General features: G+C 53.8%; 689 protein-coding genes, 15 tRNA genes, 10 rRNA genes, 1 other RNA gene, 16 pseudogenes, 4 riboswitches and 1 other annotated feature (2 of these 736 running past the window's edge). Of the genes and pseudogenes, 491 read left to right on the top strand and 240 right to left on the bottom strand.

The window, feature by feature from the left end:
• A protein-coding gene (locus J4772_RS00265) for a hypothetical protein (RefSeq protein WP_209073707.1) crosses the window boundary here: on the top strand, positions 1-819 show its 3' portion. The gene continues 585 nt to the left of window position 1, outside the view; the window shows 819 of its 1,404 coding nt (coding positions 586-1,404); its start codon lies beyond the left edge, outside the window; its stop codon occupies positions 817-819.
• Between the two features lie 93 nt (positions 820-912).
• Here the strand turns inward: J4772_RS00265 and J4772_RS00270 are convergent, their stop codons facing one another.
• Positions 913-1,806, bottom strand: a complete 894-nt coding sequence (locus tag J4772_RS00270; RefSeq protein WP_209073708.1) for a LysR family transcriptional regulator — start codon at positions 1,804-1,806, stop codon at positions 913-915.
• Positions 1,807-1,914: 108 nt separating this feature from the next.
• Between J4772_RS00270 and aroC the strand changes: the two genes are divergently transcribed.
• The 4 genes from aroC to J4772_RS00290 all read left to right on the top strand — a co-directional run bounded on the left by aroC (position 1,915) and on the right by J4772_RS00290 (position 5,109).
• Positions 1,915-2,973, top strand: a complete 1,059-nt coding sequence (aroC, locus tag J4772_RS00275) for a chorismate synthase (RefSeq protein ID WP_209073709.1) — start codon at positions 1,915-1,917, stop codon at positions 2,971-2,973.
• Positions 2,974-3,075: 102 nt separating this feature from the next.
• Positions 3,076-3,504: a VOC family protein gene (locus tag J4772_RS00280; protein WP_209073710.1), complete on the top strand. Its 429-nt coding sequence runs from the start codon at positions 3,076-3,078 to the stop codon at positions 3,502-3,504.
• Positions 3,505-3,531: 27 nt separating this feature from the next.
• Entirely contained in the window at positions 3,532-4,116 is a 585-nt protein-coding gene (locus J4772_RS00285) for a TetR/AcrR family transcriptional regulator (RefSeq protein WP_116063284.1), read from the top strand.
• Positions 4,117-4,215: 99 nt separating this feature from the next.
• Positions 4,216-5,109 (top strand): alpha/beta fold hydrolase, encoded by an 894-nt coding sequence (locus J4772_RS00290; RefSeq protein ID WP_209073711.1) that lies wholly within the window; start codon positions 4,216-4,218, stop codon positions 5,107-5,109.
• A gap of 109 nt (positions 5,110-5,218) precedes the next feature.
• Here J4772_RS00290 and rbsK read toward each other — a convergent pair whose 3' ends face one another.
• Entirely contained in the window at positions 5,219-6,145 is a 927-nt protein-coding gene (gene rbsK, locus J4772_RS00295; protein WP_209073712.1) for a ribokinase, read from the bottom strand.
• Positions 6,142-7,092: a nucleoside hydrolase gene (locus J4772_RS00300; protein WP_116063281.1), complete on the bottom strand. Its 951-nt coding sequence runs from the start codon at positions 7,090-7,092 to the stop codon at positions 6,142-6,144. Before J4772_RS00300 ends, rbsK begins: the two co-directional genes overlap by 4 nt.
• 163 nt (positions 7,093-7,255) lie before the next feature.
• On the opposite strand from J4772_RS00300, the gene J4772_RS00305 reads away from it, so the two are divergent.
• Complete coding sequence (locus J4772_RS00305; protein WP_181917925.1) at positions 7,256-8,014, top strand: helix-turn-helix transcriptional regulator; 759 nt, start codon at positions 7,256-7,258, stop codon at positions 8,012-8,014.
• A gap of 237 nt (positions 8,015-8,251) precedes the next feature.
• On the opposite strand, the gene J4772_RS00310 is transcribed toward J4772_RS00305, so the two are convergent.
• The 4 genes from J4772_RS00310 to J4772_RS00325 are packed head-to-tail and all read right to left on the bottom strand — an operon-like array spanning position 8,252 to position 14,188.
• Entirely contained in the window at positions 8,252-8,641 is a 390-nt protein-coding gene (locus J4772_RS00310; protein ID WP_209073713.1) for a hypothetical protein, read from the bottom strand.
• Positions 8,642-8,700: 59 nt separating this feature from the next.
• Complete coding sequence (locus J4772_RS00315; RefSeq protein ID WP_209073714.1) at positions 8,701-9,699, bottom strand: hypothetical protein; 999 nt, start codon at positions 9,697-9,699, stop codon at positions 8,701-8,703.
• Positions 9,700-9,735: 36 nt separating this feature from the next.
• Positions 9,736-12,132 carry a glycoside hydrolase family 95 protein gene (locus J4772_RS00320; RefSeq protein ID WP_209073715.1) on the bottom strand — a complete coding sequence of 799 codons (2,397 nt, stop codon included), beginning with the start codon at positions 12,130-12,132 and terminating at the stop codon, positions 9,736-9,738.
• Complete coding sequence (locus J4772_RS00325) at positions 12,122-14,188, bottom strand: beta-galactosidase (RefSeq protein ID WP_209073716.1); 2,067 nt, start codon at positions 14,186-14,188, stop codon at positions 12,122-12,124. Before J4772_RS00325 ends, J4772_RS00320 begins: the two co-directional genes overlap by 11 nt.
• Before the next feature lie 407 nt (positions 14,189-14,595).
• Here J4772_RS00325 and J4772_RS00330 point away from each other — a divergent pair, with 407 nt between their 5' ends.
• Both J4772_RS00330 and J4772_RS00335 read left to right on the top strand, forming a co-directional pair.
• Complete coding sequence (locus tag J4772_RS00330; protein WP_209073651.1) at positions 14,596-15,840, top strand: IS110 family RNA-guided transposase; 1,245 nt, start codon at positions 14,596-14,598, stop codon at positions 15,838-15,840.
• 188 nt (positions 15,841-16,028) lie between these two features.
• A complete protein-coding gene (locus tag J4772_RS00335) occupies positions 16,029-17,549 on the top strand; it encodes a cellulase family glycosylhydrolase (RefSeq protein ID WP_209073717.1) in 1,521 nt (506 codons plus the stop codon).
• Between the two features lie 6 nt (positions 17,550-17,555).
• Here the strand turns inward: J4772_RS00335 and J4772_RS00340 are convergent, their stop codons facing one another.
• Positions 17,556-17,987 carry a universal stress protein gene (locus J4772_RS00340; RefSeq protein ID WP_209073718.1) on the bottom strand — a complete coding sequence of 144 codons (432 nt, stop codon included), beginning with the start codon at positions 17,985-17,987 and terminating at the stop codon, positions 17,556-17,558.
• A 448-nt stretch (positions 17,988-18,435) separates the two neighbouring features.
• Between J4772_RS00340 and J4772_RS00345 the strand changes: the two genes are divergently transcribed.
• Entirely contained in the window at positions 18,436-20,385 is a 1,950-nt protein-coding gene (locus J4772_RS00345) for an ABC-F family ATP-binding cassette domain-containing protein (RefSeq protein WP_209076798.1), read from the top strand.
• Between the two features lie 837 nt (positions 20,386-21,222).
• On the opposite strand, the gene J4772_RS00350 is transcribed toward J4772_RS00345, so the two are convergent.
• The 4 genes from J4772_RS00350 to J4772_RS00365 all read right to left on the bottom strand — a co-directional run bounded on the left by J4772_RS00350 (position 21,223) and on the right by J4772_RS00365 (position 24,991).
• Entirely contained in the window at positions 21,223-21,588 is a 366-nt protein-coding gene (locus J4772_RS00350; RefSeq protein WP_209073719.1) for an antibiotic biosynthesis monooxygenase, read from the bottom strand.
• Between the two features lie 105 nt (positions 21,589-21,693).
• Positions 21,694-22,662, bottom strand: coding sequence for a 2,3-diaminopropionate biosynthesis protein SbnB (locus J4772_RS00355; RefSeq protein WP_209073720.1), 969 nt, complete (start codon positions 22,660-22,662; stop codon positions 21,694-21,696).
• 36 nt (positions 22,663-22,698) lie between these two features.
• Positions 22,699-23,700 (bottom strand): 2,3-diaminopropionate biosynthesis protein SbnA, encoded by a 1,002-nt coding sequence (gene sbnA / locus J4772_RS00360; RefSeq protein WP_371822813.1) that lies wholly within the window; start codon positions 23,698-23,700, stop codon positions 22,699-22,701.
• Positions 23,701-23,758: 58 nt separating this feature from the next.
• Entirely contained in the window at positions 23,759-24,991 is a 1,233-nt protein-coding gene (locus J4772_RS00365; protein WP_209073721.1) for a phenylacetate--CoA ligase family protein, read from the bottom strand.
• Positions 24,992-25,164: 173 nt separating this feature from the next.
• On the opposite strand from J4772_RS00365, the gene J4772_RS00370 reads away from it, so the two are divergent.
• The 3 genes from J4772_RS00370 to J4772_RS00380 all read left to right on the top strand — a co-directional run bounded on the left by J4772_RS00370 (position 25,165) and on the right by J4772_RS00380 (position 30,076).
• A complete protein-coding gene (locus tag J4772_RS00370) occupies positions 25,165-25,950 on the top strand; it encodes a YheC/YheD family protein (RefSeq protein ID WP_209073722.1) in 786 nt (261 codons plus the stop codon).
• A gap of 160 nt (positions 25,951-26,110) precedes the next feature.
• A complete protein-coding gene (locus tag J4772_RS00375; RefSeq protein ID WP_209073723.1) occupies positions 26,111-28,366 on the top strand; it encodes an S-layer homology domain-containing protein in 2,256 nt (751 codons plus the stop codon).
• 465 nt (positions 28,367-28,831) lie between these two features.
• Complete coding sequence (locus tag J4772_RS00380; protein WP_209073651.1) at positions 28,832-30,076, top strand: IS110 family RNA-guided transposase; 1,245 nt, start codon at positions 28,832-28,834, stop codon at positions 30,074-30,076.
• A gap of 168 nt (positions 30,077-30,244) precedes the next feature.
• On the opposite strand, the gene J4772_RS00385 is transcribed toward J4772_RS00380, so the two are convergent.
• Together J4772_RS00385 and J4772_RS00390 are read right to left on the bottom strand one after the other, a co-directional pair.
• Positions 30,245-32,947: a family 78 glycoside hydrolase catalytic domain gene (locus J4772_RS00385; protein ID WP_209073724.1), complete on the bottom strand. Its 2,703-nt coding sequence runs from the start codon at positions 32,945-32,947 to the stop codon at positions 30,245-30,247.
• Positions 32,944-33,969, bottom strand: coding sequence for a family 43 glycosylhydrolase (locus J4772_RS00390; RefSeq protein ID WP_209073725.1), 1,026 nt, complete (start codon positions 33,967-33,969; stop codon positions 32,944-32,946). Before J4772_RS00390 ends, J4772_RS00385 begins: the two co-directional genes overlap by 4 nt.
• 172 nt (positions 33,970-34,141) lie before the next feature.
• On the opposite strand from J4772_RS00390, the gene J4772_RS00395 reads away from it, so the two are divergent.
• From J4772_RS00395 to J4772_RS00420, 6 genes are all read left to right on the top strand, one after another.
• The gene (locus J4772_RS00395) at positions 34,142-37,999 is read left to right on the top strand and encodes a hypothetical protein (protein WP_247740960.1); all 3,858 of its coding nucleotides are present in this window, start codon (positions 34,142-34,144) and stop codon (positions 37,997-37,999) included.
• Positions 38,000-38,099: 100 nt separating this feature from the next.
• A complete protein-coding gene (locus J4772_RS00400) occupies positions 38,100-39,086 on the top strand; it encodes an ABC transporter permease (RefSeq protein ID WP_247740961.1) in 987 nt (328 codons plus the stop codon).
• Positions 39,087-39,109: 23 nt separating this feature from the next.
• Positions 39,110-39,991, top strand: coding sequence for a carbohydrate ABC transporter permease (locus J4772_RS00405; RefSeq protein WP_209073726.1), 882 nt, complete (start codon positions 39,110-39,112; stop codon positions 39,989-39,991).
• Between the two features lie 41 nt (positions 39,992-40,032).
• Entirely contained in the window at positions 40,033-41,625 is a 1,593-nt protein-coding gene (locus J4772_RS00410; protein WP_209073727.1) for an extracellular solute-binding protein, read from the top strand.
• A gap of 90 nt (positions 41,626-41,715) precedes the next feature.
• Complete coding sequence (locus tag J4772_RS00415) at positions 41,716-43,479, top strand: sensor histidine kinase (protein WP_209073728.1); 1,764 nt, start codon at positions 41,716-41,718, stop codon at positions 43,477-43,479.
• A complete protein-coding gene (locus tag J4772_RS00420) occupies positions 43,479-44,255 on the top strand; it encodes a response regulator transcription factor (protein WP_246016676.1) in 777 nt (258 codons plus the stop codon). Before J4772_RS00415 ends, J4772_RS00420 begins: the two co-directional genes overlap by 1 nt.
• A gap of 105 nt (positions 44,256-44,360) precedes the next feature.
• Here the strand turns inward: J4772_RS00420 and J4772_RS00425 are convergent, their stop codons facing one another.
• Both J4772_RS00425 and J4772_RS00430 read right to left on the bottom strand, forming a co-directional pair.
• Positions 44,361-45,080 (bottom strand): G1 family glutamic endopeptidase, encoded by a 720-nt coding sequence (locus J4772_RS00425; RefSeq protein WP_209073729.1) that lies wholly within the window; start codon positions 45,078-45,080, stop codon positions 44,361-44,363.
• 136 nt (positions 45,081-45,216) lie between these two features.
• Positions 45,217-47,079 (bottom strand): patatin-like phospholipase family protein, encoded by a 1,863-nt coding sequence (locus tag J4772_RS00430; protein ID WP_209073730.1) that lies wholly within the window; start codon positions 47,077-47,079, stop codon positions 45,217-45,219.
• A gap of 109 nt (positions 47,080-47,188) precedes the next feature.
• On the opposite strand from J4772_RS00430, the pseudogene J4772_RS00435 reads away from it, so the two are divergent.
• Positions 47,189-47,446, top strand: a pseudogene (locus tag J4772_RS00435) (transposase); the annotation flags it as partial.
• A gap of 122 nt (positions 47,447-47,568) precedes the next feature.
• On the opposite strand, the gene J4772_RS00440 reads toward J4772_RS00435, so the two are convergent.
• Positions 47,569-48,090: a hypothetical protein gene (locus J4772_RS00440; RefSeq protein WP_209073731.1), complete on the bottom strand. Its 522-nt coding sequence runs from the start codon at positions 48,088-48,090 to the stop codon at positions 47,569-47,571.
• Between the two features lie 117 nt (positions 48,091-48,207).
• Positions 48,208-49,245: a S1 family peptidase gene (locus tag J4772_RS00445; protein WP_209073732.1), complete on the bottom strand. Its 1,038-nt coding sequence runs from the start codon at positions 49,243-49,245 to the stop codon at positions 48,208-48,210.
• 512 nt (positions 49,246-49,757) lie between these two features.
• On the opposite strand from J4772_RS00445, the gene J4772_RS00450 reads away from it, so the two are divergent.
• Together J4772_RS00450 and rsmI are read left to right on the top strand one after the other, a co-directional pair.
• Entirely contained in the window at positions 49,758-50,585 is an 828-nt protein-coding gene (locus J4772_RS00450) for a tRNA1(Val) (adenine(37)-N6)-methyltransferase (RefSeq protein ID WP_209073733.1), read from the top strand.
• On the top strand, positions 50,582-51,556 hold the full coding sequence (gene rsmI / locus J4772_RS00455) for a 16S rRNA (cytidine(1402)-2'-O)-methyltransferase (protein ID WP_209073734.1): 975 nt from the start codon (positions 50,582-50,584) through the stop codon (positions 51,554-51,556). Before J4772_RS00450 ends, rsmI begins: the two co-directional genes overlap by 4 nt.
• Before the next feature lie 126 nt (positions 51,557-51,682).
• Here the strand turns inward: rsmI and J4772_RS00460 are convergent, their stop codons facing one another.
• Complete coding sequence (locus J4772_RS00460; protein ID WP_027086730.1) at positions 51,683-51,937, bottom strand: AbrB/MazE/SpoVT family DNA-binding domain-containing protein; 255 nt, start codon at positions 51,935-51,937, stop codon at positions 51,683-51,685.
• Positions 51,938-52,265: 328 nt separating this feature from the next.
• Between J4772_RS00460 and J4772_RS00465 the strand changes: the two genes are divergently transcribed.
• The 15 genes from J4772_RS00465 (at position 52,266) to J4772_RS00535 (ending at position 65,530) form a co-directional block, all read left to right on the top strand.
• Complete coding sequence (locus J4772_RS00465) at positions 52,266-53,558, top strand: HD domain-containing protein (RefSeq protein WP_209073735.1); 1,293 nt, start codon at positions 52,266-52,268, stop codon at positions 53,556-53,558.
• A gap of 114 nt (positions 53,559-53,672) precedes the next feature.
• Complete coding sequence (locus J4772_RS00470; protein ID WP_209076808.1) at positions 53,673-54,449, top strand: TatD family hydrolase; 777 nt, start codon at positions 53,673-53,675, stop codon at positions 54,447-54,449.
• A gap of 179 nt (positions 54,450-54,628) precedes the next feature.
• Positions 54,629-54,846, top strand: a riboswitch (cyclic di-AMP (ydaO/yuaA leader).
• A 279-nt stretch (positions 54,847-55,125) separates the two neighbouring features.
• Positions 55,126-56,283, top strand: a complete 1,158-nt coding sequence (locus J4772_RS00475) for a resuscitation-promoting factor (RefSeq protein ID WP_209073736.1) — start codon at positions 55,126-55,128, stop codon at positions 56,281-56,283.
• A gap of 171 nt (positions 56,284-56,454) precedes the next feature.
• A complete protein-coding gene (rnmV, locus tag J4772_RS00480; RefSeq protein WP_209073737.1) occupies positions 56,455-57,006 on the top strand; it encodes a ribonuclease M5 in 552 nt (183 codons plus the stop codon).
• Between the two features lie 4 nt (positions 57,007-57,010).
• Entirely contained in the window at positions 57,011-57,886 is an 876-nt protein-coding gene (gene rsmA / locus J4772_RS00485) for a 16S rRNA (adenine(1518)-N(6)/adenine(1519)-N(6))-dimethyltransferase RsmA (protein ID WP_116063260.1), read from the top strand.
• An 89-nt stretch (positions 57,887-57,975) separates the two neighbouring features.
• On the top strand, positions 57,976-58,854 hold the full coding sequence (yabG, locus tag J4772_RS00490; protein WP_209073738.1) for a sporulation peptidase YabG: 879 nt from the start codon (positions 57,976-57,978) through the stop codon (positions 58,852-58,854).
• Between the two features lie 150 nt (positions 58,855-59,004).
• On the top strand, positions 59,005-59,280 hold the full coding sequence (gene veg / locus J4772_RS00495; protein WP_116063258.1) for a biofilm formation stimulator Veg: 276 nt from the start codon (positions 59,005-59,007) through the stop codon (positions 59,278-59,280).
• Positions 59,281-59,409: 129 nt separating this feature from the next.
• Entirely contained in the window at positions 59,410-59,592 is a 183-nt protein-coding gene (locus tag J4772_RS00500) for a small, acid-soluble spore protein, alpha/beta type (RefSeq protein ID WP_209073739.1), read from the top strand.
• A 125-nt stretch (positions 59,593-59,717) separates the two neighbouring features.
• Entirely contained in the window at positions 59,718-60,575 is an 858-nt protein-coding gene (ispE, locus tag J4772_RS00505) for a 4-(cytidine 5'-diphospho)-2-C-methyl-D-erythritol kinase (protein ID WP_116063256.1), read from the top strand.
• 100 nt (positions 60,576-60,675) lie between these two features.
• Complete coding sequence (purR, locus tag J4772_RS00510) at positions 60,676-61,497, top strand: pur operon repressor (protein ID WP_116063255.1); 822 nt, start codon at positions 60,676-60,678, stop codon at positions 61,495-61,497.
• 13 nt (positions 61,498-61,510) lie between these two features.
• Positions 61,511-61,909, top strand: a complete 399-nt coding sequence (locus J4772_RS00515) for a RidA family protein (RefSeq protein WP_209073740.1) — start codon at positions 61,511-61,513, stop codon at positions 61,907-61,909.
• Between the two features lie 109 nt (positions 61,910-62,018).
• Positions 62,019-62,303: a septation regulator SpoVG gene (gene spoVG / locus J4772_RS00520; protein ID WP_115995948.1), complete on the top strand. Its 285-nt coding sequence runs from the start codon at positions 62,019-62,021 to the stop codon at positions 62,301-62,303.
• Between the two features lie 152 nt (positions 62,304-62,455).
• Complete coding sequence (gene glmU / locus J4772_RS00525; RefSeq protein ID WP_305827841.1) at positions 62,456-63,853, top strand: bifunctional UDP-N-acetylglucosamine diphosphorylase/glucosamine-1-phosphate N-acetyltransferase GlmU; 1,398 nt, start codon at positions 62,456-62,458, stop codon at positions 63,851-63,853.
• Positions 63,854-63,874: 21 nt separating this feature from the next.
• Positions 63,875-64,831 (top strand): ribose-phosphate diphosphokinase, encoded by a 957-nt coding sequence (locus J4772_RS00530; protein ID WP_116063252.1) that lies wholly within the window; start codon positions 63,875-63,877, stop codon positions 64,829-64,831.
• Positions 64,832-64,885: 54 nt separating this feature from the next.
• Positions 64,886-65,530, top strand: a complete 645-nt coding sequence (locus J4772_RS00535; protein ID WP_116063251.1) for a 50S ribosomal protein L25 — start codon at positions 64,886-64,888, stop codon at positions 65,528-65,530.
• Between the two features lie 166 nt (positions 65,531-65,696).
• Here J4772_RS00535 and J4772_RS00540 read toward each other — a convergent pair whose 3' ends face one another.
• Complete coding sequence (locus J4772_RS00540; protein ID WP_181917922.1) at positions 65,697-65,891, bottom strand: hypothetical protein; 195 nt, start codon at positions 65,889-65,891, stop codon at positions 65,697-65,699.
• 132 nt (positions 65,892-66,023) lie between these two features.
• Between J4772_RS00540 and pth the strand changes: the two genes are divergently transcribed.
• The 84 genes from pth (at position 66,024) to J4772_RS00960 (ending at position 184,659) form a co-directional block, all read left to right on the top strand.
• A complete protein-coding gene (pth, locus tag J4772_RS00545) occupies positions 66,024-66,590 on the top strand; it encodes an aminoacyl-tRNA hydrolase (RefSeq protein ID WP_209073742.1) in 567 nt (188 codons plus the stop codon).
• Positions 66,591-66,686: 96 nt separating this feature from the next.
• The gene (locus J4772_RS00550) at positions 66,687-66,917 is read left to right on the top strand and encodes an anti-sigma-F factor Fin family protein (protein ID WP_116063248.1); all 231 of its coding nucleotides are present in this window, start codon (positions 66,687-66,689) and stop codon (positions 66,915-66,917) included.
• Positions 66,918-67,050: 133 nt separating this feature from the next.
• Positions 67,051-70,572, top strand: coding sequence for a transcription-repair coupling factor (gene mfd / locus J4772_RS00555; RefSeq protein WP_209073743.1), 3,522 nt, complete (start codon positions 67,051-67,053; stop codon positions 70,570-70,572).
• A complete protein-coding gene (locus tag J4772_RS00560; RefSeq protein ID WP_209073744.1) occupies positions 70,559-71,695 on the top strand; it encodes a peptidylprolyl isomerase in 1,137 nt (378 codons plus the stop codon). Before mfd ends, J4772_RS00560 begins: the two co-directional genes overlap by 14 nt.
• A gap of 293 nt (positions 71,696-71,988) precedes the next feature.
• Positions 71,989-72,531, top strand: a complete 543-nt coding sequence (spoVT, locus tag J4772_RS00565; RefSeq protein ID WP_116063245.1) for a stage V sporulation protein T — start codon at positions 71,989-71,991, stop codon at positions 72,529-72,531.
• A gap of 186 nt (positions 72,532-72,717) precedes the next feature.
• On the top strand, positions 72,718-74,544 hold the full coding sequence (locus tag J4772_RS00570) for a polysaccharide biosynthesis protein (protein ID WP_209073745.1): 1,827 nt from the start codon (positions 72,718-72,720) through the stop codon (positions 74,542-74,544).
• Positions 74,545-74,550: 6 nt separating this feature from the next.
• Positions 74,551-76,035 (top strand): bifunctional methyltransferase/pyrophosphohydrolase YabN, encoded by a 1,485-nt coding sequence (mazG, locus tag J4772_RS00575; RefSeq protein ID WP_209073746.1) that lies wholly within the window; start codon positions 74,551-74,553, stop codon positions 76,033-76,035.
• A 587-nt stretch (positions 76,036-76,622) separates the two neighbouring features.
• A complete protein-coding gene (locus J4772_RS00580; protein ID WP_116063242.1) occupies positions 76,623-76,895 on the top strand; it encodes an HU family DNA-binding protein in 273 nt (90 codons plus the stop codon).
• A gap of 3 nt (positions 76,896-76,898) precedes the next feature.
• On the top strand, positions 76,899-77,180 hold the full coding sequence (locus J4772_RS00585) for an RNA-binding S4 domain-containing protein (RefSeq protein ID WP_116063241.1): 282 nt from the start codon (positions 76,899-76,901) through the stop codon (positions 77,178-77,180).
• Positions 77,181-77,515: 335 nt separating this feature from the next.
• On the top strand, positions 77,516-79,141 hold the full coding sequence (locus J4772_RS37375) for a response regulator (RefSeq protein ID WP_209073747.1): 1,626 nt from the start codon (positions 77,516-77,518) through the stop codon (positions 79,139-79,141).
• The gene (locus J4772_RS00595) at positions 79,128-79,487 is read left to right on the top strand and encodes a hypothetical protein (RefSeq protein ID WP_209073748.1); all 360 of its coding nucleotides are present in this window, start codon (positions 79,128-79,130) and stop codon (positions 79,485-79,487) included. The genes J4772_RS37375 and J4772_RS00595 overlap by 14 nt, the downstream gene beginning before the upstream one ends.
• The gene (locus tag J4772_RS00600) at positions 79,463-80,944 is read left to right on the top strand and encodes an extracellular solute-binding protein (RefSeq protein WP_209073749.1); all 1,482 of its coding nucleotides are present in this window, start codon (positions 79,463-79,465) and stop codon (positions 80,942-80,944) included. Before J4772_RS00595 ends, J4772_RS00600 begins: the two co-directional genes overlap by 25 nt.
• Before the next feature lie 113 nt (positions 80,945-81,057).
• The gene (locus J4772_RS00605) at positions 81,058-82,659 is read left to right on the top strand and encodes an alpha-L-fucosidase (RefSeq protein WP_209073750.1); all 1,602 of its coding nucleotides are present in this window, start codon (positions 81,058-81,060) and stop codon (positions 82,657-82,659) included.
• 20 nt (positions 82,660-82,679) lie between these two features.
• Positions 82,680-82,943 carry a hypothetical protein gene (locus tag J4772_RS00610; RefSeq protein WP_209073751.1) on the top strand — a complete coding sequence of 88 codons (264 nt, stop codon included), beginning with the start codon at positions 82,680-82,682 and terminating at the stop codon, positions 82,941-82,943.
• Between the two features lie 27 nt (positions 82,944-82,970).
• A complete protein-coding gene (locus tag J4772_RS00615; protein WP_209073752.1) occupies positions 82,971-83,897 on the top strand; it encodes a metallophosphoesterase family protein in 927 nt (308 codons plus the stop codon).
• Positions 83,898-84,092: 195 nt separating this feature from the next.
• Complete coding sequence (locus J4772_RS00620) at positions 84,093-86,558, top strand: GH116 family glycosyl hydrolase (RefSeq protein WP_209073753.1); 2,466 nt, start codon at positions 84,093-84,095, stop codon at positions 86,556-86,558.
• 11 nt (positions 86,559-86,569) lie between these two features.
• Positions 86,570-87,562, top strand: coding sequence for a LacI family DNA-binding transcriptional regulator (locus J4772_RS00625; RefSeq protein WP_181917920.1), 993 nt, complete (start codon positions 86,570-86,572; stop codon positions 87,560-87,562).
• A gap of 241 nt (positions 87,563-87,803) precedes the next feature.
• Positions 87,804-89,516: a hypothetical protein gene (locus J4772_RS00630; RefSeq protein WP_209073754.1), complete on the top strand. Its 1,713-nt coding sequence runs from the start codon at positions 87,804-87,806 to the stop codon at positions 89,514-89,516.
• 683 nt (positions 89,517-90,199) lie between these two features.
• A riboswitch (cyclic di-GMP riboswitch) is annotated at positions 90,200-90,299 on the top strand.
• A 428-nt stretch (positions 90,300-90,727) separates the two neighbouring features.
• Positions 90,728-94,495: a fibronectin type III domain-containing protein gene (locus J4772_RS00635; protein ID WP_209073755.1), complete on the top strand. Its 3,768-nt coding sequence runs from the start codon at positions 90,728-90,730 to the stop codon at positions 94,493-94,495.
• Between the two features lie 27 nt (positions 94,496-94,522).
• The gene (locus J4772_RS00640; protein ID WP_209073756.1) at positions 94,523-98,581 is read left to right on the top strand and encodes a fibronectin type III domain-containing protein; all 4,059 of its coding nucleotides are present in this window, start codon (positions 94,523-94,525) and stop codon (positions 98,579-98,581) included.
• Positions 98,487-99,548 carry a hypothetical protein gene (locus tag J4772_RS00645; protein ID WP_209073757.1) on the top strand — a complete coding sequence of 354 codons (1,062 nt, stop codon included), beginning with the start codon at positions 98,487-98,489 and terminating at the stop codon, positions 99,546-99,548. The genes J4772_RS00640 and J4772_RS00645 overlap by 95 nt, the downstream gene beginning before the upstream one ends.
• Positions 99,549-99,560: 12 nt before the next feature.
• Positions 99,561-100,421, top strand: coding sequence for a hypothetical protein (locus J4772_RS00650; protein WP_209073758.1), 861 nt, complete (start codon positions 99,561-99,563; stop codon positions 100,419-100,421).
• 105 nt (positions 100,422-100,526) lie between these two features.
• Positions 100,527-110,297: an RHS repeat protein gene (locus J4772_RS00655; RefSeq protein WP_209073759.1), complete on the top strand. Its 9,771-nt coding sequence runs from the start codon at positions 100,527-100,529 to the stop codon at positions 110,295-110,297.
• 2 nt (positions 110,298-110,299) lie between these two features.
• Complete coding sequence (locus tag J4772_RS00660; RefSeq protein ID WP_247740962.1) at positions 110,300-110,905, top strand: hypothetical protein; 606 nt, start codon at positions 110,300-110,302, stop codon at positions 110,903-110,905.
• A 107-nt stretch (positions 110,906-111,012) separates the two neighbouring features.
• Entirely contained in the window at positions 111,013-112,125 is a 1,113-nt protein-coding gene (locus tag J4772_RS00665; RefSeq protein WP_209073760.1) for a class I SAM-dependent methyltransferase, read from the top strand.
• Positions 112,126-112,143: 18 nt separating this feature from the next.
• Positions 112,144-112,686 carry a hypothetical protein gene (locus J4772_RS00670; RefSeq protein ID WP_209073761.1) on the top strand — a complete coding sequence of 181 codons (543 nt, stop codon included), beginning with the start codon at positions 112,144-112,146 and terminating at the stop codon, positions 112,684-112,686.
• A gap of 607 nt (positions 112,687-113,293) precedes the next feature.
• Entirely contained in the window at positions 113,294-113,647 is a 354-nt protein-coding gene (locus J4772_RS00675) for a hypothetical protein (RefSeq protein WP_209073762.1), read from the top strand.
• A gap of 317 nt (positions 113,648-113,964) precedes the next feature.
• Complete coding sequence (locus J4772_RS36805; RefSeq protein ID WP_247740963.1) at positions 113,965-114,648, top strand: hypothetical protein; 684 nt, start codon at positions 113,965-113,967, stop codon at positions 114,646-114,648.
• Positions 114,645-115,004: a hypothetical protein gene (locus J4772_RS00685; RefSeq protein WP_209073763.1), complete on the top strand. Its 360-nt coding sequence runs from the start codon at positions 114,645-114,647 to the stop codon at positions 115,002-115,004. The genes J4772_RS36805 and J4772_RS00685 overlap by 4 nt, the downstream gene beginning before the upstream one ends.
• A gap of 426 nt (positions 115,005-115,430) precedes the next feature.
• The gene (locus J4772_RS00690) at positions 115,431-116,504 is read left to right on the top strand and encodes a lactonase family protein (protein WP_209073764.1); all 1,074 of its coding nucleotides are present in this window, start codon (positions 115,431-115,433) and stop codon (positions 116,502-116,504) included.
• 145 nt (positions 116,505-116,649) lie between these two features.
• On the top strand, positions 116,650-116,934 hold the full coding sequence (gene yabP, locus J4772_RS00695; protein WP_116063220.1) for a sporulation protein YabP: 285 nt from the start codon (positions 116,650-116,652) through the stop codon (positions 116,932-116,934).
• Complete coding sequence (yabQ, locus tag J4772_RS00700; RefSeq protein WP_209073765.1) at positions 116,931-117,524, top strand: spore cortex biosynthesis protein YabQ; 594 nt, start codon at positions 116,931-116,933, stop codon at positions 117,522-117,524. Before yabP ends, yabQ begins: the two co-directional genes overlap by 4 nt.
• A 151-nt stretch (positions 117,525-117,675) precedes the next feature.
• Positions 117,676-117,984 carry an FtsB family cell division protein gene (locus tag J4772_RS00705; protein ID WP_181917919.1) on the top strand — a complete coding sequence of 103 codons (309 nt, stop codon included), beginning with the start codon at positions 117,676-117,678 and terminating at the stop codon, positions 117,982-117,984.
• A gap of 138 nt (positions 117,985-118,122) precedes the next feature.
• On the top strand, positions 118,123-118,569 hold the full coding sequence (locus J4772_RS00710) for a S1 domain-containing RNA-binding protein (protein ID WP_116063217.1): 447 nt from the start codon (positions 118,123-118,125) through the stop codon (positions 118,567-118,569).
• Between the two features lie 420 nt (positions 118,570-118,989).
• Positions 118,990-121,536, top strand: coding sequence for a stage II sporulation protein E (gene spoIIE, locus J4772_RS00715; protein ID WP_209073766.1), 2,547 nt, complete (start codon positions 118,990-118,992; stop codon positions 121,534-121,536).
• Positions 121,537-122,196: 660 nt separating this feature from the next.
• Positions 122,197-122,952, top strand: coding sequence for a vWA domain-containing protein (locus tag J4772_RS00720; RefSeq protein WP_116063316.1), 756 nt, complete (start codon positions 122,197-122,199; stop codon positions 122,950-122,952).
• On the top strand, positions 122,936-123,859 hold the full coding sequence (locus tag J4772_RS00725) for a serine/threonine protein kinase (RefSeq protein WP_246016675.1): 924 nt from the start codon (positions 122,936-122,938) through the stop codon (positions 123,857-123,859). The genes J4772_RS00720 and J4772_RS00725 overlap by 17 nt, the downstream gene beginning before the upstream one ends.
• A gap of 14 nt (positions 123,860-123,873) precedes the next feature.
• Positions 123,874-125,289 carry a tRNA lysidine(34) synthetase TilS gene (tilS, locus tag J4772_RS00730; protein ID WP_209073767.1) on the top strand — a complete coding sequence of 472 codons (1,416 nt, stop codon included), beginning with the start codon at positions 123,874-123,876 and terminating at the stop codon, positions 125,287-125,289.
• 59 nt (positions 125,290-125,348) lie between these two features.
• Positions 125,349-125,888 carry a hypoxanthine phosphoribosyltransferase gene (gene hpt / locus J4772_RS00735; RefSeq protein ID WP_116063212.1) on the top strand — a complete coding sequence of 180 codons (540 nt, stop codon included), beginning with the start codon at positions 125,349-125,351 and terminating at the stop codon, positions 125,886-125,888.
• A gap of 88 nt (positions 125,889-125,976) precedes the next feature.
• On the top strand, positions 125,977-127,980 hold the full coding sequence (gene ftsH, locus J4772_RS00740) for an ATP-dependent zinc metalloprotease FtsH (RefSeq protein ID WP_116063211.1): 2,004 nt from the start codon (positions 125,977-125,979) through the stop codon (positions 127,978-127,980).
• Positions 127,981-128,195: 215 nt separating this feature from the next.
• A complete protein-coding gene (gene nadA / locus J4772_RS00745; RefSeq protein ID WP_209073768.1) occupies positions 128,196-129,134 on the top strand; it encodes a quinolinate synthase NadA in 939 nt (312 codons plus the stop codon).
• Positions 129,135-129,186: 52 nt separating this feature from the next.
• The gene (gene nadB, locus J4772_RS00750) at positions 129,187-130,803 is read left to right on the top strand and encodes an L-aspartate oxidase (protein ID WP_116063314.1); all 1,617 of its coding nucleotides are present in this window, start codon (positions 129,187-129,189) and stop codon (positions 130,801-130,803) included.
• Positions 130,796-131,695, top strand: coding sequence for a carboxylating nicotinate-nucleotide diphosphorylase (gene nadC / locus J4772_RS00755; RefSeq protein ID WP_209073769.1), 900 nt, complete (start codon positions 130,796-130,798; stop codon positions 131,693-131,695). The genes nadB and nadC overlap by 8 nt, the downstream gene beginning before the upstream one ends.
• Positions 131,692-132,456, top strand: a complete 765-nt coding sequence (locus J4772_RS00760) for a type III pantothenate kinase (protein ID WP_116063208.1) — start codon at positions 131,692-131,694, stop codon at positions 132,454-132,456. The genes nadC and J4772_RS00760 overlap by 4 nt, the downstream gene beginning before the upstream one ends.
• A gap of 51 nt (positions 132,457-132,507) precedes the next feature.
• Positions 132,508-133,395: an Hsp33 family molecular chaperone HslO gene (gene hslO / locus J4772_RS00765; RefSeq protein WP_116063207.1), complete on the top strand. Its 888-nt coding sequence runs from the start codon at positions 132,508-132,510 to the stop codon at positions 133,393-133,395.
• 17 nt (positions 133,396-133,412) lie between these two features.
• Positions 133,413-134,360 (top strand): peptidylprolyl isomerase, encoded by a 948-nt coding sequence (locus J4772_RS00770; RefSeq protein ID WP_209073770.1) that lies wholly within the window; start codon positions 133,413-133,415, stop codon positions 134,358-134,360.
• Between the two features lie 142 nt (positions 134,361-134,502).
• A complete protein-coding gene (gene cysK / locus J4772_RS00775; protein ID WP_116063205.1) occupies positions 134,503-135,444 on the top strand; it encodes a cysteine synthase A in 942 nt (313 codons plus the stop codon).
• A 237-nt stretch (positions 135,445-135,681) separates the two neighbouring features.
• The gene (locus J4772_RS00780) at positions 135,682-140,019 is read left to right on the top strand and encodes an S-layer homology domain-containing protein (RefSeq protein WP_209073771.1); all 4,338 of its coding nucleotides are present in this window, start codon (positions 135,682-135,684) and stop codon (positions 140,017-140,019) included.
• A 37-nt stretch (positions 140,020-140,056) separates the two neighbouring features.
• On the top strand, positions 140,057-143,686 hold the full coding sequence (locus J4772_RS00785; protein ID WP_209073772.1) for a DUF4855 domain-containing protein: 3,630 nt from the start codon (positions 140,057-140,059) through the stop codon (positions 143,684-143,686).
• Positions 143,687-143,958: 272 nt separating this feature from the next.
• A complete protein-coding gene (locus tag J4772_RS00790) occupies positions 143,959-145,743 on the top strand; it encodes a sensor histidine kinase (RefSeq protein WP_209073773.1) in 1,785 nt (594 codons plus the stop codon).
• Positions 145,718-147,379 carry a response regulator gene (locus tag J4772_RS00795; protein WP_209073774.1) on the top strand — a complete coding sequence of 554 codons (1,662 nt, stop codon included), beginning with the start codon at positions 145,718-145,720 and terminating at the stop codon, positions 147,377-147,379. The genes J4772_RS00790 and J4772_RS00795 overlap by 26 nt, the downstream gene beginning before the upstream one ends.
• 167 nt (positions 147,380-147,546) lie before the next feature.
• Positions 147,547-149,235: an extracellular solute-binding protein gene (locus tag J4772_RS00800; RefSeq protein ID WP_116063199.1), complete on the top strand. Its 1,689-nt coding sequence runs from the start codon at positions 147,547-147,549 to the stop codon at positions 149,233-149,235.
• A gap of 105 nt (positions 149,236-149,340) precedes the next feature.
• Complete coding sequence (locus J4772_RS00805) at positions 149,341-150,198, top strand: ABC transporter permease (RefSeq protein WP_116063198.1); 858 nt, start codon at positions 149,341-149,343, stop codon at positions 150,196-150,198.
• A gap of 14 nt (positions 150,199-150,212) precedes the next feature.
• Entirely contained in the window at positions 150,213-151,100 is an 888-nt protein-coding gene (locus J4772_RS00810; RefSeq protein ID WP_116063197.1) for a carbohydrate ABC transporter permease, read from the top strand.
• A 20-nt stretch (positions 151,101-151,120) separates the two neighbouring features.
• Positions 151,121-153,103: a hypothetical protein gene (locus tag J4772_RS00815; protein WP_209073775.1), complete on the top strand. Its 1,983-nt coding sequence runs from the start codon at positions 151,121-151,123 to the stop codon at positions 153,101-153,103.
• Positions 153,104-153,228: 125 nt separating this feature from the next.
• Complete coding sequence (locus J4772_RS00820) at positions 153,229-155,283, top strand: hypothetical protein (protein ID WP_209073776.1); 2,055 nt, start codon at positions 153,229-153,231, stop codon at positions 155,281-155,283.
• Between the two features lie 147 nt (positions 155,284-155,430).
• On the top strand, positions 155,431-155,790 hold the full coding sequence (locus J4772_RS36810) for an RpnC/YadD family protein (protein WP_247740964.1): 360 nt from the start codon (positions 155,431-155,433) through the stop codon (positions 155,788-155,790).
• A 135-nt stretch (positions 155,791-155,925) separates the two neighbouring features.
• On the top strand, positions 155,926-157,527 hold the full coding sequence (locus tag J4772_RS00830) for an anthranilate synthase component I family protein (protein WP_247740965.1): 1,602 nt from the start codon (positions 155,926-155,928) through the stop codon (positions 157,525-157,527).
• Complete coding sequence (pabA, locus tag J4772_RS00835) at positions 157,524-158,105, top strand: aminodeoxychorismate/anthranilate synthase component II (RefSeq protein ID WP_209073777.1); 582 nt, start codon at positions 157,524-157,526, stop codon at positions 158,103-158,105. Before J4772_RS00830 ends, pabA begins: the two co-directional genes overlap by 4 nt.
• Positions 158,102-158,983: an aminodeoxychorismate lyase gene (pabC, locus tag J4772_RS00840; protein ID WP_209073778.1), complete on the top strand. Its 882-nt coding sequence runs from the start codon at positions 158,102-158,104 to the stop codon at positions 158,981-158,983. Before pabA ends, pabC begins: the two co-directional genes overlap by 4 nt.
• Positions 158,980-159,843 carry a dihydropteroate synthase gene (gene folP / locus J4772_RS00845; protein ID WP_209073779.1) on the top strand — a complete coding sequence of 288 codons (864 nt, stop codon included), beginning with the start codon at positions 158,980-158,982 and terminating at the stop codon, positions 159,841-159,843. The genes pabC and folP overlap by 4 nt, the downstream gene beginning before the upstream one ends.
• The gene (gene folB / locus J4772_RS00850; RefSeq protein ID WP_116063189.1) at positions 159,836-160,228 is read left to right on the top strand and encodes a dihydroneopterin aldolase; all 393 of its coding nucleotides are present in this window, start codon (positions 159,836-159,838) and stop codon (positions 160,226-160,228) included. Before folP ends, folB begins: the two co-directional genes overlap by 8 nt.
• Before the next feature lie 6 nt (positions 160,229-160,234).
• Positions 160,235-160,753 (top strand): 2-amino-4-hydroxy-6-hydroxymethyldihydropteridine diphosphokinase, encoded by a 519-nt coding sequence (gene folK, locus J4772_RS00855; protein WP_209073780.1) that lies wholly within the window; start codon positions 160,235-160,237, stop codon positions 160,751-160,753.
• A complete protein-coding gene (gene dusB, locus J4772_RS00860) occupies positions 160,747-161,775 on the top strand; it encodes a tRNA dihydrouridine synthase DusB (protein ID WP_116063187.1) in 1,029 nt (342 codons plus the stop codon). The genes folK and dusB overlap by 7 nt, the downstream gene beginning before the upstream one ends.
• A gap of 205 nt (positions 161,776-161,980) precedes the next feature.
• Positions 161,981-162,457 carry a transcription elongation factor GreA gene (gene greA / locus J4772_RS00865; protein ID WP_116063186.1) on the top strand — a complete coding sequence of 159 codons (477 nt, stop codon included), beginning with the start codon at positions 161,981-161,983 and terminating at the stop codon, positions 162,455-162,457.
• A 175-nt stretch (positions 162,458-162,632) separates the two neighbouring features.
• Positions 162,633-164,153: a lysine--tRNA ligase gene (gene lysS / locus J4772_RS00870; protein WP_209073781.1), complete on the top strand. Its 1,521-nt coding sequence runs from the start codon at positions 162,633-162,635 to the stop codon at positions 164,151-164,153.
• 892 nt (positions 164,154-165,045) lie between these two features.
• A 16S ribosomal RNA gene (locus J4772_RS00875) occupies positions 165,046-166,599 on the top strand.
• Between the two features lie 106 nt (positions 166,600-166,705).
• Positions 166,706-166,822, top strand: a 5S ribosomal RNA gene (rrf, locus tag J4772_RS00880).
• 70 nt (positions 166,823-166,892) lie between these two features.
• Positions 166,893-166,969 (top strand) — tRNA-Ile (locus tag J4772_RS00885).
• 119 nt (positions 166,970-167,088) lie between these two features.
• Positions 167,089-170,005 (top strand): 23S ribosomal RNA (locus tag J4772_RS00890).
• A gap of 204 nt (positions 170,006-170,209) precedes the next feature.
• Positions 170,210-171,475 (top strand): putative glycoside hydrolase, encoded by a 1,266-nt coding sequence (locus J4772_RS00895; protein WP_209073782.1) that lies wholly within the window; start codon positions 170,210-170,212, stop codon positions 171,473-171,475.
• Between the two features lie 153 nt (positions 171,476-171,628).
• Positions 171,629-173,086 carry an IMP dehydrogenase gene (guaB, locus tag J4772_RS00900; protein WP_116062444.1) on the top strand — a complete coding sequence of 486 codons (1,458 nt, stop codon included), beginning with the start codon at positions 171,629-171,631 and terminating at the stop codon, positions 173,084-173,086.
• A 129-nt stretch (positions 173,087-173,215) separates the two neighbouring features.
• A complete protein-coding gene (locus J4772_RS00905) occupies positions 173,216-174,559 on the top strand; it encodes a D-alanyl-D-alanine carboxypeptidase family protein (protein ID WP_116062443.1) in 1,344 nt (447 codons plus the stop codon).
• A gap of 73 nt (positions 174,560-174,632) precedes the next feature.
• Positions 174,633-175,517: a pyridoxal 5'-phosphate synthase lyase subunit PdxS gene (pdxS, locus tag J4772_RS00910; RefSeq protein WP_209076822.1), complete on the top strand. Its 885-nt coding sequence runs from the start codon at positions 174,633-174,635 to the stop codon at positions 175,515-175,517.
• 100 nt (positions 175,518-175,617) lie between these two features.
• Entirely contained in the window at positions 175,618-176,193 is a 576-nt protein-coding gene (gene pdxT / locus J4772_RS00915) for a pyridoxal 5'-phosphate synthase glutaminase subunit PdxT (RefSeq protein WP_116062441.1), read from the top strand.
• A 3-nt stretch (positions 176,194-176,196) separates the two neighbouring features.
• Positions 176,197-177,483, top strand: coding sequence for a serine--tRNA ligase (gene serS, locus J4772_RS00920; RefSeq protein WP_209073783.1), 1,287 nt, complete (start codon positions 176,197-176,199; stop codon positions 177,481-177,483).
• A gap of 70 nt (positions 177,484-177,553) precedes the next feature.
• Positions 177,554-178,027: a NanQ anomerase/TabA/YiaL family protein gene (locus J4772_RS00925; RefSeq protein WP_209073784.1), complete on the top strand. Its 474-nt coding sequence runs from the start codon at positions 177,554-177,556 to the stop codon at positions 178,025-178,027.
• A gap of 117 nt (positions 178,028-178,144) precedes the next feature.
• Positions 178,145-178,233: transfer RNA gene (locus J4772_RS00930), tRNA-Ser, on the top strand.
• Positions 178,234-179,141: 908 nt separating this feature from the next.
• Entirely contained in the window at positions 179,142-179,510 is a 369-nt protein-coding gene (locus J4772_RS00935; RefSeq protein WP_371822814.1) for a baseplate J/gp47 family protein, read from the top strand.
• A gap of 14 nt (positions 179,511-179,524) precedes the next feature.
• Complete coding sequence (locus tag J4772_RS00940) at positions 179,525-179,677, top strand: hypothetical protein (RefSeq protein ID WP_209073785.1); 153 nt, start codon at positions 179,525-179,527, stop codon at positions 179,675-179,677.
• 23 nt (positions 179,678-179,700) lie between these two features.
• A complete protein-coding gene (locus tag J4772_RS00945; protein ID WP_116062438.1) occupies positions 179,701-179,853 on the top strand; it encodes a small acid-soluble spore protein P in 153 nt (50 codons plus the stop codon).
• A 163-nt stretch (positions 179,854-180,016) separates the two neighbouring features.
• Positions 180,017-180,934 (top strand): YitT family protein, encoded by a 918-nt coding sequence (locus J4772_RS00950; RefSeq protein WP_209073786.1) that lies wholly within the window; start codon positions 180,017-180,019, stop codon positions 180,932-180,934.
• A 133-nt stretch (positions 180,935-181,067) separates the two neighbouring features.
• Entirely contained in the window at positions 181,068-182,159 is a 1,092-nt protein-coding gene (locus tag J4772_RS00955) for a hypothetical protein (protein ID WP_209073787.1), read from the top strand.
• Between the two features lie 199 nt (positions 182,160-182,358).
• The gene (locus J4772_RS00960) at positions 182,359-184,659 is read left to right on the top strand and encodes a right-handed parallel beta-helix repeat-containing protein (RefSeq protein ID WP_209073788.1); all 2,301 of its coding nucleotides are present in this window, start codon (positions 182,359-182,361) and stop codon (positions 184,657-184,659) included.
• A gap of 98 nt (positions 184,660-184,757) precedes the next feature.
• Here the strand turns inward: J4772_RS00960 and J4772_RS00965 are convergent, their stop codons facing one another.
• Positions 184,758-184,967, bottom strand: coding sequence for an AraC family transcriptional regulator (locus tag J4772_RS00965; RefSeq protein WP_209073789.1), 210 nt, complete (start codon positions 184,965-184,967; stop codon positions 184,758-184,760).
• A 341-nt stretch (positions 184,968-185,308) separates the two neighbouring features.
• Here J4772_RS00965 and J4772_RS00970 point away from each other — a divergent pair, with 341 nt between their 5' ends.
• From J4772_RS00970 to J4772_RS00980, 3 genes are all read left to right on the top strand, one after another.
• A complete protein-coding gene (locus J4772_RS00970; RefSeq protein ID WP_209073790.1) occupies positions 185,309-194,701 on the top strand; it encodes an S-layer homology domain-containing protein in 9,393 nt (3,130 codons plus the stop codon).
• A 131-nt stretch (positions 194,702-194,832) separates the two neighbouring features.
• A tRNA-Arg gene (locus J4772_RS00975) sits at positions 194,833-194,907 on the top strand.
• Between the two features lie 216 nt (positions 194,908-195,123).
• Complete coding sequence (locus tag J4772_RS00980; RefSeq protein WP_209073791.1) at positions 195,124-197,127, top strand: clostripain-related cysteine peptidase; 2,004 nt, start codon at positions 195,124-195,126, stop codon at positions 197,125-197,127.
• Positions 197,128-197,241: 114 nt separating this feature from the next.
• Here the strand turns inward: J4772_RS00980 and J4772_RS00985 are convergent, their stop codons facing one another.
• Positions 197,242-198,444, bottom strand: coding sequence for an amidohydrolase (locus J4772_RS00985; protein WP_209073792.1), 1,203 nt, complete (start codon positions 198,442-198,444; stop codon positions 197,242-197,244).
• 188 nt (positions 198,445-198,632) lie between these two features.
• Between J4772_RS00985 and J4772_RS00990 the strand changes: the two genes are divergently transcribed.
• Entirely contained in the window at positions 198,633-199,640 is a 1,008-nt protein-coding gene (locus tag J4772_RS00990; protein WP_209073793.1) for a LacI family DNA-binding transcriptional regulator, read from the top strand.
• Between the two features lie 266 nt (positions 199,641-199,906).
• Here the strand turns inward: J4772_RS00990 and J4772_RS00995 are convergent, their stop codons facing one another.
• From J4772_RS00995 to J4772_RS01010, 4 genes are all read right to left on the bottom strand, one after another.
• Entirely contained in the window at positions 199,907-202,456 is a 2,550-nt protein-coding gene (locus J4772_RS00995; RefSeq protein WP_209073794.1) for an ABC transporter permease, read from the bottom strand.
• Positions 202,453-203,145: an ABC transporter ATP-binding protein gene (locus J4772_RS01000; protein WP_116062457.1), complete on the bottom strand. Its 693-nt coding sequence runs from the start codon at positions 203,143-203,145 to the stop codon at positions 202,453-202,455. The genes J4772_RS00995 and J4772_RS01000 overlap by 4 nt, the downstream gene beginning before the upstream one ends.
• Positions 203,146-203,263: 118 nt before the next feature.
• Complete coding sequence (locus tag J4772_RS01005) at positions 203,264-204,565, bottom strand: sensor histidine kinase (RefSeq protein WP_209073795.1); 1,302 nt, start codon at positions 204,563-204,565, stop codon at positions 203,264-203,266.
• Complete coding sequence (locus tag J4772_RS01010; protein ID WP_209073796.1) at positions 204,553-205,242, bottom strand: response regulator transcription factor; 690 nt, start codon at positions 205,240-205,242, stop codon at positions 204,553-204,555. The genes J4772_RS01005 and J4772_RS01010 overlap by 13 nt, the downstream gene beginning before the upstream one ends.
• A gap of 192 nt (positions 205,243-205,434) precedes the next feature.
• Here J4772_RS01010 and J4772_RS01015 point away from each other — a divergent pair, with 192 nt between their 5' ends.
• Positions 205,435-205,692 (top strand): aspartyl-phosphate phosphatase Spo0E family protein, encoded by a 258-nt coding sequence (locus J4772_RS01015; protein WP_247740966.1) that lies wholly within the window; start codon positions 205,435-205,437, stop codon positions 205,690-205,692.
• Here J4772_RS01015 and tadA read toward each other — a convergent pair.
• Positions 205,648-206,109: a tRNA adenosine(34) deaminase TadA gene (tadA, locus tag J4772_RS01020; protein ID WP_116062425.1), complete on the bottom strand. Its 462-nt coding sequence runs from the start codon at positions 206,107-206,109 to the stop codon at positions 205,648-205,650. The two genes, J4772_RS01015 and tadA, sit on opposite strands and share 45 nt — an antisense overlap.
• A gap of 238 nt (positions 206,110-206,347) precedes the next feature.
• Between tadA and J4772_RS01025 the strand changes: the two genes are divergently transcribed.
• Positions 206,348-207,142 carry a glucosaminidase domain-containing protein gene (locus J4772_RS01025; RefSeq protein WP_209073797.1) on the top strand — a complete coding sequence of 265 codons (795 nt, stop codon included), beginning with the start codon at positions 206,348-206,350 and terminating at the stop codon, positions 207,140-207,142.
• 13 nt (positions 207,143-207,155) lie between these two features.
• On the opposite strand, the gene J4772_RS01030 is transcribed toward J4772_RS01025, so the two are convergent.
• From J4772_RS01030 to J4772_RS01080, 11 genes are all read right to left on the bottom strand, one after another.
• The gene (locus tag J4772_RS01030; RefSeq protein ID WP_116062423.1) at positions 207,156-207,995 is read right to left on the bottom strand and encodes a flagellar motor protein MotB; all 840 of its coding nucleotides are present in this window, start codon (positions 207,993-207,995) and stop codon (positions 207,156-207,158) included.
• On the bottom strand, positions 207,976-208,782 hold the full coding sequence (gene motA, locus J4772_RS01035) for a flagellar motor stator protein MotA (RefSeq protein ID WP_116062422.1): 807 nt from the start codon (positions 208,780-208,782) through the stop codon (positions 207,976-207,978). Before motA ends, J4772_RS01030 begins: the two co-directional genes overlap by 20 nt.
• Before the next feature lie 283 nt (positions 208,783-209,065).
• Positions 209,066-209,269: a DUF378 domain-containing protein gene (locus tag J4772_RS01040; RefSeq protein ID WP_116062421.1), complete on the bottom strand. Its 204-nt coding sequence runs from the start codon at positions 209,267-209,269 to the stop codon at positions 209,066-209,068.
• A gap of 159 nt (positions 209,270-209,428) precedes the next feature.
• On the bottom strand, positions 209,429-209,929 hold the full coding sequence (locus J4772_RS01045) for a GNAT family N-acetyltransferase (protein ID WP_209073798.1): 501 nt from the start codon (positions 209,927-209,929) through the stop codon (positions 209,429-209,431).
• Positions 209,930-209,984: 55 nt separating this feature from the next.
• The gene (locus J4772_RS01050) at positions 209,985-210,929 is read right to left on the bottom strand and encodes a glycoside hydrolase family 43 protein (RefSeq protein ID WP_209073799.1); all 945 of its coding nucleotides are present in this window, start codon (positions 210,927-210,929) and stop codon (positions 209,985-209,987) included.
• A 90-nt stretch (positions 210,930-211,019) separates the two neighbouring features.
• A complete protein-coding gene (locus J4772_RS01055; protein ID WP_209073800.1) occupies positions 211,020-212,879 on the bottom strand; it encodes a glycoside hydrolase family 127 protein in 1,860 nt (619 codons plus the stop codon).
• Between the two features lie 57 nt (positions 212,880-212,936).
• Positions 212,937-213,767: a carbohydrate ABC transporter permease gene (locus J4772_RS01060; protein ID WP_116062417.1), complete on the bottom strand. Its 831-nt coding sequence runs from the start codon at positions 213,765-213,767 to the stop codon at positions 212,937-212,939.
• Entirely contained in the window at positions 213,764-214,651 is an 888-nt protein-coding gene (locus tag J4772_RS01065; RefSeq protein ID WP_116062416.1) for a carbohydrate ABC transporter permease, read from the bottom strand. Before J4772_RS01065 ends, J4772_RS01060 begins: the two co-directional genes overlap by 4 nt.
• Positions 214,652-214,935: 284 nt before the next feature.
• Positions 214,936-216,360, bottom strand: coding sequence for an ABC transporter substrate-binding protein (locus J4772_RS01070; protein ID WP_209073801.1), 1,425 nt, complete (start codon positions 216,358-216,360; stop codon positions 214,936-214,938).
• A gap of 137 nt (positions 216,361-216,497) precedes the next feature.
• Positions 216,498-218,264: a sensor histidine kinase gene (locus tag J4772_RS01075; RefSeq protein WP_209073802.1), complete on the bottom strand. Its 1,767-nt coding sequence runs from the start codon at positions 218,262-218,264 to the stop codon at positions 216,498-216,500.
• A complete protein-coding gene (locus J4772_RS01080; RefSeq protein ID WP_209073803.1) occupies positions 218,261-219,868 on the bottom strand; it encodes a response regulator transcription factor in 1,608 nt (535 codons plus the stop codon). The genes J4772_RS01075 and J4772_RS01080 overlap by 4 nt, the downstream gene beginning before the upstream one ends.
• A gap of 279 nt (positions 219,869-220,147) precedes the next feature.
• Between J4772_RS01080 and J4772_RS01085 the strand changes: the two genes are divergently transcribed.
• The 5 genes from J4772_RS01085 (at position 220,148) to J4772_RS01105 (ending at position 224,859) form a co-directional block, all read left to right on the top strand.
• Positions 220,148-221,353: an MFS transporter gene (locus J4772_RS01085; RefSeq protein WP_247740967.1), complete on the top strand. Its 1,206-nt coding sequence runs from the start codon at positions 220,148-220,150 to the stop codon at positions 221,351-221,353.
• A gap of 80 nt (positions 221,354-221,433) precedes the next feature.
• Positions 221,434-222,282, top strand: coding sequence for a sulfurtransferase (locus J4772_RS01090; RefSeq protein ID WP_209073804.1), 849 nt, complete (start codon positions 221,434-221,436; stop codon positions 222,280-222,282).
• 12 nt (positions 222,283-222,294) lie between these two features.
• A complete protein-coding gene (locus J4772_RS01095) occupies positions 222,295-222,954 on the top strand; it encodes an AlkZ-related protein (RefSeq protein WP_209073805.1) in 660 nt (219 codons plus the stop codon).
• Positions 222,955-223,281: 327 nt separating this feature from the next.
• Positions 223,282-223,758, top strand: coding sequence for a GNAT family N-acetyltransferase (locus tag J4772_RS01100; RefSeq protein WP_209073806.1), 477 nt, complete (start codon positions 223,282-223,284; stop codon positions 223,756-223,758).
• A gap of 21 nt (positions 223,759-223,779) precedes the next feature.
• Positions 223,780-224,859: a CHAP domain-containing protein gene (locus J4772_RS01105; RefSeq protein WP_247740968.1), complete on the top strand. Its 1,080-nt coding sequence runs from the start codon at positions 223,780-223,782 to the stop codon at positions 224,857-224,859.
• Between the two features lie 274 nt (positions 224,860-225,133).
• On the opposite strand, the gene J4772_RS01110 is transcribed toward J4772_RS01105, so the two are convergent.
• Positions 225,134-226,039 carry a helix-turn-helix domain-containing protein gene (locus J4772_RS01110; RefSeq protein WP_209073807.1) on the bottom strand — a complete coding sequence of 302 codons (906 nt, stop codon included), beginning with the start codon at positions 226,037-226,039 and terminating at the stop codon, positions 225,134-225,136.
• Positions 226,040-226,165: 126 nt separating this feature from the next.
• Here J4772_RS01110 and J4772_RS01115 point away from each other — a divergent pair, with 126 nt between their 5' ends.
• The 8 genes from J4772_RS01115 (at position 226,166) to J4772_RS01150 (ending at position 237,955) form a co-directional block, all read left to right on the top strand.
• Entirely contained in the window at positions 226,166-227,707 is a 1,542-nt protein-coding gene (locus J4772_RS01115; protein ID WP_209073808.1) for a glycoside hydrolase family 31 protein, read from the top strand.
• A gap of 302 nt (positions 227,708-228,009) precedes the next feature.
• On the top strand, positions 228,010-229,779 hold the full coding sequence (locus J4772_RS01120) for a sensor histidine kinase (protein ID WP_209073809.1): 1,770 nt from the start codon (positions 228,010-228,012) through the stop codon (positions 229,777-229,779).
• 2 nt (positions 229,780-229,781) lie between these two features.
• A complete protein-coding gene (locus J4772_RS01125) occupies positions 229,782-231,428 on the top strand; it encodes a response regulator transcription factor (RefSeq protein WP_209073810.1) in 1,647 nt (548 codons plus the stop codon).
• Between the two features lie 160 nt (positions 231,429-231,588).
• On the top strand, positions 231,589-233,295 hold the full coding sequence (locus J4772_RS01130; RefSeq protein WP_209073811.1) for an extracellular solute-binding protein: 1,707 nt from the start codon (positions 231,589-231,591) through the stop codon (positions 233,293-233,295).
• 79 nt (positions 233,296-233,374) lie between these two features.
• On the top strand, positions 233,375-234,274 hold the full coding sequence (locus J4772_RS01135; protein WP_116062402.1) for an ABC transporter permease: 900 nt from the start codon (positions 233,375-233,377) through the stop codon (positions 234,272-234,274).
• Between the two features lie 13 nt (positions 234,275-234,287).
• Entirely contained in the window at positions 234,288-235,172 is an 885-nt protein-coding gene (locus J4772_RS01140; protein ID WP_209076834.1) for a carbohydrate ABC transporter permease, read from the top strand.
• Between the two features lie 55 nt (positions 235,173-235,227).
• Positions 235,228-237,387, top strand: coding sequence for a hypothetical protein (locus tag J4772_RS01145; protein ID WP_209073812.1), 2,160 nt, complete (start codon positions 235,228-235,230; stop codon positions 237,385-237,387).
• Positions 237,388-237,469: 82 nt separating this feature from the next.
• A complete protein-coding gene (locus J4772_RS01150; protein WP_209073813.1) occupies positions 237,470-237,955 on the top strand; it encodes a GyrI-like domain-containing protein in 486 nt (161 codons plus the stop codon).
• 349 nt (positions 237,956-238,304) lie between these two features.
• On the opposite strand, the gene J4772_RS01155 is transcribed toward J4772_RS01150, so the two are convergent.
• Positions 238,305-239,807, bottom strand: coding sequence for a DUF2252 domain-containing protein (locus tag J4772_RS01155; protein WP_209073814.1), 1,503 nt, complete (start codon positions 239,805-239,807; stop codon positions 238,305-238,307).
• Positions 239,808-240,019: 212 nt separating this feature from the next.
• Here J4772_RS01155 and J4772_RS01160 point away from each other — a divergent pair, with 212 nt between their 5' ends.
• A complete protein-coding gene (locus tag J4772_RS01160) occupies positions 240,020-241,186 on the top strand; it encodes an oxalate decarboxylase family bicupin (RefSeq protein ID WP_209073815.1) in 1,167 nt (388 codons plus the stop codon).
• On the opposite strand, the gene ant(6) is transcribed toward J4772_RS01160, so the two are convergent.
• Positions 241,181-242,047, bottom strand: coding sequence for an aminoglycoside 6-adenylyltransferase (gene ant(6), locus J4772_RS01165; protein ID WP_209073816.1), 867 nt, complete (start codon positions 242,045-242,047; stop codon positions 241,181-241,183). The two genes, J4772_RS01160 and ant(6), sit on opposite strands and share 6 nt — an antisense overlap.
• A gap of 24 nt (positions 242,048-242,071) precedes the next feature.
• Positions 242,072-242,809, bottom strand: a complete 738-nt coding sequence (locus J4772_RS01170) for a bleomycin resistance protein (protein ID WP_209073817.1) — start codon at positions 242,807-242,809, stop codon at positions 242,072-242,074.
• Positions 242,810-243,181: 372 nt separating this feature from the next.
• Here J4772_RS01170 and J4772_RS01175 point away from each other — a divergent pair, with 372 nt between their 5' ends.
• Positions 243,182-243,631, top strand: coding sequence for an acetyltransferase (locus J4772_RS01175; protein ID WP_209073818.1), 450 nt, complete (start codon positions 243,182-243,184; stop codon positions 243,629-243,631).
• A gap of 40 nt (positions 243,632-243,671) precedes the next feature.
• Here the strand turns inward: J4772_RS01175 and J4772_RS01180 are convergent, their stop codons facing one another.
• Positions 243,672-243,956, bottom strand: a complete 285-nt coding sequence (locus J4772_RS01180) for an SRPBCC domain-containing protein (RefSeq protein WP_209073819.1) — start codon at positions 243,954-243,956, stop codon at positions 243,672-243,674.
• A 245-nt stretch (positions 243,957-244,201) separates the two neighbouring features.
• Here J4772_RS01180 and J4772_RS01185 point away from each other — a divergent pair, with 245 nt between their 5' ends.
• Positions 244,202-245,359, top strand: coding sequence for an S-layer homology domain-containing protein (locus J4772_RS01185; RefSeq protein ID WP_247740969.1), 1,158 nt, complete (start codon positions 244,202-244,204; stop codon positions 245,357-245,359).
• An 87-nt stretch (positions 245,360-245,446) separates the two neighbouring features.
• Here J4772_RS01185 and J4772_RS01190 read toward each other — a convergent pair whose 3' ends face one another.
• The 4 genes from J4772_RS01190 to J4772_RS01205 form a co-directional block, all read right to left on the bottom strand.
• The gene (locus tag J4772_RS01190) at positions 245,447-246,748 is read right to left on the bottom strand and encodes a sensor histidine kinase (RefSeq protein ID WP_209073820.1); all 1,302 of its coding nucleotides are present in this window, start codon (positions 246,746-246,748) and stop codon (positions 245,447-245,449) included.
• Between the two features lie 110 nt (positions 246,749-246,858).
• Entirely contained in the window at positions 246,859-247,548 is a 690-nt protein-coding gene (locus J4772_RS01195; protein ID WP_209073821.1) for a response regulator transcription factor, read from the bottom strand.
• Between the two features lie 179 nt (positions 247,549-247,727).
• Entirely contained in the window at positions 247,728-249,008 is a 1,281-nt protein-coding gene (locus tag J4772_RS01200; RefSeq protein ID WP_209073822.1) for a DHHW family protein, read from the bottom strand.
• Positions 249,009-249,030: 22 nt separating this feature from the next.
• Positions 249,031-250,440 (bottom strand): MBOAT family O-acyltransferase, encoded by a 1,410-nt coding sequence (locus J4772_RS01205; protein WP_209073823.1) that lies wholly within the window; start codon positions 250,438-250,440, stop codon positions 249,031-249,033.
• A 181-nt stretch (positions 250,441-250,621) separates the two neighbouring features.
• Here J4772_RS01205 and J4772_RS01210 point away from each other — a divergent pair, with 181 nt between their 5' ends.
• Positions 250,622-251,539: a DUF4261 domain-containing protein gene (locus J4772_RS01210; RefSeq protein WP_247740970.1), complete on the top strand. Its 918-nt coding sequence runs from the start codon at positions 250,622-250,624 to the stop codon at positions 251,537-251,539.
• A gap of 39 nt (positions 251,540-251,578) precedes the next feature.
• On the opposite strand, the gene J4772_RS01215 is transcribed toward J4772_RS01210, so the two are convergent.
• The gene (locus tag J4772_RS01215; RefSeq protein ID WP_209073824.1) at positions 251,579-252,343 is read right to left on the bottom strand and encodes an SDR family oxidoreductase; all 765 of its coding nucleotides are present in this window, start codon (positions 252,341-252,343) and stop codon (positions 251,579-251,581) included.
• 57 nt (positions 252,344-252,400) lie between these two features.
• On the opposite strand from J4772_RS01215, the gene J4772_RS01220 reads away from it, so the two are divergent.
• From J4772_RS01220 to J4772_RS01235, 4 genes are all read left to right on the top strand, one after another.
• A complete protein-coding gene (locus J4772_RS01220; protein ID WP_209073825.1) occupies positions 252,401-254,290 on the top strand; it encodes an ABC1 kinase family protein in 1,890 nt (629 codons plus the stop codon).
• Between the two features lie 129 nt (positions 254,291-254,419).
• On the top strand, positions 254,420-254,590 hold the full coding sequence (locus tag J4772_RS01225) for a hypothetical protein (RefSeq protein ID WP_209077674.1): 171 nt from the start codon (positions 254,420-254,422) through the stop codon (positions 254,588-254,590).
• Between the two features lie 138 nt (positions 254,591-254,728).
• The gene (locus J4772_RS01230; protein WP_247740971.1) at positions 254,729-255,268 is read left to right on the top strand and encodes an RNA polymerase sigma factor; all 540 of its coding nucleotides are present in this window, start codon (positions 254,729-254,731) and stop codon (positions 255,266-255,268) included.
• Positions 255,261-256,403, top strand: coding sequence for a hypothetical protein (locus J4772_RS01235; RefSeq protein ID WP_209073826.1), 1,143 nt, complete (start codon positions 255,261-255,263; stop codon positions 256,401-256,403). Before J4772_RS01230 ends, J4772_RS01235 begins: the two co-directional genes overlap by 8 nt.
• A gap of 6 nt (positions 256,404-256,409) precedes the next feature.
• Here J4772_RS01235 and J4772_RS01240 read toward each other — a convergent pair whose 3' ends face one another.
• The 3 genes from J4772_RS01240 to J4772_RS01250 form a co-directional block, all read right to left on the bottom strand.
• Positions 256,410-257,489 carry a DUF418 domain-containing protein gene (locus J4772_RS01240; RefSeq protein WP_209073827.1) on the bottom strand — a complete coding sequence of 360 codons (1,080 nt, stop codon included), beginning with the start codon at positions 257,487-257,489 and terminating at the stop codon, positions 256,410-256,412.
• Positions 257,486-258,067 (bottom strand): TetR/AcrR family transcriptional regulator, encoded by a 582-nt coding sequence (locus J4772_RS01245; RefSeq protein WP_209073828.1) that lies wholly within the window; start codon positions 258,065-258,067, stop codon positions 257,486-257,488. The genes J4772_RS01240 and J4772_RS01245 overlap by 4 nt, the downstream gene beginning before the upstream one ends.
• A 395-nt stretch (positions 258,068-258,462) precedes the next feature.
• A complete protein-coding gene (locus J4772_RS01250; RefSeq protein ID WP_209073829.1) occupies positions 258,463-259,047 on the bottom strand; it encodes a GNAT family N-acetyltransferase in 585 nt (194 codons plus the stop codon).
• Positions 259,048-259,335: 288 nt separating this feature from the next.
• Here J4772_RS01250 and J4772_RS01255 point away from each other — a divergent pair, with 288 nt between their 5' ends.
• The gene (locus tag J4772_RS01255) at positions 259,336-261,045 is read left to right on the top strand and encodes a DUF2207 domain-containing protein (RefSeq protein ID WP_247741153.1); all 1,710 of its coding nucleotides are present in this window, start codon (positions 259,336-259,338) and stop codon (positions 261,043-261,045) included.
• Positions 261,046-261,296: 251 nt separating this feature from the next.
• On the opposite strand, the gene J4772_RS01260 is transcribed toward J4772_RS01255, so the two are convergent.
• On the bottom strand, positions 261,297-263,651 hold the full coding sequence (locus J4772_RS01260) for a transglutaminase domain-containing protein (protein WP_209073831.1): 2,355 nt from the start codon (positions 263,649-263,651) through the stop codon (positions 261,297-261,299).
• A 354-nt stretch (positions 263,652-264,005) separates the two neighbouring features.
• Here J4772_RS01260 and J4772_RS01265 point away from each other — a divergent pair, with 354 nt between their 5' ends.
• The 14 genes and pseudogenes from J4772_RS01265 to J4772_RS01330 all read left to right on the top strand — a co-directional run bounded on the left by J4772_RS01265 (position 264,006) and on the right by J4772_RS01330 (position 277,261).
• On the top strand, positions 264,006-265,055 hold the full coding sequence (locus tag J4772_RS01265; protein WP_209073832.1) for a DUF4261 domain-containing protein: 1,050 nt from the start codon (positions 264,006-264,008) through the stop codon (positions 265,053-265,055).
• Positions 265,056-265,235: 180 nt separating this feature from the next.
• Complete coding sequence (locus tag J4772_RS01270) at positions 265,236-265,877, top strand: RNA polymerase sigma factor (RefSeq protein WP_209073833.1); 642 nt, start codon at positions 265,236-265,238, stop codon at positions 265,875-265,877.
• The gene (locus tag J4772_RS01275; RefSeq protein ID WP_209073834.1) at positions 265,804-266,718 is read left to right on the top strand and encodes a hypothetical protein; all 915 of its coding nucleotides are present in this window, start codon (positions 265,804-265,806) and stop codon (positions 266,716-266,718) included. Before J4772_RS01270 ends, J4772_RS01275 begins: the two co-directional genes overlap by 74 nt.
• 295 nt (positions 266,719-267,013) lie before the next feature.
• On the top strand, positions 267,014-268,003 hold the full coding sequence (locus tag J4772_RS01280) for a LacI family DNA-binding transcriptional regulator (protein ID WP_209073835.1): 990 nt from the start codon (positions 267,014-267,016) through the stop codon (positions 268,001-268,003).
• 137 nt (positions 268,004-268,140) lie between these two features.
• On the top strand, positions 268,141-269,073 hold the full coding sequence (locus J4772_RS01285) for a sugar phosphate isomerase/epimerase family protein (protein ID WP_209073836.1): 933 nt from the start codon (positions 268,141-268,143) through the stop codon (positions 269,071-269,073).
• A gap of 18 nt (positions 269,074-269,091) precedes the next feature.
• A complete protein-coding gene (locus J4772_RS01290) occupies positions 269,092-269,922 on the top strand; it encodes a sugar phosphate isomerase/epimerase family protein (RefSeq protein WP_209073837.1) in 831 nt (276 codons plus the stop codon).
• Between the two features lie 58 nt (positions 269,923-269,980).
• Complete coding sequence (locus tag J4772_RS01295) at positions 269,981-270,868, top strand: carbohydrate ABC transporter permease (RefSeq protein WP_209073838.1); 888 nt, start codon at positions 269,981-269,983, stop codon at positions 270,866-270,868.
• The gene (locus J4772_RS01300) at positions 270,865-271,701 is read left to right on the top strand and encodes a carbohydrate ABC transporter permease (RefSeq protein ID WP_209073839.1); all 837 of its coding nucleotides are present in this window, start codon (positions 270,865-270,867) and stop codon (positions 271,699-271,701) included. The genes J4772_RS01295 and J4772_RS01300 overlap by 4 nt, the downstream gene beginning before the upstream one ends.
• A gap of 53 nt (positions 271,702-271,754) precedes the next feature.
• Positions 271,755-273,056 (top strand): ABC transporter substrate-binding protein, encoded by a 1,302-nt coding sequence (locus J4772_RS01305; RefSeq protein WP_209076844.1) that lies wholly within the window; start codon positions 271,755-271,757, stop codon positions 273,054-273,056.
• A gap of 499 nt (positions 273,057-273,555) precedes the next feature.
• Complete coding sequence (locus tag J4772_RS01310) at positions 273,556-273,732, top strand: hypothetical protein (protein ID WP_209073840.1); 177 nt, start codon at positions 273,556-273,558, stop codon at positions 273,730-273,732.
• Between the two features lie 14 nt (positions 273,733-273,746).
• Positions 273,747-273,962: pseudogene (locus tag J4772_RS37435) on the top strand (hypothetical protein); the annotation flags it as partial.
• A gap of 5 nt (positions 273,963-273,967) precedes the next feature.
• Entirely contained in the window at positions 273,968-274,270 is a 303-nt protein-coding gene (locus tag J4772_RS01320) for a helix-turn-helix domain-containing protein (protein ID WP_209073841.1), read from the top strand.
• A gap of 145 nt (positions 274,271-274,415) precedes the next feature.
• Complete coding sequence (locus tag J4772_RS01325; RefSeq protein ID WP_209073842.1) at positions 274,416-276,143, top strand: sensor histidine kinase; 1,728 nt, start codon at positions 274,416-274,418, stop codon at positions 276,141-276,143.
• Positions 276,140-277,261 (top strand): response regulator, encoded by a 1,122-nt coding sequence (locus tag J4772_RS01330; RefSeq protein ID WP_209073843.1) that lies wholly within the window; start codon positions 276,140-276,142, stop codon positions 277,259-277,261. Before J4772_RS01325 ends, J4772_RS01330 begins: the two co-directional genes overlap by 4 nt.
• Before the next feature lie 60 nt (positions 277,262-277,321).
• Here J4772_RS01330 and J4772_RS01335 read toward each other — a convergent pair whose 3' ends face one another.
• Together J4772_RS01335 and J4772_RS01340 are read right to left on the bottom strand one after the other, a co-directional pair.
• Positions 277,322-278,095, bottom strand: a complete 774-nt coding sequence (locus J4772_RS01335; protein WP_209073844.1) for a DUF817 domain-containing protein — start codon at positions 278,093-278,095, stop codon at positions 277,322-277,324.
• Between the two features lie 109 nt (positions 278,096-278,204).
• Positions 278,205-279,986: a DUF4838 domain-containing protein gene (locus J4772_RS01340; RefSeq protein WP_209073845.1), complete on the bottom strand. Its 1,782-nt coding sequence runs from the start codon at positions 279,984-279,986 to the stop codon at positions 278,205-278,207.
• Positions 279,987-280,205: 219 nt separating this feature from the next.
• On the opposite strand from J4772_RS01340, the gene J4772_RS01345 reads away from it, so the two are divergent.
• From J4772_RS01345 to J4772_RS01355, 3 genes are read left to right on the top strand one after another with little or no spacing between them, the layout of a single operon-like run.
• Positions 280,206-281,135, top strand: a complete 930-nt coding sequence (locus J4772_RS01345; protein WP_247740972.1) for an ABC transporter permease — start codon at positions 280,206-280,208, stop codon at positions 281,133-281,135.
• Positions 281,136-281,149: 14 nt separating this feature from the next.
• Positions 281,150-282,052 (top strand): carbohydrate ABC transporter permease, encoded by a 903-nt coding sequence (locus tag J4772_RS01350; protein ID WP_209073846.1) that lies wholly within the window; start codon positions 281,150-281,152, stop codon positions 282,050-282,052.
• Positions 282,053-282,098: 46 nt separating this feature from the next.
• Positions 282,099-283,784: a type 2 periplasmic-binding domain-containing protein gene (locus J4772_RS01355; protein WP_209073847.1), complete on the top strand. Its 1,686-nt coding sequence runs from the start codon at positions 282,099-282,101 to the stop codon at positions 283,782-283,784.
• A gap of 76 nt (positions 283,785-283,860) precedes the next feature.
• On the opposite strand, the gene J4772_RS01360 is transcribed toward J4772_RS01355, so the two are convergent.
• Entirely contained in the window at positions 283,861-285,591 is a 1,731-nt protein-coding gene (locus J4772_RS01360) for a sensor histidine kinase (protein ID WP_209073848.1), read from the bottom strand.
• Positions 285,592-285,674: 83 nt separating this feature from the next.
• Here J4772_RS01360 and J4772_RS01365 point away from each other — a divergent pair, with 83 nt between their 5' ends.
• Both J4772_RS01365 and J4772_RS01370 read left to right on the top strand, forming a co-directional pair.
• Positions 285,675-286,427 carry a response regulator transcription factor gene (locus J4772_RS01365; RefSeq protein ID WP_209073849.1) on the top strand — a complete coding sequence of 251 codons (753 nt, stop codon included), beginning with the start codon at positions 285,675-285,677 and terminating at the stop codon, positions 286,425-286,427.
• 104 nt (positions 286,428-286,531) lie between these two features.
• Positions 286,532-287,746: a hypothetical protein gene (locus J4772_RS01370; protein ID WP_209073850.1), complete on the top strand. Its 1,215-nt coding sequence runs from the start codon at positions 286,532-286,534 to the stop codon at positions 287,744-287,746.
• Positions 287,747-287,989: 243 nt separating this feature from the next.
• On the opposite strand, the gene J4772_RS01375 is transcribed toward J4772_RS01370, so the two are convergent.
• From J4772_RS01375 to J4772_RS01405, 7 genes are all read right to left on the bottom strand, one after another.
• Complete coding sequence (locus J4772_RS01375; RefSeq protein ID WP_209073851.1) at positions 287,990-288,442, bottom strand: AraC family transcriptional regulator; 453 nt, start codon at positions 288,440-288,442, stop codon at positions 287,990-287,992.
• A 170-nt stretch (positions 288,443-288,612) separates the two neighbouring features.
• Positions 288,613-289,809 (bottom strand): trans-sulfuration enzyme family protein, encoded by a 1,197-nt coding sequence (locus tag J4772_RS01380; RefSeq protein ID WP_247740973.1) that lies wholly within the window; start codon positions 289,807-289,809, stop codon positions 288,613-288,615.
• Between the two features lie 71 nt (positions 289,810-289,880).
• Positions 289,881-290,708, bottom strand: a complete 828-nt coding sequence (locus J4772_RS01385) for a carbohydrate ABC transporter permease (protein ID WP_116062365.1) — start codon at positions 290,706-290,708, stop codon at positions 289,881-289,883.
• A gap of 1 nt (position 290,709) precedes the next feature.
• A complete protein-coding gene (locus J4772_RS01390) occupies positions 290,710-291,639 on the bottom strand; it encodes a carbohydrate ABC transporter permease (RefSeq protein ID WP_116062364.1) in 930 nt (309 codons plus the stop codon).
• Positions 291,640-291,718: 79 nt separating this feature from the next.
• Entirely contained in the window at positions 291,719-293,062 is a 1,344-nt protein-coding gene (locus J4772_RS01395; protein ID WP_246016607.1) for an ABC transporter substrate-binding protein, read from the bottom strand.
• A 153-nt stretch (positions 293,063-293,215) separates the two neighbouring features.
• On the bottom strand, positions 293,216-293,893 hold the full coding sequence (locus J4772_RS01400; RefSeq protein ID WP_246016606.1) for a FadR/GntR family transcriptional regulator: 678 nt from the start codon (positions 293,891-293,893) through the stop codon (positions 293,216-293,218).
• 118 nt (positions 293,894-294,011) lie between these two features.
• Positions 294,012-294,452, bottom strand: a complete 441-nt coding sequence (locus J4772_RS01405) for a signal peptidase II (protein ID WP_209073853.1) — start codon at positions 294,450-294,452, stop codon at positions 294,012-294,014.
• A gap of 278 nt (positions 294,453-294,730) precedes the next feature.
• Here J4772_RS01405 and J4772_RS01410 point away from each other — a divergent pair, with 278 nt between their 5' ends.
• From J4772_RS01410 to J4772_RS01440, 7 genes are all read left to right on the top strand, one after another.
• The gene (locus tag J4772_RS01410) at positions 294,731-295,255 is read left to right on the top strand and encodes a ribonuclease domain-containing protein (RefSeq protein ID WP_247740974.1); all 525 of its coding nucleotides are present in this window, start codon (positions 294,731-294,733) and stop codon (positions 295,253-295,255) included.
• Positions 295,252-295,518: a barstar family protein gene (locus tag J4772_RS01415; RefSeq protein ID WP_209073854.1), complete on the top strand. Its 267-nt coding sequence runs from the start codon at positions 295,252-295,254 to the stop codon at positions 295,516-295,518. Before J4772_RS01410 ends, J4772_RS01415 begins: the two co-directional genes overlap by 4 nt.
• Positions 295,519-295,554: 36 nt before the next feature.
• Entirely contained in the window at positions 295,555-296,640 is a 1,086-nt protein-coding gene (locus J4772_RS01420; RefSeq protein WP_209073855.1) for an ankyrin repeat domain-containing protein, read from the top strand.
• A gap of 109 nt (positions 296,641-296,749) precedes the next feature.
• Positions 296,750-297,868: a serine hydrolase domain-containing protein gene (locus J4772_RS01425; RefSeq protein WP_209073856.1), complete on the top strand. Its 1,119-nt coding sequence runs from the start codon at positions 296,750-296,752 to the stop codon at positions 297,866-297,868.
• Positions 297,869-298,157: 289 nt separating this feature from the next.
• Complete coding sequence (locus J4772_RS01430; RefSeq protein WP_209073857.1) at positions 298,158-299,000, top strand: ornithine carbamoyltransferase; 843 nt, start codon at positions 298,158-298,160, stop codon at positions 298,998-299,000.
• A gap of 244 nt (positions 299,001-299,244) precedes the next feature.
• Positions 299,245-299,991, top strand: coding sequence for a class I SAM-dependent methyltransferase (locus tag J4772_RS01435; RefSeq protein WP_209073858.1), 747 nt, complete (start codon positions 299,245-299,247; stop codon positions 299,989-299,991).
• 143 nt (positions 299,992-300,134) lie between these two features.
• Positions 300,135-301,814 (top strand): putative bifunctional diguanylate cyclase/phosphodiesterase, encoded by a 1,680-nt coding sequence (locus tag J4772_RS01440; protein ID WP_209073859.1) that lies wholly within the window; start codon positions 300,135-300,137, stop codon positions 301,812-301,814.
• A 572-nt stretch (positions 301,815-302,386) separates the two neighbouring features.
• Here the strand turns inward: J4772_RS01440 and J4772_RS01445 are convergent.
• Positions 302,387-302,782 carry a VOC family protein gene (locus J4772_RS01445; protein ID WP_116062356.1) on the bottom strand — a complete coding sequence of 132 codons (396 nt, stop codon included), beginning with the start codon at positions 302,780-302,782 and terminating at the stop codon, positions 302,387-302,389.
• 577 nt (positions 302,783-303,359) lie between these two features.
• Here J4772_RS01445 and helD point away from each other — a divergent pair.
• On the top strand, positions 303,360-305,804 hold the full coding sequence (helD, locus tag J4772_RS01450) for an RNA polymerase recycling motor HelD (protein ID WP_209073860.1): 2,445 nt from the start codon (positions 303,360-303,362) through the stop codon (positions 305,802-305,804).
• Positions 305,805-305,861: 57 nt separating this feature from the next.
• On the opposite strand, the gene J4772_RS01455 is transcribed toward helD, so the two are convergent.
• Positions 305,862-306,434 carry a Uma2 family endonuclease gene (locus tag J4772_RS01455; RefSeq protein WP_209073861.1) on the bottom strand — a complete coding sequence of 191 codons (573 nt, stop codon included), beginning with the start codon at positions 306,432-306,434 and terminating at the stop codon, positions 305,862-305,864.
• 235 nt (positions 306,435-306,669) lie between these two features.
• On the opposite strand from J4772_RS01455, the gene J4772_RS01460 reads away from it, so the two are divergent.
• The 10 genes from J4772_RS01460 to J4772_RS01505 all read left to right on the top strand — a co-directional run bounded on the left by J4772_RS01460 (position 306,670) and on the right by J4772_RS01505 (position 323,835).
• On the top strand, positions 306,670-308,358 hold the full coding sequence (locus tag J4772_RS01460; protein WP_209073862.1) for a hypothetical protein: 1,689 nt from the start codon (positions 306,670-306,672) through the stop codon (positions 308,356-308,358).
• 490 nt (positions 308,359-308,848) lie between these two features.
• Complete coding sequence (locus tag J4772_RS01465) at positions 308,849-309,526, top strand: MIP/aquaporin family protein (protein WP_209073863.1); 678 nt, start codon at positions 308,849-308,851, stop codon at positions 309,524-309,526.
• A gap of 422 nt (positions 309,527-309,948) precedes the next feature.
• Entirely contained in the window at positions 309,949-311,736 is a 1,788-nt protein-coding gene (locus J4772_RS01470; RefSeq protein WP_209073864.1) for a sensor histidine kinase, read from the top strand.
• Positions 311,711-313,348, top strand: coding sequence for a response regulator (locus J4772_RS01475; RefSeq protein WP_209073865.1), 1,638 nt, complete (start codon positions 311,711-311,713; stop codon positions 313,346-313,348). Before J4772_RS01470 ends, J4772_RS01475 begins: the two co-directional genes overlap by 26 nt.
• Before the next feature lie 79 nt (positions 313,349-313,427).
• A complete protein-coding gene (locus J4772_RS01480; protein WP_209073866.1) occupies positions 313,428-314,963 on the top strand; it encodes an ABC transporter substrate-binding protein in 1,536 nt (511 codons plus the stop codon).
• 80 nt (positions 314,964-315,043) lie between these two features.
• A complete protein-coding gene (locus J4772_RS01485) occupies positions 315,044-315,973 on the top strand; it encodes an ABC transporter permease (protein ID WP_209073867.1) in 930 nt (309 codons plus the stop codon).
• A gap of 29 nt (positions 315,974-316,002) precedes the next feature.
• Positions 316,003-316,887 (top strand): carbohydrate ABC transporter permease, encoded by an 885-nt coding sequence (locus tag J4772_RS01490; RefSeq protein ID WP_209073868.1) that lies wholly within the window; start codon positions 316,003-316,005, stop codon positions 316,885-316,887.
• 25 nt (positions 316,888-316,912) lie between these two features.
• The gene (locus tag J4772_RS01495) at positions 316,913-319,471 is read left to right on the top strand and encodes a glycoside hydrolase family 3 N-terminal domain-containing protein (protein WP_209073869.1); all 2,559 of its coding nucleotides are present in this window, start codon (positions 316,913-316,915) and stop codon (positions 319,469-319,471) included.
• Between the two features lie 30 nt (positions 319,472-319,501).
• Positions 319,502-321,763, top strand: coding sequence for a glycoside hydrolase family 3 C-terminal domain-containing protein (locus tag J4772_RS01500; protein ID WP_209073870.1), 2,262 nt, complete (start codon positions 319,502-319,504; stop codon positions 321,761-321,763).
• Positions 321,764-321,894: 131 nt separating this feature from the next.
• A complete protein-coding gene (locus tag J4772_RS01505; RefSeq protein WP_209073871.1) occupies positions 321,895-323,835 on the top strand; it encodes a beta-N-acetylhexosaminidase in 1,941 nt (646 codons plus the stop codon).
• Positions 323,836-323,926: 91 nt separating this feature from the next.
• Here J4772_RS01505 and J4772_RS01510 read toward each other — a convergent pair.
• Both J4772_RS01510 and J4772_RS01515 read right to left on the bottom strand, forming a co-directional pair.
• A pseudogene (locus J4772_RS01510) lies at positions 323,927-324,181 on the bottom strand (transporter); the annotation flags it as partial.
• Positions 324,182-324,252: 71 nt separating this feature from the next.
• Positions 324,253-324,576, bottom strand: coding sequence for a hypothetical protein (locus J4772_RS01515; protein WP_116062333.1), 324 nt, complete (start codon positions 324,574-324,576; stop codon positions 324,253-324,255).
• Between the two features lie 125 nt (positions 324,577-324,701).
• On the opposite strand from J4772_RS01515, the gene J4772_RS01520 reads away from it, so the two are divergent.
• From J4772_RS01520 to J4772_RS01535, 4 genes are all read left to right on the top strand, one after another.
• Positions 324,702-325,133 carry a BlaI/MecI/CopY family transcriptional regulator gene (locus tag J4772_RS01520; protein WP_116062447.1) on the top strand — a complete coding sequence of 144 codons (432 nt, stop codon included), beginning with the start codon at positions 324,702-324,704 and terminating at the stop codon, positions 325,131-325,133.
• The gene (locus J4772_RS01525) at positions 325,130-325,933 is read left to right on the top strand and encodes a M56 family metallopeptidase (protein WP_209073872.1); all 804 of its coding nucleotides are present in this window, start codon (positions 325,130-325,132) and stop codon (positions 325,931-325,933) included. The genes J4772_RS01520 and J4772_RS01525 overlap by 4 nt, the downstream gene beginning before the upstream one ends.
• A 69-nt stretch (positions 325,934-326,002) precedes the next feature.
• Complete coding sequence (gene lgt, locus J4772_RS01530) at positions 326,003-326,791, top strand: prolipoprotein diacylglyceryl transferase (RefSeq protein WP_209073873.1); 789 nt, start codon at positions 326,003-326,005, stop codon at positions 326,789-326,791.
• Between the two features lie 166 nt (positions 326,792-326,957).
• Positions 326,958-327,176 (top strand): hypothetical protein, encoded by a 219-nt coding sequence (locus J4772_RS01535; RefSeq protein ID WP_209073874.1) that lies wholly within the window; start codon positions 326,958-326,960, stop codon positions 327,174-327,176.
• 131 nt (positions 327,177-327,307) lie between these two features.
• On the opposite strand, the gene J4772_RS01540 is transcribed toward J4772_RS01535, so the two are convergent.
• Positions 327,308-329,551, bottom strand: coding sequence for a carbohydrate-binding domain-containing protein (locus tag J4772_RS01540; protein ID WP_209073875.1), 2,244 nt, complete (start codon positions 329,549-329,551; stop codon positions 327,308-327,310).
• Between the two features lie 188 nt (positions 329,552-329,739).
• Here J4772_RS01540 and J4772_RS01545 point away from each other — a divergent pair, with 188 nt between their 5' ends.
• Positions 329,740-332,619 carry an S-layer homology domain-containing protein gene (locus tag J4772_RS01545; protein WP_209073876.1) on the top strand — a complete coding sequence of 960 codons (2,880 nt, stop codon included), beginning with the start codon at positions 329,740-329,742 and terminating at the stop codon, positions 332,617-332,619.
• Between the two features lie 262 nt (positions 332,620-332,881).
• Here the strand turns inward: J4772_RS01545 and J4772_RS01550 are convergent, their stop codons facing one another.
• The 4 genes from J4772_RS01550 to J4772_RS01565 form a co-directional block, all read right to left on the bottom strand.
• Entirely contained in the window at positions 332,882-333,172 is a 291-nt protein-coding gene (locus J4772_RS01550; RefSeq protein ID WP_209073877.1) for a hypothetical protein, read from the bottom strand.
• A gap of 121 nt (positions 333,173-333,293) precedes the next feature.
• Complete coding sequence (locus J4772_RS01555) at positions 333,294-333,608, bottom strand: hypothetical protein (RefSeq protein ID WP_116062320.1); 315 nt, start codon at positions 333,606-333,608, stop codon at positions 333,294-333,296.
• Positions 333,605-333,970: a DUF6864 domain-containing function gene (locus tag J4772_RS01560; RefSeq protein ID WP_209073878.1), complete on the bottom strand. Its 366-nt coding sequence runs from the start codon at positions 333,968-333,970 to the stop codon at positions 333,605-333,607. Before J4772_RS01560 ends, J4772_RS01555 begins: the two co-directional genes overlap by 4 nt.
• Positions 333,971-334,064: 94 nt before the next feature.
• Complete coding sequence (locus tag J4772_RS01565; RefSeq protein ID WP_209073879.1) at positions 334,065-334,919, bottom strand: AraC family transcriptional regulator; 855 nt, start codon at positions 334,917-334,919, stop codon at positions 334,065-334,067.
• A gap of 203 nt (positions 334,920-335,122) precedes the next feature.
• On the opposite strand from J4772_RS01565, the gene J4772_RS01570 reads away from it, so the two are divergent.
• From J4772_RS01570 to J4772_RS01615, 10 genes are all read left to right on the top strand, one after another.
• Entirely contained in the window at positions 335,123-337,060 is a 1,938-nt protein-coding gene (locus J4772_RS01570; protein WP_209073880.1) for a glucosidase family protein, read from the top strand.
• A gap of 348 nt (positions 337,061-337,408) precedes the next feature.
• Positions 337,409-338,425, top strand: a complete 1,017-nt coding sequence (locus J4772_RS01575; RefSeq protein WP_209073881.1) for an S-layer homology domain-containing protein — start codon at positions 337,409-337,411, stop codon at positions 338,423-338,425.
• 7 nt (positions 338,426-338,432) lie between these two features.
• On the top strand, positions 338,433-339,038 hold the full coding sequence (locus J4772_RS01580) for a transglutaminase domain-containing protein (RefSeq protein WP_209073882.1): 606 nt from the start codon (positions 338,433-338,435) through the stop codon (positions 339,036-339,038).
• 83 nt (positions 339,039-339,121) lie between these two features.
• The gene (locus J4772_RS01585) at positions 339,122-340,021 is read left to right on the top strand and encodes an AraC family transcriptional regulator (protein ID WP_209073883.1); all 900 of its coding nucleotides are present in this window, start codon (positions 339,122-339,124) and stop codon (positions 340,019-340,021) included.
• A 208-nt stretch (positions 340,022-340,229) separates the two neighbouring features.
• On the top strand, positions 340,230-341,216 hold the full coding sequence (locus tag J4772_RS01590) for an aldo/keto reductase (RefSeq protein ID WP_209073884.1): 987 nt from the start codon (positions 340,230-340,232) through the stop codon (positions 341,214-341,216).
• A gap of 51 nt (positions 341,217-341,267) precedes the next feature.
• Positions 341,268-342,635 carry an LLM class flavin-dependent oxidoreductase gene (locus J4772_RS01595; RefSeq protein WP_209073885.1) on the top strand — a complete coding sequence of 456 codons (1,368 nt, stop codon included), beginning with the start codon at positions 341,268-341,270 and terminating at the stop codon, positions 342,633-342,635.
• 48 nt (positions 342,636-342,683) lie between these two features.
• Entirely contained in the window at positions 342,684-343,463 is a 780-nt protein-coding gene (locus J4772_RS01600) for an ABC transporter permease (protein WP_209073886.1), read from the top strand.
• A gap of 28 nt (positions 343,464-343,491) precedes the next feature.
• A complete protein-coding gene (locus tag J4772_RS01605; protein ID WP_209073887.1) occupies positions 343,492-344,517 on the top strand; it encodes an ABC transporter substrate-binding protein in 1,026 nt (341 codons plus the stop codon).
• A gap of 21 nt (positions 344,518-344,538) precedes the next feature.
• Entirely contained in the window at positions 344,539-345,312 is a 774-nt protein-coding gene (locus J4772_RS01610; RefSeq protein WP_209073888.1) for an ABC transporter ATP-binding protein, read from the top strand.
• 83 nt (positions 345,313-345,395) lie between these two features.
• Complete coding sequence (locus J4772_RS01615) at positions 345,396-346,253, top strand: sulfurtransferase (protein WP_209073889.1); 858 nt, start codon at positions 345,396-345,398, stop codon at positions 346,251-346,253.
• A gap of 207 nt (positions 346,254-346,460) precedes the next feature.
• Here the strand turns inward: J4772_RS01615 and J4772_RS01620 are convergent, their stop codons facing one another.
• Positions 346,461-346,661 carry a hypothetical protein gene (locus J4772_RS01620; RefSeq protein ID WP_209073890.1) on the bottom strand — a complete coding sequence of 67 codons (201 nt, stop codon included), beginning with the start codon at positions 346,659-346,661 and terminating at the stop codon, positions 346,461-346,463.
• Between the two features lie 376 nt (positions 346,662-347,037).
• Complete coding sequence (locus tag J4772_RS01625; RefSeq protein WP_209073891.1) at positions 347,038-350,808, bottom strand: DUF11 domain-containing protein; 3,771 nt, start codon at positions 350,806-350,808, stop codon at positions 347,038-347,040.
• A gap of 990 nt (positions 350,809-351,798) precedes the next feature.
• Here J4772_RS01625 and J4772_RS37440 point away from each other — a divergent pair.
• A pseudogene (locus J4772_RS37440) lies at positions 351,799-352,534 on the top strand (transposase); the annotation flags it as partial.
• On the opposite strand, the gene J4772_RS36830 reads toward J4772_RS37440, so the two are convergent.
• The 3 genes from J4772_RS36830 to J4772_RS01645 all read right to left on the bottom strand — a co-directional run bounded on the left by J4772_RS36830 (position 352,515) and on the right by J4772_RS01645 (position 354,731).
• Positions 352,515-353,159: an FAD-dependent oxidoreductase gene (locus J4772_RS36830; RefSeq protein WP_247740978.1), complete on the bottom strand. Its 645-nt coding sequence runs from the start codon at positions 353,157-353,159 to the stop codon at positions 352,515-352,517. The pseudogene J4772_RS37440 and the gene J4772_RS36830 sit on opposite strands and share 20 nt — an antisense overlap.
• A 155-nt stretch (positions 353,160-353,314) precedes the next feature.
• Positions 353,315-354,112: a glycosyltransferase gene (locus J4772_RS01640; protein WP_209073892.1), complete on the bottom strand. Its 798-nt coding sequence runs from the start codon at positions 354,110-354,112 to the stop codon at positions 353,315-353,317.
• A 19-nt stretch (positions 354,113-354,131) separates the two neighbouring features.
• Positions 354,132-354,731, bottom strand: coding sequence for a TetR/AcrR family transcriptional regulator (locus J4772_RS01645; RefSeq protein ID WP_209073893.1), 600 nt, complete (start codon positions 354,729-354,731; stop codon positions 354,132-354,134).
• Positions 354,732-355,159: 428 nt separating this feature from the next.
• On the opposite strand from J4772_RS01645, the gene J4772_RS01650 reads away from it, so the two are divergent.
• From J4772_RS01650 to murA, 11 genes and pseudogenes are all read left to right on the top strand, one after another.
• Complete coding sequence (locus J4772_RS01650) at positions 355,160-356,098, top strand: hypothetical protein (protein ID WP_209073894.1); 939 nt, start codon at positions 355,160-355,162, stop codon at positions 356,096-356,098.
• Positions 356,099-356,314: 216 nt separating this feature from the next.
• Positions 356,315-356,719, top strand: a pseudogene (locus tag J4772_RS01655) (methylglyoxal synthase); the annotation flags it as partial.
• 873 nt (positions 356,720-357,592) lie between these two features.
• Complete coding sequence (locus J4772_RS01660; protein ID WP_209073896.1) at positions 357,593-357,787, top strand: helix-turn-helix transcriptional regulator; 195 nt, start codon at positions 357,593-357,595, stop codon at positions 357,785-357,787.
• A gap of 3 nt (positions 357,788-357,790) precedes the next feature.
• Positions 357,791-358,249: a hypothetical protein gene (locus J4772_RS01665; RefSeq protein ID WP_209073897.1), complete on the top strand. Its 459-nt coding sequence runs from the start codon at positions 357,791-357,793 to the stop codon at positions 358,247-358,249.
• A 331-nt stretch (positions 358,250-358,580) separates the two neighbouring features.
• A complete protein-coding gene (locus tag J4772_RS01670) occupies positions 358,581-359,663 on the top strand; it encodes a FecCD family ABC transporter permease (protein WP_209073898.1) in 1,083 nt (360 codons plus the stop codon).
• A gap of 3 nt (positions 359,664-359,666) precedes the next feature.
• Positions 359,667-360,428: an ABC transporter ATP-binding protein gene (locus J4772_RS01675; RefSeq protein WP_209073899.1), complete on the top strand. Its 762-nt coding sequence runs from the start codon at positions 359,667-359,669 to the stop codon at positions 360,426-360,428.
• A gap of 10 nt (positions 360,429-360,438) precedes the next feature.
• Positions 360,439-361,452, top strand: coding sequence for an ABC transporter substrate-binding protein (locus J4772_RS01680; RefSeq protein ID WP_209073900.1), 1,014 nt, complete (start codon positions 360,439-360,441; stop codon positions 361,450-361,452).
• A gap of 216 nt (positions 361,453-361,668) precedes the next feature.
• Positions 361,669-362,028, top strand: coding sequence for a BlaI/MecI/CopY family transcriptional regulator (locus tag J4772_RS01685; RefSeq protein ID WP_209073901.1), 360 nt, complete (start codon positions 361,669-361,671; stop codon positions 362,026-362,028).
• An 8-nt stretch (positions 362,029-362,036) separates the two neighbouring features.
• Positions 362,037-363,671 carry a M56 family metallopeptidase gene (locus tag J4772_RS01690; protein WP_209073902.1) on the top strand — a complete coding sequence of 545 codons (1,635 nt, stop codon included), beginning with the start codon at positions 362,037-362,039 and terminating at the stop codon, positions 363,669-363,671.
• Between the two features lie 336 nt (positions 363,672-364,007).
• Positions 364,008-364,709: an FHA domain-containing protein gene (locus tag J4772_RS01695; protein WP_209073903.1), complete on the top strand. Its 702-nt coding sequence runs from the start codon at positions 364,008-364,010 to the stop codon at positions 364,707-364,709.
• 17 nt (positions 364,710-364,726) lie between these two features.
• Positions 364,727-366,022: a UDP-N-acetylglucosamine 1-carboxyvinyltransferase gene (gene murA, locus J4772_RS01700; RefSeq protein WP_209073904.1), complete on the top strand. Its 1,296-nt coding sequence runs from the start codon at positions 364,727-364,729 to the stop codon at positions 366,020-366,022.
• A gap of 250 nt (positions 366,023-366,272) precedes the next feature.
• Here the strand turns inward: murA and J4772_RS37445 are convergent, their stop codons facing one another.
• Complete coding sequence (locus J4772_RS37445) at positions 366,273-366,410, bottom strand: helix-turn-helix domain-containing protein (protein WP_209076852.1); 138 nt, start codon at positions 366,408-366,410, stop codon at positions 366,273-366,275.
• Between the two features lie 158 nt (positions 366,411-366,568).
• Between J4772_RS37445 and J4772_RS01710 the strand changes: the two genes are divergently transcribed.
• Positions 366,569-367,255 (top strand): DinB family protein, encoded by a 687-nt coding sequence (locus tag J4772_RS01710; RefSeq protein WP_209073905.1) that lies wholly within the window; start codon positions 366,569-366,571, stop codon positions 367,253-367,255.
• 700 nt (positions 367,256-367,955) lie between these two features.
• Positions 367,956-368,192 (top strand): hypothetical protein, encoded by a 237-nt coding sequence (locus J4772_RS01715; RefSeq protein ID WP_209073906.1) that lies wholly within the window; start codon positions 367,956-367,958, stop codon positions 368,190-368,192.
• A 611-nt stretch (positions 368,193-368,803) separates the two neighbouring features.
• Here J4772_RS01715 and J4772_RS01720 read toward each other — a convergent pair.
• On the bottom strand, positions 368,804-369,604 hold the full coding sequence (locus J4772_RS01720; RefSeq protein ID WP_209073907.1) for a MerR family transcriptional regulator: 801 nt from the start codon (positions 369,602-369,604) through the stop codon (positions 368,804-368,806).
• A 207-nt stretch (positions 369,605-369,811) separates the two neighbouring features.
• Between J4772_RS01720 and J4772_RS01725 the strand changes: the two genes are divergently transcribed.
• The gene (locus J4772_RS01725) at positions 369,812-373,276 is read left to right on the top strand and encodes an S-layer homology domain-containing protein (protein WP_209073908.1); all 3,465 of its coding nucleotides are present in this window, start codon (positions 369,812-369,814) and stop codon (positions 373,274-373,276) included.
• 98 nt (positions 373,277-373,374) lie between these two features.
• On the opposite strand, the gene J4772_RS01730 is transcribed toward J4772_RS01725, so the two are convergent.
• The 3 genes from J4772_RS01730 to J4772_RS01740 all read right to left on the bottom strand — a co-directional run bounded on the left by J4772_RS01730 (position 373,375) and on the right by J4772_RS01740 (position 376,214).
• Entirely contained in the window at positions 373,375-374,205 is an 831-nt protein-coding gene (locus J4772_RS01730; RefSeq protein WP_209073909.1) for a hypothetical protein, read from the bottom strand.
• Between the two features lie 174 nt (positions 374,206-374,379).
• Positions 374,380-375,279, bottom strand: a complete 900-nt coding sequence (locus tag J4772_RS01735; protein ID WP_209073910.1) for a hypothetical protein — start codon at positions 375,277-375,279, stop codon at positions 374,380-374,382.
• 11 nt (positions 375,280-375,290) lie between these two features.
• Complete coding sequence (locus tag J4772_RS01740; protein WP_209073911.1) at positions 375,291-376,214, bottom strand: hypothetical protein; 924 nt, start codon at positions 376,212-376,214, stop codon at positions 375,291-375,293.
• 738 nt (positions 376,215-376,952) lie between these two features.
• On the opposite strand from J4772_RS01740, the gene J4772_RS01745 reads away from it, so the two are divergent.
• The 4 genes from J4772_RS01745 to J4772_RS01760 all read left to right on the top strand — a co-directional run bounded on the left by J4772_RS01745 (position 376,953) and on the right by J4772_RS01760 (position 381,670).
• Positions 376,953-377,666, top strand: coding sequence for an ABC transporter ATP-binding protein (locus J4772_RS01745; protein ID WP_116064399.1), 714 nt, complete (start codon positions 376,953-376,955; stop codon positions 377,664-377,666).
• On the top strand, positions 377,663-379,048 hold the full coding sequence (locus J4772_RS01750; protein WP_116064398.1) for an ABC transporter permease: 1,386 nt from the start codon (positions 377,663-377,665) through the stop codon (positions 379,046-379,048). Before J4772_RS01745 ends, J4772_RS01750 begins: the two co-directional genes overlap by 4 nt.
• 42 nt (positions 379,049-379,090) lie before the next feature.
• Complete coding sequence (locus tag J4772_RS01755; RefSeq protein ID WP_209073912.1) at positions 379,091-380,173, top strand: efflux RND transporter periplasmic adaptor subunit; 1,083 nt, start codon at positions 379,091-379,093, stop codon at positions 380,171-380,173.
• A gap of 711 nt (positions 380,174-380,884) precedes the next feature.
• Entirely contained in the window at positions 380,885-381,670 is a 786-nt protein-coding gene (locus J4772_RS01760; RefSeq protein WP_209073913.1) for an excinuclease ABC subunit UvrA, read from the top strand.
• A 635-nt stretch (positions 381,671-382,305) separates the two neighbouring features.
• Here the strand turns inward: J4772_RS01760 and J4772_RS01765 are convergent.
• Positions 382,306-383,163: an SDR family NAD(P)-dependent oxidoreductase gene (locus tag J4772_RS01765; RefSeq protein WP_209076854.1), complete on the bottom strand. Its 858-nt coding sequence runs from the start codon at positions 383,161-383,163 to the stop codon at positions 382,306-382,308.
• A 148-nt stretch (positions 383,164-383,311) separates the two neighbouring features.
• Between J4772_RS01765 and J4772_RS01770 the strand changes: the two genes are divergently transcribed.
• Both J4772_RS01770 and J4772_RS01775 read left to right on the top strand, forming a co-directional pair.
• On the top strand, positions 383,312-383,818 hold the full coding sequence (locus J4772_RS01770) for a MerR family transcriptional regulator (RefSeq protein WP_116064394.1): 507 nt from the start codon (positions 383,312-383,314) through the stop codon (positions 383,816-383,818).
• A gap of 71 nt (positions 383,819-383,889) precedes the next feature.
• Positions 383,890-384,879 (top strand): HD domain-containing protein, encoded by a 990-nt coding sequence (locus J4772_RS01775; protein ID WP_209073914.1) that lies wholly within the window; start codon positions 383,890-383,892, stop codon positions 384,877-384,879.
• Positions 384,880-385,296: 417 nt separating this feature from the next.
• On the opposite strand, the gene J4772_RS01780 is transcribed toward J4772_RS01775, so the two are convergent.
• Positions 385,297-387,615: a preprotein translocase subunit SecA gene (locus J4772_RS01780; RefSeq protein WP_209076856.1), complete on the bottom strand. Its 2,319-nt coding sequence runs from the start codon at positions 387,613-387,615 to the stop codon at positions 385,297-385,299.
• 133 nt (positions 387,616-387,748) lie between these two features.
• Between J4772_RS01780 and J4772_RS01785 the strand changes: the two genes are divergently transcribed.
• Both J4772_RS01785 and J4772_RS01790 read left to right on the top strand, forming a co-directional pair.
• Positions 387,749-388,402, top strand: a complete 654-nt coding sequence (locus J4772_RS01785; protein WP_209073915.1) for a pentapeptide repeat-containing protein — start codon at positions 387,749-387,751, stop codon at positions 388,400-388,402.
• A gap of 279 nt (positions 388,403-388,681) precedes the next feature.
• Positions 388,682-389,434 carry a MerR family transcriptional regulator gene (locus J4772_RS01790; protein WP_209073916.1) on the top strand — a complete coding sequence of 251 codons (753 nt, stop codon included), beginning with the start codon at positions 388,682-388,684 and terminating at the stop codon, positions 389,432-389,434.
• Between the two features lie 169 nt (positions 389,435-389,603).
• On the opposite strand, the gene J4772_RS01795 is transcribed toward J4772_RS01790, so the two are convergent.
• Positions 389,604-390,590 carry a phosphotransferase enzyme family protein gene (locus tag J4772_RS01795; protein ID WP_209073917.1) on the bottom strand — a complete coding sequence of 329 codons (987 nt, stop codon included), beginning with the start codon at positions 390,588-390,590 and terminating at the stop codon, positions 389,604-389,606.
• 235 nt (positions 390,591-390,825) lie between these two features.
• Here J4772_RS01795 and J4772_RS01800 point away from each other — a divergent pair, with 235 nt between their 5' ends.
• Positions 390,826-391,137, top strand: coding sequence for a nucleotidyltransferase domain-containing protein (locus tag J4772_RS01800; protein ID WP_209073918.1), 312 nt, complete (start codon positions 390,826-390,828; stop codon positions 391,135-391,137).
• Between the two features lie 31 nt (positions 391,138-391,168).
• On the opposite strand, the gene J4772_RS01805 is transcribed toward J4772_RS01800, so the two are convergent.
• A protein-coding gene (locus J4772_RS01805) for an IS3 family transposase (RefSeq protein ID WP_209073919.1) occupies positions 391,169-392,283 on the bottom strand; the annotation gives its coding sequence in 2 pieces (ribosomal slippage) (positions 391,169-392,016 and positions 392,016-392,283; 1,116 coding nt in all).
• Positions 392,284-392,414: 131 nt separating this feature from the next.
• Between J4772_RS01805 and J4772_RS01810 the strand changes: the two genes are divergently transcribed.
• From J4772_RS01810 to J4772_RS01825, 4 genes are all read left to right on the top strand, one after another.
• Positions 392,415-392,717, top strand: a complete 303-nt coding sequence (locus J4772_RS01810) for a hypothetical protein (RefSeq protein ID WP_209073920.1) — start codon at positions 392,415-392,417, stop codon at positions 392,715-392,717.
• A gap of 76 nt (positions 392,718-392,793) precedes the next feature.
• Positions 392,794-393,474, top strand: coding sequence for a response regulator transcription factor (locus J4772_RS01815; RefSeq protein ID WP_209073921.1), 681 nt, complete (start codon positions 392,794-392,796; stop codon positions 393,472-393,474).
• Positions 393,475-393,664: 190 nt separating this feature from the next.
• Positions 393,665-394,822, top strand: a complete 1,158-nt coding sequence (locus tag J4772_RS01820; RefSeq protein ID WP_247740979.1) for a sensor histidine kinase — start codon at positions 393,665-393,667, stop codon at positions 394,820-394,822.
• Positions 394,823-394,991: 169 nt separating this feature from the next.
• On the top strand, positions 394,992-396,029 hold the full coding sequence (locus J4772_RS01825; protein WP_209073922.1) for an alpha/beta fold hydrolase: 1,038 nt from the start codon (positions 394,992-394,994) through the stop codon (positions 396,027-396,029).
• Positions 396,030-396,065: 36 nt separating this feature from the next.
• On the opposite strand, the pseudogene J4772_RS01830 reads toward J4772_RS01825, so the two are convergent.
• A pseudogene (locus J4772_RS01830) lies at positions 396,066-396,161 on the bottom strand (SDR family oxidoreductase); the annotation flags it as partial.
• A pseudogene (locus tag J4772_RS37450) lies at positions 396,157-396,243 on the bottom strand (3-ketoacyl-ACP reductase); the annotation flags it as partial. The pseudogenes J4772_RS01830 and J4772_RS37450, both read right to left, overlap by 5 nt.
• 115 nt (positions 396,244-396,358) lie before the next feature.
• Between J4772_RS37450 and J4772_RS36840 the strand changes: the two are divergent.
• The 3 genes and pseudogenes from J4772_RS36840 to J4772_RS01840 form a co-directional block, all read left to right on the top strand.
• A pseudogene (locus J4772_RS36840) lies at positions 396,359-396,499 on the top strand (AraC family transcriptional regulator); the annotation flags it as partial.
• 80 nt (positions 396,500-396,579) lie between these two features.
• Complete coding sequence (gene catA, locus J4772_RS01835; RefSeq protein ID WP_209073923.1) at positions 396,580-397,239, top strand: type A chloramphenicol O-acetyltransferase; 660 nt, start codon at positions 396,580-396,582, stop codon at positions 397,237-397,239.
• An 87-nt stretch (positions 397,240-397,326) separates the two neighbouring features.
• Positions 397,327-397,845, top strand: a complete 519-nt coding sequence (locus J4772_RS01840) for a GrpB family protein (protein WP_209073924.1) — start codon at positions 397,327-397,329, stop codon at positions 397,843-397,845.
• Here J4772_RS01840 and J4772_RS01845 read toward each other — a convergent pair.
• Positions 397,826-398,731, bottom strand: a complete 906-nt coding sequence (locus J4772_RS01845) for a phosphotransferase (protein WP_209073925.1) — start codon at positions 398,729-398,731, stop codon at positions 397,826-397,828. The two genes, J4772_RS01840 and J4772_RS01845, sit on opposite strands and share 20 nt — an antisense overlap.
• Positions 398,732-398,959: 228 nt before the next feature.
• On the opposite strand from J4772_RS01845, the gene J4772_RS01850 reads away from it, so the two are divergent.
• The 19 genes from J4772_RS01850 to J4772_RS01940 all read left to right on the top strand — a co-directional run bounded on the left by J4772_RS01850 (position 398,960) and on the right by J4772_RS01940 (position 430,073).
• Positions 398,960-399,466 (top strand): AAA family ATPase, encoded by a 507-nt coding sequence (locus J4772_RS01850; protein WP_116064373.1) that lies wholly within the window; start codon positions 398,960-398,962, stop codon positions 399,464-399,466.
• A gap of 25 nt (positions 399,467-399,491) precedes the next feature.
• Positions 399,492-400,229, top strand: coding sequence for an MBL fold metallo-hydrolase (locus J4772_RS01855; RefSeq protein ID WP_209073926.1), 738 nt, complete (start codon positions 399,492-399,494; stop codon positions 400,227-400,229).
• Between the two features lie 181 nt (positions 400,230-400,410).
• A complete protein-coding gene (locus J4772_RS01860; RefSeq protein ID WP_209073927.1) occupies positions 400,411-402,156 on the top strand; it encodes a sensor histidine kinase in 1,746 nt (581 codons plus the stop codon).
• Positions 402,153-403,775, top strand: coding sequence for a response regulator transcription factor (locus tag J4772_RS01865; RefSeq protein WP_209073928.1), 1,623 nt, complete (start codon positions 402,153-402,155; stop codon positions 403,773-403,775). The genes J4772_RS01860 and J4772_RS01865 overlap by 4 nt, the downstream gene beginning before the upstream one ends.
• A gap of 123 nt (positions 403,776-403,898) precedes the next feature.
• Complete coding sequence (locus tag J4772_RS01870) at positions 403,899-405,635, top strand: extracellular solute-binding protein (protein WP_209073929.1); 1,737 nt, start codon at positions 403,899-403,901, stop codon at positions 405,633-405,635.
• A gap of 116 nt (positions 405,636-405,751) precedes the next feature.
• Positions 405,752-406,666 (top strand): ABC transporter permease, encoded by a 915-nt coding sequence (locus J4772_RS01875; protein ID WP_209073930.1) that lies wholly within the window; start codon positions 405,752-405,754, stop codon positions 406,664-406,666.
• A gap of 16 nt (positions 406,667-406,682) precedes the next feature.
• Positions 406,683-407,567: a carbohydrate ABC transporter permease gene (locus J4772_RS01880; RefSeq protein WP_209073931.1), complete on the top strand. Its 885-nt coding sequence runs from the start codon at positions 406,683-406,685 to the stop codon at positions 407,565-407,567.
• Between the two features lie 30 nt (positions 407,568-407,597).
• Positions 407,598-408,335: an MOSC domain-containing protein gene (locus J4772_RS01885; protein ID WP_247740980.1), complete on the top strand. Its 738-nt coding sequence runs from the start codon at positions 407,598-407,600 to the stop codon at positions 408,333-408,335.
• A 398-nt stretch (positions 408,336-408,733) separates the two neighbouring features.
• Positions 408,734-412,585 (top strand): sugar-binding protein, encoded by a 3,852-nt coding sequence (locus J4772_RS01890; RefSeq protein WP_209073932.1) that lies wholly within the window; start codon positions 408,734-408,736, stop codon positions 412,583-412,585.
• A gap of 57 nt (positions 412,586-412,642) precedes the next feature.
• Positions 412,643-413,962: a GH39 family glycosyl hydrolase gene (locus J4772_RS01895; protein WP_209073933.1), complete on the top strand. Its 1,320-nt coding sequence runs from the start codon at positions 412,643-412,645 to the stop codon at positions 413,960-413,962.
• A gap of 243 nt (positions 413,963-414,205) precedes the next feature.
• Positions 414,206-416,182 carry a sialidase family protein gene (locus J4772_RS01900; RefSeq protein WP_209073934.1) on the top strand — a complete coding sequence of 659 codons (1,977 nt, stop codon included), beginning with the start codon at positions 414,206-414,208 and terminating at the stop codon, positions 416,180-416,182.
• Between the two features lie 225 nt (positions 416,183-416,407).
• The gene (locus J4772_RS01905) at positions 416,408-417,583 is read left to right on the top strand and encodes a GntR family transcriptional regulator (RefSeq protein ID WP_209073935.1); all 1,176 of its coding nucleotides are present in this window, start codon (positions 416,408-416,410) and stop codon (positions 417,581-417,583) included.
• Between the two features lie 178 nt (positions 417,584-417,761).
• The gene (locus tag J4772_RS01910) at positions 417,762-419,357 is read left to right on the top strand and encodes an ABC transporter substrate-binding protein (protein WP_209073936.1); all 1,596 of its coding nucleotides are present in this window, start codon (positions 417,762-417,764) and stop codon (positions 419,355-419,357) included.
• A 95-nt stretch (positions 419,358-419,452) separates the two neighbouring features.
• On the top strand, positions 419,453-420,352 hold the full coding sequence (locus J4772_RS01915) for a carbohydrate ABC transporter permease (RefSeq protein WP_116064360.1): 900 nt from the start codon (positions 419,453-419,455) through the stop codon (positions 420,350-420,352).
• The gene (locus J4772_RS01920) at positions 420,349-421,176 is read left to right on the top strand and encodes a carbohydrate ABC transporter permease (RefSeq protein WP_209073937.1); all 828 of its coding nucleotides are present in this window, start codon (positions 420,349-420,351) and stop codon (positions 421,174-421,176) included. The genes J4772_RS01915 and J4772_RS01920 overlap by 4 nt, the downstream gene beginning before the upstream one ends.
• Before the next feature lie 22 nt (positions 421,177-421,198).
• On the top strand, positions 421,199-423,982 hold the full coding sequence (locus J4772_RS01925) for an alpha-mannosidase (protein WP_209073938.1): 2,784 nt from the start codon (positions 421,199-421,201) through the stop codon (positions 423,980-423,982).
• Positions 423,970-426,075: a glycoside hydrolase family 36 protein gene (locus J4772_RS01930; protein WP_209073939.1), complete on the top strand. Its 2,106-nt coding sequence runs from the start codon at positions 423,970-423,972 to the stop codon at positions 426,073-426,075. The genes J4772_RS01925 and J4772_RS01930 overlap by 13 nt, the downstream gene beginning before the upstream one ends.
• A gap of 43 nt (positions 426,076-426,118) precedes the next feature.
• The gene (locus J4772_RS01935) at positions 426,119-427,450 is read left to right on the top strand and encodes a glycosyl hydrolase family 28-related protein (protein WP_209073940.1); all 1,332 of its coding nucleotides are present in this window, start codon (positions 426,119-426,121) and stop codon (positions 427,448-427,450) included.
• Positions 427,451-427,514: 64 nt separating this feature from the next.
• Positions 427,515-430,073 (top strand): glycoside hydrolase family 2 protein, encoded by a 2,559-nt coding sequence (locus J4772_RS01940; RefSeq protein ID WP_209073941.1) that lies wholly within the window; start codon positions 427,515-427,517, stop codon positions 430,071-430,073.
• A gap of 236 nt (positions 430,074-430,309) precedes the next feature.
• Here the strand turns inward: J4772_RS01940 and J4772_RS01945 are convergent, their stop codons facing one another.
• Complete coding sequence (locus J4772_RS01945) at positions 430,310-432,391, bottom strand: serine hydrolase domain-containing protein (protein ID WP_209073942.1); 2,082 nt, start codon at positions 432,389-432,391, stop codon at positions 430,310-430,312.
• A gap of 230 nt (positions 432,392-432,621) precedes the next feature.
• Here J4772_RS01945 and J4772_RS01950 point away from each other — a divergent pair, with 230 nt between their 5' ends.
• From J4772_RS01950 to J4772_RS02000, 11 genes and pseudogenes are all read left to right on the top strand, one after another.
• Positions 432,622-434,661, top strand: a complete 2,040-nt coding sequence (locus J4772_RS01950; protein WP_209073943.1) for a hypothetical protein — start codon at positions 432,622-432,624, stop codon at positions 434,659-434,661.
• 177 nt (positions 434,662-434,838) lie between these two features.
• Complete coding sequence (locus J4772_RS01955; protein WP_209073944.1) at positions 434,839-437,232, top strand: cellulase N-terminal Ig-like domain-containing protein; 2,394 nt, start codon at positions 434,839-434,841, stop codon at positions 437,230-437,232.
• A gap of 15 nt (positions 437,233-437,247) precedes the next feature.
• A complete protein-coding gene (locus J4772_RS01960) occupies positions 437,248-438,186 on the top strand; it encodes an ABC transporter permease (RefSeq protein ID WP_247740981.1) in 939 nt (312 codons plus the stop codon).
• Between the two features lie 72 nt (positions 438,187-438,258).
• Positions 438,259-439,149, top strand: coding sequence for a carbohydrate ABC transporter permease (locus J4772_RS01965; protein ID WP_116064350.1), 891 nt, complete (start codon positions 438,259-438,261; stop codon positions 439,147-439,149).
• Between the two features lie 35 nt (positions 439,150-439,184).
• Complete coding sequence (locus tag J4772_RS01970) at positions 439,185-440,906, top strand: extracellular solute-binding protein (protein ID WP_181918026.1); 1,722 nt, start codon at positions 439,185-439,187, stop codon at positions 440,904-440,906.
• A gap of 49 nt (positions 440,907-440,955) precedes the next feature.
• Positions 440,956-443,433, top strand: a complete 2,478-nt coding sequence (locus tag J4772_RS01975) for a GH116 family glycosyl hydrolase (RefSeq protein ID WP_209073945.1) — start codon at positions 440,956-440,958, stop codon at positions 443,431-443,433.
• Positions 443,434-443,435: 2 nt separating this feature from the next.
• Positions 443,436-444,509, top strand: a complete 1,074-nt coding sequence (locus J4772_RS01980) for a LacI family DNA-binding transcriptional regulator (protein WP_209073946.1) — start codon at positions 443,436-443,438, stop codon at positions 444,507-444,509.
• Between the two features lie 19 nt (positions 444,510-444,528).
• Complete coding sequence (locus J4772_RS01985) at positions 444,529-445,344, top strand: helix-turn-helix domain-containing protein (protein ID WP_209073947.1); 816 nt, start codon at positions 444,529-444,531, stop codon at positions 445,342-445,344.
• Between the two features lie 76 nt (positions 445,345-445,420).
• Positions 445,421-445,500, top strand: a riboswitch (ZMP/ZTP riboswitch).
• Positions 445,501-445,553: 53 nt separating this feature from the next.
• Positions 445,554-445,922 (top strand): annotated as a pseudogene (locus tag J4772_RS01990) (bifunctional 5,10-methylene-tetrahydrofolate dehydrogenase/5,10-methylene-tetrahydrofolate cyclohydrolase); the annotation flags it as partial.
• Between the two features lie 23 nt (positions 445,923-445,945).
• Positions 445,946-446,797, top strand: coding sequence for a nucleotidyltransferase domain-containing protein (locus J4772_RS01995; RefSeq protein WP_209073948.1), 852 nt, complete (start codon positions 445,946-445,948; stop codon positions 446,795-446,797).
• A 293-nt stretch (positions 446,798-447,090) separates the two neighbouring features.
• A pseudogene (locus J4772_RS02000) lies at positions 447,091-447,426 on the top strand (rRNA adenine N-6-methyltransferase family protein); the annotation flags it as partial.
• A 66-nt stretch (positions 447,427-447,492) separates the two neighbouring features.
• Here the strand turns inward: J4772_RS02000 and J4772_RS02005 are convergent.
• A complete protein-coding gene (locus tag J4772_RS02005; protein WP_209073950.1) occupies positions 447,493-448,677 on the bottom strand; it encodes a YhgE/Pip domain-containing protein in 1,185 nt (394 codons plus the stop codon).
• A gap of 25 nt (positions 448,678-448,702) precedes the next feature.
• The gene (locus J4772_RS02010; RefSeq protein ID WP_209073951.1) at positions 448,703-449,362 is read right to left on the bottom strand and encodes a TetR/AcrR family transcriptional regulator; all 660 of its coding nucleotides are present in this window, start codon (positions 449,360-449,362) and stop codon (positions 448,703-448,705) included.
• A gap of 229 nt (positions 449,363-449,591) precedes the next feature.
• Between J4772_RS02010 and J4772_RS02015 the strand changes: the two genes are divergently transcribed.
• Positions 449,592-450,095: a CYTH domain-containing protein gene (locus J4772_RS02015; protein WP_209073952.1), complete on the top strand. Its 504-nt coding sequence runs from the start codon at positions 449,592-449,594 to the stop codon at positions 450,093-450,095.
• A gap of 104 nt (positions 450,096-450,199) precedes the next feature.
• On the opposite strand, the gene J4772_RS02020 is transcribed toward J4772_RS02015, so the two are convergent.
• The 4 genes from J4772_RS02020 to J4772_RS02035 all read right to left on the bottom strand — a co-directional run bounded on the left by J4772_RS02020 (position 450,200) and on the right by J4772_RS02035 (position 455,628).
• A complete protein-coding gene (locus tag J4772_RS02020; protein ID WP_209073953.1) occupies positions 450,200-451,192 on the bottom strand; it encodes an ABC transporter substrate-binding protein in 993 nt (330 codons plus the stop codon).
• A 92-nt stretch (positions 451,193-451,284) separates the two neighbouring features.
• Positions 451,285-452,892 carry an AraC family transcriptional regulator gene (locus tag J4772_RS02025; protein ID WP_209073954.1) on the bottom strand — a complete coding sequence of 536 codons (1,608 nt, stop codon included), beginning with the start codon at positions 452,890-452,892 and terminating at the stop codon, positions 451,285-451,287.
• Positions 452,893-452,921: 29 nt separating this feature from the next.
• Positions 452,922-454,580: a helix-turn-helix domain-containing protein gene (locus J4772_RS02030; RefSeq protein ID WP_209073955.1), complete on the bottom strand. Its 1,659-nt coding sequence runs from the start codon at positions 454,578-454,580 to the stop codon at positions 452,922-452,924.
• 19 nt (positions 454,581-454,599) lie between these two features.
• Entirely contained in the window at positions 454,600-455,628 is a 1,029-nt protein-coding gene (locus tag J4772_RS02035; protein ID WP_209073956.1) for an ABC transporter substrate-binding protein, read from the bottom strand.
• A 263-nt stretch (positions 455,629-455,891) separates the two neighbouring features.
• Here J4772_RS02035 and J4772_RS02040 point away from each other — a divergent pair, with 263 nt between their 5' ends.
• The gene (locus tag J4772_RS02040; RefSeq protein WP_209073957.1) at positions 455,892-456,551 is read left to right on the top strand and encodes a DUF4386 domain-containing protein; all 660 of its coding nucleotides are present in this window, start codon (positions 455,892-455,894) and stop codon (positions 456,549-456,551) included.
• Between the two features lie 326 nt (positions 456,552-456,877).
• On the opposite strand, the gene J4772_RS02045 is transcribed toward J4772_RS02040, so the two are convergent.
• A complete protein-coding gene (locus J4772_RS02045; protein WP_209073958.1) occupies positions 456,878-458,098 on the bottom strand; it encodes an MFS transporter in 1,221 nt (406 codons plus the stop codon).
• 1,300 nt (positions 458,099-459,398) lie between these two features.
• On the opposite strand from J4772_RS02045, the gene J4772_RS36845 reads away from it, so the two are divergent.
• Both J4772_RS36845 and J4772_RS02055 read left to right on the top strand, forming a co-directional pair.
• Positions 459,399-459,728 (top strand): hypothetical protein, encoded by a 330-nt coding sequence (locus J4772_RS36845; protein WP_220377224.1) that lies wholly within the window; start codon positions 459,399-459,401, stop codon positions 459,726-459,728.
• A 552-nt stretch (positions 459,729-460,280) separates the two neighbouring features.
• Positions 460,281-460,655, top strand: a complete 375-nt coding sequence (locus J4772_RS02055; RefSeq protein ID WP_209073960.1) for an S-Ena type endospore appendage — start codon at positions 460,281-460,283, stop codon at positions 460,653-460,655.
• Here J4772_RS02055 and J4772_RS02060 read toward each other — a convergent pair.
• Both J4772_RS02060 and J4772_RS02065 read right to left on the bottom strand, forming a co-directional pair.
• A complete protein-coding gene (locus J4772_RS02060) occupies positions 460,647-461,039 on the bottom strand; it encodes a DUF3992 domain-containing protein (protein ID WP_209073961.1) in 393 nt (130 codons plus the stop codon). The genes J4772_RS02055 and J4772_RS02060 overlap by 9 nt on opposite strands.
• Before the next feature lie 33 nt (positions 461,040-461,072).
• Positions 461,073-461,432, bottom strand: coding sequence for a DUF3992 domain-containing protein (locus tag J4772_RS02065; RefSeq protein WP_209073962.1), 360 nt, complete (start codon positions 461,430-461,432; stop codon positions 461,073-461,075).
• 233 nt (positions 461,433-461,665) lie between these two features.
• Here J4772_RS02065 and J4772_RS02070 point away from each other — a divergent pair, with 233 nt between their 5' ends.
• Complete coding sequence (locus tag J4772_RS02070) at positions 461,666-462,184, top strand: YcxB family protein (RefSeq protein WP_209073963.1); 519 nt, start codon at positions 461,666-461,668, stop codon at positions 462,182-462,184.
• Between the two features lie 132 nt (positions 462,185-462,316).
• On the opposite strand, the gene J4772_RS02075 is transcribed toward J4772_RS02070, so the two are convergent.
• Positions 462,317-463,099 (bottom strand): TerC family protein, encoded by a 783-nt coding sequence (locus tag J4772_RS02075; protein WP_209073964.1) that lies wholly within the window; start codon positions 463,097-463,099, stop codon positions 462,317-462,319.
• A 446-nt stretch (positions 463,100-463,545) separates the two neighbouring features.
• Here J4772_RS02075 and J4772_RS02080 point away from each other — a divergent pair, with 446 nt between their 5' ends.
• Entirely contained in the window at positions 463,546-464,586 is a 1,041-nt protein-coding gene (locus J4772_RS02080; RefSeq protein WP_209073965.1) for an ABC transporter substrate-binding protein, read from the top strand.
• A gap of 183 nt (positions 464,587-464,769) precedes the next feature.
• The gene (locus J4772_RS02085; protein WP_209073966.1) at positions 464,770-466,398 is read left to right on the top strand and encodes a helix-turn-helix domain-containing protein; all 1,629 of its coding nucleotides are present in this window, start codon (positions 464,770-464,772) and stop codon (positions 466,396-466,398) included.
• Here the strand turns inward: J4772_RS02085 and J4772_RS02090 are convergent.
• A complete protein-coding gene (locus J4772_RS02090; RefSeq protein ID WP_209073967.1) occupies positions 466,395-467,963 on the bottom strand; it encodes a histidine kinase N-terminal 7TM domain-containing diguanylate cyclase in 1,569 nt (522 codons plus the stop codon). The genes J4772_RS02085 and J4772_RS02090 overlap by 4 nt on opposite strands.
• Before the next feature lie 149 nt (positions 467,964-468,112).
• Here J4772_RS02090 and J4772_RS02095 point away from each other — a divergent pair, with 149 nt between their 5' ends.
• The 7 genes from J4772_RS02095 to J4772_RS02125 all read left to right on the top strand — a co-directional run bounded on the left by J4772_RS02095 (position 468,113) and on the right by J4772_RS02125 (position 473,980).
• Entirely contained in the window at positions 468,113-468,709 is a 597-nt protein-coding gene (locus J4772_RS02095; protein WP_116065622.1) for an RNA polymerase sigma factor, read from the top strand.
• Complete coding sequence (locus tag J4772_RS02100) at positions 468,670-469,659, top strand: hypothetical protein (protein WP_209073968.1); 990 nt, start codon at positions 468,670-468,672, stop codon at positions 469,657-469,659. The genes J4772_RS02095 and J4772_RS02100 overlap by 40 nt, the downstream gene beginning before the upstream one ends.
• Positions 469,660-469,666: 7 nt before the next feature.
• Complete coding sequence (locus tag J4772_RS02105; RefSeq protein WP_209073969.1) at positions 469,667-470,569, top strand: aldo/keto reductase; 903 nt, start codon at positions 469,667-469,669, stop codon at positions 470,567-470,569.
• A gap of 121 nt (positions 470,570-470,690) precedes the next feature.
• Entirely contained in the window at positions 470,691-471,422 is a 732-nt protein-coding gene (locus J4772_RS02110) for a polysaccharide deacetylase family protein (protein ID WP_247741154.1), read from the top strand.
• An 80-nt stretch (positions 471,423-471,502) separates the two neighbouring features.
• The gene (locus tag J4772_RS02115; RefSeq protein ID WP_209073971.1) at positions 471,503-472,555 is read left to right on the top strand and encodes an NAD(P)/FAD-dependent oxidoreductase; all 1,053 of its coding nucleotides are present in this window, start codon (positions 471,503-471,505) and stop codon (positions 472,553-472,555) included.
• A 107-nt stretch (positions 472,556-472,662) separates the two neighbouring features.
• On the top strand, positions 472,663-473,298 hold the full coding sequence (locus J4772_RS02120; RefSeq protein WP_247740982.1) for a DUF975 family protein: 636 nt from the start codon (positions 472,663-472,665) through the stop codon (positions 473,296-473,298).
• A gap of 388 nt (positions 473,299-473,686) precedes the next feature.
• Positions 473,687-473,980, top strand: a complete 294-nt coding sequence (locus tag J4772_RS02125) for a DUF2277 domain-containing protein (protein ID WP_209073973.1) — start codon at positions 473,687-473,689, stop codon at positions 473,978-473,980.
• A gap of 17 nt (positions 473,981-473,997) precedes the next feature.
• Here J4772_RS02125 and J4772_RS02130 read toward each other — a convergent pair whose 3' ends face one another.
• From J4772_RS02130 to J4772_RS02140, 3 genes are read right to left on the bottom strand one after another with little or no spacing between them, the layout of a single operon-like run.
• A complete protein-coding gene (locus tag J4772_RS02130) occupies positions 473,998-474,471 on the bottom strand; it encodes an SRPBCC family protein (RefSeq protein WP_209073974.1) in 474 nt (157 codons plus the stop codon).
• Between the two features lie 18 nt (positions 474,472-474,489).
• Positions 474,490-475,110 carry a TetR/AcrR family transcriptional regulator gene (locus tag J4772_RS02135; protein WP_209073975.1) on the bottom strand — a complete coding sequence of 207 codons (621 nt, stop codon included), beginning with the start codon at positions 475,108-475,110 and terminating at the stop codon, positions 474,490-474,492.
• Between the two features lie 30 nt (positions 475,111-475,140).
• Positions 475,141-475,629, bottom strand: coding sequence for a hypothetical protein (locus tag J4772_RS02140; RefSeq protein WP_209073976.1), 489 nt, complete (start codon positions 475,627-475,629; stop codon positions 475,141-475,143).
• 205 nt (positions 475,630-475,834) lie between these two features.
• On the opposite strand from J4772_RS02140, the gene J4772_RS02145 reads away from it, so the two are divergent.
• The 3 genes from J4772_RS02145 to J4772_RS02155 are packed head-to-tail and all read left to right on the top strand — an operon-like array spanning position 475,835 to position 477,680.
• A complete protein-coding gene (locus tag J4772_RS02145; RefSeq protein ID WP_209073977.1) occupies positions 475,835-476,326 on the top strand; it encodes a DinB family protein in 492 nt (163 codons plus the stop codon).
• A gap of 60 nt (positions 476,327-476,386) precedes the next feature.
• On the top strand, positions 476,387-477,385 hold the full coding sequence (locus J4772_RS02150) for a helix-turn-helix transcriptional regulator (RefSeq protein WP_209073978.1): 999 nt from the start codon (positions 476,387-476,389) through the stop codon (positions 477,383-477,385).
• On the top strand, positions 477,378-477,680 hold the full coding sequence (locus J4772_RS02155; protein WP_209073979.1) for a putative quinol monooxygenase: 303 nt from the start codon (positions 477,378-477,380) through the stop codon (positions 477,678-477,680). Before J4772_RS02150 ends, J4772_RS02155 begins: the two co-directional genes overlap by 8 nt.
• Positions 477,681-477,709: 29 nt before the next feature.
• Here J4772_RS02155 and dapA read toward each other — a convergent pair whose 3' ends face one another.
• Positions 477,710-478,585, bottom strand: coding sequence for a 4-hydroxy-tetrahydrodipicolinate synthase (dapA, locus tag J4772_RS02160; RefSeq protein ID WP_209073980.1), 876 nt, complete (start codon positions 478,583-478,585; stop codon positions 477,710-477,712).
• A 115-nt stretch (positions 478,586-478,700) separates the two neighbouring features.
• On the opposite strand from dapA, the gene J4772_RS02165 reads away from it, so the two are divergent.
• Positions 478,701-479,585, top strand: a complete 885-nt coding sequence (locus J4772_RS02165) for a LysR family transcriptional regulator (protein WP_209073981.1) — start codon at positions 478,701-478,703, stop codon at positions 479,583-479,585.
• 220 nt (positions 479,586-479,805) lie between these two features.
• Here the strand turns inward: J4772_RS02165 and J4772_RS02170 are convergent, their stop codons facing one another.
• Positions 479,806-480,399: a TetR/AcrR family transcriptional regulator gene (locus J4772_RS02170; protein WP_209073982.1), complete on the bottom strand. Its 594-nt coding sequence runs from the start codon at positions 480,397-480,399 to the stop codon at positions 479,806-479,808.
• An 86-nt stretch (positions 480,400-480,485) separates the two neighbouring features.
• Between J4772_RS02170 and J4772_RS02175 the strand changes: the two genes are divergently transcribed.
• The 8 genes from J4772_RS02175 (at position 480,486) to J4772_RS02210 (ending at position 489,565) form a co-directional block, all read left to right on the top strand.
• Positions 480,486-481,124: a DUF2306 domain-containing protein gene (locus J4772_RS02175; protein ID WP_209073983.1), complete on the top strand. Its 639-nt coding sequence runs from the start codon at positions 480,486-480,488 to the stop codon at positions 481,122-481,124.
• Between the two features lie 104 nt (positions 481,125-481,228).
• Positions 481,229-481,882: a DUF2306 domain-containing protein gene (locus J4772_RS02180; RefSeq protein WP_209073984.1), complete on the top strand. Its 654-nt coding sequence runs from the start codon at positions 481,229-481,231 to the stop codon at positions 481,880-481,882.
• 176 nt (positions 481,883-482,058) lie between these two features.
• Positions 482,059-483,078 carry an ABC transporter substrate-binding protein gene (locus tag J4772_RS02185; protein WP_209073985.1) on the top strand — a complete coding sequence of 340 codons (1,020 nt, stop codon included), beginning with the start codon at positions 482,059-482,061 and terminating at the stop codon, positions 483,076-483,078.
• A 30-nt stretch (positions 483,079-483,108) separates the two neighbouring features.
• Positions 483,109-484,221, top strand: coding sequence for an ABC transporter ATP-binding protein (locus J4772_RS02190; RefSeq protein WP_209073986.1), 1,113 nt, complete (start codon positions 483,109-483,111; stop codon positions 484,219-484,221).
• Positions 484,218-485,873 carry an ABC transporter permease gene (locus J4772_RS02195; RefSeq protein ID WP_209073987.1) on the top strand — a complete coding sequence of 552 codons (1,656 nt, stop codon included), beginning with the start codon at positions 484,218-484,220 and terminating at the stop codon, positions 485,871-485,873. Before J4772_RS02190 ends, J4772_RS02195 begins: the two co-directional genes overlap by 4 nt.
• Before the next feature lie 110 nt (positions 485,874-485,983).
• On the top strand, positions 485,984-487,681 hold the full coding sequence (locus tag J4772_RS02200; RefSeq protein ID WP_209073988.1) for a sensor histidine kinase: 1,698 nt from the start codon (positions 485,984-485,986) through the stop codon (positions 487,679-487,681).
• Positions 487,674-488,462: a response regulator transcription factor gene (locus J4772_RS02205; RefSeq protein WP_116065601.1), complete on the top strand. Its 789-nt coding sequence runs from the start codon at positions 487,674-487,676 to the stop codon at positions 488,460-488,462. Before J4772_RS02200 ends, J4772_RS02205 begins: the two co-directional genes overlap by 8 nt.
• Before the next feature lie 341 nt (positions 488,463-488,803).
• Positions 488,804-489,565: an SDR family NAD(P)-dependent oxidoreductase gene (locus J4772_RS02210; protein WP_209073989.1), complete on the top strand. Its 762-nt coding sequence runs from the start codon at positions 488,804-488,806 to the stop codon at positions 489,563-489,565.
• 152 nt (positions 489,566-489,717) lie between these two features.
• On the opposite strand, the gene J4772_RS02215 is transcribed toward J4772_RS02210, so the two are convergent.
• Genes J4772_RS02215 through J4772_RS02225 form a run of 3 tightly spaced genes read right to left on the bottom strand, consistent with a single transcriptional unit; the run spans position 489,718 to position 492,528 of the window.
• A complete protein-coding gene (locus J4772_RS02215; RefSeq protein WP_209073990.1) occupies positions 489,718-490,494 on the bottom strand; it encodes an alpha/beta hydrolase in 777 nt (258 codons plus the stop codon).
• 2 nt (positions 490,495-490,496) lie between these two features.
• Positions 490,497-491,525, bottom strand: coding sequence for a FecCD family ABC transporter permease (locus J4772_RS02220; RefSeq protein ID WP_371822815.1), 1,029 nt, complete (start codon positions 491,523-491,525; stop codon positions 490,497-490,499).
• A complete protein-coding gene (locus tag J4772_RS02225; RefSeq protein WP_116065597.1) occupies positions 491,509-492,528 on the bottom strand; it encodes a FecCD family ABC transporter permease in 1,020 nt (339 codons plus the stop codon). The genes J4772_RS02220 and J4772_RS02225 overlap by 17 nt, the downstream gene beginning before the upstream one ends.
• Positions 492,529-492,674: 146 nt before the next feature.
• Here J4772_RS02225 and tnpB point away from each other — a divergent pair, with 146 nt between their 5' ends.
• Positions 492,675-493,769, top strand: a complete 1,095-nt coding sequence (gene tnpB, locus J4772_RS02230; protein WP_209073991.1) for an IS200/IS605 family element RNA-guided endonuclease TnpB — start codon at positions 492,675-492,677, stop codon at positions 493,767-493,769.
• A 76-nt stretch (positions 493,770-493,845) separates the two neighbouring features.
• Here the strand turns inward: tnpB and J4772_RS02235 are convergent, their stop codons facing one another.
• From J4772_RS02235 to J4772_RS02245, 3 genes are all read right to left on the bottom strand, one after another.
• Positions 493,846-494,793 (bottom strand): ABC transporter substrate-binding protein, encoded by a 948-nt coding sequence (locus tag J4772_RS02235; RefSeq protein ID WP_209073992.1) that lies wholly within the window; start codon positions 494,791-494,793, stop codon positions 493,846-493,848.
• A 101-nt stretch (positions 494,794-494,894) separates the two neighbouring features.
• Positions 494,895-496,493, bottom strand: coding sequence for an AraC family transcriptional regulator (locus J4772_RS02240; protein ID WP_247740983.1), 1,599 nt, complete (start codon positions 496,491-496,493; stop codon positions 494,895-494,897).
• A 202-nt stretch (positions 496,494-496,695) separates the two neighbouring features.
• Entirely contained in the window at positions 496,696-498,825 is a 2,130-nt protein-coding gene (locus J4772_RS02245) for a DNA topoisomerase 3 (protein WP_209073994.1), read from the bottom strand.
• A 234-nt stretch (positions 498,826-499,059) separates the two neighbouring features.
• Between J4772_RS02245 and J4772_RS02250 the strand changes: the two genes are divergently transcribed.
• Positions 499,060-499,338, top strand: a complete 279-nt coding sequence (locus J4772_RS02250; RefSeq protein WP_209073995.1) for a hypothetical protein — start codon at positions 499,060-499,062, stop codon at positions 499,336-499,338.
• 144 nt (positions 499,339-499,482) lie between these two features.
• On the opposite strand, the gene J4772_RS02255 is transcribed toward J4772_RS02250, so the two are convergent.
• Positions 499,483-499,794 (bottom strand): hypothetical protein, encoded by a 312-nt coding sequence (locus J4772_RS02255; RefSeq protein WP_209073996.1) that lies wholly within the window; start codon positions 499,792-499,794, stop codon positions 499,483-499,485.
• A gap of 468 nt (positions 499,795-500,262) precedes the next feature.
• On the opposite strand from J4772_RS02255, the gene J4772_RS02260 reads away from it, so the two are divergent.
• From J4772_RS02260 to J4772_RS02280, 5 genes are all read left to right on the top strand, one after another.
• Positions 500,263-501,636: an extracellular solute-binding protein gene (locus J4772_RS02260; protein WP_116065425.1), complete on the top strand. Its 1,374-nt coding sequence runs from the start codon at positions 500,263-500,265 to the stop codon at positions 501,634-501,636.
• Positions 501,637-501,716: 80 nt separating this feature from the next.
• Positions 501,717-502,610 (top strand): carbohydrate ABC transporter permease, encoded by an 894-nt coding sequence (locus tag J4772_RS02265; protein ID WP_209073997.1) that lies wholly within the window; start codon positions 501,717-501,719, stop codon positions 502,608-502,610.
• Positions 502,611-502,704: 94 nt separating this feature from the next.
• Positions 502,705-503,511: a carbohydrate ABC transporter permease gene (locus tag J4772_RS02270; protein ID WP_247741155.1), complete on the top strand. Its 807-nt coding sequence runs from the start codon at positions 502,705-502,707 to the stop codon at positions 503,509-503,511.
• Between the two features lie 9 nt (positions 503,512-503,520).
• On the top strand, positions 503,521-505,320 hold the full coding sequence (locus tag J4772_RS02275) for a sensor histidine kinase (protein WP_209073999.1): 1,800 nt from the start codon (positions 503,521-503,523) through the stop codon (positions 505,318-505,320).
• Positions 505,321-505,324: 4 nt separating this feature from the next.
• The gene (locus tag J4772_RS02280) at positions 505,325-506,512 is read left to right on the top strand and encodes a response regulator (RefSeq protein WP_209074000.1); all 1,188 of its coding nucleotides are present in this window, start codon (positions 505,325-505,327) and stop codon (positions 506,510-506,512) included.
• A 59-nt stretch (positions 506,513-506,571) separates the two neighbouring features.
• Here the strand turns inward: J4772_RS02280 and J4772_RS02285 are convergent, their stop codons facing one another.
• Positions 506,572-506,946, bottom strand: a complete 375-nt coding sequence (locus J4772_RS02285; RefSeq protein WP_116065421.1) for a hypothetical protein — start codon at positions 506,944-506,946, stop codon at positions 506,572-506,574.
• Between the two features lie 210 nt (positions 506,947-507,156).
• On the opposite strand from J4772_RS02285, the pseudogene J4772_RS37455 reads away from it, so the two are divergent.
• The 9 genes and pseudogenes from J4772_RS37455 to J4772_RS02325 all read left to right on the top strand — a co-directional run.
• A pseudogene (locus tag J4772_RS37455) lies at positions 507,157-507,279 on the top strand (LacI family DNA-binding transcriptional regulator); the annotation flags it as partial.
• A gap of 30 nt (positions 507,280-507,309) precedes the next feature.
• A complete protein-coding gene (locus J4772_RS02290) occupies positions 507,310-508,191 on the top strand; it encodes a LacI family DNA-binding transcriptional regulator (RefSeq protein ID WP_247740984.1) in 882 nt (293 codons plus the stop codon).
• 229 nt (positions 508,192-508,420) lie between these two features.
• A complete protein-coding gene (locus J4772_RS02295) occupies positions 508,421-510,649 on the top strand; it encodes an alpha-amylase family glycosyl hydrolase (RefSeq protein ID WP_209074002.1) in 2,229 nt (742 codons plus the stop codon).
• A gap of 69 nt (positions 510,650-510,718) precedes the next feature.
• Positions 510,719-512,224, top strand: coding sequence for an ABC transporter substrate-binding protein (locus tag J4772_RS02300; protein WP_209074003.1), 1,506 nt, complete (start codon positions 510,719-510,721; stop codon positions 512,222-512,224).
• Positions 512,225-512,309: 85 nt separating this feature from the next.
• Positions 512,310-513,188, top strand: a complete 879-nt coding sequence (locus J4772_RS02305) for a carbohydrate ABC transporter permease (protein ID WP_181918150.1) — start codon at positions 512,310-512,312, stop codon at positions 513,186-513,188.
• Positions 513,189-513,207: 19 nt separating this feature from the next.
• Positions 513,208-514,041 (top strand): carbohydrate ABC transporter permease, encoded by an 834-nt coding sequence (locus tag J4772_RS02310; RefSeq protein WP_209074004.1) that lies wholly within the window; start codon positions 513,208-513,210, stop codon positions 514,039-514,041.
• Positions 514,042-514,112: 71 nt separating this feature from the next.
• Positions 514,113-516,539 (top strand): alpha-L-rhamnosidase-related protein, encoded by a 2,427-nt coding sequence (locus J4772_RS02315; RefSeq protein ID WP_209074005.1) that lies wholly within the window; start codon positions 514,113-514,115, stop codon positions 516,537-516,539.
• Between the two features lie 33 nt (positions 516,540-516,572).
• A complete protein-coding gene (locus J4772_RS02320; protein WP_209074006.1) occupies positions 516,573-521,183 on the top strand; it encodes an Ig-like domain-containing protein in 4,611 nt (1,536 codons plus the stop codon).
• Positions 521,167-522,234, top strand: coding sequence for an SGNH/GDSL hydrolase family protein (locus J4772_RS02325; RefSeq protein WP_209074007.1), 1,068 nt, complete (start codon positions 521,167-521,169; stop codon positions 522,232-522,234). The genes J4772_RS02320 and J4772_RS02325 overlap by 17 nt, the downstream gene beginning before the upstream one ends.
• Positions 522,235-522,633: 399 nt before the next feature.
• On the opposite strand, the gene J4772_RS02330 is transcribed toward J4772_RS02325, so the two are convergent.
• The gene (locus J4772_RS02330; RefSeq protein WP_209074008.1) at positions 522,634-523,884 is read right to left on the bottom strand and encodes an EAL domain-containing protein; all 1,251 of its coding nucleotides are present in this window, start codon (positions 523,882-523,884) and stop codon (positions 522,634-522,636) included.
• Positions 523,885-524,243: 359 nt separating this feature from the next.
• Between J4772_RS02330 and J4772_RS02335 the strand changes: the two genes are divergently transcribed.
• From J4772_RS02335 to J4772_RS02355, 5 genes are all read left to right on the top strand, one after another.
• Entirely contained in the window at positions 524,244-527,681 is a 3,438-nt protein-coding gene (locus J4772_RS02335) for a copper amine oxidase N-terminal domain-containing protein (protein ID WP_209074009.1), read from the top strand.
• A gap of 183 nt (positions 527,682-527,864) precedes the next feature.
• Positions 527,865-528,410 carry a signal peptidase I gene (lepB, locus tag J4772_RS02340; RefSeq protein WP_116065410.1) on the top strand — a complete coding sequence of 182 codons (546 nt, stop codon included), beginning with the start codon at positions 527,865-527,867 and terminating at the stop codon, positions 528,408-528,410.
• Positions 528,411-528,454: 44 nt separating this feature from the next.
• Positions 528,455-528,805: a ribosomal maturation YjgA family protein gene (locus J4772_RS02345; protein ID WP_247740985.1), complete on the top strand. Its 351-nt coding sequence runs from the start codon at positions 528,455-528,457 to the stop codon at positions 528,803-528,805.
• A 167-nt stretch (positions 528,806-528,972) separates the two neighbouring features.
• Entirely contained in the window at positions 528,973-530,739 is a 1,767-nt protein-coding gene (locus J4772_RS02350; protein WP_247740986.1) for an ABC transporter ATP-binding protein, read from the top strand.
• Entirely contained in the window at positions 530,736-532,523 is a 1,788-nt protein-coding gene (locus J4772_RS02355; protein WP_209074010.1) for an ABC transporter ATP-binding protein, read from the top strand. Before J4772_RS02350 ends, J4772_RS02355 begins: the two co-directional genes overlap by 4 nt.
• A gap of 58 nt (positions 532,524-532,581) precedes the next feature.
• Here the strand turns inward: J4772_RS02355 and J4772_RS02360 are convergent, their stop codons facing one another.
• On the bottom strand, positions 532,582-535,149 hold the full coding sequence (locus J4772_RS02360) for a hypothetical protein (RefSeq protein WP_209074011.1): 2,568 nt from the start codon (positions 535,147-535,149) through the stop codon (positions 532,582-532,584).
• Positions 535,150-535,167: 18 nt separating this feature from the next.
• A complete protein-coding gene (locus tag J4772_RS02365; RefSeq protein WP_209074012.1) occupies positions 535,168-536,949 on the bottom strand; it encodes an S-layer homology domain-containing protein in 1,782 nt (593 codons plus the stop codon).
• Between the two features lie 733 nt (positions 536,950-537,682).
• Here J4772_RS02365 and J4772_RS02370 point away from each other — a divergent pair.
• Positions 537,683-538,906 (top strand): Fic family protein, encoded by a 1,224-nt coding sequence (locus tag J4772_RS02370; protein ID WP_209074013.1) that lies wholly within the window; start codon positions 537,683-537,685, stop codon positions 538,904-538,906.
• A 25-nt stretch (positions 538,907-538,931) separates the two neighbouring features.
• Positions 538,932-540,440 (top strand): protein adenylyltransferase SelO, encoded by a 1,509-nt coding sequence (locus J4772_RS02375; protein ID WP_209074014.1) that lies wholly within the window; start codon positions 538,932-538,934, stop codon positions 540,438-540,440.
• A gap of 54 nt (positions 540,441-540,494) precedes the next feature.
• Here the strand turns inward: J4772_RS02375 and J4772_RS02380 are convergent, their stop codons facing one another.
• Entirely contained in the window at positions 540,495-541,199 is a 705-nt protein-coding gene (locus tag J4772_RS02380; RefSeq protein WP_209074015.1) for a FadR/GntR family transcriptional regulator, read from the bottom strand.
• Between the two features lie 146 nt (positions 541,200-541,345).
• Between J4772_RS02380 and J4772_RS02385 the strand changes: the two genes are divergently transcribed.
• From J4772_RS02385 to J4772_RS02410, 6 genes are read left to right on the top strand one after another with little or no spacing between them, the layout of a single operon-like run.
• Positions 541,346-542,515, top strand: coding sequence for a CaiB/BaiF CoA transferase family protein (locus J4772_RS02385; protein WP_209074016.1), 1,170 nt, complete (start codon positions 541,346-541,348; stop codon positions 542,513-542,515).
• Positions 542,516-542,530: 15 nt separating this feature from the next.
• Positions 542,531-543,361, top strand: a complete 831-nt coding sequence (locus J4772_RS02390; RefSeq protein WP_209074017.1) for an amidohydrolase family protein — start codon at positions 542,531-542,533, stop codon at positions 543,359-543,361.
• Between the two features lie 15 nt (positions 543,362-543,376).
• Positions 543,377-544,537 (top strand): extracellular solute-binding protein, encoded by a 1,161-nt coding sequence (locus J4772_RS02395; protein ID WP_209074018.1) that lies wholly within the window; start codon positions 543,377-543,379, stop codon positions 544,535-544,537.
• Positions 544,534-544,986, top strand: a complete 453-nt coding sequence (locus tag J4772_RS02400) for a MaoC family dehydratase (protein WP_209074019.1) — start codon at positions 544,534-544,536, stop codon at positions 544,984-544,986. The genes J4772_RS02395 and J4772_RS02400 overlap by 4 nt, the downstream gene beginning before the upstream one ends.
• A complete protein-coding gene (locus J4772_RS02405) occupies positions 544,983-546,116 on the top strand; it encodes a Gfo/Idh/MocA family protein (RefSeq protein WP_247740987.1) in 1,134 nt (377 codons plus the stop codon). The genes J4772_RS02400 and J4772_RS02405 overlap by 4 nt, the downstream gene beginning before the upstream one ends.
• Before the next feature lie 25 nt (positions 546,117-546,141).
• Complete coding sequence (locus tag J4772_RS02410; RefSeq protein ID WP_209074020.1) at positions 546,142-546,348, top strand: L-rhamnose mutarotase; 207 nt, start codon at positions 546,142-546,144, stop codon at positions 546,346-546,348.
• 67 nt (positions 546,349-546,415) lie between these two features.
• On the opposite strand, the gene J4772_RS02415 is transcribed toward J4772_RS02410, so the two are convergent.
• Positions 546,416-547,531, bottom strand: a complete 1,116-nt coding sequence (locus tag J4772_RS02415; RefSeq protein ID WP_209074021.1) for a helix-turn-helix transcriptional regulator — start codon at positions 547,529-547,531, stop codon at positions 546,416-546,418.
• Positions 547,532-547,647: 116 nt separating this feature from the next.
• On the opposite strand from J4772_RS02415, the gene J4772_RS36850 reads away from it, so the two are divergent.
• The 3 genes from J4772_RS36850 (at position 547,648) to J4772_RS02425 (ending at position 550,040) form a co-directional block, all read left to right on the top strand.
• The gene (locus J4772_RS36850) at positions 547,648-548,133 is read left to right on the top strand and encodes a saccharopine dehydrogenase NADP-binding domain-containing protein (RefSeq protein WP_247740988.1); all 486 of its coding nucleotides are present in this window, start codon (positions 547,648-547,650) and stop codon (positions 548,131-548,133) included.
• A gap of 106 nt (positions 548,134-548,239) precedes the next feature.
• Positions 548,240-548,719 carry a saccharopine dehydrogenase family protein gene (locus tag J4772_RS36855; RefSeq protein WP_247740989.1) on the top strand — a complete coding sequence of 160 codons (480 nt, stop codon included), beginning with the start codon at positions 548,240-548,242 and terminating at the stop codon, positions 548,717-548,719.
• 76 nt (positions 548,720-548,795) lie between these two features.
• Positions 548,796-550,040, top strand: coding sequence for an MFS transporter (locus J4772_RS02425; RefSeq protein WP_209074022.1), 1,245 nt, complete (start codon positions 548,796-548,798; stop codon positions 550,038-550,040).
• On the opposite strand, the gene J4772_RS02430 is transcribed toward J4772_RS02425, so the two are convergent.
• The 6 genes from J4772_RS02430 to J4772_RS02450 form a co-directional block, all read right to left on the bottom strand.
• Positions 549,988-553,173, bottom strand: coding sequence for a hybrid sensor histidine kinase/response regulator (locus J4772_RS02430; protein WP_209074023.1), 3,186 nt, complete (start codon positions 553,171-553,173; stop codon positions 549,988-549,990). The two genes, J4772_RS02425 and J4772_RS02430, sit on opposite strands and share 53 nt — an antisense overlap.
• A 303-nt stretch (positions 553,174-553,476) precedes the next feature.
• On the bottom strand, positions 553,477-555,285 hold the full coding sequence (locus J4772_RS02435; RefSeq protein WP_209074024.1) for a fibronectin type III domain-containing protein: 1,809 nt from the start codon (positions 555,283-555,285) through the stop codon (positions 553,477-553,479).
• Positions 555,286-555,630: 345 nt separating this feature from the next.
• Entirely contained in the window at positions 555,631-555,837 is a 207-nt protein-coding gene (locus tag J4772_RS37460; RefSeq protein ID WP_371822881.1) for a helix-turn-helix domain-containing protein, read from the bottom strand.
• Positions 555,838-556,129: 292 nt separating this feature from the next.
• Positions 556,130-556,423 (bottom strand): RNA polymerase sigma factor, encoded by a 294-nt coding sequence (locus J4772_RS37465; protein WP_371822816.1) that lies wholly within the window; start codon positions 556,421-556,423, stop codon positions 556,130-556,132.
• A gap of 39 nt (positions 556,424-556,462) precedes the next feature.
• Positions 556,463-556,669, bottom strand: a complete 207-nt coding sequence (locus tag J4772_RS02445; protein ID WP_209074025.1) for a hypothetical protein — start codon at positions 556,667-556,669, stop codon at positions 556,463-556,465.
• A gap of 233 nt (positions 556,670-556,902) precedes the next feature.
• Positions 556,903-560,262 (bottom strand): tetratricopeptide repeat protein, encoded by a 3,360-nt coding sequence (locus tag J4772_RS02450; protein ID WP_209074026.1) that lies wholly within the window; start codon positions 560,260-560,262, stop codon positions 556,903-556,905.
• Between the two features lie 119 nt (positions 560,263-560,381).
• Here J4772_RS02450 and J4772_RS02455 point away from each other — a divergent pair, with 119 nt between their 5' ends.
• The 7 genes from J4772_RS02455 to J4772_RS02485 all read left to right on the top strand — a co-directional run bounded on the left by J4772_RS02455 (position 560,382) and on the right by J4772_RS02485 (position 571,106).
• Entirely contained in the window at positions 560,382-561,275 is an 894-nt protein-coding gene (locus J4772_RS02455) for an AraC family transcriptional regulator (RefSeq protein ID WP_247740990.1), read from the top strand.
• Between the two features lie 86 nt (positions 561,276-561,361).
• Complete coding sequence (locus J4772_RS02460; protein ID WP_209074027.1) at positions 561,362-562,900, top strand: response regulator transcription factor; 1,539 nt, start codon at positions 561,362-561,364, stop codon at positions 562,898-562,900.
• Between the two features lie 7 nt (positions 562,901-562,907).
• Positions 562,908-564,650, top strand: a complete 1,743-nt coding sequence (locus tag J4772_RS02465) for a sensor histidine kinase (protein ID WP_209074028.1) — start codon at positions 562,908-562,910, stop codon at positions 564,648-564,650.
• Positions 564,651-564,833: 183 nt separating this feature from the next.
• Positions 564,834-566,210: an ABC transporter substrate-binding protein gene (locus tag J4772_RS02470; RefSeq protein ID WP_247740991.1), complete on the top strand. Its 1,377-nt coding sequence runs from the start codon at positions 564,834-564,836 to the stop codon at positions 566,208-566,210.
• 18 nt (positions 566,211-566,228) lie between these two features.
• A complete protein-coding gene (locus J4772_RS02475; protein WP_247740992.1) occupies positions 566,229-567,185 on the top strand; it encodes a carbohydrate ABC transporter permease in 957 nt (318 codons plus the stop codon).
• A complete protein-coding gene (locus J4772_RS02480; RefSeq protein WP_209074029.1) occupies positions 567,182-567,985 on the top strand; it encodes a carbohydrate ABC transporter permease in 804 nt (267 codons plus the stop codon). The genes J4772_RS02475 and J4772_RS02480 overlap by 4 nt, the downstream gene beginning before the upstream one ends.
• Positions 567,986-568,166: 181 nt before the next feature.
• Complete coding sequence (locus tag J4772_RS02485) at positions 568,167-571,106, top strand: glycoside hydrolase family 2 protein (RefSeq protein WP_209074030.1); 2,940 nt, start codon at positions 568,167-568,169, stop codon at positions 571,104-571,106.
• A gap of 656 nt (positions 571,107-571,762) precedes the next feature.
• Here the strand turns inward: J4772_RS02485 and J4772_RS02490 are convergent.
• The 7 genes from J4772_RS02490 to J4772_RS02520 form a co-directional block, all read right to left on the bottom strand.
• Positions 571,763-572,581, bottom strand: coding sequence for a carbohydrate ABC transporter permease (locus J4772_RS02490; RefSeq protein WP_209074031.1), 819 nt, complete (start codon positions 572,579-572,581; stop codon positions 571,763-571,765).
• A 17-nt stretch (positions 572,582-572,598) separates the two neighbouring features.
• Entirely contained in the window at positions 572,599-573,570 is a 972-nt protein-coding gene (locus J4772_RS02495; RefSeq protein WP_209074032.1) for a carbohydrate ABC transporter permease, read from the bottom strand.
• A 14-nt stretch (positions 573,571-573,584) separates the two neighbouring features.
• Entirely contained in the window at positions 573,585-574,901 is a 1,317-nt protein-coding gene (locus J4772_RS02500; RefSeq protein ID WP_209074033.1) for an ABC transporter substrate-binding protein, read from the bottom strand.
• Positions 574,902-574,977: 76 nt separating this feature from the next.
• Positions 574,978-575,763 (bottom strand): tyrosine-protein phosphatase, encoded by a 786-nt coding sequence (locus J4772_RS02505; RefSeq protein WP_209074034.1) that lies wholly within the window; start codon positions 575,761-575,763, stop codon positions 574,978-574,980.
• Positions 575,764-575,788: 25 nt separating this feature from the next.
• A complete protein-coding gene (locus tag J4772_RS02510) occupies positions 575,789-576,613 on the bottom strand; it encodes a metallophosphoesterase family protein (protein ID WP_209074035.1) in 825 nt (274 codons plus the stop codon).
• A gap of 395 nt (positions 576,614-577,008) precedes the next feature.
• Positions 577,009-577,686 (bottom strand): uracil-DNA glycosylase, encoded by a 678-nt coding sequence (locus J4772_RS02515; RefSeq protein ID WP_209074036.1) that lies wholly within the window; start codon positions 577,684-577,686, stop codon positions 577,009-577,011.
• Between the two features lie 18 nt (positions 577,687-577,704).
• Entirely contained in the window at positions 577,705-578,457 is a 753-nt protein-coding gene (locus tag J4772_RS02520) for an exodeoxyribonuclease III (protein ID WP_116064017.1), read from the bottom strand.
• 175 nt (positions 578,458-578,632) lie between these two features.
• Here J4772_RS02520 and murI point away from each other — a divergent pair, with 175 nt between their 5' ends.
• Complete coding sequence (murI, locus tag J4772_RS02525; RefSeq protein ID WP_116064016.1) at positions 578,633-579,409, top strand: glutamate racemase; 777 nt, start codon at positions 578,633-578,635, stop codon at positions 579,407-579,409.
• Positions 579,410-579,601: 192 nt separating this feature from the next.
• Here the strand turns inward: murI and J4772_RS02530 are convergent, their stop codons facing one another.
• From J4772_RS02530 to fabV, 3 genes are all read right to left on the bottom strand, one after another.
• On the bottom strand, positions 579,602-581,683 hold the full coding sequence (locus J4772_RS02530; protein WP_209074037.1) for a sensor domain-containing protein: 2,082 nt from the start codon (positions 581,681-581,683) through the stop codon (positions 579,602-579,604).
• A gap of 30 nt (positions 581,684-581,713) precedes the next feature.
• Positions 581,714-582,010, bottom strand: a complete 297-nt coding sequence (locus J4772_RS02535; protein ID WP_209074038.1) for an STAS domain-containing protein — start codon at positions 582,008-582,010, stop codon at positions 581,714-581,716.
• A gap of 147 nt (positions 582,011-582,157) precedes the next feature.
• Positions 582,158-583,357, bottom strand: coding sequence for an enoyl-ACP reductase FabV (fabV, locus tag J4772_RS02540; RefSeq protein ID WP_209074039.1), 1,200 nt, complete (start codon positions 583,355-583,357; stop codon positions 582,158-582,160).
• A gap of 227 nt (positions 583,358-583,584) precedes the next feature.
• On the opposite strand from fabV, the gene J4772_RS02545 reads away from it, so the two are divergent.
• Both J4772_RS02545 and J4772_RS02550 read left to right on the top strand, forming a co-directional pair.
• On the top strand, positions 583,585-584,196 hold the full coding sequence (locus J4772_RS02545) for a M15 family metallopeptidase (RefSeq protein ID WP_209076884.1): 612 nt from the start codon (positions 583,585-583,587) through the stop codon (positions 584,194-584,196).
• Positions 584,197-584,375: 179 nt separating this feature from the next.
• Positions 584,376-585,446 carry a hypothetical protein gene (locus tag J4772_RS02550; protein WP_209074040.1) on the top strand — a complete coding sequence of 357 codons (1,071 nt, stop codon included), beginning with the start codon at positions 584,376-584,378 and terminating at the stop codon, positions 585,444-585,446.
• 388 nt (positions 585,447-585,834) lie between these two features.
• Here J4772_RS02550 and J4772_RS02555 read toward each other — a convergent pair whose 3' ends face one another.
• Positions 585,835-586,587: a 3'-5' exonuclease gene (locus J4772_RS02555; protein WP_209074041.1), complete on the bottom strand. Its 753-nt coding sequence runs from the start codon at positions 586,585-586,587 to the stop codon at positions 585,835-585,837.
• Positions 586,588-586,841: 254 nt separating this feature from the next.
• Between J4772_RS02555 and J4772_RS02560 the strand changes: the two genes are divergently transcribed.
• Both J4772_RS02560 and J4772_RS02565 read left to right on the top strand, forming a co-directional pair.
• Positions 586,842-587,231, top strand: a complete 390-nt coding sequence (locus J4772_RS02560) for a VOC family protein (protein ID WP_209074042.1) — start codon at positions 586,842-586,844, stop codon at positions 587,229-587,231.
• On the top strand, positions 587,224-587,979 hold the full coding sequence (locus J4772_RS02565; RefSeq protein ID WP_209074043.1) for a class I SAM-dependent methyltransferase: 756 nt from the start codon (positions 587,224-587,226) through the stop codon (positions 587,977-587,979). The genes J4772_RS02560 and J4772_RS02565 overlap by 8 nt, the downstream gene beginning before the upstream one ends.
• A 422-nt stretch (positions 587,980-588,401) precedes the next feature.
• On the opposite strand, the gene J4772_RS02570 is transcribed toward J4772_RS02565, so the two are convergent.
• Entirely contained in the window at positions 588,402-589,403 is a 1,002-nt protein-coding gene (locus J4772_RS02570) for a glycoside hydrolase family protein (protein WP_209074044.1), read from the bottom strand.
• A 191-nt stretch (positions 589,404-589,594) separates the two neighbouring features.
• Between J4772_RS02570 and J4772_RS02575 the strand changes: the two genes are divergently transcribed.
• The 8 genes from J4772_RS02575 to J4772_RS02610 all read left to right on the top strand — a co-directional run bounded on the left by J4772_RS02575 (position 589,595) and on the right by J4772_RS02610 (position 597,160).
• Positions 589,595-590,299, top strand: a complete 705-nt coding sequence (locus J4772_RS02575; RefSeq protein WP_181917993.1) for a FadR/GntR family transcriptional regulator — start codon at positions 589,595-589,597, stop codon at positions 590,297-590,299.
• A 134-nt stretch (positions 590,300-590,433) separates the two neighbouring features.
• Positions 590,434-591,810 carry an ABC transporter substrate-binding protein gene (locus tag J4772_RS02580; protein ID WP_209074045.1) on the top strand — a complete coding sequence of 459 codons (1,377 nt, stop codon included), beginning with the start codon at positions 590,434-590,436 and terminating at the stop codon, positions 591,808-591,810.
• Between the two features lie 81 nt (positions 591,811-591,891).
• Positions 591,892-592,776, top strand: coding sequence for a carbohydrate ABC transporter permease (locus J4772_RS02585; protein ID WP_116064005.1), 885 nt, complete (start codon positions 591,892-591,894; stop codon positions 592,774-592,776).
• Positions 592,776-593,612: a carbohydrate ABC transporter permease gene (locus J4772_RS02590; RefSeq protein WP_209074046.1), complete on the top strand. Its 837-nt coding sequence runs from the start codon at positions 592,776-592,778 to the stop codon at positions 593,610-593,612. The genes J4772_RS02585 and J4772_RS02590 overlap by 1 nt, the downstream gene beginning before the upstream one ends.
• Before the next feature lie 48 nt (positions 593,613-593,660).
• Positions 593,661-594,851, top strand: coding sequence for a trans-sulfuration enzyme family protein (locus tag J4772_RS02595; RefSeq protein ID WP_116064003.1), 1,191 nt, complete (start codon positions 593,661-593,663; stop codon positions 594,849-594,851).
• A gap of 239 nt (positions 594,852-595,090) precedes the next feature.
• Positions 595,091-595,990 carry an alpha/beta hydrolase fold domain-containing protein gene (locus tag J4772_RS02600; RefSeq protein WP_209074047.1) on the top strand — a complete coding sequence of 300 codons (900 nt, stop codon included), beginning with the start codon at positions 595,091-595,093 and terminating at the stop codon, positions 595,988-595,990.
• 111 nt (positions 595,991-596,101) lie between these two features.
• Positions 596,102-596,671, top strand: coding sequence for a 5' nucleotidase, NT5C type (locus tag J4772_RS02605; RefSeq protein ID WP_116064001.1), 570 nt, complete (start codon positions 596,102-596,104; stop codon positions 596,669-596,671).
• A gap of 63 nt (positions 596,672-596,734) precedes the next feature.
• Entirely contained in the window at positions 596,735-597,160 is a 426-nt protein-coding gene (locus tag J4772_RS02610; RefSeq protein WP_116064033.1) for a DUF6157 family protein, read from the top strand.
• 37 nt (positions 597,161-597,197) lie between these two features.
• Here J4772_RS02610 and J4772_RS02615 read toward each other — a convergent pair whose 3' ends face one another.
• The 3 genes from J4772_RS02615 to J4772_RS02625 form a co-directional block, all read right to left on the bottom strand.
• A complete protein-coding gene (locus J4772_RS02615) occupies positions 597,198-597,869 on the bottom strand; it encodes a hypothetical protein (RefSeq protein ID WP_209074048.1) in 672 nt (223 codons plus the stop codon).
• Between the two features lie 17 nt (positions 597,870-597,886).
• On the bottom strand, positions 597,887-598,708 hold the full coding sequence (locus tag J4772_RS02620) for a hypothetical protein (protein WP_209074049.1): 822 nt from the start codon (positions 598,706-598,708) through the stop codon (positions 597,887-597,889).
• A gap of 138 nt (positions 598,709-598,846) precedes the next feature.
• The gene (locus J4772_RS02625) at positions 598,847-599,977 is read right to left on the bottom strand and encodes a winged helix DNA-binding domain-containing protein (protein ID WP_209074050.1); all 1,131 of its coding nucleotides are present in this window, start codon (positions 599,975-599,977) and stop codon (positions 598,847-598,849) included.
• Between the two features lie 276 nt (positions 599,978-600,253).
• On the opposite strand from J4772_RS02625, the gene argH reads away from it, so the two are divergent.
• From argH to J4772_RS02650, 5 genes are all read left to right on the top strand, one after another.
• Positions 600,254-601,759: an argininosuccinate lyase gene (gene argH, locus J4772_RS02630; protein WP_247740993.1), complete on the top strand. Its 1,506-nt coding sequence runs from the start codon at positions 600,254-600,256 to the stop codon at positions 601,757-601,759.
• A 16-nt stretch (positions 601,760-601,775) separates the two neighbouring features.
• Entirely contained in the window at positions 601,776-602,726 is a 951-nt protein-coding gene (locus J4772_RS02635) for an amidohydrolase family protein (RefSeq protein ID WP_209074051.1), read from the top strand.
• A complete protein-coding gene (locus J4772_RS02640) occupies positions 602,723-604,096 on the top strand; it encodes a sugar ABC transporter substrate-binding protein (RefSeq protein WP_209074052.1) in 1,374 nt (457 codons plus the stop codon). Before J4772_RS02635 ends, J4772_RS02640 begins: the two co-directional genes overlap by 4 nt.
• A gap of 65 nt (positions 604,097-604,161) precedes the next feature.
• Positions 604,162-605,094: a carbohydrate ABC transporter permease gene (locus J4772_RS02645; protein ID WP_209074053.1), complete on the top strand. Its 933-nt coding sequence runs from the start codon at positions 604,162-604,164 to the stop codon at positions 605,092-605,094.
• A 31-nt stretch (positions 605,095-605,125) separates the two neighbouring features.
• Complete coding sequence (locus tag J4772_RS02650; RefSeq protein WP_247740994.1) at positions 605,126-605,989, top strand: carbohydrate ABC transporter permease; 864 nt, start codon at positions 605,126-605,128, stop codon at positions 605,987-605,989.
• 45 nt (positions 605,990-606,034) lie between these two features.
• On the opposite strand, the gene J4772_RS02655 is transcribed toward J4772_RS02650, so the two are convergent.
• Positions 606,035-606,937, bottom strand: coding sequence for an aminoglycoside 6-adenylyltransferase (locus tag J4772_RS02655; protein WP_209074054.1), 903 nt, complete (start codon positions 606,935-606,937; stop codon positions 606,035-606,037).
• Positions 606,938-607,091: 154 nt separating this feature from the next.
• Between J4772_RS02655 and J4772_RS02660 the strand changes: the two genes are divergently transcribed.
• Together J4772_RS02660 and J4772_RS02665 are read left to right on the top strand one after the other, a co-directional pair.
• Positions 607,092-608,510 (top strand): MFS transporter, encoded by a 1,419-nt coding sequence (locus tag J4772_RS02660; RefSeq protein WP_247740995.1) that lies wholly within the window; start codon positions 607,092-607,094, stop codon positions 608,508-608,510.
• Positions 608,511-609,338, top strand: coding sequence for a MerR family DNA-binding transcriptional regulator (locus J4772_RS02665; RefSeq protein ID WP_209074056.1), 828 nt, complete (start codon positions 608,511-608,513; stop codon positions 609,336-609,338).
• Between the two features lie 169 nt (positions 609,339-609,507).
• On the opposite strand, the gene J4772_RS02670 is transcribed toward J4772_RS02665, so the two are convergent.
• On the bottom strand, positions 609,508-610,752 hold the full coding sequence (locus tag J4772_RS02670) for an IS110 family RNA-guided transposase (protein WP_209073651.1): 1,245 nt from the start codon (positions 610,750-610,752) through the stop codon (positions 609,508-609,510).
• A 407-nt stretch (positions 610,753-611,159) separates the two neighbouring features.
• Between J4772_RS02670 and J4772_RS02675 the strand changes: the two genes are divergently transcribed.
• The 15 genes and pseudogenes from J4772_RS02675 to J4772_RS02740 all read left to right on the top strand — a co-directional run bounded on the left by J4772_RS02675 (position 611,160) and on the right by J4772_RS02740 (position 629,023).
• Positions 611,160-611,501, top strand: coding sequence for a TFIIB-type zinc ribbon-containing protein (locus tag J4772_RS02675; protein ID WP_209074057.1), 342 nt, complete (start codon positions 611,160-611,162; stop codon positions 611,499-611,501).
• 276 nt (positions 611,502-611,777) lie between these two features.
• Positions 611,778-611,840, top strand: a pseudogene (locus J4772_RS37470) (zinc-ribbon domain-containing protein); the annotation flags it as partial.
• Positions 611,841-611,852: 12 nt separating this feature from the next.
• On the top strand, positions 611,853-612,914 hold the full coding sequence (locus J4772_RS02680) for a DUF2628 domain-containing protein (RefSeq protein ID WP_247740996.1): 1,062 nt from the start codon (positions 611,853-611,855) through the stop codon (positions 612,912-612,914).
• A gap of 631 nt (positions 612,915-613,545) precedes the next feature.
• Positions 613,546-614,403: an ABC transporter ATP-binding protein gene (locus J4772_RS02685; protein WP_116063979.1), complete on the top strand. Its 858-nt coding sequence runs from the start codon at positions 613,546-613,548 to the stop codon at positions 614,401-614,403.
• Between the two features lie 86 nt (positions 614,404-614,489).
• Complete coding sequence (locus tag J4772_RS02690; RefSeq protein ID WP_209074059.1) at positions 614,490-615,452, top strand: AAA family ATPase; 963 nt, start codon at positions 614,490-614,492, stop codon at positions 615,450-615,452.
• A 2-nt stretch (positions 615,453-615,454) separates the two neighbouring features.
• Positions 615,455-616,555, top strand: coding sequence for a DUF58 domain-containing protein (locus J4772_RS02695; RefSeq protein WP_116063977.1), 1,101 nt, complete (start codon positions 615,455-615,457; stop codon positions 616,553-616,555).
• Positions 616,552-617,826 carry a DUF4129 domain-containing protein gene (locus tag J4772_RS02700; RefSeq protein ID WP_209074060.1) on the top strand — a complete coding sequence of 425 codons (1,275 nt, stop codon included), beginning with the start codon at positions 616,552-616,554 and terminating at the stop codon, positions 617,824-617,826. The genes J4772_RS02695 and J4772_RS02700 overlap by 4 nt, the downstream gene beginning before the upstream one ends.
• Positions 617,827-618,452: 626 nt before the next feature.
• Positions 618,453-619,475, top strand: coding sequence for a response regulator transcription factor (locus J4772_RS02705; protein ID WP_209074061.1), 1,023 nt, complete (start codon positions 618,453-618,455; stop codon positions 619,473-619,475).
• Positions 619,472-621,283 (top strand): cache domain-containing sensor histidine kinase, encoded by a 1,812-nt coding sequence (locus tag J4772_RS02710; RefSeq protein ID WP_209074062.1) that lies wholly within the window; start codon positions 619,472-619,474, stop codon positions 621,281-621,283. Before J4772_RS02705 ends, J4772_RS02710 begins: the two co-directional genes overlap by 4 nt.
• Positions 621,284-621,380: 97 nt before the next feature.
• Positions 621,381-622,913 carry an extracellular solute-binding protein gene (locus tag J4772_RS02715; RefSeq protein WP_209074063.1) on the top strand — a complete coding sequence of 511 codons (1,533 nt, stop codon included), beginning with the start codon at positions 621,381-621,383 and terminating at the stop codon, positions 622,911-622,913.
• 57 nt (positions 622,914-622,970) lie between these two features.
• Positions 622,971-623,882, top strand: a complete 912-nt coding sequence (locus J4772_RS02720; RefSeq protein ID WP_116063972.1) for an ABC transporter permease — start codon at positions 622,971-622,973, stop codon at positions 623,880-623,882.
• A 5-nt stretch (positions 623,883-623,887) separates the two neighbouring features.
• Positions 623,888-624,745, top strand: a complete 858-nt coding sequence (locus tag J4772_RS02725) for a carbohydrate ABC transporter permease (protein ID WP_116064030.1) — start codon at positions 623,888-623,890, stop codon at positions 624,743-624,745.
• Positions 624,745-626,160, top strand: coding sequence for a sulfatase family protein (locus J4772_RS02730; protein WP_209074064.1), 1,416 nt, complete (start codon positions 624,745-624,747; stop codon positions 626,158-626,160). The genes J4772_RS02725 and J4772_RS02730 overlap by 1 nt, the downstream gene beginning before the upstream one ends.
• Positions 626,157-627,437: a glycoside hydrolase family 125 protein gene (locus J4772_RS02735; protein WP_209074065.1), complete on the top strand. Its 1,281-nt coding sequence runs from the start codon at positions 626,157-626,159 to the stop codon at positions 627,435-627,437. Before J4772_RS02730 ends, J4772_RS02735 begins: the two co-directional genes overlap by 4 nt.
• 80 nt (positions 627,438-627,517) lie before the next feature.
• On the top strand, positions 627,518-629,023 hold the full coding sequence (locus J4772_RS02740; protein WP_209074066.1) for a sulfatase family protein: 1,506 nt from the start codon (positions 627,518-627,520) through the stop codon (positions 629,021-629,023).
• 124 nt (positions 629,024-629,147) lie between these two features.
• Here J4772_RS02740 and J4772_RS02745 read toward each other — a convergent pair whose 3' ends face one another.
• The gene (locus tag J4772_RS02745; RefSeq protein WP_209074067.1) at positions 629,148-631,295 is read right to left on the bottom strand and encodes an ABC transporter transmembrane domain-containing protein; all 2,148 of its coding nucleotides are present in this window, start codon (positions 631,293-631,295) and stop codon (positions 629,148-629,150) included.
• A gap of 175 nt (positions 631,296-631,470) precedes the next feature.
• On the opposite strand from J4772_RS02745, the gene J4772_RS02750 reads away from it, so the two are divergent.
• The 8 genes from J4772_RS02750 (at position 631,471) to J4772_RS02785 (ending at position 642,516) form a co-directional block, all read left to right on the top strand.
• Positions 631,471-632,274, top strand: a complete 804-nt coding sequence (locus J4772_RS02750) for an alkaline phosphatase family protein (RefSeq protein ID WP_209074068.1) — start codon at positions 631,471-631,473, stop codon at positions 632,272-632,274.
• 100 nt (positions 632,275-632,374) lie between these two features.
• On the top strand, positions 632,375-634,189 hold the full coding sequence (locus J4772_RS02755) for a sensor histidine kinase (RefSeq protein WP_209074069.1): 1,815 nt from the start codon (positions 632,375-632,377) through the stop codon (positions 634,187-634,189).
• On the top strand, positions 634,182-635,756 hold the full coding sequence (locus J4772_RS02760; protein ID WP_209074070.1) for a response regulator transcription factor: 1,575 nt from the start codon (positions 634,182-634,184) through the stop codon (positions 635,754-635,756). The genes J4772_RS02755 and J4772_RS02760 overlap by 8 nt, the downstream gene beginning before the upstream one ends.
• A 183-nt stretch (positions 635,757-635,939) precedes the next feature.
• A complete protein-coding gene (locus J4772_RS02765; RefSeq protein WP_209074071.1) occupies positions 635,940-637,358 on the top strand; it encodes a carbohydrate ABC transporter substrate-binding protein in 1,419 nt (472 codons plus the stop codon).
• 102 nt (positions 637,359-637,460) lie between these two features.
• Positions 637,461-638,345: a carbohydrate ABC transporter permease gene (locus tag J4772_RS02770; protein WP_116063963.1), complete on the top strand. Its 885-nt coding sequence runs from the start codon at positions 637,461-637,463 to the stop codon at positions 638,343-638,345.
• A 1-nt stretch (position 638,346) separates the two neighbouring features.
• A complete protein-coding gene (locus tag J4772_RS02775) occupies positions 638,347-639,216 on the top strand; it encodes a carbohydrate ABC transporter permease (RefSeq protein ID WP_209074072.1) in 870 nt (289 codons plus the stop codon).
• An 81-nt stretch (positions 639,217-639,297) separates the two neighbouring features.
• Complete coding sequence (locus J4772_RS02780) at positions 639,298-641,046, top strand: glycoside hydrolase family 35 protein (RefSeq protein ID WP_209074073.1); 1,749 nt, start codon at positions 639,298-639,300, stop codon at positions 641,044-641,046.
• 21 nt (positions 641,047-641,067) lie between these two features.
• The gene (locus J4772_RS02785; protein WP_209074074.1) at positions 641,068-642,516 is read left to right on the top strand and encodes an alpha-L-fucosidase; all 1,449 of its coding nucleotides are present in this window, start codon (positions 641,068-641,070) and stop codon (positions 642,514-642,516) included.
• Positions 642,517-642,582: 66 nt separating this feature from the next.
• On the opposite strand, the gene J4772_RS02790 is transcribed toward J4772_RS02785, so the two are convergent.
• Together J4772_RS02790 and spoIIP are read right to left on the bottom strand one after the other, a co-directional pair.
• Positions 642,583-643,848: an outer membrane protein assembly factor BamB family protein gene (locus tag J4772_RS02790; RefSeq protein ID WP_209074075.1), complete on the bottom strand. Its 1,266-nt coding sequence runs from the start codon at positions 643,846-643,848 to the stop codon at positions 642,583-642,585.
• Positions 643,849-643,911: 63 nt separating this feature from the next.
• A complete protein-coding gene (gene spoIIP, locus J4772_RS02795) occupies positions 643,912-645,096 on the bottom strand; it encodes a stage II sporulation protein P (RefSeq protein WP_209074076.1) in 1,185 nt (394 codons plus the stop codon).
• A gap of 236 nt (positions 645,097-645,332) precedes the next feature.
• On the opposite strand from spoIIP, the gene J4772_RS02800 reads away from it, so the two are divergent.
• From J4772_RS02800 to J4772_RS02830, 7 genes are all read left to right on the top strand, one after another.
• Positions 645,333-646,334 carry an RpnC/YadD family protein gene (locus J4772_RS02800; RefSeq protein WP_209074077.1) on the top strand — a complete coding sequence of 334 codons (1,002 nt, stop codon included), beginning with the start codon at positions 645,333-645,335 and terminating at the stop codon, positions 646,332-646,334.
• A 315-nt stretch (positions 646,335-646,649) separates the two neighbouring features.
• Positions 646,650-648,425 (top strand): sensor histidine kinase, encoded by a 1,776-nt coding sequence (locus tag J4772_RS02805; RefSeq protein ID WP_209074078.1) that lies wholly within the window; start codon positions 646,650-646,652, stop codon positions 648,423-648,425.
• Positions 648,397-650,070, top strand: a complete 1,674-nt coding sequence (locus J4772_RS02810; RefSeq protein ID WP_209074079.1) for a response regulator transcription factor — start codon at positions 648,397-648,399, stop codon at positions 650,068-650,070. The genes J4772_RS02805 and J4772_RS02810 overlap by 29 nt, the downstream gene beginning before the upstream one ends.
• A 94-nt stretch (positions 650,071-650,164) precedes the next feature.
• Complete coding sequence (locus J4772_RS02815; RefSeq protein WP_209074080.1) at positions 650,165-651,874, top strand: extracellular solute-binding protein; 1,710 nt, start codon at positions 650,165-650,167, stop codon at positions 651,872-651,874.
• A gap of 69 nt (positions 651,875-651,943) precedes the next feature.
• Positions 651,944-652,849 carry an ABC transporter permease gene (locus J4772_RS02820; RefSeq protein WP_209074081.1) on the top strand — a complete coding sequence of 302 codons (906 nt, stop codon included), beginning with the start codon at positions 651,944-651,946 and terminating at the stop codon, positions 652,847-652,849.
• 11 nt (positions 652,850-652,860) lie between these two features.
• Positions 652,861-653,742 carry a carbohydrate ABC transporter permease gene (locus J4772_RS02825; protein WP_209074082.1) on the top strand — a complete coding sequence of 294 codons (882 nt, stop codon included), beginning with the start codon at positions 652,861-652,863 and terminating at the stop codon, positions 653,740-653,742.
• Between the two features lie 27 nt (positions 653,743-653,769).
• The gene (locus tag J4772_RS02830; RefSeq protein WP_209074083.1) at positions 653,770-656,187 is read left to right on the top strand and encodes a glycosyl hydrolase family 28-related protein; all 2,418 of its coding nucleotides are present in this window, start codon (positions 653,770-653,772) and stop codon (positions 656,185-656,187) included.
• A gap of 65 nt (positions 656,188-656,252) precedes the next feature.
• On the opposite strand, the gene J4772_RS02835 is transcribed toward J4772_RS02830, so the two are convergent.
• The 3 genes from J4772_RS02835 to J4772_RS02845 form a co-directional block, all read right to left on the bottom strand.
• Complete coding sequence (locus J4772_RS02835; RefSeq protein WP_116063951.1) at positions 656,253-656,747, bottom strand: C40 family peptidase; 495 nt, start codon at positions 656,745-656,747, stop codon at positions 656,253-656,255.
• Positions 656,748-656,751: 4 nt separating this feature from the next.
• A riboswitch (cyclic di-AMP (ydaO/yuaA leader) is annotated at positions 656,752-656,891 on the bottom strand.
• Positions 656,892-657,107: 216 nt separating this feature from the next.
• Positions 657,108-657,923 (bottom strand): hypothetical protein, encoded by an 816-nt coding sequence (locus tag J4772_RS02840; RefSeq protein WP_116063950.1) that lies wholly within the window; start codon positions 657,921-657,923, stop codon positions 657,108-657,110.
• A gap of 16 nt (positions 657,924-657,939) precedes the next feature.
• The gene (locus J4772_RS02845; RefSeq protein WP_209074084.1) at positions 657,940-659,940 is read right to left on the bottom strand and encodes a M1 family metallopeptidase; all 2,001 of its coding nucleotides are present in this window, start codon (positions 659,938-659,940) and stop codon (positions 657,940-657,942) included.
• Between the two features lie 200 nt (positions 659,941-660,140).
• Between J4772_RS02845 and J4772_RS02850 the strand changes: the two genes are divergently transcribed.
• Positions 660,141-661,805 carry a glycoside hydrolase family 13 protein gene (locus tag J4772_RS02850; RefSeq protein WP_209074085.1) on the top strand — a complete coding sequence of 555 codons (1,665 nt, stop codon included), beginning with the start codon at positions 660,141-660,143 and terminating at the stop codon, positions 661,803-661,805.
• A gap of 6 nt (positions 661,806-661,811) precedes the next feature.
• Here J4772_RS02850 and J4772_RS02855 read toward each other — a convergent pair whose 3' ends face one another.
• Entirely contained in the window at positions 661,812-663,905 is a 2,094-nt protein-coding gene (locus J4772_RS02855) for a HelD family protein (protein WP_209074086.1), read from the bottom strand.
• Between the two features lie 396 nt (positions 663,906-664,301).
• On the opposite strand from J4772_RS02855, the gene J4772_RS02860 reads away from it, so the two are divergent.
• The 4 genes from J4772_RS02860 to J4772_RS02875 all read left to right on the top strand — a co-directional run bounded on the left by J4772_RS02860 (position 664,302) and on the right by J4772_RS02875 (position 667,162).
• Entirely contained in the window at positions 664,302-664,805 is a 504-nt protein-coding gene (locus J4772_RS02860) for a YwhD family protein (RefSeq protein ID WP_209074087.1), read from the top strand.
• Positions 664,806-665,058: 253 nt separating this feature from the next.
• Positions 665,059-665,400 carry a PadR family transcriptional regulator gene (locus J4772_RS02865; protein ID WP_209074088.1) on the top strand — a complete coding sequence of 114 codons (342 nt, stop codon included), beginning with the start codon at positions 665,059-665,061 and terminating at the stop codon, positions 665,398-665,400.
• Positions 665,393-666,271, top strand: coding sequence for a hypothetical protein (locus J4772_RS02870; RefSeq protein ID WP_209074089.1), 879 nt, complete (start codon positions 665,393-665,395; stop codon positions 666,269-666,271). Before J4772_RS02865 ends, J4772_RS02870 begins: the two co-directional genes overlap by 8 nt.
• 66 nt (positions 666,272-666,337) lie before the next feature.
• A complete protein-coding gene (locus tag J4772_RS02875; protein ID WP_209074090.1) occupies positions 666,338-667,162 on the top strand; it encodes a hypothetical protein in 825 nt (274 codons plus the stop codon).
• Positions 667,163-667,487: 325 nt separating this feature from the next.
• Here the strand turns inward: J4772_RS02875 and J4772_RS02880 are convergent.
• The 5 genes and pseudogenes from J4772_RS02880 to J4772_RS02900 all read right to left on the bottom strand — a co-directional run bounded on the left by J4772_RS02880 (position 667,488) and on the right by J4772_RS02900 (position 671,319).
• Positions 667,488-668,158 (bottom strand): annotated as a pseudogene (locus J4772_RS02880) (ATP-binding protein).
• 245 nt (positions 668,159-668,403) lie between these two features.
• Positions 668,404-669,461, bottom strand: a pseudogene (locus J4772_RS02885) (glycoside hydrolase family 172 protein).
• Positions 669,462-669,532: 71 nt separating this feature from the next.
• Entirely contained in the window at positions 669,533-669,844 is a 312-nt protein-coding gene (locus tag J4772_RS02890; RefSeq protein WP_209076892.1) for a carbohydrate ABC transporter permease, read from the bottom strand.
• The gene (locus J4772_RS02895; protein ID WP_209074091.1) at positions 669,841-670,341 is read right to left on the bottom strand and encodes a carbohydrate ABC transporter permease; all 501 of its coding nucleotides are present in this window, start codon (positions 670,339-670,341) and stop codon (positions 669,841-669,843) included. The genes J4772_RS02890 and J4772_RS02895 overlap by 4 nt, the downstream gene beginning before the upstream one ends.
• 9 nt (positions 670,342-670,350) lie before the next feature.
• Complete coding sequence (locus J4772_RS02900; RefSeq protein ID WP_209074092.1) at positions 670,351-671,319, bottom strand: ABC transporter permease subunit; 969 nt, start codon at positions 671,317-671,319, stop codon at positions 670,351-670,353.
• A gap of 256 nt (positions 671,320-671,575) precedes the next feature.
• Here J4772_RS02900 and J4772_RS02905 point away from each other — a divergent pair, with 256 nt between their 5' ends.
• From J4772_RS02905 to J4772_RS02925, 5 genes are all read left to right on the top strand, one after another.
• Positions 671,576-673,315 (top strand): sensor histidine kinase, encoded by a 1,740-nt coding sequence (locus J4772_RS02905; RefSeq protein WP_209074093.1) that lies wholly within the window; start codon positions 671,576-671,578, stop codon positions 673,313-673,315.
• Between the two features lie 6 nt (positions 673,316-673,321).
• Entirely contained in the window at positions 673,322-674,665 is a 1,344-nt protein-coding gene (locus tag J4772_RS02910; protein ID WP_209074094.1) for a response regulator transcription factor, read from the top strand.
• Between the two features lie 115 nt (positions 674,666-674,780).
• Positions 674,781-676,541 (top strand): extracellular solute-binding protein, encoded by a 1,761-nt coding sequence (locus J4772_RS02915; RefSeq protein ID WP_209074095.1) that lies wholly within the window; start codon positions 674,781-674,783, stop codon positions 676,539-676,541.
• A 117-nt stretch (positions 676,542-676,658) separates the two neighbouring features.
• On the top strand, positions 676,659-677,513 hold the full coding sequence (locus J4772_RS02920; RefSeq protein ID WP_371822882.1) for an ABC transporter permease: 855 nt from the start codon (positions 676,659-676,661) through the stop codon (positions 677,511-677,513).
• A 66-nt stretch (positions 677,514-677,579) separates the two neighbouring features.
• Positions 677,580-678,470 carry a carbohydrate ABC transporter permease gene (locus J4772_RS02925; RefSeq protein WP_116063932.1) on the top strand — a complete coding sequence of 297 codons (891 nt, stop codon included), beginning with the start codon at positions 677,580-677,582 and terminating at the stop codon, positions 678,468-678,470.
• A gap of 196 nt (positions 678,471-678,666) precedes the next feature.
• On the opposite strand, the gene J4772_RS02930 is transcribed toward J4772_RS02925, so the two are convergent.
• From J4772_RS02930 to J4772_RS02950, 5 genes are all read right to left on the bottom strand, one after another.
• Entirely contained in the window at positions 678,667-679,494 is an 828-nt protein-coding gene (locus tag J4772_RS02930) for a carbohydrate ABC transporter permease (RefSeq protein WP_116063929.1), read from the bottom strand.
• Positions 679,495-679,513: 19 nt separating this feature from the next.
• Positions 679,514-680,395, bottom strand: a complete 882-nt coding sequence (locus tag J4772_RS02935; RefSeq protein WP_209074096.1) for a carbohydrate ABC transporter permease — start codon at positions 680,393-680,395, stop codon at positions 679,514-679,516.
• Positions 680,396-680,488: 93 nt separating this feature from the next.
• Positions 680,489-682,000: an ABC transporter substrate-binding protein gene (locus tag J4772_RS02940; protein WP_209074097.1), complete on the bottom strand. Its 1,512-nt coding sequence runs from the start codon at positions 681,998-682,000 to the stop codon at positions 680,489-680,491.
• 137 nt (positions 682,001-682,137) lie between these two features.
• A complete protein-coding gene (locus J4772_RS02945) occupies positions 682,138-683,742 on the bottom strand; it encodes a response regulator (RefSeq protein WP_209074098.1) in 1,605 nt (534 codons plus the stop codon).
• Positions 683,717-685,540 (bottom strand): sensor histidine kinase, encoded by a 1,824-nt coding sequence (locus tag J4772_RS02950; protein WP_209074099.1) that lies wholly within the window; start codon positions 685,538-685,540, stop codon positions 683,717-683,719. The genes J4772_RS02945 and J4772_RS02950 overlap by 26 nt, the downstream gene beginning before the upstream one ends.
• A 258-nt stretch (positions 685,541-685,798) precedes the next feature.
• Between J4772_RS02950 and J4772_RS02955 the strand changes: the two genes are divergently transcribed.
• Positions 685,799-686,914, top strand: coding sequence for a chitinase (locus J4772_RS02955; RefSeq protein ID WP_247740997.1), 1,116 nt, complete (start codon positions 685,799-685,801; stop codon positions 686,912-686,914).
• A gap of 193 nt (positions 686,915-687,107) precedes the next feature.
• Here the strand turns inward: J4772_RS02955 and J4772_RS02960 are convergent, their stop codons facing one another.
• The gene (locus J4772_RS02960; protein ID WP_247740998.1) at positions 687,108-689,168 is read right to left on the bottom strand and encodes a transglycosylase domain-containing protein; all 2,061 of its coding nucleotides are present in this window, start codon (positions 689,166-689,168) and stop codon (positions 687,108-687,110) included.
• Between the two features lie 223 nt (positions 689,169-689,391).
• On the opposite strand from J4772_RS02960, the gene speE reads away from it, so the two are divergent.
• The 3 genes from speE to J4772_RS02975 all read left to right on the top strand — a co-directional run bounded on the left by speE (position 689,392) and on the right by J4772_RS02975 (position 693,582).
• Positions 689,392-690,219 carry a polyamine aminopropyltransferase gene (speE, locus tag J4772_RS02965; protein ID WP_209076895.1) on the top strand — a complete coding sequence of 276 codons (828 nt, stop codon included), beginning with the start codon at positions 689,392-689,394 and terminating at the stop codon, positions 690,217-690,219.
• An 18-nt stretch (positions 690,220-690,237) separates the two neighbouring features.
• Positions 690,238-691,110, top strand: coding sequence for an agmatinase (gene speB, locus J4772_RS02970; protein ID WP_209074102.1), 873 nt, complete (start codon positions 690,238-690,240; stop codon positions 691,108-691,110).
• Between the two features lie 246 nt (positions 691,111-691,356).
• Positions 691,357-693,582 (top strand): methyl-accepting chemotaxis protein, encoded by a 2,226-nt coding sequence (locus J4772_RS02975; protein WP_209074103.1) that lies wholly within the window; start codon positions 691,357-691,359, stop codon positions 693,580-693,582.
• A 56-nt stretch (positions 693,583-693,638) separates the two neighbouring features.
• Here the strand turns inward: J4772_RS02975 and J4772_RS02980 are convergent, their stop codons facing one another.
• Entirely contained in the window at positions 693,639-695,192 is a 1,554-nt protein-coding gene (locus J4772_RS02980) for a response regulator (protein WP_209074104.1), read from the bottom strand.
• Positions 695,167-696,978, bottom strand: coding sequence for a cache domain-containing sensor histidine kinase (locus J4772_RS02985; RefSeq protein WP_209074105.1), 1,812 nt, complete (start codon positions 696,976-696,978; stop codon positions 695,167-695,169). Before J4772_RS02985 ends, J4772_RS02980 begins: the two co-directional genes overlap by 26 nt.
• A gap of 255 nt (positions 696,979-697,233) precedes the next feature.
• Between J4772_RS02985 and J4772_RS02990 the strand changes: the two genes are divergently transcribed.
• The 6 genes from J4772_RS02990 to J4772_RS03015 all read left to right on the top strand — a co-directional run bounded on the left by J4772_RS02990 (position 697,234) and on the right by J4772_RS03015 (position 704,301).
• A complete protein-coding gene (locus J4772_RS02990) occupies positions 697,234-698,229 on the top strand; it encodes a carbohydrate ABC transporter permease (RefSeq protein WP_247740999.1) in 996 nt (331 codons plus the stop codon).
• 28 nt (positions 698,230-698,257) lie between these two features.
• Entirely contained in the window at positions 698,258-699,103 is an 846-nt protein-coding gene (locus J4772_RS02995) for a carbohydrate ABC transporter permease (RefSeq protein WP_209074106.1), read from the top strand.
• A 283-nt stretch (positions 699,104-699,386) separates the two neighbouring features.
• A complete protein-coding gene (locus tag J4772_RS03000) occupies positions 699,387-700,754 on the top strand; it encodes an extracellular solute-binding protein (RefSeq protein WP_209074107.1) in 1,368 nt (455 codons plus the stop codon).
• A gap of 31 nt (positions 700,755-700,785) precedes the next feature.
• Positions 700,786-702,171, top strand: coding sequence for an FAD-dependent oxidoreductase (locus J4772_RS03005; protein ID WP_209074108.1), 1,386 nt, complete (start codon positions 700,786-700,788; stop codon positions 702,169-702,171).
• A gap of 1 nt (position 702,172) precedes the next feature.
• Positions 702,173-703,267, top strand: coding sequence for an NAD(P)-dependent alcohol dehydrogenase (locus J4772_RS03010; protein ID WP_209074109.1), 1,095 nt, complete (start codon positions 702,173-702,175; stop codon positions 703,265-703,267).
• On the top strand, positions 703,264-704,301 hold the full coding sequence (locus tag J4772_RS03015) for a zinc-dependent alcohol dehydrogenase family protein (protein WP_247741000.1): 1,038 nt from the start codon (positions 703,264-703,266) through the stop codon (positions 704,299-704,301). Before J4772_RS03010 ends, J4772_RS03015 begins: the two co-directional genes overlap by 4 nt.
• Before the next feature lie 6 nt (positions 704,302-704,307).
• Here the strand turns inward: J4772_RS03015 and argS (J4772_RS03020) are convergent, their stop codons facing one another.
• A complete protein-coding gene (argS, locus tag J4772_RS03020) occupies positions 704,308-706,008 on the bottom strand; it encodes an arginine--tRNA ligase (protein WP_209074110.1) in 1,701 nt (566 codons plus the stop codon).
• A gap of 60 nt (positions 706,009-706,068) precedes the next feature.
• Positions 706,069-706,302 (bottom strand) — a binding site (T-box leader).
• Positions 706,303-706,444: 142 nt separating this feature from the next.
• Here argS (J4772_RS03020) and J4772_RS03025 point away from each other — a divergent pair.
• The 5 genes from J4772_RS03025 to argS (J4772_RS03045) are packed head-to-tail and all read left to right on the top strand — an operon-like array spanning position 706,445 to position 713,458.
• Complete coding sequence (locus tag J4772_RS03025) at positions 706,445-708,076, top strand: GGDEF domain-containing response regulator (protein WP_209074111.1); 1,632 nt, start codon at positions 706,445-706,447, stop codon at positions 708,074-708,076.
• 20 nt (positions 708,077-708,096) lie between these two features.
• A complete protein-coding gene (locus J4772_RS03030; RefSeq protein WP_209076902.1) occupies positions 708,097-708,462 on the top strand; it encodes a response regulator in 366 nt (121 codons plus the stop codon).
• The gene (locus J4772_RS03035; RefSeq protein WP_209074112.1) at positions 708,455-711,301 is read left to right on the top strand and encodes an ATP-binding response regulator; all 2,847 of its coding nucleotides are present in this window, start codon (positions 708,455-708,457) and stop codon (positions 711,299-711,301) included. The genes J4772_RS03030 and J4772_RS03035 overlap by 8 nt, the downstream gene beginning before the upstream one ends.
• A gap of 59 nt (positions 711,302-711,360) precedes the next feature.
• A complete protein-coding gene (locus J4772_RS03040; RefSeq protein ID WP_116065640.1) occupies positions 711,361-711,777 on the top strand; it encodes a YwiB family protein in 417 nt (138 codons plus the stop codon).
• Positions 711,778-711,781: 4 nt separating this feature from the next.
• Positions 711,782-713,458, top strand: coding sequence for an arginine--tRNA ligase (gene argS, locus J4772_RS03045; RefSeq protein ID WP_209074113.1), 1,677 nt, complete (start codon positions 711,782-711,784; stop codon positions 713,456-713,458).
• A 3-nt stretch (positions 713,459-713,461) separates the two neighbouring features.
• On the opposite strand, the gene J4772_RS03050 is transcribed toward argS (J4772_RS03045), so the two are convergent.
• Positions 713,462-714,604, bottom strand: a complete 1,143-nt coding sequence (locus J4772_RS03050; RefSeq protein ID WP_247741001.1) for a S8 family peptidase — start codon at positions 714,602-714,604, stop codon at positions 713,462-713,464.
• A gap of 393 nt (positions 714,605-714,997) precedes the next feature.
• On the opposite strand from J4772_RS03050, the gene rpoE reads away from it, so the two are divergent.
• From rpoE to J4772_RS03085, 7 genes are all read left to right on the top strand, one after another.
• Complete coding sequence (gene rpoE, locus J4772_RS03055) at positions 714,998-715,582, top strand: DNA-directed RNA polymerase subunit delta (protein ID WP_116065642.1); 585 nt, start codon at positions 714,998-715,000, stop codon at positions 715,580-715,582.
• 275 nt (positions 715,583-715,857) lie between these two features.
• The gene (locus J4772_RS03060) at positions 715,858-717,462 is read left to right on the top strand and encodes a CTP synthase (RefSeq protein WP_209074114.1); all 1,605 of its coding nucleotides are present in this window, start codon (positions 715,858-715,860) and stop codon (positions 717,460-717,462) included.
• 210 nt (positions 717,463-717,672) lie between these two features.
• Entirely contained in the window at positions 717,673-718,068 is a 396-nt protein-coding gene (locus tag J4772_RS03065; RefSeq protein WP_116065644.1) for a response regulator, read from the top strand.
• Positions 718,069-718,205: 137 nt separating this feature from the next.
• Positions 718,206-719,060, top strand: coding sequence for a class II fructose-1,6-bisphosphate aldolase (gene fba, locus J4772_RS03070; protein ID WP_209074115.1), 855 nt, complete (start codon positions 718,206-718,208; stop codon positions 719,058-719,060).
• A 117-nt stretch (positions 719,061-719,177) separates the two neighbouring features.
• Positions 719,178-720,428, top strand: coding sequence for a UDP-N-acetylglucosamine 1-carboxyvinyltransferase (locus tag J4772_RS03075; RefSeq protein WP_209074116.1), 1,251 nt, complete (start codon positions 719,178-719,180; stop codon positions 720,426-720,428).
• A 63-nt stretch (positions 720,429-720,491) separates the two neighbouring features.
• On the top strand, positions 720,492-721,802 hold the full coding sequence (gene rho, locus J4772_RS03080; RefSeq protein ID WP_116065664.1) for a transcription termination factor Rho: 1,311 nt from the start codon (positions 720,492-720,494) through the stop codon (positions 721,800-721,802).
• Positions 721,803-721,824: 22 nt separating this feature from the next.
• Positions 721,825-723,075 carry a radical SAM family protein gene (locus tag J4772_RS03085; RefSeq protein ID WP_116065647.1) on the top strand — a complete coding sequence of 417 codons (1,251 nt, stop codon included), beginning with the start codon at positions 721,825-721,827 and terminating at the stop codon, positions 723,073-723,075.
• 234 nt (positions 723,076-723,309) lie between these two features.
• Here J4772_RS03085 and J4772_RS03090 read toward each other — a convergent pair whose 3' ends face one another.
• On the bottom strand, positions 723,310-724,872 hold the full coding sequence (locus J4772_RS03090) for a DUF4127 family protein (protein WP_209074117.1): 1,563 nt from the start codon (positions 724,870-724,872) through the stop codon (positions 723,310-723,312).
• A 390-nt stretch (positions 724,873-725,262) separates the two neighbouring features.
• Between J4772_RS03090 and J4772_RS03095 the strand changes: the two genes are divergently transcribed.
• The 12 genes from J4772_RS03095 to recR all read left to right on the top strand — a co-directional run bounded on the left by J4772_RS03095 (position 725,263) and on the right by recR (position 736,602).
• The gene (locus tag J4772_RS03095; RefSeq protein ID WP_209074118.1) at positions 725,263-726,621 is read left to right on the top strand and encodes an ABC transporter substrate-binding protein; all 1,359 of its coding nucleotides are present in this window, start codon (positions 725,263-725,265) and stop codon (positions 726,619-726,621) included.
• 87 nt (positions 726,622-726,708) lie between these two features.
• Positions 726,709-727,605, top strand: a complete 897-nt coding sequence (locus J4772_RS03100) for a carbohydrate ABC transporter permease (protein WP_116065650.1) — start codon at positions 726,709-726,711, stop codon at positions 727,603-727,605.
• Position 727,606: 1 nt separating this feature from the next.
• Entirely contained in the window at positions 727,607-728,443 is an 837-nt protein-coding gene (locus J4772_RS03105) for a carbohydrate ABC transporter permease (RefSeq protein ID WP_246017130.1), read from the top strand.
• Between the two features lie 30 nt (positions 728,444-728,473).
• Positions 728,474-729,430 (top strand): acetylxylan esterase, encoded by a 957-nt coding sequence (locus J4772_RS03110; protein WP_209074119.1) that lies wholly within the window; start codon positions 728,474-728,476, stop codon positions 729,428-729,430.
• A 137-nt stretch (positions 729,431-729,567) separates the two neighbouring features.
• Positions 729,568-731,361, top strand: coding sequence for a DUF4434 domain-containing protein (locus J4772_RS03115; protein WP_209074120.1), 1,794 nt, complete (start codon positions 729,568-729,570; stop codon positions 731,359-731,361).
• A 147-nt stretch (positions 731,362-731,508) separates the two neighbouring features.
• A complete protein-coding gene (gene rpmE, locus J4772_RS03120; protein ID WP_116065653.1) occupies positions 731,509-731,706 on the top strand; it encodes a 50S ribosomal protein L31 in 198 nt (65 codons plus the stop codon).
• A gap of 117 nt (positions 731,707-731,823) precedes the next feature.
• Positions 731,824-732,216 carry a hypothetical protein gene (locus tag J4772_RS03125; protein WP_116065654.1) on the top strand — a complete coding sequence of 131 codons (393 nt, stop codon included), beginning with the start codon at positions 731,824-731,826 and terminating at the stop codon, positions 732,214-732,216.
• A gap of 66 nt (positions 732,217-732,282) precedes the next feature.
• Positions 732,283-732,548: signal recognition particle sRNA large type (ffs, locus tag J4772_RS03130), an RNA gene on the top strand.
• Positions 732,549-732,685: 137 nt separating this feature from the next.
• Complete coding sequence (locus J4772_RS03135; RefSeq protein WP_209074121.1) at positions 732,686-733,798, top strand: two-component system sensor histidine kinase NtrB; 1,113 nt, start codon at positions 732,686-732,688, stop codon at positions 733,796-733,798.
• 73 nt (positions 733,799-733,871) lie between these two features.
• Positions 733,872-735,626: a DNA polymerase III subunit gamma/tau gene (dnaX, locus tag J4772_RS03140; RefSeq protein ID WP_209074122.1), complete on the top strand. Its 1,755-nt coding sequence runs from the start codon at positions 733,872-733,874 to the stop codon at positions 735,624-735,626.
• Positions 735,627-735,651: 25 nt separating this feature from the next.
• Positions 735,652-735,963, top strand: a complete 312-nt coding sequence (locus tag J4772_RS03145; RefSeq protein ID WP_116065657.1) for a YbaB/EbfC family nucleoid-associated protein — start codon at positions 735,652-735,654, stop codon at positions 735,961-735,963.
• 39 nt (positions 735,964-736,002) lie between these two features.
• On the top strand, positions 736,003-736,602 hold the full coding sequence (gene recR / locus J4772_RS03150) for a recombination mediator RecR (protein ID WP_116065658.1): 600 nt from the start codon (positions 736,003-736,005) through the stop codon (positions 736,600-736,602).
• A gap of 65 nt (positions 736,603-736,667) precedes the next feature.
• Here recR and J4772_RS03155 read toward each other — a convergent pair whose 3' ends face one another.
• Entirely contained in the window at positions 736,668-738,362 is a 1,695-nt protein-coding gene (locus tag J4772_RS03155; protein WP_209074123.1) for a M3 family oligoendopeptidase, read from the bottom strand.
• Positions 738,363-738,558: 196 nt separating this feature from the next.
• Here J4772_RS03155 and J4772_RS03160 point away from each other — a divergent pair, with 196 nt between their 5' ends.
• The 11 genes from J4772_RS03160 to J4772_RS03210 all read left to right on the top strand — a co-directional run bounded on the left by J4772_RS03160 (position 738,559) and on the right by J4772_RS03210 (position 745,052).
• Positions 738,559-738,819 (top strand): DUF2508 family protein, encoded by a 261-nt coding sequence (locus tag J4772_RS03160; protein ID WP_209074124.1) that lies wholly within the window; start codon positions 738,559-738,561, stop codon positions 738,817-738,819.
• A complete protein-coding gene (locus tag J4772_RS03165; protein WP_116065661.1) occupies positions 738,816-739,082 on the top strand; it encodes a pro-sigmaK processing inhibitor BofA family protein in 267 nt (88 codons plus the stop codon). The genes J4772_RS03160 and J4772_RS03165 overlap by 4 nt, the downstream gene beginning before the upstream one ends.
• A gap of 384 nt (positions 739,083-739,466) precedes the next feature.
• Positions 739,467-741,020: ribosomal RNA gene (locus J4772_RS03170) — 16S ribosomal RNA — on the top strand.
• A gap of 198 nt (positions 741,021-741,218) precedes the next feature.
• Positions 741,219-744,260: ribosomal RNA gene (locus tag J4772_RS03175) — 23S ribosomal RNA — on the top strand.
• Positions 744,261-744,342: 82 nt separating this feature from the next.
• A 5S ribosomal RNA gene (gene rrf, locus J4772_RS03180) occupies positions 744,343-744,459 on the top strand.
• 40 nt (positions 744,460-744,499) lie between these two features.
• A tRNA-Thr gene (locus tag J4772_RS03185) sits at positions 744,500-744,575 on the top strand.
• A gap of 16 nt (positions 744,576-744,591) precedes the next feature.
• Positions 744,592-744,666, top strand: a tRNA-Glu gene (locus tag J4772_RS03190).
• Positions 744,667-744,688: 22 nt separating this feature from the next.
• Positions 744,689-744,764: transfer RNA gene (locus J4772_RS03195), tRNA-Val, on the top strand.
• A 14-nt stretch (positions 744,765-744,778) separates the two neighbouring features.
• Positions 744,779-744,853: transfer RNA gene (locus J4772_RS03200), tRNA-Gln, on the top strand.
• Positions 744,854-744,858: 5 nt separating this feature from the next.
• A tRNA-Lys gene (locus tag J4772_RS03205) sits at positions 744,859-744,934 on the top strand.
• 35 nt (positions 744,935-744,969) lie between these two features.
• A tRNA-Leu gene (locus J4772_RS03210) sits at positions 744,970-745,052 on the top strand.
• Between the two features lie 391 nt (positions 745,053-745,443).
• Here the strand turns inward: J4772_RS03210 and J4772_RS03215 are convergent.
• Positions 745,444-745,974, bottom strand: a complete 531-nt coding sequence (locus J4772_RS03215) for a hypothetical protein (protein WP_116061973.1) — start codon at positions 745,972-745,974, stop codon at positions 745,444-745,446.
• Positions 745,975-746,198: 224 nt separating this feature from the next.
• Here J4772_RS03215 and J4772_RS03220 point away from each other — a divergent pair, with 224 nt between their 5' ends.
• On the top strand, positions 746,199-746,870 hold the full coding sequence (locus J4772_RS03220) for a response regulator transcription factor (RefSeq protein WP_116061974.1): 672 nt from the start codon (positions 746,199-746,201) through the stop codon (positions 746,868-746,870).
• A 187-nt stretch (positions 746,871-747,057) separates the two neighbouring features.
• Positions 747,058-750,450, top strand: coding sequence for a glycoside hydrolase family 44 protein (locus J4772_RS03225; RefSeq protein ID WP_209074125.1), 3,393 nt, complete (start codon positions 747,058-747,060; stop codon positions 750,448-750,450).
• Between the two features lie 175 nt (positions 750,451-750,625).
• Here the strand turns inward: J4772_RS03225 and J4772_RS03230 are convergent, their stop codons facing one another.
• The 5 genes from J4772_RS03230 to J4772_RS03250 all read right to left on the bottom strand — a co-directional run bounded on the left by J4772_RS03230 (position 750,626) and on the right by J4772_RS03250 (position 761,839).
• A complete protein-coding gene (locus tag J4772_RS03230; RefSeq protein ID WP_209074126.1) occupies positions 750,626-756,781 on the bottom strand; it encodes a vWA domain-containing protein in 6,156 nt (2,051 codons plus the stop codon).
• Between the two features lie 20 nt (positions 756,782-756,801).
• Positions 756,802-757,164 (bottom strand): zinc ribbon domain-containing protein, encoded by a 363-nt coding sequence (locus J4772_RS03235; RefSeq protein ID WP_209074127.1) that lies wholly within the window; start codon positions 757,162-757,164, stop codon positions 756,802-756,804.
• A gap of 67 nt (positions 757,165-757,231) precedes the next feature.
• Positions 757,232-758,935 (bottom strand): type 2 periplasmic-binding domain-containing protein, encoded by a 1,704-nt coding sequence (locus tag J4772_RS03240; protein ID WP_209074128.1) that lies wholly within the window; start codon positions 758,933-758,935, stop codon positions 757,232-757,234.
• Positions 758,936-758,963: 28 nt separating this feature from the next.
• Positions 758,964-760,094, bottom strand: a complete 1,131-nt coding sequence (locus J4772_RS03245) for a response regulator (RefSeq protein ID WP_209074129.1) — start codon at positions 760,092-760,094, stop codon at positions 758,964-758,966.
• Complete coding sequence (locus J4772_RS03250; protein ID WP_209074130.1) at positions 760,091-761,839, bottom strand: sensor histidine kinase; 1,749 nt, start codon at positions 761,837-761,839, stop codon at positions 760,091-760,093. The genes J4772_RS03245 and J4772_RS03250 overlap by 4 nt, the downstream gene beginning before the upstream one ends.
• Positions 761,840-762,079: 240 nt before the next feature.
• Between J4772_RS03250 and J4772_RS03255 the strand changes: the two genes are divergently transcribed.
• From J4772_RS03255 to J4772_RS03290, 8 genes are all read left to right on the top strand, one after another.
• Complete coding sequence (locus tag J4772_RS03255) at positions 762,080-763,372, top strand: stalk domain-containing protein (protein ID WP_209074131.1); 1,293 nt, start codon at positions 762,080-762,082, stop codon at positions 763,370-763,372.
• A gap of 37 nt (positions 763,373-763,409) precedes the next feature.
• Positions 763,410-763,895: a hypothetical protein gene (locus tag J4772_RS03260; protein WP_209074132.1), complete on the top strand. Its 486-nt coding sequence runs from the start codon at positions 763,410-763,412 to the stop codon at positions 763,893-763,895.
• Between the two features lie 38 nt (positions 763,896-763,933).
• The gene (locus J4772_RS03265; RefSeq protein ID WP_209074133.1) at positions 763,934-764,272 is read left to right on the top strand and encodes a DUF4870 domain-containing protein; all 339 of its coding nucleotides are present in this window, start codon (positions 763,934-763,936) and stop codon (positions 764,270-764,272) included.
• 566 nt (positions 764,273-764,838) lie between these two features.
• A complete protein-coding gene (locus J4772_RS03270; protein WP_209074134.1) occupies positions 764,839-765,816 on the top strand; it encodes a sensor histidine kinase in 978 nt (325 codons plus the stop codon).
• A 306-nt stretch (positions 765,817-766,122) separates the two neighbouring features.
• The gene (locus J4772_RS03275; protein ID WP_209074135.1) at positions 766,123-767,352 is read left to right on the top strand and encodes an NAD(P)/FAD-dependent oxidoreductase; all 1,230 of its coding nucleotides are present in this window, start codon (positions 766,123-766,125) and stop codon (positions 767,350-767,352) included.
• A 139-nt stretch (positions 767,353-767,491) separates the two neighbouring features.
• On the top strand, positions 767,492-768,154 hold the full coding sequence (locus tag J4772_RS03280) for a response regulator transcription factor (protein ID WP_209074136.1): 663 nt from the start codon (positions 767,492-767,494) through the stop codon (positions 768,152-768,154).
• Positions 768,151-770,163 carry a sensor histidine kinase gene (locus J4772_RS03285; RefSeq protein ID WP_209074137.1) on the top strand — a complete coding sequence of 671 codons (2,013 nt, stop codon included), beginning with the start codon at positions 768,151-768,153 and terminating at the stop codon, positions 770,161-770,163. The genes J4772_RS03280 and J4772_RS03285 overlap by 4 nt, the downstream gene beginning before the upstream one ends.
• Positions 770,164-770,241: 78 nt before the next feature.
• Complete coding sequence (locus J4772_RS03290; protein ID WP_209074138.1) at positions 770,242-771,495, top strand: mechanosensitive ion channel family protein; 1,254 nt, start codon at positions 770,242-770,244, stop codon at positions 771,493-771,495.
• 163 nt (positions 771,496-771,658) lie between these two features.
• Here J4772_RS03290 and J4772_RS03295 read toward each other — a convergent pair whose 3' ends face one another.
• Positions 771,659-772,369, bottom strand: coding sequence for a response regulator transcription factor (locus J4772_RS03295; protein ID WP_209074139.1), 711 nt, complete (start codon positions 772,367-772,369; stop codon positions 771,659-771,661).
• Entirely contained in the window at positions 772,366-774,522 is a 2,157-nt protein-coding gene (locus J4772_RS03300; RefSeq protein WP_209074140.1) for a sensor histidine kinase, read from the bottom strand. The genes J4772_RS03295 and J4772_RS03300 overlap by 4 nt, the downstream gene beginning before the upstream one ends.
• Positions 774,523-774,726: 204 nt before the next feature.
• On the opposite strand from J4772_RS03300, the gene J4772_RS03305 reads away from it, so the two are divergent.
• The 6 genes from J4772_RS03305 (at position 774,727) to J4772_RS03330 (ending at position 780,022) form a co-directional block, all read left to right on the top strand.
• The gene (locus tag J4772_RS03305) at positions 774,727-779,274 is read left to right on the top strand and encodes an S-layer homology domain-containing protein (RefSeq protein ID WP_209074141.1); all 4,548 of its coding nucleotides are present in this window, start codon (positions 774,727-774,729) and stop codon (positions 779,272-779,274) included.
• Between the two features lie 258 nt (positions 779,275-779,532).
• Positions 779,533-779,607 (top strand) — tRNA-Gly (locus tag J4772_RS03310).
• Between the two features lie 3 nt (positions 779,608-779,610).
• Positions 779,611-779,687: transfer RNA gene (locus J4772_RS03315), tRNA-Arg, on the top strand.
• A gap of 17 nt (positions 779,688-779,704) precedes the next feature.
• Positions 779,705-779,781 (top strand) — tRNA-Pro (locus J4772_RS03320).
• Positions 779,782-779,788: 7 nt separating this feature from the next.
• A tRNA-Gly gene (locus tag J4772_RS03325) sits at positions 779,789-779,862 on the top strand.
• An 83-nt stretch (positions 779,863-779,945) separates the two neighbouring features.
• Positions 779,946-780,022 (top strand) — tRNA-Pro (locus tag J4772_RS03330).
• Between the two features lie 281 nt (positions 780,023-780,303).
• Here the strand turns inward: J4772_RS03330 and J4772_RS03335 are convergent.
• On the bottom strand, positions 780,304-781,077 hold the full coding sequence (locus J4772_RS03335) for an RQC-minor-1 family DNA-binding protein (protein WP_247741002.1): 774 nt from the start codon (positions 781,075-781,077) through the stop codon (positions 780,304-780,306).
• 250 nt (positions 781,078-781,327) lie between these two features.
• On the opposite strand from J4772_RS03335, the gene J4772_RS03340 reads away from it, so the two are divergent.
• From J4772_RS03340 to J4772_RS03435, 20 genes are all read left to right on the top strand, one after another.
• Entirely contained in the window at positions 781,328-782,095 is a 768-nt protein-coding gene (locus J4772_RS03340) for a DeoR/GlpR family DNA-binding transcription regulator (protein WP_209074142.1), read from the top strand.
• Positions 782,096-782,239: 144 nt separating this feature from the next.
• Positions 782,240-784,009: a class I mannose-6-phosphate isomerase gene (locus J4772_RS03345; protein WP_209074143.1), complete on the top strand. Its 1,770-nt coding sequence runs from the start codon at positions 782,240-782,242 to the stop codon at positions 784,007-784,009.
• 21 nt (positions 784,010-784,030) lie between these two features.
• Positions 784,031-784,996 carry an ROK family protein gene (locus J4772_RS03350; RefSeq protein ID WP_209074144.1) on the top strand — a complete coding sequence of 322 codons (966 nt, stop codon included), beginning with the start codon at positions 784,031-784,033 and terminating at the stop codon, positions 784,994-784,996.
• Between the two features lie 253 nt (positions 784,997-785,249).
• Positions 785,250-786,044: an alpha/beta hydrolase gene (locus J4772_RS03355; protein ID WP_209074145.1), complete on the top strand. Its 795-nt coding sequence runs from the start codon at positions 785,250-785,252 to the stop codon at positions 786,042-786,044.
• Between the two features lie 107 nt (positions 786,045-786,151).
• The gene (locus J4772_RS03360) at positions 786,152-787,834 is read left to right on the top strand and encodes an extracellular solute-binding protein (protein WP_209074146.1); all 1,683 of its coding nucleotides are present in this window, start codon (positions 786,152-786,154) and stop codon (positions 787,832-787,834) included.
• A gap of 586 nt (positions 787,835-788,420) precedes the next feature.
• The gene (locus J4772_RS03365) at positions 788,421-789,347 is read left to right on the top strand and encodes an ABC transporter permease (protein WP_209074147.1); all 927 of its coding nucleotides are present in this window, start codon (positions 788,421-788,423) and stop codon (positions 789,345-789,347) included.
• A gap of 14 nt (positions 789,348-789,361) precedes the next feature.
• Positions 789,362-790,237, top strand: coding sequence for a carbohydrate ABC transporter permease (locus J4772_RS03370; RefSeq protein ID WP_116061997.1), 876 nt, complete (start codon positions 789,362-789,364; stop codon positions 790,235-790,237).
• Positions 790,238-790,276: 39 nt separating this feature from the next.
• Positions 790,277-792,040 (top strand): sensor histidine kinase, encoded by a 1,764-nt coding sequence (locus J4772_RS03375; protein WP_209074148.1) that lies wholly within the window; start codon positions 790,277-790,279, stop codon positions 792,038-792,040.
• Positions 792,018-793,655, top strand: coding sequence for a response regulator (locus J4772_RS03380; RefSeq protein WP_209074149.1), 1,638 nt, complete (start codon positions 792,018-792,020; stop codon positions 793,653-793,655). The genes J4772_RS03375 and J4772_RS03380 overlap by 23 nt, the downstream gene beginning before the upstream one ends.
• A gap of 392 nt (positions 793,656-794,047) precedes the next feature.
• The gene (gene ppc / locus J4772_RS03385) at positions 794,048-796,840 is read left to right on the top strand and encodes a phosphoenolpyruvate carboxylase (RefSeq protein WP_209074150.1); all 2,793 of its coding nucleotides are present in this window, start codon (positions 794,048-794,050) and stop codon (positions 796,838-796,840) included.
• 234 nt (positions 796,841-797,074) lie between these two features.
• The gene (gene sigW / locus J4772_RS03390) at positions 797,075-797,641 is read left to right on the top strand and encodes an RNA polymerase sigma factor SigW (protein ID WP_116062002.1); all 567 of its coding nucleotides are present in this window, start codon (positions 797,075-797,077) and stop codon (positions 797,639-797,641) included.
• A gap of 343 nt (positions 797,642-797,984) precedes the next feature.
• Positions 797,985-798,611: a zf-HC2 domain-containing protein gene (locus J4772_RS03395; RefSeq protein ID WP_342772497.1), complete on the top strand. Its 627-nt coding sequence runs from the start codon at positions 797,985-797,987 to the stop codon at positions 798,609-798,611.
• Positions 798,612-798,814: 203 nt separating this feature from the next.
• Positions 798,815-799,645: a diadenylate cyclase CdaA gene (cdaA, locus tag J4772_RS03400; RefSeq protein WP_209074151.1), complete on the top strand. Its 831-nt coding sequence runs from the start codon at positions 798,815-798,817 to the stop codon at positions 799,643-799,645.
• A complete protein-coding gene (locus tag J4772_RS03405) occupies positions 799,638-800,978 on the top strand; it encodes a CdaR family protein (RefSeq protein ID WP_209074152.1) in 1,341 nt (446 codons plus the stop codon). Before cdaA ends, J4772_RS03405 begins: the two co-directional genes overlap by 8 nt.
• A gap of 63 nt (positions 800,979-801,041) precedes the next feature.
• Positions 801,042-802,382, top strand: coding sequence for a phosphoglucosamine mutase (glmM, locus tag J4772_RS03410; RefSeq protein WP_209074153.1), 1,341 nt, complete (start codon positions 801,042-801,044; stop codon positions 802,380-802,382).
• A 645-nt stretch (positions 802,383-803,027) separates the two neighbouring features.
• Entirely contained in the window at positions 803,028-804,860 is a 1,833-nt protein-coding gene (glmS, locus tag J4772_RS03415) for a glutamine--fructose-6-phosphate transaminase (isomerizing) (RefSeq protein ID WP_209074154.1), read from the top strand.
• A gap of 388 nt (positions 804,861-805,248) precedes the next feature.
• Positions 805,249-808,239 carry an ATP-binding protein gene (locus J4772_RS03420; RefSeq protein WP_247741003.1) on the top strand — a complete coding sequence of 997 codons (2,991 nt, stop codon included), beginning with the start codon at positions 805,249-805,251 and terminating at the stop codon, positions 808,237-808,239.
• Positions 808,240-808,495: 256 nt separating this feature from the next.
• Positions 808,496-808,729, top strand: a complete 234-nt coding sequence (locus J4772_RS03425) for a tyrosine-type recombinase/integrase (protein ID WP_247741160.1) — start codon at positions 808,496-808,498, stop codon at positions 808,727-808,729.
• A 123-nt stretch (positions 808,730-808,852) separates the two neighbouring features.
• A complete protein-coding gene (locus J4772_RS03430; RefSeq protein ID WP_209074155.1) occupies positions 808,853-809,314 on the top strand; it encodes a hypothetical protein in 462 nt (153 codons plus the stop codon).
• A 535-nt stretch (positions 809,315-809,849) separates the two neighbouring features.
• Positions 809,850-811,061, top strand: a complete 1,212-nt coding sequence (locus J4772_RS03435) for an MFS transporter (RefSeq protein ID WP_209074156.1) — start codon at positions 809,850-809,852, stop codon at positions 811,059-811,061.
• Between the two features lie 155 nt (positions 811,062-811,216).
• On the opposite strand, the gene J4772_RS03440 is transcribed toward J4772_RS03435, so the two are convergent.
• Complete coding sequence (locus J4772_RS03440; RefSeq protein WP_209074157.1) at positions 811,217-812,863, bottom strand: RNA polymerase sigma factor; 1,647 nt, start codon at positions 812,861-812,863, stop codon at positions 811,217-811,219.
• A 145-nt stretch (positions 812,864-813,008) separates the two neighbouring features.
• Positions 813,009-813,452: an Lrp/AsnC family transcriptional regulator gene (locus J4772_RS03445; RefSeq protein WP_209074158.1), complete on the bottom strand. Its 444-nt coding sequence runs from the start codon at positions 813,450-813,452 to the stop codon at positions 813,009-813,011.
• A 180-nt stretch (positions 813,453-813,632) separates the two neighbouring features.
• Here J4772_RS03445 and J4772_RS03450 point away from each other — a divergent pair, with 180 nt between their 5' ends.
• The 11 genes and pseudogenes from J4772_RS03450 to J4772_RS03500 all read left to right on the top strand — a co-directional run.
• The gene (locus J4772_RS03450) at positions 813,633-814,799 is read left to right on the top strand and encodes a serine hydrolase domain-containing protein (protein ID WP_209074159.1); all 1,167 of its coding nucleotides are present in this window, start codon (positions 813,633-813,635) and stop codon (positions 814,797-814,799) included.
• A gap of 92 nt (positions 814,800-814,891) precedes the next feature.
• On the top strand, positions 814,892-815,521 hold the full coding sequence (locus J4772_RS03455; RefSeq protein ID WP_116062119.1) for a DUF2239 family protein: 630 nt from the start codon (positions 814,892-814,894) through the stop codon (positions 815,519-815,521).
• Positions 815,518-815,958 (top strand): DUF1330 domain-containing protein, encoded by a 441-nt coding sequence (locus J4772_RS03460; protein ID WP_209074160.1) that lies wholly within the window; start codon positions 815,518-815,520, stop codon positions 815,956-815,958. The genes J4772_RS03455 and J4772_RS03460 overlap by 4 nt, the downstream gene beginning before the upstream one ends.
• Before the next feature lie 18 nt (positions 815,959-815,976).
• Positions 815,977-816,867, top strand: coding sequence for an alpha/beta hydrolase (locus J4772_RS03465; protein WP_209074161.1), 891 nt, complete (start codon positions 815,977-815,979; stop codon positions 816,865-816,867).
• A gap of 290 nt (positions 816,868-817,157) precedes the next feature.
• Positions 817,158-818,168, top strand: a complete 1,011-nt coding sequence (locus J4772_RS03470) for an ABC transporter substrate-binding protein (RefSeq protein ID WP_209074162.1) — start codon at positions 817,158-817,160, stop codon at positions 818,166-818,168.
• Between the two features lie 146 nt (positions 818,169-818,314).
• Entirely contained in the window at positions 818,315-819,904 is a 1,590-nt protein-coding gene (locus J4772_RS03475; RefSeq protein WP_209074163.1) for a helix-turn-helix domain-containing protein, read from the top strand.
• 161 nt (positions 819,905-820,065) lie between these two features.
• Complete coding sequence (locus J4772_RS03480) at positions 820,066-821,103, top strand: NAD(P)/FAD-dependent oxidoreductase (protein WP_209074164.1); 1,038 nt, start codon at positions 820,066-820,068, stop codon at positions 821,101-821,103.
• Positions 821,104-821,274: 171 nt separating this feature from the next.
• A complete protein-coding gene (locus J4772_RS03485) occupies positions 821,275-821,547 on the top strand; it encodes a hypothetical protein (protein WP_209074165.1) in 273 nt (90 codons plus the stop codon).
• Positions 821,548-821,621: 74 nt separating this feature from the next.
• Positions 821,622-821,918, top strand: a complete 297-nt coding sequence (locus J4772_RS03490) for a hypothetical protein (RefSeq protein WP_209074166.1) — start codon at positions 821,622-821,624, stop codon at positions 821,916-821,918.
• Between the two features lie 180 nt (positions 821,919-822,098).
• On the top strand, positions 822,099-823,235 hold the full coding sequence (locus J4772_RS03495) for an MBL fold metallo-hydrolase (protein ID WP_209076911.1): 1,137 nt from the start codon (positions 822,099-822,101) through the stop codon (positions 823,233-823,235).
• Positions 823,236-823,324: 89 nt separating this feature from the next.
• Positions 823,325-823,603: pseudogene (locus tag J4772_RS03500) on the top strand (TSUP family transporter); the annotation flags it as partial.
• Here J4772_RS03500 and J4772_RS03505 read toward each other — a convergent pair.
• From J4772_RS03505 to J4772_RS03560, 12 genes are all read right to left on the bottom strand, one after another.
• Positions 823,579-823,905, bottom strand: coding sequence for a PHP domain-containing protein (locus J4772_RS03505; RefSeq protein ID WP_247741004.1), 327 nt, complete (start codon positions 823,903-823,905; stop codon positions 823,579-823,581). The pseudogene J4772_RS03500 and the gene J4772_RS03505 overlap by 25 nt on opposite strands.
• Before the next feature lie 41 nt (positions 823,906-823,946).
• A complete protein-coding gene (locus J4772_RS03510; protein ID WP_116061642.1) occupies positions 823,947-824,852 on the bottom strand; it encodes a carbohydrate ABC transporter permease in 906 nt (301 codons plus the stop codon).
• A gap of 81 nt (positions 824,853-824,933) precedes the next feature.
• On the bottom strand, positions 824,934-826,664 hold the full coding sequence (locus tag J4772_RS03515) for an extracellular solute-binding protein (RefSeq protein WP_246016563.1): 1,731 nt from the start codon (positions 826,662-826,664) through the stop codon (positions 824,934-824,936).
• An 84-nt stretch (positions 826,665-826,748) separates the two neighbouring features.
• Positions 826,749-827,696, bottom strand: a complete 948-nt coding sequence (locus J4772_RS03520; RefSeq protein ID WP_116061641.1) for an ABC transporter permease — start codon at positions 827,694-827,696, stop codon at positions 826,749-826,751.
• Positions 827,697-828,105: 409 nt separating this feature from the next.
• Positions 828,106-828,825, bottom strand: coding sequence for a glycerophosphodiester phosphodiesterase (locus J4772_RS03525; RefSeq protein WP_209074167.1), 720 nt, complete (start codon positions 828,823-828,825; stop codon positions 828,106-828,108).
• Positions 828,826-828,842: 17 nt separating this feature from the next.
• Complete coding sequence (locus tag J4772_RS03530) at positions 828,843-830,138, bottom strand: glycoside hydrolase family 125 protein (RefSeq protein WP_247741005.1); 1,296 nt, start codon at positions 830,136-830,138, stop codon at positions 828,843-828,845.
• 18 nt (positions 830,139-830,156) lie between these two features.
• The gene (locus tag J4772_RS03535) at positions 830,157-833,279 is read right to left on the bottom strand and encodes an alpha-mannosidase (RefSeq protein ID WP_209074169.1); all 3,123 of its coding nucleotides are present in this window, start codon (positions 833,277-833,279) and stop codon (positions 830,157-830,159) included.
• A gap of 37 nt (positions 833,280-833,316) precedes the next feature.
• Positions 833,317-834,057 carry an MgtC/SapB family protein gene (locus J4772_RS03540; protein ID WP_116061637.1) on the bottom strand — a complete coding sequence of 247 codons (741 nt, stop codon included), beginning with the start codon at positions 834,055-834,057 and terminating at the stop codon, positions 833,317-833,319.
• Positions 834,058-834,060: 3 nt separating this feature from the next.
• Positions 834,061-834,813 (bottom strand): sugar phosphate isomerase/epimerase family protein, encoded by a 753-nt coding sequence (locus tag J4772_RS03545; RefSeq protein ID WP_116061636.1) that lies wholly within the window; start codon positions 834,811-834,813, stop codon positions 834,061-834,063.
• Positions 834,813-835,739, bottom strand: a complete 927-nt coding sequence (locus J4772_RS03550) for an aldo/keto reductase (RefSeq protein ID WP_116061635.1) — start codon at positions 835,737-835,739, stop codon at positions 834,813-834,815. The genes J4772_RS03545 and J4772_RS03550 overlap by 1 nt, the downstream gene beginning before the upstream one ends.
• 484 nt (positions 835,740-836,223) lie before the next feature.
• The gene (locus J4772_RS03555) at positions 836,224-837,423 is read right to left on the bottom strand and encodes a Gfo/Idh/MocA family protein (RefSeq protein WP_209074170.1); all 1,200 of its coding nucleotides are present in this window, start codon (positions 837,421-837,423) and stop codon (positions 836,224-836,226) included.
• Between the two features lie 101 nt (positions 837,424-837,524).
• Complete coding sequence (locus J4772_RS03560) at positions 837,525-839,228, bottom strand: glycoside hydrolase domain-containing protein (RefSeq protein WP_209074171.1); 1,704 nt, start codon at positions 839,226-839,228, stop codon at positions 837,525-837,527.
• 199 nt (positions 839,229-839,427) lie between these two features.
• Between J4772_RS03560 and J4772_RS03565 the strand changes: the two genes are divergently transcribed.
• Positions 839,428-840,300, top strand: a complete 873-nt coding sequence (locus J4772_RS03565; protein WP_181917725.1) for an AraC family transcriptional regulator — start codon at positions 839,428-839,430, stop codon at positions 840,298-840,300.
• A 64-nt stretch (positions 840,301-840,364) separates the two neighbouring features.
• Here J4772_RS03565 and J4772_RS03570 read toward each other — a convergent pair whose 3' ends face one another.
• From J4772_RS03570 to J4772_RS03580, 3 genes are all read right to left on the bottom strand, one after another.
• Positions 840,365-840,751, bottom strand: coding sequence for a hypothetical protein (locus J4772_RS03570; protein WP_209074172.1), 387 nt, complete (start codon positions 840,749-840,751; stop codon positions 840,365-840,367).
• A 99-nt stretch (positions 840,752-840,850) separates the two neighbouring features.
• On the bottom strand, positions 840,851-841,066 hold the full coding sequence (locus J4772_RS03575; RefSeq protein ID WP_209074173.1) for a type II toxin-antitoxin system antitoxin: 216 nt from the start codon (positions 841,064-841,066) through the stop codon (positions 840,851-840,853).
• An 8-nt stretch (positions 841,067-841,074) separates the two neighbouring features.
• Complete coding sequence (locus J4772_RS03580; protein ID WP_116061623.1) at positions 841,075-841,971, bottom strand: SPFH domain-containing protein; 897 nt, start codon at positions 841,969-841,971, stop codon at positions 841,075-841,077.
• Between the two features lie 164 nt (positions 841,972-842,135).
• Here J4772_RS03580 and J4772_RS03585 point away from each other — a divergent pair, with 164 nt between their 5' ends.
• Positions 842,136-843,422, top strand: a complete 1,287-nt coding sequence (locus tag J4772_RS03585) for an NAD(P)-binding domain-containing protein (protein WP_209074174.1) — start codon at positions 842,136-842,138, stop codon at positions 843,420-843,422.
• Between the two features lie 101 nt (positions 843,423-843,523).
• On the opposite strand, the gene J4772_RS03590 is transcribed toward J4772_RS03585, so the two are convergent.
• From J4772_RS03590 to J4772_RS03610, 5 genes are all read right to left on the bottom strand, one after another.
• Positions 843,524-844,360: a YitT family protein gene (locus tag J4772_RS03590; protein WP_116061620.1), complete on the bottom strand. Its 837-nt coding sequence runs from the start codon at positions 844,358-844,360 to the stop codon at positions 843,524-843,526.
• 95 nt (positions 844,361-844,455) lie between these two features.
• On the bottom strand, positions 844,456-844,770 hold the full coding sequence (locus J4772_RS03595; RefSeq protein ID WP_116061619.1) for a pyrimidine/purine nucleoside phosphorylase: 315 nt from the start codon (positions 844,768-844,770) through the stop codon (positions 844,456-844,458).
• A gap of 126 nt (positions 844,771-844,896) precedes the next feature.
• Complete coding sequence (gene tkt / locus J4772_RS03600; RefSeq protein ID WP_209074175.1) at positions 844,897-846,909, bottom strand: transketolase; 2,013 nt, start codon at positions 846,907-846,909, stop codon at positions 844,897-844,899.
• Positions 846,910-847,006: 97 nt separating this feature from the next.
• Positions 847,007-847,906: a formyltetrahydrofolate deformylase gene (purU, locus tag J4772_RS03605; RefSeq protein WP_116061617.1), complete on the bottom strand. Its 900-nt coding sequence runs from the start codon at positions 847,904-847,906 to the stop codon at positions 847,007-847,009.
• Positions 847,907-847,929: 23 nt separating this feature from the next.
• Positions 847,930-849,051: a deoxyribonuclease IV gene (locus J4772_RS03610; RefSeq protein ID WP_209074176.1), complete on the bottom strand. Its 1,122-nt coding sequence runs from the start codon at positions 849,049-849,051 to the stop codon at positions 847,930-847,932.
• A 137-nt stretch (positions 849,052-849,188) separates the two neighbouring features.
• Here J4772_RS03610 and J4772_RS03615 point away from each other — a divergent pair, with 137 nt between their 5' ends.
• The 3 genes from J4772_RS03615 to J4772_RS03625 all read left to right on the top strand — a co-directional run bounded on the left by J4772_RS03615 (position 849,189) and on the right by J4772_RS03625 (position 851,051).
• The gene (locus J4772_RS03615) at positions 849,189-849,623 is read left to right on the top strand and encodes a DUF2621 family protein (RefSeq protein WP_116061615.1); all 435 of its coding nucleotides are present in this window, start codon (positions 849,189-849,191) and stop codon (positions 849,621-849,623) included.
• 85 nt (positions 849,624-849,708) lie between these two features.
• Positions 849,709-850,122, top strand: a complete 414-nt coding sequence (locus J4772_RS03620; RefSeq protein ID WP_209074177.1) for a hypothetical protein — start codon at positions 849,709-849,711, stop codon at positions 850,120-850,122.
• A gap of 23 nt (positions 850,123-850,145) precedes the next feature.
• Complete coding sequence (locus J4772_RS03625; protein WP_116061614.1) at positions 850,146-851,051, top strand: TIGR01777 family oxidoreductase; 906 nt, start codon at positions 850,146-850,148, stop codon at positions 851,049-851,051.
• 195 nt (positions 851,052-851,246) lie between these two features.
• On the opposite strand, the gene J4772_RS03630 is transcribed toward J4772_RS03625, so the two are convergent.
• The 11 genes from J4772_RS03630 to J4772_RS03680 all read right to left on the bottom strand — a co-directional run bounded on the left by J4772_RS03630 (position 851,247) and on the right by J4772_RS03680 (position 862,641).
• Complete coding sequence (locus tag J4772_RS03630) at positions 851,247-852,821, bottom strand: DUF6382 and FHA domain-containing protein (protein ID WP_209074178.1); 1,575 nt, start codon at positions 852,819-852,821, stop codon at positions 851,247-851,249.
• On the bottom strand, positions 852,822-853,313 hold the full coding sequence (locus J4772_RS03635; RefSeq protein ID WP_181917723.1) for an A24 family peptidase: 492 nt from the start codon (positions 853,311-853,313) through the stop codon (positions 852,822-852,824).
• Complete coding sequence (locus J4772_RS03640) at positions 853,310-854,293, bottom strand: hypothetical protein (RefSeq protein ID WP_116061611.1); 984 nt, start codon at positions 854,291-854,293, stop codon at positions 853,310-853,312. Before J4772_RS03640 ends, J4772_RS03635 begins: the two co-directional genes overlap by 4 nt.
• Positions 854,256-856,460: a hypothetical protein gene (locus tag J4772_RS03645; protein ID WP_209074179.1), complete on the bottom strand. Its 2,205-nt coding sequence runs from the start codon at positions 856,458-856,460 to the stop codon at positions 854,256-854,258. Before J4772_RS03645 ends, J4772_RS03640 begins: the two co-directional genes overlap by 38 nt.
• A complete protein-coding gene (locus J4772_RS03650; protein WP_209074180.1) occupies positions 856,457-857,197 on the bottom strand; it encodes a pilus assembly protein in 741 nt (246 codons plus the stop codon). Before J4772_RS03650 ends, J4772_RS03645 begins: the two co-directional genes overlap by 4 nt.
• A complete protein-coding gene (locus J4772_RS03655; protein WP_246016560.1) occupies positions 857,181-857,381 on the bottom strand; it encodes a Flp1 family type IVb pilin in 201 nt (66 codons plus the stop codon). The genes J4772_RS03650 and J4772_RS03655 overlap by 17 nt, the downstream gene beginning before the upstream one ends.
• 69 nt (positions 857,382-857,450) lie before the next feature.
• The gene (locus J4772_RS03660; protein WP_209074181.1) at positions 857,451-858,293 is read right to left on the bottom strand and encodes a type II secretion system F family protein; all 843 of its coding nucleotides are present in this window, start codon (positions 858,291-858,293) and stop codon (positions 857,451-857,453) included.
• Positions 858,290-859,030: a type II secretion system F family protein gene (locus tag J4772_RS03665; protein WP_116061607.1), complete on the bottom strand. Its 741-nt coding sequence runs from the start codon at positions 859,028-859,030 to the stop codon at positions 858,290-858,292. Before J4772_RS03665 ends, J4772_RS03660 begins: the two co-directional genes overlap by 4 nt.
• Positions 859,027-860,268 (bottom strand): TadA family conjugal transfer-associated ATPase, encoded by a 1,242-nt coding sequence (locus J4772_RS03670; protein ID WP_209074182.1) that lies wholly within the window; start codon positions 860,266-860,268, stop codon positions 859,027-859,029. Before J4772_RS03670 ends, J4772_RS03665 begins: the two co-directional genes overlap by 4 nt.
• A gap of 16 nt (positions 860,269-860,284) precedes the next feature.
• Positions 860,285-861,379 (bottom strand): P-loop NTPase family protein, encoded by a 1,095-nt coding sequence (locus J4772_RS03675; RefSeq protein WP_209074183.1) that lies wholly within the window; start codon positions 861,377-861,379, stop codon positions 860,285-860,287.
• Positions 861,380-861,504: 125 nt separating this feature from the next.
• Positions 861,505-862,641, bottom strand: coding sequence for a Gfo/Idh/MocA family protein (locus J4772_RS03680; RefSeq protein WP_209074184.1), 1,137 nt, complete (start codon positions 862,639-862,641; stop codon positions 861,505-861,507).
• 153 nt (positions 862,642-862,794) lie between these two features.
• Here J4772_RS03680 and J4772_RS03685 point away from each other — a divergent pair, with 153 nt between their 5' ends.
• Positions 862,795-863,697, top strand: coding sequence for a helix-turn-helix transcriptional regulator (locus J4772_RS03685; protein ID WP_209074185.1), 903 nt, complete (start codon positions 862,795-862,797; stop codon positions 863,695-863,697).
• Between the two features lie 261 nt (positions 863,698-863,958).
• Here the strand turns inward: J4772_RS03685 and J4772_RS03690 are convergent, their stop codons facing one another.
• Entirely contained in the window at positions 863,959-864,549 is a 591-nt protein-coding gene (locus J4772_RS03690; protein WP_246016559.1) for a guanylate kinase, read from the bottom strand.
• 251 nt (positions 864,550-864,800) lie between these two features.
• On the opposite strand from J4772_RS03690, the gene J4772_RS03695 reads away from it, so the two are divergent.
• On the top strand, positions 864,801-865,313 hold the full coding sequence (locus J4772_RS03695; RefSeq protein ID WP_116061603.1) for a C40 family peptidase: 513 nt from the start codon (positions 864,801-864,803) through the stop codon (positions 865,311-865,313).
• Positions 865,314-865,482: 169 nt separating this feature from the next.
• Here the strand turns inward: J4772_RS03695 and J4772_RS03700 are convergent, their stop codons facing one another.
• The 12 genes from J4772_RS03700 to J4772_RS03755 form a co-directional block, all read right to left on the bottom strand.
• A complete protein-coding gene (locus tag J4772_RS03700) occupies positions 865,483-866,856 on the bottom strand; it encodes an ABC transporter substrate-binding protein (RefSeq protein ID WP_209074186.1) in 1,374 nt (457 codons plus the stop codon).
• Positions 866,857-866,966: 110 nt separating this feature from the next.
• A complete protein-coding gene (locus J4772_RS03705; RefSeq protein ID WP_209074187.1) occupies positions 866,967-868,382 on the bottom strand; it encodes an ABC transporter substrate-binding protein in 1,416 nt (471 codons plus the stop codon).
• Between the two features lie 148 nt (positions 868,383-868,530).
• On the bottom strand, positions 868,531-869,304 hold the full coding sequence (locus J4772_RS03710) for a polysaccharide deacetylase family protein (RefSeq protein ID WP_247741006.1): 774 nt from the start codon (positions 869,302-869,304) through the stop codon (positions 868,531-868,533).
• Between the two features lie 78 nt (positions 869,305-869,382).
• Entirely contained in the window at positions 869,383-870,255 is an 873-nt protein-coding gene (locus tag J4772_RS03715; protein ID WP_209074188.1) for a YitT family protein, read from the bottom strand.
• Positions 870,256-870,395: 140 nt separating this feature from the next.
• Positions 870,396-873,104 carry an S-layer homology domain-containing protein gene (locus J4772_RS03720; RefSeq protein WP_209074189.1) on the bottom strand — a complete coding sequence of 903 codons (2,709 nt, stop codon included), beginning with the start codon at positions 873,102-873,104 and terminating at the stop codon, positions 870,396-870,398.
• Positions 873,101-875,785: a GAP1-N2 domain-containing protein gene (locus J4772_RS03725; RefSeq protein WP_209074190.1), complete on the bottom strand. Its 2,685-nt coding sequence runs from the start codon at positions 875,783-875,785 to the stop codon at positions 873,101-873,103. The genes J4772_RS03720 and J4772_RS03725 overlap by 4 nt, the downstream gene beginning before the upstream one ends.
• The gene (locus tag J4772_RS03730) at positions 875,785-877,050 is read right to left on the bottom strand and encodes a TRAFAC clade GTPase domain-containing protein (protein ID WP_116061597.1); all 1,266 of its coding nucleotides are present in this window, start codon (positions 877,048-877,050) and stop codon (positions 875,785-875,787) included. Before J4772_RS03730 ends, J4772_RS03725 begins: the two co-directional genes overlap by 1 nt.
• Before the next feature lie 12 nt (positions 877,051-877,062).
• Positions 877,063-877,701 carry a beta-mannanase gene (locus J4772_RS03735; protein WP_209074191.1) on the bottom strand — a complete coding sequence of 213 codons (639 nt, stop codon included), beginning with the start codon at positions 877,699-877,701 and terminating at the stop codon, positions 877,063-877,065.
• 19 nt (positions 877,702-877,720) lie between these two features.
• Positions 877,721-879,004, bottom strand: coding sequence for a vWA domain-containing protein (locus J4772_RS03740; RefSeq protein WP_116061595.1), 1,284 nt, complete (start codon positions 879,002-879,004; stop codon positions 877,721-877,723).
• A 64-nt stretch (positions 879,005-879,068) separates the two neighbouring features.
• The gene (locus J4772_RS03745) at positions 879,069-881,393 is read right to left on the bottom strand and encodes a hypothetical protein (protein ID WP_209074192.1); all 2,325 of its coding nucleotides are present in this window, start codon (positions 881,391-881,393) and stop codon (positions 879,069-879,071) included.
• A gap of 10 nt (positions 881,394-881,403) precedes the next feature.
• Complete coding sequence (locus J4772_RS03750; RefSeq protein ID WP_209074193.1) at positions 881,404-884,793, bottom strand: tubulin-like doman-containing protein; 3,390 nt, start codon at positions 884,791-884,793, stop codon at positions 881,404-881,406.
• A 13-nt stretch (positions 884,794-884,806) separates the two neighbouring features.
• Positions 884,807-886,615 (bottom strand): vWA domain-containing protein, encoded by a 1,809-nt coding sequence (locus tag J4772_RS03755; RefSeq protein WP_209074194.1) that lies wholly within the window; start codon positions 886,613-886,615, stop codon positions 884,807-884,809.
• A 490-nt stretch (positions 886,616-887,105) separates the two neighbouring features.
• Here J4772_RS03755 and J4772_RS03760 point away from each other — a divergent pair, with 490 nt between their 5' ends.
• Both J4772_RS03760 and J4772_RS03765 read left to right on the top strand, forming a co-directional pair.
• Positions 887,106-887,879, top strand: a complete 774-nt coding sequence (locus J4772_RS03760) for a hypothetical protein (RefSeq protein WP_209074195.1) — start codon at positions 887,106-887,108, stop codon at positions 887,877-887,879.
• 15 nt (positions 887,880-887,894) lie between these two features.
• Positions 887,895-889,619 carry a hypothetical protein gene (locus tag J4772_RS03765; RefSeq protein WP_209074196.1) on the top strand — a complete coding sequence of 575 codons (1,725 nt, stop codon included), beginning with the start codon at positions 887,895-887,897 and terminating at the stop codon, positions 889,617-889,619.
• A gap of 371 nt (positions 889,620-889,990) precedes the next feature.
• Here J4772_RS03765 and J4772_RS03770 read toward each other — a convergent pair.
• The 6 genes and pseudogenes from J4772_RS03770 to J4772_RS03795 all read right to left on the bottom strand — a co-directional run.
• Positions 889,991-890,497, bottom strand: a pseudogene (locus tag J4772_RS03770) (IS1595 family transposase); the annotation flags it as partial.
• A gap of 111 nt (positions 890,498-890,608) precedes the next feature.
• A 5S ribosomal RNA gene (gene rrf / locus J4772_RS03775) occupies positions 890,609-890,725 on the bottom strand.
• 82 nt (positions 890,726-890,807) lie between these two features.
• Positions 890,808-893,849 (bottom strand): 23S ribosomal RNA (locus J4772_RS03780).
• Between the two features lie 119 nt (positions 893,850-893,968).
• A tRNA-Ile gene (locus J4772_RS03785) sits at positions 893,969-894,045 on the bottom strand.
• A 37-nt stretch (positions 894,046-894,082) separates the two neighbouring features.
• A 5S ribosomal RNA gene (rrf, locus tag J4772_RS03790) occupies positions 894,083-894,199 on the bottom strand.
• Between the two features lie 106 nt (positions 894,200-894,305).
• Positions 894,306-895,859: ribosomal RNA gene (locus J4772_RS03795) — 16S ribosomal RNA — on the bottom strand.
• A 1,342-nt stretch (positions 895,860-897,201) separates the two neighbouring features.
• On the opposite strand from J4772_RS03795, the gene J4772_RS03800 reads away from it, so the two are divergent.
• Complete coding sequence (locus J4772_RS03800) at positions 897,202-898,266, top strand: bifunctional 3-deoxy-7-phosphoheptulonate synthase/chorismate mutase (protein WP_209074197.1); 1,065 nt, start codon at positions 897,202-897,204, stop codon at positions 898,264-898,266.
• Between the two features lie 92 nt (positions 898,267-898,358).
• Here J4772_RS03800 and J4772_RS03805 read toward each other — a convergent pair whose 3' ends face one another.
• Positions 898,359-899,396, bottom strand: coding sequence for a TraB/GumN family protein (locus J4772_RS03805; protein ID WP_209074198.1), 1,038 nt, complete (start codon positions 899,394-899,396; stop codon positions 898,359-898,361).
• A complete protein-coding gene (gene hprK, locus J4772_RS03810; protein WP_116060272.1) occupies positions 899,393-900,307 on the bottom strand; it encodes an HPr(Ser) kinase/phosphatase in 915 nt (304 codons plus the stop codon). The genes J4772_RS03805 and hprK overlap by 4 nt, the downstream gene beginning before the upstream one ends.
• Before the next feature lie 125 nt (positions 900,308-900,432).
• On the opposite strand from hprK, the gene J4772_RS03815 reads away from it, so the two are divergent.
• Entirely contained in the window at positions 900,433-900,795 is a 363-nt protein-coding gene (locus tag J4772_RS03815) for a hypothetical protein (RefSeq protein WP_116060271.1), read from the top strand.
• 479 nt (positions 900,796-901,274) lie between these two features.
• On the opposite strand, the gene J4772_RS03820 is transcribed toward J4772_RS03815, so the two are convergent.
• From J4772_RS03820 to J4772_RS03840, 5 genes are read right to left on the bottom strand one after another with little or no spacing between them, the layout of a single operon-like run.
• Positions 901,275-902,489: a VWA domain-containing protein gene (locus J4772_RS03820; RefSeq protein WP_209074199.1), complete on the bottom strand. Its 1,215-nt coding sequence runs from the start codon at positions 902,487-902,489 to the stop codon at positions 901,275-901,277.
• Positions 902,490-902,492: 3 nt separating this feature from the next.
• Positions 902,493-904,853, bottom strand: a complete 2,361-nt coding sequence (locus J4772_RS03825; RefSeq protein ID WP_209074200.1) for a DUF5682 family protein — start codon at positions 904,851-904,853, stop codon at positions 902,493-902,495.
• Positions 904,811-905,902, bottom strand: coding sequence for an ATP-binding protein (locus J4772_RS03830; protein WP_116060268.1), 1,092 nt, complete (start codon positions 905,900-905,902; stop codon positions 904,811-904,813). The genes J4772_RS03825 and J4772_RS03830 overlap by 43 nt, the downstream gene beginning before the upstream one ends.
• Positions 905,878-907,665, bottom strand: coding sequence for a HEAT repeat domain-containing protein (locus J4772_RS03835; RefSeq protein WP_209074201.1), 1,788 nt, complete (start codon positions 907,663-907,665; stop codon positions 905,878-905,880). Before J4772_RS03835 ends, J4772_RS03830 begins: the two co-directional genes overlap by 25 nt.
• Before the next feature lie 21 nt (positions 907,666-907,686).
• Positions 907,687-909,126: an SWIM zinc finger family protein gene (locus tag J4772_RS03840; protein ID WP_209074202.1), complete on the bottom strand. Its 1,440-nt coding sequence runs from the start codon at positions 909,124-909,126 to the stop codon at positions 907,687-907,689.
• Positions 909,127-909,304: 178 nt separating this feature from the next.
• Between J4772_RS03840 and J4772_RS03845 the strand changes: the two genes are divergently transcribed.
• A complete protein-coding gene (locus J4772_RS03845; protein WP_209074203.1) occupies positions 909,305-910,048 on the top strand; it encodes an AAA family ATPase in 744 nt (247 codons plus the stop codon).
• 129 nt (positions 910,049-910,177) lie between these two features.
• The gene (locus J4772_RS03850; RefSeq protein WP_209074204.1) at positions 910,178-912,538 is read left to right on the top strand and encodes a beta-propeller domain-containing protein; all 2,361 of its coding nucleotides are present in this window, start codon (positions 910,178-910,180) and stop codon (positions 912,536-912,538) included.
• 205 nt (positions 912,539-912,743) lie between these two features.
• Here J4772_RS03850 and J4772_RS36870 read toward each other — a convergent pair whose 3' ends face one another.
• From J4772_RS36870 to J4772_RS03880, 7 genes are all read right to left on the bottom strand, one after another.
• Positions 912,744-914,084 (bottom strand): alpha-L-rhamnosidase-related protein, encoded by a 1,341-nt coding sequence (locus J4772_RS36870; protein WP_247741007.1) that lies wholly within the window; start codon positions 914,082-914,084, stop codon positions 912,744-912,746.
• A complete protein-coding gene (locus J4772_RS36875) occupies positions 914,084-915,640 on the bottom strand; it encodes a family 78 glycoside hydrolase catalytic domain (protein WP_247741008.1) in 1,557 nt (518 codons plus the stop codon). Before J4772_RS36875 ends, J4772_RS36870 begins: the two co-directional genes overlap by 1 nt.
• Before the next feature lie 49 nt (positions 915,641-915,689).
• Positions 915,690-916,574, bottom strand: coding sequence for a carbohydrate ABC transporter permease (locus tag J4772_RS03860; RefSeq protein ID WP_209074205.1), 885 nt, complete (start codon positions 916,572-916,574; stop codon positions 915,690-915,692).
• Between the two features lie 15 nt (positions 916,575-916,589).
• Positions 916,590-917,489, bottom strand: a complete 900-nt coding sequence (locus J4772_RS03865) for an ABC transporter permease (protein WP_246016468.1) — start codon at positions 917,487-917,489, stop codon at positions 916,590-916,592.
• A gap of 71 nt (positions 917,490-917,560) precedes the next feature.
• On the bottom strand, positions 917,561-919,282 hold the full coding sequence (locus J4772_RS03870; RefSeq protein ID WP_209074206.1) for an extracellular solute-binding protein: 1,722 nt from the start codon (positions 919,280-919,282) through the stop codon (positions 917,561-917,563).
• A gap of 147 nt (positions 919,283-919,429) precedes the next feature.
• Entirely contained in the window at positions 919,430-921,760 is a 2,331-nt protein-coding gene (locus J4772_RS03875; protein WP_209074207.1) for an alpha-galactosidase, read from the bottom strand.
• 45 nt (positions 921,761-921,805) lie between these two features.
• Positions 921,806-922,746, bottom strand: the 3' portion of a protein-coding gene (locus J4772_RS03880; RefSeq protein ID WP_209074208.1) for a LacI family DNA-binding transcriptional regulator. Its footprint extends 94 nt past the window's final position; the window shows 941 of its 1,035 coding nt (coding positions 95-1,035); the start codon falls outside the window, past its right edge — the gene reads right to left on this strand; the stop codon is at positions 921,806-921,808.

Raw genomic sequence — 922,746 nt, forward strand, 5'->3', positions numbered from 1 at the left:
CTGTTCGGCATGCTTGTCTCCACGCTTAGGAAAGGTCGTTCTGCACTGAAAGATTTGAACGAAGCGCTCCAGAGAAAGGGAGCCGTCCACCTATACTTTACCGACAACGCGCTTAATCAAGAAAATATTATGAAACTGATTCAGTGTGTACTGATGCCCGGCGATAAGCACTATTTCGACTTCACTGAGCGGGGCGCGTATTTCAAAGTAAATCGGGAGTATGTTGATGGGGACGGGGATCTACAGACTCCTAGCGTGTACATTAAGGATGAGCGGAATCACTATTTTATTTCACTTGAGGAAGACGAAGTCGTTCATCTGTTGAGAAAAGCGATGGATGAAGAGGCGATCTGGGAGGACATTACAGGTGAACCTCAAGAGCAATTGGCGGAGTTTAATTATTATTGGATCATGCTGCTGACCTGCGTTAATGTGGCCGAGCTGTATTTGCCGGTCGTGGATCGGGGTGACTTCGAGGAGCTTTTCCAGCATCCGGCCATTCAGGCACTGGACCCGGCAGGGGAGGACAACGACGGGTTCTGGGATGGCTCCATGTATTATCGTTTTCGTCAGGCGCATACGGACGAAGACGGGGACGAACTGGATGCGCGAATGGAAATACAGACTCATGATGGCTCCTTCTATTTCTATACGTTGGATAATGACAAATATGTTTCCCGGCATTATCAGCCACCCAACGAATATGGACGCCAAGACATTTCCTATCTAGACTCCAAACGTTGGGAAGCCTCCGAACGCTATTTCGCGAGGTTCAAGCATTTTATCTCCCGGGAAATAGCGGAAGGTTCTCATAATTAGAATCCGGCGCTTCCGAATACGCCCTTACCCGTTAAGCTTGCCGAAAGGCAGGCTTTTTTTAGCCTCTGCCTGCCAGGGCGGAAGCCAGCACCGTTAGCTATCGGTAGATTGCTGCAGCATCTCGATGAATGCCTTGGCCGCAATGGACGGGGCCGACTGTCTCCGAACAGCGATGCCAATGTGGCGGTCAGGTAATGGAACGACTGTACGCAGCTCCTTCAGAGAGCCGCTCCGGATTCTGGACATCACGAATGCCCGCGGCAAGAACGCCGCCCCGTATCCCCGCTCAACCAATTCCGTAATCATTTCAAGGCTATTCAGTTCGAAATCGGCTTCTACGGAGACCCCCTGCGACCGAAACCACATTTCGACGAAGGAGCGCGTCGTGCTGCCCGGAGAAAGCATCAAGAGCGGAAGTTCTGTTATCTGTTGCGTGGTCAGCGGTTCTTTTTGCAAGTTCGCGAAGGCCTTCCCCACAACTACGCAAAAAGGCGAGACATGGGAGGAGACGATCTCAATCTCGTCATCCGATATGGGCAAGTAGACATAACCGACGTCCAATGAGCCCAGCTTCAGCCGCTCCAAGATGAGGTTTGTCTTTTCCTGAGAGAGCTGGATGCGAATATCCGCATAGCGAGCATGAAACTGTTCGAGCAGAGGGACAACGAAATCCTTGATAATGGCGCCGTTCGCACCAATTCGCAGATTGCCTTCACTAAACTGCTTCAGCCTCTTTATTCGCCGCTCGGCGGAATCAAGCTCCTCAAACGCTTGCCGAACATGCAAATATAGGGCTTGTCCTTCTTGCGTTAATCGCACGCCTTTGGATAATCGGGCAAACAGCTCCACGCCCAAAGCCTCTTCCAACTGCTTAATCGCATAGCTGACGGAAGGTTGTGTCATATTTAGGCTTTGAGCGGCCTTAGTCAGGTTGGAATATTCGGCGGCATGGAGAAAAATTCGGTACCATTCCGTATTGGCAATCACTTGTCATCAATCCTCTCTATGACAAAGATCTGTTTTTGCGATTTCATTTATTTCAAATATACCTTTAAACTGATCGTAAAGGAATTAAAAAGCGGGAGGTATATGGCTATGGCAGGCAGTACATTCGGAGAAAGATTAAAAGTGACTACGTTCGGCGAATCTCACGGCGAAGCGGTAGGCGTCATTATAGACGGCATAACGCCGGGCCTTGAGTTGGACGAAGCCTATGTACAAATTCAGATGGATCGCAGAAAGCCGGGGCAATCCTCAGTCACGACTCCTCGGCGGGAATACGATAAGATTCGTATCCTATCCGGTCTATTCGAGGGCCGAACAACGGGGACGCCGATGTGCATTATGCTGAACAACACAGACATGCGCCCGTCGGCTTACGACGATATTAAATCAATGTACCGTCCTGGACATGCGGATCTAACCTATGAGAAGAAGTATGGTCTTCGAGACTATCGCGGGAGCGGCAGAGCCTCGGGCAGAGAAACGGCTGCTCGGGTGGCTGCAGGCGCGGTGGCGCGCAAGCTGCTGGAACGACGGGGAGTCTCCGTGTTGGCGTACACGACGGAGGTCGGGGGAATCCGCTGCGAAACGTTTGAACCGGATGCCATCGAACGCAACCTGGTGCGGGCATGCGATCCCGTGGCGGCACGGAGCATGATTGAGCGGATTGAACAGCTATCCGCGAATGGCGACAGCTGTGGGGGAATCGTGGAATGTCGGATTAGCGGCGTTGCGGCGGGGATCGGGGAGCCCGTGTTTGATAAGCTGGATGCAGAGCTAGCCAAGGCCATGCTTTCAATCGGCGCGATCAAGGGCATTGAGTTCGGCGCGGGCTTCCAAGCGGCCGCTATGTTGGGGAGCGAACACAACGATCAGATGGATCGGACGGGATTTCTGACGAACAATGCCGGAGGAATTATCGGCGGGATCAGCACCGGAGCCGACATCGTATTCCGAGTGGTAGTCAAGCCGACATCGTCCATCTCCGTCTCGCAACAGACCGTCGACATGTACGGCAAGGAACGGGAGATCGTGACGGAGGGCAGGCACGATCCCTGCATCTGTCCCCGCATCGTGCCGGTAATTGAAGCAATGGCATGCTTGGTGATCGAGGATCACTATAAGCGGCAAGCAGCGTTGCTCGACGAATAACAGGCCTCTTGTACAAACGTCAGCTAATTTGCAATTATCATTTACATACATACTGTATGTATGTTAATATGAATGCAATCCTAGCCGAGAGGTGATATTATTATGAAAGCTTCCAGCTTTTATCCCGTCATTTTAACCGATCAAGTTAGCGCTACTGCAGCATTTTACGAGGCTCATTTTGGATTCGAAAAGGTTTTTGAAGCGGATTGGTACGTAAGCTTGAAGTTGACCGGCAACGATGTGCCCTATGAATTGGCTATTCTTGACGCTTCTCATCCGACCGTTCCCGATGCCTATCGGACCAAAGTAAGCGGATTGATTCTAAATTTCGAAGTAGACGACGTCGATGCCGAATACGAACGCCTTATCCGGGGAGCGCGACTGCCGTTGGAACTCGATATCCGAAGCGAAGATTTTGGACAGCGGCACTTTATTACTGCGGATCCCAACGGAGTATTAATCGATGTCATTACTGTTATTCCGCCTTCAGAGGATTTCAGCGCCCAATACTCCGAAGAGGTATGGAAGTAGGGGGGCGCAGGGGAGAGCTAGTCGATTATGAGAAGAAGTAAAGCGGCGACAGCGGAGACGATTCGTAAGCTGGTCGAGATCGCCAGAACCCATTTTACCGATTATGGATATGCCGATGCGGCATTGGAATCGATCGTGCATGAGGCGAATCTGACGCGGGGAGCCGTTTACCATCATTTTCGCAGTAAAAAGGACTTGTTCCGAATTGTGCTTGAAGACGTCCAGCGAGAGGTTGCCGAAAGGCTGGAGCAGGAGGCCTCGACAAGCGAAGACGTCTGGGAGCAGCTCTACTTGGGTTGCCGAGCGTTTATTATGGCCGCCGTTGAAGAGCGAAATAGGCGTATTATGCTGATCGACGGACCTGCAATTCTGGGCTGGGAAGTATGGAGAGAGATGGATAAAAATCACTCTATGCGCTTATTGAGGGGCCAGCTTGAGATTATGCAAGAGCAGGGGCATTTCCGGCGGGTTCCCCTTGACGCCATGACCCATTTTATATCCGGCGGTTTGAATGAGACGGCGCTCTGGCTTGCCAACGAGTCCCAGCAGCCTAATGCTCTCGATGAAACGATGAAGGTGCTTGCCGTATTCTTGGGAGGATTAAAGCAATAACGATTCGCTTGCTTGGAGCAAAGAGCATCATTAAGAGGGGGAACCTCACAAAAACATTAGGCATAAGCTGAATAATGCCGACCGAAAGGATGTTTTTGGATGTTCCCTTATCAACCGCCGATTCATCAACTTCCCTATTTCTATTACGGACCTATTCCCCGAGGTTTTAACTGCACGCCTTATTCGGATAGCCGATGGCCATGGCAGCATAGCGCTCGAGAGTCGGGCGAAAGCTATCGACCGTTTCCTCAGCAGCAGCAACGACTTACCTTTGTGCTTGTTCACGGCTCATGGGCGGACGCCCATTTCTGGGACGGTATAGCGGCCGAACTGCGCAGAAGAGGGCAGACCGTCTACGCGCCGGAATATGCCGGTCACGGCAACGATCCGAACAAAGCGGTCACGCACGCGATGATCACGAAGTCGGTCGTCGATTTTGTGACAAGGCTGAACCTGCATGACATTACCCTCGTCGGGCATAGCTTTGGCGGGACGGTCGTCCAGAAGGTCGCCGAGCAAATACCGGACCGCATCAAGCGTCTCGTCTTTTGGGATGCGTTCGTACTGAATGACGGAGAAGCGCTTGCCGACGAGGTACCGCCCGCAACCAGGCAAGGCTTCGAGCAGCTTCGAGCGGCATCGAGCGATGACACGATTATGCTGCCATTTCCGTTGTTTCGGGAGTTGTTCGTCAATACGGCTCCCTTCGAGGTAGCCAAACGGATCTACGCAGGCGTCACTCCTGAACCGGCGAAACCTCTGTTCGAGAAGCTGGATCTTAAAGCGTTCTACGCGCTGTCGACCCCCAGAAGCTACCTTTATTTTTATCAGGACAACGTCTTTACGGGAGCGGAAGGGTTCGGCTGGTACCCTCATATGGCCTCGCGGCTTGGACTATTCCGCTTAATCGTAGGCGATGGGGACCATATGACCGATTCGCGCACAAGGCCGGCTATGGTTGCGCAGAAGCTGTACGAGGCGGGGCGGGACTGACATGACATATGGAAAATACAGATTATCTTCCTCAGAGGGATCGAGGGGGATTTTTTTTGTGGAACCGCTCGAATTCACTTCAAGCGATTCCATATAGTAAACAAAACGGCTAGCTCATCCAGCTCGACAGTTCCTCCAAAGTCGGCATACCGGTCTGAGCTCCTTCTTTCGTTACGGATAGCGCTGAAGCTTTCACGGCGGCGGCGAGCGCCTCCGGCAGCTCCAGTCCGCCGGCCCACGCGGCGGCGAGCGCTCCGTGGAACGTATCGCCCGCCCCCGTCGTATCGACAACCGTCACTCGATGGCCGGGCACTCTGGCAATTTCCCCATCTCCCAAGGACAGCGCAGCGCCGTTGGCCCCCAGCGTGACGATGATTCGCGAAGCTCCGCGCATATGCAGTTTGTTCGTCGCTTCTTGAAGCACGAGCGGATCGTCCAGCCGTTCCTCTCCGACGAGAGCCGCCAATTCGGTCTCATTTGGTGTAACGATGTCGGCCAGCGGCAGCCATTCGTCCGGGAATCGACCGGCCGGAGCGGGATTAAGAACCGTTTTCTTGCCGTAAGTTTTCGCCAGCTTGAGGGCTGCCTCAACGGTGTCTTGAGGAACCTCGAGCTGGACGAGAACGATATCCGCCTCCTCGATCAAGCTTGCGTTAGCCGCGACGTCTTCGGGCCGAAGCTCGCCGTTGGCGCCCGGAACGACGACGATCTCGTTTTCCCCGCCCGAGACGAGAATCGAAGCGATGCCAGACGCTCCTTCCGTTACTTTTACGCCTCGTGTGTCGATGCCTTCCGCTTTTAGTCCCGCAAGCAGTTCGCTGCCGAAATTATCGCTCCCGATCGCGCCGATCATACGGACATCCGCCCCCAGACGAGCTGCGGCAACGGCCTGATTCGCCCCTTTGCCGCCGGCAAAATAAGCGATGCTCCGCCCCATGACCGTTTGGCCCGGTTGAGGGAAAGCCGACGATTCGACGACAATGTCCATATTGATGCTGCCAACTACCGCTACTACAGGTCGATTAGGCCATTTCATCGTTTCTCACCTTCGCCTTCGCCGGCATATTGCTCCAGCTTGGAGAAGAGGTCTTTAAATACCCGGTTCCTGTCGGCAAACAGGGCAATGCGAATCCAGTGTCGCGTCGGACTGCGGCTCCAGGTCCCCTGGTCGGTTACAATAGGGCTGTGAACGAGACAGCTTGGAATAAATTCGGCGTCGATCAGCCAAGCGACCACCGAAATGTCCCAAATGACCCGAGAATAAGCGTAATGATCATCGCTGCATTCCTCGAACCGCTGCGCAAGGAAATCTCCGATCCGCCCCTTGCCCTTTACATATTGGTTGATCTCCGGCAAAGTCGTGATCAAATGCGAAGCGACCCCGACGCACGGAACAAGAACAAGCGGCACTCCGCAATCCAGCACGACGCGAGCTGCCGGTATGTCCTGAATCAGATTAAACTCGTTGGTATCGGGCCAATCCAGCGTATGTCCTCCTAGCCAGACGACCACGATTTTCTCGATAATTTTAGGCTCCATCAGAATAGCTGAAGCTACATTGGTAATCGCGCCGATCGCGACAACATAAAGAACCTCCTCGTCCGGGGTGCGCAATGCTTTCTCGACCAGATCGCGGGCTGCGGGACTGTCTACCGGCGTACCGTCTGCCGGTAAATACTGCTCCGAGCCTCTGAAAGCAAAGCCTTCCGCAGGATGGTCCATCCGCTCCAAAATATCAAGAATCTCCTGATAGCTTTTTTCCATGCCGTCTTTCGGTCCGCTCGATTTCTCATTAAAGAAGGGGGCGGCGTAGATCGCTTGAAGATTCAATTTGTTCTTGGATAGCAAAGAGTAAGCTACGGCAAACTGATCGTCGATCTCATTAAAGGTGTCCGTATCCAGCACCATGTTGACTTTGCCTGTCGGCGGTTCAAGGCGGCTGAGACGAAGTTGCTCGGAAAGCTTGGGAAAAGAGGTTGGCATAAGTACTCGCACCCTTTCGGAAAATCGCAATTCTACGATTGTATGATTTGGTCTTCGTTAATATAATAATAAAGGAATTGTTCTATGTTTTAGTATCCTTTAATGGTCGATATATTATATGATTTGGCTTTTTAGACGATGGCTGAGAGAAGGGGATATCGAGATGAATTGTTCCTTCGATTTGTTCTTTGCCGCGGAGCGGGATGCGGAGAGCTATATCGATTTTCATAGCCACGGGGGATTCGAAATTGTATTTTATGCTTCGGGGAACGGGACCACGACGATCGGAAACCATACGTATTCATATAGCAGCGGCCAATTTACGGTTATCCCTCCGGGGCATAAGCACGATGAGTACAGGCGCGACAAAACCAAGGTCATGTTCGTTAACTTTTCCTACGACCAAGTTCCGATCCATCTTCAAACCGGCTTATATCGCGACGATCCCGACGGCCGCATTCACGACTTGTTGGAAAAGATGGCTGCGGAGCTTCAAAGCAAAAACAGCTTCTATCACTTAAAGTTGAACTGCCTTCTCACAGAGCTGATTATCGAGGTCGGGAGAATTATTGGCGGCGATGCGCCGAACGAAACTCTGGAGATTGATGAGAAGCTTCGCTACGCTCAAAATTACATCGAGCAATATAACTGCGATAAAGTCGATTTTGCCGATCTCGCCGAGACGCTCGGATACAGCTATCATTATTTCCGACATCAATTCAAGGAGAAAACCGGATACTCGCCGATTCAGTACGTCATTCGCAAGCGAATCGATCAGGCCAAAAAACGGCTTGCGGGAAGCAGCGACTCCGTAACGACGATCGCCATGGAATGCGGCTTCTCCACGCCTCCGCAATTTTGCATGCTATTTAAAAAATATGTTGGGACCAGCCCTCAGCAGTATCGGAATTCGAAGGTTTAAAGGTTCCTCCACAAATAACAAAACAGTCCACTCCAGCGGATGGACTGCTTTTGTATGCAAACAAGGGGCTCGAGGGATTGCTCGAAGGATGCGAAGGAGATGAACGCCACTTCCGGTTGAAGATCGAGCAGCTGCGAGATCTTTCTCTAAGCCTAGCGGAGGAGTATGTTAATTAATCGGCATATCACAGAGAGAGCGTCCCCACATGAGCCGCTCTCTCAATGTGCCAATACGGTATCAAGATTTGCTGAAAGGGAAGTAAGCACCTTCGACTTCGACCTTCAGTTCATTGTTTACGGTCATATATCGAACTTCTATGACACTGCCTTTTTGAAACGACGGAATGTTAATGATCGGGATAACGGTTCGCACCATGGCATGGATGGCTTCGCCATCCGACTTGACGACGGTTAGATCGATCAGCACCTCCGGTTGATCGTCCAACTGCACGTTGGTTTGCTCGATAGAGTTGATGGTCGCTTGAGCGGGGATGCCGTTCTCAAGGATGGTTCTCCGCTGGGAGATTTTCGCTTTGCCTGCTCGCACATTCTGGACAACCAAAGCGATCGTGAGCGATGACGTAAGCAATGAGACGGTAATGAAAATAACAACAATCGTCGTTGTCAATGCCGCCCACCTCGCTTTCCTATTTTGCTATCCAGTGTAATGGAACAAAATAAGGAAGTCTATTCGATTCTTATTTGCAGTGCGCTTGCGACTTTCGTATAGTCTTCCATCCAAGCAGACACTTGCTCTTCGTCTGTCCGGTCGAACCCCAGAAACCTGGTCAATTCGGGGCGCTGCCGCGCGAACTCCGGACGGTCGTAAATCGCTTGCGTCAGTTCCGTGAAATGGATAGTATGGACGCACCATTTATGAACATACAGAATGCTGCTTTCGTATCCCCATTCCAACTGCCCATCGCAGGCTTTTTCCAGAAATTCCGGAGCGTTGCGTCCCCATGCGGCGCTTGCAATCGAGAAGAGATCATTTTTGGCGGCAAACAGCTCTTCCTTCATTTGCGTCTTATTGCCCGTCAATCCGTAAACCTCCGTAAAAAGACGGTACAAATCGAAGCTTCCCAGCTTGCGAGAATGGAGTTTCAGCAAATAGACGGTACGATTCTGGCTTCTGGGCAAAATATCGTGCTGCCAATAATAGGCCAGCATTAGCTCGTTCACGGCCAGACGAAGGGAGGCATGAGCGCTTGCGGGGCTGCCTTCATCAAGTAGCCGTATGGCGGTCCCGTATCGTTCATCGGCGCGTTGCTTCGCCTCCCGTTTCTTGACCGACTTAATGCGGTCGTCGAACAAAGCACGATCGTAAATCTGCTTGAATGCGGCCAGCAGCCCCTCGGGGTCGTGAACGATGCGGCATTGGTAAACCTGAATAGGAAAGCTCAGCGCTCCTTGGATACTCCCGTCCTCTGCATAACGATCGAGGAAGGCTCGAACGTTGGCCACGTTGATCTGAATAATTTCAACGCCCAGGCCGTCAATGACGTTAAAATAGTCAAACGCCGGGCGGTATACGTCAACGAACAGGCAGAGCTCGAGATCGGAGTGCTTCCAGACGGTTCGCCTGGCAACGCTTCCGCCAATGGCGATCCCTCGTACACCGTTGACCGCACGGTATTGCTCGGCGATTAGAACCGCCTTCCTATAGATTTCTGATTTCCAGTTCATTGTCGTGCTCCTCTTGTTAAGGCCGACCTGAAGGAATTAATTATAAGTTGCCTCTATTATATATCTTCCGCCCTGCAGGGTGGCAAACTGCGCCTCGCAGCGGTCGTCGGTTAGCACTCTTTCTCCGGAGTCGGCAGAGACGACGGCGAAAGGCCCCCCCGCGCGCACTTTGCAGGTCCGTCCGTTACGGGAGAGAATCTCGGCTCTCGTCAGTCTGCTATCTCGCCACTCCATGGCCACCTCGAAGCCCCCGCGCGCCCGCAAGCCGCGAATGCTGCCATCGGGCCAAGCCGAGGGGAGCGCCGGCAGCAGGCGGATTTCTCCGCCATGACTTTGCAGCAGCAGCTCGGCGATCCCCGCGGTCGCTCCGAAGTTCGCTTCGATGGTAAGCGGATAGAAGACGAGCTTCGGATGGCGATGCGCATTGAACAGATTCGGAAACGGGTTGCGGAGCAACTTCTCCAGATAGTCGTGAGCCATATTTCCATCCTCAAGCCGGGCATACATGCTGATCATCCAGGCGAAGCACCAGCCGATCGTATCGAGCTTTTCATGCTCTCGTCTCCGTTTAAGTGTCGCCTTGACCGCCTCAGCGAGCTCGGGGTCGCGGGACGGAATAATCTCGCTCCCCGGATGCAGCGCATACAGATGAGCGGTATGCCGGTGCCCCGGCTCGCTCTCTTCGAAATCCCGATACCATTCCTGAAGCTGTCCATATTGGCCGATTTGCAGCGGAAGAAGCCGGCCTGCAGCTTGTTCCAGCGTTCCCCGGAATTCGATGTCGATGTCCAGGAGCGAAGCCGCTTCGATGCAGTGGGCGAACAGTTCCCGGATCATGGACGTGTCCATCGTCGAGGCAATGCTGACGGCCGCCTTCTGTCCGTCCGGGCCGATAAACGTATTTTCCGGGGAAGTAGACGGATTCGTTACGAGATGTCCTTCGCCATCCTCGACGAGCCAGTCCAGACAAAATTCCGCGGCGCCTTTCAGGATCGGATAGGCCCGCCGTTTCAGGAAGTCGAGGTTCCCGCCGAATTCGTAATGCTCCCACAGATGCTGGCAGAGCCACACGCCGCCCATCGGCCAGAATGCCCAACTGGCCGGTCCCTTCGACGGACCGCCGGACGGAGTGGCCGTCCGCCACAAGTCGGTGGAATGATGGGCGACCCATCCGCTGCTATTATAATGGATCTTCGCCGTCTGCGCCCCTGTTATACTCAGATCGTCCAACAGGTCGAACAGCGGCTCGTGGCATTCGGCCAAATGATTCGCTTCCGCCGCCCAATAATTCATTTGCGTATTGATATTAATCGTATAGCAGCAGGCCCACGGCGGACGGGTCATATCGTTCCAGATGCCTTGCAGCGTCGCCGCCTGCGTGCCAGGGCGGGAACTGGAGATCAGCAGGTAGCGACCGTATTGGTAGAAGAGCACCGCCATCTGCGGATCGTTCTTCCCGGCTCGCCGCGCATCGATCCGCTCATCCGTCGGCAGGCCGTCCAGGCCCGGAACGTCGAGCCGCCAATCGACGCGCTCGAACAAGCGGCGATAATCGGCCGTATGGCGAGAGAGCAACTGCTCCCAAGTTTGCCCCGAAGCTTCATTCAACCGGGAGATACAAAGCCGCTCTGGATCTTGGCCGTCTTTTCGCGGGTCGCGGTCGAAACCGTTGTAGCTGGTCGCCGCAGCCAGCAGGAACACGGCCTCCGTCGCATTGCGAACGACGATGCGGTTGCCGTGCGTCTCCACCTTCCCGTCCGTCGAAGCAGCTTGGAGAAGCACGGCGAACGTCAGACCCTGCCCGTCTTCGTAAAACACCGACTGTTCGGTGTCGACGTGATAGGGCTCGACATGGACCGGACTCTGCCCGGTCAATGCAATGCGGCGGTCGTCCGCCCGTTGCACGGAATAGTTAAGCGGACTGTCGAGCGAAGCTTGAAAATGCAGCTTGCCCGGGCGGTCGACCGCCAGTCGGACGACCATGACCTGATCTGGCGCGGAGACGAATACCTCTCTTGTATGGAGAACGCCTTGGCGAACGAAACGGGTACGGAATACGGCGTCCCGCAAATCCAGCTCGCGCCGGTAATCCTCGACCTGTTCGACCCCGTCGAATTCCAGCCGCAGATCCCCCATCGCTTGATACGATTCGACCCACGGGCCGAGCATATGCTCTTCGATCAGAGCTTGCGCCTCCGCGTAACGTCCGGCGAAATTCAGCCGCCGCACCTCTTCCAGATACGCTGCCGCCCCGTCATTGTTCGGATCGGTCGGCCGCCCGGACCACAAGGTATCTTCGTTGAGTTGGATCCGCTCGTGCTTGATTCCTCCGAAAGCCATGCCGCCCAGTCGCCCGTTGCCAATCGGCAGCGCTTCGACCCACTCCGCGGCAGGCCGTAGATACCAGAGCTTGAGCTTGTTCTCATCGTTCATCGATTTCACCTTCCTGCGTAGCGCCTTGCAGAATTAGTACGCCTTTGGGAGGAAGCGCGACCGTTCCCGTTAGAGTAGAGCCGGATAGCAGATCCGTGCATGCAGCGACGCCAATGTCCACCTGCGCCTCGTCGTCGCGATGGTTAAGCACGAACGTAAAGCGGCCGTTGGCGTTGACACGCTGCGTAACCTCGACGCCGCGCGGGGTATCCAGCAGCGGCTTGATGCCCTTCCGCCGGCACAGCTCCGCAACGAAGTCCGATAGAAACCGCTGCTCCGGACTGGATGCGATATACCAGGCTTCTCCTTGGCCGAAGCGGTTGCGTGTGAGCGCGGGTCTGCCGCGATAGAAGTCGTCCCCGTATTCCGCCAGCACTTCGGCGCCTTCCGAATGAATCAGGTCGCAGAGTAGGCCGCAGGAATAGGAGCCGCTAACCGAGCCTAGCGATTCTTTCATGACGATCGAATTGTGTTGATCGGGGAACAGAGCATCGAGCTCTTCCGCCCATAGCCCAAGCAGCTTTCGCAGCTCGCCCGGGTATCCGCCGAGCGCAACCAGATCGCTCTCGCCGACGATGCCGCTGAAAAATGTGGTGACGAACGTTCCGCCCCCGCGCACGTAATTTTCCAGCTTGGCGGCATAGCTCGGCTTAACCATGTAAAGTACGGGAGCAAGTACGAGGTCGTAGGCGCTCAGATCCGAATCCACGCCGATCAGATCGACCGGAATGTTCCGATCATAGAAAGCGTCGTAATACCGCTGAATCTGATCGAGATACTTCAGCGCGACGGTCGGTCCGCTGGAGTATTCGAGCGCCCACCAATTGTCCCAATCGAAGACAATGGCCGCCCGCGACGTCGTTCTGGCATCGAGCAGCGTGTCGCCCAGACGCTTTAATTCGCCGCCGAGCTCCGCTACCTCCCGAAATACGCGGGTATGCTCGTGGCCGGCATGGTCGATGATCGCGCCGTGAAACTTCTCGAACGCCCCTGCGTTTCTGCGCATCTGGAAGAACATAATGCTCTCGGCCCCGCGCGCAATCGACTGATAGCTCCACAGCCGCATGACTCCGGGACGCTTGAGCGGATTGACGTCCTTCCAGTTAAGCACGCTGGGGCTTTGCTCCATGAGCAGGAACGGATCCCCGATCTTCAAGCCGCGCATCAGATCGTGCCGCATGGCGATCTGGCTCATGGGCATATCGTTCGTCGGATAGCTGTCCAGCGCGATGACGTCGATCTCCTTCGCCCACTTGAAATAATCTAGCGGCTTGTAAGCCCCATTCCCCTGAAAGTTCGTCGTCACGACCGCGTCGGGAATGACGGCCTTGATCGCGTCTCGCTCCAGCATATAGCATTCCAGCAAGCTATCCGAGGCGAACCGGGCATAATCGAGAGAGATGCCCTGGAACGCCGTCTTGTCCGGATTGGCCGCATCGATATGCTCGGACAGCAGGCTGGGGAGGACGATCTCCTCCCAGCTGTAGAACGTGTGGCCCCAGAAGCGCGTATACCAGGCGTCGTTCAAGGCATCCAGCGTTCCGTACCGTTTCTCCAGCCATAGCCGGAATGCCCGCTCGCAGTTATCGCAATAACAGCGCCAGCCGTACTCGTTGTTCACATGCCAGAGCAGCAGCGCGGGGTGGGTCTTGTATCGCTCGGCCAGCTTGCCCGCCATAAGCGCCGAATATTTACGGAAGGTCGGGCTGTTCGGACAGGAATTGTGCCTGCGTCCGAACTTCTTTTTGCGGCCTTCGGGATCTACAGTCAGCACGTCCGGGTATTTGAGCGCCATCCAGGCCGGATGAGCGGCTGTGCTCGTCCCCAGGCATACCGCGACGCCGTTCCTGTGGAGCTCATCCATGACCTCGTCCAACCATTCGAACCGGTAAGTTTGCTCGTCCGGTTGATTCAACGCCCAGGAAAATACGTTTAGAGTAACGATATCGATATCGGCCAGTTTGAACAGGCGCATATCCTGGTCGCGGATTTCCCGCGGCCATTGCTCGGGGTTGTAATCTCCGCCGTAGACGATTTTCGACCACTTGCGTTTCATGAACGCACCCTCCTCGTATAGTATTTTTTGAAGGCAGTTATAAGCCAATTTCCATCCCCCGAGGGGGATGAAGGCCGCCTTCAGAATTTCCAGCTTGCTCTTTGAAAATTAAATTTGGGACTGGACTTTCCGGCATGCCTCTGGACAATGGATTTTAGGGTCCATTCGGGGAAATTCTTCTGCCTCCTGTAGCATCGTCTACATCTAAAGTCTGTTTCTCCGGTACTCGTCTGAGCTTCTTACCCGCTGGCTGTTCCCTTCGGCAAACCATGCCCAGCAATAGCAGCGCTGGGGCAGCTCATGGCCCGAAGTGTGTCCTCATATGCGAGGGTGATTGATCTGCGAGTGCACCGGAGGCATCCCGGAGCGTCCATTCCCTGAATCCCTAGAGAAAGGAGGATCTCCACTTGAAACTATTTGTCGGTATTGACGTCAGTTCGCAAGAACTGGAAGCGTGTTTCATGAATTCGGATGGCGACAAGGTTGAGACGCTTACCGTGAAGAACGATTTGCATGGCGCTTCTCACCTACGCGACCGCATTGTTGCTGTAGCGGACAAGCTGTCCGCTTCCGAAATCCATATCGGGCTTGAGGCTACCTCGGTCTACAGCTGGCATCCTGCGATGTATATGCATGAGGATGCGGCACTCAAGGAACGCAAGGCCAAAGTGTTCACCATCAACCCGAAGCTCGTCAGCAAGTTCAGAGAAGCGTATCCGGATCTTGACAAGACCGACCGTCTCGATGCTTGGGTCATTGCGGACCGTTTGCGCTTCGGCAGATTGACGACGACCATCGTCATGCAAGAGCAGTACGTTGCCTTGCAGCGGCTTACCCGCATGCGGTTTCATATGGTCCACAGCCTGACGCGCGAGAAGCAGTACTTCCTGCAGAACCTGTTCTACAAGTGCAACGCCTTTACGTCCGAAGTCGAGAGCTCCGTATTCGGACATGCCATCCTGGAGATGCTCTCGGACCAATACAGCCTGGACGACATTGCGACCATGGATGTCGCGAGCTTGGCTGACTATCTCAGAGACAAGGGACGCAATCGCTTCCCTGACGCAGAGAACGTCGCTCGCTGCATTCAGAAAGCCGCCAGAGCTTCTTACCGGCTCTCCAAAGTCGTCGAGGATTCCATCGACCTTGTGCTTGGCACATCCATTCAGACCATCCGAAGCATTCAGGCTCAGCTCAAGGATTTGGACAAGGCCATCTCGCGGATTCTGGAAGGCATGCCGGGCGCCCAGTGCCTGCAATCCGTCCCCGGCATCGGCAAGGTCTACGCCGCCGGCATTCTCGCCGAGCTTGGCGACATCTGGCGCTTTAGCGATCAAGCCGCTGTCGCCAAGTACGCTGGGCTCACATGGCGCAGGCATCAGTCCGGCCCCTTTGAGGCCGAGGATACTAAACGCATTCGTTCCGGCAACCGATTCCTTCGCTATTACCTGGTTGAAGCTGCCAACTCGGTGAAAAACCGCGATGAAGAATTCGGCGAGTATTACCGGAAGAAATACAAGGAAGTACCCAAGCATCAACACAAACGCGCCCTCGTCTTAACGGCAAGAAAACTTGTGCGTCTGGTCGATGTGCTGCTACGCAACGGCCAACTCTATACGCCTCGAAGGAAGGTGACGACTGCGAAGGATTGACGCCTCCTTTGCCAAAGTCCATTACGGATTCCCAGTAAAAATCTGGTTATTCACTTGATTTTCGGCTGGGTTTAGTTTGATGTGCCCATTTTTCATGACTGATCTAACTTACAGCCAAAAAAATTTCCAATTCATTCGAGGTTAGCGCTTGACATCATACCGCTGGACTTTACGAGGAGGACATAGCTATGAAAAAACTCAGAGCTCAAGGGCAGCGTATCGTTAACGAGGACGGAGCGCACGTCATTCTTCACGGCGTCAACCTGGTCTGTAAGGAGAAAAAGAAAGGGTATGTGGAGCCGTGCGACGAGGGGCTGTTTGCCTGGTTTCGCGAACAAGGCTACAACGTTGTGAGATTGGGGCTGATCTGGGACGGCGTGGAGCCGGAGCCGGGCGAGTACGACGACATCTATCTCGGCAAGATCAAGCAGCAGGCCGCCTGGGCGGAACAGAACGGCATTTATGTGTTTCTCGACATGCATCAGGATTTGTATAGCGTTTTGTATGGGGACGGGGCGCCGGCTTGGGCGACGTTGACCGACGATTTGCCTCATGTGGAGGGGCAGCTGTGGAGCGACGCTTATTTGGAAAGTCCGGCCGTGAACCGGGCGTTGGATCGTTTCTGGGACAATGCTGCGGGGCCGGGAGGCGTCGGCTTGCAGGAGCGGTATGCGGCGATGTGGCGGCATGTGGCGGAGTTTTTCTCCGATTGTCCGAATCTGATCGGCTACGATCTGATGAACGAGCCGTATCCGGGCACGGACGGGCAGGAGGTGCTGGGCGCGATTATCGCCGCTTACGCGGAGACGGTGCTAGGGCTGACGGATGCCGATCCCGGGCAGCTCGCGGAGCTGTGGTTCGACGAGGAGAAGAAGCTGGAAGTGCTGGCAGGCATGGCGAAAATGGAAATCTATCGGCCGCTCGTCGAGAGTGCGACGGAAGCGTCTCAACGTTTTGAGCGGGAGAAGCTGGCGGGGTTCTTTAATCGGACGGCTGGCACGATTCGTGAGGTTGATCCGGAGCGGCTAATGCTGCTGGAAACGAGCTATTTTGCCAATATGGGCATTGAGTCCGGGCTTCAGCCGTTGACGGACAGGTCGGGAAATCGGGATGCGGGTATGCTGTATGCGCCGCACGGCTACGACTTGGTCGTCGATACGAATCACTACGAGGCGTACAATCAGGATCGCGTCGATCTGATCTTCTCCGTTCATCGTCGCGTACAGCAGCGCTTGAATGTTCCTGCGCTGATCGGGGAATGGGGGGCGTATAACGACCATCCGGCCACCTGCGGCTTGACGAAGGCGATCGTTGCTTTGTTCGAGGAATACTTGTGGAGCAGCACGTATTGGTGTTGGACGGACGGTTTTAAGGAGGCGCCTTACGCGGCAGGGTTGAATCGGGCGTATCCGCAAGCGACCGGGGGCGAGCTGTTGCGATACCGCTACGACTACGATGCCGGAAGGCTCGAAATGGAGTATGTATCGGACGGAGGAGAGACGGTAATCTATCATCCGCAGGCCGCTCGTCTGGGCGAGGGGGCTGTCGTCATTACCGGTGCGGAAGGCTGTCAGGTGGAGATTCGACCTTACAGAGGCATGGAAAATCGTCAAGGGGAAAGTCGGCCCGACGGAGGCGCGCAGGGCGGTCTGGTGACCGTGCGCGCTCCGAAGGGAGATGCTTCCGTATCCGTGCGGATCGGAGGGTGAGTCGGCTTATTTCATGACCATGACCGGGATGCCCGAATGCAGGATGACGTTATGGCTGACGCTTCCGACCATCAGCTCCCGGAACGCGCCGAGCCCTCTGCTGCCGATGATGATCAGATCGCAGTCTGAGCCGTCCGCGTAGTCGAGAATGGCCGAAGCCGGCGACCCGGCCAAAATCACGACATCCGTATCGGACAGGTCGCCGATTTTTTGCTTCACGCTGTCGATAATCTTTTCTCCGTGTTTCTTGACTTCTTCCTGATAGGATTCAGGTTGAGTGAAAGTCATATCGCCGATCGCGACAGGCTGTAAGTTGATGACATGCGCTACGGTGAGTCGCGTTCCGGCATCCTTCCGAGCGAGTTGAATCGCTTTTTCGAGCGCTCTGCCCGCCGGCTCGGAGCCGTCATAAGGAACGAGAATATGGTTGAAGATCATATACAGTCCTCCTTGATCGTTGTAGAGGTTGTTCAAAAAGTTCAATTCTGATCACGAAGCGGTTCAAGAAGTGGATTCGACGTCGAATCTTGAATTCAGCCGGATCTTCCGGTACTCACGTAGCTTCCACTACGCTCCGTTCCTCATCACCGGTCTTCATTCAACCTTCTTGGTGCTGAGATTCGAACTTTTTGAACATTTCATCTTACTGTCCAAGTTACTCCGATGAGAAGCAATAGTCAAATTCCCCATGCCCTGCGGCATGAATGACAGCCTCCCGGCCTTGTGCGAATGCGCAGGATCGGAGGGCTGTATTAATGGGCGGCAAGTCGCGTTTCCACAGGAAAAAAGAGAGGAGAACGGACGTCGCCTGGCGGAACTCGATCAGAACTATGATATGATACGGTTAGCGTATTTTATCTTATCTACGAAGAGAGTTGATGTGGGCATGCATCTGATGTCCGTTGAGAATATTTCCAAGAGCTATAGCGACAAAATATTGTTCGAAAACGTGACGTTCGGCGTCGAGACCGGGGATAAAGTCGGCATTATCGGCGTGAACGGCACGGGCAAATCGACGCTGCTGAAGGTAATCGCGGGTGTGGAGCCGCCCGATTCGGGCCAGGTGACGACCGGGCGCTCCGTCGTGCTGCGCATGTTGGCCCAGGACCCGACGTTCGGGCCGGAGGAAACCGCGCTGGAGCATGTGCTCGGGGGAGATTCGCCGCAGCTTCGGGTTGTGCGCGAGCATAGCGCGGTGCTGGAAGAGCTGGAGCGGCGTCCGGACGATTCCGGTTTGCAGGAACGGCTGATCGCCGTCAATGCGAGAATGGACGAGTTGAACGCATGGTCGTTGGAAAGCGAGGCGAAGGCCGCGCTGACGAAGCTCGGCATTGTCGACGTATTTGGCAAAGTAGCGACCTTCTCGGGCGGGCAGCGCAAACGCGTGGCCATGGCGGCGGCGCTGCTGCAGCCGTCCGATGTGCTTATTCTGGACGAGCCGACGAACCACATCGACAACGATTCCGTCGCCTGGCTCGAAGGGATGCTGCAGAAGCGCAAAGGCGCGCTGCTGATGATTACGCACGACCGGTATTTCCTGGACCGGGTCAGCAACCGGGTGATCGAGCTGGATCGCGGCTCGGCGCATTTCTATGAAGCGAACTACAGCCGGTTTCTGGAGCTGAAGCTGGAGCGGGAGGAGCGCGAGGCCGCCTCGGAGGCCAAGCGGCAAAATCTGCTGCGCAACGAGCTGGCCTGGATCCGGCGCGGAGCGCAGGCTCGTTCGACGAAGCAGAAGGCAAGGATTGACCGCTACGAGGCGCTGAAGACGCAGGGGCCAAAAGGCGCCTCCGGCAAGATGGACGTGTCGGTAGCCTCGACGAGGCTTGGCAAGAAGATTCTGGAGATCGAGAATTTGCGGAAAAGCCTTGGAGGCCGAGAGTTGATTCGCGATCTGAGCTATATCGCGGTGCCGGAGGATCGCGTGGGCATCGTCGGGCGCAACGGAAGCGGGAAGTCGACGCTGCTTAAGCTGATCGCCGGGAAGCTGCAGCCGGACGCGGGGCGCGTGGAGCTGGGTCCGACGGTGAAGCTAGGCTGGTTCAGCCAGGAGCACGAGGAGATGGACGAGTCGCTTCGGGTGATGGAGTATATCCGCGAAGGGGCCGAGCAGGTGAAGACCGCGGACGGAACGACGATCTCCGCGGGCCAGATGCTGGAGCGGTTTCTTTTTGCTCCTGCGGTGCAGTGGTCGGTCATTTCCAAGTTGTCCGGCGGGGAGAAACGGCGTCTGCAGCTTATGCGGGTGCTGTTGAACGCGCCTAACGTGCTGCTGCTGGACGAGCCGACCAACGATCTGGACATCGCTACGCTCACGGTGCTGGAGGATTACTTGGACGAATTCCCCGGCGTAGTGATCGTCGTATCGCACGATCGGTATTTCCTTGACCGGACGGTGGATCGCATTCTCGCGTTTGAGGGGGATGGCGTCGTTGCCGAGCATACGGGCAACTATTCGGATTATCAGGCGTATGCCGAGCGGCAGGAAGCGGAGAAGCAGGCCGCGGGTGCTCCGGCGAAAGCTTCCGGGGCATCGACGGCGGGGCCGGCTGCGGCTGCTGCTGTGCAGGAACGCAAGGAGCGGCCTCAACTAAAAATGTCGTATAAGGACCAGAAGGATTTCGAACAGATCGACGGCTGGATTGCTGAGGCCGAAGAGGCGCTTGCCGCTGTTGCTTCCCGCATGGAAGAAGCTGCGAGCGACTCCGGACGGTTGCAGCAACTGATGGAGGAGCAGACGGCGCTGGAAGCGAAGCTCGACGCGCTATTGGAGCGGTGGACGGAGCTGAACGAGCTTGCCGAGCAGATCGCAGCTAACAAGAGCGCGCGGGGATAAGGCCAATATTGTCAGCGGTTTGTGTGCTGTGCGCTATGCGCGCTCACGGCCGTTTTGGCCTTGCCCCGGGGCTTGGGTAGCGTGGAGGCACTTTCTTGGCCTTCGCTCCGGGGCATGGGTAGCGTGGAGGCACTTTCTTGGCCTTCGCTCCGGGGCTTGGGTAGCGTGTAGGCACTTTTTTGGCCTTCGCTCGGGGGCATGGGTAGCGTGTAGGCACTTTTTTGGCCTTCGCTCCGGGGCTTGGGTAGCGTGTAGGCACTTTTTTGGCCTTCACTCCAGGGCTCGGGTAGCGTGTAGGCACTTTTTTGGCCTTCGCTCCAGGGCTCGGGTAGCGTGTAGGCACTTTTTTGACCTTCGCTCCGGGGCTTGGGTAGCATGTAGGCACTTTTTTGGCCTTCACTCCCGGGCTCGGGTAGCGTGTAGGCACTTTTTTGGCCTTCGCTCCGGGGCTCGGGTAGCGTGTAGGCACTTTTTTAGCCTTCGCTCCAGGGCTCGGGTAGCGTGTAGGCACTTTCTTGGCCTTCGCTCCGTGGCTCGGGTAGCGTGTAGGCACTTTCTTGGCCTTTAGGCCCCAGGCATGGGCGGTCGGCTTGCGAGACCGTTAGAGTCTGCGAAGAGAGTGTGTTTATGGATGTAGCGGTCTGCGAGGCCGTTAGAGTCAGCGAAGAGAGTGTGTTTATGGATGTAGCGGTCTGCGGGACCGTTAGAGTCAGGGAAGAGAGTGAGTTTGCGTGTGTAGCGGTCTGCGAGGCCATTAGCGTTCAGGAGGAAGAAGGCTTAATATGCCTTATTTCCCCCTGACCGTTCCGCCGCCTGTGTGGACTTGGCGAAAAAAGGCTATGCGTCGGGGTAAGAGAACAAGACCTCGTGGACGCTGAGCTTGGCGCCGAGCATGATGCCTGCGCCGGGCTTAGGCTGTTCGCCGTGGCTGGCTTGTCCGTCGGTCGGGTTGTTTTCAGACTTGGGGCGCGAGTGGGCATGAGCCTGCTTAAAAGCGTCGCTGTTTACCCAGCCGTCGAAAGCCTCGCGATTTTCCCAAGTTGTGCATACTTTCAGTTCGTCGTGTTCCTCTAGCGACTCGGACAGCAGCTCCATGCGGATAAAGCCTGGAGCGTGCTGAACGCCTTTCGGATTTTTGAACCTCTCAGCTACCTCCCCGACATGGCCGGATTTGATGCGAATCGTATTGATGGCAACGATCATGATCGTAACCCCCTTTGAGATTAAGTACAGTTTAAGTGTACCAAATCTCGCATCGCGTCGCTTGCTATCCCCGGCTGAGCGTCTCCGCCACGTAGCTATACCCCGCTATGCATCCAAATGGACGCCAACGCTCTTGAGGACCGCTTCCCGCCAATAGTAAGCTGCAACTGCAATATCGAAGGCGGCCATGCCCATCGGACTAAAAAAGATCGGAACATCCGGCATTAGCGAACAAAGTCGGTCTCCTCGGATCGCGTCCCGGAACGTCATCGTATCCTGTTCCGCTAATCCTTCGTGTAGGTGCAACTGCTCGATATCTGTATTTTCTCGGCAAACCTCTTGCCAGCTGTCGACGATAACCTGTGTCCCGCGTACACACTTTGGCTCGTAGTCCCGCAGGGAAACGTTCACCAGCAGCGATCCCGGCACGGGTGGCTCGTCGATGTAACGAGCGGGCGAGACTGTGCAGGTCACAACTACATCGCTCTCCCGGTAAGCTTCCTGCCAACTATCGCATATGGTCGCCTTGCTCTGCCGAACCCCCGTGCCGACTGAGGCGGGATCGATTCCTCGAATGTCGAACAGCTTCATGCCTTCCACTTTTTCTCCGAACATCGTCGCGATCATATCATAATGTCTTTTAGCGATCGGTCCCCAACCGATAATTCCGATCCGATAGCGTTCGCGACGCCCTAATTGAAAATAAGCGCTAAGCATCGCCGCACTTACCGCCGCCGTTCGCAATTCGTTAAGCAAGCCGCCGCACAGGAACGCTACGGGAGCGCCGGTAGTGGGATCGTTCAGGACGATCGAGCCATGCGCCCGAGGGAGCCCGAGCTTGGTGTTGCCCGGAAAGCTGGCGATCCACTTGATGCCGCTCATCTCCGTCTCGCCTCCGACGAAGGCAGGCATGGCAATGATCCGATTGCCCGGCTCCCGGAACCGCAAGTAAGGCTTCAACGGTTGAACCGTCTCCGAAGTGCCAAGCAAAGCCGTCGTCTGCGCAATCAGTCCCGCTAACAAAGGCCAATCCGCACCAAGCTGCCGGATATGTCCATCATTCAGGTAGATCATGTCTCGTCAAACCACCTCCCTATTTGTTGTTCGGACTCACACGTTGTTTGCGACCCATTCGTCGTTGTACACGGTGTCCAAGTAGCGGTCCCCGCGATCGGGCAGTATCGCAGCGCAGACGGAACCCGACGGAATGTCGTCCCGAAGAGAGCGAATCGCCGCCAGAACGCCGCCGGAGGAAGCGCCGGCGAGAATCCCCTCCGAGCGCAGCAGCTCTCGGCACATATCCACGCACTCCCGTTCCGTCGCATATACGATTCGGTCGATCAGCTCCGCTCGGGCGATCGGAGGCACCATCGCCGCCCCCAGTCCGGGAAATTTTCGCGTCCCCTTCGCCCCGCCAAAAATCACGCTGCCAGCCGCGTCTACCGCAACAATCGTCGTTGGCAGCCCGCCGTCCTTCAACCGTTCGGCGCAGCCTCGTATCGTTCCGCAGGAGCTGACCCCGCAAAACAAATAATCGATGCGAGGCAGCGCCTCCATCATCTCCGGCATCGTCGTCTCGTAGTGGGCCAAATAATTGTTCGGGTTGCCGTACTGGTTCGTCCAATAGCCATTGCCGATCTGTCGCTGCAGCTGCTTCACTCGCTCAATCCGCGCCGGCAAATAGTCTCCGCTAACCGGGTCTGGCGAAGAGACCAGCTCGACCTCTCCCCCCAGTAGCCGAATGAGGCGCAGATGGCTCTCGGTCGTACGGGGATCTACGACGCAAATAAAGCGAAGCCCCATTCCTCGGCAAATTTGCGCCAAGCTAACCGCCATATTTCCCGAGCTCGATTCGATAACCGTCGTCCCCCGGCGAATGTCCCCCGAACGAATCGCTTCGCGTATGATGCGAAGCGCAGGGCGATCCTTGGCGCTGCCGCCCGGATTCATCATCTCCAGCTTTCCGTATACGCGGAACGTCTCTTCCCGAAATAGTCGGCTCAAAGTAACGAAGGGCGTCCTGCCAATCGCGCTTCCGATGCCGTCCAGCGCTTCCATTGCGTCCATCAAACCCGGATCGAGATCACCCATCCGCCCCGCCCCTTTCCTCAATCGCAGCTGTCTCCTGATGTTTCTCCCGGCATCGTCGCCATTCCCCGTCATCCCTCCCTCAATCATAGAAGACCTTTTTCCGCTTAATCGCCGGTCCGTCATATGCTGCCTCCTCGGGCACGACTCGAATTGCCTCCAAAATCCCGCCGCGGATCATAGCCCCGATCTCGGGAATGCGCTCGGCCAGCTCTCGCTCGATGCTCTCGCAAACAGCGGCGCCCACAGGGCTGCGGCTGCCGATATGCACCGTCAGCTTGTTCCCGCGCACATGGATGGCGACATGGGCCTCTCTCAAATGGCGATAGACGACGTTTTCGATATCGTACACGCTGATCTTCTCTCCGTGCTTCAGCTCCGGCCCGATCCGGCGCACGAGTGCCTCGAAGCTCTGCCGCCAATTCCCATCCACTCGAATCGGTCGAAAATCCCGGACAACGTCATAGGTGACGAAACGCAAGGCGGGAAAAAGCTCGCGAACATGCGAGGTCAGCACAAGTACGGATTCCCCATCCTGCAGCGGCTCCCATCCGCCGCCCAGAGCCTCCGCCGATATTCCCTCGGCCTTAATGCCTTCGGCAAACAAATAACGTCCATGTTCATGCGAGTAGCTCGCGATTGTGCCGATCTCAATCGAGCCGTATGTGTCGGTGATACGTTCCTCATGCAGTCCGAGTCTCTCCGCTACGCTGCGACGCCAGGAGGGGGCGGCGATCTCGCCGACCAGGATGACGCTGCGGAGTCCGTAACCGGCAGGGTCGTCCTCGGCCGCGGCCAGAAGGCGATCGAGAATGGACGGCATCGTATAGAGAACGTGAGGCCGCAGCGTTCCGAGCCGTTCCAGATGACGACCGATCGGCTGATCGAACGAGATAGAATCCGCCGCAACGCCGATTCTCGCAAATACGTCCAGAGCGGTGCCTGCCGCATGGCCCGTTCCCATATCCGAGAGTGCAGTCGAAGCGCCGGTAGGCTCGATAATCCGTCGAAACAGCTCCGCTTTGATGCGAATATAATGACTTTCGTCTTCGGCAGAATAGAAAATCGTTTTCCGCCGGTTCGTACTCGTTCCCGACGTTCGATACGACGTCGTCCGTCCGACAACGCCATCCTCGGCATACGGCAGCTCGCGGCTGTAGTAGTAACGCTCCAGCAGCTCAGACGTCATTAAGGGAAGCCGTTCGATCGAACGAACCGCGAACCGGTCGATGCCCGCATCCGAGAGAAGCTGTCCGTACCAAGGAAACAGACGAACGGTCCTATCGATCTTGGCGTGAAAAGGCGATAAACTCATGGCGATTCCTCCGCTTCCGCCTTCAAAGGCCGATAATTATATATATGTGCGCGAGCGTCTCGCGTTCTTCCTTGCGGAGCTAGGCGTCGGCCCTGCCGTTTCGGGTCTGCTGTCCATACTTTGATCGTAAAGCGATACCCCTGACGGGAAAAGGAAGGGAGCTGACGAGGAAAGTGAGCAAGCGGACGACGGAATCGAGCAAATGGATCAAGACGAAGCTGCTGGAAGGCTCCGCCGCATTGGTCCGGCATATCCCGGCAACGCGGCGTCTGACGTCCTCATCGCTTGGCAGGATGCTGAGCCGATACGGGATGGTATACATCAAACCGGTGTTTGGATCGTGCGGCGTAGGCGTTATGAGAATAGAGAGGGCGCGCGGCGGATGGGCTGTACGAGATGGCGCGAAGCGCCGTGTGTTCGCCAGCCGTGCCAATTTGTTCGGATGGGTGCGCAAGCGAATAGGCCGGAAGCCGTATCTGGTGCAGCGCGGCATTCATGTGTTGAGGCTAAGAGGAAGACCAATCGATTATCGAGTCGTGGTCCAGAAGGGGCGCAAAAACGGCTGGAAGGTAACCGGCGTGGCCGCGCGGGTAGCATCTCCTCGCAAAGCGGTGACGAACGGCAGCCAGGGGGGGAGCATTTACGCCGCGGGCAGCCTGCTGCGGCGCACGGCGGGGAAGAAGCAGGCGAAGAAGCTGCTGAGCAGGTTCGGCAGCATGGCGCATGCGACCGCAAAGCGTTTCGAGCGATCGTACCCCCGGATGAAGGAGCTTGGGTTGGACATAGCAGTCGATCGGCGCAAGCGGGCATGGATTATCGAGGTGAATACGCGGCCCGATCCTTGTCCGTTCACAAGGCTGAACGACCGCTCCATGCTGCGGCGCATCATCCGATACGCGCGAGGATACGGACGTACGTACGCCTTGAACTGCACGAAAGCAAGACGGGGCGGCGGATAATGCAGCGATTAATCGCCGACAAACGAAATTTACCCGAAAACCGTGCGAGCTCTTTCCCCGCGCGGTTTTCGGGGTTTTTGGCGCGGAGTTATTTATTATTCTTTTATTGGCGTTAACTAAAATGAAAGTGAGCTGATCTTATTTCAAGAGGTGAACGGGAATGGACAAGTTGTTCGCAAATGCTAGGAAATCCTGGATCGTGACGCTGATCATAGGTTTGTTCGGTGTTTCTTTGCCTCATTTCGCGGGAGCAGCCGTGGGTGGAGGCGGCTATAGCCAACCCCCCTGGAAGGAGGTTGATCAATCGTCGCCCGGACCGGTCGCGCGATTCGCTTCGGCGATGGCCTACGACGAGGATAGCGGTAGTACCTTGCTTTTCGGCGGTGTGGATATCAACTACGATGATCTGGACGATACCTGGATGTGGGACGGCCAGAGGTGGACGGACGTAACTCCCGCAGATCCCAGCGATTCACCGTCAACGCGTATTTACGGAGAGATGGCTTACGCGGGTCCAGGCAAAGGCATTTTGCTCTTCGGAGGAAACGATGCTGCCGGCATTTTTAACGAAACGTGGTTATGGGACGGAACAAAATGGAGCAACGTAACCCCTGCGGATACGAGCGCGAACTATCCTCCGGGGCGGATCGAGTTCAGCATGACGTACATCGGAGACGGCGAGGTTCTTCTGTATGGCGGGTGGGGAGAGAACGGGGATCTGAAGGATACCTGGATATGGAACGGAACAAGCTGGAGAGACGCCACTCCGGCCGATCCGAACGATTCTCCGACGACGATTAATCGGACAAGCATCGCGTATGACAAGAAAAACGATCAAGTTGTGCTTTTCGGCGGATATACGAGCAATTTCCCTTATGTTTCGAATACGACGTGGATATGGGATGGTCTGAAGTGGAATCTTCGGGCGCCGGCTGCTTCGCCTGCTCCGCGAGTCTTCGCAAGCATGGCCTACGATTCGAATCTCGAAAAAGTCATCCTGGTCGGTGGCGAAGCGGGGTACATCCCCAAAGACGACGTTTGGTTCTGGGACGGAATGAATTGGACGGAGCAGACGGAGGCGAATTTGCCGCAGCTCAGTTTATCCAATATGGTCTTCGATAGCGGGAGAGGGCAATCCGTTCTCTTCAGCGGTTACAGCGAAGACTATCTGTTCGAGAAAACGTGGACGCATCGAATATCAGCCGTATCGAACGTCGGCGTTGCGAGCGGATCCAATGCAGGAGAGGCCGCGGCGGACTGGATCGTCGAGTTCGATACAGGCGCTTACGGAGCTCTGGAGGGGGGCTCGGACACCCTTACTCTGCATGTACCGTCCGGTACAACTCTTCCGGCTTCAAACCTGAATTACACGATTAACGGCACAGCCTCGTCCGCGTTAATCCAGAACGCCGCCGAAGAGGCGACGATTACGTTACCGCAAAACGTGTCGGCGAATAGCCGGGTGTCCGTTGCGATACGAGGCGTTGCCAATCCTCCTGCGGGCAGCTACGGCTCTAATAATTTTACGGTGTCCACAAGTCAGGACATCGTTGTTGCATCGGCCGCTAGCGGGCTGAACTTCCTTGTGCCCGACCATATCGCAGTTGGAGCGACGCCCGCCCAAGTATTGACCGGAGACAGTGTATCGGTCACAGGAGTCGTCTACGGCGTTGGCGATCTTCCAGTCTCCGGCGTGGGGGTCGACCTCGCGGCTTCGTCGGGCAGCTTCGGAAGCGCGGGCGCGATGACGGACGCGAACGGCCGGTTCAGCGCTCTCTTTACGGCGCCGTCCTCTGCCGGAGACGTTACGATAACGGCCGTAACCGTCGAAGATCCGGCTGATCCTTCGAGCTCGCCGGACATTGAGGAGCCTAAGCCTGCCTTTACCGATATCGCGGGTCATTGGGGGGAAGCCGATATCCTGGATGCGGCAAGGAAAGGGATCGTGGAGGGTTATCCGGACGGCTCATACCGCCCCAATCGCACCGTGACGCGCGCGGAATTCGCAGTGATGCTGACAAACGCGTTAAAGCTTTCAAACCAAGGGGCGATTCTAAGCTTCAAGGACGCGGACCGAATTGGACAGTGGGCCCGGGCAGCCGTTGCGCAAGCCGCAGGAGCGGGACTTATCCAAGGCGATGCGAACGGCAACTTTCGTCCGGACGCCCTGATTACGAGGGCGGAGATGGCCGTGATGGTGGCAAGGGCGTTAAGCTTGGCGGCGGATGCTCGCTCAGCAGGATTCGCGGACGATCGGGACATTCCGGACTGGGCCGTCGGGGCCGCGGCCGAGATGAAGAAGCTGGACATAATGCGAGGGAAAGGAGACAATGGCTTCTTCCCGAAGGATCCTGCGACGAGGGCGGAAGCGGCAACGGTTCTGTTGAAGACGCTGGCGGCCATAGCTCAAAAATAACGGACAAGAACATATCTTTTTGGAAGAAACCGTTCTAGGACAACCGACGTAAAAGGAGGAGGACCCAAAACTCGTATAGTATTTTTTGAAGGCAGTTATAAGCCAATTTCCATCCCCCGAGGGGGATGAAGGCCGCCTTCAGAATTTCCAGCTTGCTCTTTGAAAATTAAATTTGGGACTGGACTTTCCGGCATGCCTCTGGACAATGGATTTTAGGGTCCATTCGGGGAAATTCTTCTGCCTCCTGTAGCATCGTCTACATCTAAAGTCTGTTTCTCCGGTACTCGTCTGAGCTTCTTACCCGCTGGCTGTTCCCTTCGGCAAACCATGCCCAGCAATAGCAGCGCTGGGGCAGCTCATGGCCCGAAGTGTGTCCTCATATGCGAGGGTGATTGATCTGCGAGTGCACCGGAGGCATCCCGGAGCGTCCATTCCCTGAATCCCTAGAGAAAGGAGGATCTCCACTTGAAACTATTTGTCGGTATTGACGTCAGTTCGCAAGAACTGGAAGCGTGTTTCATGAATTCGGATGGCGACAAGGTTGAGACGCTTACCGTGAAGAACGATTTGCATGGCGCTTCTCACCTACGCGACCGCATTGTTGCTGTAGCGGACAAGCTGTCCGCTTCCGAAATCCATATCGGGCTTGAGGCTACCTCGGTCTACAGCTGGCATCCTGCGATGTATATGCATGAGGATGCGGCACTCAAGGAACGCAAGGCCAAAGTGTTCACCATCAACCCGAAGCTCGTCAGCAAGTTCAGAGAAGCGTATCCGGATCTTGACAAGACCGACCGTCTCGATGCTTGGGTCATTGCGGACCGTTTGCGCTTCGGCAGATTGACGACGACCATCGTCATGCAAGAGCAGTACGTTGCCTTGCAGCGGCTTACCCGCATGCGGTTTCATATGGTCCACAGCCTGACGCGCGAGAAGCAGTACTTCCTGCAGAACCTGTTCTACAAGTGCAACGCCTTTACGTCCGAAGTCGAGAGCTCCGTATTCGGACATGCCATCCTGGAGATGCTCTCGGACCAATACAGCCTGGACGACATTGCGACCATGGATGTCGCGAGCTTGGCTGACTATCTCAGAGACAAGGGACGCAATCGCTTCCCTGACGCAGAGAACGTCGCTCGCTGCATTCAGAAAGCCGCCAGAGCTTCTTACCGGCTCTCCAAAGTCGTCGAGGATTCCATCGACCTTGTGCTTGGCACATCCATTCAGACCATCCGAAGCATTCAGGCTCAGCTCAAGGATTTGGACAAGGCCATCTCGCGGATTCTGGAAGGCATGCCGGGCGCCCAGTGCCTGCAATCCGTCCCCGGCATCGGCAAGGTCTACGCCGCCGGCATTCTCGCCGAGCTTGGCGACATCTGGCGCTTTAGCGATCAAGCCGCTGTCGCCAAGTACGCTGGGCTCACATGGCGCAGGCATCAGTCCGGCCCCTTTGAGGCCGAGGATACTAAACGCATTCGTTCCGGCAACCGATTCCTTCGCTATTACCTGGTTGAAGCTGCCAACTCGGTGAAAAACCGCGATGAAGAATTCGGCGAGTATTACCGGAAGAAATACAAGGAAGTACCCAAGCATCAACACAAACGCGCCCTCGTCTTAACGGCAAGAAAACTTGTGCGTCTGGTCGATGTGCTGCTACGCAACGGCCAACTCTATACGCCTCGAAGGAAGGTGACGACTGCGAAGGATTGACGCCTCCTTTGCCAAAGTCCATTACGGATTCCCAGTAAAAATCTGGTTATTCACTTGATTTTCGGCTGGGTTTAGTTTGATGTGCCCATTTTTCATGACTGATCTAACTTACAGCCAAAAAAATTTCCAATTCATTCGAGGTTAGCGCTTGACATCATACCGCTGGACTTATTGTTGATCTACGCTCCGTCGATCGCTCCGGCTCTTCGCGGTGAACACGAACGAGCCCGAACCGGTCCGATAGACAGCACAGCCGTCCTCGTGCCCGACGAACCGCGCTCCGTCTCCTTCCACGGCGACGGAATTGAAGTCGGAAACGGGAATATGGATCCATCCGTCCGCATTGACCGGAATTTCCACGGCAACCTCTAGCGCATGCCCTTCCCCCTGCTCCCACCGAACGGACGCTTGGCCCGCTCGCAGCTCATGCCGGGCTTCGGCCCAAAGCACGTCGCCGACAATGCCTGGCTTAATCTTCACGGCGAAACGCCCCGTTTCCGGAAGATACCGGTAATCCAGCCCTGCGAGACCGGTGTAAAGCCACTCCTCCAGATGCCCAAGCATAAAATGGTTCTGCGATTTGCCGACGGTCGGCCCGTCCCAGGCTTCGGTCAGCGTTGTCGCGCCGTTGGCGATCTGATAGCCATAGCCTGGCGTATCGGTGCTGCGCGTCATTCGGTAGATCAGGTCCGACCGTCCGCCGCGCGCAAGCGCAAGCAGCACATATCTGTGGCCCACGTCGCCGGACGTCGTCCGGCCGCCTCGCTCCTCGATATTCCGAACAAGCCGCGCAAACAAGGCGTCCCGATGAGCATCCGGAGCCAGTCCGATGGCCAGCGGCATCGCTAAGGCTGCATCGCTGCCCCCGGCGTACAGAACCGTCCGCTCGTCGAAGAACTCGCGGTTAAAGGCGCCTTTGATCGAATCCGCCAATCGGGCATAGACGTCCGCGTCCTCAGTGAAACCAAGCCGCGTCGCGATGCTTCGCATGACGACGGTCAGCCCGTAGTAGATGGCGGTTTCCGCCAATGGGACCGGGGTGTTCTGCGAGAAGCCGGGCCCGTTCGGACCGACGTCATACCAATCTCCCAGTCCGTCTCGGAGAATGTTGCCGTCCGCGGTGGCCGTCAAATAATCGATATAACGTCTCATTGTCTTGTAATGCCGCTGCAGAACGCCGGCGTTTCCGTAGCGCTGCAGCAGCTCCCAGGCGGCCAGAACGGAGGCGCCGCCCCAAGCGACCGCATGCCGGAACACGTCCCACGGCTCCTGAAACACCACATATTCCGGCGCCGTCGTCGGAATGAGCCCATCGGGCTGCTGGGCGTCGGCGATGTCGGCCAGCACCTTCATGAGTAGAGCCTCGACGTCATAGTTGAATATCAGCGAAGGCCCCATCAGATGAACCTGCTCCAGCCAGCCGAGCTTCTCGCGATGCGGGCAATCGGTCAGCACGCTCTTCATGTTGCTGAGCATCGCCCGGTTGATGATCTCGTGAATCCGGTTCAGCCTGTCGTCCGAGCAGCGAAAGCTTCCCGCCTTACGAACGTCCGGATAGATCATCTGCCCCTCAATGCGGTGCAGCACCGGAAGCTTACACGCCTCGTGGCCGCCCTTTTCCGGAGTAATCGCCCCGATACCTTCAACTTGAACGTATCGAAACCCGTAATAAGTAAACCGAGGTCTCCATACTTCCGTACCCATGCCGCTTAAGGTGTAATTCAGCTCGTAGGGGGATCCGGACCATTTCTGATTAGCTAGTCCGTCTTCCGTTAATAGCTCAGCCGGGATCAGCTTTACCGTTGCGCCCTTCGGTCCAGAGACGGCGATTTCCGGCCAGCCCGAGAAATTCCGGCCCAGATCGACGATGAATAGGCCGGGCTTGGACTCCGTGATAGAGACCGGGGATAGCCGCTCCATCACTTTGAGGGCGGGCGCCGCCTGAGCGACAAGCTCTCCGGAAGGAGCCTCCGCCTCCGCCGCTTCGTGCCAATCTGCCCCTTCGACGAAGCCGAAACGATCCCAGCCTTCCTGCTCCAATTGCGCATCGTAATCCTCACCGCCATAGATGCAGGAGAAGGCGAGCGGGCTAGCGGCCGTCCGCCACGCGCTATCCGTGCCGATCGTCTCGCTCGTGCCGTCGGCGTAGTCGATGACCAGATCGGCCAGACATTTTGGCGCGCCATACGAGTCTTTAAACTTCGTATAGCGGCCGCCTGCCACATTGTAGAAGCCGTTGCCGAGCAGGATACCGGCCACGTTCTCCCCTTGCACGAGAGCATCGGTGATGTCGTAAGCGGTATAGAGAACCGTTTTGTCATATTCCGTCCACCCGGGGTCGAGCTCGTAATCGCCGACTTTGCCGCCGTTCAGGCGAAGCTCGTAATGACCGAGACCGCTTATATACGCCCGGGCGCGCCGCACAGGCTTCTCGATCCGGAAGCTCCGACGGAACTGAGGGAGCGGGCGCCCGGCTGTCCCGTCGGAAGCGTTTCCGATCCACTTTCCGCTCCATCTTCCATCGCGAAGCAAGCCCGTCTCCCACCAGGAGACAGGGCTTTCCGCTTGTCGGCCGAGGTCATCCCGCACCGTCACTTGCCAGTAGTAGCGCCTCCGGGGCTCCAGCGGAGCCCCTTCGTAGGCAATTGCGGCTTGATTCCTGCCGTCCCGCCATCCGCTATCCCATACATCGGATCGTCCGTCGACCAGTAGCTCCTCGCACGCAGCGACCCTGATCCGATAGGCGGTTTGCGAACGGGAGCGTGACGGGGACGACGCGAAAGTCCAGCCCAGCATGGGAGCGGTTGCATCCAGTCCCATGGGCTGGACGCGGCCTTCCGTCCGCATCGACGAGATGATCAATTCGGTCATAGTTCTCCTCCTGAAGACGCGTGTCCAGTCAGCAGTTCAGACGTCGCCACCGTGATCGTGCGGAACTCAGGGAAAATATTGCAGGTCCGATCCCCGTCCTGCGGACGGCGGCTGGCCGTGTAGAAGTGGTAGAGAACGCCTTTATGGCTGATCACGGAAGGTTTGTGTGCGAAGAGGGCGTCCAGCTCGCCTTCCCGGCCCGTCTCGATGATCGGCTCGGGATATTTGTCCCATTGCCTCAGATCGTGCGATAGAGCGATGCCTTCCTTCGCTTTCTTGTAATCGTAGCCAAAAAAGTACATCACCCAGCGATCGCCGTCGCGAAGCACGCACGGGTCGCTGACGAAGCCGCTATCCCAGGCTCCGGGCGTCACCTTCAGAACCGGGTTATGCTCGTGCCGCCGCCAATTCCGCAAATCCGTCGATACGGCCAGCCCCGTCTGTTCGACCCAGCGTCCGTGATCCTGATTTTTAGCGTTATAGAACAGATAGAACGTCCCCTCATGCTCCACGAGGCATTCTTTGTACAATCCGCCGCGTTCCCAATCCGCGCCTTCCCCCGGAACGAGAATAGGCTCTTCGAGCCGATGCCACGTTAGCAGGCGTTCATCGTCTGTCCAGGCGAGTCCGATCTTCGCGGGTCCGGCCTCGTATCCGTCGCCAGGATAGGAGTGATACGTCAGCCAATACTTTCCTTGCCACTTTTTCAGAGTCGGAGCTTTGTGCAAGTCGTTTTCCCTCAGAATCCACGTTCCGGCAATGTTTCGCGAATCCCAGCGGGAGCCTTCGTCCCTGTCGAGAATGGTGGACAGATGCTCCCAACGGAGCAGATCTTCGCTTGTCGCCAGCGCGGTCTGATAGCCTACGCCGTCAAAGCCGACGTACATCATATAGAAGCGGTCGCGATGCCGGAAGACGAATGGACAATCTACCGCGTGATAGTCGAAGCTGCCGGGGACTCCGGAGCCGACCAGTACGGGATGGCCGTACTTGTAGGGCGTTAAATAAGGGCGAATATTCAACGGAATGCTCCCTCCTTGCCGAGACGGCGAATGAAGTTTGAACCATCATAACATGGAAGGATATCCGGATAATTAAGGCTTTTGGTTAAAAATGATCGCTATACATCGCTTTGAACAGGCTCCTAAGATAAGGGGTATGGAAAGCGAATTTACAGGCGAGCGAGGGTGAACGATGAGCATAGAACGATTGAAGCGACAGTTTAAATCCGCCGATCCGCGCTTCGGGCCTTTGCCTTTCTGGTGGTGGAGCGCGGAGGAAGTGACGGAAGAGCGCATCCGCTGGCAGCTGCGAAAATTCCGCGATGGCGGCTTGCGCAATATCGGTATTATCAATATTGCGCCGACCGGTCCCCAATACGGCAGCGTAAGCGACAACCCTTTCTACTTCAGCGAACGCTGGTGGGCGATGTTCGAAGCGGCTTTGCGGGAAGCGGAGAGGCTCGGCATGTATTTGTACTTCTATGATCAAATCGGTTTCTCCGGCTCGAACTTCCCGGCGAGAATCGTGGCCGAGCAACCGGAATGCGCCGGCTACGTCCTGCGCAGATTCGCCGCCGACGAACAGCTGCCCGAGGGCGCTACGCCGCTGCTGAGGACCGCGGAATATCAATACGCATCCGTTCGCCAAGGCTTTAACTGGCTGGACCCTTATGCTTGTTCCTTGCTGCTTGATCGCGTGCATGGGGAGTTCGAGCGCAGGTTCCCGCACGATCTGGGCCGGACGATCGCGGGGAGCTTCCAGGACGAGCTGCCGCCTCTGCCTTTGTGGACGCCGAAGCTGACGGAGCTATACGGGGAGAGATTCGGGGGGGATTTGCTATCCGAGCTGCCTGCGCTGTTTGAAGATCTGCCGGAGTCGGGGCGGGTGCGCAGAAACGTATACGAGCTGGGTGCGGAATTGGCCGAGCAGACCTTCTTCATTCCGATCTCGCAGTGGCACGACAAGCATCAAATGCTGCTGTGCTGCGACCAGGCCGGGTCAGCTCGGAAAGTCGACGTGCATGGCGCGCAGCGTCTGTACTTGGACTATATCCGAACGCATCGCTGGTACAATGCGGCGGGCTGCGATATGGACGGAGAGATTAAGCCGCATTCGTCGATGGTTCATCTGCACGGAGGCAAGCGCGTGTTCCTGGAGGCGTTTCATACGAGCGGGTGGGGCGGAACGCTGGAGGAAACGCTGCACTGGTTGATTCCCTGGTTTCAGGCGGGGGTAACGCTGTACAGCCCGCACTCGGTCTATTACAGCACGCGCGGCGGCTGGTGGGAGTGGGCGCCGCCCGATACAGGGTGGCGGCAGCCGTACTTCGAGCATTATTCGGTATTCGCCGACACCGTCAGCCGCATTTGTTCTCTGCTGAGCGAGGGAACGCATGTCGCGCCGATCGCGGTGCATTACCCATCCTATGCGGCCTCGGGCTATATGTCTTTAAGCGACGGTAAGAGCACCGATCATCCGATGCTGGTCGCCAATAAAGTGCCCAACGGCGAGATGGAGCATCTCCGCAGGGTGTATGCGGACGTAGCCGGTTTCAACGCCCGCAGGGACCAACATAAGCTTGGCGTTCTTAGGGAAGCCCGGCTGGATTTCGACGTCGTCGACGATTCGGCGTTGGAGAAAAGCAAGGTGGAAGAAGGCAAGCTGCGCATTGCGGACGAGACGTTCTCCGTCTTGCTGCTGTGCGGAACGACGAGGATGGACGAGGCGGCCCGCCGCCGGGTGGAGCGTTGGATCGAAGAAGGCGGATGGGTGATCGGGATCGAGGTGCCGGAGGATGATCCGGTGCTGAACGGAATCGTCAAGGTCGATTCCGCCACCTCCGCCGTCCAGCTTCTGAATGAGCGTATTCCTCGAATCGTGCAGGGGCCAGGCATGTCCCTTCATCGCCGCGTGGAGGATGCGGACGTCTTCTTGCTGCTTCCCGAAGAAGGTCGGCTGCTCGCGATGCACCAGCCTGCCGACGGGCGGACGGTTTTGCAAGAAAGCGCCGTCTATCGGCTGCGCACGCAAGGCCGGCCCCAGCTCTGGGACCCGGTCAGCGGAGACATTATTCCCGCGACGTACACGCGCGACGGCGAATGGGCGGAGCTGGAAGTAAGCTTCGCTTCTTGGCCTGCCGCATTGGTCGTCTGCCCCCGCGAGGAGGACCGCGGCGAGCCCGCATATCCTGCTGTTACGCCAACAACGGTCCTTCCTGCTAAATCCGTCGCGCTCTCCGCAGCGTCGGTCTGCCGCGAGCTGCCCTCCGAAGGTTGGCGGATTATGGCGGTGCCAACACTGGATAATCGCTATGGCGACTTCGACCTGCATGGGGAACGCACGCAGTATGCGCCGATCGAGCGACGGATGGTCCGGGTCCGTCAGGAGACAAACGAGGCGGAAGGGGAACGGGCGGGGTGGCAGCATCCCGATTGCGACGATGCTTCCTGGGCCGACCGCTTGTGGAGCGAGGCTGCCTATTGGCAGGCTTCCGGCGATGAGCGCTTCGAGCCCGGAGCCAGTCGACCGGTCGTGTACAGCCGTACGTTCGGCGACCACAGCTTTAGATCCTGGGCCGGCCGAATGGGACGAGTCCCGCGAAGATTCCTGAACCTCGGCGAAGTGGAGCAGGGCCGAACTGTATGGGCCCGCACTTATGTGCTTGCGCCTTCAGCCGGCCGCTATTGGATTCGTATCGAAAGCAATGCCGACATCGCGGGCCGGATCAACGACCGGGAAATCCAATGGCAGGGAGGCCCCGAGGAGCAGACCGCCTGGATCGAGCTAAATGTCGGACCCAATGAATTGAAGCTGCGGGTGAAGGCGATCGTCAGCGGCCTGGTTCGAGCCGGGGTAGAGGTTAACGCAGAGGCCAAGCCGCCGTTGCCCAAGTGGATCATGACGACGACCCCGAATGCCGGCTCCCGCTTGATCAAGACGATCGAGCCGCGCCCGGGCGCGTCCGTGGAGCGCGTCAGGCTCGTATTCGCAGCCAGAGGCCGGGTCGCTTTGTACGTGAACGATACCAAGGTGACGGAACACGGCGATTTTAACCCTTATATTCGCCAAGGACAAGAAGAGGCGGATGTGACTTCGCTATGGCGGGAGGGCGCGAACGAGATCCGGTTCGAGCTGCCCGAAGGCGCCGGCGAGGTGCTAGCGGACGGGGTCATCGAGCAGGAGAACGGGCAACAAACGGCGTTCTGCACCGGAGAGGACTGGCTCGACGAATCCGGCCATGCGGCAGCCATCCTTCATGAAGCCGTGCTGCAATTCGCGGAAACCGAGACGCTGTGGCTGTCTCCTCGGCCGCATCCGCTTCCGGGCGTCGGCTGGCTCATGCCGCACTCCGTTCCGGACCCGGAGCCGCTGCCGTTCCAAGGCGATCCGACTGCGATCGGCCGCCCTGTATGGGTACGGCTACCGCTCCCTATTGGCGCTTCAGGCATGACCGTGATCGCGGCGGGTTCCATGCGAGTATGGATTTCCGGCAAGGAGGTCCCTGCGCGTGACGGCTGCGCCGAGTTTCCTCCTCAGAAGGCGGGAGCGATCGCGGCTATTCGAATCGAACCGTCCGGTCCCTGCTCGGATGCCGACGTCCTGCTTGCGCCGATCCGCTTCAAGCTTTCCCCTGCGCCGGGCCCATTGGGCGATTGGCGAACGGCGCTTGCCCTGCCGCATCACAGCGGCGCGGTCGAATATGAACGAATCGTCGAATTGCCGGCCTCCGGGCGGGCGATCCTGGATCTGGGCCATGTCCGAGGCACCGCCGAGGTATGGCTGGACGGGCGCCCGATGGGCGTCCGGGCATGGCGGCCCTACCGCTTCGATCTGGGGGAAGGACCGGAGGAAGGAGCGCATCGTTTGCGCATTCGCATAACGAACACACTGGGCGCGCATTATGAAACGGGAAGGCCTTCGCACAATGTAGGAGGCAGCACAGATCCCAAAGTATCGTATTGGAACAGCGGCATCGATCAGACCTGGCAGCATCATTTTGCCGCAGGGGGGCTGCACGGACCTGTTCGAATAAGCCAAGAAACATCTTAAAATCGAACATCAGATTTGAAGAATGAACAATTGAGCGTTTCCGGCGCGTATTGTAACCTCGAATTAAGGCTGCAATACGCGCTGATAAGGAGTGGATCGATTGAAGCAGCAACTGGCAAAGGAATACGCGACGACAAAATCGGATCATTCCATTCGTCTTGTATGGAAGCGCTTTAGACAACAGAAGTACATGCAACTATTCGTATGGCTTGGCCTGATCTCTCTGTTTATCTTTCATTACCTTCCGATGTTCGGTATTCTGATCGCGTTTAAGAACTATAAGATCGCTTCCGGCATTTCCGGGATTTTCACCAGCGAATGGGTGGGACTGAAATATTTCAAAGAGTTCGTAAACAGTTATAACTTCAAGACGATCGTCGTCAATACGCTAGGGATCAGTTTTCTTAAACTCATCTTCGCCTTTCCGATCCCGATCTTGCTGGCTCTCATGCTTAACGAAGTGAAGGACGGCCTATTCAAGCGGGCGGTGCAGACGGCCAGTTATCTTCCTCACTTCATTTCCTGGGTTGTTGTGGCCGGGCTCGCTTCGGTATTCCTGTCTGAGAACAGCGGCATTTTCAACAACTTCCTGATGGGATTGGGATTGATCAAGGAGCCGATCGCCTTCCTGTCCGATCCGGGCAACTTCTGGGGGATGGCTGTCGGAACCGCAGTATGGAAAGAATCCGGCTGGTGGACGATCATCTTCCTGGCCGCCGTCAGCGGCATCTCGCCCGCATTGTACGAGGCGGCGCATATCGACGGGGCCGGGCGCCTGCGCCGGATTTGGCATATTACGCTTCCCGGCATCAGGGGAACAACCATCGTCGTGCTGATTCTGGCCCTCGGAAGCCTGCTTGGCGGCGGGCTGGTCGGCTCCAACTTCGAACAAGCCTTCCTGCTCGGAAACGCCGTGAACGCGGACAAATCGGAAATCCTGCAAACGTACGCGTTTAAGGTAGGGCTGTCCCAGGGACGCTACTCCTTCGCTACCGCTATCGATTTGCTGCAGGCCGTCATCTCCGTCATCTTGATTTTCGGCAGCAACTGGATTTCGAAGAAAACAACCAAATCGGGCTTGTTCTAGACGGGTAAGAGAGGAGGGACACCATGAGAAAAAGAACGCTCGAGGACTATTCCGTGGATACGTTCATTTACGCTTTGCTGATCGTCATCTTTATCGTCACTGCTTACCCTTTCTATTATTTATTCATCATCTCCTTCAATAACGGACTGGATACCGGACTGGGAGGGATTTACTTCTGGCCCCGGGACTTTACGTTGGCCAACTACGAGAAGATTATGGGCGATGCGAAATGGACGCTGGCCTTCTTCGTCACGGTGGCGAGAACGGGAGTCGGAACGCTGATCGGCGTCGTTTTTACTTGCCTTGTCTCCTACGGATTGGCGCATAAGGATCTAGTATTCAAGAAAATCTACTTTTCTCTGTTCGTTATCGGCATGTACGTATCCGGGGGATTAATTCCGTTTTATATTATCCTAAGGCACATGCACTTGCTGAATACGTTCTGGGTATACGTCGTTCCATCCATGCTGAATATTTTCTTCCTGTTTATCGCCGTATCGTTCTTCCGGGAAATTCCCTCGGAATTGCGGGAGGCCGCGACGATCGACGGCGCGAACGACTTGAGGATTTTCCGCTCGCTCATCGTGCCCATATCCAAGCCTCTCATGGCGACGATGGCGCTGTTCCTGGGCGTGGGACAATGGAATGCCTGGCTCGATTCGGCCTATTACGTGCAAAATGAGAATCTGAGGACGCTGACCTATCGGATGATCGAAGTCATCAATAGAGGCAACATTCCGACGGATGCGGTCAGTATCGAATATGCGGCCAATGCCGTCAAGGTAACCACGTATTCGCTGCAGGTAACGTCGATGGTCGTGGCCGTCGTACCGATCATGATCGTGTACCCGTTCCTGCAAAAATATTTTGTCAAAGGTGCGATGATCGGCGCGGTTAAAGGCTGATTCTCGATAGATGCAATCATTCAACGGGAGGGTTCATGCAAATGAAAAAGAATACCGGCAAAGCTTTGAAATCGCTGGGGCTGCTCGCGCTTATCGGGTCCTTGCTTACGGCCTGTTCTTCGGGAGGCAGCAACGCTCCGGCCTCGTCCGGCGCTAGTCCGTCCGCTCCAGGAGCAACACAAACGGAGGACGGCGGAGCAGAGACGGTCAAGGATCTTGGAGAAATTACTTTGTTCGTCGATCACCCCTGGTGGCCGATGACCGAATGGAAGGGTAAAATCCCCGAAGAAATCTCGAAGAGAACCGGCATCAAGGTGAACGTGCAGATCGCCGCCGACGCGCAGCAGCTCCCGCTAATGATCGCGTCCGGCTCGCAAATGCCGGACATCGTTTACACGTACAACAACCATCAATCGATGTCCAATCCGGATATTTCGTATACTTGGGACGAACTGATCGACGAGTATCAACTGAAGGACTTCGAAATCAATCCGATTGTCAGAGCCGTTAACGCGACGAAGGACGGCAGCCTGTACACGTATCGCAACGGCTACATGACCCCCGATGAATCGGCGGCATGCGACAAGTGCTTGAATCCGGGCCAGGGCCTGTCGGTACGCGCGGATATTATGGAGGCGCTCGGCAATCCGAAGCTGGAGACGCTGGACGACTACCTGAAGATTCTTGGACAAGTCAAGACGAAGTATCCGGATCTCATTCCGGCGGTCATTACCCCAGGGGAAGCGGGAAGCTACTTGCGCGTTCAGCACGGCGTGCCCCGGTTCGGCTTCTACAACGCAGGCGACGACCAGGCGAAATACTTCATCAATCATCCGGAGCAGGAAGCGTTTTACCTGTATGTGAACAAGCTCTATCGCGAAGGCTACATCGTTGCGGAGAACTTCACCTGGCAGGAGCGGACGGAGGCGGAAAATCAGATTTTGAACGGAAAAGCCTTCTCTCTGATCAACGCGTCCGGAGACTCGGAAACGTTGAACCCCCGTTTGGAATCGAACGGGAAGGAATTCCGGATGACGCAGGTCGTTCAAAATCTGGGTCCCAATCCGAAGGTGTACTCGAACGGAATCGGATGGTCGGGCATGTACGTGCCGAAAACGGCGAAAAACAAGGAAGCTGCGATTAAATTCATCCAGTATATGTACAGTATCGAGGGGCAGCGTCTGGCCTCCTGGGGCATCGAAGGCGAGGACTGGACGATGCATGCCGACGGCTATCCGGTATTCAACTTCGACTCGAAGGATCAGGACAAACAGGTGCAGATGGGCGTCGTATGGTGGGGCATTCTGGCCGACAAGGGGGAAACCTCCAGCTTGCAGCGTTACGTTCCGGATTCCGCGTCGACGGAGGCTATGATGGAATTGAAGAAGGTGACGGTGGGCGATTCGCTGTTCGGCAAGGTCGTGCCTGCGGCCGACTCGGATGAGCAGGTCATTCAGGCCAATATCGACAACATGATCAAGAACGAAGAAATGAAAATTTATTTGGCCAAATCCGAAGAGGACGCCAAGTCCGCGTTCAAGGCGATGCTGGACAAGACGAAGGACATCGGAATCGACCGGTTGGAAGAGTGGGCGACGAAGGAGTATAATGAAGCCAAATCGTTAATGAAGTAACTTAATCGATCGATGATCTTGGACACAGGGTAAGGTTCTTCGGAGCCTTACCCGACTTGTCATTTTACACCGGGAAGCGATGGGATCGTCTTGATTCGATATCTAAAGAGCGTACGAATCGTTCACAAAATGATTTTCGGCTACATTTTGCTGGTGCTTCTGCCTGTTGTCCTATCGGGAGCGTATCTGTACCATCAATTCAATTCGAATGTTGTGAACGACTTCTCTCAGGCTAAGCAGCAATTGATTATACAGGCTTCGAACAGTTTGAGGGTCAGTCTGACCCAGGTGGAATCCATCCATTCCCTGTTCCAGCACAATTCTCAGATGCTAGAATATTTGAAAGGGCTTTATCAGACGCCCGGAGACTACGTCTATTATTTCCTGAAGGATATACGGCCGATCTTCACGTTCGCCAATAACTCGAATCCTTCAATTGAATCCGTTCGGTTGTACAAGACGAAGCAGGCGGTCATGCCGGTGGGCAAAGAGATCAGCGATCTTCTCAAGGAGGAATCGCAAGAGGCCAGGGACGTGTCCCAGGAGCTGAAGATCAATCAGAAGCGGTGGATCACGCAATCGTCGCTTTCTTCCGGCCTTCCCGAATTACTCTTTTATCAGAATCTGTATACCGAAAATTACACGAATCGCCTAGGCATTCTTGAAATCAGGGTAAACGACCGAATTATCGGCGATTTTGTGGAGGCTGTCGTGAGCGGCGACAGTATGGGGACGGTTGTTTTAAAGGGAGATGAAAGCGTATACGAGAATCGGGGGGAGCAGCTCAAGCCCGATGCGTATCATGCGATTTTGGACAAAATCCGGAATCGCACAGCCCCGGAGCAGACGGCCTGGAGCGAGCGGGGCATACTGGTGAATGCTCTGGACATCCCGGACTTGCAGCTGAAGTTTTATTTCATGTCGTCCACCGACGAGCTGTTCTCGGACTTGTCCAAGCAGACGAAAAATCTGGCCTGGATTATGGGCGGCTTGCTACTTCTTCTCTCTGCCGTCTATTACGCGATCGCTTCCGTGTTGACGAAGCGGATTTTGAACCTGACCAAACATATGCGAAGAGTGGACGAGAACAATCTGACGCCTTTCGAGGATAAGGGCAACAGCGATGAGATCGGCTTCCTGATTCTTTCCTATAACTCTTTGATTCTTAGAATCGATGAGTTGCTTAACACCGTTCACAAAGCGGAGTTGATGAAAAAAGAGGCCGACTACCTGGTGCTGCAGGCTCAGGTAAAGCCTCATTTTCTCTACAATACGTTGGAATCAATCCGCATGCTCGCCGAGATCAACGACGATAACGAGGTCGTCGATGCCATCTATTCCCTGGGTAAGCTTCTTCGCTACAGTCTGTCGTCACAGGAGAACGAATCGACGCTGCAGAAAGAGCTGGCCAACGTAACTCACTATTTGGACGTTCATAAGCCGCGCTTGATGGAGCTGCTTCAATACGATATCCAGGTTCGAACGGAGATTGACGACATGCGCTGCCCGCGATTCATTTTGCAGCCGCTGCTGGAGAATTGCATTAACCACGGCATTGCCAAGAGGAGAGGCAAGGGCGAGATTGTAGTAATCGTTGATCGGGAAGACGATACGATTCTCATTGAAATATCGGACAATGGAGCGGGGATCCCCGAGGAGAGGCTGAAGGTGATCCGCGATGTGTTGGACAACAAGGCCGATCGGAGCGTGCTGCAGACGGAAGATTCAGGGCTCGGACTCTACAACGTAAGCGAAAGGATAATGGCGTTTTACGGGGAAGGCTCGGGCTTGACCATCGAGAGTGCCGTCGGTCAGGGAACGACTTATATCCTGAGATTGGGAGTGAATCGATAATGAACTTGATGATCGTGGATGACGAGCCGTTTATTCATAAGGGACTTATCAATATTATTGAAAAAGGCAGCACTCCTTGTTCGGCCATCGTATGCGCTTACGATGGCATCGAGGCTCTGGATAAAATGCGGGATTTCAAGCCGGACCTGGTCATAACCGATATTCAGATGCCGGAGATGAACGGCCTTGAACTGATCCGGGAAGCGAAAAGCCGGGATCTGTGCAAGCGATTCATCCTTCTGACCGGCTTCGACCATACCGAGTATTTGCGGAAAGCGATTCGCTGCCAGGTGATCGATTACTTGCTGAAGCCGATCAACAAAATCGAGCTATACGATGTTCTGTCCAACGTCTCGATCGAGCTAGTAAGCGAAGCATCGGCCCGTCAAGCTTCTTGGGCGGGCACCGGGGATGAAGATCCGGTCTTCGCCCGAATGGAGAACGGCAATCAGATGTCCAGAAACGTAGAGAAAATCATTCATTATATCCATGAGAACTATGCGTTAGATCTGTCCCTGGATCAGGTCGCAGAGCACGTATATTTGCATCCTAACTATATCAGCTCCTTGTTTCGCAAGGAGACGGGAATCACCTTCATTCATTATTTGCACCTGTATCGGATCCAGAAAGCCAAGCAGCTTATAAACAAGCATCAGGAGATGCCCTTGCAGCAAATCTCGGAGAAGGTCGGGTATGAGAATGTGCGCCATTTTTTCAGTATTTTCAAAAAGCATTGCGGGGTGACTCCGGGTGATTACCGGGCCAGCAAGCATTAAACGCCCCAATTATTCTTATTAAAAAGCATCCGCCCGAACGGTAGATGCTTTTTTGGGCTTATTGCAACACGGTGTGTTCGGCTTCGCTAAGGCGCTTGAAGACGGTCAACGCTTGCATCGGGGAGGCTTGGGAAGCCTGGAACCGTAAGCGACGTAGAAACCGTTTTTTGTTTTGTTCGGAAGGGAAGGGGTCGAGACGATTCGGCCTTGCTGAACCATGATCCCTCGGTTGCTCGGCTTCAGGTTCGCGCTGCGGCGATTTATTTTGCCGCTGTAGAATCTGATTTTGCCGTAGTTGGCCAATGTCGTGATTTCACTGCCGATAGAAGGAGCCTCCATCACCCACTCTGCTGTCGCAGCCGGTCCGGCGTATGTCTGAATCGTTTTGAACGTCCAGCCCTTCGTCTTGTTGCGCAGCAGAATCAGCCATTTGCGATTCGGAAGTTTGCGGATTTGTGCGAAGATCAGGTCTCCCGGCGAGACAGGGCGATTGATGCGGGTTTCGGGAGCGGGCAGGATTTCCCACCAGGGGTAGTATACGGTCTTCCCGTTGATCGTGTCGTGCTCGGTGCCCGTCTGAATCAGGAACGGATTCTCGAAGCCGTCGATCCCGATCCAGGCTGAAGAAAACCGATCCTGTTTGCTCGGCTTTACTTGGGGAACGACCCAGTAGGCCGAAATCTGACGATATGCGTTTTTCCTCCCACTGATCGCATATCCCGACCAATTGCTTGATATCCATCCGGGAGCAATGCTGCGGGAAGGTCGTGCGGCAGAGGAAACGGGACGAAGCGGAGCGGAGCCTTTCCGTTGATTTTTCGCCAAATCTACACCGCCTTTACAGGTTTGGTATAAAGGTATTCCTCCCTGTGAAAGACGGAAACGGACAACTACCCTCGAAGCCCTTTATCCGGTTGATTTCGACCTTTGTTTATCTTCCTGCCACCCGGCAATTATCGGACTAGTCAGCGTTTACCGATCCGATTTTCTTTTTAATCGTAGCCACCGCTTCGCGTGTTGCTTTTTCGCCCAACTGGATTAAGGAAGGGGAAGCTTTAAACGATAACGCGTTTACTCCTAGATCGGGATGCAGCACAACGTCGGCTAACTGCAGCTCCTCTTGCCTGATTTTCTCGCTCATGATTTCGATCGTATTGAGAATGGAGGCAATAAAATGTTTAGGCGCTTTTTTCGTCGACGAAGACAAGCTGACATCGACCGCGATCACGACATCCGCCCCCATGCTTCTCGCAAGAGCGACCGGTACAGCATGGACCACTCCTCCGTCAATCAGTAGGCGATTGCCCAAGGTGACCGGCTTAATGATTCCGGGAATCGCCGTGGAGGCGCATATCGCATGAGAGACTCTTCCTTTGTTCAGAATGTGGGTCTCTCCGGTTAGCGCATTGGCGGCGACAGCGGCAAACGGAATCCGCAGATCCTCGAAATCGACCGGCCCGATGTATTTCTCCACGAACCGGATCATTCGATGGTTGCTGGCGAATGCTTTCGGATGCAGCATGAATTGAACGAGCTGTCTCCAGCGCACCGTCGGCAATACTCTTTCGAATGCGGAGATCGGCTGGCCGCCGGCATAGAGAGCGCCGATAAATGCGCCTACGCTCGTTCCCGCAATCAAATCGACCGGTATTTGCTCCTCCTCCAGCACCTTTAAGATGCCTACGTGAGCTGCGCCGCGGACGGAGCCGCTACCAAGAGCCAGACCGACGGTCGGCCTCGTTCCCGGCTTGCGCGGCCCGCTGAACCGCAGATGGGAGTTGCGTATCGTGCTTCCTCTGCTTAACAGAAGGGCTTCTTCGAGCAGCTTTTTGAGTTCTTCGACATTGCCTTTAAGGAACGGGAACATCTGAATCATCCGCATGGCGCTCTCTGTGATCGCATCGCAAGGGTTGGCTGCGCCAGCCTTCGTTAAGAAATAATTAACAAGCTCCGGGATATCGTCGGTTCTCTCCCGCAACGGTTCTACGTGAATTTGTTGAATTTCCGCATCAAGGGGGCGCAAGGCCGTCATGATGATCCGGCATTCTTCCGACGCCTGGAGCAGGCGGTGAAGAACATTCTCGGGCAATGCTTCAGCATGCTTCAGGATGAGACTTCCGCCTTTGGCGGCATGGGCTTTTCGATTCCACTCGTCCCAATTGAAATCGATCCCGCTTATCGTAAGCAACGGATAATTCCGACGATGAGACCCGTCATGCAGCCGATAGGCGATATGAAGCTTCCCTACGCCCTTCTCTCCGACCAGGCATACAGGGCGCTCTTGAACGGACAGCCGTTCCAGCTCATGCCTCAGATTGCGCATATAAGGGCTGCTCCCGATCAACGGCCCGTATCCGTTCTGCCTCTGCTGTTCCATTTCGCGGAGTACGACGAAGCTTCGGGCATGCTCCTCCATGACCCGATCATTCGATCTGCGAATCCGGACGATCATGCTTTCCATCACTTGTTGGCGAAAAGCGGCGCTTTTGTCCATGAGCATCATCAAGCCGTCGCGCTGCAAGGATAACGTTCTGACCTGCCCCTGGGCTCTTATCGAAGCGCTTACGGTTTCCCCGGTTAGACAAGACATTTCGCCGAAGAAATGCCCTCTGCTTAACTCGGCCAAGGTTACCGGAACCTCGTTTTCGATGTACACAACGACGACTCCGGACAGGAGAATATGAAAGCGATCGCTTGTCTGTCCCATGTGCAAAATAATCGTTCCATCCGAATACTCGGTTTCCGTCAAATAGGGAAACAGAGCTTGCATGTCCGTCGTTTCCATTTGATCGATGATGGGATATTGTCGGAGTTTCTCAAGCACCAGCGTAGCCTCTCCTTTCACAACTGCACTAACGCACGAAAGACAATGATCATTAATCTTAGCAGCTTAATGTGTCGGGAAGATGTCGAAAGGTTCATTGGCGGTCGAGCAGAAAGTTGTCACTAGGCATGTGTGGGAGGACAGTAAGGAATGGGTTCGACTGAATCGTCTCAGTCGCTCCGGCAAGTATTTATATCGCCTTCGTTACCAAACGATTGAGCGAAGCTTTGCAGACGCAAAAGAGCTGCACGGGCTTTGCTATTGCCGTTTCCGAGACAAGCGAAGCTTGCAGGAGCAGGCATTAATGACGGCAACGGCACAGAATATAAAGAAGATCGCCCTCCACCTGGCCAAGAAGGCCAAGTAGAGGGCGATTATAGTTTGAGACAGCGATATTGGTCGTCTCATCTCATTTCTTGGGCTTGAAATCCTTGAAAAGAGGATTCTCATCCAATAAACTATAAGCTCTTTCTAGGGGCGTATTTAAGATCATAGTTGAATGCGAGCATCGGTTATTTGGTATTCAATAAACGGGAAATCAATTTCTTTCTTAATAAAATCTTCAACTGATTTATTGTCCTGATGTAACGTGATATTTATTTTATTTTCTTTTTCATCTATACCTACAACCTGAACTGGTTGATTTTCAGTAAGTGATACTATTTGCTCGAAAACTTCATTCAATTCTTTGTAAGAGTATTCAACGTAATGAACCTTTATTTTTGAGATATCAATATTTAGTTCGTTAGGAGCAACTCCCATTACTAAGTTAATATTCAAAACATTTTGATCGTCAAGATACGCCCCTGCGAACTTATCTGCATGACTTTTCCTTAGTTCTTCTACGAATTTAAGATTATCCGCCTCCGGTCGGGGAATACCTTGTTCAAAATTGTCTTGCAACAAATTATCATCACCTGATTCATGTTTAAATTGGTTTTGAACAAACCATAACACTACAATGAAGATAAGAATGAGAATAATTGTGAAGCTTAACTTGTTAATCTTCAACGCCGTCCCCCCATTTATGAAGGTATTTAACTAACTGAGGCTGTTTATCTTGAATGATGGAAAGAATGAACAATCCGACCGTTAAAGAAAATTAACGGTCGGTAGCAACATAGATACTTACAGATTTGAGAGATTTAAAGTAGCGAATATTTTATCAACGCGTGTAAAATACGAGGAGGAAGTACCGGAGACCCAAGCGCCTCCTACCAACGTGCTTGCAGATTGAACACCTGTAATGGCATAATCCGCACTTGCACTTCCTGTATACCGGAAGTATGCTACGCCAGCACCGCTATCGCCAGGGATAGCTTTATAGTTGGCTTGAACACCATTGGTAATCGTGACTGTTGATCCATTCGGCTTTTGCGCGTCGTATGTTACGTTTACAGCCAGAATAGTTCCTGTTTGTTTACCCGATACAGCGCCGTAAGCATATATTGTCTTACCTACAATCAAGTTTGCCGTATCCGTTAGTGCGTAACTATAGGTGTCTCCATTTGTAAACTTATTGGAACCATAATAATCAGTTTCCCAAACCCACCAGCCCTTATATGCCTTGAAGAAGGCGGCATCTACTGCAGCGCCGAAGTAAGTATAGCTTTGATGAGCCACAGTATTACTGCCAATTTTTGCAGCAGTTCCATTTGAAAAGACTCCGTGTCCTGCAGTTACAAATCCATCATTTCCGCTTGCGTCCTTTGCACCAAAGCCAACTGTAAGCCCCAGATCTAACCCCGAACCATTGAGAATATCAGCGGTAAAAACCAATTCCCCTACAGTTTTTTGAAAGTCAGCTATTTCCGGATCGATATATTTGCTGATAGCTTGAATCTTTTGATCATCCAGTTCTTTCACATGAATGGAGAGCTTATTTTGTATTTCATCAATACCGACTTGTGAGATGCTTAATTCTGCCAGCTTGTCTTGCAGGGCAAGAAGCCCCTTTTCCAGCTCTGCATAGGTGTATTTTACCTGATGATACTTTATATCTTCGGCTGCAGTCAAAGTTTTGAGTTTTGCAACATCCCCAACAACGTTTACATTTAAAATACCTTCATTGTCAATGTAAACACCGGCATACGAATCATTGGCGCTCTTGTTAAACTCCAGTGCTTTTTGCAGTTGGACATTGTTTTCAATTGCCTTTTGTTCCAATCGTTCTCGTGCAACTAACTCCGCGTTTGGATTCCGGTCTTCAGCAGCCGAAGTTATTCCGATTACTGTACTGACAATAAGCAAAATGGATAGAATGGAAAGAATAAATTATTTCATTATTTTACCTCCAAGTCTTTAATGGGTAATTATAAGCAACTGTTCAGCCAACAAAAGATTGACTCCAATGTGAAAAATAAATGCCTACCGTCAGTCCCCTCCCTTCCTGAATTTGCATTCTGTTCCAGTTAGGAAGCAATTCTTCATGCTGTCTATATAAAGATAACGTCTGAACAAAACAAATGTAACACCTAAAAATAAATTTTTATGGGGAAATTTGGGTGTGGACGAATATCTTGTCTGAATTGAATACATTCCGATATACCACTTGTCCCCGACAGGATGAAGTATATACCGATCGATTAGATACGAACACCGCCAACAAGCGTTTGCGATCAAGCCTCGAATCAAGTAAGCTAAGTGGCGTAAGCACTTAGAAGAGGAAGGTGCGACTCGTGAGCGCTGAAGAGGAGCTAATTCTGCAGCCTGGAGAAAGGCTGGACGATCTATTGACTCATCATTTGAAAATCATTCAAAGTCCCGAAGTGTTCAGTTTCTCGCTGGACGCGGTGCTGCTCGCTCGGTTTGCCTCCGTACCGCCAAGAGGGCGCATTCTCGATTTGTGTACAGGCAACGGCGTTATTCCGATGCTGCTTACGACACGAACCGAAGCAAAAGTGGACGGCATCGAGATTCAGCCCCGGCTCGCCGACATGGCGCGAAGAAGCGTATCGTTGAACCGTCTGGACGACCGGGTACATATTATAGAAGGCGATTTGCGCGAATGGAAGCTCGAAGGCGAGCTATACGATGCAGTTACGGTTAATCCGCCGTATTTACCGGTCGCGAGCGGCGATCGCAAAGACAATCTTCATCAGGCAATGGCCCGCCACGAGGTCGGCTGCAAGCTGGAGGACGTCGTCGCGGCCTGCGCCAGGAGCGTGAAGGCGGGCGGCAAGGTTGCGATGGTTCATCGTCCGAGCCGGTTGGTCGATATTATCGATCTGATGCGCCGTTACCGCATTGAACCGAAGCGGATACGCTTCGTGCACCCCCGCAGGGAAGCGGAAGCGAACATGATATTAATAGAAGGAACTCGCGACGGCCGACCTGAGGTTAGACTCTTGCCGCCACTGATCGTCTATGAAGAGGACGGGGAGTATACGCCGGAGCTGTTGGCCGTATTTTACGGACAAGCGGCGGAACTGCCGGACTTCAAACGCCCTAACGGGCGAGCGCCGTCGGTTAAGGAAAAGCGGACTGGAGGGGAGGAGCTAACATGAACGAAGCTACAACAAACAGAGACGGGATCGACTCGGGAGAGGCAGCAAGAGCAAGCTTTGCGCAGGCCACTGTCCAGAAGAGCTTCGCCGCGCGCGAGAAGCCGGGGACGCTGTACTTGGTAGCGACGCCGATCGGCAATCTGGAGGATATGACGTTTCGCGCGATCCGCACATTAAAAGAGGTGCAACTGATCGCGGCCGAGGATACGAGGCAGACGCGCAAGCTGCTGACGCATTTCGAAATCCAGAACCGGCTTGTCAGCTATCACGAGCATAACCGGGAAGCAAGCGGTCCCGAATTAATCCGTCTGCTTCTGGAAGGTCAGAGCATTGCGCTTGTCAGCGATGCGGGTATTCCCGCGATCTCCGACCCGGGGGCGGACTTGGCGAGGGACGCGGCAGCCGTCGGCATTCCCGTCGTGCCGATTCCGGGGGCGAACGCCGCTCTGTCGGCGCTGATCGTCTCCGGCCTCCCGACCGATCGCTTCCTGTTCGTCGGCTTTCCGCCGCGCGATCGGAAGGGCGTGCACAAGCTGCTCGACAGCTTGCAGGGCGAGAGCGGGACGCTGATTTTATACGAATCTCCCCACCGACTGAAAAAAACCGTAGCTGCGATCGTCGAGCGATGGGGCGGCCGAAAAATGGCTATCGTACGCGAACTGACTAAGAAGCACGAGGAAGTCGTAAGGGGAACGGTTGAGGCCTGTCTGGCGCATGTCGAGCAGAACGCTCCGCTCGGGGAGTGCTGTATATTAATAGAAGGAACGCGTTCGGAAAACGGAATTCGAGCAGGAGACGACGCGGAACAGGTCGGCTTGTGGTGGACTTCCGTATCGCTTGGGCAGCATGTTGCGCATTACGAGGCGGCCGGACAATCGCGTAAGGAAGCGATGAAATCAACGGCGACGGATCGGGGAATATCGAAGCGAGACGTCTATCAGGCGCTGCTTGAAAAGAACGAAGACGAGTAAATGGGGTACAAGTAAGTAAGACGAAAAAAATCCCCTCCCGAGATCGACATCGAGAGGGGGCAAGGAGTATAAAAAGGTTCGAATTAACAATAATTAGAATACAAATTTTATTATAAACTATTTTCTCTAATTTGTCACAGGGGAAGGTAAATCCTTCAAACATTCTCTGCAAACAATTTTTCCTTTGAAGTAAGTAACGTTCTCCGCGTTGCCGCAGAAGATGCACGCAGGCTCGTATTTCTTAAGCATAATGCGCTCGCCGTCTACATAAATCTCCAGCGCGTCTTTCTCTCCAATGCCAAGTGTGCGGCGAAGCTCGATCGGAATAACCACCCGTCCCAACTCATCGACTTTACGTACGATACCGGTAGATTTCATCATTTGGTAATACCCCTCTCGTATGATTAAAATAAATACAAAACGAACATAGATCCTGTGCCTGTTCGTTGTCGCCAGTTTTCGACAAAGTTCTCTCTTTTCCGAACTCTATCGTACCAACCTTTCCCAAAAAAGTCAACCTGAAAGCGCGCAAGAAATGCTTAAAATTCTTAAATATCGTCTGAAAATCCTCTCAGGAATGGTGATTTTCTAAAAAAAGCTCGTTAAGACGGTCAAAAGTATAAGGAAAACGAAATTCGACAATATTCGACATAAACCGATTTTTTCAACGACACTTTGTCGAAAAATGACCATGATGAGGTGATGTTCCATGTTATCGAGATTACACGAGGAGAAGGTTTTCAAAGATCCTGTGCATCATTCCATTTACGTGCAGGATCTGACCGTCTGGAAGCTCATCAATACGTCGGAGTTCCAGCGACTCAGAAGAATCCGCCAACTAGGCACCTCCTATCTTACGTTTCATGGGGCAGAGCACAGCCGGTTTTCCCATTCGTTGGGTGTATATGAAATTACAAGGAAAGTGATTTCTCAGTTTGAGCGTAATGGATACAGCGATTGGCCGCAAGAGGAAAAATTGCTCAGTCTTTGTGCTTCTTTGTTGCATGATGTCGGACATGGCCCATTTTCGCATTCTATTGAACAAATCTTCGGTACGGACCATGAAGAGTGGACCTGCGAAGTGGTCTTAGGGGATACCGGAATTAACCGCGTACTGCGCGAAATCGATGACCGATTTCCGGACAAGGTTGCCGCGGTGATCCGCAAGAAATACGAAAAACCGATTGTAGTCAGCCTCGTATCCAGCCAACTGGATGCGGATCGGATGGATTACTTGCTGCGCGATGCTTATTTCACGGGAGTGAACTACGGCACGTTTGATCTGGACCGCATTTTGCGAGTGCTGCGCCCCTTCCAGGGGAAAATCGTCGTTAAGGACAGCGGGATGCACGCCGTCGAAGATTACTTAATGTCAAGATACCAAATGTATTGGCAGGTTTATTTTCACCCTGTCACCCGCAGCTCGGAAATATTGCTTCGGCAAATTTTCCGGAGAGCGAGCGAGCTTCTCGCGTCCGGCTACGCATTCTCCTTTATGCTTGACCCGATCCGGGCTTTGCTGTCCGGCTCCGTCACGCTGGCGCAGTACATGCGACTCGACGAGGCGATGGTGCAGACGGCTTTCGGCGAGTGGGCGGGCGAACGCGACGATTTGCTCGCGGATCTATGCCGGCGCTTCTTGAACCGGAGGCTGTACAAGTATGCTCCGCTGACCGGAGAGGACAGAGGGTGGCTAGAAGATGTTCGCGGCGAGTGGCGAAGGATCGGCCTCGATCCGTCCTATCATATGGAAGTCGACAAGCCCGAGGATTCCCCGTATGACGTCTATAAGCCGGGGGTGCTGCCGGACAGTAAGGAGAAGCCTCCGATTTTGCTGTTGGACAAGCGGGAGGAGCTGACGGAAATTTCGGCAGCCTCCGATATTATTCGCTCGATCGCCGGCTTGCACCGAGGCAATGATTACATTTATTATCCGGAGGAGCGAGTGCTTCCTCACGCTCATTTGCTCAGTTCCGAGACACGCGCCAGGTTGTCTATATAATAGAAGAAAGTGATTTCGATCACACATAAAATTCGACGTCGAGTATGCTTTATGAGATGCTTCGTGATCAAAATTGGACTTTTTGAACAACCTCTCGAAAAAGGAGACATTATGATGCTTTTTGATACCCATGCTCACCTCGATTCTCACAAGTTCGACAGCGAACGAGATGAAGTGATAGAACGCGCGTTGGCCGCCGGCGTAGACACGATCGTCAATATCGGGTTCAACCGCGAGACGATTCCCACGACGATGGCGTTGACGGAGAAATACCCGTTTATTTATGCGGCGGTTGGGTGGCATCCGACCGATGCCGTCGACATGAAGCTGGAAGAGGATTTGGCCTGGATCGAGCGACTCTGCACCACTCATCCGAAAGTCGTCGCGATCGGCGAAATCGGACTTGATTATTATTGGGACACATCGCCGAAAGACGTTCAGCAGACAGTGTTTCGCGAACAAATTCGACTGGCCCGGCGGATCGGAAAACCTATCGTGATTCATAATCGGGACGCACACGAGGACATTGTAAAATTATTGAAGGAGGAGCGGGCTTCCGAGGTCGGGGGAATTATGCACTGCTTCTCCGGAAGTTGGGAGACGGCCCAAATATGCCTGGATATGAATTTCCATATTTCCTTCGGGGGACCGGTTACATTCAAAAATGCAAGGGTTCCCAAAGAGGTTTTGGAAAGGGTTCCATTGGACCGTTTGCTGATCGAAACCGATGCCCCCTATTTGACTCCTCACCCCCATCGAGGGAAGCGAAATGAGTCCGCTTACGTGCGTCTGATCGCAGAGACGGCAGCGGAAATAAAAGGCGTTTCTCTGGAAGAAATTGCAAAAATAACAGGCGATAACGCCAGACGCTGTTTTGGGATAACGAGATAAACGGAAGAAACGGGAGAAAAACAAGCCGCTTCGAAGAAAAAACTGGCTTTTGATGCGATAATCGCGCAAGTTCCCTTCGATTTTCCGTAAAAACGGCTAAATTCGTCGGATGAGCCGTCTTTACACTGTTATCGCGCAGAGGTTATGATCATCAACAGAAAGTTCGAATATGACATTCCTTTTCCAGTGCGCTTAATCTCCCGAACGGGAGAGTGGGGGACCCAACGCGGCGACGATCTTGATGAGCGTCCAATGCGGTCCGAGCAATCTTGGGGTGAATGCGGCAAGTGTCGGGATGGCGGCTCTATCTGAGTGACGCGTCAGGCATGCAGCCGTTAGGGCAACTCTCTTTGCCCGAATCCGACAGCTAACCCCGCAAGCGTGATAGAGAGAGGTCACCCTCGTGCCGCTACAGTACTTAGCTTATTTTCAATCATGCGGAAGCCACGAACAGTCCTCTGTCTCGATGGCTTTTTGTGTTGCCAACACAACTGCTCAGGGTAACATGCTCTCATGTGAGTATTCTGAACTGGGGAAGGCGGCGTCTGATCGATCCAGCCGAAATCCGCGAAAATTTCGGGTCTGATCGCCAGGTGTCGTTAACCATTTTGGATTAGTCGCGTCAGACAACATCATGCATTACAGTCGACGGCGGGCTATGAAGGAGGAACGAGATATGGGCGCAATTCCTATTCAGGAAACCCATGATCCACGACCGACCGGCAAGCTTTTCGCACTGCGTTGGAAGCATGAGCATTTGCGTGCAGCGCTATTGGCCGCAATTCTCGTTTTTGCCATCTCCATCATGTTCATTTCGTTGCTGCAGAAGGCGGCAATCAAGAACATTACGATCATCGACAACGGCGTCTCGAAGGCGATCTCTACGAAAACCTCGGACGTGCTCGGCTTGCTCGAAGAGCAGGGCATCTACATCGGGCCTAACGATCATCTCTCAATGGCGGCTACGGCCAGCTTGGAAGAGGGAAGCCGATTGATTATCGACCGGGCGGTAGGCGTTATGATCAAAGCGGATGGCAAACAGCAAGTCGCTTATTCAAGCGAAGATACCGTTGGGGGAGTCATCAAGGCGTTAAACCTCAATCTATCCGAGAATGACCGCGTCGTTCCGGAGCTTGACAGTCCTTTGCGGGAAGGTATGACCGTATCGGTCGTTCGCGTGCGCAAAGAGGTTACAGAGACCCAGCGCCCGATCGCCTTCAAGGTTGTGGAGAAGAAGAGCGAGGAGCTTGAAGAAGGCAAGACGAAGGTCGTGACCGAAGGCAAACAAGGCATGGTCGTCTATAAAACCGAGAAGGTTTACGAGAACGGCAAGCTGGTCAGCCAGGAAATGATCGAGAAGACGATTGCCAAGCCGGCTGTACAGCAGGTTGTCGCAATCGGAACGAAGAAGAAGGCCGAAGTGGCTTTGGCGTCGTTCAGCGGACCGCCGACAGCGGGAGAAGCGAAAGTCGTCAAGCTGAACGGCAAGAGCGTCAAAGTAAAACGAATGCTGAGCAACGTGACGTTGACGGCGTATTCGGCAGGGTTCGCATCTACGGGTAAATCCAAAGGAGACGACGGCTACGGTATCACCCGAACCGGAACGACCGTGAAGGAAGGCCGCACGGTTGCTGTGGATCCGAAAGTGATTCCGCTCGGCTGGTGGGTGTACATCGAAGGGATCGGCTTCCGCCGCGCCGAAGATACGGGCGGAGCCGTCAAAGGCAAGAAAATCGATGTCTACTTCGATAGCGAATCGCACGTCAACAAGTTTGGATTAAAACGCGGGTATACGGTGTACGTGATCGGGCCGGTCAAGCCGTCCGCGGATTAGCCGGCATCGCTCGGCTTCGATCCAATAGAGCTTTGCGTCGGGAAGAGCCTCTGGGCTCTTCCCGATTTTTGTTGCGCAGCAGTGCGGAAGGGAGGGTTCGGGACTTGCCCTTCGTACCATTCTCGTATACGCTTGAAGGAAAAGCACGGATTAAAGGCGGAATGAAAACGAATGATTCGAGAAATGATTGTCGTGGAGGGAAAGGATGACACGACGGCGGTCAAGCGGGCCGTAAACGCCGATACGATCGAGACGGGCGGCTCGGCGATCGGAGAGGACGTGCTTGTGCGGATCGAGCTTGCGCAAGCACGCAGAGGCGTCATCGTCCTCACCGACCCGGACGCTCCGGGGGAACGTATCCGCAAGATCGTCTCCGAGCGCGTTCCGGACTGCAAGCATGCCTTTCTGACGAAGGACGAGGCGCGAGGCCGCAGGGGCATCGGCGTGGAGCACGCATCCGATGAAGCGATTCGCCGGGCGCTGGAGAGGGTGCGCGGACCGGAGGCGGCCACCGACGTGCCTGCGGAGATCGAGTGGAACGACCTGCTGGCCGCCGGGCTGATCGTACACGCCTCATCTGCGGGCCGCAGAGAGCGTATGGGAGAGATTCTGGGCATAGGCTACGCAAACGGCAAACAATTTTACAAGAGATGCCTCATGTTCCGGATTACGAAGGCCGAATTTCAAGCGGCGCTGGAGCAGTTGGAGCAGGAAGGACGATAAAGGCATGAAGGAGATCGCCACATCAAACCGGACGCGCGAAATTATTCGCAAGCACGGGTTTACGTTCAAAAAGAGTCTCGGCCAAAACTTTCTGATTGATGGGAATGTGCTCGACCAGATCATTGCTGCGGCCGGGCTGGACGAGACGCGAGGAGCGCTGGAGGTCGGCCCGGGAATCGGATCGTTGACCGAGAGGCTCGCCAAGTCCGCCGGCAAGGTGACGGCGGTGGAGATCGATCGGAGGTTGATTCCGATCCTGAAGGACGTCTTGGCTCCTTACGAGCATGTCAGCATCGTCCAAAGCGATATTCTGAAAACCGATCTGCATGCGCTCTGGCAAGAGCATTTCACCGGTCTGGCGGGCGTCAGCGTCGTAGCGAATCTTCCGTACTACGTGACGACGCCGATCATCATGAAGCTGCTGGAGGACAAGCTGCCGATTGAGAACATCGTCGTTATGGTGCAGAAGGAAGTTGCCTTGAGAATGTCCGCCAAGCCGGGCGGCAAAGATTACGGCAGCTTGAGCATCGCCGTTCAGTACTACTGCGAGCCGGAGTTGGTATGCATCGTTCCGGGCAAAGCGTTTATTCCCGAGCCGAATGTGGATTCGGCGGTCATCAGGCTGAAACGGCGCCCCGAACCGGCCGTCAGCGTGCCGGACGAGGAGAAGTTTTTCCGCGTTGTTCAGACATCGTTTGCGCAGCGGCGCAAGACGCTGGCGAACAATTTGTCCGCGCTATCCGGCAAGGAGCGCAAAGCCGAGCTCGGCGACCTGCTTAGGGAGATCGGCGTACAACCGGAGCGGAGGGCGGAGACGTTGTCTCTGGAGGAGTTCGCAGCCGTATGCGAGGCTCTGACCCGCAGCGGCATGCTCGCATAAAAACGCGGCCGATAGCCGTTAAAACCGTCCCCCCGGACGCGCACCCATCCGACTCCGACTCCATAGGATAGACGGAGAGGTGAGTGGGCATGAAGCAGGGGGACCTTGTCGTACGGAAATCCTATGGAGGAGACGTGTTGTTCCGGGTCGCGGCGTTCGCCGCGCAGCAAGCCGTGCTCAGAGGGATGGATTACCGCTTGCTGGCGGATGCGCCGGTCGAGGATCTCCAGACGGTGCGAAACCCGGACGAGCTCGGAGGGACGCGCCAGGCGCGTATTAAAGCGAACGAGTCGCTGCGCAAAATCAGCGAGGAGCGGAGCCGGCAATTCGGCCGTTTTGGATTTACGACAGCGCTGGATGATCGCAGACAGCCGTTCTTCGAAATGCCGGGCAAAGTACTTCATCTGGACGGCGATCCGAATTATCTCAAGAAGAGCATGCAGGTGTACGCGCAGCTGAAAGTGCCGGCGGAAGGCGTTCATTGTCATGAGTCGCAGATGCCGCATATGCTCATGCGCATGCTTCCTCAGTTCCATCCGGATATCGTCGTCATTACAGGCCATGACGGCGTTCTTAAGCAGCAGCAGAATCTGCAGCAGCTCAGCAGCTACAAGAACTCATTAAACTTCGTACACGCCGTGAACGTAGCCAGGGATTACGAACGCAACCGCGATTCCCTGGTCGTTGTCGCCGGAGCGTGCCAGTCCCACTTTGAGGCGCTGCTGCAGGCGGGAGCGAATTTCGCCAGCTCTCCGGGCCGAATTATGATTCATGCGCTTGATCCGGTGTATGTGGCCGTTCGCGCGGCGTTTACGCCGTTTCGCGACACGATCAACATTACGGACGTCATCGCGCATACGATCAGCGGGAGACAGGGCGTTGGAGGGATCGAGACGATGGGGCGTTACCGGATCGGTCTGCCGAATTTAAAAGAGGTTAATTCTGAGCAAAATGTGAACGTTTTGTGACAAAAATGAAGCTTTTTTTAGGAAAACCTAATCCCATCAAGGAAAATGACCGTTGACAGTAAATCCGCATCGTTGATATAATATTTTGATTCATTTGACACCTCCCCTGTTTTTAGTTATAATTTACAGGGAAAGAGGTGGTAGTGGATCATGGCTAAAAACACGCTTCTCGATATCAAGCGAAGCCTGGAGCCGCACGTCGGTTCCAAAATCATGCTCCGCGCCAACGGTGGACGACGCAAAACCATCGAACGCACGGGGGTACTGGAAGAAATCTACCCATCGGTTTTCATTGTCAAGCTTGACCAAGAGCAGCACACGTTTAAGCGGGTTTCGTACAGCTATGCCGATATTTTGACCGAGTCTGTAGAGGTTACGCTCTGCAATGACGATGGCGAGGTACGAATCCATTATTTGTCGCACTAGACGGTTGAATAGTACGGGCAGCATCGCGCCGGGTTCAAGGGCGCCGTGCTGCCCGTTTTGCATGCCGACATCCTCTTCGAGGCATTCTAATCGTGAACGTCCCAAGACATCCAGACGAGGAGGCGTACGATGAGCAGAAGAAGAGGCGTCATGTCGGAGCAGTTCAAAGAGGAGCTGGCCAAGGACCTGGGCATCTACGATACGGTTCAGCGGGAGGGCTGGGGAGGCATTCGCACGAAGGATGCCGGAAATATGGTCAAACGCGCCATCCAGATCGCCGAGCAGACCGCATCCCGAACGCCGAGATCCTGATAGCAATAAAAGCCAAAAGAGGCGGATTCCCGCGGAATGCGCGGATTCGACCTCTTTTCGCATTTGCGGGCATCGTTTGTTATAATAATGCAAAAGGTATTGTCTCGGAAGTTGGTGAAGACACGATGTCGAAAATTTATGAGAAGGCGCCGGCCAAGATCAATCTCGTACTGGACGTTCTGCGGAAGCGGGAGGACGGCTTTCACGAGGTAGAGATGATCATGACGATGGTCGATTTGGCCGATCGTCTGGAGATGGAGGAGCTGCCTCGCGATCAGATCGTCCTGTCGAGCCAGGCGGGCTTTATTCCCCTGGACGAGAAGAATTTGGCTTTCCAGGCTGCGAGGCTGATCAAGGAGCGGTACGGAGTCAGACGCGGCGTCTACATACATCTGGACAAGCAGATTCCGGTGGCGGCCGGCCTGGCGGGCGGCAGCAGCGATGCGGCGGCGACGCTGAAAGGGTTGAACCGTCTCTGGAATCTGGAGCTCCCGACAGAGGAGCTGGAGACGCTTGGCGCGGAGCTCGGCTCGGACATCCCTTTCTGCATTCGCGGCGGTACGGCGCTGGCCAGAGGCAGAGGGGAGAGACTGGAATCGATCTCTCCTCCCCCGCAATGCTGGGTCGTGCTGGCTAAGCCCCCGATCAACGTGTCAACGGCGGACGTATATGGCAAGTTTCGCGTGCACGAGGTGAAGGAGCACCCATCCATTCCGCGCATGCTGGACGCCTTGTCGCGACAGTCGTTCCCCGATATGTGCGCGTCGTTGGGAAATGTTCTTGAAAATGTCACACTGAACCGTTATCCCGAAGTTCGGCAGATCAAGGATTGTATGATCAAGTCGGGAGCAGACGGCGTGCTGATGTCCGGAAGCGGGCCGACCGTCTTCGGCCTAGTGTCCAAGGAAATGAAGGTTGCACGCGTCTATAACGCGCTAAGAGGGTTTTGCAAAGACGTCTATGTGGTAAGAATGTTAACATAGTGTCCGCTTGCACCGCACAAACTCTCGTTTCTGTTGAACAAAACCGTATAAAGATGTTATGATACTGTAAAATATTCGGATTTGGACGGGAGAGGGGAACGTGAAGAAACTGAAACGCAGCGCCAGACTCGTAGAGATGACGCAGTATTTATTGACCCGTCCCCACACGTTAATTTCCCTGACAGCATTCGCCGAACGGTATCAGTCGGCTAAATCTTCGATCAGCGAGGATTTGGCGATTATCAAGGAAGTGTTCGAGGACGAAGGAATCGGGGAGCTGAACACGTTGGCCGGAGCGGCGGGCGGCGTTCGGTTCGTGCCGAAATGTCGCAAGGATCAGGCGCTCGTCAGAATCGGCTCGATCTGCCGCGAACTTGAACAGCCCGACCGGCTGCTGCCGGGCGGCTATTTGTATATGACCGATCTGCTCGGCCAACCGGCGATGATGCAGGAAGTAGGCCGCATGTTCGCGACGGCGTTCGCGGATCGGAATATCGACGTCATTATGACCGTCGAGACGAAGGGTATCCCTCTCGCTCATGCAACCGCTCAGTATTTGAACCTGCCCGTCGTGATCGTAAGGCGCGATCATAAGGTGACGGAAGGCTCTGCGGTCAGCATCAACTATGTCTCGGGCTCCACGAAGCGCATCCAGACGATGTCGCTTGCTCGTCGGGCGCTTAAGGAAGAATCCCGCGTTCTCATTATCGACGATTTCATGAAAGCGGGCGGAACGATTCAGGGAATGGTCGATCTGCTGTACGAGTTTCGCGCGGTCGTCGCCGGTGTCGGCGTATTCGTAGAATCCGGAGAGATCGATAGCGAGGAACGGCTGCTTCACGATTACGTCTCGCTGGCGCGTCTAACGGAAGTCGATCTGAAGACTCGTCAAATCAAAGTCCAACCAGGCAACTTTTTCTAGGAGGATAACAACTATGAGCTTGAAAATCGTCTCCACGACCGATGCTCCTGCAGCAATCGGTCCGTACGCGCAAGCGGTTCGCACGGGCAATCTGCTGTACACTTCCGGTCAAATTCCGTTAACCCCTGCGGGAGAGCTTGTCGCAGGCGGCATCCAGGATCAGACGCGCCAAGTATTGGCTAACTTGAAAGCGGTTCTATCCGCCGAAGGACTCGAATTCTCGGATGTCATTAAGACGACCGTGTTTTTGAAGGACATGAATCAATTCGCCGAGTTCAATGAAGTATATGCATCACACTTTGGAGCGCATACGCCGGCTCGTTCTACAGTAGAAGTCGCTCGCTTGCCAAAGGATGTTCTTGTCGAAATTGAATTGATTGCGGCGATATCTGTCGAAACTGTCAGGAATTAAAAATTTATTTGATTTTTAGCAGGTGTTTTACCATATTTAAGAAGGAATTTGCGTAACTTTGTGGAATATTACACCAAGTCTTTCTGAGGGGCAAAGGTGGTGAACACAAGTGCAAATTACAGACGTGAGACTCCGCCGAGTCAATTCGGAGGGGCGCATGAAAGCCATTGCTTCAATCACGATCGATAACGAATTCGTCGTCCACGACATTCGCGTTATCGACGGGAACAATGGCATGTTCGTCGCTATGCCGAGCAAACGGACGCCGGATGGAGAGTTCCGGGACATTGCCCATCCGATTTCCTCCGGGACACGCGAGAAGATTCAAGCCGCAGTATTGGCGGAGTACGAGCGAGCAGCGCAAGAAGAAGAAGTTATGGTAGAAGGGGCATAATGATGGATATGGAGAAGAGAGCCTGGACAGGCTCTCTTTTCATTTGAGCCTTTTCATTTGATCTTGAATAAGCTATAAGCTATGATTTTGATAATAGGCGCACTTATAGATTCAACTCAGATTCACCGGAACGGAAAGGGGCTCACGCATTGATGAACAAAATGGCGATCATCCTTGCCGCAGGGCAGGGCAAGAGAATGAAATCGAAGCTATATAAAGTATTGCATCCCGTATGCGGAAAACCGATGGTCGAGCACGTCCTGGACGCCGTAAAGGGCGCGGAATGCGGCCGGACCGTCGTGGTCGTCGGCCACGGCGCGGAAGCCGTGAAGGCGAAGCTGGGCGATGAGATCGAGTACGCTCTGCAGGCGGAGCAGCTCGGGACAGGTCACGCTGTGCAGCAAGCCGAGGCGCTGCTGGGGCAGGAGGATGGCGTTACGGTCGTTACTTACGGCGATACGCCGCTTGTGACGGCCGAGACAATCAAAGAGTTGATCGCGCAGCATGTGCAGCAAGGAGCGGCGGCAACCGTGCTGACGGCGGACGTGGAGGACCCGTCCGGCCTGGGGCGGATCATTCGCGGTCAAGACGGCACCGTGCTTAGAATCGTCGAGCAGAAGGACTGTTCCGCAGAGGAAGCGGCTATTAGCGAGATCAATACGGGGACGTATTGCTTCGATAACCGCATGCTGTTCTCCGCTCTTGCCGAGGTGACGAACGACAACGCGCAGGGAGAATATTACGCGACGGACGTCATCGGCATTTTGCGCGGCCGCGGCGAGCGGATCGCCGCCAGCAAGTGCAAGGATCCCGTGGAGGGAACGGGAGTCAACGACCGAATTGGACTTGGGGAAGCGGAGCGGCTAATGCGGCTGAGAATTAATGAAGCCCATCAGGCGAATGGCGTGACGATCGTTGACGCGGCGAATACGTATATTGAAGCGGGTGTCACGATTGGCGCGGATACGGTCATCTATCCCGGAACCCTGCTTCGTGGCGCGACTTCGATCGGCTCGGATTGCGTGATCGGTCCGTCGGCGGACTTGAAGGATACGACGGTCGGGGACGGAACGACGATCCGCCAGACGGTGACCGAAGGCGCGGATATTTCCGAAGGATGCAACGTCGGTCCGTTCGCTTACTTAAGGCCGGGAACGAAGCTTGGGCGCCAGGTGAAGGTCGGCGATTTCGTCGAGATCAAAAATGCCGCAATCGGAGCAGACAGCAAGATTCCTCATCTAAGCTACATCGGGGACGCGATCGTCGGCTCAGGCGTTAATTTCGGCTGTGGGGCGATTACGGCAAACTACGACGGTTATAATAAATCAATGACCGAGATCGGGGATCAAGCGTTTATCGGCAGCAATTCGAATCTGGTCGCCCCGGTCAAGATCGGCAGCGGCGCTTACGTCGTCGCCGGCTCCACGATTACGAGCAATGTAGCAGACAATGACTTGGCCATTGCCCGCGAGCGTCAAGTCAACAAACCAGGGTATGCGGACAAGATTCGCGCTCGCGCCCAAGCCAAGAAAAACAAAGAAACCGAATAACAAAGGCGGTAAAAAACTAAAATGGCTTATTCGGATCCAACCTTAAAGCTATTCTCCTGCAGTTCAAATCCAGAGCTAGCGCATTCGATTGCCAAATGCATCGGCGTCGAGCTAGGCAACGTGACGATGAGCCGGTTCAGCGACGGCGAGATCCATATTCAATTGGACGATAGTGTTAGAGGAAGCGACGTGTATGTCGTACAGTCGACTTCCGCGCCGGTCAACGACCACCTAATCGAGCTGCTTGTCATGGTCGATGCGTTGAAACGGGCGTCGGCCAAGACGATTAATGTCGTCATTCCTTATTACGGGTACGCCAGGCAAGATCGCAAGGCGCGTTCTAGGGATCCGATTACCGCCAAGCTGGTAGCGAATCTGATCGAGACCGCAGGGACGCACCGGGTTATCGCTATGGATCTGCACGCCATGCAGATTCAAGGCTTCTTCGATATTCCCGTCGATCATTTGCTGGGCGTTCCGATTCTGGGAGATTATTTTCATGAGAAGCAGTTGGAGTCACCCGTTGTCGTCTCCCCCGATCACGGCGGCGTCGTTCGCGCGCGTCGTCTGGCCGATACTCTTCAGGCTCCGCTTGCGATTATCGATAAGCGCAGGCCCGAGCCGGGCGTTGTCGAGGTCATGAATATCATCGGCGACGTCAAGGGGAGAACGGCGATTCTGATTGACGATATTATCGATACGGCGGGGACGATCGCGCTAGCCGCAAACGCCTTAAAGAAAGCCGGCGCAGGGGATATCTACGCTTGCTGTACCCATCCTGTGCTGTCCGGGCCGGCGATTGAGCGTCTGGAAGCTTCGTCAATCAAGGAAATTGTCGTGACGGATACGATTCCGCTCAGGCAGCCTTGCGGCACCGACAAGGTCAAGGTACTGTCGGTAGCGCCGTTGTTGGCCGAAGCGATTGTTCGAGTGCATGAACAGCAGTCGCTGAGCTCCTTATTCGAACCGCATGTTTAATGAACGCCTCCCTGGGGTACAACAAGGATATACCTAGCTGGGGAGGAATTCGATATGACCGCTGAACTTCAAGTTCAACTCCGAGAGGCTTCGACCCATGGCCAGTTAAGGCGCCTTCGCGCATCTGGCGGCGTTCCCGGGGTCGTGTACGGCAAAGGACTGGCCGTGCCTTCCAAGATTGCGATAGATGCGAAAGCTCTGACGGACATGCTAAAGGGCAATCCGTACGCGGTGCTCGATATGGAGATTCCCGGAGCGGGCAAGCAGCCAGTCATGTTGGCGGAGCTGCAGAGAGATCCGATCTCCAGACAGATGCTGCATGTGGATTTTCGTCGCATCGATATGAATGAGAAGATAACGACGTCAGCCCGGCTTGATTTCACCGGAGTGTCTCCGGGAGAGAAAGAAGGCGGCATGCTGCAGCTCGTGCTGCACGAGATCGACATCGAATGCTACCCGAAGGACATTCCAGACGCGATCGCGGCGGATGTCGGCGGGCTGGAAATGGGCGAACATCTGACCATCGGCGATCTGACGCTGCCGGCCGGGGTAACCGCCGTACAAGACCCGGAAACGGTTATCGTCGCCGTTCTGGCGCCTCAGAAGGAGCGTTCCGAGGATGAGGTCGAAGCGCTTAACGACGAAGCCGAGGAAGATCGCAAACATTCGGAAGCTGCGTTGGCGGTGGAGAAGGATTAAAGGAAGGCTGTCGGAAGATTGCGAAGAGGTCGCGCTATGCGCGGCCTTCTTGTCATGCAGCAGGGGGAGGCGGCATGGCAAGAAGGCTCGTCCGTAAAACAAAGGGAATATGTTGAAAGCGGCATACCGAAGCCTCCTGCTCCAGTCGGCCGCTCACCCCGTTGACTCAGTAACCCGGGCGAGAGACGAAGGTAAATTGCCTGCGGTTGTAGAAAATATTGTTGACCTGAACGAATTCTTTGCCATAATATTCGATAAAACCAATATCGCTGTGCCGCCTTCCGCAATAAATCTGCACCGGAACTTGAGAAGACATATGATCCAGGAAATGCTGGTCGTCATAAATCATCTGGCCGTTCATGTACACATCAATTCAACTCGCTTTCTCGGAATCTGTATTAGATAAGACACGCGGCAACAGGCTTTCGTTGCATAGGAATTCTATTTTCTTAAGTAAATATGGCGAAAATGTTCGGATTTGGAGGAAATCTTTATGCGTTGGATTGTCGGATTGGGAAATCCGGGCTCGACTTACGCAAGTACTCGGCACAATGCGGGCTTTATGGTTATTGACGAGCTGGCTCGAAGGTTTAACACGGATGTGACTGCGCAGAAATTCAAGGCGTTGACGGGCGAGGCGAAGGTTGGAGACGTGAAGGTCGCGCTCTTAAAACCGATGACCTATATGAATTTGTCGGGCGAGTCGTTAAGAGCCTTCATGGATTTCTATAAGGCGAAGCCGGAAGATTTGATCGTCGCCTATGACGATCTGGATACCGAGGTTGGCCGTATTCGGCTCAGATATCAAGGAAGTCCAGGCGGGCATAACGGCATCAAGTCGATTATTCAGCATCTGGGCACGCAGACTTTTAATCGGGTGCGCGTCGGCATATCCAGGCCTGAGCCGGGATGGGCCATTTCCGACTACGTCCTCTCGGGCTTCGCGAAGTCGGAGAAGGAGCCGCTTCAGCGTTCGATAGAAGAAGCATGCGATGCGATTGAATACGCGCTGACGCATACGTTCGAGCAGACGATGGCGAAGTATAACGCGAAAGGCTGACCTTTTTGAACGGCCTATTATTAAAGAGACGGTTTGCGGGAATACTGGAAAGAGAAATGCGGGATACCGCATATGCTCACTCCGGGAGGCATAGCTATGACTGTGAACTATATTTGCCGCCATTGCGGCATGCCGTTGGGAAGCTTCGACCATTCGGAGGTAGGCGAGTATCGGCTGGGTCTGCAATTCTTGACCCCCGGTGAGCGAAAGCGTATAATAGCGTATAATTCCAACGGGGACGTGACCGTACGGGTAATCTGCGACTATTGCAGTCAGACGCTGGACGCGAATCCCGAGCTTGCGTTGCTGTCCAATCCGTTGCAGTAAGCGCCGAAAGCATCGCGTTTCGACATCCTCCAGGAGTCCTTGGCTTGTGCCGGGGCTTTTTTCTTGATTTCCAGAGCGCGATTTGAAATAAGCAGTAGATACGTGGAAGGTTGTTTCGGAGAGGGGAAATGCCATGAATCCGTTAATCCAATCACTCGTTAAAGATCCCGATCTTATTAGCGTCATTCAAGGACTGCAAAGCGGAATGCGGGAGCAACTCGTCGCCGGCTTGTCCGGCTCCGCCCGACAAGTGGCGATCGCCGGAATGTACCGCGAGCTGAAGCGACCGATTCTCATCGTGACGCACAATATGTTTTCGGCTCAGAAAATTGCCGATGATTTGCAAGAATGCTTATCGGCGGACGAGGTGCTGCTGTATCCCGCCAATGAGCTGATCGCCGCAGAAACCGCGATCTCAAGCCCAGAAACGTCGGCGCGGAGGCTGGACTCCATACTCAAGCTTGCGGATGGCTTCCGCGGCGTTATTGTCGTGCCGTTCGCCGGGGTTCGGAGATTTCTTCCGGATCGGCAGACGATGTCGGAAGCGCATATCGTGCTGCGTGTCGGAGAGAATCTGCCGATGGAGCAGTTTCTGCATAGAATGGTCGAGCTTGGCTACGAGAGAGTCGATCGGGTCGAGCAGAAAGGCCATATGAGCGTGCGCGGGGGCATCGTCGATTTCTTCCCGCTCGCTTCCGCGCTTGCTTGCCGGGTGGAATGGTTCGACGATGAGATCGATTCCATTCGCACGTTCGATCCGGCCGATCAGCGGTCGATCGAGAAGCTGGAGTCTTATACCGTGCGGCCGAGCCGAGAGTGGATCGCCGTCGAGAGAAGATTCCAGAATGCGGCTCAGCATGCGCGGGATTTGCTCGACAAGCAGTTGGAGCGAATGACCGACCGCCAGGCCAAAGAGAAGTTAAGCTCGGAAATTTCCCGAGAAATTGAGCTTTTGCGCCAGCGCGTTTATTTTCCCGAGATTTACAAGTACATCTCTCTGCTTTATCCGGAGCGTCAGACGCTGCTGGACTATATGCCTAAAGATACGATTCTGCTCATGGACGAACCGAACAGACTCGGTGAAACCGCGCGTCAGCTGGAACGCGACGAATCGGAGTGGGCGACCCATCTGCTGCAGCAGGGCAAATCGCTGCCCGGTTTTGCGCTGGCCGTTTCTGCGGAGCAGGCGCTGTATCCGAAAGCGTTTCAAATCGTCTACCTGTCGCTCTTCGTCAGGCAGATTCCGCATACGCAACCGCAAAATATTATCAACTTCGTCTGTCGTTCCATGCAGAACTTTCATGGACAGATGAACGTGCTGAAGGCGGAGACCGAGCGCTGGCGCAAGAGCGGCGTTCGGATTTTGATGCTTGCGGGCAACGCTGAGCGGGCCGAGCGGATGAGAAGGGTACTGGACGACTATCAGATCGAGCCGCCGGAAATTTTGCAAGGAAACTTGCAAAGCGGCTTCGAGCTGCCTTCGATCAAGCTCGTCGTCATTACCGAAGGCGAGATGTTCACGCAGAAGCAGCGCAAGGCTAGACGGGTCGATCGCCATCTCGATAACGCCGAGCGTCTCAAAAGCTACACCGAGCTGAAGGTGGGCGACTTCGTCGTGCACCAAAACCATGGCATCGGCAAATATTTAGGCATCGGAACGCTGGAAGTCGGCGGCATTCACAAAGATTATCTCCATATCGTCTATGCGGGGGGAGATCGACTTTCCGTACCTGTGGAGCAGTTCGATCTAATCCAGAAGTATGTGGGCAACGAGGAGAAGGAGCCAAAGGTCAGCAAGCTCGGAGGCTCGGAGTGGAACCGGGCGAAATCCAAGGTTCGCTCATCCGTACAGGACATCGCGGACGATCTGATCAAGCTGTATGCGGAGCGGCAGGCGACGACCGGCTTCGGCTTCGGAGAGGATACGCCGTATCAGCAGGAATTCGAAGAGATGTTCCCGTACGAAGAGACGACGGACCAGCTGCGGGCGATCCGGGAGATCAAGAAGGATATGCAGACGCCGCGTCCGATGGATCGTTTGCTGTGCGGAGACGTCGGCTACGGCAAGACGGAGGTGGCGATCCGCGCCGCGTTCAAGGCTGCGATCGAGGGCAAGCAGGTAGCCGTACTTGTGCCGACGACGATATTGGCGCAGCAGCACTTCGAGACCTTCCGCGAGCGATTCTCCGGCTATCCGTTTAATATCAAGGTGTTGAGCCGGTTCCGGAGCCGCAAGGAGCAGACGGAGACGATCAAAGGGCTAAAGGCGGGAACGGTCGACGTCGTGATCGGAACGCATCGAATTCTGTCCCAGGATATCGTGTTCAAGGAGCTTGGACTGCTGATCGTCGACGAGGAGCAGCGCTTCGGCGTCACGCATAAAGAGAAGCTGAAGAAGCTGAAGACGAATGTAGACGTGCTGACGTTGACGGCGACGCCGATTCCGCGCACGCTTCACATGTCGATGCTGGGCGTAAGAGATTTGTCCGTCATTGAGACGCCGCCGGAGAACCGATTTCCAGTGCAAACCTATGTCGTCGAATACAGTGCGACGCTTGTCCGCGAGGCGATCGAGCGCGAACTGGCCCGCGACGGGCAAGTTTATTATTTGTTCAATCGGGTGCAGGGCATCTATCAGGCGGCCGAGCAGATCAGCGCGCTTGTGCCCGACGCCAGAATCGCCGTAGCTCACGGCCAGATGTCGGAGCAGGAATTGGAGAGAACGATACTCGATTTCCTGGACGGAGAATACGACGTACTCGTCAGTACAAGCATTATCGAGACTGGGGTCGATATCCCGAACGTCAATACGCTCATTGTGCACGATGCGGATAAAATGGGGCTGTCGCAGCTCTACCAGCTGCGCGGACGAGTGGGGCGGTCTAATCGGATCGCTTATGCCTACTTTACCTATCAGCGGGACAAAGTGCTGACGGAGATCGCGGAGAAGCGTCTGCAATCGATTAAGGAGTTTACCGAGCTCGGATCGGGCTTCAAGATCGCTATGCGCGACTTGTCCATTCGCGGCGCTGGCAATCTGCTCGGAGCGGAACAGCACGGCTTTATCGCATCGGTCGGCTTCGATCTGTATTCCCAGATGCTCGCAGAGGAAATTCAGAGCCGCAAGCTGCAGCTCGGCGGAGATGTGCAGCCGCCGCGTCCGGTGAACACGCAGCTCGATTTAGGCGTCGACGCCTATCTGCCTCCCGAGTATATTTACGACAGCATTCAGAAAATCGAAATCTATAAGAAAGTCGCCGCCGCCGCTTCGCTGGAAGATGTGGAGGAGCTGTTCGAGGAGCTGATCGACCGTTTCGGAGAGCCGCCTAAAGCCGTGCTCAATCTGATGGCGGTCGCCAGACTGAAGGTATACGGGCGCAAGTACGGAATCGAATCGATCGTCCGCCGCGGAGACGACGTGACGTTAAAGCTGGAGGAACGCCGTCGCGCCGACATCGACGAGAAGAAGCTGAAGCCGTTGGAGGCGAAGCTGCAAGGGCGCGTCGTATTCGCCTTGGGCGAGCAGCAGCCTGTAATCCGCATGAAAGCGCGGGGACTTGACGAGAACGCTCTATTAGCGTTCCTTGAGGATTTTCTGGTACAATACAAAGAAGCGACAAAATCGAAGGGGGAACTACAGGATGTTGCAACATAGAAGCATGCCGTATCGTCGGCTGGCTCTGTTGGCGCTGGCGGCGGTCATGCTGGTCGCACTGATGTCCGCGTGCGGCAAGAAAGAGAAGGAAACCGTCATCGCTACCTACAACAATGGCGGGCAAGTCACGGATCAAGACTTTGAGAAGTATATCGCTTTTCAGCTTTTGAGCGGCAACAACCAGATCGCCATGTACGCGTCTATTCCGCAGATCAAGGAGCAACTGGTTAAGCAGTACATTGTGACGAAGGTGCTCGGAGAGCAGATTTCCAACGAAGAGAAGGACAAGATCAAGACGGAAATCAAGACGTTTAAGGAAAATGTAGAGAAGGCGCGCAATACGCAGCCGGAGCTCAAAACGCAAATGAAGGAAAACAACCTTACCGTAGGCGATATGGTTAATTTCTACGAGGAAACGCTGAAATTCCAATCGTATTATTCGGCCAAAGGCGATGAATTCAAAGGCAAGGTAACCGACGAAGAAATCAAGGCGGAGTTTGACAAAGCGCCGTCCGACTTTAACGTCGTTACCGTTCGTCATATTCTGATCGGAACGTCCGATCCCAACACGGGTGAGGAGCTGAAAACCGAAGAGGAAGCGCTGAAAACGGCTAACGAAGTAAAGGCCAAGCTTGAAGCCGGCGGAGATTGGAATGCTCTGGCCAAGGAGTATTCCACGGACACCGGCTCCAAGGATAACGGCGGTCTGTACGAGAAACAAGCTGCGGGAGGCTGGGTTGCCGAATTTAAGGAAGCGGCGAATACGCAGCCGATCGGCGAGATCGGCGAGCCGGTCAAGACGCAATTCGGTTATCACGTCATGAAGGTCGAGAGCCGCGAGGAAGTGACATCCGTGGACAAGCTGTCCGAGGAGTCCAAGGATTCGATCAAAATGGAGCTTTCTTCGACCAAACTGAACGAATTCATCGTTAGCGAACAGGACAAGCTGGGCATCGTCGTCACGCTGCCGCAGGAGCCGTCTGCATCGCCAAGCGCATCGGGATCCGAATCTCCGGCAGGGTCGCCGAGCGCATCGGGATCCGAACCCCCGGCAGAGTCGCCAAGCGCATCGGGGTCCGAATCCCCGGCAGCCTCGCCATCGGCGTCTGCATCCGCGCAATAAGTAAACGTGTCCGAAGCTTCGACCGCGACCATGCGACGAAGCTTCGGACGCTTTTTTTTCTATTCGGGATAGAAAGAGGCCAAAGAAGATCGAGCGTTCCGACCTAATCTTGGGTTGGATGATTCCTCCAGCGAAGGGCGAACGCATAAGAAAATGGGAGAGGTTGAATACTACCCTTACGATTCGAGACACCTTTTTCCGAATGTTCAAGGTTCGTCATAAAGGCCGGCAACGCGTTCGTGCCGGCGGCAGCAGCAGAGCGAATACATCTACGAAAGTGGGGCAACACGACCATGAAAGCAACCGGAATTGTACGCCGTATCGATGACCTCGGAAGAGTCGTCATTCCCAAAGAAATTCGTCGCACCCTTCGCATTCGGGAAGGGGATCCGCTAGAAATTTTCGTGGATCGCGATGGCGAAGTTATCCTCAAAAAATATTCCCCAATTGGCGAGCTGGGCGATTTCGCCAAGGAATATGCCGAATCGCTGTCCGAGAGCACGGGACATATCGCCTTGATCTCCGACCGGGATACGTTCATTGCAGTGGCAGGAGCCTCCAAGAAGGAGTATATCGACAAGGCGATCGGCAATCTGCTTGAGAACTGCATGGACAATCGCAAAATTATTTTGGAGTCTTCCCCGGGCAGCCACGAAATGCTCAGAGACATAGCCGAAACGATCAGCTCTTTCGCGGCGGCGCCGATCGTGGCGGGAGGAGATCCGATCGGTACGGTCGTGCTCCTCAGCAAGGACGATGCGGTGAAGATGGGCGCGATGGAGAGCAAAATGGTCGAGACGGCCGCGGGCTTCCTCGCGAAGCAGATGGAGCAGTGAATTAGAAAGGAACGCTTAGGCGTTCGAACGAAAAGCTTTCCCGGACGGTTTGACTCCCGTTCTTGGGGAAGCTTTTTTGCTTTGCGGCTTTCGTTTATAATCAAGACACAGGAATGGGAACGGAGAGATTACGGATAAGCCTGCGGACGAACAAAGCTTCGGCCAAGGAATGGGGAATGGACGGTCATGCGAATTGAATATGGAACCGGAAGTTCGGATAGCTCGGGAGGCTCTGAAATTTCCGGAAGTCCGGGAAATCCGGGCAATCCAGGCAACCCAGGAAGCTCTGGGAAAAAGGCGCTTATGCAAGGAGCCGCTTTGCTGGGAGGCGCGGCTCTGCTCGCTAAGCTGATCGGCACTTTGCAGAAAATTCCGCTGCAAAATTTGGCCGGAGACGAAGTGTTCGGGCTGTATACGGCTGTGTACGCGCTGGCGGTCATGTGGATGACCCTCGCATCCGCGGGCATTCCGGTCGCGGTTAGCGCTTTGGTTGCCGAGAAGGCGGCGAAGGACGACGAAGAGGGCGCTAGACGCATCGTTCGTTGGGCGGGAGCGTTGATCGGGCTGATCGGACTGATCATGTTCGCGGCGCTCTGGCTCGGGGCGGACGCGTTCGCCCAGTGGATGGGACTTGATGCGGCGGCTCCCGCCATTCGAATGTCCTCGTTGGCGCTGTTGTTCTCGCCTGTTGCTGCTGTGCTGAGGGGGTACCACCAAGGCAGGATGCGGATGCTCGCACCGGCGTTGTCCCAGCTCGCGGAACAGATCGCCAGAGTGGCGTTTATGCTCGTTGCGCTGGCGATCGCCTTGAACGGAGCCTGGTCGGCCTCCGCTACGGCCGCGGCCGTGCATGGCGGTTTGGCAACTGGCGCAGCAATGGGACTGCTCGTGATGGCGGCGATCTCCGTCCGCGAAGGCCGCAAGCCGGGGCAGCCGATCCCGATTCGCTCGAGCGGAGCTAAGAAAAGCTTCGGAACGGCGGGAAAGGCGGCGGAAACGGTCGCCGTAGGGAAAAGGCATGGAGGGGCGGGAGGAAGTCCGATCGGGCGCGTAGTGGTGATAGAGCCGAGAGCCGCCCTGGTGAAACGGATTATTCGGGTTGCCGTGCCTGTGGCGGCTGCGTCGATCGTTGCGCCGATGTTCGCGCTGATCGACGCATTCTCCATCCCCCGGCTGCTGGATCAGGGAGGGGAATGGGCGCTGGCCCAGTTCGGCGTCTACAGCCGAGGCGTGGCGTTGCTGCAGTTGGTTGTCCTGGGGGTGTCCGGGGCGGCAGCCGCGCTCGTTCCGGCGCTCACGGCGGCAAGGACGCGCGGAGACGAAGCGGAGCTGGCCGGGAGGGCGAGATTCGCGCTGCGGCTCGCCTGGTGGTTCGGCTGCGCGGCTGCGGCGGGGCTGGCGCTTCTGGCCGTGCCGATCAATACGGCGCTATTCGGCGACGATAGCGGCTCGGTTGCAATGGCGCTCGTCGGGCTGGCTGCGGTCGGTGGCACGCTGCAGGCGGTCAGCGCCGCTTTGCTGCAAGGCATAGGCGAACTGCGAGCGCCGGCTGTCAACCTGGCGGCAGCCGCGCTGCTCAAGCTATCGCTCAACGTCGCCCTCGTGCCACAGCACGGCATCGCGGGCGCCGCCGCAGCGATGGCGATCGCCTACGCCATCGCCGCAACCCTTAACGCGCTGTCCCTACGCCAGCGCGTCCAACTGCCCGCCCCCCGCGCACCGCTCGCGTGGCGCTCCGTCGCTGCGCTGGCCGCCATGGCGGCCGCGGTCGCTCTGCTCGCGCACGGCCTCGGCGGGCTGTTCGCCGCCGTTATGCCGGCGCGCGCGGCGGCCCTGCTCGTCGCCCTGCCGGGCGTCGCGCTCGGGGCCGCCGTCTTCGCCGCGGCGCTCGTCGCCCTAGGCGCCGTCGCTCCGCACGAATGGCGCGAGCTGCCGGGAATCTCCGGCACTCGCCTAGACCGCTGGATGCTTCGCATCAGAAACCTGACTCATCGGGATAACCGGGAAGGATGATCATAGATGAATAATCAAACCCTAATTATCGTTGTCGGACTTGGCTCCGGGGGAGAAGACCAATTGACGCTCGGCACGTTGAAGGCGCTGGAAAGCTCGTCCCGCCGCTACGTCCGTACGGCGGACCATCCAGCCGTCGCCGATCTGAAGCTTCGGGATATCGGCTTCGAATCGTTCGACCGGCTGTACGAGCAGCATGACGATTTTGCGGAAGTGTACGACGCGATTGCGGACGATCTGCTGGCCGCGGCGGCAGGAAGCCCAGGGGAGACGATCGTTTACGCCGTCCCCGGACATCCTATGGTCGCGGAACGGACGGTGCAGCTGTTAAGACAGCGCGCGCCGGAGCAAGGCGTCGGGCTGAAGCTGCTCGGCGGGGAGAGCTTCCTCGATCAAGCATTCACGCGCCTCGGCTTCGATCCGATCGAGGGCTTCCAGTTGCTCGACGCGTCGGAGCTGACGCGCGAGCATTTGAGACCGCGTCTGCATACCGTAATTGGACAAGTCTACGACGCGTATACCGCCTCCGAGGCGAAGCTGGCGCTGATGAACGTCTACCCGGACGATTATCCGATCGTCGTCGGACAAGCGCTGGGCGTAGAGGGGCAGGAGCGCATTCTGCACATTCCGCTCTACGAGCTTGATCGACTGGACAGCTATGGCAATCTGATGCTCGTGTATATTCCGGCCAGCTCGGATGACCGACTTAGCCGCCGCTCCTTCGAACGGCTGCACGAGATCGTCGCTATTCTGCGCAGTCCCGAGGGCTGCCCCTGGGACCGGGAGCAGACGCATCAGTCGATTCGGCGCAATTTCATCGAGGAGACGTACGAGGCGATCGAGGCGCTGGATCTGGACGATCCGGACGGCATGAAGGAGGAATTCGGAGACGTCATCCTGCAGGTGCTGCTGCACAGCCAGATGGAGGAGGAGACGGGAGCGTTCGACGTGTTCGACGTTCTGGCCGAGCTAAACGACAAGCTCATCTTCCGGCATCCACATGTGTTCGGCGGAGAGAATGCGGAGAATGCCGAGGCTGCGCTGCGCAACTGGGAGCAGATGAAGGCCGAGGAGAAGAAACGCAAGGGCCTGGCCGAACGTCAATCTCTGCTCGACGGCATTCCGAAGGATCTTCCGGCGCTGCCTCGCGCCCACAAAGTGCAGAAGAAAGCCGCTTCTGTCGGGTTCGACTGGCCGACTCTGGACGGCGTATTCGCCAAAATCGAGGAGGAGCTTGGCGAGCTTCGGCAGGCCGTTCGCGAGGAGTCGGCGGAACGCCAGCGGGACGAGCTCGGCGATCTGCTATTCGCCGTCGTTAACGCGTCGCGGTTCGTCAAAGCCGATCCGGAGGAGGCGCTTGCGGGTACGAACAGAAGGTTCGCGGAACGGTTCAAGTATATCGAAGAGCAGCTTCGTATAAGCGGACGCTCTTTTGGGGATACTGATTTGATAGAAATGGATGCATGGTGGGAAGAAGCGAAAAATCGATAGAATGAAGTTGTTCGATAGCCCGCTTTTGATCACGAAGCATCCCGGAATGCGAACTCGACATCGAAAAACCGGACTTTTTGAACACGTATTATAGAGAGGAGGCAGCGACAACTCTCGGCCGATTTTAACGATCTTCGGTAAAATGCTAGGCGTAGCGCAACTAGTAGGGCAATTCAAGAGTAATATAGTTAAGGTGTCGGAAATCCGCAAGCTTCATCAAGTGATTACGAGAGAGATATGCTGGTAATCTCGCAAACCGCGAAGCGCGATACGAGACCGCTAGACGGCTCGCAAGCATAGGCATATGCCTATTCATGGTTGCCAGGCTGTCAAAAGCTTCGTCAACGGGAAAACGCGGTCAAATCCGATACAGTCCTTTTGATACGAACTGAACCTAAAAATGACCTAAAATCCGCCGTTTTTCCCGTACTTTCTACCTATTTCGTGATTTTTTTTTAGAGTATGGCAGGATTTTTTTAACAAGGGACAGAATAGTATCCTTCGTGCATTAAAAAATCAACGTTCCGACGTCCCTAGAGGGACCGGGGGAACGAATAATGGCTCAACCATAGGAGGAATACAGTACCATGAACAAAACAGATCTGATCAACAACATTGCAGACAAAAGCGGCATGACAAAGAAGGACGTAGAATCCGTATTGAACGGTTTCTTGGGCGAAGTTACCGACGCTCTGTCCAAAGGCGACAAAGTACAACTGATCGGCTTCGGCACGTTCGAAACTCGCAGCCGTTCCGGCCGTGTGGGTCGCAACCCGCAAACAGGCAACTCGATCGAAATTCCAGCTTCCAAAGTTCCTGCATTCAAAGCCGGCAACAAACTGAAAGACGCTGTAAAATAATTCATGCGTCTTGATAAGTTCCTGAAGGTGTCGCGCCTGATTAAGCGCCGCACCGTTGCGAAGGACGTGTCCGACCAAGGGCGCGTCCTTCTCAATAACAGGGAAGCCAAGCCTAGCGCGACCGTCAAAATCGGGGATGAGCTGGACATCCAATTCGGGCAACGCACGCTAACTGTGCGGATCGAACGTTTGACGGAGTCAACCCGCAAGGAAGACGTCGCCGGGATGTATACCATTCTGAAGGAAGAGGTTCGCAAACGCGAGGACGATCCCTTCGGATTGTAAGCATTCACATCAACATCAACGCAAAGATGGCGCAAGCCGTTCCTATCATAGGAACAGCTTGCGCCATTTTTTTCTGATCTTGGCTCAAGCGAATTGTTCTGTTGATAATGAATTGCTAGCGGTGCTTGCCACACTAATGATTGGAAGTGCAATGTTCGGGGTTGCCTATCAGTAAACCAATTGTCCCGGCAGAAATTGTTGAGTTTGCGAGTGTGTCATGCGGACTTTAAACGAGCGAATGAATTGCCGACATTAAAACCAGACAAAGCGGCGGCAAGGAAATTTTGTACTCGTACTTAGTAATCAGTTTCATGTTCATCATGGAGGCGACGTAGATGTTCAAGGTTTTGATAGCCGAAGATGAAATGCTCGTCAGGGTAGGACTGAAAAACGCGATTGAATGGGATAAGTTCGGAATGACCGTGATCGCGGACGTGCCGAACGGGCAAGAAGCCTGGGAGGTGTACCAACGGGACGCACCCGATATCGTCATTACCGACATCAAGATGCCGGTCATGGACGGCATGGAGCTGATCGGACGCATTCGCGAGACGGATCAGACGACTAAAGTCGTTATTTTAACCTGCATGGAGGATTTCGATCTGGTGCGCAAAGCGCTTGTTCATCACGTTAGCGAATATATTTTGAAGCTGGAGATGACTCCCGAGCAGATCGAGAAGCTGCTAAGACGGCTTCAGCACGAAATGAAAACTTCCCCTCAGCGCCCGTCTCCCCAGCACTTGGAATCGGAGCACGACGCGGTGAAGGAGAATTTGATTAAAGACTATTTGTTCTGCAACGGATACACCGAGCGCGAGTTCGCCGCCAAAGTGGACTACTTACAGCTGAACCTAAAGCCGACGCGGATGATCGTATGCGCCATGGAGATCGATCAATACTGGCGTTTGCGCGATCGTTTTCAAGACCAGAAGGGGCAATTGACCCGCAGGTCGTTGCTGAACGTGCTGAACGAGGTGTTGCGAGGCTACGAGCGCGGCGAAGTGTTCCATGACGAGGAAAGCCGTTATGTGATGCTATTCAGCTTTCACGATCTATTAAGCGAGCAGCAGATCTATGAGAATTTGTACAAAATCATCGACCATATCCGCAAAGTGATGTCCACCTACTTTAACGTGACCGTCTCCTTCGGCATTAGCGACATTCAGTCCGGGTACGGCGCATTAATTCGGCAATATCGGCAAAGCATTCAAGCGCTGGAGAGGAAGTTTTTTTACGGGCCCGGAAAAAACGCATTCGTCGAACGCGGAGACAACGAGCTCATTGGCGGGGAGCTGCGAGAGAAGCTGCTCGGACTTGCCGAAGGCTGGGAGGTTGGCGACGGCTACAAAAAATTGCTCGCGGAAAAGATTCATGCATTTCTAGACGCCGGCAGCGCGTTGTCCAAGCAAGAGGTGCAGAAGCAATTCATGCAATGGCTGCTCTGGCCGATCAGCACCTTGCATCTGGCTCGCACGAACCGGATCGAGTTTTTTACAACGTATGCCGATCGGATCATGAATGCGGAGACGCTGGATGAAATGATCGAGGCTTACCGGCAGTATTTGGCCGAGCTGGCCCGGCTTCACGCGCAGAAACGGACCGTCAGCAGGGAGATCAACAATGTACTGCAGTTTATCGAAGCCAATTATGAGCGCGACATTACGCTGGAGGAACTGGCCGAGCTTGTCCAGATGAGCCCGAATTACTTGAGCGGTCTGTTCAAAAAAGAGATGCAGCAAAATTATGCGGACTATCTGGTGCAGTACCGCATCGAGCAGGCCAAGGAGCTGCTGCTAGGCACCTACTTGAAAACGTACGAGGTAGCGGAGAAAACCGGTTTTACCAATCACAGCTACTTCAGCCGGGCCTTCAAAAAAATAACGGGCAGCAGTCCCCGCGAGTTCCGTCGGCAGTGGATGGTGGATTGGTCGAAAGCCGGTGAGTCGGATGATCAGGAATAGGTTGTTAAAGCTTTCCGGCGCGAGTCTGCAGACAAGCCTTAGCTTATCGTTTATGATCATGAGCGTTGTCGTGCTGATCGTCAGCGCGGTCGGCATCTACTTCGGCGTGCAGGATATTTGGCAGAAGCGCTCGGAGAAATCGACGCTGCAGCTGTTCGAGCAACTGCAGTACAGCGTTGACGTCATGCGTCACGATGCGGACAAGGTATCCAAGCTGTTTCTGATCGATCCGGACATTCAGGAATATTTGGAGACGATTTCGGACAAAGCGATCCCGTCGCCAAAGAAATCGAGAGAAGGACAGGCGTTACGCTCGACACGATGGCGGCCGACGAAAACAAACTGAAGCTGATGCTCGCCGACGGCGATTTGCCCGACATTCTGATGGTCGACCACAAGTATATCAAGCAAATGATCGAAGGCAATCAAATTATAAACATAGACGACTACTTGAAAACGAGCGGACAGGACATCGAGAAAGGAATGCCCGAGACGCTCGAATACTTCAGACAAAACATGAGCGAAGGCCAGAACAAGCTGTACTTCCTCCCCATCCATACCGGAACCTATTCGGACGTAGGCGCGGCCGCTCCGCAGTATGAATATTCGGTCGGATTTTGGACGCGATGGGATATGTACCAAGAGCTCGGCGCTCCGGAAATCAAGTCGACGGACGATTTTCTCAACTTGCTGGCCGAGATGCAGAAGCTTTATCCGAAGACGGAGGACGGTAAGAAGGTATACGGCGTATCCGCATATAACGGCGGTCTCTGGCCGTTCATTATTCAGAACGCGTTTGCGGACGGGTATTTCAACGGTCCCGGTACTTATGTGCAGGATGCTCAAGGCAACGCCTATGAGCTGCTGACCGACGAGAGCAGCACGTTCTGGAACAGCATGAGGTACTTTTTCAAGGCGAACCAGATGGGGCTGCTCGATCCCGAAGCGTTCACGCAGCAGATGGACCAGTACAGCGCCAAGCTCGACAACTTGCAGCTGTTGTCCAGCATCGCCAACTGGTGGACAGGCGGCGGGAACAAGAAGCTGGCCGACGCAGGCAAGCCCGAAGCCGGCTACGGCATGATTCCGATTACCGGAACGCAGATTTATAAAGGCGGATTCTCCCCGACAGGCTGGAGCGGCAAATACTTGGCGATCTCCAAAAACTCGAAGCACCCGGAGCGGGCCGTAGAGCTGCTAAACTTTATGTTCTCGCCGGAAGGCTCAAGATTGGCGGCCAGCGGCGTGGAAGGCGAGCATTGGAAGATGGTCGACGGCAAGCCGGAGATGACGGACGAGACGATCAACCTGTCGAAAACGATGGAGAAATTCGGAGATACGACCGGGATCGGCAAATACGGCAATTTGCAGGGACTTGACGATTTTGTCGTGAATCCGGCCGACGGCGAGCTGGTCAGTCTGTTCTATACTCCGAAAGTGTTCCAAACGAAATTAACGCCGCTCGATAAGGCATACAGCGAGCATTACGGAGCAGCCTACCCCGGCGAGGCGCTCGAAAAGCTGGTGCAGGAAGGAAAAATCTCGTGGGGCGCATTCGATACGACGGTGCAGACCGGACTCGCCAGCGCTCCCGACGATATTAAGCGGATCGATGCGAAGGTCGAAGAACTGGTGAAGACGACGATGCCGAAAATTATTTTGTCCAAGGACGAGGCGGAATTCAACAAGGTCAAGGAAGAATTCCTGGACAGCCTGAATAAGATAGGCTATGACCAATCCAAGCAGTTCTGGGCACAGAACTGGAAGGACTCGCTTGCCAAAACGGCTGTACTGAAGCGATAAACGCGATCGGGCGGAGGAGACGAGTTGAATCGACTTCAACTCAAGTCGTCTCGCCGCCCGACTCCTTTTTCCCCTATCCATAACGAGCTAAGAGAGAAAGAAGGTTTGATGAAATGACCGTAAAGCTGGCAGTGCCTACGCCGCAGCAGGTGCAGTGGCACGATACCGAAATCGGCATGTTTATCCATTGGGCGCCCAACGTCTATCAGGACCAGGAGTACGACGATCTGTCGACGCCGCTGGACCGGATCAATTCGTCCGAGCTGGATACCGAACAGTGGGCTTCCGTCGCCGAATCGCTTGGCGCCAAATATATCGTAATGGTCGCCAAGCACGTAGGCGGATTCTGCATGTGGCAGACGGATACGTGCGATTATGGCGTCAAGGACACGCCTTGGAGAGACGGCAAGGGCGATGTGCTGCGCGATCTATCCGAATCCTGCCGGAAGCGGGGGCTCAAGCTCGGTATCTATTTAAGTCCGCAGGATATCTATAACGGGGCGCAGCTCGCGGGCCGGTGCGAAACGCCGGAGGCGCAGGAAAAGTACAACAAGATTTACCGGACTCAATTGGAGGAAGTGCTGAGCCGATACGGGGAAATTTTCGAGGTATGGTTCGACGGCGGGCAAGAGATCGAGGTCGGCGATATTTTGGAGCGCTATGTTCCGAACGCGGTGTATTTCCAGAGCAAGCATGCCTCCATCCGCTGGGTCGGCAACGAGGAAGGGATCGCCACCTATCCGGCCTGGAATGCGGTAAGAGCCGATTCAGAAGCGGCCAGAGGGTTGGGCACGATTCAGCACAGCGATCCGAACGGAGAAATCTGGATGCCGATGGAATGCGATGCGCGCATTCGGAACACGTGGTTTTGGAACACGCAGAATGAAGGCACGGTCAAAAGCCTGGATCATCTGATGGAGCTGTATTACAGGTCTGTCGGCAACGGCGCCGTTCTTCTGCTCAATGCCAACCCCGATCCGACCGGCCAAATTCCGGAACCGGACGCGCGGCGGGCGAAGGAGTTCGGGGAAGAGATCCGCAAAAGGTTTGCCAATGCGCTTTGCGAGGCCGGCGGTTCCGGGGATACGCTGGAAATTGAGCTGAAGGAGCCTACCGCAATCGACCATATTGTTATTTGCGAGGATATTCGTTACGGCGAACGCATTCGCTCCTATGAAGTGCTTGGCTTCGACGGGGAGCAGTGGCTGAAGCTGTGCAGCGGCACAGCGATCGGGCACAAGAGAATCGAGCGGATCGCCGAGGCGACGCTGCACAAGCTTCGGCTAAACGTGCTGAAGGCGGTGGACGAACCGAGGATTGCAAGCTTGACGGCGTATTACACCGGAGCGGCTTCCGTATTCAGCCCGAACAACATTCGATCTGAGCGGCAAAAGGTCGGCGAATGGGGTCCGGAATTGTTCATCTATAAGGTCGACCGGAAGAGCACGGAGACGTACGACATCGGCGATCTGATCGACGACGCGGGACAGTATGCGCTTTATTTCGATAATGCCGACGGCGGTGCAAGCAGCGTCCGCGCCGAGGGCGTTCGTCTGTTGCTGAACGGTGCTTCCTATCCGCAATTCGTGTCGCAGACCGAGGATCGTTACAGAATCAATATTACCGGTCTGGGGCAGCGCATTCAGTTGGAGTTGGAGCTTTATTGCGAGCTTGGCAATAACGGATTCGGCAACATATGGCTTGAGAAATTATAAAGATAAAGGCGTGAATGCAAATGATCGACTTACCGGCGGGAAGGCTGCGGATGATCCTCGATTCGGCGGGGAATGTCGTCAGCCTGAAGAGAGTCGGCAAAATCTATGACCGGAATTGGAATCTGCTTCGCGTCGTTCACGCAGCGGCGGACGGTCCTGCCGTTCGAAGCGGAGGGCAGACGATTTCGTTTAGCTGCAAATTTATCGGCAACCCGAAGCCCTTCGTTAGCGTTATAATGATGACCCGGGGAAAGCCGGAAACGGTGCAAGCGCCGGAGCTATAGACATCATGGAAGAAAGAGGGAAGCGGTATGGAACAGGGGCTGCGATTTCGGGAGGACGGTACGTTCACGGTCGTACAGATTACGGATTTGCATTGGAAGAACGGCGATGAGCAGGATCGGCGCACGAGGGCGCTCATGGATGCCGTACTGGAGGCGGAGCACCCCGATCTTGTTGTATTTACGGGGGATTTGATCTCCGGAGAGGAATGCACGGATCCGCGAAGATCTTTAAGCGAAGCGATTGATGCGGCGGAATCCAGAAGTATTCCGTGGGCGGCGGTATTCGGCAATCACGATGCGGAAGGCAGCGTCAGCCGAGCGGAGCTGCTGGACTTCCTGCTTGAGCAGAAGCATAGCTTGACGCAGCATACGGATGGGATAAGCGGCTTCGGCAATTATATGCTTGAAATACAGGGGGAAAGCGGCAAGGCCGGAGCGGCGCTTTATTTTCTGGACAGCGGGGATTATTCGCCGGTCGGCCATATTGAAGGCTATGATTGGATTCGCCGCGATCAGATCGAATGGTATGCCGGCGCTTCGGAGGCTCTGACCGTCCGCAACGGTGGCGCGCCTCTGCCTGCGCTTGCTTTCTTCCATATTCCGCTGCCGGAGTACAATGAGGTCTGGGAGAAGCAAGTTTGCTATGGCAGCAAGCTTGAGCGGGTATGCTCTCCGCTGGTCAATTCGGGCATGTTCGCGGCGCTGGTCGAAGCGGGAGACGTCATGGGGACGTTTGTCGGCCACGACCACATCAACGATTACTGGGGAGAATTGCACGGCATCCGGCTCTGTTACGGACGCGCGACCGGCTACAACACCTACGGGCAGGAGGGCTTCCAACACGGCGCGCGGATTATTCGCCTGCGAGAAGGGGAGCGGACGTTCGATTCGTGGCTGCGGCTCGACGACGGTACCGTTATTGCCGTACAGGATAAGCATCTGCCGGGCGCTTGACTCTAAGCGCGAGTCTATCGATACCCCTCCGCGGAGAGTGGCGAGGCGATCAAAATATAAGCGGAAGAGCGGGAGGCCACAGTGCCTTCCGTTTTATTATTTTTAATAAATTAAATAAATTTATCTAAAATATATTTACTAAAAGTGCAGGCGCGATATAATGAGATCAGAAAGTGGTGAGGAGGAGGCTGTACGATGAGTAACAGAGTCTACAACACGGCGTATACAGGAGAACGCAGCTCCCGCGTCGCTTTTCCCCTTGGAGGAATCGGAGCCGGCATGCTCTGTCTGGAGGGAGCCGGCGCTTTATCCCAATTTTCGCTGCGCCACGCGCCGGATACGGGCAACGAGCCCACCGTATTCTCTGCCGTTTGTATTAAAGGCAAGGACGGGAACATCGCCCGGGTACTCGAAGGCCCAGTACCGTCGTGGAAAGTGATGGGCATACGCACGACTTCAACGCCCGGCTCGGGCGTCGGCTTAATGGGCAAAACCTACGGACTGCCGCGGTTTGCGAACAGCTCCTTTCAGAGCCGGTTTCCCTTCGGAACGGTCGAGCTGACAGATCCCAGGCTGCCGATCTCCGTCGCGATCACGGGCTGGAGTCCGTTCATTCCTCTGAATGCGGACGATTCCAGTCTGCCTGTCGCCGGGCTGGAGTTTGCTTTTACAAATGCGTCCGATGAGCCTCTGGAGCTTGTATACTCTTTCCATGCCGTTCACTTCATGGAAGCGGAGGGCCAGGGCGACCATTGCGTTCGCCGGACGGACAACGGATTCGAGCTTTATCAGCCCCCGGCAGAAGGAAAGCCATGGGTGGAAGGCTCCTTCTCCGCCGCAACGGATCAAGCCGAGACTAAAGTCGACTGCGCGTGGTTCAGGGGAAGCTGGTTCGATCCGGTTACGATGGCGTGGAGATCGGTCGAAGAGGGGGCTGCGGTCGAGAAGCCGGCGATCGGGGAAGGCAGAGCAAGCCCTGGAGGAAGCCTATACGTGCCGCTCGAGCTGCAGCCCGGCGAGCGCAGAACGGTTAAGCTGATGCTGTCGTGGTATGTTCCGGAATCGAATCTGGCGCAGGGCGACGTGGACGATCCTTTAGCGACGGGAGACGCACACAGGCATGAATTGCGGAATTTCCATAAACCGTGGTATGCCGGGAGATTCGGCAGCATGAATTCCGTTGCGGAGTATTGGACGAGCCAGTACGAAAGATTGCAAGCGGAGAGCGAGGCGTTCTTCCGCGCCTTAAGCGACACGACGCTTCCGGAGGAGATGAAGGAGGCCGTAACGGCCAACCTGTCGATTCTGAAATCGCCGACCGTGCTAAGACAAGCCGACGGAAGGCTGTGGGCGTTCGAGGGCTGCGACGATACGTGGGGGAGCTGTCACGGCACCTGCACTCACGTATGGAACTATGCGCAGGCGATTCCTCATCTTTTTCCCGACTTGGAACGCGGTCTTCGCATGACGGAGTTCATCGAAGGCCAGAATGACGAAGGTCATCAGAACTTCCGCATTCCGCTGCCGATTCAGCCGGCGACTCATCTGTTCCATGCGGCGAGCGACGGTCAGCTCGGCGGAATCATGAAGGTTTACCGGGAGTGGAGAGTCGGCGGAAATACGCAGTGGCTGGCGGCGTTATGGCCTCGGGTCCAAGCAAGCTTGAACTATTGCATCCAAACCTGGGATTCCGAAGAAGCTGGAGTGCTGACAGAGCCGCATCACAACACGTATGATATTGAATTTTGGGGCCCGGACGGCATGTGCTCCTCGATCTATCTGGGAGCGCTGAAGGCGGCGTCTCTCATGGCCCGGGCGCTCGGAGACGACCCGGAGCGATATGAGGAAATTTACCGCAAGGGCAGAAGCTATGTGGAGACAGAGCTGTTTAACGGCGAATATTTCGAGCAGAAGGTCGTTTGGGAAGGGCTGAGGGCTTCTGCGCCCGTCCATGCCGATTCCGACATCGACCGGAACCTGGATTACTCCCCGGAAGCGATCGAGCTGATGCGCAAGGAAGGCCCCAAGTATCAGTACGGCAAAGGCTGTCTATCCGACGGAATTATTGGAGCTTGGCTGGCGGAGATGTGCGGGCTTGGAGATATTTTGGATCGGGAAAAGGTAAAAAGTCATCTGCTCAGTGTATACACGTACAATCTGAAGCGAGATTTGTCCGAGCATGCCAATCCGCAGCGCCCCGGCTACGCGTTGGGTCGTGAGGGAGGATTGCTCCTGTGCACTTGGCCTAGAGGAGGAAAGCTCTCGCTGCCGTTCGTCTATAGCAATGAAGTGTGGACGGGAATCGAATATCAAGTAGCCTCGCATCTGATCGCTCTGGGCTGCGTTGAAGAAGGGCTGGAGATCGTACGAATCTGCCGCGACCGTTACGACGGCGTCGTGCGCAATCCGTATAACGAATACGAATGCGGACACTGGTATGCTCGCGCGCTCGCCTCCTACGGGCTGATCCAGGCATGGAGCGGCATTCGTTACGACGCGGTTGAACAGACGCTATACGTATCCCCTCGAGTCACCGGAGATTATTTGAGTTTCTTGTGTACGAACGAAGGATATGGTATAGCAGGAATAAAGGATGGACGACCGTATCTTGAGGTTCGTTCCGGCCGTATCCCCGTGAATCAGATCAAATTGTCGGCATGAAAGGTGAAATTATGAGCGAGAAGAACGAAAGCAGAAGAAAGCCGAGCATTAAAGAAATCGCGGATCGAACGGGGTTCTCTCCCGCGACGGTGTCGCTGGTTCTGAATCAGAAAGGCTCCTTCTCCGATGAAACGAAGCATACGATTCGCCAAGCATACGCAGAGCTTAGCCATGATCGGGCTCTAGCGGAAGGAAGACTGCTGATTCGCGTGCTGATTGAACAGTACGCCTCCTTCGAAACCGATCCCTACTACGGCGAAATCATCCACGGCATCGAGAAGGAATGCAGCCTCCTCGGCTACGAGATGGTGCTCTCCTTTGTCCGGGAAGGCTCCGATTCCCAAGCCTGGCTGAACCAGGTGGGCGGGCTGATTGCGCTCGGCGGCGGCTTGATTACCGATGAGCTTATCAGCGAGCTGCGGCACTCGGGTATTCCTCTTGTGCTCGTGGATAACTATACGCATAAAGGCGACATTCTGTCGGTGCACTCGGATCATTACGGCGCAGGGTTTCTGGCCACGGAATATTTGATCGGCCGGGGACATCGACGGATCGGCTTTATTAGCGGCCCCGTTAAGTACAAGTCGCTGGTTGACCGCTATGCCGGCTATTGCGCCGCGTTGATGGAGCACGGAATGCCGCTTGATCCGCAGTTTATCACTCCGAACTTCGACGACGGCTATATTAAAGGCTACCAGGAGATGAAATATTTGCTTCAACTCTCCGAGCGGCCGACCGCGGTATTCGCGGTAAGCGATCGCGCGGCCTTCGGCGCCCTGCAGGCGATGAACGAAGCCGGGCTGGCGGACGGGGAAATCGAGCTGATCGGCTGCGACAATGTCGGAGGGAGCCAGGGAATGGCCGAGAGGATCGCCACCGTCAATATTCCGCGCCTGGAGGTCGGTCAGATGTCCGTGCGGTTTCTCGTGGAAGCGATCAAAGGGAATGCATTGGTCGGCAAAGTCGTTATACCGGGAACGCTGGCGCTACCGTCCGCAGAGTAGAGCTGCAAATTCGAGGATTGGAAAAAAGATCACCCTATTTCACCCGCCTAGCAAGCTCGGGTTGAAATGGAGTGATCTTTATTTTGTCGGTTTCGGCTCAGTCGAACCTTAAAAGGACTTCGCGCTTCGGTTCTTCCGTTCAGGCTCGAATTCTACTTGCGGAAATTGTAGACGATCCGCGCTATTGGATGGTACAATTTGGTATGTATGTGAATGAATATGAGAATGGGAGGCTCCTTCATTGGATCTTTACCTCAAACGAATTTGGAAATATAAATTTCACTACCTGCTGGCATTTCTGCCGTTGCTTCTTATTTTCCTGTTGAAAATGGTTCCTCTTATTGCCGGAGTTCGTATGGCCTTTACAGATGTGAAGCCGCTCAAAGGTATATTCGGGAGCGAGTGGACAGGTTGGGCCAACTTCGAAGCGCTATTCGGCATGCCGGAATTCGTTAGCGTTCTAGGGAACACGCTCGCGATCAAGCTCTCGTATATGGGCGTCGTTGGAACCGTCGCTCTTATGCTCGCGCTCGCGCTGAGCGGAATTCAATCTGCTCGGCTGCGTAATGCGTTCGTTCTTTTTTTTCTGATCCCGTATTTTATCCCGTCCTCCGTCTTTGCGGACGTAGCGGCGTATCTGTTATCGCCTACGCAATCGATCTTTTCGATAGATAGCCTGCTTCTGACCGATCCTGCGTATTTCAGGGCGATCGTCTACTTGCTAGAAGCTCTGAAAACCTGCGGAATTCCCGTGCTTCTTGCGTTGGCCGCGATTCAAGCCTATCAATCCGGCTCGCATGCGCCCGGAGTCCGGCAGACTTCCACGTTCTATCCCGCTTTACGGGCGCTTGTCGCGTTTTTGCTGATCCAGTTGTCCACGATTCTGTCCACCGATTTCGATCTGCTTTATCTGCTGAACAACCCTCTCGTCTATTCAGTAGGCGATACGGTGGATACCTTCGGTTTTCGGATCGGCTTTATAAATGCCAATTACGGCGTCACCTCGGCGGTGTGGCTGTTTCAGTTTGCGGTTCAACTCGTCTTTACTTTAGCGGCCTATTTTCTTGTGCGAAAATGGTTCCTCCGCGATCTGTTCACCGGCGGCTCTGCTCATGCTTCGGGAGTGAAGCGGGTGAATCTCGGCAAGTCCGCGGACTCCAGTTCGGGTTCAGGCTTCGGTGCTTCTGCAGGGCGCAACGCGCTCGGAATTGTCGTCGCTTCGCTGTATTCGGCGATCGTGCTGTTTTTCCTGTACTTCCTGTTCGTTCATCCTTTTCTTATCGGCGAAGGGGGCGGGCCAGCCTTATCCGATGTCTTCCCGGGGCAAAATTTTATGCTTTTTCTAATCCTGTACGGCACGGTGACCGTGATCGGTCTGTTGATCATTCTCATGCTCGCTTATCCTCTCACCGTTTCTCGGCTGCCCGGTCGCGGACTTTATAAGCTTGTGCTGCTGTTTGTGCTGGCGATCGGAACGGGAACTACTTTACACGAATATATGGCGTATAGGGAGCTGGGCGCGGTCAACACGATTTTCCCGCTGCTGATCAGCGGAGTAGTCGCGATTGTGGGCGTATTTGTGTTGAAGAGCGTCTTTAACGCAAATTACGCTTCCTTAAAGCTGCAGGCCGAGCAGGAGGGACGGGGGGAAATGCATGCCTTTTTCACCCTTTTCGTGCCTAAAGTATGGAAACCGCTGTTGGGGCTTGGCGTACTGAACTTTGTCGGCTTATGGAACTCCTACATTCCGTCTTTCGTTTATACAAGCAATCCCGAACTTTACTCTCCTATCGCCAGCGTCGCTATGTTAAGCAGAAGCATGGACCTGCAGCAATCTCCCGAGATTATGCTGCAGCTGGGAGCTATCGTAAGCCTTCCTTCGGTTATTCTCCTATTGGCCTTGAGCAAGTTTCTGACGTCAGAGGTGTTCTTGGGGGCTTCTCGGCGGCTTTAGCTTAGGGAACCGGATACAGTCGAGAAAGATCACTTGGAACAGCACAACTATGGGCCACGTGAAGCGCCTGTATTTGAGTCAGGAGTTTTGAGCGAACTTCCGGTTTCCATCTACTCTGCACAGAGCTATTTGGTTGAAGATCAACAGGATGGAACCGTTTGGATCTGGATGGAGTACGTTGAGGGAGGGAGAACTTGCAAACACAATCGAGCAGTTTTCTTATATTGCCCGACAATTAGGCCGTGTTAATGGCGCTTACCTCACAGGAATAAAGATGTACCGAATCATGAATGGAGAATGAACCTCTCAAAATACACTGCTCCAAGAGAGACGTAACCAGCTCAATTGCATTATCGCCGTTCACAAGCAAATGGGCTTGGAGGCGGGCTCTTAGAGCTTCTTTCTCCTTTTAAGAGACAAGTTCCCGCAGAGCTCTAGAATTCAGAAACTGTACTTGATTTATATTCCTTACTGCGCACCCCACACCAGCTGTTTTCCTGTCCTCGGAATAGAGCAATTAACTCTATAAAGTCCTAATTCCACAGTCTCCCCTTTTCTCTATCGAAAGTATCAGTTTCTGAAGAAAATAGTAGAACAAAAAAGGAAAATGGTGTAAACTGAAGGGCGAAAGGGTAATTTTACCTATTCAAGAACAATAAACCGCTACGAGATACAGCCATGTGAACTGATAAAGGCAAACCTGTTCGAAAGGCAGGGACGCAAAGCCACGGACCTAAGGTGTCGGTAGAATTCATCGACTGCTATGGCCGCCGGGTTGCCCGCTCGCTGGCTTTTTTTGTTTTCTGAAAACCCTGATTTATCTATTTAAGGGAGAGTGTGACATGAAAAATCATTTATTATCTTTAGTAGCAAGAGTTTTATGTGTTACCCTGCTTGCGCAAATAGTCGTTTCGACATGGGAGAGCAATCCTGCTCAAGCTTCGTTGGTTAAACCATCCGATATTCGCGTTCAATTTGGAGGGGCCGAAGGTACTAGTTCACCAACATATACGCCGGATTATGGAGAAGTTTACGGAGAGAAAAATGGGCTTACATATGGTTGGAACTTTGATCATACCGCCTATTCAGTCAATGAGGCTGTTTACGGTTCTTCGGTATCGAGCTCATCTATTGTCATACAGCCCGGAGGACAATGGGAGATTGCGCTGCCATCCGGAGGTTATGAGGTTGAGATCAGTGTAGGCAATGCTGTGTACGGCAGTGTTAATACGCTTCAAGTTGAGGATGTCGTGTTCTGGGATCAATTTGAAATTGCGGCCGGCGATCGAGATACGATGAAAAAACGGGTTCAAGTCAAGGACGGTAGGCTCACATTAAAAGGAGATGCAACAAGTCCATCTACCTCTATCCAATCGTTAACGATTATGAAAAATGGCCCGGCGATCCGTCAAATGTCCATGCCTTATATCGGGTTACCGGCGGTGCAGAATAAACAACCCGGGGACACGATTCTGATATCCGGCAAGCAGAATAGTCAGTATAACGCCATTCCCTCTATAAAAGTTGGGGGGCTAGGGCAAGCGATCGGTACCTATTTAAACACGGAAATGTCTGCAATAAAGCAACGCATTGAAGCGATGGAATTGCTGGCCAGTCCTTGCACAGGATGCAATGCAAGCCAATTAGGAGCGGCAATTAACAACAGTCCTAATGAGACAGCCGTTATTAAGACCGGACATCTCAATTTAGGCGATTCCGCTACGTTTGGTTCGCCAACCAAACCGGTATTTTTAATTGTGGACGGAATCAATACGACTGGACATTTTGCACTGACTGTTTACGGAACGTTGGTCATCAAAGGGGATTTCAATTCAAATGAAAATCTGACACTGAACGTAATTCACCCGCAATTATCAGCGTCAGCAAGCAAAGGGGATTTGTGGATCGGCGGAACGCTCCGTTTGAATAATAATTCAACCTTGCAGGTGGCGGGCGACTTTACGTTGGGAAGCCTTATATACAACAACGGACAATTAAATGTACAAGCGGACCGACTATTTGTTTCTGACCAATTGCACATTAACACCAGAGTGGACATGAACATCGCGCAGGAAATGATTGTCGGAAAACTGATCGCTAATGACCAAACGACGAATATCCACGTTAACTCCGGGGATTTATTCATTCAAAATGATATTCACGTAAATAACCGTCTGAACATACAAACCGGCGGAGTTGTCGCCATCGGGGGCAGCATTACTTCCAATCAGAGACCTGTCATTTCTACTGGAATGGGCGAGAATGCTCAAACGAAACTGAATTACAGAATTTACGGACTAAATGCGGAGTATTATTCCGAACCGAATTTGACCGGGGATCTCACTGGTGTCGTCGATGAGAATATAAACCTGAACAATATATTACCGATAACCAAGCCGGGGCTTAACGACGGAAACATGTCGGTAAGATGGACAGGAACGATAACACCGTATTTCTCCGAGATTTATGAGTTCGAAACAGACGTAAGAGGCGGGGTGAAATTGTGGGTGAACGATACGCTTCTCATTGATAAGTGGGAGGCAACGGAGAACGGCAAGTATTCCGGCTCGGTGGCGCTCGAGGCCGGGGTAGAGTATGGCATCCAAATTGAATATGCCAACCGCGGAGGGCAGCAGCCTCGCATCTTATTAAATTGGGCAAGCGAATCCGGAGCGAAGGAAATTGTTCCGCAGAGTCAATTATCGCCGTTCGAGGTGCCCGTTCTTACGACGGTCGCAACGGAGAACACCGTAAATCTCGAATGGACGACATCCTTTAATGCGAATGGATATGAGATTGAGGCGGACGGGGCCGTTTATTCATTAGGCAATCAATCCGTTTTTGCCCATGCTCCACTAGAAACGGGAACGCTGCATAGGTATAGGGTAAGGGCCGTAAATAACGGTATTAAAGGCGGATGGTCGCCGATACAAGAGATTTGGACGTTGCCGGGTATTCCTGTAAATATTCGTCTAGAATCAACAAGCAACTCCGTAACGCTAACGTGGGATGAAGTAAAAGGCGCCGAAGGATATGACATTGAAACTTACAATACAGTAATCGATAACAGGAACAGCACGACTTACACCGAGCTTGATCTTAATCCGAATCTTCAGAGAACATTTAGAATTCGTGCTCGCAACTCTAGCGGTTTCGGAAAGTGGAGCGTCATCGTGGCCAAGTCAACTCTGCCCGGGGCGACAGGCGCATTGTATACCGTAGCGACGGATACTTCCATCGCTGTGAGTTGGGATGCGGTTTCCGGGGCGGATAGCTACGACATAGAGGTTGACGGCACGATTGTAGGAGGCCTTGCGGTTACGCACTATTTGCATGCCGATTTGCAACCGAACACGATTCATACTTACCGCGTCAGATCAAACAACAGTGAGGGGTCGAGCGGATGGAGCGAGGCCGTCCAAGCAGTTACGCTCCCTTCCGTTCCAAGCCACCTGCGTGCAATGACCATTGCCGGCGATCATATTCATCTTGAATGGGATGAAGTAGAGAATGCTTCCTCCTATGATCTTGAGGTTGACGGAGTAGCGGTCGACGTTGGAACAAGTACGCAATACAAACATTCGGGACTGGAAGCTGACACGGAACATACGTACAGAGTCAGAGCAAGGCACCATTCTGTCGTCGGTAATTGGAGCGAGCCGGTAACGTATACGACATTGTCCGGCGTGCCCTTAAACTTGCGTGCAGCATCAACAAGCAATGAGGTTACGCTTTCCTGGGATCCGGTGATCGGTTCGGTAGGCTATGAGGTGGAAGCGGACGGTAAGATTATTCCGAATGGTCTAAGCACGACATACGTGCATGCCGGGTTGAAGCCGTACACAGAGCATACTTACCGGGTTCGGGCAATCGGTAAAGCGGGGGCTGGGCCGTGGAGCGAGTTCCTGACTGCAACAACCGGGCTGGATGTGCCGGTATTGAGTGCTCAAGCCTTATCGAAGACGGCGATTTCTCTCTCTTGGACAGTTGTGCCCGGAGCGACGGCCTATGAGCTTATGGTCGACGGCGAGGTCATCGATGTCGGCAACGTTACAGCGTATTTGCATGACGGGCTGCTTCCTTATTCCTGGCATGCGTATCGGGTGAGGGCAAAAAGCGGTGCCCTACCAGGCCCTTGGAGCACTGCTTTAATGAAGGCTACGCAGTTAGGCACGCCTGTAATAACAAAGCTGTATGCGGCAAGCTCGGAAATCACAGTGGAGTGGGAGGCCGTTCCGGGTGCGACCGGTTATGAAATCGAGGCGGACTCGGTCATTGTGGATGTAGGTACGGCGACGACGTATATCCATCGCAATTTGCTTCCCAACACTGTCCATACGTACCGGGTACGCGCCAAGAGCGGCAACGATGTAGGAGATTGGAGCGATTGGAGCAAACTTAGCACTCAAGCGACTTCTCCTATTACGCCTTCACGCTTCAGAGCGGTTGCCAATACGAACTATATAGAACTGAAATGGGACGCATCGCCGGGAAGCTTGAGCTACGATCTTGAAGTGGACGGGCGAATCATTACCGGGATAGCTGGGACAAGCTTTACCCATCAGGAGCTCGTTCCGAACACGATGCACGTCTATCGGGTTAGAGCATCGAATGCGGTTGGGTCAAGCCCATGGTCGAACAAGATCAAACCTCGTACCATTCCTGAACTGACGGTGGATGTCGGGCAAGGTACGATGTTTAACTTCGTTATCGTAGCCCCTAGCGTACCGGGTCTGACGGAACGGACCATCACGGTAACTTATAATCCGGAAGAACTGGAAATTGAGGATTTGAGCGTAGCTACGCCCGAGATCGAATTAGCAGTGGGGCCGATCAGGGGTACGAATATGAGCATCAGTGAAATCGCGAACGGGAAAATCGTTTTCCGGATTTCGAATGCCAAAAGCACGACTGTTAATATCATTCGTTTTATATCGAGGTCCAATGAAGCTTCCAAAATCACATACTTCGTCGAATAGCGATTCATCACTAGGAGGGGATTTTGATTGTCGTATCAAAGGGCACTGTCAGCATTGCTTATATCCTTATTTCTCATTCTTTCATTATCTCATAAACCAAGCTACGCATCCGTTCAGTCCACAGATTTGCAAGTATCGACAGTCGCCGCATCAACCACGTCTGATGATAAGACAAGCAAGTGGGAACTGGTAGAGGAGCGCACAGCCAATGCGAAGCACTATCTGCTGGAGAACGGCTCAAGGCAGATGGTCTCTACGTTGGAACCACAGCATTATCTGGACCAGTATGGAAACTGGCAGGATATCATCCCCTCATTAATCGATGAAGCAGAAATTCAAGATATAAATGTGCCGATGTCGCAAGAAGTTTTTGGCGAAGTCAAACAAATTATTAAAAAGAACAAGGAACTCAATCGGCAAAAAACGTTTGACTATGACAATACCTCATATAAAGCTCTACAGGTACCATTCAATGTTTCATTGCCTAAAAACTTTCAGCAAGGCTATCGTATTCAGAAGGGGCAGGACCAAATTTGGTTTAAGCCGACCAGAGCGAACAAGGCAAAGGCAAATTTGATAGATCAACAGACATTGACTTACGTAGATGTTTGGAAATCGACCGATGTAACGTTAAAGGTGCTTGGCGGGGGGGTGAAAGAAACCTTTATCCTTAAGGATAAAAATGCGCCATCGACCTTTTCGTTTGAAGTAGAGGGTGATTTTAACTCGGAATTGGCTACCGATCAACTTTTTATTTTGCCGGCTTGGTTGATCGATGCTAACGGAACGGTCAGGTCTGTTGAACAGGTTTTGAGAAAACAAGGAAATAAGCAATACATCGATCTTACTGTGGATGACTCGGGGCTAACTTATCCTATCGAAGTGGATCCCACGGTGGCAGTATCTCCTACGCAAGTTGCTTATCGAATAGGTCAGGCATACGGTACAAGTGGACTCTATTTCGGTTCTTCTACAATACCTGTGGGCGGAAGAGCTTGGAACCACGCTTATATCAGTTATTTGAATTTTGATTTGTCTTCTATTGATGGGATTGTCTCGAGCGCTACTTTAACATTGTATCGCATAAGATCCGAAGACGGGGATAACCGACCATTAATCATACAAAGTTTTATGAACTCATCACCGTGGTCGCCTTCCAACCCTTCCCAAATACCAGGTCAAGGTGAATTAATTACTGTAGTTAACACGCCTGCTAATAGTTACGCTCCCGTCGTGTTTACAGGAATGGAGAAGTATGTTCGTCACGTGGTTGAAGGAAAACCGAATTATGGAATTATGTTATTCCCGGATCTTATTTCTGCGGATCAGACAAAAGTAACGATAAGAAATCTTACATCTCCATCGTTAACCATAACCTATACGCCGATACCCAAAGTAACGGAAGTAGTCGCACCCGTCGAAAATCAGTTTTTTGGCCCGAACGACAATTCGTTTATTCCGATCATCAAGGTAACGGGGCCTAACGCTTCTCCATTGACGGCTGCTTATTATCTGGATAATGAGGCATCGCCACGAGAAACGAAGTCCGTTTCCAATCCGCAAACGGCGCAAACGGTCAGTTTTAGCGCCATGAATATCGGTACGCTGGCGGAAGGGAAGCATGCGTTCAGATTTACCGCCAGCAACGGGCAGCAGACAGGTCAAAAGTCGGTCGATGTATATGTGGATAAAACCGCGCCTTTATTAGGTTCACTAAACATTACGTCTACCAGTAGTTCGGTTTCGATTTCCGGTTCCGCGAGCGATGGCGGTTCAGGTCTGGAAACGTCCTCGTATCGTTATACCGTCGGAACAGCGACAAGCGGGTGGACAAGCCAAACGTCCCACACGGCTGCATACCTTATGCCTAATACGGTATACCAAGTGAAATTCGAGGCGAGGGACAAAGTCGGGCTTGTTTCTTCGCGCGAACAGCAGATCTATACGGCAGCCCAGAATCCTACGTTGTCCATAACCCGTTCTATGGAAACCAGCCTGGATCTATCCATCAACGATACTAACCCGGATGGAACCCAATACGTCATTCAGGCGGGCGGCCGTTACGTAAATGCGACCGGAACATTAACCGCTGCTCCCGTCTGGTTTGCTCCGGTCAATAAAAAGATAACCATAACCGGACTTACGGCAAATACTTCATACGCTTTGACAGTAAAAGCGAGGAACGAAGCGGGAGTGGAGACTGAAACAAGTGCAGCACTAATAGGAACGACACTTGCCGCTCCTCCTGCCACGATTACACCAACAGCCAAACAGCGCTCGATTACATTGTCCTGGCCTGCGATTAGCGGAGCGACGGGCTACGACGTGGAGGCGGATGGCGCGATCATTCCTAACGGCGCTTCTGCAACCTATGTGCATAACAATCTTGCTCCCAATACTCCACATGAGTATCGAGTGCGGGTCACCAATGCGGGGGGGACGGGGAACTGGAGCCGTCTGGTTACAATCTATACCTTGCCCGATCCTCCTTCGATTCCGACCGGTATACAAACGACATCGATGCAAACGGAGGTCACGGTCACTTGGGATGCTTCTACCGGCGCGGATGGATATGATATCGAAGCGGACGGCAAGGTGATCGATAATGGTAATCGTTTATTCTATGTAGACAAGGGGTTACAACCATTAACCAAACATATCTATCGAGTCAGATCCAAGAATGCTGGGGGTGCCAGCGAGTGGAGCAGTTCGGTTACGCAAATCACTTTGCCGTATCCGCCGACTGCGCCCGAACAGCTTGACGCTCAGCCGACTATGCATCAGATTACGGTGAGTTGGGATCCGGTTGATGGCGCTGACCGCTATGAAATTGAGGCGGACGGAGCAATTCTCGATAACGGGGCCCGTATGACATACATCCATGATGGTTTGGACCCGCTAACCGGGCATACGTATCGGGTCAGAGCCGCGAATGCGGGAGGGATGAGTTCATGGAGTCTGCCGCTGGATGTAACTACGCATCCGGAGAAGCCGAATATTCCAACGAATATTATGCTGACGGCTGGTGAAAAGGAGATTACTTTGATCTGGTATGAGGTTCCGCATGCGGAAAGCTACGACATCGAAATCAACGGTACAACAATTATGAATTCGACAAGTGCGCAGTTTAATCATACCGGACTGTCACCCAATAGCAGGTATAAGTATCGGATTCGCGCAGTCAATATCAGCGGCACGAGCGAATGGAGCAGTCCGGTTGCGATGAAGACGCTCCCTAGCCAGAGCGATGCGAACGAGTCACTTACGAATATTGCCGCATTGGTGACCAATTCCTCCATTACCTTGTCCTGGGATACGGTTGCACCGGACGCCGAGTACGAGATTGAGGTAGACGGCATCATCGTGGACAACGGAACCGACACAATATTTCAGCAAACCGGGCTTCCGCCGAACGAATTTCACACCTATAGAATCAGGTTGAAGCAGAGTGGAACCTCGGGTGTCTGGGTGGCCGTTCTCTCCTTGTCTACATTGCCGAATCCGCCAGACGCTCCGGGCCAATTAGAGGGGTTCCCTACGAACGACAGCATCGAGTTGAGATGGGGACGAGTCGAAGGCGCAACCGGATATGATATTGAAATCGACGGTAAAGCTGTGGACGGAGGCTACAATCCGATCTATTTGAATGAAGGCTTGTCGCCGGGAACGACTCACACCTATCGGGTGAGAGCGAAGAACATGACCGGAGTAACAGCATGGAGTCCCGTTCTTGTCGCAAGCACCACCAATCCCGACTACCGGGTTCAGGTCGTACAAGGGCAAACCTTTCATTTCTCCTTGCTGGCGTTCGATGTCAAGGATTTCAGCGAGCGAAAGTTTATCGTAAAGTACAATCCCGATGAACTGGAAGTCATCGATTTATACAGCTTCACGCCAGAGAAGAATGTTCTGAGCAATGGCGCAATACCCGGCTCCCCTCTGACGGTCGCGAATGTACCGGGGATGATTGAATTCCGGGTACATCAAAGCGTTGCCCCGGGTACGGTCTGGTCTGGGGAAATTACGTCCATCTTATTTAAGTCCAAGATTGACGGACAGTCATCCATGCAATTTAGAGTGGAATAAAGCTAAGCTTCGAGGTGAAAAGATGAAACCCGGATATAAAAGAATATACAAGTGGACGGCTCTTTGTATCGGTGCAGTTTTAGTGCTGCAGCTGCTGACGGGCATTGGCTTCAATTCGAAAAGCTCGTCGAATATCGCCGTGTCTGCAGAAAACGATGAGGATGAGAAGCGCATTGCGGTGGAATTATCGAACCTTTCCGGGGCAAGTAAAGAGGATATTTTGCAATGGAGAAGCGCCGGGAAATCGTGGAACGATATTATCGCCTTGCTTTCCACACGGGACGGCGACTCTAACGGAACCGCAAAAGCCGAGAGGAGTCAACTTCTTGCCGATAGCGGCTTAGATAAGGACTTCATTAAGAAATTAACGGATGCAGGCTATACTCAGTCGGAAATAACGGATGCCAAGCTGCTGGCGGAAAGAGTTCTTTTCCAACTGCAGGAAATCGTTCGATCGGTTGACAATCGTCCGAAGCAACCTATAGCGGAGTTGAAGGACGAGAATCAAGGTAGCGAGGATTTGACCGCATACATCAAGATTAGCGACCAATTCGACTTAAAAACGGCTGTATATGCTATGACCGTATTAAAGAAGGATTTCGGAAGCATCAATAATGTCCTGAACGAATACCTTCTTGCGCTGCAAATCGACTTGAATATTGAGGAATATTTTACGGATAAAGAAAAATATCTTCAGGATAAAGAAGATAAGGGGATCGGCGTTAACCCTGATTCCATAATTACGATCGACAAAATCGAGAATCGAATGCTGGAAGCCATTCAACAGGGAAATTCATCGACCGACGATGACTTCACGACAAGTAATGATGTAGCGTTCCCTGTCGAGTCGCAAATGAATCATCCGCTGCCGGATGTGCCGAACCCGAATGCGATAACTGTCATTCCCGAGAATCCGACAGATGCCATAATGAAAGATATTCAATCGATCGATCCTAATAGGCAGTAGGAGGTTTGTTATATGAGAAAAGTTTCGAAATTAATGCTGGTCCTTTTCATAGCGGCCATGACATTGCCGGCTGGCTTTGCGGCGTATGCAATGGTGAGTTCGACTTCCACTACAGGTTCGACAGCAATGCCGCCGACTCTTGATTCGCTTGCGCCGGAGGCTATCAACGCGGACTCCATTGTGATCTCGCAACAGATTATAGAGAAGATCCAGCAGTCCGACCCAAGCAACTACGAAAGAAATGTGGCCAATTACAAGAAGCTATTGATCGAATTGAGCATTCACGGCAAATTCAAGGAAGAGATCGAGAGATTAGTAGAGGCAAACTACAAGCTGCCGAGTATTCTGATCGCCTATGAATTCTTATATCAGAGCTATGGCCAGTTAAGCGATCTTGAACCGATGGTAGCGAGCAGGGAGACCGGAAAGGCATGGAGCGATATTTTTTCCGAATTTGCTAAAGCCCGTCCCGTATTTGCTCCTAGAGCTTTCGATTCAGATTATCTCGAACAGTTAATGCAAACGCCTAACTTAACCACGGACGATATCATGATTGCCGATAGAGTTTCTTTTGCGGTTGGCAAGTCTTTCGAGAAGATTATAGACGAGAGGCTTAAGGCGATCAGTTGGAAGGCTGTAAGCGCCGATCTTGGTCTTCTCTACAATGCGGACGAGCTCCCTCGTGTGCAAATTACTGCCGAACAACTGGACAAATATACGGCATCCGGAAAGTTGACTGAAGACCAGGTGGCTCAGGCATTTGTCATCGCCAACAAAGTAGGCAAGAGTGCGGACTCGGTTATCGAGCAAGTCAAAGAGGGCTACTCTGAAGAAGCGATTTTGGCGCAAGCTTACTCGAAAAAGTATGAATGAAAGGGGGACGACTAGCTGAAACCTTATTATAAAATTTTATTTTTAGGCTTTCTGTTTTTGGTCGTCCCCTTGCGGGCTGCCTATGCCGAAACGTTGGAAGATCAATTGAATAACTTAGTTGGGCCCAAGCAGCAATACAACACGATGCTGTCGCCTGTATATTTGCAAAACAATAAGCTGGAAGAGTATATCAGTCCTCAGAATGGCGAGTTGACTTTAACTCAGAGAGACTATGTGCTGCCCGGACGTAACGGACTGGATTTAGAGATCAAGAGAATCTATAAAAATGATACTTCCAACGTTCAGGAGATGAAGGTCAAATACCTTAACGGCGCATGGGTGGACTACGTTTCTTCTGATATCAAGACTTCCTCTTTTAATGAAGAACGTTATAATCTCGGCATCGGCATGCGCTTCTCCTTCCCCATGATTGAGGTTCGACAAAACTCCGATGGAACGAGCACCGACTTTCTGCATACACAGAGCGGCGATGTCTATCGTTTGAAAGCCGATACGCTGGCGGGAGCATCCGTACTACTGCCTGAAGGGCAAACCATTAAGGATGTCGTGGTAAGAACCTCAACAGCCTTCAGCAATGGGCAGAACGACGGTACATCCAAGTTCATGATGACAGAGAAGGAGGGGAAAAAGACTTATTTCGCAGCGGACGGCCGGATTCTAGGCATTGTTGACCGGTACGGAAACACGATCAAGTTTGAATATACAACTCTCTCTTATACGATCGACGGACAACAGATCAATAAGAGATTGATTTCCCAAATCACGGATACGATCGGTAGAGTGACGACAATCGAATACAAAGAAGATTCGTCTTTTACCGTTGGCCCAATCGAGAGTCCTCCTTACAGCGCAAGCGACAGCTACAAAGCGTCTCAAAATCCGAATAACACCGATTCCGGGGAGCTGCAGGGCAAGTTCCAGGTTGTCGTCCGTCTGCCCGGAAACAAACAAATCGTATACGACAAATCGGCGGTGCTAGTCAGCTCGTCCAAGCATGTCATGCGCACAAGGCTGCAAAGGGTTTTTGATGTAGATAACAATGTGAAATATCATTATTGGTATGAGCAGCCCGAGCTTGGTTTTACCTATATGAACGGCAAGGATTACGCCGTGTACAACCGCTATGAAAATTTGGTGCAGATCGATTATACCCAAACGAACCGTATCAAGCGCTATGTTTACAATACATACACGAAGAGGCTGAGCTCGGGGAGCATGCAGTACCGTAAAGTTTTCGAAGCCGAAGATCGAATTAAAAAAAGCTATGACGCATCCAAGAGCGGCTTCTTAGACCGTTTCGTTACGGAAATCCAAAACAAAACCGGGTACAGCTATACGAACGAGCCGGACGGATTCGGCATCTCGGGATACAATGAATATAATACAACCTATTTGAAGGATACGTATCGTTATTCTACGCAGATCAAAGAACTGAATGGAGCTACAACAACCAACACGTATGACGGATTGCATCAACTGGTTACGAAGGAAAACAAAGGAAACGACCATAGCGAGACGACGACTACCGAACACGACGAGATGAAGCTAATCAAAAAGAAAGAAACGGTATCGCTGCAGGTCGCGGACGGCAAAGCACAAGGTGCGTCTGTGAAAAAAATTGAAAACTACCGCTATGACGAATACGGGAATTTAACCAACTATACTGGTCCTGAAGCTTCGCGGGATGCGAACGGCTACCCGCTCGACAGCAAGCATACCGTGGTTTATACGTATGCTTATGACAAATTTCACGTCCTCACATCGAAGACCTGGAATAAAGACAAGAGCACCACTTCGCAGATTCTTTACGACGTCGACAGTAAAGGCAATGTCATCAAGGAAACCAAGGTAAACGTCGGAGACGCTGCAAACTGGACCACGACGGATTATCAATATGACAGCTATGGCAACATGACTCAGAAAAGGCAGAACGCGAGCGGCCAATCCTTTGTAACGAATTACGAATACGGCATAGATGCGAACGGCAAGGATACAAAGGGAGCATACTTGTCGAAAAAATACACCGTTGTCGACGGGACCCCGTTGACTAATACCTATGCCTATGATTTCGATACGGGCAACTTGACGGTAGAAATGGATCCGAACGGCAACCGAACCATCTATGAGTATGACGCGCTTAGCAGAGTGGTTCAAAACAGCCTGCCGGATGGATCTCTCAAAAAGTATGATTATCAAGAGAGTCCTTACGCCAATATGAAAATTCAATATATGGATCCGAAGGGCGCCAACTTCATTTATATCTATGATATTTTGGGGAATCTGTTGCAATCCGGATTGCAAGCAGACGGCCAGATGCGCCTGTTAGCTACTTATGAATACGATGCCAAAGGCAACAAAACCAAAGAAACGGATGCGAACGGCAATAGCATCCTGTATGCGTATGATAGTGCGTATGGACTTGTTCGTAAGACATATAAGGAAAAAGACACGGTCGATAAAGGCTCTATTGTCGTTAAGTACACAATATTGACCGACAGCAACACTCCGCTTCTCGTCACTATTACGGATCAGGACGGGTATGCGAACAAATACTATTACGACATTCTGAATCGACTGGTAAAGCTGGAAAAGACGCCGGACAACAATCAATTTTTCGCTACTGCATACTCGTACAATTTTGTGGGAGACTTGTTGTCCGAAACTGACGCCAGAGGCGGAGTAACCCGCTACGAATATGATAATCAGGGCAAGCGGATAAAGAAGATCGATGCGCTCGGGAATGAAACCCGGTATGTCTACAATGCTCTGAATCAAATTTCACAGCAAACGGAGCCGGGGGGTAGAGTTACCCGAGTACTATATGATACAGCAGGTCGGCAGTCTGAACAGAGAGTGCACGAAAATGATTCGTCCGATTATATCTACACAAAGTATATTTACGATGCTGCAGGCAACGCCACTCAGGTCAAGCAAGGACAAAATCTGCGCGGACAGGATATTGTCGCTTCCGACGTTTCCTACGCGTACGACAATATGAATCGTAAATCCGATGAATATCACAAAATTGATGCTAACCGTAAGTCACATATTCGTTATAGCTATGACTCGAACGGCAATAAGACGCAGGAGTTCCGTTATGCGGATGCAGGAGAAAAAGAGTTCCTCGTCTACACGTACGACTACGACTATGCCGGCCGCGTCAAGGAAGAAAGCGGGACCTTACGGGCATCGGGCGGCGGCAGCGATGACGATGTTCATGGGAGTTATAACAAAAAATACATTTACGATGACGTTGGCAACCTTATAGAACAGCTTATAGATAACGGCAATGGGTACGACTCGACTACCTACACTTATGATTATCTGAATCACGTAGTCGAGAAAAAGGAATCTTTTACCGATAGCAGTCCTTTCAAATATACCACTTATAAGTATGACAAACGGGGCAACCAAATCTCGGCAACGATGACGGTTCAGGGACAGGCGGCTACGGTATCCATTGCATACGACGGTCTGGGAAGACAAACGAGCATGATCGATCCGCTCGGTAACATGACCCGATTCGTGTATGACGAGAACGGAAATCTGATTAAAAAAATCGATCCGCGGTACATGTCTCAATCCGCGGACCAAGCGCCCGGAATCGAATATGTCTATGACGTACTGAACCGTTTGGTGAAGACCTCTGTCTATGACGGCAGCGCACGCATGGTAACGAATTACAGAGAATATGATGGTAGAGGCAATCTGACTCTAGATGCGGATGGAGAAGGATACAACGAGAGCAACCCAGCCCAATCTGTAGGGAAAAAGTACGTTTACAATATTCTCGACAAACAAACCGCCTACACGTCGGCGCAAACGGCGGAAAAAAATCGAATGAACGGGACCCATACGGTGTCGGCTGCGTATACGTATGATGCTATTGGCAACGTGCTATCGCAGACGGACGCGCTGGGAAATCGAACAACGAACATCTATTATTTGAATGGAACGCTGCAAGAAACCTTGTATCCGGACGGCAAGAAGGAGCTTTACGATTACGATCTCACGGGCAAAATCCAGGCAACCAAGACGGATCGGGCAGGTCATGCAACGACGGTTTACAATACCGTTTTTGGGCAACCCTACAGTATCAAGTATCCTGACGGCACCTCTAAATCTTTAAAATATTCATCGAAAGGGGAATTGACGGAAAGCGTCGACCAGGCAGGAAATCGAACCCTGCACACCTACGATCCTTCCGGGAACGAGACGGCCAGGAGGGAATTTATCCGTACGGACGGCGCCTACGATGTCTACAAACTGACTCACAAAGTGTACGATGAGGCAAACCGCCTGATTGCGCAGGAAACATTGGAAGCCAGAACATCGCGGAGCGGCAGCGGCGAAACGGCCGTATCCTCCGGAGATAAGGTTCAGTACGCTTATGACAAGGCGGGGCGCCTAACTCGCGTTTCCGGTCCATTCGGAAGGGAAATCAATTACGAATACGATCGAGCAGGCAACCGGATAACGGAAAAGCAAAAAGTAACCGACAGCTATACGGACGTCAAGCGATACGCTTACGACGTGCAAGCTCGGCTCATCAGCGAATCGACGTTGGTTCAAACTTCCGGCTTGGAAATGCAGGTTTTGGCGGGGGCCAAGTTTGACAACGAATATGCGGATCGGGTACTGTCGACGACTTCGTATACGTACTATAAGAATGGTCTAATCAGTGGCAAAACGGACCCTAACGGGAACAAAACCACGTTTATTTTCGATGCAGATGGAAAGCTGACAAAACAGACCGATCCGCTGCTGGCGGCAACCGAATATCGCTATGATGCCAACGGTAATCTGATTGAGCAAGTTGATGCAAACGGCGTTTCCACACGCTACGAATACGATGGGCTGAACCGTCTGATCCGACAAATTACTCCTGCAGCAGACGGATCTGACGCTACAACCCGTTATCTGTATGACGCTATGGGCAATTTAATCAAGCAGATCGCGCCGAACCAGTATGATCCGGCTAAGGATACAGTCGATCAGGCGCTGACGATGCCCGGAATTTCCTACATTTATGATAGTATGAATCGCTGGATTGCTACGGTTTCTCCCGATGGAGACGGGCTGTCGTATATTCGCTACGACGCCAACGGTCGGGTACAAAAGACGGTAGACGGTTTACGTTACACAGGAAATATGGACGCATCGCAGGGCATCGTCTACGAATATGACGGACTAGGCCGGCTCGTCAAGGAAACCGATGCATTAGGCAGCATCACCTTGTATGCCTACGATGTACTGGGCCGTCTGATTCGTCAGACAGACGCGAACAGCAACAAGACCGTCTACGAGTACAATCCGGACGGCACGTTGAAGGCCGTCACCTATGCAGATGGCGGCGGGGTTTCGTTAGGCTACGACAAACTGGGCCGCAAAACCGTGGAAACCGATCAACGCGGCAGTAAGACAACGTATACTTATAACGGTTTAGGCAAACAAAGAACGGTTACCGATCCTTATGGAAATACGCAAGAATTTAAAACCGATCTGTCGGGGAACGTGGTTTCCCAGAAGGACAAGCGTGGCAGCGTCACGTTGTTCAAGTATGATGCCAATCATCGGATGGTCGAAAAACGAACGCCGCTTGAGTTCGATGCCGGCGGTAACGTGGTATACGCGATAGAAACGACTGTCTATGACAAGGTTGGCAACGTGATCAAACAAGCGATGACAAGTTCCAGGGATAAGTCTTTTATCCGTGAAACTCGCTATGCGTACACCGACAATAACCTTGCATTAACCGTATCCGACAACGGCGGCGCCTATACGAAATACACTTATGACAAGAACGGCAATGTTGTTAAGAAGGAAACCCTGCGGGACAAAGATTTGTATGATGTGGAGGAGTTCTCGTACGACAATCAGGACCGGAAGATAGCCGATATTCGTTTGGTGGATGAGCAGGATATTGCAGCCGCCACAAGTATGGCCAATATTGCCGCCTTGCGAGATCCGGCATATCCGGGACGAATCCGTCTGATTACCGGTTACGAGTACGATCTTCTCGGCAACAAAATCAAACAAATCGATCCGCGCGCTTACGCATTCGCTGCGGGGGATGCGGACAATCGCAACAGGTATGCCATTACGTACACGTACGACGCTCTAAACCGTGTGGACAAAATTGTCCGCAAGCAGGACGGCCAAGACGTATACACGCAATACACCTACGACAAGGTTGGCAATAAGACCGCCATGCGCAACGAACGGGGCTTTGTCACGACTTACGCTTATGACAGCATGAACCGTCAGATCATGGTTACCGATTCACTGGAACAATCGGTGACCACCCAGTATGATACCGCCGGCAACCGGATCGCGGTGACGAACGCCAAAGGCGATACGATGAGCTTCACGTACGACAAATTGAACCGGCTGGTCAACACGACCGATGCATACGGTACGGTCATTAACGTGAATGTGTATGATGCGAATGGCAATGTGATCAAGAAGATTGATGCCAAAGGCTACCTGTCCGCATCCAACGATACGGCCCGTTACGGAACGCTTTATACGTACGATCTGGCGAATCGGCTGATCCAAACCGTCGATCCGGAGCTTGCCGCGAAGAACAATTCGGCTTTGTTTAAAGCTGTATATCGCTATAATGCTGCGGGAGAACAAACGGAAGAAATCGATGCGTTTGGCAATAAAACAACATTCGGGTACGATGCGGCGGGTCGTCTTGTTCAGGTGACCGATCCTCTCGGGATTGCGACCAGATACGGGTACGACAGTATCGGCAACAAGCTTTATATGACCGATGGCCGCGGCAAAACGACCCAATATGCCTACGGCGCATTCGGCTTGCTGACACAGGTCACCAATGCAGACCGTAAAACGATTCAATACAGCTATGACCTTGGCTTAAACCTCGCTGTCATGATCGATCGTAACGGCAATCATACGCGTTACACCTATGACAACAGGGATCAACTGTTGACCAAGACCGTCGACGAGACAGACGATCGGATCAGCTATACGTACGATGAGAAAGGTAACCGCGCTTCGATGACCGACGCAAGCGGGACAAGCAGTTACTCTTACGATAGCAACGATAAATTGCTGAAAGTGGTCAAGAATGGTTCGGCTCAATTGACTTACACGTACGATGCTGTTGGCAACGTCTCGACCGTCACGGATCAGACCGGTTTCGTCACAACCTACACCTATGATAAATCGAACCGAATGAGCACCGTCATATTTAACGGAAAAACCGTTGCCTACGCCTACGATCCGAACGGCAACCGTACTTCGATCTCCTATGAAGGCGGCGTGAAGGAAAGCTATACGTATGATAAGAATAATCAGCTCTTAACCTTAACCAACCAAGCGCCGAGCGGCAGCGTCATTTCCCAATACAGCTACACGTACGACTACGTCGGAAAGCAACTCTCGAAGACCGACGGATTGGGAACGACGAATTACCTTTACGATGCGGCAGGCCGTATCCTGGAAGTAGAAGCGCCGGGCAAAACGACGATTTACGCCTACGACGGCGCAGGCAACCGCCAGACGCTGAACGAAACCTATGCGTCCGATCAGTTAAGCGGCTACGTTGATCCGAATACAAAACAAGCAATGCCATACCGGCTCATGAAGAGTCAGTATGTCTATTCCAACGCGAATGAATTGTTGAAGCTCGTCGAGACGATGTACGATGAGAACAACAAGGAAGTGCTCAAGAAGACAACCGACTACCTGTACGACAATAACGGCAATCAACTGCGAGCAAAAGTCAGCTTTGTGCTGCCGTATAGCAGCAGTAAGCGACAAGTGACCGACGGCAGTCTGTTCGGCGACGGCGTTACGGGCGATATTAGCGCCTTGATCGAAAGCGTCAGCAACACCTTTGACGGTTTTAATCGCTTGGTGAAGACGGAGAAGGTTAAAGGCGGGGACCGCTCGACGATCACTTTCGCCTATGACGGTAACGATTTGCGTACGCAGAAAGTATCTCGCAGCTCCAAGGACGGTTATACGGCCCAAGTGACCAACTACGTCTATGACCGCCAACATGTCCTCCTGGAGACGGATGCTGCAGGCGATTCTGCAGTTCGTTACGTGCACGGCATCAATTACATTGCCCGGATTGACGCTACGAGCAAGCTGTCCTACTATTTGTTCAACGGTCACGGCGACGTTGTACAGACGGTAAGCGAAGCCGGAACGGTCGAAAACCAGTATGACTACGACATTTTCGGCAACCCAACCTTGACGATCGAGGTGTATGCTGCTTCTATTCGTTACGCAGGGGAGTTCTTCGACACCGAAACAGGTCTGTACTATCTTCGCGCACGATACTATGATCCGTATGTCGGGCGGTTTATATCCGAGGATACGTATGAGGGGAAAATCAATGACCCTCTGTCGTTGAACAGGTATACGTATGCGCATAACGATCCGATCATGTATGTAGATCCGACGGGGCATGCAGTTGTACAATTACGCGACCTTGCAGCCGCTACGGGTTCAACGGTAAGTTGGAATCAAAAAACAGGCACAGCCACTGTGACTCTTTCGTCAGGTGTCTCGGTACAATTCAATACTAAAGATGACAAGGAAAAAGGATTTAGCCTACAGAATGGTCGAATTGTTATCGATAATGAGGAATTCGATAGGCGGATGACCAAGAGTTATTCGGAATCCAAAAACCCCATGACAGGAGGAAGAGTAGAGGTCGTATCCAAGGTGGATACCGCAGTAGGGGATAACAAGCTGATCGGTTACGCCAGTGTGACGAAAACCTATTATGCCCCCGAATCACAGCAGAAGTCGAGTATTTCTGGAGTCAAGCCAATTATTCTTCCTATGGTTGTACAGGAGAAGGAACGGGTAGCTGTCGTAGACTTGACGACCCACAAGTCAGATAGCATTGATCTGGCTAGTGGTAAAGGATTGACGAAGAAGAATGAAGTGCTAATCAAAAATATCGTATCCGGATCAGAGGGGACAGTCAGTAGGGCGCAAGCTGCGTTGATCACGTTGTTGATAGGGCAGGACAATAGTCACTTTAGCGAGTACATGCAAGAGAAGTACAGCGGCAGTTATCTAGGTGACAATATGCAGAGTAGCGATAGATATTTCGTATCGAACCATGCAAGTAATGAGATCATGGAAAACGGTAAGATATCGCTTAAGGCTTTCGAGAGGGGCCTGAAGAAGTACTATCATCAGGCATTTCAAGAAGCTACCGAGCAGGATTACCAGAACTACGTCAAGACGTTAAATCAAGCTCATAGCGGTGATATGGTAGACGTTCTAAACGCCTATTTCTCCAAAGAAGCATTACTGTATGGAGGTTATTTTCAGGAATTGGCATTATCAGAAATTGGATGGGCCATGATGTTTAGATCATCAGGTTTTAGCATTTCCAAAGGAGTTGTGAGGTTTGCTCCTAAGCCGCAGGTTCCGGGTGCGGGTAATTTCTTAAGTAATCCAGCCACAAAAAATGGAACGCTGAATATTGGTGCTGGTGGGAAACCAATAGAAGGTGCATACAACATTGATCTTGCACCCAAAGCTCAGGGAGTTTATACCGGAGATGCTACCAATCTGTCTAATATTAAGACTGGTAGTCAGAGTAAAATATATATAGAAAATCCTTATGGATATGATCCGCTAAATTCTGAGATATTAAGAGTCTTATCACAAGATGGGGAAGTTATTATAACCGGTTCACGTTCTAACATGGACAAGTTAATGAAAACATTAGATTCCAAAGGATTAACAATAAAAGGCGAGAGAGTAGAGATCCCTAATGACGGAAGTTTTAAAACCACTACAGGTGGTAATATCAAATCAACTATGCTAGATCAATATACCATTGTACGAAAGTGAGGATGAAAATGAAACTGACCCTTGATATTAGTAATAAAGAATTTGATAGTATATTGGGAGCTGATATGGAAGTTACCCCAACCGTTTTCTTGAATTTCCCTAGTGATATTAGAGGTGTCTATGAATTTGAGATGACTAATGCAATTGTAAATATCTACGATTTAAACGAACAAATAGAAAAACAAGGAGTTCAAACGGAGGATGATTCGCTCTTTGTATTTGGAAAAATCAAAGTTCGAATAGAGGGCGTCAAGGGTGCAGATTTCGAATTTGTTGAGGGGAATTCCCATACAGGACGCAAACAATATCATACTTGGCCATATACGATTAATAAAGGTGATGTGGTTTGTATGTGTGGAGGAAAGCTTTCATTTCTCTCAGGGTACTATGCATCAGTTATTGTCGTAGCCGAAGGTAAACAGAAGATCACTTTGACTTTTGACACAGATGAAGCTGTTCCAATTGATATTTTTAATAAGGACAGTATAGCTCAGGCGCATTCAAAAGTAATCGAATATGCGCATACCAGTTCTCCGGGGAAATTATTTGACTTTAACTTTTTTCAAGATCATCTATCCACAGGTAGAGAAGTGATCAAAAGCGAATAGTTCCTCTAAGACTAGAAACCTTGGTTGGCTTCGAACCAATTCAAGGTTTCTTTTTTTGAAAGCTGCCCATTGTAGAATGAAAATGAATACCGTAGTAGCGGGCAAGTGTGACGAAAACCTACTATGTTCCCGAATCACAGCAGAAGCCGAGCTTTGCAGCTAATCTCAACATGCAGCAAATTGTTGTGAAAGAGAAGGAACGGGTAGCTGTCGTAGACTTGACGACCCACAAGTCATATAGCATTGATTTAGTCAGCGGTAAAGGATTAACGAAGAAGAATGAAACGCTAATCAAAAACATTGAGGCAGGATCAGAGGGTACAGTCAGCAGGCCGCAAGCTGCGTTGATCACATTGCTGGTAGGGCAGGATGGTAGTACGCTTAGCAAGTATCTGAAAGAGAAGTACAGCGGCAGTCATCGGGGTGACAACTTGCAGAATAGCGATAGACATTTCATATCGAACAAAGCAAGTAATGAGATCATGGATGACGGTAAGACGTCGGCTAAGTATTTGGAGAGGGGTTTGAAGAAGTACTATCAACAGGCATACCCAGAGGCTACCGAGCAGGATTACCAGAATTACGTCAAGACGTTAAGTCAAGCTCAAAGTGGTGATATGGTAGACGTTCTAAATGCCTTTTTCTCCAAGGAAGTACTCTTATATGGCGGGTATCTCCAGGAGATGCAATTATCAGATATCGGATTGGCCATGGCCATGATAAAGCTTCCACCAGGTTTTAGCATTTCCAAAGGAAATGCGGGGTTTGCACCTAAGCCGCAGGTTCCAGTTAAATTCTTAGATACACCTGCTACAAAAAATGGAACCCTTAATATTGGAGCTGGATCAAAACCTATTCAAGGAGCTTACAACATTGATCCAAAACCAGGGACTAGTGGTGTCCATCTAGGAGATGCTACAAATTTAAGTAACATAGCTACTGGGAGTCAAAGTAGAGTTATTATGGAAAATCCGTACAGATACGATGTTTTGAATCCCGAAGTCTCAAGAGTTTTACAGAGTGGTGGCACTTTAGAAATTACAGGTGGTTTGTCTAATAAAACTTTTAATACAGTTTATAAAATGAGCGAAGAGGAATTAAAGGCAGCGGGATATACTTTGGTTTCAAGAGGTCAGGCAGCAAATGCTGGAACATCTTTGACGACAACAGGTCAACCAATTAGAAGTACAATGATGGAAATTATTTTAATTAAGAACTGAGTTATGGAGGTGTGGAGTGTGAAGTATGTAATTGATTTGACAAAAAATAATTTTGACAAAATTGATTTTACAGAGGCCAAAATTATTGATTTTTATTGCCAGCATAAACTTCCAAGCAGTCTAGAATTCAAAGTTTGGGGGGCTACGCTGTTGTTAGAACCGAGGTGGAAGCACGCCGAAAGTTTTGATAGTTCTCTACCCAGAGCGGAAGACATGTATGTAGCTGGAATGGGAGTTGTAAAAATCGACAGACTAATTGGCGGTAATATTGAAGTGTATGCTTATGATAATGTAAAAGAGGATAATTTAATAAAAGTAGCAAAGAATTATGACGGTTCAGAACTGGTGTTTAGAAGAGAGTGGCCAATTAATAAAACAGTAGATACAGATGAATATTTATGGGAGTCCGTTATTTCATGGCCCTATGGATTTTGCAATCTACGCCTCCTTAGTGATCATGGTAAAGTTTCGTTCGAGTTTGATAGTAATGATATGGTACCTGTAGGGAATTTTATCTTGAATCCGGAACGATATGGTTTTAATGCTAACAAGCTGAGGTGATCTGTAGTTTTCCTTTAGGAATACGAATAAACAAGCTCTCATATGTGTCAGGAGAAGGTTTGTGAACGTCTACAGGATTATGTAGAACAAGATCGTGTATCGGGTGACTAGTCCTTTTTAACGGAGTGTCAAACAAGTTGATAAAAAAGGTGGTAATCGGGATTCAGATTACCACCTTTTTTATGCTCTATAAGACAGAAAGGGGTGTCTTCTATCATGGTAGATCCTCAACCAGGAAGTAGAAGCGCCGGGCAAAACGACGATTTACGCCTACGACGGCGCAGGCAACCGCCAGACGCTGAACGAGACTTATGCGTCGATCAGTTGAGCTGCTACGTTGATCCGAATACGAAACAATCAATACCGTACCGACTCATGAAGAGTCAATATGTCTATTCCAATGTGAATGAATTGTTGAAGAATCGTCGAGACGATGTACGATGAAAACAACAAGGAAGTGCTCAAGAAGACGACCGACTACTGATACGACAATAACGGCAATCAACTGCGAGCAAAAGTCAGCTTTGAGCTGCCGTATAGCAACAGTAAGCGGCAAGTAACCGACGGCAGTCTGTTCGGCGATGACGTTACGGGCGATATAAATGCCTTGATTGAAAGCGTCAGCAACACTTTTGACGGTTTTAATCGCTTGGTGAAGACGGAGAAGGTCAAAGGCGGGGAGCGCTCGACGATCACTTTCGCCTATGACGGTAACGATCTGCGTACGCAGAAAGTATCTCGCAGCTCCAAGGATGATTATGCGGCTAAAGTGACCAACTATGTCTACGACCGCCAGCATGTTCTCTTGGAGACGGATGCTGCTGATGCTACTGCCGTCCGTTATGTACATGGCATCAAATACATTGCCCGAATTGACGCTTCCAGCAAGCTATCCTACTATTTGTTCAATGGACACGGCGATGTTGTGCAGAGAGGCCGGAGAAGTCGAAAACCACTATGATATTTTTGGCAATCCGACCTTGACGATCGAGGTGTATACTGCTTCATCCGCTACGCGGGCGAATTCTTTGACTCCGAAACCGGTCTGTAATTTATTACTCAAGTAAGCGAAAAGAAGAAAATATCTTATGACCAAATTATATCGCTGGTTAACATTGCCAAGTTTGAATGTCAAGATTTAGAGTGCGGTAAACAAACGAAATCTAATTCGAGTTCATCTACTACTTCAGCAGTATCGACCCGTTTGAGATAATTAGGAAAATCGAGCAGGCAAAGGCGAAAGTTGCAAGTGGGACAGCAAGCTTTGTCGAAGGCGGAGTGAACAGCTTAGTCGAAACTGGGGAAGGCTTGTATGAAACGGGGAAGATTTTTGTTACTGGAGATTACGAGAGGATGAAGGCCCTCACAACCGATCCTGAAAAGAAAAGGCGGGAAGCAGAAGCACTAATCGCAGAGTTTAATGAAATGGTGGTAAATGGCGATTCCGACTCCATCTTCAAATATGCTGGAGGTCTTTTATTACCTGCTCTTGTGACCAGGGGGATGGGTAAAGCAGTTCCTAAAGTTCCTAAAGGTCCTAAGGATGCTATAGTTAAAGAGGTGCCTGACGCGGCGATTAAGATTGATGGAATGCCCCCTAGAGTTCAATCGAGAATAAATTTAAGAAATGGAACTGCCGAGGAAGGGGCAGGGTTTAATCACGTATTGGATAGGCATTTTAACCCTTCAAAGAATGCTTCCCAATTTACAATTACACCTGATGAACTAAAGGGCATTCTTCAAAGCAAAGAAGTTGTAAGCACTCCAGTTTCAAGAGTTTTATACTCAGACATCAAGCTAGCAGATGGGACCATTGAAAAACAGGCTAGATATGTAAGGGAGGTTACATTAGACTCAAACATAGGTATAGACAAGTTTAGTGGTTCGCCTACAAATATTATGACGGTATTAACCGATAAGTATGGGAATCTAGTTACTGCTACACCAGGGGTGATAAAATGAAACTGATTGGAAGCAAACAGGAACAGGAATTCAGAAAGGAGTTAGAAGGTTCAAATATAGTTTCGGCTCAAGGCGGTAAAGCAGAAGCAATACTGAATGTGTTAAGAACTACTTTTGGAGAAGTAAAAAGTGCATATATATTGAATTGGACACCTGAACAAGGCGAGGATATATTCACTATTTTAGTTGACCTTGATAAGATTGCTAAAGTTGAAATAAGCAGAGTCAATCATTCGGAAATTCCTTTAATTGAAACCTATAATCTGAAGGATTTCCAAAAAAGGTTGAGTAAAATATTCCAAATTAAGTTAGCTGTGGCGATTGATTTAGCGAAAACAGAACATCAGAAGAGTTAATAACCGAAAGAAACCTTGATTGGCTGATGCCTTTCAGGGTTTCTTATTTATGGTACGGCCCAGCATGGGCGTTATCACTAGGGTGAAAGTCCCGAACGGGGGCTGGCGAACGCCCAAGTGTCAATCTTGAGGTGGAATGTGATGGAAGCTGAGGCAATTGCTTGAGCCAAGGTACACGAGCTGGATTCGAGGCAGAAATAGCCGGAGTCACCCATACATGACGAAATCCGAAGTCTTCAAGGGCTATTTTTGTAAAAGCAATCCTTAAATAAGGCTGCAGACTAGTCTTGCCCCTACGGAATAACTGCTAAATGTTGTATAATAATGGGGCTATCCCATATGAAGGGGGATACAAGATGATCGATCATCCTTCGGTACGACTCTTTAATAGAAAGTCCCATTTTCCTCCAAAAGGAGAAATAAGAGATGACTAAAGCTCTCGAAATATGGATCAGCGCCTACGGCGCCAAAAATGAAGTCGGAATTACGAGGGCGGAGCTGTTGACGGACACGGCTGAGCTGGTGAAGACGGCGGAGTATGGGAATATCGAGAATCCGTCGTTTTTGCGCGTGAATAAGAGCGGAACCCGTCTTTATGCGGTCAGCGAAGTGGAAGAGCATATTGACGTTGACGGCGACAAAGCGGAGGGAGGACAGCTGGCTTCCTTCCCGATTGATGCGGAGACGCGCAAGCTGGGGCCGGGCCAATACCATCCGACTCATGGCGCTCATCCCTGCCATTTGTCGCTCACGCCTGAGGAGGATTGGCTGGCCGTTGCCAACTATAGCGGGGAATCCATCATGCTGTATCCGGTACGTGCGGATGAGCGTCCGGGGCCTCCGTCGATTCGCTTCCGTCATACCGGATCGGGCCCGGATGCCGATCGGCAGCAAGCACCCCATCCGCATTCCGCCACCTTCAGCCCGGACGGGCAGTATTTGTTCGTTGCGGATCTTGGCATGGACAAGATCATGACCTATGCCCGGGATACGGAGGGAAGCCAGTGGGTGGCGCATGACGCGACTTCTCTCGAGGCGGGCGCAGGCCCGCGCCATCTTGTTTTTCATCCGTCGGGCAAAGCCCTGTACGCCGTTAACGAGCTCAACAGCACCGTGACCCATTTCGCCTACGAAGAGGGCAAGCTGACTCGAGAAGAGACGATTTCCACGCTGCCGTCATCTTTCGCGGGAGAGAGCTGGTGCGCCGAGATCGCCGTATCGCCGGACGGACGTTTCCTATACGTCTCCAATCGCGGACACGACAGCATTGGCGTTCTCGCGGTCGACGAGTCGGGCAAGCTGAACCCCGCCGGCTACGTCTCGACGCGCGGCAAGTTTCCGCGACACTTCGCGCTGTCTCCGGACGGACAATGGCTGATCGCGGCGAACCAGAACTCGGACTCGGTCGTCCTGTTCCGTATCGAGCCTCAGTCGGGCTTGCCCGTTTTCGCCGGAGCCGAGCTGACTGTCAGCAAGCCGGTGTGCGTCGTCATTCGCTAGGCCGAGTCCGGTTCTAATTTAGCTCCCTTCCCCATAGGCTAGTCTTAAATATGTGTTCAAAAAGTTCGGTCGAGTCTGCTTCTTGGGATGCTTCGTGATCAAAATTGGACTTTTTGAACTACCGCTAGCTGGGGAGGGGAGCTCCATGGAACATGCGAAGGGTGCCAAGCACCAGGAAGTTCGGATGCTGAATCGCAAAACGCTCGATCTGACGGGCGTCAGCAACGTGGACAGCTTCGACAACGAGGAGTTTCTGCTCGAGACGGAATGCGGCTTTTTGACCGTTCGCGGGCAGAACCTGCATATGAAGAACTTAAGCCTGGACCAAGGGCTCGTGTCGATTGAAGGAACGATCCATTCGCTCGTCTACCTGGACGGCAGCACGGCGGGAGCGAAATCCAAGGGTCTGTTCGGGAAGTTGTTCAAGTGAACGCGGCGTCTCAAGGCATGACGATTGCCACCATGATGCTCTGCGGTCTGGCTATGGGACTGGTCTTCGACGTCTACCGCGTCGCTTCCCATCGGTTCCACGTCGCGCGCTGGCTTCTTCCCGCTCTGGATGCGGCTTACTGGGCGGCCGCCACCTTGGGCGTGTTCGCGGTGCTGCTCGCCAGCAATCAAGGAGAAGTCCGGATGTACGTTTTTCTCGGACTCGGAATCGGCGTGACCGGTTACTTCGGACTGCTGAGCTCGTGGATGGTTCGGCTTACGAGCAGGCTGATCGACATCATCAAATCGCTGTTGCTGTTCCTATGGCGGCTCGTGCGAGCGCTGTTGATCGTTCCCTTGCTTTGGGTTGTCCGATTGTTGGCCAAGCTACTGGATATTGTATTCGTCGTAACGGCGGCTGTGCTGTTATGGACGGGGAAGCTGCTGTTCAAACCGTTGGCCGGGCTTGGCGCTTGGCTGTGGTTCAAGCTTCTCCCGGTAAGGAAGAAGCTGGCTCCCGTCGTGCGCGCCTACGTCCGATTTCGCGAGCGTATTAGGCAGATCAGAGATATTTTCCGCAAAAAAAGTTAGTGTTCGCATGACGTTCGTGTTCCTTTAGTTCGACATCGTTCTTGCCGCAATTGCATCCGAAGGTGGATATTTCTCCGTAGCGATAATGTGCTATAATGTTCGCGTCGCGCTCTCCAGGGAGCGCAAGCATGCTTGGGAAGGAGGCGTTGGGTTGGCTTCGCAAACTATGACCGCGACCCCTGCAGTAGCGGGCGCACGCAGAAGGTTGAAATTGCTGTTGTTTGTCGTTGTTTTATTTCTCAGTTGGGCCGGCTACGTGCTGATTGTTCAATCCGGACAGATTGACGATCGTGCAAGTCAGTTGGAAGAAGTCAATCTCAAGCTTACCGACGCCCAAGCGAAGAATGAGGAACTGCAGTTACAGATTGCGCGTTTGAACGATGACGAATATATCGGGCAGCTTGCCCGCAAAGAGCACGGACTCGGATTGCCGGGAGAAGTGCCGATCAAGACGAAGTAACATCAGGGCAAACATCAGGGCTAGCCGGACGGGTAGTCTAATGTCTGTTGACCTTGCTTCCGCTTGTCGTTTATAATTTTCATAACTGGACATATCACGTCCGGGCATACTCAGGTTCAGGGAGGAACATCGGTTTTTATGGCCATCGAAGTGGGAACCAAACTGGAGGGCAAGGTTACCGGCATTACGCATTTCGGAGCGTTCGTCGATCTGACGGGCGGCGTGACGGGACTCGTTCACATCTCGGAGATTGCGGACAGCTATGTGAAAGACGTTCACGAGCATTTGAAGATTAATGACATGGTTAAGGTCAAGGTCATTAATGTGGACAAAGACGGCAAGATCGGTCTGTCCATTCGTCAAGCCGTGGACAAACCGCCGGAACAGCAGCAGTACTCGCAACAAACGCAACAACGCGGACCCCGTGATCGCGGCGGTCGTCCCTCCAAACCAGGCGGTTTCGGAAGGTCTCCCTCTTTTGATGACAAATTGTCTCGCTTCCTCAAGGATAGCGAAGAACGAATTTCTACTCTTAAGAAAAGCACCGAATCCAAACGTGGCGGACGCGGAGGACGTCGTTCGTAAGATATAAGCTATGCCGAAAACTATTTTAGCCGGACCCTCGTGGTTCCGGCTTTGCTGTGTTATTCGAGATGCGAGGGAGGGCGACCGGCTTGCGTCGTTCTGTGTCCGCACCCTTCGCGATCATCCGGCAAGGCTGCGCGGTTTTGCGTCGGAGATGGATCGCGCGGAGCGCCATTCCCCGTCGGATGAACGCATTTTTTCGCTGTCGCAAATCAAAGGAATACCGGGACGGCAACTCCCGGAAATCGCGGACAAGCCCATGAGCGCCGAAGGTTTCGCCGATTCGCGCAGACCGTCGCCCAAGCCCCACCGATTCTGTCGGAAAAAACTTTTTATCCGGCAACTGTTTCTGACAAACTTCATGAAAACCCCCGCCTATAATTAAGGACACAATTCAATCTTGTAAATGGGGTGTGCATCATGGACAAGCCGTCCGTCGTTCCTTTCGTCCCTCGTATCGGGACCGGACCGTCGATTGCTCCGGATCAAGGGCGCAACAGTTGGTTCAAAAAGCGGAAACGTTCCGCGCAAGCTTCCGAAGGAGCAACTCAGAGGTCAGCTCTGCTGCTCAGGTGGATGGAGGCCGTCAAAGAGCGGCAATGGGTGCTTCTGATTATCGCGGCGGGTTTTCTGCTAGGAAGGGCGTCCATGCTGGAGGGGATCGCGCCGTTCGCGGCGGCTTTCTTCGGAGTTGTGATCTACTTGCGGAGGGATATGGCTTTCTGGGCGATGCTTTCCTTGACGGCCGGCAGCTTCTGGTCGCTCGATCCGATGCCGGCGGCGATCTGTGCGGAGATCGGCGTCATCTATCTTCTATATCGCGCTTTGGCGCTGTATGAGAAAGCCGAACTGTCCCAAGCGCCTGTTGTCGTATTCGCGTCCACGTTGATTGTTAAGACGTTTGCCGTATTGCTCGCCGAGAGCGCCGGGTGGATGCCTTACTTGCTGACGCTTGTTGAGGCGGCGCTCGCTTTCGTGCTTACTCTATTATTCGTTCATGCGTTGCCTGTACTGACACGGACGAGGAAGACGTCCGAGCTGCGGCATGAAGAATGGATTGGTGCGGCGATTTTGCTCGCCTGTCTGCTTACGGGATTAACCGGCTGGGAGATTTACGGAGTCGCTTTGGCCGGGATACTATCCAGATATTTCGTAGCGGTAAGCGCTTATGTCGGCGGAGCCGCGCTGGGAACGTCGGCTGGCGTCATCTCCGGCATGATCCTGAGCTTGTCCAATTTGGGAGCGACGGCGGACATCGGCCTGCTTGCTTTCGGCGGGTTAATGGCCGGCCTGCTGCGCGAAGGAGGCAAAGCCGCGTCAGTGTTCGGCTTGCTGCTCGGCACATCGGTATTCGCTTTGTTCGGAGCGACTGCAGCCGATACGATGGCCTCGACATGGGCGACGGTAACGGCATCTGTTCTGCTGCTGTTCACTTCCCGATCGGTCACGGAGTCTTTGTCCCGATTCGTTCCGGGTACTACAACCTATGCTCAGCACCAGCAGGAATATGCCCAGAAAGTCAGAGATTTGACGGCCGAGCGGGTAGAGAAATTTTCCGAAGTGTTCCGTCAGCTGTCTCGCAGCTTCCGCCAAATGACGCAAGCAGGGGACGCTCCCGCGCAAAACCGCGATTTTGACCACTTCGTCAATGAGGTGCACGAGCGGGCATGCGCCGGCTGCCATCGTCGGAACATGTGCTGGGACAGCCAGTTTATTCAGACGTATAAGCTGATGACCGATATGATGACCGCGGTGGAGCACAATCCCGATCTGATGGCGGCGCAGCTTCCTAAGTCCTGGAATCGGGTATGCATCAAAACGCCGCTCGTGCTCGACGTGATGAAGCGGCAGTATGAAATTTATCGCCATGACTTGCATTGGCGACAGCAGCTGCAGGATAGCCGTTTTCTCGTGGCCGACCAGCTGTCCGGAGTTTCCCAGGTCATGGATGACCTCGTCAAAGAAATTCGTCGCGAAGCCAAACAGATGGAAGCCCAAGAGAGGCAAATCCGGGATGCCCTCGACCATCTGGGGCTGGCGATTCAGAGTATAGATATTTTGAGTCTGGAGGAGGGACATATCGAAATTGAGATGACGCACGCTTTCCGCACCGGGTACGACGAGTGTCGCAAAATGATTGCGCCGCTCCTGACGGAGATTCTAGGAGAGACGGTGACGGTAAGCAGCGAGAGAACGGGTGAGCCGGCCGCTCATTTGAGCACGGTGTCGTTCTCTTCGGCCAAGCTATACGAGGTGGAGACGGGGGTGGCGGGAGCCGCAAAGGACGGCGATTTGCTGTCGGGAGACAGCTTCAGCATGGTAGAGCTTGGCAACGGCAAGTTTGCGGTGGCGCTGAGCGACGGCATGGGTAACGGCGTCAGGGCACGGACGGAGAGCAGCGCGGCGCTGTCGATGCTGGAGCAGCTGCTGCAATCGGGAATCGATGAGCGGCTGGCGGTGAAGTCGGTTAATTCGATTCTGCTGCTTCGTTCGCCGGACGAGATGTTCGCAACGGTGGATTTGGCTTTGATCGATCTGTACACGGCGCATGCGACGATGCTCAAAATCGGTTCGACGCCAAGCTTTATTCGAAGGGGGCGGGAGATTATTCCGATTGCGGCGAACAATTTGCCGATCGGCATTCTGCACGATATCGAGATCGACCTGCTGCGGGTCCAACTGCAGCCCGGGGATACGCTGATCATGATGACGGACGGCATTCTGGACGCGCCGGGTCATGCGGTCAATAAGGAACAGTGGATGAAAAGGGTGCTGCAGGAGCTGGATGAGGACGATCCTCAGGAGATTGCGGATTCGCTGCTCGACATGGCGCTGCGCCAATACCCCGGCGGCATTAAGGACGATATGACCGTTGTCGTTACGCGCATATCGCGTCACCGTCCGGAATGGGCCTCCTTCCGCTGGCCGGGACTTTCCCGCATGGAGCGGCCAAGGACGGTGAGCTGAGTAAGGATCAGGCAGGGCCAATGTTGACAGGTTAAAGTTAAAATTTGTCGCTCCGCAATCCAGGGTTGTGTTTTAGTAGCGGACCCAAGCCGAGGAGCGAAGGCCAAGAAAGTTCCTTGGCGCCGCGTATCGACGGGGCATTGATACGAAGAAACTCCGAAAGCCTCTGTAGCATCAGGGGTTTTCGGAGTTTTTAATCGATAGTTTTTTCCTTTAGGGCATGCTCTAACCACTGGATAATCGGTTTAATGTTTTGCTAACCGTCATAATAGCCGCCGCATGAAGCATCTTTTCAAACTTATCCTTCATCGTAAGACATTCGAGAGCTTCATTCGCTTCTCGTGCGGGGCGATCCTCCCGGGTTTCAGCGAGTGCGGAACAAGTGAATGGAATGATCGCTGGAACCCCGAACCGCAGCATCGCATCTGCGCTTCTGCTCTTGAATATCGGCCAAGCTCATTTTCCTCATAGCCCCTCACACCCCCCCTCGCTCCTGGAACTCTACGGCAATTGTCTGTAAAAGACTTTGCGGCTCAATAAAGATTAAATCTCGCATTTTTGGGCGACACTTCTACTAAATGCTAATAGAGCGATTCAACGGCAAATTGCAATCGAGATGTTCTGAATCGCTTTTAACGAATTAGGAGGAGTGACGCGATGATGAAACAAATCTTGCTGATTACGGACGGAGGTTCTAATGTCGGGGAAAGTCCGGTGACGGCGGCGGCGCAGGCGTACGCGGAAGGGATTACGGTTAACGTGGCGGGCGTGGTGGACGAAGGGACGATCGGCGAATACGGCGCGGCGGAGATTGCCGAGATTGCGCGGGCCGGCGGAGGAATCAGCCAGATCGTTACGAGTCCGCAGCTGTCCAAAACGGTGCAGATGATGACGCGTCAGACGGTAGCGGGCACGATCCGGCAGGCGGTTAATCAGGAGCTTCGCCAGCTGTTCGGAGTGAACGACGTCGGGTCGCTGCCTCCGACTAAACGGGGCGAGGTCGTCAAAGTAATGGAAGAGATGGAAGAGACGATGTCTCTCTCCGTTGCGCTGTTGATCGACGCCAGCGCCAGCATGAAGCCGAAGCTGCACGCCGTAGAGGAGGCGATCCGGGACTTGACGCTGAGCCTGCAGGCCCGAACGGGCGGAAGCCGGGTGTCCGTGTTTCATTTTCCGGGAGATTCCCAATACTCCTACTGCGTGATGGACGCCGGTTGGCATTCCAACGCTTCCAATCTCGGTTCCCTGTTCGGCAAGATTCGCATGCGAGGAACGACTCCGACAGGCCCCGCTTTGCTGCAGGTGGTTGATTATATCCGCGAGACTTGTGGTAGAATAAGCAAAATAGAGCTTATAGACGAGCCGCGCGTTTCGGGCGGCGGTTCGAGCGAGGTGCGGAGTGACTACGTCGTCTGAAATAGAGACACTGGCCAAGGGCACGGAAATACGCGGCAAATGGAACGGGAAAAGCTATCGCTTGGAACGGCTGCTCGGACGGGGCTCCAACGGCCAAGTCTATTTGGCTTTCGCGAGTCCGCGAACGCATTGCGCGATCAAGATCGGCCACGAGGCGGCGGAGCTTCAAGGAGAAGTGAACATTCTGACTTCGCTGGATCACTCCGCCAAAGAGAAACAGCCCTTTCTGCTTGATGTCGACGATGCAATCATCGACGGAAGAAAGGTTCCGTTCTATGTGATGAGATACGTTGCCGGAATCCCTCTGAGAACCTATCTAAAGGAGCAGGGGGCTCACTGGATGGGCGTAATCGGCTATCGCCTATTGGAGCGATTGTCTCGCTTGCATGAATCCGGTTGGGTGTTCGGCGACATTAAGAGCGATAACATATTGGTCGGAGAATACGGAAAAGTAGAGCTTGTCGATTATGGCGGCGCTTCGGCAATCGGACGCAGCGTGCGTCAGTTTACGGAAATCTACGATCGAGGATATTGGTCCGCCGGGAGCCGCGTAGCGGACCCGGCTTACGATCTGTTCGCGGTCGGAATTCTCTGGCTGCATGCGCTGGACGGGAAGAGGCTTGTTCAGCTTACCCGCACGTTGATTCCGCAGAACCGCCATCCTAGCGAACTGATGAAGCTCGTCAAAAGCAATCCCCGGCTTCAACCGGTAGAGGAGTGGATGGAGAAGGCGCTTAACGGCCGGTTCGCCAATGCCCGCGAATCGAGCCGCGAATGGCGGGAAGCCGTACGCGTCTCGCAGCAGCCGAAGCCGGCGGGAGACCGGGTTCCGGGGTGGATGGCGGGGTTGCTCGGAGCCGCGATCGTGCTCAGCTTGACGTTGGCGGCGATCTGGCTCTTGGATTGAAAGGAGACATGGCGGTGCGACAGCATGAAACCTGGATAGAGGACGTCAAAGCGCTGGGGCGCGAAGCCGGATGGCTGCGCGCGGGCGGAACGGTCGTAGCCGCCGTCTCCGGAGGCCCAGACTCGATGGCGCTGCTGCATCTTCTGAAGGAGATGGCGGAGACGGAGTCGCTGCGCGTCGTTGCGGCCCATGCGAATCATCAGTTTCGGGGCGCCGAGTCCGATGCGGAAGGGGAGCTGGTGCGTCGGGCGGCGAGCGATTGGGGGGTTGCCTTCGAGTCGACGTCGCTAGGAATGCCCGACTATATCGAGGAGACAGGGTTGAACGCCCAAAGCGCGTCTAGAGAAAAGCGGTATGCCTTCCTGCGCGGGATCGCCGATAAATATGGCAGCTCTTATCTATTGACTGCTCATCATGCCGACGACCAGGCCGAGACGGTGCTGATGAGAATGATCCGGGGAACCGGTATCGGAGGGCTTGCCGGCATTTCTTATCGGAGGCGGGAAGATCATTTGGAACTGATTCGCCCTCTGCTGCGTATAACCAAATGTGAGCTTCTGGAGTATTGTAAGCGAAACGGGGTGCCTTACGCGGTTGACAGCAGCAATGCCGACCGGCATTATTTTCGCAACGCCATTCGGCTAGACGTGCTGCCGGCGCTGGAGCGGTACAATCCGCGGCTGAGAGATTCGCTGGCCAGACTGTCCGAAATGGCGGCGGCAGACGATAATTATATGGAAGAGCAGGCCGCGCGCATTTTCCGCGAAGCGGCGACTCCGTACAGAGACGGCTTCCGGTTGGAGCGACGACGGTTCCGCAGCCTTCACGTCGCTTTACAACGCAGAGTGATTAAATTAATATTAAACTGTTCCGCGAACCCGCGCCAAATGCTGGATTTTCGCCTTGTGGAGGAGATTCTGGAGCTGCTGTCGCAAGAACGCCCGACAACGGTTCGGGTGGACATCGGGGACGGTTGGGTGCTGAGCAGGGAATACGACGTGGCCTATATCGGGCCCGAACGGTTCGAGACGAGCGGTTTCGCGTATTCCGCCGACGAGCGCACGACTGAGGTAGCCATCCCGGAGACGGGAGGAAGCCTTCGCTTGGAGCGGCTCGAAGGCGCCGTACAGGGGCTGCACGGCAATCGCAACGAAGCGTGCTTCGATGCGGAGGAGCTGAGCTATCCGCTTCTTGTCCGCAGCCGGTTGGCAGGCGACGCGATGCGGCCCTACGGACTAAACGGCACCAAAAAAGTGCAAGATATGTTCGTCGATGCCAAAGTGCCGCGCTCGCGGCGCGATCAGGTTCCGCTGCTGGCGGACGACGACGGCCGCGTTCTGTGGATTCCCGGATTGCGGCGATCGGATCACGCTCTTGTCCGCGAGGATACTCGAATAACGCTTCGCGCGACGTACGAAGCGGAAAACTAGGGCATGATCGGAGTAAAGCCATCATACCGTGTAATAAATCTCACTGGGAGGCACCTTCTTTGCAAAACGACATTCAAGAAGTTCTTTACTCGCAAGAAACGCTTCAGCAGAAGGTACAGGAGCTTGGCGCGGCGATCAGCCGCGATTACGAAGGACGCAATCCGCTCGTGATTTGCGTATTGAAGGGCGCTTTTATTTTTATGGCGGACTTGTCCAAAAATATCTCGATTCCGATCGAACTGGACTTTATGGCCGTTTCCAGCTATGGCAACTCCACCAGATCGTCGGGCGAAGTCAGAATCGTCAAGGATCTGGACGTATCCGTGGAAGGCCGCGATGTACTCATCGTCGAAGATATTATCGACAGCGGCTTAACCTTAAGCTATTTGATCGACGTGCTGGAACGCCGGAACGCGCTGTCCGTCAACGTCGTCGCCCTGTTCGATAAACCGGGCCGACGGACGGTCGATTTGAACGCGGATTACACCGGCTTTACGATACCGGACGCCTTCGTCGTCGGCTATGGGCTGGACTACGCGGAGAAATACCGCAATTTGCCATATGTCGGCGTATTGAAGCCGGAAATATATTCGAACTGACCCATAGCGAGGAAGCCATCTTATCTTACTTGGATTGGCAAGACAGGCTATGGTAAAATGATGTGAGCGTGTCGAGAGGAGGTCGGGGATGAATCGGTTCATCCGGAACACAGGCTTTTACTTACTTATTTTTTTGGTGACTGTCGGGATCGTTCAATTTTTTATCGGCAAGCAGGATACGACAAAGGAACTGAGCTACAACGAACTCGTCGCGGCAGCGCAGCAAGGCAACGTACAGTCGCTGACTTTGCAGGTTCAGAACGGAACCTACCTCGTCGCCGGCGAATTCAAACCGAAAGCCGGGCAGGACAAGGGCGAAGCCTTCACGGGTAGAGCTCCTCTGGCTGACTACGTACCGGAGCTGTTTACCAACCTCGGGATCGAGAAGAACTTTGAGGTCTTATCTAAGAAAATGCCGGGACAGAGCTTCTGGCTGACGTTCTTGACTTCCATCATTCCGTTTATCATCATGTTCGTTCTGTTCTTCTTCCTGATCAATCAGGCGCAGGGCGGCGGCGGCAAGGTGATGAACTTCGGCAAGAGCCGCGCCCGTCTTTATAATGAAGAGAAAAAGCGGGTTACGTTCGAGGACGTCGCCGGAGCGGATGAAGAGAAGCAGGAACTCGTCGAGGTTGTCGAATTCCTGAAGGACCCTCGCAAATTCGCGGCGGTCGGCGCGCGCATTCCGAAGGGCGTACTGCTCGTCGGACCTCCGGGTACGGGTAAAACGTTGTTGGCCCGCGCGGTAGCGGGTGAAGCGGGCGTGCCGTTCTTCACGATCTCCGGTTCGGACTTCGTGGAGATGTTCGTAGGCGTGGGCGCGTCCCGCGTAAGGGATTTGTTCGAGAACGCGAAGAAAAATTCGCCATGTATTATTTTCATCGACGAGATCGACGCCGTCGGTCGTCAGCGGGGCGCAGGCCTCGGCGGCGGACATGACGAGCGCGAGCAGACGTTGAACCAATTGCTCGTCGAGATGGACGGCTTTGGCGCCAACGAAGGCATCATCATCGTGGCCGCGACCAACCGCCCTGACATTCTGGACCCTGCCTTGCTCCGTCCAGGCCGTTTCGACCGTCAGATCACGGTTGATCGCCCGGATGTGAAAGGCCGCGAAGCGGTGCTGAAAGTACATGCCCGCAACAAGCCGCTCAGCAAAGACGTCAAGCTCGGCACGATCGCCAAGCGGACGACCGGATTTACCGGCGCCGATCTGGAGAACTTGCTGAACGAAGCGGCGTTGCTGGCCGCTCGTCGCAATAAGAAAGACATCGCCATGATTGAGGTCGATGAAGCCATCGATCGCGTCGTTGTCGGTACCGAGAAGAAGAGCCGCGTCATCAGCGACCGCGAGAAACGCATTGTCGCTTATCATGAAGCAGGTCATACGATCGCGGGCTTCTTCCTGGAGCATGCCGATACGGTGCACAAGGTTACGATTATTCCGCGGGGCAAAGCGGGCGGATACGTCATCATGCTGCCGAAGGAAGATCGGATGCTCGTCACCAAGCAAGAGCTGCTCGATAAAGTTACGGGCTTGCTCGCCGGACGCGCGGCCGAGGAAATCTTCATCGGCGAGATCGGTACTGGCGCTTACAGCGACTTCAAGCAAGCGACGAGTATCGTTCGCGCGATGATCATGGAATACGGAATGAGCGAGAAGCTTGGCACGATGCAGTTCGGTAACTCCCAAGGACAAGTGTTCCTGGGCCGCGACATCGGGCACGAGCAGAACTATTCCGACAAGATCGCTTATGAGATCGACCAGGAGATGCAGAACATTACGCGCGAATGCTACGAGCGAGCCAAGCAATTGCTCACCGAAAGAAGCGCCGAAATGCATCTGATCGCCAAGACTCTTCTGGAAGTGGAGACGCTTGATCTGGATCAGATCAAGTCTCTGATCGAGAAGGGCATAATCGTCGAGGACGGCGGTGAAGGCGGATCGGGATCTGCAGAGTCTCACGCGGAACCTACTGTCGACACGATGGGCAACGTCAAAGTGCGGATTCAAACCCGCGAGGACGGAGACCCTTACCCGTCGGGGCTGGATTTGCGCAAGGGAGACGGCGGCTCCGAGGAGCCGAAATAATCGCATAGGAAGACGGGATGCACCGCGTGCGGCAGCGCGAGGGAGCATCCCGTTTTTTTGTGAAAAAACCTTTACAGATGAATTGACAGTCCTATCCCGCAAGTGTAAATTAAGTGTTAATGAACGAAGAGCTTTTCGTCCACAATAAAGACAGCATTCCCGCCATGTTTGTGCATGGATTCACAAACATCAGGAGCTAAGGGAGGAGATTTCGCATGGAGGCCTTGGCCTTGGAGCGTAAAGCCGAGCAGAACCGCGAACTGCGCGAACGGCTGATGCAGCTTAAGAAGGAACGCAATGCCATTATACTCGCACATTATTATCAGCGAGATGAAATACAAGAGGTCGCGGACTTCAGAGGGGACTCATTCCTTCTCGCACAGAAAGCCGCGTCTACGGATGCCGATGTGATTGTATTTTGCGGGGTTCATTTCATGGGCGAGAGCGCCAAAATTCTTGCTCCTCACAAGACTGTGCTCGTACCCGACGAGCGCGCGGGCTGTCCGATGGCCGATATGGTCAATCCGATCGGCTTGAGAGAGCTTAAAGCAAAGCACCCGAACGCGAAGGTCGTCACATACATCAACTCCTCTGCCGATGTTAAGGCTGAGACCGATATTTGCTGCACCTCGGCCAATGCGGTCAAAGTCGTCAACTCGGTTGATGCGGACGAAGTTATTTGGTGCCCGGACAAAAACCTGGGTCATTATGTCTCCCAGCACACCGACAAGAAGATGATCATCTGGGAAGGCTACTGCAATACTCACGACATGCTGACGATTAAGGATGTCGAAGAGATGCGCGCGAAGTATCCGAACGCGCAGTTCGTCGTACACCCGGAATGCCGTCCGGAAGTGGTCGAGATGGCCGACTTCGTAGGCAGTACGACCGGCATTCTGAAGTATTGCCGCGAATCGAGCCATGAAGAATTTATCGTCGGAACGGAAGACGGTACGGGATATCAGTTGCGGCTCGACAGCCCGGACAAGAAGTTCCATTTCGCCTCCAAATTCCTGGTTTGTCCGAACATGAAGGTTAACAACCTAAAGAAGGTTGTTAAAGCTTTGGAGACGATGAAGCCGGAAATTTACGTACCGCAGGACGTTGCGGATAAAGCGCGTTTATCGCTGGAGCGCATGCTGCTGGTCAAGTAATTGACCGGCCGCTTGCGCTACTCTATTGTCGAAGTGGGAGACAAAAAATATGATGATTCCACGATACGTTGTCGATTTTGATCTAGACAAGCTTCCTCGCATAGAGACGGACGTCATCGTGATCGGGGCCGGCATCGCCGGCCTTTTTACGGCGCTTAAATCCAGCGAGACGCAGCGAGTTCTCATGATTACGAAGAAATCCTTGTTCGACAGCAATACCCGTTATGCTCAAGGCGGTATCGCCGCAGTCATGTCGGACGATGATTCTCCCGAATTTCTGGCTCAGGACACATTGATTGCCGGAGCCGGCTTATGCGAGACTGCTGCCGTGGACGTCCTAGTGCACGAAGGTCCGCATGGGGTGCAGGAGCTAATTCGCTATGGAACGATGTTCGACGAAGAGAACGGGCACTACGCCCTGACGAAGGAAGGCGCGCACAGCCAGCGGCGCATTCTGCATGCGAATGGGGATGCGACCGGCTATGAGATCGTAAGGGCGTTGGCGGAGAGAGTGAAGAGCAGCCCCGGCATCGAGCTGTGGGACGATCATTTCGTACTGGACCTGCTGACGGAAAACGGCGAATGCCGAGGCGCCCTCGTGCAGAAGCCCGACGGTTCGCGCGTCGCGGTGTTCGGCAAGGCGACGATTCTGTGCACGGGCGGGACGGGTCAGCTGTATCGATACACGACCAATCCCGATGTCGCGACCGGGGATGGCGTAGCTATGGCTTACCGGGCGGGGGCAGATATTCGCGATATGGAATTTAATCAGTTTCATCCGACGTCGCTCTGCTATCCGGGCGCTCCGAGATTCCTGATATCGGAAGCCGTTAGAGGCGAAGGCGCTTATTTGCGCAACATTCGCGGAGAGCGGTTTATGGAAAATTATCATCCGCAGCTTGAGCTGGCTCCGAGAGATGTCGTGGCGAGAGCGATCGTCAGCGAGATGGAAGCGACCAAGTCAACCTATGTTTATATCGATATTACACATGAATCTCCGGAGCTCATTCGTCATCGATTTCCGACGATTCACGAATACTGCCTGAAGTTCGGGCTTGATATGACGACCGACTGGATTCCAGTCGCTCCTGCGGCGCATTATATGATGGGAGGCGTCAAGACGGATCTGTACGGGGAGACGAGCATTCGCCGCCTCTACGCTTGCGGAGAAGCCTCGTCGACGGGCGTGCACGGCGCTAACCGCCTGGCCAGCAACTCGCTGTCGGAGGCGATTGTGTTCGGTCAGCGAATCGTGGACGCGATCAATAAGCTGCCGCAACAATCGGCCGCCGCGGACAACGGTCCGGACTCGGATCGACATGCGGTGCTGAACGGAACGCTGATCGAGAGAAGGCTGAAGCTGCAGAAGACGATGGTTCGCGATGTGGGTTTGCGCCGAAACCGCGCCGGCCTGTTGAGAGGACTCGAGGATTTAAGAAAACAGCTGCCGCTGTTTCAGATGAATCTAACGAAGCGAGAAGAGCTGGAGTATGCGAACTTGCTGACCTGCGCGCTGCTTGTCGCCGAAGGAGCCTTGCATCGTGAGGAGAGCCGAGGCGGACACTATCGCGAGGATTATCCGCAGAAGGATGATCAGAGCTGGCGCGTACATACGATATTGCATCGGGAAAAAGGGATTCGTACAGAAAGGGTCGACGAATATGTTTGAACGGGAAAGCGATTGGGCGGTCGGCGGTCCGGCCGTTGAAGCGGTGAAGGAGCAGCTTCGCGCCTGGCTGTCCGAGGATATCGGTTCGGGCGATGTGACCACGATGGCGACGGTGCCGGCGGGTCATCAATCGAAGGGCATCATTCATGCCAAACAGGCCGGTGTGCTGGCAGGCATTCCTCTGGCGCGTCTCGTCTTCGAGACGGTCGATCCGACCTTGAAGTTTGAAGCGCTGGCGACGGATGGAGCCCAGGTGGAACGAGGAACGGTGCTTGCAGTCGTCGAGGGTTCGTCGCACAGTATTCTGACGGGGGAGAGACTGGCCCTCAACCTGCTGCAGCGGTTGTCCGGCATTGCCACAAAGACGAGCGAGTATGTCGCCGGAGCGCAGGGGACTTCCGTCCGGGTTGCCGATACGCGTAAAACGACTCCGGGTCACCGTACGTTGGAGAAGTATGCGGTTCGGGTCGGCGGCGGTTCAAACCATCGGTTCGGTTTGTACGATGCCGTTATGATCAAGGACAATCATATCAAAGCGGCTGGCGGGATTACGGCAGCCATTCAGAGAGCTAAAGCTCGCATACCCCACACGATGATGATCGAGGCGGAGGCGGAGTCGCTTGAACAGGCCGAAGAGGCGGCGCGGGCGGGCGCCCACATTGTCATGCTCGACAACATGGGCACGTCGGCTATGACGGAGACGGTCAAATTAATCAGAGAGATTGCTCCTCATGTTGTGCTCGAGGCATCGGGAGGCATTACCCCCGAGCGAGTGGCTGAGATTGCCCGCTGCGGAGTCGATGTCATCTCCGTCGGCAGCCTGACGCATTCTTTTCAAGCGCTCGATATCAGCCTTGATCTGAATGAGAAGAAGACGGGAGGCGCGCTATGATTCTCGTCGTCGATGTCGGCAACACGAACATCGTGCTGGGACTGTACGAAGGACAAAGCTTGAGGCACCACTGGCGCCTGAGCACGAATCGCTCCGCTACGGTGGACGAATACGGCGTGATGATTCACAATTTGTTCCAGCTTGCGGGAGTGCGGGCAGAACAGATTGAGGGTGTCATCCTCTCCTGCGTCGTTCCTCCGATTATGAATACATTAGAGAGATTGTTTGAAGCTTACGTAGGCAAGCAAGCGCTTGTTGTCGGGCCGGGCATCAAGACGGGGCTTAATATCCGGTACGAAAACCCTCGTGAGGTCGGGGCGGACCGGATTGTGAATGCGGTCGCGGGTATCGAGCAATATGGTACGCCGCTTGTCGTCGTGGATTTCGGGACGGCAACGACGTTCGATTATATCGATGCGTCCGGCGCCTATCTCGGAGGCGCAATCGTGCCGGGGATCGGTATTTCCGCCGAAGCGCTGTATCAACGGGCGGCGAAGCTGCCGCGGATCGAGCTGTCCAAGCCCAAGACGGTCATCGGACGCAACACGGTTGCAGCGATGCAGTCCGGGATTATATACGGCTATGCCGGGCAAGTCGACGGCATCGTCAAGCGTATTCGCCAAGAGTTCGGCGTACAACCTAGAGTAATCGCGACTGGAGGAATGGCCGATCTGATCGCCGGTGAATCGGAGACGATCGAGACGGTTGATCCGCTGCTGACTCTGGAAGGTTTGCGAATTGTATACGAGCGCAATAGGTAACAATAGATTGTCGGACGGAACGACTCTTTTCCGCCGAGGGAGGTTGAGAATATGACTTTGAAGGATGAGATTATTCGCGGTACGGCATGGGACGGCGGTTTGCGGGTATTCGCCGCGCGCACGACGGCGCTCGTATCGGAGCTGCAGCGCAGACAGGATACGTTTCCAACGGCGACTGCGGCTCTAGGGAGAACGGCGACGGCTGCGGCCATGATGGGGTTTATGCTAAAAGGGCAGGAGAAGCTGACCGTTCAGGTGAAGGGCGACGGACCGATCGGGCAAATCGTCGTGGACGCCAATGCCGACGGCCAAGTAAGAGGTTACGTCGACCATCCGCACGTCCATGTGCCGAGCAACAGCCAGGGAAAGCTGGACGTCGCCGGCGTTGTCGGACGAACGGGGCAATTGCACGTCACGAAGGACTTGGGTCTTAAAGATCCTTACAGAGGCAGCGTACCGATCATTTCCGGCGAGATAGCCGAAGATTTTACGCTGTATTTCGCCGAGTCGGAGCAGACGCCTTCGGCGGTAGGACTTGGCGTGCTAGTGGAGACGGACAATTCGGTTCTTCACGCAGGCGGATTTATCGTTCAAGTAATGCCCGGCCTTCCGGAGGAACGACTCGTTCGTCTGGAGCAAGCGATTTCGGCGATGCCGCATGTGACGGCGCTGTTGGATCAAGGGGAGACTCCGGAAGGGGTGCTTCGTTTTCTGGTGGGAGACGATCTGACGATTCACCAGACCCTTGAGCCGGTATTCCAGTGTTATTGCTCGCGGGAGCGATTCGAGAGGGCGCTGATTACGATCGGCAAGCGGGAACTGAGAAGTCTGATCGACGAAGATGGCCAGGCGGAGACGCACTGCCATTTCTGCAATGAGAAATACTTGTTCGACGGCGAAGAGCTGGAAGCTCTGTATCGCCTTGCAGACCGGGATTAAAGAAGGGATGATCTCCAATGAGGGAGACGATACGGCGCATGCCGCCGCTCGTACTGATGGCCCTCTTAGCGACGCTAATGCTCGCATCAGGCTGCACTAGGGACGGCGCTATACTTGCTCCGGACGAACATGAACCGTCGGAGTCGGCAGCCGGGGAAGACGATGTTGTGGCCACGGTAGGGGGGTTCTCCATTTCTCGCCAACAGCTGATGGACAAACTGTTGGCTTCTTACGGTTCCCAGACGCTGAGAAGCATGATGCTCGCGGAAGCTGTAAAGGAAGAAGCGAAGTCTCTGCACATCGAAGTGACGGATGAGGAAATGGAAAAAGAGCTAAGGTGGATGAGCCAAGGCTACGAGGACGAAGCCGATTTCTACCGCTCTATGGAAGAGCAACTGGGGATGAACAGGCAGGAGGTCCGGGAAGACGCGCACTACCGACTTTTGCTGGAGAAGCTGTCGATCTACAACGTCCAGGTGTCCTCTGAAGAAATCGATCATTACTTAAACGAGCATTGGGCGGAATTTCAACCGGTCAGACAATATCGCATATTTAAAATCGTGGTGCAGACGGATGAATTGGCAAGAGGGCTTCTGGACAAGCTGGGTCAGGGAGACGATTTTGCAGAGCTGGCGCGAACGCATTCCATCGATGAGTTCACTGCCGATCAGGGCGGAGATGCGGGCTGGATCGAGTCGCATGATCCATTCGAGGCTCCTGAGGTGCTGGATGAGGCCTCCGCGATGCAAACCGGGGACATCGCCGGTCCGGTTGTAACCGATCAAGGCTTCGTTATTGTTCGGCTGGACGGCGTCAGCGAAGTTCAGACCCGTTCCGAGGAAGACATCCGCCAAGAAGTGAGGAAACAGATCGCATTGGGCAAAGCCGTTCCGGCAGATGATATGGAGCGCGCGATGCTCGAAAAATACGGCGCAATCATACAGGATCAAGCGCTAAGGCCCTAACGAATTTTCCGGTCGGGGTTAACCAGCTATTGACAATCCTCTTGGTCGTCTGCTAAGATGAGAACAGAATGAAAGCCGACCGATTTAGTCGGAATAGAAAATAAGGCACATCGCCACTATTCTGTAGGAGGGAACAACTCTAATGGCCAAGATTGTTCAGAACGTGACTCAGCTTATCGGCGATACGCCGCTTGTACGCTTGAACCGCATCGTACCGGAAGGAAGCGCGGAAATCTACGTGAAGCTTGAGTATCAGAACCCGGGCTCCAGCGTTAAGGACCGTATTGCGATCAGCATGGTCGAGGAAGCGGAGAAGCAAGGCCTGATCAAGCCGGGCGTCAGCACGATCGTCGAGCCGACGAGCGGCAACACCGGAATCGGCTTGGCAATGGTCGCCGCAGCGAAAGGCTATCGCGCCATTCTCGTTATGCCTGAGACGATGAGCTTGGAGCGCCGCAACCTGCTTCGCGCTTATGGAGCTGAGCTTGTGCTGACTCCGGGATCGGAAGGCATGAACGGAGCGGTCAAGAAAGCGGAAGAGATCGTGAAGGAAAATGCGGATTACTTCATTCCTCAGCAGTTCAAGAATCAGGCTAACGTGAAAATCCACCGCGAGACGACAGGTCCGGAGATCGTCGAAGCGATCAATTCTTACGACGGCAAGATCGATGCTTTCGTAGCCGGGATCGGTACGGGCGGTACGATTTCGGGCGCAGGCGAAGTTCTGAAGGAGAACTTCCCGAATATTAAAATCTACGCAGTAGAGCCTGCCGGCTCCCCGCTGTTGTCCGGCGGCGGCCCAGGCCCGCATAAGATTCAAGGAATCGGAGCGAACTTTATTCCCGAGATTCTGAATCGCGAAGTGTACGACGAGGTTATTACGGTTGAAAACGACGAAGCGTTCGAGACGGCTCGTACGGTCGCCAAGAAGGAAGGTCTGCTGGTCGGTATCTCCTCCGGCGCATCGATCTTCGCGGCTCTCAAGATCGCGAAGGAGCTTGGCGAAGGCAAGCGCGTTGTCGCGGTTGTTCCGTCCAACGGCGAACGCTACCTGAGCACGCCTCTGTTCAACTTCGAGAACTAATTGCCATACGCGACAAATAGACGACTCTTTATCCAATCTTGGGATAAAGAGTCTTTTTTGTGCGTTGGGTCACGTCGAAGTGGCCGGAAGTCCATATTTGTATATGGAATGTAAACACAAGTATATCGATGCGTGAATGCTCCCTACTTATAATGAAATTGCCACTGCTAAATGGGCATTGGGAGGTAATGCAGTAAGCTTGTTAACTCAGTTTGAATACAACGAGGAGGTATCTTAGTGCGTTTACGGAATCGGTTTATTTTTTTAACATTAATTGTTACCGCTTTCATTGTTGCTGGCATTCCTTCAGAGAAGACCAGTGCGGCAGCAGGGAATTTGGCTCTAGGGAAGACCGCTTATTCGTCATCGAACGAAGTGGATTTTTTCGGGCCTGAGAAAGCGGTGGATAGCGGCACCAAAGATGCAAGCCGATGGTCATCGCTCAGAACGGACGACCAATGGTTTTACGTCGATCTGGGCGGGCCTGAAGAAATCGGAAGAGTGGTCATCAACTGGCAGACTCCTGCGGACAAGTATCAAATTTTCGTGTCTGACGATGCGTCATCCTGGCGCAACGTATTTGCGGACAATCGCGTGCTCGTCGCTCCCGAGGGTAGAGATACGATCATCGATACGATCGATTTCGAGCCTACCGTTGCGCGATACGTAAAGTTCCAAGGAGTGACGCGGCGTCCCATCGATGGAATTATTTATGGATACTCCTTCTGGGAGTTTGAGGTATACAAGGGCAGACCGCTGCTGCCGCCTATGATGGAGGCTGTCAAAAACAGCATCGTCGTCTCCGAAGGAGATACCCAACTGAGCCTGCCCGCTGTGCCGGCCGATTTTACGCTGGAGCTGGTGAATACAGACAGTCTGCCGGTGATCGATGCGCAGGGCAATATTCATGCATCGCTTGTCGATACGCAGGTTCAACTGCTGCTGCAAATCCAGAGCGTCAGCGATCCAACGTATCTGTTAACGGATAATGTGCTAGTCACCGTGCCCGGTCTCTTCCAGCAGACGAGCGATCGAAATCCCGAGCCGCGCGTCATACCGTCTCTGCGCGAATGGCTGGGCGCAACCGGCGAGTATCGCTTGACGGACAGTTCAAGAATCGTCATCCGCGCGGAGGATGAAGCGGCTCTGCGGCGGACAGCCGACATTTTGCAGCAGGACCTGTTGGAGTTAACGAAGCTATCGCTTCCGGTGACTGTCGGCGCGCCTCAGGCGGGAGACCTCTATTTGGCGCTGGATGCCGCGCAAGCGGGCTTAGGGAAGGAAGGGTATGCGCTGAATATCGGCGAATATGCTTCTATTGCCTCCTCCGCTCAAACGGGGGTCATGTTCGGCACAAGGACAGTATTGCAGCTGCTTGATCATGCACCCGATCATAAGGCGATGCCTCAAGGGCAGACGCGCGATTATCCGAAGTACCCTGATCGGGGCTTTATGCTGGATGTGGCCCGTAAGTTTTACACGATCGAGTTTTTGCAGGACTATGTGAAGCTGATGTCCTATTACAAGATGAACCGGTTCCAAATTCACTTGAACGACGATATCGGCGATGTCGGGAAATTTCGTCTGGAGAGCGAGAATTTCCCGGGAATTACGAGCGCGGACGGATTCTATACGAAACAGCAGTTCAGGGATCTGCAGCTGCTCGGGATGGAGTACGGCGTAAACGTCGTACCGGAAATCGATACGCCGGGCCACTCCGGGGCGTTCATCGCCTACGATCCGCGGTTGGGCAGCAGCAACCAATTAGATGTTACGCGGCCTGAGACGATCGACTTTATTAAGGCGCTCTTTGACGAGTATTTGGACGGTCCCAATCCGACCTTCGTCGGCTCGGACGTACACGTCGGTACGGATGAATATTTCGGCAGCAATAAGGAGGCTTTCCGCAGTTACACGGACATGCTCCTTAATCATATTAGCGGTAAAGGCAAGCGAGCCCGTCTGTGGGGCAGCCTGTCCGCCTACGACGGTACGACGCCGGTCAGCAGCAATGCCACGATGGACATCTGGTACGAGCCATACGGCAGCGCCAAGCAGGCAGTTGAGCTCGGCTACGACATTATCAACACTAACACGAACTTGCTCTACATCGTTCCGCAGCTGTACCGCAACTATCTGAATTACGATTTTCTCTACAACGAATGGGAGCCTAACGATTGGCTGGAAACCAAGCTTCCTTATGCGCATCCACAGGTAAAAGGCGGCATGTTCGCGCTCTGGAACGATGTATCCGTGGAAAAAGGAGTTTCCATGGCGGACTCGCATCAACGAATTCTGCCTTCTATGCAAGCTTTGGCGGAGAAGCTGTGGAGAGGAAACCGCATTGACCGGAACTTCGCGAGCTTCCAGGCGGACGCCGCGCGTTACGTGGACCCGCCCAATGTACATCTATCTCATAAGCTGCAGGTCGAAAACGCGAGCCATAACGTGTTAAACTACACGTTCGACGAAGGGTTTGCGGATCATTCCGGCAACGGCTATGACGGTAACGCGGTAAATGCCGACTTGGCCAAAGGGATTTTCGGGCAGGCGTTAAAGCTGAACGGCGGCGCCAGCTACGTGGAAACCCCGCTTCGCACGCTAGGATTCGGATGGACGATGTCCATGTGGCTCAAGCCGGACGCCGACAGCCCGCAGGGGGCTGTGCTGCTGGAATCGCCGGACGGACAGTTGAAGTACAACATTGGCGGCAGCGGCAAAATCGCTATCACGAAGGAAAATTATGTAAGCGAATTCAGTTACAAGCTGCCGACCGATCGCTGGACGCAAGTCATTGTGACCGGCGACGATACGGGGACCTCGATCTTTATTAACGGCAGCGAGTATACGGCAACGTTAAAAGACGGCTCCAAGCTGGAAACGTTCGTTCTGCCTGTCGCGAAGATCGGCAGCGCAACGAATGCCTTCAAAGGCCTGATTGACGAGCTTGTCGTGCGGAACACCTATACGGACCTGCATGGAAATCTGGCGCTGCACATGCAGGCTGAATCCTCGCAGCCGGAATCCTCGTCCTACACGGCGGACAAGGCGGTGGACGGCAAGGGAGATACCAGATGGTCCAGCGATTGGGTGGACGATACGTGGTTTATGGTGGATCTCGGCGAAGTGAAGACCATAGATGCCGTGTCCATTCTGTGGCAGACGGCTTACGGCTCGAAATACCGCCTCTACGTATCCGAGGACAAGGTGAACTGGACGAATGTCGTGAAGGACAACAATGGCGAGATTAACGGCAAGCAGGGCCGGGTCGTCACAACTTTCGCCAGTACGCCGGCCAGATACGTGAAGTTCGTAGGCGTGTCGAGAGCGACCATATTCGGCTATTCCTTTGAGGAATTCGAAGTGTACGGCGAGCAATACAAGCTCGGCAACATCGGACCGATTATCGGCCTGCTGACGGCAATTGAAGCCGATCGGCTTGTGGAAGCCAATTATTCTCCTGAGGGCTGGTTGCAGCTTCAGCAAGCGATGGGCCAAGCGGTGGCGGCTATTCAGAGCGCGCAGCTGTCTCGTCCTGAAGTCGAACAGGCGTATGCCGGGTTGAGCGTTGCGCGCGATCGTCTGACGATCGAAGACGTGATGGGCTTGATCCAGCTTAACGTGAACGGAAGCATAGCCTCCAACCTCTATCTTCCGCAAAAAGGACAGCAGGGTACGCGCATTGTCTGGAGCAGCTCGAAGCCCGACTACTTAAATGCCAACGGCCAACTGCTGAAGCGTCCGTCCGGCGGTTCAAGCGACGTGGAGGTCGTGCTGACCGCGACGATCAGCAAGGGAAGCGCTTCTGCGGACAAAACGTTTAAGGTCATGATCAAAGCGCTGCCGAGCTCCGGCGGCGGGGGATGGTATCCGAGTCCGGTCAATCCGGGTTCCGGAGGCGAACAAAACGGTGGTTCGAATTCGGGCGGCGGAGATCAGGGCAATAGCAATGGTAGTGAAAACGGCAACGGCAACGGAAATGGCGGCGGCAATGGTACGGAGTCTGGCGGGTCAATCGCGGTGCGGCTAAACGATATTTCCAGCCATTGGGCCGAAACGTCGATCAAGCGGGCCGTCGAGCTTGGATTCGTGGCCGGCTATACCGACGGATCGTTCAAACCGAATCAGAAGGTGAGCAGGGACGAATTCGTCGCCATGCTGGTCAAAGCGCTGAAGCTGCAAGGAGCGGAAGGTTCGCTGGACTTCGCGGACTCCGGCTCGATTCAGAACTGGGCAAAACCGTATATCGCGCAAGCCTTGGAATCCGGCCTGATTAGCGGCTACGCGGACCGGACTTTCCGTCCGAAAGCCTCGATCAGCCGCGCGGAGCTGGCTACGATGATCGTTCGCGGCTTGGGCTTGAAGCCTGCGGAAGGTCCGGAGCTCTCTTACGCAGACGCGGATCAAATTCCGGCTTGGGCGAAGCCGTACGTGGCAGCGGCCCAGGAGGCGGGAGTAATGAACGGACGCGGAGACAACCGGTTTGCGCCGGCCGTTTCGGCAACGCGAGCGGAGGCTGCCGTTGTCATTCTGAACATGCTTGATGCGCTTGCAAAGATGAAGGCACAGGAATAGAAAATTTATTTTACCTGGAAAGAGAGTTGAGCTTGCGATGAGAACAAGAAGAGGTTTGACAGCTTTGCTGCTAGTCCCGGTTATGCTGTTATCGTTGCTATCCTCCGCGTTCGCGGAGGAGTCAGGCGGAGGAAGTGCCGGTTTCTATAATCTTGCTCAAGGGAAAACATACACCTGGTCGGAACAGCCGGAGGAAGCTTTCCCGGATGACGGGACGAAGCTGACGGACGGCAATGCCGCCGATCCGTCGCGCGACAGCGGCAATTGGGTGGGCCATCGCAGCAAGCAATCTCGTTCGGTAGTATTTGATCTAGGCGAGCAAAAGACGATTCAGGAGGTGAGCGCGCGTTTCTTGCATGATTGGCCGAACAACGAAACGCTCGTACCGCTCACCGTTTCCTTCTACGTGTCGGATGATCAGGTCAACTGGGGCGTATTGTCTCATAATGCGACTAAATTGTTATGGGGCGACCAAACCAATACGGAGACCTATACATGGGACGGCAGCGCGGAGACTGGTGTTGTCAAACGCGGCGATTATGCCGAAGGGCTCGTGTATGCACGGTTTGTTAAGGTTGTCTTCTCCATGCATTCCAAGGCATGGAGCATGATCGACGAGGTGACGATTAATGGCGCTGACGGCCTTCTCGCAGGAGCCCAGCCGGTGCAGCCTACCCCTTACGCCCTCCTGCAACCAGGCGAAGCTACCGGCGGAATCCAAAACCTGGGCTTGCTATATAACGGGCACTATGCGGATGGCACAGGAACTTGGACGAAGGAACGGGTTATTCCAAATATTAGCTATGTAAACAAACAGGGGGAGCCGACCGATTGGCTGTTCGACGGCGTGCTATATTTGGGCCTGACGTCGGATAACGGCAGAGGCTTCGGAGCGACGGACGCGGCCGGCAAAGCCAGGAAAGCGGAATGGGACTGGTACCTGAACAAGACGTTTAATACCGGCGGAGATATGAGCGCTTTGAACGAAGCGACGGCTGAAGCGGGCGCGAAGCTCGGCCAGCCGGATCATAAGACCAAAGTTATTCTGATGATTCCCGAACCGGGTGAGTATCAGTCTGATTTCGGCAGCCTTAACGGAGAAAATCTGGACTTCAATGTCGGTACTGTCGGCAGCGCCGTATCGCTGAACAATCGGGCCAAAGCGATTCAGTGGTGGGTCGATGAAGTGCAAGCCAGATGGGCGGCGGCCAACTACTCCAACCTGGAGCTCGTCGGCATGTATTGGCTGGAGGAACAGATCAGCACGCATGCGACCGGCCCGGAGATGGTCAAGAGGGCGAGCGACATCGTGCATAATGCTGGCTTGAAGATGTTCTGGATTCCTCATTTCTTGGCCTATAAGGCATTCATGTGGAAGGATGTCGGTATTGATGCGGTAAGCTTGCAACCGAACTATTTCTTCGAGAAGCTGGACCCTTCGCGTCTGGAAGATACCGCAGATATGGCGAAACGATACGGCATGTCGCTGGAACTGGAGTTCGACGACCGGATGATCAACGATGCGGTCTTTCGTGAGCGGTTTATCGAGTATTTGAACAGCGGTGTGGATACGGGGCTGATGCAGCAAGGCTATAAAGCTTTCTATCAAGGCAACAACGCCGTTTACAATGCGGCGGTGAGCGCGGACCCGGCCACACGCGTGCTCTACGATTGGCTGTACCAATTCGCGAAAGGTACTTATCAGAAGCAGGACGCCGTTCCGCCTGATGTGGTGGCGCTGATGAACGGGCAGCCGATGTCGGAGCATGCGATCGTGCCAGACACGACGAAAGCCGCCTTCACCTGGACCATTCCGGGAGATGACGGCAGCGGGATCGTCAAAGTCACGGCCAAATATGACGGCAAGCCTTATGTGCAAGGAACCGAAGTGGATCTGACGGGGAAGCCGGGCAAGCATGTGCTGGAGCTGACGGTAGCAGCTGCCAAGTCCAAGACGGTTAAGTTCGTAGTAGAGGCGCGTTTGGGCGCTGACGGCCTGTTGGCCCTTGTTGACAAGTACGCGGAAAACAATCAGTTGAGCAATGCCGACACCAATCGCGCTATGCGCAACGCCTTGATCATGATGAAGCGCACGCAAGCGAGCGATCCTGAGCAAGCCAAGCGTTATTTGAAGGCTTTCAATGCAAAGCTGGAAGAAGCGAAAGATCGTGGTTACGTAGCGGAGAGCGCCTATACGGAACTGAAGGAAGGCGTATATTACGAGATTGGAAGCATCGCGCAGGACAAACAAGCAGAGGCGTCCTCTACGGAAGCGGCAGGTCTGGAGCCTTCTAAGGCGCTGGACAGTGCACCGGCCACCCGTTGGGCGAGCGAAGTACGCGAGACGGCTTGGTTCCAGGTCGATCTGGAGAGCCAGCAAACCTTCGATACGATCCGCATAGATTGGGAGCTCGCCCGCGCGGATCAGTACCGTTTGACCGTATCGGACGATAAACAGAACTGGCATCCTTTGAACGTCGGCAACAATGGCGTAGTTAAAGCGACGGACGGAAAGAACACATTGATATTTCCGGCGACTACAGCAAGATATATCAAGTTTGAAGGGATTAATCGGGCTACCGGGTATGGCTACTCCTTCTACGAATTCGGCGTATATGATCTTGCCTTGCAGCAAGTGCTGAAGACGTTGGACGGTATCCAAGCCGCCGTGGATGTTCCCACGAAAAACGTCACGATCGACGGCTTGGTCATGAACGGCAAGAAGGAGCAAGTGTATGTAAAAGTGCTCGATCCGAGCGGCGGTATTCAATATACCGGCCAGACGACCACTGAGGATGGCGGCAGCTTCCGGATCGCCTTTACACTGACCGGAGAAGCGCAAGGAGTTTATACGGTTGAGCTGGAAACCGACGACATGACGACTCCCGAGCCGGCCACCTTCGAATATCGCAAGCCGCCTACCAATGGCGGAGGCAACGGCGGTAACGGTGGAGGCGGTGGCGGAAATGGCGGGGGCAACGGAGGAAGCAGTGGCGGCAACAATAACGGCAGTAGTGGAGGCAACAACGGTAACGGAAATGGCAACAACAATGGCGGTAATAGTAACGGCAACAACGGCAATGGCGGAGGCGGCGTGAAGCCGATTGTGTTCACCGACCTCGGCAAGCATGAATGGGCGCGCGAGGCGATCGAGAAGCTGGCTGAGAAAGGCGTCGTTAAAGGCACCTCGATTGAAAAGGGCACCTTCAGCCCAGCAAGCCCGGTAACGCGGGCGGATTTCATTCTAATGCTAGTCAATATGCTTAATCTGCGCGCCGAGTTTGCCTCGACGTTCGCAGATGTGCAGCCGAAGGACTATTACTACGATGCGGTCTCCATCGCCAAACAGCTGGGTATCGTTTCGGGAGTGAACGGCGTCAATTTTGCTCCTCGCGATCCGATCAGCCGTCAGGACGTCATGGTAATGCTGACTAGAGCGCTGCAAGCGGCGGGGGTCATCAAACCGACAACATCGAGTTCGGCGCTTGAAGGCTACCGCGATGCGAGCCAGATCGCTCCATATGCTGCGGACAGCGCGGCAACGATGCTCGAGTATGGACTGGTCACGGGCTCCAACGGCTACATGAAGCCGAAGAGCATGACCAGCAGAGCGGAAGCGGCGACGTTCCTGTACCGCGCTCTTCAGTTAGTCGAGGGAAAGAAGTGAATATAGACAGGGGAATGTGTGTTTGGTATTATTTATAGTAATAAAGCTATTAATGCGATGAGTGAAGCACACTCCGTTTAGCGCGGCAACGCGCTTGGGGGTGTGCTTTTTCGCGTTAGCGGGGATTGCGAAGGAATTAGCGGGCTTGGGCGATCGATGATAAGATGTCCGGTAGGGAGCGACGAGTCAACAGAAGTAACGGGATGTAAATAGATGTAACTTGGATGTCCTGGACACACTTCATACAATGGAATCAGGAGGGGGCGGGACTAATGTTCACCTTGCCGATCAAACGAATGAGATTTACGATTTCCGCCAAACTGATTACAGCGCTGCTGGCTGTTCTAGTGCCGCTGTCGGTGATGACTCTCCTGTTGAATCGGCAGGGGAGCGGGACGATTTATGAAGAAATATCCAAGTCCGTCCAGAGCAGAGACGCGTTCTATATCCAATCGCTGGAGAATGCGCTTAAAGGCATCAGCCAGTTGATGTTCGAGTTTGTCATCGATAAAGAACTCATGGAGATTGGAATCTCGGAGGAGCCGATTACGAGCTTCGAACGCATGAACCAGGTGCTTGTCATTCAGAAGCGGCTGCATATGCTGAAGGCCTCCAGTACGTATATTGCCGAGGCAAAGGTGTTCCTCCCGTTCAGCGGTCGAACGATTGCTTCGGATGATTATTTGTCCGAAATCCCCCCAGACGAGTATGCGAAACTGGCCGATAATGTGGACCCGAGCAGGGTCATGGCCATTGGGGATCGGTTATTTATGAGTATGCGATTTCCTCTAAGCGCTTCTGGAAGGAAGCCTGTTTTCATCGTGGTCGTCGAGCTGTCGGCGGACAATCTGCGCGAAAGTCTACAAAACATTGTCAATCCGGATCAGGGAGATTCGATTTTATTTCATATCGACGAGAACTGGGAGATTACGAATGAGCGCGACGAAGAGTTCGCCCGAACGATGAGGACGTTTGCGGAGCGGCAATTGCAGGGAGATGCGGCGATTGGCATGGTCCCCACTGTACTCGAGAGTGCGCCGTACTTGGTCTCCTACCGAAAATCGGACGTTCTGAACACGGTTCTGCTTGTTTACGTCCCGGAGGGGAACATTCTCGGCTCGTTGCACCGTTACGAACGATGGATCTGGGTGCTGCTTGGTTTCTCGTTATGCATCGCTTTCCTGCTGTCGATTTCCATTTACCGTATCATCCACCATCCGCTGCGCCGGCTTGTCGTCGCTTTTCGCAAAGTGGAGGACGGCAAGCTTCTTCCGGTCGAGGTCGGCGCGAGGCGCGACGAGTTTCAATATTTATACCATCGCTTTAACAGCATGGTAGCCAGGCTGGATGCGCTCATCAGCGAAGTGTACAAGAAGGAGATTCTCAGCCAGCGCTCCGAGCTTAAACGGCTGCAATCGCAGATCAATCCGCATTTTATGTACAATTGTCTATTCAGCCTGAACCGCTTGATTCAAGAGGGCGCCAACGAACGCGCCTATCGTTTTACCTTGTATTTGGGCGAGTATTTCCGATTTATCACTCGCAATGCGGACGATCGGATTCCGCTTAGGGAAGAGATGAAGCACGCTCAAGTGTTCGTGGGCATGCAGTCGATCATTTACGGAGATTGTATCGACGTCGAATTCGAACCGCTTGACGATGCATATGGCGATCTACTCGTACCCCGCCAAATTGTGCAACCTATACTGGAGAATGCATACAAGTACGCTCTGGGGCCGCTAGTTCTGAAAGGGGAGCTGTGGGTGCATACCTCCGAGTCTGACGGTTATTTTTCCGTCTGGATCGAGGATAACGGCGAAGAGCTGACGGATGCCCGATTGGCTGAACTGGCATCGAAATTGTTGGGAAGCGGCGATTTTATGGAGGAGACGACCGGCGTTATCAACGTCCACCGCAGAATTGAACTGATGTTCGGCAGCGGCAGCGGCTTGTCGCTGACGAGGTCGCAGCTCGGCGGTTTGTGCGTAGAAATTCGGCTAAAACAGGACGGAAGCGGAAAGGCGGAGACAGATGTATCGAATGCTGATCGTGGATGATCTGCCGGTAATCGTGGAAGGGCTAGTGAAGATGTTCGGCAAGAGGAAGCCGGAGCTGGAGCTGTATCAGGCCTATTCGGCGCACCAAGCGTTGGAAGTGCTTAACCGGACGAGGATTGATATCGTCTTATCCGACATTCGGATGCCTGGAATGGAAGGAACGGAGCTTCTTCCTGAAATTAAGCGTCAATGGCCCTTATGCAAAGTGATCTTCCTAACCAGCTTCGATGATTTTCATTATATTAAAGATGCGATTTCAGGAGGCGGCTTCGATTATCTGTTAAAGACCGAGAGCGATGATGAGATCATTCGGTCCATAGATAAAGCCATTGCCGAGCTGGACGCGCAAGCCGAAGCGAACCGGAAGCTGCTCGAGGCGAATTTCCGCAGCAGGAAGGCGATCTCTCTTTTGCAGCAGCAATATGTGAACGAATTGCTCAGAGGGAAGGCGTCGCTTGCGGAAGCTTCCGTACGGACTAGAATTCGCGAGCTGGAGATGAGCTTGTCGGCGGAGCTGCCTGTGTATGTGCTGCTTGGGCGCATCGACTCTTGGGGCGGCAAAGGAACGCTCGAAGGGCGCAAACTGATGCTGTATGCCGTTCAGAACATCGTCGCGGAGACGCTGCGATTGAAGGTCAAGCTGGCGTCGTCGGAGGTAGACGGCTGGAATGTGGCATGGCTGCTGCAGCCGACCGATCCCAACTTGGAGAAGGGCGAAAATTCGCCAAACGAAGCGGAGAAAAATTGGTTCGAATGGGTTTATGAAGAGTTGGATGCGATTCAGGCCAATTGCCGCGAGGCGGTCGGCTTGGAGGTGTCATTTGCGATCGGCCCCGCCGTCGTACGTTGGGATTCGCTCCCGGAAGCCTATGACGAGTTGTTGTCGCTGCTGTGGGGAGAACAGGGGACAGGAAGCGAGGTAAGGTTGAGAGGCCTTACCCGGCTGGGCGCCCCGCGCTCGTCGCTGGAAGCGGCCAAGACAAAGCTGGCTAACCGCAAAATGAAAAAAATCGGCTTGCTCGGCCACTACTTGGAGAATGGCGAAAAAGCGGATTTCGACAGCCTGCTGGACGAGATTATCGACCATGCGGCGGACGAGAACCGTTCCGGCTTCGTCAAGCTGGAAGTGTATCATAGCCTGGCTTCCGTTTTCCTCTCTTACCTCAATCAATACCCGCCGGACGGGAAGCTGGCCGCACAGATCGGTCTGGACCGTCTGTCGCATGCCGACGTTAATCTTTCGTGGGAGGAGCTTCGCTCCTATTTTCGTAAGCTGGCGGAGCTGCTGTTCGACAATCGCGATCAGCCGGCCGCCCAGGACGAGCATATTGTCGTGCTCCGCATTAACGAGTACATCGACACTCATTTGGCGGAGGATGTTTCTCTGGCCAAACTGGCGGGCATCGTTCACCTCAACCCTTCGTACCTGTCACGGTTGTACAAAAGAACGGCGGGAATCGGCTTGTCCGAGTATATCAATATGGCGCGGACGGAGAAAGCGAAGGAATTGCTGAAGCATTCCGCTTATAAAATCTACGAAATTTCCGCAATGGTCGGCTATGATTCGCGCTTGTCGTTTATCCGTTTCTTCAAAACGAACATGGGGATGACGCCGCAGGAGTATCGGGATTCGTAGCCGTATCGATATTTGGCGCGAAGTAGTCAAGGAATGTAACGGGATGTCAACAGGTGAATCTGGTTGCGGACATACGGAGATTTATATACTTGTGTCAGAGGGGAAGAAGCCCTCGACAGCAGAGACAGCAGCTCAAGGAAATCACTACGCAACCAGGGGGAGTATCTATGAAACGTTATGCCAAAAGCGGACTAGCTGCATTGTTAGCCGCAATGCTGCTCACCGTGACCGCATGCAGCGGCAACAAGGAAGCGGCAAATTCTTCGGAATCTTCCGCTTCGCCTTCCGCCAGCGCAACTTCAAGCGAGGCGGCGAGCCCGGAAGCGTTCGACCCGCTCGGCAAGTACGATCCGCCGATCGAGCTGACCACGGTTCGCAGCATTGGCGCAGAGCAAGTGTACGATCCGGGCGAGAATATCGACAAAAATATTATTTACGACTATTACGAGCAAAAGCTCGGCATTAAGATCAAGAACAAGTGGACGGTAAATAACGAATACAATTCGAAGCTGAAAATTGCAATAGCCTCGAACGATCTTCCGGATTTCTATAAAGTCAGCGCTGCCGATCTGCCTACGCTGATTGAAAACGACATGATCATGGATATCACGGAGTTATGGGATAAAGCCGCTTCGGAGGATACGAAGAGCGAGATGACGAAGGACGGCGGACGTCAGATGAAGACCGCCACCATCGGCGGCAAGCTGATGGCGATTCCGGTGACGAACGGACCGTACAACAACATGAACTATGTATGGGTTCGCAAGGATTGGCTGAAAGAATTGAACTTGCCGGAACCGAAAACGATGAAGGATCTGCTCGCAATTTCGGAAGCGTTTTCCAAACGCGATACCGGAGGCAAAGGCAAGGCGTACGGTTTATCCTTATCCAAATCGCTGAATCTGTCGGGATACTTCGCGGGCTACCACCTGTATCCGGGTCGTTGGGTGAAGGATGCCTCGGGCAACCTGATGTACGGCAGTCTCGATCCGAACATGAAGGCCGCGCTGCAACAGCTGCAAGACTTGTTCAAGGCGGGACAGATCGATCCCGAGTTCGGCGTCAAGGACGATAACAAAGAGCTCGAAATGATTGCAAACGACCGCGTTGGTTTGCTATACGGCGCATTCTGGCATAGCGCTGCTTTCGATAGCGCCGTGAAGGATGGCAAGCTTGTGCAGGATTGGGGCGTGTATCCGGCCCCGTCCGTCGATGACGCTCCTGCGCTCAGCGCGACGACGGCAGCCGTAAGCGACTATTACGTCATTAACAAGAACGCGAAAAATCCGGAAGCGGTTATCAAGCTGTTAAACCTGTGGATCGACTACTCGCTGCATCCGAATGAAGAGAAAAATGTGCTCGTGTTCGGTCAGGCGCATAAGGACACCGGTAAGTTTTTCTGGGAGATTAACCCGCTTGTCGTATTCTCGCAAGATGCTATTGTTCAATCGGGAGATTTAATCCCGCGGGCTCTGCAAACCGGCGATACGTCGCTGCTTGGCGTTGATGTCGACCGGAATTCCAGATACGAAGCGGTCAAGAAATACTTAGATGGAGAGGTCTCCTTCGCAAACTGGCTTCAGGTTATGATTGCCGGCGAAGGCGGCAGTATGTCTCTTATGTACGATGCGTATAAGAAGGATTTGTTCCTATTTGACGAATTCTACGGTGCGCCGACTCCGACGATGGGCGATAAGATGAGCGTGTTGAAGGCGAAAGAGGACGAAGTGAGGACCAAAATTATTATGGGCGCTTCGTCTGTGGACGAATACGATAATTTCATCGCTGAATGGAAAAAGCTCGGCGGCGATCAAATTACGGCTGAAGTAAACGAATGGTACAAAGCGCAACAATAAGAGGGATGGGGGGAGAAGGGGAAGTTCATAGCCTTCTCCCTTCCTTATAAGGAGGAGAGCAGACTGTTACGAAAAGAGTGGAGACAAAACCGGCTGCTGCATCTGATGGTCCTCCCCAGCTTGATCATTGTTCTGATCTACAGCTATGGACCGATGGCGGGCTCTGTCATTGCGTTCAAGAAGTTCCTGCCCGCGAAGGGCATTTTCAATTCGCCGTGGATCGGGTGGGATAACTTTCAATATATTCTGCTTATGCCGGATACGCCGCGTATTATCGCCAATACGATCACCATCGCGGTCATGAAGATGGGGCTGGGTCTCATTGTGCCGATTACGGCGGCAATTTTACTCAACGAAGTTCGGCAAGCCTTATTTCGCAGGACGTTCCAGACGCTCGTCTATTTGCCGCATTTTCTATCCTGGGTCATCTTGAGCGGCATCCTGATCGATATTTTGTCCCCGACATCGGGAATTGTGAATCAATTTCTCGGCTGGCTTGGCTTCAAGCCGATTTATTTTCTTGGAGACAATCGCTGGTTTCAATTCACAGTCGTCCTGTCCGACGTCTGGAAAGAGTTCGGCTTCGGAACGATTGTATATCTGGCTGCACTGACGGGGATCAGTCCGACGCTGTACGAAGCGGCGGAAGCGGACGGCGCGGGGCGATGGCGTCAAATCTGGCACATATCTCTGCCTGGCATGACTCCGATCATCGTACTGATGGCCGTGCTCAGTCTTGGGAATGTGCTCAATGCCGGATTCGATCAAATTTTCAATCTTTACAGTCCGCAGGTGTACGAGTCGGGAGATATTATCGACACGTTTGTCTATCGCCTTGGCATTCAGCAGTTCCAGTACGGCGTTGCTACTGCCGTTGGTTTGTTTAAGTCGGTTATTTCGTTTGTGCTGATCTCGTTGTCGTATTTCCTGGCATATCGGTTGGCCAACTACAGAATTTTTTAAGGAAGGTGATCGTCATGCCGTCGTATCGACAAAGTATCGGCTACCGGCTGTTTACGATAGGCAACATGGTCTTCCTGACGTTGTTGGCCTTTACTTGCCTGTTTCCGCTTATTCACGTGTTCTCGGTTTCGCTAAGCTCGGCTCAAGCCGTATCGGCCGGGGCGGTTAAGCTGTGGCCGGTCGATTTTACGCTTGCGTCCTATGAAGCTGTGTTTGCTAAGAAAGCGTTCCTGCAATCGTTCGGAGTAACCTTGCAGCGTACCTTTCTCGGGACGACGATCAGCATGCTTCTCATTACGCTGCTGGCGTATCCGCTATCCAAAGACAGCAAGCAGTTTCGGTTTCGCACGGTGTACTCCTGGTTTTTCGTGTTCACAATTATTTTCGGCGGCGGTCTCATCCCCAGCTATATGGTCGTAAAGGACACGGGTCTGATTGATTCGATCTGGGCGTTAGTGATTCCGTCGGCGGTTCCCGTGTTTAATGTGGTGCTGCTGCTTAACTTTTTCCGGAACCTTCCGAAGGAGTTGGAGGAGTCTGCTAGGCTGGATGGCGCCAATCATTGGACCATTCTATGGCGCATCTATGTGCCGGTATCGCTGCCTGCACTTGCTACCGTACTTTTGTTCACCGTCATCGGTCACTGGAACAGCTGGTTTGACGGACTAATTTACATGAATCAGCCTGAAAACTATCCGTTGCAGACGTTTCTGCAAACGAGCATCGTCTCGAAGGGTTTGGCGGAAATGACGGCGCAAGAGGTGGAGAAGTTTTTACGCGTGAACGACCGGACAGGTCGAGCTGCCCAAATCTTCGTTGCGGCGCTTCCGATCTTGCTCGCTTATCCGTTCTTGCAGCGTTTCTTCATGAAAGGCATCGTGATGGGAAGCGTTAAGGAGTAGCTGGAGGGAGAAAACCATCTATGAAATTATCACTGCGGATTTGGCCAGCTCGGTTTCAGGAGGATCGCGAATTCGCGCAGCTTCGCGACCTGTTGTTGCCTTATCGGGGAGCGGTGGACGAGCTGGCGCTGATCGTCGAGTCGCGAATGAGCGGATATACGCCTTTAGACGAATTTGCAAACAGGTGCGGTTGGCTGGCTCCAAGGGTCCGGCAATTGCAGCAGGACGGGTTCCGCGTTGGGGTCAATTCAATCAGTATCGGTCATTTGGACGATGCCTGGGATTGGGAGCCGGCTTTTCAGGGGGAGCCGATGGTAGGCCACGACGGACAGCGAGCGAATGGCTCGTTCTGTCCGAATGCGGAATCGTTCAAGCGTTACATCATGGACAAATATCGTTTGCTGGCCGAGTCGGGGCTTGATTTCATCTGGGTGGATGACGATGCGCGCATTCACCATCATCAGCCGGCCGATTGCCCTTGTTTCTGCGAAACTTGTCTGGGCATCTATAATGCAAAGCATGGAACTGCGTATGATCGTCAGCGGTTGGTTGCTCTGCTTGATTCGCCGGAGGGCGCAGTCGAACGAGAGCAATGGGTCGAGCATAATATCGAGACGCTGGAAAGAATGCTGACGGCGATAAGGCAGGCGGTTCATGGCGTCGATCCGGGCATCGAACTTGGGTTGATGACAGGGGGACTGGAATGGCGCACTTACTCTGGCGCCGCTTTTGACCGATGGATGAAGGCGCTCGGAGCGGTGAGAGGAAGGCCGGGCGGCGGTTTTTACGATGATAGAGCACCGGCTTCGGTATTGGATAAAGGGTTGGAATGCGCTAGACAAGCAGCTCTTTACCCGGACTATGTGACAGATGTGCAATACGAGCTGGAGACTTTTCCGCAGCAGCGGCTGAAGAAGTCGATTCGCGTCATGATGACCGAGAACACGATTATGATCGCATGCGGGATGAATGGCATTGCTGCGCATACGCTCAAGCTGGAGAAGGGCGCAATCGGCGAATACGAGGATTGGCTTCAGGCGATGGTCGCGATGAAGCCGCTTTGGGCTGCAATGGATCGCATTGCGGGGGCTTGGCCGAATCGCGGGCTCTATCCTGCCATGTCGGCTAAATTCGAGGCGAAGCGAAAGGTTGGCGAGCGCGGCTGGTTCGGCGTCCCGCAGGACGCGCAGCGGGCCAATGTGCTGCACGAAATCGGGTTTCCGCTGTCGATGAATCCCGAAGCGGCCTGCGGCGTCATTCTAAGCAGAGAAATGGCGCAGGGGTATACGAGGGAGCAACTGCTGGATATGCTTGCCGGGCCTGTGCTGATGGACGGTCTAACGCTGGAAACGCTGATCGAGATGGGGCTGGGCGAATATTGCGGCATAACGATCGCGAAGGCTTATGACAACGGCGTGTTCGAACAATTTACCGATCATCCGATCAACGGTCCTTATGCGGGCGAGCAGCGCGATGCGAGAATTACGGTCTATCGCGATTCGGGCTACGTGCTTGAGTCGCTACCTGGAGCCGACGTACAGGTGCTGAGCGAGTTGATTGGTTACACGGAGATCGAGCTGGGCGCTACCTTCACTCTGTATGAGAACCGTCTGGGCGGACGTGTGGCAGTACACGGTTATGCGCCGTGGATGAGCCTGTACTCAGAGGCCAAACGGCAGCAGCTGCATCATGCATTGCAATGGGTATGTCGCGATGCGCTGCCTGTTACGGCGTTCAAGAGAGGCGCGAAAATTGTTCCTTTTGTGAAGGTGTCCGAAGACGGGAAGGACGTAATGATCGTGCTTGTTAACGCGAATTACGACCCGACAGGGATTTTCGAGGCGGAAATGGCCATTCCTCTCGACCGTTTGTATACGCTGGACCACAGCGGAGCAGCAACGGTTGTGCCGGACGATCGCATAACCAAGGAGAAGGGGAAAACGATCGTGACGATCGATAATATCGAGCCCTGGGATTTTATCGTATTGACGACGTTGATGTAGCGATCCTGTCAAGAAAGTGATTCCTTGCTTGTTCGAGTTAGAGTAACGATAAGCAGCATTTCAATTTTGACGGGGGTTCCTGACCGAGCGGTACAAGGCTTCCATCTTAGAAAGGGTGTTACGTTTTGACGATGAAGAAGGATTTGTTTGATCCGATCGTTCCGTTCTTATTTATCAAAGACAAGAAAGAAAAAATGATAGAAGCGATGAGAAAGCTGAACCGGGAAGCGGGGCTGCGCAGATTCATTCTCGTTTTTCCGACATGGGACGGGGAGGCGAAAGGAGCCACCATTCAGCAAGCGTTCGAAGCGTTCGGCGATCTTCTTGGCGAGGTAGGACGGCAAGTAGCGGCAGACAGCATTGAAGTCGGATGGTGGTGCGCGCCGAGCTTGTCGATCGATCCGCTGCCGTCGGAGGGGGAGGCACCGGCACAGAAAGTAGTAGGCATCGATGGGGCTGTGTCTCAAGGAGCCTATTGTCCGCTGGACGAACGATTCATCGCCTCGATGGGCACGTATATGCAAACAGTTGTGGAGCGGGGCAGACCGCCGTATATTTTCTTCGAAGACGATTATGAAATGAGCAATCACGACGTGGTCCGATTCGGCTGCTTCTGTCCGCTGCACCTGAAGCGTTTTTCCGAGCTTGTCGGTCGAGAGGTTTCCAGAGAGGAACTGGAGACGCTGTTCCAGTCAGGCGGAGATCAGGCTGTGGCATACCGGAAAGTATGGGCGGGCTTGATGAAGGATTCGCTTGTGGGGCTGGCGGGCAGCATGCGAAGAGCGGTGGACGGAGTAGCGCCGGAAACGCGCATGGCCTTGTGTCAGTCTTTCGTCTGCGATTTGGACGGCGATTTTACGGAGGGTGTAGCCAAAGCGTTCGCAGGGGGGACGAAGCCGCTCGTGCGCCTGTTCGGCAGCGATTATAGCAGCGACCAGGCGGATCATTTTGCATCGCTCACCTTCCATATGCTTCATGCCAAGACGACGCTGGGCGACGAATTCGAGCTGATCCACGAATCCGATCCGTTTCCGCATTCTCGTTTCTTCTTCTCAGCGGCCAAGCTGCGCGCGCTTATTTCGTTGGCGTTGTTTTACGGGTTTGACGGTTCCCAGTCCTATGTCACGCAATATACGGACGGACCTCTGGAGGATGAGGCCTACTTCCGGATGATCGCGCGCAACAAGCCGTTTTTTACCGAGCTGAAGCGCTCTGTGGAAGGCTTCCGTATGGCGGGGCCGCGGGTGCTGTACATGCCCAATGCTCATGCGCACCGGCCTATTGTCGGAAACCAGCCCACTGTAATTGTGACGTCGGCATGGGCATCGGTGTTGGGCAAGATGGGGATTCCTTATACCGCCGGGAGTGGGTCGGGTCCGGCCATGATCTGCGGCGAAGATATTTTGGAGCTGTCGGACGCGGAGCTGCGCGAGCTGTTGGGCTCGGGCGTATTTCTGGACGGGCTTGCCGCGATGTATGCCTGCCGTCGAGGATACGGGGATCTGATCGGCGCCGAAGTGACAGAGATGGATGCCGCGCTTTGCGATACGTTTGTTAGCGAACGGCTGACCGTGCTGGATGAGTGGACGGATCCGGAATCCGGGGCGAGGATGTATTTTGTCAATCTGGCGCTGGCTGTTCAGCAGTATTCGAGCGTGTTCCATATTCATCCGAAGCATTCGGAGGTTCGCGTGATGTCCGAGTTCTGGAGCGACCGGGAAGAAGCGGTCGCTCCGGCCGTCACGCTCTACGAGAACAGCTTGGGCGGCCGGGTTGCGGTGATGGCGTATAACTTGCGACAGAATACGTCTGCTTCTATTTACAATTACAAGCGCAAGGAGCAAATCAGAGGCATTACGGAATGGTTGGGACGGAGCAGTCTGCCGGTGTACGCCGTCAAAGACCCTAATGTGTTCGTCAGCGCTCGGGAAAACCCGGAAAGCGGCGACAAACTGATCGCCGTATTCAATTTGAGCTTGGACCCGCTAGAGCAAGTCACGCTGGCTGTCGATGCCGGCTGGAGTAAGTCCTATGCCTACCGCCTGCAAGACGACGGGGGCTGGATGCTGTTGGATCAGACAGGTAACGAGCTGTCGAAGGATAAGGTTATGCTGAAGGTTCAGGGAGCGTTCTCTACGCTTCAACCGCTTGTTTTGCGATTGAGCAATAGGGCGTTTTGAGATTGTTTTGCACGGGAACATTTGTTTGGTATAATTGTTTCCAATAAGTCATCAAACGACGAGTGAAGCACACTCCGATTAGCGCGGCAGCGCATTTGGGGTGTGCTTTTTGGCGTTGGCGGATGATCGCGGCCCAGAGGGGGAGTGGTGTATAATGAAGGAGACGGATTCATCGAGAAGCGGCAACTGAAGTTTGGAGATATGGAGAAGATTTTGCAAGTATTGGGGAATATCATGAACTACTTATACAGTCATTACGGAAAATATGAACAAACGGAGAAGGAGGTAAGCAAGATGTTCAAAACGCTGATCGACCCTGAAGTGTTGGAGAAGGGGCGGAAGAAGGGGCAGGAGGAAGGGCTGCAGAAGGGTTTGCAAAGAGGTATGGAGGAAGGCAAAATCGCAGTGGCGTGCAATCTGCTAAAGCTGGGAGTGGACATTGGTACGATAGCGGAGGCAACGGGGCTGTCTCAGAAGGAAGTGGAGGGTCTAAATAAAAGAGCATGAAACAATCGAACGAAATAGAGTCCAATTAGCGCGGTATAGCGTCTGGGGTGTGCTTTTTTCGTATGTGCGAATTATCGCGACATATGGTATCCTTCTAAAAAAGACAGAGATTGATCGGCAAAAGGGGCGGACAGAGTGGGCGGCGTAGAAGTGATCGAAATTGAGCAGTTCGAGCAATGGCGGAGCTGGCACGGATCGGGCGAAGGGTATACGCTGCTGCCGTATGTTCGGAAAATCAATCTATCCGAGCGGCAGAGCCTGCTCCCCGCGTTCTGGGATCAAGCCTGGACGGAAGCCTTCGCCTATGCAAGTCTGCTGGAGAGCGGTAAAGGCGGGCGATATACGATTGTCGGACTTCACCCGGTGTCGTCTATAGTAGGCAACGCCACGGGAGCTGATCTGTTGGAGCCCGTCATGGGCCAGGCCGGATCGGAGTGGACGGGGACCGGTAGGGCAGAAGGCAAGCCGCTAAACGTGCTGAGAGAATGGCTGCGTCCGTGGCGAGCGCCGCGCCCTGAAGGCGTTCCGGACTGTATTGGCGGAATCATCGGCTACTGGAGCTATGATGTTGTGCGAAGCCTGGAGAGGCTGCCGGAGATCGCAAAGGACGACTTGGGTGTACCGGAATACGTGTTTCAGCGGTTCGAGGAGCTATGGATTGCAGATCACGCGGAGCAGGCGGTATATATAGCCATACATGTCAGAGTTGAACCGGGCATGGCCTCCGCGGAGTTGGACGGGCTGTACTGTGCTGCGCAGGAGCGCGCCGACGAGATGGAGCGCCAGTGGTTGAGTTGGCTGTCCGATGGAGATAGCGCGGAGAACCGGGAGCGTTCGGTCCGCATGCGCGAGAGGATGGCCGGAGATCGGCTGGAAATCGACATCGAGGGGCTGCCCGGCCTGTCGACTTCGATGAGCAAAGCGGAGTATGAGGAAGCGGTACGCCGGATTCAGCGGTATATCGGGCAGGGAGACGTGTTTCAGGTGAACTTGGCGCTGCGCCAGAGCCGATCTGTGACCGCCGCTCCCGAGGAGCTGTACGAATGGCTGCGCGTCGTGAACCCGTCTCCTTATATGGGCATGCTGCGAACGCCATCCTTTGCGCTCGTCAGCGCTTCGCCTGAATTGCTCGTGAAGCTGGACGGACGGCGCTTGTCCACGCGGCCGATTGCGGGAACTCGGCGCAGAGGGCGAACGCCGGAAGAGGATCGTGCTCTGGAGGATGAACTGCTTGGAAGCGAGAAGGAACGGGCCGAGCATGTCATGCTCGTCGATCTGGAGCGCAACGACCTGGGCCGGGTTGCTAAGTACGGCACGGTGAAGGTGCCGGAGTTGTTGACGGTTGAACGATATTCCCATGTGATGCATCTCGTATCGCAGGTAGAGGGAACGCTGGCGGAAGGCAGGGACGCGCTTGACGTGCTTGCCGCGACCTTCCCGGGCGGAACGATTACCGGAGCGCCGAAAATCCGCACGATGGAAATTATCGAGGAGCTTGAGCCGACCCGGCGCGGGCCGTATACCGGTTCAATCGGATGGATTGACTACAGCGGAAATATGGAATTTAATATAATTATTCGTACGATCGCCGTACAGGACGGGGTCTGCCATATTCAAGCCGGAGCGGGAATCGTTATCGACTCCGTGCCGGAGCGGGAGTTTTACGAATCCCTGAACAAGGCCAAGGCGCTATGGAAAGCGGTGCAGTACAGCGAAGGGCAGGTTGAACCGACATGATTCTGGTGATCGATAACTACGATTCTTTCACGTATAACCTCGTGCAATATTTAGGAGAGCTTGGCGAGGAGATCGTCGTGCGCCGCAATGACGAGATTGATCTGGATGGTATTGCTCAGCTTGCGCCCGACCATATTCTTATTTCTCCGGGACCGTGTACGCCGAACGAGGCCGGTGTCAGCCTGGCTCTGATCGAGCGCTTCAAAGGCGATATCCCGATTCTCGGCGTCTGCTTGGGCCACCAGTCGATCGGACAAGCGTTTGGAGGAGAGGTCATTCGCGCCGGCGAACTGATGCACGGCAAAACCTCCGAAATCAAGCACGACGGCAAGACGGTTTTCTCCGGCCTTCCTTCGCCGTTCACGGCGACTCGCTATCATTCTCTGATCGTGAAGAGAGACACGCTCCCGGATTGTTTGGAGATTAGCGCGGAGACGGAGGACGGTATGATTATGGGCCTGAGGCACAAGGAATACGCCGTGGAAGGCGTGCAATTCCACCCGGAATCGATCATGACCGACCACGGGCTGCAGATGCTCCGCAATTTCCTCGATCTGAAATCGGGCGTAAGAGCATGAAGATTTTGCTTGACGGACAAATGACCAGCCGCGACGAAGCCGTGATCTCGGCCTTCGATCACGGCTTTTTGTACGGGATCGGTCTATTCGAGACATTCCGCACTTATGGGGGGCGGCCATGGTTGTTGGAGGAGCATGTCGTGCGGCTGGCGAAAGGCTGCGATATGCTCGGTATCCGTTACGAGCTGGACGCCGGGCGGATGAAGCGCTGCATTGCGGACTTGCTAACGGCCAATGGACTAAGCGACGGCTATATCCGCTGGTCGGTATCGGCCGGAGAGGGCGAGATCGGTCTGCCTCCGGGGGACTATGAACGTCCGCACGAGATCGTCTATGCCAAAGCGCTCCCCGGGGATGAGCCGAACACCCGCGCAGGCAAGACGCTGCGGCTGCTCAAGGTGAGGCGGAGCACGCCGGAGGGAGCCTTTCGATTAAAATCTTTTCATTATATGAATAATATCGTGGCCAAGAGAGAGCTTGGAGCGGCCGGGGCGGCTCCGGGCACGGAAGGACTTTTCCTTGACGGAAACGGAAATGTCGCTGAGGGTATGGTCAGCAATGTTTTCTGGCTTCGCGCGGGCAAACTCTATACTCCTTCTTCGGATACCGGTCTGCTGGAAGGCATTACACGTGACTACGTTTTGAGGCTGGCACGCACTGAGGGCATTCCTGCAGAGGAGGGCCTTTACGGTTGGGCGGCGTTGAGGGAGGCCGACGAGATTTTTGTGACTAATTCGATCCAGGAAATCGTGCCGATTGCGCGGTTGGAGGATGATCAGGGCCAAACGGTGAAATCGTGGGATGGAGGAGCGGGAACGCTTACGCTTCGTTTGATGCGATTGTACCGGGACGCTGCGGAAAGGAACGACAACGGATGAACCCGACTTTTTACCGGAGAAGCTATACGTTTCGCGACGGATTAACGCTGGAGCTGGGGCAGCGAACTTTGATCATGGGTATACTTAACGCGACGCCCGATTCTTTCTCGGATGGGGGACGCTACAATGAGCTCGGGGCTGCGGTCGCGCGTGCGGAGCAGATGGCCGAAGAAGGGGCCGATCTGATCGACATTGGCGGTGAATCGACAAGGCCGGGACATGCTTCGGTATCGGTTGAGGAGGAGCTGGCGCGTATTCTCCCCGTTATTCGAGCGGTAAAAGAGCGGGTCAAGCTGCCGATCAGCGTCGATACGTACAAGTCGGAGACGGCGGGGCAGGCGCTGGAGGCCGGCGCTCATATCATCAACGACGTGTGGGGCTTCAAGCGCGACCCGGACATGGCTCGCGTGGCGGCGGAGTACGACTGTCCCGTCATTCTAATGCATAATCGCGACAACCGCGACTATCGGAGCTTTATTCCCGACGTTCTGAACGATCTGCGCGAGAGCATCGGCATTGCGCTGTCCGGGGGGGTGCGGAAGGAGCGAATCTGGCTCGATCCGGGGCTAGGCTTCGCCAAGGATTACGAAGAGAATTTGGAGATCATGAGCCGCTTGGGAGAGCTGGCCGGACTCGGCTATCCGATTCTGCTGGCCGCCTCTCGCAAACGGTTCATTCAACAGACGCTCGGCGTCTCGGCTAACGAAGCGGCGGAAGGTACGGGAGCCACGACAGCGCTTGGCATCGCCCAAGGCTGCCAGATTGTCAGAGTGCACGATATCCTGCTGTCGAAGCGTGTGGCGGCGATGGCGGATGCGGTCGTGTACCGGCGGAGATCAGAGGAGGCTGCAAATGGATAGAATGCTGCTGAAGCGAATGGTGTTTTACGGGTATCATGGCGTGATTCCGGAGGAAAATAGGCTCGGACAAAAATATTACGTGGATCTTGATCTCCGTCTTGATTTGGCAAAGGCCGCGCTTAGCGACGACGTAGAGGATACGGTGAATTATGCGGAGATTCACGCGTTGCTCAAGCAGATCGTGGAGGGGCCGCCGGTCAAGCTGATCGAGACGCTGGCCGCAAACATTGCTTCTGCCGTACTCGGTACGTATACTATTATCCATAAAGCAACGGTGTCGGTGACGAAGCCGAATCCGCCGTTCGACATTACTTTTGACGGCGTGACCGTAGAGCTGTCCAGACAACGAGGACCGAACGGACGCATCGTCCCTGCAGAGGACTGAATTAGAGTGCAAGACGCATACGTGGCGCTGGGCGCCAACCTGGGAGACCGGGAAGCTTCGCTGAAGGAAGCGATACGAAGGCTGCAGTCGGAACCCGAGCTGGAGCTGCGCCGTATCTCCCCAGTTTATGAGACGGCCCCGGTGGGCTATGCGGACCAGCCATCTTTTCTCAATATGACGATTGGGTTGCAAACTTCGCTCGGACCCGAGGAGCTGCTCCGCCGCCTGCTTGCGATCGAACTGGAAATGGGGCGAGTAAGGAACATCAGAAACGGACCGCGCAACATCGATTTGGATCTGCTCGCGTACGACGGGGTTGAGATGGATACGCCGGAATTGACGCTCCCGCATCCCCGAATGGGACAGCGGGCGTTCGTATTGGTTCCGCTGAAGGACATCTGGCCGGAGGAGCCTCCTTTTCCGTGGGAGGAGCAGCTGTCGGGGATGTCGTTGCGGGAGGAAGGCATCTCGCGCTTCGAGGAATGGGAAGGCGCAGAGTCAGGGAAGGAGCAATACAAATGCTGAAGATCGGCAACGTAACAATGAACAACAATGTCGTGCTGGCTCCGATGGCGGGAGTCTGCAATCCGGCTTTTCGATTGATTGCGAAGGAATTCGGCTGCGGACTCGTGTGCGCGGAGATGGTAAGCGATAAAGCGATTCTTCACGGCAACCAGCGTACGCTTGAAATGCTGTTCGTGGATGAACGGGAGAAGCCGCTGAGCCTGCAAATTTTTGGTGGGGACAAGGAGTCTCTCGTCGAAGCCGTAAAGTTCGTCGATCAGAACACGAATGCGGACATTATCGACATCAATATGGGTTGTCCCGTGCCGAAGGTGACGAAATGCGACGCGGGCGCCAGATGGCTGCTCGATCCGAAGAAAATTTACGAGATGGTCTCTTACGCTGCGGATGCAGCCAAGAAGCCGGTAACGGTCAAGATGCGCATCGGCTGGGACGACGAGCATATCTATGCGGTGGAGAACGCACAGGCGGTGGAGCGTGCTGGCGGCGCCGCCGTCAGCGTGCACGGAAGAACGCGGGAGCAGCTGTATACGGGCAAAGCCAATTGGGATATTCTGCGCGACGTGAAGCAGGCGGTGAACATTCCGGTCATCGGCAACGGCGACGTGTTCACTCCGGAGGACGCTAAACGTTTGCTGGAGCATACGAATTGCGACGGCGTAATGATCGGACGTGGAGCTCTGGGCAACCCTTGGATGCTTTACCGTACCGTGCATTTCTTGACGACTGGAGATTTGCTGCCCGATCCTTCTCCAAAGGAGAAAATTCGGATCGCAATGCTGCATATGGATCGTCTGGCCGAGTTAAGAGGAGAGCGGGTTGCCGTGCGGGAGATGCGAAAGCATCTGGCATGGTACCTCAAAGGACTTCCCGATTCCGCTGCCGCCAAAAACTTGGTCATGGAGCTACAGTCCCGGGCGGAAGTCGTGACGGTGCTCGAGGAATATGTAAGTCGGGTCGACGAAATGCTGGCGCGGGATGCCGCTCAAGCTTCTGAATCCGGCGAAAGCCTCGTACACTAGAAGGAAGCGATTTCATCCGGCGTTTTACCGGGTGCTTTCCGCGAATTGACATTTTCAAGGGGTTGCAATATAATCGTACCAATATTCGCCCAAGCATCAGGAAAATCGCAGGAGTAACATCGAATAAAGATGTCATGACGGCGATGACCGACCATATATTGGTTAGCAACCTCGAAAATCTTTTCCATGACAGGAGATCGGTGAGATGAGCGACAAAGAAGTGCTTCTAACCCAAGATGGGCTTAAGAGGCTTGAAGATGAACTCGAAAACCTTAAATCCGTCAAACGCCGCGAAGTCGCGGAACGAATCAAAGTAGCCATCGGATACGGCGACATCAGCGAGAACTCGGAATACGAGGACGCTAAGAACGAGCAGGCTTTCATCGAAGGCCGGATCATTACGCTGGAGAAGATGCTCCGCAACGCGCGGATCATCAACCACGAAGAAATCGATCTGGAGACGGTGAGCATCGGTTCTACGGTTGTCGTAGAGGATTTGGAATATGGCGATACGATGGAATATACAATCGTCGGAACGGCCGAATCGGATCCGCTGAACAACAAAATCTCCAATGAAAGTCCGGTAGGCAAAGCAATCATCGGCAAAAAGAAAGGCACTGTCGTTGAAGTAAGCGTTCCTGCGGGCATCATTCAATACAAAATAGTCGATATCAAAATGTAGCAAAAGCGGCCTGCCGCATTTCAGACGTTAGTCGCCGTCCGGGAGGATGGAGAAGCCGATTGACTGGGATAGAAAAAAGCTTCCTTCGGAAGCTTTTTTGCCTGTTAGCGGACGTTCGCCTGAATTGCGTCGGTTCGAGCGGCATAAATCAGAACGAGCGAAGGAGCATACATTTATGGAGCACACAGAGCAGGAGCATCAGACGGACGCGGCGGAATTAGGCGAACTGCTACAGATCCGCAGAGCAAAATTGGACGAGCTGAGAGCGCTTGGCGTCGATCCGTTCGGCGTTAAGTTCGCACGCACTCATCATGCCGGCGACCTTGCTTCGAAGTATTCGGAGCTGTCGAAGGAAGAGCTGGAAGCGCAGGAGATTGCGGTCAGCGTAGCAGGCCGGATTATGACGAAGCGGGGGATGGGCAAGGCTGCGTTTGCCAATCTGCAAGATTTGAGCGGCAAAATTCAGATCTACGTTCGCCAGGACGCTCTGTCCGAGCAGAAGTATAAGGCGTTTGACCTGCTTGACATCGGCGATATGATCGGCGTGAAGGGTACTCTGTTCAAAACGAAAACGGGCGAGCTGTCGATCAAGGTGCTGGAGCTTGAAGTGCTGACCAAGTCGCTGCTTCCGCTGCCGGACAAGTTCCATGGCTTGAAGGACGTGGAGACTCGCTATCGCCAGCGCTATGTGGATTTGATCGTTAACCCGGACGTGCAGAAGACGTTCATTACGCGCTCGCGTATTATTCAGTCGATGCGCCGCTATTTGGACGACCGCGGGTATTTGGAAGTCGAAACGCCTACGCTGCATTCGATTGCGGGCGGAGCTGCTGCTCGTCCTTTCATTACGCACCACAATGCGCTCGATATGCAGCTTTATATGCGTATCGCGATTGAGCTTCATCTGAAGCGGCTGATCGTCGGCGGATTGGAGAAGGTGTACGAGATCGGACGCGTTTATCGGAATGAAGGCATCTCGACGCGCCATAATCCCGAGTTCACGATGATCGAGCTGTACGAAGCTTATGCCGATTATGAAGACATCATGCGTCTGACCGAGTCGTTGATTGCTCATATCGCTCAAGAGGTACTTGGTACGACGAAGATCACCTATCAAGGGCAGGAAGTGGACCTGACTCCGTCGTGGCGCAGAGTTTCGATGACTGAGTTGATTCGCGAGACGGTAGACGTGGACTTTACGGCTCAGATGACGGATGAGGAAGCTCATGCGCTGGCCAAGGAGCATAAGGTTCCGGTCGAAAAGCATATGACGTTCGGCCACATCGTCAACGCCTTCTTCGAGACGTTCTGCGAGCATACGCTGATACAGCCTACTTTCGTTACAGGGCATCCGGTGGCGATCTCTCCTCTGGCGAAGAAGAACGAGGCCGATCCTCGGTTTACGGACCGTTTTGAGCTGTTCATCGTCGCCCGAGAGCACGCCAACGCCTTCACCGAGCTGAACGATCCGATCGATCAACGGGAGCGTTTTGAATCGCAGCTTGAAGAGAAGGAAGCGGGCAACGACGAAGCGCACGAGATGGACGACGATTTCATCCGCGCTCTGGAGCACGGCATGCCCCCGACGGGCGGACTCGGCATCGGTGTCGACCGTCTGGTTATGCTGCTGACAGATGCGCCGTCGATCCGCGACGTTCTGCTGTTCCCTCATATGCGGGAGCGTTCCGACGGATAAGAGGTAGTTAAGAGCCGGTTGTTCGCCTTATGGGCGGGCAGCCGGCTTTTTGTTGCGCTTAGGGGGTGGATAGCGATGCGATGATCTCGGTCTCGTCAAGGCACCTTCTTGGTCTTCGCGCCCCGCCTAGTACGTGGCTTCGGAAATAACTTAACGAAGACGCTTTAAGCTTGTCCAGCACGCTTGCAGCCGCTTAGTGTCGCGGTTGGGCGCTCCAAGCTTGTCCAGCACGCTTGCGGCCACTTGATATCGCGGTTGGACGCTCTAAGCTTGGTCAGCACGCTTGCGGCCGTTCGATATTGCGGTTGGGCGCTCTAAGCTTGTCCAGTCGTCTTACACATCGTCAGCTGAATACATTAAATTATTTCGGGATCGCTCTATTAGGTCTCGCCAAGGTACTTTCTTGGCCTCCGCGTCCCGGCCTCGGTCCAGCTGAAGTACCTTCTTGGCTCTCGCGCCGCCTTTTTTCCTCACATAAACTAACTCAGGAGAACATTGCAGCTAGAATTCAAACCGGTTGAGAGCACATAAAACCTACTCGTACGAGAACATCTTCTTTACAACCCTTTCTCGGCTCTAATTGGACGCAGTCGATTTGCAGGCTTTCGGCATTTTGCTTGCGTTGTTTCCTTTATCGCATTGTTAGTGAATGGGTCTTCTGAGGGGAGTCGGAAATATCTTTTGATAATCTGAAAAATTCATATGAAAAAGGGGTTGCAAGTGTTTGTGGGCTGTGCTATATTATTTAAGTCGCCTCGAGCGGCACTGAAAAAAGAAACACCGATTGTTCTTTGAAAACTGAACATTGAGCGTAAGAAACAAAAACGTCGGAAGACGGCTTCGGTCGTCGGAAGGCAAACCAGCAATAAAGTAATGAGCCTTCTGGCTCTCTATTATGGAGAGTTTGATCCTGGCTCAGGACGAACGCTGGCGGCGTGCCTAATACATGCAAGTCGAGCGGATCTCTGATGGAGCTTGCTCCTGATGAGGTTAGCGGCGGACGGGTGAGTAACACGTAGGCAACCTGCCCCCAAGATCGGGATAACATTCGGAAACGAATGCTAAGACCGGATACACGGTTTGGTCGCATGACCGGATCGGGAAACACGGAGCAATCTGTGGCTTGAGGATGGGCCTGCGGCGCATTAGCTAGTTGGTGGGGTAACGGCTCACCAAGGCGACGATGCGTAGCCGACCTGAGAGGGTGAACGGCCACACTGGGACTGAGACACGGCCCAGACTCCTACGGGAGGCAGCAGTAGGGAATCTTCCACAATGGGCGAAAGCCTGATGGAGCAACGCCGCGTGAGTGAGGAAGGCTTTCGGGTCGTAAAGCTCTGTTGCCAGGGAAGAATAAGGATCATTTAACTGATGATCCGATGACGGTACCTGAGAAGAAAGCCCCGGCTAACTACGTGCCAGCAGCCGCGGTAATACGTAGGGGGCAAGCGTTGTCCGGAATTATTGGGCGTAAAGCGCGCGCAGGCGGCTCTTTAAGTCTGGTGTTTAAGTGCGGGGCTCAACCCCGTGACGCACTGGAAACTGGGGAGCTTGAGTGCAGAAGAGGAGAGCGGAATTCCACGTGTAGCGGTGAAATGCGTAGAGATGTGGAGGAACACCAGTGGCGAAGGCGGCTCTCTGGACTGTAACTGACGCTGAGGCGCGAAAGCGTGGGGAGCAAACAGGATTAGATACCCTGGTAGTCCACGCCGTAAACGATGAGTGCTAGGTGTTGGGGGTATCATGCCCTCGGTGCCGAAGTTAACACATTAAGCACTCCGCCTGGGGAGTACGGTCGCAAGACTGAAACTCAAAGGAATTGACGGGGACCCGCACAAGCAGTGGAGTATGTGGTTTAATTCGAAGCAACGCGAAGAACCTTACCAGGTCTTGACATCCCTCTGAATCCGGTAGAGATATCGGCGGCCTTCGGGACAGAGGAGACAGGTGGTGCATGGTTGTCGTCAGCTCGTGTCGTGAGATGTTGGGTTAAGTCCCGCAACGAGCGCAACCCTTGAACTTAGTTGCCAGCACGTTATGGTGGGCACTCTAGGTTGACTGCCGGTGACAAACCGGAGGAAGGCGGGGATGACGTCAAATCATCATGCCCCTTATGACCTGGGCTACACACGTACTACAATGGCCGGTACAAAGGGCCGCGAAGCCGCGAGGTGGAGCCAATCCCAACAAAGCCGGTCTCAGTTCGGATTGCAGGCTGCAACTCGCCTGCATGAAGTCGGAATTGCTAGTAATCGCGGATCAGCATGCCGCGGTGAATACGTTCCCGGGTCTTGTACACACCGCCCGTCACACCACGAGAGTTTACAACACCCGAAGTCGGTGGGGTAACCCGCAAGGGAGCCAGCCGCCGAAGGTGGGGTAGATGATTGGGGTGAAGTCGTAACAAGGTAGCCGTATCGGAAGGTGCGGCTGGATCACCTCCTTTCTAAGGAGCTCTTCGGAGCTAATCAAAGTCCACGGTCCGCAAGGAAGTGGCAAACGTTTCTTACGCTCATGTTCAGTTTTGAAAGAGCAATCTTTCGCAAAACCGGTTTGGTGATGACGGCGGAGGGGTTCCACGCGTACCCATCCCGAACACGACCGTTAAGCCCTCCAGCGCCAATGGTACTTGGACCGCAGGGTCCTGGGAGAGTAGGACGTTGCCAAGCCGGGTTTTTCTCAACTCAAGAAGTTGGGCTGAGAAGAGCTTATAGGCCCAGCAGGAACGGGCGCATATATTGGCCTTTAGCTCAGCTGGTTAGAGCGCACCCCTGATAAGGGTGAGGTCGGTGGTTCGAGTCCACTAAGGCCAACCAATTTCATAATCCCTTGCACCTTGAAAACTGGATATCGAACCAAACTGCATACAATCTAACGATTGCATGCTGCGCGAAGAAGAATGAAGCATCTCTGCCTTACTAGTGTCAAACGACTGGGTTAAGCTAATAAGTGCGCACGGAGGATGCCTAGGCGCCAGGAGCCGATGAAGGACGCGACGAACAGCGATATGCTTCGGGGAGCTGTAAGTGAGCTTTGATCCGGAGATTTCCGAATGGGGAAACCCAGCTATCGTAATGGATAGTTACCTTCGAGTGAATACATAGCTCGTCGGAGGCATACCAGGGGAACTGAAACATCTAAGTACCCTGAGGAAGAGAAAACAACAGTGATTCCGTCAGTAGCGGCGAGCGAAAGCGGATTAGCCCAAACCAGAGGGCTTGCTCTCTGGGGTTGTAGGACGTCTCACATGGAGTGATAAAAGAGCATATTAGGCGAAGAGGTCTGGAAAGGCCTGCCACAGAAGGTAAAAGCCCTGTAGCCGAAAGTGTGTTCTCTCCGAGACGGATCCTGAGTACCGCGGGACACGTGAAACCCCGTGGGAATCCGGCAGGACCATCTGCCAAGGCTAAATACTCCCTGGCGACCGATAGCGAAGCAGTACCGTGAGGGAAAGGTGAAAAGCACCGCGGGAGCGGAGTGAAAGAGAACCTGAAACCGTGCGCTTACAAGAAGTCAGAGCCCGATCTAGGGGTGATGGCGTGCCTTTTGTAGAATGAACCGGCGAGTTACGTTCACGTGCAAGGTTAAGCTGATGAGGCGGAGCCGAAGGGAAACCGAGTCTGAATAGGGCGCTTAAGTACGTGGTCGTAGACCCGAAACCGTGTGATCTACCCCTGTGCAGGGTGAAGGTGCGGTAACACGCACTGGAGGCCCGAACTCGTGAGCGTTGAAAAGCTCTGGGATGACGTGGGGGTAGGGGAGAAATTCCAATCGAACTCGGAGATAGCTGGTTCTCCCCGAAATAGCTTTAGGGCTAGCCTCGAGGTTGAGCATCATGGAGGTAGAGCACTGATTGGGTGCGGGGCCCGCCAAGGGTTACCAAGTCCAGTCAAACTCCGAATGCCATGGATGTATACTCGGGAGTCAGACGGCGAGTGCTAAGATCCGTCGTCAAGAGGGAAAGAGCCCAGATCATCAGCTAAGGTCCCCAAGTGTGTGTTAAGTGGGAAAGGATGTGGAGTTGCGAAGACAACCAGGATGTTGGCTTAGAAGCAGCCACCATTTAAAGAGTGCGTAATAGCTCACTGGTCGAGTGACTCTGCGCCGAAAATGTAACGGGGCTAAACACACCACCGAAGCTATGGCATGCTTGGGTAGGGGAGCGTTGAATGCGGGTAGAAGTCAGACCGGAAGGACTGGTGGACTGCATTCAAGTGAGAATGCCGGTATGAGTAACGAAAAGACAGGTGAGAATCCTGTCCGCCGAAAGCCTAAGGGTTCCTGGGGTAGGTTCGTCCGCCCAGGGTAAGTCGGGACCTAAGGCGAGGCCGAAAGGCGTAGTCGATGGACAACAGGTTGAAATTCCTGTACCACCGTAATCCGTTATGAGCGATGGGGGGACGCAGGAGGGAAGCGACGCGAGCCGATGGATGTGCTCGTCCAAGCAGTGAGAGGGGTATGTAGGCAAATCCGCATACTGTAACCTTGAGCTGTGATGGGGAGGGAAAATCACAGTACCGAAGGTCGTACACCCACGCTGCCAAGAAAAGCCTCTAGCCAGGAGAAGGTGCCCGTACCGTAAACCGACACAGGTGGGCGAGATGAGAATTCTAAGGCGCGCGGAAGAACTCTCGTTAAGGAACTCGGCAAAATGACCCCGTAACTTCGGGAGAAGGGGTGCCTCGGTAGGGTGAATAGCCCGAGGGGGCCGCAGTGAAGAGGCCCAAGCGACTGTTTAGCAAAAACACAGGTCTGTGCGAAGCCGTAAGGCGAAGTATACGGGCTGACGCCTGCCCGGTGCTGGAAGGTTAAGGGGAGTGGTTAGGGGCAACCCGAAGCTGTGAACCGAAGCCCCAGTAAACGGCGGCCGTAACTATAACGGTCCTAAGGTAGCGAAATTCCTTGTCAGGTAAATTCTGACCCGCACGAATGGCGTAACGACTTGGGCGCTGTCTCAACGAGAGATCCGGTGAAATTTTAGTACCTGTGAAGATGCAGGTTACCCGCGACGTGACGGAAAGACCCCATGGAGCTTTACTGTAGCTTGATATTGAACTTTGGTACGGTCTGTACAGGATAGGTGGGAGCCGATGAAGCTGGGGCGCAAGCCTCAGTGGAGGCGCCGTTGGGATACCACCCTGATCGTATCGGAGTTCTAACCTGCTGCCCTGAATCGGGCAGAGGGACCGTGTCAGGCGGACAGTTTGACTGGGGCGGTCGCCTCCTAAAAAGTAACGGAGGCGCTCTAAGGTTCCCTCAGCGCGGTTGGAAATCGCGCGAAGAGTGCAAAGGCATAAGGGAGCTTGACTGCGAGACCTACAAGTCGAGCAGGGAGGAAACTCGGACTTAGTGATCCGGTGGTACCGAATGGAAGGGCCATCGCTCAACGGATAAAAGCTACCCTGGGGATAACAGGCTTATCTCCCCCAAGAGTCCACATCGACGGGGAGGTTTGGCACCTCGATGTCGGCTCATCGCATCCTGGGGCTGAAGTAGGTCCCAAGGGTTGGGCTGTTCGCCCATTAAAGCGGTACGCGAGCTGGGTTCAGAACGTCGTGAGACAGTTCGGTCCCTATCTGTCGCGGGCGTAGGAAATTTGAGAGGGGCTGTCCTTAGTACGAGAGGACCGGGATGGACGCACCGCTGGTGTACCAGTTGTTCCGCCAGGAGCATCGCTGGGTAGCCAAGTGCGGAAGGGATAAGCGCTGAAAGCATCTAAGCGCGAAGCCTGCCTCAAGATGAGATTTCCCAATTCGTAAGACCCCTGGAAGAACACCAGGTTGATAGGCTCGGGGTGGAAGCGCAGCAATGTGTGGAGCTGACGAGTACTAATCGGTCGAGGGCTTATCCTAACCTCGTGCGATGCAAATCGCTACGAACAGGAACAAGTGCATCAGGCACCTCAAATCGGAGGTGTCTTTTTTGCGCTCAAAAATTGCTTTCCAAGCTGCACCACCGTATGCAGAAAGCCCCTGATCTCCCATAAACTCAGATGCAGTCCGTTCCCACCGAATGCAAACAATACCGATACTCTAACTATCGGGGAGGTGTCGGGAATGGCTGCTCACCCGCCCATTCATAAATTTGGTATTTTCCTTCTGTCGGTATGGATCGCGACTATAAGCTCGGGCTGTTCGAATGGAGCTTCGGATTCGGCAGCGACCCGCGATCTGCACAGGCTGGAGCATGGTCTTAGGCAAGCATCGGATCGGCCGATCAACGATTTGAAGCTCAAGCGCAAGCCAGACGCCGATTCAATCAACGTTAAGATTCCCGCCCCGAAAGCTCAATCCCAGAAGCAGGCTCTTAGCTCGATCAAGCCCCCCAACTCGATAAGGGCGATCTATGTAACCTCATATGTCGCCAGCGGAAGCAGAATGAATCAGCTGATCGACCTCGTCAACCGCACCGAGCTGAATGCAATGGTATTGGACGTCAACAGCGGAATTGCCCTTACGGCACCGGGTCGTTCTAACGCCAAGGACGGTTCGATCAGGCCGATTCCCTCCGAAAGAAAGGCGGCCAAGCATTACAGGGAAGTCATCGGCAAACTTAAACAGCAGAATATTTACCTCATCGCCAGAATCGTAACCTTCAAAAATCCGGAGCTCGCCAAGGCGGTCCCGGCCTGGGCCATTAAAAGGAAGAGCGGCGCAACCTGGACGGACAGAAGCGGAACGCCATGGGTGAATCCCTATAAGCAGGCGAGCTGGGAATATCCGATTGCGTTGGCGAAATATGCTGCGGAGTTAGGGTTTGACGAGGTCCAATTCGATTATGTACGTTTTCCCGAAAACGAATCCAAGGTGGATCGAGAGGTCGACTATGCCAATACGCGCAAATGGACTAAGGAGCAAGCCATCGCCGTTTTTCTTCGCCAAGCGAAAGCCGCACTTCGCCCTACTGGAATTGCAGTTGCGGCTGACGTGTTCGGAATGGTCGGTTCATCGGAAGACGATATCGGCATTGGCCAGAAATGGAACGCGATCGCGCCTGAGGTAGACGTTATATCGCCTATGGTGTATCCTTCGCATTACTCGGAAGGAATGTGGGCCATCGCATATCCGGATTTGACCCCAGGACCGATTGTAAAAAGAGCGCTTAAGGATGCCTCCAATCATAATCGGCAGTTAAAGGATAAAGGTATAGCGGCAGCACAAATCCGTCCATGGCTTCAAAGCTTTACCGCCACTTGGATTCATCCTCATCAACAATACGGAGCGGCGCAAATTCGCGAGCAAATCGAAGCTGCCCGCAAAGCAGGTATCCATTCTTATATGTTGTGGAACTCTTCTTGCAAATATCCCCAATTCAAGTCGTAACGCGGTAGTGCGGCAAGGCGGAAAAGTATTGATTTGGTGCGGTTTTCCACGTTTCGAATGTGCTTGACAGCCCATGATGCCTCTGCTAAGATTGACGATAATCAATCGGAGACAATAGCCGGAGAAGCAACCGGCAATAGGGGGAAACCTGCTGTGTGGCAAAATAAGTTCACCAAAGAAGGCCTTACATTCGACGACGTACTGCTCGTTCCACGGAAGTCATCTATCCTACCGAGGGATGTGGACGTATCGACGGTGCTGAGTCCTTCGGTGAAGCTGAATATTCCGCTGATCAGCGCGGGAATGGATACGGTCACGGAATCGGCATTGGCAATCGCGATCGCCCGCGAAGGCGGCATTGGCATTATTCATAAGAATATGTCCGTTACCCAGCAAGCGGAAGAGGTCGACAGGGTTAAACGTTCCGAGAGCGGGGTTATTACAAATCCTTTCTCCTTGACTCCGGATCATCATGTTTACGACGCTGAGGAACTTATGGGCAAATACCGGATTTCCGGGGTGCCGATCGTCAACGGAGAAGGCAAGCTGGTAGGCATTTTGACCAACCGAGACTTGCGCTTTGTTCATGATTACTCGATCAAGATCAGTGAGGTCATGACTCACGAGGAACTGGTGACGGCGCCGGTAGGCACTACGCTGCAGCAGGCGGAAGGCATTCTCCAGCGGCATAAGATCGAGAAGCTTCCTCTTGTAGACGAGACGAACACGCTTAAAGGGCTTATTACAATTAAAGATATCGAGAAAGCTATTCAATTCCCGAATGCGGCGAAAGACCAGCACGGACGGCTGCTCGTCGGAGCTGCGGTCGGCGTATCCAAAGATACGTTCGAGCGTGCCGAGGCTCTGGTGCACGCCGGGGTCGATGCGCTTGTCGTCGATTCGGCGCATGGACATCATATCGACATCGTATCGATGGTTCGCAAGCTGCGGGAGAAGTATCCCGACCTCACGCTTATCGCCGGCAACGTTGCAACGGGAGAAGCGACTCGCGATCTAATCGAGGCGGGTGCATCCGTCGTTAAGGTAGGCATCGGACCGGGTTCGATCTGTACGACTCGCATCATCGCTGGAATCGGGGTTCCTCAGATAACGGCCGTGTACGATTGCGCATCTGTTGCGCGCGAGTACAACGTTCCGATAATCGCTGATGGAGGAATCAAGTACTCCGGCGAGATTACGAAGGCTATCGCTGCGGGCGCCAGCTGCGTTATGCTTGGTAGCTTGTTCGCGGGAACTGAAGAAAGCCCGGGCGAATCCGAAATCTATCAAGGTCGTCGCTATAAATCTTATCGCGGCATGGGTTCGATCGGCGCGATGAAGGAAGGCAGTAAGGACCGTTACTTCCAGGAGAACGAGAGCAAGCTTGTTCCCGAAGGTATTGAGGGACGGGTTGCCTACAAAGGGCCTCTTAAAGATATCATTCATCAACTGCTCGGCGGACTGCGTTCGGGTATGGGCTATTGCGGTACGGGAACGATCGAAGAGCTGAAGAATGATACGCAGTTCGTTCGGATCACGGGCGCCGGGTTGCGCGAGAGCCATCCGCACGATGTCCAGATTACGAAAGAAGCGCCTAACTATTCCATGTAACCCCCAGCGGGAGATAGAGAGAATATGGAAGCCGAAGGGACAGGAATTATCCGACCTTCGGCTTTTTCCTTTGATGCGCCTATGTTACAATAGGAAAGGTATTTTATTATCGAAAAAGGGGAGAATGCGTTGAATCGCCATCATCAATTGTCGTTGCCGCTCATCTTTCCGTTGAAGCGGTTCGTCGCCGCTGCCGTACTTGTTAGTTTTCTGTCCTTGTTCGGCCTTTCCTCGTTTGCCTCCGCGGCCGCGGAAGAGCTTCCTGCTCCTCCCCAGTTGGAAGCCCCATCTGCGATTTTGATGGACGCGGGAACCGGACAGGTGTTGTACCAGCTCAATGCGGACGAGGCCAGACCTCCTGCGAGCATGGCGAAAATGATGTCGGAATATTTGGTGTCGATGGCCGTTAAGCAAGGGAAGCTGAACTGGGACGATAAAGTTACCATCGGCGAAAATGCGGCCAAACAAATCGGCAGCCGTATTCTTCTGGCGCAAGGGGATCAACATACGATAAGAGATCTGTATATTGCGCTGGCTGTCTATTCCGCTAACGATGCAACGGTTCAGCTTGCGGAAGAAGTGGCGGGCTCCGAAGAAGAATTCGCCAAGCTGATGAATCAGACCGCGGTCGAACTGGGCATGACAAATTCACACTTCATTAATTCAACAGGCCTTGACCGGGCCGATATGCCGGAGAAATATCAGCCGACCTCTATCGATGGCGAGACGACGATGTCCGCCAGAGATGCCGCTATTCTCGGTTATCGAATCGTGAAGGACGATCCGGAATTTCTGGAGACGTCCAAGCTCCAGGAACACAAATTCAGGGAACGCGACAAAACCCCGATGAAAAACTGGAACTGGATGCTGGGTACGAACAAAGATAATCCGACGCTCCGCAAATTCGCTTACGAAGGCGTGGATGGCCTGAAGACAGGGCATACCAGCAGAGCGGGGCAGAACTTTACAGGAACTGCGCTCCGCAACGGTACGCGTCTGATCGCGGTTGTCATGGGCGTAGGGGGCAAAACTGAAGATGGCAAGCGCTTCTTGGAGACGGCGAAGCTGTTCGATTACGGCTTTAAGAGCTTTGAGAAGAAAACAATTGTAGAAGCGAAAGCTTCCGTGCCTGAATATGAGACGCTGAAGGTCAAGAAAGGGAAAGCGACAAGCGTGCCGGTCGTTACGGCAACGGATCTCACCGTTCTAGTTCCGAAAGGCGCTGTCGTCGAGCCTGTCGTGCAGGAAGTCAAGCCTGTCGAAGACCCGCTTGTTGCGCCGATCGCGCAAGGCGACAAAGTCGGTACGGTTACTTATAAGTACAAAGATCCATCCACGCAAGAAGAGAAGACGATAACGATCGACCTGATCGCATCGGAAGAAGTGAGTAAGGGAAGCTGGTGGAGACTGCTGCTCCGAGCGATCGGCAACTTCTTCTCCAGCCTGTTCCAAGGAATTGTAGATCTTTTCTAAATTCCGACTCGAATGGTTGTCTATTACTGCTTCTTCATGTAAAATTTATGTTTAGAATCTTCGGGAGGCATGAATCATGGAAACAGGTACATCGAGAGTCAAACGCGGCATGGCCGAGATGCAAAAAGGCGGCGTCATCATGGACGTTATGAGCGCCGAGCAAGCTAAAATCGCCGAGGCGGCTGGCGCAACTGCAGTCATGGCTTTGGAGCGTGTCCCGTCCGACATTCGCGCGGCAGGCGGAGTTGCTCGTATGGCAAATCCGGAGCTTGTAGAGCAAGTCATGAAGGTTGTCAGCATACCGGTTATGGCCAAGGCCAGAATCGGGCATTATGTTGAAGCGAAAGTATTGGAGTCGCTGGGCGTGGATTACATCGACGAGAGCGAAGTGCTGACCCCGGCCGACGAAGTGTTCCATATCGACAAGTCGCTGTTCACTGTTCCGTTCGTATGCGGAGCGAAAGATCTCGGAGAAGCGCTTCGCCGGATTCAAGAAGGCGCATCGATGCTCCGTACGAAGGGCGAGCCGGGAACGGGCAACATCGTCGAAGCCGTTCGCCACATGCGTATCATTACCGGCCAAATTCGCAGAATCCAGAACCTGTCCAAGGACGAGTTGTATCATGAAGCCAAGGTGCTGGGCGTAAACTACGATTTGCTGGTGAACGTTCACGAATCCGGTCGTTTGCCGGTCGTTAACTTCGCTGCCGGCGGCGTAGCGACTCCTTCCGATGCGGCTTTGATGATGCATTTGGGCGCAGACGGCGTATTCGTCGGATCCGGTATTTTCAAATCCGAGAGCCCAGAGAAATTCGCGCGCGCAATCGTCGAAGCGACGACGCACTATGAAGATTACGCCTTGATCGCCCGCGTGTCCAAAGATCTGGGCGAGGCGATGAGAGGGATCGAGATTTCCAAGCTTCCCGCATCCGAACGGATGCAGGACCGCGGACTGTAAGATCGACTCATCGAGCGGCTTCCTTACGGCTCAGCAGCAGCTGGGTCGAAGGAGGCCGCTTTAAGATTATATCCACATTAGCACGGAAGAAGGATAAGCAATGAACATCGGAGTACTGGCGTTGCAAGGAGCAGTGGCGGAGCACATTCGCAGCATTGAGCTGGCCGGTGGCCAAGGCGTCGCCGTCAAACGGGTAGATCAGCTGGCCGAGATCGACGGCCTGATCATTCCCGGAGGAGAGAGCACGACAATCGGCAAGCTGATGCGGAAATACGATTTTATCGAGGCTATCCGGGATTATGCAGCGCAAGGGAAGCCGGTATTCGGAACCTGTGCCGGCATGATCGTGCTTGCTGAACGCTTGGATGGCGGCGAGGAGCCGCACCTGCGGCTAATGGATATGACGGTCGCCCGCAACGCCTTCGGTCGCCAGCGTGAGAGCTTCGAAACGGATCTGGATGTAAAAGGGATCGATACTCCTCTGAGAGCAGTCTTTATCCGTGCGCCGCTTATCAAAGAAGTCGGCGAGAAGGTTGAAGTGTTGTCGGAATATCAGGGCGAAATCGTCACCGCTAGGCAAGGTAACCTGCTGGCCGCATCATACCATCCCGAGCTAACCGATGATTATAGACTCCATGAACTATTCATTCGCATGGCCCAGGAAAGGGGACAATAACCGATGTTGGACGTCAAGTTACTTCGCAACGATTACGAGAAAGTGGCGCAGGCACTCCGCAATCGCAACGCTTCTCAGGAGCTGATCGCGGATTTCCCGAAGCTGGACGTGAGCCGCCGGGAAAAGCTGACAGAGAGCGAGCAGCTCAAAAATCGGCGCAACGTTGTATCGCAAGAAGTGGCGAAGCTGAAAAAAAACCGCGAGAACGCAGATGACCTGATCGCCGAAATGCGGACAGTCAGCGACCGAATTAAGCTGCTGGACGATGAGGTGCGCGAAATCGAAGCGGAAATGGACAAGCTTCTGCTGGCTATCCCGAACGTTCCTCATGAGAGTGTGCCGGTTGGCGCATCCGAAGAAGATAACGTTGAGCTTCGCCGAGTAGGAGAGCCTGTGTCCTTTGATTTTGACGCCAAGCCGCACTGGGAACTCGGCACGGAGCTTGGCATTCTCGATTTCGAGGCGGCTGCCAAGGTGACAGGCTCGCGATTCGTTTTCTACAAAGGCTTAGGGGCGCGCTTGGAACGGGCTTTGATCAACCTCATGATGGATCTTCATGCGGACAAGCATGGTTATGAAGAGATTTTGCCTCCATATATCGTAAACAGGGATAGCCTGATTGGAACTTCGCAGCTTCCGAAATTCGCGGAGGATCTGTTTAAGATCGAGGATACCGATTATTTCTTGATTCCGACAGCTGAGGTTCCGGTGACGAATTTCCATCGCGAAGAGATTTTGTCGGCGGACGATCTGCCGAAAGCGTTCGTCGCTTTCAGCGGTTGCTTCCGTTCCGAAGCGGGCGCTTCGGGTCGCGATACGCGCGGGCTGATTCGCCAGCACCAATTCAACAAGGTAGAGCTCGTTCAGTTGGTAGCGGCGGACAAGTCGTACGAGGTGCTTGAACAGTTGACCGGCCACGCGGAGAAGGTGCTGCAATTGCTTGAGCTGCCGTATCGCGTACTTACGCTGTGTACGGGAGATATGGGCTTCGCCTCTGCGAAGACATACGATCTGGAAGTATGGCTGCCTAGCGCGGGCACATACAGAGAGATCTCCTCCTGCACGAACTTTGAAGATTTCCAGGCGCGCAGAGCGGGTATTCGCTATCGCCCGGAAGCCGGAGCGAAACCGGAATTCGTGCATACGCTGAACGGTTCGGGTCTTGCGCTCGGACGGACGGTTGCAGCGATTATTGAGAATTACCAGCAGGCCGACGGTACGATTAAAGTGCCTGAGGCGTTGAAGCCATACATGGGCGGTCTGGAGACGATAGCGCCTCGCAAGGCTTGATGGCAGGCACACTCTGCACTCTGTCGAAGCAGAAGAAGTCATTGCGATTAGGGGAAAGTGGTGATGAGGCATGATCGTAGGCAATCTGAGGCAGGCTGCTAAGGACGGAAGCGGATTGCACCCTGTACTGGATGAAGCGATCCGCGTGTTGGAGACAACGGATTTCTCAAATCTGTCGCTTGGTAAGCACGAGCTTAAGGGCAATCGTATGTTTATGAACGTCCAAGAATACGACACAAAGGACGTATCGGAGATGATGTACGAAAAGCATGCCGCACACATCGACGTACAATATGTCATTTCCGGAGACGAGACGATTCATTGGGCCGCCTCGGACGATGGCCGATTGCCGGATGACGACCGTCTGGAGTCGGACGATTTTGCGCTCTACCAGGGACTTCAGCCTACGGGTTCGGTCCATATGACCGAGGGAACTTATTTGATCCTGTTTCCCGGCGAACTGCACCAGCCGTGCGTATCCCCGAACCCGGGAAGGCCGGTACACAAAGTTGTGATTAAAATTAGGACGGATTTGCTGGACTAACAAGAGTCGGCAATTCCGTTTACGCCACGCAGGGCTTGATGCGCCCCAAGCAGGTGTGATATGATGATTTGGCAGTGTCGACAGAACCTTCGGGGGAAGCGTCTGCCAATCAATCTTGGAGAGATACCGAAGCGGTCATAACGGGGCGGTCTTGAAAACCGTTAGGGTGCAAGCCCACGTGGGTTCGAATCCCACTCTCTCCGCCATAAGCAAAAAACAGCCCGATTCCTGAGAAGGAATCGGTTTTTTGCGTCAAGGCGGAAGTGGGATTCGAACGGGCCGTAAAGCGAACATGCCAAAAGGCATGTTCGTAGGCCCCGGCGTGATAGTCGCGAATGACGTGCCGTACGAATGTACGGACTCGGAAGCGACGGAGCGAATCCCACTCTCTCCGCCATAAGCAAAAAACAGCCCGATTCCTGAGAAGGAATCGGTTTTTTGCGTCATGTCGGAAGTGGGATTCGAACGGGCCGTAAAGCGAACATGCCAAAAGGCATGTTCGTAGGCCCCGGCGTGATAGTCGCGAATGACGTGGCCGGACGAAAAGTACGGCCGCGGAAGCGACGGAGCGAATCCCACTCTCTCCGCCATAAGCAAAAAACAGCCCGATTCCTGAGAAGGAACCGGTTTTTTGCGTCATGTCGGAAGCGGGATTCGAACGGGCCGTAACGGACATGCCAAAAGGTTCCGTTCTGAAAGCAATAGGCGGAACAATTTAAAGAGGAAATCCCGCGCTAATTTCGCCGAGGGGCTCGATTTCGTGAATTTAGAGCGGAAATCCCGCTTTAATTTTTATAAAAATGGAAAATTAGGAAAATAGAGCGGAACATCCGCTTTAAATACCTCAAAAAGGGTGCGGATGCGAAATTAAAGCGGAAAATCCTCTTAATATCTTCAAGGTGTGCGAATCGAAGTGGGAAGCCGCCTACAGTTTGTTTTGGATACATTCATTACAACTTTACGAAAGGACAAGCCCCCTTTACGACGCATCGGAAAGTTATCAACCTCAAGAACAGGCAATTTGCCCGGTTATCCTTAATATGGGGCAGTGGGAGGAGGCGTTTTTATTTTTTACCCGAAGTTAAGAATAAGAAACCGCTAAGGAGCCAACCTAATGGAAGTGGAGGTGTTCATGATGTCAAGCAACGATGAACTGTCCGTACCCCAAGAGGATTTGGTTGAAGCTTGGAAAAAAACGCTCCCCGAGCGACTGGCCCCGGGAGACACGGCCGAAATTTACTCGGACGGAGCCGATCCCCGTACCTTCCATGTTCATATTAAGACGGCAGGACGGCAGATGATGGAGTTTGATTTTGCGGTTCAATACGTCGACAGCCGGGAAATCGACATTCAACTCAAGGATGTGGAGAAGGACGGTCAGACGGTTGACGAACGTCCGGAGCAGATTCAAGAGCTGATCGGAGATTATCGCAGACACCTGCACGAAACCGCGCAAGCGCTGCATCATTTTACCCATGCGTAGAAAGGGCGAGGAAGATGGCGGACAAAAATTTGAGCAACGTGGTGAATGAACTGGAGAATAGCCCGGTCAATTCTCATCAGGCACAACAGAATCAGCAGAAGAAAAATGATCGAAGACACCAAGATGCGCTCAATCACGATAAATCGACCGATCTGGAGCATCTGTAACGAGAAGAGGAGGCTTCAACGCCATGAGCAAACCGAAGTCGCAATCCGTACCTCAGCCCGATGAGGATCATAGCGCCCGGAATTCCGTCGTGGACCATCAGCCCAATAAACCTCTATCCGGCTCGAAGAAAGTCAAAAACCGCAATCACACTCGACATAATAACGCGGAAGGCTAATCGGGCCTCCCATGTACCGCAAGTCCCGGCACAACGCCGGGATTTTTTATTTTTGTATATAAAAGAGAAGCCGTATCGCGGATTTCTATTGTTCTGTCAGGTTTACCCCTAGTATATGGATTGGTATAATAGACTCATGAAGTCCGAAGGAGGAACTTGTTATATGTCCGATGCAGCAACATCTTTGGAAGCGCCAACCTCTGTGAATAAGGCAAAACCGATTCAACATCACAAGCAAACCCCGCTGGAAATTGTCCGGCGTACTGTCTTAATCATAGTCGGAGCGATTCTGGTAGGCATAGCTTTGGAAATCTTCCTCGTTAACAACTCGATCATTGACGGCGGCATCACGGGCATCTCCATTATGTCCTCCTACTTAAGCGGCATCCCAATCGGAGTTTTCCTCTTTATCCTCAACCTTCCTTTTCTCATTCTCGGTTATCGAACGATAGGCAAAACCTTTGCATTATCTACCCTTCTCGGAGTAGGGGTATTATCCATATCTACGGCTTTGTTGCATCCCGTTTCTCCTTTCACCGACGATATTTTGCTAGCGGCTGTGTTCGGAGGAATCTTCCTCGGAGCGGGAACAGGGATTGTCATCCGGGCAGGGGGATCGCTGGACGGTACCGAAATCATCGCCATTCTGCTCAACCGCAAATCTCCTTTTTCCGTAGGGCAAGTCGTTATGTTCATCAATCTCTTCATCCTTAGCAGTGCGGGCTTCGTCTATAGTTGGGATCGGGCGATGTTCTCCATGATTGCTTATTATATTGCGTTTAAGGTGATTGATCTTACGATCGAAGGCTTCGATGAGTCGAAATCCTGCTGGATTATTAGCGATCAGCATAAGGAGATCGGGGACGCCATCACTGCCCGTCTTGGACGCGGAGTTACTTATCTGCATGGCGAGGGAGGCTACACAGGCGACTCGAAAAAGGTAATCTTCTGCGTAATCAACCGTCTGGAAGAAGCGAAGCTGAAGACGATCGTCGGGGAGATGGATCCTTCCGCGTTCCTGGCTGTGGGCAACATTCACGATGTGAAGGGCGGAAGGTTCAAGAAGAAAGACATTCATTAACAGCGCTTGTGAATCCTTCGTAGTTTTAACAAAAATTTAGGGTTGAAAGTCTTTCCCCATGAACGGAAATAAGTTACAATGAACTTTGTGCGATTTTCTGAATCTTAGATGAATTGGAAGGGGTTTTTGTATTTTGTTCAAGCGTAAATTTGGATTTGCAATTGTTGCGCTGCTGATGACGGTTGCCCTGGTGCTCGGCGGATGTACTAAAGATAAATCTCCGAAAGACGCACTGCAGGCTTCTATGTCCAAATCGGCGGATATTAAATCCTACAACTTCAAAGGCAGCATGGTCTTCGAAGATTTCAACTTCCCTGCGGAAGGCGATAGCGCAGCAGAGGCGGCAGCCGTGCTGAATCTGATGAAGAGTGCGGAGCTGTCCTGGACAGGTGCATACCGCGCCGATCCGATGATGATGGAAATGAATCTTCAATTGGCTCTAAAAGGCGATCTGGCGATCACCTTCAACGTTCCGGTCGTTATGACGGAGAAGAAGATTTGGGTTAAAATCCCGAACATTCCGATGCTGCCGATTCCGGAAACAGTTAAGGATAAGTTCGTCGAGCTCGACCTGGAAGAGCTGGCCAAAGAATCCGGCCAACCGCTGCCTAACATGGACATGGCTAAGTCTCAGAAATTCTCGAACGACGTCATGGGAATCTTGTTCAAGCACCTGGACGAAAAGACTTACCTGAAGTCGATTAAGGTGAAGGACGCAGCTCTGCCTTCCGACGTTAACGCATCTCAAGTCGTTCAATTCCACATGGATCAATCCCAACTGGAAGGCTTCGTGAATGCCGTGGTCGAGAAGATCGCTCCGGAAATCTTCGAGCTCCTGTCGACGAATGCGGAATATCGCGATATGATGCAGCTGAAGCAGGAAGATCTTGACGAGATGAAGAAAACTCTTGAAGAAGTGAAGAGCGGCGAAGTATCCAAGACGATTGACGAAATCAAAAAAGAGCTGAAGAAGCTGGATATTACCGCAAACTTCGGAATAGATAAGAAGGACTATCCGATCTACACGGACGCTAAAATCAGCGCTGCGATTGAATCGGAAGAGCTGACGGGCAGCGTAGCGATCAAAATCGTCTCCCAGACGACGGGCATTAACGAGGAGCCGAAGTTTGAAATCGGCGAACCGAAAGCCGAAGAAGTTGTGACCATGGAAGAAGTTCAAGCTGAAATGGGCGGCATGTTCGGCGGATTCGAAGAAGAATTATAAGTTATAGAGATAGAAAAATTAGAGGCTCCTCGCCAATGATGCGAGGGGCCTCCTTGCGTTTCTTGACACTTAGAATTACAAGCAAGCTTTGCGCAGCATTAATCGGCTTTCATGGATTTCATGAACGGAAGAAGACAAGCTCTCATAGCATGTCCTACGAGCAGTAATAGAGCTCGCACATCTATGGGGGTGATTGATAGTGTCACAAGAAAGAAGCGCATCGTATCGGATTGATTTGACGGAGTTCGGAATTTACAATGACGGGACCCATGCGGCGGAGACGACTGCGGGAATCAACGATGCTATCGGATGGGCGATGGGGGAAGGGTACAATCACGTGGTGCTCGCCGGGGGACGCTATATGGTGAAGCTGGACCCGACGAATTTTTCGGCGATTAGGATCCCTAACGGTCTACACTTCGAGATGGCGGAAGACTGCGTTATCGAGATGGAAGGCAATTCTTCGCCGAACTATAACGTCTTTCAGTTGAAGGGGGTTTACGACTGTAAAATTACCGGGGGGAAGATCGTAGGAGACAAGGAGACGCATGTATACGAAATATACGTCGGATTCGAACGCGGAGGCTTGAATCCGGACGGCTCCTTAAACAACGATCCGAACTGGATTCGCAGCGAAGTGCTGGATCGGTACGCGCATCCCGGATTGCTGTCGACCTTTAGGTTATGGAACACGAACGGTTTGGCAGTGCCCGGCTATTATTTCTATCAGTACAAGGACATGGTATCGAGCGCCACGTTCGTCGACTACAGGAACAACGGGCAGTTTGCGCCAGGCGCACCAACTGGGAGGGGCTGGTTCCTGAATCCCGATGTGAGCGCCAACAACAAAATGGTTTTCGCCATTAATATTACGGGGCTGGGATTGAGCGATTCGGACATTGCGGCTTTGAGCATGAAGGTGGACAACTCCTACTATACCCACGAAGGCGGACATGGGATAGGACTGTACGGAGCCAACCATATTTTAATTGAAGATGTCGAAATCCATGCATGCACGGGAGATGGTATCATGGTCGGCACCAAGCAATACCATGCCGATCCGAACGACTACACCCAGGAAGAAATGGGCCAACACATTACAGTCCGCAATTGCGATATTCACCATTGCCGGAGACAGGGGATATCCCTTTGCGGATCGAATGACGTCTATGTTTACAACAACGAGATCCATCATATCGGACTGGCCGAGGACGGCGTGACGAGTGATTTCCGCAACGGAACGGCTCCGATGTTCGGCATCGACGTGGAATCGATGGTCGGAGAGAGCAACATTCCTTATAGGACGCCTGACCAGCCGCTCGGTCTGGAGCTGAACTATCGCATATCCATTTCCAGCAACCATATTCACAATAATTATAAAGGCCACTTCGTCAACTGCGACGGCTATCACGTGACGTTGGAGAACAATACGTTCGAAGGCTACAATGTCGGAGGCGTCAGTTCGTATCCGAACTATCGGTTTATCCAGTACCTCAACAACACGTTTATCGAGTGCGAGTTGTGGGTACAAGGGGATCATTTCGTCAATGGGGGCGTATTCTACAGAGGCAATTTGAAGCTGCTCGATGTTCGCGGCGCCATCGTGCAGAACGTTCAGATCAAAGACGGCAGCTTTTACGGGTCCAGCGTGTACGGCTATCTCGGGACGCCTGCCGTCAACGTGTCGACAGGGACATTCACCTATGCGTCCGCCCACGGAATGGGGAACGGGGCGCAAATCTGCTTCGAGCAGTGGGCAGGCAGAGTCCCCGCGGGGATGAGCGCGGACAAGCTGTACTACACGGTCAACATAACCTCTACGAGCTTCCAGGTATCGGAGACAATGGGAGGTACGCCGGTAGTCATTACCGACGCGGGGGAACCCGGATTTAATATCGGCCGCTATAATTACGGGCGCTGTTATATCTCCAACGTGACGGTGGAGCGGGACTGGCGACCGGACAACGCTCTGACTCCGAAGTTCAGCTTATTGGCGACGGGGGCGGTCATGCGCAACATTACGGTGAAAAACTATGACGTATCCGTGCTCGTTCCGCAAAATTATGCCGGACGCCCGAATACGATCGAAGGCTTGACGCTAATCGAGGGCTCGGCGCGCTTTGAGGGGACGCATGTTGCGAACAGTCAGTTCATGCGGGCCAAGAGCACGATGCTCGGCGCCTCGGACATTCAATTCGGATCCAATATGGCCACTTATCCACGCAAAATCACTGTGCAGGGCTGCCGATTCCACCGTCTCGGCGCCGTTCTAGAGGGCAACGTCGCGGTAACAGGCAGCCACTTCGAGAATGCCGTCATAGGCAAAGCCAATAACGGGAACAAAGCTGTTGTCGTCGGCAGTTATCTGGAGAACACGACCGTTAACGGCTACTGGTTAACCCAGAATGATTCCCTAACCTTGGCTGGAAACGTCTTCCGCGACGTTAGCGTGACAGGCACGGCCCCTTACGTGAAGCAATTGAACAACTCTGTGCTTTAAGCCGATCGCTTTCAAGAAGAACCGCGCCGACGCGCGGTTTTTGGAGTTGTTGCGCCAAGCTCAAGTTCATTCTATATAGCAACGATCGATTGGTTATCCTAACGGCGCATTCTTCTCGCCGCCAAATAATCGGACAGGCTGCTCCCCGTCTCTGCGCGGAAGACGCGGGACACGTAAAACCTGGACAGATGCATCTCCTCCGCGATTCGTTCGAGGCTGACCGCTTCGGCAAAATGCTCCTCGATCCAGCGCATGATTTGTTCCGAATAACGAAGCGGACTCCGGACGATATCCCCGCCACCGGTCATTTTACGCGTGTTTTCTCCCAATTGACGTGGATAAGTCCGCGGGCCTACAAAGCATCTTTGGGTTCCTGATCTCCGGGAACCTACCGTTGAATAAAACGGCGCAATTTCGTTTTGGCTCCAAGGGGGCCTTTTTTGCGCGTGTGGACAAGAGAGAGTTCATTGACTGAATGGAGGGTGACCTTTTGCCAAAAAAGATGACTGCCATGACAAAACCGATGACAGCCGCTCACTAGACGAGATGACAGAGCCCCCCTTACGCTGATAAGAGCAGCCCTCGCACGAGTCAATCCGGTTCCGGCGAGGGCGGTTCATTGTGCCGGATAAGGGGAGGAGCGGGACAAATGTTGCGCAAATTTCGGGAAACAAGGATTGGATCAGCGGCAAGCGGGGGGACGTCGCGTTTGAAGCAGCATTGGCGGCGCATACGCAAATACGGGTTCACCTTGCTGCTTACAGCGTCGCTGTTGATGAGCAGCTTCGAACAACTGGCCGTTGCTCAGGAGCGTCCGGAGAGCGACACGCTGGCTTCGTTCGTGGAATGGGTCGGACAGATGGGCGGAGAGCTGCAAGATGAGAATGGCACGCTGCTTGAAAACGTTACATATGGGGAGGAAGAAAGCTTCTCTGTTACGGATGCCGTATACGACCTGCCGGTCAAAATAAGCGGGTCTATTGGAGGCGCGCCGGGAACGGGCAACAGCACGTCTGCGTCGGTGAGCGGTGACGGCCGTTATGTCGCGTTTGTGTCGGCCGGCACGAGCCTGGTGACGGGGGATACGAACGGCAAGCAGGATGTATTCCTCTACGACCGCCAGATTGGCACGACAAAGCGAATCAGCTTCGGCGCAGGCGGTATTCAGTCAAACGGCGACAGCTATGCGCCCTATGTCAGCTTCGACGGATCGTATGTGTTGTTTACGTCGAAGGCCACGAATCTCGTGAGCGGCGATACAAATAATCTTGAGGACTTATTCCTCTACGACGCGGCTGCGGATTCCGTACAGCGGGTCGCATCCGTTGTCTCGGGTTCGGAGTTCGTTGGTGCGGGCAGCTCCTACGGGATTAGCGCCGACGGCCGCTATGTGGCTTATGCGGGCAAACCCGGATCGACCGGAGATCACGATATCTGGCTGCTGGATCGGCGGGCGAATGTTTTGAAGCGGGTCGCCCGTCAGAACTACATTTACGAGACATTCCGGGCGAGGGTATCGATCAGCGTCGACGGCCGCTTTATTGCCTTCGATTCGCGCGGTACGAAGATCGTGCCCGACGATACGCGGACGACAATCGGCAACAACGACCGGGCAATCTACTTGTACGATGCCGCGCTGGATGAGATGAAGATGATCAGCCGGTCGACGACCGGTCAACGAGCCAATCATTACAGTTATTATCCGATCATCAGCGCGGATGGGCGCTACGTCGCCTATCTGTCCAAGGCAAGCGATATCGTTCCCCAGGATACGCAGCAGGTGCAGGACGTATACGTCTATGATCGCGTGAACGGTACAACGGAGCTGGCCAGCCTGAACAGCCAGGGCCAGCAGGTTGCGGTGGATGCTTACGATCCTTCGATTAGCGCCGACGGTCGCTATGTCGCGTTCCATACCGACGGAGCTTACGATCCTGCCGACGTCGGCAGAACGGATGTATATGTCCGCGATCGGATGACCGGCGTGACGAGGTGGGCGAGCAGAACGGCGGGCGGCGGCAATGCCGATCAGCCGGTAGATCGAGCCGTGTTGAGCGCGGATGGGTCGACCGTCCTATTCGAGACGAGCGCGACGAATATGACGGAGACGGTTGAGGCGGACGCCGTCCGGGATTTGTATGCCGTTGCCTTGCAGACGGATGCCGCAGCGCCGGAATGGCCGGCAGGAGCATCCGTGACAGCCGCGCCAGGCGGGACGTATATTGCGCTGAGCTGGCCGAATGTGCCGGGAGCGGCCTGGTATAAAGTATTAATCGATGATCGGGTGGCGGGAATTACAGCGTCCGCATCGTTCGCCGCAGACGGGCTAGCTCCGGGAACGGCGTACCGCTACCGCGTGGCCGCGGGGACGTCCGGCTACGTCTGGTCGGAATGGACGGCGGAGTCGATATCGACGACGCTGGCCGCTCGGGAGACGATGCCTCCGTCTGCTGTGAACGCAGCGGCAGCGCCGGAGTTGGGAGGCGCGCTTGTCTCTTGGACATATTCGTCGGAGCCTGATGTCCTCGGCGCAAAGGTGCGCTGGCGCAAGCCGGGCGGAGCCATCTATGAGTCGCCTCTCTACCCGAGGAACGTCACTTCGGCGATGGTGCCGAATTTGGAGAACGGGTCGTTCTACGAGTTTTCGGTTGTCATTGTAGATGGCGACGGCAACCGCGGCGAAGGCGCTTGGACGCAAAGCCGACTGCCGAACGGTCCGGCTGTCGTGAGGATCGACGTGCAGCGAGGAACCGGTCAGCCTGCGCCTGGGCACAGTCCCAGTATTGTCGACGTAAGCGACGACGGACGATATACGCTATTTTTGACCAACATGATCGGACTCGTTCCGGAGGATGACCGCCAGCAATACGATGCGTATAGTTCATCCACCCAATTATACCTGTACGATGCGGAGCTAGGGAGCGTTATGCTCGTCAGCCGCAGCGACGACGGCAAGCTGGGTAACGGCAATTCGAGCTTCGGCACGATTAGCGGCGACGGACGGTATATCGCGTTCGGCTCGCGAGCCTCTAATTTGCTGGCGAATACGCCGGATACGAATGGCAAATGGGACGTATTCCTGTTGGATCGGGATGTGAACGATAACGGCGTGTATGATGAGCAGGGGGATACTTCATTGACTCGACTGACCGTTCCGGTACGCAGCGAAGGTCAGGACGGCGACAGTTCGGACCCGGTCATCAGCGCTGATGGCAGCACGATCGTATTCAGCACGAACGCTCGCAATATCGTTCAGTCGCCTCCTTCCGGCACGGGCGACTATGCGGCAACCTACGATGTCCGAAGCCGGGCGATGGCGCCGTTGTACATGCCGAACGGCCAGTCCCCCCGCGTTAGCGGCTCAGAGCTGGATCTCAGCGCGGACGGCAAGGTGATGACGTTCCAAACCTTTACGGATCTGGTCGACGACGATAAGAATGGCGATAGCGACGTGTATTGGTATGACAGGCGCAATCCGGAGCAGCCTCGCCTCGTCTGGGTCAGCGGACTGATTGAAGGCCGCTACGTGTCAGCCGGTTTGCCTCATATGGATGCAAGCGGCCGTTACATTGTGTTCAGCAAGACGGTTAGGGTCGGCACCAACTTTACAAGCCAGACTCTTGCGTTCGACACGGAAGCGCCTGCCGGCACCGCTCCGGCACAGTTGATCGAAATTCCTGCGGGCAGTCCGATGACGCTCGACTCCATGGCGCCTTACGGCTTGAGCGACAACGGGCGCTACGTGCTGTTCGGTTCCTCGGGCAAGCATATCGTGCCAGGTGATACGGATAACAACAATGATTTGTTCCTATGGGATCGAGATACGCAGCAAGCTTCGAAAGTCAGCGTTCCTTACGATCCGGCCTTGCAGATCACGGCCAGTTCGTATAATGGTTTGTTAAGCGGAGACGGCACCCGCGCTGTCTTCATGTCCGCAATGATGAACCTTGTCCGCGGCAGCGAGCGTTTCGAATCCGGACTGTATTTGCAGCGTACTTCGCTTCCGGAGAGCGTGCTGGCGGATTTGGCGCTAACTGCACAGGGCTCGGAGATTTTGCTCGAATGGGGCGACCCGGCTCCGGGCAGCGACATCGACGCCTTCCGTGTCGTGCGTAAGCAAGGGAACGGCCAATGGGAGACGTTGGCCGACAATATCAGTTCGGCAACGCGTACATACACGGATCAGTCGGCGCAGGCCGGCACGACCTATACGTATGTCGTACATCGCCTCTTGGGCGGCACAGCCGCGCCTTTCTCGGTGGAGAAGACGATCACTGTCGCCGGAGGTCTCGGTTCGTTCTCGTACACGACACCGTTGTACTTCCGCGAATACGCCGGGCAGAAGGAGAAAATCTCCCTCCGATTGACCGGGGAGCCGGGCGTCGGTCCCGAATCGGCAACGGCGCAGCTCGAGTATACGGATAGCGATGGCGTGCAGCGCAACATACGCGTCAATCTGATAGAAGACCATGCGGCTCCCGGCGTCTATAGCGGCGAGTTGGAAATACCGGAACTCGCCGCGGAGCTGCTGTCGCTGAAAGGCGCGCTGGAGACGGCAGACGGGAGCGTGCTTGAGAAGGAGGCGCTGCGGAAGCCGATCCCGGTCGGCGCGACGGCGATCGTGGATGTGGCGGGCAATGTCGCTCCTGAAGACGGTTTTCTGACGATACGAAGCGCTGTCGTCCATGTGAATCAATCGGTTGTATTGAGAGGCAGATCAACGGTTGAGCTCAGAGGATTGCCGCCGGCAGGCGACTATACGTTCGTGCTGATCGGTGCAGGCGGGGTCGACTTGCTTGCCGAAAACCCGGACCGACCGCCTTCCCTCGACGTGCGAGCGGGCGATCGGAAAACCGTCGAGGTCGCGCCGATGCTACCGGCCAGCTTGTCGCTTGCTATTTCCCACGAGAGAGGTTCGTTCGGGGGAGTCCATGTCGTCGTCTCCGACGAAGCGGGGCTTACGTTAGCCGCCGGTACGACGCTGCAGAACGGATGGTTAACGTTCGCGCCTTTCCGGCAGATGACCGGTAGAAAGGCAAAGATCGTCGCCACCCCGTCCGATCCGGTATACGCTCCGATCGAGCTGACCTTGGATCTCAAGGGAGGCAGCCAGCACGAGGCGATCCGAGTTCCACTGCGCACCGACGCTGCGATCGCGGGCAAGATTACCGATCCGGAAGGCAATCCGGTGCGCGGAGCGACGGTGCAGGTCTCTGCGCGAGGAAGCAGCTTTAAGACCGTTGCCGACGACAACGGAGAATATTCGCTGTCGGTTCCGCCAGGGGACGTGCAATTGGAAGCGTCAATCGACGGATTGGCCGGCGGAGGCTGGCAGAAGCTGAGAACGGAGAGCGGGCAAACGCTGCGGTATGATTTTCGCTTCAGCAAACCGGTACCGGCGGTTATCAAACTGAATTTGTATACGCAAGATGTAACCGGAACCTGGATCGGGCCCTATGAGCTGGATTGGCGCGAATTGATCCATTTCCGTGTGACGACGACAGGCCACAAGGCGGTCGCTCATCCGTTGTTTGTCTATGCGGCTATAGGCGATAAAGTGACTGTATGCGCGAACGGAGTAGAAGGCGGATTTGATTCGGGCTGCGTCGATGTCGTCATCGACGACGATCGGCGCGTCGAAGCGGATATAAGGCTGAAGCGTCTTGTCAGCAATGTGAACGGAGAATTGTCCGAAACGCCGGCAACGCTGAGCGTGTATAGACTGAGCGACAACGGACGCCAGATGCAGGGCGCAGTAAAGACGGTGTCCGATCGTCGCTTCTCGATCGACCTGCCGGGCGGAGGCAGGTATGAGCTTATTGCTCAATTCGCCAAATCGCGAGGAACGGCGATTCGCGTCTTCGATCTGGCGGTCAACGACGAGATCGAGCTGGGCGAACTGAGTCCTGAACCGGCAGGCACGTTCTCCGGTCAGTCGGGTAACTATGTGCTGTTGGGCACTTCCAATGCGGTACCCGGCACACGCGTTACGGTCAGAATCGGTTATCACAACAGAGGTGTTGAGCAAGCCGGCGCGTCGTCCGTCCGTCTGGACATACCGGCCGGAACTGCGCTCGTGCCCGGCAGTGTCGTACTGAACGGGCAGTCTGCTGTACCGACAGAGACGAACGGCAAGTATACGCTTAATTTGGGCAACATCCCCGTGCAGAGAGGGGGAACGCTGCAATACTCGCTGCTGCTGCCGAACGAATGGACGGGAGAGAATCTGGACCTATCGCCGATCTTGGCGTTTACTCGGAAAGGCGCACAGGTTGAGGAAAGAATTGGCTTCGCCAGCGCCGCCGTTGCGCAGGTGACGTTGGTTGCTCCGGAGCGCACCGCTTCCCGCATGTTCCGAGTAACGGGAACGGCGCCTGCCGGAAGCAGCGTCGTCGTATACGCCGGGGATCGGATGATCGGAGCTTCCGAGACGACGCCTGCCGGTCGCTGGAGCGTCAAAGCGGAGATGAACGGCGAAACCGTTAACCGCTGGCAATTGATTGCCGTCGCGTCCCTCGCCGACAAATCCTGGAGCAGCGCGGCGCGAACGGTGGAGTACGACGAAACCGCCGTCGAACCGATCGCTTTTACGCTGCAGCAAAGCGATGGTCGCAAAATTACGCTGGACCCGCGGGAGAGCGAACCTCGTTTTCCGTATGTGTTCGCGCCGGGTTTGCCGTTTACGCTGACGATGCAGTTTAATCATCCGAACCGGGTTCGGGATGTCGCATTCTATATCGGCGGCACTCGTGTCGAGGCTTCGCTGAAAGACGGCGTCCATACAGCCATAGTGAACGGGATAAACAAGCCGGGCCTGATCGGCATCGACTACCGTACGCTGGAGGCGGCGTCAAGCTGGAACGGACAGGTGCCGCCGTCGACCGAAATTCGCGCGGCGCTGCCGCCAGCCTTCCGCGATGCGACAACGAGTAATTTGACTGTGTCGCAGCGCAGTCCGGATGGAGCCCGCCAGTCGATGACTTACGAAGGGAAGCTGCCCGGCGCCGACAGCGAGGTCGATATGAAGCTGACGGCTTCGCTGGAGCGCACGACCTATACGCCCACGGCAGCCGATCTGGCACTGGCGGAGGAGACCGGGGTTCCGGTATATGGCCTGAACCTGACGCCTTCGTTCAACAACGGAGTGCTGCGAATTGAAATGACCGGTTATTTGCAAGAGTCGGCGCTGCAAGGCGGATTGGACATCGGCGAGGCGATGGCGCTGTTGGCGACCGGAGCCGACGCGCATTCGGCCGCAGCGATAAAGTCGCCCGACTCCGCAAGCCAAGGCAAAGGCGCGGAAGTGCGCGCGCTGAGCAGCGGGATCGGGGCGATCGCGACGCGTGTCGTCGTCTTCTTCGGCAAGGAGCAGGGCACGAATACGTGGAAAGCGATCGATTCCGCTTGGACCCTCTATGACGGTCGCGGCAGCGGAGACGTGCTCTCCCGATTGGAAGGCCTGATGGACTATATTGCGCTCAATTGCGATCCTCGTCTGCAGGATGTGTATATGCATCGTATCAATCATCTGAAAAATCATTTGATCGCAGTCGAACTGACGAAAGCGGCAATTCTGGTTGCCGGAGCGGTCGCAGGCCCGGCTACGTTCGGCATCGGCACTGTCGCTCTGTTCCTTGTCAGCAATATGACAGGCAAGCTGCTGGACGCCCAAATGCAAGGAATGATCGACGACCTGGAAGTCGATGTTATGAATGAGAACCGCTATTGCAAGAAGCCGGAGCCGAAGCCGAAGCGGAGGATTGCCGATCCAGATTGGATTTACGATCCGAGCGGATACGTGTACGAAGTATCCGAAGATAACCGAATCGAGGGCGTAAGAGCTACGGCGCTTCGTTGGAACGAGGAAGCCGAACGCTGGGACGTATGGGATTCGGATTGGTACGGACAGGACAATCCGCTGTATACGGATGCGAATGGCCGTTACGCATGGGATGTGCCGGAAGGCAAATGGAAGGTGCGGTATGAGAAGGAAGGTTATCTCCCGGCGGAGAGCGAGGAATTGATCGTGCTGCCGCCGCACTTCGACGTCAACATTCCGTTGGTATCGACGCTTCCGGCTAAGCCGGTCAGAGTCGAGGCGGCTTCTGGCGGCGCCTATGTCGATATTGTGTTCGACCGTCATGTGGACGGCGAGGCGGTATCGAGTCAACTACTGGCCGTGATCGATGACGACGGCGATGTGGCGGGCGAGTGGACGGTCGCAGGTACGGTGACCGACGGGGACTCTAAGCGTATTCGCTTCACGCCTGATGTGTCGCTGGCAAATGGCGTCTATCGGATTTACGTCGATGGCGGACTGACGAGCTACGCCGGAGTTCCGCTTGTCGAGCCTTACGAGGAAACGTTCGAAGTGACGGATGAGGGAACAGGACCTGCTGCGGTCGTTGAGTTGAAGGCGGAAGCCGACAGCAGCTCCGCTCTCCTTGCTTGGAAGCTGCCGGACGATTCGAATTTGAACCGTCTCGTCGTCGCTTACCGGGAGTCCGGCTCAAGCGGAGCGCCTAAGCTCGTCGAGCTACCGGACGTCGGGACGTATGCGGTGTTGGAAGGACTGGAGGCCAATACGAGCTACGAAGTGGCAGTCCGCGCTTACGGCGCAGGGGACAGGTTCAGCGAGACGGCAATTGCGGTCGCGACGGCCGGAATACAGCCGGCATCCCGCGATTTCACTCCTCCGGGACCGGTAATGGTAAAAGAGGCGACGCCAGCGGCTAGCAGCATCGGCCTCGTGTGGATGGACCCGACCGGCAACGATCTGGCGAACGTCATGATCAAGTGGACGAAGCAGGGAGAAACTGCGGCCTCCGCGCCGGTATCCGTCGCGAAAGGTGTAGAGCGCTATACGATCAGCGGTCTGTCGCCGTCTACGACGTACGAGATCGCGATCTGGACGGTCGATTCCGTCGGCAATGCTTCGCCGGCGCAGACGCTGAACGCCACCACGAAAGCCGGGAACGGATCGAGCAATCCGGGCGGTCCGGGTAACTCTGGCAGTCCCGGCGGCTCAGGCAACTCCGGTAACCCGAGCAATCCGGGCGAAGTCGATCTGGAGCGCGCGGACATTGGAACGACAGACGCAGAAATGAAGTTTTTCGACGGAGCGTTTAAGCTGTGGCTGCCGGCCGGAGCGGCGAGGGCGGCGAAGCAAGTCGCGGCGACAAGATATGCCGATGCCCCTGCTCCAACACCGGGTCATCTGCGGCTAGTATCGAAGGCGTACGAATGGAAGCTTGAACCGGAAAGCGGCCGACTGACCGTCGCCGGCAAGCTGACGATCGCGTACGACGAGGCTCTGCTCCGCGGGGCGGACATTCGTAAGCTTGGCGTGTACCGTCAGGACGAAGCCGACCGGACTCGGTGGGTCTATGTCGGAGGTATCGTCGACAGATCGGAAAGTACGGTGACCGTTGCGACCGAGGAGCCAGGCACTTACGCGGTATTGCTTGCCGATCTGACATTCGCCGATTTGGCGAATCACTGGAGCCGCGCCGATGTCGAAGCGCTGGCGGCGCGCGGCATCGTCAGCGGCGACCCGGATGGTTCCTTCCGGCCAAACGGCCGTATCACCCGAGCCGAGTTCGTGAAGCTGCTAATGCCGCTGCTCGGCGACGCTGCTACGACGGGCTCAGCTTCGGAATTCGGAGATGTGGCGCCAAACGCTTGGTATGCGCCGTATGTTTCCCGGGCGGCCGCAGCCGGTATAGTGAAAGGAGCGGGCGGACGCTTCCGTCCGAGCGATCCGGTAACGCGCGAGGAGATGGCGGTTATGCTGTTCCGTGTGCTTGGCGTCGATCCGGACATCAGGCTGAATGTGCAAGCAATATTGAACGGATTCGCGGACTCCGAACGCGTGTCGGACTGGGCGTCTCTGCAAATCGCCTATGCGGTGCAGAACGGATTGCTGCAGGGCGGCAGCGGAGGCAAGCTGCGTCCCGAAGCGACCGCCACGCGGTCCGAGGCTGCCGTCATCGTGCTTCGCGCGCTAACCTCGCAAAGACTGATTATAACGAAACCTGAATAAGCAAGATATTCGTGCACAGTAGAAAAATGGCGGCGTAGGGGAGATCCCTGCGTCGTCATTGCACATTTTGAGAAAATGGATCAATCTATGGTGGTGTCGATAAAAATTTATGTTATAATATTTATCGTTGTGGCTCCGTAGCTCAACGGATAGAGCAACCCTCTCCTAAAGGGTAGATGTCAGTTCGATTCTGGCCGGGGCCGCCACTTACTATGAATAACAGCTTTATGGATAATCCTCGAGAGCCCTGCTCTGAGGATTTTTTTGCATTGCGATTATGCGGGACAAAGTGTTGCTTAACCGCTTCCGCAAAATTCCATTTTGTCATATGACAGAATAGATGACAACGCTCACTACTGCACGAGAGGAAGCCTATCTATAATAGTTGAGATCAACGGTTATCCGAGATGGGGGAAGATAGGTTGGTTATTTCTAAGATTAAATGGTATATCGTAGCCGGAGTTTGCTTGCTGCTGTTAGGCGGGCTCTACTTGTTGGGGGATGATACCGAAGAGGGAGTTTCGACTGGGACTGTTTCGAGTGAAGCTTTAGCGAGTGAGGGAGTTCCGAGGAAGCCGGATGCAAAAAAGGAAATCGATACGGATTTGCCCGGATATACGATTCTCGTTTATATGAACGGCTCTGATCTGGAGAGTACGTGGGATGAAGAGTACGAAGCATACTCGGGTGCGGCTTCCACAGATCTGGAGGAGATGATGGAGGGGCTTTCGGGCGACGATGTTCAGGTGATCGTGGAAACCGGGGGAACGCTGAACTGGGCAAATTCCCAAATTAGCGGCGAACAAAATCAGCGCTGGCTGGTAAAAGAAGGAGGCCTTAACCATGTGGCCGATATCGGGGCGAAGAGTATGGGCGATGCACAGACATTGGCCGATTTCGTGACATGGGGGGTAAAGAATTATCCCGCGAATAATTATTCGTTGATCTTCTGGGATCACGGAGGCGGTTCCGTACTCGGCTTCGGATCGGACGAGTTGTTCGATGGCGATTCGCTGACGCTCGACGAGATTGAAGCTGGTCTGGCGGCCGCATTCGAGATAACGGGAAAAAAGCTTGAACTGGTCGGATTCGATGCTTGTCTGATGGCGACGGTGGAGACGGCTTCCCAGCTTAGCCCTTATGCTGAATATATGATCGCCTCACAGGAGCTTGAGCCTGGTCATGGATGGGATTACGTTGGGGCGTTAGGCTACTTGTCCAGTGAACCGTATGTTAGCGGTGCAGAGTTCGGCAAGGCGATCGTGGACAGTTACAAAGAGCATGCAATCGTGTTCGGGCAAGAAAAATCAATCACGCTTTCGGTTACCGCCCTTGACAAGGTTCCCGCTGTCGTTCAAGCGCTTGAAGCTTTGGTGGAGGAAGCGGGACCCATAATCACTGCCGATACCAGGCGTTTCTACAGCTTTGCGGAAGGGCGCAGCAAGGCGGAAGACTACGGCAGCACGACAGCGCACGGCGGCATTACCGATATGGCCGATCTCGCTTCAATCGCGAAGAATGTATCCGGCCAATATCCGGATAAGGCTGAGGCCTTAAAGAATGCGATTCATGACGCAGTTGTCTACAATATGAACAGTCAAGGTCGTCCGGACGCGAGCGGGCTATCCATTTATTTTCCGCACAAAGACAAAGATAATTTTGAAAACAATCTTTCAGTGTATAACGGAATCGGCTTCTCCGAGGTTTACGGCGATTTCTTGAACAGGTATATCTCTCGATTAACGGGGGCTAAGAGCAGCGTAGCGATTGATAGCAGCAATAAAGAAGAGTTCTCGTTCCAATATGGGTCGGATGAGAGCGACGTATACGAAATTCAACTCCATCCGGATGATCTGGAGCGAATTGAGCAAATTTATGGCGTTGTGGCCATGCTGCCGGAAGGCTCCGAAGGGCGCACGGTGTACCTGGGTTACGACCACTATGTGAATATAGACTGGGAGACGGGCCTGTTGCAAGATGACTTTACCGGAGAATGGCTGACATGGGACGGCAATTTCGTTTCTTTGTTCATGGTAAGTCAGGGGGAGAGTTACATTCGTTATGCGATCCCGGCGATTCTGAACGGAAAAGAAGTCGATATTATCGTTCACTACGACGTGGAGTCGGATGAGTTCGAGGTGCTCGGCGCATGGCGCGGGATCGATGAGAAATCAGGTATGCCGGATAAAAATATGCTGAAAATATCAGCCGGCGACGAAATCATACCGCTTTATTATTATGATGATAATGACGAAGAAACAGAAGATGAGGAATATACGCAGGGAGATGCGTTCATTGTGGGCAAGGACAAGGACCTATACTATGATGTGCTGCCGAGCGGAAGCTATCTATACGGGTTCTCGATCCTCGATTATTCCGGCAACGAAACGTACTCTGATTTTGTGGAAATCGAATTAGAGGAGTAAGCGCCTTCCGGATAGACCTTAGCCAAATGGGGCTGTCTCATTAGTAAATAGAGTCGTACAAAAGGATGATCGATCATCTTGTACGATCCTACTTATAAGCCAGCCCCTCTTCGTTCATAGCTGCGAACGCTCGGTCAAATATCGCCCGACGATGCTCAGGAAAGCTTTCGCCGACAGCACAAGCGCGCGCTCGTCGATGTCAAAACGGGGATGATGATGCGGGAAGTGAGTCCGTTCGTCCTCGCCTCTTGCGCCTACGTAGAAGAAAGTTCCCGGCTTATGCTGCAAGTAGTAAGCGAAATCTTCCGCCCCCATCCGTTTCTCAAGATCAAGGATGACAACTTCCGGAAGCGTGCTGGAGACTGCTTCTCTTACGATTGAGGTTTCAGCGGAATGGTTGACGAGCGACGGGTAGCCGTTCATGTAATCGACGCGAATCGTCGCATGGGAGGAGCGAGCGGCTCCCTCGGCAATCGTGCGAATTTCCTCCTCGATCAGCGTTCTAACCTCGGGGTCGAAGGTACGAACCGTTCCCTCCAGCATCGTTCTGCTCGCAATGACGTTAAAGGCGGTCCCGCCCTGAATCTTGCCGATGCTCACGACGGCGGGGTGAAGCGGGCTGACTCTGCGGCTGACGATCTGCTGCAGCTGACCGACGAGACCGGAGGCGATCACGATAGAATCGACGGAATCATGCGGTCGTGCAGCGTGGCCTCCCTTGCCTTCGACAAGGATGGAGAAGGCGTCTACTGAAGCCATGAACGTGCCGTCGCATAAACCGAACTGGCCGACGGGCAGCTCGGAGGCCAAATGAATGCCGAACACGGCGTCAACGCCGTCCAGGCAACCGTCGGCCACCATCGCCTGAGCGCCGCCCGGCGGTTTCTCTTCTGCATGCTGGAAGAGGAACACGATCGATCCGTGCAGGAGGTCGCGCTGTTCGCTGAGCAGCGAAGCGACGCCGAGCAACGATGCAGTATGTCCATCGTGTCCGCAGGCATGCATGACGCCGGGAACGGTGGAGGCATACTCGACTTCCTTTTCGTCCTGGATCGGCAGCGCGTCGAAATCGGCTCTCAGAGCGATAGTCGGACCCGGCCGGCCTCCGCGCAGCACGCCGATCACTCCCCCGCCGCCTACTCCGGTGCGTACTTCAAGTCCGAGTCTGTTCAACTCCGCGGCGATAAAGGCTGGAGTCTCTTTTTCCTCGAAGGAGAGCTCCGGATGCCGATGCAAATATCTGCGCCAATCTACGATCTGATTGCCATATTTATGTTCGATTTCCCGATGCCATCGTGCGATAAGATTTTCTGTCATGGAATTCGTCTCCTTGGTTATAGCATACTAATCCGAGTTATGAAGTGTAGTATACCAAATTAGGCTTAGAAATAGAATGATTTGCTGCGGGGATTCATTGCCAAATCGTCATGTTGTCGGTGGAAACCTTTGTCGGCCATATGTTACCATTAAAGAAGAAAAGCGGCGAATAGTCGGGGGGACGGGAAATGGCGACCAGCATATGGGATGTGGCAAAAGCGGCGGGAGTGTCGGTAGCGACCGTGTCCAAAGTATTGAACGGCTACACGACGGTAAACGAGCAGACGAAGGAGAAAGTACTGAAATATGTGAAGGAGCTGCAGTTCCGTCCGAATTTGGCGGCCCGTTCGCTGGTGGGACGGCGTTCGATGACGATCGGTATTTTCCTGACGACCGGATTGGTGCATCCGTTCTTTACTCGCATCCTTGCGGGAATGGAGCAAGCGCTGCAGGCTAGGGGCTATGACCTGGTCTATCTGGCCCGGATGTCTCTGGGCAAGGAGATCAGTCTGGTGCAGCATTGCCAGAGCCGCAATGTGGAGGGTGTCGTCGTCTTCGGGTTTCAGCACGAAAACGCGGATTTAGGTGAACTGATTGAATCCGGCCTCCCTGCGGTGTTTATTGACCTCGACATTCGCGAAGGACGCGCCGGCTACATTACTTCGGACAACAGAGAGGCGATGGAGCGGGCGGTCGCTTATCTGGCCGATCTGCGGCATTGCAGGCTCGCCTATATTGGCGGCATTAAAGAATCCTATGCGGATCTGCATCGAATCGCAGGTTTTCAAAAGGGATTGGCTCGGGCGGGGATTTCGTACCGCGAGGAATATAGGATTGTGGGCGATTTCACCCGCGAAGCCGGTTATCTCGCTATGCAGCGGCTGCTTGCTTTGCCGGAGCCGCCTACGGCCGTTCTATGCTGCTCGGACATGAGCGCAATCGGGGCGATTGAAGCTATCAGGGAGGCAGGATTGTCCGTACCGGAGGATATATCCGTGCTCGGGTTCGACGATATTGAACTGGCCGGCTACATTCAGCCTGCGCTCACGACGATTCGTCAGGATATGACGACGATCGGCAGGAGGGCGGTCGAGCTTCTGGACGAGCTCATTGTCGACGAGAAGCTTGCTCCTCCTGAAGTGATCGTGCCGACGGAGCTGGTCGTGCGCCAATCCTGCGGGCCTGCTAAAGTCTAAGCCAAGGCAAAATCGAATCGGGGCTGTCCTATAAGCATGTTAAATTGCTCTGAAAGATAATCGATAATAAAGGTGCAAGGTGTATATACCTCCCTCCGATGCTATACGCTCCTGAAACCTGAATGGGTAAACCCGTTACAAGGTAGTTTCCAGAAGCGTAAGAGGCAGTCTACGGGTCTACGGGAGGGATATACACCTTCTTTTTACCGAGCATCTTAAGCAACCCTGCTTACAGGACAGCCCCGTATTCATTGTTGCAAGCGCAGCTACACTTCTTCGCGCAGCTCTTCGAGCAGGTTCGCCTTCTCCATCTTTCTCAGCGGGCCTTGCACCGAGAACAGCCCGACAAGCAGGGCGGCGGCACATGCGATTAGCGAAGCGGCCCAAGGAAATTGGAACGGGAAGCCTTGAACGGTCTCCAACTGACGATAGAGGAAGTAGCAGAATCCGGCGCCGAGCAGAATGCCCCAGAAGCCGCCGATCACTCCAAACCAAAGCCCCTCTGCGGAGGCCATCTTCCGAATCTGCCCCATCGTCATGCCTACCGCTTGCAGGAGGCCAATTTCGCGGCGGCGCAGCAGCAGGTTTGTCTGGACGGTATTGACGATGTTCAGACTGCCGATGACGCCGATGACGACGAGGAAGCCGTAAACGAAAATTCGCATCTGCACATTGAAGTTACGCGTCTGTCTTTGGTTTTCGGCGTAATCGATCAGGCTGCTTCCCGCATTCGTCCGCGCAAGGCTTTGCAGCTTCGCCCGAATCGGCTCCTCGTCCGCGCCATCCTTAAGCGCGACTTCGAGACCGCGACGTTCCGCCGTATAATCGGAAGGAGGATATTGATCGGCTGCGCCTGCAAGCAGAGCGGCGTAAGTCGACTTGGTCCCGATAATCGTCAGCATATTGCCCTGATAAGGAGCGTCGAACGGCGATTCCGTCAAAATGCCGGCAACAGTCACCTCGCGATATTCGGGCTCCGCCGAGCCTGAAGCCGGTTTGGTCTGAATGGCGATCTTGTCGCCGACCCGATAGCGGGTCAAGTCCATAATCGCTTTTTTGCCGCTGGTCTGATACGGTTTGACCGTCTGCAGCACCAGCACCTGGTCTCCAGCCGCCAGCTTGACCGGGTCGGCCGTTCCCGACTGCAAATATTTGGCCGCCTGCTTCAGTCGCGCTTCATCGTACTGCAGCACGCGGGTTTGAACGACGTTTTTCTCTTCTCCTCCAACTTTAGCTGTCTCGTAGGAAGCCTCCGTCTTTTTGCGGATGGCGGGATTCAGCTTCTCTTCCGGAACGAGGGCGGACAGCAGCAGCTTGAAATAGACGCCGTACACGTCGTCCACGCCCGGCAATGCGGCGATCTCCTGCATCATTTCGTCGGGGATCGTTGCTCCGGCCGGCGGCAATTTTCCCTGCTCGTCCGGGAAGATATCGCGGTTCAACTGAAAGGCGATCCGGTCGTTCTCATTGGTCGTGATCGTCATACTCAGGGTTTGCTGGGTAAAATAATGAAACACGATAAACAGCATAATACTGATAACGATCGAGAAGGTCGTAATCCGGAATTTGGTCCGGTTGCGGCGAATATTGTTCGACGCCATCCTGCCCTCGACTCCCGCTGCGTTCAACAGGGAAGGGATGCGCAAGCGCCGATAAGATTCGCGAACGATGCTTCCCGCGCCCTTCACGGCGTCGACCGGTGAGACGCTCGAAGCTTTGCGCGCCGGAAGCCATGCGGCCAAATAAACGGCGACATAGCCGATAGCGAAGCTTCCTGCAAAAATCCACCAGTGGAACGTCAGCTTAAACGTATCCATCATGAGAATCTGCATGTCGAATTGCGACATCAGCCATAATGCGAGCGACAGCCCGAACCATCCGATCAGCAAGCCAATCGGGACACCGATAGTGGATAGAACGGTTGCCTCTCGCAGCACCAGGCTGCGGATTTGCGCGGGGGAAGCGCCCAACGTGCGCAGCAGGCCGAACTGTCGAATGCGCTCCAGCACAGCGATATGGAAGGCGTTATAGATCACGGCCACGGTGGACAGAACGACTAAGCCGATCAATGTTCCGAAAATGATCGCGAGCGCCGAATTCAGGCCATTGTTCCCCGATTCGCCCATGAGAGCCAGCAGCGTATCGTTCGGGAACATGTTCGGATTCAGCTTGGCGAATTCGGGAATTTGACTGCTGATGTCCACGCCTGTTTTGAACGTGAGGAACAGCATCGTATCCTTATCGAACTTCCTGCTGTCCGGACCTGCTAGCGTGAATGCTCTGGAATTTCCGTTCACCTGGCTTGACTTCTCATTGTTTAACACGCCTACGATGACATAATCCTGCTGCATGCCGTCGGGGGCGGTTAAGCGGGCCGTACTGTTCAGACCGGGATTGCCGGGCAGCAGATCCAGAATCCATTTCTCGACTGCCAACTCGTTCAAGGCTTCCGGCAGACGCCCTTCGTTCAGATGGATTGGAAGCAGCTGCAAGGCGTTGCTGTCCCCTTCTTCAACTTTTACGGTTACCGACTCGCCCAGCGGGCTATTCTGGCCGGAACGATAATAGCCCAACTGATCAATGAGCACGTGCTTTTGCAGCGTCTGATACAGCTCAGGGGTTGGGCTGCTGTAGCCGAGGTGGAAAGCCCCATCCGTGTATTTCGTATTCGAAATCATATTGTCCTTCAACGTCTGCCCCATCGTCCCGAGCGCGCTGATCAGAGCGACCGACAGCACGATGCCGACAATAGTCAGAATCGTACGTTTGCGCTGCTGCTTTAGATATCGATTGGACATTGCACCATAGCTTCTCATACGTCCCTCCCGCGACTTTGCGTGTCGCTCAGGAGTCTGCCGTCTTGAAGGTTCAGGACGCGGTCGGCCTCCGCCGCGATATTCATGTCGTGGGTAATGATAATCACGGTTTGATGATATTGACGCACAGCCAGCTTCAGCAGTTCGATCACTTCCCGCCCGTTCGCGGAGTCCAGATTGCCGGTCGGTTCGTCGGCCAGTATAATGGCCGGCCGGTAAGCGAGCGCCCTTCCGATCGCAACCCGCTGCTGTTGTCCCCCGGAAAGCTCGGAGGGCAGATGCTTCCGTCTCTCGTGCAGTCCAAGCGTATGAATCAGATCGTTGATATAGGCCCGATCCGGCTGGCGATGGTCAAGCAGCAGCGGGAGCTGAATGTTCTCCTCCACGCTCAGCACGGGAATCAGATTGTACGCCTGAAAAATAAACCCGATTTTGCGCCGGCGGAACACCGCTCTTTCTTTTTCTTTTAGCGCGTACAGGTTTTCCCCGTCGATATGAACGTAACCGCCGCTAGGCTGATCCAAGCCACCCAGCATGTGCAGCAAGGTGCTCTTGCCCGATCCGCTGGCTCCGACGACAGCTACGAATTCTCCTTGCTTGATCTGGAAGGAAACCTCTTTAAGCGCATCTACTTTCGTCGTTCCTTTGCCGTAGCTCTTGCTTAAGCCGTCTACGTTAATCACATTCATGTCTTTCGTCCTTCCGAAGTTGGATTCGCGGAAAGCGCGATAGCTCCGCATCTATGAACCCAGTATATCGGGGCTGCCTTACAAGCCTAAGGGGGGATTGCTTACAGTTCTGTAAGCTTCACAATTTCGCCGTCAGCGACGGAAAAGGATGGAGCGGGAGCGTTACATGAAACGCCGTGCCTTGCGGAACATTCGCGGTTGCGGACAATACGCCTCCGTGCTTCTCGATAATCGAGCGAGCCAGCGGCAGTCCTAGTCCGACTCCGCCGCCATCGCCGGAAGTACGGTAAAACTTCTTGAAAATATGCGGCAGATGCCGGGGATCAATGCCCGGTCCCTGATCCTTCACATGCAGATGCGTGAAGGTGTGCGTCTGCTCCCATCCGATAGCGACTTCGCCTCCCGGCGGGCTGTGCTCGACAGCGTTCTTAAGCAGGTTAGCCAGCGCTTCTCCCATCCAATGGGCATCGTGGAGCAGGCTCAGTGAAGCGTCGGAGTCGTCAATGACGATACGAACCTGCTTGTCCTCCGCCAGGCGATGAACGGATTGCACCGCTAGCTTTACCGTCTCTGCGAGCGGGGATGACTTCGAGTTAAGCTCGAGCGCATCCGCCTCCAGCCGGGCCAGCTTCAGCAGCGTCAGAATCAACCATTCCATCCGGTCCAGCTCGCGGCGGCAGCGGCCGAGAAATTCGGCGGTGTGCGTTTCGTCGAGCTGACCGTCTTGCAGCAGATCGGTATAGATCATGAGCGAAGCAAGCGGCGTCTTGAGCTGGTGGGAGATGTCCGCGACTGTCTCCTTCAGGAACGCTTTGTCTCGGTTCAACTGCTCGATCGTCTCCTTGAGCCGTTGGGAGAGCTCTTGCGCGCCGCTGGCCAGCAGTCCGAGATCTCCTTCTTCATAAAGCCGATAGCTCATTGGCTCGTTGCGTTTGACCGCATCTTCCATCGATACCGCCAGCTTGCGCATTACCCGGGACTGCCGAGCGTATTCGCGATAAAGCAGCGCCGCGGCGATCGCGATAAGGGCGCTATTGCCGAGCAGTAGAATCCAGGTTGTGCGGCGGCGATGCTCCTCCAGGGCCGGCAACCAGCGCGCGTCAATCGTCTGACCCACTCCATGGCGCTCCAGCAAACGGCGCCCTTCCTCCGCGGCCTGCGGCGAAGCCTGATCGGGAGAGGCCAACCGGTCGAACCATTCCTCCGCCAACTCGGGATGTCGCTCGGCCAGGCTGCCCAGCAGCGCGGCTTCCCGGCTCAGCCAGACCTGCTTGAGCTTCTTGGTGGAGTAGAAGCTGTAGAACAAGGAAAGAGAAACGGACAGAACCAGGAGCAAAGACAGAATCAAGACCAGGCTTCGCATAGCGGGGTTGCGCCTTTGCCTGGCAAATTCGGCTTTCCGGCGCTCTAGACGTTCCATCGGTATCCGGCTCCTCGTACAGTGATAATATATTGAGGATTTTGGGGGTCTTCTTCGATTTTCTCCCTCAGCCTGCGGATGTTAACCGCCACCGTGTTATCGTCCAGCACCTCGGCGCCGTCCGGCCACACGTGCTGAATAATCTGATCTCTGGAAAGTACGGCGCGAGGATGCGTCATGAACAACAGCATCAGGCGAAATTCCGTTACGCTAAGCGGAAGATCCTTCCCAAGCTTGTCCAGCCGCATCTCGCCGATATGGAGCGTCAGAGATCCGGAGACGAGCGTGTCCTCTCCTCGGCTGGTAAGGGAGGGTCCTCTACGACGCAGCACGGCTTGAATACGCGAGAGGAACTCGCGCAAGCGAAACGGCTTGGTAATGTAGTCGTCTCCGCCAAGGTCCAGGCCCCTTACGATATCGAACTCCTGATCGCTAGCGGTCAGGAAAATAATCGGAACGTCGCGCTCCTGCCGAACTCGCTCGCAGAAGTCAAAGCCGTTGCCGTCCGGCAACTGCACATCCAGCAAGAGCAGATGAATTTCATGCTGGCTCAGGGCGTTCCGCGCTTCGGCCAGATTGCGCGCGCCAACCACCTCGAAGCCCTCTTGCTGCAAGGTGAATTGAATGCCGCGATGCAAGGAATCGTCGTCTTCAACGAGCAATATACGAAGGCTCAACCTTGAACGCTCCTTTCCTAGTTCTGTCTTCCTAATTTTGTCGAAAAATGGTTTGAAAATGTGTATTCCAGCTCGACACCATTCTACAAAAAAATGGATATTTTCGCCCTATAATGAAAGTAGTTCAATTCTCCTAACGATTCGTGATGATGTTGGCAGAGCCTAATCGAGGCTGAGGAAAGGAGCGGTCAGATGACGGCCGTGGAGACAACCGAATTAGTCGCTCGCCTCGAGCAGCTGCAGAAGCGATTGTGCAAAATGGCCAACGACATTGGCAATCTGACCGATCCGGAGATTCTGGCGGTCAGCGAGGAAGCCGACCGCTTGATTGTCCAGCTTCAGCGTCTGCGCAAAGAGGAATCGAATATACGGAAGCAGAGCGGCATCTTCGCGGTATCCGCAGTTTTATCGGCTGCGAAGTCTCCGGAAGAAGTCGGTAAGCAAAGATGAGCATTCGGCTTGAAGCACGCCAGCGGTCCAGGCCGATGCATGATTAAAGCGAGAATCCTGGAGCAAATCCATAAGCGTGCCCACACATCCGGCCTTCGGGTCGGTCGTTCCGTATACGACGCGTTCGATGCGGGATTGTAAAATAGCGCCCGCGCACATGGGACAAGGCTCCAGCGTGACGTATAGGGTGCAGTCGAGCAGACGCCAGGCTTGGAGCTGTTCGCTGGCTTGTCGAATAGCGATCATCTCCGCGTGAGCGGTCGGGTCGCGATCGCGTTCTCTCAGGTTGTACCCTGCCCCGACGATTTCTTCACCGCGAACGATAACGGCGCCGATCGGAACTTCTCCCAGCGATTCGGCATGTTTAGCTTGCCGGATCGCTTCTTTCATCCAACGTTCGTCTTCAGTCAAACTCATCATCGGTCTCCTTACTCCGCGAACACGCATTCGATGTTAACATGCTGTGCACAAGTCTGTGGATAAGTAGGCAGTTACCCACAGAGTTATACACAGAATATGTTTATAACGGTGTGAATAACTGAATATAATTGTATCAGGTTGGGAAATAAGTTCAAATCCTCGACTTCCCGGAATAGATATACAAAGAAGAAGGATCAGCTCGGACAAACTGTTCGGGATCGAGGGGGGCGTCTCAATGGAAACGCTGGATGCGGTATTTCGGAAGCATTCGGAATTGGAGCCGACAGGCAAGCTGAGCATGTTGGGTGAATCCGTCTGCTCTGCGGATCGCTTGCTCGCTTATGCGAGAAGGAGGAATCCGCAATCGCCGGACGTGTCGGAGAGCTATGTTCGTCTCGGAAAGCTATACGGGATTCGCGGGGACGTAGCTTACTGTCAAGCGGCTTATGATACGAGATGGTGGACCTCCGAGTTGGCCGGTCCGGAATGGGCGCCGCAGGTTAGGGCGCAGTGGGCGGACGAGGAAGCGATCGAGATCCGGATGCAAATGCTCTATGCGTTGGCTACGTTCCGGCCGTTTCCGTCGGAGGCGAAGGTTGCGGACGACCGGCAGATTGCGCATATCGAACGGTCGGGCTGGCGAGGCAAAGCGGCCTGCTGGGAGGATCTGAGCGGCAAATGGTCGCATTCCGGGAATGTCGGGTATGGCCGATACGTTGTGGCCATGTGGCGCGGAGTGCTGGAATGGGACGGCCAAGGCGTTCCTCCGAAGCTGCCGGTCTATCGGCAGGAGTTTACGCCGTCCGTCCGTACGGCAGTGCGGAAAACCGGCACGGTAGACTGGTCGTCCTTCGTCAGCGAGCAGATGAAGTGGCTTCTGCATCGGCAGCTGCTGCCCGTTCCGGCGCCGCACCCCGATCGCAAGGTGACTTGGGAGGAGCTGGCCGCTCTACTCCGCCAATGGGAAAACAGCCGTCGAACGCAAGAGCAAAAAGAACGCCGCGAGGAGGATACCCCGGACGTTCCTTGAGAATAGACGAAGATTATTGAGAAGCGCTTTGCTGCGTACCGTTCGCGTTGGCCGCTACCGAGATCTTCTGATCTTCTGTCATCGGCTCTGTGTAGTGGCGCAGAATGGAAACCTCGACTCTACGGTTTACGGCTCTGCCGGCTTCAGTGGCGTTGCTCTTAAGCGGGTGGAATTCTGCGTAGCCGGTTGCGCTGAACTGCTTCGGATCGAAGGCTTCGTTCTGGAGCAAAATTTTCATGAAGTTGATGGCCCGTTTGGAGCTGAGCTCATAGTTGGACGGAAACTCGGCGGTATTGATCGGCTGGTTGTCGGTATGTCCCTTCACCTGAACCTCGTAATCCGGGTATTGTTCAAGCATCGTTCCAATCGCTGCGGCCAGCTTCTGCGAATCAGGCTTAATGGTGGCGCTGCCGGAAGCGAACAGGGCATTATCCCGGATCGTGATCAGCAGCTGCGATTGATTCAGCTGCGTCTCAAGCTGTGTGGACAAACCGTTCTTCGCGATATATTGATCGAGATTTTCCTTCAGCTTTTCCAAGTTTTCTTGTTCTTCCTGTTGCAGAACAGCACGGCTTTTGTTCTTCCGGCCGTCGTTGGAGCGGTTTTGCGTATCATCTGTGAGGCGCCTCTGCATACTGTCATCTGTAACGGAGCCGCCGTCCAGAACGCCGAGGCCGGAGCTAAGCGCCGATTTGAACGCCTGACTCAATGCTTCCAGCTTGGAGATGTTGACCGAGCTGGACGCATATAGAACGATGAACAGCGCCAGCAGCAGCGTCATCAGATCGGAATAAGGGAGCAGCCAAGATTCGTCCGCATGCTCCTCATGATGTTCATGCCGTTTTTTGCTCATTCGGCTCGTCCTCCTTCTCAGCGAACGCCAGACGCTCCTTAGGAGTAAGGAATACAAGCAGCTTCTGTTGAATCGCAATCGTGGACACGCCGGATTGAATCGACAGAAGTCCTTCGACCATCATCAGCTTGAGATCGATCTCGCGTTTGGACAGACGCTTCAGCCGGTTGGACATCGGGTGCCAGAGCACGTATCCTGTGAAAATACCGAGGAGAGTCGCGATGAAGGCGGCGGCGATAGCGTGCGCTAGCGCGTTCATATCCGCCAGATTGCCCAGCGCGGCAATCAGTCCGATAACGGCGCCAAGCACCCCTAGCGTAGGAGCGTACATACCCGCCTGTGAGAAGATTTGCGCGCCGGCGCGATGGCGCTCTTCCGTAGCGGAGATATCCTCAAGCAGAACGTCCCTTACAAAATCCTGCTCGTTGCCGTCGATGATCATGCGCATGCCGTTTTTCAGAAATTGATCTTCAATTTCGTCGACGCGGGCTTCAAGAGCAAGCAAGCCTTCGCGGCGCGTCGTTGTCGCCCAATCCGTAAACATAGCGATGACTCTCTCGCGAGGGATTAGCTTGGGCTCGGAGAAAATCAGCTTAAACAGCTTCGGCACCTTGGCGAGATCCGACATCGGGAAAGCAACGCAGACGGAGGCGACGGTTCCGACGAGAATAATAATGTAGGCGGCAGGGTTGTTGACCAGGTTGATAATCGGAGCGCCTTTCAGATACATCCCTAACACAAGTGCGACTAAGCCTAGACCGAGACCAATAAAGATTGAATTTTTCATCATACACCCCGATATATGAAAGAATATTATGTACATAAGTCAATGCTGCCGCATCAGGCGACACTATAATAGGTTTATCGACAGATTAAGGCGAAAGCTTTAGAGGGGAACCCGTATTTTCGCAAATTCGTCGCAAGGACAAGCTCTGGCAAGGGGAAGAGAAAGTCGGGAGGGCGCGGAGAAATAAGGAAACGAGGGAGAAAATCGGCCGGCGCGGCAAAGAGGCTGCGGCCTCCCCTGGCAATGTGCCATTGGGGGATGCCGCAGCCTCATGCGCTCCGCTCTAGTTGTCTTTGGCGACCTTCGGAAGAAGGGCGATCGCGTACAGCGCGGCGATGCCGACGATGATGTACACGATTTTCGAGCCTACCTCCGCCGCGCCTCCGAAGATTTCGCTGACGACGTCGTACTCGAACAAGCCGACCGAAAGCCAGTTCAACCCTCCCAAGATGACAAGGATCAGACTAATGACGTTTAGCGCCTTCATTCAGTTACAGCCTCCTTAAATAGGGGTTTTACGCCCATAGTGTTGTCTCTCGTTTCCCGACGGAGAAACCGAGCGGCAACGCCATGCTGGTGAAACTGCCTGACAGGAGCAAACTCATTCTTGTTGTTCCCTATAGTTCTATGAAAGGGGGCTTGGCCGTTATGCCATTCCTTGCCATACCATGCAATTCACCCGGACGATTCCGTGTGAAGCTCTCCGTTCGTATTGATCGGTCACGACGAAGCCCGCCTTCTCATAAGCCCGGATCGCGCGGCGATTCCACTGCTCTACTTCCAGGTCGATTTCCGCTTCGGGCTGCCTGCGGAAGGCCTCCTGCACGACCAGCCTGGTCAGATGAGCTCCCCAGCCTCGGTCGCAGCAGTCGGGGCGCAAGCCCATTCCGAGCCGAATCGTGCGCTCCATCGGGAACAGCTGGACGTATCCGACGAGCGAATCGTCGGCAGCGTTCCTAACGGCCAAGTATTGAAGGCGACGCAGCTCCGGGTCTGCAAATTCTTTTTCTTCCCTGACCATATCGTCCCAGTCGGGCCACTTAAACAGGTGGTAAGGTTCGGGGTAGCGCCACGTGCATATCGCCTGCCCGTCCCGTTCGGTCATCGGGGCAAGCTGCAGCGGAGGCGCTGCGACGGCACGGCTCATGGATTTTCTCCTCAGAAATGACCAAATGCTGCTTCTCCAGCCGGGCATAGCGCGGTTACTCGGCTGGCCAGCCCGAGGTGGGCCTTGCGGCAACGCCTTCGAACGTCATCTGCACCGGCTCGATGCTTCCGTCAGCGGCAAACTTCATTCGGTCGATACACACGACGCGATGATTGCGATCAGTACGCGACAGCGGGCGCCGATGGTAGACGATATACCACTCGTCCGTGCCCGGTATTTGCAGTACGCCATGATGCCCCGCGCTCGTAGCTACGCCGGCGTCTTGCTGCAAGATTTTGCCCACGCGGCGGAACGGTCCCGCCGGGGATTTGGCTATCGCATAGGCGACCGAATAATCGGGTTCTCCCCAGCCGCCCTCCGACCACATAAAGTAATATTTGCCGCCGCGCTTAATCATGCAAGGTCCTTCGACAAATTGCTCCGGCGTCACTTCCTTAAACGTCTCGCCGTCTTCGAAGGAATTCAGACTGATCATATCCTCGCCAAGCCGGACGACATTGCAATGTCCCCAGCCGCCGTAATACAAATAGGCGGAGCCGTCTTCGTCGATGAATGCGTGCGGGTCGATCGGCTGTGCGCCGTTCACGAAACGGTCGATCAGCGGCTTGCCGAGCGCATCCCGATAAGGCCCTTCGGGCTGGTCTGCCACGGCGACGCCGATGCCGCCGTATTCCGCATCGCTCTGGATGTCGTTGGCGGCAAAATAATAGTAATACCGTCCGTTCCGTTCAACCGGGGAAGGCGCCCACATCGCCCGTCTGGCCCACGAGACGCTGCTCATCTCCAGAATCCGCTCCGACTTCGTCCAATGAACCAAGTCGTCCGAGCTGAAGGCGTCGAAACGAGTTTGCTCGTCATATGGGGCCGAGCAGGTCGGATAGATCCAATACTTCCCGTCGAATATTCTCGGCTCCGGATCGGCGTACCAGCCCTCCAGCACCGGATTGCCCGATTTCAAGCCGCCGTTGTCTTCGCTCATTTCCGATCTCCTTTCTCCATGCGCGTTGCGCCCGTATTAATGCTCATTCAAACGAGCCGGTCGCGCATGCTACGCACTGCGTACAACGCGTCAAGCTCGATATAGCCGTCGATCCGTCGCCTCGCGAATCCATACCTGCATGTAGCCCGCATCCCGGTTATCCCAGGCATAATAAGGAATCAGGCGGCAGGGCGTTCCGTCTGCGGCGCGGCCGGACAGAATCGTAACGCCTCCGAGCAGCTCCGGGCGATGCGTCGTTGCAAAGACAGCATCAGCCGCGATCGAGAAAGCGTCATACTGCAGGCCGGAATTGTCTGCCTGCTCGGCGCAGTAGACCAACGGTCCGCGCTGCAGCGCAACCCGGCCTCGGTTGGCTTCGACCTCGTCGCGAGCGCGCACCTTCTCCACAGGCATATCCAGCTCCAGCACGACGCGATCCCCGGCGGACCAGGCTCGTTCGATCACTAGATAACCATTGTCGAGCACAAGCCGAGCTTCGTCAAGTGCCTGTCCGTTAAGGGATGCACGATAGCTTTTGCACCAGCCCGGCACGCGGAGCCGGAGCGTGAAGGCGGCGCTACCCGACAACGGCTGTATATCGAGAGCGATGCTGCCGTCCCACGGATAACGAGTCGTTTGCGTTAGCCGAACGTTTCCACCCCCGCCTTTGCCGCTCAGATCCAGCTCCAGTTCCGCTTCGCTGCTGACATACTGATTGACGGATATACCGTTCTCCGTAGCGGCGTATACATATTGGCCGATGGAAGGCAGGAAGCGGACAAGGTTCGTCGGACAACAGGAGGTTTCGTACCATTCGACACGGTGGTGGCCGCCTTGCGAGGCCAACGGATTCTCGTAGAAGAAGCGGTTGCCGGACAGGGAAATGCCCGCCAGCGCTCCGTTATACATTTCGCGTTCGACGATATCGGCATAAGCGCCGTCGCCGAACAGCAGATTCATCCGGTGGTTCCAGAACGCCATCGCGATCGCCGCGCAAGTCTCGCAATAAGCCGTCTCATTGGGCAGATCGTAATCCTCAGTAAAGCCTTCATTATGCCGCGAAGGGCCTATACCGCCAGTAATGTACATATTTCGCTCCACCGTGTGCGCCCAGACGCGGTGCAGAGCCGCCGTATAGGCAGGGTCTCCGGAGGCGTGAACAACGTCGGCCATCGCCGTATACAGGTACATCGCGCGGACGGCGTGTCCGGTCACCTTCTCGATGTCCCGAACCGGAACGTCGTCCTGACAGTAGGGAGGGCCCCACTCCGGGATATCCCAGATTCGTCCGACGCCGTGTCCGTGTCCGCGTTCCTCAAGCAGCCACAGAGCCAGCTTCCAGTATCGTTCTTCTTCGGTGATCCGGTAGAGCTTGACCAATGCCAGCTCGATTTCCTCGTGGCCTTCCACCCAATGGCGTTTGCCGGGACCGAACGTCGCGTCGTAGTGGTCGGCCAGCCTGCGGGCGACCTCCAAAATCAGCGGCTTGCCGGTCGCTTCATAGTACGCGACAGCCGCTTCGATCAAGTGTCCGCCGTTGTACATTTCGTGCTTTTCCATATCGGTCCACTTGCCGTCCGGCGCTTGCAGCGTAAAATACGTGCACAGGTAGCCGTCCGGCTCCTGAGCGGAGGCAATCGCCTCGATGATACGGTCTATTTCTTCTTCCAGAGCGGAGTCGCGTTTAAGCATCAGCGAATACGCGGCTCCCTCCAGAACCTTATATACGTCGGAATCGTTAAAATATATGCCTTCGAACGCGCCATCGGCGCGCCCTCCGGCTTTATGGAAATTGGCGATCCGGCCGGTCGTCTCGCATTGCTCGAGGCAAGCCGGAAGCGTGACGCTGCGCACGGTTTCGAGACGCTGCCGCCAGAAGCCGTCTTCCATGCGCACCTTCGTAAACGGTATGCTTTTCCATCTTTTCAGCGGGGCTTCGGTATTCGGCATGATTTTTCTCCACACTCCCGTTTTTCGTTCGTTGTTTCTATCGGCTCAGGTCTCGCGCTATCCTTTCAGACCAGTCAATGTAATGCCGTCAAGGAAGTAGCGTTGTCCCGCGAGGAATACGATGACGCAGGGCAGCACGACGGCGGCGGACGCGGCCATCAGCAGGTCCCACTGCGCGGTGTAAGTGCCTTGGAACATTTGCAGGCCTAGCGCCAGCGTGAACAGATGATCGCTTTTCAAATAAATGAGAGGCCCCATAAAATCGTTCCACGTTCCGAGGAAGCTGAACAGGGCAACGACGATGACGGCGGAGCGGCTAAGCGGCAAAATGATCTTGAAGTAGATGCCGAAATAGCTGGCCCCGTCGACGACCGCAGCTTCGTCGAAGTCGCGCGGAATCGTCCAATAGAACTGCCGCAGCAAGAAGATGTTGAAGATACCTCCTCCGAAGTAGGCAGGCGCGATCAGCGGATAATACGTGTCGTAGAAGCCGAGCATCTGCCAGCCCAGGAAGCTGGGGATCAGCGTAACGGCGGCGGGGAGCATCATGCTCGACATGAGAATGCCGAAGATGACGTCGCGTCCCTTCCATTGAATCCGCGAAAACCCGAACGCCGCGATCGTGCTGGTCACTACCGTGCCGAGCAGAACGCCCGCGACGATGATGGCCGTGTTCACGAAGAACGTATCGAAGGGCAGAATCGTCAGCGCCTTGCGAAAATTGCCCCACTGAATCGGATTCGGAATCCATTCCGGCGGCATCGTGAAAATCTGCGACAGATTCATTAGCGAGCTTCTTATCAACCAGACAAATGGCGTAATAAACAGGATGGAAACAAAGATCAGCCCGATATATCCTCCGGCAAGCGTAAGTCGGGAAGTTTTCATGAGCGGCCGCCTCCTTCGTAATACACCCAGGATTTGGAGCTTCTGAATACGATAAAGGTGAAGAAAAGGATGATGACGAACAGCACCCAGGCCAGCGCCGACGCATATCCCATTTCCGTATCGCGGAAGCCGGTGCGCCACAGGTAGAACACATAGAATAAGCTCTTATTGTTAGGACCGCCCTCGGTCAGAATGTAGGCTTCGTTAAATACCTGAAAGGAGCCGATAATCGTCATAATGGTGTTGAAAAAGATCGTTGGCGTGACCATCGGAATCGTAATATGGCGCAGCTTGCTGTACCAGCCGCCGCCGTCGACTTCAATCGCTTCGTAGTATTGCTGAGGTATGCCGGACAGTCCGGCCAAGAAAATAATAACGGTACCGCCGATGCCCCACAGCGTCGTCAGCACGACGGACGGGATAACGCTGCCTTCCCCGTACAGCCAGGAGCTGGTCGGCAGGTGCAGCGACGACAGAACCGAGTTGATCAAGCCGAGATCGGGATTGAGCAGCCACATCCAGATCATCGCCGACGCGACGGCCGGCACGATGCTGGGCAAATAAATGATGGTGCGGAACAGCGCGCGGGCTCTGACCTTCATATTCAATAGAAGCGCGATGGCGAACGAGATAATAATGACGGCCGGCACGCGCAGCGCCACGAAATAAAAAGTCGCGCCTAGCGACTTGTAGAACAGATCGTCTTCTCCGCTGAACAGGCGGATATAGTTGTCGAAGCCGGTAAATGCGACTTGTTCCTTGAATACGTTGTAGTCGGTTAAGCTGAGCACCAGGCTGGCAATCATAGGGCCGAGCGTAAACAACAGAAATCCCAATATCGCGGGGGACGTAAACAGCAAGCCGTAAAATAGCCCTTTTTTCATGAGTACCTCCCGTTACAGGCTGGCATTAGGGGAGAGAGGGGATGTCCCTAAGTAAAGTTGCTTGTGATGATCGATATATAAAAAAAGGTGTATGTACCTCCCGGAGACTGCCTCATACGCTCCTGAAATCACATTGTAACGGGTTTACCTATTCAAATTTCAGGAGCGTATAGCATCGGAGGGAGGTACATACACCTTGCACCTTTATCATCGATCAGCGCTCAGAGCAACTGACTCTACTTATGGGACAAACCCATCTGCCCCTTGCTGTATGCCATATTTACTTAGATGTCGCGCCGTCCCTGGACCTGCTCCTGAGCTTTGGCTGCGATCGCGTTCATCGCCTCTTGCGCCGATTGCTGGCCGAGCCACACTTTATCGAGCGCCGGCGAGACGATATCCATTAGCTTGCTGAAGTTTTTGACATAGCCGGTCGGCGTCTGATGGCTGCTGTTCAGCATCACTTCCACGATCGCGTCGCGGTAGCCCGACGGACGGGAAGCCAGATTGTCCGTCCATCTGGAGAGCAGATCGCTTTCCGTATACCAGCTCTTGTAGGCCGGCATCCAGGTTCCCGCGGTAATCATATCAATAGAAGATTCAGGGTCGATCAAGTACTTGATCAGCTCCCAAGATTCCTGCGGGTACTTCGTCGATTTGAACATGGAGAACATGCCGCATACGACCGTTGTCATCGGCTTCTTCATAATCGGCAGCACGCCGACATTGTAGTTGAAGTTGGACTGCGCAAGTGCGGTGGACGCCCATTGCCCGTCGATCGCCATCGCGACCTTCTTCGTCTGCAGCGCTACGTTTGTTGCCGGGATATTTTTCGACTGAACCGGCGACGGCGCAACATGGTGCACGTTCATCAGATCGGCAATATTTTGGAACACTTCGACGGCTTCCGGTTGGTTCAACGCAAAGGTTGTTCCGTCCGCAGACACGAAGTCGCCGTCGTTGGAATAGATAAAGTTGCTGAAGCCTCCCCACCAGGTCGGGAAGTTAATGCCGTATTGTTTAATGTTCTTGGGATCGAAGTTCGGATCGTTCGCGTTCCGGCCCTTGGAGTCGATCGTTAGCAGCTTGGCCGTTTCTACGAATTGCTGCCAGGTCCAGGCTTCCGAAGCTTTCGACGGAGGAGGCGCGATGCCTGCTTCCTTGAAGATGTCTTCGTTGTAGAACAGGCCGAACGTTTCCGGACCGGGCGCGATGCCGATCACGTGTCCCGGCTCCAGCGAGTAGAGGAGGTTCGGAACCAGACTGTCGAAGTTGATGGTAGCGTCCTTGTCCAGGAATTCTTGCAAATTATAAAATTTTCCTTGCTCGGCCAACGGGAATGCGATCGAGCCGGATTCCATCATGGCGATGTCGGGCACGTCGTTGCCTGCGACCATCGTCGTCAGCTTCGTATCGTAATCCGCTGCGATATGCTGCAAATCGACCTTGATATGCGGGAACTTTTCTTCGAAACGCTTGATCGCCACTTTGTATGCGGCCAGTTCGTCCGGAGCTCCCCACACTGTCATTCGAAGCTTGATCGACTCGGGCTTGCCGCCGGTTCCTTCGCCGGTTCCTCCGCTGTTGGTCTGACTTGCTTCGCTCTGAGGCTGGTTGGAAGACGACGGCTTGGAGCAGCCGGTTAAGGCGACAGTCGCCAGCAGCACCAGTGCCAGCAGCCAAGCGATAGTATGTTTGCCACGTATCATACGATAACCCCTCTCGAATGTTCTAGGCTCATTCTTTTACATAGCTGCAGTCTATGTTGAACCCAGTATAGGAGATTTTGCAGCGCTTACATATTCCCATTATCTTTGTATTGGTGGACTATCATTGGCTCATCGCATTATCGCGGGAGAGTGATCCCGATCCGCGTCCCTTTGCCAAGATCGGACTGGATGTCGACGCCGTAAGGCTCGCCGAAAGCAAGGCGTATGCGCGAGATCGTATTGCGAATGCCGATCGAGGCCATCTCCTTGTGGAAAATGTTGTGCACCGCCTCAGGGCTCATGCCCCTGCCGTTGTCCTCGATCTCGAAGCGACAGGCCTCCTCCGTCATGCGCCCGCGAATGGTGATGACTCCGCCCGTCTCCGTCATCGCGAATCCGTGCAGAATCGCGTTTTCCACGAAGGGCTGGAACAGCAGACGCGGCATTTTGCAATCATAGAGCTCGGGATCGATATCGTAATGAACGGCGAACTTATCCTCGAATCGTACCGACATAATGTAGAAATAGCTCTTCATCCATTCCAACTCGTCGGTCAGCCGAACGGAGCCCCATTCCTTGCGCGTCGTGTATTGCAGCATATGGGAGAGACATACGAGCATCCGGCTCAGCTCTTTCTGCCCGTTCTCGATGGCGGTCCAGTTCATAATGTTTAAGGTATTGAACAGAAAATGCGGATTCATCTGCATGTTTAAGGCGCGAATCTCCGCTTCCTGCTCCTTCAGCCGACTCTCGTAGTTTTCCGTGACCAGCAGCCGTATACGGTCGTTCATCCGGTTAAAGCGCTGAATGAGCAGGCCGAATTCATCGTTCGTGCGCACGTCAAGCTGCGTATGGAAGTCTCCGTCTCCAACCGAACGCATAGCGCCGAGCAGCCGCTTGATCGGATTCGTAATTTTGCCCGAAATAAAATAAGCGAATGCCAGAGCGACCGCAACCATCGCCAGGGACAGCAGCACGGTGGAGGTGCGTATAACGGGAGCCAGCTCGCCGACGAGCGACGCTTCCGGCGTAATGACGATCGACAGCCACCCTGTTACTTTGGAACGGTCGAAGCAGACAATGACCGCTTCTCCGTCCAGCTTCATGCGCCGGGTTCCGCTGTCTTGCTCTTGCAGCTCCTGTACCCAATCCCCGTCGTAGCGCTGACTGATTCGCTCCGGCTCGCTGCTCCCCACTACCGTATTGAACGAATCGAGGATTAAATAGCGCGAATTGTCGGGAATGCTCTGCTCGAACAGCCTGGTCAGGGAATCGGCTTTGAAGCTGACGGCGAGCACCGGGCGCTCGACCCGCTCGTCCAATCTTTCCAGCGTCGAGTTATCCAGATAGGAGAAATCGAGTACGCGGGTCGCCGAGTATAGATAGCGGAAATCGAGACGTCCTTCCTCCAGATACGACTGATCGAACATATCGGCGAAATCATAGGTGGGATACCAGACCATTCGTCCGTCCGCCTGCTGCGCGGCGCGATAAACCGCCGACTGCTGCGGATCTCCCTGCGGCAGCGTCTGGCCGAACGTAAAATAAGACGTCCAGAGCTGGTAGGCGTAGACGTCTTCGATTTGCGAGAAATAGGATCTGAGAGCCCGGTTGACGACTCTGTCGGCGGCTAGCAGCTCGGCCTGATCGTTCGGATTCAACGTATTGAAGATTTCAAATAGCTCCTTATCCACAAACAAAGCCTGGCTGTTGCGGTCCACGATGCCCAGCTTGGTGTCGATAATTTCGTTGTTTTTGACGACGATGCTTTGCACGTTCTGCTGGGCCTGGCCGGTGACTACTTCCAAGCTTTTCGTATAGTAGATCATCCCGGCCGTCACGAGCGGAACAACAATGAGGAAGACGTAGCTGACCAGCAGCCGGATTCGGAAAGTGATTTTCATGAGAGACCGCCTCTTTGCTGCAGCAGCGACATCTGTCTGTGACGTTCGGGCGACAGTCCGAAATGCTTCTTGAAGACGCGACAGAAATATTTCGTGTCCGTATAGCCGGATTCGGCGGCAATCTCGTAAATTTTGAGCCGATTATCGGCCAGCAGCTGGGCAGCCCGTTCCATTCTCGCTTCCAGCAGATGCTCCGTGAACGTTTTGCCTGTGTGGTTTTTGATCCAGGTGCTGAAATACGACGGGTTAAAGAAGAAATGCTCGGCCGTCTGCTCCAACGTAATCGGCTTCTGCCGGTTGTCGGCTATCCATTTGACGCATTCCGCGGCTATTTCCTTGTCACCCGCCTCTTTGCCGGCATGCAGCGCCTGATGAAGCTCCCGCAGCCTGCTTTCCATCAGCGTCAGCAGCTCCCCGAATGTGCGGCATGCGGATACGCCGGTGACGGCCGCCTGCATAAGTGCGCTGCCCACCTGGCGATCGACATGCTCGCGGTTGCGGCTCTTGATCTTCATCAGCAGCAAAGCGGCCTGCTCCTTGAGGGAGGAGGGCGCTGTCCGTCCAGCGGCGGCAAACCGTTCGAAGCTGCGAGCGCATAGATCGACGGCCGTGCCCGCCGACCTGTCTTGCAGCGCTTCGAACAGCGCCTCGCTGTCGATCGGAGCGCTTGGACTCGGCACGGAAGTCGCGTCCTCCGCCGTCAAAGCTCCCTTATGCCGCTCATAGAAGTGATACACGCTTGCGGCGCGGGCTTGACGGCAGGCGCGCTCTCCTTCCTCCCATAACGATCGCGGCGCTTCGCCCGCGCAGTGCCAGAGCCTCCCCGTCAGGCTCCAAGCTTCGTTTAACGACAGCATATCGGTCCGCAGCCTCTCCCAGCTAGCCTCCAGCGTCTGCGGCTCCAGTCGCACGAGGGATATCCATTGGCCGGAGACGCCGGAAGGCGAGTCAAGCGGCAGCGTGCAGGCCGCTCCATATTGCGCCCAGACTCGCTCCATATCGGCCATCAGCGCTGAGGCATCATAGTCCAGCCCGGAGTCGGCATGAGGCTGAAGCTCGGAATAGATGACGGCGCCGCTTCCGTGCAGCCATTCCAGCTCGGTCAGCTCCTGCCGTTCCGCCTCCTTCACGTCGCCGCCGCTAATCCACGACAGAAGTAACCGCTTCCGGTAGGCGGAAGCAGCCGCGCGCAGCTGCAGCTTAAGCGTCTCCGATTCGGAATGTGGAAGCGTCTCTTCTTGCAGCGCAGCTTGCACTCGTCTTAGCAGCTCGGCTACTTTATCCCTATCGATCGGTTTCAATAAATAATCGTAAGCGCCGTGCCGCATGGCGGCTTGCGCATATTCGAACAGGTCGTAGGCCGACACCATCACCACTTTGGGTTTGAATGCTTCATGCTCCAGCAGGCCCAGCAGCTCCAAGCCGTCCAGGTTGGGCATTCGAATATCGGTCAGCACGACATCGGGCCGCTCCTCCCGAATCAGCGCAAGCGCGGCTTGACCGTCGCTGGCGTCGATGACGCAGTCGGACGACCGAAGGGACAGGATCATATTTTTCATGCCTCTGCGGTGTCTAGGTTCGTCGTCCACAATCAATATTTTCATCCGCGTTCCCTCCCCATTGCTTTAATTATAGTAAAAATCGGATTGCCGCACGGGGCGTATTATTTGGAAAAGTGGACTTTTGTTGGGGGTTTGACGAATGCACGGGAAAAGCGGCTAATAGGGGGAAGAAGACCGGAAGAACCTGGTGAACCCATGTTCCGGTGCCGGGTATGCTTCCCGCGATGCCTCGTGCGCAAATGCGGGCTTTTTGAACAACCTCCTGAAGGAAAGAACGTGGTATGATAGGGGAGTTGAATGGATAAAAGGAGATTAGGAATCGTGGGCAGACTTGTCTTATTAGGATGTATCGCATACTTGGTCGTGGGGATTGGACAACTGGTCGTGGGCACTGTCATGGAGCCGATGGTCGCGGCGTACGGAATCAAGTATGGCGACGGCGGGCAACTCGTTATGAATCAATTTCTAGGCGGATTGGTCGGGATTACGCTTGCTCCGTGGCTGATGGGACGGATCGGCAAGAAGCTGCTGCTGCTTGGCGCGCTTGGGGTCATGACCGTCGCTGAAATTATATATGCGTTTCAACCTTCATGGGGCGTGATGCTGGCAGCGGCTCCATTCGCCGGCTTTGGCTTCGGAACGACGGAGGCGCTCGTCGGTTCGTTCATTATCGGCGCGGCGATGGGCAATGCGAACGTGGCGATGAGCCGGGTGGAAATTTTCTTCGGCGTCGGCGCGCTGCTAATGCCGTTCGCGGGAGCGGCGTTTATATCTAGCGGGTACTGGGAGTCGGCGTTTGCTCTTGTCGGCGGCTTGGCCGCGATTGCGCTGGTGACGTGGTTTTTCTTCTGGCCGAAAATTCTGGATCGTCCTTTGGAAGGAGCGGTCCCTTCGCAAGCCCGTCGGCAGAGTACGCCGCACCGTGGATTTACGTTTGTCGTCCTGGCGGCTTGTTCTCTGTTTTTCGCTCTCTACGTCGGTTTGGAGATGAGCTTCGTACACTATCTTCCTTCGCTGCTGGTGAATCAAAACGGGCTGTCGGAATCGTCGGCCTCGCTGTCGCTTGGCCTGTTCTGGGGAGCGATGACGGTGGGAAGAATCGTATCGGGGCAAGCGGCTGATCGTTGGGGCGGCGGCGCGTATATGCTAGTGACCTGCTTAGCCGCGGCGTTGGTCTTCGCGCTTCTAGGCGGCTTCAGCAGCACCTGGGCGACGATTGCGCTGACATGCCTTGCCGGATTGGCAATGTCGGGAATGTTCGCGATCGCGCTCGTCTTTGCCAACCGGGCCGTGCCGGGGATGACCGAGCGCACGACAAGCTTGCTAATGGCGTTCGGGGGAATCGGCGGGGCGCTGATGCCGAAGCTGACGGGCTGGTTCCTGGATGAGAACGGCATGGAAGCCACCCGCTGGCTGTTCGCCGTTTTTGCCGTTCTGATGCTTGCGGTTATCGTCTGGGCGCTGCTGTCCGCCAAAGCGTTGGATCGGGCTCGCGGCGCAGCGCCGATTGCTGCCGGCAAAGCTTAATGACCGCATAGAGAAATGAAATATTGAAGGATGAAATGCTGCAAGACGAAAAAATGAAAAGATGAAAGGCGGTCGTTAAAATGAAAAATATCGTGTCCGTAAGATGGGTGCTGGCGCGTTTGTACGAGCCGGATGTGGTCGTCGTCGATTGCCGGTTCCAACTGGGACAGCCGGAAGCCGGTAGAAACGCATACGAGGAGTCGCATATTCCCGGCGCGATCTACCTGGACTTGGAGAAGGATTTGTCCGGACCGCTCGACGAGCATGGGGGCCGACATCCGCTGCCGGATGCGGCCGAGTTGGCCGCCCGGTTCGGTAAGGCGGGTATTAGCAACGAAACGCGCGTCGTAGCTTACGACGATCAGGGCGGAGCGATGGCCTCCCGGCTCTGGTGGCTGTTGAAATACTTGGGCCACGAGAACGTCTTCGTGATGGACGGCGGGTTCTCGGCCTGGAAAACGGCGGGATGCCCGGTGTCGGCCGAGCAGAAGATCATCGTCCCTGCGCAGTTTGTCGCAACGGTGCAGCACAGCATGCTGGTCGAGGCCGACGAGGTTCGCGAATCCCTCGATACAGGGCGCTATGTTCTGATCGACTCCCGCGAGGCTCCTCGCTACCGTGGCGAAGTCGAGCCGATCGATCTGGTGGCCGGACACATTCCCGGCGCGCGGAATATGTTCTGGGCGGAAGGCCGCCATGCCGACGGCAGCTGGAAGAACGCCAATGAGCAGCTTGAGCGGTTCTCGGGCGCGGGCTTGTCCGCAGACGACGAGATCGTCGTCTACTGCGGCTCCGGGGTCACGGCTACGCCGAACGTGCTGGCATTGCAGGAGGCGGGCTTCGGCAAGGTGAAGCTTTATGCGGGGTCTTGGTCGGATTGGATCAGCTATCCGGAGAATCCGATTGCGACAGGGGAAGAAGGGGAATAAGGGGGATTTTTAATGGATGCTTTAACTTATGAAGAATTCGTTCAATTGGTAGAAAAATATAAGATTCTTCCCTTCTCGGAGTTTGTGCCGGAATATCCATCGTTGACAGCGGCGTCAGTCAATAACGATTGGCATACAGGGACCGTTACGGATCCATGGCTATGGCGGATTCGGATAGTTCAGGATGGCGTTGCAGCATATGGGAAATTTTTTAGGGATAAGGCCTGTTTTATTCATATCGAATTTTTTCCCATAATCAGGTCCATCCTATCATCCGACAAAACCGTTGAGGAACGATATAAGGACGGTCTGATTTCAAGAACTGCATATCATATCTATAAAGTTTTGTGCGAGCACGGAAATATTGATTCGCGGAATTTGCGAAAATTGACCGATCTAAATAATAAAGAGAATAAAAAAGAGTACGAAAAATCGCTAGTCGAACTTCAGAATTACGGTGACGTAGTGATTACCGGAGCAGTAAATCAGAACGATGAAGATTCAGGCTGGAGCAGTATGTGTTACCAGCCATCGGAATTATGGCTGAGCTCGATGCATACAAGTCCTAATTATGCGACCATTGAAGATGCGAAAAATCGGTTGATAGCGGAATTATCCAGAAGCTGCTCCGATAAAGCCCTTAAATTCTTTACAAAGAAACTAAAGCTCTGACCGTGTACAATCAGCATGCCAACAGCGTCACGACGTGTTGCTAGAGCAGCAAAAGTTTCTCAGTTCCATCCTCTCGGAAATGGGGGGTTCTTGAGCTGGGGTTGCGATACTGTCCATAAAGCAGAAATAGACTGCTCCCGTACAAGGGATGCGGTCTATTCGATGTTCTCGTCTATAAGAACCTCCCAAAAGGAGTACCCTAAAAATGCCATGGATACATACTAGTTTATTAAAAAATTGAACATAAGTCTATTTCTTTTTGGGTATAGCTTGTATGTTATAGAAGCGACCGCGGCGCATAACAACTTATGGGAGGAGAAGCCCGACATGATTACGCTCAGAAAAATTACGCTCGAGAACCGGCGGGCCATATTTAATCTGGAGGTTTCAGAGGAACAACGCCGCTATGTGGCGTCCAATCTGTCGAGCGTGGCTTCGTGTCATGTCCTGGCAACCAATGGGGGACATCCGTTTCCGTTTGCCATTTATGCGGATGAACAGCCGGTCGGTTTTGTAATGCTGACTTATAAAATTACAGGGTACGAGCTCCCGACAATTGCGGAAGACAGCTACTGCATCCTGCGGTTAATGATTGACCAACACTATCAGAATCGAGGCTACGGCAGGGAAGCCATGACGAAAATTCTTGAGTTTGTCCGCACCTTTCCGGCAGGACCCGCTAAATATTGTTGGATCCCGTATAACGCCGATAATCTCCCCGCCAAAAAGCTTTATGAAAGCTTTGGTTTTCGCGAAAACGGTGAAATCTGTAACGACGAGCACATAAACGTATTGCGACTCTAAACACGGATAGGAGGGGAAGGATTGAACGGTGATAAAATGAATACGAGGCTCGATAGCGTTCGCTTTATGGTCCATGACATGATTATGTCCATTCCATGCGAGACCCGGAAACAAGAAGCCTGTGCTCACCTGTTTGGGGTGTCTGCTTTTGCTGCGATGCTCGCGAGGAGACGAAGGTTAAGCCAGGAGTTGGCGGCGATCGCGGGACTGCTTTACAACTATTACTTTTATAAGACAGGCATAAGGGATTTCCCGGGCCCTAACAGTTCCGAAGCTGTGAGGCCGCTATTAAGGGACTTGAATCTCTTTGACAAGGAAGAGCAAATCGCCGTCTTGAGAGCTATTTTCTATTGCCGAGACAGAAGCAGGATTTACGGGCCGTATGAAGAAATTGTAAAAGATGCCTGCTTACTGCACTTTTATTTTCAAAATACGGGGTGCAGCATTCCGTCTCAGGGTGCGGATAGACTTCGAAAGGCGCTTTATGAGTTGGCGATTCCAAACGATTTATCGGTAGAAGGGCATGGCCTTGGCAACACCGACAATCATCAGGACACGACGAATAGACGGAGTGATTTAGCCGACATCGCGGAAGCGTTAGCTGGGTCACACATCGTTGGAGCTCCGGGAGATCCGCGGTACCGGGAAATCTGCGGGTATTGGCCCGATACTGGCGTATACAAGGAATTACAGAATGAGTGGTGCGCCGCATTTGTATATCACTGCTGCCGCCGAGCCGGATTTCAACTTCCGATTCGCTACCCGAACGGCAGATGTCGGTTTGCCGGTGTAGGAGCTTGGTTAGAGTGGGCTCAGCTGCCCGAAACCGGATTTCTCTATTTTGACGGACAGAATGGATTTGTTCCGGAGCGCGGGGATATCGTGATTTATGAAAAACTGCTTTCCGATGATTCGCATGACCATATTGGAATTGTTCTAGGCTGCAATGAAGGGGAAATTGAAGTGGCTGAGGGCAACAGAGACAATCAGAACTATTCTAGCGTTTTTAACAGAGATCGGCGGCACTGTATCCTCGGTTATGTTCGAATCGACAACGACTACGTGTTTCAGTTCAACGGCGAATATAACCCGATCCAATGAACCAGTTGAGTCGTGACAGGTGACGGTAGGAGAGGGAGCTGTTTGCCTCCGAGGAGAATAGAAATGGCAGTGGGCGGCGGTTGTCAAAAAATAACGAAATTTAGCCCATCTGCTGAAGAGGTACTTGTTAAAGCGGCATCGCATATGTTAAAATCGCAATTAGGCAGACCGAAGTGCTGGTAACACCCGGTCTACAATCGGCTTGAATGGGGTTTCCCTTCAAGTTCCTAATGACTACCAGAACCCACCTGCGGCGTTAGCCACGGGTGGGTTTTTACATTTTCTTGTTATTCGGATCGGCGGAGGACGGAGCGGGGCTGCGCCGAAGCTGCATCGGCGTGCAGCCGCGATAACGCTTAAACAGCTCGTCCAAGTATTGAATCGTTCCGAAACCGGTTTGCTCCGCGATCCGGGTAATAGGCAAATCTGTGTCGCGAATGAGGACCTCCGCCTTGCCGATGCGGTAAAGGTGAATATACTCCGTGAACGTGCGTCCTACGGCATGCTTAAACACTCGGCAAAAGTGGTACGGGCTCATCCCTGCCGCACGCGCCGCTTCGCCAACGGTCAGCTTATCGCTGTATCGGGCTTCGATATAGGAGATGGCATCCTTCAGCCGTTCCATTCTGCGTTTGGCAGCCTCGCCTCGAACGTCCTCTCCGTCTGCGCTCTCCCCGTATTCGCGGGCCAGAACCAATAACAGCACATGAAGATAGGACTTGATCGCTAGTTCGAAGCCGGCGCTGCGGGCGACATACTCTTCGATGATGGAACGAATGATGGTTATACAGTTCGTGTAACCGTCGTCTCCAGTCTGCAGAAGAACGGGGAGCCGCAGCTTGCCCGTCAGCATGGAGCGGGAGGCCACATTCATGAAGTCCGAGCTGGCCAACCGGCTGCGATCGAGCAAAATTGTGTAATAGTCCGGCGGTGTATCGACAACATACCCGCTGTGAATGACCCCTTCTCCGATTAGAACAAGGTCGCCGGCCTGCCCGATGAACGAGCGTCCCCCGATATGCAGCTCCACTTGTCCTTGCCTCACGTAGATCAATTCCAGACAATCGTTATGCCAATGCGGCGGGAAAATGGTCGATCCGACACACTCGGGTTGGAACAGATTAAACGGATACGTATCGCCAAGCATGGCCAAATATTGATTATTTCCGCTGTCCGTCATGCTTTCGTCGCCCCTTGGAGATAATGAGCAAGATCGCGTAAAAATCCCGCAAGGTTGCCCGTAGACTCGTGCCTCGATTGTACTCTATGATCAAGGCAAAGAACAGGGCAGAGGGGAAAGATGAGCATGGAAAATCGGAAGCTGAGCATTCGTCTGATGGATAACGAAGTCTGGTGGGGGGGAGACATTACTTACGGAGATCAAATGCCGTTTGGACGAGAGACGATTGAGATTGACCTTGCCGCAGGCATTCGCGGGAATCAGGCGGCGCCGCTGCTCGTCTCAAGCAAGGGCCGGTACGTATGGGCTGACGCTCCGATTCGGTACCGGTTCGAGGACGGCTTGCTGACGGTTGTAAGCAACTCGGGGGAGCCGGTATTGCGCGGGGAGGTCGGGAATCTACGCCAAGCATTCCTTTCGGCGTCGCATGAGCATTTCCCGGCAACCGGTACGCTGCCGGACGCGCGTTTTTTCTCGGTGCCGCAGTATAACCTGTGGATTGAGCTGCAGTACGAGCCGACGCAGGAGAAGACGCTGCGCTATGCCGAGGCGGTGTTGGCGAACGGATTGCCGCCGGGAGTCATCATGATTGACGACAACTGGATGGAGGACTATGGGGTATGGCGTTTCCGATCCGACCGGTTTCCCGATCCTAAGGCGATGACAGACAGGCTGCACGAGCTTGGCTTCCAGGTCATGCTGTGGACTTGCCCGTTCGTCAGCCCGGATAATGCCGCCAATTTCCGGATGCTCGAGAGCAAAGGATATCTTCTGCGCGACGAGCGGGGAGAGACCGCCATTCGTAGGTGGTGGAACGGCTACAGCGCCGTGCTCGACTGCACGAACCCGGATGCGGTCGCTTGGTACCAGGAGGAATTGCAGCGTCTAATGGACGATTACGGCATCGACGGATTCAAGCTGGACGCAGGCGATCCCGAATACTACCGAGCGTCCGACCGGAGCGCGGTTCCGATGCATCCGAACGGCCATTGCGAGGCTTGGGCGGCAGTCGGCCGGCGGTATGCGTTTAACGAGTATCGAGCCTGCTGGAAAATGGGCGGACAGCCGCTTGTCCAGCGTCTGCGGGACCGCCAGCACAGCTGGGATCTGAACGGGCTTGCTTCGCTGATCCCGAACGGGCTTGCGCAAGGGCTGGCGGGTTATGCTTATATTTGCCCGGATATGATTGGCGGAGGGCAGATCGGAGACGTTGAGAACAATCCGTCGTTCCGCATTGATCAAGAGCTGTTCGTCCGTTACGCGCAATGCTCGGCGCTGTTTCCGATGATGCAGTTCTCGACGGCGCCTTGGCGCGTACTGGATCGGGAGCATCTCGCATACTGCGTCGAGGCGGCGAAGCTGCATGCGGAGCTTGGTGACACGTTCCTCGCGCTGGCGCAGCACGCTTCGACTACCGGAGAGCCGATTATGCGGCATATGGCTTACGTATTTCCCGACTGCGGGCTGGAGGATGTTACGGATCAGTTCATGGTCGGCGACCGTTTGCTCGTGGCGCCGGTCGTGGAGGAAGGGGCGCGTCGTCGCGTCATCCGTTTTCCTGCAGGCGAGTGGCTGGGAGACGATGGAAGCAGGGTGCAGGGACCTTGCGCGCTGGAGGCAGATGCGCCTCTGTCTCGCTTGCCGCATTATCGGTTAGTCGAAGAATAGGAAACGATGCCGGGACGATGAAGCGGGTACGCAAGGCGGAACAAATAGAATGACAATAAATCCAGGCAGGGCACCAGGCGCGGGAAGGGCCGGTGATCTGCCTGTTTTTTGTGACTAAACCATCCCTTGAGGAATGAAATGGGCTTCCTCGTCATTAATTCAATTTATTTCGTCATTCAAAGTCAAGAAAAGTAAAGAATAAGCAAGAGAAGTTCGAGCCGATTCCGTAGGAAACCCCGTCCCGCTTACCGAAATGTTAAGGATACGCTTCTCATGCTCTTCGAACAGGATGTGGTGTCCAGATGCGGTTTCCAAGCCTCATGCGCAAAATGACCATTTTCCCGAAACTGCTCTTAACGTTCCTGGTCGCCATCGTGCCCCTATTTTTCGTGAGCCTGCAGATGAACCGGATGGGCGCGGATAGCGTCCGCCAGGAAATTCTCGCTTCCATGGAGTCGCGTATCCATTATCACTTGGGATCGCTCGAAGCGGAGATGGAGCGGCTCATCCGGCTTCACAAGCAGTACATTGTCGACGACGACGTCACCAAGCTCAGTATGATCTCCCCCATTCTTTCTTATTACGACGTGATGCTGATGGAGAAGCGAGTGCAAAACAAACTGCTCGTTATGAAAAATTCCAGTCTCTACATCGCCGAAGCGAAAGCTTATATTCCCTTGATCGGCAAAACGCTTCTCTCCACGAACTACGAATTAGCCATGACAGAGGAGGAAGTCCGCGAGCTCCAGCAGCTGAATCGGAGCCAGGTGTCCCCCGTCGTCTACTGGAAGGGCAAACTCTTGCTCAACTCCATTAACCCCGATCCCTCGTATTCGGATAAATCTCCGGCTTACATTTTGCAATCGGAAATGGATCAACCGAGACTGAAAAGCTACCTCAGCCAGATCGTCAACGGGGACCGCGAGGGCTCTCTGCTCTTTAACGAGGAGCAGGAGTGGGTGCTGAGGAGCGGCGCGGAAGAACCCGTACAGGCTATCGCTCGGCAGTTCGTCAAGCAACAGCCTCAGGAATTGAAGTCCGGACAAGGGAAAATTGAAATTCATAATCGGAATTATTACGTGGCGTTCGAGCGTTCCCAGCTCCTGAACATGGACTTGGTTCTCTATATGCCGGAAGAGCAGGTGTTAGGGCCGCTCGATAAATATCGTACCTGGTTCTGGATTCTGTCCGGAATTTCGCTGGCCGTCGTCGTCGCATTCTCCTACTGGATCTTCCGGTTAATTCATTTTCCGCTGAGAAAAATGGTGCGGGCGTTCCGCAAAGTGGAGAATGGGGACTTGAGTTTGACGATCGTGCACCGGAATTACGACGAATTTCAATACCTGTACGGGCAATTTAACGTCATGGTCGGCAAGCTGAAACACTCGATCCAGGAAGTGTACGAGTCGCGAATCATGGCCCAGCAATCGGAGCTGAAACAGCTGCAATCCCAGATCAATCCGCATTTCTTGTACAACACGTACTTCATGGTCCATCGTATGGCCGAAGCGCACGACGTGGATAACGTAACCAAGGCTACGAAATATCTAGGGGAATATTTCCAATATATTACCCGTAATTCCTCTGACGAGGCGACCGTAGAGGAAGAGTGGAACCACACGCTCGCTTACTTGGAAATCCAGCAGATGCGATCGCACAATCGGATCGAAGCCCGGGTATCGGAGCTTCCGGAAGTCGAACCGGACGGCGTTCGAATCCCGCGCCTCATTCTGCAGCCGCTTGTGGAGAACGCCTATCAGCATGGGTTGAAGTCGAAGGTGTCTGGCGGGATCGTCGCACTAACTGCAAAGAGGCTTCAGGACGGGGCGCTCGCGCTCTCCGTGGAGGATAACGGAGACGAGCTGAGCGACGAATGCTTGTCAGACCTTCGATATAGGCTTGAGAGCAAGCGCGAGGATCAGACGGAGAAAACGGGACTGCTGAACGTGCATAGAAGATTATCGCTGCGATTCGGCGAGGATTGCGGCCTTAGCGTCTCGCGAAGCGCGTTCGGCGGCTTAAAGGTCGAGATGGTTGTGCCCGCGGATCGCGGAGAACGGAAGGAGGAATAACGATGACCATACGAAGGATACTGATCGTCGATGACGAACCGTTCATCGTGAACGGTCTGGCCGGCATGATCAAGGAGGCCGAATTGCCGGAGTCGGAAGTGTATAAGGCCAGTTCTGCCGCCGAAGCGCTAAGCTGGTTGGAGAGAACGGCGATGGATATCGTGTTGACGGACATCTGCATGCCGGGCATGGACGGTCTGGAGCTGCAGCGCCGAATCCTGCAGCGCTGGCCGCGCTGCAAAATCGTCTTCTTAACCGGACATAACGATTTCAATTACGCGAAGGAAGCGATTCATCATCGCGCGGTCGATTACATTCTGAAGACCGAAGGGGATGCGGCGATCTTGGCCGCGGTGCGCAAAGCGCTGGCCGAGCTGGAGCGGGAATTCGAGATGGGCACCCAGCTCGAGAAGGCCCAGGCCCAGATTCAATCCGCGCTGCCGCTGCTTCAGAAGGAGTTTCTGCTTGATTTGTTCCGCGGCGATCTCCATCCGACGATGAGACTGCAGGAGAGGCTGGACGAGCTCGATATGCCGTTCTCGACCGCGGCTCCCGTGCTGCTTCTCGTCGGCAAAGTGGACGAATGGGCGGATCGCAACGCTTCCGATCAGACGCTGCTGCTATACGCGATTCAGAATATCGCGGAAGAATACTTGTCTCCGGCCGCTCGCACCCTGTCTTTCGCCTACGACAAGAACCGGATCGCGTGGCTGATCCAAACTCCGGACGATCAAGAGAGGGAAGGCTCCAGCCTCGCGCTATATGTCCGGGGCATGGCGGAGAAAATTCAGACGACGTGCGGCGAGCTGCTGAGATTAAAGCTGAGCTTCGCTTCTGCAAGCGAGCTCGTCCCTTGGTCTTTCATTGCGGAACGTTTCGAAGGATTAAACCGTTCGCTTCGCAGAAGCTTTGCCATGGGGCAGCAGTTGCTGCTGACGGACGACCAGCCGGAGCCCGAGGCCGCGGAGAGCGCAAGCCGGGATTCCGCGACCAAGTGGATCCGAAAGCAAGCGGTGCAGTTGGAAGCGTGCTTGGAGAACGGGCAGCAAACGGAATTTCAAGCGAAGCTGACCGAATGGCTCCGGCACGAGACGATCGGCTCGGAGCCTGAGCTGCGCCTTGTCGCCAGCTGCCAACTGCTCGCGACGTTCCTGGCGTTCGCTTCGGCCGAAGGCGCGCTCAAGGAGCTGTCGGAGAGAATTGACCCGGACAAGCTGCTGAAGGCACATACGCGCGAAAGCTGGGAAGAGGAGATTCTGCGCCTCGCGGAACTAGCCGACTCCGTCTTCGTCCGGCAGGAAGGGATGAATCGTCAGCATGGCCGCAGCGTCGTGGCTACCATCCACCAATACGTCGCCGATAATCTTGGGGGCGACTTGTCGCTAACCCGGATCGGAGAAGTCGTCGCCTTGAATCCGGCGTACCTGTCGAGATTATACAAGCAGCTTACCGGGAACGGGCTTTCCGAGACGATTACGGAAGCCAGGCTGGCTGAAGCGAAGCGTCTGTTGGAAGAGACGAACGAGAAGGCGCAAGACGTCGCGATCAAGGTCGGCTTCGAGTCGGCGGCGTATTTTACGAGGCTATTCAAGAAAATGACGGAGCGAACGCCTCAAGAATATCGGGAATTCTCCAGAAAGCCGCGTTGATTTGACGTCCGGCCGGCGTCCAAGGAAGTCGTAGACAGAAGGCAAGAGAAGTAGAAATCGTCCAATAGAACGGAATTCCTCGCGCCCCTATAATCAAAAACAAGAAGAGAGCTCCTTCTTGGTCTCGCGCCATTTCACATTTACGTAGGGGGAACAACGAATGAAGATGACGAGAACGGTCGCCACTGCGGCGACGACCGCTTTGCTGCTGGCGACGGTACTCTCCGCTTGCAGCGGGGGCAATAACGGCAATCAGGCTTCTTCAAGCTCTTCGGCTCCGGCCGAGTCAAGTGCCGCGGCATCCGGGTCCGCAACGGAATCGTCCGCGCCTGCGATCGATCCATTAGGCAAATACGATCCTCCGATCGAAGTGACGGCCATCCGTCCCTATGACGAAATGACGAAGTTTGTAGAAGGTCAGAATGCCGACAACAATGAGTGGATAAGCGTATACGAAGAGAAGCTGGGCATCAAGCTGAAGCACGCCTGGACGTTCCAGGGCCCGGGAGAGCAGTACGACCAGAAGCTGAACGTGGCGATCGCGAGCAACGACTTGGCGGACATCATGGCCGTTAACCCGAACCAAATGAAGCAGATGGTGGAGGCCGGCCAACTTGAGGATATCTCCGGCGTGTACGAGAGCACTGCTTCCGAATTCGTCAAAACCTCGATGAACGCGGATGGAGGCGTCTCGCTCAAGTCGGCAACGTTCGACGGGAAGCTGATGGGCATTCCGAGGCTCGGCTCCGACATCGATAACGTGGCGCTTCTCTGGGTGCGCACGGACTGGCTGGAGAAGCTGGGCTTGCCCGAACCGAAGACGATGAGCGACGTGCTGGCCATCTCCAAGGCGTTCACGACTCAGGATCCGGACGGCAACGGCAAGGCCGACACCTCGGGTCTGGCTCTGACGAAGGATCTTGAAGGCGGATTTGCCGGCTTCGAAGGGTTCCTGAACGGTTATCATGCGTATTTCAACATCTGGATCAAGGACGCCTCCGGGAAACTGGTCAACAGCAACATCCAGCCGGAGATGAAGGCGGCCTTGGCCGAAATGCAGAGAATGTACAAGGATAAGGAGATCGACAAGGAATTCGGTACGAAGGACGGCACGAAGGTGGCGGAAGCCGTCACGAGCGGCAAGATCGGCATGTACTACGGCCAGATGTGGACGCCGCTGTGGCCGCTGCAGGGAGGCAAGGATCTCGATCCGAATATGCAATGGCGGCCTTTCGCGATTACTTCCGTCGACGACAAGCCGGCGCTCGGCCAAGTTCCTTTTTCCGTTAATCAGTATTACGTCGTCAAAAAAGGCGCCAAAAATCCGGAAGCGGCGATCAAGATGCTCAATCTGTGGTTTGATATGCGCTATGACCATCCGTATCAAGAAGAAGTCTACGGCGCGACGAAGGACGGTATCGAGACGTTTAAGCATTCGCTTATCGCCGGGGCGCCGATTACGTATAACATCGACAAGTATAGAACCGTCACCCCAAGATTGGACTCTAAGGATCCGAGCGGGCTGAAGCCGGACGTACAGTTGATCTACGACGATATCATGAGGTACCGCGAGGGAGACAACAAAGGCTGGGGCAATGAACGGGTATTCGGCCCTGAAGGCTCCTTCACGGTCATCGAAAAATATTTGGAGACGAATAGCATTCTCCGCAACGAATTTTACGGCGCGCCGACGGCGACGATCGGCGAGAAGGGCGCCACCCTGATGACGCTGCTTAAGGAAACGTTCACGAAGATCATTATGGGCGCCGCTCCGATCGACGACTTCGACAAGTTCGTCACGGACTGGAAGAAGCTCGGCGGCGATCAGATCACGCAGGAGATCAACGACTGGTACGCCCAGCAATAAAGGCAATCAAGCGAAGCGGAGAAGGGGGAGTAGCCTCGGTTACTTCCTCTTCTTCGCTCAGTAAGGAGATGCGTAAGACATGGGACTGAGAAAATGGAGACGGGAAATTCCGCTGCACATGATGATATTGCCGGGGCTCGTCCTGATTTTGATCTACAGCTACGTTCCCTTTTTCGGTCTGACGATGGCCTTTCAGAAGTTTCTTCCCGCGCGTCCCTTTTTCGATAATCCGTGGGTCGGCTTGGAGCATTTCCGCTACGTCTGGGACATGCCGAATTCGCTCCGGGTGCTCTGGAATACGTTGTATATCGCCAGCCTGAAAATCGTCGTCGGGCAGCTCGTGCCGATCGCGGTCGCGCTCCTGCTGAACGAGCTTCGGAAGGAATGGTTGAAACGGGGCGTGCAGACGCTCATCTACTTGCCGCATTTTCTGTCGTGGATTATTCTGGGCGGCATCTTGATCGATATTCTATCGCCGTCGCAGGGGATCGTGAATCAACTGCTCGGAGTATTCGGCATCGAGCCGATCTATTTTCTCGGGGATAACCGCTGGTTTCCGATTACGATCGTGATCTCGGACGTCTGGAAGGAATTCGGATTCAATACGATCGTTTATTTGGCGGCTTTGACCGGTATTAATCCTTCCTTATACGAAGCGGCCGTCATTGACGGAGCGAGCCGTTGGAAACAAACGCTGAACATTACGCTACCGGGGATATTGCCGATCGTCGTGCTGCTCGCGACGCTAAGTCTAGGAAACGTGCTGAATGCGGGATTCGATCAAGTATTCAATTTATATAGCCCGTCCGTCTACGAGAGCGGCGACATCATCGATACGCTCGTCTATCGGGTCGGATTGGAGCAAGCCCAGTACAGCGTGGCTACCGCCATCGGCTTGTTCAAATCGATCGTCTCCTGCGTCATGATCTCCCTGTCTTATTTCTTGGCGTATCGACTGGCTAACTACCGGATTTTCTAGAGGGAGGGACGCGATCATGATTCGAATGAGTATGGGGTATCGGGTGTTCAATGCGTTCAACATCCTGTTCCTGGTCGCCTTGTCGTTCGCTTGCCTGCTGCCGATCATCCACATTCTGGCGATCTCCTTCAGCGGGAGCAGCGAAGCGGGGGCGGGGCTCGTCAGTTTGTGGCCGGTCGGGTTCACGACGAGCTCTTACGAGTTTATTTTGAAAAAACCGGAATTTCTAACCTCGATCGGAGTGACGCTGCAACGGGTCGCGCTCGGAACCGTCGTCGGCATGCTCATCACGCTGCTCGTGGCGTACCCGTTATCGAAGGAGACGCACGCTTTCCGAATGCGGACGATCTACGCATGGGCTTTCGTCTTTACGATTCTGTTTAACGGCGGCTTGATTCCTTGGTATATGACGATCAAGTGGACCGGCATCATGGATACGATCTGGGCTCTCGTGCTCCCGGGCGCGGTCCCGGTGTTCAATATTATTTTGCTGCTGAATTTCTTTCGCGGACTGCCGAAGGAGCTGGAGGAATCGGCTTCCATCGATGGAGCGGGACATTGGACGACGCTGTGGCGCATATACGCTCCGTTGTCCATGCCGGCGATCGCGACGATTATGCTGTTTACGATCGTGAATCACTGGAACTCCTGGTTCGACGGACTGATCTTGATGAAGTCTCACGACAATTATCCGCTATCCACGTATTTGCAGACGATTCTGGTCCGGATGGATCTGACGTCCGTAACGGGAGAGGCGCTCAACAATCTTCGGGAAGTATCGGATCGCACGGCCAAGGCCGCGCAAATCTTCGTGGGAGCGCTGCCGATCATGCTCGTGTATCCGTTTTTGCAGCGGTATTTCGTGAAAGGAATCGTCATGGGCAGCGTCAAAGAATAGATGGGGAACGGGAGCAATCCGGAAAAACGAGAACGCGGCTTAGGGAGGGTCTATCGTGGCGGAAAAGAAATATGAGTTTCGTAGGCGGTTGGAGACGGCGCACAAGCCGAATAGGCGAAATCCGGAGGTTCATCCATCCGGAGGAGAAGCGCTGGTAGACGAGGGGTGGACCATCGTGACGGGGGAGGGGGCATCGCCGCTAATCCGGCGGGTCGCCAAGGATTTGCAGGATTATTTCGACGTCAGCATGAACGTATCCGTAGGCTTGCGGCGAGTTCTCGACGTGTCGGCGGCAGCTGCCGAGGAGCGCGTCATCGTGCTGGGGGAGAAGAAGGATTGGTCTTCGGGAATAGGGGAGAGCTTGGCCGAGCCTCGCTCCTACAGACTGATCGTCGAGCAGCAACGTATCCTCGTATGCGGATATGACGACAGGGGAGTCGGGCAAGGAAGCTACTTTCTGGAAGACTTGATGAACTTGCGGGAAGCTCCGATCGTCGAGGCCCGGGTCGTTACGCGGGAGCCGCTATTCGCACCGCGAATGGCGCATTCCGGATGGGGACTCGATCATTATCCGGACGAGCATCTGAACGCGATGGCCCATGCGGGCATCGATGCGATCTTGCTGTTCGTCAAGGATGTGGATCGGACGACGGACGGGCATCAGGATTTCAACAACCTGATCGACCGGGCGGAGAAATACGGACTCGACGTCTACATGTACAGCTATCTGGACAGCAGCCGCGTGCATCCGGAGGATTCCGGCGCCGAAGCTTACTACGCGGGGACGTACGGCAAGATTTTCGAGGCCTGTCCTCGATTCAAAGGCGTCATCCTCGTCGGGGAGTCGGTCGAATTTCCGAGCAAGGATCCGAATACGACGGGCGTGCTTCGGCTGGATTGGCCTTCGGACGAGCCGAAGACAAAGCCGAGCCCGGGCTGGTGGCCGTGCACGGACTATCCGCAGTGGGTGAACGCGGTCAAGAAGGCGGTGCGCAAGCATAACGCCGGGGCGGAGATCGTGTTCTGGACGTACAACTGGGGCTGGGCTCCGGCGGAAGAAAGGCTCAGGCTTATTCGCGATTTGCCGGACGACATTACGCTGCTCGTCACCTTCGAGATGTTCGATCAGGTACAGCGAGAGAGCGTCACGAACGTGTGCGTGGATTACACGTTATCGTTCGAGGGGCCCGGCGAGTATTTTCGAAGCGAGGCGGAGGCGGCAAGCGAACGGGGCATCAAGCTGTACGCGATGAGCAATACGGGAGGGTTGACTTGGGATGTCGGCGTCATCCCGTATCAGCCGATGCCGGGACAGTGGACGAGACGCCACGAAGCCCTTCATCGCGCAAGGGTGGATTGGGGCCTGTCCGGGCTTATGGAATCGCATCATTACGGCTGGTGGCCGTCCTTCGTCAGCGAGCTGACGAAATGGTCTTATTGGACGAATGGGTTATCCGCAGAGGAGGCCCTGGCCGGGATCGCCCGACGCGATTTCGGGGAAAGCGGGGCGGAGCACGCGCTGGAAGCTTGGGGGCACTGGAGCGAAGCGATTCGGCATTATGTGCCGACGAACGAAGACCAATACGGTCCGTTCCGCGTCGGCCCGTCGTATCCGATGGTGTTCCGGCAGCCCGTCCAGATTCCGGCGGCCTGGCACGCGCTGTGGGGCAACGAAATCGTCCTGACGGACTACAAGCCGCATGAGGATCCTCGCCAATCGCTCGGCATCGCCCGATTCGGAGTCGAGATTCGCAGTCTGGAGCGAATGCTGGTGGAGATGCTGCGGGGCAACGCTTGCTTGGAGCGGGCATTGACGGCTCTGGGGAGCGATGCGGCTGGAGGCGGGGGTGGACGACACAAGCTGGAAGAAGGCGAACGTATGCTGGGCATCGGCCGTTTTATCGCTAATTCCGTGCAAACGACGATTCATCTGAAGAAATGGTATATGCTGAAGACGAAGCTGTTCGCCGAACCCGATGCGGAGAGGGCCGAAGGGTTGCTGAAAGAGATGGAGCGGGTTGCCTTGCTGGAAATCGCGAACGCGGAGAGCACGATTCCGCTCGTCGAAGCCGATTCCCGCCTGGGCTGGGAGGCATCGATGGACTACATGACCGATCGCGACCATCTGCAGTGGAAGATTAAGCAAGTACGTTCCGTCTTGGCTAAAGAGTTCGGCGATTACCGGCAGTCGTTGGCATTAACCGGACGATATTAGGTCGTGTCAGACCGGGTTCGGGCCTATGATCCTATTCGAGACCGGACAATGTGCCAAAATTGAAGAACGAGTGAGGTATAGAATGCTGAAGTCCGAGGTTGAAATCGTTACGCACAAGAGGGCGAATTTGGTCGGATACAGCGTTGAGGCCAGCCTGAATGACGATGTTGAGGGGGCGATTGTCGCCGGATTGCGAGAAAAGCTTGCATCCCGGATTGCAGAAATACCGCAGCGTGTCGACAGGAGTATGATGCTCGTTCAGGTATACCCGGATTGCGATTGGACGCCGGATGTAACGTATACCCATATTGTAGCGGTTGAAGTGAACCAACACCCGCCTGCAGCACCGGAGGGGATGATAGTTCACATTGTTCCTGAGGGAAGGTTTCTTCGCTTCCTGCACCAGGGGGATGAGAGCGATATTGACGCAACCCATGCGGCTATTAACGAATGGCTAGACTTGAACGGATACACCGATGCCAGAGAATATGATATCGAACGATGGGAAGAACTCGACCGTCTCGACAAGGCTGACAATGTCATTGAAATCTATGTGCCCATTTCGTAAAGCCGATTCCATAAGTCAAATCAAATAGAAATCCTCGCCCGAGTGCCGATGTTGGAGTCATGTTATCATGTTGAACCTGATTTCTCCATCGCCTCGGGTGGATCGTTTAAGAGCATCTCGTTGTCTCGTGTAGTGTAGGCCAAAAAAGTGCCTTGGTGCTCGTCGGGCTGTGTAGTGTAGGCCAAGAAAGTGCCTTGGTGCTTCCCGGGCTGTGTAGCGGAGGCCCAAAAAGTGCCTTGGTGCTCCCCCGGGCTGTGTAGTGTAGGCCAAAAAAGTGCCTAAGTGGCCCCCGCAGGCTGCCTCGCCCACCAATTCGAGACAGCCCTACAAGCGAATACAAACCACTCCGTTACTCTGGTTGACTGGTTTCAATCGGTTTCGGGGAGTCTTGCACCGTTTTCTTGGCGGCGGTCCGCGTTCTCTTCCTACTAGGAGTAGGAGGAGACGCTTCGGCTTTAAGGGCCATCTCCTTTAGGCGAGCCGCCTTGCTTTTTCTGCGGGAAGCCCGGGCTGTCTTTGCATCCCATGCCTCGCTCCATTCCGCGAACAACGCATAGTCCTCCCTTACCTGATGCGAGTAGGATAAGGCTCTATTTGTTACATAATCGCAAAATGCTTCTGTGTCTTTGCCGATCGCCCGGACAATTTCGTCCTCGCTGTGATAGCTTAAGATGCCATTCTCTACATCCGCATCCGCGCGGGCATGCAGTTTGGCTGTAATCCGTCCCATACATTCCGCCGTCTTCAGCCAATCCTTCGATTCCTTGAGCTTAAGCAGTTTCAGCTTTTTCTTGTACGGCGATCTTTCTCTGGCGTAGAAATGCCGGCCGTTCATCGTCAAGTAGCCGAGGAAAGGATCGGCTTCATGATGCATCGCTTGCTGGGTCGTAATCACCCGTTTTCCTTGATGGGCGAACTGTTCCCAGAATTCGTCGTTAAAAGGCATGAAGTACACCGGAACCGGCGCGCGTACTTCCTTGATTTCGATAATAAGATCATCGAGCCCTTGGTGCTCCTCTCCGCCCTCCATAAGCACATAATAGCGGTCCAACCCGATAGAGGCAGTACCGGAACCATGTTTGACCGCAATGTCCTTCAGACGATAATAAGAATCCGGAAGTCCTAATCGGGAAGATAAATGGCTCATGTATTCGGTCCATCCTACGATGAGCTGTTCCTCCTCTTCCGTCGGCTTCTGAATCTCCTCCGACCAACGGAATACGCGCCGTCCTTCTTCCAATAAGGTGATCTTTTCAACGAAATTGCTTGCCGCAAGATTTTCCGTTTTCCTCAATAGCTTGCGAATAGGCCCTTTGGTCGAATGCTCGTCGAACACGAGATCGCCGGGATCCTCTTCTCGTTCAGCGTACTTTGTGATCTGCTCCACGTAGGCGGACAAGTAGGCATTCACGGTGTCGATTTGCTCTTCGATCGATAGCGTATTTTCGGGCATAGCAAGCAAGAGGCTGACGGACATGCGAAGAACGTCATACAAGTAGGATCCGATGCAGCCTTCGTCAAAATCGTTAACGTCGAAGACGATTCGGCCTTTCTCGCTTCGGAACGCGCCAAAGTTCTCCATATGCAGATCGCCTTGAATCCAAGTCGGACGCTCCGGACGGGTGTGATAGGGCAGCCATTCATTGCTCATGTCGTAGTAAAACAAATAGGCGCTGCCGCGAAAAAATGAATAAGCGCTGCCTCTCATTTTCTCGTACTTCAACCGGCGCTTGTCGTCGCTCAGTCCCATAATCTGGCTGTCAAATTCCTCTAATACTTGAGATAAGGCTAGTCCCCTCAACTTGCGCTTTGTGTGCTTCACCAGCTCCGTGATATCCGCATCCAGCCTCATGAATTTAGCCTCCGCATTGGGATGATTTATGAATCTTGTGATTGAGCGCTCTAGGATATCCATATTATAGCATGCCTTGCCGAATACTCGGCCGATTTCCAGAAGCGGCTAGCCGCTTAATGAAGGTTCCCAACTCTCATTCTCATTCATAACCTGTAATTGGGCGCTTACCCAGTGCCTATTCGAAGTTATTGAAGCGAGGGGAGTACATTTTGCAGAATGAAGAACGGTATGGAGATGTGCCGCAGCCGATCAGGGGCGACGGCACCGGCTGGTGGGATCTAGGTCCGCGGGATGTGATGCGGGATATTGAAAATCCGGATATGCTTGTCCCGCCCGTTACCGATGCCGGGACGCTTCCGAATCTGAAGTTTTCGTTCTCCGATACTTATATGCAGTTAAATCATGGAGGCTGGTCGCGGGAGGTCACCGTGAGACAGCTTCCGATCGCGACTACGCTGGCCGGGGTGAATATGGCGTTGACTCCCGGCGGCGTACGCGAATTGCATTGGCATCAGCAGTCGGAATGGGCGATCATGCTTGTGGGCCGCGCGCGTGTGACCTCCGTCGATCAGAACGGGAGAAACTTTATCGCCGATATCGGCGTGGGCGATTTGTGGTTTTTCCCGGCGGGTATTCCGCATTCGATTCAAGGGCTGGAAGAGGGCTGCGAGTTTTTGCTCGTTTTCGACGACGGCAGCTTCTCCGATCTGAACACCTTATCTATAACGGATTGGTTCGCGCATACTCCGAAAGACGTGCTATCCGCGAATTTCGGCGTGCCGGAGCATGCCTTTCGGAATATCCCCAAGGATCAGGTGTACATTTTCCAGGGAACCGCGCCCGGCACCCTTGAATCGCAAAAGGTGGAGGATCCCTTCGGAACCGTGCCGTTAAGCTTTACGCACCGTCTGCTTGCGCAGGCTCCGCAGGTATTTCCGGGCGGTACCGTCCGAATTGTCGATTCGACCAACTTTCCGATCTCAACGACGGTCGCAGCGGCTTTGGTCGAAATCAAGCCGGGCGGAATGAGGGAATTGCACTGGCACCCGAACGCGGACGAGTGGCAGTACTATATGTCGGGGACGGCGCGGATGACCGTCTTCGGCGGTCTAGGGACAGCGCGTACCTTCGATTACCGTGCGGGCGACGTAGGCTATGTGCCGCGCGCCTTCGGCCATTACGTTCAAAATACCGGCGATCAAAGCGTGTGGTTTCTGGAGATGTTCAAAAGCAGCCGTTTTGAAGACGTATCGTTGAATCAGTGGATGGCGCTGACCCCTCATCAACTGGTACAGGAGAATCTAAATGCCGGGCCGGAGCTCATGCTTGCCTTGAGGAAGGAAAAGTGGCCAGTCGTGAAATATCCCGGACTATAATTCCGTTCGCGAAACCTGATCATAGATATTTTCCGTATACGGCGTGATTGCAACATCGTAGTCGGGGTAACGGTATCCGAGCTTTTCCGCTACGGATCCTGAATACTTCCTAAACAATGCATAACAGGCGAACAACGATCGCCACACATTCGGGTAGGCCTTTCCGTCATAGGTAGACAACAAGCTCTCCCAATCCTCGGCAGGAAGATAACGGTCGATGAACTTATAATTTTTCCCTACGCTGAAGTCATAACCGCGCTCCGCTCCAATGTGCCAGGCCATCATTCTGAGCAGATTGGGGCGGGCAATCTCGTGCAGATGATCGCTCGCGAACAGGATTTCTTTTCTCGCCAACCCTTTGACGACATACGTTGAGACCATCCAAAATTCATTGCAGCAATCGTCGTACTCTCTTGCCGTCGGTTTCCGAATCCAATACTGCCGATCGTTCGCGCGAATTTCATTTTGCACCAGGCCGGCCTTATCCAGCAAAACCTTCGCCAGCCCGTCACTTTGTTCCCAATACGCCTCGACTTCATTAACCGGAATGAGCGTCAAGTCAAGCTTGTTGCCGTCCTCGAAGAGAATGATATAGGAAAACCAATTGCCCAATTCCGGAGGAAAAAGCTCCATATCCTCGGGCTTCTGCATCATTAAGCGATTGCCGAACATGTCCAGCCACCGGTCATTCTCCTTAAACGATTCCAAGTCCGTCACAAAATAAGAAATGTCGAAATCCTGGAACGAATCGGGGGCAATGTTGACATTCGTCCGCGACCCCTCAAGCGTCACCAAGTGAATCCGTTCATCTTTTTGGGCAAAATCGACAAACAACTGCATCATTTCCTGCTCGCTTCTCAAAATCTATGCCCCCTGTTATGGAGATTATCCTTGTCGTAAAGTCGTTCTAAGCTCCTCTAATCGTTCGGTTGCTTCGGCCGCCTCTGCAAGCTCTTGAACGGACATGGATAAGCTCTCCGTTCGTCTAATATAAGTTCCTGCGGCATTCGGATCGTCCATGGCAACGGCGATATCGGCCCGGAGTACATAAGCTTTGTAAAGAAGGGTTACGGGTACTTCATCGTCTTTCGCGAAAACAAGATCAAGCACTCGGGCCGCCCCCGCGGGATCATCTTTAGCGTACGCCAATCGGTATGCCGTTTCAAATGCGTTAACAAATCTCGACGGGTGCACGACAACGTATGAATCGACGCGAGAGGGTTCGGACGCGGTGTGCTTCTGACCGATCAACAAGCGGTTTCCGGCTGGATCGATGAGATTGAATCTTCGGTCCTCCGCCAGGTTATTGAGCTTGGTAATTCGAGGATAACCTTTAACGGGGATTTTCCGATAGGCCTTTTTTAGATTCTCGCAGAAATTTTTGTGCACGGCATCCACGTCCGAGACGCTTACATAACACATGCTGTAGGAATTGGCCGGCTCCAACTGCTTTAGCACGAAAAAATGCAATTCCACAACAGGGTGCCGGACGCAGGCGTACAGGTTTGGCCTGGCCTGCCGATAAGTTAGCTCAAAGCCTAAAGCTTGGTAGAAATCCAATTGCTCGTCTATGGACTTGCAGGGGAAAATCGGAATCGCGACGCCACTCTGGGTTGTTGTCATCGTATCAACCTCCGTGTTCGGATCATTTTTTGCCTACCCCCTTATTAAACATTATTCGTGCAAATGCTAAGGTTTAATGAGGTTATCCCTGATTCTTTGAGGTACGATTACCGAAATCCGTCATCTGCTTTAAGGATCTATTTGACCCTGCCACAAGTAGATGGAGACCGGGAAACCCTCTATAATACAAGGTGAGGAATTATCAATCCTACAAATGAAGCGGGACTTAGGGGGTTATTGCTATCTGGATAGCCATCCGGCTTGGCAGGAAGAAGTTCGTCGCCCGATGTTCCTGCTGGTTGCGGCGGTCAAAAGCTAAAGGATTGGTTCACTGATGGTAAGTGCTGATAATGAGCGAATGGAGGAACAATCATGCTGAATGAAATAACCCCGTTTCAGGAACGGGATCACGACCGGTTAGTCGACATTTGGTATCGCGCCGTACGTCTTACCCATACCTTTTTGTCGGATTCGGATCTTCAATTCTACCGTTCAATCGTTCAAAACGGGGCATTAAGGGAAGTCGAGATATGGGTTGGAAGGAATGAAAGGGAGGAACCGACAGGGTTTATCGGACTGGACGGAACCAAGATCGAAATGCTGTTCGTTGATCCGGAATGTCACGGAATGGGGATAGGAAGCCGCTTAATCAAGCATGTCCAGAAATTAAAGGGAAGCACAGTCCAAGTGGATGTCAACGAACAAAACGAGGGTGCTTGCGCTTTCTACAAACGGTTTGGATTCGTGCAAACGGGACGGTCGGAATTGGATGGCTCCGGCAAGCCATTTCCCTTGCTGCACCTGGAGTACAGATCGACATAGAGGCATGTGCCTGAATGTTTTGTATCTGTAGGCTACGCGCCTACAATAAGTTAGAGGGCTGCGACAGGTTGCCGATAGGCAGCTGCTGCGCGGCCCTCTTTGGCGTTCTCGTCGAATGCAGAATATTCGCTAGATCGTTGTCGCCGTCGGCAGGCTGCTGGCTATAGTAAAAGGTACCGCCGGAACGGAAATCCGCTTTCGCGATTTGAAATGTCCATCCTTGCGGCCCCCACCAGTTTTGCAGATGCTGCGAATCGGTGAAGGCTTTGAATACAACCTTGCGCGGAGCATTAAAAGTATACTTGACTTCGATTTGATCCGACATTGGAGATCCTCCTTGATACCGTTTCAGTTCACCAAGCTGCTTTTCCGCAACTTGCCTTGGTTTCTCAGCTTTACCCAATAATATCATAGTTATCCGGCAAGCGGATGAGCCCGCGGTCGCTTAGGGGGAGGATGGGACCCATTAATATTTCATTAATATTTGGTGGTGTTTCTGATGTTAGGATTTTAAAAGGGCGTAGGGTAAGCAACAAAAAATATGACTAGAAGGTAGGTTAGGAAACAATCATGAACAAGAAATCCTTTATCAGTTCTTTCGTAATGGTTCTTGGTTTGGCCTTCGCCGTGTCGTCTGGCGGCAGCATTGTTTCAGCAAAAACGTCGGCTGATTTCACCGATCTAAAAGACTTGGACACAGCGACGAAGGCTAAGTTGGATGCATTGATTTCAGCAGGCATTTTCGACGGGATGTCTGAGGATAATTTCGGATTAAAAGAAGAGATGAATCGCGCCCAATTCGCGAAGGTGATGGCTCTCGTTGTGGGTCTAGAAGTCGACAAAGGTCTCAAGACATCCTCCTTCACGGATGTGAAATCCGACAGTCCTGGGGTGGGTTTTGCGTTACCGTTTATTGAAGCGATGAGGACAGCAGGAATAACGACAGGCATGGGTGACGGTACTTTCGACCCCACGGGGAAAGTAACTAAGGAGCAGTTAGCTACGTTTCTAGTACGAGGGTTGGGTATGGAGGATAAGGCACAGGCGGCATCGGGCGTTGACGATCAGACTGTTTCTGGTTGGGCGCAAGGTTACGTTGGGTTGGCGCTTGAGCTTAAACTACTAAATAACGCTCCGAATGGTACGTTTGGCGGAAATACGATAGCAGATCGAGAACTGCTCGCCACCGGAGCATTCGAGTCGGCCAGGACGCTCGAAGAGACCAAACCTCTTGAGGTATCTGGAGCGGACTTTGCGGCAGGGAATAAATTAAATCTGACGTTGACGGCAGGGGCTGATCCTACGTCCATCGACCTGTCCAAGCTTACTATTAACGGCGTTCCGCTTGATCCGCAGCTGGACAGCTTCGTGCTGTCCGAGGACAAGAAAACGATCATTATCACGCTGCATGAAGGTTTCCAGCTCGATACGTCCAAGACGCCGGTCATCCATGCGGGCGGACTGAGGACGCTATTCGGCAATGAGATGAAGAATGAGGAGGGCAAGCCGGTTCCGGTTACAGTGACAGAATCTCCGGTCAAGAAACCGGAGACCCCTAAGACGCCACCGACATCGGAGCCTACGACGAGCCCGGACTCGAACTCGAATCCTAACTCAGGCTCGAACCCGAATCCAAATCCGAATCCAAATCCAAATCCAAATCCAAATCCAAATCCAAATCCTAACCCTAACCCGGATCCAAATCCGGACCCGAACGCCGACACTTAATCTAACGAACCATCCAAATTGGAAAATCCATCGTACGGGGTACATCCCCTGCTGCGATGGATTTTTTAATAACGTGGAAACGAAATTTCAGTTGCCCAGTCGATTTTTCGGAAGCGTGAATTGGAATAAGGTTTCCGTATAGGGGACGCTGCTCAGTTGCACACTTCCGTGATGAGATTCTACGATCTCTCGGACGATTGACAGTCCGTCGCCGTGTCCGTTGCCCTTTCTCCCTCCGTCAACACGATAGGATCGTTCAAATACGTACTCTTGATCTCCAGGTGAAATTCCTCTGCCGCGATCTTTGACAGTCATACACACTTCCTTTTCATTTTCCGTTAATCCAATTCCGATGAAATGCCCTTCTTTTCCGTGTTGAATGGCGTTGTCCAGCAAGTTGCGGAAGGCACGTTCGATAAGGGGCGCATGGATAGGAATCACTACATCTTTATCCGGTATGTCGACTTCGATTGTGAAGTTCTGATCATCTAAAATCAACAGATAATCCAGTAAGATCTTCCTCATCATTTCGGATAAATTGTGTGTGGCAAAATAGAGTTCATGCGTATTCTCATTCTGCCGAGAGATGTCCAATAGCTGATCTAGCAGACTGTCCATGTAGCGGGATCGTTGAAGAATGATTTTTGCACCGGCCTGAAGCTCGTCTTCATCTTTATAGGCGCCTGCGCGAATCGTTTCGGCATAGCCGAGAATCATAGTTAGCGGTGTTCGCAAATCGTGAGAAAGATTGGATAGCAGCAGCTTGCGCCGGTTGTCGAATTGCTCGATCTGGCTGGCCTGGCTTTGAAGCCGATGCGCCATCTCATTATAATGTCGGGTAAGCTGCCCGATCTCATCCTTCGACTTATCCTCTAGCACGATAACTTCACTTCGGAAATTGATTTGATTAAGCGCCTCGTTCAGTCTGCCGATCCGTCGATTAATAGAGGAAAAGAACCATAGAGACAGCAAATACGGCACCAAGGCGGATAAAAGGACAGGCAAGATGAGTGAATAGAGGACCCCGTTCGTACGTGCGTAGAAGAAGTATTGCCCTGCCTGCATCGCTTTACTGGGCAGACTTAAAAGTAAATAATAAGACTGTCCGTTCAGATTGAGAGAATAAACGAGAGCTACCTGCTTGTTGATGCTCCAAAGGTTGTTCGGCATATCCGCCATACGATTCGCCAATTCATTAAAGTCGTAACGTTCAGCTTCACCTGAAGTATCGTAGATTACCGTCCCATCAGGAGCGACCCATTCCAAGCGCAGGTCCGGGTTCCGGTTATGTACCGAATCCAGTAGAGACCGAAGGTTATCCTTGTCGGGAAAATGGTGCTGTTCAATTAAATCCAGTGTTTCAGAAGAAATCGTATTCAACTTGTTCAAATTGTAGCCCTTGACCCAAATGTTTCCTACAACGATAGAGAGAGCAAGAAACAGAATCAAGCTGCCTACGGCGCTAGTCAGTATGATGAGCCATAGCTTTGTGCGATTCTTCATCGTCCATCCCCCGAAAATCGATATCCGATACCGCGTACGGTATGAAGGTGAAGTGGGGAATCGTCAGTGCCTTCGAGCATTATACGGATCCGGTTAATAAAAACGCCCAAGTTATTGCTGTCGTAATTTTCATGCTTCCAGATCTGTTGATAGATGTCCCTTCTGGTCAGCGTGCGGTCGGGATTTGTCATAAATAATTGCAGAAGCGCGCATTCAATCTCGGTTAATGGATGCTGTATCCCGCCATTGTGCAGAATTAAATTGTCTACATCGAGGGCCAGTTTGTTTAATCGAATGATTCCGGAGGGTGGCGATGTATGGGAACGATGTCTCCTCAATTGGGCTTGAACGCGGGCAACCAACTCCACCGGGCTAAACGGTTTTGTAATATAATCGTCCGCTCCTAGGCCAAGAGTGTCTACTTTATCCTGAATCTCTCTTCTGGCGCTAAGTGCAATTACAAGTACATTAGAACTCGTTCTGCGCAAATGGTGTAGTACCTCGAATCCGTTTCCGTCGTCCATCATTAAATCTAAAATTATTAATTCAATCGAGTGTTCCTGTATTTGCTCAATCGCTTGCCGCCCCGACCGGGCTTCGACGATTGGCAAGCCCGCTCGCTCTAAGTGAATGCGAATCAGTGCGCGAATGTCAGACTCATCATCAACAATAAGAATTGCGCTCAATTTTTCGCCCGCTCTCCTGAAAATAAAAGTTTGCTGGTTATCCTTCGCTTTTATCATCATACCAAAAATAAATAAAAAGGAGCCCCGAACAATTCAATCCGGAAGGGTCGCTTCGCGGGATTTCCGGTTTAGACGGATAAGCCGTCCCTCTGCCCCGATACATCCCCACTTCCTTATCATTAGAGCGGTTTGTCAAACTCATATGAGCCGCTAAACAGATTATCGTCATGGAAAGCGATGATGAGCATATCGAAGTGTTCGCTGGCGAGAATTTCTTTTAAGCTGAATTCGGAATAATAGCGGTTGTCGTAAACCGTGAGTTTGTTAAAATGCTGCGCTAAATACGGCGTAAGAGGATTCATGAAAGAATCTTTAAGCAGCAGGACATTTAATCGATTGTTGGCTTGCGGGTTTTCATAAGCGATTTTCCGTCTGTCCCCGCCATAGATCGTTCCATAGGTATAAGTGCTTTGGCCCCGTTTGAAGCCGTAGAAATCGTTAAAGCTTGTGACGGTTTGCGTCCCGTCTTTATTGATTACTTCAAATTTACTGAACGAGAACGGCTTCCTCGGCTCGTAAATCACCGTTCGATCGGCGGTTTTGGGATTGACGGCATAATTGATTTGCGAGTTGTAGCTGCCTTCGAAGCTGCCGATCGTCAGTCCGGATACGCGGATATCATCTAGAGACATCGGTTTATCTTCGAACTGGGCCGACTTGGCGGAAATTTCGGCGATCATCTCTTGATAGGCGGCAAAAGCGCCTTGGATATTCCAATGATGATCCGTTTCCAAGTAAAGCTCTTCCTTTGCCGCGTTCGTAAAAGCATCGAATTTCTTGCCGATATCGACGACATTTACGCTCTTGGCGAGCTTGGACAAGAAGTAGTCTTTCGACTTGGCGTAAGCGTCGGTCTGCATATAATCCGGATAGAGATGCATTAAAGTTCTGGTTCTCGACGGATTAAAGACGAAGTACGTCTCGGTTTGTTGATCCGCGGCGAATTGAATCCCGTCGTTCAGCTTGGCGGTCGATTCGTCCATTTTATCTGTATGAACGAGAGGGTCCGTCACCGGAAAAATCCACTTCTTGTTGATGACGACCAGATTGGATACGACGCGCGAATCTTTGACGACGGTTCCTTCTTCGGGCTTCTGCGGCGGCTTCACATGAAACAGGTTTTCCAGCAGCATGGAGTTGAACATACCGGAATTTTGCTGACTTTGGTAGAGCCGCACCATCTCATCCCGGAGCGGCGCTTGGTCGTTGAAATATTGATTCATCTCCTCGAAGAAGCGACGCGTGCCAACGGCCTCGAAGCTGAAGGCCGGCAGCTTGCTTAAGGCTCTGTTTTCGACTGTGGAGACGGCTCTATCGGGTAATACCATGCCGGCAATCGCAAAGCCGAAGAGGATCGCTAGAAATACGACGATATAGAGGATGGAGACAGGTTTACTCACTTCAAAACTCCTTCTACTTGCATCAGAATCTGAAATACAAGAACGGGTTATAGGTCGAATTAATTAAATACAGTACGACTTCGGCGAATAGGAAAAAGTGGAGCAGCAATGCGGCTGCCGCAAGAACCTTCGTGACCGTCTTGCCGAACTGCAGTTTCCGAAGGCTGGGATAGATCGGCGCGGCGATGATAATCGCAACGGCAAACTGCAGCCAATTCAGAGACAGCAGCGACAGCGCTTGGGAATCGAATAGAGCGTCGCCGCGGGAGTGAAACATGGCGCCGATAAACTCCGTGGCGTATCCGAAGTCGTCGGCCCGGAAGAACACCCATCCGATCATCACAAGCAGAATGACGGCAACGTGATTAAACGGATAGATTCGGGACAGCAGCTTTTCCAGACCGGCTTTCTCCAAGGCGATTAGAATGCCGTAGTACGTTCCCCATGCGATAAACGTCCAACTGGCGCCGTGCCAGAATCCGGTCAGCGCCCACACGATGAATAGGTTGCGGTATATTTTCCACGTAGCGACTCTGCTTCCGCCAAGCGGAATATAGACGTAATCCCTGAACCAACTGCCCAGAGAGATATGCCAGCGTCGCCAGAACTCGGAAATGCTTTTGGCGATGTACGGATAATTGAAGTTTTCCGCGAATTCGAAGCCGAACATTTTGGCTAAACCGATCGCCATATCGCTGTAGCCCGAGAAATCGTAATAGATTTGCAGCGTATAAGCGATAATGCCTACCCAGGCGCTTCCCGTAGAAAGATCCATGGCGGATGTCGCGAATACGGTGTCCGCTACGGAGCCGAGAGGGTTGGCCAGCAGCACTTTTTTGGACAGGCCCAGTATAAAACGTCGAATGCCCTCGGCAAATTGATCGGAGCTGAATACGCGTTTGCGAAGCTGCTCGGCGATCGCATTGTAGCGAATGATAGGACCAGCTACAAGCTGCGGGAAGAAGGTAATGTACAGCGCCAGGTCGAATAAATTTCGTTGCGCCTGCTCCTTCTTGCGATACACGTCGATTAGATAGCTCAGCACATGAAACGTATAAAAAGAAATGCCCAAAAGCAGCGGCACCGGTTGGAGATGTATATTCGTTTGCAAGGCGGAATTGAGCAGATCGACAAAAAAGTTGGCGTATTTGAAAAATCCGAGCAGTCCGATATTAACCACGATTGCCATCGTTAGAATTGCGACTCTTTTTTTGCCGCGATTGTCGCCGGCGTTATCGATCCCTATTCCAAAACCGTAATTTAAGAGGATCGATAGGAGCATGAGGACGACGTATCGGGGTTCGCCCCAGGCATAGAAGATTAAGCTGAAAATCAGTAGAAGCGTATTTTTATATTTGGACGGAACGGCGAAATAAAGGGCAAGAACAAGCGGCAAAAAGCAAAATAAAAAGAGAATTGAACTAAAAACCAAAGCGTATTTCCTCCTGTTGTCGGCGATGCCCGTGCTGCATTGTTCGATTATAACAAATAAAGACTCTAAAATAGATGTGACATATTTCCCAATACGAGGCTTGCCGATTTTCAGGCCCCTAGAATCTGGAAGAATCGAATTAGCCTATATATAATAGATGCATAGTATGGAGGCGATAACGATGAAGGATAAGGAAATGGACGAGCTGGTTGAAAGTGAAAAGGACTTCGGATTCGCGCGGGTGTATTCGGTTGAGCTAATCTACAAGGAGAAGCCTCAATTGCAGAGAGAGCTGCTATACGCCAATATGGAGCGATATACGGGTAGGCTGGATCGGCCGGAACAGCGGAAGAGCGAAGCTGGAATTGCCGTATGGGAGCCCAATGAAGAGACGGATCAGGATCTGCTGCACTTCTTCCATCTTAATTACATGGTTGGATACGCAGAAGGGGAAATGCCCGCCCAAACGAGCTTGGTGGAATCGGAACTTCGTTCGCCAACGGAATACAAAACGGCCATCGAGCAAGCCTGGCATTGGCAGGAAGCGGAACAGACGTTGGAGCAATGCCGACACTCCCTGCTGCTTGTAGATATGCTGGCATCCGGGCTGGAGCCGAAGGATAGACTAGAGCTGTTTACGGGCTCGCTCCGGGCCGTGCTGGAGACCGCTCCTTGCGATGCTCTTTATTTCCGCGAAAGCGACAAGCTGGTTGAGCCCCGGGCTTATTTAGACGCTATCGAGAATGGCGCTATCTTGTACGGCGCGATGAATGTACGTTTTTACAATGTACAGGGGACCGGGAGTGCGCGTCCCGAATCGCTGATGGATACGATAGGGCTCGCCGCGCTAGGAGTCCCGGACGTGCAGTGTCATTTTTTCGACCTTACCCCGAACGAAGTAGCTTCGTTCCTGACGGATATCGGCTACTACCTGTTTAAAGAGGGCGATATTATTAGCGATGGGGAGACCGTCGGCTTTACAGAGGACATGCGCTGGCGCTGCGCGCACCAATATGCGCTGGCCGCTCCGCACCGCGTCGTACTCGATCTCGATCCGGGCGATCCCTATTATGGAGGAAGGCCGGAAGCCGACAGCTAACGGGCTGGCGGCTCCGACCGCATTCCGGATCTGCGAAGCTTACAGATGCGAGCCGCCGCTGGCGTCAATGAACTCTCCGGTGACCCAGCGGCTGTCTGACGAGGCGAGGAAGGCGGCGATGTCCGCTACGTCTTCCGGCTCGCCCCACCTTCTGAAAACGGAAAGCCCGGCGGCAAACTGCTGCCCGTTCGGGTCCTGCAGCGTACCGGCATTCATCTCGGTATTAATAATACCGGGCTGAATGGCGTTCACTGTAATATTGCGGCTTCCCAGCTGTTTTGCCAAGACGCGTGTGAAGGTATCGATCGCGCCCTTGGTGATACTGTAGGCGAACACGCTGGGCGAGGCTGCGCGAGTCACGAATGAGGAGAGATTGATAATGCGCCCCCCATCCCTCAGCCGAGGCAATGCCTGCTGGGTGACGAATACCGGAGCTTTGACATTGACGGTCACGACCTCGTCGAAGGAGGATTCAGTCGCCTCCTCCAGCGTGAGAATTTGACCAATTCCGGCATTGTTCACCAGAATATCGAAGCGATTGTCGCCGGCAAGCTTGTCAAGGGCCTCGTCCAGCGCCGCATACAGATTCTGAATGCCGTCAAGAGTTCGCAAGTCCGCCCCGATGGCGAATGCGGTTCCTCCAATCCGCTCAATTTCTCTCACAACTTCCTCCGCGTCGCTCTGTCTGTTCCCATAGTGGACGGCAACGACGGCTCCTTCCAGCGCCAAACGCAATGCGATGCTGCGGCCGATACCCCGGCTCGCGCCGGTGACTAGAGCTGTTTTACCTGTCAGTTTTCCCATATGTTCATCCCCTTGTTTGGATTTCACAGATAGTTATATCACAGGGGAAGATTAGAAATGTTGCTCTCACATTTTGCGGTTGCCCGGATGAAGGGGGCAAGTCGGCCGCCGTCCAAATTGTGGTACGCTTATCTGCGCGATCATCAATCGGACAACTTCGGAATTGACGGATGGCTGTGGCTCCTCAGCATGGTCATCGTTTCCTTGCTCTTCTACCTCTTGTTCGAAATGTTCGATCCGATCCCTCTGGGCGAACGGGGGGAGCGTCTGACTGAGGCGAAAAATCCGTTCAAGAGGCTGTCCGCGTGGTGGAGAAGGCAGCGCAGATACGTTCAGGTATCGATAATCGCGCTCAAGAACGGCGTAGGCAAAAACTTGGCCATTAAACGATCTCCGGCTTCGGATCGAAGGGCGGCCGTGTCGCTGCGCGGAATGCTGGAGGATTGCGGCGGTTTCTTCATCAAATTCGGCCAGGTGCTGTCGACGCGTTCCGATTTGCTGCCGCCGGCAATCATCGAAGAGCTTTCGAAGCTGCAGGAGAACGTGGCTCGGCTGTCTACGGCGCAAGTGGAGGAAATATTGGCCAAGGAGCTGGGACGGCCCAAAGACGAAATCTTTCGAGAGTTCGAGATGGAACCGCTCGCCGCGGCTTCGATCGGACAGGTCCATCGCGCTACGTTAAAAGAGGGCGGGAAAAAAGTCGTCGTCAAGCTGCTTCGCCCGGATATCACGGCCAAGCTGCAGCTCGATCTGGACATTCTGGTGCGGTTTGCGGCATGGGTGTCCAAAAGGTCGGCCTGGGCCCGAAATATCGGTTTCCTGGATTTGGCCAAGGGCTTCTCCGCGTCGATGAAGGAAGAGACCGATTTTCGCATCGAGGCCCGCAATTTCGCTCAAGTGACCGCTTCTCTGGCCGATAGCCAGACCAAAGTGAAAATTCCTGACGTCTATCGGGAGCTCAGCAATTCGAAGGCTCTGGTGCTCGAATACATGGAAGGCGTAAGCGTTAAGAGCGGTACCGCAATTCTGGGCGAACGCGGCATCGATCGACGGGAGGTACAGAAGCAAATTTTCGATTGCCTGCTGGAGCAAATTTTTGTTAAAGGGATTTTTCATGCCGATCCTCATCCCGGCAATGTCTATATTTTGAACGACGGCACTCCTGCACTGCTGGACTTCGGTTCGGTCGGCCGGCTCGGAACGCTGCAGCAGGACGCCCTGAAGCGGCTGCTGATCGGATTCGAGCAGCGCAATGCGCATATCATCATGGATTCGCTGCTGCAATTGGTCGAGCCGAAGCAGGAGATCGATCAAGCCAGCCTGGAACAGGCGCTCAGCCAGCTTCTGGTCCAGACGGCCTATGACGCCGCCGGAAGCTCGGATGCGTTCATCCAGGGGCTGTTTCGCATGATTGGGGAGTTCGGATTTTCGTTCAATCCGAATGTCGCCGGCGCATTTCGCTCGCTGATTACACTGGAAGGCACGATGGCGCTGCTTAACCCTTCTTTTAACCTGATGGAGGAATCCCGTCGCTTCGCCAGAGACCATGTGTCGGAATTTCTGCCCGTCGGCAATTACGCCGATCTGAAAACAATGGCGACGAACGAATTGCTGGAGCTGCTTCCTGTTATTCGCAAGCTGCCACGGCGACTCGACCATCTTGGGACGATGCTGGAGAAGGGCGAGGTATCCGTTAAAATCGGCTTTTTTGCCGACAAGGCCAACACTTCATTCGTGACAAAATGGATTTCGCAAGCTTTGCTTGCTTTCGTCGGGACGGCGTTCGGAGGCATTTCCATCGGGCTGCTTAGTCTAAGCGGACGCCTCTCTTGGGAGCGGTTTAATATTGTGGCTATGTTCGGGTATGCCGGTCTGTTGATTAGCGCGCTGCTGCTCATTCGGGTCGCCATTCATGCGGTGCGGAGCTTGAAGCAGACGAAGGAGTAAGTCATCACACAAAAAACAATATACAAACTTATGTTCGCGTTTTATGTTGTTCCCAGTATGGAAGAGGAGACGTGAACATGCCGGATAGCAAGGAGATACTCGAGAGCCGCACGCGCCGAGCTATGCGAATTGCTGGCTTCGATCGGAGACAACGCGCTCAGGGAGCCCGTTACCGCAAATGGGGTCGAGTTATGTCCTCATACGGGAACCCCGTATTCGCTCCTGTATATCATTCAAGAGTTTATTGAGCATGATCAGCATCATAAAGTGCAAATCGACAAGGCGCTGCTGCAGAGCTAGATGGGCGGCAAGCGGACTTACATAACCGAATTCCACAAGGCCGGGCTCCTGAATGGGGGTCCGGTCTTGACGTTTTTTTTTCGAGAAAAGGGAACCGCCTTCCTGTTTGCATTGTCTAATCATAGGAGGTGAGGCTGCTTGGACGAAACCTATTGGAAGCATCTTGAGCAGATGGACTCGGCAAGCCTACAGCAACTGATGTCTGTGTACGGGCAGGAGGTATGGAATTTAGCCTTTCTGCTGACCAAGCGCCATCATCTGGCGGATGACATCGCTCAAGACGTTTTTATCAAGGTATACGAATCGATACATCTATTCCGCGGAGCGTCCAGCATTAAAACCTGGTTGTTATCGATCACGCGCAATATTTCCATTAACTATTTGCGGACGGCTTTTGTGCGAAAGGTAACTTTAACGGGCTGGATTACTGATAAGGGCGTGAATGCGTCCGCCGAGAAGCAAGCCGTAGAGCAGTCGGTGACCGAGGAGATTTGGCGAGTGGTCATGGAATTGCCGTTAAAACTGAGAGAGGTGCTGGTTCTTCACGGCAAGTACGAACTGTCCATGAAGGAAATTGCCAATGTTCTAGGCGTATCGGAGGGAACGGTGAAATCCAGATTGGCTCGCGCACGCGTGAAGATGTCCGCGTATTGGAAGGAGGATGCGGCGTATGAATGAGTTTGAACCGGGATGGTATGCGAAATTAAAAGACGATCCGGTCAACCGCAGAACTTTTACGGCGGCCCATATGGAACGAATTCAACGGCAGGTGGCGCAATCGAGGGAGCTTAAGACTCGGCGACGGCAGGCAAGCCAAAGGAAACGAATGGCGGCCGGAGCAGCGGTTCTCGTGATTTTGTTCGGGTTGGCGCTTAATTACGGCAGACTTGAGAAGTGGGTGGCGACGCGCTGGTCGGGCGATACTCAAGAGCAGATTCCAGCCGGACCGAGTCACGAACAACAACCGCCCACGGAGACGGCAAACGAGCAGCAGGAAAAACTCATTCCGGTGAAGCTGTCAACGGCGTTCGGCGTGCTAAAGGATGCGCTGCCTTTTGACGTCGAGCAAATTCGGAACGTATCTCTATATGACGAACTTGAAGATAAGAGGATTGATATTCCCCGAGAGCGCGAATACGTAGTCATACAGAATCTAGCTTGGATCAGTCTGGATGCAGCCAAAGCGGAAAGCTCCGATGCCGGTCGTAAGGTAACTTTAAGGGTGGAAGCGGTCGACGGCATTTATACGATTCCTTACAATATTGAGCAGAATACCGTCGATTTGGGGAACGGGTCCTATTATGCCGACGATATGCTCCTGCTGCTCGTCAAAGGGTTGGCCGAGCCGGACACCAGACTGGCTGAGGCGGATCGAATTCTGGAGCAGGCCAGAGTGGAATTGTCCGAGGAGAACAGCGGGAAGAGAGACGACAGCTTCAGCTTGGACGCCGATCGTTTGCTTGTCGGCGGTAAGGACTTTGACGAATGGCAATCCCAACTCTTGCTATTCAGCCAGATGCAGCCTTTCCGATTTTACGACAGTGTAACCGAAAAGGTTAAAACGATGGGCGAGTATGGAGGAGTAGACAACCTCATCTCCTTGAACTCCAGGCTCCTGTTTGCAAGCGATCAATACAAAACCAAGGACGGGGTCGGTGTGGGATTGACCAAGCAAGAAGTTCTCTCCAAGCTCGGCAAACCGAACCTGGAGACAGAGACGGAGTGGGGCTATAGAACGGGAGATTACATCCGGTTCTACCTTTACTTCGACGCGGGAGTTGTGAAGTATATGTCCATTACGATGCCGGCATAGACTGCTTTAACCGACTTTTCTCAGCAGGAGTTCTACCGGTCCGTGCCGCTGCCGTTTTCTCCAAATCGCCGAGAAGATCATGGCTGCCGCAAAATAGCCGCAGCTGTAGAGGACGGCGAAGGAAAGACGGCCATTTTCCAAATAGCCGACCGCTTCCAGAAGACCTAGCCCAATGACGACATGCCCGATATAGTGGGATAACGACAATTGTCCGGTGCTGATCAGAACGCGAGTCAGTGGATTTCCTTCGCTCCGTTCGACTAGATACAGGCAAGCCGCGATTACAGCGAATGCCGAGCAGGATGCAGACAGTATATAGAAGAGGCTGGGCGGCATCGGCTTTGTACCGAACAGATACTGCGCCGATTCCGTATCCAGTCCTGTCGGGAGCCAGTGGGTCAGCGCGTAGGAAAGAAGTTCCAGACCGATTACAGCGGATAGCGAGACTCGCAGCAGACGGCCGCGGGTCTCTTGGCCGAACCAGCGTTTCCGGCCCATCCACATTCCGATCAGGAAAAAGCCCAGCCAAGGGAACAACGGATGAAACCCGTTAAAAAACAAATTCCGTGCAAAGCCTGCAGCCGTCCAGAAATCCGTATAGACATGGAAACCGGCGTCCCATCCCCGACTGTAGTCGAACAAAAGCAGCAGCATGGATGAAATCAGCACAACAGCGGCCGCCATTACAGCCAATATCCGGTCGGATACGCTGATCAGCAGCGAGGCAAGCAGCAAAAACGCCGCATAATAGTGCAAAATATCCGCGTTCCAGCCGATCAGCAGCAGGCCTGCGCCGGCAATTGCGAGAAAAGCCGCTCTTCTGCACAAGGTTATGCGGTTCTGTCGAATGAGGTCCTTGTCCAGGGAACTGCGGCTTTTCGCGGTCATTAGAGACACTCCAATCCCCGCCAGGACAACAAACAGCGCCGAGGCCCGCCCCTCGAACAGCCCGGCGACAGCTGCTAGCCATGTCGGTCCGTCGTTCTCCGCCTGCATCGCAAGCTTGTAGTTCACTACGATCATGCCGAAGATCGCCAATGCACGGGCAAAATCAAGCGCTGTAATACGCTGTGCCGTCTGATTCATGCATGATCGACCCCTTTGACAATATCGGCTACGGCCTTAATCCAGATCGCGTTATAGTCATACTTAAAGCCGTAGTTGATATAGTTGTCGATGCTGTCGAGGATCATATTCAGCATTTGCGCCCGAACCAGCACATCGTCGTCCGGGATCGCGCCCAGCGCCGCTCCGTGTTGCAGCAGTTCGGCAAAGCCCGCCGTAAACCCCTCCAATATTTCCAGCAGCCTCTCCGCGTATTTTGCATTTCGGTAACCCAGCGCCTGATATTGCTTCATGATTTGAGAGTAACGAGCATCCTCTTGCTGGCTGCCAATCAGATGTAATCCATCTGACGTCAGCTTTTCTGCAAAGTTTGCCCGCGTATAGTCCTTAAGCTTAAAAAAGCCCGAAAAAGCGATGCTCCTGCACAGCTCTTCAAAGAGAGTGTCGATAATAGCATCTTTGGATTCGAAGTGGTAATACAGCGCGGGTTTGGAAATGTTCAAGGCTTTGGCGATCATCGCCATGCTCGTCTTCTCAAATCCATGCTCGGCAAACAAGCGATAGGATGTCTCTAAAATATTTTCATAGGTCGAAGCCATATTTAACCCCTAACCCCCTTATTTCAAATTTACTTACCGACCGGTAAGTAAATAGAGTATATCGCAACTTTCCGACGGTTGCAACAAGCGATCTACGGCGTCTTCTCCGCCCTGATCCCTCTTTTCATTAACAGCGCAAAAGAGGCTGTCCCATAAGCCAACTAAGTTGCTCTGAAAGATAATCGATGAACAAAGTGAAGGTGTATATATCTCCCTCCGATTATATGCTCCTGAAATTTGAATGGGTAAACCCGTTACGAGGTGATTTCAGAAGCGTATGAGGCAGTCTCCAGGAGATATATACACCTTTTTTAATTATCGTTTATTATGCAACTTTGCTTATGGGACAGCCTCTTGACTCTACTTGTAGTATTCGCGATACACTGGATGCCGGGCTACACGGAAAGCATGCGTTCCAGCTTTAATCGGACGTCCGGCCATTCAGAAGCAATAAAGCTATAATAAGCAGTATCTCTGATATAACCGTCTCTTAAGATGCGATGACTCCGAAGCACTCCTTCCGGAGTAGCGCCGATTCGCTCCATCGCCCTTAACGATCTGGTATTGCGGGAATCGGCCTTAAGCTGTACGCGCACCGTACCCAACGTCTCGAAACAATGCCGTAGCAGCAAATACTTGCACTCGGTATTAACGCGAGTCCTCCACACCTCTCGAGCAAGAGCCGTCCAGCCGATTTCCAATTGCCGATGGGCAACGGAAATGTCGGCGAACCTAGTCGTGCCTGCTAGCCGATCCGTCTCCATGTCGCGGATGACAAAGGGCATAGAAACTCCCTGGGATCGTTCCTCTAGAGCTGCTTCTACATAGGCTTTCATGTCTTCAATATTTCTCATGCCTGGCGGCGAATACGTCCATATGTCCGGATCGTTCAGCGCTTCGTAAAGCGGAGCAATATGAGAGGTTTCCATAGGAACAAGCGCGACCCGCACTCCTTGCAAAATAACCGGTTCAACCTTCATGGGATCTATCTCCTTTTGGCCATCCAATTCCGTTAACTAGCGGTTAGTATTTAACATACAAAAACAAGTGACAAATGAAAAGCGCCAATTTCCTTGCTTATGACTAGGCCATTGTGGCGAAGACGATGAGATCGATCTGTTGCAATGGACGCCCGCAAGCTAAAGGGCGCGAGTCCATTAGCCGATATAGGACAATATGACTATACCCCTGTACGAATGCCAGAGATGGCTATCGGATACGGTGCAGTTATTCCTATATAGGAGAGGAAGATCAGCCCAGTGCCTCGGATGACTAAAGCTGTCGGATTCGTTTTTGCGTTTGTCCTGCTCCTGTCTATTCAGCCCGCTTATGCCGATGAACGCTCCTACAGGATTAGCGAAGTAGATATTCATGCGGTCGTCAATAGCAAGGGCGATATGCGCGTAACAGAGGCATACAAGTACCAGTTTGACGGAGCCTTTAATGGCATTGTCGTGGAGCTTGACAGCTTAAAGTCGGACGGGATCGAGGATTTTCAGGCCTTTGAGGTTTCAGAAGGGCGGGAGATACCCCTTCGCACTGAATTATCAAGCGATGGGAGTCAGCTCGAATATAAAGCTTTCAGTCCATCGAAGGACGAGTCCAAAGCATTTCGATTGACGTATACGGTCAAAAACGTCGTGCAGGTCTATGCGGATACGGCAGAATTGTATTGGAAGTTTTTTGATGGCAGAAATCAGAGCACGTTGGAAACAGTGAATATTGACGTTGAACTACCGAACGGGGCGGTACGCGAAGAGATTACCGCATTCGGGCATGGACCGCCTCATGGCGATTTTCAGATTGAGGGCAACGGCGTGATTCGATATCGCATCAGCCCGCTGCCGTCCGAGGAGATGCTGGAGGTGCGGGTTCTCTTTCCCGGCTCTTATGTTCCCGAAAGCACACGGGTAAGCGATGAGAGGATGCTTGAGGCGATTACGAGGGAAGAAGAGAATTGGGGGAACGAGGGCGACGATCGCAGCGTCTTTGGCGCCTTGGCTCTTCTGCTTGTAAATCTGGCTGGCGGGATTTATCTCAAATTCGGGGATAGGTTTAAGTTCGGATGGAAAGAGAAATATTACCGGGAGCTTCCTGGCGATATTACGCCTGCTGTTGTTGGTTATCTGGAGAAGTATGAGGTTAAACCTCAGGATCTCATGGCGACGTTAGTTGATCTGGTACGGAAGAAACGCGTCCATATGGAGATGGTCAAGGGTTCGGGTCGAAAGCAGACCAACTACACTTTCCAGCTTCTGGAGAGGGAGCAGAAGGAAGAAGAGCTTCAACCGCACGAGACGATGCTGATCAACTGGTTCTTCCAGAAAATAATGAAGTCCGATAAGATATCGCTCTCGGATATTCGCAAGTATGCCAAGGAAGAGCCAGGCGACTTCAGGGAGCACTGGTCGAAATGGCAAGAGGAGGTCGCACAATCAGGAGTTCGCACCGGCTATATCGTAAGCCACAAGCTTGCGCGTCGAACAGTCCAATTAGCGTCAGTTGTTCAGTTTTTCGGTCTGCTTTTCCTGGCGACGGATGCTTGGAGATGGCTGATGTTCTGCGCAATCCCTTTGATTTTCTTGATCCCCAAGAGGATGCGCAAAACAAAAATGGGTCGGATCGAATATGGGAAATGGCAGGCTTTCAAGCGCTTTTTGCAAGATTACAGCCAGTTTGAGACGTGCGAGCCGATGGCGGTTCATCTGTGGGAACACTACTTTGTTTACGCAATTCCGCTAGGAGTAGCGAAGAAGGTGATCGCTATTGCCCGTTTAAGCGTATCTGCTGCGCAGAAAAATAATTTTACGGTCGACAACTCATACTTCTACCATTACGAGCTTTGGACAGAGTCGTTTGAACAGTCGATCAGAGAAGCAACTCCCTCCAGTTCATCGTCGGAATCGGGAGATTCGGGCGGATCGTTCTCCTCTGGCGGCGGAGGAGGAGGCGGGGGCGGCGGACGCGGCGCGTTCTAGTCGTCTAGGAAGCGGTTCGCACGGGCAGAAGCGCGGATACGCTGGCGCCGAAGGCGAACATGACCCGCGCGGAAGTCGCGGCGATTATTCAGCGGCTGCTGCAGAAGTCCGGGTTGATTGAAGTAAAGTGAGACTAGGGGAGCCTACTCTTTGAGTGCTCTCATGGTATAGAAATATCCCTGCTAATACGCAAAAGGACCTCAAATTCCACTGAAGTGGAGGCTGAGGTCCTTTTCTTTAGTCAGCTTTTTTTACAATGTGACGACCACGTAATTGCTTAGGCTACCCATGGTGGCTTTTTCGCGTTTGCTCTCGGGCAGACCGTTCAGCGCTTTTCGAGCCGCTTCCATTAGATCGCTTGTATCAATTTTTGCGCCCAAACGGATCACAATATGAGTGCTTCCTGCTTCCACTTGCCCCGACAACGCGGAGCCGAATTCGGAAGACGACTTGGCCTCCAAGCCATTCGCGACATAGTAGTCCTTGGACCCATCCGTGGAAACGAAGTTAGAAAGCTCCGAGTCTGTCCAGTATTCCTTGGATAGCTTAAAGTTCAAAGACTCCGCAATCTCATCGCTGGAATAGAAAAGAAGATAGGGAATGCCGCTGTTGGTAGCGTTGTTCGTCGAATCGACATGCACCCAACCGTTGGCGAGCTTGACCTTGTTCCAGGCATGGGGAACGCCGTCCATATTTCCCGTGACGACAATCGTCTCCAGCCCGGCCAGATCGCTCAGCATTTTGTACACCGAAGCATAGGAGGCGCATACGCCAACCTTTTTCACCATAATGCCGTAGGTCGTAAAAGAATCGTTAAATGCGGGATCGATATTCCGGAAGTCGTTGGCTTCGGCGTTGGCAAGTGCAGCGTCGTCATACTTCGTGTTATCGTTCAGATAGTCGTAAATAACTTTATATTTCTGCTCTGCGGACATGTCGGGTTTGACGATTTCCGCCACGATTTTATTAGCCTCGGCCAGCACTTCCGTCTGCTTTCGCTTGATGTCGTCTGCGGACTCCTCGTATTTCAGCGTCAGCGTTAAGGTGCGATAGTCGTAGCCCCAGCCTTTAAGACCGATGACAAGCGGGTTTTGGTACATAACCTCCTGCAGCACATCGGAGATGGTCTCGAAGTTTTGTGCTTCCGGGAAAGCCTTCAACGAAATTTTCTCCTGAACATCAATCATGTTGATCGCCAGAAACTCCTCCAGCGCCGTGTCCGCGTTAAGCGGAACCTCTTCAATGATCTCGGGAACAGGCACCGCTTGTTGGTTGCCTTCTTCAACTTTCTGCTCCGTATTTGTCTTCTGGATTTCTTCCAGGCTTTTTCCCTGCTCTTCGCTGGCGGAGGGTTCAATAATGGTCGGGACATCCGGCGCAGGAATATAATCTGTCGTATTTTCAGGCGCGACAAAGCCCGTGGCGCTGTCTTTAGGCTGGGCATCCGCTAGCTTTTGTAAATCTTCCTCGGTCAGATTCTTGACGTATACTGCGCCTTTCAGCGCCGTGCCTTTAATGACTGCAGGAATTGCGGTGTTTCCAACGTTTGCGATGCTTACGTTGCTAGGGTCATAAATAACGTCTCTCGAAGAGAGGGAGCCATCAATAAAGGTGACATCGATTTTCGAAGGTAGAGAAGAAATCCCGTCGAATGTTTCGTACAATATATTATTCTCTCCCTCAAGCTTATAAGGCAATTGGGAGGACAAGGCTATGGTGCTAACGGCATTGCTCAAAATAGACTCTTTGCCGTCTTTTACTGCCGTAATGTAGTATTCGCCGTTCACGCCTTGATTTTGCACCGAAACTCTATCTTCTTCGACGCTTACAAGGCCGCCGCTGCCGTTGAGCAAAAAGTCGTCGAACTCGGTTTCCGTTAAGGAGGTCTCCAATAAAGGGGAAGGACCGATATAGCCCTCTTCAGCCCCTGTTACCGGCAGATTTGTCGTTTCTCTTAATACGATCTTGCTGCGCTGGTAGATTTTATATTCGGTTGCTCCCTCTATCTTGTTCCAGGTCAGCTTGAATCGGCCGTCATGACTAATGGTATATTTAAGGGTGGGAACTTCTACTTCCGATTTGATCGTAAACGGAATGATAATCGGCTTTTCCAATGGAGTAGGAGTCGTTGCATCCATATCGTAGTTGATCCGGATGTAGTAGATCGGGGCATTGCCCCAGCCGTTATAGCCGTTGAGATGCTGGGAGGTCGATAACACGGCGCCATTCGGCTTTACTTCAATTGTATTCTTATTTTCCCCGAAGTCCAAAGGCCAGGTGAAGGCTAAAATCCGGCTTTTCTCCTCCGCCTTAATATCCGTGTGTACGGTGATCGCGTCTGTTGGGACTTCGCTGTTGAACTTAAATTGGAAGACTTTGTCCTGAGGAACATTGTACATAGGCATATATGCCTTGTCCTTGTCGGAGCCATACTTCTTTTTGAGGTCCAGTACCGTCCTGCCGCCAGTGTTAACGATGCTTTCCTTAGGGACTTGTTGCGTTTCTGTTGGGGACTTGGAGGGTTGGACGACTTCCGGCTCGCCGCCTTCCGTACAAGCGGCAAGGAGCATAGCAACTAGCAAGAATACAGACAACGCTTTCTTCAAAACTGCACACCTCTCCATATCTAATAGTTAAAATTCCCTATAAATCGACAGGAAATAAGGCTATTATACCTTATTTTTGGAAGGACGTGGAACAAGAATGAATCTTTAGATTGATTTAAGGAAGGGAGTGGGTCTTCTTTCCCGCTCACCAGAGCGGCATTTCAGAAATTGTAAATTATGTTATTGTATTAAAGAGAAGGAGCGGATTCCGGTAAAAAGGCAGGTTTTCAAAGGTTTTCAGCCTTAACGGGCTCTGGAAAATTAAGCTGTTCAAGGCCGTCACAAAGTCTCTACAGACTAGATAAACAATTGAATCCGCAACAGCGGGGAAATTACCCAAGGGGGAAAAGAAGGATGACAGCTCAGCAGCAAGCAGCGACACAAGCAATGATCGAGTGGTTGGAAAATGATGACGGGTTAGGTAAGCGACCGAGCAGAATAGAATGCGCCGGACAATTTACGTTGAATGAAATGCAATATTACTTATTTCGATTTAAAAAATCGCTGCTTGGCAAGTGGCTTCTCGGCGTTTGCGGCGGCTATTCGAACGCATTCGAGACGGAGCACTGCGGCCATGTGATTAGCGATATGCAGCCTTATGAGCCCGCAACTGCGGAGCGGCAGGCAATCGCGATGATAGACAAGCTGAACGCAGACTCGAAGGAGTCATCCGGCCTGTTTACCGGCTTCGTTCTTCTCAACTCCCATGAGTGCGACCTTGAACGGTTGAAGGAAATTCTCGTACAGGACTGGAATATTTCCTGTTCGCCGGAGGATGAGAAGTCCGAAGGCACTCTCGTTTTTGAAACGGACGGCTTCACCCTGGCTGTAAGCTTTATCGATGCCCCTGTACCGGACGGCGAAGCCGAGCACTACGCGCAAGGGAACTACACGTGGCGCGAAGCGGCGGAGGTGGTCGGGACTCATGTGGCGCAAATGATCGTAGCCGTATTCCCCCGCGGACGCTCCGCGCTTGAAAGCGGGATTATGTATACGAAGCTCGCTGCGAGCTGCTTAAAGCTGCCCAATGCCATCGGGCTTTATTCCTCCGGCACTGTGTTTCAACCGGAGATGTTTGTGGAAGCGGCCGATTTGCTGAAATCCGACGAGGGTTTCCCGGTTCTGAATCTCGTTTACTTTGGTCTTGTCCGCTCCGAGGGAGGAATGAGCGCGTACACTTGCGGTCTGAAGCCGCTGGGCAAGGACGAGATCGAAATTATCGACAGCCAGGCTTCGCCTGCCGAGCTGCGCGATTTTCTAATGGATATCGCGTCTTACGTCGTCGAGTACGATGTAGCTTTGCGCGATGGGGAGACGATCGGGTTCACCGCCGAGCAGAAGCTGCCGATTACCCGATCCGCAGGGGTGTACATAGCCGGAGAGAGCTTGAAAATCGAATATTAAAGATTGAGCCTGTGCAGATATACGTCAAGCAGGCGGATTATTAAAACAGACCGGTCGATTGCGTCATTCTCAGTGACGTTGCAGGCCGGTCTTTTTATCGACCTCTTCTATAATTAAAACAAACAGTCACAAAAAGCCAACCGGGGTGTTATATAGACGAAAACGGAAGGAGGGAGAGCGATGAACCAGGAGCGAATGTGCGAGGCTTCCGACGAAATGCTGATTCGTGCCGTTAGGGAAGGGCAAGTGGAGCTGTACGCGGAACTGATTGAGAGGTATCAGCAGCGCTTGTACGTCTATTGTTATCATCTCCTCATGCAGCGGGAAGAAGCGGAGGATGCGGTACAGGACGTGCTGATCAAAGCTTACGAGAAGTTGGCGCTGTATGCCTACAGTCAATCTTTCTCGGCATGGCTGTACAAGATGGCCTATCATCATTGCCTAAACCTGCTCCGCAAGCGGAAAAGATCGGCGTTGTTGGCCAGACTGCTCAAACCGCTCAGTCAGGATCATGCGGATGAAGGGTATGCGGTTGCGAGACGGAAGGAAGTGCTGGTGCAAAGCGAGCGGGCGCTTCGGCGGCTATCGGTTGATGAACGATCGCTGGTTGTGCTCCGGGTGATGGAGGGAAAATCCTACGAGGAGATCGGACAGATTTTTCCCCAATCGTCGTCGGCTTTGCGCAAAAGGGTGGAGCGAGCTATAGCCAAGCTAAGAAGAATCTGGGGAAAAATGGAGGATGGAGAAGATGAGGAAGAGTCAACCTATCGATTGGCAAGCGAATCTGACATCGCTGAAAGAGCGACTGCCCCGAATCGATAGAACGGAACGGATTATGGCGGAAGTTCGCAGCAGAAGTCGGGCCGAGCAATCGCAGTTGGTTATTTCATCGGGGAAGAAGCCAGGCCGGATGGGTGCATGGCGCATTTCCTTAATCGTAGCGGCGGTCCTCTTTGCCTGCGGCTTCGGCTATGCGATGGAATCCTGGAAGCTTTTTGCTCCGGATGGTTCGGTTGCTCTGGAATATAGAGGCTTCATGCCGGGTGACGAGTCTGTCGATGAGGTCGATACGGGAGCATTGCGGAGCCTGTTGGCTGAAGGAGAGGCGGCCGTGTTTTACTTGAAGGACCAGAATCGCTATATCGGTCTGGCAAACGAACGGCTGTATACCGACTTTTCGCAATTTGCCGCAGAAATTGATCGGCGTAAGCCGTTGAATGAACTCGGAAACGGTTTTGTTTTTCAATCGGGCTCGCTTGTGCATGATCTTAGATGGGAAGTCGCGGACGGGAAGGATTGGGCGGACTCTAAAACTTTCGGGGAATTAAGCTATCGGACGATTCCGCTTGGCGAGATCACGGGGTATTATGCGAGCTACGAGAATGACCGCGGGGATAAAGTCTCGTTAAGCGTATGGACTAATGTGCCGGATCGGGCTATTTTTACAGACGAAATGAACGAGCTGGAGATGAAAAAGGTTCAAATCGGCGCGCGGGAAGTCTTCTACTTAAAAGGGCGGGACAGTGCTTCGCAGCGCTTGGCTTGGGGAGAGGGCGAAGGGGATCGGTACGCCTATTATCGTCTGGACGACCTCTCTGCCGAGAAACTGTCGCAGGATCGTTTGGTCGAAATTGCGTCTATGTTGGTTGGCGATTTGAAATAGAGGCATGTATCTCACCGGCGGCGTTCGCTGCTAGGCGTGTCTGAAAACTCCGAGGGCAGAAGATTTTGCCGAGCAGGCTGTGAAAGATGCCTGGATCGAGTTTTCAGACACGCTCTAGGGAGATACGCGCCTTTTTTACAGGCAATGCCGATTCGCTGAAATTCGATTATAAAGTAAGAGTGCGGGGTATTGTCATGCCATTCCAGCTCATACTATAATATAAATACAGTAACGCGTTACATTTCATGTTGATTTTAAAGTGCAAAATCGAAGTAGGAAGCGACAGGAGGATACTATGGCAGATATTCATGAAGTAGCCCGGGAAGCGGGAGTTTCCGTCGCAACGGTATCCCGCGTATTGAACAATCACTCGTCGGTGTCCGCCAAGACGAGAAAGAAAGTCGAAGAGGTCATTGAGAGATTAAACTACGAGCCGAACATGTTGGGCAAGAGCTTACGCGCTTCTCGAAGCCACAGGCTGCTGGTGCTCATCCCGGACATTTCCAATCCATTCTATGCCAAAGTCGTCTCCGGCATCGAGAGCGTGGCGAAGGCGAACCACAACAATATTATGCTGTGCACGACGGATTCTAGCACGGAGCGGGAGCTTTTTTACTACGATATGGTGAAGAAAAAGCTCGCCGACGGCATGATCACGATCGACCCCTCCTTCGAATTTTACGAGCTGCTCACGACAACGAATCGCTATCCTGTCGTCATCTGCGGAGAGCATGTGGGGAACGCCAACGCGCCTTGCGTAAGCATCGACAATACGAAGGCGGCCTACAAAGCGGTCAAGCATCTGCTCACGATCGGCCACCGCAAGATTGCCCTGGTCAACTCCAATATTTATACGGCCGGATTACGCCAGCAGGGCTACCTGCGGGCGTTGGAAGAGCACGGGATCGAAGTCGATTCGCGCTGGGTGGTCCACGCCGATCTCGGCTTCGAGCGCGCGCAGCTTGACGTGCGGGAACTGTTGACGATGCAAGAGCGGCCGACCGCAATCTTTGCCGTGTCGGATACGATTGCGCTCTCCATCCTCAAAGTAGCGAAGGACCTAGGCCTTCGAGTGCCGGAGGAGTTGGCAGTAGTCGGCTTCGACAACATCGACTTTGCCGCCGTCATGAACCCGACGCTGACCACCGTATCTCAGCCGATGTTCGATATGGGCCGTCATTCCGGCGCTATGCTGCTAAGAAGAATTGCGGACAGCGAGGCTGTCGTTAACAATATTTCTCTGGATCACGATTTGATTATCCGGGAATCGACGATGAAATACTGAGTGCTTTACGCCGCAACGGATGGACAGGGTTGCGGTCTTTTTTTGCAAATTGAGCGTTGACACATCTGAAAAGCAGTTCTATAATGAAAATGTAACGCGTTACATTTTGAATAGTCAAACAACTTGGAGGGGTACACATGAAGCTCGGATTTTATGGCAACTACACGCCGGAAACCGTCAAATTCGCTTCCGAAGTCGGATTCAAATGTATGGAGCTGAGCGCCTGGCCGAAATCTTCGTTAAATGCGGACACGATTTCCGATCGGCGCATCGAGGAGATTCGTCAGGATCTGGAGGATCACGATATCGAGATTTCCACGCTCGGCTATTATCCGAACTACCTCGATCCGAATAAGGCGCACAGCGAAGAAGCACAGCGCTATTTCATCAAGCTGCTGGACCTGGCCGTAAGAATGAACGTCAGAACGGTGTCCACCTTCGCTGGCCGCAATCCCGAATTGTCCGTCGAGAAGAATATTCCGCTGTTCAAGGAAGTATTCTCCCGGTTCTGCGAGGAAGCGGAGAAGCGCAACATCCGCATCGCTATGGAAAACTGCCCGATGATGAACCATGTCACCTTGGAAGGGCTCAATATCGCCTACAGCCCGGAAATCTGGCAAGTGCTCTTCGACGCCGTTCCGTCGGACGCGCTGGGGCTGGAGATCGATCCGTCGCACATGGTGTGGCAAGGAATCGATTACGTCAAAGCGATTCACGAGTTCGGGCATAAAATTTTCCACGCTCACGCTAAGGATATGGAAATTCTGCACGATGTGAAAGCGCGGAGCGGACAATTCGGCACGCTGTTCCGGGACATCGACGACTTGGGCCACGGCTGGTGGCGTGCGAGAACGCCGGGCTGGGGCGATGTGAAATGGGACAAATACATTACGGCACTGATTGAAGTTAATTACACGGGCAACATCGACATTGAGCACGAGGACGACGTCTTCGCGAAGACCATCGATATGGGCGAAATTACGGAAGAGTCGGATATCGTGAACAACTACGTCCAGGATCGCAACGGGCTGATTCTCGGCTACAAAACATTAAGCGCGCTTATACCGTAAGCGTCAGGGGGAACGGGTATGAAGATCGCAATCTCGCAAATTACGACGCTTCCGGCAAGCACATCCGACGATCTCCAGGCCTTCTCGCAAGCGGGATGGCAGGCGGCGGAGCTGGCGATCAGCAAGGTGGACAAGTATTTGTCCGGGCGTACGGTTGAACAGTTGGCGGCGGATTTGAAGGCGGCAGACCTTGTGCCGATCGCGGCGATCGGGCTGGCCTCGCCGGAAGCCACGCTCCTGCTGTCCAAGGAGGAGGCATATCCGGCTTACGAACTGGAATTGGAACGCCAACTGCGGCTTTGTCAGCAGCTTGGGATCAACAATCTGGGCATCGGCGCAGATCCGGCTGCCAAGGCGTATCCCGGCTGGTACGATACCGCGCTCGTCAACGTGCGCAAAGCAGGAGACCTAGCGGCCAAATACGGCGTTCGTCTGGGCTTGGAGTTTATGAGCCTGAACCCGCCGCTCGGCCCGTTCATTCTGGAGAATATGGAGCAAACCTTGAAGCTCGTCGAGGATGCCGGACACGATCATATCGGCTACAATCTGGATTTGTTCCATTTCTTCAGAAGCGGCGGCACATTGGCGGACATTCAAAATCTGCCTGTGGAGAAGCTGTTCCACGTCCATCTGTGCGACTTGCCTCATCTGCGGCAGCCGGAGTTGGACGATTCGGAACGGCTGCTGCCGGGCGAGGGAATCCTGCCAATGAATGAGATTGTAAGCGCTCTCGAAGCAAAAGGGTACACCGGGTATCTTGCGCTGGAGCTGCTGAATCAGGAGCTGTGGGATAAGGGGCCGGTCTATACCGCGAATCGCGGGATGCAAGCGATGAGTCGATACCTGTGACGGCATTGGCCTGCATGATCTCTATCGCTTCACTTCTATACAGAACGGAGAGATTGGAATGGGGAAACGCGGGATAGTCTGGCCGGACATTCAGCTTAAGCTTGTCTTCTTAGGGCCGGCGGTTCTCTTCTTCTCCTTGATTGTCGTTGCTCCTTTCCTGCTAAGCATCTATTACGGACTGACGGATTGGAACGGCGTGACCTCCGAGATCGGCTGGGTGGGGCTGGCCAACTTTAAGCAGATTCTGCTGGAGGATGCCGCTTTTCACCGTTCCTTCTGGTTCACGACGCGCTATACACTGGTTTCCGTCGTCCTGATCAATCTGGTCGGGGTAGGGCTGGCTTTGATCTTAACGCGGAGCTTAAAGACGACAAATTTGCTGCGAACGATTTTCTTCATGCCGAACGTCATCGGCGGGCTGTTTCTCGGGTTTATCTGGCACTTCATCTTCGTCAAAGGCTTCGCTTCGGCAGGAGAAGCGTTGCAGATTGGACTGTTCCAACTGCCGTGGCTCGGAACTCCGGACACTTCCTTCTGGGGGCTGGTCATCGTCAGCGTCTGGCAATACTCCGGCTACCTGATGGTCATCTACATTGCGGCCATCCTGAACGTTCCGCCGGAAATCGTCGAAGCCGCCAAGATTGACGGAGCATCCGGCGCCCGACAGTTGCGCAGCATCGTTCTGCCTCTGATTATGCCGGCCTTCACAATCTGTCTGTTTCTTGCCGTCTCCTGGTGCTTCAAGGTGTTCGATCTGAACCTAGCGTTAACCAAGGGGGGGCCATTCAAATCTACGGAGTCGGTTGCGCTCAACATTTTTTACGAAGCGTTCGGGAACAATCGCTACGGGCTGGGAACGGCCAAAGCGTTGATCTTCTTCGTAGTGGTGGCGATCGTCACGACGCTGCAGGTCAGATTCACCAAGAAGCGGGAGGTGGAGGCATGATACGCGAAGGCAGATATACGCTGCGTCTGCTCAGCTTGGAAGCGGCCTGCTATCTTCTCGGCCTGCTCTTCCTGGTTCCCTTCTATTTCGTCTTAAGCAATTCCGTCAAAAGCTTCAGCGATCTGCTCAGCAACGCTGCCAGTTGGCCGCAGAGCTTCGTCTGGAGCAACTACAGCAGAACGTGGGAAATTATGAACTATCCGCGCGCCTTCGCCAATTCCTTCATCATTACGGCGGCTAGCATAGCGGGGATCGTTGTCATCAGCGCAATGGCGGCCTACCATATGGTGCGGCGTCCGACGCGGGTCAACAATTTTCTGTTCGGGCTGTTCGTGGCGGCGATGATCATTCCGTTCCAGTCGGTCATGATTCCGCTCGTCAAGGTGCTGGGCAGCGTGGATCTTATGAACAGCAGGACGGGATTGATCGTTTGCTTTTTCGGATTTGGAGCGCCGCTCAGCCTGTTCCTCTACCACGGGTTTATAAAATCCATTCCGCTGGAGGTGGAGGAATCGGCGATCATGGACGGTTGCTCGCTCTACGGCGTGTTCTGGAGAATCGTATTCCCGCTCATGAAGTCGGCTACCGTCACGATTGTACTGTTAAACAGCTTGTGGATTTGGAATGACTTTTTGCTGCCACTGCTTGTCCTGTACGACCCGGATAAACGGACGATTCCGCTCGCTATCTATGCCTTCTTTGGCCAATATTCGAAGCAATGGGATCTCGCCTTGGCCGGGCTGGTGATGGGGATTGTACCGATTCTGGGACTGTTCCTGGCGCTTCAGAGGCAGATTATTGCCGGAATCACCGCCGGAGCAGTGAAAGGCTAGGTTGGGGATGTCATAGCTAATTCCAAGGGGGAGTCCACGTGAACGTAAGAAAAATGCACGGAATGATTGCACTGCTGGCAGGGGTATCGTTGATCGCGGCATGCAGCTCGGGCTCGACGGGCGGCGGGAACGCCTCGACCGGGGCGCCGAGCGCCAGCTCCGGGGTTGGAGCCAGCGGAATCAAGACGATCAAGTTCCTGAACTTCAAGGTTGAGATCGCCGACCAGCTTGCGGCGATGATCAAGGAGTACGAGCAACTGACGCCGGGCGTCAAAATTGCGCTGGAAACGATAGGCGGAGGAGCGGATTCCGCCACCGCGCTTCGCACCAAGTTCAGCTCCGGCGATCAGCCCGATATTTTCCTGAACGGGGGCTACAAGGAACTGGATCTGTGGTTGGAGCACCTCGAGGACTTGTCCGACCAGCCCTGGGCGCAGCATGTGCTGGACTTCGCGAAAGAGCCGATGACCAAGGACGGCAAGCTTTACGGGCAACCGCTTAATCTGGAAGGCTACGGCTTTATCTATAACAAGGACTTGTTCCAGCAGGCGGGCATTACGGAACTGCCCAAGACGATTGATGAACTGGAGGCCGTCGCGGTCAAGCTGCAAGACGCAGGAATTACCCCATTCGTTAACGGTTACGGGGAATGGTGGGTGCTTGGCAACCATCTGGCCAACATCGGCTTCGCTTATCAGGACGATCCGAACGCTTTCATTCAGGGGCTTGACCAGGGAGCGACCGCTTTCGCGGGCAACGAAACGTTCGAGCAGTGGGTGAATTTGTTCGACCTGACGTTGAAATACGGCGGCAAAAACTCGCTGCAAGTCGATTACAACACCCAGATATCCGAGTTCGCGACCGGCAAAGCGGCTATGACTCAGCAAGGCAACTGGACGCAAGTGGCGCTGTCCGAGACGAACCCGGATCTGAATATCGGTCTGCTGCCTATGCCGATCAATAACGATGCCGGTAAGATGGACAAGCTTCCTGTCGGGGTTCCCTATAGCTGGGTTGTGTACAATAAGTCCAAAGTGAAAGAGGAAGCAAAAGCTTTTCTGGATTGGATGGTCAGTTCCGACATTGGCAAGCGGTATATGACGGAGGAATTCAAGCACATTCCGGCATTTGACAACATCCCGGCAGACAGCAGTATTCTGGGCCAGCTGGCAACAGACATCATGACTTACAGCCAGGACAACCGCACAATTAGCTGGAACTGGTTCAAATTCCCCGGCGGAGAAGCGACCAGCCATTATTTCTCGGATGCGATGCAGGGCTATATCGGCGGTCAGTTGACCAAAGATAATATGTTGAAGGATTTCTTGACCAAGTGGAACGAATTGAATAAGTAAGCGGCGAGGGGAAGCCTCGGAAAGCAAAGCTGGAGTAACTGGATTGGATGCCCAATTCAACTGCTCCGACTGTGTATGCTTACTGCCAAGCGTTATTATCCTCAAGCGGTGTCCGCAGATTCAGGATGAGTGGAGGGAGAGAGAGCGCGAAGGGGAACAGTACGCCTATTATCGCCTGGATGACGTCTCTGCCGAAAAACGGTCTCGGGAGCGTCTGGTCGAAATTTCGTCTATGTTGTCGGGCAGTAAAGCCGGACGCCACTTGGCCTGTAGCAACTGCAACCGCGCCCCGCAATGAGCTAGAGGGTAAGGTGCTGTATTAACGAGTGTAAAAAAGATCGCTCCAGCGCGTCACTCTCATGACGTTGCAGGGACGGTCTTTTTTTGTCGATAGGAACATTGTTTACTTTGTATAATATAACGATAGTGTTATAATTATAACGTATAAGTTATAGCTGTTGTGAAACTGAATATAGTGAGAACGCAAGGAGGCGTTCAGGTGTACCAGTTTGATTTTATTAGCCTGCCTGAGGTTGAAAGCTTCATTAGGGATATTGAATCCCGAAAAAATAGTGGAGACAAAAACGCCAAAATTAAGTTCGAAAAAATTGTTTATTGTATTGAACGGGTTCGCCTTCAAGGCACGCGTGCAGGTTCAAAAATTATTAAAACTTAAAGGGTAAGGAAAACGACAACCTGTATGAGTTAAGGCCCCTTGATGAAAGAATATTTATGTGTTTGTGGAATGGAAATCGGTTTGTGATGCTGTCGCATTATACAAAGGACGATGACGAAACAGATCGATTAGAAGTGGCAAAGGCAAGACGTCTAAGAGATAAATACATAAGTGAGCATCCAATTGAAGGGCATCGTGAGCAAGCGAGCAGAGTCAATAAGAGGAGGTGATTTCCATGACAACTTGGGAAGATGTGATTCATGATATGAGCCCAGAAAGTAAACAGGAGATCGAGGTTATTCGCAAGCGCGCCGAAATGGTGGTTACACTGATCAAATTAAGAGAAAGCAGAGGGTGGACACAAACGGAACTGGCGATCAAGGCTGGCATGAAACAATCTGCGATTGCTCGATTCGAAAGCGATACAACAGCCCCTCGTATCGACACAATCATTAGGGTAGCTATGGCTCTTGAAGTCGATTTGGCTCTTGTGCCTTGGGATAATGCGAGTCATCATCAGGCGGCTACGGCAATCTAATTTTCTTGCTCCTAAGGTTGCTGGTGGAGTTTTCGCCTAGTCCCAAGCACACTTGAAATTTGTACAGATCGGTCTAGCGCGTCATTCTATATGACGTTGCGGGCCGGTCTTTTTTTGTCGATTTCTGAAATGGTATACTTGAAGCATGAATCCCACAATTGAACTTATTCTGATGTCCGCTTCGGTGGTCATGTCGGGCATCATTTTATTTTTCGTATACGGGTATAGAAAAGAACGCGGAGTCAGCTATCTTATCGGCCTGATCGTTTGTCGAATGATCTACTCCGCCAGCATCATTATGGAGAAAAGCAGCTATTTATTAACGGATAAGCTGATTTTTCGCCATCTTCAAAGCACGGCGCTGAATTTTATCGTGCCTTGCTTTATTCTCTTTGTCTATCAGTTGGTCGGTCGGGAGAAACTGGTCAAGCCGATCTGGAGGGTTGCGCTGTTTTCCGTATTCACGCTCTGGTCTTTGCTGTCTTGGTTTGACTCCGAGCTTCATGTGATCTACCGTCTCATAGAGCTCGTAAATGGTCACTTGGTGACTTCTCGGACTGTCTATTCCATTGCGTTCGGTCTTCTATGCTTCAGCATCATCGTAGGGGGCGTCTTCTTTCTATTCCAATATATACGGAATATCCGCAGCGATTTTCGCAAGCCTGGAATGTGGGTTCTGTTTCTCAGTATGTTTCCGTTCGCACTGGAGGTTGCCAGGCTTATACAGCCCGAATGGTCGCCCTGGCTGCTTTCGTTATCGGTTTACTGCGGATTTACGGGTATGTTGATGCTCGTCATTATGCTGAGGATTAAGTTTTTCGCGGTTGTTCCTTTTGCCAGAACGATCGTTCTCGATACGCTTCAGGAAAGTATCGTTATTACCAATGCTTCGGGAAAAATCATCGACAGCAATAAACAAGCGTCGCGATGGTTCGCGGATATGGGACATACGGAGATTTCCGGCCGGGACGTGAAGGAACTGCTGGAACCATGGCCGGAATGGCGGCGTTTGTGCGAGTCCATGCAGGAGGGGCGGGCCACAATTGAGGCTTGGCTAGACGGGGAAAGGAAAATTTACAACGTCAACGTCTATCCCGTGCATCGTCTGCGTAAGCAAGGCAGCGTCTCTCTTGTCGTGGATGTCACGGAGAAAGAGAAGCATCTGGAGCAGATTGCGCAGTTAAACCGGATGAAGGACCAGTTGTTTACGATCGTATCGCACGATATTCGTAGCCCGCTTGCTTCTCAGTACCAACTGATCGCGATGCTGGAGGAGGATCAATACCGGTTAGACGAGGAGCACCGGGAAATTGTCGGGATGCTGGGGGATCAGATTCGCCAAACGCTGGGAATGACGAACAATCTGCTGGAGTGGTTTCGCAGCCAACGGGAGGATATGGCGCTACGTCCGCAATGGCTGGAGTTGTCCGAAGTCGCAGAGGACTGCTGCCATATGCTGAGGGCACAGAGCGAAGCCAAGCAGATTGAGATGAAGAACGCGATCCCTGCCGGTACTCGCGTATATGCCGACCGGGAAGTATTGGGCCTGGTTTTGCGCAACCTGTTATCCAATGCCGTTAAATTTACGAGAGCAGGAGGCTCCGTTCGCGTAGGCGCACGGATTTCCGATGATTTGACAACTATCTCCGTTAGCGATAATGGAGTGGGAATGGATGAAAAGCACGTTCTGCGCTTGTTCGAAGAGAAGGCGTTAAACTCGTTGCCCGGTACGGCGGGGGAGCGGGGAACCGGACTCGGACTGCTGGTCAGTCGGCAGTTCGTGGAGCGAAGCGGCGGGAAAATGTGGGCGGAAAGCCGCGCAGGGCAAGGGAGCGTATTTTATTTTACCGTGAGGGGAGGAAAGGAAGGATGAGAGTTCTTGTCGTCGATGATGAACCGGCAATGCTGCTCGCCATGAAGCGGCTGCTATCCAAGTCGGAAGGCATAGAATTGGTCGGGAGCTTTCAGGACGCGGCGGAGGCTCTGCAGTTCGTTCGAGACAATCAGGTGGATCTTGCCTTCCTGGATATCCAGATCGGCGAAGATAATGGGCTGGAGCTGGCGCGGGGATTGCGTGCGTTACGTGCCGACGCGGACATTGTGTTTACGACATCGCACACGGAATATGCGATACCAGCTTACGATGTATATCCGCTGGATTATATGGTCAAGCCGATTTCCGGTACGCGACTGGAGCAGACAATTGCCAGAGCGCTTGGCAGACGAAGCGCTTCTTCCGGAGAAACGGAAAGCCGCGCTCCTCAAGGTCTAACGGTTCGCGGATTGGGAGGCTTCGAGGTTTCCAGTCGGCAAGCGGGAGAAGTAAAATGGATATCTCGGAGAAGTGCGGAGCTATTTGCTTATTTGCTGGTACATAGAGGTCGCAACGTATCTAGAGCCCGCATTCTAGAGGATATGTTCCCGGATATGCCGCTTAAAAATGCCGAGGTTTATCTTAATACAGCGGCCTATCAGCTGAGAAAGGCTTTGTCGCAGCACGGATGCAAAGAGGCGATTCTGTCCACGCCGGCGCAGTATCGCGTTGACTTGAGCCAGATGGATGTCGACTTTATTCAATTCGAGCAGGGGGTCGAGAAGCTGTCCTCCATTGAACCGGGAGAGGAAGAAGCCGCGGTTGAATTGGAAAAGCGCTTTGCGGGCGAGCTGTTCGAGGACAAGTCGTATATGTGGGTGACCGCGGAGCGTTCACGACTAGTGCTCGTCTACGATTCCTTCGCCAAGCTTCTCGTCAATCGGTTGTTAAACCGAGAGCAGTATCGGGAGGCGGCTCGAATCGCGCGAAGACTGGTGTCTCATAATGAATTCGACGAAGAGTGCAATCTTCTGCTGCTGACGGCTCTTGGAGCTATGGGGGATCGGCAATCTCTTCATAGCTCCTATGAGCGTTATTCGCAATTATTGCTTCAGGAGTTGGATCTCCAACCTTCGGATAAATTGCGCCGGATTTGGGAGAAGCGACACGAATATTAGTAAGTAAACGACGGGTCTTTCTCGACAGTCTGAGGGGGAGTTGCACGATTGCGAGACGATTCAATTTCCCCATACCCGACGAGCCTTCACATACTTAAGCTGAGCCACAATGATGACGCTAATGATGGCTAGAAGGAACCACGAGCTGATCTTGTTGAAGCTGACCAGGTGCCAGACTTGGTGCTGGTTAGGGTACTTCCACGCATTAAAGAATGTCGAGATATTTTCGGCCAGCCAGATGAAGAAGCCAACGATGATAAAAGAGAGCGTCAAGGGCATTCGATATGTGGCCTCGCGTACCCGATAGATGATCCATGTTTTCCGAAATACGATAAATACAAGCCCCGTCAGCCACCAGCGAAAGTCGGGAATAAAATGATGGGTAAAAAAGTTCAAGTAAATCGCCCCGCCCAGGAGCGCAGCAGACGCCAGTCCGGGCCAGCCGGTCATGTCCATCCTCAATCTCCGCCAAACCTGACACATAAAGCTCGCTACGCTGGCATACATAAACCCGCTGTAGAGCGGGACGCCGAACAGCTTCGTATACGCCGGCTCGGGGTATGACCAGGAACCCATATGTACCTTAAATAACTCGAGCGCCAGACCAATAAGATGAAACAAGCAGATGACCTTGATCTCGTCGCGAGTTTCCAATCCGCTGCGATACATAAAGTATTGTACGCCTAACAAAACAAGCAGAATAGCGTCGTACCGATAAATGAACGGCAGATGAACTACATTGGAGAGAGCCAGAGTTCCGAAGATCGCGACCGGGAACAGACAGCTCATCGCCTGATGATAGCCGAAGTACAGCAATTGAACGATTGATTTCAAGATCGAGGGAACCCCCTGCACCTTTAACCGGTGCATTTATTTGTACTCCATGATAAAGGCGCCAGGGGAACGGAAAAAGAGAAACTATTAGGCTGGAAATTGCTTGTTTTCAGCTTGTTCGAGGCTGAAACGAATTCACGTTGAGGGGATCGAAGATGTTATCGCGGCCAATAATCCGCCAACGGGCATAGTTCTCAGAGATAAATACCGAACCGTATCGCTGCTCCAGCTCGCCTAATGCATGGAAATAAGGCTCTGCTCGTTCAGGACGATCAATATCCGCGTCATACTGGTCGATGCAGCAGAAATAAAGCCGCTGCAACCGAACGTATTCACGTACATAGTCGAGCTGGGTTTGTTCAGAGGGACTGGCGCCTTCGTAGTCGGCTTCATTTATCCACGTTTCGATTCTGCGCAACGTAATTTCCATTTTTTCTAGGTGCAGTCGATCAAGCTCGCGGTTTCTGGCCGAAATATGCTCGCTATAATAAGAATGCTTATGCGGCATGCCGCTCCACAGCGTTTGATCTTGAAGCTGTCGGAAAATCTCCATCAGTACCTTCGTCATTGACGACCGGTTCCTAGCTCCGAACAAATCGGCGCTAAGCTCGGCGGTCAGTTCTTCGACGCTAGCCGTCGGTTCGTAGTAGAAGCGGGAGAGATAGTAATAATTGAGGCTAGCCTGCCACCAGCTCGCAATCGGGAGATAAAGCGAGACGATGCCTCGGTAGTCGTAAGCGGCGAAGGTGTTCACCATTTCTCGAACGTAGAACGGGTTGATCCACAGATTCGAGCGGAAGCGATAGTGGTCGCCCGTATGATAGTCGAAGTAGAATGCGCCGCCGCCGTTCTTCGCTACTACGCCCCATTCATACGCTACTTGATCATTCACATTGCAGACGAGGACGGACATATTCGAGGGCAGTTCCTCCCGCGGTCTGGCGAAGCTCTGCGGTGTGTAAGCCAAATGCTCGACGAGGAGGTCCGGACGGATCCGGCGTATTTCGTCGGCGATATAGAAGTTGGCCCTCAGCAGGGTCAGCGGGTCGCGGCAGCGGTCGCATTCGCAATAGCCGGCACCGTCCAAAGGCCAGATGCCAAGCAACTGAAAATAGTGGTTTTCCCGAGCGAATGCCGCAAAGCTGCTAGCGTATTCCCGCACGGCGTCTGGATTGGAATAACAGATTTGCCGCGGCACTCGTTTTCCGTCGATAAAGGAGAACCATTCCGGATGAAGAGCGAACCAGTGCTCTCTCGGGAAGAAGTAGTCGGTGGAATGCTCGCTCATATCGATCGCAATGCCGCGCTTCCGCAGCTCGGGCAGCAGCTTGTCCCCGACTTCATCCCATAAAATCGCATGCATGCCATCTACCGAGTCGTCCGTCCGATGGATCGAGGTCAGCAGCAGATTGTAGTTGTTTTTGGCCATCCAATCGACCCTATCGATCGTCTGCCCCAACGTTTCCCCCGTCGTGTCGTACAAGCACAATCCCCTAAATTCAAGCCAAGGCGATTTGCGGACAGTTTGCTCCTCGAGTTCGATGCTTTTGATTTGAGGGACGATTTCAAGTCTTGCTGCAGGAAACGTAAATCGGCAGCCCAACATCCGCAGCCATTCATAGACGCCATATAAGATGCCTCGTTCCATGGCTGAGGCGATAGTCACTTCGTTTGCGCCGATCGTGACAGAATAGCCGTCGTGCCGTAGCTCGGCATCCGTGCGACTTGTAAAAATAACGTCTAGCCGCCGCCCTGGTTCGGCTTCGCTGTCGAATATTCTCTCGATGTAGATGTCCAACTGTTGCCGGGCGAAGGCGAGGATGGGGGAATCGAGCGAGAATAAATCGGAATCGCATCCGTATCGAATTAGTACAGGCGCCTGCAAATGCATAGCTGCATCTCCTCGTCATGATGGGTATTTGCTCTATTTTACCTATGGCTGGCATTTGAACAAATAGCAGAATTACCGATCGGATGGCAGATTTTACGATTGAAAAAAACAAATGAAACACCGTAAATTTTGTTATCGATTATTAAGTATTGCTATGTGCATTCGGCCGGAATTGCGCAATTATAGAGGGGAAACAGACACGAATGACGAGGTGATCCATTGTTATCGCAGCACAAAGCCGACCGCGGCGGAAGGCACCGCATTTCCGACCAGTTCCAGCTTCAAACGATGATCTGGCCGGGCCTGATCTTCCTGCTTGTCTTTGCGTATTTTCCGATGTATGGCGTTACGATTGCGTTTAAGGATTTTACGCTCTTGTCCACGATCCAATCGGCTCCATGGGTCGGACTCAAAAACTTTCAGGATTTTTTCTCCGATCCGGCACTGAAGGATACGTTGCGCAATACGTTGGTCATCAACGGACTGGCGCTGGCATTTTCCTTCTCGGCGCCGATCGTGCTCGCCCTGTTGATTAACGAAATCAAGCTCATCCGATTCAAGCGTATGGCGCAGACGATCTCTTATTTGCCTCATTTTCTGTCATGGGTAATTTTTGGGGGGATCGTGCTGGAGATGCTGGCGCCGGGCAAATTGGTTTCTACGATCATGCATGCGTTGGGCCTGTTTCCGGAGGATGTTAACCTGATGGCGAAAGGAAAATATTTTTATGCAATTTATACGGTGATCAGCATCGTCAAGTCCGTCGGATTCGGCTCGATTCTGTACATCGCCGCGATCACGGGCATCGATCAGGAGCTGTACGAGGCTGCGACTATGGATGGTTGCAATCGCTTTCAGAAAATGTGGTACATTACAATTCCGTCCATCGCGGGCACGATCGTCATCCTGTTCATTTTCCAGATCAGCTCCATTCTGAATACCGGTTATGAGCAGCTCATTTTGCTGCAAAATCCGCTGAATCTGGCGTATAGCGAGACGCTCGAAACTTACGTCTACAAAACGGGTATCGCGCAATCCCGATTTTCCTATGCAACGGCGGTGGGCGTATTTATCTCGGGCATATCCGTCGTGCTGATGCTGACGGCGAACGGGGTTTCCAAAAAGCTGTTGGATCGCGGATTGTTCTAAGAGGGGGCCAGCATATGAGAAAAAACAACCATCGCCGCCAGCTCCGTCTGGAACCGTTCGATTGGTTCAATATTCCGCTAATGATCCTGATGATGTTCGTTATGGTTTATCCGTTCTGGTACACGGTTGTCGGTTCATTGAACGAAGGCATGGATTACATTCGCGGCGGCGTGTATTGGTGGCCGCGCAAATTCACGCTGTACAATTACAAGGCGGTGTTCATCGACACCCGGATTTTGCAGGCATTCTGGATCACGATTTGCAAGTGCGTCGTCGGCACTGCGACCAGCGTTCTGTTCACGTCGCTTGTCTCGTACGCTATTACGCGTCCGAACCTGAAGTTCAAAAAATACTACATTCCCTTTATGATGGTGACATTGTTTTTCAGCGGGGGTTTGATTCCGTTTTTTATCCTCATCCAGAACTTGCAGCTATACGATACGTTCTGGGTGTACATCATCCCGTCTCTGTTCAGTGTCTATAACATGATCATCATACAGTCGTTCATGAGGGAGCTGCCGAATTCGTTGATCGAATCGGCGAAAATCGACGGCGCGTGGGAATACCGAATATTCTTCCAGATTATTATCCCATTGTCCAAGCCGGTACTCGCGACGATTGCTCTGTTCACGATGGTTAACCATTGGAATTCCTATTTCGATTCGATGATGTACACGAATTCGCAGTGGCTTCAGACGATTCAGCTGTTTTTGAAGAAGGTCATTACCGATCCTTCCGTTGCCGGTTCATTGAGCTCGGCAGCCGCTGCGGCCGTGCCCGATCAAGCCGTGAAGCTGACTCCGCAGACGATAAAGTTGGCTACGATGACGGTGACCGCGATTCCGATCGTACTAACGTATCCTTTTTTACAGAAGTATTTCGTGAAGGGCTTTACAATGGGAGCCGTCAAAGGCTGACCGTTGGTTGCGAGCTAGAATGAAAACAGAATCAGGAGGGGTTTACATGAAAGCCAACCAAATGAAAGTATCGCTGCTTGCGATTGCCGTCTGTCTCCTGCTCATTATGGGATGCAGCTCCAAGTCCTCTTCCTCGTCGAGCGCTTCCCCAAGCGCTGCCGGCACGCCGTCAGCCTCCGTATCGGCCTCGGTCTCGGATGGACAAGCAAAACAGATTGCCAGCCCAAGCTGGAAAACGGATACGTCCGCTTGCAAAGTCACCTGGTTTGTGGCTTACGACTGGTACGGCAAGAAGTTTTCGCCGGAGACGAACGAGTTCGACAAATGGGTGCTGAACGAAACCGGCTGCTCGATCGAATTCCAGACCGGAGACACAGACAAGCTTAACGTGCTGATCTCGACCGACTCCTTGCCGGATGTCGTGACCTTCGATGCCAATACGAGCCAGAGAACGCTGCTGGAAAACAGCGGCAAGCTGCTGCCTATGAACAAACTGATTAATGATTATGCGCCTGATTTTGTTGTGCCGAAGTCGATGATCGATTGGTACACCGCGCCGGACGGCAACTGGTACGCGTTCACCAACTTCTATTACGGCGACGATAACGTAGCGGCCAACAAAGGTTTTTACGAGACGCACAATCAGAACTTTGCCCGTAAAGACATTCTGGATCAGATCGGAATGAAAGCCGACGATATGCGTACGAAGGAAGGCTTCATCAAAGCGCTTCGGACCGTAAAAGAACAAGGCGTGACCTATGCGGGCCAGAAGATGCTTCCTTACGCGGTACTGATGAACGATAAGGCGGACGAGCAGATGGCGCTGCAATTCGGGGCGTCTATGGAAACGAAGGATGGGAAATATCAGTCGATCTATCGAGCGCCGGAATATTTGGAGGCTTTGGAATTTTACAATCAGCTGTACAATGAAGGGCTGCTTACGGATGAGAGCTTCACGATGAAAAAGGATCAGATGGAACAAAAGGTCGCTTCCGGCGAACTCTTCGCGACGACGCGCTGGACGAACGTCTCGATCTCGAGAGGCACGCTATACGGAACGGACCCGAACGCGCAATTTCTGTATGCGGGGTTGATGAGAGGCGACAACCATGACCGCGTGGCCGTGCTGGGTCAGAATAACGCGGGCTGGGCCGCTACAATGATTACAAAAAACGCGAAGCAGCCGGATCGCATTATCCAGCTCTTGTCGTTTATGTCGCAGAATGAATTCACGCTAAACCATGAGTGGGGAATAGGCGCTTATCAATTAGCGGATGGACATGTCGTTCAAGACGAGGCGATGGCCAAGATCAAGCAGGAGCAGCCTGCGGAATGGGCCGCCAAATACGTGTCGGATCTATCCTGGATGATGGATTACTCGGTCATCCAAGGAACGTTCCCGGAGCCGAAAACAGTATTCGATTTGGACACGGTGGCTCGGACAAGAGACGCGCAGGTGGAGATTTACGACGATAAGCCGTTTGCCGCAACCGCTCCGATCGGGGGAAGCGAAGAGGCGGCCATCCAATCGAGAGTGCAGGAGTACGTCAAGCAAGCGCTCGGTCGGATCGTTACGGCCGGCTCTACGGAAGAGTGCGAGAAGCAGTACAATGCGATGATGACCGAGCTGGATAACCTGGGTCTGCAGAAGTTGGAGACTTATCAGGATACGAAGTTCCAGGAGAACAAGCAAAAGCTCGGTCTAACCTTCGCGCATCCGTTCAATCGGTAACCGGCCGACATACTTGATCCGACAGGGCTTCTCCCTTCTAAGGCGAGAAGCCCTGTCGGCCGTTCCATATCCACGCTTAATTCAGAAGGATTCCGTCGGGCGGTAGCTCCAGGGGGGCGATGTCGTTCCGAATGCGTACTCGGAATGTCGTATATCCGTCCTCCATGGCGGCGTGTATCGCATGGTCTTCGCCATAGAACAGCTTGAGACGTTCGTTGATATTGAACAGTCCGATATGTTTATCCTCTCGGGACACACCGGCCGGCGCGGCTCTAAACCCGGCGTTCAACTGAACGAGCTGCTGATTCGCAATGCCAACACCGTTGTCCTGAATGACGATCATAACGGAATGGCCCTGTTGGACGGCCGCAATGCGAATATGCAGCATTCCGTCCTCCCGGCGGTATTTGAAGGAGTTCTCGATGAACGGCTGCAGCACGAAGCGGATGATTTTCACGGATAGAATCGATTCGGGAATGTCGATGTCCAACTTCACATCCAGCTCTCGGATTTTTTGAATGCTGATATAATTTTGAATTTGCTGCAGTTCCTCGCGGATCGCAACCTGGATTTTGTCGCTATTAATGTTGTAACGCAGAATTTGGCAGAAGGCCGACATGGCGGAGCTTTCCTTGAACAATCCCGACAGTTCCATTCTGGACGAGAATATTTCCATCGTATTGTAGAGGAAGTGCGGATTGATCTGATGCTGAAGCGCAATCAACTGGGTGCCTTTGGCCGATATTTGCTGGCGAATATTTGTATCGACCAACTTGCGGATGCGCGCGATCAAGTAGTTGATCCGGTGGGCGATAAAGAAAATTTCGTCCTTGCGGTCGACATGCAGCTCGTTCTGAAAATTGCTGTCGATGGAAGAGTTCATGGCATCCAAGCAATATTTGATATCGCGAATGATCTTGCTGCTGTAGCGGACGAAGAGCCACACCGTCACCGTCATGAAGGCGAGGAAGACGACAAGCAGCAGTTGAAAAACCTGCCGCGACATCGACGGCGCCGTCACGACCGTAATATCAAAGGGATATTGCGGAAAGCTATAGACGCCCATAATGAGCCCGTCATGGGACTGTACGCCCGGCGGCAAAGCTTGGAGAGCGGTCAGACTGGAATCGTCTACTTCGCTGGCGGTGAAGTTGTACACGAGTCGGTTTCCTAAAGGGAAGATATCATGGATTTGCTCGGAATGCATAGGCAGCGATCCCATGGCGTCATTCAACATACTTTTCGGCATCTGAATGAGGATTAAGCCTAATTTACGATCACCGATCGTAATTTTCCGCAGAAAACAATAGTCGTCCTTTGCGTTAACGTCATGATAGCTTGGCTTGTATGTCTCCAGCTCTGCGCCGTCGATCCATAATTCCCGCTCGTCGCCGTTGTAGAACCGTTGGATCGTCTCAAGCTGTCGCAAGTCTTGAAAATGGTAGAACGTGCTGTAGCCGGTCGGGATCGTTTCATTTTCCAGGTAGATACGGAGCTTGTATTCGGATGAAAGCCCGTTCGACACTTTGACGTAATCGTATATTGTCGTCCGGTAATAGTCTAGATCCACCCGGCTCTGGTAAGGCTTGTCCAGAAAGTTGATCAGCATCTCGTTTTGAAGAATCGCCTTGGCCAAATTCTGAGCGAACGTCATGTTTTTCGTGATATTGTAAACGACTTGCGAGGACAGCTTTTCGTTCGTGCTCTGATCGTTACGTTTGGAAACAACGGTCGATTCGTACAGTAAAAATGATAGAATAGCAAGGACAGGCAGGATAACCAGCAAACTGAAACGCATAGTGAACATGATTTGTAGCCTCTTGGCGTATTTATGCATATTGTCCGCCCTTTCACTCGGTATCGCCATGACTGATGACGAGGAGGAGTATCGTGTTTATTCTAATCGTTGACGATGACAAGCTTATCTGCGAGAATATCAAATCCAAGCTGACCCGTCTGGGTTATGCGGACCGGTATAAATTTGTAACCGCATACAACGCAACCGATGCGGAAATATTGTATGATCGGCATTTGCCGACCATTATGGTCACGGATATCCACATGCCGTCCGTAAACGGGCTGGCTCTGATCAAGAGGCTGTCGAACCGTTCGCATAAGGCGTATATATTCGTGCTGAGCAGCTACGACGACTATGAGTTTGTGCGCCAAGCGTTTTTGCTTGGCGTGACGGATTATATGCTTAAGCCCATCGACATCGAAGAGTTGGACAGCAAGCTGAAAAAAATAAACGTCGCCGCTCCGCCAAGTCAAGAGACGTTGGCCGAGACGCCGTCCGATTATGGAGCGGAACGCATGATGCGGCGCGCTTTGGATTATATCGAGGAGAACATGAGCCGGTCGATCTCGATGCGGGACGTGGCGGATTATGTAGGACTCAGCTACAATTATTTCAGCAAGCTGTTCAAGGAGCATACGAGCTGCCATTTCGCGCATTACGTTCATCTTCGCCGCATTGAACATTCCAAAAAATATTTGCGGGCTCCCGGCTTCAAAATCCAGGATATCGCGAAGAAGCTCGGCTACGACAATCCTAGCGAATTTTCGAGGGCGTTCAAGAAATATGCGGGCTGTTATCCGAGCGAATACCGGGATCGCTTGTCAAGTTCGATGGAGGAAATGTGATACTAACATTATTTTACCATAGTCGGCTATTGTTGAGCTGTGTCGTATAGTAGAATATGTTTCAGAACCTTCGCATCTATTCTACATATAGGAGGATATATTTCATGAAAGCGGGAAAGCCAGCAACATTAGTTCGGTACCTGATCATGGCAGTTCTCATCGTTGCAGCAGCCCTTCCGGGACTTGCCGCCGCGGAAGAGAGAGATCAGGAGACGATGGAAACTTCGCAGCCGATCATCTTTCCGGTCAAGTTCAAGCGGGCTACCGGAGATCCGATGAATAATGTCGCGACGGACGGCAAAGGGACGATTATTACCCTGTCGGATAAGTTTTTGAATATTACGAGGGATTACGGAAAGACATGGGAGGCGCGTCGGTTGCCGTCCTCGGAACCCTATTTTGAAATCGACTACTTGGATGGGCTTTATTACATAACTAACGATTATCGTTATTCCGGAGAACCGCACTACTATTCCTCAGACGGAGCGACTTGGACGCCGTTCTACCTGAAGGCGCCGGACGGGAAGAAGCTGGGGATCAATAACATCCAGAAAGTGAACGGAAAGTGGATTGCCGTAACCACGAACGAGAAACTCGACAGCTTGCACATCTTTACGTCCAAGGACGGCAAAGAGTGGACTCGCGCGGGAGCGTTAACCGATATTCTATGGTCCGGGAGTAAAGTATACATCGTTCCCAGCGGCAAAGGTTATGCAGCGATCGCAGGCGGCCATCGTTATTTCAACTACAAGAAAACGACTTTGTCAAACAACTTTCTTACCGAGCCCAAGGGCGGCGAGGGAGCCGATTTGATCGTATATACGTCTCAGGACTTGAAGGAGTGGACGCTTCGATCCGGGGCGGAGGGCAATTTCCGTTATAACTGGTATACGCTGAACCAGGCAATAGGCGAACGGGTTCCGGCTAGGGATTATCATATTTATGAGGAAGAGCCTCTGGAGAAGGGTAATATTCGTTTCTACGATGTCTATTCCAACCAGTTGAGCTCCAAGGATGGAATCACGTTCACGCTTAAGAAGGCGCAACCGATTTTCCAGAAGTACAGCTTGGGCGATTATCGCACGCCGATCTTCAAAGCGAACAATCAATATTACGTGTTCGCTCAGTTCTGGAACGGCCCGGGAGGGCAGCATACGAGGGTATTGATCTCCAAGGACAAGACGAATTGGAAGGAAACCGCGCTGAAGAATGTGCCGAGAAATATGTATGTGATCCAATCCGGCAAATACTTCATCGGGTACAATGAAACGGAGATGGTAATCTCAAGCGACGGGCTTACGTGGAAAAAAATCAAGTGAGGAGACGGGGCGGTCCCCTCAACAAAGTGGCTTGAGATAATCGATAGACAAAGTAAGGGGGATGTCCTCCTGGAAATCTAATCACTTTGTACGATTTTTCCCACAAGTGTCCGTCACTTGAGTCTGATTCTAGTTGCTTTGTACGATTATTCGAACAAACGTCCGCCGTTTAAGCCTGATTCGAGCTGCGGTGTACGATTATTCGACTATCTTCCCTCGCGGGAGTCAATTCGTAGGGCGTAACTACTTAATAGGTACGCACAATTCGCAATAGCCGTCCTTCAGCAATTCTCCGCGATACCGCTCGATAATCGGTTTGTTGTCGTCCATACGATAGCCGCCGCTCTGCAAAGTCGGGAAGATGGCTGCCCATGCTTGTTGAACGGCTTCCGACGTATGCTCGATTTTGCAAATCGCGTAGCTTCCGCCCGGGAAGCGATCTTCGCCAACGGCTTCATCGATGGGGTCTGCTTGAGACAAGACAATGCATGCGTCGTATCGGCAGTTTTCCGGCGGCGTTGTTGCAGGATGATCTTGCGGAATTCCGAAGAGCAGGGCAGACTCCGTGAGCAAGTTTTTCCCCGCTGCCCATACCTTTAACCTTTCCATAGCTTGCGTATTGGCGGGACCGTACGGTCCAACCTGACGTACATAGGCAATGCGGTAGGTCGGAAGTGTTTCTACTTTAAGTTGCATGGTTGAATCTCCATTCCTAGTAGGATTTGACGCATTTCGAATGCTAACATGATATAAAATGAATTTCCAATAAATGTTTTAAAATAATAATTTTTATGAAAAAAAGAAATGCTGAAAGGCAAATAAAAAAACAAGGGGCTGCTGCAAAAAACAGCGACCCCTTGCTTTTTTTATTGCTCCGAGCGTTCCGCCGCCGCTTCGGCTGCCGTCTGCTCCCACGCTTCATCCAGATCGCGGATCAGATCGTCCGCGCTTTCCAGGCCGACGTGGAGCCGCACCAGACTGCGCGCGCCGGGGGCTCCGTAACCGGTCGGAACCGGGTTGGCGGTAACCAACGATTCGAAGCCGCCCCAGCTGACCCCGATCTTAAAGTAGCGCAGACGATCGGACCAAGCCCGCATTGTTTCGGGAGACTCGGCGGATTCGAAGGAGAACAGCCCGCTTGTGCCGTCCATCTGCCGCTTGGCCAGCTCATACTGCGGATGCGACGGCAGCCCGGGATGGTTGACGCGCAGCACGTACGGCTGTCGGCACAGATGCTCGGCGACCTTTAATCCGCTGCGTTCGTGGCGTTCAAGCCGCAGCGGCAACGTGCGCAAGCAGCGCTCTACTTGAGCTGCCGTATGCGCCGACATAATGCCGCCGAGCAGCATATATTCCCCGGAGGCGATTCGGCCGACAAGCTCCCTAGAGCCGCTGACAACGCCTCCGACGCTGTCGCTCTGTCCGGAAATATACTTCGTGATCGAGTGTATGACCAGATCGACTCCAAGCGCCAACGGCCGTTGGAAAACCGGCGTTGCCCAAGTGCCGTCGATTGCGGTGACGATGCCGCGACTGCGGGCAAGCTTAGCGCAAGCGGCTAGATCCTGCAGTTGGAACAGCATCGTTGAAGGACTCTCCAGATACAGCAGCTTCGTATTCGGCTGCAGCGCAGCCTGGATCGCTTCCAGCGAGCTGCCGTCTACGAAGGTCGTCTCGATCTGGAACCGGGATACATAGTGTTCCAAGAAGTGCCGTGTCGGTCCGTAAGCCTGATCGACGCAGACGACATGATCGCCTGCCTGCAGGTTGGACAGAATGGTAGCCGAGATCGCGGCCATGCCGGACGCGAAGCACTTGGACATCTCAGCGCCTTCCAGCTCCGCCAGCTTATCTTCGAGGAAGCGAACGGTTGGATTGTTCCCTCGGGAGTAAACGTGCTGCTGATGCTCGTCGGCGTGCGCCTGCATGAACCGTTCGTAACTATCGAAGGAAAACAGGCTCGTCTGGTAAATCGGAATATGAATCGCTCCGTGATGTCGGCCGTCGTACGGATCGTGTGCGACCGATGTATGAAGATTTTCTCGTTGGTTGATCTTATGCATAATACGCATCCTCTTTCTAAACGGATCGGCTCCTGGCGTCAACGTCAGAGCTTGCCCGACTGCGAGTGAAATTACCCTTTGACGGCGCCTTGCGTCAGCCCGTCCACGATGAACCGCTGCGCAATCGCGAACAGCACGACAGTAGGGATAACGGACATCATCGTGCCCGCCGACATGGCGCCCCAATCGATGTCGAATTTCATGACGAACGAGTTCATCGCTACCGGCAGCGTCTTCAGTCCTTCATTATCGATAAACATGACAGCCATAAACAATTCGTTCCAGTTTTGAACGAAGGCGAAAATAAACGTAGCGGTAATCCCGTTCATCATGACCGGTAAAATGACGCGGATGAGCGCTGACAGTCTTGAGCAGCCGTCGATCATGGCCGCTTCCTCCAGACTTTGCGGAATACGCTCGAAAAATCCTTTCAATAATATGGTTGAAAACGGGATCAACCCGACGGTGTACATTAAAATCAGCGAAAAATGCGTGTTGATCAAGTCCATTTTTGTCATTAGCATATACAGCGGTGCCAGCGAGACAAAGCCGGGCAGCATCTGCGTCAAGAAAAAGGCGAGCATGATCTGGCTGTGTCCCCGGAACTTAAACCGGGCCATGATATAGGCGCTGAGTACGGAAATCACAGAGACAATTAACGCGGCCGTCAGCGCAATGAACAGGCTGTTGGCAATATAAATCTGAAATTTGGAAACCCGAATAATATCGGCATAGTTTTGCAAAGTAAGAGCTTCAGGCCAGTAACGGATAGGATACGTGAAAATTTCCTTCTGCGGCTTCAGAGAGGTTATCGCAACCCACAGCAGAGGGAACACCATCAGAATCAAGTAAACACCTAACGAGACCGATTTAAGTCCTTTCAACGCGAATTGTTTCATGCTAGAAATCCCCCAGTTTCCCGGCCTTCGTAACCGTTAAATAGAAGATTGTATACAGCAGCAGCATGCCGATCATAACAATGCCGATCGCGGAAGCCGCGCCGTAATCGCCGCCGTACATAATGCGGTCGAGCATGAGCGAGGACAGGATGTGCGTCTTGCCTGCCGGTCCGCCGTTCGTCAAACCGTAAATAATGGCCGGGTCGTTGAAAATCCAGATCGCCCTTAGCAGCGTTGTCGTGAGAACCGTCGGCATAATATAAGGAAGCGTAATGTTGAACAGCTTGCGTATTCCTCCTGCTCCGTCCATACTGCCCGCTTCGTAAAGCTCGGAAGGAACCGATTGAAGCGCCGCCAGCAGCATAATGGCGAAGAAGGCAATGCCGTACCACACGTTGGCTATGATGACGGAAATCATGGCCCAGTTCGGATCGGACAGAAAGCCGATTCGTTCGTCGATGAGGCCGACTCGCAGCAATAGATCGTTAATGACGCCGATCTGCGAGTTAAACAGCCATTTCCAGATCAGGCCGATCAGAAACCCGGACAGCGCCCACGGATAGAAAACAAATCCTTGGAATAGGCCGCGTCCGCGAAATTTCTTGTTCAGCATAAGCGCGACCGCCAGTCCAATCGCAAATTGCAGGAAAAGCGATACGAATACCCAGTAAGCGCTATTCGTTAGCGCTCCGAGGAACTTGGGATCGCTGAAGATCCCTTTGAAGTTGTCAAAGCCTATAAAATGCACATTCGTCAGGTCGAACAACGTATAGTTTTGGAAAGCCATCACGATACCGCGTCCGAACGGATAATACGTAAAAGTCAGCACCAGCAGGAGAGCCGGCAACAGGCTTAGCGCGATGAATTTGCCAGGGGAGTTGCGCGAAGCCGATAAGCGCTTCGACAGGAAAGAAGGCCGACCATTCATCATTGTTCACCACCCTTGATCGTCAATCGCAAAAGGTAAACGATGGGCGGCTTGTCGCCGCCCACCGCCCGTCTACGGGGAACTATTTGTCCTTAAAATTCGTTCTTTCGTTGGCCCAGAATTCGTCCCACTTCTTCAAGGTGTCTTCAATGGACGAGCTGCCAAGCAGCATCGATTGGCCGGTTTCCATGGCGACTTGTCCCCATTTGCCCGTACCCGGATATTTCGTGTTGGCTTTCAGGTTGACGTATTCCTCCGGCTTGCTTGCCATTTCCAACAGCGACTTGTACATGGCATCCTGGAAGAACGGATCTTCGCTTGCGCTGGTGTGAACAGGAACAAGACCGGTCGCTTTCGCGAAATCGGTATTTTCCTTTGGACTGGACAGGAACTGGATCAGCTTGAAGGCCGCTTCTTTGTTCGTAGAGTAGCTGGTAATGCCCCAGCCTGCTCCGCCGGCGGATACGAACGACTTGCCGCCAGGACCTTTAGGCATTGGCGCGGTGCCGACCGTGCTGATGTCCATTTTCTCCTTCAGAGACGGGATCACGTCAGGGTCCTGCAGAATCATCGCGGTTACACCGGATGTGAAGGCTTGAACCTGCTCGGAGAAGCCCCAGTTGATCGAATCCTTCGGCGAGCCTTCCTTGAACAGCTTGATGTAGAGCTCCACTGCCTGCTTAGCTTCCGGCGTGGAGAACATCGTCTTGCCGTCCTTCAGGAAGTATGAATCGGCATGGTCGATATTATCGAAGTTGTGGTTTTGAATGATTGTATCCGGAACGCCGTTGGCGCCCGAGCCTCCCCGGAACGAGAAGCCGTAACGGTTTTTGCTCGGATCGGTCAGCTTGATCGCGCTTTCAACAAGCTCTTCGTAATTCGTCGGCGCGGAAAGACCGGCTTCCTTGAACCAATCGGCGCGGTAGAACAGCTGACGTTGGTACATCCCGTTAGGGATAAAGTACAGCTTGTCTCCCAATGAGCCGACCGACTTGGCGACATCGGTGACCGTGCTGAAATCGCTCCAATTGGTCACATAATCGTTCAGCGGCTCGATATAACCGTTGTTGGTGAACTCGGATACCGTCAGATCCCGTACCTCAAGCACGTCGAGCTCCTGCTTGGCCGCCATCATGGTCTTAATCTTGTTGTCGGCCTGATCGAACGGAGGCGAGACCAGTTCAACTTTGATGTTCGGGTTTTCCGATTCGAACCGGGTGATCATTCCCTTCAGGTAAGTCGTCCGATCCGGACTGGTCAGGCTTTCGATCATCCGCAGCTTGACTTGCTTTTCCTTGCCGCCTTCGCTTGCGCCGCTATTGCTGGCATTATTGGCTTTATCGCCGCCGCAGCCCGCTAAGACGCTTAAGAGCATGACCCCCGCAACTGTACCAGACAATACTTTTGTTTTTCTCTTTACCGCCATCTCTTTTGGCCTCCTCTTTTACTTACCGACCTCAATCCATAGCAATCGGACAGTCATCCTGTCTGATAGGTATAAGTGTAAAAGAAAGCGCTTAACTCTGTCAACAAAAAATTCGTAAACTTGTCAAATTAATAATGGCAGCAAGCAAACGAGTCAATAAGTTCTAATAATTTCTTCAATCCGGTTCATCATCTTGTTGAATTCCGCCACCGCCTGCTCGGGATCGCGCGCGGCAATACCTTCAAACATCGAGCGATGGTAGGGATAGGTTTCGTCGAACAACCGCTTATCGCCAAGCGGTTCATTGAAAAATTTCTCGTACATGCCGGAAATCGACTCCAGTACGCTGAATAGAATCGGATTGGATGCGGCCCGCATGACGCTGCGATGGAACGCCAAATCGATTTTCGAGGTGTCGAGATCGGCTTCCTTCAGCTTGTCGTATTCGCGCAAAATTTCCTCAAGCTCCGCCGTTTGAAGAGGGGTAATTCGCTTGGCCGCCAGATCCACCGCCTTGCCTTCGAGCGCTCGCCGCACGTCCAGAATCGACAGCAGGAAACGCTTCTCGTTCTCCACTTTGATTTTGCCCGCGAAGCGGTAGGTGCCGACGTCGCTTACAAAAATGCCTTTGCCGTTCACGACTTTTACGATTTCAATCGTTTCCAGGTGCCTCAGCGCTTCGCGCAACGAGGAGCGGCCGACGCCGAACATCCTTGTCATTTCCTCTACCGAGGGCAGCTTGTCCCCTTCTTGCAGTTGCTTCTCTTCGATATATTTTTGAATTTCCTGGGACACCAATTCATGCATCAGTTGTTTATGAATTTTCGCCACGGTTAGCACTCCTATCCGAATAGCTATTCTCCCATCTTAATCACGTGAATCATAGAAGATCATTGCGTGCCTGTCAAGACTAACTGAGTCTTGCGGTTCGCCGGAGCAAGCTTCGGCACTAGCTGCGAAATGTGCGAACGATCTGTTGAACGATCAGCAGCAGAACCCCCGCGAACACCCAAATATCGGCAAAATTCATCGTTGCCATCTCGGAGAAGAAGAGGAAGTCCGTCACTTGATTGTACAGAAGTCGATCGATGGCGTTGCCAAGCGCCCCGCCGATGATGAGTGCTATGCATACTTGTACGAATGTTCCGCCGAGCTTCCCTCTCCGCCGCAAGTAGATTGCTGCCACCGCGAGTAAAAGAACGAGAACGGCAAGAGCTCTTCCCCAGCCGTGGAACAGATTGCCGGTCGAGCCTGTGTTGACGAGATGGATCAGCCGCATGCCGATCCCCGGAATTTCCGCCGTTTCTCCAAGCTCCAGCTGCATGCGGATTGCGAGCTTGGTCACAATGTCGATAATGAGCGCTGCGGCAATAATCAAGTAGAAGTACATCGCAATCCCCCTCATCCTTCATAATTAATTCTACCCGGCCGCGCCGCGCCCTTCCTGTCTGAGTACGCTAACTCCACAATATCAAAAAAAACGCTTACGTAATATGACAAGATTCGTAAAATTGAACCGATGGCCTCGACTAAGTCGGCTTAAGGCGATTGATCGCGGGACGATGCAGTTTTTGGTACACTAATTACGATAATAGAACATTCTATGAATGCGTATGAGGAATCTCTCAACTGAGCAGATGCGTTCGTCAACGGAAATGAGGATAACTAATGCTTACACTTTTACGACACATCGGCAACCGTACACGCTTATGGATAGCTGCGATGGTTGTCATTCTGGGCATGCTGCTGACGGGATGCGCAAGCCTTATCGAGGCTCCCTCTTCCACGGCCGAGTCGTCTCCTTCACCAATCGCCTCCGAGATTGGGGAGGAGCCATCTTCAGCCCCGCTGACCGGATTCAAGGAGGTGTCCGATTATATCCGTCTTCATCACGGACTTCCGGATAATTTCTTAACCAAGAAGGAGGCGGAGGCGCTCGGCTGGGTTCCCTCCAAAGGGAATTTACATAAGGTCGCCCCAGGCAAAAGCATTGGGGGAGACCGGTTCGGCAATCGGGAGGGGCTTCTGCCGAAGGCCAAGGGCCGGGTTTGGTATGAGGCGGATATCAACTACGAGCAAGGAACGCGCGGGGCGGACCGCATTTTGTATTCCAGTGACGGTTTGATTTATATGACTACGGATCATTATAAGTCGTTTACGGATATCACGAAGGAGGGGAGCGTGTCGGAATGATAGTATCGGTGGAGCTGAGACAATCGGAAGCGGATCGTTGCGAGGACGTTCATGAATGGCTGAAGGAAGAGCTCGGCTTGCCTGAATGGTATGGCCGCAACTTGGATGCGCTATGGGATTGCGTCACCGGTTATTTGCCGAAGCCGCTGCAGATCAGATGGTTCGTCGATTCCGAGCGCGAGGAACGCTACTCCGCGATCATAGAGCTTTTTCAGGATGCTGCGGACGAAGACGAGGAGATCGGCTTTGAGCTTGTGCGATAAGAGCAGTCGAATCATAGGGAGAGAGGGGAAAAGATCATGATCGTTTTGAAAGACATCGGAAAGTTCGAGGAACTACCCGAAATGGCGATGCACATTCATACAGGCAATATCCCGGCGCTACAGGAAGCGATTGCGGCCGGTTGGGATTTGGAGGCGGATATCCCGCTTAGCCGGCACGTATCGCTAAGCCCGCTGGATCTGGCGCTGATCTCCGAAAGACTGGACGCGGTAAAGCTGCTGGTCGAGCACGGCGCGAATCTGAACGTCCCTCATAATCCGGCCTTTTTGCGGGCCGTTCGCTACTGCAAGGAAAACATCGTTCGCTATGTCGCGGCGCAAGGCGCCAAGATGGATAAGCTGAATCGCGTCGGATCGGGCGCTTATTCGCAAGCTTATTATGGCAATAAAAAGAATATCCCGCTCATTCAGGAGCTTGGGCTTGAAATAAGACAGCATGGCGGTCCCGTTTTGCGGCAAGCCGTGTCCAATTATGATAGGAATACGATATCCTATCTACTGGATCACGGGGCGGACATTAACTATAATGAGCCGGACATGGTGTATCCTTACCGGGCCACGCCGCTGACTGTGGCTACGCGCATGGGACACGTCGCTATAGTCAAATACTTAATCGAGCGCGGAGCGGACGCGACCCTGGCGGAAAAAGACGGCGAGCGCCCCTACACGATTGCGGTCGGCAATAAAAACAAGGAGCTGGCCGATTATTTGAAAGCGCTGGAGCCCGCCGAATTTCACGATTTGGAGAACAAGAAGTACGAGCTCAGGAAGTATAAGCTGCCTGACGGACTTATCGCTTTCCTGACAGGGGACAAGCTGCGCATAGAACTGCCGACCAACGAGTATGCCATCGGATTTATCGACTTTTTTACTTTGACCGATACGATCGAGATGAAGGCGGGTCGTCAAAAGCTGCTGCGTCTGTCCGCGGACATCGACAACTACTCCCATCTGCAGCTGGTGTGGAATCCGAAGAAGAAGGGGCAGATCGGCTGCTATGATGTGGAGCATCAGACTTATGCGGATCTATGCAGCTTTGCCGAGTTTATCGCCCAGCCCGAGCTTTATCTCATCAAGGCTCTTGAGGGAGAGCTGCACGAGTAGGATATATTCGGATGGTTAGGGGGCAAATATATCCAGTCTACTTCCTAACGAAAATTCCTTGTGGTAGTTTATGGTTAATGCGGTCCGCTGCCATTAGGAGGATGAACGGATGAGTCGGGATGTGCGGAGAAAATTTATAATCGGCCTGCTTAGCCTGTTTATTTTTGTCACCGGTTGCGGCAAGACGGAGAACGCTATCCCCGCGGCTTCGTCAACTCCGACTCCGACATCAGTCTCGTCTGATCCCATTGCAGTCGACGGGCCTTTCGAATGGCCGGAAGCGAAGCCGGCCGAAGCGGGAATCGACGAGGCCAAGCTGCAGAAGATCGATGAAGCCGTCGCAACGAAGCATAAGAAGACGCTCAGCGTGCTAATCGTCAAGGACGGTCGTCTCGTGTACGAGCGCTATTATCAACATAAGGGCAAGGACGACCCGACCGGAGTGTTCTCGGTCGTCAAGAGCGTCACTTCGGCGCTTGTCGGCATTGCCATCGACAAAGGCTATATGAAAGGCGTGGACCAGAAGCTGTCGGAGCTGCTGCCCGATTTGTTCGCCAACGTGGACGATGAACGCAAAAAACAGATTACCGTCAAGCACGCGCTGACATTAACGGTCGGGCTGGAGTCGAATGACGAGAACATGTTCTCTAGCTTGGATCTGGGAGCCGACACGTTGGCTAAACCGATGGTGAACGAGCCTGGAGAAACGTTTATTTATAACACCGGAATGGTTCATCTGCTTTCTATCGCTTTGACCAAGGCATCCCATATGACGACCAAGCAATTCGCCAAGAAATACTTGTTCGAACCGCTGAATATTACCGAATTCGAGTGGAGCACGGACTTGCAGGGCTATTACAACGGAGGAACGTTGCTATCTCTACGGCCCCGCGACATGGCGAAGCTCGGTTATTTGTACTTGCAGAAAGGGAAATGGCAAGGGGATCAGATCGTGTCCGAGAGCTGGGTCGAGGAATCGTTCACTCGGTACGTCACTGCCGAGGAGACGTACGGCTACGGTTACCTGTTCTGGTTGTCCGAGTTCAAGGACAAGTCGGGCAATCCGGTATCGGTCTATGAGGCGAGCGGCTACGGCGGACAGCACATTCAGATCATTCCGCAGTGGGATACTGTAATCGTTGTTACCTCCGATCATGAGTCCAAAGACGATTCTATCTCCGATAAACTCATTCTCGATTACGTCATTCCGGCGATTCAACCCGAATAAATAAAATACATAATTTACAAATAAAACGTTTTAATTTACAATTATTAGTACGAGGAAAATTTCCTGAAAGTAACCTTCCAAGCTAATAGCTGGACCTACGCGGCCTATTTCTCGGCTTCATTCCAGTAGAATAGCGCAGTATCGTTAAGGCCAAGCGCAAGGCAGGCGATCGTTCCTGAAGAGTAGGGACGGTCGCCTTTTGTGCAAAACTTCGACCACTCGTCGGAACTGCGATGACAGATGTTAGGGCTGGTTCGTCGCTTTACGATTTTAAGGGGGGACAACAGGGATGCACTTATTAGACTTGGATCAGCTGTCGTCTACTGATATAGCGGGTATTTTCAGACTTGCCGAAGCACTACAGCGAAATCAAGAGGACAAGCGACTTGCGGGCAAAACGATTGTTCTTTTCTTTCCCGAGAAGAGCTTAAGAACCCGGATCACGTTCGAGAAAGGGATCAGAAGCTTGGGAGGAAAGTGTATTCTCTTTCCGCCCGAAGCTCTCGATCGAAAAGAGCGACTGTCGGACATCGCAAAATATATGGAGAACTGGGCGGACGGCATCGTGATCAGACATGCGAGCTTCGCCAAAATCACAGAGCTTGCCAAGCACTCGGCGATTCCGGTCATTAACGCGATGACATCCGAAAATCACCCCTGCGAGATTTTGGCGGATCTGTACTCGATCCGCGAGCGCAAGGAGAATTATCGGGAGCTGACGTATACGTTCGTTGGCCCGGCCGGAAACATCGGTAAATCGTGGGCGGCGATCGCCAAGGTTATGAATTTAAAATTTAACCACGTCAGCGCGCAAGGTCATCAGTTGGGGGAGCAATCGCCTAATTACTCTTTCTACACGGAATTGGAGGAGGCGCTGCCGAACAGCGACGTTGTGCTGACGGATTCATGGCCTGAGGGTTTCCGAACGGAAGAGCATCTTCGCGACTATCAAGTGACCTTGGAGCGAATGACCAAGGCGCGACCGGGCGCCTTGCTGAACCCTTGTCCGCCTTTTTACAGAGGCGAGGAAGTAAGCGCAGAGGCGTTGGCCTCGGATTATTTTGTCGGCTACGACTTCAAGAAGAACCTGGTTTGCGTTCAACAGGCGATTCTGCTTTACTGCGGCGTTTGAGCGACGATCCTCCAATTGACGCGATCTTTCCAATGAGGTGAAGCGAATGCTCAACCAAATCGTTCGAAGTCATTAGTTCTCGGGCTGGGTCAGCCGCGTGTCGGCCTGTCATTGCATGCGATAGTAGCCAAAGGACGCCATAAGTTGCGCGAATGGGACAGGTGTATTCTCTTGTGCTCTATGTTCGGCAGCTTCAGCCTTCTTTGGCTCTTTATTTATCCTTGGAGAGGAATGAGATTACTATATGGACGAAACGCAGTATAAAGCTTTTTATAATCGTGTCGGTGCGGAAAATGGTTGGGACTTCAGCCGCGTGAAATGCGTATCTGAGGGAGTAAAATGGAATTTCTATAACGAAGTGGCGAAGAGGTGCGGCAAGTCGGATCTTTTACTGGATATAGGCACGGGCGGCGGCGAACAGCTACTTTCGTTAAGCGATGCGGCCTCCCTGTTAGTGGGGATCGATAACGCGGACGGAATGGTCCGAACCGCGCAAGCTAATGCGGTGGCTGCGGGCAAAGCGAATGTGCGAATGCTGCGAATGGATGCGGATCGAATCGAGTTTCCGGATGGCTTTTTCGACGTCGTGTCTTGCCGGCATGCGGCTTTCTGCGCTGCGGAAGCGGCCAGAGTGCTGAAGCCGGGCGGCGTTTTCCTGACCCAACAGGTGAGCGAAGGGGATAAGAGCAATCTGGGAGAAGCCTTCGGGAGACGACAGACTGCAGCTAAAGACGGTACTTTGCGGGATCGGTATGTTAACGAACTTACGGAAGCCGGGTTTCGAGAGATTCATACCTTGGAATACGATGCTGCGGAATATTACGAAACGGCGGAAGACCTTGTGTTTCTGCTGAAGCACACGCCAATCGTCCCGAATTTCGGCCGGGTGGACGGAGATTTTGCCGCGCTGCACGGCTTTATCGCCAAGTATCGGACGAGTCGAGGAATCCGGACCAATGCCAAGCGATTTATGATTACGGCTCGGAAGTAGATTTTCGATTGTCGACAGGCAAAGGAATTTGTCGATTCCTTGTCGAATGATTCTATATCGAAGATGAATTCCATATTTTCGGACAAAGCCCCAAGACGGCAGCCTGTAAATGGCCGAGAAAATTCAGCTGGCAACGGAGGTGTATGATGGAGGAGCTGCAGCGGCTTCAGGAGTTGGCTTCTCGCTATGCGCGGTTAACGGATCTTTCGTTCGATCCCGTAATTATCTACACGCAGGATGCCCGAATCCGCTTCGTTAATAACCGAGGGCTTAATATGCTTAAGGGGACCAGAGATCAGGCGATCGGAAAATCGATTTTCGGGTTCGTGTTGCCGGAATACTGGGACGCCCTGAAGCAACGTATCGAGTATATGATCAAGGAAGGGAACCAAACCTCGCCTACTGAAATTCGAATTCGTAATTCAGAGAACGAGATTCTCGATGTTGAAGTAACCGGCGTTGCCATTCCGTATGAAGGCGAACAGGCCATCCTGGCGCTCATTCGCGACGTTACCGCGCGGAAGAAGTATGAGCGCGATATTGAGCATTGGGCCTATCACGACGAGCTGACCGGCTTGCCGAATCGGCGCTGGTTCGATCATCATGCGCTCCGTCTGATGCAGCAATGCGAAGAGGACGGGTATTCCGTCGGTTTGATGTTTATCGACTTCGACGATTTCAAGCATGTCAACGATTCCTTCGGGCATCAGCTCGGAGACTTGATGCTGCAGGAAATAGCGAAGCGGTTGGATGAGTATACGAGTGAACGCCGTATCGTCATTCGCATGAGCGGCGACGAGTTTATGTTTATTCTGCTCGATGTGGAAAATCAGGACGAATTGATCCGCTGGAGCGAGCGCATCTTGTCGAAGTTCAGGGTGCCGTTCCTGTTGATGGATACGCCGATCCATTCCACCTGCAGCATTGGAATGGCCTATTTCACGGAACGCGGGACAACGGCACAGAAGCTGCTCAAGTCGGCCGATATCGCTTTGCACCATGCGAAGCTCCAACGCAATTGCGCGGTCATGTTCAAGCCGCAGATGGAGCAATTGTCGGTCAATCGGCTTACGATTATCGACGAGCTGCATAAGGCGCTGGAGCACGGCTGGTTCGAGCTGCATTATCAACCGCAGATCGATCTTCGCACCGGGGCTATTCGCGGAACGGAAGCGCTCATTCGCATGAACCACCCGGCTAAAGGCATGCTGTCGCCGGCCTATTTTATCCCGACCGCAGAAACCAGCAGCTTGATGATTCCGATCGGCGAGTGGATTTTGCAGGAGGCTTGCCGCCAGAACATGGACTGGCAGAAGCAAGGGCTGCGGTCAATGACCGTATCGGTCAATGTCGCGATATGCCAGTTCCAGGAAGAAGCGTTTACGGACAAGGTGATTCGCGCTTTGGAGCTGTCCGGCATGCCGGCCGAATTGCTGGAGCTGGAAATTACCGAGAGCTGCGCAGCGGACTCGGCCCGTTTGGAGCAGGTTTTGCAGAAGCTGAAACCGCTTGGCGTGCAGGTCAGCATCGACGATTTCGGTACCGGTTACAGCTCGCTTAGCCAACTGAGCCAGGTCAGCATCGACAAGCTGAAAATCGACCGCTCGTTTATTCTGCAGATGATGGAGCACAAGAAAAGCGAAAACCTCGTCAAAGCGATGATTACGATGGCTCACAATCTGCAAATTCAAGTGGTTGCCGAAGGCATGGAGGCCGTCGAACAAGTGGAGATGCTGCGCTTGTGGGGATGCGATACGGCACAGGGGTTCTACTTCTCCAGGCCGATTCCGGCTGATAAGCTGCTTGCTGCATATCGGGAGTGAAATAAGCGATGTGACGGTGTCGCAGAGGTCGACTTGCGGGGCTGCGCTTTCTCGCTATGAAGCGCTAAAATCCTGTTGAGGATTCGGCGGGCCTATTCGCACACATGAGTTTACGCCCTACGCAGATACCTCTGCGAGGGAAGTTAGTCGGAGGGTCATACACCCAGTTCGAATCGGGGTTAAGCCGCGGACTTTTGTTCGGAAAATCGTACAAAGTAGCTCGAATCAGGGTTGAACGGCGCACATTTGTTCGAAAAATCGTACAAAGTGGGTCGAATCAGACTTAAGCCGCCAACGTTTGTCCGGAAAATCGTACAAATAGACAAAATTCCATGGGTTGTATCGTGTGGCACTAAAGCGACTCAATAGATTATGCGGATAACTATAGGTAATTATCCGGAAGTATTGCCCGCAGACTGCCTTATACGCTCCTGAAATCACATTGCAACGGGTTTCCCCATTCAAGTTTCAGGAGCGTATAGAGTACATCCCCTTGTGCTTTTATCATCGATATCTTTCAGAGAAAATTGAAGGTTGCTTATAGGACACCGTTTGTTGAGAGCGAAGACCGGTTACTTAGCCGACTTGTCCGGCTGGTGAATGCCGAAAACGTTGCCTTCCGGATCAAGGTAATACCCCTGCCACGCCATGCCGGGCAGCGCATACTTCGGCAAGGCGATCTGGCCTCCTAGGCTAACGATTTTCGCTTCAGTCTCATCGTAATTTCCTACGCCCATCGTACATGCGTAACCGCTCAATGGCTGACCAGGTTCGGGGGCTGGGCCTCGACGCTGAACCAAGGCTCCGTTGACTCCCAGTTCATCCGCAGGCCCTGTCGTGGCGCCGAAGTAGGGCATACCGGCGTACTCGCTCCAATCCTCGAACGTCCATCCAAATACCTCGCCATAAAACTGCTTGGCACGCTCCATGTCATTTACATGAATTTCGAAATGCACTAATCTGCTCACACAATCCCTCCTGCAATTTGACCTCGCTAAGTAATTCTTGATCGGGTTGTCCAATCCTACGTATTTACATAAAAAACTTCTCTTAAGTATGTCCAAAGCGAGCGGTTGGCAATAAGGGAATGGATAAGGCAGGGGCTCGGGGTACTGCTCGCGGTTTCTCCGGTATAAGTTCAATAAAAAACGCGGCGGACCAATTGACGTATATCTACATGCTCCCGTAACGGCCTGCTGGACCTCAAGAGGAGGTCGAGTACTCGGATTTGCGCGTGTAAGAGGCTAGTTGAGTTCCAAAGACAATCAGTTCGAGAGGTGTTGCGGGATTGCTTCGAGTTTGTGTACGCGTATGGATCATCTATAGAAAAAAGCAACCGACAACTGTCGGTTGCTTCCCTATATATAAAAACAATTTACATGCATTCGCTCGTGTGGTATGCTTAGAAAATCCATGCGCCTGTTTCCGCTTGATCAACATAGCTATTGCATTTTATCTACACTATTATCTTATCATGCCGGCTAGCTGTTTGTCAAATGTGTTTTTTACACTGCCCAAGACCGCAAAAGGAGCGTGTTCGAAACGATGATCAATGCGAACGATTGGAAGCAAGAGCAGGAATGGCTTGAGCGGGTCACGGAGCAACTGAAGCTGAGAATCGCCGATATGGAACCTGAGGTGACCGGGTTACGCAATCAGGTGACGGACATCCGCAGACGGTTCTGGGAAGAAGTGACGGTCAACACAAGCACGCATGAGGACTTCGAAGAAACCTTCTATAGCATCAGGCAGCAAGAGGCGCTGTTGTCCGAGCGCGAGCGTAGCCATCGCCTGCGTTTGCGGCAGTGGAACAATATGAAGCGACTATTGCCTTCTCCCTTCTTCGGTCGTATTGATTTTGAAGAGGATGGCACGGGTTTCAACGAATCAATCTATATCGGTGTGTCGTCCTTCGCCGATGAGGACGGGATGAGCTTCCTGGTCTACGATTGGAGAACGCCGATTGCCAGCTTATACTACGACTATTCTCCAGGAAGGGTCGCGTATGCCACGCCTGGCGGTCTCCTCACAGGAGAAATGCGGTTAAAGCGTCAATACCAGATTCGCGACGGACAGCTTCGCAATGTTTTCGATACCAGCATAACGATTGGAGACGAGCTGCTTCAGCAGGCGCTCGGCCAAGGCGCAGATACGCAAATGAAGAGCATTGTGGCGACGATCCAGAAGGAGCAGAACGCGATAATAAGGGACGATAAAAGCCGGATGCTCATCGTACAAGGCGCAGCCGGCAGTGGCAAAACATCCGCTGCGATGCAGCGTGCAGCCTACTTGCTGTATCGACACCGCAACCGACTTGCGGCGGATCAGATCGTGTTGTTTTCGCCTAATCCGATGTTCAACAGTTATGTGTCTACGGTTCTCCCCGAGCTTGGCGAGGAGAATATTCAGCAGACGACGTTCCAAGAATACCTTGCTTACTGGCTTGAGCCCGACATGCGCCCGGAAAGTCCGTTTGACCAACTTGAAGACGTGCTCACAGCGGCGCCGACAACGGAAAACGAAGCGCGTATGCAAGGGATCCGCTACAAGGCGTCGGAGGCGTATCTGCTGGCGCTCCAAGGCTACGCGGCATGGCTATGCCGGGAGGGCATGAGGTTTTGCGATATTCGCTTCAGAGATCGGGTGCTGATTACGGCGCAGCGGATGGAAACGCAGTTTTTCAGCTACGACAGTTCGGTTCGACTGGACAATCGCGTTGCGCTGCTGAAGGATTGGCTGCTGAAGGAGCTTAAAGCTCTGGAGAGCGAGGAGTGCGCGGCGACCTGGGTTCAAGACGAGCTTGATTATCTCGACAACGATCAATACGACGAAGCCTACAGAACTCTGCTCAAAAAGGTTCAGCGGGAAGAAGTGGTATTCGATTTTACACGAGAGTACGTTGAGGAGTATGGAGAGCTTCGCGGCCGGGAACAAGGCGAGGAAAATGTATTCGATTTCGCCGGACAGGAGGAGGAACTGCTTCGCCGCATGATCGTGAAAGAGAGCTTCCGTCCGCTGCGGCAGGAGGTGAAGCGATTCAAGTTCGTGGACTTGATTGGGCTGTACGGCCAACTGTTTGGCGAGAAGGCGGATTATCGCCGGATGACCGGCGGAACGGAGGTACCCGAGCATTGGACGGAAATCGGCAGGCAGACGCGGGCAAAGCTGGAGCGGCTTGAGCTGCTGTACGAGGATGCGACTCCTTTCCTGTACATGAGGGAGCTTGTGGAAGGCGTGAGGAGAAATACCGATGTGCGGCATGTTTTTGTAGATGAAGGACAGGATTATTCGCCGTTCCAATATGCTTTTCTGAAACGATTGTTTCCGCGCGCTCGCATGACGGTACTGGGCGATTTCGGCCAGGCGATCTTTGTGCAGGCGACCAGTTTGCATGAGGAAGACTCGCCGCTTGTTCGTCTGTACGGCCATGAAGAAACGAATCTGATTCGGCTTGTTCGGAGCTATCGCTCCACTCAGGAAATTGTGGCGTTTACGAAGGGGATGCTGCCCGGCGGGGAGGAGATCGTCCCGTTCGAGAGGTACGGAGGCAAGCCGCGCCTGTTGAAGTTGGGCGACGGGAAGGAGCGGGATGAGCGAATCTTTGCGGATCTTGCCGTGCTGCAGGCCGAGGGTTTCGATTCGATTGCGGTGATTACGAAAACGGCGGCCGAGGCCCGTGAAGCGTACGATGCTTTGACGGAACAAGGAGGAGAAGCGCTGCGGCTCGTCACGAAAGAGACGCTGACGTTCGAGAAAGGGATTGCGGTTATTCCCGCATATCTGGCAAAAGGCGTCGAGTTCGATGCTGTGCTCATCTACGATGCTTCCGCCCAGGTTTACGGCCGAGAGAGCGAGCGCAAGCTGTTCTATACCGCCTGCACCCGCGCCATGCACCAACTTAGATTGTATTCGCTTGGAGAGGTGACGCCGTATTTGCGAGATCTTGATTCGGAGTTGTATGAGATGGAAAACCGGACGGGTTCTTTGTGAATTGAAGGTGGATCAAGTAAGCCCGGTATTCAGGTCCAACTTACGTAATTGCCTCCGTTAGGCCCATATTTCGTTCGCATGAATGACGAAGTCCGGGAAGATCGAAACGGGAATCACGTCGTCCACGCTATAGGATTCGAGCAACTCATACTTGCCGCTTGCCGATAGCGTATATATCGTAACGATCATTTCCGAAGGGTACACAATCCAGTATTCTTTTATCCCGGAGGATTCGTAAAGCGACTTTTTCGTCGAGATGTCCAGCTTGAGGCTGCCTGGCGAAATAATTTCGACAACAAGATCCGGCGCACCCTTGCAGCCTCGATCGTCTAGCTTGGATACATCGCACACAACCGTAATATCCGGCTGTACGACCGTATCGGTATCTTCATCCGCCACGCCGGGCTTCGGTAGACGAACGTCAAAGGGAGCGGGGTAAACTTCGCAAGTTTTACCGCGAAGATGGGCTTCAAACCGGGAACTTAACGCCATAAGTATTTTTTGATGCATCCGAGAAGGTGCAGGGGTCATATTGTAGACGTTCCCATCGATCAACTCAATCCGCGCGCCTTCCGGCCACCGCAAATATTGCCGATAAGTCAGCTTGGATTGTTCTAACGGCATCTTCATCGTCTTTCCTCCATTCGGAGAATACTCTTATTTCCATTATAGCATAGATCGTGAGACGCCAACCGTACCCGGATGGATCGGTAGAGGAGATCTAATCGCCGACTAAAGAACCGTTGCAGAAACAAGGGAATGGAGCTTTAACCTGGTGACCGGGCTGCTGAGTCGCAACGTTCCGGGCGCTTCCCTCGTCTAAGTTAGCGAAGAAGCATCGGTTACTTACAGGGGGCTAGGTGGCATGGCGCGGAGAGGGATTTTGCTGCTTTTGATGGTTGTGGCGACCTTGTCGGCGTGCAGTCCGATCAAGCCGCAGAAGGCGAACAACGATCGAGTGCCGATTCCGTTGCCGGAAGACGTCGTATCGATGGCTGTGCTGAATCGCGATGGCGGCATGCTGCGAGAGCATAGGGAGGGTGTTGTTCTTCAGCGCTTGCTGCAGGGAATCAAAAACGCGCGTCCTTCCTATATCGGCGATCCGGAGGAGTCGGGCGAAGGCTACGAGTTGGTGGTTCGCGGGGTTAAGCAGAATCGGACATTTGCCATTCAGGATATGGGGAAGACGAACGGTTGGGGGGTCAGCGTCAAGCTGTATGCTTCGCTCCCTGGCGAAGAGAGCGGGAGAGCTTGGGGACTGAGCATGGAATGGATGCAACTGCTGCTCGATCCGTCCGCGAAGAAGGCGGAGCCAGAGCTCAACGTTACCGTCGATGAAGACAGCGACAGGGTTATCCTGAGTGCTAATCGCGATATCGATCTGCAGTCTGTCCGGGATGCAGTACAAGCCTCGCTGCTGCTGCGTTCGGATGCCGCGAGCTTTGCGAAGCCGGATTACAAGATGCCGGATTTGCGCCGAATCGTCGTTCTGTTCCCGGATTTGCCGGAAGGAGCCGAAATTCAACTGCTGCTGAACGAGGTTAAAAGCATGGACGGAGAGCGATTCTCCGTTCATTCTTCGCAAGACGACGGCCAAGTGACGATTCGGCAAGGCCGGGCATGGAGCGGGCTGCGCTGGGTCGATACCGCCGGACGAACCGTGCATGAGCACGGCTTCGATGCGGCTGCGCTGATCCAGACTCAGCCGTATTCCGAAGCCCTCGACCGGGAAATTTTGATTTATAATCGAAACGGCATCGTGTATCGGTTTTTCCCGGAAAGCAGGGAAATTGGAGATGTTACCGTGCAGGAATGGAGCAACCTCAACGAGGGGAGCTACAGCGACGAAGGGGTCGGCGCGATCTATTCGTTTGCGGAGCCAGAGGAAGTGGAGTTCTATGTCGCCAAAGGGTTAAAAACGGTCTTTCGCGTAAATCCGTCCGATGGAACAAAGCAGTCGATTTACGAGTCGAAAAGTCCCATTTACGGCATGGCCGCATCCCCTGACGGGAAGCATATCGCTGTCTTGGCGGACTCGGATTCCGACCTCGGCCCCTCTGCCGATCTTACGATCGTGGATGCGCAGGACAAGGTGGAGTCGACATTCCCCAAAGCGGCGTATATCGGGCACAGTAATGGCTGGCACTTGATTTATCCCATAGAATGGACCGATCAAGATACGGTGGCGGTTCCTCTATTCGGAACCTCGGATTTCCCTTCCGCCAGAGGCAAAGCGCTGTATCATTATCGCCAAGGGCTGCAGTCCAAGGAGGAGGCGCCGGTTCTGCCGGAGGAAGCGTTGGCTTTACTGAAATCGGAGTTAGGCGAGGAGGCTTCCACGCAGCTCTTGCGTACGCTTCCCGATCCGCACGACGAGCATGCTCGATTTTACGCCGTTTGGCTGGCAGGGATGGGGAGCTATCTGATCGATCTCGATAGCGACAAGCTTACGCGGCTTGGCACCGGCGAGCCGATCATGTGGACGTCGGACCGAGAAATCGTCGTATGGCACTCAACGGAAGGGAAATCCGTGAGCGTTGCGAGTTTGGAGTAGGCTAGACAAATGAATAAACGACCCTTGCATAAGGAATGGTTTTGCCGGCTGTAGGCAGCGGACAAAACCATTTCCTTTTCTCTATTGGGCGCAACGCTCGGGGGATATCTCATTTCAGGGGGAAGGGCGGAACTATTTTAGGCGGAAATCCCGCGCTAATTTTGTCGAATGGGTCGATGCGGCCGATATAGAGAGGAAAAACCGATTTAATTTTTCCAATAGTGGGCAATCGCGGAAAATAAGGCGGAACATCCGCTTTAAATCTCTCAAAAAGGATACTGCAGCGATTTTAAAGCGGAGATTCTGCTTAAAATCTACATGGCAGACATGCGTACACCCCCCACAAACAAATCGAACAGGCAACAACAGCGGTTTATACTTTGTGCCAGAAACATTCATCCCGGTTCCGTTCAGAAATGATTCAAATTCGGAAGCTATACTGAATAGGTATTATTTTGAAGGAATTTACAAGGGATAATGGAGGATGAGTATGGGTTTATCTGCGAAAAAAGGATTGGCGGAGTTTATCGGCACCTTTGTGCTCGTGTTGTTTGGCTGCGGCAGTGCCGCGACGGCCGGAGGGAATCTGGGCAATCTAGGGATCGCTCTGGCGTTCGGATTGTCGATTGTGGCGATGGCGTATGTCATCGGTCCGATTTCGGGCTGTCACATTAACCCGGCAGTATCCTTCGCTATGCTGATCAGGCGCAAGCTGTCCGGCACAGATTTCATTCTGTACGTGGTCTGTCAGATTGCCGGAGGATTGGCCGGCGCGGCGGTGCTGTACGCGATCATCGATTCGACGGGCTCAGCCGTTGTCAATTTAGGCGCGAACGGCTTCGGAGAAGGCTACGGCATGGGGATCTCGCTTGCGATGGCGATCATCGTGGAAATCATTCTGACTTTTGTCTTCGTGTTCACGATCTTCGGCGTCACCTCGGAGGAGAGCAACGGCAAAGTAGCGGGACTGGTGATCGGTCTTACGCTGGCGTTCGTGCACATTTTGGGCATCGCGTTGACCGGAACATCGGTTAACCCCGCTCGCAGTTTGGCTCCGGCCGTCCTATTGGGCGGCACTGCCTTGGAGCAGGTCTGGGTGTTCTTAGTAGCCCCGCTAGTCGGCGGCGCATTGGCGGCGATCGTCCACAAAGTATTGCGTCATAAGTAGGTCCGCACCCGCGCAACGACACAGCCGGGAGCCCTGCAGAGAAAATCTGCTGCGGCTCGCGGCTGTTATTTTTTGCGAGGATTAGAGCGCCTGCGGTTCAACGAATATCTTTAGTTATCTCCCACTGGTATTCATGGGGAACGGCACTTCGGATAACGGGAAGAATAAAGAAGCAACCGGAACGCCCAGCGCCTTCAGCTTCTCCGCCAGCTCTCTGCCGTGGGTCTCGAATGAACCCGCGTTGCCATCGGTAACGAACTTCGGGGGATACCGCTCGGAAATCAGGTCGTAAAATGCGAGGGTTTTGGTCGGATGAGGAGCGGAAGCGGCTCGGGGCAAGCGTTATGATGAAGCGGGACAGCGCGACGGATGGGCTATAATAATAGGTAATCTCATCATCCGCACGACAGGGGGAACCCATCATGATCAGACGCTTTGCATCGCTCCCTTGGAGCTCGATTCGGGTCAAGCTCGTGCTTGGCCTGTTGAGCATTACGGTTCCGTTAATCGCTCTGCTCTTATACAACAACAATTACAGCGTGCGCGTCATTCATAACCAGGTGGCCATGTCCAACAAGGCGCTGATTTCCATTCATATGAAGCAGCTTGACGATCAGCTCTCCGAGGTGGAGCGACATTTGACGGGCTTGGCTTTTGCGGATTTCAATCTTCTCACAATGGGCGACTGGCAGGCATCGGAGGATCAATATATGATGGCCAAAAGCGGCGTCTCGCGCCTGTTGACCTCCGATCTTATCGTTTACCCGTACATTGACGGCTTCTTTGTTTACTCCCTGCCCAAGCGGGATATGATGGAGGCCTACAAACTGAATATCGGCTATAGCGAGCTGAATGCGCTTAGACAGACTATGTCCGAGCAGATTTTACGGCTTGAGGATCAGCCGCAGCATGCCAACAGCGAGTGGACGGTCATGCGGATCAACGGCGAAAACTACATCGTGCGTCTGCTCCGGAGCGGAGAACTGTACATCGGAGCGTGGGTGAAGTCCCGGACGATGCTCGCTCCGCTAAGCGGCATGCATACGGGAGAGACGGGGGCCGTGCTCCTTGTTGACGGCGCAGGGGAGCGGCTGGGCGGTACCCGGCCGCTGGAGGACGACGGCTTGGATTTTACGCAGGGCTTTCAGGATTATTATTTGTCCGGCAGCCATAACGATTATCTGGTCGTCGGAGAGACGTCTAGGAAGGGCGATTTCAGCCTCGTCTCGGTCAGCCCTGACAAACAAATTCTTGAGAATCTCCCTTATCTGGCGAATGCGGCGAACTTCGTCATTGTGGTAGCGATCGCGATGCTGCTGCTCAGCGTATGGTTTCTGCGCAAGGTGCTGCTGCTGCCGCTGCGCAAGCTGATGGTGGGGATGCGCCTGATCGGAGAAGGCAACTTGAATCACCAGATCGAGGAGTCGCCCGTGCCGGATGAATTCCAGCTCGTCAACCGGACTTTTAATCAGATGATCACCCAGATCGAAGAGCTGAAAATCCATGTGTACGAGGAGCAGCTTAGCAAGCAGCGGGCCGAATTGAAGCATCTTCAGCTTCAAATCAATCCGCATTTTTTCATGAACTCCTTGAACATTTTGTACAATTTGGCGCAAGTTAAGCGGTACGAGTTGATTCAGGAAATGACGATGTGCCTTGTGCACTATTTTCGCTATATGTTTCAAAGCAATCACCCGCTCGTGCAGCTCAAGGACGAGCTGAAGCATATCTCCAATTATTTGCGCATTCAGGAGATGCGGCTGCCGGATCGGCTGCGCTGGGAAATCCAAGTGCCTGATTATCTTCAGATGACGCCGATTCCGCCGTTGATTCTCCAGACGCTCGTCGAAAACACGATTAAGCATGCTGTTCAGGTGGACGGCCCCGTCGTCATGAGCATCGAGGCTACGTTGGATACACTGGCCGACGAGCCGATGGTCTGTCTGTTGATTCGCGATACAGGCAAGGGCTTCACCGACGAAGCGTTGGACGCGATTCGCGACGGCAAGCAGATAACGGACGGGAACGGCGCGCATATCGGGCTGTGGAATACGCGCGAGCGGCTGCGGCTGCAATTCGGAGAGCGGGCATGGATGGAATGCTACAACGACGATCCGCAAGGAGCCGTCGTCGAGCTCATGATTCCGCTGCGACCGGACGCAGAAAGCGAGGAGGGGAACGAGAATGTGTCAATTGTTGATCGTGGATGACGAGAGGATTGCTGTGGAAGGGCTGAAATCGGGCGTGGACTGGTCGGGCATCGGGATTACTCGCTTGTTCGAAGCGTATGATCCGGAGCAGGCCAAAGACATTTTTCGAAATGAGACGATCGATATTCTGCTCTGTGATATTGAAATGCCGCAGGGGACAGGCCTGGAGCTGCTGAAATGGGTCCGGCAGCATTATCCGCGGACGGAAACGATTTTCTTGACCTGCCATGCCGACTTTCAGTACGCCAAGCAGGCGATGCAGCTCGGCAGTCTCGATTACTTGCTGAAGCCAATCCCGTACCCGGAGCTTACGGAAGCCGTGCAAAAGGCGATGTGCAAGCTCGATCAGGACAATCGACTGAACGAGTTCAGCCAGTACGGCAAGTACTGGGTCAAGCACCAACCGTTGATCGTCGAGAAATTCTGGACCGATATTCTGAACCAATCGATTCCGGGCGACGCCGCGGCGGTGAAGAAAGCGGCCGAGGAGCGGAACATTCCTTTCTCGCGCGAGCTGACGTTTGTTCCGGTATTTATCCATATTAGAAGATGGGATAAAGAAATTTCGCTGCGCGACGAGAAGGTGCTGGAATACGCCGTCCGCAAATCGGCGGAGGAGCTGCTGGTGAACGATCAGGAGAACGGGCTGCTCGTATCGCTTGGCGGCGGGTGTCTGCTGGCGCTCGTGAGCGGGGAGTCGGACGTTGCAGCCGAGGATCGGCTGCGCGAAGCCTGCGAGAAATTTGTAGATGCGGGGCGCGATTTCTTCTACGCCGGAGTGTCCTGCTATATCGGAGACAGCGCGCAAGCGCATCAGATGGCGGTTATGTACGCCAGGCTGCGTCGGCTGGACGCGAATAATGTGGCCTACGACCGGGGCGTCTTCTCGCTTCATGATCCACAGGCGTCCGGGATCGGGCATCTGCCGCCGGATATGAGCATGTGGTCGGTTTTATTAAAGGAAGCCAAACGCGCCGAGCTGTCCAAAGCCGTGGAGGAGTACCTGAAGCAGGGGGCGGCCTCCGGTCAGCTGAATTTCGATACGCTGAGCCAGTTCGTTCAGGATTTTCAACAGATGGTGTATTACACGCTTCAGGTGAAAGGCATACAGGCGCACCAGTTATTCGGGGATCGGCGCTCGACGGAGCTGATCGCCGCCTCGATGCGCTCGGCCGCCGATTCGCTCAATTGGCTTAGACATATGGGTGACAAAGCGATCGGAATCATCGCCGACATCGATCAATCTCAGAGCGTCGTGGACAAGGTTAAAGCCTACATTCGCGAAAATTTGGACAAAGACATCTCCCGAGAGGACATCGCCAACTCCGTGTATTTGAACCCGGACTATTTGACGCGAGTTTTCAAGAAAGAGACGGGACTGTCGATTTCCGACTACTTGCTGCATCAGCGTCTGGAGATCGCGGCCGGGCTGCTGGTCAACACGGAGATGTCCGTCGCCTCGATCGCGGGCAAGATCGGCTACGCCAACTTTTCGCATTTCTCGCGCATGTTCAAGAAGGTGATGCAGCTTAATCCGGTCGAGTATCGGAGCAAACACCAAGCCGATCATGCCGCGGACGGAAGTCGGGAAAGTGGCAGGGAGAAGTCGTAAGAAGAGCAGAGCCCGTCGGATGAACCTCGTACAATGAAGACAGCAACAACACAACGATTAACAGCGGGGGGATTAAGAAATGAAAAGAGTCGCGTACGGGTCTTTAATGCTCTTGCTTAGCTTTATGCTGATCTTGTCGGCATGCGGCGGCAGCAACAATAAGGACAACGGCAGTGCGCCAAGCGGCAATAGCACGGAGAGCAGCAAGCCTTCTGGCAATGAAGAAGATGGGCCGATTGAAGAGTTGACCGTTGCGTTTCCTATCGTATCTCCCGATCTCGCGGGATTAGAGCTTGTTGAGCAAGAGATGAACAAAATCACCGAATCCAAGATCAAGGTTCGCGTCAAGTTCATGCCGATCAACGCCGGCGAATGGCTGCAGCGGACAAATCTGATTTTCAGCTCGAATGAAAAATTGGATCTGACCTATGTACATGGCACCATGTACAGCAACATGGTCGCTAAGGGGATGCTCAGTCCGCTTGATGAGCTTATTGGCGAGTACGGCAGCGGAATTACGGCTTCGCTGGAACCGAAATATCTGAACGCTTCGAAAATCGGCGGCAAGACCTACAGCATTCCATCCGTTCGCGATTTGGCAGGCAGCTATGGGTACACCATTCGCAAAGATCTGGTGGAGAAGTACAATATCGACCTAAGCTCGATCAAGACATTGGATGACGTAGCCAACGTCCTGCAATTGATCAAAGAAAAAGAGCCTAACATGGTGCCGATTTCGACTGGCGGAACCCAGTCTTTCCGCGACGTATATAAATTCTACGATGAGCTTGGCGACAATATGGGAGTTCTTCCGCATTACGACAACGACCTGAAGGTTGTTAACTTGTTCGAAACGCAGGAATACGCGGATTTCGTCAAGAGAATCCGCGAGTGGTACAAAGCGGGATATATTCTGAGCGATGCGGCTACGAACAAATTGAGCCTGGTCGAGCTGATGAGTTCGGGTAAAGTCGCCTCGTACATTGGGATGCAGAAGCCAGGCTTCGATGCTCAAGAAACGAAGAGCAACGGAGTAGAGGTCGTATCTGCAGAACTGAATCCTCCGTACAGCACAACTTCGAACATCACGGTGGCGATGTGGGGAATTCCGGTACATTCGAAGCTTCCCGAGAAAGCGATGAAATTCCTGAACCTGATGTATGAAGACGCGGATATCGTGAACCTGTTCACTTGGGGCGTTGAAGGTACGCACTATGAGAAGGTTCAGGACAATATCATCAAGTATCCGGAAGGCAAAGATGCGACCTCCGTGGGCTTCAACAGCTTGCAATGGATGTTCGGCAATCAGTTCAAGGCTTATGTGCTGGAAAACAACGACCCGGAAATTTGGAGCAAAATGAAAGAGTTCAATGAATCGGCGAAGCCTTCCAAAGCGCTTGGTTTCATCTTCGACGGCTCCAACGTGAAGACGGAATACGCGGCAGTCTCCAACGTCATCAATGAATATAAGCTGTCTCTGGAGACAGGCAGCGTCGACCCGGATAAAATTCTTCCTCAATTCAACGCCAAGCTGAAAGCTGCTGGCATCGATAAGATTGTAGCCGAGAAGCAGAAGCAATTGGACGAGTGGGCGAAGGCCAACGGTGTACAGTAAATCTTCATGAAGATAAACGCCCGATCAGTCGCGGATTGGTCGGGCTTATTATTACGCAACTGTTCAGCGGGGGGAACGAGATGAGTACAGCAGTGAAACGAAGAAGAATCAATCTCCGTCGATTTATCCCTCTTTACATCATGACGCTGCCCGGACTTGCTTATTTGTTGATCAACAACTATTTGCCGATGTTCGGCCTCTCCATTGCGTTCAAGGATATCAATTACGCGAAAGGAATTTGGGGTAGCGACTGGGTCGGGTTTAAAAATTTTAATTACTTGTTTGCGACAAGCGACGCGTACATCATTACGCGCAATACGATTCTGTATAACGCAGTGTTCATCCTTCTCGGGCTTAGCTTTGCGATTCTGATCGCCATTTTGCTGAATGAAATCCGCAGCCGGTTTTCGCAGCGTTTCTATCAGAGCGCGATTATATTGCCTCATATGATTTCCATCATTCTTGTCAGTTATCTGGTGTATGCATTGCTGGGCCCGGCAACGGGATTCGTGAACAAGACCATTCTGCCTGCGCTTGGAGTCGAACCGATTTCCTGGTATCTGGAGTCCAAGTACTGGCCTTATATTTTGACGATTGTGCATATTTGGAAAGGCGCCGGGTACTCGTGTATCGTCTTCCTGGCTGCGATTATCGGCATTGACCGGGAGTACTACGAGGCGGCCGCGCTTGACGGCGCATCCAAATGGCAGCAAATTCGTAAAATTACGCTTCCGATGATCACGCCGATCATTACAATGCTCACCTTGCTTGCGATCGGCCGCATCTTCTATTCCGACTTCGGTTTGTTCTATCAGATTCCGATGAACTCCGGCGCGATATACGATACGACCAACGTCATCGACACTTATGTATTCCGCGGACTTATGCAGCTCGGCGATATCGGAATGTCCGCAGCGGCAGGGTTCTACCAATCCATTGTCGGCTTCGTCCTGGTCATTGCTTCGAACTATATCGTCCGTAAAATCGACAGAGACAACGCTCTGTTCTGATAGGTGGTTCTAAAAGGAGGGGAAATCACATGGCAAATCAACACCGCGGCTGGCAGATTGCGTCTCATCTTGTGCTCGGATTATTTTCGCTGGCCTGCATCCTTCCGTTTGTCCTGCTGTTTACGTCCTCTATTACGGATGATAAGGCGATTGTAAGGGACGGCTACTCCTTCTTCCCGTCAGAGTTCAGCTTTGGGGCATACGAATATTTGTGGAAAAACTCGGATACTATTGTCCATGCTTACGGAATTACCATCCTGATTACGATTGTCGGCACGGTAACAAGTCTTGTTATCACGTCTTTGCTGGCTTACCCGTTGTCTCGCAAGGATTTGCCAGGCGGCAAGGTGCTGGCCTTTATCGTATTTTTTACCTTGCTGTTCAACGGCGGTTTGGTGCCGACCTATATGGTCTATACGAAAGTATTCGAGCTTCAAAATACGCTATGGGCGCAATTGATTCCCTGGCTGCTGATGAACGGGTTTAACGTGCTGTTAATGCGCGCTTTCTTTACCAACACGATTCCGACGGCGGTCATTGAATCCGCGAGCATCGATGGGGCGAGTGAATTCAAAATCTATTATCGGATCATTTTGCAGCTGTCGCTGCCGATTCTCGCGACGATCGGCTTGTTCCAGGCGCTTGCTTTCTGGAACGACTGGAACAACGGTCTGATCTTTATCAACGACCCGGATTTGCTGAATCTGCAAAACGTGCTGAATCGCATTATGAGCAACATTGAGTTCTTATCCATGAATAGCAGTATGGGCGGCACCGACGCATTGGCGATGTTGCCTAAAGAAACGTTCCGCATGGCGATTGCGGTCGTAGGAATCGTTCCGATTTTGCTCGCCTATCCCTTTTTCCAGAAATATTTCGTTAAAGGTTTGATGATTGGCGCCGTAAAAGGCTAATGCAGTGAAGAGTGGAGGGACAGCCATGTTGGGCTTGTGGCATACGGTTGTAGCAACACCTTTAATGAAGCTGAAAATCCAATTCAAAGTGACGAAGAAAGCGGGTTACTCGCTGGATATTGCGACAGAACCGCTGGCTATTCCGATTCAGATCGATTCGCTTACTGTGGAAGGCAACCGGCTCCGCGGTCTTGCGAAAGCGTTCTGGAGACCGGGCGAGGATATCGTGGTCGACCTTGCGTACGACGAAGACCGCCTCTACGGAGAGCTGCGGATGCCTGGACTTGGAAGCTTGCCGATCGAGGCGGCTAGGGGCCGAGGGCCCGCTTTATCGGAATCGCTGGCTGAGCAAGTGAAGCCTTACCGGAAGGATGGCGTTGCAAAGCGATCCAACGAGGAAATTCGGGAAGCGGTGGAGACTCTGCTGGATCGGATGTCGCTCGAGGAGAAGATCGGTCAGATGTTCCAGGTTCCCGCATCGAATTTCTCGTTCGGCAATGCGGTGGAGGCGGATCCGCCGGAGAAGCTGATCGCCGAGGGCAGAGCGGGTTCGGTGCTGGGCGCGTTCGATGTCAGTCGGGTATTCGAGCTGCAGAAGATTGCGGTGGAAGAGTCCCCGCATCGTATCCCGTTGTTGTTTAATGCGGATATCATTCACGGAGCGCAGACGATCTTCCCGATTCCGTTGGCCTGGTCTTGCAGCTGGGATATGGATGCCATCAAGGAAGCTTGCGCGATTGCCGCGAAAGAGGCGAGCGCTTCGGGAACGGTGTACAACCATGGACCGATGATCGACGTGAGCAGAGACCCGCGATGGGGGCGGGTGTCCGAAGGAGCGGGCGAAGACCCATACTTGGGCGGGCTGATTGCCAAAGCGCAGGTTGAAGGCTTCCAAGGGGATTCCTTACTGGAACCGGAAACGATCGTGGCTTGTCTGAAGCACTTTATCGGTTATGGCGCAGCGGAAGGCGGGCGCGATTACAATACTGTCGATATTTCGGAAGCAACATTGCGCAATGTGTACTTGCCGCCGTTCCAGGCGGGTTTGCAGGCCGGAGCGGGTTCGGTCATGAATGCGTTCAATATTAATCAAGGCGTGCCGGTGGCGGCGAGCAAAGCGTTGATGAAGGATTTGCTGCGCGACGAGCTTGGCTTCGACGGTATTTTAATTTCGGATTACGGTGCAGTGGACGAAATTGTCGTTCACGGTCTGGTGGAAGACGTGAAGGAAGCTGCGAAGCTGGCGGTCGACGCGACGATGGATATCGAGATGGCGACGCGCTCGTTCGAGCACTTGTCGCAGCTTGTGCGAGAAGGGAAAATCTCGGAGGCGCAGATTAACGATGCGGCTCGCCGCATTTTGACGCTGAAGTATCGGCTTGGGTTGATGGATGATCCGTTCCGCTATGTTCGCCCGGAGAAAGAAACGGAATATCATTTTCACGAGGAGCACTTGAAGGCCAGTCGCGAGCTTGCGCAGAAGTCGATTGTGCTGTTGAAAAATGACGGCGTATTGCCTATGGCGGACTATGGTGACGGCAACGGGAACGGCAATAAGAACGGCAATGGCAGTGGCGGCAAGGTGGCGCTGATTGGCCCGTTCGCGGACAGTCGGGATTTGCTCGGCCCGTGGCAGTTTTCAAGGTTCGGTCATGAAACGGCGACTTTATATGAAGGTTTGCGCGATAAGGGCATTTCGGAAGAGCGGCTGCTGTATTCCAAAGGCTGCGGAGTCAATACGACGATAGAAGGCGGAATTGCCGAGGCGTTGGAGCAGGCCAAGCAGGCAGACGTTGTCCTGCTGGCGCTTGGGGAGAGCAGCGACATGTCCGGGGAAGCGGCTTCGCGGATGAGCATTGAATTGCCGGAAGCGCAGATGCGGCTTGCGGAAGCGGTGGTCGCGCTGGGAAAATCGGTTGTGCTGGTGCTGACGAACGGCCGCCCGCTGGTGCTCGATTGGTTTGAGCGGAACGTGAACGCGATTGTGGAAACGTGGTTCCTTGGCTCTCAGGCCGGACATGCGATTGCCGACGTGCTTGTGGGGGATTACAACCCTTCCGGCAAGCTGACGATGAGCTTCCCTGCGCATACCGGGCAAATTCCGGTGTATTATAACCATTTTCGCACGGGAAGACCGCTTACGGAAGCTAACCGACAGCAGAAATATATCTCGCAATATTTGGACGGCCCGAATGACCCGCTGTACCCTTTCGGGTATGGCCTTAGCTACACCCGGTTCGAGTATTCGGATCTGAAGCTGGATCGCAATCGGCTGGCGGGGGGCGAGGAGCTGCGGGTGTCGGTCACGGTGAGCAATGCGGGATCGGCGAATGGAGAAGAAGTTGTGCAGCTGTATATCCAAGATTGCCATGGCAGCATAGTACGTCCAGTGAAGGAGCTGAAAGGGTTCAGTAAGCTTCGTCTTGCCAAGGGTGAGAGTAAAGAAGTAGAGTTCCGGATTGTTGCCGAGGATTTAACTTTCTGGACGCCGGGAGTCGGATATACAGCGGAGCCGGGTAAGTTCGTCGTTTTTGTCGGCCCCAATAGCAGGGAAGTGCAATCGGCTGAGTTTTCGTTCGGTTGAATATAAACGAAATGAGAGGAGCAATTCGGAATGAACAAAAAACGGGATATTCAAAATTTGATTGCACAAATGACGTTGGAGGAGAAAGCGAGTCTTTGCACAGGGCGCGACGTATGGCATACCCAAGCCGTCGAGAGGCTGGGCATCCCCTCTATGATGGTAACCGACGGACCGCACGGTTTGCGTAAGCAAGTCGAGAATGCCGACCATCTGGGATTGTTCAACAGCGTACCGTCCACCTGCTTTCCATCTGCCGTAGGCATTGCCAGCTCGTGGAATCGGGAGCTGATTGCACAGATGGGGGAGGCGCTCGGCAAGGAATGCCAGGCGGAGAATGTGGGCGTGCTGCTCGGTCCGGGAGCTAATATCAAGAGATCGCCGTTATGCGGCCGCAACTTTGAGTATTTTTCCGAGGATCCGTTTCTCTCTTCTGAAATGGCTACCCACCATATCAAGGGTGTACAAAGCCAGGGCGTAGGGACGTCGCTTAAGCATTTCGCGGCGAACAACCAAGAGTTTCGCCGGATGAGCGCCGACTCTGTCGTGGATGAGCGTACGCTGCGCGAAATTTATTTGGCCAGCTTCGAGGGTGCGGTGAAGAACGCGCAGCCATGGACGGTAATGTGCGCGTACAACAAAGTCAACGGCGAGTATGCGGCGCAAAACGAATGGCTGCTGACGGATGTGCTGAAGAAGGAATGGGGTCATGAAGGCTTCGTCGTGTCGGACTGGGGCGCGGTCGTTGATCGGGTAAAAAGCCTTGCTGCCGGCTTGGAGCTTGAAATGCCGCGCGAAGGCGAAGGCATTAAGCAGATCGTCGAGGCGGTTCGAAGCGGGCAGCTTGCGGAAGAGAAGCTCGACGCAGCCTTGGAGCGGTTGCTCACGATTGTATTCAGAGCCGTCGACCATCACAAGCCTGGCTCGACTTACGATCGGGATGCGCATCATCGGCTTGCCCGCGAGATCGCGGCCGAAAGCATGGTGCTGCTGAAGAATGAGAACGACGTATTGCCGCTTCAACGAGGGGGCAAAATTGCCGTCATCGGCGAGCTGGCGAAAACGCCGCGTTATCAAGGAAGCGGAAGCTCGCAGATCAACCCGACCAAGCTGGACGATATCGTGGAGGAGCTGACTGCATCGGCAGGAGAAGGTGCACAGGTTGTCTATGCGCAAGGCTACGGGCTGAAAACGGATGATAGCAGCACCGAGCTGACCGAAGAAGCGTTGCGTGCGGCGAAGGAAGCGTCTGTCGCGGTCGTGTTCGCCGGATTGCCGAAACGATACGAATCCGAAGGCTATGATCGGAAGCATATGCGCATGCCTGCCAATCAGGTTGCGTTGATTGAAGCGGTTGCGGCTGTGCAGCCGAATCTGATCGTAGTGCTCTGCAACGGCTCTCCGATCGAGATGCCGTGGCTGGACAAAGCTCCGGGCGTACTCGAAGCTTATCTCGGCGGTCAGGCGCTTGGCGGAGCTATTGCCGACCTCCTGTTCGGCGATGCGAACCCTTCCGGTAAGCTGGCGGAAACGTTCCCGATTCAATTGAGCGACAATCCGACTTATCTCGACTACCCGTGCAAAGGCGACCGGGTGGAGTACAAAGAAGGTCTGTTCGTAGGCTATCGTTATTACGACAAGAAACAGCTGCGGCCTCTTTTCCCATTCGGTCACGGTCTCAGCTACACCACCTTCTCCTATTCCAATTTGTCTGTGGATAAGAAAGAGCTTACGGACTTGGATACGTTGAAAGTAACCGTTCAAGTGAAAAACACGGGCGAGCGCGCAGGCAAGGAAGTCGTGCAGCTATATGTCCGCGATGTGGAAAGCAGCGTTCTTCGCCCACTGAAGGAGCTGAAAGGCTTCGATAAGGTTTCAGTGGCGCCGGGAGAGGAGAAAACCGTTTCCTTCACGCTCGACAAGCGCAGCTTTGCTTATTACGAGGTCGAGGAGAAGGATTGGATCGTTGAAACTGGACAGTTTGAGATTTTGATCGGGCGCTCCTCACAGGATATTGCGCTGTCGGAGACAGTGACGATTCGCTCGACGTCTGAGCGCAAGGTTGTATTTGACCGCGACTCGACGTTGGCCGATTTGCTGCAATCGGAGAAAGGCATCGCCTTTACGCACAAGCTTAGCGAGCTGCTTCCGTTCGGCAATGTGGTCGACGAAGAAAGCAAGGCTATGCTGGAAGGGTTCAAAGAGAGCTTCCCGCTGCGCTCGCTGTCTCAGTTCAGCGGCGGCAAATTTGGGGAGAAGGAATTGGCGGAGCTGCTGGCGCATCTGAATAGCTAAATCTTGATCAACTTGACGATATGGGTTGGACCAAAGAGAAGGGGGCTCATTCCCTTTCTCCATTTCATTGGATCGTCTCTTCGATGTCTTTGGTTCAACCTATATCGTTTTTGCCAAGGGGGGGATATGGAATGACTGAGTGTGTGGGCTTGTACCCGAGGCCGCGCAGCTTTAAGCTGCTGGGGGGAGCTTCGGCGGTGTCTCCGAATTTGAAGCTGCGTGCAAGCGGAGCGGAGACGCAGCAACTCATTGCGAATGTAAAAGTCGAGCAACGTTGCCGTAGCGCGATCAAAGGCTGCCACTTAGAAGAAATATCTTCTGCGGAGACTGCAGTCGAGATTGAATTGTTGCCGGATCTGCACCCGCAAGGATATGTTCTGGAATGGAGCGGCGAGGGACTCAAGATCGGCGCCGGCACCGAGGTCGGCCTGCACTATGCATTGATTGCTTTGGAGCAGCTAGCCAAGCAGAAGCGGGCGCAATCGGAGTCGGAGTGGGGGCATTTCCGGATTGAGGATGAGCCGGAGTTTCCGGTTCGGGGTTTCATGCTCGACATCGGCCGCAACAAAATCCCGCAGATGGATACGTTGTACGCGCTGATCGACAGACTGTCCGAGCTGAAGTACAACCATCTTCAGCTTTATATGGAAGGCTTCTGCTTCGATTATGCCAAGTACAAAGACTCTTTTCCCGAAGCTACGCCTCTCACGGCCGCGGAATTCCGGGAGCTGGACGCTTATGCTCGCAGCCGGTACATCGAATTGACGCCTAATCAAAACTGTCTCGGCCATATGGGACCTTGGCTGGTTAAACCGGATTTCCGCGACCTGGCCGAGCATCCGGACGGTATGGAGCCGCCGATTCCGCTCCCGTTTAAGCTGCCGCCGACGACGATGAATCCGGTGGACGACCGCTCCGCCGCATTGGCGAAGGACCTGTTCGACGAATTGCTGCCGAACTTCTCGTCCGAGTACGTCAACCTCAACATGGACGAGCCGTTCGGGCTGGGGACGGGCCGGAGCAAGGAGCGGGCCGACGAGATCGGCGTCGGGGAGCTATACTTCGACTATGCGGAGAAAATGTTCGAGGTCGCTCGCAGCCACGGCAAAAAGGCGATGATGTGGGGCGATGTGCTGGCGCACCACCCCGAGGTGATCCGGCGTGTGCCGTCCGACGTGACCGTGCTTCATTGGAACTACGACGCTCCCGTTCCCTACGAGCCTCATTGCCGCAAGCTTCAGGAGAGCGGGGTCCACTACTATGTATGTCCGGGCACCAGCTCCTGGTCTTCGATTGCCGGGCGGACCGACAATATGCTGGCCAACATCGCCGATGCGGCAAGGAGCGGCCAAGCCTACGGAGCGGAAGGATTGATCGTGGCCGATTGGGGCGACGGCGGACATTGGCAGGTTTCGGCTGTCAGCTATCCCGCTATTGCCTATGCGGCTGGCGTAAGTTGGCAGGTAGAGGCAAATGCGGATCAGATGGCGCTTCTGGAGAAGTATGTCTCATCGCAGATGCTGAAGGACCGCAGCGGCATCGGGGGATGTTTGCTGATGGAGCTGGGCCGATATTGCCATCTGGAACGCAGTACAGTGGAAAATGGAACCTACACCGCTTATCTGCTCGGCCGAGGTCTGTCCGATCGAGCGACTTTGGAGCGGGATACCGCAATCCGTACGGAAGTGCTGAAGCTGATCGGCGGCAGCGGCACGCCGTTTCAAGTCGATTATCGCTACGAGGAGATGGAAATTTGGTTGAGAGAGCGAGAGGAGGAACTGGAGCGTCTTGATCTTCAGGGTCCGGATGCCGATCTGGTGCGGGACGAGCTGCGCAATACTTTGCGGCTGATCGAGCAGGGCGCCGGTCTTCATCGGTACATTTTCCGTCAGGACTTGGAAGGGGCAGCGGCTGAACGCGAATGGCTGGAGCGGCTTCAGAAGCAGCTGGAGACGGCGCTCTCCGAATTTAAGCGGCTATGGCTGGCGCGCAACCGCGAGGGCGGCTTGTCCGCTAGCACGGCGGCGTTCGCCAAGCTTCTTGCGCAGTATGAAGAGGCGTTGCAAGCGTAAACGAGGAGCCCTCGCTCGGGATGAGCGGGGGCTTTTCTTCTGTACACTACGGCTGATCAACGCGCAACGGTCTGTCAGACCGTTAACAGTGCTAAAAACAGGTAAACGATTGAATGTTCCGAAGATCAAAGCCGGAAAACATCCAAAACAATCCGTTCCAACGGAATCCGGAGACGGACGTGCGTCCGACGAATACCGGATAGAACCAGAAGCCCGGCCCGTTGCGAGGCCAAATATAGGTTTGGCGGAACAAGCATCCGGAGATGGCGCCCGGATCTATTGCAAGCGTTGAGGCGAGAGGCTGCTGAGGAATCGTCTGGGGCGGCGGAGCCGTCGGAGGCTGCAAGCCGCTTTGCGGTCCGAGTGGAGGCATAAGGGCCAACTTGATTACTCCTTTCTTGTTCGGGACGGGGCGTCCTACAATAGCGAAATCGTAAGCAGATTAAAAAGAACGAGCGGAAGCACGAAGTTGGCATAAGGATTAGGCGGGGGCGGCCCCGGGAAAAAGGCGCGTGCGCAGCCTTCATTCGACAGTGTCAAATAAAGAACCCCGTTGTGGCAATGGCGGATGTATCCCTCGAACACATCGCCGTCCATCGTCTCGATCACGACCAGCCGATTGGCGTGTTGATCGCATAGCTGATGGAGCTGCTCTCTCACCGAACGCAGAGTTCGATGAATATGGGAGCCGCATTGATAGATCGGCTTTAGCTGAGGCTGAACCTGACTGGGCGAACTCATAGTAACGACCTCCGTATGTGGTGCATGATTCATTCTATGCGGATGCCTAATAGGGGGTTACCAAGAGAGGAGTTGACACTCGATCGAACGCATACTACACTGTGTAGTATGAGGTGAGCCGGATGATGCAGATTAAGAGGCTAAACATGAACGGCGAGGGGCTGACCCGTTTTTTCGGCCCGCTGGAAGCGAAAATTATGGATATTCTCTGGTCCTCCGAGGGGCTGACGATCAAGGAGGTGCAGTCTCTGCTCAACCAGGAAAGCCCGATCTCGGTCAACGCGGTGATGACGGTGATGAACCGGCTGCTGGACAAAGGGCACTTGGCCAAGTCGAAGTCGGGAGCCGGCCGGACGCAGGCGGCGAAATTCCGCACGCTGCAATCCAGAGAGCAATTCCTGTCGGAGCAGACGAAGGAAGTGTCGCAGGGACTGATTCAGGAATATGGAAGTCTCGTCGTGAATCACATGATAGACGCTTTGGACGAGGTGGATCCGGAAGTGATCGCCAAGCTGGAGCGTAAGCTGCAGCAGTTAAAGGATGATCGCCGCAAATGAGCAATCCCGCCGTTAAGCTCCGAAGTATGCTGGCGCTTCTATTTGTTTTTCTGATCGTAGTCGTCGTACAGATGGGAGTATTTATCGTCGAGCAAGTGGGAGAGAAATCGCTGCCCGATGCCTTCCTGCTGTTCGCGTTGGCCGATGTGGCAATCGGTTACGCGGGGGTCAGAATCGTGTGGCGCTGCCTGAAGCAGGCGTACTTATCGCGCAAATGGCTAAAGCACTTTCGGGCCAACAGGCACGCGAAGCTGTCGAAGCGGCTTAACGCCAAATATCGCGACTGGGGAACGGAAATTATCGTTATCCGCGACGACGCTTTCGTTGCGCTGACGCTCGGTATGCTGCGCCCGAAAATCGTGCTGTCTACAGCGCTGTTTGAGATGTTCGACGACAAGGAGCTGGAAGCGGTCCTGCTGCACGAAAGGTATCATTGCCGCAACCACGACGGACCGAAAATGTTCCTTTCCGCGCTGCTTGCGGACGCCTTTGGCTACTGGCCGCTTATCCATCCGATTCTTCGTTACTATCGGACCTGGAAAGAGCTGTTCGCGGATCGTTACGCCATACGGGAGATGGGGACGGAACTATATTTGGGCAGCGTCCTGCTGAAGCTGTCCAAGCTCGGTCATCCGAGCCGCAACGAGGCTGGCGTTCATTTCGCGGATGCGGCAATGAATTATCGGATGATGCAGGTGCTGGAGCCCGACAGGCCGGTGAAGGTGCCGACGGCGCTGCTCAGACCGCTGCTGGCGTCGTGCTCGCTGTTGCTTCTGTTGATGCTGGGCGGGGATTCTTGATCCCCATTTTTTTAGCCAATCATACTACATATTGTAGTTTGATGAAACAAATAGAGAGGATGAACAGAGATGAAGGTTGTTTTATTCAGTATCGGAGATTTCCATGTCCATTCCTATGGAACGATTGTTGCGCTGGCCGTATTGCTCGCTTGGGGAGTCGCCCATTATCTGTCGGCAGGGACGCCTTACCGGGAGCACCTTGACCGATTGGCCGTCTACTTGATCGTGGGCGCACTCGTATTCGCGCGCGCTTGGCACGTATTTTTCTTTCAATGGTCGTATTATTCCAAGCATCTTCATGAGATTGCGTATATCTGGCAAGGGGGTATCGCGATTCAGGGTGCGCTGATCGGAGGGATGGCCGCGATGTTCGTATACACGCGCAAGTACCGCATCTCGTTCTGGGGAATGGCGGACGTGCTGGCGCCGGCTGCCGTATTGGGTCAGGCGATCGGCAGAATCGCTTGCTTCTTGAACGGAGACGCTTACGGTTCACCGACAGGCTCGGGTTTTGGCATCGTGTACCCGGAAGGGACGATGGCTTACGCCGAATACGGCGCACAGCCTCTGTGGCCGGCGGAGGTATGGGAAGGACAATGGGATCTGATCGTCTTCGTGCTGCTGTTGTTGCTAAAAAGTCGGCGGATGCCGGCGGGTGCGCTGTTTCTGGCCTACAATATGCTCTACTCGATAGGACGGTTTATGCTGGAGATGCTGAGAGGAGACTCGCCGCGTTATTTGTTCAGCTGGACTGCGGGGCAATGGACCAGCTTTGGCGTTTTTGCCGCCAGCCTGATCCTGTTGGGCGTGCTGGCGCTGCGTAACCGCCGTGTTGGAGAAGGGCTAGCTCAGGGCTAGTTGTACGTTCGGATTATAGACCGTTATTTTCAAGCGATTCGGACTACCAACGCAGGGCTGCCCTCCAAGCCGCTCTTCCGACAATCCGGAACATTCGCTGGCGCGGAAGGCAGCCCTCTCTGTTTAGTTTCTAGCCTGAATCAGTAGGAAGTTTTGCGGCTCGTCCATGAATCTGTGCATAACGGACATCGTAAATTCGTCTAATGTCATATCGATGCTGATCTTTGTTGCCTCCGGCAACGAGATCCTTCATTTGCTGCAATTGCTCTTCCGAGAATTGCCAAGGGCCAAGTACCTTCTGAAGCAGCCCAAGATCGTCTTTCCGGTCGCCATGATGCAGGTTAACGGTCCAGCCCTTGCCGTCGTCGTGCTTCTGATAGCTTAGAATAAGCTCATTGCAGGAAGTGTATGGAAATTGCATGAACAAACAATTGGAGGAGCGGAGAGGCCTGAGCCCAATGATAAAGGCAGCGCCCGCGTCTCCCGTAGGGGAACGAAGGCGCTGCCTTTTGCGGGCTACAGCAAAGAGGCCAGGGCGACAGCCAGTTCAGCGCGGGTGAGCTGGTTGCCTGCGCTGTTCAGTGTCGCCGGCTCCTTGCCACTCAGAGAAGCGTAACGGTCCAGAATCAGCTGCATATGCGCGGCGGTAAGGTTGTCGTCGGGGCGGAACTTGCCGGTATTGTCGCCTTGCACGATCCCGTTGTCGACCGCCCAGCCGACGTAGCCGCTGTACCATGTTCCCGGCTTGATGTCGGGGAACCGATTGCTCTCGGTCGTCTCCGCACCCAGTAGCCTGCCGAGTACCGTAATGGCGGCGGCGCGGCTTACCGGAGCGTTCGGGGAGAAGCTGGCCGATCCGGTTCCGTTCATGACGCCTTTGTCATACAGTGCCTTGATCGCGGCATAAGCGCCGTCCGCCGGGTTAACGTCCGTGAAGGGCAGGCCGCCGATCGTGAATTGCCATTGCGATACGCCGGCATATTCCGCGTTGCCGGACACGACGGCGACGGTGAGGCGATAAGTTCCGTCCGCTTTCGGCATAATGTCCGAAAGGGAGCTTTGGAGCTCGGACAGCAAGCGGGTCTCGGAATAGTTTTCCGAAGGCACGTCCGTCACGGTAACCTGGATGTCCTGAGCGGGCACGTCCGCGCTAGCTTTGATAGACGTCAGCTCCGGCTTGCTGCCGGATGCCGATCCGGTCAGGCCGGCCCCGTTATTGACGCTGAAGGTCACGCGCTGCTTGCCCGAAGCGTCGGCGGAATCCGATATGCCGGAGAAGCTGTGAACTGTGTCGGTAATGACGAATGCTACGGAACCGACGGCGTTAGGATCGGAAGTTTGCTCATTCTGCCACGGATTAAATCCTTCCGGAAAATCGGGCATTCCTTCCGGTCTCGTTCCCGGGAATCCGTTTCCTTCCGGAGGCATTTGCCCGGGCGCTGGGCCGCTGCCGTCGGTCGGAGGAGCTTCTCCGGGGGCTTGGCCATTGTTGTCGGGACGAGCCCCGGGGCCGCCCATCCCACCCATCATGCCGAAGGAATTGCCTGTATACTGCTGCTGGATCTCGTTGATATAGACATGGTATTCGGTATTCGGGGCCAGCTCCGCAGAGCTGAAGGTTACGCTCTGAAAAGCTTTATCCGCCGTGTGCGTCAGCAGAGCTTTACCATTCGCATCCGTCAGCTTAATAACGCTGCCGGCCGCTTGCGTCGACGCGAAAGCCAGCTCGATGAACGTCTGCTTGGAGCCGGAGCTCGTTGCATCGTTGCGAGTGCCGAGCGCGACGACCGTTCCGCCGTTAAGGGAAATATCCATGTCCGCGTCTATGCCGCCGTCCGGGCTTCTTTCGTTGGACTGGGTCACGACCGTCCCGCCGTTGATCGTCAGATAGCCGTTGGAGTCGATGCCGTCTCCTTCCGCCCCGAGCCCGGCGTTCACTTTCAAGTAGCCGCCGTTGATCGTCGTCACGGAGATGCGGTCTTCGTTGGTGTTGATGCCGTCATCCTGAGCTTTGATCTCGATGTGGCCGCCGTTGATCGTCAGGTGCAGCTCCGAATTGAGCCCTTCGTTGTCTCCTTCGATATACAGCTTGCCGGTTCCGGCGGATTCTCCGGAAATGTTCATCGACATTTTGGAATAGAACGCACCGTCGTACTTGTGAAGCTTCTTGGTCGTCCCTTCCTTATAGATGCGGGCTACGTGTGAGCCGTTCGCCTTGTTGACCGAACCGTCCGCCAGAACAACCTGAGCGCCTGCTTTGGACAGATCGGTGACGCCTTTCGTATCAGCCGCGGCGTCGTAAGGCTCGTACACATTGTAGAAAATGACGGCCGGCGCAACCGTGCAAGTAATGTCCGCTCCGTCCAGAATCAGGACCACGACCGCCGTTGGATCGCTGGATGCTTTGTCTCCCAGGTCGACGGCAAGCTGGCCAGCCGACAAAGTACCGGAGACGCGATAAGTTCCGGGTTTAGTAATCGTTACAACGGTGTGTCTGGCCGCCTCTTCGGCAGAGTGTTCGTCGGCAGTCTCTCCTTCTCCGTATGCACTGCCGTGTCCGGCCTCGTAATAGATGATATCCGCTCCCACATATACGGCGGATCCGGAGTCGGTCGACGCCGCTTTACCGTCTACCGTTACTCCATCGTTGGACAGCCGGATGGCGATCTCCCCCTCCGCGCTTGCGGCCGATGCGGACACCGTGGCGCAGGACAGCGCGAGTACCAAGGCGAGAAGCAGGAATGAAGTTCTTTTCAGCATGTGTATCGGGCACTTCCCTTCACTATGATATGCCCCTACTGTAACTGGACAGTCTTAAATGAAACTTAAATGGATTTTCGCAGTCGTTGTCATCTTTTTTTTCGGAACCTTGGCAAATGTTTAGAAAAGGTTGAGAGGCGATTCGCTATAATGAGCCGAATAACTAACATCCACCGGGGGAATCTCAGATGAACAATCGAATGAAGACTAGCTTGATTGCGGTTCTAACGTTCTGCCTATTTCTTTCGTTATGCTCGATTGCGGCTGCCGCACCGGCGAAAATTACGTTTAATCTCTCCAATACGGCGGGAGAGCCGGGAGAGGAGGTTGCCGTGAATCTGACGGTCGATATTCCGGGTGATGGGTTTTATTACTCCTACCTCCCTTTTTTAGATTGGGAGCTTCCGACATCGAACTATCGGTTCGGAAACTGGGAAAACGGCACTTCGATCACTATTTTTCTAACTATTGACGAGAATGCTCCTTCGGGCAGCTATTCCGTGTTCATCGATCGTGAGAACACAGAAGTAAATAAAGGCCCTGCATCCAATACGGTCAACCAGCCGGTTAACGATTACGTGGACGTAGCCGGAACGGTCACCGTTTATAAGCAAGCGACGGTCGGCACCGTTAGCGGGACAGCGGGCAGCCTGGTGAACGTCCCCGTGACGACCAACTCTACGGAACCGATCGGCTATTACGATCTGACGATTCCTTACGATCCGAATGCGCTGGAGGTAAGCGTCGTAACGGCGACTTACGGTGGAAATCTCGACTATCAGGACGAATCGGGGACGTTAAGAGTGACATGGGACGGCCAAGTCGATAACACTTCAATCGTGAACGGACAACTGTTCAACGTCGCGTTCAAGATCAAGACGGATTCGCCGCTTGGGGACAAGGCGTTGGCTATTGCTTCGGGAGCTGTGATCAAAAATACGACAGGCAGCGTTATGACCCCGTTCTATACGCGTCCAGGTTCGGTCAAGGTGACATCTAATCTCGCTCCGGTTGCAGAGAACGTTAGCGTAACGGGAACAGAAGTCGTTGGCCAGACATTGACGGGAACGTATTCGTATTCGGATCACGAAGAAGACGCCGAAGACGCATCCATGTTCAAATGGTATCGCGCAGACACTGCCGGAGGGGCTAACGAACAGCTTATTTCCGGAGAGAGCGGAGTGGAGTACACGCTGCAGCCGGCAGATAAGGGGAAATATATCCGCTTCGAGGTGACGCCTGCGGCAAGCGCCGGCACATCTCCCGGCTCTCCAGTGAAAAGCGGCTTTACGGGGCAAATTGCAGCGCCGACCTATTCGGTCTCTTACGACGGCAATGGCGCTACCGTCGGCAGCCTGCCGACGACCCCGCAAGGCTATGAGGAAGGCGACGTCGTCGTAGTGCTTGGGAACGTAGGCAGTCTTGAGAACCCTCACCACAGTTTCTCCGGTTGGACGCTTGATTCGCTGAACGCGGGATCGCTTTATTTGCCGGGGGATACTCTGACGATTGGGACGGAACCGATTACTTTGTATGCCAAATGGATCGTCAATAAGTACACGGTTTCGTTTCATTCGAACGGCGGCAGCACGGTGGAGAGCATACAGGCCGACTACGATACGGCGTTTGCCGCCCCGACGCGCCCCAGCCGTTCGGGATACTCCTTCATAGGTTGGTATAAGGATGAACAGTTGACCGAGGCCTGGAGCTTCGATTCCGATAAGATCGCCGGAGACACAGATTTGTACGCCAAATGGTCGCGGAACTCCGAAAGCTCCGGCGGCGGAGGGGGGCCGACGGTTCCGGCTGCACAAGAAGGAGACTCTTTTAAAGTTAAGATCAACGGCAAAGAAGGAATCGTGGGCACGCTGACAACAGCGGTGGACAAGGGGCGTACGGTTTCGCTCGTCTCGCTGGACCGGACGAAGCTGGCCGCCCTGTTGGAGTCCGGAGACGAGGGATTCAAACTTGCGATTCCGATCGCCGGCGCTGCAGCCAGTGTAACCGTGGAGTTGAATGGCGAATCTGTTAGGACACTGGAAAGCAAACAGGCGATACTCGAATTCAAGACGGACAAAGGGTCGTACGTTCTGCCCGTATCCCAGTTGGGCATTCAAGAGATTGCCCGCCAACTGGGCGCTTCGGCCGACTTGCAGCAGATTAAGCTTCAGATCGAGATGGCGGATTCTTCCGAGGCGATCGCGAACGCGTTTAACGGGGCGGCTTCCAAAGGCGGTTTTACGATTGTCGCCCGGCCTCTGGAGTTCCACGTAACTGCGGTTAACGGAAGCCGATCCGCGGAGATTTCGGCTTTCAGCACCTTCGTGGAACGAGAGATCGCTCTTCCCGACGGCGCGTCGGCCGATCGGGTAACAACGGGAGTAGCGGTCGATCCGGACGGCACGGTACGGCATGTTCCGACGAAGATCGTGCAAGAGAACGGCCGACAAACGGCCCGCATTCATAGCTTGACGAACAGCTCTTATGCCGTTATCTGGAATCCAATCGAATTCAAGGACGTGGCAGAGCATTGGGCGAAGGACGCGGTCAACGACATGGGCTCGCGTCTCGTTATCGGAGGCGTAGGCGAGGGACGGTTTAGTCCGGATCTGGACATTACCCGCGCTGAGTTCGCGGCGATCGTCGTCCGGGCGCTTGGACTTAAGCCCGTGCAGGGGATAAGCTCTTACCCGGATGTTGATGCGAAGGCTTGGTATCAAGGAGAGGTAGAGGCGGCGAAAGCCTATGGCCTCGTCAACGGATATTCCGACGGCGCCTTCCGCCCAGCGGAGCGAATCACCAGAGAGCAAGCGCTCGTCATTCTTGCTCAGGCGATGAAACTGACCGGTTTGAAGGACAAGCTACAATCGTCCGCGCAACCGTCCATTGATGGCTTCGCCGACGCGGACCAAATTTCCGCTTGGGCGAAAGCAAGCGTGTCCGAAAGCTTGCAGGCGGGGCTCGTCAATGGCCGGAAGGATAACCGACTGGCACCGAAAAGCTTTATTTCCAGAGCCGAAGTCGCCGTGCTCGTGCAACGCCTGCTGAAAGAATCCGATTTGATCTAGTTGCGGGACGTTCCCGCGATCGGAGAGGGCTGTCTCATAAGTTAACGGAGCCGTACCGAAAGATTATTGATGAATGCAGGGGAATGGGCATCTATCTCCTTCCGATGCTATAACGATCCTGAAGTTTTGAATAGGTAGACTTGTGACAGGGTCATTTCAGGACCGTATGAGGCAATCTCAGGAGATAGATGCCCTTCTCTTTTTATCGATAATCTTGTACGTTCCTACTTATGGGACAGCTCCCTTTTCTTATGTTCACAGTTTAGAATTGGCCTTCGCATCCCGAACCCGGCCCCGCCAAGGCACATTCTTGGCCTTCGCGCCGCAACCCCGGCTCCGCCAAGGTACATTCTTGGCCTTCGCGTCCCGAACCCGGCCCCGCCAAGGCACATTCTTGGCCTTCGCGTCCCGACCCCGGCCCCGCCAAGGCACATTCTTGGCCTTCGCGCCGCAACCCCGGCTCCGCCAAGGTACATTCTTGGCCTTCGCGTCCCGAACCCGGCCCCGCCAAGGCACATTCTTGGCCTTCGCGCCGCAAAACCGGCTCCGCCAAGGCACATTCTTGGCCTCCGCGCCGCAACCCCAGCCCCGCCAAGGCACATTCTTGGCCTCTCCGTCCCGGCCTTCGCGCTAAATTCCACCGCTGCTTATCCCAATGTTCCGACTCCCCTATCCTATCCGCCGCCCTCCTTCGAGCGCGATCCGATTAAATAACCGATAATCGTCGATTCGACGGGCAGAACGACAAGCGTCCACAGTTCCTTAAGGCCGAAGTCGGGAGAACGGTATTTGTCGGGGGTCAAAGTGTACACCAGCGCGATGAGCAGGACGACAAGCGCGATTGTGCCCACGATATACAGGCGGACGTTGTCCCCCGAGCCGAAAAATCGGCCCAGGAAGCCAAGCTCGGCTTTGCGCTTCTCGCTTTCCGAGTTGGCGGCGATAATTTTGCTGGCGACCTTCGGATCTTGAATTTCGAGTTTATTCATGCCCCGGGCCCCCCCTCTCCCGCGAAAAAGGTGAACGTAAGCGACCAATTCGTCGCTTCGTAGTTGATCGTAACCTCGTAACGAAGAGAAAGGGGGCGATTGTTCAGGACGCCGAGGCGGATCATGTCGCGGTTGCCTGTCGGCTTGCCTCTGGGGAAGTTGACGCAGGCGATTCGCACCTCATTGTAGCGAACAAGGCTGATGTCGGTCGTGAAGTCGTTCCTCTCCGGCTCATACTCCGCGCAGAATACGAATTTCAGCGGATCGTGCTCTTCCGAAAGAACGATCTCGATCGGGTTCATGTCGTAGGCGAACACTCTGCCATGGTAGACGGCTTCGAATCCTCCGGACGTAATTTTCATTGCGATTCCCTCCCCGAGGCCCGAGCGATTAAGCCGCGTACAGGCTTCTTTAATCTATGTTTACGATTGGAATCGCCGAGACATGACATCGGGATCAGTGCCGCTCCCGATGCTGCTCGCGGAATACTCCCGGGCTTGCGCCGTGATGCTTGCGAAACGCCTTCGAGAAGTACGAGAGATCCCCGAACCCTACGGAAGCCGCGATCGTGCCGACCGGGACCCGGGTGTGGATCAGCATGCGAGCGGCTTGTTCCATTCGGTAGCGGGTCAGGAAGTCGTGAGGCGACTTGCCGATTCGTGCGCGGAACCGCTTGGAGAAATAGGAGCGTTCCAGTCCTACATGGCTCGCCAGGTCGGCTACGGTCAGCGGGCGAGAGTAGTTGGACCGGATGAAGCGAATCGCTTGCTGCACGGACTCGTCTGCGTCTCGTTTGGACAAGGAGCCGAGCGCGACGGAGGACTGACTTGTCTCTTCCATTAGACAGGCAAAGAAACGAAATAAATGGCCGATGCCGTCGGCCTCTCCGATGAAGGATTCGTCCGAAGTGCCTTCGAACATCCGCTCGAACAGATCGGAAATCCGTCCCGGCTCGCGAAAAGAATATGTAGGATGCTCCTCCGTCAGCCCTGCTGCGGTCAAATACGCGCCGAAAGCTTCCGGGTCGAATCCGACCCATACATACTGCCACGGCTCGTCCTCATCCGCGCGATAAGCTCCCGGCACGTTGGGGAACAATACGAAGCAATCCCCGTTTTTCAGCTCGTACGACGTATTGTTCACTTGAAACTTTCCTTTGCCTGAACGGATATAGTGGAGCAGCACGTGATCGCGCATTGCCGGACCGTAGCCGTGGCCGGAGGGGCAGCGATGGTATCCGCAGTAGTACAACCGAATCGGCCGCCCCGGCAAACTGGTAGTAATAAAATGTTCTCCGAATTCGCGCTCCATCTTTTCGCCCCTTTACAGCTCCCCGTCGAATCGTCGGAGAGACACATTTTTCTCACCATATCTCTATCATATTAAGGACTTCTCCGAAAATAAACACACAAAATTACCAATCTATCACACAGGACTAAGCTCCCTGCCGCCGCTGGCTTCCGCTACAATGGAAGCACTTCTTTATATTTCAATCGATAAGGAGCGGCATTACGATGAGCGCTAGATTAGAAAATGCCCGGTGGCAATTAAACGAGAACGGCATCCTGTGGGAGATCGGATCGGACGCCAGACTGCCTCACAACGATCAGCTTGAGATGAGCGGCCGCAGCGTCTCCGCGATCGTCCGGTACGGCGTCAATGAAGCGGGAGAACTTCTGCTCGTTAGACAGGTTGTATGGCCGATGCTTCGCACGATACCGAACAATACGCATGCAAGCTTGACGCATGAGTATCCCGAAGAGGCGATTCCCCGTGTAAAAGCGAACGGTCGGTTTCTGTCCGCGGAGCGGCCGCAACAAGTCATTTTCGACGGGCTGCTGGAAATCGAAAGCGAGACAGGGGAAGGATTGACGGTGCGCCGTCGTCTGTTTCCGGCTTCCGAGAGTCCCGCGCTGCTAGAGACGGTGACGATTACGAACGCGACGGACACCCCTGTTATCCTGGAAGCGGAGCCGTCGGAATACTCCAGCCGTGGCAGAGGCGCCGGCGGAATTTACGTGATCGAAGTCTGCGTGGATGCAACCGGACCGGTCGAGCTGAAGCCAGGCGAGAGCGTCGAATTTCACGTGTCGTACGTCGGACGTAAATGGAGCGAGCGTCTTGAAGCTCCAGATCATCAGCAGGAAGAGCACAAAAGAAGGGAGCAGGTCGAAGCGCTGCGGGGCAAGCTCCGTTTCGAATCGCCGGACCCGGTTCTCGGCCGCATGTTCGAATTCGCCAAGCTTCGCGCTTCGGAGAGTCTGTTCCGCACGAAATACGGACTGCTGCACAGCCCCGGCGGAGGGCATTACTATGCCGCGGTTTGGACGAACGACCAGATCGAATACGCGGCGCCTTTTTTCGCTTACCTGGGGGACCGACCCGCGATCGAGGCCAGCTTAAACGCCTTCCGGCTCTACATGCCCTTCATGGGACCGGACAATGTGCCGATTCCAAGCTCCGTCATCTCCGAGGGCATCGATATTTGGGAAGGGGCGGGTGACAGGGGCGATGCGGCCATGTACGCCTACGGAGCGTCGAAGTTCGCGCTCGCGACGGGCAGCCGAGAGATTGCCGAGGAGCTGTGGCCCGCAATTGCGTGGTGCTTGAACTATTGCAGAAGCCGCTTGACTACAGAGGGGGTCGTCGCTTCCGACTCCGACGAACTGGAAGGGAGATTCCCGACCGGCGGGGCCAACTTGTCTACATCGGCGCTGGCTTACGGCGGATTCCATTACGCTTCGGCGCTCGCCCGGGAGCTGGGCATGCGGGAGGAAGCCGATGCGGCGGCGAAGTCGGCGGACGACCTGCGCGAGGCGATCGAAGCCTATTTCGGCGCCGAGGTGGAAGGCTTCCGAACGTACCGCTATTATGCAGGCAACGAGGTTTTGCGGTCTTGGATCGGTCTTCCGCTGTCCCTCGGCATTACGGAACGAAAAGACGGTACGATCGCGGCAATGCTGTCCCCCCGTCTATGGACGGAGGACGGGCTGGCGACGGAGGCCGGCGACACCGTGTTCTGGGATCGTTCTACGCTATATGGACTGCGCGCGCTGTTCGTGGCAGGCGAGACCGAGAAGGCGTTGGATAAGCTGTCCGCGTATTCGAAGCGGCGCTTACTTGGAGACCATGTGCCCTACGCGGTTGAAGCGTACCCGGAAGGAAACCAGCGTCATCTGTCCGCCGAAAGCGCGCTGTACGGCCGGATCGTGACGGAAGGCCTGTTCGGCATTTCTCCGACAGGCCTCGCTTCCTTCTCTTGCGCTCCGCACTTGCCGGAAGGCTGGCCTTCCATGGCGCTGTCGGGAATTCAGGCGTTTGGACGGAGCTTTGATCTGAAGGTGAGTCGTTCCGGCGAGGGGACCGTTCTCCTGACCGTGACGGCGGACGGCCGCGAAAAAACGCATTCCTTACGGGATGGAGAAGCGGCGGAGGTTAGGTTCGAATCATGATTTGTTGAAAAAGGCAGCGCCTTCGGGCTTCCTGTAGAGGGGGCAGGGGCGCTGTTTTTTCTGAAAAGAACTCGAATTTATCTGTACGATAAATCGTACAAAAACCGCGATTTTGTTGGTCGATGCGTACATTCCATGTGATTTTTCGTACAAAATACGGCGATAGAAAGGTCGGATTAATGGATTTGTACGATAAACCGCACAATTTCATTTTGATCTCCAAATACCCCTCCAGTCTCCAACTTTCCTTTATGTACCATACGGCGTATGTTAACCTTGATCTAACGCCGAGTTTCGCGGTTTGTCGCGTCCGGTAGGAGAGAAACCAGTTGAAGGAGAGATTGGGTGTTGAGGAAGAGTATTTCCGCCATTCTTGTTTTCGTGATTGCGATACAAATGTTTACGATTGCCTACTCGACCGGCGTCGAGCGTTCTTCGGCTGCTGCCGCTGAAGCTCTTTCGGAGGAGGCGCGGGAAAGGCTGGAGGAGCTGGTTGCTCAAAACATTCTTCCGGATTCTTTTCAGCGCAATTTGCGTCAGGCGATTACGGTGGACGAGCTGGCGCGGCTGTATTACCGAGAGGAGCGGGGACTGGATCGAATCCAGATCGACCATCCGGGCTTCGACGAAAATACGCCCGATTACATCAAAGCGGCCTTCTTGTACGGAATGATCGACGATCTGAACGATCTGAAGCTGACGATGACTCGCGCAGAGGCGGCCAAGCGGATTTCGAAGAGTCTGACCTACACGGTGGGGACCGACGTTTTTACGCGGGATTTCGCTTCCGTTAAGCCAAGCGATTTCCATGCGGTCGGGAATGTTCTGTCTGCCAGCGTCATCCCGGCTATTCAAGGCAATTTTCAACCGAACAAGCCCTTTACCCGCGAACAAGCCGTCATTGGAATGGATGCGCACTCGTCGGGCAATATCCGCGGGATTTTGCCTTTTAGCGGCTTGAACGGCCAAGAGAGCATAACGGTGGGTTCCAATTACGCCTATGTGAGCTTCGAGTCGGCCAAGGACGCCAAAGAATACATCGGATATCAGGTCAAGAATATGACCAAGGGCGTGAAGCTGACGGGTAAGCAGCAGAGGATCGACGTCGGCTTCGCTATTTTGGAGCTATGGACTCCGACGCACGAGGTCAAGTTCACGTTCAAGAACGGCCTGGAACGTCTTCGTTTTCGCGGAGATTCGGTTCTGTACGGTACTTTCGTCTATACGAACTGGCATGGAGAGGGCTATCTGGCCGAGCCGCGAGAGCTGAAGGCGGGAGAGAAGGCCAATCTGGAGCTGCAGCCGGACTCCGTTCACCGCAAGCTGTATGATCGCATGGATCCGATTTTGAAAAAAAATTCTTAAGCCGAACATGACGGAAGAGCAGAAGGTTAAAGCTATTTTCGATTACGTTGTGACCCAAATCAAATACTCCAGCGGAGCGGATTATATCTCGGCGGCCAACGCGCTGAAAGCGATCGAGGAAGGCAGGGGCGTGTGCGCCCACTATACGTCGCTGTTTCACTATTTGGCTACGAGGGCGGGCATTCCGACGATTCCGCTTTCCGGACCCTCTTTTGTCGGGGAGCATGCCTGGAATATGGTGTATTTAAACGGCAAATGGGTCTATGTCGACGCTACGCTGGCGGACGGCAAGAAAACCATCGATTACACCTACTACCTGAAAGACGCCATGTTCATGATGAAGACGCGGACGTGGATGGGATACGGCTACCCGGACATCAACATTTATCCGGAAGTGGACGGCATGAACCTGAAAACGACCGAGGAGCTGCGCGTGTATTTGCTGAGGAAAATGGCGGAGAGCCGTACAGAGCCGCCGAAGAAGATTACTTTTAAGGTAGCTGGCGCCAAAGTGGATACGGACGTCAAGTTTCTGACCGTAGTCAGTCCTGAATATAAATACAAGCTGAATTACGATTCTAAGAACAAGCTGTACACGATGATCCGAGGCTAGCGGGCGTGGCGCAAAAAGAGCAAAAAACATCAAGAACATCCGTTCTTGTGCGGCTACAATAAGGAGTGAAGGGAGGTCGCAAGGTGTCGTCGTATGAGGAAGCGATTCAGCGTGTCGTAGATGAGATCGAGGAAAGACTGGGAGAGGAATTGAGGTTTTCCGGCTTGGCGCGGCTGTCGAACTTTTCGGAGTTTCATTTCCACAGGGTTTTTCATACTTTTGTGGGGCTGCCTGTCATGGAGTACGTTCGCGTCCGCAGGCTGGCGCGCGCAGCATGCCGCATCGCCTATTCGCAGGATCGACTTCTGGACATCGCGCTCGATTGCGGCTTCGGGACGCCGGAGACGTTCAGTCGAGCCTTCCGCAAGCTGTACGGCATGACGCCTGGCGACTACCGGAAGAAGGGCCTTCGTCCTCCGGAGTACGCTAAGGTCAATGTGCTGGAACGAAGGATTAATCCGTACTTAGGAGGAATTCGCATGAAGTATCGTATTGAGACCAAGCCGGCCTTCGAGGTGATCGGCTACTCGATTCGTACGAGAAACGAAGACGGGCAGAACAATCGGGACATACCGGCTTTCTGGGGGCAATATATGGCGGAGAAAAAAGGAGAAAGCTTGTACGGGGTGGCCGCATCCAATGTGGAGTATGGAATCTGCGGCGACTTCGACATGGAATCCGGCGAATTCAGCTATATCATCGGCGTCGAGGCTAGAGAAGGCGCCCAAGCCCCCGAAGGGACGATCAAGCGCAGCTATCCAGAGGAGACCTACGCCGTATTCACGACGCCTAAGGTTGCTCCCGATCAGTTTACGGACTCCATTCAGAATACGTGGTTAGCCATCTTCAGCGAATGGTTCCCCAACTCCGGCTACGAGCACTCCGGCGGCGCAGAGTTCGAGCATTACGACGAGCGATGCTGGCAGGACCGCAACGAACAGCTGGAGATGGATATTTATATCCCGATCAAAAGCAAAGCCTGAGACGCTGCGCGGTCGAACGATCATTCGCCGAGATCTGCGTTTAGCGGAACAAATTTCGATTGAAAATGCGATTGGTCTATGTTAATGTACTAGTTAACAGGTTGGAAAACTAATAATTAAGCTCGACCGGACAGCCGGAGAGACGCTATTCACGTTAAGTGGGCGTCTTCCGGCTGTTTATTTTGTTGGATTTAGAGGGGATTAAGAGATGAAATATCGCAGATTGGGCCGCACTGGCCTAAAGGTATCCGAAGTCGGCTTGGGCACGATGGCGTTCGGACGATGGATTGACGAGCAAGCCTCGGAAGCGGTGCTGAACGCAGCGTTGGAGGCTGGCATTAATGTGGTGGATACGGCGGATATTTACGGTCGGGGAATGGATCTGGGCGATCCGACCCTCATTGGGGAGTCGGAGGAGATTATAGGGAATACGCTGCGGGGCCGCCGGAGCGAGGTGATTCTGGCTACGAAGTTTCATGCCCGAGTAGGGACGGGCGTTAACGATGCCGGGCAGAGCCGCTATCACATTTATCGTGCGTTGGAAAACAGTCTGAAAAGACTGAAGACGGATTACGTCGATCTGTATCAGGTGCACAGCTTCGACGCGGAGACGCCGATCGAGGAGACGCTTCGCGCCCTGGACGATCTGATCCGGCAGGGGAAAATTCGCTATATCGGCTGTTCGAATTATGCGGCTTGGCAGCTCGCGAAGGCCCATGGGGTGAGCGCTCTGAACGGCTTGCACCGCTTCGAAAGCGTTCAGCCGGAATACAGCTTGATAGCGCGAGATATGGAGAGGGAGCTGGTTCCGTTCGCCGAGTCCGAGCAGGTCGGCGTTCTGGTGTACAGCCCGCTTGGCCGGGGCATTCTGACAGGCAAATACCGCCAAGGCGAGGCGCCGCCGACCGAATCTCGACTGGCCGCCGGTGAGAAGCGTCTGGAGCTGCTGCTGCAAGGCAACCCGGCTTACGCCTTGGTTGATGCGATTAAGCCGTTGGCGGAAGCAAGAGGATGGACGCTGGCGCAATTCGCGTTCGCGTGGGTGCTCAGTCATTCCTATGTGTCCTCGGCCATTCTCGGAGCGTCCAAGCCGGAGCACGTTCGCGACTCGCTGCGCTATGCGGATGAGCGTCTTACTCCGGAAGAGCTGACAGAGATCGATGAGATTTCCAAGAAGCTCGGTCTTTTTTTATAAGTTAATTCCTAGTTAACCGATTTGAATATATAAAATTTGGGAGGCGTACAGATGAGCGCACAGAAACGTCAGCTTCACTTAGGTTTGTTTTTATTTTCGACCGGCTATCATCCCGCGGGATGGAGGCTCCCGGAGGCCGTAACGGACGGAGCATTCGATCCGAAGTTTCTTCACAGGGTCGCGCGCAGACTGGAGGAAGCCAAATTCGATTTCTTCTTCCTCGGAGATGCCTTGGCATCCAGCGCGGACATGCAATATCAATTTCCATCGCAAATGGTGCGGCTGGAGCCATTCACGATGATCGCCAATATTGCCGCCGTTACGGAGAAGATCGGCTTGATCGTGACTGCGAACACGACGTATGCCGAACCCTATCATATCGCCCGATTGACGGCGTCGCTGGACTATTTGAGCAGCGGACGCGTCGCCTGGAACGTCGTTACGGGAGCCGATACGAGGGCCGCGCTGAATTTCAGCCGCGAGAAGCACTGGGATAACGCCAAGCGCTACGATTACGCCGACGAATTTGTACAGGTCGTCAAGGATCTGTGGGACTCCTGGGAGGATGACGCCTTTGTCCGCGACAAGGCTGGGGGCGTGTTCGTCGACGAGAGCAAGGTGCACAAGATCAACCATGCGGGAGAGCACTTCTCTGTCGCCGGTCCGTTGAACGTTGCCAGGCCTCCGCAAGGACAGATCCCGTTGCTCTCGGCAGGCACTTCCGAGCGCAGTCAGGAGCTGGGGGCGCAATTCTCCAACGCCATCTTCACCGGGCAGATTCATATCGCCGGAGCGAAGCAGTTCTATTCCGGCATCAAGAGCAAAATGGCCAAGTACGGGCGCGACCCGGGCGAGCTGTCCATTCTGCCGGGGCTCGTGCCTTTAGTCGGCAGAACGGAGGAGGAAGCCAGAGCGAAGTACCGCGAGCTGAACGAACTGCTCGTGACGGACTTTAATCTGGCTCCATTATCGGCACGCATTGGCATCGATCTGTCGGGTTACTCGCTTGACGGACCTCTGCCGGACCTGGAGTTGTCCACTCTGCCGGGAGGCGCGGCCAAGGACTTGGTGACGCTGGCCCAACGGGCGTCCGGCCGCGAGGATATTACGGTGCGCGAGCTGTTCCACTACTTCTCGGCCACCTGCCGCGGGCATTTACTCATCGTCGGCAACCCCGAGCAGATAGCCGACCAGATCGAGGAATGGTTCGTTCAGGAGGCAGCGGACGGGTTCAATATTTGCCCGCCTTATATGCCGGGAGGCTTGGATCTGTTCATCGATCTGGTCGTTCCGGAGCTGCAGCGGCGCGGCTTGTTCCGCACCGAGTATGAAGGCAGTACGTTCCGCGAGCATTTCGGCTTGTCCCGTCCGGACAATCGGTTCGCGAAGCGGGCCGTCCTGCAGACGGCTTCCGAGTAACGCGACTATTGGCCGGGAGCGCCGCAAGACGAGAAATGAGGGAATTCAATGGGAATCGGAAAACCGGCCAAGAGCAGTTGGCGCATTGTTACGGGACAGATTGCGCTGCTCCTGATCGTGCTCGGCTTAATCGAATATATTGTCCGGGCGGAGATCGTCGGAAGCTTATACCTGTCCAAGCCGACGCTGGTCGTCGAAGAGATCGTAAAGCTGTTCACGCAAGGGGAAATCTTTCATCATCTGTTCGTTACGCTTCAGGAATTTGCCGCAGGCTACGTGCTCTCGGCAGTGGCGGGCATCGGCACGGGTATGCTTCTTGTACTTATTCCGAAAGCAGAAACGTTCTTTCGTCCGTTTCTGTCGGCTCTGCTCGCCGTGCCCAAAGTGACGATCATTCCCCTGCTGATGCTCTGGCTCGGTATCGGTTTGTCGCACAAGGTCGCTATTGTATTCCTGTTCTGCTTCTTTACGATCGCGTTCAATACAATTACGGGGATCAAACAGACGGCGGACAATCACCTGAAGGTGTCGAGAGTGTTCGAGGCATCCAAGCTCCAGACGATCGTGAAGGTGATTCTCCCTTCCTCGGCGCCTACGATTTTCGTAGCCTTGCGGGTGTCGGCGGCAACCGGGCTTGTCGGAGCGCTGTTCGGGGAAATGGTCGCTTCCAAAGACGGGCTGGGCAATCTGCTGATTCAAGCCACATCCCTGTATGATACGGCCAAAGCCTTTGCCATCATTACCGTCGTGACAGTCGTGTCCGTCCTAATCATCGCTGTCATCGACCTTCTGGAGAAGCGAGTCGTGCTAAAGTGGAAATCCGCTTGATTTTATTTTCAACTAGGGAGAGAAAACCATGAGAAAAAGAAATGGATTGGGAGTTCTTGCTGCTGTGATCGTTCTATCCATAGGTCTGGCCGGATGCGGGGGCTCGAATAAAGGGGACCAAGCTTCGAAGCCCGCGCAAGCTTCGGCAACGAATGTGTCGGCTTCGGGCTCGGGCAGCCCGGAGCTGCAGAAAATCCGTTACGCGCCATTTAACGGAGTCAGCGGCTTGGCCGTTCGTTTCGGCGCTGAGAAAGGCTTTTTCAAGGAAGAAGGGCTGGACGTGGAGTTCATCTCCGCCCAGAATGCGATCGAAGCCGTTACGAGCAACTCCGTCGATATTGCCGATAATGCCACCACTTCGGCGATTGTGGCCGCAGGCAAAGGCGCACCGATCAAAATCGTCTCTTCGATGTTCCGTACAAAGGGGCCGTTCTATTTGGTTGCCGCGCCCGGAATCGAGAGCGTGGAAGATTTGAAGGGGAAGAAGGTCGGAGCCGCCGCCTTCGGCAGCGGGCTGGACGCGTATACGCAGGTCATTCTGAAGCAGCACGGCTTGAGCAAAGACGACGTTACCTATCTAGCTAACGGAGCGAACGACGCGGCATACGCCAGTCTGACCTCCGGTCAAGTCGACGCCACGATCATTCACGAGCCATTCGCTTCCTTGGCGGAGCAGTCGGGCAAAGGCAAGATTCTGGCGCGGGGCTGGGACTACCTGCCGAACTTCCATACCGGCGTGCTGATCTCCAGCAACAGCTTTATCTCCGATCATCCGGATTTGGTTGAGAAGCTGCTGCGAGCCTACTTCAAGTCGCAGGAATACGCGAAGAGTAACCTGGACGAGTACAAAGCCTTTTTCCTGGAAAATATCAAAATCGACTCGAAGGCCGTCGACAGCGCATTCGAACGCGAACAGGTGCTGTGGGAGAACAACCCCGACGTTAATCTGAAGGATCTAGAGGAGACGCAGCAGATTCAGGTCGAGTTGGGCTTCCAGAGCGAAGTGTACGATGTCGAGAAAATTCTCGACCTGCGCTATATTCCGAAATCGTAACAGAAACGCGGGGGTGTTCATATGGCTGGATTCACAATTCGCGGAGTGTCCAAAGTATACGGCGGAACGCCTCCTACCGAGACGTTGACGAATATCGATCTGACAATTGAGGACGGCGAATTTCTCAGCATTCTTGGACCGAGCGGCTGCGGCAAAAGCACCTTGCTGGAGATTTTGGCCGGTCTGCAGCTGCCGTCGTCGGGCGAGGTTTTTATTGGCGACAAGAAGCTGCAAGGTCCGGGCATTGAACGCGGGGTTGTGTTCCAAGATCCTTCGCTGTATCCGTGGCGCACCGTATCCAAAAATGTCGAGCTGGGACTTGAGCTGCGCGGAACGACAAAGGCGGGGCGCAAGGCAGCTGCGCAAAAATATTTGGACCTCGTCGGGCTGACCGGCTTCGAGAACAAGTATCCCCATCACTTGTCCGGGGGCATGAAGCAGCGTGCCGGGCTTGCTCGGGCGCTGGCGAACAGCCCCGAGGTGCTGCTGATGGACGAGCCGTTCGGCGCAGTCGACCATCTAACGAGATTGCAGCTGCAGGACGATCTGCTCGACATCTGGGAGGCCGAGAAGAAGACGGTTGTCTTCGTCACGCACGATGTATCCGAGGCGGTGTTCCTGGGTGATCGCGTCGTGCTGCTCTCTCCGCGTCCCGGGCGAATCAGCCGGATTTTTCAGGTTCCGCAGAAGCGCCCTCGCAAGCGGGACGACATTGAGCTGCTGAAAATTCAGAGCGATATTTATGCCGTCATTCATGAAGTCAAAACTCAGGAGAGTTTGGAGTTTACGATATAAAGTCGGAAGTTCATGATCTGACGTCTGAAGTTCACAATCTAAAGCCTTATACTCTCGATCTGACGAAAGGAGCTGTTAGAATAATGGCAAATTCGAACGTGGTTAACGTTGCGTGGGTGCAAGCCCGTCTGGCGGAGAATCTCCCGCTTGTACTCGCCGATGTGCGTTTTCATCCGAAGGAGGCGGAGTATGGGATTAAGGCATACCGGCAAGGGCATCTACCGGAGGCGGTGTTCGTCGACTTCAAAGCCGAGCTGACGGACCCTGCGCAGCAGCATGGCGGTCGAAGCCCGCTGCCTTCTCCGGAGCGGTTGGCCCGTACATTTGGGAAGCTTGGCATCGACCGCTCAACGACCGTTGTCGTCTATGAGGACGTGAATGGACCGGCCGCCTCTCGCTTGTGGTGGATCCTGAAATATTTAGGCGTCGACCACGTCTACGTGTTGGACGGAGGCTATCAAGCTTGGACGGCAGCAGGCCTGCCAATATCGGTCGAAACGCCGGCTTCTCAGCCTCGCGAGTTCGTACCGGAAGTGCGATCGGATTGGCTTGTCGGTGTGGAGAAAGTGCGAGTGGCTTCCAGCGCGGGAAGAGGAGCCGGTGCGGCACTAGTCGACTCCCGCGATGCGGCCCAGTACTTGGGGCAGGAAGCCCCGTTTGATCCCGTTGCGGGCCACATTCCAGGAGCGCGTCATTACTTTTGGAAGGACGCGCTTAACGAGGACGGCACCTGGAAATCGGCCGATGAACTGCGCGAGCGCTTCGCCGATCTGCCTAAGGACGAGGAGATCATTGTTTATTGCGGCTCGGGTATCTCGGCCACTCCGAATGTGCTGGCTTTGCGGGAGGTTGGTTACGAGAACGTTAAGCTGTATGCGGGAAGCTGGAGCGATTGGATTACTAACGGTGACAACCCCATCGCAACCGGAGATGAAGAATAACGGAAAGACGCATAGCAGTATGTTGATTATGATTACATCGCCAGGGACTTAGCTCCAAATGGCGATGTATTTTTTTGAGTTATCATTATTATCGTGGCTTAGTAACGAGCCAGCCGAGTATCGTAGCGTTTGCGCAGGGTGATGTGACGGGAGACGGGGTATCCGACAATGTGTATCTTACAGGGGTTCGAACCCCGGATAGTCCGTTTATTGCATAACAGCGTAGACGGTGCCGCCAGCCGACTTGGAACCTCCTGTAGCGGAGCACCTCGCGACTTTTTCCGTTTTCGCCGTGAAACAACGATACGCCAGAACGATGATTTGTTCCAAATAGTTTTTGATCAGAATGCGCGAGTGCGTCTCTTGCGCATAAAACTCGTTGACGTTACGGAGAAACGGAATCAGCAAGTTTTGCGTATCCTTCGCTCGAAGGTAGGGGCCGATTGGAAAAAGGCGTAAATATCGGCTAGCGGTGGAGTTCATCAATAAGTATAAATGAGCCGGTACATGTGTGAGGGCTAATGCAGGGTCGCGGAAACAATCAGATTGTACCGAATGGTATTGTTGTGACAGGTTATGAGCAACTGACCTGTTGCGGCCAAAATACGCCGATAAGGCCGCCGAATTCGTTCGACGGCCTTTCGTCATACCATAGCGAACGCACTCACCGATTACCCTGGCAGCGGGTCATTATTACCCAAAAGAGAAGCCCCCGCAAGCGAATACATGGCTGCATTGGGCTTTGCGAACGGCTCCCACTGCTCATTTTTCTTGGGCCATTCTCCTACTCTTCCTCTTCCATGATCACGATTGTGAGCGGGTTGGAACGTGCAACTCCACCTGTTCTTCGTCCATTGGGCAAGACGTATTCAAACTCGAGCGTTGCCGTATTTTCTGCGATTTCTCTCGGCGGTTCGAAAGCGGCCGTTGCGCGGAAGGACACTTGGACGTTTTGTCCGGGACTTATAGTTCCGAGGGAGATGCCTTTATCGGGATTGTCAGTGGATCTGCTCAGTCCGTTTACTGCCACACTATTGGCGATCCACTCCAAACCGACCGGCGCTTCATCGCGTAAGACGGCGTTATCAAATACAAGCGGCGTATTGTTGCTGATTGCAATGAAAAATCCAAGGTTTTCTCCCACCGTTACTTCAGTCTTATCGGACGTCTTCCGAATCACGGGAGGAGCCGCAACGCGAACGCGCGTTTCGTTAGTCAAGGCTGTGCCGTTGAATGCACGACCGTCGGGAAGGCTGTAACTAAAGCGGGCAGCAGCTCTGTTTTTAACGATACCGTCTGCAGGGACCGAGACTACCCGCACATGGAAGACTACCTGCTTCGTCTCGCCCGGTCCCACTGTACCGATACCGATGCCAGCTACCGGAGACTGACCCGGAACCGGAGAGATATTAAGCAATGCGCTATTTTCAGCAAATACCGTGTTCTCAGGCTGCGGCTCCTCCACGGTAACCTCCACGTTGATATCTCCTTTGTTTGTCACGTCGATTACATAGTGTATCACTTCGCCGACAACCACTTCTTCTTGAACGGCTCGTTTGGTCGCCGTGATCACTGGTTCCATGATCTGTACAGCCACTTCGTTGGAGAAACCGGAAAAGCCTTCTCCTTGTATGGTAAATGCGACTGCAGCCCGATCTTTAACCACCGTGCTTTGCGGCGCGAACAGCACCTTTTGGTCATAGGTGACCGTTGTACGGCTATTAGCCTCAAGCTCACCAATCTCGAATCCAGAATCTGGATTAGCATCGGGAACGGAGACGCCGTTTATTTTTACGCTTCCGGAAACAAATTGCGAGCCTTCTGTAGTCGTGTCACGAAACGTGACATTCTCCAGAACATTCCCGCTTGTGTTTACCAATTCCACTTGGTATGTGATGACATCCCCGACCACGGCAACAGTTTCACTCGGAGTCTTGGTCACTTGAATCTCGGTGATCGGATCCTGTGTCACAACGGTATTAGAAACTGCCTGATCTGTAAAGCTGCGTCCATCCGGCAGTACGAAGGAGAACGATGCAATCGAGCGATTGAGAATCAATTGATCTGGAGGAGCCGTTGTCAACACAGCTTCAAAAGCAACGATAGCCAGCTCGTTTGGCTGCAGCACACCAACCGGAATACCTGTCTGAGGACTGACGCCTGGTACAGAGATCCCGTTAATTGAGACGCTGTCGCCGACATACATAACGTATCGGGAGAGTGAATCGGTCACGATTGCCGTAATGGGAAGATTGCCTGAATTCTGCAAGAATACGGTATAATTAATTATATCTCCGATTCTTACGATCAACGGATCGGCAGACTTGGCAATCGTTACTTTCCCTGTATAGACGGATACGGATACTTCGTGAGAGACGCTGGTCCCGGTAAACGAGCCGGATTTGAAATGAACGAAAGCCTGATTGGTTAGCACCGGCGGATTTTCCAGTGTGGTTGCCGTTAACTGGAACGCAACTGTTACAGCGGATGACCCCGGTATGGTGCCGATCGCGATTCCATCTTGGGGATAGGCATCGGGAGACGGTGTTCCGTCGATGGTCACGCTGCCCGGAACGAAAATCGAGCCTGTCGGGATCGGGTCGGTCAATACGACTTGCGTAATCGGATTCGGATTAAGATTCTGAACTTTAACCGTGTAGGTAATTGTCTCGCCGACGAGAACCGTGAGAGGATTTGCGCTTTTATTCACTTCGACCGTCGGAGTCGTCACTGGAATTTTAACTTCATTAGATGCTGCGCTTCCGTCGAATTCACGTTGATCGGGCAATTGATACGTGAAAGGGGTCAGCGCCCGATTGACAAGTACATTGCCCGGCGGCGGCGTGATCACATGGATTTGAAAGGCAACCGTCGTCGAGTCGCCTGGCGGGATTGAGCCCAGAGCGATGCCTGTCATCGGACTTTCGCCGGGTCTGGGGACAGTATTCACGGTCACACTATTTTGCACAAAAGCCGCTCCTTGCGGAATTGAATCGGTCAATACGACATTTGCGGCAATGTTTCCGGTGTTTTGAACTTCAATTGTATACATTACGATATCCCCTAATTGCGTTACAGTTCTATCTGCACTTTTGACGACGTTAATGACAGGCAGATAAACGGGCACTTTGACGATATTAGACGGAACAGATACCGATAGGACAGGGCTGGTCGGCGTCGGCCGAAAATCGTAAGCAATTTGCCCTTGATCGGAAAGCGAGGGCGGCGAAGGCTGTGTGACAGTCCTGACTTGATAAGTTAAGGTGACTCCTCCGCCAGGATTGATATCCCCGACGGACACGCCAAGATACGGACTTTCCAAGGGGCGGCTGGTCCCAGCGACCGTGGTGCTGCCTGTCACAAACTCTGCGCCCGCGGAAGGCGTGCTGAATATAACGGGATTCTCTGCTGTCACTTTTCCTTTATTGACGATTGTCAGCGTATAGGTCAAAAGGTCACCGACCGTCGTGGCTGTACGATTTACCGACTTATCAATGCGTACTATCGGCTCGTCTACATCAATCTGAATGCCAAAACTGTTGACCAGGTAACCGTCGCCGGAGGTTGTTAATCTCAGAAACGCCGACGTTTGATTGACCGACAGAGTTCCAGCCGCACTGACATTAGTAATATCGTAGCCTTGCCGTCCGCCAACGATATTGGAACCGGGAGTCCCGTTTATTTGATTTCGACTGCCGAAAGTCCCTCTTGTATCCAACTGACCGCTATCCCCGTTAATTTGCGAAGCAAAGAAATTTTTGGAGTAGTTATTGGGACCGGACAATACATTAAGAGATGCCAGCGTCCGACCGAAAAGCGCTTGATCACCCGTTTTATTCGCATCCCCTTCTTGCGCGCTCAACAACACTCTTCCATTAAGCGGAGTGGCGGCAGGAGTTGCAAAACCGGTAATCAGAGTGTCGACAGGGCCCGAAGGGGCTTGAATAACAGCTGCTCCGACCCTCAGCGACAGATTCCTTATTGGCAAGGACGGGTTGCTGTAAGCGACAGCCAACGTCCACCCGGCATGATTCGATGTTGGGTCGGGAATGACCAACGTGCTTACAACGCCCCCGGTTGTATAAGTACCCGAACCCCCCGCAGAAATCAAATCCGTCACCTCCGCGGAGCGAACAAATGCATAGCCGTCCGGGAAGTTCGAGCTCACGGCTAAGAGTACGTTATTAGCCGTGGCCAAATCCGGAGTGATCGAATAAGTACCTTGAGGAGTTGTAAATGTTACTGGACGATTAATATACGGACTCAGATTGACGCCATTGTTCAGATACATGCCTCCCCACACGAGCTCCGCATATAGAATGGCGCTTCCTGCTGGAATGTCCAATACTGCGGATGAGGAGTTGGATTGAAAAAATTCGGTGGTTCCTGCAGGGTAGGAACCGAAACTGCCGGTTGTGCCGGAGTCGATAAATCCGCCGATACTATCGACCTGGCCGGGAACGCCGACCCGTTCCGAGCGGCTTAGACCCAGCGTATTTCCCGTGAAGGTCAGAGCGCCGTTCTCATTAAGAACAAATCGGTTGACAAATGACATGATTCTGCTCCTTTCATTGGGTGATCCTTCTTTTTGTGACCATCGGCAGAACGCATGAGCCCATTAATACCATATGCGTACAGGGATTCGAAGGTATACGGCGGAAAGCTGAAAGGATAAAAAAATTTTGCTTGACGAGTCAATTCCATACTTTTGGGAACAATGCCGGGTTGCGCTTGGCTTTGGTAACCCAGATCCTTTGCAACGAAAACGGTTCGCCATCGTTCATGACTTATAGCGTAGCGAACGTGTGTCGAAACGTATGTGGAGAGACGCGAACGCCGGAGGTGCTGTTGTCTCGCCGTGCAGTCGGATGCCAGTACGGGGCCTCGTGGGCGATAAGAGGCTGGAGCGATTGGATTAGTTATGAGGGCAATGCGGTGGCGGTGGGGGAAGAGGAAGAAATGAAAGATAGATAGCAGTAATGAAGTGTTATATACATCGCCAGCGGGCTTTATCTTCAGGCGATGTATTTTTTGTTACGAAGTCAACATGGATTCAACGCTCGGATCATGAAAATACTTACACGAAGTGTTGACTAGAGCGTGCGCTCGTATGGACTGTACAGACAAACAAAAAGCCGAGAGTTTGCTCTATTGTGAACTTCTAGGTTTTCAGTGGCACATGGCTGAAATCTCGAAGTCAACACCACAATTTCAAAGGATATGATTCAACAAGAAGTCAACAAAACAGCAACGGACGAGTATTGGCAGCTAACCTTGGGGTGGGTTTTTACTTTCTCTTGTAGTTATTTGCGGTGTAGATAATAGAGCAATAACAAAAGTCGAGAATTCGATCATGCCAAGCGATCGTGTTGTCATTATCAATGCGGACGATTTCGGAATTAGTTATGCTAGCAATCAAGCGATTATGAATTTATCCTGAATTTCGAAAGTAATGCTTCCTGAAAATATGAAAAAGGGCCCCAAATCTTTGGTAGAATGGTGTTTGTCCAGAACAACATCACCCAAAGAGAGGAGCACCTTTTAGGTGAAGTCTACCACAGCCATCGGCAAAATCAAGACTGAATTTTCCCTGCAAAACGCAACCAGCTTCGGAGGCGTCAAAATCTTTCTGGCCTTTCTCGAAAAAATCAAGTTGGCCGACGCCATGCGCGGTCTCTCTGCGGCAAAGCGTGTAACTCGCTCTTTCCCGTTCACCGTATCCTGCTCTATCTCATCGTCGGTTGGATGCTCGGCTGTGAACGGATTTTCCATTTTCGTCGTCTGCATGGCGACGCGCTACTGAGGCGCTCCTTGGCGGCCGTTGCCCGCATCACAGGCTGCTATACAAGGAATTGATCAGGCTCGGTCGTTCTTGCCCCGATCTGGTTAACGAGCTGCGGATACTGAATCAGGAGATTATCCGCCTGCTTGCCGTCTGACTTGATTCTCGATCTGGATTCCACGGCGGAGACGATGTACGGCGATCAGTCCGGCGCAGCCAAGGGCACCAATCCGCACAAGCCTGGACGCAGAAGCTATCATCCGCTGCTCGCTTTTGAAGGTCAGACCGGTTTAACGTGACCAATCTGGAATGGGAATCGGTCGATTTGTGGCGCTTCTACAACCAGCGCTGCTGCATGGAGAATTACATCAAGGAAGCCAAGAACGGCTTCTCCATCGACCGCATCGCAACAGGCGATTTTAAAGCCAATGAACTGGACTTGCTGAGCAAGTTACTCGCCTACAATCTATTCGAGCGCTTCAAACGCGATTGCTGCGAACATCCCTTAAGTGGTAATTAAATCGGGACAACCTAACGGGTTGCAAAGTTCGGGTACGTCTGTGCCTGCGGACAATACCACGACACCCGACTCCAGAAAACCCTTGGACGTGTGGACGCCGACCAGGCTGGAATTTTCTTGTTGCAGCTGAGTAACGTTGGTACCGAACTGAATCTTTGCTCCGTACTCCGGCGCCTTGCCCAACAACAGCTCCGTTACTCCTATAGCCTTCTTCGCTGACAAACATCGCTTCATCCGGATATTCCTTCAAATTCGGCTCCAATGCCTTAAGCTGCTCCCGGTTTAACTTTTGAGAGAGGGGTTTCTCCCTCGGGGGCGGAGTGCCCCAAGTCAGCGCTCCATGCCAATGAATTTTCAGTTCGGACAGCTCTTGCTGAAGCGCATGATATTCTTCCAAAGCCGCATCGTACAATCTCCAATATTCGGGAGCCACCCAATGAGTCGTATTTATCCAAGCAAAAGATTTTTCCGTGACTTCACGCGCAGCGGCGGGGTGTCGTTCAATTACGGTTACATCTTCATTTCGTTTGGCCAGATGATAGGCCACGGACGCCCCGACAATACCTGCGCCAATAATCACGATTTTTTTATTCAATAATGACATATGAGGGAAGCTGGAGCGATCAGATTACCTGACAAGGTAACCGATTGCCGTCGGAGTCCATGCAGCCCGAGAGCCTTGGCGGCTTGTTCTGTATGCTCTTCGATACGGCGCACTCAGCTTAAAGCTTATCGGCATACTTGAAAATCATCGCTCGTCTAACGCCCCTGATTCTCGTAGTACGTCTGGTCGGCATAAGCCCGATCCGTTCCGCGAAGATAAGCGCGAATAATGGAAGGATTGCGAACAAGCCCCCAGTCGCCGTGCTTATCGAACTTGCGGCAGGACGTAATCATCTGTGCTTTGCGGATGGTGCCGTAACGCTTGCCTTGGCGCTTGCCCCATTGCTTTAGCCGGTAGGCGAACTCCGCATCCTCCGCCATCAGCCGTTTCTCGTCGAAGCCCCCGATCGCGTCGAAGTCGCTCTTGCGGCACCAGAAGATGCCGACAGACACGGCTCCATATTTGAACAGCAGAGGGATGATGAGCATCATGACAGAGACGATAATCCCCAATGATATGCGCTCGAATTTGCCGGCGACGCCACCGCCGATATAGGTTCCGGAAGCGAGACTCTTGTCAATCTCCGTCAGCATGGCATCCGTCATCCGGCTGTCCGCGTCGATGGTGACCAGATACTCTCCTCTGGCGATGCGGGCGCCGGCATTGCGTATTTGCGACAGATTCTTGGCGTCATTCTTCAGCGTCACGCAGCCGTATTCGTCCGCGATAGCCTCAGTGGCGTCTGTGCAGCGATTGAGGATGACGATGACTTCGACCTGTTGCGGGTAGGCGGCGGCAGCGGCGGCGATTGATTCCAGACAGGCACGGAGGTACTGCTCCTCGTTGTGAGCGGGAATGAGGACGGAAAATTTGATCGGACCCTTAGCATCGGCGGCGGCAAAAAGCTCAAGAGACGGAGATGCGAGTGAGGCTTGCGTTGGCGACAAGGTCATTCGGTTACACTCCTTTGGATTAAGGGGATGACGTACGGCTAATGCCTTCCAACAGCAGGGAGGTAGCTTTGCGGAACAGATTTTTCATGCCTTCCCGATCCAGGAACGAGCGGCTGTCGCTTAGACCCGAATAATAGCTGAGGATCATAAACGCCAGCTCCTTGGGGTTCTCGTTCTTGAACTCTCCCGAGGCGATCCCTTCGGCGACCAGTTTCTCGAAATCGTCGACAACGCCCATGACGATCGCGAAGAATTTCATCCCGATCTCGGAATGAGGCCCGACCTTGGCGATGAACTCCTCACCGGCCTTGTTGAGCGGCTTGTTGTGATGGTCCACGAAGTAGTCGGCATAAGCGAACAACTTTTCTCTAACGCTAGGGATCGGGGTAGACAGTTCGTTCCAGACATTCCAGGACTCCTTGAAGGCAAACTCGGCCAGTTCGAGGAAGAGCTGCTCCTTGCTGCGGAAATGATAGTACAGGCTTCCCTTGCTACAGCCTGAATGCGCACAGATGTCGTCGATGGAGGTAGCCGCGTAACCCTTCTGGGCGAATAGCGCCATGGCGCTGTCGATCAGCTTCTTGCGGGTCTGTATCGCGTCGTAAAGTCTCTTGTTCATGCGCTTCGGCCCTTTGAATGAATTAAACCGAATAGTCGGTTTAATTTAAGTGTGGCATTAGGGAAGGTACGGACAAAAATGTAGAATTGATGAACGTTACACTTCCGTAGTTGGCGCGATTGGATTGACTATGAGGCTCACAATCGCAAGTACAAAACGATTTCTTTCCATGGAAGTCGTTAGCAAGAATAGTCAAGAGTGTCGCAAGAACGGCCAAGAAGTTTTGGATACAGAGAGTTATTCTGAATATATTATTGCAAGGAGATCGTCGAATCTTTTAACAAAACCGAGGCGTGGTTGAGACAGAACAACCTGAATTTGCGTAAATCGATGGAAATCGGGATTACGTATGACAACCCGGATATTACGGAGAGCGAAATACGAGATTAGACTTACGGATCGTGCCAATTGGGGAAGGATGAGATGTTATGTTTGCCTATGTCGGGAACGGTGCGTATTGTTATGCAAATTCTACATCAATGCTGCTTGATAGCATCGGAGAACAGGTTTCGCCGAGCCTCATTGAGGTGTTGACTGGTGTTGGGCTAGGGGCAGTTTGGTTTGAAGAAGATAACATGATTTTCTTCTCTAATGGAATTCCTCATCGGGGAGTTAGCAAAGCACTGGACATCTTGGGATTTACATACAATGAAATTTCTGGAATGGATGAAATTGGAATGATTGATCAAATATCCGCGGAGCTTAGGGAACATCCGATCTTGATGGGGCCGCTGGATATGGGTTTTCTTAGCTATATGCCGAATCATAAATATCTATATGGCTGCGACCATTATGTGCTGGCTTTTGGGTTGGAAGACGGGTGGGTCCGATTGCATGATCCGGCGGGATATCCTTTTGCCACGCTACCTGTTAGCAACTTGATTCAAGCGAGTAAAACAAACCGATTGCAATACCGGTTTTATCCAAGAGATCTAATTTATCATTACTGGACAGCACCTATGCGACTGCGACAACGAACATCGAACGAAATATACCACGAAGCCGTACTTTACTTCAAAGAAGTTTATTTGGACGCTGATCGCATTGCTTTGGAACAAGGCTGGAAAACAGGGATCTATGCTATTACAGCCTTACAGCGTCACTTTGAGGGAGAAAAGATTGACCCGGGACTTCAAGGTCACTTAACGCATTTTGCGTTTCAAGTAGGTGCAAGGCGAGCATTAAACTATAGCCAGTTTTTTCAACCTGAAAATCCTAACCTGTGCGAGTTAAAGTTAATGCAGTCCGAAATGTTCGGCAATTGTCATTCCCTAGCCGTTCGGGAGGACTGGCATGCACTAGAAGAGGCGGTACGATTTTTAGGAGAGTTTGAACTACAATTCCGAGAGTATTTATTTGGTGTTTAACAAGAAAGTCATGCTTACTAAAAGTGGGGCAGGGCTATATCGCACGAATTAGCCGCCGCTCGCTCCGGGCTTCGCCAACCTATTTAATGTAATATAATATTACATTAAATTAAAATTTCTATCTTTAATTTGATTTTTGTTGTCTAATCCAAAAACAAATGGTATATTTATGTCATAAAAGTTTACATGAACATAATCAAGGAGGTTGCCCACGCTATGAATGTGGCTTTTATCGCTCATGATCAGAAGAAAGAAGAAATGGTTCAATTCGTCATTGCTTATCAAGCATTATTCGAAGATCATAACTTATTTGCAACCGGCACGACGGGTGGCCTGATTATGGAGAATACAACATTGAGTATTCTGAGATTCATGTCAGGCCCCCTTGGCGGCGATCAACAAATTGGAGCTATGGTGGCCCATAATGAACTGGATTTGTTGATTTTTTTCCGGGATCCCCTGGTCTCGCAGCCGCATGAACCGGATATTACAGCACTGCTTCGCCTATGCGATGTGTACGGCATCCCCGTAGCCACGAATATGGCAACTGCAGAGTTACTCGTGCACGCCCTGCAACGAGGTGAATTTAATTGGCGCGAAGTCGTTCACCAATGCCGACCGACGAACATTATCCCCCTCAATATAAAACCAACCGAAGCTAAGGGAACGAAACAAGTCCTGTCTGCCAAATTTCAACACTCTTGAGTGTAAGGTTTCCGATTATCGCTCTCCACGGCTCCGGCCCGCAAACCCTTACGCTCCGGGGCAAATCTGGTACTTCGGTCTACTGTATCGTTCTGCCGGGGGTATTTGCAGCACTCGAATCGTAAGAACAACAACGCGGTGAACCTGCCTCGGAGCCGTTCTTGGCGGGCTTCGCGTCACCCTTACGGCACTCGTGAGAGCCATGTAAGGACAGCAAGGGGGGAGCAGCACGAAAGCCACTCCCCAGTGAAAATTAATCCTTGAAAAACCCGAATTTCTGGAAGTCTTGAAGTTGCTCTTCATTCAGCCAAAAACTTCATCTGTTCAAGCTTATCCAGTACCTCTTTCTTACCTACCTCTATTCCCGATTGTTACTCCAGATGTCCCTTCAAATCTTCTGTCACCTGCTCCGCGCCTACACGAAAGTTGGTCAAGCGAATTTCGTTCCACAGTTCTGCACGAATCTCCGGTACTCGCTTTGCCAAAAAATCATAAACGGGTCAGGAAAGCTCATTCGAATGTACAAAGATGGATCAAATACGAGTGTAGCTGCAATGACATTCCCGCCGCTTGGATTTCGTATGCGGATAATCCAATCGCAACAGGAGAAGAGAAAGAACCGAGAGCGCGTGAGACGCGGGTTCGGGGCTGCAAGAGGTCCTAAGCAAACGACCTCTAACAGCCCTTTTTGACGTTAACAATCAATGGCTTGCAGATGCCTGTATGTAATATATATTTTACTTTTTGTCGTTTTTATTATACAATGAGGGTGAAAGGAGCTCGAAGTGATTGAAAAACATCAAAATGAAAATAGCCCGAACGGAAGCCGACTTGTCGCAGGAACAATTGGCCGAGACCGTAGGCGTAACCAGGCAAACGATCAATTTGATCGAAACGGGCAACTACAATCCGAGTCTTAGACTGTGCATCGCCATATGCAAAGCACTGAACAAAAATTTAAACGACTTATTTTGGGAGGAATGAAGGATGGATACGAAGAATGCTGCGAAGGAAGCGAAAATTATTATGAGAACCGCACTGATTGTCGGTGTTATTCTTCTAGCTGCGGGTACAGCGTTTAGTCTGGCGGGAATCAATCCCGTATCGAGCAACAAGGGGCTGATTGCTCTATCGCTCATCTCTTTAAGCGTTGCCTTTGTTTATTTCACGAAGTTTTCCAAAACAATAAACTCCAGTGAGGCGATTAAAAGCAGAGTAATACAAGAAACGGATGAACGGCTTGTTGCGTCAAGAAACGAGAAGGATGCCCGATCGTTTAAAATCATTCAAGCGGCGTTATTTTTGGGCTATATGGGATATACGATATTTGTCCCGGAAGATGTTTTCCAGTCTGTCGGATGGTGGATTCTGATGAGCTTGGTAATGATTTCGTTCCTAACGCAGGCAGTTCTGGCCAAACGATCTTGCGTAGGCGCTGAAAGATAATCGTACTAAGACCGTTGCTTCTAGTGTCACTATTTCGGATGGGAATTACGTGTTAAGAGGATACTGCCTTGATCAAGCTCTGTAACGCACTAAACAAATTAACCTGAGAGACCCTCCTGACTGGAGAATTAAGCGGCCTTGGATAGCCATATCCCGAACGACCAATAAACCGCCATGAAGCCCAAGGGCTTTGGCGGTTTATTGGTATGTCCATGCAAACCCTATCCGCGAATCATTATTTTGTTGCATTTTTGCTTATCTCGTCTTATACTATCAACGTGATAATGATAATCATTATCATATATAACAGCGATTTAGAGAAGAGCGTGAAATGTTGAGTAAAGACGACCTGGACAACCTCGGCACGGGCAAGCGTTACTATGTGTTTATTTTTCTCCTAATCGGTTTGATCGTGTTATCTGTCGTGTATTCGGTGTCGATTGGACAAGTGAACATTCCCTTTGCGCAATCGAAGGAGATCGTATTGCACTCATTGACCAATGGGATGTTGGGGTCGCTCGATAAAGTTCAAAACGACTCCTTTATAAACATTATTTTGCAGGTGAGGATGCCTCGGGTGGTCTATGCGTTGCTGATCGGCATCGGACTTTCTCTATGCGGAACGGTTATGCAGGCAGTAGTGCAAAACCCGCTAGCGGACCCTTACATACTCGGGATTTCTTCCGGCGCATCGTTGGGCGCAACCTTTGCTATCTTGGTGGGATTCGGCAGCGGTGCATTCTTAGTGCAGATGGGCGTCGCTTTTGGCGCTTTTGCCGGAGCCATGTTAACCTCGATCGCAGTCCTGCTTTTATCAAGTATCGGAGGCAAGGCAACGTCCGTAAAGCTTGTTTTATCCGGTGTTGTCATCGGAGCGTTATGCGGATCTTTTTCCAGTCTAATCATTTTTTTTGCTAATAATGCGGAGGGCATCAAGACGGTTACCTTTTGGTCGATGGGCAGTCTTGCCTCTTCGAGCTGGGATAGAGTACCGATTATGGCTGTGGTCGTTGTGCTTGGGGCTGTGCTGTTTCTTTTTCAACATCGCATCTTGAATACGATGCTGCTGGGCGACGAATCGGCAGTTACACTGGGCATTAACTTAAGCGCATACCGGAAATTTTATATGATTGTTGTTGCGCTTGTTACAGGAACGATGGTTGCCTATTCGGGAATGATTGGGTTTGTCGGCTTGGTCGTCCCGCACATTACGAGAGGAATTTTTGGCACCGATCATAAGAGATTGATGCCGGGGACGCTGCTGCTGGGAGCGCTGTTCATGATATGGGCGGACATTCTTTCCAGAACGATCATCCACAACGTCGAACTGCCGATCGGAATCATTACCTCTGTTATCGGATCTCCTTTGTTTATCTATATGATTGTCAAGAGAGGCTACAATTTTGGGGGGTAGGAAATGGAATTAGTTGCTAAGGGGATGGGCGTGCGAATCGGCAAAAAGGAGATTGTAAAAGATGTTTCGGTCCATGTCAAAAACAAACAGTTTGTGGGGCTGATTGGCCCGAACGGGTGCGGCAAATCAACTCTGCTCAAAAGTATTTATAAAAGTTTGCCCCCGCAGAGAGGAGACATATTTCTTGATGACCTAGATGTGCTAAAAAGCTCGGAAAAAAAGGTTTCGCAAAGCTTGGGCGTCGTCGGACAATTTAATGAAATCAGCTTTAATTTGTCCGTGCAGCAGATGGTGATGTTGGGCAGAACACCGCACAAAAAAATGCTGGAGTCCGATAATCAGGCGGATTTTGCCATTGTGGAGGAAGCGCTGGCTCGAACAAATTTACTCGATTATAAACATCGCGGCTATTTATCGTTATCCGGCGGGGAGAAACAACGGGTTATTCTGGCAAGAACCATTGCACAGCAGCCGAAGTTTATGATCCTGGATGAACCGACCAACCATCTGGATATCCGTTACCAGATTGAGATTTTATCGATTGTCAAACAGTTGAACATCGGCGTCTTGGCCGCCCTCCATGATTTGGAGATGGCAGCCCAATACTGCGACTACGTGTACGCGATGAAAGACGGAGAAGTCTATGCACACGGGACGCCTGAAGAAGTGTTGACTTCGACTACTATTGAAGCTCTATACCAAATAAAATGCCAAACCTACACCAATCCGGTTACGAATGGAATTGGTTTTGCTTATGGCCTATAAGGAGAACAGGATGAAAAAGACGTTATTATTCGGTACGGCTTTGTCTGTTGCGCTGCTCTTAACCGGTTGTGGCAGCTCGGATACCAAGACCGCGGAGAAATCTGCGACGCAAGCGCAGTATCCGCTGACGATTCAAAACTATTCCAGAGCAGATGAAGGAGCAAGCTGGGAGAAGAAGGACCAGGTATTTGATCGCGCTCCCGAAAGAATTATGGCCAATACTCGCCCCGCGGCAGAGCTATTGCTGCACTTAGGTCTGGCTGACAAGATCGTTGGGGTGGGCGCCGATTTCGGAGTACCCGATCCATCCGTAGCGGATCAGTATGCGAAATTGAACATCTTGAGCAAGGAGTATGTCGGAAAAGAAGTCACCCTTGGTACTAATCCGGACTTGGTTTTTGGTCGAAGCGGGTTATTTGCAGACGCGGAGTGGGGAGTAGGGACGGTCGACGCGCTCAATGGCATGAAAATTAAAACGTATGTGCTGGAGTCGTCGATTACAGGCGGAACCTACGAATCTATTTATAAGGATATCGAAAATATCGGAAAAATATTCAATGTAAAAGAGGAAGCGGATCGCTTCACCAAAGAGCTGAAAGATAAGCAAGCGGCGATTTCTGCCAAATTGGAAGGCATTAAAGACCACAAAACGTTCGCCTATTTGCACACCAATGATCCCAAAGAGCTGTATGTCTATCCGGCAAGCGACGAATCCTTCTTTAATGATGCATTTAGCATGATCAAGCTGGACAATGTATTTGTGAATGAAAAAGGCGACGTCAGCATCGAAACGCTGATTGCTCAAGATCCGGACGTTCTGATCCTGCCGCAATGGGATGAGACGGATCTGAATAAAGTGAGAGAAGAAATCTATGCCAATCCGAAGGTATCCAGCATGAAAGCCATTAAGAACAAGCAAATTTATATTGTAGACTATAACTATTTGTTCGGCTATAGCTACAATACGATTGATGGCATGGAACAATTAGCCAAAGAAATATACCCCGACATAAGCAGTAATTGAACAACCGAATACACCGCCATGTAGCCCGAGGGCCATGGCGGTGTATTTCTTAATGCTCGAAGCCAACGCTTAGGTGATCAAGGCACTTATAGATCAGGACGGGCAAACGTACGCGCTTATACCTTTGGCTGAACGTTCTGCTTGACGGGGATGTTCTATCGGAGTAGAATGACGGTGATGTATTCTATTGCAATAGAACGGAGGAGGTGCTTTCATATGGGCATAAAGCTGTTTGACAGTGAGCTTAACATTATGGAGATTTTATGGCAGGAAGGTAATACAACGGCCAAGAGGATTGCGGAAATAACAAAGGAAAAAGTGGGATGGAGCAAGACTACAACTTATACCATTATTAAGAAGTGCCTTGATAAAGGAGCGATTGAGCGCAAAGAGCCAAATTTCGTTTGTTGTGCGCTTGTGACGCGAGAACAGGTACAAGAGCATGAAACAACGGAACTAATCAATAAAATGTATAATGGCGCCCCTGATAGGCTGATCGCTTCGCTTCTGGGGCAAAAACGGTTGACGTCTGAGGAGATTAGTCGCTTAAAGCAACTTATTGAGAGATTGGAGTGAGGTGGAGCATGTCGTTGATTGAAATGAGTTTATCGGCTTCCCTCTTCATTCTTGTAGTTGTTTGTTTTCGTCCCTTGCTGCTACATAGAGTTCCGAAGATGACCTTTATCCTTCTTTGGGGCGTTGCGTTATTACGGTTACTGGTTCCCGTTTCTTTTCATTCGCCATTTAGTATTTTTACGGCGGTTAACGACTTAGGCAGGATGTTCACCTTACAGGGGAACATTCCCTCAACGCCAAGTTCGCCTGTTGCCAATGGTGAAACGGTTACCCTACCGTTCATTACTGAGCGTATGGTCACGCCAAACGGATCACTGGAGCCGAGTGCAGCTCTATCGCCTTTTATGCTTGTATGGCTTGTTGGTTTTACTTTATGTGCTTTATCTATTATTCTTCCGCATTTAAGGTGCCGAAAGCATTACCGCAGCTCGCTGCCGATTAAAAGCGATTTTGTCCAGAAATGGCAGCAGTCTAATCCCTTATGGCGAAAGGTGCAAGTTCGGCAATCAGATCTCATTTTGGCTCCGCTCACCTATGGTGTTTTTCGGCCCGTCATACTCTTGCCTAAACATATCGACTATACCGATATCGAACAACTCAGGTTTATCCTTGCCCACGAGTATACTCACATCCATCGATTGGACACGCTCAAAAAGTGGCTGCTTGCCGCCAGCTTGTGTATCCATTGGTTCAACCCTTTCGTGTGGGTCATGTACATCCTTGCTAATCGTGACATCGAGCTATCCTGCGATGAAAAGGTCATAAGGACATTTGGGGAAAGCACGAAGCCTGCTTATGCCAGGACACTTGTTCATATGGAAGTAAAGAAAAGCGGGCTGTCGTCAATGGTTAGTTATTTTTCTAAAAGCCCCATTGAGGAAAGGATTATATCGATTATGAAAATTAAGAAAGTCTCTATAGCGACGATGCTGCTCGCTATTGCGATTGTGACCGGAACCGTTACAGTATTTGCAACTTCCGCTCTGGATAAGAAGGAAGTGGCTTCTGATGACAAGCCAGTAGCTGAAGAGGCTCCTGCTTTGTATCAAGGTGAATCCTCTACGGCATTAATGCCGATTGATTTAACCTTTAACCGCTCGGATGTACCTCAGCTGATGGATCAGCTTCATGCTTCAAAGTATAGGGCTGTTTACGTGGACAATGAGATGGTTCTGCGCATTACGAATGACAACTCCATACAGATTCGCAAGAACAATGGAGCCGGTTGGAAAAAATACGATACGGATCGTGTCGACGCTAAAGATTTCGCCAACTGGCTTTTTAAAAATGACCCGATTCCGGGGTACTCCATGAAAGAACTCCAGAGTCGCTTGGCAAACGGAGCAGAAGTCAAACATATCGCATTTGAGAACGGAAAAGAAATGTATATTGTCATAGACAGTAGCGGTGTACAGATTGAGCTTGTTCAGCCCCAAAAAATAGCCGCTGTCCTGATTGATGGACAAAGAATGATGATTACTTCCGAGAGGCATCCTTATGTTATATCAGAACAGATGCTGAAGTCATTTTATGATTTATTAATTTCCAGTGATATCCTGACAAAAAACCAAGCAGAACAAGATTATTCGAAAAGGATACAGTTTCTTAAAGAAGATGATACGATCTTTACGGTAACGAATTGAAAAATGAATCTGGCGGAGTAGCGACGGGAGAAGAGTAAGAGTTAAGAGGCCGCGTCTGACGCGGGTTAGAGGACTGTGACAGGTTGCCAGGAGGCTGGCTGTTGCAGCCCTCATTTGGCATTATCCTTTTATCGGGATAGCGGACGGTCTAGGTTTTTTCTACTCGGGCATATTGAGGGAGCTGAAGCGGGATATTCCGGCGTTACCCAAATGTGAGTGCGGCGTCAGTGAGAAGTGGTTTCATTCATCCTCAATTTGAGTTACGATTACGAGTGGTAACATCAGTACAATCAGTACATGTATGGACTTGCCTGTTCTGGCCAATGGAGGTGCAACATGGAAGAGGACTTTGCATGTCTTTACATTATTCGAGGAGAGCCTTACCGTTCCGGTACCTGCGTGAATTTAAGGGCGGATGAAACGCTGGTCGGCAGGGTATCTCATCTGGTCGTTCCAGAACTCGCGTTTACGAACGCGTTCGTTTCCCGGAAGCATTTCATTATCCGCAAGGAAAATGACAAGGCGGTCCTATACGATTTGGGGAGCCGTCACGGCACGGAGATTAACGGCGCGCGGCTAACGCCGCATACCCCATATTCTCTCAATAACTTCGATATCATTAAGCTCGCCAAGGGAATGATCGTCCTGCACTTTTCTTTTTTGTTTGCGGAGCAAACCCTTGAGTTCGAACCTCTGAGCATGACCAAGCAGATGGAGATTCCCGATTTGCAGCCAAAGATCCATTGGGAGAAGCGGGAATGCTTGATAGGAAACAAGAGAATTCCGATGTCGGATAAAGAATATTTGTTCATTCGAGTGCTCCATGAGAAAATAAACCAACTCGTTACGCTCGAGGAAATCCGATCGAAGGTGTGGCCGGAAAGATCGTTGGGGGCCAACGGGTTTTCCGACGTATCGCACGACGAATTGAACGCCTTGGTATACCGAATTCGCAAAAAATACGGCAAAGACACCTTCCTCATTAGTGCGGTACGCGGCAACGGCTACGTGCTCGAATCTGAATTGATATCGTCCTAACGAAAGTGGGTATCTCCATGAAATATATACAGGTAGAAAATTCAGGGCCGTTGCACGGCACTGTACATATCCCAGGAGCCAAGAACAGTTCACTCGCGCTTCTTGCCGCCGCTTGTCTGGCAGACGATGTTGTGACGCTAAAGGGAATCCCGCATATCGAGGATGTCAGTATTATCGCGGGAATTAGTCGGGATATTGGTATGGCGTTTAAGCAGGAAGGCGGAACAGTCGTCATTGACCCGCGAACCGTTCACAGCGCCGTAATAGATCCGGGCAAATCTTCGAAATACAGAGCCTCTTACTATTATGCAGGCGCTCTGTTGTCCAAATTCGGCAAAGTCACGATTGGATTCCCGGGAGGAGACGATTTCGTTTCGAGACCGATCGATCAGCATATCAAAGTGTTCAAGGCGCTTGGGGCAAAGGTCTATACCTTCGAAGATTACTACATCATCGAAGCTGCGGAGCTGAAGGGGGCAGACATTTATTTCGATATGCTTACCTCCGGTGCGACGATTAATGCGATGTTGGCTGCTGTTCGGGCAAAAGGACGGACGATATTGCACAACGCGGCTTTGGACCCAGAGGTCGTCGATACGGCCGCTTTCTTGAACCGGATTGGAGCTCGGATCTACGGGGCGGGAACGGAACGTATTCGCATCGAAGGCGTTCCGTATTTAAATGGGGGATCGCACACGGTGATTCCGGACCGTTTAATCGCTGGGGCATTTTTGATGGCGGCCGGGATTCAAGGCGGACAGGTTACCGTCATGGACGTCATCCCCGAGCATCTTGGCTCCTGTCTCTCCAAGATGGAGGAGATCGGAATGGATGTGGAATGCGGTGACGCCCATATCACGGCCTGTCGCTCAGGGCAGCTTAAGGCGACGCGGATTCGCACCGGCATGTATCCGGGGTTTGCCACCGATTTACAACAACCGATGACAGCACTGCTGCTGCAGGCTCAAGGCAAGAGCATCGTAACCGACCGCGTTTATCCGAAACGGTTCGCTCACGTACCGCAATTGCGACGGCTCGGTGCAGAAATTGAGTTGCGAAGAGAATGCGCCTTTATCCGCGGAGGGCTTCCCCTGCAGGGCGGGTGGGTGCATGCTACGGATGTGCGTGCGGGCACCTGCCTGCTGCTTGCCGGTTTAGCGGTCGAGGGTACTGTGCGAATGACAGGAGTCGATCACATTGAGCGCGGATATGAGGATGTCGTCGGCAGTTTCCAATCGATCGGGGCCAAGCTCTCGATGCATGAACTAAATGCGCAGGAAATGCCTGTCCTGGGCCATACGAATTATATCTAAGTTTTCTGGGGGATCGGGCCGCGCCGGACGCGGTTGGAGGGCTGTGACAGGTTGCCAGGTGGAGGCTGTTGCGTCCCTCTTTTGGCTTTTCTGTAAACAGCTTGCAAACAACAACCTCGCTGAGAACAGTTGCAGAACCCCGGAGTTAACCACAGCTGGGCAGTCGGGTCAGGTTGTTGTTGAACGCTCGGCGGTTTTGCATCCTGGCGGTCAGTTCCTCCAGTTTGAGCGTCGGATACTTTTTGGCCAACTAACGTTGCAAGTAGCCTTTCCACTTCATAAATTGGCGGCTGAAATAATGAATATCTTCGTAACCGACCTGAAAGGCGAGTGCTTCGATTCTGTTGTCTGTTTCGCGGAGTAACCGTTTGGCGTGGTAGTGACGGATAGCTCTACCAAAGGATGGTAGAAATGAATCGGTTCATATATAATAATTATAAAATATGGAAGTTAAAGCGGAAAAGCCATCCATTTTACATTTAGTCAATCAATGCTGCGCGAAGAGTGGTAGCCTCAACAAACGTTACAGGAGGAGCTGATGATTCTATGGACTTGGAAGAACAACGGGCTTGGAGTGAGAACCACAAGGTATTAAATGAAATCATATTAAAGCCCCAAGAACATTCTCATGCGATTCAACTCTTTCTTTCTCTACATGCTTGGTTACATTCTTCATCTGTTGGAAATACGAGCAAACTAACACTGAACGATGCAGTGTTGAAAGATTTGGATGAAGAAACCTTTAGAAAGTACCCAGTGACTCTCCCTAATACGAAAAACTCGATTGGATGGCATCTTTGGCATATTACTCGAATTGAGGATATGACCATGAATATTCTTGTCGCTGATGACCAACAAGCTCTATATTCGGGAAATTGGTTTGAAAGAATGGATACTAGATTTCCTCATTCCGGGAATGAGATGAGTGAAGAGGATATTGCTGATTTAAGCTCAAGTATAGATTTTGAATCAATATTGGCATATAGATCTGCTGTCGGAAAGCAAACACGACAAATCGTATCTATGTTGGAACCAGGACAGTTAAAAGAAAAGGTTGAACAAAACAGAATCAAACGATTGTTTGACGAAAATGCTGTTACGCAAGATGCGAGTTGGCTAGCCGATTACTGGAGCAAAAAGACCATAGCAGGACTAATACTTATGCCTGCAACGAGACACATCTTTTTACACTTGAAAAAATGCATTCATATAAAAAATAAACTCAATCACTAGCGAATCGTTTTTCTTCGCCGGTGTCATCAAGATTTTATCTGGAATCGTCGCTTTATCGTCGATGTAGGCCAGACGGAAATGGAGCATAATGCCGGCTTTCGTCTTTCGGAATTCGGCCACTTGAACTTCTGCAGGCAAAGTCCAATGGTTGTAGAATCAATGATCCGAAAGTCCCTGTGCAAAGAAGTCGGCGCTGTGCTTTGACGAATCCGGTGCACAAGATCCATAAACACCTGTTGGTGGAGATGCGCATATAAGAAAGTGAGCTTCTTGACGTATTTATCCTGATCTGAAGCAGTAACACGTATAGTGATGAAAAATATGATATTTTTTTATGGCTCAATCTCAATATCAGTGCTTGACCTGTATGTTTTTTCACACAAGTTGCCCCCAAAACTGTTCGTCAAAGCCTGTTGTATGAAAAACCACACAAAATCGTGCAGAAATATCTAAAAAAGCGGAAATTTGTACGACATTTCATATAAAGTACCTGTCATCGTCTGAAAAAGACCGTTCCGTGTGCGAAAAATCATACAAAACAGAGCATCCCTTTCTGGCGCGCTCCAGCCAACCTCATAAGTCAAGCACTCATTTCGGTTTTGAACCTTTTTTATAAAATAATGAAATTTGTCGTCTTTTGCGAGTGTTATGCTCCTAGAACATTTGAATTTTATCAGAACATTTTCAGAAGTACCAGGAGATGTTTATCTCATCTTATATTAAGGGAATGAGGCGAACTGGCTGGCTTGGTGACGAAAGACTTGCCCGTTTCGGATTTCTTGCTGCATTTGCCTTGCGCTCGATATGGGAAGTGCCGAAGCTGCAAAAGAAACTTGAACAAGATGAGAGCTCACCAGAGATACATAAATTAATATCCATAACGGAAAAGCAGATGGAAGCTGCCAAGGAAGCCGAAGAATTAAGGGAAATCGTTTGATAAGTACAGGCATTCACATATTTAAATTTGCTGTTATAGGCAGCGAGAAGAATCGTATTATATGTAAATTCTATAGCTGGAGCGACTGGATTAGCTACAAGGACAATCCGATCGTGACGGGAGTAAAAGCTGAGAAACCCTTCGGGACGTGTGTTTGGGGGCTGTGACAGGTTGAGAGCTGTGACCTGTTACAGCCCCCTTTGGGTTGTTCTGCAAACAGTGTGTAAACAAGAACCTGAGGAAAACAGTTGCAAGCGACCCGGACCTGCCGCAGTCACGCAGTCGGGTCAGATGATGGAATGGCATTAGGAGCCTTGCTTTCGTTCGTGCTGTAAGCAAGTTTGCTAGTCCATCTGTCTATAAACAAGGGCGGTCTATCCTTTTGTACGGAGCACAAATGCTAAGCCATTTCTTGCAATTCCTTCGTAAGGCTGGCTAGTGTCTTTTCTCGTTCATGCGTCTCCTGTTGATCGAATAATAGCTGTTCTATCCATTCCCAAATATCCTCTAGTCTGCGTCTTATTTGATAAAAACGCAGAACGTCGGGATTCAGAGCAAAATCAGGGTGTCGCTTCCGATAGACTTCTAAAAACGTATCATAATAGGGTTGATCAACAAGGAACATGAAATCCGCCTCGACGGGTGCCAGGCGCAATCCTTCCCCTATCCTCAACGATCGCTTGCACATACGGGCTGCTTGCCGGAAGTTTTTGCTTCAAGGCCTTATTCAAGCGGTTATGAATGTGTTCCAGCTTCTTGACCCATGATCCGGCTTTGAGCGGCGGCTGATTAACCATACTAAAGAATAGGAACTGATTGTGCTTTATATCTTCGATGAACTGGGGATCGTTGATAAGCTCCTGCAGCTCGTCCCACGCGCCAGCTTGTTTGGCGGATGGCTTCACTTGTTTGACAATATATTTATCGAAAAAATAGAGCAAAGAGTTTCGCCAATCTTCAGGAATCCCCTCTAACACGCGGGTAGTCTCCACTTTTTCGGATATGAACTGTTTACGCTTCTCGCTGCTTGTGGTTCGTTCATTTACCAATTGATGAATATAACGCAAGGAATCGCCCTGATGCTGCTTCGCTTCACGTAAAATCTTTATCATGTTCGTCAGCGTACTGACTTGAGCCTCCAAGGAATCGATCTGCCAGTCCAGCACCTTATCTACCGAGAGTTCTCCGGAAATCATTTGGCGGATTTCATCAATGCTAAAATCCAGATAGATCAAGGTTGTAATCAGCTCCAGACGCCATAAATCCTTTCCCGAATATAATCTGTGACCCCCTTCCGTATAGCCGACAGGCTTCACTAATCCGACTTCGTCGTAGTATCGGACGGTTTTGATGGTGCTTCCGATCAAGCTCGCGGCTTCCCCGATCGAATAGATTTTTTCCTCGAAACGCATAACGATTCACCTCCAGTCGGTATTATATAATCTCCTGTAGGGGGAGATTCAATAAGCGATAATCTGATCGTAATGGCTTTTCTTTCATTCTTCTTTCATTGGGTTCTTCTATACTCGTATAACTTGTGTGAAATCAACTGCACATAGAAAAACGCCACAAGAATATCACGTTAAGAACCCATGAAAAGTAAGGAGTGGAAGGAACGTATGTTGCATATTAAATCTGGATTCATTGCGCTCTTAACATTTGTATTCTTATTTACCTCGGTTGGAATAGTCGCTCCCGGCACAGCAGGGGCAACGGCGGCGACTTATTATCAGGAGCTTAACTTGACGGGCAATTCCGAGGGATGGAACGGCGATCCCGCGAAGGATATCTCGTTTTCGATCCCCGCCGTAACGGAAAGGCCCGGGACAATCGCTCAACTTCTTATTTACGCATACGATGTCAGGGAGGAGGATGGAGAGACTGCCCGCGTCTATTGGGGGGAAGATGAATCCGCTTTGTACTTAGGCGACTTGTCCGGTATGGCCGGTCAGTGGTCTGTCTCTGTGTTGGAGGTCCCTCTTGACGCCATTCGGAATACGAATCCTGTCAATATTACGGTAAACGATACGAGCGGCGGCAACGATTGGGAGGTAGAGATCGCCTGGGCACAGCTTCTCCTAGATGGAGGTCCAGGCATCGATGCCAGAGTTGACGATCCAAAAGTGATATATTCGGGGGCATACATTGGCGTTTCCTGGTATTTGCAAGCTTTGAACGCAGGAGGCTACGTTTCGCCAGTACACGTCATCGACGAAAATGGTTATAATTTCAGAAATTTGCCGTCGAGTAATTATAACTTTTCTAGCCCCGGCAGAATGATATCAAGTTTTTCAGCGTCGAAACAAGGAACTGTACATACGACTCATTTTATGATTGGCGATCCTTATGAAGGAAATATGAATCGAATCGGACGAGTCCACCACATTGTTACGATTAAGACTTCTCAGGTCCCGGTGCTGGACCGGTTGGCATTCAAGGACAACGGACAGAATATCGCGTTGAGTCCATCATTTGCACCGTTGACAAGGGCGTATTCTTCGACGGTATCCTATTCGACTGCAGAAGTTACGCCAGTAGCGATGCCGCTCGAGGGACATACGGTAACCGCGCGTATTAATGGAAGCGCGACAGATCCCTTTGCGCCTGTCCCAAGCAGTATTCCGTTGCAGGTAGGCCGCAATACAATCGAATACCTGGTTACAAACGTTGAGGACCCGGCAGGTAAGATCTATACCGTTACGATAGATCGTCTTCCGAAGCTTGACAGTCTAGTCGGCAGTCCGGCCATTACGCTCTCCCCTGGCTTTGATGGGGATATCCCGAATCCGGCCTCAGGGTATCATTCGTCGGTGGACAACCCTGTCGACAAGATCGTACTGACGCCCGTACTGCCTGCAGGCGCCGGATTGAATCCGGAGGACGTTACTGTAAGTATCAATGGACAACCGTTTGAAGCGCTGGTTGCCGGTACACTGAATACGAGCGAGCTCTCACTGAACGTTGGGCGCAACGCGATTACGGTTCGCGTTACTTCGCCGGACGACCATGTATATACGGACTACCCGTTTACGATGGATCGCGCTCCTGCGCTTGCAGATCTGAGCTTCAGCGCGGGTAACGATGAATTAACACCGGATTTCAGCAGCAATGAGTATGTCTATTCGACGGTAGTCGGACATGTCGAAACCCCGATTGGGCTGATGCCGACCGTCAACGATGGGGAAACCGTCGAGCTTCGGGTGAACAGCAATAACGAAGCCGACTTTGCTGCAATTATACCTAACGTGCAGACCGCCGGTCTCGCTCTGATCGCAGGTATCAATAAAGTCGAAGTGCGCGTGAAGTCCTCTGATTATGACGCGGCATTGTCTGCCGTTCCTGTCGCTGAGAAGGCTGATTTGGTCAAAATATATACGTTTAACGTTGCGCGCTCCCCGTTCTTGACGGATCTGGTTGTGAGCGGTGAAAGTTTGACGGAGTCGTTCGACGCGGCCAAGCTCGATTATTCGATAAACAGAACGATTCCGTATACCCAATCATTCGTTAAGGTAACGCCTACTTCCTCCGATTCTCCCGTAAAGCTGGAGGTTCGCGCGAATGGCGGCGACTACGACACAATTGACAGCGGCACGGAAAGCGAGGAGTTGGCGCTGCAAAGCGGAGCCAACAAGCTCGAAATCAAAACAACCTCGGTGAATCCGCTGGATCAGAGGGAGTACTCGACCGTATATTCCGTAGTCGTGAACAAGGATGCGCCTCCACAGGGGGGTTCATCATCATCTCCGACTTCAGCGGGACCCTCCTATCGGGATTTCGAGCTTGACGCGGGGATAGACAATAAAGGTCAACGCATGCTGGTGACCGACATTATCGGAAGGGAACTTACGCTGTCGGCTTATCTGGTCAAATCCGATGGTACAAAGCTGGATAGCCCGGCGATACCGATTGATTCGAACGGGCGGTTTACTTTATCCAACATTTCTTCCGGTACTTACGGTATGGTCATAAATGTGAACGGTCCGTCGGGCGAGAAGCTGGCCGGAGGATTAAGCAGTTTAACCGTGGGAGCGGGCGACAGCGGGAAAGTGATCGTCAAGCCAATCGACCCGCAGAGCAAAGTAACAGACGCCTCGACAGGTGACGCGTTGCAAGGCGTTAAGATCACTTTGTACTGGGCGGATACGGCGCTGAACCGTTCCAAAGGCCGCACGCCGGGCGAGATTGTGAAGCTGCCGACGCTTACCCACTTTGCTCCCCATAAGAACAACGCGGTACAGACCACTCCGGCCGAGGGGATTTTCGGTTGGGTGCCGTATATTGACGGAGACTACTACATCGTTGCCGTGAAAGACGGCTATGAGAAGTACGACAGCCGTGAGGACGACCGCAATAGGCCGCTCGGAGACGGCAGCTCCATCAAAGACGGCATCATCCATGTCGCACAATCGGTTTTTACGTACGACTTGGCTATGAAACCGGATGGATGGGAAGCGCCGGGCGGGACGCACCGTTCCTATATGAGTGGGTACCCGGATGGCAGCTTCAAGCCGGCAAAAGGAATTTCGCGAGCGGAGCTGGCTGCCGTACTGGTCCGTATCCTTCCGCAGAAGGCATCCGCAACGTCGAACGCACGTAACTTAAGCGATCTTGCCAAGCCGTTCTGGGCTACCGAATCGATTAACATCGCACTCGATCAGGGGTGGATGAAAGGCACCGCCGCCGGGGCTTTTCACCCGGACAAGCTGGTTACGCGAGCGGAGCTGGCTCAGGTCGCCTACAATATTAGGAACGAAGAATGGAGCGGAGTCAGCTCGCCGACTTCGACAGCGTTCAGCGATGTGAAGGCTCATTGGGGAGCCAAAGCGATTGCGGCAGCTGCAAGCAACGGGATCGTCGAAGGATATGTCGACGGCAGCTTCAAACCAAACAACGTGGTCACCCGCGCGGAAACCGCAACTCTGTTGAACCGGTTGCTTGACCGCACTCCCGGGAAAGTCGGGGAACAGCCGCTCTGGCCCGACGTTCCGACATCGCATTGGGCTTACAAGAATATTATGGAGGCTTCCGTTACGCATCAGTATAACCGGTCGGACGACGGAACTGAGTTATGGTCTGGCAAGTAAGTCACATATAGAGTCCGTGTCAGACAGGTTAGAGGGCTGCGACAACTTGCCGGGAGGCAGGCGGTTGCGGTCCTCTTTGGGCTTGTCTGCGAAAAATCCTATATGGATAGCTCGCCCAAGACTTCAATGTTGGGATTGTCAGGTACGTATGCGTCACTTCCGACATACGATAAGGATTTGAACAATATCTCTTTCTTCAATTGGTATTCATCATTATTCCACTCAAAGATATAACTAACAAGCCCGAGGACGTGCTGCAGATAAAATCCCGGAATATAGCGAGTACAGACGATCTCTTCTATGCCGTCGCCGTTTAAATCGATAGCGTCGACACTATTATAGAAAAGAGCCGGCTCAATTCGATCTAATATATCCTTAGGCATCTTCTGCGGATCATATAGTTCACGATAGGATTTTTCTATCGCGATATCGTAAGCGGCTTCCATACCGGTAAAACGATCTTTAAACTCGAATCGGTTGCCTTCTCCGCTATAAGTAAACGCAATGTTGTCCAGCTTCATATAAGGTTGATTTAAAGTATCGAACACGACAGATAGCTTGTTGCCGTCATAACCTAACACAACCCAGAAATAACTTTTGTGCCAGGCTGGTTCCGATTCCATCGGTTCTTGCTCATCTCCGCCAAACATAACCGCCAAACCTTGCTCGTTCGGTCCAAGCTTAATCCATTTACCGAACCGGGCATACCCTCCTATCTTATGCTGATAATCGGTCAATTCGATTTTTGAACGGCCATTGATTTCAACCAGGACAGTTTGCATGCTTCCCGGGTTATCCGATCCAACCAGCCGAATATCATCGTCTTCGCCGTCGTTATTCCAATCCTTCGAAATTTGATCGAGCAGTACTTGATGCGGCAGTTCTTCATTAGCTTTGGCTGACGGACTTGAAACGATTTTCGTATTCATTTCCGAACTTATCGGCTGTTTATCGTTCTCACGCGATACACAGCCAACTAAGAGAGCTACAATAGACAGAAACAAAATCCATAATTTCTTTTTAATGATTTCCTCACCTACCTTTTTTGAATGATTAGAGCCAATAAGGAGAGAAGAAAAGGTATCTCCTTATTGGCGTTTCGTTTATTTATCGTAAAAATTGTCGGAATGGCGTTGCTCAAATTCCTGTTCCAGCTTGATTGCCTCTGGTGTTTTCTCGTCACCGACGATTTGTTCGCTATCGAGATTGAACTTAACTATATGATATTGACTGCCTATTTTAACTTCATTCGCATTATCCCATTTCACTCTTCCAATATCCGAATGCCATTTCATCTTTTTGTTGATTTTAATTGACTTATCGTTTAAATGATCTCCAACGACCAAGGTCACCTCTTCATTGAGCGTATCGTATTCAAAGAATGCAACGCTCTTGCCTTGTTCATCAAAATTGGGTCCTCCTATAATCATGACATTGTCAGGAGACTCATACAGAATGCCGCCTTTATCATCCATGATTTTGTTTTTGCCTTTATCCCCGTCAGCAAAATGAGGTCTAGGCTTGTTAAAATACAACCGATCTCCTAACCAGCTAAAGCCTACTCCAAAATGCTGTTCCGTCTGTATGCCGGACGTCGCATCAATAATATCGTACTCTTCCAGACTTGGGTTAATATGACTTATGACTCCTATTCTATTATTTTTCAGCCATTCTAAGTACAAGAATCCGGTTGAGGAATTATTCTCAAGCTTGATGTCCGTTACTTGGCCGCTTTTAACATCAACAAGGCCAATTTTCCTAACAGGCTGTCCCTCTTCATCCGCATAGATGTTATAAACAAACGCGATTTGTTGTTTGTCTGGTGATAATGCAGGAAATGCTTTCTTATAAGAACTGTTCGTTAGCGTTTTTCCGTCGTACACGATCTGTCCAGCATCAACGGTTGGAGGTTCTTCGACGTTCTTTGCCTGTACAAGAGCAATAGAGGTAAGTGCGACAAATAAGATTAGAACAAGCACGATTATGAACTTTTTTGATTTCATTTATTCCCCTCCTACCAAGTATTGTTCCCGTAATAGTAAACCGACCAATTATTTGCCATGTCACACTCAGGCTTTCCTAGCCACGAACTATTCCCTTCACCTGTATAAACATCAATTCTCCACGCTGCAATAGCACCGCCAATATCCTCGGCTTGCCTTAGGCCTAATCCATTAATGTTTATTTTGGCTCTTTGCCATACGCCGTTGACTAGCGACATGGGTATTTTGTTTACGTCGACTGCTATTGTTTTAGAACTCGTTGGCCTTGTACCTGATTTCGTCTCGGGATCATGCCAAGCAAATGTATTTGTATTATCATAATATTTAATGTATTGGCCCCCTGAAGTTTTACCTGAACCATTTAATATAACCTTGGCCTTGAAATCAGGATGGTAAGACCCCGAAATTCCAGACATTGTCGCTGTTTTGCCCGTAGAAGGATAGTCAGATTCGAGAGCTGTAATGTAACATGTACAATAGAAGTTAGCATCGTAATTTGTTGCAACTTGAGGGGTAATCGTTGAAGTAGAAGTGCCGCTATATGTTCCATCATTAATCGAGGCAGTAACTGAGAAAGGAGTAACACCGCGCACTTCATACGTCTGGATCGTTCTATAACTAGGACTAATTGAAGAGGCAGTTCCTACTTTACGAGCAGTTGCTGAACCGGGATCGCTAAATGTTAAGTTTTTACCGATCATACCTGATATTCCCGATACAGAAGCTTCTACTCTAACAAGATATAAGGGCTTGGCTGTGGCCTTCTCGGTAATTGGCCCAAGATGAACGGATGTGGCGGGTATCGTTTGAAAAGAGTATGAGAGAGAGATGGATATGGTGGTGGGGGCTGCTGATGCTTTCTGAACCAAAATGAAAGTAAAGAGCAACGTGAGCACAATGGTTAGTTTTAGGACATTCTGTCGTGGGAGTATCATTTATACAATCTTCCTCCTTGGTAATTCTGTAATTTTTTTGTAAAATTTACTGCGGTTATTTATTCGCGCTGAGACCCCCTTTATAGCAAAATTGAAACTTAGCACATCAAAAAACTTATAGTCTCCATTGAAATATGATAGAATAAAAAGTAGTCTGATTCCTTGCATAGCAAAGAATCAAGGCTCTCAGGAACCAATACCAGCCGACCGGCCAAAGTTATCTGGTATTGGTTTCTTCCTATTTTCATCACGGACCAATGGATATTTCCCATGTCAAGGGGAAATTCAAACCTCTAATTCCCTCTTGACGTCTAGATTTTACCACCCAATTGTTGGATAGTACATATATTTTTGTGTTATTTCGCATAATGATGTATTTTTATTTCATAAAATGACAAAATTTATGTCTTATGTTTGCTAAATACCGTCACTATTTTTTGAATAACATGAAGCTGCATTAGAAGCGGTTTGAGGGTCGCGACAGGGTGCCAACAAGCAACCTATCTTGGCCTTTTTTGGCTTTTCTCTCATTTGGATCTTGCCGAAGTTTTGAGGTGGCTGGCGCCTGTCTACGAAACGTTGCCTCAAATTAAAGCAGGACATACGATATTGGAACGGAAGAGACATATAATTATAGAGAACTGCAAAATATACCAAACTTTTCTGGTAGAATTGTCGTAATTATAGATTAGGTGTAGGTTCTACTACCTAGAGCTACATCATGAAAGGAGTGACGTCATGCTGCGTGTAGAAGGCTTATCCCATGCTTTTCGGAACGGGACAGAGACGACAACTGTGTTGCGGGATATTAATTTCCAAGTAAGGCAGGGAGAGATCGTCGCACTTCTCGGAAGCTCGGGCTCGGGCAAATCAACGCTGCTCAATCTGATGGCCGGCTTGATGAAGCCCACGGAGGGCGATATTTACATATCGGATCACAATATCGTAAAGATGAACGAGAATCAGCTTTCCGAGTTTCGACGCAAGCATATCGGCTTTATATTTCAGGCATATGAGCTGATCGCGAATCTGACGGTTCGTGAAAATGTCGAGTTGCCCCTTGTGTTCCAATCGGTCTCGCCCTCAATCCGGAAACAGAAGGCCCTGTCGCTGCTTGAGCAAGTAGGCATTCCCGAGAAGGCGGAGCTGTTCCCTTCGCAATTGTCCGGAGGTCAGCAGCAGCGTGTCAGTATAGCTCGCTCCTTAATTACCGAACCATCGGTCATTTTTGCAGACGAGCCTACCGGCAATCTGGATACAAAGACGGAAGAAGAAATTCTAGCGATATTGAAACGGTTGAACAGCACGATGAAGACAACGTTCGTCATTGTTACGCACGAGAGGGAAGTCGCCGCTCAGACACAGCACATTATTTCGCTCCGGGACGGCTACCTCATTACGGATCGGGATCCATCTGACGCTACACCGCTAGCGGAGGTGACGACGGGATGAGGATTGGCGATCTTACGCGACTGTCATGGGATCAGGTCAGGCGCCGGAAAGTCGTGACCGCATTGTGCGCCGCAGGACTATCGATTGGCTGTGCCGCGATTATTCTCGCCCTCAGTATAGGAGAGTCGGCTCAGAAGTATATCGAAACCGAGATGAACAGTTTCTTCAAGATGGACGAGATTACGGTGACGGCCAATGAGGGCGTATCGACGAGTAGGAGCCAGGGGGGGCAGGCAAGCAGCGGCAATCCGGCGGTTGGCGACGATTCTAAGGACCGCGGCAAGCTGACCGATCAGAAGCTGGCTATTATGAAGAATATGAAGCATGTGACGGCAGTGGCTCCCTTTCAGCAGATCAATTATATGGAAATGTCCACAACGGACAACCGGAAGAGCTACGTGGAAGTGATCGGGACGGACTTGGAAATGCTGGAGGCTTTCGACAAGCCGTTCATGAATGGCGGACCTTCAGACCTCATCGGTACAATCGTGTTGAACTATGGGGCGACATTGGGGCTGGCAGATGCCGAGGCTCGAGATAAGCTGATCGAGCAATTGAGCCGCAATCCCTATGACAGCACCTTGGTCGAGCAGTATGAGAAAATGAATCGGATGCCGGCATCCCTATTCCAGCGGCAGGTCCAGTTTCTAGGCTACTTGAATGACGGTAAGGCCATTCGAACCTCGCAGCTGCGGGTAACCGGCGTATTGAAGAAGCCGAAGGGCGTAAGCGAGAATGCGGTTGCTTATGACAAGAAGGCATACGTATCGCTTGAGACAGCGCAGATGATGAGGCAAGAGCTGAATATGGGCCGAGGCGGGTCGGCCGATGAAGCCTCATATAACTCCGTTATTGTAAAGGTGGACAGTCAGGAGAACGTCGAGCAGGTGGAGCGACAGATTAAGAAGCTTACTCTAAATACGCAAACGAATTTGCAGCAGAAGGAACGGCTCGCCGAGCAATTCAGCATTATTAAAGCAGTGGCGCTTGGCGGCGGCGTATTTATTCTCATCATCGCTTCGATTTCGATCGTCGTGGCCATGACGATGTCGACTTACCAGCGACGCCGTCAGATTGGCATTATGAAGGTGCTTGGGGCGAATTTGGCGCAAATCCGCAACATGTTCATTATCGAAGCGGCGCTGCTAGGCCTGCTTGGAGGCTTGCTTGGCATCTTGTTCTCCTATTGGATCGTATGGGGAATCAATGGCTTAATCCAGTCCATGTCCGGCGGCGGTCAGGACGCCGTTATTATCTTTGTCCCCATGATGGCCATTCCGGTTGGCATGGCGTTCGCGATTCTGACCGGCGTCATATCGGGAATCTATCCGGCGGTGAGCGCTTCGCGCACCGACGCGTTAACGGCTATTCGACGGGATTAGCGGCAAATGATGCAATGCTTTTAGAAGGAAGGGGTAGAAGAGATGAAGAAGAAAATAAAGTGGATCGTCATCGGGCTTATCCTAGTCGGGATCAGCTACGCCTTATATTCGATGTCTCGGCCGGCAAAGCCGATGGATTCGATGGAAGATTTGCAAGCCATTACGTTCGAGGTGACGACCGAGACGCTTGTCAATACGATTGAAGTAAAGGGCAAGTCGCTGTATGAGCAGGAAACGTTTGTTTACGCGCCCTTCAGCTCGAAGGTTACGAGTTGGAACGTGGAGGACGGGCAGCAGGTCAAAAAAGGAGACGTTCTGTTCAAGCTTGACCAGACGGCGCTGAAGAATGAAATCTCCCAAGAGGAAGCCGCTCTTCGCAAGGCGGATCTCGAAGCGAATCTTAAGGCCTACATGGCGGAGTTGGACGAAGAGGGCATGACAGTCGGAACGACGGAAACGGAGCGGAAGCGGACGCTCGCGACGAAGGAGATCGACCGGCTGACACAGGAGCTGAACGATGTAACCAAGGCAATCCAGCGCAAGACGCTGGCGGAGAAGCAGACACTGCTCGGGAAGTCGGAATACCGCTCGCCAGCTGAGGGTATCTTCCTCTACGATACCGCAAGCAAGCGGCCGCAAGCGGTTGGCGACAACCAATACATAGGCAAAATTGTCGATCTCAGCAAGCTGCAGTTTATCGCGCTTGTCGGTGAACAGGATGTTTTCCGCATTAAGCCGGACATGCAGGTTCAAGTGAAAATGAATGCGATGAAAGAATTGAAGCTGTCGGGCAAGGTGCTGCGCGTATCGAAATTCGCCAAAACCGGCACCGATCAGAACAATATCGATCAGGCGGCCCAGTTTGAGGTTGTCATCGCGCTGGAGCCGAATGAATATCTAATCGCAGGCCTTAGTCTTAATGGACAGATCGAAACCGAGCGCAAGAAGGATGTAACGGTCGTGCCAACGATTGCCGTCATGCGGGAGAAGGACTCCTATTACGTAATGGTGGATAAAGGAAATGGGCAGTTCGAGCGTCGGGATATTAAGATCGGCATGGAGACGCCCGAGAAGACGGAAGTGCTGGAAGGTTTGAAGCAGGGCGACACGATCGTGCTGCAATAAGCATACGATCTCGTCCGCAGCTTAGGGCGGGAATCATTGCCGCGATACACAAGAGGCCGGGTTCCCGACGCTTTCCAACTGGAGCGATTGGATTTCATACCAAGACAATCCGATTGCGACGGGGGGAGAGTAAAAGCCGAAAGGCCGCGTCGGACGCGTTTGGGGGCTGTGGCAGGTTGCCGGGAGGTGGGCTGTCGCGGGCCCTTTTTAGCGTTTCGTTCACCAGCTTGCAATAACCGGCTGAGGAAAGCAAAAGCAAGTGACACAGCCCGGCAGTCGGGACAGGTTGTTGTTGAATGACATCATGCGCTTTGCTTCTATCTCTCAACAAACAGGCGCGGTGCAACCTTTCGTGCGGAGCAAGAGCCGTAGTAACTTTCTGAGCAATTCGCTTGCGTTCTGTTGGCGGTCTCTTATCTCCCGGTTTGGCAGCACCGACAGCAGGAATGTGATTCGGGGTAGTGGACAAACAAAGCCGGGGCCGTCTGACCACGCATACCATTACGACAGGGAACCGTCGGGGCAGAGTCCCGGAGTTCGGTAAACGCCGAAACGCAACACAGGAACAGCAAGAACAACCATAGATTCAGCCAGGGAATGTAAGCACATTGTTATGAATAAGCTCAGGTGTGAAAAAAAGGAATCGGAGCGGCTGTGTGGAATCCAAAATAAGGAAAAATAAATCGGATGCAATCGAAGGAGTGTTAGCCCATGTATCTCTCGCATATCCCGGCTAGGCCGTTCAACCCCAAACGTCCAGGCACCCTTGTCGGCGTTATGATGACCGTGTCTGAGTACCTTGGCGTGCTTTACGGAAGCATTGCAGAGACGAGGAGCGCTGGTTCTTACGGCCATTGTGCCGAATGTGGCGGTACCGTTGCGTCGACCGAGATCGACCCCGGCCGAATGATCGCCCCCGAACTTTCGCTCAAGAACGGCGCAGTTCTTTTATGGGCCGGAACGGACTGCGCACCAGTGCCGAGAATTAGGCAACTGGGGGCGATGCTTGGAATCGATTATCTTAGGCCACTCGAGGAGCAGGATCAGCGGTTTATTTCTGTCCTACTGTATGGTTACGACAAGGAACCCGTTTCTTTTGTACATAACAAGAGGCCGCGTGCGGACTATTACCGCGGCTGCATATCCGATCTTCAAACCATGATCGACGCGCGCACCACCAGCAAAGGCAATCTGAGGATGATCTCGTTTTTCTCCAAACATTCGGAGTGTCCGGCGTGCCTGGGAACCGGGATGAGCAAGGGCATGTTGGATATCCACATTTCCGGCCATACGCTGGCTGAGGTGGACAAGTTGCCGATACCGGAAATGCTCTCCTTCATCAAGAGCCTGCAGCAATCGATGGACGCGCATGAGTTCAATCTCGTTGGCCCCATCGTCAGCCATCTTGAGCCCATGCTTCTCTACTTGAGAAAAATCGGACTCCGGACGCTGCCTCTGATCACAGCGCGGGGCAGTCTCCCGGCCGTTTCTTCTTGAGCGGTCGGGCGGTAGACAAGTACCAGACGAGACCTTCGTATCCGAAGTCACGTGGGGCATCGCGCAGTTGATCTGCAAACAACCGACAACAAACAGCCCCGTCTGCCGACAACCCAGCCTATCCATCCTTTCAGGTGCTACCTTGCTTCGCTTGGTCTTTTGTTGGCGATCCGTTCGGCTTGACCCAGCCACAGGTGAACGACTTGCCTTGGCTCAAACTATACTGTTTCACCAGCCGCGTCGTCTATGGGGTTCTTGCTCCCGAATTGCTCCCAAGCGTAGCCAAGGGAGGTCGTTGCACATATGCGCTAGCATATCCTCCAGGAATTCCCGCCGCGCTGCTCAGATATCGAAAAGTCGCGTATCGGTATTGCTAATTCTTGGATCAGATGAAGCCGACTGCAAAATTATTTCCGGTCACTTGTGCCCGCTGCCAATGAATGATAGGTGCAGGGATCATTTTGGATACGATGCCGAAGTGGGGAGGCACAGAGCCAGACGGAGCACCCTCGATCGAAACTCCTGCTTTTATGTTGACGACAGAAGATTTGCAAGGTTCTCTGGAATATATGAAGGGACTCGGAGTCGAGTTGGTAACGATGATGGACTTTCGCGGCTTGGTGAAGACTAGGACCTTAGGAGTGCTTACCAAGAAATTCGTGTTCGTAGACCTCATAGATCCTTTCCAGAACATTCACCGCTTGATCGATAAATTTTAATTGCGCAATCCGACCTTTCAGCACAAACACGCCCGTCTCATGACGATGTTCCCCGAGGGCTGCCTCATACAACAGGTTCGCGCCATGGGTTGGCGGAGAGAAAAACAGCTTCATTAGTAAACTAACCACGATAGGAAGTCCGGATTTCTTTCCTTTTCTTAATGTGTTATTGCCACCCGGATCAACACAGCGGATTTTAATGCCCTCCTGGGCAAGCTGAGGCGCTATAGCCTGAGTCCACAACGAAAGCGCCAGCTTTGAAGCGGCATAAGGACCGAACAGTTTGCGGAAGGATTTGGGGCGTTCCAGAATTTCGAGATTAAACTCTTTTACATGCTTCAGCGCTGAAGAGGAGGTGTTGATTACTGTCTTTAAGCTTCCGTTTTTTAAGAGTTCCTTCAATTCCATAAGAATGAGATATGGAACGACCGTCAGCAGCTCATAATGCTTCTCGCGTCCTTGCTTCGAATAGCATAGTTCATGAAAGGCTCCGCCGGCGTTGTTAAACAAAATATCGATCCGCCGCTCCTTGCTTCTGATCTCTTCCAAAGTCCCTCTCAAGCTGTCATAATCCGTGAGATCCGCTGTTTTATAAATTCGAAGCTTTCCGTTCATAACCGCTTTTTGGATTTTTGTATCCTCCTTCGGAAAGTCGGAACGGTTCAAAGCAACCACCTGCCATTCCTCCGATAGCAATTTCCGCGTTAATTCCAATCCGATCCCGGCGCTTGCCCCCGTAACCAGGGCAATATTTTTGCGTTTGTTCGCATTCATTGTGCGTTTCCTCCTAAAGTGGGGTGTTTTTCTTGATAGCGCACATTCTATAACTTGGAGTCGGCTCCAAGTCAAGGAGGAGATTTGACTTGGAGTCAGCTCCAAGAAGTATAATGAACGAACAAAGCCATTTCTGGGAGGGATCAAGTTGAAGGCAGAGCTAACTTTTACGATAAAGCAAGCCGCCGATACCATCGGAATTTCCGAGGATACGATCCGTTATTACGAGAAGATCGCGCTGCTTCCCCGAGCGGACCGCAAGGCCAACGGACATCGCGTTTACCGTCAGAGGGACATCGATACGATTCGTTTAATATCCTGTATGAAAAAAACCGGGATGTCACTGGAGGAAATACGGCCATTTCTGGCGGTCTCCGCGGACGCCGATCCTGCGGAATATCCCGAATTGGTGGATAGCTTAAGGAACCACCGTGAAAATATCGTCAGCCAAATCGCCTCGCTGCAACAGGTCGTCGATTTTATCGACATGAAGCTGGAGGAGGGGAGATACCGCCGGGACTGCTCGGTTGAAAGCCGAAACGAGTACTCGGAGATAACAATGGGGGAACCGCAACTAAAGCCCGTCTCACCCGCCGAGAGGGGTTACTTTTCCGCACCGGCCAAAGCGGGCAAGTCATCGGCTTCCGCTAGATAACAGGCGAATATTAAGCCGCTCTTTAGCGCAGTCAAGGGATGACTTGCACATAGCGAGGAGGTTCGGTGAATTTGGACTATCGGTTAAGGCTTGACGGAGCTCTAGACGAGCTCTATGAACCTCTTTGGAGGCTTCCGATTCGGCTGTTCGATGCAGAAAAAGCGCTGCTGAGAACCGTAAAGGTTCGACGGCTCCATTTTGTACGGCACGGCGGCGCGTCTTTTATCAACTCCCACCATACCTACAGCCGCTTACAGCATACGTTAGGCGTATTTGCGCTTGTGGCATATTTTGAGCCGGACAACCGTGCGTTAAGGGCAGCGGCGTTGCTGCACGATATCGGGCATGCGCCGTTTAGTCATACGTTAGAATCTCTAGAGGGCGTGGATCATCATCCCTGGACGCGGGAGGCGGTATTTTCAGAGGAAATCGTGAATATTCTCTCCCAGGCCAATCTCCATAAGGACCAGGTCATGAACTATATTGATGGCTCGCAGCGCAGCTTGTTGAGAAATAAGGATGGCATACTCCATGCGGACCATCTGGACTCTTGGGTTCGGAGCGCGTTTGTCGGCGGGGATATGTCCCTTTCTACGGGTGAGCTTCTGAACGAGATCCATTATAGAGAGGGGAATCTTCGATTCACGCCGGAAGCAGGCAAGCGTGTCGTTGAACTCATCTGGGAAGAGGCTCGCATGCATGCGTCCTCTGCTAATATCGGAGTAAACGCGATAATGCGGAAGCTGGTTGGCCGTTTATTTAATAATGGTGCGCTTGAAGTCGCTAGATTGCCTACCCTGACGGATGCGCAAATCGAGCAACTGCTTTGCAGCAGTGGAGAGACAAAAGAAGAATATGAAAAGCTGCTCATGGAATCGTGGCGTATTCGCGTGACAAGGGAAGAACCCGCCGTTGCGGCGGAAACGGCAATCTTGAACAAGCTCTACCTCGCAATGCCTCTCATAGGAGACGTTTCGATCGCGGAAACCTCGCAGGATATTGCAGCGACGATGAAGGAGCTCAAACTGATGCTTGGTACGTACTATGTTTGGTGGGGATGATTCGGTGAATTTGAATAGGAGCATGCTTATGTCAAAATACAAAAGAACAGGCTGAGAAGGACTTGTTTGCAGCGTATCAGGTTCTCTAAATGAATCGTAGAAATCTTGCCGGTTCTATTATGAATGGATATAACGGAGGAATTGACTTTGAAATTTATGGCTCTCCGGATGAAGAGGACGTTATAAAAGACGTTGAACGTCTGATGCGATTTGGGCTTTATTTTATGCAGTTTTCGATCGTAACAAGTAAGTGGACAATTTTCGTAATGCTTGCTTAACAGTGAGAAAAGATCATAACAAATATTACTTTTTCTCACTAACGCAAAATACTTGGGACAAAGAGCCTTGGATAAACGGCATGGTCTATTTTCTGCCCCAAGAATTTTACGGAAGAGTAATCGAGATTTTTATCGCCGTCTACCGCCAACGATGAGCTCTAAAAAGCCAGTCGAGGACAGGCTTGGCGACGGGTTTGATAACAAGCGTGATAGCGCCGATAAAGTCGGGGCCCATGGCGCTGGGGGCTAGAAGGGCCTTTTGCAAATACTGATCGTTAATGATATACGTCCATGTCGAGGAAGGGCTTTTCAATCCTAATCGCTCCCACTCGGTAGGATCGTTGGAATTGCCGAGCTTTGCCAGCATTCCCGAAGCTTCTTCCTCTATTTTCGCCGGAATTTGTTCGAACGCCTGGATAATCCGTTTATGGAACTCGTCGATCGGGTTGAGGTTCGCAAGGCCTTCCAAATGAATGGCTTCGCGAATATACGAAACATAAGCGAGCTGCTCGGCCCAAAATTTGTCGATATAAAACAATCTGACGCGCTGCTCCGAGGGGCTCATTGGCGTTTCACCGGTCAGAATAGCGAGGCGATCTCGATACAGAATGCGCCTCTGCTCCTCCACCATATCCGAATAGTAGTTAAGCTCCTTGCGGATGTGAAAGTTTTGGCCCATGATCACATGCTGGATGTGGCCGATTTTGCTGCGCAACAGGGCTTCATCGAGAGGCTCGTCCTGCTTAAGATTCCGGAAGGAGGAGGGGATCGCTTTGTCGATGCCGAAGCGCAAAATCAAATCGTCCTCCAAGCTTACGAAAAATACGGAAGCTCCCGGGTCGCCTTGACGGCCGGAACGCCCGCGCAATTGGTTGTCTATTCGAGTGCTTTCATTCGCTAGCGTACCTATCACATACAGACCGCCAAGCTTCGCGACAACCTCCGCCTGCTTCGCGTCTCCGCCGCCAAGTCGGATATCTACGCCGCGCCCGGCCATATTTGTGGACACCGTTACGGCGCCGATCTCCCCCGCTCTGGCAATGATGTCGGCTTCTTCCGAATCGTTCTTCGCGTTAAGCACATGGCCATTCACGCCGATTTGCCGAAGGCGCTCCGCCAAAATACCCGACTCTTCGACGCTCGACGTGCCGATCAGAATCGGCCTTCCGGTCGCATGGACGGACGCGATTTCGGCGACCAGCGCCTTCAGCTTCGCTTCCTTGTGGGTATAGATTTTGTGAGGGTGATCGATTCGGATACAGGGTCGATTGGGCGGGATTTGAACCACTTGCAGCGAATAAATATCCTCGAACTCAAGAGCCGAAGCCTGGGCGGTAGCCGTCATTCCGCTGATTGTCGGATATATACTCAGCAAATGCTGAAGCGTGATTGTGCCGAGTATTTGACCTCCGGCTTGCGAGCTAAGCCCTTCCTTCGCTTCCAGCGCGGCTTGCAGCCCATCCGGCAAATGCCGGTTTTCCGCCACGCGTCCAGTATATTCGTCGATTAGCTCGATTTTGCCGTCTCGTACGATATAATCGATATCCCGTTTCAATAAAGTTTCTGCGTGAAGAGCGCAATTGAGGGACGTTAACAAATGACTGTTATGGCTTTCGTACAGATTACCGCAATTAAATAGAGACTCTACCTTTTCAGAGCCGGCTTCGGTTAAATAGACGTTGCGTTTAAACTCATCGAAAACGAAATGCTCTTCGGGATGCAATTGCTTAGCCGCATCGGCGAACCTTGTGCCGTCGTGTTCAGTTGTCGCAGTCTCGCCCGCGATGACGAGCGGAACGCGCGCCTCGTCAAGCAACAGCGAATCCGCTTCGTCGACGATCACATAATGAAAAGCCCGCTGGACGGTGTCGTCCACGGTCATCGCAATTGAGTCGCGCAAATAATCAAAGCCCGCCTCTTTGGCCGTCACGTAGGTAATGTCCGCCGCATAAGCTTGCTTTTTCTCGGCAAAGCTCATGCCCGCTTGAACCGCGACAGCAGATAGACCGAGAAAGCGATAAATCGGTCCCATCCACTCCGCGTCCCTGTTTGCCAAATAATCGTTAAACGTCAGAACGTGCACGCCTTTGCCTGTTAGCGCGTTTAAGTATGCAGGCATAACGGCCGCAAGCGTCTTCCCTTCGCCTGTCTGCAACTCAACCAAATTCCCTTCGTGAAGGGCAATAGCCGCCATGATTTGAACCTCATACGGCCGTATGCCAAGCGTGCGATGTGCCGCCTCGCACACTAATGCATAGGCATCGGTCAGCAGCTTGTCGAGCGGCGCGCCAGCCCTGGCCTCGCCTTGAAGCCGCGTGGATTCGGCTTTTAGCCGATCGTCGTTCCACGCTCGCAAATCCCGTTTATTTACCGCTCCTGCTTTGTCCCGATAACCTTTCAGCTTGTGAAGCGCGACACGTTCTTTTACCTTTTGCTCTAGTCTGGCGGTAATGTTCATGCGCATCTGATCCTCCCCTAGTTACCGATAAATATTGATAGGTATACGATTGTTGCGTAGGGAAGTTTCATCGAATTTACATTTACATGGTAATATGAATGAGAATGAAATGTGCTGTGAGGAGGTTTACGAATTGAACAAAAAGCAATGGGTTTCCAGGTGGGAGCCAGAGCAGATCGCTACCGTGAACAAAGCATTGGCTTCTATAACAGGGAAGCAAAATTTACATAAAAAAGACCGCGCTTTCCCTCCATCTCCTTTCGGCCAGACCGCTTCCGGGCTAGAGGATTTTCGAGGGGTCGTTCTGACCGAGCCTATGCAGTATCTCACTATACAGAACCTCGATCTATCCTACGCGATTTTCGAACCGAGCGGCGGTCTGATCTACTCTACTTTTACGAATTGCCGTTTCGATGGGGTCAAACTGGATGGGAGATTTCTCACGAAGATATTCGAACGTTGTTCGTTTCATAAAGCCATTCTCAAGAACGCTGCCTTTGGCGAGCGCTTTGAGGATTGCGATTTTACCGGCAGCAACTTAAGCCAGACCAAAGGAAGAGACGTATCGTTCATCCGTTGCCGCTTCTCGGACGTTAGCTTTCGCGGCGCTCATCTCATGTATTGCCAATTCGAGGAATGTCTTTTTGCAGGAGCAAAAATGAATGATGGGTCTTTAGCAGGCAGCAAGTTTCTAGGAGAGGCGCAGCATCTTCCCGATTGGGGAACGATGATCACGGAACACGTCAAGGTTAATGGAGCAGCTCTTGCTGTTGATCACGATGATTAGGCGTTCCCCCGGTGAATAGTTCGTATTATGCCGAAGACTGTTCCCTGCCACCTTTGCTTCGGAATATTGGAATCATCAGAAAGCATAACCGCTCGAACAAAACGATTTTGGAGCAGCCGAAAGGATTCTGACATGGTTGTGTTCCTCCCTTATCATTATTCGATTGTCATCTTAATGGCTGCTGTAAGGGGAGGGTCAATGCCTTTTTCGGAAAAAGGTTCGACTTGACTCTCCTCTTAGGGGAGGCTATAAGCTACGTATGGAAGGGAGGAATGGGCAATGCTGTACACGGTAAAAGAAGTATCGGAGCTGTCCGGCGTGACAATCAAAACGCTTCATCATTATCACAAAATCGGTCTCCTATTTCCGGGCAAAATAAGCGAAGCAGGATACCGGATGTACGGGTCTAAAGAGCTGGAAAGGCTGCAAGAGATTCTTTTTTACAAAGAGTTGGATTTTCCCTTGGATCAGATCAAAGAAATCATGGAACAGCGTGCAGACCGGTTATCCCTTCTTTCGCAGCAGGAGGAGTTGCTTCTTAGCCGCAAATACAGGTTGGATAACATCGTTCAAACCTTGCGTAAATCCATTTCATGTGCAAAGGAAGGGGAAACCATGGATAGTATGGAGATGTTCAAAGGTTTTCAAAACGAGGAAGAGTGGAACGAGGCGCTGGCCGAGCAGAATCAACATTTGCAGATTACGTATGGGATGGAGTCCTTAGAGGTTGCTCCGACTGATGTTCAGAAACTGAATGAACAGGCGGTTGAAGCTATGACATTTATGAATAACATGGCGGGATCGCTAAGAGATGGCATCAAACATAACGATGAGAGAATAGATAATTTGCTTCGAAACCATCTAGAGTTTATGAATGAGCATGGGAATCAAATTACGGCTCATGACTTTGCGGCACAAACCCGGTTTTTCCTAAGCGATGACTTCCATCTTAAAATGCTCGAAAGCCAGCAAACCGGATTGGCTTATTATCTATCAGCTGCGGCGGACTCTTTCTCGGCGGCGAATCCATAACGAGTAGATGATGCAAGATGATCTTCGTGCGGAAGTCAACCGACGAAGTGTTGCTGTTGTCGTCCGCATAAGGGTCACCTTCTTAAGATGCAAAAAAGCCGCCAATGATACAGCGGCAATGATCAATGTGTTTATGAGAATTACAAAAGCTAGCTTCGGAACAGATTGTTTAGAAATAGCCTTCAATGACAGAAATGCCATTTTCAATTCTGGCCCTACTTTGAGTTAAGAAGTGCCTTGTCCAATCATTGAGATTTGACATGTCGAGACTGCGATACATTCCCACATAAACAATAATTTCTCGAAGTCTTAGAAAGAGCGGCATTTGTTCTAACCAGTAACTCGAGATATTGTTTTCCTGCAAATATCCATTTATGAAATGTTCCATAAATAGTTGGCATTGAAGGGTTCTCTCTTGAATACTGTCATTCCCATATACGTAGACCATGTAATATAGTTGTATTGCAATATCTTCGACATACCAACTGTATTGGCACTCATCGAAATCAAACAAGGTGATAACACCGTGATCAACCATAAAATTTCCAACGTTAATATCTCCATGAATAAGACCGTATGATTCTTTGTCTCGGCGGAGATTCTTTATACTGCTAATAAGGTTTTTGCAGCTTTCCATGACCAATGCTTGAGTAGGCGGGATAAAGTTTTCTAAATTCAATAAATAGTAATTTTGACGCCATTCATGCCTTCTATTTATTGGGTTGTAGGTCATCGCAAGTTTATGCATTTTCCCAGTTATTCTGCCACAGTTCTTAAACAGGTCCACATCATTTAAGCAATCAGGATAATTTGATCGTTTTCCGGGGGCTTTTACAAATGAGGTGACCATAAAAAAGGAGTCATTACAATGTACAATCTCAAATAAGTGGCCTTTAGCAGAATAGATAGGTCTTGAAACGGCTAGATCATGATCAGACAAGTAAAGAATCCAATCAAGTTCACCTTTCATTCCTTCTATGGTTCGTAGGGAACTGTGGGTGAATCGCAGGATATATGGCTGATTATCTTTTTGATATTCATAAACAAAATTTTGAAAGCCACCGATGAAGACCAGTTGTTCTCTGATTAGGCCAAACCGTTGGCATGCTTCGTTAACAATGTCATCATTAAATAAAGCTTTAATTTTACTTTCCATTCTTATCCTCCCTTCTTATGACTAACTAAGAAGGAGAGCCATTCTTTTCTTCCATACATGGGGTGTAAAACATTTGGTTATAACCACATCGTTCACCTTCTTCCCGGGTGGATACAACTATAAATTCTATTGAGGATTGAGTTATCCTTCTCATTATGTAGGAACAAGCGGATAATCTATATTGAGGATGCAAATAGGTACGGAGAGCTTCGGCACTGAATTAAGGAGGATAACTTTGAGAACGGACATCGACAATTGGACGCCCTTAACTGTATCGGAGATAGGTGCGATTTTTTCGGAGATCCCCATTACGTGGTGCATTGCTGGAGGATGGGCTTTAGATCTGTATTTAGGCAGACAATCAAGAAAGCATGCGGATATAGACATAATCGTTTTACGCGAGCAGCAGGCAATTGCATTCCAACATTTATCCAAGGGATGGCAGTTATACAAAGCTGAAGAGGGAAAGCTTGCACTTTGTAAGGTGGACCCTATTGTCAAGACACGGTTTTTAGATTTTATAAGTACATTTATCTTAATCCCCTAAGGGGAGGAGTGCCCCCGAGGGGGCGAAAATTTCAAGCGTTAAATACGGTAGCCGGTGTCTTGTATTTCAGGGATTGATGAGGACGTTCAAAATTATACATCTGGAAATATCGAGCTATCCCTTGTCGGGCTTCTCTTGGCGTCTGGTAATCATAGAGATAGACTTCTTCGTATTTTAATGAACGCCACAAACGCTCTGTGAAGATGTTGTCAAGGGCTCTACCCCGGCCATCCATACTGATTTTGACTTCCTTACTTTGCACTAGATCAATATACTTTTGACTAGTGAAGTGGCTCCCTTGATCACTGTTGAGAATGATGGGTTTGTACTGCTGTAGCGCCTTTTCTACAGCTTGCAAGACAAACGGCAACTCCAGCGTTTGATCAAGCTCCCAACTGATGACGTATCGGGAATACCAGTCGATCACGGCCACAAGATACATCCAACTCTTTTGCATGCGGATGTAGGTGATGTCAATTCCCCAGACGTGGTTGACGTGCGATATAGGCAATCCGCGAAGCAGATACGGAAATACACGATGCTCTAAATGCCGTTTACTGAGATTTGGACCTGGGCAGATTCCGGCAATACCCATCTCTTGCATCTGCCTTTGCACGGCTTTTCTGTTCACGATACGACCTTCCTGACGAAGGATGGCTGAGATCCGGCGAGAGCCGAAAAACGGCCATTTCGTATAAATCTGATCGATCCGATTCTTAATCGCCAGTTCCTCAGTAGAAGGCGCTACAGGCCGGTAATACAGGCTAGAGCGGTTCAAACTAAGGAGATCCGCTTGCATCTTAATAGGCACATCGGAATGCCATTCGATCATCTCCAGGCGGCTGCCGCGAGCTGTGCTAGAGGCCAGATTTTTTTTTTGAGCCATGACAACTGCGTCGTCAGGCGCCCGACCTCGGCGTAGAGATCTTCAATCTGCTTTTCGTATTCCACTGATTTACGTTCGGCTTTGTCAGACTTGGAGAAAATTTGTGGCATCTGCTCGAGAAACTCTTTCTTCCAGTTCCGCAGCTGATTGACATGAACACCATGAGTCGAAGACAGTTCGGCTAAGGTTTTTTCTTCTTTTAGAATCTCAAGCACAACTCGTGCTTTGAATTCTGCGGTGTAACTTTTGCGGCTGGTCATCTACCTTAAATCCTCTCTTCTTCGTGTCTAGTTTCTTGGGTCCATTATATTGGGAGGAGGGAGAGTACCTACCTCTTACTAATGATATTTGGGTGAGTAGGGATGGCGGTTCACCATGGGCATTCCAAATCATGCTGATAGATGTAGATCAAGACTTGTGGATTTATGGCAGGGAACAATCGATTAGCAGGCCGATAACCGATATCATTGCGCGGACACAGGAAGGCATCCCCTTTTTAAAACCGGAGATCCAGCTTCTATACAAGGGCGGCAGTTCGAAGATCAGGGAAAAGGATCATCATGATTTTTTAACTGTAGGTCCCGAACTAACGCCGATGGCTAAAGAGTGGCTCAGATCCTCATTAATAAAGCAATTTCCCGAAGGACATGTCTGGATGGACCACATGGGAAAAGAGGGCTGGAGATTGCCGTAGCCCCCGTTTTTTGTTCATACTGAGTTTAAACGGATATCGTAAAATGTAGCGACACAGGCGAAAAGGGGGAAAGCGGATGCCCAAAGTGCTGGTTGTAGACGATGACGCACACATTCGCGAATTAGTACGCCTATACCTTGAAGATGAAGGAATCGAAGTCGTGCAGAAGGGAAACGGCGCTGAAGCGCTGGAGTACGCCGAGAATCACTCGCCCGATCTGGTCATCCTGGATATCATGATGCCGAGAATGGACGGCTGGGACTTGTGCGCCAAGCTCCGCGGGCTTGGGGACATGCCGATTCTCATGATTACCGCAAAAGGCGAGCCGGCCGACCGGATCAAAGGCTTCAAGCTGGGGACCGACGATTATCTCGCCAAGCCGTTCGACCCGATGGAGCTTACGCTGCGGGTTAAAGCGCTGTTGAAGCGTTATCGGATTTCCTGTTCCCAAACCGTCCGGCTTGGTCATCTGCAGTTAGACCGCAGAAGCTACCAGGTGGTGAACAAGGACGGTTTGGAGATTACCCTGCCGATGAAGGAGTTCGAATTGCTCTACAAGCTCGGGAGTTATCCGGGGCAGTTGTTCACCCGAGATCATCTCATCAGGGAAATATGGGGAACGGATTACGAAGGAGACGAGCGGACCGTGGACGTTCATATCAAGCGGCTTAGAGATCGTTTTGTCGAACATGAGTCTGAGTTCCGCATTGTAACGCTGCGAGGTCTCGGCTACCGTATGGAGGTGTACCGGGATTAAATCGCTCTATACCCGCATCGTCCTCCTCTTCATCGGCGTCATCGTTGTCAGCCTTATCATCGCTTCCTTCGCGTCTACGCTGCTGTTCCAGAAACCGTTTGAGCAAACGCTGGAGAACAGCCTGGAGTCGAACGGCAAGCAAATTATTCAGACTTACCGTTCGTCCTCCGGAACGGAATTGATTCCTTTCATGAATAACGTTTCCAACCTATCGATTTATGCGATTCAACTATTCGACGCCTCGGGCAAGCCGTTGCTGGAAGAGGGCGCGGAGCCTGTCGTTCCCGATGCGGAACGGATTCGTCGCGTGTTGGCCGGCGGAGTGGCCAGGCACATTGAGAACGAAGGCCGGTATCCGATGGTCGGACTCCCGTTTCCGGTTAACGGCGAATCCTATGCCTTATTCGTCATGCTGAAGAGCAACGAATTGTGGATGCAGTCGAGCAGAGAAGTCAATACGGAGCTGCTGACCGTCTTCCTGATCGGAAGTTTTCTCGTTTTGGCCGCCGCACGATTCATCGTGAAGCCGCTTCTTCAGTTGAGGGATGCGGCCGGACGAATGGCTCAAGGCCATTTTGACGTGCAGCTTCGGACGAGCCGCAAGGATGAGATCGGCCAGCTTAACGCGAGCTTTAACGAGATGGCGCGGGAGCTTGCCAAGCTTGACCGGATGAGGCGGGAATTCGTGGCGAACGTATCGCATGAGATCCAGTCGCCGCTGACATCCATCTCCGGTTTCGCCAAAGCGATGAAGCAGAAGCGCATGAGCGAGGAAAGCCGGATGCATTACCTGACGATTATTGAGGAAGAAAGCGATAGGCTGTCCAGGATCAGCCACAACCTGCTGCGGCTTTCTTCCTTGCAGCACGATCGTCATTCCGTCCAATCGGCGGCTTTCCGGCTTGACGAACAGCTCCGCAACGTCGTCATCGCTCTGGAGCCGCAGTGGTCGATTAAAGAGATCGATATCGAATTAGACCTGGAACCGATAACTATCCATGCGGACGAAGATCAACTCAGCCAGGTATGGACGAATTTGCTGGGCAACGGCATTAAATTCACTCCTGTCCGCGGGAGGGTTGGCATTCGCGCCTATATCGACGATCGATCGGCGATCGTCCGCATAGCGGATAACGGAATCGGAATCCCGGAGGATCAGCGGACGGATATTTTCAAGCCGTTTCATAAAGCGGACAAGGCCCGTGACCGAGCCGTTAGCGGAAGCGGGCTGGGATTGTCCATCGTCAAACAAATCGTGGATATGCACAAAGGAGAAATCCGGGCGGATGAAGAGCCGGGCGGGGGTTCGGTTTTCACGGTGCAACTGCCGCTTGGGAGGGATCTGTAACAACCGCATAGTCACATTCGTCTGGTTACATCACAAACGGAGGCCGTCGGCCTCCGTTTTTTTGTAACGTTCAGTTCATTTTCAATTCAAAAGCGAAGCTTATAGTTTCCCTAGACGAATGAAAGGAGAAAACGGGAGAAAACATTACTTGTACAGTAGGAGGAAGATTATGCGTTTATTTCTCAATCGTTGGGTAAAGCGCTTGGCTATCGCCATCTTTATCTTAGCAATCGCTCTAGTCGCAATCGGCGCCATTTATGAGCAGACAGCCCGCAATAGGGCTGCTAAAGATTATCCGGCGCCTGGAGAGCTTGTGGATGTCGGAGGTCGCAGAATTCATCTGAATTGCGAGGGGCAAGGCACACCGCTCGTCTTGCTGGAAGCGGGAGCAGACACAAGCGGATCTGCGCTGTGGCAGCCCGTGCAGGAAGAGGTCGCGCGTTTCACACGAGTGTGCTCCTATGACCGGGCCGGCATTATGTGGAGCGATCCGGCCAAGGATCAGCGAAACGGTCTCGCCATTGTCGAAGATCTTCACAAGGTTCTGCGCGCTGCAAACGAACAACCGCCTTATATTTTGGTCGGTGCGTCTATGGGCGGTCCGTACGTCATGACGTACACCAAGAACTACGGAGATGAGGTTGCTGGGATGGTTCTGGTCGACGCCTCGCATCCTGAGCAGACCGCGCGCCTCGCCCAGGCCACAGGCGAACCGGAGAGCGATCCGATTCCATTTGCATTTCGTGCGCTCGCCGCAATCGTATGGACCGGTTTGCCGAGACTCGTGCTGCCCGACGCCGAAGTTCCCGAGCTGCCGCCCCAAACGGCTAAAGCCATCACAGCCTATCAGCCGACATCGCTCAAAACCGCCTTCGCGGAGGCAGCCGAATTCGAAGATTCACTACGGGAGGCTGGCACGTTTCGCACCCTCGGTAATCTGCCCCTTGCCGTTCTCTCCAGAGGAAAGCCTTGGAGCGCCTTCACGGAAGCCGAACAGATCGCAAGCGGCCTCACGGAAGAACAGTTCAATCGTGCGGAAGCCGCTTGGGCAAGCATGCAAGCCGAGGAGGCCAGTTGGTCCACCAACAGCATGCACCAAGTCCTTGCAGACTCCAGTCACGTCATGCAGCTGGAGCGCCCGGATGCCGTTATTTCTGCTATTAAGGACGTCCTTGGAAAGGTAACGCGCACAGATGCAACTCCCTAGCGGAGTCTCCTAGAAGTTCCTATTCGTTCTAATGGTTCAATTAAAACCGCCATTTACGCGGATCGTCTGGCCCGTTATCCAACGGGCTTTATCGCTGACCAGCAACTCGATCGCATTCGCGATGTCCTCCGGATTGCGCTAATTGGATGGCAATTTGTCTTTCGATGCCGCGAGACGCACCGGTAACGATTGCGACTTTCCCTTTTAAACTCATTTTCTTTCCGCTCCTTATCTATAATGTTGAAAATGATTATAATAAGTATTAGCCTTGTACCGGTAGGCCATTCCTGTCCGATTCTTGCCTAATTCTCTTCCGTCGCGATATCTTGCAGGCTTCCGATGCGGCGTTCCGCGTCGGGTACGAGAGTCCTTCCCAGTTCAGCCGGGAATATGCGCGTATGTACGGCCAGCCGCCGATGACGGATGTTCAAAAGCTTCGCTGCTCAATCAGGGACTCCGAAGTAACCTAATAAAAAAGGAATGTGGTATGGATATGGTTAAAGCAGTTGATTGTCCCTCCTAGAACCAAAAAATTTTAGGAGGGTAAAAAATGAATTTTCATCCGATTGATAAAGATAGTTGGCCCAGAAAGCCTTATTTTGAACATTATTTAAACCATGTAAGATGTACCTACAGCATCACCGCCGATATCGACATCACCTTGTTGCGGTCTGAACTGAAAACCAGAGGGATTAAGCTGTATCCGGCTTTGATCCATATGATTTCGACGGTAGTTAATCGCCATAATGAATTCCGAACTTGCTTTGACTCGGAGGGGCGGTTGGGAGTATGGGATCGTATGTCTCCCAGCTTCACCATTTTCCATGAGGAGAATAAGAACTTCTCAAGTATTTGGACCCCGTTCAGCGAAGAGTTTCAAACGTTTTACGATGGTTACCTTCAAGGGATAGAGACGCACAAGAATGCGAAGCAGCTATTCCCCGACATGAACGAACCGGCGAACACGTTCCCAATTTCCAGCATTCCTTGGGTTAGCTTTACTGGATTTAACCTGAACGTCTACAATGATGGAACCTATCTACTGCCCATATCCACCATTGGAAAATATCGCGAGCAGGACAAAAAGGTATTGCTGCCTCTATCGGTGCAATTCCATCATGCAGTTTGCGACGGTTACCATGCCGGCGTGTTGTTTAACGAGCTTCAGGAATTGGCGGAAGGCTGTAATTGCTGGCTTACAGGTAAATAATCTTATCCAATTTCAACAGGCTGCTAACAGAAATGTTGCAGCCTGTTTTTTCGGAACAATTCCCAACAAGTCCGGGGAGGATCGGTTATGAAGGTCAGACTAAGCGATTATAATGAGGACTGGGTAAGACTGTACCAAGAAGAAGCCGATTTTCTGAAGTCTATATTTGAGGATCAAGTCGTTCGTTTCGAGCATTTTGGGAGCACATCAGTGCCTGGCTTAAAGGCCAAACCCGTAATAGACATGATGTGTATTGTACAAGATATTAACAGAATCGATTTATACAACGATAAAATGAACATGCTTGGATACGATGTAGCCGGAGAGTGGGGTATTTCCGGGAGAAGGCTATTCCGCAAAGGCGGCGAAGAAAGGACTCACCATATTCATTTTTATCAAACAGATAACCCCCAAATTGAACGACATTTAATATTTAGAGATTATCTGAGATGTCATCCTGAAGCAGTTGCAAGGTACAGTCGGTTTAAGGAAGATCTGGCTGAACGCTTCGAAAACACAAACGAATATAGCCCGGCAAAAAAAACGTTCGTCAAGGAAATGGAGCAGCTTGCACTATCGTGGTTCGCTACTCGATTTCTTTCATAAGGTTTTCTAGATCATTCATTAAATCGGGTATCCATGCCACTGAACCGGGAATTAGGGAAGTTCCCCCGAATACTAGCCATCTAAGTGTTTTAATAAGCCAACAGATCCCGCCGATTGCGACTTGCCTATTTAACGATTCTATAGACGTGTCGGTATCCATTTCATTGTGAAATGCGAATATTAGGTCTTCCTTTCGTACTTCACTCCAAGTTTGTGCTTCGGTAGCTAAACAATATAAATCACCGAGATGGGGACTTAGATACGCAATTGACCAGTCAATCGGTAATATTCGATGCCCCTGAATGATAAGGTTTTTGGCATGGTAGTCATGATGGACCAGCGTAAGTGGGAATGTTCTATATAATTCATCTAAAATAAAAGGAAAAGTGTTTTGTAGCCGTAAAAGCACATTGTTTTCCGAAAAAATATTCGACTTAAGAAGGTCATCCAAAAGTGCAAGAAAGTCCGAAGCCGATACTGTGTATGCACATTGGATTTCACTTGGAAGGTTTGCTCCTAAGTTAGCCGATGCAACCTTTCGCAGATTTGCCAACTCCCTCGCTGCTTCTAGAAAGAGATCGGGCGCAGGTCGTTGTTCTAAATTATCTCTTCCGGCATCCTCCATAATCATGATGGCGCTAGTTTTTAATTCGTAAAACTCAAAAATGCGTAGGGACTTTATCTTTAGCGGTCTTACCAGCTGTTGATAAATCGCCGCTTCCCCGGCCATTTCTTGTCCGCCCCACTTAATAATACGAGTTTCACCCGATTTCAATATTACTCTGTATACCTCAGACAGGGACCACCGCCTTAGGAGTGACCATTCGGTTACTTCATGAAGTAAGGGAATTATTGAGCCATATACAGATAGCCGTTCTGGAATCATACAACTCCTCCTGTAATCGAGATCTTCTTACAGGAATAATCTTCATACGAATATCGCTGAAAATATAGACTTATAGTTAACTGTCGGATATGATGTTGAATTAGGTCTTGATAAATTTCAGGACTCCTTTTTTATTTAAACGCCATCCTATTCGGTTTAACCAATGACGAAATAATAAAAGAACGCTCGCAACTTTACTGGAAATATAGATGAGACGAGGCGGAAACAATGGAAAATAAACTGCCTTTATTTATCGTTACGGGTGCAAGCGGTTCGGGAAAATCTTATGTCATCAAGGAACTGCGGAGAATAATGCCCGAATTTGATATTTTTGATCCGGATCATCTTACTGACTTTATCGGGCATGATTGGGAGAAGATGCGTAATATATGGCTTCGCGTGGCACGAAACATCGCACAAAGCGGACGGATGACGATCCTATGCGGAACGATGATGCCGTGGGATATTGAGAAATGCGCGGACTTTCCCTTTTTCAAGCATGTTTATTACCTCAACTTGCATTGCGATGAAGAAACTCGCGAGAAACGGCTGCGTGAAAGAAATTGGTCGGAGGAAGAGATTCAGACCCACAAAGATTTCGCGAAACGATTGCTTGAGATTGCCGATGAGGTCTATGACCCGCCTATGCCAACTATTGATACAACGGAAACAAATGTAACCGAGGTAGCTGTTACAATAAAAGAATGGGTTCTTCGATACGCTTTAACTGTATGAACCTTACTTAAAGGAGGACAAATGAGTGGGAAACTATCATTTACTAGAGATAGAGTTTGAGAATAATGGACAGAAACAAACGATTACCCCGGTGCTTCTTCAAGATGATCGCGATCTCATTCTTGTCGATTGCGGCTATCCCGGTTTTATCCCCCAGCTTGAAGAAGCGGCTAATAGGTACGGCCTTACACTCGCTTCGATTACAAAACTAATCGTGACGCATCACGACATGGACCATATCGGTTCGCTGGCTGCGTTAAAGCGGGCGTATCCGCAGATCAGCATCGTCGCGCCTGAGCTGGAAGCGCCGTATATTGAGGGAAAATCAAAATCACTGCGACTCGAACAGGCGGAATCGACGCTTAGCGTATTGCCGGATGAGGCCAAATCGCAAGCGGAGCAGTTTATTCGTTATTTACAATCGATAGAGCCGATTCCTGTCGACCAGACAGTCTCCAATGATGAACGACTGCCTTGGTGTGACGGCATCGACGTAATCCACACGCCGGGACATATGCCGGGACATATATCGTTGTATTTGCTCGCAAGCAAAACATTGATCGCAGGGGACGTCGTTGTCATCGAACATGGGAAGCTGAATATCGCTAATCCGCAATTTACAATGGATCTGCCTGAGGCCGTTCGTTCCGTTCAGCGGTTACTGGACTATGAGATTGATCAACTTATTTGCTATCATGGCGGTTTGTTCCATGGCGATGTAAAGCAGGCGCTTCGTCAGCTCCTTCGAGAATATGCTAGTTAAAGTGAATTTACACACGATTGAGAGTGTGATATGGTTTCGTTGTTGAAACTTCGGTTTCATATGACGAAACCTTTTTTCTTGCATTAGCAGGATTTTTCGCCTTCGAAAATCTTGTCGAATACGAGAAGTCTGACAGAGTACAATGAGAGTAGAGTTGGCAGAGAGAAGGAAGTGATGGCTGTTGAACCTCGAAGAAAAAGTAACTTCAATTCGGCTTTTCCCCAAGCTGCTCCTCAGTTTTCTGCTCGTTCTTGCTCCTCTGTACGTCATAGGCGTACAGATCAATATGTCCGGTTCCAAGAATGTGAAGCAGGAAATAGAGGACTCCTTGTCTTCCCGTGCGGATCTGTATATGGAAATGCTCGACAACGATTTAGAATCGATCCTCTTCTCGTTACAGGACTTTGTCGTTAACGACGATGCGCTAGGATTAGGAATGGCTGTCAGCGTGATGTCCGATATGGAGAAGACTCAGGCGATTTTACGCTTAAAGGAGAGAATGGACAATCTATCCCGTTCAAGCAATTTCATTAAGGAAGCGGCGATTTCCATCCCGCTGATCGACCGCACCATCTCGTCGAACGCCGATTCGATTACCGATTTTGACCGGGAGCAATTTCAAGGGCTGCTGCAGAAAGTCAGTCCTCGCGATATGCCCTTCTTACAATGGCAGGACCGGTTGTTCATTCCGCTCGTTTATCCGCCGGGTTCAATGGGCATTCCCCCATTATTCGTCGTTGCGGTGGAAATATCCAAACCGGAATTGAATTCGACGCTAGCCCGGTTTTCCAACAAAGGCGGGGGCGTGATGCTTGTCGGCTTATCGGATAATCAAGTAATTGCAAGCGCTTTCGATATTCCGGATGAGTTATATGCGAAGCGTTCGGAGTTGATGAAGGAATCTAAGGGAAACTCGCTGCAAACCGTGACGATTGAGGGAGACTCTTATCTGGTGGCGCGGGAGGATTCGGACACCTCGGGGATGAGCCTGATTATGTACGTTCCGGCCAAAAACGTAAATCCGGCCCTGCAAACCCATCGTTATTGGCTGATCGTCCTGTCAATCGCATCGGCGATTATCGTGATCATTTTCTCCATCGGGATTTATCGAATGATTCATAGACCGTTGATTCGACTGCTGCATTCGTTCCGCCGCATTGAGAAAGGGGAGCTTAATCTGACACTCCAGTATCCGCTTAAGGACGAATTCGGCTACCTGTACGGAAGATTTAATGCGATGGCCAAGCAACTGAACATCCTGGTGCACGAGGTTTACGAACAAAAATATCGGGCGCAATTGTCCGAGCTTCGTCATCTACAGTCCCAGATTAACCCGCATTTTCTCTATAACACCTATTTTATTTTATATCGCATGGCGCAATTGGAGGATAACGAGAACGTGATTCGGCTTACCAAGCATCTAGGGGAATACTTCCAATTTATAACGCGGGACGGAGCGGAAGAGGTGTCGCTCGAGAAGGAAATCCACCATGCCAGAACCTATACGGAGATCCAGACCATCCGTTTCTCCCCCAGAATCGAAGCAAACTTCGGAGATCTACCGGAGGGCCTTGAGAATAGGCTTGTGCCGCGCCTCATTCTTCAGCCTATTATCGAGAACGCCTACAATCATTCGCTCGAGAAAAGATCGAAGGGCGGATGGTTGAATGTGGAGATGGACGTATACGGGGAGCTTGTGGTTATCACGGTCGAAGACAACGGACAGCAGTTGACCCCGGACAAGCTGGAGGAAATGCGGAATAGACTGCAATCGTACGACGAACCTGCCGAAAGCACGGGCATGCTCAACGTTCATCGCAGGCTTAAGATCAAATACGGCGAGGCGGGCGGACTCCGTCTGAGTACAGGCGAAAGAGGCGGACTGAAAGTCGAAATCGTGATTCCGCTCGGAGAGGTGAACCAATGAAAAGATTGCTTATCGTGGACGACGAGCCCTATACGGTTGACGGGCTGTACGAGATGCTCTCCAATGTCGAGGATCTAGAGCTCGATCTCTATAGCGATTATGCCGCCGAAGATGCCATGTTAAGACTGAGCCGATCGAAAATGGACATCGTGCTAAGCGACATTCGCATGCCCGGCATGGACGGGTTGGAGCTGCAGCAATGGATTCGGAGCCGTTGGCCACGATGCAAAGTCATCTTTCTGACCGGGATCGGAGATATTTCCTATCTACAGCAAGCGCTGCGGGCAGGCGGAATCGATTACATTCTGAAAACGGAAGGCGACGAGGCTATCGTTCGCGCCATTCGCACCGCTATTGCGGCCTTGGACGAGGAGGCGAGGAACGACCAGTTCATGCTTCGCGCGAAGGAGCAGGTCCGGCAAGAGCTGCTCCTGCTACGGAGAGAGTGGTTCGCGGGCTTGACCGACTTCGCCGGCACTCCGTTGGATTTCGCGGAAGCCCGTTTTCGTGAACTGGAATTATCGGTGTCGTCGGCGAATCGCGTGCTGCTCGTACTGGGCAGAGTGGACCGATGGCCGGAGATGACGACATCGTCGAATAAAACGTTGCTGCTCTACGCGATTCAGAACATAGCGGAAGAATATTTGGAACAAACGCGATTTCAATCGATCGTGCTGAACGATTCGCAGTTCGTATGGCTAATCCAGCCGGGCAGTTCCGAGGAGGGTCCGGAGCTTGCGCGTACCTGGGAGGAAACTCTGACCTTCGCGACGGGTACGTTGGACAGCATCCAAGCCACCACGAAGGCGCTTCTTCGCTTGCCGTTGTCCCTCGTTACGACCGGGGATTCCTCGGACTGGGACGAAATTCCCTCTACCTACAATACGGTCAAGAAGAACATGATTCTTGGTCTTGGAACGGGTACCGAGATGTTAATTCTAAAGTGCGAATCCGAGGAACAGCTGGAATATCCCCACTCGCTGTCTGTTCGAAGGCTGGCGGAGCTGGAAGCGGCTCTGGAGACGGGGAACAAGGACGAATTCAACGAAAAGCTGGACGCCGTGTTCTCCATGCTCCCGCATCAGTATGGACTATACGCCCAGACGTACTATTCGGTAGCCGTGCTGCTTCTCGGATATTTGATGAAAGCTTCGGGAGGCATGTCGGATAACGAAACTATGATGGCCAAGCTCATGAATCTCGGTCACCATGTTCCGAAGGAGTCCGCGTTGCAAGCGTTGAAAGACGCCGCGGAAGGCTTGTTCTCCGGAAGGATGACGACGCTCGACGAACGGACGAATCGGATTATTCACAGATTGAATCAACACATTCGCGAGCACTTGGATGGCGACTTGTCGCTCGATCGGCTCTCGGAGCTCGTTCATCTCAATTCGTCCTACCTTTCGACAATGTATAAGCAATATACCGGCCGCAATTTATCCGACTATATCTCGTTTCTGCGGGTCGAGAAAGCCAAGGAAATGTTGGCCGATTCCTCTTGCAAAATTCACGAAATTTCACTGCAGGTGGGCTTTGGGACGGCGGGTTATTTTACGCGTTTCTTCAAGAAATTCACTGGTCTTACGCCCAAAGAATACCGCAATTCACACTTGGAATGAATCGGCCGACAAGTGACAAACGAAAGATAAGCATTCTAGAAGAAGTGAAATATACGGAGCTCCCTTGCGGGTTTATACTGAAAACGAAAAATAAAACCTACGGTAATTAGGGGAGGAACAACGTTGATCCACTCATCGAAAATGAAGCTGTCCTATGCGTTGCTGACGATGGCCGTCGTCCTATCCGCATGTTCGGGAGGCAACAACGCCAAGCCGACAAACGGCTCGTCCGCGTCTCCGTCTGCGTCGCCTTCCGCGACGGCCTCCGCGACAAGCTCCGCCTCCGCTTCGCCGGCAGCGAGCGAGGAGACGGAAGCCGACCTGCAGTTCGGCAAATACGATCCGCCGATCGAGGTGTCTACGGTTCGCGCGGTCGGCAGCGATTTGAAATTTCCGGAGGGGCAGTCTTGGGAGGATAACGTGTGGACTCGCAAGCTTATGGACTCCTTGGGGATCAAGCTTAAGCACCAATGGATCGTGAACACGGATCAAGGCACGGAGAAGATGAACATTTCCATTGCCTCGGGGAACCTTCCGGATTTCTTCTCCGTCTCCGCTACGCAGCTCAGCCAGTTGGTGGAAGCCGGACAGATTATGGATATGACTGAAATCTATCAGAAGCATGCCTCTCCGACCTTCAAGAAATATACGGAGAGCGTCACCAACGGCCTGGCGACAGCCACTTTCGACGGCAAAATGATGGCGCTTCCTACCGGACAGGCGACGAGCGACAGTGCGCCCTTGCTCTGGATTCGGAGGGACTGGCTGAAGAAGCTGGACTTACCCGAGCCCAAGACGATGGCCGACGTGCTGGCCATCTCCGATGCATTCACAAACCAAGATCCAGACGGCAATAACAAGAAAGATTCTTATGGATTGGCCGTCAATAAGACGCTGCTGATGTATAACGGCGGGCAGGCATTCGGCTCGTTGGAGGGCTTCTTCAACAGCTATCACGCTTATCCGCAGAGCTGGATTAAGGGCGAAGACGGCAAGCTGGTCTATGGCAGCATTCAACCGGAGATGAAGCAGGCGCTTGCTTCTTTGCAGCAAATGTACAAGAACGGGCAGATTGACAAAGAGTTCGGGGTGAAGGGCGACGCGAAGGTTCTGGCGCTCGCCAGCGCGGGCAAGCTAGGTATGGCCTACGGTCCGATGTTCTTCTCGCTGACGCTGCTGGATAGCCGCAAGAACGATCCGAACGCCGATTGGCAGGCGTATCCGATCGTCTCCATCGACGATCAAGCAGCCTATTCCCAGACGCAGGCGAACGCGATCAGCGACTACTACGTAATCAATAAAAACGCCAAAAATCCGGAAGCGATGTTCAAAATGATCAACGTCTCCGTCGATATGGACACCAACCCGAACGTCTCCCAGGAGGAGTACGAAGAATTGAACTACGTCGACGGTATCGAGGTCTGGCAGTACTTCCCGTTCTTCGTCGTGAATCCGAACAAAAATCTGGAGGTTCACAAGAAGGTCGTCACGGCACTGGACAGCAAAGATACGACGGGATTGAACCAGGAGCAGTTGGATGCCTATAAGAATAGCTTGGCAATGGAAGAGGGCACAGGCGATGCGACTAATTGGGGCATGAGTAAGGTGTTCGGTAGAGAGGGCTCCTATTCGGTCATCGACAAGCTTCTGTCCGCAAACTTATTCAAACCAAGCGAATTCATCAAATCGCCGACTAAGACGATGACGATCAAGAACGCGACGCTGCAGAAGCTGGAGATTCAGACGTACACGAAGATCATTATGGGCGAGTCCCTTGATTCCTTCGATAAGTTCGTCGAGGATTGGAAGAAGCTCGGCGGCGATCAGATTACGGTGGAAGTCAACGAAGCAATGCAATAGAGACGATAGGGTCGACCACCGAGTCGGCGATGGAAAAGCGGGGGCGGTCAAGGGAGGTTCCTTGCCGCCCCAAGCTTTATCGAATGCCCCTCGGCGGGGAAGGAGCGCAACTACAAATGAAGATTCGATGGACTGGACAAACAGGAAGAATGCGAACCCTTCCCTTGCATTTCATGATTTTGCCCGGCCTGGCTCTAGTGTTGATCTATTGCTACGGCCCAATGATCGGAATCGCCATGGCGTTCGAGAGATATATTCCGACGCGAGGAATTACGGGCTCCGAATGGATCGGATTGGACAACTTCCGGTATTTGCTCGATATGCCGGATTCCATGGACGTTCTAAGAAATACGATCGTCATCTCGTTCATGAAGATCGTCGTGGGTTTGTTCGTTCCGATTGTTGTCGCGCTTTTGTTAAACGAAGTGAGGAAGGAGAGCTTCAAGCGCGGAATTCAGACGATGATTTATTTGCCTCACTTCCTTTCGTGGATTATTCTTGGCGGCGTGCTGATCGACATCCTCTCTCCGACGAACGGATTCGTGAACGATATTTTGGGTTGGTTCGGGATCGAGCCGATCTATTTTCTGGGCAGCAACAATTGGTTTCGTGTCGTGTTGGTTACATCGGACGTATGGAAGGAATTCGGTTTTAATACGATCGTTTATTTGGCGGCATTGACGGGTATCAATCCGAGCCTCTACGAGGCCGCGATCGTGGACGGGGCTAACCGCTGGAAGCAGACTTTTCATGTGACGCTGCCGGGTATGCTACCGATTATCGTGCTGCTGGCGGTTCTCAGTCTGGGCAATGTTCTGAATGCGGGCTTCGATCAAGTGTTTAATCTATACAGTCCCCAAGTATACGAAACGGGGGATATTATCGATACGTTCGTCTATCGAACCGGATTGGTTGAGACGCAATACGGCGTAGCTACGGCGGCCGGGTTGTTCAAATCCGTCGTGTCGTGCATCTTCGTCATCGCGGCGTACGTGATGGCATACCGTTTCGCCAACTATAGAATTTTCTAGAGGGAGCAATAATCCTATGGTAGAACGCTACTCCCGCGGCAGAGTCGCTTTCGTCGCGTTTAACTATATCTTTTTGGCCTCGATGGCTGCGGTTTGTTTATTGCCTTTAATTCACGTGCTCGCCGTATCGTTTAGTTCAAGCCAGGCCGCGGCAGCCGGATACGTCAAGCTGTGGCCCGTTCAGTTCACATTAAGAAGCTACGAATTCGTGAGCGGCAAACAAGAATTTCTCGACTCGCTGCTCATTACGTTGGAGAGGGTCGGCATCGGCGTTGCGCTTAACATGCTGCTGACCGTTCTTATTGCCTATCCGTTATCCAAGGAGACGTCGGCATTTCGTTCCCGAACGCTTTACGCATGGATATTTGTTTTTACCATTCTATTCAGCGGGGGACTAATCCCGCTGTACATGATTGTGAAAGATACGATGATCATGGATTCGATCTGGGCGCTCGTACTGCCCGGAGCCGTTCCCGTCTTCAACGTTATCCTTATGCTTAATTTTTTCCGCGGGCTGCCGAAGGAATTGGAAGAAGCGGCTTATATCGACGGAGCGGGGCATATGACCGTACTGTGGAAAATCTACATTCCGCTCTCCATGGCATCGCTGGCGACGGTGACGTTGTTCTCGACCGTTGGCCATTGGAACTCCTGGTTCGACGGCTTGATCTTCATGAACTCGCCCGCGGATTATCCGTTGCAGAGCTATCTCCAGACGGTCGTGATTCAGCAGGACCTTAGTTTGTTCTCGGTCAAGAGCATGGAGCGTTTCTCGGAAATCAACGATCAAACGGCCAAGTCGGCCCAGATTTTCTTGGGCGCGCTTCCGATTTTGCTACTTTATCCGTTCCTGCAACGTTTTTTCATCAAAGGGATCGTCCTGGGCAGCGTCAAAGAGTGACGCCCGTCCGCACTTAACGGGGGAGGGGGCATGAGGATGGCGATCGTCGGCAGTGTTCGAGGAATTTTCCGGTACCCCGTCAAATCCTTTGCGGGAGAACGGTTGGAATCGGAATGCAGAATTGAATCCTACGGGCTATTCGGGGACCGTCTTTATGCTTTCATAGACGAGACGAAGGAAGGCTGGAGCAGCTTTATTACCGCGAGGGGAATCCCCGCTATGCTGAGTTACCGCGCGATTCTCGATGAGAAAAGCGCTGAGGACGGGGAACCATGCGTCATTGTGACGGCTCCGGACGGGAAGAGCTATCGCTGGGATGAAGAGCTTCTTCGCGAAATCCAGCAATTCGCCCGCGTGAAAATAAGCATGAAGAGCTATAGGCCGAAGAGCGGGGGAGGGACCGGGATCGACGACAGCCATATTCTGATCGTCACGGACCGTTCGCTTCTCCGGCTTGAAGCGTTATGGGGGAAGGAGCTGGATCCGCGCCGATTCAGGGCAAATCTCATCGTTTCGCTTAACGACGAAGAGGCGGAAGAGTCGGAGTGGATTGGCAAAAACGTGACCATAGGAAGCGCGGAGCTGCGGATCGATAAAGGCTGCGAGCGCTGCGCGATGATCGGCTTGCATCCGGACACGCAGGAACGGGATCCTTCGTTGCTGAAAGTCGTCAACAAGGAGCTGAAGCTAATCTTCGGCGTCTATGCCTCCGTCGTTAAACCGGGTGCGATCGCGGTCGGCGACGAGGTTCTGCTGAGGAGTCCGTAAGATTCATATTTTGGAATCGAGTCAAGGGGCTGTCCCATAAGCGGTTTAAGTTGCTATGAAAGATGATCGATGATAAAGGCTCAAGGGGTATGTATCTCCTTCCGATGCTATACGCTCATGAAATCTGAACGGGGAAACCCGTGAAGAGGTAATTTCAGGAGCGTATGAGGCAGTCTACAGAAGATACATACCCCTATTTTTATATATCGATCCTCTCAAGCAATTAAACTTACGGGACAGCCCCTTGGCATATTCGTAGCCAATGAATCTTGCGAACGGAAGATAAGAGTTCTATAGAAAGTGACATATACGCTCTATTCCCCCTTTTGTATACTGGGAAGCGAAAGGCTTGGAAGCAAGGCTGGATCGCGCTACACCACTACTGAAGAGGGGTGTCCATGATGAGAGCTTCAAAGCACGGGAGCAGCAAAGGTTCGTTAACGACGCTTGCGGCAAGAGTATTCACGGTCTTACTGGCATTTGCAATAATCGCAGGTAATGCAGGGAACGTAGGCCGTTTTTTACCGCAACCGCTAACGGCTTATGCCCAACAAGGGACCGTCGAACAGACGATCAGCGATTTCGAAAGCAACGACGAAGGCTGGATTTTCCACAACGGGCCTGAATACCCCGGCGCGACCGGCGGCTTGGTTGCGGAAACGAACGATTCCTACGAAGGAACGAAATCCGGCAAGCTAACGGGGGATTTCTCCGGCGGAGGCAACTACGTCTCGATGTACATGGACTTGGCCGACGTAGACATGCAAGAGCTGCGGTTCTGGATCAAGACGGAGGATTTGGCTTGGCTGGCGCTCCGGCTCACAGACAGCACCGGCCAAATCCATCAGCAGGAAATCGATATTACGCCCGGTCCGAACTGGCAGGAGATCGTGATCACGGATCTGGCCGGCGGGAACGAACCCGGAACGTATCATTGGGGCGGAGCGGAAGACGGTTTATGGCACGGTCCCGCTATCCGCGTGGGCTTGAATCTCGAGTACGGGGCTTTCGTGAACACGCCGACCACCGGAACGCTGCTGGTCGACAAGGTGACCGCTACCGTCCCTGACGGTCCGGCCGGGCCGTATTACGACGACGAGATCATCAGCGACTACGAAGGGAACGACGTAGGCTGGGCGTTCCATAACGGTCCCGAGTTTCCGGGAGCGACGGGAACTCTTACCCGGGATACGAACGAGCATCATACCGGCGCCGCTGCCGGGAAGCTGACGGGGGATTTCACGAACGGCGGAGTTTACGTCTCGATGAACAAAGAATTGCCGGACATCGACATGGAAGAGCTCAGCTTCTGGGTGAAAACGCAGGATCTTAACGCGATCGCACTTCGTCTGTTCGACGAGACTGGACAAATTCATCAGCAGCGGATCGAAATCCAGCCGAACGGAAACTGGCAACAGATCGTTGTCACGCATCTAGCCGGATTGCCCGGACCCGGTACCTACCATTGGGGCGGAGCGGAAGACGGCCTATGGCATGGCCCGGCCATCCGCATGGATGTACTGATGGAAGAATCGGAACTTGTAGGGACACAAACAAGCGGAACGCTCTGGATTGACGACGTAAGCGCCCATGTGCCTAGGCCGACGATTCGTATTAAGCAGGATCATCTGGGGAATTCGTTCGGTACGGCCGAGACGATCGTTTTCCAAGTCGACCTGGCGCAGGACGCCGATCTGGTCTGGTCGGCGACCGACTTCTGGGGGCGTCGCGTAGCGGGCTCCGGCACCCAAACGATCGACGGCACGGCGCAGCTGCAGCTTCCGCAGTTAGGCAGCGGGTATTACCGCTTTAAGGTTGAGGCAAGCTCGGCGGGACAACCGGTCGGTACGGCCGAGACGACGTTCTCCGTACTGTCTCCCGTCGACCTGAGCCAGACGAACGCCTCCTCTTTCGGCGTAGCGACTCACTTCGCGCATGGCTGGAATCCCGATATGATTCCTCTGATCGAGAACGCTGGAGCGAAAAATTTCAGCGATGAGATGTATTGGAGCCGCATGGAGCCGAGCGCGGGCGTCTACGAGACGCCGGAGGATTACACGGAATACTACGAGACAGCGGTAGATAACAACCTGGAACCGCTGATGATCTTGTCGTTTAACAATGCGAATCACGACGGCGGAGCAACCCCTTATACGAACGCCGGCAGACAAGCGTTCGCCGACTACGGCAATGCGCTGTTGAGCGATTTTCCCGCCACCAAGTGGGTGGAGGTTTATAACGAATTCAATATTATGGGCGATTTCGGAGATGGACCGGCGGATAATCTGCCCTCTTACTACTACGAATTGTTGAAGACCAGTTACCAGACAATCAAAGCGGCCAATCCCAACACGATCGTCATCGGCGGGGTAGTCGCGCATAACGACTGGAGCTGGATGGAGGAATTGTTCCAACTCGGCGGGCTTCAATACATGGACATTCTGTCCGTGCATCCGTATAACTATCCCGCCTCTCCGGAAGGGATGGAGGCGGAGCTAAAGCAGCTCGACACTCTCGTGAAGCAGTACAATAACGGGCAATCCAAGCCGATCTGGGGAACGGAGACCGGATGGCCGACTCAATTGGACGCCAGAGGTATTAGCGAGTCCTCGCAAGCCTCGTACGTCGTGCGCGCGAATGTTACTCAACTGGCGGCGGGCGTCGAGAAAGTATACTGGTACGATTTTATGAATGATGGTATCGACCCGATCATTAACGAACAAAATTTCGGCTTGATAAGGAATGCGAGGGATGCGCTCGGCAAGTACGCTCCTAAACCGGGATACGCCGCTTACGGCGTCATGACCCGACAGCTGGAAGGTAAGCCGTATGATCACAAGGAGACCGTCGCAGCCAATATTTACAGCTACATCTTCGGTAGCGGAAGCGTCCAGCAACGCGTTCTCTGGTCTTCTACACCGAAGCAAGTCGCGATCCAGACGAGCTCTCCGATCGTGATTACGGACGTGATGGGCGGGACGACGACTTTAAATCCGCACAACGGTTATGCATATTTGACGGTTACGGGAGCCCCGGTCTACATGAACGCAAGCTCGTCTACCGTTATCGCGAACAATCGATTTACGCTTACAGGCGGAGAGGCCGTTAAGGGGGAAGCGGCGGTTCTCACGTTGTCCGTCGATAACACCGCTTCGGGCAGCCAAGCGATCAGCGGAACCGTCGAGGTTCAAGGAACAGCGGTGGCGATCAACGTCGGGGCAGGCCAACAGCAGCAGTACCAGATCTCGGTTCCGGCTTTGAGCAACGATCAGACGTTGTTCGGAATCGTGAAAGCGGGAGGTCAGGCGATCGCGAAGCTGTCCGCCGACGTCCGTCTAGTGGATCCGGTCGTCTTCAGCGCCAAGCATGTTCTGACGGGAAGCGGGGATGCGATTCGCATGGCGGTCGTTAACCGAAGCTCGCAACCCTATACGCTCGACGAAGTGGATTGGCAAGTTGGCACCCAAACCGGGACCTTGAACGCGGGGTTGACCGTTGCCGCCCATTCGTCGGGAAGCATCGACTTGCCCGTCACGGGGCTGACGGCCGGAACGCCTTACGCGACGACGTTGTCGTTCCTGGCGAACGGATCGATTGCCTACGTCTACGAAGGCAAGCTGATCGGCCGCAATCCATCCGCCATGAAAGATATGAAAAATCGGACCGTTACGGTCGACGGCACGGCGGATGCTAATCCGGGCACGCGGATCGCCAATCTAGCGACCGATGGCAACAACTTGATTCAGAATTACGGCGGAAGCTCGGATTTGAACGGCGACATCTGGCTGAACTGGGATCAGAACAATGTCTATATTACCGCCAAGATTCAAGACAATGTCTTCTCGCAGACGAGTCAAGCGGGCTCGATCTGGCAAGGCGACAGCTTGCAATTCAGCATTGCCCAGGGCACTCCGGGAGAGAGCGGGTTATGGCACGAGTTCGGAGCGGCGTTGACGCCGCAAGGGCCGGAATTGTTCCGTTGGTTAGGTACGGAAGGTTATACTTCGGGGCCGGTGAGCAATGGAAACGTGGCGATCACTCGCAACGAGACCACGAAGACGACTTTCTATGAAATCGCTTTGCCATGGACGGAATTGGCTCCGGCCGCTTCGGGCGACGGCATGCTCAGCGTATCCCTGCTCGTGAACGACAACGACGGCTCGGGACGCAAAGGGTACATCGAGTGGGGAAGCGGCATCGGAGACGAGAAGGATAGCGCGCTCTTCCGTTCACTCAAGCTCGTCCCGTAATTTGTACCGATCCGAGAAATCACGTCCAAAAGGCTTATGAAGGGGTAGATCATCACGATGGATATTCAAGTTCGGCCCGATCGTACAAACGGGCCTCTGAAAAAGCTGCATGGGGTGAACAACGGACCTGTCAGCTTCGGCTCGTTAGTCGACGTTACGGAGCATTTTCACAATGCGGCATTCCCGCTCGTCAGATTGCATGACGTGAATTGGCCGCATGCATGGGAAGTAGACATTCATACGATTTTCCCCGATTTCGACCGCGATCCGGAAGATCAGGCGAGCTACGATTTCGAGAGGACGGATGCTTATCTCGCGTCCGTTCTCTCGACGGGAGCTAAAATCGTCTATCGCCTGGGAGAAAGCATCGAGCATACCAAGACGAAATATTATGTGCACCCGCCCAAGGATTACGAGAAATGGGCGAAAATATGCGTAGGCATTATTCGGCATTATAACGAGGGATGGGCGAACGGATTTCATTATGGAATCGAGTATTGGGAAATCTGGAACGAGCCGGACAATCCCGACAATCAGGTGATGTGGACGGGGACGGCCGAGCAATATTATGAGCTATACCGTGTCGCCTCGCTTGCGATCAAGCGGCATGACTCGACTCTTAAGGTCGGAGGACATGCGGCCACGATGGTCAATCACCCGTTCACTCAGGGATTTATCGAGTATTGCCGTACACACGTACTGCCGCTTGATTTTTTTACATGGCATACGTATGCCGGCGACCCGGAGGCGATCGCGGCGAACTCCAGGTTGGTGAATCGCTGGCTGGAAGAAGCGGGCTATTCCGACATGGAGTGTCACTTGAACGAATGGGGCTTCTTCAAATTCGCAGGCGAGCAGTTATGGAAGCCTGAAGGGGCGATGCAACGGCAAACGACTTTCGAACGGATTAAGAACGAAGAGGGCGCTTCGTTCGCGGCGGCGCTGTTCGCTCTGCTCCAGGATTGCCCGGTTCATGAAGCGAATTACTACGACGCTCAGCCCCATAACTTATTTTGCGGACTGTTTGATCGTTACGGCGTGCCGACGAAAGTCTACGATGTGTTCCGCAAATTCAACGAGTTATGCGGATACTCGCATCGGATAGAAGCCGAAACCGGAGATGGAGCGCAAGGGGTATATGCGCTTGCCGTAACGAACGACTCTGGAGGCTCGGCCCTGTGGATCAGCAATTTCGGCGGCGAGAGCAGAGAATACCGAATCTCTTGGCCGGAGCTCGGTTCGCGACAGGGCGAGTGGCTGATTATGGATCGGGAGCGGCGGTTCGATCGCTTGGAAGACTCCGGAATCGCGAGGGAGGGCGGGACGATTTCCGTATTTCTGCCTAAGCATTCCGTGCTATTCGTCAAGTTCGATTAAGAAAGGAATGCATTGAACTTTCTCTTAGAAGGGGCTGTCCCATAAGTAGGAGCGTACATGGTTATCGGTACGACTCTTTCACTTATTGGGCAGCCTCTTTTTCACTTTTTCATGATTGGAGAAAGATACTGCCGCGGCTTGCAAATCACCTTTTTTCGATTAGTCGGGACAAGCTGTCGAATTATGTATATAATAAATGGAAAAGTTTACCGATATATCGACTGAAAAAGGAGATACTTTGCTATGCGTATGTTTCGCAGTTTGACCTTGTTGCTTGCATTCATTCTCGCTACTCCCTTGTATTCGTCGCCGATGGTTCAGGCAGAGGAGGTTGAATTCACGGATCCGACTCAGTCGGAAGCGACAGGCGAAGAGCAGCTCGAATGGACGAAGCTCTATCCGGAGCTTACAGACCTCGCTAACCATAAGGATCTCTATGCTTACGGCAACGGAATATACGTCAGCTCGGACGGCTGCACGTCGAAGGACGGAGTCGCCTGGAGTAAAAATCCGCAGCTCGAAAATTTCGAGATGCAGGCGATCGTCTGGGGCAAAGGCCGATTCGTCGCGCTCGAATTTAAGTTACACAACAAATCGTCGTTGTGGACTTCGGCGGACGGATTGAACTGGACGGAATACGATCGGACTATCGACAAGCTGGATTCGATCGCGTTTAACGGCAGCAGATTCGTAGCCGTCGGCGGCGACAGCGACGGAGCGCTTGTTATGACCTCCGAAGACGGCTTGAAATGGACCCAGCGCAAAACCGGCATGAAGTCGGCTCTAGGGGATATCGTCTGGGGCAACGGCACGTTCGTCGCTTTAAGCGGCGAAGGCACTTCCGCCGTGTCCAAAGACGGCATAACGTGGAAGAAGGTTGCGATCCCGACGAAGGATAGGACGATTCGCGATCTTCACTTCGGGGGGAGCACCTTCGTCGTGGTTGGAGATTACTTGCTGCTTACGTCCAAGGACGGGGTCAAATGGACGTCCGTGCCATCGGACGGCATCTTCTGGAACAGAGTCATATGGGTGAAGGATCGGTTCTTTGCCGAGGGTTCGAAATATTCCAATGACAGGATCGAGTCGTTTTCCGTATTAAAGACGTCGAAGGACGGCAAGCAATGGGTCGACATGACAGGCGTCGGACCGCTGCCTTCCAAACAGTACTTGACGTTCGGAACCTACTATAATCTCAATATGCTGCATGACGGCAAGCAATATGTCATCTATACGGACGTCGGAATCTATACGTCCGCGAACGGGGTGCAATGGAAGCTGCTTAAGAAAGTCGTTCTCCGGCCGGTTCATTTGAACAGCATGGCCGTCGGAGGGGGCAAGCTGGTCGCCGTTGGCGGCGAGGTGGACGACTACTACCCCCAAGCCGAGAAAGCGGCAGATAGGGAGCTATGGTCCATCGATTCCAAGGGGGTCGACCGCTCCAGTTTTGAGTTTGGCAAATTCCCGCTTTACGATGTTCTGTGGACGGGCAGTCAATTTTTTGCCGTTGGGGCGGAAGGCCTGATGATGACGTCCAAAGACGGGGTCAAGTGGAGCAAGGCCGCCGCTACGCCGATTAAAGAGTCGTTATCTCGTATTATCAAGGCCAACGGAATTTATTATGTCACCGGTTCGAACGGACTTATTATGACTTCGAAAGATTTGAAGACGTGGACGAAGCACAAGACAAACACGACGGCGTCTATCTACTCCATTGCCTGGAGCGGCAAAAAGTTCGTTGCAGTCGGCGAATGGGGAGTTACGCTAGTCTCGGATAACGGCACGGTATGGAAGGCGGGCAAACAAATCAAAAGCCCGAATGGGGACGCCATATTTAATCTATCGGACGTGATATGGGGCAACGGAATGTTCATCATAACGGCTGCGCAGAGATATCATGTGGATCGGGAATACGCCTTGTTCAAATCCGAGGACGGTACGAAATGGAAGAAGCAAAGCCTTGAATATTCGAAACCGGCAGGAATGAGTACGCTATCTCCGAGTTTGTACAGTATTCGTAATTTCGAAGACACATTCGTAACGGTCGGCAATAACGGGTCTGTCTATTTGTCCAAAGACGGGAACGATTGGTCGAGACATGCCGTGCCCGATAACGTTATCCTGTACTCGGCACAGTTATTCAACGGCAAGCTGTATGCAACGGGGGGCTTTACGGATCAAGTTTATTTGGCCGAGTTCATAACTGCCGACAGTCGGTGACGGACTCGGGCTAAAGAGGAGCTGGCATGCCTTATCTGCAAGTGACCTGGCGAGTGACTTGTTGCGGCCCTCTTTAGGCTTTCCGGTATGTCCAAGATTCGTGTGAAGGTCCATGCAATTGTGCATGGACCTATTTATTTGTCTCACAACAGGATATGTTTGATTTGACATGACAATATCAAATTGAATATGATAAGTATATATCAAAGTTGCTGGAGGCCCCTGATGGATCAAGCGTCAAGAAAACCGCTGTACTCTGTTATTCAAGAAGACATTCGCGAAAGGATTCAAAACGGCGATTTGAAGCCTGGAGACAAGATTCCTACCGAGCATGAGCTTAAAGAACAATTTAAGGTCAGTCGCATGACGATATCGACTGCGATGATCCATTTGACCAAAGAAGGTCTCATTCGTCGGATTCCCGGCAAAGGGACGTTCGTAGCCGAGAGGCCGGAGAACGGGGAATCATCCGGTACCGCGCAATCCTCATCGACCGGGAAGGCGTCGGAGGCCGCGAGAAACGCAGCGGACGAGCAAAGGAAAATCGGACTCGTCATGCCCAATATCGACAGCATGTTTGCGATGCGAATCGTGGACAGCGTTCAGAGAGCCTTGAACGAGAGGCAATACAGTCTGACCATGGCGCTCACGAACAACTCGAAGAAACAAGAGCGCGCCGCAATTCGGGAACTAATCGAGGCGGGGGTAAGCGGACTCATCATTTTTCCCGTGGACGACAATGCCTATAACGATGAAATACTGTCTTTAAAGCTGCGGCAATTCCCGTTCGTCCTGATTGATCGCTATCTGCCCGGCATCGAGACGCATTTCGTCGGTTCCGACAACCAAGCCGGAGCCCGCTTAGCGGTCTCCCATCTGTGGGATCTGGGCCATCGGGACATTGCGGTGTGCTCGGGAATCGATTTTCCTACCGTGACGATCCGGGACCGAATCGACGGCTACGTGAAGGAATTGACGGCTCGGGGGGCGATGATCAATCCTTCGCTGATGCTCTCCGATATCGATATCCAACATCTCGACTTCGATCAGGATCATCCTTTGTACCGTTATATCAAAGCGCGGCATGCGACCGCCTATCTGGCTTTGCATAATTCGATTGCCATTTTGATCTACCACGCGGCTAAAGCCAACGGCTTAAAAATTCCAGAGGACATTTCCATCGTCTCCTTCGACAACCCGACCTCCTTGCAGGACGAGTTCGCTTATTTCACTTATGTCGACCAGTCCGAAACGGTCATGGGCCGTACGGCCGCGGAGATGATCGTGGAGATCGCAGAAGCTGCGACGAATAGCGAAGGAACGGAAAGCGCCGATTATCGGAAAACCGTTCTTCAGCCTGTCTTGAAAACGAATCTTACCTCGATGAAAGCCCGAAGCTAGATCCCGGGAAGAGAAAAAATATACGATCTCTCGGCTTAAGAAAGTCGGGAGTTTTTTTTAGCTTTTTTTTGTTTTCTCATTGACATGAGATAATTCGCATAATAGAATTTAATTGTAAATACAAACATGACAATATAAATCATGTTTGTACATAACTTATATTAAAAGGGGATATCGCATGCTCAGACTGAGAAAAGGCTCGGTAATTCTGCTTGTATGTATGGCGCTCATGTCCGGCCTGTTGACCGGGTGCTTCGGTTCTTCGAAAGAGACGAACGAGGTCAAAAATTCTGCTTCCCCCACTACCGCGGCATCAAATGAAAGCGGAACCACACGGAGCTTGAGCGGCGAGCTGCGTGTCGTCACGTTCATGGAAGATGAATGGGGCGATCAAATGCGGGCGGCGATCGCGGATTACAACGCTGCGCAGCCCGAGGTCAAGATCGAACTGGAGTCGATGCCTTACGCGAACTACGCGGAAGCTCTGAAAGCTCAGATGATCGGGGGCATATCCGCCGACCTGATGCTCGCGGAACCGGCGATGGTGAGCGCGTTCGAGGGGGCCGACGGCATTCTGGCGCTCGATGATTACCTGAATCAACCCAATCCGTACTCCGACTCGGGGAAGGCGTGGAAAGACGATTTCATCTCGCCGTTCCTTGATACGTCTCGCAATGCGGCCGGTCAAGCCAAGCTCGTCCCCTGGTCGCTCGTATGGGTCGGAATGTTTTACAACAAGGATGCCTATGCGAAAGCCGGCATCGAGACTCCGCCCGTTACCTGGAATGAATTCCTGACAACGAGCGAAAAGCTGAAAAACGCGGGGTATTTGCCTTTCTATACGGCGATCAAGAATAACGACGCTCAAACATGGTGGATGTTCCAAACGATGCTGAACGCCATGTTCAGGGTTAAGACGGAACAAATCAACTTGCGGCATGCCGACGGATGGACGTACAAGTTCGATGATCCGGACAGTAACAACGGAGAAACGTATACGGTCGACGAGCTCTATGTCGCTTTCAAGAAAGGACTCATCGACCCGGCTAAGTCTCCGGAGTACCGCAAAGCGGTGGAACTGATCCTCCAGATGAAGCCGTACTTTAACGATAACCTGCTGACGGCCGACGGATCCGAACTCTTGTCCAAGTTCATTTCCCAAAACGCCGTTCAGAAGTATGACGGAACGTTCAGCTTCCCCAGCACGGACAGCGAGTTGGCCAAGCTCAAGGACGAAGGCAAAGCGGACCGCGTATTCCAGTGGGATGTCGTCAACTTCCCGACGATTACTACCGAGAACTATGAGGGCTTGACCGCGGGCGGATTGAATCCGCTGTCCGGTCTCCGCAACGGTTGGGTGATCAGCCAAAAATCCGATAATCGTGAGCTTGCGCTGGATTTCCTGCAATTTTTGACTTCCCCCGGCGAAGTGAACAAGTTGTACGAATTGAAGCGGGAGAGCAAGGATAACTCCTTACAACCCGACGCCTCGGCGATTGAGGGCATCACCTACCCCGCCGAAGCCAAGAAAGTAGACGCGGCGCTGAGGTATGCGGAAATGCCAATTTACGGGTTCGGTTTGCCGCCGGTATTCGATACGGGCAAGGATTTCGAAGAATTCCATTCCCAATGGCAGGGACTGTGGTCCGAAGCCCTGACCGTTGACGAATTCCTGCAAAAGCGCAGCGCTTCCAACTTGGCCGCTCTGGAGAGAAATCTGAAGCAATTTCAGGATCAGGTCGACCAGGCCTTCATCGACAGCCATCTTAAATAGCAGCGTAATCGGAAATTCCCGGGAAAGGGGCGACGCGAACCGACCGTGTCGCTCCTCGGGAAATCGATCGACGCCGTGGAGAGGAAAGCCGTGTTATGCGCCATACATTGAAATCGGTCTATAAAGCTCGGTACCTTTATCTGTTTTTGCTTATTCCTTTTGCGTTTATCGCGCTCTTCATCTTCTATCCTTTCTTGCGCGGATTCCAGATTTCGTTGCTCGATTGGTCGGGGGGCAACCGTACGGAATTCGTCGGCTTCGACAATTACCGGGAATTGTTCTGGAACGAGCCCCTCTTGGGGCGCGCGGTGAGAAACATTCTGATCTTGGCTGTCGCGGGGATCCTCCAAGCCGTCGGCATTTCCTTCCTGATGGCCTGGGTGATTCACCATATACGGAGCGCGAAAAGCAAATACGTCATGCGGATTTTCGTTATCGTGCCGTCTCTCATTCCCGCAATTGTCGGGTATCTCCTCTGGAAAAAGTTTTACGAACCGGAAGGGCTGGTGAATCGGCTTCTGGGTCTCGTCGGATTGGATTTTTTGCAGCAGGCCTGGTTGGGCGACGTAACGGTCGTGGTGACTGCCATCGTGTTCGCCGGATTCCCTTGGCTCAATGGAGCCAATACGCTGATCTATTTAGCCGGCTTTCTGCAGATCCCAAAGGAAATGTACGAAGCCGCCAAAATCGACGGCGCTACCTCGTGGAGGACGCTGTGGCATTTGGAAATTCCGATGTTGGCCGGACAGACGAGAATTCTGCTTTTGCTATCGCTGATTTCCCTGCTCCAAAACTACGACAACGTGTTTCTACTAACGCAGGGCGGGCCGATGGACGCCTCCGTCGTGCCGGGCATTTTGCTTTACAAAAATGCCTTCCTGTTTGGCCGTTACGGATATGCGTCCGCCATCGGCGTTTCCCTATTCGCGTTCATTTTCATTCTATCTTTGCTTAGTATGAGATTGTCGAAAGAAAGCGGGGAGAAAGTCTCATGAGCATGCGTAAAACAGCCGAGATCATCCGATACGCTTTCGTCATTCTGATGCTGGCAGCCACATTTTACCCGATTTTGTTCATGCTGTTCACCTCCGTGAAGTCTACCGGTTCTCTCGCGATCAACTTTTTCCTACCGGATTTCACGGCTGTTCATTTCGAGAATTTCGGGACTGCCGCGCCGAAGGTGCTTCCCTATATCGGGAACAGCGTCAAGGTGTCGCTGTTGACGGTAGCGGGCATTCTGTTCGTCAGCGCCGGCTCCGCCTACATCTTCGCTCGGTTCACTTTTCCCGGCAAGGCGATCCTATACCAGGTTCTATTGGCGACGATGATGATTCCGATCGTTCTTACGTTCGTCCCTTCGTATCTTCTCGTGCGGGACTTGGGACTGCTCAATTCCCACAGCGCTTTGATTCTGCCCGGCATCGCGGTGGGTCTCGCCTTCGCCATGCTGCTGCTTCGAACATTCTTCGAAAGCATCGACCAGGGGTTGATCGAAGCCGCGCGGATCGACGGAGCCCGGGAAATTCGCATTCTGCTTCAGCTCGTGCTTCCGTTAACCGTTCCGATGATCGCGACGGTCAGCATTCTCAGCATTCTGCGAACCTGGAACGATTTTTTGTGGCCCTTGGTTACGATCAGTAGGGACAGTCTGCGGACGCTGCCGATCGGGTTGGCCTTTCTGGTCGACAAGCCGGGAAGCAATCAGTTTACGGTCATGATGGCCGGCTATACTTTGGCATCGATTCCCTTGGTCGTTCTTTTCCTGTTCGCCATGAAGCCGTTCATGAACGGAATCAACGCCGGGGCTATTAAAGGATAAACCCTATGAAAGGCATGAGTGCATGAAACCGTCGCTTACCAAAATACACGTCGTTTCCCATACGCACTGGGACCGGGAATGGTACCAGGATTTTCAGGGATTCCGCAAACGGTTGGTTTATCTGATCGATGAGCTTCTGGACGTGATGGAGAACGATCCTGAATATCGTTATTTCATGATGGACGGCCATACGATCCTCGTCGATGATTATTTGGAGATGCGGCCGGAAAATAAAGACCGCCTGCTTGCGCTCATTCAGGCGGGAAGAATTTCGGTGGGGCCTTGGTACGTCATGCCGGATGAATTTCTCGTTAGCGGGGAGTCCCTGATCCGGAATTTGCTTGCAGGTTTTCGCCGGGCAAGGAGTTGGGGGGCCGAGCCGCTCAAAAGCGGATACGTATCGGACATCTTCGGACACAACAGCCAGCTTCCCCAGCTGCTTCGCGGCTTCGGCATCGACAACGCGGTGCTCTTCCGCGGTTTCAAGGGGAAGGACCAAGCGTCCGAGCTGCAGTGGGAAGGAGCGGACGGTTCCGTCGTTTTCGCGCTGAAATTGGATGAGGACCGCTCCTACGGCGACTTTTACTTCTTCTTCCGTTGGCCGTTCGCGTCGTCCGGGTTTCAGTATGATAGCGAGAAGTTGAAGGAGCGGGCCTTGGAGATGCGCAGCTACAAAAGCGCGCGGGGGACGACCGGCTTGGGGCTGGGACTCGACGGCGTGGACCATGTGGAGGTTGAACCGCAGCTTCCGAATCTAATCCGAACGCTGAACGGGCTTCCGGATGTGGGAGTCTCCTTCGAACATTCCACGCTGGAGCGGTATTTGGACGAGCTGAGGCCGATGCTGGGCGAACTGGAGCTGCTAGTCGGGGAACAAAGGTCGCCCGGGCAGGCGGGACTCAACAACATGGTGCTTGCCAATGTGCTGTCCTCCCGCATTCCTTTGAAGCAGGCGAACTGGGAAGCGGAGAAGCTTCTGGAAACATGGGCGGAGCCGTGGAGCGTATTTACCCGGCTGAAGTCGGGGAAGGCCTATCCGGCGCGGTTTCTCGAGAAGTCGTGGGAATTCCTGCTGCAGAACCATCCGCACGACTCGATCTGCGGCTGCTCAATTCGCCAGGTCCACAAGGACATGGAATACCGGTTCGATCAAAGCCGGTTGCTGTCGGAAGGCGTCATTCGGGAGCAGTTGCGTTTCATATCGAATCATATCGATGCTTCCGCTTTGACCGGGGAGCGGATCGTGACGGCCTTCAATCCGTCTCGCTTCGAGCGCTCCGGCGTCATGGCGCTCGAATTCTTCCTTCCCGTCGATGCGAAGACGGGGTTGCCCGGCCCTACCGTCGGCGCAGACGGATTCCGGGTTTATGGAGAGAACGGGGAAGAGCTTCCTTATCAGTTGCTTGACGTCAAGAAAAACGCGACGCACACCTGGAGACCTTACCGAGATATTCCTTACGCGGAAGCCGCCGATTGGTATCGGGTCGCCGTATCCGCGAGCGTTCCTTCCTTCGGATACCGGACGTTCGGCATTCGGACGATCTCGTCCAAGCCCCCGGGCGTGGGAGAATACGCCGGATACGCGTTGGCCGTTCCCGTTCGGAATCCGGGGACGATGCGAGTTGACGGACGGTCCTGGGATAACGGCAGGGTTCGCTTGACGGTTCATGGGGACGGCTCCGTATCGGTTTTCGATCATGCGACGGGAGAAGCTTTCTCGGGTCTGCACCGTTTCGAAGACGACGGCGATGTTGGGGAAGGGTGGAACCGCGCGGCTCCGGCGCTTGATTCCGTATATACGTCCATGGGAGGGAACACCGGCATCTCGATCCGGTCGGACGGTCCTCTGGTGACGATTATCGCGGTGAACCTGGGACTGCGCGTTCCGGTTGGCGCGGTTCCCGGAGGACTGCAGCGAAGCGCCGAATCGACCGAGCTTGCCATCGAGACACTCATCGAGCTTCGCAAAGACGATCCGGTCGTCCATTTCCGCACGAAAGTCGCAAATGCCGCCCGGGATCACCGGCTCTCGCTGAAATTCCCGACAGGCCGGGAAGCGGACCATTATTATACGAGCACGCCGTTCGATCTAGTGAAACGCCCGCTTCGGCGTCCGGATTACCGGGATTACCTGGAGACCGCTTCGGAAGTCGTTCCCCATAACGGCATCGTGGCCGTTCACGACGACAAGGCGGGTCTCGCCATTCTGAGCAAAGGGCTGTACGAGGCGGCGATGTCGGAAGACCAAGACGTGACCGCGTCGTTAACCTTGTACCGGTCGACGCACAAGGAGGTTCTGAGCGACGGCGACGACAGCGGCCAACTCCTGCAAGAGCTGACGTTCGAATACGCGTTATATCCTTACTCCCCAGGGGACGCGTTCGCCGAAAAACTATGGAAAGGCTGGCAGTCCTATGTCCAGGAACCCCGTACCGTCGACCGCGATCGCAACAAGGTCGTTCGGGAGGACCCGTTCCATTATGCCGGTTCTTTTCTTGCGACGGCTTCGTTCCTTACGGTGGAGGGCTCGGACGGCGTGCAAGTCTCCGCGGTCAAAGCGGGGGAAGACCGCGAGGAACGCGTCATCGTGCGGTTGTTCAACGCGACGGACGCGAAGAAGTCATGCAAGCTGGAGTTCCACCAACCGATTGATGCTGCCTATCGCGTCGATCTGGACGAACGCCGCTTCGAACAGATCCGCGTGGACGGGACGAGTGTTAGCGTTTCGATAGGCGGGAAAAAGCTGGAGACGATCGAGTTATCTTTTTCATCACGAGAAGAGGAAGTGTCCTTATGCAACCCATAACCTTTGAATTGGAGACGAACGGTTTTCGGAGATCGATCTCGATCGACGAGGCCGGAACGCTTCGAACGGCATCCCTCGGGTACCGCGGCATCGAGTTGCTGCAAGAAGGCGGATACGAGTTTGCTTTCGCCGGATATATGAAGGAATCGATGAGGTTTTTCCAGTGCGAGCATTTCCGCTGCGTTGCTCATGAAACGACGAAATTCGCCGGAGGGGAGAGATGGATTTTCCGATTGGAGCTGAAACCGTCAGAAGAGCAGGTCTTCAAGCCGTTCGGACCGGAGCCGTGGGATGAATCGCGAGGCAATCTGCATGTCGAATTGGTTTTCGACGTCTATCGGGACTATCCCGTCATCCGCAAGAGAATCCGGGTTCGCAACCAATTCCCGGATCCGCTGCGGCTTCAGTACATGACTTGGGAGGATTTGCGGCTCGCCTCCGGCGAAGGCCGGAGCGTATATCATCAATATTTCACTAGAAATTCACCGGAAGCCGCCGACAACATGGACGAAAGCGCGATGGGGGTCGTATGGCCCGAGCTTGATGCCGGCATTCTGGTCGCGACCGAAGCGCCCGGCTCCATGAAGCGGCTGGAGCTGTTCCGCGAACCGGACCGGATGCGAATCGCGTACAACTTCAACGAAGAAACCGTCTTTGAGTGGGTTTTGGGAGAGGGCGAATCGTTCGAGACGGACGCGGGGTTCCTACTTCCGTTCGCGGGAGGCTTGCAGGACGCGGTGGATGGCCCGTTCCGCGATTTCGTGGGAAATGTTCTGGCGATTGCCAGGGCGCGGGACATTCCGACTTTCACGGTCAACACTTGGGAAACTTTTCAAAGCGAAATTACGGAAGAGATCGTGCTGGAAAATATCCGGGTCGCGGCGGAACTGGGCGTCGACGCTTATCAACTCGACTTTGGCTGGCATGTGGACCACGGCGATTACCGCCCGCATCCGCGGAAGTTTCCGAACGGTCTCGAGCCGGTCGTCGAGGCTTGCCGCAAACATAACATGAAGCTGGGGCTGTGGATGTCCGTCCCGAACGTTCATGTCGATTCGGAAATCGCACGGAGCCATCCCGAATGGAGACAGATCGACGAAGACGGCGGACGAAGCTTTATGGTCGGCTGGACGGATACGCAAATCATGTGCTTGGACTCCGGCTACGCCGATTGGATCATCGATCAAATCGATACCGTCGTCAAACGATACGGAGTTTCGCTGCTCAAGCTCGATCTGGCATCGGTGCGCGATCCCTATAATCCCGGGAAATCGATCGGGTGCCATGCCCAAGATCATCATCATCCGACTGCGAAATCCTCGCATTTGGGCATTTACCGCAGCATGTTCCGGATCATGGACGAGATCAGGCGCAGAAACCCGGATTGTCTCGTCGATTTGTCCTTCGAGCTATACGGGGTTTTGCACGGGACCGACTTGGCCCACATCCAGCATGCTCATCAGAACTGGGTCACGAATCAAGACACCGGATGGCTGGAGCCGCTTCGCCGGATTATCCATAATCGGAGTCGGATCGTCCCCAGCTACACGCTGAATTTCGGCTCTTGTCACTTGACGGACCCGCTGGCGAAGAGCTACGGCTTCTGGTCGGCGCTTCTTGCGCACGGCTTGTATTACGGGGATTTACGGCAGCTGTCGGAGGAAGACAAGGCGCATTACCGTTATTGGATCGATTGGGTCAAATCTTATCGCGGCAAGCTTGATGTCTACGACTTCTTCCGGGTATCCGATTCGCTTCGCGCTCCGGACTGCCGGGAGCATGCGGATCGCCGCTATGAGCCGTATTCGACGGAGGGCGGAAGGGTTGCGTCCGCTTCCGGAATCTGGGACGGGGCGGCCAAGGTGTCAGAGAAGGGAGAGGGCTGGGTTCTTCTATTTCGGCCGGAGACAAGCGGGCTAAAGGAGGAGACGGTTCGTTTTCCCTGGGTGGACGCAAGCGGAACATACCGTTTGCTGGACGTGCTTGGTCATGAGGAAATCGGCGTCCTAACGGGTGAAGAGCTGCAGCGCGGATTAATGCTGGCGATCCCGGATGCGCCTGGCGTTCTGGTTGTAGATTGCACTCGAATTTAGATGTACGGCTATTAAAATTCACCTCATGGGAGGAACGAACAAGATGGTAGGATATCGGATGATTTCAAACAGAATAACGGCTGCCCTTCTGGCAGCGTTGGTGATTTGGGGGGTTATCGGCGTGGTGCCTCCGAGAGCCGAAGCGGCAAGCGACTCCGATTACAATGTCAAAGCCGCGCCGTATAATGCGGTTGGCGACGGCACGACCGATGATACGACGGCTATTCAGAGCGCGATTAACGATGCCCAAAGCGCGGGCGGCGGAGTCGTCTTTTTCCCGAAGGGGAGCTACAAGATCAGTTCGACTCTGCGCGTGACTGGTCATAACGTGCAACTCGAAGGCACGGGAAAAGGCTCGGCCATTTTCCTCAACAAAAGCACGGACGCGGTGATCCATATCGGCCATACGACGGATATGCATCAGACGACGCATAACAAAGTGAAAAACTTGACGGTTGATCGTTCCGTAGCCCCGAACACGGATGTCGTGAATTCGCCTTCCTATGGGATCCGAGTAGAGTATGCTCGGTTTACGACGATAGACGGCGTTACGGTTTACAATGCCGGTTACGGCATTTCCGTCGGCGTGAAGGGCGCAACGGGATTTAATACTCAGTTTGCCAATATTCTCAACTCAAATGTGATGGTGAGCGGCAGTATGAGGGGGAATTCGGTCTTTCCCGGAGCTAACGTCGTTTTCTGGTCGGGAGCGGATTACAAAATGTCGGCCAACTTTCTGGAGCCGACCAACGTGGGCGTGTTGATGGAGGGGGATTCCAACGGCATCAATATCGACACCACGACTGTCATTAACGGGGCGGCGTACAACTATGGCATCGTAAGCGGGGGCACGGGGTTTGCCCGTTACATCGTCAACTGCATCGTCGAGAATGCTCATCACCAACAAATCTATATCGCCGGCAGCTCCTCTCGCGTAACGGTGGCGGATTCCTGGATCGGCGCGGGAGACGAAGAGGGGACCGCGACTCGCAGAGGAATCCTGATCGAGGCGGGAGCCAGTCGAATTACGATCGCGGATAACCGGATCGGCGATCAGCAGCTTCAGGGCATTTTCTCCATGGGAGACAACGTGACGATTACGGGAAATATGCTGGAGCGCAATGTCGTGTATAACCGCTTGAATGCCGGCAATTGCACGACATGCGACAGCGTGCAGATCGAAGGCGGCAAGCATGTCATCGTCAGCAATAATCGCGTATATAGCGATTATGACCGGAACGGCATCGGACTTTTCGACGACGGAACCCGCGTATTGAATTACTACATCGTCACGGATAACGATACGTCCGAATCCGGCAGTGGGATTTATGACGGGGCTACGGGGACAAACAAAGTCGTTGCCGATAACCTATAGCCGCTAATCGGTTGATAACCGTTATTTGTCCAGTTCAAACGGGAAGAGAGAGAGGTGACGTAAGTTGAAAAACCACTCATTAAACGGCAGCGACTGGACGTTGACCGGCTGGTACCGGAATCAATGGAAGTTTACGGTGTCGATGGAGCTCGGAACCGCCTTTCCTCCGGCGGTAGGTCCGCTGCCCGCGGCCGTTCCGGGCGCGGTTCAGGCCGACTTGCTAAGAGCGGGCCGAATATCCGATCCGAATATCGGGCTCAGGAGCCTGGAGTCCGAGTGGGTGGGCAACCGCGAATGGGCGTTCGAGAAGACGTTCGAGCTGCCGGACGGTTGGGTGGAAAGCCGCTGCGAATTGGTATTCGAGGGGTTGGATTACGCGGGCGAAATCCTCCTGAACGGGACGAAGGTCGCCTCTTTCGAAGGCATGTTCACGCCGCATATCATCGATGTGACCTCCTGCATCCGAACGGCCAAGGACGGTCCCAACCACTTGTACGTGCTTTTCTATCAGACTCCGGAAGTGGACGGACAATACGGGTACACGGAACGGATCGACATAGTCAAATCGCGGTTCAACTACGTGTGGGACTGGTGTCCGCGAATCGTGCCGGTCGGCATTTGGAAAGGCGTCGGCGTGCGCACGTACAGCCAGGCGAAGATCGTCGATTTTTACCCGCGAACGGTTCCCGGAGAAGATCTGGAGTCGGGCGAAGTCGATTTTAACTTAACGTTGGATGTTCTGTATGCCGGCAACTTGCTAGCGGAATACGAAATCGCGGATGCATCCGGACAATGCGTGGCTCTGGAACGGGCGATCGTGTCCTTGAACGGGGGAATCAACGCGGTAGGCCAGTCGATTCGCTTGGATAAGACGGAGCTGTGGTGGCCGACCGGGTTAGGCGCGCCGTACCTATATACCGCCAAAGTGCGATTGACGGATGAAAGTGGACGCGTGCAGGCGGAAGCGGAGAAGAAAGTCGGTTTCCGACGGATCGCGATGGCGGCCAACGACAACGGACCGGCCGGAGCCCTGCCTTACACGGCGGTCGTAAACGGGAGACGAATCTTCCTCAAGGGTGTCAACTGGGTTCCGATTTCCCCCTTTTACGGTACGATCGAGCAAAGGCATTACGAAGCGGATCTAAGCACGTTCAAAGCGATGAATATCAATGTACTGCGGGTATGGGGCGGCGCGATATTCGAACACGAGGCGTTCTACGATTTTTGCGACGCGAACGGACTGCTCGTCTGGCAGGATTTTCTGCAATCGTCCAGCGGCATCAACAATTGTCCTCCGAGCGGGGAGAGCTTCATGAATCGCTTGAGGCAGGCCGCGACGCACGCGATTCTGGAGAAGCGGGCGCACCCGAGCCTGCTTCTCTGGTGCGGCGGCAACGAGCTGATGTGGGAGGGGTTCGTGCCCGTCGACGAGCGACATGCCAACATCGCGATGCTGAAGCGGCTGGTCGGCGAACTCGATCCGGGACGTCCCTTCTTGCCGGCGAGCGCATCCGGCCCGAGATTCACCGCGGAAGAACGCGATTTCGGGAAAGGCGTTCATCACGACGTTCACGGGCCGTGGCAATACTTAGGCGATACGGTTCATTATGCCTATTTCAATCGCGACGATGCCTTGTTCCGGTCGGAGACCGGAACGCCAGGGATGACGAGTGCGGATACGCTTCATAAGTGGAAGGACGAATTTACGGTCTGGCCGCCGAACCGGAATAACCCGTATTGGGTGCATCGCGGCGCATGGTGGATTCAATGGGACCAGCTCGGGGAATGGTTCGGGCCGTGGAGCGAGAGCCGGGACGAATTGGAGATCTACGCGCAAGCGAGTCGCTATTTGCAATGGGAGTCTCTGCGTTACGCCGCGGAGGCGGTTAGACGGCGGGAACCCGCTGCGTCGGGCTTCATCGTGTGGATGGGCAACGAGCCGTTCGCCAACTGCGCCAACACTTCGCTTGTCGAATACGGCGGTTTGCCAAAGCCGGCTTACTATGCGATGAAGAAAGCATTTTCCCCACGGTTTGTATCTGCGCGTTACGATAAGCTCTCTTATCGGGCCGGCGAGCGTTTCGTCGCGGAGCTATACCTTCATGACGAGCAAGGCGAGGCGTTGCCGTCCGGCAGCGGAGCCGTCGTATCGGCTTCGATCTACGGATTTGGCGGTCAATTGCTGGCGAACCGGCAGTTGGAGGGGGTCGTATCCGCTGGAGGCGGCGTCCTCTCGATCGGGCGTATCGAATGGCAAGTTCAGGCTGACGCGGCCGACGGCGCTTTCCTGCTCAGGGTGGAGCTTGCCGTCTCCGGCCAGGAACCGCTGCGCGACGATTATCTGTTCGCGGTCGCGGAGAATGAGGGCGCCCCGCCGCTTGCTTCGTTGCGCTGCCTGCCCTCGGCCGAGATCGCCGTCAGACAAGTCGGCGATACGATCGAAGTCGAGAATATATCGACAGTCGCCGCGCTTGGCGTATTCCTGAAGCCGAAGGGCGATACCGGACCAATCGTGTTGGACCGTAACTATTTGATGCTGCTGCCGGGGCAGAGAGAGTCCGTCTCCGGTTTAAATCGGCAAGCAGCCTTGGAGGATCTGGCCTGGGAAGGCTTTAACCTCTAGACGGGCGGATGCGGTCATCCCGTTGGTGTGAACCGCATCGAGCTGCAGATTGCCAATACCCTGGATAACCTCTACGGCAAATCGGTGCTCCCGTCGGGCATCGGGGGGCATGCCAGATTGACGGTTAGATCTTACCGCGCTTAACGCAAAAAGAAAAGGCTCGCATTGGCAGGATCGTAGAACTTTCCTGCTCAGTGCGAGCCTTTTTCGAACGGTATTTGCAGCAACAATGAGGACTAATTAATTAAGCGAATGTCAAACTTCGCTCCGGCTTCGCCGGCGAACACGATGATGCCGTTCTCGGGCAGCACAGTCGTATGGTCCGGATTGACGATGCCGAAATCCACGCAAATTCCGTTCTCGTCGTATACAGAATAAGAGCCTTTAGACGGCGGAGTTACTTTGATGGTCTTGCCGACGGCGCGATCGGGAATCGTGAACCATTTGGCGTATCCGTTGTCTGGAAGGGTAAGCGAGGAGCTGCCGCCCGAATAAATCGGCTTCAACGCTTCTTCGCCTACGAACAGACTGCCGCCGAGATTCAAATATTCAATGCCGTTATCCTCGTAAAAGCTGAATTCGTTGGCGTCTCTTCCGCCTACACCTGGAAGCTCCAGGTCGGCCGCGGCGGTATTCGGTCCCGTCATTTTCTTATCCAACACGTAGCCCGGAGCCTCTTCAATCAGCTGAATTTGCAGGGATGAGGCCAGCAAATAAGAGGGGGACGTATATTTCTCGTTGATCGGATAATAACGTTTGCCATCGCGCTTAGCCCAAGCCTCCGACGTTGTCTGCGGGACGGAGATAGACTCAAGCTTCTCGGCGGAATACTGCGACAAAGCCATCTGGCCGAGTCCCGGAAGAGAGAGGTATTGACGGGCCCACAGGTAGGTGCGTCCATTTTTCTCTTCCACCACGTTGATCTTCACGCTTCCGTCTTCGCTCCTGAACGAGCCGTCCGCCGCGTAGACGTATTTCTCGGGCGGATATGCCGGCACTTGGGGGAGGGAGATCGACATTTCTCCGTTCTCGGAGATGTCTACCTTCATCACTTGATTGGTAGAGCCGTAGCTTCCCGAATCTTCCATCCGTTCCTTCGGCATTTCGGTTTTAATCGGTCTGCCGTACGACTTATCCGCTTTGAACTGTTCGATCTCGCCTTTCTCCTTCAAGGCGTGAAGAAGAATCTGGCTTGCCAGAAGCTGGTTGGTCGCGCTGGAGCCTCCGGACGATAGCACGGCCGCAGCCATATTCTTCTCGGGAAGAACGACCAGCGCCGCGTGATACAGAATGGTGTCTCCGCCTTTAGTCAGCGCCTGAATGTCGTATTCACCGAACGGGAACAGATTCACGCTATCCCAACCCAATCCGTAGTCGATCGAGTTGTCGGCATCCTCGGGCCACAATCCCTTTTTATACTCCGCCTGGGCCATTTCTTCCGCGGCTTCGGACGATAGAACACCATCGGTTTGCCCTGTGAAAATCTGCGAGAAGCGAACCAGGTCCTCTGCCGTGGAGTAAATTCCTCCCGTTCCGATGACGTTCACAGTCTCGTTCGGAAGCTGATCTTCAATGCCGGGAAGATAGAGTCCCGCCATCTTGGAGCCGCTCGGCTCGTCCAAAGGCGTCTTCGTGTTCTTCAGATTCAGCGGCTCGGTAAAATTGCGATGGATGTAGGACGTGAAATCGATGCCGCCAACCTTTTCTACCAAAATTTCCGCTAGAGTAAAGCAGTCGTTGCAATAGACCGAATAAGCTCCCGGATCGGCTTTCAATTTCTGCCCAGCCAACTGCTCCAGCAGTGTATCGTGCGCGTATGTATCGTTATCTTCAAGCAGAAAAGCGTTCGCCAGAGACGATCCGTTAAATCCGGCGGAGTGGTTCAGCAGCATGCGCGGAGTAATCTGTTTGTACCGCTCGTCCTCCATCTTGAATTCCGGAATGTACTTAGTAACGGGCGTATCCAGATCGATTTTGCCTTCGTCCGCGAGCTTCATCACGGCCGCCGTTGTGAACATTTTGCTCACCGAGCCGATTCCGTACATCGTCTCTGCCGAGAGCGGCTTCTTGCCTTCTTTGTCGTTGATGCCGGATTGTCCGGAGGCGACGATCCGGCCTTGGTCGATCAGCGCGTATTGAATGCTTGTTGTGCCGTATTGTTGCGTCAGGAGATCCGCCGCCTCGGATGCGGCTTTCCGCGTGTCCTCGTAAACCGCCGAAGTATCTTCGCTTGAAGCGGCCGATGCCGCACCCGCCGGGGCTAGCACCGCCAAGGCCAATGTCAGGGATAAAAACCGGAACGATGTTTTGCTTATCATAAATACCTCCTTGAATACGTTGTATACAAGTACTACGAACAATCGACCCGGAGGTTCCGTTTCGCGATAGAGCAAGAATTGATACAAAATCACAGCAGCGGGCCGGTTATTGGCGATCGCTCCGCTTGACACGATTTTCGGAACCTCCTTATAATGTGGCAATTGTTCGGAACCGCCGTAGGGTGCAGACGGGGAACGGATGCCGAGCGAACAAACTGGGAGAAGGATCGGTGATCGACTTGATGCCGTCATGGTTGAAGCGTGACATGGAAGTTCTCTGGTACAACGGTTCTCATTGGGAGAAGTGCCGCTTGAGCCGGGAAGAGGCCGGCTGGAGAGGGAGTTCGGCAGATGGCGCCGCGTTCGCGGTTACTGTAGAGCTGTCCGGCCAACAGGAAAGTTCAGAGCGGGAACACTATACGGTTGTCGCCAAAGTAACGCCGGGAGCGAGCGGGACGATTGCGGGGTTTCAAGTGATCTTGTCGGCGGATTCTTCCTTGCAATGCGTATGGAAGCCTCATCTGGCGCCCGAGTCACATATGACAATAGGTGATAAAGCGTTTCGTTCCCCGACGATCATCATGGAGGATGCGGAGCGTCTGTGCGCGCTTATTCCTGACTTGGCCCACCTGCAGGAGCATCGAACGATACCGCACATCATGGATTATGTACAGGAAGATTCGAAGCTCAGCTATGGCGTCTGCGATTACAAGGAAAGCGGCCATGTCTATTATGCCATGACCCCGCAGCCGCATCTGATAAGCCGGTCGTTGGAGATTAAGTTCTATCTGGCATCTTGGCGGAAAAAGATCGGCTCGCCGCGACGGGACTTCCGTCCGGTCGAGCGGCTGTTGTGGGAACTGACGGCGATGGACAACATGCGAATCGACGACACGGCGGCGCAGTGGATGCAGCAGCTGGAAAGCTATCCGCTGCGGGCATATGAATGGGCTTTGGACTCGAACTGGAGCGGTCTTACTTGGCAGCAGTTCCGGATCGGGGAGCGTGAGGCAGGGGGCGTCGTCTTTATTGTGGCCGCCAGACAGAAGCCTGGCGAAGGCAAGGAAAATCAATGGAGGGAGCCCAAGAGTATCTGGAATCAGGCCTGGTTCTGCAGTATACGGTCGGCATACGGCATTCGTCTGACGGGAGTGAGGACAGGCAAGGCCGATTGGGTAGACAAGGCTAATCTGATGCTGGAGCTGACTTTGAGCGCACCTCAGACGAACGGTTTGTTTCCGGGCTACTATGCTGCGGGAGAAGACGGGGACTGGGGGCGGGGAAGCTGGCATCTATCCTGTCCGCGCAGGCCGGATGGTCATGAGCGCTACGTGCATCTGTTGGATGCGTCCTGGACATGTTATTGGCTGCTTAAATGGTATCGGGACGTGGAGCAGGATGAACGAATACTGCCTTATGTAAACCGATATGCGACTGCCCTGTTGCAGCTCCAGCGGGAGGACGGCCATTATCCCGCATGGGTCGATCCTGCGACGCTGGCTTGCTCGCCTTATCTAGTAAATAGCGCGGAAACGTCCGCTCATATCATGCTGCTAGGTTTATTGCAGGAAATCGATCCGCGTCCAGGCAGAATAGAGGCGATGGAACGCGCTGCGTCGGCCGTTCTGAATACGATAGCCGCAGAAGGACGCTGGGAGGACTTCGAAACCTACTGGTCTTGTTCCGGTCAATGGGATCACAAACGATACGGAACGAGGGAGACGCGCAGCGGCCTGTATAACCAATGCAACTTCGGCATCTATTGGACGGCGGAGGCCATGCTGATCTTATTTCGCCTGACGGAACAGCGCAGCTGGCTGGATGCGGGAGAACGCATCCTGGCCGAGTTATCGCTCTACCAGCAAATTTGGCAACCGGCCTATATCGCTGTTCCCACGGTCGGCGGGTTCGGCGTCATGAACAGCGACGATGAGTGGAATGATGCTCGCCAAAGCTTGTTCGCCCTAACCTACTACGAATTTTATCGTCGTACCGGAGACGAGCGGTATTTGCTGCGGAGTCTGTGGGCGATGCGCGCTTCGTTTTACATGATGTACTGCCCGGAGAATCCGGAGGTCAAGGCGTTGTACGAGAAGGTGCATCCGCATTTCGACGAAGGAGATTACGGTTTTCATATGGAAAATTTCAACCATCACGATGGCACGGAAGTAGGCGGATTGGGCGAGTTTACGATATTTGATTGGGGCTGTGGCGCGGCCGCTTCTTCTTGGGCGGAGCTGCGCGAACTCGTGGAACGGACTACGGGCTAGCTGTTTATGACTGACCGCCGAGGCATTCTTGGCGGTTTTTCTTTTAGTAAATTAAATAAAAATTTTTTATATTTAATAATTAAATTTATTGACGAATATGAATAAATAATATAAATTGTTTTTACAAACGTTTATGAATGTGCTTACATTGGGAAAATCATGAGGGGGATCGAGCATATGAACAGGGTCAGTTTGCTGGAAACTCAGGCGGGATTTTATCCCGCGGATCCGAAGCAGGCATTGCTAAGAAGCGCGGAGAGCCATCCTCCCTGCTGCCCGGAGGGGAAGCGCTTTGCGTTGCTGGAAGCGTCCACGGGGCGAGAGGTATTTGCCGGCACGGTTGAACGCTGGGGCGAGAAGTGGGGCTCGTATTGGTGGAGGCTGGATTTTACCGAAGTCGAGCAGGAAGGGCGCTATCGATTGTCCGTGCCGGAGCTGGGGTTGGACTCGTCCGAGTTCGAGATCTCCCGGACGGCGCTGACGCACTCCGAGCATGCGGATTTGACGATGGTGGCTCTGCGCCAACTGGAACAACGACAACTTCCCGGCGTGCCGGGCTGGCGGGATTGCGGCACCGAAATTCGCGAGCTGTCCTCGCATATCGTCACCGTGCACGGACTGATCGACTACTGGGACAATCGCGAATTGCGCGACAGATTGGGGCCGCAAGACAGACAACTGCTGCTGAATTACATTGCGGAAGGTGCGGATTATATCGTTCTGTCCCAGGAGAGCTCCGCCAATCCGCTTACGGACGGGCGATTTAACCACGATGCCGGTCGCCAGACGGGCTACGGGACGTCCGATTATCATAACTGGCACGGCACCGCGTACGCGATTACCGCATTGGCCAGAGCCTGCCGGACGATGAGGGAGTGCGATCCCGGCAATTTGATTGACGGAACGGATGAATCGATCTTGACGGAACGGTCGGAGCGATACTTGCAATGCGCCAAACGTGCTTATAAGAACGCAATGGCACGGCCGTGCAACCTCGATTCCGATTTTTACGGCAGATCCGATGCCGATGGGCAAACCGATGGGCCGGATGAGACCGAGTACGTGCATGAATTGGCGAGAACGGTCTACAACAAGCCGGATGACTGGACGATCCCCTATTCGCTTCAGACCAAGGATAAGCTGACGTTCTTGTGGGGGGTCGCCTTATTGTATCGTCTGTCGGGCGAATCCGAATATTTGGAGACAGCCATTGAATATGCCAGAGCGGCGTCCGAACGGCAGTTCGTCGATCATACGCGTCCGATCGACGGTCTATACGGCAACTTCTACGCCTTCGAGCAAGACGACGAGACCTTCTGCCTGGAGTGGAATCAGAATCACCGGTTCCACATGGGGAATATTGAGCCAACCAACGTGCAAGGATTCATCGAACTGCTCAAGCTGCAGCCGGATCATGAGGAGGCGGCGAGTTGGCACAACGTCGTGCAAACTTACGCTTACGGGTATGCAGCGGCATCTGAAGAGCTGTCTCCGCTGGGCATCTATCCGTTGACGCTATATGCCGACCCCGAATATGGCGGAGCGAAATTCTTCCAGTCGACAAACCACGGTGCGACGGCGTTGTATGGCCAGATTGCCAAGAATCTGCTCGACGTCGGCGAATACTTGAACGACCGGACGTTCGCGCGACTCGCTTCCCGCAACCTGCAATTCGTGGCGGGCTTGAATCCGGGTTTTCCCGATGCCTACGAAGAGAAGTCATGGCAGGCGATCTCCCTGATCAAGGGATACGGCGTTCGCTCCTTCGCCGGCGCCGGCAGCCAGATTGCGCCTCCCGACGGGAGCGGCATGAACGGTTTCAGCGCGGATGTGCAATTCCAGCCGCAGCGAATCTCGGTTACGAGCGACGCTCCGCGGGGCATTCTGTTCGCTGACGGCGAGCGCCAGTTCAATGAAGATTATTTGCCGCACAGCCACGGCTACGTCAGCGGAGCGGCACGCGCGGAACGGCCCTTCAGGTTGAATATCGAAACCCGTTACTTGGGTCAGCCGGTCGACGCTCAGATCGTCATCGCGCTCCAGTCCGCCGAGGAACTGATCTGCCGCACGGGAGAGGAAGGTCGGCTTGTGCTCGACGAGCTCCCGCTGCAGCGGGAAGCGACGGTGACAGCTTCCTACCGAGGGCTGTCCGTGTCAAGAACGCTGGAGACGTTGGCGGGAGCGACATGGAACTGGGATATCCATTTCGATAGCTGTATTGAAGCCGGCATCGAGGCACCCGACAGGATCGAAGCGGAGCCGGGGACGGAGGGCAAGCTCTTGGTTCATCTTCAGAATCGGGGAGGCGAGATAGCCGATGTCAAGGTGCGGCTGTCGGCCGATGGCGTGACGATATCCGCGGACAGTATCGAACAAAGCTGCACTTTACAACCGGGCGAGAAGACGGTCATCTCCGCAATATTCCATACAGGCAGCCGGACGAAGCCTTATACGTTAATGGGCCGGATTCAGTCCGGCAACCACCGCTCTACCGTCGTCAAGGACGGAAAGTTAATCGTTGGGGGAGGTGGAGCCGCCATAGAAGGCGGGTTAACAAGCAAGAGGCTGTAACGGGGAAGCGTCCGGTTGATCGTTAAGGGGGGGATTGCAATCGAGAGTCTGTGGAGTCGAATCAAGAGTCACAGGCAGTTATTCGTCATGCTGCTGCCTTGCCTGATCTGGTTTGTCGTATTCGCCTACGTGCCGATGGGCGGGTTATTGCTCGCCTTCAAGGAGTTCAAATTCAATGCCGGTATCCTGCACAGTCCCTGGGTCGGGCTCCGTTATTTCGAAAACTTCTTCGCTTATCCGGGAGCCTGGCAGCTGGTGCTGAATACGATTATTGTCGGTCTGATCAAGATCGTACTCTATTTTCCGTTCCCGATTATACTGGCCTTAATGTTGAATGCCGTTAGGCGCCGGGGGCTCAAATCCGTCGTTCAGACGATTTCGTATCTGCCTCATTTTCTGTCCTGGGTCGTCGTCGCCGCGTTCACGTTCCGCATTCTGAGCCCGAACGACGGCATCGCAAATCAGCTTCTTGCCTGGCTGGGAGGAAGCGGAGAAACGTTCTTCATGATGGAAGAGAAGTATTTCTACCTGGTTATGTTCCTGACCTTCGTATGGAAAGGCATCGGATGGGGCTCCATCATTTACCTGGCCGCGATCACGAACGTGGATCCGACGCTCTACGAAGCGGCCCAGATTGACGGGGCGAATAAGTGGCAGCAGACGGTTCACGTGACGCTTTCCGGCATTCGCACCACGATCGGCATTTTGCTCATTCTGGATCTGTCGGGTCTGCTCTCCACGGGCTACGAGCAGAATTTCCTGCTTCGAACGGCCGGCAACTCGAACGCCGCGGATATTCTCGACGTATACGTTCTGCGCACCGGTATGATGCAAGGACAATACGGCTATGCCACAGCGGTCGGCATGATGCAGGGCGTCATCGGGCTGGTGATGGTTCTGCTGATCAATAAAGCTGTCGCCAAGCTGACGGATCGGGAAGCGAGCCTGTGGTAGCTATATAGGTTGAACCAAAGATATCTCAATGGGCTTTCCTGCGCGCTACAAGAAAAGAAGGAGCGGTGAAACATGAGGGCAAAGAGCAACACGGCGGAGAAGATTGCCGGGGCGGTGAACATAACGCTTCTGCTGCTTCTGTGCCTGTCGATATTGTTACCGTTCGCGAATATTTTGGCGTTGTCCTTTAATGATGGCACGGATTCCGCGCTTGGCGGCATTAGTATCTGGCCAAGGGAATTCACTTGGGCGAATTATCAGGAAGTGTTCCATAACGATGACATTCTTCAGAGCTTGAAGATCAGCGTGCTGCGCACCGGAATCGGCACCGCGCTCAGCTTGCTGCTGACGGCGATGGCGGCGTTCGCGCTCAAGAAGAAGACGCTGCCGGGGCGTAACGTTTACATGTTTTTCATCGTCTTCACCATGCTGTTCGGCGGGGGAATCGTACCGTACTACATGGTGCTGAAATCCCTCTATCTGACGAATACGTTCTGGGTATACATTATTCCGGCGCTCTACAGCGCCTGGAACATCATCTTAATGAGAACGTTCTTCCAATCGATAGACGATAGTCTGGAGGAGTCCGCCAAGATTGACGGAGCGGGAGACTACAAAGTGTTCTTTCGCATTATTCTGCCGCTCAGCCTGCCCGTCCTGGCGGTTATTGGACTGTTCAATGCCGTTGGGCATTGGAACGACTGGTATGCAGGCACCTTTTTCGTCAAAGACAAAGATCTGTATCCGCTGCAAACGCTGCTTAAGCAGATGCTGGATTCGGCGGAAGCTATGCGCAAAAAAATGATGGTCGTCTACTTGCCCGGAGATCCGCGCCAGAATGTGACAGGCGAATCGCTCAAGATGGCGACATTGGTCGTCGCCACCTTGCCTATCGTCTGTGTGTATCCGTTTGTGCAACGCTATTTTGTAAAAGGCCTCATGATCGGTTCAGTGAAGGGTTGAAGTCGATAACCCCAATCCAAGGAGGATGCATGACAATGACGAGATGGAAAAAAGGGATCGCCAGCATGCTTGCGTTGCTGTTGATTACGGCATTGGTTCTGTCTGCATGTACAAAGAGCGGCAATAATGAGGCGTCGGGAACGAACGGCAACTCGCCTGCGGCAACCGGGGATCGCGGGCCATACTTCATCGCCGATCGCAAAATTACGGGACGAATATTTCTGGAGAACGACGGCGCCGGTCTGCCGGTCGATCAGATCAACAATGAAGTAGCCCAGAAAATCAAGGAAATGACAGGGATTACGCTGGAGTTTCAGTCGACCAATCATCCGGACGGATTGGAGGAATTGACGACGGCGCTGGCCTCCGGCGATCTGCCGGACGTGATCGTTAATTATCTGGACCACGGCGGCCGCCCGGAGAACTCCGTCATTCTGAAAGCGTCCCGCGAAGGCGTCTTTACCGACTTGGCCCCCTATTTAAAAAATACGAAAGTGTACAGCAAGTACTTCGAAGACGAATTCCTGCCGCGCGATTCCAAGGAGAACATCATGTTTCGTCCCGAATTCGACGGCAAAGTGTATGCGGTGCATTTGAACATTCCAGGCTCAGATCTGACCGATGAAGAGCGCGTGCACGGTCGATCCGGCATGTGGGTCCGTCAGGACATCGTTCAAGCGCTTGGCGTCGATCCGAGCAAGATCAAGACAATGGATGAGTTGTATGATCTGGCCAAGCGAATTAAAGAGGGCGATTTCAAAGATAACAACGGCAAACCCGTTACCGTCATCGGATCGCGATTCTGGGGCGGTTCCATCACGAGCACACTGTATCGTAATTGGGATTTCGGCAACGGCACCCGATTTGACGTAGATACCGACGGCAAGGTGAAGCATCTGGCCGAAACCGAGTACATTACGAAACAGATCGAGTTCGTGCGCAAACTGCTTGCCGAAGGGCTGCTGGACAAGGAAGCCTTCACGATGGACAATGTGCGCGCGGAAGAGGCAATGGCCAACGGATCGTTCGCCATCACGACATATGCCAACGTGATGCCCGATAGATTCCTCAAAACAAGGTACGTACCGATGGACCAAATGTCCAATTACAAGGGCGAGGATGCGGTATACGAGAAGTATAAGTCGGGGTACATGAGCTGGGAAATTCCGTCGACGACCAAAAATCCCGAGGACATCGTCAAGTTCGCCGACTTTCTGGCGTCCAAGGAAGGCAAGCTGTTGTGGAAATTCGGTATCGAGGGCAAGCACTATACGCTCAAGGACGACAAAGTGGTGCTGACCGAGGAGTGGAAGAAACAACGTTCGGAGAGTCCCGATCGCGTCAAAGATATCGTGCCGACGTTATGGGGTTTGCTGCTCGGATCGACGGACAACAATGATGTCAGGGATTTCGGCGAGTCATGGCAGGAGGAAGAAAATCCGGAAATGTTCGGCTTGTCCAAGGAGCTGCAGATGTACGGCAATCCGACCTTCAAGTACTGGGACGGCTACTCCGCGCTCTCCTATCTGTCGGAAGTGCCGGATATCGAGGAACGGTTGAAGCCAGTGTTGGACAGCTACCCGGATATTGTCGTGAGGGCTTACTTCGCCGGTTCGATGGAGAAAGCGACCGATATCGTGAACGACTATCGAGCGCAATTGAAGAAGGCGGGCGTGGAGAAATTCGAAGCGTATCTGCAGGAGCAATATGACAAGGATCCGAGTTCCGTCGCTTTCTATATCGATGCGCTGTATTAATAGCTAACAGTCTAGCAAACAAAGACAGGAGAAATGGAGAGAAAAAGATATGAAAACGCATGATCGTATTTATAACTCCCAATATGAAGGGAAATACAACGCTAAAGTAGCCTTTCCGCTAGGCGGGCTGGGGGCAGGCATGTTCTGCCTGGAGGGCACGGGTGCAATGACGCACTTCTCCCTAAGGAATACGCCGGATCTGCTCAATGAGCCAATCATTTTCTCCGCTGTTCACATTCGCGACGGGAACGAGTCGATCGCGCGAGTGCTGGAAGGGCCGGTTCAGGATTGGAAAATATTCAACAGCCGGTCGACGGATTTCGGAGGAGCCGGCAACGGGCAGACGGGCAAGCATTATGGGCTGCCGCGATTCGCCGAATGTGCCTTCACCGGACAATTCCCGTTCGGACGTGTGAATCTGAGAGACGACACGCTGCCCATCGAAGCCGTCGTCACGGGCTGGAGTCCTTTCGATCCGGCGGATGTCGATCATTCCAGTCTGCCTGTCGCGGCATTGGAAATTACTTTAATCAACCGGACGAAGCGGCGTCTCGAATTGATTTATTCTTTTCACGCGACGAACTTTATGAAGATTGAAGACTCTGAGGGCAACCGGGTTGCAGCGGGGATCGTACCCGGCGGATTCATACTTGAGCAGGATCCGACGGAAGGGAAACCATGGGAGCAAGGCGCCTTCTCCGCAGCCGTCGACCATCCGAACGCCGTAGCGGACTGCTCCTGGTTTAGAGGGGGATGGTTCGATCCGCTCACCATGTTGTGGAATGCCGTGGAAACGGGCGTGTCGCAGGAGAAACCTCCGTTGGCAGCGGGAGATCGGCCGAGTCCGGGCGCGAGCTTGTATGTGCCGTTGACGCTGGAGCCGGAAGGCGAGCAACAGGTGAGGTTGCAATTGTGCTGGTATGTGCCCGAATCCAATGTTTCTACTGAAGAGTTTGACAAGACGAACAAGAAATACGTCGAATGGCCGCATTTTCATAAACCCTGGTACGCTGGCAGATTTGGAAGTATCAAAGAAGTCGCTCAGTATTGGAAAACCCATTACGATCGCCTTCGGGAGAGAAGCGCCCTGTTCAGCGATACGTTCTTCGACACGACGATGCCGCCGGAATTGACGGAGGCGGTCGCGGCCAATCTCAGTATTTTGAAGTCGCCAACCGTGCTTCGACAAACAGATGGCCGGTTGTGGGGCTGGGAGGGGTGCTTCGATTTAGGAGGCTGCTGCCACGGTACTTGCACGCATGTGTGGAATTATGCCCAGGCGATCCCCCATCTGTTTCCTTCATTAGAGAGAGGGATCAGGGAGACGGAGCTTGGCGAAGGGATGGATGAACGCGGACATCAGACGATTCGGGTTCCTCTCCCCATCCGTCCGGCGGATCATGAGCATCGGGCAGCGAGCGACGGGCAGCTGGGCGGCTTGATGCGAGTGTACCGGGAATGGAAAATAAGCGGCGATACGGCCTGGATGAAGCGGCAGTGGCCCAAGCTGGCTCTCAGTCTGCAATATGCGATGGACACATGGGACCCGGATCGCCAGGGAATATTGGTTGAACCGCATCACAACACTTACGACATTGAATTTTGGGGCCCTGACGGCATGTGTACGTCCATTTATCTAGGCGCGCTGAAGGCAGCTTCGCTTATGGCTGCGGAAGCGGGAGAGAGTGCGGAGAGAATCGCAGAATTCGAGGAGCTGTACCGCCGAGGACGAGATTATATGGAGAACGAGTTGTTTAATGGAGAGTATTTCGAACAACAGATCAAGTGGATAGGTCTGAGGGAAGCGGCGCCTACCGGGGAGCAGGAGACGTGGAACGGGGATTACTCGGAGGAAGCGATCGAATTGCTGCGCAAGGAAGGGCCGAAGTATCAGTACGGCAAAGGGTGCCTGTCCGATGGCGTCATTGGGGCCTGGTTGGCCCACATGTGCGGGCTCGGCCACATTCTTGACCCGGGCAAGGTGCGCAGCCATCTGATCAGCGTTTACCGTTACAATCACGTCCGCGACTTGAGCGTGCACGCCAATCCGCAGCGTCCGGGCTTTGCGCTTGGCCGGGAAGGCGGCCTGCTGTTGTGCACTTGGCCCAAGGGCGGCAAGCTGTCGCTGCCGTTCATCTACAGCAACGAAGTGTGGACGGGAATCGAATACCAAGTGGCGTCTCATCTGCTGACGATGGGGTGCGTAGAAGAAGCCCTCGACATCGTGCGCGTATGCCGGGATCGTTACGATGGAAGTATCCGCAACCCTTATGACGAATACGAATGCGGCCATTGGTACGCAAGAGCGATGGCTTCCTACGGGTTGATTCAGAGCTGGAGCGGGGTCCGCTACGACGCAAGCAATCGGGTGCTCTACCTGGAGGATCATCCCGGCAAGCCGTTCCGCAGTTTCCTGAGCGTAGAAGGGGGATACGGGACGGTAGCGTTCGACGGCAACGAGGTGTCTGTGGAAGTGAAGTCGGGATCCATTCCAATCGATAATATCGTTAAAGCTGCAGGAGGATAACCATGAATACGAAGTTCGGCCCAAGCAGAAAACCCGGCGTCAAGAAGATAGCGGATAAGACTGGCTTCTCTCCCGCTACCGTGTCCCTTGTGCTAAATAACAAAGGCACGTTCACGGAAGAAACCAAGCACGCCATACGGCAAGCCTACACGGAGCTCAGTCACGATCTGGCCGTCAGCGAAGGCAAACCGTTCGTCCGACTATTGATCGAGGAAACGATCGCGGTGCACAACGATTCGTATAATGGCGAGATTCTCCGCGCGATTGAAATCGAGTGCCGCCTGCTTGGATTTGAAGTGATGCTGAATTTCGTAAGGGCCGGAGACGAGCCGCTGTCATGGTTGGAAAATATTTCGGGGCTTATCCTGCTCGGCGGCGGATTGATTACCGACGAGATCGTTCAGGAATTGAGAGGATATGCCGTACCGATGGTGCTCGTCGACAATTACACGCACACAGGCGACGGATTATCCGTTCACTCGGATCATTACGGGGCAGGTTACTTGGCGACGGAGTATTTGATCCGCAATGGACATACCCACATCGGTTTCATCAGCGGACCGGCGAAGTACAAACCGCTGATCGACCGTTATGCGGGCTACTGCGCCGCGCTGAGAGAGAACGGACTAACGCTTGTGACGGACTACATTACGCCTAACTTCGACCGTAAGTACATTAAAGGATATTACGAAATGAAATATTTGCTGGAGTTGCCCCGCAGGCCCACCGCGGTCTTCGCGGTTAGCGACCGATCGGCGTTCGGAGCGCTGCAAGCGCTGCAGGACGCAGGTTTGACTCCCGGGCGCGACATCGAACTGATCGGGTGCGACAATATTAGCGGCGACCAGGAGATTAAGCGGCGAATACCGACTGTACACATTCCGCGAGCAGAGGTAGGTCAGATGGCCGCTCGTTTCCTGCTGGAGGCGATGAGGGGCAATGAACTGAGCGGCAAGGTTATCATTCCCGGTCGGCTGGTGTTGCCGGAGACGTCGGAAGCGGCGGCGGGGGGCGCGCAGGGCAATGCAGTAACCGCTGCGGCCGGCGGGAGCGAATCCGGCCAGCACTTCTCATAAGCGATGCGGAGGGATAGGCATGGGCAAGGATATCCGCCACTTTACGCCTTTCGTCAGAGTTGCCGCGGACAGCGTGCATCCTGTTCCGTGGATTATCAAAGAGCATATCGCGAAGGAATATGAAATTTTGTATGTGAAAGAAGGGGAGCTGTCCGTCGTGGCAGACAGCCGCAGCTATCGCGGTTTGCCGGGTGATTTATTCCTGTTCCGCCCGGGACAGAGCTATTCGATTCGCTCCGTTTCGAAGCAGGCGATTCGCAGGCTGTACCTTCAGTTCGGTCTGGAGCGGGGAACGGGGGCGCACGAGGACCCTTCGCCGCTGCCTCTGGACTCGCTGCCGATCGGAATCCAGCTGCGGGAGCCGGCTATGTTCGAGCAGAAGCTGCTCGATATCATCCATGAACGCGATCAGCAGATGCTCTACTATGAGATCAGGACCGTCGGCATGGTTATCGAATTGCTCGCCTGCTTGATGCGGGAGCGCCACTGGCAGAGGTTGCCGTATGTTCACATCAACCGGGAAGTGCTGCTGAAGGTGCAGCAGTATTTATACCTTCGTGCAGACTGTCACGTTACGCTCGACGAGTTGTCGTGCGAATTCTGCTTCAGTAAGTTTTACCTGAACCGTATGTTTCGCGACGCGTTCCAGGTCAGCCCCATGCAATATCATCAACAGATTCGGTTGGAGAAAGCCAAACAAGCGATTCAGTTGACCAATCGGCCACTGACCCAAATCGCTGAACAATTCGGGTATCCCAACGTGCACGCATTCAGCAGATCGTTCAAGAAGAAGCAGGGGGTTCCGCCGTCCTTCTATCGAACCGGTAACAATTGAACGCTTGACCATATCGCCTTCCGGCTGACATTAGTGTTGAATCTGTTAAATATTTCTGTCAGAATGCAATTAGATGTTCGGTATGCGTAACTGGCGAAACGTGGAGTACCACGGGGGAGCGCATACTTCATACAGCCGGTCGCCTGGGCAGAGGTAAGGAGTAAATTTCCTTGCCTCTTTATGTTTTTAACTGGGAGAAAGGGATGATGAGGCATGCGGTAGTCATCGGAAGAAGCCCCATTCTCGGCAAACCTGTATCGGCCATGTTGTTGAACAAAGATGCGACGGTAACCACATGTCACTCCAAGACAGTGAATCTGGAGGAGTTTGTGAGAGCGGCAGATATCGTTGTCGCAGCAGTCGGAAAACCGCGCTTCGTTAAAGGCGACTGGGTTAAGCCCGGGGCTGTTGTGTTGGATGCCGGATACAACCCGGGAAATATCGGCGATGTGGATTATGAGGCATGCCTTCCGCATGTATCCGCCATAACTCCGGTTCCCGCCGGAGTAGGTCCTGTGACCATCGCCACGTTATTGAAGCACACGGTTGCCGCCGCTATGAAAGCTCAAGGATACTAATTCCGGATGGGAGCGAGCGAGAGATGAGCGTGCAAAGCACAATTTCTTATATAGTCGAAAGTTTAAAGCACATCAACGGGATAAGCGCACTGGTTCTTGGCGGCTCAAGAGCCAGAGGGACTGAAGGACCGAGCTCCGATATTGATATCGGGATTTACTACGATTCCGATAAAGGGTTGGACATTCCCAAGCTTCGCCGGGTCGCGACTGTACTCGATGACGAGCATAGAGACAACTTAGTGACAGAGATTGGCGACTGGGGACCCTGGATTAACGGCGGCGGCTGGTTGAAGGTGAATGAAACTCCGGTCGATTTTTTGTTGCGCGATCAAAATAAAGTGTCGCGAGTGATCGAACAGTGTGCTGCGGGAGAGCTTACTATCGATTATCAGCCAGGGCATCCCCACGGCTTCGTCAACTCGATTTATTTTGCGGAAGTCGCATCGTGTAAAGTGTTATGGGACCCGTCCGGCGTCATAGATAAACTGAAGAACAGAACAACGCCTTACCCGCCCGCTTTTCAAAAAGCAACCCTACAGAAATTTTTTTGGGAGGCGTCCTTTTCTCTCGAAAACGGATATAAAGGAGTCTACAAAAACGATTTGTCTTATGTCGCAGGCTGTTGTTTCAGAGCGGTAGCCTGCTTGAATCAAGTTTTGTTTGCAATTAACGAAACCTGCTTGATGAACGAGAAAGGGGCTGCCGCGATCGCCGATTCGTTTAAAGCGGTGCCAGACAGCTACTCTCAAAGAATAAACCATATTTTCACCTTGCTCACAGCAGAACAAGATAGTTCAAGGGAAGCTTTAAGCCTGTTGCGCGAGCTTATTGATGAAACGGAGCGGCTCCTGAAAAGCGAAACGCTTCCGCGCTAGAGGGATACTAAGCCATTTCTTACCTTTTGACGGCAGTGAGTGAGACAGTATGCCTTTCTTTGCATCTGGAGATGTGCTAAAATAACTTCAATTCGAGGATCGGAGGGTTGTCCTAACAATGGGTGTTATAAATTATTTCAGATTGCGTTCTGTCTCTTTGGCCACTAATTAAATAGTGAACAAAGGCTCTGCCTGCGTGCGGAGCACAACGGAATCGGTCTGCCCATTTTAGGATATCCTGCTGCAAATAGGGATGAAGGGGACAGCGCGTCTGTCTCTTTTTTGCGTTTCAGTTCGAGATGCGAGCGATGGTGCCGCGCACTCATTTTGCTCCGCCCCCGAGCGTTGATGCGGCAATTGTGCGAATTGTCCGAAGGGATCGTCCGCTCATGTCCGCTAAAGAGGGGAATAAATTCATTGCATTCGCAGCTTATGCGCTGAGTGAGCCGAGACAGCCGGTGGCTGATACGTTTACAGGGATTTTTACGCCGGTTCAGTTGAAAATGGCCTTAAAGAACGCAAAAGTTGATCGGGAACAACCCGTGGCTTTATTGTCGCTGGAGCAGTGGGCGTCGCTCTTTCATACGATGCTTCAATATGTGGCACCTAATCGTTGGCCGAGAAAATAAGTCACTTTCTTGAACGGCAGGAAAGCATGCCAATCAGTCTCTCGATTCGCATGCTTTCCTATTGGTTTAAGCTTTTTGCTGTACCGGTACGGAGCGAGGCTTCAAGACGGAAGCCACGATAACGACGGCGCTCGTCAAGCCGATCCAGGTGAGGGAGGATACGGCGCCGTTCCAGTTCAGACCCTGGCCGAAGAAGAACAGCTCTCGAAGACCCTCGACCATAAAACGCATCGGCAGCCAAGAATAGATCCAATCCCGATAGAAGGGCGACATCATTTCCGGGGCCAGAGCAAGCAGAGGCGCGCCGAAGAACAGGGTTAAGGCAAAGATGGCAATTCCTTTAATGCCCAGCCACGACACGACGGCAGATATCATCAGGAAAAAGCTGAAGAAGGTAATCGTCAGGAAAAGCGCCGTGTCGGTAAATTGCGGGATATGCAGTCCCACCATGTCTTTTGCGAGCCATGTCAATCCGAAGCCCACGACGACCGCAACAACGGCTCCCGCTGCAATCTGAATGAGCTTAGCGGACAGGGTGTCCCTGCGGTTTTGGACCGTATGCTTGCTAATTCCGAGAAACAGAATCGCCGCGCTCGCCATGCATGCCATCCAAAGCGGCTGGAACAAGGATATGGGAGCGTTGCCGTTTGCGCTTTTCGTACCGATCTCGTTGACATTGGTTACCTTCTTGGCAATTGGGGTTGCCAGGAGGGACGCTTGCTCAACTGTCAGCGTTGCTCCTTGTTTTTGGAAGCCGCCGAGTATTTGAGTGCGAACATTATTGTTAAGGGTGTCCACGACTCCGTTCAGCATTTGTCCAGCTATTGTGGAAGCCGCCGTATTCATACCTTGATTGATGAAGATTTGCAGCTCGGGAGAAGCGGGCGTCTCGGTCCGCAAGGAAGCCTGCTTCGCGCTAAAGTCTTGCGGGATGACAAGCGCCGCATAGTATTCCTGGTTGTTCAGCCCGGATTGCATTTCTTCGACGCTGCCGACTTCCACCCATTTAATGGCGGGCTCCTCGCCGGCTGCCGACGAAACGTTGCTCCGCATCATATCGACGATCGTTTGCCCCATATTCATCTTCGGTTGGTTAGGAATCTCCACTCCCTGATCTTCGTTGATGACGGCGATCGGCAGATTTTTGGGCTGAGCTTGAACGGATGGGAAAAGGGTGAGCGAGAAAACGAATATTACTAGCAATGCGACAATCGGCGATAGCAGTACGAGTTTGTTCTTAATAGCTTGCATAAACGAATCGCTCCTTAAACAATCATTATGAATTTTTTGCAGGGAGTTTCCGAATGCCGTCCAAAACCATGCGAACGACATCTTCAACCTCCTCGTCTTCAATGGATTCCCGGTTCAACAGCACAAAACGGGAGGCCACAAAACCGCCAATGACGGTGAACAGCAGCTTTAGGATACTGCGGGTGGGCATGTCGGCCAGCTCGTCGCGCTCCTGAAACAGCTCAACGATTTTCGTTAAGCGAGTTGCCGCTACTTCGGCGATATAAGGGAAAAGCTCGTTTTTCAATTCCTCCTTGTAAATGATCTCCTTAATTAGAACCAGAAATATGTCTCTGTTTTCCGTTATGAATGCGATGCGGTTTTTCAGGAGTGCCCGGAGAAATGCTTCAAAGTCCGAATAGGCACCGCTAAAAACTTGATTCATCGTTTCATCTGCCTCATAAGGGAACATTTCTTTGATATAGGGGACCACAAGAGATAGCAGCAGTTTGTCCTTCGTGCCATATTGCTTGAAAATACTTGCTTCCGACACATCTGCGGCTTTAGCGATTTCCGCTGTTGAAGTGTTGGAATAGCCTTTTTCGGCGAACAAGCGAATGGCGGCTTCGACTATCCGCTGCTGTTTTTCCGTTCGCTGGGCGCTTTTAACGGCCAAGATTTCGTTAAATAGGTTGCGGGTCGTCAAATCGGATGCACCTCTATTCGTTTTCCCGAACTAAAAGTGAGTGATTACTTACTAAAATACATCGATAAACTTGTCCGTGTCAATGGAAAAGTGAGTGGTTACTCTAAAATAATCAAAAAGTGTCCGCAAGGGAAGCAACCAGAGGCTAATTTTCGAATGAGCGCCGAGGTTAGGTATAATAGTGGGGTCGATGTATGGCAAGTTGAGGGTTTAGAGCGGAGGTTAGATAATGGCCAAGGAAATCGAAAGAAAGTTTATGCTGGCGGAGTTCCCCGATTCTCTGGTACAAGAGGGAGTGCTTGTTCCGGTGAAGAAGCAGCATATTGAGCAAACTTATCTGGCAATTGACGACACTCAGGAGCTAAGAGTTCGGAAAATCAGGGATATGGCTACAGGGAAGCATGAATTCACGCATACGTTCAAAAACGGCAACGGTCTTGTGCGCGAGGAAATCGAATATTCTATCTCGGAGAGCTTGTACGAGCAGCTTATTAAGGCGTCCGGAGCGATTCCTCTGACCAAGGTGAGAACGGCGGCCGATTGGGCCGGGACGACCATTGAGATCGATACGTACGACCAGCTTCAGCTCAGGGTGCTGGAGATTGAATTCGAGTCGGAGGAAGCGGCGTTGGGGTTCCAGGCACCGGACTGGTTCGGCCCGGATATCAGCTCGATGAAGCAGTACAGCAACAAGACGGTGTGGAAAAAGCTGCAGGAAGGACGCGTGGAATAGCAGCCGCAGAGTCAATTAAGAGCGCAATGTCGCCGTCCAGATACGAAGAGAGCCCCGCTGCAACAGCCGATGCTGCAACGGGGCTTTTCGTATTCACAGGGCTACTACTGCTGCTTCGTGAGCCAGGCTGCCAGCTCCTCCGTCTGAGCCAGCACCGCGATCGGGTCGTAGTACCACGAGCGTTCCTCCGGCCAGACGTACAGGCGGTCGTTCTTCACCGCCGGGATGCTGCTCCAGATCGGGTCTTTCTTGAAATCTTCCACAGTGCGGTCGTTAGCCGTCAACACAATGTAGTCTCCTGAGTAATCGCCGATCATCTCCGCAGAGATTTCCGCCCATTGCTTCTCCATAATTTGATCGGCCACGGCAGCCGGAGGCTTGCGACCGAGAGCTTGATAGACGGGTTGTCCGCCTCTGCCGAAGTTATCTCCGTACGCATAGATCGACTTGTCGGTGCTTTCGATGATCGAGAAAGAGGCATCGGCCGGAATCGCCGCATCGACCTTGGCTTTGGCTTCTGCAATCCGGCGGTCGTATTCCGCTAACCACGCTTCGGCTTCTTTTTCCTTGCCGAGTACTTTGCCGAAGAAGGTCAACTCTTCATGGGCATTTTTTAATTGTCCATAGGGGATTTCCAGAGTGGGAGCGATCTTGCTCAGCGTCGAGTACACATCCTTGTTGCCCGTAATGATAAGATCCGGGTTTAAGCTTGTGATCACTTCGGGAGAAGGAGACCCATACGTTCCCGAATCGGCCACGCCGGTAAGAGCCTCCTTAAAGTAATAATTTTGCAGCGTCAGCCCGGGAGCGCCGACAGGAATAACGTCCAAAACGATCAGACTGCCCAAATACTCTTCCGCGACGATACGCTGCGGATGCATCGGAATTTGAATGGGGCCGTTCACGGTGTCGATCGTCCTAAATTCCGGTTCAGCGGACGGGCTCTCCGAAGCGGATGGCTTAGCCGATTCGGAGGCCGGCGGCGAGGATGATGCGGCGGGCGCGACATTGTTCGAACCGCAGGCGACGAGAAGCGAGAGACAGAGTGCGGCTGCGATTACAGCGATTTTACGCGAGGTCAAAAAATGATGCAGCAATGCGAATACCTCCAGTATGCAATCGATAATGATTCTCAATGAAACTATACAAGGTATCCGATCGTTCGACTACAAGCAGAAATGACATTTGCTCATGCAAATTTGTGATCAGGCAGTAACTGCCGCGCCAATATATTCAATTGAGCTTGTGTGGAGAGCGGATCATAGCCGCAGAAGAGGTCGGCCCCATACAGCCAATACAGATGATTGCTGCGGACGGCCTCTAATCTCGACCACTGCGGAGCTTGGGACAGGCGTCGAAGGAAAGGACGGGACTTCGGGCAGGAGGGCGTCCCCGTTATAAAAATATGATCGGCCGGATACGAATACAGTTCTTCGACCGATGTCTCTACGTAACCATGGGAGAACAAGGCCGGCTCTGGGGGCCGAAATCCGAGGTCCCCGTACAAAATATGTGCGCCTCTTCCGTAGCTGCCGCTGCACGCAAACGCCTTATCACCCGCCAATTCCCACACGATAGCAGTTCCTCTTTGGCCGAGCCTCTCGTCCAAGGCCCGGTTGATCCGGTCGACTTGTTCGTCGTAGCGGGCCAGCCATTGCTCGGCTTCTCGTCTTTTGTCCACCATATTGGCGATCATAAGCAGCTGTTCCCGCCAGTTCATCGTGCGAAACGGCAGCTCGATCACGGGAGCAAGCGGAAGCAGGCCCCTGTTTTCCTTTGCGGTGTTGTAATGGATAATCATGTCCGGACGCGCTTCGGCCACCGCATCGTACAAGCTGGTCGGGGTATGCCCGTTCGGATTCAGCGAGATGCCGGAATGCCCTGACGTTCGGGCTTTGTTTTTCTCCAGCCAGGAGGTATAGACGCCAAGCTCCGGCGTTTGGCCGAGCGCCATCAGAATGCCGGTATGATTCAGATTCAGCGCGGCGATCCGCTTGGGCTTGCGCCTGAAGGCGGTTGGGGACATCCCGACGACGTCCTTGAATTTGCGGCTCAAGTAGAGTCCTTCCTTGAACCCGACTTGACGGGCCAGCGCGTTCAACGCCGTATTGTCCACGAGAATGCGGCTTTGGGCGTTGCGAATCCGCAGCATCGTCAAGTAGTCGATGAAGGTGCGGCCGGTATGTTTGCGGAACGCGCGGGAGAAGTGCTCGGGACTGACGTTTGCCCTCTCCGCCAGCTGTTCCCTCGTTAGATCCTCGGTATAATTGGCTTCGATAAACTGCACCGCCCGGGATAACCAGTTCGCGGACGCCACCCGAGTCGACGACAGTTCCCGGCGAAGCTCGGACAGCAAGCGGCTGAACAAGAGCTGCACCCGATAAGGCTCGCCCTCGTCCGGCTGCTCTTGCCATGCGGCATACAGCTCGGCGGCCAGCCTCATGCAATCGGCAGAGCAGCGTTGCACCATCTCGAATTCCGGATCGGAATTGCGATTATCCGCGGCGCTTGGCGGATAGTGAACGAATTCGATATAGAGGCCCTGTAAGGAAGTGCCGGGCCCGATAGCGACAGCCTGCGATGCGGAGCGGCCAAGCAGCGCAAATCCGCGAGCTACTTTGTGCGGATGCTCGTAGAGATGCAGAGCCCCTTTGCCTCCCCAAACCACGAGAAGCTGGGAACGGTTCGGCATCGGTTCCAGGGGGCCGGATGCAGCATATTCGGCAAGCTCGGCAATCCGCATAGGAATGGCGTAAGGATGCGGGGCGGGAGAAGGGGGCAAGGAACTAAACGGCATCGTAGTTTCACTCCTCTATTGAATAGTCTTTATGACCATAGATCCGGAAACCGTTCCAGCGTCAATTGACTCGTAAACGCGTCGTCCGAATTCCAGAAAGAATCCAGGTAGTGGACTTTGCCCGCCTGAACGGCGGGCAGCCGATTCCAGCCCGGCCATCGGTTAAGCTCCGACAGCGAGTCGGAAGTATGCCGACCGGGATGCGTAAAAACGAATAGCCGATCGCCTATGGCGTATTCGCTTAGACGATCAGAGGCAATTGAAATATAGTAATGACCGCGGGCGGGACGCAGGCGTTGAACGCGCTCGTCCATGCGGAACCCAAGAGGGTGGTACAGCAGCTTGGCCAGCCCGCGAAACCGATGAAGCAAATACAGCCTTCCATTGCAGTCATAGAACAGGACCGTCGCCGATTCGTGGCGCGCCTTGCGGGATTGGAGCCGATGCCACAGTTTCTCGCGGCGCATGTCGTACGAGTCGAGCCATTGCCGGGTTCTCTCGCGAATGCCGAGCACTTCTCCAAGCTTCTGCATTCGCAGATGCATGGGGGCATATTCGTTCAGTCCGATTGTCGGCGCGATCGCGGACAGCTCCGGATGCCGATCGCTCCCGTAACGGCTCAATAGGACGAGATCGGGATTTAACGTACGGATCTTGTCCGGATCAAGCGGAAAACCGATCTCCTGGGTGGACTGAATTTTGTCGGTAAACGAGTCGTTGTCGCAAAACCGCAAATTGGCTCCAACCGGGGCGATATCCAATGCGAGCAAGTCGCCCAGAGTGCCGGCATCGTCGTAGACGATACGTTCGGCCGGTGCGGGAAGACGATGCGTGGTTCCACGGCGGTCCGTCGCATCGGGCCTGTGGGCATAGATCCGGGCGTACTGGCCGGGAGATATTCCGGTTGCAAGCTTGAATCTACGGTTGAAATAGTACTCGTCCTGGTAGCCTACGCGGTGGGCCACCTCCCACACTTGCCCGTTTGAGTCGCTCAGCAGCCTTTTGGCCTGTTCGATTCTCAATCGGGTCATGTAGCTGCTCGGATTGCTGCCAGTCATTTTCTTGAACACGCGCAGGTATTGCCAACGCGGAAGCCGCGCCATATCCGCCAATTGCTGTATGGTGAGGTTTAGCGAATAGTTTTTTTGCATGAAGCTTAACGTTTGCTTCACGGCATGCTTCGGATCGCAGAGCTGCTTCTTCTCCTCGAGAACGCATTGCTCCAGAAGCAAAGAGAGCAGGGATAGAAACCGGATCTGTCGACCGAGCCGGGGAAGCCCGTCCTGCTGACGATCCTCGCTTTTCAGACTATCGGCATATTCATGAAGAACGGCCGCAGGGAGCTTCGCCCTGCCGGAAAGCAGCTTTAATATCCGCTGTACAGCGGAGCCGTTGGCGCGGGCGTTCAATGCGGCAAAGGAGAGAAGGCATACGTCGCATCCGGCCCCCTGGCTAATCAGCGAGGCATCGCTGCCGGAAACGATCAAGAGGCAGACCCCGGGGCCTGCCGATTGCGCTCGCTGTTCGATCTTCGCCTCCACCGTGCCCTGAAGCACCAGAAGGAGGCGAAGATCGTCGGTTTGTTCAAGAGTAAGAGATTCCGGGCCTTCGCACGTCAGGCGAAAGGCATCCGTTAGTACGAACGTTAACGGGGATGCCGATCGGCCGTTTGAAGAAGGTAAAAACATAGGCTGGCTCTCCTGTTGCTTACTCGAACATCTCGCTGTCCAGTATCTGCGGAAAGACGTCGACGAGCTTACGAGTAGTAATCAAATCATTGTCGTTATATTCGAGCGGGATGTAATGGATTTTTCCGTTTTTAACTGGCGGTAAACTCTGGAAAACCTTGCTCTGCTTCAATTGCTTAAAGCCTTCTTTGGCATCGGCGTTGCTGTCGTACAGCAGGAACAGACGATCGGCGATCAATACGTCATGCAGCGCTTCCTCTGTAATTTCGATATAAGGAGAAGGGGAAGACGACGACAGTGAAGCCACCTTGTCCGACATTTTGAATCCCATAGGATGATTGATTAGGTCGAATACGCCGAAGTTTTTCATCAGGTACATTTTCTTATTCCAGTAATAGACGACGACAGCCGCGGTCTCTCCCTCGGCTATTTTCCCTTGCTCTCGAACCTGCTGCCACATCGAACGGGTTTTCTGCTCCAGATCGGACAAAATCGCCTCGGCCTCTGCTTGTTTGCCGAGAATTTCTCCGATAACGGTAATCCGCTGCTGCAGCGGCACAGACTCGTCGAAAGCGGCGACGGGGCCGATTTTTTGGAGCATATTATATTCGTTGTCCTGCGTCTCGTAGCCCATAATCATCAGGTCGGGTTCGAGCGCTGCTAATTGCTCCAGATTGGTGGGCATGCCGATGTCGGGCGCTGCGGCGCTTAAGCTCTCGTGAGTCGACTTGAGAATGTTGGAATTGCTCATATAACGATGCGGATAGGCGATCGGCTGGAATCCCAATTCCTTAACGTCGATAATGGTTCCCGATCCGGCAATCACGGCGATTCTTTGCGGATGGACGGGGATCTCGGTTGTCTTGTCCTGAAAGTCTTTATACGTTTTGAACGCTGGAGGGGCTTCGGATGCGGTGCCGTTATTCGCACTTCCCTCGGGCTGCGCTTCGGAGCGCGATTGCGTGGCAGAGGGGCTACAGGCGGCGAGCAAAATAATCAGTGCAAGGAATAAGGCGGTTGTCGATACAAAGGAAGGCAGTCTGTTCATGGCGTTGCATTCTCCTGTTCTATCTGTACTGTACACTATTTGATAATGATTATCATTATCCTTTTTCGCCATTTTAGATTACACCGGACTCTTCGGGAACGGCAATGGATGAAAGTTACGACTTTTTGCACGGAAGATACGGGTTGTCCATACAAACGCTCTAACTCAGATCGATACTTTAGTAGCTACAAGCTCTAACCTTCCGGGGGATACAATTCAGGTTAACGAGGCGGAACCGTCCGCCTATTAACGGGAGGGGAATTATGGATACGTATAGGAAATCCGCGGCCTTCGCTGGTGTGCTGTTTTTGGTGGCAACGGCTGCATACATGTCGGGGAATGCGCTTATCGAATCGATCTTAGGCGCTTCCGATTATCTGGAACGCGCCGCAGATTATCAAAGCCGGATCGTCTTGGGGGTGGTGCTGGAGTTCATTAACTCCGTCTCCGTTGTCGGTATCGCGATTGCGCTGTTCCCGATTTTAAAGCTATGTAACGAAAAAATCGCGCTGGGATACGTAGGATTTCGAGTGATTGAGGCAGTTTTGCTTCTTGTCGGCTCCGTCGGTCCGCTGCTGCTTGTCGCTTTAAGCCGGGAATATGCTGCAGCCGACGTTTCGTCCGATCTTCACGTGTTGGGGACGCTTATTAAAGAGGGAAGTACTTACGCATTTCAATTGGGCATGCTGGCACTCGGGGTATACAGCTTATTTTTCTGCTATTTGCTGTATCGGTTCAGGCTCGTTCCGCGTGTATTGTCCGTGCTGGGCTTCATAGGTTATGCGGCTTTGTCGGCTAGCGCGATTACGGAACTGATGGGCCATGACGGAATGCTGCTGTACATTCCGGGAGCCGTGTTCGAGCTTGCGCTGCCGCTGTGGCTGATGATTAAAGGGGTCAAGCTTCCGGAAGGAGCGCGGTAACGACGAACATGCCATCGGCAGCGAGTTTGTACGATTTTCCCTACAAACGTCCGCCGTTTGAGCCTGATCCGAGCTACTTTGTACGATATTCCCTACAAACGTCCGCTGTTTGAGCCCGATTTGAGTTACTTTGTACGATTTTCCCTACAAAAACTTCCGCTGTTTGAGCCTGATTCGAGTTACTGTGGATCAATCATAGCTAGTAGACACTCCCTCATACGCTCCTGAAATCACTTTGGGTTTCCCCATTCCGATTTCAGGAGCGTATAGCATTGGAGGGAGATCTTCCCTGTCACTTTGAGTCCGACAACGGACAACGGGCATATTTACGACTGGGGAGCGGGATCGGAAACCTGTAGTTTCTTGAAGCTCGCTAAGAGTAACGCTCCGGTCAGTACCGTTACGACTCCCGACCAGAAGAACCAAGACTGTATGCCATATTTATCGACGAGCGGACCAGCCAGCAGCAGCCCGATCGGGGAAGCCAAGAGCATGACGCTGGTGACCAGCGAAATGACCCGCCCTAGCATTTCCGGAGCGTACGCTTTTTGGATCATCGCCATATAAGGGCCGTTGAAGAACGGAGAGGCCGCCCCCATCAGGAACGATAGAGCGATAAAAACAACGAAAGCGCCGGGGCCGATCATACCGCTTGCCAAGCAAGTTAATCCGATAATGACCAAGCTCCAGCAAATATAGGTGATATCCTTCCATTTAGAAGCCATGACGGCCAGCAGTAAACCGCCGAGAATCATCCCGACGCTGAATACCGCTTCAATCAGGCTGGCGCTATATCCGCCGCGTCCGAAATGGGACAGCGTCATGAATGGAAACAACGTGGCCAAAGGCATGAAGACGATGCTGAACACCGCGGTAGCTGCGGTGATGATGACGATGGGACGCGCTTGCACGAAGGTTTTCCATCCCAGCTTAAACTCGTTGAGAAAATGGGGAGCCTCCTGAACTTCGGGCTTCGGCTGACGAATAGGAACAAATAGGAGCATGAGATTCGCGATCAACGCGCCCACAACGTCCAAGAACAGCACAACGCCTAGAGAAGCGGCTGAGTATACGGCAATGCCGAGAGCCGGACCAATCACCGTCGATACCGAGAACACCATTTGGTGCCAGCCTGCGACTCGGGTCAGTTGATCTTCAGGGGCAAGCAGCGGTATGGCCGCCTGCAGCGCAGGAGCGTGAAAGGCGGAAGCGATTGAACGAATCAGCAAAATGACATAGACAAACCCTAGGCTAGGGTCGCCGAAATAGTAGTACAACCCCAGAATGAGGCTGAACAGGGCGATCGAGCTGTCGGCTGCGATCATGGTGAGTTTGCGGTTCCATCTGTCCAACCATACGCCGATGAAAGGACCGAGAATCGCTTGCGGCAGAAAACCGACCAAACCGGCCATCGTCAGCACAACGGCAGATTCCGTCGTGGCCGTCAAATGCCAGATGATCGCGAATTGTACCATGGAGCTGGTCAGTATAGAGAAAATCTGTCCGGAGAACAGAATCGTGAATGTCTTTTTCCAATTGGTCGCCATAAAAAACCATCCCTTCGTTTATACATTGCGCGAAAAATGAAACGCCAATAAACTCATGCCATTTTCACAAAAAACGGCTGAGCTGCTCATTCATTCTTACACTATCTTAAACGGATGGAATGGGTCAAAACCGGCACCTCCCAAGTTACTGCCAGTGTACCAAGCGCGGCTCGTCATTGCAATAAATAAAGGGGTGGCGCCGGGTCATGCCAGCCGGATTATGTCCTCCTGAATCGAATCCTCCGGAAGTCCTCCTCCCCCATAACGACTTCACGTTCGTACGTTGCGCCGGATGCGTCCATCGAAATAGACCTGTACTATAAAACGGGCGAGGATCAATTGCGCTAGCGTGGGGGGCTGAGGTAGGCGGCCAATCATTTCAAGCGACGATAGACATCTATGTAATGGACAGGTAGTTGCGGCCAATATCCGTAACGTGATAAATGAATCAATCTAGCAGGCAGCGGCAGGAGCGCAATCAAAATGAAAGAAAGGAACATTGAATAGTTAGTAAGAGCCTGTACATCGGGCATGGCGATTGGGGGCGGACGGAATGAAGTCATGCTGCGGTAAAACGGGAAGCACCTCCGACTGCTGCTCCAGCTGCGAGAACGAGAGTGGTGTTGTTTACGGTGTTTCTCATAAAAAGCAATACGCCCCCTGCTGTCCTCCATTGTTTTGCGACGGTACGGACGAACCTATCGGCCCGACCGGCCCAACGGGTCCAACAGGCCCAACCGGTCCAACCGGTCCAACGGGGCCAACAGGCGCAACCGGCCCAACGGGCCCAACGGGTCCAACGGGTCCAACAGGCCCAACAGGCCCGACCGGCCCAACAGGCCCGACCGGCCCAACAGGCCCGACCGGCCCAACAGGCCCGACCGGCGCAACTGGCCCAACTGGCCCAACTGGTCCAACAGGTGCAACAGGCCCAACGGGTCCAACAGGCGCAACGGGCCCAACAGGCCCAACAGGCGCAACGGGGCCAACGGGTGAAACGGGCCCAACTGGCCCTACAGGCGCAACGGGCCCGATCGGTCCAACAGGCGCAACGGGTCCAATCGGCCCGACCGGTCCGAAAGGTGCGACCGGTCCAAGAGGTCCCACAGGTCCAACCGGCCCAAGAGGCCCGACGGGTCCCAACTTTGCAACCAATGGTTTTTCCGCGAGAATCAACAATGTTAGCGTCAGTGCCAATGCTACTCTGACAAACTGGTCCACGGCCAGCCCTTACTATGGGAATGCGGCCTTTAACGCGACAACAGGCGTGTTCACTGTTCCGGCAACGGGTAGATATTCGGTGAAGGCCACGATCAACTACACTACCGTCGCTGCTCTGAGCGTCCAGTTGGGCGCCGGCGTGTATCCTTCTTTTAGAGTGCGTAGAACCTCTCCCGTCGTCACGGAACTTATAACCGGTATTTTTCCACTGTTGAACGTCAACATTGCGCTGCTTCTAACCCTCAGGGTAATTCTCGGCAGCGGCGAGATTACGCTGGCGGGAGACGTCGAGCTGAATGCGGGGGATACGGTCGTGTTGGTGTATGCGGCGGATACGCTAACGATCAACATATCGCTGGGCGGCGTCGAGAACGAAGGCATTGTCTGGTCCATTCATCAGATCGCGTAGTCGCTTTTGAACTAAATGTTGGGCAAGCGCCCTCTTTTGACTCTATCGACCCGAATAGGCTAACCAATTGCCCGCCTCCTTCATCTAATACAAGTAAGGTAGGGGTGCGAGGGGGGGCGATCGGAATTGAAGCGGAGCCAATATAGGCGAGGCAGATACAAAACGGGAAAAAATCAACTATACCCCATCTTACTGCGTTCTCTTCTGTGTCTCGCTAAAGCCGCCAAACCCATCAAATCAATCAAACCCACCAGATCCGCCGGGCCCGCCAAAACCGCAAGAGCCTCCAGAGCAACCGATCGCCAACCCTGCTGCCAATCAAAGAGAAATCCCCGCCGCCGTCAGAAACGCTGCCCTACCCGCAGAAAGCCGACCCACAGGAAACCCTGCAGATCCAGAAAGCCGACCCACAGGAAACCCTGCAGATCCAGAAGGCCGACTTGCAGGCCGAAGCAGCGGAGGAAGCTGTCGCACCCTGTCGTGTGGCGCTCGACAGATAACTCTTCCGTCCTGTGGGATCCGAGCACGCGAACCGCGTCGGTCGATAACATCTTGGATCCAGGAACGCGCTCCCCTCCGGTCGAGAATGCCTCCCAACTGACGGAGAAGGAGTGCTGCGGGAATTTTCTTATTCAGGAAAACCAAACAAGCCCGCAGCTGCTGTGGACAATGTCCCCAGGCTTACAGGCAGAGTTAACCCAAGTTTCATTATTTAACGATACCTCCAGCAGCGGCAGTGTCGAAATGACGATTGCCGGAGACCGATCCTCATTCGTCATGCAGATAGAACCCGGAACTACCGGAACCTATACAGATCGGAACATCGGATCGATCCACGTTGCCTTGACGGGCAACAAGCCGGGAATCGCCGAAGGAAAATATGTCGTGACCGCGTTCTTCAGACTGGGAGAGCGCAAATCAGGCTAGCGGGTAACGAACCGTGACGCAGAGCTCGCCAGAGTACGTACCGTCATTCGCCCCTGCATCGGATTCCGGAAGGATGACCTGCAATTGAGCAAATCGGCGAAAAGTGAATGAGGGCGTCGTTCCCGGCGAGACTGCGATCGGGGCCCCGATATTGTTCCCTCCCGAGTCGATGGGCTGGAGGGTGACGTTCGCGGGTCCGGATGCATATTGCAAGTAGCCTGTCGCATAAAGATTCTGACCCATGTTATTGACATAGACGACGATCGGGACGGGAGCATCATCATCCGCCGTAACCGTTCCCGTCCAAGGGATGCACACTTTATCCTGCACGTATTCCTGGTCCGGGCAGCAGCTTAGCGCCGAGGTCGCGCAGTTAGAGGCCAATTCTAATCAACACCTTTATCGAAAGTAGTAGGACTAGCTCACGGGATATCGGGTGGTAATGCAGAACTCTCCTTCGTACTGACCAACTGTCGCGGCGGTGACCACCTGAATCGTAGCGAATCGGCGATAAGTAAACGAGATGCTTGTTCCTGCGGCAATGGCGGCGAAAGTGGCAATCGTTCCGCCTGCGCTGTCAAGGATGTTGAGCGTAATCGTGCCTGGGCCCGATTCGAACCGCAAATAACCGGTGCCGACGATATTTTGGCTTAGATTGTTCGTGTACACAGTCAAGGTTGTCGTATTCGCCCCGGCCCACGGACTGCACACTTTATCTTGGACGTATTCCTTTTCCGGGCAGCAAGATAAAGCGGAAGACGAGCAGTTGCACCCCATTAATGAAGCAGCTCCTTTGCGATTCGGTAGTGTAAGATAGCTAATGCGAATTGTCCTACTTTTGCGTGGATACATACCCAAAATTATTGGGACTAAGGTGGAATTACAGAAAAAAGGAGAAGGGGGAGGCCCGGTAGAATTAGTGAATGACCCAGTTTATTTTCTGCAAGCGCCTCTGTCATTCCAAGTTCATGGGGGCGATTCTGACAACACATTTTTACAGAGGTGAAGCAATGCCGGAGTTTTTCGAAGTGAGAACGGAGAATAGGGGGAAGGAGTATTACAGATTTAATCGGTTTCATCTTTTCCGCAGGAAATGGTACATTGCCTATTTACCGCCAATTGTTTCGGGGGTTCTCGGTTTGTTGGCCTTTCTCGACGGAGAGCCGTCGCCCGCGTACACCTTATGGGCAGTCGCAATCGTTACGCCGTTCTTAATGCTGCTGTTGCTGGCGTTGGCGGGCAGAAGGCATCTGAAAACCAATAAAATATACGCCAGCATGAAAAATATATACTACCGCTTCGACCGCAGTTCCCTGTTTTGCGAGACCGTGGATCCGAGGCTTAAGACGACATTGGAAACGGACTGGGACAATGTCTATCGAATCTACGAATCGAAAACAAGCTTCTATATCTACATAAGCAATCTGCAAGCGTTTATTATCCCTAAAGCGGACATCGTAACCGGGCGTCCCAACGAGCTGTCGGAGATGCTTGAGCAGTTAATCGGGAAAAGGCTGCGCAAATGCTAACGTCAAAAGTGGAGTTTTCCGTCATCGCCAAACATGTCATTTTACATGGCGTAACAAAGTGGGGTAATCAAGGTTTTATGAGGTGAAAATGAACCGGGCACCGCTCTAGGCAGCGCCCGGTTCGAATCCGAATTATGCCGCGTGAGCGGATTCTCCGCTTTTGCGCTTTTTGCCGGACAGGAACCAGCCGCCGAGGGCGATCGCCAGCAATACGACGTAGAAAGTGATCTTCCAGCCCGTAGATTCCGCGAACTCGTGAGGAATGACATGCAGGGAAGGATGCGCGAGCGTATGAACCGCGAGCTTGACGCCGACCCATCCGACGATGACGAAGGCCGCGACCTCCAGCGATGGCCGGCTTTCCAGCAGCTTAACGAACAGGTTGGCGGCGAAACGCATGATCAGAAGTCCGAGAAATCCGCCTAGGAAAATAACGATGAAGTGTCCGCCGTCCATTCCTCCGATCTTTGGCAGCGTTGTCGTCGGCAGCGCCACGGCCAGCGCGACGGCAGCCAGAATCGAGTCGATCGCGAAGGCGATATCCGCCACCTCGACCTTGAATACCGTCATCCAGAAGCCGGATTGCTTTTTTTCTTTTTTCTCCGCGGCTTCTTTTTCTCCCTTTTTTACGATGATCTTACGGAAGATGTGGTTAGCGGCAATGAACAGTAGATAAATCGCTCCGACTGCCTGCACCTGCCATACGTCCACTAGGAACGAAATAGCGAACAGAGAAGCGAAGCGGAACACGAATGCGCCGGCCAGACCGTAGAACAACGCTTTTTTGCGCTGCTGCTCGGGCAGGTGCTTAACCATGATGGCGAGCACAAGCGCGTTGTCCGCAGCTAGCAATCCTTCCAATGCGATCAATACGAGCAGCACCCATCCGTACTCCAACAGTAATCCGAAATCCATTCCCAATCCCCCTTGTGCAAATAGAGACAAGCTTACCGCTTTATTCTTCCCAAGAACGCGAAGAGACCTTCGCCTTGTTGGACAAAGGTCTCGCTAACAGCACCGTTAAGGCAATGCCAATAAAGCCGGAGAGCCGCGGCTCTCGTATTGACGACTTTTATTGTCCAGCTACTCCCCTTTGGAGTGGAACTATTCAGTTGCGGCAAGCTTTCTAGAAAAATAATACGTGCTGCCTAATCCGAGGTTTCAGAGGAATTCGCTTCATTAAAGCGTCCCGGATCGAGGTCGACTTTGAAGCTATAATCGGAGATTTTGCATAAAACGTACCTCTCGGAGGGAAGTTGGTCTGTTTTTGCTCCGAAAACTCCATTGTTGGCACCGAATAGTCTCCTTATAATAGGAGCATGATGAGAATCATTATCACTACAAAAAAGGGAGTCAAAATCATGTCTGTCATTCGCAAGCCTACAGCTATCGTTGCTTTGATGCTGCTTCTCGTTGTTTCCACGCTGCTGGGCGCATGCGGGAACGATAAAGCCGCGGAGAGCGGCGGCGCCTCCAGTCCCGCCAATTCTCCAGCCGCATCTCCGACCTCTACCCCGTCGTCTTCTCCTTCAGCATCCGCATCCTCCGAAGCCGGCGAGGGAGAGACGAGAATCGTCAGTACGGTTAACGGCGACGTTGAGATTCCGGCGAATCCGCAGCGAATTGTGGCCCTGTACTATCACCACATTTTGTATGCGTTTGGGGAGAAGCCGGTCGGCGCCAATCTGACCTGGTGGGGAGGCAGTCCGTTCCTGCAGGAGCAGGAAGCCGGTCTTACCGACGTTGGAGGGCCGCCTACTCTGGAAGCGGTAGCGGCTCTGGAGCCCGATCTGATTATTATGAACAGCAACAATGCGGAGGATTACGAGCAATTTGCCAAGATCGCTCCTTCCGTGCTTATTCCTTACGACGGCAACCGCAACGTGTACGAAGATGCGGAAGAGGTCGCGAAGCTGCTGGGCAAGCCGGAAGCGGCAAGCCAGCTCAGGGCGGATTTCGAGAAGAAGGCGGAGGCTGCGCGAGATAAGATCGAGAACGTAGTGAAGAGCGGCGCCAAGGCTGCGATTATCCGCATCGACGGCAATGGCGGTCAGTTCACCGTTTTTGGCGACAATTACGGCCGGGGCGGCTGGTCGATCTATAGGGGGCTGAAGCTGGAATTTCCCGCGAAGATCCAAGAAGCCGTCATCGACAGCGGGGCGCAGATCGTTCAGGAACTGCCGCTGGAGCAGCTTCCGGAATACGTAGAGGACGCCGACTATTTGTTCGTATCGAATGAAGGGGTCGGACTCGAGGTTATCCAGGACAGCTCGATCTGGAAGGGACTCCCCTCAGTCAAGGGCAATCGCGTTATCGAGCTGGACAAGAAGTTTTTCTATTTCGATCCGATTTCCATCTCCGCCCAGATTGACCTGATCGCGGATCTGTTAGCGAAAAAATAATCGATAAAAAATGTAGCGGGCATCTATCTCAAGGAGATAGATGCCTTTATTTTTTTCATCAATGCTTTACACAACCCCTGCTTATGGGACGGACTCTTGTTGCGTACGGAGTTCTGTTCGGCTAGAATTAAGGCACTCTAGTCATTGATAACGATTATCAATCATAAGAAGGGGGATTCCCCGATGGGCCGCTTGTCTCTGCCTTTTAGCTCCTACTTATTCACACTGGTTGACATCTCGCAAATCAGTTGCTCAGCTTCCGACCATCCCGACAGATTGCATGCTCGTACTCACGTCTTCGTTGCGACCATACAGGGCAGCGGCGGAGCAGTCATAGACGGAAGAAGGCGGCGGTTGACCCGGGCAAGCTGCTTCCTGCTATCCCCGGATACGCTGTTCGACGTATTCTCCGACAACGCCTCCGAGCTGAAGCTGGTTTGGCTGTCCTTCCGCGCGGCCCCTGTCGCGGAAGAAGAGGGGGAGCATACGGCCGCTGCTCCGTTCGATTGCCCGCCCTACGAGGAATTGAATGCGCAGCCGTTCGCCCAGATCGCAGGCCGGTTGGAAGAACTGCTGCGTCACCGCGACGAGGAAGAGGAGCTGGCCCGGTTCAAGCAGCATGTTCGGCTGCAGGAGCTACTTTACGAGCTTTGCCGAAGCAGCTCCGACACGGGTGGCCAGCTCCAGTCCCGCGAAGCCGTTCGACGCTCGATAGACCGGCTTCATCGGCTGGACCTTGCCGACATGAGCGTGGACGCTTTGGCGCGGCAAGCCAATATCGGCGCGCGGCAATATACGCACTTGTTCAAGCAGCTGACCGGCAAGAGCCCCGTGGATTATATGACCGAGCTGCGGCTGAACCAGGCCAAGAAACAGCTGCTCACCTCCAACGAGAGCTTGCAACGGATCGCACAGCGGGCCGGCTTTAAGGACGTCTATTATTTCAGCAGAAGGTTTAAGCAGATGGTCGGACAATCCCCCAAGCAGTACGTGCGGAATACGCAGGAGGGGATGAGAATCGTTGCGCTGTATTACGCCAACGTTCTGCTGTCGATCGGCGTGAAGCCGATCGGGGCCAATCTGACGTGGTGGGGAGGCAGCATATTTCTGCAAGAGATGGAGCAAGGGATTGTGGATATCGGCTGCGAGCCTTCTCTGGAGGCCGTCTCCAGATTGGAGCCCGATCTTATCCTGATGAACGATGCCAACCTATCCAATTACGGGGCGATGTCCAAAATAGCGCCGACCGTTCTGCTGCCTTACGAGGGCCAGCGCAATATATTCGAGGACGTCAGGCTGATCGGTCGATTGATCAATCGGCCTCATGCCGCCGACGAACTGGAATCGCGATTCGAGCTTCGGGCAGCCGAAGTCCGCGAGAGGCTGTCCGGAATCGTAGGCCGTCAGCCTGTTGCCGCGATTGTCAGATTCGAGAGAGAAGGCCGGGAGTTCTCCGTATTCGGAGACAATTACGGTCGCAGCGGCTGGCCGATCTATCGCGGATTGCGGTTCGGTATTCCGGAGTACGTGCAGCGGCAAGCGATCGACAGCGGTCTGCAGATTGTGCAGAATCTGCCGCTGGAGCAGCTTCCGCTCTATGCCGCGAACGCGGAGTACCTTTTCGTGTCGGACGAGGGCGAAGGCATTCGGCATGTGCAGGATAACCCGATCTGGAGAAGCCTGCCCGCCGTGGAGCAGGGCAGAGCGTATGTGCTGGATCGGGCCAGCTTCTCTTTTTTCGATCCGATCTCCATAGAAGGCCAATTGGAGCTGCTGGCGCAGCTATTGACGAAAGGTCGTACAGCTTCTTAGCTGCGCAACAGGGAAGGAGCCCTGTAGGGGGTGACTCGATTGCGGCCATCGCGTTTGGAGGCATACAGGGCCTCGTCGGCTTGGCGCAGTAGAGCGCTGAGCGCATCGTTCCGACCGCTCTCGGCTTCGGCTACTCCGAAGCTTGAAGTGACCGCAATCTCCTCTCCGGAAGCTATCAACGGCTCGGATACCAGAGCCTGCCTCAACCGTTCCGCAATCGCGAATCCCTCTTGAAGCGTAGAAGGAAGCGCGAGCACGAACTCTTCTCCTCCGTAACGCGCGAACAGCGTGTCCGGGGGAATTTTTCTTTTGCAGACGTCGACGACATGAACGAGAAGCTTGTCTCCCGTCTCGTGTCCGTAGTTGTCGTTCACCCGCTTGAAGTAATCGACGTCGAATAGCACGACGGTGAAGGGTTGGCCGTTCCGCCGGCATTCTTCCAGCATTGTCCGGCTGCGGCTAATGAATTGGGAGCGATTAAGAATTTGCGTCAGACCGTCATAGTAGGCCTGATGCTCCAATTCGCGCTGGAGCCGTTTCAGCTCGGTGACATTGATGAACATAAGCAGGCCGCCTGCGGCATCTCCGTTGCGGTGCAGAAGAGGGGAATAGCGGACTTGATAGATCTGCTCCGCTCCATCGGTCGTCCACACCAGTTCCTCCGCCCGGCCGTCAGGCCGGTGGGCGAAAGGGTACGGGGACCCGGTCAGCACATTCCAGACCTCGTCCAGCGTTTTCCCGATCAGAGTCGGGCCGAGGGAGGGAATCATCCGCCCGACCGCGTGATTGTAGTCGCTCAGACGATTCGCTGCATCCAGGACGATAACGCCTTCCCTCATGCTGTCGAAGATCGTCTCTTTGGCGATGGGGATAACGGTTAACATTTTCGTGGACAGAATGGCCCAAATATACAGAGCAGAGGTCACGCACATGACCATCGGAACGGGATCGATGCCTGCCGGAGTCAGGCCGATAAGATACAGGAAAGCGGTAACCATCGGGAGAAGCTGCCCGAAAATCAGAGTCGCAAGCTGCGGTCTATAAGATTTGCGCGTCTGTCTCCATCTGCCGAGCAAGAGCACGGTGGCGGCAAGAAGGCTGCTGGACGTGAAAATACCGTGAACGATATACCATTCGCCGATTTCGATATCGAGGTAGGGGAGGGACATGCCTTCCTTGATCTGGATGACTTTATAGAACATATGGTGGTAGTCGTTGGTGGCAACCATCAGCAGCGTGATGGAGGGGATGACGAACAAGGCGGCGGTCTGCCACCGGGTCGTCTTCCAGCCGAGATAGCGGAGAATGATCATGAGCCCGAGCGGCGCCGAGAAAGGCATCCCAATATATTCGACGACCGTCCACAGCTTCACTTTCCACAGCGTATCGCTGGCTAAGCTGAAAGCATAGGCGAAGCTGTAGATGGACAGAGCGGTCATATATAGAATAAAGGTGCGGGACCCTGGGATTTCCCGTCTTCTGTACAGAACGTAGAGGCCGAGGAAAACATTGAAAATACCCGACACGCTTACCAAAGTAATGTACGCCGTCAACTGCGAATCCATTTCATCGTTCGACTCCATTCGCGGTGATCTATGCTGCTATCGTAACACATCCGCTCCCGGCGCTGGTCAGTATTATTGCAAACCGCGGCACTTTTTGCAGGGCTCAAGTGTTATAAGGATATACGAAGCTTCAGGAGGTGTCCAAATCGTTGCAACCCACACTCCATACAGATGAGCTGGAAATATGGATCGACGCTGTAAGGCAGGGGGAGACCGAGAAGTACGAGCTGATCGTCAGAGCGTTCCAACAGCCGATTTTTCGTTACTGCTACCGTCTGTTCGCCAATCGGCAGGATGCGGAGGATGCCGTGCAGGATATTCTGGTTAAAGCCTTCCAATCTCTGGACCAGTACCGAAGTACGGGCAGCTTTCAGGCTTGGCTGTATCGGATCGCTTATCGTCATTGCCTGAACGTGCTGAGGAGACGCCGTATTCACCGGCAGGTCATGAGAATCTTCCGACCGGAGACGGTGGCGGCCAGTCCGGAGCAGGAGCTTGACGATCGGTTGTATCATCCCTCGTTGGCGAAGGCGCTATCGGAGCTGACGCCCGAGGAGCGGAGTTTGCTTGTTTTGCGGGCATTCGAAGAGAAGAGCTTTGCCGAGATCGGCGCGATTTTGCAGACAAGCCCGAACGCATTGGTGAAAAGGCTGCAGCGCATTAAGAAGAAGGTTCAGAAATCCATGAACATTAAGGAGGACATGCCATGGAAAGACTCGAAGCTGCCCATGAATACGAAGATTTGAATAATGCCGTCTACCCGAGGCGAATTCCGGAGATCGACGTTGCGGACAAGGTGATGTCCCGTATTTCCGGCCAGGCTCCTCGCCTAATTAAGTTTGGAGGAACGATGAGAAGCTCAACGGCGTTGGCAAGCCTGTTCGCCTTGCTGCTGGTCGTTTCCGTAACGGCCTATGGCGCCTCCGAATATATCCAGCTCCGAAATAAATCGGGAGATGTGAAGGTGCAATTCGTTCCGCCGGATACGGGGAGAATCACGGATAATCCGTATGAGAAGTACATCGCCAAAGCCCGGAAATTTGCGGAGCCTGGGGAGTTAATCGCCTTCTACGCGAAGGAAGGGGCGAACCTTCCGTTAGGCCCGATGCAATTTCATTTTAAACCGAAGCGTTTGCAGTCCTATTCCGATTTTGTATTGGCGATCGAACGGATCGAATCGCGCGAATTTCCGCAAGCGATGGGCGGCTACGAATTCGAATACGGGGAAATAAGCCCGGCCGTGCCCGAAAAGGGAACGAAGCTATACCAAGACACGCTTAAGGAGCTTGAACGGCTAGCTTCCCAATCGTCCGACAAAGAGAATATGGTCATGAAGGCGATTCCCTGGTCGAGCGCATCCGGAGTCAGCGGGATTTATTCTAAAGCTGGCACCCGCATCGGCATATACGCGACCCATCTGAACGGAAAGGATGTCTATGCCGAGAAGCAGGAGGATCAGACGACCGAAAAAATCGAGATAGCCGGCACTGAAGTTGTTTATAATGAGGTTAAGAAAGAGATCGTGAAAGAAATGAACAACGACGGAGTTAAGACGGCGACGTTGAGCTACGGGTATCTGAACTGGTACGACGAAGATCAGGATGCCTATTATACGCTTACGAACTTTAAGGGCGCCAAGCTTTCCAGGGAGCAATTGCTGGAACTGGTCCGAGAATGGTTAGAGAAGAAAGGATGAACGACGGATGAAAAAAAACCGCTTGGGAGGCTCCGACTTGCTCGTCGGCGAGATCGGACTGGGGTGCATGTCTCTGGGGACGGAGGTGCGAAACGCTGTCGAGCTGATTCACGAGGCGCTGGAACGGGGCGTCAATCTGCTGGATACGGCGGATTTGTACGACGACGGGCGCAACGAGGAAATCGTCGGCCAAGCGATTCGGGGGCGTAGAGATCGCGTAGTGTTGGCCACCAAAGTCGGCAACCGGCGGATTCCGGGCCAAGACGGATGGACCTGGGACCCCTCCCGGCAATACATTTTATCCGCGGTCAAAGAAAGCCTAAGAAGACTTGGTACGGACTACATCGATCTGTACCAGCTTCATGGGGGCACGCTTGACGATCCGATCGACGAGACGATCGAGGCGTTCGAGCAGTTGAAGCGGGAAGGAGTAATACGAGCGTACGGCATCTCTTCGATCCGTCCCAACGTTATCCGTGAATATGCTGCAAAATCCTCCATCGTCAGCGTGATGAATTCGTACAGCATCGTGGATCGGCGGGCAGAGGAAGCGGTCCTTCCTCATCTTCAGGAGCGAGGAATAAGCGTGATCGCCAGAGGTCCGTTGGCCAAAGGGACGTTGGCGGCGAAACGGGAGCCTTCCAGAAGCTTGCCCGACTATGACCTGGAGGAGATCAAGGCGCTTCGAGAACGACTGCGAGAGCTGGAGAGCCCGGATCGAAACCTCACGCAGTTGGCGATTCGATACGTGCTTGGTCATCCCGCGGTGGCAGTCGCCATTCCCGGAGCGAGCTCGAAGGAGCAACTGCTGCAGAACATCTCCGCGTCGCAGACCCCTGAGCTGTCCGCTGAGGAGCTTGCAGTCATTCGCTCGTTCAGTAAACCGAACATCTATAGCGATCATCGATAAAAAACGTTGCATTGTATAAGAAATAGCTAATCTGTTATCTCGTTTCGTTCCTCCGATACCGCTAGAATTGGAATATGCGGCATAGACGACCTGATTGGTACGGAGGAGTGAGCTATTGAAAATGAACGTTGGGAAGAAACTTTTATACTGCGCCCTCGCCTTGTTTCTGTTTCTGCAAGCGGCTTGCTCTTCGGGGAATCCGAAGGCGGTCGAGCAGGTCTACCAAATTAACGCCTCTACCCAAACCGTAGTCCCCCTGGATCCGGCAACAAGCAGTGCCAAGATCGTATTGCTCACGTTTGACGACGGCCCGAACGAAGCGCTGAATGCGAAAATCTTGGATGCGCTGGACAAACATAAGGCTAAGGCTATCTTCTTTATGAACGGTCCCCAAATCGAGAACAACAAAGAGCTGGTAAAGCGGGTATACGAGCGAGGCCATATGATCGGCAACCATTCTTGGGATCACATCGACCTTAGCGCGGAAAACGAGGAGACTGTCGCGAAGCAGCTCGGGGATGTCCAGAAAGCCGTGACGGACATTACGGGTACGGCTCCCGTGTTTTTTCGCCCGCCGTATCTCAGTGTTAACAATGAGATTTCCGGAATCGCGAGGAAGGCGGGGCTAGCGGTCGTCACCTGTTCGATTGACTCTCGGGATTGGGAGATGACGGCGGACAGCAACGATCCGAAGGCGCTGGCGCAGCACATCGTCGACCTGGCGCATCCCGGCGCCAACATTTTGATGCACGAGCTGCCCTGGACGGTCGAGGCATTGGACAATTTGCTGACCGAGCTCAAGGACATGGAGTATGATTTTGTCGATCCTTATTCAATTTCTCTTTCCCAATAATGATTTTCATTCTCAATGACTTGTGATACAATAAGTCCGAGGCACTAGGACGGTCAGGAGAATGAGGGAGAGGATAAAGGATGAGTGACAAGGATATTTTTGACGTAACGATTATCGGAGGCGGCCCAGCAGGGTTGTTCTCTGCTTTCTATAGCGGATTGCGGGAGCTTAAAACAAAGATCATCGAGTTTCAGAACTTCCTGGGTGGTAAGGTTAATGTCTATCCGGAGAAATTGATCTGGGATGTCGGCGGTGTCACGCCGATCACCGGGGAGCAGCTGATCGAGCAGTTGATTGCACAGGGGAAAACGTTCGATCCGACGATCGTATTGGGAGAGAAGGTCGCCTCTCTCTCTAAAGGAGAAGACGACATCTTTGTGCTACATACGGCATCGGGAGCGGAGCATTATTCCAGGACGGTTATTCTGGCGGTCGGAGGCGGCATTCTAAAGCCGACCAAGCTGAATCTGGAAGGCGCCGAAAAATATGAGGTTACGAACCTTCATTATACGGTCAAGTCGCTGACGCGTTTTAAAGACAAGATCGTACTGATCTCGGGCGGCGGCAACTCGGCAGTGGACTGGGCCAACGAGCTTGAACCGATTGCGAAGAAAGTGTATCTGACTTATCGCAATGAAACGCTGAAAGGACACGAAGCCGAAGTGTCCAAACTGTTTTCCAGCTCTGTCGTTTGTCTGCTCAATACCGAGATCGAGAAGCTGATTGCCGTTCCGGGCCAGGAAGCGATCGAGAAGGTGCTGCTGCGCAACAAAGACGACGGAGCGCAGGTTGAGCTGGAGATAGAAGAAGTCATTATCAATCACGGGTACGAGAGGGATAAGGATTTGCTTTCGAACAGCCAGGTCAAAATCGAGATGAGGGACGAGTGGGCGATCGCGGGCACTCCGATGAGCGAGACGTCCGTGCCGGGATTGTATGCTGCCGGCGATATTCTCGGTCATGACGGCAAGCTCCATCTCATTGCCGGAGCCTTCCAGGATGCGGCCAACGCGGTTAACAAAGCGAAGCAATTCATTACTCCGGAGGCCTACGCCTGGGGTATGGTTTCCTCGCATAATGAAATCTTTATGGAACGCAACAAGGAACTGAAGAAGCAGCTGTTCGCGAATTAAGCTGGATGGTTTCAATGTCTCCGCCTGTAAAAATTAGGATTGCGAACATTGGAAAAAAGAAATAGAATGGAACCGCATCCATTATGGTTAAAGGTGGAATAGACAACGTGCCGACCAGTTCAGAGCTTCGTGCAAGAGCAAGAGAAAGCTTGTCCGGAAATTGGACCAGCGCCGTGCTCCATGTTTTGCTGTACAGCGTGGTCATGGGATTTTTGCAATTCTTCAACTTTATCCCTTTTATAGGGTGGATTCCTGGTTTTCTTTGCGTCGGGGTGATGACCTACGGTCTATCGGCTTTTTTCCTTGAAATGTCGCGTAGACGAGAGGCTACGACAGAGACGCTCTTTAGCGGATTCTCCAGATTCGGGGATACTCTCATTCTATACTTGCTGATGGCGATTTTCACATTTTTATGGACGCTGCTGTTCGTCATTCCGGGAATTATTGCGGGATTCAGATACTCGCAAGCGTATTTTATTCTGAGAGACAATCCGGGAATCAGCCCATTGGAGGCTATTAGCCGGAGCAAGGAAATGATGAGCGGCCATAAAGGCAGATTGTTTGTCCTGATGCTTACCTTCATCGGTTGGGCGTTGCTTGCGTCTCTTACGCTTGGAATCGGTTATCTCTGGCTGGCGCCTTATTACCAAACCGCATTGGCGCACTTCCACAATGACCTGTTGATGCGCAACGCGCCTGTTCCTCCGCCTCCGCCGCCCCAAGAGCCTTATTATCGGGGCTAATATCGAGCTTGTTCGACAAGAGGCTGTCTCATAAGTAAAAAAGTTGTACAAAAAGATGATCGATAGAGAATGTTGTCGTGCATGTATCTCCTTCCGATGCTATACGATCCTGAAATGGGAATGGTAAACCCGTGATAAGGAAATTTCAGGATCGTATGAGGCAGTCTCCAGAAGATACATGCACTTTTTCTTGATCGATCATCTTGTACAACCCTATTTATGAGACAGCCTCTTTTTTCTATGACTGATCAATTCACGCACATGAGCGCATATCTTGCGGAGATTCACTTGCAAATTGCGCGGAGACGATTGTTGATTAATAATGAAGGTGTTGGACATAGAGAATATTCGCCGTGAAGCAAAGAAGTTAATGAGAGGATGAGAAGCGATGTGCAGAAACATTAAGACGCTGTTCAACTTCGATCCCCCGGCTACGCCCGATGAAGTGCAGGCGGCTGCGCTTCAATTCGTGAGGAAGCTGTCCGGCTTTAACGAGCCGTCGAAAGCGAATGAGGAAGCTTTCTCTCTTGCAGTGAGAGAGGTAAGCGAAGCCGCGCAGAGGCTGCTCGAATCGCTTGTCACCCGAGCTCCTTCGCGCGATCGGACCATCGAAGTTGCGCGCGCTCGCGCCAAATCCGCCAAGCGCTTCGGGACTCCCGTCCGCATCGTTCCGGCGGAATAGACAAGAGGCGATTCGGCTTAAAGCGCCTGAATCGCCTGAACGTATTGCTCATATCTCGTTTTCCACTCGTCCTCGCGTGCTGGAATTGGCCTGCCGTCCATCAGAGCCTGCACGACATCCAGACAGACGTGCCAACCGGCCAGATCCTTCGGAGTATGCTCCGTAATCCGGCGAATCGTCTCGATCAACACAAGTCGACAGCCGTTTGGTCGAGGCTCGATCTCAAAACGGACACTATCCTCGCCCCATTCGTACTCCAGTATGGATCCCTCCGAGAAATCCGTGATCGTCATATTCTCGAACGTTCCGTCCCCCATATCGAAGCGCATTCTTCCGCCTGAGCGAAGATCGTCTGAGCTTAGCTCAGAAAACCATTGTGCGAGCTTCCCGTTGTCCGTCAGCCACGTCCACGCGTGATTTGCAGAATGCTCCCAATCCCGCTCGTAGCGTGCGACAACCCCTTTTTCCGACTTGTATACATTGGCTAACATAAGATGTCCTCCAATCTTTTAACGAACTCGAACCGCATTTTCCACGATTGCCAGCAGCTCGTTTGTGTAGGTCTCCAGGTCGAGATGGGCCGCTGCATGCTGATTGAATAGAAACTCTCCAATCGCCCCGCGAATCACATTAACCATCACGCTGACGTTAAAGCTGCCAAACTGCCCGGCGGCTTGTCCTTCCTGCAATATCGAGCGCAGCTCGGCAGCCACGGGCTCCTCCTCGTCGTCATCGATTTTGTAGTAAGGAACATTATCCGGGGTACGGGAGTGGAAAACAATCTCCAGCAGCGCAGCATACTGCTTCGGGTGCGTCCCCTGATAGGCCAGACTGGCCGTAATATAGGCGCGCAGTCTATCCAGGGGCGAAGCAGACGTCTGCGTCTTGTTCAGTACATAGGCGGTAGATTCCTGGACTAAGGCGAACAGCGCATGATCCATGAGGTCGTTTTTGTCCTTAAAATGATACGAGATAAGCGCCGTGCTAATACCGGCTTTTTTCGCGATTTTAGCCAAGCTTACGTTGGAGAAGCCGATCTCGTCCAGCGTGTCGATGGCGGCTTTCAAAATCTGGGCGCGCCGCGCCTCGGCAATAAAAGACGTTTTCTCCTCCGGTTGATGGTCGGTCATAGGTCGATCTCCTTATCGAATGGAAGACGGTTACTGACTGCTTTTCTTCTTTCCGATCTTAACGATTATGGCGATGAGGATGACGATGGTTAGAGGAGCAAAGCCGAGCGGGTTAATGCCGCCAATCCGAGTCAGAATCGATCCGTCCATGAACTCTGCGGCATGATCTCCGATCCAGTTCACCGCGTACCCGATCGCCCTGACGATTAGGATGATCAATCGTAGCGCCAGAATAAGCGGAATGATGCTCAAAGCCAGCTTAAGCAGCTGGATTCCCCGCAAGCTCCTCGTCATCATCAGACAGCCCGAGATGAACGCCAGCGTACCGCCTCCAATCATAAGCAGCGGTTGTATTCCATAATAACTGATCAGCTCGCCGTGCCGCCACCTTTCCTCATAGAAAAACCATACCGACCAAAGAACCGCAATTCCCAGCAGCATCACTGCTAGGCTGATTATACGGGCCGCGAATAGAGGCAGACGGGCAAAAAATGCCGTGAAACCGGTCTCGTTCGTCATTTTCTTTTCTCCTTTATCATTAATTGATTAAACAGTCAAAATATTGATTGAATGATCAAATTATAAACTCGACATGAAAAAGTGTCAAGTGAAGGTGCAGTATATTTGTGCAATTTGCCGCGATTTTCGAATGACTGACCGTTTCTGTCAGGGATCAAAGCTTATACTGCTATTGAAATGAAGGAACGATAAAGGAGGAAGAAGAATGTTTGCGACAATTGAAGCTTTTGCGGCGGAGTGGGAGAGTGAGGCGAAACTGACCGATCGGGTGCTGAGCGCATTGACCGACGATTCCCTGCAGCAGGCGATCGTTGTAGATCGCCGGACCTTGGGAACTCTGGCATGGCATCTGGTGACTTCGCTTCGTTATATGACTGCGTTAGGGCTTGACTTCGAGGCTGGGGAGCAGGAACAACCGGATCGCGCCGTTGCGATCGCCGAGGAATACCGCCGCATCTGTTCGGCTATGCTTGAGGCTGTACGAACCCAATGGTGCGATGCCTCTCTGAAAGAGACGCAGACGATCATGGGAGAAGAGTGGGGGAACGGCGATTCCTTGCGGTTTACCTTGATGCATCAGGCACATCATCGGGGACAGATAACGGTGCTGATGAGGCAGGCCGGATTGCGGCCTCCGGAAATTTTCGGCCCGACTTACGAGAGTTGGGTCGACAAGGGCATGGCGCCGCTTGCATAGAGTGGCGTACAATGAATGAAGGTGGTTTCCAGTCCCATGCCGGGAAAGAAGGTTTGAGCCGTGACCAAAGCGGACAATATGTTATCGATCCTGTGGATGCTGCGTTCAGGAAAACGAATGACGGCACAGCAGCTAGCGGAGAAGCTGGAGATACATGTGCGGACCGTTTATCGATGCATCGATTCGCTATGCGCCAGCGGAGTTCCGATCATTGCCGATTCGGGCCCGAACGGAGGCTACCGCATTTTGGACGGCTTTTCCGAATCGCCGCTGCTGTTCGACTCGGATGAGCGGAAGGGGCTGATCCATGCCGCCGTGTTCGCGAGGGAAGCCGGCTATCCGCACTCGGAGGCGGTGGACAGGGCGGTAGACAAGCTTAAGCGCTACACGAACGAGAAACAGCTGGATCGACTTGAGCGCCATAGCGGCGGTTTATCGGTCATCTATCCGCCGTTGACAGGCAAATATCGAACTTTCCTGCAGGTGCTCGAGGAAGCGGCCGGCCAGTGGCGAACGCTGGAGATGGAGTACGATCGCGGGAAGGGAGACAGCCCGTCGACCCGATCGTTCGACCCTTACGGCATCGTATATTGGAAAGGAAGCTGGTATGCCGTCGGACATTGCGGCTATCGCGGAGAGCCGCGAAGCTTCCGTGTAGACCGTATTATAGCGTTGCGGGAGACGGAAGGGCGCTTCGAACGTCCGGCCTCCTTCTCCGCCAAGGATTTTCTCCTTGGAAGCCTGCTTCCCGACTCCGGCTCTCAGGAGCTTGAAACTGTAAGGATCAAAGCGCAGGAGCAGGCGCTGAACGAGCTGTGCCAGCACTGGCTGTTCGGACACGCGCTGGCCGAACGCAGTCCGGAGGAGGCAGTGTTCCGACTGGAGAGATCTACGTTTGACTCTTACGTTCCCTATTTCCTAATGCCCTACGGCACAGCGTTGAAGATCGAGTCCGAGCCTCTCGTCCGCAGAATGGCGGAGGTCGCTTCGCGAATGGCGGCATATTACGAATCGACGTTATCTCAACTTACAGTAGAGAGGAAGTTATTGGATGAGTAAATATTCCATGTTGGGACAGTTGATTGCTCACCCGGGTAAGCGAGACGAGCTGGCGGGCCTGATGCTGGAGTCGGCCGAGACTTTGCAAGGAATGGACGGCTGCATTTTCTACATCATCAACGAGTCGGTGGATGAGCCGGACGTTCTTTGGATTACGGAGTTGTGGGAGAGCGAGGAAGCTCATGCCGCATCCCTGAAAAACGAGGGCGTGCTGGCTGTCATCCAACGCTGCCGGCCGCTGATCGCCGGCGTGAAGCCGGTGAAGCTGCGTCCTTTGGGCGGCATAGGAATGTAGCTTTCCTTGACCGGCAGCATGAGTGTCTGTTATTCGACCAAGTAACGGGACAACCGTTGCTGCAATGCTGATGTAATCTGACTCATCGGCAGCCGGACGGCATCGGCAGCAAGAAGATCTTGTCCCGCAAGCAGCCACTTGAGCGGCGCGGGATTCGGTTCGCGGAACAGATCGTCGATGAGCGGTCGCAGCCCGTCGAACACTCTGCTTGCTGCCGGGTAATTGCCTGCCGCTGCCTGCCGGCAGACTTCGATGAAGTCCCTTGTACAGACGTTTGCCGAAGCCGAAATGCCTCCGCTGGCTCCTAGGCGGAGCATATCGTAGAGAAGGGCATCGTCTCCGCACAGTACAGGCTTAGTAGCAAAACTACCGAGCTCCTGCAGCAAAGTCAGGCTGCCGGAGCTATCTTTTAGTCCAATGACGCCGTCAAGCTCGAGAATTGCTCGCATCGTCTCGGCAGACAGCCGAATGCCGGTTCGGGAAGGAATTTCGTAAGCGATCACCGGCACGCCCGTCCGGGATGCTCTTCGGTAGTGCTCCAGAATGCCGGCTTCCGACGGCCTGCTGTAGTACGGAGTGACGACAAGCGCGGCGTCCGCGCCGATCCGTCCGGCCATTTCCGTTCTTCGTACGGTATCCGCTGTGTTATTCGTTCCCGTTCCGACGACAATCGGAACGCTTCGCTTTCCCAATGCGTCTCGAGTTATGTTTACTAGCTCTACGACTTCCTCCCATGAGATTGTCGGACTTTCCCCTGTCGTTCCCCCTACCACTAGCCCATCGATTTCAAACTCCAGCAAATGCTTGACGTACCTTTCGTAAGAGACCAGGTCCAATTCCCCGTCAGGCAAAAAGGGCGTGACGACGGGGACGTAAATTCCTTTTAACTCCGCTTGGCTCAACATGGAATTGCCTCCTTAACAAACTATTTGAACCTACTGTATCACGCCATATTCCATCATAGTTATCTATAATATATAATAATCATTATCAATAATATTGATGGGTGGTGCGAACAGCGTGGATCTCATCTATTATCAGACTTTCCGGGAGGTCGCCTTGCGGCAGAGCTTCACGAGAGCCGCCGAGCAGCTTGGGTATGCACAGTCGAGCGTAACGACGCAAATTCAGAAGCTTGAGAAAGAATTCGACGTTCAATTGTTCGAGAGGTATGGCCGAGGCTTGCGGCTGACCTCTGCGGGCGAAGAGCTGCTGAAGACCGTCACTCAAATGCTGGAGCTGCACCAGCAGGCCAAGGAGAAGCTCGCGAGGCAAGGAGGGGGAAGCTTGACGATCGGCACGATCGATTCGCTCGCGGCCTACTATCTTCCGCCGTTCTTACAGCGGATTCGGCATAGCTATCCGGAGCTGAACATCCGGCTGCAGCCGGACCGCGAGGATCGAATCGTTCATCGGGTCAAGGAGGGGGAGCTCGATTTCGGCCTTATGCTCGTCGGCGAACCGACCGATCCCGCTTTGGAATGGACGGAAATTCGCGAAGAGCCGCTCGTGCTTGTCTCCGCGCCGGATCATCCGCTCGCAAGGCTTGACGCCGTGGACTTGCGGCGGCTGAGCGGCGAAGAGTGGATCATGACGGAGGAGACTTGCAACTACCGGATTATGCTGGAGAAGCTGCTGAGGGCGGAAGGCATTCCATACCGAATCAGCTTGGAGATCGGCAATCCGGAAGCGGTCAAAGGGTGCGTGGCCGCCGGAGGAGGAATTGCCATCCTGCCCCGGCTGTCCGCCGACGCCGAGCTTGGAAGAGGGGAGCTGGCGGCGCTCCCGTTCTCTCATCCGGATCTCCGATTGAGCTTGCAAGCGTGCATGCATCCTCGCAAATGGGTCTCTCATGCGATGAGGGCGTTTCTGGATTCCCTTCAGCCGGCCGAGGCCGCGTTCTGATCGAACCTGATGGGGAACTTGCCGAAATAGGACTCGTTCTGCAGATGGGACAGGGCGTCGACCGCCTGAAGCTGGGCTTTCCGGAGGGCTCCGCTTTCATGAATTCGTCACAACTCCCGGTTTACATTCGGGAGATCTTCGTTTACTCTAAAAAGAGACCGAACGGTTCGGTTTCAAAGTGAAGGAGTGCACGATGAAACGAGTTCAAATCGCTTTACGTTCACGGGCGCCGGAACGAAGAGAGCCAGCGCTCGATCTGAGCTTTGGAGTTGCGGACGTGTTTATTGTCGAGGGTGAGTCTGCTGGCCATAATGCCACCCTCGATCGAGGAGAAGACGAAGGAGGCTGCGGCCTCGGAATCCATATCTACGGTGAATTCCCCGGAGGCCTTGCCTTCTTCGAGCATTCCTTGGATAAATACCGACATCTGTTCGAAGGCGCCAATTGCCGGTTGCCGCAAGGCAGGGAAGGAATGGTCGCTCTCGATCGCCGTATTGAGGAACGGACAGCCGCCTGACATCGGCGGATTGTGGACAGTGTCGCTGTAGACGTCGCACATCGCCAATATTTTCTCGGTTGCCGTCTTGCGTCCTTCAATCGCCTTCTTGAAGTGCTCCCAAAGAACCGTACCTGCGTAACGAAATGCCTCCAGTGCGATCTCTTCCTTACTGGAAAAGCTTCTGTAAAGACCGCCCTTGGTCAATCCGGTGGCTTCCATGATGTCCTGCATCGAAGTGGCCGCGTAGCCTTTTTCGTTGAACAGCACAGCGGATTTAATAATGATATGGAGCTTGGTTTTTTCGCCTTTGCGCATGATCCCGATCCTCTCATTCGTGCTCTCCTAATCGCCGATCGACAGCTATCGGGACAATCATAGCATAATCTCGGAGGAGTTTGTTCATGTCCAACGCCAAACGCTTATACAGCCTTATGTTGATTGCTGTCGCTGTGTTCGTTGCCTATGCACTCTACAAAAACTTCGTTCACGATCCTCAGGCTGCGGAATTTCTCGGCCATAAGTCCAATTTGAAGCGAGAGCTTAACGTTTCCATGTGGCTGAACGTTATGTATGTTCATGTTGCTTTCGCATGCGTAGCTATGCTGTCCGGAGCCGTCAATTTTCCATCTTCCATACGTACTAAATACTCACGGTTTCATCGGATCAACGGATACGTCTATGCGATCTCCGTACTGATCGTCGTCCTGACCTCCGGATACATGGCTCCGTACGCGACGGGCGGCAAGGCGGCCGGCATGGCGTTCAACCTTCTGAATCTGCTATGGCCGGCTATGACGCTCGCCGCCATCGTACAGATTCGGAAGAAGAGGATCGCCAAGCATCGAAAATGGATGATTCGCAGCTATGCCTTCTGTTTTACCAATCTGTCGATTCATCTTCTCACCACCCTGGCAACGGCCGGATTCGGTTTGGCTTATGCGACGGGATACACCATCGGCGTTTACGGTTCCATTGTAATGCTGCTTGCGGCGGCAGAGCTTATTAATCGAGCTCGGAATCGTCGTCCGACTCCGTCTTAAGTACAGGGAAAGATTCACCTGAGGTCTGATTTTCCGTGAGGGGGAATTTGGTAAACTTGGTTTAACCGAGGGGTTGGAGGCAATCCCGTGAAGGGGGAACCAAGGTGACGAGAACGGCGCAGCGAAGTAAAAGCGGGGGCAAAGGACTAGGCGTTATTGCCTTTCTGGCAATTGGGGTCAGTTTGTTTCTGGCGATTCAGTATTTCGGTTTCGGAACGGGTGCGTCGGCATTTGTGCAGGAAAAGCTGAAGATCATGGGATTAAGCGATCTATGGTATTCCGCACTGTATGTGCACATTGCGGGCGGTGTCGTTGCGCTGGGCGTCGGATGGGTGCAATTCGTCGGGAAGCTGCGGGCGAGATCGATTGGGCTGCACCGGACGCTGGGGCGAATCTACGGCATTGCCGTACTGCTGTCCGCTGTGGCGGGAGTATATATGTCTTTCCGCGCAACGGGTGGCTGGGCATCAAGCCTGGGATTTCTGCTGCTTTCGCTGGCGTGGCTGTATACGCTGGGCCAAGGCCTGAATGCGATCCGCGCAGGTCGCGACCTTGCGAAGCACCGCAAGTGGATGACGCTGAATTACGCGTTGACTCTGGCTGCCGTGACGCTCAGAATCTATCTTCCGCTCGCAATCGTCCTATTCGGGATGGGACCGTATAACGTCTACTACAGCATCATTGCGTGGCTGTGTTGGGTCCCGAATCTGCTCCTTGCAAGCTGGCTGCTGTCGCGGAGAACTCGTCGGAGTCGTTAACCCAAATAGCCAGAGGTTGCCCTTAGGTCGAATGCGACCTTACGGGGCGGCCTCTTTTTTTTGTGCGAGTTGCGTATTTTAGACGATGTTAGCGAATCGTAGGATTAAGTAATTGGAGAAGTCGAGCTAGAATGAAAGGGCATTCAAAAATAAATCCTCTACAGGAGCGAATACAAATGAAGAAACTTTCCATTCTATTGCTAGCGTTTACAATGCTGGCGGCAACGCTTAGCGCTTGCGGAGGCGGCTCGAAAGCTTCCAAAGAAAACAAGCTAGTCGTATATAGCCCGAATAGCGAAGAAATCGTCAAGACGATCATTCCGATGTTTGAGAAACAGACGGGCATTACCGTCGAACTGGTCACCGCCGGAACGGGAGAAATCATCAAGCGTATCCAATCCGAGAAATCCAACCCGTACGCGGACGTCATGTTCGGAGGATCGATGGCGGGCTATCTGGCCAACGCCGAGCTTTATGAGCCGTATGTGTCCCCGAACGATGAGTTTCTGATGGAAGGACATCGCAACAGAGACGGGTTCGCTACGGCTTACATTGCAGACGGAAGCGTGCTCCTCGTGAACACGAATCTGGTTGGCGACATCAAGATCGACAGCTACGCCGATTTGCTGAATCCGGCCCTGAAGGGCAAGATCGCTTCGGCCGACCCGGCCAGCTCCAGCTCGGCCTTCGCTCAACTGACGAACATGTTGAAGGCGATGGGCGGCGATTATGAGAGCGAAGCGGGATGGAACTACGTCGGCGAGCTGATCAAAAACCTCGACGGCAAAATCGCCAGCGGCTCCGGCGCGGTGCACAAGAGCGTAGCGGATGGAGAGTATGTCGTCGGCTTGACGTACGAAGATCCGTCCAGCACCTATGTTCGCAACGGCGCTCCGGTTAAAGTCGTCTATCCGAAAGAAGGAGCGGTATTCCTCGACGCGGCTTCGGGTATCATCAAGGGCGCTCCGCATCTGGACAACGCCAAGAAATTTATCGATTTCATCCTGTCGAAGGAAGCGCAGGACGCGTTCGGCAGCCAGCTCACGAACCGTCCGCTTCGCAAAGACGCACAGCTTGGCGATTATATGACTCCGTACAGCGATATTAACATGATCGACGAAGACACGAAGTATGTGAGCGAGCACAAGTCCAAGATCGTCGAAACCTATACCGATCTGTTCGCCAGCCTGCAATAAAACCGCATTTTCTGAAAGGGTGACAACGAGATGAGCGTGACGATATCCATTCAAGACCTTGTCAAAAAATATGGAGACGCCACCGTCATTCCGGAGTTGTCCGTGGAGATCAAGAAGGGTGAATTTTTCACCCTTCTCGGTCCCTCGGGATGCGGAAAAACGACGCTGCTGCGCATGATCGCAGGCTTCAACAGCATCGAAGGCGGGACGATTAAGTTTAACGACAAGACAATTAACAACGTCGAGCCGGGGAAGCGGAACATCGGCATGGTATTTCAAAACTATGCGATCTTTCCGCATCTGTCCGTAACGGGCAATATTGCGTTCGGCTTGCAGAACCGCAAGCTGGCGAAGTCCGAGATTGCCAGCAAGGTCGAGGACATTTTGAAGGTCGTGCAGATTGAGCAGTACAAGGACCGGATGCCGAAAAATCTGTCCGGCGGCCAGCAGCAGCGCGTCGCGCTGGCGAGAGCCATCGTCATTCGACCGGATGTCCTGCTGATGGACGAACCGTTGTCCAATCTGGACGCCAAGCTCCGCATCGACATGCGCAATGCGATCAAAGCGCTGCAAAGAGACGTCGGCATTACGACCGTCTACGTAACCCACGATCAGGAAGAGGCGATGGCCGTCTCCGACCGGATCGCCGTCATGAAGTCGGGCGTCATTCAGCACCTGGGCACGCCGCAGGAAATTTACCAGCGTCCGGCCAATCTGTTCGTCGCGACGTTCATCGGACGCACGAACATACTGGAAGCGGCGCTGACGAACAATCAGGGAACGCGCACGCTCCGATTCGGGGAAAGCGGGTACCAGGAGCCGGTCGAGCGAGTTCATATTCCCGAAGAGGATGCCGCAAAGCCGCTGCTGGCGGTAAAGGTGTCGGTGCGTCCGGAGGAATTCGTCATCAGCGAGGACGGAACGGGAATCCGGGCGAAAATCGTACACAGCGTATTCCTCGGACAGATGACGCATTACTTCGTTTCGCTGGAATCGGGTCAGAGCGTAGAGATTACGCAAGAGTCTACGAGCGCCCGGCCGTTGGAGTCGAATCAGACGATTTTCCTGAAGGTGAAGACCGATAAGATCAACATCTACGACGCCCGAGGAGAATTGAACTACACGGGGAGCGATCGGCCATGATCCAAGCGCGCAAAAGATTCGACGTCTGGACCAACCTTTCCTTGCTCATATTTATTTTCTACATTTTGTTTCTGGCTCTGCCCCTGTTCACGATGCTGTTCAAGAGCTTCTACAACGGAACGACAGGCGAGCTGTCGCTGGCTTATTTCACGAAGTTTTTCAGTAAGCCTTATTATTTGAACGCTTTGTGGAACAGTATGAAGGTGACTGTAAGCGTAACGCTGCTTGCCGCGTTGATCGCAACGCCGCTCGCCTATATTATGTCCACGGTCAAGATCAAAGGCAGCTCCGCGATTCAGATTCTCATTCTGATCTCGTCGATGTCGGCTCCTTTTATCGGGGCGTACTCCTGGATTCTGCTCCTGGGCAGAAGCGGCGTTATTACCCGTTTCATGAAGGACACGCTGGGAATCGCCATGCCCGACATCTACGGTTTTACAGGAATTCTGGTCGTACTGACGCTGCAGATGGTGCCGTTAATTTTCATGTATGTGTCCGGCGCGCTCAAAAATGTGGACCAGTCGCTGATGGAAGCGGCGGAAAGCATGGGCTACAAGGGTCTCGCGAAAATGAGAAAGGTACTGCTGCCGCTCATTACGCCGACGCTGCTGGCGGGCGGATTGCTCGTCTTCATGCGCGCGCTCGCCGACTTCGGAACGCCGATGCTGATCGGCGAAGGCTACAAAACGGTTCCCGTCCTCATCTTCACCGAATTCATCAGCGAAGTCGGAGGAGACGACGGCTTTGCCGCCGCAATCAGCGTGATCGTCGTCCTGTTCGCGACCGCGATCTTCCTGCTGCAGAAGTTTGTCGCCAATCGTAAATCCTATACGATGAGCGCCTTGAACCCGATTGAAGCGAAGAAGAAAAAAGGATTGGGCAACATTGCGGCCCACATCGTAATCTATGCGTATACGCTGCTCGCTTTGCTGCCGCAGCTCTACGTCATCTATACTTCGTTCCTGAAAACTTCCGGTCGCATCTTCGTCAAAGGCTACTCGCTGGACAGTTACCGGCAGGCCTTCGACAATATCGGCGACGTGATTCAGAACACATTCATGCTGGCGCTGAGCGCTATCGTCATTATTATTTTGCTTGCGGTGCTGATCGCTTATGTGACGGTACGACGGCGTAACGCCTTGACGAATACCCTGGATATTTTCACGATGTTCCCTTACATCGTTCCCGGATCTATTCTGGGTATCGCGCTGCTGATCACCTTTAACGACAAGCCGCTTGTGCTGAGCGGAACGGCGGTCATTATGGTGGTGGCCTTCGTCATTCGCAGGCTGCCTTATACGATCCGGTCCAGCGCGGCGATTTTGCACCAGATTCATGGAGGCATAGAGGAGGCGGCCATCAGCCTTGGCGCGTCGCAGATGAAAACCTTCTTCAAGATTACGCTGCCGATGATGCTGGCGGGCGTCGTGTCCGGCGCGATTCTAAGTTGGGTGACGATCATAACCGAGCTGAGCACCTCAATCATTCTATACACGGGCAAAACCCGAACGATGACGGTGGCGATTTACACGGAAGTCGTGCGGGGCAACTACGGAGTTGCCGCGGCGCTCTCGGCGATTCTTACCGGGATTACGGTGATCTCGCTGCTTGTGTTCCTTCGGATGACAGGGAAGAAGGAATTTACGTTATAATAGTGGGGCAAGCAAGTCGGAACCCGTACGGGGACCGACTTGTTTGGCATCGTAGCCGGTCGAGTGGGCATCATATCCCCACCAGGCCTGCGGCTGACAAGGGGGATTGGATGGGCCAGGAGAAGAAGCGCAACTTTCAGGAATCGACTCGCCGTCTGTTTCTGTTCTATACGATCATCCCTTTCGGTATATTGATCGTGCTGTTTTTTGCGTTTACGATCGTCAATACGAGATTGTCGGTGGAAAACAAATCCGCGCAGGCGACGCAGACGATGAGCGAATCCATTGGCGAAGTGTACCGGCAATATGCGCTGGAAACGGTGCGGATGGCAGCTTCCCCGGCGGTAGTGGATTATGTGCGCACGCGTGTGGGGAGCGAGAAGGTATACGCCGAATTTTACGAGTTCAACAATCGTCAGCAGGTGAAGAGCATTTTTCATATCGTCAGCCCTGAAGGGGTGTTTCTGGCGACGTCCGCTCCGCCGGACTCGCTCGGCTCCGATCTCGCTTTCGGCAGTCTGGTGCACCGGATTGCGGAGAAGCAAACGCTGCTGACCGAGACGAACAGCTTTCGGTACTCGCACGACCGAATTACGAGCTATACGTTCGGCAAAGCGATCATGGACGAGGGCCATGCGATCGGATACCTGGTCTACCAACTGTTCGAGGCGGATTTGCAAAAGCTGATTTTTCTTCAAAATAACGAGGTGGCGGTCGTCACCGACGAGCATAATACGGTAGTAGCTACGACCAGCAACATTACCAAGGGGATTCTAAACAAGTTCCAGCTCGGCGCGGGCGGAAGCGGGAAGGCGCTGCTGAACGGCGGAGAATACGGGATGAATACAAGGGAGGTTCCCGGCACGCCGATCAAGGTCCACGCGCTGAATTCGTTAAGATCGGAACGCGACACTCTCGTAACGTTGTCGATTTTCATTGCGGCGGCCAGTGTGCTGCTTTGGATCGTGATTCATTTTCTGGCGAAAAAAATGTCGGCCCGCAACGCGGAATCGATCGACAAGCTGGTGCGCGCTTTCCGGCATTTGCGCGTGGGCAACCTGAACGAATACGTCGATATTCGGACGGGCGACGAGTTCGAGACGCTGGGCGAGAAATACAACTATATGCTGGACCGATTGCGGGAGCTGATGGATAAAAACCAGGAGCTGTCCCGGATCAGCAGCCTCGTGGAAATCAAGCAATTGCAGTCGCAGTTTCATCCTCATTTTATTTTTAACGTGCTGGAAACTTTGCGTTATGCGATTAAGATGGACACGGGGAAGGCTCAGGAGATCGTCATGCTGTTATCTAGGCTGCTGCGCTATAGCATCAGCCATGAGCGAAACGTAATGCTTGAGGACGATTTGGGATATGTAAGGGATTATCTGAAGCTGCAGCAAATTCGTTTTAATGAACGTCTGCAGTACAGCCTTTCCGTAACGGGAGAGGCGGGAAGCCAGTACGTGCCGAAGCTGATTTTGCAAGCGCTTATCGAAAACTCGATCAAATACGGCTACCGCAACCAAAGCAGTCTACATATCGATATTCTCGTGTCCGCGGCTCAGGGGAAGCTGGAAATGGAAGTGCGCGACGATGGCCAGGGCATGAGCGAGGAACGGCTGGACGAGGTGAAGCGGATTTTGACGAACCGGGAAAATACGACGGAGCATATCGGACTGTACAACGTTCATCGCCGACTTGTATTGCAATATGGAGAAGAATACGGGATTCGGATCGAAAGCGGGCCGGGAGCGGGGACTCGGGTGATGTTAACCATTCCTTACGAGGAGGACGGGAATCATGTATAAGGTGCTGCTCGCGGAAGACGAGGATATGATTCGCAACGGGATCAAATACAGCATCGACTGGCTGGAAATCGATTGCGTGATCGTCGCGGAGGCGTGTAACGGTGAAGAAGGCTTGGAGAAAATTCGCGAGCTGCGGCCCGACATCGTGCTTACCGACATCAATATGCCGATTATGGACGGGATCGCAATGATCGAGCAGGGTCAGAAGCTGCATACATTCAGCAGCATTATCATCTCCGGGTACAACGAATTCCATCTGGCGAAGCGGGCGCTTCATCTGGGCGTGACCGATTTTCTGGTGAAGCCGCTTGAGGAGGAGCAACTGATCAAGGCGCTGGAATCGGCGAAAAGCAAAGTCAAGCTGATGCTGAAATACGAGGAAATCGCCAGCCGTCCGGAAGAGACCGTCGAGGCTTTCCCGAGCTTCGAAGCGCTGGACGACAAGCTGAAAACCTCCAAAAACGTCTCAAAAATGATCGAGTACGTCCAGGAAAACTACCATCGCAAAATCAGCATCCACCACTTGGTGAATCAGTTGGGCATAAGCGCCTCCTATTTGAATCAGAAGTTTAAGCAGGAGACGAGCTACACGTTTAACGACTTCTTGAACCGCTACCGCATTCACAAGGCGATGGAGAAGCTGAAGGCGGGCGACGGTAAAGTGTACACTATTGCACAGGAATGCGGGTTTAGCGACTACAAATATTTCATCGGTATTTTCAAAAAGTATGCGAATTGCACTCCGGGGCAATATCAGGAGTTTTGCGAGCGGGAGGGGTAGGGATAAGGGGCTCGTCAAGGCACTTTTTTGGCCTCCGCGCCCCGGCTCGGGTTCACTAAAGCACAATCTATTTGCCTGGACCCACTAATAATATCTTCTTTCGACAGCATTAATAAGTTAACGAGTTGGTTCCTCCGTTCCTCCGATTTTTGTTATCAATGTAAATACAACTACAACGATTGTAGTACAGAGTTAAATGATGATACGCTAAACTCTGTACGCCGAACGGCAATGAATTGCTTTTTCTCGGGGAACGGGGACGTGCGCGATATATTGGTGGTAAAATCTAGTATATTGTTATAGTCCTTATATCATTCGAGACGGTAAAGGAGATAAGCTTTATGCAACCTAATTTCAGCATTCAAGGAAAAGTCGCGATCGTGACCGGGGCGAGCAAGGGGATCGGTTACGGATTAGCGAAGGCGTTGGCGGCGGCAGGCGCAAAAGTAGCAGTTGTGGCGCGAAGCAAGGCGTCCTTGGATTTGTTGGTAAAAGAAATAGCGGCAGAGGGCGGGGAAGCGAGCGCATACGAGTTGGATGTACGGGACGTGGCGGCTATTCGGACCGTGTTCGAGCAAGTTGCGAGCGATTACGGCAGACTCGACATCGTCGTTAATAATGCCGGATTGGGCGAGGGCATGGCGGCGCTGGACGTGACGGAAGAGTATTGGGACGACATGATCGACGTTAATCTGAAGGGCGTCTTTTTCTGCTGTCAAGCGGCAGGAAGAATCATGCTGGAGCAGGGCTACGGCAAAATCGTCAATGTCAGCTCGCAGGTTAGCGTCGTCGGAATTCCGGACGGGGTCGCCTATTGCGCCTCTAAGGGGGGCGTTAACCAATTGACGAAGGTGCTGGCGCTGGAATGGTCTGGCCGGGGAATCTGCATCAATGCGGTTGGCCCAACGTTCATCTATACGCCGGGCACGGCGGAGAGGCTCGATACGCCGGAGTTTCGCGACCAAGTGCTGGCCCGCATTCCCGCCGGCCGCATCGGCACGATCAATGATGTGGCCGGAGCCGTCGTGTACCTGTCCTCCCCGGCATCGGACCTGGTAACGGGCACGCTGCTGTTGGTAGACGGAGGTTGGACGGCCCAATAGGGGAAAGCCCGACCTGCAAGTTTTGCATAATTACATGCTTATTCCTGAATTCGTTAACGTAAAGAAAATGCGGAGTGAACAAGATCGATTTAGAAAAAAAGCCCTGTACCAATAAGCAGCCTAAGGCTCATCGGGACAAGGCTTTTTCTGTTCTAGTTCGCCGCGAAACGAATCGCCCGGCTGATCAGTCCAGGCAGCAGAGAGACGTGGTTGTCATCCTCGAACGAACGGTACTCCACATGCAGACCGGCTCGGTCCAAGACGGACAGACGTGCTACAAGCTCCTTCGCATGGTCGACCATTCTGCTCTTATGGTTATCTTCCAACGAGCCGACAGCGACGAGCAAGTGAATTTCCGCGGTGTCGTCTCCGGCGGAGAAGATGGCCTCTTCTGCAAGGAGGGAATCCTTGTTCCAGTGGATGGAAGGGCTTCCGGCTACATAGGTACGGAAAGCTCCCGGAGAAGCGAACAACGCATAGAGCGTGAACAATCCTCCAAGCGAATGACCGATTAGCGTCTGCTTCGCAGGATTGATAGGGTAGCCGCGGGCAATCTCGGGCTTCAGCCGATACTCCAGGAACGCGAGAAACCGGCGGGCCCCTCCTTGAGGAGGCCAGGTTTTGCCCTCGGGATGGGCGGGCAGCTTTAGCGGATCGGAATCCAGCGTGAAATCGTAATGACGTTCGGACGGAAAAAGCTCCTCCGAAGGGTAGCTGATGCCGACGACAATCGAGGGAACGACCCCCGTCTTGTCCGCCCGGCGCGATTGCACGCTGACTGCTTCCACGGCGGTTCCGAAAACGGCGTTAGCGTCCAGCAGGTAGAATACGGGATAACCGGCGGGAGGCGGAGATTGCGTCGGCCTGGCGATACGAATTCGATAGGTTCTACCGTCCTCGGAGGAGATCAGGCGCTCTTCGATGTACATAATTAAGCTCTTCCTTTCCGGCGATGGAGCAAAAAGACAAAGCTAGGCACGCCTAAAATAGCTACGATAATGCCGGCGGGCAGCTCGACTGGGCTGAACAACGTTTTGCCAATGAAGTCGGCCGCCAGCACGAGCAGAGCGCCAACGACGGCGCAAATTGGCAAGGAACGCTGGTGAGCTTGGCCGACCAGTCTGCGGGCGATGTGCGGTGCGATTAGACCGATGAAGCCGATGCCGCCGGCGACCGATACGCAGGCGCTCACAAGACCGATGCCGCTCAGCAGCAAAATCCCCTTCTGCTTCTCCAATTGCACGCCGACGCTGCGAGCGCTGTCGTCGTCCAGCTGAAGCAGATTCAGCGTGTGCGACCTCGCATAGATAATGGGAATCAGCACAGCGAACCAGGGCAGGATGGACACGATATATTTCCAGTTTGCGTTGTAGATGCTGCCTGACGTCCATACGGCGACCATCTCGAAGTCTTGGGAGTTCATTCGCAGCGTCAGAAATAACGAGATCGCGCTGAGGCCGGAAGCGATCGCAAGACCGGTCAACAGCAGTCTTTGCGGCTCCAGACGACCGTTCTTCCAGGCGAACAGATAGATCATTAACGCCGCCATCAGTCCTCCGAGCAAACCGAACAGAGGCATGGCCATTACGGAAAACCAGGTGATTTCCCTAATCTGCCCCTGATAGAAATAGAGAAAAACAACAATCGCGACACCTGCGCCCGCATTGATGCCGAGCATCCCCGGATCGGCGAGTCCGTTGCGGGTAACACCTTGAATGACTGCGCCCGCGATGCCCAGGCCCATTCCGACGAGGACGGCAATGACGATGCGCGGCAGCCGGAACTCGAAAACGACGAGGTCGTAGTCGGGATTAGGGTTGATGCGCAGCAAAGTGCGGACGATGTCTTTGACGGTAATATCGAATTCTCCGTTGGTCAGACTGACATAGATCATCCCTGCGATCAGTCCCAATCCGACAAGGAGCAAAACGGCAAACGACCCTCTAGCTTTTACTTTCACGCATGCCGCCCCCCTTCGTACGGATCAAATAGAGGAAGAACGGAACGCCGAAGATGGCCGTCACTACGCCGACCGGCATTTCGAACGGGTAGTTCAGGAAACGGCTGCCGAGATCGCATAGCGTCAGGAACAACCCGCCGAAGGCTGCCGACAACGGCACGATCCAGCGATAATCGACTACACGCGCGATCATACGGACGATGTGGGGTACGAGCAGGCCGACAAAGCCGATTTTCCCGGCAAGCGCCACGGCAATACCCGTCAACAGAACGACGCTGGCCATCGTTGCCAGCTTGATGGCAGCGGTTTTGACGCCCAAGCCTGTGGAGACGTCTTCTCCGAGCGAGAGCATCGTAACCGATTTGGCCACCAGCATCGCGATCAACAGTCCTGCGACGGCAAACGGAATGGCCAGCTTGATCATGTCCGGATCAAGTTGGTGCAGGCGGGCGTTGTACCAGAAGCTGATATTTTGCGAGACCTGAAAATATGTCGCCATCGCCGCGGACACGCTGCTTAGGAAAGTGCCGATTACGGTGCCGAGAATTGCCAGAGACACTGGAGACAGTCGACTGAATATCGAAGCGGCCAGTCCAAAGACGACGATAACGCTGAAAGCCGAGCCGAGCAGCGAGTAGAAAATCATCGCCAGCATCGACGAGTTGGGGGCGATGATCATGCAGAGCGTGATGGCGAACACTGAGCCGTCGGATATGCCCAATATAGAAGGGGATGCAAGGTAATTCCTTGTCATCCCCTGCATGAGCGCTCCGGATACGGCCAGGAACGCTCCGATCAAGAACGAGCCGGCTGCCCTGGGCAGCCGGGAATGTCTGACGATCTGATGATCGACATTGTCGGGATCGAAGTTTAACAACGCATCGCGAATCGTATCGAACGGAATAGCTTTAGAACCGTAGATCACTGACAGCACGAGCGCAATAATGATGGCGACCGGAGACAATGCGAGCAGCAGAGCCGGCAGAGTAGCTTTGAATTTCATGCGAATCTTCTCACTTATCTTTATCTAAGAATGCCGAGAAAACTCCGACCTGTGAAGGTTGGAAGATGAATCTAGTAGTGCTTTTGCGATGCGAACACACGTGCTATAATTGAGGTATATCCTGCTTGCTCAGGGGGGGATCTCCTATGTTGCATCATCGCGCCTATAAGTATCGGATCTATCCAAACCAGGAACAAGAGCGGTTAATCCAACGTACGTTCGGATGCAGCCGCTTTGTGTTCAATCATTTCCTAACGCTGTGGAACGAAACGTATGCTGCCACCGGCAAGGGGTTGTCCTATCACAGTTGTGCAACCGGACTGCCTGCACTGAAGAAACAATTCGAGTGGCTTCGCGAAGTGGACAGTATTGCCTTACAGTCGGCTGTGCGTCACGTGTCCGATGCCTTCGGAAGGTTCTGGAGCAAACAAAATCGTGCACCTCGCTACAAGAATCGGAAGCATCCGGTTCAAGGCTACACCACCCGATGCACGAACGACAATATTGAGGTTATTGGCAATCAGCTTAAGCTGCCGAAGCTCGGCCTTATCCGGTTTGCCAACTCCAGACCGCTGGAAGGCCGTATTCTTTCTGCAACCGTACGAAGAAATCCAGCGGGCAAATACTTTGTTTCCCTCGTTTGTGAGGCTGAGATCAAACCGCTGCCAGAAGTCTCAGGCGATATCGGTATCGACCTTGGCCTTAAGACCTATGCGGTATGTTCAGATGGTTCGTCTATTGAGAATCCGAAAGTATATCGCAAGTACGAGCGACGGCTGGCGCACTGGCAACGCCGAATGGCCCGTCGGAGAAAGGACGGAGCCAATTGGCACAAAGCCAAGCTCAAAGTGGCTCGTATACACGAGAAGATCGCATACAGTCGAGGGGACTTCTTGCACAAGGTAACGACAAAGCTGATTCGTGAAAACCAAACAATCAGCATCGAAACGTTGCGAGTAGCTAATATGCTGAAGAACCCCAAGCTGGCGAAATCGATCTCGGATGCATCGTGGAGCGAGTTCACCCGATTGCTGATGTACAAGAGCGAGTGGTACGGGAGGGCGCTCAAGTTTGCCCCGGCTTTTGCGCCGACGAGTCAGATGTGTCATCGGTGCGGAAAAAAGCATCCGGCAGTGAAGGATATGACCCTCCGACAATGGATATGCCCATCTTGCCATACTGTACATGACCGGGATGAGAATGCTGCTCGTAATATCAAACAGGCAACGATGAGTAGATAGCAGTAAAAGAACTGCGGGAACCGCAGGGATCGCTTGGTCGATTTCGAATCATTGGATTCGATTACCCAAGAATCCCCTACTTATCCAAGTGGCGGGAGTGTTCAAAGAGCTTGGTTTGCTTCAAAGCTTGCAGGAAAGCGATTTTGCTGTAGGCTGTACCGCCCTGTGCAATCGGGTCAACGATGTTGACGTATACGTGGCCGTTTTTGACCGCTTTAAGGCTTTTCCAGATCGGATTCTTTTGCAGCTCCTCCAGCGCTTTCGGCTGGTCGGCATTTTCCTCCGGCGAGAACTGCACGAACAAGTAGTCCGGATTGATCTCGGCAAACTTCTCAAGCGAAATATTCTGCTGCGCTTTGGCCGCGGCGACTTCCGCCGGTACGGATGCGCCCAAATCTCTATACAGGGAAGGGTTGAAGAACACGTCCTTCGGATAGACGAACAGATTGCCGGCGCGAACGCGGACCGCCAAAACCGTCTTGTCTTTCAATTTCGGAGCTAGCGTCTTCTTGACGAGCGCCAATTCTCTTTGATACTGCAGAACGGCTTGGGTGGAGGCGTTCTTGTTGCCGATCAGATCGCCGAGCAGCTTCAAATTGTTGACCCAGTCGGTCGAGATATGCGAGACGGGAATCGTTACGGCGATTTTGCCCAGCTTTTCGTTCGTCTCGGCCGGGAATTTCGTGCTTGTAAGAATAACGTCGGGCTTCAGCTTCAGAATCGTTTCCAGATTCGGCTGAGTTTTTTCTCCGATTGTCGTAACGCCTTTCGTAATTCGCGAGAACAGAGGGGGAATTTTACCGCCGATGGACGGCACGCCCAGCGGTTTGAAGTTCAGGACAAGCGCGTCTTCCATCGACTCCATGGCTCCGACGATGACGATTTTATCCGTTTTGACAGGGACAGTATAAACCTGACCTTTGTATGTGATCTCCCTTTTGGCTGCGGGAGCAGCACTTGCAACGGAAAACAGACCGAAAACAAGCGCGCAAGACAAGACAAGCGCGGTAAATTTTTTAAACATTCTTTGTACACTCTCCATTCCCTTTGAATAGTAATGATAATCATTATCAATTAAGGATTATAGGCTGAAAAAGAGAATGTGAACATGGACAATTTCCTGATTTACAATGGATAATTTACGCATAGGCGATTTTCCAGATCGTCGGCCATTCGACTAACGGCATGAGCGGAGTACTCTCGCCAAGGGTCGGAGGGCACGAAGTGGACCTTGCTTTGGCGCGTCGCCTTCAGGTCCTGCCATAGCAGTGTGGCTTGGTGCGCTTGCCAGAAGGAAAGCGTCTCGGGTTCTTGGCAAATGTTAAGCAATATCCGATCGGCGTCAAGCTCGGCGATCCGTTCGGCCGTAATCGGCACATTATAGGTCCGTTTTAACAGATTAAGCTGCAACTCCTCGCACAGCAGCTCCTGCATTCCGCGCGTGGGACAGGAGTAAAATTGCCCCTTATAGTAGCTAAGAGCAAGCAAAGATTCGTCGCCCAGCTCTTGCCGGATATTCTCGCCAAGTCGGCGCAGCTTGCGTTCATATTGGACGAGCCAAGCCTCCGCATCGCTCTCGACCCCGATGAATCTAGCGGTCAAACGCAGCTGCTCCCGCCAACCGGTCTCCCGGGAGGGAAGCACAAGCACAGGAGCGATGTCTTCCAGCCGTTCGCGTTCTCCCGGATGCAAATGATCCAGCGTGACGATTGCATCGGGCCTGCTATCTGTCAAGACGGCGAGATTGGCTTCCCAATCCTGGTTAAAGCGATAGGCGCTCAAGTGGAGCGGAATGTCCGCACGATAGGTTTTATAGTAGTGGAGCGTCCATTTCGGATGAAGGGGAGCGGCATAAGGCATCAGATTCAGCGCCAACAGGTGGCCGACGACCGGAGACATATAGGCTGCGACTTTGCGCTGCCGGCTCTTGGCATAGGCGGAAGGAGACAGGCCGATCGCCTGCTTGAACTTGCGGCTGAAGTAAAACTCGTCCTGATAGCCGACCCGGCGGGCGATCTCGTTCAGCTTCATATCCGACTGCGCCATTAACCGCTTGGCTTGGCTCAGCCGCGTTTCGGTAACGTAGTCGATCGTGCTGAGGCCGTACGTTTTTTTGAACAGATCGACATAATATTTCGGACTGATCTCCGCAAGCCGCGCGAGCTGCTCGATCGTCAGATTTTCGTGATAGTGGGTATCGATATAGGCTTTTGTTCGTTCCAGAGCCAAGCGTGAATTGGCGACCGCATTGCGAGGCATCGGCTGCAGCAGCCGGTAGAGCCACTCCTGGAACAGAGCTTGCGCCCGAAGCCGGTGCAGAGGCTCGCCTCCCGACCAATAGCGAAGCAGCGTTTCGGCAGTTGTGTCGCTCCCTGCGCGAGACGGGGCAGGCAGCTCTCCGCTTGCGGGAAAATCCCCGTCGGATCCGTTCTCTGCTCTCACACGAAAATGAATCAAATAAAAGGAGAACGTTTCGCCGTTATCGGATCGAGCGGCAATCGTCTGTCCGGGCGATATGAAATAAACAAAATGCGAAGAGGCATGGAATTCTTGCAGCCCGATCGTCAAATCCCCTTCCCCCTGCGCGATGGCGAGGATGGCATGGGTGCCGACCAGTCGAGGCTCGAGCGGTCCGTGGGCCAGCCATTCGATGTCGACGAGTTTGAGCCAGAGATCGTTAAGCTCTCGAAAAAGGGGCAAGCCTGGAGAAAGTTGTTCGGACAATGGAGATCGTCCCTTCGGATTGACTTTAGTGAGAATCATTATCAATTAAGGTAGCATGAGGATAGGGAGAGGGTCAAGCTAAAGGTTGGCGGCTTCGCGGTCAACATGAACAGCCCGGCTCCTAACCATAAGGTTCAGAGCAGGGCCGCTGGGCGCTTTGTTGATTTCTTCGAAGCCTTGGTATATGAATTCTAAGTCCGCTCTAGTTACCGTTTTTCTTCTCCATGGCCGCCTTCAACAAGTCGCCGAGACTATTGCCGAGAGGTTCCTGCTGCTTGGAGAATTGGCTGACGAGTCGCTGCTGCTCGCGCTTGTTCATGTGCGCGCTGTCCTTGTTCAACGTCTCCGTTAACCCGCATGGCAAGCATTGTACGTATTTTCCCGCTTTGCCTTCTTTAAGCACCATCTTCTTGTGGCACTGAGGACAGCGCCGGTTCGAGAGCTGCTGATCGCCGGAGCGTCGGTAGCCGCAGTCGTCGTTGGGGCAGGTGAGCAGCAGTCCGCGCTTCGTTTTTTTCTCCAACATCCGTGTACCGCAATCCGGACAGTGGCTGGCAGACACATTATGGGGTACGTAGGAAGCGTTGCTGTTCTTGACTCCGCCGACTAATTCCCGAGCCATGTCGCGTATGCCTTTCAGGAACGGATCGGCTTTGCCTTGACCGCGCGCGATGCGTTCAAGCTCCGCCTCCCAGCGGGCCGTCAGGTCCGGCGAGCGCAGATCGGCCGGAGCGAGCTCGATGAGCTGCTTGCCTTTGCCGGTCGGGTGGAGCGAATTGCCCTGCCGATCGATCGTATCCGAGCTGACCAGCTTCTCGATAATATCCGCACGTGTGGCGGGAGTGCCCAAGCCGTGCTTCTCCATTTGCGTCAGCAAGGCAGCCTCGGTATACCGCTTCGGAGGAGAAGTTCTGCCGGTCTGAATCCGGCAAAGCTTCACTTCAAGCGCTTCGCCCTCCCTCAGCTCAGGCAGCAGCGTATCCTTATCGTCCGTCGAATCGTCGCTCTCCTCGTCCTCCATCGATTGACCGTCGTAGACGGCTCTCCAGCCGGCGTCCTTGATCGTCGTGCCCTTGGCGGACAGCGTCTCTCCGACCGCTTGAACGATCACGGCCACCTGATCGAAGCGGGCCGGTCCGTAAAACAAGCTGATAAACCGCCGCACGATCAGATCGTACAGCCTCCGCTCCTCGTTGCTCAGCGCATTCAGCATGACGACCTGCTCCGTCGGGATAATGGCGTGGTGGTCGGTCACCTTGCTGTCGTCGACGATCCGCTTGCTTATCGGCAGCTGGCCGCGCAGCAGAGGTCGGGCGAGCGGCGCATACGGCCCGATAGCAACGGCGGATAAACGTTCCTTCAGCGTACCTGTCATATCCGATGTCAGGTAGCGGGAATCGGTGCGCGGATAGGTGACCAGCTTGTGCTGTTCGTAGAGCCGCTGCAGCACGTTGGACGTCATTTTGGCCGAGAAGCCGAGCAGACGGTTCGCATCCCGCTGCAGCTCCGTCAGATCGTAAGCGAGCGGGTGCGGCACCGATTTCTCGCTTTTCTTCAGCGAGACGATCTTGCCTGTTTTACCGGACAGCTTCTCCTGCAATTCCTTGGCCTTTGCCGCATCGAAAATCCGCGAATCCCCGTTAGGTCCGCGCCATAACGCCTCGAATTTGCCCAGATTCACGCGCAGTTGGCTGAACTCCTCCGAACGGAACGACAAGATCTCCTTTTCCCGCTGCATGATCATGCCCAGCGTAGGCGTCTGCACGCGTCCGGCAGAGAGCGGCGAGCCGAATTTGCATGTCAAGGCGCGCGTGACGTTCAGTCCGATCATCCAGTCGGCCTCTGCCCTGCAGCGCGCAGATTGGTACAGGCGCTCATATTGGCTGCCCGGCTTCAGCGAAGCGAAGCCTTCCTTGATCGCTTTGTCGGTCTGCGAGGAAATCCACAGCCGCTGGAACGGCTTTTTCCACTTGACCATATCGATGATCCAGCGGGCCAGCAGCTCGCCTTCCCGCGCCGCATCGGTCGCCACGATCAGCTCTCCGATATCCGGTCGGCGCATCAATTGTTGCACCGCCTTGAACTGGTGGCTGCTCTCGCGCAGTACCTTCAGCTTCATGCTCTCAGGCAGAATCGGCAAATCCTCCAGCGCCCAGCTTCCAAGCTTGGAATCGTAGTCCTCCGGCTCGGCCAAGCCGACGAGATGTCCCAGGGCCCAGGTTACGACGTATTTCGGTCCTTCGATATAACTCTTATTTTTATTATGGCTGCCCATCACCCGTGCGATCTCGCGCGCGACCGACGGCTTTTCCGCCAATACCAATGTTTTCATAATTTGTCGAGTCCCCTTCCTTTGTTCATTATACTATCGGGACGCGAAAATTGCAGGGCGGCTCGGGGAAGGGGAGTAACGTTTTATTGTGAGATGACGATATAACCAGTAAAGGGCAGTTGGCAATTAGGGCAAACAATCGATACAGGCTGGAGAACCATTGTCCATGTATCAGATGAAATCAGAAGTAGGAGTATATTTGGAAATTACGTTTCCGGCCAAGAAAGTGCCTTGATGCTGCCCAAGCAGCGGAGTGAAGGCCAAGAATGTGCCTTGATGCTGCTCAAGCTGTGGAATGAAGGTCAAGAATGTGCCTTGATGCTGCCCAAGCTGTGGAATGAAGGCCAAGAAAGTGCCTTGATGCTGCCCAAGCAGCGGAGTGAAGGCCAAGAATGTGCCTTGATGCTGCCCAAGCTGTGGAATGAAGGTCAAGAATGTGCCTTGATGCTGCCTAAGCTGTGGAATGAAGGCCAAGAATGTGCCTTAATGCCCAATAGTCGCGGTCGCCCATAGTGTTGTTCGCTTTACCTGACAACGGCGGAGACAAGCAAGCTGGCAGTGGAAGCCCGAGAGAAATTTGCTCTACCTCCGATTAACGATCCGTACGATTACATTCGCCAGCTTCGTTCCGAAACCTCAACCCCCGATTGATCATTCCTAATTTGTTGTTCCTTCTTGCTCGGCAGGAATGGCAAATGGATCTGACAGGAGTGCAATAGCCAATTTTGCTCCGTCGCGCATTCCTTGTAAATATAACCTTTCATTCTCCAAGGCCCGACAGTAATGATGCTTGTCCTCCCATTCCATAAACTCGGGACATTGCGTTGTATCGACCCAGGAAAACAGTGCCTCAAACGCGTTTTTCTCCTCTGCTCGATGCTTACTCAATTCCGGATGAAATTGGATTCGTGCAGATACATCATCCAGTCGTTCCTGAATCGCGTTGTGGAACCATGATGGAAACTCCATGATTGCATTCCTCCCAGCAAACAAGTATTGTCACAATCTCTTTCTCTCGGAATCTCGCGTAGCTGCGCCGCATTTTGAGTATAGAACCTTTCGTTAGCCCCGGGAATAACATTTGGATAGTCAAAATACGCTTGTTGATACAAATAATAGTCATTAGTATAGGGATACATAATTTGTGCGGTTTTGATGAATATGGGGAGAACGCCGATGTACGATTTTCGAGTAAGCCTCTCCGGTTTGGACACAAATTACTCGAATCCGCCCGCGTAACGGCCTCGCAGACCGTAAGAAGCAGCCAAACACTCGAATCCGCCCACACCGCGTCCACCCCAACCATCCCATACCTCAATATACCTCGCCCAACAGGGCACCTTAAAAAAACAAACATCAACCCTTAAGTAAGTTTATTGTTCGTCCGGCGGCTTCGATGGATAATGAGGCTACCACAACACACAAGGGGGATATACGATGAACGTTCTGAATAAAAAGGTGTTAGCCTCCGCTATGGCGGGCGCGCTTGCGGTCAGCTTGGCTGCTTGCGGATCATCCGGCAACAAAAACAATGAAGCAAGCTCCCCGGCAGCCAGCCCGTCCGCATCCGAATCGCCTAAGGCGAGCGAGTCCGGCGGCAGCAAAGAAAACGTAACGATTACGTTCCAGAACATCTACCCGGACCCGACCGACCCGAAATACAACATGCTGCAGAAGATCGTTAAACAATACGAAGCCGATCACCCTAACATAAAAATCGAGCTGGACTCCCTCAACACCGACCAGCAGAAGCTGAAGCTGAAGACGCAAGCGGCTTCCAAGGAAGTGCCGGACATTACGATCGTCAACCCGGCTGCGCAGATGAAGCCGTTCGTGGATGCCGATCTGTTCGCCCCGCTGAACGAGATGGTCGAGAAGAACGGGCTGAAGGGTACGTTCCAAGAAGGAATCCTGGATTACTATTCTTTTAACGGCAACCTTTACGCTCTGCCGGACGGCAACAATATCGCGCTGATCTATTACAACAAAAAAATGTTCGAGGAAGCGGGAGCGAAAGTTCCGACTACGTTCGAAGAGCTGGTCGACACCGTAAAGCTGCTCAAGTCCAAAAAAATGACTCCGATCGCGATCGGCGAGAAGGACTCCTGGACCGGATCGTTCTTGTTCATGAATGTCTTACTTCGCACGAACGGCGGACCGGGCTTCCTGCAGGACGTGCTGGACGGCAAGAAGACATTCGAAGATCCGGCGTTCACAGAAGCCGTAGACGCATTCCAGAATCTCGTTCAAGCCGGAGCGTTCCAGGAAGGCGCGACTTCCTTCGACTATAACGCAGGAGAGAACTTGTTCAAAACGGGCAAAGCGGCCATGTACTTCATGGGAAGCTGGGCAACGGGCGGCATCGAGACTTCCACGGTAGGCGAGAACGGCGAAGTCGGCGTCTTCAAGTTCCCGACGGTCGGCGGCAAGGGCAATCCGGACGAATTCATGCTGGCGCCGGGAAGCGCGTTCGCGGTATCCAAAAACAGCAAACATCTCGAAGAGACGCTCGACTTCCTGAACTACTTCATGTTGAACTACCCGAAAGAAGCATTTGCGGTCAAAGGCGCCGTCGGCGTCGCGCAAAACATCGAAGAAGACTTCAAGGCGGCCGGATATTCCGATATGGCGATGGAAGTTCTGGGCATGTTCAAGGACGTGAAAGGCGGAGACCTCGCGTTCGACAATACGATGAACCCGGGAACGGCGCAGGTTCACCTGTCCAGCATCCAAAACCTGTTCGTAGCTCAGAAGGATTCGGCCGAAGTGGCCAAGGATCATCAGAAGGGCTATGAGGAGAACAAGGAATAACATCCGTCGACCAAGAACGGAGGGGGCGCGTTCGCGCCCCCCTTTCGTCATCGATGTATCGCTTGAAGGGGGCGGGAGCCTTGAAGGTGTTAAGAGTATCCTGGTGGACGATCGCGGCGTTCGTGCTGCCGTGTCTGCTGTTGTACGTATGTCTGGTGTTCGCTCCGATCCTCGTCTCCGTATACAACGGGATGCTCGACTGGAACGGAATCGGCGAAGCGAAGTTCGTCGGTTTGGCTAATTTCCAAAAAATGTTCACGAACGATTCCCTACTATGGCCTGCGGTAGGCAGAACGTTTCTGCTTGCGGGATTTTCCATGCTTATTCAACTGCCGATCGCTTTGTTCGTGGCGATTCTGATCAGTCGTTTCGTGCGTCGCACAGGCTTTCTTGTATCGAGCTACTTTCTGCCCGTCATCCTGTCGGTAGCCGTCATCGGCCAGCTCTGGAAAACGATCTACAACCCGGCTCCCATGGGGGGCATGATCAACCAAATCTTAATTAAGCTCGGACTGGATTCCTGGACGCATTCCTGGCTGACCGAGCCGAAGATTGCGATCTACGCGATTATCGTCGTCGCGTTGTGGCAGTATCTCGGTTATCACATTCTCATTCAATTCACCGGAATCCAGAACATCCCGTCCGATATTTACGAGGCGGCGAAAATCGACGGCGCTTCCGGCTTCAAAGCCGATCGATACATTACACTGCCCCTAATCGTCCCGATTTTCAAAATCTCCGTTGTGCTCTCGTTTATCGGCTCGCTGCAGTCGTTCGATCTGATCATGGTCATGACGGGCGGCGGTCCTGCGAACGCGACCAACGTTCTGGCCAGCTATATGTACAATATGAGCTTTCTCTCCATGAAGTACGGCTATGGAAGCGCGATCGCTTCATTCCTGGTCGTCGTCTGCCTGGCGGCAACCGTAGTCATCAACCTGCTGTTCAACCGGCTGGACAAACGATTCTCGTAAAAAGGAGGCGCTCCGCATGAATCAAACGTTAAGTCTGAAGAAGGACGCGCCTGTCGTCGTGGCCCGGAACAAACGTCGATTATCCGTCGGCAAAATGGCCGTATTCGCGCTTTTCGGTATTCTGCTCGTCACGCAGCTGTATCCGCTAGTCTGGCTGCTTATCTACTCGCTTAAGACGAATGAGGAGATTCTATCGGGCAGCTTTTTTTCCTTGCCGGCCGTATGGCAGTGGAGCAACTATTCCGCCGCGGTCGACAGCGGGAACTATTGGAAGTATCTGTACAACAGCGGATTCGTTACGATCGTGACGATGCTGTGCATCATTTTGCTCGCTTCGTTGACGGCGTTCGCGATTACCCGTTTTCGCTGGAAATACGGTCAAGTCGTTCTGCTGATCTTCTTGCTAGGGATGATGATTCCGCTGCAATCGACGCTGTTGCCTCTGATGCTTATTTTCAAAAATATCAACATTCTGAATACGCACCTGTCGCTGATTCTACCCTATATCGCCTTCCAGACGCCGATCGCCGTATTTATTCTGAGCGGTTTTATGAGGACGATTCCGACGGAGATCGAGGAGTCGGCGATTGTGGACGGCGCGGGAGTGTTCCGAATTTTCGGCTCCATCGTGCTGCCCGTCTCGATTCCTCCGGTGATGACCGTCTGTATTCTGGCGTTCATCAATGTTTGGAACGAGTATATTTTGGCGGCTACGTTTATTTCCTCGGAGAAGCTCAAGACGCTGCCGTTCGGCGTGTACAGCTTCGTCAGCCAATATTCGGTCAACTACGGGGCCATTGGCGCGTTCCTTGTCCTGGGCGCTTTGCCGGTCCTCGTCATTTACTTCCTGCTGGCGGAGAAAATAACGAAGGGGATGGTAGCCGGCGCGGTAAAGGGGTAACATGGAAGGATGATAAACTTTCGATCTATTCACGGACGATTGTTTTTGATATTCCTTTTCAGCATGCTGGGTCTGCTTCTGATCGTCAGCTTTGTCTACTATCAGCGGGCAACGGAGCAAATTCGCGACAAGATGAGCGTCGTAGCCGAGAAAAACATTTCGCAGACGGTCGGCTTATTCGACTTGATGCTTAAAGGGTACGACAGCGTCACCAAATCGCTTAACTCCAACAACGAACTGATGCGGCTGCTTCGCGATCGTTCCTCCGAGCAATCCGTCGAGGGCGTCAATCTGGAGCGTAGAATTACCGATATTCTCGGCGCCATCTTTTATTCCCGCAACGACATTGTCGGGATTCATATTGTCACTAACCATGGAAAAGTATACAGCTTCGATCGTTCCGTCGGAGCGACCGTAAGGGACCACTCCGAGCAGGAATGGTACACTCGGCTGCAGCGATCTACCGGAGAGATGATCTGGTTGGGCGTCTATCCTCATTCGCTTATGAGCGGAGGAATCGACAAGCCGGTCTTTGCGTTCGGTCGCCAGTTGTTCGAGCTGAGCGCGCTTAAGTCGGTGGGGATCGTGCTGATCGAGACCGATGCCGACGCTATTGCTTCCGCACTTAGGAACGCCAGTCTGGGACCGGGCAGCAACGTTGTCATTCAAGCCGCCGACGGCGTGGAGATTATTCGGACGAACCCTGTTCAGAGCGATATGGACCGAATTCCGCTCGGGTGGCCCGGTCCGCTTAAGCCGGGGGAAGTGCTGCTTACGGAACAGAAGGATGCGATGATCACGGCGGCCGGCATCGACATGGCGGACTGGACGGTCATCGGAATTACGCCTAAGCGGGACCTGCAGCTGGAGCTGAGGGAGACGCAGCGGTTTCTGCTGTCCGTCGTCATCGTGCTTGTTTTTGCGGCTACCTTACTGGCGACCTTCGTGTCGCGTTCCTTCTCTTCTCCGTTCAAGAGATTGATTCAGCAGATGAAGCAGGTCGAGCTGGGCAATTTCAAAGGGCAGGTGCGCGTACAGTCGTATCAGGAGTTGAACGTGCTCGTCAGCTCTTTTAACCGAATGGTGAACCAGATGGACGAATTGATCGAACGGATCAAATTAGCCTCGATCAGCGAGAAGAACGCCCAACTGCAGGCGCTCCAGTCTCAGGTGAATCCTCATTTTCTATTTAATACGCTGGATATGATCTACTGGATGTTGGACGAACGCGAGAACGATCGTCTTGGCAAGGTGATCTTGGCATTGTCGCAAATTTTTCGCTACGGCAGCGAGTGGGAGGAAGCGTCTCGCGCTCCGCTGCGGAGGGAACTGGAGCAGCTTCGTCATTATTTGACGATCATCGAGACCCGGCTTGGAGGTCGGGCGCACACCGAGTTTGCAATCGAAGATCGCTGGCTCGAGCTCGAGGTTCCGAAGATGTTTCTTCAGCCGATTGTCGAGAACGCCGTCAAGTACGGTCTTGAGCCGCTCGACCGCCCGGGCTTGCTGCGCATTTCATCGCATGAACGGGACGGCAACCTGGAAATTATAGTTGAGGATAACGGCGTCGGCATGGACGAGGAGACGCTAGAACACATTTCGCGTTCTCTTGAAGAGAGCGGCTCTTCGCGGCGGGAGCTGGAGAGCGGGGAGCATGGCGGGGCCGGGAGGCGGGGAATCGGCTTGCAAAACGTGCATCTGCGCATTCGACTCATGTTCGGGGAAAACTACGGCGTCGGAATTGCGAGCCGTCTAAATGAAGGAACCCAGGTTATCGTAACGATTCCCATTCCGCCCGAAAGGGGGTAGCCTCGTGAACATTCTTGTCGTCGACGACGAAAGCGTCATCCGCAGCGGAATTGAACGCACGATTCGCAACCAGTTTCCTGAGCATGCCGTATTCTTGGCTGGAAGTCCGGAAGGAGCCGTCGATCTGCTGAAGACCGAAACGATCGATCTTGTGCTTACCGACGTTCTGATGCCCGGAATGACCGGTCTGGAGCTGATGGAAATTTCCCGCAAGAGCCATGCTCATGTGAAATGGGTCGTCATCTCGGCCTATTCCGAGTTTGCCTACGCTCGCGAAGCGGTTCGGCTGGGGGCCAAAGATTATTTGCTCAAGCCGATCGGCAAGGACAGCTTGATCCAACTGATCGCTAAGCTGGGCGAGGAGATTGCCGAGGAGAACGCGCGTAACCAAGAGACCCACTTGCTGAAGAGCAATCTGCGTCTGTTGAGGGAAGCCGTATTCGCCCGCTGGGCTTCGGGACTGGATCTCGGGGGCATCGACCTGAAGCCGTTTATCGAAAATCATCCCAGCTTCCATCTGGTCATGGTTCGCATGGAGAGCGAGCGCGACATGAAGCTGGAGCATTTTATTGTGGAAAACGTGCTGACCGAGTTGATCGAATCGGAAGGGAGCGGATTTGTCGCCAGCATCGACGCCAAGAGCTTGCTCGGGCTCGTGACGCTGCGTGAGGAAGGCTCTCCGCATCGGATTGTCGATCAACTGAGAAGCCATCTTAAACGGTATCTCAAAGCGCCGTTCCAAGTTCAGCATACTGATCGGCTTTCCGACTTCAGACAGGTTCCCGCGGAGATGCAGCGGATGAGGAAGGCTGCAGCCACTCAAGTGTACGACCATTACGCCAGCGGCGGAGACCAGGCCATAGAAGTCGCGCTTCAATATATTGCGGGGCATTATTCTACGGACCTTTCGCTAGAGAAGGTAGCCTCGATCGTCTATTTGAACCCGATTTATTTCAGCCAGCTTTTTAAGCAGAAAACCGGCAACGGATTCAAAGAATATGTCACCCAACTGCGGCTGGAGCGGGCGATGGAGCTGCTGCGGGAATCCGAGCTGAAGATCGCGGATATCTCCGAGCGCGTCGGCTACCCGGACATGCGCCATTTTTCGCAAATTTTTCGCAAGAAGAGCGGCCTGACCCCCTCAGAGTATCGCCAGAACGCCAACGGGGCTATCCCCGTCGAGCAGGAATAATAACAACGAAAGCCCGCTCTGCGTGTCATGCACAGATCGGGCTTCGTTTTGTTTTTGACTCATCTGCTGCCGCCGGATTCCTCCACGATTTGCAGCGCCTGCTCGTAGTCGTCCTCATCCACAGTTGCGGTCAGCACAAGATCCCGGCCGTTTGTGTAACCGTCCGAACTGAAACCGCCAGCACTGATGTTGGCGGCGGCCAGCATTCCGGCGGAGGGAATAAAGTTGCTCCCGAGTGCCAGGTAGCTTGCCCCGGGGAAACCTGCAAACAGCGAAAACTCAAGATTGCCCGCCTGCGGAGCGTCGCCATCGGGATAGCCGCCGCCGTTACGCTCGATGGAATGATTGGTCAATCGCAGCGCCTGCATCCTGTCGACCGCTTGTTCCGCTTCCCCCGGAGTTTTGAAGTAAGCGACAATTGTCCGTTCTGCCATTGAAGTTGCCCTCCATATCTGCAAGGAGATTTTTTCCTTGTAGTATGGGGCTGGGGGACGGAGAAATATGCGTCGAGGTTGTTGCGGATGCCAAACCCTATCGCTCGACGGGAGCAGGGGATTTGACACCCGATTAAAATCAAATTATCATAAGAATGATAACGCAACCATTATTGTTGCAAGAGCAGGATGGAGAGCCTTATGATTACTATGAAGGATGTCGCAAAACTCGCCGGAGTGTCCCCCATTACCGTATCTCGGGTAATCAGTTCTCCTGAGCAAGTAAAACCTGCCACACGGGCGAAGGTTACGAGAGCGATCGAAGAGTTGAATTTTAAGCCGAATAGCATAGCGAGGAGCCTAGTGACCAATCGAACAGATACGATCGGTCTTTTGCTATCGAACGTCGCCAATCCGTACTATCCCGAATTCATACTCGGTCTCGAGACGATGGCACGCTCTCTTGGCAAGAACGTCATCATTTGTAATGCGCAAGACTACGATACGGCGACACAGAATCTGGAGCTGCTGCTGGAGAAACGAGTGGACGGGATCGTTGTCACGTCGATCGAATTCGATTCGTTGAAGCTGCAAGAGAAATTCCATGCTCATCTAGAGGAACTATCACAATTAAAGCAAAAAAGCATTCCGATCGTCCTTATGGATCCCAATCCGCGATCGACGATTTTGTCGTGCATAGAAGTCGATAATTACTTGGCCGGACGTATCGCGATGAGCCATTTGTGCGAGCTCGGGCATCGGAGAATCGCCCATATTTCCTTAGAGCGGGATGCCAACGTATGGATTGAACGCCTGCGGGCCTATAAAGACGCCCATCATAAATATGATCTGCCATTCGATTCCGCGAGAATTGAGCTGATTCGGTTCGAAAGTGTCAAGCTAGCGGAGGAAGCGGCTTCCCGTTTGCTGCGTATGGAACCCCGTCCGACCGCGATCTTCGCCGGCAACGATCTGCTGGCAGTCGGAGCGATTCACGCCGCTCACCGCTTAGGCGTCAAAATCCCTGAAGAACTTTCGGTAATCGGCGTTGACGGGATCAGTATCGGAGATCAGATCTACCCGCGGCTTACGACAGTATCCCACCCGCAGTACAAGGTCGGGGAGGCTGCCGTCCAATTACTTGTAAAAAAAATCAATGGCGATGAGGATAACAGCAATATTACGCTTAAACCAGCGCTGCTCATTCGAGAAAGTACAGCCCTACACAGATCTAATAATGGATAATGAGTTATGCCGATTTGACTATTGACAAAGCGAATTGGCCTCGATATGATGAAACAAATGGTTGCGCAATCATTTTGTGTGATTCCTGTTATTGAGCTAATGTTGAAGATCTCATCCCATGATAATCAGCTTGAAAGTCATTACTTTATGATAGCGATATCATTGAGGGATGGTGTAGAAAAACGATCCGCCCGCATACGCGGAGACATTCCGGGAAGTAGGAAAATAAATGATCAGCTATGTCGAACATCAAGGCATTCGCATCGGGTATGACGCTTCGACGGGCGAGCTCAAATCAATGGGATGGAATGGACGTCAGGAGCTAACGTTTTCTCTGCCGCTTATTCAGTTCGATACGGACGGCGAAAGCGGTCCGAATAATGACGGGCAGATGGTTCGCGTTCAGGGAACGAACCGCATCGGTGCTGTGGATGGATGTCTCCTATCTGCATTTTTCACGCCGGGCGAAGCGGACGAGGACGCCGTATTGACGTTGAATCGGACCATCGACAGGGAATGGGAGATGTCTCTTACTTTTCGGATAGGGAGATCCGACGTGGCATTGCGGGTCGCGCTTAGGAACAAGGGGACGACAGACCGGGTGGTCCGCTCCCTCAAATGGACGCTAGGAGGAATGGGACGCAATCGGCTCAGAGATTGCGAGATTTTAATGCCCGGGTACGCGCCCGAGGTGGAGCTACCCTACTTACCGCGCCGCCCGCTGGACGACTATCCGAATCCGATGCAGTTTGCAACAGAAGGGGCGACGCCTTATGGGGCGGATGAACCTGGTAATCGTTCAGGTATTATGGGCATCTATGACGCTAAGGAAGGCGTCGCTCTGCTGACTTGGTGGGTAAGCGACATTTTCCCGATGAAGTCGCGGCTTCTGCGGATCGACGATCAAGTCACGAGGGAGAGCACAGTATATTGTCCTTGTCGACTCGCGCCGGAAGAATCGGTGGAAATCGGCACGTTCTACTTCGGTAGATTTGCCGGCGATAGGGTCGATGCCGTCAAGCAAGCGGCAAGCTCCTTTGCTCCTTACCGGTACGTTGGAGAGCCGAGTCAAGACCGTCGCGGATTAAGCATCTGCGAGATTCAGGTCGGAGAGAAAATGGCGCGTACCGTATTCGAGAGCTATCATGATGTGATCCAGAGGTTGGAAGATATCCGTGAATTGGGTTTCAATGCGTTGGAGATTATGCCGAGATTTCCGTTTCCCTCCTATTCGGTCTACGACTTCTTCGATATTGAGACGACATTCGGAGATCAAGCCGGGTTAATCGAACTGGTAAAGGCCGCGCATAAGGTCGGAATCAAGGTAATCATCGATATCGTGTTTCATGGTCCGCTCGAAGAGGAACCGAAGGACTGGTGCATGCCGGAGGGAAGTTATCGCTTTGATTCGCCTTATCTGGAAGGACATCCGGAATGGTTCTCGCGTCATGAGAACGGCGACTTCGCCCGTACCTACACGCGATCGTTCGATCTGTCCAATCCGGAACTGCAGCATCATATCGCCGACGCAATGATCCATCTGATCCGGGTACTTAACGTCGACGGTTTTCGGCTCGATGCCCAGACGTGGAATTTCTTCCCCAACTGGGATCCGACGATCGACAGGCCGCCTTATGCGGCATTATACGCGGGTTATCGTATGATCGAAGAGATCGGAGCTAGGGTAGCCGTACAGTATCCTCACAAAATTATGTATACGGAGGGCTGCGGGCCGTTGGTCGCCCGGTACCATCCTTACCGCTACAACTACGATTATCATTGGATCTATCCGGCGATGGCCACCGTTATAGATCCGCGCGGGATGTCCGACAAGTTCTGGAGAAAAGCTTCGGAGAACACGCTCGTATGGAGCGACCTGGCAGAGTGGCTGGAGGAAGCCGAAGCGGCGATCCCCGATGGCATCGAAGTCGTGCATCATACCGACTCGCACGATTCCCACGAATGGGCGGGGTTTCATCAAGGTCAATTCAACCGGGAAGCGTTCGGATTAGACGCTCATCGCGTGTTTGTCGGAATGGCTGCCTTCATGAAGGGCGGATTCATGTCCTTCTATGGCGCCGAGTTAGGTAACGAAGCGTTCTATCGTCGCCTATTGCCGCTTCGGCATCACAAAACGGTCGCATTCGGCGATTGCAGTTACACTGGAATGATCGCCGACGATTCTCGAGTTATTGCGATTCTATGGACAAACGGACAGCGTTGGCTGCTCTACGTTGCCAATTCGGACGGCGCCGAGAAGAGCGTTGAGATGCGGTTAAGCAGAAGTAAACATACTCATTTCATTCAAACGGTTTCGATGAAGTGGGAAGTGAACGATTTGATGAACCCGACGGAATCTCTGAGCATGTTGAGCGACGCTGACATGATCGAAGGATGGTCGTTACAACTGGACGCCTATGGCGTACGCGTATTGGAAGGAACTCCGCTCGAACGCTAAGGCGGGAGAGCCTCTCAATCAAGTGAAATGGTTGCGTTACCATAATATCGAAAATATGGGGGTCATTCAATGTTCTGGTCTAAAAAGTGGCATCAATCGTTAGCAGTCGCCTTGTCGACAACCTTGGTGTTATCCGCATGCAGCTCAGGTTCCGGGGGCAACGAATCGAAGCCGAGCGCCGGTGCAAGCGAGTCTACGAATGTCGATAGTTCAAGCAAGGCGCCTACTGAGAAAAAAGTAATCGTCGTCGATCCAGGTGGAGATTTCACCGACTATGCTCCGACGACGAGCATGGAGAAGTCCGACGCCAATCCGCATCCTTACAACGAGATTCGGGTATTGGCGGACGAATGGGAGAAGCTTCATCCGGAAGCGAAAATCGAAATTCTGTCCCCGACGAAGTCCAAAGATCGCAAAGTGGCGGTCGCACAGTTGGCCGCGGGAACGGCCGCAGATATTATTTATCAAATTGGAACTTTTAAGGACGAGGATTATCCTAAGGGCTGGGTGCTGCCTTTTGATAAGTACTTGGATATGCCTAATCCTTACGCGGAAGGCAATGCGAAATGGAAAGATCTCTACAACGAGTCTTGGCTGAACAGGTCCGGCGACGGTCAGGTGTATTATATTCCAATCGATGCGGTTCCAATCGGCATTATCTACAACAAAGAATTGTTCGCGAAAGCCGGCATCGACAAGCCACCCGTCACGTATACGGAATTTTTCGATGCTCAGCAGAAGTTGAAGGGGATCGGCATCGCTTCCTATATGCCGATTTATCGTTGGTCCGACATTACGCTCGAAACGGCCATTTTCGCCAACAAGATCAAGGAGTGGGACATGCTTACGCCGAACGGCATCGTCGATCAGGAAGAATTCGTCCGCGCCTACAAGAAGGGCTTATACCAAGTCGATTCTCCCGAAAACCGCGAGTATTATAAGCTGAAGAAAGAGAAGGCGGACGGATATCCGAACGGTTGGAACAGCACGGATGCCTACAAAGCGTTCGTGACCGGGAAAGTAGCCATGATCGAAGCGGTAGGCATTCATATGCGCAACGTCCAGGACGATAAAGAGCGCAAGTTTGAATACGGCACAATGCCGTTCCCGATTCTGTCGCAGGAAGAATCTCCTTATGGCGGAGCCAATACGATTCGCGGCACGGCAGGGTATGCAACGGCATGGCAGTTGACCAACTCGGCTGCAAAGAAAGGAACGGCCGATTTGGCGGCCGACTTCCTGATGTACCTAACTACGCCGAAAAATAACGCACGCCTGGTCAACAATCTGCAAGCGGCCATCCCGGCTGCGAACGGCGCCGAAGCCGTGGAGATGTTCAAACCGATGTACGACCAATTTCAGCAGGATTATAAAGACGGATATTTGACTTGGGGGGCCTTCTATGCCGCGGTACTGGCGGGTTCCGAGTACGGGCAAGCGTATGAAAAGCTTTCCGTCGACTATTTGTTAGGTTCGATCAGTTTGGACAAACTGCTCGTCGAGCTTGAGAAATCAATGAAGAAAAGCGTCGATAGCATCGTTCAGCAGCATAAATACGACGAATCGAAGTGGTAAGGCAGTAGTGACAGCGGCGAAGCGCAGGGATGCAATGCGCTTCGCCGCTGTCATCGAATATCGTCTTTGGACAGGAGAAGATCGTATGGGGTACATTAAGCGGTTATACCAGGCGAGGCTCTATTATTTATTTCTATTACCGACGCTGGCGATTCTGCTTATCTTCGGATTTTACCCTCCGTTGTCCGCGCTCTACCATGCTTTTACGAACTGGAATGGAGCGACGGCCGAATGGATCGGGTTACAGAATTTCAAGTATATGCTGGAAGATTCCTTCTTGATAGATTCGGTCTGGAATATGCTTTTCCTGCTGATCGCAGGTTTGATCACCGGCAATGCGATGAGTCTGCTCGGGGCGGCGTTCGTATTCAATTTGAAAAATAGCGGCATGTCCGCATTTTTCCGTTATATGTTTATCTTGCCGATGGTAGTTCCCGGAGTCGTCGTGTTACTGCTGTGGAAAAGCTTAATGGATCCGTTGACCGGCTTGTTCAACACAGTGCTCGCTTCTCTAGGCCTGCCCCATGAATACGGATGGCTGGGAGATCCCGCTATGGCACTCTCCTCCATCGTGCTAATCGGCTTTCCATGGGTAGCGGGACTGGGATTTCTCATTTACTTAGCGGGATTTCAAAGCATCTCCCAAGAGGTCATCGAGGCTGCGAAGGTAGAAGGAGCGGTCGGAGTCAGTCGTTTCTTGCGTATCGATTTGCCCCTCGTAACCGGCCAGATCAAGCTGATGATCGTGTTGGGCATTATCGGAGGCTTGCAAGGCTTCGGCGTTCAGCTCGTATTGACGAAAGGCGGTCCGGGTTCGGCAACGGCAGTTCCGGGCTGGCTCATGTACGAACAGGCTTTCTCTTACAGCAATTTCGGGTACGCATCAATGATCGGTTTCGTTATTTTCATCGTTATTCTTGCCATCACGTTTATTAACATGAAATTTATCAAAGCGGATCAATAGATTCGGAGGAACGATATTTATGAAGGGATTATCCAGGCGGTTCCCAGCCGGTCAACTTGGCTTGCATCTCGTGTTATGGATATTACTATTGCTAACGGTCTACCCGTTTATCTCGATGATATTCAAGAGCTTAAAAAACTTCAATCAGGATACCCACAATCCATGGGGAATCACCCTTCCTTTTCACTTTGAAAATTACACGCTCGCCTGGGAAACGGTTCGCCCCTTTATGCTGAATACGGTGATCGTCACCGCAGCGGCGACGTTAGGCATCGTGATCTTGTCATCGATCAGCGGATTCGTTCTTGCACGCTTTAAGTTTCCGCTTAGGGAGACGATCTTCTATATTATCATTTCACTAATGATGATTCCCGGTATTCTGTCTTTAATTCCGCTGTTCATCCTGATCCGAGACCTGCGGTTGATCGATTCCAGTTGGGGGCTAATCGGTCCTTATATCGCGGGTGGCGTTCCGTTCGGTATCTTCTTAATGCGAGGTTTCATGGAGAAGCTTCCGGGAGAGCTGTTCGAGGCTGCGTATATCGACGGGGCATCCATCTTTCAATCGTTTATGAGAATCGCAGTTCCGCTTAGCCGTCCAATCATTACGACGCTCGTGATTTTGAACATTCTCAATACTTGGAATGATATTATTTTACCTTCCATCGTATTGACCGACGATGCCAAGAAGACCGTGGCGGTTGGTCTCTTAACATTTACTTCGCAATACAACGAGCAAGTCGGCCCGCTGTTTGCCGGATATATCATTACCAGTCTGCCGTTGCTGCTATTTTTCATCGTAGCTTCCCGGCAATTCATTACGGGCATGACCAGCGGCGCCGTTAAGTTATAGCCATCGACGGAATAAGAATTTCATACTTAGTTGATCATCCAGTAGTCGTTAGTTAAGCGCAGGAGGTTAAAATGGAGCAGTATAAGGCATGGAAGGCCAGATGGATATGGAAGAAAAGAACGGAATTCGCATCGACGGAGGGGAACCACGAGCTCGTCTATTTTCGCAGAAGCTTCGCGGTTCCCGCGGACGGTGCCAGGCTGGTCGTGCAGGTATCCGCCGACAGCCGTTACCGCTTGTATCTGAACGGCGAATCGGTGTCGGTCGGGCCATGCAAAGGGGACCGCAACACCCATCATTACGAGACGGTCGACCTGTCCGATCGCTTGCGGCCGGGAATGAATGCGCTCGCGGCCAAGGTGCTGCATTTCTCCGTTTCGGAGCCCTTCGCGTTGGGCGTAGGCGGACCTGCATCCATATGGCGTTCCAATACGGGGGCTTTTTTCTTGGAGGGGGATCTCGTTGATCATAATGGTTGCGTTATCATGTCGCTCGACAGCGGAGCGGAGTGGCTTTATCTAGAGGACCGAGCGCTGTCGTTCCATCCCGGCGAGTTGGAAACGCTGTATGTCGGCGGCGTCGAGCGAGTGGACGGGGCGGCGTTGCCGCACGGGTGGGAAGAAACGCGATATGACGATCGACATTGGCACAATGCGATGGAAATCGCCGCAGCTTATGACGATACGTACGGACAGCTTACGCCATGGCAGCTAACTCCGCGTCCCATTCCTTCCTTGTTTGAAGAAGAACGCGGTTTCCGCTCAATAGCGAAAATGGAGGGCGCCCAAGAATCGGAGCCTGTCTTCTATCTCTTGGAGAAAGAAGAGGGGCAGCAAAGCTTCCAAGTGGCGGCGGGCGAACGATTCACGATCGAATTGGATGCGGGCGAGCTAACGACGGGTTATTTGCGCTTGGCCTTAACCGGCGGAAGGGGAAGCCGAATCCGCATCCTGTGCGCGGAATGCTACGAGGATGCCTCAGAATCCACGATACGGCGCAATAAAGGGGTGCGGGACGACGCTTCGAAGGGCATTTTGCTCGGAGAGGAGGATATTTACGTCGTCGCCGGATATGGGGAACTCGGGAAGAATCGTTGCGAAATCTACGAGCCCTTCTGGTTTCGGACGTTCCGGTTCGTGCGGCTTCAGGTCGAGGCGGGCGAGGAGCCGATCGTCATTGAACGATTCTTATATCGCGAGACCGGTTATCCGCTAGAGATCAAGGCGGATTTCCGCAGCTCGGACGAGTCGTTCCGCCGATTATGGGATATCAGCATCAATACGTTAAAACGCTGTATGCACGAGACGTACGAGGATTGCCCTTTTTACGAACAGATGCAGTATGCGATGGATACGAGACTTCAAGTCTTGTTTACCTATCATTTAAGCGCAGACGATCGTCTTGCCCGCAAAGCAATGTTCGATTTTCACAGCTCCTTGCTTCCGAACGGCATGCTGCAAAGCCGATATCCCTCGCTTTATCCGCAGGTGATTCCTGGGTTTGCGACTTATTGGATCATGATGGTTCACGACCATTACCGTTATTTTGCCGATCTGGAGCTGGTGCGTCAGTATTTGCCTACGATGGACGCGGTGCTCGGATGGTTCGAACGGCATCTGGATGAACGGAGGATCGTCGGTCGCATGCCCCCGCAGTATTGGTCCTTCGTTGATTGGGTCGAGCAATGGCGAGACACCGCAGGTGTACCCACCGTTGGTCGGAAGGGGCCGATTACTGTTATCAGCATGTTATATTCGGCGGCTTTGCAGGCAGCCGCGGAGCTGAACTCGTATGCCGGCAGAACGGCTACGGCGGAAGAATATAGACAAAGGTCGGATAGCGTTAACGCCGCAATCCGCTTGCATTGCTGGTCGGAGAATAAACGGATGTTCAAAGACGGGCCTGATTCGGAGGAATATTCACAGCACGCCCAAATCTGGTCGGTATTGTCCGGTACAGTGCGCGGAGCGGAAGCACGCGAGCTCATGGAAGCGACGATGCAGGATAAGTCGTTGCCCTTCGTCTCGTACGCAATGGCGTTCTTCCTGTTCCGAGCGTTGTCGGAGACGGGGTTGTACGAGCAATCGTTTGCTTTATGGGACATTTGGAGACGTCTCGCGGATCTGAACCTGACGACTTGGGTCGAGGATCCCGTCTCCCAGAGAAGTGACTGCCATGGCTGGGGAGCGACTCCCCTCTACGAGTTTCCAGCGGAGATATTGGGCGTCAAACCGGGCGAGCCGGGATTCAAACGCATTAAAGTGTCGCCACGGCTAGGTCATCTGTCATGGGCGGAGGGCACGGTGGCGACGGCGGCCGGGCCGGTGTACGTCAAATGGGAATTGGACGGTGAAGGCCAATTCCGCTTGCTTGTGCGGGGGCCTGAGGATGTTCCGGTAACCGTAGAACTGCCGAACGGTCAAACGCTGTCGGTATCGGAAGCGAACCCTTTCGAGATCGCGATCGATATGCATTTATCCGGGACGACGGTCGGATGACGCAAGCAACATCAACTTGAGGAGGAATGGAAAATGAAACGGATAATCGCGTTTGTAATTTGCTTTTCCTTATGGGTTGCAAGCTCCGCAGCTCTTCCGGGCTCGAATCAGGCGCATGCGAAAGGAGGCGCGGGGGGACACCCCATGCGCTTCGAGCCTGTCAAGACCGCGACGGTCGAAGCGCTTAACGGGAATCCTACGCTTCACGTAAACGGCAAACCCCAGCCTCTCGTGGGCTGGTTCCAATGGGACTGGTATCCGAATATGACGCAGACGGCTTCTTATGCGGACATACGTATCTATCAGCCTAGGCATACAACGGGCTTCCCTACGCTGGAAGTGTGGCTGCCCGAGATGGAGCGGATCGCGGCGGAGGATCCCAATGCGTATTTCCTCCCGATCCTATGGCTGGGAACGGATTTTTCCTTCGGCTTCGACCGGGAGAATACCGCCGAGACGAATGTGGATACGGGCGCTTCTTGGGGAGCGAATTCTTACGGCTCCAAGGAGTGGCGGAATCGGTCCGAGCTGTTCCTGCGCGAGCAGATTCGCCGTTATGAAGCCAGTCCGATGAAAGATCGGATACTCGGTTATATGCTTAGCGGAGGAAGCACCGGCGAATGGTTCAACGTCGATACGTGGGCGAATCGCGATTTCGATCGGAGTCTCGGAAATACGGCGTCGTTCCGCGAATGGCTGAAGATCGCTTATCAGTCGGACGTCGGCAAGCTTAGACAGTCTTGGGGCGATTCCGCGGTTACGTTTGAATCCGCTTCCATTCCGTTCAAGGCAAACGGCGATCCCTTCCTCAATCCCGCGACGAACCGCAGCGTAATCGATTATGTGCAGTATCAGAACGGTCAATTGTCCAATTTCGTCGTTGAGCTGGCCGGCGTCGTCAAGGAGGAAACGGCACGGGACAAGCTCATGGCCGTATACAGCGGCTATACGTTGGCATTCGGACAATACGGCCCGCTCTCCGGAGAACTGGACTTGGAAACGTTGCTGAACAGTCCGGACATCGATCTGCTCTATTCTCCGCTCGATTATACACATCGCAGCCTCGCGGACGGATTCACGAGCGTTCACGGTGCGATGGATTCGGCCAGGCTGCATGGCAAGCTCTACGTTGGGGAGGACGATTACGCCACGCATATCGGGACGGACACGCATGGGGCTCCTCCGCTGTCCGACGGCGTCGACGGTTCCGTTGCCCTGCTTTGGCGTAACTTCGCTTTTGCCCTGACGAAATCCTACGGCATCCATTGGTACGACGATGCGGGATACGGAGGCTTCAACAATGCCCGCATGGCGAATGAAATCCGCAAGATGAAGCAATTGGCCGATGCCTCCGTGAACCTTCCTCGCAAATCGGGGGCGGAGATCGCATTGGTCGTGGACGAGTTCTCGCAGATGGTTCAATCCGTCTCCGATTCGTCCGTGAACGAGAGATTAAGGCTCATACGAGAGGAGTTGTCTAAGGCAGGGGCCCCTTACGATATCGTTCTGCTGTCCGATGTGTTGGCGGGCAAGGCGGATTCGTACAAGCTGTATCTGTTCGCCAACGCTTATGCGCTGGACGGCAATCAGAGAATCGCCTTGAATCAATGGGACAGGTCGGGAAAAACGATTGTGTGGCTGTACGCTTCGGGATATTGGCAAAGAAACACGTTAGGCGCCGACCGCCGTTCCGCCGATCAGATCGAGGAAGTGACGGGATTCGCGACGGAGGAGTCGGCTCCCCGTTCGTACCGAATTGAGGCCATAGGGGACCCTGCCGAGCCCTTGCTTGCCGGTATCGCCCAGGGCGAGGAATTGGGCGGCTCCGTTACGGCGATCCCGATGTTCTCGGCCGAGGATTCGAGCGGCGTTCGAGTGCTAGGCCGAACTGATGCGCAGGTTACCGCCGCTTATCGAACAAATAGCGGGGGCGGAATGGAGGTATGGATCGGTTCGCCTTCCATTTCCTCGGTGCAGTTGTACCGCAATCTGGCCGACGCAGCGGGTGTTCACCTGTACTCCCGAACGGGTCTTCAGGTGAACGCGAACGAATCGTTCACAGCCGTGACGCTTCCTGCGGCTGGAACCGATACGATCTATTTCGCGGATGCCAAGCCGAAGTACGATATCATGAACGACCGGACGGTGCACCCCGATCCGGACGGGAAGCTGTCGGTTACGACGGCAGGTCCGCAAACTTTGGTCTTTTATAACGGCAGGAAAAGCGAGCTTCATCTAAAAAAAGATCACGCGTATGCCACGACGCTTGAGAAGCTCGTCGTTCGCGTGTCCGGCGAGACGCTGGAGCATCAGCAATTGGAGGCGAATCAGCCGCGAATGTTGGAGGCGATAGCCGGCTCGCTGCTGAGTCTCGACGTTACCGGAATAACGCCCGACGGCTACTACTTCTATCGGGACGAAATGGCGGGAGCGCCGACTTGGACGAGCAGCGACGAGAGCGTAGCGTCGGTTACGACATCGGGTCAATTGTCCGTCCATTCCCAAGGCCAAACCGTCATTACGGCTACTTTAGGGGGAATTAGCGGCTCGCTCGTCGTCAAAGTGAAGCAGCCATCCGAACAATTGCTCCTTCCGCTGCTGGAGAATGCGACTTGGAGCACGTGGTCGATGACGAACGGCTGGCATCCGTTTACTTTCGGGACCGGCAACGGTTACGGAACGGCGAAAGCGATGGCGAATGTCGTATCCGAGAACGGCCAAACCTATTCCGGCGTCTATCGTTACGAACCGCTGCAGTCGGGCGAGCAGGTTAGCGGGTCGTTGGATTCGCTGCAGATCCCGAACAAGAACGGCGTCAAGGCCGTGGCGACGTTCCGCTATCCGCAAGGAACGCCGGAAGGGACGTACAATTCCCTGATCCTCGAAGGGTACAAGGAAGGCGGCGCCGGAAGCCTGTTCGTGCTCCAGAAGGATCTGTCCGTCACGGGAGCGGGAACGACGATGGAAGCGGATCTGTCCGCGTTCGCGGGACAGAAGATCAGAATAGATGTGAACGTAAGGAATAAATCCGTTACGGCGATTACTTACGGTAAAGTCGATCTGACGGAGCTTAAGCTGGTCTATGAGGACGAAGCGCCGCAGAAGAAGCTTCAGAGCCTGGCGTTCGCCGAGAAGAATAAGACACTGCAAGCGGGTTCGACGGAAGCGCTAGCCGTTCAGATGATCTATAGCGACGGCAGCAAAGAAGCGTGGACATCAACAACGGGCGCTGCCTTCCACAGCAGCCGTCCCGATCTGGTTGCCGTATCGCCGCAAGGCGAAGTCACGGCCTTAGCCAGAGGAACGGCGGAAATCACCTTGGTTACGAATGAATTCGTAGCCAGAAGCTACGTTCACGTCATCGGAGACGATTTTACGTATACGGATTTATTGTCCGACTACGCGGATGAAGGGACTTGGACGGTCGAGCCGACTTATGCGGCGTTCCCGTTCGGTTCTTCTACGGCTTACGGCGGAGCATCCAGACCGGCGTCCGTTACGATGGAGGATGGGCAAACGTATACGAATCCGATCTTGTTTGCCGGCAGCGCATCGGGAACGGGAATCAACGGAAGAATCGCCATGCAGGTTCCCGATGAGGGGGAAGTGCATTTGACCGGCAAATTCGGCTTCGTGCACAATCCTGAATATGAAGGACGCGAGGCAGTCTTCTACATGCGCTCGTGGGATGCGAAACAGCCGTTCTACAACTCCTATCCCGTGACGTACGACGGGCGACTTGGCACCTTCGATATCGATGTATCGAAGTTCCGGGGCCAGACGTTGGAGAACACGGACATCTTCATGCTGAAAGCGGACGGAATCGCGCTGGAGGTTGGGTTGGTAGAGTTAGGCTTCCGCGTGAAGCAGCCTGCGCAATCCGAAGCGGTCGGGCTGCTCGCGACTCAGTCGTATTCCATGCTTGGCATTGGCGACGAGACGGACTTGGCCGTAACGGAGCTTACGGATAGCGGCGTTTTCCAAGCTCCGTCGTTGCCGGTCGTCTGGCAATCGGATCAGCCGGATGTTGTAGCCGTCGAGAACGGAAGGGCAACCGGATTGAAGCCTGGCGTCGCGATCGTTCGTGCGAATATGGGCCCGGTTCGCGCGGAGATGATCGTCGAAGTCAGACCGAATGGGCTGACCATGGGACAAGCGGCTGATCCCTATCGATGGACTGCCTTGGAGAGATTGCCTCAGTTCGCCTTAAAGGAAGCGAATACACCTTATCGCTATGTCGGCTTGCGATTAAGAGAGCCCGTCATGCCCGTTCCGATAATCCATCAGCCGCAGCAGGAAGTGCAAACGAATAGTCGGAATTTCACCATTACCGGAACTTCCGCCGCGGGATCGCGGGTGCAAATCTGGCTTGACCGTAATGGAAACGGCTGGTTAGACGATGAAGATACGTTCGTTGGAGAACGGCAGCTGGGCAGCGGGGAGACGGCGTTCGCGATCAAGCTCCATTTCGAGGGGGAGGGGGCTTGGCGGTATTTGGTTACAGGCGCTAACCGTATCGGGGAGCGGAGCGCTGAAAGGGCCTTGCCGGTTCTTAATTACGTCAGAGGCTCCGCCGGTGCTTGCGGACATAATCAATCTCAGGGCAAGGGAAGGGGGGAATGTTCGTTTGGGCTTGATCCATGATGGAGTTGATGAAAAACGCCGGACAGAGCGGTGGTTGGAACCGCTATGGCACGGGGATACGATGTGGTACGAATCATGTATGGTCATATCCGACAATGATGGGTCTGAACCGTATGTTCCGTTATTGTTCGAGCCGGAGAACATCGTAACCGTGCATCATTCCCGGATGGATGCGCAGTACGAGGAAGGAAGGGACTATGCGTTAAAGGACGGCAAGCTGATTTTTCCTCATGGATCCGGCGTTCCGGTCGTTTCTCGACGCGAGCTTATTATGGAGGAAGAGGCGCCGGGAGAGTCGATGCCCGGGAGAGAAGGCGGCTATGTCTTGTTTCATGAAGGAAGCTACTTTCATGATCGCCAGATCGCAGTAACCTATATGCACTCGAGGACAGGGTGGCAAGGTCCCGTTCCTGCGAATCAATCCCGTCTTCTCCCCCATACGGCTAGAAAGCTAGCTAGTGGGGAGAAGTTTAAGCTCGCCGTCTACGGAGATAGCATTACCGAAGGGGCGAACGCGAGCGGCGCGGTAGGCGCGCCGCCATACATGCCGGCTTGGCCGCAATTGGTCGCGCAGGATTTGAACGGCAAGTATCCGGCCGAGGTTCATCTGACGAACATGGCTAAAGGGGGCATGCAGTCGGATTGGGGGCGGGCTAACGCGGGAGACGTAGCGGAGCTTCGCCCCGATCTGACGATTATCGGCTTTGGTATGAATGACGGTACGCATGGACGGTCTGCTGCGGACTTCAAAGCGAACATCGAATCGATCATGGATACGATCCGTGCCAAGAAGAAAGATGCCGAGTTTGTTTTGGTCTCCCCCATGCTAGCCAATCCTACAACTTTCTTTGCCGGTAATCAGGCTGCATACGCCGCCGTGCTTCAGCAATTGTCGGGGCCCGGTCGAGCGTTCGTGGATGTCACGTCCTTGCATGCCCACCTATTGCGGCACAAACGTTATGCGGATATGACGGGGAATCATATTAATCATCCGAACGATTTTCTTTCCCGCTTATACGCACAGGCCATAACCGCGATTTGGAACGCTTGAATCGCAGGAGAGGCTGTCCCAGCTACAGCCTGCATCAACGCCCGACAGACACGCGTTGTCTCAAGCCGCACTTAAAAACAACGGGGATTCCGTCGTTTTCTGCTTCGAGGCCTGCAAAAAGTAAGCCTTGAGGTAATCATAATCTGCTCAAGAAAGCGGCAATGGACAAAAAACAAGAAATGGCGATGCCAGGAGTAAAATCCTGAGCACCGCCATTGCCTCTTTTGACAGGTTTTATTCTTCTTTAGGTGAACCGTCCATCGGGATAGCCGCCGCCGTTACGTTCGATGGAATGATTTGTCGATCGCAGCGCCTGCATCCTGTCGACGGCTTGCTCCGCTTCTCCCGGAGTTTTGAAGTAAGCGACAATTGTCGGTTAGACGATGGGACTGAGCGCCGCTACTCGAACGAGTCGATAACATCGGTTAACAGAACTAACTCCGAATTGATCGGAATCGAGACTGTTCTGATCCAAGCTCGCGAGTCCAGATCGGCATACATATCCGATATTTTCGTTTCCGTCGTTCCATGAGACAGATGCGGGAGGAAATAAGGTCTCCAGCTCCAATCCGCAAACCGGTAATCGAGATTTGTTTTCCAGCCTTCGGGCTCGCTGCGCGAATGATTGGCGGACAACTGAATGCCCGAAGTTCGGCACAAATAAACACGTATGCAACAAGCCTCCAGTTCGGGCAACAGTCGACGAATAGCTTGGTCGGCGAATTCCGCTTCCGCCGTCGTGTCGGCATTGTTGGAGGAACGAGCTTCCAGCAGCTCGCGTATGCCGGATTCGCGAACTTTACCGGCGAGCCGCTGGCCCACCTCCTCCCAAAGTCGTAAAGTTTTGCCGAGGATTTGCCGGTTCGCACTTAATTCTGTCTCGACTAGCGGTGTAAAAGCGTGCTTATCTTGAAAGTCCGCCTGAGCCGGAGAAAATAGATAGCCTTGCACGTAACGCGCTCCTGCCCGAATCGCCCTTCTGAGATCTTGTGCGGTTTCCACGCCTTCGAGCAGCAGGGAGGCTCCGACCTGTTCCGCAAGATGGGAGAACGAGCGAAGAACGCCCAAGTAGCCGTCGTGAGCAGCGCTGTTTTTCAGGAGATGAACATCGACTTTGAGAAAATTCGGACGTATGCGGGCGATACGGTCGAAATTGCTGAAGCCTCTCCCTATGTCATCGATGGCTATCTGACAGCCCTCAGCCCGATAGAGTTTTACGATTCGGGTAAGCTCGCCCATTGATTCTCCGAATTCATCCTCCGTAATCTCTATACAGACGTTGCGAGGATCTACCCTGTATTGCTCCAGAAGCCGTAGCGTGTGCAGTTCCCCTGCTTGTTTGTAAGATTGGTAAATCCACGAGGGCTTAAGGTTGATAAACAGCATTGGAGGGATGGCCAGTCCGCTTAATTTGGCGATCGCTTGCTCGCGAAGCTGGCGATCAATCCGCAGGTGTTCTTGGACGGGAACTTCGAGGTTTGCGAAGAAGGAGCCCAAGCTGTGTACCTCGCCATCGACCCGTTCTCTGCCCAGCGCTTCATAGCCGACAATTGCACGCGACTCCAATGCGACGATCGGCTGATAATAAGTCAGCAGTTGGCCTTGCGGGTAGATTGTGGACCATTTACGGTTGTCTGTTATTTCGCTCATAGCGGCCCTTCTTTGTTGAGTATGTTAGGGAATGTAACATGCGATATATAGAGAATTGTATAGAGGTTTATGTCATTCTACAATATTTTTTCTTGAGAGACGGGGAAAAGAGTAACTTTCCATATCTTTCAACGTCTATATGTTTGCTGAAGATTTGCTGAAACTTTCGCTGCCGTCTTTGCGTTAAAGTAGCAGGATCATCAGTATAAAAACGGCTTGTGCCGTCCTGTGGACGGGAAAGCGACGTTTAGATCGGAGACATTCGGCGCGGAGCCGAGAACTCTCCGTACGCCGAATGTTGGAATAAGCCGCTTGCAGACACACGAAGCTTAATTATTTACTCAGAGAGGATGAGTCAAGTGCGCAAATTTCTTTCCTTGTTAGCCGCTTTCGCTATCGTATTTTCATTCTTTAATCAACCGCAACAAGCCAAAGCCGCCACTCCAATCCGTGTTTTCATCGACGGCCAAGTTCTTCAGACGACCCAACCTCCATTACTGATCGGCGGATATACGATGGTGCCGCTGCGCAGTATTTTCGAGGCGCTGAACGCGCAGGTGATCTGGAACCAGAAGGCCAAGACGGTTACGGCCAAGAAGCGGGATACGACGATCGTGCTGACGATCGGCGCCAGAACGGCCACGATCAACGATCAGACGGTAACGCTGGATTCTCCGGCTCGCGTGCTGCAAGGAAGCACGATGGTTCCGGTGCGTTTCGTCAGCGAAGCACTGGGCGACGACGTACGCTGGGATAAACTGTCGCAAAGCGTCATCATTACGACTAAGGCAATCCAGCAAGTTGGCAAAGTTACGCAGCTTGGAGTAACGGAAGTTTCCCAAAACGGCGACGGCCGCGATTTGCAGGTCAGCTTCTCGACGCCGTCCGACCAAGCGAATGTCAATGGCTATCGGATTCTGGTCGTGAAGGCGGAGAACGTCTCTTCTTTTAATCTGGCCAAGGCTTTGTCCGTCGGTGCGGCTAATTATACATCGGTATCCAAGTCTGGCTCTTATCAGCGCGTAACGCTAACTGCGCAGAGCAGAGACGTTGACGGAGCGCTGCTTCGCGCGAATCAAGCTTACAAAGTATTTGTCCTGACGTTAGGGACGGATTCGAACGCTCTTTCCGACTCTTCGATCTCGATTACGTTGAAATCGAATCCTGCCGTCGGTCAAGCGACGAACGTTAAGATCGAGGATATCAGCGATTATGCCGACGGCCGCGATCTGCGGGTTTCGTTCTCTAAAGCCTCTAACGAAAGCAACATTACGGGCTACAGAGTGATGATCGTTAAAACGTCCAATGCCTCCAGCTTTAACCTATCTCAAGCGAACGGTATGTCCAGCTCGTACTATACGACTGTCGCCAAAACGTCGGGGTCGGGCGCGATTAACGTAACGCTAAATTCGAGCGCTCGGGACACTTCCGGCGATTCAATCCGTAATGGAGTCGCGTATACGGCTTTTGTTATGGCAGTCAGCTCGAATACGGCTAACTGGTCGCACTCGCTATCAACCGGTTCGGCATCGACGACGCTCGGAACTTCCGCTCAGACTCCGGTCATTACGGGAGTGGCGGATGTGGACGACAATGGGGACGGCCGCGACCTGCAAGTGATATTCAACAAGCCTAACGACGAATCCAGAATCGGCTCGTACCGTATTTTCGTCGTTAGAGAGGCCGACTACTCGAGCTTTAACCTGACGGAAGCGAATCGCGTAGCTTCCGGCAATTATTACGATCAATACAGAACGGGCAGCAACTACAACATTACTCTTACTTCGAATATGAGAGATACGAAGGGCAACAGGTTGACGAACGGCGTCGCTTATCGTGTGTTCGTCATGGGCGTGTCTAACAACAGCAATTATGCTAATGCGCTCTCGGTGGCTTCCGCAAGTATTACGCTCAAGATCTCCGGAGTTCAAGCTGTAACCAATCTTTCAGTCAGCGATATTGCCGATTACAACAACGGACGCGACCTGCAAGTATCGTTCACGAAAGTTGCTAACGAATCGTTGATTCAGAATTATCGCGTTTTCGTCGTCAAGGAGTGGAACGCCGGCAGCTTCGGCTTGGCTACTGCAAATGCGGTCACGAATTCAAGCAACTATACGACGATCGCTAAAAAGAACTCGAACATCGTTCAGGCGTTGGCAGCGGGCGCGCGCGACGTGGACGGGGCGACCATTCAGAACGGAGTCGCCTATCGGGTATTCGTTATGTCGGTGGGCACGGTGAGCGGCAGCAATGCATTGTCATCTTCATCCGCTTCGATCATGCTTAACAACAATAATGTCACGGCAGTAACGAACGTCGCTGTTAGCGATGTCGCCGATTACAACAACGGACAGGATTTGCGTGTATCGTTTACGAAAGCTGCGAACGAGAACAATATTGCTCACTACCGGGCTTATGTCGTTAAGGAAAATGCGGCGCCTTACTTTGATTTGAATTCTGCGAATGCCAATCCGAACTATACGGTTATCTACAAGAAAAACGCCAATATCACCCAAGAACTGAATACCGATTCACGTGATATTGACGGCGCGATGGTTCAGAACGGAATCAAGTACAAGGTGTTTATTCTGTCTGTAGGTACATCGACAGCTTATGGCAATGCGCTGTCGACTGCTTCGGCGACGATTATGCTGGAGAACAAGGGCACAGTGACGGCTGTGACGAACGTCGTGGGAACGGACGTGGCCGACTACGGCAACGGTCAAGATCTGCAAGTCTCGTTCACGAAAGCTTCGGTGGAAACGAACATCGGGGAATACCGAGTCTTCGTGGTGCCAGATACGCAAGCTGGTCAGTTCAGACTGAACGATGCTAACGCAATTACAGATTCAGCTCGGTACACGAGAGTCAGCGTTGGTTCCGCTACCAGCCTAACGCTGGCCAGCGGTGCACGCGATATTAACAATCAAGAGATCAAAAATGGTCTGGCTTACCGTATTTTCGTTCTGTCGGTCGGCGCCGGTGCTGGTAATCGGGTGAATGTTCTATCTGTTGCTTCTCCTACGGTGATTTTGAAGACTACAGATGCTCCCGTAGTGACAGGCGTTACCGCGACAGTTGTAGCAGTTACGGGAAAAAGCACGGATTTGCAAGTTAGCTTTAATAAAGCCTCAGACGAGAGCAATATTAAAGAGTATCGAATCTTTGTTGTCCCAAGTACGAGCGGCCTTACATTAGCAACTGCAATCAACTTAGCTCCGACAATGACGATTGAACCGAATGGAGCTAACGTGGTTAAGACACTACCAGAAGAAGCTCCGATTACGACCGGGATCAGCTACCAAGTATTCGTGCTTTCCTTAGCCAAGAGCGGCAATAGCTCGCTGTCGTCTCCTTCGGCCCCGATCAGTCTTTCCTCTCCGGTTCAGGTGGGGGAAGTTACAAGATTGAACGCATTCCTAGACGTGGATAAGCTGATTGTCAGCTGGACCGAGCCGGCTCGGACGGGGATTTCGAATTATGCCATACTTGTCGTAAACTCTTCAACCTATTTAAATGAGACGACTGCAACTCAACTGCTTGGCCAAGCGTCTGCAACCCCTGGGCTGGGAACGAGTTCCGCTGTGCTTTCTGTGAATAGTACGATCGTCCACGACACCTTGAAGGCTGGTGTGACTTACAACATATATGTCTTATCTGTAGCGGGGGACGGCACGAATGCAGCACTTAACAAGCTCTCGGCGCCAGTCTCTGGAATGATCCCAGCGGCTCAGACAACTCCAACAACTGAAACACCCACTGCAAATCCGCAGGATCCTTCGGTAACGCCTTAACGTCTGGGAAAACTAGCGTTCCTATAAGCTAAAACAAAAAGCAGGCGCCCCCAACCCGACCCGCACGAAGATAGCGGATCGGCGCAGGCGGGGCGCCTGCTCTTCTTTTTACACCGGCGAAAATGTGATTTCGATTGGCGATCGTGCTAGAATAGTAGAAAAAGTAAAAAAAGGAGTGTCCGCGTGAAGTTGTTCAGGAGAGTACGTAGTTGGATAGGCTCGCTGGCGATTGCCTATGTTTTGTCGCTGCTAATCGGCATCTTTTTTCTTCAACCCTATCGAGTGGACGGACACTCTATGGACCCGACGCTGCGCGATAATCAACGGTTATTCGTATCCAAGCTGTCTCACACTTTTTCTTACATGCCCGAGTATGGAGATATCGTCATTATTGACAGCCGGATTAGCCGAGATCGCAGCTTTATGGACGACGTGATGGAGAATCCGCTGATACAATTGCTGACTAGGGACGAAGATCGTATTTACTTTGTGAAGAGAGTAGTTGGCAAGCCGGGAGACGTGCTGGAGATCAACGGCGGAGAGCTATATCGCAATGGCGAAAAGCTCGACGAGCCGTATATTAAAGAAACGATGAACGCATATTCTCAAGGTAAGTGGGAGATTCCGGCTGGACATGTGTTTGTGATGGGCGACAACCGCAATCATAGCGACGACAGCCGATCGATCGGAGCGGTTCCTTTGAACCATGTATTGGGCAAGAAACTGTGAATGACACAATAAAACATCGCATGCTTTATCTGGCGGCCGCAGCGATGCTTATCGTTCTGGGACTCGGCGTCAGAAAGTATTCGTCGGAGTTGCCGTCATTGATTTCGGCTCACGCCGGAGACGCATTGTGGGCAGCGATGGTCTACTGCGGCTTCCGGGCGCTATTAATAAAAAGAAGCAGACTGATGGCCTTCTTGGCGGCGCTGAGCTTCAGCTTTGCGATCGAGTTCAGCCAACTGTATCAAGCGGACTGGATCAACGCCATTCGTGCGACGACGTTGGGGGCTTTGATTTTAGGTCATGGCTTCTTGGCGGTGGATTTGATTCGTTATTTAGTTGGCTGTGCGGTGGCCTTCGGGATTGATGGGCTGTGTGCGGGATTCAGATCAAGCTGATAAGACTTTCTAGGCTGAGAAAAGGCGCATTATCCGACACGGACCAATCTGCCATTGGGCGGATTGACGGCTGAAGAGGATTCGGATACAGTCAAATAATCGGCGATAACCCCTGTAACAGGGCCGGTTATCGCTTTTGTTACGTTTGAGGCGCAAGGGGGTTAGGCATGGGAAATAAAGAAAAGACCGCAAAAACCAGATCCATCGGCCATTACTACGAGATGCTGAGCCGATATCTGCTGCCGCAGCGAAAAACGCTTATTGGGTTGGCGGCGCTGCTGTTCGCTTCGATCGGTTTGCAACTGGTCAATCCGCAAATCATTCGCTATTTTATCGATACGGCGCAATCGGATCGTTCGCTAGAACCGCTTTATTACGCCGCGCTGCTATTTATCGGCTTTTCGTTGTTCCAGCAGGTCGTCTCAGTCGTGGCGACTTATGTGAGCGAGAATTTGGCTTGGCGCACGACCAATCAGTTAAGGGGCGATCTGGCCGAGCACGGTCTGAAGCTCGATATGTCGTTCCATAAGTCGAATACGACAGGCTCGATCATCGAACGGGTGGACGGCGATGTGAACGCGCTTGCCAATTTCTTCTCCAGCTTTATCATCCATTTGGCTGGCAACCTGCTGCTAATGACGGGGATCATCATCCTCCTTTTCCGAGAAAATGCGCTGATTGGAGCAGGCATGCTGCTCTTCGTGATCGGGGCCGTGTTCGTCATCCAGTGGATTCGTAAGTTTGCGCTGCCGGTCTGGACGAAGTGGCGGCAGATTAATGCCGAGTTTTACGGCTTTATCGGCGAGCATTTGGAGGGAACGGAGGATACTCGGGCTAACGGAGCGACCGGTTTTGTTATGCGACGTTTTTACGGCTTGCTGAGCCGGATGCTGCCACTGCGTACGAAAGCTTTCCTCGGGTTCGCCTCGATGTGGGTCACGACGATTATCGTGTTTGCCTTGGGCAACGCGATGGCGTTTGCGATCAGTGCCTACCTCTGGAAGCAGGGCAGCATTACGATCGGGACAGTGTACCTGATTTTCTATTATACGGAACTGCTCGCCAAGCCGATCGAGAAGATCCGCACCCAGATCGAAGATTTGCAGAAGGCAGACGCCAGCCTGGTGCGCATTCGCGAGCTGTTGGGGACGCGTTCGAAAATCGAGGACGGTCCGGGAGCGGAGCTGCCTTCGGGTCCGTTGGAGGTCGTATTCGACGGCGTGACGTTCGGGTACGATGACGAGCCGACCCTGGCCGACATTGAGCTGCGGCTTGCCCCCGGCGAAGTGCTTGGGCTGCTCGGTCGGACCGGCAGCGGCAAATCTACGCTGGCGCGTTTGCTGCTCCGTTTCTACGATCCCCGTGAGGGAAGCGTTCGGCTCGGAGGCGTGGACATTCGCGAGTGCAAGCTTGGCGAGCTTCGGACGAAGGTCGCATTCGTGACGCAAAACATTGAAATCATCCAAGGGAGCGTTCGCGATAATCTGACGTTCTATGACGAAAGCGTACCCGACGAGCGGATGATCGGCGTGCTTCGCGAGCTGGGACTGGGCGATTGGTACGATTCTCTGCCTGCCGGTCTGGATACGTCGTTGGCTTCGGGCGGCGGCAGTCTATCCGCAGGGGAAGGACAATTGCTGGCCTTCGCTCGGGTGTTCTTGACCGATCCGGGTCTGGTCATTTTGGATGAAGCATCGTCGCGGCTCGATCCGCTAACGGAGCATCGGCTGGAGCGTGCCGTCGACAAGCTGCTGCAAGGTCGGAGCTGCATCATGATCGCGCACCGTTTGGCAACGGTTGAACGTGCGGATAAAATCGTCGTTCTGGAGCAGGGGCGCATCATTGAGAGCGGGCCGAGAAAGGCGTTGGCAGCCGACTCGAATTCGCGCTTCAGCCGCATGTTGGCCGCCGGCCTCGAGGAGGTATTGTCATGAGTACATTCTCGTATATGTGGCGGATGATTCGCTACCGTCCGGGTTGGTATATTTTTAATGCGCTTGTCTGGACTGCGATTTATCTGATGCCGGTAGTGCCGGGTCTTGTCACGAAGGAGTTTTTCGACTCGTTGACAGGACATGCGGCAACTGGACTCAGTATATGGGCTCTGGTTGCGCTACTGGTAGGGTTCGCATTGGCCAGGAGCGCAATCGTGTATCTGGGATTCATTACGGACGTCAATTTCCGCTTCCGAGCGGGGATGCTTCTGCGTCGCAACGTGCTCGAGCACATTTTGAAGCGTCCGGGTGCGCGGGCGATTCCCGGCTCGCCGGGGGAGGCAATCAGCCACTTTCGCGACGACGTCGATCAATCGGAGGAGTCGGTCAGTTGGTCGGTAGACGTCTTCGGCATGACCTGCTTCGCCGTTGTATCGTGCTTCATTCTTCTGCGAATCGACGCTGAAATGACGACGCTCGTCTTTTTACCTCTCGTCATCGTAATTATCGCAGCGCAACTCGCCACAACAAGGCTGCAGAAGTATCGAGCGGCAAGCCGGGAATCGACAGCGAAGGTGACGGAAGCGATCAGCGAAATGTTCGGCAGCGTGCAAGCCATTCAGGTGGCCGGCGCCGAGCATCGCGTGACGGAACGGTTCAGAAAGCTCAATGAAGACCGCCGCAAGTCGATGCTCAAGGATAAGCTGATGTCCGAAGCGTTGGACTCCGTGTTCTCCAATACGGTGAACCTGGGAACGGGACTGATTCTTCTGCTGGCCGGACACAAAATGCGCGGAGGCGAGTTCACGGTCGGCGATTTCTCGCTGTTCGTCTATTATTTGACGTTCGTGACCCAGTTTATCTCCAACTTCGGCAAGTTTCTGACCTATTTCAAGCAAATGTCGGTCGCTTTGGAGCGGCTGACGGGCCTTCTTCAAGGCGCGCCGGCCCAAGTGTTGACAGAGGCGAACACGCTTGGCGAAAAGGAACGGGAGACAAGGGCTGCAGAGACGGGACTGAGCGCGGAAGGACGGTTGGAGCAGCTCAATGTCAGTGGGTTAACCTATCGGTATCCGGAGACGGGAAGGGGCGTTGAAGACATCGGGCTGCATCTGCGGCGGGGCACTTTTACCGTTGTTACGGGACCGGTCGGCTCCGGCAAAACGACGCTCGTTCGCACGCTGCTCGGCCTGTTGCCGCAGGATGCCGGGACGGTTCTCTGGAACGGGCGCGAGGTGGACGACGCGGGCAATTTCTTTATCCCGCCGCGCAGCGCCTATTCGGCTCAGGTTCCGAGGCTGTACAGCGACTCGCTGCGCGAAAACATTTTGCTCGGTCTTGAAGACCGAGGCGGGCAGTTGGACAGAGCGCTGCATACGGCGGTGATGGAGGAGGATTTGCGACATTTTCGCGAAGGGTTGGAGACAGTCATCGGACCGCGAGGGGTGAAGCTATCCGGAGGTCAGGCTCAGCGGACGGCGGCGGCGAGAATGCTCGTGCGGAACGCGGAGCTGTATGTATTCGACGATTTGTCGAGCGCGCTCGATGTCGAAACCGAGCAGAAGCTATGGGAGCGGCTGTTCAGCGACAGAGGAGACGCGACCTGCCTGGTCGTGTCTCACCGTAAAGCGGCGCTTGCTCGCGCCGACCACATTCTGGTTATGAAGGACGGTCGAATCGAGGCGGAGGGAACGGCGGAGCAACTGCTGGAGCGCAGCGAATCGTTCCGCAGACTGTGGTACGGAGACGAGGGAAGCCAGGAAGCGCGGGAACGGGACAAATAATCGGTTATGAAAAAACACCCCCAGGGTTAGCTTATTTCTAACATTGGGGGTGTTTTCATTATTTAGCTTCCTCGATGATTCCGAAGTAGCGGCCCAGCCAGTAAGGCAGCGTAACGATCGTTCCGCTCTCCATCGTCTTGTACGTATAGTTGAAGTTCGGGTCGACGCTGTACTTGCCTTCGTCGGTACGGAACGGATTGCCGTTGTTTTTCATGACTCGGCGTTCGTCCGTCGGCAGGGCGTAGTTCACCTGCTTATCTTTCTTGTCCCTGTCCCCGTTTTCGATGAAGAACACGTCTTGACGATTGTACTGTGCCGGCAAGGAAACCAAATATTCCGGCATGCGATACATGTAGCGAACGGCAGACGCGATGTCTACGGTCGTATCCTCGGGATGAGCCAATTGATAGAGGAACGTGTAGAACGGGTTCTCTTCGCGTACCTCGTTCTCGTACCATTGATCAAAAGCGGCGACAATCTCCGCGCGTCTAGCCGAATCCTGTTCCTGCAAAACCAACTGATAGACCGGGAACCATCCGAGCTCTTCGTCGGAATAGTTGATGTACTGCGTCCAGTCGTTGTGCAGGGTGGAGTTTATGTTGCTGTCTTTTTGCTGATCTCCTGTATACCGATAGTTGTCGCTAGTAACGATTTCATTGCCCATATGATTGTAAGCATTTGTCGATTGACGAATCAGGCGGCGTTCGATATATTCCTGTGCCAGATGAATGTAGCCTTTACCGTTAACATAAGGCTCAGCTTTGCTGTATTCTCCGTCAAAAGCCATATCGTATGCCGCCTGGTATCTGGCCGAATCTAACGGATAAGCTTCCGCCGTCACGGTAGACGCCGTTTTCAAGAACGCCATCAGTTGCAGCGCGTTAAGCGGGCCGTCCTCGAAGCCGTAAGACAGAGCATCGTCTCCGTTGGCGTCCACGCCGACCTTGGAGGACCATTGAGGCTGACTTTGCATAACGCCTGTGCCGTCGTTGAAATATTTGGCCAGCCAACGCGACCATTGCGTGGATTTTCCTGTGGCATCTTCGATATAGTAGTTATCATTTTTGAGAATCAGATTGGCCATGCGGTGCGTCGCTTCCACTACGTAATTCTTCAGCTCGGAAAGCTGCGTATCCGACGAATCGTCGCATAAGTATTTATAAGCCGTGAAGAACAACGCGGAATGGCCCGCCACTTCGTCGGAGGAAGTATCCGCTTTATAGACGATTTGGTTCATGTCGATGAAGCCGTCGGAGTCGATGGCGCTTGATGGAAACAGGTCATTAAAGAAGGTCGGAATCCGTTCGTACACCGGAACGGTCAGTTGGAACAGCGGAGGATTGCTCGCGCTGGTCGTCTTGTCTTCGTCAGCTTGATTGTTGTTCGTTTTAGCTGTTATGACGGGCATAACCTGATACACATCGACTCCGTCCACCGTATCCACTTTGGTTTTAATATCGATGCCCAGCTTTTGTCCAACCGGACGCGTCGTGTTGAGCTCGTCGATCGCCTCCTGGCTTAAGCCGATTCCGTTGTAGTTCAGCACGTTCGTACCGCCGGACGGAAATAGCCTATCGCCGCTCTTTTTCACCGAATCCTTGGTCACTCGAACGATGGAATAGCCGATCGGCTGCACGCCGTCGCTCCGCTGCATCGTCGGAATGATCGGATTGGAGGCCGCATAGACGGCATCGGTCACGCTCACGCGATGATGGAACCAGAAGCCGTTCTGACTCTGATACCCATAGTCGTCGCCTGTCGTCGTCTGAGCCGCGTTCTCGGATGTCAGCATGTAGGAGCGGGCAGGGAAACCGTTGCCCCGTCCCGAAACATAATCCAGCAGCAATACCGCCTTCGTTGCCCGAATCGCGTCCGCCTTGGCCGCATCAATCTCGCTCTGCTGTGCGCCCTCCGCCTTGAGTGTCCGATAGCGGAAAATTTCCCCGATCGCATACATGGACGTCCACAAGCCGTCATTATCGTCTGTCTTCGGATTGGACGTAAACGCCCCCTTGTCGAAATCAATGCCCGTCTGACCCGAATCCGGCGTAAACGTATATTCCGTTCCCGTTACCATGCCGCGGCGATCCTGCACGGAATCGTTCAACTTTTCGTAGACTTGTGTTTTATCCAGAATAGTTTTCATTCGCAGCTCGATATGCGTCACACCGCTTGCCGTTCGCACCCATACGCCGCCTTGGCCGTCGCTGGCCAAGCCAGTGACGACGTCGTCTCCGCCATACATATACCGCGGTCCGGCCATGTACTGGACGATGTCCCGGGCATCCTTCTCCTTGAAGTTGACGCGCTGCAGGCCATTCGTCGTACCGATCCAATAGATGCCGTCGGTATCCTTGATCGCGCTCGTTACGTCTCCGGTTACTGCGGCAGGCAGGAACGTCAAATCATCCTTCGTAGTCACCCAAGCGATCGTTTCGGGCAGAGTCACACCCGCTTTATAGTAGGAAACGTGCTTCGTCGGCGTAGCTTCCAATTGATAGGTCTGATACTGCGCTCCTGCAGGCTTGCCGGCCGCTCCGAACGCCTGGCCGACGGGAAGCGAGAAGAGCATGGCCGCCGCCAGCGCACCCGCCGCCAGCTTGGTCCGTTTGGTCGTATTGAACATGGATTCAGTCCCCTTTCCTTATTTTCGAATGTACGATACGTCGTTCTCGGTAATAGCGAAGACGCCTGAGCTGCCATCCGAGATCAGAAGCAGCGTTTTGTTGTCCGCAAGCTGTTTGTTTTCCTTTGTATATTCCGTTATGGCGTTTGTAGCCAAATTGATCTTCATGACGCCGTTGTCCGTGCCAATCCACAGGTTCTCCCGTCTGGCGTCCAGAACGGAAGTGTTGACGCTGCGCAAGGCAGCGAAGATGGAAGGTTTTACGTCATAATCGGCGTTGACGAATGTGAGAGAGTTCGTAAAATTCGGCAGAGTTGCGGCTATGACGGCATTTGCCTCACTCGGTTTGTAGGTATCATCGTTAAGGAAGCGTACATATTGCTTCACGTCTCCGTAGGCTCCAGTCTCCGCGAATCCGCTAAGTACCTGTTCATGGCTGTAGATTTTCGTGCTCATATCCACGGTCCCGCCGCCGGAGTTCCCGCCGCTTCCGCCTGCGCCACCGCTGCCGGAGGAGCTTTGCGTGACGGATTTGCCGGCGATAGTCGCGCTCTTCGCATTTAACGTCCATTTGCCTGGCGCTTTCTCGAAAGCGACGCCTTCCGCGTTAACGACGGCTTCGCCAATTTCGCCGGAGCCGGTCAGCGATACGCTTGCATCCGCGATCACCTTGCCGACTTGCGCTTTCCCGTCCAGCTTGGCTTTCGCGCCGCTGGCCTGCTTGGTGAAGGACAACGTTCCGATCTTCGAGGCTCCCAGGCTCACGGCTGCTGCAGAATCTACCGTTAGGAGTGTGACATCTCCGCTAACGGAGATCGTTGCCGATGCCCCTGCTTGAACGTTCAGGCTGCCGATCGGAGCGGTCGAATCGTTAACGATTGCGGCGCCGGTCAGCGCTTCGATCCCGTTTTTCACGGAAGAGCTTCCGCTCAAGGTCAGCTTAGGTTGGCCTTGCGGGTTATTAATCTTGATCGTGCCGGCCGTCGTATTTTTCAAAACAATGCCCTGAGTTCCGCCCCCGAGCACGTAGATCGTACCTTCGACGACGCAGTCCTCAAGGGTGAAGCCGCCATTTCCGATTCCTGGAGCGAGATACAGATCGCCGGAGATTTTCGCGCCCTTCAGGACTCCTCCAGCGGTGTTGACCACCACGTTGCGTCCGTTCACATTCTCGTGTACGGAGGAATCGGAGATCAGGCTGCCCATGATATTGCTGATCATTTTGACAGCTTCAGCGCGGGACATGCCCTTTTTCGGCTGGAACGCTCCTCCCGCCCCTTGCGCGTAACCGGCTTCTTTCAGCGCATATACTGCAGATGCCGCCCACGAGGAGATTGCTGCATCATCAGAAAACGTTCCAGACGGGGCATTCGCGGAAACTACATCGAACACTCGGCTTAGAATCAGCGCCGCCTCTTCCCGAGTCAGCGCGGACAGGGGCTGAGCATTGCCCCGGGAGTTTCCCTGCAGAATGCCTGCGGCATGTGCCTTGGCGATCTCCGCGGCGTACCAGGCCGAAGCGTCTACGTCCCCGAACTTCTTATCGCTCAAAGCCTGATAATTGAACACACGGTTAACGAAGGTCAGAAACTCGGCCCTATTGATCGTTTGCTGCGGGCGAAGCAGCCCGTTGCTGTCCCCCTTCAATAAACCGGCCTCCACCCAATAAGCCAGCTCCGCCGAAGCCCAAGCCGGAATCGGCTCCTTCGTTGCGGATGCGCTCGTCCATTGCCCGGCAGCGAATACTAGGGTCGACGCCATGGTAGCGATGGCGATCCCTTTTTGCAATTTTGTTCTCACATTCGTTCCTCCTTTGGCTATATACCGGGTAACCCCAGTTTGTTTTGCGCCGAATCTGTCCAACCATCCGAAAGCGGTTGCAGTACTGAGTCACCCTCCCCTTACTGATTGGTTCAAATTGTAGTAACATTTCGTATTTATTATTTTATGTTTATAACAAATTGTCAATGAATTTATTTTGTTGTAAACAAGAAAAATTTCAGCGCATCGTAGTCTTCTGGCCATATCCACTCTCCTTGCAAACGTTAAAAAAACGGGGGAAATGGAATGATTTTATCGGAATTTGTTATTATTTCCTGTTTTATTTAGGTTATTGTTATTACAAATAAGGGGTTGAAAAGAACTAATTTTATTATAAAGAAATGGAGATTATCGCTCATAAATCAGGTAAGTATCTGATTATTATTTAATCAGCTGTGCGTTTCGGGTAGAAAAAGGAGGAAAAGCAGTTTAACCGACCGTTTCTGAGATAAAGATAGGAATACCGGGATCGGAAAAGGGGGGTGTGCACACATGAATGTGATTTGTCCTTCCTGTAAGAGGGACGTCAAGATCAAAAAGAATGGGGCAGGGCGATGTGTCTGCGGAGCGCATATTAAAGTTGTAAGTTATAATTTACGAAGAAGTAATTGAGCTATATGTTTAAAAAAACTAATTATTTTATACATAGAACTGGACAATTCGTTTTTTATGTGTAGAATTTAGCTATAACAAATAGATGGATGGGATAAAGATGAGATATTTGTTCAAATTATTTCATGAGAAAGATGGAAGAAGCTTTGATGATATTTTTCAAAAAAGATTCGAATTTGACTCAGCGGTTCATTTGGGACTAAACATAAAGCCTATGAACCAGCCGCATAGCTACGAGTTATTCTATATTCCCACAAATAATATTTTGCGTTTGACCTGCAGGCTCTACAAAGTATCCGGCGAGTTTAACCGAATTTTTGAAGAGTTGCCCAAGGTTGCGCAAAAACAATTCATTAAAGAGTGTTTGGTTGAGGAACTGTACAATACGAATGATCTCGAAGGAATAAAAAGCACGCGGGAGGAGATTGCCAGAAGCACAAAAGAGGTGATGCTCAATAAAAAAACAAAAAAAAGATTCGAAAGCATGATCAAGTCGTATTATCGTCTGGTGAGTAACGATTTTGAATTCCCAAAACTCCCCCATGATATTAGGCAAATTTATGACGACATTACGCAGGGGGAAATCGAACAGCAGGAGCTTCCTGACGGGGAAATATTCAGAACAGAGACGACGTATATTCTGAAAAAATCAGGTTCAGGCAAAGTCATCCATCAAGGAGTAACGCCAGAATCCGAGATCGTTCGACTAAACGGGAAGTTGCTTGCTTTTATGGGTGAGGATTCGGAAGTGCCTAATCTGATTAAAGTGGCGGTTGGTCATTATTATTTCGGGTACATCCATCCTTTTTACGACGGTAACGGGAGGACATCCAGATTTATTAGCAGCATGTACTTATCTAAAGATATAGGGAATATTTCGACTCTCTCCTTGTCAAGAGCGTGTAATTTGTTCAAAAACAAATATTTGGAGGCTTTCGAGCTTGCCAATAGCATCCGAAGCAGGGGGGAAATGAATCATTTTATTGAGGTTTTTTTAGAGATTGTCGTTTATGCTCTTGAACAGATGAATGCTGAATTAAAGGAAAAGAGTCTGTTGCTGAGTTTGGCGAGAAAGAAATTAAGCGGCGATCCGAACTTAAAGGCAATCCCCCCCATTTATTCTGATGTTATGTTTGTTCTTGCTCAGAATCATTTCTTCGATGCCGGCAGTGGGCTGACGACTAAAGAGTTGGCGGGAATCTTTGAGAAGTCAGAGGCGACCATACGGAAAATCATGAAGGAACTGCTCGATTTGTCGTTAATCGAGCAGCAGGGAGAAAAGCCGGCTTACTATTGTGCAATTCAACGGTATTTTGAAAGCTGACCAAGAGGCAAGGAGATAAAATACGATGGAAAAAAACAACGAACCGCTGAGAGCGGTATGGAATTTCGATAACAGCTATGCAGCGCTGCCCGATATGTTGTATACGAAAATGAGCCCGAAGCCGGTACGCGCACCGAAGCTGGTCGTTCTGAATGAACGGCTGGCGGAGTCGCTTGGACTGAACGCGGAGGCGCTGCGGAGCGACGATGCAGCGGACGTATTTGCGGGTAACCGAATTCCCGAAGGCGCCGAGCCTCTCGCTCAGGCCTATGCGGGGCACCAATTCGGGCATTTCAACCGGCTTGGAGACGGAAGGGCCTTGCTGATTGGCGAGCAAATTACACCTTCAGGCGAGCGCTTCGATATCCAGCTCAAAGGCTCCGGCAGAACGCCTTACTCTCGCGGAGGAGACGGAAGGGCTGCGCTCGGGCCGATGCTGCGCGAATATATCATCAGCGAAGCGATGCACGCGCTAGGCATTCCCACGACGCGGAGTCTTGCGGTCGTGACGACCGGCGAGCCTATCCAGCGCGAGAAGGAGCTGCCTGGCGCCATACTGACGCGTGTAGCGGCCAGTCATATTCGCGTCGGAACTTTTCAATACGCGGCGGCGTGGGGAGGCGCAGAGGAACTGCGGAAGCTGACCGACTATACGCTGCGTCGGCATTTTCCGGAGGCTGCTGCGAATGTGGAAATAGGTGAGGAGGGGGGAGGCGATGCAGGAGGAAGCGCCCTCCTGCTTCTGAACGAAGTGATCCGCCGTCAAGCCAAGCTGATCGCTCAGTGGCAGCTTGTCGGTTTTATTCATGGGGTGATGAATACTGACAACATGGCGCTTAGCGGCGAAACGATCGACTACGGCCCTTGTGCTTTCATGGACGTCTATGACCCGGCGACAGTGTTCAGTTCGATTGATTCGAACGGCCGGTACGCTTATGGGAACCAGCCGCAGATTGCTCTGTGGAATCTGTCGAGATTTGCGGAGACGCTGCTGCCCTTGCTGGATGACGAGGAGGAAAGGGCGATATCCATTGCCGAACAAGCCCTTGGAGAGTTCGGAGTTCAGTACCACGGACATTGGCTGGGGGGCATGCGCGCAAAGCTGGGGATTTCCAATGCAGAGGAGCAGGATGAGGAACTCGTTCAGGACCTTCTCGTCCTGATGCAGAAGCACCGCGCCGACTACACGAATACTTTCCGCGCGCTGGCCGAAGACGAGCCGGAGAAGACGTCGCTCTACGGGATCGAGGAATTTCAACGTTGGCAGGAGCGGTGGCAGGCTAGGCTCGATCGGCAAGTAGCAAGCCGGGAGGAAGCGCGGCAGATGATGCGGAGCAGCAATCCTACCGTCATTCCGCGCAACCATCGAGTGGAAGAAGCGCTGGAGGCTGCTGCTGAACGCGGGGACTACAGCGTCATGGAGAGGCTGCTTGCCGTCCTCGCGCAGCCTTATGCGCATTCCGCCGAGCAAGCGCCGTACTGCACGCTCCCCGATCCGTCAGGTCTCCCCTATCGAACGTTTTGCGGTACTTAACGGGGAGACCGATAACGTCTGGTTGATCCGGTATGGGCCAACCTCTCATAGGCGCTATTCCCCTATTTTGCGGTAAAAGCGGTGCGATTGAGAAAAAAAGGCGGAGAGCGCTTGCGATGCGGCGCTCCTGTTTCCGGCTTTCATCTGCTCGACGATGCGTTGTCTGTTTTCGGCTCCGGTCTTGGCGGCGCCCGGCACGGATAGCAGCTTCAGGCTTGTTTGCCGACGAAGGTGGATGATCGTCTGCATGAGCTTGGCGTATATCTGATTACCGCATCTGTCCCCGACGTAGATGTCGATATTATCGAGCAGACCGGCCAACTTCTCGGGCGTACCTGTATCGGCGAGCGTGACAAGCTCGTCGAGCATGCTCTCAAGGGGCGCGTACTCGCTCTCTTCCATATGATCGACGGCGCTCATATAGATTGCCGATTCGATCAGCTTGCGCGCGGCATACACCTCATCGAGATTATCGATTTCCTTATGGAACATCCAGGCAATCGTTTCTCCCGGAATGGGCATTTCCTTGAGCGATACGAAAGTTCCTTCCCCTGCCTTGATTGTCACCAGTCCGACTAGCGACAGCGCACGCAGCGCCTCTCGAATGCGTCCCCGGGTAACGCCGAGCTCGACCGCGAGGTCGCGTTCGGGGGGCAATTGCTCTCCAGGCTGCAAATTACCAGATGTGATTAGAGAAGCGATCTGCTCCATGATCTGCTCGGTAACGGTAATTTTTTTGATCGATTCAAACTTGGCCATCCGAACAATCCCCTTTGATCGATTTCCATTTCGCGGTACTACCACTGTTCTATCATAAACCGAATTCAATTCTATTGTCACCTTCGGCAGGTATGTGGTACTTTATATTTGTGGTAGTACCAGTAATCCATTATAGGAGGAAATCGATGAAACCTCTTCAAGGACTCACCGTGCTCGACTTCAGTCAGTTCCTGTCTGGGCCTTCGGCTTCGCTCAGACTAGCTGACTTGGGCGCTCGCGTGATCAAGGTGGAGCGTCCCGACGGAGGCGATCTGTGCCGGCGGCTATATATTTCAAACCTGGAGCTGGACGGCGACAGTACGCTGTTCCATTCCATCAACCGCAACAAAATGAGCTTCGCGGCCAATTTGAAGGACCCGGACGATCTCTCCAAGGTCATCCGACTGATCAAGAGCGCGGATGTCCTCATTCAGAATTTCCGTCCCGGAGTTATGGAGAAGCTCGGCCTTCACTACGAGGCTGTGAAAAAAATCAACCCTCGCATCGTATACGGAGAGATTACGGGATACGGGAAAACCGGGCCTTGGAAAAATAAACCCGGCCAGGACTTGCTGGTACAATCGCTTTCCGGGATCACCTGGTTGTCGGGCGACCAAGAGCAAGGTCCCGTTCCAATGGGGCTGGCCGTCGCCGACATGTTTGCCGGGGCACATTTGGTGCAAGGCATTTTGGCCTGCCTCGTTCGAAGAGGAGTAACCGGTGAAGGCGGGCTAGTCGAAGTCAGTCTGCTTGAATCGCTGCTCGACGTCCAATTCGAGGTTCTAACCACCTTCCTCAATGACGGAGGGAAGGCTCCGCAGCGAAGCGGAATCAACAATGCGCATGCCTACCTGGCTGCGCCTTACGGCATCTATAAGACGTCCGACGGCTATCTTGCCATCGCGATGACTCCGGTTTCGCAATTGGGCGAATTGCTGGACTGCGCGCCGCTTGCCGCATACTCGGACGCTAAAACCTGGTTTACGAGACGAGACGAGATCAAGCGGCTGCTGGCGGGCCATCTATCGCAGCGCTCAACCGCTCACTGGCTTGGCATTTTGGAGCCTGCAGATATTTGGTGCGCGGACGTACTGACATGGCCGCGGCTGCTGGAGCACGAAGCGTTCCGCTCCCTGTCCATGACGCAGGAGGTTGCTCGCGCGGGGGGCGCAAAGCTGGAGACGACTCGATGTCCGATTCGAATCGACGGAGAGCTGCTGCTCTCTCCCGTCGGATCGCCCAAAATCGGCGAGCATACCGAGGATATTTGGCGGAAAATGGGAGAAGAACCGCAAGAACAATTGATGGAGATGTGAGGGGGCTGGCAGAGGATGAAAGTGGATGCGCACCAGCATTTCTGGAACTTGACGAAAGTGGCTTATCCATGGCTTGGGCCTGAGCACGGACCGATCTATCGCACGTTCGAAGCGCACGATTTAGAACCTTTGCTGCGCAAGGCAGGCATAGACAAAACGGTCATCGTCCAGGCGATGGACTCCTACGAAGACACCGATTATATGCTGGATACCGCAGCATCGCACGATTGGGCGGGGGCGGTAGTCGGATGGGTGCCGCTGAATCGGCCGGCCGAAGCGGACCTCAAGCTGGAGTGCTATGCCAAAAACCGTTATTTCAAGGGAGTCAGGCATCTGATACACGAGGAGAAGGATCCGGACTGGGTCGTACAGCCGGCTGTCATCGAAAGCTTAAGGCTGCTCGCTGAACGCGATTTGACCTTCGACGTCGTTGCTGTGTTTCCGAACCACCTGAAGCATGTTCCTTTCCTGGCCGAACAAGTGCCCGATCTGCGCATGGTCATCGATCATCTTGCGAAGCCGCCGATCAAGGACAAAGGGTGGGAGCCATGGGCGTCTCAACTGGCGGCAGCCGCGGCGTGTCCTAACGTGTACGCGAAGCTGTCCGGGCTTAATACGGCGGCCTCCCCCGATTGGTCGTCTTCGGTGCTGCAGCGTTATATCGATTTTGCAATCGACTGTTTCGGAGCGAGTCGGCTGATGTACGGCAGCGATTGGCCGGTCGCGAATCTGAATGGCGATTACGATGCGGTATGGGAAGAAACGAAGAAGGCGCTGTCGGGGTACGCGCAACGGGATCGGGAAGCCATCCTGGGCGGAACCGCAGCCGCTTTCTACCGCATCTAGAGAGGAGAAGCGAGCATGGTACAGTTAAAAGGAATGACATGGAACCACTCCAGGGGATTCGTTCCGATGGTTGCGACTTCCCAGCGGTTCGAAGAACTACATGAAGGAGTGACGATTAACTGGGATAAACGTTCCTTGCAGGAATTCGCCGATGCGCCGATTCAAAAGCTCGTGGAGCATTACGATCTGCTGGTCATCGATCACCCGTGGGCGGGGTATGCGGCTGCAAGCGGCGCGCTCGTCGATTTTAACGAAGCTCTTCCCCGGGACTATATGAACGATCAGGCCGAGCATACGGTCGGAGCGTCCCACAGAAGCTATTCCTTCAACGGCAAACAGACGGCGCTTGCGATCGATGCCGCGACGCCGGTAGCTTCCTGGCGGGAGGACGTGCTGGAGCGGAATGACGCACAAGCGCCGGAGACATGGCAAGAAGTTCTGGCATTGGCTCGCAAGGGATTGGTGGCCGTCCCCGGTATTCCGATCGATAGTCTGATGAACTTCTATACGTTCTGCATCGCGCTCGGAGAAATGCCTTTCTTGAGTGAAGGTGAGGTCGTCGGAGCGGATACGGCTTACGCTGCGCTTGAGGCGCTGCGCGAATTGGCATCTCTGTGCGATCCGGCCGTTTTTGGCTGGAATCCGATTCGGATGTACGAAGCGATGACGCAGCGGGACGACTTGGCGTACTGCCCGTTCGCATACGGATATTCTAACTACGCGAAACCCGGGTACGGACAGCGGACGTTGATTTTCGGCGACGCACCCAGGTTCGGAACCGGCGGAGAACGGCTGCGCACTACGCTCGGCGGAACCGGAATTGCGGTCTCTTCGGTCAGCCCGCATCGGGACATTGCGGTCGCTTATGCCGCTTATGCCGCTTCTCCGGAGACGCAAAGAACGCTTTACGCCGAGTGCGGCGGCCAACCGGGGCATCGTTCGGCTTGGCTCAGCGAAAGCCTGAATGCGGCAAGCGGCGCTTATTTCTCCCGAACGCTTCCCGCGTTGGACCGGGCGTATGTACGCCCGAGATATAACGGCTATCTTCATTTTCAAGACGGTGCCGGTTACCCGGTTCAAGCCTGTCTGAAGAGAGAGATGTCGCCGCAAGCGGCGCTAGCGGAAATGAATCGGCTATACCGGGAGTCCCTTCGGAAAGGAGCTGATCGAGAATGAGGTCGATTTTCTTCGAGGATTATCGGATTGGAGATTCCCGCGACACCTGGGGACGTACGGTTACCGAGGCGGATATTGTATTGCATGCGGGACAAACGGGCGATTTCTATCCCCATCACATGGACGAGGAATGGTGCAAGACGCAGGACATCGGACGGCGGATCGCCCACGGTACGCTTATTTTCAGCATTGGCGTCGGGATGACTGCCGGGGAAATCAATCCCGAAGCGTTCTCGTACGGCTACGAGAAGCTTCGCTTCATCAAGCCTGTGCATATCGGAGACACGATCCGCGCGCAGGTGGCGATCGGCGGGAAGAGAGACCATGCGAAACGGCCGGATTTCGGTATCGTCAGCGAAAGCTTGGCTATTCTGAATCAACGGGATGAAGTCGTGCTTGCCTGCGAGCATCTGTTAATGGTCAGAAAACGGGGAGGGGCTGAAGCATGAGCCGCACGGAGCCTTCCGACGAACGGGCTCTTGAATCGACTCTCGGGAATATGGATTGGGCGTATAAACCCCGGCTGCCGAGAAAACGGGATATGGGTATCGGAATCGTCGGTGCGGGGGACATCGTCCGCAGTTGCCATCTGCCCGCTTATCGAATGGCCGGCTTCCGGATCGTCGGCGTGTACGACCGCGATAGAGCCAAATCGGAGGCGCTGGCGCGAGACTTCGGCATTGAGAACGTCTTCGATTCGTTGGAGCGGCTGGCCTCCCACTCCGAGATCGCGATCGCCGACGTTGCCGTACCGGCAGCTTTTCAAGCGGAGGTCATCAGCCAGCTTGTGCCTTATCGGCTGCATATTCTTTGCCAGAAGCCGCTTGCGGAATGCTACTCGGACGCACTGGACATTGCGGCGATGTGCAGCCGAGCGGGCGTCAAGGCCGCCGTCAACCAGCAAATGCGCTGGGCGCCCGGCATTCAGGCGAGCCGCACTGCCGTGAAGCGAGGATGGATCGGCGCGCCCTATCAGGGCGCGATACAAGTGCATGTGAACACTCCATGGGAAACGTGGGAGTGGCTGGCTCAGGCAGACAGATTGGAAGTTATGTATCATAGCATTCATTACCTCGATGCGATCCGCTACGTGCTGGGCAGTTCGCCCAAAGCGATATTCGCCGACGGCGCAAGCTATCCGGGAGCGACTGCCGTCCGAGGTGAAACCCGAACGACCATCCAAATGCTGTACGAAGACGACACGCGCGGGCTCGTCTATGATAATCATACGAACTTCATAGAGCAGAGCGACTGGTTCGCGACCTTCCGTTTCGACGGTACGGAGGGCGTCGTCAAAGGCACGAACGGGGCCTTGTACAATTATCCGGTGGGGCAGGAGGATACCGTCGCGCTATATTCGAAAAATCTGCAACCGCACGGCTGGTATGCGCCTAAGCTAGAGGGACGCTGGTTCCCTCATGCATTCATGGGGACGATGGGCGAGCTGATGAGGGCGATCGAGGAAGAGCGAGAGCCGGAAAACAGCGTGGAGGACAACCTGATTACGATGCAAACGGTGTTCGCGGCGTATCGTTCCATGGAATTGGGCCGTATCGTCGCGCTCGAAGAGATCGGCTAATTTTTTGAGGGGAGGGGAAGCGAGCATGCCGGCGCAGCGCTACGGAAGCTTAATTCGCGTAAAAGAAGACAAGCTTGAGGAATACAAGAGGCTGCATGCCAAGGTATGGCCGGATGTGCTTAGGATGATCAAGGAATGCCATATCAAGAATTATTCGATTCAGCAACCCCTTGAAACCCGGGCGGAAGGCGAATGGTGGGCAAGCATGGAGGAAGTATTCCATCTGGATTAAAAAAGCAGCTTGACCCGAGGGAACGCGCTCTCTCGGGTCAAGCTGCTAACTGCGCGCCACCTCGTCGTCAGGATTCCCCTGCCGGGCGTTCCGAGGTGCTTATCGGGGAAGCGTAGCGAGAGAACAGCTGCCAGATCAGCTCTCTGCGGCTGGATACTCCGGTCTTGGCGAAGATCGACTTGAGATGGTCCTGCACGGTATAGACCGAGATGTGGAGTTCCCGTGAGATTTCATGGGTCGATAGTCCGCGGACGACAGCGACGAGCAGCTGCTTCTCGCGCTCCGACAATCCGTAGGCTTCGGCGATCAGCGGCAGCCTGTCGGCCGGCTGGGCTTGTTCGAAAATGACGGCAAGCTGCGCGTTCGAAGCCTTGCCGAGCAGCCTGTCGGCCCGAATCGTCACATAGGAGCCGCCCGCAAGCCTGACACAGGTACGGGCGGCTTTGCCGTGCGCCGGCTCCTTGCCCCTTCCCGTCTCCCCCGTCAGCGCGCGGATGCATACCGCCCTGATCGGACGGGGCAGCACTTCGTCGCCGATGCCCTCGGCCTCGCGGATAGCGGCCAGCCAATGCGCGGCCGCATCGGTCGCCCCCAGCTCGGACAGCAGAACGCCGTCGGCCTCCAGGATTAATACGCCGGACTCTAACCCCGGTTCCTCGGCGGATTCGTCTGCAAGGTCCAGGCTCGTTCGCCGCAAGGCGCCGGCGATCGCCGGAACGAGCGACGTCAGAAGCGCCAATTCTTCTGCCGCAAACAAAGGCTGATTCTTCCCACGAAGCAGAGTAAGGAAGCCCCAGCATTTTCCCCCGCTTACCAGGGCCGCCTTCATCTCGTCCCCGAAGCCGGCGGGCTGCAGCACTTCGCAGAAGCGGGCGCTGCGTTCAAGTTCGCCGTTCGTCGCCAACCCCAGAGCGGCAGCAGGACGATCCGCTTCGGCTAAATCCTCAAACCGATTATAATCCCGATGTCCGTATTCGAATTCGAACAGACGATGATGAATCGCCTCTACGCCGTCTTCGGTAACGGCTCCCGCAGAAAGCAGCGTCCGCGGATCTACGACGGTGCAGCATGCCCCTTCGAATGGGAAGGCTTCGCGTAGATGCGCCAGAAGCGTCAATCTGAACTCCTTGGAGGAGACGGCTTGCTCGGCCAGCCGTTCGATCCGTTGCTTGATGTTGTTCATATCGTCTTTTGCGGAAGAATCCCACCTTTCTGGGATGGCGCCGCAGCTCCTTATTCGTCTAGAGTGAGAATAAACTGATTACATCTAGAATAAGCAAGGGAGCTGGCAAGAGCAACATGGACAAAGACCGGATCGTTGTCGCAGGAGGTTATGGGGCGGTTGGCAGCATCGTATGTCGGGAGCTCGGTTACAGGTTCCCTGGCAAAGTGTACGCGGCGGGCAGAAGCTTGGAACGTGCGGAACAGCTCAGCAGAGAGACGGAGGGGCGGGTTTTGCCCATGCAGTTGGACATTAGCCGGCCGGTCGATCCTAAGCTGCTGGAGGGCGTCAAGCTGGTCGTCATGTGTTTGGATCAGAAGGATGTTTCCTTTGTTCGTATCTGTCTTCTGAGCGGCGCGCATTATATCGACGTATCGGCAAATATTTCGTTCCAGGCTCAAGTGGAGGCTCTTCAGAAGGAAGCGGAGCGTGGAGGAGCGACGGCAGTTATGAACGTCGGGTTGGCGCCGGGGGTCACGAATCTGCTGGCGCTGGAAGCCTGTCGTCGTCTCGATCGTACCGAAGCTATAGAAAATTACGATCCTGCTCGGGCTGGGCGATAGGCATGGGAAAGCTGCGCTTGAATGGACGGTGGACAATCTAGGAACACGTTTCGAAATAATCAGGAAGGGTCGCGCAGAGACGGTCGGCAGCTTTACGGACGCGAGATTGGCGGATTTTCGGGGCGCTATCGGCCGCAGATCGGCTTACCGGTTTCCGTTCTCGGATCAACGTTCCTTGCCGAGCACGCTTGGCGTTCCCGACGTATCGACGAGATTATGCCTCGACCCGGCTTTCATAACGACATTTCTCGCAGGATTTCGCAAGCTGGGTTTGCACCGTCTGTTGAGGTTGAAGCCGCTCCGTGCAGCGGCGATCTCCTGCTTCGGCCGCGTGCACTTTGGCTCGGAGCGCTTTGCTGTACAGGTCGAAGCGGTCGGCGAGAAGGACGGACGCATGGCTGCCGCCGTATATCGGCTGCAAGGCCGCAGGCAATCCGAGCTGACCGCTTTTTGCGCGCTGGATGTCTCCGAAGCCGTCTGCGGCTCGACAATGCCTGCCGGCGTATTCTCGATCGAGCAGTTGCTTGATTGGAAGAGGATGAGCAGGCTGAGCCGGGAGGAACTGGAAGTCGAAATCCGTTCATAGCCCCCAAAATCAACAATAGATTCGCCTGCAAAGCGGTGCTATAATTACCCGAACGAACAGGAGGGGAGCTGATCCCATGACGGAAAATGAAGTAAAACGGCTTTATTCCAGGACATTGATCATTATTATCATTTCGCAAATATTCGGAGGAATGGGACTAGCCGCAGGGGTAACCGTCGGGGCGCTGATGGCTCAGGAAATGCTGGGAGCGGACAGCTATGCGGGGGTTCCGGTTGCACTTATCACGCTCGGCTCCGCGGTATCGGCTTATCTCGTGGGGCGGCTGACGCATCGTTACGGACGGAGGGTCGGCCTGTCGACGGGTTTTCTGGCCGGCAGCGCGGGGGCGGTCGGCATCGTACTGGCCGGCGCGACAAATCAGCTCTCGCTTCTGCTTGCTTCCTTGCTGATCTATGGGGCGGGAACGTCGACGAACCTGCAGGCCCGTTACGCCGGAACCGATCTGGCCAAGCCGGAGCAGCGGGCGAAGGCGGTCAGCCTGTCGATGGTGTCCACTACCTTGGGCGCGGTGGCGGGGCCGAACCTGGTCCGGCCGATGGGCGATATCGCCGTCTCCTTCGGCCTTCCCGCACTGACAGGCCCATTTCTGTTGTCGGCTGCGGCATTTGCTCTGGCTGGGCTGATCTTGTTTGCTTTTCTCCGACCCGATCCCTACATCGCGGCCAAGGCGATCGCCGCCGGGCAGGAGGCGGGAAGAGCCCAGACCTCCGCCGGCAAGCCTTCGGCTCCGTTCCGCAATCGCGGACTTGTCGTCGGAACGACCGTAATGGTACTGACGCAGATCGTGATGGTCGCGATTATGACGATGACGCCCGTCCATATGCAGCATCACGGTCATGGACTAGGGGACGTCGGGCTGGTCATCGGCATTCATGTCGGCGCCATGTATCTCCCGTCCTTGGTGACTGGCGTGCTCGTAGATCGGATTGGCCGCTATGCGATGTCATGCGTGGCCGGGATTACGCTGCTGCTGGCCGGCGGTCTTGCCGCAGCAGCCCCCGCCGATTCGCTGCCGCTGCTGATTGCAGCGTTAGCTTTGCTCGGGCTTGGCTGGAACTTCGGCCTAATTAGCGGTACGGCCCAGATTGTCGACGCGACGACGCCGGCGACCCGCGCCAAGACGCAGGGGACGATCGACGTGCTAATCGCGTTGACCGGAGCCTCGGGAGGCGCATTGTCCGGCATGGTCGTCGCCGGTTCCAGCTATGCCGCTCTTTCGCTGATCGGCGGTGCGATGTCCTTGCTGCTTATTCCCGTTGTTCTGTGGGCAAGGAGGCCCCGCCGCGAGCGTCAGGAATGACGAACGAGACGACCGTTCCTTGCAGAGGACGGCTGAAAATGGACAGGCCTTGACCGTACAGCTGTAGCAGGCGTCGATTCGTGTTGGCGACCCCGATGCCTCCTTTGCCCTGCAGGGAAGCGTCCAACAGCGTATCGATCTGCTTCTGGCTCATCCCTCGGCCATCGTCGCTCACTTCGATCGTTGTCGCTCCATCCTTGCGAACGATTCGCAGTCGAACGGTGCCGCCGACATTTCGGCCAAGCGCGCCGTGTTTCACGGCATTTTCCACGAGCGGCTGGATGGACAGCGGGGGGACGAGCAGATCAAGGCCGGGCGCCATCTCCCATTCGATCTTCAACCGGTCCCCGAAACGAGCCTTTTCGATCTGCAGATAAGCTTGAACGAGATCCAGCTCGTGGGCCAGCTCAACCAGTTCCCCCGTGTTCAGAAAATCAAAACTGATCCGCAAATAAGAAGCGAAGGCGTTGCCAAGCAGGCGCATCTGCTCGATATCGATCTCGCTTAGCGCCAGAATGGAATTCAGCGTATTAAACAGAAAGTGGGGGTGAATCTGCGCCTGCAAATAAGCGGCCTCCATTCGCAGACGCTCGTTAATGGACTGTTTAAGCGAAGTTAACGCTCGAATGCGATATTTCAATTCCAGCGCATCCACCGGCTTCGTTACATAGTCGCTTGCGCCTGACAGAAAACCGGTGTAGATGTCGGCGGGTTGACTGCGAGCAGTGAGCAGCAGCACCGGAAGCTCGGACAGGGAGTAGCGCTCTCGGACTCGCTGCGTCAACTCGTAGCCGGACATTTGCGGCATCATCACGTCCGCAATCAGCAGATCCCACGGCCTTGTACTAAGCAATTCAAGCGCTTCGCGAGCGGATTGCACCGTTGTGATCCGGTAGGGCTCCAGCTCCAGCATGCCGGCGAGCACGTTCAGATTGACAGGATCGTCGTCCACGGCCAGAATATGCAGCACTGTATCGCTTAACAGCGGCGGGACAAGCATGGACGCTGCGATCTCCTCCGCCGCGATGTCCGGGGCGGCTAGTCCGAAGAAACGCTCTTCCGTCTCGTCGAATGCTCGCTGCAGCGGCAATTCCACGGGTGCCTGCGGGATATTCGTTGAATTCGCCACCGGCAGATCGAAGCTGAACATCGAGCCTTCCCCCGGGGCTGACTGGACGGTCAAAGTCCCTCCGTGCAAATCCACCAATTGCTTGCAGATGCTCAGCCCTAGTCCGATGCCTCTTCCGTCGCTCACGCCGTGCGCCCCTTGCTCGTAGGGGAGAAATATGCGCGCCTGAGTCTCTCGATTCATACCGACTCCCGTATCGGCCACCTGAATAACGGCTCGTCCTTTGTTCACCTCAGCGGCGACGGTAATCGTTCCTTCCTCGGTGTATTTCAAAGCATTGTGAATAAGATTGTACATAATTTGCACGAGTCGCTGCTCGTCCGCGAACACCGGCGGCATCGATTCAGGAATATCGATATTTAGTTTTACGGGCTTGCCCTGGAACATGAATTGCAGCATGCCGACGATTCCGGGTACGAGAGCGCGCACCTGCAACGGCTCCTGACGCAGCGAGACGCGATGCTCTTGCAGCCGCGCAACGTCAAGCAGATCCCCTAACATATGGGACATGCGGCGGCTTATCGTGATCAGCAGCTCCATATTTTTCAGACTGCCTTCGTCCAGCGTGGCCTTTTCCTTGGCAACTACGTTCTGCGCAATATTCATGATGCCGTGCAGCGGCGTCCTCAGCTCGTGCGACGTATTGGCAAGAAATTGGTCCTTCAGCTTATCCGCTCTTTGTAATTGGTTGTTCAGCATACTGTTCTCGTGAGCCTGGCGAAAATATTTTTTGAACCAGTAAGCGGAGAAGCCAATCATCGTAATCATCAAATCGAGCGGATAGTATACGGTAGTCACGTCAAAGTCCGATTCGAATAGACTCCAGATCAAGTTGGAAATGATTCCAGCCGCGGTCAGCAGCAAAAACGCAACGTCTCTGTCGCTCCGTTCGTTGGCAATCATCTTGCCCAAGACAAAGAAGAGCCAAATAAACGGAATGAGATAGATGCCGATAAAGCCGTAAAAATCGACGAATGCGTTAGCCCAGGAAGCGGGAGCCGCCATCAGGATTCCCGTCAGAACGACTAGTAAAGCGGTGTAGCTGCGCAGCCACAAATCGCGGCGAGGAGCCGCCGAAGCCAATCTACGAAATAGAAAGAGGATGAACAGATTTTGCCATAGTAAAGCGATCAGTCTGATCCGGATCTGCCATGCATAAGTAATCGGTACCAATATCTGCAGGATGTTATCTTGACCTGCCATTAAAGCGAGCGCAACGGACAGCGTCAACAGAGCCATCGTAAACAATCCTCGCTCCTGGCGGTTAAACAAGTAAAGAATAAAAGCATACAGTCCGTGAAGCAGCAGAATGACAATTGTAACCAACTGAGAGCCGATGGAAAACAACCGAATCGTATCGATCGCGGCTTGCGAGCCGAAACGAATGGAGCGAGTAATACCGCCGTAGAACGGCTCGTCGTAATTAGCAACTCGAATCAGTACGTCCAGCTCAGTCGTTCCTGCTACAGTGTAGGAGGCGGTATAGGATATATTCCGCGCCGTGTAATTTTGGGAGTCAGCGGCGGGCTTGCCGATATCCCCTTCGGAAAAACCGTTGATTTCGACGGAGGAGGCGGCTTGAATGCCCTTAATCCAAAGCGCAACGGGTTGCTGAAGAGGATCGATGAGAATACGCAGCCGATAGGTGCCGTACCCGTAGGATGTGCCGGAGTCCGGCTCGAACCCTTTTCTCCAATCTCCCGGAACCTTGACGGTGCTGAATGCCTTGTCCTCCGACCGTAGGTCCTCGTACGACAAAAGTTGATTTGGGTAAAAGAGCCACGGGCCATTCAGAAAAAAGGAAGGCGAGCTCGCCAAATCAACGCCGCGCATATCTACAACGCCATCCACGGGATTTGGAGCCTCGGTCGTATAGAACGCTTGCAACCATGCCCACCGCAGGCAGAACAGGATCCCGAATATGACGACCGTGAGGCCGACGTACTTCAGGACGTTTCGTTTGGCGATTGATTTTTTGGTTGGATGAGGTTTGGGTTGTTCCATCTAGGCTGCGGCCTCGTTTCGCATATGTAACTTTCTGATTCTACAACTATTTCGATTTTACTATACCCGTGGATAGTTAACGACAGGAAAAGAATAAGTAGGAAAAATTCCGAATATTTGTGGAATTGCGAGGTTGCGGAAAGGACTGTGGATTGTCCGTTCCTATCGGTTAAGGGGAGGTGCGGCTTAACTCGAATATTCCGAGAAAAAGAACCTCAAACTCCGTTGCAAGACGGAATTTGAGGTTCTTTCGTTGGTCGAGGGGATTTCCTATTTCAATGCGAACCTTGGAAGACAATCCTATTACTGTAATCCCCACAGGGCAGGAACGTTCGACGGCTCCCAACCGGTAAGTGACGTGTGGGCCTGGATGCAGTAGTAGGTCTTGCCTTGGTAGACGACCCGGTCGTTGGCCTTGTAGCTCGTGTTCGGCGCCCAGGCAGGAGTTCCGGTCGTTGCTGTCGTCGCTTGAATCGTCGTTCCGTCGGAGACGTTGCCTGCCGCGTCTTTCGCCGTAACCGTGAAGGTGTAGGTCGTGCCAGCCGCGAGGCCCGTGATTGTTGCGCTCGTGCCGGCGACTTGGACGTTCGACGATCCGTAAGAAACCGTATATCCGGTGACGCCCACGTTATCGGTCGAGGCTGTCCAAGACAGGCCGATCTCCGAAGATGTCGTGGAAGTTACGGTAAGGTTGGCTGGCGCGGTCGGCTTGATCGGATCGGTTGGCGGCGCGGCTGTTGTGACGGTAATCGGACTGCTGGCGCCCGATATGTTGCCGGCGGCATCCCGGGCCTTCACGGTAAACGTATAAGGCGTGCTGGAAGCAAGTCCGTTAATGGTCGCGCTTGTGCCTGTTACATTGACATTCGTCGAACCGTAAGCGACGATGTAGCCCGTTACGCCGACATTATCGGTGGAAGCGTTCCAAGCAAGGCTGACGCTGTTGGACGTTACGCCAGCGGCGTGCAGATTGCTTGGTACGGATGGAGGCACGTTTTCCACAGGTCCGTTGAATTGATTCAGATAAGTGCGATGAGGGCTGGAGAACCCGAAGTTGGTGTATTTGTCCCAGTTGATCGACCAGGTCATCAGCCCTTTCAGGCCTGGATATCCGGAAGCGTTGCGCAGCACGTACGTGCCGCCGTATGACTGGCCTTTGATCAAGTAATCAAGCGCTTTTTGCACGTTGGCCGGGGTAGTGTAGCCGCCTCCGGCAGCTTGAGGGGACGCAGGCAGTCCGATCAGCACCTGGTCTTCCCGCAATGCAGGGAACAGATTGCTTGTATTGCCTCCGACCGGGAAACCGGCAAGGAGCATTTCAGCCATCGCTACTTGGAAGTCCGCTGTGCCTTGACTGTACGATTTACCGTCCAGACCCGTCATTGGGCCGGAATTGTAATGCTGGACGTGCAGGTAGTCCAGGTCGTTGCGCAGCGCGTAAATGACCGGCAAATAAGCGCCCCAAGGACCGCCGTAAGCAATAGAGCCCCCTTGCACATAGGCTGTCTCAGGCGCCATGGTCAACAGAAAATCGCTGCCGTAGCTGCCGAGAATCTCTTGAATCGCCGCGATCAGATTGACGATTTTGGGAGTCGTCGGACTGCGGAAATTCGTATCCCCGCCGTTCAGGCTGAGGGAGCTGCCTTCCAGATCGATGTCAATGCCGTTGAATCCGTAGGTATTGATGAGATTTTTCATTGTTGTAACGAAGGTTTGTTTGGACTGGGCGGAGGACAGCTCAACCGTGCCGTTGGCTCCTCCGATGGAGATCAGCACTTTTTTGCCCTGACTCTGCAGGTAAGCAATATCCGATTGGAAATCGGCGACGGTAGCGTTATAAGGAGTGAAAGCCATGTTGCCGCTGGACGGGCCTCCGCTTGGTTCGGCGAAAGCGACTTGAATGACGTCGAAATCCGGCGATATGTCGCGGAGCCGGATATTGGTCGAACCGTTGTCAAAGTTGTGCCAATAGCCGACGATGATTTTGTTGTTGGGAACGGCTGCTTCCGCACGATTGATATTGGCGCTTTGAAGCAGTCCGGCCAAGGCTAAGGCTAAAACGAGCGTAACCCGGAACCCAAGCGTTAACGAGCGATTAAAAATGGCGTACATTAATTCTCCTCCTCTGGATAATAGACTCTATTAGAAAACGCTTACAAGAAATAGAATTTTACTCCTCCGTACCACCTCCTTGATTTAGAAGCAAATGCAAAAAACGATGGAATGCCCGCCGATCTCTGGCTCGTAGGTGCATCGTCTGCTGGTTCGGATACATAAATTGTAAACGGAATTGCCTCTTCAAAAAGGCCAAAATCTTCTACTTGAGGGGGAAAATTTGTAAGCATTTTCATAGGGGGCGAAGAGCGGGTGACGAGTGAGCCGTGGTGGGACCAAACATCGCGTGTAAAAATGAAGCAGCAAATTTTGCGGCACCATCGCGTAGGCCAAAAAAGTGCCTCAAAGGTGGCGGGATCGGAGTGTGTAAATTCTGTCGGTTGTTTCTCTGCATAAAGCATTAATTGTACCTGGACGCATGTTGACCATTGTGGCTAACTGGCGTTGAGATATGTCATGCTCGTCTAAAATTTCCTGTAATCTGACGGAATGAAGAAGTAGGATGCCTATAATGGCTACGTTGAGCAGGAGGATTACTTCTATAAGCAGTTAGAAACATTAGAGCAATGCCAATGTGCCTTGTTCGACCATATTTTTCGGTATGGCGATCAGTTTCATAAACCGATGGCCGAGGAAGTGCTGCGAAACGTCCATCAACTGGAAGTCAATGTACGATTGGAACTACTACATGTGCGCTTGGAGAAAGCCTTTCTAGCATATGATATGGCATACCAATAACGCTGAAGGAGGACCCCTCACTCAGGAGCTCTTCAATAAATCGCTAATCGTGTAGCTGGTTTCTGATCTCCTTCGTAAGCGGACGATTGAGCTTTGTCGCCCATTAGCGCCGTTTGGGCCCAGCAACGCAGCAGCAGCTCTCGCTCGGCGGCATTCTGCGGCAGAAAGTGTTGCGGGCAATTTTCAGCAGCCATGTTTTGAGGGAAGCCTCTCCCCGAAACGAGGTGATGCCGGCGTAGGCTTTCAGGAAAGTGTCCTGCGCAATATCGTCCGCCATATCCCGGCGCTTCGTCAGGAAGAAAGCATAGTTCCATACGTCCTCGCCGTATCGTTCCATCATGCCGTGAAGATCGTAGGCATCCGCTTGGGTCACCGCTCTTAGGTACTCGTCCTTCAACAGATTTTCCTTCCTTTGCTATATAGACTTCCGAGCCTGTCACAAGGTTCCCATTTTCCCCGCAAAATAAAAAAATCCCGCCCAAAGCGCATCAGCGCGTATAAGCGAGATTTCTGGGTACTTCCGCCAGCGAATTGCCGGACGGTACTTGATGCCGAAGCGAACGAACGAATCGACGATCTGTCGGCGCAGAACGAGGTTGATCAGCAGAATCGGCAGGCACGATACGGCAGTTGCCGCCATCATCGGGCCCCACATATGATTTGCAGCGGAGCGCTTCCAGCATAAGATCGAGCGCCGCTAGCACTTGCTCGGATTGTCGGCTTCCAAGCAAGGGAGTCGCGCCCGGCTGTTCGTTCAAATGACGGATTCTGAATGCCGGTTTGCGGATCGTAATGTCCGAGAACCTGCCATTTATTCAGGGATTCGATGGGGATTAACCTCCCCGATCGCCAAAGACGTTGCCTCTTGCATTTCCATTAGGCTTGCCCGCGCGACAGCTCCATGCACAAGTCGCGATGAACGAGCGCGCCCTGATGGCCGGCGTCGGCGCTGAGCGCCTCGTCGAGATCGGACAATGCGGCGCCGAAGCGGCGAAGGCCGAGTAGACCGAGCGCGCGCATGAACCTGCAATGAATCCGGTTGCGGACGTTCAGGTCGTCCTCGAAGACGAGGAAATCGGGCAAGGATACGGCGAAATAGTCCATCTTCACATCATCGAACAGATGCTTCTCGGCATAATCGATCAGCTTGTTGAAGCGGCGCGAGGCCTCGTTCGGGTTGCCGAGCTTCTCCCAGGCGAGTCCCTGGTAGAAAATCATCTCCGGAGGCTGATCGTTATAGAACATGGCGCTCGCCGGCTCCTCCAGCCCTTGCGACGCCCGCGCCCAGCAAAGGTCCGCTTGCTCCGCGTCGCTCAAGCCGTCGTAGGCGCAGCCTAGATAATAGTAGACATGGTTTTCCTGCGCGCCGGCGAGCTTGCCTTCCCCCAGATTTTCGGGATAGGCCAGCGCCCGCGTCAGCAGGTCGGCCGCTTCGGCGAAGCGGCCCTGCGCCAGCTCCCGTTTGCCGAGCTCGACATGGGCCAGCGCGTATTGGCCGGTCACCTTGCCTTCCCCGCCCTCCCAAGGATGGAAACGGCGTGCCGCCAAAGCTTCGACGGCTTTCCGGTGCGCCCCATCCAGATTAAGCAGCGTGACGTATTCCACGTACAGATCGTCCCGCTCCTCGACGAGCCGGCGATGCCGCTCCAGCAAGGCGAGCCGCTCCTTCGGCGCGCGGCCGAGCTTCTTGTGCAGCTGGTCGAGTTCGTAGAACACGCGGGAGTCCTCAGGCTGGCAGGCGAACGCCTTCTCCAGGGAAGCCAGCGCCTTCTCGGCGTCGCCGCGCTTGTTATAGTAGCCCAGCGCCAGGTTGCGATGCACGGTGGCGAAGCTGTCGCGCAGCCCGGCGGAACGCTCCCAATGGTTAATCGCGTCGTCATAGCGCTTCTTGTCGTACAACCAGTTGCCCAAGTAATAATGGGCTTTGTCGTCGGCTGGATCGGCCCGCAGCGCCGCTTCCAGCGTCAGCAAGTCGAAAGCGGTATTCGGGAAACAATAGTCCGGCGACGCCGCGTTGCCCGCTTTGCGGTGGGAGGCGGCCAGGCCGGCTTCTCCGGAACGGTCGAGCAAATAGGCCAGCGCGTAATGAACCATCGGGTAGGCTTCGGCTTCCGGAGCCGGAGCGATGAGCCGGAGCGCGTCGATCGCTTCCCCGAACAGGCCCGCGCCGGCGTAGTCGGCGGCCAGGTTCAGATGGTTGTGCGCATCTCCCCGCATCAGCCGCATCAGCCCGTTCGCCGCGAGGTTCGCTTCCTCGGCGCGGCCGAGCGCCTTAAGCGTCAGCGCGCGTTCGTTCGCCGAGCCGAAGTCGGCCTTATCCAGGTGCTGCGTCTCTTCCGCGAACGCCAGCGCTTCCGCGGCGCGATCCGTCTTGCGGAGCAGCGCGGCCTTCAGGTGGCGCGCCTTGTAGTTGCGCGAATTCCGGATCAGAGAGCGCTCGGCCAATTCCAGCGCTTCGTCGTAAGCGCCCTTCTCCGCGGCGATCTGCGCCAGCGACAAGTAGCCTGGGTCCTGCCACGCGGCCGACCACACCGACTTGTACAGCGCGCCGAACGCTTCCTCCAGCAGGCCCTGCCGCTTAAGGGACATCCCCAGCAAGTAATAGGCTTCAGAATCGTAAGGATTCGGGTTGCGCCAGGTCAGCGAGGCAACGGCGCGGCGGAACAGCGCTTCGCTCTCCTTGAACAGTCCCCTGCGCATCAACAGCGTGCCGAAAGCCGTATTCAGCCGGATATCGCTCGGGTCTCGCCTTAGCCCTTCGAGATAATACGTCTCGGGCTCGTAGGTGGCATGCCTGTATTGCTCCAAATGCAGACCGGCCAGGTAGAGCTGCTCGTTCGTCTTCAGCTCATGCGCGGGCGGCAGCGGCTTGGCCGCGTCCGGCACCTGTTCGATGGACGGAGGAGCCGGACGATAGGAGACGAGCGCGCGACCGCGGGCATCCTTTACGACGACGGTCAGGTCGTGCGGAGCGTCGCCCTCGTCCAGACCGGCGACGCTCTTGAACGTATCGTTCGGAGAGAGCGTAACCGTCTCCTTGAAATACGTTCTGGAGCGGCCTTTCAGCTCGATCGACGAGCCTTCGAACACGGAGGTCGCATAGGCGAGTACGGTCGCCTTCCGCTCGGTCTCGTCGATTTCCAGATTCACCGCGGCATCCAAGGAAGCGTTCTTCACGACCCCTACGTCTTTGTAGGGCATGAAATATTGCTTAAACGACTTTTCCTCGTAAGGCTGGAGCCAAGTAAAGTCCGGCTGATTGTCGGTGTAGACGCCGGTCATCAGCTCGATATACGGACCGTCCTCGTCGGTGAGATGGCGGTCCCAGGTTTGGCCGAAGTCGCCGTTGCCCCATGTCCACTGTTTTTTGCCCGGCGAAATATGGTGGTTGGCGACGTGCAGCAATCCCGCGCCGACGCTGTGATCGTAGCCGCCGACGAAATTGTAATCCGACTTGTACGCCATGTACGACGTCGGCACCGGGATGTTCTTGTAACGCGAGATGTCCACGCCCGCGGAATAATCCATTTTGTAATACGTGCCGGTGGCGACGGGGAAGCGGGACACGTCGCGCTTGCCGTGGTCGAACACGGCGGTGACGTCCGGCGGGAATACGGATTGCGTATGATCGTTAACCGCCACGGCCGGATTCGCCCACCAGAGGAAGGTCTGGGGCTCCGGCGTCCGGTTATACATCTGCGCGGAAATTTCGATGTACGCTTTGCCGGGGTACAGCGTAAAGCCGGCGGTTACTTTCGTTCCGTACATCCGGTCGATTTCCGCTACCCAGACGGTAGCGCTGCCGTCCTCGTTCTCGGTCAATCGGGATTCGACGGGGCCGAAAGTATTCGGTCGATGGTGCTGGGGCCAGTTGAATTCGATGCCCCCGGAAATCCACGGTCCCGCCAAACCGACGAGAGCCGGCTTGATCACGCGGTTGTAATAGACGAAATCGTAATCGTTCGTCTTATCGACGGCGCGGTAGATGCGGCCTCCCAGCTCGGGCAGGATCTCGACCCGGAGGTACTCGTTCTCCAAGACGGCCATCCGGTAAATTTTAGGCTTCTTCTCGTCTTCGATTTTGTCGATAACCGGATGCGGATAAACTCGTCCGGAGCTTCCCTGATAAATGCGCTTATCCAGAAACATCGGATTTTTGTCCGGCCGGCCGACGCCGTACGTAGGAATCGAGACGTTTTTCTCCCAAACCCGGACCGAACGTGGATCTGTTGGCATAGCGTTCCCTCCTGAGCGTTGATAGCTTTACTTTATCTCCGAAGCGCGGGCATTCCAATTGACGAAATGCGGGGAATGATGGATGATATTCTTATTTCGAGAAAAAAGGAGGGCCTGCCGTGGAGGAACTGCTGAAGCCGGACGGTTTCGAGAGCGAACTGTTGCTCGTGCTTCCCGAATATATGCAGAGAGAGCTGGCGGATGCCGAGCTGACCCGTCAGCTGTTCGTGAGCGACATCGGCTACTTCCCCCGTGCGCGTTATCATTATCGGGAGAGGCCCGAGGGCTGCGATGCGCATATCGTTCTGCTGTGCGCCGAGGGCGAAGGAGAGGTCGTACTGACGGACAGCGGCGTGAGGATGAAGCTGAATGCCCGCCACTTGGTAGTCATTCCGGCCGATACGGAGCATCGCTACGGGGCCTCGGAACACGAGCCATGGAGCATATACTGGTTTCACGTCAAGGGCGAGCATGCAGCTGCGCTGATCGCCCAATACGAGTTGGACCGCGGTCCATTGCCGCTGCCGATCGGGGTGTACGGCGGTTTCGTCGAGACGTTCCGGCATTGCTACGATATGTTGGCCGAACGCGCTTACGCAGCCGGAGCGCATGCCCACGTCAGCCAGGCCGTCCGGTACCTGCTCAGCGGGATCGGCATCGCGACGGAGTCTGCGGCTCGCGGGCGCAGGAAGGACAGCGGCCTGGAGAAGGCGCTCCGGTATATGGCCGATCATGCGGCGGAATCGGTCAAGCTGTCCGAGCTGGCTAAGCATGCGGGCGTCTCCAAGCAGCATCTGATCTATCTGTTCAAGCAGGAGACGGGATTTCCGCCGATCGAGTATTTTCTGCGGATGAAGATGCAGCGCGCCGCGCGGCTCCTCGATCTGACCGACTTGGGGGTCAAACAGATCGCGGCCGCCGTCGGCCTGTCGGATCCGTATTATTTTTCCCGGCTGTTCAAGCAGATGATGGGGCTGTCCCCCACGAAATATCGGCAAATCCCGAAGGGATGAGGTCTTTCCGAAAGTTCAGTTTTGATCACGAGCGGAGCGGGAAGCGGATTCGACGTCGAATAGGAGCAAAGAAAGGAGACAGGCAAATGAATCCGGTAAAAGTGATGCTGGTGGACGACGAGGTGCTTGCGATCGAGCATATGCGCGGTCTGGTCTCCTTGCAGAGTCTCGGATACGAGATCGTCTGCTCGGCCACGAAGCCGGCGGAGGCGCTGAAGCTCGCGCGGGAATGCCGTCCGGAGCTGGTGATCGCGGACATCGTCATGCCCGGCATGGACGGGCTGGCGCTGAGCAAGATGCTTCTGGAGGAAGGAACGGCGCTGAAAATCGTGCTGCTTACTTCCTACAAGGAGTTCGAGTACGCCAAGGAAGCGCTCAAGCTGGGCGTATCGAATTATTGGGTCAAGCACGAGATGGACGCCGAGACGGTGAAGCGCGAGCTGGGAGGCTTGCGGGAGGAGATTGAGAACGAGCGCCGGGAGCGTAAGAACGACCGGGGAAGGCTGCTCGTCGACTGGCTCGGCGGACGCGCTCTCTCGGACGAGCAGTGGAGAACGGTTGCGGCGGGGGGCGAAGGGAAGTACGACCGGCTTCACCTGTTGGTGCTGCAGCCGGATCGGCCCTTCCCGGTGCTGCCGGGCGCGGATTCGGATGCGATCGGATTGCCGACGGAATGGCCGGAGGAAGAGGAGGACGGGCTGTTGGCGGCGGTCCGGTTTCTGGGCGGCTGCTTCGTCCTGGTGTTCGGCGATAACGCGGTCAGGGGAGAAGGGAAGATGCGGGAGGCGATGGAGCTGAGAACGGCGGAAGCCACGAGGACGCTGGAGCGGCTGACCGGCTCGACGGTATCGGCGGCGCTGGTGTACGGGCTGGCGAGCCGAACGGAAGTGCCGGGAAGGCTGGGCGAAGCGCTGAAGCGGCTGGGACGGTCGATTTTTCACGGTCCGCGATGCCTGTTCAGGCTGAACGATCTGTGGCGCGTGGAGGAGAAGACCGAATCCCCATGGGGGTGGGAGGAAGATGCGGCGGCCGTTCGGGGGCTGCTCGCGGATAGGAAATACAAGGAGGCGGCAGAAGCGATGGCCGTTTCGTTCGAGCGGGCGGCAGAGGCGCGGGATGCGGACGGCTTCGCCGATCTGTGCCGGCAGACGGTCGCCTCGCTGAACCGCGGCCGCTCGGGGGTCGGGCTGCCGCCGCTCGGCGAGAGCCGGAGGGAGGACTGGACCTCCCTGCCGGGCATTCTCGCCTGGTTCCGGGAGGAGACGGAGAAGCTCGCGGCGCACGCTGCCGGCCGGTCCGCGATGTCGCGGAAAGTGCGGCAGGCGCTCGATTACCTGGAGCAGAATTACGCCGATCCGGAGATCGACGCCGATGCGGTCGCACGGGAGATCGGCCTCAGCCGCGACCATCTCCGCCACGTATTCAAGGAGGAGACGGGCAAGACCGTACTGGATCGGCTGATCGATATCCGCATGGAGCGGGCCAAGCAACTGCTGGACGACGGCTCGCTTAAGATCTACGAGATCGCCGAGCGCGTCGGTTACCGCAACGGTCAATACTTCAGCCAGGTGTTCCGCAAGACGACGGGCATGACCCCGCTCGACTATATGGAGAAGCGCAGGTGAACGGGCGATGCGCATGAAAATCCGCACCAAAATTATCGCCAGCACGGTGCTTGTCGTCTCGTTTTCGCTGATCATGAGCGGCTTTTTCATCTACGATTACGCCAAAGGGATCATCCGCGAGCAGTCGATCAAGGATAGCGGAACGAAGCTGGCGCAGATCTCGTTCCAGCTCAAGAAAATTCAGGAGCAGGTCGTCAAAACGGCGGAATACATCGTCTCCGACGAAGAGATGACCAGGCTGATCTACGCGCCGCCGAGCCCGAGCATCGAGGAGAATTATTTTCGCAAGCAGGCGGTGCAGGAGAAACTCGGCCGATTCGTAGCGCTCAGCAACTTTATCTTGAACGTAGTCGTTGCCCCGCCGAACGGGGAAACCTATTCGAATTACGTTGGCTATGAGGATTATTTCGCGGATTACCTGCAGCAGACTTGGTTTCTGAAAATGAAGGACGTCCGCAACGGGTACAGCGAGCCGCATCCGTTCTTCTTCATCAGCGGCAACCGGCAAGTGTTCAGCTACGTGGTGAAGTATCGTCCCATCGGGCAAAACGCGGCAGAAGACAGCTATCTCGTCATCGATATCGCGTATTCGGAGCTGGCCAACGTGTTCCTGCAGAGCGCCCGGGATTTCGAGCAGATCGAGCTGCTCACGGGCGCGGGGGCTCTGCTCCACGCCTCCAACGGCAGCTTGCCGGAGCCGGACCGCAGCTTCATGGCCGAAGCGCTTGCGTCCGGAGAGTCGTTCGCCGAGGACGGCAAGCGAATCGTCTTGACCGACGACGCGATGAGCCAGGGGTGGAAACAGGCGGCTCTGCTGTCGAAGAGCAAGCTGTTCGAGAAGATCAACCGCGTCTTCTTCTTTTACCTCGTCATCATTGCCACGGGCATCGCGGTAACGCTGGTCGTCATGCTGCCGATTATCGTTAACCTGACGAAGCCGCTCATTCGGCTGACGAACGCGATGAAGCGGGTCGCCGTAGGCGATTTGGGAACGAACGTGAGCATCCGCAGCGGCGATGAGCTGGAGATTCTTGGGAACGGATTTAATCGGATGGTCGAGGATCTGAAAGGGCTGATGGAAACCTCCGTGCGCAACGAGGCCGTGAAGCGGCAAATGCAAATCGACTTGCTGATGGCGCAGATCAATCCGCATTTTCTGTATAACACTTTGAATACGGTCATCTATTTGGCCCACGCCGGCCGCGGCGGAGAGGCGGCCGAAGTGACGCAGGCGCTCATCGTCATCCTTCAGGATACGATCAAGACGGGGGAAGGGGCCGTCCGGGCGCCGCTTGCCGAGGAGAAGCGAATCGTCGACAAATACGCGATTATTCAGCAGACCCGGTATCCCGGCCGTTTCAAGCTCGAATGGGAAGTCGGAGAAGAGCTGTTGGGCCGAGCGGTTCCCCGGATGGCGCTTCAGCCGCTCGTCGAGAACGCGATCGTGCACGGCATTATTCCGTCGGATCGGGAGTCGGGTACGATCGTCGTGCGGGCGTACCGGGACGGCGAAAGATTCTGTCTCGAAGTGGAAGACGACGGACAGGGGATGGACGTTCCCGAGGAAGAGTGGACGGTGCGTCTCGGCCGGGGACCGGAGCGTACGCGGGGCATCGGCCTGTCCAACATCCGGGAGCGGCTGAAGACGAATTTCGGCGCTTCCGCGCGGCTGGAAGCGTTCGGCGAACGCGAACGGGGCACGCTCGTACGGATCCTGCTGCCTTGGAGCGGAACGGAAGACGCGGAATGACGAACGCCTTGATCGCCGGATTTTATACGAAATCACCGTTTTGGCCGATTACGGAGCGGGCGGCCCCCGGAGTAAGATAACGGTGCAAGCACTTACAGCGCGCGTTCGGAAAGTCCGGTTCGGACCGGGATAGCGGACTTTTGGGCGATCGCTTACAAATCTTTCTTGGGGGGACTCATCATCGTGAACAACAGAAAGCTTGGCAAGTGGGTGGGCGGTTTCACGTCTTTGGCGCTGTTGGCGGGGCTGCTCGCGGCATGCGGCGGCAACGGCAATGAAGCGTCGCCGTCGGCTTCCTCGCCCGCGGCTGGCGGAGGCGCTTCTCCGTCCGCATCGGCTCCGGCAGATCCGACGCAGCTTAGCGGCACCGTCAAGGTATGGGACTGGGACGAAGCGTTCCAGCAAGGCATGATCGCAGAATTCAACAAGAAGTACCCGAATATCAAGGTCGAAGTGACTGTCGTCAATCCGAACGACTATCTGCAGAAGCTGCAGAGCGGCATCGCTTCCGGCTCCGACGTTCCAGACGTTATTCTCGGAGAGTCGGCTTATCGCGGCAAGCTGTTCGACTTGGGCGTGCTCGACAATCTGGAGGCGGCGCCGTATAACTTCGATAAGAGCGCGATTCTCGACTACGTCGTGCCTTACGTCTCCAACGCCGATGGCGACGTAATCGCCGTCGACCAAACGTTGACGCCGGCCGGCTTCGCTTACCGCAGGGATCTGGCGAAGGAGTATTGGGGCACGGACGATCCGGCGGAGCTGGAGAAGCTGATCTCCTCTTGGGACGATTTCATCGTCAAGGGCAAGGAATTGAAGGAAAAAAGCGGAGGCAAAGTGCTCATGTTCCCGGGGCTGGGCGATGCCTATATCGCCTTAAGGGGCCAGAACTTCGTCTCCTATGTCAATGGTAACGAGATCGACCTGACGACGAAGCTGCAAGCGCCGCTGCAAAGGCTGTTCGAGATGCGCGACGCCGGCATTCTCGGGAAGAACGAGCTGTGGACTCCGGCCTGGTCGGCCTCAATGGCGAAGGGCGAATTCATGTTCTATCCGATGGCGCCATGGGGAGCGAAATGGCATATTTCCGCCAACGATCCGGAAGGCTCGGGCCGCTGGGGACTCGTGAAGGCGCCGGAAGGCGGATTCACGAGGGGAGGAACGGCAATCGGCATTTACAAAGACAGCAAAGCGAAGGAAGCGGCATGGGCGTTCATCGAGTTCGCGTACTTGTCCGACGAGGGCTCTGCCTACAACTTCAAGACGTTCGGCAATATGACGTCCTCCAGGTCGTTCTATGAAACCGAAAAGGCGCTTATCGACGCTCCGGGTCCCTACGACGAGTTTTTCGGCGGCCAGAACCTGGCGAAGTATTTCATCGAGAAAATCGTGCCGGACATGAAGGGCGAAGCGCAGTCTCAGTACGATTCCGTCGTCGACTCCGTCTTCAACGCGCTTTATCCGCTCTGGATGAAGGACGGTTCGGTCAACGCCGATTCGGCTCTGCAGAAGTTCATCCAGGAGACGAGAAACAAAGCGTCCGAAGCGACGGTCAAGTAATTGACGGGAGAACGGGGGATGAATGTGAACGCGGAACGCATCGACGCCATGCCCGCCGCATCCCGCAAACGCAGATGGGGGCCACGCATGTGGCCCTATATTTTCGCTCTGCCGTTTGTGCTGACCTATGCGGCGTTTCAACTGTATCCGATCCTGTACTCTTTCGTGCTCAGTCTGCATGACTGGAACGGAATAGGGGCCAAGACGTATATCGGCTTCAAAAACTACGTCCAGCTGTGGACGAACGATCCTTTATTTATCAAGTCGCTCTGGAATACGCTGCTCATGATGCTGATGTTCATCCCGCTGACTCTGATTCTCGGACTCACGCTGGCTTACTGGACGTTCCAGTTGACGCGAGGCAAACGGTTTTTCCAGACGATCAACGTGCTGCCGTACATTACAACTCCGGTGGCAATCGGGTTTATTTTCTCCTACATGTTCGACTGGCAAACGGGACTGGTCAACCTGCTCCTGACGAAGTTTGGCATTCTGGAAGAAGGCTTTTATTGGCTTCAAGATGCTTGGGGCTCTCGGGCGATCATCTCCCTGATGGTAATTTGGCGAAATCTTGGCTATTTCATGATTATCTTCATGGCCGGCATGACGGTCATCCCTCAGGACGTGTACGAGGCGGCGAAGGTGGACGGCTCGACGGGGCTGCACACATTCTTCAGAATCACGATGCCGCTGCTGCGAAACATTACCGTATTTCTCGTCGTGACGTCGGTGATCGGCGGTTTGCAATTGTTCGACGAACCGAAGTTGCTCTATGGCGGCTGGTCGGGCTCCGCGCAGGTAGGCGGTCCGGATAATACGGCTCTTACAATGATCTGGAAATTTGTGGACGAATCGTTCATTTCCAATACCCGTTTCGGCTATGCTTCGGCGATCGCTTACTCGCTGTTCTTGCTGATCGTGCTTTTCTCCGTCATTAGCTATCGTCTGACGGCGCCGAAGGAGGACAAGCGATGAAAGCTCTTATGTGGATCTGTTTGGTCGTCATATCGTTGCTCTCGTTGTTTCCGTTCTACATTATGATCGTGATGGGGACGCACTACAACGAGGATTTATTCAGGGGCATTCCCATTCTGCCGGGCAGCTACTGGCAAGAGAACTTGAAGACGGTGCTGAAGGCCGACTTCCTGCACGTCTACGGCAACAGCCTGATCGTGTCCGTCGCTTCCGTCGTCCTGGCGACGCTGACGAGCACATTGATCGGCTACGCGGTGGCGAAGTTCGAGTTCAAGGGGCGCAAATGGCTCCAGACGTTCGTCATCCTGACGATGATGGTGCCGACGCAGGTCGGACTGATCGGCTACATTATCGAGATGCGGCACCTCGGCGTCGGCAACACGCTATGGCCGGTCATTCTCGTCTGGGCGGCGTTCCCGTTCGGAGCGTTCTTCATGATCCAGTTCATGCGCGATTCGATTCCGAACGATCTGCTCGAATGCGCGCGCATCGACGGCTGCTCGGAACCGGGCATCTTCGTCCGGATCGTGCTGCCGATCATGAAACCCGGCCTGGCGACGCTGGCGACGCTCGTGTTTCTGTGGTCGTGGAACAACTACCTGCTGCCGCTCGTGACGATCAACAAGTCGGAGTGGTATACGCTGCCGATCTTTATTTCGAACCTGGGCATCGTGCACAGAACTGATTACGCGGCGCGGATGGCGGCTCTGACGATGACGACAATACCGGTGTTGATCCTGTTTATTCTCGGCTCCAAAACGTTCATGAAAGGGCTCACCGCCGGGGCGGTCAAGGGCTGATCCGGAAGGCGGCGCTTGCGCCGCCTTCTTGGCGCCCCGCGCGCGTCCGTTGAGCGGCGCTTCTCGGGTGGCCGCGGAGGTTTGTGGAGATTCGAGGTGGTCTTGAGATATCCACGGAGACCCTTGATGATTGATAAAACCGTATAGAAAGGCAAGCACACCAGGCAAAGGGGGAGAAACAATGAGTAGACGGGAGATTGCGCTGGACGGGGAATGGGAGTTTCTGCCGGACCCAGAGGATAGGTACAAGGACGCGCCGCCGAACGCTTCGGCTTTCGGGGGCGGTACGATCGCGGTGCAGGGCTCATGGGAGGAGCAGGGCTATGGCGAGGAACCGCCGTTTCCGCAGATCGACACTTGGACGAAGCTGCGGGAATACGTTGGCGCGGGCTGGTACCGGAAAACGGTTCGAATCGAAAGGGCGGACGGAGGAGCTCAGTGGGTGCTTGAGTTGACGGGCGTTCGCTGGACGTCGGAGGCGTGGGTCAACGGCGCATTCGTCGGGTTGCGGGACAGCTTGTCCGCGGTTCATCGGCACGAGCTTGGGAACGCTTTGGCGGAAGGAGACAACGAGCTGCTCGTTCGCGTGGACAACCGGATGCGGCTGCCGCTGGCGGACAGCCACGTCCATACCCGGCATACGGCGACGGAGTGGGGCGGCATTACCGGCGGAGTCAAGCTCGTCGAGCTACCCGCCGTTGGGTTAGGGCGATTGAGCTTGACGCCTAATCCGCTCGCGGGGGCGTTTCGCTGCCGAGTCGAGGTTGCGGCGGCGGAGGAGCGTGCCGACTGCGCGGTCGAAGCGCGCTTTCGAGCTCCAAATGGCGACGAGTTCACGGCGTCCGCGCCCGTCACGGAGAACGGGGTGGCGGAACTGGTCTGCGCGCTGGGCGACGCCCCGGCGTTCTGGTCGGATCGGAATCCGCAGCTGTACGAAGCGGAATTCCTGCTTAAGCAGGGAGAGAATACGCTGGACCGCGTCACGCGGCGGACCGGCCTGAGGAGGCTTGCCGCCTCCGGCAAGCGGCTTGAGCTGAACGGCAAGCCGGTATGGCTGCGCGGCTACGTCGATTGCAGCGTGTTCCCGCTTACCGGTTATCCGGTCTGGGATAAAGCGCACTACGAACGGCAGTTCCGCATTGCGCGGTCTTATGGTTTCAACCACGTACGGCTGCATGGCTGGAACGCGCCCAAGCCGTTCTGGGAAGCGGCGGACGAGTCAGGCATGCTCGTGCAGACGGAGCTTCCTCATTGGTCGGCGCATTATCAGCCGCGCGGCGCGAAGCCGCCCGAGGAGGTCGACGCGTTCCTGCAGGCGGAGCTGGAGCGCATCTACGAAAGCTTGAACGCGCATCCTTCGTTCGTTCTTTTCTCGATGGGCAACGAGTTGACGGAGGATAACGGGCACGAACGGCTGAACGAGCTCGCGAGGTACGCGAGGAAGCTTGACCCGACTAGGCTCGTCACCGACAACACCGGCTTCGGGCAGCTTCCCGAGCAGGACCGCGAGGGCGATTTCTTCATTCCTTCTTTCAATTGGCACGTGCCGTTGAAGACGGAGGAGATCGCCATGCCCGCGACGAACCGCGACTTCTCGGCCGTCGCCCGATTGACGGACAAGCCGGTGCTCGGGCACGAGCACGCGCAGTTTACGATGTACGCCAGGCCGGAGGAGAAGGCGAAGTATACTGGCGTGCTCCGGCCGACGTGGCTGGAGACGATTGAAGAGACGCTGCGAGCGAAAGGGCTGGAAGGCCGGGTCGACGAGTGGATCGAAGCGACCGGCGTTCACCAGGTCCGCGCGCTGAAGGAAGCAATGGAGCGGGTGCGGCGGACGCCGGGTGCGGCGGGCGTGCAATTGCTCGACATTCGCGACTTCCCGGGTCAGGGCCACGCGACGACGGGGCTGCTCGACGTGTTCTGGGACAGCAAGGGGACGATCGAGCCGGAACGGGTACTCGACTTCAACGGTCCGACCGTGCTGCTGATGGCCTGCGAAGGCCGCACGCTGTTCGCGGGCGAGACGATGGACGTGAGGCTGTTGCTGTCCCATTACGGCGAGGAGCCGGAGCTGGCCGGTCGCGTCGGTTGGCGACTGCTTCGCAAGGGGCATGCTCTGGAAGCGGGCGAACGCGGAACGGAGGAGCCGGTCGGCGGTGCAGCGGATAGAGACCGGGACCGCTCCGTGGAGGCTGCGGGAGCCATCGTTGAAGAGAGTGGCCAGGTTTCGGTTAGAACGGCCCTCCTTAGCGAAGGGGAGTTGGCCGTCGCCGGAGCGCTGCGCGGCAGCGTGGGGGAGATCGGCACGGTGCGGATCGGTCTACCTGCTGGATCGGAGGCGTCCGAGCTCGTGCTGGAGGTCTGGTGGACGGATAAGGAACGGCTCGTAGAGGAGCGGGAAATCCGCAATATCTGGTCGTTCTGGTCGTTCCCTCGGGTTCGATACGAGAACGCCGAGTCGGTCTGGAGCAGCGCACCCGCCCTGAAGACTGCTCTGTACGGTGCGTCTTTCGAACCGAACGCTAAATTCGATCCTTTCGTCTATCCGTCGCGCAAAGGCGTGAAATTGGCTGTCGTCGAGCGGCTGACGACGAACGTGCTTCAGTACCTGGCCGGCGGAGGCCGGGTATGGCTTCTGGCGGGAGAAAGCGAGCTGTACGACGCTCCGATGACTAAGTACTTGCCGGTGTTCTGGAATTATCTGATGTTCTCCGAGCAGGCAGGGGGTACGATGGGCGCGGTCGTTCGACCGCACGAAGCTCTCGGGCGCTTCCCGCACGACGGCTGTTCGGATTGGCACTGGTATCATCTTTTAAATGGAACGCCAGCCATCTGCCTCGATACAGTTCCCGAAGTCGAGCCGATCGTCGAGATCGTCGACAACTTCAATCGGGCCAAACGGCTGGCGAGCGCTTTCGAAGCCCAAGTCGGGCAGGGTAAGCTGTTCGTCACAACGCTGGCCTTCCGTACGCCGCCCGACTGGAAACGTCCCGAGAGCGCGTACCTGTTCGACGAAATGCTGCGCTACCTGCTCGGAGACGGCTTCCGGCCTTCGGCCCGCATGACCGTCGGCCAAATACTTGGCCTGTTCCGCTTGCGGGGCATTCATTCGTTCCTGTAGTTCCCGGCCGGCGCTAAGACGGCGACCGACTTTGCTGGCGTTATAGATAAGCCGCGCGCGTTTTTGGCGCCGCGGCTTATTTTTGGTGCGCCACGCATGGCGACTAACTAGTAGAGCGCTCCCGAAATAACGTAATGAAGCTCATTAGAGATTTATAAACCGACTGAGCAACGTTAGAGCGACAACTCGCGGTACCACGAGGCTCCAAAATTCCGACTGGGCAGATTTGCAGTTTTCCCACATCATAATTGCATTATTTTTGAATTGATCTACTAGTTACTCCTGAAAAAGTCCGATTTTATTAAAATTATGGCTCAATCTCAATACCAGTGCTTGACCTATATGTTTTTTCACACAAGTTGCCCCCAAAACTGTTCGTCAAAGCCTGTTGTATGAAAAACCACACAAAATCGTGCAAAGATATCTAAAAAAGCGGAAATTTGTACGACATTTCATATAAAGTACCTGTCATCGTCTGAAAAAGACCGTTCCGTGTGCGAAAAATCATACAAAACAGAGCATCCCTTTCTGGCGTGCTCCAGCCAACCTCACAAGTCAAGCACTCATTTCGGTTTTGAACCAAAATTATTTACCCAAAGCGCATCAGCGCGTATAAGCGAGATTTCTAGGTACTTCCACCGGCCGAATGCCGGACGTTACTTGATGCCGAAGCGAACGAACGAATCGACGATCTGTCGGCGCAGAACGAGGTAGATCAACAGAATCGGCAGGCACGATACGGCTGTGGCCGCCATCATCGAGCCCCACATATTCGTATCCGAGTTGACGAACATCCGGAGTCCGATTTGCAGCGGAGCGTTTTCCATCTTCTTCGTGATCAGCATCGGCCACAGGTACTCGTTCCAGCCGTTAATGAACAGGATGATGCCGAGCGAGGCGACGGTGGATTTGATGTTAGGCAGAATGAGCCGCGTCAAAATGCCAAAGTCGCTCTGACCGTCGATACAGGCCGCTTCGATGAGCACCCGCGGAAACGAGTTGAAGCTCTGATAAAGCGACAGAATCGCGAACGTGGAGACGGCGAACGGCAGCACGATTCCGATCAGCGATTCGTTAAAGCCGAGCTGATTCACGAGCACATAGTTGGGAATCATGACCGCTTGAAACGGGATCAGCCAGGTTAAACTAAGCAGGGCGAAAATAAATCCCTGACCGCGGAATCTCCAACGAACGAGCGCATACGCGGCCAGCAGGCCGGTCGCCAGCTGGGACAGGGTCAGCAGGCTGGCGACTCCGAACGAATTGAACATCATGCGGACGATCGGCATCTGCTCGAAAGCGTACGTGTAGTTGCTGAAGATCGGTTTGAGAGGAATCAGAGAGGACGTGAAAATCTCCGATTCGTTCTTGAACGAGGAATTAACCATCCAATAGATCGGGAACAGGGCGATCAGGCACATGGCGGCGAGCACCGCATGCTGCGCGATCGCGAGTCCCGAAAATTTTTTCTTCATCGGGCGCTCCTCCTGTTCTAGTTGTCGTAAAAGGAATATCTTCTGGAAAGCTGGTTCAAAGTCAGCGAGATCACCCCAAACACGATGAAGAAGAGCAGGGCGGCCGCGGCGCTGAAGCCGGCGTTCAGGTTGGAAAATGCGTACTTGTACATCTCATAATAGACGTTAGTCGACGTTCCGTACGGACCGCCAGTCGTCAAAATGTCGATATAAGCGAACGTCCACTGGCTGGAAAACAGAATGCTCATCGTCAGCATGAACAGGATCATCGGCGACATTAGCGGAACCGTCAGGCTGAAAAATTGTTTCATGCTGCCAGCGCCGTCGATCGCCGCCGCTTCGTAATATTCCCGGTTAATGCCGGTGAGCGCCGCGGAGAACATAATCGTGCTGAAGCCGACCATTTTCCAGCCGGTGATGAACAGGATCAGCCATTTCGCGAAGCTTGGGTCCGAGAAGTAAGCGATCGGCTGGCTGATTGCTCCGAGTCGAAGCAGCACATCGTTGACGAGTCCGTTGGACGGGTGGAACAGCCAGCGCCAGATGGCGCTGACCGACACGGGCGCGAGAATCATCGGCACGAAGAAAAGCGCGCGGTAAACATTTTTCATACGGCCTTCCATCTGATGAGTCACGGTTGCCAGCAGAAGCGGGATCAGGATGGAGAAGGGCAGCAGTCCAGCCGTGTAGAACAAAGTGTTGCCGATCGAGCTAAGAAAGCTCTTGTTCTCCATCAGTCTTGTGAAATTGTCGAACCCGACGAATTCCGGCGAGGTTCCCGGAACCATGCCCCACTTATGAAAGGCCAGATAAAAAGTGTTCAACAGCGGGCGGTACATCCAGATGCCCAGCAGCAGCAGCGCGGGCAGAAGGTATAGAAAAGGCTTTAGCTTGCGCCAGAGCTTCGCTCCGTTCAGGCTACTATTCCGCGCGATCGACGGCTTCCCCGGCAAGGGGGGAGCATAGGAGGTTTCTAGTGCTTGGCTCATCGCAATTCCCTTCTTTATTGAATCATCTTGTTAATTTCGTCCGCGGCCTTCTGCAGCGTCTCGGCTACGTTGCTATCCGAGATGACCGACTTGCTGATCGCATCGGAGAACAGCGTCGTAATCTCCGAAGCGTATTCCCCCGGCCAGATCGCGACAGGGTGGATGCGCTGCAGCTGTTCGAGATTGGTCCGGTAAAGCGGGTGCTTGTCGATAAAATCCTTCAGTCCGTTCGGATCGTCCGCCAGTGCCGTACGCAGAGGCAGATAGCCGATCTCGGACGTGATGATTGTGTATCCGCGGTCTCCGGTAACGAACTTAATGAACTCCCAGACGGCGGCGTTCTTCGTCGGGCTGTCCGGGCGCACCGCCAGCATGCTTCCGGAGTTGACCGGTATGGACGGCTTGTCGCCGAATTGCGGCAGGCCTGTTCCGTAGACGGCCCAGCCGCCGGCTTCGGACGCTTTGCGGATGCCGCTGTACAGCGCTGTCGAGGTGATGTACATCCCCATGTTGCCGGCCATAAATTGCTCTGCAAGCTCAGCTTCCGCGCCTACCGCGTGAGCGCCGTTCTTGTACATGTCCTGCCACATCTCGATCGCTTCGACGGCAGCCGGCTCGGCGAACTTGACCGATTTGCGATCGTCGGCGAGCACTTCTCCGCCATTGCTCAGAATCAGGCCTTCCGTCGTCCAGCCGTTGTTCGGAGCGAGACCGAAGCCGTCTTTGCCGGTGGCTGCCTTGATTTTCAAGGACGCTTCCTTGATGTCGGCCCATGTTTTCGGCGGGGTCGTCGGATCAAGGCCGGCATCGCGGAACAGCTTGCCGTTCATGAACACGATCGGCGTGCTGAACGTGAAGGCAAGGCCGTACATTTTTCCGTCGATTTTGCCCAGCTCAAGCGCATTCGGTTCGATGCCCTTCAGATGCTCTTCGAGCTGATCCTTCGGAAACACGTCTTCGTAGGCTTTGAAGCCCAGGTTCAATCGGGACGCGTCCAGCGTGCTGAACGTATGCTGCACGATATCGACCGGCTTGCCGGCGGAGATGTCGGCCTTGTACTGCTGGTAAGTCGGATCGGCGACAGCTTCGACGACAACGCCTTTTTCTTTGCCGATCGTGTCGTTGAACTCCTGAATCAAATGCTCCATACCGGCCTTCATCGTCGGCGCGGCCAAGCTGTAAGAGTAGAACGTGATTTTCGTCGGGTTGGCCGGGTCCAGCTTGCCTTGCTCGGCTTCGCCTGAGGATCCGGCAGCCGAACCGCATGCGCTGAGGCCGACGGCGGTCGTCAGTGCCAGCAGCGCGGAAATTCCCTTTTTCGCTTTTGTCATGGTCGAATTTTCCCTCCGGGGATAGGCTTTTCTATTTTCACGACGATGGCTTTCGGATGAAAGTCCGGCCGTTATCTTATTCGAGGCAATAATCTTGAATGTGCCGGCGAAGTTCGGCGTCGATGCCGAATTCGGCCTCCAGATAACGCTCGAACGATTCGTAATGCTGTACGATGGCGGCCATGGACGCGTCTAGATAACGCCGCTGCAGCTCCATGGCAGAACGGAAGGCGTTCATCTCGGACGGATCCAGATAGGCGGAGGCGGAAGTATACAGCTCTTGATGGAACTCGGCCAACGTGACGTTGGACAGAAGGTAATCCTCCATGACGGTCTCATAAGGAACGCCCAGCGTCAGCAGAATGAGCATGCTGCCGATTCCGGTTCTGTCGCGCCCGCCGGCGCAGTGATGCACAAGAGGAAGATGGGCTTCAGGGCTCTTAAGCAGTCCCATCAGGTGCTGATAAGAAGCATTGCGGATTGGAAGTTCGGCATACATATTCAGCAGCATATCCGCTGTGAAATGTTTGTGCATGTCGCTGGCGAATAGTTGCTCCATCGACACATGCGGCTTGTCCTCCGCTGCGGCGTTGGCGGGAATGCGGATCAAGCTGGCGTTGCCGATCGCCGGGTCCGGCTTCAGGCCGGCTTCCTCGCGGTTTCTATAATCGAAGACGGTTTTCAGACCGACCGGCTCCAGAAACCGCATATCTTCGGCGGTAAGTCCGGTCAGCTCGGCGGCGCGGAACAAGAGTCCTTGCTTGACCGTGCGTCCGTCGGATGTGCGGATCCCGCCCATGTCGCGGAAGTTGAACGCGCCTTGCAGCGGAAGCAAGCAGGCGGGCATAAGCTGTTGGGTCATCGTACGTTCGCTCCTCGGTTGTCGATTAGTGTTGGGCGGCAAGAGCCTTCATCGGGAATCTGAAATATTCGGTTCCGCTAGTCGGCAGGGTGAGCGTCTGAACGGACACGCCTTCTCCCGGAGTGACGGAGACGACGTTGATGCTGCAAGCGTCGATCATGCGGAAGTTTTCCTCTGCGTCGGCTTTGCCGATAAAGGCGGTTCCGGCTGCTGCGACGTTAACGATGCCCATGTACGAGCCGACGTTGTCGGAGTGAACGTGGCCTGCGAATACGCCTACGACATCTGTTCCGACGAGCGCTTCGCCGATATCCCGGCGGTTAGTCAGAATGTGATCGCCAAGCATGCCGCCGATGCCGAGCATCGGGTGGTGCAGGGCAACGATCGTGCCGTTCGGGGCAGAGGTGCTCAGCTCCTGCTTGAGCCAAGCCAGTTGCGTCTCGTCGACTGTACCGTTGTGGTTGCCCGGAACCTGGGAGTTGAGGCCGATCAGGCGCAAGCCGTCGATCGTGTGCGAATAGTAGTAAGGCTCTTCCGAAGGCTGTTCGCCGAGGTAGCCTTCGCGGAACGGGCCGCGGTGATCGTGGTTGCCGAGTACGACGTGTACGGGAGCGCCGATCATGCGGGAGCCTTCGTCAAGCACTTGGCGGATATAGGCATAATCTTCCGCGTCTCCCTCGTGAGTCAGATCTCCGGTGATGAGGACGAAGGCGGGCGCAATTTTGGTTTCTTCGATATAGCGGAACACTTGAGCGACTTTGTCGGCGAGCTGGAACTTGGCGAGCAGCCCGTCCTTGCCGGGAGCGTTCATGTGCGTGTCGGTGAGGTGTACGAATTTGACGGTTTTCATAAGGGGATAAACCTCCAATAATATTTAATGGAATCGTCTTGTACACAACCATTATTGATCTTGTATGTAAGTTCGGTATAAACGAGATTGCGGAAGTTTGTAAAAAATCGCGGTGAGAAAAATAGTCGAAGTAGCCGGGGGATGGCGTAAGAGCGAGGGCCAAAAAAGTGCCCTTACGCCACTCCAGCCGCGGAGTGAAGGCCAAAAAAGTGCCCTGACGCTACCCAAGCCGTGGAGTGAAGGCCAAAAAAGTGCCTCAACGCTGTCCCAAGCCGGCCTTCACCCCACCAAGCCAAGTATTTCCGCAAGGCAGTTGCGGCGGCATATGCGCAATAGAAAAAGCTGCTCCCCGTCACCGGTAACGGCGGGAGGAGCAGCTTTGAAAAAATAATCAATTATATCGAAGGGATTTGCCAGTCGATCTCTCCCTGACCGGCTTCACGGAGGAAGGCGTTGCTCTGTGAGAACGGCCGGCTGCCGAAGAAACCGGCGTGAGCGGACAGCGGGCTAGGATGCGCGGAACGAATGATACAATGGCGCTTTCCATCGATGAAGGAGGCTTTCTGCTGTGCATGACGGCCCCACAGAATAAACGCCATCGGCTTCTCCCGCTCGTTCAGACTCGCAACGATGCGATCGGTGAACCGCTCCCAGCCCAGGCTCTTATGCGAGTTCGCTTCGCCCTGCCGCACGGTCAGAACGGCATTGAGCAGCAGTACGCCTTGCTTGGCCCAATGCTCCAGATTGCCGTGGTTCGGAATTTCGCAGCCGAGATCGGCTTTTAACTCTTTGAATATGTTTTGCAGCGACGGAGGCTGCCTGACTCCTTGTTGAACCGAGAAGCTGAGCCCGTGAGCCTGTCCCGGCCCGTGGTACGGGTCCTGTCCGAGAATGACGACTTTTACTTCCGAGTAAGGCGTCCAGTGCAGCGCTTGGAAAATCTCATAAGGATTCGGGTAAACGACCTTCTCCTTGTACTCCGCTGCCAGACGGTTTCTCAATTCCTGATAATAAGGCAACTCCATCTCGGGGGTCAGCAGCTCTCCCCAATCATTCTGAAACTGAACGGCCATGTCAAACCTGTCTCCTCTCTAGAAAATATCCAATGCGACCGGGCAGTGGTCGCTGCCCAAAATATCGCAGTGTATAGCGGCATCTTTGATCGCGGGAGACAGTCGGGCGGAGGCGATAAAGTAGTCGATTCTCCAGCCGACGTTGCGATCTCTGACGCCCGGCATGTTCGACCACCAGGAATAGACGTCCGACCGGTCCGGGTGCAGGTGCCGGAACGTGTCGATGAATCCGGCGCCGAGCAACCGAGTCATCTTCTCGCGCTCTTCGTCGGTGAAGCCGGAGTTGCCCCGGTTCGACTTGGCGTTCTTGATGTCGATCTCCTGATGGGCGACGTTCAAATCTCCGCAGGCGATCACCGGCTTCCGCTTGTCCAGCTCGGACAAGTGAGCGAGGAACCGATCCTCCCATTCCATCCTGTAATCCAGCCGGGACAAGTCCCGCTTGGCGTTCGGCGTATAGACGGTCACGAGGAAGAAATCCTCGAACTCGAGCGTAATGATCCGACCTTCCGGCTCGGAATCTTCTTCGATGCCGTAACGTACGGATAGCGGCTTAATCCTTGTCAGGACGGCGGTGCCGGAGTAGCCCTTCTTCTCCGCGTAATTCCAATACTGCTCGTACTCTTCCCCGATGGCGAGAGTCAGTTGGCCTTCCGAGAGCTTGGTTTCCTGCAGACAGACGATATCGGCGTCGACTTCCCGGAAGTAATCGAGGAAGCCTTTGTTCACGCAAGCCCGCAATCCGTTAACGTTCCAAGATACCAATTTCATGTGTGCCTGCCCCTTTGCCGAGTCCTTTTTTAACAGTGTATCATAGATTGGCTTTTGGGCCGACTTCCGGATTGTTTTTTGCTCGGAAACTGGCTATCCTTAAAGAAGATTCGTCCTATCGAATGGACGACCGGGGACTTCTTTTAACTATACTAACCAGGATAAGAGATGACATATGACTATCGGATTTTTCGATTCGGGAATCGGCGGACTGACGGTGCTGGAGGAGTCTATGAGACGGCTTCCCGCGCAGGATTACGTCTATATGGCGGATACGCTGCACGTGCCGTACGGTCCGAAGACTCAGGAGGAAGTCAGAGGCTACGTGCTGGACGCGGTAGAGGCGATGATGGGGGAAGGGATCGAGGCGCTCGTCGTCGCGTGCAACACGGCGACAAGCATTGCGGTGACCGAGCTGCGGGAGCGGTACGATATTCCCATCGTCGGCATGGAGCCGGCCGTGAAGCCGGCGGTGGAGATGAACCGGGCGACCGGCAAGCGGGTTCTCGTATTCGCGACCCCGCTTACGCTGAGCATGCCTAAGTATTACGCGCTCGTCTCCCGAGTAGACGATGAAGGAATCGTCGATTCGCTGCCTCTTCCGGAACTTGTCCTTTACTGTGAGGACTTGCAATTCGACAAGCGGATTCTGGAGGACTACTTCCGCACGAAGCTGGCGGAATACGACCTTGACCGCTACGGAATCGTCGTTCTGGGTTGTACTCATTATCCATATTATCGCAACATTCTTCGCGAGGTGCTGCCTCCGCACATCGAAATCGTCGACGGCAACGCCGGGACGATCCGAAGATTGGCTTCGCTGCTTAGCCGTTACGGCGTCATGTCGGGTCGGGAGAGCGGGCAAGTCAAGCTGATGTGCACAGGCAACGACCCGGCATACATCGTTAAGATGCAGAACGCGCTGCAATGGCTTCGCGACAACTATTCGTAGTATAGATTCACTGTGCCGCTCTGTTCGGCTTGCTGATTGTTGTGTTTCTGTCAAATAGGTCGCCCGGATCTCTATAGAGAGTCTGGGCGACCTGTTTGTTGACCGTTAAGAATTTCCGAAGTGCGCCGCAGTTTAAGCCGGTTAGCCGGTTGGCCGTATAGATCATCATGATCGGCACGCTCAGCACGGCGCTTAGCTTCCGATCAGGTAGCGAGACTCCAGCACATTCGGAGACAGGGCCGGATCGACCAGAAACCCTTGCACAATGTCGCAATTCATCGTGCGCAGCGTCGCCAGCTGCTCGGGAGTTTCCACGCCTTCCGCGATTACGCGAAGCTCCATTCCGTGAGCCATATCGATGATCGCTTTCGTGAGGACGGCGCTTTTGGTATCGGTTGTCAGCTCTCGGATGAAGCTCTTATCGATCTTCAGGATGTCGATCGGAAATTGCTTCATATATCCAAGTGCCGAGTAGCCTTTGCCGAAATCGTCGATGGCAATGCGGAAGCCGATCGATTTAAATTCGCGTAAAATTGGCAGTACCGACTCAATATCGTGCATGCTGCTGCTTTCGGTAATTTCGAGGACAAGCTGCTCGGGCGAGCACGGCGCATGGCAGACGATGCTGCGGATAGTCGGGACGAGATCCGGGGCCATGAATTGCCGCGCAGACAGATTGACGGCCACAACGGGAACCTTCAGTCCCGCGGCCTTCCACTGACTGAGTTGGGCGCAGACGGTTGCGAACACCCATTTGCCGATGTCCATGATGCTGCCGGTTTCCTCTGCAATGGGGATGAACTCCCCGGGCGACACCTGGCCGAGCGTCGGATGAGACCATCGCAGCAGAGCTTCCAGCCCTTCCGTCTGGCCGGTGGACGCGTTGACCTGCGGCTGGTAATGGATATGCAGCTGATCTTTATCGATAGCCCGGCGGAGCTCGTTCTCGAGCGTCATTTTGCGTTGGAACGTGTCTCTAATGCCCGAGTTAAAGAGTTGGCAGTCGATCTTCTGGACTTTCGCCTCGTACATGGCCAGATCGGCATGTTTGACGAGCGTTTCGAAGCTGTCTCCATGCTCGGGGGAAAGGCTGATTCCGATGCTGGCATTTAAGTAAAGCTCGTGCCCGTCAACGGAGAACGGCCGCTTCAAATTGGCGATCAGTCGATTGGCGTAAGCGAGAGCATCTTCGGCCGAACGAGGGTTCCGCTGCACGAGAATGAACTCGTCCCCGCCGAAACGTGCAATGATGTCTTCCTTGTCCACGGACATGTTGAACCGCTGCGCAACCAGTTGAAGCAGCTTGTCCCCGATGCTGTGGCCCAAAGAATCGTTAATCGTTTTGAAACGATCAAGGTCGATAAAGAAGACGGCCATCTTTTGCAGCGGCGCATCCGCATCCGTACCGGCGTTCGCTTTCTTGACGAGCTTATGCAGCAGCGTTCGGTTGGGAAGGTCGGTCAGCTTGTCGAAGTGCGCCAAATACCGCAAAGATTCTTCGGACTGTTTTCTTTCCGTGATGTCGATGAACATGCCGATATAATTCGTGATTCGTCCCGTTTCGTCCCGCAGCGTCGAAATCGAGAGCCATTCGGGATAGACGTCGCCGTTTTTTCTCCGATTCCAGATTTCGCCCTGCCAATAGCCGGTGGCATGGATTCTTTCCCACATGTGCACATAAAACAGAGGGTCCTGTTTTCCCGATTGCAGCATGCGGGGCGATTGTCCGATCGCTTCCGCTTCCGAGTATCCGGTGACGGCGGTGAAGGCTCGATTTACCGATAGAATACGAAGCCGATTATCGGTGATCATAATGCCTTCATTGGCATTGCTGAACACCTGTGCGTGCAGGCGAAGTTTAGACAAAGTGTTTTTGCGGGTCGTAATGTCCGAGAACATCGCGACGTAATGGATAAGCTCTCCCTGATCGTCCTTGACCGAGCTGATGGAGAGCCATTCGGGATAGATCTCGCCATTTTTCCTGCGGTTCCAGATCTCTCCTTGCCACCGCCCGTCGCGATGAATAGAGGCCCACATGTCCACGTAGAACAAGGCGTCCTGCATGCCCGATTTCAGCAAGCTCGGCGTACGTCCGACGACCTCCTCTTCGCTGTAGCCGGTGATCGCGACAAAAGCGGGATTAACGTTTACGATTTTGGAATCGCGGTCGGTAACCATAATAGCTTCTTGCGAATCGCGAAAAATTCTGGCATAGGAAAGCGCCAAGTGTTCGGAGTTAGCGTATGGGTTAAGGGAGTTTACGTGTCGATTCATGGTAGTGCCCCTCTCTGCAGGTTGCCCCGCTTAGGCCGATCCTTGCAGGATTCCTGACAATTGCAGACGTTCGCGCAGCGCGGCCGGGACATCGAGAAAAGCGGCGTTCGTCTGGCGGTCGAGCGCGATCCTCTTGACGGCCAGCAGCAGCCCCATAGCCGCGCTGTCGATATCCGTTACGGCGCCCAGATGAAACACGACGTCGACGGCTCCGTTATGAATAAGCGGGAAAAGCTGCTGGCGAATCGAAGCTGCTTCTTTAACGCCGAATGTTCCGGATAGAATGACGGCAATTCGATCCTGCTGATCGATAATTTCAAAGCACATTCGCGCATCCCTCATTTATTAGGAAAAGGTCATACCTATCTAGTACAGCAATTTCCAATTTTTATCTGTGACATTTCTCACAATGAGGGGCGGATGCACGAAAAAAGCGTCGGCTCCCGGCAAAAAGGGAGCCGACGCGCTGCTTCATTAAGCACTTACATTCGGGACTTCGACGTTCGGATCGACGTCGGCTTCGTAGTCGATGTCGTCGGTCTCGAAACCGAACAGCTGGAAAAATTCGCGACGGTATCCTTCAAGATCAGTCAGCTCGTATATGTTGCTCGTCTCGATCCGGTCCCAAATTTCGGCCACTTCCCGTTGAACGTCTTCGCGCATTTCCCAATCGTCGATGCGAATGCGGCCTTCTTCGTCCACGGGGACTTCATTCGCGTTTGGAGAATACAGGCGATCTGCGAACAAACGGTACATTTGCTCGATGCACCCTTCATGAATGCCTTTCTCTTTCATGACCTTGTACAGAGCGGAGATATACAGCGGCACGACAGGAATGGCCGAGCTGGATTGTGTGACGAGCGCTTTGCCGACCGTGACGTAAGCGCGTCCGCCGCCAGACGCCAGCTGTTCGTGAAGCTGCTTAGCGGTCGCTTCGAGATGGTCCTTCGCCTGACCGATCGAACCTTGACGATAGATCGCTTGCGTCAGCTCCGGTCCGATATAGGAATACGAGATCGTCGTCGCATTCGGAGCCAATACGCCGCCCTCCCGTAGAGCGTCGATCCACATTTGCCAATCGTCTCCGCCCATAACGTCGACCGTACCTTGAATTTCCTCTTCCGAAGCGGGTTCAAGCGTAACCATGCTGACTTCGCCGTCGTGGAAGTTGACCGTTTTGTTCGTATAGGACTGTCCGATCGGCTTAAGCACCGACGTGGACGTCTCGCCCGTGCGCGGATTCGTCCGGCGCGCAGTGGCGACGCTATAGATCACCAGATCGACCTGCCCCAGCTCCTTGCGGATCAATTCGACCGCTCTGGCTTTCGTCTCGTCCGTGAACGCATCTCCCGTCAAGCTGAACGATTTCAACCCGGCTTCCTGCGCTGCGGTCTCGAAGGCTGCTGAGTTGTACCAGCCAGCGGAAGCGGTTCTTCCTCCGGAGCGTTCGCCCGGCCGATAGACGCCGATCGTATTCGCGCGCGCCCCGAAGGCGGCAACGATACGCGCGGCAAGGCCGTAGCCTGCCGATGCGCCGATCACTAGCGCGTTGCGTGGGCCTTGAATCGCCGGTTGTTTCCGAACATAGTCGATTTGCTGCCGAACCTGAGCGGCGCAGCCTTGCGGATGCGCGGTCGTGCATATAAAGCCGCGAGTTCTTGGTTTGATAATCATTGTACGTTGTTTTCCCTTCTATGCTCGATTGCCATAACGTCTATTTTAACGAATTTTCGCGCAAACGGAAACTCCGCAACCGCCACCCGCCGAATCGCTCTCTATCTTTTTCGCGCAGAAATTGCAAGTTTAATAAAAATTTTAGGATAATACGTCCGCGTTTGGTTACTCTAGTAAGGGAAACTATGAAAAAAAATAAAATGGGAGCATAAAACGATATGAATACAATGAACCGGGAGGCTGCAACCGTTCGGGTCCGATCGAGAGCCGGGGCGGGGCGGAGCAGAAAGGGGCGAACGCTGCTGCTCGCGCTTGCGGCCGCCGTAGGTATCTATGTGCTGCTAGAGTTCAAAATGATAGAGAGGCTGCTGCCGGTCGAGTGGATTCGCGAGGTGGCTCCTGTGACGGGCCTGCACCCGGTGGTGGCCGAAAAGCGGGACCGGCTTGTCGCGCAGAGCAAAGCTCTTGGCATCGACGTCGTGATTACCGACGATTTTCGCAGCACGGAGGAGCAGAACGCTCTCTATCGACAAGGCCGCGGCGACAAGGGCGCGATTGTTACGCAGGTGAAAGGCGGAGGCTCCTATCATAACTATGGGCTGGCTATCGATTTTGCGCTTCGGATTCCCGGAGGAGATGTGATCTGGGACTTGAAGTACGACGGCAATGGCAATGGGAAATCGGATTGGATGGAGGTCGTGTCGATCGCCAAGAAACTCGGGTTCTCGTGGGGAGGGGATTGGAAGTCGTTCCCCGATTATCCGCATCTGCAGATGGACTTCGGCTACTCGATCGGGGAACTGCAGCGGGGGTGGCGTCCGCCGCTTCAGCCGGAATAATGTGCTGTTGGATGGACGGGGCCGTCGGGAAATCTTCCGGCGGCTTTCGCGCTGTCGCTGGCGAATATGCAACGCTGCCGAGGCTTCGGATCGAGTATAATTAGTATATATCTATTTCAAAGGGGAGGATTTTCCTTGAAGGAATCCGGGCTTGTAGAAGCGGTTTGGAGGGGCCGCCGATGACGGCCGTCACCGGAATTCGGCGTCCCGTCTATTTGTTTCTGGCGCTGGCTGCCCTGATTGTAGCGGCCAACTTGACGACGTTGCGCATGCTTGCGCTGGTTGATGATGAACCCGTCCTTATCTATGCTGCAATGTTCGACTTTATGTTGGCGATTCCGTTCCTGTACTGGTTTATCGTGCTGAGACGCCAAGGGAGGTCGATTGCGGGCGTTATGGCGCTACCGCTGCTGGGAGCGGCCGGAGTTTGGCTGATCGTGCCTTCGGAACACAGGAGCATCGTGTGGAATGCGGCATGGCCGGTCGAGATCGTCATTGTCGCCGCGGAGCTTGCTTTTGTCGCTTATGAGTTGAGAGTCGTTTACCGTCTGATCCGGGGCTATCGGGTCGCCAGGCGCGAAGAGACGGATACGATGGAGGCTTGGCGCATTGCGCTGAGAACCGGAACCGTGGGGGGCAAGCTGGCCGCAATTGTCCATCATGACCTTAGCATGGTCTACTACCTTCTATTCTCTTGGAGGAAAGGCAGAGAGAAGGCGGTCAACGGTACCGAATTAAGCTTTACCTATCACAAAAATACGAATCAAGTGCTATATGCGGCAATTTTAAGCAAAATCATCGTGTTTGAGGGAGTGTTCGTTCACCTGCTGGTAGCGCAATGGTCGCATGCGGCAGCCTGGGTGCTGACGATAGCCGATCTGTGGCTGCTAGCGCTGATCTGGGCGGATTGCCGCGCTTCCGTCTTACAGCCGCTGGTCCTGCGAGAAGATCGATTACGCGTGCGCTACGGACTTCGCATTCAAGCGGACATACCGCTCCACTCCATCGCCGGAGCAACGGAAGCTCGCGAGTTTAATCCGGAACCGCAGGAGATGAAGCATGCCGCCGGTCCGGTATTAGGCACGCCCAACGTGCGTATCGAGCTGAACCGTGAGGTGACTGCGGATGGCTTGTTGTTCCTGCCCAAGCGAGTAACGTGTTTGTATTTAGCCGTGGATGAGCCGGGTGCCTTTGTTAAGGAGTTGAACGAGCGGAGTATTTTGAGCGGAAAATCCGCGCTAAAATCGTAGATGAGGAGAAAAACGCCGATTTAAAGCGGAAATCTCGCGTTATTTTTGAAAAACGGGCGAATTTTCGGAATTAAAGCGGAAAACCCGCTTTGTTCGGCTTGGGAAGGGGCCGACGCGTATTTTAAAGCGGTTTTTCCGCTTTAATCTAACCTGTCGTCTGAGCGAATCGAGTTGAGCACATTGCGCGGATTTAGGCTGAACAGAACAGATCCGCAGATTGAGCAGATCGCTCCCTAAAACCGGAGCTTGAAGCTGAGTGGGGTTGTGTTGGAGCCGATGATTGACTGTTTTCGGTGGCGGTTTTTACAAGTTTTGCGCTCTTATTGTCCGTATTGCCTCCGCAAAGCTGCTTCGGCGTCCAGAGACGCCGAAGGCGCTTTTGCTTTGTTCATTGCTTTTTCTCCAGCTCGGAATGGAAATAATCGCGCAGCTCGGCCGCTTTTCTGGGATTGGTCAGCGGGATTTTTTCGGCTAGATAGCTCTCGACGAAAGCTTCCCAGGTTTGCGGCTTCTTCTGGGAGATCATTGTCCGCACCGCATTTTTAATCAGTCGCCGCTCTTTAGAATTGGAGAACTGGTCCTTATACTGCTGCTTCAAGCTCAAGTCCAGGTCGGCGGCAATTTTGCGGAATACATCGGCCGTCATCCGAGCGTCGTCGAGGGCGCGGTGGGCAGCGCCTTCGGGAGCGATTCCCAGATCGAGCAGCGCCGCTTCGACGCTGACATCGTTTGTGACCTTTTTGTAGCGCAAATAGCCTTTCAGCAGATCAAAGTAATGCAAACCCGTCCAGTAGGCTTCGTTCAGCTTGTGCATCCGCGTATCGAATACGATGCGCTTGATATCCTCTCCGCCCCAGGTAAACAGCAGGAACGAGTCCGGACTGCCGAGCCACTTCTCGAATTCCGCGATGACAGGGGGAAATCCCGGCGCGATATCGAGCTCATCTTGCGGGATGCCCGTTTTTTTCTTGATAAAGTTGTTCAGCTTGGGGAAGTATACCGGCTTGATCAGCGACGAAAATTCGTTCACGATCTTCAGCGACTCGTCCAGCCGCACCGCTCCGATCTCGATTACCTCCATCGGCAGGTCGCTGGCGAACTTTCGCCCGTTAAATTCAATGTCGAGAATAATGTAATCCACGTTCCAACCCTCGCTCTCTCATTCGCGTTCTCATTTTATCAAAAATGCGGCCGCTTCGCTCGTTTTATTGGACAAGAGCAGGCTAATGCGCAGGACGCAGAGGTAGAGCAAGAGTTCAGACTTAAGGCGTTCAGATGAGGTCTTACGGGAATAAGCGGAAGTAGGTCTGGATTTCCAGCAGTTCATGAGATATAATTTTCATATAAAATGAAACTGTGTTTCGTTGTGTGAAACTTAGCGAAAGAGCGAGCGGCATGACGTTTGTTTTTCGAGGAGTGGATCATGTGCAGCTGGCCGCGTATGAGGGCTGCGATCCAGAGGCTCGGGCATTCTTTGGCGGCGTGCTCGGCTGGCCGGAGATTGCCAAGCCTGACAGCTTGCGCGCACGGGGCGGCGTTTGGTTTCAATGCGGCGTTCATCAAGTGCACATCGGCGTGCAGAAGGATTTCGTCCCGGCTGCTAAGGCTCATCCGGCGTTCGAGGTAGCCGGGCTGGACGAGTTGATCGCGCACTTGGAAGAAAGAGGCGTGCCGGTTATTCCCGACGATGCTAGGGATGCGGAGAACGTTCGGCGGACGTACATTAACGATCCGTTCGGTAATCGGATCGAATTTCTGGAATGGGGGAAACGCGGAGATGAATAGCAAAGAGAGGTTTTCTAACCGAGTCGATACCTATACGAAGTACCGGCCGAGCTATCCGGCGGAAGCGATCGACTACTTGTACGACACGGTTGGATTAACGGCAGAGTCGGAGGTGCTGGATGTTGGCGCAGGAACAGGCATCTTCTCTAGATTGCTGCTCGACAGAGGCAGTCGCTTAACGGCGGCAGAGCCGAACGAGGCAATGAGGAAGGCGGCATTGGCGGCATCGCAGGACAATCCGCGCTTCAAGGCCGTTCCAGGGGCGGCGGAGGAGACGGGCCTTGCGGACGCTTCATACGATTTTATCGTTGCTGCGCAGGCATTTCATTGGTTTGATCGGGCGGCGGCCAAGCGCGAGTTCGGCAGGGTGCTGCGGCCGGGCGGTAAAGCGATTCTCGTGTGGAACACCCGGCTTACAGGGGGAACGCCTTTTCTCGAAGAGTACGAGCGGCTGCTGCAAAATCTCGGCACCGACTACGGGCAGGTCAACCATCGCAACATTTCCCGCGACATGTTGGTCGACTTTTTCAAGCCGGGAGGGCTTAAAGAAGCGCGATTCCGCAACCGTCAGGTGTTCGACTTCGATGGAGTGGCGGGACGATTGTTATCTTCCTCTTATGCTCCTCAGCCCGGCCATTCCGGCTATGAGCCGATGATGCGCGAGCTTCGCGAGCTGTTCGATCGCAATCAGGAGAGCGGTACGGTCAATTTCGATTACGAAACCGAAATTTACTGGGGCGAGGTATAAGAGTCGTCCCCGTTTGTCTGGGATACCTCTGATATGGGGCTATTTATACGGTTTTTCTTACAAACGTTCGTCGTTTGAGCCTGAACTGAGTTACTTTGTACGAAATTTCGAATAAACGTTCGTCGTTTGAGTCGGAATTGAGTTGCTTTGTACGATTTTTCGACTACCTTCTACCGCGTTAAACTCATGTGTGCAAATAGAGCCGTCATAAAGATTCAATTTCCAATCAGTTGGAAACGTTGTGGGTCATGATTAGCCTGTAGACTGCGCATACGCTCCTGAAATCACCTTAACACGAATTTCCCAATTCAGATTTCAGGAGCGTATAGCATGGGAAGGAGGTACATCCTCCTTGCACCTTATATCGATTATCTTTCACCGTAACTTGGTTGGTATACGGAACTGCCCCTACTGTAGAAAAATTAGCCCTCGTGCGGAATAGCGATCGGCAAATTCAGCCAGGCTACGCCGATATCGCGGTGAAAATGGTGGAAGCTGTCGCCCTCGACGCCATCGTAGTAAACGGCCAGTTTGTCCCCTTTGCGGAATACGCAGGGCGCGCCGATGACGGATTTCGACCAGGTGCACATGCTGCCGTCGAGCACGAGCGCTTTATCGTCGACATTCCATTTCTGAATATCCTTCGTCCAATATACCCAGATCGCATCGGTGTATTCTTTGATTTCGTTCAGACCGACATGGTTGGTAAACAAGAACCAGGTCCCGGTCTCTTCCTCGTAAAACACCGAGCTGTTCTCGATCTGCTCCTCGAGAGGGAATAGGGGCTCGGGGTCTACCGTCCACTCATTGTCCAAATCCTTCGTGCGGGCAATGCCTAACGTACGCTTCGTGATGTTGTTTTCGTCCAACACGGAAGCGCTGAAAAATTGCAAATATTCGTCCCCGTCTTTGACAATCGCTCCCGAGCTTGCGGTGGTGCTGTAGTACGTATTCTCCTTCATCCGGAACGGAACGATATTCTGTTTAACCCAAGGTCCGTATGGAGAATTGGACTTCGCTTTCATCGTGACATAGGGGAAATCGGGAATATCGTAAGGGTGCTCGCGACGGTAGTCGGAGCCGATGTAGAACATATGCCATACGCCGTCCTCGAAGTAGGTAACGCCGTATACCGCACAGCTGGAATCGTCTTCCCCTTCCTTGCCCAATTCGAGAATAACGCCCTTTTTCTCCCAGTGGATGAGATCTTTGCTCGTCGCGAGATAATTTCTCCAGCCGGTTTTGTCGTCGGACGCATCGTAATGCATAAAATAAGTGTCGTCGCACTCGAAGACCAGAGGCTCGCGGATGCCGTAACCATCCAGCTCCAAGCCGCCTCTCCGCAATACGATTCCTTGATCTTCGGCAGGGATCGTCAGCCGAGCTTCCGGTCTGCCATCCAGATATTTAGTGCCCAAATTCATCACGCCTTCCCTCGTTATGTGGACTGTCACTGCATGGGTTGTGAGGCAATGGTTCTCATCATAACGGCTGATTTCGAAACTTTCAAGCGATTAATTTTTTTCTTTTTTTAGTATTGACAGCGGTTTCAGTAGATTGTACAATTCGATTAATTGGTCAGACAACTTACTAGTTATCGTTTGGAGAGATGAGTATGCTGAAGTCGTTAAAGAGACAAAAGCTGCACGAATCAATAACGGATGAAGTACTTAAATTTATAGAGCAGAAGGGATACGCCGTAGGGGACCGACTGCCTACGGAGCGTTTCTTTTGCGAGCAGTTCCAAATCAGTCGCCCGTCTTTCCGCGAAGCGATGAAGAAGCTCGAAAGCTTCGGCGTCATTGAAATCAAACCTGGCAGCGGGATGTACTTGCGCGCGGAGAAAACGATTTTGACGGAGATGGAGAACTTCACGCTTAAGTTTTCTATGGAGAAGAAAGCGTTGCTCGAAGTCATCGACTTGCGGGAGCTGATGGAGAAGCACGCGATCGAGCAAATCGTCGGCAGCGGTCAATCGCTGTACCTGGACAAGCTTGGGGAAATCGTCGACGAGTACGACCGCAGACGGAATAAAGGTGAGATCCCGCGCAAAGAAGACTATCTGTTCCACCTTGCGTTGTACGAAGGCTCCGATAACCGACTCATGCTCAACTTATTCAAATCCATCAAGGAAATCGATTCGTTGTGGGCGGATCGCGTTATCGAAGGGCTGGATATGAACGTGTTCGGCAGGGAAACGGAACCGCTGCACCGGCTGATCTACGAAGCGATGAAGCTTGGCGATGTCAAGAAAGCGACTAAGCTGATCAGCAAACACTTTGAAATTATGCGAGAGGATCTGAAAAGAATTGGAGGGTAGCCCCTCTTCTGACATAATTGGTCAGACAACTATCCAAAATGGAAGAGGGTTATGCGCTTCAGTTAACTTTTGGTGGAGGTGAGTCAAACAATCCGCAAGCTGCTTCGCCATAACTCATAAGGGGGAATAAATGTATGTCGAAAAAATGGGCAATCGGATTATTGGCCGGACTAATGCTTGTGAGCAGCGCATGCTCCTCGTCCAATTCCGAAGGAACGAACAAGGAGAACGCCAGCGGTAGTCCGGAAGGCAAGAAAGAGGAGATCAGCTTCGTCGACGTTTCGCCTTCGCCGGAGCGTACGAAGTATTTTAACGAAGTCATAGCGGCATTCGAACAAGCGAACCCGAACATTAAGGTGAAATTGGAGACGGTTCCTTGGGATCAGGCCTTCAATAAGCTGGCGATGCAGGGGGCTAGCAAAACGATGCCGGACGTCGTCAATATGTACCCGGCTTGGTTGAACACCTTTGTTCCCGCAGGCTACTTGGAGCCGATCACCTCCAATTACGACGGGTGGTCGAACAAAGATAAGCTTACTTCGTTTGTAAGCGGAATCACGATGGAAGAGCAGCAGCGCAAAGTCTACAACGACATCTATTATATGCCTGACGCCCTGATGTCGGCCGCTCTGTTCGTCCGCAAAGACTGGTTCGAGGAAGCCAATCTGCCGCTTCCGACGACATGGGATGAGCTGTTCGCTTCTGCAGAGAAGCTGACGGATTCGTCCAAAAACCGTTACGGCTGGGCTTATCGCGGCGCACGCGCCGGCTTTGACCAAATCTTCGCTTACATTACGGCGGTTACAGGCGGAGAAACGTACGAGAAGGACGGCACTTCCGTATTGCACCGCCCGGAGGCGCTTGAAGCGTTCGTTCGATTTACGGATATGTACAAAAAAGGCTATGCGCCGAAGGATTCGATCAACTGGGGATATCAAGAGATGGTGCAGGGCTTTACTTCCGGCGTCAGCGGCATCTTGAACCAAACGACGGAAGTTATCGCCACAGCCAAAGCTTCCATGCCGGACGAGAGCTGGACCGTTATTCCTTATCCGAAAGGCGATGACGGCAAACGTTACATCGGCGCTTCCGCAACTTGGGGTTACAGCGTCTCGGCCGATTCCAAACACAAGGAAGCCGCCTGGAAGTTTATCGAGTTTCTGTCTACGCCGGAAAACAACCTGAAATATTCCAATACGCTGACGATGATTCCGATCTTCAAGAGCGGGGCTGAGGACGCGACGACGAAGGAAGGGCCAATGCAGGGCTTTATCGATACGCTGGACGATCCGGACAGCTATCTGGTGGCCGACCTGGGCAATTTCCCGGAGCTTGGCGAATTCCGCGAAAGCATTATGGATGCCGAGGTGCAGAAGTACCTGCTGAACAATCAGTCAGCTGAGGAAACGTTGAAGAAATTGGGCGATTTCCTGACGAACGCGCAGCAGAAGTATATGAAGGAACATCCGGAAGTGCCGCTGCCTCGCGTCATCAAGCCGGACATGAAATAAGAGCTTTCAATCGGAGAGGAGCAGGGAAAAGCGATTTTCCCTGTTGCTCTTATTCAAGAACGGTAAGGAGGATTTCTCTTAATGAAACGTTTGAACTCGAAAGAGCCTTACCTCATGTTAGCGCCGAGCTTTCTATTGCTGATGATCTTCCTTCTGTATCCCTTGCTCAGCTCTTTCCTGTACGCGTTTCAAAGCTATAAACTGACTGCGCCGAACGATATTGGCTTTAATGGATTGGATAATTTCAAAGCCGTGTTTTCGGATGCCAATTTCGGCATGATTTTACGCAATTCCTTCATTTGGGTCGTAGTTACCGTCGGGGGCCAATTCGTGCTTGGATTCATTCTGGCATTGGCGCTGCGGAAACCGTTTCCGGGACGAAACCTGTATCAAGCGATCGTGTTCCTTCCATGGGCGGTATCCTCGTTCGTCGTCGGACTAACCTTTCGTTGGCTATTAAACGCGGAATACGGTCCGGTCAACGACCTGCTGCTTAAATGGGGGATTATCGACGACAAGATTTACTTTCTGTCCGATCCCCAGCTTGCCTTGTTCACCGTTATTTTAACGATGACCTGGTACGGCATCCCTTTCTTTGCCATTATGCTTCTGGCGGCCATGCAGTCCATACCGGAGGATTTGTACGAAGCCGCCGATATCGACGGAGCGGGGATATGGTCCAAATTTTGGCATATTACGTTCAGCTATATTAAGCAAACGATCATCCTGACTTTATTGCTCAGAACGATATGGGTATTTGCTTCGGCTGATCTTATCTATATTATGACGGCTGGCGGACCGGCGAATTCCTCCAATATTCTATCTTCCTATATGTTCATGAAGGCTTATGCCACCTTGGATTACGGACAAGCATCGGCAATCGGATTGTTTTTCATGGCGCTCCTGATCCTGTTCTGTTACTTGTTCATGAAGGTAACCAAATTCGAGAAGGCGGGTAATTTCTGATGACAAGAAACCAACGCGCCGCTCTGCCGATTCTCCGTATTGTCATTCTGGTTTTTTACTTGCTCATGGTGCTGCTGCCTTTTTACTGGCTGTTTATTACATCGGTCAAACCGCGCATGGACATTTTGACGACGGACATTCAATATTGGCCCAAGCATTTCACGCTGGACAATTACAGGGTGCTATGGTCGGCCTCGAATTTCGACGTTTTCCTGAAGAATAGCGTACTCGTCTCGATCGGAACCGGCTTGTTCACGACTTGCTTTGCGATTCTGGGCGGCTATGCGCTGGCGCGCTACAAGTTCAAGGCGAAAACAGCCGCAGTATACGGATTGCTGCTTACGCAAATGATTCCCGGCGTTCTGGTGATGATTCCGACGGCGATTTTGTTCAGCAAAGTCGGTCTCATGAACAGTCTGAGCGGTTTGATCATTATTTACATCGTGGGGAATATTCCCTTCTGCCTGATTCTGATGCGCAGCTTCTTCGACCGGATTCCGGTCGACCTGGAGGAAGCGGCGTTGATCGACGGCTGCAGCAAGCTAGGGGCGCTCTTCCGGATCGTCTTGCCGATTATGCTTCCCGGCATCGTAGCCACGTTCGTATTTGCTTTTATCGGGGCCTGGAACGAGCTCCTCTGCGCGATCATGTTTATCAGCAGCGACGAGTTCAAAACGATTCCCGTCGGTCTGTCCATGTTCGTGCAAAGCTATGATATCAATTGGGGAGTGATGACGGCGGGCGCGGTTATGGCGCTTATTCCTTCCTTAGTCATGTTTGCCATCGTTCAGCGGTTCGTTGTAGAGGGGCTGACCGACGGGGCCGTAAAAGGGTAAGGCCGGGTATTGGTAGATCAGATAGAGGCAGAAGGTGGAGAAAACAAGATGCGCATACTATCAAGAAAAGAAACGAAAGACGCCGGAAGCCAAACGATGCTTACCCATTACGGGGACGAATCGTTCCATGGCGCGGTTGTTCCGCCCGTGTTCATTAATACATTATTTTCGTTCGAATCCTATGAAGCTTTCCAACGCTCGCAGTTTCAGGACGAGACTTATTATTACTCGCGAGTATCCAATCCCACGCAGCAAATCGCGGAGAAGAAGCTCGCCGCTTTGGAGAAAGGCGAAGCGGCGAAGCTGTTCGCTTCCGGCATGGCGGCGATTTCCTCCACGCTGCTGCATTGCTTGCGCCAAGGCGATCATGTCGTATGCGGCTACCCGATCTATAACGGAACGTACCAGCTGTTTCAGACGTTTCTGATCAAGTTTGGCATAACGGCCGACTTTGTCGATTTCAGGCAGCTCGATCAAGTTCGCGCCGCCATCAAACCGAACACAAAGCTGCTGTACTGCGAGGGTTATTCTACGTTTTTTATGGACGTATTCGATATTCCCGCTGTCGTCGAGATCGCCAAAGAACACGGGTTGCTGACAATCATGGACAACACCTGCGCGACGCCGGCCACGCTGCGGCCGATCGAGTGGGGCATCGATATCGTCATTCATTCCGCATCCAAATACTTGTCCGGCCACAGCGACGTAACCGCCGGCGTTGTGATTTCGACCCAAGCATGGATCGACGAGCTGTCGAAAAACGACGCCGTGCTGCTTGGCGCTTCCTTGGCCCCGCTTGAATCCTGGCTGCTAACGCGAGGGCTGAAGACGTTCGGCGTTCGAATGAAGCAGCATGCCGAATCGGCCGGCCGGATCGCTCTTATGCTAAACCAGCATCCTCAGGTGGCCCGTGTCAATTTGCCGCTGCTCGAACAGCATGAACAGCATGAACTGGCCGTGCGACAGTTCAGCGATATGACGGGGCTGTTCAGCTTCGAAATGCACGGAGGCGCGGCAGCGGTCAAGCGCTTGATGAACAGTCTGCGGCTATTCCAGATCGGCGTGAGCTGGGGCGGCTTCGAGAGCTTGATTTATTCCCCGGGTCTAAGCATCCATCCGGAGCAGACAACTCGAACCGAATGGGAAACGAGACTTGAACGAACGATTCGCATATCCGTCGGGTTAGAGGATATCGACGATCTAATGGAAGATTTGCAGCGCGCGTTGAACGAGCTGTGAATGAAGTGCGCAGCAAACATCATCGTATAATGCAAGGGACTGTCTCGTAAGTAATCGATGATACGGAAAAACGCAATAACGCTCGCGGTGCTTGCCGCGAGCGTTATTGCGCATTATCGGTATGTTATTTGAACGAGCTTGGCAATGTTCGAAGACGGGTACTTGCCCCGGGTCGCTACGCTATGATAGAAATGAAAATGCAGGGATAGCTTTGGATAGAATCTTAAGGAGGAACGTAGATGCAGCAATCATCTTTCGAAGATGCATTCGCACGGAGTATCGAAACCGCTCGGGCAGCGCGTAGGGAATATGCGATGCAGAAAACGATCGGGGAAAGGTTTGTAGTCCCCCGCTCGCAAAAGAAGGGGATACATACGATTTTGTATCGACCGTTAACGAATACGGTACCGGGTAAATTGCCTGTTCTGTTTAATATGCATGGCGGTGCATGGGTTGGCGGCGATGCGGTGTTCATGGAGAGCTTTTGTCAGATGATTGCGAATGAAATTCCGGCTTTCGTTGTCAACGTGAATTATACAAAAGCCGACGAAGAGCCTTTTCCTTATGCTACGGAAGAGGTGGCGGATACCGTAAAGTACTTTATTGCGCATGCGGATCAGTATGGCATAGATCCCGAAAAAATGGCCGTTGGGGGACATAGTGCAGGCGCTCATCTGGCGGCAGGGGCAGCTATGATGTTAAAAGAGGATGGCATCAAATTGGCTTGCCAGATGTTAGTCTATCCTTGTACGGATATAACGGCAGATCCGGATAAGCCGGACGATCTGATGAGCGTAATCACGCGCCTTTTCTTTCCGAAAGGCGGAAACGAACATAGATACATTTCGCCATTGCGCGCGAAGGATGAAGAACTGTCGGGACTGAGTCCGGCCCTATTTGTTTTGTGCGGGCCGGATGAATTAAAGCCAATGGGAATAGCCTACGCAAAACGCCTGATAGATCGGGCAGTCCCTGTAAAAATAAAGGAATACCCGGAGGCGTTACACGGTTTTCTGGAAGTAAACCGTTCGGATTATCCGGCAGGCGATGCCCGCCAGAATCCCGAGCAGGAGGCATATTGCAAAGATTGCGAAAAATATTTGGTGCGGGAGCTGCAAGCTTTTTTTGCGGCAGTATGAGTAAGGGAAATGGAACAGTCTCTTTTGGCGCGTCAGGAGGTTTGAATGCTTTCCATACCGGGGATCATGATATAATCTCATTGCGGACTAACATAAAGGAGAACAGTGCCTATGAGGTTCGGATTCGACATCGACGACACTTTGCTTAATTTGCGGGAGCACGCATTCCGGACTTACAACGCGAAATTAAACCGGCAGGTAGACATCGAAGTGTTCCATGCTCTGACCTGTATTCCGATTCACGAGGCGTTCGGATTGACGGCCGATGAAGGACGGGAGATGTGGAATACCCACCGGGACGAAATCTATTATTCGGCTCCCCCGTTCGCCGATGCCGTCGAGGTGCTGCAGGAGCTTGAACGGCGCGGGCACGAGGTGTATTACGTGACGGCCAGAAAAGCCGAGTATTGCGAGCGCACGAAGAAGGCGCTGATTAAAGCGGGGTTCCCGGTCGCGGAAGAACGCTTTTACTGCGGAATGGACGACTTAGACAAAGTCCACATTATCCGAGAGCTGGAACTGGACTATTATTTTGACGATAAGCCTAAGGTGCTCGAGACGTTAAGCGGGCTGAAGGCCGTTACGTATGTGAAGGATAATGCCTACAACCGCCATATGGATATGCCGAGAATCGTCGGCTGGCAGGAGCTGCTTAATCTGTTGCAGGAGGACAATTGCTGACCGGATCTGTCAGTGATTGTCCGCTATAATGGAGGAAACAAAGAAGGAGGCGGCATTAAAGCTATGGATTGGAACTACTACAATACGTTCATTACGGCGTCTCCGGATTGCCCCGCGGAGCGCGGGATCATTCCGCCGGAGAAGAAGGGCGGCAGGTCAAAGCCGGGCATCGAGTACGACCTTGTCGCGGATAATCCGTATAAGTATACGCAAGAAGAGCTGTTGTTTCAGACGTATGTCCTGCACAAGGAGATTCCGCAGGAGGAACTGGAGGCTCGGGAGGAGGAACTGCGCAGCGCGTTTTTCTCCAAGTCGATGGCTTGTTTGCGTGCGTCGATGCTGCCGAAGAAGTATGGCTGGGGGCTGCACTTTGATTCGCAGGGCAGACTGGCGTTGGTTCCGAGAGAGTCGGCGGAATACGACCGACTCGCCAGCGGAGGCGAGCCGGGGGTAAAGGTGTTGGCCGCAATGCGGAATAGCCGGAAGTGATCGCACTGGCAAAGGAGTGGCAGCCGGCCCGATACGATCACTTCAAGCGGTAAGCGTGCTGCGGAACGGCGGAGCGTTCTGGAGAGATACCGGAAGCTGCGTCGAGATCGGGCGAGGACGAGGCGGCTTGTTGAGCCGACCGAGCCAGAGCCTTGGAAATTTGGACACAGAGCGTCAAGTAACAGGTATACAGCGCCGTAGTCAATACGCCGGACACGATAAGGAGAGTGGCGCTTGGTTCGGTATCGAGTCTGGCCAAATACCGGCTAACGGAATTGTCCAGAAGGTACAGAAGGATAAGCGGCGCTACCATGCCAATGATGAACTGGCCCTGCCTGGAAGTGGAGGGCGTACCGTCGAATTGTCGGCCGATGCGGAGAAATACCGAAGGGATCCCGTATATGTTGAAGATTGGAATCATATTGCAGGCCAGTGCCATGCCCGGAGAACGGGAGTAGAACGGGAACAGGCTTTGCAAATCCATATGTATGCGGTAAATCCAGACCAGATAGACGACCAGCACGATATAGAATAGGACCGTTCCGAAGAGAGAAACGAACGAGTCCAGTTCGTAGGCATAATCGAAATAGGCCGATTCGTTCACGGAATATACGACTGTGCTAAGCAAATTAATTGCGGATAGCGAGACGAGAATCGTAAGCAAAATCTTGAATACATTCGATAAAACCTCGGAATACAGCTTTTTCATACGTACGCAGCCTCTCCTTATTCCTTTAATTTTTGCAGAAAATCGACAGCCTCTTCCAACGTATCCACGGGTACGACCTCAAGACTCAGCTCCAACTCGTCCGCCCAATGCAGGGCTTCTTCCTCGTTGCTGATTCCTTCATAATAAAACCTGTCCCTATCGCCGGGAACGAAGAAATAGTCGGCACCGAACTTCTCCGCGGTAAGAAGCTTTTCCCGAATCGCGCCCACCGAGCCTACTAGATGATCCGCCTCCATCGTTCCGGTTCCGGCGATAACGTACCGTCCGCCGTCGGAGAAGTCCTCATTGCGAGACTCCTCAAACAGGCCGATCGCAAGCATCAGTCCCAAGGAATCGCCGTAGTATTCGCCCGCCAGCTCCATCAGCTCTTCCAGGCGGCTTGATCTCTCTTCCTCGTCGAGCGCTACCTCTGCCGCTGCTTCGGCGGTCGTGATCGCATGGAGAAGGGTCTCGTCTCGCAGACTTTCTCCGATCTCCATCATATCTTCCATTTCTTCCATCGCCGAGCTGTCGGCAGATACGAATTCCGCTTCAGGGTATGCCTTATTTACACTCCATCGCTCGTACAAATTATGGACGACGCCTTCCTGGACGTAACAGAAACGAACGCTTCCGTTTACGCCAAGCTCCTGCACCGACGGAATGTCGCCAGGTGCGGAGAAGGTGGCATAACGCGGCAAAAAGCAGATAATTGCCACTCCCATCGGGATGAGCAGCAGCAAGCTAACGATGACGTATTCCGGACGAATCCGCCGTTTGAGTACGATTGGCGCTTCCATTCTCTGTTCATTCCATTCCTGGTAAAAAGTTCTCTGCATTTGTGAGTTCGACGAATTTCGGCAGTTTCCTTCCAGAAGCTGCAAATGATGTGGTTGTCATGAGAAAAGGAGCGGTTTTGTCTGCTGATCAGGCCGACATAACCGCTCCCTTTCGGAAGGCTATTCGCGGGTTTAACCCTAGATAAAACGAATTTCTCTTTGTTCGCATTCGGGGGCGGCGAATTGCAGCAAATGCTCCCCTTCTGCGATTAGACTGTCTTGATCTTCCCGGCTCAGCGGACGAAAAGGCTCGATAACGAGTGCCGCAGCCGCGCGTTCTCGCACAATGCTCCAAATTCCGGCGACGAATCCGTCGATCAGAAACGTCGGGCGAATAATTCCGTTGATCGTGAAGACGCGTTTGCGATCGTCCTCGGAGATGATTCGCGTCCGATCGGCATGCGACAGCAGCACATTGTCAAATTCGGCGACATATCGCGGAGCAACCGGCAAGTTCTCGTCGGGGAGCGGAGCGTCGGGGATATCAAACAGCTCGCGCCCCTGCTCGTCGCGGAAAACCCGCAAGCGGGAACGCATTCTCCGAACGACTTCGTTCAATCGCGTTAGGCCGCACCAGGCCTGCATATCTTGAACCGTCGCAGGACCGAAGGCAGCCAAATAGCGTTCAAGCATCCATTCCGGCGAGCTTGGCGGGGCGCTATCCAGCCCCAGCCATGCCTCTGTCGTCGTATGAGCGGCCGCGCCGCTTTCGCCCCACAGTCCTCGCGGAGGCACCTGCACGAGCGACAGCAGCGTGCGCGCGGCAACGCCTAAAGCGGCGATGTCGCGCCCTTGCCAGCGCTCGTCCGCCGCTAAGCGCTCGCCGATTTCCTGAAAAGTCATCGGACTTTCCTCGACTAGTCTGCGAGCTGCCGCTGCTAGTTCGGCTTCGTCGGCTCCTTCGAGACGTTTGCCATGGTTCGACCTGTACCCTCGGTCCATAGCCGGCTGAATGAGCGGGCGAAGCGCTAAAGCATCGCGGGCGGAGACAAGATGAATCGTCGAGCGCATCAGCGCGATCCGCACCGCCTGACGGGATCGAATCAGCTCCGCCAGCTCGTCTTGCCGAAAGTTTTCGAGCCTGGTCCATAAGCCGAAGTAAGGCGGAGCGGGAGCCTGCGACTGCATGCCTACAAGATGTTCTATCGTTTCCAAAGCGGAAAGATTTTGTCGGCGGATGAGCATCTGACGTTCCAGCAGCGCGCGATTAAGCTGTCGACGGCTTAGAACGGACTCTGGGCTCGTGTCCGTAGAAGAAGGATGTGCCATCGGGAGACCTTCCTTTCGGTGTTCATGACGACTTTGGACGGTAGGGAAACTAGCAACTCTCGTATTTTCTCCAGTCTACCGGAACGAGCCTTATTTTCCAAATTCCATATTGACATCACAAACGTCAAGGTCTAGAATAAAACATTATAAACACGACTAATCCAATCGGAATATATATGTATCGACCAGACCACTGGAGACCAAACAAGCTAGAGGTTTGGTCTTTTTTTGTTTATGTAAATCCGATTGGCAGAGAGAGCAGGTGATGGCAAGCGAGTGGGAGAGCCGGAAAAGAAAGAAGGGGAGGAGAACGCCGGCGGGTTCTACGCGAAGGCGATTCTGGAGCCGATCTATCGGCAGGCTCAGGAGCAGTTGCTGGCCCCGATGAACGCCGTTAACAAGGCGCATCTGATTATGCTGGCGGAGCAAGGGCTGATCGGGGAGGAGGAGGCTCAAGCAATCGCGAAGGCGCTGCTCGGCCTCGATCTGGCAAAGCTCGCAACGAGCCGGTATACGGGACGATTTGAAGATTTGTTCTTCGAGGTCGAGCATGAGCTGACGAAGGCGGCGGGAGAGGCCGCGGGCAGTTTGCATCTGGCCAGAAGCCGGAACGATATGGGCATCGCCGTCTACCGGATCGCGCTTCGGGAGAAGCTGCTGCGAGCGCTGGATGCCGGCCTCGAGCTGAGAAGCCGGTTGATCGAGTTTGCCGAAAAGCACGTCGACACGCTGATGCTTGGATACACGCACACGCAGCAGGCTCAGCCGACAACGATGGCGCATTACGCCTTGGCCGTATCCGATTCGCTCGCCCGCGACTTCTGCCGGTTGAAGGCAGCCTATGCCAATTGCAACCGCAGCAGCATGGGCGCCGCTGCTCTAACCGGCTCGGGCTTCGCGATTGATCGATTGCGTACGGCGGAGCTGCTCGGCTTCGGCGAGGTCATTGAAAATACGTACGACGCGGTCAGCGGGGCCGACTACGTCGGCGAGGCGACGACCGCGACGTCGCTGGCTGCGGTTAATCTGGGACGATTCGCGCAGGAGCTGCTGCTCTGGTGCACGCAGGAATTCGCAGCGATCCGGGTAGCCGATCCGTTCGTGCAGATCAGCTCGATCATGCCGCAGAAACGCAATCCCGTATCGATCGAGCACGCGCGCTCCTTGCTGTCGAGCTGCGCGGGGGATGCCGCTACGGTATTGACGATGATCCACAATACGCCGTTCGGAGATATCGTCGACACGGAAGACGATCTTCAGCCTTATGCCTGGAGATGTCTGCGTACGCTTGAGACGGTCTATCGCCTACTCGCTGGCATCATCGCCACCTTGGAGGTGAACGCGGACGCACTGCGCTCTCGGGCCGAAGCAAGCTTCGCTGCGACGACAGAACTGGCGGATACGCTGGTGCGCAGGGAGGGGCTTGCGTTCCGGGTCAGCCATAGCATCGTGTCGAGGCTGATACGAGATGCGGACGCCGAAGGGTTGGCCGTTCGCGAGCTGACGCCGGAACGATTGAACGCCGCAGCGGAGGCCGTTCTGGGCCGACCGCTTCGCCTAACCGCGGACGAACTGGCGGAAGCGCTCGATCCCGGGCATTTCGTCGCCGTGCGCCAACTGCGGGGAGGGCCGAGCCCGAAGGAGGTTGAGCGGGCGCTGCGCGGGCAGTGGGAGAGGCTGGACGGAGAGAGGACGCGGCTTGATCGGGAGCGGGAGCTTCAGAAGAGCAGAGCCGCCGAGTTGGACGAAATACTGGTCGCCTGGTTGCGGCCGCGCGGATAGGAAGGAGGAATGGCCGATGTTCAGAGAGGGATTCAAAGTGTTCGATATTCACGGTCACATGCCCTATCCTTTTCCGAGGCTGTATGAAGCGCACGAGCAGATTGCAGAGTACGGCAGGGAGCGGGCCGAGCGGATGAGGCTGACTTGGGATTTCGGCTCGGCCAAGGAGAATCCGGCGGAGCAAGCGAGACCGCTGGCCGATCGCTGGAAAGACGAGCTGGACAAATACGGCATCGGGGGCATGAATTTTCTAACCGGTCCCACGAACGACGAGTTGGCCGAGCAAATCTCAAGAGCTCCCGATCGGTTTACGGGCTTCGCATCGCATCCGATCGAAGGGCCGGATGCGCTAACCGAGCTGCAAAGGGCAGTCGACGAGCTCGGACTGAAGGGCTACAAGCAGTTCGGACCGCTGACGCCAATCTCGTACGACGATCCGTCGCTTCGCCCGATCTGGGCGTTCCTGGCGGAACGGAGGCTGCCGGTGCTGATCCATTTCGGAATGCTGGGGCACGCCGGCGGCATTGTCGAGCACCGGAATATTAACCCGCTCGCCATCTTTAACGTCGCGCGGGAGTATACCGACATTCCGTTCGTTATCCCGCATTTCGGGTGCGGCTACTTCCGCGAGCTGCTCCATCTGTGCTGGAGCTGTCCGAACGTGTATGTAGACACGTCGGGCTCTAATCAGTGGACAAGGTGGATGCCGTACGAGTTGAATCTCGAAATTCTGTTCCGCAAAACCCGCGAGCTGATCGGCGCGGAACGGATTGTTTTCGGAACCGATTCGATGGGGTTTCCCAGAGGATATCACTATCGTTATTTGCAGGATCAGGTTCGCGTCGTTCGCGAGCTGCGCTTTGCAGAGGAAGAAATAGAGGCGATCTTCGGCAACAATGCAAGAAAGCTGCTGAACCTGCCGAGTGCATCGACCATTTCGGATCAAGAGGAGAGGACAAGAAAATGAACCAACCCTTGCGTTACGGTATAAAGCTAGCGTCGGCCCTCGCCGCCCTTCTGGTCGTATTGACGGCTTGCGGAGGAGGCAATGGCAAAGGGGGAGACGCCTCGCCGGCATCTTCGAACGCGGCGGCATCGCCGCAGGCATCGGCGGGGGAGGCACCCTCTTCCTCAAGCTCGGAGAAGGTGACGATCGAATACTGGCAGTACGAGTTTCCGGCCAAAGTCGAGTTGATCGACGAGCTCATCCAGGAGTTTCAGACGCTTCATCCCAACATTACCGTCAAGCAGACGAACTTTCCGTACGACCAATACAGCCAGAAGGTCGCGACGCTCGTTCCGGCCGGCAAAGGACCGGACGTCATCAACCTGTACTACGGCTGGCTGCCGCAGTACGTAGCTTCCGGTTATCTGCAGCCCCTTCCGGAAGATGCTTTCCCGCCGGCGCAGATCGAGAGCGACTACTATCCGCTCGTCAGCGCCGCCAAGCTGGACGGAGCCTATTATGCCATTCCGACGGCCGTACGCACGCTGGCGCTGTTCTATAACAAGGACTTGTTCGCCAAAGCGCAGATCGCGGAGCCGCCGACGACATGGGAGGAGCTTGTCGACGCGGCCAAGAAGCTGACGGAGAAGGACGACAAAGGGCAATTCGTCGTCGAAGGCTTCGCTTGGGAGCCGGGAGCTCAGCTCCATCACTGGTTCCGCGACGGCTTGCTGCCGCAGGCGGGCGCGCAGGATCTGAGCGACGACCGGAGGAAGGTGCTATGGGACGAAACCCCCGCCGGTCTCGAAGCGTTCCAATACTTGCTCGATTTTGCGATTACGCACAAGACGGGCATTAACGGATTTTATAATGACGATATCAACGCCTTCAAGACGGGGCATGCCGCGATCAACATTGACGGATCGTTCCGGCTCGGCGCGCTTAAGAACGACGCTCCCGATCTCGTCTACGGCATCGCGCCGCTCCCGTCCTACAAAGAGAAGTCCGCTCCGGCTTCCTTCTGGGCGAACGCCATTCCGAAGAACGTCCAGGACGCCAAGCTGGAGGCGGCCAAGGAATTTCTGAAATTCCTGACGAGCAAGGAAGTACAGGAGAAATGGGTGGAACGGGTCGGGGAGCTTCCGGCTCAGAAAGCCGTCGGTTCCCAGGACAAATACGTAAACGACGAGAAGCTCGGGCCGTTCATTCGGCAGCTCGACAACAGCAAGGCGCACTTCTTCATCGACGAGAACCAGGAGCGCACGCTGATCGTGAACGCGACGAACGAGGTGCTGCTCAACAATGTGCCCGTGGAACAGGCATTCAAGGATCTTGTCGCCAAAACTCAAAAAATCTACGACGACTATTGGGCTAAGCAGGATAAAAAATAACGCGGGAGCGCCGGCCCGGGCAGGCTGCCGGAGCCGGCTTCCGCCCAACGGAGGGATCATCTGCGATGATCGCGCAGGCTATTCGACTGACCGCCCGCAAGAGCCGAGCTCTGCTGGGTTTCCGTTTGCCATACCGGGCGCAGCGTTACGTCTTCATCTATCTGGTGCTGGCGTTTCCTCTGCTTTATTTTCTGGGGACCAGGCTGCTGCCGATTCTCTACGCCTTTAACGTGAGCGTTCGGGAGTGGGACCTGCTTTCGCCGGAGAAGCCGTACGTGGGCTTCGACAATTTCGCGGCGTTGTTCGGCGATGAGGTGTTTCGCAAGTCGATCGTGAATACGCTGATTTACGTGGGAGTCGGCGTTCCCGGGCAGCTTGCCGTCGGCCTCGCGGTGGCGCTGCTCATCCATCGGATTCGGCGTTTTCGGGGCTTGTTCCGCACAATCTATTTTATTCCTTACGTAACGAGCGCGGTCGCCGTCAGCTGGGTGTTCCGCTGGATTCTGATGCGCAACGGCTGGCTGAATCAGACGCTGTTGAGTTTGGGGCTGGAGCCGCAGCTGTTCCTGCAGTCTCACCGACAGGCGATCTATCTTGTCATCCTGACGATTATCTGGCAGAGCATCGGCTTTCAAATGCTCGTGTTCCTTACCGGCCTGGAAGGCGTGCCCCGCATGTATTACGATGCCGCGGCGATAGACGGCGCCGGTTCCTGGCGCCGGTTCCGCCACGTGACGCTGCCGCTGCTCAACCCGGTCATCGTCTTCTCCGTCGTTATCGGCGCGATCTCGTATTTGCAGACGTTCGGGCAAGTGCTGAGCATGACCAACGGCGAGCCGCTCAACTCGACGAGAACGATCGTGCTCCACGTCTACGCGCTTGCGTTCCAGCGCTTTCAGATGGGCAGCGCCGCCGCTGCGACCGTCATTTTGTTCGTCATGATTCTGGCGTTGACGCTGCTTCAATTCAAGCTTGTCGGACGCAAGGTCGAATACTAATCGCGATTCGAAGAAGAAGGAGGCCGATGAATTGAGCACGCAGCACATTCACCGAATTTCCGCTCGAGGCAGTCCTTCGGGAAGCCGACTGGGCTCGCTCGCCAGCTACGTTTTGTTGACGCTGGGCACGCTTGTCGTCATTTTTCCTTTTCTTTGGATGGTCGCCACATCGTTTAAGCTGCCCCAGGACCTGTACAGCCTGCGGCTTATTCCGGCGACGGCGACGCTCGGCAATTACGCCGAAATTTTCGAGAAAGCCCCGTTTTTCTCCTGGATCGGCAACACGGTTCTGCTTGCGCTCATTACGGTGACGACAGTCCTCGTCTTCGACACGATGGTCGGCTACGTGCTCGCGAAATTTTCCTTTGTCGGAAAAAGCGTTATTTTTCTGCTGATTATTAGCACGCTAATGGTGCCCACCGAGATGCTCATCATCCCTTGGTATCTGATCGCGACGGAGCTGGGGTGGTCGGATACGTACTGGGGAGTGTTGTTTCCCGGCATCATTACTGCCTTCGGCATCTTCCTGATGCGGCAGTTCATGGAGGGCTTGCCGTCCGAGCTGCTGGACGCGGCCCGCATCGACGGCCTGAACGAATGGAGAATCATGGCCCGAATCGCGGTCCCGCTGGTCAAGCCGGCCATTGCCGCCTTGACGATTCTGACGTTCATCAGCAATTGGAACCAGTTTACCTGGCCCCTTATCGTGCTTCAGTCGGAGGAGCGGTTTACGCTTCCGGTAGGTATTCTGTACTTTTCCAGCGAGCTGAAGGATTCCAGCAGTTGGATTCTGATCATGACCGGAGCGACCGTCTCGATCCTTCCGCTAATCGCTTTGTTTCTCGTGTTCCAGAAGCAGATCATTCGGGGAATTGCCCTGAGCGGCATGAAGTGAGGGGCGTTCGACTATCGGAACCTCGCCAGCGTTAGCCGGAGCGGATCAAGGGAGCGGGCCGTCAATCGGGGTAGACGACTCCAACAACGGCCTCCCGGCTATCCGACCCATCTCCCGCATCCGTCGCATATATTCCGTCACCTTTCGGTCTTCCTCCAACGGATACGAGCAGCCGAGCTTGTCCGCCAGAGCCAGGCCAACGGCCCGAGTCAGCCGCCCGGTCTCGAACAGCGCGTCCCAGATGCGCTCCGAGTCGCCATCTGCGTAAGTACGGGCGTAGGACGCCCACAGCTCCTCCGGCATCAAACGCTCAAGCCACCGTCCCGCCTTGCCGACGTTCACCGACCAGCGGTTGTTCATGCCGACGTGCCAGCTCAGCACCTTCACCAACGCGTCTCGCACGACAACATCGAGCATAAACTTGGCGTACGGAAGCTCGCCTCTTCTCAATCCTTTCGCCACGTTCGTCGAGCACCACCATATCTCGTTAAACGCCTCTTCGATTTCGCGTCGATCAGGCTGCGTCGTGACATAGGAGCGATCGCTCGGAGGCGGAACCTCGCCCATTCTTCCGTCTTTGTCCAGCAGCACCTTCGTCAAGCTGTCGTCCAGCCCTGACATCTTGTCCGCGAAGCGGAAGGACAGGTCGATGCGAACCCCATCCATAAACTGCATCAGAAATATCTCCCACGTCTCGTCCTCGTTCTCCTCTTCCTCAGACCGATTGTGCTGCATAATCATCAGCTCGCCGAACTCGGCTGCGATCCAGCTCTGATCCCGCACGAACGAATCGATGTCCGTCACTCCGTAAATGACGTCGTAGTCCCGCAGCTCGTCCTTCTCAACGTTCGGGTTAACGCGGGAGCCGTTCAACAGAACGATGCGTACCCGCGAATCCCGTCCAGCGAAGCTTAACAGTTGTCCGAAAACTTCCTCTTCCCGCCTCATCGCAACCTCCGCACCTTCCGTATTTTCTCCAGTCTACCGGAACGCGTTTTATTTTCCAACAACCGCTTTACTCTGGAGTTACTCCATAGTTTAAGATAGAGGCAAGATACGCCTAACCTAATCCTGCGGCCCAACTGGGGAGGAGAAGATGGAGATGCAATTTCTAAGAAGGGTAGCGGGCAATGCGAGAAATGCGTTTCGTTTTACGAGTACGGGGCTGTCTTTGAAAGAGAAATGGAGGCTCGCGCTCCCCGGTCCGATTCTGTCGGTCGGAGGCGTGCTGATCCACAACGTCTTCATCAAGTATTACACCGACATTATCGGCCTCAGTCCGACGATGGTCGGCTGGGTGTACATCATCTACAACATTTGGAATGCGATCAACGATCCGTTCATCGGCGTCTGGATCGATAAGATGAGGCACAAGCCGAGGCGGGGAAAATACGTCTATGTCATGCGCGTCACGGTCCCGTTCATGATTCTTTCTTCGTTCGCGATGATGCTGTCGAGTCCTTCCTGGAACGAGTGGACGATTTTTCTGCTGTATACGGTGGAGCTGTTCATCTACGACACGGCGGCAACAGCCTACAGCATCGCCTATCAATCCTACACGCTGGTCGCCGCACCGACGAAGGAAGAGCGCGTTGACGTGAACGTTATCCAGAACTATATCTCCCAAGGGATGTCTTTTCTGGTGACGATGATTCCGACGATGCTGCTGGTAGGGGACGGGAAGAGGGAGGTCATCCTTCCGATCTTCACCTTGGTCATATTGGCCGAATCGATCTTTTTCACCTTGGCGCTAAGGGGACTGAGGGACGACGCCAAAATGTACGAAAGCCTGGAAAACCAGCATCTCGACCTGAGGGACATATGGAAGGAATCTTGGCAGATTATCAAATCCCGGCCTTTTCTCTCGTACATTCTGTTTTCCATTATTACCGTCGGGCCGATCGGCTTTTACTTCACGCCTTTCCTATACTATATGGACGATGTTATGAATGTAAGCGGTGCCACCGCAACGATCGTCGACGTGAGCACACATGTGGCCGTTCTGCTCGTCCTTCCCGTCGCAGGCTATTTCATCAAGAAAAACGGCACGAAAATCAGCGTTTACTGGGGAACGCTCACCGCGCTGCTCGGTTATCTCGGCATTTTTCTGGCCCCTAATCTCTGGATTGCCGCGATCTCCTATACGCTGGTCGTGTTTACGGTCAACTACATTCGCACCGCGGCGGCGCCTATGGGCGCGCTGATCATCGACGAGAATGAACGAACGACCGGCGTGCGGAAAACGGGGCTGTTCAACGGCTTGTTCTCGGTGTTTACCGTTGCTTTCTCAAGTATACAGACGGTGGTCTTCATCAATGTGATCGGCTCCTACGGATACGACGGGACAGCGGATTTTCAGACGGATTCGGCTTTGTTCGGCATACGGCTGGCTGCGGGCATCATCCCTCTGGCGGCTGTTTTGCTGGGGCTTCTTCCAATTTCGTTCTATCCGTTCGATAAGAAAAAGGAAGAGGAAATTTCGGCGTTCAGCAATCGGGCGCGAAGAGGAGAAGGGGCATAGATGAGCGAGCATTCGTTAAGGCTTAGTTTTACGATCGGGGAAGTGTCGCAAATCCTGGATATTCCCGTCGATACGTTGCGCTACTATGACAAAATCGGGCTGCTGGCCCCCCATATCCGGGATACGAACAAATACAGGTATTACGATCTTGAGCAGTTCGACGCGCTGATCACGATCCGCATGCTCAGAGCGATGGAGGTTCCGATCGAACGTATTCAGGAGCTGCTGAAGGAGCGGGAGTTGGCCGGAATTCGCGGATTGCTCAGAGAGAAACGGTCCGAAATCGACCGTCGGCTGGCGTATTTGACCCAGTTGTCCGGCAAGCTTGAAACACTGCATGGGAAGCTTCGAAGGTTTGAGGACACGAATACAATCGAGCTGGTCAAGACAGAGCCTGCCTGGGTATTGTTGACTGACTCGATAATGGAAAGCGGCGACCGCAAGCTCGGAAGCCGGGTTCAGGAGCAGGTGCGCCGCATCCGCGAGCCGAAGGAGTGGATCGCCTTCTGCCACATTATATCCATCGTGTCGCAGGACAATTTACTGGCAGGCCGCTATCACAATTATCTGAACAACGGCATTTTGTCCACGCATCCGTTGGCGGGAGAGGGCGATCTTTTTCGTAAGCTTGAACCGTTTTATTGCGCGAGAAAATACGTGGTCATCGGCAAGGACGACTATTCCAAGCTGGACGAACACTATGAGCTTATGCGGGCTTTTATTGCGAGGCGCGGCTTCCGGGTTGCCGGCGATTCGCTGGAAATCAATCTGTATAACCAGTACGACCGTCACTATATCGAAATGCATATTCCGATCGCGGAGAAATAAAGTCCAGCGGTATGATGTCAAGCGCTAACCTCGAATGAATTGGAAATTTTTTTGGCTGTAAGTTAGATCAGTCATGAAAAATGGGCACATCAAACTAAACCCAGCCGAAAATCAAGTGAATAACCAGATTTTTACTGGGAATCCGTAATGGACTTTGGCAAAGGAGGCGTCAATCCTTCGCAGTCGTCACCTTCCTTCGAGGCGTATAGAGTTGGCCGTTGCGTAGCAGCACATCGACCAGACGCACAAGTTTTCTTGCCGTTAAGACGAGGGCGCGTTTGTGTTGATGCTTGGGTACTTCCTTGTATTTCTTCCGGTAATACTCGCCGAATTCTTCATCGCGGTTTTTCACCGAGTTGGCAGCTTCAACCAGGTAATAGCGAAGGAATCGGTTGCCGGAACGAATGCGTTTAGTATCCTCGGCCTCAAAGGGGCCGGACTGATGCCTGCGCCATGTGAGCCCAGCGTACTTGGCGACAGCGGCTTGATCGCTAAAGCGCCAGATGTCGCCAAGCTCGGCGAGAATGCCGGCGGCGTAGACCTTGCCGATGCCGGGGACGGATTGCAGGCACTGGGCGCCCGGCATGCCTTCCAGAATCCGCGAGATGGCCTTGTCCAAATCCTTGAGCTGAGCCTGAATGCTTCGGATGGTCTGAATGGATGTGCCAAGCACAAGGTCGATGGAATCCTCGACGACTTTGGAGAGCCGGTAAGAAGCTCTGGCGGCTTTCTGAATGCAGCGAGCGACGTTCTCTGCGTCAGGGAAGCGATTGCGTCCCTTGTCTCTGAGATAGTCAGCCAAGCTCGCGACATCCATGGTCGCAATGTCGTCCAGGCTGTATTGGTCCGAGAGCATCTCCAGGATGGCATGTCCGAATACGGAGCTCTCGACTTCGGACGTAAAGGCGTTGCACTTGTAGAACAGGTTCTGCAGGAAGTACTGCTTCTCGCGCGTCAGGCTGTGGACCATATGAAACCGCATGCGGGTAAGCCGCTGCAAGGCAACGTACTGCTCTTGCATGACGATGGTCGTCGTCAATCTGCCGAAGCGCAAACGGTCCGCAATGACCCAAGCATCGAGACGGTCGGTCTTGTCAAGATCCGGATACGCTTCTCTGAACTTGCTGACGAGCTTCGGGTTGATGGTGAACACTTTGGCCTTGCGTTCCTTGAGTGCCGCATCCTCATGCATATACATCGCAGGATGCCAGCTGTAGACCGAGGTAGCCTCAAGCCCGATATGGATTTCGGAAGCGGACAGCTTGTCCGCTACAGCAACAATGCGGTCGCGTAGGTGAGAAGCGCCATGCAAATCGTTCTTCACGGTAAGCGTCTCAACCTTGTCGCCATCCGAATTCATGAAACACGCTTCCAGTTCTTGCGAACTGACGTCAATACCGACAAATAGTTTCAAGTGGAGATCCTCCTTTCTCTAGGGATTCAGGGAATGGACGCTCCGGGATGCCTCCGGTGCACTCGCAGATCAATCACCCTCGCATATGAGGACACACTTCGGGCCATGAGCTGCCCCAGCGCTGCTATTGCTGGGCATGGTTTGCCGAAGGGAACAGCCAGCGGGTAAGAAGCTCAGACGAGTACCGGAGAAACAGACTTTAGATGTAGACGATGCTACAGGAGGCAGAAGAATTTCCCCGAATGGACCCTAAAATCCATTGTCCAGAGGCATGCCGGAAAGTCCAGTCCCAAATTTAATTTTCAAAGAGCAAGCTGGAAATTCTGAAGGCGGCCTTCATCCCCCTCGGGGGATGGAAATTGGCTTATAACTGCCTTCAAAAAATACTATACGAGGAGGTTAAGATTATGAACTGCCCGGTATGCAACGACAGCCGAATGAGGGAAGTGGAGAAAAACGGGATTCTCATCGACGTATGCCCAACATGCAAAGGGGTGTGGCTGGACCGCGGAGAGCTGGAGAAGCTGATGCAAGACGTCAGAGAGGTGCGTCAAGACTATAATGCCTGGTATTACGGCGATTCGTCGGAGGACTACGAGCAGCAGAAGGGGAACTACCCTCCTCAACAGTACGCGCCTCCGCAGCAACAGCAACAGTATCCGAAGCAACAGTATCCGCAACATGGTCATTACCCGCACAAGAAAAAGAAAAAAAGCGTTATGGATCTCTTCGGCGACTTGTTCGATTAAGCAACGGAAGGCATTCGTTGTATAGAGGCTGTTTGTCCCATAAATAAGCAAAATCGTTCCGAGTGATTATCGCAGGATGAATGTAGCGGGTATCTATCTCCCTCCAATCGAGAGGGGATAGATACCTTATTTTGCATGGATAGTCTTGTATGCCTTGCTTGGGGGATTGCCCATTGTTTATGAACGAAGGGGGGAGCTGCCGGTAAAGGAAGGGTTTTCCACAACTATTGTCGAAAAAGGGAGGAATCAAACGAAAAAGCAAAGGTTGTGTAGACATTGTTTTGTACTCAGTGCGGACAAAGCTTGCCTGAGCATGCCCGGTTTTGCAGCCGGTGCGGGGGTAAGGTTGATGTGGGGACTGCGGAACCGCAAGCGAATCCGCCTGTGGAGAAGCCGACAGTGAGTCTGGAGAAGCCGATGGCGAGAAGGCTGCCTGAGCATCAAGGGAATCCGTCGGAGCAGCAAGCGAATCCGCCGGAGGAGAGGTCGCCGGAGCCGCGAGCGACGCAGTTGAAAGGCGGATCCGCAGATCAAACGATAGATCGGCCTGCCAATCATTCGACGGAACGGATAGCGGATCGATTAGAGGAACGTCCGTCATTCGCGGCGCCCCCCGATTATCCGGCCGATGACTTCGACGAGCAAGTAACGGCGTTCGTGCAGCGGAATTCCGGCTACTACTTGCGCAAGTGGAGCAAGAGCGCCACGCCCGCGAAGGATATCGGCTGGAACTGGGCCGCGTTTTTCCTTTCCTACTTCTGGCTGGCGTACCGCAAGCAATACGGAGTCGTACTCCTATTATTAGGTGTTTGGATAGCCATCGACATTGTTAATATTGCCTTCGATCTCGAGGTGAACAACGTAGGCTACGGCTTATTTTGTTCAGTAGGTATCGCACTGGGCGCCAATGCCTTATATTACAAGCATACGAACAAACAGATCGATAAAATCAATCGCTATCCGCTGGAACGCTCCCTCAAACTCAAAGCGTTGTCTCAAAAGGGAGGAACGAGCTTTATAAGCGTGTTTATGGCGATTGGACTGCTGACCGTGTATATCATAATTAATTTATTTGTTCTTTTTCCCAATTTCGGCAAGACGGATATCCAGTTCGGGCGTTCCGAATCCGGCAGCGCCATCACAGGTCAGACCAGCGTATTCGAGGAAAACGAGTCAATCCATTATGGCTTCGGATTCCCGGGGAAAGCCGGAGATATCGAAGTCATTCTTGAAATTCGCCAAGGTTCGGACAGCAAAGTCGTAGATCGCTGGGAGCTTGAGGTTCCTTCGGATTGGCCGGGGGTAATTCACCGCTTCGACGCTCCTAAACCGGCAGACTATACGCTTAAGATCGTTATGGACGATAGAGTCATTTCCAAAGGGAAGTTTTCAGTGAAGGGACGATTGGCCTGATATAACAATCGGCAGGGTACCGGGAGATTGTTCGTGGGCGGGAGTATGGCCGAGGCTGTATAGCAATCAAAGCGTCGGGCCTCTCGCCAGTCGATCGGCTGCTCCCGCCGTCCGGCCCCAGGCAGGGAAGCGTGCTGCTGTAAAGAGGTTGACCGGGCAACTGCAAACGGAAGGGGCTGTCTCATAAGCAGGATCGTAAGCCATCCATATACTCGTCGAAGACGCCTTAGTGATATGGAGTCCCTGATCTTGATTGATTTATACGGTTTTTCATACAAACGTCCGTCGTTTGAGCCTGAGCAGAGCGGCTTTGTACGTTTTTTCGAACAAACGTTTGCCATTTAAGCCTTATTCGAGCTGTGTTGTACGATTTTTCGCACAAACTTCCCTGCCTCAACTTTTGTGTGTCTCTGCAAGGCTGCTTCAGCCTCTAGGACACAGAAGGCGTTTTCTACTTGCGAGCTTAATAAGCCAATGTTGCCAATTCGACCGGACAAGACGTTGCCGACGGCAAGCGCCTTCAGCGTTCAATTTGCCGATTTCCATTGACAATGGAAGTGAGAACGATTATCATTCATAGCATAGATGTTTAATGAGAATCGTTTTCAACATATAAAAGGGTGGATGAGAGATGTCCCGATTAAGCACGAGTCACTTGTCGCTGGCCTACGGCAGCCGGAGTATTGTAGAGGAACTGAACTTGCATGTACCGGACGGTCTGATTACGGCGCTCGTAGGAGCGAACGGGTCGGGCAAATCGACGATCCTCAAGTCGATGGCGCGTATTCTAACGCCTGCGCAAGGAGGCGTCTATCTGGACGGCAAGCTCATTCATCGTCAGCCGACGAAGGAGGTGGCTAAGAATCTGGCCATTCTGCCGCAAAACCCGACCTCTCCGGAAGGCTTGACGGTCCGAGAACTGGTTTCGTTCGGTCGTTATCCGCACCAGAAAGGGTTCGGCGTACTTTCCTCGGAAGACAATCGGATGATCGATTGGGCGCTGCAGGCGACCGGCATGTCGACGTTCTCCAGCCGTCCGGTCGACCATCTGTCCGGCGGTCAGCGTCAGCGCGCCTGGATCGCCATGGCTTTGGCGCAAGGCACGGAGGTGCTGCTGCTCGACGAGCCGACGACGTTCCTGGACATGGCCCACCAGATGGAGGTCATGATTCTGCTGGAGAAGCTGAACAAAGAGCAGAAACGCACGATTATTATGGTGGTGCACGATCTTAATCATGCGGCCCGATACGCCCAGCATCTCGTGGCGCTGAAGAGCGGCACCGTACTGTATGAAGGCCACCCGGAAGTCGTCATGACTCCGCAGATGCTGCGCGACGTGTTCAATATCGACGCCGATGTCATCCCGGACCCGCGCACGGGAGCTCCGATGTGTCTGCCTTACGGCCTGGCGGAGGATCCGGCCGATCGTCATGTCGAGGATTCCGCGAAGGAAGCGTACGAAGACCGCAGAGTGCAGGCGATGGCGTAAGTTAACCGAATAGTTGTGAATTCTCGACTTCACACCCTTCTCCGCTATGCTAGAATATAGGAAACGGAGGAGGGTGTTTTTGCGTCGTGAACAAGCAAACCGTCGAGCATAAATTATCGTCTGTTATCGCCAATGTCAGCTCTGTCGTCGTAGGGAAGGAATCCGTTCTTGAGCATTTGCTGATCGCGCTTCTCGCGCCGGGGCACGTCATTCTGGAGGACGTCCCGGGAACGGGCAAGACGCTGCTAGCCAAGTCGCTGGCCCGTTCGCTCGCCTGCGAAATGAAGCGCATACAATTTACGGCCGATCTGCTCCCTTCGGATGTGACCGGAATTAACGTATTTAATCAGCAGACCGCGCAATTCGAGCTTCGCCGCGGCCCCGTCTTCGCCAATATTTTGCTGGCGGACGAATTGAATCGAGCCACTCCACGCACCCAATCGAGTCTGCTGGAATGTATGGAGGAGCGCCAGGTTACAATAGACGGCGCGACTTATCCGCTGGATTCTCCTTTTATCGTAGTCGCCACGCAGAACCCGATCGATAACCATGGCACGTTCCCACTGCCGGAAGCCCAACTGGACCGCTTTATGCTCTGCCTCTCGATGGGCTACCCGTCGGGCGATGAGGAACTCGCGATCTTGAAGCGTTTTACGTCCGACAATCCGCTGGACGAGCTGCATGCGGTTCTAGGTCGCGACGAAATCCGGGAGTTGCAGGCTCAAGTGCCGAAGGTTCACGTTTCCGACGCCGTCTACGACTATTTGCTGGCCATCGTTGCTGCGACGCGAAATCATTCGGACATCTCCTTCGGCGTCAGTCCGCGCGGCAGCTTGCAGCTGTTGAAGGCTGCGCAGGCTCGCGCGCTGCTGAGAGGAAGGGAATATGTGCTTCCCGATGATGTCAAATCCCTGGTGAAGCCGGTATTCGCTCATCGGCTCATTCTGAAGGATACGTTCAGAGGCGAAACCAACCGGGCTCATCCGCTGCTGGACAGCTTGCTGGCGGGCATTCCCGTTCCGACGGAAGCCGGACTGGAGTCGAGGTAGAGATGTCGGCGATCATCTGGATCGTACTGCTGATGTTCGTGCTTTATATGGCGCAGAGGGTCCTGTTTAATTTTTTCGGGTTTCGGGGTCTGTCGTACTCCCGTTCTTTCAGCGCGTTTAGGCTACATGCGGGACAGTCGGTGTGGATGAGCGAGACGATCGCGAACCGCAAGCGCATGCCGCTTCCGTGGATGCGCGTGGAGACGATGCTGCCCGGCCAGCTTGAATTTAAGCAGCGCGAGGCGGATACGTCGATTCACCGGGGAGATCGGCTGCAAAACCATGCCAGCTTGTTCAGCGTTCCCTCTTATACGGAGATTGTGCGCAAGCACGAAATTATATGCACGCACCGAGGTAAATATAAAGTAGACAGCTATACCGTTACGCTGGGCGACTGGGTCGGGATTCCGGGCAAGTCGTCGCAGGGGAAGTCGGAATGCGAGCTGATCGTCTATCCGGCGCTGAGAGATCTTCGCGATTTTCCGCTGGACGCGAGGAAATATCTGCAGAGCGTCAGAAGCATGGCGAGCCCGATCATGGAGGATCACCCCGACGTCTCCGGCATTCGGCCATACCGGGAAGGGGACTCTATGCGTATGGTCAACTGGAGCGCCTCGGCCAAAACGGGGCAACTGCTGGTCCATAAGCGGGAGAGCATGCGGGACAACGACCTGATCGTCATTTTAAATGCGGAGCTGCTCGACCAGACCGGCAATCGGCGCATCGAGCCGGAGGATTTCGAGAGCGCGCTTAGCTATGCGGCTTCCGCCGCACAATATGTCATTTCGGGCGGAGGGAAGGCCGGTTTTATTTTTAACGGGATCCGAGTCGGAGAAGAGGCTGGCGTCTACAGAGCTCCGGTCAGGGGCGGTGCCGCGCATATGGACAGCCTTCTTGAAGCGATGGCGAGCTTCCGCCCGGTTACGGCGTTGGGACTGAGCTTCTTGCTGGAGCAGTTGGTCGAGGAACGTACGCGGGGGCAAAATTACTTGCTCGTTACTGCATTTATCGACGGCAAGCAGGAGGAACTGGTTCGTCGACTGAGAAATCAGGGAAATACGGTTCAGTTGCTGTTCGCGGTGAAAGGAGGAGTCGGTCGATGACCGGGAAAGCCGGGAAGCTCGGGATGAGAATTTTGCTGGAAGCCGTGCTGTGGCTGCCCGCTCTGCTGCTGCTTACTGCGAGGATGAGCCTGCCGGACAAGCTTGGAACGGCTGCGATCGCGCTGTTCTGCATCGTTGCCGGACTTATCGTCGCCCGCCTGCCTTCGCTGTGGCATAAGCTTGCGCTGCTGACGATCTCTCTGGCATTAGTCGCTGTAGGAATAGTATGGTTCACGGATCAGCTTCCGCTGCTGATCCTGCTATGCGCCGCTCTCTGGAGAGGGCGGTTTCGGCGTTTCGATTACTGGCAGTACGCGTTCGCATTCGGCATATGCTTCTTGACGCTGTTGGCGATTGCGATAAATGAAGCCTGGGTCGGCTACCGAACGGTCACCGTTGTGTTGAGCGTGCTATGGATGATCGGCTGGTTCGTCTCATTTAACCGCAGCTTGATCGAGAAGGCGGGTCTCGACAACGGCATCGTTACTCGAACGGTGCTTCTGTCCAGTCGCAAATACGCAATCGTGTTTACGGCGCTGGGCGTGCTTGCGATTGCAGTGACCGTCGGCTATGGCGAGAAGTGGTTGACTCCGAAAAAAGTCAACATGTCTCCGATCCTGGAGGACATCGGGGTGGAGCTGGAGCCGCCCGCGCAGATGCAGCCTCAGTTTCCGCTGGAAGGAATGAAGGAGGCCGGAAAGCCAAGCCCGATTTGGGATTACCTGTTCTGGGTGTTCTCGGGGTTTGCCTTAATTGGCCTGGCCTGGTTCGTCAGACTGCTGTGGAGGGATCGGACATGGACCTGGCGCGGCTTGCTCCAGAAGATTAGTGACTGGTTTACGAGAGAGCAGCGCGTCGCGGAGCCGCTCCCGTACGTCGAAGAGCGGCGCAGTCTGCGCAACGAGAAGAAAGCGAGGCAGGGAGGACTGGCATCGCTGCTGCGCGGCAAACGCTCCCGCACGGATTGGGATAAGCTCAGCAATTCCGAGAAGGTGCGGCGATTATACGAGGAGGCGGTGGAGGCGGGCATTCGGCAGGGCTACGCTTTTCGGTCTGCGGATACGCCCGGCGAAACGCTGGAGTCGCTCGAGAGCTGGCAGACGCAGCGGTCGACCGCGCCGGACAAAAGTCGCCGCCCAACCAAGGATCGCCAAGTCGACGATGGGAGCTGGCTTCGCCGCGTTCGCAGAGGCTTAGCCGACCTGTACGGCAAAGCCAGATACAGCTCGCACGATATTTCCTCCGAAGAGGTTGAGGAGCTGCGCACCTAAAAAAGCAATATGCAGACCGGCGGTCACAGCGAAGGAAGCTGTGACCGCCGGTCTATTTGGAGATTCGGCTAAAGTTGGTGCTGACAGGATGCAGGGCCGGTAAGAACATGCGGCTCCGGAAGCGGGTGCATAAGACCGCAGGAGGGACTTATCCGCCACATTCGTTCCGGGAACGGGTGCATAAGACCGCGGGAGGGACTTATCCGCCACATTCGTTCCGGAAGCGGGTGCATAAGACCGCGGGAGGGACTTATCCGCCCCACTCCACCCGAGATTAAGCCAATAAGCTCATGCGACGACACTTTTAGAGTAAGCGTCAAACCTGCCCCACCTTCAGCAGCGGCGAAACCTATGAGAGAATGAGGCAAACGTAAGAAACGGGAGGTTGCCTCATGTCGAATAAGGAAGTACGTCGCCAAACATGGCTCGCGCGCATTAGATTTATTATTGTTGCTCCGATAGCCTTGTAATCAAGAAACTGAGCCGTCAGCCCATTCCAAGAAGCCATCTACATTTTCCCGGACGAGTTACGGTGATATTCTGCATAGACTGGCCGATCGTAACGGAATCGGGTAAACTATTCAGAACATCTAACAGACATCAAAAGCTACCGGGAGATGAACAATATGTATACGATCGTCATCGCGGAAGACGAGCATTGGCTGCGCAGCGAACTCGTCGAGATGGTTTCGCGCATCGGCGGGGAATTTGCCGTCGTCGGAGAAGCGGTGGACGGAGAAGACGCTTGGCATATGTTGAACGAGCTGTGGCCGTCCATCCTGCTGACGGACATTCGGATGCCGAGGATGGACGGGCTGCAGCTGATCAAGGAAATCGACGAGACCGGAATGCCGATCGTGCCGATCATCATTAGCGGTTACGACGAGTTTACTTACGCGCAGCAAGCGGTTCGTTACGGCGTCTCCGAGTATCTGATGAAGCCTGTGCTGCAGGAGGAACTGCAGGATGCGCTGAAGCGGTCTCTCACCCGCATGACGATGCTGGGCGAGTTGAACGGATGTCTGAAGCGGATCAATACGTTTCTGGACGCCGTTCCGACTCTGGATTCCCGAAGCAGACAGAGCGAGCTTGACGACCTGCTCCGTCATATTTGGAACACGCCTACCGCGCATACGCGAAGCCGCGGCTCCATTTTCTCCATATTTGAACGCAAGTGGATCGAATTGATTCAAGGGATGGATCCTTCGTTCCAAGCGGCAGGTACCGGCGGCGGCTGGAACGAGCGGGCAGAGACGGCGGAAACGTTCCGCAAGCTGCTGGAAAGCTGGTCGTTTGTCAGCGTATCGCAATCCGGGCAGGAAACCAGACAGGCGATGGTCCGCGCTTGCGACTATATCGACGGGCATTACATGCAGCCGCTCACGCTTGGCCAAATGGCGCAGCGGGCCAATTTAAGCCCTTCTTATTTCGGTCAGCTGTTTAAGCAGTATGCGGGCGTTTCGTTCATCGCATACTTGAATAATGTGCGCATCGATAAAGCGAAAATGCTGCTGCTGGAAGAGGACATCAAAATCTACGAAGCGGCCGAGATGGTCGGCTTCGTCTCGCTCCCCCATTTTAACCGGATGTTTAAATCGCTGACCGGCAAAACTCCGAACGACTATCGCAAAGGCATGGGTTTGAAATGAACATCAAGTTTTTGACTTCCTATCGGACGCGAATGACCATCGGTTTTCTGCTCGTGATTATGCTGGCGCTGATCGTCGCGCTGACGATTGCCGACCGTCAGGTAGGCCGCGTTATCGGGCGGGACGTGCGGCAGCTGTCCAGCGAAGCTGCTGCGCGTTTTAACTACGATATCGATTCGTACGTGGAACAGCTTGCCGAATCCGCCGCTCCGCTCGCCGCCGGGGAGCAGCTTCAGCATTTCCTGCGGGAGAGTGCGGCCGCCAAGCCGGAAGAGACGGAAGCGATCGAGAAGGAGCTGCGCAAATACGTGGCCACCAATCGCCCCGAGATCGCCGGCATGTTTCTGATGTCCAAGCACGACAAGCTGATTTCGATTTTCAGCTATTATTATTCGCAATCCAACTTCTACTCGAACGAGCCCTGGTTTTCTCTTCCGTTCGGGGAAAGAATAGAACTGTACCCGACCCACTATACGAAGTATCCGAATCAGGCGCCGTTCCCGGTATTCTCGGTCATCCTTCCGATCTTCGACGTCGAGACGGTGGAGGTGGCCGGACATTTCGTGCTGGACATTATGCCGGAGAAGGTGATCAACAAGTTCGGCGAGACCGGTCTGGGGCGCACGGGCTATCACTTCGTGGCATCGTCGGACGGCATCGTCGTCTACCATCCGAACAGGGAGTGGATCGGCAGGTCGATGTCGGAGACTCCGCTGGACAAGCTTCAATATGCGCTGTCCGACACGGCTAGTAAGGTAAGCTGGGAAGGCGAGGAATGGTACGTCTCCGTCAACCGCTCGAACCGGATGAACTGGAATATTTTCTCGATCGTTCCGTCCGCAGAGATGGAGTCCGGACTGCAGGCCGTGCGGATGTCGATCATTTGGACGTTCGTCATCGTTTCCTTGCTTATTCTGATTATCGTTCCTTTGCTGGCGAACCGCTTCACCAAGCGGATCGTCGTGCTTAAGAATGTCATGGCCAAAGCAGCTACAGGAGATCTGGACGTTCGCGCAGAAGTCAACGACAGGCCGGACGAAATCCATTACTTGTATCGCGGGTTTAATCAGATGATGGATCGGCTGCAGAAGCTGGTGGACGAGGTGTACGAGCTTCAGCTCAAGGAGATGCAGCTGTCGATCCGTCAGAAGGAAGCGGTCATTCGTTCGCTGCAGAACCAGATTAACCCCCACTTGCTCTACAATACGCTTGGCATTATTAAGAGTATGGCGTATTTGGAAAATATGCCGAAAATCGAGAAGATCGCCCGCAGCTTGGCGGACGTCTACCGCTATACGGCCCGTTTCGAGAACGAAGAGGTGACGCTCCGCGACGAGCTGGACATCGTCTCGAAGTATTTGGAGATCGTGCGTCTGCGTTTTCCATCCAGCTTTACCAGCATGCTTTCTATCCCGGACAAGTTTCTGTCCAGCCCGTGTATGAAGCTGACGCTTCAGCCGATCGTCGAAAACGCGGTGAAGTACGGCATCGAGCCGCGCGGCGGAGACGGCGCGGTCATCGTAAGCGCCTACGACGAGGGAGAGGATCTGCTTGTCGAAATTGCCGATAACGGCAAGGGAATGCCGCAGGAACAGCTGGACGAACTGCGGGCCATGCTGAAGCAGGCGACGGAAGAGCCGGACAAAGCGTCAAGCGGGGAAGGCTCGCTCGGACTGCCTAATGTGCACGCGCGGCTCGTTCTCCGCTATGGCCGGGATTACGGCGTGCGGCTTGATTCGTTTGTCGGACAGGGAACCGTCGTTACGGTTCGCATTCCGTTCAAGCGTCCAATCGTCTCAACTTCGTGAAATTGAGTAAGAAATCAAGAATCCGGATAAGGCGGTCGCAGACCGTCTTATTTATACTTGGGGAACAAACAAAGAATAGTCCCAAGGAGGAGTCGAAATGAAAAAATTCAGTTTGCTGCTTTGCGCGTTCACCGCGTTTGCCCTGGTTCTTGCAGGCTGCGGCGATAAAGGAGGAGGCGCGTCTCCCGCAGCATCCCCATCGTCGAGCGGAGCCTCGCAGTCGGACGACACATCGAAGAAGCTGACGCTGACGATGATGGTCAGTACGGCGGCCGGAGGCGGATGGACCGACGATCACCCGATGGTGAAATATTTGAACGACAAATTCAATATCGATTTGAAATTCCAATGGGTGCCGGGAGACAGCTACAACGAGAAGCTGAACGTGCTCGCCGCATCGAACAATTTCCCGGACCTCTTCCAAATCTGGGATGCTTCAACCTACAGCAAGTGGATGCAAAAAGGCGTGTTTCTCGACTTGCAGCCTTTGCTTGCAGACTACCCTAACCTCGTCGGCAACGTGACCGAGGAAGCGATGACGATGATGAACCCGAAGGGAAAAGTATTCGGACTCCCGATGTACGCTCCCGCCTTCCGCAGCAACCTGTCGATCCGTCAGGATTGGCTGGACAAGCTCGGTTTGAAGACGCCGGGAACGGTCGACGAATTCTATGAAGTCGCCAAAGCGTTTGCGACGAAGGATCCGGACGGCAACGGCAGACCGGATACGATTGGCTTCAGTATGTCGGTATCCAATAGCGGCGATATTCTGGGCATCGATTACTTGAAGGGCGCTTTCGGCTTGGCTAACCGCTGGAAGGACGACAACGGCACCTTGGTGGCTATGCAGACGCAGGCCGAAGAGTGGAAAGCGCTGGCGACATATTTGCGCCAAGCTTACTCGGAGGGCGTGCTGGACAAGGATTTCCCGGTGAACAAGGAGCGCGATCCGTGGAATAAGCTTGAAGGCAATACGAACGGCATTGCCGAGGTCAATCCGAACGAAGTGTATAAGCAGTCGGTACCGACGCTTCAGAAGCTGGCTCCCGAGGCCGACATCGTTCAGCTCGATCCGCCTGCCGGACCGACGGGGCTGCGATTCGCGAACACAATCACGAGCACGACGAAAATCGTGTTAAACGCCAAGCTCGACGAAGAGAAGCAGAAGCGTATTTTGCAGGTCATCGATTTCATGTTCTCCGATGAAGGCTATATTTGGTCGAAAAACGGCATTGAAGGCATTCACTATACGAAGAACGGCGACACCTACGAAAAGCTGGACGCCTTCGACAACGACCGTCCGCAAATTTTGTCTACCTGGTTCATCCGCCGTTTCGATCCGGGCATTCAAATCCGCCTCTGGGACGATAAAACCTACGTGGACAAAGTTTTGGCCTGGTTCGAGAAAACCGAGCCGTACGCTTGGACGAACCCTGCCGCTGGATTGATCTCCGAGACGTTCTCGAAGAGCGGCATCCAGCTGGACCAGAAGTTTTCTGCGGCCATCGTCAAAGTCATTACCGGAAGCGCGCCGGTGGAATCGATCGACGACGCGGTGAAGGCATGGAGAGACGGCGGCGGAGACAAGATCATCGAAGAAACGAACGCCCTGTACGCTGAATTGAAATAAGGCCGGAGGAGGGAGAGTCGCATCAGCTCTCTCCCTCTTCTCATTGGAGGTGCAACGATGCCGACGTCAGATATTCGCGGAAGACTGCGCCGCGGCCTACCGCTCTATGCTCTCATTTTGCCGGGGGCGCTCTTCTTCCTGTTGTTCCGTTACTTGCCGATGGGCGGTATTCTGATCGCGTTTCAGGATTTTGAACCGTTCGACGGCTTTATGAACAGTTCGTGGGTAGGCTTCGACCATTTTGTACGCCTGTTCGGAGATGCGGATTTTTGGATGCTGTTTCGCAACACGCTCGTGCTGAGCGCGCTTAACCTGTTTATTTTCTTCCCGGCGCCGATCATTCTCGCATTGCTGCTTAACGAAGCGCGCATCCGCATGTTTCGTCGGGCAGTACAGACGATCACATATATGCCGCATTTTCTCTCCTGGGTTGTCGTTGTCGGCATTTCCGTGCTGCTGTTCTCTACGCAGGAGGGCGCGATTAATCAACTGTTAGCCTCTAACGGTTGGGGGCGGATCGAGCTGCTGACCGATTCGAGCTACTTCCGTCCGCTATACGTGCTGATGAACATTTGGAAGGAATCGGGCTGGAGCGCGATTATTTTCCTCGCGGCGCTGGCTTCCATCGATCCTACGCTGTACGAAGCCGCGGTCATGGACGGCGCCAGCCGGTGGAAAACGATGCTTCATGTCAGTCTGCCCGCCTTGCGCAACGTCATCATCATTCTGTTTATTTTGCGGCTGGGACAGACGATGGAGACCGGTTTCGAGCAAGTTCTGCTCATGCAGAACTCGCTTAATCTGGATGTGTCGGACGTGTTCGACACGTACGTCTATCGGAACGGCGTTCTGACGGGCGAATACAGCTACACGACGGCAGTCGGACTGTTCAAGTCGGTCATCGGGCTTGTCCTGATCGTCGCGGCGAACGGGTGGGCCAAGCGTAAAGGCGAGGAGGGAGTCTATTGAACCGAATGTCAGGATCGGACCGCACTTTCATGGCGGTCGTGTACGCGGTGCTCATCGTGGCTACGCTTGTCGTCGCCCTTCCGTTTCTATACGTCGTCATCGTCTCGTTCGCGACTAAAGCGGAGGTGCTGTCCCGTGGGTTCTTCCTTGTTCCGAAAACGTGGTCGCTTGACTCTTATCAATACTTGTTCCGGGAGCGCAATTTCCTGCTTTCCTTCCGCAATTCTCTGTGGATTACGCTAATCGGTACATTCGTCAACATCGCACTGACCAGTATGATGGCTTACGGCTTGTCGAAGTCGTGGGTGGTCGGACGCAAAACGATGAACATGCTCGTGTTGTTCACAATGTTGTTTAACGGCGGCATTATCCCGACTTATCTCGTGGTGAACCAATTCGGTTTGCTGGATAGCTATTGGTCGATCTGGCTGACGGCCGCGATTGCCCCGTTTAACTTGATCGTAATGAGGGGCTTCTTCCAGAGCTTCCCTTCGGAGCTGGAGGAGGCGTCGCGCATCGACGGCTGCGGAGAGCTGTATTTGTTCCGTAAAATCGTTCTTCCGCTGTCGATGCCGGCGATCGCGACGTTCACGCTGTTCTATCTGGTACAAAACTGGAACACGTACTTTAACGCTTTGCTTTACTTGAACGATTCGGCGAAATGGCCTCTGCAAGTGTTTCTGCGGCAGATGCTGATCGAAGCTGCGGATTCTTCGATGACGCTGGAAATCGAAGGCTTCGAATTCGGTCCGCCGGTCAAAATGGCGACGGTCGTAGTAACGGCGGTGCCCTTGTTGGTCATTTATCCGTTCTTCCAGAAGCACTTTAATCAAGGCATGCTGTTAGGATCGGTGAAAGGCTGATGAGTAAACGGCCTTCAATCGTCTTTCTGATCGCCGACGATCATCGGTATGAAGCGCTAGGTTCTTCGGGCAACCCGATTGTGCGCACGCCAGTTTTGGATGAGCTGGCTGCCGGCGGCGCGGCGATGCAAGGCACTCACATTTTCGGCGGCTTGACGGGCGCGGTATGCGCCCCGAGCCGCGCGTGCGTGCTGACGGGGCAGTCGATCTTCCGCTCGATGATCGGCTGCGATCCGGCGGAGTGGACTCATTCCACCGATATTCGCCCGGAGGTGCCGCTGCTTCCCGAACGTCTGCGCGACGCGGGGTATCAAACCTATGCGGTTGGCAAATGGCACAACGATAAGGCGAGCTTTGCCCGCAGCTTCGAGGGTGGGGATAAGCTTTTCTTCTATGGTATGAGCGATCATTGGCACGTTCCGGTGCAGGCGTTCGATGCCGAGGGGTTATACGGCAAGGAGCGCGAATATGTGGAAACTCGTCATTCTTCCGAAGTATTCGCGGATGCTGCGATCGATTTTCTGGAGCGTCACGACGGCGAACAGCCGTTTTTCCTGTATGTCGCGTTCACTGCGCCGCACGACCCCCGTACGGCTCCCGAGCCGTACGCTTCGATGTTCCAGCCGGAGGAATTGTCGTTGCCGCCCAATTTTGCCGAGGAGCATCCGTTCGATAACGGCGACTTGGGCGTGAGAGACGAGCGTTTGGCCTCCATGCCGCGCCGCGAAGAGGAAATCAAGCGGCATCTGGCCGACTATTATGCGATGATCGCTCATCTGGACGCACAGGTGGGACGCATCGTCGACTACTTAAAAGCTAAAGGGCTGTATGACGACACCTTGCTCGTTTATACGGCAGATCACGGCTTATCCATCGGGCAGCACGGTCTGATGGGCAAGCAGAACGTGTACGATCACAGCGTACGGATTCCGTTGCTGCTGCGCGGGCCGGGCGTCGAAGCGGGCGCGAAGCCGCCGGGGCTGCTCAGCAACATCGACATTGCGCCGACCGTTGCCGAGCTTGCCGGTTTGCCGGAGCAGCCGAACGCCGACGGCGTCAGCTTTGCCGGGCTGCTGCGCGGCGGTGGCATTAGTGCGGGTGCAAATGAGCCGCTGCCGCTGAGAACGCATGTATGTACGGCCTACCAAGACTTGCAGCGGATGGTAAAGGATCGCCGCTGGAAGCTGATTCGCTATTACCGCAGTCCGGCAAGCGGAGCGGGTATCGATCGCATTCAGTTGTTCGATATGGAAGCCGATCCGTGGGAAACCCGCGATGTTAGCGGGGAAACGGCCAACCGGAAAGAGCTGGAGCGGCTGGCGCAGCTGCTGCAGACCTGGATGGACCGCCACGACGATATTTTGCGCCATGTGCCTATATTGGGGCCGACAATTCCCGGAGGTGACTCTGTATGATAGCAATGCCCGATTCCGTCGTCCGGCTGTTGGCCGAGGCCGACGTCAAACTGGCGGATCGCCCGAAGCTGCTGGAGATGTTTAAAGCTTGCTTCGTCAACACGCTGGAGACGACGACCAAGGTGCTGGAAGATGGCACGACGTTTGTATTTACCGGCGACATTCCCGCCATGTGGCTGCGCGACTCGAGCGCGCAGGTGCGCCACTACTTGCCGCTTGCGGCGAACGACCCTCAGCTTCAAGAGTTAATTGAAGGCCTGCTTCGTCGTCAGCTTCATTTTATCGGCATCGATCCGTATGCCAATGCGTTTAACGAGGCGGCCAACGATAACCGGCTCGATTGGGACGAGACCGAGCTGAATCCGTGGATATGGGAGCGCAAGTACGAGGTCGACTCGCTCTGTTATCCGCTTCATCTGGCCTATCTTTACTGGAAAGAGACCGGGAGAACGGCGGTATTCGACGACACGTTTCGCGAGACGGCTCGGCAGATTATCGCTCTCTGGACGACGGAGCAGCGGCATTTTGAACAGTCGCCTTACCGTTTTGCACGCCATACGGGGCCGAAGTCGGATACGTTGCGCAATGATCGGATGGGCATGCCGGTCAATTATACGGGCATGACTTGGTCGGGTTTCCGACCGAGCGACGATGCCTGCAAGTTCGGCTATTTGATCCCTTCCAATATGTTCGCGGCAGTCGCTCTGGGCGGCGTCGCGGAAATCGCGGCCGACGTATACCGCGACGAGGAGCTGGCAGCGCAAGCCCTAAAGCTTAAGGAAGAGATCGAGTATGGAATCGAAACGTACGGAGTGACGATTCATCCGCAGTACGGCCGCATTTACGCCTACGAGACCGACGGCCTCGGCAACTACAACCTGATGGACGACGCCAATGTGCCGAGCCTGCTGTCTATTCCGTATCTCGGGTACAAACCGGCGGATGATGAAACCTATCGCAATACCCGTCGTTTTATTCTCAGCGAAGCCAACCCTTATTTCTATCGCGGTCAAGCGGCGCAAGGAATTGGCAGTCCGCATACGCGTCATCGCTACATCTGGCATATTGCGCTCAGTATGCAATTGATGACGGCTGACAACGACGCCGAGCGGGCAACGCTGCTGGAAATGCTGCTGTCGACGGATGCAGGGACCGGCTTTATGCACGAAGGCTTCGACGCCGACGATCCTAGTCTTTTTACTCGACCTTGGTTTGCCTGGTCGAACAGCCTGTTCGCCGAAGCGGTTCACAGATTGATGTTGGAGGGGCGGTTATAGGTTTGCCGCGCTGTTCGCAATCTACTGACGAAAAAATGTTAAATTAGGATGATAGACTGCACTGAAAGGAGATGACGAAGATGACAGAGGTAAGTAAGGCGGCTTCGGGTCGCCCGAATATTTTGTTCATCCAGACCGATCAGCAGAGAACGGATACGTTATCCGCGTATGGAGGAAGCATCTGTCAGACGCCTCATCTGGACCAACTGGCAGAGGAAAGCATCGTGTTCGACAATGCGTACACAAGCTGTCCGGTATGTACGCCTGCGCGCGCCTCGATCCAAACCGGCTTGTACCCGTTTAAGCACGGCATGCAGACGAACGGGTATGGGATGGGAAGCATGGTGCAGGAGCTTCCCGATACATCGCGGCTGCTGAGCCGCCGTTTGGAGGAAACCGACTATAGTCTCGGCTATACGGGCAAATGGCATTTGGGAACGTCGGGGCCGGAGGAGCGGTATGCGAACGGCAATCTGGGCTATGTTCGTTTTCCCGAACTGGCGGCAGGAATGCGCTCCTTGCCGACCGATGTCGGCTATGAAGGCGACGACTTCGGAGGGCATGGTCTGGGCGGTATGTATTACGCGGCGTTTAAGGCCTACTTGCAGGACAGAGGACTGGAATGGAATCTGATCAACAAGCTGTCCGGTCACTTCGAGGGCCACTTCTCGGCCGAGCTGACGACGCCGGTCGAAGGGACGGTCGAATACTATTTGGTCGATCGGGCTATCGAGCATATCGATCGTTTCCGCGAGCGGGATAAACCGTTTTTCTTCTCTTTGAATTTCTGGGGCCCGCACGAGCCGTACATCGCGCCGACGAAGCATCTGGATATGTACCGGGACGTCGAGATTCCGCCGTGGCCGAATTTTGACGACGACGGAACCGGCAAACCTTCCATTCATCGCATCAAGCAGGGAAGTAAATCCTGGGAGGACTTCGTTCCGCACATTCGTCATTACTACGCGTTCATGAGCAGCATAGACGAGCAGATCGGCCGTTTGCTCGATTATTTGAAGGAAAACGGGTTGTACGACAATACGATCATTCTGTTCTCCGCGGACCACGGCGAGTCGCTTGGCATCCACGGAGGGCTGTGCGACAAGTCTTTTTACATGTATGAAGAAACATGCCGCATTCCGCTTCTGGTCAAGCCCGCAGCCGGAACGGGCAAGCCGGGCCGGGAAGCGAGTATGGTCGGAACATGCGACATTCACGCAACGATTCTGGATCTGGCGGGAGCTGGAGAGCCGGAGCAAGGCAGCGACGGCAGATCGTTCGCGCCGATGCTGGAGAACAAAGCGATCGAGGACTGGCCGGATAGCATCGTGACGGAAGGAGCCGGCTTGGAGAGCGTTATGTACACGCAGCGGATGATCCGCAAAGGCGACTTCAAGTATGTGTTTAACTGCGGAGACACGGACGAACTGTACGATCTCGCTCGCGACCCGCACGAGCTGCGCAATGTGATTAACGACAGCGAATACTTGGCTGCTGCGGACGACATGCGACAGGCTCTCGTGAATTGGATGAAAAAGCATGAGGACGGATTGCTGAAGCAGTACACTCGTCTTCGACTGGCGTAGAGAGAATCCGCATGCAATAAGCACGCGAGGCGGTCCTATCGGCGAAATAAGAAAAGCTGCAAGCCCATCAGCTGGCTTGCAGCTTTGTTTTATCCCCATTTGAAGATCAAGGCCGGCCAAGGGTTCATAGCCGAGCCCGAAGCGTCTGTTCCACCGCCTGAAGAATGTGGGGGGATTTGGCCGTAAGCGCCAAGAAGGCGTCCCTTCTCATGGAGATGACGACGGCAGGCCCAAGCGCCCGGACCGTAGCCGTTCGCGGTATCCCCTTGAGCAAGGCGATCTCCCCGAAATGATCGCCGTCCTGCAAAACTGCAACCCTGCGATCTTCCCCATCGGAACCGCGCTTAACTACCTCGAATTTTCCGCGCACGATTAGATAGAACTTATCTCCTGAATCTCCCTCGCGGACGACAGAGTCGCCTTCCTGCAACGTTTCCGTCGCAAACAGATCGGCAAGCTCGCGAAGCTGCTCGGACTCGACGCCCTTGAAGAAGGGCAACTGGGCCAACCGGTCTGCGTCGACGCTCACATGCAGTCCGTCTTGCGACAGCACGAACCCGTGCTGTTTGTTCCACATTTCGCGATACAATCCGCCGCGCCGCAGCAATTCCTCATGAGTGCCGGCTTCGACGACCCGCCCGTCCTGGAATACGAAAATCAGATCCGCTTGTACGACGGAGTCGAGCCGGTGCGTGACCGAGACGACCGTCGCGCTGCCGCGAAGACGCCGAATGCTATCGTTGACCCCGGCTTCGGAACCCGGATCAAGCGCGGACGTTACCTCGTCGAGCAGAAGAACTTCCGGCTTCTTCAACAGCGCTCTTGCTATGGAGACGCGCTGACGCTGCCCGCCGGACAACGAAGCTCCCTCATGGTGAACGGGCGTGTCATAGCCCTCCGGCCACGCTGCAATCGTATCGTGGATATGTGCGAGCTTGGCCGCCTCGACGATCTCCGTCTCATTCGCATCTGGGCGCCCCAGTAAGAGGTTATCCCGGATAGTCGTGTTGAACAGGAACGATTCCTGCGTGACAACGGCGGTTCTTTGCCGTAAGGAGGCTTCGCTAACGTCGCGCAGATTCTGTCCATCGATCGATACCGTGCCTTGCCTCGGATCATAGAAGCGGGCCAGCAGTTGAAGGGCCGTACTTTTGCCCGAGCCGCTCGGACCGACGAACGCCGCATAGCTTCCGACAGGTATGCGCAGGCTAACCGCCTTGAGTTGATCGCTATCTTCGGTGTACCCGAACGTGACCTCGTCCATTGTAAGTCCTTCGACAATTGGAGGCAGCTCGATTGGACGCTCGACCTCCCGCAAATCCGGCTCATAGTCAAGAACCTCCGCAATCCGCTTAAAACTGCTCCCGGAATCGATCAGGCCGGGAATGACCAGCGTTAAGTTGGAGGCGGCCTGTCCGACGCTCATAAACAAGGTGAAGAAGGCCATGAATCCCCCAATGGAGAGCTGATCCTGGAAGATCAAGTAACCTCCGAATCCGATCATCGCGCCGTTGAGCAGAAGCAAAACCGTAAGCGGCAGACGTTCCAGCAAGGAGTTGGTGACGTGCATTTTCAAGCCAAGCGTCAGGAGCGACTGGATATGCAAACGAGCCCTTTCCAACAACAAGCTCTGGCGGTGATAGGCGTGAACGGTGCGATGACCCTTCACCGTCTCGTCGATCAGGTTGGTGAAGCGCTCCTGTGCCTCCTTGTAGCGGAGGTTGGCGGATTCCGCACGTCCTTGAAGCAGTCGGGGACCGGCCATCATCAGCAGCGAACCGAATACCATGACAAGCGTCAGCTTCCACTCAAGCGAGATCAGCATGGCAAGGCCAAGCGCGACGCTTAAAGCCTCTTTCAGAAAAAAAGGCAGCGAGAAGGTGGCGACTCGTTCGACAGAGGCCATATCCGAGGAGAAGCGAGCGACAATGTCGCCTACTCGAAAGCGCTGAAAAAATGGAGCGGATTGCTTCTGGATATGTACGTAAAGGTCGCTGCGCAGCTTCTGAACGACCCGTCCGCTCAGCTTGTTCAGCGCATATTCGCCGGCCAAGCCCGCCGCGAGGCTGAGCAGTCCGCCGCAGAGCAGAAGCGAGAAAATCAAATAGAAAGCTTGGACGTCCTTGGGACCGAAAGCTTCGTCGACCAGATATTTTAGGCTCACCGGGGCGCCGACCGCGTAGGCGACCTCAAAAAGCAGACCGATCAGGAAGAAGACGAGCAGCGGCTTATGCCTAGCGAAATGCCTCATCATCGTTCGAATAAAGTGCAAAATCTATCGCCTGCCTTAGGATTGGATCTTTTCTCCTTTAATAATAGTGAGCGCCGCTCTAAAAAACTACCTTTTCATATTGACGGCCGTGCATAATTTCATTAGGATGAGAATAAAACCAACTAATCGCAATAAAAAACAACAAAACGGTCATTAGTGATGGAGGAGGAAGAAGATGAAAGCGAACAGGGTCATTATCATTGGCATTGACGGAGCGGGCAACTTTATTAAGGATGCGGAAACTCCGCGTATCCACGCGCTGCTGGAAAGAGGAGCGTATTCCTACGAGGCGCAAACCGTTTTTCCGAGCATCAGCGCAGAATGCTGGGGCTCGCTGCTGTACGGGGTAGGTCCGGATAAGCACGGCATCAACAACGACAAGGCGAGTCGCGAGACGGTTCCATCTCATTTTCCTTATAGCTCCCTATTCGGATTGTCCCGCGCGCAATGGCCGGAAGCTCCGCTGGCGGCCTTTAGCTGCTGGGAACCGATCAATACAGGCATTATCGAAGCTGATCTTGACGTTCACTGCGTATCCAAGACCGACCCGGAACTGGCCAAGGACATCGTTGCGTATATTCGCTCGGCCCCTGAATTTAAGCTCATGTTTATTCAGTTTGATTTGCCGGATGCGGCCGGACACGCCCACGGTTTCGGCACGCCGGGGCAGATCAAACAGATCGAGCAGACGGACCCGTATATCGGCATGATCGAAGATGCGCTGCGCGAGGAAGGTCTGCTGGAGGATACGCTGGTCATTCTGGTGTCGGACCATGGCGGCGGAGGAACTCATCCTAACGATCACGGCAGCGACCATCCGATGGATATGACGATTACATGGGGAGCCGCCGGATGCGGCGTGCAAGCCGGAGCGATCGACGGGCCGGTAAGCATTATGGATACGGCGGTCGTTGCCGCGCGAGCATTGGGGCTCCCGGAGAGAAGCGATTGGGAAGGTCGTCTCCCTAAGGGCGTATAATCGTTCGAGAGTTGAAGCGAGAGGCTGTTCCTCCAGTTAAGTCTGGGGAACGGCTTTTTCTTTTGTGATAAACTATACTCCGACAGGAGGCGTCCGACATATGTTCAACGGCAATACCTTTTTCCGCTCCAAGCTCGGGAGCGCATCGCCGATTCTCCGGCGCATCTCGATCAAGAACCGGCTGTTGGCCGCGTTTCTGATTACCTCGCTTCTGCCCGTGCTTTTCGTTGCTTTCTACTCCAATTACAAATATGAAAATTCCATTACGGAAAAAATCAGCGCATCCACGCAGCAGGTGCTGAACGAGCTTGCCCAAAACATGATGCGGGAGCTGGAGCAGTACGAAACGCTGAGCGAGGCGATCATTATCAATAAATCGATCCAGGGCGCGCTTCCTAAGTTTGAGGAAATGACGGATTTTCAGAAAAACAACTTGAGATCGACGCTAAGCGAGGAGCTTGCCCAGCAGATTTTCCGGTTAAGCAATATCGCGAACGTCGTAATCTTTACGAATGAAGGGCAGCCGATTTTCGATCTCGGATTCGAATGGTATCCGGATATTCGTCTGGACCAGTTATCGGATTCGGTTGAATCCTCCTCGGGCAATGCGAGCTGGACATATCTTCGCACCTATCGGGGCGCGAACAGGATCGCGCTGACCCGCGCGGTGTATGCCGAGGACAACTTGAATCGCAAACTGGGCTACATCATGATTCTGATCGATGAAAAGGTTTTTTCGCGCAATACGTACAGCCATGTCGAGCTGGGGCAGGGCAGCAGAATCTACGTGGCGGACAAGAACGGCTTCGTTGTCTCCTCCGTCGCGCCCGAGATCGAGCAAGGTTCGGACTACGGGCAAAATGAGATTTTCGCCAAGCTGAACAAGGAGCATAAGAACGAAGCTTTCTACACCCAGGTGAACGACCGCAAGACGCTTGTCGTCAGCTCGTACATTCGCTCCGCGGACTGGGAGTTGATTGGGCTTGTGCCGCATTCCTTCCTCGTGTCGGAGCTTAAGGAGATGCGCGGCAACATCGTCTTTATTTGTTTACTGACGCTCATGCTGTCCGGGGGGCTGGCTATGTGGATTTATTTCAGCATTCACAGTCCGATGAGACTGCTGCTGCAATATGCCAATCAAATCCGCCTAGGCCAACTCGAAACCAAAATCGGCAGTTCGTATCCGGATGAAATGGGCAAACTAACGGAAACAATCGACAAAATGGTCGAGCAGCTTAAGCTGCTTATTTTTCAGGTAGAATCCGAGCAGCAGGCCAAACGGGACGCGGAGCTGAAAATGCTGCAGGCCCAGATCAATCCTCACTTCCTCTTCAATACGCTGAATTCCTTGAAATGGAGCGCGATGATGAGCGGCAACGAAACAGTCCGACAGGGCATCGAATCGCTGTCCGAGCTGCTGCGCAATACGATTCTGGTCAAGGAGGAGCTTATTCCTCTTGAGATGGAGATCGACAACCTGCTTCATTATGCGACGATTCAGCGGATTCGTTACGGAGATTCGTTTAAGCTGAGCTGCGCTATGAGCGACGACGAGCTGTATGCGTGCCTAGTGCCGAAATTTATTTTACAGCCGATCGTGGAAAATTCGATTCTCCATGCCGGCAATGAAGATGGACGGAGAGTCGGCATTCGCGTAGAGGGCGTCAGGGAAGGCGCGACTTTGAAAATCGTCATTGCCGACGACGGCAAAGGCTTCGATATGAACGACGCCCAGAACCGGAAATCGTCTTCGCACGCCAAGCTGTCCGGCATAGGCATCGGCAACGTCGACGAGAGAATCCGCCTCCACTTCGGCGCGGCCTACGGTCTTGTGACCCGCAGCGCTCCGAACGAAGGGACGGAGACGGAGATTAAGCTGCCGATCCTGGCGAAGGAGGAACGGTCCGATGTATAAGATTCTGATCGTCGACGATGAGATGATCGTGCGCCATGCGGTCAAAACGCTGATTCGTTGGGAGGGAAGCCGTTTCGAATACGTCGGGGCGGCGGCTAACGGAGCGGCGGCGCTTAATCGGATTCAGGAGACGGGCGCGGACATTGTTATTACCGATATTAAAATGCCGGAGATGGACGGGCTGGAGCTTATCAAAAGACTAACGGCTTCGGGCTTCTCCGGAGAGGTGCTCGTGCTGAGCAACTACGACGACTTCGAGCTGGTGAGAGAGGCGCTGAAGTGCGGCGCTTACGATTACATGCTCAAGCTGACCCTCAAGACGGAAAGCTTCATGCAGACGCTGGAGGAGATCGCCGCGAAACTGGATGCGAGGAACGGCGCAGCTTCGGCTCCTGCATCGGATGCAGCAGTTCCTCGTCTTGAGGAAATAAATCCTCGCATCGCCGCCGCGATTCGCAAGCTCGATGAGCTCACTGCCGATTCCGAGCCTTGGGAAGGGGAGCGGTTTATTGGCGCGGATGAAACGGTTTATTCCTTCGTGATTCGTCTGCAGGGAGACGAACAAGGACTTCGTCAATCCGGGGAATTTCAGGATACTCTGGTTAAGCTGGCGGACGGACTCTTTACGGGCAGTCGGTGGACAGTCGTTATCCGTACGGGGGCGAGGCGGTTTTTGCTTGCGGTCGCGTATGCTTCCGAGACATCCTTCTCAAGCCCGGAGGAGCTGGCGCTGCGCATGATCAGTCTGGCTTCCTTGTATTACAACGTGCGGATTAAAGCGATCTATGCGAGCGCCGCATCGGACGAAGATGAGCTGGCTGCCGAGCTTAGACTAAGCCGACAAGCTGAGGAACTGCTGTTCTACACTCGTCCGCCGACAGGGTGCTTATCGAATCGCGAGACGATTCAAGAAGGAGATGAGGCGTTTAAAGCGGCGGAGTCTAAGCTACGAGACAGCATGCGCAAGCCGAATTCCGGTTCGCTCGTCCTATGGGCGGAGAGCGCGCTTGAGCTAATCGGGCTTGCCGCGGAGCAGCGGGTCAATCCGAGGCTGTTGAAAAGAGCCGTCAGCGGCGGGATATGGAGCATCGCCAATTCGGATGATCCGGCAACTCCAATTCAATGGGACGAGAAGAGATGGCTCGAACAGGTCGAGGCGGCGGAGACGGATGCGCAATTAAAAGAAACGATTCGCGAGCTTTCGGAGGAGATCGCAGAGTGCTCCACCGACACCGCGAAGCCGCAGATCGCCGCTCGGGAAGAGGTGCTGCAAGCGATGCGTTACCTGGAGGAGCGCTTCCCTGAGCGAGTCGCCATTGCCGATGTAGCCCATCACGTGGGATTGTCGGAGCCATACCTGTGTCAGGTGTTCAAAGCCGACACGGGTCAAAGCATTCTGACTTATCTGAATGAGATTCGGATGTCCAAAGCCTACGAGATGTTGGCTTCCGGCCGTTATTTAGTCAAGCAGGCCGCGATCGAGGTGGGGATTCCCGATCCGTTTTATTTTAACCGTCTATTCAAGAAGCGCTTCGGATTTTCTCCGAAAAATGTGAAAACCCCGTAATCGCGACTGGAGTATCTGTTAAACCTGGACGATTTTAAGATACATGGACTGAAAATTGTCCAGCTTATCGTGAACATACCGATAATTCGATAAAATCGTCCATGCGCTTCCTGCTTATTGTTCATTTGGCCGAGCTTCTCCCTAACTTATAATGAGAGCAGATCCGATCAAGGGGGTTTCACAATGAAGCAGAGAAAATGGTTAACGACGGTCGCTGCCTCTGTAGTGGCGGTATCCGTACTTGCGGGCTGCGGCTCCAACAATGATTCCAAAGGAGCTTCGCCTTCGGCAAGCGCCAACCCATCCGCAAGCAGCAGCGCTTCCGAAGGGGGCAAGCAGTTCGAAAATATGGAATTGAACGTAGCTGTATTCCAAGGCGGTTACGGACGGGAGTACTGGGATTCGATCGCCGAAGAATTCATGAAGGATTACCCGGGAACGAAGATCAATATTACGGCTAGCCCGAAAATCGCCGAGCTCGTACGTCCGAAGATCGTTGCGGGAAATCCGCCCGACTTCATGTACGTGGCCGGCAGCGACAATATGCCGATCATCGACGGCCTGATCAAGGACAAGGCGCTGCTCGATCTGACCGACATTTTCAACGAAGCCTCCGAAGGAGCGCCGCTCAAGGATAAAATTCTTCCGGGCGTACTCGAGTCCCGTTCCAGTTCGCCTTACGGGGACGGCAAGGTTTATCTCGCACCTTATAATTTTGACGTTATGGGCTTGTGGTATAACAAGAAGCTGTTTGACGACAAGGGCATCGCCCTTCCGACGACTTGGGACGAGTTTTTCGCGCTGGGAGCGACGGCGAAGGACAACGGTCGCTCGCTGTTCACCTATCAAGGGCTGTACCCGGGCTACCTGGAGGAAATGATCGTTCCGGCCATCTTTAACGTAGGCGGACAAGAGGCGCTTGATCAGTTCTACAATCTCGATCCGGAATTCTGGAAGAGCGAAACGTTTACTAAGGTATGGGGCTTCCTCGACAAGATCGCCAACGAAGACAACGCGTTGATGAAAGGCACGATCGCTTTGAATCACACGCAAGCTCAGACGGCGTTCATGCAGGGCAAAGCGATGTTCATTCCGAACGGCACATGGTTCGAAGACGAAATGAAGGATTCGCCTCGCGAAGAGGGCTTCCAATTCGGCTTCCTGGGCGTTCCTTCCTTCGAGACGGGCAAGCCGATGATGGCTTTGACGGATGTGCAGCGTCTCGTTATTCCGGCGAAGGCGAAAAATTCGGAGCTGGCCAAAGAGTTCTTGAAGTATCTGTACACGGAAAAAGGCGTGAAGCTGAACGGCGAGAAGGCTAAAGGCATTATGGCCGTCAAAGGCGCTCCGGACTTGGTGAAAGAGTTTATTCCGGAATCGACGTACAACGTATATAAAGCAGTAGACAACGGAATCGTTACGGTTAACGGCAAATTCATTTCCGTTGCCAAAGGCAGCAAGTACAACCCGAGCGACGATATTTACAAGCCAATTTCCTCTCTGATGAACAAACAAATGACTGTGGCTGAATACGGAGACAAGCTGTACGGAATTTTCACCAACATTCAGAAAGAATTGAAAGAGAACGGAGCACAAGAGTAAGTAAGCGAGTAAATGTGCTTCTGCTTCCGGAAAACCTGCCGCGCGTTTGGATGAACCCGGCAGGTTTTCTCTATCTCAAGAAGCGAAAGGAAGAGCCTGACTATGAATATGAAAACAAAACGGGGGTTCTTTATCGCGGCCTGTCTGCTTCCGGGTCTGGCCTTTTTCCTCCTGTTTAAGGTATATCCGACCATCCAGATCTTTCAGAAATCTCTTTATTTATGGACGGGAGTTAGCGACGAACCGAAATTCATCGGTCTGCAAAACTTCGTAGATATGTTCCACGATGACGTATTTCTGCTGGCGCTTCGCAACACGGGATTCCTGATGCTGATCGTTCCGGTCGTGACGCTGCTGCTTGCGCTGGTCAACGCCTCGCTGCTGACGCAATCGAAGCTCAAGGAGAAGGGCTTGTACCGGACGGTCTTCTTCTTCCCCAGCATTCTGTCCTTCGTCGTTATCGCAATTTTGTGGTCCTTCATCTATCACCCGACAATCGGCTTCGTCAATTCGGGACTTGAACTGCTCGGTTTGGATAACTTGGCCATGTCTTGGCTGGGAGACGAGCGGACGGTGCTGTGGGCGCTGGCTGTCACGATGATCTGGCAGGCCGCAGGTTATTACATGGTGATGTACATGGCGGGCATCGACGGCATTTCGCCGGAGCTCTATGAAGCGGCGAGCCTGGACGGCGCAACGCGGATCCAGCAGTTTTTCTACATTACGATCCCGATGCTGTGGGAGATTATTCGAATCACGATCGTCTTCAGCATTAACGGCGTGCTGTCCATCAGCTTTATTATCGTGTCCGTCATGACGGCCGGCGGGCCTGACAGACATTCGGAGGTCCTGATGACCTACCTGTACGGGCAGGCGTTTACGAATTCCAACTTCGGCTATGCGATGGCGATCGGCGTGTTTATTTTTATCATCTCGATGCTGCTGGCGCTAATCAGCAACAAATTAACGGACAAGGAGGCGCATTAACATGTCGGCTTATACCCATGCTGCAAAATCCGGCGGAATTCTCTCCAAATTGTGGGGCAATCTTGCCGTTCGGATTTTCCTGTTCGTCCAGACGTTGATTGTTTTGTATCCTTTGGTTTGGAACCTGCTGGCGTCGTTCAAGACGAGCACCGAGGTCATGGAAAGCCCGTGGTCTTTGCCGGCGGCACTGAACTGGGACAACTACGTGCGCGCCTTCACGACGGCCAAAATCGGCGACTATATGATCAACTCGGTGCTGGTCGTCGTCCTGTCGATGGTGATGCTGCTGTGCATGGCGGTACCGACCGCATACGTGCTCGGGCGCATGAAATTTCGCGGACGCGCCTTCCTGTCCAACTTCTATATGGCGGGGCTGTTTATCGGCGGCGTATACATTATCGTACCGCTCTTCATTATGATGAACGATCTGCACATGCTGGACAACCGTCTATGGCTGAGCGCGCTGTATGCAACAGGCACGCTGCCTTTCTCGGTTTTCCTGCTCACGGGCTTCATGAAATCCATTCCGCACGACTTCGAAGAAGCGGCAATGATCGACGGCTGCGAATACTTCGGAACTTTATTCCGCGTGATTATACCGATGGCGCGTCCCGGGATCATTACGCTGATTGTGTTCAGCTTCTTCGACTTTTGGAACGAGTACGTGCTGGCGTTGACCTTGATAACGGACGATACGAAGAAGACGATCCCGATCGGCCTGGCCAACCTGATGCAGATCCAGAAGTTCGCTACGGATTGGGGCTCGTTGTTCGCCGGTCTTGTTATCGTGCTCGTGCCGACGATCCTTGTCTACGCACTGCTGCAAAAAAAACTGACAGAAGGCATGATGCTTGGCGGAGTAAAAGGATAATGGACGGTTTGTGACGAAGATAACAGGGAACCCAAGGGAATCCCAAGGGAATCCAAATTTTGGAGAGGGGTTGTCGCGCAGGTGGCAACGTTCGGCATTCAAGGAAACGACTTTGTATATGAAGGCAATCCGATTCGGATTTTATCGGGGGCGATCCATTATTTCCGGGTCGTGCCCGAATATTGGGAGGACCGTCTGCTGAAGCTGAAGGCATGCGGCTTCAATACGGTAGAGACCTACGTGGCCTGGAACATTCACGAGCCTAAGGAAGGCCAGTTTAATTTCGAAGGCATTGCCGATGTGGAAAAGTTCGTTCGGCTTGCGGGCGAGTTGGGGCTTCACGTTATCGTTCGTCCAAGTCCGTACATCTGCGCGGAGTGGGAGTTCGGCGGTCTGCCGGCCTGGCTGCTGAAGGACAGCAACCTGCGGCTGCGCAGCTACGAGGAGCTGTATCTGGCTAAAGTCGAAGCCTACTTTGACGAGCTGCTGCCGCGCTTCAAGCCGCTGCTGTGCACGAACGGCGGGCCGATTATCGCGATGCAGATCGAGAACGAGTACGGCAGCTACGGTAACGACAAGAAGTATTTGGGATACATTCGCGACGGGATGAAGAAGCGCGGCATGGACGTGCTGCTGTTCACCTCCGACGGCCCTGAGGATCATATGCTTCAGGGAGGCATGGTCGAAGGCGTACTGGAGACGGTCAACTTCGGCTCCCGCGCGGCAGAGGCGTTCCGGAAGCTGCGGGAGTATCAGCCGGAAGGCCCGCTCATGTGTATGGAATTCTGGAACGGCTGGTTCGACCACTGGATGGAGGAGCATCAGTCCCGCCCTGCGGCGGATGTGGCGGACGCGTTGGAGGAGATGCTGGCCGAGGGCGGTTCGGTCAACTTCTATATGTTCCACGGCGGTACAAACTTCGGCTTCTATAACGGAGCGAACCATATACAGAGATACGAGCCTACGGTGAACAGCTACGATTACGATACGCTGCTGAACGAATCTGGCGAGCCGACGGAGAAATATTGGGCGGTGCGCAAGGTGTTGGAGCGGTATGCGGAGCTGCCGGAGGCGAAGCTGCCTGCGCCGATTCCGAAGCGAGCCTACGGAGAGGTGCGGCTGGAGCAGACGACCGGGTTGTTCGGACAGCTGGATCGCCTTTCTTCGCCGGTACAGCGCACAAGCCCGGAGCCGATGGAGAAAGTCGGACAGGCTTACGGTTTCATTCTGTACTCGACGCATGTAACCGGACCGAGAAGCGGTATGAACCTGGTTTTGCAGGAAGTACGCGACCGTGCGCTCGTATTTGCGAACGGCAAGTATGTCGGCACGACGGAACGATGGAATCCGGTTGAGCTTCCGCTGGAGGTTCCGGCTGAGGGTCTGCGCTTGGACGTGTTCGTAGAAAATATGGGACGCGTCAACTACGGTCCGCTTATGCGCGACGCGAAGGGAGTTACGGAAGGGATTCGGCTGGGCAATCAATTTCTGTACGATTGGACAATCCGTACGCTTCCGCTGGACAACCTGGATCAATTGGACTTTGCTGCTGCGGCAGAGGCGTCGGAAGGGGATCTTCCGTCCTTCTATAGAGGAACGTTTAAAGTGGAGGAGAAGGCCGATACGTTCGTTCGCTTCGACGGCTGGACGAAGGGCGTAGCTTTCCTGAACGGCGTTAACCTCGGTCGGTATTGGGAAGTCGGTCCGACGCGCACGTTGTACGTTCCTGCGCCGCTGCTGCGGGAGGGCGAGAACGAGTTGATCGTGTTCGAGCTTCATGGCACGTCGGCGCCGGTCGTTCAATTGACGGATAAGGCTGATCTCGGCTAATCGAGGGGAGGAGGAAGCGGAATGGGAGTCTCAATACAAGAAGCGGCGAAGATTTCGCCTTCACCGCGTCAATTGGCGTGGCAGGGGCTTGAGTTTTATGCGTTCGTTCATTTTACGGTAAACACGTTTACAGATATGGAATGGGGGCTGGGCGACGAGAGCCCTTCTCTGTTTGCACCATCCGAGCTGGATGCGGAGCAATGGGTTGCGGCCTGCCAAGCGGCGGGCATGAAGGGGCTTATTCTCACCTGCAAGCACCATGACGGCTTCTGCTTGTGGCCTAGCGCGTATACCGAGCATTCGGTCAAGAGCAGCCCTTGGCGGGGCGGTCAAGGGGATCTCGTTCGCGAGGTTTCGGACGCCTGCCGGAAAGCGGGCTTGAAATTCGGCGTCTACCTGTCCCCTTGGGATCGTCATGAGCGGAGCTACGGAGATTCGCCAACCTACAATGCTTTCTTCCTCAATCAACTGCGCGAGCTATTGACCAACTATGGCGAAGTATTCAGCGTCTGGTTCGACGGGGCCTGCGGCGAAGGGCCAAACGGCAAGCGGCAGGTGTACGATTGGGACGCTTATTACAGCCTGATTCGCGAGCTTCAGCCGAATGCAGTCATTTCCGTATGCGGCCCAGATGTACGCTGGTGCGGCAACGAAGCGGGCCATACCCGCACATCGGAATGGAGCGTCGTCCCGGCGGCGATGCAGGACAACGAGAAGATTCATGAAAATTCGCAGCAGATCGACGACGGAGAGTTCGCCAAGCGCGTCAGCTCGGAGGATGAGGACCTGGGCAGCCGCGATGTGTTGGCGAAGGCCGCCCAAGCGATCTGGTATCCGGCGGAGACGAATACGTCGATTCGTCCGGGTTGGTTCTACCATGCCGCGGAGGACGACCGCGTCAAGTCGACGGATCAGTTGATGGAGCTGTACGAGCGTACCGTCGGGGGCAATTCCACGTTCCTGCTTAATCTGCCTCCCGATACAAGAGGGCTGCTGCACGAGAACGATGTCGCACGCTTAAGAGAGCTTGGCGAGCGAATTAGACGGACGTACGGCACCGATTTGGCTGCGGGATCCGCCGTTCGAGGCTCGGCCGAGAAGGACGAGCCGCACGGGGCGCAGCGCATAACCGACGGAGATCGTTCGACGTTCTGGCAAGCTCCGGAAGGCGTCGAGCAGGCTGAGCTCGTCATCGAGCTAGGGGACGAGCGGACGTTCGACCGGGTTGTGCTTGCGGAGAACATTCGCGAAGGCCAGCGCATCGAGCGCTTCCGGCTGGAGGCGTCGTCCTCGTCGTCCGGCGACGAGGATTGGCGGCCGCTCTACGAAGGTACGGTCGTCGGATACAAGAAAATATGCCGCTTGGCCGAGACGACTGCCCGCCGTCTGCGCCTCACAATCGACGAATCGCGTTGGAGCCCGACTCTGAGCGGCTTCGGGGTTTATCGGAGCGCGGCGGTTGAGGGATAACATATAGCGGTTGAATAAAAAGGTCGTGAGCACGGGTAATTCCGTTGCTCACGACCTTTTTGCGCTTTATTTATGTTTCGGCTTAATGGTCAAAGTTCCAAAGTGAGAATCAATCAGGTAAAGCGTTCCTTTTCCATCGACCAAAATATCATGTAGCGAATTATTGTTTTTGACGATGAGTACGAACCGTTCATTCCCCGCAGGATCAAGCGAGAAAACGCTGCCGCCGTTATCCTTAATATAGACGTTTCCTTTGCTGTCGCTCAGCAGGGCCCCTACTGTATAGTAACCGTTCAGCCTCAGCGGATATTCCCATAGCGTTTTGCCGGAGGCATCAATCTGGGCAATCCCGCGCTTGGCCTTCACATAGTATTTTCCCTTACCGGCTTTCGTCATCACCAGATCGAGCTGGGCGGCTGTCGGTTTGTTTACTTTGGTCAGCTTTCCGCTCTTCAGATCCAAAATTTCGACGCGCGGATTCGGATTGCCGTATGCGCGAACCCATTGATCGGTCGCCGGGATATATCCGGACGCGCTCCAACTCTTCGTACTGCGGTCGAGTTGCTTCTGCCAGAGTAATTTGCCGGTATTGCTCAAGTAATACGCATAATCCGAATCAGTCAGTGCAAGCACGTTATCTCGGGAGTCTATAATTACTTCCGTTAGGCTGGTTTTATGCCAGGTAAACGAGAAATCGGCTACCTCCGTAGTCGTGGCGGTCCACTCCCCTATGTCCGGAACAGCCCAGTTCAGCTCGCCCTGGGGTGACAGGGAAATAAGGTTTCCACTGGCTACCGTAACCAGGTTGTCCCGCGAGTCCATCGCAGAGTACGTGATAAAATCCGGCAATATAAATCGATCGTGCGGGAGAGTGTATGACGATTTTACTTTGCCGCTGCGGTTGATCAGATCGATTCGGTGATCGACAGTGTTATCAAAAATATTCTGACGGATGGTGAACAGAGTTCCCTGTGCCGACAATCCCCAATCCTTCGGAAAGTTTGTATCCGAATCGCTGTAGTCGTGTGTCCACAGCTCGCGGCCATCCGATTTGGAAATCGCTTTCGTAGAGGTGCCGTCGAGCAGCAGTAGGCGGTCTCCGTCTAGCATAGATTGCCACACACTACTCGCTTCATCGCTCCAATCGACCTCGAAGTTTTGGTAGCCTCGAAGCTGCACTTTTTTGCCGCTGTCGTTGGTATAGGGAAGCTCCAAATAATCATTGGAAGGGAGCAGTTTTACTTTGTCCGTTGCCGCAGAGGCTTGCGAGACGCCGGTAACTCCAAGCAGCAAAGCAAATCCGGCGATCAGGCCGATCCATTTTCTGTGCATCAATAAATCTCCTTATAATAGAGTGGCGTTACGGCGATTAGCTGAACGGGCCAATGCTACTTGTTACTTGAGAGACTTGTAATAAGCCGAGAAAACATCGGAGAAGGCTTCCGCAGCCAGCTTAGTTTCCTCCAGCGTATTGTTGGCGCCGCCGATTTCCAGCAGCAGACTGCCGGGGGAGAGCGATTGGTTGTATTCGCCGTTGCCTTGGTGAACGCTCTTGGAGATGACTCCGCGCGACAGACCGGGATACTTTTTGTTCAGCCGTTTGTCCAGTTCGTTGGCCAGCTTCTGGTTGGCAGCATGGTTGGGGTGGGCCGTTCCGATGACGAACAGGATGCGAGCGTAGCTCTTTCCTTTAATCGTAACCGTCGTGTTTTTGCGCGGAACGTCTGCATCTCTATGAATATCGAAGAAATAGGCCAGCGACGGATTGGCTTTCATAGCTTTAGTGACGGCTTTGCGAGATTCCGCGTAGGATTGGGAGAAGCCCAGCTTTTGCGTCTTCAACCGTTCCATGAAATCCTCGGTCTCTACCAAAGAACGGATCCCAGACTTGGTGAGCTTCTCTCCCAAATGTCCGCCTACCAACGTGATGTTGATTTCCGTATCGTCGACGGATGAGCCCGTTACGTTACGGGCGACATTTTTCCAGGATTCCCGATTATGAGTGTGATAGATGTAGACCTTCGGCGTTTCGCGTTCGTTGAGGTTCGTCCGGACGACCCAATTGGCCACATAGGCCTGTTTTCCGCCCGACAGCGTAACGATATACCAGTCGCCTTCGACCCCGGCGATCGGCAAAGTGTCTCCCGAAGCGGCCTTGCCTACGATGTCGTGTTCCAGCCCGGGGCCGCTGCGCAGGTTAGTCTTGTCCACAAACACGACATAACGCAGAGGCGTTTCGGTCTCGACTACCCAGTTGGCGACGTAAGCGCGCTCCCCGCTAGGCAGCGGTACGACGTACCAGTCCCCTGTCGTATCGACGATCGGCAGCGTAACGCCGGGGACCGCCTTGCCCACGATATCGTAATCCAATCCCGGCCCGCTGCGTAAATTGGTAACGTCTACGATTTTAACGACGCTTCCCTTTGTTGAAGATGAATTGTTGGCGATGATCCGGCTATTGGCCATATCAGTATTGCCTGCAGGCGCGACGGATGGGGAGGCTCCGTAAACAGGAATGAAAGCGACGAATAGAAGCAGGACGGCTACGGCTGCGGTAGAAGCGATTTGGCGAAAGATCAAAGCATCCTCTCTCCTTTTTCGGTATTTCGTTCCTACCTTTTTTCGACAAGGTTGAAGTAAAAGCCTGCTATTTGTCGGAAAAATATCTCATTCTTTACACGAGAACATATGTTTGGTATAATGAAAAAAGATGAATAAACGGCGAGTGAAGCACACTCCGATAAGCGCCTGAAGGCGCTCGGGGCGTGCTTTTTTTCGCGTTTGCGGAGGTCGCCTGAGAGAGGATGTGGTGTATAATGAAGGTAACGGATCGGCATAAGAAGGAGAAGCTGAAGCTCGATCAAATGATGCGCGTGCTGTTTCGGTTGTCCAAGAGGCTGACGGTGCAATTGATCAACGGTTTGTTCGGGGAGCGGTTTGCGACGGAGGACGTAAAGGCGATCCACTACGGCAATGCCGAGTTTATCTTGGACGAGTACGAACGGATCGTCGGCGATTTGTTCTTGAAGCTGGATACGCGCCGCGGACTGCTTCATTATCATGTCGAGTTCCAGACGCTTAACGATCAGTCGATGGTTATACGCATGTTTCGCTACGGCTTCGAGAAGGCGTTGGAGCTGGCCGCGGGAAGAGAAGACAATGGTTTGCCCTTGCTCGCATTCCCCAAACAAATCGTTATTTTTCTGGAGGAAAACGAAGCGATCGGCGAGGAACTCGCCTTCCGAATGCGGCTACCGGACGGAACGGAGACGGTCTACACGGTACCGGTGCTGCGTTACTGGACGCTGTCGCCCCGAGACCTGCAGGAGCGGCGTCTGTTCGCGCTGTTGCCTCTGCAAGTGTTTGGCTCTCGCAAGAACATGCGGCTTATTGCCGCCAGCACGCGCACGGACGACGAGAAGCGTCAGTTATTCGCAGAGGAGTTCTCTCGTTTAAAGGCGACGATCGAGGAGACGCTGGCGGTTATCCGGGACCTACATCGGCAGCGGCTGTTACCTACTGGAGACATGGATCGGATATTACAGGTGCTGGGGAACATACTAAACTACTTATACCGACATTACGGCGAATACAAACAAACGGAAGAGGAGGTAAGCCACATGATCAAAACGTTTATTCCCGAAGCAATGAAAAAAGGAAGGGAGGAAGGCAAAAAAGAAGGCTTAAAGGAGGGAGTAAAAAAAGGTCAGCTCAAGGTTGCGCGCAATCTGCTGAAGCTGGGAGTCGATTTGGACACGATCGTTGAAGCGACCGAGCTGACTCCTGAGGAAGTGACAAGACTGGAAGAGAAAAAATGAAGGCAGCATGATCGTATGGCTGAGAAAGCTAGAGAGTGACGACACGATCGTTATTTAGAACTACCCTCCTCAAGTCTGTCGAAGGACAGGCTTTTTTGAACGATTCAGAAAGTATAAAATTCGCTATCCTTATCTGAATCGTCTCCGACAAAACGCATTCATCGTCCAGAGGACGCCGAAGGCGTTTTTGCTTGTTTGCGCCGATATTACGCATAAAAAGTCAAACAAATCATCATAGTGCTAATCCGGTGCCAAGCGAAAGCGACTATAATGAGAAGTTAGACGAATCGCCATTCGACAGGGAGAGACGCCACGATGAACAAATTCAGAATTCCATGGAGAAACTCCGTCTATATGAGAATGCTGCTGCTTTTTATCGCGATTCTGACCCCCGTCTATGTCATTGGGCTGTTGATCTACAACTGGGGGATTCAGGCGGTGAAAGAGCAGGTGTATCAGTCGATGGACTCCCAGACGGCGTATTACCTGAACGAGCTGGAAACGAAGGTCGAACAGATGAAGATTTTGCTGCTCGACAGCCTGAACGACGACAATCTCAACAATCTGGCGACGATCTCTCCGATTATGAAAATTTCCGAACGCCGCAGCGCGATTACGAGATTGCAGCAGCGGCTGTTCGCGATCAAGAGCAGCAGCGAACTGATCGAGGATGTTGCGGCTTATATTCCCGGGACGGATACGCTCGTCTCGGGCGTTTACGGTTACGATAATATCGGACAAGAAGGATTGAAACTACTCGGGCGAACGGGCCAACGGTTCACGACCGCTCCCGAGCTGGACGGGGATACCCTTAAGCTGAGGGCTCCGTTTCCCAACTCCAGAAATCGAAAGCCGCTGTTTCTAGTCGAAGTGACGTTATCGCTAGAGCAGCTGGACAAATCTCTCTCCTACCTGATACAACCGGGACAAGACGAAGATGCCGCATTGATTCGAGCTTTCAGCGGCGAACGGGTCGCGGGAGCGCGGACGGGGACGATCGGCTTTGCCATGAGTACGAGAGAGCCGCCTTTTCCTCCGGCAGCGGACGGCAAAACGTTCGCCGACGTCGAAGGGAGGAGCGTCTTCGCCGTCTATCATTACTCCAAGAAGCTGGACATGACGCTCGTCAAAACGGTGGAGATCGATTCCGTGACGGGGCCGGCTCAAACCTATCGGAAATGGTTGTGGTTTTTCCTCGCGACGGGACTGCTGATCGTGCTATTCTTCTCCGTATCGCTGTATCGTTCCATCCATAAGCCGCTCGTGACGGTGATTCGCGCTTTCGGCAAGCTGCAGGCGGGCGATCTGAAGGTGCGCATTCATCGCAGGAACAAGGACGATTTCAACTACTTGTACGCGCATTTCAACCGGACGGTCGAACAGTTGAATTCCTCTATTGATCAAGCGTACAGGCAGACGATATTGGCGCAAAGGGCCGAGCTCAAGCAGCTGCAGGCGCAGATCAATCCGCATTTTCTGTACAATAGCTTCTTCATGCTGCACCGGATGGTGAAGATGGAGGATAACTCCAAGGCGGTCGTATTTTCCAAAAAGCTCGGAGAGTTTTTCCAATTCGTTACGCGCAATAGCGAGGACGAGATTTTGCTGACTAAGGAAGCGGAGCACGCTCGAATCTACTCCGATATCCAGGCCATGCGTTTCGTCAGCCGACTGCAGATCGACATTGAACCGCTTCCGGCGTGGATTCAGCATTGCTATGTGCCGCGGATGATTTTGCAGCCTCTCATTGAGAACGCGATTGAACACGGCATGCGGAACAAGGAGAAGGATGGCCGAATCCGTATCTCGTACGGGAGAGACGGGGAGCGCTTCGTCGTTGCGATCGAGGATAACGGAACGGGGATGGACGAGGAGACGAGAGGCCGGCTCGAACGCAGCCTTGATGAGCAGTCTCTAGGGCAAGAGACGGAAATTACCGCACTGATCAACATTCATCGTCGACTGCGGATCAAATTCGGTCCGGATAGCGGCCTCGGATTCGAAACCACCCCGGGCGGCGGTCTGACGGTGCGCGCGACGATTGATTTTGGAGGGGAAAAGCATGTATCGGATATTGCTGGTGGACGATGAGAGGCACGTGCTGGATTGGATTTCGGAGCTGCTTGGCGAACTCGACGGGCACGAGCTGGATGTGTACAAAGCCGAAACCGTGACGGAAGCGCTCGCTTGGCTGAACCGCTGCAGAGTGGATATCGTCGTCTCCGATATCGCCATGCCCGGAATGACCGGACTCGAACTGCACGGCAAAATCCGCGAGCGTTGGCCGGAGTGCAAAGTCATTTTCTTGACGGGGTACACCGACTTCGAATTTGCTTACCAGGCCGTTAAGAATGAGGCAGTCGGATATATTCTGAAAACCGAGGATGACGACGTCATCGTCGAGACGGTGCGCAAAGCGATTGTCCAGATCGAGGAAAGCGAACGAAAAGAACGGCTGGTGCGGCAAGCGGAAGAACGGGTCAAAGCGGCGATACCCATGCTGCGCAACGAAGGCTTGGCGGCTTTGTTGCGAGGCGAACCCGGCACCTTCGAAGATAGAGAAGCGATGTTTCGGGATTTGGAAATCGCTTTGGATCCGGGAAAGCCCGTTATGGCGGCGGTCTCCCGATTGGATGAGCGCAGGCAAGAGGGCGGCGACGGGACGCAAACCTCGAGAGTGTCCGCTCTCAGGTTCGCGGTTGCCTGCGTGTGCGATACGTTGGAAGGTAGAAACGCGAAGCTCGCGCACGCGACAGTCGACGGAGATTTGGTCTGGCTGGTTCAGTTCGATTCCGGAGCGGGACTGGAGGAACCGGTGTCGTCCAAGCTGCTTATGGAGACGTTGGACGAGGCTCACACGGTTTGCCGGGAGAGCTTGGGACAGTCGCTGTCCACCGTCATGGCGGAAGGAGGAGTGTCATGGGCGGAACTTGCACTCCGCTACCCGAAGCTCCAACAAGGACTTGTTCGGCAAATGCTTTATGCAAGCGGATTCATCATGCTGGAAGGGGGGCTTGCGGACCGCGGCCGGGAATCTTCGGAAGAAGGCATCTCTGTCGCCAACGTTCCTATCGAACGCAACAGATGGGACGCTTTGCGAGCCGATCTGGAAAAAGGAAATCGAGAGCGTTTTATGAGAGGTTTGGAGGAAATCGAACAATTGACGAGAAGGGGGCAGCTAAGCTTGCAGGACTCTGCCGGCTTGGAAGCGTTCGGGCATCTTTCTCTGCTGCTTCTATCCGCTATGAACCGCTGGGAAATGCGGGAGCTAAGCTCGGACGCATCGCTTGTCGGGAAGCTGGCTAGCGCGGAGAGGCATAGCTCTTTGCAGGAAGCTTTCTCCTTTGTCCGGGAGAAGGCGGACGCGATCTTCGACCGTCTCGGGGAGAAACGGGAGCACGGGGAATACAAAGTGATCGAATATGTGAGAGAGTATATCTCGCAGCATTTGCATAAAGGGATTTCCCTCGTCGAATTGGCGGAGGCGGTATACTTCAATCCCTCCTATCTCTCTCGGCTATTCAAGGAAGCCACAGGTCGGAGCGTTACGGCTTACTTGGCGGATCTACGCTTAGAGAGGGCGGTAGCGATGCTGCGCGAAAATTGCAAAATCGGCGATATCGCAGCCGCGGTCGGCATCGACTCTCCGGCTTATTTCTCCAGGTTTTTCAAGAAAATGACGGGTCGCACGCCGCAGGAATACCGGGAGGAATTCATTCTGGGCAACAGGTCATGAGAAGTCAACGAAGTCATGAGAATCCCGTTACGCGGAAGCAAGCGGATGCTTTACGATGGCTGTAGGGCCCTGAATACGAACATGGAGTGAGATCATGAGAAAAGGAACTAGAGCAGCATTTATCGCATTCGTCTGCGCCGCGACGCTGACGATCAGCGCTTGCGGAGGAGAGAACGGCAATGGCAAAGGAAATGCCGGTTCATCCAGCGCGCCGTCGGCTTCTCCGAGCGGGAGCGCTTCGAACGCTCAGCCTTCCGCCGGAGCGGCGGACAAGTACGATCCGCCGATCGAGATCTCTTTGGTAGGCGTAACGGACGACACGCTTGAAGGCGTGCTGGCCAAGCTGTCCGGAGAGACGTTCGAGAACAACCGATGGTCGAAGCTATACGAAGATCAATTAGGCATTACCTTCAAATACGACTGGATCGCCAAAGGTCCGGATCAGTTCAAGCAAAAAATGAACGTTTCCCTTGCTTCCGGAGACGTGCCGGATTTCATCCAGGTCGATGCGACCGAGCTAAAGCAACTGCAAGAGGCTGACTTGATCATGGATTTGCGGGACGTGTACGAGAGCAACGCGGCTCCTTTGACGAAGGAAGTGTTGACGCAGGATGGACAGGCGCCGTTCGACGCGGCGACGATCGACGGCAAGCTGATGGGCATCCCCAATATTCGCTCGTCTATTGATATGGCCCAGTTCGTCTGGATTCGAACGGATTGGCTGCAGAAGCTGAATTTGCCGGAGCCGAAGACGCTGCAGGACGTCGTGGCGATCTCCGAAGCGTTCGCGACCCAAGATCCGGACGGCAATAACAAAGCGGACACCGTCGGTCTGCTGCTTCAGAAGGATCTGTTCGGCGGCTTCGCCGGACTGGAGGGTTTCTTTAACGGCTTCCACGCTTACCCGACGATCTGGGTCGAAGACGAATCGGGCAACTTGGCGCACGGAAGCACCCGACCGGAGACGAAGGCCGCGCTCGCCGAACTCCAGCGGATGTTCAAGAACGGGCTTCTGGATCAGGAGTTCGGAGTCAAGGATTGGGGCAAGACGGCGGAGACCGCTTCCGCCGGCAAGGTAGGCGTGTCCTTCGGCCAGCAATGGCTGAGCGCTTGGCCGTTCCAGTCCAATCACGACAACGATCCGAATGCGGTATGGAAAGGCTATCCGCTTCTTTCCGCGGACGATAAGCCGGCGCGCCCGGAGATCAGTCTAGGAACCTATCAGTATTGGGCTGTGCGCAAGGACGCTAAAAATCCCGAAGCTCTGCTCAAGATGTTTAATGCGTACATCGAGAAGAACTGGGGAGAGACGGCGGAATTCGGAACCTACTACTTGCCGGGGGACGCCGAAGGAACTTGGAAGCTGTCGCCCGTCACTCCGGAGCCGCCGAACAAAAACCTGGACGCGTATCTGACGATCGCCGAGGCGGCGGCAAACGGCAAACTGGCGGAGCTGACCGGAGAAGCGAAGGTGATTCAAGACAAAATCGCCGAGTACAAGAACGGCAACGAGAAGCTGTGGTCTTGGGCGGCGGGGTACGACGTTGACGGCGTATACGGAGTGATGAAGCAGTACAAGGAGTCGGACCGCTTCATGATGAACAAGTTCGTCGGAGCGCCGACCGAGACGATGGCGGAGAAGAGCGCAACGCTCGGCAAGCTGACGAACGAGACGTTCACCCGGATCATTCTGGGAGAGCTTCCGATCGATGCGTTCGATACGTTCGTACAGGATTGGAATAAGCTGGGCGGCGAGCAGATTACAAAGGAAGCGAACGAGTGGTATCGGGCGAGCAAGTCGTAATCCGGGCACAGGGAAGGGGACGCCTCCCTTCCCTTGTTTTCTTTGGCAACGTGAAGGAGGCTTTCAACGATGATCAAATCTAGAGCGCTGTCGCGCAATCTGCCGCTTCACCTGATGATTTTGCCCGGACTGCTGCTCGTGCTCATATTTTCCTACGTCCCTATTCTAGGCACGTACATCGCTTTCCAGAAGTTCATTCCCGCAAAAGGGTTTTTCGGGGATCAGGCCTGGATCGGATGGGATAACTTCCGCTATGTGCTCGATCTGCCGGGTATTTTTCAGGTGCTGTGGAACACCGTATTCATCGCGGTGATGAAAATGGTCGCCGGCATCGTCGTACCGCTTACGGTGGCGCTGCTGCTGAACGAGCTTCGCAACCAGGCGATCAAGCGAAGCGTGCAGACGCTCATTTATTTGCCTCATTTTCTATCCTGGATTATTTTGGGCGGAGTGCTTGTGGACCTTCTGTCTCCTTCCTCCGGACTGGTGAATCAAGCGCTTGGCGCTTTCGGCATCAAACCGATCTTTTTCTTAGGCAGCAACGACTGGTTTCCTTATACGATGGTGATTTCGGATGTCTGGAAGGAATTCGGCTTCGCGACGATCGTATATTTGGCCGCATTGACCGGCATCGATCCGCAGCAATACGAGGCGGCAATCATCGATGGGGCGAGCCGTTGGAAGCAGACTTGGCACGTTACGCTGCCGGGCATGCGGATGATTATCGTGCTGATGGTTGTGCTGAGCCTCGGGAACGTGCTGAACGCCGGCTTCGACCAGATCGTGAACCTGTACAGCGCCCAAGTATACGCGAGCGGCGATATCATCGACACGCTGGTTTATCGGCTCGGGCTGCAGCAAGCCCAATACGGCGTTGCGACCGCGGTCGGGTTGTTCAAATCGGTCGTATCGTTCCTGTTCATCTCTGTCGCGTATTACGCGGCTTACAAATTGGCGGATTACCGCATCTTCTAGGAGGAATCTACGTGCTTGGACAATCGACGGGCGCCAGGCTATTCTCCGCGTTTAATGCGGTTTTCCTGATCGCCTTATCGCTGCTGTGCATCGCGCCGCTCGTCCATATCGCCGCCGTATCGCTCAGCTCAAGTTCGGCCGTGACCGCGGGGTGGGTGAGGTTCTGGCCGGTCGATTTTACGCTGGACTCTTATCGGTTCGTGATGACGCGGGGGGAAATCTGGAGCTCCATGTGGGTGACGTTGCAGCGGGTGGCTCTCGGCGGCGGATTGAATTTGCTGCTGACGATTCTGATCGCCTACCCGTTATCGAAGGAGTCGGCTACATTCCGCTCGAGAACCGGGTATGCCTGGTTTTTCTTTTTTACGATGCTGTTCTCCGGAGGGCTTATTCCGTGGTACATGGTTATCCGCCAGCTTGAGCTGCTGGATTCAATCTGGGCGCTGGTGCTCCCGGCGGGCGTGCCGGTCTTCAACGTCGTGCTGATGCTGAACTTCTTCCGCCAACTGCCCAAGGAGCTGGAGGAAGCGGCATTCATGGACGGGGCCGGGCATTGGACCACGTTGTGGAAAATCTATTTGCCCGCCGCATTGCCCGCTCTGGCTACCGTATCGTTGTTTGCGGTCGTCTGGCATTGGAACAGCTGGTTTGACGGGCTCATCCTCATGAACCGTCCTGAGCATTATCCGTTGCAGAGCTACCTGCAGACGGTCATTATGCAGCGGGACATGACGTTCATCCAGCATTTAAGCCGAGCCGAGCTCGCGATCGTATCGGACCGCACGATTAAATCGGCGCAAATTCTGATCGCGACGCTGCCGATCGTGTTCGTTTATCCGTTCCTGCAAAGGTTTTTCGTAAAAGGAATCGTGCTCGGAAGCGTAAAAGGTTAACCAATTACCAGAATCGAGGGGAAACGAATGAAAAAGTTCGCGATTTGGTTTACGGTTTTGGCGTTGCTGTTGACTGGTTATGGGCTGCGCGGCAGCGGGGTTGCCTCCGCGGCTGAAACGGTACTGCTGTCGGAGGGCTTCGAGAGCGGGACGATGACCGGCTCGAAGCTGACGCTCGGAGCGCCCTACGGCAGTCTGACGTCCGCCGCGACGGAGAAGCTGGCCGGTGCATATTCCGTCAAGGGCTCGAGTGCGAACGGCCAGCAATGGGCGGAGTTTCTGAAGCTTGAACAGGGGGAGCTTCCGCTTACGCCGCAGAAAACGTATACGGTCAGCTTCAAGTATCGCGTTCTGACCCCGGAGCCTGCGGGAGAGTTCTTCTATCTCTACGGAAAGCTGGACGGCACTGGCGAAACGGTAGGGTTTAACTTCAACGGCGCAGGGGAGGTCGTCTGGCGGACCGAGCAGCTTGCGACCGACCACGTCCGAGTGACCGGGCAAGCCTCCGAGCGGCTGGCGCAAATGAGCTTTACCGCCAAGGGGAGCGGGGACTATGCTTGGGTATTCGGCATTCACAACGGCGGAGCTCTCGTCGTCGACGACATCAAAATAAGGGAAGGCGGATTAGAAGCGCTTCCGCCGGAACCCGTCGACACGGCTGCTCCGGAAGGATTCGAGAACGGGCAAACGACCGGCACCGTGTGGACAACGCTGAATGGCGGAGCGGTCTCTAACGATGCGGACAAGCGAATTAACGGACAATACGTCGTCAAAGCGTCGGCGGGAACGACGGAGGAGTGGAAGGAGTTTCTGACTTCGGATTCCGAGAAGCTGAAGCTGACGGCGAATACCCAGTATACGATAACGTTTAAGTACAAAGCGTTCGCAGCGGAGCCCGTGGACGGCTTCTACTACTTGTATGCAAAATCCGCATCGACGGGGACAGTATCCGGCTTTAACTTCAGCGGCGGACATGATGTACTATGGCGAAGCTCGGACGTAGCGGCCGGGGATGCTCAGATTGTCGACCGCGGCCAATACCGGGTAGCGAGGCTGACCTTCACGACGGGCGCGGCCGACGATTATGCGTTGACCTGGGGCATTCGCAAGGGAGGCGGGATCGCCATCGACGATATTTCTGTCGCTCGCGGCAGCGTTCCGATTCCAACCTCCGGAGAGTACCGGATCGGCTATGCTAACGTGGCGGATTATGGAGCGATCCCGGACGATGGAATGGACGACACTGCGGCGTTCAAACAAGCGATCGCCACCGGGAAGAGTGTCTTCGTACCTGCGGGAACCTATCATATTAAAGAGACGCTGCAGATTCAGAATCAGAACTTCGTCGGCTCGGGCATGTTCGTCTCCCGACTTATCGCCTCTAACGCCAATCCGAAGGCTCCGATTCTGAAGGCGGGAAGAACATCGGTCGTTGCGGACCTTGCTTTAGGTTTCGACAGCGGCTTGATCACGAATCAAGAAGCGATGGGCGACCGCGTCGGCATCTACACGGCGGCGCAATGGTCGCTGCAACGGGGCTCGACGGTTCGCAACGTCAGGATCGAGAATGTGGGAACGGCCATCTACAGCCCGAACGGGGAAGGGGCCGAGTCGTTCTCGGTCACTTACGATACATTGGAAATCGAGAACTTCTCGTATCGGGGAATCGATTTCCGTTCGACGATCCGTACGGGCAACGTGTTCAATAACATTTATTTGAAGTCGGATCGTCCGAACGTCGACGTTCCCTTCGCCTTGACCGGAGAAGAGAGCGAGACGGTCATCAATCAGTTGAACGTTGAGCATACGAAGGTCAACACAGCTGTACTGTTGGAAGGCGTCTATGCTTTGGCGGCTTCGACATTCCATATCGAAGGAGTCACCTTGCGAAATGCGAATACGGGATACGTTACGGTCAATAACAGCTCCGGTTCAATCGAAAGCCTCTCGGTCTACTATTCCCCGATTGAGAAGAGCGGCGTGAGCATCGTCCGGGTCGGCAACAATCGTTACGGAACGGGCATGTCGTCCTTCGAGCCGGAGTCCGTCGGGTATTTGCGGATCGGAACGTTGCATGTCAAAGGACTGAACGACCCCAACGCTCAATTGCATGGAGCGAAGACAGGAGGCCTCGCCCGCGCGGATGCGGCCGGGTTCGTCTTCTTCGACAGAGCGGCGAACGCCCTGGGCGAGTATTCGGTTCAGCTCGACAATTACGTCTGGTATTCGTTCCAGAACGACCGGAACGTCTATACGCAGTTCCCGGTCGATCCTAACGGCCGAATCTCATTTTTGAAGCTCGGAGCGCTTCCGCTTGTCGGGACGACGGCCAAACGTCCGCTCCACCGAATGATCGCTGGGGTTACGACCTATTACGATACGAATTTGCGTCAATTGCTCCTTTGGGACGGTTCGACATGGATTTCGCTGAACGCGGCCCCCTGACGAAAGATAAAAGAAGTACCGCCACCCAGAGGATGGCGGTACTTCTTTTATGCTCGTGTTCAGGATTACTGTTTTGCGACTGCCTCGGCTTCGATTTCCGTTGCGATCTTCTCATAGGTATCATCGCTGAGGAAACGGCGAGCGCCCAGATAACGTTTCGCGTAGTACTTATCGTCGAGAGAGGTAATCGTTACGCCCTTGGAAGCGGCGTGAGCAAACTTGTTCTTGCCGATGTAGATTCCGACGTGAGAGACGCCGCTACCGCTCGTATTGAAGAATACGAGGTCCCCTGCGCGCAATTCATCGTCGGAAATCTTCGAGCTCTTCTCCCAGCCGTACAGATCCCGCGAAGTGCGAGGCAGGTCGATGCCGAGTTGATCGAAGACGTACCCGGTGAAGCCGGAGCAATCGAAGCCCTTCGGGGTCGTTCCTCCGTACTTGTAATCGGTTCCGATCAGCGGCTCGATCGCATTGTCGAGCTTGGAGCTCGCGAATACGCTGCCGACCTGAAAAGCCAAGAGCAGTGCAAGACCAAACAAGAAAACTGACACTTTACGCAAAACCGGCGACTCCTTCCAATGCCTACGAGGTTAGCTTAAGGGTTCGGTAGAAGGTCCCCTATGGCTCCTTTGAAGCAAAGCCAACTCACCCGAAAAGATGGTTCCCCCGTTCCCCGTTTCACGGGAACTCGGCATTTTAAGATTTCTTCAGCTTTATATATTCGGTTATCCTGACGAATTTCCTGCAACTTTTATATTAGAATTCCTTAATCTAGGGACGGACATCGCGTGCGGATATCCTCCTTTCGTCCCAGATTTATCTCGCCGATAATAACGCCAAACCCCGGTCGCGGCCATAATGCGGCGCAACCGGGGGAATGTCCCGGGAGGAATATTGTCGATTGTCGGGACCTGATAAGCTTACGATTTCGCGTCGCCCCATACCTGATGCTGGGAGGCGGCAGTCCACAGCTTGAGCAAGGAGCGCACGAAATGAAAAGCTTGATGCAGCGCCACGGCCAGAAAACCGGACCAGAGCAAGGAGACCGCCCAAGCTGCGGCGGACACGGCCAGACCGATTCCGACCATGATTAACGTGATGCCGAGCAGAGGGAAGGCTCGGCGCAGCGCCAGCCCCAGACTGCTTAACGCTCCTTCTTGCGCAGCCGCTCCGAACTGCATGAACAGACAGAACAGGTGAACGACTAAGCCGTATAGCAGCCAGCAGGCCGCGTAAGGGAGCAGTTCCAGCAGCCAATCCGTCAAGGAGGGCTCTGCAAAAAACCGGCTTTTGGCCATCGGCAGCAGCCATGCGGCAGGAAGAGCCACGAGCGCGCTTTCCATCCAATAGAGCAGGGTTACCGGCTTCCATGCTCTGCGAACTCCCGATAGTACCCGCGTTCCTTCCTCCTCGGCGGAGTGACGGAAGGAGTAGAACAGACCGGCATTGATCAGAGGGGTCAGCACCATTCTCAGGAGAAGCAGCCCGCCAAGCAGCCATAGCGTATCGTCGATGAGGTCGGTCTTCAGCAGGCGGAACTGGGCTTCGATCAGAAACAGGTGTGCGGCGTCGGAGTTCGGATGTTCGTCCGGATAACGCGCGATTACGGGCGTTACGATTGAATCGACGAACCGATACAGGAAAAATCCCCAGAGCAAGCGGTACAGGAACAGGAGAACCAATACATATTTATGCCGGACGGTCATGTCCCATCCCATTTTTAGTCGTTTGCGCATTTTCTTCCTTTCCCCCCTACCAAGCCAAAGCTCCGAACAAGCCTTCTATGATTTGGGCGATGCCGGCTGTATATCGGGTACGCTGCTGCGGCGGAACCTCGGCTTTGAGATAATTGTTGATTTTGCGATTGTCGAGCACGATATGATTGCCGGGATCGATCGCCGCATAGAGCAGCGGGGAGGCCGATTCCAGCTTAAGCTGCACATGGGTCTGAACGCCGTCCCATATTTTGCGCATCGAATGGCCGTCCTGGAATTGCAACCATACCGACACGGGCTCGGGGCTGCCTCCGCTGCGCCGGAGCAGGACGATGCTTTCGTAGCCGTTGTCCGTCTGTCTTGTCTGGATCGCTTCCACCGAGAAATCCGCCATTTCTCCTTTTTGCACATACGCCCTGAAGAAGTCGTCCCACTTTTCTTTCGTAACCGTCTCTACGACTTTCTGGAAGTCCTGAAACGAGGGGTGCTTGAACTTGTGCTTCTGGAAGTAGGTGCGCATAATCTTGCTCATCGTTTTGTCTCCCACTTGACGCTCCAGCGCGGAGAGTACGAGCTTGCCTCTCATGTAGACGTTCTCGGCGTATCTGTCGGAGGAACTGAACTTCCAGGAAGAGAGGTTCAGCGGCTCGGGATGAGTCATATAGCTGGCTTCGACCGGAAGGTTGGGCAGCACTCCGTAAATGCTGGACATCAGCTTATCCTCGGTATAGGACGTAAAGCCTTCGTCCAGCCAAGCCTCCTCGAATTCGTTGGAGGCCACAAGCCCGTACCAGTACTGATGCGCAATCTCATGGACCAGAGTTCGCTCCAACTCGTAGCCGGGATTGTCGTCTTGTGCGGCCGCTCCGGTAACGAGAGTGGGATATTCCATCCCGCCGGCGCCGTTGCCGCTTGCCGGAGGAATGACAACGGAGAGCGTGGAGTAGGGATATTCTCCGTACCATTGACCCAGCTTGGCCAACGCAGACTTGGCGGCATGCATGTAACGATCCTTCAAATGCTGATGAAGAGGGTCTAGATAAAGCTTGATCCGCACACCGGGAATGCCGGGCGAGGAGAACGAATCCTCCACGTAGACGAAGTCCGGAGAAGCCGACCAAGCGAAATCGTGCACGTCGTCGGCGTAGAACTGGAAGCTTTTGCGTCCGCCGGTTACCGCCGGAGTCTTCGTAAGGAAGCCGGTAGCCGCTACCTTGTAGCCATCCGGAACGTTGATGCGTACGCTGTAGATGCCGAAGTCCGCATAAAACTCGGAGTCTCCGTGATACTGGTGCAGATTCCAGCCTTCCGAGGAGCGCCCTCGTGTACCGGCCGTTTCGTAGACGGGGATTTTGGGAAACCATTGTCCCGCCATAACGAAGTTTCCGGTTTTGCCCATGCGCGCGAACACGTCGGGCAACTGCACCGTGAACTTCATGCGCAAGGTGACGGACTCGCCGGGTTTGACAGGCTCGGGCAGTCTGAAGGTCGCCAAGGTGCGATCGGTTCGATTGCCGTCGTCGGGCTGCGCATAATGAACTCTGGGAAGCAGCGTTTCTCCTTCTTCCGTGGTTAGAGCGTTGAGCTCCATCCCGCCGTAGCTGCCATCCTTCATTTTATCTCCTCTAAGTTGGCCGCCCGATTCGCGCAAAAACGTGCTGCCGGGCGAGAACGCGTTGGGATATAGATGAAGGTACATTTCGGAGACGAGTTTGCGCCCCGGGTTTTTCCAGGTCACAATCTGTTCTCCTTGCAGAGTCCCGCTATTCTCATCGAGCGAGACGGCAATATGATATTCCGTTATGCGATTGCTGAGCACGGCGGCCTGCGGTTTCTGCGGAGCGTCCGGTCCGGGGCCTGGCCCCGGCTCTGATTTGGCGTCGATCGCGGGCGGGACGACGGCAAGCTCGGACAAGGATGACGCAGGCAGGGCGTACTGATCGACCCAAGCGTCGGCAAACCCGAATCGGACGGACATAACAAGTACGGCGGCGGCGGCGACGAATAGCAGCATTCGCAGCGAACGGCGCTTAGGCATACGGATAACCCTCCCGTTGACAAGCATCTACGAGATATATATGTGGGTTGTCCGCGGATTATATCTTGAGATTTGCGGCCAAGCTAGGGAGAGTCCGGAGGGAATGAAGGTAACAGTTGACAGGGGATTCGGGCCGACTTAAAATGAGGCATAGTCATTAGTGCAATCGTTTGCACATTGGGAATAAAGGAGCTGGCAGCATGAACGGGAAATGGTGGAAAGAAGCGGTCGCTTATCAAATTTACCCCCGCAGCTTTATGGACGGCAACGGAGACGGAATCGGGGATTTGCCGGGCGTAATTTCGAAGCTGGATTACTTGAAGGAGTTGGGCGTCGATGTGCTCTGGATTTGTCCGATCTATAAATCTCCCAACGACGATAACGGCTACGACATCTCCGATTATCAGGGTATTATGGACGAGTTCGGCACGATGGGGGATTTCGACCGTTTGCTGAACGAGGTTCATGCGCGGGGAATGAAGTTGATCTTGGATCTGGTCATTAACCATACTTCCGACGAGCATCCCTGGTTTATCGAATCCCGATCAAGCCGCGACAACCCGAAACGAGACTACTATATTTGGTCCGACGGAAAGGACGGAGCGGAGCCGAACAACTGGGAGAGCATCTTTAGCGGCTCTGCCTGGGAATACGATGCGGCTACCGATCAGTATTACATGCATGTCTTTTCCACGAAGCAGCCGGATTTGAATTGGGAGAACCCGCAGGTGCGCCGCGAGCTGTACGCGATGGTCAATTGGTGGCTGGACAAAGGCATCGACGGCTTCCGCGTGGACGCGATCTCCCATATTAAGAAGCTTCCGGGTTTCCCGGATATGCCCAATCCGAACAAGCTGCGTTACGTGCCTTCGTATGACGGGCATATGAACCGCGAAGGCATTCATGTTTTCCTGCAGGAACTGAAGCGCGAGACATTCGATAAATACAATATTATGACGGTGGGGGAAGCAAACGGGGTATCGGCGGACGACGTAGAGTTGTGGGTCGGAGAGCGGCAGGGCGCTTTTAATATGATTTTTCAGTTCGAGCATTTGGGACTGTGGCAGAAGACGGCGGACGGTTCCGTGGACGTTCCGGCGCTCAAGAAGGCGCTCACGCGCTGGCAGAAAGGACTCGAGGGAGTCGGCTGGAACGCGCTATTCCTTGAAAATCACGATCAGGCAAGATCGGTATCGACGTGGGGGGACGACCGGGCCTATTGGGAGCAGTCGGCCAAATCGTTCGCGACGATGTATTTTCTCATGCAGGGAACGCCTTTCATCTACCAGGGCCAAGAAATCGGAATGACGAACGTTCAGTTTCCTTCTATTGAGGACTACGATGACGTAGCGATGAAGAACATGTACCGCATCGAGCGAGAAAATGGCAAAAGCCACGAAGAGATCATGAAAATCATCTGGAAAAGCGGCCGCGACAACTCCCGGACGCCGATGCAGTGGAGCGACGCTGAACAAGCGGGCTTCACGACGGGCACGCCTTGGCTGAAGGTGAATCCGAACTATAAGGAGATCAACGTCGAGAAAGAGATGAAGGAGCCGAATTCGATCTATCATCATTACCGGAAGCTGATCGTCCTGCGCAAAAGCAATCCGACGGCGGTCTACGGCGCGTACGATTTGGTTCTGCCGGATCATCGGCAGATCTATGCCTACACCAGAACGCTTGGCGAAGACAGGCTGCTCGTGCTGGCGAACCTCTCGGGCGAAGCCGCCGAATGCAGCCTGCCGGACTCCGTTGCGTATACTTCGGCGGAACTGCTGCTGATCAGCGGAGATTCGGGAGACCGCAGCCTGCGCGATCTCCGTATGGCTCCTTATGAAGCGAGAGTGTATCGGCTAGTCTAGTATCGTTTAGGATTCGGCGAACAGAGGGCTCTGCCGCCCTTGATACATCAGAGTCAGACGGTGAAGCGCGCGCGTGCAGGCGACGTACAGCAGCTTGGCGTCCTGCGGCGCGGCCGCGTAGCGGCGGTCGTCCGCGTCGGCTACAAGCACGGCGTCGAACTCGAGGCCCTTGGCCAGATATACAGGAACGACGGTTATGCCGCCGCGATACTGGGTCTGATTCTCGGAGATCAGGTTCGCTTCGACGCCGGCGCCGCGGAGCTCATCGGCCAGCCGTGCGCAATCGTCGTCTGTACGGCAGACGATCGCGATCGTCTGCATGCCGCGCTCCCGATTATCCTGGATGAAGCGTTCGATACGGGGAAGGCGATCTGCTTCGTCAATCAGGTGAGCGAGCTCGACCGGGTCGCCGCTGCGGAATACAGGGACGGCGGGAGGCAGTCCCGTGCCGGTATGCGGCAGAATGCGGTTAGCGAACTCGATGATTTCAAGCGTTGAACGATAGCTTTGCTGCAGGGCGTGATAGGATCGGTATTCCTCCGCGAATACGTCCGACAGCTCCTCCCAGCTCTGTACGCCGCGATAAGCATGAATGCCCTGAGCCAAATCTCCGAGAATGGTGAACGAAGGCTCGTTCATGAATTGGTTCAACAGGGCGATTTGAAGCGGGGATACGTCCTGCGCTTCGTCCACGACAACGTGGTCGAACACAAGGTTTTCCGCCCCGTTCAAAACATAGTGAATCCACACAAGAGCGGGAAGGTCTTCATGCCGAACCTCGCTCTTTTTTAGATAGGTTTTCGTGCTTTGGACAATGCTTTTCGGAATGTCCGCCGAGTCGTCCGAGGAGAACAAGCGCTGGTAGAAGCTCAAGGCGTCCGCTTTGGGCAATTTGTTCGTGTAGGTCCGAAACCGTTGTTTGCCGGTTTTGGATTTTTCCTTGCGAATTTTCGGGTCTCCGATCTCTCCAAGCTGCATCTCCAACCAGCGATTGATTCTGGCTTTCAGTCTTTCCAGACGCGGGGCGAGCGCGTAGTGACGGTATTCTACCTCGAACCATTCGCGAATTGTAGCGGCGGGCAGAATGCGGCCCGTCCATGGCTCAAAGGGCTGAGGATCGAGAAAATGCGTTTCCAGTCCCTTCAGCTTTTCGTCTAATAGCGCTTTAAAGGCGAGCGAGCCTTTATATCTTCCCGGCGTCTCATCGTTGATCGTCGGCCGTTTGCCTTCGAGTGAGAACCACAGCTCTCCCTCCGTGGCGTCTTTGACCAGCTTGATGCTGCCGCTCAGCCGCTCCAGCGCCCATTCCGCGAACGTCGTCTGCTTGACGTTGCCGACGCCAAGCTCAGGGAGCACGCCGGAAATGTAGTCGAGGAACATCGTATTCGGAGCGAAAATCACCATTCTTTCCGCACGGATCTGCTGCTGATACTGGTAGAGCAGAAAAGCGAGCCGATGCAGCGCGACCGTCGTTTTTCCCGAACCGGCGGCCCCCTGGATGATCAGCGCTTTATGGCGCGGGGCGCGAATGATGCTGTCCTGCTCGGCCTGAATCGTGGACACGATGTCCCGCAGCTTGTTATCCTTCTTGTCCCCGAGCTTGTAGAGGAGGAACTCGTCGTTCAAACCGATGTTGTCGCCTCCCCGCTCGTAGCTGTCGACGATGCGGCCCAGCTTCTGATCGCGGATCGACAAGTTGCGCTTGCGATAGATTTCTCCGTGGATTGTGCCGTCCGGCGCGTCATAGGTGACCGGCGCTTCGCCTCCGGTAAAGGAGTAGAAAAGGCTGGCGACGGGCGCTCTCCAATCGATGACGTACGGCTCTCCCGTCTCTTGAAGATCCATCCCTCTCTTGCCGATATACAGTGGCAGCGGCATGGGTTTGCCGTTCTCCTTGAAATCCAGCCTGCCGAAGTAAGGCTCCTTGCCGAGCAGATCGAGCCTGCGCCGATATTCCTCACGCTTCTCTTCCAGCAGCTGCTCGGTGAAATCCTGTCCCCGGTAGACCGGGCCTATTCCGGCTCTCTGTCGGTCGATTTCCCGGAAGGTATCCTGCAGCCGTTGTTGTTCCTCCCGATAAACCGGGCTTTGCGTATCCATAAGTGCCAATCCTCCCAAGGCGTGTCTACAAACCCGCTCAGGGGCATCTTTCACCGCCTTTTCGCCCCCTGCTTCGTCACTTTTGCTTGACGTACCCCCGGTACGCCTTCACAAAAGTTCCTTGCATGGAACGAAAATTCGGCCATATCTGCTGTCCTCGGAGTATGCAGACACGCCCTGGCGTTCCGTTTGCTTTACCTATTGTGGCGCATTTTCGTAAAAAACAATAGACTTATGTTTTCCGTTTTGTTATGATGTTGAGTACAGAATTACCTAAAATAGACGGAACAAACGTTCGCGTCAATAGACGTCGCATAAGAAGCGGGCGAGACTCGAATTTTCGAGGGTTTCGGTCCCGGTTTTTTCGTATGTAACGGCATTTACGGGAGGCTGACCATGGATAATCCGAATCAACCGACGGAGAAGAAGAAACTGTCGCTTAACGTCGTCAGCAATAAACAACATAAAGGCTTCGGCGCGGGATCGATCGACCTGAGCCAGGTCGCCTGCGTCATGATCGACGAGGGCGTGGCGTATATCGATGTCGGCGCGATGCATGCCAAGAGTAAGATCGAGAAGGGGATCAGATTTTCGCCCGACAAGTCCCTCGTGCCGAACGGCCGTCCGGCCTGGATCGTATGGGTGGCTGTCGACCGCAACGAGAGCGGTTCGTATTATGCGGGCGCAACTTCGTGCGAAATGCTGATCGATTCCGAGGCGAGGAAGGGCTGGAAGGTGCTGCCCGATCACGTCAATCGGCTCGACGCTGCGCTTAAGCGCAAGTACATGCTGGACAACATCGGTCCGGACGAGAAGACGGCTCTTCGCAAGCTGCTTACGGAGCACAATGAAGAATGGTGGAACAATTCACCTCAAGAGTTGAAGGATTTGCTTGACTAGCGCAGGCATTCAACTGTAGAGCGGACAGATGAAAATGGCGGAGCAAGGACATGTGGATGTCCCTTGCTTTGCCATTTTTTATTATGCGCTCGAAATGGGTAATTACCAGGCGGATGGTGGAGCGTATGAGCATACGACACCATGTCAAGTCCACTCCACTCAAGTAAATTTATTGACTCGTTTCGTTTTTAATCCCCAACTACATTGCTTTATTTAGTATATTGCATTATTATGTAAAAAGGAGGATGATTACATGGAAATCGGTAAAGAGATATTGCGAGGTTTCATCGAGATTATTGTATTGAACTTCCTAAAAACCACAAAAAGATATGGTTATGATTTGATTAAACTAATTGGTAAAAAAACCAACGGAAAATTCTCTATCAAGGAAGCAACAATGTATTTAGCACTTAGAAGGCTTGAGACAAACGGATTTTTAATATCATATTGGGACTCATCTGATAATAATGGAGGGCGTCGCAGATTTTATGAGATAACTCCCGAAGGCATTGGTTATTATATGAAAAAAAAGGAAGAGTGGGTATTTATTAGAGATATCATGAACGAATTGTTGGAGGGTGAGATTGATGGATAAGGCTCAAATAGATATTGATAGTACATATATGAAACGTATTAACAAAGCGGTTGATTCCATGTGCGAAACAGTAGGAGATACTGTAAAAGATACACAAGACTTTCGTGAAGAAATAACGAGAAATCTTGTGCAATCTATGAAGGACCTTCTAAATGAGGGGCATGATCCTGAAAGGGCATATGCATTAACTTTGGAACGTTTTGGAGACTTTCGTGATGACCCTGAAATCATAATGAAGAAAAAGGGCAACAGAATGTTGCTGTGTTGTGCGATTTTTATGTTTATTGTCGGTACAGTCCTAATACTTATGTACCAATTTCAAAATCAAAGAGTTACTACGGGGTTAGAGCAGTTTAAGTCTAAATTGATCAGTTATTACAACAACGAAAACCAGGATTTATCTACCGATCTTGTTGTTTCCAGGGACATACAAATGATGGCGGAAGACTGGATTGATGAACATCCGTACGCTAAAGAAGTTTTTTTGAAGATCCAAGCAAACTCTCAACAACCAACTCCAAAATTCATGTACGAGTATCCTCATTTTGGATATAAGGACAATATTTCCGCCTTTCCCTTGAGAAACAATCATTTTCAAAGTGACACAGTAAATGGGTTTATTATTTCCTCCGATAATAATGAATATATATTAGAGGGTCAACTTGTTATAAGAAGTTACAAACCGGTATTTGTTCTATATGGAGCATATTTTTTGATTGGATATTGGTTAATATTCGTTTTATGGTTTAGTTCTTTAATTCCTTTCAATCAAAATAAGAAAACTTGGATAGTAATTATTTTTTTATTCAACGTTTTAGGGTATCTTTTGTTTGAGTTTCTTAAATCAGGAAAAAGGGCCCATAGAATGTGATTGTAAAAAAAGGGTATTGTTTACAAATAAGGGGCCCCTTTATAAAAGTGCATTGGAGTGGATATTATGAAGTTGAAAAAAATTATATTGATATCCGTTTTTCTTTTGCTGGCAATTCCTCATTTGGCGATTGCAAGTGAAGAAAAGCAATCAATTCCCGATTTTGTTACAAAATCCTTAGATACTTTATTTGATAGTGTGAACGACCGGGATTCAACGGCAATGTTAAATTTGTCAGAGGATATCCGCTTTGTAGACGATGAAGTTAGTAGAGCTGAGTTTTATGAAAAAGATATGCTGGAGAGAAGCGAAAAAATCGAATCATACACTGTTACTTCTTTAGCATCCAAGAGTGAATCGGAATATGTAATAACCGTAGAAATCCTATTTGATACTGGTGAGAAGGTAAGTGTCCCTTTTGGATTGAAAATCAAAGAAGGGGTTTGGAAAGTAGTAATGGGTTATGATATTCAGAACCCTGAGTCAGATCAATCTTTAAGTGATGCAAGTCCGTTTGAATCGTTAAGTCCGGCTGCCAGCACCCAATTATGTAATTGGAATTTCTGGGATAGGAATTATTCAACTACCTTTTATTCAAGTTGCTCTTTTGATGTGAATACATCCAGCAAATACTTGTATTTAAACTTACAACAATATCAATCGGATAATTACACTAACAATAATTTCTCGATTACTTATGCAGTTGTTCAGGAGGGTTGGTTTGGTGATACTGTATGGGGAAGCACTACCGTTTCTGGATCAAAAACAAGCGCAACAGGTGCAAATCTTTACGGGAACAGTACAACATTCAACGGAGCAAAAATAAGATTTACGATAAGTGGAGTGCACGGAGAGACTTATGATGGTTTTGGTGAAGTATACCAAAGCTAAATAAAGTAGGAAGCCTATTCATAGGTTAAACCTAATTAGATTAGGCATGAAGGAATACTGGGCAATCCAAAAGACCGGAATGTGTTAGTCGTTGTTCGACTAAACACATTCCGGCTACAATACTTTATTCTGACAAAGCACTCATTCAGCGGGAGTTGCAGCGGCATAAGATAGACATATCCCTATTCCAGCCAATAGATCGACTGAATATTTCGGTGCGGCAGAGCCGCTCGGTTAATCTTTCAGAGCCACTGTATTAACGAAATAGAGCCACTATGTTAGTGGAAAGAGCCACCCCGAGCGAAGTGGTGGCTCCGTATGCAGATTAGCTCGGAATTCCTTTTCTCTTGCGCATAGAATCCTCGCCGTCAATGAGCATGTGATACGAATTATGCACGATGCGGTCGAGAATGGGATCGGCCATCGTCTGTTCGTTGATCTTCTCGTGCCAGCCCTCCGGCGCAAATTGTGAGTAAAAATCGTCGAGGCGTTCTGATGACGCGCTTCAATGATATCAAGCAGGTCACGGGATTCGGTCGCGGTAAGCGAAACGAGCAGCCACTCGTCGATAATGAGCAAGCTGATCTTCTTGTACTGCGCGATCACTTTCTTGTACGTGCCATCTCCGCGAGCGACAGCTAAATCGGTCAATAGCTCCGGCAGTCGGATATACTTCGTAGCCAAGAACTGCCGACAAGCTGAGATCCCAAGCGCACAGCCGATATAGGTTTTCCCTGCGCCGGATGCGCCCATGATAATGACATTATGCTTCTCGTGAACGAAGTTGCCGGTTGATAATCGTAGGATTTGTGCTTGATCCAGTCTCCGGTCTGCATGATATTCAATATCTTCAACGCAGGTGTTCGGATAACGAAAGGTCCCGCGTGCTGTTGCTGCTCCTTCTGCTGCGGGAGTTGAAACGCGAGGTTTTGCCTGCGATGCCGGCGGGAAGCCATCCAAGCTCGCGAGTGCATAAACCTGTACATGAAATCGCATGGCTGGTCGGGCAGTTCAACTCGGCTTATTTTTGCAAAATATATGAGGAAAACAAGTGATTATCCCCGGAAAACTACCGTAAGGCGATTTTCGACCGCACGACACCGTCTGTTTGATGAAGTGCCGCCGGATACCCCCAATCGAAACATTTTCCGCTCTCTTCTCACTCTGGATGGAGTTGGAAGTTGCAGATGGCCTGACAAACAAAAGCTCACGTCGTTGACGTGAGCGCTGATATGGCTGGATTAAATGACTTCTCGCGCATCATTGTCCGGCAGTGTCGGGAACGAGGCGTGGGGCTCGGCCTGATACCAGAAGGCCGTCGAAGCGATATCGCTTTGCTGCGGCAAGTATCGCCCGCCGGAGCGCCATCCGAGGTCTTGAATGGTCACCCGCAGATCGCTTTCGAACCGAATCGGGTCCATGACATGCCAGCGGTACATGCCGAAGCGCGTCTGGCTTCGATACAAGCCATCAGGTCGAATCACCTGGTGCATTCCCAAGTATGGGATGGAATAGGTGCTGTACGTACCCAGCGGTTGCTCCCAATTCCATGCGCCTCCGAAGTAATCCTCGGTTCCCGTTCCGCATATCGTCGGGAATTCCTTGTCCCCGTCCATGTAGAATTTGATTTCTCCTTCTCCCCACCAACCGGTGTTGTTCACCTGCCAGGCGAGATAGGTTCCGACATAATGACCTATGCCCGAGATGCCGTCGATAATCGTATAGACATCCTTGTACGGCACAGGGTTCGTGCGGCGCCACTGGGCGTGAAAATATGCCGCATCCTCCGGGACTTCCGTCAACGTATAGTCGATTTGATAGTACAGTACGGCTTTCTCCGAAGATTATTTTCCATCGTCAACTTGGCAGAGTGGCGAAAAGGCATCTGCCAATAGCTGTTCATTCCCCCGGTTGGATTCACCGCAATCGGCAATGAATTGACATTGCTGCGCTCCTGCCAGCCATTGCAGAAGAAATCGCCGATCGGCACTTCAACGGAAGCTTCCTCTTCACCGTCCCAGAAAATACGGAAGATCAAATTTCTCCAAAATGTCGGGAAGCACGTCATCCACATATGCTGGATTGCGCCGGGCCCTTGAATTTCTCCCATTGTAAACACAGCTCCAGGCTCGATCTCGACGGAAGGAGACACTTTCCAACCAATGCCCAGATCGCGCGCGCAGTTCGCCCCCGTTCCTTCTGTCGCCATTCCTCCTTTGCCTTTCTCGCCAGTAAAATTTTCAGGGCTGATCGATCTTGTCTTAGCGTCAGACAGACGCGCCAAATTGCCCAATCCCATATTTAGTCCGTTATAAAGATTCAAGAATCCCACTCCTAATTATGTTAATAGTTGTCCAGTTGTGCTTGAACTCATCCCTTGAGACCGGTCAGAGTGATTCCTTCTATAAAATACCTCTGACTGCTAATATAAGCGACCATAACCGGAAGGACTGAGATCATCGCAGCAGCCATTAGCAGGTGATATTTGGTCGTATATAGTCCTTGGAATGAAGCCAGGCCAAGCGTGATCGTTTTGACGCTTTCCGTCTGGATGACCACAAGCGGCCACAGTAAATCATTCCATACTCCTATGAAGGTAAAGATGAACAGAGAGGCGAGAGCCGGCTTCATTAACGGCATCAGAATCCGCGAATAGATGCCGAAATACCCGCAGCCGTCTATCCGCGCCGCCTCGTCAAGCTGTCTCGTATGGTCATGCCGAAAAACCCGGGAACGATAAGCCCATAGTAGGTGTCGACCATTCCCAGCTTTCGCATAATCACAAACGTCGGAATCAAGGTCACCATTAGAGGCACCATCATCGTGCCTAAATACATGCTGAACAGCAGATCCTTGCCCTTAAAGCGCAAACGCGCGAATGAGTAGGCGGCCAACGAGCTGAACAACAGCGTGCCCGCAGTTACAGCAACCGCAACAAATAAGGAGTTGAGCAGCATTCGGAGCAGCGGCACAGCCGTCAATACTTCTTGATAATTGCTGAAACTCCATTTATTAGGAAACATACGGGGCGGCCATTGGAAAATTTCCTGCGGAGTCTTGAACGAGGTCAATGCCATCCACAGAAAAGGAAAGATGAACAGGATGCAACAGACGATCATAACGGCATGAATGAGAAGCGACTTCGCCTTCACGCGATTGCTCATTGTATAGGAGGTCATATCTATCACCTAGTCCATCTCATAATTTACTTTGTTCCCGAAAAATTTCATCTGCAACAGCGTAACTGCAAACCACATAATGAATACGACCCAAGCCAGAGCGGAGGCATATCCCATCTCAAAGAACTTAAACCCATTCTGATAAACCCAGTAATAGATTACGCGCGTGGAGTCGCCGGGACCGCCGCTTGTTGTGGAATAGATCAGGTCGAACACTTGGAAGGAACCGATGACCGACATGATCGACACGAAAAATAAAGAAGGCGTGATCAAGGGCAGGGTGATCCGTGTCATGCGTCTCCAGGCTCCGGCTCCGTCAATGGTTGCGGCTTCATACAGATGGGAGGGAACCCCCTTCAAGCCTGCAAGCAGAATAACCATATTGAAGCCCACGCTTTTCCATATCGAAATGGCCGACACCGAGAACAGGGCATATTTTTCATCCGACAACCAGCCTGCGCCTTGCAGATTCACGAGGCTAAGCACATAATTCAGAATGCCTAGATCGGTGTTCAAAATCCATCTCCAGATGACCGAAATAGAGATCATGGAGATGCCGACGGGCAGAAATATGGCGGCGCGATAGAGATTAACTCCCTTGATCGACTGGTTCAGGAGCAGCGCGATAACAAAAGCCACAGCAATTCCAAGAGGAATGGTCAATAAGGAAAACACGAATGTGTTTTTGAGAGACGTCCAGAATTGCTGATCATGAACCATCTCCCGCATAAAAATCTCATCGATGGTCTTGGACCACAGAGGATCGAACGGAAGACTCTTGGAATTGTTCAACTGATCGAAGAAGACTTGCACATGCTCCTGCGGCTTTCCTTCAAGCAGCCACATCCCGGAGTTCGTTACCGACTTCAGCACGGGCATGCCCAGACCGGTGGAGGAGTTGATCTCCTGAGCCGTTTGCGAGACATAGAACTTGATGAACTTGAACGCTTCCTTCGGATGCTCCGGATTCTTTGGCATTGCCAGGCGAACCGGATGTTCACTTCTTTCGTCTCCAAGGTATTGCTTCCTGGCGTCGAAGACGCTGCCGGCGATTTGGAATCGTTGGAATTGCCGCAAGCAGTTGTCAGAAGCAGCGATAGAAAGCGAAATTGTTGTTTTTCTCATGGGTATGTGTGTACGCAAAATACAAACTAACGAAGAGCGGAATCGGTCCTGCCTCCGCTTTTCAAAAACTCTTCACCTGTGGTATGAATAGTACATTCGGAGGTGCGCTATGAAGCTGCGGGTAAGCGGAAAAGCCAATATTTACGTATATCAGAAGATCGTCATCATTTTTATCGTGTTCATGGTTCCTCTAATTATTTTGAACATATGGATCAATTACAGGGGGATGTCCTTTTCGAAAAATACGATTTTGGATTCCGCCACCGCGAGCGCAGCCTTCTACGCCAAGCAGTTGGACAAGGAGATGTATTTCGTTCGCAACCAGCAGCTGCGCTTGTTAAACGAACAGGAGCTGCAGAAGCTAAGCTTCCGTGGAGGCAAGCTGGGCGAGTACGAGGAGGTCGAGCTGATCGAGCAGGTGAGAGCCAGCTTGATGCCGATTGCGGGCACGAGCGAATACGTCGTCAATGCAGGGGTGTATGTAGAATCCATCGGCAAAACGATCTCGGGCGCAAGCGGCATAACGAATGTTCCAAATCCCGAGTACGAGCTGATCTCCCAGTTGCTGAAGCAATCGCCCAAGCCGTCCTTTTATCAAGCGGGCGAGCGGCTTTTCTTTATCGAAACCGAGAACAACGCGGGAATCTGGTCTTATATCGAAATTTCCAAAACGAAGCTGGCCGAGGAGCTGCGCGAGATTGCGTTCCTGTACCGGGAATCGGTAGTGTTTCTAGGCAGCCCCGAATTGGGCAGCGTGCTGTCTACGGCGCAGGACGACCGGCCCGACGAGCTGGAGCCCCTGTTGATCCCGGGCGAGCCCGTCGTCGGAGACGACAGCCCCGAAGTACGCAAGGTGGACGGCACGAGATATTTCATCACGCATCAGCCGGTCAGTTCGTTAAAGCTGTCGCTGACGATGTACGTGAACGAGAACGAATTGACGCGGCCTCTTAGTCAATTCAACCTGTCGTTTTATATTTTGTTCGGCATCGTCGCGCTTGTGCTGGTACTGTATGCTTTTTCGATCAACGTGATGATTCACCGGCCGCTGTCCAATCTGGTTAAAGCTTTTCGAATGATCGAGACGGACAATTTGAACCTGGTCATCGAATCCAAGACCAAGGACGAATTCCACTATCTGTTCCAGAGCTTCAACCGCATGGTAACCCGTCTCAAGCGTTCGATTGAGGACAACTACGAGAAGAAGATTGCCCTGCAGCGCTCGGAGCTGAAGCAGCTCCAATCGCAGATCAATCCGCATTTTCTGTATAATAGCTTCTTCAATATCTACATGCTGTGCAAGGTTAACGACGCCGAGAGCGCAGCGGAACTGTCCCAAAGGCTTGGGAGCTATTATCAATACATTACGAGGAGCGGCTCGGACGAGGTGCTGCTGGAGAAGGAGTATCGGCACGCTCTCGATTATTGCGAAATTCAGTGCATCCGGTTTTCCAACCGTATTTCCTACGATTACGAGGAGATTCCGGATTCGTTAAAGGGCGTTCACGTTCCGAGACTCATCATTCAGCCTATTGTGGAGAATGTATTCGATCATGCCTTCGAAGACGGAGCGGACGACGGAATGGTGTTGATCGGAGTTGCGCACGAGGACGAATGCGTAAAGATCATTGTGGAGGATAACGGTGGATTGCTGACGGACGAGGGGTTGGAGCAGTTGCAGGATCGCTTGGTCAGAAAATCCGGACAGAAAGAGACGACAGGCCTGATTAACGTGCATAACCGTCTGGAGCTTAAATACGGCGCAGGCAGCGGGCTGTTCTTGTCCCGCAGCTCTTACGGTGGATTAAGGGCCGAGTTGGTCATCAAATTGAGCGGAAAAGGGGATTAAACGATTATGTATCGGATGTTGATCGTAGACGACGAGCCGATTATCGTAAACGGATTAATGCAATTATTCCAAGGCAATCCGGAGTTTGAGCTGGATCTGTGCAAAGCCTACTCTGCCGCCGAAGCGCTGGAAATCGCCAAGAGAACGAAGCTGGACATCCTGGTCAGCGATATTCGCATGCCGGGCAAAACCGGCCTGCAACTGGTCGACGACATCATTTATTACTGGCCGACTTGCCGGATTATTTTCCTGACCGGCTACAGCGAGTTCGAATACGTCTACCAAGCGCTGCGCAAAAATGTGGACAACTATATTCTGAAAACGGAAGGCATGGACCCGATCTTCGAGGCTGTCAAGCAGGCGATCCGCAAGCTGGAGGAGGAGAACCGGCAGCGGCTGGAGCAGGAAAGGGCGCAGCTTCATTTGCACCTGGCGGAGCCGTATTTGAAGCAGGAAATGATGACGGAGCTGCTGAAGGGAGAGCCGCTTCCCTCGCTTATAGCCGACGAGCGTTACGCCGACCTGAGCTTTACCATTTCCGCGGATCGCCCGGCGTATCTTGTCGCCGGGTGGGTCGAACGCGCCGAGCCGCCTAAGCGCAAGACGCTGCAGGCGGTGCAGCGCATTTTCGGACAGCTGCTTCCGACGTCGCTCGCCTGCGAGCAGACGATCTGCGAGGAGGAAGCTCAGGTATGGCTGCTGCAGCCGGACGCGGAGCTGTCGGCCAGATTCGGCGACCCTGTGGGAAGCGGGGATGCCGGCGAAGGAGTCGTTGCGTATTTGAAGGGCATACTGGAGCAGGTGCAGAACGAATGCGAAGCGGCTTTGGACACCTCCGTCATATTCGGCATTTCCGGCAACGTAGCCGAAAGCTGGGAGACGGCGCATTCACGGCTGGAAGCGATGCTTGCGGGCATTCGCGACCGTGCTCGACTCGGCCATCCGCTAGCCATTATCGATTTCGGCAAAGCGGGAGCGCTTCTCTGGGAAGGCATGGGGTCGGGCGAGGACAAAGAGCCGGAGGAGCAGAGGGGCTGGCTGATCGAGCAGGTCCACCGGTATGTGCAGGACAATCTGAGCGGCGACTTGTCGCTGACGACGATCGCGGGCGAGGTTCATTTTAACCCGTCCTATCTTTCCCGATACTACAAGCAGGCGACGGGCCGCAATTTGCTCGATTACATTCAATCGATCCGATTAAACGCAGCCATCGACCTGATGCTGAATACTTCTTTAAAGCTCAACGACATTGCCGTACGCACCGGTTTCGATTCCAACTCTTACTTCACGACCTTTTTCAAAAAGATGACGGGAATGTCTCCGATGCAGTATCGAAATTCGCATAGGTAAAAAATCTGAAACGATTGTAAACGATTCAAAATTGCGAGCGTTTTCCCGCGAGGCCTATAATGAATTCAAGGAGCTCCTAAGACAGGCAAACGATCATATAGGGGGAAGCTTGCAAATGAAATGGCATAAATCCTGGAGTGTAATCGTCTCGTTGTCCCTTGTGCTTTCCGTGACAGCGGCATGTTCGAGCAAAGACGGCAACAAAGAAGGAGCGTCTTCGTCCCCGTCCTCATCGGCGTCCGTAGCCCCTTCGGATTCCTCGGAAAGCGGCGAAGCGAGCGCGGAGACAACCAAGCCCGAGCCGCTCGGCAAATATCCGGAGACGGTGACGGTGACCGAGGTGATCGGCTACAATCCGCCGGAAGATCCAAGAACGCCTTCCGGAATGACGCCTGATCAGAACAAATATCTCGTAGACTTGAAAGAAATGACGAACATCGAAGTGAAGTTCAAATGGATGGTGCCGAACAACCAGTACGAGCAGAAGTTCTCGTTAGCTCTCGCATCGGGAGATCTGCCGGACATCATGGAACTCGACCAGAAAAACTTCGAGAAGCTGAAAAACCAAAACATGCTGGGAGATTTGACGGAAGCGTACGAGCAATACGCCTCCCCGGATCTGCGGAAGTATATGGAGTCGGACGGCGGCTTCGCCATGAAGACGTTCAGCTCCGACGGCAAGCAGCTGGCGATTCCGGCTTTCGAGGACCCGTTCCTCTCCACGCAGTTGCTGTGGATTCGCAAAGACTGGCTCGACACGCTGGGCATGCAGCCTCCGACTACGATGGCAGAGCTTGACAAGGTTGCCGAAGCATTCGTTACGCAGGACCCGGATCGCAATAACAAGAATGATACTTACGGCGTCTCTCTCCAGAAGGAATTGTTTTTCTGGGGCTTCGATCTTAGAGGTTTCTTCAACGGCTTCGGAGCGTATCCGTCCGTTGGCGACAAGCAGTCCGCCTGGATCAAGGGCAGCGACGGCAAACTGGCTCCCGGCCTGATTCAGCCGGAAATGAAAGCCGGATTGGAAATGCTGCAATCGTGGTATAAGCGCGGCATTATTAACAAGGAGTTTGCGCTGAAGGACGAAAACAAAGCTGTCGAGGATATCGTTGGAGGCAAGGTGGGCATCTCTTACGGAGAATGGTGGTACCCGAACTGGCCGCTTAACTCCCACATGGATAAGGATCCGAAGGCGGAATGGATCGCGCTGCAAATTCCGGGTCTGGACGGACCGGGCAAATCGCTTGTGCCGAAGCTTCGCGCCGGCAAAGTGTTCGCGGTGAGCAAAGATATGAAGCATCCTGAAGCCGCCATCAAAATGCTGAACTTCTACATCGAGATGGGCTACAAGAAGTACAAGGACGACGAGAAGGCTGCCAAAGGCTACGTCTACAACTGGTTTAATCCGCGGATCTATAACCCGGCCGATATCGACAACATCTATACCGAAGTCAACAAGGCGCTGGATGCGGGTCAAACCGAGATTACGCTGGAAGACGAGAACTTCAGCAACGTCGACTCCGTCTTCCGCGCGACGAAGGAATACTTGGCCAAAGATACTTCCCGTCAATCCCTGGGCATCAGTTGGGGACAATATTACAGCCGCGCAGCTAAAGACGGAGGCTGGGGCACAACGAAGAAGGTCAAGGAAAGCAATCAATTCGTCAACAACGAATTCTACGGTCTGCCTACGGAGACGATCGTCAGCAAGGGCGGTCAGCTCGACAAGCTGATGCAGGAGTCGTTCACGAAGATCATCATGGGCGCATCGCTTGACGAGTTCGATAAGTTCGTGGCCAGCTGGAAATCGCTCGGCGGCGACAAGATTATCGAAGAAGTTAACGCATGGTACGATACGCAAGCAGTGAAATAAACCGCACGAGGAGGCGGGAGGCGGAGTCGGACAATCGACCGAACCTCCCGCTTTTCAATAGGAGAGAACGGAGGGGCATCTGTGAAAAAGCTAAAAAGAAATTTTCCGTTGCATTTCATGCTGTGGCCGGGAGTCTTCTTTACGATCATCTACGCTTACGGCCCGATGGCGGGTCTGGTTATGGCTTTCCAGGAGTTCGAGCCGCTGTCCGGTTTCTTTAAGTCGAAGTTTATCGGTCTCGACAACTTCAAATACGTGTTTCAGCTTCCGGACTTTAATCAAGTGCTGTGGAATACAGTGCTGATCGCGGTCTGCAAAATGATTTTGTTTTTGCTTGTTCCGCTAGTTCTGGCATTGCTGCTTAACGAGGTAACGAAAAGCTGGTTTTCGCGATTTGTGCAATCTGCGGTTTTCCTGCCGTTTTTCCTGTCGTGGACCGTGCTTGGCGGCGTTGTGATCGAGCTGTTTTCCTTGAACGGCCCGGTGAACGCGCTAGTATCGTCGCTAGGCTTGGAGCCGATTATGTTTATGCTCGACAACAGTTGGTTCAGAACGATTATTATCGGTTCGGATGTATGGAAGGGCATGGGCTACAACATGATTATCATGCTCGCCGCCATTACCGGCATTAACGCCACGCTGTACGAGGCGGCCGAGGTGGATGGCGCGGGGAAATGGAAGCAGATGATCCATATTACGCTGCCGGGCATAGCGCCGATGATCATTGTGCTTGCCGTATTGGGACTTGGGGGCGTATTGAACGCCGGCTTTGAACAAATCTTGATTATGTATAATCCGACCGTTTACGAAGGCTCGGACATTATCGATACATTCGTTTATCGCTTGGGTATTTTCAGTCAGCAATTCGGTCCTGCTGCGGCTGTCGGTCTTTTCAAGTCCGTCATCTCGCTTGCGCTAGTCTCGGTAACCTACTATGCAGCCTACAAATACAACAACTACCGAATCTTCTAGATGAAGGCCCAAAAGCCCAATTTTGATCACGATAGTCCACAACATCAGTATGGAGGTGAGTCGGCTATGCGAGGCCAGATCTCATTGAGCAGAAAGCTGTTTACTACATTTAACGCGCTGTTTTTGACCGGAGTCACCCTGCTCGGCATTGTTCCGTTTCTGCACTTGCTGTCGATTTCCTTAAGCTCGAATACGGCGGCAATGGCGGGAGAGGTCAAGCTATGGCCGGTCGGCTTTTCTTGGGACGCTTATATCTATTTGGGGGAAAAGGTTGAATTTTTCCGTGCGTTATGGGTTTCTCTGGAGCGAGTCGCTCTCGGGACGGTCGTCAACATGCTGCTCGTGTTTCTGACCGCCTATCCTCTGGCCAAATCGAACGAGCAGTTCGGTTCCAGAACGGTGTACGTCTGGTTCTTTGCCGTCACGATGTTCTTCGGCGGGGGGCTGATTCCAACCTTTATGGTTGTCAAAAATACCGGCCTGATCGATTCGATCTGGGCGCTGATTCTTCCCGGAGCGCTGAGCGTATGGAACGTTATCCTGATGCTAAACTTCTTCCGGTCGATTCCGAAGGAGCTGGAGGAAGCGGCGACGATCGACGGAGCGGGACATTGGACCATTCTATGGAGGGTTTTCCTTCCCGTATCGCTGCCTTCGATCGCGACCATCGGCTTGTTTACGATTGTCGGGCACTGGAATTCCTGGTTCGACGGCATTCTCTACTTGAACTCGCCGGATAAGTATCCGCTGCAGACGTACTTGTCCACTCTGATCATGTCCATGAATTCCATGATGACCTCGGTATCCGTAGAGCAGCTTAAGGTGCTGGAAAATCTCAGCGAGAAGACGCTGAAAACGGCGCAGATCTTTATGGGCGCGCTGCCGATTATGCTTGTTTATCCGTTCCTGCAGAAATACTTTGTTCGCGGCATGACGGTCGGCAGCGTTAAAGAATAAACGGACGGTCCGCAATGGGGAGGAGCTCGGGGATAAAGAAAGTAACGGTGGCTTTGATCGGAGCGGGGCAACGGGGCTGTCCCAAAAAGCGGCTTGAAGCGCTTAGGGCGTGTATGCAAACCCGCTCAGAGGTTTCTTTCACCAAATGTACGATCCGGAGTATGCATACGCGCCCTAGGGAACAGCCCCGTTTTGCTTACATTTTGATCGAGCCGCTGGCTATCCCTTCTACGAAATTTCGCATCAATAGGGAGAACAAGAGCAGCAGAGGGATGGAGGCGAGCAGGTATGCGGCCATCATTCCTCCGTAATCGCTCAGGCCGTAATTACCTGCGGCTGCTTCGAAGGATACAAGCGCCATCGTCACCGTCTGATGGGAGCGATTCAGCAGCAGCGAAGGCAGCAAGTAGTCGTTCCATAGGCCGGTAATATTGATAATCGCGACAGTTGTGCAGATGGGAACGGACAACGGCAGCACAATCGTCGAGAAAATCCGGATATTCCCGGCTCCGTCAATGCGAGCGGCTTCGAAGAGCTCGTCGGGCATTTGCTCGAAGAAGGTTTTCAGAACGAAGATGCTGAAGGCTTGGCCTCCTGCGATATAAGGCAGGATCAGCGCCCAATAGCTGTCGGAGAGGCCGAGCTTCTTGATTTGCAGGTAAAGCGGGATCAGCGTGAGAAAGCCGGGAATGAGCAGCAGCCCGAATACGAGCAGGAACAGCGTGTTTTGAAGCGGAAAACGCAGTCTGGAAAACGCGTAAGCGCTCATAGCGGCGAATACCACGATCGCTGCGACGCTCATGGCGATAATGAGAGCGGAGTTCAGAATCGGCTCGCTGATTTTAGCCCAGGCGGTCGAGTAATTGCTCCACAGAAACTCTTGCGGAAAGTTCAAAGTGCTGGAAGCGAACGCGATCGGCGACTTGAAGGAATTTTCGAACATAAAATAGATCGGAAGCAGGTTAAACAGCAGCAGCGCCAGCAAACACCATTGTCCCGCGCCAGGCAGCCGGAAGGTACGCATAGGTGAGACCTCCTCTGGATCAGGATTCGGATTTGATCAGCTTCATGTTGATAAGCGTAAGCAGCAAAATCACGGCGAACATGACAAGCGCGATAGCCATGCCGTAGCCGAATTCTCCGTTCACGGTGGACACGTTGTACATATGAAGAATCGGGACGTAGGTGGAGTATCCGGGACCGCCGTTCGTCATGATCAGCGGAGGAATAATGTTCTGCAAGCTCCCGATCAACGTCAGAATAACGATTAGCCGCAATTGCGGGGCGGACAGCGGAATGTCGATCAACCGCACCCGTTTCCAGCCGATAGCGCCTTCCAGTTTGGCAGCTTCGATAACCTCGGAAGAAATGCTCTGCAACCCGGAATAGAAAATAAGCAGATTAAACGCGCTGATCCAGGGAAAGCCCATCAGAATGATGGAATACAGGGCGATATTAGGATCACCCAACCAGAGCTGCTTGAGGGAGCCGAGTCCAACGATGTCCAACAGTTGATTTAATGCGCCGTCCCCTTGATACAGAAATCGCCATAGCAAAATAGTGACAATGCCGGGGATAACGATCGGTACGACGAACAGGGTTCGGTAGATGTACTGGGCACGCTCTTTTTTGAGGTGGAAGATCAGCTCCGCCACGAAGAAGGGCGGAACGATCGCCAGCACGATAGACAGAGCGATCCAGATCAAGGCATTGACGACCGATTGCCGCAGCACTTCGTCGCTGAACATCCGGGTGAAATTGTCCAAGCCGATATAGTTCGGCGCGTTAAAGCCGTCCCAATCGGTGAATGCGCCGTTCAGCGCCTGATAGACCGGGTAGTACATGAACCAGATCAGGAAGACGAAGGTAGGGAGAATAAAGCCGTACCCGGTAAGCGCGCTCTTGATTTTGGCTTTGCCGGCCATCGGATGATCATCCTTTCTCGATAGGGAGAATGAAAGGGGGGAGTCGCTTCGAGGCAGCGGCTCCCCCTTCTTTAATGCGATTCGCGGCCAGCTCTAGTATTGACTGAAGTCGACATTGTTTTTGGACTGGTATTCCTTGATCGCCGTATCGAGCTCTTTCTGTACATCGGCCTTCGCTTTGTCGAAATCGATATTGCCGCTCAAGTACAGGCCGAAGATGCGCTGTATATTTTTGCCCAGGTTCGGGGAAGATCCGCCTACGCCGAGCGCCTTCAGCTTGTTCGAAGCCTGGTTGGCGAGTTCGATCATGCTTTCGGCGGGTTTCGTATCCGGCCAGGTCGGGACGAAGGTGCCGTGCTCGTTGACGATTTTCTCTACGTTGGCCGGCGTTCCCAGGAATTGCAGCCAATCGATAACGGCCGCTTGCTTGCCTGTCTCCTTCATGGTTGCATTCGCCTCTTTGGTGGAGACGGCGAACTGGAAGGCGGCGTTCGGACCGCCGACCGCTCCCGACACGTCTTCTCCGGTCGTGTACGGAGTGTCCGCCGTCGTAAGCACGGGGAAGTTAAACGAGCCTAGCCCGAATGTGACTTTGGCGTCCTTGGCGTTCTCGGGCAACCAGCTGCCGTCGTAGAAAATGGCGGTTTTCCCGGCGAGGAAATCGTTCCTCGCGTTGCTGCCGACAACCCCGGGATCGGACGACAGGTAATCGGGCTTCCAATTGTCGGTTAACGACTTGAACAGCGGCCACCAACCCATAAAGCGCTCGTCGGAAGTATTCAGCATCCCTTTCACAATGGCTATGCTCTGATCCAGCGACGATACGCCCGGGCTCTCGTCGAAGGCGGAGATCGTCTCGTACTCTTTAGAGAAGAAGTCCGACAGGAAGTGGCGCTGGAACCAGTCGTAATCTGGAGCCTGAGACATGGCCGTAATGCCTGCCGCCTTCAATTGCTGCGTGGCGGAGATCAGCTCCGACCAGCTAGTCGGCGCTTGCGCGATGCCGGCCTGCTCGAACAAATCTTTATTGTAGAAAAAGGCGGTCGCGACGTAGTCCCCGTTAATGTTATAGCTCTTGCTGTCAGGGGAGCGCGTCTCGCTGATGACGGTCGTATTCATCGCTTCCGCCCAGGTCGCTTTGTCTGGAATATAAGGGTTCGGCTTGTTGAAGTACTCCGTCAAATCCTCTGCGATGCCTTTCGGAAACGTATTGTTTAGTTCGGCCCATTGTCCCCAGAACACGTCGAACATTTCTCCGGCCGCCGCCTTGACCCGAACTGTCTGCGTATAATCCTTGAACTCTTCGTCGACGAATTCGATTATAATGCCGGGATGTGCGGCTTCGTACTCGTCGGCCACCTCGCGAAGCTTCGTCTGATTTTTCAAGCCGGCGATGTTTTTGGAGTTGGGCGTGTACACTTGAGCGTACATCGTAATGGTCCCCTGCCATCCGGAGTTTGTACTTGCGCTTGGATTGGCGGAAGAGGTGCCTGCCGCCGATTCCGAAGGAGCTCCGTCGGAGTTGTTGCCGCTGCAGCCGCCGAGAAGAAGTCCGGTTCCGAGCAGTATTGCGGGAAGTTTTTTGGCGTTCATGGTGAAGCTCATTGAAATCCCCCCAAATCATTTTTGTAAGCGTATTCCTCGGTTCTGTTTTATCTTAAGTCACGAATGTCGGAGTCAATAGGGGGGCAGATTTTACATTCGGATGAATTTCTTTACTTTGGCGACTTGGCTCTGACGGTTCAGCGGGAGTGCGCTCTTTTGTACTCCGACGGGGAATAGCCCGAATATTCCTTGAACACCCGGCAGAAATGCTTGATGTCGGCATATCCGACCCGCTCGCTGATCTCCTGCAGGCTGTGCGAGCTCTGCAAGAGAAGGGACCGGGCTTTCTCGATCCGGCATTCCTTCAGGAACGCGACGAAGTTCTGACCGGTTTCGAACTTGAACCAGCGGCTGAAATAGCTGGCGTTCATACCGAAGCGATCCGCTACCGACTGCAGGCTGACGCCGTCGGCTAAATCCTGCGAGACGTGCTGTTTGACCTTCTCGATCAACGGCGTATTGGGGGCGCTGCGTTCCTGACGGATCGTTCGGCATACATCCCGAACCAGCTCGCCGATTCTGGACATGAGGGAAGAGCGCACAGCGATGCCCTCCAATTCATGAAGCCACTCTTCAAGCGTTTTGCCGCTAATTTGGCGCATATCCAGATCCATTATTTTCAATTGAGCGCCGACGCGCAGAATATAATGGGTGATTAAACGCTTCAGCTCTGCGGGCATCAAGGGCTCGGAGAAGGCAAATTTGTCGATTGCCGAGAAGGCGGCCTGTTCATTGCCTAGCAGCAGCTGTTCAAGCGAACTGTCCAGGTGTTCCAGCTCCGAGGCCGATATCCTCCTATCTACGGGCAGCGCGGGCAAGGATAGAATCTGTCCTCCTCCGCAGACCAGCCTGTAGGTGACGGCAAGAGAGGCGTCTTGGTAGGCCTGGGAGGCCTCGGCCAATGGATGAAAGCCGCTGAGCCCGATCGTGACTGTTCGTTTGAAGGTCCGGTCGATGTCCCGCTGCAGTCTGTTCGCCGATTCGCGAGCGCTTAGGGAAGCGGCAGCTTCTCCGGAAGTGTAGTTCAGCACAACTACTACTTGACCGATATGGTCTTGCAGCACATAGGCGGAGTTGCGCTCCGCATACCACTCCTGAACGAATTTCGTCAACGCGTACCGGAACAGTTCCACGTCGAAGGAGCTGTAAGCGTTGTTCTCGATCCAGTCGGGACTGATCGCCAGAAGAACGAGGGAGTCGCTGTCACGGTCGAGCGGGGGAGAGTAGCCGGCCTCGACGATAAACTGCGCCAGCTCGCGGTCGTCCTGTCCGAAGATGAATTGCTGGTAATATAGCTTTGTTGCAAGCGGGGCGACTCTCTGGACGGATTGCTGCAGGGAAAGAACGCGCGCTTCTTCGTTGCGCTCCTTCTCGATCATCGTCTCTACCTTTCGAAGCGTTTCGAGCAATTCTCCGCGATCCAGCGGCTTCGTAATAAACTCGGTGACGCCGCAGCTGATTGCCTGCTTCGCCAGTTGAAAATCCTGATATGCGGTGAGAAGAATGCGCCTAATGCGCGGAGCCCGCTCGGCAATCCGCTCGCAGCACTCGATTCCGTTCAGGCCCGGCATACGAAAATCGAGAATGACCAGATCCGGCTGCAGGCGCAAAATTTGCCGCAGTCCGGCCTCTCCATCCTCCGCTTCTCCTACCAATTCCCATTGCGGGGCGAAACGCTGCAATATTTTACGAAGACCTTGGCGAATGTAGGCTTCGTCATCCACGATTATGACGCGAAACATAAATGTTAACCTCGCTTTCGCTCTTAATTGGAGGGAGCAGCAAAACGATCTCTGTACCTTCTCCCGGACGGCTGTCGATGTGCAACGTGTAGGGGGAGCCGAAATACAATCCGATTCGGGCGAATACGTTTGCGAGACCGATGCTTTTCTCGTCTTGCGAGAGCCTCTGTTTGCCGTCGTCGAGGCTTTGTCGCAGGCGCAGCAGCCGTTCCGGCGACATGCCCAACCCGTCATCCGTTACGACGACCTTCACATGCGACTCCTCCCTGCCGATTGCGACGCTCAGCTTTCCTTTTCCCTGCTTCATCTCCAGCCCGTGGTAGAAGGCGTTCTCGACGAGCGGTTGAATAAGCAGCTTGGGAATATACCACTCCATCAGCTCTTCTTCCACGTCAATCGTCATATCGAATCGGGAAGCATAGCGATTATCTTGAATGTAAAAATAATTGTTGAGGTACTCTCTTTCCTCTCGAAAAGTATTGAAGTCGTTGCCTGCATGCAGCGACGTTTTGACCAGCTTGCCCAATGCGGTGATCATATCGACTGTAGCGTCGGCCTCATCGATCTCCGCCTTCATCTTGATCGTTTCCAATGTATTGAAGAGAAAATGAGGGTTGATTTGCGACTTGAGCGCCTGAAGCTCACTTTCCTGGCGAACGATTTCCGCCTGATACAGATTGCGAATCGTCTCGTCCAGTCTGCGGCTCATCCGGATGAAGCTGCGAATCAACTGTCCGATTTCGTTGCGTGGCGGATTGTCGTATTGAATTTGAAAGTCTTCCGTTTCGACGCGTTTGATCAGCGAGATCAGCTTATAGATCGGTTTAGTAATTTGATAGGAAATGCCTGTGGAAACGATAAGTGCAAGCACGATGCAGACGACTCCGATCAAAATCATGGAGTTGCGCACCTGCATAATTCCGGATACGATCTGCGAAACCGGGACGTAACCGACCACCGTCCAACCCATTTTGCCCACGGGATGATGAACGACGATGTTTTTTTGGCTCCCCATACTGACGATTTGCCGATCTTGGCCATCCGAGGGCGGCTCGGCGATATGGGCCAGCAGTTGTTCGTTAACCGGATCGCCGGAATAGACGATCTGTCCATCCCGGTCGATCAGCAGGAAGGAGCCGTTCTTCTCGCGATTGACTCGACTCATAATTCTTTCGATGTCTTCCAACGTGAAATCGACCTGAAAGAAACCCGAAGTAATCAGAATAGTGGACGATTTATAAATTTTACGAATCAGGGAAAACACTTTTGGCGGAGGCGTGTTCTGAATCAAGTCGGTCGAGGCGGGCTGATGCAGGCTGAGATAGGTAACGATTTCATCCGAGCCGCTGAACGTTTCGAACCAAGGCAGCTTGCCGACTTCCAGGTCGGGAGGAAGATAACCGAGACTGTAGATGCGCTCCTGGCCGACTCCGGGCTTGCTGAAGTAGGAAATATTCTCGACGCTGCCTCTCTGGGACTGCCAGAAGCTGAAATTTTTCTCGATTGTTTCTTTAACCTCGATGCTTAACAGAGGGTCCGCTCCGCTGTCGTCGGTCAGCGTGTCTTGAAAATCGCGGCCATAATAAGGCATCAGCGTAAATTGCTCCAGCTCGCGGATATACATCTCGATGTTCGAGGCCGTGCTGACGGCGACTTGCTGGGCAAAGTCGCTCACCTTTTTTTCCATAGCGTCGCTATACAGCCCGTAGGCTCCTAATCCAAGAACGGACATGGGCAGTACGATAAAAACCATATACGTTAGAATGAGCTTTTGCTTAAAGGTCAGAAATCGATTCATCGGCTCCATCCTTTTTCCGGTAGTGGCAATAGCATCTGAATCTATCAGACAGGCAGATAGGTTCATTGTAACAGAACATGGCGGGGATGACAGCGGTTTCTCCCGGAGCTTCAGGCGATGGCTTCCGAGCCGACGAAGCTATTTTGCAGGCTTTTGTATAACAAAATCGTGGTTTCCTCCTATAGAAAACCATTTCGGCGCCTAATACAATTGGAATTGCAGGCTTCATTCGAACAACAATCAGAAGGGGAGAACGGGATGGAACGCGAAGAGAAGCTCGAGGCGAAGTTCGAAACAGCAAAGACTCCGGCTGTAGGTCAAAGCCGAGTGCTTACCGATGCCGACATCGAATCGTTGTGGGGGGGAATCGATCCGCTGTTTGCGCCCGATCGTGCCGTAGACGCCGTTCAAAGCGTCTTGCCGCAAGACGAATACGAGCGGTTGTTTCCTAATCGAATCGGGTCGGAGGGGTGGCACGAATTTTCCGTCCATTTGTCCCACTATAGAATAGATCAAACCGATTATTATTCCTACGCCAACTTGCTGGCTGCCGTGGCCGAGGTCGCCAACATCAAGTACAAGGTGGAGTACAGGCAGGACAATTCCGAAAGCAAGCGCATATTTCGATTGGACAAACAGGCCCGGACGGAAACGCTTATCTATCAAGCCGCCGATTTCTATTCTTCATCCGGCACGACGACGTCGATCGCGGCGATCGTATCTCAGACCGTCGATTTCGGCTCCTTTATTAAGGAAGGCTCCGATTTGCAGCGCAAGCGCGAGCTGGCAGCGTTCCTTGCGAATATTTCGCACGAAACGGGCGAAGGAACGGCGACGTCGTCGGGGGATCTGCGGGCATGGGGATTGTACTGGAATGAGGAGATCGCCTACAGGAACGCAACCGGATCCAAATATGTAGAGGAGAACGACGATTTCCCTCCGGTTCAGGGGAAATCCTATCACGGGCGCGGACCGATCCAACTGAGCTGGAACTACAATTACGGATTGATCAGCGCAATTATTTACGGCTCTAAGGATCCGCTGCTCCAACAGCCCGAATTGATTGTGGAAGACGGCAAGCTGGGCTTTATGACGGCTATTCTGTTCTGGATGACCCCCCAGTCGCCGAAGCCTTCGGCTCACGATGTGATGGTCGGCAACTGGACGCCTTCCGAAGCGAATAAGGCCAAGGGGCTAACGCCGGCGGGCTTCGGGATTACCATTATGATCATTAACGGCAATATAGAGGGCAATCTGGACGAAAGCGATCGGCGCATCGCTCGCCGCGTAGCTTTCTATCGGGAGATCGCTGCGCAGATGGGAGTTTCAATCGAAGGCGAGAAAGTGAATACGTTGGGCATGCGGCCGTTCTGATTGGAAGGGGGGAGAAGCGCCGAAACCATGCGCACTACACGCGCCCCCCGCGGGCCATTATGGCACATTTTTGGCCTTCACCCCACAGCTTGGTTGGAGCGGAGGCACTTTTATGGCCTTCACCCCGCGTCTTGGTTGGCGTGGAGGCACAATTTTGTCCTTCACCCCTGGCCCGCGCGGAGCACCTGCGACATCAGGAGCGCCACCAGCCCCGCAGCTTCCGCCACCAGGAACGGCCCGACTGCTCGTCCCGATTCGGCTTGACTTCGATGGCCGATCCCAGCGGACCGCATGAGCGGACGGGCTCGGTTCCTTCCAGGAACACCTCGACCGCACCCTCGCCGGGACAGGCGGGGGAAGCGAGCAGGCCGGTTGCCGGATCGATATAGGCGTGAACGACGCCTTCCGGCACGGGAAAGCCCTTCGGAGCGGTTCCCGACAAAGCCGCTTCTGTATATTGAGCGAAGATCGGCGCGGCGCGATGAGCTTCGCCGGACGTAATGGGCCGGCCGCGGTCATAGCCAAGCCATACGGCGGTCGTCAGCTCCGGCGTATAGCCGACGAACCAGGCGTCGGAGTCGGTCGTGCCCGATTTGCCGGCGACGGGGCGCTTGATCATGTTTGCGACTCTGCGAGCGGTGCCTCCCCGTTCGAATACGCTTTTCAGCAAATGGGTCGTTACGTAGGCCAGAGCAGGCTCGATGGCTTGTGTCCGTTGCGGATGGCTCTCGTACAGAACCTTGCCCCGGCGATCCTGGACGAGCGTAATCGCGATCGGCTCGACCCGTTCTCCTCCGCCGGCGAAGACGGAGAAGGCGTACGCCATCTCGAAGGGGCTGATCGGGAACGTGCCAAGCGCCAGGGACGGGACGGCTTTGAGCGGCGAGGCGATGCCTAATTTGCGAGCCATGGAGATGACGGCCTCCGGTCCGGTCTGTACAATCGTATGGACGGCATAGATGTTGTCGGAAGCCGAGATCGCTTGGCGCAGCCCAATATCCGCATGAGCGTATCGTCCGCTATAGTTGCCGGGACGATAAATCTGGCGGCCATGATCGAAGTAGAATAGCGTCGGTTCGCTGCGAAAGCGGGTCGCCGCCGTTATCGTTCGGTTTTCCAGCGCCGCCGCATAGACGATCGGTTTAAATGAAGAGCCAGGCTGCCGCGTGTTCGTGAACACGCGGTTATATTGGTTGGTGCGGAAGCTGCGCCCGCCGACCATCGCTTTAATGTAACCGTTGCGAGGATCGACGGCGATTAGAGCCGCTTGCAATTCCTCGTTAGCTCCTGTCAGCCCCTTCTTGACGGCCGCCTCGGCCATCTGCTGCATGCGCAGATCGAGCGTCGTGCGTATCGTCAGCCCTCCTTCGTTCATCAGCCTCTCGTCGATGCCCAGCCGTTCGACGGCAATCTTCTTGACGTATTCGGCGAAATAAGGGGCCGCCCGTTCCTCCTCCTCCGGCAAAGCGCGGACGGCGACGTTCTCGCGTGCCGCACGATCGGCTTGCAGTTTGGTGATCTGACCGGTTTCGAGCAGGGATTGAAGCACTTTCCTCTGGCGCGCGCGGGAGCTCTTGGGATTCAGATGCGGAGAGTAATAGCGCGGTCCTTTGGGAATGCCGGCGAGCAGGGCGCTTTCGGCGATCGTCAGCTCTTTGGCGGGTTTATTGAAGTAAAGCCGGGAGGCGGCCTCCGCTCCGTATGCCCCGTGCCCGTAATAGATCTGGTTGAGGTACAGCTCCAAAATCTCATCCTTGGTAAAGCTTTGCTCCAACCGGCCTGCATACCAGGCTTCCTTAAGCTTGCGCGTCCACGTCCGTTCATGCGACAAATACAGGTTGCGTGCAAGCTGCTGGGTAAGCGTACTGGCCCCCTGCTCCTTGGACATATGGCGCAGATCCACCCAAGCCGCCCGGGCCAAACCGCGCCAGTCGACTCCCGCATGCTCATAGAAGCGACGATCTTCGACGGCAAGGGTTGCCTTGACCAGCCAGGGGGAGATGTCGGCCAGCTTCGCGGTCGGCCGGTTGACGCCGCCCTTCAGGCTGGCGATCGTCTGTCCGTTGGCGTCCAGGATGCGGGTCGACTGCATCGTCGCGCCGGCCGGTAGCGGGGCGTATTTGAGCAGCAGGAAGCCCGCCGCGGCCAACGCGATCAGCGATAGCAGCGTCATCCATCCGATGCGGCGGCGCAGCTTGCTCCAGCCGGAGACAGGGCGGGACTTCTTCCGATTGCCGGCGGCTTGACGATCCATGGATGAGGCCTCCTTCGACATAAAGGGAATCGTTTCCTTTGTAGTATGGGGAAGGAAGGGGGAGGCTATTCTGCGTGGGGAATATTCCGCAATAGGGCAAACGAACATTAAAATTCCTTATGGAATGATTGCTTTTTGTCGTCGATATTTTATAATACTTCTAGCTTGATACATTAGGCGGTCGGAATTCAGCCCATAGAAAGCAGGGATGCGCATGTCCTCCATGGAGTTGTGGTACACGGAGAAGCAGACCGAAAACTTCGGCATCACAATGAAAATCAAACGAACGATGGTCCATGAGCAGACGGATTTCCAAGAGCTCGCAATGATCGAGACGGAGGAATACGGCAATATGCTCGTGCTCGACGGCATGGTCATGACGACGGAGAAGGACGAATTCGTGTACCATGAGATGGTGGCGCACCCGGCGCTGTTTACGCATCCGAACCCGGAAAATGTGCTCGTTGTCGGCGGTGGCGACGGCGGCGTTATTCGCGAAGTGCTGAAGCATTCGCAAGTGAAGAAGGCGGTGCTCGTCGACATCGACGGCAAAGTCATCGAATATTCGAAGCAATACTTGCCTTCCATCGCGGGCCAGTTGAACGATCCGCGCGTCGAAGTGATCGTTAACGACGGCTTTATGCACATCCACGATCACAAAAATACGTACGACGTCATTATGGTGGATTCGACGGAGCCGGTGGGCCCGGCCGTCAACCTGTTCACCAAAGGCTTCTATCAGGGCATTCACGATGCGCTGAAGGAAGACGGTATTTTCGTTGCGCAGACGGACAATCCGTGGTTCAAAGCCGATCTGATCCGCAGCGTTAATCGCGACGTCAAGGAAGTGTTCGATATCGTGCGCGTATACGTTGCGAACATTCCGACCTATCCGAGCGGTCTGTGGACGTTCACGATGGGCAGCAAGAAATACGATCCGCTAGCGGTCGACGAGAGCGGAATTCCCGAGCTCGATACCCAATATTATTCGCCTCGGCTGCACAAGGCGGCGTTCGCGCTGCCGAAGTTTGTCGAGGATCTGACGAAATAAAGGAGAATCGTTCATTTTATGCGCTTAAACCAAGCTTATTCCGGCAATGTATTCATCTGCAGCTCCGACGATTATGCCGCTTCCAAAGCCGTCATTTACGGCATGCCAATGGATTATACCGTCTCTTTCCGTCCCGGCTCCCGATTCGGCCCCGGCCGAATCCGCGAAGCTTCCGTCGGTCTGGAGGAGTACAGCCCCTACCTCGACCGCAGCCTGTACGATCTTGCTTATTTCGATGCGGGAGATCTGCTGCTTCCGTTCGGCAATGCGGCGAAAAGCCTGGACATCATCGGGGAGTATGTTAGCGGCGTGCTAGCAGACGGCAAAATCCCTGTCGGCCTGGGCGGAGAGCATCTTGTCAGCTGGCCGGTCATTCAGGAAGTGTATAAGAAGTATCCGGACCTTGCGATTCTTCACTTCGACGCACATACCGATCTGCGCGAGGACTACGAGGGCGAGCCGCTGTCCCATTCCACCCCGCTGCGCAAAGCGGCGCAGCTGATGGGGCCGTCCAATATCTATCAGTTCGGCATCCGTTCCGGCTCCAAAGAAGACTGGACGTATGCTCAGGAATCCGGCATTCACTTCCACCCGTTCGAAGTGGCCGAGCCGCTCAAGAAAGAGCTTCCTTCCTTGGCCGGACGTCCGGTCTACGTGACGATCGACATCGATGTGCTCGATCCTTCGGCCGCTCCCGGCACGGGAACGACGGAGGCCGGAGGCATCACGTCCAAGGAGCTGCTTGAAGCGATCCATGCGATTGCGCGCTCCGGCGTCAAGGTTGTCGGCTTCGACCTCGTTGAGGTGGCGCCGATCTACGATCCGACAGAGATGACGCCAATCGTTGCTTCCAAAATGATTCGCGAAATGCTGCTTGGCTTCGTAAAATAAGAAACTGATCGAGGTAAGCCTCCGGTTCGCCGCTTCGGCGCGTGTCCGGGGGCTTTTTTTTGGCGTTATGTGATGAGAAATCTCACATCAAACCATGCGAGAGTAGACGATTTTCGCCCGAAATCAAAAAAATGTCACCCTTTATTCCATATGTGATGTGAAATGGAAGATAATAGCTTCCAAATATGCCTCCATATGTTACAATAGCTGCCATGTATATAAGACTTTAGTCATGGGGTGGAGCTTATGTTCGGATGGCTCGGCTGGAAGCAAGGTTTGCCTTTGTGGTGGTCTTATCGGTTAAACGCGAAGTTGAAGAAAGACGTCGAGGACATCTTCGAAGGAATCGCGGATACGCGCGTGCAAATTCTCGAAGACTGGACGAACGACATGTGGCTGCATCTGGAACGTCTGAGGGAGCAGATGGTGTCGGTCAAACTGGCTGCCGGCGGGAAGGGGAAGGACGAAGCGCAAGGTTCGGAAGGCTGGGGAGGGCTATTCGAGGCCGTCTGTGCCAGGGCGTCCGACGTAACGGAACTGTTCGTTCTCGACCCCCGGGGAGTTGTCGCCCATTCGACCTACGCAGCTCATATCGGCCGAGACTTCGGAAGCGGCTCGCCGTTCGCGGCCGGCTGGACGTACGCCCGGGAGAACGGAGGCCGCCCGTGCCTGTTCGGTCCTTACGGGGACCCGGCAACGCTGGAGATCGGTCCGAGATCGTCCTCGTTTCACGATAAAATGACGCTGATGTTTCTGGTGCCTGTCGTTAAAGACGGAGTCTTGGCCGGCACGCTCTGCGCGAGGGTGCCCAACGACGTTATCGGCGATTTGATCCAGAGAGAGTCCGGGCACGTATACCCGGATTCGGGGGACAACTATATTTTTATGGCGGAGTCCGTTCTGAACCGGCCCATCGCGCCCGGAACGGCGCTGTCGCGCAGCCGGTTCGAGGACCGAACGTTCACGCACGGGGAAAATCTGAAGGACGGCGTCACGACGGATTGGGGCACCGTTGCCGTCAAGGAGCATACGGAGCTGGAGCTGAGGTTCACGGACCCGGCGACCGGAGAGCTGCATCCCGGCGTCGCCAATACGATTCGCAACGGAAGCAATCTGTTCGTGGAGTTTCCCGGCTACTCCGACTACCGTCACATTCCGGTTATCGGCAAGGGCGTCACCTTCCGCCTGCCGCATTGTCCGGACAACTGGGGGATGATGTGCGAAGGGGATTTGGAGGAGGTTTACCGCATCCGTGGCATCGCTTTCCGCCAGCTGCGCATGCAATTGGCGCTGGCCGGAGGCTTCGCGACCGCGGCGGCCGCGCTGCTGCTCGTGATCGCTGGACAAGCTTCGCCTTTGCTGACGGCGCTCAGCGCGATTGTTTTTAACCTGCTGTTCGGTCTGGTCTTCGTCTATTTGTCGCACAGGCGCGCGGAGGAGAAAGTCGTCGATCCGATCCGCCAGGTCGGACGCTTCATTCGCATTAACGCCGAAGGGAAAGGAGATCTCACGCAGCGTCTGGACACGAACGGATTCGACAACGACGAATCCCGCGAGCTGGCGAAATGGATCAACAACATGATCGATTCGCTCGAAGGCATCATGCTTAAGGTTCACCTGGCGGCGGGGGAGGTGTCCGTCAGCCAGCAGCTGCTCAAGGAGTCCGCGGCGACGACGGCGTCCTCGACCGAGCGGGTCAGCGGGAAGGTTCACGACATGATCCGCAGCCTGAGGCGTCAGCTCAAGGACATCGACGAAGCGAAGAACGTAACCGACGAGATGCGCAAGACGCTGAGAGAGCTGGAGGAGAAGGCGTCCGGGCAGATCGCGGTCGCTCAAGGAGAAGTCGGCCGGATCGGGGATAAAATGTCGGAAATTTCCGTGCGGGTCGCGGAGACGAACGAGACGATCCGGTTGTTCGCCGACACGGCCAACGAAATTCGAGGGGTTCTGAACGTCATCCAGGAAATCTCCGCGCAGACGAACCTGCTCGCGCTTAACGCGTCCATCGAGGCCGCAAGGGTCGGTGAACACGGCCGCGGCTTCGCTGTAGTCGCCGGCGAAATTCGCAAGCTGGCGGATCTGACGCGGCAGTCGACCGAGGAAGTGCACGGATTTGTTGAGAAAATCTCGCTGCACGCGCAGGAGGCCTATTCGTCGATCCGCGAAGGGACGAAGGTCGTGCAAGAAGGGACGGAGCTGGTCGCTGCGGCTTCGGAGACGCTCGGGAACGCACAGGAGGAAGATTCGCGCAAAACGCAGGTCGTCGACGAAGTCGTCGTCCTGATGGAGAAGGTGGCAGGGGTCAGCATCGAGAACCGCGCCATTTCGCGTGAGGTGGAAGGGCAGATTCAGGAGCTGCAGGCGGACATTGTAAGCGTGCGCCATACTTCGGGCAACGTCGAAGCGATTACGGGCTTCATGCAGCAACTCGTCGGACAATTCCGCCTTCGTGAGGTGAAGAGGAGATAGAGAAGGGTCACCCGGCAAACGGAGGCCGCGCCGGGAAGCGCAGCCCGCGCGCGGCCTCATTTGCTTTTCTGAAACTGCGTCGGAGTCGTTCCGGCTATCCGCTTGAAAATTTTCGCGAAATATTTGGGATTGTCGAAGCCTACCCGTTCGCCGATCTCGTACCAGGGCAGCATGCCTTCGCGGAGCAGCTCCTTCGCCTTGTCGACGCGAAGGTTGTGTAAATAATGGACGAAGGGCTGGCCGGTGCTCTTGGAAAACAGGAAGCTGAAGTAGTTGTCGCTCAGATTGACGTGGGCCGCGACCTCCTGCAACCGGATCGGATGACGGTAGTTCTCCTTCATGTAGCGGATCGCCTGCTCTACCTCGCTTCGCCGTCCGTTATGCGAACAATCCTCCAGCAGCTCCCGGGCAACCGTATGCAGCCGCCAGCACCATTCCCGCAATTCCTCGTAGATATCCAGCTGGTTGAGCTGCTCGAAGGGAGAAGTCTGTTTCCATAAGCCCTGCAGCGGGTAGCCCCACTCTCCCAGCAGGAGGGCGACCGCCGATTGCCATTGCAGCATCCGGTCGCGAACCGCGCGCGGGGAAATCCGGCTCGGTGGAAGCGGGGGAAACAATTCCTCGAATCTGCGGGCCGCCAGTTCTTCGTCCGACTGTTCGAGCGCGGTCAGGTAAGCTTTCAGCGCTGTGGTAGGAGCGAAGCTCCCGGCCTCTTCGGGCGTCTCGCTCCGCTCGTCCTCCGGCGAATACAGATGCGAGAAGCCTGCTCCGGCATAGAAGCGTCCGGTGAGCGCCTCCCGCGCCTCCCGATAAGCCTCGCTCCGCTCCGCGGTCCCGCGCCGCACCGCGCCGAGGCCAACGGACATACGCGACCCATCGGGTCCGAGCTTCCGCAGCGCGGCTTCGAGATCCGTCCGCCAGCGCTCGGCCAGCGCTTCGGCGTCCACCTCTGCGTCCGCGGGATCGGCGCGGGCGACGAATACGGCATCCGGCACGGCAGCGTGCAAGACGGCCTCCCGCAAACCGGGCTCCTCCGCCGCGGCGAGCAGCCGTCTCGCCGCTCCTGCATCGGAGCCCGGGGGCAGGCGAACGATCCCTACGGCGTACAGCCGATTCTCCGGTACGAATTCGCTTCCTTCCCCGCTCGTCCGCTCGCCCGACAGCCATTCCGGCAGGCCGGGAGCGGAAGCCGTCTCCGAATCGCCTTCAGACCGCTTCGCTAGTTCGCTTGAGGCTCCCGCTTTGGCGTTTCTGGCCTGAAGCACCGATTCCAGAAGCTCCTCCGGGCTCATCGTCAGCTTGTGCACGTAATCGATCACGCCGAGCCGGATCGCCTCCCGGACGGCGCCGAAATCTTCGCGCACGCTCAGAATCAGGATCGCCGTATCCGGCAGCTCCTTGCGCACCTGGCGAATCATCTCCAAGCCGTCCATGATCGGCATCTGAATATCCGTGACGACCATGTCGGGCTTCAGCCTGCGGATCAGCTCCAGGCCGGTGCGTCCGTCGGCGGCGTCGCCGACGACCTCGATGCCATGCTCCGCCCAGGGAATGCCCGACAAAATTCCTTTGCGCACCAGCACCTCATCTTCCACGACGACGATCCTCATCGTCTTCCCTCCCTTCCGTCTCCGACTCCGAATTCCGCTGCAGCGGCAGCCGGATCGACACGAACGTTCTGCCTTCCTCTTCTGCCCTGCGGATGGCGACTCCGTAGCCGTCTCCGTACATCATGCGGACTCTCTTGTGCACGTTCCGCAGCCCGACGCTGGTGAAGCCGGCGGACCGCTCGTCGGCGCCGATCCGCTCGGCGATGTCGCGAAGCCGCTCCTTGTTGACCTCCAGGCCGTTGTCCACGATTTCCAGCAGGAGCTCGCCCGGAGAGACGATTCGGGAACGGATCAGCATCTCTCCCCGTCCCTCCTGGAAGGAAGCGTGGCGGTACACGTTTTCCACAAGCGGCTGAAGCGACAGCTTCGGAACGAGCGCGTCCAGCGTTCCTTCCTCCAGTTGCTCCGAGACGGTCACGTGATCTCCGAAGCGATAGCGCTGGATCGTCATGAAATACCGGACGTTGTCCATCTCTTCCCGCAGGATGATGCGGTCCTGTCCCCGGTGGATACTCATATCGAGGAGGTGCCCGAGAGACATCAGCATCTCGGTAATCGGCTTCGTTCCCGCCATAATGGACATCCAGCGGATCGTATTGAGCGTGTTATGCAGAAAATGCGGATTGATCTGCGCCTGAAGCGCTTCCAGCTTAGCCTGCTCGTGACGCCGCTCCAGCACGATCTCGCGGTCGATATGGCCCTGAAGCCGTTCGAGCATCTTATTGAAGGCCTGACCCAGCAGTCCGGCCTCATCCCTTGTCTTCACCTCTACCGCAACGTCGAGCCGTCCTTTTTCCACCTGCTTCATGACGTTTCTCAGCTTGCGCAGCGGACGGGTGAGCATGTTTGAGAAAAAGACGATGACGCCGAGAAACACGACCATGCTGACCGAGAAAATCGCAATGGACACGTTGCGGATGCGGTCGATTTCTCGAAAAACGGCGCCGTGCGGCACGATCTGTACGATTTTCCAGCCCGTCATCGGCAGCGAATAGGTGCTCAATACGTATTTGTCCCCGTTCGCTTGCGTGCTGACGGTGCCGTCCCCGGAGCTTTCGATGACGGGCCGCAGCGCCTCGTACAGCGGAAGAGCCTCCTCCGGAAGCGGGGTGAGCGCCTGGTCGCCCGGTCCGACAAGCAGCCCGAAGCCGGGAGTGGCGGGATGACCGATCTGCAGAATGTCTAGGTAGGATTGCGTCGGCTCGCTGATGACCAATTGCCCGATCCCTCTGTTGCTCTCGTCGCGGAAAACCATGGAGACGCTCAGCAGCGCCTGCTTGTCCGGAGAGGCGTAGCTGGCGTGATTCAGCGTCCATACCATGTATCCGTTCTCCTCCAGCGTCCGCCGGAACCATTCGCTTTCCTTCATGGCGTTCATTGCCTGCGGCGTCCGCCCCCAATTGGTGTACAACGAGCCGAAGTTGTCGAAGACGGAGAAATAGAAGCTGTCGCTGGCGGTCGACGTCGACATCTCCAGAAACTTCTTGTCCATGACATGGGTGTTGTCCAGCATGTCGCGCTCTGTGGCCGGAGGACGCAGCAGCGCCCGCTTCACGTTCTCGTCGATGACGAGCGAGGCGGTGGCGTGCATCATCGTCTGCAGCTTGCGTTCGATATTCAGATTGATCTGGTGCAGCCGCTCCTCGGCCGAAGACTCGACCTGGTGGCGCAGGACGTTCTCGATTTCCTTATACGTATATAGGCTGGCCCCGAGAAGGGGGACGAGCACGAACGCGACGAAAGCGGCAATCCACTTCGTTCGCAGGCTGGTGAAAGGCAAGGACATGGCTGCCGGCCTCCTTCATCTCGGGAATGCAACCTTCCTTTTGCAGCAGTGTGCCCTCGCTCGGCGTTTTCGAATCCCGCGGCTGCGAAGCGTAGCTGGACGGAGGGTCACGTTCCCCTGATACAGCGCTTTCATCTCATCAGTATAGGCAGGCTTCGCCCGTCGTGTAAACGAATTGTCCGCGAATTCGGAGAATCGTCGCTTTTTTTCTGAAGATCGTGGCCGAACGCCCGGAACCGACTTCCTAGGGGTCCTATGAAAATAGAATTGTATCCGTTTTCAGAGGAAATGCGGGTTTCGGGCGACGGTAGGAAAACGCTAACATGGGCAGTAGACTTCGGTTGCAGGAAAGGAGAGATCGCTATTCGCACCCAGAAGCAATCCGATACGTTGGCCGGGTGGATGTTCATCCTGCCCGCCATTGCGGGCTTCGGAATATTGACGATCGTGCCGATCGTCTTGTCGTTGATCATCAGCTTCACCGACTGGAACTTTCTCGAAGGATTAAAAGGATTAAGGTTCATCGGCCTGCACAACTTCACGGAAATGTGGTCGGACAAGTGGTTCGTGGACAGTCTGAGGAACAATCTGCTGTTTGCCGCGGTCACCGTGCCGGCGACGATCGTCCTGTCGTTGCTGGCGGCGATTGGCCTGAACAAGGGCGTCTATCTGAAATCGCCGATCCGGCTGATGATCTTCATGCCCTACGTGTCCAACATCGTCGCCGTCTCGATTGTCTGGGGCACGCTGTACAATCCTTCGATGGGACCGATCAATTCGTTCCTTCGGGGCATGGGCGTGGCCGATCCCCCAGGCTGGCTGGCGAGCAGCGCCTGGGCGCTGCCCGCGATCATGATCATGACCGTATGGGCCAACGTCGGGTATAACATGATAATTTATTTGGCGGGCTTGCAGGGAATTCCCAGGGACCTGTACGAAGCCGCGAAGATTGACGGAGCCGGGCCTGCCCGCAGCTTTTTCCGCATTACGCTGCCGATGCTGTCGCCGACGACCTTCTTCGTCATGATCACCAGCATCATTCATTCGTTCCAGGTGTTCATCGCGGTGTTCGTCATGACGAAGGGCGGTCCGGGCTCGTCCACGACGGTGCTGACGTATTATTCGTACCGCACGGGCTTCGATTTCTACAAAATGGGCTATTCGTCGGCCATGGCCTGGATCTTGTTCCTGATTATTTTCCTGATCACGTTCCTGCAGTGGCAGGGGCAGAAAAAATGGGTGCATTACTGACCCGCAGCGAGAGAAAGGAGGAAACCGCATGGAACTAAAGCTGGCGGGCAAGCGGCTGTCTCTGCCAAAGCTGGGGCTGACCGTCGTGCTGGCGGCGTTCGGCGTTCTGATGGTGCTTCCCTTCGTCTGGATGCTTTCCACCTCGTTCAAAATACCGATCGACGTGTTCAATTATCCGATCGAATGGATACCGAAGCGCTTCAATTGGAACAACTACCAACGCGTATGGAACGGCTCGCAGCCTTTCGATTTGTTCTATTATAATTCGGTGAAGGTGACGGTGATTACGGTCGTCGGAACCGTGCTGGTCTGTTCGGCCGCGGCTTACGGATTTTCGCGAATCCGCTTCAAGGGCCGGGACGCGGTGTTCTTCGTCTTCTTGGCGACGCTGATGATTCCGGACCAGGTCACGCTCGTGCCGCGCTTTATCATTTTCAACTATCTGGGCATTTACGACACGCACTTCGCCTTGATCCTGCCCGGCATGTTCACCGCGTTCGGCGTGTTCCTGCTCAGGCAATTTTACGTCGGCATTCCGGAGGATTTCTCCGAGGCGGCCAAGATCGAGGGGGCGGGACATTTGCAGACGTGGCTGCGCATCATCCTGCCGCTGTCGAAGCCGGCGCTCGTGTCCCTTGTCATTCTGAGCTTCACCTGGAACTGGAACGAGTTCGTCAATCCGCTCGTTTTCCTGGCTTCGAAGGAGCTGTACACGATTCCTCTCGGTCTCACCAACTTCATCGATGAATCGGGAACCGATTACACGCTGATGATGGCGGCGGCGGTCAGCTCGATTTTGCCGGTCATCATCCTCTTTCTGGCTTGCCAGAAGTGGTTTATCGAGGGGGTGGTGTCCAGCGGAGTGAAAGGTTGACCTTTATAGAGGTAGTTCAAAAAGTCCAATTTTGATCACGAAGCGGAACGGGAAGCGGATTCGACATCGAATCTTGAATTCAGCCGGATCTTCCGGTACTCATGTAGGTGCCACACTTTTGCGGTCGCTTCCTCATCACCGGTCTTCATCCAACCTTCCAGGATGCATGGGCGAGCAGTTCGCCGGAGGCGAACGACCAGCCTTGGTGCTGAAAACCGAACTTTTTGAACACGCGTTTTTATCGGCAAAGACGATATAACTTATACGAAAAGGGAGATGTCGCATGAAGAAGATTACGATCTCGTTATTCTCGTTATGCTTGATCCTGACGCTGGCGCTTACGGGCTGTTCCGGAGGAGGGAACGGCGCTTCCGCTCCTTCGGGTTCCTCCGGGGCCGAGTCGGGCGGCAAAGGCAGCGTCGTCAAGCTCAAGTTCTGGGGAGCCGTGCCGGAAGAGTCCGGACCGAAGCAGGCGGTCGACAATTGGAACAAGGCCAATCCGGACATCCAGGTCGAATACGTCCGTTTCGTCAACGACGAGAGCGGCAACACGAAGCTGGAAACCGCGCTGCTTGCCGGCGACCAGGTCGACCTGTTCATCAACTACCGGATGGACAAGCTGGCCAAGCGGATCGATGCGGGCATGGTCGAGCCGCTGGACGGCTATATCGAGCAGAGCGGGTTCGACGTCGCGGATAATTTCGGGGAGAACTCGATCACGAAGTTCGGGGATAAGACGTATTACATTCCGGCCATCATTCTGAACGATTTCGTTACGCTGAACAAGAGCTTCCTGGACGAGGCGGGGCTGCCGATTGCCGAAGAATGGACTTGGGACGAATATATGGATTACGCGGCGGCGCTGACGAAGGGCGAAGGAGCGGACAAGCGCTGGGGCTCCTATACCGATCTGCTGCAGCCGAAAATTTTCGAGTACCTGGACAAAGCGGTGAAAACGGAGCTGGGACCGGACGCCTTCTATAAGGAGGACGGCTCGAGCAACTTCGACGATCCGGCGTTTAAGCGGTATTTCGACATCATGTACAATCTGGAGAAAACGCTGAAGGCGCAGCCGCCGATCGCGGAAGCCAAGGCGACGAAGATGGAAGGCATCCAGCTCTATCTGACGAACAAAGTCGCGATGCACTGGATCGGTACGGCGAGCCTGCGGAACATCAAGAACACGACGGACTATCCGCACGATTTTATTACGGCGTTCGCGCCTCCTCCGAAGCTGACGGAGAACAGCAAGTATCTCGGCGGCGGAACCGGGTATCTGGATTTTACGACGATCAACGCCCGCTCGGAGAACAAGGAAGCCGCCTGGAAGTTCATGCAGTGGTACGTCACGGAGGGCAACGAGCCGCTCATCGCCGGAGGCCGCGTGCCCGCCTGGAAGAAAGCGGACAAGGACAAGGTCGCCTCGCTTATTCTCGGGGACAATCCGGAGCAGTTGTTCGACGTGGAATCGTTCAAACGGGTCGTCTTCGCCGACGTCGAGTACGTTCGGGACACGAAGTTCGACCATCTCGCGGAAATTCAGAAGATCGTCGAGGAAGAGGGCGAGCGAGTACTGATCGGGGAGAAGCCGACTGAGGATGCGGTGAAATCGATGAAGGAGCGGGCGGACAAGCTGCTGCTCGGCTCTTAATATACGGGTTGGGGAAAGGGAGATCACTTCTATGACGAATAGCAGCATCGCTTACGAGACTGGAATACCGGTCGTTCTGGACACCGACGTACTCGTCATCGGAGGAGGGCCGGCCGGCATCGCGGCGGCACTTGCCTCCGCCAGGGCCGGGGCGCGGACGGCGCTGGTCGAACGTTACGGCTTCTTGGGGGGCAACGCGACCGCGGGACTGGTCGGCCCGTTCATGACTTCTTACAGCGACGACGGAAAGACGCAATTGGTGAAGGGCGTGTTCGACGAGTTGGTGCGCCGGATGGAATCGTTCGGCGGGGCCGTTCACCCGGAGAAGGTGCGAACGGGAAGTCCTTATTCCGGTTTTTTCAGCAAAGGGCACGACCATGTGACGCCGTTCGATCCGGAGGCCGTGAAGCTGGCCGCAGCCGAGATGATGGAGGAAGCGGGCGTGCGAACGTTCATGCATACGTTTTTCGTAGACGCGATCGTCGAGAACGGCCGGGTGAACGGAGCCGTTCTCGTGAATAAATCCGGTCTGCAGGCGGTTCGTGCGAAGGTGACGGTCGACTGCAGCGCCGATGCCGACGTGGCCAGCCGCGCCGGCGCGGAGTTGGAGACGGGTCGGAAATCGGACGGATTGACCCAGCCGATGACGATGTTCTTCCGCGTCGCGGGCGTCGACGACGCGGAAATCCTGAAATACGTGGAGGAGCATCCCGAGGAGAGGGACCTGTTGTTCGGCAGCCTGATCGAGGAGAAGCGGGCGACGGGGGAATGGAAGGTCAACAAAAACCATCTGGGCATCTACCGCACGACCCAGGCTGGCGTCTGGCGGGTCAATACGAGCCGGGTTCAGGGACTCAGCGGCACGAGCGCAGAGGATCTGGCGCAGGCCGAGCTGGAAGGGCGCAGACAGGTATTCGAGCTGCTGGCGTTCTTCCGCAAATATTTCCCCGGCTTCCGGAACGCGGTGCTGGTCGATACGGCGACGCAGATCGGGGTTCGCGAAACGAGGAGGATCGTTGGCGAGTACATGCTGACCGCGGACGATCTGATCAGCGGCCGTTCCTTCGACGACGTCGTCGCCCTGTACGGGTATCCGATCGACATTCACAGTCCTAACGAGGTAACGACCGAATTCAGCAAGGAGTATCATACCGCGAACGTCTACCAGCTGCCGTATCGGATTCTTGTGCCCCGGAGTACGGAAGGACTGCTGGTTGCCGGACGCTGCGTGTCCGCTACGCACGAGGCGCTTGGAGCGATCCGCGTCATGCCGTGCGCGTTCGCTCTCGGTCAGGCGGCGGGAGCCGCGGCGGCGCTGGCCGCAGCGGAGGGTGCCGAGCCGCGCGGAGTGAACGTGAAGGAGCTTCAGCGGATGCTGCTGGCGCAGGACGTCGTGCTTCCGGAAGGAGTGGCGTAAGATGGCTTCGGCGAACGAAGCGCGGCCTGCCGCGGTGCCGGACGAGATGGTAGCCGCGGTGCTGCTCCGGCCCTTCGAGGTGCGGCTGGAGCGCCGCCCGACGCCGCGGCCCCGGGTGGACGAAGTGCTGATCAAGGTAATGGCCGTAGGCGTCTGCGGGTCGGACGTACACTACTACGAGCACGGGAAAATCGGGCGCTATATCGTCGATCGCCCGCTCGTTCTCGGCCACGAGTGCGCGGGCGTCGTCGCCGCTGTCGGAGCGGACGTGACGCGCTTCGCGCCGGGAGACCGGGTCGCCGTCGAGCCGGGCATGACCTGTGGCCGTTGTTCGGCCTGCAAGTCCGGCCGATACAATCTGTGTCCGGACGTCCGCTTTCTGGCAACGCCACCGGTTGACGGAGCATTCGCGCAGTACGTCGCGATCCGGGAGGACTTCGTCTTCCCGATTCCGGAGGGAGTCAGCTTCGAGCGGGCGGCGATGAACGAGCCGTTCTCGGTCGGACTGCACGCCGTCCGAAGAGCCGGCTTGAAGACGGGCGATACGGTCGCGATCCTGGGTATGGGACCGGTCGGGTTGCTGGCAGTCGTTGCCGCCAAAGCCTGCGGCGCGGCGCGGGTGTTCGTCTCCGACGTCGAACCGCGTCGTCTGGACGCCGCGCTTAAGCTCGGGGCGGAGCTTGCGGTGCATGCCGGGAATGAGGACGCCGCGGAGGCTATTCGCCGCGCGACGGGAGGGGAAGGAGCCGACGTCTCGATCGAGACTGCCGGCAATCCCCGGGCGCTGCGGTCCGCGCTGCTGGCGACAAGGCGCGGCGGCGCTGTGGCCGTCGTCGGGCTGCCGCCGGAAGGACGGGTCGAGCTGGACGTCTCCTATCTCGTTGACAACGAGATCGACGTGCGCGGCGTATTCCGTTACGCCAATACGTATCCGCTCGGGTTATCGCTGCTGGCCGATCCGGCAAGGAAGATCGAGGCGCTGTTCACCGACGTCTTTCCGCTCGAGGAAACCGCCGCGGCGCTGGAAAGGGCAAGAGCGAACAAAAGCGGTTCCCTCAAGGTGTTCGTCTATCCGAACGGGGGAACCGGATCATGAAACGGGGCGATGGAGAAATGAAAATGAAGGCGCTTGTCATTGACGGCCCGCGCAGCGCGGCCGTCCGCGAGGTTCCGGTTCCCCTGGCGCGGCCGGGCGAGATCGTCGTTCGGGTGCTCCGCGTGGGTATATGCGGGACGGACGTTCATATTTACAACGGAGAATATTTGTCGAAGTATCCGATCATTCCCGGGCACGAATTTTCCGGCGTGGTGGTCGAGGTCGGAGAAGGGGCAGAGCAATTCCGGGAAGGCGACCGAGTCGCCGCCGATCCGAACTTGTCGTGCGGCCGCTGCCGATTCTGCCTGTCGGGACGCGCGAACCACTGCGAGCGCTGGGACGTGATCGGCGTGACGCTTCCGGGAGCGATGGCCGAATACGTCGCGCTGCCCGCCGAGCTCGCGATGAAGCTGCCCGATCGGCTGAACTTCGCCGAAGGGGCGTTGATCGAGCCGGTGGCCTGCGTCGTGCAGGCACTCCGGAGGCTGAAGCCCGAGACGGGCGACCGGGCGCTGCTGCTGGGAGCGGGGGCGATGGGACAGCAATGGGTTCAGGCGTTGGCCAGATCGGGCGTCTCCGAGCTGGTTGTCGTCGATCTGGCCCCGGAGAAGCTGGAGATGGCAGCTGCATGGGGAGCGACGCGCACTGTCTCCGCCGACCGGATGGCCGGGGAACTGGAGGACCGACGGGGCAAGGACGGCTTCGAGATCGTCATCGATACGACGGGCGTTCCGCGAGTCATCGAGAACAGCTTCCAGTACCTGGGCCCGTGCGGGCGATACGTGCAGTTCGGCGTAACGACGGAGGAGGCGACGGTGGCGCTGCGGACGTTCGGACTGTATCAGATGGAATGGACGCTGATCGGTTCCATGGCGCTCAATCATACGTTCGCTCCGGCGCTGGCCTGGCTTGAAGCGGGCCGCCTTTCGGTCGGGCATCTCGTCACCCGGGAGCTGAGCCTGGAGGGCGCCCTTGATTTTTTCCGGGGCGACCGGCGCCCTTCGGACATGAAAGTGCAGATTTCGTTCGAATGACCAACGCTACATCTCGGAAGGAGCCTGGATTCCGAGCAAATTAAGCCCGTCGCGCAGAACGTCTGCGGCGGCTGCGGCCAAGCTCAGCTTGGAGAACGTCCCGGCTTCGTCCGCGCCGTGGTATATGATTTTCCCCGAGTTGTAGAAACGGTTAAAGTCCTTGGCCAGAGCGAGCAGATACTTGGCGACGACGAACGGCTCGTTCTGGCGGATGGCTTCCCGAATCGCGGCCTCGTAGCCGGACAGCGTCTTGATGCACGCCCACGCCGGCTCCGAGGACAGCTGCGCTCCGTCGACGGCGAAGCGGGAAGGCAGCTCTTCATACTTCCCTCTCCTGAGCAGGCTCCGTATTCGCGCGTGGGTGTACTGCAAATAGGGTCCCGTCTCGCCTTCGAAGCTGACGGCCTCCTCCAGATTGAAATCGACCGACAACTGGCGGTGATGCTTCAAATCCCCGAACACGATCGCTCCCACTCCGACGGCTTCGGCGACCGCTTCTTTGTTCGCCAGATCGGGATTTTTCCCTTCGATGATGCGCAGCGCGCGCTCCGCCGCCTCGTCGAGCACTTCCTCCAGCATGACTACCTTTCCTTTGCGCGTCGACATCTTTTTGCCGTTGATCGTAATCAAGCCGAACGGGACGTGACGGCAGTTCGCCGCCCATTTGAGCCCCATTTTGCGCAGCACCGAGAATACCTGTTGAAAATGCAGGCTCTGTTCAGCCCCGACGACGTAGAGAATTTCGTCCGCCTTCAGCTCTTCATTCCGGTAGAGGGCGGTCGCGAGATCGCGCACCGCATAGATAGTCGAGCCGTCCTTTTTCAGGATAAGGCAAGGGGGCAGTCCTTCCTCCTCCAGCCTGACGATTCTCGCGCCAGCGTCCTCCTCCAGCAACTCCAACTCCTCGAGCTTGCGCACGACGGGATCGAACTTGTCGTTGTAGAAGCTCTCGCCCGCATAGGAGTCGAACTCGACGCCCAATCTTTCGTATACGCGTTGAAATTCCTTAAGGCTCTCGTCTACGAAATACTGCCACAGCTCGCGCATGGCGGCATCCCCGCGCTCCAGCTTGGCGAACGCTTCTCTCGCCTCGTCCTCCAACTCCGGCCGCTGCTCCGCCTGCCGGTGGAATTCCACGTACAGCCGCAGGCTTTCCCGAATCGGGGCCTGTTCCAGCGCCTGTCGGTCTCCCCACTTCAAATACGCGACGATCAGCTTGCCGAACTGCGTGCCCCAATCCCCGATATGATTAACGTTGTGTACGTCGTAGCCCATGGCGCGATACATGCGGACCAGGGCGTTGCCGATCATCGTCGAGCGCAGGTGGCCGATGCCGAACGGCTTGGCGATGTTCGGGGAAGACATGTCGATGACCATCCGCTTGCCTTTCCCGGCATCGGAGCGTCCGTAGCGTTCGTCCAGTGCCCGCTGCACGAACTCGCTTCTCCAGTGCTCGCCATGGAAAAAGAGGTTGAGATAGCCGCCTGCGACCTCGGCGCGCAAGTCGGAGCGATCGGCGTTAATGACGTCCGCAAGCCGCTGCGCGATCGCGGCGGGCGGCTGCCTAAGCGCCTTGGCGAACGCGAAGCACGGGAGCGAGACGTCGCCCAGCTTCTGTTCGGGCGGAATCTCCAGCTTCGGGCGCACCTCTTCCGGGGGCAGCTCCAAATAAGGAGACAGAATGGCGGATGCTTGCTTCAACAACATGACGGGTTCCTCCTTGTACGTATATATCGATACGCGAATACGCAAAAAAACCCCATCTCGTAAAGAGACGGAGGTCGATTCCGCGGTACCACTCTTCTAGCACTCCCGCATAGGGAAGCCGCTTCGTTAAAAGGTAACGGCTCGTCGCCGGACTTCCCTACTGCCGCCTGCAAGGATTGCGGTTCAGGAAATCGACTCCCGAGTGCGCTTCCTTCGAATCCTGCGCCGGCTCCCACCATCCCCGGCTCGCTGCAGTCAGGAAAAACGAAGTACTCTCTCGTTCATCGTCGTTATCGTTATCGTTATCGTTATTCGTACATTATAGCCATTTTGGTTCCGAGTGACAATCCGCGTTCATCCCGTTCAAGTTGTTATCTTTGTTTTGGAATTATCCGATATAATAGTAGAGCTATATGTTTCGCTCAGGAGGGTTCCCGTGCAGAAATATCAAGACGCGTTGCTGGCCAATATCCGCAAGCAACTGGAAATATGGTTCGAATCCAGCTCCGCTATTCCCGGCGTGGAAGCGGAGCGGTTTTTGCATTCCGTGAAAGGCACGTCCGGCACGATCGGCCTGACCAAGCTTTACGGCATATCGGGGGAATTGCTGGAGCGGATTCGGCATCGTTCCGAAGACGAGCCGTGGGAGCCGGAGAAGCTGCGGACGTTCATGATCGAGCTGATCGCCGTATGCTACGAGATTCAGCATCAGGAAGCCGTTCATTCTTCGCTCGTGACCGCGGAGAACGACCAGTCGGGCGACCAGCCGCTCGTCCTGATTCTCGACGACGACGCGGCGCTGCTGCACTTTCTGAAGGAAGAGCTCGAGAGAGAGGGCTATTACGTCATCGCGACCGTGAATCCCGCGCTGGCCATCCATTATTTTCACGACCGTGCGCCGGACTGCTTCATTCTCGATCTGCTTATTCCCGAGCAGGACGGGTTCGAAGTGATGGACGCGATTAAGGAGCAGATCCGCAAGCGGTACATTCCGACGACCGTCATCAGCATGGACACCGCCCGGGAGACGAGGCTGCGGGCTTTCCGGATGGGAGCGGACGACTTTCTGGACAAGCCGCTCGACATGGAGGAACTGCTCGTACGGATTCAACGGCAGTTAAAACGCAAAAAGCAGCTGGACGAGCTTCTGTTCTTCGATGAGCTGACAGGGGTCTACAACCGCAAATATTTGGAGGAGGCATACCGGACGCTCTGCCTGGACGCGCAGAGAATCCAGGAGCATTTCACGATGGCGATCGTCGATCTGGATCATTTCAAGTCGATCAACGACCGTTACGGCCATATCGCGGGCGACCGGGTGCTGGCGGAGTTCGCGGCTTTCCTGAAGTCGCACATGCGCGCGGCGGACGTCTTGATCCGCTACGGCGGCGAGGAATTTATTCTGCTGCTGCCGAGAACGCGCGAGGAAGAGGCCCGTTCGCTGCTTAAGAGGCTGGGGGACACGTTCGGCCGGATCGACTTCGGGGGGAAGGAAGAGGAATTGCAGGTCACTTTCTCAGCCGGCGTCATCGAGATCGTAGAGCCGGATCCCGCCCGCTGCCGGGAATGGCTGGAGTTGGCGGATCAGGCGCTATATTTGGCCAAGGAGCTCGGACGCAACCGCGTCGAAGCGGTGAACCGGGACGCAGAGTCCAAGCCGCTGGCGAGGAAGCCGCGAATCGCGATCGTCGACGACGACCCGATCGTGCGGGCGCTGCTGACCGAATATTTGCTGGAGGCGATCGGTCCGGGCAGGTGCGGGGACATTCGCGCATACAAGTCGGGCGAGGATTTCCTGGAGGACGGCTGGTATCGGGAGAAGGCTTCCTATATCGTCATCCTGGACGGCATGCTTCCGGGAATGGACGGGTTGGAGGTGCTGAGCCATCTGCGCTCCCTATCGGAATCGAACCGCTATTCCGCGATTATGCTGACCGGACGCTCGGACAACGACGACATCGTCCGCGCCTTGAAGCTCGGAGCGGACGATTACGTGACAAAGCCCTTCCGGCTGGAGGATCTACGGACGCGGATTTTGCGCTTGATGCAAAGAATGGATTTCAACTAGAAGAAAGAACGGTGATCGCATTGTTCAAGTTGTTGGTGGCGGAAGACGAATCCGCCTTGCGCATGCTGCTGGCCGATACGCTGGAGGATGAAGGGTACGAAGTCGATCTGGCTTGCGACGGCGAAGAGGCGTTGGAGAGAATCGCGGTAGGCTCCTACGATCTCATCGTTCTGGACAACATGATGCCCAAGTACACGGGGTATGAGGTTATCGAGAAGGCTCGGCAGCTCCCGGATGGGAAGCATCTGAAAATTCTGATGCTGACGGCCAAGAGCCAGCAGGCGGAACGGGACAGGGTGCTGCTCGCCGGAGCGAACGACTTCATGTCCAAGCCGTTCAGCCCGCTCGCTCTCGTGCAGAAGATCGGGGAAATGCTCGATGCTTAGCTTGAAGAGCCATTATTATAAAAGAAGCATCACGACCCGATTCGCCAGCTTGATGATCGTGCTTCTTCTGCTCGTGTTTGTCGGCGCGGCGTTCATCTACTGGAACGATCGCCAGGTCGAGAACGAATATCGGGAAGTGCACGACCGTTACAAGCTCAAGCAGCAGCTGACCCAGGAGGCGATGATGCATCTGAACGGCATTTCCATTCGTTCGTTCGCTTATTTGGCGGCGCCGGGCGATCGGGAATATGAGCTTGTGGTCGGCGGCGGGGATCAATTGAGCGCTGTGATCGCCCAATACGCGAAACTCTCGTTGGAGGGGCGCGAGCAGGAGTTCGCGGCCGAGTCGGAGAGATTCAGGGACCGGTACTTTAAGGGCTGGTTTCCGGATGCGGCGCAGCTGGCGAAGGATAACGACAGGGCGGGGTTGCGCCGGATGTTCGCTTCCGAGGAATGGCGGACGCTGGAACGCCTGGTCCAGGAGACGAGAGAACTCCATGCGTTCTATCAGCAGAAGCTGGAGGAGACGAACTCGCTTCTGGCCGATTCCGTAACGAAGCGGAACATTCAGTTCATTGTCTACGTCTCCGGGATCGTGGCCCTGTCCGGCATTGTCATCTTCATGGTCGCCAGAGACTTCGGGATGCCGATCAGCAGGCTGGCCGCCAATGCGAAGCAATTCGCGGCGGGGCGCGAGCAGGATATTCGGTACACGAACAGGCAGGACGAGATCGGAGGACTCGCCAGGGCGATGGAGGCGATGATGTCCGAGATTCAGGCCAAGGCTGGAGAACTGCTGGCTCAGAACGAAGAGCTGCTGGCCCAGCAGGAAGAGTTGCAAGCCCAGCAGGATGAGCTGACGAAGGCGCTCGGTCTCATGGAAGAGAACGAGGCTAGGCTGCGGCGGGGCAACGAGTTCGTGCAGGCTCTTGCGAACACGCTTGACCGGTCGGAGCTGCTGAAGAGCATCATTCGCAACATGGTACATATTCTGAAAGCCGACAAAGGCATCGTTATCCGGCTGACCGCGGATCGGGACCATGCCGCGTACGGATTGTCCGAGAATGCGATCCGCAGATTCGTCGAAGCGGCGGACGATGGGCTGCTCGCGCGAGTGAAAGAGAGCGCAACGGCGTATTCGCTCGAACGTCCGGCCAAGTCGGCCGAACTCGGTTATCACGGCGAATCCGACGGGCTGCGGGCTTGCGATTTTTACTTGCCCGTCTTGAACCCCGACAATAAGGTGACGGCATGCATTGTGCTCACCCGGATCGGGTCGGCGCTGACGGATAGGGAAGAAGCCGAAGCGTCCGCCTTCGCCAAGCAAATCTCGATCTCTCTCGACAAGCTGGAGCTGTACGAGAAAGCGGAGCGTCAGCGCCAGATGGTGCAAACGACGCTGGACGCGCTTCATGAAGGGGTGCAGCTGACCGACCGGGAAGGCACGACGGTGCTCGTCAATGCACGTTGGATCGAAATGATGGGGGAGAAGGCCGATAGGAGCTGGAACCCGACGATTGAGCAGTACGGAGCTTATATCCAGCCATACGTGAAGGACCCCGTTCCGTTTGAACGGTTCATTGCCGACATCGTGGACGGTCAGCACACCGAGGCGAAAAGCATCGTCTACGAATGGAAAGGGTTAGTCAAGCGGCATGTGCAGATGTACTACGAACCGCTATACCGGGGCGGCGAAAGAATCGGCACGCTGTTCGTTCATCGCGATGTGACGCAAGAGCGCGAAATGGATCGCGTCAAGTCGGAGTTTGTCAGCACGGTCAGCCATGAATTGCGGACTCCTCTGGCAAGCGTGCTCGGCTTTGCCGAGCTATTGCTGTATAAGGAGCTGGCGCCGGAGCGGCAGAAAAAATACGTGCGCACGATTCATAAGGAAGCTTCGCGGTTGACGGCGCTTATTAACGACTTCTTGGATTTGCAGCGGATGGAATCCGGCAAGCAAACCTACGACTTCCGCCAGGTGAACGTTATGACGCTTGTGCAGGAAGTGATGGAGATGCACCAGGTGGCCTCCTCCGACCATCGCTTCGAATGGCTGCAGCATACGGACGAGACGGAAGTGTATGCGGATGCGGACAAACTGAAGCAGGCGCTGATGAACCTTGTCGGCAATGCCGTAAAATATTCTCCCAACGGCGGCACGGTGACGGCCGTCTGCAGCGAGGAGAACGGGCAGCTCAGAATCGATGTGACCGACCAAGGGCTTGGCATTCCTCCGGAGGCTTTGTCCGGACTGTTCTCCAAGTTTTATCGGGTGGACAATTCGGATCGGCGCGAGATCGGAGGTACGGGTCTGGGTCTGGCGATCGTCAAGGAAATTATGGATGTACATAAGGGCAGAGCTCTTGCCTCGTCCATATACGGGCAAGGCAGCACGTTCTCTCTGTTGCTGCCCTTGCCGGCCAGATCGATAAGCAGATGGCGTCTGGAAGCGGCGGCAAGCGTCGAACGCGCGGGCGAAGTGTATCTGGTAGAGGACGATTCCGACTTTGCCGATCTACTGGCCGACGAGCTGGAGGCTTCGGGTTACGGAGTCAGCCGTTTTTCCAGCGAAGAGACGGCGCTAAAAGCGCTGGAGCAATATATTCCCGGAGCTATTATTCTCGATCTGGTGCTAGAGCGGGGGACGGACGGCTGGCGGCTGGCGGAACGGCTCAAGCAGGACGAGCGCCTGCGCGATTTGCCGATAATCGTGTCCAGCGCCCTTGAGGAGCAGGAGCGCGCGCGAAGGTTGGGGGTGTCGGAGTATCTGGTTAAGCCTTACTCTCCCGGCAAGCTGGTCGAGGCGCTGAAGCGCGTCATGGCCGATCATTCCATTTGAATTGATCAAGGGTTCTGTATATAGTAGTAACAAGACTATGAGAGCAGGAGAGAACAGCGATGCCGGACAAGCGAAAAGTGCGGGTCGGGTTTCGAAGCTGGCAGCAGGACGGGGGCGTGCAGAAGTTCGATGTGCCCGGAGAGCTGTTCCGGCTGAAGACGGGATGGGCGCTTACTTACGTCGAGAAGCCGGACGATAACGGAGTGGAAGCCAGCAATACGCTGTTCATTCACTCGAACGGGCTGCAGCTGCGTCGACGTGGTTCGATTTTCTTCGAGCAGCAGTTTCGACGGGGCGAGCTTGCGGCGGGCAAGCTGGAGACGCCTTACGGACTTCATGCCGTGCAGGCGCTCACCTCGCAATTGGACAGCGAACTGTCCGATACCGGCGGCCGAGTGGAATGGTCGTACGAGTTGCACATGCAAGATCAGCAGGTCGGAAGCTTCCGCATCCGGCTCGATATTCGGGAGGAATAGCAAGATGGGCGTATTGGAACAATTGCAATTATCGGTAAAAGAAGCGCTGGCCGACGCTGCGCTGGCGGCAGAATTGGTTGCGGACAAGAGCGAGCTTCCGGCTATCGTGCTGGAGGTTCCCAAGGACAAAGCGCACGGAGACTTGGCCACGAATCTGGCGATGCAGCTGACGAAGATCGCCAAGAAGAACCCGCGGCAGATCGCGGAGGCGATCATCGGGAAGCTGGAGGCGGGACGAGCCTCGATCGAGTCGGCGGAAATCGCCGGGCCGGGCTTTATCAATTTCCGTCTGAACAAGAGCTATCTGTATCCGGTAATCGGAGAAGCGTTGACTCAAGACGGGAAATACGGCCACATCGATGCGGGACAAGGCAAAAGAATTCAAGTGGAGTTCGTCAGCGCGAATCCGACGGGCAGTCTGCATCTCGGCCATGCGCGGGGAGCGGCGGTAGGAGACGCCCTTTGCAACGTGTTGGCCGCGGCCGGTTACGAGGTTACGCGGGAATACTATATTAACGATGCCGGCAATCAGGTCAACAACCTGGCCAAATCGCTTGAAGCGCGTTATCGTCAAGCTCTCGGGCAGGCGGCGGAGATGCCGGAGGACGGGTACTATGGCGAGGATATCGTCGGCTTCGCCAAGGAGCTGGCGGAAGAAAAAGGCGAGCGGCTGTTGGGTTTGTCCGACGAGGAGCGTTTTGCATTCTTCCGCAATTACGGCCTGGACAAGGAGCTGGCCAAGATCAAACGCGATCTGGGGCGCTTCGGGGTGCAGTTCGACGAATGGTACAGCGAGACCTCTCTATATGAGTCCGGTAAAGTGATTGAAGTGCTCGACGCGCTGCGTGCCGAGGGCCATGTCTACGAGCAGGACGGCGCGGTATGGCTGGCGTCCATGACCTTCGGCGACGACAAGGATCGCGTGCTCGTGAAGAACGACGGAAGCTATACGTATTTGACGCCGGACGCGGCTTATCATATGGATAAGTACAAACGGGGCTACGATCAGCTCATCAACATCTGGGGCGCGGATCACCACGGTTACATTCCGCGGATGAAAGCGGCGATGGCGGCGATGGGCAACGATCCCGACAAGCTGACTGTCTTGATCGCCCAGATGGTCAGTCTGTTCCAGAACGGCGAGAAAGTTAAAATGTCCAAGCGCACGGGCAAGGCGATTACGATGGAAGACCTTATGGACGAGGTTGGCGTCGACGCGATTCGCTATTTCTTCACGATGCGGAGCATGGATTCCCATCTGGATTTCGACATGGATTTGGCTGTGTCGAAATCCAACGAAAACCCCGTGTTCTACGTGCAGTATGCGCATGCGAGAATTTGCAGCATTTTCCGTCAAGCCGAGGAGCAGGGAGTTGCGGTTCAGGCATGGCAGGAGGTCGACTTGACCCGCCTGTCCTCCGAGCATGAGCTTGACCTGCTGCGGAAGATCGGAGAGCTTCCGGAGACGATCGCGGAGGCCGCAAGAATCTATGCGCCTCACGCGATTATCCGTTACGTCTACGAGCTGGCCTCCCAGTTCCACAGCTACTATAAGGCGGAACGGGTCATTACCGAGGATGCGGAGCAGAGCCAGGCGCGTCTGCAGCTGCTTGCCGCCATTCGGATTACGATCGTCAATGCCTTGAAGCTCGTCGGCGTATCCGCACCTGACAAAATGTAAAGCTCACAATTGATCCGCCGCGCTCAAAATGCGCGTTACGTTAAGCTCCCCGGCCGTCCGGGGAGCTTTGGCGTTTCTCAGGGGCACGGCGGCGTTCTTCACGATCGACTTGATCTGGCTTGGGGGAAGTCCCGGTCGCAGCGACAGCAGCAAGGCGATTGCTCCGGTTACGTGCGACGTGGCCATCGATGTTCCGCTCATCTCGCGATGTTTGCCTCTTAGCCAGGAGGACATGATTCGGTCTCCAGGGGCGAAAATATCGATGAGCGAGCTGCGATTCGTGAATTTCGCGATCCGTCCGGTCCGATTGGTCGCCCCGACGGCTATCGTCCGGCTGAAGCCTGCGGGATAGTCGATTTCTCCAATCCGACCTTCGTTGCCGGAGGAAGCGACGATCAACACGCCCGAATGGTAGGCGTAATTAACGGCGCTTAACAGAGAGCGGCTTCTCGTGCGCATGCCGAAGCTCATATTGACGACATCCATATGGTTGCGAACGCACCATTCGATGCCAAGGACGATGTCGGAGACAAAGGCGGTTCCATTGTGATCGAAGGCTTTGACCGGATAGATCATCGATCGCGGAGCGACGCCGATCATCCCTTGAAGCTCATTGGCGGCGGCGATCGTTCCGGCAATGTGCGTGCCGTGGCCGTTGTCGTCCTGCGGCAGCGACATCCGACTCAACAGATTGATGCCGCGTTCGAGCGAATGCTTCAAATCCGGATGGCCGTAATCGACGCCGGTGTCGATCACGCCGACCTTGACTCGGTAGCCGGTCGTCTTTCCCCATGCTTGCGGCGCTTGAATGCGGCGTACGCCCCAAGGAATGCCTTTATCGGTGACGATTGCGCCTTTGGGCAGAGCCGACGCTCTAACGGGCGCATCGATTTCCCAAACCGCCTTGTCCCCGAGCGCTAAGATGAGTTGGGCTGCTTCCTTCGCGGGACAAGAGACCGCCTGAATGAGCGGGAGAGGCCGAATATCTCGATCCGCTGCCTCCTCGCGAAGCTCGCCCGACCTCCCCTCCAGAAGGAAACGCTCGAAATCGCGGCTATCCAGGAAGCGGACGATGTATCTTTGGTCATCGATTGTCGGCGGGCCGGGGAATGCGCAGATTTCGTTCGCGATTTCGCTTCGATTCAAGGCGGCATCCCTCCCGGAACGAGTGTGCAGGAAAGGGCGGCGCGGAGCCGCGCTTCTCTGCCGTGTTCTCTACTGTATGAAGAACCGGAGGCAAAAGCTTGGGAATGCGTCCTTTTTAACGGGAAATAGGCGGCGTTCCGTGTCATTTTCGCCTCGGCGACATAGGATGAATGGAGAGTTTCCCGGTGAGACTCTTGGTCATGCCGGTTCCTCCGCCCGCGGAGAGGCCGGGAAGGATACAGTCGAAAAGCGAAGGCGCTGTCCGTTGAGGACACGCCTTCGCTTTTTCGTTCCGGTGACTTGCAATTTTAGGCGAAATACGGTTTACTAAAGGTTGACAAATTAACGTGAAGGTTTATATACCGGTTCACATACAGAGAGGATGGAAGTCGCGTGAGCGCCGAATACGTGCTGAAAATCGACTCCGAGAAAATCCGCGAGATGCCGATGGTCGATCTGGCTTATGAGCTGTTGAAGACAGCGAATACCCCGTTTTACTATCGCGATCTGATGATGGAAATCGCCAAGCTGCGCGGATTGTCCCAGGAGCAAATCACCGAGGTAATTGCCCAACTGTACACGGAGATCAATATCGACGGAAGATTTGCTTGCGTAGGCGGCAACGTCTGGGGACTTAAACGCTGGTATCCAGTCGAGCGCTCCGACGAGCAGATGGGCGGAACGAAGCGTCCTCGCATCATTAACGACGATGACGACGAGGATGACGACGATCTGTACGGCGAAGAAGAGGATGTCGCAACCGGGGACGAAGAAAGCTACGATCTGTTCGACGAGGATCAAGATGGCGTGTTCGAGGAAGGCGAAGAAGCCGCCGAAGCCGACGACGAGGTCGTGCTTGAGGACGACGAGGAAGCCGAGATCGACGAAGAGCTTGAATCCGAGGACGAGGATGACGATTTCGAAGCCGACGACGAGGAAGCCGCGGACGACGATAACGACGAAGAAGACGAAGATTGACGGGGGCGCCGCAGAGCGCAAGCGCCGTGAATTCGGGGCTTCTCCATTCGTGCAGAATGGGGAAGCCGTTCTACTTGACACCGCCCATTCCAGAAGTTAAACTAAGGCTTGGGCTTTAGAAGCGCGGTTTTTTATAGGGTTGGTTTTAGGAAAAGTGCCCCCATTTATTGGGCGTCACTTTTTTTATTTTTTCCCCGGATTGCAAGGGAAAATCAGTTTCAGGCAAAGCTAATTGAGAATGCCGCATCAGCAGGCAGCGGGAGGTTTCGGACAGGGTGACCAAATATATTTTCGTAACGGGGGGCGTCGTCTCTTCGCTCGGCAAAGGAATAACGGCTGCATCGTTGGGACGGCTGCTTAAAAATCGAGGGCTTAAAGTAACCATCCAAAAGTTCGATCCGTACATCAACGTTGACCCGGGGACGATGAGCCCCTATCAGCACGGTGAAGTGTTCGTGACCGACGACGGAGCGGAGACCGATCTGGATCTCGGCCACTACGAGCGATTTATCGATATTAATCTATCGAAGAACAGCAACGTGACGACGGGCAAGATTTATTCGACTGTCATCAGCAAGGAGCGTCGCGGAGAATATCTCGGCGGCACGGTGCAGGTCATTCCGCACATTACGAACGAGATCAAGGATCGCGTCTTCCGCGCAGGCAAGGAAGCGGGCTCGGACGTCGTTATTACGGAGATCGGCGGCACGGTCGGAGACATCGAGAGCTTGCCGTTCCTCGAAGCAATTCGCCAAATCAAGAGCGATATCGGGCGGGACAACGTGATGTATATTCACGTGACGCTCATTCCTTATATTAAAGCTGCCGGAGAGGTCAAGACGAAGCCGACTCAGCACAGCGTCAAGGAGCTGCGCAGCATCGGCATCCAGCCGAACGTCATCGTCTGCCGTACGGAATATCCGCTGGCCGAAGATTTGAAACGCAAGATCGCGTCCCTCTGCGACATTGACGCCAACGCGGTTGTCGAATGCCGCGACGCTTCGACTTTGTACGAGGTTCCGCTTAACCTGCGCAACGAAGGGCTGGACGACTATGTCGTTAAGCATTTGAACCTGCAAGTCGGCGCTCCGGATATGACGGAGTGGGAAGCGCTCGTGAACCGCGTGAAGTCGCTTAAGAAGACGACGGAAATTGCGATCGTGGGCAAATACGTCGCTCTTCACGACGCATACTTAAGCATCGTGGAATCGCTGGCGCATGCCGGCATCGACGCCGACTCCGAAGTGAACATCCGCTGGGTCAACGCCGAAGAGATAGAACCGGGCAACGTGGAAGAGATGCTGGGCGGCGTGCACGGCATTCTTGTTCCGGGCGGATTCGGAGATCGCGGCATCGAAGGAAAAATCACCGCGATCCGGTATGCGAGAGAGAGCGGAATTCCGTTCTTCGGCATTTGCCTCGGCATGCAGGTGGCCGTCATCGAATACGCTCGCCATATGGCCGGCTTGGACGGCGCGAACAGCTCCGAGATTCATCCGGCGACCCCGTATCCGGTCATCGACCTGCTGCCAGAGCAGAAGGATATCGAAGACCTCGGCGGCACGATGCGTCTCGGCCTCTATCCTTGCAAGCTGGCTCCGGGAAGCCTGGCTGCGCATTGCTACGGGGACGAGCTTGTCTACGAGCGCCATCGCCACCGTTACGAGTTCAACAACGAGTATCGCGAGCGCATCGAGTCGACCGGCCTGCGCATTTCGGGCACTTCGCCGGACGGACGTCTTGTGGAGATGGTCGAGCTTCCGGGCCATCCATGGTTCTTGGCCGTGCAGTTCCATCCGGAGTTCACCTCGCGTCCGAACCGTCCGCAGCCGCTGTTCCGCGAATTCGTGAAAGCGGCGTTGAAGCGTTCCGAGGCTTAATTCGGACACTAGCGAAGATCGTTTCGGCATTGCCGGGACGGTCTTTTTTTCATAAACAACAATCATTTTGTGAAGGAATAACAAGAACGGCGAAATGTCAATCATGGATATTTGAAGCATTGTACATTTTTTTACATGGAAACAGAAGGAATTTCCGCTAGCGGTCACGAATAAGGCTACAAAGGCGATTCGGAGGGATGGGATGAGCTCTTGGACAAGAAAAGACTGCTGATTGTTGACGATCAAGTCGGTATCCGCATTTTGTTGTTGGAGGTTTTCGCTACCGAGGGCTATGATACCTTTCAAGCGGCGAACGGAAGAGCGGCGTTGGATATCGTGCGCACGAACCGCCCTGACCTCGTCCTGCTTGATATGAAGATCCCCGGGATGGACGGGCTTGAAATTCTCAAGCAGATTAAGGAGTATGACCGAGACATTAAAGTCATCATGATGACCGCATACGGAGAGTTGGACATGATCAAGGAGGCGACGGATCTGGGCGCGCTAATGCATTTCACGAAACCGTTCGACATCGACGAGATGAGATTGGCCGTCAATATGCAACTCGGACACGGTTCGTCTTCGCAGTTCGCAACAGGCACTTAATTCGGCGGGGGGTCGCAACTAAGGATAAACCTGGAAACGTGAGTTCGGTTTACTTCGCAAAGTTATTTTGTGTTATAATAACGCAGTATGTACGATGCGTGAGAAATCGAATGAAACTGCAGGAGGAATATTACACTATGCCATTAGTATCCATGTCCGAATTTCTGCCTCAAGCCAAAGCGGGTAAGTATGCCATCGGTCAATTCAACATGAATAACCTGGAGTTTGCCCAAGCGATCACCGACGCTGCGATCGAGGAAAACTCCCCGTTCATTTTTGGCGTTAGCGAAGGCGCTCTTAAGTACATGGGAATGGAATACACCGTTGCGATCGCTAAAGCGGCCGCCGAGAAATCCGGTCTTCCGATCGCGCTGCACTTGGACCACGGCAGCAACTTCGATATCGCAATGAAATGTATCCGCGCAGGATTCTCTTCCGTTATGTTCGACGGTTCGCACCACTCGTTCGAGGATAACATCCGTTTGACCAAGGAAGTCGTTAAAGCCGCTCATGCGATGGGCGTATCCGTCGAAGGCGAGCTGGGCACGATCGGCGGCGTCGAGGACGATCTTAGCGTAGACGAGGCTGACGCGAAATTGGCCAAGCCGGAAGAAGCGATCCGTTTCTACGAAGAGACGGGCGTTGACTGCCTGGCAATCGCAGTAGGTACGGCTCACGGCATGTACAAGGGCGAAGTGAAAATTCACTTCGATATCATTAAAGAAGTCGTAGCTAAAATTCCGGTTCCAGTCGTGCTTCACGGCGGCTCCGGCGTTCCGGACGATATGATTCGCGAAGCGATTCAATCCGGAGCAGGCAAGATCAACGTAAATACCGAGAACCAAGTCGCTTGCACGGCTGCTATTCGCGACGTCCTTGCAAAGAATGACAGCGTAATCGACCCTCGCAAATACTTGACTCCTGCCCGCGACGCGATGAAAGCCGTCGTACGTGAGAAAATCCGCCTGTTCGGAAGCAGCAACAAAGCTTAATTTATATCGCATCCTATTATCGAATTTCAACGCGGGAAAACGTCATGGGGCGTTTTCCCGTTCCTTCATGTGCCGAGGGCTCCCCTCGGCAACACCACGAGGAGGAAGACGGCATTCATGGATAAATTGATGGTCCGCGGAGGCCGGCCGCTCAGAGGAACGGTCGGCATCAGCGGCGCGAAGAATAGCGCCGTCGCCCTTATTCCCGCAGCGATATTGGCAGAGTCGGAAGTGAGATTGGACAATCTTCCGCAGCTTAGCGACGTAGCGGTCTATGCGGAGCTTCTTGAGCAGCTCGGCGGCAAGGTGACTTGGCAAGAAGATACGATGACGATCGACCCGTCAGACATGAGCTCGGTTCCTATGCCTAACGGCAGAGTTAAATTGTTAAGAGCATCTTATTATTTAATGGGGGCTTTGTTAGGGAGATTCGGAGAAGCGACGATCGGCTTGCCGGGAGGCTGCAATTTCGAGCCGCGCCCGATCGATCAGCATATTAAAGGTTTCGAGGCGCTTGGCGCCGAAGTGACGAACGACCATGGCTCGATTCGGATTAGAGCCAAGGAATTAAGAGGGGCCAAAATCTATCTCGACGTCGTCAGCGTCGGAGCAACGATCAACATCATGCTGGCAGCTTCCCGCGCCAAAGGCCTCACTCTGATCGAGAACGCTGCGAAGGAGCCGGAGATCATCGACGTGGCGACGCTGCTCAACGCCATGGGGGCAAAGATCAAAGGCGCAGGCACGGAAACGATTCGCATTGAGGGCGTTAGCGAGATGCACGGCTGCCGCCATTCGATTATCCCCGATCGCATTCAAGCCGGAACCTATATGATAGCCGCTGCGGCGACCCGCGGCGACGTCCTTATCGATAATATTATTCCGAAGCATCTGGAAGCGATAACCGCCAAGCTGCAGGAGATGGGCGTACATGTGTACGAGATGGACGAAGCGATTCGCGTTGTCGGACAATCCCTCTACGAAGCGGTGGACGTGAAGGCTCTCGTCTATCCCGGCTTCGCCACCGATCTGCAATCCCCGATGACGAGCTTGCTTACGCAGGCCCGCGGAGTCAGTGTGTTATCCGATTATGTGTACAACAACCGGTTTAAGCATGTTCCCGAGCTGGCGCGAATGGGTGCGCAAATTCGGGTGGAAGGCCGATCCGCCATCATCGAGGGCGGCCCGCTGAACGCGGCCAAAGTTAAAGCCGCGGACCTTCGCGCCGGCGCAGCGCTTGTCGTAGCCGCGCTGACGGTCCAAGAGGGGACGACTGAGATTAGCGGCGTTGAATATATCGATCGCGGATACGAGCGCCTCGTCACACAGCTCAGCAATCTGGGCGCGGAAGTATGGAGAGACGGATAGTTTGTCGCTTGCATCGAATATTATTTTAATTCACAAAAAGTAGGGATTCCATTGACCGATCTGATGATGGGCGATTTGGAAGGACTTAAGCTGACCGAGCTGTACAAGCTTGCGAAGCAGCACCAGATCAATAACTATGCCCAGATGAAAAAAAGAGAATTGATTATCGCGATTTTGCGAGCGCAGGCGGAACGAAGCGGACTGATGTACATGGAAGGCGTGCTGGACGTTCTGCCCGAAGGCTTCGGGTTCCTGAGGCCGATCAATTACTTGCCGAGTCCGGAGGACATCTACATCTCCGCCTCGCAAATTCGTAAATTCGATTTGCGCACTGGGGATCTCGTATCCGGCAAGTGCCGGGCTCCGAAGGAAAACGAACGTTATTTCGGCCTTCTGCAAGTGAACGCCGTCAACGGTATCGCTCCGGAGACCGCCGCGGAACGGCTGCATTTTCCCGCACTCACCCCGCTCTACCCGCAGAAGAAAATCAAGCTCGAAACGTCTCCCACCCAACTGTCCACTCGCATTATGGATCTCGTTGCACCTGTCGGATTGGGCCAGCGCGGCTTGATCGTCGCTCAGCCTAAAGCGGGCAAAACGTTGCTGCTGAAGGAAATCGCCAACAGCATCGCTACGAATCATCCCGAGATCGACCTGTTCGTTCTGCTGATCGACGAGCGTCCGGAAGAAGTGACGGATATGCAGCGTTCGGTCAAAGGCGAGGTCATCGCATCCACATTCGACGAGGTGCCGGAGAACCATATCAAGGTTGCGGAGCTTGTGCTTGAACGCGCGCTGCGTCTGGTAGAGCACAAGAGGGACGTTGTGATTTTGATGGACAGTATTACGCGTCTGGCGCGGGCTTACAACCTGGTCGTTCCTCCGTCGGGACGCACGTTGTCGGGAGGTATCGATCCGGCGTCTTTCCACCGGCCGAAGCGCTTCTTCGGATCGGCGCGGAATATCGAGGAAGGCGGCAGCCTGACGATTCTGGCTACTGCTCTCGTGGAGACCGGCTCGCGTATGGACGATATTATTTACGAGGAATTCAAAGGCACCGGCAACATGGAGCTTCATCTAGATCGCAAGCTTTCCGAACGCCGAATTTTCCCGGCTCTCGATATCCGCCGTTCGGGGACGAGGCGGGAGGAGCTGCTGCTTGACAAGGAGGCGCTCGACAAGCTGTGGGCGATCCGCAAGAGTATGAACGATTCCATGGAATATGTGGAGGGCTTCCTGAAGAAGCTGGCCAACACGAAGACGAATCAGGAGTTTCTCGATATGTTGGACGTCAACGCGCCTGCGAGCGCGCCAAGCTCTTCAAGCCACTCTTCAAGCACCGGCGGGCGCCGGCCTCCCCGGAGCAGCACCTGAGTCTCGAAGGAGAGGTTAATCGATGCACCTGGTATATGCAGACGAACAAGGCAACGTATTCGATCATCCCGAGCTGTACGGCGTAGCCCGCAGCGGCGACAACCTCGTCGAGCTTCTCGAAGACGAGCTCATTCCGCTTCCTGCGGGAGCGACGCTTGTGGGCTTGCCTCACACAAGGGCTATCGGCATGGACCCGGACAGCGGCAGAATGCAGCTTCTTCCCGGCAATTATCAAGCGGTAGGGGCGCTGCTTCCGCAAGGTTTTACGCGATTTTATGTGCCGGGCTACTCGAAGACGGACAAATCGCAGAAATTCCCGCTGTTCGGCTACACTGCGGTCGTCTGGAAGGACGGCGGTTTCTATGTGGCGGCGGGGCAGACCGACGACCCGGAGCCGTGGAATCCCGAGAACTGCGATCGCAACGAGCTTAAGCTTGAAGTCGACCGGCTGCTTGGGACGTATCCGGACAACCGACTATACAAGCATCTGTCTCACTGCGCGCTGGAATACGAATGCCTCACCGCATCCAATACATTCCTGCAGCGTCTGGAAGGCGCCGTTCCCGTGTCGTTCTCATGCAACGCGGGCTGCTACGGCTGCATCTCCGAGCAACCGGACGACAGCGGCTTCGTCGCTCCGCAGACGCGGTTGAAGTTCCGGCCGGAAGCGGATGAAGTCGTCGACATTATGCTGGAGCACTTGAAGACGCCGCAATCGATTATCAGCTTCGGTCAAGGCTGCGAAGGCGAGCCTTCAACCCAGGCCAAGACGATCATCGAAGCCATCAAGCGCGTGCGCGAGCAGACGTCGCTCGGCTACATCAATATCAACACGAACGCGGGGCTGTCCGATCACCTGCGGGCAATTACCGACGCGGGCCTGGATTTGATGCGCGTGAGCACGATCAGCGCGCTCGACGACCATTACAACGCGTACTACAAACCTCGGGGCTACACCCTCAAGAACGTGGAGAAGTCGCTTCGGTACGCGGCGGACAAGGGCGTGTATACGTCGATCAACTACTTGATCTTTCCGGGCGTAACGGATCGCGAGGAAGAGATTGAGGCGATGATCGACTTTGCGCGGCGGACCGGCTTGAAGCTGATCCAGATGCGCAATCTGAACATCGACCCGGACGCTTATCTTGAGCTTATCCCGCCAGCTCAGGGGGAGATCTACGGCATGAAAACACTGCTGGAAATCTATAAGCAGGAGCTGCCGGACGTCGTGATCGGATCGTATACGCACGTGCCCCCGGTTGCTCGTCCATAGCCGACAAGGCTATCCCGGAAGCACTTCAAGCTGCTTGAAGATTTTATCGATGAACAAGGTAAAGGGGTATGTACCTCCTGCCGATGCTATACACTCCTGAATCCTGAATGGGGAAACCCGACACCGGATAATTTCAGTAGCGTATGAAGCGTCTACGGGAGGCAACATACCCCTTCTTTGTCTATCGAGCATTTCAACACAACTCTGTCTAGGGGACAACCCCAATTTCTCGCCTTATCCTCCCTCCGCTTCAATCCTTTGCAGCTTGAAGTCAAGCTCGAACATGCGATTCCAAGGAAGTCGAATCTCAGTCAGCCGGTAACGGTCCAGCTGAAAATCCGCCAGGCGGTTGCGGATAAACTCGTCCAGCCTCGTGCGGATTAATTCGTAAACCTGCTCGCGAATGTGATCGATGCTGAAATACTCCCCGCCAAGCTCAGGTAAATCGTTGGCGACGATATCCCCGCGGACGAGCGACTGATATCCCCAATCTTCGATCAGACGACAGAGCAAAAATTCCCTCTCAAGAGACTTTCGCTCAGGAGCTTGCTCCTCTTTACGATAATAAGAAGCTACGATCGCATGCGCGATAACCGTTCCGAGGGAGTTGCCGGACGTGTTCCACGCCGCATAGGCGGAGAGAGCGGGCAGGAGTCCGGAATCCTCCAACAGGTTCATAAGAACCGTGTCGGCGCCATTGCATACGGCTACGTCCGCGAGCGCGATCAATTTGTTTTTGCTCGAATACATCCGGATGGCCTGGGCGAACTCGCGGTAATTGATTTCGGAAAAATAAGTGCGGTGGCGCTCTCCGAACGGTATTCCCGTTTCCGCCATTTCATGCTGGCCGATCGCGGCCGAATGGACCATAAGCACGACGTCGGCATCCGCCGAGCTGTCGCCGATGCAAGCGCTGGCTGCTGTCAGATGGCACTTGATGCTCTCGCCGAGAGAGCGATCCTCGTATTTGGGGATAACGGCCGGTCCGTGAGTAGAGGAGTAGCGGACGAACACTTCCGGACGATACTGCTTGATCTCGCAGAAGACGCGAGTGAACAAAGTACAGCCGATCTCGTCGGCGCCAGGGTAAATATGAACGCGGTCCATCAGCCGGTTTGCTTCCACGGAGTGAAGCAGCTTCCTCTGCTCCAAGGCGGTAAAACCGTATCTGGAGTTGTCATCCAAGGGGATGATCAGAAAATCGATCGTTCCCTGCTGCGCATATCGGACAGCGGCTTCGTTAAGCGCCGCATTCGTTCGCCGCCTGTCGAGGAGATCGTGTAGCGCGTCGTGGGGCAAACGGGTCTGGAGCCGGCTCCACTCCTCGGTTTCTTCCGGTGTGAGCGTCTCTCGTTCCATTTTGTCGGACAGCCAGCCGTATTTATGCAGATCCGCGCCGTGCTCGGCATAATAATCCGGCTCTTCTTCGCTGCTATTGTACGCCGGGGCGCGGGTAATCAGGTTAAAGCCGTATATTCGCAGGCGCGGATTGGCCGATTTCAGATTTTTCAGGACAGCCAGCCGACGGAGGCATTCTTGTTCGTCGAGCCGATGCAGCCTGGACGGAACAATCCCGCCGTAAACAAGCATGTCGATGGAAAGGATCGCATAGTCGGCTCCCTCCGTTTCCTTAAGTAGCCATTCGGCGATCCGCTCGTGATTGGCTGCCTGTTTTTTATTTCCAAGCGCTGAAACGGGCGGGACGACAAACCGTACGTCGGTCATGGCGGCGATCTGTGCCGGGAACAAAGCGTTGCAAGGGCGTTCGTCGAGCGGAAGGTAAACGATAGTGGTCATAAAGAGCCTCCTTTTTCGAATCTTTTTCTATCATACAGCATAAATAGGAGGATATATCCGACTTTTAGTAAAAAATAAAATAAATATTCCAAATCCAAATGATTCCTGTTATGATGTTGATAAAACAGCCAGTCGCTGTTTAAAATAGTATGTTTATCCAAGAGAGGTGGCAAAGAGCTTAGAGGGCGGTTTGGCACGCTTTTATCGGGACGATATATCCAACTATTCGACTCTTCATAAAAAATATATCCTTCATAAAAGCGGGTGATGAATCAGATTCTTCGCGACATACGGGGGTGATGCTGCCGAAAGTGAAATGTAAACGGTTTCTCGGGGGCTGGGAAGCAAATCAGGTTTGACCAAGAAAGTAAACCAATCGGAGGGTTGAGCATGAATAAGAAGGGTTTGCAAAAGTTGGGCACAGGATTTCTTACCGCGACCATAGCGATCAGTCTGTCGTTAACGGGCTGCTCCACGAACAACGGCGGATCGTCGGAACCTTCGAAATCGGCGGGAGGAGCTTCCTCGCAACCGGCAAGCGAGTCGCCAAAGTCGGAAAACAAAGAAAGATCCGAGGTTTCGTTCTGGTACTTGTGGACCGGGGCGGAAGGAGAAGCGATGGAAAAGCTGATTGCTGAATTCAACGGCAGTCAAGATCAATATACGGTCAAAGGTTTATCCGTGCCGGATATGCAGAAGATCATCGTCGCGCTATCCAGCGGCAGCGGACCGGACGTGACGGACAACTTTAGCTCTAACACGGCGTCCTACGCGGAGAAGGGCATTCTCGAACCGCTCGATGAATACATCGCGCGCGATAATTACGATATTTCCGATTTTGTGCCCGCCGTCCTGGATAGTTCTAAATACGACGGAAAACTGTATGCGCTTCCAAGCAACGTGTCTTTCAATATGATGTTCTACAACAAGAAGCTGTTTGCCGAAGCCGGTATCGCCAACCCTCCCAAGACAGACGAAGAGCTGCTCGAATTTGCGGTCAAGCTGACTCAGGTTAATGCCGACAAGACGATTAAAGTGCTCGGGTTCCCGGACTATCCGTTCGTTTATTATCCGAATTCGATGACTTACGCAATGGGCGGCGATTATATTTCCGCCGATGGCAAGCTGACTCCCAACAATCCGGGAACGTTGACAGCGCTTAAGCTGATCCAATCCTACCGGGAGCAGTTTGGTCAAGACAATATCGCGAAGTTCAGCTCGTCCGCCAAATATATGGATGCGACCGATCCGTTTATGACAGGCAATCAGGCGATCCGCTTCGACGGACCGTGGTTCGGACATATCGTGAAAAATGTGCTCAAAATTACGGATCTCGATTACGGCGTTGCGCCGCTTCCGGCACCGGCGGGCAAGCCCGAATTGGCGGGCGGGGGAGAAGTCAGCAGCTCGACCTTCTTCATTGCCAAGAGCGCCAAAAACAAAGAAGGCGCATGGGCGTTCTTGAGCTGGCTGATGTCCAAGGAGACGATGGTGAAGATGAACAAGGATTTCGGCAGCTTGCCGGCCAGATCCTCGCTCTATGACGACCCGTCACTGCAGAGCATACCGGATTTCCAAGCGTTCGCCGAAGCGGCCAAGAGTCCGAATTTAAAGTCGTTCCCGGCCATCTCGGTGCAGGCGGAATACAACAAGGTGATTGCGGATGAATTCGAGCTTGCGGCCAACGGCAAGAAATCGGCGGAAGACGCACTGAAGGCGGCGGAAGAGAAGAGCCAGAAGCTGCAATAACGGGACCGGGTCCCATGGAAAATCCTACTCTCTGGAGCTGAGGAATTTCCATGGGACGCGGTTTGATCCGCATCTTGGAGGTGCACGGTGAAGAAAAATACGATCAAGGGCTTATTGTTCGCCAGTCCTTGGCTAGTGGGCTTTGTCGGCTTGACTTTGTACCCGATTCTGCTGTCTCTCTATTACGGCTTCACGGAGTTTAATGTCTTCCAGCCTCCGAAATTCGTCGGCTTGAAAAACTATTCCGAACTGTTCGAAGACGAGCTGTTCTGGAAAAGTCTGAAAAATACGCTGTACGTTACGCTGATCGGAATCCCCGTTAATCTGATCTTCGCGCTGCTGATCGCCATGCTGTTGAATATGAAAGTGCGAGGGATGGCCTTCTACCGCACGATCTTTTACTTGCCTACAATCGTGCCGATCGCGGCTTCGACGCTTCTGTGGATCTGGATCATGAACGGACAGTATGGCTTGCTGAATCAGTTGCTCGGGAAGCTTGGAGTTTACCAGCCGAGCTGGTTCGGCGATCCGAGCTATACGAAGCCTTCACTGCTCATTATCGGCGTATGGGCGGTAGGCAATATTATCGTCATTTTTCTTGCTTCGTTGCAGGATGTGCCCAGATCGCTGTACGAGTCTGCAGAGATCGACGGCGCCAATTTCGGAAGGAAGTTTGTCCATATCACGCTTCCCGGCATATCTCCCATTATCTTGTTTCAGTTAATTATGCAGGTTATTAACGGTTTTCAGTACTTCACCCAGGCTTATTTTATCGTTGGCAGCTCGGGAGGATTGAACAGTGCCAGCGGCGGCCCGGAAAACTCGCTGCTGATGTACGCAATCTATTTGTACCAGAACGCGTTTTACTATCTGAAAATGGGTAAAGCCTCGGCGATGGCTTGGGTGATGTTCATTCTCGTCGGAGTCATCACTTGGGCCATTTTCAAATCATCGAAGAAATGGGTTACTTACGGGGGGGAGTAAGGTGATTGGGTCGCCTGCGAGAAAGCTGGGCAGTAAAGTGGTTCCTCATCTCGTGTTGATTGCGCTGGGCCTTATTTTTGCAGTTCCCTTCTTGTGGCTTCTGGGTACCTCCCTTAAGTCGCTGAATGAAATTTCGCAATCGTTGTCCATCGTTCCGAAACAGTTTCAATGGGAGAACTATGTTCGGGTGTTCGAGCGGATTCCGTATGTACGCTATACGTTAAATACGTTTTATGTCAGCGTGTTTAGCGTAATCGGACAGGTGATCTCGTCTTCTCTGGTCGCTTATTCGCTGTCTAAGGTGGAGTGGAAAGGCAAAAATATGATTTTTCCGATCGTTATCGCCACGATGCTGCTGCCTTACCAAGTGACGATGATTCCCGTCTTTATGATTTTTCAGAAGCTGCAATTGGTTGGCTCGTTCTGGCCGCTAATCCTTCCGACGTTTACGGGAGCTCCGTTCTATATTTTTCTGCTGAGGCAGTTTTTTATGACAATTCCCGATTCCTTGATCCATGCGGCGAGAATTGACGGAGCCAGAGAGTTTACGATCTTTACGCGAATTATTCTTCCGCTGTGCAAGCCGGCGCTGGCGGCGGTAGCGATCTTCACCTTTATCGCGACATGGTCCGACTTTCTGGGGCCGTTGATTTATTTGAACGACAACAAATACTACACCCTGACGTTGGGGCTGCAAGCGTTTATGGCCGAGCACTACGTGGAATGGGATCTGCTTATGGCCGCTTCCGCATTGTTCACGTTGCCGATTGTCGTCTTGTTCTTTTTTGCGCAGAAATATTTTATCGAGGGCATTACGTTAACGGGCATTAAAGCATAGATGCACTTCACGACGAGAGGATGACTACCTGTGCCATTAGTGGATATGCCGCTGGAGCAACTGCAGAAATACCAGGGCCGCAACCCGCGTCCCGACGATTTCGACGAATACTGGAGCCGAGCGCTGGCGGAGATGCGGGCGGTAAAGGCGGAGGTGGAGTTGGTCAGAAGCGAATTTCAGGCACCGAACGCGGAGTGCTTTGATTTGTATTTTACGGGAGTGCGCGGCGCGAGAATCCATGCCAAGTACGTTCGGCCCAAAAACGCTCCGGTTCCGCATCCGGCGATCCTTCAATTTCACGGGTATACCGGCAGCGCGGGAGAATGGTGCGACAAACTTAGCTACGCATCCGTGGGATATTCCGTCATCGCCATGGACGTACGGGGACAAGGGGGGAAATCGGAGGATACCGGAGGAGTAAAAGGGACGACATTAAACGGCCATCTTATTCGCGGACTTGACGATCATCCCGACAATCTGCTGTTCCGTCACATTTTCCTGGATACGGCGCAATTGGCCGGGATCGCGATGGGCTTCCCGGAAGTGGATCCGGATCGCATCGGGGCGATGGGGGCCTCGCAAGGGGGCGGTCTTACGTTGGCGTGCGGTGCGCTGGAGCCGAGAATTAAGCGGCTCGCTCCTACGTTCCCGTATCTTTGCGATTATTTGCAGGGATACGATCTGGACTTGGACCCGGGCAATCAGGAATTAAAGAGATTTTTCCGTTTTCACGATCCTCAGCACCGGCGCAAGCAAGAAATCTTTACTAAGCTGGGGTACATCGATATTCAATATTTGGCGCAGCGGATTCGCGGAGAAGTGATGCTGGGAATTTCTATGATGGATATCGGTTGCCCTCCATCGACGCAGTTCTCGGTTTACAACAAAATTACGGCGCCGAAAAGTCTGGAGATTTATCCGGATTTCGGTCATGAATATTTGCCTGGATTCGGCGATCAGACGATGCAGTTTTTCCTCGGCCTGTAGTTACGGCAGCAAACAGCGACCTAGAGCGTGTATGTATACACGCCCTAGCCCAGCTCGCATAGCTTTCTCTATCTGTTGCGGTTTGGCGATTCAACGATCATATGCAATTATTCCGATTCATAAAGGAGATTGTGAATATGAACGCATCCGTTGCAAGCCATAGACTTTTCAGCAAAGAGACTGCAGTTGTGGTATTGGTTGTCGTCATCTTGTTCGCATTGCTGCCCTACTCGCATGCCAGCGCTCTCATCCCTCCCGGCAAAGTCACGGCTGAGACTACGAGCCCGCCGGTATTCAGCGGAACTTTCCTCCAGCCGGATCTGGGGGATTCGTGGAATGCCGCTCAGTGGGAAGAGGAGTTCGAGTACATGCAGGACGTGGGAATCGACCAGTTGGTGCTGCAATGGACGGCGAACAGCAAGTTCAAGACGGCGGTCTATCCGACGTCCGTGACGGGCTACACGCAGAATACGACTCAGGATTTGATGGAGCTTGCCCTAGAGACCGGCGAGAGCGTCGGAACGGATATTTATGTGGGATTAAACGTCAACGACGATTGGTTTTTCAAATACGCCAACGATCCAATTTGGCTGGACCAAGAAGAGGATGCGGCGATAGCGTTCGCGGACGACCTGTGGACGAAATATGGAAGCTATTCTTCATTTAAGGGTTGGTACTTGAGCCTTGAGGTGGAAAACTGGAATTTTCCGACCGCAACCGAATGGGGACGGCTGGCCAATTACTACGATAACGTAATCGCCCATCTTAAAACGCTGTCTCCTAACAAGCCCGTAGTTATCTCGCCTTATTTTAATCCGGCGGGCGGATTGAATCTGGCAGGCTGGCAGGACATGTGGGAATATATTTTGGATGTCGCCCCGATCGACGTGATCGCGCTGCAGGATGGCGTGGGAGCAGGACATGCAACCACCGGACAGCTGGCCGACTGGTTCGCCGCCACTCAGAGCGCCATTGCGAATGCAAGGCCGACTACCGAACTGTGGGCCGATACGGAAACGTTTAATTTGGATTTCCAGCCAATGGCGATCCAGACGATGGTTGACGATATGGACGCGGTGCAGCCGTACGTAACGAATTATTTAAGCTTCAGCTTTAATCATTATATCAGCCCGCAGCAAGGGAATTCGCTCTATTACGATACGTACAAAGATTATTACGACAACGGAACGGTGGAGACCGTCGCCCCGACAATTCCGGCGGGACTAAGCGCGACTGCGCTGGATTCGCAAACCGTTCAGCTGCTATGGACGGGTTCTACCGATAATATCGGAGTAGTCGGCTACCAAATCTATCGCAATGACGAATGGGTAGGCAGAACGTATACGAGCCTGTCCGAGTTTACCGACGTTCAGCTTGACGCCAGCACGGCCTATCAGTATAAAATTCAAGCGATAGACGCTGCGGGAAATCTGTCGGGCTTCTCTGCGACGGCGAACGTTACGACTCCGGCAGGCGCAAGCTATCCGACGAATTTGGCTCTAGGCAAGACATATACGGCGAGCGAGCCCGCTCATGCGAATTACCCGGATAGCGGCGGGCAATTAACAGACGGGATCCGAGCGACCTCTAATTTCGGCGATGCCGAATGGCAGGGATATTTTGCCGCCGCTCCGCTCGAATTCGTCGTCGACTTGGGAGCGGTCTCGACGATTGACGAGATTAACGTCGGCTTTTTGCAAGACAAACCGCTTTATATTTTTCTACCCAAGCAGGTGGAGTATTTCGTATCTTCGGATAATATCAATTTCACTTCGGTCGGCGTTGTAAGCAAACCCGCTGTCGGAGAGGCAACCCGGACGAAGGATTATAAAATGACCGGCTTGAGCGGGGTGACGGGAAGGTATGTCAAAGCGAAGGTCACTCAGCTCAGTTCATGGATATTCATGGATGAGTTCGAGGTCAGAACCTAAAATGCCGCAAACCTCGCGGAGCGCAAGAAGCCGAAGAACGCGGCGGGGATTAGCAGTTGCATGGCCGGATAGCGCTGTGATATAATCCCTCATGTGTCTAATACTCTGGATCCGACTGTTGATCCAGGGCAGAAAGAGGTGAAACCTGTGAAACCATCCATTCATCCGCAATACAACGTAGTTACGGCTGTTTGCGCATGCGGCAACACTTTCGAAACAGGTTCGATCAAGTCGAATCTGAAAGTCGAAGTTTGCTCGGCTTGCCATCCGTTCTACACCGGTAAACAGAAGTTTATCGATGCGGGCGGTCGCGTTGACAAGTTTAAGAAAAAATACGGCATCTAATTATGCAATCGCCAGCCAGCGCCGTCAGCCTATCCGGTTGTCGACGCATGGCAAAATTAGGCCGTATAGAGATAAGCCTCCTTTGAAATCCTACGGGATACAAGGGAGGTTTTTTTCATGAGAAAACAATCGATCGCGTTACTGACCGGGTTATGTCTGCTGCTCGCGCTTACCGGATGCGCAACGAATGGAAAAACAGGCTCGGGCGTGAAAACGCAAAACTACAAGCAGGACGGTTATCTCGGCCAGACGAATGCCCATCCCGGGCTGCCTGGGCATCATATCGTGACGGATTACAAAAACGATAATCTTTCCATGCGGCGGGCGATCAAAAATGTGCCGGGCGTAGCCGATTCCTCCATAACCTTTAACGGAGCGGACGCTTACGTTACCATCAAGCTGGAAGCGGGCTTGGCCCCGCGCGAAATCCCGACGGTCGAGCAGCAGGCGGCAACAGTGCTGCGATTCAACTATCCTCGGTACACCATTCACGTTCAATCGATGAAATAAGCTTTTTTTTCGGGAAGTGTTTCCTTCGGTTGCATTTCCTCGCGCAAGTCGCTATACTTAGTTTTGCCGTGCTAGACGGGGAGGTAGCGGTGCCCTGTAACTCGCAATCCGCTCCAGCGAGGTTGAATTCCTGTTTGAGGTTTTGCGATGCAGGTTCCGGTAGGTGTGTGGATGTGTTGACGGCAAGGTCCTCCGCGAGGGACGGCCATGAACCCGGTCAGGTCCGGAAGGAAGCAGCCGTAAGTGGTTTAGTTCTTGTGCTGGGGGGCAGCCTTGCCTGAGCGTCTCGCTCCTATACGGCTGGATCGCAATTATCGAGATCAGGTGCACGGTTCTGATCGCGCATACGAGCAAAGCACCATGACGATTCGGTCATGGTGCTTTTTTTCATATAGGCCGAAAGGAGGGAAATCGCCCGGAATACCGAATATTTACAATTGCTGGCTCGTTGTCCGGAGGTGAAGTGAAAATGATGGACGAATCGGCAAATCTTGAAGGAGTCCGTGCGGCAGGTGGAATTGAAGCCGAGCGGGAACGCTACGTCAGGCAATTCGTCAACCGCTTTCTATCCATGGAAGGAGTCGGCGTCATGCTGCTGGATTCCGATTTTCACATTGTGGAAGTCAGCGATATGATTGTGTCCTTGTGCGGACTTCCAAGAGCCGATATCGTGAGTAAGCATGCGGAGTTATGGTTTGACGAGGTTGGGTTGAAGCCTCATCCGTTCGACCGGAGCTTGCTCGAAGGAAGGACCTTTCGCAGCAAGGTCTTGAACTGGAAGCAAGACAAGCAACTACATACGCTTATGATCGACGGCGAAAATTTGATGGAAGGGGAGAAGCGGACCGGCGCTTTCGTACTGTTCCGGGACGTATCTCACCGAATGGCTTTGGAGGAGCAGGTCAGACGTTCGGATCGGCTGAAGACGATCGGCCAGATCGCGGCGGGCACGGCTCACGAGATTCGCAATCCGCTAACGGCAATCAAAGGATTTATGCAGCTTCTGAGCAAATCCCTCAGGGATCGCGATATGGAGAAGGAGTACGATTACGTCGGAATTGTATTGTCCGAGCTCGATAGGGTGAACGATCTGGTCAGCGAGTTTCTGCTGCTAAGCAGGCCCAAAGAATTGCGCCAAGCTTCGATGAAGGTTGGGGGAGTTCTTCAGGAAATATTGCCGATGATACGCAACGAAGCGTTGCTGCATAACGTAACGGTGATTTACTTGCCCAGGCCTGAGCTGCCTCCGATCTTGGCGGACAAGGAGTTGCTGAAACAAGTATTTTTGAACCTAGGGAAAAATGCAATAGAAGCGATGGACGGAGGAGGGACATTAATAATTCGCGAGTGCGGCATCTCAGAAGAAACTAATCGAATTACAGTGGAATTCAAGGATACGGGGCCGGGGATTCCTTCGGAAGCGCTCGACAAGGTGTTCGACCCGTTCTTCACAACGAAGCCCCAAGGCACGGGACTGGGGCTGTCCGTCTGTCAGCGCATCGTGGACGATTTGGGCGGGAGCATCGAAGTGGCCTCCGATGGAGACGGCGCGCTGTTTATCGTAGGTCTTCCTTGTTATTGAACGAAGGTGGAGCACATCCATCCGATGATGTATAATGGGGGATGAAACGGCAAGCCGACGGGAGCGACTAGCAATGGCACATTTAGCTTTGTACCGGGCATGGCGTCCCCAGACGTTCAAGGACATGGTCGGACAACAACATATCGTTCAGACTTTGCAAAATGCGATTCGCGAAGATCGCCTTTCGCATGCCTATCTGTTCAGCGGTCCGAGGGGAACGGGGAAGACCAGCGCGGCGAAAGTATTGGCGAAGGCGGTCAACTGCGAGCACGGCCCTTCGCCGGAGCCCTGCAATTCGTGTTCGCAATGCGAACGGATTACCAGCGGTTCGGTTATGGACGTCGTGGAGATCGATGCGGCATCCAATCGCGGGGTAGAGGAAATTCGCGATATTCGCGACAAGGTCAAATATTCGCCGACAGAAGTACGGCGTAAAGTGTATATTATCGACGAAGTTCATATGTTAACTACGGAAGCGTTTAACGCGCTGCTCAAAACGTTGGAGGAGCCGCCCGGCCACGTCATGTTCATTCTTGCGACGACGGAGCCTCACAAGCTGCCTCCAACCATTATCTCCCGCTGTCAGAGATTCGATTTCCGCAGAGTTCCGCTGGAGGAACAGACGGGATTGATGAGAGAGATTTGCGGAGAGGAAGGCATCGCTGCGGAGGATGAGGCGCTTCGCTATATTGCCCGCCTATCCGACGGCGGCATGCGGGACGCGTTAAGTCTGCTCGATCAGATCTCCTCGTTCACGGGCGGGCGAGTCAGCCTGGAGCTGGCGGTGGAGGCGACGGGCGGTCTGCCTTCCGAGCAATTCGCCCGATTGGCTATTGCCGTGAGAGAGAATGATGCTTCGAAGGTTTTGCTGGAAATCGACGAGATGATGAGAGCGGGAAAAAGCGCAGAAAAATGTCTGGAGCAGCTCATGCATTATTTCCGCGATTTGTTGCTGGCGCAGCTTGCTCCGGAAGCCGGCGATTCCTCGGGAAGGGTCGGCAACCCAGCGGAGCTGAAGGAAATGTCTGCCGGATTTTCTCGCGAGCGGTTATTTGCTATCATTGATTTGTTGAACCGTTATCAAGGGGAGATGAAATACGCGGCGCATCCTCAGACGATGTTCGAGATCGCGCTGCTTAAGCTGTGCTCCGGAGATGCCGGCGAACAGCCACTTATCCGTACAGCGGATTCGGGAGTCGGCCGCGAAGAGCTGGGACAGTTGAAACAGCAGCTCGCGGCTCTTGAGAGCAAGCTGGGTGCGCTGACCAATGGCGGAGCGGCGATCGCTTCGCCGGGCGGCAAGCCGGCGTCCGGGTCCGGGGGCTCACGCGGCTCCGCAGGCCCCAGCTCATCCACGGCGCCGCGCGCAGCGACGGTGTCGCGCCAGAAGCTGGCGGCATTCGCTTCCGCCCGCGGCTCCGCAGGCTCTTACTTGGCCAAATGGCCGCAGATCATGCAGAGAGTCAAGGAAGAGCGGGTTACCGTTCATGCTTGGCTGGTGGACGGCGAACCGGTTTCCTTCGAGGACGGCTCGATTCTGGTCGCTTTCAAAAACTCGATTCATCGGGAGACGACCGAGAAGCCGGCTAACAGGGGCGTAATCGAAGGGGTGCTGAACTCGATTTTCGGCAGTCCGACGCAGCTCGTGACGACTTTGCAGCGGGAGTGGCAAGAAGTGCTCGCGGAATCCGAGGGCACGCCCGGAGGTTCCCCCGAGGCAGAAGAGCTGCAGCTTGTTCCCGAGGGGGAGGAGCCTGGCCACGAGCCTTGGGTAGACGAAGCTGTACGGCTGTTCGGGGAAGAGCTGGTCACGATTAAGGACGATTAAACCAAACTACGGGAGGTTGCACGACATGAACAACATGAACCAAATGATGAAGCAAGTTAAGAAAATGCAGGAGCAAATGCTGAAGGCTCAAGAGGAACTGGGCAACAAGACGATCGAAGGATCGGCGGGCGGCGGAGTCGTTACCGTTTCCGTCAATGGTCACAAGAAGCTGCTAGACATCAAGATCAAGCCGGAAGCGGTTGATCCGGAAGACGTCGAGATGCTGCAGGATCTCGTTCTGACTGCCGTTAACGATGCGCTTACTAAAGCGGACGATCTGGCTAATCAGGATATGAGCAAATATACCGGGGGCATGAAGATTCCCGGCTTGTTCTAGAACGTTTTTTGAACAACTTCTTTAGAGGAGACTGAGCCCTTGTTCTATCCGGAACCGATTGCCAAGCTAATCGACTCCTTCTCCCGCCTTCCCGGCATCGGGCCGAAGACGGCCGCAAGGCTGGCGTTCTACGTCCTGCGGATGAAAGAGGAAGACGTGATCGATTTTGCCAAGGCATTGGTGAACGTCAAACGCAATCTCACTTACTGCTCCGTCTGCTGTAATATTACCGATACAGACCCGTGCCGGATTTGCTCGGACAAGGCGCGAGACGCCTCCGTCATCTGCGTCGTTCAGGAGCCGAAAGATCTCGTAGCTATGGAAAGAACCCGCGAGTACAATGGTCACTATCATGTGCTTAACGGGGCGATTTCCCCGATGGACGGCCTCGGGCCGGACGATATCCGCATCGCCGAATTGGTGCGTAGACTAGGCGACGAGCGGGTACAGGAGCTGATTCTGGCCACCAACCCGAACATTGAAGGCGAGGCGACGGCGATGTATCTATCCCGGCTGGTCAAGCCATTCGGTATTAAGGTCACTCGAATCGCTCACGGATTGCCGGTCGGAGGAGACTTGGAATACGCGGATGAAGTGACGATCTCCAAGGCGTTGGAAGGTCGCAGAGAACTGAATTGACGCGCATCGCGATAAGCCAAACCCCGAGACCGCCGTCGAAGGCGAACTCGGGGTTTTCTATATTCCTATAACGTCTGATCCTGAACGCCGTTCAGCCACTCTTCAATACTTCCGATGACCGAGGTGACGCACCCGTCTTCGAACGGCGAGACCAATCCGGCCTCCTTCACCAGTTCGACGAAGGACAACGTACCTCCCAGACGGCACAGATGCAAGTAGTCCGCCCAAGCTTCGGTGCGATCCTCATGCATTCTTTTCCAGAACTGAAACGCACAGATCTGCGCCAACGTGTAATCAATGTAATAGAACGGCGAGTTGAAAATGTGGCCCTGTTTATGCCAAAATCCGCCCTGTTCATAGTAAGCGTTGTCCGCGTAATCGCGATGAGGGAGGTACTTCTTCTCGATATCGCGCCAGGCGCGTTTGCGCTCCGCCGGAGTCGCTTCCGGATTTTCGTACACATAATGCTGGAACTCGTCCACGGTGACTCCATAAGGCAGGAAGATCAATGCGCCCGCCAAGTGTTGGTAACGATACTTATCCGCCTCTTCCTCGAAGAAGAGATCCATCCACGGCCAAGCGAAAAACTCCATGCTCATGGAGTGGATTTCGCAAGCCTCATAAGTAGGGAAGCTGTACTCCGGTATGCCCAGTCGAGGGCTCTCATAAACCTGGAACGCGTGTCCGGCCTCGTGAGTCAGTACGTCGATGTCCCCCGCCGTCCCATTAAAGTTGGAGAAAATAAACGGAGCTCCATAATCGCTTATATAGGTGCAATATCCTCCGCTTTGCTTGCCCTTCTTGCTCACCAGATCCATCAATTCGTTATCTCGCATAAAACGAAAGAACTTGTCCGTCTCGGGCGACAGCTCGGCATACATTCGCGAGCCGTTGTCCACGATCCAATCCGGATCTCCCTTAGGCTTGGCATTACCCGACAGAAACGTAAGATTCTCATCATAGTAGAGCAGACGGTCGACGCCTATGCGCTTTCTTTGGCGTTCCTTCAGCTTGGTGACAGTGGGGACGATGTGCTCGTGCACCTGCTTGCGGAAGTTCGCCACCATTCCGGCATCGTATCCGATTCGACTCATTCTGGCGTAACCAAGCTCGACGAAGCTGGAAAAGCCTAGCTTACGAGCGATACTTGTCCGCACTTTCACCAGCTCGTCGTACAGATTGTCGAATTGTTCTTCGTTGGCGGACATAAATCCGGTTACCGCTTCCGAAGCGCGCTGACGCACTTCGCGCTCGGTCGATTGCTGGAACGGCGTCAATTGCGCGAGCGTTCTTTCTTCTCCCCCGAACGGGATTTTGGCGGAAGCGATCAGCTTGGCATATTTCGTCGTCAGTTTATTTTCCTGCTGAAGATCTTCGATTACCTCGGGGCTGAACGTTTTAAGCGACAGCTCCACCATCCGGAACAATTGCGAGCCCCACTTCCGTTCGAGTTCAGGGCGGAAGCGGGAATTCACGAGCTCTCGATAATAATCGTTCACATACTCCTGGACCACGGGGCCGCTTTCATCGAAAAAGTCCTGCTCGGCTTTGTAGAATTCGTCCTCTGTATTGATCGAATGGCGGATACCGGCGATTTCCCTCATAGATTCGAAGGTATTGCGCAGCTTGTTGAGCTCCGTCATGGCGGAGCTTTGCTCCTCGAAGCTATCGGCGGATGCGAATGTGCCCAGATGGGCTTTGAAGTCGCGCTCGATCGCTTGCACGTCCGGGCGTTCGTAGCGATATTCGGCGAATTTCATTTTACTGCTCCTCTCCTATTTGTATCGATTGGTTTCATGAATTAGCCTCCAATATCCTCCCTTGGTTATTCGATGAGCCGTTCGGGTAACCCTGCTTTATGATCTGGCAGTTCTAAGAGACTTCAGCCTTCTCATAGAAATAACTATAGGTTGTCCCTCGATTAGGGGATGCATGAGCGAAGGGGAGGGTTTCAATATGGAATGGTTAAGAAAACGTAGATCAAGCGCGGCGCGGCCGATCGAAAATGAGACGCTGATTGCGGACATTCGTAGAGCCGAGCAGGAGTGGAAGATTGCGGAATGGAGATTTCAGCATGCATTGGGCGACGATCATGTGGACTATGCGATCTACTGTCTGGAAGCCGCCGAGAAAAAGCTGGGCATGCTGCTCAAACAGGCAAAGGGAAGGTTTGGCGAATCCGCCGAGTTTATTAAGGAGGTGCGAGAAGCGAAATGAAAATGTTCTGGCTTGCTTTGCTAGTCGTGTCGGGGTTATCGCTGATCGTCGTGCTCCTAAGGCGCAACGTTCCTAAGGGCTGGCTGACAAGGTTCGGCATTCATCTGGTGTTGGCCGCGCTGGCGCTATACGCGCTGAACTTCTCGGGATGGGTGACCGGTTGGTATGTTCCGCTGAACCCGTTTACGATTGGAACCGTTGCTCTGCTAGGGGTGCCGGGCATCGGTCTGGTGCTGGGGTTGCAATGGACGCTGCTGGCCTAAGTTCGTTTGGAAGAAGTCCAGACAGTGTTAGAAAGTACGGAATGCGATGAAAAATAAGCTTTTGCGAAAAATGTTGTCGCAGGCAGTTGACGCGTGAGGTTGCATGTGTTAAATTAGATCTCGCGCCTCTTGGGCGGTCGAAAAGATCGGCGAAAGCGGTCGAGAAGATCAACAAAAAAAATCGGGTTTTGGAATAAAAAACTTGTTGCAAACCGATTGGGCGCTGTGGTATATTATAAAGGTCGCCTCGAGCGGCACTGAACAAAGAAACACCGATTGTTCTTTGAAAACTGAACATTGAGCGTAAGAAACAAAAACGTCGGAAGACGGCTTCGGTCGTCGGAAGGCAAACCAGCAATAAAGTAATGAGCCTTCTGGCTCTCTATTATGGAGAGTTTGATCCTGGCTCAGGACGAACGCTGGCGGCGTGCCTAATACATGCAAGTCGAGCGGATCTCTGATGGAGCTTGCTCCTGATGAGGTTAGCGGCGGACGGGTGAGTAACACGTAGGCAACCTGCCCCCAAGATCGGGATAACATTCGGAAACGAATGCTAAGACCGGATACACGGTTTGGTCGCATGATCGGATCGGGAAACACGGAGCAATCTGTGGCTTGAGGATGGGCCTGCGGCGCATTAGCTAGTTGGTGGGGTAACGGCTCACCAAGGCGACGATGCGTAGCCGACCTGAGAGGGTGAACGGCCACACTGGGACTGAGACACGGCCCAGACTCCTACGGGAGGCAGCAGTAGGGAATCTTCCACAATGGGCGAAAGCCTGATGGAGCAACGCCGCGTGAGTGAGGAAGGCTTTCGGGTCGTAAAGCTCTGTTGCCAGGGAAGAATAAGGATCATTTAACTGATGATCCGATGACGGTACCTGAGAAGAAAGCCCCGGCTAACTACGTGCCAGCAGCCGCGGTAATACGTAGGGGGCAAGCGTTGTCCGGAATTATTGGGCGTAAAGCGCGCGCAGGCGGCTCTTTAAGTCTGGTGTTTAAGTGCGGGGCTCAACCCCGTGACGCACTGGAAACTGGGGAGCTTGAGTGCAGAAGAGGAGAGCGGAATTCCACGTGTAGCGGTGAAATGCGTAGAGATGTGGAGGAACACCAGTGGCGAAGGCGGCTCTCTGGACTGTAACTGACGCTGAGGCGCGAAAGCGTGGGGAGCAAACAGGATTAGATACCCTGGTAGTCCACGCCGTAAACGATGAGTGCTAGGTGTTGGGGGTATCATGCCCTCGGTGCCGAAGTTAACACATTAAGCACTCCGCCTGGGGAGTACGGTCGCAAGACTGAAACTCAAAGGAATTGACGGGGACCCGCACAAGCAGTGGAGTATGTGGTTTAATTCGAAGCAACGCGAAGAACCTTACCAGGTCTTGACATCCCTCTGAATCCGGTAGAGATATCGGCGGCCTTCGGGACAGAGGAGACAGGTGGTGCATGGTTGTCGTCAGCTCGTGTCGTGAGATGTTGGGTTAAGTCCCGCAACGAGCGCAACCCTTGAACTTAGTTGCCAGCACGTTATGGTGGGCACTCTAGGTTGACTGCCGGTGACAAACCGGAGGAAGGCGGGGATGACGTCAAATCATCATGCCCCTTATGACCTGGGCTACACACGTACTACAATGGCCGGTACAAAGGGCCGCGAAGCCGCGAGGTGGAGCCAATCCCAACAAAGCCGGTCTCAGTTCGGATTGCAGGCTGCAACTCGCCTGCATGAAGTCGGAATTGCTAGTAATCGCGGATCAGCATGCCGCGGTGAATACGTTCCCGGGTCTTGTACACACCGCCCGTCACACCACGAGAGTTTACAACACCCGAAGTCGGTGGGGTAACCCGCAAGGGAGCCAGCCGCCGAAGGTGGGGTAGATGATTGGGGTGAAGTCGTAACAAGGTAGCCGTATCGGAAGGTGCGGCTGGATCACCTCCTTTCTAAGGAGCTCTTCGGAGCTAATCAAAGTCCACGGTCCGCAAGGAAGTGGCAAACGTTTCTTACGCTCATGTTCAGTTTTGAAAGAGCAATCTTGCACCTTGAAAACTGGATATCGAACCAAACTGCATACAATCTAACGATTGCATGCTGCGCGAAGAAGAATGAAGCATCTCTGCCTTACTAGTGTCAAACGACTGGGTTAAGCTAATAAGTGCGCACGGAGGATGCCTAGGCGCCAGGAGCCGATGAAGGACGCGACGAACAGCGATATGCTTCGGGGAGCTGTAAGTGAGCTTTGATCCGGAGATTTCCGAATGGGGAAACCCAGCTATCGTAATGGATAGTTACCTTCGAGTGAATACATAGCTCGTCGGAGGCATACCAGGGGAACTGAAACATCTAAGTACCCTGAGGAAGAGAAAACAACAGTGATTCCGTCAGTAGCGGCGAGCGAAAGCGGATTAGCCCAAACCAGAGGGCTTGCTCTCTGGGGTTGTAGGACGTCTCACATGGAGTGATAAAAGAGCACATTAGGCGAAGAGGTCTGGAAAGGCCTGCCACAGAAGGTAAAAGCCCTGTAGCCGAAAGTGTGTTCTCTCCGAGACGGATCCTGAGTACCGCGGGACACGTGAAACCCCGTGGGAATCCGGCAGGACCATCTGCCAAGGCTAAATACTCCCTGGCGACCGATAGCGAAGCAGTACCGTGAGGGAAAGGTGAAAAGCACCGCGGGAGCGGAGTGAAAGAGAACCTGAAACCGTGCGCTTACAAGAAGTCAGAGCCCGATCTAGGGGTGATGGCGTGCCTTTTGTAGAATGAACCGGCGAGTTACGTTCACGTGCAAGGTTAAGCTGATGAGGCGGAGCCGAAGGGAAACCGAGTCTGAATAGGGCGCTTAAGTACGTGGTCGTAGACCCGAAACCGTGTGATCTACCCCTGTGCAGGGTGAAGGTGCGGTAACACGCACTGGAGGCCCGAACTCGTGAGCGTTGAAAAGCTCTGGGATGACGTGGGGGTAGGGGAGAAATTCCAATCGAACTCGGAGATAGCTGGTTCTCCCCGAAATAGCTTTAGGGCTAGCCTCGAGGTTGAGCATCATGGAGGTAGAGCACTGATTGGGTGCGGGGCCCGCCAAGGGTTACCAAGTCCAGTCAAACTCCGAATGCCATGGATGTATACTCGGGAGTCAGACGGCGAGTGCTAAGATCCGTCGTCAAGAGGGAAAGAGCCCAGATCATCAGCTAAGGTCCCCAAGTGTGTGTTAAGTGGGAAAGGATGTGGAGTTGCGAAGACAACCAGGATGTTGGCTTAGAAGCAGCCACCATTTAAAGAGTGCGTAATAGCTCACTGGTCGAGTGACTCTGCGCCGAAAATGTAACGGGGCTAAACACACCACCGAAGCTATGGCATGTCGTAGTCTTCACTTTGTTCTGGTTAAGCACCGGGACATTTCGTCAGAATCAACCGCTAAGGTTGTTCAAGGATTCTGACCAAATGCGCCCAGCTAAGCACACCAGGGTGAAGTGAAGACTACGACTTGGGTAGGGGAGCGTTGAATGCGGGTAGAAGTCAGACCGGAAGGACTGGTGGACTGCATTCAAGTGAGAATGCCGGTATGAGTAACGAAAAGACAGGTGAGAATCCTGTCCGCCGAAAGCCTAAGGGTTCCTGGGGTAGGTTCGTCCGCCCAGGGTAAGTCGGGACCTAAGGCGAGGCCGAAAGGCGTAGTCGATGGACAACAGGTTGAAATTCCTGTACCACCGTAATCCGTTATGAGCGATGGGGGGACGCAGGAGGGAAGCGACGCGAGCCGATGGATGTGCTCGTCCAAGCAGTGAGAGGGGTATGTAGGCAAATCCGCATACTGTAACCTTGAGCTGTGATGGGGAGGGAAAATCACAGTACCGAAGGTCGTACACCCACGCTGCCAAGAAAAGCCTCTAGCCAGGAGAAGGTGCCCGTACCGTAAACCGACACAGGTGGGCGAGATGAGAATTCTAAGGCGCGCGGAAGAACTCTCGTTAAGGAACTCGGCAAAATGACCCCGTAACTTCGGGAGAAGGGGTGCCTCGGTAGGGTGAATAGCCCGAGGGGGCCGCAGTGAAGAGGCCCAAGCGACTGTTTAGCAAAAACACAGGTCTGTGCGAAGCCGTAAGGCGAAGTATACGGGCTGACGCCTGCCCGGTGCTGGAAGGTTAAGGGGAGTGGTTAGGGGCAACCCGAAGCTGTGAACCGAAGCCCCAGTAAACGGCGGCCGTAACTATAACGGTCCTAAGGTAGCGAAATTCCTTGTCAGGTAAATTCTGACCCGCACGAATGGCGTAACGACTTGGGCGCTGTCTCAACGAGAGATCCGGTGAAATTTTAGTACCTGTGAAGATGCAGGTTACCCGCGACGTGACGGAAAGACCCCATGGAGCTTTACTGTAGCTTGATATTGAACTTTGGTACGGTCTGTACAGGATAGGTGGGAGCCGATGAAGCTGGGGCGCAAGCCTCAGTGGAGGCGCCGTTGGGATACCACCCTGATCGTATCGGAGTTCTAACCTGCTGCCCTGAATCGGGCAGAGGGACCGTGTCAGGCGGACAGTTTGACTGGGGCGGTCGCCTCCTAAAAAGTAACGGAGGCGCTCTAAGGTTCCCTCAGCGCGGTTGGAAATCGCGCGAAGAGTGCAAAGGCATAAGGGAGCTTGACTGCGAGACCTACAAGTCGAGCAGGGAGGAAACTCGGACTTAGTGATCCGGTGGTACCGAATGGAAGGGCCATCGCTCAACGGATAAAAGCTACCCTGGGGATAACAGGCTTATCTCCCCCAAGAGTCCACATCGACGGGGAGGTTTGGCACCTCGATGTCGGCTCATCGCATCCTGGGGCTGAAGTAGGTCCCAAGGGTTGGGCTGTTCGCCCATTAAAGCGGTACGCGAGCTGGGTTCAGAACGTCGTGAGACAGTTCGGTCCCTATCTGTCGCGGGCGTAGGAAATTTGAGAGGGGCTGTCCTTAGTACGAGAGGACCGGGATGGACGCACCGCTGGTGTACCAGTTGTTCCGCCAGGAGCATCGCTGGGTAGCCAAGTGCGGAAGGGATAAGCGCTGAAAGCATCTAAGCGCGAAGCCTGCCTCAAGATGAGATTTCCCAATTCGTAAGACCCCTGGAAGAACACCAGGTTGATAGGCTCGGGGTGGAAGCGCAGCAATGTGTGGAGCTGACGAGTACTAATCGGTCGAGGGCTTATCCTAACCTCGTGCGATGCAAATCGCTACGAACAGGGCGCAAGCCATGAATGCCATGTTTAACATGGTTTGAAATGAAGCAATCTGGTCTGGTGATGACGGCGGAGGGGTTCCACGCGTACCCATCCCGAACACGACCGTTAAGCCCTCCAGCGCCGATGGTACTTGGACCGCAGGGTCCTGGGAGAGTAGGACGTCGCCAGGCTGGATTGATTCCTCTATCGCTGTGTATAAGTAAGGACCATGCTCTCATAGCTCAGTAGGTAGAGTGCATCCATGGTAAGGATGAGGTCACCGGTTCGATCCCGGTTGAGAGCTCCATTTCCCTACTATCCATGGCCCCTTGGTCAAGCGGTTAAGACACCTCCCTTTCACGGAGGTAACAGGGGTTCGAATCCCCTAGGGGTCACCATCTTCTTTAATATCGTTATCGTGGAGGCTTAGCTCAGCCGGGAGAGCATCTGCCTTACAAGCAGAGGGTCGGGGGTTCGATCCCCTCAGCCTCCACCATTTATTCCTACCGTTGGGGATTAGCCAAGCGGTAAGGCAACGGACTTTGACTCCGTCACTCCTAGGTTCGAATCCTAGATCCCCAGCCATTCTCGAGCCATTAGCTCAGTTGGTAGAGCACCTGACTTTTAATCAGGGTGTCGAAGGTTCGAGTCCTTCATGGCTCACCATTCTTTCCATATCCGGATCGAATGCAAGCGAATGCGCGCGTATGGCGGAATTGGCAGACGCACCAGACTTAGGATCTGGCGGGCAACCGTGGGGGTTCAAGTCCCTCTACGCGCACCATACTAATAAGACGACCTTTAGATCCAATGAGATCTAAAGGTTTTTTGATGTTTTTGGATTTCCTGATCTCCTTTCTCAAGAGGAAAGTTTATATAGAAGGATTATATAGAGCGGAAAATCCGCGTTAAATTCCTCAAATGGGCCGTTGCGGAAGATTTAGAGCTGCTATTCCGCGTTAATTTCGCAAAAAGTGGAGAATCGCGAAATTAGAGCGGGATAGCCGCCTTAAATTGCTCTAAAATGGTGCGACAGCGGAATTAAGCTGGAATTTCCGCTTAAATGAGTAATGCTACATACTTCCCTCAAGCGAATCGAACCGGGTAGCAGCTGCGATTGCTGCAAGGGCATGCTGACGGCCGGTTCGACCTTGACGGATATGCGGGGGAGAGGCTCAGGCTCTACGAGCACGCCCTTGCAAAATGTAGTAAGCAAATACGACATAACAGAGACCCCAGGCGACGGACCCTAGATCGGACACGGCAGGGATAAAATAAATGCCGGGATATACGATGAATAGAATCAGGCTCCAAATGGGATAAACGCGGGCACGGATCGCCGTTATGCCGAAGACGATCTGACCGATCAGCGCCAACACGGAGTTAATGGGCATCAGCGTTGAAATATAGCTGTGGTCCTCCGGCAGCAAGCCTAGCATGTTGTTCCAGACGAGCGCTACGGTCAACGAGCTGCTAACGGAGAGGAGCAATACCGAGACCAATCCGAGCATACCGCTTCTCGGCGCCTGGTACAGGTAAACTCCGATGATGCCGATACCCATCAACACGCAGGCGACGAAGCCGCAAATCAGCTCCTGCATACTGTTGCTTCCCCAGATGTAGGCGGATGGCGCCATGCAGATTCGCGCTATGCCGCCCAGCAGGGCAACGGCGCCTAAAATTCGTGTGATTTGTTTTACTTCCATGAAAAACGTTCCTCCTCGATGAGTGGTGGAAATTCGCCGTTCTGACTCGGAATGGTGAAAGTCCTTCACCCATCGTAGATCGTGTTCACCTGTACGAATAGTTACCTTTTGTCATCATCTTCGTCATGCCTGTCATGATCGTGTTCATACCTCTATACGCTTCAAGCGACGTTTGCTAAACTTTATCCATTGAATGAATAGGGGAACGTAAAGGGTGAGGTAACATGATTTCCATCATCATCGTGGATGATCAGAGACTGCTCAGAGAAGGCCTGCAGACGCTTCTTCAAACCGAAGAGGGACTGGAGATCTCGGCCTTGTGCGCCAACGGAAAGGAAGCCTTGCAAGCGGTCCAGGAACATAAACCTGATGTTGTGTTAATGGATATAAAAATGTCGGGGATGGACGGTATTGATGCTATGAAGCGGATTAAGAGAGAGTATCCCGGCACCGTCGTGTTGATGCTTACGACCTTCGCGGAGAACCGTTATATTGTCGATGCGATGGCAGGCGGAGCCGACGGCTTTCTGCTGAAGGACATGTCATCCCGAATCATTGTTCAGACGATACGCGATGCGATGAACGGGGAGGTGATATTGCCGGCGCCAATCGCGTCGAAGCTTGCTGCCAAGCTGTCCGTTTTATCCGAAGGAAGAGCAGATCGGTTCGATGAACGCAAGCTCAGAGAAAGCGGGTACAGCTTTACGGTGCGAGAGCGGAAGATTATCGAGCTTATGACCGAGGGCTATACGAATAAGCAAATTTCATCATCGCTGTTCATGAGCGAAGGGACCGTCCGGAACTATATTAGCGTCATCTACAATAAAGTGGGTACGAACGACAGAATAGCCGCTGTTGCCATCCTAAGCGGCTTGCTTCTGGAAGACGTCTATTAAGTAATTCATCCTTCATACGCTGCTACGCCGCTTAAGTCATACCGGACCGCCGAGCGGCTTTTTGCCGTTCCCGCAAAGGAGTCTCGCTGCCAAGTAGTGACAATAACTGTGACAGTCTGTAACTATCGAGTGGACGATCCTGTCCAGTAAAATGGGGGTGTTACTAACTAGAAAAGGAGCACTGTTAATGGGGACAAGCATGAAAGCTAAGGGCCGGTCCAAGGTGGCTGTCCTGCTGACGACGGCGATGCTGTTTACTCAGCTGGCGGTTCCGGGACCGAGAGCCCTCGGCTCGGAGATCAATCAGCTGAGCGTATTCGACGATCAGTTGGAGGAAACGTTTCACAACAACAGCTGGGCGGGCGTCAGCCTGGACGAGACGGGGACGGTGTATGAAGGGAGCCGTTCGATCCGGTTCGAAGCCAACGAAGGGCAAGCCGTCTATTTGTACAAGGATCGCATTATGAATGCGGGGGAGTATGATGATTTCAGCTTCTGGCTGCGCGGAAGCGGCCAAGGGGGACAGTCGTTTAAGCTGGCGTTCACGCTTGGCGGGCAGGCGCTTGCGGAGCTTAACTCCGCCGATTTGCTGCCTGACGGCATACCTGCCGGGGAATGGGTGAAAGTGACGGTTCCGCTTGACGAAGCCGGCGTGCAAGGATGGATGGACGGCATCTTGATTTGGGGTGCAGGGCAGCAAGAGCCGTTGTTCTTGGACAATATCTCGTTTACCGGTCAAGGCGGAAGCCAAGAGCCTGGCGGAAATCCGGGAGGAGAACCGGGTGAGGGGCCAGGCAATGAAGATCCGGGCAATGAAGATCCAGGCAATGAAGAGCCGGGAGATCCGATCGAGCCGATTGAAGGATTTTACCTGTACGACGACAAGCTGGCGGATTCGGTAACGAACAACAGTTGGGGCCAGGTCAACCTTGCGGACAGCTCGGTCAAACGGACGGGTTCCCGTTCGATTCGCTTCACGCCGAACGGCGACGGAGCGTTGTATCTGTACAGTACGCAACTGTTGACGGTCAATGCGTACGAGAAGCTGAGACTGTGGGTGAACGGAGGCTCCGCAGGCGGACAGAAAGTGCAATTGGCGCTGACTGCCGGAGGCGCTACAGCGTTCGAGCGTTCGTTGGAACACTGGCTGCCGGACGGCGTACCCGCAGGGGAGTGGGCGCTGATCGAGATGGATCTGGCCGAGCTGGGGCTGGAGCACCGCCTGTTCGACGGCATTCGCTTGACTGGCCTGGAGCCGGGTAAGCAAGCGCCGCTTTATCTGGACGACATCGCGATTACTTCGAGACAAGCGGCGCAAGCTGCCGTGCTTGAGCTCAGAATCGATCAGCCGCGTCTGGTCATGCTGCCGGGAGAACACCGTCAGATTCAGGCTGAGACACTCCTGCAATCGGGTGACACGGCTATCGTGACGGGCAACACAGAGTGGACGGTTGACCAACCGGAGCTTCTGTCCGTTGAAGGCGGCGAACTGGTTGCGCTGCAGCCGGGCATTGCGAAGATTACGGCAACTCACAAAAATTTTACGACCGAAGGGTTCGTACAAATTACGGAAGTTCAGGCGGAGCAGGTGTACGATGAATCGCTTGCCGCAGGCTTCCATAACTACAGTTGGCACGAAAAGGACTTCGCCAATATGGAGCAGGCCAGAAGCGGCAGTCGCTCGATCAAGTTCGAGCCGGACGGCTGGGACGGCGTATGGGTATCCGGCGAGTCCAAGAAGTCCGTGGAAGATTATTACGGCATTCGGTTCTGGCTCCATGGGGGAAGCACCGGCGGCCAGGAGCTGCTGTTCCATTTTTACAACGGAAATCAGTCGCTCGGTTCGCTTGATCTGAACGAGGTATTCCCGAATGGCTCTCTGCCGGCCGGTCAATGGACGGAAGTAACGGTCAGCTTGGCCGATCTCGGTCTCGATCTCGGATTTTTCGATGGCTTTATCGTTCAGGCTGCAACGGAGCAGAACCAGGAAGCGATCTATATCGACGATATTGCGTTCCTGTCCAACCCGAATGCCGGGCAACTGCCTGAGCCGGAGCTGCCGCTCGTTACCGTGTCTGTCGATCAGACCTCGGAGCGGAAGCCGATCAGCAACAATATTTACGGCATTAACTATGACGAAGGTCATCCGACGACTTCTACTCTGCCTTTTGAAGTGGAACGTTGGGGCGGCAACCAAACGACTCGTTACAATTGGCAGTTGAATGCGGCGAATCGTGCCAGCGACTGGTTCTTCATCAACTATCCTTACGATGATCAGGACTGGGACCCTTCGCAGGGCTCGCTGTCGGATCGGTTTGTCGAGCGAGTGCTTGCGCGCGGAAATCAGGTACTGATGACGATCCCGACGATCGGCTGGACGCCGAAGGATCGCACGGTCAGCTATGGCTTCTCGCAGCAAAAATACGGAGCCCAACAAGAGGGAGCATGGGAACTGCCGGATGCCGGCAACGGAGTGTTCAGGGACGGAACGTCAGTGACGAACAACGATCCATCCGACACCTCGATTCGCGTCGGAACGGAGTTTGCAACCGATTGGGTTCGCGATATGGCGGCCAAATCGAACGATAAAGTCCGCTTGTATGCGCTGGACAATGAGCCGGACCTGTGGCATGTGACGCATCGCGACGTTCATCCGGAGGCTCCGACTTATGACGAGCTGTGGAACAAAACGGTGGAGTACGGCACGGCGATTAAGCAAGCCGATCCTGACGCTCAATTGTTAGGCCCTGTATCGTGGGGCTGGTGCGGTTACTTCTACTCCCCTGCCGACTGGTGCGCCGACGGCCCGGATCGCCAAGCACACGGCGGAACGCCTTTCCTGGAATGGTACTTGCAGCAGGCGAGCCGTCATGAGCAGGAGACCGGCATGAAGCTGGTCGATTATTTGACCATTCACTATTACTCTCAAGAGGGCGGAGTTCCATCCGAGAATGAAAGCCCGCAAGTCTCGAAACGCCGCTTCCAGGCGCTCAAGGCGCTGTACGACACTAATTTCGTCGATCAATCGTGGATTCAAGAGCCGATCCGGCTCATTCCGCGCATGAAGGAAATCATCGAGCGCAATCAGCCTGGCGTGAAGCTGGCGATTACGGAGTACAACTTCGGCAACGGCTTCGGCGTTACGGCAGGTCTGGCGCAGGCGGAAGCGCTCGCGATCTTCGGCAGAGAGGGTGTCGATCTGGCGACTCGCTTCGGCAACTTCGAGGCGGATACGCCGATCGAGGATGCGTTTAAGCTGTACCTGGATTATGACGGCCAAGGCTCCAAAATCGAAGGAAGCAGCGTTCGCACCAACTCGTCGCTCTTTGACGCAGTAGGCTCCTATACGATCGAAGGAACTGACGGCAAGACATATGTGCTGCTGTTCAACAAGGACACGTTAAGCCGGGATGTTCAATTGGAACTGGGCGAAGGCTTTGACGCTGCGGAGGTTTACGCCTTTGATGCGATTCGTCGTCTGGCCAAAACCGGAGACCTGGCAGCAAGCGAGAACGGCTCTGTGTCTTTGAAACTGCCGAAGCGTTCGGCAACGCTGCTTGTGGTGGACCCTTCGAACTGATTTAGACCGGTATTGAAGGAGCAAAGGTATAAAATTAAAGCGGCTTCCCGGTCCGTCGATCCTGACGGAGGGGCGGTCGCTTCTTTCGTGCATCGGTCTGCCGGATTGATCAACTTAAAAGGGATCGTCCCGACAGGCGGCGCAATCGCTGCCTGCGGGACCGATCCCTTTCGCTTTACTTGCTGGCTCCTCCGCTTGGTGGTCCGTTCTTGACGGTTGGCTTCTGAATCGCTTTCTCCGCTTGTTCAAAATAGTAGGCGGCGCCGATCTGGAAGCCGAGCCCGAAGCCTACGAGGTCGCCGGCTCCTTCCACCGCTTTGCCCGATTTCAGAATGTGGAACTGTTTGGCCAGTTTATCCGCATCGAAATCCGTTATTTTCAGCTTAAGCGAGCCGATGCTGTACTCGAGCTTGGGGAGATCCTTGTTGCTCATAAAACCGCTCAGCACTTCGCCCAAGCCGTACGTATACGCTTTGGCGGCTTTGAGGATTTGTTCGTAATCGTCCAGCATTAACGAGAAGGAGCTGACGCTCCACACCGACGAGCTGACGCCGATAAAAGCGCCGGCCATGAAAGCCATATAGTCGTCGCCAGTCGGCGATACGGGTTCCAAGGCCATCAGGTACTCCGCGAAGCTGCCATGCTCGCCCGTATCCGTGACGGAAATCGTCTCGTAGGTGTCCGGGTCGATCTCCAGCCAGGCCCAGCGATTTTCTCCCTGAATGCTCGTCGGTCGATTCGGGATCAGCATGGCTGCGGTGGAGGATTTGGCCCGCTCGATGAGCGTGTCCGGGAAGCCATGCTCCTCCATATATTTTAAATCCTCTTTCCGGTTGTTCGCGAGACTCAGGAACAGCGACGTATTTGCCTGGCTGTTCTGCCAGACGTCCATGAAATCGGTTTTGTCGCCAGGCAGAGCCGCGCCTTCGAGCCGGGAAGCGAACAAACCGCTCATGATCTGAAAGCCGTGGACGGCTTCCTCCGAGCCCCGATGAATCCGATTGGCGATCTGCTGCAGGTCGACGCTGGTTCGGAGCTTCGCCTGCGCCCGGTCGTTGCGGACGGTTACGAATACGACCCGTTCCTTGTCTACACGGCCTGCTGTAACGTCCAGAACTTCCGCAAGCTCGCTTTCGTAGGCGGTCTGACTGGCAATGATCCGATACAGAATGCTTCGGGTATACCAGACGAGCGCAGAGCGGTCATCCGGTTTTTCCGTCGCCTTGTGCACTCGGCCCGCTGCCTGCTGCAGCTCTTCGGCTGCTTCGGCCGGCAAGTCGGGGAGATTAATCGCGATCGTATGGAAGAGATCGGCGATCTCTTCTCCGTTCTTGAGCTGCGTTTCGTGTATAAGCTTCTTCTTCGGCAGTTGAACCTCGATGCGTACGCCGACGATCTTCTGTTCGTTCGTGTCAATGAGACGATTGCCGACGATCTGCAGCGTCTGGCTTTCCAGCACGGCCGTAAACTTGCCGCCGGAACCGCCCGCGCGAACGTCCACCGGCTCGCGGCTTAACTGATCAAGGTTCAGCACGGCCTCCAGAACGCGAACTTCCTCGATGAGCGGTCGCTCATCGCCGCCGCCCCCGCCGAGCGCGCCCCCGATGTCACCGACGATGCCGCCCACTCCCCGGTCTTTTTTCGCTTCGGCCTTGAAATAGACGCTGATCGTGCTTTGCGCGGACGTCATGCGTTTGCTTTCCTGACCGCCGGGGAAGAAAGCCAGACCGTCCAGCTCCGACAAGTCCTTCATGAACGGCACGACGAAGATTTTCGTCTGTCCCTGTTCGTCGGAGTAGGACCATGCCGGCAGCTGCTTCAGGGTTACCGCATCTACGGAGCCCAGTTCCTCAAGCGCCGTTCTTCCCCGATCGGTGACCTGCACCACTCTAAGCGCCGGGCTGTAACCGAGCTTGGCGAGCAAGCCTCCTGTCAGGTTGGCCAGGTCGCCTTCCGTTCCCCAGCCTTGGGTCAGCACGGCTTCCGGAGCGCTGCGGTAAATTGAATATAAGTCCGCGGAGGGCAGCCACCTAAGTCCCTCGACCAGTGCCTGGAAGTCGGACCACGTCTTGACCGCTTCCAGCTGCAGCATGCCGCGAACGATAGGAAGAGGAGCCGGAATACCTTCCTTGCGGCCTTGCCCGGGATCGAAATCGGCTGTCCGCACAGCGTTAGCCGACGATTTGGCCGCCTCCAGCGAGCGGTGACGGCTGATCGCTTCTGTGAGCGCCGCTGAGAGCTGGATGTCGAATTTCTCGTCCAGCGGCGGCTCCACCCGTTTGACGAGCAAATCATCTTCCTTATAGGTTTCGCTGCCGACGGGAAGATTCAAGCCGGCGAACAGGTCGGATTGCAGCGTCCAGTTCAGATCCGTCTGATTGTTAGGAATCGAGAACACAAGCAGCCCGCGCCGTGAAGCGCCGTCGAATACGGCCCAATCTTTATTGACGCCAAGCAGCAGCCCGTCGGTGATCGGGTCCGCTTGCAGTTCCGCAGCCTCGCGCCCTGCCGGCGCTTGAACCGGCGCAAGCTTAAACGTCTCGCGGAAGCCGGACGATCCGAAGCCGTCGGACTCGTCGGCAACCGTGATGTCGGCGATGACGAAGTTGCCGCTGCCGGACTCCATGTCGCGGATACGGGACAGCGAGTTGACGGTCAGCGAAACCCCTTTGCCTTGGATCGCCTTCGCAGCGCCGCCTTGGCTCAATCCCTCCATCGAGCCGTTTTCACCAGTGGAGCCTCCTCCGCTTACCGGAAGCACCGTCGCACCGCCGAAAAGATCGACGTATAGCTCCGTCGGCATAGCTGCCAGCGCATTCGGCGTCTGGAAAGCCAGTCGAGCTTTGTTGGAGGACCCTGGGCCGAATAGGACGGGCCGCAGCAAGCCATGAGGCAACAGCGCGGTAGCCATATGAACGGGGATAAGGAAAGGGCCCTTGGCGGTCTTGACGTTCAGATAAAACCGCTCATGCGGGTTCAGCTTCAAGTCGGCCTGAACGAGAGACATTAATCTGGTTTCCACGATTTTGAACATGCTTGTTTTGCGGGTTAGGGCGACCTTCTCGATATGGTCCGTTTCACCGACTGCCGTTAAAACCAGCTCGAACGTATCCGATAGCTTGCCTGTGGCGCTTGTCGGCATGCCGGCCAGCGCATCGGGGTCCTCTTTCGGCAGGGAACCTGCCAAGGCGAGGGAGATATGACCATGTTCGATGTCGTAGTAGTGGACGGACGCGCGTTCCATCTTCTCGTTGGGGACGATGAATACGAGCATTCCCCGAACCGTCTCTCCCTTCTTCACCGTGACGTCTCCTTGTCCGGGAGCCGCCAGCGGCTGCTCAGTCAGCCAGGTCGCCGTCGAAGCCGGATAGGTGCCTGCGCCGTTGACGTTCATGAAGAAATGCGAGGCGAAGTTCGGAATTAAGTAATCGGCCCCGTCCGGATGAATGTTGGTCAGCTCCATCTCGATCGCGGCAAAGCTTCGGTTCGCCGGCGCATCTACGCCTTTCAGCTTTTTGAGCAAGAGGAGCTCCCGCGCCGTCCATTCGACCGCTTTGTTTTTCCCTTGGCTGTTCAGCGGAAGGCGCTTGTAGATTTTGACCTCCTCGCTCGGCAGATCGCGTCCGTAGACGAGCGCAGCCGTCGCTTGCTCGTATTGGGCGACCTTCTTGCCCGTCTCGAAGCCGATCGTCTGAAATTCGACCTTATCGCCTGCATCGACGAGCACGGGGAAATCGACCAAACGGTCCGCCGCATACATGCGAGCGAGGCCGTCATCCGATTCGTTGCGGACGGAGAGCATCAGCGGAATCTGCTTGGAAGGCCGCTTCTGGACTTCGACAAGCGCCTCTTGGAACGCCTTGGCCAGTACGACCGGGTCTTCGGAGATGACGTAATTGCCCCCCGATTTCTCCGCCGCCCATTTGAACGCTTCCTCGCTGCCGCTCGTGCCAAGGCCCACCCACAGCACTTGGATGCCTTCTTTTTTAATCCCGTTAAGCATCTCTTCGAAAAAGGCTTTTTTGCTCTCCTCGACGTCAAGCGCCGCATCGGTCACATAGACGATGACGCGCTTTTCGGAAGGGATTTGCTTTAACGAATGGTACGTCTCGAAGACGGAACTCAAAATTTCGGTTCCTCCGCCGGCCTTCAGATTGCCCAGCGCTTGCAGCAGCTCGGACTTGCGGGACGTGAATACCTGATCGAACTTGAGTTCTGTCGAGAAGCTGAGCAGCTGCATCAGACTATTGTCCGGCAGTTGCCTGATGAAGTCATGGAACAGATGCTTCACTTTGTCGATACGGTAATCGCCGTTGCCCGAAGCGGGATCGACATCCATCGAGCCGCTCACGTCCAGCGTCATCGCGATGACCGGAACGTCGGACGGCGACTGCTCCTTCGGCCGTTCGTAGGTGAGCTCGAACCGGTTGCCCAGCCTGTCGTTAATGGCGGCGAACACATGGTTCAGCGCGGCTGCATCCTGTGCGGAATAATACGTGCCCTCCGACATGCCGGCCAGCTCCAGCAGCGTCGAGTTATCGTGATCCGGGCCGAAGCCGATCGAATAGATCGGAATGCCGGAGCTTTTCACGGCTTGCTCGACTTCGCTTTTGCTCGCCTTGCTGCCCGTACCCGCTTTCTCGGTATTGCTGTCCACGCCGTCGGTAAACACGACCAGCGTCGGCCGCTGCTTCCCCTTCAGCAAGGTCAACCCTTCGACGACCGAATCGTACAGCTTCGTATTTCCTTTGGCTTTGATTTGATCGAGATTCGCCAGCACTTCCTTCTTGCTGCTGCCCTCCAGCACCCGAATCTCGGAATCGAAATCGATCACCTGAATATGGGCGTTGTCCGGGAGCCGCTGAATAAAGGCGCGGGCGGATTCCAGCACCTGCTCCATCGACTTCGACATGGAGCCGGAGGAGTCCAGCGCCAGCACGACGCTTGGCGGCGTCGCGATCCGGTTGAGCTTAACCGGCGTGCCCGATTTGCCGCCCTCTACAATATCGATATCCTTCATAGCGGGCGTAAACTTGGGGTTTTGAGAATCGAGCAGCATGAAGGTCAAGCGAGCCTGATCGCCGAGCTCGACAGCTTCCTCGATTTTCACCTTGCTCTCTTCGCCGCTGGCATCTCCGATTCCGTCGTTGCGGTAGGCGCTCTGCAGCAGCGGTTTGATCTCCAGCTCCGTCATCTCTCCCGAGCTAACGGGAACAAGCCTCGTATTGAGAGGGGTTCTATTGTCCGGCTCAACGACGACGTTCCAGAAGCCGGAAGGAAGCCAGAACAGCGTGTCTCCTTCCGGCGTTTTGTCGCCTTTCAGATGCAGCTCCGGATGGGTCAACGTAACTCCCGGAGGCGCTTCGACCGTGATCAGGCCCAGCGCATCCCCGCGCACCTTAAGCGCTCCGAGCCGTTCCCCGTCCTTAACCGGACGGATGTCCTCGCTTTCTTCAAGCGTAAGCACGATTTCTTGCGGATCGGAGTCCGGGCTCCAAGTCAGCTTCCACAGCAACGGGGCCGACGTGCTTTGCGGAATATCGTCCAGCGTGTAATGCTTCGTCTTGTAGGCGTACAACTCCTGATTGTAAGCCATATCTCTGCGGTACTGCCCTTGCGAATAGACGCCTTTGCCCGCCAAGCGGACTTGGCCTTCCGCCAGGTCGACTTTAAGGCTCTGGTACTTATGCTGCTCATTGGACGTCATAAAGTAGATTTCCTGATTCGGGTAAGCGGACGTCTGGAAGGCGACGGACGGTCCATGCTTGAGACGAAGCTCCCTGTATACCTTCATCAGGTAGCCCTCGCCGTTCTTGGCGGCGGCTGCCCACCAGACGGTGCCTTCCGGATCGTCGGCGCGAAGCACCCAGTTGTCCTCGGAGGCGCCCATATAGAACTTGCCGCCGAGCTCGGTAACATACAGCCGCAAATCCTCCCATGGGTCGGCTTGAGCATCCTTCCACTGAACCTGCAATTCCCAGAGATCCCCGCCGGTAATTCGGGACGTTTCCATATTTTCATCATCGACGTATTTGAATTCCTGAGTCTGATTGGGGGTGTAGTCGACGGATTGATAATTGTCCTGGGAGCCGAATGGATTCAAATAGGGGATCGCAACGTCCCACTTGCCGATCGGATACGTCTTTCTGCGGGGCAAATCTTTGACAGTCTCTACGCTTCCGGACGGTCCCGGAGCGACGGACCCGACGGCTGCATCGCGCGGGCTCCGGCTATCCTTGAGAAATACGACAATAGCGCCAAACGCCAAGAGCGCGCCGATCAGAAGGAGAAGGGCGATCTTGGCGTTCTTGTTCATAAGCCAGCTTTTCATGGAATGGCGATCCTCCGTTCCTACCCGTCCGTTGCCGAAAAAGTATGCCCGCAGGACGGACAGAACCGCGCATCCAGAGAAGCGGGTTTGCCGCAAACACAGTCTTTTTCATTCGTGAGCGTTTTGATTTGTTTTTTGTTTTCCTCGATTTCGCTTTCCAGCCGTACGATTTCCGCCACGTCGGATTGATAATTCGCTTCCGCGACGTCCTCCAGCCGACCGACCGCATTCAAGAAAAACAGCCTGCCGATATTCTGATACAGCTTCTCGATTTCCCTCTGCTTGTTGCTGTTTTGCAGCTTAAGCTTGTTGACCTCCACGACGATTTTCGCCTTGCTGCCCGCCTCCGAAAAGCCGGATTTCACTTTGTTCATGAAGCTCATGTTCATTCCTCCCAAGAAAATAAAGTTCCTTATTTTCATTGTAAAAGAATGCCGAGAGCCTCCCTAGTTACAGGCTGTCATCTTTTTTGTCATCCGACATGCGATCCCATTCATTCACTTCGACGGTCACTTGCGTGCCGCCGCTGTCGTGCCACTCCCGAACGAATCGGTCGAACTCGTCAAGCGGCGCATACCCGTAAACGATTTGCAGGAAGGTCGTCTGTTCCATTTTGTTCAGCAGGCGCCACTTCAAGGCCATTGTCGGGGTCTGCGGACCGACAAATTGCTCCGGATGGGAAATGTTCGGCTGTTGTTCGACGGCGAGCTTGCCTTCCAGGAACAAGCGGGAAGCGGTAGTCGCCATTTTTTTCTCGTAATAGCTGTCGATTTTCCCGTTATGGACCCGGCGTTCCAGGCTGCCTCCCTTGATGGCCTTCGAGGGAGCGCTTCCGGGAGCGACGAGAAAGAAATTGCCGATCGTACTGGTCGTGCCGGGAAAATCATATTCCGGTTCTCCGTCTACGATGATGTAGTCGTAGCCTTCTGCCAGTCCGATCGAGAAATCCGATTCCGGGTCCTCGATCAACATTCCGTACACTTTATCGTAATAGGCAAAGATTTTATCGAAATGGTCGAAGTCCTTGCGGAACAAGTAGCTGCCGTAGGAGGGAAGGGTGCCGATCCGACCGATTCGGCCGTCTTCGCCTGCGGGATAGGGATATGGCTTGAAGACGGCCCCTTCCAGATCGGCTTCGCCAAGCGGCCACCCTCCCATCCAGCCGGGGCCGGAGATCATGCCCGCAATGCCCGAGGTCATGAGCACTGCCGCATCTTGTTCGTCATGCGTGCCGAAATCGCTCGCCAGATAACCGGCCTCGTACCATTGCGCCAATCGTTGCAGCGCCGATTTGACCGACGGTTGAACGGAGCCGTAGACGAGCGTTCCATCCGGCGCGCGGTTCCATTGATGGGCTTGATCGCCGTAAGCGCCGAACATAAAGCTTACGTCGCCCATCCAGCCATTGAGCGTATTTTGGCCCGCAACGGCAATGCCGACCGTGTCGTTGACTCCGTTGCCGTCCGGGTCCCGATTCGTAAACGCATCCATCACTTTTTCCAGTTCGTCCAAGGTTGCGGGAGCTTCAAGATCGAGGGCGTCCAGCCAATCCTGCCGGATCCATAAAATCGGATCGGCCAAATTGGCGGCCGATATCTGCGGCAGCCCCCATCGCGAGCCATCCAGCGTGACCGACTTCCATACGTCCGGATTCAGAGCGTACGCCTCTTTGATCCGTTCGGATGCGTACTTCTCGAATACGGCTCCCATCTCTTGAATCCGATCGGCGTCAATTAGATCCCGCAGGATCGACGGCAAATCCTGGCTGCGCAAAAAAAGCACGTCCGGCAACGGCTCGTTGTTCGAGAGAGCGGTGCGAATGCGATCTTCCAACGCATGATCCTGATCGGCGACCAGCCATTGATTCGTTTGCACGACGCATAGCCGATCGCGCGCCCATCTCGTGATCGGATTGTTGTCCGTCGTATCGTTTCCTTTTAAGATATCGAAATCCCGCAACGCCCTCGCCGTTGTGATAACCGTCAGTTCCTCGCATCGATCGCTCGCGGAGGCAACGGCCGTGGGCGCCGATTCCTTCGTCTCCTGCCCGCTGCAGCCCGCCAATGCGGGCAAGAGAAGCACAAGAGCCAATGCGACGCGCGACAATCGCACGCCTGACTGTCCGGAGCGAATCTCCTGATCCGAAAGCCTCATTCTGTTTCTGTTCACCTCCGCTGGAAATCTAGTTTTCGGCGATTCTAGTTTCGGAAGATAACGGCAAGAAGATCGAAAGCTGCGCGCCGTCCGGATTACGCGTCCCGGCGAGCGCCGTCCTGCCGCCTAATCTGGCGATCCGCTCGTTCATGATCGACAATCCGTTGCCGGGACCAGCGCCGTCGAACGGTCTGCCGTCGTTCCACAGTTCGAGGCGGAGTTCCTTGTCGTCGGCATCGAGGGCTAGGCGGAACTTCCCGGCGCCGCCATGACGCACTCCGTTCGTGACGCCTTCCATCAATGCGTTCATCAGCGCCTTGATCAGAGCCGGATCCTCGATTTTGCCAGGTAAGCTCATGCGCCGTTCGATAGTGATGCGCACCGCTTGCTCCGCGCCGCGCGCGAAACGCTCGATCAATCCTTCCAGATCGCTTGGGGATTCGTCTTCTTCGTCTTCGTATCCCGGATAACGATTTCGCAAGCGTCCCAGAGTCTCGCGAATATCATCGAGACTCTGGCGAGCTAGCCGGCTGGATTGCTCGAGGCGTTCCATCCCCGCTTCGCGATCCGTCAGAAGCTGTCTGCCTGCTGCCTCCAACTGCACAATCATGGCCGTAAGGGCATATCCAACGACATCGTGAATGTCCCCGACGATTCGTTCCCGTTCCGCTTCGGCGGCTTGCTCGGCATCCGTCCGCGCAGCCAGCAGCTCGGCTTTCATGCGCGGCAGTTCCATTTGCAGCATGTCGCGCATGCGCATCGTTTCCGCAGCCTGTTGTTCCTTCTTTGCGCGCCCGGTCAGAATCCGCTTGACCGCTTCGACGAGCTCCTCGTGTCTGACGGGCTTCAGCAAATAACCGACCGCGCCGATTTCGACAGCCGTTCTGGCGTACTCAAATTCGGCATGTCCCGTCAAGAGCAGACAGCTTGTCGCCGGACTCCGGCTCGCGATCTCCCGAATGAGCTCCAGTCCGGACATCGCAGGCATTCGGATGTCGGTTACGACGATATCGACAGGCTCAAGGTCCAGCTGCTTCAGCGCCTCCGGACCTGAATGCGCTTGCAGCACGCGATCGACCCCGTGCTTCGGCCAGGGGATTGTCGTCGCCAGATCCTGAACGATATGTCGGTGATCGTCAACGATCATCAGCGTTGTCATGTCGGGCCTCCGTTTCCATAGGCCGTTTCTTCCGGCCTTTCTTTCCAGCGCAATTGAACGGTAAAGCCTTGCGATTCGACAGAAGAGACAGTTATGTCCGAGCCTTCTCCGAACTGATAGTGAAGCCTCCATTTCACGTTCCAAAGGCCGAAGCTGCCCCCGTCAGGATCCTGCAGCGACAGTCGAAGCCTCAGCAACTGCAAGGCATTTGCGGACAGCCCCACGCCGTCATCCTCGACGCGAAGCTGGCGCCACTCGCCGTCCGTAATCCCAATGATGGAAATGTGCCCGCGCTCAAGCTTCTCTTCCAGCCCGTGAACGATCGCGTTCTCGACGAGCGGTTGAATCAGCAGGCGGGGGATGCGGCATTCGAGCATCGCCTCCGGCAGGTCGATCGAGTGGCTGATCTTCTGCAGTTGGTCCTCCATGATGGAGAGGTACGTTTGCACGAATGCCAGTTCTTCTCCAAGCGTTGTCTCCATTTCGCTATTCCGCGTTGTATAGCGGAAGTAATTGGATAATTCGTGCCCCATGTTCACAGCCTGGCTTAAGCGGTTCATGTTCACCATGCTAATAATGTACGCCATGCTGTTATAGAGGAAGTGCGGGTTGATCTGCGACTGCAATTGCTTCATGACCGCTTCTTTGGAACGGATTTCTTCACGGTATACCTTCTCGACGAGATGCTGAATTTGCGCCGCCATTTCGTTAAAACGACCCACGAGTCTTTCGAAGTCGGGACCGGTGCGCGAGCGGACGCGTACCGAGAAATGGCCGTCCTTCAGCTTCTCAACGCCTCGGGTCAGCAGCCGGATCGGTACTTGCACATTGAAGTAAAGAATGATGGCGACGGCAATGCCGAGCAGAATGAGCAGCGCGGCCGTAAGAATGAATTGCCTCTGCGCCTGCGTAACCGGGGCCAAAATATCCTCTAGCGGAACATAATCGACGAAAGTCATGTCGAGAATCTCCGAGCGCAGCATGTATACCCGAATCTGCTTGCCGTCCAGTTTAATTGTGCTGTAAGCCACGTCTCCGGAGCGGTTTGTCAGATTGGCCGCGCCGATCAGCCGGTTGGCCGTCTCTTCGTCGGAGGTGGCGTTCAACACGACTTCGCCTGTGCTGGCGACGAGGAAAGGATCGTTGATGCCCTTGGATTTGAAGCTGTCCAGCTTCTCGATGACATTGTCTTCCATGAGCTCGATTTCGATGACAGTGGAAGCGTTATTTAGATCGGCATAGCCGGAGTAGGGATTGACGAAATAACGGGTAAAAGCCCGCGCGGCGATCCCGTTCACAACAACCGGGCGCAATCGCCATTCGGGGTTAAGCCTGGATGCCAACGAGATTTCGTCGTATTTGGGCGGGCGATCGGAAGACACTGCGATGCGGGACTGCGGGAAATACAGATTGATTCGGTTCACCCACCGGGTCGCCGAGCTGAACAGTCTGAGCTTGCGTTCGGCCCGCTGCAGCAGCTCCGCGAATTCGTAGCGATTCTCGGGCACCGAGCCGCCGGCGAACTCCGCGAAATCCGGATCGGACAAAATGATGCCCGAATAGCCGGAAAATTGCTCCAGCGTGTCTTCGATTTCCTTAAGAAAATGCTCGAGCCGATTCGCGTTCGCAAAGTCGATTTGCGATTTTACGAGATCGATGCTTTGACGATTCGTATGGATGAAGAGGTAAATGACGGGAAGCATCAGCATTGAGATCAACAGAATCATTTTGGTTATTAAACTCATAGGTCTCCGACGTTCCCTCCCGAAATTAGCGGGATTTCTAGCAATTTCTATTATTGTGACACACAATCTCGTCCGTTTACAAGATGGAATGAAAGATCAGGAGCATGGTCGGATGCGGATTCCGGGACTATGACAAGGATGATGACAATGTGTAACTAGCGCGTCATAGGGAGCCGGTATAAGATGGTAACGAATTTCGAGTTCGAGTCAGGTGCGGGAGCAAGAAAAGGAGATGGGAGAATGGGGAAGCTTTCGGCGAAGGCGTTAATCTGGCTGTCAGGCTTGCTTCTGGTCCTTACGAGCACGACTTCGTTCGCAATGGCCAAGGATGACGACGTTAAGGTCTATGTGGGAGGCAAGCTGCTCAAATACGAAGGACAGCAGCCGATTATTCGCAACGGGACAACTCTGGTTCCTTTCCGTGCGACCTTCGAGGCGCTGGGATACAAGGTCGAATGGAATGGCGCCAAGCAGAAGGCGATCGGGAAGAAGGAAGGCGTGGAGATCGAGCTGACGCTGGGCAGCCTGACCGCCAAAGTGAACGGCAAAGCCGTCAAGCTGTCCGTCGCGGCGCAGACGATTCGGGGCAGCACGATGATTCCGCTGCGGTTCGTGTCGGAGAACAGCGGATATACGGTTACGCCTGAGAAAGTATCAGGAACGACGGTAATCCACATCGGAAAAGCCGCCTCCGCCGGACAGCCGCAGGGGGGCAACGGCGGACAATCTCAAGGAGGCAATGACGGGCAGCCTGAGCCGTACGTCGTGAAGGGCAGAGTCGTCAACCCGCAAGGAGAGCCGATTAAGGGCGCTTTGATCACGATTGACAATCAACTGTTGTACAACAGCAATGCGCAAGCGAAGACGGACGCGAACGGACGCTATCGGATCGAGCTGACGAAAATGGCGGCGACGTATATGGCGTATGCGGAATATTCGGTCATGTACGAGGGAGCGAAGCATAGCGTGGATCTGACGCCCGACGACGATAGTCCGTTCGCCGGCAATGAGGGCGCTATCCGGAACTTTACCGTCAAGCTCGACAGCTCGACCGGAACGGGGGGAAGCGGAGAAGTTTTGTTCTACATGATGGATCTCATTCATCCGCTCGACCCGGTCGCCGAGCCGCCGGACCGGGACGACGTCACCCTGACGCTCGAGCCGGTTGGCAAGATGATGGACGGAACCTCGGGCAAGAATATCGTCAGCAAGGGCAGCAGGTCGAACAACGGCTACGGCGTGCATAACGTGCCAGTCGGCAAGTACAAGGTAAGCGCGGTCTATGCGCCTCCCGGAGCCGAGCCCCAGCAATTGCTGATCAGGGTCGTGAACCCGGGGCAGGACGATCCTTTTCATTCCTCGGTCATCTCCGGTTTTAGAAGCGTCACGGCCAAGATTCAACAAATGGAGCTCGAGCTGAAGCTTGATGTCGTCAAGCCGCCGGCCGAGGACCCGTCGAAGATAGATTGGGACGCGGTCTACGATCTTAACGGCAATCGGATAGATCGGAACGAGGAAGAATGGTCTTGGTAATCGTCCGAATTCAAAAAAAGATAAGGGAGAACGCAAAATGAAAAATGGAAAAAAGCTGAGCGCGGCTCTGTTCGCCGTCCTGCTGCTGGCGATGACGATCACGACAGGCTGCTCGAAGGCCGAAAAGGCGATAAAAGAGGCGGAACAGGGAACGACGACGATTACGAAGGAAGACGGCGAGGAGATTAAGCTTTCCAGCAAAACGGACGTCCCGGATATGTTCCCGTCCGATGTGCCGATTCCAGACGAGATTCAAGTTACGGCGTCCATCAGCGGCAGCAATTCCGTCACGGTAACGATCGAAACGGAAATGCCGTACGAGGACGTAGTCAAACTGTATTCCGACTACGCGCAGCAAGCCGGCTATTCGGAGGTTCATAAGCTGGAGGCCGATCAGACGATTAACCATTCGTTCCAGAAAGGTACGGAACGGTTCGTCTATACGCTGCAGCTCGATCTGGAGGACAACAAAACTATTACCGGAGCTTTGGTCTATTCGAATAAACCGGAGGCCGAGGAATAAACGAAAATCCACTCTACCGTAGGAAAGGAAAATGAACAATGAACGTCGAAAATACGGAGCTTCAAGCCGAACCGACGGATATCGCCAACAATAAAGGGATGGCGATTCTGGGCTACATTCTCTTTTTTATCCCGCTGCTCGCGGCCAAACAATCGAGGTTCGCGATGTATCATGCCAACCAAGGGCTGATCTTGTTTCTGGCGCTGGTCGCTATCAATATCGTCAGCACGATTATTCCGGTGATCGGCTGGCTGCTAATCGGCCCGCTCGCCAATCTGGCCTTGTTCATTCTCGCAATTCTTGGAATCGTGAACGCCGCCGGGGGGAAATGCAAACCGCTTCCGCTGATCGGGGGCTTCAAACTCATCCATCACTGAGCGATAGCGTAACGGTTGCCGACACGAACCGAGGCTGTTTCATAACCCAACCAACCAAATTGCTGTAATAGATAATCGAGGAACAAGGTGAAAGGTGTATATACCTCCCTCCGATGCTATACGCTCCTGAAATCCTGAATGGGTAACCCCTGATCTTGGTTGATTTATACGATCTTTCCTACAAACGTTCGTCGTTTGAGTCTGATCCGAGTTGCTTTGTGCGGTTTTTCCTACAAACGTCCGCCGTTTAAGCCTGGTTCGAGCTGCGTTGTACGAATTTCCGACTAACTTCCCTGCGTAAGCTCATGTGTGCAAATAGACCCGTCGTAAAAGTTTATTATCCAATAAATTGGATACGCTGCGGGTCATGATTAGGTCTCCGAGAGGTACATACACCTTGTTTGTTTAATCGATCCTCTCATGCAACTCTGCTTATGGAACAGCCTCTTTTGGCGTTTCATCCGTTCCCGATCTGCTCCCGGGAATTTCCCGGCGTCGTCGGGAACGGGACTCTTGTGGCCGGGAACGGACCGCAAGTATGATGGAGGTAACGAGGTGATGAACAGATGGTCTCTTACGAGAGCGGATTCAAGTGGACGGAAAGCATAAAGCGTTGGCCGCTTAGCCGGGCAGCGGGAGGACGGACGGCATGGACCGTGCAGAACGCGCTTCCGCAGAGCGGTCTTCAGCCGCCCGATCGTCGCCGGCTCGTATGGCTTGCGATCGCTTGCATGGCGTATCCGTTCGGCGAAAGCCAGTCTTTTATCGGCTTATTGTTCGTGTCCTGCAGCTTGGTCGGGATTCTCGCGATCCGTCTTCATCAAGTTCGTCAAGAAGCGAGACGCATTGCGGCCGAACTGCGCGTCAAAAACGAGGAGCTGACGAGGCTTCAACGCAATGCGGAGAGGCTTGCGGAGCTGTCGGTGCAAGAAGAGCGAGGCCGTATCGCGCATGAAATCCATGATGTGGTCGGACATACGCTAACCGCTGCGATCGTCCAGCTCGAGGTGACGAAAAAAATAGCGGAACAGCAGGGCTGCGTTCCGCCAGAGAAACTGGAACTGCTGAACGGGCTCGTGCGGAAGGGGCTGGACGATATTCGCAGGGCGGTGAAGCTGATGAGATCCGACGAGGCGACGAAGTCTCAGACGCTGGAGGAGGCGCTTCGAGAGCTAATTCAATCTACGGAAGAAACGATGGAAATCGCCATCGAGACGGATATTTCGCTTTCTCCCAAGCCGGAGCTTGGGAGGCTAACCGAACAAGCGCTGTATCACGCGCTGCAGGAAGGATTGACCAACGGCATTCGTCACGGCAAGTGCGCCCGGGCCAGCTTCTCGCTGCGCGCGTCCAACGGGATGTTGAAGTTTCTGCTAGTCAGTGACGGGGAACCGTTCGGCTCCGCCGCTCCCGGCTTCGGGCTGTCGTCTATGATCAAACGGGTGAAGCTGTTGGGCGGAGGAGTGTCTATCCGCTCCTCCGTCGACGCCGACGGCAAGCCGCTCGGCTGCGAGCTGGAGATCGAAATGCCGCTAGCCGCTTGAGCTGCCGCTTCCTTCTCAAATATCCCGGTTGGCGATATCCCCGCCGAAGATCGCTTCTCCGGCGGCGACGAATCAAATCGCGCGGACGATGTCGTCCTTATCGGCATTCTTGAGAAACCGCTTCTTCCCCGTTAGACGCTTCTCCGATGACCGTCATGCCTTCCGTTTTTTTTCCACGACATTCCGAACGCCTTCCCTGTCCGCGATTTCGAGCCGATCATGACAAAAACAATGACAGTCCGTAACTATTGGCGGCATATTCTCTCCATTACAATGAAATAAAACGGCGAGAGAGGAAGTTAAAATATGAAAATCAGCTATGATGTCATTGTAGTCGGGGCGAGGGTAGCGGGCGCTTCGCTTGCCTATGAATTGGCGAAGGCCGGATTTGAGGTATTGATGCTCGATAAGGCGCATTTTCCAAGCGAGACGCTGTCCACGCATAATTTCCTTAACAATTCGTTGGCGATGCTGCGGGAGATGGGGGTGCTCGACCGTCTGTTGGAGACGAGCACGCCGCTTTACAAGCGAGCGCTTATCCAATTCGACGACATCGTTATCGACGGCCGTTTCCCGGAGGTTGACGGGGAGACGCAGTGCCTGTGCATTCGGCGCAAATACTTGGATCTGATGCTGCAGGAGCATGCTCTGGCGCAGGGCGGCGTGACGATGATACCGGGCTTCCGTCTCACCGACGTGATTAAGGAAGGAGAAACGGTGACGGGAGTGAAGGGCGTATATCGCAATGGAGAGGCGGCGAGCTTCCGAGCCAAACTGGTGGTCGGAGCGGACGGTCGCTTATCTACGCTGCGCGGCCTCGTGAACAGTCCGTGCTTGATGTCCGTGCCCACAGATTTTGCTTCCTACGTCGGCTACTATGAAGACTATAAGCAGGATGGCGATATTCATGTGGAGCTGTACAAAATCGGCGACACGATGGGCATTGTGTTCCCTACGAGCGACAATTTGTATGTCGTAGGCGCGATGTTCCCGTTAACGGACGAATATTGGATGGGGAGGTTCCAGAGCTCGCCGGATGCCGCCATGCTGGAGATTGCGGAAAGCGGCTTTGTCGGCTCGCCGCTTCAGGCCAGATTGAGAGGGGCCCGGCAGGCCGAGAAGGTTAGAGGATTGCACGGCTACAATAATGATTGGTTCCAGGGCATGGGCAAGGGATGGGCGCTTGTCGGCGACGCGTTATCCTTCAAGGATCCCGTCGTCGGTCAAGGCATGCCGGACGCGCTCTACGCAGCGCGTATTCTGACAGGCATCCTGAGTCGACAGAGCCATTGGTCGGACAACTGGGAGCAAATGGCCGAAGAATATCATCGGCAGTTGGAAGCCAAGCTGATGCCGCGTTTTCAAATGGCCTGCCAATTTACGAAAAACGTTCCGTTCACGCAGGAGCAGCGTATGGTCAATCAAATTATCGCCGCTAGTCCCGAAGCGACCAGCACGTTCCTTGGCGTTTACAATCGTGCCGTAGAGCCGTCGCAGCTCGAATCCATGATTATGGGCATGCTCGCCAAACCGTGACCGCAACCAAGATCAGCAGCGTCGAGCGCCAGACATGATCTTCAGGCAGCCCTGTACGATCCAGCCGGCATCTGCTACAATCTTGCCAACATGGTAGGAAATGCGCCCGATAATTGAAAGGACAGAAGGTGGATACGGCATGATTTCGATCCTTATAACGGATGATCAGCGGCTGCTGCGCGAGGGATTGCAGACGATCCTTCAGGCCGAGGAAGGCTTGAATATCGTTGGCCTGTGCGAGAATGGACTGGAGGCTTTGCAGACCGCCAAGGCATGCAGGCCGGATGTTGTGTTGATGGATATCAAGATGCCGATAATGGACGGCATTGAAGCTATGAAGCAAATCAAGCGCGAGCTTCCGGGCACAATCGTGCTGATGCTGACCACCTTCGCGGAGGATCGGTTTATCGTCGATGCGATGGCGGGCGGAGCGGACGGCTTTCTGCTGAAGGATATGCCCTCCAAGTTAATTGTACAAACCATTCATGAAGCGATGAACGGGGACGTCATTCTGCCCGCCCAGATTGCTTCGAGGATTGCCGCCAAGCTGTCCGTGCTCTCTAATGAAAGAGCGGATACGCTGGACGAAGTCAAGCTGAAGAAGAGCGGCTATTCTTTCACGGAGCGTGAACGGAAAATTATCGTGCTGCTGGTTGAAGGGTATTCGAATCGCCAAATTTCGTCGACGCTTTTTATGAGCGAAGGCACGGTACGGAATTATATTAGCGTCATCTATAATAAGCTCGGCACAAGCGACCGGCAGGCGGCGATTTTTATTCTTAAAGGTTTGTTGCTGGAATGAGAACAGAACGTCGTTCACTCCTCGTGTGGTGCTTCGTCTGCGCGATCGTCTTCTGCACTTTCCTCCCCTCCCTGCTGCTTGAACCGAATAGCCGTATGGATCATCAACGCGAGCGCTTCGCGTCGCTTGTCGAACGGCTGGAAATCGGGTTTGGCCCGGAGCGGCCAAAGGGAAACGAGTGGCGGCCGTTCGATGAAGTGGAAGCCAAGGGCCTGCTGAAGGGGTACAAGGGGACGGTGTGGCTGCAGCGGAGCTTGCCGAAGCTGGCCTGGCGAAGCCCGTATTTATTTTTGACCCGCATGGATCGGTTTGAAGTGTTTGTGAATCAGGACTCCGTATATCGGTATAATTTGGAGCAGGCGTGGAGCCGTATCCATGTCATGAAAATAATTCACCCTATCCCGATCGGTCAAGAGGATGAAGGGAAGACGCTGTTCATACGAACGGAGTGGAACGGCGCCGCTTCTCTCGATGAGGACATGGTTTTGGCAGGCGAGCCGGATCAGATTCTATATTGGCTAATCCGGGCGGAGCTGCCATTTGCGATTTACGCTGTTCTTAGCTTGGCGGTCGGCTTTGTCGGGCTGAGCATGTTTATGAGGCGCAAGGTGCCGCTGTACGGATGGTTTGCTCTGTTTTGCGTCTCTATGGGTTTTTCCTTTCTGCTATCCTGCCGGTTTATGCAATGGTTTGCGGAGATGGAGCAGGTCTATTACTGGAATGAGCTGTTCATTCCTCTGGCGATATGGGCTTGCATCGGATTTTACACAAGTGCGCTTAACGCCGGCCGTAAACCGATTATTCTTATCGTGCATGGCCTCATGTCTCTGTATTGTCTTCTATCCGTCGCAGCCGCGATTCTGCTGCCGCGGCTCTTCCTGGAAGCGAGAATGTACGGCAACGCAGCCGCCGCGGTTGTCGGTTTTATCCTTGTGGCTTACGCGCTGAGCTACTACAAGCTATGGAAGCTCCCGCTCGACAATGGCGTCTCGTCGGTCGCCGAACGTCGTGAGCGGCTGTGGCTGATGCGCGGGAATTCCACCTTTACCGTCTGTGCGACCGTTAGCCTGATTTTTTATACGATGCCGGATCTATTAACCGATTGGCTGAGCGCGCACGCCTACGGGTTCAAGGTCATTGAAGGGCTGCTGCCCAACGCCTTGTTTCTTTTCATTATCTGCATGTCCATGGTCATCGTTAGCAGAGTACGCAAGGTTCATCAGCAGGCGGAGCGCAGCGCCGAGGAGCTGCTGGCGAAGAACAAAGAGCTGGAGCACTTTCATCGCAATCTGGAGCGGCTGGTCCAGACGCGAACGTCCGAATTGGAGCAGGCCAACCGCAGTCTGGCGCTGACGCTGCGCGAGAAAGCCGAGACGCTGGCCGAAAAATCCGTACTGGAGGAGCGGAATCGCATCGCTTACGAGATGCACGATGTGGTGGGGCATACGCTTACCGCGGTGATTGTGCAGATCGAAGCAACCAAGACGTTGGCTGATCGGGATAGTCGGCTGGCCGTCGAGAAGCTGGATCTGCTAAGCGAGCTTGTGCGCAAAGGGCTGGACGACATCCGCAAAGCGGTTCGGATGATGAAGGTAGACGACGAGCATCCGCCGCTATCGCTGGAAGCGTCGCTTCGGGAGCTGATTCAATATACCGAGGATACGATGGACATTCGGGTTCAGACGGAGATTGCTCTGCCTTCCGATCTGACGCTTGGCGCGCTAACGAAGCGCGTGCTGTATCATGCGCTCCAGGAGGGGTTGACGAATGCCGCACGCCACGGCAAATGTACTTCCGCGCGCTTTACGATTCGCGGTTCTGAGCATACGCTGCATTTTCGACTTATGAACGACGGGGAACCGTTCGGGTCCGCCGTTCCGGGATTCGGGCTGTCGTCGATTGTAGAGCGGGTGGAGCTGCTGGGAGGAGAAGTGTTTATCGGGTCTTCGGCCGATCCGGAAGGCAAACCCGCGGGATGCGAATTATCGATTCATCTGCCGTTGAATTGATTCTTTTTCGGCGGCTTGCGACTTATGCAGAGAGTGTTATAATGAAGCCACAAAATTTATCTGCATAAGGAGAAATGAATGGATTTTATTAAGCGTCAATTGCTTGAGCAGGGAGTCTCGTCGACCGTAACGGTGTATCTCGCCAATATCATCGTCATTTTACTTATTGTCGGGCTATGCGCAGTGGCGAACTTCGTGACCAAGAAAATCGTATTGCGCGTCATCGCCTCATTCATTATGAAAAATCGCTTCACTTGGGACAACGTCATTTTGGAGCGCAAAGTTTTCCACCGCCTGGCCCACATTGTACCTGCTGTCATCATTTATTATTTTGCGCAGGTGTTCCCGCACTATCAGACGCTGATCGAGAAGGGGGCGGTCATTACCATTATCATCGTAAGCATGATGGCGATCGACGCCTTCCTGAATGCTTGCAACGACATCTACAATACCTATGAAATTTCCAAAATAAAGCCGATTCGCGGCTACACGCAAGTAATCAAAATTTTTGTGTTCATTATCGGCGCCATTATTATCGTTTCCGGCTTGATCGGGCAGAGTCCTCTTCTGCTGCTAAGCGGCCTGGGGGCGCTGTCGGCCGTTCTGATGCTGATCTTCAAGGATTCCATTCTGGGGCTTGTCGCCGGCGTGCAGCTCTCGGCCAACGATATGGTGCGCGTGGGAGACTGGATCGAGATGCCGAAGTACAACGCGGACGGCGATGTGATCGATATTTCTCTTAACACGGTCAAGGTGCTGAATTTCGATAAGACGATTACGATGATTCCGAGCTATGCGCTCATTTCCGACTCGTTCCGCAATTGGAGAGGGATGAGGCAGGCAGGCGGGCGCCGCATTAAGCGGGCCGTCTATATCGATGCGAGCAGCATCGGCTTTTGTTCGCGCGAGATGCTTGGAAGGTTCACTAGGATTCAGTTGTTGGCCGATTATATCGAAAATAAAGAACGGGAAATTACCGAACACAACGGTCGTAACGGCATCGACAAGTCGTTGGAGGTGAACGGGAGGCAGCTGACGAATATCGGCGTATTCCGCGTTTACATAGAAAATTACTTGCGGCAGCATGCGCTGATTCATCGGGACCTGACGCTGCTGGTCAGACAGCTGGCGCCGACGGAGCACGGTTTGCCTCTGGAAATCTACGCTTTCGTACAGGATACGAACTGGGCCGTCTACGAGTCGGTTCAATCCGACATTTTCGACCACATTTTCGCCTCCGCTCCGACCTTCGGCCTGCGCATTTTCCAGAGTCCGACCGGGCACGATCTTAACCAAGGGCTGCGGCGGGAAACGCAGGCGGCGGAGTCCTAATTATATCCGAACAGTAGGGGCTGTCCCATAAGTAGAGTCATTTTTTACGACTCTTTTACTTAGGGGGCAGCTTCTTTATGCATGATTTGGAAAGGAACAAGCCTTACGGGAGAGCGGTTGACCGCGTAATAAGATATGGATGCATGAATCTTGTTTTAAGCGGTCAGCTTATTCTCCCCGTATCGCCGAATTTGTAGCCAAACCCGCGAATCGTCACAATATAAGCGGGTTTGGCTGCATCCCTCTCGATTTTTTTGCGCAGATGATGAATGTGGACCATGACGGTGCGCTCGTCGCTTACGCCGTCCAGGCTCCATATTTTCTCGTACAATTGCCTGACGCTGAACACCTGATTCGGATGCTCGAGAAGCAGCAGCAGGAGCTGCAGCTCCTTGGCCGGCAGGGTGATCGGCTTGTTGTCGACGAATACCTCCAACCGTCCGGTATGGACTTTAAGCCAACCGTCCTCCCACAGCTTTCCCGCCTCTTTTTTGCCCGTTCCCCGTCCTGTATAGTAACGGCGAAGTCCGGCTAACACGCGCGCAACGAGAACCTCCGGCTCGAAAGGCTTGGTGATATAATCGTCTCCGCCGAGCTGCAAGCCGTTCACGATATCCTGCGAGGTTTTCTTATTGGTCATGAAAATGATCGGAATGTCGGAGTCGCGCCGAATCCGCTCGACCAGTTGCAGACCATCCATGCGAGGCAGCAAAATATCGGTGATCAGCAAGTCGTAATCGTTGCGCCGGAACATATCCAATCCCTGCTCCGCATCGGGCGCGATATCGACCAGAAGTCCTTCTCTGCGCAGGTAGATAGCGACCAGGTCGCAGATATCGGCGTCGTCCTCGATCAGCAGAATTTTCCGATTCATAGGCTCTCTCCTTGGGGGTTAAGCTTTTGATTCGCTTCAGGCCGACGGATGAGGGCAGGCAGCGCGATCCAGAAATCGCTGCCTTGCCGGGGGATGCTGCTTGCTCCGAACTCGCCCCGATGGCGTGCGACAATCTCTCGGCAGATGGCCAGTCCCAGACCGCTTCCCGTTTTGTCGTTGGGCCCGGACGGACTTCGGTAATGGCGCTCGAATATGAGGGGCAGCTCGGGCTCGGGGATGCCGACCCCTGTATCGGAGATATGAATGACGACTCGATCTTCCTCCTCCTCCGGATCTTCGCTTGGCCGGAATTCGATCCAGACCCGAACGAGGCCTTCGCCGGGGGTAAACTTGATCGCGTTGCCGACGAGGTTGGCGAATACGCGTTCAAAACGGTAGGGATCGACGATCGCGCGAATTTCCCCGGACGGGAGGAGGGCAGGCTCCGGATTCTCCCACAGCAACGAGACGTTCCCGGACAACGCTTCTGGCTCGTACTTCTGCGTCAACTGTCGAAGGAAGGGCAGCAGCGGCAGCTCTTGGAACCGGAACTGAAGCTCTTCGGTTTTCAATTGGCTTAATTCGAAAACATTGTCGATCAGCTTCTCCAGAAACAGGCTGCGTTCGTAAATCCGCCGGGCGTATTGAGGCGCTTCCTCCGAAATGACGGACGTCATGATCGCTTTCGAGAAGCCTTTGATCGAAGTCAGCGGCGTCGTCAGATCATGATGCGCGTCCGCCAGCAGCGTGCTGCGCACCTGTTCGAGCCTTGTAAGCTCCCGGTTTCCCTGTTCCAGCTTGCGATTCAGCTCCTGCAAAGAGGCTGTCCGGCTAACGATCGTCTCCTCTTGGGCCTCGATGACTTGGGCCAACTCACGGGAGAGCGCCTCGGAACGGTTCAGCGCTTTGCCGAACATGGACGAGAGATTAAGCAGTTGGGTCAACAGGAAGAACAGCATGCCGTAAGAGACAAGCCCTCCGAATGATACGAACCCCGTGTAGTATAAAATCTCGTGGATGACGGAGGCGAAGAAAACGGCAAAGCCGGTCGCGTTGACGCGGGCTCCCGTCCTGCGGCGAAGCGCGGCGCGAACGTAGCTGTACAGCACGAAAAGGTAAACGGGGAGGAGCAGCGCCAGGATGTAAGGGACCAGGTAATGCGTGTACACCTTCGCCGGTGTTGTCAGCACGAACGCGACGAAGCCGCCGAGAGCCGCGCCGAAGAAGGGAACCGCGAAACGAATGCCTTCTTGCGGATACTGTTTGCGGACGAATACGGCCATGCAGACGAGGGTGACAATCTCCGAGAGATATTCCAGCTTAACGCCCCATTCCCAGCTAAGCCCCGGAAACAAAACATAAGCGAACGAAGGGCCGAGCAGCGCCGAACGAACACAGACGGCCAGACAGATCAGACCGAACCAGATGACGGCCGGCTCGCGGCTGCGAAACAGGTAGAGGAAGACGGAATACACGGCCATAAGCAGCAGGCCACCCGCGATCAAGGCCCATATCATCACATCGTTTCGGTGAAGCGAAGCGATTTTCTCCGCATCCCCCAGTTCGACACCTTCCCATATTCCTCCCGTCCGCTGCACGAAGTTCGACACCTGAATCACAATTTCGTTAACGCCGGGTCGCGGCTGAAAATAGGACGCTTTTGGATAGTTTCTCGGAACCATCGACTTGGCATCCGCGCCTACTTTCCCGTTGCTCATCGCAGGTACGCCGTTAACCCAGAGCCGATAGGCCGTAGCTACGTTGCGCACGTACAAACCTAGCGGGTAAACGGCGGAATTTTCGGACAGCGTGAAGGTCAATCGGTAGGTTGCATAGCCTTCGTTAGGAAGCGGCTCGTTGTCGAGCGAATAGGATTGCCATTGTGCCGGTATTTCGACGGAGAGCGAAGCGTCCGTCAAGCTTCGATCCATCCGGCTCGGCTCAAGAAGACGATTCCAATAAAATTCCCATGGCCCGATTAAGGCGACGGGGCTCTCCGCTCTCGGATTCCAGCCGCGCAGATCGAGGACGCCGGCTTCGGTAACGTCGTCGGAAGACGATGCGAAAGAGGAGGGGACGGCGCTCCACAGTATAGCTAGAGCCGCAAGCAGCCAAACGACGATGGCGTTCATGCCCGTATTCCTATGAACCATATTGGTGACTCTCCGATCGGATGGGGGATGAGGTCGAATTAGGCCGTTTTGGCTCGGACTTAAACGAAACTTAAACTTAATCGGCTAATCTTGGGGACGAGCTAGTCGTATTATCCATAAATGAGAGGTGGAATTCAAGCGGAATTTAGCGATTTGCGGATAGAAGTTTAGCTATTCATAGAACGGGAGACGGGGGATTTAACTATGCGGTTGGCAATGCGAAAATGGGCGTTGATTGTCTGGGCAAGCGGGTTGTTGTTTCTGTTGGGAGCGATGCTGGATACGGCGGCGGTACGAGCGGAGCCGCAGAAGCGGCTGGCCGACCTGCCGACGGGAACGGTCGTGCGGGATACGAGGGGATTTACGGAGCCGTGGATCGTGCTGTCGCAGGATCATTTCGGAACGGATCGCACGCTGCTTGTATTAAAAGGAATTCATTCGGGTGGCAACCGTCCTTACTATACGAGCTACGTAAACGGTACCTCCAAGTGGGAAAACTCGGACATTCGCCTGTGGCTGAGAGGAGATTTCTACAGCAGTCTGTCCGATCGTTTTCGGAACGCGGTGCGGGAGACAACGACGGTTACGTACGGCGACACGCTTACGGATGAGACGATCTTTTTACTGTCCGCGGCGGAGTGGGGGTACACCGATACCTACTATATGAAGCTCAACCACGGAACTTCGGTTTCCGGGGCGGGGAGCTACAAAACGCTGGGCCAGAACTATTGGACCCGTTCGCCGGGCTACGACAACAGTCCGAGTCTATTGATGGTCAAGCCGGACGGGGGAATTGAATATCGGTACTATGCGGGAGCGAATTACGGGGTAAGGCCTAGTGCGAATCTGGACAAGAACGCTCGGGTATACGGTCCCTATACGGGGCCGGGCGGGCAGTTTTACACGCTGTTCGTAGCCGATCCGGCGGTTGTGCTGGCCAGAATGCAAGATTATGCCGCTAACGGCGCCGAAGAGCTGACGATGGAGGAGTTGGAGGCCATGGATGCCGCTCCGGCGTATGCCGTGAACTTGGAGGCCTATAAAGCTGCTATTTCGGGAGCGGGCACGATAGATTCGGCTTCCCGGGTTCAGCAGCTTGTGGCGGACGTCAATGCCGCGCAGCGGGCGACATGGCTTGCCGCATTTGCGGATTATGCGGCGGCTGGGGATGCCAGGCCGTTGACGATTGAGCAGCTGTTAGCCTCCGGCATGAGTCATGTGAAGGCAGAGGAGCTGCCCCGATATCGGGCGGCCGTTGCCGGAGCGGGCACGATTGGCGACGCGACGGCGCTGCAGGAATTGATCGACCAAGCCAATGGACAAGCGCTGCAGGAGCTGTTCGATCGAATCCGGCAATACGCGGCGTCGGGGAATGCCGACGAGCTGACGATGGAAGAGTTGACCAAGGTCGGGACAGTTAGAACGATTGCGCTTAATCTGGCGATTTATAAAGCGGCGATAGCCGAATCGGGAACGATTGCAGACTTGGCCGAGTTGCAGCGAACGATCGATCGGTCGAACGCTTTGGCGGCTATTCGGGGCTATGCGGCTAATCAGAACGCCGGGCCGCTGACGATCGCCGAGCTGGAAAATGCCGGAACGACCGGAGCGGTCGCGGCCAATCTGGCGGCCTACCGATGGGCAATCGTTCATGCAGGAGCGGTGAATTCCCCGGCAGTGCTTCAGCAGCTCGTCCATAAGGCTAACGAGGAACAAAGCCGCGCGCGCAGGCTCGTTCCTCAGCCGATTTCGGCTCTTTCCGCTGGAACGGTTGTCAAGGAGACCAAAGAGTTCGGAGAACCGTGGATCGTGCATGCGCAAGGCCACTTCGGGGCAGATCTGACGCTGCTTACGCTAAAGGGAGTTCAGCCGAGCGACGGTCGGGCGTTCCATAGCAGCTTTGATTACGATTTATCCAACTGGGAAAATTCCGCTCTTCGAACGTGGCTGAGGACCGACTTCTATGATAGCTTGTCCGAGCGCTTCCGCTCGGCAATAGAAGCGACGACGACGAAGACGTACGGCCAGACGCTGACGGACGAGACCGTATTCCTGCTGTCGGTCGCCGAGTGGGGATACGCCGATACCTATAATATGTATAAGGATCACGGTACGCTTGTGTCCGGTTCGGAAAACTATCGGACGATCAATGCGGATTACTGGACGCGTTCTCCCAGCTACGACAACAGTCCGAGCATCTTTTACGTGAGAAAGAACGGGACGTTCTCGTACTGGTATTTCAATTCTACGGCTATGGGCGTGAGGCCTAGCGTCAATGTTGGCTCGAATAGGGAGGTCTACGGTCCTTATTACGATGCAAGCGGAGCCGAGTACTATACGTTGTTTGCCGCCGAGCCGGGGCCGGCGCTGGCGAAGATCCGGTCCTACGCCGCGGGAGAGGATGTCGGCGAGCTTGCTTATGCGGATTTGATCTCGGCGGGTATCGAGGGGGTTGTGGCTGCTTATTTGCAGAGTTACAGGGAAGCGATCGCTCAAGTCGGAGTCATTCGGGATTTAGCGGCGCTTCAGCAGGTGGTAGACGGGGTCAATGCGGAGAAGTCTGCCGTTAAGACGATTGAAGCTTTCCGTTTTGACGGCCTGACGCCGCCGGCGATCGGGATCGTCGACGAGACGGAGAAGACGATCTCGGTGTCGGTTCCTTACGGGACGAATGTGAAGGCGCTGATGCCGACGATTGCTTATACCGGAGCGTCAGTGACGCCTGCACCCGAGGAAGCCCGCGATTTCACCGGGCCGGTGATCTATACAGTGACGGCGGCGGACGGATCGGAGCAAAGCTATACGGCGAACGTGACGATCCGGCCGGTGGATTCGGCGGATGCGCCTGTTCTCATGGCGGCGGAAGCGGGCGACGGTCAGGTGAGCTTGACATGGTCGCCTGCTGCGGGGGCGACCGACTACAGAATCTATTGGCGCACGGGCGAAGATTCGTATGCTGCGCCGGCGTACACCGTAACCGGCGCTGTGTATGGTTATACGGCAACGGGATTGACGAACGGAACAGCCTATTCCTTCGTCGTTCAGGCTTCGTATGCGGGCGTGGACAGCGAGCTGTCCAACGAGCTTGTCTCCGTTCCGAGAACGGTTCCGGGAGTTCCGCGCGGCGTCGTCGCGACGGCCGGCGACGGCAGAGCCGAGGTTAGATTCGAGGCCCCCGCTAGCAACGGAGGCAGTCCGATTGTTCGGTACGAAGTGGCTGATGCAGCCGGACGAATGGTCGCCGCAGGAGCGGGAAGTCCGATCGCCGTGACAGGATTGGAGAACGGAACGGCGTATGCCTTTACCGTCACCGCGGTTAATGTTGCCGGTTCGGGCTTGCCTTCGGAGCTCTCTAATGAAGTGACGCCAAGAGCGGCCTCCAACGGAGGCAATCCGGGAGGCGGAGAAAGCGGGGGGAATGGCGGTAATGGAGGCAACGTCGGCGGAGGAGGCGGAGGCGGATCGTCCGCGCCGCAGACGCCGGCGGAATCGAAGGAGAACCCGGCTGCGAGCGTACAGGTTTGGGTGAATGGTCAAGTCGCAAGTCTGGGAGCAACGGCGAAGGAACGGCTGGGAGATCGGGAGGCGACGTTGTTGGTCGTCGATTCCGTCCTATTGGAGCGCGTGCTTTCTGCAAGCGAAGGCGCCAACGCCACGCTCAAGGTCGCGGATCGCTCGGCGGGCGGGTTAGTCGTGGTGCTGGACGCGCAAGCGCTGCGAATGCTGCAGCAGCGACACGCCACCGTCGAGCTGGATATCGGGACAGGCATATACCCTGTTCCCGTCGAGGCGATCGATCTGGCGGACGTAATGCGGCGTCTCGGCGGTGCAGCGGGGCAAACCGGCTTCAGCCTGCGGGTCGAAGCTTTCCTTCCGTCGGAGACCGCTCAGGAGCGGCTCGCGAAGACTGCGGCCGCAGAACGGCTTGAACTGCGCGGCTCGCCGATTGAATTTGCGATTCGCGCCGTGCAGGGGGCGAAGTCCGTGCCAATCTCCCGCTTTAATGGCTATGTAGAACGGCTGATCGCGCTTCCGGACGGCGCTGCCGGGGCTGGAATATCGACGGGAGTTGTCATGGACGATAACGGAAGCTTGCGGCATGCGCCAACTAAGCTGATTAAGAGAGACGGCAAGCAGTATGCAAGAATAAGCAGTCTGACCAATAGTGTGTATGCGCTCGTTTCGCGCCCGGTTCATTTCTCGGATATGGCGGGCCATTGGGCGGAGGAAGATATCGCGGAGATGAGCGCCAGACTCGTAATCAACGGGGAAAAGGGGACGTTCGGACCGGATCGGCCGGTTACCCGGGCCGAATTCGCCGCGATGCTCGTACGCGCGTTAGGGCTTCCGCAGGCGGAGGGGACGACGATTTCATTTGCAGATGTGAATCCGGGCGTTTGGTACGCGGATACGGTGCATACGGCATACGTTTACGGAATGATCGGCGGATTCGAGGACGGTACGTTCCGTCCAACAGCTCGCATGACCCGCGAGCAGGCGCTGGTCATGATCGCCAGAGCGATGTCCTTAACCGGATTAAAGACCGACGTAGCGACAGGAACGAAGGCGAGCTTGCCTTTTGCCGACGCCGCCGAGGTGTCCGCCTATGCGAGAAGCGGCGTTGCCGCGGCGACGCAGGCCGGAATCGCGTCCGGCGCCAAGGACGGACGTCTGGCTCCTAAAGCCCAGATTACCCGGGCGGAGGTAGCCGCTCTTCTGAAGCGGTTGTTGGAGAAGTCCGATCTTATCTGATTATCGTTAAAGCGGTGAACGGCTTTTGCGCAGGCCAGGTTCTTGAGTCTGCCTGCGCATAAGGACGCCGACTCCGTTAACGTCAACGGGAAGGGTGGCGGAAAAGCGCGTTTTCGAAGGGGCTAGAACAGGTGAATGAAAAAAATAAAAAAACTTTGTAAAAGGGGCTTGCAATTGTTTTAGGTATTTGTTATATTATTTCTTGTCGCCTCAAGTGATACGAACTAAACGGGCGGCGGCGGAAATGCCCAAAATCATGCGGAAATAGCTCAGTGGTAGAGCATCTCGTTGCCAACGAGAAGGTCGCGGGTTCGAATCCCGTTTTCCGCTCCATATGCGCCCTTAGCTCAGCTGGATAGAGCGTTTGACTACGAATCAAAAGGCCGGGAGTTCGAATCTCTCAGGGCGCGCCATTTTTACTCATAATTGTCGGGACGTAGCTCAGCTTGGTAGAGCACCTGGTTTGGGACCAGGGGGTCGCATGTTCGAATCGTGTCGTCCCGACCATCGTTTTGCGGGTGTAGTTCAATGGTAGAACTTTAGCCTTCCAAGCTAATAGCGTGGGTTCGATTCCCATCACCCGCTCCATTTATAACAAACAAGACGACAAGCCTACGGGCTTTTTTTTGACTCATGTCGCTTGTTGGTCGAGGCACTAATTTCATATTTGTCGGGACGTAGCTCAGCTTGGTAGAGCGCTTGGTTCGGGTCCAAGAGGTCGCATGTTCAAATCGTGTCGTCCCGACCATTACACAATCACGGATTGCGGGTTTTTGCCCGCAATTTTTTTGTTTATATATACAGTGCTAGCGATCATGATTTCATCGAGTGTTCGAATTTGCACGAATTTGCGCGTGTAACGGTCTGGCAGACCGTAAGAGAGGGGCGCCCGCACGAATTTGCGCGTGTAACGGTCTGGCAGACCGTAAGAGAGGGGCGCCCGCACGAATTTGCGCGTGTAACGGTCTGGCAGACCGTAAGAGGATGGCCGCACTCTCGAACCGGTTACCTGAATGTGCGGCTACGCGTTCACAACCAAGCTTCGCGCTGTCCATGGCGCTTCTCTCGGCACGATTCGCATCGCTTTGGGGGTTTCCAACCGCGCATGCGGAACATGTCCTGCTCCTCGACAGTCCACTCGAATCTTTTGCCGCACTCCCAGCACTTCAGACGTTCGCTGCCACGCTTCTCGATGAGAGGCTCTCCAGGCGTGTAGTAGAACGACCTGTGAGCGCCTTCCAGCATTAACGGCGACTCAGAATTCCCTTGTTCCAGATAGTCGATCACTTTCCCGATTGCTTCTCGCACCTTCCGATAGTCTATCGGCGCCCATTGTCGCAGCAGCGGGAGGTACCGAGCGTCGCGCGTGCGTGCGACCTTCTCGAGAAACAGCAGGATCATGCTGCGGTTCAGATCCTTTAAATAGGTCATATCCAGATCCTGGGGAACTGTATCGGCCCACATCTCCCACTGTTTCAACATTAGCTCCGTCATATTCTCGATCTGGATTTCCCAGCCTCGGTCCGTGAATACGAGCAGCGGCATGTCCCGATCGTAATCAATCGCAAAGAAGTCGTGCAGGATCATCCAGTCGACACGCTCTGTAATCTGGTCCAACGTCAGAGATCGAAAGTACCCGTACCCTGCGCTTTTGTCCAGTCCAATCGCAAGCAGCTTCTTGTCGCGCGAGCCTTTCAATACTTTTGCCAGCATGCTTCGGCCGGCTTGTCCGACAATGCTGTCCCCTGCAAGCAGCATAGCCCGCACATCGTCTTCCGTCACTACAAGTGCCTGATCTGCCATAACAACAATTCCTCCCGTAGACTGTGCCTTGGCATGAGGTCCCCTGGCCGCATTTTCACAGAAGAATAGATCGTCCCGTCAATTCATTAGAAAGCACTATTATGTATGTAAATTATAAAATTAAAACAGCTATTCGGCCAAATCTAACTTGATTTTAGCTAACTGAAACCGACTCTCTCAGCAGCGTCCTTCGCCAAATTGAAATCGTATGTTATATTATGATTGAAATTGAAAAGTTGAGGTGCATGGCGTGCTTCCCATTCAGCGCAAATCCGCGATTATCGAGCATTTAGCCAATGAAGGCGGATGTACGATTAAACAGCTTAGCCAAGTGTTGAACGTGTCCGAGATGACGGTTCGCCGCGATTTGAAGCAATTAGAATCCAGCGGGAATGTGATCCTGTCGCATGGCGGAGCGATACTTGCTCCGGATTATGTAAAGGAACCGCAGGCAACCGATAAAGAAAGCCGGAATAAGGATGTCAAGGAACGGCTGGCTGCTTATGCCGTTACGCATTTCGTTCATGAGGGAGACGTGCTCGTTCTCGAAGGTGGGACGACTGTGGCTCGCATGGCCGCGTATTTGCATCCGTTCTCCCAATTGACGGTGCTGACGAACGGATTAAGCACGTTAAATTCGTTGCGGGAGAGAGCGGGGCGGCATGTCGTGCTGAGCTGCGGAGGGACGCTGCGGGAGCAATCCGGCACATTCGTCGGTCCGGTCGCGGAATCGTTCTTCGAGCAGTTTCATGCCGATAAAGTGTTCTTGTCCGGGCTTGGCTTTACTTTGGACACCGGCTTCACCGATCCTAATTTGCTGGATACCCGAGTGAAGCAGGCGATGGTTCGTTCCGCCCGGCAAACCGTTATGCTGCTGGACTCGTCCAAGTTTGGGGCCAGGTCGTTCACGACGACAGTCATGGCGACCGAGGTTTCCGCCGTGATAACGGATAGCGGAATACCTGCGGACATAGCGGATTACTTCAATCGACACAATATCCCCTTGCACATCGTCTAGAGGCGATAGACGAGCGATTAAATCTGCCTATTCTATTATAGGGCAGATTTTTTTTAAGATCACATGTTATAATGTGATAATTAATGTTAATATATGATATAGTTTGATTGAACGTGATTAAGCTGAAGGAGGTGCTTCGTACAAATGTCATCCAATGCGAACAATAAAAAAAGCTATAATCTGACGCCTACCGTGCCAATCAAAGACTGGGATCAATATGCGTGGCAAAGCTACGATCAGATCGCATCGGAGCTTCAAGACCGGATCGGCCGCTCGCCGCGCCGTAAAACGGTGCTGGTCGTCGAATGCTACCCGACAGTTCGGCAAGAAGAAATCATTCAGGCGCTTCAATCGCGGCTTAACCTCACCAAGGTAATCCGTTCCGAGCAGGCGGCGATGCCCGGCGAGCAAATCAAGGCGCTAATCCAGCGCTATTTGACCGACGATAGGGTATTCGGGTATATGTCGCCTTGTACGGTCGACGAGTTTTATTCGCGGGAGCTGCTGCAAGATTTGAAAAATGAAGCGGATACGGTCGAGGACGGGCTGGTCGTCGTCATCGGCTTTGGCGCATCGCTGGTTGCGGAGGGGGATATCCTGGTCTATGCGGATATTGCCCGCTGGGAAATTCAGCAGCGCTATCGATCGAAGGAATTCGGCAATTGGCGTCTGGACAACCGGGAGGAGGAAACTCTTCGCAAGTACAAAGCGGGTTTCTTCTTCGAATGGCGTATGGCTGATCGGCTGAAGCGCCAACTATTTTCCCGAATCGACTATTATCTGGATACCAACGCCAAGGACGATCCGAAAATGGTGACCCGGGATGCCCTGATGGCCGGGCTTCGGCAGACGGCTTCGCAGCCGTTCCGTCTCGTTCCTTATTTCGATCCAGGCGTATGGGGAGGCAAGTGGCTGGAGGAGAAGATCGATTTGCCGCCAAGAGAGAACCCGTATGCATGGGGCTTCGACGGCGTCCCGGAAGAGAACAGTCTATATTTCCGGTACGGCTCGGTTCGTATGGAGCTGCCGTCCATCAATCTGGTTTTTTTCCAGCCACGCGAGCTTCTTGGCGACAGAGTGTACGCCCGCTTCGGGGCGGAGTTTCCGATTCGCTTCGATTTACTGGATACGATCGGGGGCGGAAACCTCAGCCTTCAGGTGCATCCGACGACGGACTACATTCGCTCAACGTTCGGAATGAATTATACGCAGGATGAGAGCTACTATATTCTCGATTCCAAGCCGGGCGCTCTCGTGTACCTTGGTCTGAGGGAAGATGCAGACGGCGAGGCTATGCTGCGGGATCTGCAGCTCGCTCAGGAGGGAGAGATCTCATTCCCGGCGGAGCAATACGTAAACACGTATGCCGCGAACAAACACGACCATTTTCTCATTCCGGCAGGCACGATTCACTGCTCGGCATCGAATTGCATGGTTCTGGAGATCAGCGCAACGCCTTACATTTTCACCTTTAAGCTGTGGGATTGGGGACAGATCGGGCTGGACGGCAAGCCGCGTCCCGTTCATCTTGAGCATGGCGAGAAAGTGATTCAGTGGGATCGCACGACATCCTGGGTTGAGAATCAGCTCGTCAATCCGGTTGAGCAGGTCGGAGGAGGAACGGGCTGGCGGGAGGAACGAACGGGCCTGCATGAATTTCAGTTTATCGAAACCCGTCGGCACTGGTTCTCGGAGCCGGTTCTGCACGAAGCGAACGGAAGCGTGCATATGCTGAATCTCGTTGAAGGCGAAGAAGCGGTCGTGGAAAGTCCGAGTGGCGAGTTCGAGCCTTTTGTTGTACGGTATGCGGAAACGTTTATTGTTCCGGCGTCTGTCTCAAGCTACACAATTCGTCCTAGCGGCCCGAGCGAAGGCGGGAAGATTGTTACGATCAAAGCCTATGTTCGGTCTTGAACGCTTTAGGGGGATACGCAGATGAATAACGGGTTTTTGCTTGCTTTCGATGTCGGGGGAACCTATATCAAAGCCGGAATTATCGCTGCGGACGGCACGGTGCTGGAACAGTCGCTGACGCAATACGAGTCATGCGCGAACGGGACCGCCGAGGAGATCATAGCTCATTTTATTTCGATTACACGGGAATTGGCGGCGAAAATAAATGGGGATCCGGGGGCGCGAATTAGCGGAATCGGTTATGCGTTTCCCGGGCCTTTCGACTACGAGCGCGGGATCAGTTATATTCGCGAGCTGAATAAGTTCGAGGCGATCTACGGGGTAAATATAGGGGAGAAGCTCAGGAGCGGCTGCGAGCAAGATGCCGGCATCGCGGCATCCCTGGCTCCGGGCTGGCGGCTCGCGTTCGAGAACGACGCCTCCTTGTTCGCTCTCGGCGAGGCTGTGCACGGGGCCGCCAGCGCCTACAATCGCGTCGTATGCATGACGATCGGGACCGGCTTAGGCTCCTGCTTCGTCGAGAACGGACGACTGGTCAAGCGGCGTTCGGACGTGCCGGAGAACGGGTGGCTGTATCATCTGCCTTACGAGAACGGCGTAGCGGACGACTTCGTATCCCGTCGGGGCGTGCTTGGATTGGCTGCGCAGCTGGGGCTGCGTCTCGACGAAGGGCAGGATGTCAGGGAGCTTGCTCAGGCGGCGTTAGCGGGAGATGAACCGGCGATTCGGGTATTCCGGCTGTTCGGAGAAGGGATGGGGAGCATTCTGGAAGCGCCTCTGCTAAGCTACCGGCCGGATGCGATCGTAATCGGCGGCCAGATCGCGAAAAGCGGGGAGCTATTTCTTCCTGCCTTGGCCGACAAGCTTCGCGGCGCCGGTCTAAACGCTCCCATTCAGTTGAGCGAGAATACGCTGCTCGGCACTTTCCGGGGAATTTACCATCTGGTGGCCGGGGCGGACGTTTATTTGCCGGAGCAACCTTTTTAGAACGGTCATCGCATAAGGTCGTAGAGGGAGTCGGACAGCGGTTCGGCTCCTTTTTCTACTTGTCTGCTCGCACGTACCAGTCGCTCCTCGCATAGAGGCATGCGACTTTTTTAGGTTTATCGTTACTTATCAGTCGTTTCCTCCGAGCTTGTTGAAAATGGTTTCGGGCGGATCTACGATAGGTTCGTACAACGATTGGGGAGAAAATTGCGGCGGCTGAACGATATGGAATTTATCAAGGGGAGGAAGAAGTATGGCGCTTATTCAATGCGGTTTTTATTCGGATATTTTGAGCTTGTCCGTTTCTATGAATGTGATTGTTCCGCAAGCGCTCGCGATGAACGCCGGGGGGACTGGATGGGAAAACGGAGGACGCCGACTGCCTGTACTTTATCTGCTGCACGGCTTGTCCGACGATCATTCGACTTGGCTGAGACGCACGTCGATCGAACGCTATGCGGAGGAGCGCGGTGTGGCTGTCGTGATGCCGGAAGTGCATCGGAGCTTCTATTCCGACATCGGCAAGCATCGTCAATACTGGACGTTCGTCAGCAAGGAACTTCCCTCCATCGCGGAAGCGCTGTTCCCCGTTGCGACCGACCGCTCAGGAAGGTTCGTCGCGGGCTTGTCGATGGGGGGCTATGGGGCGTTTAAGCTGGCGCTGCGTTTGCCCGAGCGTTATGCTGCGGCAGCCAGCTTGTCGGGAGCGCTCGATTTTGCGGGTATCGGCGCCTTTATGGGAGACGAAGCGCAGGAGGTGTTCGGGGATCGTCCGGCAGCCGGATCCGACAACGACTTGTTCGCCTTGGCGGAACGTCTCGCGCGGGGTGCGGCAGATAAGGAGGCTCTTCCGGCCTTTTATCAGTGCTGCGGCACGGAAGATTTCCTGTACGACGACAATCGGCGGTTTCTGGACCACGTCCGCAAGCTGGGGCTGTCGCTGACCTATGAAGAGGGTCCGGGCACGCACGCTTGGGACTATTGGGACGCACATATCCGCAAAGTGCTGGATTGGCTCCCGCTGGAGAAGGTCAATCGCCCAATATAGTGCGATAAGCTTGACAGGTTTCCATATCGGGCGGCGGAAGCGCCTTGCTATAATGAGGCCAGGCAACGCGCGAAGCCCGGTAGTCATTATGATCCAGGGGGACGGATATGAACAGAATCGTGAAAACGTTATCTTTGCTGGCTGCGGTCAGCCTAATGCTATGGCTGGCCGGCTGCTCGGGAAATCAGGCTGCGAAGCCGAGGGAAAGCGAAACGTCTTCGTCGCAGCCGTCCGCGACGGCACAGGAAAGCTCGTCCTCGTCGGACGCCGGGGACTGGAAGCGCAAGAAGTTCGATCCGCCGGTGACGATATCGACCGCTTTCGCCATTCGCGATCTGGATAAGCTTCGGAACGGCGACACTTACGAGGACAATCCGTTGACGCGCTGGTATCGGGACAATCTCGGCATTCAGACGAAGTATCAATGGCTGCTGACCGACCAGGGAGACGCGTTGAATCAGAAGATCAGACTGGCGATGGCCAGCGGAGAGAAGCTGCCGGACCTGCTGCCGATCAGCGATAACGTTCTGCTGAACGAGCTGATCGAATCCGGACAAATTATGGCGATCGACGAATCGTTCGAGAAGTACGCTTCGCCGCGTACGAAGGAAGCCTATGCGAAAAATCCGGACGTGTGGATGGCCGTGACCAAGGACGGGAAAAAGTGGGGGCTGCCTACAATCTCGGACGGAAATATCGGCGATACGATTATGTGGATTCGCCAGGATTGGCTGGACGCGGTCAACCTGCAAGCGCCTCAGACGATGGAACAATTCGAGGCTTTGCTGGAGGCGTTTAAGCAGAAATACCCGGACAAGGTTCCGCTGGCGCTGTCCGGCAAGGCGCTGCAGCCGCTTGCAGGCTATATGGGCGACGCGCAATTCGTATTCGGCGGAACGCAGCCCTATATTTGGGACAAAGGGGAGGGCGGCAAGCTGCGATACGGCTCCGTGCAGCCCGGATTTAAAGACGGCCTCGCCAAATTAAAGCTCTGGTTCGAGAAAGGGTACCTCGGCAAGGAGTTCGCGACGCACGATGAGCAGAAGGCGGCTTCGCTGTTTACGTCGGGGGAGGCCGGCATCATTTTCGGACCGGGCTGGATGGGCGCCTGGCCGCTGGAGGATACGGCGAAGAATGTCCCCGGCGCGGTCGTTAAGCCGTACGAGCTTCCGTCCGGCGTCGACGGTACCGTCGGCCGCATCGGCACCAAGCTGGTGTACATTACGTACGTGTTCCGCAAGGACTTCGAGCATATGGATGCACTGTTTCAGTACTACGACGTTTCGATGGGCGTATTGCTCGAAGATCCGGACAGTCCGTTCGCCGCCGGACAGGGCGAAGGCTACGACTATGTGATGGTGGACGGCAAGCCTAGCTGGGACGTCCCGGACGGTGCGATTGATCTGAGGTATACGATGGCGACGGTCGGCAATACGCCTCCTGGAATGATCGAAGGCCCGAATATCTATGAACGCGTAATTGCCGGGAAGAGAGATACGATCTATGAGCAGAAGCTGGCTTTCTCCAGCACGCCGTTATTCCTTGAAGGCATGCTCGTCTCGCTCAAGCAGCTGGACAAGGCGCGTCGCGACATGTTTATCGGCGCTCCGGTGAAAACGATGGTCAGCAAGTGGCCGCTGCTCACCCAGATGGAGAGCGAAGTTACGATCGGGTATATCTATGGAAAATTAACCGACGCCGAGCTGGACCAATTCATTCAGGATTGGTTGTCCAAGGGCGGACAGCAAATAACGGACGAGGTTAACGAATGGTATGCCTCGGTCCAGTGATCTAGGGGGCTCATGAACGAAGAGGGGGAGGGAGCTGTCCCCCATAAGCAGATTTGCTTGAGAGGATCGATATAAAAAAGAGATGTGTGTATCTCCACGGAGACCTAATCATGGCCTATAACACTTCCAGATAATTACCGGTAGTTATCCGCAGAATCATCGAAGACGCTTAAGTGATTTGCAACCTTCGATTTCGGTCGATTTGTACGAATTTTCCTACAAGCTTCCGTCGTTTGAACCTACTCGAATTGCTTTGTACGAATTTTCCTACAAATTTCCGTCGTTTGAGCCTGATTCGAATTGCTTTGTACGATTTTTCGAACAGCGCCTACGTCGTTTGCTTCTTATTTAAGCTGTGGAAACGTTGTGGGTCGCGATTAACCCGGGGACTGCCTCATACTCTCCTGAAATCACCCTATTACGGGTTTACCTATTCAGATTTCAGGAGTGTATAGCATCGGAGTGAGGTACATCCCCCTTTCACCTTTATCATCGATTATCTTTCACAGCAACTTGGGTTGGCTTATGAGACAGCCTCCTGTCCCCCCCTTTGCGTCCATGCGAGCCGTTACGGAGGAGGGAGCATATGCAGGCTTCGGCGCAACAAGCGAAACGTTCCGGACAAGGGGGGCTTCGCAGAAACGGGATGCTCCATCTTTTTTTACTGCCGTCCGTCATATTGCTGATCGTATACAGCTATATTCCGATGGCCGGTATCGTTATCGCCTTTCAGGACTACAAAACCTACAAGGGCATCGGCGGCTCCGAATGGGTAGGGCTGGAGCATTTTCGCACGATGTTCATGGACGAGAGAATCGTCCAAATCATCGAGAACACGCTCGTGATTGCGCTATCCAAATTGGCTGCCGGTTGGGTGGCGCCGCTGATCTTCGCGCTGCTGCTGAACGAGGTTCGCATTTTGCTGTTGAAGAGAGCCGTGCAAACGCTTGTATACTTGCCGCATTTTCTGTCATGGGTCATTCTGGGAGGCATTCTGACGGATATGCTGTCGGAGCACGGAATCGTCAACGCCGCGATGCGCGCACTCGGTCTGCCTTCCGTCTTCTTTCTTGGAAGCGGAGGATGGTTCCGTTTTACATTGGTGGTCAGCGACATCTGGAAGGAATTCGGGTTCGGCACGATCATTTATTTGGCCGCTCTTGCCGGCGTAAACCCTGCGCTCTACGAGGCTGCGGAAATCGACGGGGCGAGCCGCCTGAGACAGACGTTTCATGTAACGCTGCCCTCCATTATTAAAGTGGGAGTCGTAATCGGCACACTCTCTCTGGGCAATGTGCTGAACGCGGGCTTCGACCAGGTCTTTAATATGATTAATCCTATCGTAGCCGGCAAGGGCGAGATTATCGACACTTATGTCTACAAGGTCGGGCTGCTGCAAGGCGCATTCTCGTTCGCAACGGCCGTCGGTCTGTTCAAATCGGTCGTTTCATTAGTGCTGATCGCGCTAACCTATCGTCTGGCTTACAAATACGCGAATTATCGGATATTCTAGAGGGAGACGGTCCCATGTACTATAAATCACCAGGCTATCGAGCGTTCGCCTTCGCGAATACCGGGCTGCTCCTGGCCATCAGCATCGCATGCGTGCTGCCGCTGGTTCACGTCGTCGCGGTGTCGCTCAGCTCCAGCGCGGCGGCTACGGGCAATCTGGTGTCGCTCTGGCCGATCGGCTTTACTCTCGACAATTACGCGAAGACGTTCGGCAGCTCTCAGTTTCTCCAAGCGCTCTGGATTAGCGTGCTGCGCACGACGCTGGGAACGCTGCTGAGCATGGCGCTATGCGTATTGGCGGCCTATCCGATGTCCAAGGCGGACGAGAAATTCAAGGGACGTTCGCTGTACTCCTGGTTTTTCGTTGCGACGATTCTGTTTAACGGCGGCTTGATTCCCGCTTATATCGTCGTTGTCAAAACCGGCATTAACAATACGCTGCTCGCGCTGATTTTGCCGGGGGCGGTCGCCGTGTTTAACGTCGTGCTGATGATGAACTTTTTTCGCGGCATTCCCGCCGAGCTGGAGGAGGCGTCGCAGATCGACGGCGCTTCGCACCTTCGTACCTTGATTAACGTGTATTTGCCGATATCGATGCCGTCGATCGCCACTCTGTCGCTGTTTTCGATGGTCGGTCATTGGAATTCGTGGTTCGACGGCTTGATTTATATGGAGGCGGCCAAGCAGCCTCTCGCCACGATGGTCCAGGCGCTGGTGGCCAATCTGGATTTGACGCGGATTAATCTAAATCCCGAGGATATTAAGAACCTCTCCCAGCGGGGGCTGCGCTCGACGCAGATCTTTTTGGGAGCGCTTCCGATTCTCGTTGTGTATCCGTTTCTGCAAAAATATTTCGTTAAAGGAATGACGCTGGGAGCCGTCAAGGAGTAGCCGTCGGCAAGCGGCGGAGTTCGGCGGGAGGACGAGATCGTGCAAATTCAAAGGGACATTTTTCGCAAAATGCTGGCGGTTATCGTTTCCTTGCTGCTGCCGATGCTCCTGCTGCTGTTCTACTCCAATCAAACCGGTATCGCCGTCGTGGAGAAGGAGATCAAAGCTTCGTCCGTTCACAAGCTGAGCTTCCTGCTTAGCCAACTGGACGCGCAAATCTATCAGCTTAACGCCAATATGCTGACGCTGGTGAGGGATGTTGAAGCCCAGAAATACGCGACCCGGTTCACGGAAGATCCCTACGATCGAAGCCGCCTTCGGGCGGAGCTGGAAAACAAGCTGCTGCTCCTCAGCATCACCAGCCCTTGGACGAACCGGATCGCGCTATACGCGCCGATGCTGGACGTCGTAGTATCGAGCGACGGCAAAAGCGGCTTCGACAAATCCGAGCGCGAAGAGGACAAGCCGACCTCCTGGAGCTTCAAGGGAGAGCCTGCCCAGCCGAGTACGTGGGCTTTCGTAAGAAGAATGACGGACAGTCGGCCAAAAACCGGCGACATTCGCAATGCGTCCCTTGCAGTGGAGACGACGTTCTCCGGGCTCAGTCTTCGGAGCATGCTGGATCAATACAAGGCAGGCAGCTCGGGCAATCCGTTTATCTGGTTGCCGGAGGAGGAGATTGTCATCGGCAATCGGCACTCTTTACCCGAGCAGGCGCGGGAGGTGGCAGAGAAGCTTGAGGCCGTATTCCCGGATCGAAGCGGTTCCGTTATCCAGACGCTTACGGATGGGGGCAAGGTTCTCTCTACCTTCTTATACTCCGAAGCTCTGCAAGGATATCTGATCGATTATGTGCCCCTGAACGAGTCGCTGGCCCCGATCGCCCGCCAGAGAGGGCTTTTTTACCTGGTATCCGCCCTGATGCTCGTCACGGCTGCTTTGTCCGCCCTTTTGCTCTATCGCCATGTGAGAGTGCCGATCAGACGGCTGGTCGAAGGCGTTCAGCATATCCGGTTGGGCCATTACGGAGCCCGGATCCACGACCGGGCCAGCTCCGAGTTCACTTTCCTGTACAATCGGTTTAATCAGATGGCCGAGCAGATTCAGGAATTGATCGAACGCGTGTACGAGGAGCGAATCCGCACGAAGGATGCGCGCGTGAAGCAATTGCAGTCGCAGATCAATCCGCATTTTCTGTACAACTGCTTCTCGCATATTATTCATATGGCTGAAATGGGCAATGCGGAAGGCGTTGCGGCGATGTCGCACAATTTGAGCGATTATTACCGCTATACGACAAGGGCGGACAAGCCGGACGCGACGCTGGCGGAGGAGCTGGCGCTGGTCGTGAATTATTTGGAGATCCAGAAGATTAGACTCCCCCGAATCGATTACCGGATCGACGTGCCGGAACGGGCGCGAAGCTTGCCGTTTCCCCGGCTGCTGCTGCAGCCGTTGGTGGAAAATGCCGTCGTGCACGGAATCGAGCCGTTCTCCCGCCCCGGCTTTGTGTCCGTGAGCGGAGAAATTCGTCCCGGCGAGCTGGCCCTATACATTGCCGACAGCGGACCGGGCATGTCCGGCGAGGAGCTGGGGGCGCTGTCCTCCGATCTGGACGGTCCCAGGTCGGAGGACAGCGGGTACGGGATGTATAACGTGCATCAGCGGCTTCAACTCGTATATGGCGCGGCAGCGGGATTAAGCTTCGACCGGCTGCCGGAGGGCGGCTTCCGCATTGAGATGCGCATTCCCTATTCCGGAGAAACGGAGGAACGGCCGAATGATCCATGTGATGATCGTTGACGACGAAGCTCAAATCGCGCACGGAATCGCGGCGCTGCTGCCTTGCGAGGAACTGGGGATCGGCGCCGTGCATGTCGCGTATTCCGCCGAGGAGGCGCTGCGGAAGCTGGCGGATTCGCCGATCGGCATCGTGCTGACGGACATCCGGATGCCGGACTGCGACGGAATCTCTCTGCTGAAGGCGATCAAAGAGCGATGGAAGAGAACGAAGGTGATCATGCTTACCGGGTACGCCGATTTCGATTATGCGAAGGAGGCGCTTCAAGGGCAGGCGACGGATTATTTGCTGAAGCCGGTACGCAAGGACACGCTGGAGAAGACGGTCGGCCAAGCGATCGAGCAGCTGCGCGGGGAATGGGAGGAGATCGCTTCGGCGGAGCGAGCGATGCGCACGCTGCGTACGTACGAGCCGGAATTGAAGGCGAAGCATCTCAACGATCTGATCGCGGGTCTTCGGATGGCCGAGTCCGAGCTGGCAGAGAAGCTGGCATGGTTCGGGCTCCCTTACGGCAAGGGGGACGGCTGCATTCTGTTGCTGGCGAGAACGGAGCATTCCGAGGGGGCGGAGGATCGCGAGGATGCCGCCTTGTTGGCGTACGGGCTGGAAAATATCGCCGAGGAAACGTTCTCCGACGATTTTCATTTCTGGCGCTGCCGCGACGCCCACGGCCAGCTCGTGTTTCTCGTCAAGCCTGTGGGACGTGCCGGCTCCCTTTTGCCCGAGGGCGAAAAGTCTGCGATCCGGGACGCGGAACGCTGCGCGGTTTTATTCCATAAGCATGCGGAGCAATTTCTGAAAGCGAATGTTACTTTGTATATGAGCGGAATCGGCGAATTTCCTTCGGAGGTTCCGGACATGTACGAGCGTACGCTGTCGGCGATTCGCGACGGGAGCTCTCCGCAGGGACAATTCCTCATTAAGGCCGACGAGGCGAGAACCGCCGAACCCGGCTATTTGCGCTGCTTGCATGAGCCGCCGCTGCTCAGGCACTTGTTCGAAATTGGCGATTGGGACGCGATCGGAGATAAGATGAACCGCGCGCTGGAGTATGCCGACGCTCCTGACGGCTCCAAGACCGAGCAATCGGCAGAGGTATATTTAACGTTCGCCGCCGCTTTGTGCACGCATTTGCACAAACGCGGACGACGGTTGACGGAATTTCTCGGCAGGGTCCCCGGGCCGAGCCCGGACTCGGCCTTCTTGTGGACTCCGGTGCGGTTGAAAAGTTGGATCTCCGAAATTTTGGATTTGCTTCGCAAGGAGGGGGACGAGAGGGCGGGGGGGAGGTCGGATGCGATTGTCCGGCTTCAGCAATTCATTGCGGAGCGGCTGGCCGAGGATCTATCGTTGCAGAGAATGGCCGATTACATCTATATGCACCCGACGCATCTGTCCAAAATCTATAAGAAGGAAACGGGAGAGGGCATCAGCGAATACTTGACCCGTCTGCGGATGGAGCGGGCGGCCCAGTTGCTCGGCAGCACGGACGTTAAAATCTATGAAATCGGCTGCATGACGGGCTACATGAATGCCAATTATTTCATTAAAGTGTTCCGTCGGCAGTTCGGCGCGACGCCGCAGGAATACCGCGAGCGGCTGCGCCGGGATTCCTGAGCGAGCGGTCTGCGCGGACAATGGCCTAAAAAAAACGGCTTCCCCACTCCCAATAATGGGAGGGAGGAGGTCGTTTTTTTTGTTGTCCGGCGGGATTTAGCCCGAAAAAGATGAATTAAAAGGAGATTTTCGTCGCTCATTGTAGTATGATAAAAGTTAGAGCTTTTGGTGAACGATCGGTGAACAATGAGCTGGATGATTCAGAAAGTATAAAATTCGCTATACTTTTCCGAATCGCCTCCGACAATATGCGGTTTGGCGTCGGGAAGACGTCGAGGGCGTTTTGCTTGGCAAGGCTTGTTTTCAAAGTTGATCGCTCGGAGCGTCGGCAATTCCCGTCCTAAAGGGCGGTTTGACATCAATTTCGAGAAGCAAGGTTTGGGGTGAGTGAGATGACGGAAACGACTGTAGGTCAACGTTCTCCTTCCAATCATCTGCTGCGTAGAGACGTGCGCTTTCTAGGCAACATTCTGGGAGAAGTGCTCGTGCATCAGGGTGGTCGGGAGCTGCTGGAACATGTCGAGAAAATACGGGAAATGAGCAAAGCGCTGCGCGCGGAGTATTTGCCGGAACTGTACGAAGGGTTTATTCAAAACGTGAGAGGCTTGGAGCCGGGAATCCGCCACCAGGTCATTCGCGCGTTCGCAATCTATTTCCAACTCGTGAATATCGCGGAGCAGAATCATCGTATCCGTCGCAAACGCGACTACGAGCGTTCCGCGGGCGAAGGAGTTCAACCGGGATCGATCGAGAGCGTCGTGCAAGCGTTGAAGGAGAAAAATCTGCCGGTGGACGAAGTGCGCCAGATGCTGGACGGCATTTCGCTTGAGCTGGTCATGACGGCCCACCCGACAGAGGCGACCCGCAGAGACGTGCTGGACATCCATAAGCGGATCGCGGACGAAGTGATGGAGCTGGACAATCCGACGCTCACGTACCGCGAAAGAGAGAAGCTTCGCGAGAAGCTTATGAACGAAGTGCTGACGTTGTGGCAGACGGACGAATTGCGGGATCGCAAGCCGACGGTGCTCGACGAGGTGCGCAACGGCATGTACTACTTCCATGAGACGCTGTTCGAGGTTCTGCCTAACGTATACGAGGAGCTGGAACGCTGTCTGACCAAGTACTATCCGGAAGAGCAGTGGCACGTGCCGACTTATCTGCGCTTCGGATCCTGGATCGGCGGCGACCGCGACGGCAACCCTTCGGTGACGTCCGATGTGACGTGGCAGACGTTGAAGATGCAGCGCAATCTGGCGATTCATAAATACGAGAACAACCTTCGCGAGTTGGCTCGCCATCTCAGCTTCAGCAAGACGATTGTGAATGTGTCGAACGAGCTGCTGGCGTCGGTTAAGCTGGACGTTCAGTTTGTGGAACTGCGGACGGTCGAGCCGTGGACGAACGATAATGAGCCTTACCGGGTCAAAATCAGATACATGCTGCAGAAGCTGCAAAATATGAGGGAAGAACAGTTCGCAGGCACGAAGCAGCGTTATAGCTCCGTGGACGAATTCAAGGCGGACCTCGAAATTATCGACCGCAGCCTTCGTCACCACTACGCCGACTACGTAGCGGATTCGCATCTGAAGAAGCTTGTTCGTCAGGCGGAGCTGTTCGGCTTCCATCTGGCTGCGCTGGACGTTCGCCAGCACAGCAAGGAGCACGAGAACGCGATGTCGGAGCTGCTGGCTAAGGCCGGCATAGCGAGCGCGTACGCGGAGCTGGCGGAGCAGGAGAAGATCGATCTGCTGCACGGTCTGCTTAGCGGCGATAAGAAGCTGCTTCAGGATGGAATCGAGCTTAGCGAGTCCACTCAAGAGTGTCTGGATGTCTACACGACGATCTATAAGGCGCAGCAAGAGTTCGGCGTCGGCTGCGTGACGAGTTACCTGATCAGCATGTCCGAGGCTGCCAGCGATATTCTGGAAGTCATGGTTTTCGCGAAGGAAGCCGGTCTGCTCGGCCGCGACGAGAGCGGCAACGTTTTCTCCACGCTGCAGGCTGCGCCTCTGTTCGAGACGATCGACGATCTGCATGCCGCTCCGGAAATTATGGATACGCTGTTCAAGCTGCCGATCTATCGGCAGAGCGTGGCCGCAATGGGAGACCTGCAGGAAATTATGCTCGGCTACTCGGACAGCAACAAGGACGGCGGTATGGTGACGGCGAACTGGGAGCTGAGAGTCGCGTTGAACGATCTGACCCGGATGGGCAAGTCGCATAACGTCCGCCTAAAGTTTTTCCACGGCCGCGGAGGCGCTCTTGGCCGCGGGGGTATGCCGCTGAACCGCAGCATTCTAGCCCAGCCTCCACATACGATCGGAGGCGGCATCAAGATTACCGAGCAAGGAGAAGTGCTGTCCTCCCGCTACTCGATGAAGGGGATTGCCTACCGCAGCTTGGAGCAGGCTACCGGCGCATTGATCACGGCGGCTTATCTGTCCCGGGATTCGGAGCAGGAGCGCTCGAACGAGAAGCAGTGGGAAGAAATCATGCGCGGCATTTCCGTCGACGCTCAGACGAAGTATCAGGATTTGATTTTCCGCGATCCGGACTTCATGACATTCTTCAAGGAATCGACTCCGCTTCCGGAAGTCGGCGAGCTGAACATCGGTTCGCGTCCGTCCAAGCGCAAGGGCAGCGATCGGTTCGAGGATCTTCGCGCCATCCCTTGGGTGTTCGCTTGGACGCAGAGCCGCTATCTGCTGCCGGCCTGGTATGCCGCGGGAACGGCCTTTTCGAAGTTCGTGAACGACGATCCGGCCCGCCTGGAGACGCTGCGGACGATGTACCGCGAATATTCTTTCTTCAAGTCGCTGATCGACAATTTGCAGATGGCGCTTGGCAAGGCCGATCTCATGATCGCCCGGCAGTATGCCGGCATGATCGAGGACGGGACGATCAAGAACCGTATTTTCACGCAAATCGAGGAAGAGTACGCGAAGACGCAGGCGATGATTCTCTCCATTACGGGCCAAGACGATATTCTGGACAACGTTCCGGTCATTCAGGAATCGATCCGGCTGCGCAATCCGTATGTCGATCCGCTGAGCTACTTGCAGGTTCAGCTGCTGACCGAGCTTAGAAGCCTGCGCGCTCAGAACGAGGACGACGCGGAGCTGCTGCGCGAAGTGCTGTTGACGATTAACGGCATCGCCGCCGGGCTTCGCAATACGGGCTGATTCATAAGAGGAAGAAGGGCCCGGGCAATATACCCGGGTCCTTTTGTGCGTGAACGGAATCGCCTTGATTTTTCGGTTTCCGTGGATTACGATTTTGCTAGCAAGCATTCGCGAACTCCGAAGTCCGCGGTCATGGCGACCGCACCCTCGCTAAGTACTCATACTCGCAGGCACCATGACAGCGCAACGCAAGTCCCAGCAGGCTGCGGACGGGAAAGAAGGTGAGTCGCAACATTGAAGCCAGTTGAGACGCGATTGATTCGTTTGGCCCTGAAGGGGGACCAGCGGGCCTTCGCGGAGATCGTTGACATGTACAAGGACAAGCTGTTCCACCTGGCCTTTCGGATGACGGGCAACCGTCAGGAGGCGGAGGACGCCGTGCAGGAGACGTTCCTGCGAGTGTACAAAAATCTGGATAGGTACGACGAGAATCAGAAATTCTCGACGTGGATCTACCGGATCACGACGAATTTGTGCATCGATCGCCTCCGAAAGCGGAGGGCGATCTATTCGCTGGACGCGGAATCGGCGGATCATGAAGGGCTGGACGGCTACGCTATGCTGCCGAGCGACGACCGGACGCCGGAAAGCGAGCTGCTGCTCTCGGAGACGCAGCGGCTGATTCAAGAGTCTATTGCGACGTTGCCGATCAAGTATAAGTCGGTGATGATTTTGCGCTATTTGCAGGATCTGTCCCTTCAGGAAATTTCGGATGTTCTGGATATGCCGGTGACGACTATTAAGACACGGGTTCACAGAGGGCGCGAATTTCTGCGGAAGAAGCTGGAGCATAAGCTTTAGGCTGGTTCGAAGTCGAATGGACTTCTGCGCACAGCTTCGTGATCAAAAGCGGACTTTTTGTACTGCCGTCGCAATAAAGGTACAAAAAGTACGGTTTTCAGCACCGAGAAGGTTGGATGAAGCTTAGGGAGTGAGGCGCAGAGCGTAGGGAGAGCCTACGTGAGCACCGGAAGGCCCGGCTGAGTTCAAGATTCGAAGTCGAATAGACTTCTGTGTGTAACTTCGTGATCAAAAGCGGACTTTTTGTACTGCCTCTACAAAATAGGTGAAACCGTGTCGCTTAACCGCACGTACAGTATAGAAGCATCGATAGCGGGGTAAGGGGATCCCGCCGAGGAAAGGGATGGCTGATATGAATTGCAACGTCGCCGTCATGTACATGCATGATTATTTGGACGGAGAACTGGCGCGCGAGGAAATCCTACAGTTGCAGCAGCACCTGCGTGAATGCCCCCAGTGCTGTTCTCGTTATGAAGCGTTGGAGCGCACCGAAGCGCTCGCCAAAGCTCAACCTATAGAGAAGGCTCCGAAAGAGCTCGGAGACCGGATTATGAAAGCATTGCCCAGCTCAAGGCGTCCAGCGGCCTGGACTTCCTGGGTGCGCCGTCATCCGGCGGTATCCGCTGCGGCTATTTTCCTGGTGGTCATGTTGTCCAGCTTCGTGTCGATGTGGAACCAGAGCCAGGAATTTTCCGTATCGGGACCCGATCTTGAGCATGTCGTGATCGAAGGTAAAAAGGTGATCGTACCCGAAGGGCAAAAAGTATCGGGAGATTTGACGGTCGTAAACGGAGACGTACAAGTGTTGGGCGATCTGGACGGCAACCTGACCGTGATAGACGGCCATTTGACGCCGTTGGCGTCTACGGCTCATATCGCGGGCGAGATCAAGACGATCGACCGGGCGGTCGATTGGTTCTGGTACAAGGTGAGCTCCTTCTTCGGAACGCTCGCTTACGGCTCGCATTAAGGGCGCGAGGGCGTCCGACAGAGTGTCTATGCACGACCGTAGACCGGGCAAGAGGAGCCTCTCCGATGTCGGGGAGGTTTTTTTTTGTGTAAATGACAGGATTTTTGGGCAATAGTAGAGAAGATAATTAAGGTTTAGAAATTACGTGCATTTTCGACATTATTCGTCGCAACTAATCCAGCGCCGGGACGGGGGGTCGCGTCTTGGACTATTTTGCCGGGCTGACATTGAAGAATTCAATAAAAGATATCGTCGACGTGCTGATCGTCAGTTACATTATTTACAAAGTGCTCATGATGGTGCGGGGAACGCGAGCTGTACAGCTGCTGCAAGGGATTTTCCTGTTGGTGCTCGTCTGGGCGCTAAGCAACCTGCTTAATCTATATACGCTCAAATGGTTGATGAACCAAATGTTCACCTTCGGAGTCGTGACGGTGCTCATTATTTTCCAGCCGGAATTGCGAAGAGCGCTTGAGCAGATCGGGAGAAACAAGCTGTTCCATCGTTCATCGCCCGAGGAGCAGGACGTCAGCCACAGGGTGAACGAGGTCGTTAAGTCGGTGAATTATTTAGCGCGTCGAAAAATCGGGGCGTTAATTGTGTTCGAGAGAAATACCGGTTTGAACGACTATATCGAATCGGGCATCAAGATGGAGTCCAAGCTTAGCTCGGAGCTGCTTAGCAACGTGTTCGTTCCGAATACGCCGCTTCACGACGGGGCCGTTATTATACGGGGCGGGCTGATTATGGCCGCGGGCTGTTATTTGCCGCTGTCGGAGAACCCTTTTATCAGCAAGGAATTGGGGACTCGCCACAGGGCCTCCATCGGCATTACGGAAGTATGCGATGCCGTCTCCGTGACCGTCTCGGAGGAGACGGGACAGATTTCGCTGGCGATCAACGGACAGATCGTGCGGGACATTAAGGAAGAGTCGCTGATTTCCAAGCTGTTCGAAGAGCTTCGGCCGCAGTTCAAGCCGAAGAATACGGATTGGGCCTTCTGGAAGCGGAAAGAAGGTGACAAGCGTGGATAAATGGCTAAACCATCCTACAATCGCCAAGTTTGTCGCGCTTGCGCTTGGCATTCTGATGTGGGCGGTCGTGCACTACGATCCGGACAATTCTGCACCGAACAACGTCGCTTCGCTCTACGATACGAAGGTGATCGAGGGAGTGACGGTTCAGCCTTTTGGGTTGGACGAGAGGAACTTCGTGCTGATCGGCATGGAGCCGCTCAAGGTGAATCTGACGGTTCGAGGGACGAAAAGCGATCTTAAAGTCGCTCAGACGAAGGACTATCGCATTCGGGTCGATTTGAGAACGGTGGGCGAAGGCCAGCATACATTGACACTAGAAGAGAATCTTCCTAAAGGGATCACTTCGGTATCGATATCGCCCTCTACGGTCGTTGTCAGTATCGAAGCGCTTCAGACGAAGGAGTTTGAAGTGGCGATCCAGACGAAGGGGAACCCCGCGAAGGGATATAAAGTCGGTACGCCAATCTTAAAGCCGGGCAACCGGGTTCATGTAACGCTGCCTAAGAGCCAGCTGGCCGAGGCGGAGAGCGTCGGGGCGACGATCGAGATCGACGGGGAGAAGGAGACGATCAAGAACAAGAGCGTTAAGCTGGTCGTCTACGATAAGCAAGGCAAGCCGATGGAAGGGGCGACGATCGATCCGGCGGTGCTGGAGGTCGAGGTGCCGATTACCAATCCCTTCAAGACGGTGCCGCTGCAATTCAAAATGGTCGGACGCGTGCAATCGGGTCTGGGCGTCGCTTCCTTCAAGCCGGACGTGGAGCAGGTTACGGTGTACGGACCGCAGGACGCGTTGGACAAAATCGAGTTTATCGAGGTGGAGGTTCCGCTTGGGGACGTACGGAATTCCGGAAAAGTTTCCGTGCCGCTCAAGGTGACGCCTCCATTGATCGAGATTTCGCCGGCGACGATCGATATTCAGATCGAAGTGCTGCTGTCTACGACCCGTAAGCTGGAAGGGCTGCCGATCGAACTGATCGGGCTAGGCGAAGGCTTGCTCGCCAAGATCGTCGATCCGGAGACAGGCAAAGCGGACATTACGATTCAAGGCGCTCCGCAGACGTTGGACCGGCTGAGGCCGGGAGACGTCGACGTGATCGTCGACCTCAGCGGAAGAGGACCGGGCGTCTATACGCTGCCTCTCGTTGTCAGTCTGGAGAGGTTTATGGAGCAAGTAGGCGGTACGAGCAGCATCGTCGTGGAGATTGTCGACGAGGCAGCGCAGGAGACGACTACGGAAGGCGAGGAGCCTCCGGAAGAAGGCGTGCCTGAGGAAAGCGAGACGCCGCCGCCGGAGAGCGGCGGCGAAACGCAGGAGCCTGCGGTATAACATATTACAGAGAAAAGACAGGCTTGAGCAACAACAGGAGAGCAAAGGGGCAGGTAGCGGGATATGGGGAAATATTTCGGAACGGACGGCGTACGCGGTGTCGCGAATCAGGAATTGACGCCGGAATTGGCTTATCGGATCGGACGCTGCGGAGGCGTCGTATTGGCGGGCAAGGTTAAACGCCCGAAAGTGTTGATCGGGATGGATACCCGGATTTCGGGACAAATGCTGGAGAGCGCGCTGACGGCGGGATTGCTGTCTATCGGAGCGGACGTCGTCCGGTTGGGCGTGGTCAGCACGCCGGCGGTTGCATATTTGACTCGAACGATGGGGGCCGATGCGGGCGTTATGATCTCCGCATCCCACAATCCGGTGGCGGATAACGGTATTAAGTTTTTCGGCGGCGACGGCTATAAACTGCTCGACGAGACGGAAGCGGAGATTGAGCGGTTGATGGATGCGGCGGAAGATACGCTGCCTAGGCCGGTCGGCGGCGACATCGGTTCGGTAACTTCCGATAAAGGCGCCAAAAGCTTATATGCCGAGTATTTGAAGTCTACTGTGGGAAATTCCTTCTCCGGCGTGAAGCTGGTGCTGGATTGCGCTCACGGTGCCGCGTACGAGCTGGCTCCGGATATTTTCCGCGCCTTGGGGGCGGAGGTTATCGCTTATGGAGCCGAGCCTAACGGACTGAACATTAATGAAGGCGTCGGGTCGACGCACCCGGAGATGCTGGCCGCTAAAGTGAAGGAGCACGGAGCCGATCTTGGTTTGGCGTTCGATGGAGACGCAGATCGTCTGATCGCGATCGATGAGAACGGCGAGGAAGTGGACGGCGACTATATTTTGTGCATTTGCGGCGACGCGATGAGGCGCGCGGGCAAGCTGGCGAAGGATACGGTCGTGACGACGGTTATGGCGAACATCGGGTTCTTCAAAGCGGCTGAGAAGCTTGGATTGCGCTCGGCTAAGACGGCGGTCGGGGACCGATACGTTATGGAAGAGATGGTGAACGGCGGTTATAATCTCGGCGGCGAGCAATCCGGGCATGTGATCTTCCTCGATCACAGCACGACGGGCGACGGGATTCTGACCGGCCTGCAGCTGCTGGATACGATCGTCGGTTCGGGCAAAAAGCTGGGCGAGCTGAAGCAGATGATGCGCAAATATCCTCAGGTGCTTGTAAATGTGCGTGTGGCCGATAAATCCCGTTATCCAGGCAATGAAGCGATTGCTGCGGCCGTAACGGCCGCCGAGGAGGCGCTGGGCGACAACGGGCGCGTGCTCGTTCGTCCTTCCGGCACGGAGGCGCTCATCCGCGTCATGGCCGAAGGGCCGGAGCGCGAAGAGATCGAGCGTCACGTGGCCTCGATTGTCGAGGTTGTGAAGGCGGAGCTGTCGTAAGCGAATATCGGACGGGTGCTGGTCACAAAGGAGAGAATGTTCTATCCGACAAGGGTGGACATTCTCTCTTTTTCGCATACAAAAAATGTAGAATATCGTCATTTCCAAGGAAATATTTGCGCCCAAGTTGCATCGTTCCGACAAAACGAATAAGATAAGGAATAGATTCTGGAATGGAAGGGCAGGGTAGAGGGGAAAAGCAGCGATAGCGCCAGAACTTGCAGATGGGTGGAATGAAGTCGAAAAGCGCGTAGATCAGGGACGGGAAAGCTGGTCTGAGCGAATAACTTTGACGGAGAGCCCTATGGATGCAAGTTGACGAGGTGGAGGCGTTCGAAACGTTCGGCGGGGACCTCCCGGCTCATCATCGGAGCCGATAGTCGGAATCAAAACGCTCAGGGCGACCGGGCGAACAAAATACCGGCACGATGCTTGAAAATGACAAATTAAAAGAATCCAGACCTTATCTGCGGCCTGTAATCGGTCGCTTGAGGGCATAGTATCGAAGAGGGGAGAGCGGGCCCCTTTATTAAAAGATTGCCAAAAGACGGGGGCGCGTCCTCCTCATGTAAAATACTGCTCACTCAGCCCGGTTGCGGGTGCTCGGAAGCGTCGAGGACCCAATAAACGGAGGCTTATATAATTATGTGCGGAATCGTTGGATATATTGGTTTTAGAGAGTCGCAGCCCATTCTGATCGAAGGACTCAAGAAGCTGGAGTATCGGGGCTATGACTCCGCCGGCATCGCAGTACAGACAGAGCAGGGCTTGGAAGTCACGAAGACGGTAGGGCGGTTGGCCAATCTGGAGAGCCGGCTAAGCGGAGATCCGCTGCGCGGAACGGTCGGCATCGGACATACGCGTTGGGCGACCCATGGCAAACCTTCGGATGTTAACTCTCATCCGCATACGGATAACTCCATGAAATTTTCGGTCGTTCATAACGGCATTATCGAAAACTACCTGGAGCTTAAGGAAGAGCTTGTGCAGGCGGGGCATCGTTTTCTGTCGGAGACGGATACGGAGGTTATCTCCCACCTGATCGCCATTGAATACGATGGGGATATCGTGAAAGCCGTTCAGCGCGCGGTCAAAAAAATGAGAGGCGCATTCGCGCTTGGCGTGCTGACCGAATACGAGCCGGATCGGCTGGTCGCGGTGCGTTATGCCAGTCCGCTCATTATCGGCGTCGGGGACGGGGAGAAGTATATCGCGTCGGATATTCCGGCGATTCTTGAGCATACGCGCGACATCTACATTCTGAACGACGGCGAGATGGCCGTGCTGACTCGGGATGCGGTGGATCTGCTGACGATTGAGGGCAATTTTATTGCGAAGGAAATTTTTCATGTGGATTGGGATTTGATGACGGCGGAGAAGGCCGGCTTCGACCACTTCATGCTGAAGGAAATTCACGAGCAGCCGAAGGCGTACCGCGATACGATGCTGGGTCGGATCAGCGACGACGGACGTTCCGTGGAGCTGCCTGAGTTGAAAATGACGCCGGAGCAGTTGAAGGCAATCAACCGCGTGCATATCGTTGCCTGCGGTACGGCGCTACATGCCGGACTTGTCGGGAAAAATGTGATCGAATCTCTCGTCCGAGTTCCGGTCGAGACGGATGTTGCCTCGGAGTATCGTTATCGTTCGCCGATCATTACGCCCGATACGCTCGTTATCGTCGTGAGCCAATCCGGCGAAACTGCCGATACGCTTGCGGCTCTGCGCGAGGCACAGCGGTGCGGCGCACGAGTGCTTGCAATCACCAACGTTGTAGGCAGCTCGGTTGCCCGTGAAGCCGACGATGTGATCATCACGCTGGCGGGACCGGAAATTGCCGTGGCTTCCACGAAGGCCTATTCTTCACAGCTGATCGCTTTCTTCCTATTCGGACTTTACTGGGCGCAGACGGTTGGCTCGCAGGATGAGGCGGCTATCGTACAGGTGCTTGCCGCTATGCAGGCGCTGCCTGAGCAAGTAGAGAAGATTCTTGGGCAATCCGAAACGATCAAGGAAGTGGCGGAATCGATCTCGCATCACAGCAGCCTGTTCTTCATCGGACGCGGCGTCGACTATGCGGTCGCGATGGAAGGCTCGCTGAAGCTGAAGGAGATTTCCTATATTCACTCCGAAGCTTATGCGGCAGGGGAGCTGAAGCACGGAACGCTGGCTCTGATCGAAGAAGGTACACCGGTGATCGGCCTTCTCACGCAAGAGGACCTGTACGAGAAAATGCTTAGCAACATTAAAGAAACAAAAGCGCGCGGTGCACACGTTCTCGGTATCGTTAACGAGGGGCACGAGCAGGAGGTAGCGAAGTCAGTCGATCGCTTCTTCGCAATCCCGCGCACGCTGCCGCTGCTGACTCCGGCCCTGTCCGTCATTCCGCTGCAGCTGTTGTCCTACTACGCTTCTCTGGCGTTGGGGCATGACGTAGATAAGCCGAGGAATTTGGCTAAGAGTGTTACGGTGGAGTAGGAACAGCTTCTGGTGTCCGGGATTAAAGTTGTGTACAGAATGTTATTAGTTGTGGTCTAAGTTTGTTTGAATATTACTAGATGATGAAACGTCAAAACTCTTAGAGGTAACCCGCAATGAGGGTTACCTCTTTCCTTAGGAGAATTTTCAAATGGAGCTCGTAACTTCATATTCAGGCTTTGGCTTATGAGCCACCTCGATCCGGCCGAGGCAGAAGTGTTGAAGGTGAATTCAGCAGGACATAACCGCATCGACTAACCGCTAGCGTCCTCTCCCGAGGAGGAATATAACATTTTTTGTCGAAAATATGCTTATGATAAACAGAAGAAAAATTTTTTTCACAGTCGGCAGCTTTTTCCTAATCCTAACGGCAATGCGAATCATATGGATGCTTTTTCAAACTACTCCTGATCATCTTCATGCCATTAAGGGTGAATTGGATTTACGAAATTGGGACTTCACGGACAATCGTACGCTATCACTCGATGGGCAATGGGAGTTTTATCCTCGTGTATTGCTTCAACAGAAGAACAATAGCGAGCACTTCATCCCCGATGATAAAGTGTTTATTGATGTGCCGGGAACCTGGAACAACGCTATAGATGACGATAAAAATCCAACCTTCGGTTACGGAAGCTACCGTTTACGGCTCCTGATCCATCCTGATAAAGACCAATTGTTTAGTATCCGTATGCCCACTATCGCTTCCTCCTCTAAGCTTTATGTCAATGGACGTTTATTGGCCCATTCCGGTAATCCTGCCGCTACCGCAGAGCAATACACAGCTGGCAATGTGCCTTATACAGCTTCTTTTGCCACCGATCAGAGCGAGATCGAAATTATTATAGTTGTAGCAAACTATACCGACCGTTTGTCGGGAGGTCTGTTTTTTCCTGTTAAATTCGGCACTGATCGTGCTATCGACAAGGCTGTCGGAGTTTCAGTAGTCGCACAGTTATCGGTTTGTCTTCTCCTTCTGATGCATGTCATCTATGCACTCATCTTATATTGGATGGGAACTAGACAGAGAGCGCTGCTCTATTTTGTGATACTGATGCTTTGTGCTATTATCACAATCCTGATCGACGATGATCGGTTATTGCCAGCTTGGTCTGCTGTAAACTACGATTGGACGTTAAAGCTATATTACCTGGCATATCTTGGCGTCGCCGCGTTTATGACTCAATATATCAAATTGCTTTTGCCCGAATATGCAACCTATAAGAGCTTCCGTTGGTATTCAATCCTATGTGCAGCTTATGCCTTATTTGTGCTGATTCTGCCGGTCAAAACGATCATGCTTGCTGATCCTCTTCATACATTTATAATCGTTGTCCCTTTCTTTGTACTCCCAGTCCTAATATACCGTTCAGTTAGAAAGGGCAATGAAGATGCGATTTATTTATTATTCGGTTTAACGGCTTTAACAACGAGTGCGATCTGGGGCGTTACTAAAAATACAGGCATTATTGAAATGAGCTTCTACCCTTTCGATATGGTCATTACCAGTGTCGCCTTTGGTGCTTTCTGGTTTAGAGGTTATGTTCGTTCCAACGTGCAGAGAGTAAAGCTCACAGAGCAGCTTCAAAAAGCGGATAAGCTGAAAGATGACTTTCTGCTTAATACCTCTCATGAGCTGCGAAACCCATTGCACGGCATGCTCAATATAGCCCAGACCGTCCTAAATAGTGAAAGCAGATATGATGAAGATAAAAATAAAGAACATATGAAGCTGCTTATTTCTGTAGGGAAACGGATGTCCTTCTTGCTGAACGATTTGTTGGATGTAACGATGCTTAAAGAGAACCGTGTGCGGCTTCAGGTCGAGAATATTCAAGTGCAAACCCTTGCTACAGGTGTATTGGATATGCTGCGATTTATGACGGAAGGCAAGTCCATTCGACTTATTCATAACATTCCGGATAATTTCCCCTACGTTATCGCAGATGAGAATCGCCTGATTCAGATCCTGTTTAATCTGTTGCATAATGCTGTGAAATTCACTAACGAAGGCTCTATCACAATAGGGGCACAAATTATAGATCATAAAGCCCACATATATATCACGGATACTGGAATTGGGATGGATCTGGAAACACAGCAAAGAATTTTTCAACTCTATGAGCAAGGTGAAAGGGAACAAACCGCAAGTGTAGTTGGACTTGGACTGGGATTAAACATCTGTAAGCAGCTTGTAGAACTGCACCATGGAACGCTTTCTGTCAGCTCCACACCAGGTCATGGCTCCTCCTTCACTCTAACCCTGCCTTTATCTAATATTTCTCGTAATCAAGATGCTGCTGATTCTGTTGCTCTGCTCTCTTCAGGCGATTTAGAGACCGCAGCAGCTAGTTCAAGCTTAATCTCCGAAGCTAACACTACATTCGCTGAAGATAGGCCTAAAATTTTAGCTATCGATGACGACCCAATTAACCTGAACATCTTGGTCAATGTTTTGTCTATCGAGCGATATGATATCGTAACAGCTACAAGCGGGGCTGATGCATTAGCTTATCTGGTTTCTCAAGAGTGGGATTTAATTATTACCGATGTGATGATGCCCCTTATGTCCGGTTATGAGGTTACGCGGTCCATACGTGATCGTTTTTCTGTATCGGAGCTGCCAATCCTGCTGCTAACTGCACGCAATCGGCCCGAGGATATTGAAGCAGGCTTTCTGGCGGGAGCTAATGATTATGTGACAAAGCCTGTTGATGCGATGGAGCTGAAGTCACGTGTGAGATCATTGACCGAAATCAAAAAATCCATCAGCGATCGGTTGCGGATGGAAGGAGCATGGCTTCAAGCGCAAATTCAGCCGCACTTTCTATTCAATACTTTGAATGCCATCGCAGCTTTAAGTGAGTTTGACTCAGACCGCATGCGCAATTTGCTTGCTGAGTTCGGTAAATATCTCCAAGGAAGCTTTGATTTCCGCAATTCTGAGCGCTTGATCCCGCTGAATGATGAACTGGACCTTGTTCGATCTTACCTGTTCATTGAAAAAGAACGTTTTGAAGAACGTCTTCAAGTAACTTGGAATATCGATGAGAGCATGGAGCTTCTTATTCCCCCGCTTTCGATCCAACCGCTGGTTGAGAATGCCATCCGCCATGGCATCTTGAAGCGTACCGAAGGCGGGAGCATTCATATTCAAATTCTGGATCTTGGCTCCTACGCTGAGGTGTCGGTGGAAGATAATGGTGTCGGGATGGATAATCAGACCCTCCAGCAGCTGGAGGGTAAAGAATCCAGACGAAAATCAGGCATAGGTCTGACTAATACTAATCGCCGCCTAAAGCAGCTTTATGGCAGCGGCTTGCAAATCCGAAGCAATCTCCATCAAGGCACTACGGTTACCTTTATCGTTAAAAAGTGAATAGGGAAGAAACGATATCAGACTGATATAAGGAAGGATCTATGGGTTTGTAGATCTGCTCCTGACCGACATGATTCATAATCAATTTTTGAAAACCGTGGTGCTTTGTTTAATTTTATGAGCAAAACAGTGGAAAATCCTATGCAGTGGCACACTTTTACAACAGAGTGCAAAGTATGGTTAAAGAAGTACCTGGCCAGCCGTGAGGACTCCTGCAAGGCCATTGTTTGTTACCGATACGCATCCAACAAAACGAATGGCCATACCTACGATTAGATGGGCCTTAAAACGGCTTGCAGACCAGGGAGAAATTGAAGCGAACGTATACCCGCATCGCTTTCGGCATACTTATGCATGCCAGCTCCTTGATAACGTTGCCCCCTTAGATTTCATCCAAGGCATGCTCGGTCATGAGAAAGCATTGACCACTCAAATTTACGCACAGCTCCGTGGCGAACGTCGGAGAGAGCTTTATCGATGGTTCTTTTAAGTATTCATGGCGGCGGATCCCATTTAGAATTCCGCCGCCGTTCAACTAAAGGGCAGGAATTTTCCAAATTCTAAATGGTGTATAATATAACGAAGTAAGTGAATATTTTCGGGTGGTGAGTGTTTGGATAGAATTTATTATATTTATGAAATATACAGCCACTATTACAGCGGTTTTGCAGATTATGATAATATGTTGATTCACTTTGACCATATATCTTTTATAGATGCTACCACTCATGTATTTGAAATTATTCCAGCGAGCAATGAATTTTTAACTATTGAAATAGAAAGCGAAAAATATTATAGGTATTGTTGCGAGAATGATTATCCTGACATCCTTTTCCGTTCAGATTACTGTGGAGAAAGAGAGCTTAAAAAGTTAGCTATTCTAAAGTCAGAACACCCAACTATATCGGAAAAACAATGGGAAGAAGCTGAACTTGAATATCAGCGATATTTATTTAGGGATAAATATTTAGATGCTAATAAGGATAACACAAATAGAAAGACAGGCATTGTGCATTACGATATGAAAGAAACGGACTTGCCATATGAGCATTCATATATTGAATGGATGGATTGATTGAATAAAATAAGCATTTATAGTTTTGAAAATTTGTATTTTCTATAGAATAGGAGTTGCAAAAATGCATTACTCTAATCATTAAGAAATGCTTTTTGTTAGTTGAACCATTACACTAACGGGAGACTCTAGCTGAATCCAATCGTTCATGCAAGGGGCTTTATGTCATTAGACATGATGTAAGAGTTCAGAAAGCGGATTTGAAACTGAATAAGCAATCCCGACTTTAATGTACACGGACATCAGCTTCACAACTCCTTTATTTTGAGAGTGCAAGAGCAGCTGCAGCGGCAGCTGGATCTCCACCCACGTCTCAAGCTTTTCGATTATAATTTATCGTTGAGGCAGCATCTGAGGATGCTGCTTTTTTTCGCATTTAAAATCATGGGATCTTTACGAAAATAAAAGTATTTTCTTCTTAATTCACTCCTTACTCCTTTAATCCTCCATTTAAGAAAGTGTTTTATTTATATAAGCTTATACGGAAGCGAAAGCTTTTTTAAGCGGTAAAAAAATAAATAAAGGAGATTGTTTCGTGAACTCAAACACTGCACTTATAAGTAAAGCTGGAGTAAAGGTGTCGTCTTCCAAACGTCTTCCGTGGGTTGGGCTGCTGGCCTTAGCCATGGCGGGATTCATCTGCATTCTTACGGAAGGTCTGCCTGCTGGATTACTGCCGCAAATTGCACAGGATCTTGGGGTCACAGAAGCTCTTGCCGGACAATTGGTCACTCTGTATGCGGTTGGATCTCTTCTGGCCGCCATTCCTTTGACAACGGCTACCCGGGGGTGGAGGCGCCGACCGCTTCTGCTGCTATGTATCATTGGCTTTCTTGTATTTAACACCATCACCGCGTTATCTTCTGCTTATGTGCTGACTCTTGTCGCGCGTTTCTTCGCAGGTGTCTCGGCAGGTGTTCTGTGGGGGATGACGGCCGGTTATGCGCGGCGCATGGTGCCTGATTCGCTGAAAGGAAAAGCGATGGCCATAGCCATGGTTGGCACCCCCTTGGCATTGGCGCTGGGCGTTCCGCTTGGCACTTTTTTCGGTGCTTATACAGGTTGGCGTCTCATTTTCGGAGCTGTATCCTTACTGGCTGTAGTCCTTATTGGCTGGGTGCTCTGGAAAGTGCCGGATTATGCCGGCGAGCCAGCCGGTGATCAGCTCCCTTTTCACAAGGTTTTCCTGATTCCCGGTGTACGGCCGATTCTGTTCGTCGTTTTGGCATGTGTACTCGCTCATAATATTTTGTACACTTATATTGCACCGTATCTGGCGGAAACCGTGTTTGCTCAGCGAGTGGATCTGGTTCTTCTTATTTTCGGAATTACCTCGGTTGTCGGCATTTGGGTGATAGGCATGCTGATTGACCGTTTTCTAAGAATGCTGGTTTTAGTTAGCATCACGGGATTTGCTTTGGCTTCTGTAGCCTTGGGAATCGGAATGGATCAGCCTGCAATCATCATCCTTGGTGTTACGGCGTGGGGGCTTACGTTTGGCGGGGCAGCTACTTTACTGCAAACAGCAATAGCACAGGCTGGGGGAAAAAGCGCAGATATAGCCCAATCGATGCTGGTTACCGTGTGGAATGTGGCAATCGGCGGAGGAGGCATTATCGGCGGGTTTCTTCTCGAGCTGCTTGGAGCCGGATTCCTTCCGGGCTCTTTAATCCTCCTGCTGCTTCCCTCTTTGCTTGCAGCTTGGCTTGCTAAAAAGCATGGCTTTCCTTCCTACAAGAATCCATAAGTATGTGTAACATATGAAATTCGACAGATGCGATTGTGATCAAAAACCACCCATGACGCATGTGCGCCATGGGTGGGCGTTGGACAGAGTATTGCGTGTAAATGGCCACCACCAACCGGGAACGGTCATTCTTCGTATCCATTTCCGAACCCGACTTACTTGACCGGCCCCATCCAGGTTGAAATCGTCTTTTGCTGGTGCGGCAACGGCGGTTTCAACTTCCCGTTATCGATCAAATGCTTCAAAATATAAGCGACCAACCGGCCTCCGCCGGTATTGCCTCTCACCATGTAAGCAATCTGCGGCTCCAAATGCTTCGGCTGATTTTGCAGGAACAGCTTGAGCATTTTATCGTAGAGCTTGCCGACAGCAGGGGCATAGAGGGCGGACAAATCCGGCATTGCCTTGTTCAACCGATCCAGCGTTTGCGGAGAGTCGATCCAAACCGCATTGAACTTGTACCCCTCCTCCGACTTGCGGATGTACCCCTTCTCCAGCAGAAACGAATATTGCTCGCTATTCCCTTCGTTGTCGGGCAGTTCGCCTTGTAGGAACGCATGGCAAACTTCGACATTCCGGTATTCCAGGAAACGCCAATCCATCTGGCGGTCGCTCCAGTACGTATTGAATTGCCACAAGTATAAGGGACTGTCTTCGACGTAGCGGAGATTCGGACCGAAGGTGACGTAACTACTCAGATCAAAACCCGGATCGGCATTGTGGCTCCGGTTCAACGCCGCATAGGCAATATACTGCCCTCCGTCCTTTCGCATCGGCGCGACCGCATCGAAGCTGTCGCCCGCCGGCATGCTCCGCCAGGATTGCTCCTCGACGTTCTTGGGCAGCAAGGTCCAGAGCAGGAAGTTATAGTCGCCGTCCGGAACGTACACTCCGCTATCCTCGACTTGCTGGCGAACTTCCATTAACGCGTCAAAATGAACATCGGCCACTTCGGCGGCGCACTCCTGATAGAATCGATGACTGGCTCCGGCCAACTCGACGATGTCCCAGACGATGGTATTGCTTTGATATTTGCCGGGAGCGGTTTCGATGAGAAAATTGTAATCGGCCAGGTGCCGGACTTCGCCTTCCAGCAAAAACGGCGGCATTCCGAGCTCCTCCGCGATTTGGTGGACGGTACGCGCCTTGTGATAAGCCGCGTAAACGATATTTTGCGCCAAGGCGCGTCCAAGAAAATCGTTGGTTTCGCCCAGTCTGCCGGCCGAGCCGGAATGGCCCATTTCCCCCATGCTGACCGGATTGACACTCAAAGTTCCTGTTGCGCGCATTCGTTTCATCCCTTTCCTTAACTCCTTTTTGGCCTCGCTCAGATGCCACTTCACCGTGTTGACAGGAATGTTCAGAACAATCGCGATATCGCCGATTTTAAGCTCGTCGTAGTAACGCATGACCACGATCCGGCGATGGATGTCGGACAGAAACGCGACTTCCCGACGCAGCTCGCGGTAAGCTTCGGTTACCAGCAGCCGGTCAAGCGGCTCCCGGGAAGGGGCGGCCGACAGTTCGGACATGCCGTTGATTTCGATCGCTTGGGGAGCGTGCGCACGCTTTTTCAACCAATTCACCCAAGTGTATCGGGCAACCGTCCAGACGTAAGCCTCCAGGCATCGAATGTCCCGCACCCCGGAGAAGGATTTCAACAACTGCAGCATGATCTCCTGAGCCAGATCCTCCGCTTCCGCCCGCTGCTTGACCCGGTTCAACGCAAAACCGAAAATCGGTTTGACATAGCTCCGAATCGCTTCCGCCGCTTCTTTTCCGTTCCGCCCGATCGAATCCATCTTTCGCCTCCACAATTGCCTCTGTAATTCCTGACAATCAAATAGTGTGCCAAACGGAATAAAGGTTGGGATATTTTCAAAAAAATTTGGACGTCCTACCGGATCACTCCTACATGTACAATTACAAACATCGAGAATTTACATCTTATGCGAGCAAATTCGTTTCTCCAATGAGATTTTTATAAGCGATCGGTGAAGACATTACAATCAGGGTTGTATAGGTTCCGTATTGATCGCACCGGTTTTCGAACTCTTCCAGCTCCTGGGTTGTTTCCGTGAGGACCTTCAATAAATAATTATGCTCTCCGCTTATCCGATAACATTCCGTGACCTCCGGTGAAGAACGGCAAAAATCAAGGAATGGGTAGCAGTTCCGCGTCCGAACAAGCATATAGGCAGTGCTTTGCTTACCCAATTTTTGCGATGAAATGACGGTTCGGTATTCCTCGATCGTACCACTTTCCTCCAGGCGTTTTACACGTTCAGTTACGGCTGGCTGAGACAGTCCCACACGCTTTCCTAAATCCGTCATTGATAATCTCGCCTGGTTCTGCAAATGGAGCAAGATGTTTTTATCGATTTCGTCCAAGGGAATCGACCGCCTTTATTTTAAATGTTATTTATTCTAAATACCTTAGTATTAGTCGTAAATCTCTTTATATAACTTGTTTGTTTTATGTAATGCGGTAGAAATTATTAATATAATAATCACACTTGCTATAAATAATCAAGTAAATTACAGCAGGTGAGGATAGAGAGGATGAGAAGCGTGAGGAAAAATGATCTGGAATTGCTGCATAAAAGCGTCAATGAGGTAATTGACCGCACACTTGAGGAAAAAAGGATCGTGGGTACCGTCGTCCAAATTGCTTTAGGCGGAAACCTCGTTTACAGCAGACCTGCTGGTTGGGCCGACCGCGAGCAGAAACGGCCGATGCAGGAAAATGCATTGTTTAGATATGCTTCGGTCACCAAGCCGGTCGTGTCCACGGCAGCCTTAGTATTAATTTCGCAAGGGAGATTGCAGTTAAACGATCTGGTGGAAAAATGGTTGCCCGCCTTTCGTCCCAAGCTGCAAAACGGACAGTATGCCATCATGACCGTTCACCAGCTGATGACGCATACCGCAGGCTTAACCTACCGTTTCTTCCAGGAAAAAAAGGGAACTTATGAGCTTGCGGGGGTATCGGACGGCATGGATTTGGCGGGAATTACACTTGAAGAGAATTTGCAAAGACTCGCTTCTGTACCGCTTCTCTATGAGCCGGGGAAAATGTGGAGGTATTCCATAGCAACAGACGTGCTCGGAGCAGTCATTGAGAAGGTCACTGGAATGCCGCTTAGTGAAGCTGTACGGATGCTTGTCACTCATCCGCTTTCCATGATGGACACGGATTTCAAGCCCGTGGACATGGACAGATTGACCGCAGCTTACGCAGACAGCGCTGAAGAGCCCAGGCGCTTGCACGATTTTGATACCGTTCCTTTCATCGAGGGGACGGCAGGATTTCTTCTTTCACCCAACAGGTTTACCGATAAGACAGCTTATCCTTCCGGGGGAGCCGGCATGATTGGCAGTGCAGGAGACTTTCTTAAACTGCTGGAAGCTTTGCGGCAGGGAGGAAATCCGATTCTGCCGGAGGCTCTTGTCAGGGAAATGACAACCAATCAAATTGGTAGCCTTGAGATGCCCTATTGGCCGGGGAGGGGATTTGGACTTGGGTTCACGCTGCTTAAAGACCCGGCGGACGCTAATACACCGGAATCGCCGGGAACGTGGCGGATGGGCGGCACCTATGGTCACTCCTGGTTTGTCGATCCGAGTGAGGAGCTTAGTGTTGTAGCGTTCACCAACACGGCGCTTGAAGGTATGTCAGGCAGGTTTACAACGGAGCTGTGTGAATCTGTCTACAAGGGTATTCGAGGAGTTAAGTAGTGTTGCAGTAAATTATATTTTACCCGGGTAATATTGACTTTTATTTTTACCCGGGTATAATTAATGCAGGTATTCAGAGGAGGAGGTACAGCATGAAAAATGACCTGACGACCTTTTACTGCACGGCATTTTTGGGTGTGGGAGTCGTCGCCAGTGGTTCTTTACATCACGTTGTTTCTACAGTGAAGGATGCTCTGGATGACAAAGATCTCATGCAGTTGCTTATATTTGACGATTCCACGGGGAAACAAATAGATGTTGATTTTCGTGGGAAGACAGATGACGTGCTCAAACGATTAGGAGAACAGTTTGGTGACTTGCCCAGTAAGGATGTGAAACACCAACCTACACGGCGGGTCGGTCGACCCAATCTGGGGGTTGTATCCGGTGAGGTTACGTTATTGCCGCGGCAATGGGAATGGCTCAAGAGTCAACCTGGAGGGGCGTCGGTAACATTACGAAAACTCGTTGACGAAGCTCGCCGTGCTGGAGGAGAACAGAGCAAGATACGAGAGTCACAAGAAGCAACCTATTACTTTATGACGGCTATGGCCGGGAACTTCCATCAGTACGAAGAAGCTCTGCGGGAACTGTATGCTGGCGATTCGGATCGTTTCTACCACTTCATAGATGACTGGGCACCTGATATCAGAAACCACATCAAAAAATTAGCGGCTAATGCATTCCCTGAAGGGAAAGAACTACGAGAGGAGCAGTTATGACGGAGTTTGGATCTATTCGTTACATCGAACCATCGCAACGCGCCGGCATGAGGTTCATGCAGCGAGGCATTGAGGGCAGCATCGTCATGTTGAACCTGCTTCGTTTTCGTGACGTTGCCGATTACACAGCCAATCCTGAACTAACGCCGGAGGAACCAATCAGCGGTGCCGAAGCTTTCAACCGCTATATTGAGCACACCCTGCCATTTCTCCGTGAAAGCGGAGGCCAAATCATGTTTCTGGGCGATGGCGGAGAGTTTCTTATCGGACCCGAAGACGAAAGATGGGATCTTGTTATGCTGATCCGCCAGACCAGCGCGCAGTCGTTTCTTGCTTTTTCAAGTCATCAAGACTACCTGGCCGGTATCGGGCATCGGACTGCAGCGATCGAAGATTCACGCCTTCTGCCCATGGCAGAACTTACGATGCCGAATTAATTGGAGGAGAATACGATCATGAACATTCTGAAAGTTAACGGCATTGATTTGGCCTATGACAGTTTCGGTAACGAAAAGGACGAGGCTATTATCCTAATCGCCGGGCTTGGAACCCAGATGATCCGATGGACGGTTCCGTTTTGTCGGATATTAGCATCGCGAGGCTTTCGCGTGATCCGCTTTGACAATCGCGACGTAGGTTGCTCGACACACTTTAGCCAATACCGGGCGCTGGATTTTGACGCACTGGCGACTGCTCTCATGTCAGGACAGCGACCGGACATCCCTTATACTCTCGATGACATGTCCAATGACGCTATCGGACTGCTCGACGCCCTTTCAATTGATCAGGCACATTTCGTCGGCAGGTCGATGGGCGGAATGATCGCCCAGATTGCAGCCAGCGAGTACCCTGAACGAGTTTTGTCACTCACCTCCATTATGTCTAGTTCCGGGAACCCCAGTCTTCCACAAGCTTCCCCGGATGTCATGGCGATGATGACTAAACCGGCGCCGAACCCCTTTGAGGATGAAGCGAAATTTTTGGCGCACAGCCTCTCTTTTGCCAAACGCATTGCCGGCAATGGCTATCCATTTGAGGAAGACGCTTATCGAGCCCTCATTCTGGAGGAAGTCCAGCGAGCCTATGATCCAGGCAGTGTCGGTCGACAAATTGCTGCGATCGCTGTCTCCGGTGACCGTCGTCCGCGGTTAGCGACCCTAAAAGTGCCGGCACTTGTCATACATGGGACGGACGATCCCCTGTTCGTCCCGGAGTGCGGCGAGGATACGGCTTCTGCCATCCCGGGCGCCGAGCTAATGCTGGTTGACGGCATGGGACACGATCTGCCGCATCAACTGTACAAAGTAACCGCTGATGCCATAGAGCGAACGGCTCGTCGCAATTGAATCCTGAATTTACTGGTTGGCAAGCTTATTAACTTAACGTACATTTCGGTCGCAAGATAATACTTGCGGCTTTTTCTTATTTTAAAGACATTCTATGGGGGGATGTGAACCGATTGCCGGGTGGGACCAAGAAAGTGACGAGTTTGTATAAAGACGTTCGTAGAGAATGTGTATTGAGCATGCAATGCAATTTGGGTACAATCTACTAAAGCGGAATGATAATGATTATCATTATAAATAAGCGAATTGTTTTGCTACAAAACCTAAAACTTGTGGGAGTGAATTTATTTATGGCAAGATCGGGAGTTATGAAAACAGGATGGATATCGCTTATAACGGCAGCAATGATTACGGTGACGGGTTGCGGCTCGACAGGCGATCAAGCTGTGGCCACGGCGACTGCCGACGGGCCTGCACAGGCAACGGCAACGACAGCGCCAAGCCAAGCTCCGTCTCAGAAGAAAACGCGCATCGTGACCGATGGTTTCGGAGAGGTAGAGATTCCGGCAAATCCGAAGCGAATCTCGGCTCTTTATCGCGAAGATTATTTGGTTGCGCTTGGGGTAACGCCTATTGTGCAATATTATAACCCGATGTGGGGCAAGCAGGATTATTTGAAGCTGGAAGTGCCGTTGTTTGACGTAACCGGCAGTATCGAAGCTTTGCTTGTGTCCGAGCCGGACTTGATCATCGGCGCCGGAGAGGTCGATGCAGAAAAATACGAGATCTATTCCAAGGTTGCGCCGACGTTCCGTTTGCCGGACGACGTACTTGCGGATTCACGCAAAACATTGACTTTAATCGCCGATTTGCTTGGTCTCAGCGACAAGGCGGAGCAGGTTCTTGCCGATTACGAAGCCCGTATTGGCGATATGAAGGCGAAGCTGAACGCGGCGATCGGCGATGAGAAGCTTGTTGTTCTGCGGATGAACGTCGTAGACAAATCGGTTAATATTTTCGGCATTCATAACACGTTTGTCGGACAAATCTTGTATGAGGATCTTGGGCTGAAGGCGCCGGGGTTCGCCGAGGCGATGACGGAGGGCAATATCGTCTTGTCGAAGGAGGTCATTCCGGAGCTTGACGCGGACCATATTATTTTGCTTCCGTCCAACGGGACGTGGGAGGAAGAGAGCAACGCGAAAGCGCTTGAGGAAATGAAGGCGGATCCGTTATGGAAGACCGTTCCTGCATTTAAGAACGGCCATGTATATCCCGTAGAGAGATCGTATTGGCAGACGGGAGCCATTACGGCCAATGGCTTGAAGATGGATGATTTACTTCGATTGCTGGTTTCTTAGCAGGAAATAGAATAAGTTCATTGGCGGGACTAATCGCCATAATTGGGAAAGAGCCGCTTATCAACGCAGGTTGATGGGCGGCTTGTGTTGATTTATACTGTATTCATTGAGAATGAATATCAATTAGAGGGCGGTTGATAGGAACGATGGATATTGAACAGCGCAAACAAGCGGGGACTGCTCCTGTAGTCCAATATGCGCTGCGATCGATCCGCTTAATCGTTGCGGGCGAGCAAGCGGAAATGAGTGAATTGGACGGTAGCGATGGGAACGATAAGGAAAGCTTTGAACTGCTCGTTATCATGAGCGGGACGGGACAAGGAAAATGTTATTTGCAGAGGTCTGGAAGATCTTTATGTGTTGATCAAGAGGTTATGAGCGGCAGTTATTATCGAGTACGCTTCGTAGCTAGCGGTTATGATGCAGTCTCAAGCTTGCTGCCGGATAAGCAAGAGCTTACCTGCGTACCCTTCGCGAAGACGATGGAGCTGCTTGATGAGTTATATGGACTCCGCGAGGCGAGCGGCGAGCTCGAGCTGTTCCAACGATTTGTGAGATTTCAAGAGCTGCTGCTCTTTCTATTCCGCCAAAATGCACCGGCAGCGGAGGATAAGGGAACGGATATCGAGCGGGATGGGGTAGAGCTTAGCATACGGCATATTCATCAGTATTACCGTGAGCTTCTGACCTTGGAGGAGCTGGCCTCCCTCGCAGGCATTGATCGCTGGAAGTATACCCGTCTGTTCAAAGAGGCTACGGGTCAAGTACCGCTCCAGTACTTGAATGAAGTACGGATTAATCAAGCCAAGAAGTGGCTGGCAAGCGCCGATGACAAGCTGCTCGATATTGCGCTGAATGCAGGCTTCAATAATGAGTATTATTTCAATCGTCGTTTCAAGCAGACGGTAGGCATCTCGCCCGGACAATACCGTCGCAGCCGCAAGGGACAGCTTAGAGTAGTTGCGCCGTATTTGGAGGATTTCATAGTCGCGCTGGATATGCAGCCTATCGTCCAGTATTGGCATGCGAAATGGGGAAAACAAGACTATCTAGGCTTAAACCATATTCCGACGTTCGACGAGAACGGCGGCAATTTTGACGCGCTTTCCGGATATAAGCCGGATTTGATATTACTTGCGGATCGTTACGAGCAACAGCAATATTCTCAGTGCCGACGGATATCCAACACATGCATCCTGCGTGAACAGACCCATAATTGGCGTACGCTGCTGCGTACTGTCGCCGATTATTTCGGTCGGACGGAGTTGGCAGACGAGGCTATCGCAAAGTATGCTTTCAAAGCACGGAGCGCGAGTCATAAGCTGAGTCGGGTCATGAAAGGTGAAACGGTCGCTTTCTTGCGTATCTCTGCGGACCACATCTTCCAATATACGGAAGAAGGGCAAGGCTTTGTTTCGGCTGTTCTTTACGACGACGTTGGTTTGCGCTCCCACCCCGCAGTAGGCGTAGCTTCAAAAGCGAATAGACCGGGCATGTTCAATCTCTCTGTAGAGGACCTGCGTGCGTTAACCGCTGATCATCTGTTCATTACTTTCGATAAGTGGCATAGCCAGGCAGAAGGAAAGGAGAGGGAACTGCTGGAGCAGCCAGAGTGGCGCGATCTGCCCGCTGTACGAAACAACCGCGTTTACGAGGTTGATTTTCTAACCTGGATGAATAACGGAGTTATTTCCAACGGCAAAAAAATCGATGATATCTTGCGATTGTTAGCTTGATTTGGTTTTGCTTGCGATTAAAAGGTCTGCATCCTCCATTTTGTATAAAAATAACCGTCGATTTTGTCCATTGTTATCGTCACGTCGCCGAAGCTACAATTATATTGATAATGATTATCATAGCATGGCCGTCACATGAGTCGGCTGGAGGAGAACATCAATTGACTGAGCAGCTTGAATTATACGATGTGACGATTATCGGCGGTGGTCCTGCGGGAATGTATACTGCTTTTTATAGTGGAATGCGCGATTTAAAGACGAAGCTAATAGAGGCCAAAGACGAGCTGGGCGGGCGGATGCTTATTTATCCCGAGAAAATGATTTGGGATGTTGGAGGGGTTGCGCCGATCTTATGCGAGAAGTTAATCATCCAATTGTCGGAGCAGGCGAAGACGTTCGACCCGACAATTGTATTCGGCCAGCACATTATCGGATTGGAGAAACAAGCGGATTCGACGTACATTCTGGAGGCGGCAACGGGGGAGAAGCACTGGACACGCACGGTCATTCTGGCTATCGGCCGCGGCATTCTGCGAATGGCGAAGCTGGAGCTGGAAGGGGCTGAGCGCTATGAGGTGTCCAATCTGCACTATACGGTGCAGGAGCTGGAGCCTTTTAGGGGAAAACGAGTACTTATTTCGGGCGGTGGAAACTCCGCTGTCGATTGGGCGAACGAGCTGGTTCCCATCGCTGCTCAGGTCACAATCGTGCATAGGCGCGACCGCTTCGGCGGACATGAGAAAAACATAGTTCGAATGAAGGAGTCTTCTGCCGATGTGCTTACGCCATATGAAGTCACACAGTTGTACAGCGGCAATGGAAAGACGATTGAACGGGTGACGATTACCCATATCGAATCAGGGGACTCGCGCGAGTTAGAAATAGACGAGGTTATCGTCAACCACGGTCTGAAGTCCGATTTTACAGGCATCAAGGATTGGGGGCTGGATATGGACGACTGGAACATCTTCGTCAGCCCGAAACTTGAGACGAACTTGCCGGGCATCTTCGGGGCCGGCGACTTCGCTAATTACGAAAGCAAGCTCAACCTCATTGCGGGGGCGTTCACGGATGCGGCCTTAGCGCTTAACAGCGCCAAACGGTACATGGATCCCGAGGCGCCGAGAATGGCTTATGTATCGTCGCATAACGAGAGGTTTAAAGAACGGAACAAAGCGCTTGGCATATCCGATGAATAGTAGGGTCTGCTAGCATTAGGGCCGACGATAAATCTATTCTACATTCATAGGGGATAATCAACTAGTTGAGGAGCTTGCCATGTCAAAGCTCCTTTTTGGTTTGTTGAAGTAACTAGCAGTTTAGTGTAATGATAAGATGATGATAAAAGAATATTTGAATGGGGTATTGAAATGAGAATGTATGCTCTTCTTACAGAACCGATCGGGAAGATAAGAAAGGTAATGATTTATGAATCTAAGAATGGGGTTTATGTATTTTTATTTGATTCCTATGAAGATAAAGGTTGCTATGCGGATCATTGGTTTGTAGAAATAGAAGATGCAATGGACTATTGCATGGAGGAGCTCAACATAAATGAGAGTCAGTGGGTTTGTATAAACGACCCACAAGATGGAGAGCAACACGATATTATTGGCACAATAAGGATTAACAACCTTAATTGATAGATCGCATCAGACCGAAACGTTTAACCAGTCGGGCACGCAATTACAAATTACTTGCTAAAGGAGCTAACGAGATGACGAAACAAATTCCAAGCGCGAAATATCCCGGTCTAGAGTACACATCCGGGGACGATATTTGGTTAGATAACCTTAAGCCTGATAGTAAGATCCCGTTTTATTTTCATGTGTCGGAAAAGCTTACGCAAAATGAGGCCGCTGTCGCCCGTGCTGCCCATGCGCTTGATCGCATGGATGAGGAAAGCTTAAAAGAAATGCTCGGGACGGAGCAACCTAAAACATTAAGCGAGCCGGAGCTGGTTGACCTGCTTATGTTGAAGAGCTTGGGAAGTGGCTTGGGCGAAGGATGTTGAGCAACATGAGCAGTCATGACAGTTGACAACATAAAGTGAACGGTGTATCATACATTTATACCCCATGGGGTATAAAATTTTACTCAAAAATATACCCCACTGGGTATGTGGGGAGAGGGGAAACCGCTTAAGAAAAAACTAAAAAAATTAATTGCGGGAGGAACAATTACGATGGCAGCAATGACAATAAAAGCAATGACTCCACAACAGCTGACAAAGAAAATACTGGCGAACGAGGAGCTTTTTATCTTAGATGTTCGCAACACGTCGGAGTTCGACAACTGGAAAATCGAGGGCGGGAAAACGGAGATCTTGAATCTTCCATACTTCGATTTGTTGGACGGTATAGACGAATCGTTGGATAAGATCCCGAACGGCAAAGATATCCTTGTTGTGTGTTCTAAAGAAGGTTCTTCGATCTTCGTAGCGGATCAGCTCGTCGAAGCGGGAAGAACGAATGTTCAGTACTTGGAAGGTGGGATGAAAGCTTGGAGTGAGTACTTGGAGCCCGTCAAGGTCGGCGATTTGAAGGGGGGAGGAGAGTTGTACCAATTTGTTCGGATCGGTAAAGGCTGCTTGTCATATATGGTATTGTCGGGCGGCGAGGCCGCCACGATCGACACGCTGCGTATGATTGACGTGTTTGAGCAATTTGCGAGAGACAAAGGCGCGAAGATCAAGCACACGTTCGATACGCACCTGCATGCCGACCATATTTCAGGAGGCAGAATGTTAGCGGAGAAAACGGGTGCAGCATACTGGCTCCCTCCGAAGGATGCTACGGAAGTCGTATTCGATTACGAACCCTTAGAGGAAGGGAAAGAGATTTCGGTCGGTCAAGCGAAAATACGTGTTCAACCGATCTACTCTCCGGGGCACACGATCGGAAGCACATCCTTTATCATCGACGAACAGTACTTGCTTAGCGGAGACATCCTGTTCGTCGAGTCCATCGGTCGACCCGACTTGGCCGGCAAGGCAGAGGACTGGACAGCGGATCTTAGAAATACGTTGTACGAGACGTATAAAAATCTATCGGATGATTTAGTGGTTCTTCCGGCGCACTTTGGCAAAGTAACCGAGTTGGGTGAAGGAGGGAAGGTTGCTGGTCGGCTTGGCGACTTATTCAAGAGCAATCCGGGCCTTAACATCCAGAGCGACAACGAATTTAGAAGCGTTGTGACGGAAAACCTACCGCCGCAGCCGAACGCCTATCAAGAAATTCGTCAAACCAATATGGGCAGAATGACACCGAACGAAGAAGAACAGCGGGAGATGGAGATGGGACCGAACCGTTGCGCGGTTCACGATAAGTAACAGTAAATTTTTTTTGCCCTCAATAATACCCTGTTGGGTATATGGAAGGTCTTGCAAATCCAAAATAGACAACTGAAAGGATTCCCGTAATGAACCTGGATATCATGTGGATTCTTGTTTTGTTTGCTATTGGTTTCGTCGGGTCCTTCATTTCGGGTATGGTCGGGATCGGCGGGTCGATCATTAAATATCCGATGCTGCTTTATATCCCGCCAGCCTTGGGATTCTTGGCTTTCACGGCGCAGGAAGTCGCTGCCGTAAGCGCGATTCAGGTGTTCTTCGCGACACTCGCCGGGATGTTCGCATATCGTAAAGGCGGTTTCATTAATATTAAGCTTGTCCTCTATATGGGGATTCCAATCGTGATCGCACTGCGATTTTCAATCGTAAACTCGTTGCTGTAGTCTTCCATGATCTTGTGGGGCGGCTGTACGAGAAGCATGTGCGTTTGGCGGCTGCTGACCTCGATCGCTTCGAATACGGTCGGAATTTCCCGTTTGCCCTCGTGCTTCGTAATTTTGTCGTGATCGGAAATGCCGAGAAAATCATACCCGCCATACATTTTATATACCGTTTCTAGCGGAAACCAGCCGTCGCTGTTCGTCGTGTGGTTGTGGAAGCTGCCCTTCAGCCATGTCCCTTGGTTCGTATAAGGGTTTGCTATTTTCATCGCGAATTCCCCCCGCTCTCTGTTCCGAGTTCAAATACCGGTTATTCCTTCATGGAGCCGATCATAATACCTTTGGCAAAATATCGTTGAACAAAAGGATAAATCATAATGATTGGCGTTACAACGACAATAATCATCGCCATCTTCAGAGAGTTGCCCGTCACCTGGATGCGGTCGATCAGATGATAGGAGCCTGCCGCCTGTTCCAGCGTTTCGCGCATGGCTTCCGCGCTCATGAGCATTTCCTGCATCAGCGTCGTCAGCGGACGAAGATTGGCCGATCTCACGTAGAACGCTCCCGTAAACCAGTCGTTCCAGTGGCCAACCGCGTTAAACAACGCAATAACGGCGAGAACCGGTCGGCTCAAAGGCAGGATGATGCGAGTGAAAATCGTGAAATCGTTGTATCCGTCAATCCGAGCCGACTCCTCCAGGCTCACGTGAATCTGCTGGAAAAAGGTACGGAAAATGATCAGGTTCCAGGCGCTGTACAGACCCGGGATAACGTACACCCAGATGTTGTTGGTCAAGTAGAGAGATTTCAGCAACATGTAATACGGGATAATGCCGCCGCCGAACAGCATGGTGAAAAACACAAGCATCGTCAGAAATTTTCCGCCGGGAATCGTCTTGCTCTTCAGCGCATACGCCGCCATCGCCGTCAGAAATACGCTTGCGACCGTACCGACAACGGTACGGAAAATCGAGATGCCAAATGCGGTGGCGATGTTAGACGACTCGAACACCTTCTCGAAGTTTTCCAGCGACCAAATGCGCGGCCAGAAGTAAATGCCGCCTCTTTCCGCATCCCTGCCCGGATTAAATGCCAGAGCCGTAATGTTCAAGAAAGGAAGAATGATCGACAAGCACAGCGCAACAATCAGGGCGTAGTTGATAAATTTGAACAGTTTCTCGCTTGTACTTGTCTTATAAAATTCGTTACCCACGTACTCCCCTCCTCTGGAAAGGCAGGCGGTTTTATCCGACCGGATAAAACCGCCCTGCTTGATAACTTGCGTTATTCTGAATTAGAATGCGCGATACGAAATCTTAGTGTGCGGATCTGCGTGCTTCTGATCAAGCAGTTTCAGATAGTCGTCCAGTCCGGCAGCCTGCATTTGCTTCAGAGCGCTGTCGATAACTGCTTTTCCTGCTTCCGGAGTTTTGCTGTAGTAAGCTTTAACCAGGCTGTCTTTGTAGTTGTCGAACGCCGCTTTCAGCTCGTTGCCTCTGGCGAATTCGCCCAGGAACGCGTTTGGAGAATAAGCGTCGAAGACGTTGGCGTTCGCGCGCTTCGCGTCCCAGTCCCAATACTTCGCGATTTCCAGCGCGCCTTGGCTCGTCGAGTCCTGCAGCTTATCGCCATACTCCATTTCTCCGAAGTCGGCCATCCAGTCGATGTCGGTGCTGCCGAGCAATTCGCCCCAGTAGTTCTTAACGCCGCCGAAGCCAAGCGCTTTGGCTGCATTCGAGTCATTCGTGCGTAGATCCATAACTTCTTGCTTCACGAGAGGGTTGCCGTCAGCGCCTAACGTATAGTCGCGGCCTTCCAGACCGTATTTCCACAGAAGCTTGCCTTCGCGCGTAGCCAAATAATCCGCGAACTTCATAATGTCTTCCGGATTTTTCGTCGTCGACGGAATCGCCCACGCCGAGTAGCCCGATTTGAATGCGACCTGCATTTGATACTCGCCGTCAATGCCGTTCAAAGGACCCAGCGGCAGATAGTGCATATCTTGGTTGAAATCTTGATAGTTGTGCATGTTGGCGATAATTCCCCATGTGCCGTTAAGCGCGCCTTCCGTCGATTGCGATTCGTCCAGCGTGAAGAATTCCGGGTGAATCAGCTTTTCCGAGAGCAGCTTTTGCACATATTCGACTTTCTTCATCACAAGCGGGTTTTGCGCCTCGTGCTGCATCTTGCCGGATTCGTCCGGACGGATCCATTGATTCTCTTCGCCCCACTCCAGATCGCCGAACAGCTTGCCGATTTCCTGTCCGCCCCAGTAGTTCGGGCCGATCGGAACTACGTCTTTGCCGTTGCTGTCTTTGAAGCCGCCTTGTTTGATCTTCTTCGCCAGCTCGTAAAGCTGATCCGTCGTCTTGATCGTGCGTGGATCAACGCCCAGCGCGTCCGCGATGTCTTTGCGAATGTATGGTCCTCCGGCATATTTGCGGGAGTCGTAACCGCCCTCGCGGTTGACGTTCATGTGAATGAAATAAGTAGAGCCGTTGAATTCCGGACGGAACATAACGCCGTATTTCGTATCGTTAGGCAGAAAATCTTCCTGCAAATATTTGCTGTATACTTTCGTATCTTTCATGAGCGGAGTCAGGTCGGTGAATACGCCTTCACGCGCCGCCTTCAGCACGACCGGCATTTCCGGGCGTCCGCTGTTGTTCAAGTAGAACGCGATGAAATCCGGCAAGTCGTTGGCTGCGATGCCCGCAATGAGTCCGTCGATCGATTTGCTGGCTTTCATGATCTCGATCTCGAAGTCGATACCTGTTCTTTTCTTGATTTCGGCTTTGATCTCCGGGTTCATATCTTCCGTGTAATCGTCGGTGCCCATGAATACGAGCCCTTTGATTTTACGATCGGCGATCCAGGTTGCCGGTTTGTCTGCCGGAGCGACCGAAGCGTCGCCGCTCGGACTGCTGCTTGCATTGCTTCCGCCGTTATTGCTGTTGGAACAGCCCGTGATCAGCATCGTCGCTGCCAGCGGAAGCGCCAAAAACTTCGCCCATTTCTTGTTCACGCGTATTTCCCCTTTTCGCTAATTTGTTTTATGAAATACGTCTAAAGACGTTTTCCACCACTGAGAACTTGTCGAATGGAATCGTTACCACAAAGCGGTATCGGATACCTTGCGAGAAATTTTGTTCGCTAGTACGACCAGAATCAATCCGATTACCCCTTGCATCATGCCGACTGCCGTTGCGTAGCCATATTGCCCGCCCTGCAAGCCTATTTGAATAATGTAGGTATCAAGTATATCCGCTAGATGCATATTCCCCGGCGTTCGCAGCAGGTAAAGCTGATCGAAACCGGCGGACAAAATGTTACCCAGCGACAAAATGAACAGGATGACAATGGTCGGCGTAATCGACGGAATCGTAATGCTCCACACTTCCCGCAGTTTGCCGGCGCCGTCAATCTTGGCCGCCTCGTACATGTCGGGATTTACTCCGGCGATGGCTGCCATGTAGATGATCGAGTCCCAACCGATCGACTTCCACAGATGACTTCCGAACATGATCTGGTAAAAGTAGTCCGGTTCCATCATGAAAAAGGTGCTTCCGTCTCCGCCCATTCCGGAGATAAACTGGTTAAGCAAACCTGTGTCGGGAGCGAGAATGCGTTGGACCAAACCAACGACGACGACCCAGGAAATAAAGTGCGGCAAGTAAAGAATGCTTTGAGAAATATTTTTGAACCATTTGTTCCGAATCTCGTTAAACATCAAGGCGAGAATGATCGGGAACGGCAGGTACAGAAACAGCTTCATTCCGCTAATAATCAGCGTGTTCTTGATTAACATTCCGCTTTGATAAGAATTAAAGAAGGTCTGGAAGTAATCGAAGCCGACCCATGGACTTCCTAAAATCCCTTTGTTGAACTTGTAATCCTTAAAGGCAAGGAGCAGCCCGCCCATCGGAATGTAGTTGAAAATGATAAAGAAAACGATACAAGGCAACACCATCATGTATAGGTACCGGTGCTTCAGTATTTCCTTCCAGAGCCTCCGTTTTGGAGCCTGCAGCGCCGGCGCGGCGTTCGTTTGCTTCATTGGCGGGAATCACCTTCTTTTCGAAATTTCGTCTGGTATCGATTCCATAATGAGTTTCAAAAACTTTATTAGCTCCCCGTTCGATCCTCCCCCTTTACAGAATTACCGGTTGTTGAACGTCCTGCAAAAGCTTTTCTCCCCTGAAAATGGAACTACTGTCAAAGAGATCGTAGCTGATTTGGAGACTCCGTACAACCCCATTTGGTTAACCGAATGTAAAAACTGTGTAAAAGCGGCGAAAAACTAATTCTCTGGAAATTCAAACCGGAAGCTTTCGCCTGTCTGAGCCTCGTACTCCTCTTTTCTGAAATCGTTACCAGTCGCTTGTTAAAAAATTGCGCTTTGTTTTAGAAAGCGCTTTCCATGAGTGAATTATATCAAATAATTCTCCTCTTGGCTACAGGTATTTTTAATTTTTTGCGCCATTCGCAAGCTCCAGCAGCAGCCTCGGCGCTCTCGTCGTTATGGCGTCTACGCCCATGCCGAGAAACCACTCCATGAGCGGACGTTCGTTAATCGTATAGACCCATACCTTCAGTCCTGCGGCATGCGCATATTTCACGATCGGGGGCAGACAGGTAAAGCCGTTCATGTTCAGGCCGGCGTATCCGCCGCGCCGCGCTTCCGCGCAAACCGCTTCCGCAAAGTCCCCGTAGCGTTCCATCTGCTCCATCGTCAGCCAATCGGGCGTATTCTGCATCACTTGAATGTCGGGATACAGCTCTGTTATGCGATCCGAGCACCCCGTAATAAACGTGCGTTTTTGAGCCTCGAATTCCCGAATCAGTCTGACGGTCGGCTCGATGCTGTCGGCCGATTTCAGATCCAGATTCAGCTTTGTTCCTTGAGGATCGGAGGCTCGCAGTACCTGCTCCAGGGTCGCAATTTCATGCTCTGCATAAATCGGGTCGAGCAGGCCCCGAACGCTCGAATCGTTCAACTGTTCGTAGGCGTGCGTGCGCAAATAGGGCGAATCGTCATGAAGCAGGATGGCGCGTCCCCCGCGGGTAACGCGCACGTCCACTTCGACGATGTCGGCGCCCAGCTCCATTCCTTCAAAGAAAGAAGCCATCGTATTGTCGGGATGAATCCCGCAGCCCGTATGGGCGGCAACCATCGTTCGGCGCATAGCCTATCTTCCTTTCGTCAATCGAATGCTCCTTGGCGCATCAAGCCGTGCACGAACTCCGCGAACAGGCTGTTCGACCAAGCAAACCACGGCCGAGTGTAGAGCTGAGGATCGTCGGCGTGAAAGCCTTCATGCATAAAGCCGGTGTCTGCATCCGTCGCCAGCAACGTATCGAGCAGCCGCACAGCCTCCTGCGGGTTGCGGGAAGTCAGTCCCTGCATAGAAAGGGCGATGTGCCAAATATAGCGATGCGGCGTATGCGGACTTCCGATGCCGCTCGCAGCCGTACCTTCATAATAATACGGATTGTCCTCGCTGAGAATAAAACGTCTCGTATTGCGATACACCGGGTCGTCCGCTGAACGATATCCGAGATACGGAATCGACAGCAAGCTAGGTACGTTGGCGTCGTCCATCAAATGATGGTTGCCGTATCCGTCCGTTTCGTAGGCGTAGATTTTCCCGTATTTCGGGTGAAAGAGCGTGCCGTAAGCTTCGATGCCGAACTCGATCTCCTCTTTCAGCCGCTCCGCCTTGCGGCGCAGCCTTTCGTCCCTGTACACCTGGTCCGCAATTTCGGCCATGTATCCGAGAACGACGGCAGCGAACATATTGGAGGGAACCAAGTACCCGAACGTGCAAGCGTCGTCGCTCGGCCTAAAGCCCGACCAGGTCATGCCGGTGTAATTTACCGGCATGCCTTTGCCACCGTTGCGAAGCGTATCGGTCGGCGGGCAATCGAATCGCTGAAACCGATAGGAAGATTGCGCGTCGTGATACTGTTCCGTCTCCCATAGCTGCAAAATGCGGCGGAGAGCGGAACGGTACTGCTCGTCGAACATCGCGGTCCGCCCCGTCGCCTTCCAGTACAAATAGCTGAGCTGCACCGGATAACAGAGCGAATCGATCTCGTATTTGCGCTCCCACACCCACGGATTAAGATCGGTGAGGTCTTCGTCGTAGCGCTCGTCGTTCGGGCTTTCGTTAAACGCATTGGCGTACGGATCGATGCCGACATACATCATCTGCCGACGCACGACTCCTTCGATCATAGCGCCAAGCTCGGCATCCTCCGCAGCCAACGGAATGTAATGCCTTACCTGGGCGCTGGAATCGCGCAGCCACATCGCGGGAATATCGCCGGTAATGACGAATGTCGAGCCGTCCCCCATCCGTTTGGTCGTCGTCTCCAGCGTGCTGGCGAAGCAGCGCTTGAACATACCCAGCAGCTTCGGACGGACGGCAAGCTTCTTGTCCGCTTCCGCGAACAGTCTCTGCACCGCCTCCGGATAACGGCTGTAATCGTCGTTCATGCTTCGTTCCTCCTTCATCTAAGCCCGAATGTCGAGCTTAAACGTTCTGAGCTCGTACGGCAGCAGATTGAACTCAACGCGATCGGCGGCTTGCGGCTCGCCAATCGGTCGTTCCATCAGGTCGCATTCCTGCCAGGAGACGACATTCAGATCGCTGGTCAGGACGACTTTCTCCCGCATGCCGGAATAATCGTGCAGCCGGACGATCAGACTGTCCGAGTCCTCCGCCTTCTTGACCGCGTCGATCATAACGTTATCGGAGGACACACGGAGCAGGGAAGCTTCCGCTTTCGCCGTAGCGCCTGCGCCAGTGCGCAGTGGGTTGTTGAGCGCCCACGCCTCTTTGACCGTGCCGCCCTCGTACCAGTCTCCTTGATGCGGGAGCAGCGCATACGTGAATTCGTGATGTCCTCTGTCCGCATCGGGATCGGGTTCGATCGCCGACTTGATCAGGCTCAGGCGCATCGTATGCCCCTTGATGTCATAGCCGTATTTGCAATCGTTGAGCAGACTGACGCCGTAGCCGCGCTCGGACAGATCGGCCCACTGGTGGCCGACCGACTCGAATCTCGCCCAGTCCCAGCTCGTATTCCAGTGCGTCGGACGCTTGACGTTGCCGAATTGAATGTCGTAGGTCGCCTCAGTCGAGCGCACCGCGACCGGGAACGCCGCCTTCAAGAGCTGCTGCCGCTCCTGCCAGTCGACCTCTGTCGCGAAGTCGATGCGTCTGGAGTCCGCATATACATGCAGCACCTGCGAAATCGTGGAATTCATATACTTCCAGACAAAGCGAACGGAAGCCGAAAGCGAGCCGTTGTGAATCAGCTCAACCGATTGCAGCTCGGTCACCTCGCGCATTTTCTGCTGATAGTAAATATCGATGTCCCACGCGTCGAACATAAGCGGCTTGTCCTCGAACACCTGAAGCACGTTGCCGCGCTCTCCGTCCGCCAGCACCTGCTTGCCTGCCGCCTTATCCCATACTCCGGTTAATTGGCCGGCTTCATTCCAGTCGATCCGATAATGCGGCGTGTCGATGCCGGATTGTTCGAAGCGGAACGCTGTCTCTTGAGAGCCCTTGTCGGCGGATGGCCGGAACCCGATCGTCGCATAGCCCATTGCCGGCGTTTCCACCTTGACGTTCCAACGATCTCCTTTGCGCTCTGCGGGAAGGATCCGGCCTTGCGCGTCGATCCATTCTCCGTCTGCCGCGCCTTCAGGCAACGCCACTTCGGCCAAGTCGCTGCGCGTCCACGGCGAGGAGTTGAATACCGTTACCGCTTTCGCCTTCTGCGCAAGAACGGCGTTCGTCGCGTGCGCCCAAGCCGAGTCGACCGTCTGCTTCGCCTCGGCATACTCCTTCGTGCTGTCCTCGTACACTTCCTTGATGGAGGAGCCGGGAATGATATCGTGGAACTGATTGCGCAAAATAATTTTCCAGCCTGCATTTAAGTCGGCTTGGCGATAAGCGGACCAATCTCCGTTCAGGAGGCTCGCGAAAGCGCCCAACCATTCCGCCTCGCGGTAGCCCAGCTCCAGCTTGCGGTTCATCCGCTTGTTATACGCTTGGCTCGTATATGTGCCCCGGTGGAATTCCAGGTACAGCTCGCCGTCCCACGTGTGAACGTACTGATCGGTGTTGGCGACGCGTTCTTGAAGGCCTTGGAAGTAAGCGTCGGCCGTTCCGGTCTTCACATGGGGCAGCCCCGGCATTTCGTCCAATCTGCGGCGCATCTCCAGCATTTCGCGGTTGACGCCTCCGCCTCCGTCGCCGTAGCCGTACGACAGCAGCAGCTCTTCGTTGATATTTTTATCGCGGTAGTTGTCCCAGATGCCCTTGACCATTTGCGCTTCGACGACCCCGTTGTAAGTATAGTAAGGGCTGTCGTGCTCGTCGGGCGTCGTAATGAAATGGGTGAGCACCTCGGAGCCGTCGATGCCGCGCCAGCGGAACGTATCGTGCGGCATCCGGTTGAACTGGCTCCAGCTGATTTTGGTCGTCATAAACGTATCGATGCCGGATTTCTTCAAAATTTGCGGCAGCGCCCAGCTATAGCCGAATACGTCAGGCAACCACAAATAGCGGCATTCCGAGCCGAACTCCTCGCGGAACAGACGGGTTCCGAACAGCAGCTGGCGCACGAGCGATTCGCCGGACGTCAGGTTGCAATCGGCTTCCAGCCACATGCCCCCGGCCGCTTCCCAGCGGCCTTCCTGGACACGCTCCTTGATTTTCTCGTAGATTTCCGGAAAATCGTTCTTCACGTATTCGTAGAGCTGAGGCTGCGTTTGCAAAAAGACATAGTCCGGGAACAGCTCCATCAACCGCAGCACGGTCGAGAACGAACGGGCGCATTTCTCGCGAGTATGCTTGAGCCGCCACAACCACGCCACGTCGATGTGCGTATGGCCGATGCAAGTCACCGTAACGCGGGAATGCTTTTCGATAGCGGCCACATCAGAGCGAAGCGAATCGCGAGCCTCGCTCACCGAAGAGTAAAACGCTTCCGAACGAGGATAGGACCAGTCGATTTTAAGCAGCGAGCGATCCAGCGCGTTCACAAGCTGAATGCGGTCGGGATGGTTGGCGTCCAGCGTCTTGATCGTCTCGAGCGCAGCGCGCGCCGTATAGTAATAGTCGTCCATTGCCTCATCTAGCCAGCAAAGCTCGGCCACCTGGATCGTATGCTTGCGCGGCTTCGGCGGGCCTCCGCCTTCAAGCCCCGACCACAGCCGGATATCGATCCGAATGTCGGTTCCGACCGTCTCCTGCGGGAAAAAGACTTCCGTGTGGTTGGAATCGACGCCTTGATATGGCGCGCCGTTCAAGTAGAACAACGATTCGAATCCCGAGTTGTTGCCTCCTCCGGTCTCGCCGAAGTCAAAGCGGCCAATCACTTTGCGTCCAGCCCACTGCTGCGGAACTGTCACGGTATGCGAAAGCCATGCGTATCTGTCTCGTCCGACCCAGGTCTCTCCGAGCCGGATCGTCTCGCTCCCCTCAGCTTGAGGAGGCTTGGGAGCGACTTCGCCGCTCTCGTCCTCCGTCCAGCGGAAAGCTTCGATCGCAATTGCGTCCCGATACCTCGTCGCTTCCAGCTCCTGCAGACGTTCTTTAATTTTCGATTCCGTTAATAGCATAGTTCAAGCTCCTTTCCATCCGACCGCCCGGCTGCATTCATGCCGTCATATCCAGCGTTTCGAAACCGACGACGCCTTCCATGCCGACCAACGCGGCGATCACTTCCTCGTATTTCTTTACCTTCTTTAATTTGACCTGAATGCGCAGAATCAAGCAGCGTCCGCTCGGCGCATCGGACTGCTCTTCGTTGTCCACGGTCAGCTTGTTGATCTGCAGCCCGCTCCGATTCAGGTAAGCCAGCACGGCACCCAGGCCCGCCGACTTTCTGTCCATTTTGATTTGTACTTCCCGTATTTTCTTCGTTCGTGAGAACAGCTTCTCTACCTTGTTCAGGACAAACAAACTGATCACCACCAGACAGGTCGATATGATCGCGCAGTAGTAAAATCCCGCTCCGGCCGACAGCCCGATCGCCGCGGATACCCACAGCGACGCCGCCGTCGTCAGACCCGACACGGTCAACCCCGTGCGCATAATCGTTCCCGCTCCGAGAAAACCGATGCCGCTGATGACCTGCGCGGCCAGTCGGGCCGGGTCCATCCGCACGTTCGGTTCCGAAGCGAACGAGGAGAAGCCGTATGCGGATAGCAGCACGATGATCGCGGAGCCCATCGTCACGAGAATATGCGTCCGGAAGCCGGCGGAATGACCGCCAAGCTCCCGTTCCAGTCCAATCAATCCGCCTAATACGAGGGCAAGCAGTATTCTAAGGGTCAGCTCCCAGCTGCTAATCTGCCATACTTTAGGATCGAATATCAGTTCCACACCGCTCAACATCGATCACGGCAGCCTCTTCGTCAAATATTCCAAGCTGTTCGCCAGACTGTCGAGCGGACTACCCGGGCAGTAGTCCTGTTCGACGGCATACCATTCGACGCCGTTCGCCTCGCCCCAGCGAAGGATCGGAGCGAAATCGATAACTCCGCTGCCGATTTCCGCGAAATACCGCCGATCGTCCGCAGTCATATCCTTGAGGTGAAGAATCGGCATCCGATTGGCATATTTGCTAATGTATTGGAGCGGATCAAGGTCCGCCTTCTTGACCCAGTAAGTATCGATCTCCGCGTAGATCGGACGTTCGGCGTCCAAATCCAGCACATAGTCGAGAGCGTAGCGCCCGTCGATCTCCGTATGAAATTCAAAGTCGTGATTATGGTAGCCGACGCGGAAGCCAAGATGAGACACTTTCTCCGAAACGGCCAGCAGATCCCTGCGCACAGTACGGTAGCCATCTTCATTCTGCAGTCGATCCGGCAGCGAATGGCAGATGAAGTCCTTCGTATCGAACAGCCTCGCTTCTTCAAGCACAGCTTCCAAGTCGTTGTTCATCCGTTCCAACCCGACATGCATGCCTGCCGTCTTAAGCCCGAGCTCCCGCATGGCCTCTGCAATTTCCTTTGGATCGTTGCCGTGCAGACCGTCGATTTGAACGGCCGCCCAGCCCATCTTCTTCAGCTCTCTCAACGTCCCGATAAAATCGCGTTTGAGCTCGTTTCTCACCGTAAACAGCTGTGCCGCAAGCTTCTCTCTCATTACGCCAGCTCCTCTCTCTCCAGGTTCAGCCATTCCAGCTGCTCCCCGGTTAACTCAATATTCATCGCCTGCAAGGAATCGTTAAGCTCGGATTGACTGCGAGGGCCGATGATAGCTCCGGTCGGGAAGGGACGATTGAGCACGAACGCTAAGGCGATCTGATTTGAGGAAACGCCTTTCATCTCAGCCAGCTTAACCGCTCTGCGATATCGCTCCCAATTGTCTTCGTTGTAATACACTCTGACCATCTCCGCATTGGAACGGTCCTCAGGAGAGAACAGTCCGGCGAAAAATCCGCCCGCCTGCGCCGACCACGACAGCAACGGCAGCTGATTCGCCTTATGCCAGTCGCTGGTCGCCTCGTCCGCCGATACGCAACCTTCCCAGCGAGGCTCGTTGGCTTTAGCCAAGCTCAGGTTGACGCTGTTGAACATAAAGCCCTTTAAGCCGTGGCTGGCGGCGTATTCGTTCGCTTCCTTGATTCGCAAATAAGTCCAGTTCGAAGCGCCGATCGCCCGCACCGTTCCAGCTTCGAGATGCCGGTTCAGCTCTTCGATAACCGGCCCTACGGGAACGGAAGGATCGTCCCGATGCAGCGCATACAAGTCGATGCGATCGGTGCCAAGCCGCTCCAAACTCTCGGATAGATCCTTGCGGATCGCTTCGGAAGTAACTCTGGCTCCCGGGCTGCCGTCGTCATGGTGGGCTCCTTTGGTCAGAATGACCACCCGATCCCGATTTCCCGTCTCCCGCAGCCATTGTCCGACGATCTTTTCCGCCTCGCGATATTGATGCGCCGTATCGATTGCCGTACCTCCCGCCGCCACGAACTGATCCAGCATCTCCGTGCTGCCCCACTTCTTGATGTCTCCCGTGCCGATCATAAGCTGCGACAGCTTGATTCCGTTCACCTCGACGAACTTCATCCGGTTCCCCTCCAGCAATAATTTTAGTTGTGTTTCGCAATGTGGTATCGATTCCATACTGATATTATTATCGATACCCAACGGTTCTGGTATCGATTCCATAACAAACGCTTACATAACTGACTATAGTCCGTATTATAGTCTATCGTATTCTCGGAAGACAAGTAGGAAATTTCTAATTTGCTTGTTATTCCTATCGATCGGCGAGTGATGGAGCAAATTAGGCAGCGAGACGACATTAGCGGGCTCAATTGGCACGGAGCTGTCCGCATGCACGATCAAAAACGCCTTCAGCTTCTTCCGGACAGAGTAGATCGCGTTCGAATAGATGATACTTCGTACAAAGCCCCATCCTTCATCGTTTGGTTGAGGTCAACTTGTACGAATCATCGTACAAGTGAATAAAAAGCCCGCCGGAGTCAAGCCGACTTGCCAGGCTTGACTGCCGACGGGCTTCTTTAGACGCTGCAGCGAGATCGGCCTCCTAACGTCTCGTAACCCATCTGCCGTTCGTAAAATCCGGAAACGCCACAGGATGCCCGCCCAAGGAAATCGAATCCTCGGACAACGCGGAAATACTCATCCATACGGCCATATCGTACACATCGATCGGAGTCGGCTTGCCGGTTTTAACGGATTCGAAGAAATCCTCGAACACCAGCCAGTCCATGCCTCCATGGCCGCCTTTAACGCCGTCATTGACGAATTTCTTCCAGACCGGGTGATCGTACTGCTCGTAGTAGCTCTCCGCGTTGCCCCATTGGCTCTTCCAATCGAAGTGATACTCGTCATGCTGCCCATCGATGAAAACCGACTGATTGTCCTCCATAAACATGCCTCTCGTTCCTCTGACCGTAAAACCGCGGGAATACGATCTCGGCAACGTCGTATCCAGCGTAATCGTGATCGTCTCGCCGCGGGCGCAGCGAATGATCGTCGTCACGATGTCTCCCTGATGAAAACGGGTGCCGGCAAGAGGGTGGTCTTCCCCCTTCTTACGCTTGATATAGTCCTGCATCCCGCTCGCCTTGGACGCAACCGATACGAGCGACAACATCCGGTTGCCGCGGTTGATGTCAAGCACCTGCGCGATCGGGCCGATCTCGTGCGTCGGATAGTTTTCGCAATTGCGGTGAATGTACTCTTGCAGCCGATAGTGCCGGTTTTCTTCCCCTCCGGCGATCTCGTCGCGCAGATCATGAAGATAGCCGCCCGAGCAGTGGACAATTTCTCCGAAAAGGCCCTGCTTCACCATGTTCATGACCATCATTTCATCGCGGCCGTAACAGCAGTTTTCCATCAACATGATGGGGGTTTTCGTTCTCTCGTACGTCTCCACCAGCTTCCAGCACTCTTGAATCGAATAGGCTCCGCCGACTTCGCTGGCTACATACTTGCCGGCTTCCATCGCCGCAACGGCAATGTCGATATGAGCGGCCCAGGATGCGCCGATGACGACAGCGTCGACTTCGGTCATGGCCAGTACATCCTCATAACGCGCAAACGCCGCAGGGCGCTTGCCCCTTTCTTGCTCCACCTTGTTCGCGGCCGCTTCCCGCCTATCCTCATACAAATCGCATACGGCCGCAATCTCTACATCCTTCGCATTGTTGAGGATCATTTCCATCAGGGAGGAGCCTCGTGCCCCCAGCCCGATCATTGCGATATTTATTTTGTCCTTCATTTTTGCATTCTCCTCCGAAAAACCGATCTGAGAATCTTTATGTCAAACGACGCACTACCGTCTTCATACTCTTGCTTTGCGCGCTTTCTGTCTTATGCTCTTCAAGCGTCGGCCAGCTTCGCAATCTGCCGATTGATTTCCGTGCGCTTTGCTAGCAGCCAGGATGCTTCGCGAGGATAATTGCGGAACGTGATCGGCTCCGACAAGCCCGCCTCCAGCAGCTCCAGCACTTGCTCGCGCCCGCCGAGCGATTCCAGCAGCTCGCAAGCCCGCAAATCCTGCAGCGCTTCGCGGAATACTTCCCAGCGGATCGAATCCAGCGGACCGTCCGTTCCCGGATACACGGCGAACGAATCTCCCGAAGGGAACGCGCCTCCGGCATCCGTCACCCGATACGGATCGATCGCTTCCTTGGAGTGTTGCGTATTCCAGAAATTGAAGCCCCACTGAAGGAAACCCTTAATCCCGAATTTGTAGAGCTGGTAACCGAGAATCCGGTTACGCGCCGACGGCATGTTGAAGAACCGGTTGGACACGTCGACGGATTGCCCGCAGCAGTAGTACGTCCACAGGCCAGGCACTTCATTTTCCAGAAACTTGTCGATATGATCGTTCGCCGGAATCGGAACCGGCACGAGTCCTTGCTCGTAGAAGCCGTAATCCGACAACGCTTCGATAAAAGGATACGCGCCCAGGTGCTCCTTCAGAATCGCGCTGGCTCTGCGGTAATCCTCCAGTTGGTCCAGGTTCGGCTCGTCCGAGACGTGGAAATAACTTCTGTCCTCCAACTTATGCTCGCGGATGAAGCCGTCGAGAGCCGGCAGGAATTGGGACAGAAACTGACGATAAGGCTCCCCGGCCGCATCCGTCTCCCAGCCGAAAATCCGCTGCTGCTTCTTCTCGCCGCCTTCATTAACCGTGGCGACGATCTTGGGGGCATGCTTCGCTCCCCACTGCGTGAACAGATGAGAGAACTCAAAATAACGGATCCCAACGCGATCGCACATTTCTACCCAACGAGTCAGTTGGTCAAAGCCAAAACGATATTCGCCATCCTGAGTCCGCTCAACGTCGATGAGCTGCACGGTCGACCGCTCTCCTCCGATCTCCGTATCCAGCGGAGGCGTAAATAACGGGGTAAGCAGCATATTCATGCCGTGCCGAACCGCATTTTCAACGTAACGTTCGATCAGCTCCCAGTGCTTCTCCCCGAAAATATCAAGCATATAGTACGTAGCCAGGCAGTCGTAGTGCACCCACTCCGTATGAATCAGCTTCTGCTCAGGCAGCTCCGCTGGAAGAACTTCCAGGGTAAAACGCTGACTGCCAAGCTCGACGCCCTCGTCTCCCGTGAAATGGAAGTCAAACGTAAACGAACGAACGCCCGAAGAAGCGCCGCCAGCCGCTTCCCAAGCTTCCTTCGACGGCAGCTCGACCGTTACCCATAGCGTCCTCCATTGCCCGGGATACGCGCGCATTCCGTCCTCCGGAAGCGGATAGAGCGGATCCGGGTAGAGCCCCGGCGTCTTGCGCAGCACATAATCGTCGGAGTGAGCAAACGTCGGCAGCTCGGAAGGAGCCAGACCGACCGGGCGCACGGTCGTCCACGCCGCGAGTTCGGACGAAACCGCAACCTTCATCGAATACACCAATGCCTCCGAGCGATAAGCGACTTGGAATGCAAAGGTCTCCGACCACAGCGCGGTCCCCCGATTCCAGGATGCTTCCGTTAACGCTTCGTCGGCAAACACTTTCACAAGCGAGCTGACGCAGCGGGTTTGAAACTGCGAATGTTTTTCTGCCATTATTATCGCTGCTCCTTCATTGTACGCAAAGTAAATATGGCTTTATCTTATCAGGAGGGTATACGGGCGACAATCTGAACATATTCTACATTTCTATAACAATATTGACTTCATGAATTGGAGATTATCCATGGAGTCTCCCCTATAATTCAGATTATGTAGTACAATAGATAAAAAAATGTTATCCAGGAGAAACCATATGCTGCAACCGGGTTCATTCGCTTTTCGGCCTTCTGAAGCGCAGCCGTACATGACGCTGGATTCGCTTGGCTGGACGACGGACGCCGAGGCTGGCTACGGCAACGATTGTCGAGTTCGAGGCGATAAAGGACATGCGATTTTCCAATATACGTTAAACGGAGAAGGCCGCGTCGATACCGGAGGGCAGACATGGGAGGTTCCCGCCGGGTGCGGATTTCTTGTTCGGGTACCGAGCGAGCAGCGCTACTACTACCCGCCGGAGGGCACACAGCCATGGGGATTCTTCTGGCTGAACGTCTGCGGCGAAGATGCGCTTCGCATGTGCGACAGAATTGTCGAGAAGCACGGGCCGATCGTTCGGCTGTCTGCCGAATCGCAGCCGATCGCGCTTTTCTGGGAAATCTACCAGGCCGTGTCCGTCGATCGATTGTCGGATCCGACCGAGCTTTCCGTTCAACTGTACAGATGGATGCTCTCCCTCCTTCGTTCCGACGCCAACTACGTCTCCAAGGAAACCGGCATGCATCCGGCAATTCGTCAAGCCAAGAGGTATATGCGCGACCATTTTGCCGAACCGCTTACGTTAGAGGGCATCGCGGCGAGCTGCGGCGTATCCCGCTCCTATCTGTGCAGACTGTTCCAGAAAAAAGAAAACGACTCCCCGCTCGCTTATCTGCAGCGCAGACGAGTGGAAGCCGCGGTCACGATGCTCCGTAAAACCGACGACAGCATTCAGTCCATCGGTATCCGTTGCGGATTCGATAGCCCCAGCTACTTCGGCAAAATCTTTCGTCACTATTTGCAGCTGACGCCCGGCGAATACCGGCGCCGGACAGCCGAACATCCGTACGATACCGTTTATTTGGATTAGAATCGACTCTACCGGCGATGTGCTGCTTCCATCTGTATTTTGCTAATTCAACTTTTCAACGAAATCAAAAAAGCATTTTTTTGTGTAACTCATAAGCAATCTTTGCCTCCATGTCGACAAAAACATGGCCGTTCCCCGTCACTTGCAATTCTCGCTTTGTTCCATTTTTCGATTCGATCACGAGTATGCCAAGCAAGTCGAATGGATAAGCACCGGTAAATGGACGTGCTTTATCCAAGATATCTCTCAGTTTGTTCAAATTTTTGTTATCCGCGAGTTCAGCAGCTAGTTGCCCGTCCCCCTTAGATATCGTTACTTTGACTATATTTTCACGTTCGAATGCGAACGGAGCAGGAACCTCATCGACCATGCGTTTGGCATCCTCTTTACTGCACCCCGATATAAAGATCAGCACCAGGACCATAAAAATTAAAACTCTGAGACCTCTCATTTTGAACGCCTCCCTTATGATCAGCTTGAGCACAATAACAAGAAAACAGCCGGTCGTCCGCAAAGGACGGACACCGGCAGTCTCCTGTTTGTTATTAGTCTATGGCTGTTCGGCATTGTCAGAAGCGGAATCCGGATCGGTCGGTTGCGCCGGGCGGTTTCCCGAAGGAAGTCTCCCCGCCTTGCGCAGCGCCTCGCGGAGCAAATACTCGATGTGACCGTTTACGCTGCGAAACTCTTCCTCCGCCCACCTTTCCACCGCGCGATGAATTTCGGCGTCCAGTCGCAGCGGGAACGCCTTCTTTTCCCTAGCCATAACGATCCTTACCCGTACATCGTACCCGTGTTGATTACGGGCGTCGCCGCCCGATCGGATACGATTGTGACCATAAGGTTGTTAATCATCGCCGCACGACGTTCCCCATCCAGCTCGATTCCGTTGTCCTTCAACTGCTGAAGCGCGGATTCCACCATCGTGACGGCCCCCTCCACGATCTTCTGCCTGGCCGCGATAATCGCAATCGCTTGCTGCCGCTGCAGCATCGCGCTGGCAATTTCCGGCGCATAGGCCAAATGAGTCAGACGCGTCTCAAGCACCTCGACGCCCGCAAGCGCAAGGCGAGTCTGAAGCTCTTGCGTGAGCTCCTGCGACACTTCGTCCGCATTGCCTCTTAGCGATGGTTTTTGCTCGTCCGAGAACGTATCGTATGCGTAGTTGGCCGCGATATGACGAATCGCCGTCTCGCTCTGCACCTCTACGAACTTGCTGTAGTTGTCGACGTCGAACACCGCCTTCGCCGTATCGACGACCTTGAATACGACGACGCAGCCGATCTCGATCGGGTTGCCTTCCGCGTCGTTCACCTTCAGAGTCTGACTATTGAAGTTGCGAACCTTCAGCGATACCTTCGTCTTGCCCGAGAACGGCACGACCAGCCACAATCCGCTTTCCGTAATCGTTCCTTTGTACCGACCGAAAAACGTAATAATTTTCGCCTGATTAGGCTGCACGATCGTTAGCGAAGTGAGCAGGACGATGAATACGACGATCAGCACAATCCCGCCGAAAATAAACCAGCCGTTGACTTCAGGCTCAGCCCCTGGGAAGCCGCTCGTCTCCGAACCGGCATTGGCGAACAGAACCACGCTTCCGACAATAGACGCCAACGCCAGCAGCAGCGCCAAAAATCCATTCACATGCCAGGCCTTTTTCGTCGTCATAAGACCACCTCTGAGTAATATTTATTTGATATTTATATGATATCACTTTTTACATTCCTTTTCCACCTCTGAACGGAAATTGTATGAATATTGTTGCAGCCTCTTTCGGAATTGGCAAAACAACGGGATAATAGAACCATCTATTGAACAAGGAGACGATTCAGATGAAATCGATCGGATTTATCGGTCTCGGCACGATGGGGGAGCCGATGGCGGCCAATTTGCTGCGCAAAGACTATGATGTCCTCGTCTATAACCGTACTGAGGGCAAAGCCGACTCCCTTGCAGCGCTCGGTGCCGACGTTGCCGCTTCGCCCGCCGACCTTGCTAAGCGAGTGGATGTCGTGATCACGATGATTAGCAACGATCAGGCGATCGAAGAAGTATATTTCGGAGATAACGGCCTGCTTCAGGTACTGAAGCCCAACACGACGATTATCGACAGCAGCACGATTTCGCCTGCGCTGGCCAGGAGACTCGCGGCCGCGGCCGCGGAACGATTCTGCGATTTCATCGACGCGCCGGTAACCGGCAGCAAACCCGCCGCAATCGATGGAACGCTGCTGTTCATGGCTGGGGGAGATCGGGAAACGGTTGCCGAGCATGAAGAACTGCTGCTCGCAATGGGACGGGAAGTGATCTACATGGGTCCAAGCGGCAGCGGCGCCAACGCCAAGCTCGCTCACAATACGATCGTCGGGATCAATGCCGCAGGATTAATCGAAGGCATGGCGATTGCCGCCAAGAGCGGCATCGACGCCTCCGCCTTCCTACGCGTCGTACAGGGCGGCGGCGCGGCCAGCAAACAGGCCGAGCTGAAGGGGCGCAAAATTATCGAGGAGGACTACAGCGTACAATTCTCGCTGGAGCTTATGCTTAAGGATCTTAAGCTGTCGTCTGTTCTGACGGATACGCTCGGCGTCTCCACTCCGATGCTCGAGTCCGCCAAGAGCCTATTCCAGCTCGGACAAGCTGCCGGATACGGCGAGCAGGATCTCGCGGCTCTCGCACGCGTATACGAAAGCTGGATAGGCAGAAGGATCGGCGAGTCTTCGACTGCGGCGATCGAGGCTGTGTCGCCTGCGGAGGAATCCGACCCGTCTTATGCGGAAGAATCGGAACGCCGCAAGAAAGCGCGCTTGCCGCTGGACATCCCGCTCATGATGTCCATCTACCAATGGGAAGGAGACGGAGCCTTCCGCGGTCATACGGTTCGCGGCCGTCTGCTTGATCTGTCCGAGGACGGAATTCAGATCGAATCGAAATCCCCGCTGGAGAAGGATATGTTCATCGTTCTTCACTTCCTGCAGGAATCGCAGCTGCCGCCGATGACCGCGCGGATTATTCGCATCGAACGCAACAACGACGCCTTCAGCTACGGCTGCCTTCTAACGGGGCTGCCGCTGTACCAGCGCCTTCAGCTTCAAGAGTATATTGCCGGCCAGCATTGACCGGCGTCTGCGGGGGCGGGACGGCAGACGGCTGCCCCCGCCCTGCCGCCATAAATGATTCTTGCCTCACCGTCCGGTCCGCGAGGAGCTACATGCGCCTATTATTTGGATAGCTCGATAAATCCTTCGCCGAATACGTCTCTGACGTCGTGAATGGTAATGAACGCGTCCTTGTCGCTCGCCTTCACAATTCGCTTCAGCGTGCTCAGCTCTTGCTTGCTGATGACGATGTAGAGAATTTGCTTCTCCGTCTTCGTGTAGTATCCGTGACCGTGAAGCACCGTTACGCCCCTGTCCATCAAGCTGTTGACCTGATCGGCGATTCTCGCATGCTCCTTGGAGATGATCGTTACCGCCTTCTTCGGGTTCAACCCCTCGATGATGAAATCCATCACCTTCGTCGCGATGTACAGCATGACGACCGTCAGCATAACCGCTTGAGCGCCGATAATGAAATAGGAGCCCAGCACGACGATCAGATCGAAAAACAGCAACGCGTAGCTGACGTTCCAATCCAAATATTTGTGCGCGATTCGAGCCAGGATGACGGAGCCGGCCGTCGTTCCGCCCGCCCGGATGATAATGCCGATGCCCGCGCCGCCAAGGACCCCTCCGAAAATCGCGTTCACGACGATCTCATGGGACTCGATGCGCATCCCCTCCGTCAAATGCAGGAACAGAGATAGCAGCAGCACGGCAACAACCGTATACGCCACGGTCGTCCGGTCGAGAAATTTATACCCTATAATCAGCAAAAACGAATTCAGAATTAGGCTGACAAGTCCCGGCGACCACTCGTACAAATAATACAGAATGATCGTAACGCCGGTCACGCCGCCTTCGCCGAACTCGTTGGGAATCGCGAACAGATTGATCGAGAGCGCGAACATGAGAGCGCCCACCGCGAGCATAACGAAATCCACTAATCTTTTTTTCATCGGCAACAGCCTCCACACCCGAATACGACGCTCACGCAAAACAACCACCGCCGCTTGCATCTTCGGCAGTGGTTGTCGGCGCTATCGGAATACGCTCAGTCCAAATACGAACAGATGTAATCCGTTACCGTCTTCACCTTGAGCTTAAAGCTGGAGTTGGCCGGGACTTCGAATTTCGTCGGCTCGGCAATGTCCAGCCATTCGTCGCCGCCCGGAAGCAGCACGGACAGCTCGCCCGCTTGAATGTCCATTATTTCCTTCTGTGCCGTACCGAACTCATATTCGCCCGGGAGCATGATACCCAGCGTTACTTTAGTGCCGTCTGCGAAAATGACCGTCCGGCTCGTTACATTGCCTTCGAAATAAACGTTGGCTTTCTTTACTACGGATACGTTATTGTACTGCGGCATCGTTTCTCTCCAGCTCCCTCTCCGTATTATAAAGCTTGTTCAAAAAGTCCGCTTTTGATCACGAAAACATCCGAGGAGGTCAATTCGACCTAATAAGCGGACTTTTTGAACATTTTGAAACCTCGCTTATACCAGCTTTTTAAATTCGGCAACGACGTTGTCGACAGTAAAGCCGTATTCTTTAATGACGCGGTCTCCCGGCGCGGAAGCTCCGAACGTAGAGATGCCCAGAATCGAACCGTTGTCTCCGACGTAACGTTCCCATCCGAACGGATGCGCCATCTCGATCGCCAGACGGGCTTTAATCGACTTCGGCAGCACGCTCTCCTTGTAGCTTGCGTCCTGCTTCTCGAACAGATCGAAGCTCGGCAGGCTGACGACGCGAACGTGGATACCTTGCTCGGCCAGCGCTTTCTGCGATGCGACCGCCAGTTGAACCTCGGAGCCCGTCGCGATCAGGATGCCCTGAGGCTCGCCGTTAGCCGCTTCGGAGACGATGTAACCGCCTTTGACGATATTGTCGCGCGCAGATGCCGTGCCTTCGAGAATCGGCAGATTCTGGCGAGTCAGCACGAGCGCGACCGGATTGCTTTGGTTTTGCATCGCATACGCCCATGCGGCGGAAGTCTCGTTGCCGTCAGCCGGACGGATGACTGTCAAGTTCGGAATGATGCGGATCGAAGCCAACTGCTCGATCGGCTCGTGCGTCGGGCCGTCTTCGCCGACCGCGATGCTGTCGTGCGTCAAGACGTAGACGACAGGCAGACCCATCAGCGCCGCCAGACGAACGGCCGGGCGCAGGTAGTCCGTGAACACGAAGAACGTTCCGCCGAACACCTTCAGCCCGCCATGCAGCATAATTCCGTTCATCGCCGCGGCCATCGCGAATTCGCGAATGCCGAAGTAGATGTTGCGACCGTCGTAGTTGCCCGGCTTGTAGATCGGCAGCCCCTTCATATGCGTCATCGTGGAGCTTTCCAAGTCGGCGGAACCGCCAACGAGGTAAGGTACGTTTTTGGCCAAGCCGTTGATCGCATTGCCGGAAGCGACGCGCGTGGACAGCGGCTTATCCTCCGTCGAGTACGAAGGCAGATCCGCGTCCCAATTGTCAGGCAATCGGCTGGAGAGAGCCGCTTCGAATTGCGCAGCCAGCTCGGGGTGAGCCGCCTTGTATTCCGCAAAGCGAGCGTCCCATGCGGCGTTCGACTGCTCGCCGGATTGCTTGATCGCGGCGAAATGAGCGCGGACTTCTTCGGGAACGTGGAATTCTTCGTGAGGCCATTCATAGAACGCCTTCGTCAGCTTCGCTTCGTCCGTTCCGAGCGGAGAACCGTGCGGGCCGGCGTGGCCGCCTTTGCCGCCTTTATTCGGAGAACCGTAGCCGATGACCGTCTTCACCTCGATCAGCGTCGGCTTGCCAAGCTCCGCCTGAGCGGCTGCAATCGCCTTGCCCAGCGCGTCGAGATCGTTGCCGTCCTCTACGCGTAGATACTGCCAACCGTACGCTTCGAAACGTTGGCCCACGTTCTCGGAGAACGACAAACCCAGCTCGCCGTCGAGCGAGATATCGTTGGAATCGTACAAGACGACCAATTTGCCCAGCTTCATGTGGCCGGCCATCGAAGCCGCTTCCGACGCGACGCCCTCGGACAAATCTCCGTCACCGCAGACCGAGTATGTAAAGTGATTGATCAGCTCGTAGCCGTCGCGGTTATAGGTCGCCGACAGCTGCGCTTCCGCCATCGCCATGCCGACGGCCATCGCAATGCCCTGGCCTAGCGGTCCCGTCGTCGCATCCACGCCCGCCGTATGGCCGAACTCCGGGTGACCCGGCGTCAGGGAGCCCCATTGACGGAAGTTTTTCAGCTCTTCGATCGGGAGATCGTAGCCGCTCAGGTGCAGCAGGGAGTACAGCAGCATCGAGCCGTGGCCCGCTGACAGGACGAAGCGGTCGCGGTCGATCCATTGCGGATTGGACGGATTGTGCTTCATCGTTTTGGCGAACAGTTGATAGCCCATCGGGGCGGCTCCCATCGGCATGCCCGGATGGCCGGATTTCGCTTTCTCGATCGCGTCGATGGATAGCGTGCGAATCGTCGTTACGGATAATTGATCGATTATTTTGGTGCTGGCTGTCATGAAACAGAGCCCTCCTCTTATCTATTCGCGTACGTTGCCGGCGAATTGCGCCGCAGCCGTGCAGCTTCTCATTATTTGTTGTACATTGTAGCACGAGTTACACAAATACGACGGTTTTGTTTTGGTAGACGAGCAATCTGTCCTCCACATGCCACTTTACGGCTCGGGCCAGCACGATTCTCTCGATGTGGCGTCCGATCCGCTTCAGCTCGTTGACGTTGTCGCGATGGCTGACGCGCTGAATGTCCTGCTCGATAATCGGGCCGCCATCCAGCTCTTCCGTTACATAGTGTGCCGTCGCTCCGATCAGCTTAACCCCGCGATTGTAAGCTTGCTGATAAGGCTTGCCCCCGACGAACGCCGGCAGGAAGGAGTGATGGATATTAATGATGCGATTGTGATACTGCTCGATGAATTTCGGAGAAACGATCTGCATGTAGCGGGCGAGCACGATCAGGTCGATTTTGCCTGCGGTTAGCTCGCGCTGCTTCTGCTCGGCTTCCGCCTTCGTATCGGGCGTAACCGGCACATAGTGAAAAGGAATGCCGAACGACTCGACGATTCCTCTCATATCCTCGTGATTGCTGATCACCATGCTGATCTCGGCGTCGAGATCCCCGGCCTGCCATTGCCAGAGAAGTTCAAGCAGGCAGTGATCCTCCTTGGAGACGAATACCGCAATTCTTTTGCGTCGCGCTGCGCGGAAAATGCTCCATCTCATCGAGAAACGATCCGCGACGCGGGTGAAATCCTCCTGAAGCGAAGGCAAGCGCTGCTCCAGCTCCTGCAGATCGAACTCGATCCGCATGAAGAACATGCCTCCTTCCGGGTCCATCGTATATTGATCGGACTGGACGATGTTGGCTCCTTGCTCGTACAGAAATTGCGACACGGCGGCGACGATGCCTGCCTTGTCCGGGCAGGAAATGAGCATTCGCGCGCGTACGCTCTTGTCTTCTAGCCGTTTGTTTCCTTGCGGCTGATACGTATGACTCATCGCTATCTTCTACCTCTCGATATTTATTGTTGGGACAGCCATTCTTCGCCCGCCAAATAGGCCAGCAGACGATGGTTCATCGCTTCCTCGCTGTATTCCTCCGGAAGCACGCGATTTTCCAGCAGCATATCGTAGAGCCTTTCCATCGGCTCGCGCGGGTCCGCTTTTCTCGCTTTGGCGTCGGATTTCAGCAGCTCCCACGTATTCAGCACGTACAGACGCGAATCGATTCCGACCTTTTCGAAGAAATGGTGCAGCCGTTCGACATCGACCATGAATTCGCCGCCAAATCTCTCCTCCGCATCCCCTCTGAGCATCGCAATCTCGGCCTCGTACATCGGACGTTCGTTCTTGCCGATCCAAGGCGTCTCGAGAATAAAAGGCTTGCCCTTGAGCAGTTCGTGTCCGACAACCCCGGCGATGCCGTCATAGCCGATCCAGCCGGAGCCGATCGGGGCATGACGGTCCTTGGCCGCTCCGCACGGATTTTTGCTGTCGTTGACGTGTACGACCGCGATCCGGTTCAGACCGACGATGTCGTCGAATTTGCGCAGCACGCCGTCAATATCGCCGACAATATCGTAGCCCGCATCGTGAATGTGGCAAGTATCCATGCAGACGGTCAAGCGTTCGTTCAGCCGAACGCGCTCGATGATTTGCGCCAGCTCCTCGAAGCTGCGGCCGATCTCCGTCCCTTTGCCCGCCATCGTCTCCAGGGCGATGTTCACGTCCGTCTCCTTCGTGCCTTCCAGCACTTCATTGAGACCTTCGGCAATGCGCGCGATACCGTATTCTGGGTCCTTCTCCGTATACGCCCCCGGGTGCAGCACGATATTCTTGACTCCGATAGCGTGCGTCCGGCGGATCTCCTCCTGCAGGAAATCTATCGCCAAGCGATAAGTATCTTCTTTATAAGAGCCCAGATTCACGATGTACGGAGCGTGCACGACAATCTCGCCGATTCCGGCTTGCGCCATCGCATCCTTGCCCTGGGGAATATACAAATCCTCGATCGGCTTCCTGCGGGTATTCTGCGGCGCGCCCGTGTAGATCATAAAGGTGCTCGATCCGTAGGTTTCCGCTTCCTTCGTTGCCGTCAGCAAACCTTTGTCCGAAAAAGAAACATGAGATCCGATTTTCAACATTTTCCGGCTCCTCTCGCCTGTCGTTCCGTCCCCTCCCGATGCTCCGGGGGCTTGTTCTCGCAATTATTTCACTATTGTATCGCGAACGTCGAAATAAATCTAGGAATGCGGTATAATTTCAAGATGAGGTGATCGTTATGGGTGATACCCCGACGTGGTTTATTTATTTCATTGCATTCTGGACAGTCGTGCTTGTCTTGTTCATGAGCATAGGCGGCTTCTTCATGTTCCGCAAATTCCTCAAGGTGCTCCCGCAAAGAGACGGGAAATCCAAGCTCGATTGGCAAAATTATTGGGTGGAGCGAAGCCGCGACCTATGGACTCCCGAGTCCAAGGATATGCTTCAGACGCTTGTCTCGCCGGTTCCGACTCCGTTCCGCGATATTGCAAGCCATTCCATCGCCGCCAAGATCGGGCAGATCGCCGTTGAGAGCGGCGCAGCCGAGGTCACGAAGGAACACTGCATCGAGGGCTACATACGCGCGACGCCGGCTCGCGACCATAAGAGCCTGATCAGCTTCCTTGAGAAGAAGCAGATCGACTATTCCGCCTACAGCCACTTGCTGAAGTGATCGTTCCCGGAATCGTCGCGCTAAAAAAAATCGAAACCTTTGCCGTCCAACTTCGTCTAACCTCATAAGGAGGTGCATCACTACTATGAAAAAGCGCAACCGAAAGACGATGACACTGGGGGCCGCCGTGTTGGCTCTGGCACTGATAGGCACAGCCTGTAATGACGGCAGCTCGGGATCTTCTCCGTCCGCCAATCCTTCCGCCACGGCCAGTCCGTCCGCGAGCCCGTCCGTGAGCCCTTCGAATAATCCGAGTCCGTCCGCTTCACCGGAGCAGATCGAGGCCACTGGAAAATACGTCGGACTTCAGGACGGCCACTCCGTCGAAATCGAGACTGAGCAAGGCCCTACAGGCTTCCAGGTCACTCCGGAAGTCGCCGAGAAAGTCGGGTCCTGGGATGAGAACACGCCTGTAAAATTCCAATATATCGTTGAAAAAATGGATACGGACACCGGATCGGTGGAGCAAAAAACGATCGTATCTATCGATAAGGAATAATCGTTAGCGAGGAGGGAACGCGCATGCGTTTGCTGCTGTGCGGAGGGACCGGATTCATCGGTCAGGCTTTAACGCACGCCCTGTTGTCGAGAGGGGACGAAGTATGGATCGTGACGAGAAAAAAGCCTGCCGCCGCTGCCTACGACAATGCGCTTCCCCATCCTCGGTACGTTACTTGGGAGGAATGGGCCGCCGATCCCGACCGTCTGTCCGGCTTCGACGGCCTTGTTAATCTCACCGGAGAGACGATCAACCAGCGCTGGACCGACAAAGCGAAGGAGCGCATCGTCCGCTCCCGGGAACAAGCAGCCGAACGAATCTCCGAATATATCAAGCGCATGCGCTACCCTCCGGAAGTTGTTGTGAACGCTTCCGGAATTTCGCTATACGGGCATTCCGGCGAGCAGATCTTCGATGAATCCTCTCCCGTGCAGCCTGCCGACTTTCTGGGCGATACGGTCGTCCGGTGGGAAGCGGCGGCGGATCGGATCCCGGTCAAGCGGCTCGTCAAGCTGCGGATCGGGCTCGTCTGCGCTCGGGACGGCGGAGCCTTCCCGCTTATCCGGCTGCCGTATCGGCTGTTCGGAGGAGGCCGCATTGGCGACGGCAAGCAGGGGCTGCCATGGATTCATCTGCAGGACATGGTTTCCTTGATTTTGTTCTGTCTGGATAATAAGTCGATCGAAGGTCCCGTGAACGCAGTCGCTCCCGATCCTGTATCCAACGACGAATTCGGTCGTGCTCTCGGACAAGCGATGAAGCGGCCTCACTGGTTCCCGGTTCCGGGCTTCCTGCTTCGCACCGCCCTAGGCGAGATGAGCACGCTCGTGCTGACCGGACAGAAGGCGATGCCTCGCAAGCTGCTCGATCATGGATTCAAATTCGCCTTCCCTAAACTCGAAGAGGCCCTGCGGGATTTGTCCCGCTAGGGCGTGTATGCATACTCCGAGGATAGTAGATTTTGCCGAATTTTCGTTCCATGCAAGGAACTTTTGTGAAGGCGTACCGGGGGTACGTCAAGCAAATGTGACGCAGCAGGGGATGAAAGATACCTCTGAGCGGGTTTGCATACACGCCCTAGGGCTTTTCTTTATGTGATCCTGGCGAGGCTTAATCAACATTCTCTAGTTAGGTTGCCTTCCTTCCACGAGTTGGAAACGGTACTGCGAACAAGCCAGCGTCAGGCAATCTCCCGGCTGAAGCGAATACAGCTCATAAGGAGCCATCGGTTTATTGTTAAGTCGCGACCCGTTGCGCGACCCAAGGTCCTTCACCTTCCACTGCTCGGATATTTTCACGAACTCGACATGAGAGCGGGAAATCCCCTCCGTCTCGTCTACATGGTCGGCCGCCTCTTCGGATCGTCCGATGACGAGGGATTCGCCGCGCAGAGGGATTCGAAATTGCTCATGTTTCGACTTCCACACCAAGCAGTACGGTTCCGATGCCGGAGATGACTGCCGGTCTAACAATGCGGTTCGCTCCTGTCCGGAAATCCATGTCGTTTCCGGCGTAATTGTGCCGCTCCCCGGAATACGGCCCCCCGTATCCCGCTCCTGCGGCTTGGCTGCCGCCGCTGCAAACCCCGGAGGCGACCATACCGGGCCGACTCCGCTTGCCTCCTCCGCTGCATAGCGATTGCGGAAGGCAGCCTCGATCTCTCTCGGTCCCGGTTCGGAAGAGGGCTCTCCCCGACGAAACGATCCCAACCGCATAGGCGGACCATTCCAGAACAGAATAGCCGCCGCTCCGGCGATCAAGGTCAAGCAGACGCAAATGAGCAATTGCTGCTGGCCCGGCCGTTCCAGGTACACGAACTTCCAGACAGCTGCCAGCAACAGCAAAGACGAGCAGATGACGATGATCCGCCAACGAGCAGGATCGAATCGTTCGCCTCCATCCTCCTCTTCAGAGTTCTCCTCGCTCTTCTGTCTTACTGCATCAAACCGATGCTGTGACGGCTCTCCCCAAAGCTCCGATACCGGTTGCGGATCTCCGCTAACGGGTTGAAGAAGCTCCCATGAACGACTTTTCGGTTTGTTCTCTTCCCTGGCGGCAGACCGCATATCCGTCATCGGGGCGGGATCCGGTTTGCGAATATCCGAGAAGGAGACGGCAGCTCCGGCCGAAGCTTCGGCCAAATACTTCCTGCCGAGACGGCTTAAAGTCGCAGGCACGAAGTCCGCGCTGGACACCAACCGCAGCACCTGCTGAAAAACCAATCCGTCCGGCTCTTTGACGCGCATCATCCACCTGACGATCAAACTCTCCAAGTCCTCTTTCCAATTGGGGGAAGGCAGGACTAACGGTAAATAAGTAAAGTGCAAGTCCCGAGTCTCGTTGCCGACAAAAATAAATTCGTCCTGCAGCCGCACCCTCTCGGCATCCAGCATAATTAGCCGACATTCCTCCAACGTATCGGCAAGCTTACACAACGCCTCCATCGCTTCGCTCATCGACCACCAGGAGGCTCGCATTGCCTCCGTAAGCATGCGCGTTCCGGTTAAAGCGTATCTCAGCGAAACTCGTCCATCGCACTCCTCAAGCTCAAGCGGAAGCAGCGAAGGAACTTTGCAACGCTGAAGCATGCGAAGCTGCGTCTCGATGATCTCGTTCCGGGCAAGCGGCGGATCGCGTTCTATAATCATGACATGCCCTCTGCGCTGTTCGAACCTTACCGATAGCGGCAATGTTTTCACTCATCTCCACCCCATTCCCAGTAAAATCAGAAATCCGGGGGCAACCGCCAGCATGAACGGAAAAGCAACCTTCCTTCCCCCGGTTACCGGATGCTCTCCCCACGGCCACTTCAGCTTTATTCCCAGCGCTCGCAAGCCGGGAACTCGGAGCGCCAACAGCCCGCAAGCGATACCTCCCCCGACCAATACGGAAACGAGCAGCAGCTCGAAGGTCAACGCGGGCCCGGCCCATGCGCCGAACGCCCCGAACCATTTAACGTCTCCTCCTCCTATACCGCCTAAGCGATTCATCGCGTACAGAGGCACAACGCCGCACAATGCTCCAAGGCAGGCCCAGCCCAATCCGCCCACTCCGTGCGCAAGGAATTGATACGCAAAGCCTCCTGCCGCGAAGGTCAAATTCAACGCGTTCGGAATCCGCATGAGGCGCAAATCCGTCCAGCATGCCGACGCCAGCAAAATTCCGGCAATAAGCCACTCTCCCCAGCTCAACGTTCCCCCTCCTCGTTGGCAGCCGCAGATTTGCCTACAACATCGAACGAATGCTGCCAGACTCCGCCCTGCCCGTTCGATACTTGCATGCTCCATTGGCCCGGCGTCGTCCTTCCGGATACATGCCAGGTCCATGACGCCAAACCCGATGCATCGGCGATTGTTGTCCCGAGATTTTTCGCCTGGCTCGGCCCGCTCTTGTAAACAATGGACAGATCAACGACGCTTCCGGGTTCGGTCCGCACGACAAGCGTCGCTTTGCGTCCCGGCTTCACCGGATTCGGATCAAGAGATACGAACGTTACCGAGAACGTCTCGCCAGTCTGGTCCTCCTCCGCTTGCTTGGAGGACGAAGGACTTCCGCCGATCCATGCCCGCTCTCTAGCCGATTCTCGCAAAACAAGCTTGCGCCCAAGGAATGGAACGCGCATCGGCAGCTTGTATTCGGCCACCAAAGTGATATAAGCGTCGGAACGATCCGCGACGTCCGGAAGTCCTACAGCAACAAGGCTGACGTTGGACAATTCGAGCACGCGCCGATCCGCAAACTGCTTGAGCAGTTCGCCGAAGGCAAGCTTGGCGGCGTGCTCCTCCAATGAAAACGACACCCCGGACGCCTTGTCCGCCCACTCGTTCATCGGCGCCGGCAGCCACTGCCCGTATTCGCGCAGCGTATCCGCCACGCTTAGCCATTTGTCGTTCCATTGCTCAAGCTGCCGGTTCAGCTCGGAATCTCTAAGCTTGTCCGTCGCCAGCGCGACCGGATACCATGCGGACGCCGCCTGCCTCGCCGTCTGAGACAAAGCGCCGTGAAGCGCCATGGAGATGACCGCCGTCTGCACAAGAAAGATCAGAAATAAAATAAACAGCAGAAAAATCGGCATGGCCAGCGCGCTCTCCAGCGTTACGCTGCCCGAATCGAACCGGATTGAACGCCATCGTTCATATGTAAGAATAATCCGCGGTATACGTCGCCTCATAGCGATTCCCCTTTATCGATCCTCCCAAATCTCCGACCCTGGCCAGCGCTTTGAGCAGGCCGGGAAAAAACCACAGCCGGACCGACGCTGTCCCTTCTCCGCTCGCATACGTGTAAGCGCCGCGGAAATCAAGTCCGGAGCCATGCTCCATTACGGCAATCGCTCGCGCTGTCGGATTTGAGCCCCCGCCATGCAGCAGCAGGAACAGTCGCAAATAATCTGTATAGTACGTATCTACTTTCAAGTATTTGGACAATTGGATTTTGCCGGTCCCCAGCAATGCGCCCATATCCGCCATCGCCTGCGTGATTCCGTAGACTAGCGCCGCAGCCAGAACGAGCAGAGGATGGCCCGCCGACCGGCATTCGATCAGCCCTTCCATCGTTCGAACAGCCAGTCGGAAAGCAAAAATTTCTCCGTACGCCGCAGCGATATTGCCGGACGGATGATTCAGTCCGTAAAGAATATATTCGACCTCCTGACCGTGCACGCTCAAAGAAATCTCACCCCCGTTCAGAAGCTCCTTCGCCGATGATGGAGGAAAATGAGTCATTCTCCCGAGCGCATATTCGGAGAAGTAAAGCTGATCCCTGACTCCCTCAACGGCGCCTTCCAGCACGTCCAGCAAGCTATTGACCGATGTCATCGCTTCGTCTCTCCCTTGGGACGAAGCTTCGCTCCTCTGCGTTCTGCGCGCCTCCTCCTCGGAACGATTCCATTCCCGATTCTCTGTATACAACACGCTTGTACGCTCGAAGCTTACCTTCTCTTCGTCCGAGCCCGCTCCTGCGGAGAACGAGCCGAGGAAGCTCCCGGCACTTCGCCATTCGGACTCCGCTCTCGCCTCTGCCTGCTTCCGCTCCGCTTCGTAGGAACGACGAGACTCCAGCATTTCCTTTCGCTGCGCTATGATCCTCCCTCCGGCTCCATAGTCATCGGAAAACTCGGACAAGCAATCGCTCGCCCGCGCCTGCCCTGAGCTTAACGCCGTTCCCATACCGGTCGAGCCGGGAGCGGAAGCGATTAAGGACGACAAAGAGCCGAGTTCGCCCGCCAGCGTTAGTCCTTGCGAATACTGCCGGTCGATCTCGGCGTCGTATTCGCTAAAGAAAGCCGGCGGCAAAATCAAATCCTCCGCAGAGCGACGCAGCTCCTCCATCGTCTGCCGGTGCTCGGATTCCAAAGCGTCTTCGCTCCCTCCCGACGTCGCCCCCGTATCCCTTCGCGACCGCTCCACGATAGCGAGCATTTCATCGTTCGCCTGTGTGGCTTTAATCAGCGCCTCCCTCGCCTTCGAGACGAACTTGTCCGATTCCGCTCGCGCTTCGTCGGCCGCTTTTCCGAGTTCCCGCGCGGTGGAGGCGGCACGGGACTCGTAAGCGGCGATCTCGGCCCCGTAACGCGGACCTTCCGGCTTATCCTTCTCTATCTCTTCCGAATCTTCTCCGGCGTTCAAGCGGGCGTCTCTCTCAGCCTCCCAGCGTTCAAGAGCTTGCCTTCTCGACTTGTCCTCCTCCCGCTTCGCGACGTAATCGTCATAGCCGCCGACGACTCCTCCTGCAGAGCTTATTGCCGATTCAGCTTTCTGCGCGACCTTCTCGCCATGCGCTCGCTGACGATCATAAGCATCGTCGAACGCCTTCTCCCTGCGGTCGTAGGCTTTGCGCATCTGTTCCAGCAGATCGACCGTTCGAGTCGCTTCCTTCATCGTCCCCGATAGCCCTTTGAAGCGGCTTGCCACTTCAATCGCAAGATCGATCGGAGCCTTGTACTTCATTTCCTCCAAAACCTGCCTGCGAAAAACGTCATGACCGGCGAGCGGCCGGCTCTCCGTCACCTCCGCTTGCCCCCAGCGCGTATCCAGAAAAGAAAACGCCTCGTTGTCTTCGCCCGAAGAGTTGCCCTCCAGCGTCGTTCGAAACAGCTCGTTCGCAGCCTCCCCACCGCGGATAAACAGTCCGTATTTAGCGTAAATAATCGGGTCGAATGACGACATCGCCGAACGTACGCCCGACTTGACCGACAGCTCGGCCTGTTTGCGGAAAGCGGCGATCCGGGCAAAATCGATCAACAAGGAGGTCAGCAGGAACAACGAAGCCGTCGCAGCTATAAAATAGACCGATACGGAGCCTGACGTCCTCCCGCTCCGGAGTCGAATATGGCTCATGTCCAGCCTCCCCCTTTCCCGAGCGCCGACTTGCGCTTGCCCAGCACTTCCTCGGCCTGCGAACGATACTTTTCCTCCCCTTCCGGAGCGTTCCGCAGCTTGGCTGCATAATAGCGGACCAGATCGAACGACCTGACGAATTCAGCCGGCTCCACGACGAGCGCGGACACCTTCGCTTCAGCCGGTCCTCCTCCCTTGAAGCGAACAAGCGGAACCGAAAGCCATGAACTGATAAGCTCTGCACGAATCTCGCGCTTAATTCCAATATTTCGATAGCTTAGTTGTCCAGAACCGACGTGATGCTTGGCGGAGGTTTCATAAGCTGCCCGTTTAAGTTTCTCGGCCGCTGCGGCCCCCTCCCCTCCGGCCATGCCTGGATACACCTCTACTTGCGTTCCCGCCTCTCCCGAGGCGAGTCCGAACAGGCTCTGCAGCAGGGCGTCGTCGGTCAATCGCCAATAGAGCCCGTCGACTTGTCCCTCAGGATACCCGCCTGTACGCGTGTCGGCGGAAGAGTTGGACCAATTGAACGCAGCCCGTTCCGTCATAATGGACGAACTGTAATAGAGCAACGCTCCTTGCGAGATATACAATGCAAATAAGATCAGCATAAAAGTCAGCATCATCACCCAAGGAAGCAGCATGGAAGCTTCGATTGTAAACGAACCCGCAGAATCCGAATATCTCCGTCGGCTCCCTTCTTGCTTACGCGCACCCAGACTAATCGAACACTTCATCGGACTTGGTCTCCAGCTTTTCCATCAGCCCTTTCAGAAAGCCGATAATCTCCTCTCGGAATACGAGCACAATCGCGATTAGCACTGCTACGATCAGCACCAATTCAAGCGTGCCGATGCCCTCCTCGTCCTCGCGCAAAGCGCGAAAAGCGTTCATTCCGTATTGATATATGAATCCGATCATTCCGACCATCCTTCCTGTTGGTTGTTTATAGAGGCTGAGTACCGGACTTTTTGAACAAACACTTATAGTTCACATCATAAACACGGCGGGAGCGCCGACCAAAACCATAATTATTAGAAACACGATCGTGAGCGGAAAAGCCAGTCTGGACGAAGCTTGTTCTCCCATCGTTCGCGCGATCGCTTTCCGCTTCTCCCACATTTGCCTGGTCAGTTCGCGCAGCGCCGGAATAAAGGCATCCCCGCCCCTCCTCGCATTGATTAGAACTGTCGTCGCGAACAGCTTCGCTTCGGGAATCGCACATCTCCTGCCCCATTCCTCAAGCGCCGCCGCCAAGCCTTCTCCCCGCTTCATACTCTCGATTGCGGATCTTAGCTCCGTGTACAGCGGATTATCCGAGGATCCGGTCTTCTCCGCCGTTCGATTCAACGCTCGCATAACGTTCTCCCCGGCATTCACCATTAAGAGCAGCTTGCTAAGCAGCTCCGGCAGCTCCGTAACCATGCTCTGACGTCTCTTGCTTACCCGTCCCGCAAGCTCCTTCATACGCAGCAGGGGCAAGCCTCCTCCGAGCAGCGCTCCCAGCACGAGCAGCTCCGGCGTATCTGTCGTCCATGCCAGTAAACTCATACCCGCTATCGTCAAGTATCCAAGCCCGGCCCCCTCCGCCGCCCAATCCAGCAGTTGAACTTCCGTACAGGAGCCTCCGTTCAGCAGAGCCAACGAGACTCTCGCTCTGTCGAGCAGGGGCAGCATCCGTCTCCAAACGGCCGGGGTCCGCAGCACAATTGAAAACGGATCGATATGAAGCCTGATCCTCGCTCCCTTCAAGCGGCGGAAGGACATCGCGACAAGGCACGCGTAAACTCCCGGCAGCGCCGTACAAACAACTCTAATCAGCCATATGCTCATGTCTTAATGTCCATAATGCGCACGATCCACCAACTGCATAACGCAAGCAGCAGCAAACAAACCGACATCACAACGATCCCCATCCCTTCTCTCATCGGCTGCATATAGTCGGCAGCCAGGAAATTAAGGATTCCGACAAACGCAAACGGCATCGCCATCATTACCTTGGCTTCGAATCGTTTTTGCGCGATCAGCACGGACACTTCCAGTTCGACGTCCATCTTCTCGGCAATAAGCAGCGACGTTCTTCTCGTCACTTCTACCAGATCGCCCCCCGCTCTCTTGCATATCGCGATCGCTTCCGCGAAATTCCTCACCTCCTCCACAGCGGATCGCTCCGCGAAATCCTGCAAGATGACTTCAAGCTGCTCTCCGTTGCTTAACCGATTGGAGATCGCCCTCAGCTCTCTAATCAGGTCGGAGCGGCTGTCGCCGATCAATAAAACCAAGTCGCTCTCAAGAGCCGAGAAGGCGTTCTCTACCGACCTCCCTGCCGACAGCAGCGAGGTCAGAGCCTGCAGAGCGTCCTTGAATTGCTGTCTGAGCTTGTCACGTCGGCGACGGCACAGACTGAGCGCATAGTATTTCGGATATAGCAATCCCAACGGCGCAGCGAAAGCTGCGATAAGCGGATGACGATAGAGCAGCCATATAAGCGTGAAGCAGAACGAACAGCCGAGTAAAATCGCCCATGCTTTCTCTTTTGCATTTAATCTGTAAACCGAATAGTCCGTCATCCCTCCGCCTCCTTTAACAGACCGGCATGACGCAGCTTTCCCAGATCGCGAAGCTGGGCGACTCTGCGCAGGCTCCCGAAGACAGCGCCTTCCCGCTCCCCTTCTTCTTCGAAGCGAAATAGCGTGCTGAGTTGAACTTCTCCTCGCTCGACTCCCGTCACCTCGCATATTTCCGCCACTCGCCTGCTGGAATCGCGGAAGCGGCTCAAATGGACGACGATGTCGAGGGCGGAGGCGATCTGTTGGCGAACGACCGGCACCGGCAAATCCGCACCGCTCAGCACCATCGTCTCCAATCTTGAAATCATGTCCTTGGCTCCGTTAGAATGGCCGGTTGACAACGATCCTTCATGGCCGGTATTCATTGCCTGAAGCATGTCGAGCGCCTCGGCGCCGCGAACTTCCCCAACAATGATCCGGTTCGGCCTCATCCGCAAAGACGCGCGAATCAGTTCGCGGATACCGAGCTGCCCTTTGCCCTCGCTGTTGGCGTTGCGCGTCTCCAGCGACACGAGGTTGGCAATCCCGAGAATCTGCAGCTCGGCGGCGTCTTCGATCGTTATGACGCGCTCGTCGGGAGGAATCCATTGGGATAACGCATTAAGGAAAGTCGTCTTGCCCGAGCCCGTGCCGCCGCTGATGAACAGATTGTATTTGGCCAGGACGATCTCCTGCAGAAAATCGGCCGCTTCCTGCGTCAACGCTTCCTTGGCGATTAAATCCTGGATGCCGAGCGGCCGGTGCGGAAACCGACGAATCGTTACCGTCGGTCCTTTCAACGCAATCGGCGGCAGCACCACATGCACTCGCGAGCCGTCGGGAAGACGTGCGTCCACGATCGGCGACGCTTCGTTTACGATACGGTTTACGCGACCGACGATGCTTTGAATAAGATCCTCCAGTCTTTCGTTGCTCTCGAATCCGAGATCAACCGCTCGCAGCTCGCCCTTTTTCTCGATAAAAATTTCCTTATAAGAATTGATCATGATTTCCGTAATTTCCTGGTCTTCCAGCAGCGGCTGAAGCGCGTCCATTCCCCGAAACGAGTGAAACAGACGCATGACCGCCGCTTTGCGTTCCCCTGCCGTCATCCGTTTTGCCCGCTCCCGGCGGAACAGCTCGTCTTCGATCAGGCGGCAGAGATCGTCGTCCGAAATCGAATCGTCCCAGGTCAAACGAGCACGGACGGCGTTCCTCAGTTCAACCAGTTCCTCAATTGCAAGCCCGCTATCCGCCATCCCCATATCCGTCTCCTCATCTCCCGCGCTTCGCCGAGCCCCCGATCCTCGGCTCCATCTTATCCAGAAGCTGATCTACCGCCCCTGAGAATACCGGAGAGGACAACCATCTCCCCGGTTGGTCGACCGCCTTCCACTGCGGGATATACGGGAGCGCTAGCTCCGGCCCGGCTCCTGCCAACGTGCAGCGATTAACAGGCTGCCCTCCGACGGCCTTATTAAGGACCAAGATCAGCTTGTACGCCGACTTGCCAAGTCGCGGTTCCCAATAGTGCAGCAGCTTCTCGGCCTTCTGCAGGCAGTATGCATCGTCGAGAATCAGCCAGACAACCCGATCGCTTGCCTCTAGCAGGCTGCAATGCCATTCCCCGGAGCCGGAATCCGGGTCGACGACAATCGCGTCGTAACGGCCGTCCGACTTCAGCTTGTCCAGCAAAGCGCCGGTCAGCTCGGGCGTAAGCGCAAGCCGTTCACCGGGATGCTCGGGAGCGTCGATATAATCGGCTCGCAATTGCGACTGGTGCCGACACAGCTGTTGCGACAGCTCCCCCCATTGCTCCGGGCGCGCTTGCAGCGCGTAGAGCAATCTGGATAATCCGTCCGGCTCGCCTCTGCCGAATAGGAGCGATGTCGCGTTCAACTCCTCCAGATTGAGATAGAGAACGCGTTGGCCTCGCTCCCCTGCCTGACGGACCAGGTTCAATGCCACCGTCGTCTTACCGGCGCCTCCCGAAGCCGAGAATACCGTCCATATCCGACATCCCTCCTTCAGCTTGGCCGCTTCCAGCCCCAACGCCCCTCGAATTCCGCTTAGCAGAGCCGGCAACGGCTGATAGCGGTCCATATTCTGCCGGCCTTCCTCCGCGGCTTCATGGCCATCCGTCAGAATGATCGTTTTTCCCGGCTGCCCGCCTTCGGAAAGCGCCTGTCCCACAAGCCCCCGCTCGCCGATCAAAGCGTCGATTTTCCCTCCATTCCGCAGCTCTCTTCTCAGCGCACCGTCGTAAGTGCAGGCGGTCACCTCCCAGTCCTTCTCCTCTTCGCGCAAATACTCCGCCAGCTTGGCGACGTATTCCCGATCCTCCGCGGCCAGTACAAGCCTTCTGATCATCTTTCGCCTCCTTTCCGGAAAACAAAAAAACCGCAAACTCCAACGCGCTATGCGTCGAAATTTGCGGTGCTTCCGCTTTGTTTATTGAATTTATATGTTCAACATACCATGGATTTCCATTGTCGTCAACGGTCGTTCCACTCAACCCGCTGAAAAGATTTCGTCTCCGCCGACTCGTTCGCTTTGAGGCAAAGCAGCGCGCTCAGCAGACCGTCGCCAAGCGTCGTAGCCGACCGTTCGCGGCCGCGCACGCACTCCAGGAAGTTGCGAACGAGCTTACCGTCCCCTCCGCCGTGCCCGTCCAGCACGTTCGCGTCAATGACGTGCGTCTCCACTCTCGGCTCATGATGCATATACACTTTAAGCTCGCTTTTGTACCAATCGAACTCCAACGTCCCTTTGTATCCGAGCAGTCGGGCTCCGCGCCGCTCCGCGCCTCTGCGCGCGAAGAAATTTTGAGAATAGCTCACGTGCATTCCCGTCTCGTACTTCAGCAGCGCGCTGCCCGAATCCTCGTTGCCGGTGTCGACCGCGAAGCTGCAGTAATCTCCCCGATCCAAGTTCGCCGGCTTCAACGTGCTTTCCTCGCAAGTTCGGTTCTCCTCGCAATCGACGCACTTTAACCCCGCAGGCTTGTCTCCCTTGAAAATCTGCTTCGACTTCATCGCGCATACTTCGATCGGCTTCAAGCCGAGCAAACAATTGATGTAGTCGAAATCGTGCGTCGCCTTTTGCAGGAACAGTCCTCCCGTAATGCTGTCGTCCCTGTACCAGCTATGGTAATAAACTCCGCCGTACGGTACGTTATTCACAGCCTGCACATGCTCGATCGTGCCGATCTTGCCCGAGTCGACGATTTCTTTGGCCAGCGTGACGAGCGGCGTATTCCGCAGCGGGAAGGATACGACCACCTCGGAACGGGAAGCCTCGTATGCAGCCTTCAGCCGGTACAGATCCTCATACTTGGTCGCGACGGGCTTCTCCAGATAGAGCGGCAGATTCCGGCGCAGCACCTTAATCGCCATTTCCGTGTGAAGATTGCAGCGAGTTCCGATGATCACGCCGTCCAGTTCGGCCTCCTCCAGCATGGTGTCGGCATCCTCGAAGAACCGGACCCCTTCTGCACGCGTTCCAAGCTTAGCCCGCAGCTCTTCCGACCGTAAATCTGCGATCGCCACGATTCGGTAACCCAACTCCTCCGAGACAATTTCCGGGAAAATATAGCTTATCCTTAAGCCGTATCCAATGACGCCCAATCTCATCCCCAACACCTGTCTTTCCGAATATGCGAGTCAAATTTGTTTATTGTCGATCATTTGATGAAATAATAGCACGGAAGATTAAACATGTATTTGCTCGTTATCGACTATTAGTTGTATATTATCGATGTGGGAGATGAGGAGGGTAGGGGCACCATGACGAGAAGCGATCAAGAGGTTCGACAGCTGAATTACTGCGAAATCAACCCAAGCATCCATTGGGCTCGCCGGCAGAGCGTTCAGAAAACTCCGGGGATGACAAGACGTCTCTACGACTTCGAAATGATGTACGTTTACGACGGGGAAATGATCGTGCATTACCCCGAAACCGGCGAGAAGCTGCGGTTTCTCCCGGGAGACTTGCTGTTTCTGCATGCGGCCGAACCCCATTGCATCGAGATCTCCTCCACCGAGGGCGCCCGATTGATCGGCATTCATTTCGATTTCTACAATGAGTTCGAGATAAGTCATGAGCTGTTCATGGTCGTCGATGAGGAGCGTGTGCACGTGGACCGCTTCTGCCTGATGCCGGTCGGCATAGACGGGGAAAGGATTTACGCGGCGCGCTACGAGGCCGTGCCCGACGAAATCGTGGGCTGGATGGAAAGAATAAGCGAGGAGTTTACGTCCGAGAAGCCGGGATTCGAGATGGTCTGCAAAGGGGCGATGATTGTGCTGCTGGCGGCTCTGGCCCGTCTTCAGCCGAAGCCGGCCCGCTCCGTGCCGCAAGCTTATCAGGACGCCCTTCGTTCCTTGACAGGCGAGATGTCGGCCAGGATGGCCTTCCCGTGGACGGTCTCCTTAATGGCTGCCCGTCTCAGCGTGAGCGAGGATCATTTCATTCGTTTGTTTAAGGAACAATACGGGACGACTCCCAGCCAATATGTGCGAAGGCTCCGCCATCAAGAGGCGAAACGCTGCCTGCGGGAAACCGATTTGAAAATCGAGCGCGTCGGATTGCTCGTCGGATATGAAGACTTGCACCATTTCAGTCATGCATTCAAAAAATGGCAGGGCGTCTCCCCGCGCGAATATCGCAAAATGAGCAGTCTTCTGTAACAATAACGGGGCTGACCCATAAGCAGAGTTGCTTGAGATAATCGATAGAAAAAGAAGGGGTGTGTAACTCCTGTAGACTGCCTCATACGCTCCTGAAATGACCTTGTAACGGGTTATCCATTTCAGATTTCGGGAGCGTATAGCATCGGAAGGAGGTACATACCCCTTTACTCCTTTATTATCGATTATCTTTAACAGCAGCTTGAAGTGCTTATGGTTCAACCCCATCTATTGGCGTATGAGACCGATTTCTGAACAAGCTTAGTCTTTGTCGACCAGATTCCGCTGCAAATAGGTTTCCAAAGTGTTCGTAATCTCATAGGTCGTCTGGGCCAAGTCGTAGTTTTCAAACGCATGCTCGCAGGAGGATCGGTAGCTAAGCTCTCGTTCGTAGTGGCCGAGATGCTTGGCGATGACCGCTTCCTCCAAGCCGAGATTGCGCTGGCGCTCCTCCGCCGTCCGCCGATCTACGTAGAGAAACAGGCGTACCGCATTGTCCCCGTAAATATTTTTAAGGATGCTGGCTCCTTCATGATTCAGGATCAAGTAGACGGAGTCGTGCTGACTCAGTCTCCTCTCGATATCTACGCTGCGAATGCCGTAGAGCTGCCCGTCGATTTCCACGCTTTCGAGAAATTCGCCTCGTCGCTCCAGCTCCCGGTATTCGTCATGATTGACGAATACGTAATCTTGCCCGTTCACTTCACCCGGCCTGGGAGCTCTTGTTGCGTAAGAAACGACCTTCTCCATTCCGAAGGTTTGACCGACTGCCTCTGCGACCGATTTTCTTCCCGAGCCGTCCGGTCCGGTAAAGACGAAAATCCGGTTCCGCTTCCTTTCGTTCATTTGCATGCGCATCCTCTCCTTTCCTCATGAAAACGTCTTCATTACTCGAAAATACAGAATTATCCGATAATTATTAATTATAGAAGACGAAAGCTTGAGCCGTCAATCCAATCGCTAAGACTGATAAAACGTTTTTTCCGGTAAAGGTTGCACGGTACATTTTGCCAATATTAAGATGCCCTTAATTTCTCAATACAGGGACAAGCGTCATGTTATACTCCATTTTGTCATCTAGAACAGCCTTAGGAGGAGTTTACATGAACTTCAGAAAACAGCTCAAGAAAATCATAATCGGCGCCGCATGCTTTACCGTCCTTGCGACGGGAATCGGCGCTCTGCAGACGCCTTCCGCTCACGCGGCCACCGTATCTGCAAGCGCGACTTCGGTCCAGAAGGCCAATGCGGTCATTTCCGCCGCCAAGCAGCTCAAAGGCAAAGTGAAGTACAAATTCGGAGTGAACAATCCTTCCAAGCTTTGGTTCGACTGCTCTTCCTTTACGAAATATGTATTCGCCAAACAAGGCGTCAATCTGAAATGGGGCTCGCAAGCGCAAAGCAAGCAAGGCTCTTATGTAGCCAAAAGCAATCTAAAAGCGGGCGATCTCGTTTTCTTCAGCGTATCGAAGCCGGGAAGAGTTAATCACGTCGGCATCTATATCGGCAATGGGCAATTCATCCATAACACGATCGGCAGCAACTTTAACGGCGTCTTGATCAGCAAGTTGAGCAGCTACTCCAAACGTTACATTACGGCGAGAAGAGTGTTATAAAGGCATTCCTGTGGGCTGAGTTGTTTGAGAGGATCGATATAGAAAGAAGGGGTATGTAACTCCTGTAGCCTGCCTCATACGCTCCTGAAATCTCCTTATCACGGGTTTACCATTTCAGATTTCAGGAGCGTATAGCAGCGGAAGGAGTTACATACCCCTTTGCATCTTATTATCGATTATCTTTTCTCTGAACGAGCAGCGCTTGCCCTTCTTCCTGAATCGTCCCAATCGCTGCATCCAACGTCTTCTTGTCTTCGGCCGCCGCCGTCAGTTCTTTGGAAATCAGTTCAAGCAGCTGCCAGTCCAACCCCTGAGGAACTTGAGCAAATTCGTTCTTCACTACGGCTTTCGGCTCGAGCTTATAGAACGCATCGATTTCCCGTCCGTCCTGGGGCCGATTAAACTCGGTTCGGCTGAACAGCTCTCCATTGTTCGAATTGGCTTTAATCTTGGCGTATTCGGCCGAATTCGCATACTTGATGAACTCCCATGCCGCTTTGTAGTTGCTCGATTTGGCAGGGATGGCGAATACGCCGCCATGCTCGTAAACGCTGCTCTGAGTACGATTGTTCGGATCGACCGGCGCGGTGACGATTCCCCAGTTCACCGGTTTGACGTTCTTTAACTGGTTTTTCGAATATAAAATATTTCCGATCTGATAAGCGCTCTGAAACGTCATTGCCGATCTCCCGGTAATAAAGCGATCGTCCTCCAGCGTCCGCATTGTCTTGGAAACTTCCTCTTCAGATGGGAGATAAAACGCCCCCGATTTAACCGCGCTTACAATCATCTCGAATACGTTTTGCCAGCCTGGGCTATTTAGTTGAAGCTCTGTCAGGTCGTCATTCAGCACCCCCAGATTTTGAGCGGCACCGATTTCGAACGTGTAAAACAACGGAGACATGAAGCCATCGATCGTAAAGCCGTATATTCTGCTCTTCTTGTCGCCATCCGTCGGAAATCTCTTCGCTAGCTCGAACACTTCTTCCCAGGTCATAGAATCTCTCGGCAATTCCACTTTGTACTTCTCGAACAGATCGATATTATAAAATAGCGCTTTGCTTGTAAAAAACGGACTTAGACCGTACAGCTTGCCGTCTCCTTCGCTGCGAAGCTGGGCAAGAATCGCCGGGTTGAAGCCTTCAAGACTGTAGGAGCTGCCCTGAACTGCCGGCTCCAGATCAAGAAGCTGACCTTTGCTTGCCAATCTCTCGTACTCATCATCCAGCAAAAAGGCAACGTCTATACGCTCTTTCTCCATGAACTCGCTTAAAGCTTCCTCCAGAGGCTTCTCAGGGTCCCTTTGAAATCCCTGCCTGCTCACCACTTCAATCTCAACATTCGGGAATTCGGAGGCAAACAGCATACCGTACTCGGACATAAATTGCTGGCTGCTCCAATACATCACCCTAAGATTGACTTGCTCTTCCTTGTCCAAAGCTTCCCAATCCCCACCGCCGCCTTCGCCTTTTCCGCCGCTGCATCCAACGATCGCAAGCAGCAAGACTGCGGTCAAAACGCCGCTCCATCCTCTTCGATTCAACTTAATTCCCCCATCTTCTTGATTTCACCGACTCTTTGACAACGGCTGCGGCTATAATGGCCGTTAACAAGGGCGCTCCCCGTTTTCGCCATTTTCGCATATATCTTCTCTTAATCATCCGAGTTGTCTCTCCCTTCCTGAGCTTCAGCCGTCTTCTTTGCTTTCAGCAGTTCCGCTTCTCCCTTTTCCTGAATGGTTTGTATCGCTTCCTCTACCGTTCTCTTGTCGTTCATAACAGCATCGACCTCGGCGTCGATAAAGCTTGCCAAGGCGGTGAAGAACTGAACAGGCGCTTTCGTATACTCATTATTCGGATTGTTCTTCGGTTCAAGCTTATAGAATGGCTCCATGCTCCTTCCATCCGTATCCGGATTATGCTTCGTGCGGCTCAAAAGACTGCCGTAGAGAGACTTGGACTTCAGCTTGGCAAAACCGTCGCTGTTGATGTACTTAATGAATTCCCAGGATGCGCGAGGATTCGCGGAATCGGCGCTTACGGCGAAAATGTTGTTCAGATTGAGATAACCGCTCTGATTCCGGTTGCTCGGATCGACCGGAGCCGTTACGATTCCCCAATTGACGGGAGCGACGCCGGTGAGATGTTCTTTAGCCCGGACAATTTCTTGAACCTCGTAGCTGCTTTTAAAAGCCATAGCCGACCTACCCATGACGAACAGATTTCTTTGATACATCTCCTCCATCGTCGTGAAGTTGAACATCCTGTCCGCCTCCGATGGTACATACAGCGCCCCGGACTTCGCAGCGCCAATCGCCGACTGGAACACTTTTCTCCAAGAGTCCGTGTCGATATTAAATAACGAGCCGTCCGCATTAAGCATTCTAAGATCCTGCTCCGTTCCGATTTGCCGAATTAAGGTGGATATCCTCGTATAGACGTCCATAGAAAGTCCATATATTCTGGAATCCTTGTCTCCGTCTGTCGGGAACCGTTTGGCCAGCTCGAACACCTCTTCCCAGCTCATCGAATCCTTCGGCAGCTCCACTCCGTGCTTCTTGAACAAGTCGATATTGTAATACAGCGCCGAGCTGGTAAAATCGGGAGACAAACCGTACAGCTTGCCGTCGCCCTGCTCCCTCAATATTTTCAAAATGGCCGGATGAATGCCTTCCGTTTCGAATTTGTCCTGTCCGATAACCGAATCGAGGGCCAGCAGCTTTCCTTGTCCGGCCAGTTGCTCATATTCCGCTCCTTGCAGCAGCAGCACGTCAGGCTTATGTACGTCCAAAAATTTGACTAGCCGCTCCTCCATCGTTTCCGTAGCCATCTCGTTGTACATCTGCTGCATGCTAACCACTTCGATTTCAACATTGGGGAATTGAGTGGCGAACATATTCCCGTATTCCTGAAAGAAGTAATTGCTATCCCAGGACATGACTTTGATTTTCACTTGTTCATCCTTACTTAAGGGCGCCAGTTCCCCCTCCTTTATCCCCTCGCCGCTGCAGGCGCTCATTAAGCCGATTAACAGCGCAAAGCTCAATACGGCAAATAAAGATTTTTTCATGGAACAACCCCCTCTATAGATGGAACTGCTCCCATCATATCGGAAAACGAATGCGAAATCCCTAAAATTTCTATATCTAATATTAAAGTGTAAAAGATCGTTTCATAGTATAAAAAAAGCCTGCCCGTTACGGCAGGATTCGACGTAATCAGGCAGGCGGTTTTCCCTGCATCGTATTTGATTTTTTATGCTTGATCAGCTCAGAGACGGTGACCATTTTGTAGCCGCGCCTTCTGAGCTCCGGCAAAATCGTCTCGAGCGCCTGAACCGTCTGCATCGATCCTGCGACATGGTCATGAAACAGAATGATATCGCCGTTGCGAACGTTATTCAACACTCTGTCGACGATTTTTCGAGTGCCGGGAGAGCTCCAATCCTTCGTGTCCTGATGCCAGGACCACAGCACCATCGTATAACCGTGCTCGCGCGCGGTCCGAATGACCGAATCGTTGAAGAAGCCTCCCGGCGGCCTGAACCATGAGCTATGCTTTCCGGTCAGCTTCACAATTTGCTCTTCTGTCCTTGCAAGTTCTTCTGCCAGCCGTTGTTTGCTGATTCGTCGGTTCAAATACAGATGACTGTATGTATGATTCGCGACTTCATGACCTTCCTTTGCCTCGCGCCTAACGACATCCGGGTACTGATCCATCCGTTTACCAATGACGAAAAAGGTCGATTTCACTTCGTTTGCCGCCAATAGATCGAGTATTTTGGGCGTCGTGACGGGATTCGGACCATCATCGAAAGTAAGAGCAATCAGCTTTTCCTTCATCGGAACTTCCCATACGACCTCTTCGCGTTCTTCGTAGTACGCCCTTGTTTTTCTGACCGGCTGTTCCTTATGTTGTTCCTTGTAGCCGCTTATCGCGACCGCTATCGACAAGCACATGCCAATAAGCGTCGCCGTCTTGAATACGGGCATGAACTCCCTCCGCTCCTGTATGTTACAGAGATAGTATGGAGGTTTTGATCGGCAATTATAAGCGTCACTCGGAAACCGTCAGTGAATGTTTTTTTTCTCCAAATTGCCGCCTAATACGTCGGCTACGTTTTGAATGGAGATAAACGCTTTGGCGTCGATTTCCTGCACAATCGTTTTCAGCTTGGCTACTTCAAGTCGTGTAACGACGCAATAGATCATTTGCGTCTCCTCTTTCGCATAGCCGCCTTTTGCATAGATCATCGTTGTTCCCCTGCCCAACCTGTCCATGATCGCCTGAGAGACTTCCTCGTATTCGCTGGAGATGATGGTCACCGACTTCGATTCGTCGAGACCCTGTACCACGATATCCATCACTTTCGCCGCTATGTAGAATGTAAATATGGAATACATCGCCGAATCGGCGCCAAATACAAACCCGGCAGTAATGAAGATAAAAACATTGATCATCATAATGATCTGCCCTACGGGAAAACGCATTTTCTTGGACAGCAAAATCGCCACGATCTCGCTTCCGTCCAAAGCCCCTCCGAAGCGGATGACCAAGCCTACTCCAAGTCCAAGCAGCAATCCTCCGTACAGCACAGCCAATATTTTCTCATGCGTGAACGGCTCGAAATGGTGCAAGAACGCCGTTGTGACCGACATGATTGCCACTCCGTACAAAGTCGATATCGCAAATGTTTTGCCGATCTGCTTATACCCGATAAACAGAAAAGGCAGGTTTATCAGAAAGATGTAAAGGCCGAGAGAAACCGGAGTGATCTTCGAGAGCACGATCGAAATTCCGGTAATTCCGCCGTCTATAATCTGATTGGGGACCAGGAAAATTTCCAGGGCAACCCCCATCAAAATTGCGCCAACTGTAATGAAAATGAATTTTACTAAATAATCTGTGACCGAAGTTTTTTTATGATGCTTAGAGCCTGCCATAGCATATCTCCTTCTTGGGGGACGAACTACCCGGATTTCGTGCATTTTTCATTATAACTTACTGAGAATCGAAGGGAAAACCCCGCATTGGAAAATATGCGGGGTTGCTCGAAGCTCGGTATGGTCGAGCTGATTGTTGCTTAAGGCTCAGATCCTTGAGATCCTTGAGATTCCTGGGCTCCTTGCGGCTGCGATACCGGCTGATACACGACTCTCTTCACGATGACGCTCTCTTTGCCGTAATGATTAACGGATTTAAAGGTAAATACATTTTCTCCTTCATTCAGCGTCACGAACATCGAAAAGCTCGATTCACCCAGCAATTGCCCGTTCAAATAAAGCTGCGGTTTCATATCATTCGGATCTGCCGCGGTTGCAGAAATCGTAATTCCGGCTGTAGACACGACTTCAGGCAATGGCCCAATGGAAAGCGTTGGGGCCGGTACGTTATACACAATCTTCTTCACCACTTCGGTTGCTTTGCCTGCCTGGTTAACCGCTTTGAAGGTGAATACATTTTCTCCATCGACAAGCGCAACGGTTTTGGTAAATGAACGCGTCCCCATATTGGTGCCGTCAAGAAACAGAGTAGGGCTCGAATCGTTGACATCCGACGCGCTTGCCTTTAATGTCAAATTCGCAGAGGTCGTCGTATCGGGAATATTCTCAATTGTTAACGTTGGCGGCGGCACATTGTAGGTGATCTTTTTGACCACCGTATCCGAGGTTTTACCGGCACTATTCGTAGCCTTGATCTCGAACGTGTTTACTCCTTCGGTCAGCGTAACCACTTTCGAAAAGGAGTTCGAGCCCATATTCGTCCCGTTCATATACAGCCGCGGATACCTGTCCTCCGCATCGGTAGCGCTGGCTGAAATCGTAATGGTCTTCACTTCCGTTGTTTCCGGCAGCGAATCGACCGTTACAACCGGAGGAGAAATGATATACCTGATTTTTTTCTCCACCGTGGTTGATTTCCCTTGCCTGTTTGTAGCTTTAATCGTCACGGTATTGTTGCCTTCTACCAGCGTAACCGTCCTGGTAAAACTGCTCGTCCCCGTAATGATCCCGTTAAGGTACAACGTAGGAGAACGATCTGCAACATCGGTTGCCGACGCTTTAATCGTAATCGTCTTAACATTCGTGGTATCCGGAATCGGATCTACGAGCAGGGTAGGAGGCAATATCGTGTAAATCACCTTTTTTACGATAACGGTTTGTTTGCCCAAGTTGTTCTTAGCCTTGATCGTAAACGTATTTTCTCCTTCTCTTAGACTCAGCGTGGAATTTACCGATTTGGCGCCCAAGTACCGATCGTTAATGTATATTCCCGGATTGGGATCATCATTGTCCGCGGCGCTTATCCGAATCGGCATTTCACTCAGAACTGAAGTTTCCGGAAAGTTGTCGAACGTAATGTCCGGCGGTAAAATTACATATTTCACCTTTTTGGTAACCGTAGTTTTCTTGCCCCATGAGTTCGTTGCTTCAAATGTAAGTTGATTGTCGCCCTCGACAAGGGTATACGATTTAAAGATTGTCCCCTTCTGGTTAATGACTTCCCCGTTTAATTTCACTTGGGGATAAGGATCGTTATTGTCGACGACCTGCCCTTTAATCGTCAGAACTTTCGAGTTAACGGTAGCTGGCAGTTGATCGATAGAAAGTTCCGGTGGTTTGACCGTGAACTTGACCTTTTTCTCTACCGAGGTCGACTTCTTCAGTTTGTTGGTCGCCACGACTCTGACCGTGTTCGTGCCTTCCTGAAGACGAATATCCCTACTCCAGTTTCCTGACGAGGATACGGAGACTTTAACTTCGTTAACGGTTATCGTCGGTTTCTCGTCGTTCGCATCCATGACCGTACCGGCAACGGTAACGGTTTGCTTGTCCGAGTTAGTCGGGAGGTCGATCGTCAGCACGGGAGCCGGAATCCGATAAGTCAGTTGTTTTACGATCGCTTTGTAACGTCCATTGGGTTGAACGGCCTTAATCTCCAGCTCGTACTTGCCCTCTCCCCGATCCAGACTAAGCTCGTGATTAATCGTACCGTTAGCGTGAGACAATGCTTTGCCATTTATGAATAGCTTGTTGTCCGCGCCGACCGTCCCTTGAAGCCGTACCTTGCTTTTCTCGGCAATGTCGGGCAATACGACCTCAAGCTCAATTTCCTTCAGCGGCTGCAGCTTCGGCGAATTGATCACCCTGCTCATCAGTGCCACAGCGGAAGCTCTGTCCAACCCTTGCTTTGGCTTAAACGTCCCGTCCGCAAATCCTCCGATCAGGTTGTTCTGCATCGCTACGGCCACATAGACGGCCAGTTCCGGCGTGATGGCCTTGTAATCCGACACCTGCTTGCGGATAATCTGCTCTGCGTTCGTAACGTCCGTCGGCAATTTCATCCCTTTGACCAGTGCGACCGCAACGTCTTCCCTCGTTACAATCGCATCGGGATCGAAGAACGATTTGCCCAGCAAAAAAGAATAACCTTCCAAATAAGCTTTGACCGTCTCAATGTAAGGCAGCGCCCAAGAATTGATCTTCACATCGGAAAATGTAGGCTCGGAGACGGAAACTAAATCCAGATCGAGCGTTAGCGTCAGTATTTTGGCAAACTGAGCTCTCGTCAATTGCTCCGTCGGATGAAACGTTCCATCCGAATAGCCGCTGATAATGCCTTTGTCGATCATCTTCTGTACGGATACGTACGCCCAGTGCTTGGCAGGCACGTCTTTGAACGACTTAGCCTCGGATTCTCCCGCCGCCGCAGCGCCCGTTTCCCCCAAGAGATTAGCCCCAATGGCAAGGACGAACAAGAGGATATAACTTGCCAATCTGTTCGAACTCATTGCTGCGAATCCTCCTCGCCGCTGGGCGGAACGCCCGAAGCACTCGGAGTAGTCGATGCAGGCGGACTGCCCGAAGCACTCGGGCTGCTCGATGCCCCCGGGTCACTCGAACCGTCCGGGCTACTCGGTGCGGTGGAGCTCGGATTGCTCGATTCACTTGACGGCGTTTCGACACCGGAATCCAATGAAGGCGTGGGCGACTCGGACTGCTCCGCTGTCGGAATCGTTGTCGGCAAAGGAGGCGTCCCTTTGTCCTTCTTCATCTGACCCAAAACAACAACCGTCCCGCCGGCGATGGCAAGGGTGAATACAATAACGATCAGCGATATCCCGATCCCCTTGTTCTTGCCGGTAAGAAGCTTCATAAGGAATCCGGATTGCGTTAATCTGATTTCATCTAGCAGTTTTCTTAACTCGGCACTTTTTATCGATTTAATTTTTTTCCGGATAGATTTCGACTTAAAAGCGCCTTGGCCCTCGTACTCGAAATAATCGCGGATGGCCGCTTTATAGCTTTCTTCCAGTTTGGAGCTCGAACCGCACCAAATGATAAACTCAAAGACCGTCTCGCTGTTCTGAGCGGCGCTATGCACATAAGCCAGCATCTCGCGATAATTGTAAATTCCCGACTCCCGCTTGCGCGAAGAGGACCCCTTATTGTTTTTGCCGGAACTGCGAGACCTCGCTGCTACTCCGAGCCCCTCTTCGTCATCGGCATCCTGATCCTTAGGACGACGATAAAAAGCATAGGAAACCTTCTTGAAATTGGCAGCATAAACACGCGCTCGCAGCAGCTTTTGCAGCATTCGGCGGGTCTGATCAAAAGCCTCCGGGTCCATTCCATCCAGCTTGGACAATATTTCCGACTCTTTCTGCCCATCGCCATTCAAGATCAAGGAAACCGTGCCCAGTATGCGCAGCTTCTCTTTATCCTTGGGTTCTAATTCTTTCTTCCCTTTTCCCGGATTTCTCGCAACGAGAAACTGTAGCTTATCGATATCCGCCGCGGTTACCTGATCCAGCTCCAGCGCGTCCAACATACAGATGGCAATCGCCAATTCGAGATTTTCCTTGAAAATTTCTATATCGCGACTCGTCGGGTCCAAAGTTTGGATAAAGGCGTACAATTGTTTGCCATTGTTTAATATGTCGCTGCTTTTTTCCAGCACTCGCTGTACTTTTAAAAGGATTTGCTGCAGAAAAAAAGTACTCGCTACGACCTGAGGGGTATATTTCTTCCAGAACTCGATCTCTTCCTGAATCCCTCTTACGGAGTTGATCGACTCCGCACGCGCTTGGAAATAATCTTCGAAAACGCGATAATATCTATCTTCGGAATGCATCTTTTCAACAACGGCGGCAAAAAGCTCCGGTTGCTGCTGTAACTCTTGCATTGTTTGAATCGAATAATTCGGATCTTCGTTGTTTTTCCAGTTAGTGAACATGAAATTAACGAGGTGACCCACGAACTCTTGTTGCGTCCGAGTGTCCGCGATCCGGCAGTAGGCAATCATCGCTTGCAAATACTCAACGGATACGATATTTCCCGAATTCAGGTTGGAAACCTCGTCCCCGACCAGTTGATAGAACATTTGGTAGAGCTTTTGTTTGTTCGCTTGCGCCCCATCGTCCAAATAATCGAGAATGCTGTATAGCAGGCCGTCTTTGTTCCGTTCGTACAAGCTCTTGAGTCCGCGACTCACTTGGAAAAGCGCGCATAGCTTATGGTAAGTAGAAGGAGCCAGCTTCTCCGCTGCCTCTCTTCCTTGCAACGCCTCTTCCGCGAACGAAAAAAACTCGGCCAGCGCATCAGGCCGTTCTCTGCAGGACCATGCGAAATTTAGATAAAAATGATCTTGGCTAGCCCGTTCCGCGTTAACGAACCTTCCGTTAGGGAAATCGAATACGAAATCTTTATCCAAACTGCGATCGTTGGCCCGTATGCTCCCTTTCTCTACAAACATAACGTCAATAAACTTCTTGCCTTGCGGCTCGTTATAATACGTTGTGAAGCCGAAATGTCTTCGCAATTCGTAAGGGAGGAAATGGAATAAAATTTCCGTAAGCTTCTTCGCGTAGATGGCGCTCTCCGTTACGTCGACATCCAGAGCGATATAGACCTTCTTGTTGCTGGAGATCGAGGCCATGACGGCTCCCAGCAGCTGTTTAAATAGATTGTCGTCGATACCGAGACGGTCCAGTATGTTCTGCTGCCGCTCAAGATGGGATTGCGAATCTGCCGGAATGTCGTCCAGCTCGGGAAGAACTTTACCTTCTTGAATATCGTATTCGGTCTGAAAGTGGTTGATCTGAAAAATTCGGAACCCGGACCGCAGAACCTCTTCTTTCCGCTCCTTGGGCACCACGTAGTTATGGACGAATATCGTGTCTCGCTGGCCTGTGAAGTCCGTGCCCGCGAATTGACTCCGTCCGATTACCAGCTCTCCGGAATCCGCATGAAAGACGGTTAACGATTCCGGGAAACGGGACAGCTCCTGCTCGCCTCGTTGGACCAGTTCCTGCGGAGGGAAATAAACGCAGAAGGGATGCAGCGTTTTCTTAATAAAATTGCCGTCGAGCGAGGGGGATTTCGCCACCGTATCGAGTCCTTCGTTCGACCTGAATACGCCTTCCCGCGCCCGAGCAAAATATTGCTGTTGAATTTTGCGTTCGCTGCTCATTACGAGTTGCTCCCCTCGATGTAATTGAGCTTATACAGCAGCCAAATGAACGGCTCGTCCACTCTGATCGGGTTCACAACCCCCGTGATTTGCTTGTTAACCGGATTGCTGCCAAGCGCCGACACCGCAAAATAAGCCGTATTTTTGAAATAAACGTCCATTGCGTCTTTAAAGGGCCGATCAACCTTCTCGATAAAACGGGTAATCTCCCCGTTAATATTGTTGAATTCGTTCAGATCCAGCGACTTCGAATGCACAACATTCTTAAACACGTTGCTATTGGAGCGAATATATTCCCCGTCCTCCTCCTTCAAGTGTTGAAGCATATCGCTCTTCGTCAGCACGACCGCCGTTGGAATATCGGTGACGCTCTTCTCCTCGTGCCCGATAAAGTTCTGGAACAAGGAAATAACAATTTCCCTTGGCTCATCGTACCGTCCCGCGAACTCTTCCTGACGTTCCCCGAAGCTGACTTTTAGGCGATCCCGAATCGTCCTCATCTGCAAAGGATCAACCATGAACAGAATGCCCGACGAGTTTTTGATGTGCGACGCATAAATATCCAGGTATGCCTCTTCGACCATTCCCTCTCCCGCCACATCGAAGAACACCAAGGTTAACGGCGGAATGCTCTCGTCCTTAAATACGAATTGGAAAATAAACGGCTCCTGCACAACGTCTCGCAGCGTGGAACTAATCATCGTGCCTCTCTCGAAGATCGGCTCCTCGTAATTTTGGCGGAATTTACGGCTGATCTCTGCGCTTAGAGGCATACAAGCGGCAGAGAAGTTGCTGGCCGTCGATTGCTGCAAAGTATGGATGAGCGAAGCCATGTATACAGACTTGCCGGATGCCGAGGCGCCGACAATGGAAATAATATTGCTCGGCACTTTGCCGGAAGGAATCGGCAGCTCGTTGTGACAGCTCGGGCACAGCCGCTTCTTGGTCGCAATTCCGTGTCTGTCCGTCAGCCCAACGAGCACGTTCTCGGACACGATCAAGTTTTCGTCCGGAATGGAAGAGGGGTGGATGACCGCTTCGATCTCGTCAATCGGCGCCAAATTGAACTTTTCCCGATATTTGTTCAGCGTCTCGTCCTCTTGCAGCGCATAGTCCTGGTCGTCCGCCTTATGATGCATCGCCCGGAACACGACTTCATCCGGCTGAAATTTATCGAAGCAATAAGGACATACGATCGGATAAAACGGAGGCTTCTCTTTGACCGGCGCTTTCCCCTCGAACAAGCCTTTCAGAAACTTCAGCATGGGTATTCTCCTCTATTCTGGAATCAGCTCGTAGATTTCCCCGTATTTTTTCCCATCGGTGAAAAACAACTTGATCTGATCGTTTTTATTGATTTCGATCTCGGGCAACGTATTGCGTCCGGGATTCACGTCGTGAATAAAAGGATAAGCGGTGCCGTCCTCTTTGTTTAACGGGAACGCGCCTTCCTTCTTCACATAGCACAATGCCTCTTTGGCGACATAGACTTCGCTGTTAAGCTCGATCCTGACCGGCTTGCGCTTGCTGAAGAAGGCTCGGCCGTATTTGATGGAATACCAAATTCGGGCTTTGCCTGTGCTGAACCGGATAATATTCTCTTCATCCTGCTGCTTGAAGACGACCATCCGGCCGTCGGCTCGTTCGCATGCATAGACGCGAAACGCGTATCGCCCGATCGTATCGAGCCGCGCCCGGTAACCCCTATTGGCTTTATACTCCTCGCGCGTGAACAACCTCATCGATTGCAGGTCGCGCTGATCCGGCGCTATCTCGGCATCCGCCTCAAAGCCGTAAACATAAACGAATTGGATGCCTTCCGGCCATTTCCAAGTCACAATGCACACATTGTCCTGAAAGCTTTGCTTCATATCGGTAATACGTTGATTATGGGCAAAATCGTCCTTCCACTGCATAGCTGCCTGTCACCCGCCCTTACTTGAAGTTTCTGCGCGTCCCCTGCGGCCGTTCTAAGTTCTGCGCTCCGTATTGGCGATTGCGGGAATAAAGCCCCCCGTTGACCTCCGACGAATTTTGCTTATATGCGATCATAACGGTCGAAAGCGCAAGCACAACCGCCAGCACAATATCGGCAGCCGCTCTGTAAGTTAGCGGGGACAAGGAGAAGTCTTTGAATCCGAACTCGAGAATCGCCCCGGCTATTAATCCCGCAATGCTCCCGCCGATCGTAAAGCTCTTGGCGAGATATCGATTATCGAATATAATCCCCAGCGCTAAACCTAGGAAAGCGCCGATGAGAACAAACAAGATTATTCGCAAAATTTCGTAGTAAAGGTTGTCCACGGATGCGCCGGTTCTCTCTCCGACCAGATGCCAGGATTGCGTGGAACGGTAAATCTCGGAGATGACCATCGAGAGGTCCGAAACCTCGTCTACGAGATGGAAGGTTCCCCCGGTCTTGCCTGCGATTTGCCGCAACAGGTCGTTGCCGTCCCTTTCCGCAATGTTCATCCCGACCGTGTTGATCGAGATTTTATTCGCTTTGTAAGGAGCCAGCGCCGCATCCAGATCGACCAGGCTGTACCCGTCGGAGATCAGAATGACCATGCTTTTGCGATTTTCCTCGTTCTTCGCCGCTTCAATCTGCGTCATCGAAGTGCTCAGAGCCGCTCCGATATCCGTTCCGCCGTCCGGAACGCCGATCCCGTTCAGCTTGGCGATAACGTCCTCTTTCGCGGCTTGGCTGTCCAGCGCGACCAGCGGCTGCAGCACTTGGGCCCTGTCGCTAAACGTAATAATAGCCGTCCGTTTATCCGACTCCATCTTTTGAACCAATTGGTTCAGCGCGGCAATGCTCTCCCGATTCGGGTCCGTCTCAATCATGCTCCCGGAGGTGTCCACCGCGAGCATAATATCTTTGGGAGGTTGATTCTTACCGAAGTATAAGCCGTAAATAAATTGCAGTCCCATTCCCGCCAGCAATAACAGGACAAGGGAAGCCGGAATCAGCAACTTCCAGCTGTCGCCTGTATAGCGCAATCTCCAGCCCTGCCCGTTTAATTCGGGCGAAATCAGCTCCGCGATCAAGCAGAAAAGCGCTATCCAGAGCGCCAACTGTCCGAAGTACATGCCCATCAACAGCACGTTCGGAATCTTCCCCGTCCCCCACGATAACAGCGCTTCGCCGACAACGGCGCCCACGATGCCTCCAAACAAACTAAACAAAACGAGCAACAAACTTATTTTTCGTTGATACATAGACGGACTCCCCCTTCAGCGTCTAACCCCTGTCTTGCGTCTAGTTCCCGACGTGACGCGAAGATCACGCATGGAATTGAAATCCGTTTTGCTTGTAGCTTTCGTAATATTTCGTATTATTGACGACATACATCAGGTCTTCCAATTGGAAGCCCCCCATAATGTTAAGCTTCTCGATTCCGGTCGCTTTTTTCTCGTGCACGCATCCGAGCTTATAGAGCCGGACCCCTTTATCGACCGAGAAGGCATGATGAATAAATTCGCTGTCGTAATCCGCAAAAAAGTACTTCTCTTCATAGCGATGCTTCTGCGTGTAATTAAACACTTGCATATGAATAGCGGCGCGCTCTTCCAACTGTATATATAAATCGCGGTAGAGCTCCTCTTTGGACAACACATTGCCCTTGTCCTCATACCTAACGGTAACATTGGCGCGCTCAAGCAGTTCGTCCTCGAAGGATTGGCGAAATTGCGGGTACACGAATACTTCCTTCCGGCACACTTCAATAAATCGGTTAAGCAGCGCTTCCGCCCCCTCGTTCACGAGAGCGGCGATATTTCCGACGTAACGATCTTCAAAATAGAAAAACGTCCCTCGTTTAGCTTGGAGGTCCTGTATAATTTCCTCGACAACGGCTTCGTAATATTCGGGGATGTTGCGACCTAAGTAATCGTTAGCCTCGGACACGCTATGCCGGCTTGTCTCCTTCAAAAGCTTGTCCAGGCTCGTCGTGACTTCGATTTTCTCTCTAAGCGGCTGATGTAAGCTCTCGATTGCCGCCAAGTAGCGCCGAAGCAGCTTCTGCTTGATTTCGAAGAACAGGATATCGAATTTTTGTCCGTATATTTTGTCAAACAGTTGGCGGCTAAGCTGCTTAATCTTGCCCTTATCGAAAAAACTGAACCGCGAAAAGGCCTGCAACTCCACAGGCTCCTGCTCCACTTGCAGCAACTGAAGCCGAGCCTCCTCCAATTGCCTGGACACATCCTTGATCATGGACCGCAATTCATGGACGATCGAACGTTCATCCTGTTCGGAGGTCCAGGCATAGGCGCAATATAAGCCGTAGGATAGGGATTGGACGATTTGCCGCTCAATGCTGGCCTCCAGCTCTTGCTCCAGCTTCATGCCCTGGAACTTCTTGTCCGCAGCTTGTTCGAAATGATCGACGAAGAAGGCGTTGGCATGTTGGCCGTAAAGACTGTCCTCCGCTTGCTTAAGAGACATCCGCTTTAGCTCGGATAGCGGAACCGACTCGGACAGCAAAGCGGACATCTCCTCTAAGCTCTCCTTACTCGGCATCAGTTCCGCTACTTTACGGTCTACCGCATCGGAATTCAATTGAAACAGCTCAAGAATTACGCGCTTCTCGACTTGGCTTTGCGCGCTTAGCACGCTCATCACTTGCCGATAAAATTGCGAAAGCACCGTTAGCGCAATCGCTTGATTCGGGCGCTTCACGATTGAAAGGCCTGCCGATGAATAAACAGGCCCCTTCGTTTCCGCAGGCTGGATATGCTGTCTGAAATGCTGGTTGTTGTAATTCTCGTGCCGATGGTCGAATTCGTCTATAATTTTGCGGTTTTTCAGCAGATTCATATTGCAAATAATATCGTAATTGGCTTTCATTCCGGCATCGTCGTCGAACATCCCATGCTCGTTCTTATCGCTGAGCAAATAAACGAGATCGAATAGCGGAGAGGCCGCATGCACGATAGGAAGCTTGATCTGATCGTCCGTTACGAGCAGCATACCTTCGAATTGATAGGCCCTGTCCTGATAACGATCAAGCTCCCGCAAAAAGCTGATCCCGAGAGAGGATGCATATTCATGCTCCTCTCCCCTCTTTTCCTTAATCAGCCCGTACATATCCATCTGGATCAGCTTAAACGATTCGCCCAGCAGCGATTTGAGCAGCAGCGCAATCTCGGGAAGCACGATGTTGCAGCAGTCCTCCACCCTGGTCACAAAAGCCATGTTAAGCCTTTGGAACGAGGAGTACGACTTCCCGTGTTCGGCGATGCGGTTGCCGATTTGTCTCGCCAAGCGATTGAATTCCGCCAATATCCGAATATCTTGATAAAATTGACGATGCAAATTTTGCCGGGCCGTCTTCCGGTCCGAGCCCGAGGAAGGAAGACGCAGCGAGAACACATTTTCCTTCTCCACCGTCTGGTCCTGATAGACATGAAAATAGAGAACGCCTTTGCTGTTGTTCCACTTTTTCCTATTGTTCTCGTAAACAGCGTTCAGCGCTTCAAGGGATTGGTCTCCGATGAACACGAATAAGAGAGGGTTATTGATACTAAGCTGTCCGTCGTTATCATCGATAAACCGATCTGCGTCCGCATCGTATGCGTTCGCGAAAGCATGTAATTGTCGCTGCATTCGGCTTCCTCTACTTTAACTTATTTATAATATCGTTCACTTTGGCCGAGACTTGCTGATAGAAGCTGTACATTTCTTCGCCGTTGGCCCATTCGCTGCGGTCATAGTCAAGAGCGGATTTGCCTTCTTGATAAGCCGCCGCCATCTCTCTCAACGTTAACAGCAAGTTGGAGGTATCGACTTCAGTGGACAATTGAACGCTGCGCTTGGCCGATTTGCGCTGCAGCAGCTCCCGTTTCTTGTTGTCGAGGCCGCTCAATTGTTCGAAAATCGCATAATCGACAAACTTGTTCACCCGCATCAGGTTAACAAGCGGCTCCCAAGCTTCCTCGTCGGCTTCATGGTCGTAGACGTACAGCGTGCCTTTTTTGCAAATCGTTTTTGTGTACATGGCCTCGATAAATTGGTCGATGAGCTTCTCCATATCGGAGTGCGCGTTCGCGAACTGCTCCAGCTCCGCGATCTTCGCGGCGATCGCTTCGTACTTGGCGATTTCCTTACGAACGTAATCCAGCAATTCGGGAGAGCGGATCAGGTTCTCCTTCGCCATCTCTTCATTGATACTGCCGAAAATGTCTCGCGCTCCCTCGCGCTCCAGTCCATCCTTCAGCAGCCCCTTCAACTGTTCGAGGCACTTTCTGATCTCGCCGTGATTCGGCTTCCCGCTATCCAACTGATGGTTAAAGCCTTTCATAAACTGTTCAACCTGGAAGGCCTTCGTCAGAACAAGCTCATAACGGCTTGTCGTCGTGACATTCTCCGACTTCTCGACGATGATGCGGAACTCCGCAGCCTTGTCGAACAGCCCTCGAATTCCTGAGTTATATTGCTTGACCCTGCTGTTGTTATACACATCGCCCCATGATTTCTCCGGAATCGGCGACGGCAGGTAGGTCCAATTGATTTTGTCCGTTTGCACCAGGTGACGCCCGATCCCCTCTTGCTCCAGAATCGTCCGTTCGTAGCTCTCCTCCAGCACCTTCAGCGGGGAGTAGGAGAAGAGCGGGATGCCGTTGCGGGTGTTTAACCAGAAGATCCGGTTTTTTACCTGGCTTTCCTTAATCGTAAACCGGGAGTGGCCCAGAGCAATCTCCTGATATTTCAATATGCCTTTGAAAATATTCGGCGCATCGGCAGGCACAGAGACGAATCCCCATTGCGGGAAATGGAAGTTGCCGGAGCTGTTGCTCAAATGGAAGACCGGAATCGCCTCGTCGTCCAGACGTTTGGCAATAATCCGTTCTACTACCTTATCGACCGCTTCGTCCTGACCGTACTTGATCGCCAGAAACTCCTCCATCGATTTCGTGATCAAATCGCCGAATTGGTCCGACAGGAACTCGGAAATCGCACTGACGATATCGACCTCTTGTTCCCGCACCCATTGCTCCGATTTCCGGAGCAGCTCGTTGGAGAAGTCAGAGATCAAGGTGTTCACGCTCTTGTTGTCCATTACGTTGGTGATCACCTTTTCGATATCCGGCACGCTTACAATGTTCCAATAATAGGTTTTGTTGCCTCTATGATCGACCTGCTCGTCGCCGTTAACGAGAATATCTCCATTCTTCTCGAAAATTCCGTTAAGCGCATTGAGCAGCTCTGTGAACACCCCGTAAATTCGCGAGTTTTGATCGTTGATGATCTGCGCCAAATCTTCGTAAAACTCGATCATCTGCTCCATGCGCTCGCGATCCGCGTACAGCAAGTACTCCTGAATTTTGGCGTCGATGTACACGTCTTTTTTCTTGTCCTTCGAGATAAAAGCCGTTCTTGCATCGCCCAGTCTCTGATTGGCCGTCTCTTTGGCGCCATCAATGTCCTGCGGAATTCTAAGTATGCTTTCCTTTAAAGACTCGATATAGGAGCTGATCAGGTTCAACAAGCAATAACCCTTAGGCGCGTTAATGACCCGAGAGGCAAAAAACGGCCCCTGCTCCGGATTGCGGAAAATGCGCTCAAGCTGCTCGGTGAAGTTCTCCAGCAGTTGCGCCGGCAACTGTTTCTTCGCCTTCATATACTCCTCCCGGGCGCGGGAGAGGAAGCTTTGCTCCAATTCCGTATCTATGCTGACAACCTGCTGCCTGATCACATTGTTATAGCTAAAGCGTTCGCTGTTCTGATAGCCTGGGATCGGGCTAGGAACGCGTTTCTCGAACTCCTGCTGCACCGTGTCCGGGTCGATTCCGAGTTTGCGGACCAACTGTTCCGTGAACTCCTGACTCGGAGTCATGTCGAACATTTTCTCCATCTTCTTGAACAGCTTGTACGCCAAATAGGTCGTCATCTCCTCGATCGGCAGTACAGCCGAGGAAGCGCCCAATATGTTATATTGATAGTTCGCCGCATATGGCTTCGGCATCTGGTTAATATTCGTGCGAATGTTGCTGATATAGTCGTGAATCGCGAACTCTTCTCCCGACTGCTTGTCCTCGCTGGCCATGAAGTTCGTAATGTTCTCCGCCGTCACGTTCATACAGTAATCGTACGAATTCTCCAGCAGCTTGCCTTCGAGATTCGTCGCGGAGATCAAGTGAGCCAAGTTAAACGGCGGCATCGGAGAATTCACCGTGATGGCATTGCCGTATTGTTGTTTGAATCGCTCGCTGCGCTCGTCTACGTTCATCCAGTAGTCGAGCTCTTTAAGCGCGGCATATCCGTTTTTCTTGATGTATTCCTTCGTGTGATCGGTCAAGCTCTTGCTCGCCAGATTGACGTCAGGCATAAATAAATAGCCCAGCATATTCACCTTGTCTACGCCGGCGCTTCCATGCTCCCGTTCGATCAGACCTCTAACGATATACGAAATATCGAGGAAGCAGCCGCTCCCCGTTCCCCCGGATAACCCCGTCAGCAGAAATACCATCAGCTTCTTGTTCGTTCCGACCGACAGTCCGCGTATTTTTTTATCCAAAGCCTGCACGACTTGAACGATTTTCGTAAACAATAACAAACGGCCTGCTTGCCGAATGCCGGAAGCGCCGCTTATTCCATCCGTAATCAACAACTCGGGAGACAGCCATTCGGTAATATAAGGCTCCAATAAGCTCCGATTTTGCAGCAAGCTGCCTATTTCCGAGTTGGACAACAGCACGAATTCCGTTAACGGATCAAGTCCGATCCCTTTGTACTTCTTGTTGCGGTCGTGCTCGTTCGTCTCGAAGGCGATAAATTCAACATTGTCCGGCTTGTCGCGCTTCTTCTTCGTAAGCGGGTCCTCCGGCAGTTTAAAGCGGCGGTTGATCTGATATTTCAGGCGCAGCAGCGCGTCGATTCCCGTACCGCCCAACCCGATGACAAGCATCGGGTTATCTATTGTATCTACTCTGATTTTATCGCTGACGATTCCTCCGCCTTGGGAGACGTCCAACTGTTGAATATGCTCTCTTACGACTGCTTTCATTGCGTGTTTCCCCCTAAACGATGTAGTCGAGCCAAATGGATTTGTTTACTTTTTGCAAAGTAATCTTAATACGGTCGTTATTTTTTAACTCTTTCCCTTTGCTCGCATCGAAGGCGCGCCCGGATTTCTCGATGATGCACGGGGTCTGGTTGTAGATAATGATAGAATCCTTGCCCGGAACGAACACGATTTTGTCCGTCTCCGCAAGTTCCGGCGCTAACTGCAGCAGTTGGTGCAGCTTAAACTTCCCTTTAAAACCGTTTAACTGCTTATATTGCGGGCTTGTTCTCTCGTTCGTGTCCTCGTCGCGAATCTCGATGATCACTTGCCCGTAAAAGCCTTTATTCGCCTTCTTAACCTTGTTCAAAATAACCAACGCTAAAACAAGGAGCAAGATTAGCAATGCGGCGCCCCCGCCGACATACAACCATGGAAACGGCTCTTTCTCCTTCTCTGTCACGGGTGTCGGGGACACGGAGGGCGAAGGCGTTGCCTGGGGCAGCGCGGACTTGGCGCTGATCTTGACCGGCTCGCTTTCCCGGAAGAAGCTGGCATCCTCTACTTTGATCTTAAGCTCATAATCATGCGCATCAACTACCTTGTAGCTTCCCTCAAATTGCTGCCCCGAGTTGGTCAGCGGCAATTCTTCGGTTTGCTGCGTATCCAGATCGGTCACAAGCAGCGTCGATTTGATGTCTTTGTACAGTTCCTCATCCGCAAGCACCTGTCCATTGGATTCAAGGTGCGCTTTTACCTCAACCTGATCGCCCTTCTTATACGTAACGCCCGGAGCAAGCGGCTCCATAACCAGTTGGATATCATAATTGAAAACTAGGTTAATATCGATTTTATCCTTATCGACGCCTTTGACTTGGAGCTTCCAATCCCCCAATTCCGGCTTCGACAACTTGATTAGCGAATACGCGTTGGACTTGGAGTAAATGATGCCGTCCGAAGGGATGGCTCGTTCTTGTCCCGACGGATCGTACAGCTTGACTTGCGCCGGCTTGGACGAAATCAGCGAGATGTTCGCTTCCAGAACGTTCTCGTTCGGAATCGGTACCCTAACGTCCTGATACTGGCCATTGCCCACTACTCCATTAAGCGGGATGACTTTCACTTTTAAATGATTCGCGAATATTTCGCTCAGAATTTGCGGCAAATCCTCCGCCGAGCTTGTGACAAACGATTTGCCGTTCGTCCTCTTGGAGATGTCCTCGAGATTAGCTTTGTTTAATTTCCCGTCTGCGTTCAAACCGATTGTATAAATAGGAATTCCCAAAGCGATCGCCTTGTCGATCGCTTCGTTAAGCTCCTTATCGGACTGCTCCTGCGTTCTGCTGCCACGAAGGGAATTGTTGCCGTCCGACAACAGGACGATCATGGGGAAACGCCCCGGCTCGCGTTCTTGCTCCAAAATTTTCACAGCTTCGACAACCCCGACGGCGATGTCGGTGTAGGAGCCTCTTACGATTTGGTCGATGAACTTTTTCAGTTCTTCCTTGTCTTGTGGCGTATTAATGGTCAACAACGCCTTCTCCCGCACAATCTGATCCGTATAAGATACGAGACCGATCTTATCTCCCTGCACGGAAGCCATGTCCACAAACATTTTCATCGCTTCGTTCGCGACCAAATTTTTATCGCTCGTTTTCATGGAATTGCTGGCATCTACGGTCAATACGACATCGATTTTCTGCTCTGTATAGGTTGCAGCAATTGCCTTGGACGCGAAAAATGCGTCAACTCCGGTAAGTGTCAAACATAGACAAAGGATGGTTAACAAGTAAGATAACTGATTCGAATTTTTTTTCGGTTTCATGCTGCGTTACCCCCGACGTTCTTCCATAAGATTGGCCTTCTGACAGGGTCCAAAGGTTTCCTTGCTAGTAAAATATGCCCTGTTGTATAGTAGAAGAGATATACAAATAATGATACCGTCTTAACTAAGATAATTCCATAACTTTCTTAATTTATGATGCGAATAGAGGCGACTTTAGTGTTAACTTATATCATCCTGTTGATCTGTGTCCTTTTTTTAGTTATTAAATGGATATCTTTCTACAGACGCAAAAAAAAGATTGCCCCTCCAGCTCAATTGGATAATTATATCGTTTCTTCTCTGAATCGCAGGGAGGAGAACCATGGAGTCTAAAATTGCGGTACAATTTCGTAAACTCAAAAAATCAACCTATACGTTTCAAAGGCTTAAATATTGCAAAAAATGCGGTCGATATTCGGTTCTCTTTGATGAAATTTGCCCGGATTGCCAATCTTCTCGCACTTTCCAATCGCCTGCCGAACACGCCTACGTGATTCACAAGAGATCGGGCCATACCGAAACGCTGATTCTGATCGCTCTTCTCTGCTTAGGCATCGTTCTTGCTCGAGACTTCACCCAGTTGATCGCCGCCTTCTCGGCTGCAGTCGTATTGCTGACAGCTTATTTATATTTATTGAAACGTTACCGCGCTACCAATGAAAAGTTTTATCTCCAAAAGCTGCTCATCAAACAAGTTCCGCAAATTGCCGCAGGACTTAACCGGGACGTTGAGAGCTCGCTGGAGGATATCAAAGCCTCTAAATTCAAAGAGGGATACGAGAAGCTGCGCGAAATCGGATACTTTCTAAACAACGATCATATTAAAGCTTACAAGATTTTTTGCTTAAGCCGCTTTTTTATTCGCAAGGATATGCAGCTGGAACTGGAAACCCTCATTCCCGGCCACTTCGACAAGCTCTTCATCTCCTATTTGTTTGAGGTGTCGCAAGTCAATAAACAGCTCATCCGCCAGAGCGTTCTGGATTACGTCGTTAAATACAGGGCAGAGATCGAGGGGCTTGAGAACGGCAAAGAGATTATGACGAACGTTGCTGCTGCAGCTATTCGCATGAGACACTATGTAGATACCTACTCCTCCATGATTTTCGATTATGTAGAGGGGTTGCCCAAGGAAAGATTTCTGCGGCTGTGCAAAATGCTTGCCGAGCATCCTTCGCTGAATACCGTAAGTTTGTCTCGCAAGTGCAAAGAAACCGTGAGAGTCAGGTACGGCTTCGATCCCGACTTTCAAGGGATATGGTAGGATGGAGGATTTATCGTGTTTACAATAACCTACAAACGCTCGCAGCTAATTCGCCTAGCCGCCTTGGTTATCGCAATTGCGGCCGTCAGTCTGGCTGCGATCAAAGTTTATTACAGTTACTCCAAGCTGCATAACTATTCTATGGCTTCGGCAGCCATGAACGACGACAATATCATCGCTGCCGAAGCCTACTACGCCCAAGCGGCCGACAATGGCTGGATCGATTATCATCAAGATGAAATTGCCGAAGCAGTCCTTAAGCTTCAGCCCGTGACTCGGATTAAAACCGAGCTATCCGATATTTTGGAGCAGAGCGCCAGCGGTGATCCCGCGGACTTGGCCGGGTCCTTTGTAAACTATAGGAACGTTAAAAAAGCGGCCGCATCTAAAGGCAAAGATTATCAAGCCTTATTTTTGGACGTAAGCAATCATTTCGAAATCGAGCGGCATTTTGAAGATTCGTTTGCCAAATATATAGCGGGATTGCAGAAGCAGATGCAAGCGGAAATGAAAAAGAAGCTTTTCACGGATGAACCAACCGCTTCGTTCCTGAGTATCCCCGTTCAATTTTTTGGCAGCTCCGAAAAAAAGCAAGCCGAGCTTGCTTTGCAGTTAACCTCATACGATGAGGCAAAAATCGATGCATTTGCCCGGGATAAAAAATTTGCCGAAGTACTCGAAGAAGGCATTCGCCTCAATAAACTCTACACAGGCCGCAAGGTCAATCCGGATTGGCTCATCTCCAAGCTTGAGACGTACGCGATCGCTCACCTGACTGCATCGATTGACAACAATCAAATTGATACTTTCTTGCGTGATGCGATTCAGTATGAGAAAAAATCCGTATTGGCCTACAAAGGATCAAAAGTAACGAATTTCATTTCTAAACAGCATAAAGACCTTTTGCGGCAAGCCGAACGACTTGTCCAGAACAAAAAGTACGCAGACGCCATCGCGCTCTACAAACAGCTCGGAATTTATCGTAATACGGACAAGCAGCTCAGGAATGTCGAGTACAAGCAGGCTTCCGGCGATCCGGGATACCTTCTTAGCAAGGTCGCTCCAGATCGGAAATTCGCCAACATTACCAACGGCAAAGATCTGATGGGCGCTTCGCTCTATGCCATAGGTACCTCTAACGGCAAGCTTTTGCTCGCTCGGATGATGACCGACATGTCGACGAATAAGAAAGAAGTCGCACTGGATAAGGATCTAAACATTAAATCGATCAAGGTCACGAACAGCTTAACCTCCAAACCGACAATCCTGATCGAAGCCGGTTCGTCCGCGAGAAAATCGAGGTATATTGTGTACGACACCCAATCGTCCGAGTTGAAGAAGATTCTTGATATAGAAGCCGACGGATTTAATGTAGAAAAAGCCGGGAAGATCATCGTCAAAAACGGGATCGGAGAAGGCGCGGGCCAGGAATCCTTCTACACCCTGCGCAACGGCACTTACAAATATGACGGGATTAAGCCGGACTATGTCGAAATTGCACTTGCCAGCTTAAACAAATACAAGAACGTCAAAGTTAAATTCACTTGCACCATACTTGCGGCAGACGGTACAACCGCCGTTGTCGCCAACGGAGACCAATACATCCTTCTGTACGGAGTGGCCAACATGCACGAAGGTCAAGCAACAGTTACCGGCACATGGGTCGGCAATGAGCAAATCAAAAAAGGGGAACAATCGATTACAGCCTATAAAGTAAAAGTAGCCTCAATATCGCAATAAGATGGATTGGCTCGACCCGTTGAGCGCGCCCCATTCTTCCTTCCAGTTCAGCACTGGGAGAAGGATGGGGCTTTTTGTACATTGAGGTTGTTTGAATATCTCCCATAACGGAAAAACATCCTATAACGAATGGCTATGCTAAATCCTAATGCTGGATATGTGACCAAATGAAAGGGGTTGTCTCATAAGTAGGGTCGTACAAGATGATCGATCAAGAAAAGTGCATGTATCTTCTGGAGACTGCCTCTTTTTAGGGCTATCCTTTCCCGTTTGTCGAGGAATCAATTTACTACATGGGTAATATAACACCTAATTCTTCAAGCGATTCACGACACTCCTCAACACCATCTGCGTTCTCCAGTCCGATAAGGTTTGCCTGCAACACCATTAAAGCCGTCCATCCATTTTTTCAGACGACTGTGATAGCTAATCCCTTCGAGTTCGCGTAGGAGCTGAATGCCCTCCATGCATCGGTACATACCACATTCTTGTCGGATAAATGGCTGCCGATAGCTTCATTCAGTTTGGTTGTTCGAATACGCCCACGCCCCCAGACCGCCAGAGCAAGTCATTTTCTAGCGGTCGTGGGCAACCAGTACGCAGACCTGGTCATTGCTGATACCGCGGTATTTGGCTTTGCCGCCACGTTTACGCGGCTTGCGTTCCGTGATCTTACGCCTACCCTTTTCAGAGAACAAGAAATACGTTTCGTCCATTTCCACGATGCCTGGGAAAGCAGCGGCAGGAATTTTCTTCAAGGCTGCAAGAATTTTATGACGCCAGTAAAACGGGGTCACATGTGTAACTTCACCATGCAGTTCCTCAGCACATTTCCTTAGCGAATAACCCTTAATCATGCATTCAATGAACCGAGTCCAAATTCGTCAAGATTTAACATAGCCTAACGAAAAAAACACCCGGTTAAGGGTGTTTCTCTTGTCTATCCAGCCCTGGTCGTCGACATCGTCGACTGCTCGGGCATGCATCCAGCCTGGCGACGTCCTACTCTCCCAGGACCCTGCGGTCCAAGTACCATCGGCGCTGGAGGGCTTAACGGTCGTGTTCGGGATGGGTACGCGTGGAACCCCTCCGCCGTCATCACCAGACCAGATTGCTTCATTTCAAACCATGTTAAACATGGCATTCATGGCTTGCGCCCTGTTCGTAGCGATTTGCATCGCACGATGTTAGGATAAGCCCTCGACCGATTAGTACTCGTCAGCTCCACACATTGCTGCGCTTCCACCCCGAGCCTATCAACCTGGTGTTCTTCCAGGGGTCTTACGAATTGGGAAATCTCATCTTGAGGCAGGCTTCGCGCTTAGATGCTTTCAGCGCTTATCCCTTCCGCACTTGGCTACCCAGCGATGCTCCTGGCGGAACAACTGGTACACCAGCGGTGCGTCCATCCCGGTCCTCTCGTACTAAGGACAGCCCCTCTCAAATTTCCTACGCCCGCGACAGATAGGGACCGAACTGTCTCACGACGTTCTGAACCCAGCTCGCGTACCGCTTTAATGGGCGAACAGCCCAACCCTTGGGACCTACTTCAGCCCCAGGATGCGATGAGCCGACATCGAGGTGCCAAACCTCCCCGTCGATGTGGACTCTTGGGGGAGATAAGCCTGTTATCCCCAGGGTAGCTTTTATCCGTTGAGCGATGGCCCTTCCATTCGGTACCACCGGATCACTAAGTCCGAGTTTCCTCCCTGCTCGACTTGTAGGTCTCGCAGTCAAGCTCCCTTATGCCTTTGCACTCTTCGCGCGATTTCCAACCGCGCTGAGGGAACCTTAGAGCGCCTCCGTTACTTTTTAGGAGGCGACCGCCCCAGTCAAACTGTCCGCCTGACACGGTCCCTCTGCCCGATTCAGGGCAGCAGGTTAGAACTCCGATACGATCAGGGTGGTATCCCAACGGCGCCTCCACTGAGGCTTGCGCCCCAGCTTCATCGGCTCCCACCTATCCTGTACAGACCGTACCAAAGTTCAATATCAAGCTACAGTAAAGCTCCATGGGGTCTTTCCGTCACGTCGCGGGTAACCTGCATCTTCACAGGTACTAAAATTTCACCGGATCTCTCGTTGAGACAGCGCCCAAGTCGTTACGCCATTCGTGCGGGTCAGAATTTACCTGACAAGGAATTTCGCTACCTTAGGACCGTTATAGTTACGGCCGCCGTTTACTGGGGCTTCGGTTCACAGCTTCGGGTTGCCCCTAACCACTCCCCTTAACCTTCCAGCACCGGGCAGGCGTCAGCCCGTATACTTCGCCTTACGGCTTCGCACAGACCTGTGTTTTTGCTAAACAGTCGCTTGGGCCTCTTCACTGCGGCCCCCTCGGGCTATTCACCCTACCGAGGCACCCCTTCTCCCGAAGTTACGGGGTCATTTTGCCGAGTTCCTTAACGAGAGTTCTTCCGCGCGCCTTAGAATTCTCATCTCGCCCACCTGTGTCGGTTTACGGTACGGGCACCTTCTCCTGGCTAGAGGCTTTTCTTGGCAGCGTGGGTGTACGACCTTCGGTACTGTGATTTTCCCTCCCCATCACAGCTCAAGGTTACAGTATGCGGATTTGCCTACATACCCCTCTCACTGCTTGGACGAGCACATCCATCGGCTCGCGTCGCTTCCCTCCTGCGTCCCCCCATCGCTCATAACGGATTACGGTGGTACAGGAATTTCAACCTGTTGTCCATCGACTACGCCTTTCGGCCTCGCCTTAGGTCCCGACTTACCCTGGGCGGACGAACCTACCCCAGGAACCCTTAGGCTTTCGGCGGACAGGATTCTCACCTGTCTTTTCGTTACTCATACCGGCATTCTCACTTGAATGCAGTCCACCAGTCCTTCCGGTCTGACTTCTACCCGCATTCAACGCTCCCCTACCCAAGTCGTAGTCTTCACTTCACCCTGGTGTGCTTAGCTGGGCGCATTTGGTCAGAATCCTTGAACAACCTTAGCGGTTGATTCTGACGAAATGTCCCGGTGCTTAACCAGAACAAAGTGAAGACTACGACATGCCATAGCTTCGGTGGTGTGTTTAGCCCCGTTACATTTTCGGCGCAGAGTCACTCGACCAGTGAGCTATTACGCACTCTTTAAATGGTGGCTGCTTCTAAGCCAACATCCTGGTTGTCTTCGCAACTCCACATCCTTTCCCACTTAACACACACTTGGGGACCTTAGCTGATGATCTGGGCTCTTTCCCTCTTGACGACGGATCTTAGCACTCGCCGTCTGACTCCCGAGTATACATCCATGGCATTCGGAGTTTGACTGGACTTGGTAACCCTTGGCGGGCCCCGCACCCAATCAGTGCTCTACCTCCATGATGCTCAACCTCGAGGCTAGCCCTAAAGCTATTTCGGGGAGAACCAGCTATCTCCGAGTTCGATTGGAATTTCTCCCCTACCCCCACGTCATCCCAGAGCTTTTCAACGCTCACGAGTTCGGGCCTCCAGTGCGTGTTACCGCACCTTCACCCTGCACAGGGGTAGATCACACGGTTTCGGGTCTACGACCACGTACTTAAGCGCCCTATTCAGACTCGGTTTCCCTTCGGCTCCGCCTCATCAGCTTAACCTTGCACGTGAACGTAACTCGCCGGTTCATTCTACAAAAGGCACGCCATCACCCCTAGATCGGGCTCTGACTTCTTGTAAGCGCACGGTTTCAGGTTCTCTTTCACTCCGCTCCCGCGGTGCTTTTCACCTTTCCCTCACGGTACTGCTTCGCTATCGGTCGCCAGGGAGTATTTAGCCTTGGCAGATGGTCCTGCCGGATTCCCACGGGGTTTCACGTGTCCCGCGGTACTCAGGATCCGTCTCGGAGAGAACACACTTTCGGCTACAGGGCTTTTACCTTCTGTGGCAGGCCTTTCCAGACCTCTTCGCCTAATGTGCTCTTTTATCACTCCATGTGAGACGTCCTACAACCCCAGAGAGCAAGCCCTCTGGTTTGGGCTAATCCGCTTTCGCTCGCCGCTACTGACGGAATCACTGTTGTTTTCTCTTCCTCAGGGTACTTAGATGTTTCAGTTCCCCTGGTATGCCTCCGACGAGCTATGTATTCACTCGAAGGTAACTATCCATTACGATAGCTGGGTTTCCCCATTCGGAAATCTCCGGATCAAAGCTCACTTACAGCTCCCCGAAGCATATCGCTGTTCGTCGCGTCCTTCATCGGCTCCTGGCGCCTAGGCATCCTCCGTGCGCACTTATTAGCTTAACCCAGTCGTTTGACACTAGTAAGGCAGAGATGCTTCATTCTTCTTCGCGCAGCATGCAATCGTTAGATTGTATGCAGTTTGGTTCGATATCCAGTTTTCAAGGTGCAAGGGGTTATGAAATTGGTTGGCCTTAGTGGACTCGAACCACCGACCTCACCCTTATCAGGGGTGCGCTCTAACCAGCTGAGCTAAAGGCCATCGCATCTTTCCGCTTGCGCAGAAAATAGCATGCCCGGCTTGGCAACGTCCTACTCTCCCAGGACCCTGCGGTCCAAGTACCATTGGCGCTGGAGGGCTTAACGGTCGTGTTCGGGATGGGTACGCGTGGAACCCCTCCGCCGTCATCACCAAACCGGTTTTGCGAAAGATTGCTCTTTCAAAACTGAACATGAGCGTAAGAAACGTTTGCCACTTCCTTGCGGACCGTGGACTTTGATTAGCTCCGAAGAGCTCCTTAGAAAGGAGGTGATCCAGCCGCACCTTCCGATACGGCTACCTTGTTACGACTTCACCCCAATCATCTACCCCACCTTCGGCGGCTGGCTCCCTTGCGGGTTACCCCACCGACTTCGGGTGTTGTAAACTCTCGTGGTGTGACGGGCGGTGTGTACAAGACCCGGGAACGTATTCACCGCGGCATGCTGATCCGCGATTACTAGCAATTCCGACTTCATGCAGGCGAGTTGCAGCCTGCAATCCGAACTGAGACCGGCTTTGTTGGGATTGGCTCCACCTCGCGGCTTCGCGGCCCTTTGTACCGGCCATTGTAGTACGTGTGTAGCCCAGGTCATAAGGGGCATGATGATTTGACGTCATCCCCGCCTTCCTCCGGTTTGTCACCGGCAGTCAACCTAGAGTGCCCACCATAACGTGCTGGCAACTAAGTTCAAGGGTTGCGCTCGTTGCGGGACTTAACCCAACATCTCACGACACGAGCTGACGACAACCATGCACCACCTGTCTCCTCTGTCCCGAAGGCCGCCGATATCTCTACCGGATTCAGAGGGATGTCAAGACCTGGTAAGGTTCTTCGCGTTGCTTCGAATTAAACCACATACTCCACTGCTTGTGCGGGTCCCCGTCAATTCCTTTGAGTTTCAGTCTTGCGACCGTACTCCCCAGGCGGAGTGCTTAATGTGTTAACTTCGGCACCGAGGGCATGATACCCCCAACACCTAGCACTCATCGTTTACGGCGTGGACTACCAGGGTATCTAATCCTGTTTGCTCCCCACGCTTTCGCGCCTCAGCGTCAGTTACAGTCCAGAGAGCCGCCTTCGCCACTGGTGTTCCTCCACATCTCTACGCATTTCACCGCTACACGTGGAATTCCGCTCTCCTCTTCTGCACTCAAGCTCCCCAGTTTCCAGTGCGTCACGGGGTTGAGCCCCGCACTTAAACACCAGACTTAAAGAGCCGCCTGCGCGCGCTTTACGCCCAATAATTCCGGACAACGCTTGCCCCCTACGTATTACCGCGGCTGCTGGCACGTAGTTAGCCGGGGCTTTCTTCTCAGGTACCGTCATCGGATCATCAGTTAAATGATCCTTATTCTTCCCTGGCAACAGAGCTTTACGACCCGAAAGCCTTCCTCACTCACGCGGCGTTGCTCCATCAGGCTTTCGCCCATTGTGGAAGATTCCCTACTGCTGCCTCCCGTAGGAGTCTGGGCCGTGTCTCAGTCCCAGTGTGGCCGTTCACCCTCTCAGGTCGGCTACGCATCGTCGCCTTGGTGAGCCGTTACCCCACCAACTAGCTAATGCGCCGCAGGCCCATCCTCAAGCCACAGATTGCTCCGTGTTTCCCGATCCGATCATGCGACCAAACCGTGTATCCGGTCTTAGCATTCGTTTCCGAATGTTATCCCGATCTTGGGGGCAGGTTGCCTACGTGTTACTCACCCGTCCGCCGCTAACCTCATCAGGAGCAAGCTCCATCAGAGATCCGCTCGACTTGCATGTATTAGGCACGCCGCCAGCGTTCGTCCTGAGCCAGGATCAAACTCTCCATAATAGAGAGCCAGAAGGCTCATTACTTTATTGCTGGTTTGCCTTCCGACGACCGAAGCCGTCTTCCGACGTTTTTGTTTCTTACGCTCAATGTTCAGTTTTCAAAGAACAATCGGTGTTTCTGGCCTGTCCGTTTCCGGCGCAGGAATTTCATCTTACCTCATCCCGCGCCTTCTTGCAACCCTCAATTTTTACCAGATTCGATATTTTTCGAGGATATTCGACTCAAGCGTTTCTATCAAGTACGCTTCGTGTCGGCGACAGGAATTAGAATATACCATGAATGCTATTGATAATGCAACTCTTTTTGCAAAAAAACTTTTAGCAGTATGCTGACACTAGATTACCCAGGCTAAGAAAGGATGATGGGGAGCAGTGCGGAACGTATAGCTTGTTATGTTGTGTGCAGTAGCAATACTGGAAAGATCAGCAATAGCGTTAGTGTCTTGGGTATTATAGGAGCACCAACCTTGCCCTGGCCCCTTAGACAATAAAGCGGATCTCCCGCTTTATTTCCTACATTCGGGCAGATTCGGCGGGAATAAAGCGGACTTCCCGCTTTATTTTTGAAAAAATCAGCTTTTTCGGATTTTAGCACGGAGAATCCGCTCTATTTTCTTCAGAATGACCGGTTGCCCGGATTTTAGGTGGATTTTCAGCTTTAGTGCAGTGTCGTCCAGTCGGTTCTGCTCATTTAATCACCGTTGCCGCAAGCCAACCAACTAATAATGATATTAAATCCAAAGGTCGTACAGCTCGAAGCCAATTCAGTCGGTTTGAAGCTTGGGCCCACCGAGTTCTTCTATATATAGCGCATCAGTATCGAGTAATAGCTCCGCATCAGCTCCTCCTCAACTCAAACCGCCGCTCTTCAGCAATCCCCCGACCTCTTACCGTTCGCCCCCCATTCCCATTGACTCCGTCGCCGCAAAACTTTACCGCAATGATGCAATCGCGCGTTAACCCGCAGCCTTGCGAGGCCGGAAGCGTTGCGATAGAATTCAGCTAACACTTGAATGAATTGCCAAAAGGCAACGACGGAGAGAGTAAGCGGACAGCCTTAGCTGCCAGGGACGGAGCGCCGCCGACTGAGAGCGCCCGAGCGAAGATTCCGCCGAAGTTCACTCCCGAGCCGGTTCCTGATAGCGTCTCCCAAGCGGATTCGCGGTAGGGCAACCCGTATCCCTGCGTTAAAGGTCAGAGTGAGAAATGAATCCGCGGCCGTATCCGGAGCGGCGAGATGCATTTCTAATAAGGGTGGTACCACGACTTCTCGTCCCTTGCGGAGGAGAGGTCTTTTTTTTGTTACTTGCGAACCTACCACATTCAATAAGGAGAGATCGATCATGAGCAACGGAAAATTGGAGGAACTGCGCGGACAGCTCGACTCCGTGAATCAGCAGCTTTTGGAGCTTTTATCGGAACGTGGCCGCATCGCACAACAGATCGGGCAAGAAAAAGAAAAGCAAGGCGTACCCAAATACGATCCTGTCCGGGAAAAAGAGATGCTCGACGAGCTCGTCGCCCAAAATAAAGGCCCGTTCGACAACGAGACGATCCGCCATCTGTTCAAGCAGATGTTCCAGGCCTCGCTTAAGCTGCAGCAATCGGATCACGTGAAGCATCTGCTTGTCAGCCGCAAGAGACACAAGGAGGATACGATCGTATCCGTCGGAGATGTGGCCGTCGGCGGCAACAAGCCGATTCTGGTCGCCGGCCCTTGCTCCGTGGAAAGCTACGAGCAGGTTCGGAAAACGGCCGCCATGCTGAAGGCTTCGGGAGTGACCGTTCTGCGCGGCGGTGCGTTCAAGCCTCGTACCTCCCCTTACGACTTCCAGGGGCTCGGCATCGAAGGCCTCCAAATTCTCAAAGAGGTGGCGGACGAATTCGGCTTAAAAACGATCAGCGAGATCGTCGATCCTGCGCATGTCGAATTGGCCGGACAATATATTGACGTTATCCAGATCGGCGCCAGAAACATGCAGAACTTCGAGCTGCTCAAAGCTGCGGGAGACGTCAAGACGCCTATACTGCTTAAGAGAGGGCTCGCCGCAACGATAGACGAATTCCTCCATTCGGCGGAATACATCGTGTCGCGAGGAAATACGCAGGTTATGCTGATCGAGCGCGGCATTCGCACCTACGAGAAAGCGACCCGCAATACGCTCGACATCTCGGCCGTGCCGATTCTCAAGCTGGAGAGCCACTTGCCGGTATTGGTCGACGTTACGCACTCGACAGGCCGCAAGGATATTATGGCGCCTTGCGCCAAAGCGGCTATCGCCGCGGGAGCCGACGGCGTAATGGTAGAGGTGCACCCCGACCCGGCTACCGCCTTGTCCGACGCCGCCCAGCAGATGAATTTCGACGAATTCCGCAAGTTCCTTGAAGAAGTAGGTCTGTCCGTATAAGCTCGTTACTAGCTGAAAAAGGGAACCCCAGTCGTCGCAGCAGCCTGCTGCCTCGACTTGCGGGTTCCCTCTTACGTAATATGCCGACCCGGCTATTGCATAAACTTGACGTCATAGCCCTTCTGTTCCAGAAGCGACACCAGGCCGCTCTCTCCGACCATGTGGAGGGAGCCCACGGCGATCAAATAAGTGCCGTCCTTCCCCTTCTGAAGAAAATCGTCAATTTTATCCGCCATCGCGACATTCCTGCTCAGCAGCAGCGCATCATTATACTCCTCGAACAGCTTGCCCATCGACTCCAGGCCTTCCTGTTCGAACTGCTTATGGGCTGTCTCCAGCTCATCGAGATTCCCTGCCTGCCACATCTCGATCAGTTGTTGCATCCCTTCCATCGCCTTGCCGCTGCTGCTCACCGTTTGATGAAAATAGAGCTGCTGCATCTCTTCGGAAAGTCCGTCGAAAATGTCCAACTGAGCTTCCAACGACTCCAGCTCAATCACTTCTTTTCCTTCCTTGTGAGCCTGCTTGGCAAAATGCATATCGATGCCCTCGGTCAACATAAATCTCATTGCGGGCAAACTTTCAAGCGTCATCGCCGCATACCAGGGCTCGTATTGATCGAACATCGGCGCTGCCGCGGCGAGCAGCGATTTCTTCAAAATCGATTGAAAACGTTCATAATCCTTCTCGTCCACGACATCCTTAAGCGTCGTTCCTTCCGGCAGCATCGCCCGCTCGTTGACGAGCTCCAGCGTCCGTTTCTGATCGGCCTTGGTCAAATCCAGCTCCAAAGCGACGAAATCCGCTTCGTCCAGCGTCCGCTCCAGCTGTGGGTCCAGCGGATACATTTTCTTGTCCGCAATGTGGATCGTGCCGACCAAGTAACCGGGATGGGCTCCGCCTTCGATCTTCCACAGAAACCCTTTGGCCGGTTGTGCCGCTTCGGGGGAAGCCGAAGGCTCCGAGCTTGATGAAGGAGTGCTGTCAACCGCACCCGAAGCGGAAGGTGAGGCCGTCTGCGAGGACGTAGCTTGCGGCGCATTCTCGGTCTTGGAGCTGCAGGCGGAAACGAAGAGGACGAAGACGGCCAAAATCGCCGCAGTCCATGGCCGTGACAGGCTTCGAATCACTTCATCTCACCTTCAATCCGCTTCATGAATTCCTCGGCCGCGCTGTAGCCTTGCTGTCTCAAGTACCAGCTGTTGGCCGCCGCCTCGATCATGCCGGCGACATCCCTCCCGGGCTGGAGCTGAATTTCCAGATGGGGAATTTTTACGCCGAGATATTCCGTATACTTCTGCTCGATCTCCAGCTCGTTGTTCAGCGTCTGGTCCTTCCACGGAGCCAGCTCGATATCCAATACGATGCGCGTCTCGTCCTGGAACGCCTTTCTGCCGTATAGACGGACTACGTTAACCAGACCGATGCTGCGCAGCGCCAGAAACTCCCGCGTCGTCTCGTTGTGGGTGCCGAGAATCGTCTTGGAGCTTAGCTTTTTCATTACGACAATATCGTCCGCGACCAGCCGATGGCCTCTGCGAATAAGCGTATGAGCCGTCTCGCTCTTACCGATGCCCGATTTTCCCCGCAGTAAAATGCCGATTCCGGAAACGTTGACGCATACGCCGTGAATAGCGATTTCCGGAGCCAACGCCTGCGTCAGATAAGCATCCAGCTTGCCGAGAAATTCCGTCGTCGCATCCGATGTTCGCAGCAGCGGTATGCCCTCTTGCTGGCAATAAATCATCAAATACTTCAGGCCTTCCTGGTTAGCGGTAACGATAAAACAAGGAGGGTGATACTTCACGACGTTGCCGATGTGCAGCCGCCGCTCTTCCTCCGTCTGCTTATGCAAATAGTTGATTTCCTTCCGACCGAGTACCTGCACCCGGTTCATCGGGAAGAAATCGAAATAGCCGACAAACTCAAGGCCCGGACGATGGGCTCTCGAACGCGTTATCGCCCGCTCCAGATTGTCCTCCCCAGCCAGAATTTCCAGGCTGAATTTCTCTTGCAATTGCTTAACCGTAATGGACTTCAATCGATTTCCCCTCCTAACGCCTCCATTATAGCAAAAATTACCCGGCATCCACAGCAGTTGTCGGCTCTTCATAACTTCTTCTTTTCTCTCATATCCATGAATATCGATGAAATGGAGGTTATTGAATGAACGTAGACAAGCTCGCCCGGTATTGCCAATTGAAAGCCCAGATCAAACAGACGGAAGACGAACTTGAACAGCTTCGCAAGGAGATTACGGGCGAAATCGCCCAGGATGCGGAATTCGTCTGCGGCGACTACACGCTGAAAATCGTCTATCAGGAAAAAAGACATTACAACGATCAGCAGCTAGCCGCTGTCCTGCCCGATCCCGAGCTGTGGAGAGCTTTGTTTAAAGCCGATCCGGCCAAAATATCCGCGCTAGTGAAAACCGGTCTGCTGAACGAAAAATCGCTCGAGGGCACCTATACGACGATGCGTACTCCTTATTTGTACGTGTCGTCCACGCTTCGCGAGACGCAAACGTAGCATAAGGAGATGCCCCAGAAGCAGAGTTGCTTGAGATGATCGAGATATAAAACAGGTGTATGTACCTCCTGGAGACTTATACTTGCCCCATAACACTTCCAGATAATTTTCAGCAGGTATCCGTATATTCATCCAAGACGCTTTAGCGACATATAACCCTTGATTTTGGTCGTTTTGTACGATTCTTCCTACAAACGTCCATCGTTTGAGCCTGGTCCGAGTTGCTCTGTACGATTTTTACTACAAACGTCCGTCGTTTGAGTTTGATCTGAGTTGCTTTGTATGTTTTTTCGACTAACTTCCCTCGCATAGGTCTCTTCGTAGGGTGTTAACTCATGTGTACAACCGATTCAGATTTCAAGAGCGAGCTATTGGATCCCCCGCAAAGTAGTCGGCATAAGCTTCGCAGCTTAATGTCACTTTGTGGGGGGATCTTGCATCAAAGGGAGGTCCTTACACCTGTCAGAGAGCTTGCCGAACTACCCCTTCCGTCCAGCCTGGATCCGATCCGCCAATGCGGCCAAATCCATTCCCTTCAGCGCCCCTTCGATCAACTCCGGCAGCCGATCCGGGGAACAGCCGAAGCAGGGGATGCCGAGCTTGGCTAATCTTTTCGCGATCCCCTCGTCATAGGAAGGCACGCCGTCGTCCGACAGCGCGAGCAGGCAAATCGCCTGAACGCCGGCCTGCCGCATTTCGCCCATGCGCCGGATCATCTCCGCTTGATTGCCTCCCTCGTACAGGTCCGACACTAGAATAAACAATGTCTTCTTCGGCTCGCGGATGAACGGCTCGCAATAAGCGAGCGACTTGTTGATGTCCGTTCCGCCCCCGAGCTGCACACCGAACAGCATATCGACCGGGTCCTCCGCGCACTGCTCCGTCAAATCGACGACTTCGGTGTCGAACACGACGACGCGGGTATCGAGCGAGGGCATACTCGCGAAGATGGAGCCGACGATCGAAGCGTAGATGACGGAGCCCGCCATCGAGCCGCTCTGGTCGATATCGAGTATGACCGTCCACTCCTTGCTTCTGCGGGCGCGGTCATAGAAGAACACTCTATCGGGGATAAGTAAACCTCTTTCCCGATCGTAATTTTTCAAATTTTTGCGAATCGTCGTTTTCCAGTCCAGCCCGCTGGCCGAAGGCAGAGGAGAGTGCTGCCGCCGGTTCAGCGCCCCGGTTACGGCCCTCCTCATCTCCTGCTCCAGCCGTCTCATAATGTCTTCGACAACCGTCTTCACAAGCTGTCTCGCGGCTTCCTTGCCTTTCTCGGGAATTTGCCCCTTGAGCGCAAGCAGCGTCGCCACCATCTGAATGTCCGGCTTGACCTTGGATAGCAGCTCCGGCTCGAACAGCAGCTGGTTCAGTCCTTTGCGTTCAATGGCGTCCGATTGAATGACGGACACGATGTCGGCCGGAAACAGCGAACGGACGTCTCCCAGCCACTTGGCCAGACGCGGAGACGATTTGCCGAGCCCCGCAGACCGCGAGGAAGCACCGCTCCCGCCAGCTCCTCCGTCTTTTCCGGTATCGTCATAGATCGCCGCAAGCGCCTCGTCTCTCAGCAAATCCTCGGGATCCAACAGACCGCCAGGTCCGGAAGCGCTCATCGCCTCCAGCTTCTCCTCCGCCGCCGCTCCGAGAATGAGCCGCCATCGCTTCAGCTTCTCTCGATCGAGATCGCTCATAGGCTACAAATCTCCAAAATCGAATTCGTTGAGTTCATCCAGCTTCTTCTTCTCCTCTTCGCCGAGCGGCTGCAGCAGCTCCTCGCTCGTTTGTTCCGCCCCCGCTCCCCACAGGTCTCCGAGCAGTTCGGTTACGGAAGCCCGTTCCCGCGGCTCGAAATCCGCGAACGCCCTGCGCAGAAACACCAAGGAACGATAAAACGGTTCGTCCTCCAGCGACTGAACGTACAGGTCCAACTGCTCCCATAGGGCGGCGCGGGACAGCAGCGCATAACGGTTGCGCATCGACAGCCCTTCGAACCAGCCGGCTCCCAAATCCGCGGGAACGCCTGGAGACAGACGACGCGATACCTCCTGCGAGCATTCGTCCGCGGATATTTCGTCCCGCTCCAGTAGAACGGCGAATGCGAAGCCGGACAGCTTAGCGTTCCGGTCGTCCCGCGTAGCCAGCTCTCGCAACCTCGTCCGCCATTGCGCTTCGTCCACTTCCTCGTAATGCTCCTGCGCAACCGCATGCAGCTGCTGAATCGCCGCAGCCATGCCTCTCGCCGCATCGTCGTTGCAATTCGCCGAATCCACGAGCAGCAATGCGCCTCGAAGGAACAGCTGCTTCAGCAGCGGCACAAGCGATTCCGTCTCGAGGCGGCGAACCGAGCCGTAGCGGACGAGCGCGGACAGCTCGAACGCGGCGCCGGCGATCTGCTCGAAGTTGCCGGCTTCCGTCGCCAGCTCCTGCATAGCGCGGGTCGACTCGCCCATCGCTTCGACAAGCCGGCATTCGCAGGAAACGCGAATCAGCTTGGCCGCCTCCGCCAAATTCTCGCATTGCTGCAGCCGCTCATGAATCACATAAGCCGCCGCAATCTGAATCGTCTCGCCCTTTAGCGTCGACTCGACCGCATGAATTTCGGCCTCTGGCGTCCACTGCAGCACCCAGCGCTCCGCCCAGGAGGCCGACTCCTGATGAACCGCCTGCTTGCGCGCAAACCCGATGCCAAGAATCTCAAGCCGGTGAAGCAGGACGGAACGGTTCAAGTCCAGATACGCCGCTTCCTCGGACTTCACCCTGCGGTTTTCCCGCAAATCCAGCTCAAGATCCTGAGCGACGGCGGTTTTGTACTTTTCCAGCTTCAACCGCTTCAGCTCGCGGTTCAGATCGTCCTGGATCGGCGTCTGGCTGACCCCTTCGGGGAGCTTGCCGATCTCCGTTCCGACGTCGATGCGTGCGAGCGCCTCCGCAACGACCGCATAATCGCCGTTGCCTAGACAGACGACGGCAGCGTCGCGCAGATCTTTCCAGGTCGGTCTGCTGCCGCCCTTCAGAGAAGCCAGCGCCTCGGACATGCGCACCGCTTCGATAACGGAGGCCGTCGAGCGATACGTTCCCGCTTCGCGAAGCAGCGTCGCCAGGCGAGTCATGTAGATCGTCGGCAGTTCGTCCGACTTGCTCCCGGTCAGACATTCCCAGAACAACTGATAATAAGCGGGCGCTTGATTGCCCGCCCCGTAGCCGGAATGCGAAGACAACTTGTAGTACGTATAAGGCATCAGCGTCAAGCTTGTCGGTACGGACGGCAGCTTGCCGAGCTCCGCGTCCGTCATCGCCGGAAGCGACAGGTCCACCGCTGAAGCGTGATGCGCGCCGACGATGACGACGATGCGGTCCGGCTCGTGCCCCGCCGCCATCACTTCGCGAATCCGTCGGCGCATAAACGCTTCGCGCAGCTCGTTATAGGCGAGCTCCTGTGGCGCGGACGTTCGTTCCTCCGCTTCCGTCAGCTCGCGCATGCTCGCCGAAAAGGCATGAATCGCCTGACGATAAGCGCCCTGGCTTCCGGCATGCTCGTAGTGACGCTCCCAATACGCCTCGTAGTCGGGCTCATCCGCCAGCTCGGCGATAGATTCGTACAGCGAATGCTGCCAGCCCGCATACGCCCTCCGCTTCTCCACCGCATCCTCCGCTACGTCGTCCTCGCCACCCTTTTCCCGCAATCCGAGCAGCGCCAGCGAACGATCCGTCGGCAAATCGATGAACTCGCACGGTACGCCGCGCTTATTCGCCCAGACGAAAGCCTGATACTCGGGAGAATAGGCCGCAAGCGGAAAAAGCAATGTACGCACCGGGAGGCTGCCCGTATACGCGAGCAGAGCGACGGGAGGCTTTACGCCGCTCTTCGTCAACTGGCCGATAAACGCATTCGCGTCGCTTGGTCCCTCGACCAGCACGGCCGTCGGCTTGATCTCGTCCAGATACGTCCGCAGGTGATAGGCGCCCGCCGGGGACAGGTGTCTGACGCCGAAGACGCGCACCTGCTCCCCGTTCAACCGTTCAGCTCCTTGCAAGCGTTGTACAGACTGCGCCATTCCGATCCCCGCTTTTTCATCACATTGTCGAGATACTCCTTCCAGACGAGCCGGTCCTTCTCCTCGTCCTTGACGACCGCCCCTTGCAAGCAAGCGGCAATGTCCTCGTCCGCAATCTCCCCCGTGCCGAAACTGGCGGCCAGCGCCATGCTTCCGGTCAGCAAGGAGATCGCCTCCGCCGTCGAAATGACGCCGCTCGGAGGCTTAAGCTTCTCCTTGTTGTCGAGCGTCGCTCCTCCGCGCAGCTCGCGGAAAATCGTGACCACCTTGCGCACCGCCTCTTCGTCGGGAAGCGCGGCCTGCAGCTCGTAGCTGGCGGCGATCTCGGCAACGCGTCGGTTGACGATGTCGACCTCGGTCTCAATGCTGGAAGGCGCCGGCAGTACAATGATATTGAATCTGCGCTTCAGCGCCGCCGACATCTCGTTCACTCCGCGGTCCCGCGTGTTGGCCGTCGCGATGACGGAGAAGCCTTTGGACGCGGATAGCTCGCGTCCGAGCTCGGGAATCGAGATCGTTTTCTCCGATAAAATGGAGATCAGCGCGTCCTGCACCTCCGAGGCGCAACGGGAAATTTCCTCGAACCGCGCAATGCCGCCGTCCTCCATCGCCCGGTAGATCGGACTCTTGATCAAGGCTTGATCGGACGGTCCTTGCGCCAGCAGCATCGCATAGTTCCAGGAGTAGCGAATATGCTCCTCGCTCGTGCCCGCCGTCCCTTGAATTACCTTGGACGAATCGCCGTAGATGGCGGCGGTCAAATTTTCCGACAGCCACGACTTGGCCGTTCCCGGCTCGCCGATCAGCAGCAGCGCCCGATCGGTCAACAAGGTGGCGATCGCCATCTCGACGAGCCGCTTATTGCCGATATATTTCGGTCGGATCGGCACGCCGCCTGCCTCGCCGCCCGTAATAAACGTCAGTACCGCACGAGGCGACAGCCTCCACCCCGGCGGCTTCGCTCCCGCATCCGCTGCAGTCAGCGCCTCTAGCTCATGGGCGTAAAGCCTTTCCGCAGACAATCTTAAGACATTCGTTGCTTGATCCATTCCATAATCCCCTTCCCGCCGCCGGACGCTTCCTGCGGCTTGGCTCTCAGCTCTTGAACAATCTCCTGCACCTGCTCCCGAACGCTCGGATAATGAAGCTTCTCGATATACTGTTCAAGTCGATCCGCGTAGGAGCCAGGAAGCAGTCCAAGCAGCAGGCGCTGCTGCGGATACAAGTAATAGATCGTACGTCTCTTCCCGGTCTCCAGCACGTGCAACAGCATATCCGGAGCCTGCTTGCTGCCGATCTTGAACAAGGCCAGCAGAGCATGAGCGATGACGTCTTCGGTGAAATCCGGCTTCGCCTCGCATTTATCAAGCAAATACCGCTCCGTCCGCTTGTCGAATTCGTTAGCCAGCCTCGTCACGACCTCCAGTTCGTCCTGCTCGATGAACAGCTCTAGCCAGCGCGGGTCCAACGCCGGAATCGACTCCTCCGGCTCCTCGCGCATCAAGTGATCTGCGATCGTCGGCAGCAGCATCTGCATGCTTTCCGCCAGCGCCTTTCTTTTCCCCGTCAGCTTGTATTTGGAGAAGCGCTCGTACACTTCGGCCGGAGTCAGACTGCGCATAGCGGCATAAAGGCTAAGCTCAAGATACCTTCCCCGGTTGTTATCGGCCAACGCAATGGCGAAGCTTCGGGCGTCCTGTCCGACGTCGTCCTTGAGATGCTCTCCCGCCGTCCGCTGCAGCCAATACGGCGCATGGGCGGCAAACAGCGGGTTGGAAAACAGCTCCTTGAGCAGTTCCGTAGATTCGGCGAACCTCCGGTCTCCGAGCGCATCGAGCACCGCTTGCACCGGGGCCCACGCCTCTTCCTTCTTCGCCTCTTCCTCCGTCAACTCGCGGTTCACCGTTTTGGCATACGCAAGGGCATGGCGAATCAAGTCGGCGTCCGCGGACATCCGGATCGGCTCGACGGCAAGCTCGCGGTCCTTGGAGACGAGCGCCTTGTAGATCCGCTCGGACGCAGCCGGCGTGCCTACATTCGCCAGCGCCAGCAGCGCCGCGCGGCGAATCTCCTTGCGCTTCTCGCCCGCCTGAGCGAGCAGAAAGCTCTCCTGATCCGCATAGCTTCCGAGCAGTTCAATCGCCGTTGCCCGCACCTCCGGCGAGCCTTCCTCCGCGGTCCGAAGCAGCAGCGGCTTTGCCGCCTCCCCCTGCATCCCGTGAATGAGGCGAAGCCGGCGGGAGTCCCCTTTGCCGCCATCCGGACGGAAAGCGCGGAGCAGCGCGGGAAGAGCAGCCTGCCCGAATCCGGGGATGATTTTCTCCTCGGCGATTTCAGGAATTTCCGCGTAGCTGTCCTCCAATGCGGCCACAGCCGGAAGCAGCAGCCGATAGTCGCGAATCGCGCCTTCCTCGCAAGCCTGACGCAGCACTTCCATTCTTCCTTGCCCTTTCACGGTCAGCGCCTCGATCACCGGCTTCAGCTTGCGATAAGGCTGCATCGCGTAATCGAAAGTATCCGTCCCTTCCAGCGCAGCGACCTCTCCCGGAACGTCCGTCCGTCCTTGGGTGTACAAAATCGAATTCAGCAGCGCGGACAAATCGAGCAATCTCATATCCGCTTCTTCCTGCCCGGCTTCAAGCGTCTGCTCGACGGCCTGCGCGACGCGCGCGAATACGGGCGAAGCCTCCCCCAGCTTGCGAACGCTTGGCAGCAGCTTGGTTAATCTCAGATCGCCGCGGGCCAGCTTGCTCCCGGCGATGAACAATCTTCTCGTCTCTCTGTCCAGTTCTTGCAGCGTCTCCAAACTCATCCTCTGATCCTCCCTTGCAGACTAGTACAATAAGCGAACGACAGCATCGTCCGTCACCACGCTAAGCGGCTGCGCGTTCAGCCTGCCGCTCTCGGCGTCGTGCTCGAACATCGCCAGCATCGCCTTTCCCTTGACATCCCGACGATGAAGGAGAGTCAGCAAGTGTGTCGTTGGCTGCTCCAAATATTCGATATCCGCGAGCGGCAGTCTGCCGCCTTGGTCGTCGACGAGCGCATACCGGCCCGTCTCGTCTGCAACCATTTCCTTAAACGCCAGCAACAGAACCGGATGCTTGTCGGACAGCGGATTTTTGATCTGGTTTTTCACCTGTTTGATCGCATCGGGAAATGAGCGAATCGCACCGGACAATGCCGAGGCATACGTCTGTGCGTTTGGCTCCTCGAACGTGTGCGTCTCCCAGCGCACTCGGGCGTTCAGCTCGCCCGGATAAATAAACAGCTCGCCCGCGTGCACGACGTCGAAGACGGAGTCCTCTTCCCGAATATGCTTGGCGGCGCGAAACGGACGATAAGTGCGGGTAACATGTATTCGTCCGGTAGTCTGCTCGAACCAATAACCTTCGTCGACATACTCCCCCCTTGCCGCATCTTCGAACGAGCGGAAGGCAAGCTGCAGCAGTCTTGCGTCGTTATGCGCCAGCCCGCGTTCCCGCAGCTCGGCAAGCTGCCAGGCATGGCCGATTTTCTCCTCCAGCGCGGAGTCGACGTCCAGCGGCAAGTCGGGATTCTCCTGCCTTGCGCTCAGATGCTCCCGGCTTTTCTTCAGCAGGGAATGCAGCAGCGTCATACGCGATGCAGCCCGGGTATACATCGTCTCGCGTTCGCGATCGTTTTCCAATTCGTGCAGCAGTCCCCGGAACGCATTCTGGATGCCCGGTATGTAATAATTGCCGAGCTGCTTGCACTGCTCGGACAGCAGCTTGATCGTTTTCTTGTCCACGCTTCCAAGGCCGGACTGAACGAGGCTGCGCAGCAGCTTCTCGGCAATTTCCAGCCCTTCCAGCTGCGCGGCTGTCTTCTTGACGAGCGCGGCTTTGTTCGTTTTGCGCTTGACCGGCGCCGTTCCTTCGACGGCGGCCTCGCGTTTTTTCTCCTCGCGCTTCTCGGCCTTCTCCCGCTTGTCGGCAATGTCCTGCGGCACCTCGGCCACGGAGAACGGCAGGCCGGATACGTAAGCATACATCAGCCCCAGCAAATGCTTGCAGGGGAACTGACGGCTCGGACACGAGCAGCGAAACACCGGGTTCTCGGGATTGACGAAATCCGCCGAGCAGCGATACGGCTCCTTGCCGCTTCCTTTGCATTCTCCCACCAGCAGCGTGCCGTCTTCCGTCCGGCCGAGCTGCTGCAGGCTGTTTTTTCTCACCAAGTCCTTGCCGTTCTTGATCGCGGCGGCGTTGAGGGCGAGACTGTCCACATAAGCTTCAGTCAAATGATTCATCGGATTTCCCTCGCATCTGTAATAAGAATCTGTGACTACTTCCCCACAGGCTTGGGGTTTTCCTCTCACAATGGGAAATATGGGAAAATGGTCGCAATTTATATAGATTCGCAACTTTAGGAGATTAGAATCGTCAAATGTGTGAAAAAGCCTAATTTTGCAAGGAGTCCGTGCGTCTATGTACCTGAAGGAAGTTACTGTATTGCACGAAACCTTTCCGTCCCGGGCCGCCTATCCGTTCTCCATCCCTTCCTTGCGGAACACCACGAAGCTAAATCTTGACGCCCCGGTCACCTTTTTCGTCGGCGAGAACGGCTCGGGCAAATCGACCCTGCTCGAAGCGATCGCTTGGCAGTGCGGTTTTCATACGACCGGAGGAGGACCTAACAACACCTATGAGGCGGAAAACGCGGAGGCCGCGTTTGGGCCGCACATCCGCTTGTCCTGGCTGCCTAAGGTGCGCAACGGTTTTTTCCTGCGCGCGGAGTCGTTTTTCGATTTTGCCAATTACTTGGACCGGGAAGCTCGGGAGCTGCCGGAGTATCGCAACCAAATCTACGCCTCCTACGGCGGTAAATCTCTGCACGAGCAATCGCACGGGGAATCGTTCCTGAGCCTTTTCCGCAACCGCTTCGGCAAGCAAGCCGTCTACCTGCTGGACGAGCCGGAAGCCGCCCTCTCGCCCGCCCGACAGTTGAATCTATTGTCCATTCTTCACGGCATGCGGAAGAACGCCCAATTCATTATCGCCACGCATTCCCCCATCCTGCTCGGTTTTCCCGAAGCCCGGATTTATTCCTTCGACGAAGCCCCGATCTCCGAGATCGCATACGAAAATACGCAGCATTATCAGCTTACGAGAAGGTTCCTCGAAAATCGCAAGGCCGTGTTCCGCGATTTGTTCGACGACGAGGAGAGCTGAGAGTCATTGTATATTCGCCATCCGTTACAAATTTTCCAATGCGCCCGGAATGCCGCAACCAAATGTTTCCACACTGCGTCTATGGCTGTAGCGAAGACAAAACAAACCCAAAAAGGGAGGCGTACTTCCGTGCGCAAAACGATTTTAGGCCTGCTGCTTTGCTCCATGCTGGCCATCCCGTCCGTATCCGCGGATACGGCGACGGTCGCTCGGCCGCAGCAGAAGGACATTCAAATCCGGGTAAACGGAAACCCGGCAGCGTTATCGCAGCCCGCGCTTACGGAAAATAACGCGCTTGTCGTTCCGCTGGCCGAAGCGGCCGAAGCCCTGGGCGCTAAGGTGGCGTGGGGAACGGGCGCAAATCGCGATACCGCGACGATTGAACGGGGGGATCGTTCGGCGAGACTGACAATCGGCAGCGTCTCGCTTGAGACGGACGGTCGGACGGTCAAGCTCGAGACGGCCCCAAGACGCTCCGGAGGCGACGTCTACGTTCCGCTTCGCGCGCTGTCCGAGGCGCTCGGCATGATTGTCGCTTGGGACGGGGCCGGCCGAATCGTACGGGTCGACGACCCGGCGGCGCTCCCGGCCATCGGCACCTATAAGAAATTAAGCGAGCTGATCGGAAAGGCGAACGAAAGAGGGAACTTGTACCGCAGGGGCGACATCCTCTTTACGACGACCGAAGGCGGGATGATGGAGAGTCCGGTGGCCGAGAGTCCAATAAACGTAGCGCCAGTAGCGGAGGAATCGCTTACGGGAGCCGTTCCAACCGACGATTACTCCCGCACGAACGTGCAAACGGAAGGCGTCGACGAAGCCGATTGGGCCAAGACCGACGGGAGGTTCGTCTACCAGATCAGCGGATCGAGGGTGCTCATCGCGGACGTCTCCGATCCGCGTGCGCCTAAGCTGGCGGCAACGCTTGAATACGACGCGACCGAGAGGTTCGTGCCGCAAGAGCTGTACGTCGACGAATCCCGGCTGATCGTGATCGGGCAGAACTGGATTTCCTCTCCTGTCCCCCTAGTAGTGGAAGATGAGGGGCCCGAAGGCTCCGCTCCGGCGACGGACAGGAAAGGCATTTCCATTCTTCCCGTTCCTGAAGTCTCGAGAAGCGCCGTAACGGCGAAAATCTATGAGATCGGGAACGCGGATGAGCCGAAGCTCGTTCGCGAAACCAAGCTCGAAGGCCAATACGTCACCTCGCGCAAGATCGATGATGCTCTGTACATCGTCTCGAACAAAGGCTATTTTTATCCGACGTTGTACGAGAACGCCCAAGATTACGAACCGTGGTACGGAGATACGGGCCGCTCCCCAGAGCTGAAGAAGCTTCCGCTCGACCGGATTCGGTATTTCCCCGGTTCCCCCGACAACACGACGATGCTGATCGGGGCCCTCGATCTGAGCAAATCTGACCGGGAAATGCAGGTGTCCGCGTATCTCGGCTCCGGACAGACGATTTACGCTTCGACGAAACACCTGTATGCCGCAATCCCCGAATATGTCGCCAAAGGGGACGGCTTCCAGGAACGGACGAAGGTGCATAAGTTCAGGCTGGATGGCGGTTCCGTCGTTTACGCCGGGGAAGGCTCCGTACCGGGAACGCCGTTAAACCAGTATTCGATGGACGAACACCAGGGCTTCTTCCGGATTGCAACGACCAAAGGAAACATGTGGGGCAGCGGAGAGGCTCAGTCCACAAACAATTTATACGTGCTGGACGAAGGCCTGAAGACGGTAGGCAAGCTGGAGAAGCTGGCGCCGGGCGAGCGCATATACTCGGTCCGTTTTGTTGGCAAACGCGCCTATATCGTCACATTCCGCAATGTCGACCCGCTGTTCGCGATCGACCTTCGCGATCCCGCAAAGCCCAGCGTGCTCGGCCAGTTAAAGATTCCGGGCTATAGCGACTACCTCCACCCGTATGACGACAACCATATTATCGGATTCGGGAAGGATACGGAGGTGCAGTCGTCCAAGGGATCGGAAACGGGAGAACCGATGGCATTCTACCAGGGGTTGAAAATGGCGCTGTTCGACGTCTCCGACGTCACCCGGCCGAAAGAGAAATTCAAGGAAATCATCGGCGACCGGGGAACCCACTCCGAGCTGCTGAGCAATCCGAAGGCGCTGCTGTTCTCCAAGTCCAGAAACCTGCTCGCTTTCCCCGTCGAGCTTATGGAAATTCCGAACAAAACGTCCGGCGGGAAGCAAGAGATTACAGAATACGGGGAGTTCGTCTACCAGGGCGCTTACGTCTACCGAATCGATCCGAACGAGGGCTTTAAGCTTCGAGGTCGCATCACCCATCTGTCGGACGAAGATTTTCTAAAGAGCGGCCAATACGGTTACGACGACTCGAAAGCCGTTCGGCGAATTCTTTATTCGGGCGATACGCTGTTTACGCTGTCCGCGAGCGAGCTGAAAGCCAGCGATATGGCCAGTCTCGCCGAGAGGGGCAAGCTGATCTATCCTGTTCGTTGAACGTTGATCCGGGATAAACGAAGATCAGGTTCGACGACCGATACCTTTCTCCTTCCTCGTTCGTAGGCTGGGCGGAGGTCGCAGAGGTCAGCGGCAGGACGAAGCTCCCGCTGCGCAGCAATAAACACAAACGGCTGCAATGTCCCCGGCGGGGCATATGCAGCCGTTTGTCATTCGATCGGTCTTGCCCGGCGGAATCCGCAGGTTAAAATTCCGCGCGCTCGATCGTTCCCCGGAACCCTTCCGGCAGGCGAACGTTCGCCCGCACTCCTGCGGGCGTCCATACCCGCACCTGCATTTCGCATTCGGCGACGATGCGCCAGGACACGTCGATTCTTCCCCCTGCAGGATGAGGCACGCTCCCTCTGGCCCACAGAAGATCGACGGGCTGCGGCTCGACGACGATTTCCTCCCATCCCGACGAAAACGGACGAATTCCCAGAACGTACGCTCCGAGAAAATAGCCGGGGGCAGCCGACCAGGCATGGCAATGGCTGCGCGTCGGCATTTCGGGATTGGCCCGATTCACGGCAAAGTTCGGATACATCTCCCAGCACGCGGTGGCCCCCAGCTCGACCATCTGTCCGTAGTTTCGGCGCATGTCCGCCAGCAGCTCGCCATAATCCCCCATCCTCGCCAGCGCCTCATAATAGAAGAAGGCCATGAACGGACTGCCGATCCGCACGAACGATTCGGGAGGGTGGACGATATGCCGCCTCACCGCCGCCTCGCGCTCCTTCTGGGCAATGCCGCACAAATAAGCGACAACCTGCGTCTGCACGCTGAACGTATCGGACAAGCTTCCGTCCTCGCGAATACAATCCGCGAACGCCTGCCGATCGTCGGACCACAGCCAGCGAACGACCGCCTCTCGCAGCCTTTCCGCCCGGGCTTCGTAAAGCTCCGCTCCGTCGGGGTCCCGGGCAATACGAGCCAGCGCGGCGGCATCCTGAAGAGTCCGGCACAGAAAAGCGTTCTGGTGCGTTACAACGCCGCGGTTCGGCTGGTCGATGGGGGCCCAGTCCAGCAGATTCCAGCCGTCGATCGAGAGCAAACCGCGCTCGTCTCGCTTAAGCCAATAATGATCCAGCGTGTAGCGAATATGCGGCCACATCTCCGCCGCGAACTCCGCATCTCCCGTATGGTCGACGAATTCCTTGCAAGCCTGCGCCCAGAAAAACGTCCAATTCGGAATAACGCTGCTCCAGCCGCTTGGAACCTGGTTCGCATAGAGCGGCGTCTGGCTCTTCGACCCCGGCACGAGCCTCAGGCATCTCTTGACGAGCGCCGTATCCCCGAACGTATAGTAATTGATCAACGCCTCGTTGCGGCTGTCGCCGACCCAGAATACTTGCTCGTACGCCGGGCAATCCACAAATGTGTCTTCCATGCATAATCGCGTCGTATGGCGGCTGATTTCCCAGATGTCGTTCAACAAAGCGTCCGAGCACCGAAACGCACCGATCTCGGCAACCGGATAATGGCTTTGCCGGACGTGCAGTCCATATAGCTTAAGCGGCCTCGACGCTCCCCGAACCGTAACCATTACGTACCGCATCCCCGGCGAATCGGGGAAATATAGGCTTGGCGGCCTTCCGTACATATATAGCGAAGGGTGTTATCCAGGTCGTAAGTATCCTGGCGGTAATCGTCCCTCATATATTCAAAGCCGTAAAAATCGACGATCGTCCCGGCGGAGGCTTCCAAATCGAAAGCCAGATAGCCCGACAGTTCAAGGCCGAAGTCGACGATCATTTCCGTATCCGCTTCATCGAAGAGCGGCACGACGCCGGGAGCCGGACTGGAATCGATTGCGTGCCGAAGCTCGTAAGGCACCTGCAAGCGCGTCTCCCGTCTTGACCAAATACACGCGATGAATATGTTGTCCCGGCTGACAAGTGTCTTGGGCACCGGCCTGATCCAGCGTTCGAATTCCGTTAATTCCGACGGCGACGGACAATTCCGAAGCCGCAAATATCCCACGTGATTTTTGCTCAGCTCCCGACCGGGCCGGTGGTCGATCACTTCGACCCGGTCGAACGGTCCGACGGAGACGAAGGGCGACGCCGACGTTCCGATCTGCTCCCCGAACGGGGAAACCAGCTCGAACGGCTCCGCGCTATCCATTCCAAGCTGCAGATTGCGCCCGTGATCGGCCTCATGCGTTACGTCGAGCCATAGAAAATTGTCTCCCGGGCGCAGCGTCAGCTCGACATATCTTTCGGGCGGCTTTCCGGTATACGCCGAGGCTTCGATAGGCGCGCCGTTTAGGGCGACACCCGGCAGATGCGAGGTCGCGTTCGGAAAGCCGAGCGTCAGCACGGCGGCGGACTTCACCCGAATCGTCGTCGCCAAATATCCAACGTACCCGACCGGATTGCAATGGTTCGCGCTGTCCGGGTCCATCTGGCTGCGCACGTCGATCGCCGTCGACCAAGCGATCGGCTCCACCCGACGCAACGACTCGATTCTGGACGGATACCGCGATTCCTCGGCAAGCAGCGGAATATCCCTCGGTTCAAGCTCCGTCCATGGCGCCGTGCCGGCGGTCCCGATCGTCAGCGCTCTCTCCCACTCGGTGTCGTCGTAATGCGGCGAAACCCATTCCGTACTTCCCAATCTGGCGTCTATCCGTTCCGCGAACGCTTGCTGGCAGGACATTCGCGGGGACCGGGGATCGTGTCCAGGGTGCCGAACGGTCCTCCACTCTCCGTCCGTTGCGATCGTCTGCAGCATTCGGCCTTCCGACAGCAGCTCCATTTGGGCGAGAAGACCGCCTCTTCCACGCACATAATAGAACGTAGAAACGCCAAAATGCATGACTAAGACGGCAATTGTGTTCCTCTCTCCCGCGCGGATCAGATGACCGACCTCGTACGTATCGTAGGACTGCTTCTCAGGCCAGGATCGCGCCGGACCTCGTCCGACCCATTCTCCGTTGACGTACAGCGCGTACCGGGAATCCGCCGCAAGCGACAAAACGGCCGCGTCGCAGCCCTTCGGCGCGACAAAGGACCGGCGAAAGCATCGCCACTCGTTGCGCGGACTCTCCTCAGCGCCTCCCCATATCCAGCTTGCCCGCCATTTTTCCCCATGTCTCATTCCGCTTGCTTCCCCCTCTTGTCCCAAGCTCCCGATCCGTTTGTCCCGCTTAACCTTTTACACTGCCCAGCACGATCCCTTTGACAAAATACTTCTGCAGGAAAGGATAGACAAGCAGAACGGGAAACGCCGCCAGGAAAATCTGCGCCGCCTTCGTCGTCCGATCCGAAATCTCCGACAGCATCTTGGCGTCCTCCAGCGTCATCGAGGAGAGATCCTGCATAATGACGACCGTCTGCAGATAGCTTTGCAGCGGATAATGCTCTGGCCGATTCATCAGCACAAGCCCGTCGAACCAGGAATTCCAATGCCCGACGACAGTAAACAGCAGAATCGTCGCCAGCGCGGGCTTGGATAGCGGAACGAACAACCGAAACAAAATTTGCAAATGCCCGGCTCCGTCGATAAAAGCCGCTTCCTCCAGCTCCTTCGGCAGCCCCCGGAAAAAATTGAGCAGTAATATTACATTAAACACGGGCACGGCCCCCGGAAGAATCAAAGCCCAGATCGTGTCGATCAGGCCGGTCTCGTTGATCGTAAAATACCATGGAATGATACCGCCGCTGAACAGAATCGTAAAGACGAAAAACCAGGCGTACCAGGTTCGATAACGGAAGCCTTGAACCTCCTTCGACAGCGGATAGGCGATCACAATCGTCAGCAGCATGTTCAGCGTTACGCCAAGCGACACCCGTTCCAGCGTGACCACAATCGATTGCACGAACGCTTCCTTGCCGAGAACGTACTCGTACGATTTCAAAGTAAAGTCGACCGGCCACAGCACGACCTCTCCCGCGGACGCCATGGCGCTGGAGCTGAACGAGATCGCCAGCACGTGGAGAATCGGCAGCAGGCAGGTCAAGGAAAGGGCCGTGAGGAAGACGTAATTCAGAACGACGAACAGCCTTCTCCCCCAAGATGTTCGTTCCACCATGCTCAACATTCCCTTCTAGAAGATGCGATAGTTAGCCAACCGATAAGCGAGCAAATAGGAAACGGAGATGAACAGGAACGATACGGCCGACTTGAACAGCCCGACTGCCGCCGCAGGTCCGTATTGGTAATCGATCAGTCCGAGTCGGTACGTAAATGTGTCGAGAATGTCCCCCGTCTCGTAGACGAGCGGACTGTACAGCACGAAAATCTGATCGAAGCCCGCGTTCAGAATATTTCCCATGCTGAGCGTCGCGAGCAGTACGATGATCGGCGCGATGCCCGGCAGCGTAATGCTCCAGGTTTGGCGCCAGCGTCCTGCCCCGTCGACGACGGCGGCCTCGTACAGCGCCGGATTGATTCCCGTCAGCGCCGCCAAATAGACGATTGTGCCGAAGCCGAATTCCTTCCATACATCGGAGACGACCATAGTGTAGGGAAACCATCTTTCGTCTCCCAGGAAAAAGATCGGCTCAATGCCCAGTCCGCCCAGCAGCCCGTTAACGATTCCTTCTTTCGGCGATAACAGATCGATCAATATGCCGCCCAGAATGACCCATGACAGAAAATGGGGCAAATAAACGATCGTCTGCACCGTTCGTTTGAACCATTGCTTTCTCAGCTCGTTAAGCAGCAGCGCGACGACAATCGGCGCGACCTGCCCCGCGACGATCTTCATCGCCGAGATGACGATCGTGTTGCGGAGCACGGCGAAGATATCGGTCAATTCGAATAGGAAAGTAAAGTTGCTCCAGCCCGTCCAAGGAGATCGAAGGAGCCCTTGCGCTGGGTTGAAATCCTTGAACGCGATCGCAATGCCGAGCATCGGTCCGTAGCTGTAAATCAGCACGAGAGCGACTCCCGGCAACAGCAGCAGATGCAGCGGCCATTGCTTGATTCCGCCTTGACGCTTCACGATGATGTCCCCCATAGACGGAACGGACAAGAGAGGGACATATCCCCCCTCTTGTTTCCGCCGCGTTTAATTTATTTGCTCTTCGTCGAGTACCATTCGTTGATTTCTTGCGTAATGGCGTCTCCGCCCATCGCCTTCCACTTCTTCACGTAATCATCGAAATCCTCGACGGCGCTCTTGCCCATGATGATCTTCGTGAACGTCTCCGTCGTCAGCTTGTTCAGAACGCTTCCCTTGGCAAGCATCGTCTCGGTCGGCGAACCGTAAAACTCGTTAAAGCGGAAGCTGTCGCCCAACACGTATTGATCAATCGCGGCGTAGGAGCCGCCTTCTCCGAACACCTTGACCATCGCCCAGTTGTTGTCGCCGACATTGCCCGCCTTCAGCTGCTCGACGTTTTTCATAATATTTTGCTGCTCTGCGGTAAGCTTTGAGGCGTCGCCGCTGCTCAGCGCGTCGCGAACGGCCTTGAAGTTGTCGTAGTTTTTCGCCGCAGGCATCGGACGGAACGCCGCCAGCTTCCAGGCTACGCCGTCGTCGACGAATTCCTTGTCCGGCGTCGGACCGAACTGCTTGTCGATGAACAGGTTGAGCATTTTCATTGCCGCTTCCGGATTTTTCGCGCTTTTGTTCACGACATAGTAGCCCGTGTTCGTTACTCTGGAGCGCAGTACCTTCGCAAGACCGCCGTCTGCGGATGGAATCGGGAACGCCTTCCATTCCATCTCCGGATCCCGTTCCTTGCCCGGCTGAAGCTGGAACGAGTTCGCCATCGTGCCGAAGAACAGGCCGTTTTTGCCCGCCACCGCGGATTCGGCAGCCTTCCAGACGTCCTTGACGCCGAATTCGGGATCGATCACGCCGGCTCTGAACAGCTCTTGGAACTTAGCCAAAGCCGTCTTGACCTGCGGCTGGATGTTGCCCGAGACCAGCTCTCCGTTGTCGTCTTGAACCCAAACGTCGACTCCGGGGTAAGCTCCGTAACCGTAAAACAGACCTTCCGTTCCCGCATAACCGGCGAACACGTCCTTCGTCAACGGCAGCCCGATCGTATCCTTCTTGCCGTTGCCGTCCGGATCGTCGTTGGCGAACGCGATTGCGATATTGAGCACGTCGTCCATCGTCTTCGGCTCCGGCAGGCCCAGCTTCGTCAACCAGTCGGTGCGGATCCAGAGCACGAAGGCTCCGTCCAGATACGACTGGGTTTCAGGAATGGCGAACAGCCTTCCGTTAAACTTGCCGCTTTCCAGGTTAAACCCGCCGTCTACGGTCAGAAACTGCTTCGTGAAAGGCGTGGCGTACTGCTCGTAAACGTCGGTCAGATCGGCCAGCTTGCCCGAACGGTACAATAGCTGCAGTTGCTTGGCATCTACATGAAGGATGTCCGGCAGATCGTTCGAGGAGATCGCCAGGTTCATCTTCTGATCCCGCTGAGACTGGTCCGCGACCCATAGATTGGTCAGCTTGATGCCGAGCTCCTTCTCATAGGTGCGGTAATATTTGTTATTGTCGACGGAATCTCCGTTCTCGAATTTCATCGTCGGATCCGAAATGACGACCGTGCTGAGCTCGATCGCAGGATCGTATTTCGCCATCGGGTCGGCCGGCGCTTCTGCGGATGCGGACGAGGATGGCTCCGTGCTTGCGGAGGCTGAGCCTGGAGCCGCCGAAGCTCCGGCGGACGGAGCGGCCGTCTCCCCCTTGCTGTTGTTCGAATCGCCGCAAGCGCTTAACAGAAGCATGGCCGTTACCGTTGCGAGCAGGACTGGAATTTTGAATTTGCCGAGCTGCATGCTCTTTTCCCCCTTAGAAAGGTTTGACAGTAAATAAACAGATTCGGTATGATGGCCTTGCATCGGTTGTTCGCGGTTTTCCCGTCCAGCGCCAACTTGACGAAAACCGCGGGCATCACCTCCTTCACGGCGCAAGCCTTCCAGCAATCAGACCGCTTCCCCCGGCTTGCGGCTCCATCTTTGCACTTCGACATAGACAACGCTAACTCCGTCGTATTCCAGCGACAGAAACGCTTCTTCCGTCGGCGTCCATTCCTCTTCGATCCGGTAGACCATCCACGACATCCCGCTCCAGACGTCCTGATCGTAGAGCGGAATAAGCTCGCGTTTCTCTTCTCCCGTCCCAACCGCAATTCTCATGCCGTCCGGCCTGCCGCGAACGGTGCGCAGCGGCTTCATCGCTCCGTCCCTATAGCGCACAACCCATCGGTCCTCCGGAGACGAAGAGACGGGAACGACGGTCCGAAGACGATCCGTACCTTCCATTTTTGTAAACGGAACGACCTCTTCCACCTGCCATTCCGCCGAAGACAATCCGGGTGCTTCCGCAGCGTCCCACTTCAGCATCACCACCTCGAACGGTTCGAGCTCGATCGGCTCGTACGGATTCAGCCTCGCTCCCCCCGACCCCAGCCAGCGTTCTCCCGCGTAGAGCTTCGCCAGAGCAACGTTCGCCTCTCCGCCTCGCGCCCGTTTGCCGATCTCGTCCGCGAGTTTCACTGCCGTCCGAATCGGATGGGGATTAAACAGCGTAATGCAGCCTTCGCGTTCATTGGCGTTCATATATCCGTAAGCTTGCTCTTGCAGCGGATTGCCTGCGACGGATTCGGTCGAATACCCCTTCGCGACAGCTTCCCGCTGCAGCAGCCAAGTGGTTTTCAAGAAAATGTAATCGCTTTCATTCAATTGCCTCAAGTCTCCGTAGAAGTGGGTTTTCCGCCCCCCTCGTGCGATCGACAGCAGCCAGTCGTTGCGCCAGCCCTCTTTGCCTAACCGATAGATCGTACCGGTATCCCCGATCATAACCCCGTGATCGTCCATCGTTTCGTGAGGGAGCAGCGAATGCTCGAACTGCCGAATCATGGCGTCCGTATAGGAATGGATCGAATCGCGCAAGCGCAGCGCCGGCAGCTCGGACGGTCGGGGATCACCGCAATAGATAAAGTCAAGGTGAAAAGCCCACCACGGGGATACGGCCGCTCCCTCTCTCTCCCCGTCCACATCCTTGATCCAATCGTAATTCGTCGTAAACCCGTTATACGCCAGCACCACAAGCTCCGGCTCCGCTTCCTTGACCTCCCTCAGCAGCTCGACGAACCGGGAAATTGAAGCTTCCTTCGAATGCTCTCCGGGCAGATGATCGTGCTTGGGATTGGAGCAGGAAAATGCGGCAAAATCGAGCTTGATCATCTTCATGCCGTGCTCGCGAACATGGTGCAGCAGCGCCTCTTTCAAAGCGTTCGCATAGTCGGGATGCCCCAGACACAGCTCGTACTTGTCCGACTCGATGCGCGCCTCCCGCAGCCTCTCCATACGCAGGAAATTCCCGCTTAGATCGAACCACAGTCCCAGCTTCAAGCCCAGCTCGTCCATTTTTTTACGGATCGCCCCGAAGCCCGACGGCCAGGTTCTGGCCTTGAAACTTCCGTATACCTCGCCTTCCTCGAACCAGAAAGCGTCGATCAAATAATAATTGAAGGCGATGCCATGGATTCCCTTCATCCACCGCAAATGCTCCAGCATCCCGTCCGTCATCTCCGCCGTCAGCTCGATTTGATCGGACAGCTCGTCGTGCAAGCCCCAATCGCAATAAATGGCGAGCGGCTCGACCTTTCTCCTTGCTTGATGCTTCCGGATATAGGTCAGGAAGGCTTCCGTCAGCCCTTTCCCTTCGTTCAGACCGTACGTCATCCGATAGGAGCGCCATTCGCGACCCTCAGGGATTTCGATGCCCGGCGCATGCCCGAAAATGAGACAGTCCTCCGCGATCTCGTTTCTGGAGACCGGAAATTCCACTCCCAGAAAAGCGTGGCCGTCTACAAACACCGGCTGTCCCTCCCCGCCCCGTTCTCCGGGCCGAGCCGTTTCGAAGCTTTCCAGCGTCAGCTCCTTTAAGTAAAGCGACCCTCGCAGCGGCAGGAGCTCAACGGTTTTCTTGACGTACCGGTCTTGTTCAATTTCGTAGCGAACAACCGCCTCGAACAAATCTCCGATTTCCCGAAAAAAAAGCTCGATCCGGCCCTCCGACGTTTTCGCCTCGATCAGCCGACAGTTTTCGTCCGAGTAGATTCGTTCATCTGCGGCGCCCCTTCCCGTCCTTAGCTTAAACTCGCGAGCGCTGTCTATCTCAAGCTTGATCGGGCCGTTCCGAGCGAATATCGTTTTACGCCAGCCGCCTTCCGTCGAAGCGATCGTCAGTCCGATCCGCCCCGCCCGCATTTCCCAGACGGCGTTCGCCAAGGTTGATTTTGTCTGCATGGCTCTCTCCTTATGCGTTCCTTCTCTATTAAAGTTTCAGCTGGATTATTTCGGCTTTCTGGTTCGAAAGCCGCACGAATCTCTGACGACAAGCTTAGGCGGAAACTGGACCGATATCGGAATTTTTCGCTTGGTCTTTACCCGGTCGATCAGTATCTTGACGGCCATCCTGCCGATCTCTTCCTTATGGATTCGGATCGTGGACAGCGGAACGCCGGCGAACGCCGCCATGCTGATATCGTCGTGACCCATCAAGGCGATGTCCTGAGGGATGCGATACCCGCGTTCGATGAACGCTCTCATGCATCCGATCGCCATCTCGTCGTTGGAGGCGAAGATCGCTTCCGGCGGAGGGCGCTCCTCGAGATTTCGCTTGGTCAACTCGTAGGCCTGCTCCATCGTGTACCCGGCGTCCAACATCCAGTCCTCCCGCGGCTTCAGCGAATGCGCTTCCAGAACCGTCCGATAAGCCTGGTGCCGATAGTCCCCTTCCTTCCCGTAAAACCCGATGTCCCGATAGCCGGCCGCTATCAAGTGCTCGACGGCCATTCGTCCGGATTGATCGTAAGGCGTGCCGACGAAGTCCATTGTCGGATTGATCAGGCTTTCCAGGCAGACTCCATAGGTCGCGAACGATTTGAGCATCTCGTAGAAGCCCCGGTCGATAGCCCCGAGATAGATAATTCCGTCCATCTTCTCAGCCTGTATTCTCTCGCGAAGATCCTTCTTCTTCGTTAGCTCCTCGACGGTAAAAGCCATGCCCAGCTTGCATCCTTGGGCGTGCACCTCCTCTTCGACGCCTTGTAGAATCGCCGAAAAGTAAGGGTGTCCGATCTTCTCGAAGCTCGTATAGGTCACGTAACCGATCGTAATCGCTTTGTTCCCGTCCGCACCGGTCGTCTTCCGCGCCAGAGAGCGAGCCGCATAATCCGGAATGTAGCCGTGGCGCTGAACGGCCTCCCAGATTTTATCCCTGGTTTCAACCG

Origin of the sequence: Cohnella sp. LGH, assembly GCF_017671885.1 — a bacterium.
GTDB classification, from domain to species: Bacteria; Bacillota; Bacilli; order Paenibacillales; family Paenibacillaceae; genus Cohnella; species Cohnella phaseoli.

Bases quoted from the DNA above. Each gene is read 5' to 3' on its own strand.
- aroC (WP_209073709.1), top strand. From the start codon at position 1,915: ATGGCAGGCAGTACATTCGGAGAAAGATTAAAAGTGACTACGTTCGGC.
- J4772_RS00280 (WP_209073710.1), top strand. From the start codon at position 3,076: ATGAAAGCTTCCAGCTTTTATCCCGTCATTTTAACCGATCAAGTTAGC.
- J4772_RS00285 (WP_116063284.1), top strand. From the start codon at position 3,532: ATGAGAAGAAGTAAAGCGGCGACAGCGGAGACGATTCGTAAGCTGGTC.
- J4772_RS00290 (WP_209073711.1), top strand. From the start codon at position 4,216: ATGTTCCCTTATCAACCGCCGATTCATCAACTTCCCTATTTCTATTAC.
- rbsK (WP_209073712.1), bottom strand. From the start codon at position 6,145: ATGAAATGGCCTAATCGACCTGTAGTAGCGGTAGTTGGCAGCATCAAT.
- J4772_RS00300 (WP_116063281.1), bottom strand. From the start codon at position 7,092: ATGCCAACCTCTTTTCCCAAGCTTTCCGAGCAACTTCGTCTCAGCCGC.
- J4772_RS00305 (WP_181917925.1), top strand. From the start codon at position 7,256: ATGAATTGTTCCTTCGATTTGTTCTTTGCCGCGGAGCGGGATGCGGAG.
- J4772_RS00315 (WP_209073714.1), bottom strand. From the start codon at position 9,699: ATGAACTGGAAATCAGAAATCTATAGGAAGGCGGTTCTAATCGCCGAG.
- J4772_RS00320 (WP_209073715.1), bottom strand. From the start codon at position 12,132: ATGAACGATGAGAACAAGCTCAAGCTCTGGTATCTACGGCCTGCCGCG.
- J4772_RS00325 (WP_209073716.1), bottom strand. From the start codon at position 14,188: ATGAAACGCAAGTGGTCGAAAATCGTCTACGGCGGAGATTACAACCCC.
- J4772_RS00335 (WP_209073717.1), top strand. From the start codon at position 16,029: ATGAAAAAACTCAGAGCTCAAGGGCAGCGTATCGTTAACGAGGACGGA.
- J4772_RS00340 (WP_209073718.1), bottom strand. From the start codon at position 17,987: ATGATCTTCAACCATATTCTCGTTCCTTATGACGGCTCCGAGCCGGCG.
- J4772_RS00345 (WP_209076798.1), top strand. From the start codon at position 18,436: ATGCATCTGATGTCCGTTGAGAATATTTCCAAGAGCTATAGCGACAAA.
- J4772_RS00350 (WP_209073719.1), bottom strand. From the start codon at position 21,588: ATGATCGTTGCCATCAATACGATTCGCATCAAATCCGGCCATGTCGGG.
- J4772_RS00355 (WP_209073720.1), bottom strand. From the start codon at position 22,662: ATGATCTACCTGAATGATGGACATATCCGGCAGCTTGGTGCGGATTGG.
- J4772_RS00365 (WP_209073721.1), bottom strand. From the start codon at position 24,991: ATGAGTTTATCGCCTTTTCACGCCAAGATCGATAGGACCGTTCGTCTG.
- J4772_RS00375 (WP_209073723.1), top strand. From the start codon at position 26,111: ATGGACAAGTTGTTCGCAAATGCTAGGAAATCCTGGATCGTGACGCTG.
- J4772_RS00385 (WP_209073724.1), bottom strand. From the start codon at position 32,947: ATGACCGAATTGATCATCTCGTCGATGCGGACGGAAGGCCGCGTCCAG.
- J4772_RS00395 (WP_247740960.1), top strand. From the start codon at position 34,142: ATGAGCATAGAACGATTGAAGCGACAGTTTAAATCCGCCGATCCGCGC.
- J4772_RS00405 (WP_209073726.1), top strand. From the start codon at position 39,110: ATGAGAAAAAGAACGCTCGAGGACTATTCCGTGGATACGTTCATTTAC.
- J4772_RS00410 (WP_209073727.1), top strand. From the start codon at position 40,033: ATGAAAAAGAATACCGGCAAAGCTTTGAAATCGCTGGGGCTGCTCGCG.
- J4772_RS00420 (WP_246016676.1), top strand. From the start codon at position 43,479: ATGAACTTGATGATCGTGGATGACGAGCCGTTTATTCATAAGGGACTT.
- rsmI (WP_209073734.1), top strand. From the start codon at position 50,582: ATGAACGAAGCTACAACAAACAGAGACGGGATCGACTCGGGAGAGGCA.
- J4772_RS00460 (WP_027086730.1), bottom strand. From the start codon at position 51,937: ATGATGAAATCTACCGGTATCGTACGTAAAGTCGATGAGTTGGGACGG.
- J4772_RS00465 (WP_209073735.1), top strand. From the start codon at position 52,266: ATGTTATCGAGATTACACGAGGAGAAGGTTTTCAAAGATCCTGTGCAT.
- J4772_RS00470 (WP_209076808.1), top strand. From the start codon at position 53,673: ATGCTTTTTGATACCCATGCTCACCTCGATTCTCACAAGTTCGACAGC.
- J4772_RS00475 (WP_209073736.1), top strand. From the start codon at position 55,126: ATGGGCGCAATTCCTATTCAGGAAACCCATGATCCACGACCGACCGGC.
- rnmV (WP_209073737.1), top strand. From the start codon at position 56,455: ATGATTCGAGAAATGATTGTCGTGGAGGGAAAGGATGACACGACGGCG.
- rsmA (WP_116063260.1), top strand. From the start codon at position 57,011: ATGAAGGAGATCGCCACATCAAACCGGACGCGCGAAATTATTCGCAAG.
- yabG (WP_209073738.1), top strand. From the start codon at position 57,976: ATGAAGCAGGGGGACCTTGTCGTACGGAAATCCTATGGAGGAGACGTG.
- veg (WP_116063258.1), top strand. From the start codon at position 59,005: ATGGCTAAAAACACGCTTCTCGATATCAAGCGAAGCCTGGAGCCGCAC.
- J4772_RS00500 (WP_209073739.1), top strand. From the start codon at position 59,410: ATGAGCAGAAGAAGAGGCGTCATGTCGGAGCAGTTCAAAGAGGAGCTG.
- ispE (WP_116063256.1), top strand. From the start codon at position 59,718: ATGTCGAAAATTTATGAGAAGGCGCCGGCCAAGATCAATCTCGTACTG.
- J4772_RS00515 (WP_209073740.1), top strand. From the start codon at position 61,511: ATGAGCTTGAAAATCGTCTCCACGACCGATGCTCCTGCAGCAATCGGT.
- glmU (WP_305827841.1), top strand. From the start codon at position 62,456: ATGAACAAAATGGCGATCATCCTTGCCGCAGGGCAGGGCAAGAGAATG.
- J4772_RS00530 (WP_116063252.1), top strand. From the start codon at position 63,875: ATGGCTTATTCGGATCCAACCTTAAAGCTATTCTCCTGCAGTTCAAAT.
- J4772_RS00535 (WP_116063251.1), top strand. From the start codon at position 64,886: ATGACCGCTGAACTTCAAGTTCAACTCCGAGAGGCTTCGACCCATGGC.
- J4772_RS00540 (WP_181917922.1), bottom strand. From the start codon at position 65,891: ATGAACGGCCAGATGATTTATGACGACCAGCATTTCCTGGATCATATG.
- pth (WP_209073742.1), top strand. From the start codon at position 66,024: ATGCGTTGGATTGTCGGATTGGGAAATCCGGGCTCGACTTACGCAAGT.
- J4772_RS00550 (WP_116063248.1), top strand. From the start codon at position 66,687: ATGACTGTGAACTATATTTGCCGCCATTGCGGCATGCCGTTGGGAAGC.
- mfd (WP_209073743.1), top strand. From the start codon at position 67,051: ATGAATCCGTTAATCCAATCACTCGTTAAAGATCCCGATCTTATTAGC.
- J4772_RS00560 (WP_209073744.1), top strand. From the start codon at position 70,559: ATGTTGCAACATAGAAGCATGCCGTATCGTCGGCTGGCTCTGTTGGCG.
- spoVT (WP_116063245.1), top strand. From the start codon at position 71,989: ATGAAAGCAACCGGAATTGTACGCCGTATCGATGACCTCGGAAGAGTC.
- J4772_RS00570 (WP_209073745.1), top strand. From the start codon at position 72,718: ATGCGAATTGAATATGGAACCGGAAGTTCGGATAGCTCGGGAGGCTCT.
- mazG (WP_209073746.1), top strand. From the start codon at position 74,551: ATGAATAATCAAACCCTAATTATCGTTGTCGGACTTGGCTCCGGGGGA.
- J4772_RS00580 (WP_116063242.1), top strand. From the start codon at position 76,623: ATGAACAAAACAGATCTGATCAACAACATTGCAGACAAAAGCGGCATG.
- J4772_RS00585 (WP_116063241.1), top strand. From the start codon at position 76,899: ATGCGTCTTGATAAGTTCCTGAAGGTGTCGCGCCTGATTAAGCGCCGC.
- J4772_RS37375 (WP_209073747.1), top strand. From the start codon at position 77,516: ATGTTCAAGGTTTTGATAGCCGAAGATGAAATGCTCGTCAGGGTAGGA.
- J4772_RS00595 (WP_209073748.1), top strand. From the start codon at position 79,128: ATGATCAGGAATAGGTTGTTAAAGCTTTCCGGCGCGAGTCTGCAGACA.
- J4772_RS00600 (WP_209073749.1), top strand. From the start codon at position 79,463: ATGGCGGCCGACGAAAACAAACTGAAGCTGATGCTCGCCGACGGCGAT.
- J4772_RS00605 (WP_209073750.1), top strand. From the start codon at position 81,058: ATGACCGTAAAGCTGGCAGTGCCTACGCCGCAGCAGGTGCAGTGGCAC.
- J4772_RS00610 (WP_209073751.1), top strand. From the start codon at position 82,680: ATGATCGACTTACCGGCGGGAAGGCTGCGGATGATCCTCGATTCGGCG.
- J4772_RS00615 (WP_209073752.1), top strand. From the start codon at position 82,971: ATGGAACAGGGGCTGCGATTTCGGGAGGACGGTACGTTCACGGTCGTA.
- J4772_RS00620 (WP_209073753.1), top strand. From the start codon at position 84,093: ATGAGTAACAGAGTCTACAACACGGCGTATACAGGAGAACGCAGCTCC.
- J4772_RS00625 (WP_181917920.1), top strand. From the start codon at position 86,570: ATGAGCGAGAAGAACGAAAGCAGAAGAAAGCCGAGCATTAAAGAAATC.
- J4772_RS00650 (WP_209073758.1), top strand. From the start codon at position 99,561: ATGAGAAAAGTTTCGAAATTAATGCTGGTCCTTTTCATAGCGGCCATG.
- J4772_RS00660 (WP_247740962.1), top strand. From the start codon at position 110,300: ATGAAAATGAAACTGACCCTTGATATTAGTAATAAAGAATTTGATAGT.
- J4772_RS00685 (WP_209073763.1), top strand. From the start codon at position 114,645: ATGAAACTGATTGGAAGCAAACAGGAACAGGAATTCAGAAAGGAGTTA.
- J4772_RS00690 (WP_209073764.1), top strand. From the start codon at position 115,431: ATGACTAAAGCTCTCGAAATATGGATCAGCGCCTACGGCGCCAAAAAT.
- yabP (WP_116063220.1), top strand. From the start codon at position 116,650: ATGGAACATGCGAAGGGTGCCAAGCACCAGGAAGTTCGGATGCTGAAT.
- J4772_RS00710 (WP_116063217.1), top strand. From the start codon at position 118,123: ATGGCCATCGAAGTGGGAACCAAACTGGAGGGCAAGGTTACCGGCATT.
- spoIIE (WP_209073766.1), top strand. From the start codon at position 118,990: ATGGACAAGCCGTCCGTCGTTCCTTTCGTCCCTCGTATCGGGACCGGA.
- J4772_RS00720 (WP_116063316.1), top strand. From the start codon at position 122,197: ATGAAACAAATCTTGCTGATTACGGACGGAGGTTCTAATGTCGGGGAA.
- ftsH (WP_116063211.1), top strand. From the start codon at position 125,977: ATGAATCGGTTCATCCGGAACACAGGCTTTTACTTACTTATTTTTTTG.
- nadA (WP_209073768.1), top strand. From the start codon at position 128,196: ATGGAGGCCTTGGCCTTGGAGCGTAAAGCCGAGCAGAACCGCGAACTG.
- nadB (WP_116063314.1), top strand. From the start codon at position 129,187: ATGATTCCACGATACGTTGTCGATTTTGATCTAGACAAGCTTCCTCGC.
- nadC (WP_209073769.1), top strand. From the start codon at position 130,796: ATGTTTGAACGGGAAAGCGATTGGGCGGTCGGCGGTCCGGCCGTTGAA.
- J4772_RS00760 (WP_116063208.1), top strand. From the start codon at position 131,692: ATGATTCTCGTCGTCGATGTCGGCAACACGAACATCGTGCTGGGACTG.
- hslO (WP_116063207.1), top strand. From the start codon at position 132,508: ATGACTTTGAAGGATGAGATTATTCGCGGTACGGCATGGGACGGCGGT.
- J4772_RS00770 (WP_209073770.1), top strand. From the start codon at position 133,413: ATGAGGGAGACGATACGGCGCATGCCGCCGCTCGTACTGATGGCCCTC.
- cysK (WP_116063205.1), top strand. From the start codon at position 134,503: ATGGCCAAGATTGTTCAGAACGTGACTCAGCTTATCGGCGATACGCCG.
- J4772_RS00785 (WP_209073772.1), top strand. From the start codon at position 140,057: ATGAGAACAAGAAGAGGTTTGACAGCTTTGCTGCTAGTCCCGGTTATG.
- J4772_RS00790 (WP_209073773.1), top strand. From the start codon at position 143,959: ATGTTCACCTTGCCGATCAAACGAATGAGATTTACGATTTCCGCCAAA.
- J4772_RS00795 (WP_209073774.1), top strand. From the start codon at position 145,718: ATGTATCGAATGCTGATCGTGGATGATCTGCCGGTAATCGTGGAAGGG.
- J4772_RS00800 (WP_116063199.1), top strand. From the start codon at position 147,547: ATGAAACGTTATGCCAAAAGCGGACTAGCTGCATTGTTAGCCGCAATG.
- J4772_RS00805 (WP_116063198.1), top strand. From the start codon at position 149,341: ATGGTCCTCCCCAGCTTGATCATTGTTCTGATCTACAGCTATGGACCG.
- J4772_RS00810 (WP_116063197.1), top strand. From the start codon at position 150,213: ATGCCGTCGTATCGACAAAGTATCGGCTACCGGCTGTTTACGATAGGC.
- J4772_RS00815 (WP_209073775.1), top strand. From the start codon at position 151,121: ATGAAATTATCACTGCGGATTTGGCCAGCTCGGTTTCAGGAGGATCGC.
- pabA (WP_209073777.1), top strand. From the start codon at position 157,524: ATGATTCTGGTGATCGATAACTACGATTCTTTCACGTATAACCTCGTG.
- pabC (WP_209073778.1), top strand. From the start codon at position 158,102: ATGAAGATTTTGCTTGACGGACAAATGACCAGCCGCGACGAAGCCGTG.
- folP (WP_209073779.1), top strand. From the start codon at position 158,980: ATGAACCCGACTTTTTACCGGAGAAGCTATACGTTTCGCGACGGATTA.
- folB (WP_116063189.1), top strand. From the start codon at position 159,836: ATGGATAGAATGCTGCTGAAGCGAATGGTGTTTTACGGGTATCATGGC.
- dusB (WP_116063187.1), top strand. From the start codon at position 160,747: ATGCTGAAGATCGGCAACGTAACAATGAACAACAATGTCGTGCTGGCT.
- greA (WP_116063186.1), top strand. From the start codon at position 161,981: ATGAGCGACAAAGAAGTGCTTCTAACCCAAGATGGGCTTAAGAGGCTT.
- lysS (WP_209073781.1), top strand. From the start codon at position 162,633: ATGGAGCACACAGAGCAGGAGCATCAGACGGACGCGGCGGAATTAGGC.
- J4772_RS00895 (WP_209073782.1), top strand. From the start codon at position 170,210: ATGGCTGCTCACCCGCCCATTCATAAATTTGGTATTTTCCTTCTGTCG.
- pdxT (WP_116062441.1), top strand. From the start codon at position 175,618: ATGAACATCGGAGTACTGGCGTTGCAAGGAGCAGTGGCGGAGCACATT.
- serS (WP_209073783.1), top strand. From the start codon at position 176,197: ATGTTGGACGTCAAGTTACTTCGCAACGATTACGAGAAAGTGGCGCAG.
- J4772_RS00925 (WP_209073784.1), top strand. From the start codon at position 177,554: ATGATCGTAGGCAATCTGAGGCAGGCTGCTAAGGACGGAAGCGGATTG.
- J4772_RS00935 (WP_371822814.1), top strand. From the start codon at position 179,142: ATGGAAGTGGAGGTGTTCATGATGTCAAGCAACGATGAACTGTCCGTA.
- J4772_RS00940 (WP_209073785.1), top strand. From the start codon at position 179,525: ATGGCGGACAAAAATTTGAGCAACGTGGTGAATGAACTGGAGAATAGC.
- J4772_RS00945 (WP_116062438.1), top strand. From the start codon at position 179,701: ATGAGCAAACCGAAGTCGCAATCCGTACCTCAGCCCGATGAGGATCAT.
- J4772_RS00950 (WP_209073786.1), top strand. From the start codon at position 180,017: ATGTCCGATGCAGCAACATCTTTGGAAGCGCCAACCTCTGTGAATAAG.
- J4772_RS00965 (WP_209073789.1), bottom strand. From the start codon at position 184,967: ATGACCGGTGGCGGGGATATCGTCCGGAGTCCGCTTCGTTATTCGGAA.
- J4772_RS00970 (WP_209073790.1), top strand. From the start codon at position 185,309: ATGTTGCGCAAATTTCGGGAAACAAGGATTGGATCAGCGGCAAGCGGG.
- J4772_RS00985 (WP_209073792.1), bottom strand. From the start codon at position 198,444: ATGACAGAAAATCTTATCGCACGATGGCATCGGGAAATCGAACATAAA.
- J4772_RS00990 (WP_209073793.1), top strand. From the start codon at position 198,633: ATGGCGACCAGCATATGGGATGTGGCAAAAGCGGCGGGAGTGTCGGTA.
- J4772_RS00995 (WP_209073794.1), bottom strand. From the start codon at position 202,456: ATGAGAAGCTATGGTGCAATGTCCAATCGATATCTAAAGCAGCAGCGC.
- J4772_RS01000 (WP_116062457.1), bottom strand. From the start codon at position 203,145: ATGAATGTGATTAACGTAGACGGCTTAAGCAAGAGCTACGGCAAAGGA.
- J4772_RS01005 (WP_209073795.1), bottom strand. From the start codon at position 204,565: ATGGAACGTCTAGAGCGCCGGAAAGCCGAATTTGCCAGGCAAAGGCGC.
- J4772_RS01015 (WP_247740966.1), top strand. From the start codon at position 205,435: ATGACGGCCGTGGAGACAACCGAATTAGTCGCTCGCCTCGAGCAGCTG.
- tadA (WP_116062425.1), bottom strand. From the start codon at position 206,109: ATGAGTTTGACTGAAGACGAACGTTGGATGAAAGAAGCGATCCGGCAA.
- J4772_RS01025 (WP_209073797.1), top strand. From the start codon at position 206,348: ATGGAAACGCTGGATGCGGTATTTCGGAAGCATTCGGAATTGGAGCCG.
- J4772_RS01030 (WP_116062423.1), bottom strand. From the start codon at position 207,995: ATGAGCAAAAAACGGCATGAACATCATGAGGAGCATGCGGACGAATCT.
- motA (WP_116062422.1), bottom strand. From the start codon at position 208,782: ATGAAAAATTCAATCTTTATTGGTCTCGGTCTAGGCTTAGTCGCACTT.
- J4772_RS01040 (WP_116062421.1), bottom strand. From the start codon at position 209,269: ATGAAGGCGCTAAACGTCATTAGTCTGATCCTTGTCATCTTGGGAGGG.
- J4772_RS01045 (WP_209073798.1), bottom strand. From the start codon at position 209,929: ATGAGCCGTGCCGTCGCAGCGCCTCCGCTGCAGCTTGCCCCGATGACC.
- J4772_RS01050 (WP_209073799.1), bottom strand. From the start codon at position 210,929: ATGAGCGAAGACAACGGCGGCTTGAAATCGGGCAATCCGGTGCTGGAG.
- J4772_RS01055 (WP_209073800.1), bottom strand. From the start codon at position 212,879: ATGCCGAATACCGAAGCCCCGCTGAAAAGATGGAAAAGCATACCGTTT.
- J4772_RS01060 (WP_116062417.1), bottom strand. From the start codon at position 213,767: ATGAAAACTTCCCGACTTACGCTTGCCGGAGGATATATCGGGCTGATC.
- J4772_RS01065 (WP_116062416.1), bottom strand. From the start codon at position 214,651: ATGAAAAAAGGGCTATTTTACGGCTTGCTGTTTACGTCCCCCGCGATA.
- J4772_RS01070 (WP_209073801.1), bottom strand. From the start codon at position 216,360: ATGATACGTGGCAAACATACTATCGCTTGGCTGCTGGCACTGGTGCTG.
- J4772_RS01075 (WP_209073802.1), bottom strand. From the start codon at position 218,264: ATGAAAATCACTTTCCGAATCCGGCTGCTGGTCAGCTACGTCTTCCTC.
- J4772_RS01080 (WP_209073803.1), bottom strand. From the start codon at position 219,868: ATGAAAATATTGATTGTGGACGACGAACCTAGACACCGCAGAGGCATG.
- J4772_RS01090 (WP_209073804.1), top strand. From the start codon at position 221,434: ATGAAAAATATCGTGTCCGTAAGATGGGTGCTGGCGCGTTTGTACGAG.
- J4772_RS01095 (WP_209073805.1), top strand. From the start codon at position 222,295: ATGGATGCTTTAACTTATGAAGAATTCGTTCAATTGGTAGAAAAATAT.
- J4772_RS01100 (WP_209073806.1), top strand. From the start codon at position 223,282: ATGATTACGCTCAGAAAAATTACGCTCGAGAACCGGCGGGCCATATTT.
- J4772_RS01110 (WP_209073807.1), bottom strand. From the start codon at position 226,039: ATGACGGACAGCGGAAATAATCAATATTTGGCCATGCTTGGCGATACG.
- J4772_RS01115 (WP_209073808.1), top strand. From the start codon at position 226,166: ATGGAAAATCGGAAGCTGAGCATTCGTCTGATGGATAACGAAGTCTGG.
- J4772_RS01120 (WP_209073809.1), top strand. From the start codon at position 228,010: ATGCGGTTTCCAAGCCTCATGCGCAAAATGACCATTTTCCCGAAACTG.
- J4772_RS01125 (WP_209073810.1), top strand. From the start codon at position 229,782: ATGACCATACGAAGGATACTGATCGTCGATGACGAACCGTTCATCGTG.
- J4772_RS01130 (WP_209073811.1), top strand. From the start codon at position 231,589: ATGAAGATGACGAGAACGGTCGCCACTGCGGCGACGACCGCTTTGCTG.
- J4772_RS01135 (WP_116062402.1), top strand. From the start codon at position 233,375: ATGGGACTGAGAAAATGGAGACGGGAAATTCCGCTGCACATGATGATA.
- J4772_RS01150 (WP_209073813.1), top strand. From the start codon at position 237,470: ATGCTGAAGTCCGAGGTTGAAATCGTTACGCACAAGAGGGCGAATTTG.
- J4772_RS01155 (WP_209073814.1), bottom strand. From the start codon at position 239,807: ATGAGGCTGGATGCGGATATCACGGAGCTGGTGAAGCACACAAAGCGC.
- J4772_RS01170 (WP_209073817.1), bottom strand. From the start codon at position 242,809: ATGACAACAACCCAGAGTGGCGTCGCGATTCCGATTTTCCCCTGCAAG.
- J4772_RS01175 (WP_209073818.1), top strand. From the start codon at position 243,182: ATGCTGAATGAAATAACCCCGTTTCAGGAACGGGATCACGACCGGTTA.
- J4772_RS01180 (WP_209073819.1), bottom strand. From the start codon at position 243,956: ATGTCGGATCAAATCGAAGTCAAGTATACTTTTAATGCTCCGCGCAAG.
- J4772_RS01185 (WP_247740969.1), top strand. From the start codon at position 244,202: ATGAACAAGAAATCCTTTATCAGTTCTTTCGTAATGGTTCTTGGTTTG.
- J4772_RS01210 (WP_247740970.1), top strand. From the start codon at position 250,622: ATGAAGGATAAGGAAATGGACGAGCTGGTTGAAAGTGAAAAGGACTTC.
- J4772_RS01215 (WP_209073824.1), bottom strand. From the start codon at position 252,343: ATGGGAAAACTGACAGGTAAAACAGCTCTAGTCACCGGCGCGAGCCGG.
- J4772_RS01220 (WP_209073825.1), top strand. From the start codon at position 252,401: ATGTTGCTCTCACATTTTGCGGTTGCCCGGATGAAGGGGGCAAGTCGG.
- J4772_RS01235 (WP_209073826.1), top strand. From the start codon at position 255,261: ATGAATGAGTTTGAACCGGGATGGTATGCGAAATTAAAAGACGATCCG.
- J4772_RS01240 (WP_209073827.1), bottom strand. From the start codon at position 257,489: ATGAATCAGACGGCACAGCGTATTACAGCGCTTGATTTTGCCCGTGCA.
- J4772_RS01245 (WP_209073828.1), bottom strand. From the start codon at position 258,067: ATGGCTTCGACCTATGAAAATATTTTAGAGACATCCTATCGCTTGTTT.
- J4772_RS01250 (WP_209073829.1), bottom strand. From the start codon at position 259,047: ATGAAGGTTGAACCGGTTATTTTGCAAGGAGTGCGGGTCGCGCTTGTT.
- J4772_RS01255 (WP_247741153.1), top strand. From the start codon at position 259,336: ATGACTAAAGCTGTCGGATTCGTTTTTGCGTTTGTCCTGCTCCTGTCT.
- J4772_RS01265 (WP_209073832.1), top strand. From the start codon at position 264,006: ATGACAGCTCAGCAGCAAGCAGCGACACAAGCAATGATCGAGTGGTTG.
- J4772_RS01270 (WP_209073833.1), top strand. From the start codon at position 265,236: ATGAACCAGGAGCGAATGTGCGAGGCTTCCGACGAAATGCTGATTCGT.
- J4772_RS01275 (WP_209073834.1), top strand. From the start codon at position 265,804: ATGAGGAAGAGTCAACCTATCGATTGGCAAGCGAATCTGACATCGCTG.
- J4772_RS01280 (WP_209073835.1), top strand. From the start codon at position 267,014: ATGGCAGATATTCATGAAGTAGCCCGGGAAGCGGGAGTTTCCGTCGCA.
- J4772_RS01285 (WP_209073836.1), top strand. From the start codon at position 268,141: ATGAAGCTCGGATTTTATGGCAACTACACGCCGGAAACCGTCAAATTC.
- J4772_RS01290 (WP_209073837.1), top strand. From the start codon at position 269,092: ATGAAGATCGCAATCTCGCAAATTACGACGCTTCCGGCAAGCACATCC.
- J4772_RS01295 (WP_209073838.1), top strand. From the start codon at position 269,981: ATGGGGAAACGCGGGATAGTCTGGCCGGACATTCAGCTTAAGCTTGTC.
- J4772_RS01300 (WP_209073839.1), top strand. From the start codon at position 270,865: ATGATACGCGAAGGCAGATATACGCTGCGTCTGCTCAGCTTGGAAGCG.
- J4772_RS01305 (WP_209076844.1), top strand. From the start codon at position 271,755: ATGCACGGAATGATTGCACTGCTGGCAGGGGTATCGTTGATCGCGGCA.
- J4772_RS01320 (WP_209073841.1), top strand. From the start codon at position 273,968: ATGACAACTTGGGAAGATGTGATTCATGATATGAGCCCAGAAAGTAAA.
- J4772_RS01325 (WP_209073842.1), top strand. From the start codon at position 274,416: ATGAATCCCACAATTGAACTTATTCTGATGTCCGCTTCGGTGGTCATG.
- J4772_RS01330 (WP_209073843.1), top strand. From the start codon at position 276,140: ATGAGAGTTCTTGTCGTCGATGATGAACCGGCAATGCTGCTCGCCATG.
- J4772_RS01340 (WP_209073845.1), bottom strand. From the start codon at position 279,986: ATGCATTTGCAGGCGCCTGTACTAATTCGATACGGATGCGATTCCGAT.
- J4772_RS01350 (WP_209073846.1), top strand. From the start codon at position 281,150: ATGAGAAAAAACAACCATCGCCGCCAGCTCCGTCTGGAACCGTTCGAT.
- J4772_RS01355 (WP_209073847.1), top strand. From the start codon at position 282,099: ATGAAAGCCAACCAAATGAAAGTATCGCTGCTTGCGATTGCCGTCTGT.
- J4772_RS01360 (WP_209073848.1), bottom strand. From the start codon at position 285,591: ATGTTCACTATGCGTTTCAGTTTGCTGGTTATCCTGCCTGTCCTTGCT.
- J4772_RS01370 (WP_209073850.1), top strand. From the start codon at position 286,532: ATGAAAGCGGGAAAGCCAGCAACATTAGTTCGGTACCTGATCATGGCA.
- J4772_RS01375 (WP_209073851.1), bottom strand. From the start codon at position 288,442: ATGCAACTTAAAGTAGAAACACTTCCGACCTACCGCATTGCCTATGTA.
- J4772_RS01380 (WP_247740973.1), bottom strand. From the start codon at position 289,809: ATGCATAAGATCAACCAACGAGAAAATCTTCATACATCGGTCGCACAC.
- J4772_RS01385 (WP_116062365.1), bottom strand. From the start codon at position 290,708: ATGAAACAATTCGCGTTGAAAGGACTTAAATCGGTCTCGTTAGGTGTT.
- J4772_RS01390 (WP_116062364.1), bottom strand. From the start codon at position 291,639: ATGATGAATGGTCGGCCTTCTTTCCTGTCGAAGCGCTTATCGGCTTCG.
- J4772_RS01395 (WP_246016607.1), bottom strand. From the start codon at position 293,062: ATGGCGGTAAAGAGAAAAACAAAAGTATTGTCTGGTACAGTTGCGGGG.
- J4772_RS01405 (WP_209073853.1), bottom strand. From the start codon at position 294,452: ATGTACTTCTACTTGATTATTGCCGCAGCGCTCATTATCGACATTGTG.
- J4772_RS01410 (WP_247740974.1), top strand. From the start codon at position 294,731: ATGCTTACACTTTTACGACACATCGGCAACCGTACACGCTTATGGATA.
- J4772_RS01415 (WP_209073854.1), top strand. From the start codon at position 295,252: ATGATAGTATCGGTGGAGCTGAGACAATCGGAAGCGGATCGTTGCGAG.
- J4772_RS01420 (WP_209073855.1), top strand. From the start codon at position 295,555: ATGATCGTTTTGAAAGACATCGGAAAGTTCGAGGAACTACCCGAAATG.
- J4772_RS01425 (WP_209073856.1), top strand. From the start codon at position 296,750: ATGAGTCGGGATGTGCGGAGAAAATTTATAATCGGCCTGCTTAGCCTG.
- J4772_RS01430 (WP_209073857.1), top strand. From the start codon at position 298,158: ATGCACTTATTAGACTTGGATCAGCTGTCGTCTACTGATATAGCGGGT.
- J4772_RS01435 (WP_209073858.1), top strand. From the start codon at position 299,245: ATGGACGAAACGCAGTATAAAGCTTTTTATAATCGTGTCGGTGCGGAA.
- J4772_RS01440 (WP_209073859.1), top strand. From the start codon at position 300,135: ATGATGGAGGAGCTGCAGCGGCTTCAGGAGTTGGCTTCTCGCTATGCG.
- helD (WP_209073860.1), top strand. From the start codon at position 303,360: ATGATCAATGCGAACGATTGGAAGCAAGAGCAGGAATGGCTTGAGCGG.
- J4772_RS01455 (WP_209073861.1), bottom strand. From the start codon at position 306,434: ATGAAGATGCCGTTAGAACAATCCAAGCTGACTTATCGGCAATATTTG.
- J4772_RS01460 (WP_209073862.1), top strand. From the start codon at position 306,670: ATGGCGCGGAGAGGGATTTTGCTGCTTTTGATGGTTGTGGCGACCTTG.
- J4772_RS01465 (WP_209073863.1), top strand. From the start codon at position 308,849: ATGGGTTTATCTGCGAAAAAAGGATTGGCGGAGTTTATCGGCACCTTT.
- J4772_RS01470 (WP_209073864.1), top strand. From the start codon at position 309,949: ATGATCAGACGCTTTGCATCGCTCCCTTGGAGCTCGATTCGGGTCAAG.
- J4772_RS01475 (WP_209073865.1), top strand. From the start codon at position 311,711: ATGTGTCAATTGTTGATCGTGGATGACGAGAGGATTGCTGTGGAAGGG.
- J4772_RS01480 (WP_209073866.1), top strand. From the start codon at position 313,428: ATGAAAAGAGTCGCGTACGGGTCTTTAATGCTCTTGCTTAGCTTTATG.
- J4772_RS01485 (WP_209073867.1), top strand. From the start codon at position 315,044: ATGAGTACAGCAGTGAAACGAAGAAGAATCAATCTCCGTCGATTTATC.
- J4772_RS01490 (WP_209073868.1), top strand. From the start codon at position 316,003: ATGGCAAATCAACACCGCGGCTGGCAGATTGCGTCTCATCTTGTGCTC.
- J4772_RS01495 (WP_209073869.1), top strand. From the start codon at position 316,913: ATGTTGGGCTTGTGGCATACGGTTGTAGCAACACCTTTAATGAAGCTG.
- J4772_RS01500 (WP_209073870.1), top strand. From the start codon at position 319,502: ATGAACAAAAAACGGGATATTCAAAATTTGATTGCACAAATGACGTTG.
- J4772_RS01505 (WP_209073871.1), top strand. From the start codon at position 321,895: ATGACTGAGTGTGTGGGCTTGTACCCGAGGCCGCGCAGCTTTAAGCTG.
- J4772_RS01515 (WP_116062333.1), bottom strand. From the start codon at position 324,576: ATGAGTTCGCCCAGTCAGGTTCAGCCTCAGCTAAAGCCGATCTATCAA.
- J4772_RS01520 (WP_116062447.1), top strand. From the start codon at position 324,702: ATGCAGATTAAGAGGCTAAACATGAACGGCGAGGGGCTGACCCGTTTT.
- J4772_RS01525 (WP_209073872.1), top strand. From the start codon at position 325,130: ATGAGCAATCCCGCCGTTAAGCTCCGAAGTATGCTGGCGCTTCTATTT.
- lgt (WP_209073873.1), top strand. From the start codon at position 326,003: ATGAAGGTTGTTTTATTCAGTATCGGAGATTTCCATGTCCATTCCTAT.
- J4772_RS01535 (WP_209073874.1), top strand. From the start codon at position 326,958: ATGAATCTGTGCATAACGGACATCGTAAATTCGTCTAATGTCATATCG.
- J4772_RS01540 (WP_209073875.1), bottom strand. From the start codon at position 329,551: ATGCTGAAAAGAACTTCATTCCTGCTTCTCGCCTTGGTACTCGCGCTG.
- J4772_RS01545 (WP_209073876.1), top strand. From the start codon at position 329,740: ATGAACAATCGAATGAAGACTAGCTTGATTGCGGTTCTAACGTTCTGC.
- J4772_RS01555 (WP_116062320.1), bottom strand. From the start codon at position 333,608: ATGAATAAACTCGAAATTCAAGATCCGAAGGTCGCCAGCAAAATTATC.
- J4772_RS01560 (WP_209073878.1), bottom strand. From the start codon at position 333,970: ATGAAAATTACGTCCGGAGGATTCGAAGCCGTCTACCATGGCAGAGTG.
- J4772_RS01565 (WP_209073879.1), bottom strand. From the start codon at position 334,919: ATGGAGCGCGAATTCGGAGAACATTTTATTACTACCAGTTTGCCGGGG.
- J4772_RS01570 (WP_209073880.1), top strand. From the start codon at position 335,123: ATGAGCGCTAGATTAGAAAATGCCCGGTGGCAATTAAACGAGAACGGC.
- J4772_RS01580 (WP_209073882.1), top strand. From the start codon at position 338,433: ATGACGGAAGAGCAGAAGGTTAAAGCTATTTTCGATTACGTTGTGACC.
- J4772_RS01590 (WP_209073884.1), top strand. From the start codon at position 340,230: ATGAAATATCGCAGATTGGGCCGCACTGGCCTAAAGGTATCCGAAGTC.
- J4772_RS01595 (WP_209073885.1), top strand. From the start codon at position 341,268: ATGAGCGCACAGAAACGTCAGCTTCACTTAGGTTTGTTTTTATTTTCG.
- J4772_RS01600 (WP_209073886.1), top strand. From the start codon at position 342,684: ATGGGAATCGGAAAACCGGCCAAGAGCAGTTGGCGCATTGTTACGGGA.
- J4772_RS01605 (WP_209073887.1), top strand. From the start codon at position 343,492: ATGAGAAAAAGAAATGGATTGGGAGTTCTTGCTGCTGTGATCGTTCTA.
- J4772_RS01610 (WP_209073888.1), top strand. From the start codon at position 344,539: ATGGCTGGATTCACAATTCGCGGAGTGTCCAAAGTATACGGCGGAACG.
- J4772_RS01615 (WP_209073889.1), top strand. From the start codon at position 345,396: ATGGCAAATTCGAACGTGGTTAACGTTGCGTGGGTGCAAGCCCGTCTG.
- J4772_RS01625 (WP_209073891.1), bottom strand. From the start codon at position 350,808: ATGTCATTTGTCAACCGATTTGTTCTTAATGAGAACGGCGCTCTGACC.
- J4772_RS36830 (WP_247740978.1), bottom strand. From the start codon at position 353,159: ATGTCATTATTGAATAAAAAAATCGTGATTATTGGCGCAGGTATTGTC.
- J4772_RS01640 (WP_209073892.1), bottom strand. From the start codon at position 354,112: ATGACCTTGTCGCCAACGCAAGCCTCACTCGCATCTCCGTCTCTTGAG.
- J4772_RS01645 (WP_209073893.1), bottom strand. From the start codon at position 354,731: ATGAACAAGAGACTTTACGACGCGATACAGACCCGCAAGAAGCTGATC.
- J4772_RS01650 (WP_209073894.1), top strand. From the start codon at position 355,160: ATGTTTGCCTATGTCGGGAACGGTGCGTATTGTTATGCAAATTCTACA.
- J4772_RS01665 (WP_209073897.1), top strand. From the start codon at position 357,791: ATGGATACGAAGAATGCTGCGAAGGAAGCGAAAATTATTATGAGAACC.
- J4772_RS01670 (WP_209073898.1), top strand. From the start codon at position 358,581: ATGTTGAGTAAAGACGACCTGGACAACCTCGGCACGGGCAAGCGTTAC.
- J4772_RS01675 (WP_209073899.1), top strand. From the start codon at position 359,667: ATGGAATTAGTTGCTAAGGGGATGGGCGTGCGAATCGGCAAAAAGGAG.
- J4772_RS01680 (WP_209073900.1), top strand. From the start codon at position 360,439: ATGAAAAAGACGTTATTATTCGGTACGGCTTTGTCTGTTGCGCTGCTC.
- J4772_RS01685 (WP_209073901.1), top strand. From the start codon at position 361,669: ATGGGCATAAAGCTGTTTGACAGTGAGCTTAACATTATGGAGATTTTA.
- J4772_RS01690 (WP_209073902.1), top strand. From the start codon at position 362,037: ATGTCGTTGATTGAAATGAGTTTATCGGCTTCCCTCTTCATTCTTGTA.
- J4772_RS01695 (WP_209073903.1), top strand. From the start codon at position 364,008: ATGGAAGAGGACTTTGCATGTCTTTACATTATTCGAGGAGAGCCTTAC.
- murA (WP_209073904.1), top strand. From the start codon at position 364,727: ATGAAATATATACAGGTAGAAAATTCAGGGCCGTTGCACGGCACTGTA.
- J4772_RS01710 (WP_209073905.1), top strand. From the start codon at position 366,569: ATGGACTTGGAAGAACAACGGGCTTGGAGTGAGAACCACAAGGTATTA.
- J4772_RS01715 (WP_209073906.1), top strand. From the start codon at position 367,956: ATGTTTATCTCATCTTATATTAAGGGAATGAGGCGAACTGGCTGGCTT.
- J4772_RS01720 (WP_209073907.1), bottom strand. From the start codon at position 369,604: ATGCGTTTCGAGGAAAAAATCTATTCGATCGGGGAAGCCGCGAGCTTG.
- J4772_RS01725 (WP_209073908.1), top strand. From the start codon at position 369,812: ATGTTGCATATTAAATCTGGATTCATTGCGCTCTTAACATTTGTATTC.
- J4772_RS01730 (WP_209073909.1), bottom strand. From the start codon at position 374,205: ATGAATACGAAAATCGTTTCAAGTCCGTCAGCCAAAGCTAATGAAGAA.
- J4772_RS01735 (WP_209073910.1), bottom strand. From the start codon at position 375,279: ATGAAATCAAAAAAGTTCATAATCGTGCTTGTTCTAATCTTATTTGTC.
- J4772_RS01740 (WP_209073911.1), bottom strand. From the start codon at position 376,214: ATGATACTCCCACGACAGAATGTCCTAAAACTAACCATTGTGCTCACG.
- J4772_RS01745 (WP_116064399.1), top strand. From the start codon at position 376,953: ATGCTGCGTGTAGAAGGCTTATCCCATGCTTTTCGGAACGGGACAGAG.
- J4772_RS01750 (WP_116064398.1), top strand. From the start codon at position 377,663: ATGAGGATTGGCGATCTTACGCGACTGTCATGGGATCAGGTCAGGCGC.
- J4772_RS01755 (WP_209073912.1), top strand. From the start codon at position 379,091: ATGAAGAAGAAAATAAAGTGGATCGTCATCGGGCTTATCCTAGTCGGG.
- J4772_RS01760 (WP_209073913.1), top strand. From the start codon at position 380,885: ATGTATCTCTCGCATATCCCGGCTAGGCCGTTCAACCCCAAACGTCCA.
- J4772_RS01765 (WP_209076854.1), bottom strand. From the start codon at position 383,163: ATGAATGCGAACAAACGCAAAAATATTGCCCTGGTTACGGGGGCAAGC.
- J4772_RS01780 (WP_209076856.1), bottom strand. From the start codon at position 387,615: ATGAACATTACCGCCAGACTAGAGCAAAAGGTAAAAGAACGTGTCGCG.
- J4772_RS01790 (WP_209073916.1), top strand. From the start codon at position 388,682: ATGCTGTACACGGTAAAAGAAGTATCGGAGCTGTCCGGCGTGACAATC.
- J4772_RS01795 (WP_209073917.1), bottom strand. From the start codon at position 390,590: ATGGAAAGTAAAATTAAAGCTTTATTTAATGATGACATTGTTAACGAA.
- J4772_RS01810 (WP_209073920.1), top strand. From the start codon at position 392,415: ATGCTGATAGATGTAGATCAAGACTTGTGGATTTATGGCAGGGAACAA.
- J4772_RS01815 (WP_209073921.1), top strand. From the start codon at position 392,794: ATGCCCAAAGTGCTGGTTGTAGACGATGACGCACACATTCGCGAATTA.
- J4772_RS01820 (WP_247740979.1), top strand. From the start codon at position 393,665: ATGAATAACGTTTCCAACCTATCGATTTATGCGATTCAACTATTCGAC.
- J4772_RS01825 (WP_209073922.1), top strand. From the start codon at position 394,992: ATGCGTTTATTTCTCAATCGTTGGGTAAAGCGCTTGGCTATCGCCATC.
- catA (WP_209073923.1), top strand. From the start codon at position 396,580: ATGAATTTTCATCCGATTGATAAAGATAGTTGGCCCAGAAAGCCTTAT.
- J4772_RS01840 (WP_209073924.1), top strand. From the start codon at position 397,327: ATGAAGGTCAGACTAAGCGATTATAATGAGGACTGGGTAAGACTGTAC.
- J4772_RS01845 (WP_209073925.1), bottom strand. From the start codon at position 398,731: ATGATTCCAGAACGGCTATCTGTATATGGCTCAATAATTCCCTTACTT.
- J4772_RS01850 (WP_116064373.1), top strand. From the start codon at position 398,960: ATGGAAAATAAACTGCCTTTATTTATCGTTACGGGTGCAAGCGGTTCG.
- J4772_RS01865 (WP_209073928.1), top strand. From the start codon at position 402,153: ATGAAAAGATTGCTTATCGTGGACGACGAGCCCTATACGGTTGACGGG.
- J4772_RS01875 (WP_209073930.1), top strand. From the start codon at position 405,752: ATGAAGATTCGATGGACTGGACAAACAGGAAGAATGCGAACCCTTCCC.
- J4772_RS01880 (WP_209073931.1), top strand. From the start codon at position 406,683: ATGGTAGAACGCTACTCCCGCGGCAGAGTCGCTTTCGTCGCGTTTAAC.
- J4772_RS01885 (WP_247740980.1), top strand. From the start codon at position 407,598: ATGAGGATGGCGATCGTCGGCAGTGTTCGAGGAATTTTCCGGTACCCC.
- J4772_RS01890 (WP_209073932.1), top strand. From the start codon at position 408,734: ATGATGAGAGCTTCAAAGCACGGGAGCAGCAAAGGTTCGTTAACGACG.
- J4772_RS01895 (WP_209073933.1), top strand. From the start codon at position 412,643: ATGGATATTCAAGTTCGGCCCGATCGTACAAACGGGCCTCTGAAAAAG.
- J4772_RS01900 (WP_209073934.1), top strand. From the start codon at position 414,206: ATGCGTATGTTTCGCAGTTTGACCTTGTTGCTTGCATTCATTCTCGCT.
- J4772_RS01905 (WP_209073935.1), top strand. From the start codon at position 416,408: ATGGATCAAGCGTCAAGAAAACCGCTGTACTCTGTTATTCAAGAAGAC.
- J4772_RS01910 (WP_209073936.1), top strand. From the start codon at position 417,762: ATGCTCAGACTGAGAAAAGGCTCGGTAATTCTGCTTGTATGTATGGCG.
- J4772_RS01915 (WP_116064360.1), top strand. From the start codon at position 419,453: ATGCGCCATACATTGAAATCGGTCTATAAAGCTCGGTACCTTTATCTG.
- J4772_RS01920 (WP_209073937.1), top strand. From the start codon at position 420,349: ATGAGCATGCGTAAAACAGCCGAGATCATCCGATACGCTTTCGTCATT.
- J4772_RS01925 (WP_209073938.1), top strand. From the start codon at position 421,199: ATGAAACCGTCGCTTACCAAAATACACGTCGTTTCCCATACGCACTGG.
- J4772_RS01930 (WP_209073939.1), top strand. From the start codon at position 423,970: ATGCAACCCATAACCTTTGAATTGGAGACGAACGGTTTTCGGAGATCG.
- J4772_RS01935 (WP_209073940.1), top strand. From the start codon at position 426,119: ATGGTAGGATATCGGATGATTTCAAACAGAATAACGGCTGCCCTTCTG.
- J4772_RS01945 (WP_209073942.1), bottom strand. From the start codon at position 432,391: ATGATAAGCAAAACATCGTTCCGGTTTTTATCCCTGACATTGGCCTTG.
- J4772_RS01955 (WP_209073944.1), top strand. From the start codon at position 434,839: ATGAACAGGGTCAGTTTGCTGGAAACTCAGGCGGGATTTTATCCCGCG.
- J4772_RS01965 (WP_116064350.1), top strand. From the start codon at position 438,259: ATGAGGGCAAAGAGCAACACGGCGGAGAAGATTGCCGGGGCGGTGAAC.
- J4772_RS01970 (WP_181918026.1), top strand. From the start codon at position 439,185: ATGACGAGATGGAAAAAAGGGATCGCCAGCATGCTTGCGTTGCTGTTG.
- J4772_RS01975 (WP_209073945.1), top strand. From the start codon at position 440,956: ATGAAAACGCATGATCGTATTTATAACTCCCAATATGAAGGGAAATAC.
- J4772_RS01980 (WP_209073946.1), top strand. From the start codon at position 443,436: ATGAATACGAAGTTCGGCCCAAGCAGAAAACCCGGCGTCAAGAAGATA.
- J4772_RS01985 (WP_209073947.1), top strand. From the start codon at position 444,529: ATGGGCAAGGATATCCGCCACTTTACGCCTTTCGTCAGAGTTGCCGCG.
- J4772_RS01995 (WP_209073948.1), top strand. From the start codon at position 445,946: ATGAGCGTGCAAAGCACAATTTCTTATATAGTCGAAAGTTTAAAGCAC.
- J4772_RS02005 (WP_209073950.1), bottom strand. From the start codon at position 448,677: ATGCAAGCTATTAAGAACAAACTCGTACTGCTATCGCCGATTGTCGCA.
- J4772_RS02015 (WP_209073952.1), top strand. From the start codon at position 449,592: ATGGCCAAGGAAATCGAAAGAAAGTTTATGCTGGCGGAGTTCCCCGAT.
- J4772_RS02025 (WP_209073954.1), bottom strand. From the start codon at position 452,892: ATGCCGTTTAGTTCCTTGCCCCCTTCTCCCGCCCCGCATCCTTACGCC.
- J4772_RS02030 (WP_209073955.1), bottom strand. From the start codon at position 454,580: ATGTTTTTACCTTCTTCAAACGGCCGATCGGCATCCCCGTTAACGTTC.
- J4772_RS02035 (WP_209073956.1), bottom strand. From the start codon at position 455,628: ATGAACAGACTGCCTTCCTTTGTATCGACAACCGCCTTATTCCTTGCA.
- J4772_RS02040 (WP_209073957.1), top strand. From the start codon at position 455,892: ATGGATACGTATAGGAAATCCGCGGCCTTCGCTGGTGTGCTGTTTTTG.
- J4772_RS02045 (WP_209073958.1), bottom strand. From the start codon at position 458,098: ATGGCGACCAATTGGAAAAAGACATTCACGATTCTGTTCTCCGGACAG.
- J4772_RS02065 (WP_209073962.1), bottom strand. From the start codon at position 461,432: ATGGGGTGCAACTGCTCGTCTTCCGCTTTATCTTGCTGCCCGGAAAAG.
- J4772_RS02070 (WP_209073963.1), top strand. From the start codon at position 461,666: ATGCCGGAGTTTTTCGAAGTGAGAACGGAGAATAGGGGGAAGGAGTAT.
- J4772_RS02075 (WP_209073964.1), bottom strand. From the start codon at position 463,099: ATGGATTTCGGATTACTGTTGGAGTACGGATGGGTGCTGCTCGTATTG.
- J4772_RS02080 (WP_209073965.1), top strand. From the start codon at position 463,546: ATGTCTGTCATTCGCAAGCCTACAGCTATCGTTGCTTTGATGCTGCTT.
- J4772_RS02085 (WP_209073966.1), top strand. From the start codon at position 464,770: ATGGGCCGCTTGTCTCTGCCTTTTAGCTCCTACTTATTCACACTGGTT.
- J4772_RS02090 (WP_209073967.1), bottom strand. From the start codon at position 467,963: ATGGATTCGCAGTTGACGGCGTACATTACTTTGGTAAGCGTGTCGGGT.
- J4772_RS02100 (WP_209073968.1), top strand. From the start codon at position 468,670: ATGGAAAGACTCGAAGCTGCCCATGAATACGAAGATTTGAATAATGCC.
- J4772_RS02105 (WP_209073969.1), top strand. From the start codon at position 469,667: ATGAAAAAAAACCGCTTGGGAGGCTCCGACTTGCTCGTCGGCGAGATC.
- J4772_RS02110 (WP_247741154.1), top strand. From the start codon at position 470,691: ATGAACGTTGGGAAGAAACTTTTATACTGCGCCCTCGCCTTGTTTCTG.
- J4772_RS02115 (WP_209073971.1), top strand. From the start codon at position 471,503: ATGAGTGACAAGGATATTTTTGACGTAACGATTATCGGAGGCGGCCCA.
- J4772_RS02125 (WP_209073973.1), top strand. From the start codon at position 473,687: ATGTGCAGAAACATTAAGACGCTGTTCAACTTCGATCCCCCGGCTACG.
- J4772_RS02130 (WP_209073974.1), bottom strand. From the start codon at position 474,471: ATGTTAGCCAATGTATACAAGTCGGAAAAAGGGGTTGTCGCACGCTAC.
- J4772_RS02135 (WP_209073975.1), bottom strand. From the start codon at position 475,110: ATGACCGACCATCAACCGGAGGAGAAAACGTCTTTTATTGCCGAGGCG.
- J4772_RS02140 (WP_209073976.1), bottom strand. From the start codon at position 475,629: ATGACGAACGAGACCGGTTTCACGGCATTTTTTGCCCGTCTGCCTCTA.
- J4772_RS02145 (WP_209073977.1), top strand. From the start codon at position 475,835: ATGTTTGCGACAATTGAAGCTTTTGCGGCGGAGTGGGAGAGTGAGGCG.
- J4772_RS02155 (WP_209073979.1), top strand. From the start codon at position 477,378: ATGAGTAAATATTCCATGTTGGGACAGTTGATTGCTCACCCGGGTAAG.
- dapA (WP_209073980.1), bottom strand. From the start codon at position 478,585: ATGTTGAGCCAAGCGGAGTTAAAAGGAATTTACGTCCCCGTCGTCACG.
- J4772_RS02170 (WP_209073982.1), bottom strand. From the start codon at position 480,399: ATGCGCAAAGGCGAAAAAACCAAGCTCCATATCATTATTAAATCCGCT.
- J4772_RS02175 (WP_209073983.1), top strand. From the start codon at position 480,486: ATGTCCAACGCCAAACGCTTATACAGCCTTATGTTGATTGCTGTCGCT.
- J4772_RS02185 (WP_209073985.1), top strand. From the start codon at position 482,059: ATGAAGAAACTTTCCATTCTATTGCTAGCGTTTACAATGCTGGCGGCA.
- J4772_RS02190 (WP_209073986.1), top strand. From the start codon at position 483,109: ATGAGCGTGACGATATCCATTCAAGACCTTGTCAAAAAATATGGAGAC.
- J4772_RS02195 (WP_209073987.1), top strand. From the start codon at position 484,218: ATGATCCAAGCGCGCAAAAGATTCGACGTCTGGACCAACCTTTCCTTG.
- J4772_RS02200 (WP_209073988.1), top strand. From the start codon at position 485,984: ATGGGCCAGGAGAAGAAGCGCAACTTTCAGGAATCGACTCGCCGTCTG.
- J4772_RS02205 (WP_116065601.1), top strand. From the start codon at position 487,674: ATGTATAAGGTGCTGCTCGCGGAAGACGAGGATATGATTCGCAACGGG.
- J4772_RS02210 (WP_209073989.1), top strand. From the start codon at position 488,804: ATGCAACCTAATTTCAGCATTCAAGGAAAAGTCGCGATCGTGACCGGG.
- J4772_RS02215 (WP_209073990.1), bottom strand. From the start codon at position 490,494: ATGTACATCGAAGAGCGCCTGATCTCCTCCGAGGACGGTAGAACCTAT.
- J4772_RS02225 (WP_116065597.1), bottom strand. From the start codon at position 492,528: ATGAAATTCAAAGCTACTCTGCCGGCTCTGCTGCTCGCATTGTCTCCG.
- tnpB (WP_209073991.1), top strand. From the start codon at position 492,675: ATGTTGCATCATCGCGCCTATAAGTATCGGATCTATCCAAACCAGGAA.
- J4772_RS02235 (WP_209073992.1), bottom strand. From the start codon at position 494,793: ATGTTTAAAAAATTTACCGCGCTTGTCTTGTCTTGCGCGCTTGTTTTC.
- J4772_RS02245 (WP_209073994.1), bottom strand. From the start codon at position 498,825: ATGAAAACATTGGTATTGGCGGAAAAGCCGTCGGTCGCGCGCGAGATC.
- J4772_RS02250 (WP_209073995.1), top strand. From the start codon at position 499,060: ATGCTGCCCAAGCAGCGGAGTGAAGGCCAAGAATGTGCCTTGATGCTG.
- J4772_RS02255 (WP_209073996.1), bottom strand. From the start codon at position 499,794: ATGGAGTTTCCATCATGGTTCCACAACGCGATTCAGGAACGACTGGAT.
- J4772_RS02260 (WP_116065425.1), top strand. From the start codon at position 500,263: ATGAACGTTCTGAATAAAAAGGTGTTAGCCTCCGCTATGGCGGGCGCG.
- J4772_RS02270 (WP_247741155.1), top strand. From the start codon at position 502,705: ATGGCCGTATTCGCGCTTTTCGGTATTCTGCTCGTCACGCAGCTGTAT.
- J4772_RS02275 (WP_209073999.1), top strand. From the start codon at position 503,521: ATGATAAACTTTCGATCTATTCACGGACGATTGTTTTTGATATTCCTT.
- J4772_RS02285 (WP_116065421.1), bottom strand. From the start codon at position 506,946: ATGGCAGAACGGACAATTGTCGCTTACTTCAAAACTCCGGGGGAAGCG.
- J4772_RS02295 (WP_209074002.1), top strand. From the start codon at position 508,421: ATGATCAGCTATGTCGAACATCAAGGCATTCGCATCGGGTATGACGCT.
- J4772_RS02300 (WP_209074003.1), top strand. From the start codon at position 510,719: ATGTTCTGGTCTAAAAAGTGGCATCAATCGTTAGCAGTCGCCTTGTCG.
- J4772_RS02305 (WP_181918150.1), top strand. From the start codon at position 512,310: ATGGGGTACATTAAGCGGTTATACCAGGCGAGGCTCTATTATTTATTT.
- J4772_RS02310 (WP_209074004.1), top strand. From the start codon at position 513,208: ATGAAGGGATTATCCAGGCGGTTCCCAGCCGGTCAACTTGGCTTGCAT.
- J4772_RS02315 (WP_209074005.1), top strand. From the start codon at position 514,113: ATGGAGCAGTATAAGGCATGGAAGGCCAGATGGATATGGAAGAAAAGA.
- J4772_RS02320 (WP_209074006.1), top strand. From the start codon at position 516,573: ATGAAACGGATAATCGCGTTTGTAATTTGCTTTTCCTTATGGGTTGCA.
- J4772_RS02330 (WP_209074008.1), bottom strand. From the start codon at position 523,884: ATGAGCGAAATAACAGACAACCGTAAATGGTCCACAATCTACCCGCAA.
- J4772_RS02345 (WP_247740985.1), top strand. From the start codon at position 528,455: ATGCTTATCGTTCTGGGACTCGGCGTCAGAAAGTATTCGTCGGAGTTG.
- J4772_RS02350 (WP_247740986.1), top strand. From the start codon at position 528,973: ATGGGAAATAAAGAAAAGACCGCAAAAACCAGATCCATCGGCCATTAC.
- J4772_RS02355 (WP_209074010.1), top strand. From the start codon at position 530,736: ATGAGTACATTCTCGTATATGTGGCGGATGATTCGCTACCGTCCGGGT.
- J4772_RS02360 (WP_209074011.1), bottom strand. From the start codon at position 535,149: ATGTTCAATACGACCAAACGGACCAAGCTGGCGGCGGGTGCGCTGGCG.
- J4772_RS02370 (WP_209074013.1), top strand. From the start codon at position 537,683: ATGAGATATTTGTTCAAATTATTTCATGAGAAAGATGGAAGAAGCTTT.
- J4772_RS02375 (WP_209074014.1), top strand. From the start codon at position 538,932: ATGGAAAAAAACAACGAACCGCTGAGAGCGGTATGGAATTTCGATAAC.
- J4772_RS02380 (WP_209074015.1), bottom strand. From the start codon at position 541,199: ATGGCCAAGTTTGAATCGATCAAAAAAATTACCGTTACCGAGCAGATC.
- J4772_RS02385 (WP_209074016.1), top strand. From the start codon at position 541,346: ATGAAACCTCTTCAAGGACTCACCGTGCTCGACTTCAGTCAGTTCCTG.
- J4772_RS02390 (WP_209074017.1), top strand. From the start codon at position 542,531: ATGAAAGTGGATGCGCACCAGCATTTCTGGAACTTGACGAAAGTGGCT.
- J4772_RS02395 (WP_209074018.1), top strand. From the start codon at position 543,377: ATGGTACAGTTAAAAGGAATGACATGGAACCACTCCAGGGGATTCGTT.
- J4772_RS02400 (WP_209074019.1), top strand. From the start codon at position 544,534: ATGAGGTCGATTTTCTTCGAGGATTATCGGATTGGAGATTCCCGCGAC.
- J4772_RS02405 (WP_247740987.1), top strand. From the start codon at position 544,983: ATGAGCCGCACGGAGCCTTCCGACGAACGGGCTCTTGAATCGACTCTC.
- J4772_RS02410 (WP_209074020.1), top strand. From the start codon at position 546,142: ATGCCGGCGCAGCGCTACGGAAGCTTAATTCGCGTAAAAGAAGACAAG.
- J4772_RS02415 (WP_209074021.1), bottom strand. From the start codon at position 547,531: ATGAACAACATCAAGCAACGGATCGAACGGCTGGCCGAGCAAGCCGTC.
- J4772_RS36850 (WP_247740988.1), top strand. From the start codon at position 547,648: ATGGACAAAGACCGGATCGTTGTCGCAGGAGGTTATGGGGCGGTTGGC.
- J4772_RS02425 (WP_209074022.1), top strand. From the start codon at position 548,796: ATGACGGAAAATGAAGTAAAACGGCTTTATTCCAGGACATTGATCATT.
- J4772_RS02430 (WP_209074023.1), bottom strand. From the start codon at position 553,173: ATGGAACAACCCAAACCTCATCCAACCAAAAAATCAATCGCCAAACGA.
- J4772_RS02435 (WP_209074024.1), bottom strand. From the start codon at position 555,285: ATGTACGCCATTTTTAATCGCTCGTTAACGCTTGGGTTCCGGGTTACG.
- J4772_RS02445 (WP_209074025.1), bottom strand. From the start codon at position 556,669: ATGATGGCGGCAACTGCCGTATCGTGCCTGCCGATTCTGCTGATCAAC.
- J4772_RS02450 (WP_209074026.1), bottom strand. From the start codon at position 560,262: ATGCCAACAGATCCACGTTCGGTCCGGGTTTGGGAGAAAAACGTCTCG.
- J4772_RS02460 (WP_209074027.1), top strand. From the start codon at position 561,362: ATGAATCCGGTAAAAGTGATGCTGGTGGACGACGAGGTGCTTGCGATC.
- J4772_RS02465 (WP_209074028.1), top strand. From the start codon at position 562,908: ATGCGCATGAAAATCCGCACCAAAATTATCGCCAGCACGGTGCTTGTC.
- J4772_RS02475 (WP_247740992.1), top strand. From the start codon at position 566,229: ATGAATGTGAACGCGGAACGCATCGACGCCATGCCCGCCGCATCCCGC.
- J4772_RS02480 (WP_209074029.1), top strand. From the start codon at position 567,182: ATGAAAGCTCTTATGTGGATCTGTTTGGTCGTCATATCGTTGCTCTCG.
- J4772_RS02485 (WP_209074030.1), top strand. From the start codon at position 568,167: ATGAGTAGACGGGAGATTGCGCTGGACGGGGAATGGGAGTTTCTGCCG.
- J4772_RS02490 (WP_209074031.1), bottom strand. From the start codon at position 572,581: ATGAAGAAAAAATTTTCGGGACTCGCGATCGCGCAGCATGCGGTGCTC.
- J4772_RS02495 (WP_209074032.1), bottom strand. From the start codon at position 573,570: ATGAGCCAAGCACTAGAAACCTCCTATGCTCCCCCCTTGCCGGGGAAG.
- J4772_RS02500 (WP_209074033.1), bottom strand. From the start codon at position 574,901: ATGACAAAAGCGAAAAAGGGAATTTCCGCGCTGCTGGCACTGACGACC.
- J4772_RS02505 (WP_209074034.1), bottom strand. From the start codon at position 575,763: ATGACCCAACAGCTTATGCCCGCCTGCTTGCTTCCGCTGCAAGGCGCG.
- J4772_RS02510 (WP_209074035.1), bottom strand. From the start codon at position 576,613: ATGAAAACCGTCAAATTCGTACACCTCACCGACACGCACATGAACGCT.
- J4772_RS02515 (WP_209074036.1), bottom strand. From the start codon at position 577,686: ATGGCCGTTCAGTTTCAGAATGATTGGGGAGAGCTGCTGACCCCCGAG.
- J4772_RS02520 (WP_116064017.1), bottom strand. From the start codon at position 578,457: ATGAAATTGGTATCTTGGAACGTTAACGGATTGCGGGCTTGCGTGAAC.
- murI (WP_116064016.1), top strand. From the start codon at position 578,633: ATGACTATCGGATTTTTCGATTCGGGAATCGGCGGACTGACGGTGCTG.
- J4772_RS02530 (WP_209074037.1), bottom strand. From the start codon at position 581,683: ATGAATCGACACGTAAACTCCCTTAACCCATACGCTAACTCCGAACAC.
- J4772_RS02535 (WP_209074038.1), bottom strand. From the start codon at position 582,010: ATGTGCTTTGAAATTATCGATCAGCAGGATCGAATTGCCGTCATTCTA.
- fabV (WP_209074039.1), bottom strand. From the start codon at position 583,357: ATGATTATCAAACCAAGAACTCGCGGCTTTATATGCACGACCGCGCAT.
- J4772_RS02545 (WP_209076884.1), top strand. From the start codon at position 583,585: ATGAACCGGGAGGCTGCAACCGTTCGGGTCCGATCGAGAGCCGGGGCG.
- J4772_RS02550 (WP_209074040.1), top strand. From the start codon at position 584,376: ATGACGGCCGTCACCGGAATTCGGCGTCCCGTCTATTTGTTTCTGGCG.
- J4772_RS02560 (WP_209074042.1), top strand. From the start codon at position 586,842: ATGACGTTTGTTTTTCGAGGAGTGGATCATGTGCAGCTGGCCGCGTAT.
- J4772_RS02565 (WP_209074043.1), top strand. From the start codon at position 587,224: ATGAATAGCAAAGAGAGGTTTTCTAACCGAGTCGATACCTATACGAAG.
- J4772_RS02570 (WP_209074044.1), bottom strand. From the start codon at position 589,403: ATGAATTTGGGCACTAAATATCTGGATGGCAGACCGGAAGCTCGGCTG.
- J4772_RS02575 (WP_181917993.1), top strand. From the start codon at position 589,595: ATGCTGAAGTCGTTAAAGAGACAAAAGCTGCACGAATCAATAACGGAT.
- J4772_RS02580 (WP_209074045.1), top strand. From the start codon at position 590,434: ATGTCGAAAAAATGGGCAATCGGATTATTGGCCGGACTAATGCTTGTG.
- J4772_RS02585 (WP_116064005.1), top strand. From the start codon at position 591,892: ATGAAACGTTTGAACTCGAAAGAGCCTTACCTCATGTTAGCGCCGAGC.
- J4772_RS02590 (WP_209074046.1), top strand. From the start codon at position 592,776: ATGACAAGAAACCAACGCGCCGCTCTGCCGATTCTCCGTATTGTCATT.
- J4772_RS02595 (WP_116064003.1), top strand. From the start codon at position 593,661: ATGCGCATACTATCAAGAAAAGAAACGAAAGACGCCGGAAGCCAAACG.
- J4772_RS02600 (WP_209074047.1), top strand. From the start codon at position 595,091: ATGCAGCAATCATCTTTCGAAGATGCATTCGCACGGAGTATCGAAACC.
- J4772_RS02605 (WP_116064001.1), top strand. From the start codon at position 596,102: ATGAGGTTCGGATTCGACATCGACGACACTTTGCTTAATTTGCGGGAG.
- J4772_RS02610 (WP_116064033.1), top strand. From the start codon at position 596,735: ATGGATTGGAACTACTACAATACGTTCATTACGGCGTCTCCGGATTGC.
- J4772_RS02615 (WP_209074048.1), bottom strand. From the start codon at position 597,869: ATGAAAAAGCTGTATTCCGAGGTTTTATCGAATGTATTCAAGATTTTG.
- J4772_RS02620 (WP_209074049.1), bottom strand. From the start codon at position 598,708: ATGCAGAGAACTTTTTACCAGGAATGGAATGAACAGAGAATGGAAGCG.
- J4772_RS02625 (WP_209074050.1), bottom strand. From the start codon at position 599,977: ATGGCACATCCTTCTTCTACGGACACGAGCCCAGAGTCCGTTCTAAGC.
- J4772_RS02635 (WP_209074051.1), top strand. From the start codon at position 601,776: ATGTTCAGAGAGGGATTCAAAGTGTTCGATATTCACGGTCACATGCCC.
- J4772_RS02640 (WP_209074052.1), top strand. From the start codon at position 602,723: ATGAACCAACCCTTGCGTTACGGTATAAAGCTAGCGTCGGCCCTCGCC.
- J4772_RS02645 (WP_209074053.1), top strand. From the start codon at position 604,162: ATGATCGCGCAGGCTATTCGACTGACCGCCCGCAAGAGCCGAGCTCTG.
- J4772_RS02655 (WP_209074054.1), bottom strand. From the start codon at position 606,937: ATGAGGCGGGAAGAGGAAGTTTTCGGACAACTGTTAAGCTTCGCTGGA.
- J4772_RS02660 (WP_247740995.1), top strand. From the start codon at position 607,092: ATGCAATTTCTAAGAAGGGTAGCGGGCAATGCGAGAAATGCGTTTCGT.
- J4772_RS02665 (WP_209074056.1), top strand. From the start codon at position 608,511: ATGAGCGAGCATTCGTTAAGGCTTAGTTTTACGATCGGGGAAGTGTCG.
- J4772_RS02675 (WP_209074057.1), top strand. From the start codon at position 611,160: ATGAACTGCCCGGTATGCAACGACAGCCGAATGAGGGAAGTGGAGAAA.
- J4772_RS02685 (WP_116063979.1), top strand. From the start codon at position 613,546: ATGTCCCGATTAAGCACGAGTCACTTGTCGCTGGCCTACGGCAGCCGG.
- J4772_RS02695 (WP_116063977.1), top strand. From the start codon at position 615,455: ATGTCGGCGATCATCTGGATCGTACTGCTGATGTTCGTGCTTTATATG.
- J4772_RS02700 (WP_209074060.1), top strand. From the start codon at position 616,552: ATGACCGGGAAAGCCGGGAAGCTCGGGATGAGAATTTTGCTGGAAGCC.
- J4772_RS02705 (WP_209074061.1), top strand. From the start codon at position 618,453: ATGTATACGATCGTCATCGCGGAAGACGAGCATTGGCTGCGCAGCGAA.
- J4772_RS02710 (WP_209074062.1), top strand. From the start codon at position 619,472: ATGAACATCAAGTTTTTGACTTCCTATCGGACGCGAATGACCATCGGT.
- J4772_RS02715 (WP_209074063.1), top strand. From the start codon at position 621,381: ATGAAAAAATTCAGTTTGCTGCTTTGCGCGTTCACCGCGTTTGCCCTG.
- J4772_RS02720 (WP_116063972.1), top strand. From the start codon at position 622,971: ATGCCGACGTCAGATATTCGCGGAAGACTGCGCCGCGGCCTACCGCTC.
- J4772_RS02725 (WP_116064030.1), top strand. From the start codon at position 623,888: ATGTCAGGATCGGACCGCACTTTCATGGCGGTCGTGTACGCGGTGCTC.
- J4772_RS02730 (WP_209074064.1), top strand. From the start codon at position 624,745: ATGAGTAAACGGCCTTCAATCGTCTTTCTGATCGCCGACGATCATCGG.
- J4772_RS02735 (WP_209074065.1), top strand. From the start codon at position 626,157: ATGATAGCAATGCCCGATTCCGTCGTCCGGCTGTTGGCCGAGGCCGAC.
- J4772_RS02740 (WP_209074066.1), top strand. From the start codon at position 627,518: ATGACAGAGGTAAGTAAGGCGGCTTCGGGTCGCCCGAATATTTTGTTC.
- J4772_RS02750 (WP_209074068.1), top strand. From the start codon at position 631,471: ATGAAAGCGAACAGGGTCATTATCATTGGCATTGACGGAGCGGGCAAC.
- J4772_RS02755 (WP_209074069.1), top strand. From the start codon at position 632,375: ATGTTCAACGGCAATACCTTTTTCCGCTCCAAGCTCGGGAGCGCATCG.
- J4772_RS02760 (WP_209074070.1), top strand. From the start codon at position 634,182: ATGTATAAGATTCTGATCGTCGACGATGAGATGATCGTGCGCCATGCG.
- J4772_RS02765 (WP_209074071.1), top strand. From the start codon at position 635,940: ATGAAGCAGAGAAAATGGTTAACGACGGTCGCTGCCTCTGTAGTGGCG.
- J4772_RS02770 (WP_116063963.1), top strand. From the start codon at position 637,461: ATGAATATGAAAACAAAACGGGGGTTCTTTATCGCGGCCTGTCTGCTT.
- J4772_RS02775 (WP_209074072.1), top strand. From the start codon at position 638,347: ATGTCGGCTTATACCCATGCTGCAAAATCCGGCGGAATTCTCTCCAAA.
- J4772_RS02785 (WP_209074074.1), top strand. From the start codon at position 641,068: ATGGGAGTCTCAATACAAGAAGCGGCGAAGATTTCGCCTTCACCGCGT.
- J4772_RS02790 (WP_209074075.1), bottom strand. From the start codon at position 643,848: ATGCACAGAAAATGGATCGGCCTGATCGCCGGATTTGCTTTGCTGCTT.
- J4772_RS02800 (WP_209074077.1), top strand. From the start codon at position 645,333: ATGAAGGTAACGGATCGGCATAAGAAGGAGAAGCTGAAGCTCGATCAA.
- J4772_RS02805 (WP_209074078.1), top strand. From the start codon at position 646,650: ATGAACAAATTCAGAATTCCATGGAGAAACTCCGTCTATATGAGAATG.
- J4772_RS02810 (WP_209074079.1), top strand. From the start codon at position 648,397: ATGTATCGGATATTGCTGGTGGACGATGAGAGGCACGTGCTGGATTGG.
- J4772_RS02815 (WP_209074080.1), top strand. From the start codon at position 650,165: ATGAGAAAAGGAACTAGAGCAGCATTTATCGCATTCGTCTGCGCCGCG.
- J4772_RS02820 (WP_209074081.1), top strand. From the start codon at position 651,944: ATGATCAAATCTAGAGCGCTGTCGCGCAATCTGCCGCTTCACCTGATG.
- J4772_RS02830 (WP_209074083.1), top strand. From the start codon at position 653,770: ATGAAAAAGTTCGCGATTTGGTTTACGGTTTTGGCGTTGCTGTTGACT.
- J4772_RS02840 (WP_116063950.1), bottom strand. From the start codon at position 657,923: ATGCGCAAACGACTAAAAATGGGATGGGACATGACCGTCCGGCATAAA.
- J4772_RS02845 (WP_209074084.1), bottom strand. From the start codon at position 659,940: ATGCCTAAGCGCCGTTCGCTGCGAATGCTGCTATTCGTCGCCGCCGCC.
- J4772_RS02850 (WP_209074085.1), top strand. From the start codon at position 660,141: ATGAACGGGAAATGGTGGAAAGAAGCGGTCGCTTATCAAATTTACCCC.
- J4772_RS02855 (WP_209074086.1), bottom strand. From the start codon at position 663,905: ATGGATACGCAAAGCCCGGTTTATCGGGAGGAACAACAACGGCTGCAG.
- J4772_RS02860 (WP_209074087.1), top strand. From the start codon at position 664,302: ATGGATAATCCGAATCAACCGACGGAGAAGAAGAAACTGTCGCTTAAC.
- J4772_RS02865 (WP_209074088.1), top strand. From the start codon at position 665,059: ATGGAAATCGGTAAAGAGATATTGCGAGGTTTCATCGAGATTATTGTA.
- J4772_RS02870 (WP_209074089.1), top strand. From the start codon at position 665,393: ATGGATAAGGCTCAAATAGATATTGATAGTACATATATGAAACGTATT.
- J4772_RS02875 (WP_209074090.1), top strand. From the start codon at position 666,338: ATGAAGTTGAAAAAAATTATATTGATATCCGTTTTTCTTTTGCTGGCA.
- J4772_RS02895 (WP_209074091.1), bottom strand. From the start codon at position 670,341: ATGACCTCCTATACAATGAGCAATCGCGTGAAGGCGAAGTCGCTTCTC.
- J4772_RS02900 (WP_209074092.1), bottom strand. From the start codon at position 671,319: ATGCCAAAGAATCCGGAGCATCCGAAGGAAGCGTTCAAGTTCATCAAG.
- J4772_RS02905 (WP_209074093.1), top strand. From the start codon at position 671,576: ATGAAGCTGCGGGTAAGCGGAAAAGCCAATATTTACGTATATCAGAAG.
- J4772_RS02910 (WP_209074094.1), top strand. From the start codon at position 673,322: ATGTATCGGATGTTGATCGTAGACGACGAGCCGATTATCGTAAACGGA.
- J4772_RS02915 (WP_209074095.1), top strand. From the start codon at position 674,781: ATGAAATGGCATAAATCCTGGAGTGTAATCGTCTCGTTGTCCCTTGTG.
- J4772_RS02920 (WP_371822882.1), top strand. From the start codon at position 676,659: ATGCTGTGGCCGGGAGTCTTCTTTACGATCATCTACGCTTACGGCCCG.
- J4772_RS02925 (WP_116063932.1), top strand. From the start codon at position 677,580: ATGCGAGGCCAGATCTCATTGAGCAGAAAGCTGTTTACTACATTTAAC.
- J4772_RS02930 (WP_116063929.1), bottom strand. From the start codon at position 679,494: ATGCGTACCTTCCGGCTGCCTGGCGCGGGACAATGGTGTTTGCTGGCG.
- J4772_RS02935 (WP_209074096.1), bottom strand. From the start codon at position 680,395: ATGGCCGGCAAAGCCAAAATCAAGAGCGCGCTTACCGGGTACGGCTTT.
- J4772_RS02940 (WP_209074097.1), bottom strand. From the start codon at position 682,000: ATGAGCTTCACCATGAACGCCAAAAAACTTCCCGCAATACTGCTCGGA.
- J4772_RS02945 (WP_209074098.1), bottom strand. From the start codon at position 683,742: ATGTTTCGCGTCATAATCGTGGATGACGAAGCCTACATTCGCCAAGGT.
- J4772_RS02950 (WP_209074099.1), bottom strand. From the start codon at position 685,540: ATGAATCGATTTCTGACCTTTAAGCAAAAGCTCATTCTAACGTATATG.
- J4772_RS02955 (WP_247740997.1), top strand. From the start codon at position 685,799: ATGGAACGCGAAGAGAAGCTCGAGGCGAAGTTCGAAACAGCAAAGACT.
- J4772_RS02960 (WP_247740998.1), bottom strand. From the start codon at position 689,168: ATGGATCGTCAAGCCGCCGGCAATCGGAAGAAGTCCCGCCCTGTCTCC.
- speE (WP_209076895.1), top strand. From the start codon at position 689,392: ATGGAGTTGTGGTACACGGAGAAGCAGACCGAAAACTTCGGCATCACA.
- speB (WP_209074102.1), top strand. From the start codon at position 690,238: ATGCGCTTAAACCAAGCTTATTCCGGCAATGTATTCATCTGCAGCTCC.
- J4772_RS02975 (WP_209074103.1), top strand. From the start codon at position 691,357: ATGTTCGGATGGCTCGGCTGGAAGCAAGGTTTGCCTTTGTGGTGGTCT.
- J4772_RS02980 (WP_209074104.1), bottom strand. From the start codon at position 695,192: ATGAGGATCGTCGTCGTGGAAGATGAGGTGCTGGTGCGCAAAGGAATT.
- J4772_RS02985 (WP_209074105.1), bottom strand. From the start codon at position 696,978: ATGTCCTTGCCTTTCACCAGCCTGCGAACGAAGTGGATTGCCGCTTTC.
- J4772_RS02990 (WP_247740999.1), top strand. From the start codon at position 697,234: ATGAAAATAGAATTGTATCCGTTTTCAGAGGAAATGCGGGTTTCGGGC.
- J4772_RS02995 (WP_209074106.1), top strand. From the start codon at position 698,258: ATGGAACTAAAGCTGGCGGGCAAGCGGCTGTCTCTGCCAAAGCTGGGG.
- J4772_RS03000 (WP_209074107.1), top strand. From the start codon at position 699,387: ATGAAGAAGATTACGATCTCGTTATTCTCGTTATGCTTGATCCTGACG.
- J4772_RS03005 (WP_209074108.1), top strand. From the start codon at position 700,786: ATGACGAATAGCAGCATCGCTTACGAGACTGGAATACCGGTCGTTCTG.
- J4772_RS03010 (WP_209074109.1), top strand. From the start codon at position 702,173: ATGGCTTCGGCGAACGAAGCGCGGCCTGCCGCGGTGCCGGACGAGATG.
- J4772_RS03015 (WP_247741000.1), top strand. From the start codon at position 703,264: ATGAAACGGGGCGATGGAGAAATGAAAATGAAGGCGCTTGTCATTGAC.
- argS (WP_209074110.1), bottom strand. From the start codon at position 706,008: ATGTTGTTGAAGCAAGCATCCGCCATTCTGTCTCCTTATTTGGAGCTG.
- J4772_RS03035 (WP_209074112.1), top strand. From the start codon at position 708,455: ATGCTTAGCTTGAAGAGCCATTATTATAAAAGAAGCATCACGACCCGA.
- J4772_RS03040 (WP_116065640.1), top strand. From the start codon at position 711,361: ATGCCGGACAAGCGAAAAGTGCGGGTCGGGTTTCGAAGCTGGCAGCAG.
- argS (WP_209074113.1), top strand. From the start codon at position 711,782: ATGGGCGTATTGGAACAATTGCAATTATCGGTAAAAGAAGCGCTGGCC.
- fba (WP_209074115.1), top strand. From the start codon at position 718,206: ATGCCATTAGTATCCATGTCCGAATTTCTGCCTCAAGCCAAAGCGGGT.
- J4772_RS03075 (WP_209074116.1), top strand. From the start codon at position 719,178: ATGGATAAATTGATGGTCCGCGGAGGCCGGCCGCTCAGAGGAACGGTC.
- rho (WP_116065664.1), top strand. From the start codon at position 720,492: ATGATGGGCGATTTGGAAGGACTTAAGCTGACCGAGCTGTACAAGCTT.
- J4772_RS03085 (WP_116065647.1), top strand. From the start codon at position 721,825: ATGCACCTGGTATATGCAGACGAACAAGGCAACGTATTCGATCATCCC.
- J4772_RS03090 (WP_209074117.1), bottom strand. From the start codon at position 724,872: ATGACCACTATCGTTTACCTTCCGCTCGACGAACGCCCTTGCAACGCT.
- J4772_RS03095 (WP_209074118.1), top strand. From the start codon at position 725,263: ATGAATAAGAAGGGTTTGCAAAAGTTGGGCACAGGATTTCTTACCGCG.
- J4772_RS03115 (WP_209074120.1), top strand. From the start codon at position 729,568: ATGAACGCATCCGTTGCAAGCCATAGACTTTTCAGCAAAGAGACTGCA.
- J4772_RS03125 (WP_116065654.1), top strand. From the start codon at position 731,824: ATGAGAAAACAATCGATCGCGTTACTGACCGGGTTATGTCTGCTGCTC.
- J4772_RS03135 (WP_209074121.1), top strand. From the start codon at position 732,686: ATGATGGACGAATCGGCAAATCTTGAAGGAGTCCGTGCGGCAGGTGGA.
- dnaX (WP_209074122.1), top strand. From the start codon at position 733,872: ATGGCACATTTAGCTTTGTACCGGGCATGGCGTCCCCAGACGTTCAAG.
- J4772_RS03145 (WP_116065657.1), top strand. From the start codon at position 735,652: ATGAACAACATGAACCAAATGATGAAGCAAGTTAAGAAAATGCAGGAG.
- J4772_RS03155 (WP_209074123.1), bottom strand. From the start codon at position 738,362: ATGAAATTCGCCGAATATCGCTACGAACGCCCGGACGTGCAAGCGATC.
- J4772_RS03160 (WP_209074124.1), top strand. From the start codon at position 738,559: ATGGAATGGTTAAGAAAACGTAGATCAAGCGCGGCGCGGCCGATCGAA.
- J4772_RS03165 (WP_116065661.1), top strand. From the start codon at position 738,816: ATGAAAATGTTCTGGCTTGCTTTGCTAGTCGTGTCGGGGTTATCGCTG.
- J4772_RS03215 (WP_116061973.1), bottom strand. From the start codon at position 745,974: ATGGAAGTAAAACAAATCACACGAATTTTAGGCGCCGTTGCCCTGCTG.
- J4772_RS03220 (WP_116061974.1), top strand. From the start codon at position 746,199: ATGATTTCCATCATCATCGTGGATGATCAGAGACTGCTCAGAGAAGGC.
- J4772_RS03225 (WP_209074125.1), top strand. From the start codon at position 747,058: ATGGGGACAAGCATGAAAGCTAAGGGCCGGTCCAAGGTGGCTGTCCTG.
- J4772_RS03230 (WP_209074126.1), bottom strand. From the start codon at position 756,781: ATGAAAAGCTGGCTTATGAACAAGAACGCCAAGATCGCCCTTCTCCTT.
- J4772_RS03235 (WP_209074127.1), bottom strand. From the start codon at position 757,164: ATGAGCTTCATGAACAAAGTGAAATCCGGCTTTTCGGAGGCGGGCAGC.
- J4772_RS03240 (WP_209074128.1), bottom strand. From the start codon at position 758,935: ATGAGGCTTTCGGATCAGGAGATTCGCTCCGGACAGTCAGGCGTGCGA.
- J4772_RS03245 (WP_209074129.1), bottom strand. From the start codon at position 760,094: ATGACAACGCTGATGATCGTTGACGATCACCGACATATCGTTCAGGAT.
- J4772_RS03250 (WP_209074130.1), bottom strand. From the start codon at position 761,839: ATGAGTTTAATAACCAAAATGATTCTGTTGATCTCAATGCTGATGCTT.
- J4772_RS03255 (WP_209074131.1), top strand. From the start codon at position 762,080: ATGGGGAAGCTTTCGGCGAAGGCGTTAATCTGGCTGTCAGGCTTGCTT.
- J4772_RS03260 (WP_209074132.1), top strand. From the start codon at position 763,410: ATGAAAAATGGAAAAAAGCTGAGCGCGGCTCTGTTCGCCGTCCTGCTG.
- J4772_RS03265 (WP_209074133.1), top strand. From the start codon at position 763,934: ATGAACGTCGAAAATACGGAGCTTCAAGCCGAACCGACGGATATCGCC.
- J4772_RS03270 (WP_209074134.1), top strand. From the start codon at position 764,839: ATGGTCTCTTACGAGAGCGGATTCAAGTGGACGGAAAGCATAAAGCGT.
- J4772_RS03275 (WP_209074135.1), top strand. From the start codon at position 766,123: ATGAAAATCAGCTATGATGTCATTGTAGTCGGGGCGAGGGTAGCGGGC.
- J4772_RS03280 (WP_209074136.1), top strand. From the start codon at position 767,492: ATGATTTCGATCCTTATAACGGATGATCAGCGGCTGCTGCGCGAGGGA.
- J4772_RS03285 (WP_209074137.1), top strand. From the start codon at position 768,151: ATGAGAACAGAACGTCGTTCACTCCTCGTGTGGTGCTTCGTCTGCGCG.
- J4772_RS03290 (WP_209074138.1), top strand. From the start codon at position 770,242: ATGGATTTTATTAAGCGTCAATTGCTTGAGCAGGGAGTCTCGTCGACC.
- J4772_RS03295 (WP_209074139.1), bottom strand. From the start codon at position 772,369: ATGAATCGGAAAATTCTGCTGATCGAGGACGACGCCGATATCTGCGAC.
- J4772_RS03300 (WP_209074140.1), bottom strand. From the start codon at position 774,522: ATGGTTCATAGGAATACGGGCATGAACGCCATCGTCGTTTGGCTGCTT.
- J4772_RS03305 (WP_209074141.1), top strand. From the start codon at position 774,727: ATGCGGTTGGCAATGCGAAAATGGGCGTTGATTGTCTGGGCAAGCGGG.
- J4772_RS03335 (WP_247741002.1), bottom strand. From the start codon at position 781,077: ATGGCAGATCAGGCACTTGTAGTGACGGAAGACGATGTGCGGGCTATG.
- J4772_RS03345 (WP_209074143.1), top strand. From the start codon at position 782,240: ATGTCATCCAATGCGAACAATAAAAAAAGCTATAATCTGACGCCTACC.
- J4772_RS03350 (WP_209074144.1), top strand. From the start codon at position 784,031: ATGAATAACGGGTTTTTGCTTGCTTTCGATGTCGGGGGAACCTATATC.
- J4772_RS03355 (WP_209074145.1), top strand. From the start codon at position 785,250: ATGGCGCTTATTCAATGCGGTTTTTATTCGGATATTTTGAGCTTGTCC.
- J4772_RS03360 (WP_209074146.1), top strand. From the start codon at position 786,152: ATGAACAGAATCGTGAAAACGTTATCTTTGCTGGCTGCGGTCAGCCTA.
- J4772_RS03365 (WP_209074147.1), top strand. From the start codon at position 788,421: ATGCAGGCTTCGGCGCAACAAGCGAAACGTTCCGGACAAGGGGGGCTT.
- J4772_RS03370 (WP_116061997.1), top strand. From the start codon at position 789,362: ATGTACTATAAATCACCAGGCTATCGAGCGTTCGCCTTCGCGAATACC.
- J4772_RS03380 (WP_209074149.1), top strand. From the start codon at position 792,018: ATGATCCATGTGATGATCGTTGACGACGAAGCTCAAATCGCGCACGGA.
- ppc (WP_209074150.1), top strand. From the start codon at position 794,048: ATGACGGAAACGACTGTAGGTCAACGTTCTCCTTCCAATCATCTGCTG.
- J4772_RS03395 (WP_342772497.1), top strand. From the start codon at position 797,985: ATGGCTGATATGAATTGCAACGTCGCCGTCATGTACATGCATGATTAT.
- glmM (WP_209074153.1), top strand. From the start codon at position 801,042: ATGGGGAAATATTTCGGAACGGACGGCGTACGCGGTGTCGCGAATCAG.
- glmS (WP_209074154.1), top strand. From the start codon at position 803,028: ATGTGCGGAATCGTTGGATATATTGGTTTTAGAGAGTCGCAGCCCATT.
- J4772_RS03420 (WP_247741003.1), top strand. From the start codon at position 805,249: ATGCTTTTTCAAACTACTCCTGATCATCTTCATGCCATTAAGGGTGAA.
- J4772_RS03425 (WP_247741160.1), top strand. From the start codon at position 808,496: ATGGCCATACCTACGATTAGATGGGCCTTAAAACGGCTTGCAGACCAG.
- J4772_RS03440 (WP_209074157.1), bottom strand. From the start codon at position 812,863: ATGGATTCGATCGGGCGGAACGGAAAAGAAGCGGCGGAAGCGATTCGG.
- J4772_RS03455 (WP_116062119.1), top strand. From the start codon at position 814,892: ATGAAAAATGACCTGACGACCTTTTACTGCACGGCATTTTTGGGTGTG.
- J4772_RS03460 (WP_209074160.1), top strand. From the start codon at position 815,518: ATGACGGAGTTTGGATCTATTCGTTACATCGAACCATCGCAACGCGCC.
- J4772_RS03465 (WP_209074161.1), top strand. From the start codon at position 815,977: ATGAACATTCTGAAAGTTAACGGCATTGATTTGGCCTATGACAGTTTC.
- J4772_RS03470 (WP_209074162.1), top strand. From the start codon at position 817,158: ATGGCAAGATCGGGAGTTATGAAAACAGGATGGATATCGCTTATAACG.
- J4772_RS03475 (WP_209074163.1), top strand. From the start codon at position 818,315: ATGGATATTGAACAGCGCAAACAAGCGGGGACTGCTCCTGTAGTCCAA.
- J4772_RS03485 (WP_209074165.1), top strand. From the start codon at position 821,275: ATGAGAATGTATGCTCTTCTTACAGAACCGATCGGGAAGATAAGAAAG.
- J4772_RS03490 (WP_209074166.1), top strand. From the start codon at position 821,622: ATGACGAAACAAATTCCAAGCGCGAAATATCCCGGTCTAGAGTACACA.
- J4772_RS03495 (WP_209076911.1), top strand. From the start codon at position 822,099: ATGACAATAAAAGCAATGACTCCACAACAGCTGACAAAGAAAATACTG.
- J4772_RS03505 (WP_247741004.1), bottom strand. From the start codon at position 823,905: ATGAAAATAGCAAACCCTTATACGAACCAAGGGACATGGCTGAAGGGC.
- J4772_RS03520 (WP_116061641.1), bottom strand. From the start codon at position 827,696: ATGAAGCAAACGAACGCCGCGCCGGCGCTGCAGGCTCCAAAACGGAGG.
- J4772_RS03525 (WP_209074167.1), bottom strand. From the start codon at position 828,825: ATGCGCCGAACGATGGTTGCCGCCCATACGGGCTGCGGGATTCATCCC.
- J4772_RS03530 (WP_247741005.1), bottom strand. From the start codon at position 830,138: ATGAACGACGATTACAGCCGTTATCCGGAGGCGGTGCAGAGACTGTTC.
- J4772_RS03535 (WP_209074169.1), bottom strand. From the start codon at position 833,279: ATGCTATTAACGGAATCGAAAATTAAAGAACGTCTGCAGGAGCTGGAA.
- J4772_RS03540 (WP_116061637.1), bottom strand. From the start codon at position 834,057: ATGTTGAGCGGTGTGGAACTGATATTCGATCCTAAAGTATGGCAGATT.
- J4772_RS03545 (WP_116061636.1), bottom strand. From the start codon at position 834,813: ATGAGAGAGAAGCTTGCGGCACAGCTGTTTACGGTGAGAAACGAGCTC.
- J4772_RS03550 (WP_116061635.1), bottom strand. From the start codon at position 835,739: ATGAAGTTCGTCGAGGTGAACGGAATCAAGCTGTCGCAGCTTATGATC.
- J4772_RS03555 (WP_209074170.1), bottom strand. From the start codon at position 837,423: ATGAAGGACAAAATAAATATCGCAATGATCGGGCTGGGGGCACGAGGC.
- J4772_RS03560 (WP_209074171.1), bottom strand. From the start codon at position 839,228: ATGGCAGAAAAACATTCGCAGTTTCAAACCCGCTGCGTCAGCTCGCTT.
- J4772_RS03565 (WP_181917725.1), top strand. From the start codon at position 839,428: ATGCTGCAACCGGGTTCATTCGCTTTTCGGCCTTCTGAAGCGCAGCCG.
- J4772_RS03570 (WP_209074172.1), bottom strand. From the start codon at position 840,751: ATGAGAGGTCTCAGAGTTTTAATTTTTATGGTCCTGGTGCTGATCTTT.
- J4772_RS03575 (WP_209074173.1), bottom strand. From the start codon at position 841,066: ATGGCTAGGGAAAAGAAGGCGTTCCCGCTGCGACTGGACGCCGAAATT.
- J4772_RS03580 (WP_116061623.1), bottom strand. From the start codon at position 841,971: ATGACGACGAAAAAGGCCTGGCATGTGAATGGATTTTTGGCGCTGCTG.
- J4772_RS03585 (WP_209074174.1), top strand. From the start codon at position 842,136: ATGAAATCGATCGGATTTATCGGTCTCGGCACGATGGGGGAGCCGATG.
- J4772_RS03590 (WP_116061620.1), bottom strand. From the start codon at position 844,360: ATGAAAAAAAGATTAGTGGATTTCGTTATGCTCGCGGTGGGCGCTCTC.
- J4772_RS03595 (WP_116061619.1), bottom strand. From the start codon at position 844,770: ATGCCGCAGTACAATAACGTATCCGTAGTAAAGAAAGCCAACGTTTAT.
- tkt (WP_209074175.1), bottom strand. From the start codon at position 846,909: ATGACAGCCAGCACCAAAATAATCGATCAATTATCCGTAACGACGATT.
- purU (WP_116061617.1), bottom strand. From the start codon at position 847,906: ATGAGTCATACGTATCAGCCGCAAGGAAACAAACGGCTAGAAGACAAG.
- J4772_RS03610 (WP_209074176.1), bottom strand. From the start codon at position 849,051: ATGTTGAAAATCGGATCTCATGTTTCTTTTTCGGACAAAGGTTTGCTG.
- J4772_RS03615 (WP_116061615.1), top strand. From the start codon at position 849,189: ATGGGTGATACCCCGACGTGGTTTATTTATTTCATTGCATTCTGGACA.
- J4772_RS03620 (WP_209074177.1), top strand. From the start codon at position 849,709: ATGAAAAAGCGCAACCGAAAGACGATGACACTGGGGGCCGCCGTGTTG.
- J4772_RS03625 (WP_116061614.1), top strand. From the start codon at position 850,146: ATGCGTTTGCTGCTGTGCGGAGGGACCGGATTCATCGGTCAGGCTTTA.
- J4772_RS03640 (WP_116061611.1), bottom strand. From the start codon at position 854,293: ATGAGGCGACGTATACCGCGGATTATTCTTACATATGAACGATGGCGT.
- J4772_RS03645 (WP_209074179.1), bottom strand. From the start codon at position 856,460: ATGAGCCATATTCGACTCCGGAGCGGGAGGACGTCAGGCTCCGTATCG.
- J4772_RS03650 (WP_209074180.1), bottom strand. From the start codon at position 857,197: ATGAAGTGTTCGATTAGTCTGGGTGCGCGTAAGCAAGAAGGGAGCCGA.
- J4772_RS03655 (WP_246016560.1), bottom strand. From the start codon at position 857,381: ATGATCGGATTCATATATCAATACGGAATGAACGCTTTTCGCGCTTTG.
- J4772_RS03660 (WP_209074181.1), bottom strand. From the start codon at position 858,293: ATGAGCATATGGCTGATTAGAGTTGTTTGTACGGCGCTGCCGGGAGTT.
- J4772_RS03665 (WP_116061607.1), bottom strand. From the start codon at position 859,030: ATGACGGACTATTCGGTTTACAGATTAAATGCAAAAGAGAAAGCATGG.
- J4772_RS03670 (WP_209074182.1), bottom strand. From the start codon at position 860,268: ATGGCGGATAGCGGGCTTGCAATTGAGGAACTGGTTGAACTGAGGAAC.
- J4772_RS03675 (WP_209074183.1), bottom strand. From the start codon at position 861,379: ATGATCAGAAGGCTTGTACTGGCCGCGGAGGATCGGGAATACGTCGCC.
- J4772_RS03680 (WP_209074184.1), bottom strand. From the start codon at position 862,641: ATGAGATTGGGCGTCATTGGATACGGCTTAAGGATAAGCTATATTTTC.
- J4772_RS03685 (WP_209074185.1), top strand. From the start codon at position 862,795: ATGACGAGAAGCGATCAAGAGGTTCGACAGCTGAATTACTGCGAAATC.
- J4772_RS03690 (WP_246016559.1), bottom strand. From the start codon at position 864,549: ATGCAAATGAACGAAAGGAAGCGGAACCGGATTTTCGTCTTTACCGGA.
- J4772_RS03695 (WP_116061603.1), top strand. From the start codon at position 864,801: ATGAACTTCAGAAAACAGCTCAAGAAAATCATAATCGGCGCCGCATGC.
- J4772_RS03705 (WP_209074187.1), bottom strand. From the start codon at position 868,382: ATGAAAAAATCTTTATTTGCCGTATTGAGCTTTGCGCTGTTAATCGGC.
- J4772_RS03710 (WP_247741006.1), bottom strand. From the start codon at position 869,304: ATGCCCGTATTCAAGACGGCGACGCTTATTGGCATGTGCTTGTCGATA.
- J4772_RS03715 (WP_209074188.1), bottom strand. From the start codon at position 870,255: ATGGCAGGCTCTAAGCATCATAAAAAAACTTCGGTCACAGATTATTTA.
- J4772_RS03720 (WP_209074189.1), bottom strand. From the start codon at position 873,104: ATGAGTTCGAACAGATTGGCAAGTTATATCCTCTTGTTCGTCCTTGCC.
- J4772_RS03725 (WP_209074190.1), bottom strand. From the start codon at position 875,785: ATGAGCAGCGAACGCAAAATTCAACAGCAATATTTTGCTCGGGCGCGG.
- J4772_RS03730 (WP_116061597.1), bottom strand. From the start codon at position 877,050: ATGCTGAAGTTTCTGAAAGGCTTGTTCGAGGGGAAAGCGCCGGTCAAA.
- J4772_RS03735 (WP_209074191.1), bottom strand. From the start codon at position 877,701: ATGCAGTGGAAGGACGATTTTGCCCATAATCAACGTATTACCGATATG.
- J4772_RS03740 (WP_116061595.1), bottom strand. From the start codon at position 879,004: ATGTATCAACGAAAAATAAGTTTGTTGCTCGTTTTGTTTAGTTTGTTT.
- J4772_RS03745 (WP_209074192.1), bottom strand. From the start codon at position 881,393: ATGCAGCGACAATTACATGCTTTCGCGAACGCATACGATGCGGACGCA.
- J4772_RS03750 (WP_209074193.1), bottom strand. From the start codon at position 884,793: ATGAAAGCAGTCGTAAGAGAGCATATTCAACAGTTGGACGTCTCCCAA.
- J4772_RS03755 (WP_209074194.1), bottom strand. From the start codon at position 886,615: ATGAAACCGAAAAAAAATTCGAATCAGTTATCTTACTTGTTAACCATC.
- J4772_RS03800 (WP_209074197.1), top strand. From the start codon at position 897,202: ATGAGCAACGGAAAATTGGAGGAACTGCGCGGACAGCTCGACTCCGTG.
- J4772_RS03815 (WP_116060271.1), top strand. From the start codon at position 900,433: ATGAACGTAGACAAGCTCGCCCGGTATTGCCAATTGAAAGCCCAGATC.
- J4772_RS03820 (WP_209074199.1), bottom strand. From the start codon at position 902,489: ATGAGCGATCTCGATCGAGAGAAGCTGAAGCGATGGCGGCTCATTCTC.
- J4772_RS03825 (WP_209074200.1), bottom strand. From the start codon at position 904,853: ATGGCGCAGTCTGTACAACGCTTGCAAGGAGCTGAACGGTTGAACGGG.
- J4772_RS03830 (WP_116060268.1), bottom strand. From the start codon at position 905,902: ATGGATCAAGCAACGAATGTCTTAAGATTGTCTGCGGAAAGGCTTTAC.
- J4772_RS03835 (WP_209074201.1), bottom strand. From the start codon at position 907,665: ATGAGTTTGGAGACGCTGCAAGAACTGGACAGAGAGACGAGAAGATTG.
- J4772_RS03840 (WP_209074202.1), bottom strand. From the start codon at position 909,126: ATGAATCATTTGACTGAAGCTTATGTGGACAGTCTCGCCCTCAACGCC.
- J4772_RS03845 (WP_209074203.1), top strand. From the start codon at position 909,305: ATGTACCTGAAGGAAGTTACTGTATTGCACGAAACCTTTCCGTCCCGG.
- J4772_RS36870 (WP_247741007.1), bottom strand. From the start codon at position 914,084: ATGGTTACGGTTCGGGGAGCGTCGAGGCCGCTTAAGCTATATGGACTG.
- J4772_RS36875 (WP_247741008.1), bottom strand. From the start codon at position 915,640: ATGAGACATGGGGAAAAATGGCGGGCAAGCTGGATATGGGGAGGCGCT.
- J4772_RS03860 (WP_209074205.1), bottom strand. From the start codon at position 916,574: ATGGTGGAACGAACATCTTGGGGGAGAAGGCTGTTCGTCGTTCTGAAT.
- J4772_RS03870 (WP_209074206.1), bottom strand. From the start codon at position 919,282: ATGCAGCTCGGCAAATTCAAAATTCCAGTCCTGCTCGCAACGGTAACG.
- J4772_RS03875 (WP_209074207.1), bottom strand. From the start codon at position 921,760: ATGCAGACAAAATCAACCTTGGCGAACGCCGTCTGGGAAATGCGGGCG.